The following is a 922,746-nucleotide window of genomic DNA, read 5'->3' as shown; positions in this document are numbered from 1 at the left end:
GGACTCGTTCGGTGCGGGCCGGAGAGGTCAGGTGCGCCCCCTACAGGGCCGGTGAGCGGCAGTCCAGGAACTCATTTTCCATCACTGCTTGAAATATCGATTGAAACGCGTTCTACTAGGGCGCATGGCTGGGAAGGTTTCGGTGGGCACCCGTGAGCGGTTGCTGAGCGCGGCGGAGCGGTTGCTGCTCACCGAGCGGTACGAGGACGTGTCGGTGCGGTTGGTGTGCGCGGAGGCCGGGATGAATCCGGCGGCGGTGCACTACCACTTCGGCTCGAAGGAAGCGCTGGTCGCGGCGCTGCTGGAAGATCGGCTCGGGCCGCTGTGGGCGGACCGGCTGGCGGCGGCGACCGAGGGTCCGGCCACGGTGGAGGCGGTGGTCGACGCGATCCTGGCGCCGTTCACCGAACTGGCGGCGGATCCGGCCGGGCGGCTGCACCTGCGGTTGCTGGCGCAGTTGGTGCTCGGGCGGCACCCGCTGCTGTGGCGACAGCCCTGGTTCCGGCTCGACTCCTGGACCGGACTGCTGCCGGGACTACGCGAGCCGGAGAGCAGGCGGCGCTGGTCGCTCGCCTTCGACCTGATCATCCTGCGTTTCGGCACGGAACCGGAGGGGCCGTCCGAGCGGGCGCGCGCCGCACTGCGCGACTTCGTGATCGCGGGATTGACCGCACCGGAAGGTGATTCGTGATGTCCGATATCTTCACCCCCACCCGCCTGGGCCCGATCACGTTGCGCAACAGGGTGATCAAAGCCGCGACCTTCGAAGGACGCACGCCCGGCGCGCTGGTCACCGAGGAACTGATCCGGTTCCATCGTGAGGTCGCGGCGGGCGGCGTCGGGATGACCACCGTCGCCTACTGCGCCGTCGCACCCGGCGGTCGCACCGACCGCAAACAGATCTGGATGCGCCCGGACGCGATACCCGGACTCCGCGCGCTCACCGACGCCGTGCATGCCGAGGGGGCCGCGGCGAGCGCGCAGCTCGGCCACGCGGGCCCGGTCGCCAACGCCGCCTCCAACCGCGCGCCCGCGCTCTCCCCGAGCCGGATGTTCAGTCCGCTCTCGATGCGGGCGATGCACGTGCCCACCGAAACCGAGATCGGCGAGCTGGTCCAAGCGCACGCTCGCGCGGCGCTGCTCGCCGAGGAGGCCGGATTCGACGCGGTGGAAATACATTTCGGCCACAACTACTTGGCCAGCGCGTTCCTGAGCCCGCTGCTGAACCGCCGTAAGGATCGGTACGGCGGATCACCGGAGAACCGGGCGCGATTCGCCCGTGAGATCGCCCGCGCCGTCCGCGAGGCCGTCGGCGGGCGCCTCGCCGTTCTGGCCAAACTCAATATGGAGGACGGTGTGCGCGGAGGCCTCACCGTGCCCGAATCCTTGCGCGTCGCCGCGTGGTTGGAGGCCGACGGGTCCCTCGACGCCCTCGAACTCACGGCGGGCAGTTCCCTGCTCAACCCGATGCTGCTCTTCCACGGCGACGCCCCGCGCCGCGAATTCGGGGCGGTGCTTCCGGGACCCGCGCGCTGGGGCTTCCGACTCGTGGGCCGTGGCTTCCTGCGCGAATACCCGTACCACGACGCCTATTTACTGGAGCGCGCCCGTCAGTTCCGCCGCGAACTGTCGATGCCGCTGGTCCTGCTCGGCGGCATCACCGACCTCGACACCATGGACCTCGCCCGCGCCGAGGGGTTCGAGTTCGTCGCGATGGGCCGCGCGCTGCTGCGCGAACCGGGCCTGCTGCACCGCATTCGCGCCGACGCCACCACGCGCTCGGCGTGCACGCACTGCAACCGCTGTATGCCGACCATCTACACCGGCACCCGCTGCGTGTTCCGGCTGGACCACGCCGCTCTCGCCGGATCCCAAGACTCCCAGCGTGTTTGACGCACTAGACCGAGGGATCGCGCGGCGTCATGGTGGTGAGCGGCACCGGGCCGCTCCACCCGCACGGTAGACCGCAGGTGGCGACGAGCGTGGCGGTCTGCGAGCCGTCGGTGTAGACGGTGGTGACCAGGTCGGCGCGGGCCGGATACCCGCAGGCGGCGCAGTGCCCGAAGTAGTTCAGGACTTCGCGACAGTGACAGGCGCGAACGGTGCGGGCCACGGCGGCTCACCGCCGGCGGATCCGGCTCATCGCCAGGAGTCCCAGGCCCGCGCTCACCGCGCTGGTCAGCAGCAGGACCAGCGCGCAGGTCAGCGTGGCGAGCCAGTGCGGCATCCACTGCGCGAGGGCCTCGATCCCCGAGCCCACCAGCAGATAGCCGCCGCTGAGGACCGCGAGACCGGCGAAGCCGAGCAGGAGCGCGCCCAGCACGGCCAGTTTCGCGGCGTCGACGAGGTCGGCGCGGAAGCGACGCCAGCGCCGGCGCACCGGTGCGCTCACGCGTAGCAGCGCCTCGTTCAGGTCACCGGTGCGACCGGCCGGGCCGTGTCGGTGGTGAGTTGTTCTGTCCATGGAATGGCTTGCCTTTCACAGATTTTCAGAGGGCGGTGGTCAGCCTGCGCAGGACGACCTTCGCGAACGGACGGATGAACGGCGCGGTCCAGCTCAGCGGGAGGAACGCGAACAGGGCGGGCCGGCCGCCGACGGTCCAGGACAGGTCGGTGCCGCCGTCGGATGTCGCGGTCAAGCGGAAGTCGGCCACGTAGCTCTGCACGAACAGCGGCACGGAGGTGCGGATACCGACGACGGTGAGCCTGCGATGCTCTTCCCGGCGCAGCACCTGTTCGTCGGCGGCGAAGAACACGGCGTCGAGGGTGCGGACGACACCCGGGGTGCGGTCGGCGCCGCGGTAGTGGATACCGGGGATGAACGGAATCCACGAGAACGCGCCCTCCTCCAACGCCGTCCAGATCCGCTCGGGCGGGGAATCGAGGTGGACGTCGGTCGTCATCGTGAATGTCGGGCGCAGCTCGGCCAATTCGGCGACGGTGCGGTCCGGGAAGGGCGCGATCTCGTTCCTGGCCACCCGCTGGGAAAGGCGGCGTAGCACGAGCGCGGTGACGAGCGCGACGAGCGCGGCCACGAAAGCCGCGGCGACGAGGGCGAGAATGACGAGTCTGACCATGAGTGAACGTTTCTCCATGAGTGCGGCCGATCGGTTCGGTGGTTGTCGGTGGGCGGAATCGGAGTGCCCGGCAGCGTCTTTCACGGACGCGGCAGGGCCGGTGAGCTGACTTCGTCGACGAGCCAGGCGTCGCCGACCTTGCGCAGCGACAGGCCCACCGCGAGCTGTCCCGGCCGCGGCTCGCCCGCGGTGCCGGCGCTGGTGATGGTCTGGCCGATCACGACGACCGCGCGCGCCGCGGACTCGTCGGCGGACTCGATCGCGCACTGCACCGAATCCACCGTCGACACCACCCGGCCCTGTTCCAGGACCTCGCGCAGATCCCGGCTGGTGGCGTGGAATTCGTCGTGCCACGCGCCGGTGGCGCCGGCCAGCACGGCGGCGAAATAGGTGTCCAGGTTGGCCGCGTCGTAGGAGGCCAGGGTGGGCGCGTACGCGCAGGCCGCCCGCTGGGCCGCGTCCCGGGCCTCGGACAGGGCGTCGGTCTGCGCCTTCTGCATGCCGAACCAGGCGGCGGCGCCCAGGCCAGCCAGTCCGGCGACCACACCGGCGACCGGTAGCGCGTGGGCGCGGCGGGAGGTGGACTTCTCGGGAAGATCTGATTCGCTGGTCACTCGCACTGCTTTCGTCGGGGAATTCACTTGGCGGGCAACGGCACCGACAGTTCGTCGCCGGTCACATCGGGCGGCGGCCCGGAACCGTTGTCGGGCAGCGCGGGTCGCGGCGCGTTCGCCGAACCGCGCACCTGCGCACCGGGATCGGCCAGGACGCAGTAGTTGTGCAGTCGCACCCGTCCGTCGCTGACCTGCGCCGGCGAGACCGGGATGGTCTCGTACTCACAGGTGGGACGGGGCCAGATGTCGAGCATGGTGTGAAAGGCGTTGCCGTGGGCGGGCACACCCATCACGGCCGATCCGGCGCGCATGGCCGGGAACAGCGCCCGCATGGCCGGGGTCCGCAACCGCGCCGCCCGGGTGATGGCGACGAAGTTGGTCACCAGGTTCGTGATCGGGTCGCTGGTCTCGGCCACCACCCCGCCCAGCGTGGCGAGCTGTCCCGGGCCCAGCTCGAGCAGGCGCCGCACCTCGGCGTCGGCGGCGGTGAGCTGCTCGAACAGCGCCCCGGAGCCCCGCACCAGGGTGCCGAGATCGGGCTGGGCGTGCGTGGTGGTCTCGGCGATGACGGACAGGTTCGCGATCAGCTGTTTCGTCTGCGGCAACTGCCCGCCGAGCCCGGCCATCGCCTGGCTGATCCCGCTGATCACCGTGCGCAACCGGTCGGGCCCGTCGGCGAGGGCACGATCCAGTTCGGCCACGATCACGTTGAGCCGCTCCGGATTCAGTCCCGAGATCAGCGCGCCCGTGTTGGTGAGGAACGAGTTGATCGTCACCGGCGTGGCGGTGCGATCGACACCGATCACCGACCCGTCCGCCAGGAAGGGGCCGCCGCCCGTCGCGGGCCGGAAGTCGAGGTACTGCTCCCCCGCGGCCGACAGCCGGTGCACGGAAGCCGTTCCCTCCGAGGGGATCCGGAATCGGCTGTCGATCTCGGCGGTCGCCTCGATGCCACCGGGCGTCAGTTCGACCGCGCGCACCGTGCCCACGCGCACGCCGCGCACCGTCACATCGTTGCCGGGCAACAGACCGCCCGACTCGCGCAATGCCACCCGCACCCGGTAGGTCTCGCGCAACGGGTCCACCCGGATCACGTCCACCGCGAGGTAGCCGCAGCCGAGCAGGAACATACCGATCAGCCCCAGCAGGGCGAACGCCGTCGTGTGGCGGCGCGCCCATACCGCCAGCGCCACCACCGCCGCGGCGGCGAGGTCGGCCGCGAATCCGGCCAGCGCCACGAGTTGTTCGCGCCGCTCGTTCATCGGTGCCCGCCTTGCACCCGCGCCAGCACCCGGGCCAGCACCTCGGCCAGACTGCCCGCGAACGCGCCGACATCGCCGACGTCGGGCATTTTGCCCGCCTCCGGGTCGGTGAGCGCGCTCAGGCTCAGATAGGAGATGGTCGCGCCGATCGCCAGCGTGTTGCCTTCCGTGCTCGCCAGCAGCGAGGGATAGATCGTGTGCAGGCCTTCCAGCGTCCCCGCGAGATGGTCGCCCATGCGGGTGAATCCGGTCATCAGCGCCTGCACGCTGTCGAACAGCGAGACGAACTCCGGTCCGGTGGTCGCCGTGAAATCGCCCAGGGCGTCCATGGTCACCGCCACCTTCGCCGTGAGATCGGCGATGGCGCGGTTGTTCTCGGCCAGGACGCCGATGAGGGGCGGGAAGGTCTCGGCGGCGCGTCCCAGCTCCTCCTTGCGCTGATTCAGGGTGGTGGTCAGGGCGGCGAGCCCGTCGAGCAGGCCGTCGATCTGACCGGTGCGCGCGTTGAGCGCCGACAGCGTGGCGGTGAGTTCGGTGAGCAGGTGCGCCAATTGCGGACCGCGCCCGCCCACCATCGCGTTCATCTCGCTCGTGATGCGCGCCGCCTGGTTGAGCGCACCGCCCCCGATGAGCATCGACAGCGAGGACATCAGCTCCTCGACCGACGCGCCCGCCGAGGTGTGCGCGCGGTCGATGAGATCGCCGTCGCCGAGGACTTCGGTGTCGGGACCGCGCTCCGGCAGCGTCAGGGCGATGAAGATGTCCCCGAGCGGGGTGGCCTGGCGCAGCTCCGCGCGGGTGCCCTCGGGCAGGGCGATGTCGGCACGGATCGCCAGATCGACCTCGGCGAGGAAGTTCACCGTCCGGATCTCTTCCACCACACCGACATCCGTGCCGCCGATCTTCACGCGGGCGCGCTCGGGGAGATTGAGCGCGTTGTCGAAGATGGCGCGCAGCCGATAGCTGGGCCCCTCCACGCCGGGTTTGGGCAGCGGCACCGTGTCCACGGTGACCGCGCACCCGGCGATCGACAGGGACACTCCGAGCGCCGCGAGAGCCCGTGCGGCCCGGCGCCTCATCGGAGCAGTCCCGTCAGCGCGAGGGTCAGGCCCAGGTCGGGCCCGAAATCGGTGAGCTTCCCGGTGCGGCACCCGTCGGACCGCATCTGCACCCGTTCGCAGAACAGGGCGAGAAGTTCGTTGTCCAGCAACGACTTATCGGTCAGCAGGTGCAGTCGCAGGGCGCGATTCTCGGTGCTCACCGCGTTGGCGAAGTTCTCGAAGAACAGCGGCGCCACATCGACCACTTCGGTGAGACCCCTTGCGTTGGAACGCATCTGGGCTGTGATGGTGGTCAAACGATTCAGCGCCGCCGTCAGCGGAACCCGGTTCTCGGCGACGACGGCGCTCGTATTGGTGACGAACGCGTCGATCTGGGCGAGCACCGCCCGCAGGCCCGGCGCCTGGTCGGCCATCAGGGTGATGAGCTCGGTCAGCCGCGCGCTGAATTCCCGCACGGTGGTGTCGTTCTCGGCCAGCACAGTGGTGATCTCGGTGAGTTTGGTGATGGTGTTGGAGATCTGGTCCTTGTTCGCCAGCGACACCTCGAACGCGGACGCGAGCGCGTCCAGGGTCTCCCGGATCCGGTCGCCGTTGCCGTCGAGCAGCGGATACAGCACGCGGCTCGCCATCGGGCCCTCGGTGGCACTGCCCCGCAACGCCGCGCCGAGCTCTTCGAAGTTCCGCAGGATGCGGTCCAGTTCGACCGGAGTCCTGGTGCGCGCCAACGGGATATGCGCGCCGTCGGTCAAGGTCGGCCCGTCCCCGGTGTAGCCCGGGTTGAGCTCGACGTGCCGGTTGGTGATGAGCTGGGGCGAGATCAGCGCGGCCATGGCGTCGGCGGGCACCGGCACGTCACCGTCGATTCGCATCACCACCTGGACGTAGTCGCCTTTCGGCTCGATCGCGGTCACCTCGCCGACGGGCAGGCCGAGCACGGCGACCTCGTTGCCGACGTAGAGCCCGGCCACGCTGTCGAAATCGGCGGTCACGTGGATCGACCGTCCCAGCACCGCGCCGAGGTCGCCGGGCAGGGTGGCGCAGGCTGCGGCGACCGTCGCCGCCAGGCACAGCACGACCGCGCGGATCATCGGCACCCCTCCACCACGTGCACCAGGCACAACCAGTTGTCGGGGAACAGCCACGGCATGTAGACCTCTCCGTAGGGGCCGTTGCCGACCGTATTGGTGAACTGCCGCAAGGTGACCGGCATCAGCTGGTAGAGGCGGTCCAGGTTCTCGCGGTTCTTCTCCAGCCCTTCCGACATGGTGTTCAGGCTCTGGATGAGCGGGCCGAGTTGCCCGTCGTTCTCGACACCCATGTCCCGCAACGCCTGTGACGCCGCGGCCACGTTGTCGAGCAGTTGGCGCAGCAGGTCCTGGCGCGCGCCGATGGCGTCGCCGATGGCCTGACCGCGCGTGAGCAGGAGCAACACCCCGTTCTGGTTCTCGGCCACCAGGTTCGAGACGGCGTCGATGCCGCGCAGCAGGCTGTCCACCTCGTCGCGGCGGTCGGCCACCACCTTCGCCAGCACCCCGACCGCGTCCAGCGCCTGCGCGGTGAGCCGCGGCGAATCACCCATCTGCCGGTTCACCGCCTCCAGCGATTCGCGCAGCGCGTCGGGATCGAGACGTTCGATGTGTTCGAAGGAGTCCTTGTACCGCGGATCCCGGATCACCTTCGACAGGTTGTACGGAACCCTGGTGCGTTCCAAGGGAATACGGTCCCCGGGCAGGCCGTCGCCGGTCCCCGGCTCCAGCTCGACGTGCATCATGCCGAGGATCGTGGACATCTCGATGGCGGCGCTCGCGTCGGGCCCGAGCGCCAGCCCCCGGTCGATCGACAAACCGACCACGATGCGGTCTCCTTGCAACCGTGTGGATTTCACCGTGCCGACTGCGACACCCGAGACGTCCACGCTGTTGCCCACCCGCAATCCCGCGGCCTGGGCGAACTCCGCGTACACGGTGCGCTGCCCGATGCCCGCCCTGGTGAGCAGACCGGAGCCGATCAGCAGCGCCAGCACCACCACGCCGCCGGCCATGCCGAGCCAGAACTGCCTGTCGGTGAATCGTTGTCTCATCGGCACACCTCCGAGTGCGCGTTCCCGCCGATCCGGGTGAGCACGCCGGGCGGGAACAGCACGCCCCACAGCGACACGTCCAGACCGCAGATGTAGGAGTTGATGTAGGCGCCGTTGCCGCTGATGCGCGCCAATCCCGCCAGGACGTACGGCAATTCGACAGCGGCCCGGTCCAGTCGCGCGCCGTTCGACAGCAGCAGCTCGACCCCGGTCGTGGCGTCGCGCTGGGCGCGCGCCATCCCGGGCTGGATCTGCGCGACCAGCGCCGCGAGATCGTCGGTGGACTCGGTGATCCGGTGGAAGGCATCCTTCAGGACCTCCCCCTGCTCGTAGAGGCCGGTGACCAGGGTCCGCGACTGCGTGATGAGCGTTTCGAGTTCGCCGCTGCGGTGGGCCAGTCCGGTGACGACGCCGGTGAGATTGGTGATCACCGCGCCGAGGATCTCGTCGCGCTCCCGGAAGGTGCTCGCCAGCCCGGCCGCCTGGGTGATGAGCGCGCTCAGCGAGACGTCGTCGCCCTGCAAGGCCTGGACCAGGGTCTCCGACAGCGAGTTGATCCCCTCGGGCTGGAGCACGCTGAACAGCGGCTCGAACCCGGCGAGCAGGGTCGAGACGTCGAAGGAGGATTCGGTGCGCGCCAACGGGATCGCACCGCCGGGTGCGAGCGGCTCGCCCTCGCCCTCGCCGTCGCCGGGCGCCAGCGCCACGTAGCGCTGGCCGATGAGGTTCTGGTAGCGGATCAGCGCCTTCGTCGCGGTGGTGAGCCGCTGGTCGGCGCGCACCCGCAGCACCACCCGCGCCTCGCGGTCGGCGTCGAGTCCGATCTCGTCGACCCGGCCGACCCGCACACCCGCCACCCGCACGTCGTCGCCGACGCGCAGGCCGAGCACATCACCGAACGTGGCGGTGTAGGTGTGTGTTTCGCCGGGAACCGAACGTTGAAGCGTGGACCAGATCGTGTACCCGGCGACCAGCGCGACGGCGACGAAGAGGGCCATGCTGAGCACGGCGTTGCGCATGGTCATCATCGGGCTTCCCCCGTCCGATGGGCGTCGACGGTGAGGGTTCCGTCGGCCAGGACCGGTGCGAGCAGCAACCATTGGGCCGTCGTCGGACGGCGGCCGAGCAAGGTGGTCATCGCCTCCGTGCCGCGGACCGGGCCGGTGGCGGCAGCGGGGCGGACGGGCGCGGTGAGGCCGGGGATCTCGGGCAGACCCGGTATCGGCGGGAGGCCGGGAATCGCCGGTACGTCGGGCGCACTCGGCGTCTCGGGCATCCCAGGTGCGCCTGGAATCTCCCCGGGCGCCTCGGGGGACCCTGGTGGCGCGAGGGCCCCGGGCAATCCGGGAATCGCGCCCGGCACGAGGATGGCCGGAACCCCCTGCGGCCCGGCCGCTTCCACGCGCCGGGGCAGCAACTGCGGCGGAAACTCCTGCGGTACCTCCGTCTCCGGCACGGTCGGCCCACCGCAGCGCGGCCCGCTCAGCTCGCCGTAGCGGGGGCAGTCGGCCGCGGTGTAGCGGCGGAACGGCGTGAACGTCACGTCGATCGACCAGTTCATCTGGTTGTTCGGGCCCCACGTGAACACCGTCGCGAGCCTGCCGAGCGCGTCGTCGAGATTGGCCATGGTCACCGCGAGGGCGTCCGGATCGGCGGCCAGCGCGCCGAAGGTCTCGTCCAGCCCGGTGACCAGCTCCTTGCCCGCGTCGGGATTGGCGGCGAACAGGGCGTTGACGGTGTCGACCGTGCCGCCCGCGGTCGCGAGCAGGTCGATCACCGCCGCGCGCCGTTCGGTGATCGTGCGGGCGGCGGTGACGGATTCGCCCAGCACGTCGATCAATTCGGGCGCGGACCGGTTCACCGCCGCGGCGGCCGCCCCGAGATCGCCGAGTAGATCACCGATCCCGGGCGCGGCGCGGACCTCGGTGGTCCACCGGTCCAGGCGCTCGACGGTGGAGCCGGGCACCCGCGCGGCGGGATCGAGCGCGTCCGCGAGCGTCGCGAGGACCCGGCCGAGCCGCTCGGGCTGGATGCTGTCCAGCACGGTGCGCAGCGTGGTGAGCGTCGTCTGGAGCTGGGTGGTCGCCTCGCCGGTGTCCTCGTGGACGGTCGAGCCCGCCCGCAGCCCGGCGGGGGCGGCGCCGTTGTCGACCAGCTCGATCGCGGTGACGCCGAAGATGTTGGCGGGCACCACCCGCGCCGTCACGGTGTCCGGAATCGAGGACACCACTTCGGGTTTCAGCGCGAGCAGCACCTCGAGGCGTTCCCCCTTCGCGACGATGCCCACCTCGTCCACGCGCCCGACGAGCAAGCCGCGGAATTTCACGTCCGCATGCTCGGGCAGTCCGTCCCCGGTGCCGGTGAGCACCGCGGTGACGGGGATGTCGTCGGTGAACGCGCCCGTGTAGCGCAGGCCGAGTCCGGCCACCACCGCGCTCAGCGCGGTCGCGGCGGCGACACCGAGCACCGCGAGCCGGACCGCCGACGGGCCCCGTCCGCTCGGATCGATGATCATGGTCACTCCCTATCCGGAGATCCGTATACCGGGGTCGATCCCCCAGATCGACAGCGTGAGAAGAAGATTCGCGAAGACGACGACGATGATCGCCACCTTGATGGCCCGCCCCGCCGCCACGCCGACCCCTTCGGGCCCGCCCGCGGCGACGAAGCCGTAATAGCACTGGATGAACGTGGTGAGCAGGACGAACACCACCACCTTGAGCGCCGACCAGGCGATGTCGGCGGGGTTCAGGAACTGGTGGAAGTAGTGGTCGTAGGTGCCCAGCGTGGTGCCGCCGAGGAAATACACCGCCACCTTCGTCGTCAGGTAGGCCACGGCCAGGCCGATGCTGTACAGCGGCAGGATCGCGACCAGCGCGGCCAGCATGCGGGTGGTGATCAGGTACGGCAGCGGGCGGATCGCGATCGACTCGAGCGCGTCGATCTCCTCGGAGATGCGCATCGAACCGATCTGGGCGGTGAACCGGCATCCGGCCTGCGCGGCGAACGCCAGCGTCGCGAGCAGCGGCGCGAGTTCCCTGGTGGTCGCGAAACCGGAGACCGCGCCGGTGAGCGGGCTCATGGTCAGCAGATCGAGCGCCGTGTGCGACTCCATCCCGACGGTGATGCCGCCGAACCCGCACAGGATGAGCACCACTCCGGCGGTGCCGCCACCGACGACCAGCGACCCGTTGCCCCAGGTGACATCGGTGATCAGGCGCAGCACCTCGCGGCGGTAGTGCCGCAGCACGAACGGGATCGCCGCCACGGTCTGCCAGAGCATCAGGCCCTGGTGCCCGAGTCGCACCGCGGCGCCGTACGGGACGCCGGCCACGGGGCGCAGCCACCGCAGCGGACGGGCCACGGGCGGAACGTAATTCGCCATCTCAGATCACCCGGCTCGGGAAGAAGGTGTTGTAGAGCTGGGTGAGGACGATGTTCGCCGCGAACAGCACGATCGCGGAGTTCACCACCGCCGAGTTCACCGCGTTCGCGACGCCGCCCGGCCCGCCCTGGGTGTCCAGGCCCGTATCGCAGGCGATGATCGCGGCCAGCGCACCGAAGATCATCGCCTTCACGATCGCCACCACGAGGTCGGCGGCGACCGCGAACGACGCGAAGGTACTGATATAGGAGCCAGGTGTCCCAGACTGCATGTAGACGTTGAACGCGTAGCCGGTCGCGAAGCCGACGAACACCACCATCGCGCACAACAAGGCGCTCACCAGGACCGCCGCGGCGAGGCGCGGGGCGACCAGCCTGCGGATCGGGTCGACGCCCATCACGACCATGGCGTCGATCTCCTCGCGGATGGTGCGCGACCCGAGATCCGCGCAGATCGCGGACCCGACCGCGCCCGCGATCATCAGACAGGTCACCAGCGGCGCGCCCTGGCGGATGATGCCCAGCCCGTTGACCGCGCCGATGAACGTGGTCGCGCCGACCTGGCTCACCAGCGAACCGACCTGGATGGAGACCACCACGGCGATCGGCACGGCCACCAGCAACGTCGGCGTGGCGGCCACGTTCGCCATGAAGGCGAACTGTTTAACGAACTCCCGCAAGGGAAATCGACGGCGGGCGATCGAGGTGACGACCTCCGCCGACGCCCGCCCCGTCATGATCAGCTGCCTGCCCGCGGTCCGTACCGAGCGACGGGGATGGTCGCGCCAATAGTCGCGCCCGAAGTTCAGCACGCGTTCGCGATCGGTGTAGATCGGCACAGTCACCGGACCAGTCCCCTCCGTCGGAGCACGCGGGCGCCCGCGCCGCGGCGGGACATCCCAGGAGCTACGGCTCCGTAGTACTCAATAGCTACGCGACCGTAGAAATGTGACTCAGACAATAACAAGGCAGTGGTGTGACCGCTACCCCGAATCGACGAGAACAGGTCCGATCAAGGCACGAGAAAGACGCGACCGTGCGGATCGCGAGAAAGTGACTCAGATAGTGAGTGCGTTTTACCGCCGGTGGACCCGCGCGCGGACGTGCTCGGTGAACTCGCCCGTGGTGGCGAGCCCGCCCAGATCGGCCGTCGCGATGCCCGCCGCGAACGTCGCGGCCACCGCGCGGTCGATGCGATCGGCCGCCGCCCGCAGCGCGGCGTCGTCGTCGCGAGTCGCCAACCACCGCAACAACATCGCCGCGGACAGTTGCAGCGCCACCGGGTTCGCGCGGTTGCGCCCGGCGAGGGTGGGCGCCGCGCCGTGCACGGCCTGCGCCATCGCGCGGGTGTCGGAGCAGTTCAGCGAGGCGGCGGTGCCGAGTGATCCGCTCAGTTCGCCCGCCAGGTCGGAGAGGATGTCGCCGAAGAGGTTCTCGGTCACCAGCACGTCGTAGTCGGCGGCCGCGCGCACCAGATGCGCCGCGACGGCATCGACGTGCTCGTCGTCGACGGCGACCTCGGGGTAACCGCGCGCGACCTCGTAGCAGACGTCGCGGAACAACCCCATCGTCATCGGCAACACGTTGGCTTTGTGCACGATGGTCAAGCGCTTGCGCCGCGTCGCCGCCAAACGGAGAGCGGCGTGCGCGATCCGCTCGCAGGCCTGCCGCGTGACGACGCCGACCGACATCGCCACGTCGGGCGTCGGACGGAACTCACCGGAGCCGGCGAACATATTGCGGTCGGCGTAGAAGCCTTCGCTGTTCTCGCGCACGATCACCAGGTCGATATCGGGCGACATCGCCCGCACGCCCTCGAACGCGCGGGCCGGGCGGATGTTCGCGAACAGCCCGTACCGTTTGCGAATGGCGCCGCCGGGCGCGACGCCGCCGCGGTGTTCGAGCGGGTAGGCGACGTTGTCGTGCGGGCCGAGGATCCAGGCGTCGAGGTCTTCCAGCGCGGTGAGGGTGTGCTCGGGCAGCGGGTCGCCGAACTCCTCGATGGCGCGCAAGCCCATCGGCAGCTCCACCCAGTCGATCGGCGCCGCGCCCGTCACGGCGATCGCCTCGTCCACGACCGCCCTGGTCGCGCGCACCACTTCGGGACCGATCCCGTCACCCTCGATCAGGCCCAGCCGCCTGACACCCTTCGCACCGCTCACCGCGTCATCCTCCCGCCCGTGCCTCGGCGTCACCGAACCGGCCCACCGGGGCGGGCCGGAAACGCTACCTTGTGAGCATCATGGTGCAGTCGGTCGAATTGCTGGTGGACGACGCGGCCGAGGCGGAGATCCGGCGCCAATGGGACCTGCTCGCCGAGGCGGGCGTCACCAGCCTGGCGGCGACGAAGTCCGAGACCCATCGCCCGCACATCACGGTCGCGGTGGCGAAGCAGATCTGGCCGCGCCTCGACACCGAGCTGGAGCGGATGGAGTTCCGTCCGTTCCCGGTGCGGATCGGCGGGGTGCTGGTGTTCGGGGCGCGCCACCCGATCCTGGTGCGGGCGGTGGTGCCCAGCGAACAGCTGCTGGCGGTGCACCGGCGGGTGTCCGGCATCGTCGCGCCGTGTCCGGGCGTGCCGGGGAATCTGCGGCCCGACGCGTGGACTCCGCACCTCACGCTGGCGCGGCGGGTGCCCGCGCGCCTGCTCGGCGACGCGATACACGCCGTGGCCGCGGATCGCGATTTCACCGCCACGATCGTGGGTATCCGGCGGTGGGACGGCGACCATCGGCGCGCCTGGCCGGTGGCCCGTGGAAGATAAGGGACACGCCGGGCGTTACAGCTGGCGACACACGACACGAGAGGACGTCATGGCCACCCAGACCCTGACCCAGCAGAATTTCGATGAGATCGTCACCGGAAACGACGTGGTACTCGTCGATTTCTGGGCGTCGTGGTGCGGTCCGTGCCGCAGTTTCGCGCCGACGTTCGAGGCCTCCTCGGAGAAGCATCCCGACGTGGTGCACGGCAAGGTGGACACCGAGGCCGAGCAGGGCCTCGCGGCCGCCGCGAACATCCGCTCGATCCCCACCATCATGGCGTTCCGCGAGGGCGTGCTGGTGTTCGCGCAGCCGGGCGCGCTGCCGCCCGCCGCGCTCGAGGACCTCGTCACCCAGGTGAAGGGCCTGGACATGGACGAGGTGCGCAAGCAGATCGCCGAGCAGCAGCCCGCCGCGGAGTAACGCCGCACCGTGACACGCCGCGGGCCGCGCACCCCACCGGGTGCGCGGCCCGCGGCGTGTCAGGAGCCGAGCCGGTTGATCCCGGAAAGCATTGCGCGGACGGTGGATTCGGCGCCGTCGCCGGCCAGGGCCGCGCCCCAGCCGCGCTTGCCGTTGATCTCGCACCGGACGAATGTCGCGGTGCCCTCGGCGGTGCGGCGCTGGTGGAATTGCAGTATCTCGACCGGATAGCCCTCGTCGTAGAGCGCCGAGGTGAGCGCCGCCACCGGGCTGCCCGTGGTGGCCACGGTGCGCAGGCGGTCGGCGAACTCGAGCGTCGCGATGTATTCGGCGTTGCGGGCGCCGGGGGCGAAATCGCCGAGGCGGATCGGGCCGGCGTGCCCGCAGTAGCGGTCGTAGAACTCCGCCGGGCTCAGGCCGGCGGCTTCCGCGCGCAGCCCCTTGGGCGCGGCGGCGAGGAAGGTGTGGGTGTCAAGGGTCAGGGTGGTCATGGTCAGGTCAGGTCTTCCCGAAGAGAGTGTCGGCGGAGGGGACCAGCGGCAACACAGAAAAACAGCCCGCAGCGAGGGGGCCGGTCCGAATCAGACCCCGCTACGGCGGGTTACTACGAGAAGTCGCGCCTGCGCCACCATCGCGGTGAGCGGAAGAAGCGCGGCGCGGTCGCGGTCTGCGACACGGAGCGCTGCGCTGTGGCGGTAGGCGGGATTCGGCACGCGATCGAGAATAGGCACTCCGGGGCCCGATAGCAACCTCATTTCGCGCCGCGTTCGTCTACTCGCGAGTACCATCGCCGCAGCTCGCGGCCGAAATCCGCGAACGGCGGCGTGACGGGCGCCTCTCCGGCGACCGGCGCGCCACGCACCCCTGACGAGTGCGTGGCGCGCCGGTGTCCGCGGGGCGAAATCAGGTCGCCGCGACCAGTTCGTCCCGATTCCGGCGATTCGGCGCATTGTCCGGCGTGTCCGAATCCTCCGGCGTGTCGGATTTCGGGGGACGCGGGGCCTCCGCGCCGCGATGCCAACCCCACCGGTCGTACCCCACGGTGGCCGTGACGCCGAGCGCGACGCCGATGAGCAGACCCGCGAGCGTCATGCCCAGCCCCTGCCCGAGACCCGCCGACCAGTCGGCGTCGAAGAACAGGATGGTGCGCACCGCCAGGTAGATCTGGTGCATCGGCTCGAACGCGGCCATCTTCGCGATCCACTCCGGCGTGGCCTCCAGCGGGATGGTGCCCGCCGAGGAGGGCAGGCCCAGCACGACGAACACGATCAGGTTCACCATCAAACCGGCCGTGCCGAACGCCGCGAGCACCGACAGCGCGGTGCAGCCGACCGCGAAGATCGCCAGCGTGCCGTACAGCCACAGCAGCGGGCCGTTGCCGAGCGGGATGTCCAATGCCGTTGCCACACCGACGAATACGCCCGAGAGGATCGGCGCGCCGACGGCCGCCACCGCCCACTTCACGAGCAGCGTCCGGAAACGGGACATGCCGGTGGCCGGCGGGTGCACGAACCAGGGGCCGTACTCGGTGGGCGTGAAGCCGAGGGCGGAGTCGGTGAGGGTGTGGATGAGCATCGCGCCGGTGAAGCCGGCGAGCAGCAGGATCAGCGCGTAGAAGAACGCGACGAGCCCTTCCCCGGCCGCGTCGGGCATCGGGCGGTACGGACTGGTCACGACCTCGACCGGATCGGCGAGCACAAGCCTTGCGGCGCCGGGCATGTCGGCCGCAGCCCGGTCGGGCAGCGCGGCGCGGACCTGCTCGCCCAGCGTCGCGCCGACGGTGGTGTTGACCTGGTCGAGCGCGCGGTCGGCGATGCGCTGGGTGATGCCCGTGGTGAACGGGCCCACGCGCGGATTGGTGTACAGGGTGATGATCGGGCGTTCCACGTCGCCGGGCACCACGGCCGAGGCGCCGAGGATGGACAGCCGTTTCGTGAAATCGGACGGGATGACGATCGCGCCGTAGACCTCGCCGCTGCCCAGCTGCGCGCGGGCCGGGCCGAGGCCGAGCACGCGCAGATCGACCTTGTCCGAAGGGATTCCGGCCACCAGCGCGTCGGCGACCTGCGCGCCGACATTGCGCGACGCGCCGTCGGGACCGACGTCGCCGACGTCCTGGTTGACCAGGGCGATCGGGAAGCCGTGGAGGTTCTTCTCGGTGTTGCCCGCGTAGCCGAGGTACATCGTGGCGAGCAGTCCCGCGAACACCAGCAGCACCGCGAGGGGGGCGGTGAAGATCCGACTCTTCATGCAGGCAAATGTAGGCAGTGCCTACAAAGTAGTCAATGCCAACATGTTGTTATCCTGCCTACACCATGACGATCACCCGGACCCGCTCCTACCACCACGGCGACCTGCGCGCCGAGTTGTTGTCGCGCGCCGAGGCGACGCTGCGGGAGTCGGGGGTGGACGGTCTGTCACTGCGCGGGCTGGCCCGCGACATCGGCGTCAGCCACGGCGCGCCGACCCGGCATTTCAAGGATAAGCAGGCGCTGCTGGACGCCCTCGCCGTCTCCGGATTCGAACGCCTCGGCGCGGCCATCGAGTCGATCGAGGCGGAGGATTCGATCGGTGGGCGCGTCCGCGCCATGGCGCGCGCCTACCTGCGGTTCGCCACCGAGAACGCCGCGCTACTGGCCGTCATGTTCGCCCGCAGGCACAGCCCCGCCGCCACCGAGGCCATGACGCAGGCCGTCGACCGCGCGTTCGCCGCGCCGGTCGCGCTGATCACCGAGGCGCAGGCGCGCGGCGAGGTGGTCGCGGGCGACCCGCGCCGCATCGCGCTCTCAGCGGTGGCCGCGTTGCAGGGTCTGGCGACGTTCGTCGGGTCGGGGGTGGTGACGGCCGAGACCGCCGACGAACTGCTCGACGAGACCACCCGGCACATGCTGGACGGATTACGCCCGCGGCCCTGATCTGTTCACCGGCCATCGCCCGGGCCGCGGGCACCAGCCGCACGGGAGACACCGGTGCGCACCACGGCGTAGACGCACGCCGTGACGTACGACATGCCGACCAGCCACGTCGAACCGGGCGATGGGACGGCCCCAGGGTCACCGGCCCTCGTCCAGGTGGGAGTGGTCACCCGTCTCGAGGAACCGGTGCAGCGCGTCGGCGATCGAGGTCGCCGCGGTGGCGAAAGGGGTGAGGATCACGTCGGCGCCGGCGGCGCGGAGCTGGTCGATATCGTGCCGGGTGTGCGCGGTGAGCACGACGAGGCCGTCGTACCGGTGGTGGCGAAGGTTGTGCAGCAACGTGAGGTTGATCTCCAGCGTGGGGATGGCACTGATGACCGTCCGCGCGCGGGCCAGCGGCAGGTGCTCCAGAAAGTGGATGTCGTCCGCACTGCCGAACACCGCGGTGACCCCGTCGCGCTTGACCGTGGCGATCGTCCGAGGATCGAAGTCGACCCCGAGGACGCGGTGGCCGGTCTCGGCCAGGCGAGCGGCCACATGGCTGCCGAATCGACCCAGCCCATAGAGGATCACCTCGTAGTCCCCCGCTTCGGCGGGAAGCTCCCCGGCTCGGGTCCCGGTGCGGTCGAACACGCCGAGCCAGCGGTGAATGCGCTGGTAGATCTGATGTGAGTACGTGATCAGGTAGGTGGAGCCGCCGATGGTGATCAGCCCGACGACGGTGATCAGGCTGACCGTGGCGTTGGTGATGTGCCCGAGCCCGAGCCCGAGCGCGGCCAGGATGAGGGAGAATTCGGAGATCTGGGCCACGGTGAGCCCGGCGAGGAACCCGACACGAACCGGGTAGCGCATGGCGCTCATGATCGCGATGACGATCAGCGGGTTGCCGACGAGCACGAACAGAGAGAAGACCGCGGCTTCGGTGATCTGCTGAGTGGCGTTGCTGAACTCCAGCTTGGCACCGAGATCGAGAAAGAAGAACAGCAGCAGGAAGTCGCGCAGGCTGACCAGCCGGGCGCCGAGGGCGTCGCGGTAGGCGGTCTGGGCGAGCGAAACTCCGGCGAGGAAGGCACCGACCTCGGAACTGAAGCCGAGCCATTCGCTGAGTGCGGCGATCGCGACGGCATAAGCGACCCCGAACAGGACGAGCAATTCCTGAGACCGCGCGATGTGGTGCAGCAGCCAAGGCAGGACGTAGCGCATGAGCAGGCCAGTGCCGACCAGGAGGCCGAGCCCCTTGCCCAGGGTCGCGGCGATGCTCGAAGGCAGGTTGTCGCCGGCCGGCTGCCCGAAGGCCGTGAGCGCGATCATCACCAGGACCACGACGATGTCCTGGACGATGAGAAAACCGACGGCGATTCGCCCGTGGAGCTGGTCGAGTTCACGTTTGTCGGACAGCAGTTTGACGATGATGATCGTCGACGAGAAGGTGAGGGCGACCGCCACGTAGAGCGCGGTGACGCTGTCCATGCCGAGCGCGATCGCTATGAGATAGCCGAACACGGACGTGAACACGATCTGCCCGAGACCCGTGGCCAGGGCGACGGGCCCGGTGCTGCGGATCAGGTGCATGTCCAGCCGCAGCCCGACGAGGAACAGCAGGATCGCGATGCCCAGCCGGGCCAGCAGCTCGATCGTGCTGTCGGCGTCGACCCAGCCGGTGCCGACCGGGCCGACCAGTATCCCGACGCCGATGAACGCGACGATCATGGGCTGCCGCAGCCGGACCGCCACCATCCCGGCCGCTGCGGCGATGACGAGGATGATCGCGACCAGCTGGAACGCGTGCGGCTCCACGATCAGCCCCGCCCCGCGGCCCGCACGGCGGGCAGTACGCACGAGGCCACCGGATCGGTGCCGTGCTGCGCCTCGACCGGCGCCACCCCGCACACGGCGCGGCCCGCCAGGTCGGACACATCGGTCACGGCGAGCTTTCGGCGAGGCGGTGCGGTCGCCATCACCGTCACTCTACCGGCCGGTCGCGGCCGGCATGTGCCGGGCAGCGGGCAAGTGCGGCCGCCGATCAGCGGTGGGAACGACTGGCTCGGTCGCCGGGTGGGTGTGCGCGATCCCGCCGCATCAGCGGCGCGGGGCGGTCGTGCGCGCGCCGTCCCTCATGCCAGGGTTCATCGCGACGCCCCCTGCGCGGATGCCGTCCGACGAGCGGGGGCCGGATTGTTCCCGGGCTCGACGACGAGTACGGGGACCGGAGAGTGGCGGACCACGTCAGCGGAGACGCTGCCCAGTAGCCGCGTCGACAACCCGGGCCGGCGCCGACCGACGACGAGCACATCCATGTCCTGCTCCGCCGCGAAGCGCCGCAACGCCTCACCCGCGGGACCGGCCAGCACTTCGAATCGCACGGTTTCGCCCACGCCGCCTGCCACCGCCGCCGCGGCGGCCAGGCGCCTGGCGGCGGCATCGACCGCCGACTGCGAATCGTCCGAGGTCGCGTCGTAGCCGACCACCTCGGCCAGCACCAGCACGCCGCACCGGGACCCGAACAACCGTAGCGCCGCGGCCAGCACGCGTTCCGACTCCGCCGACCCATTCAGCCCCACCAGCACCCGGGGCCCGTCCGGCGTTCGCGACCGCGCCGCCGGTCCTCCGCCGGGCCCGGAGGTGGCCAACCTGGGATGGCGCTCCACTCGTTCCAGCGCGATCGGCACGAACAGCGGCCCGAACAATACGGCGAAGGGAATCCACATCGGATCGTGCCCGCGGCGGACCATCCATAATCCGGTCACCAACCCCGTGAGAATCCAGACGGCTGCGACGCTGAGGACAAGAGAAGCGTTCATGCCCCTACGGTCCTCTCTTCGCATCAGTGTCCGATACGTGCGAAGGGCCATGGTCCAGGGGACCAATGGTCTCTACCTGACGCGAACGCGACCGCACCGGCGTCGCGCCCGCGGCGGCGAGTCGACACCACCGCCCACCGGCGGGCAGATCGGCGTCGTTCGCGGCCGACCTGAAGGACGGCCGGGCCGGGCGCGCTCTCGCTGCGCGTGGGGGCCCGCGCCGCCCCGATGCGCGCGAGTCGACCGACCCATGGCATAGTGGACAGCGAGATCGTGCTCATCACAGAGATCCGCACGGCTCACCTACAAGAAAAGAAGTAGCACACAACATGGCTCAAGGCAGTGTGAAGTGGTTCAACGGCGAAAAGGGCTTCGGCTTCATCGCCCAAGACGGAGGCGGCCCTGACGTCTTCGTGCATTACTCGGCCGTCAGCGGCTCGGGATACAAGTCTCTCGAAGAGGGCCAGCGCGTAGAGTTCGAGGTCGGCCAGGGTCAGAAAGGCCCGCAGGCCCAGGATGTCCGCGCCCTCTGACACGGCGTGACAGAGTGAACGACCCCGCACTTCGGTGCGGGGTCGTTCTCGTTTCGGTCACCGTTTCCGGTTGTGCCTGCCGGGCATGTCCCGCAACGCGGTCAGAAGTCCCCGGCGGCCGGCCCTGTCTTGTCCGTTCGATTCGGGGATGGCGCGACCGTCGAACTTGCGCTCCGAAGCGGTTTCCGGTGCGTCGTCCGAAGTGGCCGTGAGGTAGCGATCCGGCGCGGCCAATTTGTGGACGGTGCGCAGGGTGAGCAGGTATTGCCGCGCCAGCGGGCCCGTCGTGTAAGGCAGATCGAATTTCTCGCAGAGTGCCCGCACGCGCACGGCGATGGCGGGATAGCGGTTGCTCGGCAGATCGGGGAACAGGTGGTGCTCGATCTGATGGCTGAGATGCCCGCTGAGGAAACCGAGCACGCGGCCGGCGTCGAAATTGGCAGTGCCCAGCATCTGGCGCAGGAACCACTCGCCCCTGGTCTCCGCCCCGAGGACTTCCGGGGTGAATTTCTCCGCACCGTCCGGGAAGTGCCCGCAGAAGATCACCAGGTAGGCCCACACGTTGCGCAGCACGTTGGCGGACGCGTCGGCGGCCAGCGTGCGCCGCCACCGCCTGCCACTCAACAGCGGGAACACGCCGTAGTCCTTGCGGGCCTGGCGCGCCATCTTGGCGACCATCGCCCTGGTATGCGCGCGCCGTTCGGACGCCGACGTGGTCCGGTCGAGTTCGGAGTACAGGCCGTGCAGCGCGATGCCCCACTCGAAAGTCACCGCGAGCAACAGGTTTTGGAACGGTTGCAGCAGAAAACGGGGCTGCCACGGCTGATCTCGTGTCACCCGCATGACGCCGAAGCCGATGTCGTCGTCCATGCCCACGATATTGGTGAAGACGTGGTGGCGGTAGTTGTGCGAGTACCGCCATTGCGAAGACAGGCCGGCCATGTCCCATTCCCACGTGCTGGAATGGATTTCGGGATCGTTCATCCAGTCCCACTGCCCGTGGGAGACGTTGTGGCCGATCTCCATGTTCTCGATGCTCTTGGCTGTGGCCAGCGCCAGCGTACCCGCCAGCCAGCCGCGGCGCGTCCTGCTCCGCGCGATGATCAACCGCGCGCCCACGTCGAGGAAGCGCTGGAACGCGATGGTGCGACGGATGTACGAGGCGTCGGCGGCGCCGAGGCTCTCGCGGACCTCACGCTCGATCGCGTCGAGTTCCCGTCCCAGGGATTCGACGTCGGCCGCATCGAGATGGGCGTAGGTCTTGATATCGGTGATCGCCACGGGCGTGTCCTCGGATCTGTGAGTTCGGGGGGCGACAGCGCCGGGTGCGGTGGCGTCAACGGCCGCGCGGGGCGGCCCCGGTGCGTCGTCCGCCGAACGGCGGTCTGCCCGCGCGGTCGGCGCGGGCACGGCTTTCCTCGTCGGGTGCGGCGAACAATGCGCGCAACCGGGCACCGAACGAGTGGAAGATCCTGCGTACGAAGGCGATACCCATCGGATGCTCCTGTCCTGCGAGCGCGCGATCGGCGGTGAGCATCGGCCGGGGCGGCATGCGCGTCGGTCGTGGCACCTGCCACGACCGCCCTCATGTCAACAGCGTAGACGAACCACGTTGACGCCGCTACCGGCGCCGGGCGCCCCGGACCGGAATCGTGGCGTTCAGGCCGGTCAGCAGGATGTCGAGGCCGCGTTCGAGCTCCGCCGCGCCGTCGTACACGGCGAGCACGGGTGCGAGTTTGCGCACCGTCGGGAACTCCGCCAGCGGCAGCCGGTACAGGCCGAGCCGCAGCACCTCGTCGGTCTCCTCGGGCTTCTCCACGACCTCCTGCAACTCGTTGAGGATGTGTCCGTACAGGAACGCGAACAGGGTGCGGTAGACGTGCAACGCCGCCGCGTCCTCGAAGCCCGCGCGCACGAGCAGGGTGAGCACCCCCTCGAGGGGCCGGGTCACCGACGGCGGCCGCAATCCCAGCGGCGTGCCGAGCGGCCGGGTGACCAGCAGCGGCACCACGTTCGGGTGCGCGAGCGCCAGTCGCCGGAATTCCCTTGCCACGACGCGCAATTGGTGCGCCCAGTCCGGATCGTCCACGTCGACCGTCAGATCCGCCAGCACCAGTTCGGCGACGCCGTCGAGCACCGCCGCCTTGTTGGGCAGGTGCCGGTAGATCACCATCGGATCGCGGTCCACGGCCTCGGCCAGCCTGCGCATCGACAGACCGTCGACGCCGTCGCGGTCGATGAGGCGCAGCGCGGTGGCCAGCACGGCGTCGCGGGTGACCGGGCGACGGGCGGCGCGCTTGTCGCCACGGCGGGCGGACGACACGGATGTGCTCGGCGATTCGGTCTGGCCCATGGGTGCGCGCTACCTCCTGTTGTAGATCTACAACGTTGACATACGCCGCCGAGCAGTGTCTACTGGAGCCGTCGACCGCGCCGCGTGGACGCGAGCGGTCACGGGGAACGCGGACCGGGGCGAGTGGGGATACACGCCTCGTTTCCACCGCGGATCAGCGATATCACGGCCCGGCCCGCCACACTGCGCACGCCATCGCCGTGCGGGCGACTAGCGCACTGCCGAATCCCGTAGCAGCGCCGACCCGGGGACCACCTCGGGAACCATGACCCACCTCCGCGCCCCGCGCGGACACGCACCACACCGCGGAGCACCTCGAATGCCCCGCGCATCCGAACCGGCCCTGAGCGGCCACCTAGTCGGCGACACGAATCGCCATACCGAAAGGACTCACCGTGAACGAACACGACGAGACCACCTTGTTCAGCCACGTCCCCACCCCGCCCGAGCCCTACACGGCGACGGCGCGCGATCACCACCGCCCCACCTTCTTGAGCCCGCGCACGGACGAGGCGAAGCAGGGCGCGCGGTAGTCCTCCCGAGCGCCGAGCACGAGCCCCGCGCTACTCGCCCGGATGTGGGCGAACTACGACTACACCCGTCTCGACGACGAACTCACGACCTTCCTGGTGCGCGAAGCCGAATGGATCCAGCACAACCAGAACGTGGGCCGGGGCATCACCGCCGACTCCGCCTTCTTCGCGCGGTCACTGAACACGGCCTTCCTGACCCAGGCTCAGGCGCGACAGTGAACCGAAGGGCCGCGTCGAACCGCGATCCCAGGTGGCCGGAGCCGGTATGTATACAGGACAGCTGACCGCTACGGCTCGATCCAGGAAGGAACGCCCTGACCCGCCGCGATCCCCGATTTCATCCGCGCCGGATGAGGTGGGGGCCGTCCGGGGCTGGGAGGCTGCGAGGTCTACCCGTTCCTCGGTGAAAGGCTGATCATGGCGTATGCGGCGCAACCTCAGCAGCAGCCCGTGGGGCGAGGCATCGCGGCCGTCGTCTCGGTCATGGCGGCGTCGTTCCTGCTGGCGGCCGGATTGCTGTCACTGTTCCAGGGGATCTCGGCGGTCGCGGACGACCGGATCTTCACGGCGGCGCCTCGGTACCTGTACCGGTTCGACGTCACCACGTGGGGCTGGATTCATGTGGCGCTCGGCGGGCTGTTCATCCTGACGGCCGCCGGGCTGCTGGTGGGCCGGGCGTGGGCGCGGGTGATCGCGATCGTGCTCGCGGCGCTCTCGATCGTCGGGAATTTCCTGTGGCTGCCCTACTACCCGTGGTGGTCGGTCACCGTGATCGTGCTCGACGTCGTGGTGATCTGGGCGCTGTCCACCTGGCGACCGGATCAGATGTAGTCCCCCCCGGCGCGGCCCGGACTCACCCGGATCGGGTGAGCTCACCCGCCGACCCGCCGCCCCACGGTGTGCACGATCACGACCGTGGGGTCCCACGGCACCAGATCGTCGACCGCGCCTTGCAGGTCGGCGAGCGGGGGCAGCGGTTCGGGTCCGAGGATCGACACGGTGGCCGTGTCACCGGACAGCGTCACGTCGACGACCTCCGCGCCGGGCGCCTCGCGCAACCAGTCGCGGGCGGCGTCGGCGATCTGGCTCGCCCACAGCGTCGACAGCGAATTCAGCACCATCGGCACGGCGACCAGCACCAACGCCGCCGCCAGCACCGCGTACGCCCGTCCACGCCGCGCCGTGCCCGCACCCGCCTCGCCCGGATAGCCGGCGACCACCAGCACCACCGTGGTGGTGATGATCATCGCGACGGCGTTCGACGCGAACAGCACGAACGCGCCGACCGCCAGCGCGGGCGCCCCCGAGCCGAGGCACACCCCCACCACGCCCAGCGGCGGCACCAGCGAGATCGCGATCGCGACGCCGGGCAGCACATCGCCGACGTCGCGGCGGGTGGCCGCGACCGCCGCGACGAGTCCGGTGGCGATCGCCGCGGTGAGGTCCATCAGTTTCGGCGAGGTCCGGCCGAGGACCTGCGCGTTCGACAGCACGTGCACCGGATTCGGCAGGAACTGCGCCATCAGGACGCCCAACGCGACCACGAGCAGGACCCCCGCGACCACCAGCAGGATGCTCCGGCCGATCAGCGACGCGCGGCCGGTGGCGATGCCGAGCCCCACGCCCAGGATCGGCACCGAAAGCGGCGCGACGATCATCGCGCCGATCACGGTCGCCGTCGAGTCCCCGATCACCCCCGAGATCGCGATCACCGCCGACAGCACCAGCATGATCCAGAAGGCCGACCGTTTGGCCCGGGTGTCGCCTGCGGCGAGGTCGAGGCGATCGGTCAGCTCGTCCAGCGTGCGGCGCTGACCCGGCGGAATCAGATTCCGCGTCGCGCGCCATCCCTCGGTGCGGCTGCTCACGGACTTCATCGTGCCGGGACCCACCGGCCGCGAAATCACCCGTGAGAGGTGATCCCGGAGCGCGTGCCCGGTCGTAGCGTGAGCCCGGACCAGGTCCCGCGCGGTCCGGGCGCCGGCGCGCCGCACGCGGACGGAGCAGCGCAGCGTCCCGACACTCGAACAGGAGACAGCGATGACCGCGAATCTGGACTACGGCGACACCACCGATTTCGCCAACGCCACCAGAGGGTTGGTCGCGCGCTTCGACCCCCCGGCGATCACCGCCGCCGATGGGCGCGTGATCTGGGACGTGCGGGCCTACGACTTCCTCACCGGGGACTGTCCGCCCACCGCCAACCCGAGCCTGTGGCGACAGGCGCAACTGTGCAACGAGCAGGGACTGTTCGAGGTGACCGAGGGCATCTACCAGGTGCGCAACCTCGATCTGTCGAACATGACGCTGGTCGAGGGGCGCGAGGGCGTCATCGTGATCGATCCGCTCATCTCCGCCGAGACCGCCGCCGCCGCGCTGGATCTCTACCGGCGGCACCGGGGCGACCGGCCGGTCACCGGCTTGATCTACACGCACTCGCACGCCGATCACTTCGGCGGCGCGCGCGGCGTGGTCCCGGAGGGGCACGCGCCCGTGCCGATCGTGGCGCCCGCGGGCTTCCTCGAGCACGCGGCCAGCGAGAACGTGTACGCGGGCAACGCGATGACCCGCCGGGCGATCTTCATGTACGGCGCGGGACTGGCGAAGGCGCCCGACGGCCAGATCGGATGCGGCCTCGGGATGACCACCTCGACGGGCACCGTCACGCTGATCCCGCCCACCCTCGACATCACCCGCACCGGGCAGGAGGAGGAGATCGACGGCGTGCGCATCGTCTTCCAGCTCACGCCCGGCACGGAGGCCCCCGCCGAGATGAACTTCCTGTTCCCCGACCGGCGCGCGCTCTGCACGGCGGAGAACGCGACCCACAACATGCACAACGTGCTCACCCTGCGCGGCGCGCTGGTGCGCGACTCCCGGGTGTGGGCCGCCTACCTCGACGAGGCGATCGCGCTGTTCGCCGACCACGCCGACGTCGCGTTCGCCTCGCACCACTGGCCCACGTGGGGGCAGCGGGAGTGGACGCAATGGCTTGCCGGACAACGCGATATGTACGCCTACCTGCACGACCAGACCCTGCGCCTGACCAACCGCGGCCTCACCGGTCCCGAGATCGCCGAACAGCTGACCTTGCCGCCCGCGCTGGACGCACTGTGGGCCAACCGCGGCTACTACGGCTCGTTGAGTCACAACGTGAAAGCCGTCTATCAGCGGTATATGGGGTGGTTCGACGGCAACCCCGCCCACCTGTGGGAGCACCCGCCCGTCGAGACGGCGCGGCGATACGTCGCCGACTACGGCGGGATCCCGGCGGTGATCGACAAGGCCACCGAGTACGCGCGCGGCGGCGACCCACGATTCGCGGCGACCCTGCTCAATCACGCGGTGTTCGCCGAACCGGGCAACGAGGGCGCCCGCCGGGCGCTGGCCGACGTCTACGATCAGCTCGGCCACGGCGCCGAGAACGGCCCCTGGCGCAACTTCTATCTCGTCGGCGCGGCCGAATTGCGTTCCGGGCCCACGCCGGTCGATATCGACACCACCGATCCCGCCATGATGATGGCGCTGACCGTCGACATGATCATCGACTCCATGGCCGTGCGCATCGACGGGCCCCGCGCCGCCGACACCGGATTCGTCATGGACTGGCATCTCACCGACGAGAATCGCGTTGTGCGCCTGCGGCTTTCCCACGGCGCGCTCACCCACCGCACGGCGAGCCCGAACGCTCCCCTGCGTGGCGATCCTGACGTCACGCTCACGCTCACCAAAGCGAGCCTGGTCGCGGCGCTGACGGGTCAGGGGATGGACGGGATCGAGGTCGAAGGGGACGAGAAGCTGCTCAGTACCTTGCTGTCGCTGCTGGAGACGCCGGATCCGCGGTTCGATATCGTCACGCCGTGAAGGCCGATCACCGGCGAGGGGATGTTCCCGGCGCCACGGGACCTCACCCCGATGCCGACCGCGCGAGCACGAAGTCACGAAGGCGGCGGGCGAGCGCGGCGGGCTGGTCGAGCGGGATCAGCGTGTAACTGTCGTCCACCCAGGCGATTTCGGCGTTCGGCAGGGCGGCGGCGAGCGACTCCTCCTACGCGGCCCTGGCGCCCCTCGATCGGCAGGTCACCCGACTCGACCTACCCCTCACGACGACGAGTTCGTGATCTACCGCGTCGGTGGCGCGGGGTCGCCGGTCGGATGCCACCGCGCCTGGCAACCCACGGCCGGGCCGGGAGAACACGCGGTATCGCCGAGTTCGGTTGCCCGGCATACTTGTCCGAGAGGTGTCCGTTCGGGGCATGGGGAGGTCGAGCGCTGTGCGGGAGCAGGATTCGGACATCTTCGGCGATCTGATGGCGTGGGTCGAGGGTTATCTGAGCCCGGTCTACCGGCGCAAAGTCGGGGATGCCGGCGAGGCCGCCTGGTGCGCCGAGTGGTACCGGCATGCCGAGGCCGCCGTTCGGCTGGACGCGATGTGGCGCTCCTGGGAGTACTACCGCCACGATCGCACGCAGGGACTCAGCCTCTGGTTCCTGGACCACGCCGACGCGCACATGGCCGCACTGCTCGATCGGGCGGGTCCGTTCAAGCTGTGCGGCATCCGGGGCAGCCACCAGGATGCGCCGGTGCCGCCGAAACCACCCCCTCCTGATGCGGAACAGGACCACATCCACACCGGCGCAATAAGATTCGGCGTGGACTATCTGATCCCGGTGTATCGGGAACGCATCACCGATGCCGGCACCCGGTGGTGCCCCGAATGGTGGAAGCACGCCGAAGCCGTGGCGCGGCTGGAGGCGATGCGGCAATCCTGGGAGCACTTTCGCTCGACGGGTGGACCCGGCATGAGCGTCTGGCTGCTGGATCACGCGGACCCGCATATGAATACGCTGCTCGACCGATACGGTCCGTTCCGATACTGCCACCTGCACACCGGCCACCAGGACCGGCTCAGGCCCCTGCCGGTGGAGGCGCCGCCGCCGGAGATGTTCCTGGTCGCTCACGCCGAGCCCGAAACCGTCGCGGACGCATCGGAAACGAACATTCCCGTTGCCGCGGTGCCGACATCGGCCTACGACGACGTCGCCGAATTCGTCGAGAAGTATCTGAGCCAGGTGTACCGTCGACAGGTGTTCGACAGCGGCGACACCGTATGGTGCCCCCGGTGGTGGATGCACGCCGAAGCGGTGACACGCCTCGATTCCCTGCGGCGCGCCTGGGACCGCCACCGCTCGAACGAGGAGACCGGCGTGAGCACCTGGCTCCTGGATCACGTCGACCCGCACATGCGCCAACTGTTCGACCGGCGCGGCACGTTCAAGTTCTGTAGCGCACGCACCGGCCACGGCCACGCACTCAACCCGTTGCCGCTCACCCCACCGACCCCTGCGTCCTGGAATGACCCCTTCGACGGGCCCCCAAGGGATTCGAAGTCCGACAGCACCGGGCACAGCACCGCTACGCGGCCGCCGGAGCAACCGACACGCTGAACCAACCTGCCGTGAGGCGAAAGCGCCCGTTCCACCGCGTATTTCGAGCGAGCGCGGCGGCTCCGGGGACCGACCCGGAGCCGTCTCGGTCTAGTGCGCCGCGGAGTCCCAGCTGCGGCCCGTGCCCACGGACACGTCCAGGGGGACGGAGAGGGCGATGGCCGAGGACATGTTCTCGCGGGCGAGGGATTCCAGGGCCTCGCGCTCGCCGTCGGCTACTTCGAACACCAGCTCGTCGTGGATCTGGAGGAGCATGCGGGAGCGCAGGTTCGCCGCGCGGATCGCGTTGTGCACGTTGATCATCGCGACCTTGATGATGTCGGCGGCGGTGCCCTGGATGGGGGCGTTCAGGGCCATGCGCTCGGCGGCCTCGCGGCGTTGGCGGTTGCTGGAGTCCAGGTCGGGCAGGTAGCGGCGGCGGCCGAACAGGGTTTCGGTGTAGCCGACCTTGCGCGCCTGTTCGACCACCTCGTACAGGTAGTCGCGGATGCGGCCGAAGCGCGAGAAGTAGATGTCCATCTGCTCCTTGGCCTCGGTGGTGCTGATCTTGAGCTGGGCCGACAGGCCGTAGGAGCTCAGACCGTAGGCGAGGCCGTAGGACATGGCCTTGATGCGGCGGCGCAGCTCTGGGGTGACCTCGGCCAGCGGGATGTCGAACGCCTTGGAGGCGACGAAGGTGTGCAGGTCCTCGCCGGAGTTGAACGCCTCGATCAGCCCCTCGTCGCCGGACAGGTGCGCCATGATGCGCATCTCGATCTGGCTGTAGTCGGCGGTCATCAGTTCGGCGTAGCCGGCGCCGACGACGAAGGTGTCGCGGATCTCGCGACCGGTGTCGGTGCGGATCGGGATGTTCTGGAGGTTCGGCTCGGTGGAGGAGAGCCGTCCGGTGGCGGCGATGGTCTGGTTGAAGGTGGTGTGGATACGGCCGTCGTCGGCGACCGACTTGAGCAGGCCGTCCACGGTGACCTTCAGGCGGGTGGCGTCGCGGTGCGCGAGCAGATGTTCGAGGAACGGGTGCTGGGTCTTCTCGAACAGCGACTCGAGCGCGTCGGCGTCGGTGGTGTACCCGGTCTTGGTGCGCTTGGTCTTCGGCATGTCGAGCTCGTCGAACAGCACCACCTGCAACTGCTTCGGCGACCCCAGGTTGATCTGCTTGCCGATCACGCCGTAGGCGGCCTCGGCGGCCTCGCCGACCTTGTCGGCGAAACGGCGTTGCAGCGACTCGAGCTGCGGCACGTCGACGGCGATGCCCGCCTCCTCGAGCGTGGCCAGCACACCCAGCAGCGGCAGCTCCATATCGGTGAGCAGCGCGGTCGACTCGATGCGCTCCAGTTCCTCGTCCAGGGCGGCCGCCAGGTCCAGGACGGCGCGGGCGCGCAGCATCTCGCCCCTGGCCACCTCGGCGTCGACGGTCTCCTCGTCGTCCAGCAGCGACAGCTGCGGTTCGGCCTCGGTCTCCGCGCGCAGCTCGCGGTGCAGGTAGCGCAGCGAGAGATCGTCGAGGTTGAAGCTGCGCTGGCCGGGGCGCACCAGATACGCGGCCAGCGCGGTGTCGGAGGTCAGGCCCGCCAGGGTCCAGCCGCGCCCGCGCAGCGCGTGCCCGGCGGCCTTCGCCTCGTGCAGCGCCTTGGGCACGGCGGGATCGGCCAGCCACGCGCCGAGCGCCGCCTCGTCCTCGGGCGTGAGGACTGTGACGTCGATGTAGCCGCTCTCCCCGTCGGCGGCGGCGATGGCCAGCGCCTTCACGTCGCCGTGCACCGGCGTACCGGTGCCGACCACCGAGACACCGTGGCGCGCACCGGCTTTCGCGTGCTCGGCGAGCCATTCGGCGACCGCGCCCACGGCCAGCGCGCCACCGGAGATCTCGAAACCGGACTCGGCCTCGGGCTCCGGCGGGGCCAGCGTCTCGAACAGCCGGTCGCGCAGCACGCGGAATTCGAGGTCGTCGAAGAGCTGGTGGATCTTCTCCCGGTCCCACGGTCCCTGCGCCAGCTGCTCCGGCGTGTACGGCAGCGGCACGTCCTTGACCATCTCGGTGAGCTGGCGGTTGAGCACCACGCTGCTCAGGTTGGCGCGCAGCGCGTCGCCGACCTTGCCCTTCACCTGGTCGACCTTGTCCACCAGATTCGTCAGGTCCCCGTACTCACGGATCCATTTGGCGGCGGTCTTCTCGCCCACCCCCGGGATGCCGGGCAGGTTGTCGCTCGGGTCGCCGCGCAGCGCCGCGTAGTCGGGGTACTGGGCCGGGGTGAGCCCGTATTTGGTCATGACCTCCTCGGGGGTGAACCGGGTGAGGTCGGAGACGCCCTTGCGCGGGTAGAGCACGGTGACGTCGTCGGTGACCAGCTGGATGGAGTCGCGGTCGCCGGTGACGATGAGCACGCGGAAGCCCTCGGGCACGGCCTGGGTGGTGAGCGTGGCGATCACGTCGTCGGCCTCGAACCCGTCGATGGCCATGACGGGGATGCCGAGCGCGCCGAGCACGTCCTTGGTGAGCTCCACCTGGCCGCGGAACTCGTCGGGCGTCTGCGAGCGGTTCGCCTTGTACTCCGGGTAGGCCTCGGTGCGGAACGTCTTGCGCGACACGTCGAACGCGGCCGCGACGTGCGTGGGCTTCTCGTCGCGCAGCAGGTTGATGAGCATGGCGGTGAAGCCGTACACGGCGTTGGTGGTCTGGCCGGTGACGGTCTTGAAGTTCTCCGCGGGCAGCGCGAAGAACGCGCGGTAGGCGAGCGAATGCCCGTCCAGCAACAGCAGGGTCGGCCGGTCCCCCGAGCCGGAGGCGCCGGAGGCGGCGGTGGGACGCGAGGCGGTTGTGGGTGAGCTCACCCACCAGAGTGTAGGGACCGGCACCGACAAGCCGGAACGCCGCCGCCGCACCGGTGTGCCGCGCCGGTCACGCCACGTTCTGCTCGGCCGCGTACCAGGTGTTGCACTCGAAGGCGTCGCCCTTGTCCGAGCCCCACTTCCACCAGCCCCACGCGTTGTCGTCGCGCGCGCCGCGGGTGTGGCGCGCCGCCTCCTGCCAGGTCGGGCGGTCCAGGTCGCCGCGGCCGTCGTTGACGCCGAAGAACATGCCGGCGAAGCAGCCCGCCTGCAGTTCCAGCCTGCGGCCGAGCAGCGCGCCCTCGCCGCCCTCCCAGCCGAGGTCGGTGCGGTGGTCCCGGTAGGCGCGGTCGACGCCGATGAGGTTCTGGACGTGATGGGCGTACTCGTGGGCGAGCAGCGCCAGCTGCGCGCCGCGCCGCGAACCGGCGACCGTCGGACGGGACGCGTCGAGCGGGATGACGATGGTCTCGCTCACCGCGCAGTAGAAGGCCTCGGGCCGGTCCGCGCCGCACGAGGCGCGCGCCACCTCGGCGGAGTTGGGCACGTTCAGGCGCGGGGCGCGGAACGGCAGGCCCGCCCCGCGCAGCGCCGGTTCCCACGCGGCGTCCAGACAGGTGAGCGCCGCGGTGTAGAAGGCCTGCGCCGCGCCGGAGGTGTCGCGCCACGCGGGCAGCGCGCAGTCGACGCGGCCGAGCCCGGCGTGCTGGGCGAAGAGCGGATGGTCGGCCAGCGCGTACACCGGACGGGTGGGCGCGGCCCCGGTGCCGTCCGGACCGGCCAGCGGCGCGTGCGGGGCGGCCGGTGCGGCGTCGCCCACGGGCGGGGCCGAATCCGACACCACACCGGGGAAACCGGGACCCGAGGACTGCGCGGCGGCCGAGCCGAGCGACGCCGCGAGCGCGTCGGCCTCGGGCGGACCGCCGTCGCGCACCACCACACTCACGGCCACGACCAGCCCCACCACGGCGCACACCGCCCACACCAGCGCCCCGGGGCGCCCGGGTCTGCGCCATCGAATCGTCAACGGCCTGTTCATGTTCCCCCCGATGTCAGGCGTCAAACTTCATATATGGAACCGGACGAACCCCGGGCCCGCAACTCCTACGTCCGGATCAGTGCGCTGACCGGGGGCCGCGCGGCGCACGGGATCGCGCCGCCGCTGCCGGACCGCGCAACGCCGGCGGCCGTCCCACCCGGATCACCCCCGTGCGGACCGCACGCACCTCGCCCGGCCACACCCGGATCACCACCGTGCGCCGCCGACACCGTCAGAGCGCGGCGACCAGTTCCCTCAGCACCGGCAGGCTCACCGATCCCGAGCCCAGCACCGCGTCGTGGAACGCCTTGATGTCGAACGCCGCGCCCAGCCGCTCGCGCGCCGCCGCCCGCTGTGCGCGGATCTCCAGCTGGCCGACCTTGTAGCTCACCGCCTGTCCCGGCATGGCGATGTAGCGGTCGACCTCGACGGTGATCTCGCCGAGCCCGACCGGCGTGTTCGCGACCATGAAGTCGATGGCCCGCTGCCTGCTCCAGCCCATCGCGTGCAGGCCGGTGTCCACGACCAGCCGGCAGGAGCGCCACGAATCGGCGGCGAGCATGCCCATGCGCGCGAGATCGTCCTCGTACAAACCCATTTCGTCGGCCAGGCGTTCGGTGTAGAGCGCCCAGCCCTCCACGAACGCGGTGTTGGCGAAAGACTGGCGCTGGAAACGCGGCAGGTGCTCGAGTTCGGTCGCGATGGTGAGTTGCAGATGATGGCCGGGGATCGCCTCGTGATACGCCACGGCGGCGGTTTCGAAGCGGCCCCGGTCGGTGGGTTCGTGCAGATTCACGAAATAGGTTCCGGGGCGCGATCCGTCGGCGGCGGGCGGGAAGTAGTAGGCGGCGGGCGTGTCGGCGGCCAGGAAGTCGGGGACGGCGACGATCTCGCAGTCCTGCTTCGGCAACCGCCCGAACCAGTCGCCCATCTCCGCGCCCGCGGCGGCGAGGCAGCGGCGGGCGTCGGCCATGATCTCGTCACCGCTGACGTAGCGCAGGTCCGGATCCTCGCGCAGCCTGGCGAAGATCTCGGCTTGCTCGGAGGTGCCGAACACGCGCGTACCGATCGCCGCGTATTCCGCACGCAGCGAGTCGATCTCGGAGAGGCCGAGTTCGTGGATCCGCTCCGGTCCCAGGTCGGACAGGGTGGTGTGGCGGCGCAGCTGACGCTCGTAGATGTCGGTGCCGTCGTCACCGAGCCAGCACAGACCGGGACGCTCATCGGGACGCGCGGCGGGCAACAGTTCGCCGGCCAGTACGGCTCGGTAGCGAGCGAGGGCGGGCCGGATCACCTCGGCGGACACTTCGGCCAATTCGGCGCGCCACTGCGCTTCCCCGTCCCAGTTCGGCGGCCCGGCCGGCGTGACGAACGGGTCGGCGGCGGGATCGGTGGCGAGGTAACCGTCGAGCTGGTTCACCGAGCGTTCGATCGCGATCCGCGCCGGTGTGCGCCCCGCCGCGAGTCCGTCGCGGAACCGCGCGGTCGCCTGGTCGAGCATGGTGCCGAACTGCCGGTGCCGCCGCACCAGCGCGCGGGCGTGCTCGGGCTCCGGGGCGCTCATCTGGGGCGCCGCCGTGAGCAGTTCGGCGTGCACGCCCGCCATCTGGCCGGACGCGAGTTCGACCGGCCGCCACTCCAGATGCGCGACGGCCGTGGACAATTCGCCCCGCAGCAGCGCGTGCGTGGTGCGGTCCTGCGGCGTCGATCCGGATGTGTCGAGCGCGTCGACGCGCGCGAGCACGGCCCGCAGTTCGCCGAGATGAGCGCGCTCGGCGTCCACCGACAGGTCCTCGACGCGGTCGTCGAAGCGGTGGTCGCCGAGCAGCGTGGCGAGGCTCGGCGCCGCCGCCAGCGTCGCGTCCCAGTAGCGATCGGCCAGTGTCCGCAGCTCGTCGTCCATGCGGGCATCTTCCCTCGAGACGACGAGCCGCGGCACCGGCTTTTCGCTACCCCACGCCCAGGTAGGCCGACTTCACCGCGGGGTCGGTGAGCAAGTGCCTGCCCGCACCGGTCTTGGTGACCTCGCCGGTCTCCAGGATGTAGGCGCGGTCGCTGCGGGCCAGCGCCTGCTGGGCGTTCTGCTCGACCAGCAGCACCGTGGTGCCCTGCTGGTTGATCTCGCCGATGATCCGGAAGATCTGCTGGATCACCATGGGCGCCAGGCCCATCGACGGCTCGTCCAGCAGCAGCAGGCGCGGGCGCGCCATCAGGGCCCGGCCGATGGCCAGCATCTGCTGTTCACCGCCCGAGAGCGTGCCGCCGACCTGCTTGCGGCGCTCCTGGAGACGCGGGAACAGCTCGAGCACCCAGTCCAGCGTCCTCCGGTACTCGGCCTTCTGCGCGAATGTGCGCCCGTAGCACCCCATGTCGAGGTTCTCCTGCACCGTCATGCCGGGGAACACCCCGCGGCCTTCCGGCGCCTGGATCAGCCCCTCACCGACGCGTTCGTGGGCCTTCATCCTGGTGATGTCGCGGCCCTCGAACTTGATGGTGCCCTTGGTGAGCGGCAGCAGACCCGACAGCGCGCGCATGGTCGTGGTCTTGCCCGCGCCGTTGGCGCCGAGCAGGGTGACCAGCTCGCCGTCGGCCACGCGCAGCGAAACCCCGTGCAGCGCCTGGATTCTGCCGTAGTTGACGACCATGTCCTCGACTTCGAGCAGCGGGGTTCCGGTGCTCTCCGTGAGGGTGGACGGCTCCTCCGGGGTGGACGGTTCCTTCGTGACGCTGACCGCTCCCCCGGTGGGCTTCGAGGGCTGATCGCCGGAGTCCGCAGTACCGGAATCGCCGGCAGGACCCACCGATTCGCTGTCGGCCGAAGCGGATTCGCCCTCGGGCGAATCACCCTCGGCGCCAGCCGATTCACTCCCGGCACCCGCCGATTCCCCAGCCGCCGAACCGGATTCGGCCTCCTCGTCCGGCACACCCAGATACGCCGCGATGACCGACGGGTCCTCGCGGATCTCCGCGGGCAGCCCGTCGGCGATCTTGCGCCCGAACTCGAGCACCACGATCCGGTCGGTCACGCCCATGACCAGCCGCATGTCGTGCTCGATGAGCAGTACGGTGAAGCCGTCGTCGCGGATCTTGCGGATCAGGTCCATCAGCGCCGACTTCTCGGCCGGATTGAACCCGGCGGCGGGCTCGTCCAGGCAGAGCAGCTTCGGCTCGGTGGCCAGCGCGCGGGCGATCTCCAGGCGGCGCTGATCGCCGTAGGAGAGGTTGCGCGCCTTCTCCACCGCGCGCGGCGCGATCCCGACGAACTCGAGCAGCGCCATACCGCGCTCGATGGCGTCGCGCTCCTCGGCCCGGTGGCGCGGGGTGCGGAAGATCGCGCCCGGCACCGAGGTCTTGTGCCGGGCGTCGGTGCCCACCACCACGTTCTCCAGCGCCGTCATCTCCCCGAACAGCCGCACGTTCTGGAAGGTGCGGGCGATGCCGAGGCGGGTGATGACATTGCGCTTGGTCTTGCCCAGCGGCTGACCGTCGAAGATCACCGTGCCCGCCGTCGGCCGGTACACGCCGGTGATGGCGTTGAAGCAGGTGGTCTTGCCCGCGCCGTTCGGCCCGATCAGGCCCAGGATCTCCCCGCGGCGGATCTCGAAGCTCACGTTGTCGAGCGCGGTGAGGCCGCCGAACTTGACCGTGAGCCCCTCGGTGCGCAGCAGCGGCTCACCGACGGCGGTCTCGATCTCGCGGTGCGGCGCGACGACCTCGGCGACGGTCTCCTCGTCGGCCAGCGACGGCAGCACCGCGGTGACGTCGACCTCGCCCGCGCTCTCGACCTCCGGCGGCTTCTGGTAACCGGCGGCCATGTCCTCGTTGTCGAACAGCGCGTCACCCGCGCCCGGCCCCGTCATTTGCCCACTCCGATCGGCTCGACCTCGGGCTTGCGCACGGCCTGGTAGACCTGCCTGCCGTAGGTGAGCAGTTTCTGCCGCACCGGGAACAGACCCTGCGGACGCAGGATCATCATCACCATCAGTGCCACACCGAAATACAGATACTTGAGGTCGCCGAGCGACTGCGCGCCGCCCATCCGGAACAGCAGCACGCTGCCGATCAGCAAGGCGCCCGCGATACCGGTGAACACCAGCCCGGCTATCACCCCGCGTCTCGGCCACGGACTGAGTTTCTGGCCCATCCGCTGCCACACGACCATCAGGCCGATGAACACGGCCACGTCCAGGATCAACAGGATGTAGCCGGTGGTCTCGTCGTCGACCAGGCGCACCGAGGCCAACCGGTCGGGCAGATAGGCCACCAGGAACGCGCCGACGATGACGCCCAGCTTGTTGCCCTGGCCGCCGATGACGACCGCGCAGAGGAACAGCATCGAGTTGATGATGTCGAACCGCGACGGACTCACGAACTGCACCTGCCCGGCGTAGAGCGCGCCGGAGATGCCGCCGACGGCCGCGCCGATGAGGAACGCCCACAGCTTGTACTTGAAGGTCGGCACGCCCATGATCTCGGCGGCGTCCTCGTCCTCGCGGATGGCCACCCACGCGCGGCCCACCCGGCTGCGCTCGAGGTTGCCGACCACCAGCAGCACGATCACCACGAGCGCGATGCCGAACCAGTACCAGTAGGTGCCGTAGCTGGCCCGATCCAACAGGTTCGCGCTGTCGGGGTCGCCGGTGTTGCCCGCGGAGAACACGCCGTTGGGGTGTGCCTCGGACTCGCCGATGCGCGGGTAGGCGACCTCGGACAGGCCGAGGCTGCCGTTGGTGATCTCGCCCAGGTTGTCGGCCATGAGGCGCACGATCTCGCCGAAGCCGAGCGTCACGATGGCCAGGTAGTCGCCGCGCACGCGCAGCGCCGGTGACCCGAGGATGAGACCGGATATGCCGGTCACCACGATCGCGATGGGCAGGCAGGCCAGCCACGCCCAGCTCGGGTTCAGCCAGCCGCCGTCGGTCTGGTTCCACGGACTGTTCGGGCTGGTGAGCAGCGCGACCGTGTAGGCGCCGACGGCGTAGAAGCCTACGTAGCCGAGGTCGAGCAGGCCGGTCTGCCCGACCACGACGTTGAGGCCGATGGCGATGAGCGCGAACATCGCGACCTTTGCCATGACCAGGCCGAAGTTGTAGCCGGGGGTGTCCAGCAGCGGCGGCGGGAACAGCGGCAGCAGCGCGAGCGCGATGATCGCGGGCACGCCGACCGCCCACTGCGCGGGCCTGCTCAGCCCGTCCCACCAGGAACGGATGGCATCGCCGACGCCGCGCGGCGGCGGCTGCTTGGGTTCGATCGGCGCCGGGATGGCGGTGGTGGTGTCGGTCATGCTCGTGCCCTCCCGAGGCTCTCGCCGAGGATGCCCGTCGGGCGCACCATCAGCACCACCACCAGCACCACGAACGCGACCACGTCACGCCACTGGGTGCCGAAGAACATCTGCCCGTACTGCTCGACCACGCCCAGCAGCAGACCGCCGAGCAGCGCGCCGCGCAGGTTGCCGATGCCGCCGAGCACCGCGGCGCTGAACGCCTTGATGCCGAGGATGAACCCGCCGGAGTAGATGATCGCGGACGGGATCTTGATGACGTACAGCGTGGCCGCCGCGCCCGCGAGCAGACCGCCGATGAGGAACGTCAGCATGATCACCCGTTCCCGCGAGACGCCCATCAGCGTCGCGGTGTCCGGGTCTTGGGCGACCGCGCGGATACCGCGGCCGAATTTCGTTCTGTTGATGAGCATTTCGGTGGTCAGGGCGAGCACCACCGCGGCCGCGACGATGAGGATCGCGATATTGGTGATGTCGGCGCCGCCGAAGCTGAACAGCGTGGTCTGCTCCACCAGCCGCACCGGCTGCTGGGCGTTCGGGCCGCCCAGATCCGAGTTGATCTTGGGGAGCACGAACAGCACGAACTGCTGGATCACGAACGACGCGCCGATCGCCGTGATCAGGAAGGCCAGCGGTTTCGCGCCGCGTTTACGCAGCGGCCGATACGCCACCCGCTCCAAGCCGACCGCCGCGCCGCCGGAGACGAGCATGCCCACGATCATCGCCGTGCCCAGGTACACGACCGTCAGGAACACGCCCTGGTCGTACACGTCGGGTCCGGCGGCGAAGCCGAGCAGCATCAGGCCGACCAGCTGCCCGAACATGCCCAGCATGAATATTTCCGAATGGGCGAAGTTGATGAGCCGCAGCACGCCGTAGACCAAGGTGTAACCCACCGCGACCAGCGCGTAGATGGATCCATAGGTCACGCCGTCCACGGTCAGTCGCCAGAACTGGTCGACCACGCCCTGGAAGTTGAACTCGATCGAGCTGGCCAACAAGGCCGTGCTCGCCGCAGCTGTCGATGTCATTCGTCGTTCGCCCTCACACCCTGATGCCCCTGAAGACAGCGGCACGTACCGGGACGCACGTCCCGGTACGTGCCGCGAGTTCCCTTGTCCCTACTTGACTTCGTAGATCCAGATCAGCGCGTTCGACAATTCGCCATCGGCGTTCCACTGGTAGTCGCGCGCCAGACCCGCGCCCTGGTACGTGCGGACGTACTCGAGCAGATCGGGGCGGGTGACCTTACCGCCGTCGATGCCCTTGGCCAGGATCGTGGTCAGGTCATATGCCTCGACCGAGTAGACGCCGGGCGCCTGACCGATCAGGGCCTCGTACTCCTTGGTGAACTCTTCCGGGGCCGGTCCACAGGGGCAGGAGAGCGTCGCGCCCGTCGCGGAATTGCCCGCCTGTGCCACGAACTGCGGATCGTTGGTACCGTCCGCGGACACGAACGCCGCGTCCACGCCGCCCGACTTCAACTGCTGCGCCAGCGGCGCCGCCTCGGCGTAGTAGCCGGAGAAGAACACCGCGTCCGGATTCGCCGCCGCGACCTTGGTGACGGTCGCCGAGAAGTCCTTGTCACCCTTCTTGATGCTCGCCGAGCACGAGGCGTCGGCCGCCGCGCCCAGGCCCGCGGTGATCGAAGCCGCCAGGCCCACACCGTAGTCGGTGTTGTCCTGGATGACGCAGACCTTGCCGTAGCCCGCGGTGTTCACCAGGTACTTGGCCACCGAGGGGCCCTGCACCCCGTCGTGGGCCAAGCCGCGGAAGAACGACGTCCAGCCGTTCTTGGTGAGCGTCTCGTTGGTCGCCGACGACGACACCGCCACCAGGCCCGCGTCGCTGAGCAGGTTGCCGGTCGCCTTCGTCTCACCCGAGAACGCCGGGCCGACCAGGCCGATGATGGTGGGGTCGTTGATGATCTCGGGGATCACCGAGGTGGCCTTCTGCGGGTCACCCTCGGTGTCGAACTGCTTGAGGGTGATCTGACATCCCGCATTGGCCTTGTTGTGCTGGTCGAGTGCCAGCTTCACGCCGTTGACGATATTGATGCCGAGCGCCGCGTCGGGGCCGGTGAGCGCACCCGCCATCGCGATGGACGTGCCCGCCGGGCAGGTCGCCGAACCGTCACCGGCCGGGTCGGCCGCGTTCGAGGCGTCCGCCGCCGGGACTTCCTTGCCCTCGGAATCCACCTGGACCACCGGCTGGATGGACAGCCCGCCGGCGCCCGAGCCCGTGGCGTCGGAATCGCTTCCGGTCGATTTCTCGCTGCATCCCGTCAACGCCAACGCCGCAGCGGCACCGATGACCAAAACGCTCCGCGTCGAACGACTGCGCCATGTCGAACTAAGCACGTCTCACCTCTACGTCCTGTGCTCCCCCGGCAAACCCGAGGGGGCCGACCACGTCGGCCCGGTCAGAACATAGCGTCGGCACGTTAGTTCCGCATCACATTCGGATCATACGGACGGCTTCGTGTCGAATTCTTTTTGTCGATCGGGTTTCGGTCGCGTTAAATCACCACAGCCGGACACCGCCGAGGGGGCGCACCTCACTTGGGTGCGAGATTCTCCAGCACGACCTCGGCAACCGCCTTCATCGTAGTCCGGCGGTCCATCGCCGTGCGCTGAATCCACTTGAACGCCTGCGGTTCGGACAGGCCCTGCGTCTGCATCAGCACGCCCTTCGCGCGCTCCACCAGTTTGCGGGTCTCGAGCCGGTCGGCCAGATTGGCGACCTCGCTCTCCAACGCGGTGATCTCGTGGAAACGGCTGGCCGCCAACTCGATCGCGGGCACCAGATCCGACTTCGTGAACGGCTTCACCAGATACGCCATCGCACCCGCGTCGCGCGCCCGCTCCACCAGGTCGCGCTGGCTGAACGCCGTCAGGATCACCACCGGCGCAACACGTTTCGACGCGATCTCGGCCGCGGCGTCGATACCGTCGCGGCGCGGCATCTTCACGTCCATGATCACCAGGTCGGGGCGATGCTCCACCGCCAGATCCACCGCCTGCTGGCCATCGCCCGCCTCACCGACGACCTGATAGCCCTCCTCGGTCAGCATCTCCACCAGGTCCATGCGGATGAGCGCCTCGTCCTCGGCCACGACGACCCGCTTCGCCCCGGCGTCCTTCTTCGTGCCGGCGCCCCCTGCTGCTGTGCTCATAGGTAGACCCCTCTGGTTGCGATGCCTGTCCCGACACACGCGAATGGGGCTGAGACGATCTCCTTCACCGCCTCGCCCCACCCGGCACGCCGTCGAGTGATGTAGAGAGTACCGTTCACCCGACCCCGCAACGCATATACCCTGCGTAAAGACCCATACCGTGGCGCGCGCCACAACCCGTTTGGCTCCGGGGGCCCGCCACCGGCTATAGTTCTCAACCGGTGCGCCGGGTTGGCGGAACTGGCAGACGCGACGGTCTCAAAAACCGTTGTCCGAAAGGACGTGTGGGTTCGAGTCCCACACTCGGCACCAGCCTCGTAGCCGGCTCGCGCTCGCGGAGAGCGCGAGCCGTTCTCGTCTGGTCGTGTTCTCCGGGGGTGCAACCCCCGGGCCCCGCCCGGCGGGGCTTCGCCCCCGGACCCCCCTTGGTGGGTGGTTGCGTTGGCGGGTAAGTCGCGTTTCTGGACTGCACCCGAACGCCTGTTCAACACCGACAGGACTGCTCAATTGTCATCTGCGCCGTCGGGGTGTCGGCGTTGGATTCCGACCGCCATTGTGGGTCTGTCCGGTTTAGTACGTTTCTTTCGCCAGTGTTCGGATTCCGGACTTTTGGCCGGCATTCTTTCCTATCGGGTGGCAATGGCTGTCGGCTTTTGTTCATTGATCTCATGGCGGGGCCGCTCCATATGGCGCAGATTGTGCTGGGCGGAGGCCGATCGTGTCGTGTGGGCCGCGCCGAGAGTCCATTGTTCGGGTGCCCGGCGGCGGGCGGGGTGGTGGCGGTTGCCTCTGGATTGCCCTTCCGGTTTGTCAGTGGGGCTGGACGGGGTGGGTGGGGGTTTTGAACCGGGGCGGGGTGTGGGACGTGGACGGACGTAGGGTGGAAGAGAGCCCGAGTGCGGAGGTTGCGGCTATGCGGGTGAACAGGACGACCGTGGATTTGGCGGGGTATCCCGACCTCGTTGTCGTATATCTCGGCATGCGGGTGCGCAAGCCGCGGGGGATGTTGCGGCTCCTGGGGATCGGGCCGAAGCTGTACCGGTCGCACAAGGACCGGCCCGACGGGTTGCTGGCGCACGAAGACGTGGTCTGGGGACTCTTCCCACCGCACTGGGGCGCGCGCCAGTACTGGCGCGATCTGGACAGCCTGGAACGCTGGACCCGCTCCGACCCGCACCGGCAGTGGTGGACCCAATTCCTCAAGGACTCCGGCGGCACCGGGTTCTGGCACGAGGCGTACTTCGCCCGCGGCGGCATCGACGCCATGTACGACGACATGGCGCCCGCCACCGGCCTCGCCCGCTTCGCGCCCGTCGTCGCCTCGCGCGGACCGATGTTCTCCACGCGCGGGCGGGTGCACGGCGAACAGCCGAAGGCGCCGCCGGTGGTCACCGAATCCGCTTACTACCGAAGCGAATCCGACTGACTCGCTTCGATCCGAAGCCGGGCGGTGAGCGTTCCCTCGGATCACTTCGCGGCACGTCGTGGATGACGCCGCCGTCGATCGCGCCGGACCCAGGTGGTCGCCAGCGTGCTGTGGTTCACCGCCCTCGGATTCGGTGCGCGCCGCCTCGGTCCGCTGTTCACCCGGCCGCTCACATGGCGGGTGGGGCGACGCGTGCGCGGGCCCGGTTCGCGTAGCGCCGGAATCGCGCCCGAATGACGGATGCCACCTGATCGACATCCGCGGACATCCGAAGGCGTTGCCTCGCAACAGATCTCGCACGCGTAGGCAGCTGCCGCTCAGCGGCTAGTATTCCTCGCCAATGGCGCGACGGATCACCTCTTCCTCCGTGAGCGCGCTCGACGGGTGGTGACTCAGGCACATCGGGACCGCGAGCTTGCCGAAGGCGGCGCCCTCGGTCGCGCCGTAGAAGCGTCCGGCGGCGAGGCGGGAGATGTCGTCCACGGTGCCGCCCTTCGCGCGCGCCAATTCGGTGGCGGTCTGCATATGAGCCGAGGCGTTCAGTCGTCCGAAGAACTGGGTGGCGGTGTTGCCGGTCACCATGTTGTGCAACGCTTTCGGCGCCTGCGTCGCGTACACCAGGCCCAGGCCGTACTTGCGGGCCTGCGCGGCGAGTTGCAGGCTGCTCGCGCTCGACGCGGTGGTGCCGCGCGAGGGGACGAAGGTGTGCGCTTCGTCGAGCACCAGCAGACCGCCCAGCGGACGGTCGCCCGCCGGATTCCGTTTGATCCACGCGAACAGCGCCAACTGGAGCTGGTTGACGAAGGTCTGCTGCTGCGCGGAGGTGGGCAGGCCGATGCAGCTGATCACCGACACCCGGGCCCGCTTGCCCGGCGCAGGCGTGAGCAGCGCACCGGGATCGAGCCGCGTGCCCGCGCCGCCGAACACCGGGTCGTTGATCATGGCCGCGGTGAACTCGGTCGCCACCGCGGCGGCCAGTGGGCGGGCGTCGCGCAGCGTGCTCGCTTCGTCGGGCAGATCGGCCAGCAGTTCGACGAACGCGTGCAGATCACCGCCGACCTCCCGCGCGAAGAACGTGAGCGCCTGCGTGAGGACCGCCTGCCCCGTGGCGAGCTTCCTGGCCGTGAGCCCGGCGCGCGGGAGCAGACCGGCCACCGAGGCGTCGACGGCGATCCGGAATTCGTCGGGGTCGTCCAGCACGCCGGAGAAGTCGGGCAGCGGATTCAGCGAGAGCGGGCGTCCCGCCTCCCGGCGCGGGGTCCAGACGATCACCTCGGTCTCCGCGAAGTACCGCTCGGCGCGCTCCGCATCGCCGGGATTCCAGCCGAGCGGCGACGCGGGCCAGCGATCGCCGAGCCTGGCCAGATCGTTGTTGGTGTCGACGAGGATCGACGAAACACCGTGCAGCGCCGCCTCTTCCACCAACCGGCGCAACAGCACCGTCTTCCCGGAACCCGAGCCCGCGAAGACGGAGACGTGCTTGCGGAGCAGGACGAGCGGGAGGCGGAACTCGCGACCGGTGTCGCGATAGCGGCCGACGGTGATCGTCGGCTCGGGCGATTCCGCCGGAGGTGCCGGGGTGTGCGCGGATTTCGCTTCGACGGCAACGGCCGGCGCGGTGGGTGACGCCGGATGACCCCACGTCGGTGACGGCGCCGAATTGCCCGGAGCGGCAGCCGCTCCCACCGCGTTCGCCAGGGCGGTCGGCACCTGATCAGCAGCCGGACCTTCCGCGCCGGATCCCGCACTCGGCGACACCGGCCCGAACTCCCCTCCTCGATCCGGGACGGACGACCGCACCGGGGAGCCTTCCGCGACTCCCGTGGTCGGCGGCTCGACAGCGGACACCGACTCACGGACCATCGGGGGGCGTGGGTCCGAGTCCGCCGAGGAGCTCGGATCAGTGACGGCCGAGATGGCTTGGGACGACGCGGTCGCCTCGCCGTTCGGCGAAAGGCCGGTCGGTTCCGCAAGCCCCACATCGGAATTCCCCGTGGCGACGGCGTCCTCCCCAGCCTGCGGGCCGGTCGGATGCGTCGTGCGCGCAGTCGCGACACCCCCGTTCGCCCCACCCAGGATCTTGGTGAACAACTGCGTCCTGCTCGCGGGCTGCCGCGAAACGAGCCAATTGATCAGTCCCGGAGCGTGTTCGGCGAGCATCCTGCCCAGGGCGGCGAAGGTGCGGAGGTCTTCGGTCTGGACGGGGAGGGCGCGGCCGTTGGCGGACTCCAGCGCCTCCAGCATGTCCGCGGTCACGCGCCCGCGCGAGAACGGGATATTGCGCAGGATCACCAGGTGCCGCACGGACACACCGGGCTGGATGCCGGACTCCAGCGTCGCCGAGCGCAGCCGCGCCTGCACCGCGCGATGGTGTCGGTGGGCGATGGCGCGGAAGCTCCAGTGCTCCTCGGACTCCGTCGCCTCGTCCAGCGTGCACCGCAGGCGCGCGTGCAGCGACGGCTGCACGTCGGTGTCGACCGTCAGGTCCTGGCGGTTCTGTTCGTGCACGTAGGCGCGCAGACCGGCGTCGAGCAGCGCCGACATCCGCTCGTCCTCGTGCGCGGGATCGAGCGGGGCCTCGACGTCCACGGCCGCCCGCAGCGCCTCGAAGCGCGCGTCCAAGACGGCGGCGTCGGAGGGGGTGGCCGGCGGTGGGGTCGGATTGTCCTCGGCCGCTCCCGCGAAACGGGTCAGCTCGTCGACTCGTCCCCGCGCCAGGCACGCGCGAACATGGGCGTCCAGGCGTTGCAGCAGGCGACGGGGCGTGAAGGACGCGACCTCCGGATCGTCGAAGGCGACGGGCAGCACCGGCCAGGTCGGATGCGGCGGGACGAAACCGAGGGCGCCGAACAGACCGCCGAGGTGGCGCTCCACGATCGCCGAGGCCACCGCGGCGTCGGGCATCGCCGTGGCGAGTTCGAGCACGGTGAACCGGTCGGCCGCCGAGTTCACCGCCCGCGAGGTGATCAGCTCCCACGACTTCGGGATGCACGCGGCGACGACGAGGGTGCGCACGGTTTCCTCGCGCAGGTTCATCAGTCCGTCGGCCAACCGGTCGGCCAGCCCGTCGCCCACCGTGCGCGCGGACTGGGCGATGACGGTGTCGACCTGGTCGACGGCGAGCACCACCGGACCGGTGAGCGCGAACAACCGGCACAGTTCGTGAAAGATGAGCTGCGGCGGCTTGATCCGCTCGCGGAAGCCCCACTCGGCGCGGTCGGCTTCCTCGATGCCGTCGGGGAAGACGAGGAAGCTGTGCCCGATCTCGCGTTCCTCGCCCTTGGCCTGGTAGAGGATCAGCGCGCGCAACGTGTCGCGGCAGGTCTCGGCGACCTCGGCGTCGAGTTCCTCCACTTTCTCCGCGAAGGCCCGCAACCCCGCGGGGTCGATCTTGATCATCCCCCGCACGCGCAGTCCCAGTTCGCGGTCGCAGCCGGTGAGCGTGGTGAGGGTGTGGAGCATCCGCCCGAGTTGCCCGCCGTCCGCACCGAGCAGCCGGGTGACCACGCCGTGCACGGCCCCCGACCAGAACGACGCGCCATCGATCAGCTTGGGCATGAAGAACGCCCCGCCCCGATCCTGCACGTGCTGGCGCAACCAGCCGAGCATGTGCGTCTTGCCGACGCCCTTCTCCCCGCTCAGCACCAGACCGGTCGGCGTGCTGCGGGGCCGCGCCTCGGCGGCGGCGACCGCTCGGGTGAGTTCGGCGAAGGCGTGCGGATGCAGTCCGTCGACGTGATGGCTCAGCGGACTCCAGATCTCGTTCGCGCCGAGCACGCTGCTGAACTGGATGGAGGCCAGCGCGTGCCGCTGCGCCTCGTTCACCGTGGCACCTCGACGGTGAGCAGATGCCGCCGCGTGCCGCCCAGCACCACGGCCGCGTCGTGGTCGGCGTCGGTGAGGATCTTCTGGTCCGCTTCGGAACGCACGTGCACGCCCCGGCGCCGGGACAGCAGTTCGACCGCGCGGTCGAACTCGCCGCGCGACAACCCGTCGAGCCGGTCCCGCAGCACCGCCAGGCGTACCGGCGCGCCGCTGCCCTGGGTGACGGCGGCGTAGGCGGCCTCGACCTGGCCGGCCACGTCGGGCCGGAACAGTTCCGCCAGCGACTGCCCCGTGCCGTCCAGATGGCGGCTCAGCGCGGCGAGCACGACGTAGAGCGCGCCGCCCGCCGAACCGGAGCGGGCCGGGCGCTCGGCCGTCAGTTCCGCGCGACACCACACCGCGCCGCGATCGGTCAGCTCGTGCACGTAGGCGCGGCCCACCTTCACGCTGTCGACCAACCCGAGAGCGTTGAGGCGCACCCGGTCCTTCCCGTCGAGTTTCAGACCCGCCAGCGCGAGGAGTTCCGCGTTGGTGAGTTCCCTGGCCTGCGCCATCAGGACGAGCAGCACGCACCGCTCGACGGTGTTCAATCGGACCTCGGTCATGGCCGTCCCCGTTCTGTCACCCGTGTGACTCGTCGATCACTGTGAAACCGCCCGGCACGGTGACGATCCCGCGGGCGCGCCCGGCGCCGGTGACCTCGCCTTCGGCCCGGACGGCCCGTCCCGCGCTGTGCGCGTCGAGCGCCACGCGGTAGTCCTCGTCGCCGGGCAGGCGCACGCGCACCGACCGGCGGCGCGCGTGCGGTGCGCCCGCGTACCGGAGGACGCCGCGCACCGTGATCCGCCGCCGGTCGCCCTCCGCGTCGTCGGCGAGCCCGACCACGACGCCCTCCACGACACCCGGGACGGGGCGCTCGCGATCAGGAACCGGCTCCGCTCGGCGACCACGCGCGCGGACCTCCGCGCGGAGCACCTCGCCCGCGCCGCCCGGCAGCTCCACGGTGTCCGGTGGGGGCGAATCCGTTCCCACCCAGCGGAATCCGAGGCTGACCCCGTCCGGGCCCGCGAGATCGGCCAGCGCGCGGCACACGGCATCGGAGAGGTCCGCGAGGTGTGCGGCGGGATCGGCGTCCTGGCGCGCCGCCGCCGACGCGGCCGCCGAACTGTGCCGCACGCGCAGGGCGGTCCGCCTGCCCAGCGAGTCCGGCCCGGCGTGCGGCACCGCGACATCCACGCCGAACGGCCGGTCGCTCAACGACAGCCGCGCGCGGTCGAGCAGGGCGCGCGCGTCCCCCGGTCGCGCCTCGTCGGCGGCCTCGCGCGCGCAGTGCAGCAGCAGATCGCGCAGCGCGCCCACCGTGCGCGCGCCGGTGGGCAGCGGCACCGCGTCGATGTCGTCGCGCGCGCGGAACAAGAGGAGGTCGGCGGGCGGGGAACCCAGATCGCGCCACACCGCGCGCGGCGAGCGGTCCTCGGCGTCCGCGACACACCGGGCCAGGTCGCGGATCCGGCTCGGGGTGTCGGCCAGTTCGTCGGAAGCGGGTACCAGGACGTCGAATTCGCGCAGGCTCCACACCTGCGCGTCCCGCCAGCCGGCGGTGACCGTCCAGCCGTGGGCGCTCAGATACGCCGTCACCGCCCGCACGCGGGGCACCTGGGCGCCGGTCATGCCGGGACGATCGCGGAACCGGCGACCAGCGCGCGCAACCCGTCCGCCGTGAGCACGTTGCCCACCGGGATGTGCACGCGAACTCGGCCGCGCGCGTCGGTCGCGGGCAGCGGGGGCCGGTCGTGCAGCGGCAGGTAGTAGCCGATGTGCCGGAGCAGGAGTCCGGCGGTGCGCAGGTCGGCGTATTCACCGGCGCGCGGCGGCACGTGGATCACGAACAGGTAGCGCGGCACGGTCGAGCCGGTGCCCGCCAACTTGTCGAACTGGGCGCGGCCGAGCCCGTCGTAATCGAGGTGGCCGCCGCGGACCGGCAGCCGCGACACCGTCTTCACCTGGACGTCGATGCGCGGGGAGAAGCCGCTCGGGGTGCGGCCGGGGAGTTTCAGGCACAGGTCGACGCCGTCGAGGTCCACGTCGTCCTGCGACCAGATCAGCCCGGCGGCCGAGGCCAGCACGCGCACGTAGTCGGTGCCGAACTTGCCCTGGTGATTCGCCCTGTCGAGCACCGAATCCCCTTCCGCGCGAACATGATCGAGTGCCCGATACCCGGCAACCGACGACACTCTAGCCCCGGCGCACGCGCATGTCGCGGTGTTCGCGGGAATCTCGGACCCGGTGCGCGGGCTTCGTTCCGCGACATCGCGAACCGCCGACTCGGCCTGCTCGATTCGGCCGGGCGCTGTCGAATCCGCCGCCGAAAACCACGAAACGTCGCCGATCCGAACAGGAGTCGCAGCGAACACAATTCATGCCGAATGGGTATTGCGGGTTCATCACGCCCTCGGCCGCGCTCCGGAAAACCCCTGATGGTTGCCGGGTCCACCTATTCGTCCGAGGAATAACCGTGTGCACGCGCACCCCGATGATTGAAGCTCGAAGCGCACGGGTACTGTCGCCATAGGCACAGCGCTCGCACATGATATTCCTCGCGCCGCGCGATTGATTCTCCGGTGAGGTTCGTGTACAACATGCGACGCGCGGATGAATATATGTCCGCGCGGGTGTGATCCGGTCTTTTCGGACTTCTGAACGGGCAACGGCCGAATTACCGTGAACGCATGCACGTCCTGTTCGTCTGCAACGGCAACGTCTGCCGTTCGGCGATCGCCGAGCGGCTCGCCCGCGCCCTCGCCGTCGAACATCCCCTGCCGGGCCTCACCGCGGACAGCGCGGGCACCCGCGCGCTCGTCGGCTTCCCGGTGGAACCACTTGCCGCCCAGACGATCTCGGGCCTCGGCGCCGACCCGGAAGGATTCCGGGCGCGCAAACTCAAACCGGAACACATCGACCGCGCCGACCTGGTCCTGACGATGACCGAGCAGATCCGTGACCAGGCGAGCGAGATGGCGTTCGGGGCGGCCTCGCGCACGTTCACGCTCCTCGAGGCGCGCCGCATCGCCAAGGTGACCGGCGCCCGCACCGTGGCCGAACTGCATCAGGCGCGCAACGATCTGGCGTTGGTGGGGCGGGAGAACATCGCCGATCCGGTCGGCCTGTCCCCCGCGGCGTACTGCGAGGTCGGCGACCGGATCGCCGAGGCGCTGGTGCCGCTGCTGCTGGCGCTGGCCCCGCACGAGACGGGCCGCGCCGACGACGAGCGACCGGGGCTGGTGCTGCAACCCGGCGGTCGCGGACCGGCTCCGCTGTCGGCTTTCCTGGCGGCGCAGCGCGTCCGGTAACGGGGACGCGCGCCACCAACTGTGTCGCACCACCCCACCGAGGCACTACACTCCCCGACAACTCCGCCGTTGATGGTTCGACACAGGACAGGAATCAGGCATGCCGAAACGCACTATTTCGGATGTTTCGCTTCATGTTTATGTGACACCGGAAACGCTCGACCGGGTCGTCGAGTCGGTGCGCGCGGTCGTCGACGACCACCTCCAGGACCGCGACGTGTTCGCCTGGCGTTTCACGCTGCCGGTCGACGCCGACACGCCCGCCCACGCGCTGCTCGAAACCCAGTGGCGCGTGGACCATCCCGGCCTGCACCCGGGGACCCGGCGCACCTACGAGATCGCGCTCAGCCTCGTCGGCGCGCCCCGCGCCCTCACCGTGCAGGGACTTGCCGCGCTGCAACGCGAACTCGAAACGTCTTGCGGCACGGCCGATCTGGACGTGCCGCGCACGATTCGCGTGCAGCGCCGCGACAGCTTCGATTTCGACACCGAACGCGAAATCCTCTAGCGTCCGGGTGATTCGGCGCCCACCCGAATTCCGCGGTGCGCCGCGCTACTCACCGCCGCGACGGGAAGTGCCGGATCAACCCTTCCTGCACGGTGGTCGCGAGCAATTCACCCGAACGCGAATAGAACCGCCCCGTCGCCAATCCGCGCGAGCCCGCCGCCACCGGCGATTCCGTGCAATACAGCGCCCAGTCGTCGAAGCGGAACGGCCGGTGGAACCAGATGGAATGGTTCACGGTGGCCGCCACGATCCGGTCCAGGCCCCACGAGAGGCCGTGGGTGGTGATGATGGAATCGAGCACCGTGGTGTCCGACGAATAACCCAGCGTCGCCACGTGAATCAGCGGATCGTCGGGCAGGGTGCCGTCGGCCCGCATCCAGACGCGATTGTGATTGAGCTTCTCCCCCGTGCCCTTCAGAATCCACGCGGGATCGTTCGTGTACCGCATATCGATGGGGTGCGGCGCGTTGACGAACATCTCCAGCTTGTCCTCCAAGCCTTCGAAGCTCTCCTCCACGCGCGGCAGGCTCTCCGGATCGGGCACCTCCGGCTGGGCGTGGGCGTGTTCGAGCCCCTTGCCCCAGTCCTGGAACGCCGCCAGCATGACGAACAGCTCCTGGTCGTCCTGCACCGCCGTGACGGTGCGGTTGGCGAAGGCGCGGCCGTCGCGGTGCCGGTCGACCCGGTACTCGATCGGCTTCTTGGTGTCGCCGCCGCGCACGAAATGCGCGTTCACCGCGTGCACGGGCCGGTCGCCGACGGTGCGACCGGCCGCCATGATCGCCTGCGCGACCAGCTGACCGCCGAAGGTCCTGCTCCAGACCTTCTCCGGATGGTGTCCGACGAACACGTCCTCGTCCATCTGCTCGAGGTCGAGCAGACCGAGCAACACCTCCAGATCGGACCGCCGCGCCGGCTCCTCGGTGCCGACGGTGTCGCGTAGCGAAGCGCTCACTCTAATGGTCCTCCTCACCGATGCGGTGCACGTGGATCAGGTTGGTGGACCCGACAGTACCGGGCGGGGAGCCCGCGACGATGACCACCAGGTCGCCCTTGGTGTATCGCCCCATGGACAGCAGCGACTGGTCCACCTGGTGGATCATGGCGTCGGTGCTGTCCACCGTCGGCACGATGAACGTCTCGGTGCCCCAGGTCAGCGCCAGCTGGCTGCGCACCTCCGGCAGCGGCGTGAACGCCAGCAGCGGCAGCGGCGTGTGCAGGCGGGCCAGGCGGCGCACGGTGTCGCCGGACTGGGTGAACGCCACCAGGGCCTTCGCGTTGAGCCGCTCGCCGATATCGCGCGCGGCGTAGGAGATGACGCCGCGCTTGGTGCGCGGCACGTGGGTCAGCGGCGGCACCCGGGTGGAGGACTCGGCCTCGACCGCGTGCACGATCCGCGCCATGGTGCGCACCGTCTCGATCGGGTACGCGCCGACCGAGGTCTCGCCTGACAGCATCACCGCGTCGGCGCCGTCGAGCACCGCGTTGGCCACGTCGCTGGCCTCGGCGCGGGTGGGGCGCGAGTTCTCGATCATGGATTCCAGCATCTGGGTGGCCACGATGACCGGTTTGGCGTTCTCGCGCGCCATCTGGATGGCGCGCTTCTGCACCAGCGGCACCTGCTCGAGCGGCAGCTCCACGCCGAGGTCGCCGCGCGCGACCATGATGGCGTCGAAGGCCAGCACGATCGCCTCGAGGTTGTCGATGGCCTCCGGCTTCTCCAGCTTGCCGATCACCGGCACCCGGCGCCCGACGCGGTCCATCACGTCGTGCACCAGTTCCACGTCCGAGGGCGAGCGCACGAACGACAGCGCGATGAAATCGACGCCGAGCTTCAGCGCGAACTCGAGGTCCTCGATGTCCTTCTCGGAGAGCGCGGGCACCGACACGTCCATGCCGGGCAGCGAGACGCCCTTGTTGTTGGAGACCGGACCGCCCTCGGTCACCCGACAGACCACGTCGTTGCCGTCGACCGCGGTGACGCTCAGGCCGACCTTGCCGTCGTCGACGAGCAGCCGGTCGCCGGGTTTGGCGTCCTTGGCGAGTTCCTTGTAGGTGGTGGACACGCGGTCGCGCGTGCCTTCGACATCGTCGACGGTGATGCGGACTTCCTCGCCGGTCGCCCACATCGTGCGGCCCTCGGTGAACCGGCCGAGCCGGATCTTGGGGCCCTGTAGGTCGGCGAGGATGCCGACCGCTCTGCCGACGTGGTCGGAGGCCTGGCGCACCTTCTTGTAGTTCTCCGCGTGGTCGGCGTGCTCACCGTGGCTGAAGTTGAGCCGGGCCACGTCCATGCCGCTCTCGACGAGTTCGCGGATACGGTCCTCGGTGGCAGTGGCCGGGCCGAGCGTGCACACAATCTTCGTCCGTCGCATCACACGTCGAGCCTAGTCCTGTCGGAGCGCGAGAGCTCACCGCGACGGGGTGACCGTTCGGTAAACCAGTTCGCACAGGTCGGTGTCGCCGAGCGCGCACCGGTGATCAGGCCGGAACGTCGAAGGTGAGCACCACGCGCGGCGCCGAATCAGGGGCGGCCAGGGTGAGGGCGCCACCCGCCGGGATCACCGACGAACCGCCACCGCCGCCACCGGGCGGCACACCACCGTCGGCGGGATCGACGACCGGGTTGAACCGCCCACCCGCGCTGCCACCACCGCCGCCGTACCAGCCGCCGCCTCCGCCCCCGCCGCCGGCACCGTGCGCCGCGCCCTCCGGCGCGAAAAGCGAGCCTTCCCAAGGTATTACCTGCCCGGGCGCGATGACGAGGCCGCCCGCGCCGCCGCGCGTGCCCCAGCCGGGCTTGCCGCACCCGGCGGCGCAGGTATGCGTCGTCCCTTGCTCGATGATGTCTGGTGCCCCGGCCGCGCCGCCCGGCGCGATGCCCGCCGCGAACGGGTTGAGGCTGGCGAGCGGCCAGGTGTTGGGCCCCGCGCCGCCGCCGCGCGGACCGGCGCCCGGCGCGCCCGCGTCCCCGCCGGGCGACAGGATGCCCGACCAGGTCGCCGCGCCGCCGCCACCGCCACCCGCCGAGACCAGCGGCGCCACCCCGTACGCCTCGATGTCAGCGGCATTGACGGCCACCGCGACCGACGAGGCGCCGCCGCCCCGCCCGCCATGCACGAACGGGTGCTCGAAATGCGGGTGCGGGTCGTAGCGCCCGTCCACCACCTCACCGCTCCACGCGCCGCCGCCCGCCCCGCCGCCACGCATGGTGGCGTTCGCGGGCACCGGGTCGTCGCCGTTCTCGCCCACGTCCACGAACAGCGTCGCGCCGGGCGGCACCAGCACCGACCCGCTCGCCACGGCGGCGCGCCCGCCCGGGGCCACCACGTGGCAGCAGCTCTCGCCGCCGCGACCTCCGATCGCGAGGATGTGCACGTTCGTGACCGGGAACGGCAGGGTGAACAGCACACCGCCGCGCGTGTAGGCCGTGCCCGGGGTGTCGAAGACGCAGGTGACGGTGCGGCCGTCGCGCGTGCATTCGTCCGGCAGCTGCGCCGAGGCCGGCGCGGCCGCCCACACCGCCGACGCGGCGATCAGGCCTGTGACCACCGCCCCGACCCGCACGCGCGCCGTGAAACCGGACATGTCACCCATTGAACAACGCCGGAGGCCGGATTCCGGGCGGACTCGCCGGGCTCAGACGGCGACGTGCTTGGACAACTTCGTCTCCAGCCGGGTCTGCGCGAACCCCAGGATCAGGCAGATCACCCAGTAGTAGAGCGCCGCGACGCCGTAGAGCGCGAAGAAGTCGAAGGTCGGCGCCGCGGCCAGCTGCGCGGTGCGCAGCAGTTCGGTGACCAGGATGGTCGAGGCCAGCGAGGTGTCCTTGACCAGCGAGATCAGCGTGTTCGACAGCGGCGGCACCGCGATCCGCGAGGCCTGCGGCAGGATGATCAACCCCAGCGTCTGCGGGTAGGTCATACCGAGCGCCTGCGCCGCCTCCCACTGTCCCTTCGCGACGCTCAGGATCGCCGCGCGCACGACCTCGGCCGCGTACCCGCCCACGTTCAGGCTGAACGCGATCACCGCCGCAGGGAACGGATCGATGACGATGTCCATCTGCGGCAGCGCGTAGAACACGATGAACAACTGCACCAGCAGCGGCGTCCCGCGGATGATCGAGATGTAGAACCGCGCGGGCGCGGACAGCCACCACAGCGGTGACAGCCGCGCCAGCGCGAGGAACAGCGCCAGCACCAAGCCGATCGAGAAGCTGATGACGGTCAGCGGGATCGTCGTGGTGACGGTGGCCTCCAGCATCGGCCACAGATTGCGCCGGATCAGCTCCCAGGTGGCGGCGTCCACGGACGGTTACTGGCTCACGTCGGTGCCGAAGTACTTCTCCGAGATCCGCGCGAGCGTGCCGTCGGCGCGCAGCTCGGACAGCGCGCGGTCCAGTTCGGCGACCACCGGGTCGTCCTGGCGGGCGGCGAAGGCCATCTCGCTGGTCTCGCCGGTCTCGGTGGCGATCTTCACCGACGCGTCACCGGAGGTCTTCAGATACTCGCGAACCACCAGGCTGTCGTTGAGGGTGCAGTCGACGCGCCCGCTCTTGAGCAGCTGGATGGCCTGCACCCAGCCCTCGACGCCCTCCACGTTCGCGCCGGCCTCGGTGGCCGCGGCGCCCCAGTTGCTGGTGACGGTCTGCGCGCAGGTCTTGCCCGCCACGTCGGCCAGGCTCGCGACAGAGTTGTCGTCGGCGCGGGTCACGACCACGCCCTGGGACACGGTGTAGGGCGCGGAGAAGGCGTACTTGGTCTTGCGGTCGTCGGTGATGGTGACCTGGTTGGCGACCACGTCGAAGCGCTTGGACTCCAGACCCGCGAAGATCGCGTCCCACGGGGTCTGCACGAATTCCACGGTGCGGCCGAGCTTGTCGCCCACGGCGCGGGCCACTTCCACGTCGTACCCGGTCAGGGCGCCGTCGGTGCCCTGGAAGCTGAAGGGCGCGTAGGTGCCCTCGGTACCGATCTTCAGGACGGACGGGTCGTCGGAACCACCGCACGCGGTGAGGCCGGTGGCGGCGACGACGGCGAACACGGCGGCGAACAGCTTGCGACGCACGGAGATCCCTCTCTTCTGCGCGGGGCGGGACCCCCAACGCGACACACAGGACCGGGGAAACATACGCCCCTGCGGGCCGAATGGCCAGTATTCGAATCATGCGGAATGAAAACCCGGCCGGAAATGCCGCGGGCGCCGCGCTCCGGCGACGCCCGCGTCGTGCTCAGTCCCGCAGGGGACGCCCGTTGGCGTCGGGCACCTTGCCCATCAAGATCAGGATCGCGTCGATGAGCGACCAGATGCCGAAACCACCGCAGGTGATGATCTGGAGGATGCCGATCGTGGTGTAGCCCAAGTAGAAGCGGCCGATGCCGAGGGTGCCGATCAGCAGTTGCAGGATGCCCGCGATGATCTTCTGCTTGTCGGAGTAGGGCACGCCATAGTAGTCACGGCCGAACGGCGCCTCGGGGTCGGCCGGGTTGTAGCCGGGCGGACCATACGGGGGCGGATACGCGCCCTGCGGCGGCTGGCCGTAGGGGCCGGGCTGGGGGTACGGCTGCTGCTGGCCGTACTGGGCCTGCTCGTAGTGCGGTTGGCTCGTATCCTTGCCCAGATTCGGGCCCGTACCGGGCGGGCCGTACTGCGGGCCGCCGGCGCCCGGCTGGTTCTGATAGGGGTCGGTCACTCACGTCCTCCTCATCCTGCGGGCAACCAGGTGCTGGCCCCGATCGGGATCACCGCCGGACGGGCGGCGATCCCGAGTCATTCTCGCCGCGGCGAGCGTTCTTGTCGTGTCCACCGCCGAGACGTTCCGGCGGCGGGCTCCGAGTCGTTATCGCGCGCGGGCGTGGATTCGTTCACGTCCGCGCGCGATTCGGCCGGGCGGGTGGTTACTCGGCGGCCTTGGACTTCGCGGGGGTCGCCGTGCCGTTCTTCGGCTCGTCGGCCTTGGGGTCGTCGGTGGCGGCCGCCTCGGCGTCCGACTCTGAGGTCTCGGACTTCGACTCGGTGTCGGTCTCGGACTTCGACTCGGTTACGGACTTCGGCTCGACATCCGCACCCGACTCGGCGTCCGCACCCTTCTCTGCGTCGGACCCGTCGCCCTTCGCCGACCCGGAATCGCCGGTCTCGCCCGCCGATTCGTCGTCGCCGGAATCCGCTGCCGCCGAAGCCGACTCGTCCTTGTCCAGCTTCGGCTTCCCGCCACCGGACTCGTCCTTCCCCGCGCTGTCTCCCCCGGTCTCCGAATCCTTCTCGGAGACAGCGGTTTTCGTCAGCGTCGCGCCTTCCACGGCACCGGCCGCCGACGCGGCCTCCCCCACCTCGCGCAGCTTGCCGAACTGCCACGGCCACGGCCGCGTCATGGCACCCGGTTGCAACAGGGCGGCGGCCTCGCGCCCCTTGGTCGCGAACACGAAATACGCCATGGCCGCGAGGAAGACGATCGCCGAGGTGAACGAGTTGATGCGGATGCCCGCGATGGTGGTGGCCTCGTCGTCGCGCATCAGCTCCACGAAGAAACGGCCGAAGCTGTAACCGGCGACGTAGAGCGCGAACAGGCGGCCGTGGCCGATCCGCCAGCGCTTGTCGATCTGCACCAGCAACACCACGACCAGGATGTTCCACACCATCTCGTACAAGAAGGTGGGATGCACGACCTTCTCGACCACGCCGTTGGAGACGCCGCTCATAGGATCGGGATCGCCCGCCGAGTTGAAGCGCGGGTAGATCTCCAGACCCCACGGCACGGTGGTCTCGCGACCGTAGAGCTCCTGGTTGAACCAGTTGCCGAGGCGGCCGATGGCCTGCGCCAGCAGGATCGGCGGGGCGATGGCGTCGCCGAACGCGGGCAGCGGGACCTTGTAGACACGGCAGCCGATCCAGGCGCCGAGGCCGCCGAGCAGCACCGCGCCCCAGATCCCGAGGCCGCCCTGCCAGATGTAGAGCGCCTCGATGGGCTTGCCGCCCTCGCCGAAGTACTTCTGCCAGTCGGTGGCCACGTGGTAGAGCCGCCCGCCGATCAATCCGAACGGCACGGCGAACATCGCCACGTCGAGCACGGTGCCCTGCTGTCCGCCCCGCTCGCGCCAGCGCCGCTCACCCCACCATATGGCGACAATGATGCCGAGGATGATGCACAGGGCGTAGGCCCGCAACGGGATCGGCCCGAGTTGCCACACGCCCTGCGGGGGGCTGGGAATGTAGGCCAGCACATCGCTTCGTAAGGTCACGGGGCCAACCGTAGTCGAGGACGCGCCGACGGTGAGATCCGGCGGTGCCGTGCGTCCGCGGCGGGGTGCCGCGGATCGCCCGGGCTACTGCGAGACGACCGCCGCCGACCGCACGCCCTCGGCCAGTTCGGCCGTGAGCGAGCGCACCGCGTCGAGCCCCTGCGCCACCGCCGACACCAGTGCCGAACCCACGATCACGCCGTCGGCGTAGGCCGCGATCTCGGCCGCCTGCGCGCCGTCGCGGACGCCGAGACCGACGCCGATCGGGATGTCGGAGTGGGCGCGGATGCGCGCGCACAGGGCGGGCGCCGCCGAGGACACCGCGTCGCGCGCGCCGGTCACGCCCATGGTCGAGGACGCGTACACGAAACCGCGCGAGGCCTCGAGGGTCTTGACCAGGCGCTCCTCGGTGGAGGACGGCGCGACCAGGAAGATGCGGTCCAGATCGTGCGCGGCGGAGGCGACGAACCAGTCATCGGCCTCCTCCGGGATGAGATTCGGGGTGATGATGCCCGAGCCGCCCGCGGCCGCGAGATCGCGCGCGAAGCGGTCGACGCCGTACTTGAGGATCGGGTTCCAGTAGCTCATCACCACGGCCTTGCCGCCCGCCGCGGTGATGGCCTCCACGACGGCGAACACGTCGCGCACCCGCACCCCGGCGCGCAGCGCCTGTTCGGCGGCGGCCTGGATGGTGGGACCGTCCATCACCGGATCGGAGTAGGCGACGCCGACTTCCACGATGTCGCACCCGGATTCGACCAGGGCGCGGCACGCATCGATGGACCCGGCCAGGTCGGGGTAGCCCGCGGGCAGGTAGCCGATCAGCGCGGCCCGGTTCTCGGCACGCGCCGCGGCGAACGTATTGGCGAGGCGGGACTGCTGGCTCACGGCTTCACCTCGCTGGCGCTCGGTTCCGCCGTGCGCCAAGCGACGCTGTGTTGATGGTTCACTCGCTGACGCTCCTTCACGACTGCGTCTCCTGCGGTGCGTCGAACAGCCCGAACCAGCGGGCCGCGGTGTCCATGTCCTTGTCGCCGCGACCGGACAGGTTGACCAGGATGACCGCGCCCTCGCCCAGCTCCTTGCCCAGCTTCAGCGCGCCCGCCACGGCGTGCGCGGACTCGATCGCCGGGATGATGCCCTCGCTGCGGCTGAGCAGCAGCAGCGCGTCCATCGCCTCGGTGTCGGTGATCGGCAGGTATTCGGCGCGCCCGATGTCCTTGAGGTAGGCGTGCTCGGGGCCGACGCCCGGGTAGTCCAGACCGGCCGAGATGGAATGGGATTCGATGGTCTGGCCGTCCTCGTCCTGCAACAGGTACGAGTACGCGCCCTGGAACGCGCCGGGCGTGCCGCCGGTGAATGTGGCGGCGTGCCTTCCGGTTTCGACGCCGTCGCCCGCCGCCTCGTAGCCGATCAGGCGCACCCCGGGATCGTCGAGGAAGGCGTGGAAGATGCCGATGGCGTTGGAGCCGCCGCCCACGCACGCCGTGACGGCGTCGGGCAGCCTGCCCACCAGATCCTGGATCTGCTCGCGCGCCTCCAGCCCGACGATGCGCTGGAAGTCACGCACCATGAGCGGGAACGGGTGCGGGCCCGCGGCGGTGCCGAAGCAGTAGTAGGTCTCCTCGGCGTTGGTCACCCAGTCGCGCAGCGCCTCGTTGATGGCGTCCTTGAGCGTCTGCGAACCGGTGGTCACCGAGACCACCTCGGACCCCAGCAGCCGCATCCGCGCCACGTTGAGCGCCTGGCGGGCGGTGTCGACAGCGCCCATGTAGATCACGCAGTCCAGGCCGAGCAGCGCGCACGCGGTGGCCGTGGCCACGCCGTGCTGGCCGGCGCCGGTCTCGGCGATCACGCGGGTCTTGCCCATGCGCTTGGCCAGCAGCACCTGGCCCAGCACGTTATTGATCTTGTGCGAGCCGGTGTGGTTCAGGTCCTCGCGCTTGAGCACGATGCGCGCGCCGCCCGCGTGCTCGGCCAGCCGCGTGCACTCGAACACCGGCGACGGACGGCCGGTGTAGTCGCGCTGGAGGCGGTCCAGCTCGTCGAGGAAGGTGTGGTCACCCCGGCACTTCTCGTATTCGGCGGTGACCTCCTCGATCACCGCCATCAGCGCCTCGGGCACGTGCCTGCCGCCGTAGACGCCGAAGTGACCGCCCAGATCGGGTTCGTGCGCGCTCGGCTGCGCGACCCCGACGCTGGCCCTGGGCAGTGCGTCCACGCCCCTCACCGGCCCCGCCGGGCCGGCTTCGGGCAGGACGGGTGGGTGCCCGCGGTCACCAGCTCGGAGACGGCGGCGCGCGGATCACCGCTGGTCACCAGTCCCTCGCCGACGAGCACCGCGTCGGCGCCCGCGCCGGCGTAGGCCAGCAGGTCGGCGGTGCCGCGGATGCCGGACTCGGCGATCCGGATGACCTCGGTGGGCAGGCCGGGGGCGATGCGGGCGAACACGTCGCGGTCGACCTCGAGCGTCTTGAGGTTGCGGGCGTTCACGCCGATCACCGACGCGCCGGCCTCCAGCGCGCGGTCGGCCTCCTCCTCGGTGTGCACCTCCACCAGAGCGGTCATGCCGAGCGATTCGGTGCGGTCGATCAGGGAGGCGAGCACGTCCTGTTCCAGCGCGGCCACGATCAGCAGGATGACGTCGGCGCCGTGCGCGCGGGCCTCGTGGATCTGGTACGGCCCCACCACGAAGTCCTTGCGCAGGATCGGGATGTCGACGGTGGCGCGCACGGCGTCCAGATCGTCGAGCGAACCGCCGAAGCGGCGGCCCTCGGTGAGCACGCTGATGACGCGGGCGCCGCCGTCCTCGTAGGACTTGGCCAGACTCGCCGGGTCGGGGATGTCGGCCAGCGGCCCCTTGGAGGGGCTGGCCCGCTTGACCTCGGCGATGACGCCGATACCGTCCTGGAGGAGTGCGGCGCGCGCGTCCAGGGGGGCGGGCGCGGCGGCCGCGGCGGCCTTCACGGCGTGGAAATCCAGGAGGGCTTCCCGAGCGGCCACATCCGCGCGGACCCCGTCGAGAATCGAGTCGAGTACCGTCATCTGGCTCGAATCCTTTCTGGGGAGACGGACTTGCTGCCTGAGAATCCCCCCAGGCGCTGTCTCACCGATGCTGACAAAGAATAAATGGCTCTACCTCTTGCGTTCGCGCCGGGGTTGGGCTCCGCTCGCTGGGAGCGGCCGCAAACCGGCGGCAACTTGCGGGGCGGGTGGGGCGCGGTCATCTCACTGCGCACCGGCCCCCGGGGTGCCGCGCTTGCCGCCGCGGGAGGCGCCGTCGTCCTCGTCGCGGTCGTCCTCGGTGGGGTCGGCGCCCGCGTCCAGCGCGTCCCACAGCACCCGCTCGGAGAGTTGTTCGTCGGTGCCGCGGTCGGCCACCTGTTCGGTGGCGGCGGCCCGGCGCGCGACCGGATTGTCGTATTTGCCGGACAGCCCGGCGGATTCGCGCGGCATCCTGGCCAGCAGCACACCGGCCGCGAACGCGGCGAGCGCGGCGGCCATGGTCACGATCGCGGGAAACGCGGCCGTGGTGACCTCGATCACGGTGGCGCGGCCGGGCAGTTCGGCGAGCGAGGCGGCGCGCTGGTCGGTGGCGCCCGATCCGGTGAGCACCGCGAACGCGGGCACCGCCGTGACGGCCGCGACCAGCGCCACCAGCACGCCGACCACCCGGCGCGGCCAGCCCTTGGTGGCCAGCACGGCGGCGATGGCGGCGAGCAGCACCAGCGCCAACGGCGTGAGCGCGCCGAACCAGACGGCGCCCTCGAGCTCGTCGGTGCGCGGCGCGGTGAGGCCGTCCTCCGAGCGCACCGTCACCCAGGTGAGCCGCGACGCGCCCCACATGAGGGCGGCGGCCAGCGCGAGCAGCACGATCGGGCCGATCGGGCGCTGCGCGCGCGGGGCGGCCTGCGCGGGGGCGGTACCGGAGTCGGGGTCCTCGGCCATCACGCGCCGCCGTTCGCGCCGTACGCGCGCACGGTCTGCGCGGCGGCCACGGCCTTGAGGACCGCCATGGCCTTGTTCCGCGACTCGGTGTCCTCGTAGTCCGGATCGGAGTCGGCCACCACGCCCGCGCCCGCCTGGACGTAGGCGACGCCGTCCTTGAGCAGGGCGGTGCGGATGGCGATGGCGGTGTCGGCGTCGCCGGCGAAGTCCAGGTAGCCGACCACGCCGCCGTAGATGCCGCGCCGGGTGGGTTCCAGTTCCTCGATCAGCTCCATCGCCCGCACCTTCGGCGCGCCCGACAGCGTGCCCGCCGGGAAGCAGGCGCTCACCGCGTCGAGGGCGATCCTGCCGGGCGCCAGCCGCCCCGACACGGTGGACACCAGGTGCATGACATGGCTGTAGCGCTCGATGTGGCGGTACTCGGTGACGCGCACCGTGCCCGGCCGGCACACCCGGCCCAGATCGTTGCGGCCCAGGTCGACCAGCATCAGGTGCTCGGCGTTCTCCTTCTCGTCGGCCAGCAGCCCCTTCTCCAGCAGCAGGTCGTCCTCTTCGGTGGCCCCGCGCCAGCGGGTGCCCGCGATGGGGTGCGTGGTCGCCACGCCCTCCTTGACGGTCACCAGCGATTCCGGACTGGACCCGACGATGGAGAACGCGGTGCCGCCGTCGCCGTCGGGGATGTGCATCAGGTACATGTACGGGCTCGGGTTCGAGGCCCGCAGCATCCGGTACAGGTCGATCGGCTCGCCGCGGTAGTCCATCTCGAAGCGCTGCGAGAGCACCACCTGGAACGCCTCGCCCGCCTCGATCTCCTTGACCAGGCGGCGCACGCCCGCGCCGAACTCGTCGGTGGTGCGCTGACGGCGATAGACCGGCTCGGGCTGGTCGAACACCGACACCGTGGACGGGGCGGGCGCGGCCAGCGCCTCGGTCATCCGGTCCAGGCGGGCGACGGCGTCGTCGTAGGCCTCGTCGACGCGCTCGGCGGTGCCGTTCCAGTTGACGGCGTTGGCGATGAGCGTGATGGCGCCCTCGTGGTGGTCGAAGGCAGCCAGGTCGGTGGCCAGCAGCAGCACCATCTCGGGCAGGCGCAGATCGTCGGCGGCCAGTTCGGGCAGGCGCTCGATGCGGCGCACCGCGTCGTAGCCCAGGTAGCCGACCATGCCGCCGGTCAGCGGGGGCAGGCCGGGCAGGCGTTCGGTGCGCAGCAGCTCGAGCGTCGCGCGCAGCGCCGCGAGCGGGTCGCCGCCCGAGGGCGCGTCGGCGGGGATGTGGCCCAGCCACGCCGCCTCGCCGTCCACCACGGTCAGCGCGGACGGACTGCCCGCGCCGATGAACGACCAGCGCGACCAGGACCGCCCGTTCTCCGCCGACTCGAACAGGAAGGTGCCGGCTCGGTCGGCGGCCAGTTTGCGGTAGGCCGACAGCGGAGTTTCGGAGTCCGCCAGCACCTTTCGGGTCACGGGGACCACCCGGTGCTCCGCGGCCAGTTCTCGGAACTGCTCGCGGGTCGTGGTGGTGGGAGTGGACGCGCCAGGCATCTCCCCATCATTCCAAGCGCGACCGGGCCGCTTGCGGCTACCCCCACCCCGCCCCTGTGGCGGCCATCACTACACTCGCCACGTTCCATGTCGCGGTATCACTTTCGAGAGGAGACCAACAGATGTACCCCTCGCAAACGGTGGCGCACGACGGCCGTCGCGCCGCCGGTCCGGGCACCACGCTCGGTCAGCATCCGCGGGTGGGCGGGCCGGCCCCGATCGGTCCGCAGGGACTGGGCACGCACAACGCCATCGCCTCCTTCGTCACCTACGCCAAGGCGCTGGAGTCGTTGGACCGCAACCACTTCCCCGACGAGTACGCGATCAACAGCGACCGCATCCGCGAACTCGAGCCGTTCCTGCGCGCGCACGGCATCCTCGACGTCATGCAGATCAAGAACCCCGAGGTCGCCGCGCTGGTCGCGCACAGCTGAGTCTCCGGGCGTCCGTCGGGGGCGTCCGGCGCCGTCGGCGCGCGGTACCGGGTGTCACGGATGCCCGGTACTGTCCCCCTCATGCAGCAAGGTCAGCTCGCTCCCGAGTTCGAGCTCCCCGATCAGTCCGGCACCGTTCGCTCGCTCGGCGCGTTGCTCGCCGACGGCCCGCTGGTGCTCTTCTTCTACCCGGCCGCCAACACCCCGATCTGCACCGCGGAGGCGTGCCACTTCCGGGATCTGTCCGCCGAATTCGCCGCCCTCGGCGCGACCTGCGTCGGCATCAGCACCGACGCGGTGGACACCCAGGCCGGTTTCGCCGCCAAACAAGGACTGGGCTACCCGCTGCTGTCGGATCGCGACGGCGCGGTGGCCGCGCAGTTCGGCGTGAAGCGCGGATTGCTCGGCAAGCTGGCGCCGGTGAAGCGGCAGACCTTCGTCATCGATACCGACCGGACGGTCCTCTCGGTCATCAGCAGCGAACTTCGCGCGAACACCCACGCCGACGAGGCGCTCGAGGTGCTGCGCGCCCGCTGACCCACGGCGCGGGTGATCGAAACGCCGACGCGGCACCGGCATGGAACCGACCGGTCCACCTACGCTGGATTCATGACTTCGAGCGAGGTTCTTCCCGCAGATCGGAAACCCACGGCAACCGTCTGGCGCAACCGGATCATCGGTGGTCTCGCGCTGGTGGTCGTGCTGGTCATCGCCTACTTCATCCTGGCCGCGTTCATCCCGCGCTGGTGGGCGCAGCGGCTGGCGGAGATGGTGAACGGCAGCTTCTCCAAAGGCATCGGCTGGGGCCTGTTCTTCGGCGGCCTGACCACGGCGATCTCCCTGTTCCTGCTGCTGTTCGCGGTGGTGGTGTGGCGCAAGCGCGCGGGCCGCTTCTTCGCCGGCGCGGCCGTGGTGGTGGCGCTGCTGGTGGCCGTGCCGAACCTGATGACGCTCACCATCGTGCTGGGCAACAGCAACGCCGCGCACGCGGGTGAACGCATCCTCGACGTCGACGCGCCCGCCTTCCGCGGCGCCGCCCTGGTGGGCGCGCTGATCGCCGCCGCCGTCTTCCTGGTCGCGGTCTTCTTCGTGACGCGGCGCACGCTGCGCCGCCGCAAGGCCGAGAAGCAGCTGGAGGCGGGCAAGCCCGTCACCCCGCCGCCCGCCGCGACCGCCCCTGAGACACCCGCCCCGAGGGCCGACCAAATGTGAATGAACTCACGACATTCCCGATCGTCATGACGGTCGAGCGAAGTCGTGGCAAACTCGGTTGTCGCGAGTGACATTGCCATGACGACCCGCGTCACTCAGCTCGAAAGAAGGCGCATGGTGACGAAGTGGCTCGACCCCGTCGAACAGCGATCGTGGCGTTCGATCGTGGCCCTGATGACGCGATTACCGAGTGCTCTCGATACGAGGTTGCAGCGCGAGTCGGGGGTGACGCACTTCGAGTACTGGGTGCTCACGCTGCTGTCCGAGGAGCCGGGGCACCGGCTCCAGATGAGTGAGCTGGCCCACAAAGCAAATGCTTCGCTATCCCGCCTGTCGCACGTGGTGTCCAAACTGGAGCGCATGGGGTGGGCGCAGCGCAGTGCCACCGCGGGCCGCCGCGGCGTGCAGGCGACGCTGACCGACGACGGCTACCGCAAGGTGGTCGAGGCCGCGCCCGGCTACATGGACGCAGTGCGCGCCTTCGTCTTCGACGGGCTCGACACCGAGCAGAAGGAGCAGCTGGCCGACCTCGGCGAGGTCCTTGCGACGCATCTGGTCGGGGTGCTGGCCGAGGGCCCGTCCGCCGAATCGCGCGAGGACTGAGGGGCCCGGCTCAGGCGGGTTCGCCGAGCAGCAGATCCGAGTCGAAGCAGGTGTGGGTGCCGGTGTGGCAGGCCGCGCCCTCCTGGTCGACCACCAGCAGCACCGTGTCGCCGTCGCAGTCCAGCCGCACCTCGTGCACGTACTGCGTGTGGCCCGAGGTCTCCCCCTTCACCCAGTACCGGCCGCGCGAGCGCGAGTAATACGTCGCCTTGCGGGTCTCCAGCGTGCGGGCCAGGGCCTCGTCGTCCATCCACGCGACCATCAGCACGTCACCGGTGCCGCGCTCCTGCGCGACCGCGGAGAACAGGCCCGCCTCGTTGCGCTTGAGACGGGCGGCGATGCTGGGGTCGAGTGCCATACCACCGTTATAACAGGGGCGGGTGGGGCGTCACGGGTCGGCTGCCGGCGTCAGGACGTCAACGCGCCGAGCGCCTCCCAGGTGCGGCGGCGATCCTCCGGGGTGGTCAGGTCGGTCTGGGAGAGCACGACGTCGGTCGCGCCGGCGTCGAAATACTCGGCGACGCGGGCGGCGAGCACGGACTCGTCGCCGATCACGACCACAGCGAGTCCAGTCCGGCCGCCACCGCTTCCCGCCCGAACGCCACCGCCGCGTCGACCGCGTTGCCGGACGTGTCCAATGCCGCAGGCCCCCAGGCCACTCCGATACCCATGTGGGTGGGCAACCGCGCGGCGGCACAGCGGATTCCGGCCCGGCCGATTCTCGCGATTCGCTCGAGGTGAGCGGAAATCCGATCAGCTCAGCACTCGCCGCAGCTCGCCCGCGACGTCCTCCGACTCGTCCAGCGCCGCCGACAACTCCGCCCGATACGTGCTCGACGCCGCCCGGTGCCGCTCGCGCCCGGCGTCGGAGATGACCGTGTACACCCCGCGCCGGTCGTCCGGGCACAGGTCGCGGTAGGCCAGCCCGGCGTCGATCAACCGCCCGACCAGCCGCGTCACCGAGCTCTGGTTGAGCCCGAGGTGGTCGGCGAGCTCCTGCATCCGCAGTTCCCCGTCGGGCGCGTCGGCGAGGAAGCCCAGCGCGCGGAACTCGGAGAGCCCCAGCCCGTGCCCGCGCTGCACCGCCGTGCCGAGCCGCTGCTCGACCCGGGAGTGCAAGGCGGACAGTCGAGCCCACATCCGCTCGTCGCGCGCGAGATCAGTCATGAATTAGTTGTACATGCATACTTCTGCCGGAGGCAAGTCGCGGCGGCAGGGTGACCATCCCCGGCCCACCCTGCCGCCGTCTCCCGCTCGCGGACGAGCGGGCTCCCGCGGCCGGCGACCACCGCCATGGCCGCCGGCCGGGGTCGTTCAGCGGACGACGAGGTCCGCGGCGCGCATCGACTCCTTCACCTGGCCGATGGTGAGATCGCCGAAGTGGAACACGCTGGCCGCGAGCACCGCGTCGGCCCCGGCCTGCACGGCGGGCGCGAAGTGCTCCACCGCCCCCGCGCCGCCGCTGGCGATGACCGGCACCGACACGGCGGCGCGCACCGCGCGGATCATGGGCAGGTCGAAGCCCGCCTTGGTGCCGTCGGCGTCCATGGAGTTCAGCAAGATCTCGCCGACGCCCAATTCCGCACCGCGCACGGCCCATTCGACGGCGTCGATCCCCGTGCCGCGCTTGCCGCCGTGGGTGGTGACCTCCCAGCCCGAGGGGGTGTCGGGCTGCCCGTCGGGCACCGTGCGCGCGTCCACCGACAGCACGATGCACTGCGAGCCGAACCGCTCCGACATCTCCCGCAGCACCTCGGGGCGGGCGATGGCGGCGGTGTTCACCGAGACCTTGTCCGCGCCCGCGCGCAGCAGCCGGTCCACGTCGTTCACGGTGCGCACGCCGCCGCCGACGGTGAGCGGGATGAAGATCTGCTCGGCCGTGCGGGTCACCACATCGATCATGGTGCCGCGGTCGCCGGTGGAGGCGGTGACGTCGAGGAAGGTCAGCTCGTCGGCGCCCTGCGCGTCGTAGGCGGCGGCCAGTTCGACGGGATCGCCCGCGTCGCGCAGGTTCTCGAAGTTGACGCCCTTGACCACCCGGCCCGCATCCACGTCCAGGCACGGGATCACGCGTACCGCCAACGTCATTCGGCTCACCTCTCCCCGGCGGCCGACGGATCGGCGACCGTGCTGATCATGTCCAGAAGTTCTTCGTGCACCCCCGGCGCGGCCGCGAGCACCGACCCCGATTCGATCGTCCAGGGATCGCCCGCGAGGTCGGTCACCACGCCGCCCGCCGCGCGCACCAGCGCCACGCCGGCGGCGTTGTCCCACGGATGGTGGCCGAAGACGATCGTCCCGCCCAGCACGCCGGAGGCCGTGAACGCCAGGTCGATCCCCGTGGACCCGTGGATGCGCACGCGCGAGGACAACCGGCTCAGCGGGCCGAGCAGGTCGAAGCGGAAGCGGCCGGGGATGCGGCCCGCCGAATCCACGTTGAAGGTGCCGAAGCCGATCATCGCCTCGGCCAGTTTGCCCGGCCCCAGCGGCGGCAGCGGCGCGTCGTTCAGCAGCACCGGCCCGCCCCGCACGGCGGCGTAGCGGCGGCCGAGGATGGGCAGCCAGGTCAGTCCGAGCACCGGCTCGCCGTCGTGCACCAGCGCGAGCAGCATGCCCGAGAGCGGGTGCCCGGAGGAGTAGTTGAAGGTGCCGTCGATCGGATCGAGCACCCACGCCGTGCCCGAGGTCAGCTGCGGACCGCCGAATTCCTCACCGTGCACGTCGATTCCGGTGCGCAGGGTGAGCGCCTCGGAGATGGTGCGCTCCAGTTCCAGGTCCAGTTCGGTGGCGAAGTCGTTGCGGCCCTTGGTGACCGCGCTCGGCGCGCCCAGACCGTCCACGAAACGCGCACTGGCGCCGTCGAGTACGGCGCTCGCGGCGGCGAGCAGGTCGGGCAGGCGGGAGATCGGGTCGACGGCCATCGCGATCGGTCAGCGCACCGCGGCCAGCGCCTCGGGCAGCGTGAAACGGCCCGCGTAGAGCGCCTTGCCGACGATCGCGCCCTCGACGCCCTCGGGCACCAGCCCGGCGATGGCGACCAGGTCCTCGACGGTGGATACGCCGCCGGAGGCGACCACCGGGGACTCCGTGGCCGCGCACACCTCGCGCAGCAGGTCCAGGTTGGGGCCGGTCAGCGTGCCGTCCTTGGTGATGTCGGTGACGACGTAGCGGGCGCAGCCGTCGCGCTCCAGCCGTTCGAGCACCTCCCACAGGTCGCCGCCGTCGCTCACCCAGCCGCGCCCGCGCAGGCGGTACTCGCCGTCGACGATGCGCACGTCCAGGCCGACGGCGATGCGGTCGCCGTATTCGGCGATGGCGCGGGCGCACCAGCGCGGGTCCTCGATGGCGGCGGTGCCGAGGTTGACGCGCGCGCACCCGGTGGCCAGCGCGGCCTTCAGGGAGTCGTCGTCACGGATGCCGCCGGACAGTTCCACCTTGACGTCGAGCTCGCCGATCACGTCCGCGAGCAGGTCGCGATTGGAGCCGCGGCCGAACGCCGCGTCCAGATCCACCAGGTGCACCCATTCGGCCCCGGCCTCCTGCCAGGCCAGCGCCGCGTCGCGCGGCGAGCCGTAGCCGGTTTCGCTGCCCGCCTCCCCCTGCACGAGGCGCACGGCCTCTCCATTGGCGACATCGACGGCGGGCAGTAGCACGAGACTCACTCCGGGAAGCATAGTCGGCCGGTCGCCGTGTCCCGTCTCCGGCCTGCGCAAACGCCGCCGGGTTCAGCCGCGGGAGTGATCATCCAGGATGCGGGTGAGCAGCCCGATCAGCTGACGGCGCTCGGGCTCGGACAGCGCGCCGAGCAGTTCGTCCTGGGCGTTGTCGAGGCGGCGGTCGAGTTCGCCGAGGTGGCGTTCGCCCGCGCCGGTCACGGTGACGATATTGCGGCGGCGGTCGCCGGGGTCGGGGCTGCGCCGCGCGAAGCCGCGCGCCACGAGGTCGTTGACGGCGGCGACGATATCGCTGCGGTCGATGTGGGTGCGCCGGCCCAGATCGGCCTGGCTGGCCGGGCCGAACTCGCGCAGCGTGGTGAGCAGGGCGTAGTGATGCCTGCGCGATCCGGTGTCGTCGAGGGCCCGTTCGGTGAGGCGGTCGGCGATCAGCCCCACCTGGTTGACCAGGCGCGTGGGTAGCGCGCGGAGCCTGGCCGCGGCGGCGTGATGCGCGATCTCCATGAGTCCAATCTAACAACCCACTTGTTGGTTACACCAACATTCGATACTGTTGGTTTGGCCAACGTTGGCCTCTCCAACGATTTTTCCGAAAGGTCCCCGCGATGAACAAGATCCGCCGTCTGCTGCCATTGGCCGTCCTGCCGCTCACCCTGCTCGCCGCCGCCTGCACGGTCACCAGCGCGTCCCGCGCCGACACCGCGCAAGACCCCGAGATCCGGGCGCTGCTCGACCGCGCCGAGATCACGGCACTGGCCGACCGGCTCGGCATCGCCCTGGACGACGGCCGTTTCGACGACTTCCGCGCGATCTACGCCGCCGACGCCACCGCCACCACCCCCGGCGGCACGGCGCGCGGCGTGGACGCGCTGATTGCCCAGGCCGGCCGCAACCACTCCCCCGACCTGCGCATCCAGCACTTCATCAGCAATGTGCGGATCGACCTGCGCGGCGACGCCGCCACCGTCCGCGCCAACCTCGTCGTGGTCTTCGCGCCCGCGGGGCCCCTCGCCGCGCCCGGCTACACGCTCGGCTCGATCTACCACTTCGACGCCGCGCGGACGTCGGACGGGTGGCGGCTCACCTCCGTCCGCACCGAACCGCGCTGGGCCGTGGGTACCCGGCCTTGAACGGCGCTCGGCGGTCCGACGAAATCCACTCCGTCACAACGGATTCCACTCTCACGATGACCGGATCATGGACCAGAGCTCTGGTTCTGTTCGGTGATCGTCAGGCGGACCAGGACTTCCGCCAGGCGATCACCCGGCGGGCACCAACGCTCGCTCGGCCCGCGCCAGCACCAGCACCCGGTGGCACACCAGTGCCGCCACCACCGCGCACACGGCGGTGATCAGCGCCGCCACCATGCGCAGTCCGTGCCCGATCAGGAATTCGGTTGCCGCACTTTCGAGTTCGGACACCGTGTACTGGTCGCGGTCATCGAACAGAATGGACGCGCGCGGCCACTGGTAGAGAACCGAGAGCAGGAACTGCCCGGCCACCAGGGAGGCCAGCGAGGCCACCACCCAACCGCGCGCGATGCGATAGCGCACGGCGGCGGCGCACGCGATCAGCGCGCACAGCGTCATCACCGCACCCAGCGGTCGCATGATATCGCCGATGCCGATCGCGCTCATGAACTCGTCGTGCAGCACCAGCGATTCGGGGATGTCACGAAAGATATTGGGGTAGAACATGATCGTCTCGACGATGGTCGCCGAGAACACGAAACTCGCGACCACCGCGTAGCCGCCGATCACGGTGGTGGGAACAGTCATCGTTTTCATGATTCGACGTTAAAACCGCACCCGCGCCACCACATCCGGCGCGACCACCCATCCCCCGCCGACCCACCTCAGGGAACACCCTGACGCTCCGGCTCCCGGACCGGATCCGGGAGCCGAGGGGTGCGCGACTACAGCGCGTCGATCCAGTTGCGCAGCAGGTGCGCTCCCGCGTCGCCCGACTTCTCCGGGTGGAACTGGGTGGCCGAGAGCGCGCCGTTCTCGACGGCGGCCAGGAACGGCACCCCGTGTTCGGCCCAGGTGAGTTTCGGGGCGGCGAAATGGTCGGCGGCGGGCAGGTCCCAGGTCTGGGCGGCGTAGGAGTGGACGAAGTAGAAGCGGGTGCCGGCGTCCATGCCGTGGAACAGCACGCTGTCCGACGGTGCCGACACGGTGTTCCACCCCATGTGCGGCAGCACAGGCGCGGACAGGCGCTCCACGACACCCGGCCACTCCGCGCATCCCTCGGTCTCCACGCCGAACTCCACCCCGCGCTCGAACATGATCTGCATGCCCACACAGATGCCCAGCACCGGCCGCCCACCGGCGAGCCGCTGCCCGATGATGCGCTCACCGCGCACCGCCCGCAGCCCCGCCATGCACGCCGCGAACGCGCCGACGCCGGGCACCACCAGCCCGTCGGCGGCCAGCGCCACCTGCGGGTCGGCCGTCACCTCGACCTTGGCGCCCGCCCGCACCAGCGCGCGCTCGGCGGAGTGCAGATTGCCCGATCCGTAGTCCAGCAGGGCGACGGATTTCGTGGTCACAGCGTTCCCTTCGTGGACGGCACGCCGGTGACGCGCGGATCGAACTCCACGGCGGCCCGCAGCGCGCGCGCCACCGCCTTGAACTCGGCCTCGGTGATGTGGTGCTGGTCGCGGCCGTAGAGCACCCGCACGTGCAGCGCGATGCGGGCGTTGAGCGCGATCGACTCGAACACGTGCCGGTTCAGCACCGTCGAGTACGGCGCGCCCGGCTCGCCGCGCCCGCGCACCGGGCTGCCCGGAATCACCGCGTGCAGCAGGTGATCCGGTTCGCCGGTGTGCACGCAGTACGGGCGGCCCGACACGTCGACGGCGGCGTGCGCGAGGGTTTCGTCCATGGGGATGAAGGCGTCGCCGAAGCGGCGGATACCGGCCTTGTCGCCCAAGGCTTTTCCGAGCGCCTGCCCGAACACGATGGCGGTGTCCTCCACCGTGTGGTGCGCCTCGATCTCGATGTCGCCCTCGGCGCGCACGGTCAGGTCGAAGCTGGCGTGCGCGCCCAGCGCGGTGAGCATGTGGTCGTAAAACGGGACGCCGGTGGAGATCTCGGTCTTGCCGGTGCCGTCCAGGTCCAGTTCGACGACGATGCTGGATTCCTTGGTGATGCGCTCGACCCGCGCGGTCCTGCTCATGATCGCTTCCTCCACGGGTTCATCGGGGCGTGAGTTCGGTGGCGGCCAATTCCGCGCTCACGCGCAGGAATTCGTCGTTCTCGGCGGCCAGGCCGATGGTGGCGCGCAGGTGGCCGGGGATGCCGACGTCGCGGATCAGCACGCCGTGGTCCAGGTACCGCTGCCAGGCGCGCGGCGCGTCGGCGAACCGGCCGAACAGCAGGAAGTTCGCGTCGCTGGGCACCACGTCGTAGCCCAGCTCGGTGAGCGCCGCCGCGACGCGGTCGCGCTGGGCCGCCAATTCCGCGACGCTGCCGAGGGTTTCGTCGGCGTGGCGCAGCGCGGCGCGGGCGGCGGCCTGCGTGACCACCGAGAGGTGGTAGGGCAGGCGCACCAGCAGCATCGCGTCGATCACGGCGGGCGCGGCCACCAGGTATCCCAGCCGCCCGCCCGCGAACGCGAACGCCTTGCTCATGGTGCGGCTCACCACCAGCTTGGCCGGGAACCGGTCGATGAGCGCGATCGCGCTCGGCTCGGCGGAGAACTCCCCGTACGCCTCGTCCACCACCACGATGCCGGGCGCGGCCTCCAGCAGGCGGATCAGCTCCGCGTTCGGAATGCTGTGTCCCGTCGGGTTGTTCGGGCTGGTGACGAACACGACGTCGGGGCGGCGCTCGGCGAGGGCGGCCAGCGCGTGGTCGATGTCGAGCGAGAAGTCCGCGCCGCGTTTGGCTTCGATCCACTCGGTGTCGATGCCCTCGGAGATGATCGGGTGCATCGAGTAGGAGGGCACGAAACCCAGTGCGCTGCGGCCCGGTCCGCCGAAGGCCTGCAACAGCTGCTGGAGGATCTCGTTGGACCCGTTGGCCGCCCACACGTTCGCGGTGTCGACGGCGACGCCCGTCTGGCGGGTCAGGTATGCCGCCAGATCGGTACGCAGCGCGACCGCGTCGCGGTCGGGGTAGCGGTGCAGTTCGGCGGCGGCGGCGCGAATGGATTCGGCCACATCGTCCACGAGCGCCTTGCTCGGCGGGTGCGGGTTCTCGTTGGTGTTCAACTGCACGGGAACCGTCAATTGCGGTGCGCCGTAAGGTTTCTTGCCGCGCAGGTTCTCCCGCAGCGGCAGATCGTCGAGCCCGATCGCGGCGCCGGGCACGGTGAGCTGTCCGGTCACGACAGGGCCTCGAATCGCACGGTGACGGCCTGGCCGTGCGCGGGCAGATCCTCGGCCTGCGACAGCGCGACGACATGTCCGGCAACGTCTTTGAGCGCCGCCTCGGTGTATTCGACCACGTGGATGCCGCGCAGGAACGTCTGCACGCTCAGCCCGCTGGAGTGGCGCGCGCAGCCCGCGGTGGGCAGCACGTGGTTGGAGCCCGCGCAGTAGTCGCCGAGGCTGACCGGCGCGTACGGGCCCACGAAGATCGCGCCCGCGCTGCGCACCCGCGCGGCGACGGCGGCCGCATCGGCGGTCTGGATCTCGAGGTGCTCGGCGGCGTAGGCGTTCACCACGCGCAGGCCCTGATCGAGGTCGTCCACCAGGACGGTGCCCGACTGCTTGCCGGTGAGCGCCTCGCGCACCCGCTCGGCGTGCTTGACGACGGGCAGTTGCGCGGTGAGCGCGGCGTCCACCGCGTCGGCCAGTTCGGCGCTGTCGGTGACGAGCACGCTGGCGGCGAGCACGTCGTGCTCGGCCTGGCTGATCAGGTCGGCCGCGACGTGCGCCGGATCGGCGGTGGCGTCGGCCAGGATCGCGATCTCGGTGGGGCCCGCCTCGGCGTCGATGCCGACCAGGCCCCGGCACAGCCGCTTGGCGGCGGTCACGTAGATATTGCCGGGGCCGGTGATGAGGTCGACCGGCTCGAGCTGCGCGCCGTCGGTGTCGACGCCGCCGTAGGAGAGCAGCGCCACGGCCTGCGCACCACCGACCGCCCACACCTCCTCGACGCCCAGCAACCGCGCGGCAGCCAGGATGGTCGGGTGCGGCAGCCCGCCGAACTGCGCCTGCGGCGGCGAGGACACCACCAGCGAGCCGACGCCCGCGGTCTGCGCGGGCACCACGTTCATCACCACGCTCGACGGGTAGACGGCGTTGCCGCCCGGCACATACAGGCCGACCCGCTCCACCGGCGCCCACCGCTCGGTGACGGTGCCGCCGGGCACCACCTCGGTGACGGTGTCGGTGCGGCGCTGGTCGCCGTGCACCTTGCGGGCGCGCGCGATGGACTCCTCCAGCGCGGCGCGCACGGCGGGATCGAGCTCGTCCAGGGCCTTGACCAGCTCCGATTCCGGCACGCGCACGCTCGCGGGAACCACCCCGTCGAACTTCTCGCCGAATTCGAGAGCCGCCTCGACACCCCGATCGCGCACCGCCTCCACGACCGGCCGCACATGATGCAGCACCGAGTCCACGTCGACTCCCCCGCGCGGCAGCGCGGTGCGCAGCTCGGCAGCGGAAGGAGTACGACCGCGCAAATCGACGCGGGCGAGCTCGATGCGGGATGTCATGTCGGTGTCGATCCTTAATCTCCGGCTGGTCACAACAGGAAAGTTGCCGCTACCAGCCTAGTCGACGGGGTCGACCCGATTTCCGCGCGGGCGCGGGGGGTGGGGTGGGCGGTGACCGCGCCCACACTGCGGATCTACGCCGGAACCGGGCGCCTCGGTACGTCACGAGTCCCGGCGATTCGCCGGCACCAACCATCGCCGGGTGTCGGAACGCGCGCGACCATGTGATGATCGCCCGATGGCGAACTTCGCGGACCCCAAGATGCTGCTGGGATTCCTGGCGGTGGTCGCCGTCGCGCTGCTCGCGTCGGACTGGAGCGTGCAGCGGGCGATCGCGTTCGCCGTCGTGTGGGGTGTGGCGGCGATCGTGGTGCTCGTCCGGCACCGCAAAGCCGGGCGCCGCGACCTCGCCGAGCCGGCCGGAGCCGCCGAGCCGGCGGACAGCGCCGACGACACACCGGGTCGGTGAGACCGCGCCGGCAGGCGCGCCGATCACCGATGTACGGGCCGCGATAATGGTGCTCGTCCACAGGCGGAGCAGCAGGTCGCGGGCGGTCGACATCGCCGACGCGTCGCGGCGGGAGACCGGCGCGGTCGGTGGCAGGACGCCGGTATGGGCCTGCTCTTCTCTCCCGAGATGCTGATCAGCGCGTTCTTCGAAGCGGTGGGGCCATTGGTGATGGGGTGGGCTCCAGCGCTGGCGGCGGCCCTCGCCGCGATCGCGTTCGGGCCGACCGGTTGATGCGGTCAGGACAGGCGGCGGCGTAGTTCGGCGACGCCGTCACCGTCCAGGTCGGCCAAAGCGACCGTGCGCCCCACCATCGCCAGCGCGAGAGCTTCACCGGTACCACGGACCTCGGGTCCCGTGCCGCGCGCCCAGTCCACATCGGTCGCGACGAAGCGCAGGCCCTTCGTATTGCGCCACGGCGACGCGAACGGATCGGGGTGGGCGAGCACCATCGCCAGGCGTTCGGCGGGGACCGTGCGGGGGCGGTTCAGAGGACGGCGGATGTCCTGCTGGTGCACGAACGTATCGGCCAGCACCAGTTTCGGCGCGAAACGGGACAGCTTGCCGGTGCGGTGTTCGAACCGGTCCACGAGCTCGGCGGTGGACAGCGACCGCGCCTTCCCGACCAGCGTTTCGTTGACGCGGTCCACGGCGAAGCGGTGCCGGAGCACGATGCCGGCGTAATCGACGGGCGCGATGTTGTCGGACAGGAGATGCCCGACCACGTCGCGCACCCGCCACCCCGCGCACAGCGACGGCGTCTCCCAGTCCTCGTCGCTCAGATCATGGAGCAGTTCGATCAGTTCGGCGCGTTCCTGCGCCAGCATCCCCCGGACGTTCACACCCGCCACGGTAGTCGTGTCACCCGCCTCGGCCCACGGAAACGTGAAACAGGTTGCGACGCAAGCGGTGTCGTCTGGATCAAGGTGGAAAGTAACCCGCGCCGGTGATGGTGATGGCCGTGTCGTCAGGGCCGCTACCCGCACCGGCAACGACGGCGGCGACGACGGCAGCGGCGTCGGGCTGAACCGCCGTCCCAGCCGGTGGCGACGGCGGCGACGGCGGCGTCAGGGCCGGACAGAGCCGCCACCCACGCCGGTGACGACGATGGCGGTGGGCATCAGGGCCGGACAGAGCCGCCGCCCGCACCGGCAACGACCACAGCGAATGGTCAGGGCCGAGCGGGGCCGCTACCCGCGCCGGTGGCGACGATGGCGGTGGCGATCTCGGCCTGGTCCTCGGCGGTGAGCACCAAATCCCCCGCACCGACCCATTCGTCGATCTGACCGGCCGTGCGCGCGCCGACGATGGCGCCGGTGACACCCGGCCAGGCCAGCGCCCACGCCAGCGCGACCTGCGCGACGGGAACCCCGTGGCGCGCCGCGATCGGCCGCAACGCGTCCACCAGCGCCAGGTTCGCCGACAGCCCCGTAGTGAAGTCCGGGTGGCTCGCACGCCAGTCACCCGCACCAAGGCCGCGGGCGCGTTCCTCGGTGAAAGTGCCGGTGAGCAAACCGGATTGGAGCGGCGAGTAGACGATCACGCCGGTCCCGTTGCCGTGCGCCCAGGCGATCTCGGGCGCGGCGGAACGCGTGATGACCGAGAACGGCGGCTGAATCGCGTCCACGTGAGCGATCCCCTCGGCCTCTTCCAGTTGCGCCACAGCGTGATTCGACAGTCCGATGGCGCGGACCTTGCCTTCTTTCTTCAGATCCGCCATCGCCTGCCAGTATTCGGCGAGCGGAGTCGCGTCGCCGACCTCGGCCTCGGCGCCGTAGACGAACCGCGTGCCGGTATCGGGCCAGTGCACCTGGAACAGGTCGATGTGATCCACACGCAGCCTGCGCAACGAGTCCTCCAGTTCCCGGCGCACCGTATCGGGCCGGACGACCCGACGCGGCGGACCCGACCGGTCATCGCCCTCCTCCCAGATCAGCCCGGTCTTCGTGAACAGATACGGCCGCTCGTCCTCGGGAATGTCCGCGAGCGCGCGCCCCACCAGCTCCTCAGCGTGGCCGAGACCGTAAGCCGGGGCGGTATCGATCCAGTTGAGTCCCGCCGCGACCGCGTGGCGCACAGCGGCGATCGAGGCATCATCATCGGTCGCGCCCCACGAGTACTGCCACCCCGCACCCGCAAGCACCCAAGTACCGAACCCCAACGGCGTGATATCGATTCCGGTGTCACCGAATGGACGGATCGTCATCATCTCCCGCTCCAAGCCTGCGCCGAACCTGTTCCGGCCCAACCACACTCGCGCGCACTCCCGAGTCCGTACCAGCTCCCCCGCTGCCTGGGCACCGCATGACCGGAACAAGCCTGGTCATCCCGTGACCAGGCAACACCCAGCCCGGACCGGGCTACTCGGGTATGGGCGTGGAGCGACGAGCCGAGTTGGGCGAGTTCCTGCGGTCCCGGCGGGCCGGCTGCGGCCCGAGGAGGTGGGAGTTCCGGGGCACGGCACCAAGCAGGCACCGGGGTTGCAGTGGGAAGCCGACGCTGATCGCGGGTGTGTGCAGGCAATAGGCGTCAGCGGTAGGTGTGTGGTCGATGCCGCGTTGGCATCAGTGGGCGGCAGCCATTACCAGATCGCGGTATGGCAACCCGACGACCGAGCAGTCGACGATTCCGAGTTCGGTTTCGACCTCCCCGAGGCGGATGGCAGCGGCGTCGGGATCAGTGTCGGTGACCTCGGTTTCCACGAATGTTCCGGCGCGGGTTACGACATCGATGCTGACGATGGTGTCGTCGTGGTCGGGGTGCTTGTAGATGGCGCGGTTCTTCTCCACCCGAACCAGTTCCACCATGCCGATAGCCGCGAGCAGTTGGCTGGCCGCCGAGGCTTGGTCGGGACCACTGAGTAACACGTTGGTTTCGCGTTTGGCGATCACATCGGCGTCGCGGTGGGTGCTGGCGTTCGACGGTGGCTTGTAGGTGATTTCGCCGAACCCATCTCTCCGACGAATACGCAGGCACTCAACGGTTTTCATGTAGTCGACATCCGGGCGGCTGTAGTAGGTGTCCACCTCGGTGAGATGCCCGGCCTCGCGGTACCCGAGTTCGGCCAGCCGCCGGCGGAGGGGCTTTGGGTCGGGGAGTTCGCGTTTACGCTCGACCTCGATCAAGTGCATGGGTTCGATCATCCTCTCGTGTGGTGGATGGCGGTATGGATGCGGGCAAGTTTGGGTTTGGAGCAATGTTGGCGGATGGTTCCGAGTGCCCCGTGTAGAGCGTCGGAGTCGGTGACGGGGATGTTCTGGAACAACACCATCTGTTTGGCGTCGCTGAGTGGGTTGGCGAGGCTTTTTCCGAGGAACCGGTTGTAGTAGTGGCGTTCGCGGACGAAGATATCGGTGGGTTGTACCGGCATGAGGACGGACGGCGTGCCGGTGTCGGCCGAGGCGGAGTGGACGGCGAATGCTGTCAGTAGCTCGTCAGCGGTGAGGTAGGCGTAGGTTTCGCGGCCTTCACGTTCGAGCCAGCCACTCCAGATCTGGCCGCAGTCACTGTTTCCGCGTTCGACGGCTGCCAGGAACAGGTTCAGCGCGACATCGGTGATGGCGTCGAAGATGTCACCGTCGATCACGTGATGGTCGCCGTAGGTTTCGCTGACCGCCTGGATGTTGGCGCGGTCGTTGGTCGACATCCACGCGCTGTCAGTGAATCCGAAGTGCACGCGCTTGTGGCCGGTGCGGAAGTCTATCCAGTCCCCCGCGAGTTGGCCGTCGAGTATTGGTGTGAATCCCAGGATTCCCGAACGCCATACGTGGTCGCGCAGGGTGATGTAGTGGCGTTGCGCTTCACGGAACAGCCCGATCGGGGCGTGGATGACTGCGCACACGCGGGGGTCGAGTTCCGGGGCGGCGACGATGCGCGAGTTCTGGCGGACAATGACCTCGTCGTCGTGATGGTGGTAGGGGTGGGTGCCGTGGTGAAGGTAGTGCGGGAGGAAGAGGCGCAAGAACTGCAACCATGATGGGGCACTGTAGGACTGGACTGCGGGCTCGTGCAGCGACGGCGCGGCGACGGCGTACACATCGCGATAGACGAAGAACCCATAGGGTTTCAGCACACTCGGAAAGGTACGGATCATCGTGTGCAGGCCGCTGTAGGCGCCGCCGTAGGAGTAGACCTCGTGCAGCAACGCCGATGCGCTGATGACATCGACCGGTTCATCGACCAAAGTCGAGATGTCTTGCGCCCACCCATGTACCAGTGCGCACGTACCTACGGTCTTGAAACGGTCGATTGCCTCGGTGAGGGTGCGGGAAACTACACCGGGTGCCTCGATGAGGGTGAGACGAACGTCGCGGGCCTCGGACTCCAGTTGGGATGCCAGGAACGTGACGGCCGCGCCGCCACCGGGGCCGATCTCGACGACGTGCGGATCGCCGTCGGCAACTCGAGCAAGGGCACGGTGAACGAGTAGCCCCTTCTCCTGGCCGTGGTCGTTGGCGGCAACGTCGAGGTAGGTTGCCTCGGACTTCTGTTGATGAGCAAAGTAATTCGATGTATCGATCATCCATCAGGGCTCCAGATAGAGGCGTTCATTCGGGAGGCGACGAAATATGCTGCGAGACAGCGAGATCTCTACCGCGTCGACGTAGTGCCGGCGTTGGTGATCCCGCGCGAACACCAACGCCGCGGTCAGGCAGGCGGTGAAGTCGAGACGTATGCCGTGCAGGAACACCGATAGGTGCACGTCGGCTTCGTTCGGGCGCGGGGAGATACGAGTGATGTTCACGACCGGGACTCCCGTCGATCCAGGCAGGTCTGAACGGCCGCGAGTACCACCAACCCGGACGGCCGGAAAGGGCTGTGCGCGGGGGGGTGATCCACGCGTGCAGGCATAGCGTGCCGTACTGGCACGGCGAGGGGAGCGTGACAGTGCCACCCGCGCGGATGATGTGGACGCAATGCCAGAACAACACGCCCTCTTCCGCCCCGGCCTTCGCGGGCAGATCCGACCGGATCAGAAACGTCCACGTGTGGCTTCGCGGGTGGGAAACGATCGGCCCACCACCAGCCTGGCAACGATCCAGTTCGATCTTCACGCTCTGACCCAAATCCGCGGGCATCCGCACCGCCCAGATGTGCCCGGTCTGGAAACTGATACGACCGGTGTTGGGCTCGACCACGGCGGGCAAATGGCAGACGTTGCGGTAGTCCGAGCACCTGAAGGTCCACAAGCACGACCACCACACCCGGCACGGCCTGATGGCGCTGATCGAGTCGCACCGCGTGAAAGGCGTGGCCGCCTTGGGAACGATACCGATCAACTCGGTTCGGTCACCAATCACGACCAGCCCTCCTCTCGCCCATGCCGGACCGTGCTGACCAGCCACACGTCGAACTCGTCAAGATTCGAGAGTCGCGGGCTGGACGTCACCGCTTCCCAGACAGCGGTCATGGTCCTCATACCCCTGCACCTCCTGCCTTGGTGGCGGGGTGAGACCGCCACCCCGGCTGTATCCAACAACTTTGGTATGCGGGGCGGTATCGCGGCGACGCCCGGAGTGTCTTATCTCGGCCCTTCGTTGCCTGATCCGGTTTCGTCTATGGCTCACCTGTCCTACGATCGGGCGATAAGGTCACACGAAGGCGACGGGTGCAGTGTGGGTACAGGGCTCAAGGCTTTGCTTCAACAAAGACACCTTCAGACGGTGTCTGCATTCAATCGCGAGTATGATGCTGCCGCATCAAGAATTGATCCAGCGGCGATTGGTGCCGGACCGAAGAAGGCACAGTTCTACCGATGGCTTTCGGGAAATATTTCCACGCTACCTTATCCGCATCACTGCCGGGTACTTCAGGGCATATTCCCGGGATGGACTATCGAAGAACTGTTCTCCAGCTACGTCGAGGGTATGGACCTATCCGACCGAACGGATATTGCGCACGCGTACAGCATGACCCCCGGAGAGTTCTCCGATATCGAGAGAGTCTTTTCGCGACGAGTCGAGTTCTTGAAGGCGATTCCTCCGCAAAGGCTGTTCAGAGACGCCAGTACGATCGACCTTGCAGGACTTTCGTTGAATATCCTGTGCCAGCAGTGCTCGGACAGTGAGGTGCTGCGTATGATGCGGGGCGGAACCAGGATTCGCTGCCTCTTCCTGGATCCGGAAGGATCGAACATCTCCGAGCGGGAGCGCGAGGAGGGGCATACGCCGGGTGCACTGTCAAGCCTTACAAGACTGAATATCCATATGATGCAACGCGTACAATCTCACGGGACAAGCGCGATGGACGGCAAGATCGAGATCCGGGTCTACGATGCACCGGTTCGGTTCAACATTTGCATAGTCAATGCAGAAGTGTGCATTATGCAGCCGTATCTTCCGTTCTCGCGCGGACTGGAATCGCCGACTTTCATGTCCAGGAAGAAGGGTATCGACGGGACATTCAACACGTTCTCGGAAGTGTTTGAGGAAATGTGGAGGAAGGGCACGGAACTCGCAATTGAGTGCAACCAGGGAGTCACTGCTTGAAGTAGCTCGACGCGCAGTATCCGGCGGCGTGTCGATAGTTGATTCGAGAAACGTCGGGTCCGTTTCTTCCAAAGGCGATCGCGACTACGTGACGGATATCGATATAGCAGTGCAAGAGAGTGTTCGAGCGTTTCTGAGTTCGGCAGCGCCGCATATCGCATTCCTCAGCGAGGAAGACCGGGGACATGAACTCGAAGGTGAGCTCCTCTGGGCGCTGGACCCCATAGACGGGACATCTAATTTCATACACGGACTACCACTTTACGGGATATCTCTCGCACTGCTCGAAAACAATCAACCAACCATTGGCGTCATAGCAATGCCAGCTTTGCGCGTCGAATACTATGCGGCAACAGGGATGGGCGCCTACCGAAACGGCGAAAGGGTTCGAGTCGGAGACGCTTCGCATCTTTCGGAGTCGATTGTTTCCATCGGCGATTACGCCGTGGGAAAGGGCGCGGTAGAGCGAAATCGCCCACGACTGTCGCTGACGGCACTGCTCGCGGCGCGGGCAGAGCGGATCAGGATGTTCGGGTCTGCCGCGTTCGACCTGGTGTGCGTGGCCGATGGCCGTACCGATGGCTGTGTCATCCTGTCGAACAACCCGTGGGATATCGCGGCGGGCACGGTAATCGTCCGGGAGAGCGGCGGCGTCGTCTTGGACTCGGACGGCAGCACCCATGACATTGGTTCACGTCACACGATCGCCGGAAACGGGCTGACAGCAAAGGAACTCGTGGCGCTCGTGGGACTGGCTCAACGCGAATCCACCCAATAGCGGAAGAACTGACCATCTACTACGACAGAACGTGGGCCACCGGCCACCGACGGGGGTGCTGCGAGGGTCGGTGACACCGGCACCCGACCTGCGGCAGCCAACCTCCCCACCTGCCCCACCCGAGCTTCATCAACTCGTCGCCCAGGTCGCCATCGTGAGTCAGCAGCGCTCCAGCACCGTCTTCGAAGGCCAGGCGTCCCCCGGTAGTTCCCGCAATCCCGGACGATCCACGTCCGCCGCCGAAATCTCGTAGTCGCAGACGATCCGAGGCCTGCCAGCTCCCCCCTGTCTGGTCACGGGATGACCGTGTTGGTGCGGCCCCGGGCTGCCTGGTCATCCCGTGACCAGGCAATACCCGGCTGGGATGGGGATACTCGGGGTATGGGCGTGGAGCGACGGGCGGAGCTGGGCGAGTTCCTGCGGTCCCGGCGGGCGCGGCTGCGGCCCGAGGAGGTGGGATTGCCGGGGCATGGCACCAGGTGGGTGCCGGGGTTGCGGCGGGAGGAGTTGGCGCTGATCGCGGGGGTCAGCGTGGATCACTATGTGCGTCTGGAGCAGGGGCGCACGTTGCATTTTTCGGAATCGGTGCTGGACGCTGTCGCGAGCGCGTTGCGGTTGAACGAGGTGGAGCGGGCGCACCTGTATCGGCTGGCGCGGCCGTGGTCGGGTGCGGAAACGCCGGGCGCGCAACAGGTTCGGCCCGGGTTGCGCCGGTTGCTCGACGCCGCCGCCGACGTGCCCGCCTATATCGTCGGGCGCGGCACCGCGGTGCTGGCGTGGAATCGCCTGGCGGCGGCGCTGATCACCGATTTCGGGGCGCTGCCGCCCGCCGAACGCAACCTGGCCCGCTTGGTCTTCCTGGACGAGGGTATGCGCGAGCTGTACGCGGACTGGCCGGCCAAAGCCGCCGACGTGGTCGCCTACCTGCGCCTGGACGCCACGCGCAATCCCGGCGACCCGGGTATCGCCGCGCTCATCGACGATCTCGTCGCGGTGCCGGAGTTCAGCGAATTGTGGGAACGCCACGAACTCAAGGACAAGACCCACGGCCGCTACGTCTACCGGCATCCCGTGGTCGGCGACATCGACCTCGCCTTCGAAACCCTCCGGCTCCCAGACGATCCCGACCAGGCGCTGGTCATGCACACCACCGCCCCGGACTCCCCCGGCGCCACCGCCCTGCGCCTCCTGAGCACCGTCACGGGCGACACCCACGCCCACCGCTGACGAACCCGACCAGCCCTCCACCGCGGCCTTGGCCACCACCAGCGTCACGGGCCACACCTGTGCCCACCGTTGGCGAGCCCTGCGCCGAACTCCTTGGGAGAGCGGCAATTACGATATCCGTCCGGAACCGGCCAGGAGAGCGGCACTCACGATGGCCCATGCCGACTGCTTGCACGACAGGCGATTACGGGCGCGCGATCGCCGCGCACAACAACACCGGCAGTCCGGGCGTGTCCGAGAAACCGCCCGCCCCGCCCCTACCGCGGGTCGCTGTCGATCAGCAACCGCCCGCCGCCCGCGTCGATCACGCGCAGCAGCGGGTTCTTCGTGCTGCCCCCGTAGGTGAGCCCGCTGACGATCAGGTCGACGGACTTGTCGGAGTTGATCCCGTTGGGGGCGTAGATGCGGCCGAAGCTCTGGATGGTGTCCTGCGCCCAGTACTGCTCGTAGGCCTGCTTGCTGCCGAACGAGCTCTGCACCGCGGGGGTGAGCAGGTCCCAGGAGGAGCCGGGGTTGCTGTAGAAGCGCTCGATGAGCATGCCCGCCGAACCGATGTCGACCGGGCCCGCGTTGGTGGTCTGCCCGACCTGCGAGGGCTGCGCCGAGGTGGTGCCACCGGCGGACGTGCTGATCGACGGGGTGTCGGCCTGGGCCGACGGCGCCCCGGAATCGGAGTCGTTGGTGCTGGTGAGCAGCAGTGCGGTCACGGCGACGACCGCGCCGACCGCGCCGCCGATCAGCACGGCCCGCCGCTTGCCCGAGGCGCCGGACGACGCGGGCCTGGGCTGGGCGGCCGTGCGCGGGTGCGCGGCGGTGTCGGGGTGGGCGGCGCCGCGCGCGGGCGGCGGCAGCGGCCGCGAGATCCGCTCGGTGGACTGCGCGGGCGCGGCGCGGTGCAGCGCGCGGGTGGCGGCCTCCTGCGCACCCTGGCGGCGCGCGAAAGCCTCGCTGGCGGGCACGAATCCGGCGGGCACCGGCGTGGCGCCGGAGTCGGCGAACGCGGCGAGGGTGTCGCGCGCGACCCGCATCGACGGGCGGTCCTCGGGATCCGGGTTCAGCAGCGCGAGCAAGAAGTCGGTGGCGGGCCCGGCGTTGCGCGGCTCGCTGACCTGGCCGTTGGCCGCCGCGTACAGCACGGCGAGCGGGTTGGCGCTGGAACCGTAGGGCGGCTCGCCCTCCAGCGCGTGGAACAGGGTGGCGCCGAGGGAGAACACGTCGGCGGCGGGCGTCGGGTCCGCGCCCCGCGCCACCTCGGGCGCCAGGTAGGCCGCCGTGCCGCAGATGAGGCCGGTCTCGGTGAGGGTGACGTCGCCGGTCGCGCGGGAGATGCCGAAGTCGGTGATCTTGACCGTGCCGTGATCGTCGAGCAGCACGTTGCCCGGTTTCACGTCGCGGTGCACGATGCCCGCCTGGTGCGCCGCGATCAGCGCGGAGGCGACCTGCTCGCCGATCCGGGCGACCTGGGTGAGCGGCAGCGTGCCCTGCGCGGAGAGCACCGCGGCCAGGCTGCGCGACTTCAGGTACTCCATCACCAGGCACGGGTCGCCCTCGTGTTCGGTGATGTCGAACACGACGATGGCGTTGGGGTGCTGGAACCGAGCCGCGTTGCGGGCCTCGCGGATCGCGCGCTGGCGCACGATGTCGCGTTCGGACTCCGGCAGGCTGGGCTGAATGGCGATCTGCTTGATGGCCACGGACCGCCGCAGGCGCTCGTCGGTGGCACGCCAGACCACGCCTGTGCCGCCGCTACCAATCCGCTCGACCAGGCGGTAATGCTCCGCGATCAACTGACCGGTATCGATGGCGCCTACTCCGAACCTTCTCGAAATCGTGACATCCCGCATATTGACCGCGTCTACGGCCCGCGAACGAGTGTAGCGGGCGCGGACGAATCCGTATGCGCCAGCCGGGTCCATCGACAGCCCAGATCGGCCGAAAACGCTCTGTACTGCGGAGGCTCTACCGCGCGGCGCGCAACATGCGGCCCGCGGCGTCGACGGCCGGGGCCGAACTGCCCGCGTCGCTGACGAACACCGCGAAGGCCAGATCGCCGTCGATCCCGACGAACCAGCCGTGCGCGTGGGTGTCGTCGATGTACTCGGCGGTGCCGGTCTTGCCGAGCAGGCCGGGAATGTCGGCGAGCTGGGTCGCCGTCCCGCCGGTGACGGTTTCGCGCATCATCGTGCGCAGCTGCTGGTCGACCTCGGCGGGCACCGGTTCCGGCTGCCGGTCGGCTACGCCCGGTTTGCCCTGCACCAGCGTGGGCACGGGCGCCGACCCGTGCGCGATGGACGCCGCGACCAGCGCCATCCCGAACGGCGAGGCCGTCACCTGCCCTTGACCGATGCTCGACTCGACGCGCTGGGCCGGGGTGTCGGCGGCGGGCACCTTGCCGGTGACGGTGGTGAGGCCGGGCGTCACGTAGTCGATGCCCAGGCCCAGTTGCGCGGCCGCGTTCGTCAGCGCGTCGGGCGGCAGTTGCACGCCGAGCATGCCCATCGTGGTGTTGCAGGACCGCGCGAACGCGGTGTGCAGGGGCACCTGGCCCAGGTCGAAATTGTCGTCGTTGGGGATGCGGCGGCCCTCGATGTCGGCGCTGCCGGGGCAGGGCAGCACGGTGTCGGGCGTCACCCCGCCGGCTTGCAGCGCGGCCGACACGGTGACCGTCTTGAAGGTCGAACCGGGCGGGTAGAGGCCGGTGAGCGCGATCGGGCCCTGCGCGTCGGCGGCGGCGTTCTGCGCGATGGCGAGCACGTTCCCGGTGGACGGTTGCAGCGCGACGATCACGGCGGGCTGCCCGATGCCGCCCAGCGCGTCCTCGGCGGCGCGTTGCAGGCCGACGTCGAGGGTGGTGCGGATATCGGCGGTGGGTTGCGGATCGCGGCCCGCGACGCGCTCGGTGCCGCTCGGCGTCCGCGTCCGCACGCTCCAGCCCGCGGCGGCGTCGGCCTCGCTCTGCCACAGCTCCGACAGGCCCGCGAGCGTCGGACCGGCGAGCGCCTTGTCGGTGGTGAGCAGCCGCGTCTGCGGCGCGAGGGTGACGCCGGGCAGCGCGGCGAGCGCGTCGTTGATCGGGCCGATGTCGACGGCGCGCAGCGAGATGGCGGTGACCGGTTTGCCCTGCGCCGCATCGAGATCCGCTTGCAGGCTCTGGGCGGTGATGCCGGGCGCCAGCGGTTGCAGCAGCGCGGCGACGGCGGCGGTGTCCACGCCGGGCGAGAGGTTCACCAAAGTGACGATGTGCTCGGTCATCAGGTCGCCGCCCGCCGCGTCGAGCACGCGCGCCGGGGTTCCGTAGGCGGGTCCGTAGCTGAGCGGCCCCGACGCGAGGCCGGGCGCGACGGTGGCCGGATCCCAGCGGATCTTCCAGTCCCCGTCCTCGCTCGCGCTGCCGGTCGTGGAGTAGGTCCACTCGTCGCGGCCGTCCTTGCCCAGCTTCCACGTGGCGTCGAGGGTGAAGGTATCGCCGTCGGTGCCGCGCACCGTGTAGGACACTTCCCTGCCGAGTCCTTCGTAGAGCTGGTTCAGCGCGGCGGTCGCGGCTGCGGGGTCGTCGGTGAGCGCGGCGGCCGCCGCCACGTCGTCGGTGTTCAGCGCCTCCGCGAACTGCCCGGCCACCGTCTGCGGCTGATCCGGGCCCGAACTGCACGCGGCCAGCGCGAGCAACGGGGCTGCGGACAGGACCAGGAGCTTGCGGTGGGTGCGCACCCCGCCGACGGTACCGAAACGCGTGCGCCCGGCCACGGACCCGGCGCGCGGGCGCGTCAGTCCTGGAACCAGGAACCGCCGGTCAGCGCGTCGATATCGGCGGGCGCGAGATCGATGTCGAAGACCTCCGCGATCACCTTGCCGAGTTCGCCGGGCTCCAACCGCCGGCTCTCGCTCGTGCCGTCGGGGTACTCGGTGACGAGCTGGGCGCCGTCGAGCACGTGGTGGCGGTCGGGCAGGAACCGCTGCAGGAACGGGCGGGTGCGGAACGGCGAGCGCGGCGAGGTGGACACGAACAGGTTGCCCACCTCGAAGTCGATTCGGTACTGCGGATGGATCGTGAAGGTGTAGCGGTCGACCCAGCCGTCGCGGCCGAACTGGTGCAGCACCCACACGTCGGTGCCGAGTTCCCCTTCGGTGCGCTCCAGCCGGAACCGCCAGTCCCCGGCCGTGAACTCGCCGGTGCCCTCGGACAATTCGTACGGGGCGAGCGGCCCGTGGCCGAAGCCGACATCGCAGATCCACACGCGGTCGTCCTCGTCGGTGGTGACGCGCAGCATGGCGTGGGTGGCCGGACGGATGCCGCCCGCGCCCATGGTGACCCGGCCCGACAGGCCGGTGACGCCGAAGCCGAGCCGCTCCAGCGCGGCCGCGAACACGAGGACGTTCTCGTAGCAATACCCGCCGCGCCCGCCGCCGATCAGCTTGTCCTGCAAGGTCGCCAGGTCCAGCGGCACCGGCCGGCCCAGCACGGCCTCCACATTCTCGAACGGGATCGAGGTGGTGTGCGCGCGGACGAGTTCCCGCAGGGTGTCCACGGTCGCGGCCCGCTCGCCGGTGAATCCGATCCTGGTCAGATAGGCGTCCAGGTCCAGCTCCGCGCCGTTCCAGTGGTAGGCCGGGTCGGCGGGCTTGGTCATCGCACACCTCACTTCGTCGTCGGTATGTTCCGAACAACCGCGCTCGCGCCGGGAGTGTTCCGGGCCGCGCAGTGTCGGTTCGAACGCCCTGCTACGGCCGCCGGGTGGACCCGGGCAGCGCACCACGCACCGGTTTGAACACCCCGCAACGGCCACCCGATGGACCGGGCAGCACACTCAGCACCGGTTCGAGCACCCCGCAACGGCCCCCGGGTGGCTACGGGCAGCGCACTCAGTGCCGGTTCGAACGCCCGCGGCACCATGTGGACAGGTCCGGCTCGGACCGCCCACTCAGCGCCGCGTCGCCCGCCCGGCGCCCGAACTCGCCGTCGCCGGCTCAGGCCGCGCACTTCGCGCCGGCCGGGGCCGGTGGCGCGGTCACGATCCCGCGCGCGACGTCGACCACGTAGTCCGCGTCGGGCCCCTCGACGGGTTCGGCGCCGGAGAGCAATCGCTCGACCACGCACCCGCCCTCGAAGAACGCCGGGCCCACAGTAGTCGAACAACCCGCGCGGACCGTGCGCCGCGGCGAGACCGCTGGTGATCCCGCCTTGACTCCAGCCCCACAGCACGGTCCGGTCGATGCCCGGATGCTCGGACCGATACCACTCGGTGGCGGCCACCAGATCGCGCCACCCGGCCCACAGGTTCCACTCGCCGGTGCGCCACACGCTGGTCGCGGAGCGCAGGTCCATGGACAGGAACGGCGTGCCGGTGCGGCGCGACAGCGAGGTGAGGTAGCTCGCGTAATCGGCGGAAGAACCGCCGTGCCCGTGCACCGCGATCACCAGGGCGCGGGGCGGCAGATCGCCCGCCGCGCAGCGATAGGGCTCGTAGACGCGGCCGGTGGCCTCCTCACCGTCGACCTGGATCGACACCGGGCGCACGTCCACGCCGCCCCGGCAGTCCGGGGTGGCCGTGACCGGCGGGGACGCGCCCGCGGTGAGGGTCAGGAGCAGGCACAACGCGCCGAGCAGAGCGGATCCGCGCACCATGGCGGAATCATCGCACGGGGCGCGGGAGGTGGGTGGCGACAAGCATCGTCATGTCGCGGGAAGACCGCTCCGGGCGCGTGCGCCGATCGGAGAACGCGGCCCTCGGCGCTGCCTCGCCCGCCACGGGCGCGCCGATCAGGTAACCGCGCGGGCGGTGCCCGCGCTCGCGCGGCATCCCGTACGCAAAAATTGGGCAACGTCCAGATCTCATGGAAGCCTCCGCACCCGGGGGGTGCCGCAAGTTTGCCGAGCCTCGTGCGCACCATCACACCCGAAGATGTTCGGGCGCTTGATGTTTCAAACCATGATATGAATCACATTTCCGCACAACAGGTTTCGGACACGACGACGCCCGCGCCAGTGCTTGACGAATCATGCACTGGCGCGGGCGGTTCGGCACCGATGTCCGGGCACGACGATGCCGCCGGGTAATGCCGGTACCCGGCGGCATCAACTAGGGTAGAGCTTGGTGAAGCTGGTAGAGCTGGGTCGAGCTAGGGTCGAGCTACGGGATCACAGACCGCCGAGCAGGCCGCTCAGCAGGTTGCTGACCAGCGAGAGCAGGTCGGTGATAAGGCTGATTTCCTTCATCGATCTCTCCTTCAATCCAGCGTGTAAACAGAACCGGCACTGGGGTTTTCGATTTCCCGGCCCCGGTGACGTGAATACTGCCGAGCGAATATTTCGAAACGAGTCTCTCGGGGTTAAACGATCGTTACCCAGGTTACGGATACGATTCGGGCCATGCGCGCGATCGACATCACCCAGCGGCGGGCCCGGCTAGCCGTACGCCACCGGCTGGCTACCGTCCACCGCTGCGACGATGTGGCGGCCGTCGCGCGGTCGCTGGTCGTGCTGCACGCGACCGATCCGGCGACGGTGTTCCTCTCCCTCGCCGCGCGCAGCGTGACCGCGACGCCCGCCGACGTGGAACACGCCCTGTACGAGGCGCGCACACTGCTGCGCCTGCTGGCCATGCGGCGCACCATGTTCGTCGCACCGGTGGAACTCCTTCCGGCACTACAGGCTTCGTGCGCCGACGCGCTCGCCACCAAACAGCGCCGCACCTACGCGCGTTTCGTGGAACAGGCCGGGCTCGGGGGCGACGACGTGGCCGCGTGGTGGGCCGAAGTCGAGGAGGAGACCCATCGGGCGCTGCTGGCCCGCGGCGCCGCCACCGGCGCGCAGCTCGGCAAGGACGTGCCGCGATTGCGCACGCAGATCGATGCCGCACCGGGGAAGTCGTACTCCAAGCCCACGAATATCACCACATGGGTGCTGGTCACACTCGGCGCGGAAGGACGGATCGTGCGCGGCCGGACGAACGGCAGTTGGGCCAGCAGTCAATACCGCTGGGAACCGGTGGAATCCTGGTTGCCCGAAGGCATTTCGTCGATGCCCGCCGACGAGGCGCGGGCCGAGCTGGTGCGGCGATGGCTGAGCGCGTTCGGTCCCGCACCGGTGTCGGACATCAAGTGGTGGACGGGCTGGACGCTCTGCGACGTCCGCAAGGCGTTGTCCCGCTTGGACGTCACCGAGGTCGACCTCGACGGCACGGCAGGCGTCGTCCTGTCCGACGATCTGGAACCCGTTGCCGCCCCGGATGATTGGGTCGCGCTCCTGCCCGCCCTCGACGCCACCCCGATGGGCTGGCAGTCCCGCGACTGGTTCCTCGGCCCACACGCCCCCGCCCTCTTCGACCGCAACGGCAATATCGGTCCCAGCATCTGGTGCAACGGCCGCATCGTCGGCGGCTGGGCCCAGCGCAAGGACGGCGAGATCGCCCACCGCCTCCTCGACGACATCGGCGCCGACGCCCGCATTCTGCTGGAGCGCGAAATCGAGCGCACCGCAACGTGGTACGGCGACGTGCGCCACACACCCCGCTTCAGGACGCCTTTGGAACGCGAACTCACGGCGTAGTTCGGAAACCGCCGCCGCGTCGCGCTCGCGGACAGGCGATTCCTTCGTCTCACTCCGGGTGCGGCGACGTCCTGGAAGCAGACCCTCTGTACGCGAGTCGACCGCGAACGGCCGCCGGTCGAGGGCAACGGCGGCCGTTCGCGCCGATATCAAGCGGGCACAGCCTCTTTCGCACGCCGCAGCGTCACCGTCGCCGCGCGCGCGAGCAGCAGCAGGCCCGTGCAGAGCAGGCTGGTGACGGTGATCGCGGAACTCATCGCGTCGCGACCCGCGTCGGCGGCAGCGGCCGTCGCGGGGTCGGCGGCCAGACCGGGGATCGCCGCGCCCGCGCTGTCGGTGATCGCGCGGGTCATCTCGGCCGCGGCGGGGTCGCCGTCGAACCGATCGTCCAGCCCGCCGCTGAGAACGCTGAAGAACACGGTGGTGAGCAGGGCGATGCCGACGGCCGAGCCGAGTTCGCGCACCGCGCTCTGGATGCCGGAACCCTGCCCGGACCGCTCGCCCGGCACCTCCGCGAGCACCACGTTGGTGACCTGTCCGGTCGCGAAGCCGACGCCCGCACCGTAGACGAACAACCCGAGCGTCAGCACCCACCAGGCGGTGTCCGCCGACGCCGTGAGTCCCACGAGTGCCAGACCGGCCGCACAGCACGCCGGCCCCCGATGACGAGCACCAGCGGAATGTTGATCCCGAAGGCCCACCGCCAGGAGAGGTCGGCGAGCCACCCGCCGAGCAGCGGCCCGACCGCCGCCGCCGCGCCGATGGTCGAGCCCCACACCGCGAACGCGCGCCCGCGCTCTTGTCCGGAGAATCCGGCGTTCACCAGCGCGAGCGAGGTCGGCAGGACCATCGCGCCACCGATGCCCTGCAGGAAGCGGGCGCCGATGAGGAATCCGCCGCTCGGCGCGAGGGCGGCCAGCAGGCTGGTCGCGCCGAAGACCACCAGGCCGATCACGAAAAGCCTTCGCGCGCCGTATAAGTCGGCGAGTCTTCCGGTGAGCGGCAGGAGCGCGGCGAACACGATCGCGTAGGACTCCTGCACCCACTGCGCCTCGAGGGAGGTGATGCCGAGGTCGTCGATGATCGGCGCGACGATCACGTTCACGATCGTCAGGTCCACCACGATCAGCGCCACGCCCAGCGAGATCGCGATCAAGCCGAGCCAGCGCCGCGCGGCACCGGGGTCGGTTTCCGTCGTCACAGATGCCTCTTTCATCAAGCTACTTTATGATGAAGCGGTATCGGGTCCGGTATGTTGTCAATCCGGGCCGCACGGGCCCGCGAGGAGGGCAGATGTCGAAAGACCGGGCCGCGCAACGGGAACGGCTCGCCGACGCGCTGCGGGCGTACGGCGCGGGATTCGCCGAGCTCGGACGGCGGTTCGCGAGCGAACTCGGCGTGCATTCCACCGACGCGTTCGCCCTGCTCGAGATCACCTCCGCCGAGGCGATGGGCACGCCGCTGTCACCCGCGCAGCTCGGCAAACGCATCGCGCTCACCTCGGGCGCCATGAGCACCCTGCTCAACCGGCTGGAGAGCGCCGGATACATCACCAGGACGCGCGAACACACCGACCGGCGCGTGGTCACGCTGCGCAGCGACCCGAAGGTGCGCACGCTCGCCGACGAGTTCTTCCGCCCGGCCAACGCACGGCAGGACGCGGTCCTGGCCGGCTATCCGCCCGAAACCTTGGACAGCTTCGAGGAGTTGCTGCGCGCGCTCACGGCGAGCCTGGATGAGTGACGGTAGGTTGGGCCGGGTGGAAGTTCGCGGGTTCACCGAGCAGGACCGGTCCGAGTTGCTGCGAGTGGCGCCGCGGGCGGGGGAAGGGGCGCCGACGGCTTCGCTGTGGGGGCATCCGGAATCCGAACTGGCGGTGTATCTGACGCCCTATATGGATCTGGAGCCGCAGTCCCTGTTCGTCGCGGTGCGGGACGGCGCGATTGTCGGCTACCTGGCCGGATGTGTGGACAGTGCCGCGTTCCCCAGCGAGGAGGAGCGACTGACGGCGGCGATCCGCGAGTACCGACTCGTGCTGCGCCGCAAGCCGGTCGCGTTCTTCGCCCGCGCCACGCTCGACACGGTGCGCGCGAAGCGCCGGGGCGAGCCGGCCGCGGGTGATTTCACCGATCCACGGTGGCCTTCCCACCTGCACATCAACGTGGCGCCGGAAGCGCGCGGCACCGGAGCCGCCGCCGAGCTGGTGCGGCGTTTCCTCGACCACCTCCGCGAGTCGGGCTCGCCGGGCTGCCACTTACAGACCCTGGTCGAAAACCACCGGGCGGTAAAGTTTTTCGAGCGCTCGGAATTTCGGGCATACGGGCCGACCCCGCCGGTGCCCGGCTTGCGCTACCAGGGCGCGCCGGTACACCAGCAGACGATGGTCCGCGAAATCTGAACTCGCGCAATGCGTGAGTGTTCCGGTCGACGCCGGGCCGAAGCGCGGTTCCGGCGGTGCGAGAAAGACGCTGCCCGCCTCGCGCCGAGGTCGACCGACTCTGCGAAGGGCCGGCATCACCCGTGGACGACCGCCCTCGCCCGAGGAGCGCGAATCATGCTCACGTCCTTCGGAACACGGCCGCTCTCACATGTCGAGTCCGAGGTCCAGCACCCGCACCGAGTGCGTCAACGCGCCGACGGCGAGGTAGTCCACGCCGGTGCGCGCGTAGTCCGCGGCGGCGTCCAAGGTGAGACCACCGGAGGACTCCAGCTGGGTGTCGGGCGCGGTCGCGTTGCGGCGCTGCACCGCCGCCTGGGTCTGCCAGAGCGGGAAGTTGTCCAGCAGCACCAGCGCCACGTTCTCGGCGAGCACGGCGTCGAGCTGTTCGAGGCTGTCGACCTCCACCTCGCACGCGATATCGGGTGCCAGCTCCCGCACCGCGCGCAGGGCCTCGACCACCGACCCGGCCGCCACGACGTGGTTGTCCTTGATCAGCGCGGCGTCACCCAGACCCATGCGGTGGTTCACGCCGCCGCCCACCCGCACCGCGTACTTCTGCAACCCGCGCAGGCCGGGCAGCGTCTTGCGGCTGTCGCGGATGCGGCAGGAGGTCCCCTCCACCGCGTCCACCCAGGCGGCGGTGGCGGTGGCGATCCCGGACAGGTGGCAGACGATGTTCAGCATGGTGCGCTCGGCCGTCAGCAGGCCCCGCGTCGGCGCGACCACCGACAGCACGCTGTCGCCGGGCCGCACCCTGGTGCCGTCGGGCACCCGCGCGGTGACCTCGTAGGCCCCCGCGCCGATCACCTCGTCGAGCACCAGCAGGCCCACGTCCAACCCCGCGACGGTGCCCGGCTGCCGCGACACCACCGATGCCTTCACCACCGCGTCGGCGGGCACGGTCGCCACGGTGGTCACGTCCGGCCCGTACCGCAGGTCCTCGTCCAGCGCGGTGCGGATCAGCGTCAGCACCTCGTCGCGGTCCAGCGCGGCGTCCAGGCTCATCTCAACACTCCTGATCTGTTGTCCCGCAAGGAAACACGGGATCGGGTCGAAAAACGCCGGGTTCGTGACGCCTGTTCACGGCACCGCCAGTTCCAGCGCGGGCGCGTCCGGGTCCGCGGACAGGCGCGCGGCCAGCGACTCCCCTTCCGGCGCGCCGGCCAGCGGCAGGATGTCGGGGTGGCCGTCGGGGTCGAGCCGGATCGGGATGCTGTGGCGCAGCGCCTCGTCCGGCGCGGGGTGATCGGATCGCGTGTGGCAGCCACGGCTTTCGGTGCGGGCGGCGGCGGCCAGCAGCAGCACGCGCGCGGTGAGGGTGAGCGCGCCGTCCTCCACCTCCGCGATGCGCCGCGCGGACAGCTCGCCCGCGTCGCCCGGCATCGCAGCGCCACCCTCGTTTCCGGCGATCCGGCTGGACATGCCGCGCAGCACGGCCCGCTCCAGCGTCTCAGCACCCTCGCGCAATCCGTCCGCCTCCCGCACCACCGACGCGTGCGCGGTCATGACCTGCTGCACCAGTCCGCGTGCCACCCGGGGCATGGTGCGCAGCCTGGCCTCGGTGACGCCTTCGGTAGCCTCGAGCCGTTCCACGGCGGCCGCGCCGGCGCGCTCCCCCACCACCAGCCCTTCCAGCAAGCTGTTGGAGGCCAAGCGATTCGCGCCGTGCAGTCCCGTGCGCGCCACTTCGCCCGCGGCGTAGAGGCCCGGCACACCGGTGCGCCCATAAGGATCGGTGACCACGCCGCCGCACTGGTAGTGAGCGGCGGGTGCGACGGGAATGAGGTCCACCGACGGGTCGATCCCGGCCGCGTGGCACGACGCGGTGATCGTCGGAAAGCGTTGCGCGAAACCGTCGATCGCGCGGCCGTCCAGGTAGACGTGGTCGGCGCCCAGCGCCCGCATCCGCGCCGCGATGGCGCGCGACACCACATCGCGCGGCGCGAGATCACCGCGCGGGTGCACGCCTTCGGTCACCGAATTGCCCTCGGTGTCCACGAGTTTCGCGCCCTCACCCCGCACGGCCTCGCTGATGAGCGGCCGCCGCCCCGCGCCGCCCGGCGTGTAGAGCACGGTCGGATGGAACTGCACGAACTCGAGGTCGGCCACGGCCGCACCGGCCCACAGCGCCAGCGCGATGCCGTCGGCGGTCGCGCCCGAGGGGTTGGTGCTCAGCGCGTAGAGCTGCCCGAGCCCGCCGGTGGCCAGCAGCACGGCCGGGGTGTGTACGACGCCGAATCCCTTGTCGGACACGGCGATCACACCCTCGACGCCGCGCGGCCCGGTCACCACCTCGCAGGCGGCGGCGCCGAAGAGCACCGGCAGCCCGGCCGCGTTCAGCGCGCGCTGCACCTCCGCGCCGGTGGCGTCACCGCCCGCGTGGATGATGCGGCGAGTGCTGTGCCCGCCTTCCCTGGTCCGCGAGATCTGGCCGTCGCGGCCGAGATCGAAGACCGCGCCCAGGTCGGTCAGCGCCGCCACCGCGGCCTGACCGCCCGCCACCACGGACGCGACCGCCGCGGGCTCACACAGCCCGGCGCCGGCCTCCACCGTGTCCAGCACGTGCGATTCGACCGAATCCCCGTGCGGCGCGACGACCGCGATCCCGCCCTGCGCGTACTGCGTGGACGTGTCGATCGGCCCGCCCTTGCTCAGGCCGAGCACCCGCAGCCCGCGCAGCGAGGCGGTGCGTGCGGCGGTCAGGCCGGCGACACCACCGCCGATCACGACGAGATCGGCCGACGCCTCCCACTCGATACTCGGAGTCATCGCCACTCCTCCCGTCCGCCGCGCGCGAACGTCGCCCGCCGCGAGCCCGACCGTCGCGAGCCAGCCCGCTGCGAGCCCGACCGTCGCGAGCCAGCCCGCTGACCGCCGACCGAAGACCGCTCGACCGCAAGCGATTCCGTGGCACGGCCCGCGCTCATCCGCGACGCTCCGGTGCGAACCGGATGCGGTCGCGCGTCACTCACCACCGCCCGGATTGCCGATGGAGATCATCCGCTGCACCGAATTGCGGCCCAGCGCCGCGGTTTCCGGATCCACGTGCACCTCGTCGGCGCCCTCCACCAGGCAACGCAGCAGCGCGGCCGGGGTGATCATCTTCATGTAAGGGCAGGAGGCGCGGTCGTTGACGGCCTGGAAGTCGATGCCGGGCGCGGCCTTGCGCAACTGGTGCAGCATCCCGACCTCGGTGGCCACCAGCACCTGATGGGACTTGGCCGTCTTGGCCGCGTCGATCATGCCGCCGGTGGACAGGATGTGCACCCGGTCGGCCGGGAACGAGCCCTCGCCCGCCAGGTACAGCGCCGAGGTGGCGCAGCCGCACTCGGGGTGCACGAACAGCTCGGCGTCGGGGTGGGTGCGCGCCTGCTCGGTGAGCTCCTCGCCGTTGATGCCGGCGTGCACGTGGCACTCGCCCGCCCAGATATGCATGTTCTGCCGCCCGGTGACGCGCTTGACGTGCGCGCCGAGGAACTGGTCGGGCAGGAACAGCACCTCGCGCTCCGGGTCGATGGAGGCGACCACGTCGACCGCGTTGGACGAGGTGCAGCAGATGTCGGTGAGCGCCTTCACCTCGGCGGTGGTGTTCACGTACGACACCACCATCGCGCCGGGGTGCTCGGCCTTCCACTCGCGCAGTTCCGCGGCGGTGATGGAGTCGGCCAGCGAGCAGCCCGCGCGCGCGTCGGGGATGAGCACGGTCTTGTCCGGGCTGAGGATCTTGGCCGTCTCGGCCATGAAGTGCACGCCGCAGAACACGATGGTGTCCTCGGGGGCCTCGGCCGCGATGCGCGAGAGGGCCAGCGAATCGCCCACGTGGTCGGCGATGTCCTGGATCTCGGGCAGCTGGTAGTTGTGCGCCAGGATGGTCGCGTTGCGCTCCCTGGCGAGACGTTTGATCTCGTGCGCCCACTCCGGCGTCGCCTCGACACCCGTGTAGCCCGAAGGCCCGTCGATGACCTGCCCCATCAGCGGGGGCGCCAGCTTCGCACCCGTCGTCGCCATGATGGCTCCCTTCCTCGTGCGGCCGGCAACACCGCCGATTCGCACCAAACCAGGTTTTCGACTTACAATCGAAAACGTGCCCCATAGTAGCACCATCCACGAATCGCTCACCGCGGTGTTCCAGGTTCGCCGGTTCCTCGCAGGAGAAACCGCAGGTCACGGCGGTGCGACTGTCCCGCGCCCCCGTGCGGACGGCAAACGCGACGGCCGGCGGCCGGAACTGGCGGTGCTGCTGTGGCAACGCGCGCTGGACCCCCAGATCGGCACCTGGTCGCTGCCGGGCGGGCGCCTGCGCGCCGACGAGGACCTGGACACCTCGGCGCGGCGTCAGCTCGCCGAGAAGGTCGACGTGCGCGAACTGGCCCACCTCGAGCAGCTGTCGGTGTTCAGCGCGCCCGACCGGGTGCCCGACCCGCGCCGCATCGCCTCGGCCTACCTGGGCCTGGTGCCGTTGACGGCGGAGCCGGAACTACCGCCGGACACCACCTGGCATCCGGTCTCGGCACTGCCCGCCATGTCGTTCGATCACGGGACGGTCGTCGAGCACGCCCGCACCCGGCTGGCGGCGAAGCTCTCCTACACGAATATCGCGTTCGCACTCGCCCCCGAGACGTTCACCATGTCTACGTTGCGCGAAATCTATTGTGCGGCACTCGGTTACGAGGTAGATACGACGAATCTGCAACGCGTCCTCACCCGCCGCAAGGTGATCACCCCCACCGGCGACACCGCCGCGCCCGGCCGCACCGGCGGGCGCCCGGCGGCCGTCTACCGATTCACCGACTCCGGGCTGCGGGTCACCGACGAGTTCGCCGCGCTCCGCCCCAGAGTCTGAATCCCCCTGTAGCTCACTGCTTCCCGGTCAGCCGTCGTGCGACCGGTTCCGGTGCTTGACCGTGCGGCGGTACCGCCGCTTGTCCGGAATCGGTTGCGCCGCATTGGATCGCCGGATCTCGTGGCGGCGGCGCCATGCCGCGAGGTCGGGGCGCTCCACGTCTTCCGCGCGCTCACGGTCGTTCGTGTCGTGCTCTGCGCGCCCGCGCATGCCGATCACCTCCTCCCGCACTCGGCGCGACAACCGTAGCGGCTGTCCTGCCGGCGAGCCACCGAATTTCCGCCGCGCGGACCCGGACCCCGCGCGCTCGCGTAACCGAGCCGTGCCTCACTCGTCGTCGGCCGTGGGCAGGGCGGCGTTCTCCATGCCCTCGACCCGCCACACTCCAGCCCAGAACTCCGGACTGCCGGGTGTGACCAGTTCGATCAAGTGCGGGCGTCGCGCGGCCATGGCCCGCTCGATCTCGGCCGACAGTTTCTCCGACGCCGAGGCGACGGTATCGGTCTGCGACGTTTCGTCCGGCCACTCGAGGACCGCCGTCGACAGCCCGAAACCAGCGGCGATATCCGCGTAGCTCATCTTGGCGACGTTGTCCAGCGGCAGGATGTGCTTTCCGACGCCGTCGAATTCCGCCTGCTTACCCAGGCACACGCTGGCGCCGTTGTTGCACACCAGTACGACCAGCGGTGCGCCGTGCTCGCCTGCGGCGGCCAGCGCTTGAACACCGTTGGTGAAACCGTGGTCGCCCAAGGTCGCGATGACGTGGAGATCCGGGGCGCTCAGGGCGAGTCCGACCGCGGTCGGCAGGCCCCCGCCTACGAAGGCGCCGTGGCTGCCGTAGACCCGGACCGTGGTGGGCAGGTGCCGGTAATTGCGCGCCACCAGTCCGCCGAACATCAAACTGTCGTCCACGACAACCGGCCGAACGACCGCGCCCAGCCCGTTGCCGACGGCGCGCACCAGTTCCACGGCGCTCGGGGAACAACCCGGCTCGGGCGGGGCCGGTATCGGGACACGGCCACCGGCCGGCTCGGTCATCCCGGCGGGGCCGTGTTCTCCCGCACCGCCGAGGGCCGTCAGTTGATCGGTGATCCCCCGCATCGTCCGACACACATCGCCGGGCACCAGCACGTCGGCGGCGGTGAGATAGCCGTTCTTCGCGGTCGCCGCGACATTGCTCGTGAGGGCCAGCTTGCGACAGTCCGGCAGCGGACCGACCACACGGGGGTACATGTTGCGATCTTCGACGGTGATCAAGAGATCAGCCGTGCCGAGCAGGCGGCGGTGGTCCGCGTCGGTGGGATCGTACGGTCCGGCGAACGTCGGCACGACCTCCGCACGCACCTGCTGGAAAAGCATGGGGCCGCGCTGGTAGGCCGTCTGCAGGACGGGCGCGCCCAGCGCGGCGGCGAAGGCGGCCAGGTCCCGCTCGGCGGTCGGCTCTCGCAGCAGGTAGTCCTCGACGAGAATCACCGGGTTCCGCGCCCCGGCCACCAGCGCCGTCGCCTCGGCCAGGTCGGTTCGCGGGTGGGCGGAACGGTCCGGGCCCGATTCGGGCAGCAGATCGGCGGGAACGAATCGGCGCACCAGCAGATCCTGCGGAAGACCGAGGAGAACCGGACCTCGGGGCGACTCCGCGGGCGTGCCCAACGCGTCGATGACCAATTCGAGAAACGCCCGCGGGTCGAAACCGCTCACCGTCGAGCAGTCGAAGGCGGCCTTGGCGAAAGCACCCGCGGCGTCGATGAGCCCGGGCTCGGCGTGAGGCGGCAGGAACCGGGCCGACGACCGCGAGGGCATGCCGACCAGGTACAGCACCGGCACCTCACTGCGCCGAACGTCCGCTGTCGCGCCCAACGCGTTGGTCAGTCCGCGGGCGCCGTGCAGGATGGCCGCGCAGCGCGCATCGCCGGAGAAGTTTCCCCCCGCCGCCATGAACGCGGCTTCCTTGTCACCGCGGGAATTGACCAACCGCAGATCGTCGTGCTCGGCGATCGCCGCGCTCAAGGCGAGCTCCGAGGTACCCGGGTAGGCGAACACCGTCGAGTAGCCGTGCCGCGCCAAGGCGTGCGCGATCGACTCGGCCCCGGTCAGCAAGTGAGCCGCGGATTCTGATGGAGTGTCCTGCGTCGTACGAGTCATGCTGGCGTGCCCGGCCTTTCGTTGCGTCACAACGATGATGCACCACCGCACCGAGGACTGCCGGTCAACTCCGCAGGACCTCTGCGACGCGCCCGCGCAGCCGTCGCATCGAACCGATCACGAGCACCGGGTCCGGCCGAGCACGCTCAGTCCGTCTTCATCTGCGGCGGCGGCGCGGCCTCGGTCGTACGGCCCAGCACCTTCCCGACCGCCCAGAACACCAGCTCCACCGCCCAGAACAACCACAGGAACAGCGTCACCACGATCACCGGCACCGCCAGGAACACCACTGACGGCACGGCGATGAGCAAGAACAGCGCGAACTCGCGCGCGGTGGTGCCGGCAAGCCTGTTCGCGACGCGCACTCCGGCCCACATCATCCAGCGGCGCGCGAACGAGACGCCGAGTTCGCGCAGGCAGCGGCGGAACAGGCCGTCGGCGTCGACCGTGCTCACCACCTTCGACTGCAACAGGTAGTCGTGCAGGATGGCGGCGCGGGTGTAGGCGCCGATACGCGGGATCAACCACACCAGCGCCCTTGGCACCGACGCGAAGTCGGTGCGGAACCCGGCGGGCACGGTGAACTCGTCCACCGCGCCGCGATACACCAACGGCTCGGTCAGCCGCCAGAACTGCGCGTCGAGTTCCTCGACGATCGGACCGCCGCCGACGAACGCCATGGCCCTCCTCTCTCCGGAAAATCCCCTGTACGCGAGGGAGTCTATGGCCGGCGCGCGCGGTCGGGCGCCAGGCGCCGGTCGGTCGCGTACCGGAGCACGTAACCGCCGAGCGCGGCGGCTCCGCAGAGGGCGAGCACGAACACCGGCGCCGTCCCGGTGGTGAGCGCCACCTCCGCCGCGCCGACCAGCAGGGCGAGACAACCGATGGTCCCCGCCCACTGCGCGACCCGTTCGTTCCCGCGTGAACCTCGCTCGCGAACCCGCTTCCCGATAGCGGCCCGGCCGCGGCGGTGTTCATCAGCGCGGCAGGCACGCCTCGAAAAGCGAATGCGCACCCACCATTCCAGGTCGGGTGCGCCTTCGCGTCGCGTGTTCAGTGAGCGTGGTGTGACCTGGGATCGGTTCCGCCGCCGTAGGTTCCGTAGGGTATTGCGAACGGGTCGACCGGGCCCGCCGGTCCGGGCGTGTACGTCTCGACGGGACGGCTCTGCCCGAACGGCCCGCTATAGCCGGTCCCCAGGTCCTCCGTGGGACTGAGCACCGCGAGGAACAGCAGCACCAGCGAGGCCACCAGCGGTTGCGCGAGGAGTCCGAGCGCGGTGTCCAATTCGGCGGGGAGCGTGACGATCTGGCCGACCGCCGGGTTGTCGGGGCGCGGATAGCGCACCTCGGAGACCAGCTCCCCCGCCCACGCCATGCCGTACGCGCCGATCAGCGAACCCGACACCACCCCGAGCAGCAGCAGCGGCCCGCGCACCGCGCGCCACCGCCACGCCGCCACCGCGGTGAGCAGCCCGGTCACCGCACCCGCGCAGACGAACAGCGCGAGCGCATCGAACCGGTGCATGCTCTCCCCCGTGAGCGAGGAGCCGCGTTCGGGTTCCACGACGAGCAACTGCTCGGACGGCGCCAGCCACCCCCACAGCACGCCGACCAGCAGACTGGCCACCACCACGCCCGCGAGCACGAGCAGCGCCGACGACGCCTCCCGGCGCACTCCGACGGCCGCCACTAGCGGTGTTCCAGACTCTTGGAGTCGGTCACGCCGTGCCGGGAGCACTTGGCCCACCAGCCGTCGGGGCTCACCTGCACGATCATGCGGCGTCCGCACTGTTCGCAGAACCGGGGCGGCTCCAGGCCCAGCGCGGCCGCGGCGGGCATGGCGTCGTCGAGTCCCGGCACGATCCGCTTGCCGGTGAACGGGTTGTAGCGCTCGTCCATGTCCACGAGATTACTCATGGCCGCGCCGTCACAGTGTTTCGTTGAGCGCCTTGATCGGCATCTTCAGCTCGCCCAGCAGATCCAGGTCGGCCTCCGCGGGCCTGCCCAGCGTGGTGAGGTAGTTGCCGACGATGACGGCGTTGATGCCGCCCAGGATGCCCTGCTTGGCGCCCAGGTCGCCGAGGGTGATCTCGCGACCGCCCGCGAAGCGCAGCATGGTGCGCGGCAGCGCGAGGCGGAACGCCGCGACGGCCTTGAGCGCCTCGGCGGCCGGCAGCACCTCGAGATCGCCGAACGGCGTGCCGGGGCGCGGGTTGAGGAAGTTCAGCGGCACCTCGTCGGGCTCGAGCGAGGCCAGCTGCGCGGCGAATTCGGCGCGCTGCTCCAGGGTTTCGCCCATGCCGAGGATGCCGCCGCAGCACACCTCCATGCCCGCCTCGCGCACCATGCGCAGGGTGTCCCAGCGCTCCTCCCAGGTGTGGGTGGTGACCACGTTGGGGAAGTGCGACTTGGCGGTCTCGAGATTGTGGTTGTAGCGGTGCACGCCCATGGCGGCCAGCTGGTCCACCTGCTCCTGGGTGAGCATGCCCAGCGAGCAGGCCACCTGGATGTCGACCTCGTTGCGGATCGCTTCGACGCCCGCGGCGACCTGGGCCATCAGGCGCGCGTCGGGGCCGCGCACGGCGGCGACGATGCAGAACTCGGTGGCGCCGGACTTGGCGGTCTGCTTGGCGGCCTCGACCAGGCTCGGGATGTCGAGCCAGGCGGCGCGCACCGGCGACTGGAACAGGCCCGACTGCGAGCAGAAGTGGCAGTCCTCGGGGCAGCCGCCGGTCTTGAGCGAGATGATGCCCTCGACCTCGACCTCGGGGCCGCACCACTTCATGCGCACGTCGTGCGCGAGGGCGAGCAGCTCCTCGAGCCGGTCGTCGCTCAGGCGCAGCACGTCCAGGGTCTGTTCCTGGGTGAGGCCGACGCCGCGCTCGAGCACCTGCTCGCGGGCGACGGCCAAGATGTCGGTGTCGGTCCCGACGGGCTCGCCGGTCTTCACGGGTGCCTGGGTCACAGCACGAATCCCTTCGTCCGGCCGAGGTGGCCGTGCAACTTGAACGGTGTTCAGGCTAGGGTAGCGGCAACAGTGAGTCAAAACACGACGGGGAGGACCCACACCGTGCAACTGCACCGGTCGGACGTGGTCGACGGGGCCATCGCCATCCTGGACCAGTACGGTCTGGCCGATCTGACCATGCGGCGGCTGGCCGGCTCGCTGCAGGTGCAGCCGGGCGCGCTGTACTGGCATTTCCCGAACAAGCAGGCGCTGCTCGGCGCGGTGGCCGACCGCATCCTGGCGCCGATGGAGGATCCGGTCGCCGCCGAGGACTGGGCCGGGCGGATCGGCGAACTCGCGCACCGCCTGCGCGACTGCCTGCTCGCCTACCGCGACGGCGCCGAACTGGTCTCGGCCACCTACGCCTCACGCCTGACCACCAGCAAGGGGCGCGAGCGGCTGGTGGCGGCGATCCTGCGCGCCGGCATGCCCCGCGCCGAAGCCGAACTCGCCGCCTACACGCTGCTGTACTACGTGCTCGGCTACACCCTCGACGAACAGTCGCGCCTGCAGATGGATTCGGCCGGCGCCCTGCCCGATTCGGGTTCGCCGCTGGACGAGGCCCCCGACCCCACCGCGCGCTTCGACTTCGGGCTCCAGTTGTTCGCCAGCGGCGTGCGGCACCGGCTGGGCGCCGAGGTGCGCTGACCGCGAGAGCCGGGACACGCGAGAACTGTGGTCATGGCGCCGCCGCGACCGGATGGTGCGATGACACCATGACCCAACGCCGGAAGATGCTCGCCGCCGCGACCGCGCTCACCGCCGTCGCGCTGCCGCTGCTCGCGATGCCCACCGCGTCGGCGGCCCAGTCCGTGTCCGTGCTCGAGGGCCGGGGCCGGTACCTGGTCACCATCGTGAAGGACTCGCCCGCCGAACCGACCCGGCACACCATCTGGCTGAACGGGAATCAGCAGGAGGAGTGCGAATTCGGCCGCGGCGACCTGGCCGGCGCGCCGAAGTACCACCGGATCTGCCCGGCGCCCGCGGGTGAGCACCGGCTAGAGGTGCGCGAGCCCGACGGCCGCACCGTCTACGACGGCCGGATCACCGTGCCACCGGCGAATGGACTGCTCGACATCATCGACACAGTGGTCACCTGCCTCGGACTCCCGCTGCCGACCGACCCCACCTACCAGGACTCGATCTGCAAGAAGGTCGGCTGAGCGGACGGGATCGCGGCCGGTTCGGCGCGGTCCGTCCCGCGCTCAGTACCGCTGCGCGTAGTGGGTCGGCGGTTCGCCGAAGATCTTGCGGAAGTCGCGGCTGAGATGGGCCTGGTCGGCGTACCCGAGCGCGGCGGCCAGTGCGGCCCAGTCGAGGTCGGCGTCCTCGGCCAGGCGTTCGGTGATCTCGTGCAAGCGATAGCGGCGCACCACCCACTTCGGGCCGATGCCGACGTAGTCCGCGAACAGCCGCTGCACTCCGCGCACGCTCAGGCCGAAGCGGCGGGCGATCTCGTCGATTCTCGTCACGCCGGTGTCGTCGGCGATGGCGGTGACCACGCGGTAGGCCAGGTCGGCTTGTGGATCGGTGTCGGGTACTGATGTCTCCGCGCGCGTGTCGGGTCGCATCCCCTTCAGGTGTTCCAGGAGGAACCGCTCGACCGCGTCGACCTCGGGCTCCGGCAGATCGGGGCCGAACACCGTCGCGGCGTCGACCACCCGGTCGCGCAGGCCCGAGACCGGAGCGCCGAGGAACGGGCGGAACATGCCGGGGCGGAACGCGACGCCGAACACCGAGCCCGCGCCCGCCAGCTCGCGGAAGGCGTGAGAGGACGAGGGGCCGTGCAGTTCGGCGCGTCCGTCGCGGAAGGACAGGTGGACGTTCGGCAGCGGCACCACCAGCTGCCGGTAGGGGCGCTCGTACTCCCAGGTGACGGCCCAGTACCGCTCGACGTGGCGCGCCAGCGCCTCCGATGGCGCGGTGACCGTGTGGCGCTGGAATTCGCGCCACGCACCGCCGAGTTCCCGCACGTCGCGCCGCACGCGGCGAGTGTATGTCGCGTTTGTTCAAGACAGCGCCCGATCAGGGTGGTTACCTCGATGTATGTCCGAAACCGAACTCGTGGAGCGGGCCGCGGCCCCGATGTCGAAACTGATTCGATCGGTGTCGCCGCAGCAGCTCACCGCGCCGACACCGTGCGCCGAATTCGACGTGCGCGCCCTGCTCAACCACCTGCTGTTCTGGGGTCCGTCCCTGGCGGGGGCGGCCCGCAAGCAGACCGTCGCCCCACCCGCCCCGACCGAATCCGAGGTCGATCTCGTCGCGGGCGACTGGTCCGCCGCCCTCGACACCTACCTCGACGACCTCGCCGCCGCGTGGCGCGACCCGTCCGCCTGGCAGGGCACGACCCACGTGGCCGGCCCCACGGAGCTGCCCGCCCCGCTCATCGGCGGCATGGTCGTCACCGAACTGACCGTCCACAGCTGGGATCTGAGCCGCGCCCTGAACCTCACACCGATCTGGGACGACGACCTGCTCCGCTTCGCGCACGACCACCTCGAGGCCACCGCCCCGATGGGCCGCGACATGGGCGCCTTCGGCCCGGAAGTCCCCGTATCCCCCACCGCTCCCCTGCTCGACCGCCTCCTCGGCCTCAGCGGCCGCGACCCGCACTGGACGCGGCCCGACTGATCCACGGATTCCCCGCTGGACGGGGCGGCGACCACCGGTCGTCGCCCGGCCTCGGATAGCCGGGCAGACGGGCGGCCGTGAACGCGTCGTACACGACGAAATCCACCGCATCCCAGCGGCCGCTCTCCGCACTCTCGGCATCGCCGATCAGACTCGATTCGAAGGCCGCGAGCCGGCCTCTCGCGGCGAAGCTGTCCCGACACAGCGAGGGGTCGAGAAGGCGGAAACCATCGCGTCGAGCCCGACGCGCTCACGAACCCATCCGGCACCGGCGGCCGATTCACGCGGGCTTCGCCGAGCCGTCCGCCGAAACCGTCTCGGCCCGTGGGTGATCCGGGAACCAGCGATACATCGCGCCCGCGCCCGCCGCACCCGCCACCGCGAGGGCCGCGGCGGCCGCCCCGAGGACGGTGACACCGCTGATCACGCCCACCGCGATGGGGCCGGCGAACATGCCGATGTCGTGGGTGAGGCGCCAGGCCCCGAGGAATTCGGCGCGGCGGCCGGGTGGGGCGATATCGGCGCCGACGGTCATGATGACGCCGTTGCTGAGGCCGTTGGCGAAGCCGAGCAGCACCGCCACGCCCGCCAGCCCGGCGACGGAGCCGGCGAACGGCAGTGCGGCGTAACCGATCCCGAACAGGACCATGGACGGCACGCCGATCGCGCGGCGCCCGAAGCGGTCCAGCCAGATCCCGGACGGATACGACATGAGCACGTCCACCGCCCCCGCCACGCCGAACAGCAGGCTGGTGGTGGCGGCGTCGGCGCCCACGTGCACGGCCCACAGCGGCAGCAGCGACTGCCGGGACGCGCGCGCCGCCCCCATGAGCAGCGCCCCCAGTCCGAGAGTGCCCAGCAGCCTGCGGTTTTCGACCACGACCGAACGAATCGTGTGGTGGCTCGCGGTCATCGGCGCACTCTCGGGTTCGGGCATGGCCAACACCAGCAGACCACCCACGACCACGGCGGCGAAGTGCATCCACAGTCCACCGACGGGCCCGAGCCAGTGCACCACGCCCGCGCCGAGGAACGGTCCGCTGAAGAACCCGAACCGCATCCACCCCGCCAGCGCCGAGAACGCCCGCCCGCGATCGGCGCTCGGCACCACCGACACCACATACGTCTGCCGCGCCAGGCCCCACACCGCACCTGCGGCGCCGTTGATCAACAGCCCCACGGCGAACACCGCGATATTCGGCGCGAGGATGGCGATGAGCATCCCCACGGCGCACACCAGCGAGCCGAGCGCGATGGCCTTGCGCTCCCCCGTGCGCGCCACCAACCGCCCGGCGGGCAGGTCGCCGAGGATGAGGCCGAAACCCATCATCGCGACGACCACACCCGCCATACCGACCGATGCGCCGAGTTCCAGCGCCCGCAGCGGCAACATGGGAGCCGAAGCGCCGGAACCGATTCCGAACACCGCCGACGGCACGAACACCGCCAGCGCCATGGACCGCAACTTGGTGCGCGGCGGCGGTTTCCCGGGTTCCGGTGTCGCGCCGCGTAGGTCGGATTCGCCGGTGAGGCTCACCGCGCGGTCTCCGCGCGAGGGGCCCCGCCGACCGGAGCCGGTCGACCGCACACCGTCAATGACGTTCGGCCACCGTGTGATTCACTACGAGAGCCGCGGTCCTGCGAACTGATCTCGGGACAACGCCCCACCCTCATCCCGCGAGCACGGGACGGCGGGCGAACTGACTCTCCGGACGCGGCAACCCGAAGTGATCGCGAAGGGTGGTGCCGGTGTACTCGGTGCGGAACAGCCCGCGCTCGCGCAGGATCGGCACCACCGTCTCCGCGAACACCTCCAGCCCGCCCGGGTAGTAGGGCGGCATCACGTTGAAACCGTCTGCGGCGCCGTGGCGGAACCACCCCTCGATCGTATCGGCCACTTGCTCGGGCGTGCCCGCGAACACCCGATGCCCGCGCGCGCCCGCCAGCCGGTGCAGCAACCCGCGCACCGTCGGCCGCTCGCGCTCCACGATGCCCGCGACGACCTGCAACCGGCTGCGGTTGTTGTCGGTGACGTCGCCCGCGTCGGCGAACACGTCGGCGGGCACCGTCTCGTCCAGCGGCAGGTGCCGCAAGCTCTTGCCGACGATGCTCTCCAGTTGCGCCAGACCGTATTCCGGCACGGTGAGCTCGTTGAACTCCCGCTCCAGCTTCTTCGCCGCCGCCTCGGTGTCGCCGATGAACGGCGAGATGCCCGGCAGGATCTTCACATGCTCGGGGTTACGCCCGAATCCGCGCGCCTGCTCCTTGATGTCGGCGTAGAAGCGCTGCGCGTCCTCGAGCCGCTGGTGCGCGGTGAAGATCGCCTCCGCGTACCGGCCCGCGAAGGCGCGTCCCTCGTTCGACGCGCCGGCCTGCACGAGCACCGGGTGCCCCTGCGGGGTGCGCGCGGCGCTGAACGGCCCACGCACCTTGAGATATTCGCCCTCGAAGTCGATGCGGTGAATCTTGTCCGGATCGGCGTACACGCCCGCCTCGCGATCCAGCAGGATCGCGTCGTCCTCCCAGCTGTCCCACAGCGCGATCACGGCATCGACGAATTCGCGTGCCCGCGCGTACCTTTCGACGTGGTCGGGGTGGTGCTCGAGCCCGAAGTTGGCCGCCGCCACCTCCGTCGCGGTGGTGACGATGTTCCAACCGGCCCGCCCGCCGGAGATGTGATCCAGCGAGGAGAACAGCCGCGCCAGGTTGTAGGGCTCGTAGTAGGTGGTGGACGCGGTCGCGATCAGCCCGAGATGCGTGGTGGCCGAGGCGATCGCGGTGAGCAGCGTGATCGGCTCCAGTCCGGGCGCGGCGTTGTGCCGCACGTTGGTGCGCAGCGCGGGACCGTCGGCGAAGAACACCGCGTCGAGCGTGGCGGCCTCGGCGGTGCGGCCGATCTCCTGGTAGTAGGAGACGTCGTAGATGCGGTCGGGCCTGCTGTCCGGGTGCCGCCAGGCCGCCTCGTGATGGCCCGACGGGTAGATGAACGCATTCAGGCTCAGCTGACGCGGCTCGGTCATGACGCCTTCTTCTCTTCCTCGTAAGTCTCCACGCCCAGCCCCGCCAGCAGCTCTTCGCGGTAGGCGGTGAACCCCGGATCACTGTGGCGGCGTGGACGATCCAGCTCGATGCGGCGGTCCAGCGCGATGCGCCCCTCGTCGAGCACCAGCACGCGGTCGGCGAGCAGCACCGCCTCGTCCACATCGTGGGTCACCAGCAGCACGGCGGGCTTGTGCTTGGCGCACAGGTCCTGCAACAGCACGTGCATGCGGATCCTGGTCAGCGCGTCCAACGCGCCGAACGGCTCGTCGGCCAGCAGCAATTCGGGTTCGCGCACCAGCGAGCGCGCCAGCGCCACACGCTGCTGCTCACCACCGGAAAGCTCACGCGGCCAAGCTTTTTCCCGGCCCTCGAGCCCGACCTCGGCCAGCGCCGCCCGGCCGCGCTCGGCCGCGCCGGAGCCGGTGAGGCCCAGCGTCACGTTGTCGAGCACGCGCACCCAGGGCAGCAGCCGCGAATCCTGGAACACTACGGCGCGCTCCTCGGGCACGGTGAGTTCACCGGAACCCGGGACGTCGTCGTCCAATTCGGCCAGCGCGCGCAGCAGTGTGCTCTTGCCCGAGCCGCTGCGGCCCAGCAGCGCGACGAATTCGCCGCGCGCGATGTCCAGATCGATGCCGCGCAACACCACGCGGTCGCCGAACCCGCGTCTCAGCGCGCGGGTACGGACCACATTCAGTCCGCCAGTGTCTGCCGCCACGACAGCGCCTTCCTCTCCAACGCCCGCACCGCGACATCGCCGAACAGGCCGAGCAATCCGTAGATCACCAAACCGACGACGATCACGTCGATCTGGCCGTAGGTGCGCGCCTGCGTCATCAGGTACCCGATGCCGCTGGTGGCGTTCACCTGCTCCACCACCACCAGGGCCAGCCACGAAATCGTCACGGCCAGGCGCAATCCGATGAAGAACCCGGGCAGCGAACCCGGCAGCGCGATGCGCCGGATGAACTGCCACCGCGAAAGCTTCACGGTCTCGGCCAGTTCCACGTACCGGGCGTCCACGCTGCGCAGATAGGCGTGGGTGTTGATGTAGACGGGCACCAGCACACTGGTGGTGATGACGACGAGCTTCATCTCCTCGCCGATGCCGAACCACACGATGAACAGCGGGATCAGCGCCAGCGTCGGCACCGCGCGCTTGATCTGCACCGGCCCGTCCAGCAGCGCCTCGCCCCACCGGCTCAGCCCCGCCAGCAGCGCGAGCACCACACCGATGCCGACGCCCAGCACCAGGCCGATCCCGGCGCGCTGCACCGAGGTGAGCAGGTTGGACTGCAACCGGCCGTCGGCGATGAGATCGCCGGCCGTCTGCGCCACCGTCCACGGCGCGGGCAACGTCTCCGGATCCAGCGACCCGGTCGCCGAACCGAGCACCCACGCCAGGATCAGCAGCGCCGGGCCGAGCGCGAATCCGAACGGGATCGCCTTGCCCGGACCGAGCCTGCGGCGCGAAACCTTGCCCCGCGCCTGCAATTCCGCGGGGTTGCTGCTCGCCGCGCCGCCGACGCGGCGGCCGAGCACCCCGGCCTCGATGGTCGCCATCGCTATTCCTTGGGGTCGGTGGCGGCGCCGGATTCGGCGACCGCTTGCTCGATGAACGGGGCGAAGCGCAGGTCGAAACCGTCGGAAGCGCTGACCTTCCTGGGCAGTTCGCCCGCGGCGTCGATCGCGTCGATGGTGGACTGCTGCTGGGCGATCAGATCCTCGTTCAAGTTCGGAAAGGTGTAGGCGCCCAGGGACTCGATGATGCGGGTCGCGTCCTCGGGGCCGACCTTCTGGTTGTCCACGTAGTACTGCTGCGCCCACTCCTGCGGGTGGGTGTTGACCCACTGGTAGGCCCGCACATACGCGCCGACCAGCACGGCCAGCGCCGCCGACTTGGCGGGATCGTTGGTCGCCTCGCGGCGCGCGTAGAGATAGGCCAGGCCCGGGTAGATGCCCTCGGTCTCGGAATCGGGGATGAGCGAGGCGCCCGGGGTGCGCAGGAACCGGGTGACGTTCGGCTCGATCAGCGGGGCCACGTCCACCTGGGCGGTGCGGATCGCGTCGGGGAACTCGGCCAGCTGCAACCGGACCAGTTCCACGTCACCGGTTTCCAGGCCCGCCTTGTCCAGCGCCCGCAGCACCGCCGCCTGCTGGGCGGTGCCCTCGGCGTAGGCGATCTTCTTGCCCTTCAGCTCCGCCAGCGTCGTGATCGACTGTCCCGGCGCCACCGCGAGTTTCAGCGCGTTGGTGGCGGTGCGATAGGCGGCGATGATCGGCACGTCCTGGCCCGCGGCCAGCGCGTGGATCGGCGGCACATCACCGACGGGCGCCACATCCGCCGCGCCGGCGCGGAACGCCTCGAGAATCGCGGGGCCGCCGACGAAGTTGGCGAATTCCACCTCGAACGGCAGCTTGTCCAGTTCACCGGAGGCGCGCAGCGCCTGCTGCAACCGCTCGGACTGGTCGGCGATCACGAGTTTGGTGCCCGCGGGCACGGTGGAGGTGAGCGGGGCGTCGGAGGCGGCGACCGGAGCGTCGTCCTTCGCGCAGCCGGTCAGTCCGAGGGTCGCGGCCGTCGCCACGGCGAGCAGAGCGGCGGTGGTGCGGCCACGGAGGCCGGGAAGGAACGTACTCGGTCGAAACATGACGCGAATTGAAGCAGGGCCCGGGAGCCGCTGAAACCGTTAGCGTTAGCGTGATTCGAAAGACACTCACCGAGGTGACGCGGTGTAGTGGACGTCGCGGGCCCGGTCCAGATAGCGCTGCACGAACGGCAGCACCTGCGCCTCGATCACCTCGTTGTAGCCCTGCGGAGCCTGGCGCGGATTCGCGTGGCCCGTGCCGCGCGGATAGGCCACCAGCAGACTGCCGTCGGGCCCGCCGACCTGTTCGAGCAACACCCGGTGCGAGTAGTCCACGTCGACCACGCCGTCGTGCGAGCCGACCCGCGGCCGCAGGAAAACGATTGCGGGGCGCGGCTTTCCGTCGACAGGCTCGGACAGGGCGCGCAGATTGTCCACCGCGCCGCCGCCGACGATGGCCAGGAACTGCGAATGGATCAGCCCGTTGCTCGCGGCGTTGTGCGAGAGGATCTTCTCCGTCAGCACCTCGTCGAACACCTCGCCCAGCTCACCGGCCGCGATCCCGGGCACCGGACCGGTCCGGTCGATGAAACGATCACGGCGAGCGTAGGTTTCGACGGCGAAGCGCATCGTGCGGCTCTCCCGCGCGCCCGGCAGCCAGCCCATCCAGCGCAGCATGTCCTCGCCCCGGCCGCGGCTCTCCGGGCGCACCGCGTTCAGATCCATGGGCGTGCAGTCGAGCAGCACCGCCACCAGCCGCCGGTCGCTGCCGCGGTGGATGTGCTCGGCGACCTCGAGCGCGATCACCCCGCCCATGCTGTGCCCGGCCAGCACGATATTGCGCACCCCCGACATCTGGGCGGCGCGCACGATGAGGTCCGCGATCACGCGGCTGTCGATGCCTTCGTTGTCGTAGCGGATCGCCCACACCACGCCGATCCGGTTGAGCGAGGGCAGCGCGGCGGCGGTGTCGGCGGCGTTCAAGTTGCCCAGGCCCACCATGTCGACCACCGCGGTGTCCCAGCCCGAATCCTCGGCGGGCGGCGCGACGGGCAGCAGCGCCGGCTCGGTCAGCGCGAGCCGCGCCCGTTCGGGCATCACGTCGTACACCCAGTACTGGGCGGCGACCGTGAGGGCCAGGATCAGCAGCGCGGCGACCCGCGACAGCGTCAGCCGGGTGCGACGCCACCCCTCCCACCGGAACCCGAACCGGGTCTCGCGGAGCCGGGCCTTGCGCCGCTCGTCATCCCAGTCGCTGACGGTGGACGGATGCCGTTCGTCCCTCGGCGACATCTCTTCACGGTAACGACGGACGCGCACCCTCGCCACGTCGCCGACCGGCCGTCGGGGCGGCGCGGGCCGAACGGTAGAGTTTGCTGATCAATCCCCGGCGGGTGCGGGAATCCGGTGAGAATCCGGAACGGTCGCGCCACTGTGATCGCCTCGCGGCGAAAGTCAGACCTCCCCCGCCGGACTTCTCTGGAAGGGCCGCGACTTGCCTGTGGAGCACCGCCGATGATCCGCGTGCGGACCTCGATCGCCGTCCCCGTGCTCGGGACACTGCTGGTCGTGGCGATGGTGGCGGCCACCGGTTTCGGCGCGGAGACACTGCCGGTGTCGTCGGTGGTGGAGGTCCTGCGCCACCGGCTCACGGGCGTGGCGCCGGTGGATCTGAGCCTGGACACCATCGTGTGGCAGCTGCGGGTGCCCAGAACGTTGCTGGCCGCGATCGTGGGCGCCGGACTCGCGCTGGCCGGGGCCGCCATGCAGACGCTGGTGCGCAATCCGCTCGCCGATCCGTTCCTGCTCGGCGTGTCGTCCGGGGCCGGGGTCGGCGCGGCGGCCGTCATCACCTCCGGGCTGTTCGCCGGCGCGGGTGTGTGGGCGCTCACCGGCGGCGCGCTGGCGGGTGCGTCGATGGCGGCCGGGCTCGTGTTCTTCATCGCGATCGCGCAGGGCGGTCTCACGCCGCTGCGGCTGGTGCTCACCGGGACCGTGCTCGGCTCGGCGTTCGCGGCGCTGAGCAGCTACCTCGTGTTCCGCAGCGCCGATCCCGCCGCCGCGCAGTCGGTGCTGTTCTGGTTGCTCGGCAGTCTCGCCGGTGCGGACTGGGCGACCCTCGGCCTGCCGTTGACGGTGGTACTGCTGTGCGGGGCTGCGCTGGTCGCGGCGGCGGGCTGGCTGGACGCACTCACGTTGGGAGCGGACACGGCCACCTCCGTGGGCGTGCCGGTGAAACAGTTGCGGATCGCGTTGTTCGTACTGCTTGCGGTGCTGGTGGGGGTGCTGGTCGCGGTGTCGGGCGGGATCGGGTTCGTCGGCCTGGTCGTCCCGCACGCCGCCCGCCTGCTCGTCGGCCCGCGCCACCGCACGCTCCTGCCCGTCTGCGCCCTGTGCGGCGCCCTGTTCCTGGTCGTCGCCGACGTCGCCACCCGAGTCCTGGTCCCGCCCACCGAGATCCCCGTCGGCGTCCTCACCGGCCTCATCGGCGCCCCGACATTCCTGCTCCTCCTCGGCCGCCGCCGCTACCGGTTCGGTGACGCATGAGGGGCGTTCACCGAGCTCCGGGATTCGGCGTTGCACTACCCGTCGATCAGCGTGTAGCCCAGCGACCTCGGCTGAACCATGCGTGCCGGGGTGTCGGCGGCAGGCTCAGCCCACCATGGCCCGACTTCGCTCGCGGCCATCGTTCCGTTGTATGGCTCAGCGGTACTTCGGGTCTGGCTCCGATCTCCGGCAACGGCACCGGGCACAGCCCGGGTTCGCGCCGTCGGCCCGAGGGTCCTCACGCCAGCCATCAGACTCCGGGATTCGGCGAAATCGCCACCGAGGCAACGGGTCCTGAATGCCGCTCCGCCGAGCATCAGGCGGGTGCGGTAGGTCCGACCCGTGCCCGACGTACCAATCGGTCGGGCGATGGGCATACCCGCGCGGCGGCAACCGGGGCGCCATCTCGAATCCGGCACGAGATGCCGAGCGGACCACGGGCGGCCGGCGATGAGTGAGGTTCAGCGCCACGAACCGGTCGAAGTCCTGGGCGCCGGGGTAACGCGGGCGCACGGCGACACGTCCGGGTTCGGGCGGCGGGAGCAGGGTGGGGCCGCGATCGTGGCCGAGGGTTTGACGTGTGCGGTGGGGCGCCGAGAAGTGGTGCGGGGCGCGGAGTTCCAGATCGGCCCCGGAGAGGTCGTGGGGATCGTCGGGCCGAACGGCAGCGGGAAGACCACGTTGGTGCACGTCCTGGCCGGAGTGCGCAGACCGAAGGCCGGGCGTGTGACCGTGGATGGTGTTGCCGTGCACGATGTTTCGGCTCGGGCGCGGGCCAGGACCGTGGCGTTGGTGGCGCAGGGCGAGCGGCCGCCCGCCGATCTGCTCGCCGGTGAGGTGGTCGCACTCGGGCGCACACCCTACCTGCCGCCGTGGGGTGTCGGCGGGCCGCGCGAACAGCACGTCATCGACGCGGCGCTGGCGGCGGTCGACCTGGCGGGATTCGCGGGCAGGCCGGTGCACAAACTCTCCGGCGGCGAGCGTCAGCGCGTGCTGCTGGCGCGGGCGCTCATCCAGGACACGCCGGTGCTGATGCTGGACGAACCCACCAACCACCTCGACATCACGCACCGCCTGGAACTGCTGTCGCTGGCCCGCACCCTGAACCGCACCGTGGTGACGGCGCTGCACGAACTCGCGCTCGCCGACCGGTACTGCGATCGAATCCTGGTGCTGCACAACGGCTCCGCACTCCCGCTCACACCACCGGAGGTCGCGTTGCGGCCCGAGATCGTCGGCGAGGTGTTCGGAGTGCGCGCGACCCGCGTGCGCCATCCCGACACCGGCGAAGACCATCTGTTGATCACCCCACGAGAGGCGACCTCATGAAGATCCGCAATCGAGCGCTGGCCGCGACCGCGCTGGCCGTCACCCTCGCCGGGTGCGGCACCTCCCAGCCGCCCGCGGCCGGCGACCTCACCGTGCGCAACTGCGATGCGGAGGTGTCGTTCCCCGCGCCCGCGCAGCGGATGTTCGTCAACGACGGCAACCTGATCTCGATGGTGCTCGCGCTCGGGGCGCAGGACCAGGTGACGGCGGTGTCCAGCATCCAGCGCGACGCGGATACGTTGCGCAGGCACTACGGCGACGTGGTGGACGGCCTGAATTCCGTTGCGCCCGAATATCCCTCGCGGGAGACCGTGCTGGCGCAGCGCCCCGACGTGATGGTCGCGGGCTGGAGCTACGGCTACGACGAGGCCAAGAACCTCACCCCGGATTCCCTGCGCAAGGACGGCGTCGCCGCGTACGTCCTCACCGAGAGCTGCCGGTCGGGCGAGCACGCGCGCGGCATCGTGGAACCGTGGACGGCGCTGCGTACCGACCTCACCAACCTCGGCGCCATCACGGGCCGCGAGGACCGCGCGACCGAACTCACCACCGACCTCGACGCCCGCCTCGCCGCCCTCACCGCGGCCCCGCGCCCCGAACGCGCCCCGGAGGTCTTCCTGTTCGACAGCGCCAGCGACACCGTGTATTCGAGCGGTAAATTCGGTGCGCCGCAGGCGATCCTGGAGGCGGCCGGTGCGCGCAACGTGCTCGGCGACGTCGAGGACACCTGGACCCGCGTGTCCTGGGAGCGCCTGGCCGCCTCGAACCCGGACGCCATCATGTTCGTGGACTACCCGCCGCAGACCTTCGAGGAGAAGGTGAACCTGCTGCGCGCCAAGCCCGGCATCAACCAGCTCCCCGCCGTGGTCGAGGGCCGCTTCCTCAACCTGCCCTACGCGCTGTGGACCAGCGGCCCGTTGAACATCGACGCCGCCGAGCAGATCCGCAAACAGCTCGAAGCGTGGAACCTGGTGCCGCCGTCCGACATCACGCCCCGTTTCGACGACGCGCTCCGCTGAGAGTGGTCGGCGTCGAGGTCGATCAACGGCGCACCCGATAGCGCAGGTGAAGCACCCGGTTGCCCTGAATCACCACGTCGGGATCCTCCAGCAAGTGCTGCGCGTCGACCGACCCGAAGTAGCGCTTGCCGGACCCGAACACGACGGGAACGACGTCCATTCGCACTTCGTCGACCAGACCCGCGGCGAGCGCCTGGCCCCCGACGTCACCGGCCGCGACCTCAACCAGGCGCTCGCCCGCCAGTTCCTGCGCTGTGGCCACGGCCGCCTCGATGCCCTCGACGAAGTGAAACGGCGCCTCGGGGTCCCAGCCCTCGGGCGGCGGCCGATGCGTCACGACGACCACGTGGTCGATCCCGCCCGGGGGCTTCCCGTCCCAGCCGTCCGTCATGTCGAAGACGTGGCGGCCTGCGATGGTCGCTCCGATCCGGTCCCAGTACTGCCGGGTGTAGTCGTAGGACGTCTGCGAGACTTTCACCGTGCCGCTCTCGTCCAACGGCACGTCACCGCTGGCCAGCCAGTCGAACAGCGGTCCGGGCTGGTCGTTCTCGTCGGCGATGAAGCCGTCCACCGACACCGAGCTGTACATGACCACCTTGCCCACGGGGCTCTCCTCTGCTTCGGGGTGCCCTCAAATTAGCGTGTCGTGATCCGTCGCTCTTGTAAGAAATCAATCGGCGGGCAGCGGCCAGCTGTCGAGGACGTGGCCGGGGTGTTCGCGCAGGAACCGCCGCCGGACCTCGGCGTACCGGGTCGGCGTGAGACCGGTGAACGCCCGGAACTCGTGGCCGAAGTGAGCTTGGTCGAAGTAGCCCGCGCCGACGGCGATCTCGCCCCAGTCGATCGGTCCGGCGAAATCGATCGCGAGCACGGTGGTGGTGAAGCGCTGCGCGCGGGCCAGTCGCTTCGGCGTGACGCCGACGAGTTCCTTGAACCGCTGGGCCAGATGGGTGCTGCTGACTCCGGCCGCCTCGCTCAGGTCGCCGATCGCCACCGCCCCATTGGTCGCGACGATGACGTTGCTCGTGTACTGGACCAGCCCCATGCCCGGGGTCTCGCGCAGCCGCCGCATCAGCTCCTCCTCGAGCAGCGTCAGCATCGAGTGCGGTGAGTCCGTGGTGGCGAGCCGGTCTCGCAGTTCAGCGACGGCGGCCCGGCCCCACACCTGCTCGATCGTCACCGGCCGATCACGCAGTTCGGTCGCGGGCATCGCCAGGAACGGCGCCGGCCCCCACGGCTTGAAGTGCACGCCGACGGACCGAGTCCACGGCGGGTAGCCGAACTCCACCGCACGACTGGGCATGGTGACCACGCAGCCGTCGACGTACTCGGACGTCTCGCGATCGGTGCCGCCGCGGATGCGGAACGGCGCCCCGAGATTGACGATGAGCAACGCCGAAGGCGACGGCGGCAGCGTCAGCCGGTCGTACGGCGGCGCACCCTCCAGGTAGTAGAGGTCGTCGATCAGTCCGTCCAGCGGAGGTCGCGGCACTCTGGACACGTACTCCATGCTCACAGCATCGCCGATGTGCCGGCGTCGCGCGCCGGGATGGCCCAGCCGCTGCGCCTCCGGAACCGAGCCCGGCCGTTTGCCATGGTCGCCCGCTTCCACGCCGGATTGACCTGCCCGGCACGCTCTTTCCGGGGGCGACACTCATAGACCCCTCCGCGGCTCACCATGCCGCGCGTTCGGCGAGATCGGTGAGTTTCGCGAGGGAGAGGACCAGCCGAGTTCGTTGTCCTCCGGGCGAACCGAAGGCGGAACGTTGTAGTGCGTCGCGTGCAGGTCGGTGCCACCGTCGGCGGCGGCGAGAAGGTAGACGACCGTCATCTCGCCGCGGCTGGCGGGATCGTCGGTGTCGATCGCACTCCACCGCTTGCGGATTCGTCGACAGCCGACCGCAGCATGGCAAGCCCGCGCCGCCGAATACGTGTGCCGGGGAACCGCGTAGGGGAAGGGCCCGGAAATGCGGAAAGGCCCCCAACCATCAGGTTGGGGGCCTTTCACAAGATTTGTCCGGCGGTGTCCTACTCTCCCACACCCTGTCGAGTGCAGTACCATCGGCGCTGGTGGCCTTAGCTTCCGGGTTCGGAATGGGTCCGGGCGTTTCCCCACCGCTATAACCGCCGTAACACTATGAAACTATCCACACCCACCACTCGAACCCTCACGGGTCGAGAACGGGGGTTGTGTGTTGTTTCAGATACCGCACAGTGGACGCGTAACACCTTCGTCAGTAAGCCCTCGGCCTATTAGTACCAGTCACCTACACACATTACTGCGCTTCCAGTTCTGGCCTATCAACCCCATGGTCTGTAGGGGGCCTTAACCCATCGAGTGGGTGAGAAACCTCATCTTGGAACAGGCTTCCCGCTTAGATGCTTTCAGCGGTTATCCCTTCCGAACGTAGCCAACCAGCAGTGCCCTTGGCAGGACAACTGGCACACCAGAGGTTCGTCCGTCCCGGTCCTCTCGTACTAGGGACAGCCTTCCACAAGTTTCTGACGCGCGCGGCGGATAGAGACCGAACTGTCTCACGACGTTCTAAACCCAGCTCGCGTGCCGCTTTAATGGGCGAACAGCCCAACCCTTGGGACCTACTCCAGCCCCAGGATGCGACGAGCCGACATCGAGGTGCCAAACCATCCCGTCGATATGGACTCTTGGGGAAGATCAGCCTGTTATCCCCGGGGTACCTTTTATCCGTTGAGCGACACCGCTTCCACATGCCGGTGCCGGATCACTAGTCCCGACTTTCGTCCCTGCTCGACCCGTCAGTCTCACAGTCAAGCTCCCTTGTGCACTTACACTCAACACCTGATTGCCAACCAGGCTGAGGGAACCTTTGGGCGCCTCCGTTACACTTTAGGAGGCAACCGCCCCAGTTAAACTACCCACCAGGCACTGTCCCTGAACCAGATCATGGCCCGAGGTTAGAAGTCCAATACGACCAGAGTGGTATTTCAACGACGACTCCACGAACACTGGCGTGCCCGCTTCACAGTCTCCCACCTATCCTACACAAACCGTACCGAACACCAATACCAAGCTATAGTGAAGGTCCCGGGGTCTTTTCGTCCTGCCGCGCGTAACGAGCATCTTTACTCGTAATGCAATTTCGCCGAGTCTGTGGTTGAGACAGCAGAGAAGTCGTTACGCCATTCGTGCAGGTCGGAACTTACCCGACAAGGAATTTCGCTACCTTAGGATGGTTATAGTTACCACCGCCGTTTACCGGGGCTTAAATTCTCAGCTTCGCACCCCGAAGGGCGCTAACCGGTCCTCTTAACCTTCCGGCACCGGGCAGGCGTCAGTCCGTATACATCGTCTTACGACTTCGCACGGACCTGTGTTTTTAGTAAACAGTCGCTTCTCTCTGGTCTCTGCGACCACCCCCAGCTCCGAGTGCAAGACTCATCACCAGGCGTGGTCCCCCTTCTCCCGAAGTTACGGGGGCATTTTGCCGAGTTCCTTAACCACAGTTCTCTCGATCGCCTCGGTATTCTCTACCTGACCACCTGTGTCGGTTTGGGGTACGGGCCGTGTACCAACTCACTAGAGGCTTTTCTCGGCAGCATAGGATCACTGAATTCACCTCAATCGGCTACGCATCACCTCTCAGGCACATGCTGTGCGGATTTGCCTACACAACGCCCTACAGGCTTACACCCGGTAATCCACCACCGGGCCCAGCTACCTTCCTGCGTCACCCCATCGCTTGACTACTACCACAGGGGTCCCGCGCAGCCCCCGCCAGCCACCCGAAGGTGGTCTATTGGGATTTGGGCGGTTAGCACCATGGATTCACCATTGGGCGCGGATACACGGGTACGGGAATATCAACCCGTTGTCCATCGACTACGCCTGTCGGCCTCGCCTTAGGTCCCGACTCACCCTGGGCGGATTAACCTGGCCCAGGAACCCTTGGTCATTCGGCGGACGAGTTTCTCACTCGTCTTTCGCTACTCATGCCTGCATTCTCACTCGCGCAGCCTCCACAACTAGGTCACCCCGTCGCTTCCCTGGCTACACGACGCTCCCCTACCCACCCAGACCACTGCCCCAAAAAGGGGAATGTACATGTCTGAGTGCCGCGGCTTCGGCGGTGTACTTGAGCCCCGCTACATTGTCGGCGCAGGATCACTTGACCAGTGAGCTATTACGCACTCTTTCAAGGGTGGCTGCTTCTAAGCCAACCTCCTGGTTGTCTTCGCGACCCCACATCCTTTTCCACTTAGTACACGCTTAGGGGCCTTAGCCGGCGATCTGGGCTGTTTCCCTCTCGACTACGAAGCTTATCCCCCGCAGTCTCACTGCCACGCTCTCACACACCGGCATTCGGAGTTTGGCTGACTTCGGTAAGCTTGTAGGCCCCCTAGGCCATCCAGTAGCTCTACCTCCGGCGTGAAACACGTGACGCTGCACCTAAATGCATTTCGGGGAGAACCAGCTATCACGGAGTTTGATTGGCCTTTCACCCCTACCCACAGCTCATCCCCTCAGTTTTCAACCTAAGTGGGTTCGGGCCTCCACGACGTCTTACCGTCGCTTCACCCTGGCCATGGGTAGATCACTCCGCTTCGGGTCCATGACATGCGACTCAAACGCCCTATTCGGACTCGCTTTCGCTACGGCTACCCCACACGGGTTAACCTCGCCACACACCAATGACTCGCAGGCTCATTCTTCAAAAGGCACGCCATCACCCCACAAAGAGGCTCTGACGGATTGTAAGCGCACGGTTTCAGGTACTATTTCACTCCCCTCCCGGGGTACTTTTCACCTTTCCCTCACGGTACTAGTCCGCTATCGGTCACCAGGTAGTATTCAGGCTTACCGGGTGGTCCCGGCAGATTCACAGCAGATTTCACGGGCCCGCTGCTACTCGGGTATTCACCACATGAGCCGTCGAGTTTTCGCTTACCGGACTCTCACCGTCTACGGTCGGCCGTCCCAGACCACTTCAGCTAACACAACGGTTTCTCACTCATGCTCCTCACGGCAGTGAGAAGAAGATGAACCCCACAACCCCACACGCGCAACGACTGCCGTCTATCACACACGCATGGTTTAGCCTCATCCGCTTTCGCTCGCCACTACTCACGGAATCACTATTGTTTTCTCTTCCTGTGGGTACTGAGATGTTTCACTTCCCCACGTTCCCTCCACACACCCTATATATTCAGATGCGGGTGACACGACATCACTCGTGCCGGGTTTCCCCATTCGGAAATCCTCGGATCTCAGCTCGGTTGACAGCTCCCCGAGGCTTATCGCAGCCTCCTACGTCCTTCATCGGCTCCTGGTGCCAAGGCATCCACCGAACGCTCTTAAACACTTACAAACAAAGATGCTCGCGTCCACTGTGCAGTTCTCAAACAACACACAAAACCAAACCCTGACCAGCACCAGCACCCCAACCCCCGAAAGAGTCGAAGCCGGTATGAACTGAAGATTCAGCCTCGTCGTTATCTTGCCTGGAAAGAACGCCTGTTCTTTCAGGACCCAACAGTGTGTCGACTACATCCCCGAACCCACAGCACACAGGCTGCCGGCCACACCGGGGCGCATGTCAGCGTTCCACCCATGAGCAACCACCGAGAAACATTCGCTCTCGAAATGGCCTCTGCCACAACCCTCTTCGACTCTTCGAAGAGACCATGGAGAAGTGCTCCTTAGAAAGGAGGTGATCCAGCCGCACCTTCCGGTACGGCTACCTTGTTACGACTTCGTCCCAATCGCCGATCCCACCTTCGACGGCTCCCTCCCACAAGGGGTTGGGCCACCGGCTTCGGGTGTTACCGACTTTCATGACGTGACGGGCGGTGTGTACAAGGCCCGGGAACGTATTCACCGCAGCGTTGCTGATCTGCGATTACTAGCGACTCCAACTTCACGGGGTCGAGTTGCAGACCCCGATCCGAACTGAGACCGGCTTTAAGGGATTCGCTCCACCTCACGGTATCGCAGCCCTCTGTACCGGCCATTGTAGCATGTGTGAAGCCCTGGACATAAGGGGCATGATGACTTGACGTCGTCCCCACCTTCCTCCGAGTTGACCCCGGCAGTCTCCTGCGAGTCCCCAACATCACTTGCTGGCAACACAGGACAAGGGTTGCGCTCGTTGCGGGACTTAACCCAACATCTCACGACACGAGCTGACGACAGCCATGCACCACCTGTACACCGACCACAAGGGGGCCTACATCTCTGCAGGTTTCCGGTGTATGTCAAACCCAGGTAAGGTTCTTCGCGTTGCATCGAATTAATCCACATGCTCCGCCGCTTGTGCGGGCCCCCGTCAATTCCTTTGAGTTTTAGCCTTGCGGCCGTACTCCCCAGGCGGGGCGCTTAATGCGTTAGCTACGGCACGGATCCCGTGGAAGGAAACCCACACCTAGCGCCCACCGTTTACGGCGTGGACTACCAGGGTATCTAATCCTGTTCGCTACCCACGCTTTCGCTTCTCAGCGTCAGTTACTGCCCAGAGACCCGCCTTCGCCACCGGTGTTCCTCCTGATATCTGCGCATTTCACCGCTACACCAGGAATTCCAGTCTCCCCTGCAGTACTCAAGCCTGCCCGTATCGACCGCAAGCTTGGGGTTGAGCCCCAAGTTTTCACGATCGACGCGACAAGCCGCCTACAAGCTCTTTACGCCCAGTAATTCCGGACAACGCTCGCACCCTACGTATTACCGCGGCTGCTGGCACGTAGTTGGCCGGTGCTTCTTCTACAGGTACCGTCACTTGCGCTTCGTCCCTGTCGAAAGAGGTTTACAACCCGAAGGCCGTCATCCCTCACGCGGCGTCGCTGCATCAGGCTTCCGCCCATTGTGCAATATTCCCCACTGCTGCCTCCCGTAGGAGTCTGGGCCGTGTCTCAGTCCCAGTGTGGCCGGTCGCCCTCTCAGGCCGGCTACCCGTCGTCGCCTTGGTAGGCCATTACCCCACCAACAAGCTGATAGGCCGCGGGCCCATCCTGCACCGATAAATCTTTCCACCCCCGGTCATGCAACCAGAGGTCATATCCGGTATTAGACCCAGTTTCCCAGGCTTATCCCAGAGTGCAGGGCAGATCACCCACGTGTTACTCACCCGTTCGCCGCTCGTGTACCCCGAAGGGCCTTACCGCTCGACTTGCATGTGTTAAGCACGCCGCCAGCGTTCGTCCTGAGCCAGGATCAAACTCTCCGTTGAAGACTCACAACCACACCCCAAAGGGTGCAATCAGATCTAAACTAGAGTCCGAAAACCTAGCAAAACAATCGCCAGCCGGAAAATAGCTGACTTCAAATGTCCGACCCACCCCACGGGGGTGGAAGCAGGCCGGCAACCAAAAAAAATTTGGCACTGACATTCATCGACACACTATTGAGTTCTCAAAGAACACACGCACACCCATCCACACCAGAATCACCCGGCACTTCAGAGAGGCAACTTTTTCTCAGCTTAGCCCGACCAACACCCAGAACCAAATCCAGGAACCAACCGAACCAGTGTGATCGCCAGGCGCTCCTCGTCCTACCTCGTTTCCCGTCGCCCTCGCCCAGCCTTTCGGCTTAGCGTCTCGGCTCCGGGTCGGTGTCCGTGTCGCTCTGACCTGGAATAAGTTACGTAGTCGTGTGCACGATGTCAAATCCGCAGGTAGAGGCGGTGAATCGGCCCTGAACGTCTAGCGCCCCGCGAGCCAACCCGGGGTGAACCACCCGGGGGCCGCCGCCACGAACCTGTCCCGGCTCCAGGAGCCGGCGCCCGCGGGCACGACACCCACGACGTCCTCCCCCGTGACGAGGGGCAGATCGATGCGGTTGCACTCCGAGGCGAGGTCGGGCTCGGCGGGCCAGGCGCCGATCACCAGTCCCGCGCAGCGCACGCCGGCGGCGGTGAGGGCGTGGACGGTGAGCTCGGTGTGGTTGAGGGTGCCGAGCCCGGCGGCGGCCACGACCACGACGGGTGCGTCGAGTTCGCGCGCCAGATCGGGGAGGGTGAACTCCCCCAGCCGGACGAGCAGTCCCCCGGCGCCTTCCACCAGGGTGAGGTCCGCGTCCGACAGGGAGCGGACGGCGGCCGCGGTCTCCGCGAGCGTCAGCAGCGGCTGGCCGCAGCGGCGCGCGGCGGTGTCGGGGGCCAGCGGTTCGGGATAGCGGGCCAGCTCGAGCGTCTTCACCGGCCCGGCCAGACGTTCGACCTCCGCGAGATCGCCCGGTTCGCCCGGCGCGATGCCGGTCTGCGCGGGTTTGCACACCGCGACGCTCTTGCCGGCGGCGATTGCCGAGGCGGCCAGCGCGGCCGTGACGACCGTCTTGCCGACCTCGGTGGACGTTCCGGTGACGAACAGCAGGCTCATGCGGGCACCGGGTCCGCTCCGCGCGCCGCGGCCAGGACTTCGCCGAGGACGGTCGCGATGGTGTCGAGTTCGGCCGGGGTGAGGTCGGCGCGCGCGGTGAGGCGCAGCCGTGACGTGCCCTCGGGGACCGACGGCGGCCGGAAGCAACCGACCTCGAGCCCGCGCTCCCGGCAGGCTCGCGCCGCGTCGTAGGCGACCTGGGCCTCGCCGAGCACGACCGACACGACCGCCGAGTCGGGTTCCGGCACGCCCGCGATGCGGGCGATGTCGCCGGCGCGGCGCAGCACGCGACCGGCCATATCGGGGTCGCGGCGCAGCAGGCCCAGCGCGGCGCGGGCGGCGCCGACGGCCGCGGGCGCCAGGCCGGTGTCGAAGATGAACGTGCGGGCGGCGTCGATCAGGTGCGCGCGGACCCGTTCGCTCGCGAGCACCGCCCCGCCCTGCGCGGCGAAGGCCTTGGACAGGGTCGCGGTGATGATCAGGTCGGGCTCCCCCGCCAACCCCGCCTCGTGCGCGAGACCGCGCCCGCCGATGCCGCGCACACCGAGACCGTGCGCCTCGTCGACGATCAGCACGGCGCCGTTCGCCCGCGTGACGCGGTGCAGATCCGCGAGTGGCGCGAGGTCGCCGTCGGCGCTGAACACCGAGTCGGTGAGCACGAGCGCCCGCTCCTCGGTGCGCGCGGCCAGCAGGCGGTCGACCGCGGCGACGTCGCGGTGCGGGGCGATCTCGACGCGCGCCCGGGACAGGCGGCAGGCGTCCACCAGGGAGGCGTGGCTGCCCGCGTCGGAGACGATCAGCGCGCCCCGCCCCGCCAGCGCGGTGACCGCGCCGAGATTGGCGGCGTAGCCGGAGGCGAACACCAATCCGGCTTCCGCGCCGACGAATTCGGCCAGCTCGGCCTCGAGCTGTTCGTGCTCGGCGGTGGTGCCGGTGACCAACCGGGAGCCGGTGGACCCCGCGCCCCAGCGCCGGACCGACGCGACCGCCCCCTCGATCACCTCGGGGTGCCGGGTGAGGCCGAGGTAGTCGTTGGACGCCAGGTCGATGGACGCCGATCGCGCGGCGCGCGGGCGTAACTCGCGCCGTAACCCGGCGTCCACGCGCTGCGCGGCGCGTTCGTCCAACCAGCTCAACGGATCCATGCTCACAGCTGAGCAGCATACTTGAACGGTGTTCAGGGCGGTCCGGGGGCGGGGACCCACGCGTGACTCGCGGCGGTCGTACGAGTGCCCGCAGCGAAGTCTTCGGACGCACCGCCGAGCCGCCGCGAGCAGGAGTCAGCCCCGCTGCGCCGCGACCGCCGCGCGGATGCCCGCGGTGAGCGTGGCGATGTCGTCGGGGGTGCTGATGAACGGCGGCATGGTGTAGACGAGGTTCCGGAACGGGCGGAGCCAGACGCCGGCGTCGACCGCGGCGGCGGTGGCCGTGCGCATGTCGACGGGTTGGTCCAGCTCGACCACGCCGATCGCGCCGAGGACGCGGACGTCGGCGACGCCGGGAAGGTCGCGGACCGGGGCGAGACCCTGCGTGAGGTCGCGTTCGATGCGGGCGACCTCGCCGCGCCAGTCGCGGGAGAGCAGCAGCTCGATCGACGCGACCGCGAGCGCGCACGCGAGGGGATTGCCCATGAAGGTCGGGCCGTGCATGAGCCCGCCGTGGCCCGCGCTGATCGTCTCGGCGATGCGCGAGGTGCACAGTGCCGCGGCGAGGGTGAGGTAGCCGCCGGTCAGGGCCTTGCCGACGCACATCACGTCGGGGCTGACGCCCGCGTGGCCGGCGGCGAAGAGCGCGCCGGTGCGACCGAAACCGGTGGCGATCTCGTCGAAGACGAGCAGGACGTCGTTGGCGTCGCAGGCGCGGCGCAGGTCGGCGAGGTAGCGCGGGTCGTGCCAGCGCATACCGCCCGCGCCCTGGACCACGGGCTCCACGATGACGGCCGCGAGTTCGCCCGCGTGCTCGCCGATGGCGCGCGTCAGCTCGGCGGCGTAGTCGGCGGAGTAGTCGCGCGGCGGGGTGGGCACGAAGATCTGGTCGGCGAGGATGTCGGTCCACAGCGCGTGCATGCCGCCGTCGGGGTCGCAGACGCTCATCGGGGTGAAGGTGTCGCCGTGGTAGCCGCCGCGCCAGGTGAGCAGGCGGCGCTTGCCGGGGCGGCCGAGACTGCGCCAGTACTGGAGGCACATCTTCACCGCGACCTCCACCGACACCGACCCGGAATCACAGAGGAACACCTTGTCCAACCCGGCGGGCGTGTGCTCGACGAGGAGTTCGGCCAACCGGGCGGCGGGTTCGTGGGTGAGTCCGCCGAACATCACGTGACTCATGCGCCGGGACTGCTCCAGCAACGCGGCGTCGAGTACCGGGTGCCGGTAGCCGTGGATCGCGGCCCACCAGGAGCTCATACCGTCGACCAGTTCACGTCCGTCGGCGAGGGTGAGCCGCACCCCGGACGCCGACGCCACGACCAGCGGCTCGGTCGTCGCGGGGAAGCCGCCGTAGGGGTGCCAGACGTGCTTGGCATCGATGGCGGTGATCTCATCGGGGGTCAGTGGCACGGGAATCCTCGCGGTCGTCGGCCTTGAACGGTGTTCAAGTTACCACCGGACCGGGCGTTACCCGACGGGGATGCGGGGTATCGGTCACGGTCGGCGGGGAGCACGCCACCGATGCCCCCTCCCCTCGGCCACCACGCCGGCTTGCCGCGACAGTGCCGGATGGGGGGAACTCGTCGCGAGACGACCACGCGACCGACTCGCCGGCCGGCCGCGCGCTCCCGCCGAACGGCGAACGACACGCACGGCGAAGCAAGCATCGCTCCTGCGCGCCGGCGGAGCGCGAGGACCGTCAATCGCCGATCACGTCGGGCACTCGCCCCAGCGCCGCACGCAACCCCGCGACCGCGTCCACCCCGAGCGCCGCCGACAGCTTGCCGTCGAGTTCGGCCAGGCGATCGGCCGCGAAAGCCACCGCGGCACGGCCCGACTCCGTCGTCATCACGAGCCGAGCGCGCTTGTCGGACGGGTCGACCCGCCGCTCGACATACCCGCGGCGCTCCAGGTGGGTGATCAGCTCCCCCATCGCCTGCTGCGTCATCCCAGCCGCGTCGGCGAGCGCGGTGACGCGCGAGCCCTCCGGGGAGAGATGGCGGAAGACCGCGTAGTGGGCGGGCCGCAGGTCGGGGTCGAGGGCGGCGCGCAGGTCGCGGTTGAGGGCGGACTCGTAGGCGCGGGTCGCCTCGACCAGGAGTTTCAGGAGGGTGGGTTCGGCCGTTGACACAATAGGAAGGTTACCTTTATAAATTGACCATGACCAGTTCGGCGCTCACCTTCCGCAACGGCCACCGGGTCACGCTCGTCGACCAGAGCGCCGATGACCGCGGTCCGTACTTACGGTTGTCGCACGTGCTGCCCGAGCCCGGACGACAGGCCGGCCCACACTGGCACCCGGTGATCACCGAAAGCTGGACGGTTCGGCAGGGCCGGTTGCGCTTTCGGATCGAGGGCGAGGAGACCGTCGCCAACCCCGGCGACACGGTCACCGCTCCCCCGCGCGCGGTCCACGAGTTCTGGAACGAGTCCCCCGACACCGTGATGGACCACGAGATCCGGCCCCCGGCACAGCACTGGGAGATGTTCCGCCTATGGCAACGGCTAGACGTCGACGGCAGAACCACCCGTGGTCGTGTGCCGCGTAACCCTCTCGCATTGGCTCTGTTGTGGGAACTACAGGACGGCTATATCGCGGGCGTCCCGGCCGCAGTTCAACGCATAGTCTTCGGCGGACTGGCGGCAACCGCCCGGCGCGTGGGTTACGAACGACGCATCCGTTCCACTATGTGAGCCCGGCGGCCACACACCGCCCGGTACCGGGCGTCACGCTACTGTCGTGGGCATGGCCCAGCCCGACGCAGTGCCCGGTGACGTCACGCCACTCGGCGTCTGGCCGGGAACGGCCTACCCCCTGGGCGCGACCTATGACGGGGCAGGCACCAACTTCTCGGTGTTCTCCGAGGTCGCCGACGCGGTCGAGCTGTGCCTGATCGCCAAGGACGGCACCGAGACCCGCGTCCGCCTCGACGAGGTCGACGGCTACGTCTGGCACGCCTACCTCCCCACCATCGGCCCCGGCCAGCGCTACGGCTTCCGGGTGCACGGCCCGTGGGATCCGGACCAGGGCTTGCGCTGCGATCCGAGCAAGCTGCTGCTGGACCCGTACGGAAAGGCGTTCGACGGCGACTTCGACAACGACCCCTCGCTGTACACGCACGGCCTGGATTCCCTGGGCCACACCATGACCGGCGTGGTCATCAACCCCTTCTTCGACTGGGGCACCGACCGCGCGCCGAACCGCCCCTACCACGAGACGGTGCTCTACGAGGCGCACGTCAAGGGCATGACGATGACCCATCCCGACGTGCCCGAGGAACTGCGCGGCACCTACGCGGGCATCGCGCATCCGGCCGTGGTCGCGCATCTGAAGAGCTTGGGCGTCACCGCGATCGAGCTCATGCCCGTGCACCAGTTCCTGCACGACCGGGTGCTGCTGGACCAGGGACTGCGCAACTACTGGGGCTACAACAGCGTCGGCTACCTGGCCCCGCACAACGAGTACGCGGCCAGCCCGCGCGGCGGGGCCGCCGTCACCGAGTTCAAGGCGATGGTGCGGGCGCTGCACGCCGAGGGCATCGAAGTGATCCTGGACGTGGTCTACAACCACACCGCCGAGGGCAACCACCTGGGCCCGACGATCAACTTCCGCGGTATCGACAACGCCGCCTACTACCGCCTGCTCGACACCGATCCGTCGCGGTACATGGACTACACCGGCACCGGCAACAGCCTCAACGTGCGCCATCCGCACACCTTGCAGCTGATCATGGATTCGCTGCGCTACTGGATCCTCGACATGCACGTCGACGGCTTCCGCTTCGATCTGGCCGCCACGCTGGCGCGCGAATTGCACGATGTGGACCGGCTTTCCACGTTCTTCGACCTGGTGCAGCAGGACCCGGTGGTGAGCCAGGTGAAGCTCATCGCCGAGCCGTGGGACGTCGGCGAGGGCGGCTACCAGGTGGGCAACTTCCCCGGCCTGTGGACGGAGTGGAACGGCAAATACCGTGACACGGTGCGCGATTACTGGCGCGGCGAGCCGGCCACGCTGGGCGAGTTCGCCTCTCGGCTCACGGGCTCCTCGGATCTGTACGAGGCCACCGGGCGCAGGCCGAGCGCGAGCATCAACTTCATCACCGCGCACGACGGGTTCACGCTGCGGGATCTGGTGTCCTACAACGAGAAGCACAACGAGGCCAACGGCGAGGGCAACCGCGACGGCGAGAGCCACAACCGGTCCTGGAACTGCGGGGTGGAGGGACCCACCGACGATCCGGACATCCTCGCGTTGCGCGCCAAGCAGAGTCGCAACCTGCTCGCCACCCTGGTGCTGAGCCAGGGCACCCCGATGCTCGCCCACGGCGACGAGCTGGGCCGCACCCAGCACGGCAATAACAATGTGTACTGCCAGGATTCGCCGCTCTCGTGGATGGACTGGTCGCTGGCCGAGACCAACGCCGACCTGCTCGAATTCACCAGGCGCGTCATCGCGTTGCGCACCGAGCATCCGGTGTTCCGGCGGCGCCGGTTCTTCGAGGGCCGTCCGATCCGCGGCAAGGACCACACCCGCGATATCGCCTGGTTCACCCCGGCCGGCGAGGAGATGACCGCGGCGGACTGGGACAGCGGCTTCGGCAAATCGCTCACCGTCTACCTGAACGGGCGCGGCATCCCGGAACCGGGCCCGCGCGGTGAGCGCATCACCGACGACTCGTTCCTGCTGTGTTTCAACGCCCACGATCAGGATCTCGAATTCGCGCTGCCCGGTACCGATTACGGCGGTCCGTGGACGGTGGCGCTGGACTGTTCGGCGCCCGACGGCGCGGCCGAGGCCACCCATGAGGCCGGCGCCGTCCTCACCGTCCCCGCCCGCTGTCTGCTCGTCCTCCGTTGTTCCCTCTAACCGACACGCCGATGACCACACCGAGTACGCCCACCGACATCCACCGCACCGACCCGATCGGCCGCGTCGCCGCGCGCCCGACCCCGGTGCGCAGCACCTACCGGCTCCAGTTGCGCCCCGACGCGCTGACCTTCGCCGACGCCCGCGCCATCGCGGAATACCTGCAGCAGCTGGGTATCTCGCACCTGTACCTCTCGCCGATCCTCACCGCGGCGCACGGGTCGACGCACGGCTACGACGTCACCGATCCCACCACGGTCTCGGCGGCGCTCGGCGGGCCGCTCGGGCTCAAGGCGCTCTCGGACGAAGTGCGCACGCGCGGTATGGGTTTGATCGTGGACCTGGTGCCCAACCACGTCGGCGTCGCCGATCCGCGCCAGAACGCGCTGTGGTGGGATGTGCTGCGCAACGGCAAGGAATCGCCGTACGCGCGGTTCTTCGACATCGACTGGAGTCCGGGCAACGGCGCGGGCGGGCGGCTGGCGCTGCCGGTGTTGCAGAGCGAGAACGATCCGGCCGCCCTCACGGTGGACCGCACCGGCCCGGAACCGATGCTGGCCCTGCACGATCTGCGCTTTCCCATCGCGCCGGGCACCGACGGCGACAACGCGCTGCGCATCCACGACAAACAGCACTACCGGCTGGTGAGCTGGAAGGCGGGCGTGTGCACGTACCGCCGCTTCTTCGCGGTGAGCACGCTGGCCGCGCTGCGCCAGGAGGACCCCGAGGTCTTCGAGCTGACCCACCGGGAGCTGGCGGCCTGGTGCGAACACGATCTGATCGACGGCGTGCGCGTCGACCATCCGGACGGATTGTCCTATCCGGCCGCCTATCTCACGCGACTGCGCCAGCTGATCGGCCCGCACCGGCTGCTGCTGGTGGAGAAGATCCTGGCCAACCGCGAACCGCTGGACCCGACGCTGCCGGTGGACGGCACCACCGGCTACGACGCGCTGGCCGGACTGGGTGGCGTGCTCATCGACCCCGACGGCGAGCAGGCGCTGACCGAGCTCTCGCGCCGGTTCGCCGGGCACGGCAGCGACCGCGCGTGGATCGGCGAGACCGAGCACCGCATCAAACGCGCCGTCGCGGAAAGCATTCTGGCGCCGGAGATCCGGCGGCTGGTCGCGGCGATCAAACGCGACGCGGCCGCCGAGAGCTTCGACACCATGGCGCTGACCAACGCGACCATCGAGGTGCTGGCGTTCATGCCCGTCTACCGCGCCGACTACACACCGCTGGCCGGGATGGTCGGCGCGGTGATCGCCGAGGTCGAGAAGCGCAACAGCGAACTCACCGCGCCGCTGAACGTGCTGGTGGCCGCGCTGGCGGCCGACGGCGAAGCGGCGGTGCGGTTCAACCAGGTCGGGGGCGCGATCACCGCGAAAGCCGTGGAGGACACCATGTTCTACCAGGCCGCGCGACTGGTCTCGCTCCAGGAGGTGGGCGGCAACCCGGCGCGGTTCGGCCACTCGCTCAACGAGTTCCACCTCGCCAACACCGAACGCGCTCGGCGCTGGCCCGCCGCCATGACCACGCTCAGCACGCACGACACCAAACGCGGCGAGGACGTGCGCGCCCGCATCGGCGTGCTCTCCCAGGTGGCGGGCACCTGGGCGCGGTCGGTGGAGTCGTGGCTGGAGACCACCCCCGCCCCGGACGGCGCGACGGCACTGTTCTTGTTACAGAACATGTTCGGCGTCTGGCCGGCCGACGGGCGGCCCGCCTCCTCGGTGCCCGGATTGCGCGAGCGCCTGCACAAGTTCGCCGAGAAGGCGATGCGTGAGGCGGGCACCCGCACCTCCTGGGAGGAGCCCGATGCCGAATTCGAGGCGTCGGTGCACGCCTGGATGGACGCGGTGATCGACGGTCCGGTGGGCTCCGAACTCAGCGACCTCGTCCACGATCTGGCGCCGCACGCGTGGTCGGACGCGCTGGCACAGAAGCTGCTCCAGCTGTGCGGGCCGGGGATTCCGGATGTGTACCAGGGCTGCGAACTGTGGGAGGACACGCTCGTCGACCCCGACAATCGCCGTCCGGTCGATTTCTCGGCGCGTACCGGCATGCTCCAATCGCTCACCGGCACACCGGCACTCGATCCGTCGGGCGCGGCGAAGATGTGGATCGTCGCCTACGCGCTGTGGCTGCGCCGCGAACGTCCCGAGTGTTTCGTCGGCGGCGCCTACACCCCGCTGTTCGGTGTCGGCGAGCAGGCGAGCAAGCTCGTGGCCTACGCGCGCGGCAAGTTCGGGGAACCGGCGGAGGTGATCGTCGCCGCCACCCGACACAGCGTCGCGCTGTCCGAAACCGGGTGGGGCGACACGATATTGGACCTGCCGCCGGGCAACTGGACCGACCGGCTCACCGGGCACACCTTCCAGGGCCGGGTTCGGCTCGAGAAGGTGTTCACCCGGTTGCCTATCGCGCTGCTGGTGCGCTGAGCTCCGCCTCGGCGTCCGGGCGGCTGCCGTTGCGCGGCGTGACCACGACCGCCGACGGTGCGTCGGGGACGGTCTCCACGAACTCCTCGGGCGGCTCTCCGTTGCGCGCGTGCAGCCACCGCTGCAAGTTGGCAGGCCGGTAGCTCTCGTCCTCGTAGACGGTGGAGGCCAGCAGCACGCCGTGGTCGCCCGGAATCTCGAGCCTGCGACGCAGAGTCGGGTGGAACCGCAGTGGGTTCGGCCGGAACACCGCCCGCAGCAGGTTGTCGACCCAGTACAGCGGCCCGCAGGACGGGTGCTGCTTGCCGTGGTCCTCGATGCCCTGGCAGCCCACCATCACATCGTCGAGCAGCGCGCGGTCGAACACCAGGCCCTCGGCCTCCGCCTCGGCCGCCATCCAGCGCAAGCTGGCGTCGGACAGCCCGCACTCCGGGTAGCCGCCGCCCACATCGGTGTGCACGCCCCGGAACCACACCTGCTCCACGCGTTCGGCGTCGCGATGCTTGACCCGGTCGTACTTGACGCCCAGCTCGATCGGCACCTCCCACAGGCACGGGGTGAACGCGCGGCGGCGGTCGTCGATGGCCAGCGCGTGCCGCGCGCACAGCACGTGCTGGGACAGGGCCACGTTGTGGAATCGGTGCCGCCAGGACGTGATCCCGGGGACGCCGAGCGCGCCGACGGTGTCGAACACGCCGAGGAAGTCGATCCAGCGGTCGCGGTGGCTGTGCACCCGGCGGAACTCGCGCCAGTCGCGTTCGCTCGGCGGTTTGCGCACCCAGGGCAGCTTGCTCGCGCGCCGCCGGTACATCCGCAGCGCCGTCGGATAGTGGCCCTCGAGCATGGATTTGGCGCGCATGATGCCGATTTTGTCGATGAGGCCGACCAGGCTGCGCGCGGTGTAGGCGCCGCGGCTGAACCCGAAGATGAACAGTTCGTCACCGGGCTCCCAGTTCAACGCGATCTGCCAGTACGCGGCCGACAGATTCGCCCACAACCCCATCCCGAACGCGCCGCCGAAGAACCGGTCGGCCGTGAATCCCCGTGCGCCGGGGCCGGATACGTAGATCACTTGCTGACAGACCGTCTCGCCCGACCCGTCGGCGGCCGGCGCCGTCGCCGGAATCGTCCGTGCGATCTTGACGATGTTCGAGACCGTGCTGCTGTTCTCGGCCTTCCAGGTGCCGTCGCAGCACACCACCAGGCGTTTCATAGCTGAATTGTCCCCCTCCAGCCGCTCGGAATTGCGCGTATCGGACTACTCGAATCTGTCGATCACGCTTCGGAAAGCCTAGAGGTAACGGTGACTTGCGCGCGTACCTGGATACGAGAAGGCCCCGGACGAACCGGGGCTCGGGGCGGGCGGCGGACTACTCGGAGCCAGGTCGGGTCGCCGAACACGGCACCCGAATCGTCGGACTCCTCGGACTCGAAGCCCACGTAGGTGAACTGGCGCAGCGTGACGGGTCCGGCGCAGGCGAACGGCCCCGGCGCGTGGCCGGGGCCGTGTATGAGGTGGTCAGCGCGCTTTACGCAGTCCGAGCAGCTGAAGGGCGGCGAATCCGCCGACCACCGCGGCCTGCATGACGGCCCACACCGCGCCGAGCGCCTTCAGGTCGAGCACACCGGTGGCCAGGGCCACCAGGCTCACGACCGACCACGCGATATTGCCCACCACGACGGCGCGCACGCCGGTCGCGTTGATCGACGCGGGCGCACCGACCAGGCCCACACCCGCCGCGTACACCAGCAGGAAGACGCCGATGCCGACGCCGATGCGGGAGTCGAGGCCGAGCAGCGATTCGATCGGGCCGGCCAGCACCAGGTAGGCCAGGCCGTTCACGCCGGTCACGACGGCGTCGAGGCGCAGCGAGAGACGGAGCAGTTTGTCGCCGGGGGCGAGCAGGCCGGACAGGGGGTTGGTGGCGGTCGTGGTGGTCATGGTGGATCTCCTAGCGGTGGAAGGAAAAATTTCAGGCGGGGTTCGAGGGGCCTGACCCGGGGCCCTACGTGGTGACGCTGCGCTACCACCTCCGGGCCTGACCCGGTCAGGCGGTGGCGGGGACCTTGTCGAGGAAGCCGTACACGTCGGCGATGCGGCCGTCGCGCAGTACCGCGACGTCGAAGCCGACCACCAGCGCCGGGCCGTCGGCCGGGCCGAGTTCCCAGGTGAAGCGCACCTGGTCGTGGTGGCCGTCGACCGGGCCGGCCAGCCGGAACACCAGGCCGGGGAACTGGTCCTGCACGGCGGCGATACCGGCGTCGAGCGCGTCGCGCCCGGTGACCGCCATGAGCGGGTCGACGTAGCGGGGCTCGTCGGTGAAGAGGCGGTCGATCCCCGCACGGCGGGCGGTGGCGTCGGTGGTGTTCCACAGTTCGAGGTACTGCGCGACCAGGTCGTTCACGGTGACTCCTTCGTTGTCCGGTGCGCTGTGCGGCGCGATGAGAAAACCGTATGGCGGCGGTAGGGGTCGCCGAATCAGTCGCGCATAAGTACTTTTCGCGGTCGATGACCTAAGTGGTGCCGGTTTCTCAGTACCGTGAACGGATGCTCCACGGACGCGAGACCGAACAGGCCCGGATCGACGACCTGATCGCCGCCGCGCGCGAGGGACGCAGCGGCGCGCTCGTGCTGCGGGGCGAACCGGGCATCGGCAAGAGCGCGCTGCTGGATTACGCGGCGGCCCAAGGCATCCCGTCCGTGCGCGGCGCGGGCGTGGAATCCGAGGCGGAGTTGCCCTTCGCGGGCCTGCACCTGCTGGTGCGGCCGGGAATGGCGCTGGTGGAGACCTTGCCGCAGCGGCAGCGGGCGGCCCTGCTCGGCGCGTTCGGACTCGGTGACCGCGAACCCGGCGACCGGTTGCTGATCGGACTGGCGGTGCTCTCGCTGCTGGCCGAGGAGGCCGCCGACGGGCCGCTGCTCTGCCTGATCGATGACGCGCACTGGCTCGACCGCGCCTCGGCGGAGACCCTGCTGTTCGCCGCGCGCCGCCTCGACGCCGAGGGCGTGGTGATGCTGTTCGCGACCAGGGCGGGCGCAGGCGATTTCCCCGCCCCCGGGCTCGCGGAACTCACCGTGGGCCCGCTGCGCCCGGAGGCCGCGGCCGCCGTGGTCGACCGGCACGACCCCGACCTGCCGCCCGCCCTGCGCTACCGCCTGCTCGGCGAAGCCGCGGGCAATCCCCTCGCACTGCGCGAGCTGCCCGGCGTGCTGGCGGCCGAATCCGTTCGCAGCGGCCCGAATCCGCTGCCGCTGACCGAACGTCTCCAGGTCGCCTTCTACGGGCGGGCCACCCGGCTACCTCTCGCGACCCGCACCCTGCTGCTGGTCGCGGCCGCGGCCGGAACCACGGACCTGGCACCGGTGCTGGCGGCCGCCGCGACGCTCGGCGCGCAGGTGTCGGATCTGGAACCCGCCGAGACCGAGCGGCTGATCCGCACCGACGGGAGCACCGTCGAATTCCGGCATCCGCTGCTGCGGTCGGCGATCTACCGGGGTGCGCCGCTGGCCCAGCGGCTGGCGGCGCATCGCGCGCTGGCCGAGACGCTCTCCGCACCCGCCGATGCCGACCTGCGAGCCTGGCACGCGGCCTCGGCCGCCACCGGCCCGGACGAGTCGGTCGCCGCCGCCCTGGCCGACACCGCCGACCGGGCGCGCGCCCGCACTGGTTTCCACGGCGCGGTCGTGGCCTACGAACGCGCCGCGGCGCTCAGCACCGATCCCGCCGCCACCGTGGAGCGGCTGGTGCTGGCCGCCGAGACCGCGAGCGAAGCGGGACTGGTCGACCTGTCGGGCGCGCTCGCCGAACGCGCGGCCGCCCGGACCGGCGATCCGCGGCTGACCGCCCGCCTGGATCTGGTGCGCGGGCTCGCGGAATTCGGTGCGGGCAAACACCTTCCGGCCTACCGCAGATTGCTGGCCGCGGCCGACGCCGCGCACGCGATCGATCCGGCGCTGACCCTGCGGATCCTCACGCCCACCGGACACATCGCCTGGTACCTGGGCGATGCCGAGATCGAGGGCATCACCGAGCGGCTGAAGATGCTCGACCTGCCCGAGGGACACCCCATGGCGGCGGCGATCGAGTATCTGGTCGACGGTCTGCACGGTCGCTACACCGCCGACCTGCGCGACGCGGCCGAGGCGGCACGCGGCGGGGACCGGCCGCGCGATCTGGCGCAACTGTGCGGCACCGGGTTGGTCGTCGGCCAGGACGAGCAGGTCGCCGAGCTCGCCGCGGAGCTGATCGCCGAATGCCGCGAGATGGGCCGCATCGGACCGCTGCCGACCCTGTTGTTCTTTCACGCCGAGGCGCAGCTGTTCCTCGGACGCCCCGGTGAGGCGCTGGTCATCGCGACCGAAGGCCTGCGCATCGCCGAGGACAGCGGACAAGGCCAGTGGGTGAGCCAGCTGGCCTCGTGCCTCGCCTATCTCGCGGCGTTGCGCGGGGCGGAAGCGGAATGCCGCGCGCACGTGGACCGCGCGCTGGCGGAGGAGTTCGGCGGTGCGAGCGCACCCGGCGTGACCTGGACGCACGCCGCCCTCGGGATGCTCGACCTCGGGCTGGGACGGGTGGACAGCGCCCTGACCCGGTTCACGCCGCTCAGCGAGGAGCCGTGCCGCCACCACGTCATCGGACTGCACTCGCTCCCCGATCTGGTCGAGGCCGCGGTGCGGCTCGGCGACACGACGCGGGCCGAGGAGTGCACGCGGCGTCTGGAGGGGTGGGCCGAGGATTCGCGACAGGGGTGGGTCGCGGCGCTGGCCGCCCGCTGTCGCGCGTTGGTGGCTCCCGACTCGGATGCCGACGGGCACTTCCGCGCCGCGCTCGACGGCACCGGCAGGCCGTTCGAGCACGCCCGCACCCAGCTCCTCTACGGCGAGTGGCTGCGGCGGCACCGGCGCAAGACCGAGGCCCGCGCGCAGTTGCGACCGGCGCTGGAGACGTTCGAGCGACTGGACGCGAGCCCGTGGGCGGAGCGGGCGCGCGGCGAACTCGGCGCGCTCGGCGGTGCCGACGCCGCGGCCAAGCCCGCGACCGGGGTGGTCGCCGCGCTCACCCCGCAGGAGTTGCAGATCGTCCGGCTGGCGGCGCAGGGCCTGTCGAACCGGGATATCGCGGCGCAGTTGTTCCTGAGCCCGCGCACGGTGGGACATCACCTGTACAAGGCGTATCCGAAGCTGGGGGTCGTCTCGCGGGGTGAACTCGGCGCTCTGGATCTGGGCGCGGAGGATCTCGGCGCGGACTGAGAGCCGGCCGTCGAGAGAGGTGGGTAACGCGCGCTGCGGGCCGAGGTCGCTGGAGGTACGCGAGACGCGAGAAGGTCCGGGACGTGTCGCGCGCAGGCCCGCTGTTCAGCGCAGGGACGATGCGCGGACCGACCGCACGGGCGCGGCACGGCGGGCGGCGTACGCGCCCACGATCCACCGGACGGCCGCGACCGCGGCGCCGGCCAGCACGGCCACCTGGGGCGAGCCGAGGATCAGGCCGAGCAGCACACCCGTGACCAGCGCGGCGGCGAGTGCTTCGAGCTTGTACACCGGCCACGCGGTACCCGCGATATCCACGGAGGAAGGGTGAACCGTCGTCATGTCGTCAGGATATACGGAGAGAGAGTTTCGGTCTACCGAACATTCGTGTCCGGCGCGGCCGCGCGGCATGTGTCGTCCGCGACTCGGAATACCGCCCGGCGCCGCGATGTTGTCCCCCTCATGCCATTAGCCGGAGAGTACGCACCGAGCACGTCCGATTGGGCCCGCGAACAGGCCGAGACCTACGAGAACTCGGGGGGAACGAAGGGTACGACGCTGCGCGGCGCGCCCGTGGTCCTGCTCACCACCAAGGGCGCCAAGACCGGGAAGCTGCGCAAGACCCCGCTGATGCGCGTCGAGCACGACGGCGAGTACGCGGTGGTCGCCTCGCTGGGCGGCGCACCGAAACACCCCGTCTGGTACCACAACATCGTCGCCGAACCCCACGTCGAACTGCGCGACGGCGAGGTCACCCGGGACTACACCGCGCGGGAGGTGTTCGGCGAGGAGAAGAAGCTGTGGTGGAACCGCGCCGTGCAGGTGTGGCCCGACTACGACGAGTACGCGCAGAAGACCACCCGCGAGATCCCCGTGTTCGTCCTCACACCACGCTGACGGGTTGCCCACCCGCCGCGCGGCCGGCACGCGGGGGGTGGCAGCATATTTCTGGTGTCCAACCCGCTTGATGTGATCGAGAAGACGTTCCCCGCGAGTCCCGCCCTGAGCGCGGACGAGATCGACGCGGCCATCAAGCGGATCACCGACATCATCGAGCCCACCCCCTTGCAGCTGAGCCCGCGCCTGTCCGCACTGACCGGCGCGCGGGTGTACCTCAAACGCGAGGACCTCACCGCCGTGCGCTCCTACAAACTGCGCGGCGCCTACAACCTCATCGTCCAGCTCAGCCCCGAGGAGCGGGCCGCGGGCGTGGTGGCGGCCAGCGCGGGCAATCACGCGCAGGGCGTCGCGTTCGCCTGCCAGGCCATGGGCATCAAGGGCCGCATCTACGTGCCCACCACCACGCCGCGCCAGAAGCGCGACCGCATCCGCGTGCACGGCGGCGAGTTCGTGGAGCTGATCGCGGTCGGCGAGACCTACGACGCGGCCGCCGCGGCCGCCGCCGCCGATGTCGAACGCACCGGCGCCACCATGGTGCCGCCGTTCGACGACGTGCGCACCGCCGCGGGCCAGGGCACCATCGCTGTGGAGATCCTCGAGCAGCTCGGCACCGCGCCCGATCTGGTGGTGATCCCCGTCGGCGGTGGCGGCTGCCTCGCCGGCATCGGCACCTACCTGCGCGAACGGGCCCCGCAGACGGCCATCCTCGGCGCGGAGCCCGCGGGCGCGGCATCCATGACCGCCGCGCTGGTGGCGGGCGGCCCGGTGACGCTGCCCGAGATCGACCCGTTCGTGGACGGCGCCGCCGTGCGCCGCATCGGCCAGGTGCCCTACGACGCGGTGGCGAAGTTCGGCGGCCGCGTGGTGTCACACGGGTCGCTGCCGTTGCTCACCGCCACCGAATCGCGCCCGGGCGGCGGCGCGTTCCGGCTGCTGCAGGTCGACGAGGGCGCCATCTGCACCACCATGCTCGATCTCTACCAGAACGAGGGCATCATCGCCGAACCCGCGGGCGCGCTGGCCGTGGCCGCGCTCACCGAGGTCGACGTGGCGCCGGATTCGACGGTGGTGTGCCTGGTGTCGGGCGGCAATAACGACGTGTCCCGCTACGGCGAGATCATCGAGCGCTCGCTCGTGCACCGCGGCCTCAAGCACTACTTCCTGGTCGACTTCCCGCAGGAGCCGGGCGCGCTGCGCCGCTTCCTGGACGAGGTGCTCGGTCCCGACGACGACATCACCGTGTTCGAGTACGTCAAGCGCAATAACCGGGAGTTCGGCGCGGCGCTGGTCGGCATCGAACTCGGCGCGCCCGAGGGGCTGGCGCAGTTGCTGGAGCGGATGGACGCCTCGCCCATCCGCTGCGAACGGCTCGAGCCGGGCTCGCCGGCCTACCGGTACCTGACCTAGGCACATCGGTCGGCTGCTGCCTCCAGCCGCCTCAGCCCGCCGCGGGTGCTCCGTCCGGACGCGTCACGCCGCCGCGGGTACCACCCGAGCTTCGCCGTCCCGCCGCGTCAGCCGGCCGCGCGCAGACCACCCCGTCCGGACCTCCGCCGCGTCAAGCCGCCGCCGGCACCACCTCGGATGCGCCGCGGCGGCCCGCGCGCAGGCAGCGCACGATCAACGGGACCAGCCACATCGCCGCGAACTGGTCGGCGCCCAGTTGCGGCAGCGCCAGCCGGTTGTGCACGAAGCCCACCGAGAGCCGCCGCGCCGGATCGGCCCAGCCGAACGAGCCGCCGAGCCCGATGTGCCCGAGTCCGCGCCGCCCGCCCGGCGCCGGCAGCGAGTGGTAGCCCAGGTGCCACATCATCGGCGCGTAGAACAGCGCGCGGTCCAGGTGATAGGTGTGCACCCGGCCGAGCGCGCGCACGGTTCCCGGGGACAGGTATGGCCTGCCGTCGACGGCCGGACCGCCCACCACCGCGCCGTACACGCTCGCCATCGTCGACGCGCTGCACACGCCGTTGCCCGCGCCCATCTCGGTCCGCAGGATCGGCGGCTGTTCACCCTCGAGGATGCGTTCCATCCCGGGCAGGAACAGGCAGCGGGTGGCCGCGCCGAGTGCGCCGGGCAGCAGATGCGAGCGGCGCAGCACATTCGAGCCGACCGGGGTGCCGAGCGCGCCCAGCTGGTTGCCGGTGAGCGGTGCGTACACCGTCGCCGAATCCGCAGGCGGCAGACCGAGATACGGCCCGTCCAGCCCGAGCGGGTCCGAGATCTCCTCGCGGTAAAGCTGCCCCATGCTCTTGCCGGTGATCGCGCGGGCCAGTCCAGCCAGCAGCCAGCCGAAGGTCAGCGCGTGATAGGCGGGGACACCGAGCAGCCGGTCCGGCGCGGCCGTGGCCAGGCGGCTCTCCATGAGTTCGTGGTCGAGGACGTCCTCGACGCGGCGGGCGAGCGGGGCCAGCGAGGACAGGCCCGCGCTGTGCGTCATGACCTGCCGGACCGTGATCGCGCCCTTGCCGCGCGCGGCGAACAGCGGCCAGTACTCCGCGACGGGGGCGTCGTAGTCGAGCAGTCCGCGGTCGGCCAGCCGGTGGATGACGGTGGCGGTGAGGCCCTTGGTCGCGGAGAACACGATCGAGCCCGTGTCCCGCGTCCACGGCACACCGCCCGTGGCGCCGGTCCAGATGTCGACCAGCGGTTCGCCGTCCAGGTGCACGGCCAGCGCCGCACCCGCCCCTGGTCGATGGCCGAAGGCCTTGCCGAAAGCGCGGACCAGCGGACCGAATTCGACGGCCGCGCTGCCGTCGACCGAAGCCACGTTGCTCATCAACCCACGGTAGCGGCGCGACGCGCCCGCGTCGAGCATCTGTCCGGGACAGTTGACGTTCCGTTATCCGTGCAGTCCGTCGTCCAGGATCGTGAACGAGTGCGCGGGAACCGTGGTGGCGGTGGGACCTTCGGTCGCCGGTTCCCAGGACAGCAGCGAATATCCGGTCACCGGGATCCGCACCGGATCCTCCGACAGATTGCACAGCAGGTGTAACCGGCCGCGATGCACCACGATCCAGCGCTCCCGCTCGTCGTAGGCCACCCGGACGTCGGGCAGCGCGGGATCGGTCAGCTCGGGGCGGGCCCGGCGCAGCGCGAGCAGCGCCCGGTAGCAGTCCAGCAGCCGGGCCCGCGCGGGGTCGGCGAGTTCGGCCCAGTCCAGCTTCGACCGCAGGAACGTCGCCGGGTCCTGTGGATCGGGCACCTCGTCGGTGGACCAGCCGTGCTCGGCGAACTCCGCCTTGCGCCCGCTCGCGGTGGCCGCGCCGATCACCGGATCGGTGTGCGAGGTGAAGAACTGGAACGGCGTGCGCGCACCCCACTCCTCGCCCATGAACAGCATCGGCGTGAACGGCGAGCACAGTACCAGCGCCGCCTTCACGGCCAGCTGCCCGTCGGTGAGATACGCGCTGGGCCGGTCGCCGAGCGCGCGATTGCCCACCTGATCGTGGGTGCAGGTGTAGGCGAGCAGCGCCGAGCCCGGCACCACCGAACGGTCCAGCGGCGTACCGTGTCTGCGGCCGCGAAAGCTGGAATACGTTCCGGCGTGGAAGAATCCGTGCGTCAGCGTGCGAGCGAGACAGGCCAGCGAGCCGAAATCGGTGTAGTAGCCCTGCCGTTCGCCGGACACCGCGGTGTGCACGGCGTGGTGCAGGTCGTCGTTCCACTGCCCCGTGAGTCCGTAGCCGCCCGCCGCGCGCGGCGTAATGAGCCGCGGGTCGTTGAGGTCGCTCTCGGCGATCAGCGTCAGCGGCCTGCGCACGTGCGCGGCGAGACGTTCGGTCTCGGCGGACAATTCGGCGAGCAGGTGCGTGGCGGTGCGGTCGACCAAGGCGTGCACGGCGTCCAAACGCAGGGCGTCGACGTGGAATTCGCGCAACCAGCGCAGCGCGTTGTCGAGGATGTGGCGGCGCACCTGGTCCGAGCCGGGACCGTCGAGGTTCAGGCTCTGGCCCCACGTGTTGCGGCCCTCGGTCAGATACGGCCCGAAGCGCGGCAGGTAGTTGCCCGAGGGGCCGAGGTGGTTGTGCACCACATCCAGGCACACCGCCAAACCTCGTGCGTGACAAGCGTTCACGAAGCGTTGCAGACCGTCCGGGCCGCCGTAGGACTCGTGCACCGCGTACCAGAGGACGCCGTCGTACCCCCAGTTGTGGGTGCCGTCGAAGGCGTTCACCGGCATCACCTCGACCACTGTGACACCGAGGTCGACCAAGTGACCCAGACGCTCGATCGCCGCGTCGAACGTGCCCTCGGGGGTGAAGGTGCCGATGTGCAGTTCGTAGAACACCGATCCGGCCAGCGGGCGACCGGTCCAGTCCTGATCGGTCCAGCCCGCCGGATCGAGGGTGTGCACCGCCGAGCGCGCGTGCACGCCGTCGGGTTGGCGGGGTGAGCGCGGATCGGGCAGCACGGTCGGATCGTCGTCGAGGAGGAAGCCGTATCGCGCGCCGTTCCCGGCCGGGTACTCGGCCCGCCACCTCCCGTTCGTGGCTCGCGTCAGCGGGAGCACCACCCCGTCCAGATCGAGTCGGACCGTCTCGGCGTATGGCGCCCACACCTCGAAGAGAGTCACCGCGCCAGCATCGCATGCACCGGCGGATGTCTCATCCCGGCGACACCGGCGCATCCGCTGTGCCAGAGTGGAGCGGTGGGAATCTATCGGGATCAGGTCGTCCCCCGCCTCGTGAACCTCGCCTGCGGGATGAAGGCCAACGATCGGGAGCGCGCCCGCGTGTGCTCCGGGTTGCACGGGCGGGTGGTCGAGATCGGGTTCGGGTCCGGCTTCAACGTGCCGTTCTATCCCGAGGCCGTACGCTCGATCAGCGCGGTGGAGCCCGCCGACCTCGGCTGGAAACTGGCCGCCAAGCGTCTCGAGCGGGCGGAGGTGCCGATCGAGCGGGCGGGGCTGGACGGGCAGGCACTGCCGTTCGCCGACAACAGTTTCGAGACGGCGCTGTCCACCTGGACGCTGTGCACCATCCCCGACGTCGCCGCCGCCCTGAGCGAGGTGCGCCGAGTCCTCGTGCCCGGCGGCACACTGCATTTCGTGGAGCACGGCCTCGCACCCGACGCGGGGGTGCAGACGTGGCAGCACCGGCTGAATCCGATCCAGAACGCCGTGGCCGGTGGCTGCAATCTGGACCGCGATATCCGCGGCATCGTGGAGGCGGCGGGGTTCGAGATCCGCGACCTGGATGTGTACTACGCCGAGGGGCCGAGGTTCCTCGCGGCGCTCAGCCTGGGAGTCGCGGTCTCCGCGTAGCGCGTATGTGATCGCCACGCACGCGGAAGGTCCGGCTGCGCGAGCCGGACCTTCCGCGTGCGGACCGTCAGTCGATCTGGATGTGGACCGAGTACGTCGCGTTGCCGCGCGTCGGCATCACCACCAGGCTGTAGTTGTCGTCGGCGGGCAACACCACCTGTCCCCACCGCTGCTCCTCCAGCAGCAGGTAGCCGTTGCCCGTGGCGAAGTTGATCACCGCGTTGTCTTCGACCGACTCGACGCGCACCGTCACCGTCTGCCCGGCACCCGCCTCCACGAGGTACACGTCGAGGTCGCCGCGGACCACCGCACCGTCGACGGTCGCCGCGTTCGTCCCCGGCGCGAACCGGATCTGCGAGTAGCTACCCGCCCGTGCCGTCGCCGCGAACACCGCCGCGACGGTGCCGAAAACCACCAGCGCGACCAGCACGCCACGCGCAGAGCGCAAGATTCTTGCCATGACCGGATTCCCATTGTCTCCAGGGTGAAATTGGACCGGCCCAACCTCCCCCACTGCCCTTACGGTTCGCTGAAGAAGCGGTTAAGGCCGCCGGGAACCGACGGCCGCACCGTGAATCACGCACGCGCGCAGCCGAATCCGCGACCGCTCACGCCGTGAGGCAGCTCGGGCCGAGGAGGGCTTTGAGGTCGCCGAACAGGGCCGAGGACGGGGAGACGCGGAGGCTGTCGTCGAGTTTGAGCAGGGTGGTCTTCTCGCGGGCGCCGACGTGGCGCAGGTGCACGTCGGAGGTGCCGGGGTGGCGGGAGAGGACGCGCTTGAGTTCGGAGACCTTGTCGGGGGTGCACATGCGGGTGGAGATGGTGACCGACAACGGTTTCGCGACGCCGATGGACGACAGGTCGGGGACGGCGAGGTCGTTGGCGATCAGCGAGATCCGGTCGTCGCGCACCGAGACGCGCGCCTTCACCAGCACGACCGCGTCCTCCACCACGTCGGCGCCGTACACCGAGTACGCCTGCGGGAAGAACAGCACCTCGATACCACCGGTGAGGTCCTCGAGCTGCGCCGAAGCCCAGGCCAGGCCGTTCTTGTTGATGCGCCGGTTCACCGAGGCGAGGATGCCGCCCAGGGTGACCTGCTGACCGTCCTTGACATCGCCTTCGAGGATGGCGGGGATCTGGGTGTCGGCCTGGGCGGCGAGCACGTGCTCCACGCCGTTGAGCGGATGCCCGGACACGTACAGGCCCAGCATCTCGCGCTCGAGCGCCAGCTTGTGCTTGGTCTCCCACTCCTCCTCGGGGACCGCGACATTGAACACCGAGGCCACCGAATCGTCACCGTCGTCGAGCCCGCCGAACAGGTCGAACTGACCCATCGCCTCGGCCTTCTTGGTGGTCATCACCGCGTCGATGGCGTCGGAGTGGATGAGCATCAGGCCCTTGCGGGGATGGCCGAGGGAGTCGAACGCGCCCGCCTTGATGAGGGATTCGGTGACCTTCTTGGTGCAGGCCACGGCGTCGATCTTGTTCAGGTAGTCGGAGAAGTCGGTGAACTTCGACTTCTCCTTGCGCGCCTGGATGATCGAGGACACCACGTTGGCGCCGACGTTGCGCACCGCGCCGAGACCGAAACGGATGTCCTTGCCGACCGAGGCGAAGTTCTGCTCGGACTCGTTCACATCCGGCGGCAGCACCGTGATGCCCAGTTTGCGGCAGTCCGACAGGTAGACGGCGGCCTTGTCCTTGTCGTCGCCGACGGAGGTGAGCAGGCCCGCCATGTACTCGGCGGGGTAGTTCGCCTTGAGATAGGCGGTCCAGAACGACACCAGGCCGTAGCCCGCCGCGTGCGATTTGTTGAACGCGTACCCGGCGAACGGGAGGATGGTGTCCCACAGCGCCTTGATGGCCGGTTTGGAGAAGCCGTTGGCCAGCATGCCCTCTTCGAAGCCCTCGAACTCCGCGGCCAGCACTTCGGCCTTCTTCTTGCCCATGGCGCGGCGCAGGATATCGGCTCGGCCGAGGGAGTACCCGGCCACCTTCTGCGCGATCTGCATGATCTGCTCCTGGTACACGATCAACCCGTAGGTGTCGGCCAGGATCTCTTTGAGCGGCTCCTCCAGCTCGGGGTGGATCGGCTTGACCTCTTGGCGCCCGTTCTTGCGGTCGGCGTAGTCGTTGTGGGCGTTCATGCCCATCGGGCCGGGGCGGTACAGCGCGAGCACGGCGACGATGTCCTCGAAGCCGGTGGGCTGCATGCGGCGCAGCAGGTCGCGCATGGCGCTGCCGTCGAGCTGGAACACACCGAGAGTGTCACCGCGCGAGAGCAATTCGTAGGTGGGCGGATCGTCCAGCGGCAGGTTGTCCATATCGAGGTCGATGCCGCGATTGGCCTTGATGTTGTCCAGCGCGTCACCGATGACGGTGAGGTTGCGCAGGCCGAGGAAGTCCATCTTGAGCAGGCCGATGGCCTCGCACGACGGGTAGTCCCAGCCGGTGATGATCGCGCCGTCCTGGGGCCGCTTCCAGACCGGGATCGCTTCCATCAGCGGTTCGGAGGACATGATCACCGCGCAGGCGTGCACGCCCGCGTTGCGGATCAGGCCCTCGAGGCCGCGCGCGGTCTCGTAGATCTTGGCGACATCGGGGTTGTTGCCGATGAGTTCGCGGACCTCGGCGGCTTCCTTGTACCGCTCGTGCTCGGGATCCATGATCCCCGAGAGCGGGATGTCCTTGGCCATGATCGGCGGCGGCAGCGCCTTGGAGATCTGGTCGGCGATGGCGAAACCGGGCTGGCCGAACTGGACGCGCGCCGAGTCCTTGATCGCGGCCTTGGTTTTAATCGTGCCGAAGGTGATGACCTGGGCGACGCGGTCGCTGCCCCATTTGTCGGTGGCGTAGCGGACCATCTCACCGCGGCGGCGATCGTCGAAGTCGATATCGATATCGGGCATCGAGACGCGCTCGGGATTGAGGAATCGCTCGAACAGCAGACCGTGCGGGATCGGGTCGATGTTCGTGATGCCCATGGCGTAGGCCACCAGCGAACCGGCGGCCGAACCGCGGCCGGGGCCGACGCGGATGCCGACCTCGCGCGCGTGGTTGATCAGGTCGCCGACCACGAGGAAGTAGGCGGGAAAGCCCATCTCGCAGATGACGTTCAGCTCGTACTCGGCCCGGCGCACGTATTCGTCGGGCACGCCGTTCGGGAAGCGGCGGTCCAGCCCGCGCATCACTTCCTTGTGCAGCCACGAGGCCTGGGTCTCGCCCTCGGGCACCGGGAAGATCGGCATCCGGTCGTGGTGGGCCCACACGTCCTCGTAGGACTGGACGCGCTCGCCGATCCATTCGGTGTTGTCGCACGCGCCGGGGACTTCGGCGTCCCAGATCGCGCGCATCTCCTCGGCGCTCTTGAGGTAGTAGCCGGAGCCGTCGAACTTGAAGCGGGTGGGGTCGGACAGCGTCTTGCCGGTCTGCACGCACAGCAGCGCCTCGTGGTTGGCCGCGTCCGATTCGTGCACGTAGTGGCAGTCGTTGGTGGCCAGCGGCGGGATGTCGAGTGTGCGCCCGATCTCGAGCAGGCCCTCGCGGACCCGGCGCTCGATGGACAGGCCGTGGTCCATCACCTCGAGGAAGAAGTTGTCCTTGCCGAAGATCTCCTGCCACTTGGCGGCGGCCTCGAGCGCCTCGCGGTCGTGGCCGAGGCGCAGGCGGGTCTGCACCTCGCCGGAGGGGCAGCCGGTGGTGGCGATGATGCCCTCGGCGTGCTGAGCGATGATCTCGGCGTCCATGCGCGCCCACTTGCCGAGCTGGCCCTCGATGGACGCGAGGCTGGACAGCTTGAACAGGTTGCGCAGGCCGGTCGCGGTCTCGGCGACCATCGTCATGTGGGTGTAGGCGCCCGAACCCGAGACGTCGTCGCTCTTCTGGCTGGGATCGCCCCACTGGATGCGCTTGGTGTCGAAGCGGGACGCGGGCGCGATGTAGGCCTCGATGCCGATGATCGGCTTGACGCCGGCCTTGGTGGCTGAGTTGTAGAACTCGGACGCGCCGTACATGTTGCCGTGGTCGGTCATGCCGACGGCGGTCATGCCGAGACGCTTCGCCTCGGCGAAGAGCGGGGAGATCTTGGCGGCACCGTCCAGCATCGAATATTCGGTGTGGTTGTGCAGGTGAACGAACGATCCGGACGCGGCCAAGACAGTCCTTCCCTCCTGGTCTCGACGGGGGTTGGCCTAGCGATTCTAGGCACGCCCCACCGACACGTTTCGACCGCCACGCGGCGGGAAACGCACGCTGTCGCGAAGTCCCAGGAACCCTCGGCGTGTCGGTGTCGAACGTCACCGGCGCGTCGCGGAACGGCCGGTGCGGGGCGGGTGGCGCTGGTAGCGTCGGCCGGGCACGCAGACCACGAATCCGCGACGATCCGTATCGAGGTGTCGACGATGACCACCAAGATCAAGACAGGTTTCACGCTCGGGCTGCCCGCCGCACTGGCGGTCGTGGCGCTCACTGCCACCGCGGCGCCGGCCGCCGCCAACGGCGGCGAGTTCCAGACCGCCTACTCGCTCACGCAGGGCCTGTGCATCGCCCAGGTCGACGCGTCGGTCGCCGGGGACGCCTATCCGGAGGCCGCGGCGTTCACCGTGTCCACCACGATGTGGGGCGTGGGCACCTGCTCCCTGCCGGTCACGCTGAACTGGCGCAACACCGAGACCGGCGAGACCGGTTCGGTCACCCGCACCGCCAACGGCCCCGGCTACTGGATGAACGACGGGCGCGGCGCGCTCTTCAGCCCGGGCGTCGGCACGTTCACCGGCACCGTCACCATCGGGCAGGCCCACATTCCCGAACCGGGCACGCTGGAATTCACCGTCTCCGAGTACCAGGGCTGATCCGGGCTACCAGGGTGATCGCGGCGTTTCGCGCGCCCGCGATCCGCTGTTGCCCGGCCACGGCCGGATCTCACCGCCGTCACGGGCGATCGGCCCGCACCGGCGACCCGGCCTGCGCATCGCCGCCGTCATCCCCCGGCGGCCCGACGTCCTACGTCGACACCGTCCACAACGACGCGCACCGCCGCGAACAGGTCCGCTCGGCCGAGAACCGCAAGCCTCGTGCACGACCGCGCCGCCGGCACGGCTCATCGCGACGACCGGGACATAATCGGAAGATGGTCGGAGGTCGGAGGTGACCGCCACCGCCGTGGTCGTAGCCGTGCTGGCGGCGGTGGGCGGGGCGCTGCTGGTGTGGTTGGGCACCCGCCGCGTGGTGACGACCCCTGCGGAGCGGGCGGTGCACTCGGCCCTGCACACGGCGTCACTGGCGGCGGTGCCGTTGCGACGGGGGCTCACCGAGGAGTCGGCGCAAGAGGCGGCACCGCATCTGCGGGCGCTCACCGGAGCCGTGGCGCTGGGCGTCGCCGACGCCGACGCGACGTTGCTGGCCTGGGACGGACCGCACGAAGACCTCACCGAGGTGTTCGCCGACGCCGCCCGGCGCGCCATCGCCGGGGAGCGCCCGGTGCTGGTCGCCGGGCCCGCCCACGCCGAGCACGGCGCGCGCACGCTGGTCGCGCAACCGCTGCTGATCGAGAACAACGGCGTCGCGGGCGCGCTGGGCGTGGTCACCGGGGGCAAGCCCGGCCCCGGTCTGCTCGGCGCGGTCGCCGAGGTCGCCCGCTACGCCTGCGGCCAACTGGAACTCGCCGAACTCGACGCCTCGCGCGCCCGCCTGGACCGCGCCGAAGTCCGGGCGCTGCGCGCGCAGATCAGCCCGCACTTCATCTACAACGCGCTCAACACCATCGCCTCGTTCGTGCGCACCGATCCCGACCGCGCCCGCGAACTGATCCTCGAATTCGCCGACTTCACCCGCTACTCCTTCCGGGCGGCGGGCGAATTCACCGTCCTGTCGGAGGAACTGCGCAATATCGAGCGCTATCTCGCGCTGGAGCGCGCCCGCTTCGGCGACGCGTTGCAGGTGCGGTTGCGCATCGCGCCGGAGGTGCTGGGGGTGGTGCTGCCGTTCCTCGCGCTGCAACCGCTGGTGGAGAACGCGGTGCGCCACGGCATCGCGGGCCGCGCGGGCGGCGGCACCATCACCCTCGAGGCCACCGACGCGGGCACCGACTGCCTCATCGCCGTGGAGGACGACGGCTCGGGCATGGATCCGGAGCTGTTGCGCTCCGGCGCGCTGGACGCCGTCGCCACCGGCCCGGCGGGGTCCGGCGAATCCGCGCACGTCGGCCTCGCCAACGTCGACGACCGGTTGCGCGCCGCGTTCGGCGACGACTACGGCCTGGTGGTGGAGACGGCGCCCGGCGCGGGAACCAAAGTGAGCCTGCGGGTTCCGAAGTTCCGCGCCGGCGTGCGGGCCTGAGCCGCCGACTCCCGCCAGTCGGACGCGGGCCGACCCTTACCATGGACGGGTTGTGACGCAGAACACCGACAAGGGAGCGAGCGCGCTGCGCGTGCTCGCCGTGGACGACGAGAAACCCGCTCTGGACGAGCTGGTGTACCTGCTGCGCACCCAGCCCGAGGTCGGCGAGATCCACTCGGCGGGCGACGCGACCGGCGCGCTGCGGGTGCTGCGCACCCACCCCGTGGATGCCGTCTTCCTCGACATCAACATGCCCGGCCTGGACGGGATGGAGCTCGCGGGCATCCTGTCCGAATTCGCGAATCCGCCCGCCGTGGTGTTCGTGACCGCCCACGACGACCGCGCGGTCGGCGCCTTCGACCTCGGCGCGGTGGACTACCTGCTCAAACCGCTGCGCGAGGCGCGCCTGGCCGAGGCCGTGCGCCGCATCACCCAGACCCGCACCGCCCCACCGCCCGCCGCCGCGCCCCGCGCGGATCCGAACGAGGTGATCCCGGTGGAGCTCGGCGGCGTCACCACCCTCGTGCACCGCAACGCGGTGAGCTGGGTGGAGGCCGACGGCGACTACGCCCGCCTGCACACCACCGCCGGGTCGCACCTGGTGCGCATCCCGCTCTCGGCGCTCGAATCCCGGTGGCAGGACGCCGGTTTCCTGCGCGTGCACCGCTCCTACCTGGTCGCCCTGCGCCTGGTGACCGGGTTGCGCACGGTCGGCAACGGCACCGTGGTGTGCCTGCGCGCCGAGGGCGGCGCGGCCGCCGTCGAACTCCCGGTGAGCCGCCGCCAGGTTCGCGAACTCAAACAGCGCCTGGTGCACGGGCCCCGCCAGACCTGGACACACCGGTGACCGGCCCGCAGCGCCCCGCCCGCGAACGCGTGGTCCTGGCCGAACGGCGCGGCGCCCGACGGGTGCGGGCGCGGGTGGAACTGGCCGAGCAGACCGAGATCGGTGAGGCGCTGATCGGCGGGCTGATCCGGGCCCAGCTGGGTCTGGCGCTGCGGTTCGCGCTGGTGGCGGTGGTGACGTTCGGCGCGCTGCCGGTGCTGTTCGGCGTCACCGCGCTGGGAGAGGCCGTGGTGTTCGGGGTGCGGCTGCCGTGGCTGCTGCTGGGCTTCGCGGTCTATCCGGCGCTGTACTTGATGGCGCGCCTGTACGTGAAGCTGGCCGAACGCAACGAGGAGGACTTCCTCGACGTGACCGGGGACTGAACCGTGGGCGCCCCCGCTCTCACCCTGGCCGCGCTGCTGCTCGCCGCCGTCGCCACCGTGGCCATCGGCGCCTACGGGGTGCGCATGGCGCGCACCACCTCCGACTTCCTGGTCGCCTCCCGCAGCGTGGGCCCCGGCTGGAACGCGGCCGCCATCTCCGGCGAATATCTCTCGGCCGCTTCGTTTCTGGGCGTGGCCGGGCTCATCGCCAAATACGGGGCCGACGCGCTGTGGTATCCGGTGGGTTTCACGGCGGGCTATCTCGGCCTGCTGCTGTTCGTGGCCGCGCCGCTGCGGCGCTCCGGCGCGTACACGGTGCCCGACTTCGCCGAATTCCGGCTCGGCTCGGCGCGTTTGCGCAAGCTCGCCGCGGTCGTGGTGGTGCTGGTGTGCGCGGTGTACCTCATCCCCCAGTTCCAGGGCGCGGGCCTCACGCTGCGCATCCTGCTCGACGTGCCGAGCTGGGTGGGCGCGGTGGCGGTGGGCGCCATCGTCATCGCGAACGTCACCGGCGGCGGCATGCGCTCCATCACGCTGGTGCAGGCGTTCCAGTACTGGCTGAAGTTCACCGCCGTCGCACTGCCCGCGCTGGTGCTGTTCGCGCACTTCCTCGGCGAGGATCGAGAACTCGGCGCGCCCGCGCCACCCGTCGTCGCCGAGCGCACCACCGTCGACGTCACCACCGACGTGGTGGTACAGGTCGGGGCGCCGCAAACGGTGTCGATCACGGGAACCCTGGACGGGCGCGCGGTCGACGGACCGGTCACGCTCGCCCCCGGCGAGCACGTGCTGGGCGCGGACAGCGAACTCGTCCTCGACGCGGGCGCGACGGTGCCGGTGGTGGCGGGCGCGCCCGCCGACGGCGCGAGCTGGCTGACCACGGGCGGCGGTTTCGGCGGCACTCACCCCACCTACCAGGTGTATTCGCTGATGATCGCGACGTTCCTGGGCACGATGGGCCTGCCGCACGTGCTGGTGCGTTTCTACACCAACCCCGACGGGCGCGCGGCCCGCGCCACCGCACTGGCCGTGATCGGCTTGGTCGGCATGTTCTACCTGTTCCCGACGCTGCTCGGCGTGTTCGCGAGGCTCTATGTGCCGCAACTGCTCATCACCGGCACTTCCGACGCGGCCGTGCTGCTGCTGCCGGGGTCGGTGCTGAGCGGGTTGCCCGGCCAACTGCTGGCGGCGCTGGTCGCGGCGGGCGCGATCGCCGCGTTCCTGTCCACGTCGTCGGGGCTGCTGGTGAGCATCGCGGGCGTGCTCAGCACCGATGTACTGCGCGGGCGCATCCGCGATTTCCGGGTGGCCGCGCTGGTGGCCGGCGCTGTGCCGCTGGGGCTTTCGCTCACCGTCGCCTCTCTGGATCTGTCCAGGACGGTGGCGCTGGCGTTCTCGGTGGCCGCGTCCACGCTGTGCCCGCTGCTCGTGCTCGGCATCTGGTGGCGCGGGCTCACCGCGAAAGGCGCTGCGGCGGGCCTGATCACGGGCGGCTCGGCCGCGGGCGGCGCCACGGCGGTCTCGGTGGCGGGCGGTGTGCCGGAATCGGTGGCGAACGGCTGGCTTTCGGCGATCCTCGGCTATCCGGCGGCGGTGAGCGTGCCGCTGGCGTTCCTCACCATGATCGGGGTGAGCCTGGCGACCCGCGGGCCCGGACCGCGCGCGGTGCGGCGGGTGTTCGTGCGCATGCACGCCCCGGAACGGCTGGGGATGGGTTCGGACCGGGAACGCGGGCTGCGGGCGGGCTGACCGTTCGTCGCACCGTGGCGACCGTTCACCGCACGGATCGGCACCTTCACGGACGTGACCCGCGGCACAGGGTTCCAGGGGCACCGCCGCGGTCTACCTTCACCGGAGTAAGCCACGTCACACGCTAGGACGATCCGATGACCAGTATCGACCTCGACGGCACCACGTCACCGCGCCCACCGAGCGCCGCCGACTTCGCCGCCGTGCAGGCCAGCCCGCAGTTCCAAGAGCTGCGCACCCGCCTGCGCCGCTTCGTGTTCCCGATGACCGCCGTGTTCCTGATCTGGTATCTGAGCTACGTGCTGCTCGGCGCCTACGCGCACGACTTCATGTCGGCCACGGTGTTCGGCAATGTCAACGTCGGCCTGCTGCTCGGGCTGGCGCAGTTCGTCACCACCTTCGCGATCACCGGCCTGTACGTGCGCTTCGCCAATCGCGAACTCGACCCGCGCGCCGCCGCCATCCGCGAGCAGATGGAGGGCAAGGCATGAGCACCCAGTACCTGGCCGCGAGCACGGTCGGCAACCCGCTCGCCAATATCGCCATCTTCGGCCTGTTCGTCGCCGTCACGATGGTCGTGGTGATCCGCGCCAGCCGCAACAACTCCACCGCCGCCGACTACTTCACCGGCGGGCGCGGCTTCTCCGGCCCGCAGAACGGCGTCGCCATCGCGGGCGACTACCTCTCGGCCGCGAGCTTCCTCGGCATCGCAGGCGCGATCGCGGTGTACGGCTACGACGGCTTCCTCTACTCCATCGGCTTCCTGGTGGCGTGGCTGGTGGCGCTGCTGCTGGTCGCCGAAATGCTGCGCAACACCGGCAAATTCACCATGGCCGACGTGCTGAGCTTCCGCCTGAAGGAACGCCCGGTGCGCACCGCCGCCGCGCTGTCCACGCTCACCGTGTCGCTGTTCTACCTGCTGGCGCAGATGGCGGGCGCGGGCGGCCTGGTGGCGCTGCTGCTCGATATCTCCGACCGGGCCGGGCAGTCCATCGTGATCGCGGTGGTCGGCGTGCTGATGATCATCTACGTGCTGGTCGGCGGCATGAAGGGCACCACGTGGGTGCAGATAATCAAGGCGGTGCTGCTGATCAGCGGCGCCGGGCTGATGACGCTGATGGTGCTGGCCAAGTTCGGGTTCGACTTCTCCGAACTGCTCGGCTCGGCGCAGTCCATGGTGTCCGGCTCGGCCAGTGAGGCCGTCGCCGCCCGCGACGTGCTGGCGCCCGGCGCGCAGTACGGCGGCAGCGAGATGTCCAAGCTGAACTTTCTCTCCCTCGGCCTGGCGCTGGTGCTGGGCACCGCGGGCCTACCGCACGTGCTGATGCGCTTCTACACCGTGCCCACGGCCAAGGAGGCCCGGCGCTCGGTGGTGTGGGCGATCGGCCTGATCGGCGCGTTCTACCTGTTCACGCTGGTGCTGGGCTACGGCGCGGCGGCCATCGTCGGCCCCGATCGCATCCTCGCCTCGGCGGGCGGCCAGAACTCGGCGGCGCCGCTGCTGGCCTTCGAACTGGGCGGGGTGCTGCTGCTGGGCGTCATCTCGGCGGTCGCGTTCGCCACCATCCTCGCGGTGGTCGCGGGCCTCACCATCACCGCGGCGGCCTCGTTCGCCCACGACATCTACGGCAGCGTGCTCAAGCGCGGCAAGGCCGACGAGTCGGCGCAGGTGCGGGTCTCGCGCATCACGGCGGTGGTGATCGGCGTGCTGGCCATCGGCCTGGGCATCCTGGCCAACGGGCAGAACATCGCCTTCCTGGTGGCGCTGGCCTTCGCGGTCGCGGCGGCGGCGAACCTGCCGACCATCGTGTACTCGCTGTTCTGGCGGCGCTTCAACACCACCGGCGCGCTGTGGAGCATGTACGGCGGCCTGATCTCGACCATCGTGCTGATCGTGTTCTCGCCCGCCGTGTCGGGCAGCGCCACCGCGATGCTGCCGAGCGCCGACTTCGACTGGTTCCCGCTGTCGAACCCCGGCATCGTCTCCATCCCGCTGGCGTTCGCGCTCGGCGTGATCGGCACCCTGCTGGGCGGCCGCACGCCGGAGAACCCGGACAAGGCCGCCGAGATGGAGGTCCGCTCGCTCACCGGGGTGGGCGCGGAGAAGGCGGTCGTGCACTGACCGCCCGGTCCCGGCCGGGACCGCACAGACCGCCGCAACGGCGCGGCGCCGGCCGGGTCCCGGACATGTTCGGGACCCGGCCCCATCGCCGTTCTCACTGAAGTCGATAGGAGATAGAACGTGACCAGTGCGACCACCGACGATGTGCACACCCTCCCCGAGGCGTTCCCGTCGAGCCCCGAGTTCGCCGCGCAGGCCAACGCCGACGCCTCGCTCTACGCCGCGGCCGAGGCGGACCGGCTTGGCTTCTGGGCGGAGCAGGCCGGGCGCCTGCACTGGCATCGCCAGTGGGACCAGGTGCTGGACTGGAGCGACGCGCCGGTCGCGAAATGGTTCGTCGGCGGACAGCTCAACGTCGCCTACAACTGCGTGGATCGCCACGTCGCCGACGGGTACGGCGACAAACCCGCGATCCTGTTCGAAGGCGAGCCCGGCGACTCCCGCACGCTGACGTATCGCGATCTGCTGCACGAGGTTTCGCGCGCCGCGAACTACTTCACCGAACTCGGCCTGGTCGCCGGGGACCGGGTCGCGATCTACATGCCGATGATCCCCGAGGCGATCGTCGCGATGCTGGCCTGCGCGCGCCTGGGCCTCACGCACTCGGTGGTGTTCGCGGGCTTCTCCCCCGCCGCCCTGCGCCAGCGCGTGGACGACGCGGGCGCCCGGCTGATCGTCACCACCGACGGCCAGTACCGCCGCGGCGTGCCCACACCGCTCAAGACCGCCGTCGACGAGGCCCTGGGTGAGGACCTCTCGACCGTCGAGCACGTCTTGGTCGTGGCGCGCACGGGGATCGAGACGCCGATGCGTAAGGGCCGTGACCTGTGGTGGCACGAGACGGTCGCCGCCGCCTCCCCCGACCACGAAGCCCAACCCTTCGACGCCGAACACCCCCTGTTCATCCTCTACACCTCCGGCACCACCGGAAAACCCAAAGGCATCCTCCACACCAGCGGCGGCTACCTCACCCAAGCCGCCTACACCCACCACAACGTCTTCGACCACAAACCCGACACCGACATCTACTGGTGCACCGCCGACATCGGCTGGGTCACCGGCCACAGCTACATCGTCTACGGCCCCCTCGCCAACCGCGCCACCCAAATCGTCTACGAAGGCACCCCGAACACGCCGAACGAGCACCGGCACTTCGAGATCATCGAAAAGCACCGCGCCACCATCTATTACACGGCGCCCACGCTGATCCGCACGTTCATGAAGTGGGGCCCGGAAATCCCGGCGGCACACGACCTTTCGTCGCTGCGGCTATTGGGCTCGGTGGGCGAGCCGATCAACCCCGAAGCGTGGCGCTGGTACCGCCACCACCTCGGCGCGGATCGCGCGCCCGTGGTGGACACGTGGTGGCAGACCGAGACGGGCGCGATCATGATCTCCCCGCTGCCCGGCGTCACCGCCGCCAAACCCGGTGCGGCACAAGCACCCCTGCCCGGCATCGTCACCGCCGTGGTGGACGACGACGCGAATCCCTTGCGGCACGGCGAGACCGAGGCCAACGGCTACCTCGTCCTCACCGAACCCTGGCCGTCGATGCTGCGGGGCATCTGGGGCGACATGGACCGCTACCGCCAAACCTACTGGGAACGCTTCGCCGAACACGGCTGGTACTTCGCCGGCGACGGCGCCCGCCTCGACACCGACGGCGACCTCTGGGTCCTCGGCCGCGTCGACGACGTCATGAACGTCTCCGGCCACCGCCTCTCCACCGCCGAAATCGAATCCGCCCTCGTCGGCCACGCCGGCGTCGCCGAAGCCGCCGTCGTCGGCACCACCGACCCCACCACCGGCCAAGCCGTCGTCGCCTTCGTCATCCTCACCGCCGACACCCCCGACACCGGCCAACCCCTCATCGACGAGCTGAAAAACCACGTCGCCCACACCATCAGCCCCATCGCCAAACCCAAAACCATCCACATCGTCCCCGAACTCCCCAAAACCCGCTCCGGCAAAATCATGCGCCGACTCCTGCGCGACACCGCCGAAGGACGCCCCCTCGGCGACACCTCCACCCTCGTCGACCCCACAGTCTTCGAGGCGATAGCGCGCGGCTGACCCACCCCGAGGCGGTGTACTCGATCCATGAGGGGGATCGAGTACACCGCCTTCCCCTCTCCGCACCGGGCGCATTGAACCGCCGCCCGCGTCCGCTCGTAATACCCACGGAGGCGACCCCCAGCCCGGGTCGCCGGTCGTGGCCGTGCGCGGCCGGATAACGAGGAGATCCCATGAAACGTCTCGGGCCGTGGCTCACCCTGGTGGCGGTGGCCGTGCTCGGTCTCGTGCTGGTGGCGGTCAATATGTCCCAGGAACCCGAGCCGGCGACGGCGAGCACGAATTCCCCTGCCGCGCCGGCGACTTCGGCACCGCCCAGCACCTCGGCGCCGCCGGAAGCGCCCACCGCGCGCTTCCCCGACTCCGCCGACTACGTGGGGCCGGTGCCGTTGGCGTCGGGCGGCACGCTCACGCTGGCCATCACCGTGGCGGGCCCGCGGGCCATCGCCTACGCCTGCGACGGCGCCACCGTCGAGTCCTGGTTGCAGGGTGAGGCCACCGACGGCGCGCTGACCCTCACCGGCCGCAACGGCGCGACCCTCACCGGCCGGCTCGCGGAGGGAGACGTACGCGGTGAGCTGGTCGTGGACGGCAAGCGGTGGGCGTTCACCGTGGCTCCCGTCGCGCCGCCCGCCGGGCTCTACGTCTACTCCGCGAGCGGTTCGCGGCAGAGCTGGATCGTGGACGGCGCGGGCGGCGTCACCGGCGTTCGCCGCGGCCCCGACGGCGGCACGTCCCCCGCGCCCGCGCTGGCCGCCGACGGGTCGGCCGTCATCGACGGCGTCCGGGTGGCGGCCACCAGGGTGAGCGGTGGCGACGATGTCAACTGACGGTCACCCCGCTGCCGCGCGCCCGAACGCGGCGTCCACCCTGGCCGTGGTCGTACCGGTGCTGATCGGCGCGGCCGTCGCCCTGCTGCTCGGTGTGTACGCGAAAGTCCATGAGCCGCGGTTCTTCTCGGTGAACGTGGCCGGGTTCTCCAGTCCGACCGCGGTCAAGGCCTGGCTCGGCACGGTGGCGGCGGCGCTGGCGCTGGGCCAGGTGTTCTCGGCGTTCGCCCTCTACGGGCGCATCCCCGCGCTGCGCGGCGCGGCCTGGCTCGGCACCGCACATGTCTGGTCGGGCCGGCTGGCGGTGCTGGTGAGCGTGCCGGTGGCCGTGCACTGCCTGTACGCCCTGGGCTTCGGGGACTACGACACCCGCGTGCTCGCGCACTCGACACTCGGCTGCTTCTTCTATGGCGCGTTCGTCGCCAAGATGCTGCTGCTGACACGAAAAGGGCTGCCCGGCTGGGTGATTCCCGTCGCCGGCGGCCTGGTGTTCACCGGTCTGATCGGCATCTGGCTCACCTCCTCGCTCTGGTTCTTCCAGAACAACGGCCTCGTCTTCTGAATCCCCCGAACGGAGTTCGTCATGAACCCTCGCAATCCGATACTCGACCGCCGCACCGTCGTGGCGGGGGCGGGCGCGCTCGCGACCGCCGCCGCGCTGGCGGCCTGCACCACCTACGGGGAGGGCGGTTCGGCCGAACCACCCGCTCCCGCACCGGCTCCCGGCCCCGGGGGCGGGCCGCCGGTGCTCGCGAAGACCGCCGACGTGCCGGTGGGCGGCGGGGTCGTCGTGGGCGACACCGTGGTCACCCAGCCGACGGCGGGCACGTTCGTCGGTCTGGACAGCCGCTGCACGCACGCGGGCTGCCGGGTGCGGGAGGTGTCGGGCGGCACCGTCAACTGCGCGTGCCACGGCAGCGCGTTCGCCCTCGACGGGGCGGTCGTCACCGGCCCGGCGACGCAGCCGCTGGCGACGAAAGCGGTACGCGTGGAAGGTGACTCGATCGTCGCCGGGTGATCCGGGGCCGCATCAGGATTCGCCGGAGAACGCGGTCATCCTGCGGTCCATCTCTTCCGGGTCGACGTCCTCGATGTGGGTGGCCACCGTCCACCGGTGGCCCCACGGATCGAGGAAGGTGCCGCTGCGATCGCCGTAGAACTGCGTGGTGACGGGCTCGACCTCGGTCGCACCGTCGGCCAGGGCCGCGGCGAAGGCGGCGTCCGCGTCGGGCACGTACACGTTCAGCTTGACCGGCGTGCCGCCTACGGTCTTCGGGTCGAAGAACGTCGCACCCTCGTAGGGGTCGCCGAGCATGACGACCGAATTGCCGAACAGCAGTTCCGCGTGCGCGATCTTGCCGTCGGGCCCCGGCATGCGCATGCGCTCGGTGGCGCCGAACACTTTCTTGTAGAACTCGATGGCCTCGGCCGCGCCGTCGATCGCCAAGCCGGGCGACACGACCGGATAGCCTTCCGGAACCGGTGACACATCGGACATCGGAGACCTCCCATCGGTGGTGGGTCGGATACCCCGAGCCTAGGCCCGCCGCGTCCCCGGCACCGGCGGTTCGGCGCGATCAGGGGCCGAGGATGCCCTGGAGGCGCCGCACCTGCGCGTCGGTGAGATCGCTCAGCAATCCGGGGTCGACGGTCTCGGGCGCGGACACCGCGATCTGCGCCAGCGTGGGCCCCACCTGCACCACCGTCACCAGCGAAACCAGGGTCAGGCCCTCGCTGGTGGTGCGGACCTGATAGGAGGCCGACGCGTCCCCGGACTTCGGCTGGTCGAGGGCGCCCACCCGGTACTCGATGGCGATCTCGTCGGCATCGGTGCCCCGGTAGGAAGTGCACCGGCGCAGCTGCTCCTGCACAGCGGTGAACGCGGGGGCGACGCGGTCGGGGGCGAAGGTCGCGGCGTCGATGTCGATGCTGGAGAAGTCCGGGCCGCTGTAGGCGATCCCGGTCGCCGTGACGGGATCGGGCGTCTGCGCCGCGATCGAGGACATCACCCGCCCGCATTCGGCGGGTTCGGTGTCCGCGACCGTGGTCAAGGCGGCTTGCCCGGGATTCACCCGCCGGTCGTGGACGGCGGTCATACCGTCGGGGAAATCGCTGATCGAGAGCAGGTGGGAGATCAGCACGTTCTCGTCGGTGATCGGCCGCGTGTGCGCCGGCGCGGCCGCGACGACCGGCCCGAACTCCGGCAGGCCGGGCGCGGCCGCGCTCTGATCCTCGTCCGGGAAGCCGCATCCGGCCAGCAGCACCGCGCCCGCCGCCGCGAGCAGAGCCCCGCGCCTCACTCCGCCCACGACACCTGCGTGGTGATGGACTGGCGCAGCTTGCTGACGGCGCTGCGGTCGCTGTAGGACTGGTGGCCGCCGACCGTGATCGACCCGGCCACCGGCAGCGGCAGGCCCAGGTCGACGGTGATGGTGCCGGTGCCCTCCATCACGTAGTCCTCGATGTGCAGGGTGCCGGTGTCGTTGGGCAGCGTCCACACCGACGAGCGCGGCGTCTGCGTGACGTGCAGTTCGATGGTGAGGCGGTCGCCCTCGCGCCGGGTGAGCGTCGCGGTGGTGATCTGGTCGAGCATGACGCCGCCGGTCACCTGCTGGTGCACCGTCCACACCGCGCCCTCGCCGACCGGCTCCACCGGGAACATGATCGACCGGTAGACCGCCTGGTAGAACGCCTGCTCGAGGGCGGCGCGGGCGGAGTTGGAGGTGTCGGGCGAAGGCGCCAGGCGCAGCGCGGTGATCGCGCCGTCGTCGCTGAGATCGAAACCGGCGTGCGAACCGTCGGCGGCGGTGAGCGCCTTGTTCAGCAGCGGGTCGGGGGTCGTGACGGCACCCAGTACCAAGTCCACGCCCTCGGCGCTGGCCCGCGCCGTCATCGGGATGGTGAGCGCGGGCGTGGAGAAATCGCGCGCGGGCTCGTCGTTGATCCGCTGTTCGATGCGGTGTTCGGTGCGCAGCGTCACCTGCTGGGTCACGCCCGCCGTGAACGTGGGGCGCAGCACGGCCAGCGGCTCGTCGCCCGGCGTCACCAAGGTGGCGGCGGCAGCCGAGATCGGCACGGTCACTTCCTTGCCGAGGCCCAGCGGCTCGGTGCTGTCGGTCGTGGCAGGGGCCTCCGCGTCTTCCGAGCAGCCGACGCCGAAGGCCGAGAGCCCGAGTGCGAGCACCACGAGCAGCGCACCCGGGCGGACGAACCGGGGCAGGTGGGTAGAAGACAACACCGTCACGAGCAACAGAGTACGACCGCTTCCTGAGCGGAGGCTGGGACCTTCCTTACGCGCGCCGCGGGACACGCACCAGGAGGCGCGGCGCGGCGTGGCGGGCCCTCGAGAGATGATGATCGGCGTGAGTGACGACCGGCCGCCCGAGGAAACCACCCCCGCCCCCGCGCAGGCGCAGCCCCCGCTGCGGCTGCGCACCCTGCTGATCATCGCCGCGGTGGTGCTCGCCTTCGACCTGCTCACCAAGATCGCCGCGGTGGCCTGGCTCACCCCTGGCGACCCGGTGTACCTGATCGGCGACTGGGCACGGCTGAGCCTGGTGCGCAATCCGGGCGCGGCGTTCTCCATGGCCACGGGCATGACGTGGCTGCTCACGCTGATCGCGGCCGCCGTGGTGATCGGCGTGATCCGCATCGGCCGCACGCTGCGTTCGCTGTGGTGGGCGATCGGCCTCGGCCTGATCCTGGGCGGCGCGTTCGGCAACCTCATCGACCGGCTGTTCCGCGCCCCCGGCCCGTTCCAGGGTCACGTGGTGGACTTCGTCGCGATCGGCTGGTACCCGGTGTTCAACGTCGCCGACTCCGGCGTGGTGTGCGGCGCGATCCTGTTGGTCGTGCTCACGCTCTTCGGTTTCGAGCCGAACGGCACGCGCACCGGTCGCGACACCGAGCCCGAAGACCAGGTCCGTACCCAGGACCGAGGTCCCGAACCGGAGCGGGAGAACCCCGACACCGATGGCGGCGATCCCCCGCCCGGCCTGACGAAGAACTCCGACGACTCCACCGCGCGGTCGCGCACCGGGGAGGGGAACGCGGCGTGAGGGAGACCAGGACCATGCCCGTCCCCGACGGGCTCGACGGCATGCGGGTGGACGCGGGACTCTCCCGGCTGCTCGGACTCTCCCGCACTGCCGTCGCGGCGCTGACCGCCGAGGGTTCGGTGCAGTTGGACGGCGTGCCCGCGGGCAAATCGGACCGGCTCACGGCGGGCGCGTGGCTGGAGGTGGAGTTCCCGGAGCCCGAGCGGGAGCTGACCATCGAGGCCGCGCCGGTCGAGGGCATGAAGATCCTCTACGCCGACGACGACATCGTCGCCGTCGACAAGCCGGTCGGCGTCGCCGCCCACACCGGCGTGGGCTGGACCGGGCCGACCGTCGTGGGCGGGCTGGCCGCCGCCGGCTATCGCATCTCCACGTCGGGGGCGCACGAGCGGCAGGGCATCGTGCACCGGCTCGACGTCGGCACCTCGGGGGTGATGGTGGTGGCGCAGTCCGAGCACGCCTACACGGTGCTCAAGCGCGCCTTCAAGCAGCGCACCGTCGACAAGCGGTATCACGCGCTGGTGCAAGGACATCCGGACCCGAGCAGCGGCACCATCGACGCGCCGATCGGCCGCGCGCGCGGCAACGACTGGAAGTTCGCCGTCACCGCCGACGGGCGGCCCAGCATCACGCACTACGACACGGTGGAGGCGTTCCAGTCGGCGAGCCTGCTCGACATCCACCTGGAAACCGGCCGCACCCACCAGATCCGGGTGCACTTCTCCGCCATCCGCCACCCGTGCTGCGGCGACCTCACCTACGGCGCCGATCCCAAGCTGGCGCAGCGGCTGGGGCTGGAAAGGCAATGGCTGCACGCCCGTGCGCTCGGATTCCATCATCCGGCCGACGGACGGTGGCTCGAGATCACCAGCGAGTACCCCGACGATCTGAAGCACGCGCTGGACGTCCTGCGGGATGCGTGAGGACGCGTCCGGCGGTCCCGAGGCGAGCGGTGCCGGGCATGGACCGAGCAATTCGGTGCGGGCGGAGGACGTAACACCGATCGGCGACGGTGAATCCGGACCCATCGACGCGGAGTCGTGGGGTCCTTCCGCGCGCGCTCGGGTGCTGCGTGGTGCGCCGGCGGGTGTCGCGGTGGTGGCGCTGATCGGACTTCTCGTCGCGCTGGGCGTCGCGATTCCGCCGCGCGAACTCGGCGTCGGCACCGACCGCCTCGGCCCGGACCATGGCGAACGAGTCGGCGACTATCTCGACCGAGCCCGCGCCTCACTGTCCGGCGACCACACCGAAACCCGGTGGGCCCTGATCACTTTCGGCGAACCCCTCGCCTCGCACCAGATCCCCGACCACACCGCGGGTCTCCGCGTCGCCCAGGTTCTCTATCGAGTTCCGTTGCCCCGCGTGCAGACTCCGCTCGTCACCGTCGCGGTCCCCTCCACCGACGTGGCCGCGACGAACTCGTCCCGCTGGGCGGCGGGCGCCCTCCAGGCCGAACTGGATCTCGGCACAGACCCCGAATCCCGCTACACCGCAACTCTTTCGGCATCCGCAGCCCGCCTGCGCGCCGACTGCGCCTGCGTCGTCGGGGTGATCGTCCGAGGCCCCCTCCCGCCCTTGCGCACCCTGCTGGACGACCCGACCGTCCGCGCGGTCGAAGCTCTCCCCGCCGACGCCACCACCTTCGCCGTGACGCCGCTACTGCCCGACCACACGGACGTGGTCGGCCCCGGCCCCGACGACGGGCCGGTTCCGGTGCCCTGAGCGCTCGCGGGTCAGCCGAGCGCCTTGGCCTTCAGCCTGTCGAACTCATCCGCCGAGATCGTCCCCTCGTCGAGGAGCTTCTTGGCGGCGGCGATCTGCGAGGCGGGGTTGGTACCCGCCGTGGTGCGGATGTAGTCCTCCTCGGCGGCCTGGACCTGCTTCGCGGCCGCCATCGACCGCTCGGCCATGCCTTTACCGCGCGTGATCAAGTAGACCAGCGAGGTGATCAGCGGGAAGAGGAACAGGCACACGACCCAGAGCGCCTTCACCCACCCCGAGGTCTCGTGATCGCGAAAAAGGTCGCTGAGGATATAGAACAACAGTAACAAGTAGGCGACGAACGCGAACGACACCACGATCAGCCACAGCACTTCCCATACCGACATCGATCCACCTCGATCATCTCGGTTCGAAATCACCGCCCGGGCGCGGGCGACCCGCCGAACGTAACCCGGTCCGCGCCCGGCGGGAATCATCCGATTCGGGTGATTGACGCACCGGAATCGCGCTCCCCCGGGCAGGCGCCTCGGGCGGATTCCCCCGAACGGGTGACGGTGGAAAGCCCCGGCCGCCCTCGAGTAGTTCTGCGCAGCCGCCGGGCCGCCCGCTCGGCCAAGCTGGACCCATGACGAACACACCGGCCACCAAGCCTCCGATCCGCACCTGGGATGCCGTGTCCGCCATCGTGCTGTACTCCGTCGCCGCCACGCTCGGCCTGTTCGCCGCCTACATCACCGCGTTCTTCGCCATGGCCACGGATTCGTGCTTCGCCGAGAGCGGCTGCCGCGAGGACCTGGTCCTGCCCGCGATGTTCGTCTCCTGGGGCGGCATCGCCCTGGCCGTCTTCGGCATCCCGATCATGATGCTCGTCGCGGCCACCAAACGGTGGCCGCTGTGGGGTTGGGGCGTGCTGGCGATCGCCCTGGTCCTGGCCTCGTTCTTCAGCGGCCTCGCCATCGTCGAACGGGTCACCCCGGCCTAGCCGGCGTCAGGTCGTAATGGGCGGGGCGGTGGCGTCCTCCACGCCCTGTTTCGCGAGGGTTTCCAGGATCGCGGAGAGTTTCACCGTGTCGCAGTAGATCCACAGGCCGTGGACCTTTCCCCAGCGCAGCTCGATGATGTGGACACCTTCGTTGGTGTAGCGGGTGCCCTCGCGGTCGGTGAGGGAGTCGGTCCAGCGGACGGTGGCGAAGGTCTTCCACGGGCCGCCGGCGACGGCGAGGTCGGTGATGGTGAACGCCAGGTCGGGGAGGAGGGTGGCGAGGCGGTCGTACCAGCGGGTGATGTCGGCGGTGCCGCGGCGGCCACCGCCGAGCGCGTGGTCGCCGGAGAACCAGTGCTCGGCGGTGGGGGCGAACTGCGCCACGACGGCCGGATAGTTCCCCCGATTCACCTGTTCGAACGTGTCGCGCAGGCGCTGTTTCACAATGTAGTGATACATGATCCGAATTCTAGTGGGAGTGCACCTCTTCCGCGCGGCGAGCCGACGCCGGCGCGGGCACGAACAGGCGTTTGGCCAATTTCCGCATACGACGGCGGAAGCTCACGTGTTCGACCTGGATCCAGTGCCGTTCGGAGTCGTAGAAATCGATGCCGCCATTGAGTTTCGCGCCGAGCATCGGATCGGCCTTCTCGCGCCGGAACTTCGCGATGCGCTGGGGTGCGGTGCGCGACAGGTAGAGGTAGCGCGCCATGACCTGTGCCTGGTTCTCCATGATCGGCCAGGTGCCGGTGGAGGTCTGGAAGTACCCGATGACGTAGAGGTTGTCGTAGTCGGGGTGGTAGGCGTGCAGGTGCAGACGCGGGATGTTGTCGCCCCAGTTGAGGTGCTTGCGGTCGATGAACGGGAACTCCGCCTGCCGGAATCCGGTGGCATACACGATCACATCGATCCGCTCCGTGGTGCCGTCGCTGAATCGCACGGAATCACCGCACAATTCGGCGATCTCCGGCTTGACACCGATATCGCCGTGGTCGAGGTGATACAGCAGCGTCGAGTTCAACACGAAATGCTCTTCGAGCAGTTTGTGTTCCGGCTTCGGCAGCCCGTAGCGGGTCAGCGGCCCGACACTGTTGACGCGCAGCAGCGGTTTGCCGAAGAAGCGCGTGATCGGCCGCGGCATCCGGAATTTCAGCAGGAACTCGTAGAACACGTCGGTCGGGAATCCGAAGAGGTACTTGGGCCAGATATAGAGCCCGCGCCGCACGCTCAGGAAGGTCGCTTCGGCGTTCTGCCCGGATTCCACCGCGATGTCGCAGCCGGAGGTTCCGCACCCCACCACCAGAACCCGCTTGCCGCGCAACACGTCCGGATCCTTGTAGTCCGACGAATGCAGGATGAGCCCGTCGAACTGTCCGGGGTGCTCGGGGAAGCGAGGTGACCAGTTGTGCCCGTTGGCGATCACGAGCCCGGCGTAGCGCCGCACCTGCGTGCCGTCGGGCCCGTCGAGGGTGACGATCCAGTCGGGGCTGCCGTCCTCGCGGTCCACCCACGTCACGGTGGTCTCGAACTCGATGCGATCGAGCACGCCGAAATGTTCGGCGTAGGACCGCAGGTAGGCCAGCGCGTGCCGCTGCCCGAGGTAGGTCGGGTAGTCGCGCGGGATCGGGAAGTCGGAGAACTCGATGAACGGTTTCGAGGTGATGAGGTGGATGGAGCGGTAGGCCGCGCTGCTGGGACCGCGGTAGTTCCAGGTGCCGCCCACCTCGTCGGCGCGCTCGAGCACGTCGACGTCGACGCCGTATTCCAGGAGGTTCTTGGCGGCGGTGAGGCCGGCCGCGCCCGCCCCGATCACGCAGTACCGGTCGCCGCGGTCGAGCACGGCGGGTCGTTCGACGGTGGTGGTCATGTCTATGCGTCCTCGGTGAAGTAGGGGCGGCGCAGGATGATTCGAGGTTCGCCGCCGGAGGTGCGGGCGATCCAGTCGTCACCGTCGGCGAGGACGACGCCCGCCGATCCCGAGTTCGGGGCGGGCACATCGATCGACGGGACGCACAGGCGGCGCGCGCGAGCCGGAGCCTGGCGCATCCACACGCCGCGCACCAACGTCTCCAGCTGGTTGAGGGGCAGTTCGGGACGCGGCGTCGGGGTGATCGCGACCAGGTCGGCCATGCGATCGGCGGTCACGTCGGCGAACCAGCGGCCGCTGCCCGCTTCGACCGTCCAGCGCCCGAGCCGGAAGGCCTGCCCCGCCCACTGGGGCGTGCCCGCGGCTACCGATGTGTCTGGTTCAGGAACCGAAACCTGCTGTTGGGCACCGGGTTCCGCGCCGTACCACAGCGTGGCCGCCGCGACGAACACCCCGTCCGCGCGGGTGAGGGTGGTGCGCACCGCCCACCGCTTGTCCTCGGTCCACCCGCCCGTGGCGTGGGCGTGCCAGCGGACCGGGATCCGATCCAGGCGCAGTGCCGCGAGGTCCACCACCACGTCCCGCAGGGCGGTGATCGGCTTCTCCTGCCCCTCGGGCTGCACCCAATCACCCAGGGAGCGCAAGTATTCCAGCACCATGCTCACCGGCACGGCGGGCGCGCCCCCGACGCGGAAGTCCGTGCAGCACGGCACCATTCCGGGGTCGATCTCCAGGGCGGACTCGATCAGCTTGCCGCTCGCGAACTTCAGCGGCAGGCCGAGGAAGAGCACCCGGTTCACCAGTCCGTCCACGGCCGAGAGCTGCGCGCTGGGCGGATAGCCGCGCAGCAGGGTGGGCAGCAGCGCCTTGCCGAACTCACCGACGAACGTCCGCTCCCCCGACTCCCCCGCCAGGATCTCGCGGTGCCAGTGGTATAGCCCTTCTTCGACATTGATGGCCGACATATATGCCAGCGTCGCTTCGAAGTTCGTGATGATGCCCAGCCGCTCCCAGGTGGGCCAGCACATCGTGGTCACCGGAACCCGCAGGGAGCGGCCGGGTTGCGGCCCGTCGGCCGCCGCCCACAATCCGATGCGCGCGAGCGCGTCGTTGGCCGCGCCGTATTCGAGCTGGCCGACCATCCCGCCCCAGCGCCCGGCCAGCGAGCCCGCGATATTGAAGAACCGCAGCGGTTTCGTCTCGTCCAGCGCCGCGAGCAGGTTCATCAATCCGACGACCTTCACCGACACGGTGCGCCGGATGTTCTCCGTCTTCTTGGCGGGCAACCGCACGGGCGTGTCGACACCGGCGTTGTGCACCACGCCGACCAGGCGCGGTCCGGCCGAATCCAGCAGCGCGCGTACCTGTTCCGGATCGGCCACATCGCACTGCCGGTAGACGATGTCGAGCCCTTCGGCTTTCGCCGCTTCCAGTCGCTGCCAGAGCTCCCGGTCCCAGCGCGCCCTGGACAGCTTCGCCCGCACCTCGGGCAGCGTGCCGGTGCCCGCCGCGTCGATGAGCCTGCGGTCGCGATAGGCGCGAAAGTCTTCGTCGGACAGCTTGTTCAGTGCGTTCGACGGGTCGGGCGCCGCGGCGCGCCCGCTGATGACGACCGTGCAGCCGTGCGCCCGGCACAGCGCCTGCGCGAGCGCGAATCCGATACCGCGCCCGCCGCCCGACATGACGATGACGTCGCCCGCGTCGATCTCGATCCGCGGCATCGGCACATCGACGCGGTCCGCGACCAGGGTGTGGCGTTTGCCGTCGGCGTGGCCGATCTCGAAGTAGCCCCAGCGGTAGAGCTCGCGGCAGATCAGGCCGGCCGCGGCGGCGTCCAGCGGCGCGACATCCGGCCCGCCCGAGGGCAGGTCGACCACACGCACGTTCACGTTGTCGAATTCGCGCGGCAGGCTCTTCGCCAGCCCCGCCCAGAGCCCGCCCAGCGGCTGCCCGATGGTGCCGCCGCCGAAGCCGTGCCTGCCGTCCATGCGGGTGACGGCGAGGTAGAACAGGCGCTCGCCGTCGGTCTCGGCGTTCCAGTCGGGGAAGATCTCCTTGAGTACGCCCACCGTCTGGAGGAAGGCGGGCTCCCAGGCGTAGCGCCGCGAGATATCCATGGACGCTTCGAGATTCAGATCGATGATGCCGTCGAGCCGTCCGGCCGCACGCACAAACGCCGCCGCGTCGGTCTCCGCGCCGTCCGCCGGCGGGGCGAGCCGGAACACCTGCGCCCCGGCGGCGCTCAGCGCGCCCTCGACCACCTCGGCCGAGGCCGCGCTGCCGCCCAGCAGGGCGACGCGGCGGCCCGCCAGGCGCGGGCTCGGCTCGGCCGGGGTGCTCTCGATCTGGGTGGGGCGCCAGAGGAATCGGCCGGTCGGCAGCACCGAGCGATCGGCGGGATAGTCGACGGCCGGTAAGTGGGGGACGACGCGGGGCGGGGCCTGTTCGATGGTGGTCATCGCTACCTCGGGATTCTGGTGGGCCTGCGGATCAACGGGTGCGCGGGGTGAGGCGCAACCGGATGCCGTCGGCGGGGCGCAGCGACACCAGCGTCGCCAGGTCGGTGGTGGTGCCGGGCACGGTCTCGATCCGGAATCGGGACACGATCATGGCCAGCGTGAGGTGGGTTTGCAGCAGCGCCATGCTGTTGCCGATGCACTGGCGCTGGCCGCCGCCGAACGGGAAGAAGGCGAACTTGGGCCGTTTGGTCTGCTGGGCCGGGTCGAACCGGTCGGGGTCGAAGCGGGTGGGTTCGGTCCAGAAGTCCGGATGCCGGTGCGTCACGTAGGGACTCAGGAACAGGCACTCCCCCGCCGGAATGTGCCAGCCGTCCACCAGATCGTCGGCGACGGCCTCGCGCGGATACACCCAGATCGGCGGGTGCAGGCGCAGCGTCTCGTCGGTGACCATCTTGGTGTACTCGAGCTTGGCCACATCGGCGAGTTCTGGTGCGCGACCGCCGAAGACGGCGTCCACCTCCTCGAACATGCGCTCCTGCGCGTCGGGGTTGGCCGCGAGTTCATAGAGGGCCCAAGCCAATCCGGTGCCGGTGGTCTCGTGGCCCGCCATGAACACCGTCATGAGTTCGTCGCGGACGTTCTCGTCGGTGAGCGGCCGCCCGGTCTCCTCGTCCTCGGATTCCAGCAGCAGGTTCACCAGATCGGGGCGGCCGGCGTGGTCACCCTCGCGGTGCGCGGTGATGATGCGCGTCACCACGTCGTACATGGTGTCGCGCGCCGCCGCGACCCGCCGGTTGTACGGGAACGGCAGCCAGCTCGGCAGCAGTTGAACGACGGTGCCGCGGAACACCATCGCCTCGATGGCGGTCTGCATCGCGACACCCACCGGCTCCTGGTGGGGCTCCAGGTCTGTGTCGAACATGATGCGGCCCAGGGCGCCCAAAGTGATTCGCATCATGTCGGGCACCACGTCGCCGCCGCTGTCGTCGCGGCCCGGACCGTGCCCGGCCGACTCCCAGCGCTCCAGCACCTCGGCGGTGGCCGCGACCATGGTGTCGGCCATGGCGTCGATCGCGGACCGGTGGAACAGCGGGTTGACGATCCGCCTGCGGGTGCGCCATTCGGCGCCGTCGGTGGTGAGCAGCCCCAGACCCATGAAGATCTTGAACCGCTCGTAGCCGATGCCGCGAATGTAGTTGGCGTTATTGTCCTGGAGGACGTGCTTGACCGCTGTCGGGTGGTAGGCGAGGTTCGCGGTGAGCAGCCCCAGAGGCAGGCGCACCATATCGCCGTACTCGCGGCGCAGATCGTCGAACAGTCGAGGGGCGTTCTGCTGCAACGCTTTCACGTTGCCCGGGATCCGGTGGGCGCCGAGCGGGCCCGGGGGCACCTTGCCGAGGGCGGTGGGGGTGATCGTCGTCATGCCAGTTGCTTCCTGCCGTTGCGGAGGTCGTCGAGTCCGGGCGCCGGGACGCCGAGGTCGAGGTGGCCGATCAAGGCCCAGTCGAGTTCCTTGAGGGTCAGCATGATCCGGCCGTCGGGATGCACCGCCGTGAAGCGGTTGCCCGAGCCCGCGCCCTCCCCTTCGTCCGGGAGGACGGCGTAGAGCTGGACCGGTCCGGCGCGGCCCGCCAGCGCGTCGTTGGTGTGTTCGTAGAGGTCGAGCCTGCCGATCCGCAGCGGCGCGGCCACCGGGATCGTGCCGTCGGCGCCGTCGGCGAGCACGCCGGTGCGCAGCAGCCCGTCCAGCAGGACGGTCGGCACGCGGAAGCGGGAGAACACGGCATCGCCGGGCTCGAGCCGCAGCGTGTAGGCGCTGCGTTTCCCGGTGGGGTGCAGCCTGGTGTCGGCGGTGGAGACGAACGGGCCGGTGAGCGAAACCGGCGAGGCCGGATGGTGGTACGGGTCGACCGCCGGTGTCTCCTCGGCCGCGAACCAGTCCGTCCAGCGGGGCGCGGCGGGCAGCACGGTGGCCATCAGCACGTCGCTGGTGAAGTGCAGTTTGTCGCGCACCAGCACCATGCCGTTCGGGGCGATGACGTCACCGGTGACGGTGACCGCGACCCGCGCCTGCCCGAGATCGGGCCGCCACTCGGTGACTTCGGCGCGAATCCGTTTCACCAGTGGCCCACCGGTTTCCGGCACCTTCAGGAAGTGGTGGAAGGTGAGATCCTCGAGGGCGTAGACGCGCAGGCCGGGGACCAGCGCGGCGGCCGCCTCGAACGCGATCTCCGCGACGAACGCCCCCGGCAGCGTCGGGGCGCCGTTCACCCGGTGGTCGCGCAGGTATCCGTCGCGCTCCAGATCGAAGGTGCGCTCGAACACCGCCCACGGGCGGTCCTCCACCACCCCCGCGTCCACGCGCCGGTCCAGGTAGAACGGGCGCGGGCTGGCGGGCAGGAAGCCGGGCAGCAACGCGTCGACCGCGCCGTACTCCGCCGTGCCGAGATGCGCCACGTAGGGCCGGGATTCGCACGACTGCAACTGGCGCAGGAAGTGTTGCGCGCCTTCGTCGTTGGACATGTTGGAGTACTGGCCGCTCTTGTCGAAGTAGGCCTTGGTGAGCTCGTTCGCGCCGAGACCCACCTCGCCCCACAGCGTCCAGCCGACGGTGAACTCCGACCGACCGCCCACCTGGGCGCGGAACAGCGCCGCCGTGCCGAGGAAGTCGTTCGCCGAGGCGTAGTCCACCTCGCCCACCTGGCCGGTGACGCCGAGCAGCGAGCCGAAATTGCACCACAGGCGCGGCGGGTGCGCGGCGAGCGCGGTCGCGAGATGGGTGTAGCCGAGCAGTTTGATGTCGCGGATGCGGCGGAACTCGGCGAACTCCTTCGCGCCGATCGGGGCGGAGCGGTTCAGCCCTGCCGCGTTGACGAGGAGGTCGATCTTGTTCTCCGCGGCCAGGATTCGCGCCATGGTGTCGCGCACCGCCGTGGGATCGGTGATATCGCACGGCAGATACGTCACGGCCGCCGCGCCCGCCGCCTCGATGCGGCGCACGTTGGCGCGCACCGTGCGGATGTTGCCGATGCGCTGGAACTCGGCGTTGATCCGCGCCGGGGTCAGTTCGGGCGCCTTGGCCTTGCGTTCGCGCATGTATTCGCGTTTGGCGGAGGCGAATTCGGCATCGCTCATCGCCAGGTAGGCGGCGGGCGCCTCGTCGATCGCGCTGCTGCCGAGCAGGTAGAAGCGGCCGCCGTAGCTGCGGGCGGTGGCGATCATGAGTTCGGTGGTGATGCCGCGCGCGCCGCCGACCGCCACGATCACCGAGTCACGCTCCAGCACCGGGGTGTTCTCGGTTTCGTCGGCGACCACGGTGAGGCGGCTCGCCATGCGGGTGCCCGCCGCGTAGTAGGCGATCGGAAGTCCGCGCTCCAGCATGGATTCCGCCTCCGCCTCGGCGATCGCGCCTGGCAGATCGCGGTCGGTGGCCAGCGCGAAGGTGAGCCCGCGCGGGTGCTCGAGGTGGGCGACCTTCGTGAACCCCGTGAAGAGGCCGACATACGGGTGCGGGGTCGCGCCGGTCATGGCGCGGGTCAGCACGGTGATGCTGCTCGCGCCCGGCTGGGCCAGCGCCTCGGTGCGGAACTTGGCTACCAGGAACAGCAGGTCGTGCAGCACCGCGATCCCGGCCGTGCGCTGGTCGGAGACGCCGTCGGCGGCGGGCTCGGCGGGCAGGGCCGTGACGACGCGCAGGTGCCGCAGCTGCGCGCGCGGATCGTGCGTGTCCAGCAGGGACGCCACGGTTTCCGGCGTGACCTCCGAGACGTGCACGACGCCCGGCCTGGCTGTCCACGCCTGGGTCGGCAACGCGGCGACGGAGAACACCGTGACGCTGTCGGGGACGCCGGCCGCGGCGAGTTCGCCGGGGCAGTCGGTGAGGACGAGGGTCGGCGCGTCCGGCCAGAACGAGACCGGCGGGCGGACGACGACACCGGGCTCGGCGAGCAGGTGCCAGGCGTGCACGTCGACGCGGGTGGGTTCGGGGGCGGTCGCGGACGTGACAGTGCTTGCGCTGGAGGCGGACTCGCGGCTCGAACCGGGCACGGTCTCGGCATCGTGCGCGGAAACGGCCGCCGCGGCGGGAGCACCCGCGCGATGCTCCGATGTGGCCGACTCGGCCGCGGGCACCGGGGCAGCCGCCGCCGTACGCCGTGACCCGGGCTCGATCGCCTCCGATCCGGCGGCGACCGCGACGTCACCGGGCACGGCGCTGGGCTCGGTGACGACGGCCGCCGGGCCACTCACCCGGACGAACTGGTCGGAGGCCGCGACGCCGCCGCGGCACGCCACCACGGCGACGCCCGACTCCCCCACCGACGTCAGCGCGGACAGCAGCCCCACCGCGCCTTCGCCGCCGAGGAAACTCGCCGCCCGCCCCGCGGCGCGGGCGCCGCATTCAACACCGGCACCCGCTCCCCCGACGCCGGTTTCGACGTAGCCGAGCACCGGCAGGCCCGCCGCGGTCGCGGTCTGCTCGGTGGTGACGGCCAGCAGGAACGCGCCCTCGGCCAGGACCGCGTCGGCGGGCAGTTCGGCGGCCAGCAGTTCCCGCTGCTCCGGCGTGGCGTTGCCGTTGATGCCGCCGATCAGCGCGACGGTGAGCTCCCCGGCGCGCAGGTAGCGGCCCGCCACGTCGAGCGCGGTGATCGCGGAGGTGAATCCGGTGTCCACGGTCATGTTCAAACCGTTGAGGCCGAAGTAGTTCGCCACGCGCGCCGGGATGACGTTGGGCATCATGCCGGGAAACGTGTCCTCGCTGGACGGCGGAACGAGACCGGTGATGTCGGCGGCGATGTCGCCGAGCACGTCATCGAGCCAACCCGCCGCCGCGAGTTCGGGATCGGCGCGCAACGCCAGGGCGACGTCGTCGAGGTAGCAGCGGGTCGCGTAGAGCGTCGCGTTGCGCGTGCCGCCGTAATGCCCGAGCAGCACACCGGTGTCACGCGCGTTGGCCGTCCAGAAGTCGCCGAGCTGCTCCCGAATCCGCTGGGCCGAGCGCAGAATCATCAACTGACACCGGTCGATCGCCCGCATGGTGCGCGGCGGAATCTTCACCTCTTTGATGGTGGGCAGCGGGTAGGCGTCGCCGAACCCGGTGGGCGCGGCCGGATCGGCCAACCACGCGTCGATATCGGGCGCACCGGGCACGTGCGAGGACACCGCGATCACGGCGAGTCGCGTGGAAACCCCTGCGGGCTCGGTCTTTCCGTTCGCCATGACGTTGTTCCTCGGGACAGGGGTGGTCGGCGGCATGGGAAGCGCCGACGAGCCGTTCGGCATGTCAGCGTGTTCGGCGGTTCTCGGCTCGGGTGTCGCGAACTCCGCACTCGCGGAACCGGATTCACTGCCGTGGGGCGCAGCAGCTGGACCACCGACGGTCGAACCGTTCGTCGCGGGCCGTGTGGAGACGGCCGTGGAGTGGCCCGTAACCGCGTGCGCACCAGCGCTGTTCGACACGGGATGGGGCGCGGCGGCTCGAACCGCACCGGCCGGCGCGAGGTCTTCGGCGGTGGGTTCCTGGATGACCAGGTGGGCGTTCGTGCCGCCGAAGCCGAAACCGGAAATGGCGGCGATGCGGGGAGTGTCGCGCTTCGGCCAGGCGACGGTGTCGGTGGGAATGCTCAGCGAGCAGGTGTCGAGCTGAAACTCGGCGGGCGCCTCGCTGAAGCGATGCTGGCGCGGGATGGCGTCGTGCTCCAGGCCGAGTAGCACCTGGATGAGCGAGGAGGTGCCCGCCGCCCAGCCGGTGTGGCCGATGACCGATTTGTTCGAGGTCACCTGCACCGGCGGGCCGTCGAGAGTGGTGCGCAGCGTGGTGAATTCGGCGATGTCGCCCGCCTTGGTGCCCGTGGCATGGGCGACCACCCAGTCGGGGATCACGCCGTCCATGCGGGTGTCGGCCTGGGCGCGGCGAATGGCGAGTTCCTGACCCGCGGCGCTGGGCGCGTAGATCGCCTTGCCCTTGCCATCGGAGGAGCTGCCGAAGGCCTTGACGGTCGCCAGGATTCGGTCACCGTCGGCCTTGGCCCGGCTCAGCCGCTTGAGCACGACGGTGGCGGCGCCGTCGGAGAACAGCACGCCGTCGCTGGTCTTGTCCAGCGACCGGACCTCGCCGCGCGCCGACAACCCGTTCAGCTTGCCGAACAGCACCGAGCCGCGCGGGCCCACCGCGAACGCCCCACCGCAGACGGCGATGTCGTGCCGCCCCTCCAGCAGGCCCTTGATGCCGATGTCCACCGAATACAGCGAGGACGAGCACGCGGTGTCGACCATCATGAGATCGGTGTCGGCGGGCAAGATCCCGTCGATCGCGCCGTATCCCACGCGGTGCGGGAAGAACCGCTCGGCCTCCCCCACGCTGCGCGGATACCGTTCGCGCAGCACCGATTCCGCGTGTGCGAGCAGGTGTTCGGCATCGGCGACCCCGCGCTTGGTCAGCGCGGCGCGCATCCGCTGGAGCACACCCGAGACGACCGTCGCCTCCTCCAGGTACTGACTGCCGTCGGCCGTGTAACCGGCCTGGAAGCTGCACCGGTCCTCCGGACGTCGCCGCACACCGTCGAGCGCCTGCAACACCGAGTGCCGCAACCACAGCGTGGTGGACTCGAGCGCGTCCGGCGCGCGACCGGAGGCGCGCAGTTCCTCGGCCAGTTGCGGATGCGGCACGAAGTCGGTGATGAAGGCCGAGTGCCGCGAGTACGACTTGTCCTCCGCGGCCTTGTCGGGCGAGTAGAAGCTGTCGTTGTCCCACCGACCCTCCGGAACCGGCATGAAACGTTCGGCGCCCTCGACCAATTCGGCCCAGTACTCCTCCGGGGTGTTGGCCCCGGAGACCGTGAGGCCCATGCCGACGATGGCGATCACGTCGTCGTCGGGGTCGACTGTCTCCGGCACCGGTGCGGCCGTATCCGCCACCAGCGCGGCCGACTCCGGCACGCCCGCCTCCGCCACAGGTACACCACCGGAAGCCGGATCGGCTGCCGGAACCTCGCTCGTGACAGCGGAGTTCGTCCCGGAGGCCTCGACCTCGTCCGGAATCCGCTCCACGGCAACGGCATCCGCCGGTGGCGACAGCAATGCGTAGCCCGTCGACAGCCCGCCGTCGGCCAGGACGGTCTGCCCGGTGATCCAGGACGCGCGCGGGCTCACCAGGAACGCGACGACCTCCGCGAACTCCTCCGGTGTGCCGAGGCGGCGCAGCGGGGTGGCCGCGATGGTCGCCCGCTGCATGGCCTCGGCGTTCGGGAACTTGTCCGCCACCGGGCTTTTCAGCATTCCGGCGGCGGCGGTGTTCACCCGGATGCCGAGCGGCGCGTAGTCCACCGCGAGATACCGCGTCATCGCCTCCACGGCGGCCTTCGCAGGCCCGCACGCGAGGTAGTTCGCCATGACGAATTGACCGCCGCCGAGGGTCGAGACATTGACGATGGCCGCGCCCGACCTGCCCGCCATGAGTCCCGCCGCCAGGCGCGCGCAACCGAGCCCGCCCTTGAGGTTGGTGTCGAGGGCGCGGTCGATCATGGCGTCCTCGACGTCCTCACTCGCGGCGAGCCTGCCGTCGGCGGCGTTGTTCACCAGGATGTCGAGTCCGCCGAACTCCCTGGCGATCTCCTCGAACATCGCCTCCCGCTGGCGCGGCTGCGCCACCGACGCCCGGATCACGTGGGCGCGCCCACCGCGCCGCGCGATCTCGGCCGCGGTCTCGCGCGCCTCGGCGGGCGAACGGAAGTGATTGATCACCACCGTCGCCCCCTCGGCCGCGAGCCGCAGCGCGATCACGCGGCCGACGTTGCGCGCGCCCCCGGTCACGAGCGCGATCTTGCCGGTCAATTCTCCGGTCACGGCGCACCGTCCTTTCAGGCCGCGATGATCAGGTCGGCGATGCGACCCAGCGTGTTGTGGTCGCCGACCTTGAAATCCGCCGGGCGCGGCGGCAATCCGTACTGCGCGCCGACCCGCCCCAGCAGCTCGGTCTGCTTCACCGAGTCGACGCCGAGTTCGGCCTCGAGGTCGGTGTCCTCGTCGAAGACCTCGGAGGGGTACTCGAGGGCGTCGGCGTAGAAGGAGGTCAGTTCCCGCAGCAGCTGGGAACGGGAAGGAGTCGATCCCGCTGCGGCGGGGGCTGTTTCAGCGGCCGGTGCCGCCGAGACGGCACTCGCCGACCCGTCGGCCGCCGCACCCGAGACAGCGGTCGGCCGACCATTCGCATCGCCGGCCGTAACCCCACCACCGGTCACCGGGGCGACAGCCGCGAGAGCCGACACGGGGGGCGCGGGAACGATCGCCGGACTCGCGAAACTCGGCGACGCGGCCGCGCCCACCAGCGGCACGGCCCCCGCCGCGGTCGTCCCCGCCACGTCCACCAGCTCGCGCCGGATCAGGTCGATGATCCGCGCCCCGTTGGCGCGCCAGGCGCGCTGGAACGTCACCACGTCCAGGTCGGGGGCGAACACGCGGTGCAGCACATCGTCGACCTCGGCCGGTGCGAGCACGCCCGCCTCGGCCAATCCGGTGATCGCCGCCCCGATTCCCGACATCGGCGACAGCGACGGCACGGCCGTGAGGCCGGTGTCGCCGACCACGCGCCGCGCGATGGTGGTGAGCGCGTCGAGCGCACCGGATTCCACGAACACCGTGACGCCCTCGGCGTGGACGGCGCGGACGGCGTCGGCGAAGCGGACCGGTTGGACGAGGTGCCCGGCCAGCGCGGCCGTCAGATCGTCCGCGTCGGTGTAGCGGCGCGACAGGATCGGCGAGAACACCGGGAGTTCCAGCGGCTTGCCGGTGAGATGCCTTATGCGCGCGCCGAATTCGGACACGGCGTCGGCCAGCAGCGGACTGTGGAACGGATACGGCGACTTGACCGGCCGCGCGGCGAGGCCCAGCGCGGCCGCGACCGCACCTGCCTTCGCCACGGCGGCCGCGCCACCCGACACCACCGTCTGCCCGGCGTGATTCTCCACCGCGATCACGGTGTCGGCGTCGCCGACCAGATCGAGGATGCGCCGCGCGGTGGCCGCGTCGGCGCTCAGCGCCGCCATGCCGCCGTCGGGCACACCCGCCGCACGCAGCGCGGCCGTGCGATGGCAAACGATCTCGGCGCCCTCGCCCGCGGTGAACGCCCCCGCCGAGACCAGCGCGGCGATCTCTCCGAAACTGTGCCCGATCAGCACTTCGGGACGCAGGCCCTGGCCGCGCAGCGCGCCGAACGCGGCTACCGAAATTCCGTAGATCGCGAGCTGCAGCAAATCCGGGGCATCGGCGAGTAGTTCGTCGAGCGGACGCGCCTTGCCATTCGTCAGATTATCCGACACACGCTCGTTCAACATTTTTTCGGAAACCGCGTCGATTTCCTCCAGAACCGCTCTGACCTCCGGAAAGGATTCGAGCACATTGGTCAGCGCGCCCTGATAGTAGGCGCCCTGACCAGGGAAAAGGACCGCAACTTTACCAGCCGTCATCGAACGAACCCTTCGACGAGTAGTGCAGTGAGTGGCACAACGATGTGCAGCGCGAGCCAGATTGTCGCGCATCGAAATTCACCTGAATTAGAACAGACCACAACGGACCGGGGCAATGGTTCGTGACGGATCAACCCATCCGAAATTTATTATGACCCGATTTTCGGATTGATCCGGTGGCCAATTCTCCCGGACTTTAACGCTCCGTAACCGGTCCGTTACCCGGCCATGATCGGAATAAATAATAGGAATTCGACATTCCTGTGGCTACCACCACAGTACTGCCGATATCGGGATGACACCACCACCGAGTGCGACCGAGCGCACATCCCGCATCCGGCGGGCGACCGCCCGGGCAACCCGCCGAAAAACCCCGCCCTCGCTCGAGTAGTTCTGCGCAGTCGCCCTGCTTGCGCCGCCACCACACTGAACGCATGACGTATCCGCCGACCGCCCAGCGCCCCGTTCGCACCTGGGACGCGGTGCTCTCCGTGGTCCTGTACTCGGTCGCCGCCCTGCTCGGCGCCTTGGCCGCCTACATCACGGTCTTCTTCGTCATGGCGGCCGGCGCGTGCAGCACCGAATCCACCTGCGACGAGGGGCTGATCGTCATCGCGATGATCCTCTCCTGGGGCGGCACCGCACTCGCGATCCTCGGCATCCCCCTCGCCCTCCTGATCGCCGCACTGAAGCGCTGGACCATGTGGTGGTGGGGAGCGCTCGCGAACGTCCTGGTCATCGCCACATTCTTCGGCGGCGTCGCGCTGGTGTACCACGCGGCGGGGTAAGGGTGCGGCCGCGAAATCACCACGCCGACTTGCTAATTCAGCAGACCCGGTAACGCCCCGTTCAGGAAGCGCTGGCCTCGACGATTCGCACACCGAGGGCGGCGAGATCGTCACCGGTGAGCCCCGGATACCCGTGCAGCATCTCCCGCCACCGATCCGGCACGGCCGACGCACCCCAGCGCGCCCCGAGCAGCCCACCCGAGATGGCGGCGGTGGTGTCGGTATCGCCGCCCGCTCGCACGCACAGCTCCAGCGCGGCGGGCAGATGGTCCGGTCCGGAGGCGTCGGCGGTGGTGATCGCCCACCACGCGGTCTGGAAGGCGTGCACCACCCAGCCGTTGTTCGAGAAGTCCGACGGTGCACCGGTTTCGGCCTGATCCAGCAGTGCGTGCCATTCGGCCGCATGCGCCGTGGCCGCCGCGCGCACCCCATCGAAGTCGGCCGCCAGCACCGCGTGCCGGATGGCGTGACTCCAGATCCGGCACGCCTCGACGGCCTGCGGATCGCGGTGGGTCAGCCGTCCGATCTCGTCGGCCGCGCGCACGCACCCCTCGGCGTCACCGAGGTAGGCCAGCGCCACCGGCGCCGTGCGCATCAGCGAACCGTTGCCGCCGGTGCGTCCCGGCAATCCGTCCGCGCACCGGCGCATCGCGGCCGCCGACTCCGGGCGCGCACCCAGCACCCGGGCGGTCTGCACCCCGATATCCGCGGGCCCCGAGTCGTACCAGCGCACGAATCCGGCGGCGACCTCGTCCAAGTCGATACCCGGCCCCTTCTCGGCGGCCAGCGCGATCGCCAGCGCCATCGAGGTGTCGTCGGTCCACTCCCCCGGCGCGAAATTCCCCAGCCCGCCGCCGATCATGTCGATCACACGATCCGGCCCCGGGTGGGTGAACTCGTACCCGGCTCCGAGCGCATCTCCGGCCGCGGTCCCGAGCAACACGCCCGCCGCCCGATCCCGAATCCCCTCGTCGACGACCATCCCGAACCCTCCCTGTTCCGATGTGCCCCGTGTGCCCGCCCACTCTACGCGCGGCCTCCGACAACTCCGGAGCGTTCCCGATCCCATGGTCCGGCAGGCGATCCGAAGGGCCGTGGCGCACAATGCACGGATGAACCAGCGGCGGCCTGTCTTGCCTGCCGGCTTCGGCCGGCACGATCAGCCACCTCCGGTCGTATGCGTCACGGGATCCGGCATCCTTCGCCCACAACGATTCCGGGGCACGCGGTCCGGCGACGCACGAGTCCGCACTCGCTCATGACCGCCGTCGGCGAACGCTCACCGCTGCGGACGTACCTGGCGTCGCGGGCGCTGGCGCTGACCGGTGGTTCGGTCGCCGAAGCCGTGCTGCCGCTCATCGTGGTGCTCACCCTCGACGGCGGCGCCGCAGCGGTCGGCGCCGTCACCGCCGTCACGCTGGTGGTCAGTCTCACGACCCGCGTGCCGATCTCGGCGTGGGTCGACGCCCGGCCACACCAGATCCGCCTGCAAGCGTTCAGCCAGATAGCCGCGGCCGCCACGGCGGTGCTGATCCCGCTGCTGTGGTGGTGGGATCTGCTGTCCCTGCCCACGTTGCTCGCCGCCGTCGTGGTGATCGTGCTGGCCAGGACCGTGGTGTCGAGCCTGGGGCACACCACCGTCAACCAGCTCGTTCCCGCCGACGACCGCGTGCGGGCGGTGGGAGCGCTCAACAGTCTGTCCAGCGCCGCCGACATCGCCGGGCAATCCGGTGGTCCGGCCTTGCTGAAACTGCTGCCCGCCCCGGTGATCCCGTTGGTCGACACCGCCATGAATCTGGTCTCGGCCGCGCTCGTGTGGCGGTTGCGCGGGTACGAGTCTCGTGATCAGCCCGGGGACGCGGCCGAGACCGTGACGGTGCGGGTGTCCGAGGTCGCGCGGTCGGTCATGGCGCAGGGCCCGGTCCAGGTGTTGTGGCTCTCGGGCATCGTCGGCAGCCTGCTCGCGCCGGTGACGGTGGTCTTCCTGATCCGGGAACTCGACATCGATCCGGCCCTGGTCGGTGTGCTCATGGCCTGCGGCGCGCTCGGCGGTATCACCGGCGGCCTGCTCGCCCACCGCGTCCTGTCCCGTCTGGGCATGTGGCCGCTGATCGCGGTCTCCAGCGCGCTCTCCGGGGCGGCGGCCGCGCTCCTGCTCTCGGCACCGCGTCTGCCGGGCGCTGTCTATCCGCTGGTCATCGGCTTCGAATTCCTGTCCGCGTGCGCCGGAACCCTGCTCGTGGCCGCCGTCTACGGCACCCTGCAAACCCGCACCGAGCACGCGCGGATCGCGCGGGTGATGTCGGTCGCGAGCACCGGGATGGAGGGTCTGGCGTTGGTGGGCATCGGCGCCGGAGTCCTCGTCGCCGCGCGCTGGTCGGAACTCGCGACGATCACCACCGCCGCGATCGGATATCTCGCGCTCGCCCTGATCGCGGTGATCGCGGCCCTGCGCCGCCGATAGGTGTTCGCCCGGATCAGTCGGTGCGAGTGGGGGTTTCGACCGGAGCCGGCACCGCTTTCCGCCGCCGCGACCGCACCACCGCATCGGTGGTGAACACCACCAGCGCGGCCCAGATCAGCGCGAAACCGGCCCAGCGGGAGGCGGGCATCGGTTCGTGCAACACCGCCACGCCCCAGAGCATCTGGAGGGCCGGGGTGAGGTATTGCAGGATGCCCATGGTCGAGAGCGGAACCCGTTGCGCGGCAACGGCGAACAACAACAGCGGCACCAGCGTGACCGGTCCGGTGGACATGAGCAGCGCCGCGTGGTCGACGCCGGAGGTGAACTCGCTGCGCCCGGTCACCAGCAGGAACACCACGAACGCCAGCGCGAACGGCGCGGCCACCATCCCCTCGGCCGCGATGCCGCGCAACGCGTCCAGCTGGATCACCTTCTTGACCAGCCCGTACAGTGCGAACGAACAGGCCAGGCCCAGCGCGATCACCGGCGGTCGCCCGTAGTCCACCGTCAGCACACCCACGGCGACGACGCCGAGCCCCAGCGCCCCCCACTGCGCGGGCGTGAGCTTCTCCCGGAAGATCAGCACCCCGAACGCCACGGTGACCAGCGGATTCACGAAGTAACCGAGCGCGCACTCCACCACGTGCCCCGACACCACCCCGTACACGTAGATGCCCCAGTTGCACGAGATCGCCAGCGACGCCAGACCGGCCAGCCGCCACGTGCGCGCGTCGATCCCGCGCATCTCCCGCAACCGCCCGGTCACCGCCAGCACGATCAGCACCACGACCAGCGTCCACAGGATGCGCTGGGCCAGCACCTCCACCGCGCTCGCGAACGCCAGCACACCGAAGAACGCGGCGAACGACCCCCAGATCAGATACGCCCCGACACCGAACCCCACACCCGGAACCGACCCGACACGCCGCACCCCTGCCAGGCTACTGCTCGGCGATCGTTCATGGGATGAATACCCCGCCCGGTCGCGACCCCATTTCCACCGCCGGTGCGGCTCGGCGGGGACCGCGCCCGCAGCGCCCCGTTAGGCTTGCGTGCATGTCGATAACCGTGCAGGACCCGGCCGCGACCGGACTCACCGCGGCAGAGGTGGAACAGCGGCGCCGCGACGGTCTCACCAACGACGTGCCGGATCGCGCGAGCCGGTCGGTGCGCGACATCGTCCGCGCCAACGTGTTCACCAGGATCAACGCCATCCTCGGTGTGCTGTTCATCCTGATCATGGCCACCGGCTCGCCCATCGACGGCATGTTCGGCCTGCTCATCGTGGCCAACAGCGCGGTCGGCATCATCCAGGAAGTCCGCGCCAAGCGCACCCTGGACCAGCTGGCCATCGTCGGCCAGGCCCGCCCCACGGTGCGCCGCGACGGCAAGGCCGTGGAGGTCGCGCCGAAAGAGGTGGTGCTCGACGATCTGATCGAGCTCGGTCCCGGCGACCAGATCGTGGTCGACGGCGTGGTCGAGGAGTCCGCGCTGCTCGAGGTGGACGAGTCGCTGCTCACCGGCGAGGCCGACCCCATCGACAAGGCCGTCGGCGCGCCCGTCATGTCGGGCAGCTACGTGGTGTCGGGCTCGGGCAGCTACCGCGCCACGAAGGTGGGCCGCGACGCCTACGCGGCCAAGCTCGCCGACGAGGCCAGCAAGTTCACGTTGGTCAATTCCGAACTGCGCAACGGCATCAACACGATTCTGAAGGTCATCACCTACCTGCTGATCCCGGCGGGCGCGCTGATCATCTACAACCAGCTGTTCTCCAGCGGCGAGTCGTGGCGACCCGCGGTGAGCGGCATGGTGGCGGCGCTGGTGCCGATGGTGCCCGAGGGCCTGGTGCTGATGACGTCGATCGCGTTCGCGGTGGGCGTGGTGCGGCTGGGCCGCCGCCAGTGCCTGGTGCAGGAGCTGCCCGCCATCGAGGGCCTGGCCCGCGTCGACGTGGTGTGCGCCGACAAGACCGGCACGCTGACCGAGAACGGCATGCGCCTGTCGGAGGTGCGCCCGCTCGACGGCATGGACGAGGCGCAGGCGCGCCAGGTGCTGGCCGCCATGGCGGGCGACGATCCGCGCCCCAACGCGAGCGTGCAGGCGATCGAGGAGGCCTTGCCGGACACCCCCGGGTGGCGGCACACGGCGGTGGCGCCGTTCTCCTCGGCCAAGAAGTGGAGCGGCTTCTCCTACGGCGAGCACGGCGACTGGCTGCTCGGCGCGCCCGACGTGCTGCTCGACCCCGACTCCGAGGACGCCCGCACCGCGGAGGAACTCGGCTCCTCCGGGCTGCGCATCCTGTTGCTCGCGCGCAGCGACCGCCCCGTCGACGCGCCCGACGCGCCCGGTGTGGTGACGCCCGCCGCGCTCGTGGTGCTCGAGCAGAAAGTGCGTCCCGACGCCCGCGACACACTGGATTACTTCGCCAGCCAGAACGTTTCGATCAAGGTGATCTCCGGCGACAACGCCGTCTCGGTCGGCGCGGTCGCCGCCTCGCTGGACCTGCCCGGCGGCGACCATCCGGTCGACGCGCGCGAATTGCCCTCCGACCGTGAACAACTCGCCGACGAGCTGGAGCGCGAGACCACGTTCGGCCGCGTGCGCCCGGACCAGAAGCGGGCCATGGTCGGCGCGCTGCAATCGCGCGGCCACACCGTCGCCATGACGGGTGACGGCGTGAACGACGTGCTCGCCCTGAAGGACGCCGACATCGGCGTCGCCATGGGCTCGGGCAGCCCCGCGACGCGCGCGGTGGCGCAGATCGTGTTGCTGGACAACAAGTTCGCCACGCTGCCCTACGTCGTCGGCGAGGGCAGGCGGGTGATCGGCAATATCGAGCGCGTGTCGAATCTGTTCCTCACCAAGACCGTGTACTCGGTGCTGCTGGCGTTCCTGGTGGGCGTCGCGGGTGTGGGTTCGCAGATCTTCGACTACGAACCGATCGGCTATCCGTTCCTGCCGCGCCACGTCACGATCGCGGCCTGGTTCACCATCGGCATCCCGGCGTTCATCCTGTCGCTCGCGCCGAACAACGAACGCGCCCGCACCGGATTCGTGCCGCGCGTCATGCGTTTGGCGATCCCGTCGGGTGTGGTGATCGGCGTCGCCACATTCGTGGCGTACCTCATCGCCTACGAGGGACCGAACGCCACCGACACGCAGAAGGAACAGGCCGGCACCACCGCGCTCATCACGCTGATCATGATCGCGGTGTGGGTGCTCGCCATCGTGGCCCGCCCGTACGTGTGGTGGAAGGTGGTGCTGATCGCGACATCGGTGGGCGCGTATGTCTTCCTGTTCACCGTGCCGTTCACCCGCGAGTTCTTCGCGCTCGATCCCTCCAACTGGGCGCTCACCTCCGCCGCGTTCGTCTGCGGCGCGGTCGGGATCGTGCTGGTGGAGGCGGCCTGGTGGATCAGCGCGGCCCTGCACGGGGAGAAGCGCAGGCTCATTCCGGCCTCGCCGGGCGGCAGCGCCTAGGTGCTCCCGCGGCGGCGCGTCACCCGGCGCGCCGCCGCATGAGAAGCCTTGTGCGAAGCGATCATTCGCTTTAGGAGTACCTTCTCCGGATATGGAGGTACTGCTGCACCAGATCGACGCGTTCGCCGACGCACCGTTCTCGGGCAATCCGGCGGCCGTGATGCCGCTGACGTCGTGGTTGCCGGACGGGCTGCTGCAAAGTCTGGCCGAGGAGAACAACCTCGCCGAAACCGCCTTCTACACCTCGCAATTACCTCCCGAGGCGGTCGGGCCGCCCGACGACACGCCCGCGTTCCACCTGCGCTGGTTCACCCCCGCCACCGAGGTGGATCTGTGCGGCCACGCCACCCTGGCCACCGCCGCCCACATCCTCGAGGACCTGTACCCGGGCCACGACCGCGTCGCCTTCCACACCCGCAGCGGGTGGCTGATCGTGGACCGCACCGACGACGACGAGTACGTGCTCGACCTGCCCACCTCGGAATCCGTTGCGGTGGAACCCGATCCCGCGTTGGTCGCCGCGCTCGGCGTCACGCCCGTGCGCGCGTTCTCCGGGCCCGACGAAGTGATCGTCGTCGCCACCGAAGCCGAGGTCCGCTCCGCCCGGCCGCTGCTGTCGAACTTCCCACCCCTGCGCCGCGGCGCCATCCTCACCGCTCCCGGCGATGAAGCCGACTTCGTGTCCCGCTTCTTCGGCCCGGGCGTGGGCGTGCCCGAAGATCCGGTCACCGGTTCCGCGCACGCCCAGCTCACCCCCTTGTGGGCGGCGGAACTCGGCCGCACCGAACTCACCGCCCGCCAGCTCTCGCGGCGCGGCGGAAGCCTGCGCTGCGCACTCGCGGGCGACCGCGTCCTGCTCTTCGGCCGCTGCCGCCGCTACCTGGACGGGGTCGTGACCCTGCCCGACTGAGCACTCGGCTGGTTTTGGCGACCGGTACCAAGCGGTGTCAAATGTGTTCGCCCACAGCGTATTCGGCGCGCCGTGTCCTATTCGTTACCTGTCGGGGGTTCGGCGTAGGTTCTCGCCCCATGGCCAAGCCCCCGCCCAACCCCCACGACGCGTACTTCCGGCGCGTCATGTCGCGCCCCGACAACGCTGCCAGCCAGTTGCGTGCGGTACTACCCTCCGGGCTGGTCGCCCGCATCGACTGGTCGGAGTTGAAGCTGTGTTCGACCAGCCTCGTCTCAAAAGAATTGCGCTCGCGCTACACCGACTTGGTGTTCAGCACCCGGGTCGACGGACACCCCGCCTACCTGTACGTGCTGATGGAGCATCAATCCACCAGCGACCGGTTCATGCCGGTGCGCATGCTCGAATACGTCGTCGGCATCTGGAACCAGCACCGGGCCGAGACGGGCTCGGACACCCTGCCCATCGTCGTTCCCGTAGTGGTGCACAGCAACGGGGCCAGCTGGAACGCGCCGACACAGCTGAGCGAGATGTTCGACCTCGACCCCGATCTGCACGCGGAACTCGCCCCGTACATCCCCACCTTCCAGTTCCTCTTGGACGACGTCGCCGAACTGGATCTCACCGTGGTCGGCCGCCGCGGCCTCACCGCCGACGCCACGATCATGCTCGTCCTGCACAAGATCGCCAAGGGCCATCCCCACCTCGGCGAAGCTATACTCGAATGGCTCGACCAGCTGCGGTCGGTGATCGACCTGGACGCGGTTTTCACGTATATGTTGCAGGTCAGCGAAACCCCGGAGACCGATTTCGACCCCGTGATCGACCGACTCGGTCCTGAGGCCAAGGAGGCATTGATGACCACCGCAGAACAGCTCCGCGCCGAAGGTGAAGCACGCGGCGCAGCACGCGCACGTGCCGAGATGCTGATCGTGCTGCTGGCGGAGAAGTTCGGCACCCTGCCGAACAGCGCCATCGAGCGTGTACACGCCGCAGACGCCGACCGCCTGCGCACATGGACGCTGAAGATTCTGACCGCCAGCACCCTCGATGAGGCACTTGCCTGATCGAGGGTGCTCGGCGGTCGATGCGGCGAGTGACGGTCGACGTAGTCGGCTTTCGCTAAGTGTGAGACCCATGCTCGCGGAGGGATCCGTGGTGTAGCTGGATCTCGTTCCGCCACTCGAGCATCACCGGCGAGCCCGCGCAGGGCGCGAACAGCTTCGCGCCCGCGCGGGTCCCGCTCAGTACGACGTGATGATCGGCCCCGGGGTCCACGTCCCCCAGCGCTGAGTCGGATCGATCCGGACTTCGGCCGTGCCCGCCGACGGGTCGAGGGGGATGTACTGCTCCAGGGACCCCCAGTCGCGGTCCCAATCGTGGTTCAGGTAGGCGGGGAGGGTGCGGGCGGTGAAGAGCAACTGGGTCCAGCCGAGCGGGCCGCCGCCATCGTGGCCCTGCCACATGTTGGTAATGGTGGCGCCGTTGCGGTCGGGCAGGATGCGGTAGGCGGGCAGGTCGGAGATGCCGTTGCGGGTGGGCAGGTGGTTCTGGCAGGGGAAGTTCATGCCGACCGCCCAGTCCATCAGCACCGGCGTCTCGGAGCCCACCAGATCGGTGAGCGTGGTGGTCCGCGGCACGCGCGGCGGCGTGACCGCCAGCCACTGATCCCCGCCGAGGTCCAGATCCTGGGCGACCAACCGCACCACATCGGCCCGCTCGGGCAGCACGTCCAGCGGCACACGCAGATTGCGCCACATGGGCGACGGGCCGATGTCGAGCGGCACCGTGCTGCCGAGCACGTCCACCCCGCCGGCCAGGTTCACCGCACCGTACTCGAGGACCAGATCCTGGCCGGGACGCACGATCCCGTCGGCGTCCACGGACTTGATGCGCCCCGCGGCCGCGATCGCGATGATGTCGCCGCGACTGCCGTCCACGGCGGCCGGCAGCCCGTACCAGCCGGTGGTGAGCGCGGCGGGCGTCTGCGCACCGTCGCGGTAGCTGCCGAGCACGGGCGTGGTGGCGGGGTCGAGACCGAACGGCAGCGCGACGGTGCTGCCGTTGATGCCCACACCCTGGGAGGTGTCGGATTCCGAGCCCGCGTCGCGCGCCGCGTCGCGCAGGTCGTCCTTGTCGCTGGAGACGGAATTGGCACGGCCCGTGGTGGATTCGACCTCGTCGGATTCCAGCACCGGCGCGACACCGTTGGGATCGAAACCGGTCGACTCCGTTCCGGCCAGCGCGACCGCCACGTCCTGATCGAGCGGACGGAGCATGGACGCGTTCGGATCGGTCTCGACCAGCACGTCGTCGGCCAGCCCGCAACCACCCGAGAAGGCCGCCGCCACATTGGATTTCGCGAGCGAGTACGCGGGATACTGGGCCACCGCGCCCTTCACGAACGACCCCACCTCGAACAGCACCATCGCCGCCGCCACGACGGCGAGAATCGGAATGCGCGAGACGAATCCGGACACCGCGCCGGAGGTCGGGCGCCACGGGCTGATGTGGAACACGGCGGCGGCCGCGAGCGCGAGGACGGCGGCGCCGAACGCGAACGTCGACAGCCCGAACCCGGCGAACGTCGGCGGTTTGTCCCACCACGGGATGCCCCACGCCGAGACGTACCAGTAGCCGTTGGACCCGACGAACGTCATGGCCATGACGAAGAAGACGGCGGCGGCGAGCAGCGCGCGATTGCGCGCGGACCGCAGCACCCCCGGCCCGACCGCTACCGCGGCGACCGCCGCCACGCACGCCGCGAGCCCCGCGAAGACGCCGAACTGATGATTCCACTTGGTCGGCGCGAACATCAGCACCGCCATCGCGCCGAAGGTGATCCCGAGCATCCGCACCGTGGGCCCGGACGCCACACCCGGGATGCGACCGCCCTTGCGCAGCAATACCACCACGCACACCACCAGGCACAGCAGCATGAGGAACACACCGAACCGGCGGGTGAGCCAGCCGTCACCGCTGGGCTGCAACAGGAACTGGTAGCGCAGGAACTCGAGGAACCACGACTCCCCCGGTTTGATCTGCGCGTGCACGGCGAACATCTCCCGCACACCGGCCAGGGTGCGGTCGGCGAACACCACGGTGAGCACCACGAGCCCGGCCGCGCCGAGCGGCAGGAGCTGCGCCGCGTAGCCGACGGTCTTGGCCCGCGCCACGATCACCGCCGCGAGCGTGCGCGCGCCCGCGACCAGCGCCAGCGCCGCGATCAACCCCGACGGCGCGGCGGTCAGGGTGAACGCCGCGATGATGATCGCCACGGCGAAGGGCAGCAGCCGCCGGGTGGCGATCGCGCGCTCTACGGTGACCCAGGTGAAGATCACGCCCGCCGCGACGAACGGTTCCGCGCGCAGACCGTTGTTGTAGGGCAGCCAGAACGCGAGGAACACCAGCGCCGCCGTCCACTGCGCGAGCCCGCCGCGCACCGCCGCGCCCAGGCGCGGCAGCACTTCCCGGCTGATCACCCACCAAGTCAGCAGCGCGAGCACGGTGGTGGGCAGCCGCACCCACGGACTCACCGCCGACACGTGCGCCAGCCAGGCGATGACGTCGGTGTAGGGCGTGTAGAACGGACCCTCGTCGACGCTGAACCAGCGGTAGTAGTTGGACATGGTGCCCGAGCTGTGGGTGCCGCGCGCCATGCCGAGGATGTAGCCGTCGTCGGAGGTGTTGGCGCCGATGAAATGCCACACGGCCAGCGTCGCGAACACCACCCAGTCCACCGGCCCGAGCCGCCACCAGCGGGCGGGCAGGAAGCGGCGGTTCACGCGGCCGTCCACCCGGTCGAGCCGGTGCAGCGCCACCAGCGAGACCAGCGTCGCGAGCAGGCACAACGCGAGGACGACGAGCTTGAGCGGCGTCGGCGAGCTGCTGTAGCGGGAGTCGGCCTCGATGTCGACGCGCAGGCCCTCGGGCGCGCCGCCGGTCAGCTCGCTGAAGACGCCCACCACCTGTGGGCGCAGATCATCGGTGCGGGTGGCGCCCTCGTTCCCGAGGCCGCTCACCTCGACGGTGGAGCCGGTGGGCGTGAGCGCGATGGCCAGGTCACACTGCTGTCCGCGCACCGCGTCCAGCGGGGCCGACCAGAGCAGGGTGCCGCGCGAGACCACGTCGACCCGGCCGGGGCCGTCCCCCGAATCGGCGACGACCTTCACCACGAATCCGTAGCGCTCCCTATCCGGCGCCTGCCGGGGAATCGTCGAGACCGCCACCCCGCCGGTGGCGGCGAGTTCGGTGAGCGCGATGCACGGCACCTGCGCCGACAGCGACACCGGCGCGTACGCGACCAGCGGCGCCTGCACGCCCGTCACGGCGCCGTGCTGCGGCCAGCTGATCGTCGCGGCATCCACTCGCACCGGCAGGAACGGCATCGCGACCGCGCACAACGCGCCGATCAGGGCCGCGAGGAGGGCGACGGGGCGCGCCCACGCACCCGAATCGCGTTGCGCCGTCCCGGCTCCGGAATCCGCCGTGGACGGCTGCTCCGCCCGCACCATCGTCGTGTCAGCCACGACGCCCGATAGTAACGATGTCTACGGAACAGTCGAATCCGGCCGCGTACGCGGCGGCCGCCCACACGACACGCGTGTGGGCGGCCGCAGCGGTCCTCGATGCGCGTCAGGCGGCGCAGGCCACCGACTGCTGGCCCAGCGCGGTCAGCATCTGGCAGGCCCATTCCTTCTGGACCTTCCACTTGCCGTCCTCGGCGACGAACGGCACGTCGGCGATGTTCTCCTGGCCGTTCAGCACGATCTTCGCCTTCGCGTTCACGACAGAACCGTAGGCGGCCACGTCGGTGACCTCGACGGTCGCGCCGGTCTGCGCGTACGCCTGGGACAGGCGGCCCGGCAGCTCCGGATCGGCCTCGGCGCCCTGCACCATGTCGAGCTTCTCCTCGTTGGGCACGTTCGGATCCAGCGCGCGCTGCAGCTGCGCGTTCAGATCTTCGACCGTGGGCACGGGCGGCAGGTTCTCGTCCTGCGCCGCCGCGGTGGTGGTGGCTGCCGCCGCCGCACTGGTCGTCGTAGTCGCCTTGGCGGTGTCGTCCGAGTCGTCACCACCGCAGGCGGTCAAGCCGAGGGTGGCGGCGACGGCGAGGCCGGCGATCGCGATGCGTCCAGTCGTACGAAGCTTCAACTGCTCGTCCTTTGCGTTCGAGGGGGAGGGTCCGTGTGTCGGCGACGGCGCCACCGTAACCGGTGGAGCCGCACGGGGTGTCAGGCTACCGGTCACCGAAGGCTGTCGAGCGGATCAGCACGGGACAGACCTATGTCGTCGGCGCTGAACGTACGCGCCGGACCGGGCCCTGTCGAGCTCGTCTCGAACCGTACCGTCACCACGCCGTGCCCCGCACCCTGCACCCACCCGTGCCCGAACTCCGGGTGCGCGACGTCCATCCCGGGCGACCAGAACAGCGGGCGGCCTTCGGGTTCCGGCGTCTCGGTGACCGGCTCCGCGGCAGCCGCCTCCTCGGTGACCTCGCCCCGGTCCAGTTCCGGGAACAGCGATTCCTGCCGCACCGTGGACAGTCCGCCGTAGCCCACGCCCACCAAGCGGATCGGGCCCAGCTCGACGGGGTCGATGGCCGAGCGCTGCGCGGCGGCGGTGAGCGTGGCCAGGTCGGTGGTCGCGTACGGGAGCGTGAACGACCTGGTCACGATGCTCATGTCCGATTTCTTCAGCTTCAGCACCACGGTGCGCGCCGCGCGGCCGTCGCGGCCGAGCCTGGCGTGCGCGGCGGCGGCCATGGTCTCGATGGCGGGACGCAGCTGCGCCAGGGTGACGATGTCGGTCTCGTAGGTGTTCTCGGCGCTGATCTGTTTGGCCTCGGCGCGTTCGGCGACCGGGCGGTCGTCGATGCCACGCGCCAGCCGGTGCAGCGCCGTGCCGACGCTGCCGCCCAGCAGCGACGCCGCCTCCGCCTCGGGCAGCGCCGCGAACGCGCCGACCGTCTCGATACCCAGCGAACGGAGCCGTCCTTCGGCGACCGGGCCGATCCCCCACAGTTTGCGCACCGGGAGCGCGGCCAGCATGGTCTGCTGCTCGTCGGGGGAAACCACCCGGATGCCATCGGGTTTGGCCAGGCCCGACGCGATCTTGGCGAGCTGTTTGCCGGTGCCCGCGCCCACCGACGCCGAGAGCCCCGTGCGTTCGCGCACCACCGCGCGCAACTCCTCGCAGAACTCGTGGACCCGCGAGACGGTGGCGCCCGCCAGTTCGGCCGGTTCGCCGAACGCCTCGTCGAACGACAGCGTCTCCAGCACCGGGATGCGGGTGCGCAGCGCGTCGAACACCCGTCCGCTCACCACGCCGTAGACCGCGCCGCGCGGCGGCACGACCACCGCCGTCACCCCGACCAGGCGTTTGGCCTGGTGCATCGGCATGGCCGAGCGCGCGCCGTAGACGCGGGCCTCGTAGCTGGCGCCCGCCACCACGCCGCGCGCGCCGGTGCCGCCGACCAGGACCGGGCGGCCGCGCAGGGTGGGGCGGGTGAGCTGTTCGACGGAGGCGAAGAAGGCGTCCATATCGATGTGCAGGACCCAGCGCCGGGCGGACGGGTCAGCGGCCATGACCGTGCCGCGCCGGGGACCACGGGGCCGCGATGTCGGCATCGCTCGCCGAAACGCAGGCACGGGCGAACTCGCCGACGCGCCGCACGCGCGCGCCCCTCGCCCGGTCGGTCCGCATGCCGGAAATGTACGCCGCCGCCCCGACAGGTTCGACGAACGCACGCCGACCGGTGGCTGCCGGTTTGCCCGGCGAGGACCGCGCGGTCGGTACCCCGCGGTGTGTGATGATCGGACCCATGAAGATCCGTAAGGCCGTCATCCCGGCCGCCGGTATCGGCTCCAGGCTGCTCCCGCTGACCAAGGCGATCCCCAAGGAGATGCTGCCGGTCGGCGACAAGCCGGTCATCGAGCACACCGTGCGGGAGCTGGTCGCGTCCGGGATCACCGATATCACCATCGTGGTCAGCGGCGGGAAATCGCTGATCCAGGACCACTTCCGGCCCAATCCCGCGCTGGTCGCGCAGCTGCGCGCCGACGGCAAGACCGCCTACGCCGACGCCGTCGAGGAGGTCGGCGAGCTGTCGCGCCTCGGGCACATCACCTACCTGGACCAGCACGGTCCCTACGGCAACGGCACCCCGGTGCTGAACGCGGCGCGCAACGCCGGCGACGAGCCGATGCTGGTGCTGTGGCCCGACGACGTGTTCGTCGCCGAGGTGCCGCGCGCGCAGCAGTTGGTGGAGGCCTACGAGGCGACGGGCGCGCCGGTGCTCGCGCTGATGCCGATGGACCCGGCCGAATCGCAGCGCTACGGCGTGCCGGTGGTGGCCGACGACCAGGGCAACGGTCTGCTGCGCATCACCGGGTTGCGGGAGAAGCCCAAGCCCGAGGACGCGCCGTCGGACTTCGCCGCGATCGGCGGGTACGTGGTGACGCCGGGCATCATCGACGAGCTGCGCCGCCAGACCGCCGCCTGGTACGAGCACCGCTCCGGCGAGGTCTACCTCACCGACGCCATCAACGTGCACGCCGCGGACAATCCGGTGTTCGGCCAGGTCATCCGCGGTCGCTGGTACGACACGGGCAACCCGGCCGACTACCTGGTCGCCCAGTTCGCCTCGGCGCTGGCGCATCCCGAGTACGGGCCGCTGCTGCGCGATCTGGCGGCGGACCTGCACTGAGCCGGTCGGCCCGGCCCGCTCAGAACCGCCGGATCGAGTAGATCGTGAACTGCGACAGCGGCGCCAACCCGACGGGCACCCCGAGCCCGTAGGCGTTGAGGATCTGGCCGAAGCCCGCGTAGATGCCGACGTGGGAGCCGTCGGCGTTGAGCACCACGACGTCGCCGGGCGCGAGCGCGCCGAACGGGACCGGCGTGCCGACGGTGGCCTGCTGCCAGGTGGTGCGCGGCATGTCGACACCGACCTGGCGGAACGCCCACTGCACCAGGCCCGAGCAGTCCCAGCCGTGCGGGCCGGTGCCGCCCCACACGTAGGGTTTGCCGGTCTGGGTGGCGGCCAGGGCGAGGGCGGCGACGCCGCGCGGGCTGGGCAGCGGCAGCGCGGCCGAGCCGCTGGAGGAGCCGGAGCCCGACCCCGAGCCGCTGCCGGACGCACTGCCCGACGCGCTACCGGTGTCGGCCCAGGCGGGGCCGGCCAGGATGAGTGTTGCCACGGTGCTGAGCACGAAGCCGATCAGCATGCGACGCAACGGTTTTCCGGGTTTCCGGGACGAGAGTTCGGTGGGCGAGGGTTTTCCGGTCATGAACGCACCCCTGCTGTCGGTCCGGCAAACGGGCCGACCACGGCGGCCCTGCTGACACGCGGCGCCGCTGCGTCCTCGATGCGGTACCGCCGACCTCTGCGCGCCGACCGGCCGTCACGACCACCGGCGCGGCGCAGATCAGGTAGAACACGCCTCACGTTCTGTCACTATGACCCCAGAGCCACCCCTGGCACCATCAGCAACAGCCCCGATTCTGCCCCCGATCCCCAACCCCCGGTCAGGTTTCCAGCAAATTCACAGCATGTGATCTACACCACACAAGCGAGTCCAGGCGCGAGGGCGCCCCGGGGTCGCGGTGACCCCGGGGCGCACGGCCCTCCCGCTCAGGCCTTCGTCACCGTGGCGCGGACGCCGCCGACGAGTTCCGGGGCGTCCGGGGCCGCACCGAAGGTGAGGCTGGTGGCGAGGATTTCGCCGGCGATGAGGTCGCGGTGGGTCTCGGCCCAGGCCAGCCGGTCGGCGGGGACGTCGAGGACCACGGTGATGCGGTCGGAGACGTCCAGGCCGAGGGACTTGCGGGTCTCCTGGAGATCGCGGATGAGGTCGCGGGCCCAGCCCTCGGCCTCCAGCTCCTCGGTCACCGCGGAGTCCAGCACCACCAGGCCCGCGTTGCCGGGCAGGGCGGCGGTGGACTCGGGCTCGGCCGCCACCAGGCGCTGGGTGTACTCCTCGGGCAGCAGGGTGATGCCCGAGGCGCTCACCACGCCGTCGGGGCCCTCCGACCACTCACCCGCCTTGACCGCCTTGATCACCGTCTGCACGTCCTTGCCCAGGCGCGGACCGGCGGCGCGGGCGTTCACGGCCAGCTCGAACCGGCCGTGCACGTCCACGTCGGTGGTCAGGTCCACCTTCTTGACGTTGACCTCGTCGGCGATGATGTCGGCGTACGGGCGCAGCCGTTCGGCGTCGGCGGCGGCGATGGTCACCTCCGACAGCGGCAGCCGCACCCGCAGGTTCTTCGCCTTGCGCAGGCTCAGCACCGTCGAGCACACCGTGCGCGCCTCGTCCATGGCCGCGACCAGCTCGTCGTCGTGCGGGAGCTCGCCCTCCTTCGGCCAGTCCGCCAGGTGCACCGAACGCTCGCCGGTCAGCCCGCGCCAGATCACCTCGGTGATCAGCGGCAGCAGCGGCGCCGCCAGCCGCGACACCACCTCGAGCACCGTGTGCAGCGTGTCCACCGCGTCGCGGTCCTCGGACCAGAAGCGCGAACGCGACCGGCGCACATACCAATTGGTGAGCGCGTCGGCGAACGACCGCAGTTCCTCGCAGGCGCCCGCGATGTCGTAGACCTCGAGCGCCTCGGTCATCACATCGCGGGTTTGCGCCAGCTTCGCCAGGATGTAGCGGTCCAGCACATTGGTGGAGTCGGTGCGCCACTGCCCCGGCGTCGAGGCGTACAGCTGCAGGAAGCTCCACGCGTTCCACAGGGGTCGCAGCGCGTGACTCACACCTTCGCGGATGCCGCGCTCGGTGACGATGAGATTGCCGCCGCGCAGGATCGGCGAGCTCATCAGGAACCAGCGCATCGCGTCGGAGCCGTCCCGGTCGAACACCTCGTTCACGTCCGGGTAGTTGCCCTTGGACTTGCTCATCTTCAGCCCGTCGTCGCCCAGCACGATGCCGTGCGCGGCGACGGTCTTGAACGCCGGGCTGTCGAAGAGCGCGGTCGAGAGCACGTGCAGCGTGTAGAACCAGCCGCGCGTCTGCCCGTTGTACTCGACGATGAAGTCGCCGGGGAAGTGCGAGTCGAACCACTCCTTGTTCTCGAACGGGTAGTGCACCTGGGCGTAGGGCATCGACCCGGACTCGAACCAGCAGTCCAGCACCTCCGGCACCCGGCGCATGGTCGACTTCCCGGTCGGGTCGTCGGGGTTGGGCCGGGTCAGCTCATCGATCATGGGCCGGTGCAGATCCGACGGGCGCACGCCGAAGTCGCGCTCGAGTTCGTCGAGCGAACCGTAGACGTCCACGCGCGGGTGGGCCGGATCGTCGGACACCCACACCGGGATCGGGCTGCCCCAGTAGCGGTTGCGGCTGATGTTCCAGTCGCGCGCGCCCTCGAGCCACTTGCCGAACTGACCGTCGCGGATGTGCTCGGGCACCCAGGTGATCTGCTTGTTCAGCTCCACCATGCGGTCGCGGAACTTGGTGACCGCCACGAACCACGAGGGCACCGCCATGTAGATCAACGGCTGGCCGGAGCGCCAGCTGTGCGGGTAGGAGTGCTCGATCGTCTCGTGCCGCAACAGCTTTCCGGCGGCCTTGAGGTCCTTGATGATCACCGGGTTGGCGTCGAACACCATCAGGCCCTCGTACGGCGGCACCATCGAGGTGAACTTGCCGCCCGCGTCCAGCGGCTGCACGATCTCGATGCCGTTGGCCGCGGCGACGTCCATGTCCTCCTCACCGAAGGCGGGCGCCAGGTGCACGATGCCGGTGCCGGAATCGGTGGTGACGTAGTCGGCGGTGAGCACGCGGTGCGCGTTCGGGTGGCCGAGGAAGAAGTCGAACGGCGGCGCGTAGGACAGCCCGGCCAGCGCCAGCCCGTCGTACTCGGCCAGCACCTCCGGCTCCTCGCCGAACTCGCGCGCGTAGTGCGAAACCCGTTCGGCCGCCAGCACGTAGCGCTTGCCGTCGGCGCCGCGCAGGTGCACGTAGCGCACGTCGGGGTGCACCGCGACGGCCAGGTTGGAGGGCAGCGTCCACGGCGTGGTGGTCCAGATCAGCGCGTTCGCGCCGTCGAGGGCGCGCAACGGGTGGTCCTCGGGCACCGAGAGCACCATGTCGACGGTCACCGCCGGGTCCTGGCGCATCTTGTACGCGTCGTCGAGGCGGGTCTCCTGGTTCGACAGCGGGGTCTGCTCGTACCAGCTGTAGGGCAGCACCCGGAAGCCCTGGTAGATCAGCCCCTTGTCGTACAGCGACTTGAACGCCCACATCACCGACTCCATGAAGTCGAGATCGAGGGTCTTGTAGTCGTTGTCGAAGTCGACCCAGCGGGCTTGACGGGTCACGTAGTCGCGCCACTCACCGGTATAGCGAAGTACCGATGTTTTACAGGCGGCGTTGAATTCCGCCAGGCCCATGGCATCGATCTGTGATTTGTCCGTGATACCGAGTTGCTTTTCCGCCTCGATTTCCGCGGGCAGGCCGTGACAGTCCCAGCCGAATCGCCGATCGACCCGCTTGCCGAGCATGGTCTGGTACCGCGGGATCAAATCCTTGACGTACCCGGTGAGCAAATGACCGTAATGCGGCAGACCGTTGGCAAAGGGCGGACCGTCGTAGAAGACGAATTCGCCGCCGCCCGAACGGTTCTCGATGCTCGCGCGGAAGGTGTCGTCGGCCGCCCACGCCTCGAGCACGCGCTGCTCGAGCTCGGGGAACGTGCCGCCGGTGCCCGCGCCGAGGTCGACCAGCGGGTATGCGCTCTTGCTCTCGTCCGCCATCGCGGATGCGTCTCCTCGTGCCACCGCGCCGCAGGCGCGTATCGGTTCGGCACGGGGACGATGCCGGCGCTCGGTGCGCCGAAACCGCGGTACCACCCCGTTTGCCCGGCTCCCACCCGGCGGGGCGGTGGCACGGACCTCTCGTTGCGAGCTGTGACGGGCTCACCCGTTCGGTTCTACTGGGCGCCGTGGCGCGGTTCTTCCGAAAGCTCCCCGGTGATGGCCGGATCGACGCCTGTGTGTCTCGATTCTAACCGGCTCTGTCCAGCGAGAATTCCCCGCCCGCGCTCAGCGCTTGGCGTGCTTGCCCTGGGGCGGTGCGTCACCGTCGGGCCTGCGCATGGACAGCGCGCTCACCAGCAACAGCACGGCACCGATCACGCACACGACGATGCAGGCCCAGGCCCAGATCACCGATCCCGTGGTCAGGGCGGTGATGAGCAGGGCGAAACCGATCGCGGCGAGAACGAGCGTCAGGACGAGCATGGTGACCCCCTAGGCAACCTTCGGGCAATCGCTCCGCCCGAAAACACTGAGGCACCGGCGGAGTCCTCCGCCAGCAACTCCCCAGCATCCCCGGCGGTACGACTGTACCCCGGTGCCTCCGGCAGGTGGCCTGTGGGCGAGGAGTGTCGGGCCGGTGGGCTACTTGCCGCCCTTGGCGAACGACGCGGGGGCCAGGTTGTTCGCGGTGTTGGCGTCGGCGAAGGCCTCGCCACCGTCCACCGGAACGGCCGAGCCGCGGTTCTCCAGCTCCTCCAGCTGCGACTCCAGGTACGACTTCAGCCGCACGCGGTACTCCCGCTCGAAGGTCTTGAGCTGCTCGATCCGGCTCTCCAGCACGCTGCGCTGCTGGGTGATGGTGGCCATGATCTCGGTGTGCTTGCGCTCGGCGTCGGCCTGCAGGGCCTCGGCCTTCTCCTTGGCCTGGCGCAACTGGTTGTCCGAGCGGGTCTGCGCGTCGGAGAGCATCGCGTCGGACTTCTGCCGCGCGTCGGCGATCATCGCCTCGGACCGGGTCCTGGCGTCGCCGACGAGTCGCTCGGAGTTCGCTCGCGCGTTGGAGAGCAGGCTCTCCGCTTCGGTCTTGGCGTCGCTGGTGAGCCGGTCGGCCATCTCCTGCGCGAGGCTCAGCACCTTGGCAGCCTGCAAGTTCGCGTCGGCGCCGGGGGCCTCCTTGCCCGCGGGGGCGGGCGCCGCGACCGGGGCCGGCGGCGCCGCGGGCACCGGGGGTTTGATCGGCTCCGGTTGTGGGGGCGGTGCTTGCTGCACCGGCGCTTTCACCGTCGACGGGGCGGCCGACCGGTTCTTCTTCGCGTCGGCCAGCTCGGCGTCGAGCTCCGCGACCCGCTGGCGCAGATCGGCGTTCTCCTCGATCAGGCGCGAAAGCTCCTGCTCCACGAGATCCAGGAAGGCGTCGACCTCGTCCTCGTTGTAGCCGCGCTTCCCGATCGGCGGTTTGCTGAACGCGACGTTGTGCACATCGGCTGGGGTCAGCGGCATGGAAGGATCCCTTCACGCGTCTTGTGGAGATCTAGCAGATCTAGCAAGGTATCTTGGCCCATTCTGTCACACCGGAGCTACCGGTTGGCCGAGCCTGCTCACGATGGACATCAGGATGAACACGATGAAAAGCAGGACCATAATCGACAGATCCAGGCGAATTCCCCCCAGGGACACCGGCGGTATCACCCGCCTCAGCAGTTTCACCGGAGGGTCGGTGATCGTGAAGATCACCTCCAGGATGACGACGACCACCCCCGTCGGTCGCCAGTCACGGGCGAAGCTACGGACGAACTCGATGATCACCCGGCTGATCAGCAACAGCCAGAAGATGAACAGTACGAAGTACAGCACCGCGAACAAGGCCACGACTTCACTCTGCCCGAAAATCGGCGTCGCGCAAAATGACCACACCGACCCGCGCGTGACGAGATCGGCCAACCCCCCTGATCACGACCCTATTTCTGGTTGTAGAAGCCGGTTTCGGCGATCCTGCGGCGTTCCTCGGCCGATACGTCGACATCGGCCGGTGAGAGCAGGAACACTTTCGTGGCCACCTTGTCGAACGAACCACGCAGCGCGAACGCCAGGCCGGCCGCGAAGTCGACGAGACGCTTGGCGTCGGCGTTGCTGAGGTCGACCAGGTCCATGATCACCGGGTTGCCCTCACGGAAGCGCTCACCGATGATGCGGGCCTCGCTGTAGTCGCGCGGGCGCAGCGTCGTGATCTTGGACAAGGGACCTCCGTCCTCGAAGATCCCGGGCCTGCGGGCGGGCGCGGGCTCGGGGCGCACGCGCTCCTCCAGCCGCCGCTCCTCGGCGTCGGGATCGACGGCGAGCGCACCCCGGGTGGCTCCCCGCAACATCGGCGCACCGCCGCCCGCCCGGAACCGGGCCGAGGAGGGCGCGGCATCGATGCGGGTGGGGCGTCGCGGCGACTCGTAGCGGTCGTCGCCGTACGGCTCCTCGGCGTAGTCGTCGCGGCGCGACGGCGCGTAGGCGCCACCGTAGGGCGACTTGTAGGCCGGCTCGGGGTAGTCGGGCTCGTCGTCGAAACGCTCGGCGCCGTAACGATCTTCGGCGTAGCGATCGGCGCCGTAGCCGGGGCGGTCGGCGTACGCGCGCGCCCGCTGGCCACCGCGCTCACCCGCCCGGGGACCACGGTCGTCGACATAGTCGTCCTCGTAGTCCTCGAGCGGAACCATGCCGAAGTAGGCCTTGAACTTGTGCAGCGTACTCATCACCCCACCACCTCGCTGTCGCTGAACCCGGCCTTGACCACGAAGGTCGCTGCGTCTGTGACTCGCTCGCTGCGCTCGCTCATTCGGTCGACCTTCCTTCGGCCCCGGTGGCGGCCGGGTGTTGAAGTCTTGCTCAGCCCCCGTCGGTCCCAATCTTATGTGTCGAATGTGACTGATGAGGTTTCTTTGCTACGCCGAGGTTATCGGTCGAGCGCCCATCAAGCCGGTACCGACACGCACAAGCGTCGCGCCGTGTCGCACCGCGGATTCCAGATCACCCGACATTCCTGCGGAAAGTTCGGTCGCGGCGGGGTGCGAAGCCAGCAAACGCGTGTGCAAGGTCGCAAGACGCGCGAATGCGCTATCAGGGTCGTAACCCAGCGGCGGGATGGCCATCAGGCCCCCGAGGCGCAATCCTTCGGCGTCACCGACGCGTTCGGCGAGCATGTCGAGTTCGCGTTCGGCGGCGCCGCCGCGCGCGGGGTCCTCGTCCAGGCTCACCTGGATCAGCACGCGCAGCGGTTCGGCGCGCAGGCCGGCCTCCAGTGCGGCCAGCGAACCCCTGTCAAGGGCCGTTGCCAACCGTTCGCTGTCCAGCGAGTGCACGGTGTGGGCGTAGCGGGCCACCGCATTGGCCTTGTTGCGCTGCAACCGGCCGATGATGTGCCACTCGATCCCCGCCAACCCCGACAGGTCGGCGGCCTTGCCCGCCGCCTCCTGCTCGCGCGACTCACCGAACTCCCTGCGCCCCAACCGATACAGGATCTCGATGTCGGAGGCGGGGAAGAACTTCGTGACGGGCAGCAGGCGCACCGAGCCCGGTTCCCGGCCCGCGTCCGCGCGCGCGGCCTCGATGCGCGCCAGCACCCGGTCCAGGTTCTCCGACAGTTCCGCGGTCCGTTCGGTCACCGCCGCGCCCGCGCTCATGCCCGCACCTGCCCGCCACCGGTCTCCGGCACGCACCCCGACCCCATGCCCCGCGCACTCATGCCTGCACCTCGCCCGTCGACATCCAGATCACCCCGGCGATACGCCCGGTGGGCGCGCCGCGGCGGTGCGAGAAGAGTGTCTGGTCCTCGATGGTGCAGCGCGGGTCCTCGGCCACGGCCCCGACCCCGGCCTCGGTGAGCTGGCGCCGGATGCCGGCGCGCAGGTCGAGTCCCGGCGTGCCGCGCACGGTGGTGGTCGCGCTACCGGGCAGGTGCGCCTCCACGTCGGCGCGCATCTCGGCGGGCACCTCGTACTGGCGGCCCGACGCGGCGGGGCCGAGGAACGCGCCGATCCGCTCGGGCCGCGCGCCGACCGACAACATCGCCTCGAGCACGCGCGGCACGATGCCGATCCGCGCGCCGATGCGCCCGGCGTGCACGGCGGCGATCACGCCCGCCTCGTCGTCGGAGAGCAGGATCGGCACGCAGTCGGCGGTCAGCACCACCAGCGCCAGGTCGGGCACGGTGGTGACCAACGCGTCGGTGGCCGGGACCGGCTCGGCGCGCGGGCCGTCGACGATCTCGACGTTGCGGCCGTGGATCTGCTCCATCCACACCAGGCGGTCGGGCGTGAGACCGATGCCGGCGGCGAGGCGGTCGCGATTGCGGCGCACGGCCTTGGGATCGTCGCCCACGTGGTCACCGAGATTGAACGAGTCGTAGGGCGGCGCGGAGAAGCCGCCCGCGCGTGTGGTGGTGACCCGTCGGACGGTGCGTGCGGGAGCGGAAGTCATGGCTTCGAGGGTAGTGGCGCCCGCTGGTCGCGCCGCTGCGGGAAGACCACCGTGACGAACGCCCAGAACCGGAACACCATCCCCAGGGCGGTGCCGATCAGCTGCGCCGAGACGAAGTCCGCGATCTCCTGGGTGGTGCGCGACACATGCGGCAGCTCGAGGTGCAGGACGTAGCGCGACACCCACAGCGGCGCGGTGTTGACGGCGATGCCCAGGAAGCTCACCAGGAAGAAGAGGGCCGCTTCGTGGTGGGTGCGGCGGCCGCCCCTGGCACGGAACGACCACTGCTTGTTCAACAGATAGGAGAGCGTGATCGCGCACAGCACCGCGATCGCCTTCGCGGTGACGGGCCGCGCTTCGAGCACCGTGGTCTTGAGGGCCACGAAGATGACGGTGTCCACGGTGAACGCCGCCGCGCCCACGAACGCGAACCGCACCAGCTCCCGGCGCCGCGCCTCGTCACCGAAGACGGCCGTGACCCGGGCGAAGACCGGGCGCCGAGAGCTGAGCACAGGTAGAGTCTGCTCGATATCTTGTTACCTCACAACAAGATCGAGGAATATCCGGGTCCGCGACGGCGGATGAGGCAGGTGGCGGTGTGCGAGGGATTCGACGAGCCCGGCGCGGTGACGACGAAACACGTTCCGCGACAACCGGACCCGAGCCGATCGCGGTGATCGGACTCGGGTGCCGGTTCGCCGGTGCCGAATCGCCCGCCGCGCTCTGGCGGGCCCTGCTCGACGAGGTCGACACGGTATCGGACACACCACCCCCCGGCCGGTTCCCGGAGCACGCGCGCGCGGAAGGGCCGCGGTTCGCGGGCGCGTACCTGGCCGATGTGGCGGGCTTCGACGCGGAGTTCTTCGGTATCTCCCCGCGCGAGGCCGCCGAGATCGACCCGCAGCAGCGGCTGGCCTTGGAGCTGGCGTGGGAGGTGTTCGAGGACGCCGGAGTGCGTCCGGCCGCCGCGCCGCGCACCGGCGTCTACTTCGCCGCCAAGTTCAACGACTATCGCGCGCTCAAGCTGGCCAGGGGCGCGGCGAGCGTGACGCCGTTCACCAGCACCGGCGACGTGGAGGGCGTGATCGCCAACCGCGTCTCGCACGCGCTGGGCTTCGACGGGCCGAGCCTCGCGGTCAACGCCTCCTGCGCCGGGTCGCTGGTGGCCGTGCACCTCGCCTGCCAGGCGTTGCGCGCCGGCGAGTGCGAGACGGCAGTGGCGGGCGGGGTGCACTTGAACCTGCTCGCCGACACCACGGCCGGGCTGGCGGCCCTCGGCGTGCTCTCCCCCACCGGCCGCTCCCGCGCGTTCGACGCCACCGCCGACGGTTACGCCCGCGGTGAGGGCGGCGCCGCCGTGCTGCTGAAACCCTTGGCCGCCGCCCGCCGCGACGGCGACCGCGTGTACTGCGTCGTCCTGGGCAGCGCGACCAATAACAACGGCCACAACCCGACGATGCCCGCCAGCAGCGCCGACGGCCAGCGCCAACTGCTGCACCGCGCCCTGGCGCACGCCGGAATCGCCCCGGAGACGGTCGATTACGTCGAGGCCCACGGCACCGGCACGGTGGTGGGTGACCGCGCGGAGCTGACCGCGCTCGGCGAGGTGTACGGCGCGGCGCGCGCCCCGGAGCGGCCGCTGCTCGTCGGCTCGGTGAAGACGAACATCGGGCACACCGAGGCCGCCTCCGGACTCGCCGGACTGATCAAGACCGCGCTCGCCCTGCACCACCGCCGCATCCCCCGCACCCTCCACTTCTCCTCCCCCGCCCCGGATGTCGACCCGGACGCCCTCGGCCTGCGCGTGTGCGCGGAGGCGGTGGACTGGCCGGAGTCCCCCGACCGCCCGGCCCGAGCGGCGGTGAGCGCCTTCGGTTTCGGCGGGTCGAACGCGCATGTTGTGGTGGAGGCGGGGACGTTGGCGAGTGTCGAGGGCGTGGCGGGGCCGGTGGTCGGGACGACGGCGGGCGGAACAAGGTGGTGGCGCCGCGCGAAGGTGGGCGGATCAGGTTCGAATGCTGCGCTTCGCTGGGGGACAACGAGTTCGGTTGGCGGGCGGGCGACAGCGGAACTGGCCGGCGCGGGCAAGCCCGGGGCGGGCACGACAAGCGCAGCGGGCGAGCCTGGCGCGAGCGAGGCAGGTTCTCTGAGCGCCCCGGATGGTGATCGGTTGGTGGTGTTGTCGGCCCGCACCGAGGCGGCGTTGCGCGAGCACGCGGCACGGGTGCGGGACTTCCTGCGCGAGAACGCCGATGCCGGGTTGGACGACCTCGCACATACGTTGTGCCGCAAGCGAACCCACTTCGCCCGGCGTCTGGCGGTGGTGGCGGGCACGGTGGACGAGGTGGTGGAGGCACTACACCGGTATGCCGAGGGGGCCGGGGGTGAGCCCGAACCCGACCGGCGCACCGTGGATCGGCTGTTGAGGGCCGCGCTGCACCCGGGCGAGCTCGGGTGGCGCGAGCTGCTGGAAGCGGTCGGTGGGGCGTATGAGCAGGGTGGCGACCCCGATTGGGACGCGGTGAACCCCGTCGCCGGGCGAATCTCCTTGCCCACCTATCCCTTCCAGCGGAAGCCGTATTGGGTGAGCACGCCGGAGCCTGCTCCCGCAAACGCAGGTGCCGAAACGTCTTCCGGACCAACGTCGTTCGAACCGGGCGGGCGGGCCGAGCCTATAGCCGCAGCGACCCGGGATCCCCTCGCGGTCGTCACCGGCGAACAAGCCGACCCCGCAGCCACCCCGACCCCGGATCGGATCGCTGTCATCACGGGCGAACAGGCCGAACCCGTAACCACCGAGTCCCAGGACCTCCTCACCGTCGTCACCGGCGAGCTCGCGGCGGTGACCGGCCACCCGGCGACCGCGATCGCCACGGACGGCAACTTCGCCGACTTCGGGTTCACCTCGCCGCACGCCATCGAGCTGAGCAACCGCCTCGCCGCCCGCCTGCCGATCCCGGTCCCCGTCGCCCTCGTGTGGGGCCATCCCACGTGCGCCACGCTGGCCTCGGAGCTGGGCCGCCGGATGGCGCAGCCCGAGGCACCGGCCCCCGCGACGAAATCCACCGCGACTGCCGAACCCGAGGACACGGAGAACCAGGAGGCGCTGTCGGCAGCCGACCTCCTCGCGATGGCCGACCGGCTGTTGTGACACCGAACGGCCTGCACTACCGGCCACTTACTCCACAACCGCCGCCGCCCTGCGCACCGGCCGGATCCGAATCCCGGTCCCCGGACGCAGATTCACCGATGCGGCGGGGACGACCTCGTGGTCGGGATCGAGCTCGAGGCGGAACCGCTGCACCGTCATGGCGAGCATCAGGATCATCTCGGTCATGGACAGGTCCTTGCCGAGGCAGATGCGGGGGCCGCCGGAGAACGGGAAGAACGCGAATTTGTGCCGCTCGGCGACGGATTCGTCGCTGAACCGTTCGGGACGGAACTCCTCAGGATCGTCCCACAACCGCTTGTCGCGGTGGATGTAGTACATGCACAGGGTGACTCGCGCGCCCGCGGGCACGTGGTAGCCGCCGATCTCGTCGTCCTCGATCGGTGTGCGCTCCACGATCCAGGCCGGCGGGTAGAGGCGCATGGTCTCCTCGATCACCATGCGGCAGTAGCGAAGGCCGGCGAGGTCGCTGAAATCCGGTGTGCGATCGCCGAGCCGGTCGCGCACCTCGTCGGCCAGCCGTTCCTGAATATCGGGGTGGGTGGCGAGCAGGTAGCACGCCCACGACAGCGCGTTCGCCGGGGACTCGTGCCCGGCCACGAGCAGTGTCTTGATCTCGTTGAGCAGGTCCTCTTCCCGCATTCCCTGCCCGCCTTCGTCGCGGGCCCGGACCAGCGCGGTCAGCACGTCGGCGGTGTCGCCGCCACGGCGGCGTTCCTCGATGAGGCCGCGCACCACGTCGTCGAGTTCGCCGACCTTGCGGGCGACGCGCCGCGCGGCCGGGGTCGGGAAGTGCTGCGGCAGTTTCACCGGCGCGTTCACCCGCTTCATGATGAAGTCGAACGCCGCGCTCATCGCGTCGGTGACCTGCCGGGTCCCGGTGGTCAGGTCCAGACCGAACAGGACCCGACCGGTGGTGGCGAGCAGCAGTTGCACGTAGTCGTCGTAGATGTCGCGGTACTGCCCGGCCGCGCCGTCCCAGCGGTCCAGCATGGTGGCGGTGCTGTCGGTGATGTCGGCGGCGAACTGCTTGACGTGCGAGTGCGAGAACGCCGGATGGATCAATGTGCGCTGCTTGCGCCAGTATTCGAGGTTATTGGTGGTGAGCTGGCCGTCGCCGAGCAGGATGGCGAACTCGTCGTAGATGGGGCTCTTGCGGTAGTTGGTGTAGTTGTCCTGCAGGACGTACTTCGTCATCGAGGGATCGGTCACCAGGTACACCAGCATCGGCCCGGCGTCGACGCGGACCACATCCCCGTACCGGTCGATGAGGGTGCCGACGGTGCCCAGCGCGTCGCGGCTGAGCCGAGGCAGCAGACGTGCGGTTTCGACCAGACCAGGTCCCGGTGCTTTCATGACCGGTCCTTTCCTCTCAGTAGCTTCGCATGGGTGCGAAGCTGATTCAGGTATTCCTGTTTCTCCACCACCAGCGGGTACCGGTCGCCGTGGTACAGCCGGATGCCCGCGCGCAGCTCCGGTTGCGGCCGGGTGAGCGCCCCCTCGAACGCGCTCACCCGCGCCGGCTCCCGGCGGGCCACCAGGTAGTCGGCGACCAGCCGCGCCTGGGCCGCGTACACGTCCCAGTGCGAGCCGATGGGCCGAGCCATCCCCACCACGAACAGGTTCGGCGTGTTCGGCGGGAACAGGTGCAGGTACAGCCCCGGGCCCGGGGCATCGTCGGGCCAATTCAGGTGCGCGCGAGCGACGATCGGATAGTCCGGCACGAATCCCGTGGCCAGCACGACCAGATCCACCTTCTCCTCGCTGCCGTCGGTGAAGGTCACCAGATCGTCGTGGATCGACACCACACCGGGTTTCGCGACGATGTCGCCGTGGCTGTAGTGGTGGTGCAGTTGATCGCCCAGCATCGGAATCACCACGCCGCCACTGAAATCGGGCACCGGCAGCCCGTAGGTCCGCGACCGATTGCGCAGGTAGGAGAACAGCGAGAGCGACGCGCGCCTGCGCAGCGGCCGCCACATCCTCCCCTGGAGCATGGTGTCGGTCGGGCGGCCCAGCAGGTACTTCGGCATGCAGTAGAAGCCGCGGCGGCTGGAGTGCACGGTGAGCGCCGCGTTGACGGCGCAGTCGGCCAGAATGTCGGCCGCGGACTGACCGGCCCCGACCACCAGCACCCGCTTGCCCAGGACCTGTTCCGGATGCCCGTAGTCGATCGAGTGCAGCACGGGAATGGTGGCCTCGCCGGGGAATTCGACGCGTCGCGGGCTGCGGTCGTGTCCGGTGGCCAGGACCACGCCCGCGAACTCGCGAGTGGTGCCGTCGGCGAGGGTGACCACCCAGCCCGCGTCCGGGCCGTCCGGGGCCGGTTCGATACGGGCGACCGCCGTGTCGAACCGGATCCGCGAGACGAGATCGAACTCCTCGGCGTAGGCGTGCAGGTAGCGCAGCACCAGTTCGTGGCCGGGGTAGTCCGGATAGTCCTGCGGCATGGGAAATTCGGGGAACGCTTGCACACCCTTGGACGCGATGACGTGCGTATTGCGCGCGACGGGCGAATCCGCCCGCCGCGCGTCCCAGATGCCACCGAGACCCGAGGCCGCCTCGAACACTTCGACGTCCAGTCCGCGCGCCAGGAACGCCCGCGCCGCCGCCAGACCCGCCACGCCCGCGCCGATCACCGCGTACGTGGTCATGACGTGGTCACCGCCCGCGCGGGATCCGCCGGGGACGTGGCGGATTCGTCCGGCTCGGTGCCCGCCGACGCCCGCCACGCGATGGCGAAACAGCCCACGTAGACGATGGTTTGGGCGACGAGGGTGAAGTAGACGTTCTCCGCGTAGACGGCGACGATCAACCACGCCGCCACCAGCACGGCGATGCGCGCCGCGGTGGCCCGCATGAGTCCGGCGTACACCGCGAACAGCCAGATCGCGCCGACCGCGATGTACACCCAGGGCCCGAACGGCGCCCGGAAGGAGGCCAGGGTGAGCACCGCGAGCCAGATGGCGAGGTTCTCGGCCCGGAACCGGCTGCCGTCGGCACCCGCGGCCACCCGCCTGCGGACCCGTAGCGCCGTCACCGCGACCAAGGCGACCAAGGCGAGGGTGTATACGTCGGTGATCAGGCGCGCGGGCCCGGTCGGATCACCGAAATCCCAGCCCATGATCTGGATCTTGTACGGCAGGCCGAACGGCGAGTAGTTCACCAGCTGGTTCGCCCGGTCCACCAGCACCCATTCGTGGTACTCACCGCTGGCCAACTGCTGCCAGGTCCCGTTGGACAGGAACTGCTTCCACGGACCCCAGCCGAACACCGCGTAGGTCGCCACCGCGTAGATCGCGCCGAATCCGGCCGTCCACCCCAGCGGCTTCCACTTGCGTTGCGCCAGTAGGTAAACCAGCAGAATCGCCGGGGACACCTTGGCCACGATCGCGAAAGCCAGTGCGGCCCCGCCCAATGCGTGCTTGCCCTTCGCGAAGAGCACCATCGCCCCGACACCGCCCACGTACAGGATCAGCACGTGGATATTGCCCAGCTGCAAGGTGGCCAGCGTCGGCAGGCTCGCCCACACGACGGGCGTGCAGGCCGCCAGGATCGCGCCCTGCCTGCCGCCGATCCAGCGGGCGATCGCCAGCATGGCCAGCAGCACCACCGCGACATACAGTGCGTACCACAGTGATCGGAGCGCGTGGAACTCGCCGGAGAACAGCAGCAGCACGCGCGGCAGCAGCAGGAACGGCGGTGGGTACAGGTAGACGTCGCGCTCCTGGGGCAGCACGCTCGGCAGCACGTCGTCGGCCTCGGCCGAGTCGTAGCGGTGCCGGTTGTAGAGATTGTCCGGATCGTGTTCGGCGACGAGGGCGCCGCTGATGTAGCCGGACAGGTGGGTGTGCTGCAACAGGAAATCGTCGTCGGGCGAGAGCGAGCTCTGCGATTGGTGCGGGTCGATCATGAACTGCGCCAACCGCGCCAGCACGGCGACGACGGCCAGCACGGCCACGCTCCACAGCACCTTCACCACAAGGGGTTTGGTGCGCAGCACGGCGCGCCATTCGGCGGGCACCAGTGGCACGCCGACGACGAAGAGGACGGCCCCGACGGCAAGGCCGAGCACGGCGGTGGCGGCGGTCGGCAGACCGGCCACCGACAGCACGATCATCACGACGGGCGTCAGCAGCCCGACGACGAACACCGCGAACATGGCCGAGTAGTAGTCGATGTCGTGGCGGAATCTGTTCCAGGCGGTGGACAGCATGGGCACCTGCGGCTTTCGGGCTTCGAGACGAACGGGTGACGACGATCAGGCGGCCAGGCCGACCCGGTCGCCGAGCAATTCCACGACGGCGTCCGCCACCGTGGCGGGTGCGGGCGTGTCGCGGAGGGCGGCGGCGACGGCACCGGCCGCCGCCCGGTAGCCGGGGGTGTCCAGCAGGGTGCCCACCGAGTCGGCCAACCCATCGATATCCGCTTGGGCGACAGCGTCTTCGGCCGCGATCCCGGCGCCCACGCGGACGATCCCGCGGGCGTAGTCGAACTGGTCGAACATCTGGGGTAGGACGAGCTGGGGCACCCCGTACCGGCAGGCGGTGAGCCCCGTGGTGGAGCCACCGTGGTGGATCAGCAGATCGGAGCCGGGCAGGAACAGTTGCAGCGGCACCTGTTCCAGCACGCGGACATGGTCGGGTGTGGCGCCCAGCAGCGCGCGGTCCGCGGCCGACGCGGCCACCACCACGTCGATTTCGGGCACGCGGGCCAAGGCGTCGACCACTGCCCGCAGCGGACGGGATCCCGTCAGGGCGAGCACGCTGCCACCGAAGCACACCACCACCCGGGGGCGCCGGGAGTCCGGAACAGGTTGTGGCGGCAGCATTCCGGTGCCGTTGAAGGGAACGAAGCGCATCGGAGTGCCGGGCACGGCGTCGGGAGCCTGCACACCCGGCGGGCAGATGTCGAGCACCGCCACCGGTTCGGCGGCCGGTGTGCGCGCCAGCAGGTCGGTCGTGCTCTCGGTGAACGGGCCGCCGGTGGGGTCGATCCCCCACCGGTGCGACACCACCGGGACGCCGAGCTCGGCGGCCAGTACGCGTCCGAGGGTGGCGAGCGGATCGGTGACGATCACCTGCGCACCCCACTCCCGCGCGACCCGGGCGAACGGCGCGAGGAACTGCTCGGCGTGCTGATGCCACCTCCGCGCCGCCACCTCCCACAGCCCGCGACCGGTCGCGGCCTCGCGGTCGGCGAAGGCGGGCACCGGGAACATCGACGGATTCACCTGGTTGCGCAACGTATCCATCGGCACCGCGAGTTCGGGCAGGTCCGCCGCGTCGAGTCCGGCGCGCTGCGCCGTGGCGACGACCTCGGCGCGGGAGGCCACCAGGATCTCGTGCCCGGCCAGGCGCAGCGCCCAGCAGAACGGCACCATGGCCAGCAGATGCCCGGCGGAGGGCACCGGGACGATCAGGAATTTCACGGCGGCACCTCAGCTTTCGGCGTTCTTCAGCCAGGCCATGGGATTCGTGTTGCGCGGCACCCACGGGGCCGCGGATTGTTCGGCGTTGCGGCGCTTCTCGATGACCACGAGGTTGTGATAGAAGTGCAGCCCGCCGACCCATTCGTCGAAACGGCCCGGCGCGCGCCCCGCATCGGCTTCCACATCGCGGTGGTGCAGGGCGTCGACCAAGGTCTTCAGGTAGCCGATCGAGGTTGCGGGACTGTCGAGTTCGGTGCTGGAACCGCCCCAGCCCGACCAGTACGAGGTCTGGGTGTCCTCCACCACGTACAGGCCGCCGGGCCGCAGGTGCGCGAACAGCCCCTCGAACGAGGCGATCACGTCGCCGCTGAGGTGGCTGCCGTCGTCGATGATGATGTCGAACGGTCCGAGGTCCGCGCCGAGCCGCGCCAGGAACTCCGGGTCACCCTGATCGCCGCGCACGGGTTGGATGCGGGGTTCGGCGATACCGGACTTGTCGAAGTAGTCGAGTCCGACGATCAGGCCGCGCCGGAAGTACTGCTTCCACATGCGCAGCGAGGCGCCGCCGGCGTCGGGTACCTGGTAGCCGCCGATACCGAGTTCGAGCACCCGGACGCGACGGTCGCGCAGCGGGGCGAAGTGCCGGTCGTAGCGCGGGGTGTACCAGTGGCCGCCCCACTTGTCCGAGCCGTAGTGCAGCGACAGCGCGTTCAGGTCGTATCGGTGTGCGGCGCAGGCGGTCACGAGGCGATGGGCGGCCAGTTCGGCCGCGCCGCGCGCGACGCGCCATGGGTCGTCGGGCGCGAAACTCCCCGGGCCCGGTTCGTCTTTCACCGCGATGCCGCGGGTCGCGCACTCGGCGTCGGCGCCGCCGTAGACGGCGCGCACCAGCTCGACGAGATCTTGGCGCACGGACAGCCACGGGTCCTCGAGGGTGCCAGCGGTGATCGCCGGATCGTCCGCGCCGAGGGTCATCAGGTAGTCGAGTTGTTTCGCCTCGTGTTCGAGGGCGAAGGCGACCTGGACCGATTGGCTCGGCTGGTCGCCGTACCGTGCCCGCCAGGCGATTTCGCGCAGCACCGCCTCGGCGGCCACGTCGGCGCCCACTTCGCCGAGGCGCGCGGCGGTCTCGTCGTAGGTGCCGTCGGCGAGGGCGATCAGCTGCGCCGCGACGAGGTTCTCATCACTGAATTTCACGCGAATCCTTCCGTTCCACCGGTCCGTACCGGTCTCGCCCGGGCGGTCGGCGCGCCCGGGTGGTCGATCAGTTCCGCTCCTTCGGCGCGCAGCAGGGCGCGCACCATGCCCGGGAAGTCCACCGACGGCGTCCAGCCGGTGCGTTCGCGCAGGCGCCGCGCGTCGCCCACCACCGGTCCCCGGCGCCGGGTGAGCAGCGACGGCTCCTCCCGCACGTGGCGGCGCCAGTCCAGCCCCGCCGCCGCGAAGGCGTACGCGCACAGCTGAGCCACGGTGTGGTGCGTGCCGGTCGCGACCACGAATTCGTCGGGCGCGTCGAGGTCGAGGACCAGTGTCATCGCCCGCACGTAGTCGGGGGCGTATCCCCAGTCGGCGCCCGCTTCCAGGTCCCCGACCACCAGTTCGTCCGCGTCGCCGCGCTGGATCGCGGCGACCGCGCGCACCACCTTGCGCGTGACGAATTCGACAGGCCGCAGATGCGATTCGTGGTTGAACAAGATCCCGGCCGAGGCGAACAGCCCGCGCGCCCGATACGCTCGGCACGCCAGCAGCCCCGCGGCTTTGGTCACGCCGTAGATCGACTGGGGCCGCAGCGCTGCGTCCTCGTCGTAGGTGGTGATCGCCTCCGGCACGGCGGTATTCGCACCGAAGACGTGCGAGGAGCAGGCGTAGAACAGGCGTGTCTCACCGCCGCCCGCGAGGATCGCGTCGGCGAAGTGGTGCACCTGCATGGTGTTCACCAGATGCGACTCGTGGGCCAGGCGCACCGGGTCCGCCGGTGCGCCTTGCGACGAATGCTGCACGGCGGCCAGCAGATACACCCGTGACGGCCGGACTTCGGCCACCAGCGCGGCGACCTGCCCGGCCGAGGTGACGTCGATCGGCCCCCGCCGACCGATGCCCACCACGGTTTCCCCCCGCGCGGCGAGCAATTCGGTGAGCAGCGTGCCGTCCTGTCCGCCGGCGCCGGTGACGATCGCGGTCATCTACACCACATCCAGCTCCGGGAGCGGGAACACCATGCGGCCGCCGCCCGCGCGGAACTCGCGTTCCCGCTCGAGCATCATGTCCCGGAAGTGCCAGGGCAGCACGAAGAACTGGTCGGGCCGCAGCGCCCGCGCCTCCCGCTCGGGCACGATGGGGATGCCGGATCCGGGTGTGCGGGTGCCGAATTTGTCCTCGTTGACCTCCGCGATGCACGCCAAGTCGTCCGGCCCGATACCGCAATGCTGGAGCACCACATTGCCTTTGGTGGAGGCGCCGTAGCCGAGGGTGCGCAGCCCGGCCCGGCGCGACCGGTCGAAGAAGTCGCGCACCACCTCGCGGTGCTCGGCCACCCGCTTGGCGAAATCGTCGTAGGGCGCGCCGGTGTGCAGTCCGAGCGCGGCTTCCTCGCGGCGCAGGGCGGCCAACGCGGCCGCCGCCTCGGGCCCGGGTTCGCCCCGCTTGCCCAGGGTGAGCGCGAAACTGCCGCCGTTCACGCCGTTGCGCTCCACGTCGAGCACGGTGAAACCGCTGCGGGCGGCCATCCATTCGATCTGGTCGAGGGTGTAGTACTCGAGGTGTTCGTGGCAGATGGTGTCGTAGGAGGTGGTCGCCAGCATGGCGGGCAGGTAGCTCTGCTCGAGCACCCAGATCCCGTCGTCGGTGAGGGAGTCGCGCACGGCTCGCATGAACTCGAGCGGCCTCGGCACGTCGTAGAACATGGCGATCGAGGTGATCACCTTCGCCTTGCGGTCGCCGAATTCGGCTGCGGCCGAATCGGTGTCGAAGTAGCCCGGAACCAGCCGCACGTGCGGCGGATAGAACCGCCGGAACTTCTCGGCCAGCGGGTCGACACCCACCAGCGTCGCCGAGCCGGCCGGGTACTGCCGCAGCAGGGTCGCGTCGTTGCTGCCGATATCGAGGACCAGATCGTCGGGGGTGAGTTCGACGCGGTCCAGGATGCGGCGCACCCGGTGCGCGAGGTGGGCGATCATGGACCGGTTCAGTCCGGACCGGTACCCGTAGCCGGGCGCGTACATGTCGTCGAAGGGCGCGGTGTCGCGCAGCTGCACCAATCCGCAACGGTCCGTGTCGTTCTCGTCGCGACGGGCGCAGCGCACCAGTTCCAGCGGATAGCGGGGCACGGCGGTGGGCTCGTCCTTGGGGAACACCCCGGTCAGGGCCATGGCACCCAAGTCGACCACGGTGTCGAGCCGGGGGTTCGCGCACACCCGGCAGCGCTCGACGCGCTCGGCGGTACTCACGCGTGCTCCAGATCGTGGGCCACCATCAGCTCCACCAGTTCGGGGAAGCTGGTGCGGGGCCGCCAGCCGAGCTTGGCGCGCGCTTTGCTCGGATCGCCGGTGAGGTGGTCCACCTCGGCCGGCCGGAAGTAGCGCGGATCGACCTCCACCAGCACCCGCGCGGTGCGCCGGTCTATCCCCTTCTCGTCGAGACCCTCGCCCTCCCAGGCCAAGTCGATCCCGACGGCGGCGAACGCCAGCTCGCACAGCTCACGCACGCTGTGGGTGCTGCCGGTCGCGATCACATAGTCGTCGGGCTCGGGCTGTTGCAGCATCAGCCACATAGCCTCGACGTACTCCTTGGCGTATCCCCAGTCGCGGCGGGCCTCCAGGTTGCCGATGTAGAGGCGGTCCTGTTTGCCCTGGGAGATCCGCACCGCCGCGCGCGTCACTTTCCTGGTCACGAAAACCTCGCCACGGCGCGGGGATTCGTGGTTGAACAGGGTGCCGTTGACCGTGTACATGCCGTAGGCCTCGCGGTGGTTGACGGTGATCCAGTAGGCGTAGAGCTTGGCCACCGCGTAGGGCGAGCGCGGATGGAACGGCGTGTCCTCGCGCAGCGGAGCGCTGCTCAGCCCGCCGTACAGCTCCGAGGAGGACGCCTGATAGAAGCGGGTCGCGATGCCGGTCTTGCGGATCGCGTCCAGGATGCGCAGCGTACCGATCGCGTTGGTCTCGGCGGTGAACTCGGGGATCTGGAACGAGATGTGCACGTGCGACTGCGCGCCCAGGTTGTAGATCTCGCCCGGCCGCACCTCCTCGAGCACGCGGTTCAGGCTGCTGGAGTCCATCAGGTCGCCGTAGTGCAGGAACAGCCTGCGCTGGGCGTGGGAATCCGGATACAGGTGATCTATACGTTCGGTGTTGAAATTGGACGCCCGCCTTATGATGCCGTGTACTTCATAACCCTGTTGCAGCAGGAATTCGGTCAGATACGAGCCGTCCTGACCGGTTATCCCTGTGATCAAAGCCTTTCGCATGAGCCCTCCACGCAGAGAGTAACTTCCGCTCCCGAAGCGGGTCAATATCTTTCTTTCCAGCCGGGCCGCCGGTAATATCGGGGCGCATGAATGCGGCCCGTAACCGAACCCTGGTGATGATTCCCACGTACAACGAACGTCGCAATGTCGGGCCGTTGCTCGATCAGATTCTCCAGCAGGGAGACGACTTCGACATCCTGTTCATCGATGACAACTCACCCGACGGCACCGGCGAGATCCTCGATGAACTCGCAGTTCAGCACCCTAAAAGAGTGCGCGTACTGCACCGTGCGGGCCGGCAGGGCGTCGGCTCGGCACATAAATTCGGTATTCGCTGGGCGTATGCGAACGGTTATTCGGAACTCATCACCATGGATTCCGATTTCGCACATCCGCCGCTTTATATTCCGCGGCTGCGAGCAGCCGCGGAAAATTATGACGTGGTCGTGGGATCACGATATATCGAGCCGGACAGCCTCGCCGACTGGACTCCCTTCCGCAAGATTCTCACCCGAGTCGGCCATTTCCTGACGGTGACGTTGCTTCGCATGCCCTACGATGCCACCGGGGCATTCAGATTTTACCGGCTCGACCATGTTCCCGCGAGCGCTTTCACTCTGGTGCGCTCGGAGGGCTACTCGTTCTTCTTCGAAAGTCTCTACCTCCTGTCGGCGAACGGTTTCGGGGTCGGGCAGATCCCGATCCACGTGCTGAACCGGACGGCGGGCGAGTCCAAGATGCGCACCCGCGACGTCGCCACCAGCGTGCGGTTCCTGCTGGTGCTGTGCGCGGAGAAGTACCTGCGCCCGTCCCGCCATCGGATCACCGTCCTCGCGCGCCGCCGGCCCGCCACCGGGCCAGCCAATCGACGACGGCTTCGGCACGCGGCCAATCCGTTTCGGTACCGGTCGTCGGATACTGGTCGTCCACAACGTCTTTGACGAACTCCGATCCCGAGCCGGCGCGGTCGCGGACCTCGGCCAGGGTCACGTGGGTCCGCGCGCCGATCTCGCGGAGCCCGGACCCGTCCGCGTGCGCCGCGATCCAATCGGCGCACCACCGCACCGGAGCGAAGCTCTGCCGCGACCGGCCGCTGGCGTAGACCGGCAGGTCCGCCGCCATATCGGCCAGCACCCCCTTGCGGTAGTCACCGCCGTACATGGGTCCCAGCCGCACCACGAAACATCCCTCGTCCGTGCACAATCGCTCGGCCTCGGCCCGGTGGCGCCCATACACGGTGCCGGGTTGCGTGCGGGCCGACATGCTGCTGATGTGCACGAAATGCCCGGTGTGCCACTCCTTGCGCAACCGCGCGGTGAGGGTGACCGTTCGCGCGTGGTCGTCGTCCGGATGTTGTTCGGCCCAGAACCTTTTCGACGGGCACGCCGCATTGACCAGCACGTCGTACTCGCCCTCGCGGTGCCGCTCGTAATCGGCGCGCACCACGGGCACGACAAGGTAGCCGCCGTGCGCGCGGAACGCCTCGGTGAGCGCCGACCCGACGTAGCCGCGTGCGCCCACGATGGCCACCCGTGGCGGCGACATCACTTGCCTTCCAGCGTGTGTGGCAGCGGCGCCACCTGCACGATCGGCGGATCGCACTCGTCCCACGGCTTGGTGAGCATCGCGATGAAGGTGAGCGAGGTGATCGAGTACACGGTGTGCACCACCCCGATCGGCGCGCGTGTGCAGATCCCCTTGGAGAGGTGGATGAACTCCTCGGGGCAGTCGGGGTCGGTGTGGTCGTCCTTGGAGACCAGCACGCCCTCCCCCTCGACGATCAACAGGTACTCCACGAAGTGCGGGTGATAGTGCAGGCCGCGGACTTTGCCGGGATGCATGTAGATGAGGTTGAACTCGAGCAGCGGCTCCGGGGGAACCCAGGTGAATATGCCGCCACGGCCGTCGCGGACGGTGTCCAGATTGCACGAGGGCTTGAGGACTTCGACCTTCATGACTGCATCCCTTCGTCAGGCGGGTGTTCGTGCGGTGCGTAGTGCGGTGAGGGCGTCGGTGACGACGGCGGCGAGCCGCGCGCGCTGGTCGGTCAGGTAGAAGTGGCCGCCGGGCAGCAGCCGGCTGGACCGCGCGCCGGGCAGCACATCGCGCCAGGCGTCGAGTTGGGTGCGGGTGACGGTGGGGTCGTCCGTGCCGCCGAAGAGGTGAGCGGGACAGTGCGGCGGCGGTAGCGGCATGAATCGGTAGTCGTCGTAGATCTCGAAATCGGTACGCAGGGCGGGCAGGAACAGCGACATCACTTCGGGGCTGTCGCGCACCTCCGCGGGGATTCCGTCGTAATGCGCGATGGCCGAGAGGAATTCGTCGTCGGCGAGCGTGGACAAGCGGCCCGGACGCGGGAGATGTGGTGCGGCCGAACCCGACAGGAACAGGGCGTGCGGGGGCGTCCGGCGCGCGACCTCGTAGGCGGTGAGCGCGCCCAGGCTGTGCCCGAAGAACGCGCAGGGGAGGTCGAACAGGTCGCCGGTCGCGCTCAGCCCGGCGGCCACCAGATCGGCGAAGCGGCGGATCGGCGCGCCGTCGCCCGTCCTTCTGCGGGCGGGCAATTCGACGATGATCAGTTCGGCCCAGTCGGGCAGCAGATCCCGCCACGGCGCGTACGCGGCCGCTCTGCCGCCGGCGAAAGGCCAGCAGACGAGGCGGACCTCCGGAGTTCCCAGGGGTTTCCGGTGCAGGCGCAGACCGTCGCGGTTGCCCTCCTGGCCACCGGGTATCGCGCGCCCGTTCGCGGCGGGCTCGAACGCCTCGGATGTCGGGAACGACTCGACTGTCGCCGAAGATGCACAAGGTCCGCGTGTCGCTGACCGCGATGCCGGGCCGCCGGGCGCAGCGCCCGGAAGTGCGGAGCGAGCATCGAGGGAACCGGCGACGGACATGGGCTGCGGTACCACGCCCCGGTCCGCCACCGGAGAGCCAGGACCTGGTGGGAACTTCGCCGCTGCCCCCAGCTGCCAGGGCTCCCCGACAGGAGCGGCCATCCCCTGCACACCGAGTCCGCCGCCTGCCACACCACGCGGAAGTGTGCTCAGGTCAGTCACTTTCGAAATCGCTGTGACCGGAGTTCCGATCGCACCGAAGAACTTTGACAACGGGCTGGAGGGGCCGATCTCGCAGATCTCGCCACCGGTGGCGGTGAGCACGCGCATGTTGTCCGTCCAGCGGACCGGAGCGCTGATCTGGCGCACCAAGTGGTCCACCAGGGTCTCCGGGCGATGGAACTGCCCGGTGTAGTTGGAGGTGACCACGGTTGCCCGGTCCGGACGCAACCGTGGGACGCAGTCCGCCAGATGGGCGGCGAATTCCGGCTCGATGGCGCTCATGAGACGGGAGTGGAACGGCGCGCTCACCCGCAGCGGAACGAACCGCAGCGCGGGCAGCCGTTCGGCGAGCAGGCCGCGGGCGGCGGTGACGGACTCGGCGGTGCCGCTGATCACGACCTGGTCGGGTGAGTTGTCGTTGGCGATCTCGGCGCCCGCCGCAGTGACCAGCTCCGCCGCGTCCGTGGCCGCGATACCGGGGAGAATCAGCGCGGCCATCGCGCCCTCTCCCTCCGGCACGGCCCGCTGCATGAGCCTGCCCCGGGTGCGGACCAACCGAACCGCGTCCGCGAGGTCGAGCACGCCCGCCGCGACCAGCGCGGTGTACTCACCCAGGCTGTGTCCACCGAAAGCTGCTGGGCGCAGACCGGTTTCGGCGACAGCGACCCGATACGCGGCGATCTGCATGGTCAGGACGCACGGCTGGGTGTACTCGGTGCGGTGCAGGCGCGGATCCCGCTCGGCGCAGATCGCGTAGAGGTCTTCGCCCACCGCATCACTCGCCTCCGCGAACACCGCTCGCGTCGCGGGGAACTCGGCGTAGAAATCGACGCCCATGCCCGTGCGCTGCGCACCCTGCCCGGGGAACACCACCACCGTCATCGCGCCACCTCCACGGGTGCGGGCAGGTATCCGACCTCGGCGCAGTGCGCGAGGTACACGCGCACCAGATCGGCAACGGGCGGACACGTGATCCCCGCCGCCCCGAGTACGCGCCGCGTGTACGTCGAATCCGCGTAGGAACTCTCCTCGTAGTGGATGGTGCCGAACAGCTCGATGCCGTACTTGAACATCTCCAACGTCTGGCTGTCGTAGGTCTCCTCGGTCCCGCGCCTGCGGATGCGGCGCTCGGTGGCCTCGCGGTGGAACTGTTCCAGCGCAACGAGTTCCACGTCGTAGCCGGCGTCGCGCACGTACTGCACCACGTCGTAGTAGCGACGGATGTCGGGGTTGGTGAGGTGGTAGGTCTCCCGATAGGTGGGGCGCCGCAACGCGATGTGCACCATGGCGGCGGTGACGTAGTCGACCGGGGTGATGTCCCAGTGCACCGGTGTGAGCATGGTGCGCCCGGTCTCGATCATCGTCTTGAGGATGTCGTAGTAGGCGCCCTTCACGCTGACCTCGGAGAAGGGGTAGCGCCCGGTCACGCTGTCGCCCATGATGTTTCCCGGCCGCACGATGTCCCAGAGCAGTCCGCGCGCGCTCGCGGCGCGGATGAGTTTCTCCGACTCGTACTTCGTCCGCTGGTAGGGCAGGTGGTCGTAGCCCTGGCCCAGCTCCAGATCCCGTTCGGTGAACGGCGGATTGTTGAAGTTCAGCCGGTCGCCGAGGGCGCTGAAACTGGAGACGTAGACCAGGTACTTGCCCCGGCTGCCGAGCGCGAAATCGACCGCGCGCCTGGTCCCTTCGACGTTGATCGGCGCGAGGGCGTCGTAAAAGGTGACCAGCGTGGTGCGTCCGGCGGCGTGGATGGTCAGATCGGTGCTCTCGGCGAGATGCCGCCAGGTGTTCTCGTCCAGGCCGAAGCGGTCCTCGGACACATCGCCCAACACGGCGGTCACCCGCCGCGCGAAGGCCTCGTCCAGCGTGCCGCCGGGGTCGTAGGTGCTCAGGAAGTGTTTGATGCGGCCGGTGGCGGTGTCGACCGAGGTGCCGCGCACCAGGCAGGTGATCCGGACGGTGCTGGTGGCCAGCAAGTCGTGCAGCAACTTTCCGCCGAGCACGCCCGTGACGCCGGTGACGAAGACGGACTCCACCGGGACCGGGGCGTCGAGCGTGAGCGTTTCGACCGGCTCGACTGGTGCGGTGGTCTCGCTCGCTGCCGACGGCGCGGGTGCCGCCGCCGTATCGCCCACGATGATGCCCTCGTCCACCAGGTGGTCGGCGAGCGACCGGATCGTCGGATACGCGTCGGTCGCCTCCGCGGGGATCTTCACGCCGTGCGACTTCATCAGCCGGTTCACCATGCGCACGGTCGCCACGGAGTCGAATCCGAAGTCGAGGAACTCGGCGTCCACGTCGAGGTCGGTGATCTCGGATTTCGTGATGTCGGCGAAGATTTCGCGGATCTCCTCGCGCAGGCGGACGCGGAGGTCGCTGGTGTCGGGCGCCGCCGTGCCTGATCCGGGCGTGGAATGCGACTGCCTGGCAACCTCATTCGAAGACGGCGCCGGATTCACACCGTTCGCAGGCGCCGAGGCATGTCCGTTCGTGGTGCTCACCGGGACCGCTCGCGTCTCGGCGCTGGGCACCGCGCGAGAGTGAATGATGCTGGTGGACAGCGGCCTCGATGCCTCGGGTCGCGCGGGCCGGCGGTAATCCTCCGGCACGATCCAGTGCCGGGTGCGGGCGAAGGGATACGTGGGCAGACCGACAATGCGCCCGAAGGGCCGCTCGGACAACTCTTCCCAGGGCACGGTCCAGCCCGACGCCCACAGTTCGGCGACGCCCGGCAGATTGCCCGAGCGCAGCAGCGCGCGCACATGCGCACGGTCGGCCTCGGATTCGCCGGGCAGTTCGTCCACATCGCGGTGCGTGCGCGCCACGCCGCGGAACACCGCCAGACCCGCCGCGGCTTGGTCGGCGGCGGCGTCCTCGAGCAACCGGACGAGTTCGGCGGTGTCGGCCGCGACGACGGCTAGGCGATGGGTGAACGCTTCGCGCCCCACCGCGAGGGTCCACGCGACATCCGCCAGCGGGAGCGGGTGCTCCCGCAACCGGGTCGACAGACGCACGATCGCCTCGCGCAGACGGGTCGCGTCCCGCGCGGACAGCACGACGATGTGCGCGGATTCCTCGGGAACAGAGGATGATTCGCGCGGCTCGGGTGCGTCGGTCAGGACCACGTGGGCGTTCGATCCCCCCGCACCGAACGAGCTGACGGCGGTGATCCGCGGGCTCCCGTCGGCCGGGCGCAGCCACGGCGTGGGCTCGCGCACAACGCGGAACGGCGTCGACGCGAAGTCGATGGCCGGGTTCGGCGGGTCGCCGTGCAGGTTCGGCGCCATCGTGTCGGCGCGCAGTTGCAGCAGGGCCTTCACCACGCCGGCCGCGCCCGCCGCCGCTTCCAGATGTCCCACCGACGATTTCGCCGATCCGATCCCGCAGCGCGCGCCGCCGGCACCCGACAGACCGAAAGCGCGGGTGAGGGCGGCGATCTCGATCGGATCGCCCAACGCAGTGCCGGTGCCGTGCGCCTCGACGTAGCCGATGTCGCGCGGGTCGATGCCGGCCTGGTCGAGCGCGCGGCCGATCACGGTCGCCTGGGCGGCCGGATTCGGCACCGTGAACCCGTTGGTGTGGCCGCCGTGGTTGATCGCGCTGCCGCGGATCACCCCGTAGATGCGGTCGCCGTCGGCCCGCGCGTGCCGCAGCGGCTTCAGGACCAGCGTCACCACGCCCTCGCCGGGGACATACCCGTCGCCGCCGGCACCGAAGGTGCGGCACCGGCCGTCGGTGGACGCCCATCTACCGTAGCCGAGCAGCAGGTATTTGCCCGGATGGATCGACACGTTCACCCCGCCCGCCAGCGCGTAGGCCGATTCGCCGCGCCGCAGGCTCTCGCAGGCCAGGTGCAGTGCGGTCAGCGACGCCGAGCACGCGGTGTCGACCGCGAGGCTCGGCCCCGTGAATCCCAAGTGATACGAGACGCGGTTGGCCACCGCGAAATAGCCGGAGATCGGCACGCCCACGAACGCCTGGTACTCGGCGTAGCCGACCCCGGCGAACACCCCGGCGTCGGCCAGTCCGCGAGCCCGCGCGCTCGCGCGCAGCCGCTCCGGCGGGTAGCCGGCGTCTTCCAGTGCGGCCCAGGATGTTTCGAGGAACAGGCGCTGCTGGGGATCCATCTCCTCGGCGTCCCTCGGCGTGATGCCGAAGAACTTCGCGTCGAACTTGTCGACGTCGTCGAGGAATCCGCCCCACCGCGCATAAGTGGTGCCCGGCTCGTCGGGATCCTCGGACAGGAACTCCCGGTGGTCCCACCGCTCCGGCGGCACCTCCACGATGCAATCGCGCCCGGCCACCAGATTCGCCCAGAACTCCTCGATATCACCGGCCTGTGGGAACTTCCCCGCCATCCCGATCACCGCGATCGCGTCGGCGTCGGGGTGGACTCGGTCGGTGCGGGCGGGCGACACCTCCCCCATCACGTCCGTGTCCTGTGCCGAGTACACCCGCACCACGCCCGCGGAATCATTCGACCGCCCGGCGACAGTGTCGGCAGCGGCGTCCAGTTCGGCGCTGACGACCGTACCCCGTCCCGGTGTGGTCGCCGACAGGGATGCGCTCGCGATGCCCGGCGCACCGAGAGATCCGGCGTCGACCACACCTGCTCCCGGCGAGACCGCGTTCGGCACGGTTGCCGCAGCGGCTGCGCCGGTCGAGTTCCCCATCACGCCAGGCGCCTGCGAAGCACCCGCCGACGCCTCCAACTCACTGTCCGGTTGGAGCGCGACAACAGCCGCGTCCGGCGCCACACTCATCGCCCGGGTCGCGCGGACTCGGTCCGGGTATTCCTCGGCCAGGTAGCCCGCCAGATCGCGCACCGTCCGGTAGTCGAAGAACAGCGTGCTCGGCAGCGGGCCGAAATGGTCCTGCATGCGGTCGGTCATGGCGCTGATGAGCACGGAGTCGATGCCGAAGTCCGACAGCGGGATCCGGGTGCGGATCCGCGCGGGCTCCAAGCGGCAGTGCGCGGCGAGCAACGACTTCAGATAGGTCTCGGCGACCGCCCGCAGGGATTCCGCGCCGGAGGGCTGCACCTGTTCCGGGTTGGGTTGGGCATCGAGTGTCGTGGGTTCAGCGGGTGCTCCACCCGCCGCCGAGAAGTCCTGCGTCCCGAGTTCTCCAGGACTCCCGCTCGGGGATCCCGGCTCTGCGGTCGCACGGGCGGCGCGATAGCCCCGCGTCTGTCCGTGTGGTTCAGGGGCCACTACGCCTTCCGCGCGGGCATCCCGCATCCGAGTTTCGGCGAGCTGCCCATTCACCGCACTGGGGGCCGCCGGGGACTCCTGCGCGCCACGCTGTTCAGGAATGCCGGCGCGACCGGTGGGCGCTCCACCTTCGTGAGCCGCCTGTGCCGTCGGCGGTGCGACCGCGTCCGGGGCCCAGCACCGTTGCCTGTCGAATCGGTAGCCGGGCAGGTGAATTCGACGCACGCGGGGATCGGACCAGGCTGCAAGACGCACGTCCGCTCCGGTGACCCACTGGCGGGCTGCGGCTTCCGGGTCGGTGTGGAGTTCCGGGGCACCCGATTGCCGCGCCTCGTCCACCTCACCGACGAAGACTCCGGCAGGTTCGGCACCCACCGCCGCGGCGGCGAGCCGCGACAGCAGGGTGGCGCGCGAGTCGGCCACCACCGCGAGCCGGAACTCGAAGCGGGCCCGGCCCACCGCCAAGGTGTGGGCGACATCGCCCAGTCGCTCTTCGGGATTGCGGTCCAGGTGCGCGTGCAGTGCCGCCGCCGCCCGGCGCAGGCTCTCCGGGCTGCGCGCCGACAGCACCACGGTGTGCGGTCCCGGCGGGCCGGGCTCGGTGGGTGCGTCGGCGGGTGGTGCCGACACCACGAGATGGGCGTTCGTACCGCTGAATCCGAAGGAGCTGATGGCCGCGGTCCGCAGCCCCTCGGGCCAGGGCCGCAGTGCGGTGTTCACTATGAACGGCGAATTATCCAGTCCCAGAAGCGGATTCACGGTCTGTACGTGCAGTGTGGGCGGGATGAGTCCGGCGCGCAGGCCGAGCAGCACTTTGAACAGGCTCGCCATGCCCGCGGCGTGCGAGGCGTGACCGATGTTCGACTTCACCGAGCCGATCGGGATCGCGGGGCCGGTGTGCCCGGCGAACGCGGCGGTCAGCGCTTCCACCTCGATCGGGTCCCCGAGCCGGGTGCCGGTGCCGTGCGCCTCGATGTAGCCGATCGAGGAGGGATCGATGCCGTTGCGGCGGTACACCTCTCGGTGCAGCTCGGTCTGGGATCGCACGCTCGGTGCGGTGATGCCATTGGTGCGGCCGTCGTGGTTCACACCGATTCCGCGAATCACCCCGTGTATCCGGTCACCGTCGCGTCGCGCCGCCGCCAGCGATTTCAGGACCACCGCGCCGACGCCCTCGGCGATGACGAACCCGTCGGCGTCGGCGTCGAAGGTCGCGCACCTCCCCTGGCGCGACAGCATGCCCATAGAAGACGCCAGCAGGTGGTATTCCGGCGTCACGAACACCGCGACCCCGCCCGCCAGCGCGAGCTCCGATTCCCCCGACGCGATGCTGCGGCACGCCTGGTGCACGGCGACCAGGGCCGATGAGCACGCGGTGTCGAGGCCGAAACACGGCCCGGTGAGGTCGAGATGGTACGCGACGCGCGCGGGCAGGATAGCCGGGCTGTTCCCCGTGAACGCGTGGTGCGAGCCGACGCCGACCTGATCCCGCAACAGCGTCGCGTAATCCGATCCGGGCGATCCGGCGAACACGCCGCATCGCTTGCGTCGCAACGACGTCGGATCTATCGCGGCGTCCTCCAGCGCCAACCAGCTGTGCTCCAGGAACAGCCGCTGCTGCGGATCCATGTGGTCCGCTTCGGCGGGCACGATATCGAAGAAGCCGGGATCGAAACGATCGACGTCGTCCAGGAATCCGCCCCACCGGGAGTAGGTCTTGCCCGGCGCCGGCGCCCCCGGCCGATAGTGCTCGCCCAGCGACCACCGCGACCGAGGCACCTCTATCACCGAATCCACACCCGATTCGAGGTTGTGCCAGAACTCCTCGAGATCCGCGGCGCCGGGGAATCGCCCGGACATCCCGATGATCGCGATGTCGGTGCGGGAGTCGGCGACACCGTGCGCGGGCTCGGCATTCGTGTTCGCGTCCACATGCTCGCGCCGGTCGGTGGTGGTTGGAGAATCGGCCTGCGCACCTGGCCGGCCGTCGGAACCTCCAGCGGATTCCGCCGCTGATTCGAGCCCCGGCTCCCTCCCGTACGCGTGCTCACGATGGACGCTCCCCTCCACACATGCGCGCGTATCGGCTCTGCGGCCCAGAGGAGCCTCCGGACCCGTTTCGGCATCAAAGTGCCGTGCGAACACGCGCGCCGGGCCGGCGGGTAGACCGGCATCCGCGGCAACGCGCGCCACAGTGCGATCGGCCGGCGACTCGGCACTCGGTTCCGCGACACGCGAACCGTCCCGTGGCCCGGCAACAATAGTTGAACTCGAAACTGTTGGGCGTGCGCCGGATTCAATCACGGTCGCACCGAGTGGACGAGCACCGTCGGCAAACATCCGCCCGGTCAGCTCGCGGACCGAGGGATGGTCGAACACCACTGTGGGCCGAAGCGCGGAACCGTAACGGGCGTTGAGGGTTTCGATGATCTTCACGGCGAGAATGGAGTCGACGCCGTACTCGGAGAACGGGAGATCCGGTCGAATCTCGGTGACGCGCACATCCATCGCGGCGGCCACGACGGCGACGATCTCGCGTTCGAGGCTGCCGGCAACGGCACCGGGCACCGACTCTGGCTGACCGGCGAATCCGCGCCCCAGCCCCTCGCGATCGACGTCGGCCACGGTTGTCACCGCGGACGCGCTCGCGAATCCCACAACACCTCCGCTGTTTTCGCCGACGACCGTCGCCGGCGACGCCTCCCGCGCGCCCGCCGCTTCCCTTTCGGGCGCCAGGGCCGCGAAGAGACGGAAGCCGAGGTTCGGGTCGGTGGTCAGGCCCGGCCCGTAGGCGTGCGAGTCGGTGAACCCGGCCGCCGACAGGGCCGAGCGCCAACCGCTCTCGGACAGCAGCGGCGAGTCGGGCAGGCGCAGGTGCGGGTCGGTGCAGGCGTGCCAGCCGTCCAGCAGGCCGAAGGTCAGGGCCAACGCTTCCCGGTCGGCCACGGCCTCGGTGCAGGCGAGCAGCCCGCCGGGAGCAAGCAGGAAACCCGTGTGGCGCAAGGCTGTTGCGATGTCGCGGGCTGCGTGCAGGACATTCGCACACACCACCAGATCGGCGGAGCCGGCGGCGAATCCCTGTGCGGCGGGGTCACGTTCGATGTCCAGCACGTCGAACCGGATGCGGTCGTCACCGCCGAAGACGCGACGGCCGTGCGCCACCGGACCGGCCGACACATCCGTGTACCGATATTCGAACGGCGTGCCCGCCGCCGTCAACGCGTCCAGCACCGCGCGCGTGGTCCCACCTGTTCCCGCGCCGATCTCGAGCACGCGCAGCGGTGCGTCGACGCGTCGATCGAGCACCACCCGGGTCACCAGATCCGCGACGAGGTCGTTGGCGAAGTCGTAGGCGGGATTGCCTCGGTAGATCGCCGAAACGAGCTCGAACTCCCCGCCGGGGAACAACACTTCGGTGGCCGTGAGCTCCCCGCGCAGGACACGTGGATACGCGTCGAGGCAGGTGTCGAGCAGGCGGGCGTAAGGCTCCGTGGCCGGGAACCGCGCGAGCAGATCGGCCCGCATCCACTCCGTTCCGGGCGGCGGCCCGGCCACCACCAGGGTGTCACCCGCACGATCCGCGAGCCCGTGATCTACGAGCACGCGCACGCACCTGTCGAACAGGCGGGAGAACTTCCGCTCGATGGACAGCGTATCCAGCAGGCCCGGCAGTGGGTGTGCGCCCGGGCCGAGACCAATACGCGCCAGGGTGCCGAACAACCTCAGTGCCGCGTATCGGGCGAGTTCGAGTTCCCCTGCCTCGACGGCGATCTGGCGCCGAGCACGGTCCCCGAAGCGCCGGAGCAGGTCCTGTCGGTCGTCGAGCGCGGTGATCCAGTACCGCGTCTCCTCGAACGGATAGCCGGGGAGCGGACGACGACGCACGGGGCGGCCGAGTGCGGACCAGTCCACCTCCGCACCGCGCACCCACCGCCGGGCGACCTCCTCGGCCGGCGCCGTCGCCGCGTACACACCGGCGTCCGTGGACGCGGTGCCGGTCACCACGGCGTTCTCGTGCCCGGCGACGAATCCCGCCAGCTCGTCCGCGATCTCACTCGGCGTCCGCGCGACCATCGCGAGACGGACCGGCAGCGCGGGCCTGCCCTGTCGCAGCGTGCGGAGGGAATCGCCGAAGTCGGCCTGATCCAGATCTCGCAAGTACGGCACCATCCGCTCGGCGTATCGGCGCAAGCGCTCTTCACTGTGCGCGGAGAGCACGAAGATCTCCGGGGCGCTGACAGTTTCGGGTGTGCGGGAAAGACCGGCCCGGTCCGGCAGATACTCCGACAGCACGACGTGCGCGTTCGCGCCGCCCGCACCGAATGCGCTGATCCCGGCCCGGCGCGGCAGCGGTCGCCCGGTGTCCGGTGCGGTCCGGCGCGACGGCCACGGCTCGGCGCGATCGGGGAGCCGGAAGGGCAGCGCATCGGCATCGATCGACGGATTCAACTGTGCCGCATACAGTGTCGGCGCGATGCGCTCGTACTTCAACTGCATCAGGATGCGCACCAAGCCCGCGATCCCGGCAGCAGCCTCCAAGTGCCCTATGGCGGACTTGGTCGATCCCATGAGCCGGTTCGTCCCGACGCCCCGGCCGAAAACCGTGGCGAGTCCGGCGATTTCGATCGGATCGCCCAATTCGGTTCCGGTGCCGTGCGCCTCCAGATAGTCGATGTCTGCGGCCTCGAGGCCCGCTTCGCGCAGCGCCGCGCCGATGACCTCGGCCTGGGCTCCCGGGTGCGGCACGCTGTAGCCCGCGGTGCGGCCGCCGTGATTCACCGCGCTGCCGAGGATCACGGCGTGCACGGTGTCGCCGTCGGCGAGCGCGGCCGACAGCGGTTTGATCAGGACCGCGCCGACCCCTTCACCGGGGACGTACCCGTCCGCGCCCGCGCCGAACGGCCGGCACCGCCCACCGGACGACAGCATGCCCAGATCGCCCAGCAGCGCGAACTTGTCGGGGTGCAGCAGCAGGTTCACCCCGCCCACCAGTGCCGTGTCGCAGTCGCCCGCCAGGATCGCCCGCCGGGCCAGGTGCAGGGCGGTCAGCGACGCCGAGCACGCGGTGTCCACGGCCAGGCTCGGCCCGCGCAGACCGAGCGTGTAGGAGACGCGGTTGGCGATCGACGACGGAATCGACGCCACGGTCGCCGGCGCACCCGCGCGCGTCGAATCCACGCCCAGCAACCGGTAGTCGCTCCAGGTGACTCCGGCGAACACCCCGACTCGGCTGTCCCGGATGTGCGGGTGGCCTGGGTGATAGCCGGCGTGCTCCAGCGCCGCGTACGCCTCGCGCAGGAACAGTCGCTCCTGCGGGTCCAGCAGCGGCGCGTGCGCGGGTGGGATACGGAAGAACCGGGGGTCGAATCCGGCTACGTCACGCAGGAATCCACCTACGGGGCGTGGCTCGGCGGCCGGCCACGGGTGCGAAGCGGGCATCTCCCCGACCGCGTCGACACCGTCGCGCAGGTTGACCCAGAACTCCTCGGCGTTCTCGGCTCCCGGGAAGCGCCCGCTGAAACCGACGATGGCGAGGGATGTGTCGTCATCGGGAACGCCTGCTGTACCCGAATTCCCCTGTCGATCGCCGAGCGACGAAGCCCGGCCTCGCTCCCCGGAGTGCGACACGACGTAACCTCGCTGCGGCACATCGTCATCCGCATGCGGACTCGACGCGAGGTCCTGGTCACGCGGCGCGTCGTTGGCCATCTCCCCAGGGTCGGGATGGTGCACGGCGGGAAACAGCCTGTGCCGCAACGAGTCCGGATCGCCCCAAGCGAACGCGAGGTGCGGGCGGTTCGATGCGATCGCGGCGAGCAGCGCACGCACTCCCGTTTCGACAGGGAGCAACCCGATTCCGTTGGCGCGCAACGCATCGATCTGTGCGGCGGGAGGGCGCATTCCCGCGCCGTCCCACACCGGCCAGCCGAGGGACACGACCCGGCGCCCCGCTCCCGTGAACGTCTCGGCGAACGCATCCAAGAACCGGTTGGCGGCCGCGTAGTCGGCCTGACCCGGGTTTCCGAGCACGGCGGATACCGACGAAAACAACACCAGCAGCGGAGATTCCGGGATGGCTCGCGTCAGATGAACAGCACCGGAGAGCTTCGGAGCGAGGACGGCGCGGGCATCGTCCCGGTCCGTGGTCACGAGCAACCCATCGCGCAGGACACCCGCGGCGTGGAAGATCGCGTCGACACGGCCGAAGGTCGCACGGGCGATCGAGGCCACCCGTTCGGCGTCGGCCGCGACACTCACGTCGGCGCGGACATGGACGGCTTCCCCACCCGCCGCGGCGATATCGGCGAGCAGCGCAGCGGCGGGGGCGTCGAGGGGCCTGCGCGAGACCAACACCAAACCCGCGCCGTAGGTGCGGGCCAGCCGGAGTGCCAGTTCTCTTCCGATGCCACCGAATCCCCCGCTGATCACAGCCACCGCACCGGCGTCGAAGCGCGGGAGCGACTCCGCGGGCGAAATCTCTTGTGGCGAAATCTCTGTGGGTACCCGTACGTGCCGATACCCATCCGCGTACCGGATCTCGACGTCCGAGTCCGCTTCCTCGAGTTCGGTGGCGACAATAGCCGGGATCTGTGCCGGGTCGGCGCAGACGATGGACCGCAGCGTCGGGCGCGGCTGCTCCAAGCGCAGGGTGCGCGCGAGTCCCGAGAACAGCGCGTGGGACGCCCATCCGGCCGGTTCCTCCAGCGTAACGGCCAGCAGCAGACGGAAAGGTGCACCGTCGCGGGCGGCCGCGCGGACGAGATCACGCAACGGCAAGTAGACGTTCTCGATCGAATGGGCGGTGTCGAGATCGGGGCCGGTGGACGCGATCGCCCCGAGAGCGTGGGCGCCCCAGAGATAGACCGCCGCGTCGAAAGAGAGCCGGCGGACGGTGAGGTCGTCCAGGAGCGCACGCAGGTGGTCCGGTCGAGCCGGATCGATCACATAGCCGTCCGGCTCCGCGGCGTAGTCGGTTCCCGGGCGCACGCGTACGAGGTTCGCCGCAGGGTCGGGATAGGCCGCGGCGTCGGTGTCGAACACGAGCAGACGCGTGGGCTTGCGTGCCTCCGAGACCGGTTGGTCCCGCCGCCATTCGTAGGCGAAGGCGATCAACTCGTCCGCGCTGCCGTCGGGCACGCCCGAAGTCGTGTTCGAGCCGGCGGACGAGACTGGTTGCGACTCCGCATCATCCAGCGCGGGGTCGACGGTCGAGACGGCACCCGATCGGTAGCGCTCACCCACCTGCTCCGCCAGGTACCCGGCCAGCGCCTCGATGGTCTGGTACTCGAACAGCAGTGTCGGATAGAGCGGTTCCCCCGCGCGCGCCTCGAGCGCCGCCGTCAGCCGCAACAGGCGACCCGAGTCCAAGCCGAGTTCGTAGAAGCCGACATCGGTGGCGATCGTCGCCGGGTCCACCGCCAGCTCGGCCGCGAGCACGGCGAGGAGGTCCGCCGTAATCAGTGCCCGTGGATCACCACCCACCGCGGGTCCCGAGGGCGTAGCGGACGGCACTCGCGGTCGGTCGCCGAGTCCGGTCACCGCCCCGAGCCCGAGGATGCGGTGGATATCGGCGGCACCGCGCACTCGCTTCGAGGTGAGCCGGTACTCCACCACGGGCGCGCCACTGGGATCGTCCAGGCGCACATCGGCTTCCAGTAGGTCACCGCCGCCCGCCGCCGCGCGCACGGATGCCCGCACGAGGACTTCTTCGGGCGTGGACCCGTGCACGCGCACGTCACGGAAATGGATGGGAATGAAGGCGCTGTCGTCATCGATGCCGAGTCGCGCGGGATCGATGAACGGCACGATGGTGGACGCGTCGAGGAACGTCGGGTGCAGAACGAAAGCGCCGAGGTGGGCGCGCGCCTCCGGCCCGAGCCACAGCCGGGCGCGGACGTGATCGCCGTCCCGCGTGAATTCCCCTCGGGCGCGCATGAAGTCGCGATGTTCGATGCCCCGCGCACCGCTCTGGGCATACATCTGCTCCAGATCGCGGGGCTGTACCAACGCGGTGCCGTCGAAGGGAACCGGCGAAAATCCCGAATCATCCACGGACACCGTGCATTCGGCCACCAACTGCGCCGCCCCGCCGTCGGCGCCCACCGGACGCGACGTGATCCGCACGCTCCCGCTCGCCGTGTCGACGTGGAACTCCAAGCGGGCGGCGGCGCCCGGCGCCAGCCCGACCGGACGGTGGAACAGCGCCTCGGAGATCGTCACGCGCTCCGGGGAGTATCCGGCCGCCGCCGCCGCGCGCAGGATCAGGTCGAGATGAACTACGCCGGGCAGGATGCGCACACCGTGCACCCGGTGGTCGCGCACCACGGGATCGTCGGCGTACAGGGTAGTCGCGAAGCCCGGGAGGGCGAGGCCGGTCATGACAGCGACTCCAAGCGTAGGAATGACGCCGCGACGGGCGCGGCGCTCTCGAGCGGCGCGGGACGCGGCACCCGCTGAGCGACAAGCGATCCCGAGGGGGAACCTGTCGGCGGCTCGGCGGCCGGCTGCCCGGTGGCCGATTCCACCGGGCCCCGTGCCTCCACCGGAACATCCTCCGACGACAGTGGCGCCGTCACCGATTCCCCGCGCGGCCGATCCACCGGCACGCCGAGGGGCACGCGTGGGTCCGCCGAACCAAACGGTTCCACGGACCCGAACCCCGATGTGACCGGCACCGGTCCGGCGGACTCCGCGCGCGGCAGCAGGAAGCTCCGCTTGCGGAAGGCGGGCGCGGGCAGCGGATTGCGAACCGCGTGGTGAGCCGGAGCCTGCGCGACGATGAGATGCGCGTTGGTCCCGCCGAAACCGAAGGAACTGACCCCCGCCACGCGCGCACGCCCATCGGCCGGTGACCACGGGCTCAGTTCTCGAGTGACCCGCAGCGGCGACCCCGCGAAGGCGAAGCGCGGGTTCAGATTCGGGCAGTGCAGCGAGGGCGGCAGTGCCGCGTGATGCACAGCGAGCACGGTTTTCACCGCGCCCGCGATACCGGCCGCCGAAAGCAGGTGCCCGATATTGGTTTTCACACTGCCGACCGCGCACGGGGGCAGGTCGCGGCGCTCACCGAGCACCGTGGCGAGGGCTTTCAGTTCGATCGGGTCTCCGATCATGGTCCCGGTGCCGTGCGCCTCCACGTAGGACAGATCGTCCGGCGAGAGCCCCGCCGCCGCCAACGCCGCGGTGATCACGTCGATCTGGGCCCGCATGTTCGGCGTGGTGATCCCCATGGTGTGCCCGTCGTTGCCGACCGCCGACCCGCGCAGCACGGCGTAGATGCGGTCACCGTCGGCCACGGCGTCGTCGAGGCGTTTGAGCATCATCAGGGCCGCACCCTCACCCGGGACGAAACCGTCGGCGGTCTGGTCGAAGGTGGCGCACCGTCCGTGCGGGGACAGCACGCCCGCGGCCGCCAGTGTCACGTACGGCATCTCGTCCAGCAGTACTTCCACGCCGCCGGCCAGCGCCGCGTCCAGTTCCCCGGAGCGCAACGCCTGGCAGGCCAGGTGCACCGCCACCAGCGAGGACGAGCAGGCACTGTCCAGCACGACATTGGCGGCGTGCCAGTCGAAGTGGTCGGAGATGCGGGCCGCGATGAAGTTCTGCCCGATACCGACGATGGTGTGGCGGTCGGCGACGGGGATGCGGCCGAAGTAGTTGGCCGTGCGACTGCCCGCGTACACCCCGATCCGCCGCCCGGCCAGTTCGTCGCGGTGATAGCCCGCGTCGTGGGTGGCGAGTACCGCGGATTCGAGCAGCAGTCGTTGCAGCGGGTCCATCTGCCACGCGGCCTCGTCGGTGATGCCGAAGTAGCCGGGGTCGAAAAGGTCTATCCCGTCGACGAATCCGCCCCACTTGCTGTTGGTGGTGCCCGCTCCCCCGCCGTTCGGGCGATAGAACCGCGCGGGGTCCCAGCGCAGCGGATCGACCTCCCGCACCGGGAATCCGCCACCGGCGAGCATGCGCCAGAACGACTCCGGATCGTCGCCACCGGGCAATCGGCAGCCGATCCCGACCACGGCGATCGGCTCGGCGGCGCGACGACCGGCGTCGGACTCGAAGGTCCGGAATCGCTGGCGCCCGGTCACATTCGGGGTGGATGGCTCGGACGCACTTGGCGAACCGTTGCCGTGCTCCGTCGAACGCCCGCCGCGAAGTCCGTTCGAGCCTCCTTCCGCCGGAACCGAATTCGTCCCGTAGCGCGCTGGATAACGCTCGGTGAGCAGGGCGGCGAGGTCGTTCAGGCTGGGGTATTCGAGGACGAGCGCCGGGTCGAAGGGTTCGCCGAGGAGCTCTTCGATGCGGCGGACCGCGGAGGCGATGAGGACGGAATCGGCGCCGTACTCCTCGAAACGGCGGTCGCCCTCGAAGCGCTCCGGGGACAATTTCAGCTCGTCGGAGAAGACGGCTACCAGATCGGCGTACGCGCCGGATGGTGTAGCGCGCGATACCGTCGGTGCGACACGGTGTTCCGAGCGGGACACGGCGGGCTGCGCGATGCGGGCGGTCCGCGCGCGCACCGGAAGGTTCAGCGGTGCACCTGTATACGGCATCGCGACCGGAAGGGTTCCGGAGCCGAGCAGCGTGTCGAGCAGGTCGAAGCCCTCGGCCGCGGTGAGGGTCGGCAGACCCGTCGCGCGGTAGGCGGTGGTCTCGGCCGCGCCGAATCCGGTGTCGCGGAACGACGGCCAGTTCACCGAACGGAACCACGGGCGGCCCGCCAGGTGCTGTGCCTCGGCGAAGCGATCCAGCCAGGCGTTGGCCATCGCGTAGTCGGAGAGACCGACCGCCAAGCTCGGCAGGACCGCCGACACCGACGAGAAGAGCACGAAGAAGTCGGGGCGGTCGGCCGCCAGTGTCTCGGCAAGCGCCCGGGTGCCCGCCAGTTTCGGCGCGAGCACGGCGTCGATGCCCGCCGCCGTCTTGCGCACGAACGCCGGACTCTCGGTGGAGACGGCGCCCGCGCAGTGCAGCACACCGCCGAACGGTCCCAATTCGGCGCGAATACCGGCGAAGAACTCCGCCAATGCCGTCGCGTCGGTGAGCGGGCCGAAGTACGTGCGCACCGTCGCCCCGCGTTCCCGCAGCCGCAGCAGTGCGCGCACCTTCTCGGCGACCGGACCCGTCTCGGTGGAGATCCGCGCCCAGTCGGATTCCGGGGGCAGCGGGTCGCGGGCCAGGATCGCCAGCCGCCGCGCGCCTCGTTCGACAAGTTCGGCGGCGAACTCGGCGCCGAGACCTCTCGTCCCACCGGTGATCACGTACGTGCGTGCGGGATCGATGACGAAACCGGGTCGTCCAGCCGTGATTTCCGTCAGATCGGCGGCCTCGCGGACACCGTGCCGGTACCGCACCCGCACCGCGCCGTCGTCGGTCGCGTACTCGGCGCCGAGCAAGGCGCGCAACCGCTCCGGGTCGAGCGTGGCCACGGGGTCGGCGGTCAATTCGACCGTGCGGGTGCGCACGTCGCGTGACTCCTCGGCCAGACCGGCGACCAGACCTGCCAGTGGTGCGGTGGACGGGTCGCCGGCGGAGAGGTGCACGAGGACCAGAGGTGCGGTGCGTGCTTCCAGCAGGCCGCGATACAGGCCGATTCGACCGAAGTCGACGGACGGAACAGCTTGTGCGGGAACGAGATCACACAGGTCGATGACGTAGTCGGGTCCGTCGGCGGTGGCGGCGCGACCACGCTCGACGCCCGCTGCGAAGTCCGCGCGATCCACGCCGTGGGTACCCACCCGGATCATCCGCGCCGGATTCGCGGTCGCGGCCAGGGCCGTCACGATCGCGGCCGGGGTGTGCTCGTCGTAGACGATCACGGTCGCGGCCGGTAACGCGCCGGGGGTCGCGTCGGCGCGAGTCCAGTGTGGAACAAGTAGCCGGTGGGGCGCCGACTGAGCGGAAGAGGTACCGTTGTGCGCTCGCGGGACCGATTCGTTCTCCATGCCATCGGCGCGAGCGGACAACACCTCGGCCGCGGGCTCGGTGCCCACCACGTCGGGGATCCAATAGCGTTCCCGCGCGAACGGATAGGTCGGCAGCGAGATGCGCCGACGTGAACCGCTGCCGCGCACGGCTTCCCAATCGACGCGCTCGCCACGCAACCATCGCGCTACCGTCGGATCGGCGGCCGCGCGGGCGGAATCTCGTGCACCGTCGCGGTTTTCGATCCAGGCGCGCAACTCGGCGCGCAGTTCGCCCAGATCACCGGCGACGAACGCGGCCCGAGCCGTGCCCGGCGCCCGCCCGACCTGCATCGTGAAGGCGAGATCGCCCAGATCGGGTTGCCGGTCGGCGAGGAATCGCTCCAGATCCGCCACATAGGCGGCGAGACGTTCGGTGTCGCGCGCCGACACGGGCACGATCTGATCCCCGTGCCACGCCGTGCGGGGGCGGCGATCGACATACTCTTCGAGCACGACGTTGGCGTTCGCGCCGCCCGCGCCGAACGAGCTGACGGTGGCGCGGCGCGGCCCACCGGAGACCGGCCAGGCCAGTGCGCGGTCGGGGACCACGAACGGCGTGCCGCCGAAATCGATGTTCGGGTTCGGCGGCACGCTGTGCAGCGACGGCACGATGGTGTCGTGGCGCAACTGCAAGAGCACCTTGGTGAGCGCCGCGACGCCCGCCGCCGCCTCCAGGTGCCCGATGTTCGACTTCACCGATCCGAGCGGGATCGTGCTCGGCGCACCACCGAATACCTGTGCCAGACCCGCGATTTCGATGGGATCACCGAGCGCGGTGCCGGTGCCGTGCGCCTCGATGTAGGACACCGTCGCGGGATCCACGCCGCCGGCACGCAACGCGCGCCGGATCACCGCCGCCTGCACCGTGGGGTTGGGCACGGTGAAGCCGTTCACCCGGCCGCCGTGGTTGACGGCGGTGCCCTTGATCACAGCGTGGATGGTGTCGCCGGCCGCTTCGGCATCGGCCAACGGCCGCAGCACCAGTGCACCGACACCCTCGCCCGCCACATAACCGTCCCCGTCCGCGCCGAACGAGCGGCAGCGCCCGTCGGTGGAGGCGAACTGCCCCTGGCTGAGCGCGACGAACTTGTACGGGTGCAGCGACAGGTTCACCCCGCCGACGACAGCCAGCCGCGTCTCCCCGGTGCGCAGGCTCTGGCAGGCCAGATGCAGCGCGCTCAGCGACGACGAGCACGCCGTGTCGACCGCCATACTGGGCCCTTGCAGGTCGAGGGCATGCGAGACCCGATTCGGGATGCTCCAGAACGTCGAAGCGGGCAGCGTGCCCCGGCCGAGCCGGGACTCCTCCGCGCCGAACATCTGGTAGGTGCCCCACATCACGCCGACGAACACACCCGCGTCCTCCGGGCGCAGACCCACGCGAGCCAGCTCGCCGCGGTGGTAGCCCGCGTCCTCCATCGCCGCCCACGCCGTTTGCAGGAACAGGCGCTCCTGCGGGTCCATCACCTCCGCCTCGCGCGGCGAGATGGCGAAGAAGAGCGGATCGAAACAGTCGACGTCGTCGAGGAATCCACCCCACTTGGTGTAGGCGGTGTGGGGGTGGTGCCGCCCGGGGTGGAAGTACCGGCTGTGATCCCAACGCTCAGTGGGTATCTCGGTGACGCAGTCCCGCGCCTCCGCGAGCACCCGCCAGTATGCGTCCAGGTCGGGCGCGCCGGGGTACCGGCCGCTCACCCCGACGATGGCGATGTCGCCGCTGCCGACGGCGGGAGTCCACAGCGCTGCCGCCGACGCGGCCGTCGCGAAGTCCGGGGTCGCGTGCATCCCTGCGGCAGAGGGGATCTCACCGACAGGATCGCTCTGCCGGTGGAACGAGACAGAGTCCGAGCGCAGATGTGTCGCGCCGATGCTCACCGTGTCGGATTCCGCCCGGGGTGGCCTGACGCTCGCGCCGGGGGCGGGCGTGCTGTTCCGGTGCGATCCCGGAGCCGCACGGGTGCCGAGATCCGCGAGGTGGTCGGCTACCGCGCGGGGAGTCGGGTACTCGAAAGCCAGGGTGGCGGGGAGGCGGTGGCCGGTGGCGCGGGAGAGGTCGTCGCGAATCTCCATGGCGGCCACCGAATCCAGGCCGAGCTCGTGCAGCGGGCGGTCGAGGTCGGCGTCCGGGGCCAGCCCGAGGCAGCGGCGGACCAGTGCCTCCAACTCCGACCGCAGATCCGTGGACGCGCCGGCGGGATCGGAGGCCGGGAGGCGGAGTGGATCGGGTGCGTCACCCACCGGGTTGTCCACCGGTCCGAGCAGGTCCAGAAGTACCTCAGGCAGGTCCGGTGTGCGCGCGGCGGCGGGATCGATCGGGAGAACGGTGAGGGTGCCGGAAGCAGCGGAATCGAGTGCACCGCCGAGTGTTTCGAGCGCGTCACGCGCCAGCAGCAGACCGTACCCGCGCGCGGCGAGCCGGGCGACATCGGTGTCGGACAGCTGCCGCACCATACCCGTGTCCGCCCAAGGTCCCCAGGCGAGCGCGAGCGCGGGCAGCCCCGCCGCGGCCCGCGCCTCGGCGAGTGCGTCGAGGTAGGCGTTGGCGGCGCCGTACGCGGCCTGCCCTGGCAGGCCGACCACACCGGCGGCGGAAGAGAACAGGACGAAGAATCGCAGCGGCAGGTGCGCGGTGAGATCGTGTAAGTGCCGCGCGCCGTGCAGTTTCGGGGTCAGAACGGACCGCACGCGGTCGGCGTCCAAGCCGGTGAGCATGCCGTCGTCACGCACGCCTGCCAAGTGGACGACACCGTCCAAGGGGGCCAATTCGCGTGACACCCGTTCCAGCACCGCGGCGAGGGCGTCCCGATCGGCCGTGTCGGCGGACCAGACCTCGACCCGGGCGCGTTCGCGCAGGCGGTCGATGGTCGCGTTGTCGGTGTCGGACGCACCGCGGGATAGCAGGACGAGGGTGCGGGCGCCGCGGTTCACGAACCATTCGGCGAGGGTGAGGCCGATACCACCCGTGCCGCCGGTGATCAGGATCGTCCGATCGGGAGCGGGTGCGGGCGGTGCGAATCGCGCGGGTTCTATTGGGGCAAGCGCGGTTTCGGGGGCGAGCCTGGGCACGTACCGGCGTTCACCTCTGAGGGCCGTCTGTCCGAAGGGTTGGGTGCGCTCCCGCAGAGCAGACGGTGGAGCCGAATGGCCGGCCCCGATCGACGGCAGGCTCTCCAGTGGCCCGACCGACGTATGGCCACTCCCGGCAGTCGACAGGCTCGCCAGCGGCTCGAGCGACGAATGCCCGCTCTCGGCAGTAGGCAGGCCCCCCGGTGAGGCGGAAGGGGTAACGGAACCCTCGGACCAGGTCTTCGGCACACCTTCCGGTAGGTCGGACTGTACCGCCGGACCGCCGAAAGCCACCTCGTCCACGAGCCGTGACATCGGAGTGTTCGCGTCGTAGTCGATTACATGGCAACCGATTTCCGGGTGCTCCAGTTGCACCGAGCGGGCGAATCCCCACAGAGCCGCGCCGTCGGGAAGCACATTTTCGACGGGTTCGACGGGTTGCGCGTTCCGCGTCAGTACGCGCAACGCCCCGACACCCGCCCCCACCGCCGCCTGGGTGAAGTGCAGTGCGCCCACTACGGCGTCGGTGGCTTCATCCGGTCCGAACCCGGTGATGCCGGGCGCGTAGACGATTCCGCTGATCGGGGTGTGTCCGTCGCCCGCCGCGGCGAGCAGGGCCCGCACGGCCGCCGGAGAAGCAAGGTCGACTCTCAGCTCACCGTTAGGTTCGAACGACAGACCACGACCAGGTCGGGCCACGGCTACTTCCGCACCGCGAGAACGCAATTCGGAGGCGATGTCCGAGCCGAGCGGCCCGTCCGAAACCACCAGCCAGCGGCCGGATACCGGCCCGGTCGGCGCGGGATCGACGGCCCGCCAGATCATTCGATACGAGCCGCGAGCTGTGGTGCCCCGGTCCGAACGCTCTGTCGTCCGCATGACGCGGACCCCGTCTGCCGTCAACACCGGCCCACCTTCCTCGTCCAGCAGTCGCACCCGCGCGACCACCACCCGCTCCCCCTGCTCGAACACCCGCACGTGCGCGTATCGCGTGCGACGGAGGGTGGCGGCCGCGATGACGCGGTCGATCGCCACCGGAACCCACGTGTGGGCCCGGGATTCGGGCGCCATCGCGGCGTAGAGGGTGTGCAGTCCGGCGTCGAGCAGCACCGGATGCGTTGGTGTTCCGTCGAATTCGCCGCACGACAATGTGGCCAGGGCTTCGCCGTCGATGCGGCGGAGACCGATGATGCGCCGGAATGCCGGGCCGTAGTGGAGGCCCGAATCGGCCAGAGCCGCGTAGAAGTTCGACGGATCCTGGTGGTCTTCACATCGGGCCTGAAGGTCGTCGAGCGACGAACGCTCCGCCGCGGAAGTCTCGTGGGTCAGGCGAGCCCGCGCATGTACTTGGCGGCCGTCCGGGTTCTCGCTCGACACCGCCACCGCGAAACCGGCCGCCTCCGGAACGAAACGGAGGTGTATCAGGTGTCGTCCGGTCAGGGTCAGCCCGGTGACTATGACGAAATCATCGAGCGCGAGCGGGTGGTCGACAGTCAGTTCCTGTGCGGCGGTATAGATCGTCGTGACGAACCACGCGCCGGGCACGACGATATCGCCGCCGAGTCGGTGGTCGCCGAGGTATCCGGGGGCGGCCGCGTCGAGCGTGAGGGTGAATTCGATCTCCGGCCCTGAAGTAGCGGCGCGCACTGGGCGCGCCATCCCTCCCTCGAACAGACCCGACCTTGCGCCCGCCGAGGGGGCGGCGTCGATCCAATAGCGTTGCCGCTGGAACGGATAAGTCGGGGCCGGCACCGACCGGGCGTGGTGGCCCCGGAACACTCGCTCCCAGTTCAGCGCCGCCCCTGCGGTGTACAAGTGGCCGAGGGACGTGCTGATCGCCGTGGCGTCGTCGGTGCCCCGGTGCAGGGAGGGCACGAAAGTGGCGCTCTCGGGCAGGGTTCGACGGCCAAGGACCGATAGTGTCGCCGAGGGCCCGACCTCGAGGAACAACCCGATCCCGCGCTCCGACAACGCTTCCAGGCCCGGCGCGAAACGCACCGGCTGCCGGGCCTGATCAGCCCAGTAGCGCGGGGTGAACGGTCCGGTCATCAGGGTCCCGGTGACCGAGGAGACGAGGGGTAGGGCGGGTTCGGTCGCGGGTAGGTGGGCGGCGGCCGCAGCGAGATCGTCGAGGATGGGATCCATGCGGGCGGAGTGGAACGCGTGCGATACCGGCAGCGGAGCACAGCGAATTCCCTCGTGCCCCAATTCCTCTCGCAACGCGGCTAGGTCGTGGCGACCGCCCGCGACGACGATCTGCCGCGGGCTGTTGTACCCGGCGACCGACAGCGCCGGGTATCGGCCCAGGTGGGATTCGACCTGCGTGGCCGAGGCGTCGACCGCGAGCATGGCGCCGTCACCGGGCAAGCTCTGCATCAACCTGCCCCTCGTCGCGACCAATCCCAGCGCGTCGTCGGGGTCCATCGCGCCCGCCGCGCAGGCCGCCACGTACTCCCCCACGCTGTGGCCGAGCACGGCGGCGGGCGTCAGGCCCCAATCCCGCCACAGGCACCACAGCGCCCACTCGACGGCGAAGAGGGCCGGCTGGGCGAACACGGTCCGCTCCAGTCGATCCGCAGCGGGGCCGTAGAGGGCGTCGAGCAGGCCGATTCCATCTTCGATCGGGCCCAGCACGGTATCGCAGTGCTCGAGGGCTTCGCGGAACACCGGTTCGGATTCGAACAGGCCGCGAGCCATTCCGGGGTACTGCGAGCCCTGTCCGGTGAACAGCACTCCGATCGCCGGAACGGCGGCGCGGTCGACTCGACCGCGCAGGACAGTGCCGGAGGTGAGTTCGCGCGCGGCAATCTCGGCGTCCTGTGCGACGACAGCGATGCGGTGCTCGAAATGGGTGCGCGCCACGGCCGCCGTGCACGCGAGATCCTCGAACCGTGATTCGTTGCTATGCAGCGTGTTCGACCATCGGTCGGCCAGCTCGGCAAGGGCAGTCTCGGTGCGGGCGGACAGGACCAGCAACCGGGCCGCACCAGACCCGGTCGGTGTTGCGACGGCAGGTCCGGCGCCGGATGCGCGCTCGTACGACGGTTCCGGCGCGGACAGGATCACGTGGGCGTTGGTGCCGCTCATGCCGAACGAGCTCACTCCGACCGCCCGTGGTCCCGTCGTGTCCGGCCACGGGTGTGACGTGGTGGCCACGCGTAACGGCACGCTGTCCCAAGGGATGTGGGGGTTCGGCGGGTCGGCGTGCAGGGAGGGTGGGATGTGGCCGTGCTCCAGCATGAGCACCGCTTTGATCACGCCCGCCACCCCGGCGGCCGCCTCGGCGTGCCCGATGTTCGACTTCACCGAACCGATGAGCAGCGGATGGGTCCGCGCGACCCCGTAGACGTCCGCGAGCGCGCCCGCTTCGATGGGATCTCCCAGAGGCGTTCCGGTGCCGTGTGTTTCGACGTATGCGATCTGATCCGGATCCATACCCGCCCGGGACAGCGCGTCGGCGAGCACCCGGCGCTGAGCGGACCCGTTCGGGGCCGTCAGCCCGTTGGAGCGACCGTCGTGGTTCACCGCGATGCCGCGCACCACGGCCAGTACCCGGTCGCCGTTGCGGCGCGCCGACGAAAGTCGGGTCACCACGAGGACGCCGCATCCGTCGGCGCGGACGTATCCGCTGGCGGCGGCGCCGAACGCCCGGGAACGGCCGTCGGGTGACAGTGCGCCGATCCGGCAGAACCCCAGGGTGGTCTCCGGGGCCAGTTGCAGGTTGACACCACCGACCAGCGCGAGGTCGCATCGACCGGCGCGCAGGCTGTCCGACGCCGATTGGAGCGCGACAAGCGACGACGAGCACGCGGTGTCGAGCGTGAGCGCCGGACCACGCAGGCCCAGCGTGTAGGCGAGACGGCCCGCAGCCACGCTGGGCGCCGAGCCGATCACCGAATACGCCCCGACCGCTGCCGGATCGAGTGCGGCCGTGCGGGTTCCGGGGTACTCGCTGAAGCACAGCCCGACGAAGACACCGGCGTCGCTGCCGGACAGGCCACCCGGCGCGCGACCGGATCGCTCCACCGCCTCCCACGCCGTTTCCAGCAGCAGCCGCTGCTGCGGGTCCATCGCCCGCGCCTCCGCCGCGCCGATCCCGAAGAACTCGGCGTCGAATTCGTCGACACCGTCGAGGAATCCACCCCACCGCGTGTACATGGTGCCCAGCGCGGCCGGGTCGGGATCGAAGAAGCGGTCGATATCCCACCGTTCCGGTGGCACTTCCGTCACGGCGTCCCGCCCGTCGCGCAACAACTGCCAGAACTGTTCGGGGGTGCGTACGCCCCCGGGGAATCGGCAGGCCATGCCGACGATGACAATCGGGTCGTCGTCGGCCGAGTCAGCCGCACGATGCGGTGCACTACCGGCCGCGCGATTCCGCTCGCCTCGATACCGCTCACCCTCATCCGCGCTCGGCTGGTTCAGCGCGAACGACCCTGCCGCACCAGGTTCCGGCGTCTGTGGCCGCGAATCACCCCGCGGGGGCACAGGTGTCACCGAAGTGCTGACGATGCCATCCAGCGAACCAGGTTGCGGCACAGGGTGCTTCGACGATCCCGTCACGTCGCCCAGGGCGCGGCTCTTGCGTTGCAGTAGGCCGGCGATTTCGCGGACCGTCGGGTAGTCGAAGACCAGGGCGGCGGGTAGTGGGGCTCCGAGTTCGGTGGCCAGCGCGGCGCGCAGTTCCATGCCGGTGAGGGAGTCGACACCGTTGTCGTGCAGGGGCTGGTCGGGGTCCAGGGGTGCGCTGCGGTCGAGGACGCGCATGGTGACCTGTTGGACCACGGTGATCCAGTGATCTATGCCGGGTTCTCGGTGGTTGCTGCTCAGGGACCGGGGCTCCCCGGGTGACTGGTCGGCGGTGCGCGTGGCTGCGCCCCGGCCGGAGACGTCATCCACCGATCCGCCGGACGCACGCGTAGTCGACGGGTCCGCGCTGGGCGAGGGTTGTGCGGGATAGTTCGCGTACCAGCGGTCGGGGACGAAGTCGAACACTCCCGGCGCCGTCGCGGCCGTCGTCAGGAAGTGGTTCAGCGCGAGAGTGGCGTCGGGCGCGGTCAGGGGCGGTAGGCCCGCTCGGGTGAGGCGAGCGAGGAGGGCGTCCTGGCCGGCAGCCATGCCGACATCGGCGAACGGGCCCCACGCGACGCTCAGCGCGGGAAGGCCTTCCGCACGGCGTCGCCATGCCAGGGCGTCCAGGGCAGCGTTGGCGGCGGCGTAGTTCGCCTGGCCCGGGGTGCCGAGGACGCCCGCGACGGACGAGTACGTGAGGAAGAGGCGGAGGCTGTCGCCGCGCGTGAGCTCGTCGAAGTGCCTTGCGGCGGTGTACTTCGCGGCGAGCACCGCCTGGAACCGCTCCCAGGATTGTCCGGTGAGCACACCGTCGTCCAGTACGCCCGCGCAGTGCACGATGCCGTGCAGTGGCGGGAGCCCGGCGGCGGGCAGGCCGCCGAGCAAAGCGGCCACGGCGGCGCTATCACCGACGTCGGCCTGCCGCGTCACGACGCTGATTCCCTTGTCCCGCAAGGTGTTGACCAGCGATCTGCCGGTCTCGTCCGGCGCGCTCCTGGCGACGAGCAACAGGTGCCGGGCGCCCCGCTCGGCCAGCCAGCGCACGGCCGCCGCACCCAGCCCGCCGAAAGCCCCGGTGACGATGTAGGTTCCGTCATCGGTGATCGTCGGCAGGACTGCGGCTTCGGAGCGCACCACCACCCGACCGGGATGGTCGCGCTGCCACACCTTGCGCAATGCGGTAGCCGCCTCGGCCGCCGGGTGCACGGTGTGCGGCAGGGGACGCAGAACTCCTTCGTCTGCCAGCGCCGCGATCCGCGCCAGCGCGACGCCGAGACGGTCGGTTCCGATCTCGGCGAGATCGAGCCTAGGGAGCCCGGCACGGTGAGGACCTTGGTGCGGTGCATGATTCGCCGCGCCACCAGCCCGGCCGACACCGGAGTAGGTCTGGCCGTCATCAGGGCCGGAACGCATCAGCCGGCCTTCAACGGTGGCGCGTAGCTCGGCCTCCGTGCGAGGGCGCACTCGCTCGGCATCGCTGAGACCAGGCCGCATCTCCTCGACCTCGCCGACGGGCACGTTCACCCCCTCGGCGACAGGGCGCACCTGTTCGGCGTCGAACACCTCGACAAGCTGTCCTCGCGGGTTCAGCAAAGCCAGCCCGGTGTCGGCGAATTCCGGGGTCACCGCGCTCAGCACCACGTCGAAACCTGCGCCGCCGGAGCGGTCCCACATGTCCGCGACGAAATCTCGTGCACGCCAATCCGGTACGGCCCCCAGATCATGTCCGTGCTCAGCGGCCCACCGGCGCAGCGCGGGGGTCACGACCAGTTCGGCTCCCAGGTACACGGCGACCTGGACGGCGGCGATGCCGAATCCGTCGGCGGGGGCGTGCACCATGACCCGGCCGCCGCGGCGCAGGTTGCCGAGGTCGACCAGCGCGCACCATGCGGAGGCGAAAGCGATTGGCAGGGTGGCGCATTCGGTGTCCGAAAGGTGCGCGGGTGCCGGGGCCACCAGCGTGCGGGGGACGTTCACCCATCCCGCGAGGCTTCCGTCGGCCAGTGCCACCACCCGGTCGCCGATCGCGAGGCCGGTCACCTTCGCGCCGACCGCGCTGATCCGGCCCACGCATTCGCGCCCCAGCGACGCGGGGCCGCTGGTGCGCAAGCCGCGCGCCGACCACACATCCGAGGAATTCACTCCCGTAGCGGTGACCTCGATCTGGACTTCGCCCGGCTCGGGTGAGCGTCTGGGGGCGGAAACGATCCGCACGCGGTCGAGCTCTCCCGACCGATCGGCCTGAATCCGGTAGTCCGTGTCATCGGACGCGAGGCCGGGAGCCACCCGCGCGGACAACACCCGGTCATCGCGGAGTGCGAGTTCCTCGCCGGAGGACGAGAACAGCGCGGCGGCAAGCGAATCGGTCGACGGCAGCCGACCGTGCTCCAGATCGAGAAGGCGGCAGCGCAGTTCGGGGTGTTCGGTGCGCAGCACCCGGCCGATGCCCCACAGCAGTGCCTGCTCGGGGTCGGGGCGGTCGCCGGGCACCACTCGCTGCGCACCGGTCGTCACCAACCAGAGTGCTCGTGGGGCGGCGCCGGATTCGGCCAGGTGCGTGACCAGCCGCAGAACGGTGGAGACGAGCACAGGGATAGGGGTGCCGGTCCACGCGACCACTACTCCGACCGGACTCGGAGGGGAACCGGGGAGGACGCGCTCGTCACGTCCCGCGACCGCATCCGGAAGGCCGGCGAGGGGTGAGTCGGACGGCGGATCATCGGATTCGGTGGGCGTCTCGATGAGCACGGCGTCGGCGTCGCGTGCCGTGAGGTGGTCCGCGATGGCCGCGCCGAGTGTGCCCCCGCCCAGTACCCACCACCGTCCGGTCGCCTCGACGGACTGCCGCGCCTCGGCCGGCTCCCAGGCGATGTGGTGGAGGAGATCGGCAATGCGGCTGGCGGGCGAGGAGATACGCGTCGCGTCCGAGTTCGTGGCGTCGAAACGCACGAGTGGGTTCCGGCGTTCGGTGCCGGCGACGCCCTCGGGGTCAACGGCCGCCATGAGGCAGATGCCGTCCGCCCGAACCAGGACATGCCCCTCGGCGTCACTCAGCGTGAGATCACCGACGACGACGCGATCTCCCGGCTCGGTGATGCGGACCCGAAGAGTGAGCCGGTCGGTGCCGGACGCGGGCTGGGCCAGGATCTCGAGCCGGTCGATGGCCGTCGGCAGGAAGAGGTTTCGTTGCGTCCCGTCGGCGGTGAGGGCGAGGCCGTGCAGGCAGCTGTCCAGCAGGGCGGTGTCGACGGTCGTGGGCGCCCGCAGTACGGCGGTCGCCTCGTTCGGTCCCGAACGGTGGAAGCGCAAGCCGCGCCGGTGATCCGGGCCGAGCGTGAGTCCGTGCGCGGCGATTCGATCGTAGTAGGTGCTCCAGGGGTCCGCGACGGTGCCGAGGACGGTGTGCCGCCGATCGGAGCCGAGGTTGCCGGCAGCGCCCCCGGGTTCCTCCCGCAGACCTCCGACAAGGTTGGGGACCACCTCGATTGCACTGGGGCGCAGAACAGCTCGGGCCACCACTCCGCCGTCGACGTTCTCCGACCGGAACACGACCGCATAGCCGGTGTCGTCCGGCGTCAGCTCCAGCCCGACAACGGAGGCTGCGCGCACGGCCAGGGGTGTCACCAAGGTGAGCCGCTCGATGCGCCACGTGCCGGGCAAATGCGCCGCCACATCCCCGAGCCGCGCACACATCCACGCGGCGGGAACGGTGGGAATGCCGTGCAGCCTATGGTGATCGAACGATTCCGGAACGATCGGCAGTTCGTACACCTCGCCCGACGCCGCCGGCCTCCCCCGGACCTGGCGCACGTCCTCGAGGTCGAGCCAGTGCCGCTTGCGCTGGAAGGGGTAGTGCGGCAGGTCGAGCGAACCGCCGCGATAGTCGGGATACTCGCCTGCCCAGTCGATTTCGTCGCCGCCTAGGTATCGACGCGCCAGCGCGTCCTGCGCCTCCGAAGGACTCGCACCGAGCCGGAGCAGCGCGCCGGGCTCCGCGGCACCGGACCCCACCGCGCGCAGACCGGCCGTCGCCTGATCGAGATCGTCGAACAGCAGCACGACCCGTTCGGCGAAGTGCGTCCGCCCGGCGTTGGCCGCCGCACACAGTCGACGCGGATCGGTGTCGGGGTGGGCGTCGAGGAAGTCCGCGTATCTGGACGAGAGTTCCTTCAGCGCGGGCACATTCACCGCTGATACGGCTAGCAGATGAGACCCCTTGTGCAACACCGGGACAGCGGCAGTCTGCTCCCGTGCCTCGTCCGTAGTCGATGGCGCCTCTTCCAGAATGATGTGCGCGTTCGTGCCGCTGATGCCGAACGCGCTGATCCCCGCGCGCCGCACCCGCTCTCCCCGCGCCCACGCGCGACCGGTATCCGCCACCCGGACACCGAGGCGATCCCAATCGATATGCGGGTTTCCCGTCCGGAAGTGCAGCGACGCCGGAATGTATTCATGGCGCAGGGATTCGACGACCTTGACGATATTGGCGATTCCGGCCGCCGCCTGGGTGTGGCCGAGGTTGGATTTCACCGAGCCGATCCACACGGGCCGATCCGCAGGCCGGTGTTCGGCCAGTGTCGCCGCGATCGCCTCCACCTCGACCGGGTCGCCGAGCGCTGTCCCGGTGCCGTGCGCCTCCACGTAATCGACCGTGTCACCGTCGATTCCGGCGTCGTCGAGCGCCGCGCGGATGACGCGCTCCTGCGCCGGACCGTTCGGGGCGCTCAGGCCTTGGCTGCGGCCGTCGGAATTCACCGCCGTACCGCGGATCACCGCCAGCACCCGGTCACCGTCGCGGCGGGCGTCGGCGAGACGCTTCAGTATCAGCGCGCCCGCACCGTCGCTCCACACCACGCCGTCCGCGCGGGCGTCGAAACTCTTGCAGCGCCCGTCGGCGGCGAGACCCCGGGCGCGGGCGAAATAGATGTCCAGCGACGGCGTGAGAACCACGGTGGCGCCGCAGGCCACGGCGAGATCGCTCTCCCCGGCGCGCAGGCTCCGCGCCGCGAGGTGGACCGCGACCAGCGAGGACGAGCAGGCGGTGTCCACCGTCAGACTCGGCCCCTGCGCGCCGAGGAAGTACGACAGCCGCCCCGACGCCACGCTCGCCAGATTGCCGGTGCCGAACCACGCGTCCGGCGCGATGTTCGCGCGCGCCATCCGCTCCGCGTAATCCTGCGACATGAGCCCGGTGAACACACCGGTGCGACTGCCCGCCACTGCGTGCGCCGGAATTCCCGCGTGCTCCACTGCTTCCCAGGTGACCTCCAACAGCAACCGCTGCTGCGGGTCGAGCATCCTGGCCTCGCCCGCGCTGATCCCGAAGAACCCGGCGTCGAAATCCTCGACACCGTGTACGAATCCCCCCCACCGGGTGTAGGTCTTGCCGTCGGCGTCCGGGTCGGTGTCGAAGTACGCGTCCACATCCCAGCGGCTGGGCGGGACCTCCGACACCGCGTCGGTTTCGGAAATCAGCAACTGCCACAGATCATCCGGGCCGTGAATGTCGCCGGGATAGCGGCAGCCGACACCGATGATGGCGATGGGGTCGGTGACCGATGCCTCGGGCGCCTCCGCGGAGACAGCGGCGGTGACGATGCGGGGAGCGGCAACGGCACCCGCCGTAGTAGCTGTGCCGGTCGCGGCAGCGGTCATGCCGGTAGTTCCGGTGTCTGCTGTGTTGGCGACGGCGGCAACGTTCGCGGCGTCAGGCTCGGCAATGTGAGCAACTTCGGCGGCGGGGGGTGCGGTGGCAGCCGGCTGGAGTGCGGCGGCGAACGCAGCAGCGGCGGGAACGGCGACGGCAGCGGCCGCTGCGGATTCAGGGACGGCGCCATCGGCCGCGTCTACGGTGTCGGCAACAGCGGCGCCCGGGGCCGCGGCGGTGAGTGAGCTGGCAGCAAGAGCGGGCGGGTGGGGCGCGAGTTGTGCTCCCGGCTTGAATGATTCAGCGCTCCCGGCAGCCACGAGCTTGGCGAGTTCACTCGCGACGGCGGTGACCGTCGGGTGGTTGAAGAGCAACGTCGCGGGGAGGCGGACGTGCAGCTCATCGGAGAGGGTGTTGCGGAGGTCGACCGCCATCATGGAGTCCATGCCGAGGTCCCGCAGCGGGGTGCGAGGCGGGACGCCGTCGGTGCGACCCAATGCGGCGGCGGCGTGGCGCTCTACCAGGGCGGTCAAGTCGGCGTGTGCGCGTACCGGGGCGGATTCGGGGTGCGGATCAACCTGACGGGTCGTGTCCGATCCGGCGACAGGGTCCTGTGCCGGACGCAGCCTCGGCAGAGTGACCGCCCCCGTCTCCATGGCGGACTCTGCACCAGCCAACCGTCCCGACGGGTGGGTCGGCTCCGTCTCCATGGCGGACTCCGGGACGGCGCCCTGTGCCAGCGACCGGACCGCACCCGGTGCGGCCGAAGACTCCGACTCCACGGCGAACCCCACCTCGGCCCCTTGTGCCAGCGAAGGGACCGCATCGGGCATGGCCGAAGGCTCCGATGCAGCGGGCCGATCCAGCTCGCATTCGAAGCGCGACTCTGCTCGAGAAGGGCGCGAAAGTGATTCCTCAGCAGTCGATTCAGTCGCACCGATCATCGGTGACGTGCTCGAGACTTGGGGGGTGGGAGTCGGGGCGAGTAGTCCGCTCGGGTCCGGGTGGACCGAGTAAACACCGCGGGCGGTGAGTAATCGGTGGAGGATATGTCGGCCCGCGACGGGGTCGAGCAGGCCGACACCTTTGCGGTGCCAGGCCGCGACGGCGGTGGGGATCAGAGCTGCCGCCATGCCGGTGGCTGCCCAGGGTCCCCACTGGATGCTGACGGCCGGGAGTCCGTCGGCCAGGCGGAGTTCCGCCAGACCGTCGAGGTAGGCGTTGGCGGCGGCATAGTTGGCCTGACCGGCCGTGCCGATCACCGCGCTCACGGAGGAGAACAGGACGAACAGGTCCAGCGGCAATCCGGCGGTGAGTTCGTGCAGGTGCCAGGCGCCGCGGGACTTGCCCGCGAACACCGCGCGCACCCGTTCGGGGGTCTGCTGGATGAGCGGCGCGTCGTCGGTCACGCCCGCGCAGTGCAGGATCCCGCGCAGCGGGGGCAGGTCGTTGCCGAAGCGGGCGATCAACGCCGCCAGCGCGGAGCGGTCGCCGAGATCGAGCGTCACGGTGTCGATGCGGACGCCCGCGGCGCGCGCTCGCGCGATCGTCGCCGACGCGCGCTCGCCGGGAGTGTTCCGCCCGACCAACACCAACGTCCGGGCCCCGCACTCGACCAGCAGCTCCGCGACGTGCCCACCGAGCGCGCCGAATCCGCCGGTGATCAGGTAGGCCGCGTCCGGACGCACGGCGGCGTCAGGCGCGGGCGGGGAATGCTGGACGCGCACAGGGACGTAACGAACTCCGGCCCGGAGGGAAACCTCGGGTGTCTCTGCGTCCGAACGGAGTTCGTCCACCAGGTGCGCGGCACCCAGTTCGTCACCCGGCACATCGATGGTCCGGCACCGGAGTTCGGGAAGCTCGGTGCGTACGACCGCGCACAGTCCCCGCAATGCGTCTGCCGCAGGCCGGACCCGATCGCCGGGCAACACCGCGGTCGCGCCCGTCGTCACCACGAACAGCGGACCCGCGTCGACGGTGTCGGCGGCGGTGCGGACCAACGTCAATAGTTCCGACACCGCTGTGGCGGCTGTGTCGGGATCCTCCGCGTCGCCCGACAGGACGTACACGAGGGCGTGGCCGCTCAGGTTCTCGGGACCGAAGGAACTTCCCGGCGGGGTGAGTGAGGGTGCCGCGTCGCCGGATTCGTGGGCGGAACCCGGTGCGACATATCCGGCATCTGCTCCGCTCTCGGTTGCCGGAGCCGCCGAATCCGCGAAACCACCCGCCACCGCCCCGTGGACGAGAACGCGGGAGGTCGGCCGGTCAGCTCCCCGTGCGGCAATCCGCACGGCTTGACCGGCCGAACACAAGCCTGCGGCAACGGTTTCCGCGCCGGTGCCGAAGACGAGCCAAGAGCGGGTGGTCGCGGCGCCAACACCTGCCATCCGCCGCCATCGCACCGTACGGATCGGAACCGCGTTCGTGGTGCCGGTCGCTGAATCAGGCGCACTCTCATCACGCGGCAGCTCGACGGCCAGTGCAGTCCGAGCGGTTTCTGTTGCCGCGTAGGTAATTTCGTCCATCTCGGCGACGAGGTTTCCGAACCCATCGAACAAACGCACACTCACCGTCGGACCGGTCCGCGTCGCCACCGCACGAGCGATCGACCCCTCGAACGCACCGCGGAGGCGCAGCCTGCCGATGCCGATCGGAAGGTGCGCCGCGCCGCCGCGTTCATACAGCGCGAGTCCCGTCTGCACCGCCGCGTCCACCAGGCAGACCAGTGTGGCGGTCGGGTCGACTGCCAGCGCGGCCGGGCGCTCGAGCTGGGCCGTGATTCGCGCGCCGTCGCCGCGCAGCCCGGTGATCCACCGGAACGCCGACCCGAACTCGAGCCCGAATCCCGCACACCACCGGTAGAACTCGTCGGAATCGCGCACCGTCGATCCCCCGGCCCGCGTCGAATCCTCGCGATCCGCAGCATGATCCGCTCCGGATCGGACGAGCAGAGCGGTGGCGGCACCGGCGTCGAAGGCGACCTCGATGCCGTCAGCCGCTGCCGAAAGCCGCGGCGGGGTGAGCTGTTCCACGGGGAGCGCGCGCGTGACAGCGAAGTCCCTCAGCTCGTGCCCTTCGCCCACGGCCCGCAGCGCCGTCACCGCCAAGTAGGCGGCGGGGACGATCGCCCACCCCCGATATCGATGTTCCGCCAGGTAGGCCGGGGCTGCTGCGCCGCCGATCGGTACGGACGCACGGCCGACCTGGGCAGTAGCGCTGTCGACCGGAACAGGAGCACCACGGGCTGGGCCGGTGACGCTGCCGGCCGGAGCAACAGTGTCACCTACCAGGTCGAAGGCACTACCGACCGGAACATCGCCAGCCGGAGCGGCGGCGGCAACGGCCGCACATCCTACCTCCGCCGCCCGATCGGACACCACGTAACGCCGACGTTCGAACGGATACGTCGGCAGACCATGCCGCCGCCGCACCTCCCCGGGAAACACCGCACCCCAATCGATTTCACCCCCGCGCCGATAGATCTCCCCGAGGCTCGTCAGAGTCGGCGTCTCGTCGACGGCGGCGCGATGCATCGTCGCGAGCCACCGGGCCGGATCACCATCGAGAACTTGCCTGCCGAAACCGAGCAGGACGGGGTGTGGCCCCACTTCGAGGTAGAGGTCGGTATCGAAACCCTCTGCGGCTCGGAGCGAGTCGGCGAAGTGCACCGCCGAACGGGCATGGTCACGCCAATGACGCGAGTCGAGCGAATCGACCTGTACCCCCGCGATATTCGAGACAAGGGGGATCGCCGGAGTACGCGGAGAGCCGAGCACATCGGCGGCGGCACGTTCGAACTCGTCCAACACCGGATCCAGCAGCGGCGAGTGGAACGCGGTATCCCCCGGAAGCTCCACCGCGCGCACGCCTCGAGCCTCGGCCGCATCCCGCAACCTCCGCACACCGGACGCCGACCCCGAGACCACGAACTGGCCGGGTGCGTTCACCGCGGCGATCGCGACGGAATCCGCCAGCTCGGCAAGCCCTTCCGCGAAATCCTCCGGTGCCGCGAAGAGTGCCGCCATCGCCCCGCGCGGGGCACCCTGCATCAACCGTCCGCGCACGACGGCCAGCCGCACGCCTTCCTCCGGACCGAACGCACCCGCCACGGCGGCGGCGACCAACTCACCCAGGCTGTGCCCGACCACCGCCACCGGCCGCACACCCCACGACTCCCAGAGGCGTGCCGCCGCCCACTCCACCGCGAACAGGACCGGCTGCGCGTACTCCGTGCGCGCCAGCGCGACATCGTCGGCGTCGAACAGCAAGTCCCGCAACCGAAGTCCGCCCGCGAGGACACCTGCCGCACGGTCACAGCGCTCGAACTCGTCGCGGAACACCGGAAATCGCCCGAACAGCGCCCGTCCCATCCCCGCGTACTGCGATCCCTGCCCCGTGAACAGCACCGTGATGCGCGGCGCGCGTTCGTATTCCGGCACGGGCACCGCCGCGCCCAACGCATCGACGGCCTCCTCCACCGACCGCGCGACCGCGACGCGCCGCCGGGAGAAATGCTGCCGCCCCAGCGCGGCGGTGGCCGCCACCTCCGGCAACGGGAGATCCCCTGACACCAACCGCGCACTGTAGCGCTCCGCCGACGCGGCCACCGCGGATTCCGTGCGGGCCGAGAGCACAAGCAGTTCCGGCCGTTCCGGCACCGCTTCCCCGTCCGGAAGCGCGGGCGCCTCCTCCAGCACGACATGCGCGTTGGTGCCCGCGAACCCGAACGAACTCACCCCGGCCCGGCGCGGCACCGCACCCGACGGCCACGGCACATCCTCGCGTGCGATCTCGAACGCGCTGCCCGCCAACACGATCCGGGGGTTGACCGTTCCGAATCCGGGCTGCCGAGGGATCGTCCCATGCTCGAACATGAGCACCGTCTTGATCAGCCCGGCGATACCCGCGGCGGCCTCCAGGTGCCCGATCTGCGCTTTCACCGAACCGATCCGGACCACCGACTCGTCGAGGCGCGCGGGGAACACCTGCGCCAGCGCCTCGATCTCGATCGGATCACCCAAGGGTGTGCCGGTGCCGTGCGCCTCCAGGTAGTCGATCTGCTCGGCCACGCATCCGGCGTCGGCGAGGGCGGTGCGCACGAGTTCGGTTTGCGCCACCGGATTCGGCGCGGTCAGCCCGAGGGAACGGCCGTCGTGGTTCACCGCGGAACCCCGGATCACGGCCCGGATGTCGTCGCCGTCCGCGACGGCGCGCGAGAGCCGCTTCAGCACGACCACCCCGGCGCCCTCGCCGCGCACGTAGCCGTTGGCGGCGGCGTCGAACGGGCGGCAGTGCCCATCCGGGGAGAGCGCGCCCATGCGCGCGAGCGCCTCGGTGGTGAGCTCGGATTGGAGCAGGTTCACGCCACCCGCGAGCGCGACCTCGCACTCCCCCGCGCGCAGACTCGTCACCGCCTGGTGCACGGCGACCAGCGACGACGAGCACGCGGTATCGATCGCGACCGCGGGACCGCGCAGGCCGAGCAGGTACGACACCCGGCCCGCGACGATGCTCGGCATGGTTCCGGTGAGGGTGTGCGCGTCGACCGAGCGCACCCCGTCCGGGGTGATGGCGCGCTGGTACTCCTGCCAGCTGACGCCGAGGAACACCCCCGCGCGCGACTCGCCGGCACCGGGCGCCAGGGCCGCGTCTTCCATCGCCTCCCAAGCGACTTCGAGGATCAGCCGCTGCTGCGGGTCCATCGCGGCGGCCTCGCGCGGCGCGATGCCGAAGAAGTCGGCGTCCAGCACGTCGACCGGTCCGGCGAGCAGTCCGGCCCGCCGGTTCGCCCCGCGCGGCGCATCGTCGGCGACGGGCACACGGGCGGACGGCGTTTCGACGATGGCGTCGGCGCCCGCGGCCAGCAGCGCCCAGAATCGGTCCGGATCGTCGGCGCCGCCGGGGAATCGGCACCCCATGCCGATGATCGCGATCGGCTCGCGCCGGGCGGACTCCAGTTCCTCGATGCGACGCAGTGCCTTGGTCAGTACGACGCGTAGTTCATACTCCCCGTCCGACATGAAGCACCACCACACTCTCAGGCCCTGCTTTGTGATCCGCAACATACTTCGAGCCCTTGTACAGCGTCAACCGGAAGACACGTGCCCGAAGTTTGCCCGCGCAGCGAACCGGTCAACCGACCATGGCCGAGCGGAATTGCCCGCCTCTCGAAATTGATATCGAAACCTACTCTGCGCCAACGCAATACGGACATTTTGGACGCGGACGTAGGTACTGCGCAGTACTCCGGCGCGCCACCCGAGCGAGACCAACCGGCATGTGCCACAGCCGACTCCGAGCGCTACCGATCGAATAATCGTACGGTCGAACCACTTTCGAGCAATGCTATATGCACATAACTCACATACCGGACTCGGGTGCGCTCTGCATATGAGACAGCTCGGACACTCTGTGCGATATGTCCGGAATAAAGTTCCCCAGATGATCATCGGAGCGCCAAGTCTTTTCACACCGAACGCCGAATCCCACACGTCTCGCCCGGCCGGCAAGACGAGCCCGCGACCGATCCCTCCCCTGCCCGCGACGAATACGTCACCACCTGCTCCACAACCGGGACACCGCGACTCCCGAAGTCGCCCAACGCAATATCGACGCACGTCCGATCGGTCGATCAGCCACCGCCGCGATCACACCGCGAGGCACAGGTTTTCCGCACCGCTGCGGTCACGGAGTCACCAATCCGCGCCACGCCGGACTCCGCACCGAATGGCAGGGATCGGACGGAATCAGCACCCGCCCCGACAGGTGTACCAGACTGTCGATCCGCCGGGCGTCCCGCCGAATCTCCTTCGGCAGTGCGAGAACCCGCGACTCACCGCGTGATGCCCCAATGTTCATGGGCACCAGCAGCCCTAGGGATCCGCCCCTTCTCAGGCAGTCGAACACCCACCGCGGTCACCTCCACGGCACCGCGAATCCGCGCTCACGGACCGGAAATACGGACCGTCGACCACGGGCGAGACGCCGGCTCGCGGCCTCCGGACAGCGCGGCGGCGCGAAGTTTACTGAGCCCCCGGAATCGACCCGTGCCCGACATCACCGCAACCGAGGACACACCGCAGTCTCACCGCTTCGGCAAACATGAAAGTCCGGCCCGGTGCCCCCTCGCCGGAGGGGTACACGAGCCGGACCATAGAACACCTCTCCCGGAGCGCCGGGAGACAGCGCACTCAGCGCTTCATGAAGATGGGCACATCCACATCGTCATCGTCATCGCCACCGTTGTCGGGCGGCTGGATGTGGGACCGGTTGTTCTGAGCGACGGTCGGTTCGGCCATCCGCGCCCGCTCGGAATCGCGGTAGCTCGGCACCGCGCTGCGGGTGGTGCTGGTCTGCGAACTCGCACCGATATCGGCGCCGCGCGTGGACGGCGCATCGCCGGCGCGGCCGCTCTGCCCGATCTCACCCGCACGGCCCGCGCCGATCTGACCGCGCGTCGTACTGCGGTCGTACACCTGGTTTCTGGAAGGTCCGCCCCCGTCGAAGCCCGCCGCGATCACGGTGACGCGCACCTCGTCGCCGAGCGAGTCGTCGATGACGGTACCGAAGATGATGTTGGCCTCGATGTGCGCGGCCTCCTGCACCAGCGAGGCGGCCTCGTTGATCTCGAACAGACCCAGATCCGAGCCGCCCGCGATCGACAGCAGCACACCGTGCGCGCCGTCCATGGACGCCTCGAGCAGGGGCGAGTTGATCGCCGCCTCGGCCGCTTTCACCGACCGGCCCTCGCCGCGCGCCGAGCCGATGCCCATGAGCGCGCTGCCCGCGCCGGACATTACGCTCTTGACGTCGGCGAAGTCGACGTTGATCAGACCGGGGGTGGTGATCAGGTCGGTGATGCCCTGGACACCGTTGAGCAGCACCTCGTCGGCGGAGCGGAAGGCGTCCATCAGGCTCACCGCGGCGTCGCCGAGCTGGAGCAGCCGGTCGTTGGGGATGACGATGAGGGTGTCGCAGGACTCGCGCAGCAGGTTGATGCCGACCTCGGCCTGGTTGCCGCGGCGCTTGCCCTCGAACGAGAACGGCCGCGTCACCACACCGATGGTCAGCGCGCCGAGCTTGCGCGCGATGCTGGCCACGACGGGCGCGCCGCCGGTGCCGGTGCCGCCGCCCTCACCCGCGGTGACGAACACCATGTCGGCGCCCTTGAGCACCTCTTCGATCTCGTCCTTGTGATCCTCGGCGGCTTTGCGGCCGACCTCGGGATCGGCACCGGCGCCGAGACCGCGGGTGAGCTCACGGCCGACGTCGAGCTTGACGTCGGCATCGCTCATCAGCAGCGCCTGCGCGTCGGTGTTGACCGCGATGAACTCGACTCCCTTGAGTCCCTGTTCGATCATCCGGTTGACGGCATTCACGCCGCCGCCGCCGATACCGACGACCTTGATCACCGCAAGGTAGTTGTGCGGGGGCGTCATGGGCTCTCGCCTTCCTTCGATCTAAAGCCTGTCATGTGCGAATACTCGGCATGTCCGCCGCGGGCACCCTTTCGGATGCCGTGCCCGGGACCGTTTCTCTCACGATCCGCGATCCGGGCAAACCCTAAACCTCAACCATAGGGTTAGCGTAATGTCAAGTATCCGACTGGTGCGGAACGCTATTCGCAGCCGCGGCGATACGGGCGCAGGCGCGCCGAAACGAGTGACAGAATCTTGTGTGATCCCTCTCGTTCGACCCCGTGCCCACCGTAAAGCCGGTCGGTTGCCCCCCGGACCCGTTTCCGGCGGACACGACCGAATCGCCGGCCGCGGTCCCCCGAAATTTCCCCGGGCGCAATGGGTATTGATCACTTTACCGTGACCAGATTCGGACTCGAAACGTCGAACACCGTTCCCTCCCGCGTGAGCAGCGGCATCACCACGGCCGCCTTGCGTTCGGCATCGTTCGCACCACCCCACACTACCGTGCGCCCGTCTTTCAGGGTCAGCGAGATATCCGAAATCGACCGTGCGACAACCTCGCCCACCTGGATGTTCAGCGCGGGCGGCAGCGCGCTCACCACCTGCACGGCCGCGACGGTCACCGGATCGGCGCCGCCGGGATGATCGGTGATCAACTTCGGCACCCCCACCGGCGGGGGCTCGATCGCGAATTCCACGCTGTCCGAGTCGAGCAGGTGCGCGCCCTGCGGACTCTCGAAGAACAGCACCGCGATCCGCTCCTCGACGGTCACCCGGACCGTCGACGGATACACCCGTTGCACGCGCACGGAATGCACCTTCGGAATGGCCGCGATGCGCCGGGCGATCGCGTCGGTATCGATGCGCAGCATGGAACGGCCGTCGGGAATCTCGAGCCGCTCGCGCACTTGTTCCTCGGGCACCGCGGCGATCCCGGTGATCTGCACCTCGCGCACCGAGAGCACCGGGGTGAACCACGCGACGACGAGTGCGATCGTGAGCACGCACATCCCCAGCAATGCCCAGATCCGGACCCGGCGCAAACGTCCGGGCCCGTCGGGCGTGCGCCAGCGTTCGGCGTCGAACAGTTCGGCGGCCCACCGCGTCGCCCGGCTCATGTCCGCGCCTTCGCGACCGGCGGCACGGCGACCCTCACCGCCCGTACTGGGGCCGCGCCCGTAGCCCGTCGAGAATCTGGCTGCCGAGCATGGTGACATCGCCCGCGCCCATGGTGATCACCACGTCGCCGGGCAGCGCCAACCCCGCCACCTCACGGCCGACCCGCGACATATCGGGCTGGTAGTGCACCGGCACGGTGACCGACTGCGCCACCAGCGCGCCGTTCACGCCGGGCAGCGGTTTCTCCCTGGCGCCGAACACGTCGAGCACCATCACCTCGTCGGCCAAGCTCAGCGCCGCGCCGAACTCCTCGGCGAAGGTGGCGGTGCGGCTGTAGAGGTGGGGCTGGAAGACCACGATCACCCGGCCGCGTCGCGAGCGGGCGCCGTCGCGCGCCTCCTGGCGGACCAGTTCGGCCGCCGCGCCCAGGACCGCCCTGACCTCGGTGGGGTGGTGGGCGTAGTCGTCGAAGACGCGCACGCCGTGTTCGCGGCCGACGAACTGGAACCGGCGGTGCACGCCGCCGAAACCCTCCAGGCCCTGGATGATCTCGTCCACGTCGGCGCCCGCCGCCCGCGCCGCCAGCAGCGCGGCCAGCGCGTTGAGGGCCATGTGTTTGCCGGGGACCGAGAGGCGCAGGGTGCGCGGCGCGGGTTCGTCGTCGAGCTGGAACTGGGCCAGGCCGCCCACGTCGCGCGGCTCCCAGCTGTGCAGGCGCACACCGACCGGCACCGGCGCGTCGGCGAGTTCGCCGGAGCCGTAACCGAGCACGCGCACGTCCTTCTCCGCCAGGCGCGGCCCGACTCGCTCGGCCAGGGCGCGCGAACCCGGATCGTCCAGGCACACCACCAGCAGCCCGCGCTCGGCGAGCCGGTCGGCGAAATCGTCGAAGACCTGCACGTAGGCCTCGTCGGAGCCGAAGTAGTCCAGGTGATCGGACTCGATATTGGTGACGACCGCGACATCCGGGTCGTACTGGAGCAGCGACCCGTCGCTCTCGTCGGCCTCGGCCACGAAGATCTCACCGGTGCCGTGGTGGGCGTTGGTGCCCGCCTCGTTGAGCTCCCCGCCCACCGCGAACGACGGGTCGAACCCGCAGTGCTGCAACGCGACGATGAGCATCGAGGTGGTGGAGGTCTTGCCGTGGGTGCCCGAGACCAGCAGGGTGCGGTGCCCGCGCATGAGCGAGGCCAGCACGGCGGGGCGCAGCAGCACCGGGATGTCGCGCCGATTCGCCTCCATCAGTTCCGGATTCGTCTTCGGGATCGCGGCGTAGGTGGTGACGACGGCGGTCGGGCCGCCGGGCAGCAGGTCCAGGGCGCTCGCGTCGTGGCCGATGCGCACCTGCGCGCCGCGCGCCCGCAGCGCGAGCACGCCGCGGCTCTCCTTGGCGTCGGACCCGGACACCGCGCCGCCCCGCGACAGCAGGATGCGCGCGATGCCGCTCATTCCGGCGCCACCGATGCCGACCATGTGCACGCGTTCCAGCGCGGGCGGCAGGCCGGAGCGCTCCTGGTCCTCCGGCGCGCCCGCGGCGCTCGTCCGGTCAGCGGGCACGCGCCACCTCCAGCGCGATGCGCGCCACCGCGTCGGCGGCGTCGCGATGCCCGGCGCCCGCGGCGGCGCGGCCGGTCTCGGTCAGGCGTGCTTGGTCCATGAGCAGCGGTATCACCTCGTCGATCACGTACTTCGGTGTGAGTTCCGAATCGGGGACAATTCTGCCACCGCCCGCGGCCACCACGGGGCGCGCGTTGAACTCCTGCTCACCGTTGCCGTGCGGCAGCGGGACGTAGAAGGCGGGCAGCCCGACCGCCGACACCTCCGCGACGGTCATCGCGCCCGACCGGCACACCACGGCGTCGGCGGCGGCGTAGGCCAGATCCATCCGGGACAGATACGGCACCGCGACATACTTTGCGGCGCCCCCGGATTCGGTCACGTCCAGGGTGTTCTTCGGGCCGTGGGCGTGCAGGACCGAGATCCCGGCGGCGGCCAGCTGCGGCGCGGCCCCCGACACGGCCTCGTTCAGGCTGCGCGCGCCCTGTGATCCGCCGAACACCAGCAGGACCGGTCCCTCGGCGGGCAGGCCGAAGTGGGCCCGCGCCTCGGCGCGCAACGCGGCGCGGTCCAGCGAGGTGATGGCCTCGCGCACCGGGATGCCGATCACCTCGGCGCGCGGCAATCCCGAATCCGGCACGGCCGCGAGCACCCGGGCGGCGCGGCGGGCGCCCACCTTGTTCGCGATGCCCGCCTTGGCATTGGCCTCGTGCACGACCACCGGCACGGCGCGCCTGCGCCGCAGCACTCCCCCGCCCGCGGCGAGGTAGGCGGGCAGGGCGACGTAGCCGCCGAACCCGATGATCACGTCGGCGTGCACCGCGTCGATCACCGCCCGCGTGCGCGCCACCGACGCGCGCACCCGCGCGGGCAGGCGCAGCAGATCGGCGGTGGGTTTGCGCGGCAGCGGCACCGGCGGAATCAGTTCCAGCGGATAGCCGCGCTCGGGAACGAGTTTCGTCTCCAGGCCGCGCTCGGTGCCCAGCGCCGTCACCGTGACCGACGGGTCGAGGCGGCGCAGCGCGTCGGCGACGGCCAGCGCGGGTTCGATATGGCCTGCCGTGCCGCCGCCCGCGACGATCACCGACAATCCCCGCGCACCAGGTTGTTCCACCGTCACCGTCCGCTACCTCCTGCGTGCCCCATGCTCGCGCCGTGCGCTCCCGGGGCGATCCCTGGCCCCGTCACTGCGCCGTCGCTCGCGCAGTGTTGGATCAGCGGCACTCCCGGGGCCTTGCGTGGCCACACTGCGCTACCTCCTCCAGGCCCGTCGCTCGCGCAGTGTTGGATCAGCGGCACTCCCGGGGCCTTGCGTGGCCACACTGCGCTACCTCCTCCAGGCCCGTCGCTCGCGCAGTGTTGGATCAGCGGCACTCCCGGGGCCTTGCGTGGCCACACTGCGCTACCTCCTCCAGGCCCGTCGCTCGCGCCGCGGTAGCACGGTGCTTTCACCTCGATCTTCCCCGTTCTCCAGCGTGTGGCATCGGATAGGTGGGCTCCCAGGCCCGGGTGGCGCGGGCCGAACTGGTCCCGCGGCTCTCGGATGATCGCCGTCGCGGCGGTGCATCGGAGCGCCCGCGGGGCGGCAGCGCCTGGCGCGACCGCTCGGGGGGTTTGCCCTTGCTCGCGGCGCGGGCGCGCTGGGCGGCGGCCTTGGCGACCGAACGCGCCCGCGCCGCCTCGGCTTTCGCGGGCGAATACGCCTCGGGCTTGGGCAGGCGCAGCAACCGGCTGAACCGCCCGTCCTGCCCGTTCTCCAACGCCGACACCGCCTCGGGCTCGTGCCGGGCGGCGTTGGCGATGATGCCGAACATGAACAGCGTGATCGCCAGCGACGACCCGCCCGCCGACACCAGCGGCAACTGCAGACCGGTGACGGGCAGCAGCCCCACCACGTAGCCCACGTTGATCAGCGCCTGCGCGGTGATCCAGGTGGTGGCGGTGGCGGTGAGCAGCCGCAGGAACGGGTCGGCCGAGCGGGCCGCGATGCGCAACCCCGTGTAGACGAACAGCGCGAACAGGCCGAGCACGAGGGCGCAGCCGAGGAAGCCGAGTTCCTCGCCGATGATGGCGAAGATGAAGTCGTTGTGCGAGTTGGGCAGATAGCTCCACTTGGCGCGGCTCTGGCCCAGGCCGCGCCCCCAGATCCCGCCGTCGGCCAGCGAGAACATCGCCTGCCTGGCCTGATATCCGATGCCCTGCGGATCCTCGCCCGGATTGAAGAATGCGCGCATGCGGTTGGAGCGATACCCGGCCGAGAGCGCCAGCACCGCGGCGGCCACCGCGCCCGACACCACGATCGCGACGAACAAGCGCATCGGCAGCCCGCCGAACCACAGCAGCGCCGCCAGCACGATGCCCAGCGCGATGGTGGTCGACAGGTTCGGTTCCAGCACCACCAGCAGGCACACGAGCATGCCCGCGGGCACCAGCGGCACCAGGATGTCCTTGAGCGGGGCCTGCTCGGAACGGCGCGAGGCCAGCAGGTGCGCGCCCCACACCACCAGCGTCACCTTGACGATCTCCGAGGGCTGCACCGAGATGGCGCCCAGGTCGATCCAGCGCCGGGAACCCTGCACCTCGGTGCCGATGCCGGGAATCAGCACCAGCACCAGCGCCACCACCGACAGTGCGAACATCGGGAACGACCACTGCCGCAGCCTGCGCATCGGGATGCGCAGCGCGATGTAGAACAGCACCGCGCCGATCGCGGCGAACATCGCCTGCTGCACGAACAGCGAATACGCCGAGCCCCCTTCGGCATACGCCTCGACGCTCGACGCGGACAGCACCATCACCAGGCCCAGCACCGTCAGCAGGATCGCGATGGTGACGATCAGATGGAACGACGCGAGCGGACGCGCCAGCCACGCCAGGAACTTGGTCGCCGCGGGCGCCTGCGCGCCCCGCGTCCGCCGCCGCGTCGTCGTCTCGGTCATGGTTGCCGCCCGATGTCCCCGTCTTCCAGCGCGTGCACGGCGTCGGCGAAACTGCGTCCGCGGTGGGTGTAATCGGCGAACATGTCCAGCGACGCCGCGGCGGGCGCCAGCAGCACGGTGTCGCCCGAGCGGGCGAATCCGGCGGCGATGCGAACGGCCTGCGCCATGACGGCGTCGGCCTTGTCGGTTCTCGACGGGTCGTCGGCCATATCGGCATCGTCCCCCGCGTCCACCTCGACCACGGGGACCTCGGGCGCGTGTCGCGCCAACGCGGCCGCGATCACCGGCGCGTCGGCCCCGATCAGCACGGCGGCGACGAGCCGGTCGGCGACCTCCTCGATGAGGTCCTCCACGCCCGCGCCCTTGAGCTGACCACCCGCGAGCCAGATGACGTGCGGGTGCGCCAGGATCGACGACCGCGCCGCGTGCGGGTTGGTGGCCTTGGAGTCGTCGACGAACTCCACACCGGCCAGATCGCGCACGAAGGCCGCCCGATGCGGGCCCACCTTGTGCTCCTGCAGACCCTCCTTCACGAACTGGGGCGCGACGTCGATGGCCCTGGTCAACGCCGAAGCGGCCAGCGCGTCGGCGACGCCGGCCGGGCCCTGCGGGCTGATGTCGCCCACCTCGGCCAGGATCGCGGCCTTGGTGAAAGCGCGGTCGAGCAGTTTGCCGTCGACCACGCCGAGCTCACCGTCGGCGGGCACGCCGATGCGGAACCCGACCGTGCGGCGGGCCTTGGACTTACGCGCCAGCGAGGCCGCCACGGGATCGTCCAGCCCCACCACGCCGACCCGTCCGAACAGCGCGCGCGCCTTCGCGGCGGCGTAGGCGTCCAGGCCGCCGTGCCAGTCGAGGTGGTCCTCGGCGACGTTGAGCACCACGCCCGCCTCCGGTCGCACCGAAGGGGCCCAATGCAATTGGAACGACGAGAGTTCCACAGCCAGCACCTGCGGGCCGGGGCTGCGGCGCAGCGCGTCCAGGATGGGCAGGCCGATATTGCCGCACGCGACGCTGGGGATGCCCGCGGCGCGCAGGATCGAGTGCGTCATCTGGGTGGTGGTGGTCTTGCCGTTGGTGCCGGTCACCACCAGCCACTTGCGGACCGGTCCGTAGATCCTGGCCTGATCGACCCACCAGGCGAATTCGACGTCGCCCCACACGGGGATGCCCTCGGTCACCGCGGCAACCAGCACCGGTGAATCGGGACGCCAGCCGGGGCTGGTGATGACGAGCGCGAACCGGCCGAGCCCGCCGCTGGGCGAATCCGCCGCGGCCGATTCGAGTTCCACGTCGGTGGTGACCTCGAGGCCCAGTTCCGCGGCCTCGGCCAGCGCTTTGGCACCGGCGTCGGTGACCACCGGGTGCGCGCCGATATCGCGCAGCGGTTCGATGAGGGAACGCCCGGAGACGCCCCAGCCCGCGACGAGCACGTCGCGCCCGCGCAGGAATTCGAGCATGGGGCCGGGAGAGCGCAGAGCCCGTGGAGAATGTTCGACCATCGCTGGAATCACCCGACCGCGGAGAGGTATTCGCTGTAGAACACGCCGAGCCCGATCGCCGTGGCCATCGCGGCCAGCAGCCAGAACCGGATGATCACCGTCGTCTCCGCCCATTTGCTGAGCTCGAAGTGATGGTGGAACGGCGCCATCTTGAACAAACGGTTACGCGTGGTGCGGAACACCGCCACCTGCAGGATCACCGACAGCGCCTCGGCCACGAACAGCGCGCCGATCACGGCCATCAGCAGCTCGGTGCGGGTGGTGATGGAGATGCCGGCCAGCAGGCCGCCCAGGGCCAGCGAGCCGGTGTCGCCCATGAAGATCTTGGCCGGGGCCGCGTTCCACCACAGGAAGCCGATACAGGCGGCCGCGCCGGCGGCGCAGACCAGCGCCAGGTCCAGCGGGTCGCGCACGTTGTAGCAGCCGACCTCGGGCTTGGTCTCGCACGCGTGGTAGTACTGCCAGAACGTGATGATCACGTAGCCGCCCAGCGCCAGGCTCATCGAGCCGGCCGCCAGGCCGTCCAGTCCGTCGGTGAGGTTCACCGCGTTGGACCAGGCCACCACCAGGAAGCTCACCCACACCAGGAAGAAGACGCCGAACGAGATCGTGGTGATGTCGCGGACGATCGACAGGTATTCGCTGGCGGGCGTCAGGCCGGAGTCGCTGCGGAACTGCAACGCCAGCACACCGAATACCACGGCGGCGCTGAGCTGGCCGATGTACTTGCCCGCCGCGGTGAGACCGAGGTTGCGGCCCTTGCGGATCTTGATGAAGTCATCGATGAAGCCGACGCCGCCGAGCGCGGTGGCCAGGCCGAGCACCAGCAGACCCGAGGCCGACGGGCCGTCCGCGTCGTAGCCGATGCCGATCAGGTGCGAGCCGAGGTAGCCGGCCCACATGCCGATGAGGATGGCGACGCCACCCATGGTCGGGGTGCCGCGCTTGGCCTGGTGGCTGGCCGGGCCGTCGACCCGGATCTCCTGTCCGAAGCCCTGTTTGGCGAAGAACTTGATCAGCAGCGGCGTCAGCAGGATCGACACCGCCAACGCGATCGCCGCCGCGAAAAGAATTTGTCTCACAGCCGCGCCTCGCTAACGCTCGGCTCCGCCGTGCGCCAAAGCGCCGCTGTGTCCATGGTTCGCTCGCTGCGCTCCCTCACGACTGGGCCCCGCTATCGCTCGGCCCCGTCTCGCGTTCCCTCACCTGCACTGCCTCCGTGCTGCTTCCCCTGCGTCCCCGCGCGCGATCGGCGCCGGTCAAGTGGTCGGCGACGGCCCACAGGCCCACCGACTTCGATGCCTTGACCAGCACCACATCGCCCGCTTCGACCTCGTCGTCGAGCAGCGCGATGGCCGCGCCGATATCGGGCACGAGGACCGATTCCTCGCCCCATGAGCCTTCCATCACCGCTCCCTGGTGCATCGCCCGGGAGGGCCTTCCGGTGCCGACCACCACCAGGCGGTCCACATCCAGGCGCACGGCCAGCCTGCCGATGCCGTCGTGCTCGAGCACCGACTCCTCACCCAGTTCGGCCATCTCGCCGAGCACGGCCCAGCTGCGGCGCGGCGCGGCGCCCGCCTTGGCCATGGTGACCAGGGCCTTGAGCGCGGCGCGCACGGAGTCGGGGTTGGCGTTGTAGGAGTCGTTGACGACGGTGACGCCGTCGTCGGTGTCGCGCACGTCCATGCGGCGTTCCGAGGCGGCGCGCGCGCCCGCCAGCGCGGTGGCGACCGTATCCAGGTCGGCGCCGCAGGCCAGCGCGACGGCGGCGGCCGAGAGCGCGTTGCCCACCTGGTGCTCGCCGTGCACGGCGAGCGCGATCTCGACCGAGCCCGACGGGGCGTGCAGGGTGAACCGGGCGCGGGCGCCGTCGTCCAGGCGCACATCGGTGGCGCGCAGGTCGGCGTCGCCGGACCGGCCGACGGTCACCACCCGCGCGGACGTGCGGCTCGCCATCGCGGCCACCTGCCCGTCGTCGGCGTTGAGCACGGCCACACCCGTGGCGGGCAACGCCTCCACGAGTTCGCCCTTGGTCTGGGCGATGGCCTCGCGGCTGCCGAACTCGCCGAGATGCGCGGTGCCGACATTGAGCACCACGCCGATGCTGGGCGGCGCGACGCGCGCGAGCGCGGCAATATGGCCCGGTCCGCGCGCGGAGAGCTCGAGCACCAAGAAGCGGGTGTTCTCGTCGGCGCGCAGCGCGGTCCACGGGTGGCCCAGTTCGTTATTGAACGAGCCGGGCGGCGCCACCACGGGCCCCAGCGGTGCGAGCACGGCCGCCAGCAGATCCTTGGTGGAGGTCTTGCCCGACGAGCCGGTGACGCCCACGACGGTGAGACTGCCCGCCGCGGTGAGCTTTTCGACGCTGGCGCGGGCCAGTGCCGCGAGCGCGGTGAGCACCGCAGCCCCGGAGCCGTCCGAATCATGGCTCACCGCCATCGAATTCGCGGGCACCGCGCCGGGATTCGGCGTGACCACGATGGCCGGCACGCCGACCGGACGCGCGGCCAGCACCGCGACCGCACCGGCCGCCACGGCCGCGGGCGCGTAGTCGTGCCCGTCGGCCCGCCCGCCGGGCAGGGCCAGGAAGAGATCACCGGAACCGATTCGGCGCGAATCGAATTCGACCGAACCGGTCACCCGCACCTCCGGGTCGGGAACGTCGTGCAGCGTGCCGCCGACGACGTCCGCGATCTCCCGCAGTGTCATCTCGATCATGAAACCGTCAAGTCCTCCGCGTCCGACCCGTGCGGACTCCGCTCCCATCGCTGTCCCGACCGCCGCGCCAGCGCGCTCGCCAGCACCTCGCGATCGTCGAAAGGCAGCTTCACACCGTCGATCTCCTGACCGGTCTCGTGGCCCTTGCCCGCGACGAGCACCACGTCGCCGGGCCGGGCCCAGGCCACCGCCGCCTCGATGGCGGCGGCGCGGTCGCCGATCTCGCGCACCTCACCGCGTTCGCCGACGGGCACCTCGAGCGCGCCGTTGTGCAGGGCGGCGCGGATGGCGGCCGGATCCTCGGTGCGGGGGTTGTCGTCGGTGATGACGAGCAGGTCCGCGCCGCGCGCCCCCGCCGCGCCCATGAGCGCGCGCTTGCCCGCGTCGCGGTCGCCGCCCGCGCCCACCACCACGGCAAGGCGGCCGGGGGCGTCGGGGTTGTCGGCGGCCAGGTGCAGGCGCAGGGTCGCGATCACCGATTCGAGGGCGGCGGGCTTGTGCGCGTAGTCGACCACGGCCAGGAAGTCCTGCCCGGCCTCGACGCGCTGCATGCGGCCCGGCACGTCCACGGCGGCCAGCGCGGGCGCGGCCACGGCCGGATCGACCCCGGCGGCGGCGCACACTGCGACGGCGAGCAACCCGTTGGCCACGTTGTAGCGGCCCGGAAGGCGCAGGCGCACTTCGACATTCGCGCCCGGCCCGGCCGCGGTGAAGGACTGTTCGCCGCCGTGCGCGTCCACCGCGCCCGCGACGTGCCAGTCCCCCGCGCCGGTGGTGCTCACGGTGGTGGGCGCGGGCAGCGCGGCGGCCAGGCGGCGGCCCCACTCGTCGTCGACGACGATCACGGCGGTCCGCGCGGCGATCGGCGAGGTGGGTTCGAAGAGCCTGCGCTTGGCGCCGAAGTAGTCCTCGAAATCGCGGTGGAAGTCCAGGTGGTCCTGGGAGAGGTTGGTGAACGCGCCCACCGCGAAGCGCACGCCGTCGACGCGGCCCAGCGCGAGCGCGTGGCTGGACACCTCCATCACCACGGCGTCCACGCCCTGCTCCACCATCAGCGCGAACATGGCGTGCAGCTGCGGGGCCTCGGGCGTGGTGAGCGCGCTGGGCACGCGCCGCCCGCCGATCCTGGTCTCGATGGTGCCGATCAGCGCCGTGCGCAGGCCCGCGGCGGCCAGGCCTGCCTCCACCAGGTACGAGGTGGTGGTCTTGCCGGAGGTGCCGGTGATGCCGACGATGGTGAGCGTGCGCGACGGCTGGCCGTACAGCTCGGCGGACAGCTCCCCGAGCACCGCGCGCGGCTGCTCGCGCACCAGCACGGGCACGCCGAGCTCGCCCGCCAGGGCGGCGCCCTCGGCGTCGGTGAGCACGGCGACGGCGCCGCGTTCCACCGCCGTGCGGGCGAACCGCGCGCCGTGGGCGCGCGCGCCGGGCAGGGCGGCGAACAGGTCGCCGGGCAGGACGGCGTCGGAACGCTGTTCGATGCCGGTCACCGCGAGGTCGCCGGGGATCGGCGACGACGGGCGGGCGCCGGTCAGCGCCAGCACGGTGGTCAGCGGTGTCGACAGCGGGTCGACCGGCCGCAACACGGGCTGGCTGGACTGCGTGGGCACCTCGCTCCTCTCTCGTTCTCGGTTCTGTCGAGCATTGTGCGCGGGCACGATCGGTGGTGACGAGTCAGGTTACCGACGCGCGCGCACGGGCGGTCAACGTGCCTCGGTGTAACCGCCCACACCGCCCGCTCCCGGTCGCGGCGCCCGGTTGGGGGCGCGGTGGCGGCGGGCCGGGCGGCGGCGGGCGAACCGGGCGGACAGCGGGGACGACAACGGCTCACGCACCGGCCTGGAGCACGAACTTCTGCGGTTCGGTGACGGTGGGCGGGATGCGGTCGCGCTGGATGGCCCACGAGGCGATGCTGTGGAACAGCGGGGCGGCGGACTGGCCGCCGCTGCCGTCGGCGCTGCGGACCGGATTGTCGAGCATCATGCCGATCACGTAGCGCGGGTTGTCGGCGGGCACCATGCCGGAGAAGGTGATCCAGAAGCTGGAGGTGGAGTAGCACTTGCAGCGGGGATCGATCTTCTGGGCGGTGCCGGTCTTGCCCGCGACCTGGTAGCCGTCGATGGCGGCGGGCCAGCCGGTACCGTTCTGGTTGGCGTTCATCGGGTCGCGCTGGGTGACGGCCTGGAACATGGTGCGCAGGGTGCGCGCGGTCTCCTCGCTCACCACCCGCACGCCGTCGGGCTGGGTCTCCTCGGTGCGGCTGCCGTCGGGTGCGACCTTGGCGCGCACGATGCGCGGCGGGATGCGCAGCCCGTCATTGGCGATGGCCTGGTACATCGCGGTCATCTGCAGCGTGGACATCGAAAGGCCCTGTCCGATGGGCAAGTTGGCGAAGGTGCCGCCCGACCACTGGTCCAGGGCGGGCACCTGGCCCGCCGTCTCGCCGGGCAGGCCGACGCCGGTGCGCTGGCCGAGCCCGAAGCGCTGCACCATATCGGCGAAGCGCTCCTCGCCCACGCGCTGCGCCAGCATCAGGGTGCCGACATTGGACGACTTCGCGAATATTCCGGTGGTGGTGTAGGGCTCCACGCCGTGGCCCCACGCGTCGCCGACGGTGACGCCGGACATGCTGATCGAGCCGGGCACCTGGTGCACCTCGTCGGGGGTGGTGAGCCCGTATTCGATGGCCGCGGCCGCGGTGATCAGCTTGTTCACCGAACCCGGTTCGAACGGGTCGCTCACCGACGGGTTGTTCGTCTTGGCCGAACCCCAGTTCTGCGGGCCGAGTTTCGGGTTGAAGGTGCTGTCGTTGGCCATGGCCAGCACCTCACCGGTCTTGGCGTCCAGCACCACCGCCGAGGCGCCCGCGGCGCCCGACATCTCCCTGGCCTGCTGCACCTGCTGCTGCACGTAGTACTGCAGGTCGGAGTCGAGGGTGAGTTCGACGCCGTTGCCGTTGACCGCGGGCTGCTTGTCGCGCCAGCTGCCCGGGATGACCGCGCCGTCGGAGCCGCGGTCGTAGGTGTGCGAGCCGTCGGTGCCCGCGAGCACCGAGTCCAGCGAGGATTCCAGGCCGATCAGGCCGTGGCCGTCCCAGCCGGTGGCGCCGATGATATTGGCGGCCAGCGAACCGCCCGGGTATTCGCGCAGGTCCTGGCGTTCGGCGCCGACCTCGGGGAATTCCAGGGTGATCTCGGAGGCGATGCGCGGGTCCACGTTGCGCACCAGGTAGACGAACTGCTCGTCGCTGCGCAGCAAGCCCAGCAGGTCCTTCTCCGAGGGGGCCTTCGCGCCGAGCTTGTCGTGGATGGTCTTCGCGATATCGCGCAACCGCTGTTCGGGATCGGGCGCCTTCTCGTTCTTCGCGCGCTCCTCGGCCAGCATCTCCCGCACCCGCACGGGCTGGATGTGCAGCGCCTTCGCCGACACGGTGAACGCGAGCGATTTGCCGTGGCGGTCGGTGATCGGGCCGCGGGTGGCCTCGTCGGTGAGCCGAACGGTGCGCTGGCTGGCGGCCTGTGCGGACAGCCCCGGCGCGGAAATGCTCTGGATCCACAGCAATTGGAGCGCGACGACGGCCAGCGCCACCAGCATGACGAGGCGGCCGACGCCGAGGCGCAGCCGCAGCGGACGATCCGAGGGCGCGCCGGTGCGCGGTCTCGCGCCGCCGGATGGCACCGGCCCGCGCCGCTGGCGCGGCGCGGGCCTGGTGCGGGTCATCGGACGGCCCCCTCGGGGGCGGGCGGAGCCTGCTGCTCCGGCGGGGCGTCCACCGGCGGCGGCACCGCGGCCGGCCCGTCGGCGGGCGGGGCGGCCACGGGCTGCGGGGCGGGGGCCGGCTGGGGCACTTCGGCCGCGGGGGCGGGGTTCGGGTTCGCCGGGTCCGGGGCCGGTGCCGGGTTCGCCGGATCCGGCGCGGGCACCGGGCTCGCGGGATTCGGCTCCGGAACGGGACTCGCCGCGTTGGGCGCCGGTACCGGGCTCGCCGGGTTCGGCGCGGGTGCGGGATGCTCACCCTCCGGAGTGCGCACGGTGGACACGGGGATCACGCGCTCGCCCTCGGCCAGCACGTGTCCCGGCTGCGTCGCCGGGCCCGAGCGCGGCGTCTGATTGAGCGGCGGCACCGGCGCGCCCTGCGCGGGCGTTTCGTCACCGATCACCGTCACGGTGCCGTCGGGTCCGAGCACCAGGCGCGCCGGGTCCTTGGCGGGGATCATGCCGAGTTCGCGGGCGCGCGCGGCCAGTTCGGGCGCCGAGTCGGCGGCCGCGACCTCCTGCTGCAACGCGGCACGCTCGTCGGCGAGCTGCCGGTTGAGCTGCCTGGCGTCGCTGAGCTGGTAGCTGTCCTCGGCGGCGCGCGTGGTGAGCAGCAGGGTGAGCGCCAGCCCGCAGGCCAGCATGGCGATCATCGCGGCGACGAACGGGATCCGCGCCGCGGTCACCGAGGTGCGCGCGGGCAGCCGCGGCGTGTCGGCGCGCTGTTCGGCGCGGAGCTTGCGTTTGGCGTAGGCCCGTTGCGCCGCACCGGATTTCACCCGTTCGGCGGCCTGGACCCGGCGGGCGACCCGGCCCGGCGACTCGACCGTGCGCGTACGGATACTCATGGTGTCGTCGCCTCCTTCTCCTGGATCCGCTCCGCGGCCCGCATGCGCACCGGCGCGGCGCGTGGGTTCTCCTCGATCTCGGTCTCGGTGGCCTTCTCCGCGCCGCGGGTGAGCATCCGGAATTCCGGGCCCATCCCGGGCAGTTCGACCGGCAGGTCCACCGGCGTGCGCGACGCGATCCGCGGCGCGAACTCCTGTTTGACGACGCGGTCCTCCAGCGACTGGTAGGACATGACGACGATGCGGCCACCGAGGCGCAGCGCGTCCAGCGCGGCGGGCAGCGCGGCGCGCAACGAGTCGAGCTCGCCGTTCACCTCCACCCGCAGCGCCTGGAAGGTGCGCTTGGCCGGATGGCCGCCCGTGCGGCGCGCGGCCGCCGGGATCGTGGCGTACAGCAGCTCGACGAGTTCGGCGCTGGTGGTGAACGGCTTCTTGGCGCGGCGGCGCACCACCTCGGAGGCGATCTTGCCCGCGAACCGTTCCTCGCCATACGTTTTCAGCACGCGCGCGAGATCGCCGTGGCTGTAGGTGTTGAGCACGTCGGCGGCGGTCAGGCCCGCGGTGGGGTCCATCCGCATGTCCAGCGGGGCGTCCACCGAGTAGGCGAAGCCGCGCTCGGCCTCGTCCAGTTGCATGGACGACACGCCGAGATCCATCAAGATGCCGCTCACCGCGCCGGCGCGGGGCAGCCCGGCTTCCGCCAGCGCGTCGGCGATGCCGTCATATCTGGTGTGCACCAACGTGATCCGGTCGGCGAACGGCGCCAGCCGCTCCCCCGCCAGGCGCAGCGCCTCGGTGTCGCGGTCGAGGCCGACCAGCCGCAGGCCGGGGTAGGTGCGCAGGAAGTGTTCGGCGTGGCCGCCGAGCCCGAGGGTGGCGTCCACGTAGACCGCGCCGGGCTCGGTGAGGGCGGGGCCGAGGAGTTCGTCGGCGCGGCGCAAGAGAACGGGGACATGCCGGGGGCCGTGCTCCTCACGGTTCACCTCGACCTCCCGGTTCCTGCTGCGTGCTTCTCGCACCGGGGGCGCGGGGCTCACGGGCCGGAGACCGGTCGCGCTCGGATCGCGTTGCCGCACAGTGCTGATGGAAAACAGTGCTCGTGGAAAGAATGCTGCTCGGCGGGGGAATGCCCCGTGGTCTCTGACCGGACAGCGGTACCTGGCGTCGGGGAAGTACGTCAGGGTCCGCGTCCGGGCAGAGGCCACGCGGCACTCCTCCGCGCTGGCTAGAAGATCCCGCCCAGCGACTCGTCTCTCGCTTGTGCGTAATCCTCCTCGTGCTCGGCGAGGTAGGACTCCCACGCCTGCTTGTCCCATATCTCGAGGAAGTCGACCGAGCCGATCACCACGCAATCCCGGTCCAGGTTCGCGTAGCGCCGGTGGTCCGCCGACAACGTGATCCGGCCCTGGCCGTCCGGACGCTGCTCGTCCGTACCCGCCGCCAGTGCCCGGACGAACGCGCGGGCCTGCGGATTGGTCCGAGACGCGGCCGCGGCCCGCCGGGCGAGCGCGGTGAACTCCTCTTTGGGGTACACGGCGAGGCTGTGGTCCTGACTCTTCGTGACCATCAACCCTCCCGCCAGATCGTCTCGAAACTTCGCAGGCAACGTGAGTCGCCCCTTGTCGTCCAAACGGGGCGTGTACGTACCGAGAAACATCTCGATACCTCCCTGGGAGCATCCCCGCGGTTACGGGGGGCACATTCACCTCGCCTGATCGACCTCTCTCCTGTAGCGCGCTCCACATTACCCCACTTTCCCCCACTTTCAATCGAAAGTGGAGGTGATCTCGCTCCCCGCGCGAACGATTCCGCAGGTCATCACAGCTATCACCCAGGTGGGGGACTTTCGCGTGTTCCGGCGACACGCGCGTGCCTTCCGGGTGCTGTCCCGACAACCATCAGCAAACTCCGCTGGTAGGCAAGGCCCTGCGGGGGCACGGAAGGGGGTGGAACCCCCGGTGGGGAGGAGTGGAGGGACCCCGTGGGGAAGGGTGGGGAACTCCGGTGGGGAGAAGTGGCGCGAACTCCGGGCGCGGGACACGGCGGGACGAGCGCGGTCACGGCCGTGCGGGTCCAGCGCATGGCGCTCGACCGTGTCGCCAGGCCGCCGGATGCGAGCAATCTCACTCCGGCGCGAAAACCCGGTGCGCACAGGAGAAAGCGACGCCGCACCCGTTCGGTGCGGCGCCGCCTTCACATATGAACGATGTGGTGCCGGGGCGGAGCTATTCCTGCTCGAACCGTCTCCGGAACCTGTCCTCCATGCGCTCCGAGAAACCGCCGGACTTGCGCTGACGCCGAGGTCCGCTCGACCCGCCACCGCTCGGCCCGCTCGAGGGCGGCTCACCGGCGGGCGCGCCGTCGGCGTCCGCGCCGCCCTTGCCGCTGCCGATCAGCAGCAGCACACCGGCGCCGAACATGACGATGAACCCGACCAGACTGATGATCGGGAAGCCGCCGGGCTTCACCGGAGCGGCGATGCCGGCGACCAGCAGAAACAGGCCGAGGACGAACAGGGCGGCGGCCTGGAGTCTGCGTCGACTCGAGGTCGTACGGAGGCGTCCGCCGCGGACGGACGACGCGAACTTCGGATCCTCAGCATAGAGCGCGCTCTCGATCTGTTCGAGCATGCGCTGCTCGTGCTCGGAGAGTGGCACGGTACCTCCCCCGGCACTAGGACGTGGCGGTCGCCTCCGGGTAGGCGACAGATAGCCGACCTTGGCGGCTGTCTGCCACCAATGATACGAGTTCGATCAGGGCGGGACCACTGAATGTGCACACCGAGACAAACTCGCATTTCGGAAGCCGTGCGGCCGTGTCGTCCGTGACCTGTGCCACACGCCTTCGGACCCGCCGCGCGAGGTGACGGGGCCGCGCCGCGCGCTCACGCGGAGATGCCTCCGGTCCACCCGGGCGCGGGACGCAGCCGGGCGGCGGATTTCAGCAGATCCTCCACGTCGTGGAGGAATGCGCCGACCCGGGAGCAGAACTCGTCGGCCGACCGCTCGCTCACGTCGCGATCGAGCCCCGCCTCCAGCGCGGCGCGCAGTTCGGAGCGGGCGCTGAAGTAGTCGGCCCACATCACGAACTCGGGCGCGGCGCGCTGCAACAGCACCCACGCGTTGCGCGAGCGGGCTCGCGGCGCGGCGTCGGCGCCCGTGAACGCGAGCACCGCGCCCGCCCCGCGCAGCGCCGCCAGGTACGCGGTGCGGAACCGCTCGCGCGGGTCGGCCTCCATTCCGGCCTGCAGGAGCAGTCCGTCGGCCTTCTTCAGTAGTTGTCCCGCCTTGCCGGGCCGGCCCGGCGAATCGAGGTTCCCCATACGTCATCCCTCCGCACTCGCACACCCCGGCCCTTCGTGCACCGCGCGGACCGAACAGGTATTCGAACGTTTGAATTGAGCTTGAATATAGAGACGCCCACCGACAACTTTCCGCGTCCGCGCGGTCCGACGAGAGCCATGACAGCCGTCAAGCCACACCACACCCCCGCACCCGCGCCCGTCGTGGTCGACCTGTCCGTCACCGATATGCGCTACCGGCTCCACGACGCGCTGACGGTCTACGTGGCCGCGATGGAGTATCCGCGCGGCACCGAGAACCACCGCGCGCCCATGTGGACCGAGCACACCGCCCGGCCCGGCTGGCGGGCCGTGGCCGCGCTGCTCCCCGACGACCACGGCCACGCCGATCCGCGCGTCGCGCCGATCGTCGCCATCGCCTACGGCTACCACGGCGCGCCGCACCAGTGGTGGCATCAGCAGGTGCACAGCGGGATGCGGCGCTCGGGGTGGCCAGAACACTCTGCGCGGGAACTGCTTTCGGACTATTTCGAACTCACCGAGCTGCACGTGCACCCCGCCGCGCAGGGCCGCGGCATCGGCGCGACGCTGCTGCGGCGGCTGCTGGGCGACCGGCCGGAGCGGGCGGTGCTGCTGTCCACGCCCGAGGTGACGGGTGAGGAGAACCGGGCCTGGCGGCTGTACCGCCGCGAGGGGTTCGGCGACGTGATCCGCGATTTCGTGTTCGCGGGCGACAACCGGCCGTTCGCGATCCTGGGCAGGCGGCTGCCGCTGTGAGTGTGGTGGTGGTCGGCTCGGGCCACAACGCCCTGGTCGCGGCCTGTTATCTGGCCCGCGCCGGGCACCGGGTCGACGTGCTCGAACGCGACGAGGTGCTGGGCGGGGCGGTGTCGACGGTGGAGCGGTTCCCCGGGCACCTGGTGGATCGCGGGTCCTCGGCGCACATCATGATCCGCCACACCGGGATCCTCGAGGAGCTCGAGCTGGGGCGGTTCGGGCTGCGGTACATCGATTGCGACCCTTGGGGTTTCGCGCCCGCGGGGGCGGACGGGGCCGCGCCGATCGTGTTCCGGCGCGATCTCGACGCGACCTGCGACTCCATCGAAAAGGCCTGTGGCGCCGCCGATGCCGACGCGTACCGGCGCTTCGCCCGGGAGTGGGGGCCGCGCAGCGCGCGGGTGATGCGCGCGTTCGGCGGCGCACCGGGACCCGGCCACCTGCTGCGGTCCTTTTGGGGACTCGACGCGCGCGACGGGGGCAGCGCTCTGTCGCGGGAGTTCCTGCAATCCGGGGACGCGTTGCTGGACACCTGGTTTCGCGACGAGCGATTGAAGGCGGCGCTGGCCTGGTTCGGCGCGCAGTCCGGTCCGCCCATGTCGGAGCCGGGCACCGCGCCGATGGTCGGGTTCGCGGCGCTGATGCACGTGGTGCCGCCGGGCCGGGCCGTCGGCGGCAGCGGCGCGCTCACCTCCGCCCTGGTCGCGCGGTTGCGCGCGGACGGCGGCACGGTCACGGCGGGCGACGCGGTCACCGTGATCGCCCGCGCGGGCGAGGGCTGGCGGGTGCGCACCGCGTCGGGCCGGGAGGTGCGGGCGCGCACCGTGATCGCGGGCACGCACGTGCTGACCACGCTGGATCTGTTGCGGGCGGGCGGTTTCGACGCCGAGGTCGTGGCGGGGTGGCGGCGGCGGATTCGGGTCGGGCCCGGCATCGGGATGGTGGTGCGGGTCGCGACCGACGTGCTGCCCGTCTATCCCGGTGCGGCACAGGAAGATTCAGCGCGCGGTCTGCAACTGCTGGTCACCGACCGGGCGGCGCTGCGGCGCGCGCACGGGGCGGCGCTGGCCGGTGATCTGCCGCCGCGCCCGGTGGTGCTGGCGATGAGTTTCAGCGCGCTCGACCCGAGTATCGCACCGCCCGGCGAGCACCAGCTCTCGCTGTGGGCGCAGTGGCATCCGTATCGGTTGAACCGCGGCGATTGGGCCGGCCGAGGAGCGCGCGAGGCCGATCGGATCATCGCCGAAGTGGACCGGCACGCACCGGGTTTCGCGGGTTCGGTGCGGCAGCGGTACGTGCAGACGCCGGTGGATCTGGAGCGCGAGATGGGGTTGCTGGGCGGCAATGTGATGCACGTGGAGATGTCGCTGGATCAGATGATGCTGTGGCGGCCGCTGCCCGAACTGTCGGGTCAGCGGGTGCCCGGCGCGCCCGGCCTGTATCTGACCGGGGCGTCCACGCATCCGGGTGGCGGCGTGTCCGGCGCGAGTGGCCGTACGGCGGCGCGGCTGGTGCTGCGCGACGAACGGCGACGGCGGATCCCTTTGCTGGGCAGGCTATGACGAACGTCTCGCTGCGTGACCGGGTGGCGGCGGCCCGGCGCGATCTCGGCCATCCCGTGCCGGTGGTGTTCGCCGCGCTGCTGGTGCTCACCCAGATCGCCTACCCGCTCACCGAGGGCGCCGCCCGCGACCGGGTGACGGTGCAGGTGGTGCTGCTGTTCGCGGGGACCGCGCTGGCCCACGCCATCGCGACACGCGGATTCCGTTACGCGGCGGGCTTTCTCGTCATCGTGTCGGGGACGGGGCTGCTCGCCGAGCTGCTCGGCACCGCGACGGATATGCCGTTCGGCTGTTACTCCTACGCGGAGGGGCGGATCGGGCCGGAGCTCGCCGGTGTGCCGCTGGTGGTTTCGCTCGCCTGGACGGGCGGGGTGTATCCGGTGTGGGTCGTGGCGGGGCTGCTGACCCGCCGGACCGCGACTCGTGTGCCGCTGGCCGCCGTGGGCACGGTCGGCTGGGATCTGTTCCTGGACCCGCAGATGGTCGCCGACGGCCAGTGGAGCTGGTGCGACACCGATTCCGGCCTGCCCGGCCTGGCCCAGATCCCGCTGACGAACTACCTCGGCTGGCTGGTGGTCGCGCTGCTCATGGTCGCACTGCTCGCCGTCTGGGAACACGCCGCCCCCGCCCCCACCCGCCCGCGCGAGTCCAGCGCCACCGCGGTCCCCGTCCTGGTCTTCCTGTGGACCTGGCTCGGCTCCACCCTCGCCCACGCTCTCTTCCTCGACCTCCCCGCCTCCGCCGCCTACGGCTTCCTCGGCATGGGCCTGCTCGGCGTCCCCCTCCTGTCGCGAATGATCCGCCTACGGGCCGCACCGCCCGATCAGGGACAGAGTCCGGTCACACGCCCCGCCCGGTAAGGCTGAGGCGGACGTATCTCGGCGTCCGCAGCAACGCGGCCCAGAGGGGACTCGGCGTCTAAGCGAGGTACCGACTCAGGAGCGCGATCTGCACGGCACACACGGCGACGAAGACGATCCACTGCCGGACCAGAGGCCAGCGCCTCGCCAACGCCACGACCGCGAGGGTCATCCCGGCCAGGCCTGCGCCGACGCACACGACCGTCACGCCTGGTTCGCCGGACAGTGCACCGCCCAGTCCGACCACGAACGAGAACAGCATCGCCCCGAGGAAAGCTTGATTCCGCAGCAACCCCTCGGCGAGTGCACCGGCGAGCACCGCCCACCAGCCGACCCGTCCCATGTGCCCGTGCTCGGCCGCGCGCGCCGGCCCCTCCTCGACATCCCCCGTCATACCGCGAGCGTAGCCCGGCTCCGTCCGGAACGCGGTGCGGCGTGTCGGGCGACCGCGTGGCACGGGGAGGGGCGCGCCTGGCACGATGTGAGCCGTGCAACCGAGTCCCACGCCACCCGCCATTCCGGTTCCGCTGTCGACGCGCGCGCCGCGCCGGGTGCGGGTGATGGCGATGGTTCTGCTCGCGGTGCTGGTCGGGCCGGTGCTGGCGGGGTGCCTGCGGGTGCAGGTGTCGATGGGTGTGTCGTCGAACGACCGGGTGTCGGGGCGGATCGTGGCCGCCGTGGTGCCCGCCAGTGCCGAGGACAAGGGCCCGGAGCTGAAGGCGCCGGAGTCGCTGGCCGCGAAGGTGCGGGTGGAGCCCTACAACCAGGACGGGTACGTGGGCTCCAAGGTGTTCTTCGAGGACCTCTCGTTCGGCGAGGTGACGCAGCTGGGCCTGCTGTCGGAGCAGACGCAGGGCATGTTCCAGCTCCAGTTCCAGCGCACCGGCGACCTGGTGAGCATGAACGGGCGCGTCGACCTGAAGTCGGTGCCGCCGCACGGCTCGGACGTGCAGTTCACCATCGCGTTCCCGGCCCGCGTGGCCAAGACCAACGGCACCCGCGAGGGCGATTCCACCGTGTCGTGGAAACTGCCGCCCGGTGACGTGTCCACGCTGCGCGCGGAGGTGAGCTACGCCGACCCGAACACCCGCTCGTTCGCGGGCTGGGCGGGCATCGTCGGCGGCGTCACCCTCGCGGTGGCGGCGATCGTGGCCGCGATGGCGTACATGGATCGCAATCCCGCCGTGGCGCACGTGCCCGACCATCAGTTCTCCTGGCGGCGGTGGTGGCGATCGGTTCGCCAGTTCCGCTGAGCGAAACGCTGGTCAGGGCGGGCGCCGCGATCGCGTTGGGCGGTGCGGGCCTGGCCCTGGTCAACCGGCTGACGGTGCGTCGGCTGCCGCGCGGGGTGGCCGCGGTGGAACCCGTCACGGTCTGCGTGCCCGCCCGCGACGAGGTGACGCGCCTGCCCGCGCTGATCGCCGACCTGCGCGCCCAAGTGGGCGTCCCGAACTTGCGAGTGCTGATCCTCGATGACGGCTCGACCGACGGCACCGCCGACGCCGCCCGCGCGGCCATCGCCGGCGACCCGCGCTGCACGCTGATCCGCGAGGATTCCGGGCCGCCACCCGGCTGGACGGGCAAGGCCTCGGCGTGCGCCCGGCTGGCCGCGCGCACCGACGCGCCTGTGCTCGTGTTCGTCGACGCCGATGTGCGGCTGGCTCCGCAGGCGGTGGCCGCCGCCGTGGCCGAACTGCGGGCCCGCCGGGCGGCGCTGGTCTCGCCCTGGCCGCGGCAGCTCGCCGGGACCGCGCGGGAGGCGCTGGTGCAGCCGCTGCTGTGCTGGTCGTGGGCCTCGACCCTGCCGGTCGCCCTCGCCGACCGGTCGCGGCGTCCGTCGACGGTGGTGGCGTGCGGGCAGTTCCTGGTGGTGGACGGGGCGGCCTACCGCGCCGTGGGCGGGCACGAGGCGGTCGCGGACAGCCCCACCGAGGATCTGGACCTGGCGCGCGTGCTGCGCCGGGCCGGGCACCGCACTACCGTCGCGGCGGCGGGCACCCTCGCCCGCACCCGCATGTACCGGGGCGCCGAAGAATTGGAGCGCGGCTACACGCGCTGGCTCTGGTCCGCGTACGGCGGTTCACCCGTCGCGGCGGCGGCCGTGGGAACCGTTGCGGCGCTCGGTCATCTGGCGCCGCCCGTGGCGGCGGTGGCCGGGCGCGGATCGATCCGCCGGGCCGGCGCGATCGGTTATGCCGCCTCGGTCGCCGGACGGCTGCTGGCGCGCTCCCTGGAGTCCGGCGGCACCGTCACCGGCGCGGATTGCCTTGCGGCGCTGGCCCACCCGCTGTCGGTGGCCGAGTACCTGGCGCTCACCGCACGCTCCCATCGCGCGCGGAGACGGGGTGCGCTGCGCTGGAAAGGCCGCCCGCTGGTGTCCACCGCACCCGATCCCACTGCCCTACCCCGCCGCGAAATGCCCTGACCTGCCCGGTCGTTCGCTGCTGTTCGTGCGCAACGTGGGTCGCTCGATGACCTCGAAACCCATTCTCGACAAGGACGGCACCGCCTTCGGCCTGTGAAGCTGCGGACGTCCGCGCACCCGCGCCGGTTCCGGGGAACGAGACCCGGCGAGTAGGTGCTCGCGCGCCAGGTCGTCAAGCGGCCGCTCGACGAGAGCGAGGGGCGCGGCGTCTTCGCCTAGGGGGCCGGAGCCGGAGACCAGTCCGGCCAAGGCGCCCGTCGCGACGCGGTTCGGGGCGCTGGGAGAAGGCGCCGGCCTGCAGTTCGGTGCTGAGCAGCGGGGCGAGCTGGTGCGGGTCGCCGGAGGCCAGGACTCGATCGCGACGCCGGGAGAACCCCCGGCCGCACGCGCCCGGACAGCTCCGCTCCGCCGTGCCCCGCAAATTCGGGGCTTCACCGCCTCACCGGTGGCGACCTGCGCATTTCGCCGTCTAGTCCGTGCCGGAAAGGTTGCCCTGGGTTGCCCGGCGGCACGACATGGGGAAGGCTTGCCGCGGAGCGCAGTTCGTTCAGGAGTGTCATGAATCTGCTCACGATGGCGAGGATCGCGGCCGTGCCGGTCAGCCTGTGGCTGCTCATCGCCTTGATCGCCAATCCCGAGTACCGCACCCACAACATCTTCACCGTGCCCGATTTCGGGTTCTCCCTCTACCTGCTCGCGGTGGCGGCGCTGCCCACCCGCATCGCCGCGCCCGCCCTCACCGCGGGCTTCTGCTTCGGCGCGGGCGTCATCACCGTCGCCGCCATCGACCGCTTCGACCGCGGTGACACCGCCCAAGGCGCGCTGAACCTGCTGATCGTCGCGGCCTACCTGGTGGTGGCGACCTTGCTGCTGCGCAGGCAAGCGCGCACCAGCCAAGTCGAAACCGCACGAGCCGAAGCCGCACCCGCCGGGGTACCTGCCGCCTGAGCGGGCGCTCGGCTGTGCCTCGGAATCCGGGCCGATCAGCCGGTGGCTGGGGGTCGTCGTGGCCCATTCGGTCGACGCGATCCCGCCACCACGCAAGCGAACACGCACCGGCCGGCCGGGACCACGCGAGCCGAGGCATCCGCTACCTGAGCACCTGCGACCCCATCTCGGAGTCCGACCCCATCTCGGAGCCGCCGATCGTCATCCGGCAAGGCCGGGGAAGGACCGCAACCCACGGACGACGCGGCCCCGGATCGGACTTCGCCTCAGCCCCTACGGCACCGTCGTGATGCCGACGGTGGGCAGGAAGAAGCAGGAGCGCCCGCCGTTGTCGACGGTGCCGAAGACCGCGGCCAGCACCGTGCCCTGTCCGGTGTCGACCGGGACCGCGCGGATGCCGCCGACCGGCAGCGCCGCGAGGAAGAACTCGGCGATGGCGCGCTCGGCCTGCGGGCGCAGTTCGGCGGGGATCTGCGGCGGGATCATGCCGCGGAAGATCTCCGCGATCGGGCCCATGGCGGCCACGCCGCCCCGCCCGTTGCTGACGTTGAACCACGCCACCTGCATCCCGGCGGTGTTCCCGCTCTCGGGGCCCAGGCCCACCGGGATGAACGTGAACAGGGTCTGACCGGCCTTCACGGCCGTGAGATCCAGGCCGGGCACGGCGATGTTCGTCTTCGGCCACGGGCCGGGCACGGCTCCCGCCACCGCCGGGACCAGGCCCAGCGCCGAACCGTCGGCGCAGAACGCGGCCGCCGTGGGATACAGGAACGGGTCGATGCCGAGGCCGCGCAACACCTGGACGGTGCTGTCGTAGGCGGCGAACAGATCCCCGGGTGTCGCGGCCTGGTGCCTGCCGGGTGGTTCCGGGGCCGCGGCCGGTATCGCGGCGGCGGGCGCGGCCAGCGCGGCGGTCAGGGCGACCGCTCCGGTGGCGAGGGCGGCGAAACGGGGCAGGCGGTGCAACACGGCCACGGCGGACCTCCTCATCGGCGGCACGATGAGCAGACAGACTACTCCCGCAAACGCCGGACGCAGCCGTTTTCGGCGGTGGCAAATTCTCCGGCGCGTCGTGGCGCCGGGGCGAGAGAGCCGGTCGGCGTAGGGAACAGCACCGACCGGCGCGGGTAATGATCACGCCGGCGGGCCCGCGGGACCAGGGCTGGGCTCAGCCTGATTTCTACCCTTGCCGGTGAGTTGCCGCGCTTCGCATGATGTTTCGGCCAGACCCTGCTGCGCCCGGCGCACGGGGCCGGGCACACCCATCCAGAGCGACCGAGAGACCTGGCTCACCGACGTCGCAGCAACCCCCCGGTCACCGGGTGCGGGTGCTTCCGCCGGGACCGATGGAGGACTGCATGACGCGAACCGCGAACGCCCGCAGGGCCGGCCGACAGCACGGCTGCTGTCGGCGCTGACCACAGCGACCGACCGCACCAGACCCGCCCCGCGGGTGGCGACGGATCCCACCGCCGCCGTCTGAGTTCTCCGAAGGATTTCCCATGAGTGCGCCTCCCGCACCCGAAGCCCCCCTCCACGATGATCGCGCCGACCCCGCACCGCCCGCCGCCGAGCAGGCGGCCGACGGCGACGCGCCCCATACCGGCGTCGCGACCCGCGACGCCGTCACCCGCGCCGACACCGCCCCGACGGTCGCCCGCACGCGGCATCCGTGGCGGTGGGTGATCAGTGTCATAGCGCTGATCCTGCTCGCCCAGTTCCTGCACGGCCTGGTCACCAATCCCGGCTGGGACTGGCCGACGTTCGCCGCCTACTTCACCGCCGAGTCGATCTTCGCCGCGCTGCGCGTGACGCTGGAGCTCACGCTGTGGGGCACGGTGCTCGGCTTCTTCATCGGCACCCTGCTCGCGATCGCGCGGCTGTCGAACAACCCGGTGCTGAGCACCATCGCCTGGTCCTATATCTGGGCGTTCCGCTCGATCCCGCTCATCGTGCAGTTGCTGTTCTGGTTCAATATCGCCTACCTGTATCAGACGCTCTCGCTGGGCATTCCGTTCGGACCGGCGTTCCTCACCTTCGAGGTCAACGGCGTGATCAGCGGTTTCACCGCCGCCGTGATCGGTCTGGCGCTGCATCAGGCGGCGTATTCGGCCGAGATCATCCGCGCCGGGCTCATCTCGGTGGACCCGGGACAGCTGGAAGCGTCGGCGGCGCTGGGCATTCCGCGGTGGCGCCAGTTCCGCACCATCGTGCTGCCGCAGGCGATGCGCTCGATCCTGCCCAACGCCACGAACGAGGTGATCAGCCTGTTCAAGGGCACCTCGATCGTGTCGGTGATGGCGATCGCCGAGCTGTTCTACCAGGTGCAGGTGATCTACGGCCGCAACGGCCGGGTGGTGCCGCTGCTGATGGTGGCCACGTTCTGGTACATCGTGCTCACCACGATCCTCACCGTGGCGCAGTTCTACATCGAGCGCCACTACGCGAAGGGCGCGCACCGCACGCCGCCGCCCACGCCCTTGCAGAAGTTCCGGTGGCGGCTGCGTGAACTCGCCGCCGCCGCGAACGCGCCGCGGGGAGCCACCCGATGAGCGCCGCCGTGGAAGTGCGCGGCGTGCGCAAGTCGTACGGGCGCACCGAGATCCTGCACGGCATCGATCTCACCGTGCGGTCGGGCGAAGTGGTCGCGGTGATCGGCCCGTCGGGCTCGGGCAAGTCGACCCTGCTGCGGGTGCTCAACCACCTGGAACCGGTGGACGCGGGCACCGTGCACATCGACGGCGAGCTGATCGGATATCGCCTGCGCCGCAATAACACCCTGTATCCGCTGCCGGATCGCGAAGTGCGCAAACAGCGTTCGCGCATCGGGTTCGTGTTCCAGCAGTTCAATCTGTTCCCGCATCTCACCGTGCTCGACAACGTCACCATCGCCCCGCTCACCGCGCAGCGCCGTCCGCGCGCCGAAGTGGAGCGCGAGGCGCGCACCCTGCTGGACCGGGTGGGCATCGGCGAACTCGCCGGCGCGTATCCGCGCCGGTTGTCGGGCGGACAGCAGCAACGCGTCGCGATCGCACGGGCACTCGCGTTGCGGCCCGGGGTGATCCTGTTCGACGAGCCGACCTCGGCGCTGGACCCCGAACTCGTCGGCGAGGTGCTCGACGTGATCCGCGGCCTGGCCGACGACGGCACCGCCCTGGTGATCGTCACCCACGAGATCGGTTTCGCCCGCGAGATCGCCGACACCGTGGTCTTCCTCGACGGCGGCGTGATCGTCGAACAGGGCCCGCCCGCCGAGGTGCTCGGCGACCCGAAACATCCCCGCACCCGAGCCTTTCTCTCCCGCGTCCACTGAGCTCCGCTCCCCGTACGAACAGGTCATCGATGAAGTTCACCGCCCTCGCCGGAATCGTCGCCGCGACAGCGCTGCTGCTGTCGGGTTGCACGAATCCGAGCGAAGACAGCCAGGTTTCGCCCGACGGCACCGTCGCGTTCGATCTCTCCCCCGAGCAGGCCGGGCGCGTGCGCGCCGGCAAGGTCGACGAGATCGCCGCCCAAGTGCCGCAGGCGATCCGCGATCGCGGCACCCTGATCGTCACCGGCTCCGCGGGCACCGCGCCGCCGCTGCGCTTCTACGCCACCGACGACCGCACCGTGGTCGGCTCCGAGGTCGATTTCGCCTCGCTCGTCGCCGATATCCTGGGGCTGCGCCTCGAGGTGGCGGTGGCGGACTGGTCGAACAACTTCGTGCGCGTGGACTCCGGTGAGGTGGACGCGTTCGTCTCCAACGTGACCGTCACCGAGGAGCGCAAGGAGAAGTACGACTTCGCCACCTACCGCAAGGACGACGTCGCGCTGGAGGTGCCGAACCAGAGCGATCTGGACTACCAGGACCGGACCAGCCTGGCGGGCAAGCGGATCGCCGTCGGCAGCGGCACCAATCAGGAACAGCTGCTGGTCGAGTGGGACGAGCAGAACCAGGCCGAGGGACTGCCCGCCATCGACATCGCCTACTTCGAGAAGGCCTCCGATGTGTACCTGGCGCTGGCCTCGCAGCGCATCGACGGCTACATCGGGCCCAACCCGTCGGCCGTCTATCACGTGGCCACGGCCGGGCAGACCAAGATCGTGGCCACCTTCTCCGGCGCGGGCGAAGACCTCCAGGGCGAGATCGGCGTGCTCACCAAGAAGGACAACGGCCTGATCGGCCCGGTGCACAAGGCGCTTCAGCACGCCATCGACTCCGGGCTCTACCAGCAGGTCATCGACCGGTGGGGCCTGCAGACCGAGGTCGTGGACCAGACGCGGATCAATCCGCCCGGACTGCCGAAGAAGTAGCGCGATGACACGAGGTCTGGTCACCACACGGCGATCGCACTGGGTCGCCCAGGATCATCCGCTGGCCGCGCCGCTGCTGGCGGAGCTGGCCATCGAGTACAGCACCCGCTACGAGCGCTCCCCCGGCGCGATGCACGCCTCGCTGGTGGAGTACCCGGCCGAGCGGTTCGCGCCGCCGCACGGCGGGCTGCTGGTGATCACGGTCGACTCGGAACCGGTGGCGGGCGGCGCCTTCCAGCGCTACGACCACGACACCGCCGAGCTGAAGCGGATCTGGACCGCGCGCGAACACCGCAGGCGGGGCCTCGGGCGGCACGTGCTGGACGAGCTGGAAACCGAGATCGCCCGGCGCGGCTACCGCCGGATCTACCTCACCACCGGTCCGCGCCAGCCCGAAGCGGTCGGCCTGTACCTGGCCGCGGGCTACACCGCGCTCTACGACCCGGACCTGCCCGCCGAGGAGATCGGCCCGCACCCGTTCGAAAAGCCGCTGCCGACCGCGCCCGAGTCGCGCTGCCCCCGCCCGAGTCGTCCCCTGGACGGTGAACGCGCCGTCCGCGAAACCATTGGAGTTGCACAGTGATCCGACCTCGCCACCGTCTAGTCGCGCTGGCCGCGACGTTCGCCGCGGTCACCGCGGTGGCCGCCTGCGGTAGCGACTCGTCCGCGCCGGGCGGCGGTGACGCGGGCCCGCCGCAGCCGGGCGGCACCCTGCGCTACGGACTGTCGCAGGCGCCGACCTGCTCGGACCCGGCGCAGTCGGGCACCAACCAGACCCTGTACGTGACCAGGCAGATCGTGGACTCGCTCACCGATCAGGACCCCGAGACCGGCGAGATCGTACCGTGGCTGGCGCGCAGCTGGGAGGTGTCGCCGGACGCGAAGGTGTTCACCTTCCGTCTGGCCGAGGGCGTCACATTCAGCGACGGCACCCCGGTGACGGCCGACTCGGTGCGCAACACCTTCGATTCGATCATCCGGCTGGGCGGGGCCGAAGCGCCCTTGGCCACCAGCTATCTCACCAACTACGTGGGCACCACGGCGGTGGACCCGCTCACCGCGCGAGTGGAGTTCAGCGCGCCCAACGCGCAGTTCCTCCAGGCCTCGTCCACGCCGCAGCTCGGCATCCTCGCCGACGCGACCACCGCGAAGAACGCCGAAGAACGCTGCCTCGGCGACAATATCGGCAGCGGTCCGTTCACCTACGCGGGCTGGCGCCAGGAGCAGTCGGCGACGCTGGCCAAACGCGCCGGATACGACTGGGGCTCCGACGTTTTCGCCCACGACGGCGAGGCGTACCTGGACCGGATCGAATTCACCGTCGTCCCCGAATCCGGCGTGCGCACCGGCAGTCTCACCTCGGGCCAGCTCGACGCCGTCAGCGACGCGCTGCCCCAGGACCTGCCGCTGCTGGAGGCGGCCGGCGCGAGCCTGCTGACCACCGTGAACCCGGGAGTGCCGTTCGGCCTGCAACCCAACGTGACTCGCGGCCCGCTGCGCGATCCGGCGGTGCGCCAGGCGCTGCTGCCCGCGCTCAACCGCCAGGAGCTGGTGGACACGGTGCTCGGCCCGCAGTTCAACGCGGCCACCGGCCCGCTGGCCAGCACCACGCCCGGCTACTCGGACCTCTCGGCGCGTACCGGCTACGACCCTGACAAGGCGCGCACGATCCTCGACGACGCGGGCTGGGTGCCCGGCGGTGACGGCATCCGCGAAAAGGACGGCCAGCGCCTGGAATTCGGCGTGCTCTACAGCGGGGCGTTCGCGGGCAACCAGGCGATCCTCGAACTGGTGCAGCAGCAGTTGCGCCAGGTCGGCGTCGCGCTGCGGCTGGACCTGGTCGCCGGCGCCGAGGCGACGGCTCGCCAGAACGCCAAGGACTACGACACCATCTACTACAACGTCACCCGGGCCGACGGTGACATCCTGCGCACCCAGTTCAGCGTCGACGCGCGCAACCTCAATGTGCGCGAACGTATCCCGGCGCTGGACGATCTGCTGATCCAGCAGCTGGCCACCGGTGACGCCGGCGAGCGGGCCGAGCTGGTGCGCGCCGCGCAGGAACGCATCCTCGACGAGGGACTGTGGGTGCCGACCATCGAGCTCTCCCAGGCGATCGGTGTCGCGCCGAACACCAGGGACGTGACGTTCGAGGCGTCGGCCCGGTTGCAGTTCTTCGACACCTGGCTGAGCGGGCGCTGAGCCGTGGCGCGCTATCTGGCCCTGCGGGTCTTCCAAGCGATCTGGGTGCTGTGGGCGGCGTTCACGGCCTCGTTCATCGTGCTGTACCTGCTGCCCGCCGACCCGGTGTCGCTCGCCGCCGAGGGCGGCGGCGGGGCGGGCACCCCCGTGGACCAGGCGGCGATCGCCGAACTCCAGGCCCGCTACGGGCTGGACCGCCCGCTGTGGGAGCAGTACCTCACCGCGCTCGGCAACGCGGTGCGCGGCGACTTCGGGCTGTCCATCGCGACCGGGCAGCCCGTCACTGACGCCATCGGCGAGGCGTTGCCCTCGACGCTCGGACTCACGGCGCTGGCGCTGCTGTTCGCCGTCGCCGGGGGCGTCGCGCTGGCGCTCGCCGCCACCTACACCCGGGTGCCCTGGCTGAAGACCCTGCTGACCTCGTTGCCGCCCTTGGGCGTTTCGGTGCCGACCTTCTGGACCGGCCTGATCCTGTTGCAGCTGTTCTCGTTCCACTGGCAGCTGGCGCCCGCGTTCGGCGGGCAGGGGTTGCGCGGCACCGTGCTGCCCGCGGTGACGCTGGCGCTGCCGATCGGCGCGGTGATCGCGCAGGTGCTGGTGGCGGGACTGGAATCGACGTGGCGGCAACCGTTCGCGGAAGTCGCGCTGGCCAAGGGCGCGTCGCGCTGGTGGGTGCTGCGCAGGCACGTCGCGCGGCCCGCCGCGATTCCCGCGCTCACCATCGCCGGCGTGCTCACCGGCAACCTGCTGGCCGGGTCGGTGGTGGTGGAGGCGGTGTTCGCCCGCGCGGGCGTGGGCAGGCTCACCCAGACCGCCGTGCTGGCCCAGGACATTCCGGTGGTGCAGGGCATCGTGCTGCTCAGCGCGCTGATCTTCGTCACGGTGAACCTCGCGGTGGACCTGCTGTACCCGCTGCTGGACCCGCGCATCGCCGGGACCGGCGGCCGGGCGGTCACCGCGGAGGCCGAGGACCTCGCGGAGGAGGTGGTCGTCCGTGCGTGAACTACGTCCGGTGCACACGGTGATCGAGGAGGGCCCGTGGTCGAGGTAGCCGAACACACCGCGGTGGCGGTCGCGCGCACGCCGGAATCCGTTCCGCGCCTGCGGTTCCTGCGCGCGAACGCCGGTCTGATCCTGGCGGCGGCGGTGGTGCTGCTCGCCCTGGGCTGGGCGCTGGTGCCCTCGGTGTTCGCCTCCGGCGACCCGCTGACCGGCGTGCCCGCCGAGAAGTTCCAATCGCCCAGCGCCCAGCACTGGTTCGGCACCGACAATCTGGGCCGCGACCTCTACACCCGCGTGGTGCACGCGGCCGGGTTGTCGCTCACCGCGACCGTGTCGGCGGTGGCGATCGCGCTCGTCGCGGGGTCGCTGCTCGGGCTGGTGGCCGGTGCGGCGGGCGGCATCGTGGACGCGGTGACCATGCGCGTGGTGGACGTGCTGCTGTCCATCCCGGCGCTGCTGCTCTCGCTGGCGCTGGTGACCGTGCTCGGCTTCGGCACCCGCAATGTGGCGATCGCCGTGGGTGTTTCGCTCATCGCCAACTTCGCGCGGGTGATGCGCTCGGAAGTGCTGCGGGTGCGCCAGTCCGTGTTCGTGGAGGCCGCGCACGCGTCGGGGGTGCGCTGGTACACGGTGCTGTTGCGCCACGTGCTGCCGAATTCCTTCCAGCCCGTGGTGGCGCTGGCCGCCGTCGAGTTCGGCATGGCGGTGCTGGCCGTCTCGGCGCTGAGCTTCCTCGGGTACGGCGCCAAACCGCCCACCCCCGAATGGGGTTCGCTGCTGTCGGAGGGACGCAATTTCATCGCGACCGCCTGGTGGATGACCACCCTGCCCGGCCTGGTCATCGTCGCCGTCGTGCTCGCCGCCCAGTACCTCGGCCGCGCCGCCCAAAGGAGCAACCACCCGTGAGCACCACGCGATCCGAAACACGCGCCGCTGTCCGCGAATCGGCCGGCGGGGAGGAAGGTCAGCAGGCCGGCCGGGAATCCGGGCCCGTGGCGCCCGCGACATCGACGGTGGGAGAGCGGAAACCGAGCGCGGAAGCGAATGCCGATCGGTCGACCGGCGAGGTGTCCGATGACCGGTCATCCGCCGGATCGACCGAGACGCGACCGGCCTCGCGCGCGGCGGGAACGCCCGCGACCAACGGTGCGGGCCCCGCGAGCGCGACGGTGACGCGGGAGGAGGCCGCCGACGTCGACGCCCGAACTCCCGGCGAGGGCGAGACCGGCCGGAACGGCACACCGGATTCGGCACCGGAGTCCGGGCGCGGCGCGGATCGCGACGATCCCGGCGCCGACGGTGGCCGCGACGAGTTGCTGCGCGTCGAGGATCTGCGCGTCGAGTACAAGTCCGGGTCCGGCCCGGTGGTGGCGCTCGACGGCGCCACGGTGCGGGTGGCGCGCGGTGAGGTGGTGGCGCTGGTCGGTGAATCCGGTTCGGGGAAGTCGACTTTGGCGCACGCCGTGATCGGGCTGCTGGGCGGCAGCGGGCAGGTCACCGGTGGCGTGGTGACGTTCGACGGCGAACGGGTGCGGACCGAGTCGGAGAAGGCGCTGCGCAAACTGCGCGGTGCGCGCATCGGATTCGTGCCGCAGGACCCCGGCTTGTCGCTGAATCCCGTACGGCGCGTGGGCGATCAGGTGGCCGAGGCGCTGCTCGTACACCGACGCGCCGACCGGCGGGGCGCGCGGCTGAAGGCCGTCGACCTGCTCACCGAGGTCGGCCTCGACCGGCCCGAGATGCGCGCCGAGCAGTATCCGCACGAACTGTCCGGCGGCCAGCGCCAGCGGGTGCTCATCGCCATCGCGCTGGCCTGCGGCCCGGACCTGATCATTGCCGACGAGCCGACCAGCGCGCTCGACGCCACGGTGGCGCGCCGCGTGCTGGACCGGCTCGCCGAGCGCACCGCCGCGCGCGGCACCGCCGTCCTGCTCATCACCCACGACCTGGCCATGGCCGCCGAGCGCGCCGACCGGCTCGTGGTGCTCAACGGGGGCCGCGTGGTGGAATCCGGGCCCGCCGCGGACATTCTCGCCGCGCCCGAGCACCCGTACACGAAGCGGCTGCTCGCCTCCGCGCCGAGCCTGGTCCCCACCCCGTTCCGCACGCCGCGCCCCGACGCGGGCGAGCCCCTGCTGGAACTGCGCGACGTGCACAAGCGCTTCGCCGCCCGTTCCGGCGAGGACATCACCGCCGTCGACGGCGTCGGCTTCACCCTGCGGCGCGGCGAAACCCTGGCGCTGGTGGGCGAATCCGGCTCCGGCAAGTCCACCACGGCGCGGATCGCGTTGCGGCTCACCGACCCCGATCGCGGCCATGTGAGCTTCGACGGCGAGGACATCACCGCCGCCCGACGCGGCCGGCTGCGGGCGCTGCGCCGCCGATTCCAGGTGGTGTACCAGAATCCGTACTCCTCGCTGGACCCGCGCTGGCGGGTGGGCTCGATCATCGAGGAACCGTTGCGCGCCTACGGGATCGGCGACCGGGCCGAGCGCAAGGAGCGGGTGCGCGAACTGCTGAACCAGGTCGCCCTGCCCGAGTCCTACGCCGACCGCAGGCCCGCCGAACTCTCCGGCGGCCAGCGCCAGCGCATCGCCATCGCCAGGGCCCTGGCCCTGCGGCCGGACCTGCTGGTCCTCGACGAGCCGGTCTCGGCGCTGGACGCGTCGGTGCAGGCGCAGATCCTCGAACTGCTCGACGGCCTGCAAGCCGATCTGGCGCTGAGCTACCTGTTCATCTCCCACGACCTGGCCGTGGTGCGCCGCATCAGCGACCACGTGGCCGTGCTGCGGCGCGGCCGCATCGTCGAAACCGGCCGCACCGCCGAGATCTTCGAGCACCCGCGCCACGACTACACCAAGGAACTGCTGGCGGCGATCCCCGTCCCGAGAAAGGCCGCCTGATGACCCCCCACACCGAAAGGCCCGCGCTGATGCCGGATCCCGATTTCCTCCTCGCCGTGGAACCGGTGGGCACGGGCGCCCACCCAGCCTCCTGGCGGCGCGCGGACTCCCGCGCCGAAGACCTGTTCACCGCGGGCTACTGGGTGGACGTCCTGGTGGCGGCCGAACGCGCCGGCCTCGACGCGGTGTTCCTGCCCGACTCGTTCGCGCTGCAACCCGGCGGCGTGGCCACCGAGAAGGGCAGGCTCGACGCCGTCGCGCTCGCGGCCCGCGCCGCCGCCGCGACCCACCGCATCGGCCTGCTGCCGCAGGCGGCGGTCACGCACACCGAACCGTTCCACCTGTCCAAGGCCGTCGCGAGCCTGGACTTCGCGACGCTCGGCCGCGCCGGCTGGGAGGTGACGGTGTCGGAAGGGCTGGAGCAGGCGAAGGCGTTCGGGCGCAAGGGCGTCCAGTCCGACGCGGAGCTGTGGCACGAAGCGGACGAGGCGATCGAAGTGGTCGGCCGGCTGTGGGATTCGTGGGAGGACGACGCCGAGATCCGCGACGTGGCGACCGGCCGGTTCATCGACCGCGACAAGCTGCACTACATCGAGTTCGCCGGGGACAACTTCGCGGTGAAGGGCCCGTCGATCACGCCGCGCTCCCCGCAGGGGCAGCCGATCGTCGCGATCCGCGCCGACGAGGGCGCGAGCATCCCCGTCGCGGTGCGCCGCGCCGACCTGATCCGTATCGCCCCACCGGATCTCGACGCCGCCCACGCCCGCCGCACCGCGCTGCGCGGGGCGCTGCACGGCGCCGACCGAGATCCCGACGCGGTGCGGGTGCTGCTCGATCTCGACATCCACCTCGCCGAGACCGAGGATCTCGCGCACACCGAACTGGCCCAGCTCGACGCCTGGGCCCCGCACTCCGCACCGGTCCGCCTGCGCCACATCGGCACTCGCGACTCGCTGCGCGCACTGCTCGATTCCGTGCGCGCGTCCGGCGCGGCCGACGGCGTGGTCCTGCGCCCGCTGGCCGTCCCGGCCGCGCTGCGTCAGCTGGGCGAGGCACCTCTGAGCCACGCGGGCGAGACCGACCTCGCCCCCGGACCACGCACGCTGCGCGACCGTCTCGGGCTGCCACGTCCCGTGAGCCGCTACGCCACTCTCCAGGAAGGGGTTTCGTCATGAGTCCCGCGAAGCCACGCAAGACGGTGCATCTGGCCGCGCACTTCCCCGGCGTGAACAACACGACGGTGTGGGCCGATCCGCGCTCGGGCAGCCAGGTCGAGTTCGCGTCCTTCGAGCACCTGGCCCGCACCGCCGAGCGCGGGCTGTTCGACTTCTTCTTCCTCGCCGAGGGCTTGCGCCTGCGCGAGCACCGCGACCGCATCCACGACCTGGACGTCGTCGGGCGGCCCGACACCTTCACCGTGCTGAACGCGCTGGCCGGTGTCACCGAGAAGCTGGGCTTGGCGGGCACCATCAACTCCACCTACAACGAACCGTTCGAGCTGGCCAAGCAGTTCGCCACGCTGGACCACCTCTCCGGCGGGCGCGCCGCCTGGAACGTCGTCACCTCCTCCGACGCGTTCACCGGCGAGAACTTCCGGCGCGGCGGCTATCTCGACCACGCCGACCGGTACCGGCGCGCCGCCGAGGTCGTCGACGTGACGCGCGCGCTGTGGGACAGCTGGTCGGCGGATTCGCTGGTGGTGGACCGCGAGGCCGGAGTGTTCTCCCGCGAGGTCCCCGAAACCCGCCACAAGGGACAGCAATTCGATATCGCCGCCCGGTTCGTGCTCCCGGCGAGTCCGCAGGGCCACCCGGTCCTGTTGCAGGCGGGCGACTCCGACGACGGGCGCGAGTTCGGCGCCGCCACCGCCGACGCCATCTTCACCGGGCACGGCACCCTGGAGGCGGGGCAGGCGTTCTACGCCGACATCAAGGGCCGCCTCGCGAAATACGGTCGCGCGCACGAGGATCTGAAGATCCTGCCCGCCGCGACGTTCGTGCTCGGCGACACCGATGCCGAGGCGCACGAGCGCGCCCGGCACATCCGCCTCCAGCAGGTCGGGCCGCAGACCGCGATCGCGTTCCTCGAACAGGTCTGGGGCCGTGACCTTTCCGAGTACGACCCGGACGGCCCGCTGCCCGACGTGGAACCCTCCGGCGATGTGAACATCACGCGCGGACGGGTGCGCCACGCCAAGGACCCGCGCGCCGTCGCCGACGCCTGGCGGGCCAAGGCCGAGGCCGAGAACCTCAGCATCCGCGAACTGATCATCGAAGTGACGGCGCGCCAGCAGTTCATCGGCACGCCCGCCGCCGTCGCCGCGCAGATCGATGAGTACGTGCAGAACGACGCCGCCGACGGCTTCATTCTCGTGCCGCACCTCACCCCGGGCGGGCTCGACGACTTCGTCGACCGCGTCGTCCCGGAACTCCAGGAGCGTGGCAGCTTCCGCACCGAGTACACCGGCACCACCCTGCGCGACCACCTCGGCCTGCGCCATCCGCAGCACCGCACCACCGTTCACGAAGGAGCCAGAGCGTCATGACCGCCACCACCGCAACCAGTTTCGACACCGAGTGGGCCGCCTGGCGCGCCGCGCGCGAGGACCAGCTGCGCGACCCCCTCGGCTTCCTCAGCCTGACCTCGCTGCACTGGCTGACCGACCAGCCCGAGCGCCTGCCCGGCGTGCCGGGCACCTGGTGGGTGACCGATCAGAAGGTGTTCATCACCGCCCAGCCCGCCGACCGGCTGGTGTTCGAGGGCTCCGACATCGCGGGCGTGCAGATCCTGCACCCGGTCGAGGGCGCGCCGGGCCTACGGGTCCAGCAGGAGAGCCGGGTGCTGGAGGTGATCCGCCGCACCGGGCGCCACGCCGTGCGCGTGCACGACCCCGCCGCGCCCACGCTGGCCGCGTTCGGCGGCATCCCCGCCTACGCGCCCGACCAGCGCTGGGTGATCACCGGCCGCTACGAGGCGTTCGACGAGCCTCGGGATGTCGTCACCGGCGCGGTGGTGGACGGGCTGGAGCATCACCACACCGCCACGGGCACCATCGAATTCACCGTCGGCGCGGTCACCGAGCGGGTGATCGTGTTCGCGGCGGGCGAGCAGCTGCGCTTCCTGTTCACCGACGCCACCGCGGGCGTCACCACCTACCCGGGGGTGCGGGCGCTGACCGTCGGCGCGCCCGAGGCCGACGGGACCGTCGTGCTCGACTTCAACCGCGCGGTGAACCTGCCGTGCGCCTTCACCGACTTCGCGACCTGCCCGATCGCGCCCGCCGAGAACCGGCTGCGGGTGGCGATCGAAGCGGGCGAACAGGATCCGCGCCCCGGCGCCCGCACACAGGAAGGGCGGTAGTCGTGCCGATTCCGCTATCGATCCTCGATCTCGCGCCGATCAGCGCGGGGTCGACGGCTCAGCAGGCGTTGCGCAACACCATCGATCTGGCCCGGCACGCGGAAAGCTGGGGCTACCACCGGTATTGGCTGGCCGAACATCACTTCGTCAAGGTGGCCAGCTCCAGTTCCATCACGCTGATCGGGCTGGTGGCGGCCAACACCTCCCGCATCCGGGTGGGCTCGGCCGCCGTGCAGGTGGGGCATCACACGTCGGCGTCGATCGTGGAGGCGTTCGGCACCATCGACGCGCTGTATCCGGGACGGCTCGATCTGGGGATCGGGCGGTCCGGGCACCGGCGCACCCAGTTCGGTTCGGAACCGGTGCGGCCCAAGGGTTCCGAGCCTGTCGTCGCCTCGGCGACCGGGCGCACCGAGATCCGCGACGGCGTGGTGGTGCCGCCGCCGTTCGATCCCGGGCGCATCGTGGACCGCACGCGGTTCGTCGCCTCGCTGCACGCCTTGCAGCAGGAGGGCGCACTGCCGCTGGAGTTCCCCGATCAGGTGGACGAGATCCGCGAACTGCTCGCCGGGACGTATTCGACGCCCGACGGTGTTGCCCTGCAAGCGGTTCCGGGGCAGGGCGCGGACGTGGACCTGTGGGTGTTCGGCAGTTCCGCCGGGGAGAGCGCGGAAGTGGCCGGGCGACTGGGGCTTCCGTTCGCGGCGGCGTATCACACCGCGCCCGGCACGGCGCTGGACGCGCTGGACGCCTACCGCGCGGCGTTCCGTCCGTCCGAGCGGCTGGCGGAGCCGTACGTGGTGGTGTCAGCGGATGTCGTGGTGGCCGAGACGGATTCGCGGGCGGAATACCTCGCGTCGACCTACGGGCACTGGGTGTACAGCATCCGCAGCGGCGCCGGCGCGGCGGAGTTCCAGGCGCCGGATCAGGTGCAGCCCCTCACCCCCGACCAGCGCCGCCTGGTCGAGGACCGCCTCACCACCCAGTTCGTCGGCTCCCCCGCCACCGTCGCCGAACGCCTCTCGGCCCTGCGCCGCGTCACCGGAGCCGACGAACTCCTGGTCACCAGCGTGACCCACGACCACGCCGACCGCCTCGAATCCCACCGCCTGCTCGCCGAACACTGGGGCCTGCGCTCGGCCGAACGAGCCGCCTGAGGGGCCGGCGCGGACGCGAGGACTCAACTCGGTACGGCCGTCGCGTCGTGCCTCGGCAGGACCGTCACGCCGGTCCGATGCGGGTCGCCGGCGAACCGGTCCGGCTCACCCGAGGACCGACGGCGACACCGTGGTCGAGCCGGACCGGTTCCGGCTCGACCACCGCACCGATATTGATTCATCCGACGGCGCGCGTCCGGCCCGATCCAGCGCCGGACGTCGCATTGCGGAGCGGTGGGCCGGAAATCGTCCGGCACCGGAGCATTCGCCGCGCAGCCCGCGGCCGCTATTCCCCGATACCCGGCGGCACAACTGCGCGAAACATCCCACCTCGCCCGTGCATTCTCTTGTGCTCCCAGAACACGGGGTGCGGCGGCGACTCGACACGACCCGGGGCGGGTCCACCTCTTTACGGGATTCCCCGGAAACGCGAAACCGCCCCGAGACGCGGTGCGATCGGGGCGGTTTCCTCGCGATATGGCGAATTGCTATTTCGCCACGGCCTCTTTGTAGGCCTCGACGACTTCGGCGGCGATGCGGCCGCGGGTGGAGACCTCGATGCCGTTCTTGCGGGCCCAATCCCGGATGGCCTGGGTCTGTTCCCGATCCGACGCCGAACGGGACTGCGCCTTGCCGCGCGGGGCGCGACCGACCTTGCGGGCGTAGGGCGTCCACTGCTCGAACAGTCCGCGCAGTTCTCCCGCGTTGGCCGTCGACAGATCCATTTCGTAGCTCACCCCGTCGAGGGCGAACGAGACGGTTTCCTCGGCCTGGGACTTGCCGTCGAAGTCATCGACCAGTGTCACGATGACCTTGCGCGCCATAGACAGTTCCTCCGTAGGTGAGACGAATAAACAGGAAATTCGACCAGCGAGGCCCCATCGTAACCAGACGAGATCACGACCGAGCCACGGCCGCCACCGAATTGGCGCACGGGCCATTGCGCGCCGGGGGAACCGACGGGGATTTTCCGGCGGCGAGGCAGACTGGGGAGCATGGCCGACGACGACATCGTGGATATCTCCCTCAGCGCCGACGACCCGCAGTGGCTGGCCGGATTCACCAGAACGCTGGTCGAGGAGGGATTGGTCGCCTGCGGGAACATCGTGCCCGGGGTGCGCTCGATCTATCGGTGGGAGGGGCGGCTGTACGACGACGAACAGGCGGTGGTCGTGCTGCACACGCGGGCGAGCCTGGTGGCGGAGGTGATCGCGCGGGCCGACGCCGACCACCCCGACAAGACACCGCAGGTGCTGGCGGTGCCCGTGGTCGGCGCGCATCCGGGTTACCGGCAGTGGGTCCTGGACTCGACGAAGTCCCCGTGAACGCCGAACCGCCCCGATGCGGCCGGGGCGGTTCGGTGGTGGATCAGGCGCTGACCGGGGCGGCGCGCACGCCGTAGCCGAGGTTGGTGAGCACCTCGCTGGTGGCCTTCGCGAAATTCAGCGTGATGAAGTGCAGGCAGGGCGCGCCCTCCTCGATGAGCCGCTCGGCCATCTCGGTGGCGATCTCGATGCCCGCCGCGCGCACCGCGGCACGATTCTCCTCGGGACCGTCGCCCGCCGCGCGCCGCAGCCGCTCCAGCACGGCGGACGGCAGCGGACGCCCGCACAGCTCCTCCGCGCGCGCCACCGTGCGCAGCGAGGTGATCGGCATCAGCTCGGGGATGATCGGCTTGGCGCCCTCGACCGGGTCGAACGCCGCCACCCGGTCGCGCAACCGCAGGTAGTGCTCCACGTCGAAGAACATCTGCGTGATCGAATACTCCGCGCCCGCACGCAGTTTCGCGGTCAGGTAGGCGGTGTCGGTGTCCAGGTCGGGCGAGCGGTGATGGCCCTGCGGGAACGAGGCCACACCCACGTGGAAATCGCCCAGGTCCCGCACGATGCGCACCAGTTCCTCGGCGTACTCCACGCCCTGCGGATGCCGGTGCCACTCGCCGAGCGGATCGCCGGGCGGGTCACCGCGCAGCACCAGGATGTTGCGGATCCCGGAATCGGCGTACGCGCCGACCAGCGAGCGCAGCTCGGCCACGCTGTGCCCGACGGCGGTGAGGTGCGCGACCGGCAGCAGGGTGGTCTCCCGCGCCAGCTGACCCGTCACCCGCACGGTGCGGTCCTTGGTGGAGCCGCCCGCGCCGTAGGTCATCGACACGAACGCGGGATGCATGCGCTCGAACTCGCGGACGGCGCGCCACAGCCGCGCCTCCCCCGCCTCGTCGCGGGGCGGGTTGAACTCCACGGAGAACGGCACCGCCCGGCCCGCATGGACCCGCAAGCTCTGTACGACCGAAGGTGTTCCAGAGACGTTCGGTGGCGTCGGGGTCGGGCGCCCTGGGGCGGAGCGTCCCCGTACGGAATCGAAAGTCACCGATTCAGTGTAGTGGGCGGCCCGGAGGGCCCGGTCCGCTCGCCCGCCCGGATGCGGAGGTTGGCCGCCGGGCCGTTTCCGGCGGCGCGTATTCTTCGTTACGGCAGCACCATCGCCGCGACGGACCCGCGGCGCCGCCTCCGCTCGCCGCACAACACATCGCCGCGCCCGCCCGGCACGGCCCACAGACCCCCGTGACCCTGGAGGTTCCTCTGTCCGCCGGACCCGGTACCCCGACACGAACCCCGGCGTCGGCCGACGCACCGCCGTGGCCGCCGGTTCCCGGCACGCCCGGTTTCGCGACCGCCGTCGAGGGGGCGCTCACGGAGTTCTTCACCGCCGTCCGGCCCTCGGTCGCCCAGCTCGGTCCGGTGTTCGCCGAACCCGCCGACGCGCTGGAGACGTTCGTGCTGCGCGGCGGCAAGCGGACCAGGCCCGCGTTCGCGTGGACCGGCTGGCTGGGCGCGGGCGGCGACCCGGACGCCGCCGAGGCGGGCGCGGTGCTCACCGCCTGCGCGGCACTCGAACTGGTGCAGGCCTGCGCGCTGGTGCACGACGACATCATCGATTCCTCGCGCACCCGGCGCCGCTTCCCCACCGTGCACGTCGATTTCGAGGAGCGCCACCGCGCGCGCGGCTGGGCGGGCGACTCCGCCCACTTCGGCACCAGCGTCGCGATCCTGCTCGGCGATCTGGCCCTGGCCTGGGCCGACGACATGGTGCACGCCGCGGGCCTCGACCCCGCCGCACTCGGCCGCTTCGCCCCGGTGTGGGCGCTGATGCGCACCGAGGTGCTGGGCGGGCAGCTGCTCGACATCAGCGGCGAGGCGGGCGGCGACGAGTCCGTCGAGGCCGCGCTGCGCATCAACCGGTACAAGACCGCCGCCTACACCGTCGAACGCCCACTGCACCTGGGCGCCGCGCTCGCCGACGCGGACGAGGGCCTGATCGCGGCGTATCGCACCTTCGGCACCGACATCGGGATCGCCTTCCAGCTGCGTGACGATCTGCTGGGCGTGTTCGGCGATCCCGCGGTCACCGGCAAACCGTCCGGTGACGATCTGCGTGAGGGCAAGCGCACCGTGCTGGTGGCGGAGGCGCTGCGCCGGGCCGACGCGACCGATCCCGCCGCCGCGCGCCTGCTGCGCGACAGCGTCGGCACCGACCTGACCGACGAGGACGTCACGCGCCTGCGCGGCGTGCTCACCGAACTCGGCGCCGTGGGCGCGGTGGAGCGGCGCATCGCCGACCTCACCGAGCGCGCGCTCGCCGCCATGGATTCCAGCTCGGCCACCCCCGCCGCCAAGCAGCAGCTGCGCGGTATGGCTCTGGCCGCAACCAGGAGGACCGCATGAAAGCCGTTGTGGGACCAGCCGATCGCGTGATCGCCGTCGGCGCAGGACCGGCCCCGCGCAGCACATCCCGTCGACGCGGTAAATCCGCGCCGATCACCGAGCGCCGCATCATCATGGGTGCGGCGCTACCCACGCGGCGCGGGGTGCGGGTCCCCCGCTCCTGCTCCGCGCCGCGCGATCCGGAATCGCAGGACTGATCCCCGCCGGGACCGGCCGCGCGTCCACGCGCGGCCGTCCCTCTACCGACCGGCAGGTTCGCACTGAGGCCTGCGGTCTCGCCCGGCGCACGAATCGCGCGCCCTCGACCTCGGCCGGCGCTCAGGCCGGCGGGTCGACGAAGATGTCGTAGCCCAGATTCTCCGTCGGCCCGTACGCCGACAGGTCGGTGATGCCGTGGGCGGCGAGCACCTCGACATCGATGTGGCACTGACCGGTGGTGGTACCGGCTGGCCGCGACAGCAGCAGCACCGCCGCGTCGGCCACGATCTCGGGGCGGCGCGCGGTCGCGACGGCCTCGTCCCCGCCCAGCAGGTTCTGCACCGCGGCGGTCGCGATCAGCGTCTCCGGCCACAGGCAGTCCGCGGCGATGCCCTCCTCGGCGAACTCGGCCGCGACGCCCAGCGTCAGCAACGTCATGCCGTACTTGGCCAGCGTGTAGGCGGGGTGCGCGCCGAGCCACTGCGGCGAAAGGTTCAGCGGCGGGGAGAGCGAGAGCACCCGCGGATTCGGCGATTTCCGCAGGTAGGGCACGGCGGTGCGGGTCAGCAGGAAGGTGCCGCGCAGCTGGATCTGCTGCATCAGGTCGAATTTCTTCACGGCCAGCGTCTCGCTGCCGCCCAGGTCGATGGCGCTGGCGTTGTTCACCACGATGTCGATGCCGCCGAAGCGCTCGACGCCGCGCTCCACGGCGGTGCGCACGCTCTCCTCGTCGCGCACGTCGCCCACCACGGCCAGCGCCGACCCGCCCGCGGCCTCGATCTCCGCCGCAGCGGTGTGCACGGTGCCCGGCAATTTCGGGTGCGGCGCACCGGTTTTCGCGAGCAGGACCACGTTCGCGCCGTGTCGCGCGGCCGCCACCGCGATGGACAGACCGATCCCGCGACTGCCGCCCGACATGAGGATCGTGCGCCCGGCCAATTCCGAAGTGCTCACCCGACTCCGCCTTCCGTTGATTCAATCAATTATTTGTACTACTACTGTTTTGTAGAGACAACGATTTTGTCAAGTGCGCGGCGGGTTCGGCATGATGACCCGGACAACGGAGGTGACCGCTCGATGCCCGACGACCCGGTGCTCGTCCCTGGAACCACGGGCGGGCGCACCGTCTGCCTGCTGCTCAAGCTGGGACAGGTGGCGTTCCGCATCACCGAGGACCGGCTGCTCGCGCTCGGCCTGCGCATCCGCCACTACAGCGTGCTGCAGGCGCTGGCCGATCTGGGCGGCACGCCGCAGGCCGAGCTGGGCACCTACCTGCGCATCGACTCGGCCACCATGGTCGCCACCATCGACGATCTGGAGAAGCTCGGCTACGCCGCCCGCAGACGCGACCCCACCGACCGCAGGCGCTATATCGTCGAGGTGACCGAGGCGGGCACGGCGGCGCTCGGCACCATCGACGAGGCGCTGGCGAAGGCGCAGCAGGACGTGCTCGGCGAGCTGTCCGACGCCCGGACGGGCGAACTGCACGACGCGCTGCGCACGCTCAACGCGTCGACGGGGCTGGCGGCCCGGTACGACGCGGTGCGCGGCAAGCAGAGCTGATGGGAGCGCGGGCGAACCGGCCGCGCACGGCGAGGAGAGTGCGATGAAAACCGTTGCGGGACCGACGGATCGGGTGGTCGTCATCGGTGCCGGGCTGTCGGGGCTGGCCGCCGCGCTGTACCTGCGCGGCGCGGGACGCGAGGTCACCCTCGTGGAGCGCGCGGATCATCCGGGCGGCCGGGTCGGTGTGTATCGCGGGCCGGACTACGAGATCGACAACGGCGCAACGGTTCTCACACTGCCCGAACTGATCACCGACGCGCTCGCTGCCGTCGGCCGCACCCCGGAATCGCTGGCGAATCCGCTGCGGATCATCCAGCTCGCCCCCAGCTACCACGCGCGCTTCGCCGACGGCTCCGACATCCGCGTCTTCGCCGACCCCGACGCGATGGCCGAGGAGGTCACCCGCACCTGCGGTCCCGAGGAGGCGGCCCGCTACCGGCGGCTGCGGGACTGGCTTGCGCGGATCTACCGGGCCGAGTTCGGCGAGTTCATGGACACCAACTTCGACTCGCCGCTGGACATGGTGCGCCACCCCGCCAAACGCGCCGCGCTGCGGGACCTGGTGCGCCTGGGCGGATTCGGCAGGCTCGGCCCGCGCGTGGAACGGTTCCTGACCGACCGGCGGCTCTCGCGGCTGTTCACCTTCCAGGCGCTGTACGCGGGGGTCGCGCCCGCCGACGCGCTGGCCGTCTACGGGGCGATCCCGCACATGGACACCTCGCTGGGCGTGTACTTCCCCGAGGGCGGCATGCGCGCCGTCGCCGCCGCGATGGCCGAGGCGTTCACCGGCGCGGGCGGCGAACTGCTGCTGAACACCGAGGTCGTCGGCATCGAATACGAGGACCGGCGGGCCCGGCGGGTGCGCACGGCCGGTGGCGCGGCCCTCGCGTGCGACGCCGTGGTGCTCACCGCCGACCTCGGCTCGATCGAGCGCTTCGGCGGCCGGAACCGGCGCGGACTGCGGGCCGCACCCTCGGCGGTGGTGGCGCACGGCACCGTCCCCGCCGAGGTGGCCGCCGCCTGGCCCGTGCAGGCGCACCACACCATCGACTTCGGCGCGGCCTGGGCGTCCACGTTCGCCGAGATCGCCGCCCGTCCGCGTCGCGGCGGCCGGACCACGGCACACGGCAGGCTCATGAGCGACCCCTCGCTGCTGCTGACGCGGCCCGCGCTGACCGACCCCGGCCTGTTCATCGACCGCGCCGACGGCCGCCACGAACCGTTCTCGCTGCTGGCGCCGTGCCCGAATCTCGCGTCCGCGCCGCTGGATTGGGAGCCGCTGGCCCGGCCGTACCTGCGCGAACTGCTCGCGGTGCTGGAGGCGCGCGGCTACACCGGCATCGCGCGGCACTTCACCGTCGACCATCTCGACACCCCCGCCACCTGGCGCGCGCGGGGCATGATCGCGGGCACCCCGTTCTCGCTCGCCCATCTCTTCCGCCAGACCGGCCCGTTCCGCCCGCGAAATCTTCCCGGTTTCAGCGACAACGTGGTTATCGCAGGTTGCGGCACCACGCCCGGCGTCGGAGTGCCGACCGCCCTGCTGTCGGGGAAACTGGCGGCAAACCGTGTCACGGGGGTTGACAGCCGCGCTCGACGTGAACCGCCCGTACCAGCGGGCTAGTGTTCCGGAAGACCCATTAAACTGATCGCCGACCCATTCACTCGCGGTTGCGACCGCCGACCTTGCCGGGGGGACCGACACGACATGCATCCCCCCGAGACGAGCGCCGCAGTCACCCCGGCCCACAGCACCGCGCACGGTACCCGCCGCCCGGACGACCTCCGGTCCACCGGTGAGGGTCTGCTCACCCGGATGCAGCCGTACGCCGACTTCGCGCGCAGCCCCGAAGGCCACGCCGCGCTGCTCGGCTTCCTCGGCGCGCTGATGATCACCGTCGGCGGGCTCGGCGCGGGCAGCGTGCGCAAGCGCGATCCGCTGCTCGAGGCGCTGAACCTCTCCTGGCTGCGGTTCGGGCACGGCTACGCGCTGTCGACCATCGTGATCTGGATCGGCGTGCTGCTGATGATCACCGCGTGGGTCCGGCTCGGGCGCACCACGCTGGGACTCGGCAACCGGGCGGGCGCCGACGTCACGCCCAACGAACTGCGCGCGATCGTGGGCATCTGGGTCTTCCCGCTGCTGTTCGCGGTCCCGATGTTCAGCCGCGACGTGTACTCCTACCTGGCCCAAGGCGCGCTGCTGCGCGACGGCTTCGACCCCTACGTGGTGGGCCCGGTCGCCAATCCCGGTGTGCTGCTGGACAACGTGAGCCCGGTGTGGACCACCACCACCGCGCCCTACGGTCCGGCCTTCCTGCTGCTCGGCCGCGCCATCACCGAGATCACCGGCGACAACGTGGTGGCGGGCACCATCGCCATGCGCCTGGTGATGCTGCCCGGCCTGGCGCTCATGCTGTGGGCCGTGCCGTACCTGACCAAGCACCTGGGCGGCAAGCCCACCGTGGCGCTGTGGCTGGCGGTGCTGAACCCGCTGGTGCTGATCCACCTCATCGGCGGCGTGCACAACGAACTGCTGATGGTCGGCCTGATGTGCGCGGGCATCGCGCTGGTGCTGGAGCGTCACCACGTCGCGGGCATCGTGGTGGTGGCGATCGGCGTGGCCATCAAGGCGACGGCGGGGATCGCGCTGCCGTTCCTGGTGTGGATCTGGATGCTGCACGAGCGCGAACGCCGCGCCGCCCAGCGCGCGGCGGTGGACCCCGAGGCCACGGCCGAACCAGGACAGCCCGACGCCGCCAAGGCGGGGCCGGACATGCCGCACCCGGCGGCCACGTTCGCCAAGATCGCGGGCCTGGGCCTGAGCGTGTTCGCCGCGGTGTTCGTGGCGGCCTCGGCGCTGGCGGGCGTCGGCATCGGCTGGCTGACCGCGCTGTCGGGCTCCAAGAAGATCATCAACTGGCTGTCGCTGCCGACGATCATGGCGCACGCCACCACGTGGATCACCCCGCTGCGCCAGGATCCCGTCCTGGACGTGACGCGGGCGCTGTGCGCGCTGGCGCTGGTGGTGGTGCTGGTGTGGACGTGGTGGCGCTTCCGGCACAGCGAGCGCGAGGCGGTGCTCGGCATCATCATCGCGTTCGTCGCGATCATCATCCTGTCCCCCGCCGCGCTGCCCTGGTACTACTCGTGGCCGCTGGCGCTGGCCGCCGGGTTCGCGCTGTCCACGACGACGCTGATGGTGCTGGTCGGGTTGTGTACCTGGCTGATGCTGGTGTTCCAGCCCGACGGCTCGATCGGGCTGTACAACTTCTGGCACGTGGCGGCGGCGACGTTCGCCGCGGTGGTGGCGGCGCTGTCGCTGCGCAAGGTGGACCCGCTGCGGCTGCGGGCCACCCAGCCCGCCGAGGCCCCACCCTCGGCGCAACCGGCCCAGCCCGCGAGCCCGTGAGCACCGGCGCGGACCTGGCCCCGGCCTACCGCACCTGCCGCGCGATCGCCGCCGCCCACGGGCGCACCTACTTCCTGGCCACCCGCCTGCTCACCGCCGAACGCAGGCCGGCCGTGCACGCGCTGTACGCGTTCGCGCGTGTCGTGGACGACATCGTGGACGGGCCGAGCGGCGGTTCGCCGGGACTCGTCCCCGAGGTGAGCGATCCGTCGGACGACATGGGTGGCACCGACGGCCCGCCGCACGACCATCGCCCGCCGAGCGGACCCCGAACGCCGACGGCCAACGGTGCGCCCGGACGGCCGGAGCGCTCTGCCTCCGACGTAACCCGCTGGGCCGCACAACCTCCCACACCCGCCGACGAGCTCGACCACCTCGAGGTGCGCCTGCGGGCCGTGCTCGACGGCAACCCGGGCGCAGTGGACGGCCTCCCCGCCCACCGGGCCCACGTGCTGGCCGCCACCGGGGACACCATCCGGCGCTACGACATCGACCACGCCCACTTCTGGACGTTCCTGGACTCCATGCGGATGGATGTGCCGGGCACGCCGCTGTTCCGCGACCGCTACGCCGATATGGGCGAACTGCGCGAGTACATGCGCGGATCGGCAGCCGCCATCGGCCTGCAAGTCCTGCCGATCCTGGGGACCGTCACCCCGCGCGCCGAGGCCGAACCGGCCGCCGCCGCCCTGGGCGAGGCGTTCCAGCTCACCAATTTCCTGCGCGACGTCGCCGAGGATCTGGACCGGGGCCGGATCTACCTGCCCGCCGACGAACTGGCAGCCTTCGGCGTGGACGCCGACCTGCTGGCCCGCTGCCGCCGCACGGGACGGACCGACCCCCGCGTGCGGCGCGCGCTGGCCCACCTCATCGCCGTCAACCGCGACCTGTACCGCCTTGCCGACCCCGGCATCGACCTGCTGACCCCGCGCGTGCGCCCGGCCATCCGCGCCGCGAGCACGCTCTACGCGGCCATCCTGACCCGCATCGAGGAGTCCGGCTACGCCGTCTTCCAGGCGCGCGCGGTGGTCCCCCGACGGCACAGGCTCGCCGTCGCGGGCTCGCACCTCGTCACGAGCCTGATCCGCCGGGACTGACCGGCTACCCGACCAGCGGCTCCGCGACCGCCCGCATCACCAGAAAGCGATCGGCCCGCTGGCGAGCAACAGGTAGATCCACGCCATGGAGACACCCGGAGCGTGCTCAGGCCGGGATTGCGTGACTCGATCGGAATTCCAGAGGTGGGAGCCGGCAAGTATGCCCGGTTTCAGAACGGGTCCGCGGCCGCGCGGCGGACGACCTCGCGCGCCAGCGGCCCGTGCAGCGCGTCCACCGGCTTGCCCGGCAGCGAATCGTCGTCGGTGAAGATCCACTCCAGGATCTCCTCGTCGGTGTACTTCGAGTCCCGCATGACCGTGATCAGGCCGGGCAGCGGTTTGACCACCGCGCCGGTGGAGTCGAAGAAGACCTCGGGGACGCCCGCGACGCCGTCGCGGCGCACGGCGAGAAGCTGATGGTCGCGCAACATCTGGTGAACCCTGGTGACGACGATCCCGAGCCGATCGGCCACCTCGGGCAACGACAGCAGTTTCACCGACGCCGGAAGGACATCCTCGCTGCAAGGAAAGGCACTCACGCGCACAACGGTAGACCCTGCCGCGGCACGCGTCGTGTCACACCCGGCCGAGGGCGCGGTTCGCGGCACCGGCACGGCTACGATCGTGGGTGGCCGCACGGGGCGGCCGGTCGCTGTTCGCGTACGGAGCGAGGGGTGAGCACTTTGTGAAAGCCGGAGGACATCACTTGATCGGGCAGATGTTGGAGGGGCGCTACCGGATCGACGCGCCCATTGCTCGGGGCGGGATGTCGATGGTCTTCCGTGGCGTCGACATCCGCTTGGACCGCCCGGTCGCCATCAAGGTGATGGATCCCAAGTTCGCGAGCGATCCCCAGTTCCTCTCGCGCTTCGAGTTCGAGGCCCGCGCCGTCGCCAAGCTCAAGCACCAGTCCCTGGTCGCGGTGTACGACCAGGGCGTGGACGGTGACCACCCGTTCCTCATCATGGAGCTCGTCGAGGGCGGCACGCTGCGCGAACTGCTGCGCGAACGCGGCCCGATGCCGCCACACGCGGTGTACGCGGTCGCCGAACCGGTGCTCTCGGCTATCGGGGTCGCGCACGCGGCCGGGCTGGTGCACCGCGATGTGAAGCCCGAGAACGTGCTCATCTCCGACTCCGGCGAGGTGAAGATCGCCGACTTCGGCCTGGTGCGCGCGGTCGCCGCCGCCAACACCACCTCGGCCAGCGTCATCCTCGGCACCGCCGCCTACCTCTCCCCCGAGCAGGTCACCAGCGGCACCGCCGACTCGCGCAGCGACGTGTACGCCTTCGGCGTGCTGATCTTCGAATTGCTCACCGGCCGTGTGCCGTTCACCGGCGACACCTCGCTGTCGGTGGCGTACCAGCGCATCGAGAACGACGTGCCGAGCCCCGGTCAGTTCATCGCGGGCGTGCCGCCGGAGTTCGACGCGCTGGTCGCCCGCGCCACCGCGCGCGAACCCTCGCACCGGTTCGCCGACGCCGGCGAGATGGCCGCCGAACTGCGCGCCATCGCGGGCGCGCTGAATCTGCCGCCCTACCGGGTGCCCGCGCCGAAGGATTCCGCCGAGCACCTCAGCGCGGCCTTCCGCCCGGTCGCCACGCCGCAGGCCGCGCACGCGCCGCAACCGCACACCCCGCCGCCGCGCCAGCACACGAAAGTGGTCACCGCGCCGCAGCAGCGCAGCGAGTACGGGCCGGCCGACTACCACCAACCCCCACCGCCGCCGCGCGACGTGCAACCCGTCGGGTCGCACCAGCCCGCGCCGCCGTTCGGCGCCGATCGGCAGCGCTCCCGGCGCACCACCCTGATCTGGGTGGCGATCGTCGCCGTCCTCACGCTGCTCTTCGGCATCGGCGGCTGGTGGCTGGGTGTAGGGCGCTACGAATCGGTCCCCGATATCGCCGGGCTCAACACCGAACAGGCGCTGGCCAAGCTCGAGCAGGCCGGTTTCGACACCGACACCAGGCAGAAGGCCTCCGACGTGATCCCCGTCGGCAACGTGGTCGGCAGCGACCCGCCGGCCGGGTCCAAGGTCACCAAGGGCTCGACCGTCGAGGTGCTGGTGTCCAGCGGCAAGCCGCGCGTCCCCGAGCTGCGGCCCGGCGCGGACATCGACGAGGTCAACCAGCTGATCAGGGACGCGGGCCTGCAACCGGTCGACGCGGGCGAGGTGGGCAGCACCGCCGCGGAGGGCTCCTTCGCGAAGGCCGACCCGGCGCCCGGCACCGTGCTGCCCATGGGCGCGCAGGTGAAGGTCTACCGCAGCAACGGCGCCCAGCCGGTCAAGGTGCCGGATGTGCGCGGCAAGACCGTCGAGGAGGCCACCGCGATACTCACCGCCGCCGGTATCGCCGTGAGCGGCACCAGGCCCGAATTCGACCGCGCCATCCAGACCGACCAGGTGATCGGCACCGACCCGGCCGCGGGCGTCCTGGTCGACGCGGGCAACGGGGTGACGCTCATCGTGTCCAACGCCATCCGCATCCCGAACGTGATCGGCCAGGACGTCGAGGAGGCCCGCACGGCGTTGCAGGAGCTCGGCCTGCGGGTGACGGTGAACCAGATCCTCTCCAACCCCAACGGGTCCATCATCGGCCAGAGCCCCGCCGTGGGCACCCTGGTCGAGTCCGGCAGCGTGGTGACGCTGACGGCCCTGCCGTTCTGATCGAGGTCGGCCACCCGCTGACACCCCTGGTGAGTTCGGCACTGCCGCGGCGGACCGCGCGCGGAGAGCCGATCCGAGAGGCCCCCGAACGACGCGAGCGGGGCGATCTTTCGATCGCCCCGCTCGTCGCTGTTTCACGGCCCGCACGAAACCCCGTGCGGCCCAGACTGTTTCAGCGCAGCATCTCCGCGACCAGGAACGCCAGCTCCAGCGACTGCTGGGTGTTCAGGCGCGGGTCGCAGGCGGTCTCGTAGCGGTCGTTGAGGTCCAGATCGGAGATGTCCTGGGCGCCGCCGAGGCATTCGGTGACGTCCTCGCCGGTCAGCTCGATGTGCATGCCGCCGGGGTGGGTGCCCAGCCCGCGGTGCACCTCGAAGAAGCCCTGCACCTCGTCCACGATGCGGTCGAAGTGGCGGGTCTTGAACCCGGTGGACGCCTCGTGGGTGTTGCCGTGCATGGGATCGCACTGCCAGATCACCTGGTGGCCGGTGGCCTGCACCTTCTCGATGATCGGCGGCAGCACGTCGCGGACCTTGCCGTTGCCCATGCGCGACACGATCGTCAACCGGCCCGGCTCGTTGTTCGGGTCCAGCCGCTCCACGTACTCCACCGCCTGCTCGGGCGTGGTGGTGGGGCCGATCTTGAGGCCGATCGGGTTGGCCAGCAGCTCCGCGAACGCGATGTGCGCGCCGTCGAGCTGACGGGTGCGTTCCCCGATCCACAGGAAGTGCGCGGACAGGTCGTAGAGCACCGGGTCACCGGTCACCGGGTGGTCGCTCAGGCGCAGCATGGCGCGCTCGTAGTCCAGCACCAGCGCCTCGTGGCTGGCGTAGATGCGCGCGGATTGCAGGCTCGGATCGTTGACGCGACAGGCCGTCATGAACGCCAGGCCGCGGTCGATCTCCTCGGCCAGCGCCTCGTAGCGCGCGCCCGCGGGCGACTGCGCGACGAAATCGCGGTTCCAGTCGTGCACCTTGTGCAGATCGGCCATGCCCGCGCTGGTCAGGGCGCGCACCAGGTTCATGGCGGCGCTGGCGTTGGCGTAGGCGCGCACCAGGCGCGAGGGGTCGTGCACGCGCAGCGCCTCGTCGGCCACCAGCGAGTTGATCATGTCGCCGCGGTAGGACTTCAGGCCCAGCGCGTCGGTGTCGGAGGAGCGCGGTTTGGCGTACTGGCCCGCGATCCTGGCCACCTTCACCACCGGCATGCTGGCGCCGTAGGTGAGGACCACGGCCATCTGCAGCAGAGTGCGGATGTTGCCGCGGATGTGCGGTTCGGTGTTGTCGGCGAAGGTCTCCGCGCAGTCGCCGCCCTGCATGAGGAACGCCTCGCCCCTGGCCACCTCGGCGAGCTGGGTGCGCAGCTCCTCCACCTCGGCGGGCACGCAGATCGGGGGCACGCTCTCCAGCACGGTGCGCATCTTGGCCGCCTGCTCGGGATCCCACGACGGCTGCTGCAGCGCCGGGCGCGCCAGTGCGTCGTCCAGGCGGCGGCGCAGCTCCGCGGGCAGCGGCGGCAGTTCCGGCAGGCTATCGATGGGTACGTCGACGGTCCAGTTCACCTGTTCAGAATACGGACCGCGCGGTCGCGCAGATACCCCGAGGTGGGGTGTATCGCACACCCCGTGGGGGTGAGGTATCGACACCTCGGTGGGCCCTGCCCGCGGGCGGTCCCGCCGCCGCATAGGGTGGTCCGGCGGCGAGCGCCGCGGTAGCCCGAGCATCGAGGGAGAGGTTCGCTGAGGTACTTCTACGACTGCGAGTTCATCGAGGACGGGGTCGTCATCGACCTGGTCTCCATCGGCGTCGTCTGCGAGGACGGCCGCGAGTACTACGCGGTGTCCACCGAATTCGACGCCGGACGGGCCGGGCCGTGGGTGCGCAAGCACGTGCTGCCCCTGCTGCCGCCCGAGTCCTCACCGCTGTGGCGCAGCCGCGAGCAGATCCGCGACGATCTCTACAAGTTTCTGGTCCCCCGCACGTCCGTGCAGCCCGAGCTGTGGGCGTGGGTCGGCGCCTACGACCACGTGGCTCTGTGCCAGCTGTGGGGGTCGATGACCGCCTTGCCCACCGAACTGCCCCGCTACACCAACGAGCTGCGCCAGCACTGGGACGCCCACGGCCGTCCCCCGCTGCCGCCGGTGCCCCCGGACGCGCACGACGCGCTGGCCGACGCCCGCCACAACCTGGCCAAGTTCGAGGCCATCGAAGCGGCCCGCCGCCGCTGAACCGGTCCCGGAGACGGGGCAGGCCCCGAGTCGAAACCGACTCGGGGCCTGCCCTTTTCCGACCTGGCGGTCAGTGGCTGTGCTTGCCACCGCCCGCGGCCTTCTCCTGCGCCTTCGCGAGCGCGCGCAGCTGCGCGTGCTCCTGCTCGTGCTCGATCTCGAAGTTGCGCTCCGACTCCGCCGCCGGGTCGGGCCGCAGGAAGCTGCCGGTGCCCGGCTTGCCCGCCGAGCCCAGCTTGCTCATCTTCTTCGGCACCGGGGCGCCCTGGTACTCGAGCGGGATCGGGTGACCGTGGTCGTCGACCGGGCCGAGCGGCTGGTGCACCTCGATGTACTCGCCGTGCGGCAGGCGCTTGATCACACCGGTCTCGATGCCGTGCTCGAGCACGGCGCGGTCACTGCGCTGCAGGCCGAGGCAGAACCGGTAGGTGATGAAGTACGCCAGCGGCGGTCCGAGCAGCAGGCCGATGCGGCCGATCCAGGTGGTCGCGTTCAGCGAGATGTCGAACTTCAGCGCGATGATGTCGTTGATACAGGACAGCGTCAGCACCACGTAGAAGGTGATCGCCATGGCGCCGATCGCCGTGCGCACCGGCACGTCGCGCGGCCGCTGCAGCAGGTTGTGATGCACGTCGTCGCCGGTCAGGCGCTTCTCGATCCACGGGTAGGCGATCAGCAGCGTGAACACCAGACCCATGATCAGCGCCACCCAGAACACCGCGGCCACCGTGTAGCGGCCGATGTAGAGCTCCCAGGGCGGCATCAGACGGGCCATGCCGTCGGTCCACATCATGTAGAAGTCGGGCTGCGAACCCGCCGACACCTGGGACGGGTTGTACGGACCCAGGTTCCAGATCGGGTTGATCTGCAGCAGACCGCCCATCAGGCCGATGATGCCGAGGGTGAAGGCGAAGAACGCGCCCTGGTCGGCGGCGAACACCGGCACGATGCGCGCGCCCACCACGTTGTTCTCGGTGCGGCCCGGTCCGGGGAACTGGGTGTGCTTCTGGTACCAGACCAGCGCCACGTGGGCGGCGATCAGGGCCAGCATGATGCCGGGCACCAGCAGCACGTGCGCGATGTAGAGGCGCGGGATGATGATCTCGCCCGGGAAATCGCCGCCGAACATCAGCCAGTGCATCCAGGTGCCGATCACCGGGATGGAGATGGTGATGCCGGAGAACGCGGCGCGCAGGCCGGTGCCCGACAGCAGGTCGTCGGGCAGCGAGTAGCCGAAGAAGCCCTCGAACATCGCCAGGATGAGCAGCAGCGAGCCGATCACCCAGTTGCCCTCACGCGGCTTGCGGAACGCGCCGGTGAAGAAGATGCGGAACAGGTGCACGATGATCGACGCCGCGAACAGCAGCGCCGCCCAGTGGTGGACCTGGCGGACGAACAGGCCGCCGCGCACCTCGAAGGAGATGTTCAGCGCCGTCTCGTAGGCCCGCGACATGCCGACGCCGCGCAGCGGCTGGTAGGCGCCGTCGTAGGTGACGTGCGCCAGCGACGGGTCGAAGTACAGGGTGAGGTACACACCCGAGATCAGCAGGATGATGAAGCAGTAGAGCGCGATCTCACCCAGCAGGAACGACCAGTGGGTCGGGAAGACCTTGTTGATCGAGCGCTTGACGAACGCGGCCGCGCGGTAGCGCTCGTCCATCTCGTTGGCTTGGGCCGCCAGTGCGGAAGGACTCATGAGCGACGCTCCCAGAAGGCCGGACCGAGCGGCTCGATGAAGTCGCCGTTGGCGACCAGGAAGCCTTCGGTGTTGACGGTGATCGGCAGCTGCGGCAGCGCGCGAGCCGCGGGGCCGAAGATCGGCTTACCCCATTCGGTCGCCGAGAACTGCGACTGATGGCACGGGCACAGAATGCGGTTGGTCTGCTGCTCGAACAGCGAGGTCGGGCAGCCGAGGTGGGTGCAGATCTTCGAGTAGGCGAAGTAGTCGCCGAAGTTGAAGCTCTCCTGGCCCTTGCGCTTGATCGCCGTCTCCGCGTCCTCGGTGCGCAGGCGGATCAGCATCACGGAGTTGCGGATGCCGCGCAGGGACTGCAGCGTGGCGTGCGAGTCGCCGCGCCACTTCTCCTTCCAGGGGAACACAGTCTCCATCGCGCCGGCATCCAGATCCTCGGGACGCACCAGCACGATGTCCTCGGGACGGCCGGTGTCGCGCCGCAGGTAGATCGTCTCGCCCTCGTAGTCGGGGGTCCAGCCCGAGACCCACAGCTCGGACTTGTCGCCCTTGGCCCACGGGTTCTTGATCATGCCGCCCGCGAACACCAGCAGCGAGCCGATGCCCAGCACGCCGACGCCGGCGCCCGCGGTCCGCAGCATCATCTTGCGGCGGCCCAGGGTGGAGGTCTCGCCCGCGTCCGCGAGCTCGGCCGCCAGGGTGCGGCGCTCGACCTCGTCGGACGGGCCGTCGTGGCGCTGCTGGATGGAGATCTCGGCGGGGATGAACTTCTTGCGGATCAGCACCGCGGCCACACCGATGACCAGCACCGAGATACCGAAGGTCAGGCCGATCAGCGGGGTGAACAGCGAGTAGGCCGCGTGGCCTTCGTCGTCGACGCCCTTCCATTCCCACGGCCAGAACAGGTACACGCCGATCAGCGCGGCGGCCGCCAGACCGGAGATCGCGAACCAGAACGTGACCTGGCGCTCGGCGCGCTTCTCCGCCCGCGTGCCCGGCACCGGGAAGCGCTCGGCGCGGTAGACGACCTCGACGCCGTCGCGGGCGGTGCCGAGCTCGACCAGCTCGTCCCGCGTCATCGCGTCCAGTTCGTCGATGGTCGGGTCGGCGGGCTTCGGCGCCGGCCCCTTCGACAGTTCTGGCCCCTCTTCCGGGCGACTCACGTCGTCACGCTCCTGTTCACTCATGTGCGGGATCCGATCCACATCGCCGCGCCGACCGTCAGCACGATGCCGACGATCCAGACCGCCACCATCTCGGTCGCGGGGCCGAAGCCGCCGAGGCCGTAGCCACCGGGGGTGCGCTCCTCGGACGCGTTCATGACGTAGGCGACGATGTCGCGCTTCTCTTCGGGCGTCAGCTGGCGGTCGGAGAACTTGGGCATGTTCTCCGGGCCGGTCAGCATCGCGGTGTAGATCTCCTGCTCGTTGGCGGGCGCCAGCGGCGGTGCGTACTTGCCGGAGGACAGCGCGCCGCCCTTACCGGTGAAGTTGTGGCATGACGCGCAGTTCATGCGGAACAGCTCCGAACCGCGCGCGATGTCGTCACCGCGCAGCGACTCCTGGGCGATCTCGCCGTTCGCGTCCCGGACCACGGTGGGGCCACCGCCGTTGGCGTTGATGTAGGCGCCCAGCGCGTCGATCTGCTGCGCGTCGAACTTCGGCGGCTTGCGGGTGGCCTGCGCCGAGTTGGCGGCCAGCGGCATACGACCCGAGGACACCTGGAAGTAGACCGCGGCCTCACCGACGCCGACCAGGCTGGGGCCGCGGTCCTCGACGCCCTGCAGGTTGGCGCCGTGGCAGGTGATGCAGGAGGTCTCGTAGAGCTGCTTGCCCTCGCGGATCAGCGCGGACTGGTCCTGCTCGGCGATCGCCACCTGGGGCTCCGGGGTGAGAGCCGTCGCGAGGAAGCCGGCCCCGACCAGTCCCACCAGGAGCGCGAGACCGCCCGCGAGGCGCCTGCGCAGGCGGCGCTGCTTGCGGGTCTTGCTGGCCTGGCCGGTCCCGGGGCTGGCGGGCTCTGGCGCTGACGGGGGAGATGAACTCATCTGTGTCCCTTTGGAGTAGACGGAACCGACTTGTGCAAATGCTTCGGGGCGCGACCGGCTAACGGACGAAGTAGATCGTCGCGAACAACCCGATCCACACGATGTCGACGAAGTGCCAGTAGTAGGAGACGACGATCGCGGCGGTGGCCTGGGCGGGGGTGAACTTGCTGACCTTGGTGCGGATCAGCAGGAACACGAACGCGATGAGGCCGCCGATGACGTGCAGGCCGTGGAAGCCGGTGGTGATGTAGAACACCGAGCCGTACACGCTGCTGGCGATCGTGGTGCCGTGGTTGGCGAGCTGGATGTACTCGTAGCCCTGGCCGAGCACGAAGAACGTGCCCATCAGCAGGGTGACGACGTACCAGCGCCGCAGGCCGAACACGTCGCCGCGCTCGGCGGCGAACACGCCCATCTGGCAGGTGAACGACGACGCGATCAGCACCGCCGTCACCGGAATGGCCAGTGCCAGGTTCAGGTGGGTGGGCGGGGGCGGCCAGTCGCCCGGGGCCTGGGCGCGCGCGACGAAGTACATGGCGAACAAGCCGGCGAAGAACATCAGCTCGCTCGACAGCCAGATGATGGTCCCGACGCTGACCATGTTGGGCCGGTTCAGCGAGTGCACACGCTGGGTAATGGCCGATCCTGGGGTCCCTACTGCGGTCGTCACGGGGTAAGTATGACTCGTCGTAGTACGACAGGAGTACCCGGGTATGGAAGTTGACCGTCCGTGTCGGAAAACGCACGGACGGACGGGGACTGGGGAGGTGTCGGCGTGTCCGCGGCGACGCACCGGTCCCGGCCGCGACGACCTGCGCGGACGCCGCCATGATGGCAGGCGAGTATGAGGAGAACCTGAGACGAGGAGGCCGATGTGGCACCGGGATTCCTGCGGCGGCTGTTCGGGCGTGGCGGTGCGGCGACGCTCGATCCGGCCCGCGCCGACCTGGTGGTGGTGGCCCAGGGCTTCGACGACGCCGAGGCGAGTTCGGCGGCGCTGGCGCGCGCCACGGGTCTGCGGCCGGACGCCCCCGCGGTGCTGCGCCACCATCTGCGCGTCCCTCCGGACCAGGTCGCGCGGGTCTGTGAGCTCGCCGCGCAGGACGAGTACGCGCCCGCGCCGCATCCCAGCGGGCCGGGCACCGACCCGTTGGAGACGCTGATCCTGCAGCGCGTACAGGTGGTGGACGCGCTGCATCTGTCGCAGGAGCGGTCCAGGATGGCCGGGCTCGCGCAGCGCCATGACGGGTCGGCCGACGGCTGGGATGTGCTGCAACCCGGACCGGAGGGCGCGGGCGGGCGCTGACTACCACTACGCTCGGTGGAAATTCGATGGCGAACCGGCGGTTCGACGGGAGAAGTTGGGAAGATGAGCGCGCGCAGCTGGCCCCAGGTGCTGGGAACCCTTGCCGACGGTGACGATCTGGCCGCGGCGGACACCGCCTGGGCCATGGACGAGATCATGTCCGACAACGCCACCTCCGCGCAGATCGCCGCGTTCGGCGTCGCGATGAAGATCAAGGGCCCCACCCCCGAGGAGCTGGGCGGACTGGCCACCGGCATGCTCGGGCACGCCCGCCTGGTGCGCGTCGACGGCGACGCGGTCGACATCGTCGGCACCGGCGGCGACCGTTCGGGTTCGGTGAACATCTCCACCATGTCCTCGATCGTGGTGGCCGCGGCCGGTGTGCCGGTGGTCAAGCACGGCAACCGGGCCGCGTCGTCCAAGACCGGCGGGGCCGATGTGCTCGAGGCGCTGGGCATCCGGCTCAACCTCGGGCCGGAGTCGGTGGCGCGCTGCGTGCGTGAGGTGGGGATCGGATTCTGTTTCGCGCCGGTGTTCCATCCCGCGCTGCGCTTCGCGGGCGCCGCGCGCCGCGAGATCGGCATCCCGACCATCTTCAATGTGCTGGGCCCGCTGACCAATCCGGCCCAGCCCCGCGCCGGACTGGTGGGGTGCGCGTTCGCCGACCTGCTGCCGGTGATCGCCGGCGTGTTCGCCGAGCGCGGCGCGAGCGCCTTGGTGGTGCGCGGCAACGACGGACTCGACGAGATCACCACCGCCGACACCACCGACACCTGGGTGGTGTCGGGCGGACGGACCCGGCGCACCACCATCGACCCGACGAAGATCGGCATCGCGCGGGTCGATCTGGACGCGCTGCGCGGCGGCGACAACCAGGTCAACGCCGGTGTGGCGCGGGCGGTGCTGGCCGGGACACCGGGCGCGGCGCGCGACGCCGTGCTGGTGAACTCGGCCGCCGCGATCGTGGCCTACGACCTGTCGCGCGGGATCGGCGATCCCGACGCCGACCTGCACGAGGCGCTGGCCGCGGGCGTCGAGCGCGCCGCCGCCGCGATCGACAGCGGGCAGGCGGCGACGCTGCTGGATTCCTGGGCGAAGCTGTCGAACACCCTCGGCGAGGACTGAACCGGGCACCGAAACGCCCGGACAGGTCACTCCCCCAGCGAGAACGCGGCCTCCACGTCGGCGCGCGAGTACGACTTGAACGCGATGTGCGTGGTGGTGCGCAGCACGCCGGGCGTCTTGTCGATGCGCTCGGTCACCACCTCGGCGATCTGCTCGTGGTCGCGCACCCGCACGATCGCGATCAGGTCCACGTCACCGGCGCACGAGTACACCTCGGCGACCCCTTCGGTGTCGGCGACCGCCTGCGCGGTCTCGGGGATGCGCCCGTTGTCGGCCTGGATCAGCACGATCGCGTTAATCATGGGAGCCAGCCTAGTTGGGCGGGCGCGGTCCCCCTCGGACGCGCCGCGCGGTGGCGTCCGGCTGTCGGCACCGCGATGTGCCCGAGGTCTGAGCGGGTCGGCGAGCGGGGGCTGTGCGGGGTCTCGTGGGGTGCTCGTCGAGTGCCGATTGTCCAGGTCTGGCGGCCACGCGAACGAGAGCGCGGGTCAGCCGCGATGGTCGACGTAGTCGTCCTCGACCGGGCGGGTGCGGGCGGCGGACTCCGCGGCCGCGGCCCAGCCCAGCAGGCGGCCCGCCCCGAAGCGGGGCTCGCGGAAGCCCTCGCTGACGCGCACCAGGCGGGTGCCGGGGCGTTCCAGCCAGCGCGCGATCAGGCCGGTCTCCTCGGGGACGGCGCCGCGCAGGGGCGGGCCGGTGGCGTCGTCGCCATCGGGGAGCACGGTTTCGGCGGCGGCGACGATCTGGTCGACGATCGGCATGGGCGGGGCGCCGCGGCGAGCGACGCCGGCCCCGGCCAGGCGGCCGTACCGGATCACCGCGAAATCCCAGCCGCCCGCGCCGTCGGGGTGCGCGGCGATCAGTTCGGCGACCCGCGCGACGGCGGCGAGCCGCTGGGTGCGGTGCACGGCGCGGATCACCGCTGCCGCGCGATCTCGCAACCGGGCGGCGGCCTCGAAATGCTCCGCATTCGAATGGGTTTCGATGCGGTCCAGCATGGCGCGCAGCACCGCGTCGTCGGCGCCGGCGAACAGGGCGCGCACGGCGGCGGGCGCGGGCGCGTATTCCTTTGTGTCCGCCGGTGTTCCGGCGGGTGTGGCGGCCGGGCAGCCGCCGACCACCGCGGGCGGGCAGTCGTGGCGGCCCGTCCGGGGCAGTCGGGTGGTGCAGGTGCGCAGCCCGGCGTGTTCGGCGAGGGTCGCGCCCACGTCGGCCGCGTCCTGCCGGGAAGTAAAGGGGCCCAGCGCATCCCGGGTGGGGGTGCGGACCACGGCGAAGCGCGGGAACGGCTCGTCGGTGAGCGTCAGCCACCAGGCGCGCTTGGGGAACTTGGACCGCCGGTTGTAGGGCGGCGCGTGCGCGGCCAGCAGCCGCAGCTCCCGCACCCCGGCCTCGAGCCCGTGCGCGCACACCACGTGGTCTACACGTGTGGCCAGCGCCACCATCTCCTTCATCCGACCCCTGGTCTCCGAACCGGTGAAGTAGTTGCGCACACGGCGGCGCAGATCCACCGCCGTCCCTATATATAGGACTTCGTCGGACGGTCCACGGAACAGATACACGCCGGGGGCGCGCGGGAGATCAACGGCCAGTGTGCGTTTCGAGCGCTGCGTGGACGTGACATCGGGCAGGTAGTCCATCAGCTCGGTGAGGCTGTGCACCCCTTGGTTTCCCACGCGGGCGATCAGCGCGTGCAGGACGTCGACGGTGGCGCGGGCGTCATCGAGCGCGCGGTGCGTGGGCTGGACGCTCGCGCCCAGGATCCTGGCCAGCGTCGCCAGGCGCACCGAGGGCGCCTCGTCGCGGCCGAGCACGCGCCGCGCCAGCTTCACCGTGCACAGCACCGGCGCCTTCGGCCACTCCAGCGCGCAGCGCGACGCCGCCGCGCGCAGGAAGGCGGTGTCGAACCGGGCATTGTGGGCCACCAGCACCGCGCCCGCCGCGAACTCCAGGAAGCCGGGCAGCACCGCCTCGATGCGCGGCGCCTCGTAGACCATGGCGGTGGTGATGCCCGTGACGTGCACGACGGCGGGCGGGATGGACCGGCCCGGGTTCACCAGCGTCGCGAACTCCCCCAGCACCTCGCCGCCGCGCACCTTGACCGCCCCGATCTCGGTGATGGCGTCCGCCTCGGCGCTGGTGCCGGTGGTCTCCAGGTCCACGACCACGAACGTGGTGTCGTACAGCGGGGTGTCGAGTTCGTCGAAGGCCAGCTGCACGGCAGCGGCCCGGCGCGCGGCGGGGTCGGGCACGGCGTGCAGCCTAGGACCGGGGTCCGACAGATCCGCGCACGCGACGAATCGCGTGAAAAGTCCGAATTTCTCGCGCGAGGACTTCGCTCGAATACCCCCGGAATGATCTAGAACACGAAAAAGCGAGCCAGATCACATTTCCGCGCGCGATGAATGAGCGCCCGGGCGTGTCCGATACGGCGTACAGGCCGGAGGGACGGCGCGGGCACCCCACGGGGGCACACATGGGCAAGCGACCGGTTCCATAGCGCGACCTATGCTGGAACACGCGGTGTGACCTGGGGATATCTCCGGAAATCGGACCCCGCGACACGCCGACGCCCACCTGAGACACCGGGCCGCGGCGAGGCGCCCGCGGGCCGGCTACGCGCCGTCGTTATCGTTTCGTGATTGCTGTGAGATACCTCGCAGATATACCCACGGCCAATTGTTGAGCGCCCGCATTTCGGATGCCCGCGACTTTACAAACCCTCGTGACGTGTTCGTAACCTTTTCGAGACCTCACGGAGTTCGCCGCGCCAGACCGGTGCGGTGCCACGCAGTCCGCCGCGCCACCGGGTGCGGCGTCGTGGGGCAGATAGGAAGTACCCGCATCATGGCGACCAACACCGTCAAGCGACAGGCGCAGCGAGCCGTTGCCGCCGGAGCTCTCGGCGCTGCCACCATCGGCGCGTTCCTCCTCCCCGCCGCGCCCGCCTCGGCCCAGCCGGTGACCATCCCCGGCATCGGCACCTTCGAGGTGCCCGACGGCCTGCCGATCCCGGCCGAGATCCCCGGCCTGCAGCTCGGCACCCCGCCCGGCACCCCGCCGCCGTTCGTCGCGCCGCAGAAGACCCTCGGCGAGGTGGCGCTCGACGCCGCCCGCACCAAGCTCGGCGCGCCCTACGTCTACGGCGCCGCGGGCCCCAACGCCTTCGACTGCTCGGGCCTCGTGCAGTGGGCCTACCGCCAGGCCGGCATGGAGCTGCCCCGCACCAGCGGCGCGCAGCTGTCCGCCGGTAGCCCGGTCTCGCTCGACAGCCTCCAGCCCGGCGACCTGGTGTCGTTCTACGGCGGCGGCCACTCCGGCCTGTACGCGGGCGACGGCAACGTCATCCACGCCTCCACCTCCGGCACCCCGGTGATGATCGCCCCGATCTCGTCGATGCCGTTCGCGGGCGCCCGCCGTTTCTGATCCGCGGAACCGGGTCGCGCCCGTCGCGACCCGGTTCTCCGCCCGCCGGCCGTGATCGGTTCGTTCTCCACTGGACACCGACCGCGGCCGTTTCGTAACCTAAATGAGACCTACCCGGGGAGCAGAGCCGCCGAACCCGTCTCCGCGCTCCGTCTGGGCGACAGCGTCGCTTTCCACCGCACGAGTCGGCATCACGAGAGAACGGGGCAGGCAGGCTGTGACCGCTGAGCATCGAGGACTTCGCGCCAAGCGTCTGGTGGGCGCCGCGCTGACGGCCACCGCCCTGGTCACCGCGCTGTGCGCGGGCGGCCCGGCCGGCGCCGATCCGGCCTCGCTGCCCGCCACCGCGAGCGATGCCGTGCAGCGGATGATCGAGCTGTCGCGCGAGTCCGAACAGCTCAATCAGCAGGCGCTCGGCGTCCAGGAGGAACTCGACGCCAAGCTGGCCGCCCAGCGCGAGGCCGACGCGAAACTGGCCGAGGCCACCCGCCTGGCCGACGCCGCCCGCGCCGAGGTCCGCGCGTACCAGCCGGTCATCGACCGCACCGCGATCGCCACCTACACCGGCGCGCGCACCGACCGCATGTACGCGGTCCTGGTGAGCGATTCCCCGCAGCGCCTGCTCGATCAGATGTCCACGCTGGACGTCCTCACCCAGCAGACCACGGATCAACTGAGCCGGTTCAAGAAGGCCACCGACGCCGCCGAGACCGCCGAGTCCGCGGCCCGCGCCGCCGCCGACGCGGCCGGGAGCGCCGCCGCCGAGGCCGAGCGCGTGCGCGCCGATCTGGAGCGCAAGCGCAGCGATCTGGGCGGCGCCATCGCGCAGGTCGTCGAGGCGTGGGGCGCGCTGTCGGCGGGCGACAAGTCGGCGCTGGCCGGTTCCCCCTTCCCGCCCGGCTTCGACCGCGACACCCTCCTGCAGGGGCTGGTGCCCGGCAGCGGCACCAGCGCGCTCGCCGCGGGACTCACCCGCGTCGGCGACCCGTACGTGTGGGGCGCCACCGGCCCCGACCAGTTCGACTGCTCCGGCCTGGTGCAGTGGGCGTTCAAGCAGGTCGGCAAGAACGTGCCGCGCACCAGCTCCCAGCAGGCGAGCTACGGCACCCCGGTCAGCCGCGACCAGCTGCAACCCGGCGACGTCGTGTTCTTCTACCCCTCGATCTCGCATGTGGGCATCTACGCGGGCAACGGGCTGATGCTGCACGCCTCCACCTTCGGCGTGCCGGTGGCCGTCGCGCCGATGGATTCCACGCCGTTCCATTCCGCCAGGCGATACTAGGGACCCATGGACGGTTGGCGACGGGCACGAGCCTGGTGCACAGCGCGGGGACGATGCCAGTTCGTCCTCACCGCGGCGGCCGTCGTCCTCCTCACCGGTGTGTGCGGCGCCCTTGTCGCGCTGCCGTATTCGGTCACACCCGACGCTCCGGCCGCTCAGCACCTCGTGACCGACAGCGCCGGCCAACCCACCGCCGAGGACCCGCGCCTGGCGGCGGTGCGCCGCACGCTCGAACCGTTCGGCCCGATCGAGACGGTCACCGTCCCCGGCGCCGACGGCCGCGACTCGCTGGTCGCCGGGCACCCGAGCCACCGCGCCGATATGGAGGTGCTGGCCGCCGCCCTGCCCGAGGCGATCGCCTCGGTCACCGACCTGTGGGGTCCGGACTGGGCGCGCTCCGCGCTGGTGGTAGTCGCCGCCACCCCGTCGGAGTTCGCCGCCCTGGTGCGCGCGGGCGCCCAGATGCTCACCGGCGTCGCCGCCGCCTCGGTCTCCGACCCGTTCACCCCGGGCACCCAGCCCACCGGCCAGCGCGTGGTGTTCAGCCCCGACGCCGGACGCCGCCTGTCCCCCGAGGCGATGAGCACGCTGTTGCGCCACGAGCTCACCCACATCGCCGCCCGCGCCCAGACCGTCGACGGCGCACCGCAGTGGATGCTCGAAGGTTTCGCCGAGTACGCCGCGCACCGCAATGGTGAACGCGCCTTCGCCGATATCGCCCCCACCCTGGACGCCGACCTGCGCCGGGGCGCGCTGCCCGCCGATCTGCCCGCCGATCCCGAATTCGGCGGTGCGAACGCCGTGCTCGCCTACGAGCAGGCGTGGTCGGTGAGCGAGTACGTCGCGCAGCGCTACGACGAGGCGCGACTCGTCGCGCTCTACCGCCGCCTCGCCGCGGCCCCGGTCGACGTCGCGGGCGAGGACGCGATCCTGCGCGAGGTGCTGGGCACCGGCCGCGCGAGTTTCGTCGCGGGCTGGCGCGACTGGCTGCCGGCCCGCCCCCGATGACCGAGCCACCACGGCGGCGCCGCGCCCGCCGCACCAAGTAGGTTGTCCCCCATGGCCCGAACTCTGCTGGTGACCAATGATTTCCCGCCGCGGCCGGGCGGTATCCAGTCGTATCTGCAGGCGATGGCGGGCCAGCTCGCCCCCGACGATCTGGTTGTCTACGCGCCCCGCTGGCGTGGCGACTCGCACCTGAAGTACGACGCCCAGCAGAAGTTCCAGGTGGTCCGGCATCCGACCACGCTGATGCTGCCCACCCCGCTGGTGCTGCGGCGTGCCGCACGCCTGCTGCGCGACGAGAAATGCGACACCGTATGGTTCGGCGCGGCCGCGCCGCTGGCGCTGCTCTCCCCCGCGCTGCGCCGCGCCGGCGCCGAGCGCATCCTCGCCAGCACCCACGGCCACGAGGTCGGCTGGTCCATGCTGCCCGGCGCGCGCCAGACGCTGCGCGTCATCGGCGACCACACCGATGTCGTCACCTACGTCAGCAAATACACGCGCGGCCGGTTCGCCTCCGCGTTCGGCCGCGACGCCGCGCTCGAGTACCTGCCGCCCGGGGTCGACACCGAGAAGTTCCGTCCCGACCCGGCCGCCAGGGCCGAGCTGCGCGCCCGCTACGGCCTCGGCGACCGGCCCACCATCCTGTGCCTGTCGCGGCTGGTGCCGCGCAAGGGCCAGGACATGCTGATCACCGCCATGCTCGACATCCGCGAACGGGTGGACGGCGCGGTGCTGGTGATCGCGGGCGGCGGCCCGTACGAGGAGAAGCTGCGCGCCTACGCCGCCGCGCTCGGCGTCGAGAACGACGTGAAGTTCCTCGGCCGCGTCCCCTCGGCCGAACTGGCCGCCCACCACACCCTCGCCGACGTGTTCGCCATGCCGTGCCGCACGCGCGGCGGGGGCCTGGACGTCGAAGGGCTCGGCATCGTCTACCTGGAGGCGTCGGCGACCGGTGTGCCCGTGGTGGCCGGACGGTCCGGCGGCGCGCCGGAGACCGTGCTCGAGGGCCGGACGGGTCGCGTGGTGGACGGCCGCAAGGTCACCGAGATCGCCGACGCGCTGGTGGATATCCTCGCCGACCGCGACGCCGCCGCCCGCATGGGCGAGGCCGGTCGGGCGTGGGTCGAGGAGAACTGGCGGTGGGACACGCACGGCGCGCGCCTGCGTCAGCTGCTGCGCTGACCGAACCGCCCGGAACCCGCGCCACCTGCGACGTTGACCCGGCCGCCCACGATCGCACCCCCGGCGCGGACGCCCACGCCCCCGGCGACGAATCCGTCTGTGACGGTCATCTACTACGCTCAGCGGGGTGAGCAGCATTCAGGTCGCGGACCAGACGTTCGTCGCCGCCTCCGGCGCGGCGGTCGCCGAGGTGCTGGGTGGTCCGAACAAGTGGCGGCAATGGTGGCCCGATCTCACCCTCGACGTGCGGGAAGACCGCGGCGACAAGGGGATTCGCTGGTCGGTGACCGGCGCGTTGACCGGCACCATGGAGGTGTGGCTGGAGCCCTCGCTGGACGGGGTGATCATGCACTACTTCCTGCACTGCGAGCCCGAGGGCGCGCGGCGGATGTCCCCGCGCGAGCTGGCGGCCGCCAACCGCAAGCGCCGCGTCGCGGGCAAGGAGATGTCGTTCGAGATCAAGGCCCGGCTCGAGGCGGGCCGCCCCGCGGGCGTGTCGCCCACCGCCGCGGCCTGACGATCCCCGCGGCGCCCGCAGCGGCGCCGGAAAGGAACTGCTGACCACCATGGCCGACCGGACCCAGAGGTCGATCCGCATCGAGGCGCCGTCGGATCGGGTGATGGCCGTCATCGCCGACCTGGAGTCGTATCCGGAGTGGGTGGCGGCGGCGAAATCCGTCGAGGTGCTCGACAAGGGCGCCGACGGCCGCGCCCGCACCGCCCGTTTCGTGCTGGACGCGGGCGTCGTCAAGGACACCTACGTGCTGTCCTACGACTGGCGCGCCGACGACAAGGCGGTCAGCTGGCGGCTGGTGAGCGGTGAGTTGCAGAAGGCCCAGGACGGCACCTACGAACTGGCCGACGAGCCCGACGGCGCGACGCTGGTCACCTACGAGCTCACCGTGGATCTGAACATCCCGATGATCGGCATGTTCAAGCGCAAAGCGGAGAAGGTCATCACCGACACCGCGCTGAAGGAACTGAAGAAACGGGTCGAAGGCTGACCGCGCGCGCGAACGCCGAGCGCGCCCGCACCCGGCTGGAGTTGTTCGTCGGGAAGGGCGGCGTCGGCAAGACGACCCTGGCCTGCGCCACCGCGATGTCGCACGCCCGCGCGGGCCGCACCGTGCTGCTCGCCTCGCTGGACCAGGCGCATTCGCTCGGTGACGCGCTCGGCTTCCGCTTCCCGCACGATCCGGGCACGGTCACCGGCGTCGCCCGCGTGCTGCCCGGTCTCGATGTGATCGAAGTGGATTCGCTGGCGCTGCTCGAGGACCGGTTCCGCGAGGTGGTCCGCGTGCTCGGCGACGCGCGCCACGACCACGGGTTCGACCTGTCCGCCCTGGACCCGGCGGAACTGACCGGCCTGCCCGGCGTGCAGGAACTGCTCATGCTGGTGGAGATCGCGCAGTACGCCGACGAGGACGACTGGGACGTGCTGGTGATCGACTGCCCGCCCTCGGCGGACATGCTGCGCATCGTCACCGCCCCCGAAACCCTGCTGGGATATCTGGAGCGGGTCTGGCCGCCGCACGCGCGGGCGATGAGCGTGATCAGCACCGATCTGCGCCGCGCCGTGCTGGCCGCGACGGTGGACAAGATCGCGAAGGCCGTCGGCGAGGTGCGCGATCTGCTCGCCGACCACAGCCGCACCGGCGCGACGCTGGTGACGGTCGCCGAACGGGTCGCGGTGATCGAGACCGAACGCGTGCGCTCCGCGGCCGCGCTGCTCGGGTTGCGCCTGGACGCGGTGATCGTGAACAAGGTGCTGCCCGCGGTCCCCGAACCGGAAGGCCCGATCGAGTCGGTGCACCCGGCCGTGCACTGGTACGCCAACCGGCGCGCCGAACAGCTGGACGCGGTGGACCGGCTGCGGCGCTCGATGGCGCCCACGCCGGTGCTGATCGCGGGCCACACCGGTCCCGAGCCGGTCGGCATCGGCTCGCTGCAAGCGCTCTCCTACGCCGTCGACGCCACGTCGGAGGCCGCTCGAGCCCTTATGCTTGGCGACAATCCGGCCGCGGATCGGCCCGGTTCCGGCGAGCCGGTGGTTCGATGGGAATCGGGCGACGGACTGCATTCGGTGTACGCGCTGCGCATGCACCTGCCGGTCGTCGATCCGGCGACGCTGCGTTTGGGACGAGTGGAGGACGATTTGATCGTGGGAGCGGACGGCGTCCGGCGGCGGGTGCGTTTGGCGCCGGTGTTGCGGCGGTGCACGGTCGACGCCGCCGAACTCGACAGCGGCTACCTGGTGGTGCGCTTCCGTCCCGATCCCGCCGAATGGCCCGCGACCCCCGAGGGCCGCTGAGATGACGCGCGACACCCAGCCCGACTCGTTCGCCGAATTCGCCGACGAACTACGCCTGCTGGCCGAGACCGTGCTCGAACGCGTCGAACCGGTGCTGCGGCGCAGCGCCGCGCAGGGGCAGCCGGAGTGGGCCGCGTGCAGCTGGTGCCCGGTGTGCGCGGCGGCGGCGCTGGTGCGCGGCGAGCACCACGAGGTGGTCGCCGCGATCGCCGAGCACGGCACCGCGATCGTCACGGTGCTGCGCGAGGCGCTGGCCGGGGTGCCGGTCGAGCCGGTGCTGCCGACCGAATTCGATCCGGAAACAGGTGTGCCGCACCATCATCCGGAGGCGGAGTCGGATACTGGCGAGCGCACGCGGGACGCCGATGCCCACCGCGCCCCGGCCGGAGACGCCACCGGTGATCGGCACGCGCCGCGCGACAGCCGGGCAGCGGACCGTCGGCAAGATCCCGCCGGGAACGCGACGGCGCGTGACACCGACGGCGCCTCCGACCCGTCCACCCTCCAGAACAGCTCCCGTCAACGCCCGGCCGCCGCGCGCAAGCGCTCCGGCTACGTCGGCATCCCCGTGACGATCAAGGCATGACGCACCATGTGACCACCCAGCTCCCGCTGACCGTCGGAGTCGACGTCGGCGGCACCAACATTCGCGCGTCCGTGGTGAACGGGCAGGGCGAGGTGCTCGACACCGTGCAGGCCCCCACCCCGCACAGCGCCCGCGCCCTCGAGGACGCGCTGGACCGCGCCGTGCGGGAACTGTGCCGCCGGCACCCGATCGGCGCGGTCGGCCTGGCGGTGGCGGGCTTCATCAACGCCGACCGCTCCACCGTGCGCTTCGCCCCGCATCTGCCCTGGCAGAACGCGCCCGTCGCGCAGCGGCTCACCGACCGCCTCGGGCTGCCCGTCCTGCTCGAGCACGACGCCAACGCCGCCGCGTGGGCCGAGTACCGGTTCGGCGCGGCGACGGGCGGGCACAACGTGGTGCTCGTCGCCATCGGCACCGGCATCGGAGCCGCGCTGCTCATCGACGGCAAGCTGTATCGCGGCACGCACGGCGTCGCCCCCGAACTCGGCCACCTCCAGGTGGTGCCGCAGGGCCGCGCCTGCCCGTGCGGCAAACACGGCTGCTGGGAGCGCTATTGCAGCGGCACCGCGCTGGCCGACACCGCCATCGAACTGCTCGCCACCGACCCGCAGCGTTCCACCGTGCTGGCCAGAGAGGTGTTCCGCGATCCCGGTTCGCTCACCGGGCGCCGGGTGGCGGGCGCGGCGCAGGACGGCGATCCGGTGGCGACCGCCGCGATGGCCGATTTCGCGAAGTGGCTGGGGTTGGGACTGGCGTTCGTGAGCGACATCTTCGATCCGGATCTGGTGGTGATCGCGGGCGGGGTGAGCAGTTCGGCGCCGCTGTTCCTGGACGAGGCGCGCGAGGAGTACGCGCGGTCGGTCACCGGCGCCGGGCACCGCCCGCTGGCCCGCATCCGCACCACCCAGCTCGGGGAGGCGGCGGGCATGATCGGCGCCGCCGAACTGGCGCGCGCGCTGCTCGTGGAGGCGGACCGGCGGCCGCCGAAGGTCGCGCGCAGCGGTCGCTGAGGGACCCGCGCGGAGCCGCCCGGCGCCGATTGTGGTGAGATACAGCGCTGCGCTTGGATGTGATCCACGCCCGGCGGTAGAGTCGCAAACGACGCAGGTTACCCGCCCACTCATCCCGGTCCCGGGGGAAGGACGTCATGTTCTACTGGCTGCTGAAGTTCGTGCTGCTGGGACCGTTCATTCATCTCTACAACCGGCCCACCGTCGAGGGTGTCGAGAACATCCCTGCCGACGGCCCCGCCATCATGGCGGGTAACCATCTGTCCTTCGCCGACTGGTTGTTCGCGCCGCTGCTGAGCCCGCGCCGCATCAACTACCTGGCCAAGGCTGAATACTTCAACACCCCCGGGTTCAAGGGCCGCCTGCAGAAGTTCTTCTTCAGCGGCACCGGGCAGTACCCGATCGACCGCAGCGGCGCCTCGGCCGCCGAGGACGCGCTCAACGCGGCCCGCAAGCTCCTCGACGAGGGCCGCCTCGTCGGCCTCTACCCCGAGGGCACCCGCTCCCCCGACGGCCGCCTCTACAAGGGCAAGACCGGTATGGCGCGCCTGGCGCTGGAGACCGGCGTCCCCGTCATCCCGGTCGCCGTGATCGGCACCGACCAGGTCTCCCCGCCCGGACCGTTCAAGTGGCGCCGCCGCAAGGTCACCCTCAAGTTCGGTGCCCCCATCGACTTCACCCGGTACGAGGGTCTGGCGGGCAACCGCTTCGTCGAGCGCGCCGTCACCGACGAGGTGATGTACGAGCTGATGCGCCTCACCGGCCAGGAGTACGTCGACGTCTACGCCCACAGCCTCAAGGGCGTCCCCTCCGGGTCCAAGCCGGAAGGGGCCAAGGCCGAGCCCACGCCCCGCCGCATCCCCGACACCGCCGCCAGCTGAGCGCTCGCGTTCGACGGCCCCGTGACTTCCAAAAGGTCCGGGGCCGTTGTCGTTCCGGGCGTGTGACGGCGCTCGGCTCGGGTTGTCCGCCGCACGGCGGTGCCGGCGTCCTGGACCACTCGGGCGAGCGTCCCACGCGACGGCGCGGCTCAGCACTCCTCCACCAGACGCGGTCGAGCGATCGGATGCGGCCGCCCGCCGCACGAGCCCACGCGCCTGCTCCGAAGTGGTCACGACGCTCGACTCCACCACCGCATACACTGCTTACATCTGACCGATTCGACACGGCGTCGCGACGCCTCCCCGCGAGTGTTCTCGCGGTGGGAGCCGGGTGCGCCACGAGGACGAAACCCCGTGAAGATCGCTGTGCGCCTGCTCCTCTTGCCGACCATCCCCGCGCTGCTGTTCGCGCTCCCCTGGTGGATCCTGGTCCACGCGCCCACCGGCGGATCCGGTGTGCTGTTCTGGCTCGGCACCGCCGTCTGCGCACTCGGCTTCGCGCTGCTCCCGCTGCTGCTGATCGCCGGGCACGGACCCGCGCACTCGGACCCGGCGTCGATCGTGGGTGACACCCTGCTCGGCATCGTCTGGATCGCGTTCAGCTGGTCGGCGATCGGGGCGCTCCTGCACGCGGTGCTCGCCGTCGCGGGGGTAGGCGACCCGGCTCGATCGCGGATGATCGCGGCCGGCGTCGCGGCTGTCTCGCTCGTGCTCGTCGCCTGGGGAATCGCGGAGGCCCGGCGGGTGCCGAGGGTACGTGCGGTCGACGTCTCGATCCCGGGGCTCGGCGCGGCGTTCGACGGCCTGCGCCTGGTGGTCGTCACCGATACGCACTTCGCCGCGCTCGACCGGTTGCGCTGGTCGGAGCGGGTGGTCGAGGTCGTCAACGCCCAGCGCCCCGACATCGCCTGCCACGCGGGCGATCTCGCCGACGGTCCGGTGCCCAGGCGCCGTCCCCAGGTCGACCCGCTCGGCAAGGTGGAGGCGCCGCTGGGCCGCTTCTACATCACCGGCAACCACGAGTACTTCGGCGACGCCCAAGGCTGGATCGACCACATGACCGGCCTCGGCTGGCAGCCCCTCCACAACGAACACCGCACGCTCACCCGAGGCTCCGACACCTTGGTGATCGCGGGCATCGACGACCCCACCGGCGCCTCCCTGCCCGGCCACGGCCCCGACCTCCCCGCCGCCCTGGCGGGCACACCGACCGAAGCCCCCGTCGTTCTCCTGGCCCACCAACCGAAACAGATCGCCGACAGTGCCGCCGCCGGCGTCGCCCTCCAGATCTCCGGCCACACCCACGGCGGCCAGATCTGGCCGTTCCACTACCTCGTCCGCCTCGATCAACCGGTGGTCGCCGGGCTCTCCACGCACGGGCGCACCCAGCTCTACACCAGTCGCGGCACCGGATTCTGGGGTCCCCAGCTCCGCGTCTTCGCACCGAGTGAGATCACCGTGCTCACTCTGCGGTCCGCCGCCCGGCCCGTCGGGTAATCCCGCCACAACCTTTCGGATCATCCCGATTCCGCCTCGGCGGCCGCCACTCTCGTGACCCGCGGCGACGCCGATCGAGAAAAATCTCACGCCGGCGAGCGAATCCGTCTGGTTACGCTGGAGCCCACACCACGTGGGAGGCGACGATGGGAAAAGTGTTTCCGCACTTGGACGACGCGCTACGCAAGTTCATCGGTGAGCAGGCCATGTTCTTCGTCGCGACCGCGCCGCTCGAAGGCGGGCGGATCAACCTGTCTCCCAAGGGATATCGCGACACCTTCGCGGTGCTGGACGACCACACCGTCGCCTACCTCGACCTGTTCGGCAGCGGCGCGGAAACCATCGCCCACCTGCGCGAGAACGGCCGCATCACGCTGATGTTCTGCTCGTTCACCCGCAACTCCCGCATCCTGCGCCTGTTCGGCACCGGGCGCATCGTCCGCCCCGACAGCGACGAATTCCACCGCCACAAGGGGTCTTTCGGACTCGACCACCCCGGCATCCGCGCCATGATCGTGATCGAGGTCGATCGCATCGCCGACTCCTGCGGGTACTCGGTCCCCTACTACGACCTCGTCGGCGAACGCCCCGTCCTCGACGCCCACCACGCCCGCCAGCCGGACGAGAAATACGCGGGTCGCATAGTCGGCGACAACGCCCACAGCCTCGACGGGCTCCCCGCCCTCGACCCCGACCACCCGCTCCCGTCGACGGTGGTGCGGTAGGCGGTCGACCCACACGTTCGCACTCCGCGCCCGATTGTCCGAGAGCGCCGGTGATTGCGTAATACTCGATCGCTCGCCCTGCTTGATTCGATACGGATGCTTTGGCACGCGCCGTTTCTCTCACAGTGGCGTTCCGCCCGGTCGCCGCTTCCGCCAACTGCGCTGAGCCGCAACGAGATATGATCCCCGTAGCGGTGGAGTCCGCGAGTCTGTGGAGGTTGCCGTGTGGTGGGATCTGACAAGCCCGATCTTCATTCTCGGAGCGCTCGCGGTAATCACGGGAATCGTCGCGGGAGGACTCAAAGCCCTCGGCCGCGAACTGCGAATACTCGCCTCGAGCCGACGCCAGTTCATCGTGCTGCTGGCCGGAATCGCGCTGATGACCATTCCTCAAGTAGTTGCGCATTCCGGTCATATGCGAATCGTCGAGCTAGAGGTGTTCCCGGTCGAATCCGACGACTGCACCTGGATCGAATATGTGGTCAAAGTCCGCAGCGCCGGCGGGAGCGGAGTCTTCACCGGGAATGTCTCCTATCCGGACGGCCGATCCAACGAGGCGCGCGCCTTCGGCCTGAGCGGGCCCGGCGACCATACTTTCCGGAGCGTATTCTCGCCGATCCATGGAGCTCGGGACTATACATTCCAGATCGAGGAACCCAACAAGATATCCAGCACATTCTCCATCGCAATGGACTGTTAGGCAGGACGGCGACATGTGGTCTAGCGCCTCTCCCATCGATATCGTGGGGATCGCATGCATCGTGGCGGCCATCATCGGCGGCGGGGTCAGCCTGTTCGGACACGAACTCCCGGTAATCAACAACAAGTGGCGCCAGCTGGGGCTCGCGACCGTGGGCGCGCTGCTGATAGCCCCCACCATCTATGCGTATTTCTACGGCGGTTTCAAGGTTCGGAATATCGAGGTCAGCTGGGACAGGGGCCACTTGACCAGATCCTGCGACGGACACCTACGGTACACGATGGTCATAGAGACCAGCGCTGCCGGTACCTACCAGTTGCGACCGGTCGTGAACGGCATTCGCGCTGTCGAGTTGCACACGTACGAGGCCGGGTCGGCAGGTTCCCACACCTTGGCAGGACTTGTCGAGTTCGACGCCGCGCCCGGACAAAAACGTACGCATTCCATATTCGTCGAGGCATTGTCACCCAATCAGGTGGTGTCGAGCACGAAGTACATAGACACGTGGTGCTGACTCCACGTGCGGCGCCTGCGCCGTGAGACCGGTCACCGCGACAGCGGCAGCGGACACGCCTTCGACGGTTCCCCCTTGCACGAGACGCGAGTCGGCACCCGCCACACGAGGGCGGCCCGTCGCGCCGGTACTCGGACCAGACCAGCGCCGTTGATCTCTCGGCGCATCGCGGACCGCCGTTGGGGGCGAGGAGCCACCCGGTTTCACCGTGCGGACGAGCCGGCCCCGCCGCCCCGGCCGAGCATCCCGAGAGGATGTCGTCGGCGACCCTGCCGCTGGGCCCCGGCGTGACGGCACCCGGGGACTGGATCACGCGGCCGGCCCTGAATCGACCTCCGGTTCGGTCACAGACGGAAAAGGCGAGGTTTCAGTTCGTTCCGATTGGTAACTCTCCCGTCCGGAACGCGATCCGGATACCGCGGTGTCGCGCCGGGATAGCGCGGGTTCCGGCATGCCCACCCCGACACCGGGCCAGGACACAGCGTCTACCTGAAGGACCAACAGCAACCGCCGAGCAATAATCCGAAGGGGAAAGGACTCCAGCCCACCGAACCACGCCCAACGCCGAGCCAGGACACAGCCCACACCTGTAGCACTGGCACCAGATGCCGAGCGATATGCCGAGGCGTTGGCTTCTCCGAAAGGATTCTGATCCGATGGCAAGCGATGTTTCGGACAGGACCGCAGCGTCTGGCGCCGATCCCGGCGAACCCGCCCGCAAACCCCGGCTGGACTGGTTGATCTTCGGGATCACCGCGCTCGGTTCGGTCGGCTTCGTGCTGTGGGGCGTGTTCGACAAGGAGGGGCTCGCCTCGGCCGCGTCGAACGCGCAGACGTGGGTGATCACCGACACCGGCTGGCTGTTCGTGCTGCTCGCCACGGCGTTCGTGGTCTACGTGATCTGGCTGGCGGCCAGCCGGTACGGCCGCATCCCGCTCGGCGCCGACGACGAGAAGCCCGAGTTCCGCACGGTGTCGTGGATCGCGATGATGTTCAGCGCCGGCATGGGCATCGGCCTGATGTTCTGGGGTGTGGCGGAGCCGTTGTCGCACTTCGTGACTCCGCCGCCGGGGACGGCCGCGCCCGGTTCCCCCGAAGCCGCCGAGATCGCGATGGCCACCACACTGTTCCACTGGACCTTGCACCCGTGGGCCATCTACGCCGTCGCGGGCCTCGCCATCGCCTACAGCACTTTCCGCAAAGGCCGTTCGCAACTGATCTCCTCGGTGTTCCGGCCGCTGCTGGGCCGCAGGGCGAACGGGCTCGGCGGACGGGTCATCGACATGATGGCGATCTTCGCGACCCTGTTCGGGTCGGCGGCCTCACTGGGCTTGGGCGCGTTGCAGATCGGCGCGGGCATGGAGTTCAACGGCTGGATCGATGCCGTCGGCAAGGCCGGGCTGGTCGCGATCATCGCCGGACTGACAGTCGCGTTCGTGATCTCGGCGGTGTCGGGCATCGAACTCGGCATCCAGTGGCTGTCCAATATCAACATGGTGCTGGCACTGGTCATCGCGGCGTTCGTGTTCGTCGCGGGACCGACGCTGTTGATGCTCAATTTGATCCCGACCGCCCTCGGCGACTACGTCAACATGCTGCCCACGATGGCTTCGCGCACCGGCGCCGGTGATACGGCCACGCAAGATTGGCTGTCACTGTGGACGATCTTCTACTGGGCGTGGTGGATCTCCTGGACTCCGTTCGTCGGCATGTTCATCGCCCGGATCAGCCGGGGCCGCACCATCCGCCAATTCGTGACGGGCGTGCTCTTGGTGCCCACCATCGTGAGCCTGGTGTGGTTCGTGGTGTTCGGCGGAGCGGGTATCGCGGAGCAGTCCCAGCACGGCGATCTGACCGAGGCAGACGGGTCGGTGAACGAGAACTTCGCCCTGTTCCACCTGCTGGATCACTACCCGATCGCCACCGCCACGACGATCCTGGTGATGATCCTGGTCGCCATCTTCTTCGTCTCCGGCGCCGACGCCGCCGCTCTGGTGATGGGCACGCTGTCCGAGCGGGGCGGCATCGAACCGTCTCGGCTCACCGTCACGTTCTGGGGCGCGGCCACCGGCGCCGTGGCGGCGATCATGCTGGTGATCGCCGATCCGGACGATCTCGGCGGAGCGCTGCGCGGCCTGCAAGCCCTGACCACCGTCGTAGCGTTGCCCTTCCTGCTGGTCATGGCCGCGATGTGCGTGTCGCTGTACAAGGATTTGCGCGAGGACCCACTCATCCTGCGCGCCGACCGCGGCGTGGAACTGGTGGAGGTCGCGGTGGAACTCGGCACCGAGATGCACGACGGCGACTTCGCCCTCGTCACCGAGCCCGTCCAGGTCGACGAGGCGACCACACTCGTCACCGAAACGCTGAAGACGGACGGGAAGGTCGACGGTCGCACCGGCCCGGGCGAAACACGCCGCGAGGACGAACCGGAACAACCCGCCACCTGACCCGCCCGGAACCCGCTCGCAGACAGCACCTTCGGCGCCGAGATCGCTCGTGGCCACGGGAGATCGTCCTTCGCCCTGACCCGAAATCCACTCGCGGACAACGAGATACCCCCGCGTCTGCTTGCGCAGCAGGTACTGTGTCGGCGAAAAAGAAGGTTACTTCATGGTGTTCAGGAAGATGTTGGCGGCGGTCGGTGTCGGGCGCGCCGAGATCGAAGTCGAGATGTTCGCACCGCAGGTGCGGCCGGGCGACGTTCTCGAGGGCGTGATCCGGCTGACCGGCGGGCTGATCGGGCAGGACATCGATTGCGCCGGTATCGAATTCGTCGCCGGAGCCGACGTCGAGCCCGAGCAGCCGGGCCTGCTGGATCGTGCCGAGCAAGCCGAGTACGCCGCGACCTCCGGCCCGGCCGACCTGGTTCGAGAGCATCGTCGACGACGCCTCGGGCGGCGTGGCCGACGACGATGTCTGTTTCGGCAGCAACGTCGTGCACGGTCCGCTGCATCTCGACGGCGGTGACACGCAAGAGCTCCGGTTCACGGCCGGTGTGCCGTTCGAGACACCGATCACCCATCACTACGGTGGGCCGCTGCCCGCCATCGCGGTCGCGCTGCGCGCCGTGGCGGCGATTCCGTCCGCGGCCGACGCGAACGTGACCGTCCCGCTCGTCGTCGCGGCGACGCCCGCCCAGGACGCCGTTCTCGAGGCGGTCGGACGTCTCGGATTCCCGCTGCTCGGCACCAGCGTCCGCGCGGGCTCGGACCTCGGCGGTCTCACGCCGGCGATCCAGCAGATCCGATTCGGAGGTTCACCGCAGTTCCCCGGGGCGGACCTGCTGTCGCTCTCCTTGCAGCCCGGATTCGACGTCACCAACGCGTACGTCGTCATCGGCAGTGAAGGCGCGCTGACCAGCCCCCGAAGCAGACCGGGTCATTTGCGCGTCGACCACAACCGCATCCACGGTGTGGACTCGGCACGCGAGCTGCACCACCTGATCAGCGGACTGTCGCGCTGATCGGCGCGGTGCCGGGAGCGTCCGCACGCTCGCCGCGCCAGGTGCGTGGATCGTGGTCGAACCGGTCGGGTCGCTCCGTCACCTTCGCGCGGCGGGGCGGGTTGGTAGCCTTGTTCCGCACGACGCCGGTGCGCGATCGCGGGCAGGGGCGGTCGGCGTCGGCGTCCGAGTGAGGTGAGCATGGTCCGCCGCGACAACGACGGTCGAATCCTGAAGCTGCCGAGGCGTGTCGACGCGGGCGGCGATCCGCCGACGGGCGGCTTCGCCCGCACCACGCGGCTGGCCGGTCTGCCGGTGGCGTTCGCGGGCCGCCGGATGGCCGGGGCGGGCAAGCGCATGCTCGGGCGTTCGGCGGAGGAGATCGACCGGGATATCCAGGCCAGGACCGCACAACACCTGTTCGAAGTGCTGGGGGAACTCAAGGGCTGCGTCGCCAAGCTGGGCCAGTTGATGGCGCTGTACGAGCTGGCGCTGCCCGCCGATTTCGCCGCGCCGTACCGGGACGCGCTCGGCCAACTCCAGGATTCCGCCCCCGCGATGTTGCCGCCGATGGTGCACCGCGTGCTGGCTCAGCAACTCGGCCCCACGTGGCGCACCCGGTTCCTGGAATTCGAGGACCGCCCGGCCGCGGCCGCCTCGGTGGGGCAGGTGCACCGCGCGGTGTGGCACGACGGGCGGCGCGTCGCGGTGAAGATCATGTACCCGGGCGCGCGCGAGGCCGTGCTGAGCGACTTGCAGGCGTTGCGCCGGATCGCGCCGCTGTTCACCGCCCTGCTGCCGGGCGCGGATTCCCGCGCCGTGATCGAGGCCCTGTGCGCCTACATCGGCGAGGAACTGGACTACGAGCTGGAGGCCGCGCACCAGCGCGCCTTCGCCGCCGCCTACGCCGACGATCCCGATTTCGTGGTGCCCGACGTGGTCGCGCGGGTCGGCGACGTCCTGATCACCGATTGGCTGGACGGCGTCTCCCTCTCGCGGGTGCTGGGCCAGAACCAGCCGCTGGACCGCGACCGGGCGGGTCTGCTGGTGCTGCGGTTCCTGCTCTCCGGCCCGGTCCGGGCCGGACTGCTCTACGGCGACCCGCACCCCGGCAACTTCCGGATCATGCCCGACGGGCGGCTCGGCGTGGTCGATTTCGGCGCGTGCGCGCCTTTCCCGCCCGGCTACCTCGACGCGCTCACCGATATGGCGCGCGCGATCCTCTCCGAGGACCCGACCGATATCGAAGCGGCGATCCGCAGGCGCGGCTACATGGAACCCGATCGCGCCGTGGACATTCCGCGCGTGCTGCACCAGCTGGCCCCGATCCGCGACGCCATGCTCGACCCCACCTTCCGCATGACCACCACCTGGCTGCGCAAACGCGTCTCGGCGACCGTGGATCTGCGCCTGTCCAACGTCATCCGCCAGCTCACCATGCCCGCCGAGCACACCCCCATGCTGCGCACCTTCCTCGCGGGCATCAGCGTGATGTCGCAACTCCAGCCGGAACTGCCCCTGCGCGAAGAATGCAACCGCTGGTTCCCCGACGTCATCGCTGCCCTCGGACTCGACGACCTCCCTCCGGCCACCAAGCCCCTGCCCGCCTTGGCTTCGATGGAACTGCCTCTCCCCCAAGGCAATCCGCCACCGCCGCGCCGAATCTCGGCCGTGCCGAACATTTCTCACGATTCCGCCGTGCCACGGCCGGACGACGATCGCTGACGGCGAACCGCGCGAGCCGATTCCGCAGCCCTCCGCCTGGCACCGCTATGTGCCGCAGAACTCGACGGTCGTTCCGCACCGGCCGCCACCCTCACTGAAAGCGAACGGCGGTTCCCACCGCGCGCCACGAGTTCGCTCGCACCACCCGCCGACCCGGAGTTGGCCAACAGTCCAGCACACGTTCACATCGCATTGGGATTGCTGGGCCAGGGTGGCGCGCATGGTTCACAGCGGTTCTGCATTCGGTATCTCCCGGCGCACGCTGTTGCGCGGGTCCGCGGTCGGGCTGGTCGCCGGTCCGGCGCTGGTGGCGTGCGGGTCGGACGACGGGCCTGCGTTGGTGCGGGCGCGGCCCTCGCTCACCCACGGCGTGGCGGTGGGCGATCCGCGCGTCGACGGCGCGCTGATCTGGGCGCGGTCGGATCAGCCCGCGACGCTGATCGTGGAGACCTCCGCCACCGAATCCTTCACCGACGCACGGCGATTCACCGGCCCGCAACTCACCCCCGACAGCGACGGCACCGGACGGGTGCGCCTGTCCGGCCTGCCCGCGGGCCAGACCGTGCATTATCGCGTCACGCTCGAAGGCGAGGACGGCGCCACCTCCGAACCCGTCACCGGCGTGTTCCGCACCGCGCCCGACAGCCCGTCCGACATCAAGCTGCACTGGTCGGGCGACGTGGCCGGCCAGGGCTACGGCATCAACCCCGACCTCGGCGGCATGACCATCTTCTCCACCATGGCCGCCCGCGACCCGCACCTGTTCCTGCATTCCGGCGACGTCGTATACGCCGACGGCCCGCTGAAGGAATCGGTCACGCTGCCCGACGGGCGGGTGTGGCGTAACACCGTCACCGAAGCCAAGAGCGCGGTCGCGCAGACCCTCGACGAGTTCCGCGGCCAGTACGCCTACAACCTCAGCGACCAGAACTACCGCGCGTTCAACGCCTCGGTGGCGCAGCTGGTGCAGTGGGACGACCACGAGGCGGTGAACAACTGGTACGAGGGCGGCACCGTCGCCGCCGACAAGGGCTACACCGAACGCGATATGAGCACGCTCGCGGCGCGCGGCTGGCAGGCGTTCCACGAGTGGATGCCGCTGGATCCGCGCGAGGCCGTGGACGGCAGGCTGTTCCGCAAGGTCTCCTACGGCCCGCTGCTGGACGTGTTCGTGCTCGACATGCGCACCTACAAGGACGCGAACGGCGCCAACACCTCGCCCGACGGCCGCATCTTCGGCCCGCAGCAGACGCGGTGGCTCATCGACGGGCTGCGCGATTCGCGCGCCACCTGGAAGATCGTGGCGAACGACCTGCCGCTGGGCGTGATCGTGCCCGACGGCAAGACCGCGTTCGAAGGCCCCGCCAACGCCGACCCGGGTGCGCCCTCGGGCCGCGAAACCGAGATCGCGCAGGTGCTTTCGGCGATCAAGGCGAACCGGGTGACGGGCGTGGTGTGGTTGACCGCCGACGTCCATTACACCGCCGCGCACCGCTACTCCCCCGAGCGCGCCGCGTTCACCGACTTCGACGAGTTCTGGGAGTTCGTTTCCGGACCGCTCAACGCGGGCGCGTTCGGCCCCAACGACCTCGACGCGACGTTCGGCCCGGAAGCGGTGTTCGTGCACGCCCCGCCGGAGCCGAACACCTCGCCGCTGGACGCGACGTTCCAACACTTCGGCGAGGTGCTGATCGACGGGCGCTCGGCCGAACTCACCGTGAACCTGTGCGACGGGACCGGCGCGGTGTTGTTCACCCAGAAGCTGCCCGCACCGGGACGGTGACGTTGGGGCCGATGCGGACACCTCGAGAGGTCGCTCGCGGCACCGTGCAGACCGTCCGGTTCGACCCCGATCACACCGCATCGCCGCAGGTCGGAGGGGGTGGGTGACGGGAGTGAAAACGGGGACGAAGTTCGGGTGCACACCACCGCCCGGACTGTGGTTAAGTGTCGTGCCATGAGCACGCCGCAGTCTGTCTCCTCCGAAGAATATCTCCCCCGCGACACGGCGGATGTCGTTCGCACAGTGCGGGATTCACGGGGTCGCTCGGAGCGGTTGACGGTCCGCGGCGGCGAACCGCTCGAGGACGGACTCGGCCTGCCCGATCCGCGGGCGGTGGTCTCGCTGCGGCGGATGAACCAGGTGCTCGACATCAACCTGGGGCGGCGCACGGTGCGGGTGCAGGCGGGCGCGAAGCTCTCCGACATCGACCGCAGGCTCGGCGCGCACGGCCTCGGCCTGCCGGTCGTCGGCGACCACCGCGACATCACCGCGGGCGGATTCGCCTCCGTCGGCGGCGTCAGCAGCGCCTCGCACCGCTACGGACTGTTCATCGACCAGATCGTGGACCTCGAGTACGTGGACACCGACGGCCGCATCGGCACCTGCGGGCGCAACCACCACACCGAGCGCTTCCACCGGATCCTGGGCGCGGGCGGGCGCGCGGGGATCATCACCGCGCTCACCCTGGACGCGATCGATATCGACAAGGACCACACCTGGCTCACCACCGAGGCCGACCGGTTCCTCGACTTCGACTCGTTCGTCGAGCACGCGCACACCGAGATCGTGCGCCCGCGCAACGCGGCGCTACAGGTGGGCCGCTGGGTCGACACCGCACCGCTGAAGGTGGCGCGGCCGGTCGGCACCGGGCACGTGCAGCTGGGGACGGTGCGGTTCGGGCAGTGGTCGAGCCTGTATCCCACCACGCCCACCCGGTCGCTGCGCGCTCGTCGCGAGGTGGGTGCGCGCACGCGTAAGTCGTTGGGCGCCATCGCCTCCCACGCGGGTGGTCGCGCGGGCATGCCGGTGCGCAACGCCGCCGCGGGCGCGCTGATGTTCGCGCCGAAGGTGCTCACCCTGCGCGACGCGGAGTACCTGGCCGACACCGTGATCAGCTCCTCGGAGCGCGGACCCGCCTACCGCGTGGGCGTCTTCGCGCCGCTGTCCACGTACGGGTCGGTGTTCTACCGGCTGCACGACCTGTTCTCCGGGCACCGGGAACGCACCGGCTGCTTCACCGTCATCTCCGCGATGACCTACGGCGTGCGCTCGACCTACCTGCGCGCCGAAGCGGCCGCCCGCAACCTTCCGGCCGAGGACCACGGCCTCATCACCTTCACCTGCCGCCTGCGGCCGTCGGCCCTGCCCTCCGAACTCCTGCGCGACATCGTGTCGGGGATCGACGAGATCTGCGCGTCGGAACACGCCATGCGCTACGACACGGCCTGATCGGAACCGGTACCGCACCGAGATGTGGGCGCCCTTGACGCGCCCTCACTTTGCGATGCAAAGTTGAAGGCATGAACTCTGCATCGCAAAGTTATCCGGATGCCGAGCGGGCGCGGCAACTCGTCGGCGATATCGAAGACCTCACCGCCCGCGGGTGGCGGATGGCGTCGGCGGCCTGGTTTCCGCTGCTGTGCGTGGCGGTGACGATCCTGGCGTCGGTGCCCGCGGGCATCCTGCTCGAAGGGCGGGGCAGCGTGGGGCTGTACTGGCTGTTCGTCGCGCCGCTCACCGCGGTGGCGTCGGGCTGGTACTTCGCCACCGGCCGCACCCAACTGCCCGAGATGCGCGGCCTGGTGCTGGGCGTCACGGGCCTGGCGATGCTCACCGGCACCTTGCTGCTCGGCCTGTTCATCGACGGCGATTGGGGATTCGCCGCGCCGTGGTTGACGATCGGCATCGGCTTCGCCGTGTTCGGTGTGGCGATGCGCTCGGTCACCCTCGCCGTGGTGGGCGCGGTGAGTTTCGTCGCCGCGATCGTCGTGACGCTGACCGACCCGGCCGACGGCTACGTGATCCTCGCCCTGGCGGTCGGCGCGACCGCCGCCCTGGCGACCTTCGCCGAACTGCTCCACACCGATCCCGCCCGCCGATGAGCGATCCGCACCCGACCGTCGGGCTCGACGACACCGTCCACCAGCGCACCCGCCTGGGCATCCTCGCCCTGCTGCGCAGCGGCGTGTCGATGGAGTTCGGCGCCCTGCGCGACACCCTGCACCTCACCGACGGCAACCTCAACCGCCACATCAAGGTCCTCGACGAGGCCGGCCTCATCGAAGGCAGCCGAACCACCGGCCGCGGCCGCCCCCGTACCTGGTTCACCATCACCGAAGCCGGCCGCGCCGCCCTCGACACCGAACTCACCGCCCTGCGCGCCCTCATCGCCGCCGCCGAGGAGTGAAGGGGCGCGGACCGCTCACACCGGCGCACTCATCGCGCGCCGACGAGCGGGTGGTGCCGGACCGATCGCGCGCACCGACCGGCGGCAGGCCCGAACCGAGATCGCCCGCCGCTCACGCGGATCACACTCCTTGTCAGATCACCCGCGGCGAGTCCGCGGGTGGGGAATGTGAGGGCGCGACGCTGTGTGAGAGGGCGCCTATCGGTAGTCAGCGAGGCGGACCGGCGCGGACGGTGGTCGCTGTCGGCACGAGTCGGTTCGCGCGGGCAGCCCTTCGTCACCGACACCGCTTGGCGGACAGTCGGTCCCGGTCGGGCTGGTCTCGGCGACGGCCAAGGGCCGAGCCGCGGTCCGCACAGTTCGGGGTTCGCACGGACGATTCGCCCCGTCGACGCTCCACCACACGGACCACACACCTCCGATGCCGCCCACCGCACGGACGAGCCCCAGCCGCGTCGACCTCGTCTTCGGTCCGAGGTCGGCGGACCGGGCGCGCCCTCGGGACTCTCGGACGTCGACGACCCGGCCGACACAGGCGCCGACACCGAATCCGATACGACCGATTCCCCGCACGCACCGACCGCCGCGGCAACCGCGACGAGAACTACAGCAGCACGGCGACCACGCGACAGCGTCGCACCGACGAGAGAAGGTCTCACTGGCCAACTCCTTTTGGTATGCCATTTCAGCGTGCCCAGACCAACGGACACCGGCAAGTCGCAGTACCAATCGCCCGAATCGACGCCGCCTATAGGTCAGAATCCGAATAATTGGCATACCAAAAGAGGGAGTAGCCTGAACCCATGCCCGACCACACCCACCTCACCGACACCGACCACGCCCACCTCCGGCGCTGCGTCGACCTCGCGCGCGAAGCCCTCGACGCCGGCGACCAGCCGTTCGGCTCCGTCCTCGTCGACGCCGACGGCCGGGTGCTGCGGGAGGCGCGCAACCGCGACAACACCGTCGACCACACCCAGCACCCGGAATTCGAACTGGCGCGGTGGGCCGCCGCCGAACTACCCCCGCAGCGCCGCGCGACCAGTGTCGTCTACACCTCCGGCGAACACTGCCCGATGTGCAGCGCCGCCCACGCCTGGGCCGGCCTCGGCCGCATCGTCTACGTCGCGAGCTCCGCTCAGCTCACCGAGTGGCGCGCCGGCTGGGGCGCCCCGGCGAGCCCGGTCGCCGCCCTCCCCATCAACGCCATCGCGCCGCACATCCCCGTCGCGGGCCCCGACCCGACCCTCACCGACGAGATCAAAGCCCTCCACGCCCGCAGCCTCGGCCTCCCCGAGAACTGACCTACCGGCCCCTCCCCGCTCCCTGCCGGAGAACCCCCTACTCCCCCACCCCTTCCCGCCCCGCCGCCAACTCCCGACTCGTCTCCACATGCTTCGCCGCCAACCGCGCCGCCCGCTCCCCATCCCGCGCCGCGACCGCCAGGAACAACTGCTCGTGCTCCTCCGCCACCAGCAGCAGATCGTCGTGCTGCGCCAATAACCACCGCATCCGGCTGCGCAACGTCCGCTCCAGCTCACCGAGCAGTTCGTTCGCGGCCAGCTCCACCACGATCTCGTGAAAATCCGCGGCCGCCCGTCGCGCCCCCACCGCGTCACCGGCCCGCGCCGCCGCCCACTCGTCGTCCAGCCGGGCGCGCAACCGGCGCAACCCTTCCCGGCTCGCCCGCTCGGCCGCCAACCGGAACGCCATCACCTCGAACGCCGTGCGCACCTCGTACAGATCGGAGATGTCGGCGGCGGTGAACTCCCGCACCACCGCCCAGCTGCGCGGGCGCGGCGTCACCAGCCCCTCGGCCACCAGCTCCCGCAGCGCGTCGCGAATCGGCAGGCGGCTCACGCCCAGTTCGGCGGCCAGCTCGCGTTCGATCAGCTTGCTGCCGGGCCGCCGGACACCCTCGATGATCTCCCCCCGCAACCGCCGGACCACCCGCCGCGACTCGGGCTCGAACACCTCAGCGCCACTCATGGCCGACAGTCTGACACGCCCCCGCACACACGAGAACGCCCGGCCGGAAAGGGGTTCCGGCCGGGCGTTCGCGAGAATTCGGATCAGTGCTTCTCGGGACCCAGGTGGTACTCGAACACCAGGCCCGCGGCGGCGACGATCACGCACACCACGCCGACGGCGATCAGCCAGGGCTCGAAGAACGCCAGGCCCAGCGCGGTGACCGAACCGGCGGCCGCGAGGGTGATCGGCCAGGGGCTGCCCGGGGAGAAGAAGCCCAGGTCGCCCGCGCCGTCGACGATCTCGGCGTCTTCGTAGTCCTCGGGACGCAGGTCGAGGCGGCGCGCGATGAACCGGAAGTAGGTGCCGACGATCAGCGACAGACCCGCGGTGAGCACGATGGCGGTGGTGCCCGCCCACTCCACGCCGGTGCGCGACTGCGCGGTGAAGAAGGCGTAGACGACGCCGACGAGGATGAAGAACACCGTCAGCAGTTCGAAAATGCGCGCTTCGATCTTCATGTCGGATCAGTCCTCACTTGCTCTCGGGCGCGCTCTTGGCCGAGCGATCGGTGTTGAACGGCTGGGTCGAGATGGAGACCGGCGACTCGCCGATCGCCTCGAGCGCCTGGGCGTTGGTCAGACCCGAGCGTCGCGCGTCCAGATACTCGGTGAACCGCTCCGGCGACACCGCCCTGACCTCGAAGTTCATCATCGAGTGGAAGGTACCGCACATCTCGGCGCAGCGGCCGACGAAGGCGCCTTCCTTCTCGATCTTCGTGATCTGGAAGACGTTGTCGGAGTTGTTCTCCTTCGGGTTCGGCATCACGTCGCGCTTGAACAGGAACTCCGGCACCCAGAAGGAGTGGATGACGTCGGTGGCGGCGAGCTCGAACTCGATGATCTTGCCGGTCGGCAGCACCAGGACCGGAACCTCGGTGGAGGTGCCGACGGTCTCGACGGTGTTGTACTTCAGGTAGGAGAGGATGTCCTGCTCCGGCTTGCCGTGCACCGGGCCGGGGTTCGGGTGGCCTTCCGCGTCCGTGCGCTTCTGGTAGCCCTCCAGCTGCGCCTGCGCGGCCGCCTGGCGGTCGGCGTCGACGCCGTCGAACTGGTAGCCGTCCTTGAAGTCGACGGTGCGGTAGCCGAACTTCCAGTTCCACTGGAAGGCGGTGACGTCGACGACCACGTCCGGGTTGTCCACCTTCTCGTGGACGTAGTTCTGCACCACCACGGTGAAGTAGAACAGCACCGCGATGATGACGAACGGGATGGCCGTGTAGGTCAGCTCGAGCGACACGTTGTAGCCGGTCTGGCGGGGGAACTCCGGGGAGTCCTTCTTCTTGCGGTGGAACGCGATGGTCCAGAAGGTCAGGCCCCAGACCAGCACGCCCATCGCCAGCGCGGCGATGACGGACCAGGTCCACAGCTCCCGCATCCGGGTGGCCTGCGGGGTGACACCCGAGGGCCAGCCGAACCGCAGCCAAACATTGTCGATCGAGCAGCCCGAGACGAGCAGCGCGGTGATCCCCAAGGACACCGCCAGCCCGGCCCGCCGAAGGATGCGGCCCTGACCCCGTACGGGTCGTGCCCCGATCTCTTCGCTCGCCTTGTGCGCCACGCTCACGCCTTCCTGGTCGCCACACATTCCGACAGTGTGCCGCCGCGAGCCGTGATCCGCCCCGGCGACACTTTCAAGCACATGTCAGGGCGTTCCCGGCACCGCGTGCGCCACCTGAGAACGACCTGAGTACTACGCAGCGTAGACCAAACCGGCGCCCGGTTCGCCGCCGGGTCACGTTCGACACTCCGCGCGAGCCGATCCCGGCGCGAACACCGGCGCATCCGCGCTGGATACGGTGGGCCCGAGGCGGATAGACCCCCTATGCGGCATACTCGGACGCGATATTCCGGCCGCGCGGCGCGCCGCTCGCGTGCGCGTGCGCCACGCACCATCCCGCAGAACATTTCCGGACGCCGACGCGGCGTCCCGACCGGAGAGACGAGGTTGCCGACACCGTGTGCGGACTGCTCGGATTCCTGACAGCTGACGCGGCGACATCCGATGTGGTCGACCAGGTGTACGACGCGCTGCACTGCATGCGCCACCGCGGCCCGGACGAGCGCGGAACCTGGCACGACGACCACCTGGTCTTCGGCTTCAACCGCCTGTCCATCATCGATATCGAGCATTCGCACCAGCCGCTGCGCTGGGGTCCCGCCGACAACCCGCAGCGCTACGCGCTGACCTTCAACGGCGAGATCTACAACTACATCGAGCTGCGCGAGGAGCTGAGCGCCGCGCACGGCGCCGAGTTCGCCGACGGCGCGATGTTCGCCACCGAGGGCGACAGCGAGACCATCGTCGCGGCCTTCCACTACTGGGGCGCCGACGCGGTGCGCCGCCTGCGCGGCATGTTCGCCTTCGCGATCTGGGACACCGAGACCGGCGAGCTGTTCCTGGCCCGCGACCCGTTCGGCATCAAGCCGCTGTTCCTGGCCACCGGCCCCGGCGGCACGGCGTTCGCCAGCGAGAAGAAGAGCCTGCTGGACCTGCTGCCCGCGCTCGGCCTCACCGACGATCTGGACCCGCGCGCGCTCGAGCACTACACGGTGCTCCAGTACGTGCCCGAGCCCGAAACCCTGCACAAGGCGATCCGCAGGCTCGAGTCCGGCACCTACGCCGTGGTGCGTCCGGGCGCGCGGCCCGAGATCACCCGCTACTTCCGCCCTGAGTTCCCGGTGCGGGCGTTCACCCCCGGCTCCGAGGCCGCTCGCTACCGCGAGATCGCGCAGGCCCTCGAGGACTCGGTCGCCAAGCACATGCGCGCCGATGTCACCGTCGGCTCGTTCCTGTCCGGCGGGATCGACTCCACCGCCGTCGCCGCGCTGGCCATGCGCCACAACCCGAACCTGATCACGTTCACCACCGGGTTCGAGCGCGAGGGCTACTCCGAGGTGGACGTGGCCGCCGAGAGCGCCGCCGCGATCGGCGCGCGCCACGTGGTCAAGGTGGTCTCCCCCGCCGAGTTCGCCGCCGCCATCCCCGAAATCGTCTGGTACCTCGACGATCCCGTGGCCGACCCGGCGCTGGTGCCGCTGTATTTCGTGGCGAAGGAGGCACGCAAGCACGTCAAGGTGGTGCTGTCGGGCGAGGGCGCCGACGAGCTGTTCGGCGGGTACACGATCTATCGGGAGCCGCTGTCGCTCAAGCCTTTCGAGTACCTTCCCGCCGGGCTGCGCAAGCTGGCCGGGCGGCTGTCGGATCGCATCCCCGACGGCAAGCGCGGCAAGAGCCTGCTGCACCGCGGCTCGCTGACGCTCGAGGAGCGCTACTACGGCAACGCCCGCAGCTTCAACGATGCCCAGCTGCGCGCCGTGCTGCGCGAATTCCGGCCCGAATGGACCCATCAGGACGTCACCGCCCCGATCTACGCGCAGTCGCGCGGCTGGGACCCGGTGGCGCGCATGCAGCACCTCGACCTGTTCACCTGGCTGCGCGGCGACATCCTGGTCAAGGCCGACAAGATGACCATGGCCAACTCGCTCGAGCTGCGGGTGCCGTTCCTGGACGCCGAGGTGCTGCGGGTCGCCGAGCAGATCCCGTTCGAGCAGAAGATCACCAAGGACACCACCAAGTACGCGCTGCGCCAGGCGCTGGAGGGCATCGTGCCCCCGCACGTGCTGCACCGCGCCAAGCTGGGATTCCCGGTGCCCCTGCGGCATTGGCTGCGCGGCACCGAACTGTTCGACTGGGCGCAGGCGCAGATCGCCGACTCCCAGACCGATCACCTGCTCGACAAGGCCGCCATCAAGACCATGCTCGACGACCACCGCGCGGGCCGCTCCGATCACAGCCGCCGCCTGTGGACGCTGCTGGTGTTCATGGTCTGGCACGGCATCTTCGTGGAGAACCGGATCAAGCCGGAGATCCAGGAGCCGGTCTACCCGGTCAGCCTGTAGCGCCAGCGAGACGGCGAACGCCCCTTCGTGTCCGGTCACCCGCTCTGGAGAGAGTGCGGCTCGGATTCGAAGGGGCGTTCGCTCGTCTCAGGTGCTTACAGCAGCGGCTTGATATCGGCGGCCGCTTCGGCGCCGTAGGCGGCGGTGAGGCGTTCCAGGGCGTCGTCCTTGTTCAGGGTCCACTCCTGGGTGCCCATGGTCTCCAGCACCAGCACCGCCACCAGCGAACCCAGCTGGGCGGAGCGCTCCAGGCTCAGCCCCGCGGTGTGGCCGGTCAGGAAGCCCGCGCGGAACGCGTCGCCGACGCCGGTGGGCTCGACCTTGGTGCGCTCGGGCACCACGCCGACGCGCACCTCGGTGCCGTCGCGGTCCACCACCAGCACGCCGTCGGCGCCCAGGGTGGTGACGCGGATGCCGACCCGTCGCGCCACCTCGGCCTCGTCGAGCCCGGTCTTCTGCAACAGCAGCGCCCACTCGTACTTGTTGGTGAAAAGGTATGCGGCGCCGTCTATCAGGCGCACGGACTGGTCGCCGTCGAGACGGGCCAGCTGCTGGGAGGGGTCGGCCGCGAACGGGATGCCCAGTTCCCTGGCCTCCTCGGTGTGGCGCAGCATCGCCTCGGGATCGTTCGCGCCGACCAGCACCAGGTCGATCTGCTTGCGCTCGGCCAGCTCGGCCAGGGAGATGTCGCGGGCCTCGCTCATCGCGCCCGGGTAGAACGACGCGATCTGGGCCATGTCGTCATCGGTGGTGCAGACGAAGCGGGCGGTGTGGGCGCGGTCGGAGACGTGCACCACCGAGCAGTCCACGCCGTGCTGTTCCAGCCAGGCACGGTAGTCGGCGAAGTCGGCGCCCACCGCGCCGACCAGCAGGGGTGTGCGATTCAGCACGCCCATGGCGAAGGCGATGTTGCCCGCGACGCCGCCACGGCGGATCTGCAGGTCGTCGACGAGGAAGCTCAGCGAGACGTGGTCGAGCTGATCGGCCAGAAGTGCCTCGGCGAACCGACCGGGGAAGCGCATGAGGTGATCGGTCGCGATGGACGCGGACACGGCGATGGACACGAGAGCGGAGTCCTTCAACGGTAGGCGGCAGACGGAAGAGAGCGGAGATCGAAACCCCCGCTCTCACCGTAGCCGATGCACCACCGCGCCCGGGCCGGTCCGGCCGGGCGAACACGCCTCAGTTGAAGGAGTCGCCGCAGGCGCAGGAGCCGGTGGCGTTCGGGTTGTCGATGGTGAAACCCTGCTTCTCGATGGTGTCGACGAAGTCGATCGAGGCACCCTGCACGTAGGGGGCGCTCATCCGGTCCACGGCCAGCGTCACGCCGCCGAAGTCGACGGTCAGGTCGCCGTCGAGGCTGCGGTCGTCGAAGAAGAGCTGGTAGCGCAGGCCGGCGCAGCCACCCGGCTGCACGGCGATGCGCAGGGCGAGGTCGTCGCGACCTTCCTGGTCCAGCAGGGCCTTCGCCTTGGCGGCGGCGGCATCGGTCAGAGTCACACCGTGGGTGATCGTCTCGGTCATGAAGTCTCCTCGAGGACAGCGTGGTCAACCCGTGAACTGCACGGCTCGTGGGTCAACACCGTCGGGCGGGCTGCTATTCCCCATCTTGCCACTCCCCGGCCGTTCGCGGTCAGCCGACCTCACGGTTCCGTGTCGGCGGGGCGGCCGCGTTTCCGGCACGTGGCGGGATCGAATAGCCTGGTTGCTGTGAAGTTGTTCCGTCGCGGCGAGTCCAGCACCACCGACGCGATCGCCGACACCCCGGCGGACGCGGAGGGCGGCTCGACCGCTACCACCACCAAGACCACCCAGACCGCCACCCCCGGCAAGGGCAGGCCCACGCCGAAACGCCGTGACGCGGAAGGCAAGCGGCGCGGCCCGGTCGCGCCCGCCCCGCTGACGGCGAAGGAGGCGCGGGCCCGGCGCAAGGCCAACCGCGGCAACAAAGAGGAGCGCAAGGCGGCCGCCGCCGAGCGCAGGCTCGCCACCCAGGAGCGCCGCGCGCGCATGCTGGCCGGGGAGGACAAGTACCTGCTGCCGCGCGACAAGGGCCCGGTCCGGGCCTACGTGCGCGATCTGGTCGACGCCCGCCGCAACCTGGTCGGGCTGTTCATGCCGATGGCGCTGGTGCTGATCATGTCGATGTTCGCGGCGCCCGGCCTGCAATCGCTGGTGACACTGATCATGCTGGTCATGATGCTGTTCATGGCCGTCGAGGGCGTGATCCTGGGCCGCATCGTGAACAACCGGGTGCGCGAGCGCTACCCCGACACCACCGACACCGGGTTCCGCCTGGGCTGGTACGCCTTCGTGCGCGCCTCCCAGATCCGCAAGATGCGGGCGCCGAAGCCGCGCGTGAAGCCCGGCGAAGCGGTCTGAGACCTGCCCCGAACTCCCCGTCCGTGACATCGATCACGGGCGGGGAGTTCGGCGCTTTCACCGGTGGTGGGAGATGGCGTCGAGTTCGGCGCGCAGGCGCTGGGCATCGCGGTCGACAACGTCGGACGAGCCGGCGTGGCCTTCGATCCTGGCGAGCAGGACGCCGACGGTGACAAGGAAGGCGAAGATCAGGGCGAGGGTGACGATTACTCCGAACATGGCAGTAATTTTTCGCTCGTTGAATTACCGCCGAAAGTGGCAGTAGAGCCATTGTCCGTAAAGATCCGGCCAGCTACGCTGGGACGATGTTGTCCAAGGTCGCGGTGGTGCTCTACGAGCGGCTCGCCATGTTCGAATTCGGCGTCGTGTGCGAGGTGTTCGGCCTGGACCGCACCGCCGACGGGCTGCCCGGTTTCGACTTCAAGGTCTGCGGGGTCGAACCCGGAAAGCCGTTGCGCTCCACCACACCCGGCGTGTCCGTCACGCCGGACCACGCGTTGGACGAGCTCGTGCGGGCCGATCTCGTCGCGGTGCCCGCGGCCCCCGCGTTCGCCGTCTCCGAAGGGCTCGACATCCGCATCGTCGAGGCGGTGCGCGCGGCGTCCGACGCGGGGGCGATCATCCTGACCGTGTGCTCGGGCGCATTCGTCGCGGGCGCGGCCGGGCTGCTCGACGGAAGGAAGTGCACGACGCACTGGCGCTATGTCGACCGGCTCGCCGAAATGTATCCGCAGGCGACCGTGGATCCCGACGTGCTGTTCGTCGACGAAGGCAACCTCATCACCAGCGCGGGCACCGCGGCCGGGATCGACGCGTGCCTGCACCTGGTGCGCCGGGAGATCGGCAGCGCCGCCGCCAACGGCATCGCCCGCCGCATGGTGGTGCCGCCGCAGCGCGACGGCGGGCAACGTCAGTTCATCGAACGCCCGGTCGCCCAGTGCTCCTCCGACGGGCTCGCCACCACGCTCCAGTGGATGAACGAGCACCTCGACCTGCCGCACACCGTGGACGAACTGGCCGCCCGCTCGAACATGTCCACCCGCACCTTCGCCCGCCGCTTCGCCGCCGAGACCGGCACCACCCCGGTGAAATGGCTCACCAACCAGCGCGTCCTGCACGCCAAACACCTGCTGGAGGACACCGACCAGGGCCTCGAGCAGATCGCCTCCCGCGCCGGCTTCGGCTCCGGCGCCCTCCTGCGCCACCACTTCCAGCGCCTGGTCGGCATCTCCCCCACCGAATACCGCCGCCGCTTCGGTCGGGCGATGTCGGGGTCCTGAGCGTCAGGCCGCACGGCCGACTGGCTCCCGGTGAACCCGTCCCGTCAGCAGCCGGAGCCGGACATCGGCGGGTTCGATCGCGTGCGGCAGGTCGTACCGGTTGACGTGGTCGAGGGCAGTGGCGGGTGGGTCTGCCGCCGAGCCGGGCGACTATCTCGCTCCGGCGCACGGTCACAGCGCGAGCCGCCCAGGGACCGGCCCCGTGTGCATTGTTCTCTCGCCGGTCCATCCCCGGCCGAAAATCCACGTCTCCCGACCTTCGGACCCACACCATCACGCCGGACAGCCGTGGTCCGACATGCTCGCCCAGCGAGACCGGAAGGAAGGTGGCGTGCCGACCTGCACAGCCCGCCGCCGGACCGGGGCTGCGATGGCCAGGGCTGTTCAGGTCGCCGACTTGGTGGCCGTGGTGGAACCTCGATCGCCGGGCACGAGCCGCTGTTCGTGCGCGGTGATGCCGACGTCGGGCCCGCTGTTGGTACCGTCACGCGGGTGTCCGCAGATTCCTCTGGTGCGCGTCCGAGGCGGACGCTGGTGCTCGGCGGGGCGCGGTCGGGCAAGTCCGCGTATGCCGAGAGGCTGGCGGAGGAGTCGGGCGCGGTCCGCTACGTGGCGACGTCGGTGCCCGATCCCGCCGATCTCGACTTCGCCGAGCGCATCGCGCGGCATCGGGAGCGCAGGCCCGCGACGTGGTCGGTGGTCGAAAGTGCCGACGCGGCGGCCGTTCTCGCCGACGCGACGCCCGGCGCGACGCTCGTCGACGATATCGGCACTTGGCTCACGGCCCGCATCGACGCCCTCGGGGCGTGGGAAGCCCCGCGCGGCACCGTCGCGCCCGACGCCGACGCACTCGTCGCCGCCGTCGCGGCGTACGCGCACCGCCTGATCCTGGTGAGTCCGGAGGTGGGGATGGGCGTCGTCCCCGCGACGCGCTCGGGCCGGCTGTTCCGCGACGAGATCGGCATGCTCAACCAGCGTTTGGCCGCCGCGTGCGACGAGGTGGTGCTGGTGGTCGCGGGACTTCCCCTGCGCCTGAAGTGATCCGCACCCGACACGGACGGGTGGGTGCGCCCCGCCGCGGACCGGCCGGGCAAGATTGGGCGCGGTGTTGCTCGCGGCGGACCGGCCGCGCCCCGCGGAGGGCGCCGCCCCCGCCCGACCGGAGAGGCTCGACAGTGACAGACGGATTCGGACCGGTTGCCGCCCCCGACGCGCAGATCCGCGCGGCCGCCGAACAGCGGCAGGCGCAGCTGACGAAGCCCGCCGGGGCGCTGGGACGGCTGGAGGAGCTGGGCAACTGGGTCGCCGCCTGCCAGGGTGTGTGCCCGCCCGCGCAGTTCCGCCGCGCCCGGGTGGTGGTGTTCGCGGGCGATCACGGCGTGGCCGCACACGGCGTCTCGGCGTATCCGAGCGAGGTGACCGCGCAGATGGTCGCCAACTTCCTGAGCGGCGGCGCGGCGGTGAACGCCCTGGCCGCGCTGGCCGGCGCGACGGTGCGAGTGGCCGATATCGCGGTCGACGCCGACACCGATCCGTCGATCTCCGCGCACAAGGTGCGCCGTTCCAGCGGCGCCATCGACCGCGAGGACGCCCTGTCCGACGACGAGGTCGCCACCGCGCTGGCCGCCGGGCGAGCCATCGCCGACGAGGAGATCGACGGCGGCGCGGATCTGCTGATCGCGGGCGATATGGGCATCGGCAACACCACGCCGGCCACCGTCCTGATCGCCTCGCTCACCGACACCGAACCGGTGGTCGCCGTGGGGCGCGGCACCGGCATCGACGATGCGGGCTGGTGCCGCAAGGTCGCGGCCGTGCGCGACGCCATGCGCCGGGCCCGCCCGGTGCTGAAGGATCCGGTCGATCTGCTGCGCGTCGCGGGTGGCGCCGACCTGGCCGCGATGGCCGGCTTCCTCGCCCAGGCGGCGGCGCGGCGGACGCCGGTGATCCTGGACGGCCTCGTCGTCACCGCCGCCGCGCTCGTCGCGGAGGACCTGGCGGCCGGTGCGAAGGCGTGGTGGCTGGCCGGGCACCGTTCCACCGAACCGTCCCACAACCTCGCCCTGAAGCAGTTGCGCCTGGAACCGCTGGTGGACCTGGAGATGCGCCTCGGCGAAGGGTCCGGCGCCCTCACCGCCCTGCCCATCCTCCGGGCCGCCGTCGCGGCACTGGCCGAGATGGCGACCTTCGGCGAAGCGGGGGTCAGCACCAAGGACGCCGAACCGGCCGCGCCGAATTTGCGGAAATGAATTCCACGGCCGGCGCCCCGCTCGAATGCGGTTCGCGGTGAACGGGTTACGCCTCGCGTTCTCCTGGCTGACCGTCCTTCCGGTGCGCGGGCCGGACGACGTGGACCGCCCCGCCGCCGCCCGTGCCATCGCCTTCGCCCCGGTGGTCGGCCTCGTGCTCGGCGCGGCGGCCACCGGGCTGCTGTGGGTGCTGGCGGGGGCCGGGGCGAGCGCTCCCCTGGCCGGGCTGCTCACCGTGGCCGCGCTGGCGCTGATCACACGCGGCATGCACCTGGACGGCCTCTCCGACACCATGGACGGCCTCGGCAGCTACGGTCCGCCGGAACGCGCCAGGGAGATCATGAAGGGCGGTGGCGCGGGACCGTTCGGTGTCGCCGCGATCGTGATCGCCGTTGGCGTCCAAGCGTTCTCGTTCGCCGCGCTGGCCTCTGAGGGGCGCTGGTTCGCGGTCGCGCTGGCGATCACGGCGGGCCGCGTCGTGGTGGTGCCCGCCTGTCTGCGCGGCACGGCCGCGGCTCCGGGCTCCGGATTCGGAACGCTGGTGGCGGGCACCCAGTCACCCCTGACCGCATCCCTGTGGATGCTGGCCGCGCTCCTGGCGGCGATCTTCGCGGTCCCCGACCGACCGTGGCTCGGCCCGGCAACGGTTGTTCTGGCCGTCGCCCTCACGGCGATCCTGGTGCGGCATACGGTAAGCCGGTTCGGCGGCCTCTCCGGCGACGTCCTCGGCGCCACCCTCGAAATCACCGTCGCCGCAACCGCCTTCGGCTTCTCCCTGGGCGGCCACTAGTACCGGCTTCGCACAGCAGACGGTTCAGCATCGACTTCCGCCTTCCGCACACGCGCGCCCCGATGCACGCGGGTGGTCACCCCACCCAGCACCGCGGCCACGGCGCACACGGCGGCCGCCGAAATCCACACGGCCGTGTACGAACCGTCCACTTCCCGGATCAATCCGCCGGTGAGCGCCATCGCGCCCGCGCCGATCTGGTGGAACACGCTGACGAAGCCGAAGGTGAGCGCGCTGTCCTCGGCGAAGTAGTGGCGGCACAGCGCGAGCGTCGGCGGCACGGTCGCGACGTCGAGGATCCCGAACACGACGGCGAACGCGACCAGATCGGGGGCGAGCCCGCTGCCGAACAGGAACGGCAGCGCCGCGAGCGCCACACCCCGCCCGAGGAAGAACACCGCGAGCAGCACCCGCGGCTCCACCCGATCGGTCAACCACCCCGCACCGACGGTGCCGAGGATATTGGCGACACCGATGACGGCGAGCAAGCTGGATGCGGCCGTCGCCCCCATCCCGTGATCGTGCGCGGCCGGCGTGAAGTGACTCCACATCAGCCCATTGGTGGTCGCCCCGCACAGCGCGAACATCACGGCGAGAATCCAGAACCGACGGTCCCGCAGGCTTTTCCCGAACGCCCGCACCGTCCGCGCGAACGGATCGGCGTCGCACTCCACTGCCGCACACGCACCGGAGCTCCGAACCACACCTCTCGCATCCACCCCATACGGATCCACCCCGATCGAATCCGGACTGTCCCGCAAGAACATTCGCACCACGATCAACGCCACCACGGCGAGCCCACCGCACACCAGCACCGGTCCGCGCCACTCGCCGTGTGCCAGTACCAAAGACAGCAGCGGGAGCAGGGCGAACTGCCCGAAGACGCTCGCCGCCGTGAGCAATCCGGTCGCGGTGCCGATCTTGCCGCGGAACCAGCGATTCGCGACCGTCGCGCCGAAAACCATGGTGAGCGAACCGGTTCCGACGCCGACCAGCAGTCCCCACCAGAGCACGAACCAGTACACCGAGGGCATCAGCATCGCCAGCGACAGCGAACTCACGACGAGCAGACCCAGTGCGTAGGAGGTGATCCGGCGCACCCCGTAGCGATCCATCAGCGCCGCGGTGAACGGCGCGACCACCCCGTACAGCACCATGTTGACAGCCACGCCGATCCCGATTCCGGTCCGCGTCCACCCGCGCGACTCGACGAGCGGCTCGGTGATCAGCCCGGCGAGGGTGGTGAACGACCCCGCCGCGACCAGCACGAGCGCCGCGACCCCCACCATCGTCCACGCCGGATGAACGCGCCGCCCGACACCGGCCTGGGTCTTGCTCCCGGAAATACTCACGTGCCTCCCTTCGAGTGCGCGGTGCGCACCTCGCCGACATATCCGGTCTAGCATCAAAGGAGCAGAATCGTGAGTATGCACAATTTCGTCCATATGGATGAGATGGATACTTACCCGCCACGAAGGAGGTGCCCGCGATGACGGTCGAGGACGAGGGCGTGCGCGGCCCGGTACGGCGCGCGATCGCGGTGTGCCCCGTGGAAGTGAGCATCGCGGTCCTGGGCGGGGCATGGAAGATGACCGTCGTCAAACACCTCCTGGACGGACCGCTGCGCTACGGGGAGCTGCGCCGCCGCGTCGGTGACGTCACCCCGCGCGTGCTCACCCGCCAACTGCGCGAACTCGAACAGGACGGCATCGTGTCCCGCCGCACCTTCGCGCAGGTGCCACCCCGCGTGGAGTACTCGCTCACCGCCACCGGCGAGGGACTGCGCGACTTCGTCGACGGACTGAATTCCTGGGGCGCCGCCTACATCGCCGGGCTCGAGGCCGAGGGGGCACACCCACGCCACCACGACATAGTGTTGTAGATCACAAATGCCTCATTCACCGGAATTCGCCGCGCCATTTCCGCACGCCACCGCCTGCGCCGACATATCCGGCCATCGCGGATATGAGCTTCGTCTCTTCGCGGCGCCGCTAATTCTCCGGGCACGGTTCGCCCGGACGAGCACCCGGCCCCGGACCGAAATTCGCGCAGCACCGGACCGGTCCACCACCCCGCGCGCGGGCCCACCACCCCGGAAACCCCCATTGACGTCGGAAAACGACTGGCGGACAACCATATTCGCAAACATCGCCCGCCCGCCGCGGCCCGGCAGAAATACCGGAACCACCGGTATCACCAATCTCGGCCCCGCCGACTGGGCTCCCGGACACCGCTCGCTACCTGTTTGCACAGACCCCGCGGAATATTTCGCACACCGGCGCGCAAACCGTCTGGGTCGGGCTCTACTGTGTGCGTATGTCTTCCGAACGCCTCTATTTTCGTCAGCTGTTGTCCGGACGGGACTACGCGGCCGGTGATCCGATCGCGACACAGATGCGGAATTTCGCGTACCTGATCGGCGATCGGGAGACGGGCGAATGCGTCGTGGTGGACCCGGCCTACGCGGCGGGCGATCTGGCCGACCTCGCCGAGGCCGACGGCCTGCGTCTCACCGGCGTGCTCGCCACCCACCACCACCCCGACCACGTCGGCGGCTCCATGCTCGGCTTCACCCTGCGCGGCGTGCGCGAACTCCTCGAGAAGACCAGCGTCCCCGTGCACGTGAACAAGCAGGAGCTGGACTGGGTCGCCAACGTCACCGGCATCGCGCCGAGCGAGCTGACCGGTCACGAGCACGGCGACAAGATCACGGTCGGCGCGTTCGAGATCGAACTACTACACACGCCCGGCCACACGCCGGGCAGCCAGTGCTTCCTGTTCGACAACCGCCTCATCGCGGGCGACACGCTGTTCGTGGACGGCTGCGGCCGCACCGATTTCCCGGGCGGCGATTCCGACGAGATGTTCCGCAGCCTGCGGTATCTGGCGGGCCTGTCGGGCGACCCGGTGGTGTACCCGGGCCACTGGTACTCGCAGGAACCCAGCGCGGCACTCTCGCACATCCGCGACAACAACTACGTCATGCGCCCGCAGACGCTGGAGCAGTGGCAGATGCTCATGCCCGGCTAGACGAGGCGAAGGCCCGCGCGGACGCTCCGCGCGGGCCATACCCCACCGCTCACATCCCGCGCATCCACCCGTGGATATCGGCGAACGTCCCGCGCTGGATGCCGGTCAACGTGTCCCGCAGCGCCATCGTCACCTCGCCCGGCTCCCCGCCGCCGATGGTGAACTCGCCCTCGGCCGAGCGCACCCAGCCGACGGGCGTGATCACGGCGGCCGTCCCGCACGCGAAAACCTCGGTGATCTCGCCGGATTCGGCGCCCTTGCGCCATTCCTCGACCGTGATCTTGCGCTCCTCCACGGGGTAGCCCGAATCGGCGGCCAGGGTGAGCAGCGAGTCGCGGGTGATGCCGGGCAGCAGCGAGCCGGACAGCTCCGGCGTCACCAAGCGGGCCTCCGAACCGGACCCGAACACGAAGAAGAGGTTATTGGTGCCCATCTCCTCGACGTAGCGGCGGTCGCAGGCGTCCAGCCACACCACCTGGTCGCAGCCCTTCTCGGTGGCCTGCGCCTGCGCGAGCAGCGAGGCGGCGTAGTTGCCCGCCACCTTCGCCTCGCCGGTGCCGCCGGGCGCGGCCCGCACGTACTCGGTGGACAGCCACACCCGCACCGGCTTCACACCGCGCGGGAAGTACGCGCCCGCGGGCGAGCCGAGCAGCAGGTACTTGTAGGACTCGGCGGGCTTCACGCCGAGCCCGGCCTCGGTGGCGAACATGAAGGGCCGCAGGTACAGCGACTCCTCACCGCCCGCGGCGGGCACCCAGCGCTCATCGACCTCGAGCAGCTGGCGCACCGACTCGATGAACAGTTCCTCGGGCAGCTCGGCCATCGCCATGCGGGCGGCGGAGCGGCGGAAGCGGGCGGCATTGGCGTCGATCCGGAAACAGGAGACGCTGCCGTCGGCCTGGCGGTAGGCCTTCAAGCCCTCGAAGATGGCCTGGCCGTAGTGGAACACCATGGTGGCCGGGTCCATCGGCAGCGGTCCGTACGGCTCGACGCGCGCGTTGGACCAGCCCTGGCCCTCGGTGTAGTCGATCGAGACCATGTGGTCGGTGAAGTACCGGCCGAATCCGGGTGCCGCCAAGATCTCCTGTACCCGCTGCGCCGGGACGGGCGCTGGATGGGGAACATGGACGAACTGTGCGGCGGCGGTCATGCGCTAGATCCTATCGGCCCCGGCCGGTCACGCCGTGCGGGCCCGGACGAACGGCGGCTTGACGACCTCGCAGCGCAGGCGGCGCCCGCGCACGTCGACCTCCACCTCGGTCCCCGGTTCCAGATCCGCGCCGGTGTCGAGCAGCGCGAGCGCGATGCCGATCTTGAGCGTCGGGGAGAACGTGCCGGAGGTGGTCTCGCCGACCGGTTCGCCGTCGCGCAGCACGGTCTGGCCCTGCCGCAGCACGCCGCGGTCGAGGGCGCGCAGGCCGAGCAGCGCGCGGCGCGGGCCGGCCACCTTCTCCGCCGTCAGCGCCTCGCGGCCCCAGAACTCGGGCTTCTTCCAGCCGACGGCCCAGCCGGCCCGCGCCTGCACCGGCGAAATGTCCAGGGACAGTTCGTGACCGTGCAGCGGGTAACCCATCTCGGTGCGCAAGGTGTCGCGCGCGCCGAGCCCGGCCGGCTGGCCGTCGGCCGCGCGCACCTGCTCCAGCAGCGCGCGGAACAGCGGGGTGGCGTCGGCCCAGCGCGGCAGCAGTTCGTAGCCGTGTTCGCCCGTGTAGCCCGTGCGGCAGACGCGGACGGGACGGCCGTCCCACTCCGCGTCGGCGTAGGCCATGTACTCCATCTCGGTGGGCAGGCCGAGCGCCGCGAGCACCTCGGCCGAGCGCGGGCCCTGCACGGCGAACACGGCGTAGTCGCGGTGCTCGTCGGTGACCGTGATCCCGTCGGGCGCGGTCTTCGACAGTTCGGCGACGACGGCGGCGGTGTTGGCCGCGTTCGGGACGAGGAAGATCTCGTCCTCGGACACGTAGTAGGCGATCAGGTCGTCGATCACGCCGCCCTCGGGCGTACAGCACAGCGTGTACTGCGCCTTGCCGGGACGGATGCGGTTCAGGTCGTTGGTCAGCGCCGCGTTCACGAACGCCGCCGCGCCGGGACCGCGCACCGTCGCCTTGCCGAGGTGGCTCACGTCGAACAGCCCCACGGCCGTGCGCACCGCCTGGTGCTCACCGACCGTCCCCGCGTACGAGACCGGCATCTCCCATCCGCCGAACGGCGCGAAGGTCGCGCCGAGCTCGACGTGGACGTCATGGATGGGGCCCTGCAGCAGGTTCGTATCGGTCACGCTGCGAAGCTTAGCCCCGCGTCGGGCCGCACGCCGTCAGCCGCGGAACCACATCGGGATGAGCGTCGGGCCGTCCTCGGGCAGGGTGTGGGTAACGCCGGTGCGGGCGAAGCCGTTGCGCGCGTAGAGCCGCGCCGACCGTTCGGTGCTCGCCTCCAGGAACGCCGTCTCCGACGCGTCGGAGTACGCCTTCAGCCGGTCGGCCACGATGGCGCCGCCCGCGCCCTTGCCGCGATGTTCGGGCAGCGTGACGATCGCCTGCAGGTAGCGGTGCGGGAACTCGCGCGGATGGTGCTCGGCCAGCAGCGATGTGACGTAGACGAGTTTGCGCAGCGGCCCCACATCCGGTCCGGCGGCGGCCATCTCGCGCGCCTCGGCCGCCTCGGCCAGCACCCGCTCCTCGGAGGTGACGTGCTGCCACAGCGACACGGCCCAGATCCGGTCCTCCTCCCCCGCGACCCACACCTCGTCGTCGCGCAGCGCCCGCTCCACCACGCGCGGGACGTAGTCCGCGCGGTATCCCGCCGCGATAGCGGGATGGCCCGCCATCACCCACGCCGCCACCGCCTCGTCGGCGCCGGCCGTCGCGAACGCGTCGGCCACCGCGTCCAGTTCCTCGATACCCGCCTTGCGCACCGTGATCGGCATGTCTTCTCCTCCCGAAGTGAACGATGTCCTCACCGGCCAATCTATGGATCACTCAGCGACGCAGCCATCATTTCGTCACACTTGTTCGTGTGTCGAAAACATCGCCGTGCCAGCACTGCGGCGGCGCCGTCGCACAGCCCGAGCGTGGGCGCCGCCGCCGCTACTGCTCGCGCTCCTGCCAGGCCCGCGCCTATCGCGCCCGCCGCGACCACCGCGCCCCGCAACCGCGCAGGCGCCCGTCGCGCCTGACCGCCGTCGGAATCACGCGCACGGCAGTGGAACTCGCCGACCGCGACGGTCTCGACGGCCTCACCATGCGCCGCCTCGCCGGGGAGCTGGGCGTCGCGACCGCCGCCCTCTACCGGCACTTCCCCGACCGGGAGGCCCTGCTCGGGGCGATGACCGAACTCGTCATCGCCGAAGCGCCCGAACCGCGGGCCGACCCGGCCGACTGGCGCGCGGCGATCACCGCCGAGGCCGAGGCCGAATGGCAGCTCTACCTCCATCACCCCTGGCTGCTGCCGGTGCTGGCCAGGGCGCAACCGCCGCTGGGGCCCGCATTGTTCGACACGTTGGAGCGCTCGTTCGCCGCCCTCGACGGCTTGGGCCTGTCCCACGAGGAGACCCTCACCGTCTACCTGACCTGCTCCGGCCTGGTGCAGGGACTCGCGCTGCTGTGGAGTTCCGAACGCGCGGAGCGGCTTTCCGGCGCGGAGGTCTACCGCCGGACCACGACCCGCGCCGAGGTCGCCGAACTGCTCGATCCGGCACTTCGACCCGCCCTGCACAAAATCTTCACCGCCGACCCGCCCGGCCCGGAACTCGACTTCGACGCCCTGTTGCGCCGCGGGGTGGGCCTGCTGCTGGACGGCGTCGCGCTGCACCACTCGAAGCCGACCGCTTAGCCTGTGCTGATGACCGCTGTTGCAGATCGCTCACTCGGACCGGAATTGGCGCGCACCGTAACTCTCGGGCCGGACACCGACGTGCTGGTGATCGGATTGACCTCCTCCGAGAACGGTCCGTCGATTGCGCCCGACGACCTGTTCGGCGACGTGCTCACCGCCGAGGTGCGCGCGGAACTGCTCGACCAGCTGGGCGCCGTCGGCGCCAAGGGCAAGGCCGAGGAACTCACCCGGGTGCCCGCGCCCGCGCTGCTCGACGGCGTCACCAGCGTGCTCGCCGTCGGTCTCGGCGCGCCCGACAAGGTCGACGCCGAACAGATCCGCCGCAGCGCCGGCGTCGCCGCGCGCTCGCTCAGCGGCACCGAGGTCGTCGCCACCACGCTGGGCGGCCTGGATCTCGGCGCCGCCGCGGAGGGCTTCTACCTCGGCGCGTACACGTTCACCCCGTTCCGTTCCCAGAAGTCCGCGCCCAAGCCCGACGAGCAGCCCGTCACGCGGGTCGAATTCCTGGTGCCCGAACCGGATTTCGGCGAGGAGGCGCTGCAGCGCGCCCAACTCGTCGCCGAAGCCGTCGCCACCGCGCGCGATTTCGTGAACACCCCGCCCAGCCACCTGTTCCCCGCCGAGTTCGCCGCGCGCGCCCAGGTGCTCGCCGAGGGCGCGGGCCTCGAGGTCGAGGTGCTCGACGAGAAGGCGCTGGAGGCCGGCGGTTACGGCGGCGTGCTCGGCGTGGGCAAGGGCTCCTCGCGTCCGCCGCGCCTGGTGCGGATCAGCTATCCCGGCGGCGAGAAGAAGGTCGCGCTGGTCGGCAAGGGCGTCACCTTCGACACCGGCGGCATCTCCATCAAGCCCGCGCAGAACATGGAGAACATGACCTCCGACATGGCGGGCGCGGCGGCGGTCGTGGCCACCGTGCTGCTCGCCGCGCGCCTCGGCGTTTCCGTCACCGTGACGGCGACCGTCCCGATGGCGGAGAACATGCCCTCGGCCACCGCGCAGCGCCCCGGCGACGTGCTCACCCAGTACGGCGGCACCACCGTCGAGGTGATCAACACCGACGCCGAGGGCCGCCTGATCCTGGCCGACGCCATCGTGCGCGCGGGCGAGGACGCGCCCGACTACCTGATCGATGTCGCCACCCTCACCGGCGCGCAGATGGTCGCGCTCGGCACCCGGACCCCCGGCGTGCTCGGCACCGACGATTTCCGCGACCGGGTGGCCCGCATCTCCCGCGAGGTGGGCGAGAACGGCTGGGCCATGCCGTTCCCGGCCGAACTGCGCGCCGACCTCAACTCCAAGATCGCCGACCTGGCCAACGTCACGCCGCACCGCTGGGGCGGCATGCTCTCGGCCGGGCTGTTCCTCGAGGAGTTCGTGCCCGAGGGTGTGCAGTGGGCGCACCTGGACGTGGCCGGGCCCGCGTACAACACCGGCGGACCGTTCGGCTACATCGGCAAGGGCGGCACCGGTGTGCCGGTGCGCACGCTGATCGCCGTGATCGAGGACATCGCCGCGGAATGAATGATCCGGTGGCGTCGCTCCCGGCCGCGGGGCGACGCTACCGGTACTCCGCGCGCTACCGGTCCTTCGCGCGCTACCGGCCTTTCCGGCGCTACAGGTCCTTCAGCTCGTCTTCGAACGCGCGCTGGCGCTCTATACGCTTGCGCGCGTCGTAGTCGCGCATCCGTTGCGGGTAGCCGGTCTTGGCGACGTCGTACACCGGGATGCCGAGATCGCCCGCGAGCCGCCGCGCGCCGCGCTCGCCGACGATGCGGCGCGTCCATTCGCCGTCGGCCGCCACCAGCACCACGGTCACGTCGGTGATCGTGGTCTTCGGCTCTATGTAACCCTCCACGCCGATGTGGGTGCGCACCCACTCCGCGAGATACCGGGCGTCCTCGTTGCCCGAGGTGGCACGGCGTGTCGCACCGCCACCACCGCGGCCGGCGCCGCGGAAACGATCGAGCAGGCCCATCGGCGCCGACCTCCCTTTCCTCCCGGATTTCCGCTCACATCCGGTCCCTCCATGGTGCCAGCTTCCCGGTCGAACGCCGCGATGTTGCCGACAGAACACTGCCCTGTGCTACACGCCACGCGATCGAGTGCAAGGATGGACCGCGGTACAAGAACCGCACCGATCTCCGGTGCCGCGCGGAATTGTCCGGTGGCTTCCGGGTTCTCACCGCGACCAGTGGTGAGCGGCCCGCCGCGAGATCAACTGTTGTAGAACCCGTCGAGCAGTCAGAGGAGTCAACGGACATGGCCTTCTCCGTCCAGATGCCGGCTCTTGGTGAGAGCGTCACCGAGGGAACGGTGACCAGGTGGCTGAAGCAGGAAGGAGACACGGTCGAGGTCGACGAGCCGCTGCTCGAGGTCTCCACCGACAAGGTCGACACCGAGATCCCGTCCCCCGCGGCGGGCGTGCTGTCGAAGATCGTCGCCCAGGAAGACGATGTGGTCGAGATCGGCGGTGAGCTCGGCGTCATCAGCGAGGCCGGCGAAGCGCCCGCCGCCGCACCGGCTCCCGCTCCCGAAGCCGCCCCCGCCCCCGCGCAGGAAGCACCGGCCCCCGAGCCCGCCCCGGCCCCCGCCGCGCAGGCGCCCGAGCCCGAGCCCGCACCGGCCGCCGCCTCGGGTCCCGCCGAGGGCACCCCGGTGAAGATGCCCGAGCTGGGCGAGTCGGTCACCGAGGGCACCGTGACCCGGTGGCTGAAGTCGGTCGGCGACGACGTCGCGGTCGACGAGCCGCTGCTCGAGGTCTCCACCGACAAGGTCGACACCGAGATCCCCTCGCCCGTCGCCGGCACGCTGCTGGAGATCACCGCGCAGGAGGACGACGTCGTCGCGGTCGGTGGTCAGCTGGGTGTGATCGGCAGTGGCTCGCCGGCCGCCGCCGCGCCTGCTCCGGCACCCGCGCCCGCTCCGGCGCCTGCGCCCGCCCCTGCACCTGCTCCTGCTCCGGCCCCCGCGGCCGCCGCCCCTGCACCGGCGCCAGCACCTGCTCCGGCTCCTGCACCGGCACCCGCGCCTGCTCCGACACCGGCTCCCGCTCCTGCACCCGCCGCCGCGGCTCCGGCCCAGTCGTCGTCCGGCAACGGCGCGACCCCGTACGTCACCCCCTTGGTCCGCAAGCTGGCCGAGGAGAACGGCGTCGACCTGTCCACCCTCACCGGTTCCGGTGTCGGCGGACGCATCCGCAAGCAGGATGTGCTCGCCGCCGCCGAGGCCAAGAAGGCGCCCGCCCCGGCTCCGGCCCCCGCCGCCGCCCCGGCCGCGGCCGCGCCCGCCGCCAAGGCTCCGGCCGCACCGAGCCCGCGTCTGGCGCACCTGCGCGGCACCACGCAGAAGGCCAGCCGCATCCGGCAGATCACGGCCACCAAGACCCGCGAATCGCTGCAGACCACCGCGCAGCTGACCCAGGTCCACGAGGCCGACGTCACCAAGATCGCGGCGCTGCGGGCGCAGGCCAAGGCGGCCTTCTCCGAGCGCGAGGGCGTCAACCTGACGTTCCTGCCGTTCTTCGCCAAGGCGGTCGTCGAGGCGCTGGGTGTGCACCCCAATATCAACGCCTCCTACGACGAGGGCACCAAGGAGATCACCTACCACGCCTCGGTGCACCTCGGCATCGCCGTCGACACCGAGCAGGGCCTGCTCTCGCCGATCATCCACAACGCCAGCGACCTGTCGCTGGCCGGGCTGGCGCGCGCGATCGCCGATATCGCCAACCGCGCGCGCAACGGTGGCCTGAAGCCGGACGAGCTGTCGGGCGGCACCTTCACCATCACCAATATCGGCAGCCAGGGCGCGCTGTTCGACACCCCGATCCTGGTCCCGCCGCAGGCGGCCATGCTCGGCACCGGCGCGATCGTCAAGCGCCCGGTGGTGGTGACCGACGAGACCGGTGGCGAGTCCATCGGCGTGCGGTCGATGACCTACCTGCCGCTCACCTACGATCACCGCCTGATCGACGGCGCCGACGCCGGTCGCTTCCTGACCACCATCCGGCACCGGCTCGAGGAGGCGGCGTTCGAGGCCGATCTGGGCCTGTAACGACTGGGGAGGGTTCGTACCCGTATGAAGGTCGTGATCGCCGGTTCGTCCGGGCTGATCGGGACGGCGCTCGTCGCGGCCCTGCGCCGCGACGGGCACGAGGTGGCCCGTCTGGTGCGCCGTCCCGCCGCCGCCCCCGACGAGTTCGTCTGGGACCCCTCGCGCGCCGAACTCGACGCCAAGGCGTTGCGCGGCGCGGACGCGGTGGTCAACCTGTGCGGGGCCGGACTGGGCAGACGCCGCTGGAACGGCAGCTACAAACAGGAGCTGCGCGACAGCCGCATCACCCCGACCGACGTGCTCGCCGGGAAGGTGGCCGCCGCGGGCGTGCCGGTGCTGGTCAACGCCAGCGGCGTGCACTACTACGGCGGCGCCACCGGCGACCGCGTGGTGGACGAATCCTCGCCCGCCGGAACGGGTTTCCTGGCCACGCTGTGCAGGGACTGGGAAGCCGCGACCGAGCCCGCCGCCGCCGCGGGGGTGCGCACGGTGCTGTTGCGCAGCGCCGTCGTGCTCTCCCGCCACGGCGGGATGCTCGGCATGCTGCAACCGCTGTACTCGCTGGGCCTGGGCGGGCGGCTGGGCAGCGGACGCCAGTACACACCGTGGATCTCCATGGACGACGAGATCGGCGCCATCACCCGCGCCCTCACCGACGACGCGCTGAGCGGCCCCGTCAACGCGGTCGGTCCCGCGCCCGTCACCAACGCCGAATTCAACCGCGCCCTCGGGCGGGCGGTGCGGCGTCCCACGCCACTGGTGGTGCCCGCGTTCGCGCTGCGCGCGGCGATGGGTGAGTTCGCCGAGGAAGCGATCCTGCGCGGGCCGCGCGCCATCCCGACCGCGCTCGAGGAGGCGGGGTACGAGTTTCGTCATCCGACGATCGGGGCGGCGCTGGCGGCCGCGGTCGGCGCCGACGACGATCACCGCTGAGCGGTCCGTTCGACCCCGGGTGAGCAGGCTCGCATTGCGGGTGGGCGGCCCGGCGCGCCATGATCGGGCTGGAGAATTCGCCTGTCCCGTGCCCGGCACAACCCGGTGCCCCGTGCACGCAGCACCGGACCCGTGCACGCATCACCGGAACGGACCGATCGGTTCGAACCGCTCCCGGCCCACCACCCACCGACGGAGATCCTGTGACCACGCTCGAAACCCGCCCCACCGCCGTGATCCGGGACGCGCGGGAGTCCGATCTCCCCGCGATCCTCGCGATCCACAACGCGAACATCGCCACCTCCACGGCGATCTGGGACGTCGAGCAGGTCGGCCTCGAGGAGCGCGCGGCCTGGTGGCGCGACCGCACCGCCGCGGACATGCCGGTGCTGGTCGCCGCGATCGACGGCGAGGTCGCGGGCTACGCCAGCTACGGGCAGTGGCGGCCCAAGGTCGGCTACCGCCACACGGTCGAGAACTCCGTCTACATCGACGACCGCTTCCAGCGCCGCGGCCTGGCCAAGGCCCTGCTCACCGAGTTGATCGACCGCGCGCGCACCTCCGGCCGCGTCCACGCCATGGTCGCCGCCATCGAATCCGGCAACACGGCCTCCATCGCCCTGCACGAACGCTTCGGCTTCGTGATCGTCGGGCAACTCCCCGAGGTCGGCCGCAAGTTCGACCGCTGGATGGACCTCACCCTCATGCAGCTGACCCTGCCGATGGACCCCGAGGCGGTCTAGAGGGGCAGTTCGCGACACCGGCTTGCTCGTCACCCCGTGAACAACGCGGTGCTCCGAAGCGAACAGTCCGCCGCGCGAGTTGCGAATCCGCCCCGGCGTCACCAACGATCGGCTCCATGAGGTTGCGCCGCGTACTCGTCACCACCCTCGCCGCCCTGGTCGTCTCGGCCTGCTGGGCGGCCCCGGCCCCCGCCGCCCCACCGGCCGGCGACCTGTCCGCCCTCTGGACCACCCCGGCGAAACCCTCGTCGGAGTTCGATTTCCTCCTCGCCTTCAGTTTCGGCAACCGCATCCCCGAGGGTGTCGACCCACAGCGCACGGTCGGCGCACCGGGCCCGGTGAACGAAGCGCTCGCCGCCGCCGTCGTCGCCACCAGGAACGGCCGTGACATCCCCGTCTACGCGCAGACCGAGATCGCCGAAGTGCTGCGCGGCGAGTACGCCCTCCCCGACGTCGTCTCCATCGACCCCGACCGCGCCGACGACGGCACCCTCGTCTACCTGTCCACCGACGGCGTCGCAGCCCGCGCCGCCGAACTCCGTGGCGACACCGACGGGATCGCGGGTGTCATCGCCTTCCACGATCACCTGTGGCGCGCCGTCCACACCACCCGGACGCGCGGGCTCACCGCGTTCGCCCCCGAGGACGTGCCCATGCCCACCGAGTACGACCCGCTGTCCGGCCAGCCCTGGACCACCAGCCGGGAGCGCTACCTGCCCACCGACTACGCGGGCCGCATCCCGTTGCTGCCGGGCCTGCTCGGCCGCTGACGCGCACGCCCGGGCCCGGTGACGGGCACCGTCACCCGGGCGTAACGTCAAGGGCGTGAAAGACACGCGCGCCCGCCTGTCCGCCCGGTTCGACACCACCCCGGTCGAGATCGAGGACCTCGGACTGATCGACTACCACGCCGCCTGGGAGATCCAGCGTTCCATCGCCGCCGACCGCGCCGAGGGCCGCGGCGCCGACCGCCTGCTGCTGCTCGAGCACCCGTCGGTCTACACCGCGGGCCGCCGCACCGAGGCCGAGGATCTGCCGATCGACGGCAGCCCGGTGGTGCAGGTCGATCGCGGCGGCAAGATCACCTGGCACGGTCCGGGCCAGCTCGTCGGGTACCCGATCGTCCGGCTGGCCGAGCCCGTCGACGTGGTGCAGTACGTGCGCCGCCTCGAGGAGGCGCTGATCGCCGTCTGCACCGGGCTCGGCCTGGCATGCGGACGCGTCGAGGGCCGCTCCGGCGTGTGGCTGCCCGCGGCGGGCCTGTTCGCCGAGCGCAAGATCGCGGCCATCGGCGTGCGCGTGCAGCGCGGGGTCGCCCTGCACGGCATCTCGCTGAATTGCAACTCCGCCATGGACGGTTTCCAGGCCATCGTCCCCTGCGGCATCCGCGACGCGGGCGTCACCACCCTCACCCGCGAACTCGGCCGCGAGGTCACGGTCGCGGAGGTGAAGCCCCTGGTCGCCGACGCGATCATCCGCGCACTCGACGGCGACCTCCCGGTCACCGACCACACCCTCGCGCAGGCGCCCGGAGCCGCGGCGGCCTCGGGGACGTGAGCCCGGCGGACCGCACTGTGACCGCCCTCTCACCCGTGCGCCCGGCACCTCGGCACCGTCGGCCGGGCACGGCGTAAGGTCGAGACGTGACCTCAGTCGACACCCCGACATCGCACACCACGCCCGCCGCGGGATCCGCGCCGGCACAACCGGAATCCGCCGTCGCGCTGCCGGTTCCCACGGTCCCGCCGAAGTCCGGCGACCGCGCGGCGAACGGGCGCAAGCTCCTGCGCATCGAGGCGCGCAACGCGCAGACCCCGATCGAGCGCAAACCCAAGTGGATCCGCACCCGTGCCACCATGGGCCCCGAGTACACCGAGCTCAAGGGTTTGGTGAAGCGCGAGGGCCTGCACACGGTGTGCGAGGAGGCGGGCTGCCCCAACATCTTCGAGTGCTGGGAAGACCGCGAGGCCACCTTCCTCATCGGCGGCGAGCAGTGCACCCGCCGCTGCGATTTCTGCCAGATCGACACCGGCAAGCCCGCCGCCCTGGACCGCGACGAGCCCCGCCGCGTGGCCGAGAGCGTCCAGGCCATGGGCCTGCGCTACTCCACCATCACCGGCGTCGCCCGCGACGACCTGGACGACGGCGGCGCCTGGCTCTACGCCGAGACCGTGCGCGCCATCAAGCGCCTCAACCCCGGCACCGGCGTCGAGCTGCTCATCCCCGACTTCAACGCCGACCCTGATCAGCTCGCCGAGGTCTTCTCCTCGCGCCCCGAGGTGCTGGCGCACAATCTGGAGACGGTGCCGCGCATCTTCAAGCGCATCCGTCCCGCGTTCCGCTACGAGCGCTCCCTCGCCGTCCTCACCGCCGCCCGCGAAGCCGGCCTGGTCACCAAGTCCAACCTCATCCTCGGCATGGGCGAGACCCCCGAGGAAGTCACCCAGGCCATGCGCGACCTGCACGAGGCCGGCTGCGACATCCTCACCATCACCCAGTACCTGCGCCCCTCCCCCCGCCACCACCCCGTCGACCGCTGGGTGAAGCCGGAGGAGTTCGTCGCCCACTCCAAGACCGCCGAGGAGATCGGCTTCGCCGGCGTCATGGCGGGTCCCCTGGTCCGCTCCTCCTACCGCGCGGGCCGCCTCTACGCGCAGGCGATGGCCCACCACGGCCGGGAGATCGCCCCCGCCATGACCCATCTCGCCGAGGAAGGCACCGCGTCGCAGGAGGCCTCGTCGGTGCTGGCCCGCTTCGGCAGCTGACGCGGTTCATCGCTGACCCCCTCCGGGCCCGGCGCCCGGAGGGGTGTTCCCAGCGCTGGAGCGCGACCACAGGAGCGCCGTGAGGATCGTTCCGCCGGTCGCACCGGGGCCGAACGCCGGTCGCGGTCCCGCGTCAGCACCATCCTGCGGTCCGACAAGAAGCCGGGCGCGGGGACGAAACGCCCACGATCCAGCGTCTCGGCGGTGATCCGGTGGGCGCGGTTGATGGCGGGGCGCTGGGTGCACTCCAGGACGTTGGTCTTCATCCCGCTGATGACGGCCACGTCGACGCTGGCCAGCGAGTGCTTCTCCGTGCGCAATCTCCGCACGCCGGAAAGGAATTCACGCGCCTCGGCCCCCATCGCGCGGGCCGCCCGCACGGTGGAGTCGAAGCGGCGGAGGTCGGCGTACACGTCCGCGGGCTGACGGCGGCCGATGCGCGCGATCAGCTTCGAGATCCGCCGGGTCCGCTCACCTGCCGACCCGTTCCGCGACGGCGACCGTCACCCCGCGCGACCTATCGGACGCCGATCGACGCCCCGGGGCGGCAAACCACCCGCCCACTCAGGCGTCGGCGTGAATCCTCCCGATCAGATCGTTCAGCTCCGCGCGCCGATGCCGCAGATCGTCGAGTTGCCCATCCAGCGCGGACAATTCGGCCCGCAGCGTCGGTTCCATGCACGGCTCCACATCGTCGTCCCCGCCGCACACGCAGGCGAGCACGTCGTTGATCACCCGCACGGGCAGTCCGGCCGCGAGCAGCCGGCGGATCCGCGCCACGTCGCGCACCGCGGACTCCGGGTAGTCGCGGTAGCCGTTGGCGGAGCGGTCCGGGGTGATCAGCCCGCGTTCCTCGTAGTAGCGCAGCAGCCGCTGACTGGTTCCCGTCGCCGCCGCGAGCTCACCGATCCGCACAAGGTCCTCCTTCGTCCGTCCGGTCACAACCACCGAACCGCGCCCACCATTCCGCCTTGACCTTCACACCGTGTGAACGTGGACGGTGGTCCCATGCGAACCGATTACGCCTTCGACACCGACTTCCACGTCCACCGCATCGGCCTCGGCACCATGCGCATGGCCGACCGCCCCGACCAGCGCCACGGCATGACCGCCCCGATCTGGCACCCGCCCACCGACCGCGCCGACCTGATCGACTTCCTGCGCGCCGCCGCCGACGCCGGCGTGAACCACTTCGACACCGCCGACGCCTACGCCCTGGGTGCGGGCGAAGAACTCCTCGCCGAAGCCCTCGCACCGTTCCGTACCGAGGTCACCATCGCCACGAAGATCGGCAATACCCGCCCCTCCCCCGCCGAGTGGGTGCCGCTGGGCCGTCCCGAATTCCTGCGCCAGCAACTGGAATCGAGCCTGCGCCGCCTCCGCACCGACCGCCTCGACCTGCTCTACCTGCACCGCGTCGACCCCACGGTCCCCCTCGCCGATCAACTCGGCGTCCTCGAAAACGCCCGGCGCGAAGGCAAAGTCCGCGCGATCGGCATCTCCGGCGTCGACGCCGCCCAACTCGCCGAGGCCCGAAACATCGCCCCCATCACCGCCGTCCAGAACAACTACTCCCTCGGCGACCGCACCCACGACGACATCGTCGCCCTCACCCGCGCCGCGGGCATCGCCTTCGTCGCCTTCTTCCCCCTCACCCTCGGCCCCGCCGCCACCGACCCCCGCGCCACGAAAATCGCCGCCGCCCACAGCATTTCCCCCACCCGCCTCGCCCTCGCCTGGCTCCTGCACAAGGGCGACCACCTCCTCCCCATCCCCGGCACCACCAACCTCACCCACCTGAAGGACAACCTCGCCGCACTCGACGTGCACCTCTCGGAGGACGAACTCGCCACCCTCGACAGCATTTCGGGGTAGTGCGCCGTTTCGTCGTGGGTGCCGTGCGCGACGGCACGCACGACTCGTCCCACGACGGGTAGCTACCAACCATCGATCGCTCGAGCAGCTCCACCTGGGCACGCGATGGAACTCTTGGTCGGCACCTCCTCGAGCTTTTCGCCGTCCCGAAACCGGCCGGCAGAAGCCGCTGGGCGAGATGAGCACGCCAGCACAAGCCTCACTCCGCCGACCACCGACGACACACCGTCCGACCTGATTCCCTGGCGAACGTGTGCCCGACTGCTGGCGGAACCCAGCTCCACTCACCCCACCCCCGGAATCTTCCGAACCCACGTACGGTTGAAACCAGGCAGACGACCGGTGGCGCACCACCGCGCGGGTCCGAGACGAAGGAGGCGGCGTGACCGACACGAAGAAGGCGATCCTGGCCGGGGGCTGCTTCTGGGGCATGCAGGACCTGATCCGCAAACAGCCCGGCGTCCTCGCCACCCGCGTCGGCTACACGGGCGGCGTCAACGACCACCCCACCTACCGCAACCACCCCGGTCACGCGGAGGCCGTCGAGATCATCTACGACCCCGCGCAGACCGACTACCGCGCCCTGCTGGAGTTCTTCTTCCAGATCCACGATCCCACCACCAAGGACCGCCAGGGCAACGACATCGGCACCAGCTACCGCTCGGAGATCTTCTACCTCGACGACGACCAGAAGCGCGTCGCCCTCGACACCATCGCCGACGTCGACGCCTCCGGCCTCTGGCCCGGCAAGGTCGTCACCGAAGTGAGCCCGGCCCCGGAATTCTGGGAAGCCGAACCGGAGCACCAGGACTACCTCCTCCGCTACCCCGACGGCTACACCTGCCACTTCCCCCGCCCGGGCTGGAAGCTCCCCACCAGGCAGACCTCGGGGCAGTAGTCCATTCGACGGCGGGACGCGCCATCGACTCCCCGCCACGTTCGCCGATCGGCCCGCCCTCACGTCCAACCGCAGACGTAGCGGCTCGGCCGGGGTCCGTCGGGCGCCCGACGATCGCGGTCGGCGTACTGCCTCACGCCACAGCTCATCGGAGCGCCCGTTCGCGCGGTCGGCCCCCATCGTCGCCACACGCGCAGCGTCGCGGCGCCCTCCGCGGTGTACCGACGGTGCACCCATGGCAAACTACCTGCGATCTCGAATCCGAGGGAACCGACCGGACCGCCCGTGCGTCTGAAACTGATGAGAGCGGGTTCGAACGACGCGGGGCCCGGTAGCGCAAGCGAGGTGGGCACGTGGCAGAGGAACTGAAGGTCGAACCGGACCGGTTGGATACGTTCGCGACCAAACTGAAGGAGCTGGCGAGCGACCACACCCAGGCGACCCCCTACGCCCAGAAGTGGCTGAACGTGGACGATGCGGGCGGCGTGTTCCTCACCGGCGTCGCCGACACGCTGCGTGACATCCTGAGCGACCTGGAGTCCAACTTCAAGACTCTCGCGTCGGTCACCGAGAGCTCGGCCGCGGAACTCGTCAAGGCCGCACAGATGTATCGCACCACCGACGCCGCGCGGGCGGCCGCACTCGACAAGACCTACGTCGAGGAGGGCGAATGACCGTCAACCCGCCGATCTCCGCCCTGACCGAGCCCCAGCCGAGCGATCCGATCCCGGATCTGGTCGAGCTGGTCATCAACGGCAATATCGTCTCGCCCAGCTACTGGATCAACTACGTCCTGGTCAACACGATCGGCGTCGACCCGCTGAGCTACACGACCAACAAGATCGCCGGCGACTGGCAGGCCCTCCAGAAGGCAGGGACAGCGCTGGACAACATGGCCGAATACCTGCGCGACTACGCCCGCACGATCTCGACCGAGAACACCACGGTGCACAACACGTGGAAAGGCAACGCCGCCGACGCCGCCGACGACTATTTCGATGAGCTGACCAAGGCGCTGAACACCCAGGCGGGCGCTCTGCGCGATATCAGCATCACGGTCGAGGAGTATTCCCTCGCGTCCTACTACATGGCGCAATACATCTGCGGTAAGACCCAAGACATCTACGACCTCGCGATCATTCTCGCGATCAAACAGGCGGCGGCCTGGGCGATGGCGAGCACGGGTGTCGGTGCCGTCGGTTCGGTGTTCACCACCGCCTCGGCGGTCTACGAGGTCGCGCAGATCATCAAGACGTGGGGCGAAGTGCTCGGCCAGTTCACCACGTGGGTGTTCCGGGCGGAGGCGGCCATCGGCGTGATCCTCGGCGCCGTGGCGACCGTCAGTTCCACCGACATCCCCTCCCTCGGTGGGGAAACCTATGACCACCAGGGGGTTTCGTGAACGATCCCGAACCGATGCTGGACGTCGCCCGCGGTGACGCCGCCGTGTCCAGACAGGTCGGCGAGGCACTGCGGATCATCGCCCACCACTCGCGGGACGAGGACTTGAAGCGGCAGATCCGGGAGATCCTGGCGGGCAACGGAAGCGTCCGCGACCTGGCGCGCACCGACCCGTTCAACCGCATCCTCGACGGCGTCCTACCCACCGCGATGCAAGAACTCGCCGAACTGTCGGAGGACGAGCGCGAACGGCTGGCCGAAGAGGGTCGCGCCGAACTCGAGCGATACCGGGACACCACCGCACCACCGCCGGCGCCGGAGGCGGACCAGCCACCCGCCGAGCCCGCACCGCAGGATCCGGTGCTGCCCGGGACCCGCAAGCCGAATCGGGACCAGATCGTCACTCCCGACGTCCCCGACTCCGACGACGACTACTTCAGCGAGCGCCGGCAGCGTGGCTGGCTCCAGTAGGCGTGCCGCCGGCCGGCCCCGTGGCGGATCGAGGGCGGCGTTCCGGCGCAAAACCGAAGTGCGCCTGCGACTCACGCACGCCCCGGACCGCAATAACCCGCTCGACCAGCGCGGTATACCGCACTACACGCTGGTGGGATCGTTACCGCCGATCTGCCTTCCTCACGGCCGCCCCGCGATCGACCATTACGAAGCGACCATCCAATTCGAAGGCATCAGCCGGATCACGACGCAGACCCGTATCGAGGACTACCGTTCGCTCACGCCGAACGGCATGGACTACCTCAGGAAGTCGAGCGAAGCCGACTCGGTGGTGCACGCGAACTGGGCGATCTGCCGCCGGTGCAAGCTCTGGATCAAGGCTCGCGAATTCGCCTTCCTCTTCTCGGTTTTCGCCGCGATGTGTCTCGTCATCGGCCTTTTCGCCGCGGCCCAAGCGGGCTTGCGCGACATCACCGTGTTTCTGGCGTTCGTCGTCAGCTTCGGCACACCGGTGATCCTGCTGGCCATCACCGGATTGTTGACCAGCATCCGTCCGGTCGGCACCGTGACCCGCAGTCCCGACCGCAGGCATCTCGTGGTGCAGGCGCATCCCCGGTTCGCGGAAAGACTCGCTGCGGCAACAGAATCCGACGGCGATGTGCGCTGAGACGAGCCGAGGCCCGATTACCTCGGGCTCGACGGTCGGCCAGCGCAGATCTGGTCACGACTTCACGGCAACGGCCGCAGCCCGATCATCATCCTCCCCGAAACAAACGCATACCGCCCCTCCCCCAACACCACGAGCTCACCATTGTCGAGTAGCGCATGCGGCTCGTCGACAATGGCGTCGAACGGTGTGTCCCAAAGACCGTCACCGCTCGACAGGTCGATAGCCCGCAATCCATCGTAGTCGGTGAGCAGCGCGATGCCGCCCTCCCCGGAACGCACAGCGGCCGGCTGTTCGGAGTCGGTCTGCCACAGACGTTGTCCGGTGCGCAGATCCAGCCCCGACAGGACTCGGTCGAACGGCTCGAAGACGAGAGCGATATCGCCGAGCACGGCGATCGCGGCTCCGCGCGCGCCGGGATCATCCTGAGCGTGGTAGACCAGGTCCGGACTGGTCCAGAGCACCGAACCGTCGCTCCGGTCGTACGCGGTGTCCCCGATGAGCACGGGGATCGATGAGTCCGCAGGTTCGTCGCGCAGGAGGCTGTGCGGGCCGGGCATATCTGCCACGAGGGTGCGCCCGGTGCGGTCGACGACGTCGACACCTGAGATGCCGTTACCCGAGCAGTCGGAGTGCGAGATCAAGACGAGCGCGTCGAATGTCGCTGCGGAACTGGAGCATCCACTCAGTTCGAGCGTCCAGGTCTCCCGGCCGGTCTCGAGTTCGAAGCCCGCCACGTCCACACCCATAGTGAACACACCCTGCCCGTGCTCGACGTCCAGCATGTCGCTCCCGAAGGCGTTCTCCCACGCCGTGCCCATCGCGAACGACCGTGTCCAGCGCGCGTCCGGATCGGCCAACGTCCCCGAATGCACACGCACATCATCGGATTCGACGTCACCTTCCCCGACGTAGATCCGGTCGCCGACGACCTCGAGCGCGAACACCATCCAGTCCACCGGGGTGCGGGTCACCGCCCCGCTGTCGACGTCGTAGCCCACCAGCGCGGGCTCCTCTGCCAAAGCCGATGTGTAGCAGACGATGTGATCGTCCACGGCGCTCGGCGCGCAGCCACCCAAGTCAGCGGCGGGCGCCTGCCAGCGCACCGCACCCGTCTCGGCGTCGAAGCCGTACATCCTCGGTTCGCGCAGATACATCTGCCCGTCCGGCACCGCGATCACCGACACCAACGTGTCACCCGCGGCGATGAATCCCCCACCGCCGGCATCGTATTCGGTGCCGCCCGCAGGATGGCGGAACTGCGCGTCGTCCGCGCCGTAGACCTGGGCCGGGTCGACCGACCACGCGAGACCCGGTGCGGCATCGTTGGTTCCGGTGATCTTGCGCGTCGTGTCCTCCGGCTGCATCAACACCGCGGCCGCACCCGCGGTGGTGAGGGCGGCGACCACGCCCGCGATCACCAGATTCCGCACCTCGGGAGCCCACCCCATCACGACACCTCCAGACCCGGAGCGGTCGCGATCGCTTCGAGTTGTTCCATCGCCACCGGCTCCACAGGCCCTTCGGCGTCGGAGGACACCCGGATCCGCGTGCCGGACGGGTGCGTCACGGTGACCGTTCGCCTGATATTCGATGTGGCGGTTCCTGATTCGCGCACGACACTCGACCGACTCTCCTCGGTCTCGAGTACCGATCCATCGGCCGACCGCCGCACGGTCTTTCGATCTTCCGGAGACGACGACGCCGAATCCGAAGGCAGCTCCTGCCCGGTAGCGACGGTGACGGTCAACCGCGACTGCTGTCCCTCCACACCGACCCGCACCGATTGACACAGACCACCGGAGAACACAGTTGGCCGCAGATCCCCCAAGGGATGGTCGAACACCAGTCCCGACACCGGGACTCGCGCCAGCGCCTCGTTCAAGCGCCGCGCCGCAGCCTCCTCGATCTCCGGCGCGTCGTCCACAGAAAGGGAACACTTCTCGGGCGCGTCCGGTGTACCGGGCGGCACCGGCGCACTCACCCGCAACTCGGGCAACGTCGCCAACGCGACCAACTCCTCGACCGTCAACGGGACGGTACCGGTCGGCTGCTCATCCCCCGGCCTGTCGTCGGCGTTCGCACCGACCACGCTCCCATCGGGCAGGTACACGACAGCGTGGCGCGACAGCGTGCGCACCCCGTCGACCTCCGACCAGGTGTCGTGTGTATCGACCACGGTCCCGTCCGCCAACGTGCGTCGCTCATCCAGCACCCCCGCAACACACGGCGGAATCGGCTCGGCGGACTGCCGGACAGTCACCCACAGCGACCCCGCGTTCTCGCCGCGCCACACCGTGGCACGCGCATCGGTGAAATCACCGAACGAAGTCCCTTCGGGACCGGCGACAATCGGCCCGAACAACAGCGAATCCTCGAGGGGTCCGAATCCGACCACCACCCCATCGGGCAACGCCTCCCGCAGGGCGGTCGACATCGCCATGGCCTTCCGCGCCGAGAACCACGGGAACTCCGGATTGTCATAGCCGAACGCATCGACCGACATCCACCCGAACGCCTGATCGTCCCCAGGCGGATCGACGGTCTCGCACCCGGGAATCTCCGTCGGATAAACCACCGGAGGGGTGCGATACGTGTGCTCCGGCTCCGGTTGCGGCGCAATGGTGGTGGTTGTGGGCGGCGCAGTCGTCAACTCCGGCTCCGGATCGTGCAAGAACCCACCGACGATCACCCCACCCGCCACGATGGAAACGCACACCAATCCGGTGGTCCACGCATCGATCCTCTTCGACCGACCGGACCCGCCGTCACCCACCATCACGCCTCCTTCCGGCCCGACCATTAGACCAGGTGGGAGGTGAATCGAAGCTCAGGTGAGGATAGCGCCCTCAACAGTCAAGGAGGGGCCGCATCATGCGGGTCCGCGCCCCCACGTGAGCGACAGCCGCACAATGCGACGATTCGAGTCGCTCCCGAGCGACAGCCCACATACCGTGCGTCGAAGGAACCCTCCGCCGCGGGACGTCTCGCCGATGCAGACCCGTCGAGAACACGACCCCGCAAAGAAACAATTCGGTGCGAATTTCACCCTGCAACCACAGGATACCCCACAACCCACCGCGCACTCCCCTTCGAAACTATCTGCACTCCAATAATTTTCGCCCACGAATCCACCTCACGCGTCTCCGACCGGGAAGTTCCCATATCGCAATTCAGAGATCTCCAAATAGACTGCAAGACAAGCGAATACAATCAGCTCCCAGCGCACGAAACGTGCTGTACCTTCACCGCATGCCAACCGATCCCACGACCCCAGAAGGCGAGTACTTCCGCCAAGTCTTCGGCCGCCCAGAGAACGCCGCCGCCTATTTGCGCGACGCCCTCCCACCCACCCTCGCCGAACGCATCGATTGGGACTCCTTCGAACGGGTACCGCTCCCCGGCGAACCCGCCGAACAAGACATGGGAACAGCGATCGACCAACTCGGATTCCGAACGAAATTGGCAATCATGACAACAGCCCGACGCATTCGCACCGAAGGCGAAGCAATCGGCCGCGCCGAAACCCTCATCGAACTCCTCACCACCAAATTCGGCCCCCTCCCCGATCCCGCCCTCAACACGATCCACTACGCCACCCTGGACCAACTCCGCGAGTGGACCACCCGATTCCCCACCGCCACCACCCTCGACGACCTGCTCGGATAGACCGCGAAGCCGCCAACTGGTCACACCTGGCGCGCCCGATCGGATCGAGCCCCAGCCGACCGTGCTTCGCACGAATTCACCCGTCACCGAATCCGAAACGCGAGACGCCCGAGCCCCCTCGGGCGTCTCGCCCAACCTTCACCACTACCGGGCGTACATCTCCGCGAGTCCGACGAGCATCACATCCGAATCCTGATCGGCCCGTTGCCGAAGAGCGTCACTGAATCCCGCACCGCTGAAACAGGCGAGGCGGCAGTTCGAGGTGTCCACTCCGCTCCCGGCCAACAGTTCGCGCGCGCGGGCCAATCGATCCACGTGGCCGACGCCCATGGTCACACCCCACTTCGCCTCTCCGAGCATCGCCACAGCGGCGCTGCGCCCGCCGTCCCCCGGTATCTTGACCGCGACATCGACCTGAATCTGCTTTCGCGCGGCCGGATCCGGGACGATCCCGCAACCCACCTCACCGAACACAGCCTCGGCGCCGAGCAGTTCGACACCGTCACCGAGCATGAACTCCCGGCACATCGCCTCGAAGTGCGGTCCCGCGACCTGCGCGGCGAACCGTTCTTTCGACCGGGCCCACACCTGCCGAGCCTGCCCACTCTCGAGCCGCGCCCACGCGGGACGCATCACCGCCTCGTAGAAGTTGATCAACGGTTCGGTGATCCGGTAGACCGACTTCCCGGCCCGGAACACGTCCTGTTCACGCACCAGCAGATGGCAGTCCTCCAGGACCGTCAGCGGGTGCGAGATATCCACAGCCTTCCGGCCGATATAGCCGGCGATCCCGCCCCGGGTGTTGTTGCCTTGGGCGACCGCGGCCAGCACCGAGTGGTACAGCGCGGTATCGCGGATCTCGGCCTCTTCGGCCAGCAGGTAGCGTGCCTCACGAAACAGCGGACTGAGCGGGGACAACACCGTGCGCGACACCCACGAATCGAAGTCGTCCAGCGACGCGGGAACATCGTCGGCCAGGAACTGCCGCCGGTACGCGGGAGTTCCGCCCAGCACGGCGTGCAGTTGGACCGCCAACGGCGGGTCGGCCGCCACACCCCAGAACTGCGCGGCGTCGCGATACCCGAACGGACTGACCACCATCTCCAGCTGAGCCCGGCCACGCAAGGGCGCATTGCTGGCCAGCAAGCCACCCATTACGGACAGTGCGGAACCACAGAGCAACACCCGAATCCCACTCGGCTCCACCTGGTACCGGTCGATCTCCCTTTGCATCAACGAGGGGAGTTCCGGAACCGCCTTCACCAGATACGGAAATTCGTCGATCACCACCAATAGCGGCTCGTCCGCGCGATCGCGACCCAGGCCGAACAGATAGGCGATCGCGTTATCCCAGTTGTCGAACGAGATCGGCACCTCGGAGCCGGCGAACGCGGCAACCGCAGCCCCGAACTGCCGTAGCGACTCCCCTCCGGTCGCCGTCGTGGCCCCGAAGTAGAACCCACCCAACCGCTCGACCAACGCCCGTAACAGATACGTCTTCCCCATCCGCCGCCGCCCACTGACGATGCCCAACTGCGCCGTCCGGGCCGGGCGCGACGCGAACGACACCAGGCCGTCCCACTCCACCACCCGGTCGAACAGGCGATCAGGCTTGCGCATGGCCAATGCTCCAATTCCTTAGGAGTACAGTCCTAAGAAGTGTACTCCTTGCATCCGATCGGATAGGGCCCATGGCGAACGTGTCAGGTCCCAACGTGCGCACCGCGTCCCGCGAAGCGCCGCATCGCCCCCCTCCGGCGAGCTATGGTCGAGTCCGTGACGACCGGGGAGGAGTTTCCGGAGGCCGGGGGAGTCGATCAATGGGCTGCCTACCTACCGGGGCAGGAGCTGATTCCGGCCTACCTCTCATCGCGGTTCGCGGCGCAGTACCGGGCGATCGTCGACGTGATACTGGAAGCACAGGACACGAGCCTCACCGGCATGTCGCACGATGAGGTGTCGACCCAGCTGCAGGCATGGGTGCGCGCCCGCACCGGCTCCCCGGAAACCGCCGACCGGCTCGTGCACGAGGACGTGTTCGCGCTCGACGCGCGTCTGGACCGACTTGTGCGGTGGGGGGTCCTGACGCGATGGCAAGAACCGGCACGCACCGGCGAAGACTTCCTGCGCAGGCGCGACCGGTTCCAGCTGACACCCACCGCCGCACGGCCTCATCGTCCACCTCGGGCCAGCGGCCCCACCGCGTTATGGCCATGGAGGTCGACCGCACCGTTGGACCCGGTTCCGTTTCACCGGTCGAATCGCCGCCTGACGCCCTCCTACCTCGACCGCCGATTCCGAGTCCGCCGCATCATCGCTTCGCTGGCGACGACTCCAGCGAACCCCGTTCGCCCAGCTTTGTCGAATCTCTTGCCGATCCCAGCGGCTCGACTCGCGCGTCCAACGTGAAGAACAGCCCTCCGACTCGACGGCTCCCGATACGCCCCACGAAATGAGTGTGGGCATGACCGTCGGCGCGCCAGCCCGCTCGAATCAACCAGGGACCGACTACGCCAGCGCGAGCCGGTGTCTCATCGTGCTGAGCCAGAAGTCGAGTCTGTTTCGGAAGACCCGAATCCGGATGAACCCGACGACGACCCCGTACTGATCGGTCCCGACGGCACCTCGGCGCCGTCGGACCCTGGCCTGTGGATGCGGACCGTGACCGGTGCCGCGCCGGCGGGTTCGATGGTGACCACACGCGAGCCCGGCGCCGAAGTCACTGTCCCGCCGTCGATTTCGACTTCGCATCCCTCTGGGTAATGCAGGTCGGAGACGTAGATCTCGGTGGGGGCGGTGGCGGGGTGGGGAGTGTAGCGGTAGGCGAAGTCGCCGTTGGTGGAGTCGAAGATCATGCCGTCCGGGGTGCCCGCGGTCGCACGCGGGTAGGTGCGCACGAGTTCGGTGCCGATCGCGCCGGTGAAGGGGTCCGGACCACCGGCGGTCGAGGAGTAGTGCCAGTAGTGCCAGCCGATGAAGCGGGCGTCGGCGCGGGTGAGGGTGTTGTGGAGGACGGTGGGGTCGCCGTCGCCGAATTCGGTGACGAGGGTGGGGATGTCGGCGCGGTGGGTGAAGGAGTCGATATTGGACCAGGTCTTGTCTTGCTGGGGGCCGCAGAGGGCGCGCAGCGCTTCGGGGAGGCCGAGGTAGATGGCGAGTTGGCTGGGAATGCAGTAGTCGTGGGGCGCGAAGACGATGTCCGGGGAAGTGATGGGCGGGTTCTTGCCGAGATTGGTCGGCATGGTCTCGTTCCAGGTGACGTTGGGTTCCCAGAACACCGGGATCGTGGGGTTGTGGGCGCGGACCGCGTCGGTGAGTTTCTGCATCGCGCCTTGGTATTTCGCATCGAAGCGCGGGCAACCGTCGGGGAAGCAGGTGAGGAACGCCGATCCCGGCCACGGCTCGTTCATGAGTTCGATGCCGAGGACGCCGGCGCGGCCGTTCATCGTCGCGGCCAACGCGCCGAGGGCGTCTCCGAGGTGGTCGAGGACGCCATTGTCGTTGTTCCACACCTCATCCCAGCCGCGGTTCATGCTGGGCATGAGGTAGTAGAGCGGGAAGCCCGGGTTGGGTTCGGCCGCGCCGGGGCGTGAGCGCAGGGACCATTCAGGAAATCCGTTGCCGCCCCAGATCTTCGACAGGCCGTCCTGATGGTTGTCGAGCAGGGTGTAGATGCCCTCTGCGGCAAGGACATCCACCACCGACGCTATTCGGTTCAGGTAGGCGGTGTCGATGACGCCTCGCTCGGGCATCAATCCGTCGAAGCTGACGCCGAGCCGGACCGTGTTGAAACCGTGGCGGGCCAGGAGCTTCGCGTCCTCGGCGGTGAGCGTGAAGCCGTCGCCCGGCTCGACGTACGGGGCGTCCTTGTCGACGTTGTTCACGCCGTGCAGGAGCACCACTCGGTTGTGGCCGTCCACGAGGTACCTACCCTCAGCGCGGATGGGTGCTAGCGAATTCGGCTCCGCACCAACAGGTATCGCGAGAGAAGCGGCCGCCAAGGCAGCCGACGCGACTATCACGGCGGCGCGAGTCCGCCACTTCATCATCCTTACGACCATCCGCCAACCTCACTTCCCAGCCGACCCGCAGCTAAATGGTCAGCCGTCCAGTTCGCTGGAATGGTAGCGAGGCATGGTGCACCGCGGGCGGTTTCGCCTGTAGCCCACTAGAACATTGTCCCCCTGCCGCGAAACGCGCCTGAGCAGACAACTCCCGGACAACCCTAACGGCCACCTCCCCACGAAGCCTCGTTCCGTAATCAAGCACACCGAGGCCCCTTCCATCTCGACATGAAATCCCCTCCCCTACCTTGTGATTCACCGATGACGACGTGGCAGACTTTGCGGCGCTGAACAACTGAATGGAGCACAATGAAGTACATCGTCACCCTCGCTTCCGCCGCGATCGCCGCCTTCGGCTTCGCCCTCGCTACCCCGCAGGAGGCCGCCGCGGCGCCGTCGGAATGCCACGCTTCCTACACCCCGTGCCTGCCCATCGTCAGCGACGTGGACTGCGAAGGGGGCAGCGGGAACGGACCGGTCTACACCGGTCGCGTCCAGGTGATCGGACCGGATGAGTACGGTCTCGATCGCGACGGCGACGGCATCGGCTGCGAGTGAAGGAGCGGGGTGCTCGGGTTCCGGGCACCCCACCCGCATCTGGTTGTAGCGAGGGCTCGGACCCACGCGATATTCCCGGTGAACGCCCGGTTCGTGATGAAGGAGGCCGCGATGGGCGCGCGGCATGTAGTGGCTGGCACCGCCTGCCTGGCGGTCCTCTTGGGGTGCGCGCTCGATACGGAGTCGCGAGTGGAGCAGTCTCCGACCTCGCGGACGCCCGCCTCGGCTACGACAGCTCGAATGCCTGCCTCCCCCACACTCCCCGCGGTCACCGAACCGCCGTCGCTCACGACGGCTCTGCCTCCGGCCCAACCTCCGCCCGCGCCCGCCACACCTCCTCCCGCGCCCGCCGCACCAGCACCCGCACCCGCACCGAGTTGCCACCCCTCGTACATCCCCTGCCTCCCCATCGTCAGCGACGTCGACTGCGCGGGTGGCAGCGGGAACGGACCGGTCTATACCGGCCGGGTCCAGGTCATCGGGCCCGACGAATACGAACTCGACCGTGATCGCGACGGCATCGGGTGCGAGTGAACTCTCGGACATCTCCCGCCTTGAGACGGGAGTTGTTGTCGGACCGCGCCGCTACGGTGCGCACAACACTCCGACGACACTGCCCGCCACTTTCGGGCAAATACTGGAAAATGCTGGACTTTGCTGGAAGATCTGGATACGCTCGCGCCGTGACCGACACCGCCGAGCAACTGGAGGTGCGCATCGCCGAGCTGCGCACCGGGGTGCGGCGCGCGGTGGCGGCCGGGGATCGGGCGACCGCGCGGCAACTGCGCGCCGAACTGCGGCGGACCGAGGATGCGTGGGATGCGGCGGTGCTGGGGACCACCCAGGACCAGACCGCACCGGGTGCGGAGCCGGATATGGCCGCGCCGAGCACATCTCGGATCGCCGCGCCGGCGGAAGCGTCCGCGATGCCGATTCGCGAGCACGTGCACCGGGCGCTCACCTTGATCGGCGCGCCGGCTTCGCCGAAACTCGTTCTGGCCGTTCATGAGTCGTTCTTCTCGGGCGCGCTGGTGCCCGCCCGGCTGACCAGTCTGCGGCGCGACGAGGAACGGTCGTTCCGCGCGTCGCCGTTCACGCGGCCGTACTACATCTGCGCGGCGCTCACGGCCGATCACCTCGCCCCGGCCCGCGGGCTGATGGCGGTGAGCACGTGGCCGTTGGCGCAGCGGATGATCGGGCCGCTGAGCCCGCGCGTCGACCTGCTCACCGCCACCATCCGGCTCGCCGGGCACCTCGCGGACCGCCCGGACAGTGGCCCCGGGGCGCGGCGGGTGCTGTGGAAGCTCGCGGTTTCCGTTCCCGGCGTGCAGGGTTCGCCGGACACGATCGACCCCGTCGCGGTGATCGACGCCGCCGCAGGGGAACTCGCGGTGCACCGCGAGGAGGACGCGCGCCGGCGCGCCGAAGCGGCGCGGCGCGCGGATCACCAGCTCGACGACGCCGCCCGCTACTTCGGGATACGGCTCGGCGTGGCCCGTGGACGAAATGAGGTGGGATGAACACACTGTCGGCACGACTGGATGAGCTGCGCGGCGCGGCGCCGGCGTGCCGCCACAATGCCCGCACCATCGCGGCGTTGACGGCGAACCCGGGCTGCGCGCGGCGCGCGCTGCTGGACGCGGCGTCCGTCGACAAGGCCGCCATCGCCAGGGAACTCGGGTTCCCACCGCAGTTCGGCCAGTCGCAGTTCGCGATCACACGCGGCAACGCCTTCGAGGCGATGGTGAAGGACAACGGCTGCGCCGAACTGCTGGCGCTGCTGCGCGAGAAGCTGGGGCTCGCCATCCCGGAAGTCGCCTACCACGACTTGAACTCCGTCGGCGACAACGCGGGTAACGCCGTGCGCTACAAGCGCACCCGGCAGTTGCTCGCCCACGCGATCAGCTCCGGTGACGGCACCCTGTTCGACCATCCGATGCTGCGCCTCGAAATCGCCGGGGCCACCGCTTATCTGGAGCCCGATGTGGTCGCTCTGCAGATCGGCGGGCGCTTCCACGTGGTGGAGATCAAATCGTTCCCGGTGGTGGACGGGCAGGCCGATCCGGTGCAGGTGTCCGCCGCCGCACGCCAGTCGGCTGTCTACGTGATCGCGCTGCGCGAACTCATGACCGAGATCGGTGAGTCGCCGGATCTGGTGTCGCACAACGTGATTCTGGTGTGCACGAGGGACTTCACGAACCGGCCGACCGCCGAGCTGGTCGATCTGCGCAAGCAGATCGCGGTGGTGTCGCGTCAGCTGTCGCGGCTCACCTCGATCCACGAGCTGATCGAAACCCTTCCGGACGGAGCGTCTTTCGCGCCCGGCGAGCATCTCGCGAAGACCATCACCGGCATTCCCGCGCGCTACGCGCCGGAATGCATGTCGTCGTGCGAGCTGGCCTTCGCGTGCCGCGCCGCGTCACGGGAAAGCGGCACCGTGGACGCCCTCGGCCGCGGCGTGTGTGACGACCTCGGCGGGCTCGATGACATCGACACGGTGCTCGCTGTCGCCGAGGGCTCCCGCGACCTGGGACCCGAATTCGCCGACATCACCAGGATGTTGCGCGAGGCCGAACGGCTCCGCTCGGAGCTCTCCGCATGAGCGCGTTCGGCGACCGGCTCGCGTTCCGGGCGCGCATCGGGCGAGCGGGAACGGAGTGCCCGCGACGCAATGCCGGGGCAGCGCCATCCGAGGGTGCCGCATGAGCGTCCTGACCGCCCTGGCCCGCCTGCACGCCGTCCGCGACGGCCGCGCCCAGCGCATCGCCGAGGTGCGCCACGTCCACCTCTCGGACCATCCGCTCGTGCTGGTGCCCTTGAAGCTCGCCGGTGAGGCCGCCGCGCCGCTGGCCGTCATGGTGGGCACCGATCCCGCCGAGCCGACGCTGCTCACGGTCCCGCAACCACGAGACCGCGTGCTGCGTTTGCGTTTTCTCGCCGAGCTGGCCGACGTGGTCCTCCCCCACCTCGCGGCCTACGCCGAGAACACCGAGGAGTTGATCAGCAAGTCGGGCGAAACCTACGAGCGCTGCCTCGACGCGCCGCAGCTGTGGGTGCCGAACGCCGGCGGTGTGGGATTCCTGAAGTTGCTGGGGCGCTCGGTGCGCTTCCATCGCACCGAAGGGGAAAACGCTGTCCCCGAGTCGATTCCGTTGCTCGGCCGGTGGTTGACCTGGCTGTGCGACCGCGCCGAACACCCTGGTTCGAGCGCGCTACTGCCCATGACATCGGTGCTCGCGTCGCACTGGGCCACCGGCCAATCATCCCTGGAGGACGCCAATCTGGCAGCTCTGCTCGGATGGATCGCTCCCCCACCGGGAAGTACCGGCCCCGAAGCCGCCGCTCGGGCCGAGGACCCGCTGTCGGTGCCGCCAGCCGGCCCCGCCACCGATCCCGGCTTCGACAACGAGGAACTCGCTCCGCTCATCGCCGCCTACGACGAAGCGGATGACGTGACGAAGGCTGTGGCGGCGCGGCGCATCGAGCGTGCCCTGCGCGCACAGGTGGAGCCGACCTGGCAACTCCTGTGGCAAGGTCTCGCGCTGCTGCGCGAGCTCGAGCCGGGCGCCCGGGTCGCACGCCGGTGGAACGAGGATGTCGGTTCCTTCTCCTACTTCGCCCAGTCGATTCCCGAGGGCGTGCCGCAGGCGCGGCGAGATTCCGCGGTGTCGGCGGTGCGGAAACTCCTGGATCGGGAACGGGCGCTCGAAAAGTACGAAGCGGAAAGGGCTTTCGATGATCCCCGGGTGATGCTCGAACACCGTTTGGCCGGAACGGCTTTCGTCGGAACTGTCGTCGGCGTCGATCCGGAGCGGGTCGTGCGGAGCGAGAAGAACCGAGCGGTGCTGCGCCCCATTCTGCAGGTGCGGACCGGCGATCCGGTGGTTGCCGCCGAGGACGACGAATTCTGCAATGTCTCCAACCCGAGCCAGTCGGGGCGGGTTCTGACGGTCGAGGGCAGCGCACCCGACGTCGTGTCGATGGAACTGTCCGGTGGGATGGGCACGGGGAAAGTCGCGCGCGCCGGTTCGATCCCCGAGCTCGGCGACACCGTGTGCTTCGCCGGATTCAAGATCGGCGGTGGCGGGCCGCCCGCGAAACTTCCTGCCCGCGAGGAAACTCCGTGGACGCACGGCGGCCCACCACCGGAGTGGACGCCGGAATCCGAACCCCAGGAGGAACTGTGATGCGCACCGCCGACTCGGCTGTCGAAGGCATCCTCGCCGACCTCGCCGACACATCACACCGCGCCGTGGTGGTCGATTCACCACCGGGCGCGGGGAAGTCGACGCTCGTGGTGCGGGCCGCCAGGCAGCTCGCCGAATCCGGTGGGCAGCACATGATCGTGGCGCAGACCAACGAGCAGGTCGACGACCTCATCGACCGGCTCGCCACGGCCGATCCCGCCTTGCGCGTCGGAAGGCTCTCGCGCGCCGGGTATCCCACACCGGAGCGGATCGACCGCCCGAATGTGACGGTGGGACAGAAGATCGGCGACCTCGCCGAGAGCACGATCCTCATCGGCACCGCCGCCAAGTGGGCCACGATCGACGACGGGCGCTGGCCGCACGCCATCGTGGACGAGGCGTATCAGATGCGGTCGGATATGTTGCTGCGCATCGCGAATCGCTTCGACCACGGACTGTTCGTGGGTGATCCCGGTCAGCTCGATCCGTTCGCGACCGTCGAGGTGGATCGGTGGGCGGGGCTGGGTTGGGATCCGACGATGAGCGCGGTCAGCGTGATGTTGGCCAATAACGACGACATTCCCGTGCACAGTCTGCCCGTGTCCTGGCGACTCTCGGCCACGGCGGCCCCGGTGGTGTCGAAGGCGTTCTACCCCTTCAACGAGTTTCGCGCCGGGACCGGAATCCATGATCGCCGTATGGAATTCGCGGCGCGCGGGTTGCGCGGTCCGGTGGACGAGGTACTGGACGAGGCGGCCGAACACGGGTGGGGCTGGTACGAATTGCCCGCCCGCCACACGCTGCGCACCGACAGCGAGGCCGTGCGGGCGATCGCGGAGATCACCTGCCGCCTGCTCGAACGCGGCGGCACCGCGCATTCCGAGCAGGGCTCACGGCCGGTGACCGCGGAACGCGTCGCCGTCGGCACCGCCCACCGCGATCAGGCCGAGGCGGTGCGCACCGCCTTGCGCGGCACCGTCGGGGAGACGGTCACCGTCGATACCGCGAATCGCTTGCAGGGCCGCGAATACGACGTCACCGTCGTCCTGCACCCGCTCTCCGGACGCCGCGACGCCAGCGCCTTCCACCTCGAAGCCGGCCGCCTCTGCGTGCTCGCGTCCCGCCACCGCCACGCCTGCATCCTCGTCGGCCGCGCCGGCATCCCCGAACTCCTCGACGCCCACCCCTCCGCCGAACCCGTCCACCTCGGCGTGCCGGTGAAGTTCCCCGACGGATGGGAAGCCAACCAAGCCATCCTCACCCACCTCGCCAACCACCGGGTGGCGGGCTGACTGATGATCGACACAGCCACGACACGAGGACCTATGGATCTGCGAAACGCCATCTCCGAGTACGACCGCACCGATGCGGCCGCGCGCGGCAAGATCGCCGCTCAACAGCGAGAGCTCGTGCAGAATTCGTTCCTCCTCGACCAGTGGCCGACGCTGCCACTGGAGCGCTACGCGCTCGGGTTGCAGATGGACGGATCCGAGCCCGAAACATATTGCCGTCTCATGGAATTCACGACACGCGAGTTGGGCAGCATCAGGGGCGGCAGTGCGCGCAAGCACATGCTGTACCGGCACAACACCGGTGAATGGAAACTGGCACCCGCGCTGCTCGGCCTCTCGGTGGAGGAGGCTTGGGAGCGCCTCCGAGGCCAGTTCGTGGCGGCATTCGATGCTGCCGGGCGCGGGGCATTCGATGAGCTCGACGCGTTCGACGTCTTGCTGTCCGGTCCCGCGCTGGTCACGAAATCGCTGGCCACCTACTACCCCCAGCACTTTCTTCCGATCTTCTCGGCGGCGCATCTGCGGTTCTTCATCGAGCTCTTCGGCGAGGTACCCGAAAAGAACGCACCCACTTGGCGTATCAACCGGCAACTGCATGCTTTGGTCGCGCGCGACCCGGACCTCTCGACGTGGTCGCCACACGAGGTGATGGTCTTTCTCTATGACAGTTTCGATCCGCGGGAACGGCAACGCGCGATATGGAAGGTCGCGCCCGGCACGAACGCGAAGTTCTGGCCGGACTGCCTGGCGGGCGGATTCATCTGCGTCGGATGGGACGAGGTCGGAGACCTGACGCAGTACACGAGCGACGCCGAGCTGAAAGACGTTCTGGACGAGACGTATCCGGAGCGCCCCGGCGCGAACGGGGACAAAGCACGCAAGCTGATCACCTACCGTGATCTGCAACCAGGCGACCGCATAGTCGCGAATCGCGGCATGCGCGATGTGCTGGCCATCGGCACAGTCACCGACGGCTACTACTTCGATGACACACGCGACGAGTCGAAACATGTCGTCCCGGTCGAATGGGACACCAGTTTCGCGCGCGAACTGCCGAAGGCCAAGGGTGCCTGGCGATCCACATTCGCGAAGGTATCGGAGAGTCTGTTCGCCGAACTCACCGCGCGGGAAGGCGGCTCTCAGCGCGAGACCCCCGAACTACCGGAACTCATCACGCAGGTTCTCGCCGCACTCGATCGCAAGAAGCAGGTGATCCTGCACGGGCCGCCGGGTACCGGCAAGACGCGGCTCGCGCTGAATGTCGCTCTGGCCGCGCACAATCGCGCTGACGCAATCGATTCCGGCACGCGTTCGGCCGCGATCGACGAACTGCTCGACTCCGGCCGCGTTCGGCTCGTCACTTTCCACCCTTCGTACGGCTACGAGGATTTCGTCGAGGGATTCAAGCCCGATCAGGATTCGGATGCGCACGGATTGCGACTGACCTTGACCGACGGGTTGTTCCACCGAGTGTGCACCGAAGCGCAGAAGGCCGACGCGGACAGCACCTTCCTGCTCATCATCGACGAGATCAATCGCGGTGATCTGCCCAGGATTTTCGGTGAGCTGATCACGCTCCTGGAGTCCGACAAGCGCGGGACCGCGATCACCCTTCCCATCAGCCAGCGTACATTCCGTGTGCCACCCAACGTCCGGATCATCGGCACGATGAACACCGCCGATCGCAGCGTGAGCCATCTCGACGCCGCGATCCGCAGGCGATTCGCGTTCCTGCACGTCGGGCCCGACACCGAGACCGTCTCGGGGCAGGTGGGCTCGCTGGATCTGCCGACATTCCTTGCGGCGCTTAATGATCGCATCGCCCGGGTACTCGATGCCGATCACAGTATCGGCCACGCGTATCTGTTGCAGGACGACGAGCCCGTCGCCACCGAGGAGGAGCTCGCGGCGGCGTTCTATCACGACATCGTGCCGCTGCTCGAGGACCACTGCGTGGGACGGGCGGAGCTGCTGCGGCAGATTCTCGGCAGCCTCGTGGACCAGCGGACCGGCCGTCCCACACAGATTGCCGACGCCGATCTGCCCGCCGCGCTCGCCGCGGAATTCACGGCCGGAGCGCGGGATGACGACGGCTGACCACCTGCGCGTGGAGGTCGCCGAATACGAGACGGCGACACTGTCCGCCGACCAGCTGACCGACACGGACGTGCGCCGCCTGACGGTGCTACAGGGTCGGCGGCGGGCCGTACTCACCGAGACACGCAGCGGCTGGCGATTCCGGCCCGAGGCGATGGCGGGCGTGCTGCACCTGGACCGGATATCACTGGTCATTGCCCCCAAGATGGCGTTTTCGGGTACGGCACTGATGCGATGGCTGTGCTACGCCATGCACTCCCCGGTACCCCACGAAGCCACCGACCGGCGCTGGCTCGTCGACCGACACGGATTCGCCGATATCGTCGCCGTGGCATTGCTCGCCGAATGCCGGTTCTTGCTGCGCGACGGGCTGCGGCGTGATTACGTTCGCACCGATCAGGTCGGCTCGGTGCTACGCGGTCGCCTCGATGCGACAGCGCAGGTCACCCAGCGGTACGGGATGCTCGACCGGCTGCATATGCGAACGTTCGACCGGGAGGTCGACATCTGGGAGAACCGGCTGTGTGGTCACGCCCTGTACGCGGCGGGCCGGGTTGTCAGCGATCCGGCACTCTCCCGCGAAATCCGGGTCGTGGCACGGGAGTTCCCGCGCACCGGTTCAGAGCTGGACGCGTTGCGTGCGCTGGATAGGAGTCGCTATACCGGTCTGAATCTCCGTTATCGTGCCGCACACCGGTGGTCGGAGGTGTGGTTGCGCGGTGGTGGCGTCAAAGATCTGCTGATCGACACCGGACTCGTCGCCGACAGCCTCCTGCTGGATCTTCCCGCGCTGTGGGAGGCCGTGGTGGCGAGGCTGTGCGCGGAGGCGGCGCCAGAAGGAACCACTCCGGTGGCACTTCGTGGCGAGCACGGGATCGCGGTCCGTGGTGACCTGTCCGGGCGGCCGCCGTTCCGGCCCGATGTGCTCCTCCACACGAACGGCACATCGCTGCCCATCGATGCGAAATACAAGTCTTATCAGAAGGATTCGGTGTCGTCCGCCGATGTTCATCAGCTTCTCACCTACATGGCGGGCCACGCGGACACGCACGCGCCGACGGCGGCGATCGTGCACCCGTCGCCGGACCGCCACACCTACCGCGCGCTGCGGATCGGTGGAAACCGGCGCGATCTCGGGACACTGCACGTGATCGGCGTGCACGGTGGCGCCGATCCCGCCGCGGCGGCCACGTGGATACGAACGACTCTGTGGGCGCGCGGTGGCACCGGCCGCGTGATCGACGGTTCGGGCGCCGGTCTGCGGGGCTCCGGAAGCCATGACCGCTGACCGGGCGATAACGGGTGCCGAACCGGACATCGGACCAGGTCGCGGCGTCGCCCGCCTGTCCGGACGTGTATAGATGGCGGATTTATAGCTGATCGATATTTGTGGGGATTCGAGGGAACCGGATCGGGGGGCGGGGCGTCCAAGTACGCATGAAGCATTGGAGTATCAACCCGAATCGAAAACCCCGGCCAGCGGTGCAGTCCGAGAATCGGTCGCGGTGCAGGCCGGATCCGCGGTCGACGTCCCAGCCGCGCAACAGTCCTCGGCCGAAGGAGGATCTGTGAGGGGCGGGCTGATGGTGTGACCTTCCGATCGTCGGCACGGCGCGTCACGGCGTGAAGTGTTGACGGGCGGCGCGGTTCGCACCCGACCGCGCCGCCCCTGAGTTGGTCAGCACCAGTGATCCCGGATGCCGACGCCGCACGAGGACGAGCTGCCGCCGAAGATCCAGCCGGGGCAAGACCCGGCCGACCGCCATGGGTCCCGTGGGGACGAGCGGGACGCCCGCATGATTCGACCCGGCGGACGATGGGCCCGCGCAGGCGCGAATGGTCGCCCACGGGCGCCTCGATCTCCGGCGCCGCCGGTCGAGGGGAGGGCGCGTGCGATGCTCTGCCGGATCGCCCCTGTCCTGGATAGGACCGGCCGAGTATTGTCGGAACAGACCGGACCGGACCGGACGGGACCTGTTGCCGGGAGGGGTGCCGACCGGTATGTCGAGCTAGGAGCCGCCGCTATGCCCGCACCTCTGCGTGACAGCGCAGTGCCGAAGCACGAGCAACTGCGGTCCATTCTGCTGCAACGGATCACGCGGGAGTTGCAGCCGGGGGATCTGCTGACCAGTGAGCGGAATCTGATGCAGGACTACGGGGTCAGCCGGATCACGGTGCGCGAGGCCGTGGGCCAGCTGGTGAACGAGGGGCATCTGGTGCGGGTGCGCGGGAAGGGCACGTTCGTGGCGCACCGGCCGGTGCAGTCGCGGCTGCATCTGGCATCGTTCACGGTCGAGATGCGGGCGATGGGGCACGAGCCGACGACGGTGGTGCTGGTCGCGGAGGAGGACGAGGTCCCGGAGGTGACGGCGCGGGTGCTCGGCCTGGCCGAGGGCGCGAAGGCCTACCACGTGAAGCGACTCCGCCTGGCCGACGGCGTGCCCGTGAGCGTGGACGACGGCTGGTTCAACCCGGACCTGCTGCCCGGACTGCTACAGCACGACCTGAGCAAGTCGATCTACCAGATCTGCGCCGACCGCTACGGCAGGCCCATCGAACGCGCCGAGCAGACGGTGAACGCGCGCGCCGCCGACACCGGCATCGCGGCGTTGCTGGGCGCGAAAAAGGGTGCTCCCGTCCTGCATTTCGACCGTGTGTCGTTCAGCGGCGAGCGGCCGATGGAGCACACGGAGAGCTGGTACCGATCGGATCGATACCAGCTACAGATGGAGGTCGGACAGGAGAAGCTCGCGCGCGGGAACTGAGCCGCGAGTTGCGTCGGGGCGAATTGCCCTGCCGCGCAGGATTTTCGACTCACCTGGACCCCGCGTAACAGCCGAACTACCCTGTCCCCCAAGGAAACAGCTCTCCCCCGGCCTCGACCTCCGAGCCCACCACTTCGGTCGGCACAGTGTCCGGCTTCGAATCCATCACCACCACGGGGCAGATCACCGAATACCCGGTCTTCTCGATCTCGGCCGGGTCGAAACGGACCACCGGATCACCCGCCTCGATCTGCGCACCCTCGGCGGCCAGCAGCTCGAACCCCTCCCCCGCGAGCTTCACCGTGTCGATACCCAGGTGGACCAGCACACCGACGCCACCACCGAGGACGACGAAGGCATGCGGGTGGAGTTTGACGATCTTGCCCGCGATAGGTGAGACCACCTCGAGCACACCCCGGCCGCGAGCGGGATCGATGGCCACACCCGCGCCGACGAGCTGCCCGGCGAACACCGGATCCGGCACGTCGGCGAGGGCGAGAACGCGGCCGGGCAGAGGCGCGAGCACCGACACCGTCATGCCCACACCTCGCCACGAAAAGCATTAGGGCACAAGGAATTCACAGCAGATCCTCGATGTCTTCGGCGAGGGTGTCGGCCTCGGGGCCGACGACCACCTGCACCACCGTGCCCGCCTTGAGCACACCGTGCGCGCCGGCCGCCTTGAGCGCGGCCTCGTCCACCTTGTCGCCGTCGCGCACCTCGGTGCGCAGCCGGGTGATGCACGCTTCGATCTCGACGATATTGCCCGCGCCGCCGAGACCGCTGACGATCGCTTCCGCTTTGGACATGTTTCTTCTCCCTGGTCAGCCGAGGTTGCCGTGCCAAGTATGCGAGCCGGGGATGTTGCCTGGGTCATATTCCGCTGTTGACATCCGGCTGCGACCTGGTCAAACTGACAACTGGTTATGACCGGACAGTACCCGTTGGTTCGCCGGTTCACAACAGTTCACCAGGATCCGCCGGAGCACCCCTGCCGGCGCCTCCGACACGCCGAAACTCGCCGGGAACCGGCGCACGAAGAGGGTCGATATGACTGCCGTAGACACCCCGAAATCCGAATCGACAGTGTTCGCCGGGCTCCAGCGCCTGGGCCGGAGCCTGATGCTGCCGATCGCCGTCCTCCCCGCGGCGGGCATCCTGCTGCGGCTCGGTCAAGACGACCTACTCGGCCGGTTCAGCGCCATGGAGACCGCCGCGTCGGTGATCTCCGCCGCGGGCCAAGCCGTATTCACTTGGCTCCCACTGATCTTCGCGGTCGGCATCGCCATCGGCTGGGCGAAGAAGGCCGACGGGTCGACCGCGCTGGCCGCCGTCGTCGGGTACATGGTGATCGACGGCGTCTTCGACGCGATGTCGCCGGTGGTCCTGGAAGGTAAGACCAATCCGGCGGGCGAACAGGCGATGATCGACTACGGCGTGCTCGCCGGCATCGTGATGGGCCTGCTCTCGGCCATGCTGTGGCAGCGGTTCTATCGCACGAAACTGCCCGAGTACCTGGGCTTCTTCAACGGCCGCAGGCTGGTGCCGATCCTGACCGCGGTGACCGGCCTGGTCGTCGGCGTGGGCATGGCGTTCCTGTATCCGCTGTTCAATTCGGCGCTGAGCTGGGTCGGTGAGACCGTCGCGGAGAACTCCGTGGTGGGCGGCGGCGTGTACGGCGCGGCGAACCGGTTGCTGATCCCGACCGGTCTGCACCACATCCTGAACTCGACCGTGTGGTTCCTGATCGGCGACTACCAGACTGCCGACGGCGAGATCGTGCGCGGCGACCTGAACCGCTTCTTCGCGGGCGACCCCGACGCGGGCACCTTCATGACGGGCTTCTTCCCGATCATGATGTTCGCCCTGCCCGCGGCGGCGCTGGCGATCTGGCGGCACGCGCGGCCCTCGCAGAAGAAGGTCGTGGGCGGCATCATGATCTCCACGGCGCTCACCGCGTTCCTCACCGGCATCACCGAACCGCTGGAGTTCTCCTTCATGTTCGTCGCGTGGCCGCTGTTCGTGGTGCACGCGATCCTCACGGGCACCTCGCACGCGCTGGTCAACGCGCTCGGCATCCATGACGGCTTCACCTTCTCGGCCGGATTCATCGACTACGCACTGAATTTCGGCAAGGCGACCAATGCGTGGATGCTCATCCCGATCGGCCTGCTGTACGCGCTGATCTACTACGCGCTGTTCAGTTTCGTGATCAAGCGGTGGAACCTGCGCACGCCGGGCCGCGAGGAGGAGACCGACGCCGAGGAGAACGGCGCCGAAACCACCACGGTGGCAGCCGAATCCGGCGCGCAGGACGCACCCGCCACCGGCACCGAACCGGGCAAGTCCGCCGAACCGGGCGAGAAGCCCGATACCGACAAGAAAGGTCAGTGAGCATGGGTACACGCACGGTCGTCATCGGGTCCACGGTCGGGTTGCACGCCCGCCCCGCCGCGAAGTTCACCCAGGCCGCCGCGGCTGCCGCTGTCCCCGTGCGGATTTCGCTCGGGACGGGTGAGCCGGTGGACGCGAGCAGCATGCTCGCCGTGATGACGCTCGGCGCGGGACAGGGCGCGGAGGTCACCCTGCACGCCGACGGCGACGGCAGCGACGCGGTGCTCGACGCGCTCGCCGACCTGCTCGCCTCCGACCTCGACGCGGCCTGATGCCCGCCGACCAGGTCCTGCGCGGGCTCGGCGTCAGCCAGGGCGTAGTGTGCGCGCCCTGGCTGCGGTTCGGGTCCGCGGTCACCACCTCCCCCGACGACCCGGTCGGCGGCTCCGTCGCCGCGGAGAAGGAGCGGGTGCGCGCCGCGTTGGAGAGCGTGGCGACCGAACTCGACGCGCGCGCAACACGTGTCGAGGGTGTGGCCGCCGAGATCCTCGTGACCTCGGCGGCCCTGGCCCGCGATCCAGGGTTGGTCGCGGCCGCCGAACGTCACCTCGACGACGGCGTGCCCACGGCGCACGCGGTGCACCTGGCGGTCGAGGGATACAGCGAGAAGCTGGAGGCGATCGGCGGGTACATGGCCGAGCGGGCGACCGACCTCCGCGATATCGGAAACCGCGCTGTCGCAGAGCTTTTAGGCGTTCCCACGCCCGGGATTCCCGATCCGGGGTTTCCGTTCATCCTGGTCGCGCGCGATCTCGCGCCCGCCGATACCGCGATGCTCGGCGAGAGCGACGTGGTCGGCTTGCTGACCGAGGAAGGCGGGCCGACCAGCCACACGGCGATCCTCGCGAAGTCGCTGGGCCTGCCCGCCGTGGTGAACTGCCCCGGTACCGAGAAGCTGGTCGAGGGCGCGCCCCTGCTGTTGGACGGCGGCACGGGCGAGGTCGTCATCGATCCCGATCCCCGGCGACAGCGCGAAGCGGCGGAGCGGGCGGAGGCCGCTCAGGCGCGGCTGGCGGCGGCGCACGGTCCGGGGCGCACCGCCGACGGCACGCCGATTCGCTTGCTGGTCAATATCGGCACCACCGAGGACGCCGCGCGGGCGGCCGAGACCGACTCCGAGGGTGTCGGGTTGTTCCGGACCGAGTTCCTGTATCTCGGCAGGCGGACAGCGCCCTCCCTCGAGAAGCAGATCGACTCGTATACAAAGGTTTTCGAGAGCTTCGCCGGACGGCGCGTGGTGGTGCGGACGCTCGACGCCGGTTCGGACAAACCGCTGCCGTTCCTCGAGCTGCCCGCCGAGGAGAATCCGGCGCTCGGCGTGCGCGGGTTGCGCGTCGGCGCGGTGCACCCCGACACGCTCGCCACCCAGCTGACCGCACTGGCGCGGGCCGGTGCGGCGACCGGTGCGGACCTGTGGGTGATGGCGCCGATGGTCGCCACCGCCGCCGAAGCCGCCGAATTCGCGGCGCTCGCCAGAGGGCACGGCCTCACGAAGGTGGGGGCGATGATCGAAATCCCTTCGGCCGCACTGCGTGCCGCGGATCTGCTGGCGCACCTGGACTTCGTCAGCATCGGCACCAACGACCTGAGTCAATACACCTGCGCGGCGGACCGCATGGCGGGCGGGCTCGCGCCCCTGCTCGACCCGTGGCAGCCCGCGCTGCTCGATCTGATCGAGATGGTCGGCGCGGCGGGCGCGGCGGCGGGCAAGCCCGTGGGCGTGTGCGGGGAGGCGGCGGCGGATCCGGCGTTGGCTCCCGTGCTCGTCGGGTTGGGCATGACAAGCCTGTCGATGGCGCCGCCCGCGCTCGCCGGTGTGCGAGTATCGTTGGCGGGCAACGATATCGAACGGTGCCGTGATGCGGCCGCCGCGGCGGCGGCGGCGGTCGGGCCGGATGCGGCGCGAGCGGCCGTGGCCGCCGTGCTGGGTACGGCATGAGCGCAGCGGCGATCCTGCTGCGCGGCAGGATAATCGGCGCCCCAGACGGTGAGATCGCCGACGGGGTGGTCGAGATCGAGGGCGAACGGATCACTCGCGTGCGGGATGCGCGCGACTACCCCGACGCCGGACCTGTTCCCGCGCCGACTGATTCGATCATCCTCCCGGGGCTCATCGACCTGCACTGTCACGGCGGTGCCGGGGCCGGCTTCCCGAATGCCGATGCGGCGGGGGCTCGTATCGCGGCCGCGCATCATCGCGCGCACGGCAGCACCGGTCTGTTGGGGAGCCTCGTCTCCGCACCGCCGGCGGATCTGTTGCGGCAGGCGTCCGTTCTGGCTGATCTGGTGGAGGACGGGGACCTGCTCGGCGTGCACTTGGAAGGGCCGTTCCTCAACAGCGTTCGCTGTGGTGCGCAAGACCCCGCGTCGATCATCCCCGGCGATCCCCGGCTGCTGGAGCGGATCTGCGACGCCGCGCGCGACACCGTGCGGTCGATGACGCTCGCACCGGAGACGCCGCGCTTCGGCGAACTGCTCACCGTGCTGCGGGAGCGCGGCATCCTGTCCAGCCTCGGGCACACCGATGCCGACGCCGCCACCACCTCCGCGCGCATCGCGGACGCCGCGGGCGGACGGCTCACCGCGACGCACCTGTTCAACGCCATGCCGCCGCTGCACCATCGGGCGCCGGGACCGGTCGCCGCGTGCCTCGCGGCGGCGGGGCGCGGGGACATGGTGGTCGAATTGATCGCCGACGGCGTGCATCTCGCGGCCGAGACGGTGCGGATGGTGTTCGACACCGTCGGGGCGGATCAGATCGCGCTGGTCAGCGATGCGATGGCGGCGGCGGGGATCAGCGATGGGGCGTACCGGCTCGGACCGCTGGACGTGACGGTGAGCCGGGGCGTCGCGCGGCTCACGACCGGTGACGGGAGCGAAGGCGCGATCGCGGGCGGTACCGCGAGTCTGCTGGATGTGGTGCGGTACACGGTGTTCGAGGCGGGTGTGGATCTCGGCGAGGCGGTCGTGTCCGCCACACGAACGCCGGCGCGGATGCTCGGCCTCGAGGGTGAGCGCGGGGCGCTCGCGCCGGGTTGTCGCGCCGATGTGGTCGTCACCGGTGCGGACCTGCGGCCGCGGAGGGTGCTGGTGGCGGGCGCGGACGTCGCGGGGTGGGTGCGATGAGCGGGGATCACCCCGACCTTGGGGGCCTGGCCCAGCACCTCGACGCTGACACACGGCGAGCAGTGAAGTCATGCCCCCGCCCGCAGAAGTTTCCGGAAACTGAAGGAGACCAATGGAAATCGTGATCCGGGCGACCGCGCACGAGGTCGCCACCACCGTCGCCGACATCGTCGAGAACTACGTGCGAAAGGGTCCGGCGACACTCGGACTGGCGACCGGTTCGTCCCCCCTCGGCAGCTACCGGGAACTCGCGCGCCGGCACCGGGAGGACGGACTCGACTTCGCGCGCTGCCGCGCGTTCCTGCTGGACGAGTACGTGGGCCTGCCGAAATCGCACAGCCAGTCCTACTATTCGGTGATCCGCTCGGAGTTCGTCGACCACGTGAACCTCGACCCGGCGCAGGTGTTCAGCCCGGACGGGGAGGCGGCCGACATCGCCGCAGAGGGGCGCCGCTACGACGCCGCCATCGCCGAGGCGGGTGGGGTGGACGTGCAACTGCTCGGCATCGGAACCGACGGGCACATCGGATTCAACGAGCCCGGCTCCGCGCTGACCTCGCGCACCCGCGTGAAAACCCTGACCGCCCAGACGCGTCGCGATAACGCTCGCTTCTTCGACGGCCCCGACGAGGTGCCGCACCATGTCCTCACCCAGGGCCTCGGCACCATCTCCGAGGCGCGCCACCTGGTGATGATCGCCTCCGGCGCGGGAAAGGCCGACGCGATCGCCGCCGCCGCGGAGGGACCGCTCTCCGCGTTCTGCCCGGCTTCGGTGATGCAGTTGCACCGGCACGTCACGGTCGTCATCGACGAAGCCGCCGCGAGCAAACTGAAACTCGCCGACTACTACCGCTATGCGCTGGAGAACAAGCCGCCCTGGCAGATCTTTTGAGATACACGATCAACCCGAAGTGCATCGCCGCCCGTCGACGCCCAGCGCCGTGGCTCTCCTCCCCCGCGAGCACGAGTGCGTGGCTGACAGCATCGGCCGATGCTGTTCACAATGGCGGAACCGCGCCGGACTCACACCGACCTTCCACCCGTAGTTGCCGAAGGGTTGCGAACGCGGAAATCCTACCCCGAAGAACCGTCGGGATGGTTGTCGCGACCATTCACGCGGGCGTCTGCCCGGGCTGGTTCTCTTTCCCGAGGATCGCGTTGAGCACGGCGCCCACCGCCTCCGTCAACGGTTTGATGTCCAGCAGCGCCTTCCCCATGTCGGCGACGATCATCGAGACCCTGACCCCGTCGCGGGCGATGCGCATCTGCGCCGCCGCAGCGACGTGCATCGCCGCGGCGCCGAATGTGACCGCCAGTTCGATCGTGTACCCGATCAGCGCGCCCAGCAGGCTGGACAGGATGTCCTGCACCAGTTTCCGGAACGCTTTGACGACATTCGCGATGAGCTCCATCGCTTCACCCATGCTGGCCGCCGCACCGGAGGCGCCCCCGATCTGATCGACGAGATCGCCCGCGCGGTAGCGGTATGCGTCGCCCGCGTCGCCGGTCCAGGTCGAGATGTCGGCCTTCAGTCCGGTGTCCCAGTTCCGGGCCATCTCGGTCAGCTCCTCGGCGATGTTCCCCCAGGTCTCGGAGTAGGCTGCGATCATCTCGTCGTTGCCCGCGAGCGCGTCCAGCGTCTTGCGGAGGGGCTCGACATGGGTGAGCATCCATCCGGCGACCTGCCCTCCGGCGAAACCGAACGGATCGGAGAAGGCCTCCCATACGGTGGTCGCGGCCATCACGCCACCCGTGATCGCCTCGAACGTCTTACGTTGCGCAGGTTCGCGTAGGACTCCCAAGAATCACCCGCGATCGTGCCGTCGAGAAAACCCGGCACTCCGGTCTCGTCGTCCTGTGCGAGACCGATGTTCGAATGCAGGAACGCCCGCTCCTGGAAATACTCCTTGCGGTAGTCGGTGCCTTCGGCGACGAGGTCGTTGTCCTCCGGTGGCTTCTCGTCGTCGAATCCCGGGGTGTTCTCGTTGAGCCAGCTGCCGATCGGAGTACTCACGCGGCACTCCCACCCGCGTCGACGATCTCGTCGCGCAGCTCTGTCAGCGACTTGCTGAAGGCGGCGTCCTTCTCGTCGAACGTCGTCGCGACGATATTCAGCAGATCCGGCAGCCGGGCGACGTCCTCGCTCAGCTTCCGGATCGCCGTGATCGTGTTCCGGTGATTGTCGTCCATGATCAGTTGCACGATCGGTCGCGGGATCAAGCCGTACCCATCGTCGGCCGACCGCAAGTAGGTCGCCGCCTCCAAACAGCGCGACAGGCTGTCCATCAAGGTCACCAGCTTCGCCGCGTGGTTCCGGACTTCGTCCGGATCAACGGAGATGGCGTTGGGAGCCTGCACGATCACACCCCTTCTCCGCGCGAGCGGTCCCTGATCACCACCGCACGGTGTCCGACGTTCCGAGACCGACGCGATCTCATGTCTGTTCTCTCTGGGTTCGACGCACCGGGTCGCGATTCGGCTCCATCGAATCCACCTCCCCACCGATCCCCGGGATCTGCGGCGATTCGCGGGCGCCGGGCTCGGATCGGTGGGAAGCTCGAAGGAACCGCGGTGTCGAGGCGAGGAAGCGTGACCCATGGTGGACAAAACGAATGGTTCTGCCGGGGGGAACGGTGTCGTGTCGGTGGACCGGCCGGAGCGAATACGGAATGTGGTGCTGGTCGGGCACAGTGGGGCGGGGAAGACGACGCTGGTCGAGGCGATGGCCTTGACCTCGGGGGTGGTCAACAGGGCGGGGCGGGTGGAGGACGGGACCTCCCTGTCCGACTACGACGAGATCGAGCATCGGCAGCACAGATCCGTGCAGCTGTCGGTGGTGCCGCTGGGCTGGGACGGGTTGAAGATCAATCTCGTCGACACTCCGGGCTACGCGGATTTCGTCGGCGAGTTGCGCGCCGGTCTGCGCGCGGCCGACGCGGCGCTGTTCGTCATCTCCTCCGCCGAGGGCGCCGAAGGGGTGAGCGGCGCGACGCGCGCGCTGTGGGAGGAGTGCGCCGCCGTCGGCGTGCCGCGCGCGATCGTGCTGACCCACCTCGACACCGCGCGCACCGAATTCGAGGAGATGGTCGAGACCTGCGGGCTCGTGCTGGGCGGCGGCGCCGCCGACAACATCCTGCCGCTGCACCTGCCGGTCTACGGACCGCGCGCCGCCGACGGGCATCGCCCGGTGACCGGGCTGATCGAACTGTTGCCGAACTGCGTCGTCGACTACTCGTCCGGGGAGGCCGTGCGCCGCGAACCGACACCGGAGGAAGCCGAGCAGCTGACCGCCGCGCGCAACCGGCTCATCGAGGGCATCATCGCCGAGAGCGAGGACGAATCCCTCATGGACCGCTACCTCGGCGGCGAGGACATCGAACTGGAAACGCTGGTCACCGACCTGGAACGAGCGGTCGCGCGGGGCGGATTCCATCCGGTGCTGTTCGGCGCGCCCGCCCCCGAGAACGCGCGCCAAGGGCTCGGCACGCTGGAACTGCTCGACCTCATCGCGGGCGGGTTCCCCTCCCCCACCGAGCACGTGGTGACGGCCGCGCCCGCGTCCAACGGCAGCGGGCCGAGTCCGCTGCCCTGCGATCCGCGCGGGGCGCTGGCCGCGGAGGTGATCCGCACCTCGTCGGACCCGTATGTGGGACGGGTGTCGCTGGTGCGGGTGTTCTCCGGCACCCTGCACGCCGACGACACCGTGCACGTCTGCGGGCACGGCATGGCCGAGCGCGGGCATCCCGATCACGACGTGGACGAACGCGTCGGCTCCGTCACCGCGCCGTTCGGCAAACAGCAGCGCCCGCTCGGCGAGGCCATCGCCGGCGACATCGCCTACGTCACCAAGCTCGGACACGCCGAGACCGGCGACACGCTCTCGGAGACCGGCAAACCGCTGGTCATCGAACCGTGGCCGATGCCGGATCCGTTGCTGCCCATCGCGATTCGCGCGCACAGCAAGGCCGACGAGGACAAGCTCTCGCAAGGGCTCACCCGGCTTGCGGCCGAGGACCCCGCGCTGCGGGTGGAGAACAACCCGCACACCCGGCAGCTGGTGCTGTGGTGCCTGGGCGAGGCGCACCGCGACGTCGCGCTGGAACGGTTGCGCACGCGGTTCGGCGTGCAGGTCGACGTGGAGGACCACCGGGTCGCGCTGCGCGAGACCTTCGCCGGACCGGCGAAGGGGCGCGGCAGGCACGTGAAGCAGTCCGGCGGGCACGGGCAGTACGCGGTGTGCGAGATCGAGGTGGAACCGCTGCCGGGCGGGTCCGGGATCGAGTTCGTGGACAAGGTCGTGGGCGGCGCGGTGCCGCGGCAGTTCATCCCGTCGGTGGAGAAGGGCGTGCGGGCGCAGGCCGCGCGCGGGGTGGCGGCCGGGCACCCGCTGGTGGACGTGCGCGTCACGCTGTTCGACGGCAAGGCGCATTCGGTCGACTCCTCCGACGCCGCGTTCCAGACCGCGGGCGCGCTCGCGCTGCGGGAGGCGGCGAACGCGGCGGGCATCAGCCTGCTCGAGCCATACGCCGAGGTATGGGTGGTGGTGTCCGACGACTATCTCGGGCCGGTGCTCGGTGACCTGTCCAGTCGCCGGGGGCGCGTGCTCGGCACCGAACCGCACGGCACCGGGCGCACCCGCATCCGGGCGGAGGTTCCGGAGCTGGAGCTCAGCCGTTACGCGATCGACCTGCGGTCGCTCTCGCACGGGACGGGTGATTTCAGCCGGACCTACGCGCGGCACGAACCGATGCCGTCGCAGTTGGCGGCGTCGATGCGGGAGGGCGCGGCCGGCTGAGGGGGTGAGCTGCCGCTGTCGGTGAATCGGTCGACCGTCCCGTGTCCGCGGGCCCGTCCCGGCCCACTATCCTGAAACCTATGGCAGCAGGTAAGGGCGGTAAGCCGTCGAAGGAAGCGAAGGCCGCGGCGAAGGCGGCGCGCAAGCAGGCGTCGAAGGAGCGGCGTCAGCAGCTCTGGCAGGCGTTCCAGATGCAGCGCAAGGAAGACAAACTCCTGCTGCCGCTGATGATCGGCGCGCTGGTGGTCATCACCGCCGCGTCCTTCGGGATCGGCCTGCTGTTCGGCGCGCAGTGGTTCATGCTGCCGCTCGGCCTGCTGCTCGGTGTGCTCGTCGCGTTCATCATCTTCGGCCGCCGCGTGCAGAAAAACGTGTACGCCAAGGCGGAGGGCCAGGCGGGCGCGGCCGCGTGGGTGCTCGACAATCTGCGCGGCAAGTGGCGCGTCACCAACGGCGTCGCCGCCACCACCCAGCTCGACGCGGTGCATCGCGTGATCGGCCTGCCCGGCGTGATCTTCGTGGCCGAGGGGTCGCCGCAGCGCCTCAAGCCGCTCATCGCGCAGGAGAAGAAGCGCGCCGCCCGCCTCGTGGGCGACACCCCGATCTACGACATCATCATCGGCAACGAGGAGGGCCAGGTGCCGCTGCGCAACCTGGAACGCCACCTCACCAAGCTGCCCCGCAATATCGACGCCAAGCGCATGGAGAACATCGAGGGCCGCCTCGCCGCGCTCAGCTCGCGCACCGGGCCCGCGCTGCCGAAGGGGCCGATGCCCACCGGCGCGAAGATGCGCGGATTGCAGCGCACGATTCGCCGGCGCTGATCGCCGGACCCCGGCGGCCCGCTTCCTTCGGGGGAGCGGGCCGCGGTCGTTTTCGGGGCGGCGTCAGCGCGAGTGGACCAGCGCGGTCCCCGTCGCCCGGTCGTGCATACCGCGCCCGTCGGCGTCGGTGAACAGGGCGGGGATCACGAACACCAGCAGCACCTGACGGGCCAGCGCGCGCACGAAACCGACCGGGATGGGCCCTTCGATCCGGACCACCCGCAGCCGGAGGAAGTACTGGCCGGGAGTGAACCCGAACAGCGTGACGGCCGCGATACCCGTGACGAACCAGATGCCCAGCGGCAGGTTGGCGTTGATACCGCGCACGATCAGGGCCGAGATGCCGACGGCGATCATCCAGTCCACGAACATCGCCGCGATCCGGCGGCCCATGCCGGCCAGCGAACCGGGGCCCTCCTTCGGCAGCCCGAGCAGTTCGCCGGGGTAGTCGGGACGGGCCGAGTCGCCGGGGTCCGCCTCGGGGCCGGTGAGCCAGGATCCGGTGATACGCGCCATGGGTCCAGGATAGGCGTAGCGCCATCGGCCTCCGCTCCGGCCATCGGCGACGGACGCGGGCGACCCGGCGCTCGGACGCCCGCGCACCGGCCGCCCGGCAACATCACGGCGAACCGGCCGTTTCCCCGTCGTTGCTCCGGTCACACCGGGGTGCGGGCGGACTTCGTCCGGCCGGATCGGCTAGGCGGCGGCAATCGTGGCACTCTTGCCGGATACCGGGTGCTCAGCGCGTCGCGCGGGAGAGAAGTGGCAGGATTAGCATGCTGTTCGAGCCCGGGTGGGCAACCCCACCCGGTCAGCCGCACGTGTAACACTGGCGAAACACAGCCTTGATTGCTGGGAAACACCGGCTCCATAGGTTCACCCACTGACGAACCCATGCAATCGACACTGGCTGGGAACCGATCCGTAAGGAGAACAAGTGACGTTCAGCACGGCCGATGAGGTCATCCAGTACATCAAGGAGCAGGAAGTCGAGTACGTCGACATCCGGTTCAGCGATCTCCCCGGTGTACAGCAGCACTTCTCGATCCCGGCCAAGGCCTTCACGGCGGACCTCGCCGAAGAGGGTCTGGCGTTCGACGGTTCCTCGGTGCGTGGTTTCCAGTCGATCGACGAGTCGGACATGCTCCTGCTGCCCGACTACTCCACCGCGCGCCTGGACCCGTTCCGCGCGGCCAAGACGCTGAACCTGAACTTCTTCGTCCACGACCCGTTCACCCGCGAGGCGTACTCCCGCGACCCGCGCAATATCGCGCGTAAGGCCGAGGAGTACCTGCGCTCCACCGGTATCGCCGACACCGCCTACTTCGGCCCCGAGGCCGAGTTCTACATCTTCGACTCGATTCGCTACGAGTCGAACATGAACGGCGCGTTCTACGAGATCGAGTCGGTGTCGGGTTCGTGGAACACCGGTGCGGAGTTCAACCCGGACGGCACCCTGAACCGCGGCTACAAGGTCCGCAACAAGGGCGGCTACTTCCCCGTCGCGCCCTACGACCACTACGTGGACCTGCGCGACACCATCTCGACCAACCTGCAGAGCGCGGGCTTCGAGCTCGAGCGCGGGCACCACGAGGTCGGCACCGCCGGTCAGGCCGAGATCAACTACCGCTTCAACACCCTGCTGCACGCGGCCGACGATCTGCAGCTGTTCAAGTACATCGTCAAGAACACCGCGTGGGCCGAGGGCAAGACGGTCACCTTCATGCCGAAGCCGCTCTTCGGTGACAACGGCTCGGGCATGCACGTGCACCAGTCGCTGTGGAAGGACGGCAAGCCGCTGTTCCACGACGAGTCCGGCTACGGTGGCCTGTCCGATCTGGCCCGCCACTACATCGGCGGCATCCTGCACCACGCGCCGTCGCTGCTGGCGTTCACCAACCCGACCGTGAACTCCTACCACCGTCTGGTGCCGGGCTACGAGGCCCCGATCAACCTGGTGTACTCGCAGCGCAACCGCTCCGCCGCGGTCCGCATCCCGGTCACCGGCAACAACCCGAAGGCCAAGCGCATCGAGTTCCGCGCGCCGGACTCCTCGGGCAACCCGTACCTGGCCTTCGCCGCCATGCTGATGGCCGGCCTGGACGGCATCAAGAAGAAGATCGAGCCGCTGGCCCCGGTCGACAAGGACCTCTACGAGCTCCCGCCGGAGGAGGCCAAGAACATCCCCCAGGCCCCGACCAGCCTGGCGTCGGTCATCGACCGCCTCGAGGAAGACCACGAGTACCTCACCGAGGGCAACGTCTTCACCGAGGACCTGATCGAGACCTGGATCCAGCTCAAGCGCGACAACGAGATCGCCCCGGTCAACCTGCGCCCGCACCCCTACGAGTTCGAGCTCTACTTCGACGTGTAAGTCGTTGTAGGACAGTGCGATAGCGCGATCCGCGGCCCCGGACGAGGTTCTCCTCGCCGGGGCTTCGGCCTGTCCGGGATGAGTTCGCTCGATGGCGATCGCTGGGCAGCTGGCCTCGGGTAGCCAACTCCGGGGCCCTCGGAGACGTCATTGTGCTCTTTGCTGTCCGTCCACCCGGAGTCGGCGCGACAGCACCGGACGTGATCAGTCGCCGCGACACGGCCGGGCCGAACTATGGGCTGACCGAGAACAGCGGCCATACGCTTGCCCGCCTCAGCGGCGGGAAGTGGTGCCAGAGGTGCGCGCGACCCGAGCAGCCGGTCCGACAATCGAAGCGATCGGACACGAGGAAGTCCGCGCTACCGCCAGCGTTACCCCCAGTCGTCGGCGGATGCTCAACGCTTACACTGGGCGATATGAGCGACTCTGCGCACGAGGAGCTGCTGCGGCTCGCCGAGGCCGTGCCCGCGGAGCGGATTCCGGCCGCGACCGCGCTGTTGCGTCAGTTGGTCCGCCCGACCGCCCGGCGCGAGTTCAGCTGCACCGGCACGCTCAGTGCCGAGCCGGATCTGGCGGAGCGTTCCGAGGAAGTTTTGCGCGACGAGATCGGTCGGACAGGATCACCTGAGTGATCGTCGTTGACACGGGGCCACTGGTGGCTCTGATGAACAACCGTGACAATATGCACGCCGAGTGCCGGGAGCTGCTGGAGAACGCGCCCGGACCGCTACTCGTGCCCGCGCCACATGACCCCGGACGATTTGAACCGCATCTACGAGCTGGTCGGCAAGTACGCCGACCTACCCTCGGAACCGTCGACGCCTCCGTCGTAGCGGTCGCCGAACGCTTCCCGATCACTGCCGTCGCGACTCTGGATCGCAAGCACTTCTCTATTATCCGCTCGAAAGCCGGACAGCTACTACTCGTGCCGTGAGGCACCACTCCCGCCCTCGCACCGGAAAGACACGGTCTTGGTGGGTGGGCTCGGGGGTTCGGTGAGTGGGTGGGTTCGGGCGAAGGGGTGGGGGTGGGTGGCACGGGTTTCTAGCGTTGCGCGCCATGAAGATTAAGTTCATTGCCCTCATCGGCGGTGTATTGAGTTCCCTGGCACTGGTTTCCACGGCGATGGTGCCGACGGCGGCGGCGCTGCCCGACTCCGGGCCGGCGTCGGGGTCGTCGCGGCCCGCCACCGGCATCGCGCTGGAAGGCGTGGTCAATTTCCGCGATATCGGCGGACATCGAACCTACGACGGGGAGAAAGTGAAGACCGGCAAGGTGTTCCGGTCGGCTTCACTGGAGAAGCTGACCGACGCGGACCTCCAGAAGGTCGGCGGGCTGAACCTGAGCGCGGCCATCGACTTCCGCACGCCGGCCGAGGTCCAGTTCCTCGGTCCCGATCGGCTGCCCGCCGGGGTGGCCGCCGTCGCGCGGCCGATCGACGACACCGGGCTGTTCGAGCAGATGATCGCCGCGATCCAGTCCGGTGATCCGCAACGGCAGGAGGAGCTGCTCGGCGGCGGGCGCGGCGAGCAGATCATGGCCGGTGTGTACCGGAGCTTCTTCGATCCGGCCTCGCGCACCGCGTTCGGGCAGACCATCCGGGAGATCGCGCAGGCCGACCGCGCCCTGCTCTACCACTGCACGGCGGGTAAGGACCGCACCGGCTGGCTCACCTACGTGGTGCTGCGCGCCGTGGGCGTGCCCGAGCGGACGGCGCGCCAGGACTACCTGCTGTCCAACCAGCTGCGCGCCGAATCGGATGCCAAACTCCGCGAGGACGTGCGCCGCGCCGGACTGATGGAGAACCCCGATCTGCTGATCCCGCTGCAGGAGGTGCGCGACGCCTACCTCGACGCCGCGATCCGCCACATGGAGCAGACCTACGGTGACTTCGGCAAGTACCTCACCCAGGGGCTCGGACTCGACCCGGGCACCATCGTGCAGCTGCGCAAGGCCCTCGTGAGCTGAAATATCCACTCCCGCCCGGGTTCTCGCTGCTGCGGGAGCCCGGGCGCTGTGCTGTTCGAGGGTGCGGCACGCCGTAGGCCCGCCCGGCTACGACGCGCCGCCGCGACCGTGGGCGCCGGAATCGGTGCGGCCACCCGCACCGAGCGCCTTCCTCCGACAGGCCGCCATCCGGACGCCGAGGCCGAGACGATCCGCGTGCGCCGACGCGGGTGGCCGGCCGACCGCTTCGGCGGTCTCCCCGAGGCTCGCCGCCCCGGCATCGTTTGGGCGGGACGCCGCGTCGGCCCCACCCCGGTTCCGGGGTCTGGACTCACCCCCGGTTCGGGCACGATAGTCCAGTGGTGCGTATGGGTGCAGTGGTGTTGCGGGTGCTCGCCGGGGTGGCGTTGCTGGTCGGGCTGGCCGCTCCGGCGGGGGCGGAACGCCCCGATCTGCCGTTCACGTGGTGGCAGACGTTCCTGACCACCCCCGACGGCGCGCGCCTGCACGTGGACATCCTGCGCCCGCCGGGCGTGGCCGACGACGCGAAGACGCCGGTGCTGATGACCGTGAGCCCGTACCGGTCGCACCTGATGTACATCTCGCACCCGCTGATCGAAGGCGGGCCGTCCACCGAGAACCTGCCCGCCGAACAGGCGCTGCGCCGCGGCTACACCTACGTGATCGTGGATCTGCGCGGCTTCGGCGGGTCCAGCGGCTGCCCCGACTTCGGCGGCCCGGCCGAGCGCTCCGATGTGGTGACGGCGGTCGAGTGGGCGGCGTCGCAGCCCTGGTCCACCGGCCGCGTCGGTCTCACAGGCACCTCCTACGAAGCGTGGACGGGCATGCTCGGGCTGGCCGCGAAGCCGAAGGGCCTGGCCGCCGTGGCGGCGTTCGCACCGGTGGTGGACGCCTACTCCTACCTATTCATGCAGGGCGTCTCGTGGAAGTTCTCCGGAAGGCCGGTGACCGACAACGGCGTTCGCCCCGCCGATCAAGTCGGCATCGAACATCTCGCCATCGCCTCCACCCCGGCCCGGCCGGACGCCTTGCCGGAGTACCAGGCCAACGCGCTGAGCATGACGCGGGAATGCGCCGCCGACTACGTCGCGCTCACCACCGATCACAACCCCGCCAACCCCGGCTGGGTCGAGCGCAACGTCTTGGACGACCTGCGCGGCAACACGATTCCGGTGTTCATGGGTCAAGGCTTCGTCGACGTGAACACCCGGCCGAACCGGGTGTTCGAGGCCTGGCAGGCGATGGGCCCCGGCGATCATCGCGCGTGGTTCGGGCAGTGGGGGCACACCGACTGCCACGACCGGTGCGGCACACCGCATTTCGACGACACGCTGATGACATTCTTCGACAAGCACGTGGCGGGCAAGGACGTCGAGGTGCCGGGCCCGCGCGTGACCGTCGGCCAGTTCGACGGCGGCTGGCGCGGTGAACAGACCTGGCCGCCCGCCGATTCGCGGCCGCTGCCGGTCGCGCTGCGCACCGGATCGTATGTGGATCGCGGCCTCATTCCCGGGCGGGATCGCGAAATCTGGTCGGTGTCACAGCCTTTGACGAAGACCGTGCACCTGTCCGGCCTCGCTTCGGCGACGCTGGAACTGGAGGGGCCGCCTACGGCGGCGGTGACCGTCGAGCTGTACGACATCGCCCCGAACGGGCGCGCCACCATCCTCACCCGCGGCGTCGCCCCCGTGCGCTCCGAGACGACCGTGCGCCTGCTCGCGCAGGACTGGCCACTGGCCCCCGGGCACCGCCTCGGCGCCCGCATCACCGACGTGGTGGACGACGTCTGGTCGCATGCCCCCAGCAACGCGCGGGTGACGGTACGGTCGGCACGCCTGGACCTGCCGGTGCTCGCCACCCCGCGCGTCGCCGACATCCCCAACGGCACCCCGGTGATGCACGCGCGGTGGCGCAACGAGAAGGCGTTCCAGCTCGGCCCGGACATCCTCGACGACCCGGCCACGCGCGTCGACCTGCCCGAACCCCGCTGATCCCCCGCGCCGGACGCGCGGAAGGCGACCCATGCGACCCCTCCTCCGGCGCGGGTACTGGAGAATGCAGTGATGCCCACCAACAAGCCCGCCCGATGAGCAGCGACACCGCCGACCTCGGCACCGCCGTCGACGATCAGGTCGCCGAACGGCTGGCCGCCGCCCTGCGCTGCGCGACGGTGTCGACCGAGGACGACACCGCCACCGATCACACCACGTTCGACGCGCTCGCCGCGCACCTCGAGCGGTCCTACCCGCTGGTGCACGAGCATCTCGAGCTGGAGACCTTCGGGCACAGCAGGCTCTACCGCTGGGCGGGCGCGGAGGCGGGGACCGCCGCGATCCTGCTCGCCCACCAGGACGTGGTGCCGGTGGACGATCCGGCGCGCTGGACGCACCCGCCGTTCGACGGCGTGGTGGACGAGGAGTTCATCTGGGGTCGCGGCGCGATCGACGACAAGAGCCGCCTGATCGCGATTCTGGAGGCCGTCGAATCCGCGCTGGCCGCGGGTCTGCGGCCGCGCCGCACCGTGTATCTCGCGTTCGGCCACGACGAAGAGGTCTTCGGCGACGAGGGCGCGGTGCTGATGGCGAAACACCTGCGCGACGCGGGCGTGCGCGCGGACCTGCTGCTGGACGAGGGCGGGGTGATCACCGAGGGCATCGCCGACGGCGTGGATCAGCCGGTGGCGTCGATCATGGTGGGCGAGAAGGGATATGCCACGCTGCGACTCTCGGTGCGCGAGACCGGCGGGCATTCGTCCATGCCGGGCAGGCAGACGGCGGTCGGGCGGATCGCGCGCGCCGTCGCTCGTGTGCAGGACCATCCGATGCCGCTGCGGCTCACACCGGTGATCGCCGACATGCTGGCCCGGCTGCGGGCCGTGATGCCCGAACCCCGCAAACGACTGCTCGGGCTGACGGGGGTGGCCGGACCGGTCATTACCAGGATCATGGCGGCGCGGCCGCAGACCGAGGCGATGGTGCGCACCACGACCGCGCCCACGGTGATCCAGGGCGGCGTGAAGGCGAATGTGCTGCCGCAGCAGGCGGAGGCGCTGGTGAACTTCCGCATTCTGCCGGGCGATTCGGTGGCTTCGGTGATCGCGCACTGCCGCAAGGTGATTCGCGACAACGGCGTGAGCGTCGAACTCTGGGGTATGGCGTCGGAGCCGTCGCGGACCCCGGCGCCGGGCCCGTCGTTCGACACCGTCGCGCGGCTGGCCGAGGCCGTGGTGCCCGGTATCGCGGTCACCACGGGACTCGTTCCCGGCGCGACGGATTCCCGGCACTATGACGACCTCGCCGAGACCCGCTGCAACTTCGCGCCGATCGTGCTCACCCAGGACGATCTGGCCACCATTCACGGAACCGACGAACGCATCTCCCGGGTGAACTACGCTCGGCTCATCGAGTTCAACCGCAGGCTGGTCGGCGAACTCGCTCAGGTTCCCAGCCGAGAGGAGCACAGGTGACCAGTACCGAGGAAGGCCAGTTCGAGGGCAGCACGCCCCGGATCTTCTGGCGCGCTTGGCTTCCCGAGGGCGCGGCGCGCGCGGTGATCGTGCTGGTGCACGGCGTGGCCGAGCACTCGGGGCGCTACGAGCACGTCGGGAAGTTCTTCGCCGACAACGGTTTCGCGGTGTACGCGCTGGATCATCCCGGGCACGGGAAGTCCTCGGGCGACAAGGCGAACATCGGCTCGCTGGACGGTTCCGCCGACAACGTGGCCCGGTTGCTCACCATCGCCGGGCGTGAGCACCCGGGCGTGCCGCGGTTCCTGCTCGCCCATTCGATGGGCAGCCTGATCACGCTGCGGCTGGCCACGCGCGGGCCGGTCGACGTGGCGGGCATCGTGCTGTCCGCGCCCCCGCTGGACATCTCCGCGGGCAACGCCGTGCAGCGCCTGCTGGCGCCGGTGCTCACCAGGCTGACGCCGAATCTCGGTGTGCTGAAGCTGGATTCGTCGCACATCAGCCGCGATCCCGCCGTGGTGGCGGCCTACGACGCCGATCCGCTGGTGTATCGGGGGATGCTGCCCGCGCGCACCGCCACCGAGATCCTCGAGGGCACCCAGTCGGTGAAGCGGAATCTGAGCAAGCTCACCGCCCCGGTGCTGGTCCAGCACGGCACCGCCGACGCGCTGGCCGCGCCGTCCAGCACCGACCTCATCGAGCGGGGTGCGGGGTCGAAGGACCTCACCGCCCTGCGCTACGACGGGCTCTACCACGAGATCTTCAACGAGCCCGAACAGGAGAAGGTGCTGGCCGATGCGCTGGCGTGGCTGGAGTCGCACATTACCCCGCAGTAAACTTCCGCCATGGGACACACATCCACCGGACCGATCGCCTTCATCCGCGCCACCTGGCACAGTTCGATCGTCGGCAAGGCCCTGGAAGGCTTCACCGCCGAGTACACCGACCTCGGTTTCGATCCCGGCACCATCGACGTGTTCGAGGTGCCCGGCGCGTTCGAGATCCCGCTGCACGCCAAACGGCTCGCGCTCAGCGGCAAGTACTCGGCGATCGTGGCGTCGGCGCTGGTCGTGGACGGCGGCATCTACCGTCACGATTTCGTCGCCTCCGCCGTGATCGACGGCCTCATGCGCGTCCAGCTCGACACCGACGTGCCGGTGTTCTCGGTGGTGCTCACCCCGCACCACTTCCACGAGCACAGCGAACACGTCACCTACTTCACCGAGCACTTCGTGACGAAGGGCGCCGAAGCCGCCCGCGCCCTCGCCACCACCCTCAACTCCCTGCGCAGCCTCCCCGCCGCGAAGTAGAGGTCCGCACCCGGTGGTCGGACCGGATAACTGCTTCCGATAGCGCTGTGGCGCACGAGGTCCGGCCGTGTGGGCGAGCGGTGCACCCGCCCACACGGGTGTCAGTTGAAGTCGGACCAACAGGCGGATTCGCCCTCGAGCACGCCGGTGCGGAACGCTTCCAGGCGCTGGTAACCGCTCTGGACCACCTCGCCGTCGACGTCGGCGGCGGCTTTGCCGTCGGCGAGCAGGCCGGACACGGCTTCGTCGAGGTCGTTGGCGGACAGGCGGGGGTCGCTGTCCTCCTCGCTCAGCTTCGTGGTGAAGGCGCCGCTGAGGCAGGCGGTGCGCAAGCCCGCGGTCTGGGCGCCGGTGAGGTCGAGGCCGCGTTCCTGCTGAACGGCGAGCATGTAGCGGGAGACGAACACCACGAAGGCGTTGTAGTCGCCCTGGACGACGGCCGTCAGCGGTTCGTCGGTGCCGTCGAGTGGGCCGCCGCGCTCGGCCAGATCCGGGATGTCGGTGCCGATCGTGTTGGTGTCCGGGCAGTACGACACCGGTTCGGTGGTGGTGACGCCGGAGCAATCGGTGGTCACGCCCGTATAGTCGAAGGTCGGCGCCTCGCGCAGCGGGAAGTTCTTCGCCAGTGCCTGCGCCACGCTCTCCAGCGAATCGCGATCCACCGGCAGCTGCTGGTTCTCCTCGTCGTCCACCTCGAACGTCACCGGGAGGTTGCCGCGCCGCTCCTCGATCTCCTTGCGATCGATCTCCTTGCACGCGCCCGCGCCGTCGGTGTAGCCGAGCTGCACCGCCGTGACCCGCTCGAACGCGGAGCCGTGCACGTTGTCGGGATCGCTGGGGTCGGCGTCGCGTACGGCGATCGTCGCGCCGAGCACGCCGTCCAGACCGTCGGTCATGTTCAGCGTGAAGTGCGCCGAATCGCCTTCGGCGACGTGGCGCAGGAACACCCCGGCCAGGCAGTCGGCCTGCTGCTCCTTCACCAGCGCGCCGGTGAAGAACCCGGTCATCTTCGCCTTGCCCTGGATGGCGTGCCCGTACTCGTGGGCCAGCACCATCACCACGGCCATCGGCCCGAACTTCTCCTCGATCAACGGCAGCAACACACCGCGATCCCAGCCGATGCTGTGGTCCAGTCGGCAGTAGGCGGCGTTGACGAACTTGTAGGTGTCGGTCTTGCAGAAGTCGACGCCCTCATCCTCGCGCGCGTTCCACGAGATGTACTTGCTCGCCGGCTGGAACTCGCCCTCGAAGTGCTTGCCGTACTCCGCCTTCCAGAAGTCCTCGATATCGGCGATGGCGTTGAGGGCCAAGCGGTCGACCGCTCCCCCGTCACCGTTCTCGGCCTGCAACGTGGTGTCGGGCACGCCCGAGCGCGGGCCGCTCGGGCCGGTGCTGGAGGCCGCGCCCGCGACCAGCCACGGATTGTCGGGATCGAGCGCCGGGTCCGTACTCGTCCCGCCGCTCGACGCGCAGCCCGCCAGCGCGACCCCGGCGACCAGCGCGGCCACCGCCGCGAACCGCAGCCGTTTCGTCCTCATCAGGTGTTCCTCCCCGTATCGCGGGCCCGCGCCCGCCGCTGAAGCGTTCACATGGTAATCGGTGGATCCCGGCCGCGCGCATCACCTTCCGCGCGCGGGATCAGTCGTTCAGGCGCAGCGTCGCGTAGAGGGCGCGGTGATCCGAACGCGGAATGGTGACGCTGCTGACCTCGTCGGCGGTGCCGCCCGACACCAGGATGTGGTCGATGCCGAGGACCGGGCCCCAGCGTTTGTCGGTCGGATAGGTGGGCAGCAGGCCCGCGCCGGCCAGTGCCGCGGCGTCGTCGAACGGGCCGGCGATCAGATCGCGGAAGGCCGAATGATCGCGCGTGGCATTGAAATCCGCGCCGACGACGGCGGGACCGCTGTGCCCGTCGAGGATTTCGCGGATGCGCCGCATCTCGGCGCCCCACACCTCGAAGTCGACGACGGGCGGCGGCGGGTGGAAGACGAACACGGCGACCGCGCCCGCTCGCGGATGTTCCACCGTGGCGGACATGTTCGCCATCCAGAAGCCGTCGTATTTCACATTGTCGCGCAACGGGTATCGGCTGAAGATGCCGCTGCCGCCGGCGAAGGATCCCGGTTCCAGGTAGTGGTAGGGCAATTCGTCCGCGAGTTCGGCGGTCAGCCGTTCGGCGGCTTCGGGTGTGAGCTCCTGCAACGTCAGGACGTCGACGCGGCGTTCGCGCACCTCCCGCGCGACGGCGGACAGGTCGGCGGCGCCGACGAGCAGGTTCGACTGCAGCACCCGCAGTTCCGGTCCGGTCGCCGCGCGCCCGTCGGAGACGAAGAACGGCAGCTGCGTCCACAGCACGACCGCCACCGCCACACCGGCGACCGCCGCGCTGCGCCACCCCTTGGCGAGCAGGAACAGCAGCAGTCCGAACACCGCCCCGAGCATCAGGTAGGTCGCGCCCGAGGCCGCCAGCACCGGCAGCTCCCACGGCCACCGTACGAAGTACAGCACGATCCCCGCCACCCCGGCCGCGAGAGCGCACCACCCCAGCCCGAGCGCCACCCGGCTCACCCACACACGCGTCATGCGTTCGACAGTATGCGCCCGGGCTTGCCGGCCGCTTGCACGATCCCTAACGCCGGCGCGCACGAGGGCCGGGCGGGCTCCTGGGGCTGGGTGGCGGAGATCGGTGCCGGCATCCGGACCCGCACGATCACCGTCGCCGGATCCCGCCCCTCCCCTACACTGGCGCCCACACGACGAGCGAGGTGACGATGTATATCGACCAGTTCACGGCGCACGGCCCGCTCACGGAGCGCGAGATCGACGAACTGCTGGACGTCGCGGCGAAGTACACCTCGCGCATCACCGTCACCTGCGGCGACCGCAGTGTGCACGCGCCGGTGCTGCCCTGGTGCTGGGACACCTTGCCCGTGCGCGCGGGCGCGACGGTGTCGATCACGGCCGAGGGCGGACGGCGGGGTGACGAGGAGGATCGGCTGGCCCTGCGCGAATTCGTGCGCCGGTTCCAGCGGGCGGGCTGACGACCAGCCCCGGATCACGCCCCGCCGAAGACCCGCTCCACCACAGCTTTCGCGCGCCGTGTGATGCGCATGTAGTTGTCCAGGAACTCGCTGCCGTCGTCGTTGGGCCAGCCCGCCACGCGCGCGACGGCCGAGAGCAGGCGGCCGGGGCCGGGTAGCTGGTCGCTGGGTTTGCCGCGCACCAGCACCAGCGCGTTGCGGGCCTTGGTGGCGGTGAGCCACGATTCGCGCAGCAGGCTCACGTCCTCGGCGGACAGGAGTTTGGTCTGCTCGATGACGTCGAGCGATTGCAGCGTGGACGTGTTGTGCAGGGCGGAGATCTCGTGGGCGTGGCGCAACTGCATGAGCTGCACGGTCCACTCGATATCGGCCAGGCCGCCGCGCCCCAGTTTGGTGTGGGTGGCGGGGTTGGCGCCGCGCGGCAACCGCTCGGAGTCTACGCGCGCCTTGATGCGCCGGATCTCGCGCACCGCCTCGGGCGAGACGCCGCCCGCCGGATACCGCACCTTGTCGATGGCGTGCAGGAAACGCACGCCCAGCTCCTGATCGCCCGCCACCTGGTGGGCGCGCAGCAGCGCCTGCACCTCCCACGGCTGCGCCCACTGCTCGTAGTAGGCGCGATAGGAGGCCAGCGTGCGCACCAGCGCGCCGCTGCGCCCCTCGGGACGCAGGCCCGCGTCCACGTGCAGCGGCGGATCGGTGCTCGGGGCGCCCAGCAGCTTCTGCACCCGCTCGGCGACGCCGTTGGCCCACTTCACGGCCTTGGTCTCGTCCTCGCCGGGGCGCGGATCGCAGACGAACAGCACATCGGCGTCGGAGCCGTAGCCCAGTTCCATCCCGCCGAGGCGGCCCATGCCGATGACCGCGAAATCGGCGGGCGCGGGCGTGCCGGTCTCCGCCTCCGAGGCCCGGATCACGGCGGCGAGCGCGGCTTCGAGCACCGCCACCCACACCGACGACAGCGCCCGGCACACCTGCGGCACGTCCAGCATGCCCAGCAGGTCGGCCGAGGCGACCCGCGCCAGTTCGTGCCTGCGCAGCGACCGGGCCGCCGCGACCGCGCGGTGCGGGTCGTCGTAGCGGGCGGCGGCGGTGAGGATGCCGCGCGCCACGTCCTCGGGCTGCGGGCCGAGCAGCAGCGGGCCGCTCGGCCCGTCGGCGTACATGCGGATCGTGTCGGGCGCGTTGATGAGCAGGTCGGGCAGGTACTCCGAGGAGCCGAGCACGATCATCAGGCGCTGCGCGACCGCGCCTTCGTCGCGCAGTTCGCGCAGGAACCAGATCTGGTCGTCCAGCCCCTCCGACACGCGGCGGTAGGCGAGCAGGCCGGCGTCGGGATTCGGTGTGTCCCCGAGCCATTCGAGCAGCGTCGGCAACAGCAGCGCCTGGATGCGCCCCTTGCGCGAGACCCCGCCGGTGAGCGCCTTGAGGTGGCTGAGCGCGTGCTCCGGCGCGACGTAGCCCAGCGCGGCCAGCTGGCGCACGGCGGCGTCGGGGCTCAGGCGCAGCGCGTCGGAATCCATGCGCGCCACCGCCTCCAGCAGCGGGCGGTAGAACAGTTTGGCGTGCAGGCGCCGCACGCGCACCGCGTTGCGCCGGATCTCCGAGGCCAGCACGCCGACCGCGTCCTGCCTGCCGTCGGGACGCACGTGCGCGGCGCGGGCCAGCCAGCGCATGCCCTCCTCGTCGTCGAAGGCGGGCAGCGTGTGGGTGCGCTTGAGGCGCTGCAACTGCAAGCGGTGTTCGAGCAGGCGCAGGAACTCGTAGGAGGCGGTGAGATTCGCTGCGTCGTCGCGCCCGACGTAACCGCCCGCCGCCAGCGCCGTCAACGCCTCGACCGTGCCCGCGACATGCAGCGAATCGTCGACGCGACCGTGCACCAATTGCAGGAGCTGCACGGCGAATTCGACATCGCGCAGGCTGCCGTGGCCGAGTTTGAGTTCGCGTTCGCGCAGATCGGCGGGCACCAGATCCTCCACGCGGCGGCGCATGGCCTGCACGTCGGCGACGAAGTCGGGGCGCTCCGAGGCGGTCCACACCATCGGCATCACCGCGGCGCGGTACTGCTCGCCCAGCGCCAGATCGCCGGTCATCGGGCGATTCTTGAGCAGCGCCTGGAACTCCCAGGTGCGCGCCCAGCGCTTGTAGTAGGCCAGGTGCGAGTCCAGCGTGCGCACCAGCGCGCCCTGTTTGCCCTCGGGCCGCAGCGCCGCGTCGACCTCGAAGAACGCCAGGCTGCCCACGCTCATCAGCTCGGCGGCCAGGCGCGTGGCGACCGCGTCGGCGGGTTCGGCGACGAACACCACGTCCACGTCGCTGACGTAGTTCAGTTCGCGCGCACCGGATTTGCCCAGCGCGATCACCGCCAGGCGCACCGGGCACGGCCCGTCCTTGCAGACCCGCGCCACCGCCACCGCGAGCGCCGCGGTGAGCGCGGCGTCGGCCAGATCCGTGAGATGCCTGCCCACCACCTGGTACGGCAGCACCGGCTCGTTCTCGACGGTGGCGGCCAGGTCGGCGGCCGCCAGCAGCATGAGCTGATCGCGATACCGCCTGCGCAGCAAGGGAACCGCTTCGGGACCGGAGATGCCGGCCCGGAACAGCAGCGCGGCGGGCCCTCGACCGTCGGACTCCGCGGCGGGCGAGGGTTCGGGCTCCGCCTCGACGGCGGCGAGCAGATCGGCGAGCAGTTCCGCGCGGTCGGGCAGTGCGGGCCTGCGCAGCACCTGCCACGACGCGGGCTCGGCCACCAGGTGGTCGCCGAACGCGCTGGAGGAACCCACCAGCGCGAACAGCCTGCCGCGCAACGACGTATCGGTGCGCAGCGCCGAATCCACCTCGGCCCACCCGTCTTCCAGCGCCTCGCGCAGGCGCATCAGGGTGGTCAGCGCGAGATCGGCGTCGGGCGCGCGGGACAACGACCACAGCACCGGAATGCTTTCGACGTTGTCCCAGCCCAATTCGCGCAACATCGCGGCGGCCGACGGGTCGAGCAGGCCGAGCCTGCCGACACCGGGGACAGCGGAGCGCGCGGTCGGTGGGCGAACCATGGTCCTAAACTACCTCGCCACCGGCCGCGCCGGGGATCACAGCCCCAGGTACTCCTTGATCTCGTACGGAGTCACCTGGCTGCGGTAATCGGCCCATTCCCGGCGCTTGTTGCGCAGGAAGAAGTCGAACACGTGCTCGCCGAGGGTCTCGGCCACCAGCTCGGAGCGCTCCATCGCCTGCAGGGCCTCGTCCAGCGTGCCCGGCAGCTCGCGGAAGCCCATGGCGCGCCGCTCGGCCGACGTCAGCGACCACACATCGTCCTCGGCCTCCGGCGGCAGCGAGTAGCCCTTCTCGATGCCGCGCATCCCGGCGGCCAGCAGCACCGCGAAGGTGAGGTACGGGTTGCAGGCCGAATCGGGGCTGCGGATCTCGACGCGGCGCGAGGACGCCTTGTTCGGCGTGTACATCGGCACGCGGACCAGCGCCGACCGGTTCGACCGGCCCCATGACGCGGCCGTCGGCGCCTCGCCGCCGTGGATGAGGCGCTTGTAGGAGTTCACCCACTGGTTGGTGATCGCGCTGATCTCCGGGGCGTGCTCGAGGATGCCCGCGATGAACGCGCGCGCGGTGCCGGACAGGTTGTCCGGATCGTCCGGGTCGGCGAACGCGTTGTTCTCGCCCTCGAACAGGCTCATGTGGGTGTGCATGGCCGAGCCCGGGTACTGCGCGAACGGCTTGGGCATGAAGGTGGCGCGCACGCCCTCGTCGATGGCCACCTCCTTGATGAGGTAGCGGAAGGTCATCACGTTGTCGGCCATGGACAGCGCGTCGGCGTAGCGCAGGTCGATCTCCTGCTGGCCGGGCGCGCCCTCGTGGTGGCTGAACTCCACGGAGATGCCCATGGACTCGAGCGCGTCGATGGCGTGGCGGCGGAAGTTCGGCGCGGAGTCGTGCACGGCCTGGTCGAAGAAGCCGCCGTTGTCGGCGGGCTTGGGCGGCGTGCCGTCCTGCGGGCCGTTCTCCAGCAGGAAGAACTCGATCTCGGGGTGCACGTAGCAGCTGAAGCCCACGTCACCGGCTTTGTTCAGCTGGCGGCGCAGCACGTGGCGCGGGTCGGCCCACGACGGCGAGCCGTCGGGCATGGTGATGTCGCAGAACATGCGCGCGGAGTGCTGGTGCCCCTTGCTGGTGGCCCACGGCAGCACCTGGAACGTCGAAGGATCGGGCCGCGCGACCATATCGGCCTCCGACACGCGGGCGAAGCCCTCGATGGCCGATCCGTCGAAGCCGATGCCCTCCTCGAAGGCGCCCTCGAGCTCGGCGGGAGCGATGGCGACGGACTTCAGGTAGCCCAAGACATCGGTGAACCAGAGCCGCACGAAGCGGATGTCCCGCTCTTCGAGCGTCCGCAGTACGAATTCCTTCTGGCGATCCATGCCCGCGAGCGTAAGCACCTGGCGTTAAATCCGTGTTACATCGAAGCTCAGAGTTGCGTTTCGGGTGCGCGCGGGTCTATTCGGAACGAACCTCACCGCCCGCGCGGGCCGCCGGTGAGCCCGCTCAGCAGGTCAGGCCGGGCTCGGGCACGGTGAGGTGCACGAGGTAGGCGATGACGGCGGTGTCCAGGCACCGGTTGCCCGCCACCAGCGCGGCGGTGTGGCGGGTGCCCTCGAAGGTGATCAGCGCGGCGTCGAGCTGGGCGGCCAGATCGACGCCCGCCTGGTACGGGGTGGCGGGGTCGTCGGTGGTGGAGACCACGACGATCTTCGGCACGCCGTCCACGTCGATGCGGTGCGGCTCGCTGGTGTTGGGCACCGGCCAGCTCGCGCACAGCTCCAGCGGGGCCGCGCCGGTGCCGCGGCCGTCGTCCAGGAACGGTGCGGCCCTGCGGTATTCCGCGTCCTGGCGCGCGGCGACCGCGGGGTCGGTGACGCGCGGATCGTCCACGCAGCGGATGGCGTTGAAGGCGTCCTGGGTGTTGGCGTAGGTGCCGTCGGGGCGGCGGCCGTCGTACATGTCGGCCTGTTGCAGCAGGGTGTCGCCGCGCCCCGAGCGCAGTTCGGTGAGGCCGAGGGTGAGGACCGGCCAGGTGGCGTCGGTGTAGAGGGACTGGGTGACGCCGGTGATGGCGTCGTTGTAGCTGAGGCCGCGCGGGTCGTCGGTGGTGGCGGGTTTGTCCCACAGCGGGTCGACCAGGGCGCGGAACCGCTCGACCGCCCGGGCCGGGTCGGTGCCGAGGGGGCAGTCGGACTCCCGCGCGCACGCGGCGGCGTAGGCGTCGAAGGCGGTTTGGAAGCCGGCCGCCTGGCGCAGCGATTCCTGCACCGGGTCCTGGGAGGAGTCGACGGCGCCGTCGAGCACGAGCGCGCGCACGCGGTCGGGGTAGCGCTCGGCGTACAGGGAGCCGATCTTGGTGCCGTAGGAGTAGCCGAGGTAGGTCAGCTTCGGGTCGCCGAGCACGGCGCGGATGACGTCGAGGTCCTGCACCACCTCGCGGGTGCCCACGTGGGCGAGCAGATCGGGACCGGTGCGGGCCACGCAGCGGTCGGTGTATTCCCTGTTCTCCGCCTCGGCGGCCGCGATGCCCTCCGGGGTGTTGTCCAGCGGCGGTTCGGCGCGCTCGGAATCGGCCTCCTGCGGGGTGAGGCAGGTGATCGACGGGGTCGAGGCGCCCACGCCGCGCGGATCGAAGCCGACGCGGTCGAAACGCTCGGAGAGTTCGGTGCGGTTGGCCAAGCCCGCCATCGCCAGGCCGGAGACGCCGGGGCCGCCGGGATTCAGCAGCAGCGAGCCGATCTTCTGGCCCGACGCCGGGATCCGCGTGAGCGCGAGCTGCGCCAGGGGTCCGTCCGGGCGCGAATAGTCCACGGGCACGGTGATCTTCACGCATTCCGCGTTCGGCGGGAACCGGTCGTCAGGCCCCCCGAACCCCACGCAATTCCCCCACGCCGGCGCCTGCTCGTAGAACTTCTCCAATCCCGACGGCGCGGGCGGCATCGGCTCCTGCGCTCGCTCCCCCTCCGCCGCACACCCGGCCGCCACCACCGCGAGCACCGCCACCAACACCCCGCGCCGCAATCCCATACCCGAATCCTGCCAGGGCCGTGGCTCGCGTCGTGCAACCCCCGCGCGAGTTCGGGCCGAGCACCCAGACGGGACCGCCCCTCACCTCGGCAGGTTGCCGACGACGCGCCGCAGCATGGTGACGGCGCTGTCGCAGTGACGATCCGCCTCGCCCTCGGCGCCGGAGAGTCGGAGGGTGACGAGTTCGGCGGTCGTCGCGTCGACCTCGCGGAACCGATAGGCCACGGTGCAGAACGCGCCGTCCTCGCCGGCGAATCGGTAGAGGTCGAGATCGCCCGCGGTGGTGCGGGTGAAGTCCATCGGACCGGGTTCATGACCGCCACGGTCGAAGGTCAGCGTCACGTTCCGTCTGCCTGCCCACTCGCAGGTGTGCGCGTCGCCGATCACGGGGCGCTCGGGCAGCGGGCCGATTTCGGCGTCCAGCGCCTGGCGATCGAGCGCGGCGCAGGGATCGATCGTGGCGAGGCTGGATTTCGCGTCGGCGAGGGTGGGCGCCTCGGCCAAGGTGCGTGCGAGCGTCGCGGCGAGCTGATCGAGCACCGGTTCGCACGGTCGGTCGTCGACGCCGCCGATCTGTTGCAGCACCAGGCCCGCCTCGTCGTTGTCCAGCGCGGCGACGGCACGCCCGCAGGACATCGCGTGCCGGATGGTGACACCGTCCACCACCGTGTCGGCCGGTGTCATGAACTCCAGCTGATCCCCCGGGAAGAGGCCGAACGAGGTGCGCTCGTCGCCCGGAGACGTGCGCTCGAGGCCGGCGTAACAGCCCCAATCGTCGCTCGTGGACAGCTGCCACCGATCGATGGCCGCCGGGCCCGATCGCAGCGGAATCTCCTCGCCCATAGCCGATTTCAGCCAAGCGCAGGCGTCGATACGGCGCAGTTGCTCGAGCGACAGCGCCGTCACCGGCTCCGGCGGCTCCCGCAGCACCGTGACACCCACGGCCGCCACCAGCACCGCCGCCACCGCGAGCGCCAGAGCGATCCTGGTGCGCGGACCCGTGCGGCCCGCGAACCGCCGCACGGCGCCCGCCATGCCCCGGCCGCCCCGCACCGCCCGCCGGAGCGTATCGGCGGCCACCACGCGCGGGCCGCGATCCACCCGCTGGAACTCCGCGCGACAGGCGCCGATCGCCGCCGCGGCAGCACGCTCGCGCCGGTCCGTCTCCACCAGTACCGCCGCGGGCCACGGCGGCGGCGAAACCTCCGGCGCACCCAGGTATTCCAGCACCTGCGCGGCGGTCGGCCGGGTGCGCGGGTCCTTGCGCAGGCACGCGGTGACCAGCGGGCGCAGCGAGGCCGGCACGGTGCCCAGATCGGGTTCGCGCTGCGCGATGGTGAACAGCGTGTAAGGCACCGACGGCGCGCCGAAGGGACGCACCCCGGAAGCCGCGAATGCCAGCACCGCGCCGAAGGCGAACACATCCGAGGCCGGACCGATCTCGGCGCCCACCGTCTGCTCGGGCGAAAGGTAGTCGGGCGGACCGGGAATCGCTTCGGGATGTCGTGCGGCGTGGGGGAACTCGAGCACCGGCGGCAGCCCCGTTCCGGTGACACGTATGCCGTCGCGGGTGAGCGACACCGTGTCGGGTCGCAGGGAACGGTGGACCAGTCCGGCGGCGTGGATCGCGGTGAGCGCCTCGGCCAGCGCCGCCGCCAGGGTCCGCGCCGCGTCCTCCGGCAGCGGGCCGTGCGCGGCGATCTGTTCGTCCAGGGTGACCCCCGCGGCGAAAGGCACGGCCACCCACGGCGTTTCCGCGTCGGCGTCGACGTCGAACACCGGTGTCACGAACCGGTGGGTCAACCGGGTCGCCGCCACCGCGCCGTGCCGCAGGGCGAGCCGGAACTCGGGATCCTCGGCGAGAAAGGCGGGGGCGGTGTACAGCGCGAACACGCCGTCGTCCGGACCGGCGCCGAGATATGCCGGATAGACGACGGTGGGCGCCAGCGCCGCGGCGAGGTGGTAGCGGCCGAAACCGCCCGCGATGGCCAGTGGTTCGAGCATCATGTGGTGGGCAACTTCGGTAGGACGGAACTCATCACCAGCAGGGCGCGATCGCACATGCCCGCCGAGGAGAACCGCGGCTGATGATAGAAGTCGAGGTGGGCGACCTCCGCCAGGTTCTGCCTGGTGGGCCGGATCATGACGGTGACGTAGCAGCGGTACGGGAGTTCTTCGAGATAGACCGTGCGCCCGTCGATCTCGCGGGTGCTGTGCCCGGGGGCGCGGCGCCCGCTCTCCGCATCGGGCCTGACCTTCTCCACCAGCCGCAGGTCCATACCCCATTCCCGGCCCGACACGGTGCAGCTGCGCGGCGTGGCGGGCATCCGTTTGGCGGGATCACCGACGGCGGCCAGATCCGTCGCGGGGTCGAGGACCGAGCACGGGTCTATCCGCAGCACCGAGTCCGCGGGTACGTCGAGCAGCGGCGGATTCACCGCCAACCGGCCGACGACGGCGGCCAGCGCCCGCTCGGCCTGTGGGCACGCGTCCCCCTCTTTCGCGTCCGTCCGCATCCACAACGACAGCGGTATGCCGTTCTGCGCGATCACCGCCCGGTCGCACATCCGCGCGCTCTCCTGGCGCCCGAGAACCGGCATCCAGCCGATCGCGGTGCCCATCGGGTCGTAGGTGGCCAGGGTCTCCTGCGGCCCGATGCCGACCCAGAGGTCGTAGCCGATCCCGCGTCCGTCGGGGCCGGTGTAGGAGGTCCGGCAGTCCGTTCCCGATCGGACGATCTCGCCGGTGGGCTCGCCCAGCTCCCCCAGGACGTCGGGCATGAGCAGCGCGCACGAATCGAGCAGCGAGGCTTCCTCCGCAGTCAGGTCCAGTGCCGGGTCGGCCATCGGGACCGCGTGACCGTCGACCCCCGAACCCCACACCAGCCCTGCTCCGAGGGCGAGCACGGCAACCAGCGCGGCCGCGAGCACGACGCGAATCCTTGGTTCCCGCACTCGCTCTCGCCAGCCCGGCGCACTGTCGGGCGCGGCGGGCGCGCCACCACCGGTGGCCCAGCGGTTCGCCTCCTCGGCGACCTCGGCGATCCGGCGGCGCACCCGCACCGGCCACATCGGCTCGGCGTCGATTCCGCCCGCCACCTCGAGCAGTTCCTCCGGCGTCGGACGCTGCGCCGGATCCTTGGCCAGACACGCGCCGACCACGGCGCGCAACGGTGCGGGCACGGCGCTCAGGTCGGGTGCGGCGTAGAGGACGTTGTAGAGCACCTGCGGTGTCGAAACACCGTGGAACGGACTGATTCCCGAGGCCGCCATGGCGATGATCGCGCCGACCGAGAACACGTCCGCGGCGGGGGTCAGCGGGCGGCATTCGGCCTGTTCCGGCGACATGTACGCGGGCGACCCGATGACGGTGCCGGTCGCGGTGAGGCGCGCGTCGTCCGCCATCGCGCGGGCGATGCCGAAGTCGATGACGCGCGGACCCGCGTCGGTGAGCAGCACATTGCTCGGCTTGAGGTCGCGGTGCACCATGCCGGTGCGGTGGATCTCGATGAGCGCCATGGCCAGCCCGGACGTGAGCAGCTTCAATCCGCCGATGCTCAGCCTGCCGAACTGCTCGATCGCGTCCTGGAGAGACGGACCGGCGATGTATTCCGAGGCGAGCCAAGGACTCTCGGCCTCGGTGTCGAAGTCCACGACGCCCGCCGTGTAGGCGCCGGTGACCTGCTGGGAGGCAAGGACCTCGCGGCGGAACCGATCGCGGAACTCGTCGCTGCCGGTGAGGTGGGCATGGATCTGCTTGATGGCCACCAGGCGGCCCTCGGGCGCCCGGCCCAGCAGCACGCGCCCCATACCTCCCTTGCCGATCACGGCAATCGCCTGATATCGGCCGAGCCGGTCCGGTTCCCCCGGCGCCAGCGGTTTCATGGGGTGCCTCCGTCGACGTTCATCACCACTCCGACAGGACCGATCGCTGGGCCCGCGCGAGCGCGCGGGTATCGGTCTCGTCGATGCCGAATACCTGGGCCACGAATTCACCGTGCACGATCTGGCAGCCGAAACGCCGCGCCTCGATCGTCCGCACCGCCGGGCGCAACGCCCGCACACAACGCGTCCCGGGTGGGCCTGCCATCTCGGCATAATTCGCTGTCGTCATGCGCGCCCTGCCCGCTTCGGCGTAGGCCGCGGCCGACGCCGCGTCGGTGGCGCGGTACAGGAATTTGTTGTGCGAGACCGCGATCGCGCGCACGCCGTGATCGGTGTACTCCCGCAGGTTCTCGCTCGGCCGGTCGTTGAGCAGTGCCATGGCACGCGGCCCGTACACGGCGAACCGGCGGTGGTCGGGGACGTAGTCGGCGGTCTTCACCAGGTGGGTGAGCATCCCGTCGGGGTCCAGGCGCAGCGCGGGCAGATCGGTGACCGGTGTCGGGGTGAAGTCCGCCAGCTCGGCCAGGTGCGCGGCGTAGGTCCGGGCCACCACGTCGGCCAGCGCGGATTCGACCGGATCGATGACCTTCGCGTAGACCCGGATGACGTGGTTGCGCCACACCAGCCAGCTGCCGACGGTCGGGATGCCGGGCCGCCAGTGGGTCAGCGCGGCGGGGAATCCGGGGACCGCGATGCGGGCGTTCTCGGTGTTGGCGGTGAAATCCTGTTCCTCCATCGCCGTGGCGGCCCGCCGCGCGGTCTCCTCGTCGGCGAACGCGAGGATCGCGATGGACAGCCACTTGTTCGCCTGCTCGTTGTGCCGCTCGGTGTTGCCCGCGATGGCGCCGAATCCGGCGTACACGTCGAAGTCCATCAGCGCGGTGCGCTGCACGCCCGAGAGCAGGTCGGTGATCCCGGTGTGGTCGGCGATCACACCGCCACCTCTGCCCTCGGTCAGATCGGGATCGATGCCGTCGGCGAAGGGGAGGTGCTCACCGAGGCGCAACGATTCGACGAGCATGCCCCTGCCCAGGCTCGGCGCGTCGTCGAAGTCGCCGGGGACCACCTGCGACGGGTAGTCGTGCTTCGCGACCGGGCCGGTCCCGGACGAACACGCCACCGTGCCGACGGTCAGCGCGAGCAGCGCCGCGACACAGCGCAACCGGTACCGCACGATTCCCCTCCCCAGCGGCCACCGTGATGACCACTCCTCCCGTGAAAACATCGTGAAGCTACCACCGATTCTCGACACGCGACGACTCATGCCGAGGGCAAGCGGCCGACGACGGGCTTCACCACGCCGTCGGCGATCGAGCACAGGTCGTCGCGCGAGCGCGCCGGAGACTGGAGGCGCACGGTCACCGTCTCGACGAAGGTCTCCCCCACCGGGCGGAATCGGAACAGCAGTGTGCAGGTGTCCGCGCCGTCGTAGTCGTCCCGCGTCACCAGTACACCGCCACCGAGGTCCACGTACCGGGGGAGCACCGGCAGCGACGAGCTGCGGGTCAGCGCGAGCGTGACCCGCAGGCGCGACTCGCCCACCCACTCGCATTGGTGCGCCGACAGCGGCGCGCCCGGCCCCATCGCACCCAGCGCGGCCAGTTCCGCCTCGCCCACCAGCGAGCACGGATCCACCGACGCCAGCGTGGTCATCCCCGGATCAGCCGGCAGCCGGTCGAGCGCGCCCAGCAAGCGCTCGAGGGTGTACTCGGTCAGCCCGCACGCGCGGCCCGAGCCGGTCACGACCAGCCCGAGTCGCGGTGTGGCCCCGCCGTCCACCGCGACGGCGCAGTCACCCTCGCGGCGCAGCAGCGGCAGACCCGCCGTGGTCCCCCCGCTGTCGACGAACCGGTCGGTGGCCGCGCCGAGTTCGACGTTCAGCCTGCCCGCGGACGACGAGCCCTCGCAGCCCCACGCGGGGCCGGGCTGCCACACCCACGAGTCGGTGGTGGTCTCGGCGCCCACCGAGTCGGCGGGCAGCTCGGGGCCGAGCGCGTCGAGCAACCAGGCGCAGGCGTCGACGCCGCGCCAGCGTTCCACGGCGGGCAGTTGCGCCGCCGGGCCCTCCGCCGTCGCGGGCGCGTCGCCGGTGCTCCGCAGGGCGACGGCCGTCACCCCCGCGACCAGCGCCAGGACCGCGGCCGCCACCCCGATGACGAGCCCCCGGTGGCGGCGTGTAGGCGAGGGCGGCGGGCCCAGCGGCGCCGACGCTATGGCGTGCGTCGCGTCCGGATCGGCGACGAGGATCGACAGGCTACGAGTGCGCCGCTCGATCTCGGCGTGCACCGCCTCCGGCCAGGGTCGCGCCCGCGCGGGCAGCACGCCGAGGTGATCGAGGATCTGCGCGGGAGTGGGCCGATCGGCCGGGTCCTTGGCCAGGCACCCGCTCAACAGCGCGCGCAGCTCGGCGGGCGCCCGGTCGAGCTCCACTTCCCGGTGCACGATATTGAACATGGTGTAGGCCACCGAGGCCGCCGCGAACGGGCTCTCCCCGGTCGCGGCCAGGAACAGCAGCGACCCCAGCGAGAAGACGTCGCTCGCGCCGGTCATCGCTTCGCCCGTCGCCTGCTCCGGCGACATGTAGGCGGGCGAGCCGATGAGCGAACCCACCTCGGTGATCACGCCGCCCTCGGCGGACTGCGCGATACCGAAGTCGATCACCCGCGGGCCGTCGGCCGCGAGAATCACGTTGGCGGGCTTGAGATCCCGGTGTATCAGCCCGGTACCGTGGACGGAGTGCAGCGCCGAAGCCAATCCGCTGGCGAGTACGCGCAGCGCGGGCACGGGCAGCGGCCCGAGTTCTTCGACCACGCGGTCCAGCGGCATTCCGGGGATGAACACCGATGCCAGCCAGGGCGCGGGACCGGTCAGCCGATAGTCGACCAGCGCGGCGGTGAACGCGCCCGAGACCCGCATGGAGACGGTGATCTCACGTTCGAATCGGGCACGGTACTCGGCGTCCTCGACCAGGTGCGGATGGATCTGCTTGATCGCGACGAAGCGGCCGTCCGGGCCCGCACCGAGCAACACGCGCCCCATTCCGCCCGCGCCGAGCACGCCGAGCACCCGGTAGCGCCCGATCACCGTCGGATCCGTCGGTGACGGTGGCTCGATCACAGTTGCGCTCCCACTCCCCACCCGCTCGACGCGGGCACTCTGCGTGACGATCCACGCGAGCGCGCCGCGTGGATCGGGTGAAAAGTAACACCCCGCTCGGCGGCCCGCGGCCCAGGACGTACCCGCTCGTGTGAGAAATCGCACCGGCGAAGCCTCTTATTCGGCGTCGGGCCCGGTGGCAGACTAAAAGCGTCAGAAAACCCGGGGACCCGGTCAGGGCCTCGAGGCGACACAGACGAAAGGGACGACGATGTCCGTATCCGATTCGGAAACCCCTGCCTACGGTGCGGCACCTGCCGAGCGCAAGACGCGGCGCAAGACGCGGGTGACGCATCTGCAGCAGAGGAAGGCCGCCGGTGAGCGGTGGGCCATGCTCACCGCCTACGACTACTCGACCGCCAAGCTGTTCGACGAAGCGGGCATCCCGGTGCTGTTGGTCGGCGATTCCGCCGCCAACGTCGTGTACGGCTACGACACCACGGTGCCGGTCACCGTGGACGAGCTGATTCCGCTGGTGCGCGGCGTGGTGCGCGGCGCACCGCACGCGCTGGTGGTGGCCGATCTGCCGTTCGGCACCTACGAATCCTCCCCGCAGCAGGCGCTGGCCACCGCCACCCGGTTCATGAAGGAGGGCGGCGCGCACGCGGTGAAGCTGGAGGGCGGCGAGCGGGTCGCCGAGCAGATCGCGCTGATCACGGCGGCGGGCATCCCCGTCATGGCGCACATCGGCTTCACCCCGCAGAGCGTCAACACCCTGGGCGGTTTCCGGGTGCAGGGCCGCGGCGACGGCGCGGAGCAGCTGATCGCCGACGCGATCGCCGTGCAGGAGGCGGGCGCGTTCTCCGTGGTGATGGAGATGGTGCCGGCCGAACTGGCCGGGCAGGTCACCCGCAAGCTGACCATCCCGACCGTCGGCATCGGCGCCGGCGCGGAGTGCGACGCGCAGGTGCTGGTCTGGCAGGACATGGCCGGCTACACCAGCGGCAAGACCGCCAAGTTCGTCAAGCGGTTCGCCGCGGTGGGCGACACGCTGCGCGAGGCGGCCGCGACCTACGCCGACGAGGTGTCGCGCGGCGTGTTCCCCGCTCCCGAGCACACCTTCTGAGCGCGTGACGACGGCCGACCGGGTGGTGGACGCCCCCGTCACGCTGCTCGGCCGGCCGCTCGCGCCGCTGGTGGGCTGGGCCCGCGCGGAGCTCGAGGCGCAGGGCATCGAGTGCACGGGTGCGGCCGAGGAGACGCGACGGCGTCCGTGGTCACTGCTCGCGCGCATTCCGACCACGGCGGGCACGATGTGGCTGAAGGCGAACGCGCGCGCCTTCGCCCACGAGGGCCCGCTGCTGGCCGAGATCGCACGGCTGTGCCCGGACGCGGTGCCCGAACCCCTTGCGGTGCAACCGGATCGGGGCTGGCTGCTGACCCGCGATGGTGGCGCGACCGGCGGCGGTGACGCCGTGTGGTCCACCGTGGTGCGCTCCTACGCCGATCTCCAGCACACCCTGTCGGCGCACGTGGACCATCTGCGCGCCACGGGAACGCCGTATCTTCCTCCCGCACAACTGATCTCGGTGTACCGCGACTTCGAACACCGGGCGCCCGGACTCGGCGGCCGCATCGAGGACGCGGCGGGCGAGCTGGCGGCGTTCGGCAGGCTGAGCGTGGAACACAACGACCTACGTCCCGGCAACGTGTTCGCGGGCAGCACCCGGTTGTTCGACTGGGGCGACGCCGTGCTCACCCACCCGTTCCTCTCGAAGACGCTGCTGCACAGCCCTTATCGCGCGGACTACGTAGAACGCTGGCGCCGCCGCGGTGAGGTCACCGACGCCGAGATCGCGCTCGCCGAACGCCTCGCGCCCCTGGTCGCGCTGCACCCGTGGCGCACGCTCGACGTGGCGGGATCACGGCTGGACCGCTTCGTCGAGGAACTGGTCGATGAACTGCGGGTAAACTTTCGCTGAGACCCGTTCGCGGCGAAGGATGGCAGACTCGATGCCGACAGTTTCGCCCCGGCAGGGGGCGGAACCGACCCAGCCGAGACGACCAGAGGTACCGATGCCGCACACCCGTTGGACTCCACGCAGCGCCGCGCTCCCCCGCGCCGCCTTCCTCGCGGCCGTCGCGGTCACCGCGGCCGCGCTCACCGCCTGCGGGACCTCCGGCGATCCGAACCCCACCGGCAGCTCGGACACCACCACCTCGGCGCCCGCGTCCGCCACCACCCCGAGCGCGACCACCGCGAAGCCCGCCCCCGAGGTGAGCGACGCCGCCGCCACCGCATTGTGCGACGCGATCCGCCCGGAACTGTCCAACTTCCGCGTGCAGGGGCCCACGCTCGGCCGCGTCGGGCTGAACCTGATCGTGCACCCGTGGGGTCTGCAGCACGGCATCGACGTGCTCGGCAACAAGTCCGTGGTGGACACCGTGACCCTCGAGTCCTGCCCGGACGTGCACCAGCAGGCCATCGAGGCGCTCGAGACGCCCGACCTGGCCTCGATCGTGGTCGGTCTCTGATGCGCCGCCCCCTCTACTCGCCGATCGAGCCGTACGAGACCGGCCTGCTCGACGTGGGTGACGGCCAGTCCGTGCACTGGGAGGTGAGCGGCAACCCCGAGGGCAAACCGGTCGTGTTCCTGCACGGCGGGCCGGGTGGGGGCACCTCGCCGTTGCAGCGCCGGTTCTTCGACCCGAGCGCCTACCGCATCGTGCTGTTCGACCAGCGCGGCTGCGGCCGGTCCACCCCGCACATCGCCGACGGCGCGAGCCTGGAGCACAACACCACCGGGCACCTGGTGGCCGATATCGAAACGCTGCGTACGCATCTCGGCGTCGAGCGCTGGCAGGTGTTCGGCGGATCGTGGGGCTCCACGCTCGCGCTGGCGTACGCGCAGCGGTACCCGGAGCGGGTGACCGAACTGGTGCTGCGCGGGATCTTCCTGTTGCGGCGCAAGGAGATCGACTGGTACTACAACGGCGCGGCGGGCTACGTCTACCCCGACGAGTGGGAGAAGTACCTGGCGCCGATCCCGGCGGCCGAGCGCGACGGCGATCTGGTGGAGGCCTACCACCGGTTGCTGCACTCCCCCGATCCCGAGGTCGCCACCGCGGCCGCGATCGCCTGGTCGGTGTGGGAGGGGTCGACGAGTTCGCTGCTGCCGCAACCGGATCGGGTCGAGGAGACGGGCGAGCCGCGGTTCGCGCTGGCCTTCGCCCGGATCGAGAACCACTACTTCCGCAACGGCGGATTCCTGGAGGAGGGCCAGTTGCTGCGGGACGCACCTCTCATCGCGCACATTCCCACCGTCATCGTGCACGGGCGCCACGACATCGTGTGCCCGGCGGTGAACGCGTGGGATCTGCACCGGGCGCTGCCCGCCTCGACGCTGCACCTGGTCGACGACGCCGGGCACGCCGCCACCGAACCCGGCATCGTGCACCACCTGGTCGAGGCCACCGACCGCTTCGCCAAGGCGGGCTGACCCGTGGCCCCCGACGCCGGCGCCGCCCTCACCGCCGCCCTGCGTGACGACGTGGACCGCCTCTTCGCCGCCGAGCCCGAAGTGCGCAGGGACGCTTGGGATTCGGTGCACCAGATGCGCGTGGCCACCCGGCGCCTGCGCAGCGTGCTGCGCTCCTATCGGAGCCTGCTGCGCAAGGAGCCGGCGGCCACGATGGGCGCCGAACTCAAATGGCTGGCCGGCCTGCTCGGCGTGGCCCGCGACGCCGAGGTGCGCGCCGAACGCTTCGGCGATCTGCTCGCCGTGCACGGCGCCGACGCGCCCGACTCCGTGACGGCGCGACTGGTCACGGCCGAACGCGACCGCTACGCCGCCGCGCACGCCGAGATCCTCACCGCGCTGGAAGGCGAACGTTATCGCGCGCTGCGGGAGGAACTTTCGCGGTGGCGCGAGAAGCCGCCGCTGCGTTCCGCGCGGGCCGCGGTGGCCTCGTCGAAGTTCTTCGGCATCGTGCTGCGCCGCGACCGGGACCGGGTGGAGGCGCTGATCCGCAGCGAGCCGACCGTCCCCGAGGACGAGCGCATCGAGATGCTGCACGATATCCGCAAGAGCGCCAAGCGTTTACGCTATTCCTGCGAGGCCGCCGAGCCCGTCCTCGGCGACGCGGCCCGCAGCCTGGGCTCGCGCGCCAAGCGCTTGCAGACGGTGCTGGGCGACCACCGCGACGCCGTCGAGTCCGCCGAGGCGATCCTGGAGCGGGCCGCCGAAGCCGAGGCGGCGGGCGAGGACCGGGCCGTGTATCAGCGCTTGGCGGATGCCGAAAACGCCGCGGCCGACGCGACTTTGGAGAAGTACCCGGCCGCCGCGGCCGCGCTCCTGGACGCCGAGTGACGCGCGGGCGGATCCGCCGCCCGATGTGGACCGGGCTCTGTGAACGAGCGCCTGAAGTGAGCGCCCTGGCGTACCTTTCCCACCGGGACGTGCCGCGCTCGCTATGTCCCTCGTGCGGCACGTCACCGCGTCGCATGATCGACTGTCGATGAGCGGCGGGGGCACCGCAGGCTGAACACCCGCCGCGGCAACCGAACTCACTCTGCCGTGAACGACACCTTGCGGGTGACCGGGTCGGCCGTGGTGAGGCGGGCGCGGATGGTGGCGCCTTCGGGCGGAGACCCTTCGCACGGCGCGAGCACGGGCGGGTCGGCGATGAAGATCTCGGCCGGGCGGTTGCCGTTGGCCTCGCGGATCACGATCGCGTCGTATACGCCGCCGGGGCGCGCGGCCAGCAGGGTCGCCTCGGTGAGGTCGATACAGGCCCGGTCCACCTTGCCCGCGACGCCGTCGGTGCGCTTCATGGTGTCGGCGGTGGGGCTCAGGCCCTCGCGAACCCACTGCGGCACTTCGGTTCCCGCGCAGCGCGCCAGGCACACCTCGAGGGCGAAGCGATCCGCGAGGCGGCGCAGCGGCGCGGTGACGTGCGCGTAGGGCGCGCCGATCCCGCTGTGCTCGAGGGTGCCGGGCAGCTCCCCGTTCACCACGGTGTAGGTGGCGCCGCGCAGCAAACTCGTGGCTTCGGACATGAGCACCAGCGCGGCCGGGGTGTTCGGATCGAGTCCGGCCAGCATCCGCCCCACGGACTGGTCGGCGGGCCACGGCACGCCCAGCGCGGCGGCGGTGCGGCGCATGGACTCGGCCGCCGACTCGGCGGGCGGCGGCATGGTGCGCAGCAGGCCGATGCGCTGTCCGTCGTCGGGGGCGTCCAGCATGATCCGGGCCGCGCACATCCCGGTGAGCAGCGAGACCTGCTCGTTCCAGTCGTCGGCGGCGGTGCGCGGCTCCAGCACCAGCCGCCAGTGGCCGTCGGCCGCGTCGTCGCGGATCACGCTCTGCGAGGGCAGGCGCAGGCCGATCGCGCCGCGCGCGATACCCGCCTCGATCCGTCGCGTGCCGAAGTCCGGCAGCGCCGCGATCGAGGGGTGCAGGCGGCCCGCGTCGGCGTCGGCCTGCACGCCCGCGTAGTCGAGCCGGGCGCGCGAGCGCACCAGCGCGCGGGCGACGGAGTAGTGCTGGGGTTCGCCGTGCTCGTCGAGTTCGATGGTCCACAGCGCGGCGGGCCGGTCGACGTCCGGCAGCAGACTGGCCGCGCCTTCCGAGAGCACCTCGGGGTGCAGCGGCACGGTGCCGTCGGGCAGGTAGAAGGTCTGACCCCGGGTGCCCGCCTCTTTGGCGAGCGCGCCCTCGGGGTGGATCACGGCGCCGACATCGGCGATCGCGTAATGCAGGAGAAAACCGGAGTCCGTGCGCTCGATATGCAGGGCCTGGTCGAGATCCATGGCTCCGGGGGGATCGATCGTCACCAACGCGAGGTCGGTGCGATCGATCCGGTCGCCCGCGAACGCGTCACGCGCGCCGCGGGCTTCCGCGGTGGCCTCGGCGGGATACGCCGAGGCCAGACCGAATTCGGATCGGATAGCGCCGAAATCGACCGGCGCCGAGGTGATCCGCTGGTGCAGTTCCACGGACGATACGTTACTGCAAGGCCAGCATCGTGCCGTTGAGCTCGTGGAACGGTCCGAACACCGTGAAGGTGACCCGCCCGGTGGGGTAGGTCGAGGAGAGTGCCGCCGCCGCATCCAGCGCCTCACCGAACGAGGGCGCCGACGGATGCGGCAGTCCCGCGACGGTGAGACCGAAGCGGGTGTCGGCCACCCACTTGGTGTCGGCCGGACTGAGGTCGACCTGCACACCGCCGGGGAGCGGAGTCACCGCGACCGCGTTGGCCGAACCGGCGCCCAGCACGGCAAAGAGCGATGCGGCTCCGGCGACGAGCGCGCCGGCGACCAATGAACGAACTACCCGCATAGAGTTGAGACCTGCTTCCGGGATAGAGGGTGAAATCGGCCCGGGGCTCCCCGGCGCCGGACCGTGCCAACGGCGACTACTTTATGACGTCGGTCACGGTCTGGGCCAGTTCCGGACGAATCGCCCGGCCCGGCTCGCCGTGTCGCGCCCGGCTGCTAGGGTTCGGTCCCGGGGCCGCGGGCCACGCGCGTCTCGCCTGTCCCATTCCGGGCCCCGTACGTCGAGAACTGGGAGTACTGCACTGATGTCATCGATCCTCTTCGACTACCTGCTGCCGTTGCTCGGTCCCGAGCAGGCCGCGTACTGGGCGAAGGTCTTCATGATCGACCCGGCGGCCTAGCCTCGAGCGCCGCCACACACCGGTCGCCTTCCGTTCACCGCACGGGAGGCGACTTTCCACCGGGCCGGTTAGCATCCCGCTCCGTGACAAGAACTTCCGCCGCCCTCGCGGTCAGCACCACCCTGTTCGCCCTGCTCGTCGTCGGCTGCAACGGGGACGACACGGCCACCGGCGAGGCCGCGGCGACCTCCGCCCCCGCCGCCTCCTCGGTCGCCGATCAGCCCGGCGGGGTCGAGGTGCCCGACAACATCAAGGCGGGCACCTTCGTGGTGAGCTACCGCAGCGCCTTTCCGAAGCTGGCCGAAGGCCGCACCGATGCCGAGATCGCCGACATCCTCACCGGCACCTGCGCCGACATCGACGGCGGCAAGTCCGAGGACGACACCGTGAACGCGATCGTCGACCGCACGAAATCCGGCGACGTGGCCGCGTCGAAGGAAGAGGCGCTCGCCATCTTCAATATCGCGAAGTACATCTGCTGAAACGTCCGCACGTGTAAGGCCCGTCGCCGCGGCGGCGTGCTCTCCCGGCAACGCCGTTCCCCTGGTTCTGCCCGAACCCATCGGGTTCACCTGGCGCGCAACACGACTGGTCGGTTCACTTCGCATCGACACCGTGGTGACCACCCGCCTATCAAACCCCCGTCCCCGCAACGTATCCCGCGCGGCGTGTCGCGGTGTGTCCGCGAAAGTCGCTCGCACTTCACCTGTCTCGGAACGCCGGGAGCGGGTACAACTAGCGCATGAACTTCCCGGTGGATTTCGGGATCGTGCAGATCGGCCTGATCCTGCTGATCCTGGTCGGGGTCGCGCTGCTGATCTCGGCGATCGCGCGCATGCGCAAGAAGGGCGCGAAGGCCGTGCTCGGGCGCGGGGCGGGTGGGGCGGGCTTGCTGATGGTCGCGGTGGTGTTGCTGTGGGTGGCGACCCTGATGCAGACCTATCTCGGACTCACGGGGGAGATCAAGGCCGCGCACGTGGTCGTCAGCGAGGCCGAGGACGGACAACTCCAGGTCGACCTCACCCTCTACGACGACGGCGCACCCGACCGCCGCGAGACCTTCCGCGTCGAGGGTGACCTGTGGGTGCTGCAAGCCAATATCGTCGAGCTCGAGCCGTGGGTGAACGCCCTGGGCTTCCACTCCGGGTACAAGGTCAGCCGCCTCTACGGGCAGAACCTGGACGGTGCCGCGACTTCCCAGGACCACATCTTCCTCAACGGCGACGATCGTGACTTCTTCGCCGACATGCGCGACGGCAAATGGTGGACCGCACCTTTTGTTCGCTCCGCCTATGGCAACGCCGTCATCGCCACCCCGGGCGAGTACGACGTCTATATCTCGCGCGACGCCATCAAAACGCGCCCGGTCGACTGACCATAGCCGCTGCGGGCACCACTGAATCGCCCGTATGTTCGACCACCGACATCCGTCCCCGCCTCGGCACCACCCACCCGGCAGTCGCGGTACGGTTGAGCACTGGTGTTCGCCGCCCGGCGGAGGCCCCACCGTCCACAGTGTTCAGGAGTTTGTTCGCGTTGAATGTCGAACCACCGATCCAGGCCAAGCTGCTCCAGCTCGCCTCCGTCGACGCCGAGCTGACGCGGATCGCCCACCGGCGCACGGTCCTGCCCGAGCAGCAGGAGGTGGCCCGGCTCGAAGGCGAGCGCAACGAGCTCAAGGACGCCGCGGTGGCGGTGGAGATCGTGCTGGACGACCTCGACCGCGACATCCGCAAGCTGGAGGGCGAGATCGAGGCGGTCCGCAAGCGCGAGGAGCGCGACCGCGGCATGCTCACCGCGGGTTCGGTTGGCGCGAAACAGCTTTCGGAGATCCAGCACGAACTCGGCAGCCTGGAGCGGCGGCGCGGCGTGCTGGAGGACGAACTGCTCGAGGTGATGGAGCGCCGCGAGGCCTCGGCCGCCGACCACGACCACGCGGGCGCGCGCCTGAGCAAGGCCGACGACGAACTCGCCGAGGCCCAGCGCCACCGCGACGAGGCGCTGGCCGATCTGGACGTAGCGCAGGGCCGCTGCGAGGGCGACCGCGCGAACCTGGTGCCGCTGTTCCCCGAGGAACTGCTCGCGATCTACGACCGGCAGCGCGCCCAGCGCGGCGTGGGCGCGGCGCTGCTGCAAGCCCGCAAGTGCGGTGCGTGCCGGATCGAACTGGATCGCGGCGAGATCGCCCGCATCGCGAAGACCGCGCCCGACGTGGTGGTGCGCTGCCCGGAATGCGGCGCGATCCTGGTCCGCACCAAGGAATCCGGTCTGTGATCGAGGCGGTGGCGTGAGCCACGAGCAGGTCATCGTCGAAGCCGACGGCGGCTCGCGCGGCAATCCCGGCCCGGCCGGCTACGGCGCGGTGGTGTTCGACGCCGACCACGCGACGGTGCTGGCGGAGCGGCGCGAGAGCATCGGTGTCGCGACGAACAACGTCGCCGAATACCGCGGCCTGATCGCGGGTTTGGAGGCGGCGGCCGAACTGGGCGCGCGCATCGTGTCGGTGCGGATGGACTCCAAACTGGTGGTCGAGCAGATGTCGGGCCGCTGGAAGGTCAAGCACGCGGCCATGATTCCGCTCGCCGACCGGGCCCGCCGCCTGGTCACCGGCTTCGACCGCGTCACCTTCGCCTGGATCCCGCGCGCCCAGAACTCCCACGCCGACCGCCTCGCCAACGAGGCCATGGACGACGCGTCCCTGGTCGACGAGGTGCGCACGGCCCGCGACGCGGGGCACGCGCCGACCGATACGGGAACGAGCGCCGGTGTCTCTCGCGAGCCGAAAACAACGCGCTTCCACGTGGATTCGGCCGAACGCACCGCGAGCGGCGGAGAATCCGGCGAAACCATCGACTCCGATGCCGGCGAAGGCGTCGCACCGGCGCCGGGTACCTGGGACGTCTCCCGACCGCCGAACACTGAGCGTGTCACCGTCTCCTACGGTGACGATGCCGCGGCCGATCGTGACCGCACCGCCGCAGTCAACCCCACGTCCCCCGGCTGGACCGGAGCCCTCGGCCGCCCCACGCGCTTCCTCCTGCTCCGCCACGGCCAGACGGAACTCTCTGTGCAGCGCCGCTATTCGGGCCGCGGCAACCCCGCTCTCACTCCCCTCGGCCAAGACCAAGCCGACCGCGCCGCGAAAATGCTTGCGGCCAAAGGCGGTATCGCCGCCGTGATCAGCTCCCCGCTCGGCCGCGCGCGGGAGACCGCCGAAGCGGCCGCCGCCGCACTGCGCGTGCCCGTGCACACCCACGACGGACTCATCGAGACCGATTTCGGCGAATGGGAAGGGCTCACCTTCGGGGAGGCCGCCGAGCGCGACCCGGAACTACACGCCCGCTGGCTCGGTGACCCGTCGGTGCCCGCGCCGGGCGGCGAGAGCTTCGACGCGGTGCGCGAGCGCGTGGAGGCGGTGCGGCGCGATCTCACGGGCCTGTACGCGGGCAGCAATATCGTGCTGGTCAGCCACGTGACACCCATCAAGACCCTCCTGCAACTGGCGCTCGGCGTCGGGCCGTCGCTGCTGTACCGGCTGCATCTGGATCTGGCGTCGCTGTCGATCGCGGAGTTCTATCCGGACGGCGGGTCCTCGGTTCGTCTGGTCAACGACACGTCGTATCTGGACTGAACCTATGCCGGTCTCGGAAAGTGGCCGCGCAAAGCGCGGTTTGCACGGCGGATGGCCGGTCGGGAGCGTTGGGCGGCCGAGGCGTCCCCGGTGCGCACGACCCCCTGAATGAACGGGTACTGTGGCTCGGCACACAGCGCTTGCGGCCCGCCGCGCCGGACCCGATGCATCGCTTGCCCATCGGTAGCCACACGCGGGGGAAAGTAATTCACCGGCTCACGCCGCCCCCGGTATGGCAACGTGTGTTCCCCGGCCGGGATCGGTGCGTGACCGGAGTGACGGTCGGCGACCGCTGTCGGTCAACGGTTTGCGAGAAGGAGAGTAACTGCTGTGAGGTTCAGGTGGATGGCGGCCGTGGCGGCCGTCATCGCGGGTGTCGGCGTGAGCGCGGCGGGCGTCGCGCAGGCCGCCCCGGAGAAGGTGGCGCTCGGCGGCGGATCCGGTCTCGTGTTCGCGAACGACTCCGCGTGCTCGCTCACCGCGATCGGCTACGACAACGCCGATCGGCTGGTCGGGCTCACCGCGGGCCACTGCGCCCCCGAGGGCACCCTGCTCGGCGCGGAGCACGCGCTGGAGGCGGGCGCCGTCGGTATCGTCGCCTACTCCGACAACGGGGAGAACCTGGACATCGCGGTCCTCGTTTTCGATCGCGACAAGGTCGCGCCGGTGCGCACCGTCGGAGGCACCACCATCAACGGCATCGGCGCCACCCCCGGCCCCGGCACCACCGTGTGCTCCAACGGACGCACCAGCGGCGCGGGCTGCGGCGTGGTGTGGGGCAATCTGGACGAGACCATCACGCTCAACCAGGCGTGCTCGCAGCCGGGTGATTCCGGCGGCCCGGTGACGGTCGGCGACCAACTGGTCGGCATGAACCAGGGCAGGCTGACCGGGCTGGCCGGCATCCGCTTCGACGTGCCGTGCACCGGTCAGGGCAACCCGGTCCACTCGCCGGCGTACTTCGCGCCGATCGACGTGGTGCTGGCCGCCATCAACGCCGAAGGCGGCCTGGGCGCGGGATTCCGCCCCTTCTGATCCGCTCCGACACCGTTCACCGCCGCGTGCCCGCGCAGGGCCGCGGCGGTGAATTCGTCCAGGGGGTAGAACAATTCAACTCAGTCCCGCGAGCTTGTAGAGGACCAGGCTGCCCGCCACCGCCACGTTCAGGCTGTGCCCGGTGCCGACCATGGGGATCTCGACGGCGGTGTCGGTGAGTTCGAGCGCTTCCGGTGGGATGCCGTCGATTTCGTGGCCGAGCAGCATGACGGTGCGCCCGCGGGCGACGGGAAGGTCGGCGAGGCGGACGGATTCGTCGGTGAGTTCGACGCCGATGATCGCCGACCCGCTCGCGCGCTGCCGCGCCAGCCAGCGATCGGCGCGGCCGTGCACCCAGTGCACGCACTGGCGGTGGCGCAGAGTGTTGCCCTGGTTCAGCGCGTCGGGGATCCACGGATACCGCGGCACCGCCAAGCACGCACCCACGGCGTCGCACGTGCGCAGCAGCGTACCGAGATTCACGCCGTGCTTGGGCCACAGCGGTGCGGCGATGAGATGGTTCCAGCACCCGTGGGAACGCTGCCTGCGCTGCTTGCGCAGTTCCGGGCGGGTCCGCACCCGCGCGGCGGTCACGAACGAACGGGAATGCCCTTCCCTAGGGAGACAACAGCTTTCACGTCGACGATGCTTCGCGGCGCATCGGGGCCATCGACGGAGTCGAGAAACGAACTCCCTCAGGATACCCCGCGCGACCCACCGGCCGTGCGGGGCGCCCGACTCACGGACGCAGCACCGACACCAGGAATTCGGTCTGGTCGTACACCGCCTGTTCGAAGACGTCGTCGAAGTACACGTCGAAATGCCCCACCGGATACCGCTTCACGACCGCGTGCTTGGTGCGCTCGGCCGCCTTGAGCGTCGGCTTGGGCGGCGCCACCGAATCGTCGTCGGCCACGGCGTAGAACACCGGCATCTTCAGCGCTTTGGCGTAGCGGCCCGGTTTGTCGAACAGCACCGAGAACGCCGCGCGCGCGGACACTTTCGGCTCGTAGGTCTCGCTCTCCTCGGCCAGCCGTCCGTAACCCTCCGGTACGTCGGGTGCGCTCATCAGCGCCGCGGCGCGCTTGCGCCCGGCGATCCGCACCCGAACGGGCTTGCGCCGCAACGGTCCCACGAGCAGATCGGTGGCGGCGATGGTGGCCACCTTCACCACGCTGGTCGGCCCCTTCGCCCACGTCGAGGCCCAGCCGCTGGTGAACGGCACCTGCGCGACCACCGCGGCGATGTAGTCGTCCTCCGGCGCCACGGACAGCACGTGCCCGCCCCCGAAGGACGTGCCCCACAGCGCGATCCGCGTCTTGTCGAAACCGCGCAGGGTGCGGGCGTAGGCGATGGCGTTGCGCCAGTCCTCGCGCTGGCGGGCGATGTGCAGCAACTGCCGGGGGTCGCCCTGGCTGGCGCCGAAATGCCGGTAGTCGAACACCAGCACCCCCATTCCCGCCGCGGCGAACCGGCGTGCGTACCTGTCCAACCCCATTTCCCGCGTGCCCCCCAGACCGTGCCCCATGACCACCAGCGGCCGGGGCTTGGGGACGCCTGCGGGAGGGTACAGCCAGGCGGCGCACTGCTGGCCGCCGGAGGGAAAACTGACCTCGAGACGTTCCATGAGCCATTACCGTACTGGCGCGACCGGGCGCGTAGGGGACGGGGCGGTGCGCGGGGGTACGCTGGTGCGCGCGGATGAGTCGGTCGGGCGACCGCGGCGACGGGAACGGGCACGCTGTGCCGCTGCCCGGCGCCGAGGAAAGTCCGGGCTCCACAGAGCAGGGCGGTTGCTAACGGCAACCCGGGGTGACCCGCGGGACAGTGCCACAGAGAACAGACCGCCCACGGCCTTTCGGGGCCGTGCGGTGAGGGTGAAACGGTGCGGTAAGAGCGCACCAGCGCCCCGGGTGACCGGGGCGGCTAGGTAAACCCCGCCCGGAGCAAGGCCGAAGGCCGCACTCGCGAGAGTGCGGCTGCGCAGGTGTTCGAGGGCTGCTCGCCCGAGCCTGCGGGTGGGCCGCTCGAGGTACCCGGTGACGGTGTGCCCAGATGGATGGTCGCCACCCGGTGCGAACCGGGGACAGGACCCGGCTTACAGACCGGCTCATCCGCCTTCCGCTGTCGCGCTCGGCTTCCGGGCGCGACAGCGAGACGGCGATTCGGGCCCAGGTCCTCCTCGGAGGCTCGGGACAACCCACTTGGCACCGGCACGGATACCACGACGTCGACCGGGGGGACCGTTCCCCGCGGCCTCGTGGATTCGGACGATGACGAGAGCGTCCGCATACCACCGCGCTGGTAGTAGTTCCGGTTCCGCCTGGTTCAGCCCTCGGCACCCACCGTCCACGGGTCGGTTCGCAAGGTCGACACCCGGGTCTCCAGATCCGGGAGCGCCTCGCGCACAAACCCTTCCGCCTGGGCGCACCAGGGGAACTCGGTGGCCCAGTGCGCCGCGTCGACGAGGGCGGGACCGTTCTTGCGGAGGTGCTCGTCGGCCGGGTGGTGGCGCAGATCGGAGGTCACGTAGGCGTCGACGCCGCGGCGGATCACGGTGTTCAGGAACGAATCCCCCGCGCCGCCGCAGACCGCGACCCGCTGGATCACACGGTCCGGATCGCCCGCCGCGCGCACACCCCACACCGTCGGCGGGAGGGCGGCCGCGACGCGAGCGGTGAAGTCGCGCAAGGATTCCGGTTCGGGCAGGGTGCCGATGCGGCCGAGACCGAGGGCGGACGGCAGTTCGGCGCGCTCGGTGACGTGGTAGGCGGGCGATTCGTACGGGTGCGCCGCCCGCAGCGCCGCGAGCACGGCGGCGCGCCGGGAGGGCGGCGCGATCACCTCGACGCGATCCTCCTGTACCCGTTCGAGTTCCCCGATCGAGCCGATCGCCGGATCCGCTCCGGGCAGCGGCCGGAACTGGCCGATCGAATCCGCCCGCGACGCGCAGTCGCGGTAGTGCCCGGAACCGCCCGCGCCCGCCGCGAACAGCGCGTCGAGCACCGCGTCGGTGTGGGTGCGCGGCACCTGCACGACCCAGTTGTCCACGGGGCCTTCGGGTTTCGCTTCCAGCGGACCGGTGACGGTGAGTCCGAGCGCCGCGGCGAGCGCGTCGGAGACCCCGGGGTCGGCGGAGTCGGCGTTGGTGTGCGCGGTGAACAGGGCGCACCCGGAGCGGATGAGCCGGTGCAGCAGAGCGCCTTTCGGGGTGTCGGCGGCCACGGTGTCCACCCCGCGCAACAGCAGCGGATGGTGCACCACCAGCGCCTGCGCGCGCCAGTCGATCGCCTCCTCGACCACCTCGGCGGTCGCGTCCACGGCGAACAACACCCGCCGCACCTCGTCGCCCGGATCCCCGCACACCAGCCCCACCGAATCCCACGACTCCGCCAGCCGCGGCGGGTACGCCGCATCCAGTACCCCGATGAGCTCCGCCAGCGTCGCCACGCCGCACCCGCCTTCCCTCGTCACCGATCCGGCACACCACCGACCGCGCGGGGCGGACGGTCAGCCCACGATATCGGCGCGCACCGGGACGGGATCGGGGTGCTCGACGGAGACCGGCAGTAGCAACGCCATGCGCCGGCCTCGAGCACACAGAACACGGCGCCATCGGATCGTCGTGGACTCGATGATTCCGTGACCGCAACGCATCCGAGCCCGGCACAACCGGTCGACCCCGGCGGCCTCCCACACCACTAGTCCCCCGGGCGGTGCAGTTCGGCCCTAACCCGACCGCAGCACGGCCCCGAGCCCGGCACACAACCGGTCGACCGCCGCAGCGTCCCGCACCGCGACGCGGAGGTGGTCGACACTCAACCCCGGAAACGTATCGGCGCGGCGGACCGCGATCCCGTGCGCGGCCAGATGCGCGCGGACTGCGGGCCCGTCAGGGACGCGCAGCAGCAGGAACGGCCCGTGGGCGGGGGTGTGGACGTCCACGCCGAGGGCCGAAAGGCGCGCGACCATCGCCTCGCGCTCGACCGCGATCTCCTCGGCCAGGCGGTGCGACTCCGCGACCGCCGACGGTTCGGCGGTCGCGCGGAACGCCTCCAATTGGAGGGTGCCCAACGCCCAGTGGGGGCGGCCGTGGGCGAGGCGGGCGAGCAGGTCGGGGGTGCCGAGGAAGTACCCGCAGCGCAGGCCCGCGAGCGCCCACGTCTTCGTGAGACTCCGCAGCACCAGGAACCCGGGGTCCGCCGCGACGGATTCGCGTTCGCCGGGGACGGCGTCCATGAACGCCTCGTCCACCACCACGACGCGGCCGGGCCTGCGCAGCGCACGCAACGACGCCGCGGGGTGCAGTACCGAGGTCGGATTGGTGGGGTTGCCGACCACCACCAGGTCCGCGTCCTCGGGCACGGCGGCCGGGTCCAACACGTACGGCGGCTCGAGGAGCACGCGGGTGACCGGCACCCCCGCCTCCCGCAACGCCAGCTCGGGCTCGGTGAACGAGGGATGCACGACGGCGGCCAACCGGGGCGCGAGCTTCGGCAGCAGCGCGAAACCCTCCGCCGCGCCCGCCAGCAGCACCACGTCGTCCGGGTCGCGGCGATGGCGCTCGCCCACGGCCACCCGGGCGGCCAGCTCCTCGCCCGCGTCCGGGTAGCGCCCCAGGTCCGCGAGGCGGGCGGCGAGCCGCGCGCGCAACCAGTCCGGCGGCGCGCAACCCCGCACGTTGACGGCGAAATCGAGCATGCCAGGCCGCGCGTCCACGTCGCCGTGGTGGCGCAGCAGCGCGTGGTCGACTGTGTCGGAGGGCACGGCACCACACCCTACGTGGCGCGCGCGGGGGCGGACCGGCCAGAATGGCTGTCGTGGGTGAGCTGCGTGTGGTCGTCGCCGGGTCCGGGAAGCGGGAGTGCTGATGGAGCGAGCCCGTCTGTCCGTCGCGTTCATCTGCACCGGCAATATCTGCCGTTCGCCGATGGCGGAGAAGATGTTCGCGCACCACTTGGACGAGTCCGGCCTGGCCGACCTGGTCCGGGTGTCCAGCGCGGGCACGGGCTCCTGGCACGCGGGCGACGACGCCGACCCGCGCACCACCGCCACGCTGCGCCGCCACGGCTACCCGACCGGGCACGTCGCGGCCGCCATCGGCCCCGCGCACCGCGACGCCGACCTGCTGGTCGCGCTCGATCGCGGGCACGAACGCGAGCTGGCCCGCCTCGGCGTGCCGTCGGACCGCCGCCGGTTGCTGCGCAGCTTCGACCCTCGCGCCGACGGCCCCGACGTGCCGGACCCTTATTACGGGACGACCGCCGACTTCGAAGAGGTCCACGACCAGATCGCCGCCGCCATCCCCGGCCTGCTGGACTGGGTGCGCGCCGCGCTGGACCTCGACCCCCTGTCCGCCGCGGACGGGCGGCCGTGATGCGCCGCCTCACGTTCCTGCTGCGCCCGAGCTGGCTGATCCTGGCCGTGGTGGTGGCGGGGTTCGCCTATATGTGCTTCACGGTGCTCGCGCCGTGGCAGCTGGGCAAGAACACCGAGACCGAGCACCGCAACCAGCTGATCGCCGACTCGGTGCGCGCCGACCCGGTCGACGTGGTCTCGGTGCTCGACGACAGCGATCCCGAAGCGCACAACGAGTGGCGGCGGGTGAACGCGTCGGGCACGTTCGTGCCGGATTCGACGGTGCTGGTGCGGTTGCGGCATCTCAACGGCGCTCCCGGGTACGCCGTGCTCTCGGCGTTCCGGCTCGAGGACGGCCGGGAGCTGCTGGTGGATCGCGGACTCGTCGCGGGCGTGGAGGGCACCTCGAAACCGCCGCCGGTGGCCGAACCGCCGGCCGGTCCGCAGCGGATCGAAGGTCGTATCCGGGTGTCGGAAGGGGTGAGCCCGGATCGCGTGCCGCTCACCGAAGACGGCTTCCGCCAGGTGTATTCGATCGACACCGGTCAGGCCGCGCAGGTGATGGCGCTGTCGCTGACCCCGATCCCCACCGGTGAGCGCGGCGGCTACCTCCAACTGTCGGAAGGCCAGCCCGCCGCCTTCAGCCCCGTCCCGCTCCCCCAGCTCGACGCCGGACCGTACCTGTCGTATGGGTTGCAGTGGCTGGCGTTCGGCATCATGGCACCGCTCGGCCTGGGGTACTTCGTGTATGCCGAGATGCGGGAACGCCGCCGGGAGAAGGCGGGCCGCACCGAGGCGCCTGCCGCACCGAAGGCCACCGCGACCGAACCCGCCGAGCCCGCGCCGCCGACCACCGCATCCCGCCTGGCCGACCGCTACGGCCGCCGCTGAGGTCGGACACGGCTCGGTCTTCCGGGAGCTCCAGGGCGTCGACGAGCCGGCCGAGCAGGCGGTGCGCGTCGGCGTCGTGGGCGGCGATGCGGACGGCGAGTTCGCGGTGCGCGTCGCGGTCGACGTACTCCTTGTCGAGGCCGAGGCGTGCGACGGTCTCCCAGCCGATATCGGCGTAGCCGGCGCGCTGGCGCCACCGCCCCGCCCGCTACTCTCGCCGGGTGCACACGGGGATCTCGACCGCCGCCGGTCTGCTGCTCGGATTCGCGCTGGACCGGGCGTTCGGCGATCCGCGCCGATGGCATCCGGTCGCCGGTTTCGGCACGGCGGCGAGCGCGCTGGAGTCGACGACCTACGCCGACCGGCGCGCGGCGGGCGTGCTGCACGAGGTGATCGCGGTCGGCGCGGTCGCCGGGGTGGGCGCGGTGTTGCGGCGCGGCGGCGTGGTGACGACCGCGCTCGCGACCTGGACCGTGCTCGGCGGCACCAGCCTGGCCCGCGTCGGGCGCACCATGGCCGGGCACCTGGAGTCCGGCGAGGTCGAGGCGGCCCGCGCGTTGCTGCCCGCGCTGTGCGGGCGCGACCCCGCCGTCCTCGACGCCGACGGATTGGCCCGCGCCGCACTGGAATCCATCGCCGAGAACACCTCCGACGCGACCGTCGCCCCGCTGCTGTGGGGCGCGGCGGCGGGCGTGCCCGGCCTGCTCGGCTACCGCGCCGTGAACACCCTCGACGCCATGGTCGGCTACCGCAACGACCGGTACCTGCGCTTCGGCTGGGCCGCCGCCCGCACCGACGACGTCGCCAACTTGATCCCGGCCCGCGTCACCGGCGTGCTCACCGCCGTCCTCGCGCCGCTCGCCGGCGGCCGCCCCGCCGCCGCGCTGCGCGCCTGGCGCCGCGACGCCGCGCACCACCCCAGCCCCAACGCCGGCGTGGTCGAGGCCACCATGGCGGGCGCGCTCGGCATCCGCCTGGGCGGGCCCACCCGCTACCGCCACGGCACCGAACTGCGCCCCACCCTCGGCGACGGCCCCGCGCCCACGGTGCCCGACCTGCGCCGCGCGGTCCGCATGTCCGAGGCGGTCCAGGCGGCGTCGGTCGTTCTCGCCGCCGCCGTGGCGTACGCGATCCCCGTTGTCCTCCGGCGCCTCTCGCGCCGCGGGCGGGTCGGATAGGTCGGCATCGCCGTCGGCGCGTGCACGGAGACCAAGACGGCAGTGCCGCGGACCGGCCCGCCACGACGCCCGCCGGCCACCGAATGTCACACTCGCCGTCCGCGCGTCGTCTACCTCGCGTACCCAGTCGAGATCGGAAACGGTGGTCCCCATGAACTCCGAGAAAGCAGGCCCCCTCGACGCGGCCGAGTTGGCGCGCCGCTTCGAGGAGCACCGCCCCTACCTGCGCAGGCTCGCCTACAGCACGCTGGGCAGCCTGTCCGACGCCGACGACGTGGTGCAGGAGGCGTGGCTGCGGTTGCAGCGACAGCACGAAGCCGGCGCGGTCGAGGGCATCGAGAATCTGCGGGCCTGGCTGAGCACCGTCACGGGGCGGCTCGCGCTGGATCACCTCGGGTCGGCGCGGGCGCGGCGCGAGCAGTACGTCGGGGAGTGGCTGCCGGAGCCGGAGATCACCACCTCCGACGATCCCGCCGATCGCGTCACGCAGGACGAGCGCGTCACCACCGCGCTGCTGGTGGTGCTCGAATCCCTTTCCCCCGCCGAGCGCACCGCGTTCGTGCTCCAGGACGTGTTCGGCATGAGCGGTCCCGAGGTGGCGCAGGTGGTGGGCCGCACGCCGGCCGCCGTGCGCCAACTCGCCTCGCGTGCCCGCAAACGCGTGGAGGACGGCACTCCGCGCTTCCCCGCCTCACCCGCCGAACACGAGCGGGTGGTGTCGGCGTTCTCGCGGGCCTGGCGTTCGGGCGATCTGGACACCCTGCTCGGCGTGCTCGACGAGAACGTCGGCCTCACCGCCGACGGCGGTGGCAAGGTGCCCGCCGTCCGCAAGCCGGTGCACGGCGCGGAGATCGTGGCCAAGCTGCTGCTCGGCTGGTACCACGCGCCGTCGGCGCAGGGCGCGTGGAGCCGCTCGGTGCTGGTCAACGGCGAAGCCGGGTTGGTGGTGTTCGACGGCACCCACGTCGGCGTGTTCTCGTTCACCGTCGACGCGGGCCGCATCGTCGCCATCAACGTGGTGCGCAACCCGGACAAGCTGCGCGACCTGCCTACCGAGGGCGGACAGCCCTGGTTCCTCGATCAGGACGCGCCGGAGGCCTGAGCGGCCACCGGATAGCCGTGGGCGGCGGCGACCTCCCTGGACAGGAGTTCGCCGGCGTCGGCGGTGAGCCCGCGCGCCAGGTCGGGGTGGGTGACGCACGCCGCCTGCCAGCCCTGGTCGGCGATCGCGCGCACGTACGGCAGGGTGGCGTTGGTGAGCGCCACCGTCGCCGTGTGCGGGACGGCGCCCGGCATGTTCGCGACGCAGTAATACAGCGAATCCGCCACGCGGTAGGTCGGATTCGCGTGCGTCGTCGGCCGCGATCCCTCGAAGCATCCGCCCTGATCGATGGCGATGTCGACCAGCACCGAGCCCGGCCGCATCCCGGCCACCATCTCCTCGGTGACCAGTTTCGGCGCCCGCGCGCCGGGCACCAGCACCGATCCGATGACGAGATCCGCGCCGAGCACAGCCTTCTCCACCTCGGCGGCGTTGGACGACACCGTGGTGATCCGGCTGTGGAAGCGGGCGTCGAGTTCCCGCAGCCGCACCGGATTGGTGTCGAGCACCGTCACCCGCGCGCCCATGCCCGACGCCACCGACGCGGCGCTGCTGCCCACGACGCCGCCGCCGATCACCACCACCTCGGCGGGCCGCACCCCCGGCACCCCGCCGAGCAGCACGCCCGACCCGCCGAGCGGCGCCATCAGGTGGTAAGCGCCCACCTGGGGCGCGAGCTTGCCCGCGACCTCGCTCATCGGCGCGAGCAACGGCAGCGATCCGTCGGCGGCGCGCACCGTCTCGTAGGCGATGGCGGTGATTCCCGACGACAGGATGGCGTCGGTGCACTCCTTCGACGCCGCCAAGTGCAGATAGGTGAACAGCACCTGGTCGCGGCGCATCCGCGAATACTCCGGCGCGATGGGCTCTTTCACCTTCAACACCAAATCGGCCGTGCCCCACACCACGTCCGCGTCCGGGGCAAGTTCCGCCCCGGACGCGGCGTAGGCGCCGTCGCCGAAACCCGACCCGACGCCCGCCGCCGACTCGACCACCACTGCGTGGCCGTGGCGCACCAGTTCCCCGGCCCCCGCCGGGGTGAGCGCCACCCGAAACTCCTGCTCTTTGACCTCCCGTGGTACTCCGATCCTCATACCGCCATCGTCGCCCACCCACTCGCGCTTGGCCACGACGGCGCGCGGGCGCCGCACCCCGGGAGCTGCGGCACCCCGGGGCCATCGCTTCCGCGCCACTTCGACTCCGTCGCGCGGCGTACGTGAAACGGCCCCGGCCGTTCGACGCACGCGGGCCGCGCGGTGCCGGTTCGGCTCCGCCGGTTAGGTTGCCCCCATGAGGATTGAGATCAGTGGCTTCGCGCCGGAGGTCGACGAGAGCGCGTGGCTGGCGCCGAACGCCACCGTGATCGGGCGCGTGCGCCTCGCGGGCGAGGTGAGCGTGTGGTACGGCGCCGTGCTGCGCGGCGATCTGGAGCAGATCAGCGTCGGAGCGCGCACCAACATCCAGGACGGATGCGTCCTGCACGCCGACCCCGGCTTCCCCCTCACCGTCGGCAGCGGGGTGTCGGTGGGGCACAACGCGATCCTGCACGGCTGCACCGTCGGCGACGATGTGCTGGTCGGCATGGGCGCCACCGTGCTCAACGGCGCGGTGATCGGCGCGGGCAGCCTGATCGCGGCGAACGCGCTGATCCCGGAGGGCGCGCAGATCCCGCCCGGTTCCCTCGTCGCCGGCGTGCCCGGCAAGGTGCGGCGCGAACTGAGCGAGGCCGAGCGCGACGGCATCCGCCTCAACGGCGCGGTCTACCTGCACAACACGGCGAACCACCGGACCGCCAAGCAGGTGTGATACATCGCACACTGATCAAGTGTCCAACAGGAACGGCTGATAACATTTTGCCTGCATGCCCGCAGTTTCGCGGCCGCCGAAACCGGCCGCGCGACCGCGCGCATGATGCGTGACAGGCAGGAGGTATCACGGTGGCGTACGGGGAGAACAAGGGTATGCACCGGCCGAAGGGGCGGATCAGTGTGGCCGATATCGCGGCCCAACCGGGTGGAATAGAGGCGCTCCAGCGCCGCGTCCACGAATTACGTTCGCGGGGCGTCGATTTCGCCGCCAACGCGATCGAGAAGGAAATGGCGGACCTGGATCTGCCGCAGACGTAGGGAATCCACCGGCCGACGGGCGGTAGCATCACGGGTCGTCATGGCCGACACGCGAAAGGCCCGCCCGCCCGGCGTCATCGACGTCGGTTTCGCCGCGCCGCCGGGACGGCCGCGCGGCGTCGAGGTGATCACCCTGCGCGAGTTGCGCGAACGCGCGCACCCGCGGCAGCTGTCGGCACCGCAGCGCCTGAGCTTTCACCTGCTCGTCGCCGTGTCCGAGGGCGCCGTGGCGCACGTGGTCGACTTCGAGACGCACCGCCTGGTGCCGGGCACCTGGTTGTGGGTGCGTCCCGAACAGGTGCACCAGTGGGGCGACGTGTCCGCCGCCGAGGGTGTCGCGGTGCTGTTCGAACCGGAATTCCCCGACCCGGCAACGGTTTCGGCCGCCGAACTCGACGATCGGTTCGCCGCCGCCCTGTTCCGGCCCGAACCCGCCGAGCACACGCTGCTGCGCACCACGGCGCCCCTGCTCGCCTCCTCCGCCGCCGCGCCCGGTCCGCTGCCCGGCGACGCGCACGCCATGGCGTTGCGCGGCCTGCTGGCCGCGTTGCTGCTGCGCCTGCGGTTCGCCGCCCCCACACGGGCCGAGGGGGAACCGAACGACACCTTCCGCCGATTCCGCGACGCCGTCGAAGCCGGCTTCCGGCACTCCCATCGCGTGGCCGACTACGCCCACCGGCTCGGCTATTCGCCGCGCACGCTCAGTCGCGCCACCGCCGCGGCGACGGGCGTCTCGGCGAAGGAATTCATCGACCGGCGCGTGCTCCTGGAAGCCAAGCGCGTGCTCGCCCACACCGACCGCACCAGCGCCCAGGTGGCGACCGCGCTCGGATTCGACAGCCCCACCAACTTCACGAAGTTCTTCCGGCACCGGACGGGCCGCACGCCGATCGCGTTCCGCGCGTCGCTGCGCGAGCCGACGTGACGGCTGTCCGTTTTTCACCATCGGGCGACCTCGGGACACCTCGCCACCGACGCTCTCGATTCCTAATCTGAACAGGTATATCCGGTTCTTTCACGCGATCGGATCGATCCCGGGTAGCGACCTACCCGACACAGAAGAACCCTCGAGAGGAACTCGCATGACCCCCTTGGAAATCGTCGATACCGCGCTGACCGAGTTGTTCGGGGATCGCGATCCCGCGGCCGTGGACCGCTGGGTCGCCCCGGACTACCGCCAGCACAGCAGCCTGGCCGCGGACGGCCCGGATGCCTTGCGCACCCTGGTGGCGGGCCTGCCCGCGGACTTCCGCTACGAACGGGCGCGCATCCTCGCCGACGGCGACCTGGTCGCCGTGCACGGCACCTGGTACGGGTTCGGGCCGGTGCCGCTGGTCGGGTTCGACCTGTTCCGCGTCGCCGACGGCAAGCTCGCCGAGCACTGGGACGCGTTGACGCCCTTGGTGACTCCGACCGTCTCCGGCCGTTCGCAGACCGACGGCCCCACCGAGGTCACCGACCGGGCCGCGACCGAAGCCAATCGCGCGCTGGTCGCCGACTTCGCCGACAAGGTCTTCGTCGGCGCGGACTACAGCGTGCTCACCGACTACATCTCCACCGAACAGTACGACCAGCACAATCCCGAAGCGGCCGACGGGCTCGACGGTTTCGCCGCGGCGACCGCCGGGTGGGCGAGCCAGGGGAAGAACCTCGTCTACAAGCAGGTGCACCGGATCGTGGCCGACGGTGCGTTCGTCCTGGTGCAGTCCGAGGGTGAATTCGGCGTTCCCGCGGCGTATTACGACCTCTTCCGCGTCGCGGACGGCAAGATCGTCGAGCACTGGGACGTGATCGCCCCGATCCCCGGAGACCTCCCGCACGGCAATGGGATGTTCTGAGGACGTGCTGGGGCGCCGGTGAAATAATGAGCGTTCGACACCCGCACCGTCGCGGACGCCCTCCGGCGCGGGCCCCGCGCGAACGACTGGAGACCCGATGCCCACCGTCTCGTCCATGCTCCAGCGCATCCTGGACAAACCGGTCACCGACGGCGAGAAACTCCTGGAAAGCGCCCTGTCGGCCTTCCTGGACTTCGGGATCAAGCGCACCAGCATGGGCGAGATCTCGCGCCGCGCCGGCATCAGCCCGGCTACCCTCTACCGGCGCTACGAATCCAAGAACGACCTGGTGGAGGCCGTGAGCCTGCGGGAGGCGCAGCGGTTCGTCGCCGAGATCGACCTGCGGGTGCGCACCGTCGACGGGGCCGAGGACCAGCTGGTCGAGATCTTCGTCGCGTTCATCACCTCGATGGCCACCAACGCGCTGCTGAGCAGGCTGCTGCGCACCGAACCCGACCTCATCCTGCCCCGGCTCACCACCGAGGGCGGGCCCATCCTCGCCGTCGGCCGCGCCTACCTGGCCGACAAACTGCGCGAGCTGCGGCCCGGCGACACCGACTTCGACCCCGACCTGGTCGCCGAGATCATGGCGCGCTTGGCCCTGTCCCTGGCCTTGACCCCGGACGGGTTGATCCCGCTGGGCGATCCGGAGGCGGGGCGGGAGTTCGCCCGGCGGACATTGCTGCCGATGGTGGGGGTGCGCGCGGGGGTGCAGGCGTAGGAAGTTCGGCCGGCTCGGACGCGCCTCCCGCAGGCTGACGAGCTTGTGCGACCGATCGCCCGCGCCGGTTTCGCACGTGTACGCCGCGGGGTGGGATCGAGTCTGATTGCCGCCACCGTACCGGCACCGCCGGCATCTCGCGGAGCGGCAAACCCTCGAGCGGCGCGTGACTTGTCGGCCGAAAAGAACCTGGTCGCGCTGCGCCTCAGTGGACAGGCGCGGGCGGCAGTCCGAAGGCGGCCGAGACCAAGGTGTCGAGATGGGCACGCGTATCGGCGTCCGGGGTGCGGGGGCCGTCGGTGAGTTCGGCTCCGAGAGCGGCGATTTCGGCGCCGAGGGGCGTGGTGGGGTCGGGCAGCGGAAGGCGGGCGACGTACTGGGTGATCCAGCGGCGGCGGCCCGAGTAGAGGCGGTTGCCGCAGACGGTGTCGTAGAAACGCAGGCCGAGTGCGGAATTGGCGACCGCGATCAAGAGGTGGGCGAGGTGGTCGGGATCCGGTGTGGCGAGGGCGAGATCGGCGAAGGAGATCCAGTAGCAGTCGCCGTTGACCACCGCGCCCGAGCGGTCCAGCGCGAACCGTGGGCGGTCGCTGATGTCGGGGAACACGACCTTCGGCACCCGCCACAGGTTGGGGCGCTGGGGAACCCAGATCTCGAACCATTCGCGGCCGCTGCCGGTGAGGTACTCGCGTGCCGCCAAAGTGCTCTCGTTCTTGCGCAGATAGGCTGCGGCCCTCGGGAATTCGCGCAAGTCGATCGGCACCCGCCTGGCCGAGTTGGTGTCGTAGGGGTAGAGCACACGCGTGTCGGTGGCGCGCGTGATCCGCCACGGGGACAGGTCGCGATGGGTCAGCAGTGCGAGCAGCAGCTCCGGTTCCGGTCGCGGCCGCACCCGTGCCCACCCATCGGAGATGAACACGCGATCGGCGGTCGTCTTGATACCCACCCGAATTCGCCCCACCTCCCCGAAGGTTCGCCACGTCGACGCCGCCACCCGCGCCAACCACGCGTCCACACTGGGACTCGACATCCGCCACGATGAATATGCCTCGCCCCCTTGGCTGTTCACGGCATCACCGGCGCGGGCGTCCACACTCGCGATCCGCGAGATCCTGCCCGACGTGGTCGCACCGGCGCGGGCGCCCGCCGAACCGGTCGGCGGCTTCTGCCGACTCGACCGAGCGCCATGCGAGGCTTCGCGGGTGGCATCGAGCGTGTCCGCTGCGCCCGGTACGTTCGGCGAATTCGGCTCGTGTGCCAGAACTTCGGCGCGAACGCGTCCCGGCGATGGTTCGCCGTTCCCCCCGGTCCCCCGCCTCGGCGGCGTTCTCGTGTGCGCCCGTTTTGTGGCGCCCGTCGACAAGGTCCCGACTTCGATCGCGAACGTGCGCCCGTCGTGGCGGACGAGGCGGTCCTCGTCGCCGAGGAGCGCTTCGAAAAGGTCTGATCCGTCGTGCTTCTCGTCAGAGGGGGTTTCGTAGGCCGAGACGTGACGGCAGGGTCCGGCGGCCGGGGCGCGGGTGGCGATGGTGACGGCCGGTAGGACGGCGGCGGTGAAGAGTTTGGTGTCGCCCAAGTCGTAAAGCTCCACCGGCGACAACTCCGTGAGCAGGATCGAGCGGATGTTCGCTCCCGCCTTGGTGGTGAGAAACCGGTTGGCGCACAACAACCCCAGCGCGCCGCCCGGACCGAGCAGCCGGGGCGCGACCGCGACGAACGGGTGCGTGAGATCGATGCGCCCGCGCAACCCGAACCGCTTGCTCAACAGCTGAGCGGTGGCACCGCCCAGCTGCTGGGTCCGCACGTACGGCGGGTTGGTGATGATCACGTCGAACGAACCCGGCGCGAGATCGTCGGCGTCGGTGAGGAAATCCCCTGCGCGCCACTCGGCCTCGACGCCGAGCCGTTCCGCGCGCGCGGCCGCCTCGGCCAGACCGGACTCGTCCAGGTCGTAGCCGACGAGTTCGAGTCGCGCGCCCGGCCGCCGCGCCGCCACCTCCCGGTGCACGGCGAGCAGCAGCTCCCCGTCACCGCAGGCCGGGTCGAGCACCCGCAGCGTCGCGCCGCGCGCGGCGTGGGTGAGCACCCGTTGCGCGAGGAAACGCGCCAGCGCGGGCGGCGTGTAGTGCCGCCCGTGCCGTTTGCGCTCCCGCGCCGTATCGGCCCGCGCACCCATGGGAGGATTCTGCCCCGTCAGTGCACCGCGGACGGGCTGATACGCGTTTGTGGCGCGCGCGTCGCCCGCCGACCGGCGAAGCGGCGCATGAGGGGCGCGTCCACCCAGTGGTAGACCGCCGCCGCGGCCAGCGTCGAGAGCACCAGGCACAGCGCGGCGATCCCGGCCCACCCCAGCGGGCCGAATTGCCTGCCGCCCACCACCAGCCTGGTCACCAGCACCATCACCGGGAACTGCATGAGATAGAAGGCGAACGAGATATTGCCGAACCACACCATGCGCGGCGAGGAGTTGAGCCCGCGCACGCCCGCGAGGTCGCGCGCGGCCAGCGTCGCGATCACCGCCGTCATCGGAGCCAGCAACAGCGCCGACATCTTGTAGTTCACCGGCACCACCCACGTCGCGGCGTAGGCGGCGACCAGCGCCAGCATCGGCGGGGCGAGCCGGGTGTTGCGCCACCGCCCTTCCAGCACCAGCCGCGCCGCCAGCACACCGAGGAAGAATTCGGGCAACCGCGAGAGCGGGAAGATGTAGCTGAGCCAGTACGACGGCGACACCGGGATATCGGGTTGCGCGAACCACGCGGGCGAGGCGTGCAGCGTGAAGAACGGCGAGTCGTCACCCGGAACCAGCCGCGGCGCAAAGGCATTCGCGATGCCCTTGGGTCCGGGCACCCACAGGTAGTAGGCGGTGTGGAGCGCGACAATCGCGAGCAGCAGCACCCCCGTCACGAGCAGCACGCGCTCCGGCCGCACCCGGCGCACGAGCGGCAGCAGCAGCGGAAAGCTCAGGTAGAACAGGATTTCCGCGCCCAGCGACCACGCGGGCACGTTGAGCCCGCCGACCGTCGACCACTTCGGCACCCAGGTGTGCACCAGCGCCAGATTCGGCACCCACACCACCGCCCGCGACAGCGGCACGCTCGCCACCACGATGAACGCGAGCGCCGCGACGAGATGTGTCGGATAGATCTTCAGCACCCGCCGCCAGTAGAACCACCGCACCGAACCGCCCGGCCGGAACGACCAGTAGATGATGAACCCCGACAGCACGAAGAAGAACGTCACCCCGGCCGCCCCGAGCTGCATCGGCATCACCTGGTGCACCTGCCGGAACAGCTCGGACTTCTGGAACGGGTAGACCGGCAGAAACACCAAGGCGTGCAACACGAACACCGCGAACGCCGCCCACCACCGGGCACCCGTGAGCGAGGGCAGCGCGGGCCGGGTGCGGTCGATCTCCTCTTGGGCGGCCATACCCCCGGCCGAATCCGGGAGCACGCCGACCCCGGACGCACCGAGCCCGGGCGGGCCGACCCCGGGGCAGACCTCGGGCGAGCTAGCCCCGGGCGCGCCGACCTCAGCCGCCCCCACCACGGACTCGCCCGCCACGGACGTGCCAGCCACGGACGCGCCCGCTTCAGCCGCGCCGACCACGGGCGGGCATACCTTGGGCGAGCCAACCCCGGATACACCGACACGCACGTCCGGCGAGGTCGTCATCGCCCGAACCGCTCGAACAGGCCGCGGGCGATCACCGCGTCACCGTGCGCCGACGGGTGGAACGGGAGTCCGGCGAAATCCGCGCGCGGGTCGAGGATTCCGTTCAACCACGGCTGGTCCGAGCACAATCCGTGACCGGCCGTGAGCGCCCGGCTGTCGAAGAACTCGATGCCGAGCAGCGCGGCCGCCTCCCGCTGCGCGGCGTCGATGCGGTCCACGTACTCCACCACGGCGCGCCCGCGCGGCTGCACGTACCGGCCGACGCCCAGCACGTTCACGCACGCCTGGTCCTGACCGGACGGGAACAGCTCCGGATAGCCGACGAGCACGATGCGGGCATTCGGCGCGTAGTAGCGCAGGTACTCGACCGCGCCGCTCATCCGCTCGGCGAACCGCGCGCCGGACACCCCGCGATAGTCGGTGATGCGCCCCTGCTCGGCGGCCTCGGGCCCGCAGCCCTCGGCGAGGTTGAATACGCACGGCAGCAACGAGGTCCACAGCGTGGTCTGGGTGGCGCCCCACTCGTCGTTGAGGCCGAACTGCAGGGCGATGACGCGGGTTCGGGGACCGAACGCCCCGAGTTCGTCCGCGACCAGCGCCTCGTGCACCAGGGTGTAGCCGGGGCCGGTGTCCAGCGACGCACCGGAGCAGGACGCGTCGACGAAGTCGCCGGTGCCCGCCACGCCCATCAGCTGACTCAACTGCGTGGGCCAGGAGCTGGGTCCGCGCAGGCACTCCTCGTCGTCGGCGTCCCAGCGAAAACCGTTGGCGGTGAACGAATCACCGAGCACCACCAGCGCCTTGCCCGCGGCGGGCGCGGCCGTGGCTGGCGCCGGTCCGCCGACCACGAGGGTCAGCGCGAGCACCGCGGCGCCGAGGACGCGGCGGGAGAACGTTCCGAGCACGGGCACCGCCGTCAGTATCCGGCGCGGGGCTCGAAGCCCGGCGCGGTCAAGGTGGGCGCGGGCTGCTGCGGAGCCGGTTGCTGCGCGGGCGCGGGCTGCGGGGCCTGCTGCACCGGAGCCGGCGCGGGCGCGGCGGGTGCGGGTTCCGCCGCCGGAGCGGGCGCGGGTTGTTCCGGCGCGGGCGCGGGCTCTTCCGGCGACGGCGAGGCGGGCGACGGCTCCGAACTCTCGGTGGCAGCCGGGCTTTCGGCGGTGGGCGCCTCGGTGACCACCGTCGTGGTGGGCGCCTGGTCGCCCCGATCCTCGGATTCGCCCCCGCAGCCGACCGCACCGAACAGGATGACACCGCACGACATCGCGGTGACGAGGCAACGCTTCATAGCTGGTTCCGTTCTCACAATCAGGAGCACACTCGTTTCACTCCAGCCGGAGAGTACAAGTCACGCGGGCGCGAGCACGGCGGATTGACCGAAACTGCCGCCCCACCCACGGCCCCCAATTCCGGCGTCTGGTCAAGAGGCGCGGCACCGCCCCCGAATCCGGGCGATCATGGCCCAATCCCGGTCGACGGTTCCAAAAGGGGACCATCACGGGCTAGCATTCAGTCTCGAAATAGAACCGAATTGAAGGAGGCGGGTTCATGAGCCCGACCGAAGTGCGCACCGACGCGTTCGCCACCCTCGCGCAGACCCTCGACGAGCGCTGGACCTGCCGCCAGTTCCGCCCCGAACCGGTGCCGAGGCAGACCATCGAGGACCTGCTGCGCGTCGCCCAGCGCACTCCCTCGTGGTGCAACACCCAACCGTGGCAGCTCGCGGTCACCGAGGGCGCGGCCACCGAACGCTTCCGGGCGGCACTGCTCGAGCACGTCCGAACTGCCGCTCCCGCAACGGATTTCGCGTTCCCCGCCCGCTACGACGGCATCTACCGGGACCGCAGGCGCGAGTGCGGTTTCCAGCTCTACGACAGCGTCGGCGTCGTCAAAGGCGACCACGAGGGCACCACCCGCCAGGCCCTGCGCAACTTCGAACTCTTCGACGCCCCGCACGTCGCGATCGTCACCACCGAGGCCGATCTCGGCGTCTACGGCGCCGTCGACTGCGGCCTCTACATCGGCACCTTCCTACTGGCCGCCCAGACCCTCGGCCTCGGCGCGGCGCCGCAAGCCGCCCTCGCCTCCTACGCGCCCTTCCTGCGCGAGCACTTCGCCTTCCCCGACAACCGCCGCGTCGTCGCCGCCATCTCCTTCGGCTACCCCGACACCGACCACCCGGTCAACGGATTCCGCACCCGCCGCGCCGACCTGACCGAAGCCGTCACCTGGTTCGGAGAGTGAACTGGGCCGGTGCGCGAGCCGATCGACGCCGCGGTCGCCACGCACACCGGCGTTCGCCCCGAGGTGGACAGCGACGCACAGCATCGGCAACCCGGACTCTCGGCGATCGAGCCGTTGCATGGAATCGCGACCGCGCGCCGCCGACAGCCGATCGGCAAAGGCTCCACACAGCGGGAGACGGCGTGTGCCTGCCCGGACGGCGTGAATTCGGCGCGCGGAGTAGCGGCACTCGAGCGGGAGGGCGCCGGATGCTCGGGTGACTACACAGGTCGCCCAGCTCGATCGGCAATCCGGACCTGACCGGCACGCGATCCCGCGCACGCCGCGTTCGCCCACCATCTCGCACCATAGGCACTGTGCCCCAACCGATTCCACGCCCCGACCACGCAATCTCGCACCGCGTTTCACGTGCCGGACGTCAACCCACGCGACGATCCACCCCGGGCGCGCCCGCCAACCCCGGTCCCGGCTCCGGCGTGACGTCGCGCGCCGTGAGTTCGGTTCCGCATTCGTCGCACTCCAGCCGGACGTGCGCCTCACCGGTGCAGTCGCGGTGGGTGTAGCGCACGGGCGGGCCGTCGGGCGCCATGTAGGTGTCGCCCCAGTCGCGGATGGCGAGGAGGATCGGGTAGATGTCGTGGCCCTTCTGAGTGAGCCGGTACTCCTCGTGGGCGCCCACCGCCGCCTTCTGCTTCACCAGGATGCCGTGCTCGATGAGGCGGTCCAGGCGATCCTGGAGCCGACCGCGGGAGATGCCGAGCGCGCTCTGGAACGCGTTGAAGCGACGGATGCCGGAGAAGGCGTACTTGAGGATGACCAGGGTCCAGCGGTCCCCGAGGATCACCAGCGGCCGTGTGATCGAACACGGTTCCTCGGCCAGTTCCTCGTAGCGCACTCCCCGATGCTACCCAGCCGGCGGGCGCGCGCCCACGGTCTCGCCGGATCCGGGCGCCCGGTCAGCGCCGGTGGATGTAGTAGTCGAACGAGCCGTCCTCGGGATCGGCGTGCAGCGGCCACTCCTCGGTCTCCACCGCGCGCCGCCACCGCAGGGGCCGTCGCGCATCGCACTCGGCCAGCAACATCGCGTCCGTCAGTGAGACACCGCGGCCGAGCACCTGTTCCTCCACCCCGCAGAACTCGCAGCCGTGCACCTTCTTGACCTCGAACGAAGAGCCAACGCCTTCGGCGTCTTGCTTGGCATCTAGTGCCGTCGCAACAGGTGACGGCCCCTGGTCACCGACGTGCCGACAGCGTTCGTGACTCGCGGAGCCGACGCCTGCGGCGTATTGCTCGGCAGCCGGTGCCGCCGCAACAAGTGACGGCCTCTGGTCGCCGAGGTGACCAGGGTGTTCGTGATCGGCGGAAGCCAACACCGTCGATGTCCCCGGGAGGCAACTCACCGGTCTCACATCACAGCGGGATGTTCTTGTGGTGGCTCTTGCGCGCGGGTGCCGCGGCCAGGGCGGCGGCGATGGTGCTGCGGGTCTTGGCCGGGTCGATGACCTCGTCCACCACCCCGATCGCGAGGGCGCGCTCGACGCCGCCCGCGATCTTCTCGTGCTCGGCGGTGAGCCGTTCGTGCAGCGCTTCGCGCTCCTCCTCGGGGGCGGCCGCGAGGGCCTTCTTGTGGAGGATGCCGACCGCGGCCTTGGCGCCCATCACGGCGACCTCGGAACCGGGCCAGGCGTACACGGCGGTGGCGCCGAGCGCGCGGGCGTTCATCGCGATGTAGGCGCCGCCGTAGATCTTGCGGGTCACCAGCGTGACACGCGGGACGCGGGCCTCGGCGAAGGCGTGCAGCAGCTTCGCGCCGCGGCGCACCACGCCCTCCCACTCCTGGCTGACGCCGGGCAGGTAGCCGGGGACGTCGGTCACCACGATCAGCGGGATGCCGAACGCGTCGCACAGGCGCACGAAACGCGCGGCCTTCTCGGCGCTTTCGGAGTTGAGGCAACCGCCCAGGCGCAGCGGGTTGTTCGCCAGCACGCCGACGGTGCGACCGCCGAGGCGGCCCAGACCCACCACCATGCTGCGGGCGTACCCGGCCTGGAGTTCCTCGAAGGACGACTCGCCGTCCACGTTGTCGAGCAGTTCGTGCACCAGCGGCTTCACGTCGTAGGCGCGCCTCGCCGACTCGGGCAGCATGGCCTTGAGGTCGACATCGCCGTGCGCGGCGGCGGCCAGGTCGAATTCGCCCTGTTCGGCGAACATCGAGACCAGGCGGCGGGCACGGTGCAGGGCGTCGGCCTCGTCGTCGGCGACGATGTGGCACACACCGGACTTCTTGCCGTGGGTGTCGGGGCCGCCGAGGGTGGCCATGTCCACCTGCTCGCCGGTCACGCTGCGCACCACGTCGGGGCCGGTGACGAAGACGCGGCCCTCGGGGGCCATGATCACGATGTCGGTCAGCGCCGGACCGTAGGCGGCGCCACCCGCGGCGAAGCCGAGCACCACCGAAATCTGCGGGACCAGGCCGGACGCGCGGACCATGGCCTCGAAGACCAGGCCGACCGCGTGCAGGGCCTCGACGCCCTCGGCGAGCCGGGCGCCGCCCGAATGCCAGAGGCCGACGACGGGAATGCCGGAGTCGATGGCGGTGTCGATCGCGTCGACGATGTGCTTGCACCCCTCTACGCCCATCGCGCCGCCCATGACGGTCGCGTCGGAGCAGTAGGCCACGGTGCGCACACCGTCGACCTCGCCGATCGCGGCCAGCACACCGGACTTGTCGCGCGGGTGCAGCGGCAGGACGGTGCCGGGATCGAAGAAGCGCTGGAGCCGGCCGAGCGGATCGCGCGGGTCGGTGGCGGTGTCAGTCTGAAACGCGGGTGCCAGGATCGTCATCGCGTTCACTCCTCAGAAGAGATCTGCGTGCCGCTACTGCGGCTGCGTATGTCGAATCACCGGTGGGGCCGTGTATCCGGCCCCACCGGGAATCCGTTGTGCAGTCAGTCGTGCGGCTATGCGCGACCGAAGGCGAGCGCGACATTGTGCCCACCGAAACCGAAGGAGTTGTTGATCGCGTACTCGATCTCCTGGCGGCGGGCTTCGCCCTTCACCACGTCGAGGTCGATCTCCGGGTCCTGGTTGTCCAGGTTCAGCGTCGGCGGGACAATGCCGTCCCGGATGCTGAGGATCGTCAGCACCGACTCGAGGGCGCCGACGGCGCCGATCGAGTGGCCCAGTGCCGACTTGGGCGCGTAGACCGACGGGTGGTTGCCGACGGCCTTGTTGATCGCGTTCGCCTCCGCGGTATCACCGATCGGGGTGGCGGTGGCGTGCGCGTTGATGTGGGTGATGTCCTGCTTGGACAGCCCGGCGGTCTGCATCGCGCGGGTCATCGCGCGAGCGGCCCCGGTGCCCTCGGGATCCGGCGCCACCAGGTGGAAGCCGTCCGAGGTGATGCCTGCGCCGAGCAGGCGGGCGTGGATGGTGGCACCGCGCGCCTTCGCGTGCTCCTCGGTCTCGATCACCATCAGCGCACCGGCCTCACCGAAGACGAAGCCGTCACGGTCCTTGTCGAACGGACGCGAGGCGCCCTTCGGGTCGTCGTTGCGGGTGCTCATCGCGCGCATCATGGAGAACGCCGCGATCGGCACCGAATCGATGAACCCTTCGACACCACCGGTGACCATGATGTCCGCGTCGCCCATCACGATCATCCGCCACGCGTTCGCGATGGCTTCCGATCCGGACGAGCACGCCGAGACCGGAGTGACCACTCCCGCCCTGGCCTTCAGCTCGAGCCCGACACAGGCCGACGGGCCGTTCGGCATGACCATCTGAACAGCGAGCGGCGAGATCTTGCGGTAGCCGCCGTTCTTCAGCTTGTCGACCGAGTCGATCAGCGCGTCGCCGCCGCCGAGACCGGTGCCGATGGCCACGCCCAGACGGTCGTGGTCGACCTCGGGGCTGCCCGCGTTCTTCCACACCTCGCGACCGAGGACGGTCGCCAGGCGCTCGACGTAGGCCATGCGGCGGATCTCGACCCTGCTGAGCAGGGTATCGGGGTTGACCTTCAGGTGGCCGCCGATGCGGACCGGGAGGTCGTATTCCTCGACGAAGGAATCCTCGAGAACGTCGATGCCGCTCTCGCCGTTGAGGAGTCCCTTCCACGTCGCATCGACGTCGCCGGCGATCGACGTGGTCGCCGCCAGGCTCGTCACGACGACGTTGGGGAAGTTCCCGTTCAAGGTGGAAGGAGTGGTCACTGGTCGGCCCTACTCGGCGTCGAACTTGGCCTTGAGCTCCGCGGCCGCGTCAGCGTTCTCGGCCTCGAGCTTCTGGATGTAGGCGACAGCGTCGCCGACCGTCTTCAAGCTGGCCAGATCCTCGTCGGGGATCTTCACACCGTACTTGTCCTCGGTCTGCACAGCGATCTCGACCATGGACAGCGAGTCGATGTCCAGGTCATCGACGAAGGACTTCTCGATCGTCACCTCGGAGGGCTCGATACCCGTGACCTCTTCGATGATCTTGCCGAGTTCCTCGACGATTTGTTCCTGGGTCAGAGCGGCCACTTGGTGGCTCCCTTCTTGTTCCTTTTGGTAGGGCTCTTCTTGTTTTTCGGGCCGAAGCCGCCGGTAGTTACCGTCGGTTCGGTCACGACCTCGCATTTATCGCGATGCGGGGCCGCGGAGGAAAGCTAGCCGGACGCGGTGAGCTCGGCCAACGCGGGGAGGTCTTCCGGGGTCTTCAGGGCCAGCGTGGGCGTGCCCTTCAGTTCCCTCTTGGCGATACCGACCAGCGTTCCGGCCGGTGGCAGCTCCGCCACCGCCGAGACACCGGCCTGCCGGACGGTCTCCGTGCACAGATCCCACCGCACCGGCCGGGTGACCTGTGCGGCGAGCTTCTCGATCGCGTCGCGGCCCGAGGCGACCGGCTGACCGTCGAAGTTCGACAGCAGCGTGCGCACCGGATCGTTCGGCGTGATCTGGGCGATCGCCTCGGCGACCGCGTCCTGGGCCGGAGCCATGAACGCGGTGTGGAAGGCGCCCGCCACCGGCAGGGCCCGGACCCGCGCCTTCTCGGGCGGGTTCGCGGCCAGTTCGGCCAGCGCGTCCAGCTTGCCCGCGGCCACGATCTGGCCGACCGCGTTGCGGTTGGCCGGGACGAGGTCGAGTTCGGCCAGGCGCGCCAGCACGGCGGCTTCGTCGCCACCGAGCACCGCGGACATACCGGTCGGCTCGAGCGCGCACGCCTTGGCCATCTCCGCACCGCGGATGGCGGCCAGGGTGACCGCCTCGTCGGCGCTGATGACGCCGGCGACGGCGGCGGCGGCGAACTCGCCGACCGAATGTCCGGCGACGATGGTAGCGGCAGGAAGCGCGTCCTGGTCGACTTCCGCGAACGCCAGCAGCGCGGCGGCCACGACGAGCGGCTGGGTCACCGAGGTGTCGACGATCTCCTCCGCCGTCGCGGTCGTGCCGAGGCGGACGAGATCCAGACCGGACGACTTCGACCAGAGCGCGAGCCGGTCGGCGGCGCCGGGGAGGTCGAGCCAAGGCCCGAGCATGCCGGGAGTCTGAGAGCCCTGTCCAGGGGCGAACAACGCGATCACGCCTCTAAGACAACACTGTGAGCCCCGCCGCACGAGATGTCGGCGCGAATGAAGCTTCCGGACCGCTTTTGTGGGGGTCCCACAAAATCCCACGTGGGTTGTCCGGATCGACCGACTCCCCGGATGCGTTACAGCCCTTCTCCGCCGAGTGAAAGGTGAGTTGCCTCTGGGGTGGGTGTTGACGATTCGTTACGTGTTCGTGTCAAACGACCCACTGTGGCTGCGATCCGGAGTACGTAGGCGTCCCGCGGATTCATCGGATCGCGGCCCGTGATCTCGGCGATCCGTTTGAGTCGGTAGCGAACGGTATTTGGATGGACGTACAGCTGACGGGCGCACGTCTCGACCGCTCCGCCGCAATCCAGGTAGGCATCGAGGGTGTCCGCCAGCGCCGATCCCGCCGCGGCCAACGGGAGGACAAGATACTCGTTCAACGCGTCGACCGCAGCTCTATCCCCCAGCAAGGCGCGTTCGGGCAGAAGTTCGGCCGCGTGCACCGGCCGGGGCGCGCCCCGCCAGCCCACCACGGCCTCCATACCGGCCAGCGCCTCCACCGCGCTGGCGTGCGCCGCGCCCAGCGTGCGGGTGGTGGGGCCGATCACGACCGGGCCGTCGGAGAACACCTCCGCCAGCAGATCCGCCATGAACGGCGACACGTGACTCGCCTCGCCCAGGTGACCGCTCACCACCATCACCAACCGCGCGCCCTGCACCACGGCCAGCGCCGCGCGACCGTGCCGCCCGGCGATGGTGTGCACCGCGCCCACCGACGAGACGCCCTGCTCCCCCGGCGGTGTGCCGACGAGCACGGTGGCGGGCGCGGTGGCGTCCCAGTTCAAGGTGGCCGCCCGGGAGAGCATGTCCGGGCCGGTGTCGCCGCGCACCACGGCGTCCACCACCAGGGCTTCCAGGCGGGTGTCCCACGCGCCGCGGGATTCGGCGGCGCTGGCGTACACCGAGGCGGCGGCGAACCCGAGCTCACGCCCGTAGCGCAGCACCGCCTCGGTGAGCGCGACCAGCTGCCGGTCGTTGCGTGCCAGCGCGGGCAGCCACTGTTCGAAGAACTCCATGGCGACGCGCACCATGTCGACGGTCTGGCGCAGCGTCAGCCGCCGCGCCAGATCCTGCGGAATCACTTGGAAGGCGTCCAGGCTGAACCGGATATCGCTGTCGGGGTCCTGGAGCCATTCGAGGAAGTTCACCACCGCGGTCTGCACCAGCATCTGCACGCCCGCGCGCTGCGCGGCGTCCAGATCGGCGAAGAACGGCAACCGGTCCTGCATCGACCCGACCGCCTCGGTGGACAGCCGTCCCGAGAACTGCTTCACACGCTTGAGCAGCGTGTCCGGAAGCGGATCACGGGTCTGCCGATTGGGGGAGAGCGCGCCCGTCGGCAGATACACCTCGTGCTCGGAGGAGCCTTCGGAGATCCGACGCGGCCGCGGCGGTTTACGTTCCACGTTCCAATTTTCCGCTATGCGAGGTCTTCATCCGAACTCACCGCCGCTTTCGGCGCGGCGTCCACATCGGCGATGCGGTACTTCGCCGCCGCCTCGACGGCCTTGGCGGGATCGACCTTACCGGTGCGGGCCAAGCCCTCGAGCGCGGCGACCGCGATCGACTGCGCGTCCACGTTGAACACGCGCCGCGCCGCGGGCCTGGTGTCGGAGAAACCGAAGCCGTCGGCGCCGAGCGTGGTGAAGTCACCGGGCACCCACTTGCGCACCTGGTCGGGCACCGCGCGCATCCAGTCCGTCGCCGCGATGTACGGACCGTCGACCCGCGAGAGCGCCTCGGTGATATAGGGCACACCCACCTCGGTGCCGGGGGCACGCAGCGCCGCGATGTCCTTGAGCAGCGCCTCCTTGCGCAGCTCACCCCACGAGGTCACCGACCACACGTCCGCCTGCACGCCCCAGTCCTCGGCCAGCAGGCGCTGGGCCCGCAGACCGTCGGGCACCGTGACGCCCGAGACGAGGATCTGGGCGCGCACGTCGCCCTCCCCGCCGCGCTGGTACAGGTACAGGCCCTTGAGCAGGCCCTCCACATCCAGGCCCTCGGGCTCCGCCGGCTGCGGGTAGGGCTCGTTGTAGAGGGTGATGTAGTAGAAGATGTCCTCGCCGCCGAAGGTGTCGGAATCGGGACGCTCGATCCGCTCGGTGCCCGGCAGCGCCGCCGGCTGGGCCGGCGGGGTGCCGCCGCCGTACATGCGGCGCAGGCCGTCGCGCACGATGTGGGCGATCTCGAAGGAGAACGCCGGATCGTAGGTCACCACGGCCGGATTGGTGGACGCGAGCAGCAGCGAATGGCCGTCGTTGTGCTGCAGGCCCTCACCGGTCAGCGTGGTTCGCCCGGCGGTTGCTCCGAGGACGAATCCGCGCGCCAACTGGTCCGAGGCCGCCCACAGGCCGTCGCCCGTGCGCTGGAATCCGAACATCGAGTAGAAGATGTAGAGCGGGATCATCGGCTCGCCGTGGGTGGCGTAGGAGGTGCCCGCCGCGGTGAACGACGCCGTTGATCCGGCCTCGTTGATGCCCTCGTGCAGGATCTGCCCGACGGTGCTCTCTTTGTAGGCAAGCATCAACTCGGCGTCGACCGATGTGTACAACTGGCCGTTGCGGTTGTAGATCTTCAACGAAGGGAACCACGAGTCCATACCGAAGGTACGGGCCTCGTCGGGGATGATCGGCACGATCCGCTTGCCGATCTCCTTGTCGCGCAGCAGCTCCTTCATCAGGCGCACGAGCGCCATCGTGGTGGCCACGTTCTGCTTGCCCGAGCCCTTGCGCACCGAGCGGTACGCCTCGTCGCCCGGGAGTTGCAGAGGCTTTGCCGTACTGCGCCGCTCGGGCAGGAATCCGCCGAGCGCCTGGCGGCGATCCAGCATGTACCGGATCTCGCGCGCCTCCATGCCGGGGTGATAGTACGGCGGCAGGTACGGATCGCGCTCGAGTTCGGCGTCGGTGATCGGGATCCGCTGCACGTCGCGGAAGTCCTTGAGGTCCTGCAGCGTGAGCTTCTTCATCTGGTGGGTGGCGTTGCGGCCCTCGAAGTGCTTGCCGAGGGTGTAGCCCTTGATGGTCTTGGCCAGGATCACCGTCGGCTGGCCCTTGTGCGCCATCGCCGCCGCGTACGCCGCGTACACCTTGCGGTAGTCGTGGCCGCCGCGCTTGAGATTCCAGATCTCGCGATCCGACATCTGCTCGACCAGCGCCTTGGTGCGCGGATCGCGCCCGAAGAAGTGGTCGCGCACGTACGCGCCGTCGTTGGCCTTGTAGGTCTGGTAGTCGCCGTCGGGCGTAGTGTTCATCAGGTTCACCAGCGCGCCGTCGCGGTCGGCGCCCAGCAGCGCATCCCACTCGCGGCCCCAGATCACCTTGATGACGTTCCAGCCGGCGCCGCGGAAGAACGACTCCAACTCCTGGATGATCTTGCCGTTGCCGCGCACCGGCCCGTCGAGGCGTTGCAGGTTGCAGTTCACCACGAAGGTCAGGTTGTCCAGCCCCTCCATGGCGGCCACGTGCGCGAGGCCGCGCGACTCCGGCTCGTCCATCTCGCCGTCGCCCAGGAACGCCCAGACGTGCTGGTCGGAGGTGTCCTTGATGCCGCGGTCGTGCAGGTAGTGGTTGAACCTGGCCTGGTAAATGGCGTTCATCGGGCCCAGGCCCATGGACACCGTGGGGAACTCCCAGAAGTTGTTCAGCAGGCGCGGGTGCGGGTAGGAGGGCAGCCCGTGGCCGAGGCCGCCGTGGCTGTACTCCTGGCGGAACCCGTCGAGCTGGTCGGTGGACAGCCGCCCTTCCAAGAACGCGCGGGCGTAGATGCCGGGCGACGCGTGGCCCTGGATGAAGATCTGGTCGCCACCGCCCGAGTGGTTCTTGCCGCGGAAGAAGTGGTTGAAGCCCACCTCGTACAGCGCGGCCGAGGACGCGTAGGTGGAGATGTGGCCGCCCACGCCGATCCCGGGCCGCTGCGCGCGGTGCACCATGATCGCGGCGTTCCAGCGGATCCAGGCGCGGTAGCGCCGCTCCACTTCCTCGTCACCCGGGAACCACGGCTCGTTCTCGGTGGGAATCGTGTTGACATAGTCCGTGGAGGTCAGCGCCGGAATCGCGACGCGCCGCTCACCCGCGCGCTCGAGCAGGCGCAGCATCAGGTAGCGCGCCCGGCCCGGGCCCTCGCGGTCGAGCATCTCGTCGAACGATTCGAGCCACTCGCTGGTCTCCTCCGGATCGATGTCCGGCAAATACGACGCCACCCCTTCGCGGATCACCCGCACGCGCTCGCCCGACGGCGGGTTCGACCCGTTCGGCGCGGCGGTGGGGGCGGCATCGGTCCCGGCGGGTTTCGCCGGAACGGAAGAGTCGATCAGGTCGGTCAAAACTGCTCCTCGTACAGGGGGTGGACAAGCTGATGGCGTCGGTATCCCCGAACGGTCGCGCTGGTGGGCGGACCGCCCGTTACGAATGGTGTGGCGCACCCTCCATCCTTGCCGAGGATGCGTCCCAGGTCATCATGTCAGCCGGAAATCCAGTACCGTTTGCAGAAAACGGGTTACTCCCCAGTTGCCCCGGTGCGCATCGCGAACCGGGCGCGTCGAGCTGCCCGATCGCCTGTGCCGAAGGTCGCCGAATGGACAACGTGAGAGCGGGGAGGACGATGAAAGTGCTGAACCCACGCGGGTTCGGACTGGTGTGCGCGACTGTCGCGGTCGTCGCCGGTCTCACCCTCGCCGGGTGCGCGGACCGGGTGGAGGGCGTCGCGGGCCCGAACGAGTCCGAGCTCGCCGCCTACAAGACCGAGGCGGCGGCCTCCTCGGCGGCGGCCACGTCCTCGCGGCGTGCCGCGGCGCAGGCCCAGGCCATCGCCACCAACTGCTCGCAGTTCCCCGTCACCACCGGCGTCGGCGTGACCAGCTACAACGCGTTCGTCGAGGCGCACGACTCGAACGCGCCCGACTACGCCGCCAAACGCGACGCGGCCGCGCAGACGCTGGAGGAGGCCGCCTCGAAGGTCGAGACGGGCGTGAACACGGCCGAGGGCGCGCTGCCGGAGGATCTGGCCGCGAAGTTCACCGAGTACGTGGCCGCGGCCAGGCAGCTGGCCGCCGAGACCCGCGGCATGTCGTACACGGCGCCCGTCGACGCGCTCAACAGCGCGAGCAGACGGGTGAACGACGCGCGCAACGCGGTCCGCGACGCGTGCCCGCCGAGCTGACCCCGGACGCCCGATCGCGCGACATTCGGTGGGCTTTTCGCCCGATCGGCTTGCGCTCGAGGCGATAACCATGTTCGCTTGCAACTACCTGTAGTCGGGATTGAGGAGGACACCACCGTGGTCGCCGCGGCGGACGCGCAGAATTTCGCTCAGAAGCTTGGCATTACTCACGGGATGGTGGTCCAGGAGCTGGGCTGGGACGAGGACACCGACGACGATCTCCGTGCCGACGTGGAGGACACCAGCGGCGGTGAGATGGTCGACGAGGATTCCGACGAGGTCGTCGACGCGGTGCTGCTGTGGTGGCGCGACGGCGACGGCGACCTGGCCGATGAGCTGATGGAGGTCATCAGCCCGCTCGCCGACGACGGGTTCATCTGGGTGCTCACGCCCAAGACCGGTCATCCGGGGCACGTGGATCCCAGCGAGATCGCCGAGGCGGCGCCCACCGCGGGACTCACCCAGACCTCCGCGATCAGTCTCGGCGCGTGGATCGGCAGCAGGCTGGTGCAGCCGAAGGCTCCCTCGAAGCAGCGCTGACCCTTTCGCTAAGGTTTCGCCGGGCGGTGTTACCCGCCGCCCGGCGGAGAACCGACCGATGGAGGATTCACGTATGCCGCTCGAGGTGGGTGCTCTCGCACCGGATTTCACGCTGAAGGATCAGAACAACCAGGAAGTCACGCTGTCGGACTACCGGGGCGCGAAGAACGTGCTGATCGTGTTCTATCCGCTGGCGTTCACCGGCATCTGTCAGGGCGAGCTCTGTCGCGTCCGTGACGAACTGCCCAAGTTCCAGAACGACGACGCCGAGATCCTGGCCATCTCGGTCGGCCCGCCGCCCACCCACAAGATCTGGGCCGCCGAACAGGGCTACACGTTTCCCTTGCTCTCGGATTTCTGGCCGCACGGCGCGGTGGCCCAGGCCTACGGCGTATTCAACGAGAAGTCGGGCTACCCGAATCGCGGCACCTTCGTGGTGGACCGCGAGGGATACATCCGCTTCGCCGAGATGAACGGTCCCGGTGAGCCGCGGGATCAGTCGGCGTGGGAAAAGGCGCTCGCCGCCTTGGATTCCTGACCCGATTCCCGCTCCCGCGAACCTCGGCGGACGCCGTCGGGAATGCTGCTGCGAGCGATTTCCGACCACTGAATGGCGTGGTGACGCGTAACACAGCGATTTCGTACGCGATGTGATCCGCACAACACCTATTCAGGAGGTTCGGACATGCTCTCTGCGAAGCGACTCGCCGCCGGCGCCGCCGTTGCCACCGCGACCGCGGGCCTCGTCCTCGCCAGTGGTGGCGTGGCCCAGGCCGATGTTCCGGTGTGGCAGGCCAACTGTCACGTCTACAACATCTTCAACACCGGCGGGATGGCCCACTGCGAGTTGCCCGCCTGGCACCAGGTGAAACTCACCTGCGTCGCCTGGCCGGTGCCCTTCACCTACTGGAAGTACGGCCCCATCCACCACGGGCAGAACCAATCCTGGGCCAGCTGCGATTCCCTGGGCGCCCTGGTGCGCGTGGAGGTCATCCAGGCATAGGGTCGCGGCTCACCGGCCCGACCGGCGGCTGCTCTTCTCGGACTGCGACGGAAGATCGCGGCCGGCGGTCACTCCGGCTCATCGGTGATACGAGCAAATCGAAACCACCGCTCCTGCCCCGGGTGAATCCGCTCCTGCCCCCGGGTGAATCGGCGGATGCGGGGTTGTCATGGGAGTGGCGACCTCCGCCACACCGCGTTGCCCTGGCGGTGTGCGGCGGTTGTCGGCCAGTTCAACTCACCTATCTAGACAGGTAGCCGTCACGGCACATGCGATGGATAGGTGGACCGAAATGTGGCCGAATAAAACTCTGGTAGGCGCCGGTATGGCTGCCCTCCTGATCGCCGGATCGAGCGCCTGCGGGAACTCCGAACCCGCCGATTCCGGCACCGTCCGTTTCGCGGTGACCGACCTCCAAGGGCTCGAGGAACTCCAGCGCGAATTCGGCGCCTTCACCGAGGTGCTGGCCCGGGAGACCGGGCTCGATATCGAACTGTTCGCGGTCACCAATCGCACGGCCGCGGCGGCCGCGCTGCAATCGGACCGCGTGGACGTCGTGTTCACCGGGCCCGCCGAGTACGTCGTGATCCACGAGCGCACCGAGGCTCAGCCGATCGTCGCGATCGAACGAGACGGCTACCGATCGTGCGTCTACACGACCGGGAGCAGCGGGGTCGCCTCGCTCACCGATCTGCGCGGGCAGCGCATCGCGATGAGCGATATCGGTTCCACCAGCGGACATCTGGGCCCGTCGCAGATGCTCGTCGACGCGGGGCTACAGCCACGCACCGACGTCGAGGTGCTGACCGTCGGCGACGCGGTGCACGCGGCACTCGAACGCGGCGACGTGGCGGCGGTCGGCGTCGGCTGTCACGACTACGAGGAGTATGTGGCCGAAGACGAGCGCGCGGCTTTCCCGGTGCTCGCGGAGGGTCCCATCCTGCCGCCCGACCTGCTGATGGCCCGTGACGGGCTCGATCCCGAGGTCAGCGACAAGATCCGCCGGGCGTTCCTGGACGACTACGACGTCCTGCTGGCCGCGATCCTGGAGGGCAAGGACAACGCCAAGTTCGCCGGCTCCACGGTCGTCGAAGTCACCGACGCCGATTACGACACGGTGCGCGCGATGTATCGCGCCATCGGTGTCGAGGATTTCACCGAGTTCGTCGGGAACTGACCGATGACCCGAGCGCCCGCTACGGCGATATCGCCCACCGGGGCCGCCACCGCACCCGCGATCGAGCTGCGCGACGTGATCGTTCGCTTCCCCGGCGGCCGCACGGCCGTCGACGGCGTCGGGCTGCGCGTCCGGCGCGGTGAGATCGTCGCGCTCGTCGGCACGAACGGTGCGGGAAAGTCGACGCTGCTGCGGTGTGTGATCGGGCTCCAGCGGCCCAGTGCCGGAGCGGTCGTGGTCGGCGGTACCGATCTCGCGTCCGCGTCCAGGGGCGAACTGCGCGAGGTGCGGCGACGTACCGGATTCGTCTTCCAGCGTTCGCACCTGATCGGGCGGATGGGAGTGTTCGACACGGTGCTGCAGGGGGCGGCCGGCCGACACGGCCTGCGGTGCCTGCTCACCCCGATCAGCCCCGCATCGGTCCGCGCCGAGGCGATGGAGTGTCTGGATCGCGTGGGATTGGCCGACCGGGCCGGGATGCGGCTGGCCGCGCTCAGCGGCGGCCAGCAGCAGCGCGTGGCGATCGCGCGGATGCTGATGCAGCGACCGTCTCTGATCCTGGCGGACGAGCCGATCGCCAGCCTCGATCCGGCCGCTGCCGAGCGGGTGCTGGCGCTGTTGCGCGACTGCGCCGCCGACTCCGGCGCCACCGTCGTGCTCGCCCTCCACCAGAGCGCGCTGGCCCTCGAGTACTGCGACCGCGTCGTCGGTCTCGGGTCGGGCCGGATCGTGCTCGACCGCCCGGCCGCCGACTGCGACGAGACGACCTTCGACGCCGTGTACGGCGGTGCCGTCTCGTGACACCCACGACCACACCGCCCGCACGGCTGCGCAGGCCGAGTACACCCACCATCCTGCTGCTCGTGGTGGTACTCGGCCTGCTGGGACACGGCTGGACCCAAGGCGTCGCGATCCATCCGGAGGCACTGTCCACCGGAGTGTTCCGGCTCGGCGAGTTCCTCTCCGATGCCGTACCACCGGATTTCGGTCGTGCGGGCCCGATCCTGGGCGCCCTGCTGGTGACGGTGCAGATGGCCCTGCTCGGCACCCTCACGGGTGTGCTGCTGAGTCTGCCGCTCGCGGTGTGCGCCGCGGCCAACACCACACCGGCGAGCGTCCTCTACGTCGCCGCCCGCGCGGTCATCACGGTCTGCCGCACCATTCCCGATCTGGTGTGGGGCCTGATTTTCGTGATCGCTGTCGGGCTCGGCCCCGAAGCGGGCGTGCTGGCGATCGCGGTGGATGTCATGGGCTTCTGCGGCCGGTTCTTCGCCGAGAGTATCGAGGAGGTCGGCGTGGGCACGATCGAAAGCATGCGGGCCGTCGGCGGATCGGGGCCGGCTGTGCTGCTCGGTGCGGTCTTTCCCACCTGTCTGCCCTCGTTCGTCACCACCGCGATGTTCGCACTGGAATCCTCGGCACGCTCGTCGGTGGTGCTCGGCTTGGTCGGGGCGGGCGGTATCGGCATCGAGCTGTCGGTGTCGATGACCCTGCTGCGCTACGACGAAGCGCTCGCCATCATCCTGGCCATCTTCGTCGTCGTACTCGGCATCGAACGGGTCTCGGTGGCCATCCGCCGCCGGATCCTGCGAGGTGACCGTGGCTGAATCGACAGCGGTGAACCGCTACGCCGCGGTCCCTCTCTACCGTCAGATCGGCGAAGAACTCGAACGGCGGCTCGAGCACGAGTTCGCCCCGGGTGACCGGCTGCCGAGCGAAGCCGAGCTCGCCGCGGAGTACGGCGTCAACCGCCTGACGGTGCGCCGGGCGCTGACCGGTCTGCAACAGCGCGGTCGCATCGAAACACGAATGGGCACGGGCTCGTTCGTCGCACCACCCATCGTGCGGTACGACGTGTCGACTGGCCGGGAGGCCAGCTTCACGCTGGCCATGGGCGAATCCGGCCATGACGTGGTGGCTCGCCCGCTGTCGGTGGAAGACGTCGACGACGCGGTGCTCGGCCGCGCGCGCCGGTTTCGCGGCCTGCGGATCGTCGACGGCGTGCCCTGGTCGCTGACCGTCACCGTCCTCGCCGCCGGGCTGGCGGCGGGATGGGACGGCAAGCGGTCGCTGCACCAGATGCTGCGCGAGACCCACGCCGTGCGTATCGTCCGCGCCCACCGCACGTTCGCCGCGGATGTCGCCGACCGCGACGACGCGGCGCTGCTTCGGATCCCCGTCGGGTCGCCACTGCTGTGCGTCGACGGGCTCAATGTCGATCAAGGAGGAAATCCAGTGGCGCTCGTCCAGCACCGATTCCGCGGGGATCGGATCCAGTTCACGGTGGACCTGCGGTGAGCACCTATCACGGGGTCACCATCGTCACGGGACACGGCGCGTCCGTGATCACCGCCGCGGCGGTGGTCATCGATGATGAGCTCGGCGTGGTCACCGAACTCGCCGAGGGTGCGCCGGGCGACTACTTCTTGGTGCCGGCCGGGGTGGACCTGCATCTGGACAATCTCGTCGAACGCAGGCGACCACGCGCGACGGTCACCCTCGACCACGACACCGTCCTTTCCGCGCTCGACGCCGAATGCGCCGCGGCGGGCATGGGCGTGGTGTGCATCGCGGCGCGCTGCGAGGACTCGCCGCGCAAGGGCATCGCCATCGAGGACGCCGGGCGTTTGGCCGAGTCGCTCGAACGACTCGGGCCGGATCTGGCGTGTGACTGGCGTATCCACGCCAGGGTGGAGCTCACCGACGACCGCGCGGTCGGCGCCCTGGAGTCCCTGTTCGATGTATCGAGCCGGATCGCTGTGGTCTCGATGATCGAAACCACCCTGCGCCGCAGCCGATTCGCGACGCTCGACGAGCTACGCGACTTCTATTCCGCGGATTGGGGTGTCAGTCCCGCGGAGGTCGAAGAGGTCTTCCGGGTGAGCCCCGCTCGCGAGCGCGCCGTCGGTCACCGCCGCGAGCAGGTGTCGGCGCTGGCGCGCGAGCACGGTGTCGTGCTGGCGACGCATGACGATCGCAGTCCCGAACACATCGAGGAAGGGCGGGCGGCCGGCGCCACCATCGCGGAATTCCCCCTCACCATGGACGCCGCCCGCCGGGCCGGTGAGCTGGGGATGACCGTCGTGCTCGGCGCACCGAACGCGGTGCGCGGCCGCTCGACCTCGTCGGCGAATCTGCTGGTGGCCGACGCGGTGCGCGCCGGGGTGTGCGATGTGCTGTGCTCGGACTATCTGCCTTCGGCGCTGCACACCGCCACCCAGGTGCTGGCGGCCGGTGACGGCGACCTGGCGCGCGCGGTGCGCATGGTGTCGGCCCGGCCCGCCGAGGTGCTCGGCATCGCGCATCCGGGCATCGCCGTCGGGCGGCCCTTGACCGCGACTCTGTATCGGCGCCACGGCACGGCGCTCGTCGGCGTCGGTTTGTGGCGAGATGGTCGCCGGGTCTTCGCGAGGCCGGGCGCCCAGGCTCGGCTCGCGTCACGCGCCGTAGGGGCTTGAACGACGATCGGGCCCGGCGGCAGCTCGGTGCGAGCGGCCGCCGGGCCCGATCAGACCGGGAGCCGAACCCGTTCAGCGCGGCCCGGTTCCGCCGTCCGCGCGGATTCGCGCGTACGCGGCGAGCACGTCGGCGAGCGGCAGCGCTGGGGCCGTGGGGTCCTTGGCCGCGTCGTCCCATCGGCGCAACAGCGCGGCGGTGCCTGCGTCGGGATGCGCGGCGAACTCGGCCACCTCGCGGTCGTCCATCGGGCCGCCCTGCGCACGCAGCGAGGCGATCGAGGCCGGGCTCAGCGTCGACGCGTAGCCCGGATCCGTGGCCACCAGATAGCGCTTGGCCGGAACATGCTGGCCGACAAGCCATCCGGCGCGGGCACCGATGTGGCGTTCGACGAACCGGGCTCCTGACACCTCATGAGGCAAGCCGGGGAACTCGGCCCGGACCGATGCCGCGCGGCCGATGTCGTGCAACGCGGCGGCGAGGACCACTTCGTCGGTCGCCCCGGAACGCGCGGCGTGCCATGCGGTCTGCAGGGCGTGGGTGCGCTGGTCGACGGCTTCGCCGCCGTAGGGCAGCCCCGCGAGTCCATCGATCAGCGCCGCCAGCTCCGCGCCGGTGAGCGCGGGCGTGGTGGCCGCGATCTCGGCGCACAACTGGTCGGCCAATCGCTCGGACGCGGCCACCACGCCCGACCAGCGACGGGTCAGATCCGGGTCGAAGTCGATCGGCCTACCGAACGCGTCCCGGACCGCGCCCCCCGCGGCGGGCACGAGCACCAGCGCGGCGACCAGGTCCATCAGCCGGTGTGTGTCCGAGCCGGTGTCGGCGAACGCGTCGACGGAGCCCTCGGCCACCAGCGCCGCTTCCAAGCAGCTGGTCGACAGGATGCGCACCCGCTCGGCCCGGCGCGTCACCCGCCACCAGGCGTCGGCGTTGCGTGCGTGCGGACGCAAGAGGCTCACGGCGGCGCCGTCGAGCTCGCGCCGTCCGGTCGTTCGATAGGGCGCCGGGCGCCCGGCCACGGCGTGCCAGCAGCGTCCGGTATCCAACCAGCACGTCAGTGCTTCGACCGCGATTCCGTCGTGCACGATCGCGGCGGAGAACGCCGACAGTGGCACGCCGGCGGCGGCATTGGCGGTGCCGTCCACCGGGTCGACCACCAGGGTGCGCGCCGACCCCAGGTCGACCGCGCCGATCTCCTCACTCAGCAGATTCACCCCGTTGGCGTTCGCGACGTCCACGATCCGGCCGTCCACGAGCACATCCAGCCGCATGGTCGGAGTGCCGTCGGCGCCCATCTCCACCTTCTCGGCGAGCTCGGCTCGGGTGAATCGCGCACGCGCGTCCCGGAATCCGGCGGCCGCCGCCCGTGCGGCCGCCGCGAGCACGGAGTCCGTCTCCGCCGGCAGCTCGGGTTCGGGCACCGGCCATCGGATCACCTCACTGCCGGTCATCGCCGTTCCCCTGCCTCGACGCCGAGCACGGCCCGCACCGCGGGCCAGCTCGGGCCCGCGTCCACGAGCACCAGATCGGGCCGCGCCCCCTCGGTCAGCGACCCGCGATCGGTCAGGCCCGCCACCGCGGCCGGGCCCGCGGTGACCAAGCCGATGGCGTCGGGCAGCGTCGTCAATCCCTCGCGCGCCAGCAGGAGGGCCGACGTGAGCAGGCCCGAGGGCAGGTAATCCGAGGCCAGCGCGGTGACCAGGCCACGTCCGGCCAGCTCGCGGGCGGACGCGTTGCCGTTGTGGGAGGCGCCGCGCAACACGTTGGGCGCGCCCATGACGACCGGCAATCCCAGCTCCCGCGCCGCCGTCGCGGCCGCGACGGTGGTCGGGAACTCGGCGACCGATCCGCCACGCCGGTGCAGGTCCGCGATCTCCTGCGCGTCGGCGGGATCGTGCCCGAGCAACCGGACACGACCGGAGACGGCCTGGGCGCCGAGCCAGCCCAGCGCCCGGTCCCGGTCCGCGAGCCTGCCGTCGCGCTCGGCGATCAGCCGATCGACGGCGTCTCGCGCCTGGTCCTCGGTGAGGCCTTGGGTTCCGGAGATGTAGCGCTCGAAGTAGCCGCGGTCGGCGTACTGGCCCTGTCCCGGCGTGTGGTCCTCATGGGACACGAGCTGGCGTTCCGATCCCGGGAGTGCGTCGAGCCGCGCGCGCAGCGCCGCCAGTCCGCGCGGGCACCGCACATCCAGCCGGTACAGGATGCGATGGTCCACCGAACCGCCCGAGTACTCGTCAACGGCCGCGCACAGCTGCAGGGCGGCGTCCACCGAACGCCGCAGGCCCGCGCTGCCACGCTCCTCGAATCCGGCGCCGTGAAACACCGTGGTGATCCCCGCGGCGCGCAACTTGCCCTCGAACGACCGCAGTGCGAACTCCATCGGCAGTTCGGCCCCGGGCCGCGGCGCGCGCTCCCGCTCGAGGCCGTCGCTGTGGACGTCGATCAGTCCGGGCACACACAACAGTCCGGCGCCGTCCAGATCGGCACGAACTCCGGCGCGATGTGTCTGGACCGCGGCGATACGACCGTCGCGCACCACGATCAACGCGTCATCGAGGACACGGTCCGGCAGCACCGCGCGCACATGGCCGAGGGTATAGCTGGCCGGCGCGGCCGCCGGAGTCCAACCGCGGTGGCGCGTCGGGGCGGTCATGCGAACACCCCCGCCAGCACGTCGCCGGGCGCACCGGATCGGGTGATCCGGCCGCCGTCCAGTACCAGGACCCGCGTGGCGAGCCGCCGCATCGCGTCGAGATCGTGGAACACCGCGAGCACCGCGACACCCGCGCCGGACAGCGATTCGATCAGGTCGAGCGCCGCGGCGCGGTTGGCCGGGTCCAGCGCGGACACCGGCTCGTCGAGCAACAGCAGCCGCGGTGGTGCGACGGTGCCCGCCGCGAGGTTGACGCGCTGGCGCTCGCCGCCCGACAGTACGCGGCAGTCGACGTCCCACAGCGCCTCGTCCAGGTTGAGCCGTCGCAACGCGTCGACGGCCGCCGCCTGCGCGGCGTCGGGTGCCAGGCCCCGCCTGCGCGCCGCCGCGGCGACGACGCGCAACGGCCCGGTCCGCGGCGGTGCGGCGAGAAACTGCGCCACGTAACCGAACTCGCGGCCGCGCAACCGGGCCATGGCGCGATCGTCGAGATCGGTCAGCTCGACCGCTCCCGCCGCGGTCGTCAACGTGACCGACCCCGTGTCGGGGAGGTACGTGCGGTGGACACAGCGCAGCAGCGACGACTTGCCCGCGCCGCTGGGACCGGCCAGCGCCACGTGCTCACCGGCGTCGATGTCGAGATCGACGCCGGACAGCGACGTCACGGTGCGCCCGTCGATGGTGTGCAGGGTGAAGGTTTTGTGCAGATTCCGGACGCTGAGCACAGGCACGGCGTCACCTCCTGGCCGCAGCGACCAACCGCTGCGTGTAGTGATGGTGGGGATCGTTGACGAGTTGATCGGTGAGCCCGGTCTCGACCACCCGGCCCAGTTGCATGACGACACAGCGATCGGTGAGTGCCTCGATGACCGCGAAATCGTGGCTGACCACCACCGCCGCGACGTCGCGCTCCGCGAGGAGTTCCCGCAGCAGGTCGAGCACACCGGCCGCGACCGACGCGTCGAGTCCGGTGGTCGGTTCGTCGAGCAGCAGCACCGGCGGTTCGGTGGCGAGAGCTTTGGCGATCTGCACCCGCTGGCGCATGCCGCCGGAGAAGGTGCCGACCGGATCGTCCATCCGGCGCAGCGGAACTTCGACGCGGTCGAGCAGTTCGGCGGCCCGCTGCCGGATCGCGTGGTAGCCGCGCCAGCCCGCGGCGGTCAGGCGCTCTGCGATATTGCCGCCCGCGCTGATCCGCAGGTCCAGTCCGGCGGCCGGGTCTTGATGCACCACGGCCATCTGGTCCACGCGCAGCGCCCGCCGCCCACTCATCGACAAGGTCGACAGATCCGTTCGCCCGTCGTCCACCGCCCGCAGATAGACCTCACCGGCGGTCGCGGCCTGATCGCCGATCACGCAGCTGAGTACAGTCGATTTCCCCGATCCGGACTCGCCGATGACGCCGAGAGCTTCACCGGGCGCGACGTCGAACGACACGTCCCAGGCGGCGACGATGGCGCCGGTGCCCGGACTGATCGAGGTGCCGTAGCCGGGTCCGGTGCCCGCTACGGCGTCGGCGCCACCTAGGCCGTGCACCTTGCCCAGCGACCGCACGCGCAGGGCCCACTCGGTCCCCGGCGTGGCGCGCCGGCGCGCGGGAGCCGCGGACGCGCGCGTCTCGGGGACTGCCAGTCGCCGCTGAGGGTCGGGCAGCATCGACAGCGGCGCGCGACGACGGTGGGCCTCGACGTCGGCGTCCCCGTCGCGCACACGGCTGCACCACTCGATATCGCTGCACGCGTACCCACCGTCGGGGCCCGCCTCGACCAGGAACGCGTCGTCGCGGCCGCAGCGCCCGCACACCGCGCCCGGCGCGTGTTCGACCTCGAAAGGTACGTCGTCGAAACTGAGCGGCCGCACATCGGTGTACGCGGGCACGGCGTAGATCTTCTTCTCCCGGCCCGCGCCGAACAACGTCAGGTGCCGCGCCTGATGCAGCCTGGGCACATCCCAGCGCGGGATGGGCGTGGTGGCCATGACGTACCGGCCGCCGACCAGCACGGGATATCCGGTGGACTGCGTGATGAGCCCGTTGCGGACCAGATCCTCGTACAAGCTCACCCAGATCATCGCGTAGTCCCCTTCGGCGTGCATCCGCCCGCACTCCGAGACCGACTTCTGCACTCCTCGCAACGGTTCGGGAACAGGAACCTGCAGGACGAGCAGGTGCTCGGGGCCCAAGTCCTCCTCGGGCACCCGATGCCGCGACTGGATGACGGTCGCCTCCCTGGTGTCGGCGGTCGAGGCGCATCCGGTGCTGCTCGCGATCAAACGGCGCAGATTCGTGGCGTTCACGCCGGCGTCGTCGCCCTGATCGATGACTTTCACGGTGTCATCAGCGCCGATCACCCCCAGCGTGACCTGCAGACCTCCCGAACCCCAGCCGCGCGCCACCGGCATCTCCCGGGAACCGAACGGCACCTGAAACCCGGGTACGCACACCGCGGTCAGCACCGCGCGACGAATCTCCCGTTTGGCGCCCTCGTCGAGCAGTCCGGGGACCGCCGCCGCGGCGTCGAGGGTTTCCATGATGTCGAGGACAGTCATCGGCAGGTCCTTCCCCACGATTCGGCACGGCGCCGATCGGCGTCCGCGTCGGCGCGCATCGCCTGCTTGCGTTCGACCATCGATCGGAAGGTCACGTAGTGCGGCAGCTTGAGGTGCTCCAGAAAGCCCGCGGAGTCCAGCCCATCGGTGGTCATCAGGAGCAGTTGTTCCAATGGGCCGGTGCGTCCGAAGCGCCGATTGGCGATGTCGAGATTCGCCATCGCGATCGCCTTGCGCTCGTTGTGGCCCAGGCACAATCCGTATCCGACGTCGAAGCGAGCGCGATCCTCCTCCGCGCCGTCCAGATCCTCGATCGCCTCGGCCTCGGTGGCGCGGAACCTGCCGATGGTCACGGGATTGCCGGTGTGCGGATGGCGCACCCGCAGCGGCAGCCAGCCGTGCCTGACCTCTCCCAGCGTCACCTCGTGGATGTCTCCGTCGGGGCCGAGGATCGACCGATACCACAGCCCCACCAGGCCGCCGGTCTCGGCGCGGGCCATGGCCGAAAGCACCGCGGAGCGCGGCGCGGGCGGACGAGCGGGGGTGCGAGCGATGTCGTGGGGCTCGGGATCGCCGTTCTCCCCCCGGTGTTCCACCACCAGGTCCATCTTGCGGAGCTGGTCCAGGAACCGCCGGGGCTGTCGTACGCCGGGCGTCGCGGCTCTGGGCGCGGCGCCCGGCGCCCGCTGGGCGACGGACTCGCGAGCCTCGCCGGTGTCGAGCATGCGTGCGGTGTAATCCGTTGTCCGGCCGAGCAACTGCGGCCCGTCGGGTTCCCGGAACGCGGGCACGATACGGCGCAGCACCGTCATCTCGTCCGGATCGATCGGCTCGCTCGTCGCCAGCCGCGGCAGCCGCGACCGGTGCGCGCGCACCAGATGGGTGGCTTCCATCGTGTCGCCTTCGGCCTGGCGGAACGCCGCACCCGCGGTCGCCTCGTGGTAGAGGCCGGCCTCCCCCATCACACGATCGACACCGAGCCGGAAGGTCGCGGCGACCGTACCGGCCGGCATCTCCCTGGCGGCAACCTCGCGCTTGTCCTCGACCAGCCGCTCGGCGGCCAGAATCGCGGCGAGCCCGCCGCGTGCGCCCGAGTATCCCATCAATCCTCCTGTGCTCGCGCGGGAAATCCGCGTCCATCCACGGCGGCGTCGGCATGCGGACCGGGCGCCGACAGCACCGTCGTCCGTGGCAACCCGGCCATCCGGCCGTCGGCGGTGACCAGCAGCAAGTCCACGCCCGCCGGGAAACCCGCGACAGCCTCGGCACGCGCGGCGAGGAAGTCCCCTGGCAATCCGAGCGGCGCGAGCTCTGCCACGCCGTCGATCCCGGGCCCGCTCAGCCGCAGCGGCACCCCGCCGTCCAACGCGGCGACGGGCACAGCGGCCAGCGCGCCTCGCTCGGGCGCCGCCGCCGACCCGCGCGACAGCGTCGTCAGTTCCGCCCCCGACAACGGACGCAACGCACCGACGAGGCGCGCCGTCCCGAGCGCGGCTTCGGGCGCCCCCGTGGTGACCCGGAGTGCGTCGGTCCACGCCGCCGCATCCGCACCGAGAATGTGTATCCCGGTGCCGTGGTCGGCGAGCGCGCTCACGGCGAGCAGCGGCGCGGGGAGCGCGGCCTCGGGCAGCTCGACGACCGTTCCCGGCCGGGCCAGCGCGTCGAGCACGGTACGAAAGACCGTGTGGGCCGTGTCGGGGCTCAGGGCCGCCGCGGCGATCCGCGTGGCGGTCGTCATGTCAGCTCCTCGAATTCCACGACGGTGGGGGCGAGTTCGGCCCACTCCCGCTCCTCGGCGCGCAGGCGCCGCTCCCGCACGCGATCGCAGAGCTCATCCACGGCGGCCGCCTGCGCGCGGCCGGCGAGCGCCTCGGCGTCCAGCACGGCGGCGGCCAGCACCGCGGCGCGCTCGTCACCCAGTCGCATCGCCCACCCCCGGTGCCCGTCCAGTTCCACCTCGGCCCGGCAGGCCAGGATGTCCCCGAGCAGAAACCGGTCGGCCGCGACCGGATCGGCGACCTGCGCGGCCACCGACCCCACCTCGGGCGGGGAGAGCACCTGGAACGGCGCGCCGTCGGCCAGGCACGCGTCGGCGAGGGCGATCAGCGCCTCGGCGTCGGCTTCGGCCAGGAGCTCGGCGCGCTCCTCACGGCTGAGCATGGTCTTGCCACCTTCCTCTCGTCGGGCACCCGCAGTCGGATGCCCGGTTGTCCATCTCGACCACGACACGCACCGCGTCGAGGCGAGTCCACGTGCGGCTGAACATGATCGGCGGGCCCGCTTCCCCATCGCAGCTCAGGCTCTCGACCCGCCAGGCGGGCTGGCAGCTCTCCATGCGCAACCCCGTGACGACGTCGGCGGGTGGCAGATCCACACCCACCCGGCACCAGGCGCGTGTCGGTGCGACCATGCCCATCTGACGCAGCACCGCGTCCAGCGAATCCACCACGTGCAGTGCGGTTTCCAGCTCCGGCACCGAGGCGACGGGGACCCATTCGGTGACCCAGGACGCCAGCAGGTCATCGATGTAGAACTCCCGGGTTATCCGGTGCATCGGAGCGCCGCGGCGCAGGCCCGACTGGGCGGCCACGTCCGGAGGCAGCGGCGTCCGGTCGATCGCTTTGACCATCGCGCGGGGCCGCGCGCCCGCCGCCGACACCGTGGCGTGCCAGGACGGGGGTCTGCTGCCGGAGATGACGTAGTCGATACGCCGGTTGACGAAGGTGCCGGCACCTTGGATGCGGCGCACCACCAGCCTGCGCTCGAGTTCCTGCAATGCCGATCGCGACGCGGCCCGGCCGACACCGAACCGCGCGGCGATCTCGTTCTCGCTCGGCACCCGGCTCCCGGGGGCCATCGATTCCAGTTCCCGCGCGAGTTCTTCGGCGATCGCGAGATACCTGCTCGATGTCATGCCGACAGACTGCGCCGCGCGCTTGTCCGGACAACCGCGCTCATCGGAACGGCGCCGACGCGGGAGGTGAACAACTGAGCAAGTTGTTTCCCGGTCGGCACCGTGCCGAGTGCGGCCTTCGGCCGATCGCGGGCCCGGACGGGTCCGCGTCGCTACCGCACCACCCGCCGCAACCACAACGCGAGCAGCTCCACCGCCATCACGGTGGCGAACACCATCAGCATCACCGTGGTGACCACGCCGAACTCGAGCACACGGGTCGCGTTGAGCAGATGGAAGCCGATGCCACCCGCACCGACAATGCCCAGCAGGGTCGCCGATCTGATGTTCACGTCGAGCTGGTAGAGCAGGTTGCCGACGAAGGCGGGCGCCGCCTGCGGCAGTGTCGCCCCGAAATACACCTGCCAGGGACCGGCTCCGGTCGCACGGACCGCGTGCTCGATGTCGGGATCGACCTCCTCGAGCGAGTCGGCGGTGAGTTTGCCGAGCAACCCGATCGTGCCGATGGCCAACGCGAGCGCGCCCGCCACCGGTCCCAGGCCGGTGATCACGACGAACACGATGGCCAGTACCAGTTCCGGCAGCCCGCGCACGCCGACGATGATATTGCGGAACAGTTGCGCGATCGCCGGTGTCGGGGCGACATTGCGGGCCGCCAGCGACCCGATGACGAAGGCCAGCACCGCACCGATCAGCGTCGCCGCCAGCGCGATCTTGATGGTGATCAGCAAGTCCGCGAGCAGCGCGTCGAAGATCCCGCCCGTCTCCGGCGGCCAGAACAGGCCGACGGTCTGCCCCAGATCGCCGAGCGAACCGAAGAACTGTCCCGGTGACAGGTCCGCTCCCCAGATCGCGGCGAGCACGACGAACGCCGTGACACCCGCGTACACGGTCCGGCGAATCCGCCGCGCCGTCCACGGCGGGGTGACCTGGCCCGGTCGCGGCGCGGCACCGCCGGCCGTGCCCTCGGCGGACAGCACGGCCCGCCTGATCACGCCGCTGAGCACCTCCACCAGGACGCACACCAGCAACACGACCAGCGCCAGCGCCATGCCACGCTGGTAGTCCAGGCGGCGGAACGCCGTCGCCATGGCCAGTCCGATGCCGTCGACACCGACGAACCCCAGCAGCACCGAGATTCGCAGGTTGATGTCGAATCGGTGCAGACCTGTCGCCACGAAGGCGGGGATCACCTGCGGCAGCACCCCGGAGACCAGTTCCTGCCACCGGCTCGCGCCCGTGGCGCGCACCGCCGAGCGCGGACCCTCGTCGATCTGCTCGATCGCATCGGCGTAGAGCTTGCCGACCATGCCCACCGAATGGATGCCCATGGCCAGCACACCGGCCAGCGCGCCGAAACCGAACACCCGGAAGAAGATGATCGCCAGCACGACATCGGGGACGGCCCTGGCGGCGACGATCAGCGCCCGGGCCCCGAATCGAGAGGACCGCGACAGGCTCGTGTTTCCGGCGGCCAGCACCGCGACCGGAATGCTCAACAGTACCGACAGCAGCGTGGCGCACAGCACGATCGCCAGCGTCTGCCCGGTCAGGGTCGCCAGTTCACCGAGGCCGGGGAAGTCCAGCGGAAGCATCCGGCTGCTGAAATCGACGGCGTTGTGCACGCTGTCGACGAAGGTGGACGGCTCGATGCCGAGATCGGCCACCGACCAGATCCCCGCTCCCAGCACGCCGAGCGCGACCATCAGCGCGACCGTCGACCCGGGACCAGGTCGCTTCAGCGTCGCCGCGGACGGGGTCCGCGACGACGACTCCACGCGCATGGTCATCCTGTCTTGGCCAGCACCGGCCCGGGCACCGCGACCTTGGCGTACACCGCCATTGCCGCGTCCCTGCTGAGGCCACCGGTCGGCGTATCCAGCACCACTCGGCCCGACCGCAGTCCGATCACCCGGTCGCCCCAGGTGAGCGCGAGCTCGACCTGGTGCAGGCTGCACAGCACCGTCAGGTTGTCCTCGGCGCTGATGCGGGCGATCAGGCGCATCACCTGATCGGCCGACTCGGGGTCCAAGGAGGCGACCGGTTCGTCGGCGAGCAGGATCTCCGGCTGCTGCATCAGCGCCCGCGCCACCGCGCCGCGTTGCTGCTGTCCGCCCGAGAGCGTGTCGGCCCGCTGGAACGCCTGGTCGGCGAGGCCGACCCGGTCGAGATTCTCGAGTGCTCGCAGCCGCACCGACCTCGGGTAGGTGATCAGGCCGAAGCGCGGTCCGCGCAAGGACGCCAGCGCGCCCGTGCACACGTTCTCCAACAGGGTCAGGCTTGCGACCAGGTGGAACTGCTGGAATACGAAACCCACTCGCGTGCGCAGCGCGCGCAGTTCACGCCCGCGTGCCGTGCCGACATCGACACCCAAGGTGGTGACCGTACCCTCGCTCGGCGCGACCAGACCGTCGACGTGACGCAGCAGCGTCGACTTGCCTGATCCGGACAGCCCGAGCAGAACGACTACTTCGCCGGCGCGCACAGTGCACGACACCCGGTCCAGCGCCGGGGCCTGCTGCCCGAATCGCTTGGTCACACCGTCGAATTCGACGACGACGCCCGGTTCGACAGCCATGGCTACTCGCACTTCTCGTCTTTGGTGGTCTCGCACACCTTGCGGACACCGTCATAGAGGGCGTCGTCGACCGGCGTGTAACCCCAGCCGTTCTCCTCACCGATGTCGCACGGGTCGGTGCAGAAGCCGTTGGCCATCAAGTAGTCGACGTTGCCCTTCTCGTGAACCGCCTTGGTGATGGTCTCGAGCAGATCGGCATCGAGCTGGGAACTGATCGCCAACGGAGAGCCGGGGATCACCTCCGACTTCCACACGACCTTCACATCGCCCTCCGCGAGCTGACCCTTCTCGATCAGCACGCTGTCCACCATCGTGTCGTAGGCGAAGCCGACCTCGCACTGCCCGCTCATCACGGCGAGCACGGACGCGTCGTGCCCGCCCGCCATCACCGGATTCACATCATTCTTCGGGTCGATGCCCTCCGCGAGCAGACCCGCGGAGGGGTACAGATAGCCCGAGGTGGAAGCCGGATCGACAAAACACACGCTCTTACCGCGGAAGTCGGCCAGCGAGTTCACCGGCGAGTCCGACTTGGTGATCGCGTAGGACTGGTACCCGGGCTTGCCGCCCGGCTCGTCCACGAACGCGCCGATCGGCGTGGTTTCGACGCCGGAGTTCTTCGCGAGCACGTAGGAGAACGGTCCGTACTGCGCGAAATGGATCTTGCCCGCCCGCTGGCCTTCGATGACCGCCGCGTAGTCGGTGGCGTTCTGGAAGATGATCTCGCGTCCGGTCTCTTGCTCCAGCATCGCGATGATGGGGGCGTACCCCTGCTCCAAGCTCGTCGACTCCTCGGACGGAACCGCGGCGAAGACCAGTGGCTGTGCCTGATCGGACTCGTCGCCCGATCCGCACGCGGAGACGACTAGTGCGGCGACGGCCGCTACGGTGACGACGCCGAAACGCCTGGCTGAGATTCGAGACATGCCTCTGGTCCACTTCCTCCGCCGTTCGGCGGACTTCTCGGTGACCAGGTCAGGCTGCGGTCATTGTCTGCCGTACAGGCATCCACCGGATGAAGTCCCCGATAACGCGCGCGGTCGGATTACAGCGACTGACCGGGGAACCGGGCGTCCGGTATGTCCGCGTTCGCGGCCAGCCCGTCCGCCGCGGTGCCCCTCCGGCTGTTCCCGGCGCGCCGGGACGGCCCTGACCTGGCGGTTTGAGGACGATTGCCTGGTCACGGTACATTCATGGCCGATTGTCGTCGGCCCACCGGCGGCCCGGACGTATAGCTCAGCGGTAGAGCACTGGTTTTACACACCAGCGGGTCCGAGGCCGACCTTCGAACGCAATTCGCCGGGAAGGCCCTGGTCAGAGGATATTTCTGCTGGGGGAATGCGCCGCGCGCCTCGGTCCATGCGCGTCCGGTGTGCCAAGAGTGTGCCACACCGGATTCGCCGACGGGTGAGCAACCGCGGTGATGCCCTCGGTCGGCCCGCTCGAAGGATGCGCCGAGGTCATCCAAACTCCGGTTGCCGAACATTTGCTCGGTCGCGTCGCGCGCGGCTCGGCTACTCGGCCTGGGCCGCAGAGGCGAGGCATGAGGTCAGCGTGACGGATCGGCTGGTGTATCGAACCGCGGTGCGCGCCCGGGGTAGTTCGGGGCATGCCGGCTGGCGAGCCGCACACCCCTCCGGGCCAATTCGTCGTGGTCTCGGGCATCTAGACCAGCCGCGCGGCACCGGCGGCGTCGCCTCGATCGGCCGCATCGACCAGCCGCCCCCGCGTGATCGAGATGAGAATTTGGTCGCAGACCGGAGCACGCACTCGCCTGGCGTCGCTCGATTCGCCTTTCCGCGCCGAGTTCGTTGTCGTGCGAGCGGGGAACTCGTAGGTTGAAGCGGCCGACACGCCTCGCTTTAGGACTTCCGATGTCCCTGGCTGGCCGTGCGCGCCACACGGGAGCGGCATCGTGAACCACGCGAATAGCTGGGCTGCATCGGAATGGTCCCGGTCAGCGGCCTCCCGTTACCGAACTCGTCGGCGAGCTGCCATTCATCTGTTGAGACGAACGCGTGACCCAGTTATTGCTCCGTCGAGCGGGCGGAGCCGTACTGCGAATGAGGTGAATCGAGCACGCACAATCCTCACAGATCGAGCCACAGCCCATGTCGGCGCCTACCCAGCCAACCAGACCAACGACGCGTCATTCTGCGGCAAGGTGCCCGCGCCGATCCCTGTCAGCGGGCCGGTACCCAGCATCAAGTGTTCGAGCGCCTGTCAAATGCAACGCACTCCTCGAGGCACCTGTCACAATCGCGACGATCGAATTGTGTCGGCGGTCCACGCTCACTGCCGATGGTTCGATCACCGCGGGCGCCTGAACTGCTGACACGTCGTTCACTGTCGTCATGACGATCGCCCACGATTGTTGGGGGCCATCGCGGGGCCGGGTTCGGTCGGCGTCGTTGACGGCTTGGTCCGTGCTTTCAGCTCTCTGTCGACGCGTGCCAGAAGCTGTCTCATGGCTTTCAGCGGCGTCTCCAGCAACTCGACCACCGCGTCATCGTCTGGCTCCAGTTCCCGAATAGTCCGAACTGCCGCTGCTTGTGTCTCGAGAAGATGGAAGATCTCCCCGGCTGCCGTCGCTCGCTGCTCTTCGATCTGGCGCTCTAATCGGGCTATCGCGGCATCACGGCGATGCTCGATCGCGCTGATGGCGTCCCCAGCGGCGAAGTACTTCTTTGCTTCGACTGTGATGGACTTCTCACGGTCGCGTGACCGTCTGATCCGGGAACGCGACACTTCGCGCAGTCGGTTGGCTCTGTCGATGGCTTCGTGGCTAGCTTCGCCGCGTCGATCATGGCGGGGCTTGGACATGTCTCAACCTGATCCGCAGCGCTGACCCCTCGTCCTTCTCCGTATCCTACGGCCGAACGTGGGCGCCCCGCACTGCGCCGCAGATGTGGGACGTCGCACTCGGTGCCCGCCGACAGCCCATCGAGCACGACGAAAGCTGCCGTTATCAGCAACGCCACCGCACTCGCCCGCACGAATGCGGTGCCGAGCGTTCCCAGACCCCGATCACCGATCCTCTGCCCGGAAATACCCAGGAGCCGACAATGTGGACCAACAGCACAGTTCAGTTCGCGCGCCTCATCGCCGAACTCGACGCAGCCGGTGCATTCACCCCGAGTGTCATGGAATCGCTGACCGCCTCCATGAACCTCAAGCTCAAGGATGTGATCGAGCTGAAATCACGGGCTAACCAGTTGTGGGACGAGACGCTGTCGCACTCCAACCCGGCCGCCTGGATCGAAGAAATGGTGGGCTCCGGAGCACTGGAATCGGTTCCGCCGTGGCAACTGATCACGAAGTCACAAGCTGAGGCCTGGGCAGGCAAACCGCTGACGGCCGAGCAGATGGACCGGTTGGACGCCGCGATTCCGCACTCAGGTATTCCGGACGCGATCAGCGCGATCGTGCACAGCTTCAACGCCACTGAGTGAACCAGCCAGCCACATGCCCGTCCGGGAGAACAGCCAGAGTCCAAGCCCTGCTCTGCCCGGTGTCCACAACGCCAGTTGACCAGCGCGGCCAAATCATGCCTGCCGGGAACTGGACCGCGTTCCTGCCCTGGACGATGGACGCTCTACACCCGTATCCGTTCGTACGGATAGGAATACGATCAGCCTCGCTTACGTCTACCGTGCCCGTACGCCGGTTGATCTGGCACCTCGTGAGCTACCCGGCTCCGGCGATGCGCGGCAGTTGGGCGCCTTGTGAGGGTGCATGACCCTGTACGCGGCGCGGGTCCGGGCGCGGCGAAGTCTTTGCTCAGGCCGAAGTGCATGATCACCCGCACGGACAAGAACCCACGCCGATCACGTCGTCGCGATAGCCGCGATCGTTCTAGTCTGCCGGTTGATGGCGGTCGTCTAAACATGGAGGTGGTCACGTGACTGATTCGTCGTTCATGATCTCCGGGCTCACTCCTATGACTGTGCGCGTGCTGGACGAGCATCGGTGCGCGCTTCCCTGCCTCGTCGACCTCGGCGAGGAGACGGCCACGTTCGCCGGGTCGCCCGACAGCGTGGCCGAAGCGCTGAGGCAGCTACGCGAGCGAGTTCGGGAAGTCGAGCGGCAGCAGGGTCGCAGCGTCAGCTATCACCGGTTCCGGCAACTGATCCTCAAGGTCGAGTCGCTGGGCGATCCGCTTCAGCCGGCCCCGCCACCTAGGCCCCTATACAAGGTGCCCGAGTGGTTGGTGCCCGGCGCTGTTGTCGAGGTCCAGTACGTGGATGAGCGAGGCCATCTGGCGAAGCTGGAGCGCACCACTGTCGTGGTGATCGGGCGTCGGAACATCCGGCTGGCGACTGACGGCCGACGCGTTCGGTTCACGCGCAGGATGTATCGAGCGGACGAGGATTGCTTCGTCGACGGCCGTCATTCGACGGCCAGAATCTTGCGGGCCGCTGCCGCGTCGAGCGATGCGAATCCGCTGCCCGAGTTCGTCGGCGAGCCAGATGGGCGAGGTCCCTCGCTAGACGCCGAGCTGGGCGACATCGAGACGCGAGTCCTGCTCGACGACCTGCCTGACGATCTCCGGGCGTCCTTCGCGCGGCTGATGGAGCAGCGCATCGCGGCGAAAGCGGAATGGGTCCACCTGGGCAGCGGCTCGCTCTCGGTCTTGACGATCCGTCGGTTCCGGGCATCGGTCATTTTTCGGCGCAGAGGTGATGCGGAGATTCCCGCCGGGTGGACGTGGCAGGTCGAACGCGATGGCGCAATTGTCGATCTCGGACACGGCGTATCGACTGAAGACGTGGCGCGTCGTAGGGCCGAAGAATCGATGCTCGACCAGCTGATGTAGGTACCTGATACACCGCGCGGCCCACGGAGAAGCCTCCACGCGCCGGCAGGCGCCAGTGCCGCCGCCCGTGAGCGTTCCTTCACCGCAGGACAGGGAATTGGCTATGGCCTTGTCCGCGTACACCTTTGGCCCCTCGGCCTTTCTGGTCAAGTCCGACCACTCCGCCGACACCGACACCGGCCCCGACCACCCCGGCACCCCCGCGTCCTGCGTCGGCGTGCACACCGGCCTATCCGCCTGGCACGACCTCGCGGGCACCGACGGCCGCCACAACCACGCCCGAAACTCCGCAGGAGCGCCCAATGACCACTGACATCAACGCTCTGACCAGCACCGACGCCACGTCCCCCGCCGCGCGGGAGATGGTCGCGGTGCGCGACCTGCGGCCCGGCGACCAGATCCGTCACGCCGCCGGACTCGCCGGCCAGGTCACCATCGCCCGCATCACCCCCGAACTGAACGCAGACCTCACCCCGTGGTGGGCCGTGCGCACCACGGGCGGGCGAGTCCTGCCCGTCGACTCCCTCGACACCCTCATTCCGCGCACCCAGCGCCACGACCGAACCACCACGGCCGAACAGCAGGAGGACACCGGGCCGTTCGTGCCCCCGCCGCGGATGCGCGGCCTGCTCGATCTCGCCGACCAGCACCGCCGCAACTACCGGCTCGACCATTTCCCCGGCGAAGGCTACAGCGAGCCACACATCACCCTGCACATCTACTGGCGGCCCGACGGCGCCTATGAGCCCACCATCATCACCACCACCTGGCACCCCCACCCATCCGGGGTCCACCGCATGCGCCACGCCCAGATCCGCGGCCACCTCTGCCACCACCAGCCCATCAGCTACCGGCGCGCCACCGACCACATCACCGGCCGCACCTGCCTACTTCAGGACCGCCCATGAACACCCGCACCGGAACCGACCCGAATATCGACCGCCTCGCCCAGCACGCCCTCGCGCTCGGGCTCGACTCGATCGACCTCGACGAAACCGTCTACGAGACCGTGCACACCCACGCCGCGGAGGTCGTCAACAACACCAGCGCCGCGGACTTCTGGGACATCTACGACCGAACCCACGACGCCGCAGCCCAGCACGCCGCCGACACGAACAACAACGGTCTGACCGCGCAACTACGACTGCTCACCGAACACCTCGGTGCCGACGCGGTCACCGGCATCCTCACCGAACTTGCCCACCCGAACGCCGAGCCCGAAAGCCCACAGACCACACCAGCAAGCCCCGTCCCCCCAGCACAAGGGAGCCGAACCCGATGAACAGGCTCAGCGCCGAATTCACCATGGAATGTGCATTCCGAACCAGGCACGACCGGAGGATGGACACCGCCGTAGCCTATGACCAGCCGCCCGGCATCGACCCCGCTTCCCCGGTTTCAGTAGGAGAAGTCCATGCCGATGCACACAGCGACCTGGGAAATCAACCCTATCCTGGCAATCGACGTGCTCACCTCCATGTCCGTGATCTCGCTCGTGCTGACCCACTCACTGCGGCGTGGCAGCACCCTCCTCGCATTGAACTTCGGCTCCGCACAACAATTTCCAAACCGTCTGTCGGTTCGCCCTCTTGCTCCGGGTCCGGCGGTCCACCGAACTCGCCCCGCGCCCGCTGTGGTCACCTGTCCAACCCGACTCGGCGGGCGGGGTTCTGATGTCCGTTCCGATATCTCGACCACGGAGGCACAATCTCATGTTCAGCAACCCCGAAGGGACACAGCACCGTCGTCTGCATGTCAGTCAGGCAGGCGAGTTCATCGCGGCAGTCCCGGGCTACGTAGGATTCGTGCCCGAGCGGTCCCTGGTGATCGCGATCTACGACAGACCACGCGCCGGGCGAGCGAGCGCATCGATCGAGGTGGTCGTGCAGTTCGATCTCGACCTCGGCCGCCCGAGCGTGCCCGCGCAGCTCGCGGCGGCCATCACGCGATTGTGCCCGGCCGATGGGACCGACGTGGATGCCCTTCTCGTCGACGACCGCCTCGATGAATCGCATTACCGTGGCGAGCCGGGCGGCGGTACCGATGCGTGGTGTGCGTTCATCGACGCGGTGATGGACGCGCCGCGCCGCGCCGCGCGGGGGTGCGGCTGGCCAACGCGTGGGCGGTGCGGGCGATCGCGGCCGGTGAGCGCTGGTGGAGTTTGGTCGACGGCAGCCACGGCGAGCTGCCCGATCCGGGCGCCTCGATCGTGGCGGCCACCCGCGTGGCCAACGGCGGAACGATCCACCGCACCCGCGACGAACTGGCTGCGATCTTTGCCCGAGACGCGGACTCAGCGGCCCAGGTCGCCGCCGTCCTGCCGGATGAGGTGTCCGCGGACCAAGATTGGCGGGCAGCCGCACTCGAACGCGGAGATCTCGATACCTACCACCGTGATGCGCTCCAACGCGTGCTGCGTGTGATCACGACTCTCGACGCCAATACGCGACCCGCCGCGCGGGACATAGCCGCTGTCGCCGCCGTGCTGCGGGACCGACGCGTCCGCGACATGATGTTCGCGTTCGCTGTTACCGATCATGCCGGCCCCGCACAACATTTGTGGAGTGCGATGACGCGGGCGTTGTCCGGTAGCGACCGCGCCGAAACGGCAGCGCTTTTCGCCTACAACGCATACCTGCAAGGTGGGGGGCCGCTGGCGGGCATGGCCGTGGACGCCGCGCTCGACAGTGACGACCAGCACGCGATCGCGGACCTGCTCCACCGCGCGTTCAGCCACGGAATCCGCCCCGCCCTGTTGCGGCGGCTGGCCGACAACGCGATCAACATGGCCGCCCACCTGGATGTCGACCTGGGACCGATCCGGGCGTGACCCCGGCCTCGGGCAGACCACGACCAGCACTCTCGAACGAGACCAGCCATGCCCGGCCGAGCACGCTGCGATGACCGGAAACCTCAACGCCCCAACCGAACTCAGGTGCACGCACGTTTACGATTGAGTCACCATTCCCGAGTGCCTGAGACACAGCACCGAACCGTGCGCTGCCTCCCTTGCTCACCGTCCTCGACCAGCCGGTATCCGGCCTGCTCGGTCCGCTCGCCATACCCTCGCCGACTGGGGAGATGACGAAATCCGTATGTGCGCAACTCATTCAGAAGCACCCAGGCGCGTTTCGACCCCTTGTTCGCCAACCAGTCCGCCCAATTTCGCGGCACTACAGTCACGTCCGGGCCGAGCAAGTCGTCCAGAGCGTCCTCGTCACCTGCGTCGACCGCACTCAGCGATCCCATCGGAACTTGCCATCGGCCACCCGCGCCGCCCGCGAACTGCTCGATCTGCCCACCGACCGCGGCCGCGACACGCAGCAGCCCCATCTTGACGGCGAGCCGACACACCGTGGCCCAGGTCGGCTCTTGCCCGGAGTTCCGCGAAACACCGCACGAACTCGGCGGCCACTGCGGCAGATGTCGCCAACCCGGCGGAGCCTATCCAGCGGCCCTCTCTGTCGGCCGGCTCGTTCGGCCTGCTGCCCTCGACGCTGCGGGCGGCTTGCACGTCGCCACGACGCCCGCGCTCAACCGCATGCGCGGGCGCAGACCCGAAACGCACCCGTCGCTGACCCCCGTACCCAGGTGATCCCACCAGTCTCCGAGCCCCGACTACCCGAGGAAACTCCCATGCCCGAGTACACGTTCGACGTCTACGCCGTCGTGACCCTCATCATCAATGCGCCGAGTGAGGCCGCTGCTCGAAAGATGCTCGAGAACGACCATTTCGGCCAGGAGCTGCAACCGTGCGGCGGGGATGTTCAACTGACCAGCGGCTCCGCGTTGCCACTGTCGACCCACCTGTCATCGCTGTCCTACCGCAAGGTGTGGACCGTCCCGAACGTCCTCGATGACAACGGCAGCATCACCGAGGGAAGCGTCCGCCCCAGCGACGGCCCTGTCGCCGAGTTGGAGAACAGGCGCCAGCTGTACTACTGCGCTACCGAGGACTGCCTCAACCTCCTCGATGACGCCGAGGGCTGGGAGGGATACTGCGGCAGCTGCGCCGACGCCCGATCCGCCGACGAGACCGCGTCGATCCGAGAGCACCGCCCGCGCCCCGACCGACCCCGGCCAACCGTGCTCCTGTTCGTTGTCACCGACAGCGTGGACCGATGACCGTCGACAAGCCGACCCAGGCGCCGCCGGGGACCGGCAGCCGCGAGTGCCCGTGGCGTTGCGGCCAAACCGCTGAGGGGCATCGCCACTACGCCGTACTCTGCCGCGACCTCGACGGCCGACTCCTGGGGCGGTTGACCCCCGACGGCTCGGCCACCACTCGCAATGTTCATGCCGCAATACTGTCCAAGGACACGGCAACCCGGATCGCCCGGAACATCACCGCCATGGGCGCATTCACAGCTCGAGCGATCCCATTCTGACGCGAGTTGCCAGCGGAAATGCCCGCACGCGCCCGCGTGGGTTCGTCGTCGCCGCGGTCCACCCCGTACGCCCGCGACAACCGCGCTCGTATCTGCCGCCTGCCGGGCCCCGCACGTTGTCTGCGACGTCCTCCACACCCGTCACCAGCATGAGCACGCCATGACCGATATGCCTTCTCCGGCAACCGAAACGGTCACGATCGAGACCACCACATACACCGTCGACATGCTCACCTTCGTCGCCACCCTCACCGGGCCTCGTGGCGCCACCTTCACCGCTGTGCGGCATGCCGCGCCGTTCTCTGCATACACCGCATCTTCGACCCTGGGGGCCGAAGTACTTGCCCGACAACACTTTCGCGGACTTCAGCTGACCGGAAGCCCGCGAGACACCCCAGCACGAACCGACGCCGTCGAACGGACGGGTTCCTCGCCGTTCGATGCGAACGGCGCCTACCCACCGGCGAGTCACGCACCACATGCACGAATGCGCGGCTCTGCGGTCCGCAGCTCCTTTCCCGCCAGACCGAAAGGCGATCGTCAATGGCCGTAAGAACTTCTGTCACCGTCACCGAATTCGCGCGGAATATTCTCGCCCAGTCACGAATCGCGGGAAACAATCTGATTATTCCGACTCGGCTGAGCGAGTCCGAGTACAAGAAGATCAACAGGATCATCGAAACCATGGGCGGCAAGTGGAGCCGCCGGGAACAGGCTCACGTATTCGCCGATGACCCGACCGAGGTTATCGCCGCAGCGGTCGCGACGGGAAGAACCCCGAACACCGTCAAGAAGGTACTGGAAGCGAACTTCGCCACACCCGATCAGCTGGCCATGCGAATCGTCGCGGGCGAGCACTCCGAAATCGCCGCGCTCGAGCCCGGCGAGCTAGTTCTCGAGCCCTCCGCGGGAGACGGCGCGCTCGTTCGGGCGATCCTGCACACCAATCCTACCGTGCGTGTCACCGCGGTCGAGCCCGAACCTGAGCGTGCCGCCACCCTCGGACACGATCCGCGCGTGACCGTCGAAGCGACCACCTTCGAACGTTTCGCCGCTACAGCGATTCAACAGTTTTCGTGCGTGGTGATGAATCCACCGTTCGCGCTGCCCAGGCGTCCGACGGTCTGGATGGACCACCTCTATGCAGCATGGAACCTGCTGGTGGACGGAGGCCAACTCCTGGCCGTAGTTCCCTCGGGTGTCACATACCGGGCAGACCGCGACTTTCGGAACGTTCGCGAGTTCATCGCCTCTTACGGCGGATACGAGGAACTCCCGTCCGATGCCTTCTCCGCCTCCGGCACGAAGATCCGCACCGTACTCGTACACCTTCGCCGCCCCGCCGATCTCCAGCGAACATGATTCGCTGACCACGCACTCGCCCATCACGCCGAATCTGAACGGGGTGTCGGGCCCTCTTGCGGCCGAGGGCGAACCGCTGCGTCTCGGTCGATGCACACTCTCGCGTACCCGCATCGACACCACCGGATGGGACGTGACCGAATGACCGCCTACGGTCACGCGCTCGGCAACCCTCGACGAAGGACTTCCCAATGACCACCGGAAGATTCCGCGACGTAACGCTGGACCGATATATCGACGGAATTCCATGCCACAAGATCGTAGCCCTCCGGGAGTACACGAACACATGGGGCACTCGGCTGTGGGAGGGGCTGACCGCGTGCGGAACATTCAAAAAGGGAGCGGGTTCGTGCCGACGCGACGGCGCCTCTAGTTATGTCCGCGCGGCCAGTTGGTGCCGGGAGTGCACCGCGGCGAACGGTGCACGGGTGTGGCATCGATGACTACGGCGACGCCCTCGATGCCATGCCGCTTACCGGGTCTGCGGACTCGAACCGACCAAAGCGCGTTCCCTGCGCTGGCCGTCACAGCTATCAACATGAGAACCGGGACAAGCCTTTCCGCTCGATGCAACCTCACCATTCCCGCTGTCGGTCACCGACCATCACGCCGTGTGACTTGCTCGTGTCACACCGGTCCGCAGCCCACCGCACCGGTTCGGCTGCATGAGCGAAAGGAGTGCCTGCATGTCCACAGATCAGGACGGATTATTCTGTCTACCTTCACTTTTCAATGAAGGCCCGACACCGGTTTGCTGGTCCTATGGCATGGGTGTGGAGAGTACGGCCGGCTTGCTGAGAATGATCGGGGAACCGGGTTTCAGGCCACCGGAGCTCGTCGATGATTTGTCGAACCTTGTGGTGATGATCGCGCAAACCGGCGACGAGTGGTCGAGTACGTGTGACTTGGTTGTCGCGCATGTTCTGCCGATCCTGCGGGATCACGGTATTCGGCTGGTAGAGGTCGCGAGAGCTGGGCCCAGCGCCGCCGATGGGATTGTCGTCCTCCAAGACACGCGCTTTCCGACGCGCTTGCATCCGGATGCCGCCGAGGGCGGCTATTTCGCGCTCAGCGAGGAGCACCGCCGCAATGGTGTGCTTCCCACACTGATAGGTCGATCGTGCTCGGCCAAGGCGAAGGGTGTCCCACTTGATGTTTGGCGCCGGGACGGTCTCGGATTCCGTCCGTATCTTCATGCGATCGGCTACAGTGCCGACGAGGAACGTCGCCTTCGCCGCGATGCCGTAATCACCTGGAACGGGCTGCGCCACCCGATCTACCCCATCCATGCCGCGGGCTGGTCTCGCGAACGATGCCAAGGCTATCTGTTCGGGCGATTCGGTGTCTGGTGGCCGAAGTCCTGCTGCCGGCAATGTCTTCTCTCCGCTTTGTTGCAGTGTCTCGATAGGACCTCCAGCGGACTCGATCGGGTGACATCCGTGTTGCACTCCGGCTTGTCTCGATTGTATGTACAACCTCGTGCATTTGATCTTCTTCTCCTCGGCCGGGTGGGAGTCGTGGGACGTGGCGTGTCGGCCGGTCATCCCGGACGGCATGCCGGTGTTGGTCGACGACGATCTGGTGTTCGAGGACGCGACCGGCCCGCGGCCGGCGGCGGTGGTGAACCGGTGGTTGCGACAGTTGCCGTCCAGCGGGTGCCGGGCGCCGGCGTCGAGGGAGTCGTACGCGCGAGTGCTGCGGCCGTGGCTGGAGTTCCTCACCGAACGCGGCGTGCGAATGTTCGACGAGCGGCGTCGGCTCAAAGAGGCGCTGAGCGCGTACGCGGTGCATCGAGCGTGCGGACCGCTGGAGGCGCGGTTCGAGGCGTCGACGTGGGATCGGCACGTCAGTGTGCTGGCGGTGTTCTACCGGTGGGCGGTGGCCGAGGACCATGCCGACGTTGAGCCGTTCACCTATGCGCAGGCCCGGACGATCTACGGTGATCAGGTTCGGCAGTTGCGGGTCAACCTGGCGATGCGGCGCCGGGCGAAGCCGCACGTGACGATCAAGTACCTGGAGCCGGACTTTGCCGACCTGTTCGTCAACGGGTTGGCCGGGTTGGCGCCGGACGGTACGGAGGACACCGGCTACCGCGGTCGGGAGTTGGCCCGCAACGCCGCGATGGGCGAGCTGGCGTTGGCGACGGGGTTGCGCCGCCAGGAGTTCACCTACCTGCTGGTGCCGGAGATTCCCGCCGTGCCGCCGCGGCCCACCACGCTGCCGATCCCATTCCCGGTGCCGGCCGGGGTGACCAAGGGCAGCAAGTACCGCACCACCTGGATCTCCTACGAGGCACTGGCCGGGGTGCATCGCTACATGGAGCTGGCGCGTCCGCTGGCGGTGGACGGCTCGGCCTGGCAGCCGCCGGCCAGGTCAGGTGGGCCGCTGGTGGTGACCGAGGTCGACCCGGTCGGCGGCCGGGTGAACGGCCGGCGGGTGCGGTGGGCGGCGCTGCGCCCGGCGGAGCGGCTGCGTCTGGTCGGCCCGGACGGGGGTTCGATGCTGGTGGCGGTGCGCTCGGACGGCGGGCCGTTCACCGCGTGGGCCACGGTGTTCGACCGCGCCTCGGCGCGGGTCCGTGCCCGGTTCGAGCCGCGGTTCCCGCGGGTGCATCCGCACCGGCTGCGGCACACGTTCGCGATCCGCACGTTGGAGCGGCTGGTCAGCGGCTACTACGCCAAGGTCGCCCAGCTCGCCCAGGACACCGACGCGGATGCGGCGCTGGTGCTGTATCTGTCCACGACCGACCCGCTGGACGTGCTGCGGGACCTGCTCGGTCACTCCAGCGTGCTGACCACCGAGACCTACATCCGGCGGCTGGACATGACCCGGATCTATCGCGACGCCTACGACCGCGCGGGCCGTGACCACGGCCCGGCGGAACCGGACGCGGCGGAGCAGGAGGCAGACGACGAGTTCGCCGACGACCCCGATGACCTCGGTGACCTCGCTGGTCTGGACGAGGGGATGGCGGTCTGATGCCCGCGACGTTGATCGAGCAACCGCTGGGCATCGAGTTCGTGTCCACTGCCCGCCGCACCCGCGCGACCGTCCACATCGGCCCGACCTGCAATCCGGAGTTGGCCCGGGAGTTGGTGATCGGCCTGATCGGCCTGGTCCATCCGCACGGGCTGATCGACGAGATCAAGACGTTCCCGCAGTACGTGACCGCGATCCGCCGGTTCACCGCGGAGCTGGCCGAACGGGGTCATGTTGGTGGGGCGGGCAGGTTGTCGCGGGCGCGGTTGGCCGAGTATTGGATGGGTGCCGGTTATGCGCGGGAGTACAAGACCCGCCGCCTGCTGGCAGCGCTGGACACTGAACTTGGTGTGCTGGCCCCGGATGTGCGGGAGTTGGTGGCCGGCCGGCACTTCAACCCGCTGCGCCGCCGGGACAAGCGCCCGTTGCAGCCCTACACCGAGACCGAATGGCGGCGGCTGCACGACGCGTGCCGGGCCATCATCAAGGGTTCGTTTGCCGAGCACCGGGCGGCGCTGGCCGCGGCCGGACGGGGCCGCGATCCCCGCGCGCATGGCTGGTCGTTGGACAACCTGTGCTGGCTGCTGGTGCAGGACGGCCCGGTCACCTGGACCGACTTCCGCGCCGAGCACGGCAGGTCGGCGGCGCAGGCGTGTACGACCTGGCTGCCGGCGGCGCGGACCGCGCTGTTCGTCGACACCAACCCCACGCTGGCCTACCTGCTGCTGCTCGGCTGCGTGGTCGGGATCGTGCCGGACGGCCTGGACGCGCTGGGGATCGAGGACCTGGACTGGGCCGGGGATGCCACCGTGCTGCTGGACTACCTGAAGGGCCGCGCCGGCAGCGAGAGCGTCACGCTCACCCGCCGGGCGGTGCGGCTGCTGGAGCAGTGGCTGACCCACTCCGCGCTGACCCGCGCCCGCGCCCCGGAACCGGAGCGGAACCGGTTGTGGACCCGCTACGTGCCCGGCCGCTACGGCCAGGTGATCACCGAGCCGGTCAACACCATGCAGGTGCTCGAATGGGCCCAGCGTGACCACCCCGCCCTGGCCGAGGCGGGGATCGCGCTGGTCGGCGACGACGGCGCCCCTTTGCGGATCGACCGCCGCCGCATCCGCACCACGTTCCTGTCGCTGCGGGACCGCACGTCGTGGTTCGGCAGCACCCGCGCCACCGTCGACCCGAACCACACCCCGGCCGTGGAGGGCGACCACTACCTGACCGCCAGTACGCCCGCCCAGCGGGATGCGATCGAGACGATCATCGAGAACAGTCAAGCGGATCTGCTGCGCAAGGCCCACCCGCCGGTCGTGCTCACCACCGAGGCCACCGCCGAACTCGTGCACCGGTTCCCGGAGGCGGTGTCCCGGTTCGGGGCCGATGACGCCACGCTGGCCGAGTTGGTCACCACCAGCGGTCGGGACGTGTTCGTCGCGGCGTGCGCCGATCAGCTGTCCGGGCTGCACGGGCCGAAGGGCAAGCCGTGCCCGGCGCGGCCGTGGGTGTGCCTGCTGTGTCCGCTGGCCCTGTTCACCCCGCGGCACGCGGTGAACCTGCTGCGCCTGCAGGCGTTCTTCGCCCGCCAATGGCAGCACCTGCCCGCAGCCCAGTTCATGACGCTGTTCGGCCCCTACGCGCAACGCATCGACGACATCCTCGCCGCCTTCCGCGCTCGCGACCCGGCCCTGCTGGCCCGCGCCGCCGCCGACGTCGGCGGTACCGACAACGAACTGCCCCTGCTCCCGGAGGAACGCACCACCCCATGACCACCAACACCACCGCCCCCGCCCCGGCCGCCCCGGACGTGATCGCCGCGGGGTCGCCGTTCGCCGGCCTGGACCTCTGCCAGGTGATCGGGCTGCGGGTGCCGCCCGGCAGCCGGGGCCCGGTGTTCGACCAGGACGTGTGGGACTTCAACCCGGTCACCAACCTGGCCGCCTACCTTCCCGAGTGCCACAAGCGGTGGAACCTGGCCGCGATCCGCAACCCGCGCTGGCGGGTGGTGGCCAAGGAGTACCTGGTCGCGCTCACGGTGCCCACGCATCCGGCGGTGCGGGAACTGCCCGGCGCGTTCCGGGTACCGCGCACCGTGAACGGCTGCACCAACAAGCAGTACGAGCTGATCCGCTGGTTCAACTGGCTCACCGACCAGGGCGTGCGGACGCTCGCCGAGGTGGATGATCACGTGTGCGAGTCCTACCTGGCCTACCGCCGCAGCGGCGGCGACCCGGACGGCGCGCTGGTGGTGCGGCGCAGCGCGGTCAACCTGGCCGCCCAGGTGATCACCGGCCTGGCCCAGTACCGGGACCTGTTCAGTACTGACCGCTACCGGCCAGGGTTCCGGCCGTTCGGCGGCCGGGCCGCGGTCGCTGTGGCCGGGCTGACAACACCCGCGGAGAACAGCACACCTCCGGTGCCCGGCGAGCTCCTCCAGCCGATGCTGGCCGCCGCGCTCTACCTGGTGGACATCATCGGCCCGCACGTGGCCACACTGACCGGCCACATCCAGGCCGAACGCGCCCGCATCGGCCGGCTGCCCGAGCCGCGCAACCCCGGCCTGGACCGGCTGCTGGCCGCGATCGAGGCGCGGGTCGCGCAGGGACGCCCGTTCACCCGGATGCCCGCGCGGGTCGCGCAGATCGTCAAGTACACCGACGCCGCGGACCCGTTGTGGGAGATCTCGCTGCGTGACGTCGCCGTCGACGCCGGGATCGGCCACTTCCGCACCGACTGGCTCCCGGCCCTGCGGCCGGCCCTGGAACGTGCCGTGGCCGCCGTCGGGGTGGAAGAACCCTACGCCCGCAACGCCGCCCTGGTGGCCCGCGCCGACAACACCGGTGAGATCCCGTGGACGCTGCCGCTGTCCGAACGGCACGCCCGCAGCCTGGTCGACGTGGTGCGCACCGCGTGCCTGCTGGTGATTGCCGCGGCCACTGGCATGCGCGCTAGCGAACTGTTCGAGCTCGTCGTCGGGTGCCGGTTGCCGGTCGAGGAGAAGGCGCCCGGTCTGGTCCGCTACCGGCTGGCCGGCAAGGTCCTCAAGCACCGCGGCCACGGCGGCGAACCCGACCAGTGGGTGGTCATCGGCGAGGTCCACCGCGCCGTCGCCCTCGCCGAACAGCTGCTCGACCCGGACACCGAGCCGGGCACGCCGCTGTTCGGCCGCACCGCGTTCAAGAGCACCTACGGCACCTTCCGCAAGTGGGTCAACGGCCCGGCCGGGCACCGGCTCGGCCTCGCCCCGATCCCCGAGGGCAAGGTGGAGCTGCGGATGCTGCGCCGCACCCTCGCGATCGAGCTGGCCTACCGGCCCGGCGGGCTGCTCGCGGCAAAGGTCGCGCTCAAACACATCAGCGTCGTGACCACCGAGGGCTACGCCGGGCGGCCCGGCGGCGCCCAGGCCAAGTTCCTCGCCGAGGTCGGCCAGGAGGAACAGCGGCGCAACCTCGACCTCCTGGTCGACGAGATCGCCAACTATCAGCAGGGCATCCGCCCGGCCGGACCGCACGCCGGCGAGCTGATCGCGTTCTTCGACACCATCGACGGCCAGCTCACCGACGCCCACCGCGCCGCCCCGAAGATCATCCTCAACGACCAGGAACTGCGGACCATGCTGACCAAACGCGCCCAGACCCTGCACCTCGGGGTGGCCAACTATTGCTGGTTCACCGACCCCGGCAAGGCCCTGTGCCTGCGGCTGGCCGGCACCCCCACCGCGGACCGGCCGCTGGTCGGGATGTGCGACTCGGCCCGCTGCCCGCAGGCCACCCACCACCCCTGCCACCGGCCCGTCTGGGAACACGCCGTGCAGACCACCACTGTGTTCCTCGGCACCCTCGGCCGCACCCAGACCACCGAGCGCACCCGCCTGCAGGCGCAACTCGACCGCGCCCGGCGCGTCCTGGCCGGCATCGACGCCGCCGGCACCCCGACCGGCACAACCACCGACACCGACACCACTCCGACGGGCACCGGCACCGAGGAGCACTAGAAGTGGCACGGCTCACCGAGCAGACCCGCGCGCAGAAGGAGGCAGCGATCCGCGCGGCGATGGACCGGCTGCTGCGCGGACAGTTCCCGCCCGGCGGCAAGTGCGACGTCACGACCCTCGCGGCCACCGGCGGTGTCACCCGCGCCGCGCTCTACACCACCTACCTGCACCTGAAGGAAGAATTCGAACGGCGCCGTGACCAACTGCGCGAGACCGGCGTCATCGTCGATCCGCGCGACGCCCAGATCGACCGCCTCACCGACCAGGTCAGCGCGCTGCGGCAACGCGTCCGCGACCGGGACGCAGAGGTCGCTTCGCTGCGAGGATTCCGTGTCGAAGCCCTGTCACGGCTGGCCGCGCAGCATGAGGAGATTCTGCGCCTTCGCGCGGCGGTGGCCGCCGCACACCACGTGCACGCTCTGCCGCTGCCCGGCAACCGGAACCCACACGGCTGGCCCCGAGGCCGCAACGGCAACGGTAGCGACTGACAACCCGGACAACGGTGCCCTGCACGAGGAAATCGTCTCTGGATGCCATGGTGTCGGCGGGGACCGCGATCAGGTGCACCTCGTACGCAACGCGTGCCAGTGCTACCTGCACGCGGTGGAAGCCGACATGCGGCTGCTCGCGACGGATCGGAGGCCGCCCACCAGCTGCATCGTCGCCGCACTCATCCGCGGTCTGCTCGACGACGGCCACGTGATTGTCGTGAACGCCCGGATCTTCATGCTGGAGGACGAACGTGTCGCCGCGCCCGCCCAGATTACGCAGTGGCGCAGCCGGGCTGGATCACGGGCAGCGAGCGTAGGCGGCGAGGGCCCGGCGGTGCGCGGTGGTCAGCGTGTCGAGCTGGTCGGCGGTGAGCGCCGCCCACGACGTGCTCCGCCGCATCCTGCGTCCCGACGACCTCGTGCTGATCAAAGCGTCCCGGGCCGCCCGCCTCGAACACCTCGTCGCCGCGCTCAGCCACCGCTGACCACCCCGAACTCGCCGCCCGGCCGCGCGAGCTGGGCCGCTCGGCGACGCCGTGCAGCGACACCATCCCAGCCCTTCCGGGAGGAGGAACCACGGCCATCACGACCCCGCACCCACGCCGCTCGACGTCACGACGACGCCGACAGCCGAAGCCGTGCGTCCCGCGCACCGAGCCCCGGCACCGCGATCAGGAGTTGGTCCGGCACACCCACCGGCACCACCCGCGAACTCCGGCGGCACCAGTCGGACAACACTCCTCGTCGTGGGGTTTGCGCAGGTCCTCACCCCTATCACGATCATCCAGCCGTGGTCAGCCCATCACCACCGGCCCCGACCAGCACATCCAGTCAATGTTGACAAGCGAACTCGATGTCGTCATTCTGGTGGCGCGGAGGGGAGTACCCACCTCGTCCAGGATCGTCAGTACGGCAGCCCTCCGTGGCTGCCCGGTCCGGCACCACCACGCACGGATCCTGAATGGATCGTGCTCGGGGTGGTCGGGGAGACCTCCGGATCAATGTGACGTGACCGGAGGTGTGTGAGAGTGATTGTTCCGTTGTGGGCGTGGGCCGCGGTACTCGGTGTGATCCTGGTGATGCTCGCGATCGACCTGTTCGCCCACCGCCGCGCACACGTCGTCGGGGTCCGCGAGGCCGCCATCTGGTCGGCGGTGTGGGTCGCGCTCGGCCTCGGATTCGGCGCGATCGTGTGGTGGACGTGGGGAGCCGAGTTCGCCGGCCAGTACTTCGCCGGCTACGTCATCGAGAAGTCGCTCGCCGTGGACAACGTGTTCGTCTTCGCCATCATCTTCGGCTACTTCGCTGTGCCGCGGGAGTACCAGCACCGGGTGCTGTTCTACGGCGTGCTCGGCGCGCTGGTGTTCCGCGCGGCGTTCATCGCCGCCGGATCGGTGCTGATCGCGTCCTTCGCGTGGATCCTGTACGTGTTCGGCGCGTTCCTGGTGGCCACCGGCATCAAGATGGCCGTGCACCGCAACGAGACCATCGACCCCGACCGCAGCGTCGTGCTGCGCCTGTTCCGCAAGCTCATCCCCACCACGGATCAGTATCACGGGCAGAAGTTCCTGGTGCGCCAGGCCGGGCGGTGGGTCGCCACCCCGCTATTGGCGGTGCTCGTTTTGGTCGAGGTTACCGACATCGTGTTCGCCGTCGATTCCATCCCGGCGATCTTCGCCGTCACCCAGGAGCCGTTCCTGGTGTTCACCTCCAACGCGTTCGCCATCCTCGGTCTGCGCGCGATGTACTTCCTGCTCGCCGACCTGATGCACCGCTTCATCTACCTCAAACTCGGCTTGGCCCTCGTGCTGGTGTGGGTCGGCGTCAAGATGCTGCTGCTCGACCTCTACAAGATCCCCACCGGCCTCTCCCTCGCCGTGGTCGCCGTCCTGCTCACCGTCGCGGTCACCGCCAGCTGGCTGCGCACCCGCACCAACCCCGCCACCGCGACAACTGCCGACTCGCCGGCCGGTGTCGCATCCGACGCACCCACGACCGACACGACCACGACCGACACGGCCACGACCGAGCCGACACAGCCACCGGCCTCGGCCACCAGCCCGTCGACACGCGAATAACACCGCGCGTCGACCGCCCGGTGCCGCCCACCGCCCCTACCCCCCGGCGGTGGGCGGTACCACCCCCACCGTCCAACCCGCATGCCCACCCTGAAAGAAACCGCTCGTGGAGACGTAGGTCAAAGGCGGCGTCCCAAAGCTGGTTCGGGCGGGCCGCCCAGACAGGCCGGTCAACCAGATCGACATGCGGCGATCCGAGCTCGATGCCAACGACCAGCCGCGCCCGGCACTGCGCAGCACTCCCATCCAGCCCGTCACGCGGTAGATCCGGTCGACGGTGCACCGTCCGATGTCATTCCCAGACCGCGCAAGTGCATCCACATCTTGCCCGCCCGAAGCGGCGGATGAACGAATACCGTTGCCACTCCGCCTCGATCAGCGCAACGCTCCCGGCGTCACGCGCGGACCGCGTCGACGGTGGCCTGGCAGGGCCTCGCAATTGGTGAATGGGCGATGGCTCATCCGATCCACCACATCCGCGTAACCGGTGCTGGCTCGCTGTAGCGCCGAATGTTGGCAAGCCCGCCAGACCGCACTTCGCTGGAACCGTCGAGCGGGTGAAATAGCTGTGCTGCTGGCCCATCGCCACCGTAACGCGACACCCGCAGCCACTATGATCTACAACACGCAACGGTGTCAGGAAACGAGACACGTGACTGTCCAAACAGGCTTCAGCGCCTTCCGGCGTTACCCAGCCTGAACCAGGACACGAACCCATCGAGACACGGCAAGTGCGGCGAGAATTTGTCCCTATGTGAGCGCGCTTGGATGGTCCGAACAGCTCGACCGATATCGGACCACCCCCGCGGAGAGCTATCGGCATCTGGTCGACGAATTCGTGGCGATGGCACTCAACCCGCGCTCGGCGCTGTTCGGGCCGGGTAAGTCACTGGCCGATCGTCTCGCCGCCGGCCATGCCGAGACGGTGCTCGCCATGGCCGCCGACGAACTCGCGACCTGCCGGTGGGCGTTATACCGAGTCCGCCGGTGCTATACCGCGCCAGCGACAGCGTGGCGGTCGCTGGATGTGATCGCCCGGGGCATGTCCCGCGACCGCGCCCACGATCTCCTCGCCGCTCTCGGGCAACGCCTCGACCTCACGCCGGAGGTCGATCGTGACCACCGCCGTCTGTGGCTGGCCGCCCCAACACTCGATGTTCCTCGCGTGGAAGAGCTGTTCACGATCGCTCCTGAAGGCGCAGCGACCAAACAGCGCAAGGGATTCCACGCGCAGTGGCAGCTCCATGCCACGCCCGAGCTGCTAGACCTCGGCGACACAGCTGTCAGTGCAGCCACTGATCTCCTTCGCTGAACCACGGCGCGAACTCGCTCAACACCCAGCGGCATACTTCACCGAACCCAGTGTCGCCAGCTACCACCTCACTCGGCCGGTACCCGCCCGCTGGCCATCGCTCTCGACGCAGCGGTCGGGTTGGACGCTGCCGCGACGCGGTGCGCTCGACCGCAAACGTGGGTACTGCCCAACACTCACCCGTCGCCCCGCACCCATACCCAGGTGATTCCCCCAGCTACCCGGCGGCTGGCTGGTCGCTGCCCCCGGCTGCCCGAGGAGACTTCTATGTTCGAGTACACGTTCGACGTCTACGCCGTCGTGACCCTCGTCGTCACTGCGCCGAGCGAGGCCGCGGTCCGAAAGATGCTCGCCGGCGACGACTTCGGTCAGGAGCTGCAACCACGCGCTGGCACCGTCCCACTGACCAGCGGTGGCGCGTTGCCGCATTCGACCCTGCTGTCATCCCTTGTCCTTCCGCAAGGTCTGGGCTGTGCCGCACGTGCTCGATGAGAACGGCCGCATCGCCCGCGGCAGCGTACAGCCCGGCGACGGTCCTGTTGCCGAGTTGGAGAGTCTATGCAAGCAGGAGTACTGCGCTGCGGGGGTCGCCTCAACCTGCTCGATGACGGCAAGGGCCGGGACCGCTACTGCGGCAGCTGCGCCGACACCCGATCCGCCGACGAGCACTCACGATAGCCGAGTGCGATTCGGGAAGTCCGCGGCACGGCTGGCCCCGGCGCCCCTTGTCTGCGATGTACCCCGATACCCGCCACCAGGAGGCCCGCACGATGGCTCAGAGGCGTCCTTCCGCAACCGAAACGGTCACGATCGGAACCACCATCTACACCGTGGCCATGCGCACCTTCGTCGCGACTCTCACCGGGCCGCGTGGTGCCACCTACACCGCTGTCGAGAACATCCGCTCCGGGACGTGGTCGGTCATCACCGGATCTGGACGACCCCTGACCGTCGGCGGGCGCGTCCTACGAATGCGCCGCCACGGCAACCAGTTCGAAGTGTTGGGTGCCGCCGGACCCCGCAGCCGGTAGCCCGACCTCTGCACCGCGTTCACCCTCCAGCGCCGACAGAGCCGCATCTGTCGACCTGAACCCCCTGGCGAACGCTTCCAATTTTCGGCTCTGCGAACGGCCCCAAAGCACCGCCGCACGAATCCATCTGCACCAGCCGAAACCTCGCTCGCGACACAGGCCCTCGCCCGTCCAGCGGTCCGGCGTCGTGCCCGGTTCCGCCGTACGCGCAACGTTGCGGCGCCGAAAGGGACAGCCACCGGTGACATCTCCCCGTGACCCGGCACGAGCGCCGTGAGGCTCGTCTGTTCGCGTGAACCAACCGGCGCAGCGTCTCCACGAGCAAGGCAAGCACTCTGCCATCGCTGGGTGCGTCCCATAGGGCCGCCCGCGGACGAGTGGGCCGTCCGACCGCGCCTCCTGGGGTGCCGTTACGCGCTGCCTCGGCTGCCCTGCCGGTCGATCTCGCGGTGGTCGCTGCGCGCCCGCGCCCCGCCTACTTCGTTCGAAAGGTTCGATTCACCATGCCCGAGTACCGAGTTGTCTGGGAGATCGATCAGGACGCTCTCAATCCTGTCGTAGCGGCGGTCAAGGCGCTGGCCGATCAACGGCGTACCGGCTCGCGGGCCGTCGTTTTCGATGTGACAGACCCGGTGGCTGGTATCACGTATCGCGTCGATCTCGACCATCTCGGCCACATGGAGTCCTGGGCGGTGCCGACGGCACCGCGACCTCTCCGAACGTCGAGGATTATCCAATGGCTATGGGGCAGGATGCGTCTCCTCGACCATCGGTCGGCGCCATTGTCTTATCGCGACTGTATCGACGCGATCACCACTCAGATGATGGCCGAGATCCGCCGGGATATCCGCGACGGGGTAGTTCCGCCGACGGTGCGTACTTTCCGCGAGCTGCACAGCTATGTCGATGCGAACATGTACGCCGACGACCTGGTGACCGCGTTGTCGGAAGCCTGTGTATGGGATGTTTTCATCAATGACGCGACCGACCCGGTCGACATCTGGTTGCGCGCCGGCCGGCCTGAGGGCATCGCGACCCAGCACACTGCCTCGTCCTGGCACGAGTCCACGCCCATCCACGCCGGCGAACGCGATGACACGGTCCCGCCCGCTGTTCAGCGGTGGCGTGCTGAACGTTCCAGGGCCTTCGCGTCCCGGCCTACCGTTTACGACACCACCCACGACCTGTGAACGTCACGGGGGACCGGATGGCGGCGGTTGTCTCGGTGCCGAATCCCTCACGCAGCCAGCACATCTCGTCGCAAACGGCGAAGTGCTGGACCGGACCGGCAGTCAGGTTTCGAGCACGCGAGTTCCGTCGGCTCTGCCGCCTTCCTGAGTCCCCGAGTCGCCCGTTCGAAACACCACCGAGGAGGTCTCTGCGATGCCAATTCCCTATCATGAGCAGGCGAGCGACGGCAGCCGGTATCGCCTCCTGTGGTTCACTGACGAGGACGCGGAAAGTCCGCGTGAATGGTGTTGCGATGCAATGCTTCTCGTCTACAATGCCGGTGGCGGCCGTCCTCAGCTGGACGAGGTCGGCTCGGACACAAGTCCCGAGGCGGTCGCCCTCACCCATTTCGTGGGGCTGTACGGGCATTCCGATGAGGACCGTGTGGTCAGAGCGTATGCCTTGTGGCGAGCAATCACCGGTGTGACGGTCCAATTGGTGACCGGCACCCTGCACAGTGGCCGGGACGAGTTGACCTGTTTCGCGCTGGCCCAGGACGCGCACTCCGCGCGCGAGGAAGCTCGCCTGTATGGGCAATGGTGCGCGGGTGAGGTGTCCCGCTACGAGCTGCGGGCCCCCGATGGCACTCTGATTGCCGAGTGCGGAGACTCGTACGACCAGTCCAACGCCGAATCAGAATGGAACGCCGAGCTCGCCGATTTCCACACCGAGCGGCTGAGACAGGCACGTTCCGTCGGTGCCGGTGTGATCGGCGTGATCTGACCCGCCACGTACCCGCCCGGGTGTGCCACTGGGCGCGAGCGCCTCGATCCCGCCGCCCATCGACCTGCGCCTTCGTCGCGAGTTCGCGCCGATGGCATTCCGAACGCCGTTTCCGACGCTCGCCATCTCCTGAAACGCCTGCCCTAACGAGTTCCTCTGCGCTGCAACGCAGGAGCGTCGTCCTGAGTCGTCATCAGCCGCATCCGGCCCTTCTGGGCCGCCTGACCATCTACGGAGTGATCATGCCCGAAACCAAAGTCATCCGCGGCCAGCGGTATGAGGTGTTGTCCCGCACCCCCGCCGGGGAATGCGGGCCGAAGTACTTCGGCCGTTACGTCTTCATTGTGCGGCGGACCAGCGACGGCACGCTGTGGCGCGCGTATGGCAAGCAGTTGGCGCACAACTCGACACTCACGCCCGAGTCATGACCGATCCCAGCGCCGCGCTCGTGCGGTTTCGCCGACTGGTCACCGAACTGGACAACCTCGCCGACGAGCACCACGCGAATCCGGCCAACGACTCCGACTCCGCGGCAACCGCCGACTACATCGACAACCGCCTTCAACTCCTCGAGTCGGCCGTCGAGGCAGCGACCGATCTGGATGCCGCGGCCTCACGCGGCCGGCTTCCCACACCGTGGACCCGGCACTTGCCCGCGGATCGCACGCGTCCTCGACGCTGAACCGCCGACGCGGCCCACCACCTGTCAGGAGTGTCATGCTCAGCGATCCGTGTCTGTTGACCGTCGCGCTCACCCATGCCGAGCGCGGGTGGCGTGTCCTGCCGCTCAAAGCGCGCGCGAAGACCCCGGCCATCACCCGATGGCCGGACCAGGCGACCACCGACCTCGAAACGATCCGCCGCTGGTGGCGCCATACTCCGGACCGCAACGTCGGAATCGCCTGCGGCCCGAGCGATCTGGTGGTCATCGATCTCGACTCACCCCGCCACGCCGACACCGGAGACCGTCACGACGGGCGGGAGGTCCTGATCAACCTCGCGGCGCAGGCCGGTGAGCCTCTGCCGGTGCCCACCTATACCGTCGCCACCCCGTCACGCGGATGGCACCTGTACTATCACGCGCCCGCCGACACCCCGCTGCCGAATTCGTCCGGGCGGTTGGGCCCCAGCATCGATACCCGCGCCCGCGGCGGGTACGTTGTCGCGGCGGGGTCGGTCCTGCCCGCCGGGGTGTACCGGCTCACCGACCCCCGCGACCCGATCCCGCTGCCCGACTGGCTCACCACGCGCCTGGCACCGGCACCTTCGCCGTCGGCCCCCTCCGCAGCCCGGGAAATGTCCACCGCGGTTGGCTGGCCGGTCGGTCGTGCTCACCCGACGATTCGCGATCCCGCCGCCTACGTCGCGGCCGCCCTGCGCAACCAGGCCGCGCGGGTGCGCTCCGCACAGCCTGGTAACCGCCACCACGCCCTGCTCCTGGCCGCCAACAGCCTCGGCGGACTCGTCGCCACGGGGCTACTCGACGCGCACACCGCGCGGGTGACCCTGCTCGACGCCGCCTCCGTCCACGTCGGGATCCAAGCATTCTCCGCGCATGAGGCCGAGCGCACGATCGACGATGGCATCGCCTACGCCACCCGAACCGCCGCCTGAACCCTGCCCAGGGCACCCGCACGCGACCGCGCCTCCCGATCCGGTTCCCGCAGAAAGGAATTCGCCATGCTCACTGTGCCCGACCTGATCGAGTGGCTGACCACTCTCGCACCGACCTCGCTCGTCGCGATCGATGACGGTGGAATGGTACTCGAGGAGATCTCTCCCGGCGGTCACGCCACGGGCGCTTACCTCGAGGTCGGCGGGTTCGTTCCCGACCCCGCCGAGGCGCCCGTCGGCGGGCTCACCGCATCCGGTCACGCGGCCCATCCCGGACTTCCGGTCATCAGCGTCTCGGACCTGCTGGGCATGCTCGGTGGCACGCTCACCCACATCGAGCTGGCCGACGTCCGTGTTCTTATCCCGCGCTCCAGTATCAGCGACTCGCTCGGCGACGTCCTCGACGCCGCGATCGGCGAACGCCGCCATCAGCTGACCGCCCTGCTCTGCGAACCCGCCGACCCCAGCCGGTTCGCCGGGTGCCTGGGCACCGGGACTCTCGCACGCGTACCCGCCGAGCACCTCGATGCCGTGTTCGCCGAGTTCGAGATCGCAACCGGGTTGCCGCTGATTCGTGTCAGCGGCAACGACGGTGTGGCGCGTGTGTGCGTCGAGCTGCCGACAGGCCGGCTGCTCGACCTCGGCGAGGACCTGCTTGCCTGGCTGCAAGGCGACGAACCCGCGCTTCCACCGATCAACGCGTGGATCGGTGAGGCCGCCCTGGACCTCGACCCCGACGAACTGATCCCCGTCGGCGCCCGCGACTACGTACTCGCCACCACCAGCGAACCGGTGGCATGACCAGGTCCAGTCTCAACGCCGGTCCAGCAGCGACTGCGTTCACCCACCCTTCTCGCCGAACCGTCGCGCTCGTCTCGTAGGTGATCGGGGACGGGCCTGTCTCGGCGAACAACGCCGGGCGCCGGGTCCACAGGTTGCGCCCTCGCTCGTCGCCCGCCGCGAACTCTCCATCCACGAACCGACAGGAGGTGTGCGTGAAAACCACAATCCGCAGCCCCGACAACCTCACCGACATCCTCGACCCGCACCTGGGCACCATCTTGTCGGCCGTGACCGACACCCTCGACCAAGCGCAGCTCGCCGAGGAGGAGATCGCCGCCGCGCAGTCCCGGCTCCGTGGCCCTCGTCACCGCCAGACCCGCAGCACCGTGTGGCACGCTTTCTCCCTGCTCACACCCACTCATCCCCGCATGACCCACTCGATGGTCTACCGCGCGCACTGCCGTGAGCTGCTCGATCGCGTCGTATCCGGAACCCCCACCCAACCGGGCACAGCCGCCGAAATCCTCATGGCTCTCAGCGAAGCCAACAGCATCGCTCCGCTCACAACACCCGCGTTCGGACTGTGGCTACGAATGTGGCGAACCGCTGGACTGCCGCCCGTCGAGTCCGCAGGCGACTCCGAAGTCCACTACCAGGCCATCGCCGCCGACCGAATCGACGAACTCGAACGCCAGTCGCGATCGAAACTTGCTGTCCCCACACGAGTTCTGGGCGAGATCGACTGCCATGGATACCACCACGGGGAACCGGTCGACTGCCTGTACAACCGCCGACGATCGCGCGCAGCTCAGGGGCATCGCGCCGCTTAGGCCCCAATCGAGGGGCAGCGGCTCATCGACCGCGTGCCCTACCGCCCCGGGGGCCGCACGTCGCCAAGCCACCGACGGTGACAACGGTTGGGGGCACTTATCGCGGCGACTCCGCCCCGTCGACCAGCGACCGATTGTCGACCCGAATCCGTTGCACCGCACTATTTCAGGAGGTTGATCATGTCGTGGATATACGAGGCGTTCATACGCGACAACACCTCGTCCGAATCCGGCGCACGACGCGAACTGTGCTGGGTGGGGTTCGGCAGGGACGTACTCCGGTCCGCAGTGCAAGGACGCGTTCCGGCTGGCCGACGCCACGCCGCACGCCATCGTCACACGAACCTCCCGCGGCACAGGGCCACAGCGATCGCGTTGCTCCGACGCGGAATTCGAGCGCGACGTCGGCGGCTGGCTGAGCGAACAGTGCGGCGAGGGGCGGGGGCCGGTCGTCCACACCGCCACAAGCCGAGAACTCCTCTGCGCCCGCTACATCGCACCACTCCAACAGCCGCAGCGCGCACAACTCGGCACCAGCAGCCAATACCGTCCCCCGATCGACGACGCCCCCTGCCGGCCGCCACATGACGAACCTGACCCCGATCGTCCACGACAACTTCGGATTCCCGGTGGGGATGTCGCGGGTGCGGCGAATCGAACAGTCGGCCAGCGCCTACTGCGACGCGTCGGTGTACGCGCTGCTGGCCTGGTGCTACACCCTCGGCCCGTCGCCCCTGCGCGAAGACCTCATCACGGGGCTGTCCGTACGGCTCATGTTGTCCGCTGCCCGCACCAATCCCGCCGACCCCACCGCCGTGCGATGGATCGACATGGACTGGGACGCCGACGGCCTCGCTCCCACCCGGCTACGCGACGCGACGGGCGCAGAGATCGACCACGAGCTGGTCGATCGTCACGTCCTGCTGACCTGGGTGTCCAACCTGCGCGACCCTCTTCTCGTCGTAACCGACGCGAACCCGAACGGGCCGATCACGCTGGACACCCACCAGTTCGGTGCCTCGTGGGGACACTATTGGGCCGCCCACGGAGACATCGACGCTCCGCTCAACACAGAAAGCCTCTACTGGCTCGCCTGGGCCGTCATGCGCTCGATCTTCCTGGGACCGGGACCCGCATCTCCCACCAACGCACAGTGGGCCGATGCGACAGAGCTCGTCGGCGACCGCCAACAGCTGCCATCGGACGCCAGCAGACTCGTCCTTCGGCAGACCGCTCAGCGGCACATCATCGCCCATATCGGCGCACAACCGTCCGAGGTCGACACCGCGCTCGGCACATCGCGTGCCGAGACCGACTCAGGAGAGGAACCCGTGGACGAACATCCGATGCAGACGACCGCCACGAACGCCCCCGACCGGGCGCAGGTCGCGCTGATCGCATGGTCTGGAACGTATGGCCTCGACCTGACCGCAGCCCAACTCGCGAACGGTGAGTACGACCACTCCGAAGTGCTGGGCGACTTCCTAGCCGACATCCTCCATCTTTTCGCTCGCCACGACGTCGACACCGACGAAGTGCTGCACAGGGCATGGCTCCACTACAGCGAAGAAGCACCCGACGTGACCGGTGATGCGTTCATCATCGACAGCGCCGGCAGCCCCAGCGGACTCCCAACCTGTGATCGCCGACCCGCCGACCGCATGCGAGACGAGGTGCCGTGAAAATGACGAACTCGTTGACCCCGGGGCAGTTGCTGACCGAGATCGACAGGGCGATTCAGACTCTCAAGATCCGCATGCGCCCCGACTCGCCGTGGAGGCTGGCAGAGCTCGTGCGCCAACTCGCTTCGCCTTCGCGGACGTCGGCCTCGACTGTGCCGCCGTCCAACGACGCCCCTCGCCACCCGACCGCCGTTCTGGGCGAGGGGGATCCGCCAGCTGATGCGGCCACGCAGATCACCAAGCTCTTAACGATTGCGCAGCGGTATCTCCAGCGTCTCGCAAGTGCCCGCGGAGCAGGCATCCCTGCCGGTGGCAGCCTGATCCAGCTCGCGGGCGAGGCCAACAGCGGGCAGCCGTTTACGTTGTCGGGTACTCGCCTTCCGTATGAAACGTCGCAGGTAGTTGTGGGAGTCCGGCACCCTAATGGCGGCGTCAGCGAAGTCGCGATCACGCTAACCCCGAATGAGCTGAACGTCACCGTGAATGCCTCGCAGTCGAACTCGGTGGCCATCGACGCCGACGGTGAGGAACCGGCTGCCATTGTGCTCGAGGCCCACCGGTGAGCCGCGCAGCCGAGCGTTACCGGGCATCCGCCCGGACGGATCGGTCTCATTCGGGATCCTCGGCTCCGATCAGCAGCCACCGGCCGTGGCCGTCCGTGACGCGGCAGCGGGCTGCGGGGTCGATCCAAATCAGCGCACCGTGACGTTAAGGCCGATGTCCCCGGTTGTTCCCGGACCCGTGATCGCCGACCAGCGCACTGCGTGCGAGACCAGGCGCTGTGAAGCGGCCATCCTTCGACACCCGATGCGTCGCATCCCGGTATCAGGCCCCCACCGAACGCATCGTCGAGGTTCGCCACCCCAACGGCGGCGGCCTCATCAGCATCCGTGCGCTGGACAACGGAGCGGCAGTCATCGACCTCTACCAACTCGACCCGACCGTCGTGGCGAACGTAGCGCCGCCACGCAATTCCTGAACCAGCAAACACGCGAACTCCAACAACCGGAGCACGATCCGCGCCGCAGTATCCGCCGCGCCGACCGAACGCGAAAGAGAACGGAAATACCAACTGTGCCACACGTATTCATCCAAGAGGGCGGAGCAAGCAACGAGTTCTACGTCGTGGTGTGGGACACCGAGGATCAGGCCCACGCGTCTCGCATCCGCTGCGGGCGCGATGGCGGCTACCGCACCACACCGATCGTCGAATTCCCGGAAGTGCCCGACAACACTTGGGACGCGATCGAAGATCTCCTACGTGGGCTCGACGATCTCGAACCCCTGGACGGCCCGGAAGGCCAGGACCCTATCAACCCCGGGGGCGACAACGACGACAACAACCACACGACCGACGCTCCCGACGCCGCGGATACCCGCATTACCGAAGCCTAGTTCCGATCCGAGGTACCTCAGCAGATCGGCGACATCGAGATCGTCGAGATCAGCCGATTCAATCCTGGCGGCACCGCCCGGGAACGTCTACGCCCACGCCGCCGCATTCGCCGGACGCCAGCAGCCTACTGCACGCGCGTCCTGATCTGCCGCGACGATAACCAGCACGTCATCGTCGAGCACGGCCACTACGACTTCTCCTGCCACGCCGCCGATGAGATCGAGTCCCGAATGCGAGAACTGCACTGACGCAGTTCAACTCATCCGATCGCCCGATCATCAACGAGACAGCAGGCGGTCTACCCCCGCAGGTCCGTGGGCTGCCTACACCCTCATCGGCGAGAACGGGGAAGTGCTGTTCCTTGCCGACGGGAACGGGTGGCGTTCCCGGGCCGTCGACCGCGGCAAGCTCGTCATCTGTCCGTATGTGGACACGCCGCTCGAGGAGTACGTGTGACAGGAGGCCACCGTTGTCCGGATCTCCATGCACCGGCCTATCCAGGAGATCGCTCGCTGCATCCGCCGGCGCGCCCTCGAGCCTGCTCGCCTCATGGCGGCGAAAGCCACCGAGAATCGCGCCGCGCTGGCAGCGCAGCGGGAGGAAGCGCAGGCCCAGATGCGCACGATCTCGGCGCTGATCGGCGGGCGTTTCATCAACTCGTTCCACGGCGCCTACGAAGTGCACGCCGGAGCCATCCGGGCGCGGATCGCCCCTCCGGCACTTCGACGCGAGGGCACACCACAGATGGGTGCGATCACGTTCCAGATCGTCGTATCTCCCGGGCGCGGAGCCGGGTTCGCCGCCGCCGTGCGCGAACTGATCCGCCAACAGGCCGGCGATACCGCCGACGCCCAGCCCGAGCACAGCCCCAGTGGCTGCTAACCCAGTGACCGGAACCGAAACCGAGGTGGCACCGTAGCCGAAAAGGTGCTCCGGCGTGCTCGACTACCCGCTGGACGGATCGAGCCCGGTCGGGATGGTTCTCGCGCGGCTCACCGCGCCGAACTGCGCGGTCACGGGCTGGGATCGCGTTGGGGTAGCACTTTGCCCCGATCATCCGGTCCATTCACATCAGCACCCAGATGCATTGCGCGCCCACGCGAAAGCGTCAACCCCCCCAATTTGTCGGTGGTCCGCTGGCTGCGCTCATCGCGCCTGATTCCCAGTCCGAGGTGTCCTTATGCCGATTACGCCCGTCCTGCCCGTCACATCCGACGCAAACGACCTCGAGGTGGTGCAGGATGCCCTCAGCGGCGTCCTGGATTATCTCTGAGACATCGAGGCGCAGGACTTTGACGAGCAGCCCGATGAGGGCCAGCGAGGCCATGTCATGGGCTCGCTGCGTATCTTCGCCCGCTGGCTCGACGCACGTCCCGCTGCGTCGGGACCCTTCCCGACTCCAGCATCCGGAACCTGCTCCGGCATCGCCGCGATGATCCGGCCGCGATCGAGCAGGTCCTCAGCGCATTGAGTAAGTGCTCGCCGCTACGGTTGGTCTGTCTGTGGGACTACTACGACACCGAGTCCGGGTTCCACCGCGATCCGGCGCTGTATGTCCAAGGTCTGCGCCAGCGATACACTCCCAGCCAACGGCTATTGGCCTGGCTGGGTGTGACCGACACGGCGCGACGGCCTCGCCACCCAGGCCGACCGGCCTCGTGGCTCGGCGACATCGACTCCGATGTCACTCAGTTCACGATGGCCCGCGACTACTTCAATCCCGCCGCCAGCCACCGCTACACCCGGCCTTCGTCACCGGATGCCGATGTGGCCCAGCCCGCCCGCGAGAATCCTCCCGGGCCGACACTCGCGCGTTCGCCGGATTGATCGTGGTCACGCTCGTGCTGTTGATCCACGGACACGCACCGGGAGCCGACCATCTCCTCCTGCGTTGAGCCGACGATGAGTCCGGCGTGGGCCTGCGCCCGCTCGAACTGGGCACCGCCGCTGCAGCCAAGGCGACCTACCCGCCCCGAAACACGCTGTGATCCCGTATCGGTCAGCATCGATATCGACGTGTCGCAGGTCCATCTGCTCGTCCCGCGGACGCCGATGCCGTGGCAGCATTCCGCGTGGACTTCGACAACCGAGCCAGTTCAGCGCGACAGGTGGTGCGCGCCGATTCGACACCACCGCAGGACGGCCAGTACGTCCACCTCTGATACAGGCGGAGACGGCATAGCGTTGCGGGCACGCGTGACTGCGGCCGGTGAATGAGATTCGTTGGTAATCAGCCGTGTTAGTCGTGAGGTCCGTTCAAGCTGGCGTGAATTTCACCTTTACCAGAACCGGTGTGAAGCTGTCGATCACGAAGATCTTCGCACCGAGCTTGCCATACCAGTTGAACTGCCGCATTGACTCCGGGTCGTAGGGCGTCACTGTTGCGTGTCCGCTACGCCAGCGCCACCAGATGCGCAGCCGCACTTGGGGGTTCGCCAGCAGGTTCTTTACCCAGTCGGCGCTTGTTCCGTGCACCGAGATGAAGGTCATCTCGTCCGGGCCGCTCATCGGCCCGAGTGCCAGCGGTACCTGCCGCGGGAGGCCCGATCGTCGCCCTGTTGTTTCAAGCACCACCCACACGGGATTGAACCGTGCCAGCGCCGATACTTGCCGCTTGGTCGCGTGCCAAAAAACCAGTACCCCAGGCGGTCTCGTCCCCATACCGCCTAACGGTACCGCCAATGTCGTGCTCGCGCGCGACGAAGAACCGAAGGAGCCATCGCTCATGCACGCACACTCCTCCACCGACCCGCCCGCCACCGCCACCCGGGCCCGGGTCGAGCAAGCACGCGCCCGCGCCGAAGGCTTCGTCTGGGGGGGCATTGCACATCCAGCACAGCCGCACCCCCGAGGCGAGGACCGCGACCGCGTTCGCCGCCGCATACGCAGACCTCGTCACCGAATCCCTCACCGACGACACCGTTGTCCCCGGTTTGGCGCAGGCGTGGGTCGCGTGGCGAACATGCGGTAATCTCACCGCGGACCTGCGCCCCGCCCCGTCCCCGGACCAGCGGGTGCCCGACACCGCCCAATGGGACGCGGCGCTGGGGCACCGCACGGCGTGGTGGTTGTGCGCCGAGGCACTCGGGTATGTGCGCGGCTGGTGCGACGCCGCCGGGGTCGGGTCCGGTGACGCCGTCGATTTCGCCCACGCCTTCGCCGTACTCGTCGCCGCGGGTGGATCGCGCCCCAGTATCGACGACGCTTGGACCAATTGGCGCTCAGGCCGACCCCTCACCGCCTTCGGCGGATAACTGGCCGCGCTGTCGCGCGCCATCGTCGTGGTCGAAGCGGACCCGTGCTGCAGCTACGGGGCGGTCAGGTGGGCGCATCGGCTTGGACGCAGTGCCTATGCCGTGCCCGGTCCGATCGCCTCCCGACCTCACGCACCGTGAACGAACGGTCGGGTTGGCCGGGCTGCGCTGGGACTTGCACGAGGAGGAAAAACGATCGTCTTCACCCACTACCAGGAATCGACCGGCCAAGCCCGCCTCGTCGGCGCGTTTTTCACCCCGACGGGTCTGGCGGAGTGCATGTCGCTGGATGTCGTCGGCAATCGGGATGATCGACCTGTGCGCGGGGATCGGCGCGCTGGCCTTCGCCTGCCGCAACCCCCACCAACAGCGCCGCGGTCTGCCCGCACGCGAAATCGTGTGCGTGGAAGCCGATCCGGAGCTGGTCGCGGTCGGGATGAAGCTGGTTCCCGAAGCGACCTGGGTCTGCGCCGACCTGTTCGAGGTCGGACGGCAGCAGTGGCGGCTGTTCGACACCGCGATCGCCAACCCGCCCTTCGGCAACCATCCCCGCAGCGGCAACGGCCCCGGCTACCGCGCGGCCGCCGGTTCGAATACCACGTCATCGCCCTCGCCTCCCACCTCGCCCGCCACGGTGTCGTTCTCGTTCCGCAGACCTCAGCGCCGTTCACCTACAGCGGATGCGAGTCGATGCGCGAGGGGCGGGGTGACGCGGAATACCAGCGGTTCTCCTCCGACACCGGCATCGCCCTCGAGCCCGGGTGCAGTGTCGACACCGCCTACTTCGACTCGTGCTGGCATCAGCGCCCGGTTCAGACCGAGATCGTCACCACCGACTTCGCCGACACCGCCCTCCCCCGCCACCGCCGCCGCGACCGCACACGCGCCGGTGGTGCGCTGGCGACGCCGTGGGATCGGCCCGCACGCGCCAGCTGACCGCACCACCCTCGTCGCCTCCGATCGGATAGGAGTCTGGATTCGTCATGCCCACACCAGGTTTCAGCCTCAGCACCGCCACCAACACCGCCGACTACGGCGCCTCCTACACCCTGTTCGGCACCGACGAAGCGCCCCTGACCGGGACGGTGTTCACCGACATGGGCGAACACGTCGCTCTGGTCGATGGTGTCCCTGAACGACGGTCGATGGTGATCGTGCGGTTCCTGGGGCTGCGCGCGCACGGCGAGCCCCTGGGCAATCCGCGGGTGCTGGCTCGGTTCGTCCCGGGCGATCCGGGGCGCGGGGCCGCGGCGGCGGTGTGCCTGGGCGAGCCCGGACGTCTGCACCTGGACCTCGGCCACCCGCTCCACAGCGTCGACCCGGATCTGCGGGAGCTGGTGTCCGACACCGTCATCGAGATCACCGCCGAATTCCTGACCGACGAGCGCGCCGCCCGGCACCGCCATTTCTGCGCCGACGCGCGCCGCCAAGCCATCGCCACCGAGCTGGGCACCCTCGATGTGCTCCAACAGTGCGGCTATCGGCGTATGGCCGCCGCCCGCGCCGACGCCGACGCCGCCTGGGCGCTGGTACAGGCCCTGCGTCAACAGCACTGACCATCCCGTCCCGCGCCGCTCATCACGGGCCACACGGGGAGTTTCCATCTTCCGCGGCACCGACCGGAGCCTCGCTTCGACGGTACCGGCCGCCCTGCACACGGTGCTGGCCTACGCGCGGATCGGCGAGGACGGCGGCGACGACGAGTGCGACCCGGACGCGCGTGCCCGCCGCAATCTGCACCGCATCCGGCATGTGTCGAGGGCTCGACACACCCGCAGGGGGCACCGCGACCGGGGTAACCGCGCACGCGCGGCGCTTTCGCCCAGCGTGGCGATTCCCAGTCTGCCCGTGCTGTCCGCGATCTTCGGCTCCTGCGCCGCCTTCCCGCACGCGACATCCCCTGCACTCGGTGGGTGTCGCGTCGAATTCACCTGTCCACGAGAGGAAAAGACATGTCGATCGCTTCGTGTGTGCGTCACGCCGAGTTGGGCGACCTCGTAGGTCTGCTCAACGCCCAGCAGGCCGCCAAGCTCGACGTCCTTGCCCCCGCTGCGGCGCTGCGCGCCAGCGACGGGCTGTTGCAACTGTCGGGTGTCGAACCGGTCCTGGATGAGCGTGGTATCACCTCAGTCGATGGCTTGTACCGGCCGACCGGGGCGGCGGATACGCATCTGGGGTCGAAGCTGAAGATCCCCGCCGGATACCTGCGCTCTCTGCGCGAGACCGACCGCACCGACCTCTACGATGCCAACGTCAACGGCATGCTTCACGGTCCCAACGACCCCCGCCTGCCCGGCGGCCCCGACCAACGTTCGTTCCTGCTCCGGCTGTTCACCTCCCCGACGCCGGGAGAGCCGGGGGTGTTGCGGGCAGTGCTGTCGGACCGGTACGGGATCATCGACAACCTCGACGTGCTCACCGCCGTCCTAGACGGCATCCGCCTTGCCGACGCCGACGTGACAGTGCGTTCGTGTGACCTGTCGGAGTCCTCGATGCACTGCAAGGTGGTCTCCCCGAAGATCCGCGCACTCGCCCCCAAGTTGTTGGCCGACTATCGGACCCCGTTCGCCAACCCCGAGTTGGCCGAACGCCGCCGGGTCGCCGGGCAGATCGAGACCGGACGACGACTGGCCGCGCGTGAAGCACGCGGCTACCGGCCCGGCGCCGAACCGGTGGTGTTCGCCGGGCTGCGGTTCTCCAATTCCGAGATCGGCCACCACGCCGTCACCCTGAAACCGGAACTGGTCATCCAGATCTGCAGCAACGGCTTGACGTTGCCGTTGTTCGCCTACACCAAACGCCACGTCGGAGACCGCCTAGAGCTCGGCGGCACCCGCTCCTGGTCCCAAGACACCCAACGCAAACGCCTCCAGGTCATCACCGCCGAGACCCGCGACAAAATCAGCGAGTGGATGTCGCCGGAGTTCTTGACCGCGCGCGTCGCCGAACTCGAGCGCCACGCCGGGACCCCGGTGACCCAGCCCGACCGCACCCTCGAGGTCGTGTCCAAGAAGCTCGGGTTCACCGAGGACGAACGCGGCGGGATCCTGTCCCACTTCATCGCTGGTGGGCAGCTCACCGCCGCCGGGATCGCCAACGCGGTCACCAGCTACTCCCAGACCATCGGTGATCCCGACCGCGCCGACGACCTCGACGACCTCGCCCTCACCGCGATGACCCTCGTCTGACCCACCGCCTGGGTCGGCATCGCACTCGACATCCCCTGTCCTGTCCCTCTTTTCGAAGGAGTTGCGCCCGTGACCGAGACCACCACTCTGACCCGCGATGAGTTCGACACCGCCGAACACTTCGGTGCGGCCGGCGCGGCCACCGCCCTGGAGCCCGACACCATCGCCCGCTGGCGTGAACAGTTCCCGGACTGGAAGGCCAAGCACTGGCACTACACCGATCCCGCCGACCCACACGGCGCCCAGCACCTGCGCCCGGTCAACGTCGTCCCCCGACCCAAGAAGTAAGCCGTCCCCGTGACGAGCAAGAAACGAGTACTGCGGCTGCCCGCAGGCTTCGCCGCCGTCGACAAATCCTCGGCCTCGACGCCGAAGGCTGTGTCGTCATCGGGCTCGACGCCGAGCATGCGACGGTGCTGACCCTGTGCTGTCACGCCAGCGGGAAGGGCAGCGCGGATTCGATCTCCGGGGTCGTGTGCCGGGCGTGCTACCGCGACGTGCACCACAAGCACGGCGGCAGCACTGCCGAGATCGCCGTCGCCCGCGCCGACCTCGACATCGTCATCGACCCTCCGGATCCCACCGAGCCCGCGGGCGGCTAGCCCACAGCTTCCGCCCCCTCCATCGCAATGTCCCGTCCCCGAGGCAGGGACCAGTCAGTCCAAAGCTGGCCGGTCCCTGCCTCTTTCACGATAGGAGCCAGCCTCGATGCCCACCGACACCGACACGCCCACCACCGGCACCGATCCCGATATCGGCGACACGGTCGACACCGCCGACCTCACACCCGAGTCCACCACCACCGACTCCGCACTCGATCCCGGCATCGACGAGCCGAGCACGGGTATCACCGACGCCGCCGACGCCGCCGACGGCACCAACGGTGCCTCTTCCGACCGCCTGTGGACCGGTCCGACCGTGCATCCGGCCCTGCTCGAGATCGACGAGAACGTACGCAAGAGCTTCCACCTGGAGGACCATCCCGAGGTCACCGACTCCATCCGTGAGCACGGAGTGCTGGATCCGATCCTGGTGATCCGGATGCCCGACAAGCGTCTGGTCGTGCGTGACGGGCAGGTTCGCACTCTGACCGCGCTGGCCTTCGAGCTGCCCGAGGTCCCGGTCTACATCCGCGATTTCGACCCGAACGTGGACGTGAACGAGGCCGAGATCGAGCGGATCTTCGAGCAGATCACCCTCAACGACCGCCGCATCCCGCTCACCAATGGCGACCGCGCCGCCGGGATCACCCAGGCCCTGGACCTCGGCGCCTCGGTCACCCGCGTGGCCAAAGCGTTGCAGACCAAGCGCGAGCAGGTAAAGCTCGTCGGCAAAGTCGGCGCGTCCCCGACCGCGCGCAGGCTGATCGACGACAACGACCAGTACGACCTCATGCACGCCGCGATCATCGCCGAATACGACAACGTCGGCGACCACGACGCTGTCCGCCGCCTCCTCAACGCACGCTCGGACTGGTTCGACTACGAAGCCAACCGCATCGCCGCCGACCGCGCCGAACAGCGCGCCTACCTCGCCCACGCTCTTCCATACGCCCAGGCTGGGCTCGGGATTCTCACCGACTACCCCGACCTCGACGACCTCCACCGCGGTGAGTTGTTGCGCGCGACCGACATCGTCGACGCCGCGGGAGGCCCGATCGACTTCGCGACCATCGCCGCGAACCCCGGGCCGTGGCTGGTCTGGCTCGACCTCGACCAAGACCCGGTATGGGTCGAGATCGACAGCGGCCACATCATCGATCCCGACACAGTGGACTGGGACACCCGCGACCAGCCCGATGCCGAACCCGCCGACGGGCTGCGCCACGCCCGCGAGGTCGAACAGCGCGACCAGATCGTGCCCGAGTACTTCCTGCCGCGCGAGCACCTCGACACCCTCGGGCTGCGCGAACGCCCCGAACCCGAGACCGACGACACCGATACCGGTATCGGTGATGTCGCGGACGCCGGTGAAGACCCCGACCCCGGCCAGCCTGGCAGTCGTTTCGGGCAGGTGGACCCCGAGCAGGCCGCCGCCGAGCGGCGCGCGGCCGCCGAAGCCGCCGCGCAGGCCGCAGCTCAGGCGGCCGAGATCGATCGGGCCGCGCGGCGCCGCGTACGCGAACTCAACAAGCTCGGCCTGGCCGCCAAGGCGACCCGTATCGAGTTCGTCACACAGCTGCTGGCCCGCAAGACCCCACCCATCCCAGCCGCGCTGTTCCTGACCCGGTCGCTGCTGGCCGATCCAAGCCTGATCGGGGAGTACAACGCCTACTCCACCGCACTGAAGTTGCTGGGCATCGAGGGCTATCGGTCGCGGCTGGACATGCTCGCCACCCTCGACACCACCAAACCCGCTCGTGCCCAGGTCATCGCGCTGGCGTTGGTACTCGGGGGCTACGAGCATCGCGCCGACAAGGACCTGTGGCGTTACGCCGAGTCCGCGGTCCGCCGCTACCTGACCTTCCTGCGCGAACTCGGCTACACCCTCGTCCCCGTCGAACTCGCCGCCCTCGGCGAGATCAAGGCCGCCGACATCGACATCGACAACCCCACCGCCGCCGACGACAAACCCGCCGCCGGTGACACCAATGTCGACACCCACGACCAGGACCTGCCCGAAGCGGCCTGACCGCCCGCACCTCCGATCCCCGGTACGCCCGAAAGTTCCCCGGGCGCACCGGGAATCGTCGCGGCGACCGACGCATTCCCATTCCGAGGAGTCGATAGTGCGTCCTTGCGACGAACCCGCCATCCATACCGTGGCCCGCACCAACACCGGCCACCCCGCCCGCAGCCTGTGCCTGGTCGACGCTCAGCCCGCCGATATCATCGTCACAGTCGAGGCCGACGGCGGGTTCCGTGCCACCGTGCGCGCTTTCGACCACATGGGCCTGACCTGGAATCTGCTGCTGCGTGCCGACCACCTCGACTACCAGCGCCTGCCCGCCGATCCCGGCAGTCCCGCCACCCGCGATGCCGACCTACGCGCTGGTACGCGTCGAGCACGACGCCGACTCAGTCGGGTGTTCGCCGCACGGCTTGGACTACCGGCTGATGCCCGCCGAGGTCGACACCACCAGTTTCCGGTGGATCACGACCACACCCCCGACACCGGACGTCGATGGACTCCGACCCCGTGATCGACTCCGCGGTCGCGCTACTCAGGTGGATCGAAAAGTGCTTGCCCGCGTGCGATCCCGAGCGTTTCCACCCATGGCGCACCGACCCCGAGGTGCCGGGCGCGCTGACCGCCGACATCCACCTCACCGTGCGCAGCGCCGGGCGCCCCGACCGTCACCTGGACCTGCGGTTGTGCGCCCACCCGATCACCGACCCCTGACCTGGGAGAGCTTCCGATGACCGACACACCGCGCGTGCCCATCCCCGCGGCCCTGCACGACGCCCCCGTCTCGGCGGGCATGGTCGTGCCCCACATCACCCTCGCCCACACCGACCGCACCCGCGCCGTCTTCGGCCGGCTCGACGCCCAGCGGCTCGCCCACACGTGGGCGCGGTCGCTGTGCCAGGTCTGCGGCAAGCCGCTGACCGACCTGGTCGTGCTCTACATCCGCCCCGCCGACTACCTGCGCGGCCTCGCACCCGAACCCGGCGTCCACCCCTGGTGCGCCGCGTACTCGAACCGCGCCTGCCCGATGCTGGCCGGACGCATGGAGCACTACCTCCGCGTCCGCCGCGACCATCCCGGCCGCTGCGAGGACCCCGCCTGCCCCTGCGCGCAGTGGGCCTCGACCGAACCTGATCCCCGCGAAGCCGTCCGCGACGGCGCGCCCGCCGACCCGTGGTACGCGGTATGGATCGGCCTCGACGACTACACCGTCATCCACGACCCCGGCGACGACACCACACCACCGGTCACGGGAATCCCCTTGCAGTACAGGATGTTCCGCACCCTGCGCCGGATATCGCAGGGCGGGCCCGACTTCACCGGCCCCGACCCGCTCGCACTGCTCGACGCCCTCACCACCGCCCACCGAACCCTGCGGACGCTCACCGACACCGACTGACCTGGGTGCTCGCCCACCGCTACCCGCCCCGCCGAGGAGGACTCGCCAAGCGCACCCCCCGATCCACGCCGGGACACCGGTGAGTTCCTTGCCGCCCTGCCCACGCTGTGCGGCACGTCCCCCGCCGACAGCATCCAACCGCTCGCGCTCACCACCCCACCCGACACGCCCGCCCCGCAGGTGCGGGCAGTCCACCACCTCGGCTCCGCGGCGATCGCCGACACCAGCACCGGCGAGGTCACCGCCCACCAACTGCTCTACCGCGTGGCGACTGCACCAACGGAAGCCGGTACCGGATGCGGATCGAACTGGCCCACCGCCACGAGACCGAGGGCAGCGACTACTACCGCGGCCTGGACCCGCACCTGCTCACCAAACTCACCCCCGCCACCCGCAGCCGCGCACGCACCTGGCGCCGCTCGGTCCAGCAGTCCGCCGCACCACCGGACACAAGCAGCTAGGAGCACTGATGACCACCGTGTCCCTGTGGTTCCCCCGCGCTGACGTGCTCGGCCTCGCCGAGCACGCCATGGCCGCGACCGAACACTCCCTGCCGCCCTACGACAACTCCGGCGGGCCCTCGCTGATCTGGGTCAAGGACAGCGGCATCTACCTGCTCAGCAATGGCCTGCCCCTCCAGGCCCCCACCGATACCGATCCCCCCGACAACAAGATGCACGTCGTCTACGCCCACGGCCACGGCCACGGCACCCACTGGGATTACGGGCCGCCATTCGCCGACGACTTCGTCGAATACCTGCCACTGACCGAGTCGTCGTCCCAGGCCGGATCCGCACTGATCGACATGCTGCGCGACCCCGCCCACCCCGCCTGGTTCGTTATCACCGTCCACGCGGACACATTCACCGTCGACCTGACCGACGGTGCCCCTTCTCGAGAGTGAGAGCCCGGCACGCCGGTAGACGATACGAGCGGTACACCACCTCATTCGCCGTAGCACCACGATCACTTGAAGTTCGGAGGGCCCGCATGCTCGATACGACCTCGCATCCGTCGACCACCAACCACGAATCCCTCTCGCCCGCACCCGACCATGCCGACCTCGGCTCCCCGGGCGGGTACTGCGACTCCAGTTCTGTGACGGCGAAGACGACATCACCGCGCACCCGATCGCCGAGGCGCTCCGCTGCCAACTGACTCCCCGCGGAAGAAATCACCGCGCAACCGGTGACCGCGTCCGCTCCTTGCGTCCGCTCGGGCCCGTGGCTCATTTCCTCCGAAAGGTGACTGGTTGTGCAGCGAATCGTTCAAATGTCGGGTGGCATAGGCTCATTCACGACCGCCATCAGGGTCATCGAGCGGTTCGGACCCGCTGAGGTGACGCTCTTGTTCGCCGATACGCTGGCCGAGGACCCGGACCTGTACCGGTTCCTGTCCGACGCGGTCGACTACCTCAGCGTTCCATTCGTTCGCGTGTGCGACGGCCGAACCCCCTGGAAAGTGTTCGCCGACACTCGATACCTCGGCAACTCCAGGATCGCGCCGTGCTCACGCCATCTCAAACAGGTACCGTGCCGACGCTGGCTCACCGCCAACACCGACCCCGCCGACACCGTCCTCTACGTCGGCCTCGACTCCACGGAATCCCGTCGCGAACCCGGTGTAGTCCGCGGCTGGGCGCCATGGCACGTAGAGTTCCCAATGCTCGAAGCGCCCTTCCTGACCAAAGATCAGATGCTCGAGGACTGCCGAGCACGAGGACTCATACCACCGCGGCTCTACGACCTGGGCTACAGCCACAACAACTGCGGCGGCGTCTGCGTGCGCGCCGGTCAACGACAATGGCGGCACACGCTACGGCTCTTCCCGGATCGCTTCGCCGATGCCGAACGGCACGAAGCAGCCCTGCGGCGTGTCCTCGGTGACCGCACGATCCTCACCGAACAGCGCCACGGTGTGAAATACTCTCTACCACTCAGCGAACTACGCCGCCGAGCCCTCTCGCGCACCAGCCGCCGCAGCCGCCCACTGCCAGCCTCGCCCGGCGCTCGATGAAACGAGGTGGTGGATGTCGGATTTCGATTCCCGCTGGCTTGTCCATAGCCGGTCATTGATCGGCTGGGTACCGGACGAGACATCGCCTGGGAGAATCGATGTATGACCGATTCGTTGGACTGCGGAGATATGCCTGAATTACCTGAGCAGATCACGCTCGCGTCGTTGTTCGCTGGCGCCATCAGCCCGGAAAACAGGCTCACCGACGATGAACGCGACACATCCTTCCGTCGCGACCACACCCCGGCCGAACCTATCCACTTCGGCGAATAGTCCCGTCTCGGGCCGTATGCCGTATGGTCGGCTTGTTGAGGTCGTAGTCGCCGCCGTTCCGTGTTCACCTGATCGGCTACGAGATCGGGCACGACTCGCGGCGTCGCTGGAACAGTTGGTAGCCGGCGCTTCGACCGTCATCTGCTGACGCGAATGGCCTCAAGGATGTTCCGTCATTCTGCCCGTATCTGCTGGCGAGGTTACCGAAAGGTGATTCATGGCTTCATATTCGCACTCTTCGGTGGTCGAGGAATTCCGTGGGTCGTATTTCTTCCTGTCCAATTTCAGCAGGCATCCTGTGCGCTGGGAGGGCCGGCGGTTTCCTACTGCCGAGCATGCGTTCGCAGCTGCCAAGACCACCGATCCCGGTTGGGTCGAGCGCATCCAGGCTGCCCCTGATCCGCGGTCCGCCAAGGCATTGGGCCGTGAGTGTCCGTTGCGGCCCGGCTGGGACGGCGATCGCAGGCGTGTGATGGCCGAGATCGTCGCATCGAAGTTCAATCACGACGGCGCGTTGATCGAACAGTTGCTCGGTACCGGAACACGGTTGCTGATCGAGGGCAACAGTTGGGGGGATCACTTCTGGGGGCGCAGTGTCCAGCGCGGAGCGCGCGTCCCGGTTGGTGCCAACCACCTCGGACGCATCCTCATGCAGGTACGGCGCGGCCTGTCCGGCCGCCCGGATTCCGCCTGGACGCGGGTAGCGCTCACCGGGCATCGCGAACACCTCATCGAGCCGCAGGATCGTGCATGGGTCCGCGGCGAACTGCGCCGGCTCGCGGTCAAGCTCCGCGACCAGCACCACACCGAGGTCGCCGCGTCCGGGTTGGCTACCGGCAGCGACCAGTGGTGGGCCGCGGCTGCCATCGACGCCGGGCTCGACGTGTGGGGTTACCAGCCCTTCCCCGGCCAGGCCGCCAACTGGAGTCCCGATCAGCAGGTCGACCACACCAACATAGTTGCGGCAGCCGCACGACTGGTCCTGGTCAGCGAGCGGTACGACACCTGCGCCTTTCAGCTGCGCAACCAGCTCCTGCTCGGTGACGCCGACGCGATCATCGCTGTCCACGACCGTCGAATCACGCAGGGAGGCACCGTCTCTGCCCTGCGCTCCTACGCGCAGGGCATGCCGGTCATCACCGTCGACCCTGCCACGCGCACGACCACCCTCCGCACGGTTTACCGCACCACCGATTCCGCCGTGCCGCCAACCCTTTGATTCTCTGCGCACCGCCCGTATCGGGGCGTGAGTCCCCAATCCACGACATCGAGGAGGTCGCCTGTGCGCGCACCGATCCCACCACGCCCGGACCCTGCCGCCGGTCGGCACGTGACGCGCGGATGGTGGAAGATTTCCCGGCCCTGCTACGACAAGTGGTGGCGGTGTCCCGGCTGGAACGGCGGCGGCCCGCATTTCGCTCGCCGCGTTCTGTGCACTGAGAAGGGGACCGGGTTCATCACCTTCGGGATGGACAAGGCCACGTACCACGCGCTGCCTGTGGGCACTCGCTATCCGCCTCTGTTCGCGCTCGGACGCTGTGATGGATGCGATGTCATCGTCCTCCCGCGTTGGGTCCGGCGGTTGTCGGTGCCGCAGTGGTGGAACCAGCTGCGCTCCTGGTGGCAGTACCGAGGCGAACCCAGGGTGTGGGTGGAAATCTATCGGCGGCGTATTCGCCGCTGTCTCAGCCATTTCCGGCCCACAGGCAGCGATCGGGATTGACGGGTGGACAGACCGGCAGGGTCGCGCTGGCGGCGGTCGCATTGGGGCTGCACCAGTGAACGCGGCGGAGGACGCCATCGCTCTCGAAGACCGCTGGTCCTGACCGACCAAGCCCGCGCGGTCACCGCGCTCCTGGGTCGCGGCCGCAGCCGATTCCCACCACCTCCCGCGCCGTGCGTCCCCTGCGCCGTGCGTCGCTCGTCCTGCGTCGCATCCGACCCGTAGCGAAGGAGCACCTGTTGATTTCTCGAACCCCCATGACCCCGCTCGGGTGGGCGGTGCTGGCGCGGGCCGGGCACATCAACCGCAGCGCAACGCATCGGTTGATCGATCGCTACGGTCTGCCAGCGGCCGCGGCCCGGCTGGCGCGCGGTCACGACGGATTCCCGGCCGGCCTTGCCGAGTGCGCCCGGTGCGATCTCGACCGCGCCGCCGCGGCGGGTGCGGTCCTGCTGACCCCCGCCGACTCGCGCTGGCCTCGCGCGCGGATGAACCGGCTCCGCGCGCACCGGCCGCTGGCGTTGTGGGTGTCCGGGCCTCTCGGGGCGTTGTCGCGGCCGAGCCGAGTGGCACTCCTCGGTGAAACCCCCGTGGCTGAACTCGCTGGCGAATTCGTCACGCGCGGTGTCGATGTGGCCCTCAGCGGCGACGCGGCCAGCGTGCCGAGCACGCCGGAGGCCGTCGGTGCCGGTGTTCTCGCTGTGTGTGGAGGTGGCCTGACGGCGGCCGATACAGGTTCACGGTCGGTCGAGGTGTATGCGAGTCGCCGCGCGGTGCTGGTCAGTGAAGCGCCGCCGGGCACGCTGGCGGATTCTGCGTCGCAACTCAGCGGGCATCGACTGCTCCTCGCGCTGTCCGACGCGGTCGTGATCAGCTCCGCGGGCCGGGGCATCGTCGCGAATGTCCGGGACTGGGCGGCGTTCCTGAACCAGCCGGTCCTGACCATGCCCTCGGCCACCGTGGCGGGCGCCGCTCCGGTCGGTCCCGGTCTGGTGGAACGCGCGATCACCGCGGCGACCCAGCACCTGGCGTCCGCGTCCTGACCCAGCCCGAAATCCCGGCCCGCGACGGACCCGCCGTACCGCGACCCGCTCGCCGACGCGGCCATCCTCGTCCGTGCCCCAGCCCACGTGCACCCAGTCAACGGCCGTGTTGCCCGCGGCGCCGCCTCATCGACCTCCAGGACTTCGTGATGAACCGATCTGATACACGACCACACCGACGCAGAACCATCGATGTGACAGGCCAACCGGATTCGGTCGAGAGCCCGTACTCGGTGGTGCAGTGGCACTGGCAGACCTACACCCTCCAGCGTCAGCCCTACACCGTCGTCGCGCTCGCGTCCGGTGTCCGCGCGGAACCCTCGGCGCGGATCATCGCCCGCGCCGCGGTCGACGTAGTGGTCGACGTCGGCGGGGCCGTGGATTTCCTGCGGTCACCGGATCGCCTCGTCGAGATCGCTCGCGTCGTGGTCGGAATGTTCGGCGCGTACGCCAGCGACAGCACCCCTTTCTGGGACTTCATCATCCAGCGTGACCCGACCCGCGCACCCGACATCGAGCTGCTGGTCGTCACCGCCACCATCGACGGCACCGTCTGTCTCGCGTGGGCCGGTCGCTGGCGCGCGGTCGTGCTCACCCGCTCCGACCATGTGCACGAGCTCGATCTCACCGCGCGCCCACCCCACGCGTACGCTGCGACACTGTCGCAGGTGGAGGATGCCGACAGCGGTCTGATCCACCGTGATCCCGCCCGCGAGGGCGACCAGCCTGCGCTGCTGGCGGTACTCAACGCCGTGGCCGCCGAGGTCCTGCCGACCGCCGCGATCGGATACGCCCTGCGTTGGGCACCCGACACCGACACCGCCGCCGCCTGGCTTCGACGGTGGGCGCGCCGACTCACCCCCACCACGAGCCCGCCCGCGACGCACGCAATCGACGCCATGGCCGTCGTTCTGAGCTTTCCGTGATCGGCGACCACCGCGCACCGGCCGCCGCGCGCGATACGCCCGCACGCCAGGTCAGTTTGTTGCCGCGTTCGGCGCGCTGATCGTCGAGCCGGGCCATGACGGCCCGGCTGTACCGCTCGCGCGTTCCGTCGCGCGCCGTTCGTGTCATCCGACGTTCGTATTCCCATTCCGTATTCGAAGGAGAGCCTTGTGGCTGGAGATACCACCCTCACTGTGATCGGAAACTTGACCGCCGATCCTGATCTGCGAGTGACCCCGGGAGGCGTCGCGGTAGCGAGCTTCACCGTCGCCTCGACCCCGCGGTTTTTCGATCGAATGTCTGGCGAGTGGAAGGACGGCGAGGTCTTGTTCCTGCGCTGCAACATCTGGCGCGAGGCCGCGGACAATGCCGTGGCCAGCCTGGTGCGGGGTTCGCGGGTGATCGTACAGGGGCGGCTCAAGCAGCGCTCCTTCGACACCCGCGAGGGCGAGAAGCGCACGGTGGTCGAGCTCGAGGTCGACGAGATCGGTCCCTCGCTGCGATTCGCCACCGCGAAAGTGTCCAAGACCAGCAGCGGTTCCTCGACCCGCGTGAGTCCCGCAGCGGACCTCGTCGGCGCCCGCGCCGGTGGCGGGGACGATCCGTGGGCCTCATCGGCATTCGGGGCCGGGGTGTCCGGAGACGGGCTCGATCAGCCCCCGTTCTGATCGTCGAGCCCGGGTTCGGGTGGTGGTGGGGCTGTCCGTCTGGTCGAGCGCCCCGCCTTCCTGAAGGGCTACCAGGTCGGCGCTCGCCGCGGCTGCGGGCCCGCGCCGGTCGGCAACCAATTCCGCGGGCGCGACGTTCGCTGCACCGCCGCCCGTGCGGTGCTCTGCGCACGGAATTGGTTCCCGCCCCCCTGGCGCGTTCCCTTCGCCGCGTCGCTCACCGGCCTGGTCCACGCCCTCCAGGCGGGTCGCTCGACCAGCCGCCCATCCCTCGTGCTGATGCTGCGCGTGGCTGGGTCACCGAAACCTCCGACGAGAGGACATTCCCATGTCTGAGCTCGCTACCGCCTTCACCACGGTGTCGGATCTGCTCGACGCCGGACGTCACGACGAAGCCCGGCGCGTGTTCGCCGACGCTGTCGCCGAGCACGCCACCGAAGCCGATCTCACCCGCTGGGGCCAGCTGCTGAAGGTGTTCACCTCGATGCCGTACCCGGTTGCCAGGGCCTACCTGCGTGGGGTGTGGCGCAGCGCCGACCCGGAGGTGCGGGCCTGGCTCGACCGCAACGTCTCCCGGACCGATCCGTGCCTGCACCGGCCCGCGGAGCCCGACACGTGGCGGCCCTGGCTGTACACCGTGCCGCTGGTCGCGGCCAGCTACCCCGTCCGGCGCATGATCGCCACCGACGACACCCCCCGCACGTACGGGGTCACGCCCTCGATCCCGACCGAGATCGCGGCACGGCGCGCCCGCCGCAAGCCAGAGCACATCGACGCGATCCGGTCCAAGCGCCGCCCCGTCCGCGAGCCCTACGTCGTGCGCGACTACATCTGGAATCAGTTCCTCGTCGACGCCGCGCCCGCGTTCGAAGCGAGCCCGTGGGATCGCGTCTACGTCGAGCAGGTCGCCGACCAGATCCGGCTCGAGCGTGACCGCCGTGGCCAGCGCACCCGCGAGGACTTCGACGCCGTCGCCGTGGCCAACCGGCGCACCGGTCTGCGGGTCCGCACCGACGACCGACCCCAGATCCTCTACGGCGGCAACGACATCGACTACGACACCTTCGCCATCAGTACCTCCCCGGTGTGGGTGTGCGTGTACTGCTTCGCCGAGCGCGCGTGTGCCGACCATTTCCAGACCGGGCCCGACGGCGCCCGGCTCAGCGACGACGGGCTGTGCGCGCAATGCCGTGACACCGACCGACCGGGGATCGCGCCGCTGGCGCCCGGATTCACCCTGGCCGATGAGGTCGGTGCGTACTGCCGGTTCCTCGCCCAGCACTACCCCGCCGCGGCGCGCGGGGTGCTCAACTCGCTACGCCTGCGCAGCAGCAGCCTGCGCGTGCGGGGGCTGCTCACCGCGTTCCTTGACCAGTTCGACGAATCCTCGACCGAGATCGCACAGGTGATCCCGCTTCAACCGGTGGCCCTGCGGAACGGGCGCTGCTTGGCCTGCCACATGCCCGACGAGATCATCGATGAGGACGATCTGTGCGACGAATGCCGCACCAAGTACGCGGCTGCGGTCCCGGCCTGACTCGGACCGGTCCCACAGTTCTCCGGTCCGCCGCGGTGTCATCGCCCCGCGGCGGACCGGATCGCCACCGGCGCACGCCCGATCCACCCCTGCGACAGTCCGCCACCGACACGTGCTGCACGCTGCGTGTCTGCCCCCGGCTGCGCCGCCATCCGATCCTCCGCGGCCGAGCACTTCTCGAAGCCGTGTTCGCCGCGTGCAATCTCGAGCACACCGGCCGCAGCGACGACGTACTCGGCCTGGACGTCAGCCGCCTCACCCGCTCACTGTCGGTCGGAGATGTCGCCGCCATCGACGACCGCTACTACGCCTGTAGTCCATGGGACTGGTACCGCATCGACACCCCCTGACCACCGGGCCTGCACCCCGTCCACGCGCCGTCCCGGGGTGCGCGGCACCAGGCCTCGCCCTTGAGCATCCGCTCACTCGAGTCCACCGCAAGCAAGGAGCGGTCCAATGGGATAGGACGGCGTCCGTATCGATCCACGCGCCGCATTGCCGCAGATCGCCTTGACCGAGTTCAGCCACGTCGTCGGCGGCCGGATCGTCGCCTACAACCACTCCAGGACGGCAACCAACGATCGCGTCATCTACGCCGCGGTCGCCGACCCCGACCGCCACACCGTCGACGCCTTCGTCATGCTCTACTACCGCGACCGTGACCACGAGGGCGCGGCCATCATGGTGTACAAGCCACTGCACGAGAACGCAGGCCCCTGCGCCACCCACGGTGTCTCGGCCCGTGTCCTGGACGCACTGACACCGACCACCAATCCCGACGCCCGTCGATGGCGCGCCGACGCCATCGCCGACCGGAAATGGGTCGCCGAATTCCATCGCGCACACCGCGAGGATGCCGCCGACCTCGCCGGTGCGGTGGTCGAGTTCGCCGAGCCCGTCGCCTATCCAGGGACCGGACTTGTCGACTGTGCTCGTCTCGTCTCCCCACCCGCGTCCTGCCGATCACCTTCCGCGACGCCGCTGGCAACCCCTGCGTCGTCGAGCATCCCACCGTGAGCGCACCCAAGAAACTGGTACCTCCACCGCTACGTCGTCCTCGGCTAAGGTCGTTGACGGAACGGCAGACTTCGCTTCGGCACCTCGCACCGACCGACCCGCATTCCCGTGCTCGGCTGAACTAGTTCGCCCGAGCGCCGACTGGCCGCACTCCTGCCGCCGTCTGCCGCGACCCTCCGTTCACCCGGCTCGAACGCGCTGCGCGGTGTCATCGCGCCGCGTCGCCGCGGACCGACCCGCCACCAGCGGCCAGCGCGCCTTCGCGCTGCCCCCGGTCCACCTCCATCCCCCGAGCGCACCCTCTCGCCGCCTACTCATCACCCTCATCCGATCACCCCGCGCCTCCGTTCCCACCCACCGTCCCGATCCAACCCCTCACCCCGACCTCCTCACCCCTCCGCCACCTCTACTTTTCTCCACATACCTCTTGCATCCAGGGTAACAATCCGATAACGGCCTGGTGATTTTACTTTTTTGGTGTTTTCAGCGTCATTCCGAGTCCTTTCTTTTTTCTAGTTTCGGGGGTGAATAGGGGGGTGACTGCGACGATTCACAAGATCGTGGCGGGGACTGGTTATCTGTATTACCTGCGGAGGGTCGCTGCCCACGATGATCCCGGCCGGGGGCGTTCTGCGTTGGCGGACTACTACTCGGCGCGGGGGGAGTCGCCGGGACGCTGGCTCGGGTCGGGATTGGCCGCGCTGGGGATCGCGGTGGGCGAGGAGGTCACCGAGGCCCAGATGCGGAATTTGCTCGGAATCGGTGTGCATCCCAACGCCGAACGGGTGGAAGAGGATCACTTCGACGCGCAGATCGGCGCGGGCGCGAAGCCGAAGGACGCGCGCCGGGACGCGCAACGCGCCGCCGAGTTGGGGAGTCGTTTCCGGGTCTATCCCGACGTCACCGACTACCGGAAACGCTGCGGGCAGGCGTTCGCCGCGCACAATATCGCGCACGGCGCGGCCGCCGACACCGACATTTCCGACGATACTGCGGCGCGTATTCGGACCGAAGTCGCACAACAAATGTTCACCGAACAGTATCGGCGTGGCCCGTTGGATGAGCGGGAATTGTCGGCGTGGGTGGCGTACGCGGTGCGGCCCACCGCGGTCGCGGTGGCCGGATTCGACGTCTGTTTCTCGCCGACGAAATCCTTTTCGGTGCTGTGGGCGGTCGCCCCGAAAGCGGTCGCCGACAAACTCGAGCTCGCCCACCGGCGCGCGGTGGGCGACGCGCTCGAGTGGCTCGAGACCCGCGGAATCTATACGCGCCTGGGTCGCAACGGTGTCCGCCAGGTCGACGTCGAGGGTGTCGTGGCAATGGCGTTCGAGCATCGCGCGAGTCGCGCGGGGGACCCCGACCTGCACACTCACGTGCCGATAGCCAACCGTGTCCGGGTGCGGGACGGTCCCTCGGCGGGGGCATGGCGCACTCTCGACGGGGCAGCTCTCTACCAGGTCGTGGTCGCGGTCAGCGAGATCTACAACACCCGCCTCGAGCACCACAGCGAAGACTTAGTCGGTGTCGAATTCGCCGATCGGCCCGGCACCGATCCACCGATACGCGACATCGTCGGGGTTGCGCCGGCACTGATGCGGCGCTGGTCGAGCCGTGACGCCGCGATCACCGCGCACCTCGACGCGGCCGCCGCTGCGTTTCAGCAGGCCATGGGGCGTGAACCGACCGCGGGCGAGGTCTACGAGCTGACCCAGCGCGCGATCCTGGCGACCCGGCCGGCCAAGCCCCCGCAACGCACCCGCGCCGAGGAACGCCAGCGGTGGCGCGCCGAGGCGATCGAGGAACTGGGCAGCCGAGCGGCGGTGGCCGGCATGGTCGCCGAGATGCTCGACCCGGTCCGCCCGGCCCGGCCGGCGCCCAGCGCGAACTGGATCGCCGCCACCGCCGCCCGGGTGGTGGCCGCGGTGTCGGCCAAACGAGCGATCTGGCGGCCCCACCACATCACCGCCGAAACCCAACGCCAGCTACGCGGCGCGATCGCCCCCCGCGACTGGCCCCGGCTCTCGCGCGCGGTCGAGGACGCCGCACTGCGCGCCGACGATGTGATCGCACTCGGTGATCCGGACGCGGCAGTCGAGCCCGGGCTGCGGGCCACGCCGGCCATGTTCCGCCGCCGCGACCACACGCTTCTGCACACTCGCGCCGGCACCCAGATCTACACCAGCACAACAGTGCTCGGCATCGAAGCTCGCCTGGTGGCGTTGGCGACGCGGCGCGGCGGGCGCACCTTGGCCCCCGGCACCGTCGCCGCGGCGATCGACCGCTACACCCGCGCACACCCGGACCGGCCGCTGCTGGCCGGGCAGATCGCGCTCATCGAAGCGTTCGCGACCTCCGAGCTGCGGATCCGCACCGCCGACGCACCCGCCGGATCGGGCAAAACCACAGCGATGCGGGTGCTCACCGACGCCTGGCACGACAGCGGCGGCAGCGTGCTCGGGCTCGCGCCCACCGCGACCGCCGCCGCGATCCTGGGCGAGTCGATCGGTGCGCGCGCCGAAACCGTTGATCGGCTGCTGCACGTCCTGAGCCAGCACGTAGCACGGCCGGACAACCCCGCACAGTTCACCGAACACCCGCCGCCGCTACCGGATTGGGTCCACCGCATCGGCACCGGCACGCTCGTGATCGTCGACGAGCACGTCCTGCTGCCCGACCGCAAACGTCTGCGTCTGCTGCAGTTCCTGGATCGCGTCGGCGCGACCGTGCGCTGTGTCGGGGACACCGCGCAGCTACCCGCCATCGACGCCGGCGGCGCCTACGCCGACATGGCCGCCGCCTCACCGGAGCCGCCGCTGACCCTCACCCACGTCGTCCGTTTCGCCGACCCTCGCGAAGCCACGGCCAGTCTGAGCATCCGCGCCGGTGATCCCCTCGCGCTGGGCTGGTATCTCGACGAGCAGCGTGTGCACGGCGGGCACCGCGGCTCGAGCCTCGATGACGCCTACACCGCCTGGCGCGCCGACATCGACGCCGGGCGCGACGCGGTCATGCTCGCGGCCACCCACCGCGACGTCACCGAGCTGAACCGGCGCGCCCGCGACGACCGGCGCGCCCGCGACGGCACCGAACCCGGACCCGAATGCGTACTCGCCGACGAACTGCGCGCCTCGATCGGGGACGTGATCAGGACCCGCGAGAACGCCCCCCGGCTGCGGTTCGGGCTCGACGACTGGGTCCGCAACGGCTACCTGTGGACCGTCAACGCCGTCGGTGAGGACGGCAGTATCACCGCCACGCACCGCCGCGACGGCCGCGACACCGGCCATCAGGTCGTGCTTCCCGCCGACTATGTCGCCGCGCATGTGCACCTCGGCTACGCGACCACCATCGACTCCGCCCAGGGCATCACCACCGACACCGCGCACGTCGCCCTCACCGGAGCCGAGTCCCGCCAGCAGCTCTACGTCGCGCTGACCCGGGGCCGCTACGCCAACCACCTCTACCTCGCCACCGCGCTCGCTGGCGCTGAAGGCGACGAATACGGTCTCGGCGCGGCGTGGCCGCGCACCGCCGTGGAGGTGCTGACCGGCATCCTCGACCGCGATCGGCACGCGAAATCAGCCCACACCACCCTGCGTGAGGCACTCGAACCACGCGCCCGACTCGGCCACGCACTCGACATCTACCTCGACACCGTCGCCATCTATGCGGAGAACACCGTCCCCGCCCAGACGCTGGCCGCGATCGACTCCGCCGCCGAAGCCGTGCGCGCCGGTCTGTCCCGCGCGCCCGCCTGGCCGGTCCTGCGCGCGCACCTGGCGCTGCTCTCACTCACCGGAACCGACCCCGTCATCGCCCTGCACGAGGCCGCCGCCGAGCGCGAACTCGACACCGCCGATGACCCCGCCGCGGTGCTGGACTGGCGTCTGGACCACTCCGGCGAGCACTCCGGAACGCTCGGACCGCTGCCCTTCGCGCGCGTCTGGCCCCACGGAATCGACCTCACCACCAGCCCCGACCTCGCCCACATCGCCGCCCGCAGCGCCGTCGTCACCGCACTCGCCGACGAGATCACCGCCACCGCACACACCTGGACGGGCACGACCGCACCCGCCTGGGCGCGCCCGTTCCTCGACACCGACCGCGCCCTGCTCGCCGACCTCGCCGTGTGGCGGGCCGCGCTGCATGTGCCCGACACCGACCTCACTCCCACCGGACCGCGCCGCTACCCGGTCCGTGAACGCCGCCACCAATCCCATCTCGATACCCGCGTGCACGCCGCGATCGGCGACCCGAACCGGCCCGCCCACCGCTGGCAGCCCTGCGCCGACACCATCGACACCCGTCTCACCGACGATCCATCCTGGCCGGTGATCGCCGACCGCATCGACACCGCGGCCCGCTCCGGCCTGCCGATCACGACCATGCTCACCACCGCCGCGGGCACCCGGCCGCTGCCCGACGAACTACCCGCCGCCGCGCTGTGGGCGCGGCTGGACCTCGAACCCGCCGGACTCGACGCCGCCAGCGGCCCGCTACGCCCCGCCTGGACCACCCAACTCGCCACCATCCTCGGCGCCGACACCGCCGCCCACGTCCTCGCCGACACCGCCTGGCCTCGCCTGGTCGCCGCCGTCGACACCGGAATCCGGCACGGCTGGACACCCACCGACCTACTCACCACCGCCCACGAACTCATCCTCACCGCCACCACCGACGACACCCCGCCCCTGCGACCCCACCAACTCGCCACCGCCCTCACCTGGCGCATCGACGCCCTGCTCCACGCCGACACCACACCCGAGGAAACCCCCATGCCCGAACCCGAACCCACCCCCGAACCCGGCCCGACACGCAGCCCGCACGAACACACCCTCGCCGAGATCGCCGCCCTGCTCCACGCCGGACACCTACGACAAGCCCGCACCCACTTCACCGCCGCCACCGCCCGCCTCAGCGACGAGCAACGCGACATCCTGCACCGCATCACCGAAACGCTCTACCGCTACCCCTACACGACCGCCGTCGCGCGCCTCCGCCACGCCGCCGCCCATCTCCACCCCGACCACGCCGACCTCATCACCGCCTGCATCCCCGACACCGACCCCCACACCTACCAGCCCCCACCCGCACAACCCGCGCAACCCGTCCAACCCCACACCCGCCGCACCGCCCCCGACCGCCGCCGCGCACCACGCGACCCCGCCCACACCCGCGCCGAGCAAGACACCCAGCAATACTTCGATCGCCGCGCCGACATCGACGACCGGCCCGGCCACTATCCGATACCCGACACCTGGCACGAGGAGCGCTACTACCGCGCACCCCAACGCACAACCGGCGTCATACAAAGTGACCAGCAGCGCTACCCGGACACCGACGCCGGCCCCGACACCGACCGCACCGCCACCGCCCCCGCACGCCACCTGCCGTGCGTGGACTGCGGCCTCGACCGCCCCCGCATCGACTCCCACCCCCAGCCGCCTCGGCGCAGCGACGACGGACTGTGCGGCGAGTGCCGCGACCTCGACCGGCCCGCCATCCCCGACCACGACCCGAAACACCACATCGCCGCCCGCTGCACCCACCTAGCCTCCCTGCACCCACCCGAACAACTCATCGGCCTACTGCACCGCGACTGGCGTATCGCCGCCCCCGACCAGCGCGCCGCGATCACCACCTGGATCGACACCCACCCCCGATATCACCCGCTGCGCCGGCTCACCGACCACGAACTCCACCAGCGCATCACCGAACTCGAACAACACCTCGCCCTCGCCGGCACCGACGACTACCTGTACTCACCCGCCAACCCACCCACACCCACCACCGACGACGACCGCGCCCGCCAAGCAATCCGCGCCGCCCGCACCGCCGAACACCGACGCGACCTCGCCGAGCAACGCGTCCTCGACGCCGCCGCCGAAATCGCCCACCACCAACGCGCCCTCGACACCACCCTCGAACACCCCCGCACGCACGGGAACCCGAACCAAGACCCATTCCCCGATCGCCACCGCACCGACCGCGAACTCCTGCAACGCGCCCTCGACGACGCCACACGACGCCACCAGCAACGCCTCCAGACCCGCACCGCGGCCCGCCGCCACGCCCACCGCACCCACCAGCAAGCCACCCTGCTCGCCGGCGCACCCGACACCTGGGACGACACCCTCACCCGCACCACACCCACCGCTCGCCCCACCCACACCGACGACAACCTCGACGACATCCGCGACCGACTCGACACCCTCCACCGCGAACGCCGCCGCCGCGACAACCCCACCAGCCCGAACCCCCAGAGCGAGGACCCCGCGCAACTTCAAGCATCGCCCGAGTACCCCGACCCCGAACCGAATACGACCGCACCGCACAACGACCACGGCCTGGCCCCCGAACCCTGACATCCGCACCAGCGAACCGCGCAGAACGGATCGAGCGCGGTTCGCTCCACGACCGGGCCGCTGCGTCAGCGCGCTCCGGACCTTACGGCTCAGTGATGATCGGGATCCACCGGCCAGGAATCAGCAGGCGTGGGCGAGGTTGGCCGAGGAGCAGATCCGCACACAGCTGCATCAACTCGAGCACGGGGAAGGACGAGTTCGACCCCAAGATGTTGCGTGCCAAACGCCCTGCCTACCAGCCAGGCTGGACCATTACCGGCGACAGCTGAGCCCGCCGCGGCATCGACAGCCACGCGGCAGGCCGCCGACTATCGCGCGATCCCGCGATCGGGTCCTCGACCGCGGGTGAGACGGGCGCGCAGCGGCTGCGAGGTCAGGTAGTTCGTCGTCGAACGGGGCGCGGTCACCGCGGCTTCGGGAGGGTGGGCAAACCCGGCCCTCACCGCTTCCATCTGCGCGACCCGGTCGGCGGCTTTCGCCCGGCGGGTGGCCTTGTGCAACGCGATCCACGCGCGTTCACGCACCTCGAGCATCGCCTCGAAGTAGCGGTCGCTCCACTCACCGCTCTCCAACTCGCGGTCGAGCCGGGTGAGGTGCTTGTTGAGCTGATCGGCCCGCCACGTCGACGGCGTCGGCACCCGGCGTAGCTCCTCGATCACCTCAAGGTACTGATTCTCCAATGTGGTGTCGTCCATGGCGTTCTCCCCGCAGCAGCCGATGTTGCGATCAGATTAGGCAACCCGTCGCCGCCGCGCGGACACGATGCGGCGACGGGCCGTCACCGGGTCAGGACCCGAGGTCCTCGTTCAGGACGAAGGTGCGCTTCTTCGGTGGCTCCATGAACGAATCAGCCAGGTCGGCGTACTTCTTCTTGAACGCGGCATTGTCGTAGGTCGTCTTCTGGAACGGCTCCCACAGCTCCGGGTGTTCGGCTTGGGCGCGGGCGGCGTTGAACCAGCGCACCGAGTCGGCCTTGTCGAAGGTCGCGATCCCGGCGATTCCACGGTTCTTGCCGATCGCGAGCATGATCGCCCGGCGCAACGGTTCGGCTTCGGCGTTGAGCCGGCGCAGGTCGGCTTCGATCGCGACCAGGCGGCGATGCGCGGCCACGACGTCTTCGGACGCCTCGATCACGGTGTCGTCGTTATCGACGGTTTCCAGCTCGGCCAGCTCGGCTTGCTGGGCCAGCTCGGCCGGCAAGACCTCGTCGAGGTAGCGGCGCAGCTCGTCCATTCCGGCGCGGACCTCGTCCTCGGTCAGCCGGTAGACCTCCTTGCGGTGCTGGCGCAGCCGCGCGACCCACAGGCGTTTGAGGAACCGTTCGCCCTCGAGCGGGTGGTCTGTCTCGACGTAGTCGAACAGCTCGAGCTTGCCCGAGGATCCGGTGCGCAGCGAGCTCTGCCGCTGCGACAGAGTCGTCGCCTTGCCGATCTTGAACAGCGAGCCGGTGTCGTACTGCGAAACATAGGTGTAGCCCATCAACGTCCCCTGCCACGTGAAATGTGCTCTCGCCCAACCGAGAACACGACCAGATCCACATGGTCGCACCAGCCACCGACAACTTTCGCCGGAACCAGATCGCCGGGTTGGGTTGCCGCAGTGGCTATTCCGGTTGCTTGCCGATCACCTGTGCCAACAGGGTGCGGGCGCGGACCTCGGCGTCGGCGCGGTCACCGGCGCCCTGTTCGTCTCCGTGGCCACCACGATCTCGCCAGATCTGCTCGGCGAGGAATCGGGCGTACTGTTCGGCTTCGACCTCGAGCAGCTCACGGGTGTGCTGGGCGCGCGCGGCCGCCGCCTCGACCGGGTGCTCGCGCTCCCATTCGGCGACCGCGCGGCACTGCTCGCTCAGCAGCCGCGAGCGGCACGCTCTCGCGATCCACCCGGACAGGTCACCGTCGGCCGCGGCCTCGACTTGCGCCATCAGGACATCATCGAGACATATCAACGTGGTCGCCATCGGCCAACGATAGGCCGCCACCGTGAACGAGTCGGGTCGATCGGGGCCCCGAATCCGCAGGGCTGGGCGAAGATTGGCCGATGGGCTCACCCCAGCGATTCACACTCACCGACCAGGGCCTTCTTCCCACCGGAACCGATGTCGCGGCCGTGCTCGCCGAGGGCGACGAACGGGCACTTCACGCGGTATGGAACACCTACCACCATCGACGCACTGCGCGCGATGTCCTCGACGCCATCGATGAGGGCGATTTCTCCAGCGGGTGCACCTTTCCCGACGATGCCCACGCCGCCGACGCGGCCCTGCGCGAACATCCGGTCGTCACCCCGGCTCAGGCGTTGGAGGCCAATAGGCGCCTGGTCGCCGCGCTCACCGGCAACCGGTGGCAGGTGATCAGCGACGCCCGCGCGGGCGGGGACAGCTGGTCGGCGATCGGATCGGCCCTGGACCTGCCCAACACCGACGAGCAGCAATGGTTCACCCGCAAGACCCGCGAACACGCCGAACACAGCCACAACCGGCGCGAGGTCGACCGCGCCGAGATCGCCGTGCACTTCAGCGATGACCGTCGGGACCGCTAGGTTCGGGCGCGGCCGCCCCGGAGGTGGGGCGCCGCCGTGCCGGTCGCGCGGTCAGGCCGAGCGCGGCGGTGATCGGCATCCCGGTCATCCCCGGCCCCGCCGCGCGGCGCAGGTGGCCGGGCAGCTGAATCAGCAGACCGTGCAGCAGCGCCCCGGCCTGGGCCCTACGCAACAAGGTGATGGTGTGGTAGGTGTAAACGCTGACCCGTCATGGCCTACCAGGTTGGCTTGCCATCGTGAAGGTATGCGACGTGGTTGGTTTCGCGTGCGTGGAGTGCTGCTGTGACGCGTGAGTACACGTAGGGTCGCAGGCGCTGTTCAGCGTGTTCGGTGGTGACGAATTCGAATGCGTCGAGTTCGTCGTCGTTGAGGTGTAGTTGCTGGATTTGTTCGATGGAGGGTTGGCCGATGTCGAAAACAAACATCAGTGAGTCGTCCCAGACGTTGTGTGGCGAGACCCAGTCGATGCAGAGCAAGGACAGGTGGGTGTCCAGGTGGAGTCCGAGTTCTTCGCGCAGTTCGCGGCGTAGGGCGTGGTCGGGGGGTTCGTTGGCTTCTGCCATGCCGCCGGGTAGGTCCCAGTCTGCGTCAGCCCCCAGGCGATTTGCTGCCGACTGGGGTGCTCGTCGGATGTCCCCCTGTTCTCAGGCGGGGGGACATCTTCAATTTCGGAGTGATTCCGAATCTCCTTGCACTGCGTGCGATCTGCCGCGCTCATGGATTTGAGCGAAGCGCGAAATTGGCTTCCGGCTGGACTGGGGCGGTGCAGGCGGGCTTCTGCCGAGCGGAACGGACGAATTCATGCCGGACTCTCCCTCGCTAGTTCTATAGGTTCCCATGTATCTAAATGATCCACCTGCGGCAATCGGTCGGCTATCGCACACAACTAGTGGCCATGGACGAGCCGCTGATACGTCCCGGGGGAAGGGATGTATCAGCGGCTCGATGTGGCGTAGGCCTGGCGCGGTGCGCCATCTACGCGTCGGGCCGATAGGGGGAATCGGCCCTCGGCACCCACATTACGCTTCGATCAGCAAATGTGAAGCATTCTCATCTGGAAATTCTTGTCACAACGACACGGCGGGTATCAGTGCGGGATCGCGTCGATCAGTCGACGAGCACCCTGGCGCAGCAGATTCGAGCCGATGAAGAATCCCAACGCATCGGGGTCTTCGGCGACCCCCCAATCCTGAGCATCGAGCCACTGAGAGCCGTCAGCGGAGAACACGGTCCCGCGCAATTGGATCCGTCCGCCTGGCGCATCGGTGGCCAATCCCGCGATCGGGGAATTGCAGTGTCCTTGCAGGGCGTGGAGCATCGCCCGCTCGGCGGCAGCGTGACGGCGGGTGCGGCCGTCGTCGAGCTGGGCGGCCAGCGTCAGCAGCTCGGCGTCATCGGCGCGGCACTGCAACGCGATGATGCCCGCTCCGATGGGCGGGCACATCTCCTCCACGGTGAGGGTTTCGGTGATGCGGTGCTGCTGACCGACGCGGTGAAGACCCGATACCGCGGCGATGAGAGCGTCGAAGTGCCCTTCGTCGAGGCGAGCCAGCCGCGAATTGACGTTGCCGCGCAACGGCTGGATATCCAGGTGTGGATGCCGCAGCTGCAATTGCGCCCTTCGACGGACCGAACTGGTGCCGACGACAGCACCGGCTGGCAGGTCGGCCAGCGCCAACCCGGATCGACTGATCACCGCGTCGTGGACGTCCTCACGGGGCAGGTACGCGGCGAAGGCCAGTCCCTGCGGAATGGGGATGTCGCCTGGGATGTCCTTGAGGCAGTGCACCGCCAGGTCGGCGTCACCGCTGAGCAGCGCGGCGTCGATCTCCTTCACGAACGCGCCCTTTCCCCCCAGGGCGGCGAGGTCGCCCATCCACCGGTCACCGGCAGTGGTGAGCTTGACGAGTTCGGTGTCGGCGCCGAGCGCGGCCAGGCCGGCGGCGACTTGCTCGGCCTGGTGTACCGCCATCGGGCTCGACCGGGTGGATATCCGAATGGTGCGTGACCGCGACATGGCGGGCACTCTACTCGGCCCGCTTCGTGCCGACGATCAGACCGCTGTCCCAGTCCAAGACCGAGAGCAGAAGCGTTGTCTCATCGCCGATTTCGCGCATCAGCTGGTCGACGCGCGCCTGATGATCGGCTGGCCAGGTGTGCTGGGGCAGCAGGTCGTCGACGACCCAGATACCGCCCGGCGTGAGCCGAGACAGCAGCTGATCCCGGTCGTGGAACTTCCCCGGTCGGCAGTCGACGAACGCGAGGTCGAACATGCCGTGGTCGCTGGCAAGGAACTCACTGGCGTCGCCGATATGTGTGGTGACTCGGTGGTCGCTGCCCACCACGTCGCGGGCGATCTCAGCGACCGGCGGGTCGGCGTCGACGGTGACCAGCCGGGCGGTGGAGTCCATGCCGTCTAGCAGCCAGGCCGCGCCGACTCCCACCCCGGTGCCGAGCTCGAGGATGCGGCCGCCGGGCTTCGTCGCGGCGAGCGTGCGCAGCAGCGCGCCGGTTCGGTCCGTACACGACATCTGGAATCCCGCGGACAGTGCGCGTCGCTGGGCGTGGATGACCAGCGGCGGCACGGTGATCGGTGGTGCGGTGAGAGTGGGCATCACTTCTCCTCGGTGAGCAGGCGGGCGGCGCGGGTCGCGTCGTAGGTCATGATCAGGTCGGCGCCTGCTCGCTTGAGCGAGCGCAGGTATTCGAGCAGGACCGCATCCGAGGCGGTCGCGAACATCTGGGACTCCCCCAGTGGTGAGAACGCGGTCAGCGGAACGTGGGTGCTCGCTCGCAGTTTGGTCAGCACGTCGATCGAGGTCATGGCAGGCTGGACCAGTGCGGAGTCCGCGCCCTCTCTGATCCAGCGCTCGGCCTGCAATAGCGCGAGTCCGGCGCGGTCGGGATCGATCTGGAAACCTCGTCGGTTGCCGCGGCCGGGTTCGGTGTTCATCGCGGATTTGTAGGCGGTGAACAGGGCGCTGTCGAAGATGACGCTGGGGGTGATCGCGACGTCGCCGAATCCTCGCTCGTCGAGGACGCGTCGGATCTCCATCACCGAGCCGTCGAGTACCGCTGCCGGGCCGATGATGTCCGCGCCGGCCTGGGCATGCAGCGTGGCCATCGACGACATCAGGGTGTAGGTCGCGGCCAGATCGGTCCGGCCATGGTCGTCGAGCACGACGCATTCGCCGGTGTCGGTCCACGCGCAGCCACATACCTCGGTGGAGATCACCATTCCCGGAACCGCCGCACGAACGGTCTGGATCGACTGGACCATCAGGTTGTCCGGGGCGATGGCGGCGGTGCCCGCAGGGGTCTTGTTCTCGACGAAGGCGAACAGCTTGATCGCATGAACGCCCAACGCCCACAGTTCGTCGGCGAAGGCGGGTAGACCACTCAGCCGTACCGCCGTCGGGATGTGACGATAGGTCTCGGGGCTTCGGTGGTCCGGCTGCACCAGCACCGGAGCGATCAGGTCTGCGGGCGTGAGCAGTTCACGGTGCAGCAGCGCCCTGACTCGGCCGCGGGCACGAGTAGGGGTGACGCCAGTTACCTCGCGGCGGGCACGGACGGGAATCGTAGTGGTCATCGGCGGTGTCTCCTTGTCGGATGATGGTCGAAACGTGTTCGGCATGAGTGGATTCAGGACTCAGTAGCTGCGAGTCGGCAGTGGCGGCGATTGCGGTGTGCCGTGCTAGTAGGTCCCGGTCGGCGTCGAGGATCTGAGGATGGCGCTGCGGCAACGCGGGGCCTTTGCCAGCGAGCAGTTGAACAAGCGTTGATCGGCTGGGCCGACAGAAGCAGGACGTCGGGGGCATTCACTGCAGGCTCCCCCGCGGGCGGTCGATCGGTTCCTCGTCACCGAAGCGGTTGAACAGCAGCTCGTGGAGGGCGTTTGTCGGCGTCATTCGGCCTGCGCGGATTTGTGCCCGCAGCGCGGCGCGTTTGCAGGCACAGTCCTCGGCAGAGCACGACTTGTGCTTCTGGGTGAGTTCGTGGGCGCGATCGGCGGACAACGGCCGCGCGGGTGCGCGGTGTGCGAGATCCGCGTGTATATCCGATACCGAGATTCCGTGCGCGTCTCGCGACCACCACATGTTCATCGCGACGAGGACGGCGATCCCGACTGTCAGGACGGCCCCGACGACGAGTGCGGTCATTGCTGTCTCGCCGGCGCGACGCAATCCAGAATTGCTTGGGCAACTACCGCTCCGGACGGCAGTGGCGCGGTCGGCGGTTCGACCCAGTACCGCAGGTTCTCGTGCCACTCGGTGGGCGCAGGCAGCGCGATCTGTGTTCCGGAGCGGGCCAGTGCTACCTGGTGCCGGAAAAGCCGGGCGCAGGTGACTTGGTCGTTGGGTGCGTTGCCGGTCACCAGTAGCGTCCAGCGCTTGGAGCGGGGGTGCGAGATCACCGGGCCGAGGTCGATCTGCCTGGCACGCAAGTGATTACGGACTTTGGTCGCCAGTTCGGCGGGCATGGTCAGCCCCGCCAGGCGGCTGTTGGCGACGACGATGAGCCGCCCTAGGTCCACCTGGACACGCGCGTCGATCCCGTGCGCGCGGTAGAACTCGCAGTGCGTGTGCAGGGCCGACGGCCCTGCTGCCGACGAGGGGTGCTGTGCTTCCGCAGCTACAGACGTCATGGCTGCCCCCCTCAACTGCCCAGAGCGACAGGCGAACCAGCGGTGCGCGACCAGCCACTGGCCACGGCCAGTGCCCGACCCAACAACCACGACCGGGACACCGATACCGGATATGGCTCCGGCTCGGCGGCGGTCCGGATCGGAATCCGTGACATCTCGGCGACGTCGCACAACTCCAGCATTCGAGCCGTCTCATTGAGTGTGAGGCCGATGGGCCGCACCATCGCTTCGAGTTCACGCCACCGTGGGTCGGCTGGGGGGAGCGGCAGAACCTCGCTGATCGTGTCGGCCAGGACGATCAGTGCCAGCGCCTGATCGGCGGTGAAGGTTCGGCCCCGCATCGGCGGACAGATCCACCGCCCCGCCCCGACCGCCACCGCGCACACCGCCGACCTGTCGGTGCGAATCCCCTTGCAGTCCATCTCGACGGTCATCTCGGCCCGTCCCTCCGCGATGTGGCTTGGTGAGGCGCGCGTCCGGCGCCACTATTGGACTATGCCACTTTAGAGGCCAGTGGCATAGGCCACTTGGTCGATGACCGAAAAATTTTCGGAGAGCGAGATCAGAGGGTGATCGGATATTCCTGACGGAACGTCCACGTCGACGGAGGGTAGACAGCCTCGTCGACTTGCAGCGGAGTCTCACCGGGACCGTAGGCGACCAGCCAGTAGACCAGCACAGCCGATCCGTGGTCGAGCCGGAGATAGTCCGCCTCGGCCTCCGTCGCGACGCGGGCGCTGACCTGATCGCGAGCGAATGACGCACGCAGTCCCAGCGTTTCAGCCAGATACCGCAGTGTCCCTCCCCGAATGCGCTCCGGGGTCAGCAAGGCCGGGGCAGTCTCCGCGAGCTCGGCCGGGAACCAGCTGGTAGAGAACTCGATCGGACGGTCGTTGGTGATGAGTCGGCACCGCCGAATGACCTGGGAGTCCGGGTCGATTCCGAGCGAGCGCGCGACATCGGCTGGCGCGTCGACGATTCCGACACTCGGAAAGCTGACGCTCTCCGCGTCGCTGTACATCGTGCCCAACGCGGCCGCACGCTCATACCGCTCGCGAGCACGTGGCGCCGCCGCGACGTCACGCACGATCGTGCCCGACCCCACGCGTGACTCGACCAGGCCCTGCGAACGAAGGACCGCCACCGCACTGGATGCGGTCGGCCGTGAGACGCCCCAGCGTTTGGCCAGTTCCCGTTCCGAGGGCAGCTTGTCGCCGGGCCGCAGGTCGCCGCGAACGATCTCGTCACGCAGCGCGCTGGCGATTTGCTTGTACGGCGCTGCGACCTGCTCGATGTTCGGCACAGCAACTTCCTCTCGTGGGCGACCTAGTACCCTAGGCCACTAGCCACATTAGCCACTTTTTCGCTCGACGACAGTAGGCAGACTCATGAGGAATGCAGTGGCCTTCGCCGCAGGTGGTGGCGGGGATGCCATCTCCGCCGCCGTGCTCGGACATGCGCTCGCCGATCAGATTGCAGTCTCGGCCATCATGAGCTGGTCGTGGGACCGGCTGCTCATGGACCCCTTGCCCGGTCCACGCAGTGCAGCCGACTTCGACGGTCTGATCGACCATGGATCCGGCCTTTACGAGGTCGGACCGAATGCCAGCCTGAACACCGGGGGGCTGTCGACACTCCCCCGCCTCGCCAACCATACGAACGTGCCGATGCTGTTGGCTGATCCGGAACACGGCGCCGTGGGACTGAGCCGTCAACTGAGGCGGGCGGCGAAGGTTTTCAACGCAGACCTGCTACTGGTGGTCGATGTCGGAGGCGACATCCTGGCAGCCGGACACGAACCCGGCCTGCGCAGCCCACTCGCCGACTCGCTCGCCCTGGCCGCGGCCGTCGGGACCGGATTGCCGACGGACGTTCTTGTCACGGGACTGGGCCTCGACGGCGAGCTCGCCCTCGACGAACTCGAGCATCGGCTTGCTCGACTTGAGGCCGCTCGGCTGATCGATCTGCAGCCGCAGGACGCCGCCGAGCTGGACGGCGTGTGGCAATGGCACCCATCTGAGGCGAATGCACTGCTTGCCGTCGCCGCGGCAGGCTGGCGTGGACGCGTCGAGTCTCAACGCGACACCACGATCGTCGTTGACGGCCGCTGCACCACGGTCTTCCGCGTCGAGGCGGGCCGACTCGCCAACGACTCGATCGCTGCCGACCTGGCCTCAGTCGGCACCCTCGACCACGCCGAACAGCTAGTCCGTGCCCGACGGGGCATCAGCGACATCGACATCGAGCGAAAACGGCTCGTCGTGCGGCGCCAGCCACGCACTTCGGGCCTTGACGCGCTCGACTTCCTCGACCGATACGTTCAGGATGCCGCGAATCGCGGGACCGACGCCCTGACCATCCGGCGTGTTCTCGAACTCACTGACGCGACAAGCCCCACTGCTGCCACGACCATCCGCGAACACCTTCGCCGGCGCCGACCGGAAAACTTCCTGCCACCCCTATATCTCACCTCGCCCTGCCCAGGGCCGGCGACTGTCGAAGGCCAGTAACGCACTGGCCTGGGGTCACTTCGGGGACGGAGGCCCATTCGGTCCAGCTCGGCGCCATCCGAAGGAGTCCGTCGGTGACCACCGTCCGTGTCGAGATCACCGGCGGCCTGGCGGTCGTCGAACCGGCTGCGGCACTGTCGTTTCCGCTGCGGTGGCTAGCGCCAGACGCTACGACGCAGGCCGCTCACCTGGGAATATGCGCGGGTCACCGTCGCCAACGGGGTGTCGCATGCCGTATCGTTCGAACGTATGTGCGATGCGATCGGCGGCGGATGAGTGCCCCGGCGCGCCGGTCCGGTGCGCTGGATCCGGCGCTGGCGGGTCGGTCGCGCGACGAGCAGCTGGCGGAGCTGCGGGGCCGCATCGCTCGGGTCGACGGCCGGATCGGCGCGGGCGCGCGGGCCCGGGTACGCGCGGCCGACGTGCTCGAGGTGCCCGGCGCCCTCGGCGACGTGCTGCCCGACGGCGGGCTCGCGCGCGGAACGACAGTGCGGTGCGGGCGGGGCAGCGTGCTGACCGGCCTGCTCGCCGCGGTCACCGGCGGCGGCCGCTCGGCCGCGGTCGTCGGTGGTACCTCCCTGGGCCTGCTGGCAGCCCACGAGATGGGCGCGCAGCTCGATCGACTGGCCCTTGTTGACCCGACGCGCGGCGACCCGGGTGAGGTGGCGTCCGTGCTGCTGGACGGCCTGGACCTCGTTGTGCTCGACGTCGACGACATCGTGGTGCCGCCCTCACGCTGGAAAGTCATCACCGCGCGGGCCCGCGCGAGCGGGTCGGTGCTGATCGTGTCCGGACGGCACGTACGCACACCGGGCACGAACCTGGATCTGTCGGCGCATCCGATCGGCTACACCGGCCTGGGGCGGGGCCACGGCCGCGTCCGCGCGGTGCACCTGGAGGTGACCGTCACCGACCGCGCCGGACAACCGCGTCGTTCCCATCTGACGCTCGCCGCGGCCGGTGACGGTAGCGTCCGGTGGGAGCCTTACGCGGCACCCGCCCAGGCCGTGCATCCGCGATTTTCGCGTACCGGGTGAGCTGGCGAGGACTCGAGAGCGATCGATCCGCCGCTCCACGAGGTCGCTCATACTTTCCCCTGAGGCGTCGGTGCAGTCTTGGGCTGCGATCAGAGGGTTCGCCTTGGAGACAGTGTCTGCATGGCGATGCGGCCAGGCTTGGCCCATCCGCGTGCCAGTCATACTGTCCCGATGATCTTTTTCGCCTGTGCCGCGTGCGAGCAACCGCTCACCGGTGACCTCCGAGAGTCGCAGATGTTCCCGGCCAGGCACGGCCGGCGCGCGACAGCCTAAGGCGTGGGGCGGCGGCCGCGGCGGGGCGAGGCCGCGGCCCGGCGGGGTCGCAGCGCGTAGGCCGGGACGAGTTGATCGGCCAGGACCAGCGGATCGCGGCGGCCGTCGGCGTAGGCGATCGAGTAGGTGACGCGACCCATCCACCAGCCGTCGACGCTGGGCACCCAGTGGCTCAGCCACCCCGGGCGCTCGCCGCGCATGTCCAACCCGGCCCCGTTGACATGGCAAGGTGCGCCCGGATCCCGGATCAGCACCGCGTCCAGCCGTACCCATACCGGCCTTGGAGCCTGCACCACGGTGCGAGCGAAATGCCCTGTGGCGTCCGGATACAGCAGTTCCGGCTCGGTGCCCTCGGTCCTGGGCGCACTGGGATCGACCCGCGGGGTCGGCACGTCGGCGGACGGCGACATTTCGGCGCCATCGGGTGTCGACGTTGGTCCGCCCATCGGATCGCCACCCTCCGATCTCGAACGCATGTTCGATAGAATACCGTACGGTTCGCTCGTCGCGCCGAGTCCTTCGCAGCGTTTGCCGTACGTATGCTCGGATGATGGTTCGTGTACCTGCGCCGATGCTGGCATCGCCGGGAACTCTGCCTTCTGCATCTCCTATCTGGGCATTCGAGATGAAATGGGACGGGCAGCGGGCGATTGCGCGTTGCGACGAGACCGGTTGCCGGTTGTGGAGCCGGAATCTACGTGAGGCCACCGGCTCCTACCCCGATCTAGCTGCGGCTCTGGCTGAGACCACGGCGGACCTCGGTGACGGGCTGTTGCTCGACGGCGAGATCGTCGCCCCCGATCCCGATACCGGGGCGCCCTCGTTCGCACGTCTGCAGCGCCGCATGCACACGCGCCCCACACGGGCGCTGCTCGACGAGATCCGCGTCGAGTTCGTCGTTTTCGACCTTCTCGCTGTGGACGGGGTCTCCACGATGGATCAGCCCTACCTGGCGCGCCGGGCGCTCCTCGACCGGCTCGCCGTCGAGCGCGGCCGGGTCCGGGTGCCGCCGTTCTGGACCGATTTCGATCCTTCCCATCTGCTGGACGCCGCCGAGCAGGCCGGTCTCGAAGGGGTCGTCGCCAAGCGCACCGATTCGGTATACCGGCCGGGTACGCGCACCCGGGCATGGATCAAGTCGCCGATTCGTCGTAGCGCGGAGGGGATCGTTGCCGCCTGGATCGAGGGCACTGGCGCGCACTCCGGCACCGTCGGATCGCTGGTGCTCGCCGCATACGATGTTGGTAGTGAGGGATATCAGAACGTGCGGAATGGGCTGGTGTTCATCCGGTTTGGCCGCTTGCCCGGAACTTTGGCCGGGCGGTGAGGGGAGGGCATCGATTTGAATCAGGACTGAGAGCAGGTCGGTGAAGCCCCGGTCATCGGTGAGTTGTGTGTTGCGGACGCGGAAGACGCCAATGGGTTCGAAGCGCCCGGGTCGCCGGTCGGTGTGATGCTGGGGGATTCGCCGTTGTGGGTGCCGTAGCACGTCGTGTGGGTGGTGGTGACCCGGTTGTCGTCGTCGGCGGACTGCCAGTAGATGTCGCCACTCAGGTCGAGGAACGCGGTACGAAGGCTGTTGTAGAGCTGTTGTGCACCCGCCACTTCGGGCTCTTACAGGCGATCGAATCGGATGCTCACGGAGGTGCGGGTCAGTCGCTGGGCCAGTTGCGCAGTGCCTGGTCGGCGACGATGTTCAGGTCGGCGCGCGTGGCGCCGCTGGCAGCCTGCACCGAGATACCTTGCGCGATCGCGGTGAGGTAGCGCGCCAGCGCATCGGGGTCGGCATCGGGGCGAAGGTCGCCGTCGTCGCGGGCGCGTGCCAATCGTGCGCGCAGTGCGGCGATTCCGGTGTTGCGTCGGTCGGTGAGCTCATCGCGCACCGATTCGTCGGCCGGGCCGCATGCCAGCGCGGATTGCACGAGCAGGCATCCGTGCGGGGAATCGGGTTCGGTGTATTTCTCGGCAGCGCCGTACAACAGGGCTTCGGCGACGCCGCGGGCGGTGGGCGCGTCGAGCGCGCGGGCGGTGAAGGCGCCCGGTCCTGTGAGGTAGCGGTCGACCGCGCGTCGGAACAGGTCTTCCTTGTTGCCGAACGCGGCGTACAGGCTGCGTCGGTTGATGTTCATCGCTTCGGTCAGCTCGGCTAGTGAGGTTCCTTCGTAGCCGTGGCGCCAGAATAGGCGCATCGCGACTTCGAGTGCGTCGTCGACGCCGAACGAGCGTGGTCTGCCGGGTGCCACATCGCCCTCCCCACATGGTTTTGGAATATCTCCGGCCGAGCGTTGGTTGTCCCGTCCACAACCAATAGTAACCGATCGGTTCGTATTTATGGGCCGGTGAAGGAGCGGATAGTGGGCGTGCAGATGGCTTTCCCGTTGGTGGGTAGGACGGCGCTGGTGACGGGCGGATCGCGTGGTATCGGCGCGGCGATCGTGGACCGGTTGGCCCGGGATGGGGCAAAAGTGGCGTTCACCTATTCCGCGTCCAAAGACGATGCGGCCGCGTTGGCCGAGCGGATTGTGGCTCGCGGTGGCTCGGCGCTGGCGATCCGCGCAGACAGCGGCGACGCCGTAGCTGTGCAGGAGGCGGTGGCGGCCACCGTCGCCGAGTGGGGTGGACTCGACATCCTGGTGAACAACGCCGGCGTTGCCCATGTGGCGCCGCTCGAGGAGTTCCCGCTCGAGGAGTTCGACCGGATGTTGGCGGTGAATGTTCGGGGCGTGTTCACCGCGATCAAAGCCGCAGCGCCACATCTGGGGTCGGGTGGTCGGATCATCACGATCGGCAGCATCAACGCCGACCGCGTACCGGTGCCCGGGATCGGGGTGTACTCGTTGACCAAGGCCGCCGTCGCGGGCCTCACACGGGGATTGGCGCGCGAGCTCGGGCCGCGCGGGATCACCGTGAACACGGTCCAGCCGGGCCCGACCGCCACCGACATGAACCCGGCGACAGGCGATTTCGCCGACGCGATGAAGTCGATGATGGCTCTCGGGCACTACGCCCAGCCCGCCGACATCGCCAGTGCGGTCGCCTACCTCGCGCGGCCGGAGGCACGGTTCGTCACCGGCATCAGCTGGGATGTCGATGGCGGATTCGCCGTCTGAGATGGCGCGCAACCACGGTCTCGGGTGCCGCGAAGGAGGCGCCCGAAACCGTGGCTGCTGTCAGGGTGTTTCAGCGAGATGCGGCCTGTTCGATGACGGAGACGACCGCGTCGGGACGTGACACCAGCGAGGCGTGGGAGGCGGGAACCTCACTCACGTGCGCGCCGATGCGCTGGGCCATGTGCCGCTGTGAGGCAGGCGGGATGACACGGTCGTGGCCGGACACCAGATACCAGCTCGGCACCGTCGACCAGGATGTCGGTCCGGACGGTTCCAGGTTCGCCGACAACGCGAGCGAGCGTTGGTGGGCGTTCATCGTGGCCGCGGTCGCGGCATCGACATCCTGGGCGAAGACCTCGTGGAAGGAACCGGGGTCGACGTAGCCGTCGAGGTTCTTGCCGGCGATCCCATCTGGGTCGTCGACCGGCGCGACCATCAGCACCGGCGGAAGCAGGCGGCTGCCGGGGAACCGGATCGGATCCAGTGCCAGCTGGGCCGGTTCGCCCTGGGCCGGGGCGAACGCCGCGACGTAGACCAGCGCGGTCACGTCGGGGTCGGCGACGTTGGTGATGACGGCACCGCCGTAGGAGTGGCCGACGAGCACGATCGGACCGTCGATCGTTGCCAGGGTCTGCTCGATCGCGGCGGCGTCGTTGCCGGGTCCGCGCAGCGGATTGTCGGGCACCACGACCCGGTGGCCGTCGGCGCGCAATGCGGCGGCGACGCGGTCCCAGCTGGTGGTGTCGGCGAATGCGCCGTGCACCAGCACGATCGTGGGGTCGGGTTCGGCGGCCGCGGTGGTGGCCGGAGCCAGGACCGCAGCCGCGGTCAGGACGATCGCGACGGCGCCCGCCCGAGGTATATGAGTCTTCCTCATCAGGATTCTCCTGTGGTTGTTCGAGCGGGGCGGTCAGGCGAGGAAGGCCAGCAGAGGCTTGTTGACTTCCTCGGCGTGGGTCCACAGCAACCCGTGTGGGGCGCCGTCGATTTCGACGTACTCGGCGGTGGGCAGGGCGGCGTGGAAGGCTCGTCCGGTCGCGTCGATCGGCAAGATGTTGTCGGCGGTGCCGTGGATGATGAGTGTGGGGACATCGATGTTGGGGATGTCGTGGCGGAAGTTGGTCGGCCAGGTCAGTGGCGCGGCTGCCGAGGCGTAGGCGCCGGAGCGGGCGGCGGTGTTCCAGGAGTTGCGTACCGCTTCCTCGGAGATACGGGTTCCGAGGTTGGTGTCGAGGTTGTAGAAGGTGGCGAAGAACTCGGTGAAGTAGGCGTAGCGGTCGCGCTTGACCTTCTCGGAGATCTCGGCGAAGAACTCATACGGCGCCACGCCGGTGGGGTTGTCTTCGCTGGCGATCAGCCAGGGTTCCAGAGAGGCGATGAACGCGACCTTGCGCAGGCGCCCGCTGCCGTAGCGGCTGATGTAGCGGGCGATCTCGCCGGTGCCCCATCGAGAACCCGACCAGGCTCACATTCTCGAGGTGGAGGGTGTCGATGATCGTGGCGAGGTCATCGGCGAAAACGTCGTAGTCGTAGCCGGTGGTGGGCTGGCTGGACTCTCCGAACCCGCGGCGGTCGTAGGTGATGACCCGGTGACCTGCTTCGAGCAGGGCGGTCTGCTGCTTTTCCCACGAGCGGCCGTCGAGGGGGAAGCCGTGGATGAGCACGACCGGGTCGCCGTCGCCGTGGTCTTCGTAGTAGAGGTCGATGTTGGTGGTGTTCTCGGTGCCGACCGTGATGAATGACATGCGGAGTCCTCGTGAAAGGAGTGTGGGTTCAGTCGATTTCGATGAAGTTGCGCGACGGCAGCGGCCCGCCGGGGAATTCGTGCAGCGCGCCACCGGTGGTCAGCGCGCCCAGGTCGACCCCCACGAACCCGATCAAGTCGATCAGTGCGAGGACCTTCTTCTTTGCGTCGTCGTGATCGCCGGAGACGAACAGCACCCGGCGGCCGCCGTCCAGTGGCGGCCCGGCCGCATACGTTGGTGGGGCGAGGTGGTTGAACGCTTTGACCAGCTGCGCACCGGGCGCGAGGTCGGCGACGACTTCGCTCGAGGTGCGCCCGCCGAGGTCGGCTTTGACGAATCGAGGTGCCTCGATCGGGTTGGTGCAGTCGACGAGCGTGCGTCCCGACCAATCCGGCACCGCACCGAGTGCGGCGGGGACCCGGCTCCACGGGACCGCGCAGAACACGACGTCTTGTTCGGCGGCCTGCTCCGGCGTGCCGGCGCGCATCCCGTAGCCGAGCCCGGACAGGCTGTCGGGACCGCGACTGTTGCTGATGACGATGTCGCAGACACCGGTCGCGGCGAAGACTTGGGCGACCGAGTGCCCGATAGCGCCGGCGCCGATGAATCCCAGTGCCGCCTTCACCGGGGACCGAATCCCTTGGCGTCGAGCCACTTCAACGCCAGGTCAGCAACATCGGTCCACCCGGAGTCGATGGTCAGCGAATGGCCACGGCCGTCGAACTGGTAGAACTCGGTGTCGGCACCGGAGTGCTCATACAGCTTGAACGTCGCCCGCGTGGACACGTCGGGCACGGTGTGGTCGGCGGTGCCGGACACGATCAGCAGCGGACCGCGCTCAGCGTTGTCGGTGTCGACCTTGGCTGGCGAATGCGGGGCGAAGTTGGCGAAACCTGCCTCGAACAGGGGCTTGCCCGGTGAAGGGATGCTCCATCGTTCCCACAACGCGTCGGATTCCTCCGGTGTGAGCGCGTTGCCGAAGCCGTAGCGGAACTGTTTCGCGGTAAGGGCCTTGGCCTTGTTCTTGTTCGCGGGGTTGCCCAGGACCGGAAACGCCGACTTCAGCTGAGCGAACGGCAGTGGTTTGACACCCTTGATCGGCGCGGGGTCGATTGCGATCGCACCGGCGATGCAATCACGGCCGAGAAGTTTCTCGGCCAGCAAGCCTCCGAAGGAATGCCCGATGACCACCGGCGGGCTGTCGTAGCCGCGCAGCAGTTCGGTGAAGTGCTCGGTCAGCTCGTCGATCCCGAAGCCGGCCTGGGCCTCGGGGTTGGCGCGGGTGGCTTCGATGGTGTCGGCTTCTCCGGGCCAGGCTGGTGCGCTGGCTCGGTAGCCGCGGTCGGCGAAGTAGGAGATCCACGGATCCCAAGCGAGCTTGGATATCCACAGACCATGCAGGAAGACGATGTCGGTCATGATTCCTCGAATCAGCGCAGGCGAAAGGCGACGAGGGCAACGGTAGAGCCGCACAAAGGCCAGAACTTGACCGAGAGCGAACCCGCCGCAACAAACTTGACCGAGAGCGCACGGGCTGGTTCCGCGACCACTGCGTGCGTGGTGGAGCGGGCATACAGTCGAGATGTCTCCGCAGGCGGAAGGAACTTGTCATGGACATCGCCGATCCGTTCGGCACCGAGCTGGTCGACTGCCTGCTGCGCCTGACCACCGACGCACCCCGAACCACCCAACCCCGCTACGACAAGTTCGACGACTTGTTCATGGCCGTGGACTCCTTAGGGGTGCCGTTCGAGGTCGACCGAACCTGGCGACACATCGCCGAGGATACGAAGGAGTCATTGATCTTCGGGTTTCTCGACCTCGGTCAGCAGCGGATCATGCAGAACGGGCGCGAGGTGTTTCTCACCGCCGGCGACTTCGCGTTGCTGGACACCACTCGGCCCTACAGCATCGAAACACCCATGCACTTCGCGACCCGCACCTTTCAGATCCCGAAACAGGCACTGGGCTTGGACGGGGTAGATATTTCGCATCTGACCGGCACCGCGATGCGGCAAAGTCACGCGTTGAGTGCGTTCCTGATCCCGTACCTGAACCGTCTCGCCGATGACACCCAGCCGCTGCATCACAAGACCCGCCTCAAGCTCGCCCACAACGTCACCGACATCCTCGCGACTCTCATCGGGGAAACCCTCCATGAAATGCCGCTCGAGGACGCAGCCCGGCGCACTTTGGTGTTACGGGTCAAGACCTTCATCAACGCCCACCTCGACGACGCGACCCTGTCACCGGTGACGATCGCCGCCGCACATCGGATCTCGGTGCGCTACCTGCACAAGATCTTCGCCGCAGAAGACACCACCGTCTCACGCTGGATCCTGCATGCCCGCCTCGAACGGTGCCGCGCGGTGCTCGCCGCCCACGACCGGCGCGAGGTCACCATCACCGACCTGTGCTACACGTGGGGCTTCGCCAGTCCCGCCCACTTCAGCCGCGCATTCCACAATGCGTACGGCATGCCACCGCGGGAGTGGCAACAACTGGCCCGAGCACGAAGGCGGCGATGAACACCGGAGCGAACCCCCACGGACTGGCGCTCGAACCCGAGGCGCAGGCATTCACCGAGGCCAGCGAGGTGATCCCATACCTCTACACGGTGCCACCCGAGGCCAAACGCAAAATGCTCGACGAACTCCAGGCCCGTCCTACCCCACGCCCGGACGCCGACGACCAGTGGTACCTCGTCGACGACCGTCCCGACGCGCATCCGGCCGTGCCGGTACGGATCGTGCGGCCCCGCAACATCACCGGGACACTGCCGGTCCTGCTGTTCATCCATGGCGCGGGCTGGGTCATGGGCAACGCCGCCACCCATGACCGCCTCGTGCGCGAACTCGCCCACGGCGCCCGCGTCGCTGTCGCCTTCCCCGAATACACCCTCTCCCCGGAAGCCCGATACCCCACAGCCCTGGAACAGTGCTGGACGGTGGCAACCTGGCTGACAAAGGAGGGCCCCGGCCTCGACCTCGACCCGACCCGGATGGGTGTGGCCGGTGATCAGATGGGCGGCACGATCGCAGCCGCGCTCACCCTGCTCGCCAGCCGCCGCGGCGGCGTGGAATTCCTGCACCAAACGTTGCTGTACCCGGCGACCGCCGCCGGGTTCGACACCGAGAGCTACCAGGTCTTCGCTACCGGCTACGCTCTGCGAGCCGAGGGCTACCGCGACTTCTGGAATCAGTACTGCCCGGACGAGGCCGCGCGCCTGGAACCCACCGCGGCGCCACTGCAGGCCGGCCTGGATGAACTCGCCGCTCTCCCGCCAGCACTGGTGATCACCGCCGAAGCCGACTGCCTGCGCGACGAAGGCGAGGCCTACGCCAGCGCACTGCGCCGGGCTGGCGTACCAGCATTGGCGACCCGCTACTCCGGTGTCACGAACGCCTTCATGATGCTCGACGTCATGCGTGGCACGCTCGCTGCGGACGCGGCCATCACGCAGGCAGCACACGCTATCGGTGCGAACCTTCACTCGTGAACGGCGTCGTTGTCGGATGATTCGTGGTGCGTTGAGCCAGGGCAGCCGCGTACGAACGCCGTTGACCGACTTCTGCTATCCAGCCCTGGGCGGTTACGACATCGAGGCCCAGGAGTGCAGATAGCACTGCGGCAGGCAAGTGACTCGCGAGGTCCATCAGCGCCGTATTTCGGGCGGTTTGGGCGGAGATTCCCAGGCGTTTGAGGCGGCCGTTCAGGTGGTGGCTGCTCATTGGTGTGCCCGCGCGCAGACCGGGGAACAACCAGTCGTGATCAGTGACGCGGGCCAGTGCGGCCCTGCCGCGGTAGCGGTTGACGACCAGGTCCAAGGCCAATTCGTCCAGTGGTGGTGGCAGCTCGATCGGTTCGCTACCCAGAGCCAGGCATACGTGGCGGCCATCGATGCGCTGGCTGATGGCATCGGTGCGCAGCCTGACCACGCGCCCGGCGGGCTGGGCGAACAGCAGCAAGAGGAGTCCGGCGAATCGGTCGCATCGATCGATGGTGGTGTCGTGCAGCAACGATCGCACCAGATGCCACCGGTGATCGTCGGAGATTCCGCTCGGGGGCTGGGGTCGCGGATGGGCCGCTACGACAAGACCGCGGCGGCAGTGGTGTCGTTCGGTCGCCCAGGACACGAAGTCGCGGGCGAGGTTGGCCGACCGATCGCGTGCTTGCCATTCGTCGATGTCGTGCTGGGTGAGGTCTTCGAGTCGACCACCGAGTTGGTGAGCGACTTCGAGCAGCCCTATTGCGCGGTTGAGCTTGCTGCGTGCGTAGACCGCTTGCGCCTGCGTCAGTGGACGAGTGCCCGATTGTGCGCGGAGTCTGCGCAGCAGGCGCCAGTTGGTGTAGCTCCGTAGGAGGCGTTGCTCGTCGGAGTCAGCGATCGTGGCGAGGGTTTCATCGAGCTTCTCGGTGAGGGCACACAGGATTTCGTCGCGCGGTTCGAGCAAGCCTGCGCACACCAGCGCATCACGCAGTGGCCGTAACGCTCGCTGAGCGCGGAACTCGTCGAGGAGTTCGTGGGTTATCGGGCGGCCGTCTTCGCGTAGCTGTTTGAGGAGCTGGTAGCCGCCCCGATACTCCAGATAGTTCAGAGTGCTGTCGGCATCGGACCGGACCAGCGCGGTGAACACCGGTTCGAGCCGATCGATGATTCCGCTGTCGTCGCCGAGCAAAGTGTGTAAGTGCGCGATACAGACGCAGCGTTGACAGTTGCCGAAGCGGTACAGACGCTCCACGTGGCCACATCCCTGGCAAGCTTTGAACGATTCGGGATGTTTGCGGTAGCAGACCGCGCAGCGTGGGCCATCGGACAGCGTTACGCACACGCGCAGCATTCGGTGACAACCGCTGACGGGACCCCGGTAGTCGGTCCACCGCGTGTGAGAGCCGGTTATCGGTGGATGCAGGTTGTGACGGGACCCCGGTAGTCGGTCCACCGCGTGTGAGAGCCGGTTATCGGTGGATGCAGGTTGCAGCGTATCCGGCTGGGGTGTTGTAGCCCAGGGCGTGAGGTTCCCCCGCTTTCTCGGAGGGCTCTGACTAGGCCCGGTCGTGGAGTCCGGGCGGCGGTGCCGGACGGGCTTCGAGACCTGGCCTGTGGTCCGATAGGGGCCGGAAGGAGTCATTCGTGGCAGCACCGAAGAAGTACCCCGATGAGTTGAAGGCGCGGGCGGTTCGCCTGTATCGGGAGTCGGACCCGAAGCCGACGATCCGCAAGCTCGCCGAGCAACTCGGGGTGCATCACGAGGCGTTGCGGAACTGGATCCGCCAAGCCGAGGCCGACGCCGGCGAACGTGAGGATCGGCCGACGACCGACATGCTCGCCGAGAACCGCGCGTTGAAGAAACGGGTCGCCGAGTTGGAGCGGGTCAACGAGATATTGCGTTCTGCGAGTGCGTATTTCGCCTCGGAGCTCGGCCCGACCCGGCGGTGATCATGCGGTTCATCGAACAGAACAGCCAACACCCGGTCGAGCTCCTACTACGGGTCCTGGGCATCGCGTCCTCGACCTACTACGAGTGGCGCAAACGCGCCGCGCAGCCCTCGGATCGCCATGTCGAGGACGAGAAGCTGCTGGCCGAGATCGTCGACATTCACACCAGCTCCGGCGGCACGTACGGATCACCGAGAGTGCATGCGATGTTGCGGCGCAGAGGAATTCGCGTCGGCCGCAAACGGGTGGAACGGCTGATGCGGGCCTCGCGGTTGCAGGGCGCGTTCTTGCGCAAGAAATGGCGACTCAGCTCGACCCGGCAGGATCCGCGAGCCAGACCTGCGCCGGATCTGGTCGAACGCGACTTCACCGCCGACGCACCGAACCGGTTGTGGGTCGCCGATGCCACCCGCATCCCGTGCGGTCAGGGCGCGTTCTGGCTGGCGGCGGTGCGGGACGCGTTCTCCAACCGGATCGTCGGATGGAAAACCTCCGATCGCTGCGATACCGAGCTGGTGCTCGGTGCGATGGAATACGCGGTCTGGAGCCGGGAGATCCGCGACGGACAGCTGATACATCACAGCGACCGCGGCTCGACCTACACAGCCATCCGATTCGCAAACAGGCTGGCGGACAACGGGATAGCGCAGTCGATGGGGTCGGTCGGTGACAGCTATGACAACGCGTTGATGGAGAACTTCTTCTCCACTCTCAAGACCGAGCTGGTCTATCGGCGGAGCTGGCGTACCCGAGATGAGGCCGAGAACGCCTTGTTTGCCTACATCGACGGCTGGTACAACTCCCAGCGCATCCAGAAGAGGCTCGGCTGGCGATCACCGGATGAGTTCGAAGCCGGTTACGATTCACAGGTTCCAGCCGGAACCAGATAATCCGCTCTCCGGATTAGCGGGGGAACCTCAAGTCCACCAATCCAGCTGCTGCTGGTAGACCTGCGGTGGTGTCAACTGCTGTTGCCAGCGGGTGTAGTCGCCGGGGCTCGGCGGGGGTGGCCCGATCTCGTCGGGGGCGCGGTAGGCCTGGGCCAGCTCACGCAGCAGCGCGCGCCACGAGCGGGTGTCGCACACCAGCTCGTCGGCGACCAGGACCAGCAACAGGACCGGGCCGGCGCCGACCAGTGTCCACTGAGCCAGCGGCGCACCGCCGGTGTGGTCGAAGCGCGAACCCGCGAGCGCGTCGAGCGCGCGGCGGCGGGCGTCACCGGGCCCGGTCACCGGGGTCGGGTCGACATCGAGCACGGGCCGGGGGTGGATCAGTTGCTGCTAGCCCGCCGGGGTGTGCCGGATTCCGGTGCGCAGCGCGGGATGTCGCTGCCCGATGAGCGCCAACGCGGTCAGCAGCCGGGCGGGGTCGGCGCCGGTGAGCACCACCGCGTGGGCGTGGCGGCGGTGCGTCGCCGGGCCGGTGCGCGCCGCCAGTTCCAGGCGGGCTCGCTGCTGGAACGACACCGGATGTGCCCCCGGTGCGCGGGTAGCGGGGTCGGCGCTGACCGTCGGGACCGGCTGGGCAGCCAAGACGGCCGCCGCATCCCCGATCCGGGGATGGGTCACCAGCAGATCCGGCGGTGCCCCGTACGCGCGCAGGACCGCGAGCACCGCGGCCGAATCGGTGCCGGTCCCACCGAGGCGCACGAAATCGGTCCCGCCACCGATCCCCGAGGCCGCGACACCCACCACCTCGGCCACCGCACGACACAACGCCGGCACCACCATCCCGGCCCGCGCTTCGCGCGCGCGGGCATGCCGGGTGAGGGTGCGCACGCTCGACCGCGCACTGGATCCCCGAAGACCTTGCCCGCGTGCGCCTTCCGACGACCCGATCGTGGCGCTGCCGGCTGTCGCCGGGTCGGTGGTGGTGCGTCCTGTCGTGCGGCCTCGGGCCATAGGTGAAGTGGGTGTCGTGTCCTGCATTCGCTCAGCCCTCCTTGAGGTAGTTCTCTTTGAAGATGTCCGCACCGGGCAGGGGCTTGACAGCGAAGGCGGCGACCAGGGTGGGCAGGTGTTCGGCGAGCACTTCGCGGTGGGCGTGGCGCTGGTCCTGGAAAGCGTCGAGCTCGGCGAGGGTCAGGTCCCTGTTGCGCTGGTACCACGTGCCGTGCTTGTCGATCGCGGCGCAGGTGTGTTCGCCGAGCAGCGCGGTGAGCAGTTCGCGCCCGCGGGGATCGAGGGTCAGGCTGCGATCGGCGGCCAGGCAGGCGGCCGCGATCCGTGTCGCCGCCGCCTCGGAGCGTGCGATGGCGGCGCCGTCGAATCCCTTGACATCGAGCCGTTTCCAGTCCGACTGGGCGATCGCGTCGCTCACGCCGCGTTCCCGGACTGCCAGCGCGACGCTGCCCGGCCAGGCTCCCGCGGTTCCGGGCAGCCACACCTGTGCTGTGTCGTGGCGCCCCGCCGCGAACTGGAGCAGATCGTTGGCGCCTTCGGCGGTCCGGATGGCGCGCGCGGCGCCGACCCAGTCCGGGATCCGTGAGACTCGTCATCAGGATGTCAGTAGCAATTCGTCATGGCAATGTCAGTGATTCCGGGTTTCTTACCTGCGGGTACGTGGTCGAATGCTGGGCAGTGTTCTGACGGTGGTGCCTGACCGGGTTGTGGTGCGGGCCAAGGTTTCCGGAGGGCCGTTCAGGTGGTCGACGCGGCGGGTCGTGCTCTGCGGCGGGCAGCGGTGGATCGGTTGGCGGTGCTGGATCAGTATGGGGATCTGACCAGCGAGCATGTGCGGTTGACGGCGCAGACGCTGGGTGTGGCGGAGCGGACGGTGTGGCGGTGGGTGGCCGCGCGCCGGGCGGCGACGCCGATGGTGCACGAGCGGGAGCGTTTCCGGCTCGATCAGCAGTTGCGGATCCGGTTGGCGTATTGGCGCGGTAACGCCTCGGCGCTGCATCGGGAGCTGAGGGAGCAGGAGCGTAACGGTGGCCCGCCGGCCCCGAGTTTGTCGACGTTGCATCGCGCGATCCGCCTGGATGTGTCCCCTGGTGATCGGGCGGGGTTGCGGGCCGGGGAGCGGGAGCGTCGGCGCTTCGATGTGTTCTTGAAGCGGCCGTCGACCTACCGCAATGCCGAGTGGGAGGCCGATCATGTCGAGGCCGCAGTGGAGGTCGATGTGGGTGATCGTCTGGTCAAGCCGTGGGTGACGTGGTTCGTGGACCGGCAGCATTGCGTGATCATGGGGGCGGCGGTGACGCCGAGGTATCCGAATCGGGAGGCGATTCTGGCGGCGTTGCGGGCTTCGATTCTGCGCACGCCGCCGTACGGCCCGGCGGGTGGGTTGCCGACGCTGGTCCGTATCGACCAGGGCAAGGATTTTCTGTCAGGCACCGTGCAGGAGGCGTTGGGTGCGTTCGCGGTGCGGGTGGTGGATCTGCCGGGCTACACCCCGCATTTGAAGGGGGCGGTGGAGACGATCAACGGCGCGGTCGAGGACATGCTGGTGTCGGGAATGCCCCGCTATACCCATGCTCAGACCGGTATCAGCGGCGCGGTGATCGATCCCGACGCCCCTGCGTTGCCGTTCGAGGTGTTCGTCGCCGACCTGCTGGGGTGGATCGATGAGTGGAACACCAGCACCGATCATGACGTCGACCGTTTGGACGGGTTGTCGCCGCTTCAGTCGTGGCTGGCGGATCCGACTCCGCTGCACGAGGTGGAGCCGCAGATGCTGTGGATGTTCACTCTCGCCGACGACCGCGCCCACCGCAAGATCACCACGAAGGGCATAGCCCGTGGCCGTGGCCGCCACTATGTGGCCGAGTGGATGGTGGGCATGGTCGGCACCACGGTGCGGGTGCGGTACATGCCCAATCACGACCAGGAGATCGAGGTGTTCGACGCCAAATCCGGTGTGCATCTGGGGACGGCCGTGCTGTCGGATCAGGCGTCGCCGGAGATGATCGGTCGGGTGCGCCGGGCCCGTGACCGCAAGGCGCGGCGTTTGCGGTCGGATCTGGCGGCGGCGGAGAAGGCGCGGCGTGCCCGCTATGCGGCGGTGACCTCTCCGGAGCCGGCCACACGGTTGGAGGCGATGACGGTCGCCGAGGCCGAACACGAGATCGGTGAGTATTTCGAGGCCGAGTTGGCGCAGATGTCGCGGCCGTTTCTGGTGCCGTTGTCGGCGCCGCCGCCGGATTGGGTGTCCCCGGTCGATCTGGACGCACCCGATGCGACGCGGAAGACGTCGAAGCCATGACGCCGGAATGGGTTCCGGATCCGGTGGACGCGCGGGCCGATCACTATCTGGGGTTGGTGGGGGCGCGGGTGGTCGCGACGGATGCGTTGATGATGGTGCACGACAATCTCGCCGATGTGATGGCGGCGAAGGCGATGATGTGCGTGCACGGTGACGCCGGTCTGGGCAAGACGCTGTCGGTGAACACGTCGCTGCGCCGGCTGGCGCCGGGGTTGGTGTGCCGGGTGCAGTTCCGGGCGCGCCCGACTCCGCGCGATATCCGGTACACGCTGTTCGAGGCGCTGGGGGTCGGCGGGACACCGCCGAAGAAGCCGATCGAGTTCGATTCGGTGCTCAAAGATGTTCTGGCCGAACGGTTCCGGATTCTGGTCTGTGATGAGGCGCAGTGGCTTTCGCGGGAGTGTTTCGAGTATTGGCGGCATCTGTGGGATGACCGGCGCACCGATATCGCGATCGTGTTCGTCGGCGGCGGGGACTGCTATGAGGTGCTGCGCCGCGAACCGATGCTGAGTTCGAGAGTGTATGTGTGGCAGGAGTTCCGGCGCATGCCCGTCGAGCAGGTCTTGCGGGTCATTCCCGCCTACCATCCGATCTGGGAGCACGCGGATCCGGAGGTGATCGCGTTCGCCGATTCCCATGCCGGACACGGCAATTTCCGGTCCTGGGCCAAGATCACCGCGCACGCGGCGGCCACTCTGTCCAAGACCGGCCGCGAGGTGGTCGACCGTGACGTGCTCGGGTACGTGTTCTCCAAGATCAGCGGACGGTCGCGGTGACCGGCCCCGGCGAGTGGGGCGATGACGGCCTCGCCGAGGGCGTGGACCGGCCGGTGCCGCCGGTGACGCTGTTGTTCGACGCCGCCGACGATGCGGCGGTGACGCGGGCGTTGCTCGATGCCGGTGACCCGGCGACGGGTGCGATCACCGTCCATCCGACCCCGGGTGCTGCGGGCAGTGACGGGGTGGCGCACGCGGTGCTGGTGGCGTTGGGATGTTCGCCGCGGCGGTTGTCCGAGCAGCGGGTGTCCGGTGCCGAAACAGCCTGGCAGGCGGCGACGGCGTGGGTGGTGGCGCTCGAGATCGAGCAGGTGATCGTGCTGCGCGCGCATCGGCTGGCCGCCTCAGCGATCGAACGGCTGCTGGTTTTGCGCCGCTACACCGGGGTGCGGCTGGTGTTGGTCTGCCACGGTTGTGCTCCCACCGTGGTGGGCGAGATCCTGCCGCCGCAGGTGGCACATCGGGTCATCACCGACGTCGGCGATGCGCTGAGCGGTGTGGCGGTGCGCGCGGAGAGCGCGCCGATCGCGTTCGAGGCGGTGTTGCCGCCGGTGCCCGATGCGGATGTGACGTCGTTTCGCGCCGACTGCTTCCGGAGTCTGTCGGCGGCCGATTTTGCGCGCGTGGATGCGGTCTACCGGCGTGGGATGGCCGCGGCGTGCCGGTGGATGGCGACGGTGCCGATCGGCGAGACGCCGACCGGGTTGGAGTTGCCGCAGCATCTGCGGTCGCTGTTCCCGGTCGGGCTGAGCCCGAGGGAGATGGCCGACGGTGCGGCGCTGCTGGCCAGCCGCTACACCCCGCACGAGCTGCGGACTCTGGCGGCCGGGCTGCTGTGCGTGGCCGCGCCGCGCGTGGACGTGCGGCTTCCCGCGCGGTTCGGCGACCACGCTGTGGTGCAGCGGTTTCTGGCGGAGTTGGTGATCGAGAGCCCCAGCCGTCGGCACACGCTCACCCTGGTGCGCGGCGCGCAGGCCGGATGCCTGTTGCACGGGCTGCTGCTCGAGACCCCGCCGTCGTTGTTCATCGGCACCGGCCCGGGGTTGAGCACCGTCGCGGTCACCGGGGAGGTGGTGGCGGCGATCCTCGCCGGGACGGCCAGCCCGGTCCATGCCGCGGCCGTGGCGACCGCCTTGTTCACCGCGTTCCCCTCCCCGACGCTGAACGTGATCCCGATCAGCGCCTTGTCCGCCGATGCGGCGGTGCTCACCGTGCCCGCCGGCGGTTCCCGGCCGCCCTCGCGGGACCGGCTGCCGCGCCGGACCTGCGTCGTGGCGGTGCCCGCGCCGGCGCGGCCGCTGTTGCACGCGGCCCGGGTGTTCGCCCGGCTGCGCGGCACGCCCACCGATCGGGCGTTGCTCGGCGGTGGCGTCGGGTTGTTGTCGCGGCATCTGCACCCGGTCGCCGAGGCCTGCGGCATCTCGCTGCCGGTGACCTCGTCCGCCGATTCGTCCTGGCACACCCAGGTGGTGGCGTGGTGGGTCGGGGCCAACCTGCACCACCGCGGCGACTGGACCGTCCGCGACCCCACCCAGGGGTCGCGATGAACAATCCTGGTCGCGAACCCACGCGAACCCCGGACCGGCGCGGGATTCCGGTGGAGCCGGCCCGCCTGAATTTCGACGCGATCCGCGCCCAGGCCGCACGGCTGGGTTTGTCGGAGGACGCGCTACGCGGCGCCAGCGGCGTCTGGCTGCGGGGACTGGAAAGCGACCGCGACCAGCGCACGGTGACATTGACCGTGCTGGCGCGGCTCTCGCGGGTGCTCGATCTGAGCCTGGACGAACTGGTCGACCTCGACTCGCGCGGACCCGAACCGCCAGCACCGGCCACCGCGAGCGGGGCCCAGGATGCGCACGTGGTGCTGGCTCTGCTCGCGTTGCAGGGCGGGGTGCGGATCGCCGACGTGCTCGACCGGCTGGGCTGGGATCTGCCTCGCCTGGACTCCGCGCTGGCGGTGATCGCCGATCAGCTGTCCCCGACCGCGTTACGGGTGGCGGTGACCGACGACCGGCTCACCCTGCTGATCCGCACCGAAGCGCTGCCCGAGGACGTGCGCCGCCCATTCGACGAGCTGCGCGCCGCCCACCGCCCGCTGAGCGCGCACGCGGCGGTGATGCTGCTGCGGCTGGTGTATGAGAAGGTCCTGGCCGGGTTTCCCGAGGGCGACCTGCATGCCGTGCTCACCGGCAACCAGGCCTCCCATGGCGAGGCCATCGATCTGATCGCGCGCCGCGTCGCGCTCGCCCTCACCCCGCTCGATCAGCTCGGCTCGATCACCCTCACCGCGCACCCGGACGCGCTGTTCGCCCTCGGCCTCGCCGACGAACCCGCCGCCGACGAGCGCCGTCCATAGGCACTCGGTGGGACTGGTCGGCCCTACCTCTGCCGGGGCGAATCCTGGTGTAGCACGGGCGAAATCGAGGCCACCCCGGGTGGTTCGAGGCGATCTCAGTCGATGAGGTTCTTGGCTCGCAGCGCGGCGACCAGTGGTGGATAGGTCGCGCTCTGGAGATGTTCGCGGTCGGTGGTGGACCGTAGGCACTGTTCGGCGTGGCGTGTGAAGTCGTCGATGATTGCCGGTGTCTTGTGCGCGTGTTCGGGCCTGCGGGCACGGGAGAGCACTGGCGCGCAGTCGAAGTCCCGGACGAGGTCGTAGTGCACCAGCGCACCGTCTTTGCCGATGGTGACGGCGGTGTGGTCGAAGGTGGCCAGCCCGTCGGGGAGCGTGATCATCAGGCCGCGGGTGATCGTGGTGGGCGCGTCGGGCCGGTTGGCCTGGTACACGGTGGGATCGGCCAGGCGACCCAGCGCGGGTATCCACAGCACCATGTGACCGGTCCAGCACCCGTTGGCAGCCCAATCCGGTTCGGGCCGACCGAGATTCGCCCGAACCCCGTTGGGCCAGGTGACGCTGCCGTGGACGGCGAGAGGTTCGGCGTCGATGCCGAACTCGCGCAGCGCGGGGATGAGGCAACTGACCGCCGCCAGGCAGGTTCCGGCCCATTCGCCGGCCGTGTAGGCCTGCCATGCGCGGCCGTGCCGTTCGATCACCGTAGCTTCCGGCGGCGGGTCGAAACTGAAGTTGGTGCGGCGCAGTCCCACTGCCGAAGGTGTCACCGGCGCACCGGGTATCGGTGCCTGCACCGAGTCTCCGGACCGCGCACGGCGGCCTGCGGCGGAGTTCTTCTTCTTCCGCTTCTTGCTGATGGGCGACACAGCGGCCCCTCTTTCGTCGTCGAGAACATGCCCGGACGCGCCCTGGACCGGCGCACCGGCCACCCCAGCATGCCCGGCCCCACCGACATCGATGGACGGAGATCTCTTGTTCCGAGCCCCGTCCGAGGGTCCTGTCGCTGCGCGACCGAAGACTCAGAACCCATTGCGGCACTGTGTAATACAGCCGTCCGGCAGGCTGTTCAGTCGCTGGGCGGATGACTGTAGAAGTCTGCTGCCTCGTTGACGATCTGCCGGATTCTGGTCTCGGACAGCCCTTCCGAGACCGCGAGCTGCCACGGCGTCCGGTAGTGCGATTGCCGCCAGATCCGTTCGTTACGGCCGCGGTGCCGCGACAGCCCCCAGGGGCTCGGTGGTGGGCACCATGCTCGGATGACCTCATCCGGCGCCCACACGTGCTCGTCGGTGCCCTCGATCCGAATCCAGTGCATGTCAGCCCCGTCCCGATAGCGGCGACCCATCACGCGGACGAACACGAGATCGATCATCGTCTTCCGCCGTCGTGAACAACGGTAGCGATCGACGCGACGCTGTCGGTGTGGGTTGGGATGATCGGGGCGAGGCCGCGGTCCCGTACCCCTTCGGGGCAGCGGTCGAGGGCGGCCCCGGTCAGTGGTTCCGGGGCCGTCCGTTCAGCCGGTGGGCATGTACGGCGGTTCGCGCGGGTGGGTGTGTTTCATAGGCGATCGCCTGTGAAACGCGCTCCGGTCCGGCCTCGGTCCAGGGCTTTCACTGTTTCATAGGGTGTTTCATGCGGCTGGACGTGTGAAACGGACTAATGAAACAATTCCGGGGTGAGCGATGGCGACTTCCTCCTCGTGGAGGCCCACGACTGCCCGATGTCGAGCTGCGCCGCCCCTGCTGGATCACCGTGCCGGACCGGCAAGGGCAAGGTCGCCGTCCAGTACCACACCGCCCGGTTCCGTCTGGTGCCCTCGCTCGCCAAAGCGCTCACCGTCGCGACTCCGGCGCTGCGCAAGCCCGCAGCGGTGTGGATCGAACTGCCGCGCCCGGCTGCGGCCGGAGCGGAGCAGACCGGGCATGTGTGGATCGGTTACGCCCGCGCGTCTACTGTCCGTCAGTCTCTCGATACCCAGCTCGACTCCCTGCGGGCGGCCGGTGTGGGCCGGGTGTTCGCGGAGAAGGCCTCCACCCGTGCGGTCACTCGCCCGGAACTGGACCGCGCCGTTGCGCTGGCCCGGGGGCTGCGCGCCTCCGGTGTCGCGGTCACCCTGGTCGTGCACGAGCACAAGCGCCTGGGCCGGGTATCGAGCTCGCGGCGCTGGCCGAGCAGCTCAAGGCCGCCGGTATCGGCCTGGAATTCCTCACCGGCGAGTGCAGGGCTCCCACGACCCGTCCGGGGTGGTTCACCGTGCTGGCCGCGCTGTCGGGCATGGAACGCGAATACATTCGCGACCGCACTCTCGAGGGCCACGAGTCCGCCCGCGCCCGCGGCAAAGCCATCGGCGGCGCCGCCGTCGCCGACGAGGCCATGGTGTCCATGGCGCTGCACCTGCGCCAGCAGGATCACAGCGTTCGTGACATCGCCGCCCGCCTGGTCATCACCACCGGCAAGAAGAAGGGGCAGCACCCGTCCCCGGCCACCGTCTGGCGGCTGCTGCGCGACCACGACCAGGCAGCCCCGTACGACGGCGCGGGCCGGGCCGGCACCGACACGGTGGTCGTGCCCGGTGTGCGTACCCCGCTGCCGGTCGATCAGCGCGACCCGGTGCCCGATCTGGCGCGCTACGACCAGCTGCTCACCCGTACCCCGTCCGCAGCACCGGCCGAGCCCGAACACGCTAGCGCACAACCCGATCCACCTGCCGCACCAGTCGGGCGTCCCCGCCGCGGCGAGCCGGAATCGACGCGCGCGTGGGCGGCGCGGGTGGAGCGCTGGCAGACCGCACCCGGCCCGGTCGATGAGCTGGTCGTTCTCACCCGCGATCCCGACAGCGGTGATTGGCGGGTCGCCGACCACGACGGCACCGCGCTGGGCACCCTGTCGCGGGAGGTCCGCCTCGGCGGTGGCCGGGGCCGATGGATAGCACACGAACGCCACGGCACCCGCCTCACCGGCCGCGGCCCGTGGAAGACCCGCCAGGACGCGCTGGTCGGTCTGCTCGGCTACTACATCGACCGGCGGCCGACCGCAAGATAGGACACCTCGCGGCGGCGGACACGCGAACCGCGCCTACGGACAGCATGTCTGCGCAGGTGGGAGGCTGTTGGCTATGACCGTTGTCGAGGTGACGACTTTCGAATGCCTGGTCGATATCGAGCGGCCGCGCCGGGCCGGAACCTGGTGGCGCGAGACGTACACCGGGAGCAGCGAGGAGATCGCGGCGGCGCTCGAGGGGCTGGCCACACGGATGCTCGCCGACCCGAGGGTTCAGGCCGCTGATCCTGACGACATGTGCCGATTCGAGGGCGAGTCCTATTTCCCCGACGGCCACCCACTGCATTTCTTCGGTGGCGTGCAGCTGGTGCGGCGGCTGCCGTGGGATTTGAAGGCCCACGCGGCCGCGATCCGACAGACCGCCGTCACCGGCCCCGACCCGGCGGGCTGGACCCGGCACCGGCCGTGCCAGCACCCGACGACGAACTCCGCCGGCTCGCCGGGGACCGGTTGCGCGCGTTGCTGCCCGCTCTCGAGCAGGTCCAGGACTCGCTGTCGGTGCCGGGCCAAAGCGAGGACCAGATCCGTGAGCACGGGTACGCGAGCATCGCCGCGGCCGCCGACTACATCCGCGACCAGATCGAACCCGCAGCGGCCGGTAGCCGGTCGGTCCAGGCACATGGGGGGTTGAACGGAAACTGGCGCTGTGGTGCTTCATGACGTTGGTGTCGCGAACCGGTGACCACTGGTTGCCACTTCTGTCGGATCGGCGTCCGCAGCGATGGCCAGTGAGGTCCACGCGGCCGGATCCGGTTCGCGCGGGTTGGCAACAAGCGTGTCACCTACGTCATGGGTGCTGGCGTACCAGCCGAATCCATCGACCCAGGCGAATCACCGAATCGGCGTTTCGACATCACGCATGTCGAAGACCAGGGAATGTTCCTTGGGCGCGGTGTCGCAGTACGCGAAACCTTGTGCGGGAATCGGTGGGGGCCGGGGTCTGGGTGGTGCAGGGCAGCCACACGCGCGGCAGTACCGACGCGACGTCGGCGAAGGCGCGGATGTCGTCCTCGAAACCACATAATTGGGGGCAGCTCGGAGACCACGACGATCGCGGCGTTCGCGCGTGCCACCCACACCAGAACTCGCTGCACCAGCGCGGGTTCGTCCGGGGCCAGCAGCAGCAGGTCGCCCGCAACCGGTGTCGGCGACGCGGGGCGCGGGTTGGCTCGGGCAGGTGTGGCTCACGGTGGCTGTCCGGCATGGTCTTCGTCCTACCCGTTGCTGTTCGCTTCAGCGGAGGTGGTTGGTCGTCCGGCCGGCTCGGGAAGCGAGCCGGCCGGACGCGGCATGCGCCGGTGTGGTGGTCGGAGAGCTCGTCCCGCGCGCGTGGGGCCGGACGGGTGGCGGGTGGGTCAGGTGAAGTAGTCGGGTCGGCTGACGTAGGTGTCGGTGACGAACATGACTCCGGAGGTGTTTTCGAGCAGGGGCCGGAGGCCGGCGATGAGGGCGTCGGCGCGATGATCGGGGATGACGGTGATGAGCAGTGCGAGGGTGTCTTGTTCGTTGAACAGCAGTCCTCCTTGGTGGTAGCCGTTGTGGCCCAGGCCGGAGACGCCGGAGATGGTGGTGTATCCGGTGGCGCCGGAGTGCTCGATGAGGCGGCGAACGTCGGGGGCGTCGGTTCCCGAGACGATGACTTCGATTCTGGTCATCTTCGTGAGGTCGGCGCGGGTCATCGTTGTGCTCCGTTCGTGGGGTACGGGCTCCATCCGCTGCGGGTGCGGTGGTGCCAGGGCGAGGACCGGTCGGTGCGGGCGAGGAGGGTGATCCAGTGGTTGTCGACGAGATCGCGCACCTTGGGGTTGCGAGCCACGATGGTGTCGATGCGTTCGCGTGGCGCGTAGGCGAGGACGAGCAGCCGCATCGGTTCGTGCACGAGGCGGTTCCCGACTGCCACCGATTGCCAGGGCAGGCCGGTTCGCAGGTCGCCGGCTGGGCCGGTGAGAACGCCGATTCCGCCGACGACGTTGTGGGTTGTTTTGGTGCCTGCGCCGAAGGTGTCGGGGGCGACGGTGGAGAAATAGTATTGGCAGTTGATCCATTGCGCGACGATGACCGGTGCGGTGAGGATCGTTTCCAGCGCGGTCGCGGTCGGGTCGTCGTCGGGGTTGTAGGAGTGCAGGAAGCAGCGGCGGCGTAGGTCGATGCCCGCCGTCACGGCGCGTGGTCCGATGATGAACGCGGCGTTGCCGGCCAGGCCCCATTCGGGGTACACCTGCGCCCAGTCCGCGCTACGGGTTCGGGCGTGGCGGGCCGCCGCGTGCGGGCTCGGTCGGTCTGGTGCGCCGGGCAGCAGGGAGGTTCGTTCGGCGGCGAGGCGGCGTCCGGCTTCGGCCAGGTCGGTGGTGAGCCGATCGAGATCGTTGCGGTGGGTATCGGGCACCCGGTGGCGATCGAGGATGGTGACGTGGTCGCTGGTGGTGTCGTGTTCGGCGGCGACGAACCAGGTGTCGTCGGGTATGTCGATGCCGCGGCTGAGGAGCTTGCCGCGGACCTCGGTGTCGTTGAGGATGTCCACGGCGGCGCGAGCGTTCGGTCCGCCGGGGTTGCCACCGCAGGCGCCGCAGGCCAACGCCGAGTGGAAGGGGTTGTTCTCGGTATTGGCGCCGTGTCCGCAGAACACCACCAGCCGAGCGAAACCCGTGGTGAGTCCCATGACGGTGAGGGCGGTTTCGGCGATCTGCACACGCTGGTCGAGACCGAGCCCGCCGGCGGTGTCGATCACGGTGCGGGCGGGGGGCGCGATCCGTGCCCGGGTGCGGGTGCGCCAGCGCCGGTAGCGGCGGGGGGCGATGGTTTTCGCGGCGGCCACGGGTCCGCTCGCCCAGCCGAGGATCTCGGCGAGGGCGAACGGTGCCGCCAGGTCGGCTTTGGCGGTGTGGACCGCGTCGGTGGTGGCGGCGAGGGTGTGCAGTCCGGCGATGTGGCGCTGCGATTCGGTCAGCGCTGTCGGATCGGGTTGTTCATACAGGTCGATGTGGGGTGTCACCAGAGCCGGCGCCGCGATCGCGGGGACGCCGTTGGCGAGGGCGTGGATACGGCTGGCCACCGCGAAGAACCCCGCGAATCCGAATGTGTCGTAGTTGCCCAGCGCCTCGAGATGCCGGCGCAGTCCTTCGGAGCGGGGATCGATGCACAGCACCAATTGCGCGTCGGCGCGGGTGAGGTTCGGGGCGGGGACCGGTTGGTCCAGTTCCTCGAGCAGACCGCGGCGATAGTGCGTCTCATAGGCGTCCAGCCACACCAGCGGCCGCGAATCGACGGGCAGACGGTCGAGAATCCGGACGATCGACGCCTCGGCGTCGGGATCGAGACCGGTCGTGCCCAATGCCTGTGCCGCGCGATGGGCACGGTCGGTGGCCGTGCCCGAGGGGCGATCGGGAACGGGGGGAGCCGTCCTCGTGGGTAGTTCGGTGGTGTCGAGCAGGTGCGCCTCGTAACTGACCCGGACGGCGAGATAGTCGACCAGGTCGATGGTGGAGCCGGGTGTGTTGCTGTGCCACAGGATGTGGCTGGCCCAGCCCGGCAGCCGCGTCAGGTGGGCGCGCAGGTAGGCGATGCGTTCACCACCGTGTCCGACACCGAGTCGTGCCAGTGCCTTCGAGAGGGCATCGGCGGGGTCGGAGGGCAGGTCGCGCAGCGCGCGGCGAGCGGCTGCGGGGAGCCGGGGATCGCGGGGCGCCAGATCGGCCCAGGCCGGGTAGAAGCCCCGGGCTCGGCCGGGCAGTGTCCAGCTGGCCTGACCGGGATCCAGATACGCCGAGCACCATTTGACGGTTTGAGCGTCGATCGCTGCCGCGGTGCGCGCGCACCGGCGTTCACTCAGCGTGAGCAGCCGGCGGGCGGGGGCTGGCGGGATCGATCCGTGAACAAGGTCGGCCAACAGGATCTCAACGGCGGTGTGGACGCGCCCGTCGACCTCGACCGGCGCCGCGGCGACGGCGTCGGGGAATCGGCGCTCGAGGGCCTCACTCAGATCGGCCTTGGTGATTCGGCCGGTGGCGTGAGCGGCGCGGAACTCGGTCTCGCCGAGGGTGCCGCAGGCACCGTAGAGGTCACCGGCGATGGTGAGGGCGTCGTCGAAGGGGCGATGTTCCAGCCCGCCGAGCGGGTTGACCGCGATGAAACTGCTCAACGGCCACACCGGGGTGAGGACGCGGGCGGCCACACTGATCTCGGCCCGCAGCTGTGCGCGCTCGACCGCTCGTTGATCGACGGGGACTGTATCGACGGTGACTGTCATGATTCTCCTACCACAGCGGGAACGAACGATCTAGCGGGCACGGCGCGGCGCGAGCCACCGGTGAACGCGGTCCTGCGAGCGCGCGGACCGAGATCGCCGAGACTCAGACACGCCACATACAGGGTCTTGTGCAGCGAGGCCAGCGCGGGGACGGTGGTGACCCGCACGAGGGTGAGCGCCGCGACCACCGCGAAGACCGGGATCAGCGTCCACGCGCTCATCACCGCCGGACCCGCGGCCCGCAGCGCGGGTTCGGTGAAGGCGCTGAAGACCGACAGCGCGCCGAGGTAGGCGACCATCACCACGACGAGCACCGCGATGAACACACAGGCGGGACCGGGCCTGCTCACGCGCCGGGACCAGCCCCACACCAGGTGTGTGCCCGTCACCCACGCGAACGCCAGCAGCAACACCGTCCCGGAATGGGCGAGCCCGAACACCGATCCCCACAGCCACACCGCACCGGCGAGCGCCCCCGCGGGCACCACGAGCGCGAGCGTTCCGAACGCGCGCCGCGCGCCCGCACTGCCCAGCGGTCGCGGTGGCGCGGTGCGTTCTGCGAGATGGTCGCCGACCGCGGACCCGGACCCCAGGAAGAGCGCGGCCTTGTACATGCCGTGTGCGATCAGGTGGAACAGCGCGGCGGAGTAGGCGCCGAGAGCACATGTCATCACCATGAATCCCATCTGGCCGACGGTGGAGTAGGCCAGTGCGGACTTCACGTCGGGCCGGGTCAGCATGAGCGCGGTGCCGTAGACGGCGGTGAGCGCGCCGGCGAGGAAGGCCAGGCCCATCGCCGTGGCGTAGGAGTCGATCATCGGGTGCAACCGCAGCATCAGCACTCCGCCCCCGTTGACGATGCCGGCGTGCAGCAGAGCCGACAGCGGTGTCGGCGCGGCGACGGTGGCCGGAAGCCACCCCGCCATCGGGATCAGCGCGGAGCGGGCCACCGCCGCGACCACGAGCGCTCCCGCGATGAGCGGCCCCGCCGCCGACGTCGTCGCCGGCAACTCGAGAGCGCGCAGGTCCACGTTCCCCCACTGCACGGTGGCCACGATCACCGCCGTCCACAGCGCGATATCGCCGACGAGCACCATGCGCGCGGTCCGCGCGACCGCCACTGGTACCCACGCATCAGCGCGGTACACCCGCAACAGCCACCACAACCCGAGGCCGATCACCGACCAGGCCACGGCCAGCCCGATCAGAGTGGCGGCGGTGACCATCGCCGCGGTCGCCGTGGTGAGCAGCCCGGTCAGCGCGAGGAAGCGGTCCGCCCGGGCGTCTCCGCGCAGATACCGCCTGGCGAAACCCTGCACCACGGCACTGACACCCAGCACCAGCAGCAGCAACAGCACCGACACCCGATCAGCGTAGAACCCGACCACCACCGGCCCATCCGGGCCGATGGTCACGACCGCGTCGACCGGGCCGCGCACCGCCACCGCCCACGCGACCACCACAGCCGACACCGCAGCGAACGCCGTCACCGCGACACCGCAGCGACCGGTACGCCATCGCCCGAGCAACAACAGGCCGGTCAGCGCCGGCAACAGCACCGATACCAGCAGCAGCACACTCACTGGCCTCTCCCTCCCAGCGGACGAGCCGCTGATCACTCACCACCGCGATCACCTGTTCCCGGTGACCACCCGAACACGGCCCCCGGTGGCCACCCCGATTGCCGCGAGCAACCTCCGGGAACTCGTCGCACGCCGTCGATCACGACATAACGCGATTCAAGATACACGAAATTCAAAACGCGTATTCAAAGGTGGTAAATCACTGTCGTATGTTGTAGCGTGCGATGCGTGACGGACTGGACGTTTCTCACCAACCACGCGCGGGTGCTGCTGTGCATCGCCCGTGACGATCAGATGCAGCTGCCGCAGATCGCCGACGAGGTCGGCATCACCGAGCGGGCGACCCGGCGCATAATCACCGAACTCGAACGCGCGGGGTACCTCGAGCGCAGCCGCGACGGTCTGACCGATCGCTATCGCCTCAACGGCAAGCTGCCGCTGCGACCCCGGACGGACCGGGACGTCGCCGTGGGCGAGGTCCTCGACCTGCTCGAACACCCCGCCCGAGACGGGGCATCCGTGGCCTCGGTCGCCCGATTGGAACCGCGGCTGGTCGGCACGACCTCGGCGTGGATGGTGCTGCTGGTGCGCAGCGTCGACGATGTGGACGCGGCCGTGTCCGCGGTGAACGACTACCTGAACCATCTGCGCGAGGGGCTCTCGCCGGCGAGTCGGCACGACAGCACGCTGCTGGGGATCTGGGTTCGCGGCGACCTCGAGGAGGGCTTGCCCGAATGGCTGCACTACGAGTCGGCCACCCCTGCCGCAGCCCAGGGAAAGACATCCCGGCCGACCATGGTCGAGGCCATGGTCGGGGTCCGCAGGTCGGTGTCGCTGTCGGGACTGTGGACGTTGTGCTGGATCGACGGCCCCCTGCTGCGGGCGACCGACACCACCGACCAAGCCCGTCGGCATGTCCTCGACGCGTTCGTCGCGGCCACCTCCGAGCCTGGAGGGGCGCGCTCGGGTGACATCTTCTACGCCAGCTTCGCCGCGAGCCGCCCCTCGGCATTCATGGCCGCCGATGTTGCCGATCTGCGCGCCCGTCATCCGCGGCTGGTAGCCGAGCGGTGGTTCGTCGTCGACGACGACCAGGGCATCCAGGGGCTGATCACCTACTCCGAGATCGACCGATGACGCACCCGGCCCGATCGACGGAATTCACCGACCCTGAGACGATCTCCTACACGCCTGCGCCCGTAGCGGCGACCCAGACTCGGAGCGTCGGCCACGCCGCGGAGATTCTGCGCCGAGGCGGTTTGGTCGCCTTCCCGACCGAGACCGTGTACGGGCTCGGTGCCGACGCCGAGAACGCCGAGGCGGTCCGCCAGGTCTTCGAGGTCAAGCAGCGGCCCGTGACGCACCCACTGATCGTGCATCTCGCCGATCCTGGCCAGCTCGGCGACTGGGTCACCGAGATACCGGGTCCCGCCCGGGTGCTCGCCGAGTGCTTCTGGCCGGGCCCGCTCACCCTGGTCCTGCCGCGCAGTCCCCGCATTCCGCCCGTTGTCACCGGCGGATGCGACACCGTCGCGGTGCGGGTCCCGCACCACCCCGTCGCACGGCAGCTGCTCACCGCATTCGGCGGGGCGATCGCGGCGCCCTCGGCCAACCGCTTCGGCGCCGTCAGCTGCACCAGCGCCGACCACGTCGCCGACGAACTCGGCCCCGCCGTGGACCTCATCCTCGACGGCCGCCCCTGCCCGGTCGGGATCGAATCTACGATCATCGACGTCACCGGCGACGAGCCGATCCTGCTCCGCCCGGGCGCGGTCGGGGTCGACGATCTCGCCCGGGCGCTGGGCCGACCGATCCACACGGCCACATCCTCGCCCGGGCGCCGGGCGCCCGGGCAGCATCCTTCTCATTACTCCCCCCGCGCACGCGTGATCCTGGTCGAGGAGAGCGAGGTCGTCGACGAGGCCCGTCGGCAGCAGTCACACGGCCGGCGCATCGGAGTCCTGCGACCCCCCGCGACTACGGCATCGACCATCACCGGCAACGCGCTGGTAATCGAGGTGCCGACCGCCCTCGGCGACTACGCTCGGGATCTGTATCGGCTCCTGCGCGAATTCGATCGCCACGACTGCGAGGTCGTCATCGCCTCACTCCCCACCCGCGCGGGTGTCGGCCTGGCCATCGCGGACCGCCTCACCCGCGCCTCCGCCCCTCGCCCCGCAGGAACCGCGTCGACCAGCATATGCGCCGAGAAGGAGAAGAACCGTGTCAGCGACGCGAACCGTTCACAACCAACTACATGCGCAACTCAATTCACGTAAGACAAAATGGCAAACAGGGATCGTAGATTGTAGGGTGATCACGGTGGCGGACTGGACGTTTCTCACCAACCATGCGCACGTGCTGCTGTGCATCGCGCAAGACCCCGGGATGCGGCTACGCGATGTCGCCGACGCGGTCGGCATCACCGAACGCGCGGCCCAGCGGATCGTGGCCGAACTGGAACAGGCGGGCTACCTCGAACGCGTCCGCGACGGGCGCCGCAACCGCTACCACTTGAACCAGGAATTGCCGCTGAGGCACCCGCTCGAACGTGACCATGCAGTCGGGGAAATCCTCAGCGTCCTGACCTCCGAGCCGAAGACCGCCCCCGGTCGTAGCGCATGAGCGCACCCCACCCCTACCGCGACCGCGAGGTCGCCCTGGCTACCAAACACGGCAAGGAGCAGGCGCTGGCCCCCGCCCTGGCCGAACGCCCCGGCCTGATGGTCCAGGTCGCCACCGAGGTCGACACCGACCAACTGGGCACTTTCACCGGCGAGATCGAACGCCCGGCTCCACCGCGCGAGACCGCGCTGCGGAAAGCCCGCCTCGCGATGCAGGCACTGGGGTTGCCGCGTGGCCTGGCCTCCGAAGGCGCCTTCGGCCCCCACCCTGGTATCGGGTTCATCCCGGCCGGCCTGGAGATCCTCGCCTTCGTCGACGACGACCTCGGCCTCGAACTCACCGTGCACCACCTGGACTGCGACACCAACTTCGACCACACCGTCGTCGACCACCTCGACGAACAAGCCTCACACTTCCTGCGCACCGCTCAGTTCGGCAGCCACGGGATGATCGTGCGGCCAAACATCACCCCCCCGGCCGACGCCCCGCTCTACAAAGGCCTCCGCACCAACACTGAACTCGCCGACGCTATCGCACACTGCGCGACGGCGTCATCGGACGGGCGCGCCCGCATCGAAACCGACATGCGCGCCCACCTCAACCCCACCCGCATGCTCAGCATCTCCAGACTGGCCACCGAACTGTCCGAACGCCTCGACCGGCTCTGCGCGAGTTGCGACGCCCCCGGGTTCGGCCGCGTCGCCACCGAACCCGGACTCCCCTGCAAGTTCTGCTTCACCGCCACCACGCAACCGGCCGCCGACATCCACGGATGCGCGCGCTGCGAACACCACACCAGAATCGAGCGTCACGAACTCGCAGACCCAGCCTGCTGCCCCGCTTGCAACCCGTAACTCACATCGAGCCCTTCACTCACCGCCCAGAGGCGAAGTGCAACTCACCTATCGTTGATATGAACCGAGGAATCAGACTATGGATGTCCCCACCTGGCTGTGGGCGGTGTTCGGCGCGATCTTGACCGCCAGCCTCGTCGTCGATCTCGTGCTGCATCGCGGCCCGCACGTGATCGGCTTCAGGGAAGCGCTCCGATGGAGTGTGTTCTGGGTCGGCCTGTCGCTGGTCTTCGCGGTGCTCGTCGCGGTCGCGGTCAGCCCGACCGCCTCGGTGGAGTTCACCACCGCCTGGCTGCTCGAGAAGAGCCTATCTGTCGATAATCTCTTCGTCTTCGCGCTGATCTTCGGGTACTTCAACGTGCCCCGCGAATATCAGCACCGGGTGCTGTTCCTCGGCGTGCTGGGCGCGCTGGTCTTCCGCGCGATATTCCTGCTCCTCGGCATCGCCGTGGTGCAGCGGTTCACCGTAGTCCTGTTCGCCTTCGCCGCGATCCTGCTCTACAGCGCCTACAAACTCCTCAAAGACGACGAGGAGACCTACGATCCCGGCAAGAGCACCGCGGTACGGTTGGTACGCAAGTTCATCCCGGTCCAGGAGGAGTACTCCGGCACGCGCTTCTTCGTCCGATCGGCCGGCAAATGGGTGGCCACACCCTTGCTGATCGTCGTCGCCGCCATCGAGGCGGCCGATATCGTCTTCGCCGTCGACAGCGTGCCCGCGGTGCTGGCGGTGAGCAGCGAACCACTGATCGTCTACTCCAGCGTCGCTTTCGCCATTCTCGGATTGCGCGCCCTGTACTTCCTGCTGTCCGGGATGCTCGAGCGCTTCCACTACCTGTCGACCGGTCTGGCGATCATTCTCGCGTTCATCGGCGTGAAGCTCATGCTCCAGGCGTCCCACAAGACGATCAGTACGGCGGTGCCGGAGATCCCATCGCTGGTCAGCCTGGGAGTCATCGTGGTCGTGCTGACGGTTTCGGTGGTGCTGAGCATACGTCGGCCGCTGCCGGAGCAACCCGTACAGCGGGACTCCCTGGGTACCACCGATAAGCCGGACTGATCGAAGGCGGTGACGACGCCGGGAGCGGAGGCGTTGACGCGGGATCGGCTGCGCCACGTCGATCAGCACTACATCCGTTCCGACACCATGGCTGCGGCGAACACGGTTCTGGTCAACGCTCAAGCGGGCGTGGCGTTGGCGCAGCTGTGGGGCGGCGGCCTGGTCGCCAGCGTGGACGGGATGCGGTTCGTCGTCCCGGTCCGCACGATCCACGCCCGCGCGAACCGGAAGTATTTCGGGCCGAAGAAGGGCGCGACCTGGCCGGTAAACGACCAGGCCGCGGGGCTGAACGGGATGGTGGTGTCGGGTACTCCGCGTGATTCGCTCAACGCCCTCGATGTGGTGCTGTGCGGGAAGCACGGGCCCGAGGACATCATCACCGATTCCGGATCGTATTCCGACATCGTCTTCGGACTCCTTCATCTGTTGGACTACAAGTACCGGCCACAGTTGAAGAACCTGCCCGATCAGCGCTGTGGCGCATCGACCCGGCCGCCGACTACGGGCCCCTCGACAAGGCAGCGCGCGGCCGGATCGACCTGGACAAGATCGGTGAACATTGGGAGGACATGTGCCGGGTCGCGGTGTCGATGCACCGCGGTGAGGTGTCCGGGCACGAGACCACACGCATGATCTCCCGCGACGGCAACCGCACCAGCCTGGGGTTGGCGATCGCGCACTACGGGCGCATCTTCAAGACACATCTTGCGCCTGGCCGACGACGAACCCTACCGGCGGAGGCCAAGGCGCAGGCGAACCTCCAGGAGGGCCGTCACGACCTGGGCCGCACCATCTTCCACGGGAAGAAGGGCGAGATCACCCGCACCTACCTCGACGGCATGGAGGACCAGCTCTCCGCGCTGGGGCTGATCCTGAACTGTGTCGTGGAATTCGGTGTATCTGGACCGGGCGCTCGCCGAGTTGCGCGCCCAGGACTATCCGGTGCGCGACGCCGACACCGCCCGGCTCTCGGCGTTCGTCCGCAAACATCTTCGACTGGAGGGCCACTACAGTTTTCACCTGCCCGACCTCGGCGGCAGCCACCGCCCGCTGCGCGATCCCGACGCACCCGACGACGACAGCTGAGTAACCACACCGCCTGCCGGCGCGCGAATACGTTCTCGCGTCGCATGGACCGGCCGAGCCCGGCGTTGCGGGCTGATGGTGGTGTGGCGGGTCAGGGTTCGGTGAGGCCGGCTCGGCAGCACCGGGGAATCGCTGACATGCCGTGACGAGATCTACTGACATGAGTGACGAATCCACAGCTCGCTCAACTGACAGACCAGTGCCGAGTCTCAATCCGGTTGGCCCGCATGTGTCCCTGCGCACCGGCCAGGGTTTGGCACCGGTCCAGTACCTGCCATGCCAGATTCGAGGCCAGCGGCTTGGTGAGCATCGCCAGCCGCGCACGCGCGGCTGGGGCCAGCCCCTGGGCGCGCGCGGTACGCAGCCGACGGGCCATCGAGGTCGCGGCGTAGACGGCGGCGATATCGGTGACGAGTGTGTCGATCACGTGACCGCGCTCGATCAGCGCCGGACCGTTCGGGTCGGGACGACGCTGGAGCGCGTAGTTCACCACCCCGGCCAGCGCGGCGCGTGTCATCGCCAGCGCAGCGGTGGACAGGTCACTTCGGCCGGCGGTGAAATCGCCCGCGCCGACGCGGAACATCTCGGGTTTGCTGCCCCGCATCCGGATCACGCCATCGGCGATCTGGCAATGGCGTCCGCCGAGCAACGCATCCTCGGGAACGAATACGTCGTCGAAGGTCACACGCGCGTGCGGCATCGGCGTGTCGGTCTGCGACAACTCCGTCACGCGGACCCCCTCGGCCAGGCCCGCCGCCGAGCGCAGGTCGAGCAGGAAAAGGTGCACTCCGTAGTCGGCGCGTCCATCCACCAGGCGCGCGGACACGGTCGCGACCACCGGGGTGTCGCGATCGGCGACGTTGGGCATGTTCTTTGCCGCCGCACCGCCAGTGACGGGGTCGATGTCGGGTGTCCGCAGCACAAATCCACCCCGCCCCCGGTCGCGGATCGCCAACGTCCGCACATCGGTGCGGTTGGTACCGCCGAGTTCGGTGTGGACCCGAACACCCAGCGCGGCACCGGCGTTGAGGGCTGCCAGCAGCCGCTGCTGATAGGGCGAACCGTTGCCGAGCCGTACGATCGCGCCCACGGTGAGATCGACTGTGCCGGTGAACGCCAGCATCGCCGGGACCGCGGCGACCGCCGCAGCGTCGATCGCCGCGCCCGCGAGTTCGGGGTCGGCGAACACTTCTTGCGGGGTGCGCCCGAGCGCGCCGAACAACGCCCGCAACTGCCGTGCGCCGGCGTGGGCGCGTTCATGGAAGGTTCCCGACCCGACCGGCAGATCGTCGACCGCCGCCGCGGCCGTCGCCGCCGCGGCGTGCAACTGGGCGTGCTCGCCGACTATCACCGGGCGCAGTGCTGCCACGATGTCGGGGTCGGCGGCCGCGTCCAGTCGCGGCATCCCGAGCAGGGGTGTCGTATTCATGTCACATCACCTAGCTGGTCGTTCGGTGGGCGAACCGGGTTCGCCGGGACGGGAATGGATCGGGCAGGATTGCGTGTCGGTCATCGATGACGGACCGGAGGGAACGTGACCGGCAGCCTCTGCAGCGCGCGGTGGAAGGGGCCCAGGCGCCATTGCAGCGCGGCAGGGTCGGGGATCGTGATCTCCGGTAGCTTGTCGAGGAGGTAGTCGATGGCGTCGGTGGCCACCATCACGGCGATCTTCTGGGCGGTGTCGGGGCAGCGGTGGATGCCGGTGCCGAATCCGAGTCCCCAGTCCCCGGTGACCCAGGTGCCGGTGCTCAGCGCCGGGTCGGTGCTGCATGCGGCCATGCTGACCACCAACGGCTCGTGGGTCGGCACCTCGTAACCGGCGATCCACTTCGGCGCGACCGGATAGGTGATGCAGAAATTCGCCAGCGGCGGGTCGGTGCTCAGAGTGTGCCGGACGGCATCACGAGTGGTCAGCGCGAATCCTGCTGCGCCGGAACGGCTGTCGTGGGTGAGCATCATCGCCAGCGTGTTCGTGATCAGATTCGTCAGGGGCTCGATTCCGGCGGCGTAGCAGGTGACGAGTGCGTTGATCAGTTCGATGTCGTCGAGCCGCGTGTCGTGCTCGACCAATCGGGTGGCGATGTCGTCGGCCGGACGTGCCTGTTTGAGCCGCACCACTCCGATCAGCGCGTCGTCGAGCATCTGATTCACCGCCGCGGTGTCGGTGGATTCGAACATCAGAGCACTCGCCCGCGCTACCTGATGGCCGGTTTCGGCCGGGCACCCGAGCAGGGTGTTGAGTACCGCGAACGTCAGTGGCAGCGCGTAGTCGGTCAGGACGTCGGCGGTGCCGGTGGACGCGACGGCGTCGATCAGCGGGTCGGCCAGGCGCTCGACCATCCGCGAGATGGTGTTGATATCCACGCCGTCCAGAGCGTCGTTGGTCGCCCTGCGGTAGCGCTGGCGGGTCGCGCCGACCGAGCGCAGTGCGTTCGGTCGCCATTCCATCATCGGCAGTAGCGGGCAGCCCGGCGGGACGTGCCGCTGCCACAACCGGGGATCGGCCGGGAACTGGACTTCGTCGTTGAGAATCTCGCGGGCACGGTACAGATCGAGCACGAGCGTGGCCTGTACCTCCGGCGCCAGCCACACCGGCGCCAGCGCGCCCCATCGCCGGCGCATCGCCCGGTAGACCGCGTGCGGGTCGGCGGCGAACTCCTCGGTGTAGAGCGGGACTCGGCCCTCGACCTCACCCACCAGTGACATTCCAGGCCTGGCAGGAGACGAGGTGGACGAGGCGGCGGGACTGTTCAACGGGTTCACAGCAGGTGTCCTTAGGTTTGTGGTGGTGTCGTGGTCACACCGGAGTGACGGGCGGGAACGTCACCGGCAGCGCGACCAGTTCTCGATCGAATCCTTTTCCACGCCAAAGCAATTCGCTCGTTTCGGTGGCCAGCTCGACATCGTGGATGGTGTCGAGGATCTGCTCGAGCGCCGTCTCGGCGATGATCCTGGCCAGTGAGGACGCCGGGCATCCACGACTGCCCAACCCCCACGCGAGGTGCCACCTGCCGCCGATGGAGCGCGGGAGATGTTCGCCGTGAGCGCTGGATCCGGTCACCGCGGGATCGGTGTCGGCGGCCTGGATGCTGACCACCACCGGGATCCCGCGCCCGACCGCCTCACCCTCGAAAAGCTGGTGCTGGGCCGTCCACCGGGTGACCGCGGCCACCGGCGGATCGGTGGCCAGGACTTCTTCCAGTGCCGACGCCACGGTCACCGATCCACCGATCACGTCGATGTCGTCGGCGTCCTCGCCGGTGTCGGCGATCAGCCGAAGCAGCCCAGAGGCGATGACCTTCCAGGTCGGCACCGTTCCCATCAGGTGCATGCGGGCCACGATGGCGGCCACGTCCACATCGCTCAACGCCGCCTGGGTATCGGCGAGCAGTGCCGAGATCACATCGCGGGCCGGGTGCGTGCGCCGGGCCGCGACCACCGCGCCGATCGCCGCGAGCGCCCGCTCGATCCCGGCGCTCGCCGCCGCGAGGTCGGTGGCGGCACGGACCTCAGCGGCCGCGGCGGCCACGTCGCGGCCGACCTCGGGTGTGAATCCCAGCACGCCGTCCATGACATGGGTGACCAGCGGGATCGCGTACTGCCCCAGCAGATCCGCGTGGCCGTCGGCACAGACTCGGCCGATCAGCGCGCGTGCCGCGCGTGCGGTCTCAGCGCGTACCGCATGCTCGTCCACACCGGCGATGGCCACCCGATAGCCGTGCCGGTGCGCCACCGCGGACTCACCGCGCGCCGCGCTGGGCGCGAACGCCGTGGCGGGCAGCATCGGGCACCGTCCGCCGGGCGCGACCATCTGCTCCCACACACCGCTATCGGCCGTGAAAAGGTTCCCGGGGTCGTTCAGCACGGTCACGGCGAGGTCGTAGCCCAGTATCAGCAACCCCGACCCCGACCCCGTCTCGTCGAACTCGAGTGGCGCGACCGCGCCGTAGCCGGCCCGCACCGTCGACAGCACCGCCACCGGATCGCGCGCCGCTCCGAAGGCATCCGCGCTCACCACGGGCCATACCTCCCCTCGACCCGGCCGTCGTGACCCGTGTCGGGGCTGATCGCCGCGCCCGTGCCCGGATCCTGGCGTGCCCAGTGAGTGGCCGGCTCGCTACCGCTGCGCAGATGGCTGGCCTCAGGCATGGTCGGTGATCGCGACACCCTCACCCTCCCGTTCGCGGTGGGTCACCAGGGTGCGTGCGACCGCACACATCGCCGACAACTCACTGTCTTGGCTTGGTGCGCAATGGTTTTGGCGCAGCGGCTGGAGGCCGGTGGTGTCGAGGTGCAGGTCGTCGAACAGCTCGCGCAGCTGGGCGGGCGGCCGCGGAGTGTAGGCGGGTGCGGTGGTGCAGGAGTAGTGGTCCCACATCGTCGCCGCGTCCGGGTCGTCGTCGGTGCCGTCCCACCACACGAGGTAGCTGTCGGCCGCGAGGCCGCCCATCAGCCTCGCCACCGCGTCCCTGGCCTGCGACCAGGGACTAACCTGCCCGAGCACCCCGCCGGCCACGACCGCGACCGGCGCCCCGAGGTCGACGACTCTGCCGGCCGCGGTCAGGATCCGGTCGGTGTCACGCAGATCGGCGTCGAGGACCTCGACGCACGCGCCCGCGCGCACCGGCCGCAGCAGCGCACGCGCGTGGACGAGCACCACCGGATCGACATCGACGTAGACCACCCGCGCGGTCGGGATGATCGCCTGGGCGACCTCGTGAGTGTTGCGGGCGGCGGGCAGCCCCACGCCCACCTCGACGAACTGGTCCACCCCGGCCGCGGCCAGCCGGGCAACAGCGTCGAGCTGGAACGCCCGCCCCGCCGCGCACAGCGCCCCGATCGCGGGGTATATCTGCGCACACGCCAGCGCGGTCGAGCGGTCCGCCGTGACCCAGTCCTTGCCGCCCAGCCAGAAATTCCAGACACCCCGAGCATCCGCCACCGGAACGCAATCACACTGTCTTACAGACTGTTTCGTCACGGCTTGCGCCTTTCGAAGCTCGCGCATTCGGGGGCGGGGGCGGGGGTGAGCGCGGTGGCCAGCGTGCCGAGCAATGCGCCGACCTCGACCCTCGCCAGCCGTGCCGACCGTCCACCCGGATCGCTCACCAGCCGCCCCGCCTCGTCCACGCGCACCGCGATCCGGCTGTGCGTGGTTCCCAGCCCGATCGCTGCGGCCAGCGCAGCGGGCGTGGCCAGCCGCAGCGGCGCGTCCGGGCCTTCGAGTTCACGCCATCGCCGCACGTGCCCGCGCAGTTCCGGCGTTCCGGGCAGCTCGGACTCCGACAAGCGGTGGCCGACCACGCTCGTATCGGTCAGGCAGATCTCCTCCGGCAGCGTCGACGGGTCGACCACCGTCACGTCCCGCACCCGGCGCAGCACCGAGCGGGCGGCACCGGGATCCACGCCGAGATACGGATCGGCCCTGTCCCGCTCACACACCAGGGTCAGCGCGCACCGACTGGCCAAACCCAAACCCGCGCTGGCCGATTCGTCCGCGTCCAGGACGCGCGCGAGGTTCGTCAGCGGTCCAGCGCACACCCAGTGCACACGACGGCCGTAGTCGGGCAGGATCTGCGCGAACTTGCGCCAGGCGGTGGTGCTGACCGGCAGCTCGGTCTCCTGCCCGTGCCCGACGCCGGTCGGGATCCACCGCGACGGCGTGCCTTTCGGCGCGGGGGCGCCCGCCACCAGCACCACGCCGATCCGGCCGACATCGCGGATGATGTGACACGCGGTCTGTGCCCGCGTCCGATACGGCCGCTCCTGGCCCGTGATCACCAGCGCGGCGCCGTCGAATTGGCGCGCGGCCCACCACAGCGTCAGCCACTGATCCGGATCACCACCCAGCCCCGCCAGATCCAACACGATCAACTCCGGTCTCCCGAACCCCCACCGTGAACGTGGCTGGTACGCCAGACGGCGATCCGGCGCGGGCCAGCACACCGGGCTCGCCGCGCCACCGCGAACCCCACCCTCGGCGGGGCCTCGTCCCCTCCGGAATCGAGGCCCCGCCACACTCGTGCCCCCGACCATGCCGGGGATCACGAGTCGTCCCGGCGGGCGCCGGTCAGCGCGTGCACCACCAGCGCATCCAGATCCAGCAGGCCCGACCAGGAGTAGCCCTCGCAGGCCCGCACCGCCACGGCCAGCGCCTCGGTCAGGATCCCGCGCACCGTGTCACCACCGGGCAGCGGATTGAACCGGTAGGAGTGGATCGTCTCGCAAGCCTTGGTGAGGGGAACCCCGCCGAGGTCGACCATGCGGGGCGCCCGCGCGAACTGGCGGTCCTCCCAGCGGCCGCGCAGCCGCCGCAGCAGCGTGTGCTGGTTGGGGCGCATCTCCAAGAGCGGATCCACGCGCGATGGCAGATCGTGCGCGGCGAAAAGCTCGGTGCGGGCCCACAGCGGCCCCAGGGTGACCTCCACCGCGTCGAATACCCCGCCCAGATCACCACTCTCGCCGCATACCGCGATCATGGCGCCGGTCTCGATCCGACGCCCCGGGCTCAGCACCACCGGCGTCGTCGGGGCGGGCACACTCACCACCCCGACACCGAGCAGATCATGGCCATGCCACACCGGATGCACCACAGTCACCAACCGGGTCGCACGGCTCAACGCCGACCACCGGACGACCTCGATACTGCGTGGAAGCTGTTGAATCACTGGAACTCCAAACGGTCAACGTTTCAGGAATGGAATCAAGGCAGAGCGGGGATCACGTTCGCCACGGGCATCGATGACCGCGGGCGGCTGATCACGAGCCGTCGACGCCTCGGACATCGAGCACCGAGGCGACGATCGCGTCCAGATCCAGCCACGGGCTCCACCGGAAGACGTCGGGAACGGCCAGCAGCGCGATCGCCAGGGCGCCGGTGAGCGCCGTGCGCGCCACGTCCCCAGAGTTCTCGTCAGGGCCGATCCATCGCGTGTGCAGGCCGGCCTGTCCGCACACCCCGGCCAGCGACACACCCGTCACCGGGGCCTGCGCGCGGTCGTGCGCGGTATCGACCATTTTCGGTTGCAGCATCGACGGGCGGTTCACCCACCGATCACGCACCATGCGAAGCATGTCGTCGTGCCCGGGATCCGACCGCAGCAGCATCGCCTGATCCAGCACCGGAAGCAGACGGTGGCCGGCCACGATTCGGGTGCGCGGCCACAGTCGGCTCACCGCGGCGTCGGCCCGCGCGAGCATCTCGTCGTATCCCCGATCATCCAGCGCGACATCGCAGCCGAACCGAATCCGCACCCCCGCCACGTCGATGGGGGCGGGCGGGATCGCGACACCGACCACCGCGACCGCCTTCTGCTGAACCGTATGCAGGACGGTCACCAGGTCCGAGGTCGCCGTGCCGGTCGGCACCGGGGCAGGTACATCGACACGCACCACGGCCTACTCGCCCGGCGCCGGCGCTGACGACATCGCGACCGGCGACCAGCTGGTCAGGCGCTGAGACAGCCAGGCCACGAAGTCCGGATAGGTCGCGCCGGTGCTGACGAGGACGGACCGGCCTTCGGAATGATCGTCGGATTCCGTCGCGATCGGCCCGCCCGAAACCTGGTCACCGGACGCCGAATTATTCTGAATCACAAGCGAACTCCTGTGGAAGGGATGGGATGGGCGAGCGCGCAGGCCGGGCTCGATTCATGCGCTGGTTTCGGCCGCTACGCGTGCTCGCTGTGGTGGGCTGCCATACCCGCCCACCACGTGCGCGGGACATCTCGGCGGTCGCAGCCGACCGGAGACGATCGCGTCGAGAAGCCGGTCGTAGCGGACCGCCTGCTCGAGCAGCACCGACGCGCGCGGATTGCCGATCCGCAACCGATCCCCCGGCGCCACGGCGCGGGTGTAGTCGCGCACATGGCGCAGAACCTCGGTGCCGAGGCCCACGTGATGGCGGGCCGCGTGAGGTGTATCCACGGCCAGCGCGCGAATCATGCCCGCGACATACCGATCGAACCGCTCGACCAAGGTGGTGAGGTCGCGTTCGGTGTCAGCGAACACCGCATCCGCCGCCTCCGCCACACCCGGCCACCCGCGCTCGATGCCATCCACCGCCAGCATCTCCCGATAGCAAACGTCGCGCATCTGCGCGAGCACCCCGACCGGCTCCGAGTAGGCGACATCCGACTCCGACAGCTCGCCGTCGAAAACCGACCAGATCGTGCGCGCAGTAGGCATCGACGCCACCCAACCGCGCGCCGCCCGCGGGTGGTCCACGGCGGTCACCGTCGCCCTCCACCCCGTGGCGCGACACTGCGCCCGGACCGCTGGTAGTCCGGCCACCACACATACCGACAAATCGCGTACCCGATAGCCGCGAAGATCAGCAGCGCGACGACGATCAGGGCCGCAACCATCCAAGAACCTCCCGTAGTTGCAGAACACCGGCCCCGCGACGCCGCTTCGCCGATCTACCGTTGTGCCGCAACGGATTCCGTCCGACGCGACCACGAATTCCAGCGCGTGCCGTATATGCCCGCGCGGGGTCTTTCCTTGCTTTCGAGCCTGGTGGGAGATCGGCGTGGCGGGAACTGCCACAAGACTGCCCCGTGCCTCGCTCAGCCCTGCCTTTTGACGCGCACCGCCGGTGAGGGCGGTGTGGGGGCCTGTCACACTGGCCGTATGGATCTGAATGGCTCGCCGGTCACTGCTGCCGATCTCGCCCCACTGGGCTTGGTCGGGTTCGGGCACTTCACCTCTATGCGTGTCGAGACGGGGCCCGCGGTGCGTGGCCTCACTCTGCACCTGGACCGCGTGATCCAGGACTGTCGCACTGTCTTTCACACCGAGCTGGATCCGGACCGCGTCCGCGAACTGTTGCGGCGCGCGCTGACCGAGGTCGAGCTCCCGGTCATCGCGCGAGTGACCGTGTTCGATCCAGCCATCGAACTCGGAAAGACCGGCAGCCCAGCGGATCCGCAAGTACTCATCACGACCAGGCCCGCCACCAACGTCGCGCCGGGGCCGCTGCGCCTGCAGTCGGCGGTCTACGCCCGCGACGTGCCCAACGTGAAACACCTCGGCCTGTTCGGCGCGATGCACCATCGCGCTCAAGCACAACGGGCCGGGTTCGATGACGTGGTGTTCACCACTCCGGACGGCACGGTAAGCGAAATCGCCACCAGCAACATCGCTTTCATCACACCGGAGGGCACGCTCGTCTGGCCGCACGCTGATGTCCTCGCCGGCACCACGATGAGGCTCATCCACCAAGTTCTGGATGAGCCGGTCACCACCGAGCGGGTCACCCTGTCCCAGCTCGGAGTGTTCGCCGGTGCGATCGCGACCAACGCCGCCGTCGGTGTCCGCCCGGTCGCCTCCATCGACGACATCGAGTGGAAGTCCGACCATCCCCTGATCGCTGCCGTGCGTGGCGAGTACGAAGCGATACCGGCACAGCGGATCTGATACCGGAGAGGTCCCCGGAGTCGCTACGCTGAGACCCCTCCAGAGGGGAAAGGGGTCAGTCGGGCGATGATCAGCCTTGTTAGGTCGTGGACGGGATTCGAGGCCCGTGCGCTGCGAGAGGCGCGGCGAATGTCGATCAGAGATTTCGCCGCGCATCTCGGCGTTCACGAAAGGCTGATCTCCAAATGGGAGGCAGGCGGCGCCGCCATCGAACCCAGACAACCCAACCAGGCCGCGTTGGACACGTCGCTGTCCAACCTGAATAACGGCGAACTCGCGCGATTCCTCGACGCAGTGCCCAACGATCGGATACGCACCACGACCGAATCCGGGTCGGATTCGGTCAACATCGCTTTGCCGCAGTACATTCGCCACCCCATCGACGGGAAACTCGTCGTCTGGATCCCCGCAGGCGTATTCCTCGCCGGAGTCCAGAACGAGCCCGAGTACCTTCCCGGATTCCACTGCGACGTCTACCCGACCACCAACGGTGACTACAGCCGTTTTGTCGCCGCGACCGGCCACACGCCACCCCAACACTGGAACGGTGATCGACCACCGAAAGAACTCACGAACCATCCAGTGGTCTGGGTCAGCCACGACGACGCCACAGCGTACGCAGAATGGGCACACAAGACGCTGCCCACCAGCCTCCAATGGGAGAAAGCAGCCCGCGGCAGCACCGGAGCGCGGTGGCCGTGGGGCGACGCCAGCACGCCCGCCAAGGCCAACACCCGAGGCGTCGGCCCCGGCACGACCACCCCGGTCGACCGCTACGCGTCCGGATACTCCCCCTACGGAGTCGCCGACTGCTGCGGCAACGTCTGGGAATGGCAGGCCAGCCCCAGCCCCGTCGGACCCGGACGATACGAACTCAAAGGCTCCGCATTCACCAGCCCGTTCGACCGCACCCCACCGGCAGCCTTCAACGACGCCGACCACGCCATGCGCGACGACGACACCGGATTCCGCTGCGTCACAACGACACTGACCGACCCGGTCGACACCCCAGCGGCCGCGTACCGGCCCCCGCGGTCGAGTTGATGTTCGCTGCCGCATGCTCGTTACAGGTCCGTGGCTGGAGAGGACAGCACCGCTGCGACAACACGGGTCACAGAGGGGCGGAGGTTGTTGCCCGGAAGCTCAATCCACACCCGTAGCGGATCGGCCTCACCTCCGACATGCGGTGTGGGCAAGGCGATCTCGGCTCCGAGCGCTGCGACAGTCACGTTCAGGCCGAACAGCGTCGAGAACTGCCTGTCGAGATCGGCGTAGTCGTCTCTGTCCACCAGGAACGTCCAGCGGCTGGATCGAGGATGGAGGATGATGGGCCCCCGGCCCGGCTCCGTCCGGCGCAATCGGGCGCGCACCTTCATACCCAGCGCCGCGGGCATGGTCACGGCACCGATGGCACCCACAGCCACTGAAATACAGCCTGCCGTGGGGTGAATCACCGCCGGCAGACCGCAGACATCGCGATAGTACCGGCATCGGTCTACAGGGGTGTCAGAAGCTGATTTCAGCACCGCGTCCTCCAACTGCAAGGCAGCTGGGCTGGCACCCGTCCGAACCGGCAACCATGCCCAATCTGCCGCGGTTATCGTCGGCGTCGCGGCCGTCCCTCTCATCACTGATCGGGCGGACGCATCCCCGTGGAGTGGATGAAGCCGCCCCTGCCGCGACGCTGCACCTCACCGTAGGTATCAGCCGGCCACCAAACTGATAAAAAAGTATCAATCCGGCCAGGTACGCTGAGGTAATGAGCCAAAGCGCCCCCCAACTTGCCGAGGGGATCGGCGACCGAGTCCGTATCTACCGCGAAGCTGCCGGACTCACGCAGGTCAGCCTGGCCGAATCGATCGGACGGTCATCCCCCTGGCTGTCCCAAATCGAACGTGGTGTCTCCGGGATCGACCGCTTGACCGACATTGTGGCCATCGCCCAGGCCTGCCGGTGTCGTGTCACCGATATATTGGGGGGCCCACTCGACGCGCTCACACCGGCCCCGACGCCGCGCGGCGAACAAGTCGCCGCTGTTCGGCGCGCGATAATGCGCACTGCGCTGCCGATCGGCAGCGCCACGCGCACACCCCTGGTTTCTCTGCCAGCCGTCGCCGACCGTGTCGCTCAGGCGTGGCAGACCTGGCATTCCTCGCCGACAGCTCACCATGCCGTCGGCCGCGTACTGCCCGATCTCATTGCCGACGCCCACGCGGCCTACCTGGCCGCCGACGACCGGCGTGCAGCGGCCCGTCCGCTGGCGGGCACCTGGCATATCGCCCGGAACTGGCTGCACCACCTGCCGGAAGCCGAACTCGCCTGGGTCGCCGCCGAGCGCTCGGTAGCCGCAGCACAAGAAGCCGACGACCCTCGCCTCCTCGCTCTGGGCGCGTGGGCAATGTCTGCCTCGTATCGCCGCGCGGGACAGCAGGAAGAGGCGACGCGCGTGTGCCTGACCGCCGCTGACGAAGTTCAGCGACAGCTGGCCACCACCCCCTCCGACGACCTGCTCGCCGCCTACGGAATTCTGAATCTCGCCGCTGCCATCAGCGCAGCGCAAAGCGACGAGTCCGGAAAAGCGTGGGCGTTGCATCGTGCCGCGGAGGAAGCCGCGCGCGCGGTGAGCGGAGGCTACGATCCGTGGACGATGTTCGGCGCCGGCAACGTTGACATCCACGGCCTCGCGCTCGCCGCCGAACTCGGCGACCACGACGCCGTCGTCGACCGGATCAGCCGCCTCGACATCGACCGCGTGCCCTCCGTCGAACGCCGCTCCCGCCCACTGATCGACGCCGCCCGCGGCTACGTCCGCCGCAAGGAAGACCTGGCTGCCGTTCTCGCACTCCTCGACGCTGAGAAGATCTCCGCAGACGAAGTCCACGACTCCGGCCTCGTCCGCGAACTGGTCCGCGAGCTACTCGTCCGCGACCACGCCCGAGCGCGCCCGCACGTTCGCGCGCTGGCCCGCCGCTGCCACCTCCTCATCGACTGACCACGCACCCCTGGTGGAATCGAACACATGACGACCTGGAGCGCCTACCGCGCCGCAGACGTACTCGACACTGTCGCAACCGAACTCGCCCGCAAGGGACCACACGACCGGCTACTGCGCCGCGCCGCCGCCGGCCTCGTGACCATCGTCACCGAACTCTTGAACGAGCGCGCCGCAGGTGTGTACGGTCGCCGCGTCGCCCTCCTGGTCGGCACCGGGAACAACGGCGCGGACGCCACGCTCGCAGGTGCCCGATTGCGCCGTCGCGGAGTGCGTGTCGACGCGATCCTCGTCGCCGACAACGCCTATCAACCAGGCGTGGACGAACTCCGCGCGGCAGGCGGCCGCATCATCCCCGTTCACGACACGAAGACAGCCGATATCGCGCTCGCCCGCGCCGACCTCGTCATCGACGGGATCATCGGCGAATCCGGCGCCGGAGCCCTACGTGGACGCGCCGCCGAACTCGCCACCGCCATCCCCGACACCGCCACCGTCGTCGCGGTCGACCTGCCCTCCGGCATCACCCCGGACACCGGCGAGATCACCGGCCCCCACATCAACGCAGATGTCACCGTGACGTTCTCGGCTGCGAAGCCGTGCGTCCTGCTGCCGCCCGGCGCCCACGCAGCCGGAACACTCCGTATGGTCGACGTCGGCCTTCCACCCATCCCAGCCACCCCGCTCGCCCGTCGGCTCGGCGACGCCCAGATCGCCGCCCGCTGGCCCGTCCCCGCCCGAGTCGCGCACAAATACACGCGAGGCGTCCTCGGCATAGTCGCCGGAAGCGACGCCTACCCTGGAGCGGCAGTCCTCGCGGTACTCGGTGCCGTTCGCACGGGCGCGGCAGGAATAGCACGTTTCGTCGGCCCCGCCGGAGTGACCGCGCAAGTGCTCGGAGCAGTTCCCGAGGCGGTCCCCGGGGTCGGGCAGGTGCAGGCGTGGCTGCTCGGTTCCGGCGTCCAAGACGACGCCGATCAGGACGCGGCGATCGACAGGGCGCTGTCATCCGGGCTGCCCACCGTCGTCGACGCGGGCGCCCTCGAAGCTCTGGTACGCCGCCGCGCCGCCGGTGACCGACCGGCCTCCGCCGACCGAGTGCTGCTGACACCACACGCGGGAGAGCTGGCACGCATCATGAGCTGGCTCGGCCGGAACGTACCCCGCGCCGAAATCGAGGCGCGGCCATGGCATTACGGACACGAAGCCGCCCGTGAACTCGACGCGACAATCCTGGTCAAAGGCCCCACCACACTCATCATCCGCCCCGATGGTTACACCGCCAGCCAATCCGAAGCACCGCCCTGGCTCGCCACCGCCGGAGCCGGTGACGTGCTCGCCGGGATCGCGGGCGCGCTCATGGCCGCCGGAATCGATGCGTTCGACGCCGGTGAGATGGCCGCGTTCCTCCACGGCCGCGCCGCCACGCGCGCCCACCATTTAACCGGCGGCCCGATCACCGCGACCATGGTCGCCCAGGAAACACCCGCCACGGTCGGAACGGTTCTGACGGCGCACCCAGCCCGCCTTCTTCCCTAGATCCACCGCAACACAATTGGAGTCCGGTCGCACGATCATCGAGGGCCGCAGCGTGGCCTCCACCGCCGTTTACCAATCGCTGAGGTGTGTGTGTAACCGAGATGGTCGCGCGGATCGTTTGTGGCGGGATGAATCCCGCAGTGGATCTTGTCGCCAGCTGGGTGCGCCCGACATACGTGGGAGTGTGGTTACTCGCAGAGATTAGGGCTTAGAAGTGTAGTTGGGTGCATCCGTGGTGATGGCGACGTCGTGGGGGTGGCTTTCGCGCATTCCGGCCGCCGTGATCCGCATGAGTTGGGCTTGCTGCAGTTCGGGAATCGTGACGGTGCCGGCGAAGCCCATTCCGATCCGTTACCTCGCACACAGGTCGTCGACATCTTGCAGGGTCGCGCCCGGTGCGCAGGTGATGGGGTCGGAGACCATCCCCGACTCGGAGCGTTTCACGATCTCGACCTGTCCGGCTTGTTCTGCGACGGGCAGGTTGCGGTGCAGCACGCCGAGGCCTCCGTTGCGGGCCATCGCGATCGCCATACGTGCTTCGGTGACGGTGTCCATCGCGGCGGACACGATCGGGACGCTCAACGTGACGTTGCGGGAGACCCGAGTTGTGGTGTTCACGCCGCTGGGGATCACATCAGAGGCTGCGGGAACCAGCAGCACGTCGTCGAACGTCAGACCGGTCGGCAGGTCGGCAACCTCAACGCGGGAATTCATAGGGGTGGCCAGCTCCTCAGCAGGGGAATCGAGCGGAACGGTGGTCGGAGTGTAGCTGTGCCGACCACCATGTCGGTCTCGTCGGTGTGGCGCCACACCAGCAGTAACGCACTGGTCAATGACTGTTTCTCGGTGACGGCGTTGGCGCTGGATATGTTGCGCGGAACTCCTGAAAACGTCAGTCGTGACGCATCACCACTGACATTTCGAGGCTGATGGTGCGTCCCGGCGCGCGGACGCAGCGCCGACGCACCGGGCGGTACGCGGCTACTCCCTGGTCGGTCTCGCTCGCTGCCACCAGTCGATGGGCTCGCCGGATTCGTCGAGGTGGTCGATGAGGTGCGCGGTGGTCTCCACGTGCGCGCCGGATTGGTCGCAGAACACCCAGAGCTTCTGGGCGGCGCGGTGGTATCGGTGGATCACGGCGTCGACCTCGAACGCGTCGAGCTCCCCGGCCCGGAATCGGCGAACCGCCTGCTCGACGTGGGCGATCAGCTCACCCAGTTGCGCCTCGTGATAGGCGGTGACCCGGTCACGCGCGGCCCGCCGTTGCGCGTTCGATGCCACCTGGTCACGGTACCGGCGAGGGTCTGAGCATCGAACGCGCGGCGCGGCCTTGTTCGCCGCGATTCGCGATGTGGCCGAGTTCTCGGCTCGCCGCTAATCGGATTGGGTGATGAATCGGGCGATCGTTTCCAGGCCGGGGTGGTAGCCGTCGGTGGTGTCGACCCGCAGTTCCGGTACCTCCATGCTCACCGGCACGAACGTGGGGGCCGTGTCATCGTCGGCGGTGATGGTGGCCAGGGTGCCCGGCGTCGTTGTGTGCGCGGCGGTGCGGGTTGGTCTCAGCACGGTGCCCGATCCGCTCGCGCAGCAACTTTTGCCGTGCGGTGCAATGGATGATGCGGATCTGGGCGATAGCCGCGAGCGGCATCAAATTCGGTCGCCAGAGCCGATCTTGAAACGCCGCTTCGGCGATGACGGTGACTCCGGCGCGGGCGAGCACGGTCAAGACCTCGAAGAAGGCGTGCAGCGCGGGGATATTGAGATCGTCGTACCCGGTCTCGGCGGGTGCGTCGGTGGCCATGACCATGCCCTGTTTGATCTCGTCGCGAACGATGGCGAGCACGCCGATGTCGGCGGCCAGCGCGTGGGCCAACGTGGACTTGCCGGACCCCGGAGGGCCACTGACGACGGCGAGGACGGGCAACCCCGGGGAATTGCGTTCGATGGTGGCCATGCCGCATTCTGGCACGTCAGACCCCCTCGTCGGTCCCGATGTCCGCTGTGGGCGAGGTGGTGGGTTCGGTGAAGTGGTGGTGCCGGTCGGCCCCGGTGCCGCAAGATCTCGCAGGGGTTGGCGCAGTCATCGAGCGACCGCGGCCGTGGGTCGGTTCGTTACCGGTCCGGTGTCAGGCCGAAGAAGCGACGAGCTGATCGTCGTGACGGTTCGCGCCTTACTGCCACGGGTCGATGGTGGGTACTCCGCCGGCCTCGAACGGCGAGCGGTCGCGGGTGGCGACGGTGTAGCCCGTGGCGGCCGCCGTGGCAGCGATCATGCCGTCGGCTGTGGCGATGGCCAGCCCGGCGGCGCGTGCGGCCGACATCAGGCGGGCGTATTCCGCGGTGGCTTCGAGGTCGTAGGCCAGGATGCGCCCGGCGAACGCGGGCACGGTGTGGTTCTCCAGCCAATCGGTGAACTCGTCGCGGCGCCGGCCGGTGGGCATGGCGGCGATGCCGTATCGGAGTTCGCCGACGGTGACGGCCGACAGGTACAGGGTCTCGATGGCTTGGGCGTCCAACCATGCTGTGACCCGCTCGTGCGGGGCTTTGGTGGTGGGCTCGCTGATGACGTTGGTGTCCAGGATGATCACTGGCCGAACGCCATCGGCTCGGTCGGTGTCTTGTCGCGGCCGAAGTAGGTTTCGCGTTCGTCCTCGGTGAGCCGGTTCTCTTCGCTGATGACGCCGGCGAGGAGCGTGCCGAGCTTGATCCGCTCGGGCGGTTGTACCGCCTCGGTGAGGATCGCGCGCATTTCGGCCTCGATGCTTCGGCCGTGCGCGGCCGCGCGTTGGTGAATCGCGCGGTGTACTTCGTCGCTCAGTTTCCGGATCGTCACGTTCTTCATATGCCATCACATCCCTCATCGAAGCCATCAATGATGGCATCTCATTATATCTGATGTCACCGGTGGTCGACCGGTGGAGTTGAGGGCCAGACTTGCCGCTGTTGCTCAGGTGTTTCTGCCGGGTTCGCACCGGCCTTATCGGTAGGTTGCCCTGCATGAATCCCGCCGCAGCGCTCGACGCCGAGGCCCAGCACACGATCGCATGGGTGGCTTCCCACACCGACCAGCTCAGGCAGCTCCCGAGCCTGCCCGTGCCGATCCGATTCGCCTATGCGATGAACGCCTTCACCGCGATCGGCGTGGCAGCTGGCCTGCTGTACCGAACAACCGATGACGAGACCGAAGAGCGCCAGCACTGGCACATCGTCGAAATCGGCGACGACGCACCCGATCACCTCGCCAACGGCGCAGGAGCGCCGGTCGTTCGCCGCTACTGCTACGCCGAGGATCAGCCGCTGCCGCCAGGGCTGATCACCCCCGACGCCCTCACCGAAGCGGCGCGAACCCAGCTTCGACGAGCGGCACGAGACACCGCGTCCGCGCTGAAAGATCTGCTGCACGCCATCTCATCCGATGCTTCCGTGCCGCCCGACCTTCGCCTGATCGCCACGGATACATTCCACGCCGCGAATCTGGTCTCGGCCATGTACGACGACGATCCCCGCAAGGCGCGGCTCATCTGTGAAACTTTGCCCGCAGCGCAGGAGGCGAGGCACGACGAACTCGAACAGCAATTCCACGCGCTCACCTTCGGTGGCGTCTACGAACCAACCGAGGATCGAATCATGGCGCTGGCCAAGGAATCCGGCTCCCAGCCCTGATGGGTCCGAGGCTGTATCGGTGCGCGGGCCGCGAGCAATCACGTGATTGATGTTCGCCGCCGCCGGGGCGTGGGCTGCCTTCGGCGACGGCGATTGATCCGCCGATCGGGTGGGTTCGGTCAGAGGGCCTGCGCGACTTCCTCGGCGATGGCTCGTGCGGCTTCGGCGGGATCCGGAGCGGCGGTGATCGCTCGACCGAGAACGAGAATGCTTGCGCCACTGCGAATGGCGGCGTCGGGGGTCGCCACTCGCTGCTGGTCGTGCACTGCGCCGCCGGCCGGACGGATGCCGGGGACCACGGTCAGGATGTCGGGTGCTGCGGCGCGGATGACGGGCAGGTCGCTGGCCGCGCAGACGACGCCGCCGCAATCGGCAGCGACGGCCGCAGCCACGCGTTCGTTGAGAAGTTCCGGCGATGCGTCCGGTGCGCTGGTCAGCACGGTGACTGCGAGCACGGTCGGGGCTGCGAATCCGGCGCCGCTCGCGCCTTCGCTGAGTCCCTTCACCGCGGCTTCGAGCATGGCCGTTCCGCCGCCTGCGTGGACGGTCAGGTATTGGACGCCGAGGGCTCCGAGGACGGTGCTGGCTCCGTAGACGGTGTTGGGGATGTCGTGCAGCTTGACGTCGAGGAAGACGTCCATGCCGAGATCCTGGATCGCGCGCACGGCGTCGCGTCCGGCCGCGCTGAACAGTTGAAGGCCGACTTTGGCGATGCCGATGTCGGGCTGCACAGCCTTGGCGATCGACACCGCAGTGTCCAGATCGCTGGTATCGAGCGCGATAGCCAGCCGGCTTCGGACGGTCGTGGTGGTGGGCATCGGGGCTCCTTCTATTCGTTGTCGAGGGGTGCTTCGTAGGTGTCGAAGGTGATGGCGCCACCGTGTGCGGGACGGACATTAATGACGGCTTCGAGGGGTTCGTCTGTGGCGCCGTAGGTTCCGTGGATGTGCTCGATGACGATGCTGTTCGCGCCGATTCCGAACAGTTGCTGTTCGGAGGGGTTGGCGTGCCGGGCACGGATCTCGTTGGCGGTTCGGGTCACGGTGTGTCCGGCGTCTTCGATGAGCGCGACGACCTGGATACGGTCGGCGGTCTCGAGGTCGGGGGCGGCGTGGACGACCTGTTCGGGGAAGAACATCATCGTGTCCTCGGTCGCGACGTCGTCGATGAAGGTGCGGCTGCGGCGGCGGAAGACGCGCGCCCCTTCTTTGACACCGAGCAGGTGAGCGATCGGCAGCGGAGCGCTCACCCATTCACGGCTGACGGTGTCCTTGCGGACGTTGCCGCTGACGTCGCCGGCGAAGACCAGCCCTCGGGCGGCGCGGGCGCGGGCGTAGCGGCCGTTCATCGGCCATCGGGTGCCGCGCAGTTCGGGTGGGGTGGGTACCGCCCGCATTCCGGGCCGGGCGATGACGAGTCCTTCGGCGACCAGTTGTTGGACAGCCCGCCCAGCGGTCTTCATGTTGACGTCGAAGCGTTCGGCGAGATCACCGTTGCCGGGAAATGGCTCGGCGTCGTAGTCCCCGGCGAGCACTTCGGCCCGCAAGGTGGCTGCGATCGAGAGGTATTCGGGCTGTTTGGGCATAGCACAGACGCTACCGGAGTGTTAGCGGACATCCGCACTCCCCCCGCCACCTGGTACCTATCCACCAGGTGGACAACCCCCAGGCGGATAGGTACCGTGTGAGAACCAGTTAGCCCGTGCACCGCCTACAAGCGGGGGCCACCCCAGGGCGGCCGCTGGGTGGGAGGAGAGCCATGCGCACACCGCCGATCACGCAGGAACGCCGCTGCCACTTGCCCGCCCGAAACCGCCTGCTGATCGCGCTGTGTCGCGGCCTCGACGACTCGGACCCGATCTGCTCGTGGGCGCGCGAGCTGGTGCGGTTGCACGGAACGCGCACCGAATCGCCAGATCTGGCAGCCGAATGCGACTGCCGTCGAAGCGAATTCATCACCCGGATCAACGAACTGATCACCGCTGTCGAACCGCTGCTGGCGATCACCTATCCGCCGACGATCGGCGTGCTGATCGATCGGATGGCCGCGGCCGCCGAACAGGCGATGCGTCAGCTGGTGGCGTCCGGAGCGCGCTCGGAGCGGATGCATCAGGCGTGGACTCAGCTCGCCGAGCTCGAACTCGAGTACAGCGACCTGGTCTCGGACCTGTTCTACGTCGACAAACCCATGCCAGCCAAACCCGTCCACTGACACCGGCCACAAGAGGTAGGTACACATGCTCAAGACCAGGGCCGACGCCGATCGACTCGCCACCCGGTGGGGCATCGACGCTGACGACATCATGTTGATCGCGCTCAATGCGTGCGGTCTGGACGCCGATATCGGGGTGTCGCGGTTGCGGTTTCGGCTGCGGCTGAACGCCCGTCCGGATGATCAGCTGTACATGATCTTGTCGCTGGGCCGACGCAGGTCACCGTTCAAGCTGGTCGATACCAAGGTCTTGCTGGGTGGTGAGCAGGTCGCGGTCATCGACGTCGCCGAGGCTGACGACGCGGTGCTCGGGTATTGGCGCAACGAGGGCCGGGTCCTGACGTTGAACTCCAACGCGCGTAGCGCATGCACCGGCTGCGTGTTCTGCCCGAACACCCTCGAAGAAGCCAACGACCCCCGCCTGGCGCTGGACGATCTCAACGCCTACTTCTCCACTCTGTGCGACGACCACACCGGCACAGGGCTGTCGAGTGTGGAGAAGGTGACCGTGTGCACCGGGTGCTTCCGGTTCGAACAGCTCGCGCTGACCCATCTGCGGCAGGTCCGCGAAGCGATGACCACGCACCAGTGCGGCGGGGAGATCCACTTCCTGTCCAGCGTGCCGAGCGCACCCGCCAGTGGCTAGCCCAGGATGGCTGCCTGGCCATCCTGGGTAGCAGCACACCCTGGAGCGGGACCGAGCCGTGGCAAGCCGTCGCCGTCGACGTCGTGGCGCGATTGTCCGGCGAACCCGGACGCCCGGCGAGTGCGGCACCTGTTATAGCAGCGAGCAACACACCAGCGCGGCGTACTCACGAAGACGTGCTGCGCGAAGCGGGGTTCGTCGACGTCGCCGAGTACCAGTTCCCCACACCGCACACCTGGACGGTCGATGAGTTTCTCGGGTTCTTGTGGTCGACCTCCTACACTGCCCGGATTCGCCAGGATCCTGCTCTCGCAGAAGGATTCGAGACCGACCTTCGAGCACAGTTGCTCGCCTGCGAGCCATCCGGGCAGCTGCGGGAGTCGATCGCGCACTACTACATCCTCGGCCGTAACCCAGACCCGGCGCGCTCGTTCTCGTGAGCCGCCCGCACGAAGGCGATCATGCCGGTTCACATGGCCGGCCAACCCGCCGACATCGACGCCATCAACGCCCTCGCCGCCAAGCACGGTCTGCGGGTGATCGAGGACGCCGCCCACGCGTTCGGCGCCGAGTCCGGCGGCAAGATGATCGGCCAAACCGGCGACATGGCCGCGTTCAGCTTCTACCCGACCAAGAATATGACCACCATCGAAGGCGGATTGCTGGTCACTGACGACGACGATCTTGCCGAACGGGCGCGGGTGCTGTCGTTGCACGGCATCAGCCGCGACGCCTGGAACCGGTACGCGCCCAACGGGTCACCGCACTGGGAACTGCTCGAGCCCGGGTTCAAATACAACATCCCCGACGTCTCGGCCGCGGTCGGGCTGCACCAACTCCCACGTCTGGAAGGGTTCATCGCCACCCGCGCCCGCTACGCCGACCTCTACGACCAGCTGCTCGCCGGCGTACCCGGGATCCGGCGCCCGACGCGACTGCCTGGTGTCCGCCACACCCATCACCTGTATGTGATCCAGCTCGACCTCGACGTGCTCACCGTCGACCGTGATCAGTTCATCGAGGCCCTGCGCGCGGAAGGAATCGGTGTCGGTGTGCACTTCATTTCCCTGCACCTTCAGCCGTACCATCAGCGGGTTCGCGGCATCGACCCCGGCGCAGTTCCCAGTTGCGCGGGATGTCTCGGCCCGGATCATCTCGCTGCCGCTGTACCCGAAGATGACCGTCACCGATGTCGGTGACGTCGCCGCCGCGGTGACCAAGCTCGCCACGGCCTACCACCGCTAGCGAAAGGGCGCATCCCGTGAAAAGTGAAGGCACCCAGATCATCCTGCTCAACGATCGCCGCGAAGTCCTCATGTACCTACGCGACGACAAAACCGAGATCGCCTATCCGAACCAGTGGTCTTTGCTGGGCGGGATGATCGAGGCGGGCGAAACACCGTTGGAAACGATCGTGCGCGAGATCGATGAAGAGATCGGTGTCGTGCTCGATCCCAGCGAAGTCGATCACGTCTGTACTCGTGACCTGCATTTCGGGGTCGAGCACACCTTCCACGCCCGCGTGAGTTTCGAAATCGAGGACGTCGTCCTCACCGAAGGCCAAGGGCTGCGTTGGTTCACCGAGCAGGACGCTGCGGCGACCGACCTCGCCTACGAAGACAACGCCATGCTCGCCGACTTCTTTGCGGGCTTGCCAGAGACGACCACTGCGACCCAGTAGCGCCACCGGCTGACGACCGTGGGCCCGGACCGATCAATGCCGTCGTCGCGCGGCGGGATCGGTCCGGGCCTGCCACCGGATCAACACCTCCGCCGGTGGCGGCCGTGCTCGAAGGCGCTGCGCGCGAACAACTTCAGGGTGTCGGTGTCGCGTGCCACACTGGCACAGAGATCGTGAGCGAGACCGGCCACATCAACGACGGCCGGCCAAAGGCGGGGAGGTCGCTGTGCTGTTGTTGGTCAACCAGGACACGGAGTTGTCGACCGCGGAGCAGCGGTTCGCCGAATGGGTCGGGTGGAGCCCGGCTCAGCCCGGGGTGGCGTTGCTCAACGTCGATGTTCCCCATCGTGGTCGCAGTCGCCAGCTCGACGCGCTGATCTGGACCAAGCAGCGCTGTATCGCGGTTGAGATCAAGGGATTCCGCAGTCAACAGCACGGCACGCTCGTCGTGCCGCCGAACGGGCCCTGGTTGATGGAGGACGGGCAGATCGCCGACATCTACGGCAACACCTACAACCACAACCCCATCAGCCAAGTCCGCACGAACACCTTGGCGATGAAGAACTGGGCCAGCCAGGTGACCCACCGGGGATGTTTCGTCTACGGCCTGGTCGTGGTGATGTTGCTTCCTGGGCAGCATGTTCCGTCCCTGGACGTCCACGCTCACCCGGAGAAGACCGACATCGTGGTCGAAGACTTCGACGTGTTCCGCTACTACCTCCACCGGCTGGAAAACCAGAAAGTGCAGTGGAGTGCCGACCAGGTGCACGCGATGCTGACCCGCCTGGGCGTCGCGCACCTCTACGGCGGCCGCCGCGACGTTATCGCCACAGCGCTCGGCGAGTCGACCCGCACCCAACTCACCGGCGATTCCTATCCGTTCTAGCCGCTACGCCACTGAATCGGCCACTTCTGGAACAGATCCTCGATCGGCTCCGAGTTGCCGAGGGCGCGTTCGTATTCCACGAAGCACTGCGCGAGCGCGCTACGTAATGCCCGGATCACCGCAGCGTCTCGCTCCTGCTCCTCGCCGTAATGGCGGCCATGCGAGAACTCCTTGGCCACGTCGACTCCGCTCGGTGGTGTGGCAACCGGGATGGCCAGTGGGTCCGGGCTGATCAGGTCGGGTGGGCCACCCGGGGCCAGGAACCGGCCATGGATGAGGACGTAGAACAGTTCGCCGCGCTCGGTGAACAACACATCCGAACCATGTGACCGGCCGCCGTACGGCGGCACGATCCAGCAGCGCTGTTCGTCGATCACGACGTAGCGCTTCCCGTCGACGTCGGTGACACCGGAGCTCGTACGTTCGAACAGCTTCTTGGGCCGCGCCAGCTGCAACCTCAACCCCTCGGGCAGAGCACGGAACTGCTCGGAGGCCTCGGCCAGGACATGAGTGACCTGTTCAGCGAGTGCATCCTTGGAGCGCTGGTCGGATTGCGCAATGTCGATGCGCCACTCGGCATCTCGGCGCGCCGAGGCGAGCGCATCGTCAAAATTACTCATCGCCGCAGCCTATCCCGACCCACTGACATCCATCCCCTGAGCAGGGACAATACCGCTGAACGGGACTGTTCCTCCACAGGCCCCTGTCCGCGGGCGTTTCAGTTCAGTTCAGCTGACCCAGCCAACACGATCGCGATCCCGCGCCAGATCCGGGAGGTCGAACAGCAGGTCCACTCCCAGCGGCTGCACCAGCTCGGCATCCTGCGCAAAGTCGGTCTCGCCGAGGCGCTGGCCGGAGCGCTCGACACCGAAGTCGCCCGCGCCCTGCACGATCCGCTCATCGCCAGCCAGACGGTGGCACGATCACTTCGCCACACTGGCTGCGGACCGTATTCGCCGCGCCGCGAACACGATGCCCGTCAGCGCGTGGCGGTCCCCGCGCATCGGTCTCACCAGGTGTTGCCGGGGTCATCCGATGACCGCGTTCATGTTGGTGCCCGCGCTGGTCGCGATGACGCCGCCGATCATGGCCCCGGCGACCATCTTCGGCGATTCCAGGCCGGCGGTGCCTCCGGGGACGGATTGCCGATCTGGGCCACCAGGTCGACGGCGAAGTGGGTGATGGTGTCGGGGGTCATGGTTTCCTTCCCGATCGGGCGCGGCGGGCTTGGCGGGGTCCGACGCTGCGGTGGCGGGCGTGGGTCGGTGTCCGGTTTCCGGGGGTGAGCGCGACGGCGACCGCGGCCAGCAGCGCGACGACGATGACGGCCGTGACCAGCCATGACGTTGCCGACATCACGGGTACTCCTCGAGGTAGTTGGCCGAGAACAGCGGCGCGCGAGGGATGGCGGGTACCGCGAACGCGGTGGTGAGCAGGCGCGCGTGCGCGGCGAGGCGGGTGCGGTGGGCGCGGCGTTGGGTCCGGAACGCGCTCAGGTCTTCCTGTGAGAGGTGACCGTGCTCGTGATGCCACTGCCCGTGGTCGAGGATGGCGGTGAGGGTGACCTCACCGAGCACGTCTTCCAGGAGCTGGCGCGCGGTGGGGTCGGTGGTGTCGGCGAGATCGAGCGCCACCGCCTGCGCGGCCAGCCGGATCGCGGTGGCTTGGGCGGCCATCTCGGCCGCCGCCTCCGGGCCGGCGGCGTCGAGCCGGTCGAGGTCGCCCGCGGTTCGGTCGGCGGCGATTCCGTCTTCGCGGGCGATGAGAATGTCGGCACCCGGCCACGACAACTCGGCTCCGGGCAGCCGTGCGTGACGCAGGTCGGCGCGCGAGCCCGCCACGACGCGCAGGACGCGGTTGGCGCCTTCGGCGGTACGGATGGACCCGACACCGCCGAGCAGGTCGGCGATCCGGTTGGCGCGCAGGTGGGCGTGGGCGCCGGTGTCGTCGTGGACGGTCATGATCGCCGACAGCGCGATGTCCGACAATAACGGCTTGGCCAGCATCACCAACAGTGCGAAATCGGTTGTGCTGGTGGATGATTCACTCATCGTCGCCGCGCGCAGAGTGCGCAGGCGGCGACCGAGCGCGGTCGCGGCGTATACCGGGCCCAGCTGGGTGGCGAGGTCCTCGTCGATCGAGTCGCGGTCGATGAGCCGTACGCCGCCGACCTCGCGCTGGTGGGCGTAGGACACCAGCGCGGCGAGTGCGCCGCGCGCGGCGGCGATCGAGGCGTTACCCAGGTCCAGGCGGCCGTCGGTGAAATCACCGGCGCCGACAGCGAAGTGGGCGGAGTGGCCCTCGGGCAGGACCAGCGTGCCGTCGACGACCCGGGCGCCGGGCACGAGCAGCCCGTCGAACGGGACGAACGCGCCACAGCGCCCACTCATCGCAGCACCTCCCCACGCGCGAATTCTGTTGCGGTGTCAGGGATCTTGTGTGCACCGAGCGGAAGGCACCCCGACATCCAGGTATGGAACGCGATCAGATCGATCCGGGTCGACACCTCGACCGACGCGCCGCGAGGCACCCGATACATGCGCGCGTCCGCCGCGACACGGATCGTCTCCGCCGCGGACTCCACGACGCCAGGCACACCCAGCGCCCACGCCAGTACGAGGGGATCGGCCATCCAGCTGCCCGGCCGCCACGACGAATCACCCACCGTGCTCGACGGCCGACGCGCGAACCACCCCTCGGCGTTCGCCGCGACCACGGCCGTCTCCGTGGGCGCGTCCGGGCCGGTGAGCCATCCCACCAGCGGCGAGTCCAGTGTCAACCGCAGCCGCGAATCGTTGGTGTGGGTCGACAGCAGCAGCTTCGGCGCCGGCACCATCCGCAGGACCAGGCCCGCCGCCGCGGGGTCCAGCCTGAGATTGTGGGAGGCGCGCGACATGTCCCGATACGCGTCAAGCCATCCACCCATCTGAAACAGGGAGCTCGCCTCGGCGAGATCGGGCCTGGCCACCAGCACGCGCGCCACGTCGGTCAACGGCGCCATCCCCACAACGATCGGTGACTGCTCGCACAAGTCGACCAAAGCATCCACCACCGCCGATTCGACAGCGCCAGAAGAGATGTCGGGGACCAGATAGTCAGGCAGAACGAACCGCTGCGGCGATCCCGGCAACTCCGAGCCCGCCACTACCCGGGCGTCCTCACGCCCTAATCCGTCGAGGAAGGCGCGCAGCACACGGGCACGGCGCCCGCCCGGATCATCAGCCGACACCACCACCAGCCGATCGCGGCCCACCACACGCGCCGCGATCCAGATCGCGATCACGTCATCGAGGTCATACAGCGCGTCGGTCACAATGACCACGACGGCGGTCGACCGGAATGCCCATGGATTCACCACGCTGCTCCTGCATCTCGCACTGGATGTTCGGAACCCGCCGCGGCTGGTTCCGGGAATGGGTTCCTAGTGAAAATCGTGGCCTGTCAGCAGCATCGGGAGGAACGGCACACTGTGGGTGTAGCGTGGGCGTACCGTAGGCATTTCCCAGTTCAGGAGCGGGAATTAGGGGCCGCATGATACGAGGGCAGGCGTGGACCGGCTTCGAAGCTGCCGTGTTGCAGGAGGCGATGAGGCAACCGGTTCGGCAGTTCGCCACGATGCTTGGCGTCGAGACCACCACGATCAGCAATTGGAGGTCGGGACTGAGCGCGGTCAAACTCCGCGCGCACACCCAATCACTCCTCGACACCGCCTACGCCCAACGAGCCACGCCGGAAGACCGGGAACGTTTCGAACAGCTTGTGGCCGAAGGCGAAGCCGCCTGGCGTGCGCGCCACGCGAAAGGCATGCAGCGCAACAACTCCGGCGCAAGCGTTGAGAACGCGCCGAGCGTTGACCCGGACACGGTGCCTGCTGCGACGCTACCCAAGCCAGCAGCGGCCAGCAGCAACGCCCCACTGGCACAGGTCGACGACTTCGCGGCCTTGGTACCTGACGTCGAAGCCGCGTTCTGGGCCGCAGGAAACGGTCCCGACTCGGGGCCATTGCGCTCGATTTCTACGCTCGTAGCCGCAACCCGGGCGGTCACGCAACTCAACATGGCCGGCGAGTACACCACCCTCGCGCTGCTTGTCGGGCCGTTGATCACCGACCTCTACCGGCACGCCCGTGAAGGCGCGGCCGAAGATCAGCGTGTCGCCTGGGACTTGTTGACTCAGGTCGCGTTCGACGCCTCGGTGGTGATGCGTGCCAGCGGACACATCTCGGTCGCCTGGACCGCCGCGCGAGCCGCCGAAGAGGCTGCACGCACCATCAACAGCGGACCGGGAGCCGCTGCTGCGGCCTTCGTCAGCAGCCAGGTCCAACTTGCGCGACCGGCCTCGGCGAAGGCCGCGCTGCATCACGTCGAACACACGGCCGCTGTCCTGAGTGCGCGAACACGCACGGCCAACGAGGTGCAAACGGTAGGGATGCTGCACCTGCAGGCGGCGCTGGCGACCGCCGCCACCGGCGGCGACCCTCGTGACCACTTGGAACACGCCGCCGAGTACGCGGCACGCCTCGACCGCCCTATCACCGCCGACAGCTCAACCATCGTCGCCAACCCCACGTTCGGCTCATCGAACGTTGCCCTGTGGAAGATGTCCATCGCTATGGAAGCCCAGGAACCAGACGTCGTGCTCGACCTGGCCAAGAAACTCCATCCGCAAACCCTGCCGACCCCGGGCAGAACTGCCCAGTACTGGGTCGAAATCGGACGCGCAGCGGCCTCACTCCGGGCTGATGAAGCCGCCCTCGAAGCCTTCTTGCGCGCGGAAAGCACTGCGCCGGAACACTTCCGGAACACCGATGCCGTGCATGATGCCCTTGCCCAGTTGATGCGGGAAGCCAAGCGTGGCCTCACCGCGGGCAAACTGGGCGAACTCGCCCACCGTGTAGGCGTAGTGGTGGCGTAGCCCACGACGGAGCCCGACGTAACTGCCATGATGGCCTCATGACAGAGCGCACTAGGGTGCTGTATGCCATCGTGACCGGCGCGTCACCCGCCGACACGGTCCGCGAACTGGTCAAACTCGCCCAATCCGACGGCTGGGACGTGTGCGTCGTCGCCTCACCGAACGGCGCCCGATTCCTCGACATCGAACAACTGGAAGCGCAGACGACTCACCCAGTGCGCTGGGAGTTCAAACAGCCAGGAACCGAGGACCTCCTGCCTCCGGCCGACGCAATCATCGCAGCGCCACTGACCACGAACTCGATGGCGAAATGGGCAGCCGGTATCGGTGACACCTTGCCGCTCGCGCTGTTGATCGAAGCCGTCGGTGGCGGACTGCCCGTCGTCGCGATCCCCCACGCCAAACAGGAACAGATGAACTTCCCGGCCGTGCGTGAGGCGCGGGTCCGGCTGGCAGAGTGGGGCGTGCGGTTCGTACGCATCACCGACGACGGCGACACCGGACCACTCCCCTGGACGCAAGCACTGAATGTGCTGCGTGAATCGTTAGCCGCTAACCTCCATCGGAACTAGTTGTCGCCTGCCAGGGTGCCTGGCAGCAGCCGACATGAAGGTGCGCGCCTGAAGCCGGGCATGAGCTGCTCGACTGCGGGCGTTCCACGAACAGATCACGGTTTGCGAGTCGACGCGGTCGAAGGCGGCTTCGCTGTAGGACTGGCCTGGCGCTGGGGGTGTACGACGCGAAGCCGCGTCCGGGCAGGTCGTGTCGTTGACAGGTCGGTCAGTCGGAGTCGTTCGGTGACTGTGTCGCTGCTTGCTGCGGTCAGCATGGCCCAGACCATGCCTGTGGGGTCGTGATGGTCGGTGAGGCCGCGGGCGGTGGTCGCGATCACCAGGCCGGGGTCGCCGTGGCCGAGGGCGCGATGTAGGGCGGTGCGTAGCCTCCGCAACACGATCCTCGAACACGTGGGCGCTCACAACCGGATATCTCCTCTCGCTTGTCTCGCGGCCGATGCTTGGCTGGACCGGTTCCAGTCCATGATCCAATCCGCAAGCTCATCGTGCGGAACCCGGCACACCTCGCCGGACCGATCACGGACTCGATATTCAGCCGACTTGGTTTCTTCGGGTCCGATCAGAACTGACAAGGGGATGTTTAGATCTGCGAAGTCACGAAGGTGGCGGCGAAGTGGCAGGGTCAACTCGCAGTCCCACACCGCGATCCCGCGTCCGCGCAGGTTCGCGACGAGATGATGAGCGTGTTCTGTGGACAGGTGGTCAGGGAAGGACAGGATCGCGAGATCCGCGGCTCTGACCGGTTCGGCCGATGAGTCCGTCAGATCGGTGATGCGCTCGAGTCCGGTGACGGCCGCGTATGCCGACGTAGGGAAGCCGAGGAACTTCGAGGCGAAGCTGCTGTAGTTTCCGCCGTCGCCCAGCACGACGCCGTTGTGGCGCACGACGAATGCGAGTCCGTCGTGAAACTCGCTGGCGTGTAGTTCGTTGAGGTCCGTGTCGGCGCGAATCCGTTGGCGACGTAGCTGTTCGACGAGTTGTCGCGCGCAATCGATGCCGGAACGAATCGGCTCGGGAACCGTGGTCGTGTCGTCGTGCGGACGGCGTTGCGCCAGGAGATCGGCGACAGCCACAGCGGCGGGGGGAGCGTTGTCGGCGACGAGCATCGCTTGCCGTTCGTCGACGGGCACGCGTCGCAGTCTGTCCACGTAGTCGCCGACCTGTTCGGGGCGCACGAACATTCGCACCAGATCGAACCAGATCGCGGGGTTACTGATGGTGAAGTCTGCTGCGAGACTCGATGGCAGGAACGCGGTGACGGTGCTTATGAGTCGGCGCAGTGCGGATATCTGGTTGGCCTGTTCGATGGTGGGTCGGGTGAGTTCCATCAGACCCAGGTGATGGAAGTATCGGCGAGGTTTGCGTTCGTATCGGAAGACCGGACACCGGTAGCTGAGTCGCTGTTCGGGCAGGCGATGAGTGCCTGCGAATCTCAATAGTGCTGGCAGGCTGTCGGATACGAGGGCCAGTTCGCGTCCTCTGCGGTCGGGAAATCGGTAAATGCGGTCACCGGAGGCATAGTGCCCGGTGGTGAAGGTGTCGGCGAATCCGACCGGAGGAACCTCCACGGCCCGGAACCCGGCGAGAGCGCATTTCTCGAACCAGCGATGTTCCACTCGACGCAGCGCGGCCGTTCGCGTGGAATCGGCGTCGCTGAAGCCGCGAGGGAGATCCGTGTGGCGGGAGGTCACGGTCATCGTCCTGGCTCTCTAATCGGTTCCAGGACAATGTATCTGAGAACGAATGTCGAGATACAGGAGGAAAGTCGATGGGTACGCGGATTGTTGTCGTGTTCGGCGGTGACACGCCAGAACACGAGGTGAGTCTGTCCAGCGCGCGAGCCGTGCTGGACAACGCCGGTGCGATCGGATGGGATGTCCTGCCCGCCGGAGTGACGAAGTCGGGGCGATGGCTGGTAGGTGATGGTGCGCTGGAACGATTATGGCGCCAATCGGATCCGGATCGACTCACCAGAGGGGCGACTCCGCACGATGACATGCCAGGCGGCGGGGGCGATGCGGAGGAGTTCGACGGCCCACCGGACGCAGCCGTCTTCGATGGCTTTCAGCTCGGATTCCCGGTGTCTCACGGGCGGTGGGGTGAGGATGGAACTCTGCAGGGGCTGCTCACCGCCTATGGGCTGACGCTGGTGGGCTGCGGTGCCGCTTCGTCAGCGGTGTGTTTCGACAAGTCACTTGCGAAGGATGTGCTGTCAGCGGCGGGCCTGCCGACAGCGAAAGGCGTATCCGTCCAGCGGAGTCGATACATGCGCTCTCCGCATTCGGCGATCAAGCACCTTCGTGACGTGGTCGGAGCACCCCCGTGGTTCGTCAAGCCGGTCCGTGGCGGGTCCAGCCTGGGTATTGGTCGAGTGGACTCTGAGGGCGACTTGGCGACAGCGTTGAGGGAAGCGTTTCGTTGGGATTCGGCCGCGCTGGTCGAAGAGGCGATTCCTCATCGGGAATTGGTGGTGGGTGTTGTCGGCGATGCTGGCGGGTCGTCGCTGGTGGTGTCCCCGGCCGGGGAGTGCGTGCCGGTGGGTGATCTGTATACGTACGAGGAGAAGGTGCGCTTGGGCAACCCGCTGTTCGCGTGCCCGGCGCCGATCGATCAGGTCACGGCTGCCGGTGCCCGTGAGTTGGCAGTCGGCGCGTTCACGGCGCTGGGGTGTTCGGTGTTCGCTCGGGTTGATCTGTTCCTCGATGAGCGAACCGGCTCCCTGCTGGTGAACGAGGTGAATACCATCCCGGGGCTGACCGAGGTGAGCGTATTTCCCAAGGTCATGGGTGCCGCGGGATGGGATTACCCGAAGTTGCTGACTGAGCTCGCTCGGCTGGCGGCCGACAAGTAGGTCAGCGTCGAGGTACCGCTACGGGCGTTGCCACGTCGCCGGGTCGGCTGTGACCTGCTCGCCGGTCGCGAGGTCCTTGACTTCATGACGGCCGTCGTCGGTGAACGGCGGCAACCACACGAACGGGATCGCTTTGCGGGAGGCGTAGCGAAGCTGTTTGGCGAGCTTGTCCGCTTGGTGGTACACCTCGGTGTTGTAGCCACGCTGCCGCAGCTGTGCCGCGGTAGCCAGGGCGTCGGCGCGGCGTTCGTCGGAAGGAACGACGACCAGCACGTCGGTCGGGCACTTGCGGGAGGTGTCGAGCATGCCTTCGCTCACCAGCTTGGAGAAGATCCGTGTCAACCCGATAGACATCCCGATCCCGGGGAGAGACCGGTTGACGAAGGATCCGACCAGGTTCTCGTACCGGCCGCCCGAGCAGATGCTGGGATAGGTGGGCCACCCGTCGAACCTTCCCTCGTACACGGTGCCGGTGTAGTAGTCGAGCCCGCGGGCGATGGACAGGTCCGCGACGACGAGGCCTTCAGGTAGGTCAGACAGCGAGTCCAGGACGAATGCCAATTCGTCGAGGCCTTCGACCAGAAGCTCCGACTGCACGCCGAGGGACTTGACCGCGTCGATGATCGAAGCATCGTTGCCGTGGATCGCGGCGAGGTCGAGTACCGCCCCGGCCCGGCGGTCATCCAGACCGATCTTGCCGGTCAGGATCTGGCGAACTCCGTCGGGGCCGACCTTGTCCATCTTGTCGGCTGCTTGGATGACAGCGACCGGGTCGGCGATGTCGAGGCCCTGGTAGAAGCCCTGCAGGATCTTGCGGTTGTTGGTGTAGAGGGTCCACTTCGGCAGGTTCAGCGCCGTCATCGTCTCGATGATGATGCGCGGCAGCTCGGCATCGAAGTGCAGCGGCACCCGGTCGACACCGATGACGTCGATATCGCACTGGGTGAACTCGCGGAAGCGGCCCTCTTGCGGGCGCTCACCCCGCCAGGCGCGCTGGATTTGGTACCGCTTGAACGGGAATACCAGGTCGTTGAGGTTAGCGGCGACGTAGCGGGCGAACGGGACTGTGAGGTCGAAGTGCAGGCCCAGGCGCGCGTCGCTGGAATCGTCGGGATCGGCCTGCAGTCGACGCAGGGTGTAGACCTCCTGGGAGGTCTCGCCCTTGGCTTGCAGGGTCTCCAACGCCTCGACGGATGGGGTCTCCACGGAGGCGAACCCGTAGCGTTCGAACGTGGCCCTGATGGTGTCGAGCCAATGCAGTTCGACCATCCGGACCTCGGGCAACCACTCGGGGAAGCCACTGATCGATCCTGGTTTGACGACCTGCGGACGGCTCACGATATTCCTTCGGCATCGAGGTGGGTCGCGACGCCCGGTTTTGCCGCCGAGCGCCGCGTTGACAAGGAGAATGTTACGGGGCTCCTGTAAAGCGATCTCGGTGGGCGAACACGTCACGCGCTTGTGCGAGGACTGTCGAGTACCAATCGGGCCGATCGGCGATCTCTGTGTGATGGCCGACCGCACGGTTCAGGAACAACGTCTCGAGGGTGTCGACGGGTATCTGCTTGTCGTCGTCGGCTGTCAGCCACACGAACAGGCATTCGCGCCACAGCTCCCAGTTCATCCCGAGTTCCGCCTCGCCGAGGGCGTGTTCGACCAGCTGGTCGCGCAGCGGGGCTGGGAAGCAGTCCAGCTGCGCATTTCGGACGTCCTCGCGCAGCTGGTGGGCGGTCGTGCGGGCAAGCCGCTTGATGTCGGGGTCGCGGGCCGGGACGATGAAGGTGGAGTCGATCGGAGTTTCCGCAGGGCTGGGTGTCCATCGGTCAAGGACCACCTCGCGTGCGATGCGGCGGATGTGGTGACGGACCGACGTGCTGGTCTCGGCGAACTTGCCGCCCATGCGGAACTCGCCGGCGGGGCGCAGCCCGAAGCTTCGGAGAGGGTTGCGGCGGCGCACCTCCAGCCGGGCGGCGGTCCAGTTGTTGGCCACCGCTGTCGAGGCGACGAGCACATGGAATCCGAAGCGAAGGTCGTCGGCTGTCCAGTCGGCTTCGAGTACAGCCCGCACTGCGGATGCGGAAAGTGCGAGGTCGCCACACAGCGGCTCACGAAGGTCGACTCCGGAGGCACCGGCCAAGAGCGGGTAGGTCAGCTGGTAGGTGAGGTCGCCACCGTTCCACGTCGGCGGGCGAAGAGGGTAGACGAAGTCCCGGCCGGTGTGCACGCCACCGATCAAGGCATGGACCCACGTGTAGTCGACTGCTGCCAGGTCGGTGTCGACGATCAGCGTCGCGTCCACGCCCTCGCTGTGAGCGGCCTCGAGGATGGCTTTCCCGTTGGCCCCTTGTCCGGACCAGTACCCTGTCTTGATCACTTTCTTGGGGTAGTGGGTGGGTGTCGAGAGGAAGGCGCCGGTGGTGCCGTCGACCGATGAACTGTCGGCGTTGAGGTGCGTCGCTTCCACCGGGAACGGCAAGGTCCGAAGCGCGGCATCGATATCGCTGACGACCTTGCCGATGGTGTCGGCGCCGTTGAAGCTGGGCAGTCCGATGAGAACCCGCAATGTCATTGAGATTCCTCGGTCTGGGATGACGGGATCGACCGGTCGTGCGAGGTATCGAGCCAAATCACCTCGGGCGAATTTGCCAGTTCCCCACCGGTGCGGATGCACAGGCCGTCGAAGTGGGTCAATGATCCATCGGTGATCGCACAGTGCAGGATGAACGGCAATGCGGCCGAGTCGATGGCGTGGAAGTCCGTGGCGTCGACCAGAGTGAGGTACACGATGTCGAAGGTCGACAAGTGCTCTTCGAGATGTGTGCGGACACCGGCCAAGATTGTCCCGGCATCGGTCGTGCCGGCCAGGATTGCGCGGCGGCCTGCTTCGAGCGCGTGGAACACCGAGCCCACTTCGTTCAGGCGTTCCGGTGGCAGAAACCGCAGTCTCGACGAAATCGGGATTCCCGTTCGGCGGTCCCGCACGCATGGAACGTGGCGAATGTCGCAATCGATCAGCAGATCTGTCACGGCTCGCTCGACGAGGAGGGACTGCTCGATGTCTTTCATCCCGAAATAGCTGGCGGTGGGTCGGCACAGGCTGATCCATCGGATCGCGCCGGTTACCTGTCCTCTGGACGCGTAGTCGAATATCGAACTGTTCAGCCGATGTGCCCGCTCACCCTGGTCGATGAATGTCGAGTACCCGGGGGGATACATCTCCGCGTCGTCGGAAGCGATGACCAACGTTGCGCCGCACCGCTGCGCGAGGTCGATATCGACGTCGAGGTCGTACTGGTAGACGCAGCCCTCGAAGAGCTGGATCTTGTTGGGGTAGATGGTCACGATGGTCTGATCGTTCTCCGCCGCCGATCTCTTGATGAGTTCGCCGTGGGCCGCGTGGAGCGCGCCGAGGGTGTGTATCGATCCCACGGTCGCGCCCGAGCGCCAGAGCTTGCGAAGGATCGGCCGCGCTTCGGAGACGGACCGGACCACCCGTACATCAGTCATGGGAACTCCTCATCGAGACGGCGGGGGTCGCGTCGATCACGTGGCCACGCCATTGTCCGGCGAGGTCGATCGCATCAGCCGCGTGGCGTGCGAACCCCGCACGATGTCGTATTCGGATGGCTGTTGGGGCATCGGGCGGAACCCGGGTCGCGGCTGGCGCACGCAAAAGCTCCGTAGCGACAGCGTGAACATTGAAGGCTGTTAGTAGTAGTTCGGCGTCGGGTGCGCCTTCGGCGAGATCGACTCTGGGGAGCAGGGCGCTGTCGTAGCGAGCGAGTTCGTGGCACGCGGCACGTACTGTCTCGTCCTGGACCATCGAGGACACGAACTCCGCCAGGAGTTGACCTGCGAGGGTTCGATCGGTGACCAGCGCGCGCCGGACCGAACTGCGGACACGCCGATGGAAGTAGCACTCGGCATCGACGTATGAGAATGCGTCGGCCAACTGCCGAGACAACTCGTCGGTTCGACCGGTGAGGAAGGCATGAAACGCTTCGAGCGCTTTGGTTGGCGGCAGACCGGCCCACACTGCGAGTCCACGCATGGTTGTTCGGGCGTAGCCGGTGCCGGTGAGGATCTCGTCGGCCACGAGCAACTTCAAGCCTGCTCGATTGTCCTCGCGCGGCAGCGTGCTGTGTTCGAGCACTCCCTCGTAGTCGGCTGTCGGGTCCGGCCGTAGTGTGACCAGACCGAACAGGTCGCGGTCGGCGTCGTAGGTCGTGTTCGGCAGCACCCATAACGGGTGCACAAGCAGTTTCGGGAACTGCAGGTACAGCTGATCATAGGCGGCTCGGAAATCGTCGAGGGTCTCTCCGGGGAGTCCGAAGATGAGCTCCGCCCCGACATCCCCGCCCGACTCAACGATGTCACGCGCCAACTGGAACATCTCCGGTCTGCCGCGTTCGTCGCGTCCCGCCAGGGTGAGGGCCTGTTGGCTGAGTGTCTGCAGGGCGAGGTAGACGTTGGTGTGCACACCACCGCAGTGCAGGACGTCGACGATCTCGCCGACTCGGCTCGCGTGGTTCTTGGCCCAGTTGACGTGCAACGTGTGCGGAGCGCCGAATCGCTTGTACATCTCGACCACCATTTCGGCGATCTGGACGTCGTGCGGGAGTATTCCGAAGTTCGCGTCGCACAGGAAGATCGCTGGCGCTCCCGCTTCGGCGATTGTCGTCAGCTCCGCGCGCAGCCTGCCCAACTCGGCGATGCACAGTTTCTGGCCCACGGCGGCGCCCCAGAAGCAGAACGCGCAGTGGTAGGGACAGCCCCGGTTGGTTTCCCACAGCACGACATCGGCGTTGGCCAGTTCGGGTGACGGTCGCAGATACGGTGAGGGGATCTCGTCGAACGATCTGGCCCGTGGCCGAGCCGCGCTGGTCACAAGTCCACCGTCGTCGCGATAGGTGATCCCGGCGATGTCGGCGAGCTGCGGTTGCGTGTCGAGTAGCCAGTGGACCAGGTCCACGATCGTCTTCTCGCCTTCGCCGTTGACAACGATGTCGACCTCAGGGACCTGTGACAGCCAGCGCGCGCCTTGATCGGTCACGTGGTTGCCGCCGAGCACGATGGTCGTGTGTGGCAGGAGTTGCCGGAGGGTGGGAATCAGCTGCCGGTAGGTCGTGATGTTCCACCCTTGGCAGGAGAACCCGACGAGGTCGGGGGCTGTGTCTGCGATCTGCTCGGCCATCGCGACCAGGCTCGTCCCCGATAGGTAGGAGCAGATCGTGGTTCTCACGCGGTCGGCGATTTCGGGGTCCGATTCGATGGCCGCCCGCAGATACATCGCCCCGAGTGGGGTATACCGGACCGAACTCTCACCTGAGAGGTCAACCAGACTGACCTTGATCGAGCCTCGGTCGCGATCGGTTGCGATCATGTCGACTTCCGGTTGTCGCTGGCGATCAGGCCGTCGAAGTCGGTGATGAACTTGGCGATTCGGAGACTCTCGGGGTCAACCGAGGCGTCTAGGGCAGCCGAAAGGCCGATACAGCGATCGGCGAACATCAAGCCGAGCGTGCCGGTGACCCGTGCGCTCGTGAAGTCGGTTTTTACGGCACTGGCCCGGAACATGCTCAGCCCGCTCAAGTCGGCGTCGCTGAAAATCGACTGGTTGACCCTGGCGTAGGTGGCGGTGACATGTCGCAGACTCGCACTGGTGAAATCGGCGGCGAGGTACGCCTGTGTCAGGTTTGCCCCGTCCAGGTTGGCATGTGCCATGCACGCTGAGGAGGGCGGGTCGCCGATGAACGAAGCGCGGTACAGGTACGTGCGCTGCAGATCGGCTGCGGTGAAATCGCAGTTGCGAAACGTCGAGTATCGACCGGCGAACCCACTGAGATCGGCACGGGCGAAACTGCATTCGCTCGCTGTCATGCTCTCGCCGGTCGCCTCCGCGAAGTCGGCGTCGCACACGCTGACGTGCTGCCATGACGAATCGGCCAGCGCAGCGCCGACGAAGACCGCCCCGTCCATGCCGACGCGTGACCACCGTCCTCCGGACAGATCGGCACCGCGGAAACTGGCCTCGGCGAGGTGGCTGTCGAGAACGTCGATGCCTGTGGCGTTGAGCGAATCGGCGGTGATCCCCCTGCCTCGGACTGCTGACAGCCGTAGGCTCGGCAGGTGCGCGCCGGAAAGCCTGAGCCCATCCGCGGTGCTGGGACGCTGGATCACCAGCCCTTGTCCTCGTGCTCGAGCCAGGGTTAGCCCACGCACTCCGCTGCGTGTGATGGTGCAATCCCCCACCACGGCCGAGGTCAGGTCCGCGTCGTCCATCCGGCACTCGTTGAAGACCGCGCCACGTAGGTCGGAGCTTCTGGCCTGCGCGGAAGCGAGGTTGCATTGATAGAAGGTCACGCCAGCCAGTTCGGAATGATCCAGCCGTGCTTGGGACATATTGCAGCCGTGGAACAGTGCACCGGTCGCATCGATCAGCCCGCTCAAATCCGCCCGGACGAACACACTCGCCTGCGCGGCGACTGCATGGACGTAGGCTCCACGAAGGACCGCGTCGGTGAAGTTGGTTCTCTCCAGCCCGGCGCATACCAACGAGGCACCTGTCAGATCAGCGGCCGACAGATCGGTGCCGTACAACGCCGTGCGATTCAACGTCGCCTGCCGAAGGTCGAACCCCGAGAGGTCCAGACCGCTCAAATCCACTGCGGTCAAGTCCAGCCCGCGCCCCGACTCCGCTAAGCATGCTTCTGTCAGCTCGCTGACGACTTTCCGCGCGGCGACTGGGTCGTCCGAGCGCGCCGCGGCGATCACCCGCATTACGCGATCATTGTTCCACGGCGCCTGAGCTTTTGCTGGTGGAGCGTCGCCCACCGACTCGCGCGAACCTTGTACAGCAGTCCCCTGCAACTTGCACCCCTATGCATCCAATGACCTAGCGAGTGTGCCGAATCAAATGGCCCCTACAGCAATACCTTTCACGGCTTGCTTCACGGGACATCCTACGCGCGAGCGGCATCGACCGCCGAGGTTCTCAAAGTTGCGCAACAGGCCCGGATCCGTTGTGGATCTGCCGAAATGGGGAGCTGAGTCGACTCCCTGAGCTCAGAGGGCCGGTATCATCGGACCCGCGTGCGTGGCGCGCGGGACGGAGTGGTGCTGTGGTGCACATTGTTGTGATCGGGGCTGGCGGCGTGGGCGGCTACTTCGCTGCGTTGCTGTCAGAGCACGGACACGAGGTCACTGTGGTTGCCCGTGGCGAAACTCTCGAAGCGATCGGCAGATCGGGCATTCGAATCGAAGAGGCCGGCCATGCCCGAGTCGTCAGACCGGCTCGGGTGGTCAACTCCCACGACGAGACGCCGACCGCAGATATCGTGCTGGTGTGTGTCAAGTCGTGGCAAGTGACCGCAGCTGCGAAGGCGATCCGCCCGGTGGTATCAGCGCACACCATGGTCATACCGGTACAGAACGGTGTTGACGCAGCAGCTCGCCTGACTCACGTACTCGGCGCCGACCGTGTCGTCGCAGGAGTGTGCACTGTGTTCGCCCGGCGCACGACGCCCACCACGATCGAACGCTTGGGAGATCCGCCATCACTGCGTATCGGCAGCTTGCCTGGCGCCGCGTCGCAGATGAGCCGACTCGAAACCACCGCGTCAATGCTGGCGGACGCGGGCATCGCGTCCACAGTCTCCGTCGACATCTGGCGGGACTTGTGGCGCAAGCTGATCTTCATCTCTTCCTTCGGCGGAGTGTGCGCACTGGCCAACGCCACTGCCGGTGTCATCCGTGATCAGCCCCGAACGCGCGCACTGTTCCACGCGGCGGTGCATGAGGCAGCCGCTGTTGCCCGCGCGGCCTCGACGAAAATCACCCCCGCCGACGTCGATGACGCGGTGTCACGGCTCGACTACTCCGATCCGCGTTCCACCGCGTCCATGATGCGAGATCTCGCCGCAGGCAAACCATCGGAGTTGTACGAGCAGACCGGCGCGATCGTCCACTACGGAGAATGGCTCAACGTTCCCACACCGACCCATTCCGTAGTCTACGGCGCGCTGTTACCCCGCGAACTGCGAGCACGCGGCGATCAGCATGAGCCAGACTGAACACCACCCTCCTCGCGAAGGTAACAACCTCAGGCTGGCAGCGTTCTGATCCGGTCAACCTCTCCTGGCACATCAGCCGTGCCTCGACGTACTGGCACGCGAACACCGGCACGGCGGGCTCGTCCGCGCCGATGATCACGTCGAGGAACCCGGCCACGTCCCACGGCTCAACGCCCTGGTCGACTTCGGTGATAGCCGGGGCGGGGGTGTCGCGCGTGGGGTCATCGGGAGATGCCCTCCTTCTCAGGATCTCGGATGTGCGGCTGAGTGTTCGTGGTGGCGACGACGCGCACGCCGCTACGCCCGACCGCCGCTGGTAGGCCAGGGTGGTGGGTGTCGTCGGGGACGAGGACGACCCAGATCTCGGGTTGGCGGTCCACCCGCCGCGCGAGCCGCGGCCTGCGTCTGCGACAGCAGATCGCAGGGCTCGGAGCGGTCGAGGTAGAGCCCGCCCCAACCGGTAGCCGAGCACCTCAGCCCGGTGGCGCATCGCCACACCGAGGCCCTTGACAGCTGTGGGGTCGAGGGCGGGGAGGCGGATGTAGCCCACCGCGACCGGTTCGAGCAGGATCGCAGGAGTCGCTGGCTTGCGTTGTGGGAGTGTGATTCTCATGGCCGATCGTGATCCTGTGAACGGTGAGCGTTAGGCGCTGGCGAGCAGTGTTGGCGTGGTGGGCAGTCGGTAGGTTCGCCGGTCCAGGCCGGTGACGAGATCGTTGTAGGCGTCGACCAGGACGGCCAGCTGGTGCCAGGCGCCGTGGACGCGGGTGTCGTCGGCGGGGTAGGTCATGAGCAGCCGCCACGCGCGGACTTGGGTCGCGGCGATCCGGTCCACCAGTACACCCACCGTCTCCGGATACACCCGTGCGGCCCGGTGCGGGCTGGGGAGTCGAGGCTGCAGCCACCTGTCGATCGCCTGAATGACACGGGCTCTGCGGGAACGGGTTTCGTGTTCTGCCGGGTGGTCGAGCAGACGGGTGTGCAGGATGCCGAGTTCATGCGCCCACCCGGCGATGGGGTGCGGGCCGATGTGCTGGCCTCGGATCGCGGCGAGCAGGCCATCCTGGCCCGGCCACGCCAGATCTTCCCCGCGGCCGGGCGAGGACCATGCGGTCACGGCAGCCTCACCTCCCTATTCGGAATGAGTGGGAGTGCTTGGTAAGAAGCAGATTTCGCCGCGTTCAGGATCTGGTCGCTGGGCGGCAATACCATTACACCCGAACCCGTGCCGGTGTTCGTGTTGGGGGCGCGGCGTGGTGCGGTGATCCAGTACCAGCCGGTGTGGGACGAGGTGGGCAGCGGCACCCGGCTGTCCGGAGCCAGCGTGATGACACCGCGCTCGGCCAGGGACCGCGCGGTGAGTTCCCCGATCACCACGCGGCTGGGCCGGACCAGAAACCGCCACTGCCGACGCCGGGGATGCCCGAGTACTGCTGCGGTGGGCAGGTGTCGGGAGACCAGCCGCCCGACTGGTTCGGGCATCTCCACCACACCGAGACGGTCGCTGGTCAGCACCGACAGGTTCACGTCGTTCTGGTCCACCGGAAGCCCGAGTCGCTCACGGTAGACGTAGGCGACCTCGTGCGGGGTGACACAAGAACCGATGAATCCGCTCATCTCGGGCACGGCGTCCCCCTCCGGCTCGCCAACGCCATCCGCACCGATTCGAGCACCACCATCCCCGAGGGCCGGAAAGTGCTGCATGGTGCGGTGATCCACGCCCGCACCTGTGCGCCCCTGTCGGTGGGTGAGGGCAGCACGATCTCGTGACCGCGTCGCAGCACCTGCACGCCGAACCGCCGCAGCTGGGCGATATCCGGTACTTCCCGCAGCGGGATATCCGAGCGGACCAGCATCGTCCACGTGTGGCTGCGTGGGTGGGAGATGATCGGTCCGCCATCGCGCTGGCGGCGCTCCAGATCCAATTTCACCGCGTGCCCGACATCGGCGGGCATCGAGATCACCCACACCAAGTTCGTCGTGAAGCTGATCCGCCCGGTCCCATCCCGAACCGCAGCAGGCAGACCGCAGACGGTGCGGTAGTAGCGGCACCGCGAGACCGGGGTGTCGCTGGTGCCGGTCATGACGGCCACCCAGTTCCGGTGGAGCAATCCATGGACGCCTCCCTGCCAGGCTCGTCGGGTCAACGAGCACCCGGTACCGTGGACGCTCGTGCCCGCCCACCTCCACTCCCGGCGGGCGAGCACGCCGTGCAAGGGGTCACGGCGGATTTCCCCGGTACCGGGTGCCGGGTTTCAGCCTGCCCCGCAGGAGGTTTGGTCCGGAACCGCGTTATGGCGGCGTATCGTGGGCGTATTGTGGGCATTTGCCCAGTTCAAACGCATGCGCAGAGGTGGGGATCATGGTCAGAGGGCGGGAATGGACCGGATTCGAAGCAGCAGCCCTGCAAGAGGCGATGCGCTGTTCGGTCCGGGATTTCGCGGCGATGCTGGGCATCGAGACGACCACCGTGACCAACTGGCGGACTGGTCTGGGCAGTGTTAGACCGCGTACCAAAGCTCAAGGCATTCTCGACACCACGTATCAGCAGCGCACCACGCCCGAAGATCGGGAGCGGTTCGCCCAGATCGTGGCCGAGGGTGAAGCAGCATGGCGCCGACGGCGTTCATCCGCATCACGGCAGCGCGACTTACCCGAGCCGGTCGCGGCCATCGTGGCAGCAGACCACGACGTTTTCGAGGGGCCGTCCGAGGTGGTCGAGCGGATGCGTCTCCTTCAAACCCGGGAAGTCGATGACGCGGTGCTCGATGTCATCGATCTGGCGCTTGCCGATCTCCTTGACCGCTACGAGCTGGAGGGGCCCGTCCGCCTCGCGGGTGAAGTGCGCGCGTTGCGCCGGGAAGTCGATGCGCTACTCGACCTGTGCCGTCAGCCGCGACAATCGCAACGGCTGTTCCGGCTGGCGGGACAACTCGCCGGCGTGCTCGGCTACATGGCGGTCAACCGCGGTCGCTTCCACCACGCGAACATCTACAGTCGCGAGGCGTTGAGCGTCGCCGAGTTCATCCAGGACACCGACCTGCAAGCCTGGGCCAAGGGGACACAGAGCTTTTGCGCCTACTACAAGGGCGACTACCCCGGGGCCGTTGCGCTGGCCGAAGAGGGCATCCGACTCGCGGCTGGTGGTCCACAAGCGATTCGGCTCTACACCAACGGACTTGCCAGAGCACTGGGCCGGTTCGGCGACAGGACCGGCGTCGAGCGCGCGATCGACGCGGCGATGTCGGTCGCCTCGACAGTCGACACGCCGTCTGGCTTGAGCCCGGCACTGTCGTTCGCGGCGTACAGCGAGGCTCGATGGAAAGCCAACGCGGCCACCGCGTATCTCACCGTGGGTGAATACGATAAGTCCCTCGCGTACGGCCGACAGGTCGAAGACCTTGTCAATTCATCGGATTCGGCATGGAGCCGTTCGTTGGTGCGATTGGATATGGCCACCGCGTTGGTGCACCAGCCACACCCGGACATCGAGTACGCCATGGATCTCGGTATCGAAGCACTCGACGCCTCACGCCACCGTCCGATTCGCTCGGTCTGGCAACGATCCCACGACCTCGCGAACGCGGTCGCGACCGTCGATACACGCAAAGTCGATGACTACATCGGCGAGCTACGCGAATGGACGGCCAGCGCCAAACCGATCGCCGCTCCCGAAAACCCTACGTCCCCAGCGCAATAGCGGCGCACTCCTCCCAACGATACTGATGGTCGGTCCTCCACAGGCGAACAAGCTTCACCCGATCGACCGACACCGAAACCGGCCCGATGTCGCGCAGTGCCGCGACCATCTCGATCACCGGAGCCGCCGGACGCCGCTGATTGTTGTACGCGATGCCCAAATGCGGGCGAAACCGCGACGTCGGCTTCGGCGCAGGCGTGGGGCGAACGCTGATCACGCTCATCCGCAGCCGCTCATGGAGATCCACCAGCCGCTCCCACGGCGTCACCGACAGGCGAATTGCGCTGCGCGAGCCCGCCAACGGCCCCACCTCCACCGAGAACGACGCCAGGCCGGCCAGCCGCTGTTCGGCGGCCGCGACGAACTGCGGTAGTTCCGGGTCTGTGATGTCGTCGGCCGCGCCCACCTTCACGAGCGTCACGTGCAAACCATCGGGTGGAATCAGATCCAGATCCGTCGTATCGAGGCGATCCTGACACCGCGCGGCCAGCGCGACAAGTTCCTCTTCGGCGAAAGTCAGATACCAGTAGTACGCCGCGTATCCCGGCACCCACGCCTTGAGACTCCAATGATCCTCGAGCTGCACCAGCTCCTTGTACGCGCGCCAATCGTTCACGCGAATCGCCTCGGCATCGGCGAGCGAGTCGGGTACGCCCGGGGGAAACGAAACGCCACCGGCCACCTCGCCGTCCATCCCAGCATCACCGTGCAGCGAGCGGTCAGCAGTGTTGAAGCGACGATTCACAACGCTGAGTCTAAGGGATGTCCCGTAAGTCTGACTCGGTGACAGTGCCGGTCCACTGGCCAGGAATCAGCAGGCGTGGGCAAGGTTGGCCAGCCTCGCCACCCCGGACATCGCGACACTCACCCCATCACCGCGCAACCGGCAGTCGCGCAATATCTTCCAGGTCTTCATCCGGGCGAAGGCATGCTCGACACGGGCGCGGACCTTGCGGTGGGACTTGTTGTGTGCCTGTTTCCATTCCGGCAGCTCGACACCAGGCGAGCGGCGGTGCGGGATGATCAAGCCGGTGCCCTGGTAGCCGCCATCAGCGATCACCACCGCGTTGCGGCAAGCCTCGGCCGCACCGGACTCGGTCCAGGCCCGGCAGTCGTTGCGGTTGCCCGGCAACGGCCGCCCGAGCGCGACGACGAGCTCGGTGTCGGCATCGATCACGACCTGATGATTGGTCGAGTACCGGTAGTTCTTACTCTGGGCGGCGACCTTGTGATCACGGGTCGGGACCAGGGTCCCGTCCACGATCAACACCGCACCACGGCCGAACCGGGCCCGGGGCCGTAGCGCCAACGCCGGCCCCAGGTCATCGATCACCCGGGCCGCGGCCGATTTCGAGACCCCGAACACCGCCGCGAGCTGACGCATCGTGAGGTTGGTCCGCCAGTAGGAGGCCACCAGCAACACCCGGTCTTCGAAACACAACCCCCAAGGCCGGCCCCGCAACGGCCGATCAGCGCCCTCGCGCCGCAACTGGGTGATCAGGCGAGCGAACGTGCGTGGTCGCAGCCCGGAGAACAACTCCACCATCACCGGGTCAGACGCCGAGTTCACCACCCGCGACACGATACCCGTTGCCGCTCAACGGCTTACGGGACATCCCTTAGGTGTGCCCGCGCGGCGGAAGGCCGCCTCATCGCATGCCCACATCCTGTCGAGCGCACACCAGCCAACGGCGGCCCCCCACCGCCGTCGAGCGCGGCGAAGATCAGTCGTCTCGCCAATGTGGGACCTGGTCACGAACCCGGCATCGCACGGCAGCCTGGCTGCCGCGCGCCGATCCGGATCGGTCGCCGGGGCGTGGTTCGTCTTGGAGTTGCAGCGGTCAGAATGGTTGCGCCGCATCGTGATCGCCGGGGTTCTGACGTACTTGCGGGTAGTGGGGAGCCGGGCGAACGATGCTCGCGGTAGAAGGGTTGATGGACTCGATGATCTCGAGCAGCCGTTGCTGGGCGGTGTCGAGTTCATCGAGTTCGGCGGCGACGCGGTCTGCCGCGCGGCGGGTTGCTCGTTGCGCTGTCCGGGTGATCATTTCACCGAGTTGGTTTCGGCTGAGTCGTTCGGTGCCGGGGCCGAGAGTGACGTCGAGGAGAGCTCCGCTGGCATTCACGCGCACGCGGACAAGCCGGTCGGTCGTTTCGGCTTCTGCTTCGACGGCCTGGATGCGAACCTTCGCCTGCTCCATCAGCTGGCGTTGCCGTGCGAGCAACTCGGTGAGCGCGGCGTCGGTGGCGTCGGTCATTCTGGGAGCTTCTTCAGGGCTCGGATCGCGGCCTTGCGGACGTCACTGCTGGTGTTCGTGACGAACGGCTCGATGAGGTGGCGAACGCCCTCTGCTTTCATCGTGCCCAGAGCGTTGAGCGCGGCGACGACAGCGCGGCCGTCGAGTTCACGGATCGCGCGTTCGCGGGCTTGGGCGGTCTTTACTTTCCCGAGGTACTCGATCAGGGGATAGCGGCCCGTTGCGTCGGAGGGAAGTTCATCGAGGACCGCAGCTATCTGTGGGAAGTGAGCTGGCGTGGCGATGCGTGCCAGGCCCTGGCACGCCCAGTCGCGTTGGGGCCGTGGCAACGGCGGTTGTCGTCGAAGCTGAGCGATGAGCAGGCTTATGACCTGGTCGCTGCCTCTGGCGGCGGGATCGATGAGGTTACGGATGAGCCCGGACCGGATGGTCGACCGGTGCTCGGTTTCCGATCCCGGAATCTTGGTTTCGAGGTTCGCCAGCCATTCCACGAAGATCGGAATACCTGCGGGGATCGTGCGCGGGCCGTTGGCGAGATCGTCCAGGGTGTAGCAGGGCACCCCGGCCGCGGCGAGTTCTTCCATGAGCCGCCGGTCGAACCCGTCACGTCCGTGAACGTAGCGGGCGGGCAGATCGTTCATCCACTCCGTACCGCCGTTCTCGCTTCCCGGGGGCATGCCGATGTAGCTAACGGTCATCGTGGTCATTTCTTATCGTTGTTGTCATCGAGTTCTTTCCGAATGAGCTGGATCTGTCCGCTGTCGATCAGCGCCTGGATCTCCGGGCTGTTGATCTTGGTTCGGTGGTCGACGACCAAGGTCATCGTGTAACCGTTCTCCTGCGCCCACTGAGCTTCAGTGAGGATCTGCTTCTTGTCAGGGCTAATCTCGTTGGTGTTCTTGACCTCAACCACCTGCTTGTTGACATCATCGACCCGGTCGGGGACCACCTCGGTGGTCTTGATACTGCCGTCAGGTTGGGTGACATCGACGTAGACGGTGCGCTTACGGCCCGCCGGGTTGATCCCGGATCGTCGTTCCCCTTCAACACCGGCAGCCTTGTTCTCGGTTTCGTTGCGGAACTTGACTTCCTCGGTGTTGCGCGGTGTGCGGTCGAGAATGGAGGACAGCACTTTTGTTCCCTCATTGACCATGCTGTAGATGACCGGTCCCCGATGACGGGACCACCCGGTCGTTGAGTCCGGGTTGTATTCGATCCAGTTTCAGTTGATGTTGCAGGCCACGGGGTGGTGGGTGTGGCTGCAGCGGGCAGCGTACTCGGCCGGGGTGAGGTAGCCCAGGGCCGAGTGCCGATGCCGATGGTTGTGCTCGGCCTTGAAGTCGCCGATCACGACACGGGCTTCGAGCACACTCGTCCAGTGGTTGCGGTTGAGGCACTCGGCCCGCAACCGACGGTTGAACGACTCGATGAACCCGTTGTTCCACGGTGTTCCCGGCGGGATGTAGACGATCCCGACACGGTCAGCGCAAAACTGTTGCAACGCATGGGAAATCATTTCCGGACCGTTGTCCATCCGCAGCACCTTCGGCGGGCCACCGCGGGTGGCGAACACCCTCTCGAGTTCGGCGACGAGCTTTTCGGCGGTGATCGACCGCTCGACCAGGTGCAGCAGCGATTCGCGGGTGTGCTCGTCGATCATCGACGCGATCTTCACCGCCCGCCCGTCGACGGTGGAGTCGAACTGGCAATCCAACGCCCACACCACCTTCGGTGCGTCGGCCTCGATCGGCGGCACCGACGAAATCTCGGCCCGCTTGCGGGGATGGTGCTCGCGCACCTGCAGGCCCTCGTCCCGCCACAGCCGGTGCACCTTCTTCAGATTCACCGAGTTGCCCTCGTCGAACCGCAGCGCCGCCCAGGCGCGCCGGAACCCGTGCCCTTGATGTGTGGTGGCGTAGGAACGCAGCCAGGCCCGCAGACCGGCATCCGGATCGGCCGGTGTCTGTGCGATCGGCAGCCGCCGATACGTAGAACGAGACAGCCCGACAACCCTGCACGCGAACCGCTCCGACATGCCCTTCACCACTCGGAGCATGTCAACGGCGCGACGCTTGGTAGCCGGGCCTAAAATTTTCCCTTCGCGATCTCCCGCAGTGCGTCCTTCTCCAGCTCGGCATCGGCCAGCAACCGCTTCAACCGGGCGTTTTGCTCCCGCAGCTCCTTGAGTTCTTTGGCCGCGTCGGTGTCCACGCCCCCGTACTGGCGGCGCCAGTTGTACATCGTCGCCGCCGACACCCCCAGCTCGGCCGCGACTTCCTCCCCGGTCTTGCCCGCCGCGATCAGCTCATCGGCACGGCGCAGCTTCCGCACGATCTCCTCCGCGGAATGCCGCTTGCGTCCTGCCATGTCACTCAGTGTCCCTTCCAGCCCTCACCAGGGCCAACAGGACTCTAATACCGGGCGGTCTCATTCATTGGGGACGGGCCATAGATGCCGGAGTTGGAACTGACTGCGTCAGCGACCTTGGTTTCGATGTTGCCCAGGCGCGCGTCGATGGCGGCGGCGTAGGCGCGCTTGTTCATCTCGATGGCGCGGTCGATGTTGCGCCGAAGGCGCGAGCCGCCGGGCAGGATGTAGGTGGGGACCTTGTCGGCCTCGTAGGAGGCTACGATCGCGGCTAGGAGCTTCAGCGACGTACGGCAATCGTCCTTGGCCGAATCAGCGGTCTGCGCGACATCCCGGCAGGCATACGACAGATACGTCGCCGCATCCGCGGTGGCCGCAATGGCAGTGCAGACGTTCACGACATCCTCGACATATGCTTCGAGCACAACATCCTCGGCTTGCGCAGCCGCAGGGAACGCGCCATTTACCTCGTTGTAGAGGGTGGTGGCCAGCTCGGACTTCTTCGTGCCATAGGCGGCGAGTTGTTCACCGACCTTGCCGATGCGCGTTTCGTCGCAGTCGGCCCATACCTTGGCTACGAAATCCTCGACCAGCGACCAGAACGTCGGATTGTCCTCGTTTCCGCCGACCGACAGTTGCTTGATCGGGGGGCTTGTCACCAACGTCGAGCCCTCGGGCGGTTTCGGCGGCGCGGTCTTCGGGCCTTCGTGCGAGTTGCTCTCACTCACGTCCAGGTTGTTGCCAGCCAGGTGGATCAGAAAGCCGAGCTCTCGGGCGGCGATCGCCCCGAGTCCGCCGGCCTCGAACGCATCGGACAGGCTTTGGTCGAAACTCATCGCCCACTGCGGACCGCCATACGGATACAGCCCCGCCGACCGTGAGATATCGAGGCCCTTGTCCAAGTCCAGAAGATCGGTCTCCAGGGTCAGACTCGCCTCAATGAGCTTGCGCGCTACCAGATAGTAGTCATCCGAATCCACCGTGGTCATCGCGGTCCCCCTCGCTACCGGCCTGTCATGGAGCGGTTTGCTTCCTCGGCCTTGATGTAGTTCTCCAGCGCGGTACTCACCCGATCGCGCAGCGCCCGCAACTGCTCGATCAGCGGACCGGTTCCGGACTGCCAGGCTTGGTGCGCGGTGTCGAACGATGTTGCCGCCGCACCAGAGAACCCCAACAGGAGCGCCTCCGCGGTTCTCTTCACCGCATCGCGCTCACCGCTGATTGCGTCGATCTGTTTGTCCAGCACATCGATGAACCGCTGCATCGCCGCTAGATCATAGCTGCGCGCGGTCATGGCAGGTCGAGGCTCGATGTGGTCGAGGTGACGGTATCCGCGTTCTGATCATCCTGCTCGGTCAACGTGTTCGCTGTGGTTGTCAGGCTGGTCGCGAACTCGCTGATTTTGTCGATATGCTGGCCGAGTCTCGGCCGCAACTCCTCCCACACGGCTGAGGCCTGGTCAGCTGCCGGGCCTGACCACAGTTGCGCGAGGCTTTCGTGTTCGGCGCGTATCGCTGACAACGCCTCGTGCAACCGGAAATGATGCCCACGCAGATCCGTGGCCGCCTGCCGCAATGCCGCAGGGTCGGCTTGTAGACTGCCCTCGGCCATCGGCTACCCCCTGTCTCCGCACTGAACGGTAGCCACTGTATATCGCGACCGGCAAGGTGGGGACTCGCATGGACTGGCGGAGCACAGCCTCTCAACAAGCGCAACACGACCTTGACACACTCTTGCGCGACGCTGTCAACGCCGCCGCCCGAACTTTTGAATCCGCCGATACTTTCGATCCGTTCATGCTGGTCATCGACCTCAACGGCAACACCACGATCCGCAGTCTTCCACCCGGTGGGCCTGCCCGAACCGAGCAACAGTTCCTCACCGACGTCCAGCTCCCAGCCGACCGCCAGCAACTGCGTGCTCGCGCCGCCGTCTTCGATGTCACCGCTACAGCGCCCATTACCGGCGACGCGATCAAGGCGATCCTGGAACACCGCGACGGCGTCGTAATCGACGTCCTCGTGCCCTACACTCTCACCCCCGAACGACTCGACATCCGCCTCAACGCCGCCAACGCTGCGGTTGGAACGCCCCGACTCTGGGCTTGACCCAAACCCCAGGCTCCTTGCCAGCGCACCTCAGACCGCCAGCTGCACTCCGTCGAGAATCGCGGTCACATCAGCGCGGATCGCGTCGGTCGCCGCAGCGTTCACCCGCCCGGTAACCATCACCGGATACACCGCCTCGCCAACCTCTATCGCAACACCCAGGTGGTCGTCACGCACCCCGGCGGGAGAGGTCGACGCCGAAGCTGCACGAATCCCACTGTGCCCACACACATTGACCCGCTCATAGCCATCCTGCTCCCACCCGTTATCCGCGCGCGCCAGCAGCTCCAGCCGCGCCCACGCGCCCTCCACGCTTCGCTCTGCCGCCAGTAGCGTGACCGCCACCGTCCCATGCGGATTACCGAACCGCCCTGCCACGACGTCGCTGCGGGACACTGTCAATCCCGAACCGGCGCCACTGGCCGTAGTCGCCTCCTCCCACCCCTCTAACCGAGGAACGAACAACGTGAACGGACGCTCAGACGTCGGCCCCAGCGAGAACGTAGACCCGGAGGCTGCGGCTGCCGCGCAGGAGTAGACCTGAGCCACTGTGGAGCCAGGCGCGCTCGTCGTCGCCGTGCCCGTATCCGATGTTGTCTCCGCCGAACACCCCGCCATCGTGACGGCGCACAACCCAACGACCACCAGCCGCCGAATCCCCAACATGACTCCTTCCGCGCGCCAGCCTGTCAGACGATCACCCTACCGAGCCTCAACCACGTTTCCACTCCGCGCCAATGCCTACCTGCACTGTTTCGCGCCGTGGGCGCAGCGTCGCCCACAGCGCTCCGCAGCCCACATACGGCTCGGTGCTCCCACGCGCCGGGCTCGGGCCGCTGCTGCCGGTGCGGCAGGACCAGGCGGTGCTGGAGTGGCCGCAGGCCGGGGCGGCGAGCGTCGAGGCGCCGCTGGTGTCGTATGTGCCGCTGCGGCTGGCGGGCGGGCCGCGCCCCTACAACTGCGACAACGACGGCGTCACATCCTGCACGCCGCCGCCCAGAATCCGAGTGTCGACTCCGTCCGTGTCCTCCTCCGCGCAGGCAGTGGCTGCGATCCGTGGGCGGGCCGACAAGCACGGCGTCACCGTCGAGGTCGACGCGCGCGGCGACATCACCGACCTGCGGATCTCGCCGGCGGCGATGCCGACCTCGAACACCCAACTCAGCACGGCGATCACCGACACCTACCGGGACGCACGCAGCGAGGCAACGGCGAAGGTGAACCGCGCCCTCCGATCCGCTGACCCGCGCCTGCGCGGCCACTGAGCAACTGAAAACCGCGCGCTCGCAATCGAACACAGCGTCGCCGCGCCCGATGACCGAGGGCGAGCGCCGCTATACCGCACTCCGGCCATCCACCACCACGCGGTCGCGGCCCAGCGGACCGATACCGGTTCCTCCATGCCCAGTACGCTGCTCAGGTGATCAGCGTACGGCCACCGTCGATCTCGATCAGGCATCGGCTAGAACTGGCGCGGCAGGAGTTCGGTGATGCCGTGCTTCATGGCATCTCAGGTGCCGAGCCGACGTCCTCGGTCTGTGCGTCGTCGATTGTGCGGAGTCTGCGTGACTGGTACAGGTACGCGCCGATGAGGCGGATGAACTCGTCGGCGCGATCGTTTTCGCCGGTGAGTGCGCCGGTGAGTTTGCCGAAGGCTCCTTCGTTCAGTACCGCTGCGTCGGTGAGTGTATCTCGCAGATCGGGGGATGCCAGGAACTGGTCGATAGCGTTGTGGTCGATCTGGTCGGCGATGCGGCGGTCTTCCTCGGCCAGGCCGGCGGCGGCGATGACGAACCCCTTGATCTGCGGGTCGGCGAACTCGGCACCGAACAAGGCGTTGATCCGGGCGACCACCTCCGAGAGCAGCTCCTGCTGAGGGTCTTGCCGGGAAACGCCGGAGCCGACCCCGGTGATGCCGCGCAGGCCAGGTGTGTCCTGGTCACCGGACAGCGAGATGTTGGCCTTCCCCTGGTCGATCTGGCGAACCCGTCGCAGCTCCAGCCCGGATACGTCGACGTCGCCTCCTGCCTCCTCCGAGGGCAGCAGACGTGTCAGCTGACGCAGGAACTCCGCGAGCTTCTCCAAATCGCTGGTGCCGTAGTCGACGACCTGGGACATGAAGTCATACAGGCGCACGTAGGAGCCGCAGTCCTTCCGGAAGGTCCGTAGCTCGTCGAGCGCTTGGCTGTCCTGCTGCGACTTCGCATCCGTCCACCGGTTTACGAACTCATCACGCGCCGGAGTGACCGCGGCAGCGAGAGCGGAATGGGACTGGGTCGGCGCCCACCACGCCTGCGCGTAGCGCTCCACGTCCGCAGGGGTGTAGATCCTTGCCTGGGCGAGCTTGGTCGCGACCCGGTGCACGAGGTTCGGGTCTGTCGCCGTCTCGACGTGCGCCTCGAGGTAGTAGGTCAGGAACGCCTGGCGGACGTCTTCGGGGTCGTTGACGAAATCCAGTACGAACGTGCGGTCCTTCACCTCACCCGAACGTGCTCGGTAGGTGCGGTTGAGCCGGGACAGCGTTTGCACCGCGTGCACGTCGGGCAGCCGCTTGTCCACATACATCGCGCACAGCAGCGGCTGATCGAAGCCGGTCTGGAACTTGTCGGCGACCAGCATGAGCCGGTACTCCGGCCGACGGAACTCCCTGGCCAGATCCGAGCCTAGGCCCGGGTTCATCGAGGCCTCCGTCACGTCGGTGAGCCCGTACTCGTCGTCGCTGATCTTGTCGCTGAACGCCACAATGGACTGGTACCCGTACCCCTTCTGGGCAAGGTACTTGTCCGTCTCGATCTTGTAGCGAACGGCAGCCTGCCGCGAGTCGGTCACGACCATGGCCTTCGCGTGCCCGTCGAGCAGGTGGGCGACGTTGGCGCGGAAGTGCTCGACGATGATCTCGACCTTCTGGCCCACATTCGTCGGGTGCAGGTTCGCGAACCGCATGATCTTGCGCGAGGCGACCTTCGGATCGACGAGACGATCCCCATCATCATCGACTCCTCCACCTGCGGTGATGCCGGTGGCGACGCCGCTCTCGCCGCGCTGCTCGATCTCGAAGGCGGTCTTGTAGGTCTGGTAGCCGCGCAGCACATCGAGGATGAAGCCCTCCTCGATCGCCTGCCGCATCGGGTACACATCGAACGAGACCGGCTTCCCCTCCTCGGTCTCTCGCCCGAAGAGCATCTTCGTCTTGGCCTTGGGCGTCGCCGTGAACGCCAACAAGGACACATTCTTAGCGCCGGCGCGCGCCGCAGTCTCGGCAGCGATCTGCCGTTCACGAGCGGCGTCGGCCTCTACGACCTGGTTGACGATGTCCTGACTGTCGACTTGATCCTCATCGGTGACCTGCCCGCCGCCCTCGGTGAGGACTTTCTTCAGATCCGCGGCCGTCTTGCCCGACTGGGACGTGTGCGCCTCGTCGATGATCACCGCGAAGTTCCGGTCACCCAGCGTCGTGTCCAGCAGACCCTTGACATAGGGGAACGTCTGGATCGTGACGACCACGATCAGAGCCGACCCGGTCAGCGCGTCCAGCAGCGCCCGGGACTTCGAGCCACCGGATCGGCGCACGGCCGCGGAGTCGATGACCGCGACAGTGCCGACCGTGTCATCGACCTGCTCGACCGCCTGCTGCAACTGTGCGTCGAGGACACGGCGATCGGACACGATCAGAACCTTGTCGAACACCTTCTCATTCGCCTGATCATGAAGCCGAGCGAGACGATGCGCCGTCCAGGCGATCGTGTTCGTCTTGCCCGACCCTGCCGAATGCTCGATCAAGTACCGGCGGCCTGGCCCCTCCTCGATGATCGAGCCGACGAGTTTCGTTACCGCGCGCCACTGGTGGTAGCGCGGGAACATCAGCGCCGTCGACCGCTTGATCTTCCCAGTGGCGGGGTCTTCGTCGGCCTCGGTCTTGAGGAACATCTGCGACCCGAGGATGGCCAGCCAGTTATCGCGCTGCAGGACCTGCTCCCACAGGTACGATGTCGCCGAGCCGTCGGGGTTCGGGGGGTTCCCTGCCGCGCCGGTGTCCTCGTGGCCGCGGTTGAATGGGAGGAAGTAGGTCTTCTCGCTGGCCAGTTTGGTGGTCATGTGGACCTGGTCGTCGTCGACGGCGAAGTGGACCAGGGCGCGGGTGCCGAACCCGAGTAGCGGCTGCCCTGCCGGGTTCCGGTCGTTGCGGTACTGGCTGATCGCGGTGTGCCACTTCTGTTTGAAGAACGACTTCAGCTCACAGGTGGCCACCGGCAGGCCATTGACGAAGAACACCAAGTCGATCGACCGTGTGTCCCCACGCTTCGGGGAGAAGTGCACCTGGCGGACCACCCGCAGCCGCACTTTCCGGTACTGCTCGGTGACCTCCCGGTTCATCGTCGTGGCCGGCTTGAACTGGCACATCCGCAGATGCGCGGTCGCCCCCCTGGTGTGGGAGAACTTCCGGCGCAGCAAGTTCAGCGTGCCCCCACCCGAGCCCATCGGCGTGTCCAAACGAGACACGAGAGAGGCCAACAACGCCTCGCGATCCCCGGCCTCAGCAGCGGTGCCGACGCGGACAACCTTGGCGTACTCCTCCGGCTGCGTCTCCGACAGCCACCAGTGGACGTCCTCAGGCCAGATCGCCCGCTGAACGTCATAGCCATCGTCGCTGTCGCTGTACTCCCAACCGTGCGCGGCAAGGTGCTCGGCAATCTCGGTCTCGAACACCTTCTCCCGGGTCCCATCCGGTGCTGCCATCGTCATCAGCTCGCCTTCCTTGCCGCACATACGTCGATCTGCCCTGTCACCGCCGCCGTGATCAGCGCCGAGCGACGCTCCGTGGCCAGGGCGATGTGCTCCTCTGCCTTGGCGATTAGCGCGTCGATACGAGCCGTCTGTGCTTTGACACACTCGACGATGGCTCGCTGTTTATCGATGCCTGGCACCCAGAGAGGAATGTCGAGCACGTCACGCTGTGCCAACTTCTGCATTGAAGGGCTTGTGCCCTTAGCACGGGACGTCAGTTCGGCACGCGCTCGGCGTGTCAGGAGGGCGTAGACCGCAAATTCGGGATCGAGAGTCGCCGCAGTTGTGAGACCGTAGTTCAAGTCACTCAGCATCAAGCGGGGAAATTCGTCGAGTACCACAGCAGCGCTTCCGACAAGGTCGCGAGTGTTGCTACGTGACATGACGATCTCACCTCGCTTGACCACGAGCTCTGGTCGTGCCTCAACATCAGGAGGCAGCTTCTTGTTCTCCTCCGGGCGGAAGACGCCAGCGGTTGAACAACCAACTTTGAGGATGCCCCACTCCCGGACCCCATCAGCAGGGAACGGCTCGGCGTTCGGGCTCCATCCCTGCCGAATGTTGGTGACATGCCGCCGAAAGCTTGAGTTCGGTTCCCCTTCCTCGACGCCCGACGTGATCTCTGCGACGCGCCGCTCACGCAACAGATCAATGAACTCCTTCTGCTTCGAGACGAGCGCGTCAATCTGGGCCGTCTCGTGGTCCAGGTAGTCGGCGATGACACGCTGCTCGTTACGAGGGGGCACGGATACAAGCAACGGCGCGATCTGTCCGACGCCGATGCCGGGCTGGGCTGCGCTCGAAGAGTACTGGCCGAGGTTCATGGCCTTCAGAAGGGCGGCCAACCAGCGTTCGTCGACGTCTGGCGCTGGCGTTGCGACAATCGCGTGCTCGCTCGCCCAAAACTCACCGGAGACCAGATGCACGTTCCCACACAGCGCACCCTGCCGACCGATCAGCACATGAGTGCCCACATGTGTCCGCCTCGACGTAAAACCCCTGAGACCGTTTGCGCCGTAGACGGGATAGTTACCCGACTGCTCAATCAGGTCGACGGTGATCGTGTCCCCGGCTCGCATCGACCGAACCAGGTGCTTCACTCGACTCCTGCTCCAGTGCCTAGGTACACTCAGTCCCCTCATCCAATCAGCCTCGGCTTGCTTACAGCCGTCTTCTGAACCGCCTGGCGCAGTCACGCTTCGACCTCGCGCAGCAGTTCCATGATTTCGCCGACGACGCGCTCGAGATCCCTGTCGATCTCCGCGAGCGGTCGGGGCGGTTTGTAGGTGTAGAAGTGGCGGGTGAACGGGATTTCGTAGCCGGTCTTGGTCTTGTCCCAGTCGATCCACGCGTTGTCGACGTGGGGCTTCACCTCGGCATCGAAGTAATCCTGGACGGTCTCGTCGCGAGCCTCGTGAGTCTTGGGGCGCCCGCCCCACCCGAACGGGACGTTTTCGGTATCGCGCAGTGCGGGGTCGGGTTCCGGCTCACCCTTGAGCGCGCCTGACGTGTGTAGGCAGATGTCGGCGGTTTCGTCGTGGATTCCGATGGTCTGCCACAGTGTCTTGCGCTGCGCGGTGGTCAGTTTTACGCCGTGATCGCCGAGGTGTTTTCCGAGTTCGCGGTTGAACTTTTCGCGGTTGAGGTACGGCTGGTCGCCGAACGACTCCAATGCCTTTGTCAGGCCGGCGATCTGGCCGAGCTTCTTGTGCTCTGTGACCGCTTCGATGGTCTCTGATGTGCACTCGAAGCGGAGCTGAAGCGGGCGTTCGACTGTGATGGTCCAGTACGCGAAGTCCCGGTTGCCGAGAACCTTGCACGGGACCGCGACTTCGTCCTCGTCGCTCTGTGTCTCAGTGAAGGCGCGCACGATCGCCTTTCGGTCCTTGTCTGCGACCTCGACGCGCTTGGAGCCGATCGACTTGCGTAGCTTCGACCCCAGTCCGGTCGCGTCGATCAGTTGGACGCGGCCTTTGCGGTCGGCCGGTTTGGCGTTGGACAAGATCCACAGGTAGGTGGCGATGCCGGTGTTGTAGAACATGTCGTTGGGCAGCGCGACGATGGCCTCGATCAGGTCGTTTTCCAGCAGGTGGCCGCGGATGTCGGAGGGGCCGGAGCCGGCTCCGCCGGTGAAGAGGGGGGAGCCGTTGAGGACGATGCCGGCCTTGCCGCCCCGGCCGCTCTCATCGACGTCGCGCATCTTCGACGCCACATGCAGCAGGAACAGCATTGCCGCGTCGCCGACAGCCGGCAGGCCTGGCGCGAAGCGTCCCTGACCGCCGCGGGCGTGTTCGTTCTTCACGTCGGACTCGACGGCTTTCCAATCCGTGCCGAACGGCGGGTTGGACAGCACGTAGTCGAAGCGACGATCCGGGAAGCGGTCGACGACGAGGGTGTCTCCTTGGCGGACGTTCGACGCGTCCTGCCCGGTGATGAGGAGGTCCGCCTTGCAGATGGCGTACGTGCGCGGGTTGATCTCTTGGCCGAACAGGGCGGTGGAGGCATCGGGGTTGAGTCCGCGCAGGTGCTCGTCGGCGATGGTGAGCATGCCGCCTGTGCCAACGGTGGGGTCGTAGATCGACCGTACGGTGCCTCGACCGCGCAGGGCTTCGGTGTCTTCCGCGTAGAGCAGGTCGACGAGGAGCCGGACGACGTCGCGTGGTGTGTAGAACTGGCCGGCGCCGTCGTTGGCGGACTCCGCGAACCGGTAGATTAGGTTCTCGAACAGGTCACCCATATCGGCGTTGGACACCGCGTCCGGCGAGAGGTCGAGTTTCTCGAAGTGGCGGGTGACCTGGGCGAGTCGCTCGCGTGTGTCGAGCGTGCGGATCACGTTCTCGAAGTCGAAGGACTTGAACACGTCGAGGTTCGCGGAGAACCCGCCGATGTAGTCGATGAGGTTCGCGGCCAGGTTGTTCGGGTCCTGCAGTGCCTTCTGCAGCGTGAAGTCGCTTGTCGTCCAGAACGACAACCCTGCGCTGTCCGCAGTGCGGGTCTTGCGCTTCAGGTGCGTGCGCCGCTGCTGCTCACCCGGGTACTGCGCCACGATCTCGGCCATGACGTCGCGGTGCGGGGCCATCACGCACTCGAGTCGGCGGAGCACCGTGAAGGGGAGGATGACCGAGCCGTACTCGGCCTCGGCGTAGGGGCCCCGCAGAGTGTCGGCGACGCTCCATACGAAGCTGGACAGGACTGACACGACGAATAGTTCTCCTGGTCTGGGAAGAGGCTGAGAGACTCGGCACATCCTATCGGCGGACCCTGACATGTCGGGGAGAACGACCTGCCCGACCTCGATCTTTCCGTGGCTGACGCGGTGGACTGATCCGGTTCGGATAGGTGTTTCCGGGGCCGCGAACGGGCGTGCTGGCCTGGATTGTTCAGGGGGTTGGCTGCCGGGTTCCACGGCCGGAAGGAGCTGTCCTTTCAGTTTCGGGAGGAGGGTTTCTGCTGGTCGGTCGGGTTTCAGACGCGCGAGTGCGGTGAGCATCAGGCTGGCTGGGAATCCGGCGGCGACGCAACCAGTCCTTTTCAGATCCACGACATCAGGGCGTGTAGACCATCGGTTAGATCTGAGTTCACGAGTTCGTCTCGTTCGGCGGCGGTGAGCCAGCGTGCGGTGGATCCGGTGGTCTCGCGTTGAATCCACAAGACGTCATCGACGGCTTCGGCAACGGCGCGGAGGTGGCTGACGACCATGACGTGGCGGTCGCTTCCGGCCTGGGTCCGAAGGACGTCCAGGGCTGTGTCGAGGACAGTCGTGTCGAGGGTGGCGAAGCCTTCGTCGAGGAACAGTGATCCGAGGCGGGGGCCGCTGCGCGAGTGGAGTTCGGCGAGGGACAGGGCCAATGCGAGAGACGCGAGGAACTTTTCGCCGCCGGAGAGTCGGTTCGCGCTGTGCACGACACCGCTGCTGCGGCTGACGATGTCGAAATTCTCGGCGAAGCCGAAATCGTCGCCGGTCAGCTCGGCAAGCAGATCGCTGGCGATACTCAGCAGTGCACGGGTGTTGTGGGCGATGAAATGGCTGAGAAATTTGGCGTCGACGAGGTGGACTCGCAGTACCTCGACCGCGTCACGACGGGCTTTTGCGGCGGCGATGGCGAATTCGAGGTCGGCGGCGGGTCGCACTTGGGCCTGGGCGGCCGCCTCCGCGATGCGCAGTTCCTCGGCTTGTCGGCTTGCGGTCGTTTTGGCTTCGACCAGCGGATGCAAGGCGTTGGGAGCGGACAGATCAGCTGACGGGTCGAACCCATCGATATCGCCGAGCGTGTCGGCGATCTGACGCATCTTCGCGGTGGCGGCCTCGGCGGCGTGCTGGTGCTTGTTGCTGATTTCGGCCAGCTCGCGGTTCACGGTGTCGGTGAGTTGCGCCAACGCGGCAGCGAATGCCCGGACACCGGTGATGTCCGGTTTCACCGGTCGGTCCGGAACCCGATGGTCGAGGTGGTGCTCGGTGAGCGTGGAGGTGACGGTGTCTTCCCACAGGCGCAACCCCCGGTACAGGTCGGCCAATGGATTGTCGATCTGTGCGCGGATTGCCTGATCAATGGTCCTTTGCTCGACCAGGATTCCGTTGATCTCCCGCTGGACGTCGTCCCGTCGCTCGACGAGCTGCTGCACCTGCGACATCTTGTCCGCGATCACCGCCGCCGCTGCGGTCGTCTGCTCGGGGCCGATATCGCTGATCTCGATGGGGAGCAGGGCACGGATGCGGCCTGGCAGCGCGTCGATGTCTGCTGCGGTGCGTTGGAGAGCCGCCGTGAGTCGCTTCGAATCTGCGGCAGCGGCGCGCACCGCCTCCTCGTGCCGGTCCCTGCGATTGCTCAACGCCGCGCGCTCGGCGTCGAGAATCGCGGTGTGGCTGTCAGCGCGGCGACGCAGCGCGCGGGCGTGCTCGTCGGCAGCTCGTTCGCAATGGGCGACGCCGGTGGCGATGTCGCCAGTCAGCTGATCGAGATCGATGTCGGTTCCCGGCTGGGACAACGCGGTTGTCGCGGACAGCAGGGTTGCCGCGGCGGTGACCGCATCGAAAGTCTCTGCGGCGGTGGCCAATTCAACCATCAGCCGGCTGGCACTGTCGGTGGCGTCGACAACATCGGTCCGTGCCGTCTCGAGGTTCTGTCGCAGCTGGTTCGCCTGTTCCCGGGTGAGGTCTACCTTGGCCTGCGCCCGGGCGCGTTCGTCGGTGAGGCGATTGTGGTCGCGCTGAGCCTCACGGTGCGCGGCCTTCGCCTGGCGCAGGTCGGTTGCGGTGGCTGCGGCGTGCGGGGTGAAGGACTCCGCGAGCTGGCGATGGCACACCGGGCAGTCGTCGCCGGGGCGTAGATCGCTGGCGATCGCGGCGGATTGATTGCGCTGCGTCACCGCGGCGACCGCGGCCTCGGCTGCCCGTAGGGCTGTCCCCGCGGCGGACTCCGCGGCTGTCAACTCGGCAGCGATCCGCTGCGACTCCGCCAGCTGGTCGAGCGCATCGTGGTGCGCGCGGGAGGTGTCGGCGGCGTGCAGCGCGGCAGCGATTGCGCCGGAGATTCCGGCCCGGAGGGTCTCCGCACGGTCGTGGACCGATGCGGCTACACGTTCGGCAGCGTCGGCGGCTGCGGTGAGCGGTGCGGCCTGCTCCACACGATCGGCCAGTTCTTGTTCCGCGGTGGCGATCCGGTCGCTCTCCACGGTGAGCTGAGCCGCACGTGTGCCGGCTGCAGCGCGGGCGTCGCGATGCTCCGTCACGCGCGCAGCCAGACCGTCGATAGTGACCGCGGCCTTGCCGAGCGCGGCCAGTCCCTCACCAGCCTTCTCACAGGCGGCGATCCGGCTCACCAGATCGGACTCCTGGGTCTTCGCTTCGACCGAGCGAGCGCTGAGCCCCGCAGCCTCGGTGGCGAGCTGATCCGCGAGTGGTTGCAGGTCGTCGAGAGCTGCCATGGGGTTGACCGCAGCGTGGTCGCGGAGGCGCCGCACGGCGTCTGAGGCGCGGCCTTCGGCCAGCTGCGACATCGAGGCATGTTCGCGTAGATCCGAGATCGAATCGAGGGCGGTGGCCAGATGCGCGGCTCGCGACTCGGACTCTGCTGCTCGGATGCCCGCATCACGCGCGGCCTGCGCCGGATCCTCCGGCATCGCCTTGCGCTTGAAGCAGGCTTGCCCGATCAGGCCGTCGAGTCGTTCCTTCTGCTTCTCGGCGAGTCGACGTGCCTCGGTCAACGAATCCGCGCCGAACAGTTCCCGGAGGCGAGCGGTGCGCTCCTTGGTGGGAGCGGTCAGGAGTTGATCGAATCGGCCCTGCGGCAGCAGTCCGACGCGCAGAAAGGTCTCATAGCCCATCCCCAGGATGGATTCGATCCGAGCGTCGACCGCTTTGGCGCGGTCGACCTCCTCACCGGTGTCGAGATTGATGAGGTGATGGCGCCCGGCATTGGGGTTGCTGGCGTGCATCGCGCGCCTCACCCGCCAGCGCTGCCCGTCGTGCCGGAAGGTGAACTCCACACTCATGGCGTCACAGTCGTCCGCGATGAGCTGGCCGGAACTGCGGGCGTCCCACGTGGTTCCGCGGAACAAAGCGTAGGTGATGGCTTCCAACAGGCTGCTCTTGCCGCCGCCGGTGTTACCCAGCATCGCGGTCAGGCCTTTGCCGGTGAAGTCGACGGTGACCACCGTGGAGTAGCTGCGGAACCCGCTGACCGTCAGAGTCAGTGGCTGCATCACCGCACCGCCGATCCGTCGGTGGCGAATCCGGGCAGCAGTCCGGCCCGGTCCACGTCGTCGAGGCCGTGCCCGTCGATGGCGGCGGTGAGCAGTTTCTCTTCACAACACGGTGCGGGATCTATGGGATCGGGTTCGCTCTGCAAGTGGGCCAGAGCGGCCATGACGTGGTCGAGGCGTCGGCCGGTCACCTCGCGGTCGATCAGATAGTCGTGCAACAGGCTTTCGGCGCTGGGCACTTCAGCGGTCGCGGCGGAACGGTCGAGGATCGGGCTGGCTGTTCCCGCACGACGCTCTTGGATGTCGATGATCGTGGCGTGCGGCAGCATCGCTGCGAGGGTTTCCGACAGCCCGAGGGTGGGGCTGTCGGTATCGACGATCGCTTTGACCCAGGCGTCTCCGACACGCCTTGCGCGCTGGGCGATCTCGTCCAACGTGCCGGTCAGCTTCACCAGCCGACGGCCGGAACTCAGCGGGACCAGTTCGATCCGAGGGTCCTTGCCGGGATCGATCTCGACCAGCACGACGCTCTTGGTGTCCTTGGTCTCGCCGAAGTCCAGCTGCAGCGGGCTGCCGGCGTAGTGGGCAGGGAATCCGACGCTGTCGATGCGTTGCGGCTTGTGAATATGCCCCAGCGCACCGTAGTCGACCAGCGGCAGCCCCGCCGCTGGCACCGCGTAGTCCGACCTCAGCGAGATCGGGCGCTCGGAGTGTGAAGGGGTCGCACCTTCCACGAACAGGTGCGCGGCGTAGACCAGAATGTCGCGAGGCCCCCGTCCGGCGCCGAGCCGCCGGTAGACCTCGCCCTGCACATGCCGCATCTGCTGGGCGAATGATGTCGTGGCAGTGCCGGGATCGGCGAGGTCGTAGGTGAACCGATTGGGGTGCAGGTACGCCAGCGCGCCTATGCGGATGGTGTGTTCGCCATCGGCGGCGGGATACTCGGCGACCACGGGACCGCCGGAGCCGGTGTCGGTCACGAACCTCACCCGATGGTCGGGGGTATGCCCAGCCGCATCGAGTACGTACTGCAGGAAGGTGAGGACCGGGCGGGTGTCGTGGTTGCCGGCCACGACCACGGTCGGTGCGATCCGCCCGAGTCGCCGCAGCGTCTCCGACGCCAGACGCAGATCGTCGAGGCTCGGGCGGGACCCGTCGAACAGATCTCCGCTGTGCACAATGAGGTCGGGTGCGAAATTCTCTGCGATCGAGACGATTTCGGCCAGAACGGCCGCGAACTCGTCGTCGCGTCGGCGGCGTCCGATGTGGCGGCCCAGATGCCAGTCGGAAGTATGGAAGATGCGTCCGGTCACGAGAGATTCTCCGAGAAGGGGTGGACGGCTCACTATGCGCCGTCGCGGATCGAATGGGAGGCCGAGCGACACCGACCATACCGCATTCCCGGGAGAAAATCTGGAACATTCTGGAACTCTGGTATCGTCCTCGGTATGAGCGAGCCGCTGGACGTGCTGGAGAAGAACATCGCCGAGCTACGTCGGGCGATCCGGGACGCTTCCTCAGCCGGCGATGCCGAACGCGCCGCCGAGTTGCGTGCCCAGCTGCGCCGCGCGGAACGGGCCTGGGACAGCCTCGTCGAAGTAGCGGACTCCGCCCCCGGACTCGTTGCGGCAGAACCTGCGCCAACGGCGGCGGCGTCGCAGGCGACCATGCTGCCCGCGCGCGAGCACGCGCACCGGGCGTTGATGCTGTTGCAGGCACCGGCGGCGCCGAAGCTGATCGTCAGCGTGCACGAGGCGTTCTTTCCCGGCGAGCTGTCGGCATCGAAACTGTCGAGCCTGCGGCGCGACGAGGAACGGTCCTACCGCGCCGCGCCCGGCGCCCGTCCGTACTATCTGTGCCCGGCGCTGACCCACGATCTACTCGGACCTGCCCGCGCGCTTGTCACGATCAGCACCTGGTCGCTGGAACAGCGGATCATCGGCCCGCTGTCGCCGCGAGTCGGCTTCCTCGGCAGCGCGATCAACATCGCCGAGGCGGTTCGACAGGCTCGCACCACCGACACAGGCCCGACCCCGGCCGCGCAACGCCTGCTGTGGCGCTTCGCGGCAAATATTCCCGACGCGACGGACCCGGCCTCCGGCGGCGCCGCAGCCGATCCACGACGCGTCATCGATGCCGCCGCCGCGGAACTGGCCATCCACGCCCCGGCCGATCACGCCACTCGCGTGAGCTCCGCGCGGCGCGCCCGCAAACAGCTCAGCGATGGCCAACAGCTGTTCGGAGCCCAGCTACAGCAGCTCAACCAGGCGCGGTCGAGCAGCTGACGCCGCGCACGCCCACCCCCTCTACCCACCTACCCACCTCGAGGAAACCGAATCCTGTGAAGGTAGCCCCCGACAAGAGGCTCGACGTGCTGCGCGGATCCGCGGCCCGCCTGCCCTACAACGCTCGATCCCTCGCGGCACTCGAGAACAATCCGCGCTGCGCGCTGCGCGCGGTCCTGGACGCGTCGGGCTCGGACAAGAGCGCGATCGCCGCCCACGCCGGATACCCGACCACCTACGGGCAGTCCGTCTTCGCCATCACCCGCGGCAACTCGTTCGAGGCGATGGTCAAGGCGAACGGTGGCGCCGAATTGCTCCGCATTCTGCGCGAGACGCTGGAACTCGACCCGACAGAGGTCGGGCACGCCGACCTCAACGAGGTCGCCGGCGACGCCACGCCCTCTGTCCGCCACGCCAAGACCTGCCAGCAGCTCGTCGGGGTGGCACGCGGTGAGATCGAGGGCACCCTGTTCGACCACCCGATGTTGCGGTTGGTCGTGGGAGGGTACCCGGTCTTCCTCGAACCGGACCTCGTCGCCTTCCGGGTCCGCGGCAAGTTCTACATCGTGGAGATCAAGAGTTTCCCGATCATCGACGGGCAGGCGAACCCGGCGCTGCTGCGCTCGGCGACGACTCAGGCCGCCGCGTACATCATCGCGCTGCGCGCGATGTTCGCCGAGCACGGGATCGAACCGGACGCGGTGGCGGACACGGTCGTGCTGGTGGCGCCGAAGAACTTCAGCAACCGCGCCGTCGGCGCGACGGTCGACGCGTGCAAACAGGTCCGCAACCTCGCTCGCCAGCTGAGGCGGATTGAGAAGATCGTCGACCTGGTCGACCAGCTCCCGGAAGGCTTGACCTTCGACCTGGGAGTCGGCAGTGACGGTGAGCCGCGACGCCCGGTCGACAAGCTTGTGGAGGCATTGGAGGCAGTCCCGGCGAACTACCGCCCGGAATGCTTAAGCCATTGCGAGATGGCGCGCTTCTGCCGTTCCCGAGCCCGCGAGAGCGCGTCCCTGGATGTCCTGGGCTCGGCTGTGCGTGAACAGTTCGGCGGGATCGATACCGCCACAATGGCATTGGGTCTGGCACGTGGTGAACTGATCCCGGCCCCCGACCAGGTCGAGATCGCCGCTGCGTTGCGGCATGCGGCCCGGCTGCGCGGCGAAGTGACCGCCGCCGACGCCGGAGGTGCGTGATGAGCCGTGTGTCCGCGCTCGCCCGCCTGGAAGCGATGGACAGCATGCGAGCAGTGGCGATCACCAAGTTCCAGCATCGGCGGCTGTCCCCTCGCCCACTGGTGGTGGTGCCGCTGACCATGGCGGGTGAGGCAGGAGCGCCACTGGCCGCGATCGTGGGCGACGCCAAACACGCGCCGACGCTGCTCGTGGTCGGACAACCCCGTGACCGGGTCCAGCGTTTCGTCTTCGCCGCAGACCTGGGCCGAAAAATCATGGGCCACATCAACTTCTGTCGCATCGACCGCCACGACAGCCGCACCCGCAGCGGTGAGACGCGGACGTTCTACACCGACGCCCCGCAGATCCTGGTTCCGAACCGCGGTGGCATCAAGTTCTTGGCCGACCTGGGCCGCGCCTGCAGGTTCCGCGACACCACCGGCGACTACCCGGTTCCCGACGGTGTCCCTGAGCTGGGCCGATGGTTGACCTTCCTGGCCGATTCGGCCGAACAAGCCGGCACCTCGATGCTGATGTCGGTCACCGACCTGCTCACCGAACACTGGGCGACCGGGCAGAGCAGCTTCGAGGACCAGAACCTGGCCGCGCTGATGGCCTGGATAGCGCCACCACCGGGGACGAGCGTCGAACAAGCATTGCTCGACGCGGAGAACCCGACGGTATGCCCGCCCGCCGGGCCGGCGACTGATCCGTACTTCGACAACACGCACCTCGCGCCCGCGATCAAGGACCTCGACACCGCACGCGCCGCCGGTGACACTGTGGCGCTGGCAGCCGCGCAGACAGAGCTGCGGGAACTGATCAACGAACAGATCAAACCGACATGGCGGATGATGTGGGAGGCAATTGCGCTGCTGAGAGGCCTGCCCGAAGCGCCCCGCGCCTCAAAACGATTCGCCGGTGACTGTGCTCGATTCACCAGCTTCTCCGATGCCCAGGACTCCGGCACCGCATTGCCCCAACCGACCCGCGACGGCGCTGTCGCTGCGGCCCGGCGGCTGGCTCGGCTCGAGCGCGCGCTGGCGGACTACCAGACCGATGCCGCCCTGGACGATCCGTTCGTGCTCGCGGACCTCCGCAGCATCGGCGAAGCGTTCGCCGGAGAAGTGATCGATACCGAACCCGACCGTGTCGTACGCAGCGACAAGGGCCGGCGAGTCCTGAGGCCGCTGGTCACCATCCGTACCTTGGATCCGACGCGGCTCGCCGACGGCACCGAGCTCATCAGCCCCCACATGCCCGCCGGGCACAAAGCCACGATCGTGTCCACCGAACTCGACAGCTCCGCCAGCGTGGTCACTATCGAGGTCATCGCCGGCATGGGCACCGCGAAAACACCGAAACCAGAGGCTATTCCCGAACTCGGGCGGTCCGTCGCCTACCTGCCCAACCCAGGCTGGCGACCCGACCCGGTGTTCCCGGACTGGGCAGACCTCCCCTGGACCCACACCAACGCCGACCTCTCGGACTCCGACGGCGTAGTTCCCGACGACGCCACCGCGGAGGAGTGGGGCGATGATGACTGACTACACGAACGCGGCAGCCGCCGCCGAGCACGCCACCACATCGATCCTGGCCGACCTGGCCGGCGACCACCGAGCCATCGTCGTGGACTCCCCGCCCGGCGCCGGAAAGAGCACCCTGGTGGTCCGCGCCGCCGGACACCTCCTCGACCACGACGAACGCCCGATCGTGGTGGCACAGACCAACAATCAGGTTGACGACATGATCCTGCGCCTGGCCGACCAACACCCGAACCTGACGATCGGCCGACTGTCCGGCAGCACCTACACCCCGCCGCGTGCTGTGGGTGTGGCGTCGACAGTGGGGAAGACTTTGGCCGACCTGTCCGGCTGCAAAATCGTTGTCGGCACAGCCGCCAAATGGGCGACCGTGCGCGACGGCCGGTTCCGGTGGGCGATTCTCGACGAGTCCTACCAGATGCGTTCGGACACCCTGTTGCAGATCGTGGAACGCTTCGATCGCGGACTGTTCGTCGGCGACCCCGGACAATTGGACCCGTTCACCATGGTCGGCACCGAACGCTGGATCGGCCTCCCGCACGACCCCACCGTGAACGGGGTGACGGTCATGCTCGACCACAACCCGACTACGCCGGTCCATACGTTGCCGGTGTCCTGGCGACTGCCCGCCACCGCCGCCCCGACTATCGCCGATGCGTTCTACCCGTTCACACCCTTCACAGCCGGCACCGGGCCCGATACCCGATCCATGCACTTCCGCACCAGAGCACTCGGCAACACCGAACTGGACGAAACCCTCGCCACCGCCTTCGCCACCGGGTGGGCCCTCCACGAACTCCCACGTCGCCACGTCCCCCGCACCGACGGCGAAACCATCCAGGCCGCAGCGAATCTCGCCGCCCGCGTCCTCGACCGCGGCGCGGTCGCCACCTGCGAACACCACCCAGACGGCCGCGAACTGTCCGCTACCGACATCGCCATCGGCGTCGCCCACCGAGACCAAGCAGACCTCGTCCGCCTCGCCCTGAATCGCACCGGCAACCCGCACGCAGCCGAGGTCGCGGTCAACACGGCGAACAGGTTGCAGGGCCGCGAATTCGAACTGACGATCGTGGTCCACCCCCTATCCGGACGCCGCGACGCAACCGCATTCCACCTCGAAGCCGGACGGTTGTGCGTGCTCACCTCCCGGCATCGGCAGGCGTGCATCGTTGTCGCGCGGGAAGGGATTCTGAACCTGCTCGACAGTCATCCCTCCGCCGAGCCCGTGCATCTGGGCGTGCCCGCGAAGTTTCCCGACGGCTGGGAAGCGAATCAAGTGATCATGGCCAAATTGGCTGGACATCGAGTCCCGGCATGAACTCCATCCGCACGGGAATACAGGCGATGGGCACGGCAGTGGCAGGCAGCGGGCCAGCGCACGCGTATCCTGCCTGATGAACAAACCCACTACACCCCGCACAGGAACGATCGAGCAGGCCGACCTCACCGTGACGGCGGAACCTGTTGACCCACTTCGATGCGAGTCTGCCCTCGAGAGCAGATTCGACCACCATCTTGGTCAGCTGCGCCAGCAGCCCGCCTTCGCCGCTGAGCTGCAGCCCGCTAGCGCGGGCCTGCTCCACCAGCTTGCCCACCAGCTCGGCGTCCACCGCCGAGGTCTTCGCATCCTTACCCCTGGCCACCGCAGCAGTATCGACCACTTCGGCTGCCGCCACATCAGATGTCACAGTGCTACTCCCTGGTTTCGGAGTTACACCGCTGTCTTTACAGTCCCGGTCAGGGCTGCGGTGTCCTCCTGTTCGTCGGTGGGCTCGGCGTGGTTGCGGGAGCGGGCGAGGACGTCGAGGCCGAGGTAGCGGCGGCCTTCGCTCCATTCGTACCTACCTTCTATTGCGGGTAGCTCGGGCCAGTCGTAGGGTCTTGGCGCCCAGGATGTCGGGTATATGGGCGGCCTCGACCTTGTACTCAGTCGTGAACGACCAACGTTTCCCAGACATGAGGACATCCTTCCAGCAGGATCGCTGATCCTGCCAAGTCGGTGTCCACTACCCCGGGGTGAACCTCAGTGTGCGTTTCGAGGCGTTCGCTGCGGCTTGCGAGCTGGCCTATCTGGCGGGATTCAAAGCCCATGACGCGGGCCAGGACGGCATCGCGCAACGCTACTACCTCGCCGCGCTCCGACTCGCCGAGCACGCCAACGATCCAGTGCAGCAGGCGTGGGTGTTGCGGGCGTTGGCGCTACAGGGCGTCGATATCCGGCAACGCCGCTTCAGTATCGACCTCGCCGAAGAAGCAGCCCGGCGCGCGCACGGCCGACTCGGTGGCGACGCGGCCGCGTTGTTCACGGTCGGGTTGGCGCGCTGCCACGCCGAATCCGGCAATCACGCCCAAGCCCGCGACGTACTCCGCCGCGCCGATCCAGTGATTTCCGCCGATCTCACCGAGCCCGCACCTCGCGCGATCGCGATGTGGTGCCCGAACAAGGCCACCGTCGTCGACCAGGCCGCGAAAGCCTTCACCGCGCTCGGTGAACACCGACAAGCCCAACAGCTGTTCACTCTGGGCGCATCGATCTGGAACCCCGGCACCCACGCCCGGGTCCACGCGCTCACTTGCGCTGACGCCGGGCTCGCGCAGTGGAAGAGCGGCGATGATGGTGGCGCGGTCGCGCTGTGGGCCTCGGTTGTCCCGGTATTGCAACGGGTGCGCTCGGCCCGTACGGCGAAAGCCCTCGACAAGATCGCCCGCCACGCACCCGAACTCGTCACCACCGTCGTTTGATACACGCGGCACCCTCCGGTGGTCCTGTCGCGGTCTGGGCATCTCGCGCGGGGCGAACGAGCGCCCACCAACGAGTCGCGCATCGGAAAGCATTGCGCGCGAACACCTTCACATTGTCAGTGCCGCGTGTCACACTGGCTTGCCGATAGTGGCAGACAGACACCGGGCGAGGACAAAACCCGGGCAAGGGTAGGGGGTCGCTGTGCTGTTGTTGGTCAACCAGAACACCGAGCTATCCACCGCAGAGCAGCGGTTCGCCGACTGGATTCACTGGAGCCCCGCCCAGCCCGGCGTGGTGCTGCTCAACGTCGACGTCCCTCATCGTGGTCGCAGCCGCCAGCTCGACGCGCTGATCTGGACGCGGCAACGCTGCATCGCGGTCGAGATCAAAGGCTTCCGCAGCCAACAACACGGAACGCTGGTCGTGCCACCGAACGGGCCCTGGCTGATGGACGACGGCCGCACCGCCGACATCTACGGCAATACCTACGACCACAACCCGATCAACCAGGTCCGAACCAACACCCTGGCGATGAAGAACTGGGCCAGCCGGGTGACCAACCGACGATGCTTCATCTGGGGGCTGGTCGTGGTCATGTTGCAACCCGGCCAACAGGTGCCGTCCCTGGACGTTCACGCCCACCCGGAGAAGACCGACATCATCGTCGAGGACTTCGACGTGTTCCGCTACTACTTGCACCGACTCGAAAGTCACAAGGTGCAGTGGAGCGCCGAGCAGGTCAACACGATGCTGACCCAACTGGGTGTCGCGCACCTCTACGGTGGCCGCCGCGACCTCATCGCCACCGCGCTGGCCGAACCCGCCAGCAACACCAACCTCGCGGGCGCGCCCTAGCCGGGCCAGCGGCCGCGCTCGTCGCCGTTGGAAGAGGTGCAGCGCAGGGTCCGGGAGGTGATCCGAACTGTGCGAGGTCCGGAGGCTGTGACATGGGCCCCAACCCGGCCGCATGCCAGCCTGCACTACTGCAACCTCCCCACCGGCCAGTACGAAAGTTCCGATCGCTGGAACCGGTTGCTGCGCAAGGCCGCAGACTCGCTGCTCGCGCCGCTGGAGGTCACACAAGTAGTGCTGGTGGACGTCAGGCCCGACAATGTGACCAAGGATCTGACCTGGACCGCGGTCTCCGATCCCATCCCGTTGGCAGGGTAAGCAATTCGCGGGCCAGCCGCCCGAATCGGCCGTATCGAGGTTTCCGCACCCTATTCCACCTGCACTGATCGTTGTGGTGAATCCAGACCGATTCCGAACAGCCGTACGAACTCGGTGACCGTGGTTTCGGGATCGACCGCGTGGATGGTCCCCATCCCCATCTGTCGTGCCGGTTCCAGATAGTGCGCGACGTCGTCGACGAAGACGCACTCGCGGGGAGCCACACCAAGGCGGTCGGCAGTCAGCTGAAGATGGCTGGCTCGGGCTTTCGGAGTCCGACCTCGTGGGACAGCACAACCACATCGAAACGAGCCGGGAGGTCGTAGGGCCGGTACGGGTCATACAATCCGGCACCCGAGGAATTCGATAGGACCGCGACACGAATTCCGTTGCGCCGCAACTGCCCGATCGCGTCGGCCACCACATGCTCAAGGTCCAGGTCGGCGAGGATTCGTTCGAGCAGACGATCAGGATCGACCCCCAGCAGCGGCGCGAGGTGGCCAACGACCTGTTGCTGGGTCATCGCACCGCACTCGAGGTCGGTCAGCAGGCCCTTTGCTCCGCCGTCGAGGGAGAACACACGCTCGAGCGCATCGGGAGCCAATCCTTCCCGGATACAGAAGCCGCGCAACGCCCCATGGAACGAGGTCGACACGACGCCGCCGAAATCGGCTGTCAGAGCACGATATTGAGCCGAGGTTGTCATCCCGCCATCGTTACTGCCGCTTTGGCGGCTAGCGTGTCGTTCCACAGGTCCAGGGCCTCTCGTGCTTTGGTGTGGCGGACCGAGCGGGCGATGTCCACGGCCCGGTCCAGGGTTCCGGTGTGCCCGGTGACGGAGACCAGGGCCAGCGCGGCGCGGGTATCGGCACACGCGGCGTCGATGCGGTGCGCGTCGCGGTGGGCTTCGGCGCGGTCGATCAGGGCTGTGGCGCGGTGGCGGTGCAGGCTCGGATCCAGTTGCGCCAGAGCGGCATCCAGGAAATTGATTGCCTTGTTGAATTCGCCCATACGCCGGTAGTTGCTGCCCTCGTAGGCGATGAGTTTGGCGGTGTCGAACGCACCGATGCCGGAATAGCGGGTGGCCTCGACCGGTCCGGCGTCGAGGGCGATGCGCGCGTCGTCGAGCAGGGACAGGCTGGCCTTGGGATCGCCGAGGTCGGCGTGTCGTTCGGAGGCGACTGCGGCCACCCATCCCTGCGTGGTCGATGAGGCTCCTTGTGCGGCAATGGTTCTGGCGGCCTCGGCGTAGTCCAGTCCGAGCGCCAGGTCGCCCTCGGTGTTGTAGGCGGCCTGGAAGGCGTGACACGCCATCACGACCGCCTGGAGTTCGGTGCTGCCGCTCTCCCGCGCGGAATGTTGCGCGAGATGAAGGTAGGGGGCGCAGTTTCGCCAGTCGCCGAGGTCGAGACCGAGGATGATGCCGGCCAAGGCTGCCATTTCCCCGGCCGTGGTGAGCAGATGGGTGCGGGCGGGTTCGGGCTGATCGCCCGGGCGCAGGGCCAGCGCCAGTCGCATGTGGCTGTGCGCGGAGCCGAGCAGCTGGGCGGCGGGCGCCATCCGGTACGCGGCGCGATAAGTGCCGGCGGTGGACCGCAGCCCCTCGGCCAGCCAGGGCGGGACCTGCCCGGTGGACGACAGCCAGCCCGAGGTCAGCGCGGCCGGGACTATGCCGATCCCCATACCCAGCAGGAACCCTCGACGCCCCAGCGCCACCAGGTCGACCTCCTCCACTGCGACACCGTCGATGCCGGGGTCCAGAGTAATGGTTGGATCATCCTCGGCCAGGGCGTCCCGGAATCGGCGGCGCTCGTCGTCGGTGAGACCAGCCAGGGCCTGGTCCATCTTCTTCGCGTAGCGGCCCGACAACACGAAGCCCTCGCCGAGGCGTTCGTATTTGCTGATCGTGAACGGTGACATCTCGACCCGCTCGGCGAACTCGGTTTGCGTCAGGCGCAGCGCGGCATCTCGCAGCGCGAATACGTGCCTGCCGGTCCATCCGTTCGGGTGATCGTGCGACATCCCCTGCCCTCGCTTGCCGTGCAAGAAGGATACGACCAACGTGCAAGTCGTGTGCCTTCATTTACGCAGGTCACCGAGCGATTCTCGAATCAGCACCTGACGACGCCACTCCGGGGCCGAGGGACAAGGCGATCGGACCGGACATAAGCGCCGCAACCGCGGGGACGTGTCGCCCTTCGCTGACTCGCAGCCCCTGTGGCGGCGTCAGGTGCTCGGCGAGCGATCGAACCAAGGGAGCGACGTTATGGCGATCTCGGTGACCACAGGAAAATATGACTGCATCGTCGCAGGTGGCGGTGTGGCCGGGCTGATGACAGCGGCCCGGTTGAGCGAGCACGGAATGTCGGTGGCGTTGGTGGACGCCGCGCTGCTCGGGTCCGGATCGACGACCCGCAATCACGGCATGCTGCACAGCGGGGCACTGTATGCCCGGTGGCACCCGGAGGTGGTGGGGGCCTGCGGTCAAGCACAGACCGCCTACCGCTCGTCATTCCCCACGCTCCTGGCCGACACCGAAACCTGCTGGTACATCGGGACACCCGAGACGATGTACGCCTACGACACCCTGTGGCGGCACTACGACATACCCCACCGCGAAGTGGATGTGCGCGAGATCAACACGGTACTCGCCACGCCCGATTCGCGGTCGGTGGCGGCCATCGCGGTGCAGGAGCTGCTGATCGATACCCATGGGTTGATCAGCGAATTGGCTGCCCGCTGTGTGGCCGGCGGCGTCGAGATCCTGGTCGGCACGACGGTGCTGCGCGTGGTCACTCACGATGGCGTGGTCCGTGGTGTCGAGACCGCCGCGGGCGTCATCGACGCAGCGAATGTGGTGGTGTGCACCGGGATCGGCACGCACGAGATTCTGGAGCGTTCGGGGTCGGTCGTCGCCCGCGAGCTGAGTTCGCGGCTGGAGATGATGATGGCGTTTCCGGGGGAATTGCCGTGCGCGATTATCGGGTTGGAGTTCGGGTGGCCCGCCCTTGCCCCGTCGGCGGCCGGGGGTGCGGTACTGGCGTCGAGATACGGTGCGCCGCAACGCTTCGTGCGCGGCCCGGCGCGCTGGCCCGTGCCCGCCCGCGACACAGCGGAGCTGGTCGGTGAACTCGACACCTGGTTGCGGCCTGGTCTGATCGACACCGCTGCCGGGGTGGGGTGGGTGTGCAGCAAGACCGAGCACCTGCGCGGCAGCAGCGACCAATGGGGCACCGAACCGGACTTCACGCTCATCGACCACCACGACCGCGACGGCATTCGCGGGTGGTGGACGGTATTGCCCGGCAAGATGACCCTGGCCTTGCATGCCTCCCGCGCGACCGCCGCGGCAGTCACCGGTACCGGACCGCGCCTTGCGCTACGGCCTTCCCACAGCGCAGCGCCCGATGAGGTCGCCGATCTGGTCGACGTCTCACCGTGGACCGCGCACACCGAAGCGAGCACACGGTGATCGGCCCGTTCACCGCCGCCCTGCCGGACGAGGAAATCCGCACCGTTTCCGCCGCGATCGAGCAGATCCTGGCCTCGGGGCAATTCGTGCTCGGCCCGCACACCGAGGCCCTGGAAGCTGCGGTCGCAGCGATGGCCGGGACCAAGTACGCGATCGCGGTCAACTCTGGAGCGACGGCCCTGGAGATCATCTACCGGGCCTTGGATCTGCGGGGACGCACGGTGCTGGTGCCGACCAACACCAACTACGCTACTGCTGCCTCCGCGCTCGCGGCCGGAGCGCGGGTCGAACTGTACGACGCGGGCCTGTACCCGGGGCTGGCTGATCTCGAGCATCGGCTCACCCCCGACGTCGGTGCGGTCGTGGTCGTGCACATCGGCGGGTACCTCAGTCCGGACCTGCCCGCGATCATGGCGTGGTGCCAGCGGACGGGGGTGCCGTTGATCGAGGACGCCGCCCACGCGCACGGCTCCACCCTCGCCGACCGCCCGGCCGGAGGACTCGGGCAGGCGGGCGCATTCTCGTTCTTCGCCACCAAGGTCGTCACGACCGGTGAAGGCGGGGTGATCACCACCGACGACCCGGATCTGGACGCGATGGCGCGCCTGTACCGTAACCAGGGCAAAGACCGTCACGGCCGTCACATCGTCGCTGGCGGCAGCTGGCGGATGACCGAACTCGGCGCCGCGCTAGGGACCACCCAACTCGCTCACCTCGATCGCGACCTGCTCCGGCGGCGCGCGGTCATCGACCGCTACAGCGACACCTTGTCCGGCCCAGCGCTCACATTTCCGGCCCTGCACGGGCAGCTCAGCGGCCACAAGGCCATCGCGATCCTCAACCCCGGCATCGACCGGAAACAGTTGCGGAACAGAGTGTTCGCGGCCGGGGTCGAGCTGGCTCGCGGCGTCTACGAGCAGCCGCTGCACACTCAGCCTGTGTTCTCTGGGCTGAATGTGGGTGACCGGTTCCCGGTCGCCGACGAATTCGCCGCCCGCCATCTGTGCCTGCCGCTGTGGCGTGCCATGACCGACGAGGTCGTCGAACGGGTCATCGACACCATCAACACCTGCCTCGAGAGGTGAACTGCGTTGCCCAACATCATCATTCCCGGCGCTGCCGGATTCATCGGCGTCAACCTGCTGCGCCGCATCCACACCGACCCGGCCTTCTCCGGCTACACACAGCTGATATTGGTCGATCCGATGCTGTACGGAGTACAGAAGATCGCACCCGAGATCCTGGCCGATCCTCGGGTGCGGTTCGAGCACGCGTCGATCTACACCCCGGGCCTGATAGCGCGCCTGGCCGGACCGGGCGATGTGGTGATCCACCTCGCCGCCGAGGTGAACACCACCGACCACCCGCAAACCGGGGTCGCCGACGACCCGATCGGATATCTGCGTGCCCTCGTCGACGCCCGGATCGGCCGGTTGCTGTTCTTGTCGAGCGCGGATGTGTACGGCATCAACGACTCTGGGGACCTCATCGAGACCGCGCCGGTCCGCCCGACCACCGTGTACGCCGCGGCGAAGGCGTCGTTCGAGGCGTACTTGTGCGCGTTCCACGCCAGCGATGCGCTGCCCGCGGTCGTGTTCCGGCCGGTCACGATCTACGGCCCGAACCAGCATCCCGGCTGGCTGGTGCCGGTCGCGATCACCCGCGCCCTGGCCGGGCAGCGCATCATCGTCTACGGCGACGGCAGCGCACGCCGCGACTGGATCCACGTCGAGGACGTGTGCGACCTGCTCGCCGCCGCGGCTCTTACCGACCGCGACGCCGTCCACGGCGAGGTGTTCAACATCGGCACCGGCACCGAGGAGACCGTCGAATCCCTGGTCCGTCACATCATCGACACCATCGCCCACCCCGGCACCGGCATCGACTTCGCCCCGGCCCGCCGCGGTGATCCGCCGCGCCAGATCACCACTGCGGCCAAGGCCCGCGACGCCTTCGAGTGGGCCCCGAGGATCGGATTGCGCGACGGCCTGGACCGCACCATCACCGCTTACCGCCAATCCGCCATCACCAGCCAGGAGTGACATCCGATGTACGTGCTCGGGATTCATGGAACATTCGGTCGCGCCGACCACGACGCCGCCGCGGTGCTGCTGCACGATGGCCGTATCGTCGCCGCGGCCGAGGAAGAACGGTTCGTGCGCTACAAGCACGCCGTGGGCCTCATGCCCGATCACGCGATCCGGTACGTGCTCAACGCCGCCGGAATCGGCATGCGGGAGGTGGATGTGATCGCGTTCCCGCGCGCCACCTGGCTCGACTTCGCCCCCCGATTCGAGGCGTACTTGTGGTACCAGTTCGGGCACGCACCCGAGGTCGAGTACGTCGATCACCACCTCGCCCACGCGGCCTCGGCGTACCTGATCTCCGGGTTCGACACCTCGCTGGTGGTGACCGCCGATCAAGCAGGTGACGGCATCTGCGCGGCCGTATTCCGTGCCGCCGCAGGCAAACTCACCCCGATCGAAACGGTTCCGTTCCCCGACTCCATCGGCCTGTACGCCGCCGCGATGACCCAATACCTCGGCTATCGCAGCAGCCACGACGAATACAAGGTCATGGGCCTGGCCGCCCACGGCACGCCCTACCCCCGCCAACCGCTGATGGCTGTGGATGCCGGGCTCCCGCACCTGAACACAACCCTGCTGCACCGCGAGGTCTTCCACCGCCATCCGCTGTTCCACACCGACCAGCTGCCCATGATCGCCGCCGACGCCCTGCCCGGCTTCCCGGCCCGGCGCGTGCCCGGTGACCGGCTGACCGTCGAGCACGCCAATGTGGCCGCTACCGCCCAGGCCGTCATCGAGACCGCCGTGCACGCTTTGGTCCAGCGCCACCGACAACCCGATGACACGCACCTGTGCGTGGCCGGAGGTGTCATGGAGAACTCCGTCGCCGTCGGCAAACTCCTGAGCCACGCCGGGTTCGCCGATATCTACGCCGCACCCGCGTGCGGCGACGCCGGCACCGCTCTCGGCGCGGCTCTGGTCATCGCCGCCGCCCACGGCCACCGCCCCGACCGGCTCGAGAACACCCAGCTCGGACCGGCCTTCACCGAGCCGGACATCGCCGCTGTCCTACGGGACTGCGCGATCGGCTCCACCGTCACCCAGGATCCCGCCGACAGTGCCGCCGAACTCCTCGCACAGGGCGCGATCGTGGCCTGGTTCCAGGGACGCATGGAGTACGGGCCGCGCGCCCTGGGTGCACGCTCGCTGTTGGCCGACCCGTCCACCGCGGCGATGCGGGAAAGGGTCAACCGCATCAAGCGGCGCGAAGAGTTCCGCCCCTTCGGGCCCTCAGTGATGGCCGAACATGTCCAGGACTTGTTCGGCCGCAGCGATATTCGCGCACCATTCATGTCCTTCACCCTGCCCACCGCTGATCCCGGCCCGATCGTGGCGGCCACGCACGTCGACGGCAGCAGCCGCCCGCAGACTGTGCCGCCTGGCTCAGAGATGTACCGGCGGCTGATCGAACGGTTCCATGCACGCACCGGGATTCCCGCGGTGCTGAACACCAGCCTGAACTCCGGATGGGAACCGATCATCGCCGACCCGGCTCAGGCACTGGCGTTCTTCTTCTCCTGCCCGGCCGATGCCATGGTGATCGGATCGCACATCGTCACCAAACCCGACAGCTGGCGGTGAATGCCCATGTCCGAGCCGCTGGGGCTACTGGCCGAACAGATCGCCACCCACACGCGCTACTCCGAGCATCACTTCGATCTCGGCACCGATGTCCGCACAGCCTTGGCGCTCACAGGCAACGAACGAATCGTCGATATCGGGTGCGGTACAGGACATTTCCTGAGCACCCTCCGCGACGGCGGACATCGCGGCGCCCTCGCCGGAACCGATATCCGCCCCGCCGCCGTCGCTGCGCTCACCCTGCTCGATACCGTGCAGGCCGTCCACGCCGACGCGGTGTGTCTGCCGTTTCCCGATGCCGATTTCGATCGTGCGACCGCCATGCACCTGCTGTACTACCTGGCCGATCCGGCCGCCGGGCTGGCGGAAATGCATCGGGTGACCCGCGCCGGTGGCCAGGTCGCGGTCACCCTCAACCATACCGCCACCGCGCCCCGGCTCCGCGCCCTCGTCGCCGAACACGCCGGGCTGTACGGGTTCCTGGCGCGCCCGGCGACTCAGATCTGGGCTACCGCCCCGAATACAGCTCAACCATTGGATGTCGATGCCGCCGCCGCGTTGATGCGCATCGAGTTCGGGCACGTCACCGTATGGAGGCGGGACAACGCCCTGGTCTTTCCCACTCCCGAGAACATGCTGCCCTACGCGGACGTGCTCGCCCGGTTCGCGTGCGGCGTCCCCGAGGACTCACCGCACCGGCCGCAGATCGCGCACGGCGTCGCCATCGAGGTACGGGACTGGTTCGCCCGCCACGGCGGACCATGGCGTGACCCGAAGGGTTACACCGTGTTGACCGCCGACAGCTAACGTGTCGTGGCGCCCTGGCTCCAGTCGAAGCCCAGCTCGCCCTTGTCCGCGATGATCTGCTCCCACCATGAGCGGTGCTCGGCATACCAGGCGACGGTCTCGGCGATGCCGGTCGCGAAGTCGCGGGTCGGCGCCCAGCCCAGCTGGGACTCGATCTTGTCCGGGTTGATCAGATAGCGGCGATCGTGGTTCGGCCGATCCGGGATGTGCTCGATCCATTCGTCCGGATTCAGCCCGAGCGCGGTGACCACCCTGGCGGCGATGTCGATATTGGTGACCTCCCAGCGGGCGGACACATCGAAGATCGGCAGCAGCCCGGGGTCGGTCGCCGCCGCGGCCGGGATCGGGTCGAGTTCGGCGTGCAGCACCCGGTGCACCGCGGCACAGTGATCGGCCACATGCAGCCAATCCCGGCTCTGCAACCCGTCCCCGTAGACCGGTACCTTCTTGCCTCGCAGCACGTTCGTCACCGCGAGGGGGATCAGCTTCTCCGGCAGCTGGAACGGGCCATAGTTGTTGGCGCAGTGCGTCATCCGGATATTCAGCTCCGGGTAGGTCTGCATGTAGGCGCGCACCATCTGATCACCGGCCGCCTTCGCCGCCGAGTACGGTGTTTTCGCGTTCAACGCGGACCGCTCGGTGAACCACTTGTCTCCCTCGGCCAGCTCCCCGTACACCTCGATCGTGGAAACGTGCACATGCGAGCGGACCGGCACCAGACGGCTGCACTCGGCCATCACCTGCGCGCCCAGGGCGTTGCTGCGCATGAACGATGACGGCCCCAGAATCGCGCGGTCATTGTGGCTTTCGGCGGCGAAGTTCACCACGAAGTCCGGCCGGTGCCGACGATAGAGGGCTTCCATCACCTCGAGGTCGGCGATATCGGCCTTCTCGAACACGATGCGATCGATCACCGGGGCGAGGTTCGCCAGGTTGCCGGCGAAGCCGATGTAGTCCACCGCCACCACCTGAGCGTCCGGCTCCCACTCCAGCAGGTGATGTACATAGTTCGCGCCGATGAAACCCGCGGCGCCGGTCACGAGGTAGACGGACATGGCTGCCCAGCCTAGCCCAGACCCACCGAAGGTGAGAGTGCGCAGGTGCGCACTCTCTAGCTGAACCTGCTGCTCTGGGGAGCGCCTGCGTATGTGTCGACTCGTGAGGTGAATGGAGCGCTACGTAGCTGAGCCCTGTTCAGTGTTGCGGCGATGGATTTGGGCGAGCAGGCCGTTTCGCGACGTCTGCCGCGTAGGCGTTCCAGTCACCGCCGCTGGCGCGTTGCCACTGGACGGCGACCGAGATGTGGATTCCGAGCATCCGCGCCAGCACCGCGGCGGGTAGCTCGCCCGCGAGGGCGAACAGTGCGATGTTGCGGTGCTGGCGCGGTTGGACGCCGATGGCGCGCAGTTCGAGGGCCAGACCGCAGGCGCTGATCGGCTTACCAGGTTCCGTCCGGGAAACAGCCACGTCCCGGGGTGTGCAGCAGGGTGTTGCCGCGTCTGGTGTCGATCAGCTCGACCATCAGCGCGTCCAGAGGCGGGGGCAGCGTGATCGGCACCGTGCCGAGTCGAAGCGTCACCCGGTCGTTGCGGTGGTCGACGTGATCGACGGTCAGCCTGGTGATGGTGCTCGGGTGCTGGGCGCAAAGCACCAGCAGTAGCCCGGCCACCCGCTGGCCGAGGGTCAGTCCGTCGTCGTGCATCAGCCGCCGCGCGGTCTGCCAGCGCGCTTGTTCGTCGCGCGGCCCGGCCGGGCCGACCCATCGCCGGGCTGGGGCCTCCAGCCCCGAGGCGTGCTTGTTCTTCACCGCCCACCGGACGAAGGCCGCCGAATCCTCGGGATAGGTCGCAACATTCGCCAGAAAGTCGTCCCATTCGGCCTGGGCGCAGCCGGCGAGGGTCTTGCCCCGCTCGCCGAGAAAGTCCAGTAGCTGGACCGCCCCGGTCACACGGGTGCGCACGTGCCATTCCTGCAGCACGGTGGCCGGTCGATCCTTCACACGAGCGCGGAGCCGACGCAGGTGATGCCACACCGCGTAACCGTGCAGAATTCGTCGCTCGTCGAGGTTGTCTCGCTGCGCGAGAGCCGTGTCAACCCACCGTTCGAGTCTGCTCAGCGTCTCGTCGCGATCGGGTAGCACGCCGCTGCTGACCAGGACCGCACGCAGGTAGTCGAGTGCCTTGCCACCGCCGAGCTCGTCGAGGAGTTCGTGCGTGAGGGGATGTTGCGCGGAGCCGATCGCGGTGAGCAGTCGCCGGACTTCCGGTTTCGCCAGCCAGCCCCGCGCATGGTCAGGTCGGTCGACGGCAACCAAAGCGTCCCGCAACGGCACGAAGGTGCCGGGCAGTCCGGTGGGGGTCGATCCGAGCAGTGTGCACAACTTCCGATCGACCGCGCATCGTTGGCACAGCCGTCTGCCGAACTGCCAGGTGGTCCGACAACCCGGACAACGGCCCCAGAACTCGGGGTCCGGGTTGACGCACCGCGCGCACAGCGGCGCGGCCGTCGTGCCACCGCGCAGCGGAGCGATCAGGCCGCACGAGCTGCACCGGCAGTACGACCCTTGGCAGCGCTCACACCACGGCCGTCCGGTCGCTCGGGACATCTCGCACCGGCGGACCGCTCCGCAGATGCTGCATTCCTGGTCGGCGCGGGGTACGCAGGTGCCGCACAGTGGGCCTTCGCCGGTGCGGACGTTCACTATTCGCCACCGCCCGCACCGAATGCACTTGTCGCGGCTGACAGGATCGGCGTAGCGGCAGCGGTTGCACACCAGCACACCGGCGTCGTTGCGATAGTTCAGCTTGCCCGGATCCCCGCACTGCCCGCATTCGGCGATCCTGGACTTGTTCATGCACAGGCCACAGACCCGCAGTCCGTCCACGGTCTGATCGAGCGCGCGGACGAGTCCGCAGTGCGGGCAACCGGGCCGCACGACCGTCGTCGCCCCCGCGGCGACGAGGGCGTCGATGAACCTGAGCACCGTGGGAACGGGTGCCCCGCGCCTCGGCCGGTCAGCAGGTCGGGGCGGTCGAGTACCGCCCAGGCCATCCTTTGCCGGACACCAGCGACAGCCGAACAGCTCTCCAGCGCCGACCGGACGATCTGAGCGTTCAACTCGGGATGACGTGCCAGGACGAGAGCGATCACCTCGGCGCTCGGATCGGGGATAGTTCCTCGGCACGGCCTGCACACCGGATCCCCCTGGCGGTCCCGTCCACCGAACCTGCGCGTATGTCCGCAGACGGCGCACGCACCGATCGGGCGCGAACACGGAGCACAGGCCCACAGCCCACCGCGCCGACTGGTGAGGGTCACGATCTCGCGGTCGCAATCACAGCAGCGCGGCCATGCGAGCTGCTCGGCGCCCGCCTTCTTCAAAGCGGCCAGCACATGCCCGACCTTCAAATGCGAAGGGCCGCGCCCTGTTGACGCGACTGCATGACCAGCCCAATGGCATCTGTGACGAGCCACTCGCACATCGCAGCATCCACCCCTGCACCGATAGAAATCGCCGACCGCCGCCACTACACGAAGTCAGCGAGTACGGCGTCCACAAAATGCTCATAGTGGCGGATCGCGAAGTCTGAGAACCGCCTGGTCACAACCTCTGGAGTCACCAAGGCCCCACCAACTGGGTACATTGTGCGACCAGGTCCTGAACCCACCACCGAACTGCTGGGCATGTCCTTGTGGACCATGCGGTTCCGGGCAGCTTTCAGCTCTGCATAGTCGCCGTCGGCTGATACGGCCTGCACCCAAGATTCGAGGTTCGAGCGCAACACGCGGCCATCATCGGACTTGTCGATCAGCTGCTCCAATCTCCTCAGATCGAACTCGTTGCCCTGGGGAGCTCCTATACAGAACCGGTAGGCGGCGGCAGCGCAAACGTCCACGCTGCTCACGGCCGAGGCCGCAGCAAAGCTGATGGGTGCCAGGGACAGTGTGTCGAACTGCTGGTTTGCCACCCGTGCCTGCATCTCGGTGTGGCCGTCGGGCTCGGCGCCCCAGTTCGCCAGACCGACAGCGACCAGAGCGAACCCAACATGGTGCGCTCCCGCAGCAACCAGCGCAAACGCCGACTGGGCTTGCGAGTTGCTCTGCAGCGGTGCATGGTTCGACACCGAATTGGACAGCGCGAGATACCTGGTGTTGATCGTCATAGCTACCTACCTCGAACGATAGATGCAAAGGTTGTGCCAAGGAATCGCAATGTACAGCTCGGCCACACACGTGAGGTTCCCCCGCTAATCAGGAGAGCGGATTATCTGGTTCCAGCGGGAACCTGATGATGGTAGCTGGCTTCGTATTCGTCGGGTGATCGCCAGTCCAGCTTCTTCTGGATCCGTTGGGTGTTGTACCAGCCGTCGATGTAGGCGAACAAGGCGTTCTCGGCGTCTTCCCTTGTCCGCCAACTGTTTCGATATACCAACTCGGTCTTCAGGGTGGAGAAGAAATTCTCCATGAGCGCGTTGTCGTAGCTGCCACCGACCGACCCCATCGACTGCGCTATCCCGTTGTCGGCCAACCGGTTAGCGAAGCGGATCGCCGTGTAGGTCGACCCGCGGCCGGAATGATGAACCAGCTGCCCGTCACGAACATCGCGGGTCCAGACCGCGTACTCGAGAGCACCGAGGACCAGCTCGGTGTCACATCGGTCCGAGCACTTCCAGCCCACGATCCGATTCGAGAACGCGTCCCGGACCGCGGCCAGCCAGAACACGCCCTCGCCGCAGACGATGCGGGTGGCATCGGCAACCCACAACCGGTCCGGCTCGCCAGCCGTGAAGTCGCGGTTGACCAGGTCCGGGGCCGGGGTGGCACGCCGATCCTGCCGGGTCGAACCCACCCGCCACTTCTTACGCAGGAACGCGCCCTGCAAACCCGCATCCCGCATCAACCGCTCGACGCGTTTGCGGCCGACCGAGAAACCACGCCGGGCCAGCATCGCGTGAACCCGCGGCGACCCGTAAGTCCCGCCGGAGCTGGTATGGATATCGACGATCTCGGCCAGCAGCTCTTGGTCGGCCAAACGTCGCTGAGACGGCGTCTGCGCCTGCCGCAACCAGCCGTAATAGGTCGAGGACGCGATTCCCAGAACCCGTAATACGAGCTCGACCGGGTGCTGCGGGTGTTCGCTGACGAACGCCACGATCACCGCCGGGTCTGGCCGAGCTCCGAGGCGAAATACGCACTCGCATCACGTAATACGGCGTTGACTCGCTCCAGCTCCGCGACCCGCTTCTTCAGGGCCCGGTTCTCGGCCAGCATGTCGGTCGTCGGCTTGTCGTCTCGCTCGCCGGCATCGGCCTCGGCTTGGCGGATCCACAGCCGCAATGCTTCGTGATGCACCCCGAGCTGGGCGGCCAGCTTCCGGATCGTCGGCTTCGGATCGGACTCCCGATACAGCCGCACTGCCCGCGCCTTCAACTCGTCGGGGTACTTCTTCGGTGCTGCCACGAATGACTCCTTCCGGTCCTATCGGACCACAGTCAGAGCCCTCCGAGAAAGCGGGGGAACCTCACACGGGACGGCCCGCAGTAGTGCCTACAGCGGTTCACCCGCTCGGGGCAACCACCCGGTCAGTGACCGGCCATGCACAACCCAGCTTCCGCGGACTGCGACCCGACCGCTCGCCCACCGATATCGCGATGCCGACTCGGTAACCGCACGCGCGCCACGCGCCGGGAACGATCGTCACCATCACCATCCGCCCCGGCATGTGGCGGATCAATGGTTGGGCTAGACGGCGTGATTCGGGGCCGTGATCGTTGTGGCGGTTGCCGTGACGCGGCGGGCTGCGGCGGGGTCAGTGGAGTTCGTAGCCGCAGACTTTCCACTGGCCGTCGTTGCGTTCGAGGGAGAAAAGGCCGTACATGCCGGGGAGTCCGGGGTGGTAGACGACGGTTTCGGTCTTCTCATGGATCACGAACGCGAAGATCTCGACGGCGTCTCCGGCGGGGTTGTAGGTCAGGGTGGGTTTGTCGGTGATCCAGCTGATGCCGAATTCGTCGAGGGCTTGTTGGGCGTCGGCGCGGATCTGGTCGTCGCTGCGGTTGAGGGTGTCCTCGGCGAGGGCGCCGCAGGTGAGCTGCCGGATGGCGGTGGGGTCGGCTCGGTTGTAGGCATCGAGCAGTGCGTAGACCGCGCGGACCGGGTCGAGGTCGGGATTGGCGGGTTCGCTTCGTGTGGCGTTGGCGGTGAGCACACCGAGGGTCGCACCGAGGACAGCGATTCCGGCGGCGAGGGCCGCGACAAGGACTGTCCGGCGGTGGCGTGTGGATGCCGATGGTGGTGTCGGGGTGGTCGGGTCGGTCATCGTGGCCTCACCACACCTTCCAGCCGGACGGGGTGTTACGCAGGGTCCATCGGGTGGCGCTGGGCCCTTGCTTTTCGGAGTCGGTTTCGGCGACGACTTCGGCGCGCAAGCCGGGTGCCTGCCAGTGGGCGGAGGTGATGGCGGTGATCTCCAGCGCGCCGCCGTGGCTAGCGTTGAAGCTGAAGGTGTAGTCGATGTTCTCGGGGGTGGTGTTCTGCCAGCGTGCGTGGTCGGGCCCGCCGGGTGCGGTCAAGTCGAGGATCCGGTTGATGTCGCGGTCGGCTTGGGCGGCGAGATAGTCGCCGATCACCGTCCGGAATTGTTCGCGGGTATCAGCGTCGACGTCGGTGAGGGCGCTCACCGCGGCGCGCGCTGTCGGAGAGCTGGTCGTCGTGGGTGAGGGTTCGAATGGCGAATCCGCCGGCGAACGAGATCACCGCGGTCACGGCGAGCGCTCCGAGAGCGAGGGGCCGGTTCATGTGCTGTACCTGTCGTTGTAGAAGGTCCAGGATTCGAGTTCAGCCGAGAGATAGGTGTAGAAGTCGTCGTGGACGGTGAGTTCGGAGCCGACCTGAACGACGCGACCGTTCGCGCCGGAGTCCTCGGGGGGCACCAGCAGCAACGACAGCGTGAGCCGGTAGCGGCCGCTGGCGAGCAGCATCCGCTCCAGCGGCGGCATCCCCAGCGGGTCGGCCACGAATTCCGTGTAGGGCGCTCCCCAGTCCACGAGATCACGGCAATCCTCGCGCCAGGCGTCGCTCCCGAGTTCGTCGAGGCTGTAGAGGGTCGATTCATCGGCGTTGAAATGCGGCCATCCATCAACATGGCCGAGGAACTCGCGGTAGACCGGGTCGAAAGCGAAACCCAACCGATGCTCGGCAGCGGTGATGGCATGTTCGGTGGCGCCCGGACGAGGTTGCCCATCGATGGGCGCCGATCTGTCCGCCCGGTCGATCTCGCGGCTGATCGAGGCGATCAGCGTCTCCCAGTCTCGCACGACGTGGCTCCTCGCGTTGTCGGTCAGATTGCCGGCGGGTAGTCCAGCACACATTGCCCATCGGCCAAGCGCTGCCCCGGCTCGAACGCGCTCGCACGATATCCGACCGGGTAGGCGTTGTTCTGCCCGGCGATCGAGCTGTTGAGATGGCGGGTCATCGGCACGAAGCCGTTCGGCGACTGCGCCAGCGAACCCCAAGTCTTGTCCGGAGCGTGCCCGACCACCAATCCTTCGTACCGCTCCGGATGAGCCGCGCGCTCGGCGTCTGCGGCGCGCCGGGCGTCAGCGTTCAGCCCGGGGTTGCCGGGGACCTTCTCCAGGTAACCTACGACGGCTCCACTCGGGTCAGCTCCGCGGCCCCAGATCGCGGCCAGGTTGGCTTTGCTGATGTAGTCGTTGTACTGGCGGCGTTCCTCGTCGGAAGCGAAGCCGTCGCTGGCCGGGCACACCGCGACCGGTCCTTGGCAGCGGCTGGATTTCTCGGCCGTGGTGCAGGTGGTCTTGTCGCGGGATCGGTTGTTGTGGCAGGCGGATTCGGCGTGCCAGTTCGCGCGTCCGACGGCGTCGGCCACCGACATGCCCAGGGTGTTGCCGGACTGTCCCGCTTCCCACGCCTTGACCGCGGCGGCTTTCACCGCGTCGGTGTAGAAGCTGTTCGGGATGCCGGAATCCTTTTCGCTGCACGGGATGTCTGTTCACTGGACTGCTGCGCCGTTCGAATCCGCCCGGCACCAGGCGAATTCGCGTCCTGGCGTCGGCTGATCGGCACGTACACTCAACCCATGACCTTGCGGGACCAAACGATCGCCGAGTTGTGGCTCGACTATCTGCGCAGTTCGGTGGCGGTGAGTGTCCACGCCGACCACGATCTCGGCGATGTCGACGACATGATCGCAGTCAGGAAGCAGCGGCGGCACGAGTTTGGTCGCGTAGACCAGCATCTCGGTGCCCGCGTCGACATGCTGCGGGGCCACACTGGACGGGATCGCACGCCACGGCACGAACACCGGCACGCTCGATACAGTGGTTGGGGAAGTCATCCTGTCTCCAAATGGGTCGCTGCTGTTGGGCTTTCGGGTTTCAGGTTCGGGCGTGGCGGTGTCGATGCCGATCCTGCTGCCCGCGCCGCCGGGCACGGCGCGTTCTGCTGTGCTGGTCCTTGTCCTTGTCAGGGTCGTGGCCCATCACGCGGAAGGCCACTGCCAGAAGGGTCAGGGTCACCGCCGCCGCGGCCAGAATGTCGAGCAGTGTCATCGGCCTCGTTCCGGTCGGGGGTATAGCACGGTGTCGTTGATGTAGCCGGTGATCCGGGTCTGGTGCCGGGCCCGCCGCGGGCCCAGATGGATGCGCTGGCCGGCGGCGCCGATATCGATGGCATCCAGTGCGCCGTGTCGGCTGCTGAGCATGACCAGACCGGTGCTGCCCTCAGCGCAGCAGCGCCCGTTCGGCGCGGCGATCGTGATCCTGATCGTGTCGTCGATGCCGGTCCCCAACGGGCACCACTGCCCGGCCGGCGCGCGCGACATCGTGTGGGCGCAGCAGATTCCGGTGACGGGGGTGGCCAGCACGGTGGTGATCGCGCGGGCGCCGTACCGTCGCCACCGAGCGAGGTGGGCCACCGGGGTCGGCGCGCCGAACAGCAACAGCGTCCGCATCGCGCTCGAACGCGGCTCGCTGACACTGGGGTCGCGGCCGAACCACGACTGTCCGGAGGTGGCGGTGATGATCGTGATCTGTTGGGCGGCAGCCCATTCCAGTGCTTGGGCGCCGTGTAAGTCGGGTGGCGGCAGGTACAGGGCGGCGCCGCTGGTCAAAGCCATCCAGGTGGTGTACAGGGCCAGGTCGGACTCCACAGGGCCCACATGGGCGACACGGTCCCCGGCGGTGGCCCCCGTCGTGGCGCGCATCCAGGTAGCGGCGTGGGCCAGGGTGCGGGCCGCGCCGATCAGGTAGCCGGTGTCGAGGCTGCGGTGGTGCAGGTACGCGGCGGTGAGCGGATTGGGCTCGCCCGCGGCGAGCAGGACCCGGTGCGCCCACCCGGCCGCGTCCCACGAGCGTCCCGGGTACGGGTGATCCCCGGCCAAGCGCGTGACCGGGACGGCCGCCTCCGGCGCGTCCGGGCCGGGAGTGAGGAGACGGGCCGGGGTCGTGCGGGCCAGCACGGCGCCACGGTGGTCGGGCGGCAGGTCGGCGTCGACGGTCACCAGGACCGCGGTCAACGCCCACACCGCCACCCAGGCCGCGACCCGCGACGCCGACGATGAGGGGGCGAAGACCGCGACCCGGTCACCGGGGCCGATCCCGCGTTCGGTCAGCTCGATCACGATCTCAGCGGCCGCGACCGCCAGATCCTCCCACGTCCAGGCCCGGCCCTCGCCGTCGACAACAGCGATCGCCTCGGGGGCGGCGACCGCGGACGCCGCGACCGCCGCCGCGACCGACAACTGCGGTACCGGACGCGGCGGCGAGATCGGGGGGCTGGAGGTGGTGATCATCGGGTGCGGGCTCCAGTGGTGAGGGCACGCAGGTCGGTGGTGATGGCGTGGAGGATTCGCTGGGTGGCGCGGCGTTGGATGCGGTCGGTGCGGTAGCGCGCACGCAGGGTCAGCACGCCGTGCTGGTGTTGCGCGGCGATGTCGAGGGTGCGGTGCTGGCGGGTGGGTGGCAGGCGCAGCGGGACGGGTGGTTCGGTCCCGATGACCGGTAGCGTGCCGCGCGGTTGGCCCGCGTAGGACACCGCGACGGCGTCGAGGTCACAGTCGAGTTCGGTGCTGAGGTCCTCGATCGGGACCGCGCCGCGATGCCAGCCCTGTGCCCACCAGTCGCGCACGGTCTCGGCGAGCGCGTGCCGATCGCGGGCTCCGGTGAGGTGGAGGCGGTGCGGGCGGGTGGCGGCGATCATGCCGACGGTGGCGGCGAGGCTGTCGGTGCGCGAGGCCAGCTCGGTCGCGACCACCACATCCCCGGCACCCGCCCAGGCCCCCACATGGACGGCGGTCAGGGTGATCAGGGTGCGCAGCAGGCTGGCGTGCCCGCCGCCCAACCCGTGGGTGACCGTCGCCGACAGCGGCACACTCACGCGCAGCCCGGCCGAAGGGCCGGTGCTCGCGCTCCCGGCGGGGGCGAGCAGTCCGGGCTCGTAACCGCCGAGCCGGGTGGTCCACCAGCCCAGCTGTTGCTGGTAGACCTGCGGTGGTGTCAACTGCCGTTGCCAGCGGGTGTAGTCGCCGGGGCTCGGCGGGGGTGGCCCGATCTCGTCGGGGGCGCGGTAGGCCAGGGCCAGCTCACGCAGCAGCGCGCGCCACGAGCGGGTGTCGCACACCAGCTCGTCGGCGACCAAGACCAGCAAAAGGATCGGGCCGGTGCCGGCCAGTGTCCACCGAGCCAGCGGCGCGCCGCCGGTGTGGTCGAAGCGGGAACCCGCGAGCGCGTCGAGCGCGCGGCGGCGGGCGTCACCGGGGCCGGTCACCGGGGTCGGGTCGACATCGAGCACGGGCCTTGGGTGGATCAGTTGCTGCCAGCCAACCGGGGTGTGCCGGATTCCGGTGCGCAGCGCGGGATGTCGCTGCCCGATGAGCGCCAACGCGGTCAGCAGCCGGGCGGGGTCGGCGCCGGTGAGCACCACCGCGTGGGCGTGGCGGCGGTGCGTCGCCGGGCCGGTGCGCGCGGCCAGTTCCAGGCGGGCTCGCTGCTGGAACGACACCGGATGTGCCCCCGGTGCGCGGGTAGCGGGGTCGGCGCTGACCGTCGGGACCGGGTGGGCAGCCAAGATGGCCGCCGCATCCCCGATCCGGGGATGGGTCACCAGTAGATCCGGCGGTGCCCCGTACGCGCGCAGGACCGCGAGCACCGCGGCCGAATCGGTGCCGGTCCCACCGAGGCGCACGAAATCGGTCCCGCCACCGATCCCCGAGGCCGCGACACCCACCACCTCGGCCACCGCACGACACAACGCCGGCACCACCATCCCGGCCCGCGCTTCGCGCGCGCGGGCATGCCGGGTGAGGGTGCGCACGCTCGACCGCGCACTGGATCCCCGAAGACCTTGCCCGCGTGCGCCTTCCGACGACCCGATCGTGGCGCTGCCGGCTGTCGCCGGGTCGGTGGTGGTGCGTCCTGTCGTGCGGCCTCGGGCCATAGGTGAAGTGGGTGTCGTGTCCTGCATTCGCTCAGCCCTCCTTGAGGTAGTTCTCTTTGAAGATGTCCGCACCGGGCAGGGGCTTGACAGCGAAGGCGGCGACCAGGGTGGGCAGGTGTTCGGCGAGCACTTCGCGGTGGGCGTGGCGCTGGTCCTGGAAAGCGTCGAGCTCGGCGAGGGTCAGGTCCCTGTTGCGCTGGTACCACGTGCCGTGCTTGTCGATCGCGGCGCAGGTGTGTTCGCCGAGCAGCGCGGTGAGCAGTTCGCGCCCGCGGGGATCGAGGGTCAGGCTGCGATCGGCGGCCAGGCAGGCGGCCGCGATCCGTGTCGCCGCCGCCTCGGAGCGTGCGATGGCGGCGCCGTCGAATCCCTTGACATCGAGCCGTTTCCAGTCCGACTGGGCGATCGCGTCGCTCACGCCGCGTTCCCGGACTGCCAGCGCGACGCTGCCCGGCCAGGCTCCCGCGGTTCCGGGCAGCCACACCTGTGCTGTGTCGTGGCGCCCCGCCGCGAACTGGAGCAGATCGTTGGCGCCTTCGGCGGTCCGGATGGCGCGCGCGGCGCCGACCCAGTCCGGGATGCGGTTGGCCCGCATGTGTCCCTGCGCACCGGCCAGGGTTTGGCACCGGTCCAGTACCTGCCATGCCAGATTCGAGGCCAGCGGCTTGGTGAGCATCGCCAGGCGCGCGTGGGCGTGCGGGGCCAGTCCCTGGGCGCGCACGGTCCGCAGCCGACGGGCCATCGAGGTCGCGGCGTAGACGGCGGCGATATCGGTGACGAGTGTGTCGATCACGTGACCGCGCTCGATCAGCGCCGGACCGTTGGGGTCGGGACGACGCTGGAGCGCGTAGTTCACCACCCCGGCCAGCGCGGCGCGTGTCATCGCCAGCGCAGCGGTGGACAGGTCACTTCGGCCGGCGGTGAAATCGCCCGCGCCGACGCGGAACATCTCGGGTTTGCTGCCCCGCATCCGGATCACGCCATCGGCGATCTGGCAATGGGTTCCGCCGAGCAACGCATCCTCGGGAACGAATACGTCGTCGAAGGTCACACGCGCGTGCGGCATCGGCGTGTCGGTCTGCGACAACTCCGTCACGCGGACCCCCTCGGCCAGGCCCGCCGCCGAGCGCAGGTCGAGCAGGAAAAGGTGCACTCCGTAGTCGGCGCGTCCGTCCACCAGGCGCGCGGACACGGTCGCGACCACCGGGGTGTCGCGATCGGCGACGTTGGGCATGTTCTTTGCCGCCGCACCGCCAGTGACGGGGTCGATGTCGGGTGTCCGCAGCAGAAATCCACCCCGCGCCCGGTCGCGGATCGCCAACGTCCGCACGTCGGCGCCGTTGGTACCGCCGAGTTCGGTGTGGACCCGAACACCCAGCGCGGCACCGGCATTGAGGGCTGCCAGCAGCCGCTGCTGATAGGGCGAACCGTTGCCGAGCCGCACTGTCGGGCCCACGGTGAGATCGACTGTGCCGGTGAACGCCAGCATCGCCGGGACCGCGGCGACCGCCGCAGCGTCGATCGCCGCGCCCGCGAGTTCGGGGTCGGCGAACACTTCTTGCGGGGTGCGCCCGAGCGCGCCGAACAACGCCCGCAACTGCCGTGCGCCGGCGTGGGCGCGTTCATGGAAGGTTCCCGACCCGACCGGCAGATCGTCGACCGCCGCCGCGGCCGTCGCCGCCGCGGCGTGCAACTGGGCGTGCTCGCCGACTATCACCGGGCGCAGTGCTGCCACGATGTCGGGGTCGGCGGCCGCGTCCAGTCGCGGCATCCCGAGCAGGGGTGTCGTATTCATGTCACATCACCTAGCTGGTCGTTCGTGGGCGAACCGGGTTCACCGGGACGCGCCGGGAAGGGAATGGATCGGGCAGGATTGCGTGTCGGTCATCGATGACGGACCGGAGGGAACGTGACCGGCAGCCTCTGCAGCGCGCGGTGGAAGGGGCCCAGGCGCCATTGCAGCGCGGCAGGGTCGGGGATCGTGATCTCGGGCAGTTTGTCGAGGAGGTAGTCGATGGCGTCGGTGGCCACCATCACGGCGATCTTCTGGGCGGTGTCGGGGCAGCGGTGGATGCCGGTGCCGAATCCGAGTCCCCAGTCCCCGGTGACCCAGGTGCCGGTGCTCAGCGCCGGGTCGGTGCTGCATGCGGCCATGCTGACCACCAACGGCTCGTGGGCCGGCACCTCGCAACCGGCGATCCACTTCGGCGCGACCGGATAGGTGATGCAGAAATTCGCCAGCGGCGGGTCGGTGCTCAGAGTGTGCCGGACGGCATCACGAGTGGTCAGCGCGAATCCTGCTGCGCCGGAACGGCTGTCGTGGGTGAGCATCATCGCCAGCGTGTTCGTGATCAGATTCGTCAGGGGCTCGATTCCGGCGGCGTAGCAGGTGACGAGCGCGTTGATCAGTTCGATGTCGTCGAGGCGCGTGTCGTGCTCGACCAATCGGGTGGCGATGTCGTCGGCCGGACGTGCCTGTTTGAGCCGCACCACTCCGATCAGCGCGTCGTCGAGCATCTGGTTCACCGCCGCGGTGTCGGTGGATTCGAACATCAGAGCACTCGCCCGTGCTACCTGACGACCGGTTTCGGCGGGGCAACCGAGCAGGGTGTTGAGAACCGCGAACGTCAGCGGCAGTGCGTAGTCGGTCAGGACGTCGGCGGTGCCGGTGGCCGCGACGGCGTCGATCAGCGGGTCGGCCAGGCGCTCGACCATTCGCGAGATGGTGTTGATATCCACGCCGTCCAGAGCGTCGTTGGTCGCCCTGCGGTAGCGCTGGCGGGTCGCGCCGACCGAACGCAACGCGTTCGGTCGCCATTCCATCATCGGCAGCAGCGGGCAGCCCGGCGGGACGTGACGCTGCCACAACCGGGGATCGGCCGGGAACTGGACTTCGTCGTTGAGAATCTCGCGGGCACGGTACAGATCGAGCACGAGCGTGGCCTGCACCTCCGGCGCCAGCCACACCGGCGCCAGCGCGCCCCATCGCCGCCGCATCGCCCGGTAGGCCGCATGCGGGTCGGCGGCGAATTCCTCAGTGTAGAGCGGGATTCGGCCCTCGACCTCACCGACCAGTGAAATTCCGGCGGTGGGTGTGGCAGGACTGTTCAACGCGTTCACAGCGGACTCCTTGGTGTCGTGGTCACAGGAGTGACGGGCGGGAACGTCACCGGCAGGGCGACCAGGTTGCGGTCGAATCCTCTTCCACGCCAGAGCAATTCGATTGGTTCGACGGCCAGCTCGACATCGTGGACGGTGTCGAGGATCTGTTCGAGCGCGGTTTCGGCGATGATCCTGGCCAGTGAGGCTGCCGGGCATCCACGCGGGCCCAGCCCCCACGCCAGATGCCATCGGTTGCCGATGGATCGCGGGTGGTGCTCGGCATGAGCGCTCGAGCCGGTCACCGCCGGATCGGTGTCGGCGGCCTGGATGCTGACCACCACCGGGATCCCGCGCCCGACCGCCTCACCCTCGAACAGTTGTGGCTGTGCGGTCCACCGGGTGACCGCCGCCACCGGCGGGTCGGTGATCAGGACTTCTTCCAGAGCCGAAGCGATGGTCACCGATCCGCCGACCACGTCGATGTCGTCGGTGTCCTCGCCGGTGCGGGTGATCAGCCGCCGCAGCCCCGAGGCGATGAACTGCCAGGTCGGCACCATCCCCATCAGGTGCATACGGGCCACGATGGCGGCCACGTCGAGATCTGTGAACGATACGTCGGTGGCGGCGAGCAATGCGGAGATCACATCGCGGGCCGGGTGTGCGCGCCGGGCCGCGACGACCGCGCCGATCACCGCGAGCGCGCGGCTGATCCCGGCGCCCGCCGCCGCGAGGTCGGCGGCGGCACGGACCTCGGCCACCGCGTCCGCGACCTCGCGGCCGACCTCGGGCGTGAATCCCAGCACGCCGTCCATGACGTGAGTGACGAGCGGGATCGCGTACTGGCCCAGCAGATCCGCGTGGCCGTCGGCACAGAACCGGCCAATCAGCTCGCGTGCCACGCGTGCGGTCTCGGCGCGCACCGCATGCTCGTCCACACCCGCGATGGCCACCCGATAGCCGCGCCGATGCGCCACTACGGACTCACCGCGCGCCGCGCTGGGCGCGAACGCGGTCGCGGGCAGCATCGGGCACCGCCCGCCGGTTGTGACCGCCTGCTCCCACACACCGCTATCGGCCGTGAACAGACTTCCAGCATCGTTCAGCACGGCCACAGCGAGGTCGTAGCCGAGTATCAGCAACCCCGACCCCGTCTCATCGAGTTCGAGAGGCGCGACCGCTCCGTAGCCGGCCCGCACCGTCGACAGCACCGCCACCGGATCACGCGTCCGCTCGAACGCGTCCGTCCTCACCACGGGCTGAACCTCCGCTCGCCCCGGCCGTCGCGACCCACGCCGGGGGTCATGGCGACACCAACCCGGGCAATCCGCGACGCTTGCGCATCGGGTCCGGTGCGCCGGTCGGGTCCGGGGCGGTGAGCGCGGTGGCGATGCGTGCGCGCAGCTGTGTCGCGTCTACATCGGCGACGATCGCGCGGTCGAATCTCTGGGAGCCACCGATCCGCGCGCGGTCGGCCCGCCCAACCGGCGGCGGAGCCAGTTCCACGCCTTCGCCCAGCGCGGTGGTCACGCCCACGAGGGTGGCCAGCGCTACGCCGCCGTCCGCGCTGTGGAGGGCCCACTGCCGCAGGTGGCCATGGAACCGTGCCATGCCGGGTTGCTGGGAGATACCGAGCGTGTCCCACAGCTGTCCTGCGGGATTCTCCTCCTCCGGCGGCCAGATCCGCAGGTCCGGCCTGGCCAGCAGCTCCGAGGGCACCACCGTCACCGACTTCACCGCCGCCAGCACAGCCTCGGCGGCCGGGTCGGCATCGGTGTAGCGGTCGACCAGGACCAGGTCGATGCGGCGCATCAGTCCCCACCGGAACCTGGTGTCCACCGCGTGCAGCCGCGTGAGGTTCGTCAATGGTCCCGCACAGACCCACCGGATCGGGCGCGACATCCGAAGCAGTCCGGAAGGGGGGTAGCCGGGCAGGATCCGCACCAGCGTCGAGCCCAGTTCATGGGAGGGAACCAATGTTTCGGGCGGGACCAGCCCGTGCGCGCGCCACGGCGCCCCCGGATCACCGCCCCATGGGCCCGCGACCACAACCACGCCTTCGCGGCCGGTGTCGGCCAGGATCACCCGCGCCAGCTGCGCGCGCTCCCCGCGGTGCAGCGCGTGGCCCCGTTCGTGGCTCGTCACGACCATGGCCAATCCATCGACTTGGCGCGCGACCAGCCACAGCGCCAGCCAGGCACCGGGATCGCTACCCAGCCCACCCAGATCCAGCACCAGCGGATCGTGGTGGCGGACCCTCGCGGGCCACCGCCGGTCCGGCGGCGCATCCGCTCGCCACAGACTCATCGAAAACTCCCCTCTGCCAATGCTTTTCCGACGCCCGCCACGCAGGTGTCGAACTCCTCCGCACACACCCGCGGCCACTCACGCGCCAGCGCGCCATCACAAGAGTGATGGGCGCCCTCAACGAGGGCCTCAGCCATCTGCACAGCCAGACCGCCCAGCCGGGACCCGGACGAACACGGCTGGGTCATCGACTCGATCACCCGCGCCCAGGACAACCCCACGCCCATTTCCGCGGCCGCGCCGCCGAGTCCCGGCGCAGCCGGCGAGTCCGGCGCCGCGCGATCGCGTTGCCCGCCACCGTCTCGCCGCGACGTCCGGGCGGGGGCGGCCATCGCGCGGGTCACCATGCTCGCCCGCCATGGATTCGGCCCAGCCCGCCCTGGGCAGGCAACGCACCGCGGTCGCCGGTGAACCGTGTCCGCGTGGGACGCCACCGGTCGATCGGCACCACCCCCGGTGTCACCAATTCCGTTCCCGAGAACAGTGATTCGAGACCAGCTGGGGAGGTGAGGCGGTAGGGGGTGGCACCGGTTTCGGGGTACAGGTCCCACCATCGGGTGTGGGCCTCACAGGTGGTGACCCCGTCCCAGATCGCCAGATAACTACCGTCGGGCACGGCGGCGCGCAGCGCCTGCACCGCGTAGCGGGCCTCATCCCACGAGACATAGCCCAGCACCCCCATCAGCAGGATCGCGACCGGTTCCCCGGGCTCCAGCGTGGCGTACGCGGCAGCGAGCAGCCCGGCTGAATCGCGCAGGTCGGCGTCGACCACACCGACCACCCCCTCCGGGGTGGTCGAGGTGAGCAGAGCACGAGCGTGAGTGAGCACCAACGGGTCACTGTCGACATACACCACCCGCGCCGAGGGCTCGATCCCTTGCGCGACCTCGTGAGTGTTCGACATCCCGGGCAGCCCGGGACCGATATCGAGGATCTGGCGAATTCCGCACTCGCGCACCACGAACCGGACAACCCGAAGCAAGACCTCGCGGGAGTGCCGCGCCACGTCGATGATGCCGGGGTAGATCTCGATCCCCGCATCGCCCGCGATCCGGTCGATCTCGTAGTAGTCCTTGCCGCCCAGCCAGTAGTTCCACACCCGCGCCGAGTGCGGAATGTCGTCCCGAATCAACGGGCCAGCCGCAGCGGCGGCGGAGGGGGTGGTGGTCACGGCGTCCTCCGTGCCGGGTCAGCCAGCGCCGCGGTCACGATCGCATCCAGATCCAGGCCGGGCCGCGACCACCGATACCCGGCCCCGACCAGAGCGGTGGCGGCCAGCAACGCCACCGCGACCGCACCAGTCAGCGCGGCCCGCTCCAACCCCTCCGGCCCGGGATCAAGACCGATCACCATGCTCTGCAAGTCGGCCCGCCCACACGAGACCGCCAACGGACTCGCCGCTGTGCGCGGCCTGCCGCCAAGATCCCAGGCCGTGTCGATCAACCGCGGCCGCTCCGCGAGCGCGCGATCCACCCACCATCCCCGCAGCTCGGTCAACACGTCCTCGCCGACGTTCGACCTCAGCATGAACATCCGGTCCAAGGCCGGGAGCAGGTCGTGGCCCGCGACGATCATCGAACGCCGCCACTGCCCACCCACTGCCGCGCCCGTGATCTCCACCGCAGCATCGAGATCGGTGTCCCGGTCACAGACCACGATGTCGTAACCGACCGGCACCGGCTGCCCCGCAACAAGTTCCACCGGGTCCTCCGGGACCGGTAGCCAGCACACCGCCACAGCGGCCAGACCGCACAGGTCGAACACGGGGTGCAGCGCAGTCACCGCAGCCGTGCCGGTGACGAGGGCGGGCACAATCGCACGCACAACAACGACCTCCTCAAAGGAACTGGGATTCAGTGGTCGACACCCGCAGCGTCCAGACCGAACGGACGCCGCGCGCTCCCGCGACAGACCGAAGGGCGAGACTCCAGCAGCCCGCGATGGTGGCTCTTCGCCCGCCCACCCGTCGGCCAGCCGTCGCGCTTGCGCGACGCAATGCTCACTCACCGCGGGACCCGCGTTCGCGTCGGTTCTGTTGCGGTGTCGATCGGGTGCGCGCCGAGCGGCAGGCACTCCGACATCCAGGCATGGAACGCGGCCGTGTCGATCCGGGTCGAGACCTCTACCGACGCGCCGCGCAGCACCCGATACATGCGCGCGTCCGCCGCGACACGGATCGTCTCCGCAGCAGACTCGACCACGCCCGGCACACCCAGCGCCCACGCCAATGCCAGCGGGTCGGCCATCCAGCTGCCCGGCCGCCACGACCGATCACCCACCGTGCTCGACGGCCGACGCGCGAACCACCCCTCGGCGTTCGCCGCGATCACGGCCGTCTCCGCGGGCGCGTCCGGGCCGGTGAGCCATCCCATCAGCGGCGAGTCCGGCGTGAGCCGCAGCCGAGCGTCATTGGTGTGGGTCGACAGCAGCAGCTTCGGCGCCGGAACCATCCGCAGGACCAGCCCCGCGGCCGCGGGGTCCAGCCTGAGATTGTGGGAGGCGCGCGACATGTCCCGATACGCGTCGAGCCATCCACCCATCTGAAACAGGGTGATCGCCTCGGCGAGATCGGGCCTGGCCACCAGCACGCGCGCCAGGTCGGTCAACGGCGCCATCCCCACGACGATCGGCTCGGACTGCTCGCACAAGTCGACCAAAGCCTCCACCACCCCCGATTCGACAGCGCCAGAAGAGATGTCGGGGACCAGATCGTCAGGCAGCACGAACCGCTGCGGCGAACCCGGCAACTCCGAGCCCCCCACGACCCGGGCGTCCCCACGCCCCAATCCGTCGAGGAAGGCGCGCAGCACACGGGCACGGCGCCCGCCTGGATCGTCAGCCGACACGACCACCAGCCGACCGTGGCCCACCACACGCGCCGCGATCCAGATCGCGATCACATCATCGAGGTCGTACAGCGCGTCGGTCACAATGACCACGACGGCGTTCGACCGGAATAGCCATGGATTCACCACGCAGCCGCATTTCCACTTCGCGCCGGTAGCCCGGAACCAGCCACGGCTGGTGGTCGCCGAGCGTCATCAGCCACCGGCTGGGCCTGGGCATCGTTGTGAGCGGTGCCGACCCGGTGATCGGGATGCGCGCTCGGCACGGTTCGTGCCTTTCGCGCCGGCAGTCGGATACGGCCCAGTACTGCCTCGGTGAGAAGCCGCTCGTACTGGCGCGCCTGCATGAGCAACTCGCCAGCGTGCCGGTGGCCGGGGTCCAGGTGTTCGCCGAGCCTGACCGAGCGCGCGTACAAGCCGATATGGCGTGCCAAGACCTGCCCGATGCTGTCTCGCTGGGGCGACCCGCGTCGAGAGTCCACGCCCAAGTCCCGCACCATCCCGGCCACGAAATCGTCGATCTCGCCCACCAACACGCTGATCTCACACTCGGCACCGGTACCCGCCGCGATCTCTGCCCCGCCAGGACCAGCCGACCCGCTCTCGAACGAACTCGTCATTCCGACCTGGAGGTGGCATGCCAGACGCAGCTGCGTCAGCAACCTCACTGGTGCGGGAAACGCGTACTCCTCGGGCCGGAAAACCTCGGAGTCCAGAGCCCGCCACATCACGCGCGCACCGGGCATCGTCGCGATCCACCGCTCGTCGAGCGTATTTTCCGTGGTGATCATCGGCCCGACTTCTCAACTCGGTCGTTGCTTGACGCGTGTGGCACCACGCTGCGCCCGGAACGCTGGTAGTCCGGCAACCACACGTGTCGACAAATCACGTACCCGATAGCCGCGAACGTCGGCAACACGACGATGATCAGAGTCGGAACCATTCAAGACCTTCCATTCCCGCTAGACACCGCTTCGCCGCACCCCTGTTGTGCCGCGACCGATTTCCGTGGATGCGGCGTAGAGTTTCAGCGCGCGCCGACTATGCCCAAGTCTGCGGAGTCGCCAACTCGCACCATCGGCGATCCCGAGCTCTCAGTAGCACCAGACAGTTCCGTTCCGAAGTTCAAAACCGCTGCACCCCTCTGCATCTCGACGACAAGATTGGGCGGCCCCATGCGGTTGCGCCCATGCATCAGCCTGTCGGAACCGGGTGGCTCATTACAAGCCCGGAAAGGGTCCATTGGGGGTCCATTTGTGGTCCACTACCTCAATGCGGATCCGCAATCCTGAAACGCTTGTAACCGTAGCCAGGATGCCAGGGGATGGACGGTACGAGAACACCACGTCGTTCTGCGCGATATCCCGCGACTTGGTCGATCTATCTCGATCGAACCCATTAGGACTGAGCCCGGCTGCTCAAGCCCTATTAACACACGGTTCGACGCACATTCGTAGTCCCGTTGCGCGGCGCCGACTTGACGGCGCGGTCGGATGACTTTGTACCCGATGACCGTTCGCGTGAAGTGTGTGTAAGACCTGTCTCGTACTCGGCTCGGTGACCGTGCAGATATGGTGTCTCAGGATCGAGTTGGTCGATGATGCGTTCCCACACCAGGCGGCAGATACAGGCAATTACCGGCCTGGGCCAGGAGTTCCGAATTGGCGCAGACACATTTACCGAAGTCGCCGATTTCTGCAACCGTGCAGGATCGTGTCGATCAACACGATCGACGTGCATCGAGAGAGACTTGCGCGACCAATACTGCTAACTGTCGGCAGTGTGGGAAGTATCGGCTGGATCATTTGCTGGATGCCTTGATGCGAAGTCGTTCGTGGGTACATGGCACCCTGTCGGCATCAGTTCTGCTGCGCGCAGCAGGCACAGTGCTGACCGGGCGTCGCTGATCTCGCCGGTCCGGGCCATGTTCAGTGCTGTCTCGATCGGCACCTGATGGCGCGTGATGAGTTCGGTGCGTCCTAGGAATTGTGGCCGGTCGATGACTGTGTCGTGGGCAAGATAGAAGTCGCAGCGCGAGTCGGCGATCGGCACGCTGTCCTGGAAGAAGCCGAGGTGTTCGAACGAGGCCGCTGTCGCGCCAGCCTCCTGGAGGAGTTCCTGGGCTGCGAGTTCGGCAAGTGGACCGGTGTGGTCGTGCCGCGACCCGGCGGGAAGTTCCCACATCCATTGTTGCAATGACTGCCGGTATTGCTGAAGCAGCACGATATTGCCATCGTGGGTGAGCGGGATGACGTAGACCGCGCCGACGTTCTCGATGATGGTGTGGGTGTGCTCGGCTCCGTCGCGTCCGAGGATGCGATCGCGACGGATCCGACCGAGTTTGTAGGTGAAGGGGTATTCGCGGGAGATCAGCGGCCAACCGGAGGAGTCCATGTGAGTTCCGCTCACGCTCTGGGCGATTCGAGACGCCCTGGCTAATTCAGGTGAGGTCGGCGGCGATGTCACTGCGTGTTATTCGTCCCCGTAATTCGATGTGGTCGAGGGCTTGGTATGCCTTTTGGCGTGCCTGGCTCGGGTCGGCAGCGCGGGCGAGAACGCTGAGCAGTCGACCGCCCGCCGCGATGAGTGCGCCGTCCTGCCTGTGCGCTGTGCCTGCGTGTAGGACGTCGACGCCGTCGATGGCGGCTGCGGCATCCAAGCCGGTGATGGTGTCACCGGTGACCGGGTTGCCGGGGTAGCCGTCGGATGCGACGACGACGTTGACGACTGTGTCGGGGCTCCAGATCAGGTTGGTGTCGGTTTTGAGTGTGCCGGTCGCGCACGCCATCAACAGCCCGGCGAGGGGGGTCTCGAGACGTTCGAGTACGACCTGGGTTTCGGGGTCACCGAATCGGGCGTTGTATTCGATGACCTTGACTCCACTGTTGGTGAGTATCAGGCCCGGGAACAGCACGCCCGCGAATGGTGTGCCGCGGCGTGCCAGTTCTGCCAGTAGCGGTTCTACGACCGCCTCGGCAAGATGGTCCTCGACTTCGGCGGGTAGCCAGGAGACCGGTGAGTAGGCGCCCATGCCGCCGGTGTTGGGGCCGGCATCGCTGTCGCCGAGGCGTTTGTAGTCCCGGGCGAGCGCGAGCAGCACACTGCGGGTGCCGTCGCAGAGCGAGAACGCTGAAAACTCGGGCCCGGACAGGAATTCCTCGACCAGAACCTTTTCGCAGCCGGCGGCGTGGGCCAGAGCAGCATCGAGGTCGTCGGTGACCAGCACGCCTTTGCCTGCGGCCAAGCCGTCGTCCTTGACCACGTAGGGCGCGCCGAAATCAGTGAGTGCGGCCCGGACTTCGTCGCTATTCGTGCAGGTGCGCGATTTCGCGGTCGGGATTCCGGCTGCGGCCATGACGTCCTTGGCGAAGGCTTTGGAGCCCTCGATCTGCGCGGCGGCTTGGGTGGGGCCGAAGCAGGCGATTCCGGTTGCGCGCACCGCGTCGGCGACTCCGGCGATCAAGGGCGCTTCGGGCCCGACGACGACGAGGTCCACGCCGAGTTCGGCGGCCAGCGCTGCGACCGAAGGCCCGTCGCAGGCGTCGACTGGATGGCACGTCGCTTGTGCGGCGATGCCGGGGTTGCCCGGCGCGGCGTGCAGCTGGGTGACTTCGGGGTCGCGGGCGAGCGCTTTGACGATGGCGTGCTCGCGGCCGCCGGGTCCGATGACGAGGATCCTCACTGGTGTTCTCATCCCTTGCTGGTAGAGGCGAGCGCCCGGGTTCGGGGCCCGCGCTGGCGAAGCACCGCGCCTAGAGTAGCGAGGCCTGATGCGAGTTCCGCGTCCGTGATCACCAGCGGGGGCGTGAACCGCAAAACCCGTTGCGCGACGACGGATAGCAGCAGACCGTGTTCTCGCAGCTGTGTGAGGACCGCGTCCGCATCGACGGTGTCGTCGAGTTCGAGGCCGCGTAGCAGGCCGACACCGCGTGTGGCGACCGCAGGGACGTTGGGGTCGGCCACGAGCGCGTCGAGTCCGGCCGCGAGGATCGCGCCCATGCGCTGCACGTGCTCGGGAATGTTCTCGGCGTCCAGGGTTTGCAGAACGGCCGCAGCCGCCGCCGCGGTCACAGGATTGCCGCCGAAGGTGCTGGCGTGGCTGCCGACCGGCCACGCGGAGGCGAGGTTTTCGCGGGCCAGGACCGCACCGATCGGCAAACCGGCGGCGAGGCCTTTGGCCAGCGAGCAGGCATCGGGGATCACCCGGCTCGAAAGCAGCGGCCCGGTTCGGCAGACACCGGTCTGGACTTCGTCGAACAGCAGCAGCGCGCCGTGCCGGTCGCAGAGCTCCCGCAGGCCTCGCAGGTAGGCATGGTCGGCCACCAGGACGCCGGCTTCGGCTTGGACGGTTTCCACGATCATCGCCGCGGTGTGGGGCCCGATCACGGATGCGGCGGCGTTGATGCTGTTGAACGGGATATGAGTGACGTCGGGCAGGTGCGGGCCGGTGCCGGTCTTGTGGCGGGCGGCGCCGGTGACCGACAGCGCGCCGTAGGTTCGCCCGTGAAAGCCGGTGGTGGTGGAGATGATGTGGGTGCGGGGCTGGCCGCGTTCGTGGTGGTACCGGCGCGCCAGTTTCAGCATGGCTTCGTTCGCTTCGGAACCGCTCGTGCAGAAGAAGGCGCGGTCGAATGGCGTTCGCGCGCAGAGCTGTTCGGCGAGCAGGATGGCTTGGCGATTGTGAACAAGGTTGGAGCTGTGCAGGATTCGTGTGGCCTGGCTGGCGATCGCCGCGGTGACGGCGGGATGGCTGTAGCCCAGGCACGAGACTGCGTTGCCTGCAGTGAAGTCCAGGTAGCGTGTGCCCTCGACAGTGACGAGGTAGCAGCCGTGGCCCTTGTCGACAACCAGAGGTGCTTGCGAGTAGTTGGCGAACATCGATTCGCCCGCGACCGCAATCAGTCCGGCGCTGTCGGAGGGATCCAGCCGGCGCGAGTGTCCTCGCACGGGTTTGCCGGTGGTCGTTGCTGCGATGTTGTTGCCGGTCATGAACTCTCCGGTGCGAGCGAGGCGAGGCGGTGGGCGATCGTCGCGGCGATGAGGCGGTTGGCGCGGTCGCTGGGATGCGGGCCGAGCCTTCCTCGGGTGTAGAGGCCCGCGCGGTCGGGTTCGGCGCGAAACACCGCGGTGAGGTCGACAACCGGCAGCCAGGCTTCGATCTCAGCGTAGAAGCGCTCGTGCGCCGCCTGGGTATCGGTCAGGTCGCCGGGTTGGGGGATGAGCACCAGCAGCGGCTGTTTGCCCGCGCTCGTGCAGGTGGTGACGAAGCGGATGATCAATGCTTCCAACAGCGCTGTCGACGCCGCTTCGCTGTACAGGCGTGCGGCCAAGGCGTGATTCTCGCGCACGATGACCTCGAACGCGCGTGAGAACCCGGCCTCGGGTTGCCCGCGCAGCCGTCCGACCGTGAGGTGGAACAAGATCGGGAGGTGTCGGCGAGCGCGGCCTGCCAGGCGCAGGCTGTAGGGAAACCCGAGCAGATCGCGGCGGAATTTGCGGTGGTAGAAACCGTCGATCGCGCGGACATGGGCAAGATGACGATGATAGTCGAGGAAGTCTCTACTTTCTCGGATTACGCTGGGGTGCAGGATAAGTCGGCCGTCTTTGTGCTCGAACCGGGGCTTGAAAGCCAGGGTGTTGCCGTACTCGAAGTAGTGCTTCCACGCCGACTGGATCCGAGCGATGGTTTCGGGCACCACCCCTATCATGACCACGTGGGCGTCGAGAGTGGGCAGTTCCCGTTCGAAGCGCAGCAGCGCTTGGTCCAGGCCGTAGTTGCCGACGCCGTAGTTGGCGACGTTGGTTCCGGTGAGTTCGGACAGGTGATACGGCCAGGTCTGGTCGTCGTCGACGAGTCGGCAGAACGTGAAGCTGTCGCCGAAGCACGCGATGGGCGCCGAGTAGCTGCGCGGGTGCGCAGGATTGGTGCGCCGGCCGCGTTCATCGACGCTGTAGCTACTCAGTCCGTGCTCGGTGCGCTCGGTCCCGCCTTCGCCGGGGACACGGCACCAGCCGAGCTCAGGGTCAAAGGAGCGGTGGACTCGCACGGCATCTGAGCGCAGGACGGGGCTGGCGTCGGCCCGCGTGATCAACCAGGGGAACGACCGCCGATGCCAATGAGTCAGCGCCGCAGCGGTCAACTCGATCGCGGCCAGCGCCGCGGCAACGGCGCGAAGTTTCTGTTTCATCCTCGCTCCACCGGGTGCTTTTCGCGGTTTGCCAGGTATGCCAGGATCTCGTCCACGAGCTGCACCGGCGTGCCGTTGTCGCCGGAGGAGTCCAGCGTCAAGTCTGGTGCGGGTGGGCGCGGGAACTCGATATCGACGCCGACCACGTCGGTGAGGTTCCCGGCGGCAGCCGCCGCATAGAGGCCCTTGGTGTCCCTCGCCCGCAGGACCGACATCGGGACGTCGAGGAACACCTCGACATAGTCGGTAAAGGTGACACGGTTCCATGCCTGCCAGGATGGGAAGATCGACAGCACGGCAGCGACGACATCGAGACCCTGGGCGTCCAGCAGGGCGCACAGGTGTGAGAGGCGGTGGGCGTTGAGTTTCCGGCCGGAGACGTCGTGGCCGGGAGTATCACCCCAGACTTCGCGTAGCAGGTCCCCGTCGAGGTAGACCAGCCCGGGCCGGGTCGTGCGCAGTCGCTGCGCGAGAATTGTGCCCACGGTGGTTTTACCCGCACCCGACATCCCGATCAGCCAGATGATCATCGCCCAGGATCCTTTCCGGCGGTGCACATCGCGCTTCGGTAGAGGTCCAAGTCGGTGGGGTGGTCAATCTCCCCCCACGGCCCGGTGCATGCCACGGCGGTGACCTGCTCGCCGTCGGCGATCAGCGCCGCCAGCAGCGAAGTCGTGTCGAGCCGATCACGCACTTCGGGATCTAGACCGCTCAGGTGTCGGCAGACACGTTCCCACACTGCGGGGGTGAAGCGCAGCAATCCCATAAACTGACCCGCGACGTCAGCGAGATTGTTTGCGCGAGAACCGATCTCGGAGACGTTACCGCTCTCGCTGAGCCGGAAGGTTTCGGCGTCGTCGAGCGGATCGTCGAATCGGCGCGACCACAGCGCCAGCCAGTGTGGATCGTAGGCGATGGCTAGCTGACCGGGCGCCTCGATCAGTTCGCGCACCGTCTCGGCGGGATAGAAGATGTCACCGTATGCGACCAGACATGTTGCGGCACAGAGCCATTCGTGCGCAGCGGTCAGCGAGACGACCATGTTGGTCTGCGACCATCGCGGGGCATGAAAGGTGCGGTCGCCGTAGCCGGTGAGCAGGTCGGCACGGTAACCGCTCACGATGGCGATCCGGTGCGCGCCACCGGTCCTCAGCGAGTGGTCGTGGCGGTCGAGCAGGCTCATCCCGTCCAGGTCGAGCAATACCTTGGGTCGGTCCTTGGTGTGGCGGCCCATGCGGGAGCCGCGCCCGGCGGCCAGGATCAGCGCACGCATGCCATACCCAGCAGGTGTTCGCGCACTATCGCCACGTCCGCGGGGTCGGCGACCTCGCGGCGTTCGGGGTGCCACATGATGCCGGCTATCAGTGCCGAGGTTGCGGTGATGGCTTCGATTCCGCCGTCGGCGGCACGCGCGGTCACCCGGAAGAGCGTGGGCAGGTCGATCGGGTCGATTGTCCAGTGGTGGTAGCTGTTGACTCGGCGGATTGTGCCGTCGATTTCGATGTCGTGGTCGACGGCGGCGTGCCCGTCGGTGCGCACCAGCTTGGCTCCGTAGTGGGTGGCGAGTTTCTGCATCCCGCGGCACACACCCAGTAGTGGCCGATGGCGCGTTCGCGCCCACCTGATCAGCCGCTCTTCGGTGCTGTCGCGTTCGGGGGCGTTTCCTCCGTAGATGGCGAGATCTACTCCGCCGGTGAGGAGAACGCCGTGGGCGATGGTGGCCGCGATCAGTGCTTGGGCGGTTGCTGGGTCGTTGGGCACTGGGATCGGCAGGAGGCCGCAGGTGGTGAGAAATCGGATCCAGCGCTGGTCGAGGCTGTCGCGTCGTTCCCCGGTGGCAGGGTTCACGGTGACGTTCTGGGAGACGAGGATCGGTGTGTAGTCGGTCATGCGAGGATATCGATTCTGTGGTTGGTGGCGTCGATGCAGACAATCCGCGCGCCGCGGAGCGCTTGATAGGTCGTTTCACCGACGCCGAGGACTGCGGGCACCCGCGTTTGGTGGGCGCGGATAGCCATGTGAGAATTGACGCCGCCGTAGGCCGTGATCAGTCCGGCGATGGGATGGGAATAGATCCAGTCGTAGCCGGGATCGCCGCTGGGCAAGAGCAGGATCTTGCCCTTCAGTGAATCCTCGCCGCCATCACTAGACTCGACGACGACAACCGGCGCGATCACCGTCCGGTGGCCGATGAACGAGGCCACGCTCGGGGGTTGATGGAAGGCGAACACCTGCTCGGGCTCGACCAGCAGGGGCGGCAACACGATTCGCTGGGTCAGCGCGTGTGCTTCACGAGCGCGGGCGACCTCCTCACGCAGCCGGGCCGGGGTCACGGCGGTGCTCTGGTAGAGGTCGTCGAGGATGCCAATGTCGAGGTAGGAGCAATCCTCCACGCTCAGGCCGCGTTCGGCGCCCGCCTGAGCCAGGGCTGCCAGCGCGTCCGACAACTGGCGGGTAAACGCGAATTTGGCCTGCTCACGACCGATGATCCCCGCCGCGATGAATGTCAGCACCTCTTGGCCGCTGTATCCGAAACCGGCCGCGGACGCCGCATCGTCGAGCGCGCGCACCTGTGCCGGGGAGAGTTCGATTGGCTCGGGCCGCGAGTACTGCTGCCGTACAGGGGGTTCGGTGAAGTATAGCTCCGGCGCCTGGTCGTATCGCTGTGAGCAAATGTCGTAGGTGCCCGGGCGCAGGTGCCCATACCGTGCCAGGAACTCGTGCCATTCCACTTCGGTGCGTTCGCGCATCATCGTGTTGGTCACCGTGTCGAGGCCAGCGAGGAAGGCCTCGACTTCGGCGCCGGTCAAGATCCCGGCGCGCTCGATTGAGCGCAGCAGCTCGACCGCGACGAAACCCAGACGCGCGTGTCCGGCGAAGGCCGGGGTGCCGTAGCGCGCGCAGTCTCGAAGCAGCCACCGCGCGCGGGTCACCGGATCGAGGTCAACCTGGTTGATCCGGTCCCGCCGAACGTCCAGGGTGCGCAGCCATGCGAGTTCGTCGCGACGCGCGCGGTGGGCCGGGGCAAGCATACGATTGGTGAGCCGCCGCAGACTGGATCCCAGCGTCGCGTGCTCCTTCTTGCTCAGCGCGTCACCGAGCCGCGCTCGGGATTGGTCGCCGGTGTCCAGAGTGGCGCACGAGAGGGCGATGTCGAATTCGACGCGATCGTGCAGGGTCGGGTCGGCGACCAGTCGGTCCAGCTGCACAGTGACGATTCGCGCGGCCAGGTCCTGGGGTAGGTCGGCGGGCAGCAGCGAGTTGAAACTGGCGCGCACATCGATGTAGGGCAGGCCGTGGAAGTCGTGCATCAACGGGCAGCCCTGAACGTCGCGGTAGCCCCACCGTGCTCGCGAGGCCGCCCACACCGAATCGGTGATCAGCCGCCGATACAGGCTCAGTGCCAGTTGGCGGGGCCGGATCCCGATGATCTCGGCCGGGTTCCAGTCCGGCATGACCCCGAGCACGATTCGATCGCCCAGCAGGACAGGGTGAACGGTCCCGGCGCGCAGTCTGGCCGCGACAGCCTCCAGCGCGTCGTGGTGGGCCGCAACACCGGCGGGGTCGGCCGGCGGTGCGGACAGTCGACGAACCTGCAGCAGGTAGAGGGTGTCGGTGGCGTCGAAGGCGAACTCGATATCGAGCGGCCGAAACCCGGTAACGAGTTCCAGTTCCGCGGCCAGTTTCCGCAGCCGGTCCAGGCGCGGGTCACCACTGGGAACCGTGGACTCGTTCCAGGCATAGAAGGTGTGCAAGTCGGTGGCGGCGGTCCCAGCGGTAACCGCCGCGGTGTCGCGGCCGAGGTGATAGTTCGCCACGAAGTAAGGGGCGCCGGTCGCAGGGTCGCCGGTGAAAGCGACACCGCTGCACACGACGCCGTCCAACATCGGCTGGATCAGGATTTGATCGTAGGGATCCACAACCCTAGCCCCACGATCGCCGTAGGAGCCCACCACCTCATCGACCGCGGCCGCGATCGGCTCGCGCCCAACCACCGCTGGCACCGAGGTGTAGCGTCCGGCCTGCGCACAAGTGGGGGTGTCCTCATCGAGCGCACTGCTACGCACGATCACCGGCCCGGACGCCCACGTATGGCCCTGGAGTTCGTCGAGCACAGCGGCTCGCTCGCGCTGCCACCGCACGACTGTGAACATCATCAGGGGTAGCACAGTCGCGGCGTCGGCGATCAGCGGCGCGAGCGCCTGCAATGTCTCGGCTTTCGTCCCGAGCACGGCCTCGGCTTCGGCGACCGCGGGCCTCATCGCCGGTTCCCGTCATCACGCGAACCGAGAAACACCACCGCGTTGCAGAACTGTTCGGGCCAGCGTCGCATCAGCTGTGTGTCGATCCATCGGCCGAGCGCGTTGAGTCGGTAGCCGCCCGCACGCCTGTCCTGCTCGCGGGCGGCAGCATCCTGCCGCGAGCGCAGCATCGGCAGCCGGTACAGGTTGGACATATTGCGGGCGTACTCCACCTGCTCGGTGAGCAGACCGTGGCTAGCCAGCAGCGAGATGAAGGCATCCGGGTCGATGAGCCACTTGTGAAACTGCTCGGGCCCGGCTGACTGCCGTTGTCGCCAGCGCCAGTAGCGCTCGTTGAGCCGCATTTCCACGTTGTCCGGGCGCATCGAGATGCAGAAGCGCCCGCCAGCGCGCAATACTCGCGCTGATTCGGCCACTGCAGCGTCGAGGTCGTGCTCTAAGTTGTGGAAGAGCCCGAAGGCCATCAGCACGTCGAACTCGCCGTCGGTCAGATCGAGATTCGTGGCGTCACCGACGCGCACGTCCACGTTGGGATCGGCAGCCTTAATGGCACGCACCGCGACGGCGCTGCGTTCGATCCCGGTGATCTCGCGTCCGCGACCATGGTAGTGACGGACCACCCTGCCCTGCCCGCAGCCGAGTTCGAGCGTCCGCCCTCCAGTGTCACTCATCACCATTTCCGCGAAGCGGATCGGGTAGATCGCCCGATCGCTGAATTCCGCGCCGTCGGCTCCGGACTGTGCCCATCGGCGATCCCAGTACTCGGCGTTGGATCCGCTGCGCCGCATCGCTTTCCGCACGAAGACTCCCCTTCTCTTGTGTTGGTCGAGATCAGGCCCGGCCAGTGACGTCCGGGCTCCGCGCATCCAGCCATGCCCGGGCAAGTAGCCGCCCACGACCGGGTTCGGGGTGATCATGGAATTCGGTGCGATTGTGGGCGACGAGCGCGTTGTTGAAGAAGATCGCCTCCCCTGCGGACATCGCCACACTGAGCACGTTGGCGCCGTCCTCGAGAGCGTTGTCGAGAGCGTCGAAAGCGGCAGCGTGCCGGTCTGGAACGGTTAGTCCGGCTTGGGCGTAGCCGGTTTCGATCCAGTGCCGCATGTAGCGCAGCGTCGGGCCAGGCGCGAAGCGGTCCCAGGTGAAGATCGGGTAGGCGTTCTCGGCGGCGGTCACCGACCGGCCGTCGGGGGTCACCGGATTACGGGGATGATCGGCGAACAACGACGGCAAATGCTGCGGGCTGGTCTCAGCGATCTGCTGGTAGGCCTGGCAGGCGCTGCTGAGCAGGCTTTCGCCTCCGCTCATCGCGGGGCGCAGACACATCAGTCCGAAGACGTTGGGGAACAGGGCTTGTGACGTGCTGTCGGTGTGAAACGGTGCGCGGACGCGAGTCGCCGAGACCGACACGTCGGTGGTCCGGAAGTCGAGACCGCGGTCCGCAACGTCGTGCAAGCGACCGTAGGAGGTGTACAGCTGCCCCAGGTGCAGGCACACCAGCACGTACAGCAGCCGCAACTGAGGTTCACTGAAACCGCCGGCGGCCAGCCCGACCAGATGCGCGAACCCGAATCGGCCGAAGAGCTGGCTACGCAACCGTTCAGTGAGCGCGGCAAGGTGGGGCAGGTCGACGTCGCTGCGGTCGATGGTGTCGATCAGCGTCGCGGGATCGTCGAGGCCGGCAAGGTACTCGGTGAATTCGGCCAGCGTCGCCTCGTCCGCCGCCACCCGCCAGCAGTCGGTGGCCAGCGCGTCGCGCCGAGTCCAGGCCAGTTCGGCGATGCGGTCCGGGTCAGCTTCAAATCGTGCGGAATCGGTACTCACAACACACTCCTGTCATGGGGTTGTCGTAGGTGGTTGAAACGATCGGCAGGTCACGGCATCCGGGCGCGGTCGTGTTGGCGGGAGGTGTTTGTCCTCGGGCGACGGGGCTGGCCGTCGATGACTTCGGAGACGAGATCAGTCCATTCGTCGGCGAGCGCCCCGGCGTTATGCCACGCCGCGTGCAGGGCTTCCCGTGGGCCGGATTCGCCCCAGAGCAATGCGACGGCATCGAGGTGCGCGCATGCCATTCGGTCCACCGCGTCTCCCAGAGAGTCTTCGCAGTTCGCCGCAAAGGGGGCATTGGCCTGTACCCATTGGTCGATGAACTCGATCAACCACGTTCGCAGATGGCGGAACTCCGGAGTAAGGGGACAGCCGCGATGTGCTTTGTGCAGCTCGACCAGCCCGCGCGCACACCGGGTGACCGGATGAGCCTGGACGTCCTCACCCAGGTGGCCACAAAGCGCCGCGAACAGTTCATGTTGATCGGGCAGCACCACCGGCCACCTGGCCGTCGACGCAAATCGGCGAGCACCGGGCTCGGGCAGCCAGTCGAGAGCCGCCGCCACGTCTGCGGGAAACCAACCAGCGCGGGTGAAACTGAGGCATCCAGCCAGCTGGGGATACTCCGGACAATGGGCGCGGGTCGGAACTCCTCCGACAATAGCGTGAGGCGGAGCTTCGTCTCCGCTGTAGCGGCGCGCGGCCGTCGCGGACTGCGGCGGAACGGTTCTCGGTCCCACGATTACCTCCCCGGATGCATATCGTCAGCACTCATTGACCGTTGCCGCCGTCGCCCCGGTGATGGATGATCTCCGCTAGGCAGGACGGCTCGTCGAGCGACGAGTGCTGTTGTCACTCTGACGCAATCCCGGGGTCCATTGGTGGTCCGTTTCGGCCCGTTTGCGGTCCATGCGGTCGCCGACTCTTACGCTTCGCGTTGGAATGCCTCTACTGTTGACAGAACCGGGAGGTCGGGTATGGAGAAGAAGCCGCGGACACGATTGGAGCAACTCGCTGCCGAGCAGCGTTTGTCGGTTCCAGCCTTCCTGCAGCGGTTCGCGGTCCAAGCCGAACAGCTGGGCCAAAGAGTCACGGTCTCACGTAGCCAAGCCAAGCGGTGGCTCAGCGGAGAGTCCGGGTCTCCCCGCGGGCATGCCCAGCAAGTCCTCGAGAACTGGTTCAAAGAACCCATTGACCAACTGCTGGGCCCGCCTCTGTCCCACATTCATCGACCGATCACCGAAAGGGAGCTTGCTGTGAATGCCGGACGCGAGTCGGTGGCTCACGCAATCGCTGCGGCCGCAGCGCTGGATCCGTCGGCCCTCGAACATCTGCATACTGCTGCGGAGTACGCAGCCAGCGCCTACTACGTGAGCCCTCCCCTGGAGATTCTCGGCGATCTGGTTGCGTTGCGCGACACCGTGTACAACCAACTCGAACGCACCCAGAAGCCGCTCCAGAAGGCTCACCTGTATCTGATTGCCGGCCAGGTGTGCGGTCTGCTGTCCTCGGCAAGCTGGGATCTCGGTCTGGACCGCGCCTCCAGTGAGCAGGCCCGCGCCGCACACACCTACGGCAGCATCATCGACCACCTGTCATTGCAGGCATGGGCGCGAGCACTTCAAGTCACCACAATGTTCTGGTCAGGCCACCCGCGCCAGGCTGCGAGACTCGCCGCGCAAGCCCTCGAATTCTCGCCGCCCGGCACCGCGAAAGCCCGCCTGCACAGCGTGCACGCCAGAGCATTGGCGATGATCGGCGCGCGAGAGGAAGTACGCATCGAACTCGAATCAGCCAATACTGAACTCGACCGCGCCGGTGGCGACGACTTTCTCGACGCAACCGGAGGTGAACTGGCCTTCGACCGCGCGCGGCGCGGACTCTGTGCCGGGGCCGCGTACGTCGCGCTTCACGATGGGACGCAGGCAGAACGCGAAGCCACCACCGCGATCGAGTTGTTCGCGACCATACCCGAAGATCGCCGGTGGGCTGCTGGAGCGATCGGCGCGCAAGTCGATCTCGCCGCTGCGCGGACCCTGCGGCACGATCTGGCTGGGGCACAGGAAGCGTTGCGGCCGGTATTCGGGCTCGATTCCGATCGCCGCACCGAGGCGATCGCCCAACGGCTGCTGGGGCTGGGGCGGACACTCGGCACGACTCGCTACGTGGGAGCCGTCGAAGCTCGCGATCTCGGCGAGGCGATCGAGAACTTCACCGGCACCAGCCTGTCGAAGATCTCGGCATCGCGCGCTCTCAACATCTGAACAGGCCCAGGCCCCTATGCTCCGCAATGATCGAATTCGACCGCATCCCACAGACCCAGAAGCGCCCGCTCACGCGCCGGGCTGATCCCGAGTTCGGCGGCACGCTCGTGCTCGATCGAAGCGCCGCCACTCTGTAGCCACGTCCAGGTGTCGGCCACGGTGTCACGAAGTCGCCGGGTGACCAGCCCGGCGGACCTGGCTCGAGAAGCATCGACGGCCCACGCCCCGGCGTAGGTGCGCCACAGCGGCAGTTCGGTCCATTGCCGCACACCTTGCTCGGCCAGCCAGACCTCGTCGGTGACCCACTCCAGATCTGCTCCGCCACCGGTGATTTCGTGGCACGACTCCAGAAGATCCGCCATCGTCTCCGTCCCCGGTGCGGCCGCGTTGAACGTGCCGGTCAGCCCGGGAGTCAGCGCGAAGTCAGCGACATCGCGGACATCGATGGGCTGGATCCGGCGGTCCGGCCGCCCCGGTGCCAGCACGCGGCCACCGCGCTCCATGCGCCGCAGCCACCATTCGAGCCGACCGACGTACTCTCGTGGGCCCAGGATCACCCCCGGTCGCAGGATGGCGACTCGGTCAGGTCCGAACACCTCGCCGACCGCGTTCTCACAGCCAGCTTTGCCGAACCCATACTTCGTCGGACTCGGATCGGCGTCGTAACCGAAACTATCGTCGGCATCAGCCGGACAGTCGAGCAGAGGTGAGTCCTCGGTGAGTGGCGCGACGGGCCAGTCCCGATACGCCGACACCGAGGAGATGAGCAGGTAGCGGTCGGCCACCGGTTCCAACGCCCGCGCCAGATTCAGCGTCTGATTCGGCACGAAGGCACCGGTATCGGCGACCAAGTCCCACGGGCCCGCCGCCGCCAGCCTCGCGACATCTCCAGCCACGGTGCGGTCACCCTTGATCAGATGGACGCCGGTGATGTCGGAGCCGGTGCGGCCCCGACGAAACGTCGAGACTTCGGCGCCGCTCGCGATCGCGTGTTCGGCGATCGTCGCCCCGAGGAACCAGCTTCCGCCAAGAATGAGTACTCGCACTCGTTCTTGATACCACTGATCAGCGAACGAGTGAACGGGCTGTGAGTCGGGCCAGCAACGCACTGAGCAGCGCGGCGCGTTCTGGCATCGCCGTAACGAGGACGTACTCATCACGGGCGTGCGGATGCCCCCCGACCGCGCCGAGTCCGTCCAGAGTGGGAATCCCCCACGCGGCGGTCAGATTGGCGTCCGAGCCACCTGCGGAACGAACCGCTGCCAACTCCGAGAGCCCGAGGTCGGCGGCCGCCGCCGCAGCCTCGACATAGAGCATGCGTGCCGATGATTCCTCGAACGGAGGACGTTCGACGCCACCAGCCACCGTCACCGACGCCTCGGGGTGTTGCGCGGTGAGCTCGTGCATCGCGGTGTCGACGCGTTCGAGTTCGGCCATCGTCCACCCGCGCGCGTCGACGTGCAGCCGTGCGAATTCGGGCACTGAGTTCGATGTCGTTCCAGCGGACGCCAAGGTCGGCACCACCGAAGTCTCGAGATCGGCGTCTCCGAACCCGGCGATTCGCAGTATCTGGTGGGCCAGCTCGACGCTCGCGTTGACACCACGATGCGGCTCGAGCCCGGCGTGCGCGGCCCGCCCCCGCAATTCGACGTCGTAATTCGCGATCCCCTTCCGGCCGATCTTGACCGCACCACCGTCCGCTGAGGGCTCACACACCACAACCGCGCCTGCGCGGCGTGCCAGCTCCTCGATCAGTGGCCGTGAGGTACCTGAACCCACTTCCTCGTCGCTGGTCAGCAGCACGCTGACCTGCCCGGGATCTGCGAGCAGTTCGATCGCGGTCAGCGCTTGCACGATTCCGGCCTTCATATCGAAAGCTCCTGGACCGCTGCCTATCCCAGTAACTTCGTCGATCTCGAACGGCCAATCAGTGATCGTCCCGGCGGGCCATACGGTGTCGAAGTGCCCGAGAACGAGCACCCGAGGGTCGGGGGCCCGCGCCACTAGGTGAACGTTGTCGCCGGTGCGCGAAATCGTCACCGAACGGCGTAGCGCCGAAGCCAGCCAGGGCTCCAGCAGCACAGCGCACTCGACCAAGTGGGCCGCCGAGTTGGACGGCGACTCGCAATGGACTAGCTGGCGCAGCCGCTCGGTCATTACAGGTCCGGCCCGTTCGGCTGCTGTCAAGATGTCCGACGTCATGCACACGATCATGCCCTCCGCAGCAAGACGCCGGGCAATCAGCCGATCTGGCGTAGATGCTGGAGAACCGCCCCGGCCAAAGCTAGTTCGATCAGACGCTCAACATGGCGCGCAACAGCACGCGGCCCGCGCACGATTGCGGCGCCGACGTTGCCGGCACGCGACGTCCGCAGAGCGGGCATCTCGCGTCCGCGGTGTCGACTGACGAGCCGCCGCGCAGTAGCGCAGCACACGCACCATCCGGTCACCAGCTGCCATCACCTGCACATGCCATCACATTCAAATCCACCCTGGCTACCGGACGTCGAGTCGTGCCACCCGGCCGTCGCACTCATCGATCCGACCGTGTCGTCGGTGGCAATCCGGCCCTGCAGTGCTTCGCCGAGGCCATCCGGCAAGTGATGTCGTAGTCTGCCGTCACGCGCAAAGATGCATACTGTTCGCCCGCTTTCGGGAGTTTAGAGTCAGACGGTACCGAACTGCTCCCGGTCGAACTCTTTCCGACGCACGCCGTCAAGGAATGCGGAGACTTCCTTTTCGTCGAATCGCAGCCGCACCCCAGGTTCGGGCTGGTGATTGTCGCTCGCGGCGGTGAATTCAACGAGACCATCGGGTTGCTCGTGCACCCGCAGGGCGTGCCGTGCGCTGCGTAGCGAGATGCCCTTGCGCAGCGCTGTCTGCACTTCGTCGAATTCGGCGTCGGTGAATACCAGGATCTGGTCTGCTGGGAGGGGGTGGGCGATGTCGATGGTGGGTGTCAGTTTGTCGTCCCAGAGGATGGTCCAGCCGGCTTTGCGGCCGACGCGCACGCAGTTTTGCTGTGCGCTGCTCAGGGTCGCCTTCCGGCATTCGTGCGGGTAGAACGTCGGCAGCGACATGTGTGAATCCTTTCTACCTGTGGTGTCGCCTCGTCGCGACACCACCTAACCCCGAACACTGTTCAGGTCTTTCGCCCGACGGCGGCGAAGTTGCATTTTCGCGCCGGGTCGCCCGGGTCGACCGGGTGGGTTGGTTGCCAGTCAGTAGCGTAGGTGACGCCCGGTTCGACCACGTCGAGCCCCTCGAAGAAGGTGACGAACGTAGCGCGATCTCGTAACGTGACAGGGTCCGCGGAATCCCGAACGACCCCCGCTGCGGCGGCGACCTGTGCCTGCGTAGCGGTGTCGGCGTCTTCCATGGAGACGTGGGTCGCGGCGAAGTAGGATCCGGAGGCGAGTCGATCACGCACCTGTGCGATCAGGTCTTTGGGCCGGTCGTCGTCGGCGATGAACGGCAGCACGGAGACAATGAGCAGCCCGACCGGTTCGGTGAAATCGATGAGTCGTGCTGTTTCGGGGTGATGGAGGATTGTCTGCGGATCGCGCAGGTCGGCTTCGATGATCGTGGTCCGGTCGAGACCGTTCTCTTCACGCAACAGGGCGTGCGAGCGGGTGACGGCGTCGAGGTCCTTGTCGACGTATACCACCCGCGCGTCGGGCGCCGTCTGGCGGGCGACTTGGTGGGTGTTGCCCGCGGTGGGCAGTCCCGAACCGATGTCGAGGAACTGCCGGACACCGTGTGCGGCCATGTAGCTCACGGCGCGGGCGAGGAATTCCCGATTGTGCACTGCCCACTGGTGCAGGATCGGCAGCTCGGCGCGGACTCGGTCGAGCATCACTCGATCGATGGTGTAGAACGTTTCGCCGGTGAGGTAGCCGTGGTAGAGCCGCGCCGATGTGGGTGTCGTCGGGTCGTGCTCGCGGGCGTGGAAGTCGTTGGGCATGCTTGGTTCCCCCTCCTCGGGTGGATCGTCACGATCGTTGACGTTCGATCGTGCGCGCGATATGGCTGATGAAACTCATTGAGTCGCGTTCGCTGAGGGCTGCCGCGCTGAGTCGTTCGAAGACTGCTTCGCGTGCCTGGACGGGGTGCTTGTCCAGGACGTACCGGACCTCGCCGAGGCTCTCGACGAACGCGAGTTCCAGATCGCCCGCCTGGCCCGGCGAGGGCACGCGGATGAGCGTGAACCGGTCTTCCATGCCGCCGCCAGCCACCCGAGTGGAGAATGGCAGAACCTGAATGGTGATATTGCGGATCTCCGTCCCCAGCCATTGCAGGTGGCGGAGTTGGTCGAGCATCACGTCTCCGAGTGGGTCCCCGTACTCGCGGCGCAGGGCAGATTCGGACAGAATCGCGTGGTAACGCGGCGCATCCGGCTTGACCAGGTTTCGTTGCCGCTCGAGACGCGCCTGTACCCAGTCCTCGACCGTCATGGTCGGGTCGTCGCTCACGACATGCTCGTGGAGCGCCCGCACGTACTGTTCGCTCTGCAGCAGGCCGGGCACGATCTCGGATTCGGTGACCCGAAACCGATTGGCCACCTCCTCCAGGTCGATGAGCAAACGGAGGTCCTCGCGGTAGACACGCCGATGCCCGCTCGTCCAGTACCCGCGAGGCTGCTTGGACTCGCGGCACAGCTGCAACAGCTGGTCGATGTAGCCGGCGTCGGTGACGCCCAACGCCTCGGCGAGCATCTTCAGGTCACCGACCGGGATCGTCGTCAGGCCGGATAGGACGTTGTTTAGCTTCGACTGCGCGTAGCCGATCAGCCGAGCCGCTTCGGCCTGCCGCACACCCGACGTCCGCAGCATGTACGCGATCTCGCGTCCCAGCAGCAGGCGCCGAGCAGTTCGTGTCAAGGCCATGCCCCCACCCTACCTCGTTGAGTCGAATCTCAGATTTCGATTCCCAAAAGTCGATTATCGACTTATGGTTATCGAGTCTCTTGTTATCAGCCTAGCTGGACTCATCCCACCGCCAGGGGGCACCATGTGGCTTGGATACCTACGCACCGACCGACTGCCGGACAGAGCGCACACGGCGACCGTGCGTGACGCCCTGCGCGAGCTGGCCGCTCACCACCATCTGGGTGCGGGTGACGTCTACATCGAGGTCGACGGCCCTGACCCGCAGGCGGCAGTGGTCACCGAACTGTGGGCCGTGCACCGCGCTCTGCTCCTCGAGGACGGCGCCCACCTGCTCGTCCCGTCCCGAGCGCACCTCGCAAACCTCGGCCAGCCGGGCGACGGCGTGGTCCGCCTCATTCGCCACAACCCCCGCACGCAGATCTACTACGTCAGCCCGAGCCACGGCGGCGACGGGCTGCACACGGACCGTACTAGCCTGTCTGCGACCGGCGATGATCATGTCCTGTCCGAATCTGTAGTTCAAGCAGGGCTGACGTGCCTGCCTCAACTCGATGTCGCCGAAGCACTGCTTCGGCGTGGATGGACCGCCGCCGTGCAGCCGGTCGACGCCACCTGCGTCGCACTCCTCGCCGACGCGCGCCAGCGCACCGACCTGTCCGCTGTGATCAGGCTCCTGCACGATCACGACGGCCGCCTTGTCCTCGAACTCGACGAACCCCACCATCAGCGAACCGAACTCACCCCGGACTTGACCACCCGCGCGACGACGCGGGTTTCGAGGTCTGGCCGCACCATCACCCGCTGCATACTGCCCGGCCGATATCCGGAACCACTTGCGAGCGAAATGATCCCGGCTACCACGGGGAGTGCGACGCTATGAGCGCAACGCGGGACCGCTGCCCAGCCGATCAACAGCAAATTCCGGTCTCCGGGCCCGCCGCGCTGCCGAGTCCGGAATATCTGATGGCCGCCTTCCGCGGTCAACTCGACGACCAGTCGCCGATGGCGCGGTGGGCTCGCGATCTTGCCGACCTGTGGGCCCAACTCGTTGCCGCAACCCGCGCCCGCCACGACATTGGTGACCTCGAGTCCGTCCTCTGCGAGATTGCCCAGGTGGTTCGCGAGATCAACTCCTGGAGTGTCTTCTGGTTACCGCGACCGTACGGTGCACGCCGCCACACACGCACCTTCGGAGACGAGGTCAGCCATCTCGCTGGCTCATTCGCGGTGGCATTCACCGAACTCATGCGGCCGGCCCCCGACCACGCCCAGTTGCGCGAGGCGTGGTTCCACCTCGCCGAAGCCCGTGACGGCTACTCCGACCTGCTCGCCGCGATCCACGAGCGTCAGGTGCAACTGCCGGTGGTGTCGCTACCGCTGACCATCTTCGCCGCACCCTCGGCGTAGCCGCTCGCCGCACCGCGTCGACCCCGCCGAGCGCATCGACGCCGACATGCCCGAGACATCGGCGCCCACCACACCCGGAGCGGCGAACGCATCCCGCTACATCTGCTGAACGAACGTCCGCACGCCACATCGCAACCCTGCCAAGGAGTCTCATGTCCCACCTCCCACCAGCCCGACGTCGTGCCGTCACCGCACTGCTCGTGATCGAGGTCGTCCTCGTCGCCGTCAATGCCTACCTCGAGCTGAGAAACCTTCGAGCCCAATGGGGCGCACGCCGAGACGGCCAGTTCCCTCGCAGCTGAGACATTGCGGGCCCCGGTTCCCCTAACCGGATCCGGAATTCTGCGCAATACCCAGCACAACGACACACGTCCCCAGTCGCCGAGGAGTGGATTCAATGCTGAACCACGAAACCCAGCCGGGCTACCTGCACCCCGGAACACTGCAACACGTCCGACGCAACCTTTACGACTGTGCGAACGATCCCGGTGAACTCGAATCCGCGGAAGTCGACAAGGCCGCATCTCTGCATCGCCACTGCTCCACCGGATGCCGAGTTCGCCAGCGATTGGCAGCGACCCACACCACAGGGCACGCACAGCGCGCAACATAGTCAAGGGCACCGGTACGAAATACCGTCATGACGGTGGCGGGCTGGCCGCATGCCCGCAGTAGGGTCTCCCACTCGAAGGGGTCAACGCGAAGGGGCTTCCACACGTTGGCCGTAACTTGCAGTCTCCGTGGCTTGCCTCTGCGCGGGTGATCAGGTCGAATTTCGCGGTGGGCGGATGCGCCAAGTAGTCGCCCCACCGGCAACCGCTCGGGCGCCCGCAGAGTTCGACCCGTTGTTGCACCAACGGCACAACAGCCCCTCGGACCGCGCCGGTGAAGCGATCGTCGTCGATCGCAATTCCCGGCGCGTACCCGCATGCGTGACAATCGGAACAGAATTCGCCTGCAAGCAGCGCACGCATCCGGGCGGGCCCATTTTCGAATCATGGCAGGCGGGCTACCATTTGACCGACTCGTGCAGCGTGCAGCGTTTGCAGTCCTTCCTCGTGAGTGAACGTTCGTCGCCGACCCGTCGCCGAAACGCCCGCTACGATCGTAGGTGAGGAATTCTGACGGTGACGATCGACAAGGGGGAACCAATCTCGTGAAACCTGGTGCGTCGCCGGTTCGCCGCAAGCGCCTTGCCCGTTGGTCTTTGCCTATCCGGGTTCGGGACCTGTTTCTGGAGAGCTACGACGAGTCGTTGCTCAATGTGGCTGTCGCCGCGACACGCGAGGACCCCGATGGAGCCGAACTTCCTGTCGCATCCTTGTGGCGGAGTGTTGCTCGGAATCCGCGGTGGAAGCGATGGCGTGTGACTCCACAAAACGCCGAGCAGCGGTTGCGGGATTTCCGCGCCGGGCTCCGATACGGTCCCCACGGCGATCGATTCCACTCGCGGCGCACGAGGCGACTGCTCCGCAGCGCGTTGCGAGAGCTGTCGCCGAATGATCCGGCCCACGGCGAGCTCGCGGCCTCCATGGTCGCACTTGCCCCGCCCCCGGACTGGGACGACTCGGTCACGTCGTAGGCGCAGGCGTGCGGTCAGCCCGTGGTCGGGATCGGTCGCAGGTGCCTCCACGGTGTGCGCAAGGCGTGGGCGAACGCGCGTCGGCTGCTGGGCCACGGGTTGGTGAGACGGCCGCTGCTGTGTGTGAACCAGCTGGGTGTGGCGGTCCACACGGTCGTGCTCAGTGCGTGGTCGAGGCGACGCTGGTAGTCCTCGGCGACCTCGACGTCGACCTCGATGGCTTGTGCTCCGATTTCGCGTCGCCACCGCAGTGCTTGGATGATGTAGTCGATCTGGTGTTCTTTCATGGCCGGATTGCTGTGCGCGGGGCTGAACGTGTTGGGGCCCGCGAGCAGAAACAGGTTGGGGTATCCCTCGATGAGCGTGCCCAGGAACGCAGTTGGCCCGCTCCGCCATTGGTGCGCGAGTACGCGGCCGTCTCGGCCACGTACCGTGATCGGCGCCAGAAAATCTGTCGCGTGAAATCCTGTGGCGTAGATGATGACCTCGGCGCGGCGGTGGCGGTCGGTGGTGGCGACGCCGGTGGGTGTGATCGCGGTGATGGGTTCGGTGACCAGTTCGACATTTTCCCGGTTGAGGGTCGGGTAGTACCGGCTGTCGAGGATGATGCGCTTGCCGCCGATCGGGTAATCGGGCGTCAGCTGCTGGCGCAGTCGCGGGTCTGTGATGGTTCGACGCAGATATCGGCGCGCCATGCGCTCGGCGGGTACCGCCGACCAGCCACGGCGCATGATCGGTGCCAGCACCACGTCTGCGGCGAGGTCGAGCGCACAGCGGTAGAGTGCGTGCGCCCCAGGGATTCTCAGCGCAGCCTGCGACATCGGGCCGAAATCGTCGCCCGGTTTGGGCATAACCCAATGCGGATTGCGCTGATACAGTCGCACGCGTTCGGCCCGTTCGGCGACGTGCGGAAGGATCTGCGCTGCACTGGATCCGGTGCCGATGACGGTCACGTCCCGGTCGGTGAGATCGACACGGTGGTCCCATCGTGCTGTGTGGAACGCTGGCCCGGCGAAGGACTCACGTCCGGGAATGTCGGGTAGCTTCGGCCGGTGCAGCTGTCCGACCGCGAACACCACGATATCCGTGCTGATCGCTTCCCCGCTGGCGGTGGTCAGGTCCCAGTACCCGGGTTCGTGGTAGGTCGCGGCGCTGATCGCGGTGTTCAGCCGCAGGACCGGAGCGAGCGAGTTCGCTTCTGCCACTCCTCGCAGGTAGTCCAGGGTGGCGGCCTGGCCGGGGTAACGCACGGTGGCGTCGCGATAGGGCGAGTGCGAATAGGAGTACAGGTGCGCCGGGACATCGCAGGAACATCCGGGATAGGTGTTGTCCCGCCATACGCCGCCGATGTCTGACCCGGCGTCGACCAGTAGAAAGTTGTCGTCGACGACTTCGGAGGCCCGCAACGCCGCTGCCATGCCGATCCCGCCGAAACCCGCGCCGACGACCACGAGCTGGTAGCGATGGGATCGCCGCGGTCGGCCGGTCGCGGTCGATGACAGCCGCCCGGTCATAGTGAATACCCACTGTCGAGATCGCTGAATATGACCTGACCTGACCATTCGACGCCGGTGTCGGTGCCTCTCGCGTCGGTCCCGGCGTACGGCACGTAATCTGCACGAGGCGGTTCACCGGCAGCGGTATTCATCGACGCGGAGTGCTCGGCGGTCTGCGTTGTCGCCGACTTCCATGCGTCTCGGTAGTCCGTCGTGGAAATCTGCGCCAACCGTTCCGCGATGCGCTCGACGATGTCGTGCGGAGATCGTTTCATTGGAATGAGTTCGAGGAAATAGTCGGCAGGCAGCCCTGCCTTGTTGAGGCCGAAATGTTGACGGCCCACGCGGCCGATGTCCCGCGCAGCGAGTCTTGTCCACAGATCGTGGATCTCAGCAGCGGATTTCTTGACGGCGCGGGCGAACCCGACAGTAACCCAGCGGTCTGCGCTGTGGCCCCAAATCCCCGACATGACCGCTTGTTCGTCAGGGGCATCCGAATGCAGCAGTGCGGTGATGACGACGGCGCGGGCGTGCATCACCGTCACAGCGCGCTCCATGCTTGCCGCCGCCGCAAGATCTTCGGGGGGATGCAGGACCCGGTGAGCGGCCTCGGTTACCATGTATCGACGCAGATCGCGGATATCGCCGAGCAACGCATCCAGCTACCTTTGCCGGTTGTTGGGACCGCTGGCGGTCGGCAACGATTTCGGGTCCCAGCGGCCGCCCTGCTCGCCGAGCAGGCGAGCGTGAGCTATCCAATTCTGCGGGACCCCGCCCGACAAGGCGGCCATTTCCATGCCGCCCACCAGCGACCCCGCACTGGCTTCCGCATGGATTGCCGCAAGAATTTTCATGTGCAGTCGATTCATGGAAATTTCCTTTTGCCGATCTTCCGCGCACGCGGCGACCTGTCGTGGGGCCGACGCTGTGCGGGGCCTATTTTCGTTCGAGGTCCCCGAAATCCAGCCACCCAGCGGGGCGGGGCGGCGGTGTAGGTCGAACTTTCCTGTCCCCGCCCGTCCTGTGACGTGCGCGGTGGTCGAAGACCGGTTTGTGTGGGCGTGTGGTGTGGTCTGCTGATTGCGGGACGTCACGGTTCTGCTCCGGGTACCGGTGGTTGTGCTGTATCCATCCCGTGGTCATCCATCCCGGGGTCCGGAGTTGGGTCGTGGGTGGTGTCCCATGCGTGGCTGAGTTCGGGGGGCAGCGCCGCCTCGATCGCGGCACCGACGCCGGGCTGGGTCACGCTGTCGTGTAAGTCGGCGGCGAGTTCGCGTGCGGTGGCGAACAATTCGTTCACGGGCGCGGTGTGGCCGTCCGGTTCGGTCAATGTCGGGGCTCCGCGCCGACGGCGGAGTCCGATCACCGAGCTGCGTAGGGTGTCGGCAATTCTCGGAGTGGTGTATTCGCGCCATGCCGCCACGACCTCGCCTATGGGTTCGCCGATATGGTTCTCGATCGCCGCTGCCAGCATCCCGGCGTCGGGCTTCCACACCGGGACGTCTCGGGTCGGGGGTTTCGACAGCGTTGCCGCGGTGACCTGAGCGCGTACGTAGGCGGCGACGGCGTTTCGGCGTAGTTGCCGCGCCGCGACGGAATCGGGGTCGCCGGCGATGTCGTCGATGCCCAGGTGCCGTTCGCGGACCACCGCCAGGGCGACCATCTCGATCACTGCTGCCCGGTCGGCCCGCACGCGCGGCCACGAGCCGCGCTGCGGCACCCACAGCGGCGTCGGGAACGTCTGCGTCGGCGACCATGGGCGACCCTCGCGGCCGGCGGCGCGAGCGCGAGCCACCCACGCCCGAGGGGCGCCCCGATCGACGGCATCGCGCTCGACATCGCGGCGGGCGAGGTCGATCCGGTCCGCCTGCCGCTCCGCCGTGGGATCACCGTGTCCCGGCACGGCCCGGGCGCTGCGCAGCCGACCGGCCTCGGCGGCCAATTCCTGGATCCTCCGCAGATCCAGCACCTGACCTGATGCCAGGTGCGCGGCCTTCACCCACGGCGGCTGCGGTGCGCCCTTCATCGCCATGAGCGCCCCCGCTCGGTGTCGGGGTGGCGTCGTGTACGCGCGGCGCGCCGATCACGCCGGCCGGCCGAGTCCCGCGCCGGCCTCGCACCGGCGGTTCGGCGCTCGATGATGTCCGGATTCATGCGATCGCCTGGCGCTAGAGGCCCATGTCGAAGCCCGCATCCGGCCAGATGGCATCGGTCGGGTCGAAGGTCAGATCCGGGATGACAGCCCCTCGGGCCAGGCCTTTGAGATCCAGTGTCGCGACCGCCCTGCCCACCAGATGGTGCAGTTCTTCCACGCTGGGGACCAAGACGTCGGTAGGCAGATCTTCCGCCCTCACACCCGCGCCGGCGCGCACTGCGGCCTCGTCGGCGTCGTCGGCGTCGTCGAGCCACGACAGCGTGCGCCATCGTTCACGCAACCGGGTGCGGCTGAAGTTGAACACCGCTGATCTCACCGCGAGTTCCCAGCCGTCCTCGGTGGCAGGAATGAGTCCTGCGAGGTCGGCAGCACCGAGTTGCCCCGAATAGGCGAGCGCGACAATGGTTTCGCGCAGCGTTGTCACGTTCTCGCGGAGTTGGTGGCGCACGTCGGCGGGCAGCCCTGGGGCGAACCATGAATGATCGGCCTGTGCGGCGGTCGACATCTCGACAATGCTCCACATGCGTTCTGCGATGCCGTCGACGGCGCGGCGAGCCACCGGATGCTGCGGAGAATCGCCGGGCGGCAGCCAATCCGCGTTCGTGGCGCCATGGGAGGCTTCCCGATCGATCGTGCGAATCAGTTCGACCGGGATTCCCTGTCCTTCGGCGCGGACGTAGAGAGCCAGCCGTGCCGCGCCGCGTTCATGCAGTTCGTCTCGCCAGGCGTGCAGTGCACCGCGATCCCCGCCGGGCCGAGCCCGAGGGAACCCCTCCTCGAGCAGGTAGTAGAACAGGATCGCCTCGCCGAACGCTCGGCGGGCCAGGCGCGCTTGCCAGTCGCGCAACTCAGCCATCAGCACGACCCCCTTCGTTCGGGGCTGTGGCGTAATGGGTTGTGGTAGTTCACTTTTTAGGTCCTGTCGCTGGTGTCATCGGAGACCCGGAGCGTGGGGGTTCCAGCGGTAGCCGTCGGTGGTGTGGTGGGTGATGTGACCGAATTGGGCGTCGGCGAAATGCACGGCGAATCCGAGGGTTCCGGGCGCGGCGAGGTCGTCGATGAGCCGGGCCGCGGTTCTGCGCGAGGCGATCGGGTCGTCGTCGGGGGCGGCGGTCAGGTCGGGGTGGGTCACCTGTAGCGGCGTGGTGAGGGCGTCACCGATCGCGGCCAGCCGCTGCCCTCGGGAGGTGACCAGATAGCCGGTGTGGCCGAGGCTGTGTCCGGGCAGGGCGATCGCTCGCACGCCGGGAAAGATCTCCTCTCCGGCGGTGATGGTCGTGACCTGCCTACTGAATCGATCCAGGAAGACTTGCGCGGTGCCGTCAGCGATCGCGAGATCTGTTCTGGCCCACTCGGTTTCCCCGACTACGACGCGGCTGTGGGCGAAGGGCCCGGGTTCCGGGGTCAGGCACAGCCAGCCGATGTGGTCGAGGTGCAGGTGGGTCACCGCGATCAGCTCGATGTCTGCGGGGTTCTTCCCGGCTGCGGCGAGGCTGTCGAGCAGTCCGCCGCCGTGTAGGGTGCCGACGTCGGTGGGGACGCTGAGTGGCCCGAAGCCGGTGTCGATCAGCATGGCCCGGTCACCGTGTTCAATCAGCAGGGCGCCGAGGCTGGCGGTGAGCCAGCCGTCGGGGTCGATGAGGTGGGCGTGGTCGATCCACAGGTCCTCACTCGCGCCGGGCAGCCACATGCCGGGGTTGAGGAGCCCGACTCCGTCGGGCAGGTAGGTCACGCGCAGATCGCCGATGAAGATCGAGCGCTGAGCGCCCGGTCGGGTGAATTGGGTTGTCGCTGAATGGGATAGCTGAGCCATGAGTGGTTCCTCCGTGATTGTGCGGGTTAGAGGGTTTTCGTGTGGGTTGGGATGGCGAGCGCGCTGTGGGTTCCGGTTCCACGCGGTCGTCGTCTGGGGCGATTTCGGCCCGGGAGGGGCGTGGGGCGCGGCGCGTCGGCTGGTCACGGCCGTTCCGCGGCGTCGAGCCCGGGTGGCGCCGTCCCGAGTCCGGTGTCGGGCACCACCCAGTACGGGTTGTCGTGATCCGGTTCGGTGTCGGCGTCTGCGCGGGTGACGGTGTGGGGTGCGGTGCCGGTGAGGTTGGCTGCGGCGATCGCTGTCCCCGCATCGGCGGCAGAGGCTGGGCCCGTGACGGATTCGATATCGGCCGCTCGGGCCAGTGCCGTGCGGATATCTCGGGTGAGGTCTGCGTTGCTGGTGCGGACCGTGGTGGCGTCGAGGGGGTGCACTCCCGCGCTGGCGGCGGCGTGGACCCGTCGCCGGTACATGCCGGTGTCGCGTCGCGCGGCGGTGATCCACGCGGTGCGCGCGGTGTCGTCGTCCAGATCGCGCACCATGGCCGCGCCCCGGCCGATCCACTCCCGCGGGCCGCGGGTCCAGACCTGGCGCATCTCGTCGCGATCCAGCCGCAGCAGTCGCGTGATCACCAACGCGTAGGATCTGATGTCGGTCATCGCGTGGTCGAATTGCCGTGCCAACCGGGGATCTTCACGGGCGCCGAGGACACCGTGGCGAGCGTTGAGCGCGGTCATCTCCCGTAGCACGCTCACGTCCGCGCTCACGGCGGTGAGCAGTGAGTCCCGGTACACGCGCCCCACCGGCACCGCCCGATACTGCATCCATCGCCCGCCGCGCTCGGCGTAGGACTGCATCGCGGCGATCCACTCCGGTGCCACGCCCCCAGCGCGCGCGAGCTCCAGGAGGTGGTTGTGTGCGCTGATCGCGGCTTCCAGGGCCGCATACTCCGTGTGATTCATCGGCGCGGAGCCCGATTCAGCCGCGACGAGGATTCCGTGCAGCCGGTGGTGGGCGGCGCGGAGTCGGTTGAGCACTCTGCGCTGCATCGCGGTCGGCGTCACAACCTCGACCTGATGGGTCATCACGACCACCCCGCCCGGATGGTGGCCTTCAGTGTGGTTCTGGCGACTCGACCAACGGGGTCCCGGCGTGCGTTGCGCTCACGGGTTGTCTCGTGGCGGGGCGGGGCGGAGGTCATGATGGCCCGCCGATCGGATCGGGATCGGGCCCCGGCGTGGCGTGCTCGACGCCGGTCGCGGGCTCGGCCGCGTCGTCGGCGAACCGATCCCATTCTTGGGTGCCGGTCAGCCCGGCGTCGCGTAGGGCTGTGCTCGCAGTGCCCGGGAAGGGGTTTCGCCAGCGGTGGATGATCGCGGACCGGTCGAGGCGGGTGCGGGTGCCGCGCACCAGATCGGTTGGCCGGGTGGTCACCGGCACGTCGGTGGCGGGAGGCACGCCCGCGCTCGCCGCCGCGGCGGTTCGCCGGCGCAACCCGCTGGTGTCGGTGTCGGCGGCGTCATACCATCGTGCGCGCACGACAGCGGGATCCAAGCCCGAGACCCGGGCTGCGGCGTCGGTCTCCCATGCGCCGGGGTCGCTGGTCCAGATCTCGCGTGTTTCCTCCGGTTCCAGGCCCAGGAGTTTGGTGACGATCAGCGCGTCGGCGCGTCTGTCCCGCATGACCGTGTGCAGGCGGCGTGCCGCCTGACGGTTCTCGGCGAGGCCCGCTGGCCCGTACCGCGCGTCCAGCCCGGTGATCGTGCGCAACGTCGCGACGTCGTGGGTCACGCGGGCGACCAGGTCCGCGCGATCGACGTGTCCGGTCGGTAGTTCGGACAACTCGCGTACGGGCGCGCCCGGGTTCATCACTTGCTGGGTCGCGGCGATCCATTCCGGCGGGATCCCGCCCGCCAGAGCGAGCTGGATCAGCGCGTGCTGCCGGTCGATCTCGGTTTCCAGTCTGGACAGCGTGCGTCGATCGATGTCGCGGGCGCTGGCCAATGCGTGGTGCAGTCGCTGCTGTTCGGTGTTCAGTCGCCGGATCACGCTGCGCTGCACGATGTTCAGATGGTCCGGTGACACCGGGTGCGAGACCATCACCGCCACCGCCTCGATACGCGTACCGCCGCGGTATCCGCGTTGTCGGGGCCTTCGACCTGTGCGGGCCGGCCGGGGTTTGGGGTGCTCGATGGGTTCGGTGTCGTGGTGGCAGGGTGCCCGGGAGTCCCGGGCACGGGGGCTGCTGTGCTCACGAATGACCTCCGTCGTGTTGGGTTCGGTCCGAGTCGATGGGCTCGGCGGGAGGTCCCTGGTGCCTTGTCGGGGCGAGCATCGCGGTCCTTACCCGTGACCGATGCCGGTGCCCGCCTGTCGGGGTTCGAGCGGAGCTAGGTTCAGCTTTGTGTGTCGGTCATTGGTTCACTCCCTCGTTCGGTGCCGTGGCCGCAAGATCTTGGGGCGCCCGGTCCGTCACAGCCAGTACCCGTCATCGGGTTGGACGAATTCCGTTGTTCCAGTGTCATTTTCGAGATTTTCGACGGTGATCGGGGCGTGGGGTGTGGAGGCGTGGCTGAACGTCGCCTGCGGGGAAGGGTCGTTGCCAGGTAGTTCCCGAGCCGCGCCGCCGAGGTCGGCCGCGTCGATCGCCGTGCCGGCTCCTGCTTCTGCGGTGTCCAGTTCGGTGGTGATCAGGGCGACCAAATCGCGGGGTCTCGCCGGTGGCGTGAACGCTCTGGTCCTGGTGAGCCGGATTCCGGTTTCCTCCGCGGCGATCGCCTCCCAGCCGTGGTCCCAGCCGTACGGGGATCGTGCCGCGGACCGCCATTCCGCGCTGATCCGGGCGGGATCGAGACGGGCGCTGTCGGCGGTGGCCGTGCGGACCCAGGCGCCCGTATCGCCCCACAGCGTCTTCGGCTCAGCTCCGCTGACACCGGCCAGCCGTGCGACCGCGACGCTGCGGCGCCACATCGCCGCCATGACGAACTCGACCGATTCGGCGGTGGTGGGGTCCTCGGCGTGCAGGCCCAGACGGTGGGCGGCCGCGTCCACTCCGGTGTACCAGCGCAGCTTGCTCCAGTCATCGCGTAGCCCGGCCAGCACGGTGGCGCGATCGGCGCGCACCGCGGGTTTGGGTAGTGCGACGCCGGGGTGCCAGATCAGTCCTGCGCGTGCGCTGTCGGCCACCTCCCGTACCCAGGCTTCGGGCACACCGGCCGCGCTGGCGAGCCGCTCGAGCGCCTCGAGGGTCGAGACGAGGGTGTCGATGTCCTCCGTTGTCTCCACGGACCGGTCTCGGCCACCGCGCCAGCCCGATCGCGAGGCCGGCTCGGCGAGTTCACGCGCCAGGCTGTGCCACTCGCCCAGGGTGCGCAGCACTTTCGTTTGCAGCGGGGTCGGCTTGGCCATCACGCCGCCTCCCTCGCTGAGGCAGTCCCCCGCAGCGCCCGGGGGACGCGGTTTACCGATGCGGTCACCGCGAGCAGCGGGATCGACTGTCGACGCGGCTGGTCGCCCCTGCGTATCGTGTCGGCCTCGAGTTGTTTCGGTCCTGTGACGGCCGGTGGCATGTGCGGCACGGTGTGGTGGCTGTCGCGGGCGCCGGGTGCGGCGCGGTCGGGGCGCAGTCGTGGTGGACTGCCGGTCACGACAGCTCCGGATCGTTGGATCGAGCGGTATCGAGATCGGTTTCGGGCCACGGATTGCATTGGTCACCTCCGGGGTCGGTCGTGGTCGGATCTGGAGAATCTTCCTGTCCTTCGCGGTGGGTGGGGTCGTGCGCGGTGACGTCGGTCACGACCGCCTCGGGCACCGCTCGGATCGGCCAGGGCGAGAGCGGGGCTGGCGATCCGGCAGGGTTGTCGCGGCCGAGTTCGGTTCGCGCGGCGGCGATCAGTGCCCCGGGTTCGGCGTGCACCGGCACGACCGCCCGCCCGTCCTGCACTCGGATTCCCGCCCTGGTCAGTGCGCGGTATTGCGTGTCGTGATCGGGGTCGATGCTGCGCGCCGCATGGATTCGGCGTCTGGTGAGAGCACCACGATCGAGCACCCGGACGGAGTCGGTGGTGCGGGCGATCCAGTCGGATTCGCCTGTGCCCCAGAGCCGCTGCGCTTCACCAGGTGTCAGCGCGAGCAGGTCGCTCAGCGCCAGGGCACGGTTCATCCCCACCTCGATACCGGCGCTCAGGACCGCGTCCAGTCTCGCGTCCGAGGGCGGCGCCAGGGTCGGGACCACGGCTTCCAGTCTCATCAGTTCGCGCAGCCGGTCGATGTCGCCGTGCAGGGCATCCAGCAGCACCTCCCGATCGACCGGAGCCGCATGCAGGTGGGGCCGCAGCCCGGCAGGCCATCGTCGTCCCAACTCGCCGAGACGCAATGCCCAGGAACGCCACTCTCCGGGAACCCCGCCTCGAGCAGCGAGGGTGCGTCGGTTTCGCTCATCTCGAGTCCTCTGTGTCTGTGTGGAAGGTGCGGAAATCGGGGCGGAAATCGGGGCCGAAGCCGAGGTCTTCGACCGGGGTCGGGGTGCCGGGGAGGTGGAACCAGTCGGTGGGTGGCGGCTGGAACGGCAGTCCCGGCACGGGGACGTGCATGTCGGGTGTACAGCGGTGCAGGGGCCCGGCGGCGGCATCGAGGATCACCCGCATCTCGGGGTCGATGTGACGCAGGATGTAGGTCGACATCGAGGACTTGTCCTCGGCGATGCGAGCCGCTTCGAACCCGCGGTGCAGTGCCGCGAAACGGATGGCCACGCCCCGGTGTTCCCACCAGCGACGGCACCAGGTGTAATTCCCCTCGCGGGAGCTGCCGGTCAGGCGCACCGCGGTGATGGGCAGCAACCACCGCTCGGTGAACTCGGTGAAGTCGGTGAACCGCGGCGGCGGTGGCGTCTTCTGCTCGCTCGCCCCGTCCTCGCCGGTCGCTGGAGGTGGCGGTGGTGGTGGCGGTGTGACCGCGGTGCCGAAGAAGTTGTAGGGCACCGGTTCGAACGCCAGCGAGGCCAGTGGCTGATGCCGGGCCCGCGTGCAGCGATGCAACGGCCCGTTCGCGGCATCGAGAATCACCCGGAAATGCGGATCGACGTGCCCCACCAGGTAGGCGTTCATCGCCGATCCGACCTTGGAGCGGCGTGTCGCCTCGAACCCGCGGTGCAGGTGGGCGATTCGCACCGCCACCGGGCGGTGCGCCCACCATTGCGTGCACCAGGTGTAGGTCTGCTCGCGGTGCGATTCGGCCAGGCGAACCCCGATCATCGGCAGCAGCCATTCCTGCGCGAACTGCACAAAATCCCGGAACCGCGGCGCGGTCGGAGAGGGCGTAGCGCTCACCATGCCCAGACCTCTCTGCCGTCGCCGTCGCCGCCGTTGTCGGTGGGCTTGGTCAGCGTCACCGTCGCCGCGGTGCCGCCGGATCCGCCGAAGCGGGCCAGCGATGCCGCGATGGCCTCGGCGTGCGGGCTCTCGGTCCACCATCGTTTGCGCACCAGCAGCGGCTTGTGACCCGGAAGACGAATCAGCGCACGGTCTTTCGGCAGGGCGGCCAGGTCGGACACGGTCAGGATCGGCTCCGCGCGCCAGGTGAGGGTCTTCTGCGTGCCACCGGGTCCGCGGCTGCGGGACCGGTCTGCCACGTCGTGATCGCCGACGAACCGCGACCACTGCTCCAGGTAGTCGAGCACGGCGATACCGCCGCCGTAAATCTCCACCGACTGGGCGCGCATGGTCCTCAATCCGTTGACGCCCCACAGGTCTTCGCCCTGCTCGAGGACCTGAAGGATCGTGATGATCGCGATCCCGCAACCACCCGCATACGTGTAGTAGGAAGGCAATTCGCCGATCTGCGCGCAATTGGCCGCTTCGTCGAGCACCGCCGTGAGCGGAATCCGCAGCCGCCCATCAGGGCGGGCCCGCGCGATCTCCAGCGCGGCCTCGAGGATCTGCCCCACGAGCGCCGCGGTCAGCGGTGTCGCGCTGTCGGCGCCCTTCATCGACAACGCGTAGAGCGTGTCACCGCGAGACTGCACGAAATCGGCCGGTGTGAACTCCGGGAGATCGTGCACGATCTCGTCGTCGAACTCGTTGTCGACCACGATTCCCGCGCGACCGGTGCCGAGGTTCTCGGCTTCGTGGGCCCGCAGCAGCCGCCGCCGCGGCGGGGTGACCAATCTGGCGTACCCGGAGTCGGTGAGCGCGTTCAGGAACCGGCGTGCCATGTCGTACAAGCCATCGCGCTGACGCGCGTACAGCGCTTGCGATTCCAGGATCCGCTCGCCGGCACGGTCGTGCCCGGCATGACGCAGAATCAGCGCTGGTGTCTGATCCTGGTCTCGCCCAAGCCATTCCGCGACATGCAGCAGATCTCCCCGCCCCACCGCGGCCGCCAACATATATAATGCCAACAGTTCCTGCGCGCCTCCGTCGAAATAGGAGTCCACTCGGGCGTTCGCGGCCTCTGCGGCGCTCCCTGTGGAGGCGGAGACGAAGAACGAGGCGAGTTTGCGTGCGGAGGGCAAATCTTTGACCTGACCGAGAAGATTCACCCAGAACGTCACTTGCGGTGTGCCCGTGACACCTTGCAGATCGCACAGCCACACCCGGCCGCGGCGCTCCCGCTCGCCGAGGGTGTGGCGGTAGAGGTCCGGTTTGTTGCTGGTGGCCAAGCACGCACCCCACGCCTCCAGCGTGAACGGCACCGCCCACGCCATGGTTTTCCCGGTTCGGGTGCCCGCGCAGATCGTGGCGCCCAATTCCGCGGGCAGGTACAGCCCCACTCCGCCGGAGACGGTTTCCCCCAGGTAAGGTCCCGGATTCGCGCGCACGTCGGGGGGCGCGGCAGCCAGGAGCCGTTCGGCGGCGGCCAGGTTGTCGGCCTCGCGGGCGAGGCTGATCGTGGCCGGGCGCGCCATCGTGCGTGCGGCAGCGTCGATTTCGCTGCGACGGCCTGCCGAGAGCCACCAGCGTCGCCCGGCTCCGAGTGCGCCGATGCTCATCACCAGCGCGAGAACGCTGGATTGCCACGGCCATGCCCGCTCTCCGGCGGCGACCTCGACCAGTCCGGTGAGGGGGCTCGCCACGGTGGGCCGTCCGGCCAGCCAGCCGCCGAGAATCAGCGCCACCCAGCCCACGGCCAGTACGATCACCAGTGCGCCGGTCAGCAGCAGCACCGTTGTCTCTTCGGTGTGTCCGCCGCGGTCGCGGCGGCGGGTTTCGCGTCCGAACATCGCTGTCATCCAGTTCTTGTGTCGAAAGGCAGTGAGGACAGGTGGTTACAGCTCGGCCCCGAAGCCGGACCCGGGAATCTCGACCTCGGGGGGCTCGGGGTCGACAGCGGTGTCGAGCGTGGATGTGCTCGCCGGCAGGGCGGCCTCGATCGCGGCGGCCGTCGACGGCGGGGGTGGTGGTGGATCCGTGCGCGCCGCGACCGTGCTCGCCCCGGGGTGTGGTGGCGAGGCGGTAGGGGTGAGTTGCTCGGACAGCGCCGACCACGGCACCTCTGCCAGCCCGGCGCGGCGCGCCAGATCCACCTCAGCTGGCGTGGCCCCGGCTGCGTAAGCGTGGTGAGCTGCCGCACGCAGGTCGGTGTTCAGCAGCTCGAGCGTCTCGACGTGCGCGCGGACCGTGGCGGGCTCCACACCCAGCTGATCGGGACGGCGCGGGTCGGGGACGAGTTGCCGGGACTGTCGTGTGTGCGCGGCAGCCAGGTCGCGCAGTTCCCGCAAGGCCGACAGCCGCCTGGCCTGCGGTGCGCTGGCGAGTTCGGCCTGGACCGGCGCACTGCGCTCGGGGTCGGCCATCGCCCCAGGCTCGGACGCAGCCGCCGGGTGTTCGGTGGTGAGGATGTCGTCGATCCGGTCCACGATCTGGTCGATGCGACCCGGCGGCGCTAGGGCGGCGGGGTCGGGCCCGAACAGCCGGTCCAGCACAGAGCCGCGAACGTCCGGACCGCTGTCGGCTTCGGTCGCGACGGTCGGTGGCGGGCGCCAGCGGGCTGCGTCCAAGCTGGCGTCGTCGGTGGGTGTGGGCCGCAGTCCGGTCAGTTCGCCGGTGACGTGGAGGCTGTGCCGGATCGATTCGGCGGCGTCAGGGTCGCCGTTGAGCGCGTCGAGGACCGTCTCCGCCAGATGCGCGTGTCCACGCCACAGGTTGAGCGCGGCGATCAGTTCGCGCCACTGCGGGTTTCGGTCGTAGGTGTCCGCCAGTTGCCGCGCTTGGGCGGCGAATGTGTCGGCGTGTTGCGGGCTTTCGGCGTACCGGGCCAGTTCGTGCAGGGAGAGGTACTGCCGCAATGCCGCGGTGACCTCGTCGCGTGAGGCTGCTCGCATCGTTGTGGACGCCGATGGTGTGCTCACGGGATAGACCTCCGTCGTTTCTAACGAAGTCCGGCCCGCGTGGATGCGGGGCGGATGGAGGTCCCTGATGCCGGAACGGTGGTCGGCCCGGCCCCTTACCCGAAGCCGATGACGAGGACGATCACCGCGATACGTACAGTTGAACGTGGGGAATCTGTTGCGCCACTGGCCTTCCTGCGCACGATGACGTGCGGGTGTGGCCGAGGGTTCGTGTCAGGGGCTCATCCCGTGCTCCTGACGTGATGGGGGCTCGACTCCTGGTGGTGGCGTGGGTTCTTCGCCCACAGTGGCCAGTGCGGTATCGGGGCTCAGCGCGGCCGCGATCGCGGTCCCGGCATCCGTGCCGGGCGAGTCGGGGTCGGCGGTCTGTCCGGTGGCGGCGGCGACGAATTCGTTTTGGAAGGTCATCCGCGCGGCCCGCATCCACTCCGCCAGACTCGGCGGCGCCGCATCGGTGGTGCGCGCGGCACCATCGCCGGGGTCGATGTAGGGCGGCACGGATTGCTCCCCGGTGGGCATCGTGAAACTGACATACGCACTGGCCAGGCCGGTTTCGGTCGCGTTCAGCGCCCAGATGGCGTGCTGGCGGCGCACGCCTTCGGCCATGTCACCCCATAGCCGGCGTCCCTCGTCACCGGTGATCTGTACCGCGTCCGCGTGGGCGCACACCCGCTGATGTCGCAGCTGTAGCCGATCGATAAACGTTTGAGTCTTCTCGGGCCCGATGTTCAGTAGCCAGCGTCCGGTCGCCTGCCGGTCCTCGATGGCGGCCGCGATCGCGGTCATCCGGTCGAGGTGGTACAGCTCGACCTGCAGCAGGTCCGCGATCAGTTGCTCACCCTCGGTGGCGCGTATCAGCCGGTCGGGCACCAGCACCGGGGCAGGCAGTGGCGATCCTGCCAGCAACACCGTCCGGACGATGTCGCGGACCCACGCCGGGTCGACTCCGCCTTCGATGGCCAGTTGCTCGGCCAGCTCGCGCTGGGTTTGGATCGCGTCGAGCGCGGCCGCGGCCACCTCCTCCGCAGGGACATCGTCGCTTGCTTCCGCGGCGTATTTGGCTGCGCCACGCACTCTTTCCTTCCGCTCCAACTGCGCCCAGTGCTCCACCGTTCGCATCAGCTGGGCCTGCCAGCCGACGATCGTAGGTGGGCGCTCGCCTCCTTCTCGGCCGTTCACGGTTCGGAACTCCACCGCCCCGGCGTCGGCCGCTCGAACTCCGCGGTGTCCCTCCCGGGCCCCGAGGCGTGGTGGTCCGGAGTGCTCGCGTCGAGGTCGGCCGCCGGCACCGGGCCACTCGCCGTCGTGAGGGGGGAGGTCAGAGCTTCGGTGTGACCGGGCACGCCACGCGCGCGCCGCCACGCGTCGGACGCTTGCTCGATCATCGCCAACACCGCTTCGGATTCGCGGGACGGGCCGGTCAGCTCGTCCGGGGGCGCGGCGAGGCCGAGAAGTTCCGGATGGCTGTAGGTGGTCCATGCCGCCTGGCGCTCGGCGCGACCCGACATCGACAGCACCTCCACCGTCGCGGCCCAGCCGGTGCCGTCACGACTCCACAGCGAATCTCGTTCGGCCCCAGTCAATCCCCACTCATCCATCGTTCGGTACACCGACATCCATATCCGCCGCGCATTGGTGACCAGCGCTTCGCCGATGCGGGAGCCACGCGCGGGGAAGGGGTCGACGCGATGCTCGGCGGCCAGGGCGGCCATCTGGGTCATGACCCAGATATCCCGGGCGATCTCGTCGACCACCGCGGCGCGTCGCAGCGAGTCCGGCGCTCGCGGTGCCTCCCACACGCGTCGCTTGAGACCGTCGTCTTCGGCTCGGTTCAGGTCGGTGGCAGGGATGCCCACCGCGCATCCGTGGCGCCGGAGGCGTTCCAGCGTCAGCGTCGCCACGTTGAGCTCGGCCATCCAGTCACCGAACGCGCCGCGGGTGGCGTCCTCGCGGGTCGGCTCCGGATACCGGTCGACCAGCACGATGCCGACATGGCGTGCGGTGTCGTAGTAGGTGCGCAGCAACCGCACCTTCCAACCCGGCCACTCTGTATGACCCGCGTTCATCGCCGCCGCTGTGACGGTCGGTTCCGAGTGATTCATGTTGCTGTGCATACGATTTCGCCTCTCGGGTTCACAGTTCGGGCCCCCCGTGCGGTGTGTCGGGGCCAGGTGTTGTCACGGTCGGGTCGATGTCGGGGCCGGTGAGCCACTCTCGCCACTGTCGATCGGGTCCGGGCGCCGCGAACGCCTGCAGCGCCAGATCGGTCCGCCACGGATCCCCACTCGGATGCTGGCTCGCGGCGAGCAGGGCGGACTCCGCGTCGGCGAGCAGCAGCCGCGGCGCGTCGGCCCAGCTCCCGGCGCGTCCCGCTTGTTCGGCGCGTAGACCGAACAGCGCCAACGCCCGGTCGGCCGCCTGTTCCACCGAGGCGCGGGCGGCGCTGGTGTATTCGATCCCCAGATCCAGCTCCGACCGCCCGGTCCGCAGGGCTTCGACGTGGCGGGCCCAGCGGGCGGCACTTCCGTCCCACAGCTGGGTGTGCTCGATCTCGGTCAGCTCCGCGACCGCGCCGATGCCCTCGGCCAGGCGCCACCGAGCCTGCATGTTGCGCCACATTCGCTCCTCCGCGCCCATCAGCCATTCGTCCGCTCTGGTCAGATCGGGTTCGGCGGCGTGACGCCCGTCCACCATCAGGGTCAGCAGCGCCGCGCGCTGCATCCCGTAGACCTGTATGGCGATCGCCTCACGCTGTTGTTCGGCCAGCGGGGCGAGTCTGGACGGATTCATGGCGCGGGCGAGTCGACCGTCTTCCCAGGCGATTCCGGCATGCCCGAGATCGCGCGCCAGGTCGATCAGCGGCAGGGGCACACCGGCGACGTAGGCGTGTTCTTCCAGCTCGCGCCGCTCCGCTCGCAGGTCGGCGAGCCCGGCATGCCAGCGCACCAGCGCGATGTCGGCGTCGGTGTGCGCGGTCAGCGGCACCTCACCCGGTCCTCGGTCGGCCCGCCGTCGGAATTCGGCGGCACGAGTCTGGATCTGTTCCAGCAGCCGCGCCTGCCAGCGCGTGAGCCGTCCAGCGTCCTCACGCGGGGTCATAACCGACCACCTCCATCGATACCTCCGGCGGCGCGATGACCTCCGGTGGCCCGTTCTCGGCCGCCGGGATATCGGCGAACCCGGTGCGGGTGGCCAGCACGGCTTGGCCGACCGAAAGGGCGGTGTCGGGATGCTCTGCCGTGCTGAGGGTTTCGAGCTGGGTGCGAGTGGCGGCGATGATCTGATCCGGGGTCCGGCGCATCACGCGGGTGAGGTCGGAGTGGGTGACGCCGCTCTCGCTCATGACCTGCAGGACCAGGGCGTCGTACTGGTGGTCGCCCTTGGCCACGGGAAGGTACCGGGCACCGAGTTGACTGCCCCGCAGTTCGGCCAGTTCGTTGGTGCGCATGCTGATGTGCCGGTCCGAGCCAGACCAGATCTGCGTGATCTCCTTGTCGGTCAGGCGCAGGCAGTGTCCGGCCGCACCCAGTACCTGCCATCGGACACTCAAGCCGGTGGCCATGTTGCCGCGCAAAGCCGCGCCGTCCGCGCCGGTCATCAGTCCGGTCGACTCGACCACGGCGTGCAGCACCACCAGGTCGTGCAGGGTGCCCAGCCGGGCGCCGAATCGGCGCAGGTGTGCGTCGCGGTCGGCGTAGTCGTCGCTGTGGTAAACGGGATGGTCTCCCCAATCGCGGCCCCGTTCGCCCGCCAAGCGTTCGAAATGCACCGCCGCCGCCGGCACGCCCGCGATCAGCGCGGTATCCGAGAGACGATCGATCACGTAACCGAGGCGTACGTCGGCGCGCGCGTCCATCGCTCCCTCCGCGCGCATCTGCGCCGCCGCGTGGGCAGCGTGATGGATGGCATGCAATAGCTGTTTTTGCAGCGCGGAAGGGTAGTAGACCACGGCTGCTCACCTCCACCTCATGGTTCGAGCTCTGGTCCGATGGGAATGTCGTGCACGGCAAGGGGTTCCACGTCGATCACCAGCCCGGCCGGCTCCGATACCGCCTCGGTCGGCTCGGGCTCCGGGGTAGTGAGCGCGGTCAGTCCGGCGTCGACGATCGATCCCGCAGCTCCCGCGCCCGGCCCGATGTCGGGCTCGTGGTGCGCGGCGGACGTGGCCGTCTCCGCCTGAGTGGCCTGACCGATGAACGACGCCCAGTGGCTCAGATGGCGCAGGACGGTCAGGGCTTCGGCCAGGCCCCCGACGAACTCGCCCACCGCGGCACCCCGCGTCGCCGCGGCTGCCGACCGTGGGTTGGTCTGGGCGAATCCGGTGTCGCGGTAGGATTTTCCGGTGTCCTCGGCGAACCGGGCGCGGAACGCTTCGGCGTCGCGCGTCTGTTCCTCGGACAGGTCCGCACTCGCGTCGGCCGCGGCGAACGCCGCCGCGGACCGCTGCGCCGCGGCCGCTCCGGCCGCCGGATCCTCGCCCGCCTTCGCGCTGAAACCCGCCGCCCGTCTCATCGCCGCTAGACGCAGTTCCTTGATCTCACGCTCGAGTTCGAACAGCTCCCTGTCCTGGCGGAACCGCTGGCGATCGCGCTTCAGGCGCTGCCGATGGCTGGCGCTGTCGCGGCGATCCTTGCTGCGGGATTCGGAGTCTTGGCGCGCGCCCCGGTGTTTGATCTCGGCTTGCCGCAGCGACTCGGTGTCCGCTTGTGCTTCGGTGCGGGTACGAATCTCGACCCCGCGCAACTGGTTCAGATACCGCTCCTCGTCACGCTTCTGCTGTGCGTGGCGGACCCGCTGGAGGTGCTCGAGCTGTGACCGCAGGTCCTTGGCTTCGGCGATCGCCGTCGCTTGGTCGTGTGCGGCGCGGGATCGGCCGTCGGCGCCGTACGATCGCAGTGCCCCCGCGACCATCTGGGCGCTGTGCAGGGCCTGCGTGAAGCTCTGCCCGGCAGCCCGTCCGCTTTCGGCTACGGGGTCGTCGCTGGTCATGACATCACCTGTGGCCTGGACAGCGGGAACGTGGCGAGCAGTGCGTTCTGCCCTGAACACGCCTCCATGGAGGCACGATTTCCGATGAATGTAGCTGCGCAGCAATGAGTTTCGACGTCATGGAGTCCCATGTCGTCGGTGGCCGCCTGCACGCAGGCCGGTGTGACCGCCACGGACGCCACTGCGCGGGCGGTCCGCCGCGGTGTGCCTCGTGCACCCGGGGCGGGGGTCTGTTCGGTGGCGGGTGTGTTCATGTCGATCGTCCGGACCGGTCGACGTGCAGGGTGGTCAGGTCGTAGTGGCGCCAGGGCACGGGGGTGGGGTCCAGGCACGCTGCGGCGGCAGGGCTGCCGTGGGCGTTGGTGTCCAGGTCGAGGACCAGGACCTCGCGCGTCGCGGCGTAGCGCAGGCGGGCGGGCTGGATGCCGCGGCGGCGGGACAGGATCAGTCGCAAGCGCAGCGCACGCAATCCGGCAGCGGCGCGGGCGCGTCCAGCTATCCGGATCGCGTGGTGGGCGACCAGTTCCGACTGCGCGTCGGCCAATGCGGTCGCCATCGCATCCTCGCTGCCGTCGCCTTCGCCACCGACGTCGTGCTCGTCGGGGTCGTGCTCGTCGAGGTCCTCGCCGCGCAGGTGGCGAGGAAGGTGTCCCCGCGAGATCACGGTGCCGTCTTCGGCACACACCGCGAAACGCCCGAATTGCGCTGCGGCCCAGAGAGTAAGGGCCGGTGCGTGGCGTGCTCGGCGGACGAGTCGGTCGTAGGTACGGCCTCGCACCAGCTCCGCTTGCCGGATCGCTTCGTAATCGATGCCGTGCTCGACGAGTAACGCGGTGAGGAAACGCTCGTAGCGGGCGGGGTCCTCATCGAGTGCGTAGCCGCGGGCGATCTCATCGATGCGCGCTGTGCTCGCGTGCTGTTGGAGTTCGCCGGCGTAGTACTGGGCTACCCGCCCCGGCGAGAGCCGGTAGCGCAGCCGCCTCGCCGCGGCGTCTTCGCCGGTGTGGGAGCGGGTCGCAAGCCGATCGTTGCCGGTCACAGCGAGGGCTCCTCGGTAGCGTGCGGAGAGGCCGGTGGCGGCGGGCTGCCGCCGATGGTCTCCGCGGGTCCGGGCTCAGTGGTGGTGGCAGGGTGCGGGGCAGCCCACCCGGCGAACACCTCGGACAGGGCCGTCTCACGGAGCTCGGCGAGACGCCCGCGGGCGGCCGCCAGCAGATCAGCGGTCGCCTGGAAATGCACACCGCGATCGGCCGGAGTATCGAGCAGCGTCGAGGCCACATGCGTGCCGTGCCGTTCGATCCGGGGGTGGCAATGCTCCTCGGCCCAGATCTCGTCGAGCCTGCCCGGGCACTCCCACAGTGTCTGCGACAGCGCGCGCAAGATCTTGTCGCGATCAGTGGTGAGCGTGCTGACCAGCGCTCTGGCCTGATCGGTGCTCGGCTCGGCGAGATCGGTCGTCACGGCGATCAGCGAGCGGACCGCGGCAAGGTTGCGCTCATGTTGGATCACCGACGGGTGCATCCGCGACATGTGCCACGGTCGACCGGCAGGCGGCTGCCAGCGAAGGAACTCGGTCTCGATGACGGCGCCGACAAGGATCATCTGCCGATATCGCACGAATTCGACTGCGGCACACCATCTCAGACCGGCTCGCACCGCGGCGTCGAGATCGCGTGCCTCACCCACACGCTCCCAATCCATGAACAGCATCCCCAGTACCCGGACCTGATCGATCTGGCGGTCCGGCACCCCCGCCGCGCGGGCATCTTGCTCGACTTCCAGACGCATGCGCGTGCGGTCTTCGTCGCCGTAAGCTTCACTCCAGACCGGGTGACGGGCCGAAACAGCCGCGATGGCCAGCAACTCTTGACGGTGACTGTTCATGGTGGTCATCAAGTCCTCCTCACAGGCGCGGTGCGGTCGTCGACCACTGGCGGGCTGGGTCTGCACACGCGGCACCGGCAATTTCGGGCCGCGCGGTGGTGCGCCCGCGGCGGCGCAGGTCCCAGCCCTCCCACGGCGCCCGTGGTGTCACAGTGACGATTCGGCCGGAGGTCAGGGCGTGCAACAAGTGCGCGGGTGGCGGCTTCTCGGGAGGTGGGATACATCGGTCTGCTCCTTTGCCGGGTGTGGTCAGCTGGTGACGAAGTGCGCCAGCCGCCAGCCGTTCCCGGTGTCGCGCATGACGGCGGAGACCGTCATGCGCCGGTAGGGGGTTCTGGTGTTGTCGAGGTGGTGCACGGTCTGGGTGACGGTCGCGGCGACCAGGCATTCACCGTCGACGGCCGTCGTGGTGACGGTGGGTTCGGTGACGGCGGCGCGGATCACGTCGCGGGACTCGCGCCAGGCCTGCCAGTCCGGTAGCGGCCGCACTCCCGAGGTGGCGCCGGGCGAGGAATCGGCGGTGGCCGCGAGTTCGCCGGTCAGCCACGGCCGGGCCCGCACCAGACCCGCGCCGGGGCTCTCGTCGACGACCGGCTGCCAGGAGAACATCGCGGTGAGCGCGTGCACCGCGGCGGTGTGCGCGTCGGCGCCCTCGGGCATGGGGCCCTCGATCCCGTGCTCGGCATCTCCGGGCCCATGCTGTTCGCCGCCGGGAGTGTCGCGGCTGACCGACACCACCACGGTGACGGCCACCGCCACGGCGGACAGCACGCTGAGGACGAGAAGCCAGGTTCTGCGCGTCACGGTCATCTCTCTTTCTCAGCTCAGGGTGGTGGAGTATTCGCGGGCCGTCGCGAGGATGATGTCCGCGTAGGGCCGGGTCTGGACGATGTAGTCGTGGCCGTCGACCGGAAATCCCCTGTTGCGCAGGACTGCTCCAGGGCCGGCGTTGTAGGCGGCCAAGTACAGCTCCTCGCGGCCGTTGGTTTCGATGACTTTGCCGTCGGCGATCCAGCCGTCGATCGTCGCGGCGATCTCGCACATGTAGCGGCCCTGGGCCATGATCGCGTCGGCCGGGTCGAACGGGCTGATTCGGTCGTTTTTGTCCTCGTCGGTCAGCCCGTACGCGGGCCAGACCTCCGGCATGAACTGCGAAATACCTTGTGCGCCAGATGAACTAATCGCGTTCGGGTCGAATCCCGATTCCTGCTTGCCCTGGGCGGCCAGCAGGGACGGGCTGATCTGCGGGCACAGGGTCCCGGCGCGCCGGTACATCTGCTCGTACTGCGGCGGCACCCGACCCGGCGCCAGGTCGTCCTCGCCGCCGCCGGGCCCGCACTCCGAACCCGACCCCGGGCCGACGCCGGGGCTGGGGGCGGCGGGGCCGGGACCGATCGGGGTAGAGCCGTCGGGCAGGCCGCCGCCGCTGACCGAGACGTGGATGTGGTCGTAGTGGTTGGCGGTCGGGCTGCCGCGGTCCTCCATCATCGACGGTGACCCGGTGCCCGGGATGTACTGCTGACGCCAGATCAGGTATTCGATGTGCAGCTCGGCGGCGTGGGCCAGCAGAAATTGGGTGATCCGGTCACCGAGGGCTTTGCCGGTGCCGCTGCTGTATCCGGGGATCATGACGTCGACTGCGCGGCCGGCCGAGTGCTCGCCGTAGGCATCGGGTGGACGCCACCCTCCGATCGTGGTCACCTCCGGGAACCGGGCCGCGACCAGGCGGGCCACGCGCACGGCGTCGATCTGGAGTTTGTCCTCGCTGCCCACGCTGGCAGGCAGCGGCGGAAGCTCTGCCACCCCGGCGGCCGCCCGCGAGTCAAGCCCAGGAGGAGCTGGGCCAGGAGCCGACGGTTCGGGTGTGGCGGGTCCGGCGCTACCCGGTTCGAGCGCGCCCGCCAGCCAGGGCATCGGGTCGATCGCGCGACCGCCACCGAGCCGGGTGCCCTCCCGGATCTCCAGGTGCAGGTGCGCCCCTTCCGGGCCCGGAGGTGACACTTCGCCGGCGTAGCCGACTTTCGCGATCAGCTGCCCGGCCCGGACGCTGGCGCCCACCACAACGGCGGGGTCGATGTCGTCGGCGAACATATGCCCGTACACCGAGGAATAGCTGGACCCGTTCATGTTGTGGTCGAGGACGATCCACGTGCCGAATCCGCTGGCCGGGCCGACGGCGGCGACCACGCCGTCGGCGACGGCGTAGATCGGCTGGCCCGCTTCGGCACCGAAGTCGGTGCCGTAGTGGAATGTGCCCCACCGGGGCCCGTATCCGGAGGTCAGGGTGTAGGTGCCCTGCGCCATCGGCATCGATTTCGAGCCCGCGGGCAACGCCATTCCCGCGCCGGGGCCCGATGGCACCGGCCCGCATCCGGGCGTGTCGATCACGACCAGCAGGAGCAGCAGCGGCACCACCGCGACGACGACCGAAATCAGGGCCGCCCCAATACTTTTCATCGGTGCCTCCGATCCCGCACCATGCCCGCCTCGAATCCCGGTCGGCCCACCGTCAACGACTCCCTGGTCGGTCTGCGAGCTCCCGGGGTGTGCGTGTACGCCGACGTCCAGCCGACGTCGCGCTGGTGTCCCACCACCCGGGACTCGCCGCCGTCCGATCCAGCAGCGTTGACACCACAGCAGCGGGCCTGCGATCCGGTCGCTGAAAGGGCTGAGCAGCAGACGAATTCACACATGTGCTCGAGCCGCACCTCGTGCGCGGTGTGTTTTCGCGACGGTGAACCTGTCATCGTCCGTAACCTTGCTCGGGAGGCTGCTGAGCCGAATCCAGCGCGTTCGCGGGATCGGTTTCCCACCTCGGTGTCTCGCTTTCCGAATTCGGAACCGCCGCAATTTCGTCAGCCGGGGCCGATTGGTGCGAAATGTGTGATGGCTGTTCGCCGTCGGCCGCCGACGTCTCCAAGGCCGCGCCCAGAAACAGGTAGAGGAACGGTGACTTCTGCTGCGCCCCGGGCGCCTCGTGCTGTGCTACGAGATCCCGATGCAAAGTGTCCGGGATGATCGCGAACGGGCGGACCGCTTCGATCACTTCATCGGCAGTGCCGATCTCGTCGGGCCGGGTGCCGATAGACAGCTGAATGGTGCCGCCATCACCGGATTCGTCGACACCGTCCAGAACTTGAGCGAAGTACGTGCCCAAACCACGATCCCATCCGATGACGATCTCGCGGTCGGATACGCTCGGATCCAACGGATCCAGTACGATTCGATTGCTCACCATTCGACTGGCCTCCTGCCTCCGGCCACACTTTCGTTAGTCACCATTGGCGGGCCCTCATCTCGTGGTCGAAGTCGAAACGGCGGTTGGTGTTGTGGACCGCCGTGGCGCGTTCGGTGGGCGTGAAGTGCAGCCGGAACGGGGTTCCCGCGCTGTCGGTGGAGGATTCGCCGGTCAGGAGCAGGAAGCAGCCCATTCCTGGTGGTGTGTCCTCGCCGTGGCTCGGGCTGTCGAGGTGGTCGGTGTCGCTGGCTGGCAGTGGTGCCGCCCAGGAGGTGACGAGTAGTTTCGCGGTTTCGGTGATCCCGATCGAGCCGCGGATGCGGTCGATCTCGTCGGGCCCGACCGCGCCGATGATCTTCGCGCGCGCCCGGTCGAACAAACCGATGCCTTTGGCCTGTGCCGTTGCGCTGTTGAACGCGGCCAGATCTCGTAGGGTGTGGCTGCACATGACGAGCCAGGTGGCGAACTCGCGGTGCAGCCGGGTGAGCGCGTCGACGCGGTCGACCATGTAGTCCCCACCCGCGGACAGCACTCGCCAGATCTCGTCCATCACGACTCCGAACAGTCGGGGTGGTTGTAGTCCGGCGTCGGCGAGGGCGTGCGCGGCGCCGATGGCGCCGAAACCGGCTGACCAGCACACCATCAGGACCGCCGCGAGCAGTTTGGCGTCGCCTTCGGGTACTCCAGAGACATCGATGCACACCGCGGGGCGTGAGAGGTCCAGCGGCACGGTGGTGGGTCCGTCGAACACCTCACCGAATGGGCCCTCGGTCAGGGCGCGCAGTGATCGCCGTAGCGGTTTGGTGCTCGCGCGGTAGGCCTGCGCGGTGTCTTCTTCTGCGTAGGCGATGAGGCGGTCACTGCCAGTGGCGATCACCTCGAGCAGGTCCGACAGGTGTGGGGGTCGCTCGTGGGTGAACCCGCCGGCGTCGGGGTCGTAGAGCACGCGCACGGCCGCGGCCAGTAACACCTCCTCGAAGTCGGCGACACGCTCGCCGCGCACCAGTTCGATCAGCCCGGCCACGATGGTGACCTGGGCGGCGTGCACGCGGGCGGCGACCTCGCGGCGCTGGGCCGGGTCGGGCAGTTGCGCGACCGCCAAGCCGTAGGCACCGACGTCGAGCGGGTTGATGACCGATTGTCCGTATCCGACCGGGATGACCTGGCCGCCCAATTGCTCTACGAGGTCGCGATAGTCCGGTTTGGTGTCGCCCACCACCAGGACCGTGTCACCGGCGGCGACTCGACCGGTGATGATGCGGCGGATCAGCGAGGACTTGCCGAAACCGTTGAGCGCCAACACGAAAAGGCTCGGCGCGGTGATCAGTTTGCGCAGGAAGGCCGTCATGGGGTCGAAATGGACCGCCGCCCCGGTGATGAGGTGCTCACCGATGGGGGTGCCGAGCATCGGTGCGGCCGCACCGACGGCGAACGGCCACAGCCCGGCGACTTGAGTGGTGGTGGCCCGCCATTCCGGGGTCGCCGCGACTACCCGGGCGCGACCCCCGCCCCGGCCGCGGTAGCCGCGGTCGGACAGGCGGACCGCGCCCGCGTCGGAGTTCGGCAACGCCGGCTGCTCGTCGTTGCGCCCTCCACGACCGGCGTTGACACGTCGGTGGTCGTCGCTGGAGAGGATCCGCCGTGCCCACCATCCGCGCAGACCGCCCTCGCCCGCACGCTTCTCGGTGTCCGCGCGCGCTTGCTCGGTCAGTACCCGCACCCCACCCACCACGGTGGTGCGCGCGGGGCGCGTTCGTCGAGGTCTCGGTGTGGGGCTCATATCCCGATCCGCCTCCGCCTCGGTGTGGACGCGTGCTCTGGCAGCACGATCCCCACGCCGAGCGACGCCGCGAAACTCGCGGCCTGAGCCGCGTAGCAGCGCCGCACTCCCAGCCGACTTGCCGCGCTCATCCCCGCCACCGTCGCTTCGATGCCGGGAAGATCGGCGTCGAGCCGGTCGGTGACGGTGATCAGCGCACCGAACCGGGTCAGGCCCGCGCCGCGCGCTTGTTCCTCACGCGAAGCCGCGGTGTTGGTGACCCGGATCCGCGCCGAGGCGCTGGCGATGCCGCGCTCGGTCTGCTCAGCAGCGACCGCATCGCGGAAATCGTTGTCCACCAGCGTGGTTGCCTCGGCCGCTGAGTGAAGCCGGTACACGATCGCGACGCGTTTTCGGGCGACATCCAGGCGCGGCCGGATCAGTTCTTCGAGTACGCGTTCGTTCACCGCGCCGCGGGGTGCCTCGTCCATCTCCCAGGTGATCGAGCAGCCGCCGTCGTGGCGGTAGTGGTCCCACAGGTCGTCGTGGGCGATCGGGCCCACGCTGTCCCAGCCCTGGGTCTCGGTGATCGACTCTGCGGCTGTCTCCACATCGCGTTGGGAGGCCAGGTCGTAGCGGGACCGGACCAGGGCCATCACCTCCCACGCTCGCATCGGCCGCGCGGGCAACCCCGCTCGCGCGAGCTGGGTGACCACCGTTTGCAGGCGGCGCCCGATCTCGCGCGCCTGCTCGGCCTCGTCGCGGCGGATCCGCCCGCGCCCCATCGGGCGGTAGGTGATCGCGATCCGTGCCTCGACCCGCACCCCCGGCCCGCCGGTGTCGGTCACCGCTTCGGCCATCACGTGGCGGGCATAGTCCGGGGCGTCGTCGCGGACCAGCGCCGCCACCTCTCGCTGTGGCCGCAGCCGGGTCTCCACCACGCTCTCCAGCACCGAGGTGATCGCGACCACGTCGCCGCTGCGGCTCTGCGCGGCGAGCATCTGCCCGTATTCCTCCACCCAGGCGTCGATCGTCGACTGGTCCACCAGCTCTTGTCCGCGGGGCATCACGCGCAGCACGACCGCGTAGTGGTCGGTGCGGCGGATGTGCAGCATCGCGAACTGCCGTCCACCGGGCGTCTCGTACTCGCACAGGCGTGAATCCGCCAGCAGTCCAGGTAGTTTCGCTCGCCCGGGCAACCGCGAGAACCGTCCCGCGCGATACAGCGTCTCCCCGGTCGCCGCGGCCAGGACGTACTGCCCGTACAGCAGCGCCAGTTCCCACCCCGTGCGGCCCCGGTAGGTGACCGCCATCGGCGTGAACACCAGTGCCGCGGTCACGATCGCGGTGCCGAGTACGGGCATCGGCGGCGAGGCCATGAACAGGACCATGATCGCGATGATCAGACCGAGCCCGAACATGGACACACCCCACGTGAGTCCGAAAAACCCTGCGCTGCGCGGCTTTTCCCATCTGCCGTACATGCGGATCGTCATCGCCGGACCTCCAGGGGCCCGGGCCGCTGCTGGTCGGCGGCCGAGTCGGGCGGGCGGGCCGGCGATCCTGACCCCGCCACCGAGCCCGCACCTTTGGCCAGCTGCGCGCCCACCAGCGCCGCGGCGCCGGCCTTCGTAGCCGCACCACCACCGGGAGGAACGCTCGGGGCCTGCGGCCCGCCGCCCCCGCCGCCACGTCCACCCCCACCGCCGCCGCTTGCGTTGCCTCCGCCGGGTGGTAGTGCGCGGCGCCCGCCGCCGTTGCCGCCCGGCGGCAGTGCCGGCGGCGGGGGTCCACCACCACCAGGCCCGCCGCCTCCGCCGCCGGGCGCGGATTGCCCGAGGCGGCGGCCTTCGCGGCGGGCTCCCGCCGCCGCCATGGCCACACCCGCCAGGCCGCCGGCCACCGTCGCGGCCGCGCCTCCGCCGCCACCCAGGCTGGCCGTGTCGGGGGCGACGAGCCTGATCAGCGCGGGCAGCACCAGCGCCGACATCGCCAGCAAGATCAGCCCGAGCACAGCGGTCTGCTCGCCCTGCGGATCGCCGACCGCGGTGAACGCGATCGAGTACACCAGCGCGCCGACGGGTTTCCACAGCACGAACGCCAGCGCCCAGCCCAGCAACCGCTTGTAGGATTTCGATCCTGGCCCGGTGCCCGACGCGGCGGCCGCGATCGGCAGGACCGCGACCACGACGATCAGCAGCGCCTGGCGCGCCACCAACATCACCAGCTGCACGAGCATGCTGAGCGCGGACGCCAGAAACAAGATGAACAGCATTCCGGGGCTGGTCCCCAACGATCCAGCCACATAGGACCGGTACAAGTTCGAGCCGAAGCTTTCCAGATCTCCGTCGATACTTTCGCGTATGACCCAGTCCGCGAACGCGTCTCCAGCGCGGGTGCCCGCGGTGATGACGCTGGCCAAAGCCATCGAGGCCAGCACCGCCCGGCCCAGCATCAGCACCGTTTCCTGCGCCTCCCCCGCCATCCCGCCGCGCTGGGCCAGCGTCAGGCGCACCGCGGCGAACAACAGTCCCGCGATGAGCATCAGCACCTGGATCTCGGTGGTGTAGGCGCGGATCTGATCGAGGACCGGCGCCCACCCGCCGCTGGCGTCGGCGGTCAAGTGTGGTGAGGGCAGCCGCGTCCACCAGGTCAGGGTCAGGCCCAGCAGCGCACCGAATGCTTCACCGATCCATTCGGCCAGGTCGTCGAGCGCGGAGTTCGCCACCGCGCTCGCCGCGGCGCCCGCGGCGTCGTCGACCGCACAGACCGCACCGGCCATCCCGGGGATATCGCAGAAGGGAGGGACGATCTGGTCACGGACAGTGGGGGCGGTCATCGCGGCCCGCCTTTCCACGCGCCGAAGTCCTCGATGGACATCACGTGTCGCGGTGGTGCCCAGAACTGTTCGACGACGCCGGGGATACGCACACGCCAATCCCCGTCCACCCAGACCATGGCCAGGCTCGACACGCTGTATCCACCGGCGCCGTCGCGAGTCGCGGTCTCCACGACCGCCAGCTCGCCGTCGTACCCGCCCATCAGTCGAACGCCGTCGGGCACGACGACGTAGCGGGCGGCATCGACGGTGCGGGCGCGCGCCAGCCGGTAGCGGTCCAGCAGCACCTCCACCATGTCGGGCTCGCCGTAGAAGCGTTGCCGGACAACGCTTTCCCACTCGCCGTCCGGAGCGGCGAGAGCACGGGCGGTGGCATCGAGCCCGGCCAGCGCAGCGCCTTGCGGGGTGCGCGCGAATCCCGTCGCGACCCCGCCGCTGATCCGGGTGGGTCCGTCGGAGGCCGACACCGGCAACGCCGCGCCGTCCCAGCCGCGTTGCCATTGCAGACCGGTCGGCGCGGCGCGCAGGTAGGCGGGATCGGCCGGATCCACTCGACCGGCAGCGTCCTGGGCCAGCGCGACACCGGAATCTGCACCGGTGTCCTCGAGACGGACCCCGTAGCGGTCGACCGCCGGTGGTCTGCTCGCCGTCGACGAGAACGGCGCGACCCGCGAAGTCACCGATGGGGTACTCGACGACGATGCCGACGGTGCCGGGGTGCTGGATGGTTCGCCCGGTGAGCGAACGACGATCACGAACACGGTGACGACGACGGCGACGATGAACGCGAACAACACTGCCGCCAGCTGATATTCGCGGATCGGTCGCCGCCTGCTGCGGGAGCGCTGGTCTAGGGCCACGGCAGCACCACCATGTCCGGCGGTGCGGCCGCGGCCGTGGTCACCGTGTGGTAGCCGGGGATCTCGGGCAGCAGCAGACGCCATCCATCGGCCCGCCACACGACCTGAGCGCGGTGCACGGTGACCGACTCGTCCGGGTGGCGGCTGTAGATGTCGACCTCGGCCACGTCGAGGGTGTAGCGGGCGATGCGGTATCCGAGGATCCTGGGTGCGCCGGTGGCGGGTTCGGTGATGGACACTTGTGCGCGCAGCACCGCCCAGCTGTCTCGCCCCGGCCCCTCCGCGAGCATCTGCTGCCCCACCGTCGCCCAGTCCCGGTCGTCGGCGACGGCGATCCGGACGTTGGCGTGGATGGCAGCCACGGCCGCGCCTGCGGGATTGCGGTCGAACTCGCTGGCCACCGCGCCTTCCACTCGGTGCGGTCCCTGATCGGTGATCGGCAGCTCCACGCCCTGGTACGGCCGCCAGTGCACGCCGCTGGGGGGGCGGTCGGTCGCCCAGGTGGTGCTCGACGGTCCGGCGGTGCTCGGCTCGGGGTCGCTGGCACATCCCAGCAGCGCTGCCGCGGCGATCGGTCCGGTGAACGCCAGAACCGCGATCCTGCTCGCGCGTGGGATGCGTTGTGCTCGTGAGAGTTTCATGCAGATCGTCTCCGGTTTCGGTGTCCTAGGTCGCCAGGATCGCCACAGCGATGCCGCTGGCCGATCCGGCCAGTACCGCGGCGCTCAACGCGCCCACGAGCCCTTCGATGGCCTCGTCCCGGTACATCCGGGCCACCAGCTGTCCCCCGACCCACATCACGCGCCCGATGCACAGCAGCCACACCAGCCACAGCAGGATGCCCAGCAGTTCGATCAGCGGCGCCCGCACGTCCTCGGGTAGGCGGGTCATGGCCGGTCTCCGCGCCGGTCGGTGAGGTAGGCGACCTCGAGAGCGGTCAGGACGGTATGCATCACGCGGTCGGGGTGGCTGCCTTCGACCGCGTGCCCGCCGCCGGGGATGTCGATGTGGTCGGCCCACAGAGCCTCGGCGAATCGCGCGCCGTATCCGCCGTCGACGAGGCTGTCGCACACCACCCAGGTCGGGATCTCGCGCAGCTCGCCGAGGTCGGTGGCCGACGGCGGATCCTGGGGGGCCCCGGCCGGTGGAGCTGTCGCCGCGGGGTTCAGCAGCACGAGTCCCGCGACGGCGGCGGGGTTTTCGCGGCACCGCGCCGCCGCCCACCGCTGTGCCAGGGTGCACCGGGTACCGGTGGCCACGCACACGATCGCTCCTGTCGCGTAGGTGGCGGCGGTGTCGAGGTCGGTGGGGCTCGACGCGGTGGGCAGCGCGTGTTCTCTGGCGCGGTTACAGCCGGTGCCGGGGTCGTGGCGGTGGACGGTGATCTGGGCGATGCCGCCGCCGAGACGGCTGTGCAGTCGGCTGGTTACCGGGCGCCAGGATCGCCAGTCGCCACGTTCGAGGTAGATCACAGTCGCGGGCGCGTGCGCGGCTCCCCACCGATGCACGCAGACGACCTCACCCGACGCCGAGAGCGGACCGGCGCCTGAGGCGCCAGCGCAGGGGGCTGCGGGTGTGATCGCTTGCGGTACGGTCGATTCCGCCAGCGAGGGGTCGGCGTTGCGTTCAGGGCGTGGGGTGGTGGTCATGAGGTCGCCACCACTTCGCCCATGATGCGCGCCGCCATCGTCGCGGCGACCCCGCCGATAATGGCGGCCCCCACAATTTTCGGGCTTTCCAGGGCGCCGCCGTGGAATTTCTCCCATCCGAACCGGCCGCCGCCGTAGATGATGGCCGCGATGCCGGCCAGGTTGACCAGGAACCGGAGCCAGTTCACGACCAGGATCAGCTTGTCCGATCCCGGCGGGGATACCGGGACGATCTGGCCGGGGTCGATGTCGTCCGGTGCTTGGGCGAGCAGGGTCAGCGTCTCGCTCGCCGCACTGGCCACCATGGTTGTCACTGTCATGACGGACTCTCCGAAATATGCTGTTGTGCAGAGGATTTGCGTGAGTGGGCCAGCCGGTCGACGATGTCGGCGCCGGCGCGTCCGACATCGGCGGGGACCGCGGCGCGCAGACTCGCCCGCCGGCGTGGGGGTGGGGGGTCGCCGGGGCGGAATTGGGCCAGTTCGTGTGGTTCCAGGGCGAGGTGGTCGTGCCAGCCGATGTCGTAGACGCACTCGGCCAGCTCGGTCACCGTGGCGCGGTATCGGCGGACCGGCGCGGGCACCCGGCCGGGGCGCAGTGGCATCAGGACCAGGCCGATGACCACGACACCGTCGGGGGCCAGTCCCGCGTGCCACTCCCGCAGCCGGTCGGCCGCGGCGATCATTCCGGCCATGCACACCCGGGCCACGATGATCACCCGCTGGGTGGTGCGCGCGGAGCCGGGCCAGCTCAGACCGGCGTCGGCGGCCGGTGCCCACCAGCGCGCCAGGGTGGTGGCGCCGGCGCCGCCGTGCGCGCCCATCACCGCCCACAGCGGCGGGTAGGCCCCGGTGGTCGGCAGTGGTTCCTCTCGTACCGGGGCCCGGCGCGTCGGCGGTGGCGGTTCGATGTCGAGGTCGGTATGCGGGATCGGTCTGCGGTGTGTGCTCACCAGATGCAGCGCGGCACTCATGTCTGGCTCACCGCCCCTGGATATTGGTGATCAGGGTCCGCCGCGCCGCGTCGTCGGCGCGGCCGTTGACCAGTTGCAGGTAGTCGGCTCGCCGCCCATCGGGACGCAGTTCGACGAGGTGGACTTCGGCGGCGGTCGAGGTGATCGGTGTGATCCCGACGCAGTGCTCGGTTCCGGTGGGCACCGCGGTGATCGCCGCGGCCAGCGCGGCCGGGTCCAGTCCGGCCTCGGGCGCGACGACCGCCAGCGCCGCCGCCGTGTCGCGGCGCGCGTAGTAGGCGTATTGGAACGCCGCGATTGCGGCGGTCAGATCGGTTCCGTCGCTGTCGCTGTCGGTGACGGTCGCGTCCTCGACCCCGAGGCAGGCCGCCGGTTCGGCTACCACAGGGGCGCTGGTGGACGGTGCTGTCGGGTCAGCAGTCTCCACGGCCGGTCCGGTGGAGACCTCAGGGCCGGATGCGGTCGCGCTCAGGGCCGCGACGGTCGCCGCGGCCACCACCAGGACCGCGCACACCGTGCCCGCGACGGCGGCCACCCGGCGCCCGGGTCGCGGTTGTGACGATGTGGCCGCGGCTCGCGCAGGCAGGGTGGGGGTGGTCGAGCGGGCGGTGGTGACCCACTGCCAGGCCTCGTCGTCCGAGCCGCGATCGCCGGGCGCGGTCGTCGGCGGAGCCGGATGTTCGGTTCCGGCGAGCCATTGCCAGCCCTGCTCGTCGTCGCTCATGTGCTGTCACCTCCTTCGTGTGTGGTCAGATGGGTTGGGGCCCTTCGGGTGACGCGTCAGGGACGAGGTCAGCCAGCACAGCAAGGGGTAAGGGTGTGCCGACAGATGGCGCGCGCCACCCGAAGGGGTCACGGTCCGGCGGTGCCGGAGGGGACGGTTGTCCCCGCCGGTGGCACGCCGGATGGTTTCGGTGCGCTCGTAGGCGCGGTCGTCCCCGGGTCGGGACGAGCGGGTGTCGTTGTGCGCTCGCTCGGCTCGGTGGGCGCGGCGCCCGGTGTGGAGACCGAGGGTCGGGTCGTGGCCGAGGGCGGGGTGGTGGGTTTTGGCGTCGCGGTGGTGGGGGTGCTGGCGGCGAGGTCGTCGGTGGCGGCGCGCAGCCAGCGGGTCACCGTGGCCAGGGTGGAGTCCCCGGCGGGGCTGGCCGGGGTGCGGCGGTAGGCGCCGGTGCGGCCTGTCGTGTCGCTGTAGCGGGCGGTCCCGGCGAGTTGGTAGAGCTCGTCTGGATCGGTGACGGTGCTGGTGATCGCGGTGAACGCCTGGTTGATCCAGCGCGAGGCGGTCTGTGGTGGCACTAGTTCGGCGACGGCGCCGGCCAGTTTCATCCCCAGCGCGGCGAGGGCCGCCCAGGGGCTGGTCATGCCGACGGTGGCCAGTTCGGCGACGGTGGCCGGGGTGAACACCTTGCGTGCCACCGCGATCACCGCGTGGATGCCGATGCCGCCGAGTTTGAGCAGCGCCGCGATCGCGTCGTGCCCGTCCGGGGCGGGGGCATCCGGCGCGGAGGCCTCCACCAGCCGCTGCCCGAGGCTGGCTTGGGGGCGGTAGGACAGGGTGTCCAGGGTGGTGCCGTGCAGGTCCTCGTTGATCACCGTGGTCGCGGTACGAAATACGGTCCTGGTCAGCGCTTGTGCGATGGTGCCGATGGCGGCGATCGGATCGCCCAGACTCGAGCGTGCCGCTAGGTTGGCGACGGTGGCGGCCAGTGGGGAGTCCGCGGGGGTGTCGCACGTCGCGTCCCCCGCCGCGCACCAGTCGGCGACTCGGCCGGTCAACGCGCCGTACTCGGTGGGGGCCGCCGGCTCGGAGTGCGCGGTGATCCCCCCTCCGGCCGGGGCGGATGCCAGGACCTCGATGGCGCCGACATGGGCACCGTCGGTGCCCGGCACCGCGTCGGGCGTGCGTGCGCCCGGCCGTCCGGGGAGCACCGGGGTGCCCGGCGCACGGTTCGGGTTGGCCAGCAACGCGATCGCGGCGATCCGGTCGGCGGGGATGCGGGAGTTTCCCGCGCCGATGTCGCGGGCCCACCACTGCACCGGGACGGCGCCGTGGGCGTATCCCACCGCGGCCAGCCGGGTGTCGGGGCAGCGCTGCAGGATCCCAATCGCCGTCTGCTCCAGCCGCTCCCGCGCGGCTGCGGTGGCCTGGGCATAGGGTGCCCGCGTGCCGTCCTCGTCGTAGCCGTAGGGCAGGTAGGTCCGCGCCACCCGCTCACCGCCGGCGGCGAGAGGACCGAGAACCACCCCGAGGACGCCGGTGTCCACCCCGACCGCGGCCTCACGCGAGGATTCGTCGGTGCCCTGCACCCCGATCACGGACAGGACCGGGCACGTAGCGCCCAGCGGCGCCACAACGCCCGGCGCCGCGCTCGCGTTGGCGGCCGCCCCCACCAGCGTCGCCGCGGCCAGGATCGCCGCCACCGCACGCAGCAAGAGAGTGGCGACTCTCGCTGGATGAATCATTGTGTCGTGCATCGCTTTTCGTGTCTTTCGCGTCGTGCGGGGCGGTTCAGGTGCTCGTGGGTGCCTGATGCAGGAATCGATCCAGGTGGGCCAGCGCCTCGGCGCGGCCGAGGACGGCGGCGCGGCCGTGGCCGCTCGGGTACTCCCGCCATATCGGCTCGACACCGCGCATCCGGTAGGCGCGCACCAGGCCGCGGGCTTGATCGGCCGGCACCACCTGGTCGTCGACGCCGTGGTAGAGATGCACCGGCACGCGCGGGAGTTCCTCGCGCGCCATCCGTTCGGAGGCCAGCACGAATCCCCACATCTGGTCGGTCCACGGGTCGCCGCTGATGCACCAATACGACAGCGGCGCAGCGAATTTCGCGCGGATCTCCTCGACGCTCAGGACAGCGGCGTCCTCGAAGGCGCTGTAGCCGGGCGCCGAGAGCACATGGCGCAGCGGGATGTGGCTGTAGGCGCGCGACAGGCCGATCATGGCCGCGACCGCCAGTCCCGACCACGGGCCCTGGGAGTGCGAGCGGGCCAGTGCGGCCAGATCGGCCACCACCGCGCCCGCGGCGATCCCGCGCAGGTCGATCTCAGGGGCGTAGCGCGGCTGGTGTTCGGCCACCGCCACCGCGGTGCGGCCACCGTCGGCGTAACCCCAGGCAAGCGCGGGCAGCGCCGGCCAGGCGACGTCGGGGAGGCGTTCCAGCGTTCGCACCGCGTCCAGCGCGGCGCGTGCGCCGGACAGGCGCGCCGGGAACCGGGCGGGCCCGAGCCCGCGTAACCCCATGCCGTGCCCGTCGGGCACGACCACGACCCAGCCGCGTACCAGTGCCGCGCCGATCTCCTCCGTGCTGGCCGAGGTGCCCGCCGCCAGCCGCTGCGACGGCGCATTGCCGGCGCCGCCCAGGCCGTGGAACGGTGGGAGGTATACCAGTGCGGCGGAGGGGGATTCGGTGTGCTCGGGGGCGATCACGATGGCCGACGCCGCGATCGGTGCGTTGAACGCGCTGCGGGAGGCGTAGACGATCTGCCAGGCCTGCCCGGCCGCGCCGTCGAGCTGCGGGACCCCGACCCGTCGCCGGCGCAGGACACTGCCCGGCGGTGTGACCGTGTCCACGATCAGTCCCTGGTAGAACAGGTCGACGCTCATCGCCCGGCTCCCGACGCGTCGGTAGCCAGCGCGATCAGCCACGCGATACCCGAGTCCAGTTGCCCGTGCGCGGCGTAGTTGTTGTGCCTGGCGACGGTGTCGAGGTAGCGGGCCCAGACCAGCGGGTTGACCAGGTCGGCGTTGTCCGCGGCGAACACCGACCACGCGGCGGCGAGCTGGCCGACGAGCTTGCCCAGTTCGAGGGGATTCGCCGCGATCGTCGCGGTGATGTGGCCCCATCGTGCCGCCGCCACACCGGGGTCGGTCGCCGTCGTGCGTGGGTCGGCGGACTCGATGAGTCGCTGCGCCAGTGTCGCCGTCGGCGCGTAGTCCACGACGGCGGGACCGACGTGGAAGTCGTTGGCCACGATCGTGTTCCACGCCCTGCCGAACGCGCCGGACAGCCCGGCGTTGATCGAGGTGAGCGCGGCCACGGGGTTGGTCAGGTCGGCTTGGGCGCCGATGATCGCGCCGAATCGCAGCAGTGCGGCACGCTCCGGCGCCGAGCAGGCCAGGTCGCCGTCGGTGCAGATATCGGCGACTCGACCGGTCAGCGCGCCGTAGTCGGCCACCCCGGCGATCCCGCCACCCGCGGCCGCGGGGTTGGCGATCCGCACTCCGGCCACGGCCGCGCCGCTGGTCCCCGGCGCCGGGTCGGGCGTGAGCTGGCCGGGGCGCCCGGCAAGCACCGAAGCCCCCGGCGCTCGATCGGGGTTCGAGTACAGCGCGATACCGGCGATCTTGTCGGCCGAAACCGGTCCCGCACCGGCGCCGACATCGCGTGCGAATCCCGAAACCGCCTGCGCGCCTTGGGAATGTCCGGCGGCAGCGATCATCGTCGACGGGCATGTGGCGGATATCTCGACCACCGCGGCGTCGAGTTTGCGGCGGGCGTCGGTGACCGTGACGACGTAGGGGTCGGCTGCGCCACCCGGGACGATCCCGCCGAAGCCCGCACCGTAGGCGATGTAGCTGCGCTGCATCAGATGGGGCACTGCGGTGACCGCCGGGCCGATCAGCGCGCCCATCACTCCGATGTCGGCGAGCGGGTCGGCGTTCGGCGAGCTCTGGCCGGTGCCCTGCACGCCCAGCACATACAGTGCCGGGCAGCCCGGTCCGATCGGCACCGACGACGCCGACGGCGCGCCGATGCCGGCGCTGGCGGCCGCGCTGAGGCAGGCCGTGGCGGTGACCGCGGCGATGTGCACGCCACGGCCGGCACGGGTGGTCGCCATCATTGGCCCACCCCCACACCGGCGCCGAACCCGGCGCCGACCGTGCCACCGGCGACCGCCCCGACCGCCGCGGCCGGTACGCCCGCGACTGCGGCTCCCGCGGCGGCTCCGGCCGCGGCTCCGAGCGCCGTTCCGGCGATCCCGCTGGTCACCGTGCCGATCACCGGGACCGGCACCACGGTGCCCAGTGCGGCTCCGGCGATTCCGCCGATCGTGCCGCCGATCAGTCCGCCGACGACCGCGCCCGCCGCGGCGGCCGGTGCGCCCAGCACCGTCGCCCCGGCCGCGCCACCGATACCCGCTCCGGCCAGCGTCGCGCCCGACACCCGATCCGAGCGCCCCGCCGGGATCCCGACCGAGTCCAGCGCTGTGGCGACCTGCGCCTCCAGCCCGGCTGCCGTGTCGTTGATCAGGTCCCGGCACTGCGGCGGCAACCACGGCGGAGTATCGGCCTCCCACTGCCCGATCCGGATCTTCTCCGGTGGCGCTTCGATCGGCGCGACCGGTTCGACCGGCTCCGGAAGGTGCAGTTCCTCGATCCGGATCGGCGGTGCCGGCACATCCGTCGGCGGCGCCGGCCGCGACGGTGCCGCGTTGCGCACTTCCGGGGGCTGACTGTAGTACACCGGCGGATCCGGCTGCGGCGCAGCAGGTTCCGGCTCGGGAGCGGGCGCAGGAGGGGGCGGAGGCGCTGCCGTGCCGGGTTGCGGCGGGGCAGTCACGCCGGGCTGCTCGGCGATCGCGCCCGCGGGGGCCGCGGCGTGCGCCGCCCCGGCGGACAGGATCACCACCACCGGCACCGCACCGGCGAGCAACACTCGGCAACCACGGCGCACACCCGCACCCACACGATTCCGGCCGCGGTCCGCACAACCGGCCTGAAAAGGCGAGTTCCCGGCAATGCCGTCACCAGACAATTTGTTTTTCCGCATGCCAAATAGACCCTTCAACGAAGGTTGGGGAATAACACAGGGAATAGATCGATAAAATCGACGGACACCCCCCGCCCGCACGGCCTCCTAGCCGCATAACCGCAGCTAGGAGGCCACTCCTAGGCGGCTTTCGCCGTCAGATGAACGGCAGCACGAGCGACAGCACCTGCGCTGCCAGATGCACGCCGTTGTTCAGGACCGTCAACACTCCGTTGACTGCCCCAAGAATCACGAACGGGTCCATTGGAATCCTTTCGGGTTTGTTTGTCGGACGAACACCATCAAAAACCCGTTCAGCCATCTCCGCCACCCCGTGAAGGGGTGAAGATTCCTCGGTAACAATATCTCGGTACGCAAACAGTTCATTCATCTGCGTATTTGGTGTTTCCAGCACCAGTCCGTGATCTTTCCGAACCCGATGTCGCGCACCGGCGTTCGCGATGTCAGCAGACAGCCAGCATCCACGCCGCTTCGACGATAAGGCCCCGATCGGCGGGAGATCAATTGTGCAACTGGACGTTTCACAGTTGCCGCGCGCTACCCCTTCTGGTAGGAAATAAACCAAGGTCTCGGGGGGTAACCATCTAGCGTAACGCGATCATCTGCCGTGCCGGAAGACCCAGAAAGGGGGGACCATGCCCACCGGGCGAGCCCGTCGACTCTCTGCCCACGCCACGGCACCACCCACGCTCGGTGCCACGCTCAAGCAGATCCGCGAACACCGCAGCTGGTCGCGCTACACCGCCTCGCGAGAGACGCACGTCAGCGACAACTACATCAAGGACATCGAAGCCGGCCGGAGCAAGCCCAGCACCGAAATCTTGGACCAGCTCGTCGCGGGCTACCGCCTCGATCCGATGCAGGCGCGTCACCTCTACAACCTGCGCCACACACCCGAGGACCTCGCACCACCGGACCAGCTGCGCGAACGGATCTCCTCCTCCGAAGCGCTGCGCACCGGCTTGGTCGATCTGGACCACCGCGGCATCCTCGCCGCCTATGTGGACCCGACCTGGACAATCCTGTGGTCGAACAGCAGATTTCAGCAAGCCGTCCCGGGACTGGCCGCCGACATGTCGGTGCCGGTCTGGGTGTTCTCGCACGACGGTCTTCTCGCACTTCACGACTGGGACGCCGAAGCCAAGATCGCGGTCGCGTCGCTGCGCGCAGTGGCCGGTCGGTATCGCGACTCCGTCCAGGTGCGCACCAGCTTGGCCTCGCTGGCCCGCAACCCCGAATTCCGCGAGCGATGGGCCTCCACCATCGACGTCATGTTCATCCGGCCTTCCGACGTCCCGCTCCACCTGCGCAACCCCGACCGCACCACCACCTCCTACACCTTGCGCATCTCGCCCACCGACTCGACCGGCCACATCTCCCTGCTCCACGCCGTCGAGTCCGTCACCACCAGCCCAGCCCTCTGACACGCAGGCAACAGTGGGTGACGTTGAGCAGGCCGACCAACCAGCCGTCGGAAGGTCCGCACCCCACGCCGACTGAACTCCGACGCGCAGTACCGGGTCGACGTGCTGGCCGCCGACCATCGTCATGCGCAGTGCGCTGGCGGGCCCCGGTCCGCTGTACCGCACCCGCGCGAGATCCACTGCGGCACACAGCGACTCGATCGCCCAGCACGCAGCGGCGACCACGCCCACCTCAGACCCCTGCACTCGTTTCGCGACCCTGCCGATCATCCGACCCATCGCGAGACAGTCCTTGCCCAACCCAGGACGCCTCGACAGGCCCCGGCCATGTGTTTCATCATTGACAACCGAGTGCGTTCATCCCTGCCGCGTCTCCGTCAGATCCCGAGGACACACGATGCTCACAGATCTGCACTGCCCGCACTGCCGCACCACCCACGCCCTGCAAGCGGTCCCCGCGCTCCACGCCACAGGGACCAGCACCGCGGTCACCACCGGTGACTACCACGGCGTCGGATTCACCCCCTACGGAGTAGTTCCGGTCGTGGCCACCGCGACCCGAACGAGCACGCACTCGACCGCCCTGGCCAGCGCGCTCAATCCCGGACCCGGAACTCGGCCCATCGAAGGTCTCCTCGTGTGGGGCACCCTGGCCCTCCTTCTACCCCTGATCATGATGCTGCCGGTGTCCGCGATGTTCAGCGAGGTCCCCGAACTGGTGGACTTGGGGCAAGCGATGGTCGTCGGGATTCCGGCACTCATCGCGTCCTCCGTGCCGACGATCGCCTGCTACTGGGTAGCCCTCGCTCGCGCCCGGCAGAACCAGCGAATCCGCCGCGGCCGCCCCCTCGCCCACGCCGTCTGGGCGGCAGGACTCTACTGCCACCGATGCGGCTGCTGCTTCTGGCCCGAACCGACAGCCCCCGGAGTACCCGTACGCGAACCCCTCACTCCCGCGGCATTCACCCACCATGTCTGGCGCGCGGGCCGCTACCTGCCGCACTGACGGCTACCACGTTGCGCCTCATCACCTGACAGTCTCCCTCCGCAGATCGGTTACGGCCCCGTGCCGCCCGTTGCGGACTTCGTCTACAGCAACGTCCAGCTACCGTTCCGTTGCCACAATCACAGCATGCTCAGTCGATAAGGGTTGGCTGCCCCGCGCGGTCGCTCGAGTTCGACTGAGGGTGGCGGTCGGAGCCCTTTTACGGTTTGATTGAGGCGAGGGATCGAGGTCAGATGCACAGCCGATGGAGAAGTATCCATGGCTACCGCGCAGACCTCCATGACCGAGGAGCGATCCGAGCCGTCCGGCTCACGCCAACTATCCGGCCCGCACGCTCGTAGCGGCAACACCCAATCAAGCGCGCTCGGCGGCAATAGGTCGATCCAGGACCCCGCAGAACATGATTGCCGTACGGACGGCCCTGCATCGCCGGTCCGCGCCAGTGGCCGACGGTTGCCCCCCGAATGGCGACATCTGCCCCGCCTCCGCCGCCGGCCATCGAAGCCGCGTCTCCCGCGCCGCAAATCACGCATGCGCGTGCACCGGACAGTCAGGCTGCGCCGACATGCCTGACCAGGATATCGCGGCAATTCTCAGTCGACTTCACTCGGAAGCGACCGTATCCGTAAGCGAGTTCGCTCAGCTCGTAGGAGTCGGCCGATCCACCGCCTATGCCGCGATAGCAGCGGGATCAATACCCGCAGTACGAGTCGGTCGGCGAGTTCGAGTTCCGTCCGCATGGGTTCTGCGCCAGCTGAACGGTTGATACATCCCCGCCAGATTACCCCTGCCACCGCGAACCGGTCCCGTTGGCGGTGTATACGCATGAATGGACAGTGTCAACGGCGCATAACTGGCGCAATTGCCGCGCTCCAGCACATCTGCGGGCGGACGCACTTTGTCAACAAGATTTCACCGACAAATCTCTGAAACCGTTCCGCTGGCACCCCGAAACTATCGGCCAGCCAACGATTCCCCGACCGAAGGGACCAGTTATGCCTACGGCGAAGTCTTCCCAGGCCGACCATGACCCCGAATCGAACAGTGAGACAAGCCCGATCAAGCAGCGCGTCGCTAAGAACGGCCAGGTAACCTACACATTCCAGATCGACGTCGGCAAAAGTCCGGACGGTCGGCGCGACCGCCCGCGATTCACCTACCCGACCAAAAAGAAGGCCATCAAGGAATACCGGAGAATCAAGACCGAAGTCGACGCCGGGATATTTGTGAAACTCACCGACCTCACCGTCAACGAGGCGATCGACAAATGGGTCCGAGGCCGCAGACGCGTTCGGCGTGTGACGCTCGAAGGTTACGAGTACGACCTCAAGCCGGTACGCCGCAGGCTGGGCGGCAAGAAACTGCGAGACCTCGCCAAGGATGATGTCGATGAATTGGTCGAGTGGATGCTCAGCGAAGGGCGAGTCGGGCCACGGCACTATCAGCCGGACTCGCTTTGTTCACGGATCGCCGCGCATCTCGCCAAGCATCCCGCCGGACTTCCGGCCAGCGCGATCAAATCGGAATTTCCGGACACTGACATATATACCGCCTTGTCAGCACTCTACAAAGCGGGTCGTGTTCGGCGTCCTCGGCGCGGTTTCTACATTGCCGCCGATCCGGCAACCATTTCCGGACCTCCCGGGGGCGTGAAGCCGATCACGGTGCGAACGATGCTGTCGACATTCGGCGGGGTAGTGCAGTCATTTGTCGACCAGGGCGCCCTTCCTCGGAACGTTGTAAAACTTGTCGAGCGCCCGTTGGACGAAATCGATGACGATGACGACGATGTCGAGTCAAAATCGTGGTCCCTGGAGGAAGTCACCCGGTTCCGCGAGTTCATTCGCGGGGAACGCCTGTACGCCTGCTGGCTCCTGTCCTGCTACGGTGCCCGCCGCAGCGAAGTGCTGGGGCTGCGCTGGAGTCGCATCGACGACACCAGGATTCGAATCCGACGCGGACGTGTGAAACTCCGCAAGGGCACCGACGAAGGGCTGCCGAAATCGAAACGCAGTCGCCGGGATCTGCCACCGCCAGCGGACCTCCTGGCAGCGTTGAAATCGCTGAAGATCGTTCAAAAGGCGGAGTGCCTAGCCCGCGGCGAATCCTGGTCCGACGATCGGCTCGTCGCAGTACATCCAGACGGTACCCCCATCACCCCGGAGTGGTACAGCGACGAGTTCCATCGAATCCGGGAACGCGCGAAACTCAGGCGAATTCTGCTCAAGGGACTTCGCAACACCAGCGTCAGCCTGATGCTCACCTCGGACATCCCCGCGCACATCGTCGCAGCGTGGCACGGGCACCACCCTGCCGTCACGGTCGGCATCTACTCCGAGGTCGTCGCCGAGGATCTGCAGCAGGCAGGCGGGAGCCTCTTCCCGCACATCGACGGCATCTGAGCGGCAGAACACCCCGGACGCGCGGGTTCGCGCGGACGGGAACTGACGAGATATGGTTGCCAAAAGATAGCCAATGGTCTTGCAGCGGCCAGTACGCGCGTATCGGGTGGTGGGCAAAAACTGGCCCTGAGCAGATGGTTCGCGGAATCCCAGTGTGCCAATAGTGTGCCAAGACGCGCCCGCACAGGCTGGACAGGCCGACACAAGCTGGACGTTCGCGAATGTCGGCTTCCGGGCTCCGCGCGCGGCACCGAGGCGGCAATCGTGGCCTCGACCTGGCGGTTTGATGCCGATTGCCTGCTCACGGTAGATTCATCACCGATCCCCGTCAGTCGCCGCTGGCGGCCCGGACGTATAGCTCAGCGGTAGAGCACTGGTTTTACACACCAGCGGTCGGGGGTTCGATCCCCTCTGCGTCCACTTCAAAAGTGCCTGGTCAGAGGCTATTTCTCATCACTTGGCGAAGTGTCCGCCTGCGGTCGGGAACCGCGAACTTGCCAAGAACTTGCCAACGGGCGATCGAGCTAGGTTCCCGTCGCCTCGGCGGGACCGCCGAACAGGGCCACGCCCATCGACTCCAACGCTTCGTCGTAGACGTGCCCGTAAACCCGCAGCAGCACCGCCGGATCATGGCCGAGCCACTTCGCCGCCGCCGACACAGACGCCCCGGAGTCCAACAGGATGGTCGCGGCGGTGTGCCGGGCGTCGTGCAGCCGGATCACCGGCAACCCGGCCGCCTTGGCCTGGCGTTGGAACTCGTCGCTGAACCACTCGGGCCGGATCGGTTCGCCGTCCTCATGAACGGCGACGAGACGATCGTCGTCCCACGCGGTGCCGAGTGCGAGCGCTTCGGCCCGCTGCGTGACCTTGAGCGACTTCAAGGCGGTGGCGACGTCCGGCGGCAGTGGCAGGCTGCGCCGCGACCTCCGCGATTTCGGATCGCCCTCGACGGTCGTCTTGCCGACCGCGACGCGGCCCCGGCGAATGTGCAGGGTGGTCCCCTCGATCCGCGACCAGCGCAACCCCATGATCTCGCTGCGGCGCAGCCCGCACAGCGACAGCAGGAACAGCGCGTACAGGCGGTGCCCTCGTACATGCTCACGGAATACCGCCGCCTGCTCGCGCGTCCACACCTGCATTTCTGCGTCCTCGACGTCGGGCCGCTTCACCAGCCGGGCGACGTTGCGCGTGACCAGGCCCTGTTCCATCGCGTCGTCCAGCGCGGCCGAGAGCTGGATCAGCATCGTGGTGACGGTGCGGGCGGACACGCCTTGCGCTGCGCGCGGCGCGGCGGTGTCGGCGGGCAGGGCGTACAGGCCGCGCTCAGGGCGGACGATCTGCCCCGCCTCCCGTAACCGGTCCAGGTACTTGCCTGCTTTGCTCCCGAACTTCTCGACCACCTGCGCGTAACGCACGCCTTCCGGATGCTCGGCGACGAACGCCAGCACGACGGCGCGCATGTCGCTGGTCGGTGCCTGACCGCCGCGCCCTTCCGTCAGCCGCCACGTCACCACGCCGTCGATGTGTTCCTTGGTGAGCTGCTGAAGCGGCAACGGTCCGAGTCGGTCCACCACCGGTTTGAGCGCGGCTCGATACCCCTCCAAGGTGTCGCTCCGGATGTCACGCCGCCCGTCCAGCCAGCCGGTTACGAACTCGGCCACGGTGACCCGCGAGCGGGCGGTGTACGTCCCGGCCCGGACCTCGGCACAGATCCGGCGGTATTCGGTCTGCGCTTCCTTCTTGGTGCGGCACGTGAACATCTGGCGGTCACGCTTGCCGTCCGGCCGCACGCCGACATCGACCTGAAACGAGTAGGACACCTTGCCGTTCTTGGCGACGTGTCGGTTGATCGGTTCGGCGCGTCTGGTGCGCTTCGCCTTGTCTTCTTCCATCTCCGAATCTTTCTGTCTCTCAATGGATTTGATGGATGCTGGCGGGGTGACGGGCGGCGCTCGGGCGGTGGGTCGGCGGGTCATTTGGCCAACTCGCGTTCGACGTCGGTCAGCGTGAGCCCGTACCCCGACCGTCCCGCCGACGCTCGCACCGCGCCGGTGAACGCGTCGCTGAGGCGGTAGGTGCCGAACCCGAGGGCTCGTGGGTCACGGGCGCGGCATCGCTCGAGGCGCAGCCCTTGGCGCGTGGCGGCGCGGCGGAGGCGGTTCTCGCGGACTTTCTCGGCTTGATCCATGCCTAGAACACTACCCACGGTGATGCTGGAATGCATTCCTATAACGATGCTGCAATTGAATTGCGTTGCAGCACAGTGCAACGCATGGAATCCGCGTCACGCTCATGTCAGCGGAATTACACCGGTGGTACTATCGGAAACAAGTCCTCCATCTGGGGGCGGGCGCAGCGATCGAACGCAGCGCAACGGGAACCGAACCCCTTCACCCCATCCGCGTGAAGGAGAGAACTGTGACCACCCCGCGAGAGCTGTTGACCGTTGCCGAAGTTGCCGAGCGCTACGGCGTGAGCACCCGGACCGTGCGCAACTGGGTCGATTCCGGGCACGTGCCCGCCTACCGCATCGGGCCGCGCTTGATCAAGCTCGACGCCGTCGAGGTAGACGCCGCCCTGCTGGTCCGCGCGACGGGGGGCAGCAAGTGAGCCGCCCCGACGCCGCCGAAGTAATGCACCGGGTCGCGACCGAGCCGACCCTTTCCGTGGAGGACGCCGCCGCAGCGTTCGGCATCGGTCGTAGCACCGCCTACGCCGCCGTGGCCGCAGGTGAGATCCCGTCGATTCGTATCGGTCGCCGGGTGCGTGTGCCCTCCAACTGGGTGCGCGAACAGCTACAGGTCGGCGCTTCCTGAATTCTGCTGTCCCACAACGACTTTGAAAGGGGCAGCAGTGCCCGAAACAGAGAACACCCCCGGCCGCCAGCAACCGGCCGAGGGTGTCGAAACGCCCGACGAGAGCAACCCCCACGGTACCCCCGCCGAGTATGTCGCCGGGGAGCACCTGGCGGAGCTGCTGCGTCGACCCGCCACGATGGATCTGCGCGACGCGCTCGGTGACGCGGTCGGCATCGCGGTCGCCCGATGGCACCGGGGATTCGGCGCTCATGACTACTCAGCGGAATCGCTCGAGGAACTGCGCGCGGCGCCCGTCGAGATGGTGGCCGAGTTGCTGGCCGAGCGCGGTGTTACGCCGCCGACTCGTGCCGATGTCGCGCGCTGGTCGGAGGAGACCCGGCAGCAGGACCCGCACGAGGTCGTGGCCGAGTTCGCGGCTGTGCGGGATGCTGCGCGGCATGCTGCCGAGGCGGAGGCTCAGTTGTTCCGTGCGGCACCGACCCAAGGGACTGTGCGCAAAGCGCTGGCCGCGAACGCCGACGTGTTCGACTCGTCCCCGATCCTGCGTCACATCGAGGAATTCGCCCGAGCGCGGGGAGCCGGGGCCTGGGCAACGCTCGGAAACGTACTGGTCCGTGCAGTGTTGGCAACGCCGTATCCGGTCACGTTGCCTCCGATCATCGGGGGGCCGGTGTCGTTGAACGTCCTGCTCGCGATCGCGGGCGTATCCGGGGCGGGCAAAGACATCGCTCACGCGGTCGCCGACGCTGCGGTGGTGTTTCGTCGGTGTGGCGAACCTCTGCGGTGGCCGCCGACACCAATCGGAACCGGCGAGGGCATCGGCCGCACGTTCGCGATCGCGAAGAAGAGTCCGGTTACCGGACACGCCCAAACCGTATTCCATTCTCGTGCAGCACTTTTCACCGTTCGTGACATCGCCGCATTCGATGCCGTCAGCGACAGGCGAGGTCAGACACTGATGCCCGAGTTGTTGAAGGCCGCGCACGGTCAGGAATTGGGACACGCGAACGCGACCATCGAGAACCGAGTCATCCTCCCGCCGCACAGCTACAGGCTCGGGCTCGTGGCAGGGGTCCAACCCGGAAACGGGTCGTCGCTGTTGAGCGAGAAGGCGGTTCGGGACGGGCTCACACAGCGCGTGCTGTGGCTGCCGGTCCGGGACGGTCGACGGCGTAACGCTGCGGCCGAGCCTGCGCCGTTGGTGGTGGACATGGCCGATTTCGGCGTGACGATCGACCCGATGGTGGACGACGAACCCCCGCTCGTGTATCTCGACGTCGCCGAACCGATCCGGGCCGAAATCCTCGCGGTGAACGCCAGCAAGGATCTCGACCCGTTCGGCGGCGTGGACGACCCGTTGGCGGGTCACCGGTTACTTGCGTGGCTGAAGATCGCCGCCGCATTGGCCTTGCTGCACGGCGAGACGAAGGTCGACGCCGAGAACTGGCAGCGAGCGGGTGCTGTGCTGTCGGTGTCCGAGTCCACTGCCGCCGACGTCTCGTCACTGTCGGCCGATGCCGTTGCCCGTGACGCCGCCGAACGGGGTCGCGTGGACGGGGTCCGCCTCGCCGCGGCCGACGAGGCGCGCGCCGTCGCGGGCGTCGAGCAGGTCGCCGACCGGATCGAGCAGTTCCTCGCCCAGCGAGGGGACTGGATCGCGCAGGGAGCGATCAGCCGCTGCGTCACCTCATCGAAGCGGGGGTTGGTCGACGCCGCCCTAGCATTCCTCGCCCAGCGCGGGCGCATCGAGACCCGGACCACCGAATATCAAGCGGGACGGTCAACGGTGCAGCATCGAGCGAAGGCCGGGCGATGAAAGCCGAATCCCCCGCCGCTATCTGCGGTAGTGGCCGCCAACCCCGCCAATCCCGCGACCTGTTTTCGCAGGTCAGGGCCGGTGTGGCGGGGTTGGCGGCTGTGACGGGGTGTGTCGATCCCACTCCCTCGCCTGTTTATTACGTGAATGAATTGAGTAATAACAAACATCTATATAAAGGGGCGAGGGATAAGGGAAGGGACACCCTCGCCAACCCCGCCAACCCCGCCACACCGGCTCTGACCAGGGGGTTTGGGTTGTCACACCCGCCACGGCCGCCAACCCCGAGAGGGCAGCAGGCGAGGCAACCCCGACCCCCGACATCCCACCGAAAGGACCCCCAACCCATGACCGTCAAGCGATTCAAGATCACCGGCGACACCGACGCCGAACGGCTAGCGGCGGTCCTCAGCCGACGCCGAGCCGGGGCGGCGGTTCCGTCGAGATGAGGCCAACCATGACCCCCTACGACTTCTGCAGCGACGACGCCCCTGCCGAAATCCTTGCCGAGATCCGCACGGCGATCTTGCGCGAGCTTGCCGACGACGAGGTCCACGAGTGGCGAGACGTCCGGCGGCGCTTGCCCGTCCGCGACCGCTGGGCGCAAGGTCAAGCGCTGGTCACGCTCGCCGCATCAGGCGCGGTCGGCGTCACCGTCTTCGCCGGGGCGACGTTCGTGTCCTTGCCGCTTCGCGCCGTCGAACCGGCTGCGTGACCGTCCGCACAACCACAGTCCGACAGAGAGGACCCCGCCATGGCACACGGAAACGCGATCCCGTCCCCCGAGGAACGCCGCCGGGCGCAACAGGCGCTCGAGCGGCGAATCGAAGGTCGACCCTGGCGAGAGATCGCCGACGAGCTGAATTACGGCGACGAGTCCGGACCGCGTCACGCGGTGTCGCGCTTGCTCGCCCGAACGGACGCCGTACTTGCCGCCGAGCTTCGCGAACTCGAAGGCGAACGGCTCGACGCTCTGCTCGCGGCGTACTGGGCTCCGGCGGTGCGGGGTGATGTCCGGTCGGCCGAAGTGGTGCTGAAGGTGCTTGCCCAGCGCGTGAAGTTGTTCGGTCTGGCGGTGCCCGAACGGGTCGTCCTCGGTGCCGAACCCGAGCCCGAGGATTACGCCGAAGTCGTCGCCGGGCTGCTCGAACGATTGATCCGGCCGCGTGACCGGGCCGCGCTCGAGTCCGGCGACTGAGAACCGTTGCAGCGGAAGGGGTTCGCAGCACCTCCCTTCCGCTGCACCCCGCCGTCGTAGGTTCAAACCATGAACACCGCCTACGCGCCGAGCGACCCTCGCAGCCGCTCGCCCGAGTCCTGGCGAGGCAGATTGGCGGCGCTCGCCAGCCGGGGCGAGGTCGCCGGTCCTCGCGTCGATGAGTGCCGAAATGCGCTGTCCTGGTGGACAGCTCACGAAACCTTCGGCGACCTGGTCGACCGGGGGCAACTGTCGATGGACGATGCGGAAACGCTGCTGGAATTGCTGGCCACCCGGACGGGGGCGACCCGATGAGGACCCGTCGCCGCCCCGCCGCATCGCCCGCCCCGACCCCGCCCGCGTTCGATCAGGCCGAGGCCCGGCGGCGTCGGCGCGTGTACCTGGCGGTGACGCTGCCCGGCGAGTTCGACCTCAAGGCGGAGGTGGCCGACATCCTCGAACCGCTCGCCGAGCGGGTCGCCGTCGACCGGATGCCCGGCCGGTATCGCGACGCCGTCGGCGCGCTGAGCGACGCCGTGCACGTCGCGGTCGTCGGCGCGCTGATGTTGGTCGCCGACCGCGACGACCGCGCCCGCGTGCAGCACCTCGAGGTCGGCGCGCGAGAACGCGCGCTGCGGCTGCTGCGCGAGGCGCGGACCCTCCCCGCGCGGCCCACGTTCGACGCTGACGCGCTGGAATCCGGGCGGTGGGCACAAACCCTGGTCGACTTCGCCGCGTCCGTCAGCGAGCCGCTGAGCCGTCTGTTGTCGGACGCGTGGCCGCCGGGTGCGGTCGCGCTTCGCGGGCAGCGCTCGGTCAGCGAACGCCTTGTGGACCTGCTGCGCGGGGTCGACCGGGCGGCGGCCGATCTCGAGCGCCGACTCGATCGAGCACCCAAGATCGTTTCCGTGCGTCCGGTCGACGCCGCCGACCGTGCTCGCGCCGAGCTGCGCGCACTCGGCATCACCCCGCCGGGGTGATCACCCATGGCGACCGCGTGCATCCTGTGCGGCTGGGAGACGAGCAACCCGGCGGCCGAACACCCGTGGCGGTGCTCGACCTGCGTCGACCTCACCCCCGCGCAGGTGCGCACGCGCAAGCGCCGCTTGAAGCGTCGCCGGGCGAAGGAACGTGAACGAAAAGCCCTTGCCGACAAGGGATTTAGACCAACTGACGGGTTGCAGGAACGGGCGCGGGGCGGTGGCTTGGCTTCGGGCCGCACCTCCCCGCCTCCGGCCGCACGCGAGAGGAACTGACCTGTGGCGAAGCTGAAGGGTGTCGAGTTGACGACCGCTGAGCGTGACCGGCTGCGGGTGTGCTTTCACGAGGCCGGTCACGCGGTCGCGGCGGTGCTTGTCGGCGGCCGGATCATGCGTGCCGAGGTACTCGACCGCCCGCGCGACGGAGTGCGCGGATCGACGTCGTTCGTGGGCGTGGACGCTCGCGGTGACCTGGCGATGTTGTCCTGGTCCGGACCGTTCGCCGAAGCCCGTTGGAGGTTCGGACCCCATCCGCGACTCGAGCAGGTCCGCAGCGTCCTGCGCGGCTCGTGCGACGCCGACGATCTCGCGACCGAGGTCGACCTCGCGACATCGGCGACGCCGCGCGACATCGAACCGCAGCTCGAGCGGTGCTGGCCGATCGTGCGCAGTCTGGCGGGAAGCCTGTACAAAGACGGCCACGTCGGCCACCGCGCCGTCTGCGAACGGCTCGGGCTGCCGTTGTGGGGGCCTCAGCAACGGGCCTTGGTCGCGAGCATCCGGGCGGGGCTGTGGACACCGCCGAAGCCGCGCGGTTCGAATTGGTGGGACTAGCGGAAAATGGCCGTGAACCCGTCGGTCGTCGGCGACCGTGAATCGCCAGGTCAGCGGACTGGAGAATGCCTCGCCGGTGTGGCGTCCAAGCCGTGAACTCGTGACTCGCCGACCTCGCCGGGTGGACAACCGTGGGGAAGAATGGCCGTCTCAATTCCAAGGTTTCGAGACAGGCGAAATCAGGTGGCCCGAATGGTCCATAGTCCCTGTTCGTGGTGTCTCAAAAGTTGTCGCGTATCATAAGTGCGTCGCATCGACTTTTGAGAAGGGCTCGCCATGACCGACACCACCACCGTCACGGGCCAGATGCTCGGCTACGCCCGAGTTTCCACCGGACACCAGTCCCTCGACCAGCAGACCGACGCCCTCACCGCCGCAGGCGTCGACGCTGCCCGCGTCTACTCGGACACGCTGACCGGCACGTCCACACGCGAACAGCGGGAAGGGTTGTCGGCGCTGCTCGACTACGCCCGGCCCGGTGACGTCATCGTCGTCGTCGGTATCGACCGGCTCGGCCGCAACGCCGCCGAGGTGATGGCGACCGTCCGCGACCTCGGACAGCGGGGGATCGTCCTGCGGTCCCTGCGCGAAGGGATCGACACCAGCACCGCCACGGGACGAATGATCGCGGGCGTGCTGGCCTCCCTCGCCGAACTCGAGCTGGAACTACAGCGCGAACGGCGCGAGGCTGCGAAGTCGGCGCGCAAGGCGCGCGGCATGTCGACCGGTCGCCCGCGCGCGCTGACCGGAGATCAGATCGCCCTTGCCGAACGGATGCGCACCAGCGGCGAACCCGTGCCGGTGATCGCGGCGACCCTGGGCGTCAGCCGGGCGACGCTGTATCGCGTCCTCGCTCAATCGTCGTAGTCGCTCGGCCACGCGAGCATGGCGACGATCACCGCCAGCGGAATGCCGACGACGGTCGCCCACAGCAGCGCGGTCACCGGGCACCGCCGACCTGAGCCCTGGACGGTCGCGTGAACCCCGACCCATACCCCGCGTAGGGCACGCGTTCGCCGGGTGCGAGGAGATCCGCGACGCCGCGCACCGCGTAGGTGAAACCCTTGACGTGCTCGACATTTGGCACGACGACGGCGTGTGCGCCGAACCGGTGAACCGACTCGATCAGCCGGAACACCCACCCGGGCTCAGTGCGCCGGAACGTCATCGTGTCGACCACCTCGAGCCCGTGCCCGCCCGCAACGCGTCGGATCGTTCGCCGCGCTTCCTCCAGATCGTCGGCCAAGTCCAAGCACACCACGCCGAGCGCGTCGGTCGTCGCCATCCCCATGCCTTCCTGCCGTTGGGTTTCCCCCGCCGCCGAGGACTCACGAAGTTCGACCCGGCGGCGGGGTTGGGGGAAGCGTGGCAGCGGAAACGGCGCGCTTTGTCCCGCAGTGGGACAATGCCTTTTGGTAGGGCATTCACCGCCAGCAACGGGAGGCGCGCGTGAGCGACGACCAACACGACGATCGGTTCATCGGACAGCGAGTCCGCGCGATCCGCGCGCGGCGGGGCATCTCGCAACAGGTGCTCGCCGACCGGGCGGGGTTGAGCCGTGGCGCGATCGCCAAGTACGAGGCGGGCGAACGGCCGATCGACTCGCGCCGGACGCTGCTCGCGCTCGCGCAAGCGCTGGGCGTCACGCTCGGCGACCTGACCGGGCACGAGCATGACAAGCTCGACCCGGCCACCGCCGGTTTCCACGCGGCGGTGCCCGGTCTGGAAACGGTGCTGTGGTCGCGGGGCAACGTCACCGACACCGCCGCGCCGCGCACCCTGGACGAACTCGCCGCGCTCGCCCGCACCGCGACGAAGCTGCGCCACGATTGCGACTACGCCGCGCTCGGGCCGATGCTCGGGCCGATGCTGACCGACTCCTACCGGCACGTCCGCGACACCGAGAGCGAGCAGGCGTGGGACGTGCTGGGCACCGTCGCCTACGGCGTCGCCTCCGCCCTGCGAGCGCGGGGGTATCACGCGCTGGCGTGGACTGCCGCCCAGGAAGCCGAGCGCGCCGCCGCGCACGCGGGCGGGGCCGCGCAGACCGCAGCCGCCGCGTTCATCCGAGGTCAGATCCTCTTGTCGCGACCGGGTGCGCTGCCCGCCGCACTCGAAACCACCGTGGGCACGGCCGAGAAGATCGCCGCCGACGTGCGCACCGTGGGCGACGTCGAAACGCTGGGCATGCTGCACCTACAGGGCAGCATCGTCGCGGCCACGATGGGCAGCGACCCCGAACCCCACCTTGCCGAGGCGGCCGAGCAGGCGGGCAGGCTGGCCGAGGCGACGCCGAGCACGTCCACCGCCCGCAACGAGTCCTTCGGTCCGGCGAACGTGGCGCTGTGGCGGATGTCGGCGGCGATGGAACGCCGCGAACCTGGCGAAGTCCTCGCGATCGCGCCGACGCTCACGCCGAGCGAACTGCCGAACGAGGGACGCAAGGCGCAGTACTTCGTGGAGATCGGCCGGGCGCACGCGATGCAGCGCGACTACCGCGATGCGCTCTACGCGCTGCTGCGGGCCGAGCACACCGCACCGCAGCACGTCCGCACCATGGCCCCGGTTCGCGAAGTCGTGGGCTTCATGCTGCGCACCGCCCGGCGCGACCTGACGACCGGCGACCTCGGCCGCCTCGCCCAACGCGTCGGCGTCGTCGCCTGAGCGCCGGACACGCGAACACCCCGCCTCATCGGCTGAGAGGCGGGGTGTTCGTTCGGGAGCCTTCCGGTGCACTGGGGCGGTGCCAGCGTGCCACACCGCCCGGTCCCTCCCAGGTCAGGCGGTGTTTCCATCTTGCCTAGAACTTGCCAAGACAGGCACGAACGGGCTGGACGGAGCGATACACGCTGGACGTGAAATAGCCTCTGACCTGGACTCGATGGACGGGGCAATATCCGCTGGACGGTTCGGCGCGCTTTTACACACCAGCGGTCGGGGGTTCGATCCCCTCTGCGTCCACTCATGAAATGCCAGGTAGAAGCAATCGGCTCGGTGAGTCGGAGCACAGAACTACGACACCGCGTGGTCGCGCAGAACTCTCCGCACCTGTTCAACCGTCGCCGGCCAAGGGCAGGTTTCCAACGGCGTATCCCGCCCGCCGACGATCAGCGGGCGACCCTGGTGGTATTCGACGGCGAAGCGGTCGTCCCCCAGGGCGGTGCGGACGGTGGTGGTAATGCGCTCGACGTCGGTGCGTTCGCCGCCGGGGAGGGGGGCGGCGGCGGAGCAGCGGGCTCCTTCGGCGGCGCCGAGGAGGCGAGCGGCGGTGGTGTAGTGGCCGGCGAGGGTTTGGGCGCCGGCCAGGCCTTCGAGGGCGAGGGCGACCGCCCGGATGTCGCCGGTCTCCATCGCGGCTTCCAGTCCGGCGGAGTGGAGTTCGTGCGCGGCGGCGGCGTCGCCGCGCAGGTCGGCGATGAAGCCCAGTTCGGCCAGGACGAGCGCGAGCCCGTTGTGCGCGCCGATATCGCGCAGCCAGTGCACCCAGCGGGTGAGGTGGGCTTGGGCGTCGTCGAGTTTGCCCTGCCTGCGCGCGCTCAGGGCCAGTCCGATCTCGGCGAATCCCTCACCGAGCCAGTTGGCGTGGCTGGCGGCCAGCCGCATCGAGCGGTTGTGCAACTCGTCGGCCACGTCGAATTCGCCTTGGAGCAACGCGATTCGCCCCAGCAGGGCGAGTTTGTGCGGTATCTCGGTCCACAGGCCGAGGTCTTCCACGATGCGCAGCCCTTCCCGGTGCAGGGTCCGCGCTTCGGTGTAGCGGCCTTCGATCTCGGCGAGCACGCCCAGCGCCTCGATGGCCTTGAGCCTGCCCCAGCGGTCGCCGATCTCGGCGAACATGGCCGCGCTCTCCTGGGCGCAGCGGCGCACCACGGCGAGTTCGCTGCGCCCGGTGCGCTGCGCGGCGCGGGTGCTGAGGCAGACCGCGATCCCCCACCGGTTCTCCAACGCCCGGAACGTCGCCAGGGCGTGTCCGACGCTCTCCTCGCTCTCCTCCAGCGCGCCGGTGTACCACTGCGCGTAGCCGAGCAACCATTCGCCGCGCGCGTATTCGAACAGTTCGGCGGAGGTCTCGTCGCCGGACAGTTCCACGGGCGGGAACCGGCGCGGATCGCCGTCGCCGATGAGCAGTTCGATCCCGGCCCGCCACAGCGCGGTGGTGGTGCGTTCGACCGGCCGCAGCTCCTCCCCCAGCTCGGCCAGGGCGGAGAGGTAGCGCAGCATCTCGGTCAACCGGCACCGCAGGAAGCCGTACCACAGGCTGGCGCTGACCAGCCGCATCGCCAGCCGGGCGTCCCGGCGGGCCAGCGCGAAATCGGACGCCTTGCGCAGGTTGGGCCCGTCGACGTCGAGTCGTTCGAGCTGGCGCAGCTGATCGGGTCCCAGCAGGGCAGGGCCCATCACCTCACCGAGGGCCGCGTAGTAGCGGGCGTGCCGGGCGCGCCATTCGGCGAGTTCGCCCATCGCCTCCAGCCGTTCCACGCAATAGGCGGAGATCGATTCGAGCAGCCGGTAGCGCGGCCCGTCGCGGCCCTCGTGCATGACGACCAGCGACTGATCCACCAGCCGGGCCAGCGCGGTCAGCACCTCGCAGGAGTCCCCGGCGTCGCCGAACAGCGCACCCACCGCGGCCAGCGAGCAGTCCTCGGCGTGAATCGCTATCCAGCACAACATGTCCCGCTCGGGTTCGGACAGCAGTTCCCAGCTCCAGTCGATGGCCGCGCGCAGCGAGCGGTGCCGGTCCGGCGCGTCGCGAAAGCCGCCGGAGAGCACCTGGAATCGCCGGTCGAGCTGCGCCAGCAGTTCCCGCACCCCGAAGACCCGCACCTTCGTCGCGGCGAGTTCCAGCGCCAGCGGCAGTCCGTCGAGTTTGCGGCAGACCGCGGTGATGTCGCGGCAGTTGGCGTCGTCGAACCGCAGGCCGGGCACGCGCGCGGCGAACAGCTGCGCCGCGCTGGACTCGACCAGCCGTTCGACACTGGCGGTCTCGGCGTCGGGCAGCGCCAGCGGCGCCACCGGGACGATCGTCTCGCCGCGCACGGCCAGCGGCGCGCGACTCGTCGCCAGGATGCGGCATTCGGTGCGTTCGGCGAGCACGGCCTCGACCAGCCGGGCGGCCGCCTCCACGACGTGTTCGCAGTTGTCCAGCACCAGCAGCGCCCGCCGCCCGCGCAGGAAGGCCACGATCCGGTCGATCGCGCCCACCCGCCCCGGCGGCTGGGAGCGCGCGCGGTATCCGGGCGGCGGCGCGTTGACGTCCACGCCCAGCACGCCCAGGATCGTGTCGGCGAGCGCGTCGGGACCGGGCGCGCGGTCCAGTCCGTCGAACTCGATGAACCACACGCCGTCGGCGAAACTGTCGACGAGTCCGCCCGCGATCGCCAGTGCCACCCGGGTCTTGCCGACACCGCCGGAGCCGATCAGCGTGACGAGCCGGTCGGACAGGACTTGCGCGGTGACCTCCTCGACCATCGCGTCGCGCCCGATCAGCGGATTCGGCGGTTCGGGCAGATTGTGCCCGGCCGAGAGCACCTCGCCCTCCGGCACTTCGGGCAGCAGGGCCGGGTCCTGGTCGAGGATGGCGCGGTGCAGGTCCACGATCTCGCGGCTGGGGTCAGCGCCCCTGGTCTCGGCCAGCAGCGCGCGCAGTTCGGCGAAGCTGTCCAGCGCGTCGGCGGCGCGACCGGCCCGGTAGAGCGCGCGCATCTGGATGGACCGCAGGTTCTCCCGGAGCGGATGCTCGCGCACCAGTTCGTTGATCTCGGCTACGAGCGAGCGGTGTTCGCCCAGTTCGAGCCGCAGTTCGGCCAGTTCGCTGCGCGCGGCGATCCTGGCCTCCTCCAACGTGTTCGCCGCTTCCCGGGAGAACGCGAGGTCGAGGAAGTCGGCGAAGGCGGGTCCACGCCACATCGCGAGGGCGTCGCGCAGCATGTTCACCCGCAATCTCGGATCGCTCGCGCGCTGGGCCCGTTCCACGAAGGCGAGGAACCGCACGGAATCCAAGCAGTACGGCTCGGCGCGGAAGAGGTAGCCGGTCGGCGTGGTGACGATGCAGTCCCGGCCGCCCGGCTCGGCGTCCTCGAGCGCGCGGCGGAGCTGGGACACCTTGGTGTGCAGGGAAGCGACCGGATTGGCGGGCGGGACGGCCGGCCACATGTCATCGATCAACCGGTCGACCGACAGCGGTTCCCCCGCGTTGGCCACCAGATCGGCGAGCAACGCGCGCACACGTGACTCCGGTATCGAGACGGCCACTCCAAGATCCGTAGCGACCTCGAGCGAGCCAAGGATCCCAAATCGCACGCGGCAAGGGTACCCAGGCAACACTGCGGAAAGTTGACCGAAAGTTCAACGGTTGGTTCGGAAGTGCGCCGTAAGCAGACCGGAAGCGCGATCCGACACAATTGATCCGAGTGATCTTCTCCGGCCTCGGCGGAAGCGATCCGTGCTGGTAGCGGCGAGTGCCGGGTCACCACGCGGCACCACGCCGCCCTGCCCGCAACGTCGCCGGCGCATCGTGAACGCAACGGCAGATCGAGACTTGCTGCCCTAGGGGGTACTCGTGCAGTTCAGCCTTCTCGGACCACTCGAAGTCCAGCACCAGGGGGTCGCGCTCCGCCTCGGGGGTGTGCGGCAGCGGACCACCCTCGCCTACCTCTTGCTCCATCCGAACACCGTTGTCCCGGCCAGCAGGCTCATGGACGCGCTGTGGCCCAACGAGTCGATGCCCACGTCGGCGCGCAAGATCCTGCACAACGCGGTGTGGGGCCTGCGCAACCTGCTGCCCGACGACAGCGCGACGCCGTTCGCCCTGACCAGTCGCCCGCCCGGCTACATCTTCGAGGTCGACACCGATCTCATCGACCTGCACCGCTTCTACCGGCTCGCCGCCCGCGGCCGCGCCGACGCCGCGGCGGGCGATCTGGACTCGGCCGCGGCGCGCCTGTGCGACGCGCTGTCGCTGTGGCGCGGGTCGGCGGTGTCCGACCTCACCGAGCACGGTGTCGACTGGCCGGAGCTGACCGCGGCCGAGGACGCGCGGATGTCGGTGGCGGAGGACTACTTCGACATCGAATTGGAGCGCGGCCATCACGTCGAGGTGATCGATCCGCTCAGCAAACTGGCCGAATCGGGGTTGCTGCGGGAGCGATCGTGCGGGCAGTTGATGCTCGCGCTCTACCGGAGCAGGCGGCCCTCCGACGCGCTCGGCGTCTATACCGACTGGCGCAATTCGCTCATCGAGAACTTCGGTCTCGAACCCGGGCCGGAACTCCAGCGGTTGCAGCAGTCGATCCTGCGCCAGAGCCCCTCGCTGCTGCCCAGCGCGGCCGTGGCGACCGACGAGGCGATTCTCGAGACGCCCGCCCCGGTGACGCCGATCAACGGCGGGCCGACCGACCGGGTGACCGTGCTGTTCCTCCAGGTCACCCAGCCCGCGCCCGCGCAGGGCGACCAGCCGGTGCTCGGCGACCGCTTCCACCCGACGATCTGCGGCACCATCTCCGCGCTCGGCGGCGTCGTGGTGGGCGCGATCGGCTCGACCACGATGACGGTGTTCCCGCGCGCCTGCGCGCCCCAGGACGTGGTGGCCGCCGCGCTGCACTTCCGCGGGTGGATCGCCGCCGCCGGGATGGGCAGCGAGGCGGTGACGCCGCGGTTCCGCGCGGCGGTGGTGACCGGTGCGGCGGCCCGGCGCATCCCGCGCACCTACGCGGAGCTGCGGCGCACCGCCGGGTACGGCGACCTGTTCGACGACTGTGAGCGCCTGCTGCTCGACGCGCCGGTCGACGCGGTGGCCGTCGGCGAGTGCGCGCGGCGCGAGACCGAACATCTGATCCGGTACGTACCGCACCCGTCCGGGCAGTGGCACGCCGCGGCCGTGCACACCGCGCCCGGCGCCGCGAGCGAACCGGAGGGCGACCCGGATCCGGATGTCCGCACGCTGCTGGGCCTGCGCGACCGGGTGCGCGAGCGACAGGTGTCGCACCTGGTGGCGGTGGTCGCGCCCGCCTCGGTGAACGCGCGCCGCGCCACGCGCGGGTTCCGGCACGCGATCCGCGCGCGGCGCGACAGCGAGCCGGTGCTCAGCGCCCGGTTCGGCGGTCCCGATCCGCTGGGCGTGCACCGCACGATGCTGGCGGGCCTGTGCGATCTCCGGGCCGGGGACGCGCCCGCCGACATCCGGGCCAAGCTCGCCGAGGTCGCGGGCCATCCGTTGCGCTCGCCGAGCACGGTGCACCAGATCGCCGAGGCGCTGTATCCGCTGGCGCGCTCGCTGCCGCTCGACCCGTTCCAGACGCGCGCCGCGCTCGCCGCGTGGCTCGAATTGCTCTGTGCCGAGGCCGGATTGCACCCGACCACCCTGGTGTTCGACGACGCGCACCTGGCCGATGAGACCAGCCTGGTGTTCCTGGAGACGCTGCTCGACAGCGCCGAGCACGCGCCGCTGCTGGTGGTCCTGTCCGGTGAGACCGCGCTGGTGCGTAGCGGTTTCGTGCGCATCGCGGGGACCAGGGAGTCCACGCTGCTCACCGCCGACAGCCGGTCGCCCCGGCGCTCGGCGAGCAGGCGGCTGCCCGAGAACCACCTCACGGCCGGCGCGGACCGATCCGCGACGGCCAGCGCCGCCAGCTGAACGGGCGGCGTCACCTTCATGGGAAAGGAATTCGACCCGATGATCGAACCACTGACGATCCGGCCGGAGGACGCGCGCTACCGCGGGCTGATCTCCGGTTCCAATACGCGGTGGGTGGGTTCGCCGGACTACGTGCGCGTGGTGTGGTCCACCGAGCAGGTCGTGGACGCGTTGCAGCACGCCGTCGACGAGGGCCTGCGCGTGGTGGTCCGCAGCGGCGGGCACTGCGACGAGGATTTCACGGCGAACGCCGAGGTCCGCGCGGTGATCGACGTCTCGGGCCTGGACGCGGTCTACTTCGACGCCGAGCGCGGTGCGTTCGCCGTCGAGTCCGGGGCGACGCTGGGCCGGATCTACTCGACGCTCTACAAGGGGTGGGGCGTGACCCTGCCGGGCGGCACCTGCCCCACGGTGGGCGCGGGCGGCCACGTCGCGGGCGGCGGATACGGCGCGCTGTCGCGGTCGCACGGGCTGATCGTGGACCACTTGTACGCCGTGGAGGTGGTGGTGGCCGACGCGGCGGGCAAGGTCTCGGCCGTGGTCGCGACCCGCGAGGCCGATGATCCGCACCGCGACCTGTGGTGGGCGCACACCGGCGCGGGCGGCGGCAACTTCGGCATCGTCACCAAGTACTGGTTCCGCTCACCGGACACGACCGGTCCCGACCCGTCGCGGCTGTTGCCCGCGCCGCCGAAAGAGCTTCTCGTGTCGGATATCTCGTGGGAGTGGGACTCCCTCGACGAGGCCGGCTTCGCCCGGTTGGTGGCCAACTTCGGCGCCTGGCACGAGCGGCATGCCGCGCCGGATTCGGCGCACCTGAGCCTGTACAGCCAGCTCAAGATCCAGCACCGGGTGGCCGGGTCGTTCCGGATGAGCACCCAGATCGACGCCGACGAACCGGATGCCGAGCGGACCCTCGACGCGTTCCTGGCCGAGGTCGCCGAAGGCACCGGCGCGCGCTACAGCGTGAACGATCGCAGCCGGGTGCCGTGGTTCTACGCGGCACGGGAGTGGTTCGGGTTCGTGGAAGCCGCGATCGCGCGCTGGAAGGTGAAGTCTGCCTACATGCGCCGGGCGCTGCCCGCCGCGCAGGTGGAGGGGTTGTACCGGCAGCTGACCCGAGAGGACTACGCGAATCCGTTCGCGATGGTCGCACTCGTGAGCTACGGCGGGCGGATCAACGCGGTGGCCTCCGACGCGACCGCTGCCGCGCAACGGGATTCGATCCTGAAGCTGATGTACGTGACGTTGTGGACCGATCCGGCCGAGGACGACGCGCACGACCGCTGGGTGCGCGAGTGCTACGCCGACGTGTACGCGGCGACCGGTGGGGTCCCCGTCCCCGGCACGGACACCGACGGCTGCTTCGTGAACTACGCGGACGCCGATGTGGCCGATCCGGCGTACAACACGTCGGACACGCCTTGGCACCGGCTCTATTTCAAGGACAACTACCCGGCCTTGCAGGCCGTGAAGGCGAAATGGGATCCGCGCGACGTGTTCTCGCACCGGTTGGCGATTCGGCCGGCGTAGCCGGTGGTTCCGGTGGTCACCGAGGTGGCCGCCGGAACCTCGAGGCCCGCACCACCCGGAGGTGGTGCGGGCCTTCGCCTGTGGTGGGCGCTAGAGCGCTGCGGCCGGCGCCGGGAAGTGACCGGACTCGATGAAGAACCGCACGTAGGTGGCGAACAGTTCCGGGGTGATGGGCGGGCACTCGATGCCGCTGCCCTCGATCGCCGCCAGGGTGTCGGACACGTCGATGGCCGGGTAGAACGCGCCGGTGTCGGCGATCATCGCTTGGAACGCGTCGAGCAGCGGGACGAGCGCGTTGTCGCCCGACGCGCCGATCGCCTCGGCCCACTCCGCGTGCTCGCGGTCGGCGATGGAGTAGCCCAGGGCGCGCAACCGGTCGACGAGTTCCGGCAGCGCGACCCGGGATGGGTTGTGCAGGTGGAACGTCCGGCCCGCGGCCTCCGGGCGGCCCGCCATCTCCACGATGGCGGCACTGACGAAGTCCACGGGGGCCAGGTGGAAGAACCCACCGGGCACCGCGGGCGCGGCCTGCGCCTGGACGATGCCCTTCAGCGTGAGCCACACGAAATCCCTTGTCTGGCAGGCGCCGTGGCGCTGGTCGCCGGAGATCACGTCCACCCGGTACACCGAGACCGGCAGGCCGCGATCGCGCGCCGCCTCGATGCGTTGTTCGGCCACCCATTTGGTGCGCAGATAGCCGCTGGGCAGCGCTTCGGCGGGTCCCGTCGGATCGTCCACCGCCAGCGCCCTGCCGTCCTCGGGCGCGCCGGCGAACACACCGACCGTCGAGACGTAGTGCACCGGTACGGTCCGGTGCCGAGCGGCCAAGCGCAGAATCTCTTCGGTACCGGCGACATTGGCGTCGCGCAGGCTTTCGTAGGGGCGCAGCCAGTGCACGGTGGCGCCCGCGTGGTAGACCACGTCGATCCGCCGCGCCAGTTCATCGAACTCGGTGTCGGACAGTCCGATTCGAGGTGCCGCCAGGTCGCCCGCCACGACGCGCACCCGGTCGCGGTCCACCTCGTCGGTCACCCGGTAGAAGTCCAGGTTCGCCAGCAGCCGCCGGGTCGCGTCGGCCTCGTCGGCGCCGCGCACCAGGCAGTGCACGGTGGCCGAGGTGGTCCGGATCAGATCGCGTAGCAGGAACGCGCCCAGGAATCCGGACGCCCCGGTGAGCAGGATGTGCTCGGGACCGGCGGCGACCTGGACGACGGTGTCGGCGGGCCGGATGTCGTCGGCCAGCAGCACTTCGGCGCGGTAGTCCACCGTGGTGGCGGCGCCCGAGCGGCCGTCGCGCCACTGGTCCAGCACGTGCGCCGCCAGCGCTTGCGGGGTCGGGTGGTCGAAGGCGACCGACGCGGACAGCCGCACGGCGAGCGCGCGCTGCAATCGGTTGCGGAACTCCACCGTGGCGAGGGAGTCGAAGCCGGATTCGCTGAACGGGCGCGCCGGGTCGAGCGCGTCGTCGCCGCGATGGCCCAGCACCGAAGCCGCCTCGCGCAGAACAGTTTCCAATACGAGGGCGTGCTGTTCGTCGGGGGTGCGGTCCGCGAGGAGATCGGCGAGCGCGGCAGGCGCCGCCGCGTTGCCCGCGCTCGCCCGCTGGGTCGGTAGCAGGCCGGACAGCAGTGTCGTCGGCCGCGCGCGGATGGCCGATACGTCCAGCGGCGTCGCGACCACGGCGGCCTCGCCGCCCGCGGCGAGCGCGTCGAACAGCGCGAGGCCGTCGTCCGCGGCGAGCGGCGGGAAGCCGCCGCGCGCGATCCGCTCCTTGTCCGCCGCGTCCAGGTGCCCGCTGATACCGCCCTCCTGTTCCCACAGACCCCAGGCGATCGAGGTCGCGGGCAGTCCGAGGCCCGCGCGATGGCCGGCGAGGGCGTCGAGGAACGCGTTGGCGGCGGCGTAGTTGCCCTGGCCCGGGCCGCCGATGGTGGCGGCGACGGAGGAGAACAGCACGAACGAGGTGAGGTCGCGGTCGCGGGTGAGGTCGTGCAGCAGCCAGGCCGCGTCGGCCTTGGGTCGCAGCACGGCCGCGAGCCGGTCCGGATCCAGGTCGGCGATCAGACCGTCGTCGGTCACGCCCGCGGTATGCACGATGCCGGTGATCGGATGCGCGGCAAGGACTTCCGCGAGCGAGTCCCGGTCGGCCACATCGGCGGCCGCGATATCGACCCGCGCGCCAGTCGCCGAGAGTTCGGCACGCAGCGCCGCCGCGCCCGGACTGTCCGTTCCCCGCCTGCTGACCAGCACGAGCCGCCGCACGCCGCGCTCGCCGACCAGGTGCCGGGCCAGCGCCGCGCCGAGCGATCCGGTGCCGCCGGTGATCAGCACGCACTCCTCGGGTCCCGCGTCCCTGGGCGTGGGCAGCGCGGCACGGGTCAGGCGCGGCACGAAGACGCGGCCCGCGCGCACCACGACCTGCGGCTCGCCCGCGCCCACCACCGCCGACAGCGCCTCCAGCGAGGCGGGCTCGTCGTCGAGGTCGGCGAGCACGATCCGATCCGGCCGTTCCGACTGGGCCGAACGGACCAGGCCCCACACCGCACCCGCCGCCACGTTCGCGGCATCGGGTCCGGCGGCGCGGCGGGTGAGCACGACAAGTGGTGCGGCGGTGCGCTCTTCGACCGCGCCCCACTGCTGGAGCAGGAGCAGCGCGCGGGTGGTGAGGTCGCGGGCGTCCGCCGCCGGGTCCGCGCGTTCGGCGTCGAGCGGGGCGAGGATCGCGTCGACGGGCTTGTCGGCGGTCGCGGCCTCGGCGAGGTCGGTGAACAGCGTCGGCTCGCCGATCTCGGGGACGGCGCCGGCGCCGCGCAGTACGCCCCAGCGAACGGGGCGGTCGGCGATCACGGCGGGCACCCAGTCGACCCGGAACACCATGTCCGCCAGGGACGGTCGGGGTGCGTTGATGGCGACCGGTGCGCCGAAGGTTACGCCGCCGATCGTGGCGACGGGCGCGCCCGCGCGATCGGCCAGGAACAAGGTTGTCCTGCCGTCGTCGTCGCGCTCGACCAGCACTCGCAGCGCCGCCGCACCGGTCGAAAGCAGTCGTACTTCACGGAATTCGGTCGGGGTGCCCTCCCCCGCCGCCGCGAGCGCCACGTCGAGCAGCGCGGGATGCAGCCGGTACGCCGGGGAATCAGCCGAAATATCTTCGGGCAGTTCTACTTCGGCGAACTGTCCGCCCGGCGGCGGCCACTGCGTGAGGTCGAACCCCGGTTCGCCGATGCGCAGGCGCACGGAGCCGCGCGCGTGCAGCGTCCACGGACCCGCCGATCCGCCGGGCCGGGAGTGGATCGACACCTCGCGCTCCCCCGTCTCCGACGCCGCGCCCACGCGCGCCTGGATGTGCAAGTCGGCGCGGGCGGGCAGGGTGAGCGGGGCGAGGACGGTCAGCACGGAGAGCTCGGTGCACCCGAGTTCGTCACCGGCCCGGATGGCCAGTTCCACCAGCACACCGGGCGCGACGGCTGTTCCGGTGACGAGCCCGCGATGCCGCCTGGTCAGCCGTCCGGTGACAACCACCCCCGCGCCGTCGGCCAGATCGACCGCGACGTCGAGGACGGGGTGCCCCACCGAGGGGCCGAGCCCGCTCACTGTGGTGACGCTGTCGCCCGCCCAGTGCCTGGATCGCTGGAACGCGTAGGTGGGCAGAGTGATTCGCCTCGCGCCGGTGCCCTCGAAGACCTTGTCCCAGGCCACGGGGATGCCGTGGTTGTGCATGGCGGCCACGCTGGACACCACAGTGGCCGCGTCGCCCGCGGTGCGGCGCAGCACCGGGATGGAGACGTGCGCGCGATCCTGCAACGTGTCGTCGGTGAGCGCGCTGAGGATGGCGTCGGGGCCGATCTCGACGAACTTGGTGACGCCCGCGTCGGCGAGGGCGCGCACGCCGTCGGCGAAGCGCACCGTGTCGCGGATGTGGCGCACCCAGTAGCCGGGGTCGGCGTGGGCGTCGGGTGCCGCGACCGCGCCGGTCACGTTGGACACGAGGGGGATTCGCGCGCGCTTCAGGTCTATGCGGCCGGCGACGGAGCGGAAGTTGTCGAGGATGGGGTCCATGTGGTGGGAGTGGAACGCGTGGCTCACGGCGAGGCGCCGGGTGCGCAGTCCGCGCGCGTTCAAGACGCCGGCCAGCGTGTCGAGTTCCTCGATGCCGCCCGACAGCACGATCGCGCCGGGCGCGTTGACGGCGGCCACGTTCACGCCGTCGGGCAGGTCGGCGCGCACCTCCTCCTCGTCCGCGCGCACGGCGAGCATGCCGCCGCGCGGCAGCGTGCTCATCAGGCGGGCCCGCGCCGCCACCAGCGCCGCCGCGTCGGGGAGCGTCAGCACGCCCGCCACCTGCGCGGCGACGATCTCGCCGACCGAGTGGCCCGCCACGAAATCGGGTCGCACGCCCCATGATTCGAGCAGACGGGCCAGCGCGATCTCGACGGCGAACAGAGCGGGCTGGGTGATCGCGGTGTCGTCGAGGCGGTCGCCCGATTCGATGGTGTCGCGCAGCGGCCGGTCCAGCAGCGGCGCCAAGTGTTCGTGCGCTTCGTCGAAGGCTGCGGCGTAGACCGGGAAGCGCCGGTACAGCTCGATCCCCATGCCCGCACGCTGGGCGCCCTGGCCGGTGAACAGGAACGCCGTCTTGCCCGCAGTGGTCGTGACCGGTTCGCTCTCCGCCAGCGCGGCGAGGAGTTCGGCGTGATCGGTGCCGACCACGGCCACGCGGTGGTCCAGCGCGGCGCGGGTGGTCGCCAGGGAGTAAGCGATGTCGAGGGGGCGCAGATCGGGTGCGGAGGCGGCGAATTCGCGCAGCCGCTCCGCTTGGGCGCGGGCCGCGTCGCGGGTCTTGCCCGACACCAGCCACGGCACCGCGGGCAGCGTCACCGTCACCGGATCCGGTGGCGCCGGCGCGGGTTCGGGCGCCTGTTCGAGGATGACGTGGGCGTTGGTGCCGCTCACACCGAACGATGACACCGCCGCCCTACGCGGCTCACCCGTCCGTGGCCATTCCCTTGCCTCGGTGAGCAATTCGATCGACCCGGACGACCAGTCGATGTGCGGGTTCGGGGCTTCCGCGTGCAAGGTCTTGGGCAGCACGCCGCGCCGGAGGGCTTCGATCATCTTGATCACGCCGCCGATGCCGGCCGCCGCGACCGAGTGGCCGATATTGGATTTCAGGGACCCCAGGTACAGCGGCCGGCCTTCGGGACGCTCCCGCCCATACGTCGCCTGCAACGCCCCCACCTCGATCGGATCACCCAACCGCGTCCCCGTCCCATGACCCTCCACCACATCAACACCACCACCCGACAACCGCGCATCCACCAACGCAGCCCGAACAACACCCTCCTGCGCCCGACCCGACGGCGCCGTCAAACCATTCGACGCACCATCCTGATTCACCGCAGAACCCCGCAACACCCCCAACACCTCACGACCCGCAGCCACCGCATCCGACAACCGCTCCAACACCACCAAACCCACACCCTCCGACCACCCCGTACCACCCGCACCCGCACCGTAAGAACGGCACCGACCATCGGGGGAAAGTCCGCGCTGGCGCGAGAACTCGATGTATCCGCCCGGGTGCCCGTACACCGTGACACCGCCCGCCACGGCGCGATCACATTCGCCGCGCCGCAGCGACTGCGCGGCCAGGTGCAGCGCGACCAGCGACGACGAACACGCCGTATCCACCGTGATCGCCGGGCCTTCCAACCCGAAGGTGTAGGCGAGGCGGCCCGAGACCACGCTCGAGAGTTTGCCGGTCATCGAATAGCCCTCGAGTTCCGGTGGCGCGGCGAGGTCGAGGTAGGTCTGTTCGCCCGCCCCGACGAAGACGCCGGTCCGACTGCCGCGCAACGCCGCCGGATCGAGTCCCGCGGCCTCGAACAACTCCCACGCCGTCTCCAGCAGCACCCGCTGCTGGGGGTCCATGCCCAGCGCTTCGCGCGGCGAGATGCCGAAGAGCGCTGCGTCGAAATCGGTGGCGTGGTCGATGAATCCGCCGTGCCGGGTGGTCGAGGTGCCGACGTGCTCGGGGTCGGGATCGTAGAGTGCGTCCACGTCCCAGCCGCGATCGGCGGGCCACTCCGAGATCGCGTCGACACCGTTCTCGACCAGATCCCACAGCGCGGCAGCGGAATTCACGCCGCCGGGGTAACGGCAGGCCGTCGCCACCACCGCGATCGACTCGGGCGCATCGGATTCCAGTTCGGCGATGCGCTGGCGCGCCTTGCTCAACTCGGCGGTGGTCCAGCGCAGGTAGTCGACGAGCTTCTTGTCTTCGGACATTGCGGGTGTCCCCTTCTTCTGCTCAGGCGTGGTCGTCGCCGACGCGGCCGAGTTCGTCGTCGATGAAACTCAGCAGTTCCGCGGTCGAGGCCGATCGCAGACTCGATTCGGCGGACTCGGGCGGCGCCGCCCGACCGTCCGACCAGCGCGACAGCAGGCCGCGCAGCCGGTCGGCGATCCGGTCGCGGTCCGGGCCGTCCACCGTGCCCGCGAGTTGCTCGAGCCGGTCCAGTTCGGCCCACAGGGTCTCGGACGGGGCGGGCGGGCGCAGCGCGTCGAGCACGAACTCGGCGAGCGCGTTCAGCGTCGGCCGGTCGAACACGACGGTGGCGGGCAGGGTGGCGCCCGTCGCCGCCGCCAGACGGTCGCGCAGTTGCACGGCGGTCATGGAGTCGAAGCCGAGGTCCTGGAACTGGCGTTCGGCGTCGATGCCCGCCGGATCGGCGATGCCGAGGACGGCCGCGACCTGGGTGCGGGCCAGGTCGACGACCTCCGCGTGGCGGCGGTCGGGGTCGAGTTCGGCCAGGCGACCGGCGAATTCGGCCGCGGCGTCGGCCGCCACGGCGGTCGGGCGGTGCACCACCACGGGGCGCGTGTCGGACGAGGTGTCACCGGTCTCGTCCAAGGGCACCGCGTGGAACTCGACCGCATTCGCGGTGAGTACCGGGTTGCCCGCGGGGTCCGTCAGCCGCACGGCTACCGCGTCGCCGTCGAGGGGACGCACACCGGCCTGGATGCTGTCGGCTCCGGTGGCGTGCAGCCGGACTCCGCGCCACACCGTCGGTGCGACCACGGTGTGACCGTCGAGCCTGCCGGGCAACGCGGCGTCGAGCAGTAGCGGATGCAGTACGAAACCGGTTGGCTCCGAATCTGTTTCCGGTGCCAGGCGGTGAGTGACCGTCGAGACGGTGGCGAAGTCCGCAGCGCTCGGCGTGTTGCCGCCGCTGGCGAGTGCGCCGGTCGCCGCTGTCGCCCAGTCCGCGCCGTTGAGCCGGGCGCGCACTTCCACCTTGCGCAGCCCCGCGTCGTCGGCGGGGTGCGCGACGATCTGCATTTCGAGGTGGCGTGTATCCGGAATCAGCAGGGGGCGGGCCAATTCCAAGTGGTCGACGGTGTCGGCGCCGACCTCGTCACCGGCTCGCAGCACCGCTTCGACCAGCACCGCCGCCGGTACCAAGGTGCCGCCTTCGACGGTGTGCGCGGCGAGCCAGGGCTGGGCGGCGGGGTCGAGGGTGCCGCTGAGCAGGCTGGTGTCGGGCAGGTGCAGCACGCCGGTGAGCACCGGATGCGCGACCGGATCGAACCCGCCGCCGGTGACGGCCGCGGCCGTAGGCTGGAGCCAATACCGTTGCCGCTGGAAGGCATACGTCGGCAGTTTCACCTTCTTCGCGCCGGTCCCGGCGTAGAAGGCCGCCCAGTCGATGTCGGCGCCGAGGCAGTGCAGCCGCGCGAGACCGTCGATCAGGTGCTCGGCTTGTCCCGCTACGGCGTCGTCGGTGTCCCGGTTCCGCCGCTGCAACGCGACGGCCGGGGTGTCGGTCAGGGTGGCCAGCAGCGGGGTGAGGACCGCGTCGGGGCCGACTTCGGCGATCGCCGCGAGCCCGAATCCGGTGAGAGTGCTCGCGGCGTCGGCGAATCGGACGGCCTTGCGGATCTGGCGTACCCAGTATCCGGCGTCGACAGCTTCGAGGGATTCGCCGGTCAGGGTCGACACCCATGGCAGCGAGGGCGGTGCGTAAGTCACGGATTCGGCGGCAGCGCGGAACTCCTCGAGCATGGGCTCCATCAGGACGGAATGGAATGCGTGCGAGACCGTCAATCGCTTGTGCCGCACATCCAGTCGTGCCACGAGCTGATCGACGGCGTCGGCCGGACCCGAGATCACCACGGACTCCGGCCCGTTCACCGCCGCTATCGAGACCCCGGCGGCCGCTGGGGCGGAACCGTTGCCGTTCGGGTGGCCGTCGGCGGCGAGTTCGGTGAGGAGTTGTTCGACCCGCTCTTCGGACGCGGTGACGGCCACCATGGCCCCGCCTTCGGGGAGCGCCTGCATGAGTTTGCCTCGCGCCACAACGAGTTTCGCCGCGTCGGCGACCGACAGCACCCCCGCCACCACCGCCGCCGCGAACTCACCGACCGAGTGCCCGGCGACCACGCGGGGCCGGACGCCCCACGACTCGAGCAGGCGCCACTGCGCCACCTCGATCGCGAAGAGAGCGGGCTGGGCCAGACCGGTCCCGTCCAGTCCTTCGCCCGAGGCGATCGCCTCGCGCAGCGAACCGCCGAGCAGCGGGTCGATCACCGAGGCGACCTCGTCGAGTGCTTCGGCGAAGACCGGGAAGCGTTCGGCCAGACCGAGTCCCATGCCGATACGCTGGGCGCCCTGCCCGGTGAACACCAGGCCCAGACCGCCCGAACGGGCCGCGACGGGACCGAAGGCCACTTCGTTGGTAGCTGATTCGGCGGAGCCGTCGTGCGTCGGATCAGTTTGTCCGCCGATGGTTTCGGGCCAGAGCACCGCGCGCTGTTCGAAGGCGGTGCGGGTGGTCGCCAAGGAGTAGGCGATATCGAGCGGGCGGAGTTCCGGGGAGCCAGCGATGTGGTCCCGCAGTTTCTCGATCTGTCCCGCAACGGCTTCCGTGGTCTTTCCGGAGACGAGCCAGGGGACGACGGGGAGATGGACTGTGGGTTCGGGTTCCGGTTCGGGCTCGATCACCGGGGCTTGTTCGAGGATGACGTGGGCGTTGGTGCCGCCGAATCCGAAGGACGACACCGCCGCCCGGCGGGGTTCCCCTGTTTCCGGCCACTCCCGCGCCTCCGACAGCAATTCGATAGTCCCCGACGACCAATCCACCTCCGTCGAAGGCTCCTCCGCATAAAGCGACTTCGGCAGCACTCCCCGCCGCATCGCCTCCAACATCTTGATCACACCACCCACACCCGCAGCAGCCTGCGCATGACCGATATTCGACTTCAACGAACCCAAATACAACGGCCGACCCTCCGGACGCTCCCGCCCATACGTCGCCTGCAACGCCCCCACCTCGATCGGATCACCCAACCGCGTCCCCGTCCCATGACCCTCCACCACATCAACACCACCACCCGACAACCGCGCATCCACCAACGCAGCCCGCACAACACCCTCCTGCGCCCGACCCGACGGCGCCGTCAAACCATTCGACGCACCATCCTGATTCACCGCAGAACCCCGCAACACCCCCAACACCTCACGACCCCCAGCCACCGCATCCGACAACCGCTCCAACACCACCAAACCCACACCCTCCGACCACCCCGTACCACCCGCACCCGCACCGTAAGAACGGCACCGACCATCCACAGACAACCCACCCAACCGCGAAAACTCCACAAACGCCTGCGGCGTCGACATCACCGTCACACCACCCGCCAACGCCACATCACACTCACCCCGACGCAACGACTGCGCCGCCAAATGCAACGCCACCAACGACGACGAACACGCCGTATCCACCGCAATCGCCGGACCCTCCAACCCCAACACATACGCCAACCGCCCCACCGCAATACTCCCCGCACTCCCCGCAAACAAATACCCCTCCAAATCCCCACCCACACCAGCACGCGAACCATAATCCGAATACATCACCCCCGCAAAAACACCCGCCCGCGACCCACGCAACACCCCCGGCACCACACCCGCCGACTCCAACGCCTCCCACCCCACCTCCAACAACAACCGCTGCTGCGGATCCACCGCCAACGCCTCCCGCGGCGACAAACCAAAAAACCCCGCATCAAACAAATCCGCCCCATACAAAAACCCACCCTCCCGCACATACGACATCCCCACACCCCCACCAAACAACCCACCCAAATCCCACCCACGATTCACCGGAAAACCACCCACCACATCCAAACCACCCTCAACCACACCCCACAAACCACCACCATCAACCACCCCACCCGGAAAACGACAACCCACACCCACCACCGCAACAGGCTCGTCCGGTTCGGACGCCACCCTCGTGATGGCGACCGCCGGCGCGCGCTTCTCGGCGCCGGCCAGATCGTCGGAGAGCCGCGCGGCCAGCGCGGCCGGCGTCGGGTGATCGAAGACCAGCGTGGCGGGCAACCGCACCCCGGTGGCTTCACCGAGTTTGTTACGGAGTTCGACCGCGGTGAGCGAGTCGAATCCCATTTCCTGGAACTGTCTTTCGGCGTCGACCGCACCGGAATCGCTGTGCCCCAGCACCGTCGCGGCGGTGCCGCGCACGAGATCGAGCAGCGCGGCCGCGCGCTCGGTGGCGGAGAGGCGCGCCAGCCGCGCCGCGAGTCCGCTCTCGGTGCGCCGCCTGGTACGCGCCGGTGCGAACCGGCGCAGCACCGCGGGCACTCGGGCGTCCGGGCTGCGCAGCGCGTCGGTGTCGAGTCCGGTCGCGGCCAGCACCGCGTGGTCGAGGCCGATCGCGTCGTCCAGGGCGCGCAGGCCCGCCTCGGTGGAGAGCGGGCGCACGCCGATGCGGCGGATGCGGTCGCGGTCCACGGCACTCATCTCGTCGGTGAGGCCGGTGCTCTCCTCCCACAGTCCCCACGCGATCGACAGCGCGTGCAGCCCTGCGGACCGGCGATGCTCGGCCAACGCGTCCAGGAAGGTGTTGGCGGCGGCGTAGTTGGCCTGCCCGGCCGTGCCGACCAGACCGGCCAGCGACGAGAACAGCACGAACGCACCGAGATCCAGCGCGCGGGTGGCCTCGTGCAACGCCCATGCCGCGTCCACCTTCGGTCGCAGCACAGTGTGCAGCTGCTCGGTGGTCAGCGAGGCGAGGACGCCGTCGGCGAGCACACCGGCGGTGTGCACGACGGCGGACACCGGATGCTCGGCCAAGACGGCGGTGAGCGCGTCCCGGTCGGTCACATCGCAGGCGACCAGCGCGACCTCGGCACCGAGTTCGCTCAGCGCGTCTCGCAATTCGACGGCGCCGGGCGCGTCGGCGCCGCGCCTGCTCAGCAGCACCAGCTGTCGCGCTCCGTGCGCGGTGACGAGGTGCTTGGCGGTGGCCGCGCCGAGCGTGCCGGTGCCGCCGGTGATCAGCACGGCGCCGGTGGTCCATGGATTGCGCTGGGCAGCAGCGGTTTTCCGGACGCGCGCCAGGCGCGGCACGTGCAGTGCGCCGCCGCGGATCGCGAGCTGCGGTTCGCCGGTGGCCAGTGCGGCATCGAGGCTGTCCCAGGATCGGAGGTCGCCGTCGACATCGATCAGGGTGAACCGGTCGGGCTGTTCGGTGAGCGCCGAACGGATCAGGCCCCAGACGCCGGCGTGGGCCAGGTTGTCCGCGCCGGGGCCCGCCGCTGATTCGGTGGCGACCACGAGTCGCGTGTCCCGGAAACGCTCGTCGGTGAGGACGGTCCGCGCGGCGTTCAGCGCGTCCTCGATCACCGCGTGCGCGGCGTCGGGTGTCGGCTCGTCGGAGCGGGAGGCGCGGGGTGTGAAGAGGATGACGGGATGGGTGCCGGTCACGGCCCCCAGATCGGCGTACCGCGTCGGCACGCCGGGCACGTCGTCACCGATGGCCGCCCAGGTACTGCGATCGGAGGGCACGGCCGGGGAACGGATTTCGTCCCACTGCGGCACGAACAGCGTGTCGTCGGCGGTGGCCGCCGCAGCCTGCGGGCGCAGCGCCAGGGAAGTCACGGTGACTACGGGTGTGCCGAGTTCATCGGTGAGCGCCATCCGGACGGCGTCGGCGCCGGCCGGGGCGAGGTGCGCGCGCAGGGCGGTAGCCGCCGCGCGCGGAACGGTCACGCCCGACCACGAGAACGGCAGCAGCGCGGGACGATCGGGGTCGGCGATGCCGGGGACGAGCGGATGCGAGGCCGCGTCGAGCAACGCCGGGTGCAGCGTGAATCCCGATGCGCCGGAAGAGGTCTCCGAATCATCCTCGGGCAGCGTGAGTTCGGCGTAGTAGTCGTCTCCGCGCCGCCAGAGTGCGCGCAGACCGCGGAACAGCGGGCCGTACCCGTAGCCGTGGTCGGCCGCGTTGTCGTAGGCGTCGTCCAAGGCGATCTCGGTGGCGCCCGCTGGCGGCCACTGCTCGAGCGCATCCGCCTCGGCGGCGTCGTCGCCGGGAGCGAGCGATCCGGTGGCGTGCGTGCGCCAGTCGCGCTCGCCGTCGGGCCGGGACTGGATGTCGAGCCGTCGCACGCCCTCGTCATCGGCCGCGCCCACATTCACGCGGACGGTGACCGGCCGATCGGTGAGTTCCAGCGCGCCCGCGATGGTGAATTCCTCGACCCGGTACAGTTCGGGCTCCACGGCGCCCGCCGCGCGGAAGGCGAGTTCCAGCAGCAGCGTTCCCGGCACGATGGTGGATGCACCGATCGTGTGCTGGGTGAGCCAGGGCTGCGTGGCGGGGTCGAGGGTGCCGGTGAGGACCGTGGTGTCGGCGTCGGACACGTGGAGCGCACCGGTGAGGACCGGATGATCGATCGGGTCCAGACCGCCGCCGGTGGTGGTCCGGGTGCTCGGGTGGAGCCAATACCGTTGCCGCTGGAAGGCGTACGTCGGCAGTTTCACCTTCTTCGCGCCGGTCCCGGCGTAGAAGGCCGCCCAGTCGATGTCGGCGCCGAGGCAGTGCAGCCGCGCGAGACCGTCGATCAGGCTCTCGGATTGGCCGGTGACGGAGTCGCCACTGTTCTCGGCGTCGACGTTCCGGTTGCGCGCCTGCAAGGCGACGGCGGGGGTCTGCGTGAGACCGTCGAGCAGCGGGGTGAGGATCGCATCGGGGCCGACTTCGGCGATCGCCGCCAAGCCCAGCTCATCGAGAGTACTTGCGGCGTCGGCGAATCGGACGGCCTGGCGGATCTGGCGCACCCAGTATCCGGCGTCGACGGTGTCGATCTGGGCACCGGTGAGGGTAGACACCCATGGCAGGGAGGGCCGTGCGTAGGTCACGGATTCGGCGACCGCCCGGAACTCCTCGAGCATGGGCTCCATCAGCGCCGAATGGAACGCGTGGCTGACGGTGAGCCGCTTGTGCCGCACGTCCAGCGCCGCGACAACCCGGTCGACGGCGTCGGCCGGACCCGAGATCACCACGGACTCCGGCCCGTTCACCGCCGCTATCGAGACCCCACCGACTGTCGCCGGGGCGGAGTCGTTTCCGTTCGAGAGAACACCGGCCGCGGGACCGGCGAGGTGATCGGCCGCGGGACCGGCTGACTGATCGGCCGCGCGTTCGGCGGCGAGTTCGGTGAGGAGTTGTTCGACCCGCTCTTCGGACGCGGTGACGGCCACCATGGCCCCGCCTTCGGGGAGCGCCTGCATGAGTTTGCCTCGCGCCACAACGAGTTTCGCCGCGTCGGCGACCGACAGCACCCCCGCCACCACCGCCGCCGCGAACTCACCGACCGAGTGCCCGGCGACCACGCGGGGCCGGACGCCCCACGACTCGAGCAGGCGCCACTGCGCCACCTCGATCGCGAAGAGAGCGGGCTGGGCCAGACCGGTCCCGTCCAGTCCTTCGCCCGAGGCGATCGCCTCGCGCAGCGAACCGCCGAGCAGCGGGTCGATCACCGAGGCGACCTCGTCGAGTGCTTCGGCGAAGACCGGGAAGCGTTCGGCCAGACCGAGTCCCATGCCGATACGCTGGGCGCCCTGCCCGGTGAACACCAGGCCGAGGCCTTCACCGCCCGCCGTCACGGGACCGAAGTCGGCGTCGGAAGTGGCCGTGCCGGGCCAGGTCAGGGCACGGTGTTCGAACACCGTGCGGGTGGTCACCAGGGAGTAGGCGATATCCAGCGGGCGGGCCGGCGAGTGCGCGGCGAATTCCCGCAGTTTGGCCAGTTGCGCTTCGGCCGCTTCGGCGGTCTTCCCGGAGACGAGCCAGGGGACGACCGGAAGCACCACCGTCGGCTCCGACTCGGGTTCACGCTCGACTTCAGGGGCCTGCTCCAGAATCACATGAGCATTCGTTCCGCCGAATCCGAAGGACGACACCGCCGCCCGGCGGGGTTCCCCTGTTTCCGGCCACTCCCGCGCCTCCGACAGCAATTCGATAGTCCCCGACGACCAATCCACCTCCGTCGAAGGCTCCTCCGCATAAAGCGACTTCGGCAGCACTCCCCGCCGCATCGCCTCCAACATCTTGATCACACCACCCACACCCGCAGCAGCCTGCGCATGACCGATATTCGACTTCAACGAACCCAAATACAACGGCCGGCCTTCGGGACGCTCCCGCCCATACGTCGCCTGCAACGCCCCCACCTCGATCGGATCACCCAACCGCGTCCCCGTCCCATGACCCTCCACCACATCAACACCACCACCCGACAACCGCGCATCCACCAACGCAGCCCGCACAACACCCTCCTGCGCCCGACCCGACGGCGCCGTCAAACCATTCGACGCACCATCCTGATTCACCGCAGAACCCCGCAACACCCCCAACACCTCACGACCCCCAGCCACCGCATCCGACAACCGCTCCAACACCACCAAACCCACACCCTCCGACCACCCCGTACCACCCGCACCCGCACCGTAAGAACGGCACCGACCATCCACAGACAACCCACCCAACCGCGAAAACTCCACAAACGCCTGCGGCGTCGACATCACCGTCACACCACCCGCCAACGCCACATCACACTCACCCCGACGCAACGACTGCGCCGCCAAATGCAACGCCACCAACGACGACGAACACGCCGTATCCACCGCAATCGCCGGACCCTCCAACCCCAACACATACGCCAACCGCCCCACCGCAATACTCCCCGCACTCCCCGCAAACAAATACCCCTCCAAATCCCCACCCACACCAGCACGCGAACCATAATCCGAATACATCACCCCCGCAAAAACACCCGCCCGCGACCCACGCAACACCCCCGGCACCACACCCGCCGACTCCAACGCCTCCCACCCCACCTCCAACAACAACCGCTGCTGCGGATCCACCGCCAACGCCTCCCGCGGCGACAAACCAAAAAACCCCGCATCAAACAAATCCGCCCCATACAAAAACCCACCCTCCCGCACATACGACATCCCCACACCCCCACCAAACAACCCACCCAAATCCCACCCACGATTCACCGGAAAACCACCCACCACATCCAAACCACCCTCAACCACACCCCACAAACCACCACCATCAACCACCCCACCCGGAAAACGACAACCCACACCCACCACCGCAACAGGCTCCCGCATCGATTCCTCCACCTCGGCCAATTGCTTACGGGCCTGGTGGGTTTCGGCGATCGCCCGCTTGAGGTATTCGCGCAGCTTGTCCTGATCGGCCATGGGTCCATCACCTTTCACAAAACACGGGTCGAAATGAAAGAACGGGTATCAGCGGCGAATTCAGTCGAATTCGTCGACGAGCGCGTAGAGCTCCTCGTCGGAGGCCGCGTCGAGCTGGCTCTCGAAATCGGCGTCGGCGGTGACGAGCCCGAGCAGCTCGCGCAGCCTGGCCGCGATCGCCGTGCTGTCGTCGGCGGAGTCCTCGAGCGCCGCGGTGATCGCCGGGCGCAACCCGTCGATGAGCGACAGCACCGACGTCTCCCGCGGGCGTGCCTCGAATCCGAGTTGCTCGAGCAGGTGTTCGGCGAGCGCGACCGGGCTGGAGTGGTCGAAGATCACCGTGGCGGGCAGCGTCAGCCCGAGCGCGCCGGCCAGCACATTGCGCAGTTCGACCGCCATGAGCGAATCGAATCCGAGCTCCTGGAACTGCCGGTCCCCGGTGACGGCGCCGGGGTCGGCGTGTCCCAGTACCGCGGCGGCCCTGGCGCGCACGAAGTCGATGAGCGCCGCGATCCGGCCGTCGTGGTCCAGGTTCGCGAGGCGGTCCCGCAGGTCCGGTTCGCCGGTCGCGGCGACGGCGCGGCGCACCCTGGTGCGGACCAGTTCGCGCAGTGGTGCGGGCAGCGCCGCCGTGTCGCCGCTCAGGGCGTCGCGGTCGAGGCGGGTCACCGCGAGCACCGGTTCCCCGGTCGCGACCGCCGCGTCGAACAGGTCGAGCGCGCCGGCCGGGTCCAGCGGCTGGAGTCCGGAGCGCGCCAGCCTGCGCAGGTCCACGTCGTCGAGGTGGCCGCTCAATTCGCTGGTCCCCGACCACAGGCCCCACGCCAGCGAGACGGCGGGCAGTCCGCGCTCGTGCCGGTGCTCGGCGAGCGCGTCGAGGTAGGTGTTGGCGGCGGCGTAGTTGGCCTGCCCGGCGGTGCCGAGAAGTCCGGCGACCGAGGAGTACAGCACGAACGCCGCGGGCTCGTGGGCGAGGGTGACCTCGTGCAGGTTCCACGCCGCGTCGACCTTCGGCCGCAGCACGCGGTCGAGCTGATCGTGGGTGAGCGCGGTGACCACACCGTCGTCGGTGACACCCGCGGTGTGAATCACGGCGCCGATCCGGCGGTCACCGATGGCGGCCACCAGTTCGTCGCGGTCGGCGACATCGGCGGCCGCGAGAGCGACCGTCGCGCCCAGCGCGGTCAGCTCGGCGGCGAGGTCGGCCGCGCCCGGTGCGTCGGGTCCGCGCCTGCTCAGCAGCAGCAGATCGGTCGCGCCGTGCCGGACCACCAGGTGACGGGCGATGAGCGCGCCCAGCGCGCCGGTGCCGCCGGTGATCAGCAACGTGCCGGCGGACCAGTCCGGTGACTGTCCGCCGGTGGTCCGGACCCGTTCCCAGCGCGGCGCGAACAGCGCGCCGTCCCGGACGATCACGTGCGGTTCCCCGGATCGCGCGGCCCGGTCGATCAGCTCGTGCGCGGCGGCGGTGCCGTCGGTCTCCACCACGGTGATCCGTCCCGGATTCTCCGCCGCCGCCGACCGGACCAGGCCGCGCACACCGGACTGGGCCAGGTCGCCGGAAGCGATGACGAGGGCGAGCCGGTCGTCGCCGGGCTCGGACAGCCAGTCCCGGGCCGTGTCCAGCGTCGCGTGCAGCACCTCGGTCGGCGCGCCGGTCGTCGCGTCGACCAGCCGCACGCCCACGGCGTCCTCGCCCGCGGGGATCGCACGCAGGCGCGGCACGAACAATCCGTCCACGCCGGTGGTGGCCGCGATCGCCGAACGCGGGCGCAGCACAAGGGATTCGACGGTCGCGACGGGCCTGCCCGACGGGTCGTCGGCGTGCAGGGACACCCGCATCGACTCGGCGCTCGACTCCAGCACACCGAGGCGCACACGCAGGGCGGCCGCACCGGTCGCGACCACTCGCACGCCGCTCCACACGAACGGCAGCCAGGCGGGCGAGTCGTCGGTGACGACGCCCGGCAGCAGCGCGTGCAGCGCCGCGTCCAGCAGCGCCGGGTGCAGATCGACGGTGTCGCCGTGGCGTTCCTCGGGCAGTTCGACCTCGACCAGCAGTTCGCCGTCGGCGGCGCGGACGCGGCGCAACCCTCGGAAGGCGGGCCCGTAGTGGTAGCCGCGCTCCTCGAGCCGGTCGTAGACCCCGGTCAGGTCGACCTCGCTGTGCTCGGCACCCGAGGCGGGAGCGTCGACCGGTTCGCCCTGCGCGACGGCCACGAATCCGGTTGCGTGCGTATCCCATTCACCGTCGGCGGTGCGGGAGTGGATCTCGGCCTGCCTGCGGCCGTGCTCATCGGGGGCGCCGATGCCGACCTGGACGGTCACCCCGCCCGGCGGCAGCGTCAGCGGCGCGCCGATGGTGAGTTCGGCCAGTTCGTCGCAGCCGGCGTGGCCCGCCGCGTGCAGCACCATCTCGACCAGCGCGGTGCCCGCGACCACGGTCGCGCCGTCCACGCCGTGATCGGCCAGCCACGGGTGCGTCCCCGCGCCCAGGCGCACGGTGAAGCGGAACTCGTCGCGATTGGCGATCGGCACAACCGCGCCCAGCAGCGCGTGGTCGGCGCTCCCCAGTCCGAAACTCGCGATATCGGCCGTGCGTCCGACCGGTTCCAACCAGTAGCGCGTGCCACGGAAGGGATAGGTGGGCAACGCGATTCGGCGACCGCCCGGGATCAGCGCCGCCCAGTCCACCCCGTGACCGCGCGCAGCAGCGGCGGTCACAGCCGAGATCAGGGTCTGCTGTTCGGGTCGTCCGTCGCGCAGCACCGGCAGCGCCACACCGCCGGCCTCGGCGAGCGTCTGCTGCACGAGCGCCGACAGCACACCGTCCGGGCCGATCTCGACGAAATCGGTGACGCCCGCCCGCTCCAGCGCTTGCACGCCGTCGAGGAACCGGACGGGCAGCCGGATGTGGCGCACCCAGTAGCCGGGATCGGTCAGCGCGGCCGGGTCGGCGATGTCGCCGGTCACGTTCGACACCACCGGCAAGCGCGGAGTCCGGAAGTCCAGATCCGCGATGGCGGCGTGGAATTCGTCCAGCACGCCGTCCATGTGCGGGGAGTGGAAGGCGTGACTGACCGGGAGGCGCTTGACCTTGCGCCCGCGCTCGCGCCACAGCGCCGCCACCTGTTCGGCGGGTCCGGCGTCGCCCGAGATCACCATGGACTGCGGGCCGTTCACGCCGGCGATCACCACGGCCTCCCCGTAGGGCGCCAGGGTTCCGGCCACTTCGGCCTCGGTGGCCTGCACGGCGATCATCGCCCCGCGCGACCGGGCGGCCTGCATCAGGCGCCCGCGCGCCGCGACCAGGACGGCGGCGTCACGCAGGTCGAGCACCCCGGCCACGTGCGCGGCGGTAACCTCGCCGATCGAGTGGCCGGTGACGTAATCCGGTCGCAGGCCGTAGCTTTCGACCGTGCGGTACAAGGCGGTCTCCACCGCGAAGAGCGCCGCCTGGGTGTAGTGCGTCTGGTCGAGCAGCGCGGAGTCCGCGGAGTCGACGGGCGCGAACAGCACGTCCTTCAAGGGCCGCAAGAACTGCGGGTCCAGTTCGGCGCACACCGCGTCGAACGCGTCGGCGTAGACCCGCGAGGACTCGTAGAGTTCGCGGCCCATGCCGAGGCGCTGGCTGCCCTGCCCTGTGAACAGGAAGGCGAGCTTGCCGCGCCGCCCCCGTCCGGTGCGGACCACCGTCGAATTCGGTGCGCCCGTGGCGATATCGGCGAGCGCGGCGCGCGCCGCGGCACGGTCGCCGACGAACGCGGCGCGCACGTCGTGGCGGGCCCGCCCGGTGGCGAGGGTGTGGGCGATGTCGACGGTGGACTGGTCCGCTCCGGCGCCGTCCAGGTGGTCGCGCAGCCGTTCGGCGACCGCGCGCAGGCCGTCGTCGTCCTTGGCGGACAGGATCCACGGCACCGGCACATCCGGTCGGGCGGTGACGGCGGGTTCGGGCGCTTGTTCGAGGATGACATGGGCGTTGGTGCCGCTTACACCGAACGACGACACGCCCGCCCGGCGGGGTTCCCCCGTTTCCGGCCACTCCCGCGCCTCCGACAGCAATTCGATAGTCCCCGACGACCAATCCACCTCCGTCGAAGGCTCCTCCGCATAAAGCGACTTCGGCAGCACTCCCCGCCGCATCGCCTCCAACATCTTGATCACACCACCCACACCCGCAGCAGCCTGCGCATGACCAATATTCGACTTCAACGAACCCAAATACAACGGCCGGCCTTCGGGACGCTCCCGCCCATACGTCGCCTGCAACGCCCCCACCTCAATCGGATCACCCAACCGCGTCCCCGTCCCATGACCCTCCACCACATCAACACCACCACCCGACAACCGCGCATCCACCAACGCAGCCCGCACAACACCCTCCTGCGCCCGACCCGACGGCGCCGTCAAACCATTCGACGCACCATCCTGATTCACCGCAGAACCCCGCAACACCCCCAACACCTCACGACCCCCAGCCACCGCATCCGACAACCGCTCCAACACCACCAAACCCACACCCTCCGACCACCCCGTACCACCCGCACCCGCACCGTAAGAACGGCACCGACCATCGGCGGAAAGCCCACGCTGGCGCGAGAACTCGATGAAAGTGTTCGGCGTGGACATCACGGTGACGCCACCGGCGAGCGCGAGATCGCACTCGCCGCTGCGCAGCGACTGCGCGGCCAGGTGCAGCGCGACCAGCGACGACGAGCACGCGGTATCCACCGTGATCGCGGGACCTTCGAAGCCGAAGGTGTAGGACAGGCGGCCCGATACGACGCTGGACAGGTTGCCCGCCAGCAGCAGTCCCTCGAACTCGCCCGCGGCGCCCTGCACGCGGACGGCGTAGTCGTCGTACATCGCGCCGGTGAACACGCCGGTGCGGCTGCCGCGCAACGTGGCCGGATCGATGGCGGCGTTTTCCATTGCCTCCCAAGAGGTTTCGAGCAGTAGGCGCTGCTGCGGGTCGATCGCGGTGGCCTCGCGCGGCGAGATACCGAAGAAGGCCGCGTCGAATACGTCCGCCTCGTGCAGGAAGCCGCCCTGCTTGGTGATCGAGGTGCCCCCGCGCTCGCCGGTCGGATCGAACAGGTCGTCCACGTTCCAGCCCCGGTTGACCGGGAACTCGCTGATGGCGTCCACGCCCTCGCTCACCAGCCGCCACAGATCGGCGGGCGTGCGCACCCCGCCGGGGTAGCGGCAGGCCATGCCCACGATGACGATCGGGTCGTCGTCGGTGCGCGCGGTGGCCGTGAAAGCCACTGCGGTGGTGGTCTTCTCGGGCTTCAGGAGTTCGCCGAGGTGGGCCGCGAAGGCGGCGGGTGACGGATGGTCGAAGACCACGGTCGCCGACAGCGCGATGCCGGTGTCGGCGCTGACCTTGTTGCGCAGCTCCAACCCGGCCAGCGAGTCGAAGCCGAGTTCGCGGAAGGCGGTGTCCACGTCGATGCCGGCCGCCGAGGTGTGGCCGAGCACCGTGGCGCTCGCCGCGGTGACGTAGTCGAGGATCGCGGCGGCACGCTCGTCCTCGGGCAGCGCCTCGATCGCGGCGGCCCATCCGCCCCCGCGGGCGGCGGTCGTGCGACGGGTGGGCGGGTGCAGGATCGCGGGACCGTTCGCCGCGGCGGCGGCCGTGTCGATACGTGCCGCCACCACAACGGGATCCGGGTGCGCGAGAGCCGCGTCGAACAGCGCGAGCCCCTGGTCGGCGGTCAGCGGCGGAGTGCCGACGCGCTTCCAGCGCTCGACGTCGGTGTCCGAGAGACCGGTGCCCATGCCCGCTTCCCACAGACCCCAGGCCAGTGACAGCGCGGGCAGGCCGAGCGAGGCCCGGTACGCGGCGAGGCCGTCGAGATAGGTGTTGGCGGCCGCGTAGCTTCCCTGGCCGGCCGTGCCCACGTGGCCCGACAGCGAGGAGAACAGCAGGAACGCATCGAGATCCAGCTCCGCGGTGGCCTCGTGCAGGTACCAGGCGGCGTCCACCTTCGGGCGCAACACGGTGGCGATCCGCTCGTCGGTGAGCGCGTCGAGGGTGGCGTCGGCCAGCGTGCCCGCGGCGTGCACCACCGCGCGCAGCGGGCGGTCGTCCGGGATCGCGCCCAGCACGTCGGCCACACCGGCGGCGTCCGCGACATCGGCGGCGATGACGCGCGCGGTGGCGCCCGCGTCGCTGAGTTCGCCGAGCAGCCGGTCCACACCGGGCGCGGCCGGGCCGCGACGGCTGACCAGCACCAGGTGCCGCACACCGTGCGCAGTCACCAGGTGCTTGGCGATCAGCGCGCCGAGTCCACCGGTGCCGCCGGTGACGAGCACCGTGCCATCGGTGCGGATCGGGCGGGGTGCGGGGGCGGCGGTGCGCTTGATCACCTTGGGCGCGAACAGTTTTCCGTCGCGCACGGCCAGCTGGCTCTCGCCGCTGCCCACGGCGCGGCGCGGCCAGGCGCCGATCTCCTCACCTTCGGGCAGGTCGAGCAGCAGGAACCGGCCGGGGTGCTCGGTGGCGGCGACCCGGCCGAGGCCCCAGACCGCCGCGCCCGCGAGATCGGTGACCCGCTCGTCCGGGGTGACGGCGACCGCGCCGCGGGTGATCAGCACCAGCGGTGGCGCGCCGTCGGCGATGCGCTCCCGAATCGTCTGTGCGGCAAGTGAAACCGCCGCGTACACCGCTTCCGGTGCACGGCCCGCGGGCACCTCCAGCGCCACGGCGTCGGCCTCGCCCGCATGCGCCGCCTCCGGTCCACGACCGGCGGGCACCTCCACCGCGACGGCGTCGGCCTGGTCCGCACCGGGCAGCGGCGACCACGTCACGCCGTACAGCGGTGGGCGCGTGGCCGATCCGGCGACGGCGGTGGGGCGCAGATCGAGCGAGTCGACGGTGACGACCGGCGTACCGTCCGCACCCGAGACCGCGATGGTGACCGACCGGTCCCCCGTGCTCGTCAGTCGCGCCCGCAGCGCACCTCGGCCTGGATTCGCGACGCGCACACCCGTGAACGCGTAGGGCAGCAACAACTCTCCGGGTTCCGACGACGCCGCCAGTTCCAGCACCAGCGGATGCAGCACGGCGTCGAACAGCGCCGGATGCACGGCGTACCGGTCCGCACCGGTCACCTCGCCGATCTCGGCGAACAACTCGCCTTCGCGCCGCCAGAGCCGGGTGACCAGGCGGAACGCCGGACCGTACGCGTAGCCGATCTCGGCCAGCCGCTCGTAGAGGTCGCCGACCGGCACCTCCTCGGCGTCGGCGGGCGGCCACGCACCCACGGGTGCGGCGGCGGGAGCCTCGGCGTCGAGGAAGCCCGACGCGTGCCGGGTCCATGCGCCGCCATCATCGGCGGGCCGGGCGTGGATCGCGAGCGCGCGCCGTCCGGTGTCGTCGGCGGCGGCAGCGACGACCTGGAGGTCGACGGGTCCGTCGAGCGGCAGCGCCGCCTCCACCACCAGCTCCGACACCTGTCCCGCGCCGACCTCGCCCGCCGCCGCGAGCGCGAGATCCACGAACGCCGTGGCGGGCAGCAGGGCGGTGTCGGCGATGACGTGATCGCGCAGCCATCCGTGGTCGGCGCCGGTGACGCGCCCGCCGAACAGCACCTCGTCGCGGTCGGCGGGATCGAGGCGGGCGGTGAGGAGCGGATGCCCGGTGTCGGACCGGTCCGTACCGGTGGGCAGCCAGTACCTCGTGTGCTGGAAGGCGTAGGTGGGCAATTCCACAGGCGCGGAATCGGTTTCGTACAGCGCGGTCGGTTCGGCGGGTGCGCCGTACACGTGCGCGGTGTGGACGCCCACGCGGAACGTCTCGTCCTCCGGCCTGCCGTCGCGCTGCAACGCCACCGCCACCGACCCACTCTCGGCGAAGGAAGCGCGGGCGAGACCGGTGAGGACCGCGTCCGGCCCGATCTCCACGAAGACCCGCGCGCCGTCGCGCTCGAGCCGCCGGACCGCGTCGTGGAACCGCACGGTGCCGCGCAGCTGGCGCACCCAGTAGTCCGGGGAGCTCGAGTCGGCCTCGCCCGGCGCGTAGGTGGACACCACGGGAATCGCCGGCGCGGTGAATCGCACCGAGGCGGCCACCTGCCGGAACTCGTCGAGCACGCCGTCCATGTGGGCGGAATGGAACGCATGGCTCACCCGGAGTTCGCGCGTGCGGCGTCCGGCATCGCGCCACCGGTCGGCCACCGCGCGCACGGCCTCGGCGTCGCCGGAGAGCACGACCGCGTCGGGGCCGTTTACCGCCGCGAGATCCACACCGGCACCGAGGGATTCGGCGATCTCCTCGGCGGTCGCGGCGATCGCGACCATGGTGCCGCCCGCCCGCGCGGCCTGCATGAGCCTGCCGCGCGCGGCCACCAGCCGCGCCGCGTCGGCCAGGCCGATGCCGCCCGCGACGTGCAGCGCGGCGAGTTCCCCGATCGAGTGCCCCGCGACGAGGTCCGGGACGAGTCCGGCGTGCGCGCACAGCGCCGCGAGCGCGACCTCGACCGCGAACAGCGCGGGCTGGGTGTACTCGGTGCGGTCCAGCAGATCGGCGTCGTCGCCGAAGACCACCTCGCGCAGCCCGCGCTCCAGCCACGGGTCGAACGCGGTGCACACGTCGTCGAACGCGGCGGCGAAAACCTCGGAGCGCGTGTGGAGTTCGCGGCCCATGCCGAGCCGCTGGGCACCCTGTCCGGTGAACAGGAACGCCGTGCGCCCGGTCTTCGCGGCGCGGCCGGTCACCAGACCGGGCGCGTCGGCATCGTCGCGCAGCGCGCGCAGACCGGCCAGCAGCTCGTCGGCGGTGCGCCCGAAGACCGCGGCTCGCTCGTCCAGCAGGGCGCGCGAGGTCACCAGCGAGCGCGCGACCGCGCCGACCGGCAGTTCCGGTCGCGCGGAGACGAAGTCGGCCAGCCTGTCCGCCTGGGCCCGCAGCGCCGCGCGATCGCGGGCGGACAGGAACCAGGCCACCGTCTCGTCCGCGTGGTCGGCCGCGACGGGTGCGCTCGGATCGCCCTCCTCGAGCACCAGGTGGGCGTTGGTGCCGCTGATGCCGAACGACGAGATGCCGGCGCGACGCGGTCGCTCACCGCGTGGCCAATCTCGCTGTTCCACAAGCAGTTCCACGGCGCCCGCGCTCCAGTCCACGTGTGGAGTGGGCGCGTCGACGTGCAGCGTCTTGGGCAGGGTCGCGTGTCGCAGCGCTTGCACCATCTTGATCACACCGCCGACGCCGGCGGCCGCCTGGGCGTGCCCGATATTGGATTTGAGCGAACCGAGATACAGCGGACGGTCCTCGGCGTGCCGCGCGCCGTAGGTGGCGAGGATCGCGTCGGCCTCGATGGGATCGCCGAGCGCGGTGCCGGTGCCGTGGGCTTCCACGGCGTCCACCGCGTCGGCGGTCAGGCCCGCGTCGGCCAGCGCGCTCGCGATCACCCGCCGCTGCGCGGGCCCGTTCGGCGCGGTGAGCCCGTTGGACGCGCCGTCCTGGTTGATCGCGGTGCCACGGATCACCCCCAGCACCCGGCGCCCGTGCCGCCGCGCCTCCGAAAGCCGCTCCAGCACCAGCACACCCGCGCCCTCGGCCCACGCCGTGCCGTCGGCCGCCGCCGCGAACGGCTTGCACCGGCCGTCGGGCGCCAGGCCGCGCTGACGCGAGAACTCCACGAACATCCCGGGATTCGCCATCACCGCGACACCGCCCGCGAGCGCGAGCGTCGCCTCGCCGGAACGCAGCGAGCGCACCGCGAGATGGATCGCGACCAGCGACGACGAGCACGCGGTGTCCACCGTCAGCGCGGGCCCGAGCAGCCCGAGCTGGTAGGCGACGCGGCCCGACATCACGCTCGGCGCGGTGCCGGTGAGCACGTAGCCGTCGGTGCCCGCCGCGGGCGTGTGCATCCGGGGACCGTAGTCGGAGGTGGTGGCGCCGACGAAGACCCCGGCGCGGGTGCCGGACAGTGACTGCGGGTTGATGCCCGCGTGTTCCACCGCCTCCCAGGATGTTTCGAGCAGCAGCCGCTGCTGGGGGTCCATGCCGAGCGCTTCGCGCGGGGAGATGCCGAACAGTCCGGCGTCGAAATCGCCCGCGCCGTCGAGGAATCCGCCGCGCCGGACATAGCTGCGGCCCGCCCGCTCCGGTGAGGCGTCGAACAGCGCGTCGTCCCAGCCGCGATCGGCGGGAAACTCCGAGGTGGCGTCGACGCCGTCGAGCACCACGCGCCACAGCTCGTCCGGGCCGGTCACACCGCCGGGGAAGCGGCAGGCCATGCCGACGATGGCGATCGGGTCGTCGGTGGTGGCGACCGCCGACACGGCGTCGAGATCGATTGCCGCGCCGGAGAGTTCGGCGCGCAGGAACTCGATCAGCGCCGCGGGCGTCGGGTAGTCGAACAGCAGGCCGCCGGGCAGCGATCGGTCGAGCGCGCGCGCCAGCGACGTGCGCAGCTCGACACCGAGCAGCGAATCGAAGCCGAGATCGCGGAAGCGGGCGCGCTCGTCCAAGCGCTCGGTGGGGTCGAGTCCGAGCACGGCGCGCACGTGGGTGAGGACCAGGTGATCGAGGTCTGCGGGGAGGTTACGTTGGGAGGAGCCGTTCTCCGCAACGGCCGACTGTCCCCCGGCGCCGGGTACCGCCTGGTGCGCGGCCGTTTGCCCATCGGAGCGGTTCTCCGTCCCGTGGGAGCTGCGCTCCGTCGCGTCAGCAACGGACGCTCCGCTCCAATCAGCGGACGCACCCGGCAGCGGGTACCGCCTGCGCTGGAACGGGTACGTCGGCAGATCCACCACGCGCGCACCGCTTTCGGCGAACAGCGCCGCCCAATCCACTCCTGCCCCGCGCACGTGCAGGCGGGCGGCCGCCGCCACGGCGGTCTCCGGTTCGGACCGGTCCGGCCGCAGAACGGGCACGGCGGCAATGCGCTCGGGATGCTCGGCCGCGTCCGCGATCATCGCCGAGCAGACGCCGTCGGGCCCGGCCTCCAGCACGGTGGCCACACCGGCTCGCTCCAGCGCGCGGACCGCGTCGAGGAAACGGACGGGTTTGCGAACGTGCTCGACCCAGTAGTCGGCGGACGCCCAGTCGGTCGCGTCGCCACCGGTCACCGACGACACGCCCCGCAGCCGGGGTTGCTCGAAGCGCAAAGTGCCGACCACATCGGCGAATTCGCTGAGCATCGGCTCCATGAGAGGCGAGTGGAACGCGTGCGAGACGCGCAGGCGCTTCACCTTGCGCCCGCGCCCCGCGAACTGCTCGGCGACGGCCAGCGCGTCCGCCTCGGCGCCAGCGACAACCACGGCTCGCGGCCCGTTGATCGCCGCGATCCCGAGTTCGGGCCGCCCGGCCAAGAGCGGGGCGACCTCCTCGGCGCTCGCCTCCAGCGCGATCATCGCGCCACCCGCGGGCAGCGCCTGCATGAGCCTGCCGCGCGCCGCGACCAGCCGCGCCGCGTCGGCGAGCGAGAGCACACCGGCCGCGTGCGCGGCGGCGATCTCGCCGATGGAGTGCCCGGCCACGAAATCCGGTGCCACACCCCAGGATTCCGCCAGCCGGAACAGCGCCACCTCGAGCGCGAACAGCGCGGGCTGGGCGTGACCGGTCTCGTCCAGCCGCGCGCCGGACGCGATGAGCTCGCGCAGGGGGCGCTCGAGTTCGCCGTCCAGATGGGCCGCCACCTCATCGAAAGCCGCGGCGAAGGCCGGGTATTCGGCGTACAGCCCCAGCCCCATGCCGGTCCGCTGGCCACCCTGGCCCGCGAACACCACGGCCAGGGCGCCGGGCTCCACCCGTCCGGAAACCAGTGCGGGCGAGGGCAGCCCGGCGGCGACCGCCGCCAGCCCGCCGAGCAACGCCCGCTCGTCCGCGCCCCACACCACGGCGCGGTGCTCGAAACTCGCCCTGGTGCGCACCAGCGACCACCCGACGTCCACCGCGTCGCGACCGGTCAGGTCCAGCCGGCCCGCCGCGGCGGCCAAGGCCTCGGGTGTCTTGGCCGACAGCACCAGCGGCACCACCGCGGGGCAACGGCCCGGCGCGGCCGGTTCGGGGTCGGGACCGGCCCCGACCACCACGTGGCAGTTGGTGCCACCCATGCCGAACGAACTCACGCCCGCCAACAGCGCCGCATCGGGAGCGGGCCACGGCGTGAGTTCGGTCTGCACCGCGAGCGAGAGCTCGTCGAACGCTATGGCCGGGTTGGGCTCGGAGTACCCGAGGCTGGGCGGCAACTGCCGATGCTTCAGTGCCAGCAGCACTTTCAACAGTCCGGTGAGCCCGGCCGCGCCCTCCAGGTGGCCGACGTTGGTCTTGGCCGACCCGATCCGCAGCGGCGCCGCACGACCCGCACCCAGCACCGCGCCAAGGGCGGCCGCCTCGATCGGATCGCCCACGGGCGTGCCGGTGCCGTGCGCCTCCACGTACTGCACCTGCGCGGGCGAGACACCGGTCCGCCGGTACGCCTCGCGCAGCACCTGCTCCTGGCCCTGCTGCCCGGGGACGGTCAGCCCGTCGGTCGCGCCGTCGTTGTTCACCGCGCTGCCCAGAATGACGCCGTGCACCCGGCGACCGGCCGCGAGCGCCTCGGCCAGCGGTTCGAGCACCAGCACCACCGCGCCCTCGCCGCGCACGAAACCGTCGGCGCTCGCGTCGAAGGCCGCCGAGGTGCCCGTGGGCGACAGACCGCCGAACCGTTCGGTGGCCACCGCGCCGGATTCGGCCAGGTTGAGGTTGACCCCGGCGACCAGCGCCGTCGACGCCTCGCCCGAGCGCAGGCTCTGGCAGGCCAGGTGCACCGCGACCAGCGACGACGACTGCGCCGAATCGACGGTCAGGCTGGGCCCGCGCACGCCGAGGAAATAGGAGAGCCGGTTCGCGATGACGCCTCGGCTGGCGCCGGTGAGCGTGTGGTGGGTGATCGACGCGTCCTCGGCGGTCGCCAGCAGCGCCGCGTAGTCGTCGCGGTGCGCCCCGACGAAGACGGCCGCGTCGGTGCCGCGCAACCGGTCCGGGACCGTGCCCGCGTCCTCGAGCGCTTCCCAGGCCAGTTCCAGGACGAGCCGCTGCCGGGGGTCCATCGCCGCGGCCTCGCGCGCCGAGATGCCGAAGAATTGCGCGTCGAACCCCGTCACGTCGGCGAGGAACGCGCCGCGGCGGATGCCGGTCGCGGTGGGAGTGCGGAATTCCGTGCGTCCGGCGGGCCACGCCGATATCGCATCGTTTCCGGACCGAAGTAATTCCCAGAATGCTGCCGGATCGGCGGCGCCGGGCAACCGGCACGAGAATCCCGTGATGGCGATTTCGGCGGCGCCAGCGGCGTGTGTCGAAGTCAAAGCGATTCTCCCCTTAGTCCCACCGGAAAACAGTCGATCACCATGGACGTAACGACAACGTAGCAATGCGCGGGGCACGGCTCGGTAATCCGCGAGTAATCGCGCCCTCACGAACACGAAACAGGGCGGCCGGTACGGGCCGCCCTATTCGTTTCGATCACTGTGCGACAAATGGTTTCCGGAAAAACAATGACCGGATAATGAAAGATGACGCGCCGGTCGTCAACGCACGTCGGCGACGGATTCCGCGCCGGTCAGCCGGGCCCGCAGCGCGCCCGCCACCGCGTCGGCGTGCTGGTTGAGGAAGAAGTGCCCGCCGGCGAACTCGCGCAGCGTGAACGCGCCCTCGGTGTGCGCGCCCCACTCGGCCACCTCCTCGACGGTGGCCTTCGGGTCGGCGTCCCCGGTGAATGCCGTGATACCGCAACGCAATACGGGCCCGCCCGCCCGCCGGTAGCGCTCGATGGCCCGGTAGTCCCCACGGATGACCGGCAGCACCATAGCCGCGATCTCGGGGTCGTCCAGCGCGGCCGTGTCGGTGCCGCCCAGCCGCCGCACGTCGGCCAAAAGCTCTCGGTCGCTTGCCAAGTGAGTGCGCTCGTCCCGGAACGTGCCCGGCCCCCGCCTGCCGGACACGAAAAGCTCGGTCAGCGTCACACCGGTCTGCTGCAATCGGACCGCCACCTCGAACGCGACAGCCGCCCCCATGCTGTGCCCGAAGAACGACACCGGCCGGTCGATCCAGGGCAGCACGGCCTCGGTGACGCGGTCGGCGAGGTCGCCGATGTCCTCGATGATCGGTTCCGCGCGACGCTCCTGCCTGCCCGGATACTGCACGGCGACCGCGTCGATCTCGGGCGCGAGCGCCTTGGTCAGCCGGAAGAAGTAGCTCGCCGAGCCGCCGGCGTACGGAAAGCACACCAGCCGGTGCGCGGCGTCGGGCGCGGGACCGAATTGCCGGACCCAGCGGCCCGCCCCCGCGCGAGTGTCGGTGTCCACCATGGGAATCCCTCAGTTCGTCGGAGCCCCGCCCGATCCGCGGCAGGGTGGCCGGCGCGGGCGGCCCGGCCGGACCGCCCGCGCCGAAGGTGCTACGCGTCGCCGCCGGGCAGCAGCCCGACCTGCTGCGACATATCGAAGAAGTCGAAGCTGATCCGCCACCAGGAGATGAGCCCGCCGCGGAACTCGTAGGTGTCGGTGCCCTCCAGCGTCCACTGCTTGCCGGTGCCGTCGACGCGCGGGGCCGGGTTCTCCGGCGGCCAGCGGTCGATGTAGCCGGTGAACGTCGCGGTGCCGCGCCACGGCACCACGATGCGGTTGCCGTCCAGCGCGATCAGCGGCGCCGTGGTGGCCTCGAAACGCATATCCGGGAACGCCGTGTAGGTGATCTCGGAGAACAGGCGGAAATCGTCGTGCCCGCGCGAATTGCGCCCCATCATCGACGGATCTTCCACCACGATGTCGTCGGTGACCAGCGTCAGCAGCGTATCGGTGTCGTGGGTGTTCAACGCGGTGAACCAGCGCTCGAAGATATCGCTGATCTGTTCCGCGCTCGGCAGCGAACCGCCCAGCGCGGCGCGCGCCTTCGTATATCGGTCGTCGAAATATTCGATTTTCTCCAGGCCAGCCATCGGAGAAATCCTTCCGGTAGAAATCAGTCGTTCGTTCAGTCGGCCGGACGGACGGCCAGGGTGTGGGTGAAGTGATTGCCCGGGTCCCAGTCGGCCTTGACCTGCCGCAGCCGCGGGTACGCGGACCCGAAGAGCAGTTCCTCCCAGGAGTGGCCGGAATCGTTGAGTTCCGGGTCGGCCAGATCGGTATCGGTGTAGTTGAGGACCGCGCCGCCGTTCGGGCCACCCGCCGCGGGCACGCCGCCGGTCGCGGCGTAGACGTCGCGGTACCAGCCGCGGATCCACGCCAGGTTCGCCGCGTCCTCCGCCTCGGTCGCCCACATCACCAGGAACAGCAGCTTGATGATCGAATCGCGCTGCGGCGCCGCGGTTTCCGCGGGATCGACGGCGTTGACCCGGCCGCCGTAGCCGCCGAGCTCGACCAGCGTGGCTGGCTCGCGGAAGTCCGGGTCGGTGAGCCGACGGTAGAACGCGCTCGCCTGGTCGGCGGGCAGTTCGGTCCGCAGGTAGGCCGACTTCGCCTTGAACCGGCCCTTGCCCTCCCAGCCGTCACCGCCCAGGTTCGCCCAGGCGGTGACGTGGCTGATCCACGACACCCGCTCGCGCACGTCCACCCGGTACTCGGCCACGCCCTCGGCGACGGCGGCCAGGAACTCGTCCAGGATCCGCTCGGCATCCGGTGTGGCGGCGTCGATCTGGGTGGAGAGCAGGAACTCCCCGGCCGAGATGTGGCGCGGCTTGAGCGCGCTGAACAGGTTGACGGCCGGCGAATCCGGCGCCGAGTTGCGCGCGTGCCAGCCGGTGAAGTTCGTCAGCAGCCTGGTGAACTTCGCCTCGTCCAGATCGGCCCAGCGAAACACCACTTCGGAGACGAGCATTTCCTCCGGCGCGGCGGGCAGCGCGTCGGCGGGCGCGTCGCCCTCGGCGTCCGGCGCGCGGAACCAGAACTTGGTGACGACCCCGAAAGTCCCGCCGCCACCGCCGGTGTGCGCCCACCACAGATCCCGGTTCGGATCGTCGGCGGCCCGGCTCGCCACCACGGCCCGAGCGCGCCCGCCCGCGTCGACCACGACCACCTCGACCGCTTCCAGATAGTCGACCAGGTGGCCGAACTGGCGCGTGAACGCGCCGTAGCCCGCGTTGGTGACCTGGCCGCCGAGCGCGACCGGCGGGCCGACGCCCGCCGGCACCGTCACGCGCCACTGCTCGTGCAGCGCCTTGTACAGGTCGACGGTGGTAATGCCCGGTCCGACCGCGAAGGCGGAACGCTTCGCGTCGTACTCCACCGACGTCAATTGCGAGGTGCTGATCACGACGCGGTTCTGCGGCGCCGCGATCAGACCCTCATACCCCGCGCCGCTGCTGTGGACGGCGAAGCGGGCGCCGCTGTCCACGACGTGCTGCACCGCGGCGACGGTCTCCTCCACCGAGCGCGGCAGCAGCACGTAATCCGGTGTGCCCGACCATCGTCCGTTGAAGCTCGCCGTCAAGGTGGCGTACCTCGGGTCGTCCGGTGTCACTCGCTCGACTTCGGAGGTCACGGTCATTCCTCAATCTCCTCACTGGGTTGGCGCTGAATTCCGGTGCGGCACGGGCTCAGGCGATGGCCGCCAGCCGTGCCCCGCCCGCGTCCCTGATCTCGCGGCACACGTCGCGCAGTGCCGCCGCCAGGCGCTCGATATCGGCGGTCTCGATGTAGACCGAGGGCTCGAAGCGCAGCGTGTACACCGCGCTCGAGGTCGGGAAGGTGCGAATGCTGTGCTCGCGCAACAGGAATCCGGAGACGTAGTAGCCGAAGAAGCCCGAGGCGTCCACCTCACGCAACGCCGCCGAGTCCGACTCCGCCTGGTTCACGAACTCCAGGCCCGCCATCAGGCCGCGGCCGCGCACGTCGGCGACCACGTCGGGGAACTCCTCGCGCACCGAGCGCAGCGCCGCCAGCAGTTCCGCGCCGCGCCGTTCGGCCGCCCGGTAGAGCGCGCCGTCGTCGGCCTCCAGGATGTCGAGCACCCGGCGCGCGATCAGCGTGGAGAAGCTGTCCTTGGCGAAGGTCGAGCTGTGCATCAGCTCGAAATCGCTGAGGTAGCGTGACTCCCGCACCAGCAGCACGGCGGCCTTGGCCACCCCGCCGCCCAGGCTCTTGGCGATCGCGTAGTAGTCGCCGCGCAGGCCGAGGTGACCGCTGGCCAGGAACGCGCCGGTGCGCCCCATGCCGGTCTGGATCTCGTCGATGATCACCGGGATGCCGAGTTCGGCAGCGACCCGCTGGACGTCGGCGACGAAGTCTGCGGGCATCTCGTGGATGCCGCCCTCGCCGAGGATCGGCTCCAGCACCACGGCGGCGAACACGGGGAACGGCCGCTCCACGACGCGCACGGAACCGCCTTCGACTACAAGGCTTTTCGCAACCCGGCTCTCCGCCCGCACCACCGCGTCGAGCGCGCCCGGCTCGTCCACGGGCACGAACCGCGCCTGCGCGGCCAGCGCCGAGAACACCGCCCGGTAGTTCGGGTTGTAGGTGAGCTGGACGCTGCCCGCGAGCTTGCCGTGGAACGCGCCGACCGGCGACAGGAACAGCGGCGTGGCGGCGAACAGCGCCTCGTTGTGCGCGGTCACCTCCGCCACCAGCGCGTCGATCTCCGCGGCAGGCACCGAGGCCTCGCGGGCCGCCTCGATATCGGCCTCGATCTGCGCCCGCAGTCCGGCGGCCCGCACGAATCGCTCGAACTCGGCGTGCTTGAGCCCGGCCTCGATCGCTTCCGCGCCGCTGTTGGCGAAGATCGCGAAGTAGCCTTCGTCCGAATCCAGTTCGCGACGCACGATGCGATTGAGCTGGTTGGCCACGTCGTTGGCGTACGGGTGGCGGGAGAACTGCGCGTGGATGGGCGTCTGCGCGGCCAGCAGTTCCCTGGCGTACTCGATGATTTCGGGGTTGCTGTGCCCGAGCAGCGTGGAGCCGTAGCCGCCCACGAAATCGAGCACCGCGATCTCTTCGTCGCCGCGGCGGTAGTAGAGCGTATCGCCTTCGCCCCGGGTGTATTCCACGTCGAGGCCCGCCGTCGCCAGCACCCCGCGCAGGTACGGCTCGGCGAACTCCCGTTCGGTCGCTACGGCGGTCATCGGTTCTCCAGCTGTTCGGTGCGGGCCAGCCGCACGATTTCGGCCGCGACCGTCTCCGGGTCCTGCTGCGGCTGCCAGTGCGAGGTCTGCTCCAGCGTCACCAGCCGGTACGGACCGGTCACGTGCTCGCTCGTCTTCTCGACCGCCAGCTTGCTGACGGCGGTGTCGGTGACGCTCCACACGAAGGTGGTCGGGACCGGTACGGGGCCGAACTCGAAGGGTTCGCCGAGCAGGTTGTTGGCGCGGTACCAGTTCAGCGCCGCGTCCAGCACGCCGGGCTCGCGGTGCTTGGTGACGTAGCGCTCCACTTGTTCCGGGGTGAGCACGCCCTCGCCCGCCTGCGCGAACCACCCGTAGAGCTGGGCGGCGTCGTCGGCGAGGAACTGCTCGGCCGCGCCGTCGGACATCAGGAACTCCACGTACTGGGAGCTGTGCTGCTGTTCGGCGTCCACCCGGTAGGCGTACTGGTAGGCGTCCAGATGCGGGATGGCCAGGGCGACAAGGCTGTTCACCCGGTCGGCGTGCCGCGCGCCCAGGTACCAGGCCACCGCCGCTCCCCAGTCGTGGCCCACCACGTGCGCCGACTCGACACCGAGCGCGTCCAGCACGGCCAGCGCGTCGGCCGCCAGCAAGGGCAGCGCGTACTCGCTCACCGTGGTGGGCCGGGCGTCGTCGGAGTACCCGCGCTGGTCGGGCGCGATGGTGCGCAGCCCGGCGCGGTGCAGGATCGGCGCCACCTCGGTCCACGACGCCCGGCTGTGCGGGAAGCCGTGCAGCAGCAGCACCGCGGGACCGTCGGCGGGGCCCTCGACGTCGACGTCGAACGTCCACTGCCCGAACGGGATTCGCTCGACGCTCATGCCGGCACCTCGCCCAGGATCTTGGCCTCGAGCTGCGGCTCGTGCAGCACGCTCGGGTGGTCGGCCAGGCCGATCACGCGCTGGTAGGCACGCGACACATCGCCGTCGCGGCTGGCCGCGTCCTGGACCTGCGCGATGAACGCGTGCGCCTCCAGGATCTCCGGGGTGCGCTCGCCCTGGACCTCGGGGTAGCTGAGGTCGGCGCCGATCGCCATCTGCCAGCAACCGTCGATCGCGTCGGCGGCCAGGTCGGCGAAGTAGGCCAGCGGATCGATCTCCTCGTCGCGGTTGACGTGCTCGCGCAGCACCGTCGAGCCCATCGCGGCCACCGTCATGCCCTGGGCGTAGCTGGGATTGAAGCTGGCGACCGCGTCGCCGATCACCAGGAAGCCCGCCGGGAAGTCGGTCATGCGCTGGTAGTGCCTGCGCAGGTTGGTCGGGAACTTGTAGGCCACCGGGTCGTTGATCGGCTCGGCGTGCTGCAAGGTCTCGTAGATGTCCGGCGCGGCAAGGGTTTTGATGAACGCCAGGTAGCCCTCGGGATCGGTCGGCGGGTGATCGCCGAGGATGCCGTAGGCCGTGACGATGCTGCGCCCGCCGTCGATCTTCTGGCAGATGCAGCCGCGCGGCACGCCCGCCGAGGCCACCGTGTTGATCGAGATGTCGCCGCCGAACGCCTCGTCGGGGATCGTGTAATACCGGGTGGCGTAACCCATCCCGATCTTGTGCTTCTCCTCCTCGACCCGCTCGTAGCCGAGGTCCTCGAGCCACACCGCCGCGCGCGAACCGCGCCCGGAGGCGTCGACGACGAGGTCGGCGGGCAGCAGGGTCTCGTGCGACGCCTCGGGGAACACCCACACGCCCGCGATCCGCTTACCGTCGTCGACCACTTCCAGCCTGCTGATATCGGTCTGCTCGAGCAGGTCGACGTTGGGCAGCGCCAGCACCCGGTCGCGGATATGGGATTCGAAGAACGGGCGGCTGGCGGTGAGGCAGACCAGCCCGGAATCGACCTGCACCAAGCGCTTTCCGTTGATGATCCAGCGCACGTCGGCGGAGGCGTCGCCGATCGCCGCGCCGTCGGCCACCATCTGATCGGTGACACCGGGGAAGTGTTCTTCGGCGATCTGCTGGCCGCGCGAGAGCAGCCCGTGCAGATGGTGGCCCTGCGGCAGACCGCGCCGCAACAGATTCGGGCCGGTCAGGTGGTCTCGGTCCACGAGGGTTACCCGCTCGTACCGGTCGGCGAGCACGCGGGTCGCGAACAACCCGGCGAGCCCACCTCCCAGCACGACAGCGCGGCTCCGCACACGGCTGGTCATGGCCTGTCTCCCTTGCTCGTACAGCTCTTGCCGAGGGGCGGCCGGTGCTCCCGGCCAGCCCACGGGGCGACCGTATCCACGGGCCTGTAATCGACCGCTCATCGTCCGGAAACTGCCCGCTGTTCGCGCTGGTAGAAGCGATATTTCCGCGCGGAAGGGCCGGTTTTCGCGGCCGTGCGCGGACCGCTCAGGACACCCGGCGCACGTCCAGGACTGCCTTGCCTTTGATCCGGCGGTTCAGCAGGTGGTCGGCGGCCTCGCGGTAGTCCACCCAGTCCCCGCGCCAGCCGATCGGAAGGCTAAGCGCGCCGCGCTCGGCGAAGTCCACCAGCGTGGCCAACTCCTGCCCCAGCGGCGCGTGCAAGTTGAACGCCTCGATGCGGCCCCGGTCGACCTGGATGCGCGCCTCCTCGAAGTCGATGGTGGTCGGCTCGCGTGACGCCTTGCCCACGGCCACCACGGTGCCGCCCGCCTCGAGTCGCAGGTAGGCGTCGGCCAGCTGCCGGCCGCCGACGTTGTCCACGACGCCGAAGACGCGCTCGCGCAACGCTTCCGGACCCACGATCACTTCGGACGCGCCCAGTTCGGCCAGGCCCTCGCCGCGCTCCGGGCTGCCGACCGACGCGATCACCCGCGCGCCCGCCAGATGCGCCAGCTGCACCGCGAACCGGCCGACGCCGCCGGACGCGCCGGTGATCAGCACCCGGCGCCCGACGATAGGGCCGAGCGCGCGCAACGCCTGCAACGCGCTCACCCCGGCCACCGGCAGCGCGGCCGTGGCTCCCAGGTCGAGTCCGTCGGGCACCACGGCCAGGTTGGCGGTGTCGACCGCGCGCAGCTCCGCCCAGGCGCCGGTCCACCCGAAGGTGACCACGCGCGTCCCGGCGGGCGGACCGGACCCGTCCACCGCGGCCCGCGCCACCACACCCGCGGCGTCCCACCCCGGGATCAGGCCCGCGGGCGCCTCGGGCGAGCGGAACGCGACCTCCCCGAAGTTGAAGGAGAACGAAACCACTTCCACCAGAGCCTGATCCGGCCGCGGGGCCGGCGGCTCGGCGCTGCCCAGGCGCAGCATGTGCGGACTCACCTTGTCGTGCACGAGTGCCTTCAACGCCCGCGCTCCTTTCGGTACGGCCGGCTACGCGCCGGCGCTCGAGCCGCGCGAGCACGTCCGGCCCACGCGGTACGGACATGACGAGACCACCCCGCGCGCACCGGCCTACCGGTGCCGCGCGCGGGGTGATCGTCGCGGGAATCAGGCCGAGGCGACCTTGTCCAGGGTCGGGTAATCGGTGTACCCGGTGTGGTCGCCGCCGTAGAAGGTGGCCTGGTCGGGGGTGTTGTACGGCCCGCCCGCCTTGATCCTGGCGTCCAGATCGGGGTTGGCCAGCCACAGCGCACCCAGCGTGACGGCGTCGGCGACACCGGACTCGAGCGCCTCGGTGGCGGCCTCGACGGTGGCCGGGAAGGCCTCCGGGGTGGGGTGCGGGTTGAGGATGAAGGTGCCGGGCCACGCGGCGCGCAGGGTCTTGGTCAGCTCGCGGCTGCCGCCCTCGATGATGTGCACGTAGGCCAGGTTCAACTCGGCCAGCTTGCTCAGCAGCTCGGTGTAGAGCGGCGCCGGGTCGGCCTCGACGATGTTGTTGAACGGGTTGGCCGGCGAGAGGCGGATGCCGGTGCGGTCGGCGCCGATGGCGTTGATCACCGCGGACGCGACCTCGAGGACCACGCGGATCTTGTTCTCGACCGAACCGCCGTACTCGTCGGTGCGCAGGTTGGTGTTGTCGGCCAGGAACTGGTGCAGCAGGTAGCCGTTGGCACCGTGCAGCTCGACACCGTCGAAGCCGGCGTCGATGGCGTTGCGCGCGGCCGAGACGAAATCGGCGACGGTGGTCTTGATGTCCTCGACGGTCAGCTCCCGCGGGGTGGGGTGATCGATCATGCCGTCGGGGGTGAACAGCTGCTCACCGCTGGCCACGGCCGAGGGCGCGACCGGCAGGGCGCCGTCCGGGTACAGGGCCGGGTGGCCGATGCGGCCGGTGTGGGTCAGCTGGGCGAAGATGCGCCCGCCCGCGTTGTGCACCGCGTCGGTGACCGCGCGCCACGCCTCGACCTGCTCGGCCGCGTGCAGGCCGGGGGTGAGGAAGTAACCCTGCCCGATGACGCTGGGCTGGTTGCTTTCGCTGATGATCAGGCCCGCACTGGCCCGCTGTGCGTAGTACTCCGCGGTGAGCTCGGTGACACGTCCGTCGAGGGTGGCCCGGTTACGGGTCATCGGCGCCATGAACAGGCGGCTCGGGAGCTCCAACTTGCCGATCGTGATCGGCTCGAACAGGGTGCTCACCTTGACTCCTTCTGCTTGGGTCGCGCGCGGCAGCCCCGGCGCGAATACTTTATCGAATCAAGCGCTATCGTGGCACAGGTGCTTGATCGGATCAAGCATTCCACTCAACGTTGGCATAGAATTCGCGTTATGGCAGTTCCGGCAGGCCCCGTACGCGCGTCCACCGACCTCGAGCGCGTGATGTTCGACTTCGTGGACGCCTACAACCACGCCTTCGAGGCGGCGGCGCGCGAGCACTCGATGAGCATGGCGCACGCCTGCGTCCTCGGCCGGGTCGGCACCCGCCGCGGCATGGGCGAACTGGCCGAGGAACTCGGCTGCGACGCCTCCAACATCACCCAGATCGTCACCCGGCTGGAGGGGCGGTCCCTGGTGCGGCGCGAGCCGAACCCCGAGGACCGCCGCTTCCGCCAGATCGTGCGCACCCCGGCGGGCGACGTCGTCAACGACGCCTTCGAGGAGTCCTTCGACTTCCCCCGCCGCGCGGTCGACGGCCTCACCGACGAGGAACAGCAGCAGCTCGCCGCCCTGCTCCACAAGGCCCTGGCCGCGCAGAGGCCCACGGCCTGAACAACACTCGGCACGCGCGGCCGATGGCTCGAATCGCCCGGTCGCCGGCCGAGAGTCCGGGCCGACTTGCCTGCTCAACAGCATCGATACGTATCTGCCCGGCGAAGGGAAAATCATCGCCCGCCGCACCGTTTGACTTCCGGAACAGCGGGAACCTCGATTCCGCACATTGTTACTCGGTATGTGGGAATTGCCATGATCATCATTCTCGGAGTCCTCGTCGCGGTGCTGGCGGTCGCCGCCGGTGTGGCCGGAGTCGCCGCCAACACCGGCGATGCCAACCGCCTCGGCAGCGAGTTCTCGGTATTCGACTACCAGTTCGGCGGCACCACCGGTGAGCTGTTCCTCCTCGGCATCGTCGTCGGCCTGGTCGGCGGTGTGGGCGTGAGCCTCACGCTCAGCGGCGTCTTCAGGTCCACCCGCAAGAACATGGCGGTCCGGCGCGAATTGCGGGAATCGCGGCGGGTGGCCGCCGCGGCGCGCGCCGATCACACCGGTGATCGGAAATCGACGGCGCGCACGCCACAGTGGCGGGTTCCGCAATTCCTGCGCAAATCCGGCTCCCCCACTCGCGGCGCCACCACCAAATAATTCGAACTGAAATACTCGATCGGAAAGCTCGTCATGATCGTTCTCGGACTCGTTCTGCTCATCGTCGGATATCTGCTCGGATTCGGGCTGCTGATCACCGCCGGCGTCATCCTGCTCCTCATCGGCGCGGTGCTGTATATCGCCGGTTCGGTGGGCCGCCCGGTGCGCGGCCGCCGCCACTATTTCTGAGTTCCTCCCCGACAGCGGCCGTGCCAGAATCACCGCATGTCACGACCAGTCCCGACCGATCCCCTCGCGGGCCGCGTGCCCCTCGTCAACGCGCCGATGGGCGGTGCGGCGGGCGGTGCGCTCGCGGGCGCGGTTTCCGCGGCGGGCGGACTGGGGATGATCGGCATGGGCAGTTCCGGCACGCGCGCGGCACTGAGTCGGGAATTGGACCGCGTGCCCGAGGGGGTGCGCGTCGGAATCGGGGTGGTGGACTGGGTGGTTCGCCGCGAGCCCGCCCTGCTGGACCTCGCCCTCGAATCAGGCCCGCTGCTGCTGTCCGTCAGCTTCGGGACGGAACTGGACTGGATCGCCCGCGCCCACGCGGCCGGCATCCCCACCGCCGTCCAGGTCGCCGACACCGCGGAGGCCGAGGCCGCCCACCGCGCGGGCGCCGACCTCCTGGTGGCCCGTGGGCAAGAAGGCGGCGGGCACGGCCGCCCACTCCACAACCGCGACACCCTCCTCGCGAACGTGCTGCGCGTCACCGACCGCCCCGTACTCGCCGCCGGGGCGATCGCCACCGCCACCGACGTATCGCATGTCCTGTCCCTCGGCGCGGCGGGCGTATGGGTCGGCACCGCCTTCACCGCCTGCCGCGAAGCGCTCACCACACCCGGCGAGCGCGCGGCCCTCCTCGCCGCCGACGGCGAAAACACCCTCCTCACTTCGATTTTCGACCAGGCCGCCGGCTACCCCTGGCCCCCGGACCTCCCCGAACGCGTCCTCGCCAACGACTTCACCCGCCGCTGGAGCACCGGCCTCACCGACCTCCCCACCGCCACCGCCGAACTCCACCGAGCCCTCACGGCCGACGACCCCCGCAACCGCCCCGTCAACGCCGGCCTCGGCGTGGGCAACCTGACCGAGGAAACCTCGGCCGCCGAGGTGGTGCGCAGGCTCGCGCCTCGCTGAAACCCGTTGCCCGGCAACCTGAAACGTGATGGGCACCGCGATTACCGGACATGGTGCCTCGACGACAGCTTCACCGCTTCCACGGTCAGACTTGGTCCGGGGTCGCCTCCACGCGATCGAAGTGGAACGGCAGTGACTCCCGCCCCGGCCGATGGTCGTCGCGCGTTCGAAGCGGAATCCGTGCCGGTCGGGATCGATGGCCGCGATCCAGGTGGCGTCGAACTCGCACATCTGCGGTGTCGACTCGGCGACGCCGTCGGCCCGCAGGACGTCGTGGTAGAAGCAGTGCCGGACGTTCACGTGGTAGCGGCGGTCGTCGTCGGCCGCGTGCTCGAAGACGAAACCGCTTCCGAAGGCGAAGGTTTCGCGGGACCGGCTGAGCTCGACCATGGCGGCGAACGGGTCCTCGACGGCGTCGAGCATCGCCCGCGTACCCGCACATAACGTGTCGGCGAGGGGTTCGACGAACGCCTTCCGCACGGCGACGCGCGCGGCGGTGCTCCCGAGCGCGGGCCGGAGGAACCGGTAGGCGAACACGAGCGCGAGCGTCGTGCGCAGATTGTGGCGGGCGGGTTCGTCGACGACGCGATGTTCCTGTCGCACCGCCAATTCATCCAGGCGAGCGCGCATTTCGGGCACCGGGTCGCCGAGCCCGTGCGCACGCACGGTCCGGGCGACGCTGTCGAAGACCCCGTCGATGAGCAGGCGGGTGTCGCGCTCCGGATCGGGAACGTAGGCACCGGAATCGAGAGGGAACGGGTCGGTGTTCACCGTGCCGTCCTTTCGAGACGAGTCCGGTCTCGAAACACGGCCACCCGCGGGTCACGCAGCCGGCCGTGCTCGCTGCCGAACGAGCACGCCGACGCACTCCACCGACCAACCTGGCGTCAACGATATGTTGTCGATATTACGAGGTCAGGATGCCATGGGCGCGCCGCCCTGTCCACTCCCTCAGTCACGAGAAGGCAATTCGCACCCGTCGGGTCCGCAGGTCTCGTCGCTCGCGCCGATGGGCTGGAGGGTGGGTTGGTGGGTGGACCAGGCTTGGGTGAGGGCCTGGGTGAAGACGGCAGGAGGTTGGGCGCCGGAAACCGCGTATTTGCCGTCCAAGACGAAGAAGGGGACGCCGGTGATGCCGAGGCGGCTCGCCTCGGTCTCGTCGGCGCGGACGGCGTCGGCGTAGGCGGTGGGATCGGCGAGGACCGCGCGGACGGCGGCGGCGTCGAAACCCGCGTCGGCGGCGATCTCGACCAGGCGTTCGGCGCTGCCGAAGGCGGGGCGCGCGTCGGCGAAGTTGGCGCGGTAGAGGGCGTCGAGGAGGTCGGCCTGCCTGCCCTGCTCGTGGGCGAAGTGCAACAGCCGGTGCATGTCGAACGAGTTGCCGAAGTCGCGGCCCTCGGTCAGGTAGGTCAGGCCCAGCTCACCGGCCTGCGCGCCGATACCGCGCTCGTTGGCGGCGGCCTGCGCCTCGCTGATGCCGTACTTGCTCGCGATCTTCGCCACCACCGGCCCGGTCTCCTCGGGCCCCAGCGTGGGATCCAACTCGAACGAGCGATGCACCACCTCGACCTGCTCGCGCTGCGCGAACTCCCCCAGCGCGCGTTCGAACCGCGCCTTCCCCAGGTAGCAGAACGGGCAGTTGATGTCGGTCCAGATGTCTACGCGCACGTTTCTGGCAACACCCGCCGCCACCGGCCTGTTCCCCGGAGGGGTGTGTTTCACCAGACGTCGTCCGTGTCGTAGTGCAACCGGCGCGGCCCCGGCCCTTCCACCGAGAGCCGGTCCCCGGGGTTGAGGACCCGGCAGGTGTTCAGCGACAGGCAGCCGCAGCCGAGGCAGCCGGTGAGCTCCTCTTCGAGCCGTTCGATCTCCCGCCGCCTGGCCTCGAGCCGGCGATGCCAGCGCGCGGAGATGCGCCGCCAGTCGCGTTTGCCCGGCATCCGGTCCTGCGGGAGGTCGGCGAACATCTCCGCGACTTCGGCGAGCGGAATGCCGAAACGCCGCGCCGCCAAGATGATCCCGAGCCTGCGCAGCACGTAGCGCGCGTAGCGGCGCTGGTTGCCCGACGTGCGCACCGACGAGATGAGCCCTTGCTCTTCGTAATAGCGCACGGCGCTGGTGGCGATCCCCGCGCGCTGGGCCACCTCCCCCACGGTCAGCAAGTCCTTCGGCGTGTAATTCACCGCACTCCTCGGCATCCGGTGTGTTGACTTCAAGTCAACCTTAACTTTTAGTTTGGCGTGCGTGGAACTCTCCCCTGTGAAACAAGACCTGGCGCCCAGCGGCTCGTGGCGCACGCTCTTCGGCAGGCCTCACCTGCCCGTCGTCGTGGTACTGGCCGGCGGCGTCGGCCTGTACGCGATGAACCTGTACTTCACCGCGGCGTTGATGCCGTCGGTGGTGCACGACCTGGGGGGCGCGCGGTATTTCGCGTGGGCCTCGACCGGGTACCTCATCACGGCGGTGATCGCGACGGTGCTGGTCGGCCGCTTCCTGCGCGCACGCGGCCCGGCCCGCTCCTACCTGATCGCGTACACGGTGTTCGCGCTCGGCACGGCGCTGGGCGCGGTGAGCCCGACGATGGAACTGTTCGTCGCGGGCCGGGCCGTACAAGGGTTCGGCGCGGGACTGCTCACCGGACTCGGCTACGCGGTGATCCGGTCCGTGCTGCCCGCCGGACTCTGGACTCGCGCAACAGGTCTGGTGTCGGCGATGTTCGGCGTCGGCGCGCTCGTCGGCCCGGCGGCGGGCGGCGCGTTCGCCGAACTCGACGCGTGGCGGCTCGCGTTCGCGATGCTGGTCGCGCTCGCACTCGCACTCGTCGTCCTGACCGTCCGCGCGCTGCCGGGCGCCGCGCCCGCCCGATCCGGCCCCGGCGCGGCCGTGCCCGTCCTCCCCATCCTCGCCCTCGCGCTCACGGCCGCGGTGATGAGCATCGGATCGACCGCCACCGGCGCGCTCGTGCCGGTGTGCATCGGATTGGGCATCGCCCTGCTCGCCACCTTCCTCGTGCTCGACGCGCGCACCCCGAACGGCGTGCTGCCCCGCTCGACCTACGCGCGCGGCAACCCCCTGAAGTGGGTCTATCTGACGGTCGCCGCCCTGTGCGCGGGCGTGATGACCGAGAACTTCATCCCCCTGTTCGGCCAGGAACTCGCGGGCCTCACACCGCTGCTCGCCGGTTTCCTCGGCGCCGCGCTGTCCTTCGGATGGGTTGTCGCGCAACTGTTCAGCGTGAACGCCTCGCCCACCACCGCGCCCGGTCTGGTCCGGCTCGCGCCGTGGTTGCTCGCCGGTGGTCTGGGCGGATACGGGCTGCTCCAGTTCACCGGGGCGGGCGCCGGTGTGGTGATCGCGTGGACGGTACTGCTGTTCATCGCCGGCGCCGGTATCGGCTTGGCCTTCCCGCACCTGTCGGTCGCCGCGATGAGCAGCAGCGCCGACAAGGGCGAGGGCGCCAAGGCGGCCGCGGCCGTCAGCACGACCCAACTGATCGCCTACACCCTCACCTCCGCCATAGCGGGCAACCTCCTCGCCCTCGGCGGGGAGGATATGGCCGCGTCGGCCCGCTGGCTCGTCCTGGGAATCGCGGCACTCGTATTCCTCGGTACCGCAACCGCTTTCGCGGCGACCCGGAGAACCACCTGACGACGCGGGCCGGCTTCGTCCACCGGCGGAAACCGAACCGCGTCGTCACCGGCGAGCAGGTGGAGCGACGGCCCAGCGGACGTGCACGGCCGGAAAGCCTTGCCACACCGGCGCCGCCCTGCCCGCAGCCGACTACCGCCATCCGGAACCCTTTGCGGGACAACAGGTTATCGGTGCGGGCAACGACCGTGTGGATCGCAGGCGAACCGACCGAACACGCCGGGGTGACACCGGTGAGCCTTCCGGGACGATCGGCGTCACCCCGAACGTCGCGATACGCCTCCGGAAACGGTTGATCCCCTCACCCCACGTCGCGGCGCAGCCAGGTGACTTCCGCCCCCACTCCCCCGTCACCCGACCGGTACACCTCGAGGTCGTCGTCCCACGGCGTGCCGAGCGCGCGATCGATCTCGGCGGCCAGGTCGTAGGCCGAGTACTTCCCGAGTTCGCGCGCGGCTTGCAGCATGGTGCGCAACCGCATCTCGCCCAGCGTCACATCGCCGTTGGCGCCGGTGGATCCGTGGAACAGGCCGAGGCCGGGCACGAAACTGTAGCGCTCGCCGTCGACGCCGTCGCTCGGATCCTCGGTCACCTCGAACCGCAGGACCGGCCAGGAGCGCAGCGATTGGGCGATGCGGGAGGCCGTGCCGACCGGTCCGATCCAGTCGCTGGTGGCGCGCAGATGACCGTCGGCGGGCTGGGCGGTCCAGCGGAGTTTGGCGGGGGAACCGAGGGCGGAGGTGAGCGCCCACTCGACATGCGGGCACAGCGCGGCCGGCGACGAGTGGATCCACACCACACCCGCCGTCGAGTCCGCGAACTGACTCGATGCGCGCACCACTGACACCTCCAGCTCCGACGAGGGACGTCTTCCCCAACGGCCCGTCTCGGCTGGCGTTGCCCGAGTTTACTGGAGTGTCCGGAGTTACGTCTGTTACTTCGCGAGCGTGTTGCCCGCGAGTCGCGCCTCGGCGACGACGGCGTCGCTCAGGACCGGCCACACCTCCCGCGCCCAGTCCCCGAAATTCTCGTCCGCCAAAGCCACACACGCCACCGATATTCCGGGATCGACCCACAGGAATGTGCCCGACTGACCGAAGTGGCCGTAGGTGCGCGGCGAGTTCGCACCACCCGTCCAATGCGGCGATTTCCCGTCGCGGATCTCGAATCCGAGCCCCCAGTCGTTGGGCCGCTGCGACCCGTACCCCGGCAACACCCCGTTCAAACCGGGGAACTGCACGCTGACGGCCTCGGCGTGCGCCTGTGCGGAAATCAGCGTGGGTTCCAGCAATTCGGCCGCGAACCGCAGCAGATCGGCCACGGTGGACCGGCAGGCGTGCCCCGCCGACCCGGTCAGCACCGAGGCTTTCATGCCGAGCGGCTCGAATACCGCGCCCCGCAGATAATCGTCGAACGCGATCCCCGTCTCCTCGGCGAGAAAGTCGGCGAGCACCTCGAATCCGACGCTGGAATAGATGCGCCGGGTGCCCGGCTCGGCCATCACATCGGTGGTGGCGAAGGCCAGTCCCGAGGTGTGCGCGAGCAGATGCCGGACGGTAGCTCCGGGCGGGCCCGCGGGCTGATCGAGTTCGAGCGCGCCCTCTTCCACCGCGACCAGCACGGCATAGGCCACCAGCGGTTTGGTGACCGAGGCGAGCGGGAAGACGCGTTCGGCGTCGCCCTGCGCGACGGCGCCGGCGCGGGTCACCACCCCCGCCGCCGCGTGCCGAACCGGCCAGTCCTGGATCTGCTCGAGTGAACGCACACCGCGAGCGTACGGAATGCCCGGCGTACGGGCGGCATCTCGCACCGGTACCGCCGGTACCATGGTCGGATCATGAGCACCCTACCCGCGATCCACGGCGAGGCGGCCCCCGGTTTCGGCCCGGTCGCCGACGCGTTCCGCCGGAATTTCTCCCACCACGGCGAGATCGGCGCCGCCGTCGCCGTCTACGCGGGCGACGACCTGGTCGTCGACCTGTGGGCGGGCCACCGTGACCGCCACCGCACGCTGCCGTGGGAGCGCGACACCATCGTCCCGGTGTTTTCCTCCACCAAGGGCATGGCGGCGTTCGTCGTCGCGAGCATGGTGTCGCGAGGCGTGCTGGACTACGAGAAGCCGGTGGCCGACTACTGGCCGGAGTTCGCCGCGCACGGCAAGGGCACGGTCACCGTCCGTCAGCTCATCGACCATCAGGCCGGGTTGTCCGGGCTCGACCGGATCGTGACGCTGCGCGAACTCGCCGATCTGGACGGGCTGGCGAAGATCCTCGCCGAGCAGAAACCGGCGTGGCGGCCCGGCACGCGCCACGGCTATCACGCGCTGACGCTCGGTCTCTACCAGGGCGAGCTGGTGCGCCGCGTCGATCCGCGCGGGCGCACCCTCGGGCGGGTCTTCGCCGAGGACATCGCGGGCCCGCTCGGCCTGGATTTCTTCATCGGGTTCCCGGAGTCGGAGCCGATCGAACGCGTCGCGACGCTCTCGGCGACGCGCGGCCTGGACATCCTGCGCTTCGAGCGCGACCTTCCGCTGCGCATCGGCACCGAGATCTACCTGCAACGCGGGCATTCCCATGCGGCGCTGACCAATCCGCGCTGCGGAGCGCCCGTGCGGGCCGCCCGGCGCGAGTTCCTGGGCCTCGAGCTGCCCGCGCACGGCGGCGTGGGCAACGCGCGCTCGCTGGCCAAGGTCTACGGCGCGGCGGCCGGGCGGACCAGCGCGCTACCGCTGGCCGACGACGTGCTCGAGCTGCTGGCCGCCGCCGACACCGCCGACGACGTGCCCGCCGACGATCTGGTGCTGCACACCAAGAGCCGCTACCACCTCGGGTTCCGCAAGTCGCGCGGCTCGTTCCGCTTCGGCGCCGACAAGCGCGCCTACGGCACCACCGGGCTGGGCGGTTCGTTCGGATTCGCCGATCCCGCCACCGGACTCGGCTTCGGCTACACGATGAACCGCCTCGGCATGGCCGTGCTCGACGACGTGCGCAGCCGCAACCTGCGCGAAGCGCTCCTGCGCTGCACCCGCTGAGCACTCATGACGAAAGCTCGGCCCGGCGAACCGGTTCGGCGCCACCCGCCCACGCGGGTGGCGCTGCGGCTCGCCGGGTGAACCGTTACCAGTCGGCCTCGGTGTAGCGGATGATGCCGCGAATGTTCTTGCCGTCCAGCATGTCCTGGTAGCCCTGGTTGATCTCCTCGAGCGAGTAGCTGCGGGTGACCATGTCGTCCAGGTTCAGCTGGCCGCTCTTGTACAGGGCGAGCAGGCGCGGGGCGTCCTGGCGGGCGTTGCCGCCGCCGAAGATGCAGCCCTTCACCGTCTTCTGGAGCATGGACAGCAGGAAGCTGTTCATCTTCACCTCGCCGGCGTCCATGCGGCCCATGGAGGTGACCACGAGGGTGCCCGCCTTGGCGGTGAGGATCAGGCCCTCCTCGATGTAGTCGCCGTGCATCTCGCCCATGGTGAGGATGACCTTCTCGGCCATGCGGCCCTCGGTCGCGTCCATCAGCGGCATGATGGCCTCGGCCATGCTGGCGTAAGTGTGTGTCGCGCCGAACTTCTGGGCCTGCTCGCGCTTCCACGGGTTCGGGTCGATCGCGACGACCTTCGACGCGCCGGAGAGCACGGCGCCTTGCAGCGCGCTCATGCCGACACCGCCGATGCCCGCGATCACCACGGTCTCGCCGGGCATCACGTTGGCGACGTGGGTGGAGGAGCCGAAGCCGGTGGGCACGCCGCAGCCGACGAGGCAGGCCACCTCGAACGGGACGGTCGGGTCGATCTTGACCACCGACGTGTGGTGCACCGTCATGTACGGCGCGAACGTGCCGAGCAGGCACATGGGGATGACGTTCTGCCCGCGCGCCTGGATGCGGTAGGTGCCGTCGCTGATCGCCTGCCCCAGCAGCAGCCCCGCGCCCAGATCGCACAGGGCCATATGGCCCGAGACGCACGCCGGACAGCGCCCGCAGGCGGGGATGAACGAGAGGATGACGTGATCGCCGACCTGGAGGTCGGCGGGCACGTTGGGGCCGAGCTTGGTGATGACGCCCGCGCCCTCGTGACCGCCCATCACCGGGAAGCCCGGCATCGGTGTCGCGCCGGTGACGATGTGGTGGTCCGAATGGCACATCCCGGCGGTCTCCATCCGGATCTGCACTTCGCCCGCGACCGGATCACCGACTTCGATCTCTTCCACCGACCACGGCTCGTCAATCCCCCACAGGATCGCGCCCTTCGTCTTCATTGCTGCCGACCTCTCGCATGCACGTGCTTCTCTGTGACTGCACCCACACTACGAGAAAAATGGAACGCGTTCTAGTGGTGTCGCGGAAATTGATCTACAAGGCCGATATCGGCACCCGAACGCGTTCTAGATTCTGCCTCGCGCGGGCCCTCGGTCACCCGGGACCCTACGCGGCACCCGCCCCGCGCCGAGGCCTTTTCGACCCCGACGGCGGCAATGGTCAGCCCCGGACGTCGTGCACGTGGTGGACGAGGTCGTGCGCGAAGTACTTCGCCAGCGACTCGACGGTGAACAGCGAGCCATTGCTGCGCCGGGCGCGCAGGCCCCGATCCGCCGGCGGCACGGCGGCGAAGGCGCGGGCGGCGGCATCGGCCGCCACGGACAGATCGGCGGCGACCATGGCCGGGTCCTGTGCGCCGTAGCGGTCGGCCACGGCGGTGGCGTCCTGATCCCAGTTCGAGAACTCGGGCAGGCCGTCGGGCGTCTCCCCCGCCGCGCGCCCGCGCGGGTCGAACGCGGGCACGCCGGGGTCGATCGCCTCGGCGCCCGTCACCACGGCGGCGCGGTAGACGAAGATCCGGCACACGTCGCGCACGTGGGCCCCGTATTCGAGCGCCGACCAGGTCGACGCGTCGGGCCGCACCGCCGCACCGGGCCGTTCCAGCGCCGCGCCCAGCCGGCGCGCGCTCGCCCGCGCCAGCTCGGGCACCTCGTCGTAGGCGGTGGCGGTGGCGTCGAAACCGCAGTCGGGGCAGACGCGTTCGAGCACCCAGGTCCAGTCCTTGACATCGGGAACGATCGACATGGCACCGACCCTAGACTGGCTCGATATCAATCTCCATCAATATCCAGCCAGTCCCCGTCGAGATCGCGACGCTCACTCCAGCAGCCGGTCGGCCTTCTCGAACAGCTCCAGGGTGACCGCGTGCAGGAAGTCGCCGACCTGCTTGGGCGCCTTGTTGGCGAACGCGCGCGCGTAGGTGCCCTCCAGCACGATGCCGAGCTTGAAGCAGGCCAGCACCGTGTACCAGGTGACCGCGCTCAGGTCGCGATCGGAGAAGCGCGCGTAGTGCGCGATCATCTCCTCCGGCGTCGGCAGCCCGCCCGCGGCGCCGAGTTTGCCGACCAGCGCGGAGGCGGTCGAGCCGGGGTCGGGCCGGGTGGCGATCTGCCAGCCCAGGTCCAGCAGCGGGTCACCGATCGTGGACATCTCCCAGTCCACCATCGCCGCGACCTCGGGGCCGTCGTAGTCGAACATCATGTTGGCCAGGTGGCAGTCGCCGTGCAGGATGCCGGGCGTCCAGTCGGCGGGGCGGTGGCGCTCGAGCCAGTCGCCCACCCGGTCCAGCGCGGGGATGGCCGGGCCCGGGTAACCCTCGTTGGCCGAATACGATTCGAGCTCGCCCAGCCAGCGCGGGACCTGTCGTTCCAGGAAACCGTCCGGCTTGCCGTAGTCGGCCAGGCCGAGGGCCTGATAGTCCAGCGACCCCAGCCGCGCGATGGCCTCCACGGCGGACAGGCCCATCTGCCTGCGCACCTCCGGATCACCGGCGTGCAGGGCGGGCAGTTCGTTCTGCGGGTTGAACCCGGTGATCGGCTCCATGAGATAGAAGACCGCGCCGATGAGGGTCTCGTCGGTACACGCGGCGATCACGCGCGGGGACCGCACCTCGGTGGCGTCGAGCGCGCCGAGCAGGCGCGCCTCGCGGCGGATCACCTCGTTGCTCTTGGCGCGCAGGTGCTTCGGGCCGCGGCGCAGCACATAGTCGCGGCCGCCGCGGGTGAACCGCAGCATGATGTTCTGGGTGCCGCCGCCGAGCGAGGTCACCCCTTCGAAGTCACCGCCGGGCAAGCCCTGCTCGTCCATCCACTTCCCGACGATCGCGAAGTCGACGACCTCGCGATCCACTGCGACCGGCTGCGCTACAGACATGCCCACATTGTGCACCACCGGTCCACAACAACTGAAGGCACCTGCCAACAGTTCTGCGCGCGCGGCCGGGCGTAGGGTTCGGTACACCATGCGCACGCTGTTGATCGACAACTACGACTCGTTCACCTACAACCTGTATCAGCTGATCAGCGAGGTGAACGGCGTCGAGCCGACGGTCGTGCGCAACGACGAGGCGCGCACGGTGGCGGCGCTGGGGTTGTCGCGGTTCGACAACGTGGTGATCTCCCCCGGCCCCGGCCGCCCCGACGTGGCGCGCGACGTGGGCGTCTCCGCCGCCGTGATCGCCGAGACCGACCTGCCGCTGCTCGGCGTCTGCCTGGGACACCAGGGGATCGTCGTCGCGGCGGGCGGCGTCGTGGGTCCCGCGCCCGCCGCCCGCCACGGCTATCTGGACCGCATCGAGCACGACAACCGCGACGTGTTCGCGGGGCTGCCCGCCGGATTCGTCGCCGTGCGGTACCACTCGCTGAGCGCCCGGCGGCCGTTGCCAAACGACCTGGAGATCACCGCCGCGGCGGCCGACGGCGTGGTGATGGGCGTACGGCACCGCACTCGCCCGCAGTGGGGCGTGCAGTTCCACCCGGAGTCCATCGCCAGCGAGTTCGGCGCGGCGCTGCTGCGGAACTTCGCGGGACTGACTGCCGCGCATCATGAGTCGCGCGGGGGCGGGCCTGTGGGGACGGGCGCGTTGTCGGCCGTGCACCGGCCTCGTCGGTCGGGAGAGACGCGGGTGCCAGGCTTTTCGTCGACCACACCTCCTGCCGCGCAACAGTTTCCGACGGCGACAGCTTCCGGTGCGGCGGACCGGTCCATCTCGCCCACCGCGGTGCGTGAGCGACCGGAACAACCGGAACAAGCTGAGCTCGCGGAGTCAGCGGATGTCGCACCCGACCTCCGCGTACCGGCGACAGGTTCCGCTGAAACGGCCGGCGATGCGGGTCATCCCACCGCGGCCGACCCGCGCGAGGCGAGCCGCGCCGGATCAGCGCGCACGGCGGGCTCGACACCGGTACCCGCCTCGGCGGCCGCCGTCACTCCCGGACCGGGACCCCGAGGCAGGATTCCCGCTCCGGCGATCACCTCCACGTCGCTGGACTCGGGGCCGGGTTCGGTCAGCACGGGATTGCCGATCGAGGACGAAAACCGTTACCCCCCTGTCGATTCCACGCGACGGATGCGGCTGCTGCACTCCGTGATCGACCGAGCCATCGACACCGAGGCGGCGTTCGTCCGGCTCTACGGCGCGTCGCCCACCGCGTTCTGGCTGGACAGCGAGCACGTGGAGCCGGGGCTGGACCGGTTCTCGTTCCTGGGTGACGCGAGCGGACCACTGGCCGAGGTGGTGCGGTATCGCGTCGGCGACGGCGCGGTGATCGTCGAGACAGCCGAGGGCGGGCGGCGCACCGTCACGGGCGACGTGCTCGACTACCTGGCCGCACAGCTGCGGGCCCGCGAGGTCGAGATCCCCGAACTGCCTTTCGATTTCGCGTGCGGCTACGTCGGGTATCTCGGCTACGAGGTGAAGGCCGACTGCGGCGCAAACGCCGCGCACCGCGCCGAAACACCCGACGCGCAGTGGATCTTCGCCGACCGCCTGGTCGTGGTCGACCACGTGGCCGGGCACACCCATCTGCTCGCCCTCACCGACCCCGCGCCGGAAAGCGCTCTGGCCGCGGCGGATTGGCTGCGCGATACCCGCGAGGTGCTGGGCACGCTGCCGACGTGGTCGAATCCGCCCGAGCTCGAGGTCGATTCGGATACCGCGGCAGTCGAAGCGCTGCTCACCCGCGGCCGCGAACGCTATCTCGCCGATATCGCGATCTGCCTGGACCGGCTGCGCGCGGGCGAGTCCTACGAGATCTGCCTGACCGACGGCCTCACCGTCGCCGCCGATATCGGCGGCCTCGACTTCTACCGGGTGCTGCGCCGCTGCAACCCCGCCCCGTACGCGGCGTACCTTCGTTTCGACGACCTCGAGGTGGCCTGCTCCTCCCCCGAGCGCTTCCTCAAGATCGACCGCGCCCGCACGGTGGAGACCAAGCCCATCAAGGGCACCGCGCCGCGCGGCGCCACCCCCGCCGAGGACGAGCGCCTGCGCCGCGGCCTCGCCGAGGACCCCAAGACCCGCGCCGAGAACCTGATGATCGTGGACCTGCTGCGCAACGACCTGGGCCGGGTCTGCCAGATCGGCAGCGTGCACGTGCCCAACCTGATGGCCACCGAGACGTATACGACGCTGCACCAACTGGTTTCGACCGTGCGCGGCACCCTGCGCCCCGGCACGGACGTCATCGATTGCCTGCGCGCCTGCTTCCCCGGCGGGTCCATGACGGGCGCCCCCAAGCTGCGCACGATGGAGATCATCGACGAGCTCGAGACCGAGGCGCGCGGCGTCTACTCGGGCACCATCGGCTTCCTCGGGCTGGGCGGCACCGCCGATCTGAACATCGTCATCCGCACCGCCGTCCGCCACGCCGGGCGGTGGCGTATCGGCGCGGGCGGCGCGATCGTGCTGGACTCCGATCCGGAGGCCGAGTTCCGGGAGATGCTGCTGAAAGCGGCCGCCACCTATCGCGCGCTGGGACGCTGAACCGTCAGCGGCGCTTCTTGCGGCGCGGCTCTTCGGGCGGTTCCGGCTCGACCTTGGTGCTGATCCCCGTGACGCGCCCCAGCAGCGAGATCCCCGGCAACCTCGACAGCGCGCCGAGCACGTCCTCGCCGAGCGAGATCATCGCCTCCAGGCGCGGCAGCAGGCGGTCGTAGGCGGCGAACGCCGGATCGGCCAGGGCCAGGGTGCGGTCGAGGCGGTCGATGGTGGAGTTGAGCCGGTCGATCGCGACGGAGAGGTTCTCCACCAGGTCGGGCAGCTGAGCGGCGAGCTGGGCCGAGGCCGGTGGCAGCCGGACGGCGGCGTCGAAGGCGTAGCCCGCGGTCTGCTGGGCGGAGTCCAGCGCCTGACCCGCCGCCGACTGGGCGGCCTCGACCGCGGCCTGCGCGGCGGCGAGGATGTCGGCGGGGCCGGGCACGCGCGCGCCCGGCTGCTTCGGGGGCCGCCCCTCGCCGGGGTCCCGAGGGGTGCTCATGACCGGACCCGACCGGCGCGCGCCTGCGGGATCAGGATTCGCTCACCGCGTGCGCTCGTGCCCCGCGCCCTGCGTTCGTTCATGGCTCTACTGTGCCCCACCCGAGCCCGTCCGGGCGGTAAATCACCGACCGCCCGGTCTGTGTCGCGGGCCTCCGACGTCGGCGAATACGGCGTGTCGGACCGGCGTGGCAGGATTCCAGCACGATGGAACTCAGCAGAGGCGCACACGCACCGGTACCGACATCTCTTCTCGCCGTGATGGTTTCATGGCGCTCGGAGCAGGTCGTCGACGCGCATGCGCTGCTGCTCGCCGACGGCGGCGCCGTCCGCACCGACCGCGACTTCGTGTTCTACAACGCGCCCCGCCACGTCTCGCAGGCCGTCACGCTGGACCAGGAGCCCGCGCCCGGCACCGCGCGGCTGAGCGTGTCGCTGCCGCGCACCGAGGCCGACGTGGCGCGCGTGGTGATCGGCGGTTCGCTCGAACACGGCACCTTCGCCGACGTCGCGGGACTGGCCGTCACCGTGCTGGCGGCCGACGGCCCGGTAGTGCGCTTCGAGATGGACACGCCCGACCCCGTGTCGGCCATGATGTTCGGCGAGTTCTACCGCCGCGACGGGCGCTGGCGGTTCCGCGCCATCGGACAGGGGTGGGACAGCGGGCTGGCCGGGTTGGTGACCGAGTTCGGCGTCACCGTCCAGCGGGAACCGGCCCGCACACGCCATTCCACCAACCCGTTCAGCCCCTATCGGACCGGCCGCGGACAGATCGTGCGCGCCTCGGCTTCGTCCGGTTCGGCTGCGGGAGGGTCCGTTTCGAGCGTGCCCGCGTGCGAGACGTCGGAGCGCACCGGCGCTACCCCCGCGGGCTCGGTCGCGCGACGGCCATCGGTTCGGCCTGGAACCGCCGAGACGGGAAGCGGCGCAGCCGCATCCCCGGCAACGACGGAACACCCGGGCTCGACGGCGTATCCGTTGCGCGACACGACGGAGGCGAGTGAGCTCCCCGGGAACCCACCGCGCACCGCATCGAACGACTCGCGCGACCGCCCCCATCCCGTCGACCTCGCACGGCATTTCACCGAACCGCCGCACACCCCACCGCCCGCGCCGCCGAATCCCGAACGCGCCGACTGGTATCCCGATCCCGACGACCCGCAGCGTCTGCGGTGGTGGGACGGCACGGAGTGGACCTCCGCGACCCACCCGCTGCGCCGCCCCGATCCCCGCGCCTGCGAGCGCTGCGGAAACCCGCGGCGGCGCAAGCTGTTCGGCGGGCTCGCGCCGTGCCAGACCTGCGAGGTGGAGATCGGCGAGTTCCTCACCCACTGGCACGCGCGGGCGTGGCGGGTACTGATCACCTCCGGGCCGCAGGGCGCGGAGTGGGACGCGCTGTGGGCGTCGCTGCGCTATCAGCGGGTGGACGAGAGCATCGGCCACACCTCGCTGCGCGAGGTCGGGATGGGCTACGTGGAGCGGCTGGTCACCTTCGCGCTCGCCGACGGCGCGGTAGCCCAGGACGAGTACGACGCGTTCGAGAACGCCGTCGCCGAACTCGCGCTTTCCGGTCCGCTCATCGACGATCTGCGCGTCCACATGACGCGCGGGCGCACCCTGAGCCGCCTGCGCGAGGGCGACCTGCCCGTGGTCCGCACGCCCGGCCTGCACCTGGACCCCGAGGAGCGCGTGCACCTCGACCTGCCCGCCACCCACGTCCGCCACCTGGCGAAGGGGCCACGCCACACCGAGGGCCGACTCATCGCCAGCAACAAGAAGATTCGTTTCGTCGGCGCCGGTGCGGGTGTGGAAATGCCGTGGTCCCGGGTGGTTTCGGTGCACACCGACGGGCACGAGATCGAGATCGCCGCCACCTCCGCTCGCGGCAGCGCCACCTTCGCCGTCGCGGACGCGGAATACGTCGCGGCCGCCCTCGAAGGCGCCCTGCGCGTCGCCAAACGCCTCGTCCTCACCCCCGGCCAGCTCGACACGCGCAGCATCCCGCAGGAGGTGAAAGCCGAAGTGTGGCAACGCGACGGCGGACGCTGCGTGGAATGCGGCAGCGGCCACTACCTCGAGTTCGACCACATCATCCCGCTCAGCCGCGGCGGCGCCACCAGCGCGGGCAACCTCCAAATCCTCTGCCGCGCCTGCAATCGCTCGAAGGGGGCACGGATCTAGCGGCCCGCCTCCCCCGCGAAGAACACACCCCGCCCGAGCACTTCGACCGTGACCTCGTCCCCAGGACGCACCACCAGTGGCGCGGGCACCCGCGCCAGCAGGTCCGCCCCCGACGACGTCCGCAGCGACACCACCGCGTCGTGACCGTGGAAGCGCACCGTCCGCACCACCGCCACGGGATGCCCGTTCACGGCCGGAACGAGGCGAAGTTGCTCGGGGCGCAACAGGATCGCGCCCGCACCCCGCGCGGGCGCGGCCAATCCCACTCGGCCCAGCGCACTCTCGGCGTCCGCGCCCGCCGCCGTGGCGGGCAGCAGCACGGCGTCGCCGAGGAATCGGGCGAGCGCGATATCGACGGGCTTGCCGTAGATCTCCTCGGGCGGGCCGGCCTGCGCGACCCGCCCGTCGCGCAGGACCGCGACCTGGCCCGCCATGGACAGCGCCTCGTCCTGGTCGTGGGTGACCAGCACGGCCGTCGCGCCGAAGCCGGTGAGAATGTCAAGCACCTGGGTACGGACCTGGTCACGCAGACCGGCATCCAGAGCGGAGAACGGTTCGTCCAGCAGGACGGCGGCCGGGCGCGGGGCGAGCGCCCTGGCCAGCGCGACCCGCTGTTGCTGGCCGCCGGAGAGTTCGTGCGGACGCCGCGCGCCGTGCCCGGCCAGACCCACCAGCTCCAGCAATTCCCCCACCCGCTCGCGCCGCACCTTGCGCGCCCGGCCGCTCCACCCCGGCAGCCCGTAGCCGATATTGCCGGCGACCGACAGGTGCGGAAAGAGCGCCGCTTCCTGCGGCACGATGGTGACGCGCCTGCGCTCGGGCGGCAGCGACGACGACGCGCTCGCCACCACCCGCCCGCCGACCTGGATCTCCCCCGCCGCGGGCCGCAGGAACCCGGCGATCGCCCGCAGCAGCGTGGTCTTGCCGCACCCCGACGGTCCCAGCACCGCCGTGAGTTCGCCGGCGGGCACGTGCAGGTCGACGCCCCGCAGCACCTCGGTGCCCCGGTATCCGGCCACCAACCCGGCGATCTCGAGCTCACTCATGCCCGCACCTCACGGCACGCCAACCGGCACCGGCATTGTGGGCCGGCGGCCGCGCCGATCTCGCCTGCGGGTCGAGCTCGCCGCCGCACATCCGCGTGTCACTCGAGCGAACTGGCACACCCCTGCGCGATCCTCGGCCGCTCACTGCTGGTACCCACCCGATTCCGAGCGGTGTCGAACGGTCCGTCCTTCCCGTGCGCTCAGCCGACACCCTGTCCCAGGCGCGCGGACCAGAATCGCCGAAAACCATATGGGCACAACGAACTTTGTCGGTTTCCTCGCAGGACGACCACTCCTCGCCCACCCGAGCCGGCACGCACCTCCTCCTCATCGCCCACGCACCGTCCCTTCGGCGACCCGCTGCAACACGATCGTCGGCAGCACCGCCACCACGACCAGCGCCACCGCGTACCAAGCCGCTTGGGTGTATTCGAGAACTTCGGCGTGCTTCCACAATTCGAGGGCGAGAGTGTTCCCGCCGGGCGGTTGCAGGATGAGCGTCGCGGGGAGTTCCTTGGCGCAGCTGACGAAGACGAGCGCGGTGCCCGCGAGGATCCCCGGCGCGGACAGCGGCACCGTCACCCGCGCGAGCGCCCCCACCCCGGACGTGCCGAGCGATCGCGACACCTGCTCGAACCGGGGCGAGGCCGCCGCCACCGACGCGCGCACGGCGCCGATCGCGATCGGCAGGAACAGCACCACGTAGGCCAGCACCACCATCTGCCCGCGCCCGTACCAGGCGGGCGCGGCGTTGATCCCGAAGTACACCAGCGCCAACCCCACCGAGATCGCGGGCAGCGCGTACCCGGCGTAGGCGGCCAGTTCGATTCCGCGCGCCACCGTGCCGCCCGACCGCGCCGCCATGATCCCCACCGGCAGCGCCAGCAGCAACGCGATCACCGCGCCGGACACCGAGAACGACAGCGTATTGCCCAGCGCGGCAAGCAATTCCGGAACATCCAATCGCCCGGTGGTGCGTCCGGCCAACCACGGCAGCAACCCGCCCAGTGGGAACACCACCGAAACCACCACCAGCACAACGCATCCCGCCAACGCCATCGGCTTCCACGCCCCCAGCCGCACCACGGCGGGTGGACGCGGACCCGCCGACCCCACGCTCACCTTTCCCCGCGCCACCGACTCCACCACCGCGAACATCAGCGCGAGCCCGACCAGCACCAGACTGATCACCCCAGCGGCCGTCCGGTCGAAGCTCGCGTTATAGGCGTACTGGATTCCCTTGGTGAAGGTTTCGTAGCGCATCATCGCCACGGCACCGTAGTCGTGCAGCACGTAGAGCGCTCCAAGCAGCGCTCCCGCCAGCAGTGGCAACCGGATCTGCGGCAACGTCGCGGTCAGGAACGCCCGCACCGGTCCCGCCCCCAACGACCGCGCCACCTCCTCCGGCGCGGCGTCGGTCCCCCGCAACGCCGCGTACACCGGCAGCAGCACCAGCGGCGTGTTGCTGCACGTCAACACCAGCCAGGCACCGCGGAACCCGGCCGACTCCGGAAAGTGCGCCACCCACGAGAACGCCGCCACGTACGACGGGATCGCCAACGGCATCACCACCAGCGGCAACAGGATTCGCTTCCCCGGCAGATCGGTCCGCGCCAGCAGGAACGCCGCGCCGGTCCCCAGCACCACCGACGCCACCGTCACCGCCGCCAGCAATGTCAGCGTATTGACCGCCAACTCCGCCGTGCGCGCCGAGAAGGCGTACCGCCACACCGGTTCCCACCCGCGGTCGGTAGCGCGCAACACCGTGTACACCAGCGGCAGCAGCGCGACCACCACCGCGGGCAGCGCGGCGAGCGGAACACCCGCGCGCCGCACCGTGTCTCGCAGCGCGGCGGGCCCGGCGGTCATTTCAGCAGACCGGTGTCTTTCAGCAGCTGCTCGGTGGCCGCCACCGATTCCAGCTGGTTGAGGTCGATGACCGGCGGGCTCAGCTCCTCCAGCGTGGGCAGCGCGTGCCTGGAGGTCACGCCCGCGACCACCGGGTACTCCCCGGTCTCGTCGGCGAAATACTGCTGGGAGTCGGCCGCCAGCAGGAACCCGATCAGGTTCGCCGCGGCCTCCTTGTTGTCCGAGCAGGTGAGGATGCCCGCGGCGGCGATATTCACCAGCGCGCCCGGTTCGTCGCCGCCCCGGAAGTAGTGGATCCGCGCGTTCACGGAGTCGGCGCCCTCCGCATTCGTCTTCATGAACCAGTAGTAGTGGTTGATCAGGCCGAACTTCACCTGCCCCTGGTCGACACCGGTCAGGACCGCGTTATTGCCGTCGAACTCCACCGGCTCGGTGGCGCGGAACTTCTCCAGCCACTCGCGTGCGCCGTCCTCGCCGCGCAGCACCCGCAGCGCCGTGACGAAGCTCTTCCACGAGGCGTTGGTGGGCGCGTAACCGATGGCGCCGCGCCATTTCTCGTCCACCAGCTCGTCGATGCCGGCGGGCAGTTCGGCTTCGGACACCTGGCGCGGATCGTAGGCGAGCACCCGCGACCGCAGCGTGACCGCCGCCCAGCGGTGGCCCGGATCGACGTACTGCTCGGGGACCTGGCTCACCACGTCGTCGGGCAGTTCGGCGAGGTAGCCCTGCGCGGCGAGCGCGCCGAGCTCACCGGCGTCCTGGCCGAACCACACGTCGGCCGGACTGCGCGGGCCTTCCTCGAGGATCTTCACCGGCTTCTGGTCGTAGAGCGCCTCGACCCGCACGCCCGGCCCGAGCACGCTCTCGTCCATTTGATCGATCAAGGGTTTGACGAGCTTCTCGGTGCGGCCGGAATAGAGGGTGAGGACGTTCGGGTCGCCGGTCGGGGCGCATTGCGCGGCGAGGTCGGTGGCGGTCGCGGTGCTGTCGTCGTCGCCGGTACAGGCGGTGAGGGCGAGTGCGGCGGCGGCGCCCAGAGCCGCCAGCCGCAGAGAAGTGCTGTTCACGAGAGTGTCCTTCGTGGCGCGGCTCGGGGCGAGGCCGTGCTCGATCCCGCCCGGCCGGGAAGCGCCAGGCGGCTCGGACAATGCCCGCTCCACAGCGTGGAGGAAGTTGAGCCTGGCCTATCTTAGCCGACCCTGAGAAAAGTCTGAGAGGGAATGGTGCCCGAAGTTTGCCGGACAGTCATCGATTCGCCAGGCCGGTGGTCCGCGCCAGGTCGGCGAGCATCGCGTCGAACACCACGTCCGGATTCGACAGCGGCACCGGGAAATTGCCGAACACCTCGAGCGTCACGTGCCCGTAGAGCCGGACCCAGATCTGCATCATCAGATACGTCACGCCCAGGTCCAGCTTCTCCGCCGGGAACTTCTGCCCCGACTCCGACAGCGAGGCCAGCAGTTCGGTCTGGAAGCGCGTCAGGTCCTCGCGCAGATCGGCCGGGATCACGTCGGCGGGCGGGGTGACGATGTCGTAGGTGGCCAGCAGCCGGCCGGCCGCCGCGAGGAAGATCCGGCCGAACGGCTCGTCGAAGCGGCGCGTCATCGGGGCCGCGCCGGTGCCGGGCGAGGCGAACACCAGCGTGAACTCGGTGGTGTGCGCCAGCGCCCAGCGTCGGAAACCCTTGCAGATGGCGAAGAACTGCACCATGCCGTCGTCGGGCAGTTCCTCCATCTCGGCGGCCAGCCGCTCGGCGAGGTCGGCGCAGCAGTCCAGGCGCACCGCTTCCAGCAGATCGTCGCGCGAGTTGTAGTGCCGGTACAGCGCGGGCGCGGTGATGCCGAGGTCGCGGGCGATGGCCCGCAGCGTCACCGCCTCGTGTCCGCGTTCGGCGAGCAGGCGCCGCGCCACCCGGCGGATGTCGGCGTCGCTGACCACCGGCGCGCGCCCGCGCGGCCTCGGCTCGCTGCGCTCACTCATGCACCGATTCAAGCGTATTCGACGTCCCAGCGCTTGATCCCGTTCAACCAGCCCGAGCGCAGCCGCACCGGCTCCGCGAGCTGCCGCAGGTTCGGCATCACGTCGGCGATGGCGTTGAACATCAGGTCGATCTCGAGCCGCGCCAGGTTCGCGCCCACGCAGTAGTGGGTGCCGGTGCCGCCGAACCCCACGTGCGGATTCGGGTTGCGCAGCACATCGAAGGTGAACGGGTCCTCGAACGCGTCGGCGTCGAAATTGGCCGAGCTGTAGAACAATCCGACGCGCTGGCCGGCCTTGATCAGCTGCCCGCCCAGTTCGGTGTCGCAGGTCGCGGTGCGCTGGAACGCCGTCACCGGGGTCGCCCACCGCACGATCTCGTCGGGCGCGGTGCGCGGACGCTGTTCCTTGTAGAGCTCCCACTGGTCGGGATTGTCGACGAACGCCTTCATGCCGTGGGTGATCGAGTTGCGGGTGGTCTCGTTGCCCGCCACCGCCAGCAGGATGACAAAGAACGCGAACTCATCCGACCCGAGGTGCTCGCCGTCCACGTCGGCGTTGACCAGCTGGGTGACGATATCGCCCGCCGGGCAGCCGCGGCGCTGCTCGGCCATGTTCCACGCGTACCCCATCACCTCGGCGGTGGCCACGTGGTGGTTGCCCTCGAACTCGGGGTCGTCGTAGGAGATCATCTGGTTGGTCCAGTCGAACAGCTTCCTGCGGTCCTCCTGCGGGACGCCGAGCAGTTCGGCGATGGCCTGCAGCGGCAGCTCGCAGGCGACCTGTTCCACGAAGTCGCCGCGCCCCGATCTCTTCGCCTCGTGCACGATCCGCTCGGCGCGCTCGGTGAGCGCGGCGCGCAGACTCTCCACCGCACGCGGCGTGAAGCCCTTGGACACGATGCGGCGGGTCTTGGTGTGCTGCGGCGGGTCCTGATTGAGCATCAGCATGTCGCCGAGCATGTCGATCTGCTCGCGGGTGGTCTCCTCGTTGAACCGGATGATCGCGGTGTTCTCGTGCGAGGAGAACACCGTGGGATTCTTCGAGATCTCTTTGATGTCAGCGAGTTTCGACACCACCCAGTAGCCGCCGTCGTCGAAGCCGCTGGCGCGGCCGGACTGCGCGCACCACCACACGGGCGCCGTGCGGCGCAGCTCGGCGAACTCCTCGATGGGCAGCCGGGTGGCGAGCACGTCGGGGTCGGTGAAGTCGAATCCCTCGGGAATCGCGGGCATGGTCGCGGTCACGGATCTCTCCCTACCGGTCTGGGCTGCAGACCTCACAACGCTGTGCGGAACACTTCCTGACCCGATACAACCACGGATCGACGTTTCATGAACGCCGTTTACTAAAACCCGTTAAGAAATTACCCGCGCGCCGCCCGGCCGGTGCGCCACCGCACGTACCGGCCGAACAGTTCGGGCACCGGCCCGCTGTTCGGGACCGGCCGCACCCGGGTGTTCTGGAACGCCGCGACCTGCCAGTTCGCACCGGTCCGGACCAGTACCCAGGTGTTGCGGGACTGTCGCGAGGCGGGCACGTCCCGCTGCCAGGCGAACACCACCGAGCCGAGGGCGTGCAGCACCGCCACGTCGTCGGCGAGGAATCGCACCGACTCGATCTCGACCACCATCCGGGTGCCGTGCAGCACCGTGGCGAACAGGTCGGCGTGCAGCGCGCGATTCGCCTCGCGGCCACGCAGCAGAGTGCCGTCGAACGCGACGTAATCACTGTCCTCGGTGAACTCCGCGGCGTAGGCCGCGGCGTCGTGCGCGTCCCACGCCCGCGCCGCGCGCGCCACCGTCTCGCGGATCAGCGCTTCGTCCTTCGCGCGCTCGGTCATGTCCGCTCCTCTCGTCTCGCGATACCTCGATGGTCGCGCGCGACGACGGCGGACGAATCAGGGAATCACCCTGAGGAATCACCGATTTCGGGCTCGGGGTGGCCTCACATCCCGACGACGGCGTTCATGATGGTGCCGGCACTCGTGGCGACGACACCGCCGATCATGGCCCCCGCCACCATCTTCGGGGAATTCATGCCGCTGCCGCTCCACTTCTCCCACGCGAAACGCCCACCCGCGTAGATGATGCTGATGATGCCCGACAGCAGCGCGAACCACGTCGCGTACCGCACGAACTGTTCGATCTTGTCCGACAGCGGCGGCGCTTCGGGGGTCGGATTACCGACCTGGGCCACCGTGGAGATCGCATCACCGACCGACAGCAGAATGAGGCTCATTGTGGTTCCTCGCCGACTCCCCGACCGGCACGACACCGGTACTCACGCACCACCCATGATCCCGGTGCGCGGCGTCCTCCGCAAGCGCCGCCCGCCCGACACCGGCGGGAGGTGACCACGCGTGAGCGCCGGACCGGATATCATTCGTGCAGCGATTCCCCTTGTCCCGAACCCGGAATGAGCAGCACAACGATGATTCTGGCCGTCGCATTCGACACCCTGGCGCAGATCGGCAATCCGACGCCCGAGGCTCCGCCGGTGTCCGACCGTATCCTGCAGCTCGTCCGCTACCTGACCTGGTTCGTTCTGCTGTCGGGTGTGTGCGGAATCATCTACGCGGGCGGCCGGTTCGCGTGGGAGAAGTGGACCGGCGGCGGCCTCGAGTCGCCGAAGATGGTGGCGGGCGCCATGATCGGCGGTGTGGTCGCCACCAGCGCGGGCACCATCATGAACGCCGTCATCGGCTGACGCCGGTCACCCCCGCGGCGGCGGCCGCGCGCAGCCACTGCGGGAACTCGCCGAGCAGGCGGGTGTAGAGCTGCGCGTCGTCGACCACATCGATGTCGTCGAGGGCGAAGAATCCGGCGTTATCCACCACGCGGCCGTCCAGGTCATCGAGCTCGCGCAGCAGACCGTAGTTGGCCGCGCCGAGTCCGACGAACTGCCAGAACGCCGGCAGTCGTGACGCGTCGCGCAGCAGCGCCGAGATCTCGCGGCGCTGCGCGAAGCCGCCGTCGGTGAAGAACAGCACCAGCGTGGGCGCGCCACCCGGGCGCAGCGACTCCAGCAGCGTGCGGATGATCGGCAGTTCGTCGTTGCGCCCGCCCAGCGGCGCGTAGTCGATGCCGCCGTGAACCCCGTTGAGGTGCAGGTAGGTTCGCGCCCACTGCTCGGCGCCCGCGACATCGATATCCGGCAGCTTGGCGAAACGGCGCGCGTACAGGTACGCCTCCAGCGTGCCGTCGTCGTCCAACTGCGTGGCCACCGGCACCATCCGCTCCACCACCCGGTGCACGACGCCCTTGCGGTACTGCTTGGCCATGCTGCCGGTCTTGTCGATCACCAGCACCACCCGCGCCCGCACACCCAGCGCGTCGCCGTCGATGAGGACCTTGGCGACCTCGCGCTTGCGCAGGTCGAGGACGGCGCGTTTCTCGAAGGAGAGTTCGGTTTCGCCGGGGACGGTGCGGACTTCTGGGAGGGGGCGGGAGGGGCCGGTGGAGGTGGTCGGCCCGACTTGTGCTGCGGGCGTTGCGGAGTCGGCGTGCCCAGCGGGCCATGCCTGAGAGGAAGGCGAGGCGGGTGAGGCGGTATCCGCCGACCGCACTTGCGGTTCCGCTGCGGACTCGTCGTCCACCACCACACCGTGATCGGTCACCAGCGCGGCGAACCCGCCCGCGTATCCCTGACCGACCGCCCGCACCTTCCACTGCGTGCCGCGTCGATACACCTCGAGCGCGATCACCACGGATTCGCTGTCCAGACCGCCGATCACGTACTCGTACAGCGGGTTTCCCGTCGCTTCGGCGAGCGTGACCACCGGCGCGCCGTACCGGCCGAAGGTGTCGCCGTCACCGTCGAGGGTCAGCACCGCGCGCACCTGTGCGATGTCGGCGGGTAGCTGCCCGAACGAGATCGCAATGGCCGCAGGCGTTCCCGGCCGCAGCTCGACGCCCGGCGCTTCGGGTTGGTTGTAGAAGACGAAGTCCGCGTCCGAGCGCACCTTGCCGGATTCGGTCACCAGCAGAGCCGAGACGTCCACCTCGGTGTCGGCCCGCACCGAGACCACGACGCCGTCGGCCGCGATCGGCCCGTTCTGCCCTTTGACCAGGGCGACCACCACGTGCACCTCCCACCGTCCGCGTGTGCGGGCCCAGCGTACGTCAGCGTCCCTGAAGCACACGAGGGCTCGAGTTCGGCCGCAGCCGCTGTTCAGACCCCGTCGAATCGCGAACTCACGCCGACGGGGTTCGCGCGTCGCCGCCGAGCCGGCCCCCGCTCGCTCAGCCCGCCTCGTCCAGGGACGTCCGGTAGGCGGTCTGGATCTGCTCACGCAGGTGCTTGTCGGTGAAGCGGATGGCCGGGCCGACGAACGCCTGGATGATCTTGTCGAGCGCGCGGCCCGCCAGACCGCCGGGCACCTTGTAGTCGGCCACCACGCGGATGCGGGTCGAGGTGGCGTCGATCGGCGCGAAACTCCACCGCATGGTGGCCTCGATGCCCTTGGTCGCGTAGAGGGTGATCAGCCTGTCGGCGACCCACTCGGTCACTTCGGCGTGCATGTTGAGGGTGGTCGGGCCCAGGTTGAGGGCGGTATCGAACTTCGCGCCCAGACCCCTGGTCTGCGTGCCGAGGGGCGTGAAGCGTTTGACGCCGAACATCCACTTCGGCACGTTCTGATAGTCGGCCACGTACTCGAAGGCGAAATCCACCGGCGCGTCACCGATGGCACTGTGTTCCACGTGCCCCATTCCGCTCCCCTTCCACTCCACCCGCGAACAGGATCGTTCGCGAAATACGAGCGTAAGCGGTGCGGGCGGTGTATCGGAACAGGCTCGGCGCACGCGTCTCCCGCCGAGTTCCCGGCGTTTGCCGACGTTTTGCCGGAAACCACTGGGCAGGTGCGGCTTTCGTCTCAGCGGGTGCTCTCGACCGGACTCGAGGCGATCTCCCCGGCCAGCGGCGCGACCGCACCGATGATCTGCGCGACCAGCTCCGGCGGCACCCCGGCGTCGGCCAGCGCACCGGATAGGTGCCCGGCCACGAGCTCGAAATGGTGCATGGTGATGCCACGGCCCTGGTGCACGCTCTTCATCGACGCGCCGTGGTAGGGCTCGGGCCCGCCGAGCACCGCTGCGAAGAACTCCACCTGTTTGCCTTTGAGCCGCGCCATAGTGGTCCCCGAGAAGAACGGCGACAGCTCGCCGTCGGCGAGAACCCGCACGTAGAAGTCCTCGACGACCGCCTCGAGCGCCTCGTACCCGCCGATCCGCTCGAAAATCGGGGGCGGCTCCTCGACCGCCGCGCCGCCCTTGGACATGGACTTGAACCACGATGAAATACCCATATCCAAGAACAACACCGGTCGGTTTCCACCCCTTTAGACCCGCGTCACAAGCCATTTTCGGCCAGTGGCGCGGGGATTACCCGCGGTTACCCGCACCTCACCGGTGGTTGTGGGTGCCGGTGAGATGTCTCGGCTCCCGCACCATCCGGCAGGCGTCCAGACCGCTGAGGCGCCCCGGCTTCAGCACCACTCGGCAGGCGAGCAGAGGGTGAGGCGCCTCTGCTCCCACATCACCCGGCAACCGGCGAGACCCGCCTACCGCACCCACCCGCGTCCGGGCGGTTCGATCCGGCGCTGCCGGTCGACGGGCTCGCCCGGGTGCAGGGAGTTCTGGAGCGTCCGCAGCGCGTCCTCGTCGAGGTCGTGCTCGATGACAGCGGCCGCCCAGTCCCAGCCGGGCGTCGACCAGACGTAGTGCACCGGCCCCCAACTGGGCGTCCACGCCTCGGGCCCGCGCGGGCGGCGGGACAGCATCGTGTGCCGGTTGTAGGCGTCGAACCCGCCGGGTTCACGGAAGTGCACGGTTTCGGGTGTGAAGTCGACCCGGACTCGGGTGTCGAGCGACGAGGCGCCGACCAGCTCCGCGAACCTCGCGATCTGCGCGGCGTGCTCCGCCTCCCGCCGGTCGCGCTGTTCCCGTTCGTACTCCTCCATCGTGAGAACCGGCCCCGCCCAGGTGAATACCGCGTCGTCGATCTCCTCGCCGATGACCGGGTCCTCGAATTGCGCACCGACACCGGCCTGTTCGGCGCGGTATCCCAGCATCTGACCGGATTCGATGTCCACCCAGATGCGCAACGGCATCGGCTTGTGCGGCGGTGGCGCGAGTTCCACTGTCCAGCAACGGCGTCCGGCGAAATCGACCTCCTCGACGGGGCCCGCCGGCTGGGTGAAATCGTCACCCGCCCACTCACTAGCGGGGCGCCGCTCCAAGAGAAACTGATGCTCGCCGAAGTACCGGACCCGGTCGATCGGTCCGGTGCGCGGCCGCTCGGCGTGCCCGGAGAAGTCCCACCCTCGCGCTCCGTCGGTGATGAAGACGGGCCTGCCTTGCCCGTCCTCCACCCGCAGCTTCTTCCCGGCCCGCCACACCCGGCACCCGTCCCCCACCGCGACCACCACCGGCAACTTCCCCGCCGACGCGAAGAACGCGACCCCCGCCGTCTCTTCCTTCGGCGCCACTTCCCGGATCGCCGCCCTGATGGGCAGGTCAGGGCCGGTCGTGAGCGCGGTGAGGACCTCGATCCATGCGGTCATGGGTGCGAGCCTAGGCGCCGCGGGAGCCCCCTCGGCCATTCCCCGCCGAACTCGTCTCCGCTCGAAATTCGATTGGCGTCCCTCCTCGAGTGCCGCAAGATCCAGTGGGTGACCACAGTGCGGATGCGACGCTACGCCGGCCCCGGCGACCTCAGAGCCATGCAGACCCTCGCGCAACGTGTGTGGTCCCCCTCCAGCCTCTGGCATATCGGCGACCTGGCGTGGCAGCGCAGTCATCCCGCCGGCCACGAACCCAACTGGCTGACAGCGTTGCGGGAAGCCGGCGGCGAGGTACTCGCCTGGGGCTGGGCCGAACCGCCCGGTGAGCTGTTCCTCCAGGTCGACCCGTCCCATCCGGACCTGACCACCGCCGTGCTCGACTGGTTCACCGACGTCGCCACGACATCACGGACGACGGTCACGGTCCTGGATTCCGAGTACCACCTGACCACCGCGCTCGAATGCTACGGCTATGTCCGACAAGACATTTCGCACCGCTTCTCCTATATGACCCGCCCGCTCGACGTCCTCCCCGAACCGGAGCTGCCATCGGGTTTCCGTGCCCGCCCGGTCCGGGGCGAGGTGGACCTGCCGTCCCGCGTCGCCGTCCACCGAGCGGCCTGGGCGCCCTCCCTCCTCACCGAGGACAGGTACCGCAACGTCATGTCCACCTGGCCGTACCGCCCCGATCTCGACTGGGTCATCGAAGCTCCCGACGGCACGTTCGCCGCCAACTGCCTCCTCTGGTTCGACGACCGCAACGCGGTGGGCGAGCTCGAACCGGTCGGGACCGCCCCCGACTTCCGCCGCCGGGGGCTGGCCCGTGCCGTCTGCCTGGCCGCCCTCCACCGCCTCCGCGACCTCGGCGCGCAGAGTGCCATCGTCTACCCGGTCGCCGACCGCCCCGGCCCGGTCGCCCTCTACGGGGACCTGGGCTTCCGGCCGTACGCGCGCACGGTCACGTTCGCGAAGAACAGTTGAACGGCGCGGGTCGCCCACCGGGCGTCCCGTATCCCGGCGCCACGTCTCCCGCCTGCGCGAAGGTCACCACCATAGCCGGTAGGGTGCACCGCGGCCGGGTGCGAAGCGTGAGGAGTACATATGGACTGGGAGCAGTGGCAGCTGAGCTGGGATCGTCAGCAGGAGTTCTACCTGCCGGATCGCGAGGACCGCTTCCGGATCATGCTCGATCTGGTCGAGGCGGCCGTGGGGCCGGCACCCCGCGTGCTCGACCTGGCGTGCGGGACGGCGACCATCAGCAGGCGCCTGTTCGCCCGCTTCCCGGACGCGACTTCGGTGGCCGTCGACATGGACCCGACATTGCTGGCGATCGCGCGCGGCTCCTTCGCCGGCGACGACCGGATCACCTTCGTCACCGCCGACCTCGCGCAACCCGATTGGATGGACGACCTACCCCCCGAGCCATTCGACGCCGTCCTCACCGCCACCGCCCTCCACTGGATGCAACCCGACCCCCTGACGCGCCTCTACACCGACCTCGCCAAACTCGTCCGCCCCGGCGGAATCTTCCTCAACGCCGACCACACGCCCGACCCCGAAACCCCACTCCTCAACACCCTCCACGAATCACTGCAGAGCGCGCACGCCGACCGAGCCCGCGCGCAGGGCGCCGTCGACTGGGACGAATGGTGGTCCCTCGTCGCCGCCGAACCCGGCCTCGCCGACGAATACGCCCGCAGCCGAACAATTTTCGCCAACCACACCAAGGGCGTCACCCACCCACCCTCCTGGCACACCACCCATCTCACCGACGCCGGCTTCCTCGAAACCGCCATCGCCTGGAAGTCCGTCACCGACGCCATCGTCGTCGCTATCAGGTGAGTGCAGGAGACCCGGACTCCGTATTCCTGATTCCCGCCCGGCCCCGCGCTACCGGTAGTGTCCCGCCTGTACAGCGAAGGGGAGTTGTCATGAGCTATCCGTATGGGCCGCAACGTGGACCGATGCCGGGCGCGTATCAAGCGCCGTACCCGGCGAATCCGGGACCCTATCCGAACGCTGGCGGCTACCCACCCGGATACGGTTACGGTGCGCCGGGATTCGGCCAACCCAGTGGCGGCACCGCCCTCGCCGCGGGCTTCCTGGGCGTCGTGGTCGGGTTGCTGTGCGGCTTCTCGGCGACCATGGCACTCAACGCCGCCAACGAGATCGAGAAGCTGTCCAATCGCTTGGGCCAGGGCAGCGCCCAGGAGCACATCACCGGCCTCCAGACCATCGGCGGCATCAACATCGTCGTCGGCCTCCTGTGGTTCCTCGGCGCCCTGTTGCTGATCGGCCGCAAGCGCGCCGGTCGCGTCATTCTCATCCTGCTGTCCTGCGTCGGGGGCGTCCTCAATCTGGTCTCCGCCGTCATCAGCCTGGGTTCCGAAGCCCCCGCAGCCGGAGTCGGCAGCATCATCGGACTCATCCTTGCCCTCCTGATCCTCATCCTCGCCGCCTCCGGCTCCACCGGCCGCTGGCTCGCCGCCGCACCCCGCCGCCATTACGGACCCCCGTACGGCCAACCCACCCCACCCCCGTACGGCCAACCCACCCCACCCCCGTACGGCCAACCCACCCCACCCCCGTACGGGCAACCTGCCCAACCCGCGCCCGGCTACGGTCAACAACCCCCACCGCGCTACTGAGTCCCCGCACACGGGTGATCCGCTGCTACTCGTCCACCGAGAAACGACGGCATGTCTGCCGCGCACTCCCGGCGACAGCAACAGAGCTGGTCCCGGCTGCTCGCGACCGATCGGGTCGAAAGCTCTTGGCCCAAGAGATGTTCCGACTCCTGAAGTCGGCGCACCTGGGATCAACGCGGTCTCTCCGGTCTCCCATCGGAACGCCGCACGCAGAGCTGGCGGGCCACCGACGGTAGCGGCAACGTGCACGCGCGGGTGGGGTTCAAGGTTCGCCGACCGAGCGATTCCTAGCCGGCACGCCGCCGGGGCGAACACCGAGCGCCATCGCTGATCGTCGTTCGACAGGCGTGTGCCCTTCCGCGAACTCGGGCGACCGCCTTGTGGTGCCACAGATGACGACCGCTGGTCGGCGGGCTCAGCTGGCGCGTGCGGCACGAGCGCGCTGTAGAAGCTCTTCGGTCACGTCCATGAGCCGCTGCGCGTTCGCGGGATCGAAGGCGGGGTTGGTGAGGGGTACGGGGTTTCCCCGGTCGACGGCGGTGAGGGGTGCGGCGGGCGGGTGGTCGAGGAAATCATGGATCGGGGCGATGGCGGAATCGATGGTCCGAGCGGCGATTCGGGCGGCCGCGCGGATCAGTCCGCGCATGGGCGCGGAGAGGGGTGTGAGGTCGCCGCTCTTGGTGAAGCCGGGGTGGTAGAGGACGTACTTGATCACCTCGTCGGGGCGGGCGGCGAAACCGGCTCCGAGCAGGTCGTTGGCCCGCCCGGCCTGGAGTTGGGCGGCGAGCGTGCTGTATCGCCGAGCCAGTGACAGGTCGTCCCAGTGGACGCGTCCCCGAGCGGTGCCGGTGCCCGCGACGTTGACGATGACCGGAGAAGCGCTGCGCCGCAAGGACTCCGACAACCCCTGGCCGAGCAGATACCGGCTGAGGTAGTACAGGGCGAAGGTCCGTTCCAGACCGTCGACGGTGACGATTCGGCGGGGCGCCTGCCGATTGGCGAACAGGGCGAGGGCGTCTATGACGTTGTGGCGGCGCGTGATCCGCTCGACCGCGGATTCGGTCGCGGCGATATCGGACAGATCGACGCCGAGAAACTCCACGCGCCCGGGAGCATTCAGCCGCTCGGCGTCGGCGAGCAGGCGCTGCCCTTTGTCCTCGCTGCTACCGAGCGCGACGACCGTGTCGCCCCGCGCCGCCCGCGCGAGCGAAAGCGCGCGCCCCATTCCATCGGTGCCGCCGCTGACCACGACGACGCGACGATTACTCTCTGGCACGTTCCTGCTCCTCCGATGGATACGATCGGTACGACGACGATCATCGGCAACCGACCGGCCGAGCGTAAGGAGGCAGTTTCATGTCCGATACGCACACGGATGTGCCTTCCCTGGTCAGCGCGCCGCTCCCCAGCCCGGTGCCCGCCGGTGAATACGGGCAATGCCCCGTGACCGACATGCTGCGACACGTCGGCGACAAATGGCCGATGCTGGTGATCACCCTGCTCGCCCGCCGCCCGCACCGCTTCAACGAACTGCACCGTGAGATCGAGGGCATCAGCCAGCGGATGCTCACCCGGACCCTGCGCGGTTTGGAAACCGACGGGCTGGTCGACCGCGAGGTCTTCCCCACCGTCCCGCCGAGCGTTCAGTACAGCCTCACCCCACTCGGGCTCTCCCTGCTGAAACCGCTGTCCGCCCTGGCGGATTGGGCCGTTGAGCACGCCGAGGAGATCACGGCGGCGCGACGGGCAGCGTCGGGAGATGACCAGCCCGCGATCCAGAACCCATTGACGCAGTAGACGATTCGGCGCTAGTCGCGCCCCGGGCGCATGCGGAACTCCACGATCGCCTCGGCGTTGGTACTCACCCACTCCAGCAGCCCGCGCAGCTGAGCGGCCGCTTCCGCGCCCCTCGGGGTCAGCGAGTACGAAACGCTCGGGGGCATGGTCGGCTGCACGGTGCGTTCGACGAGGCCGTATTCGGTGAAAGTGCGCAGATTCTGGGACAGCATCTTCTCGCTGATCCCCCCGATCCGGTCGCGCAGGACGTGGAAGCGCAGGGGGCCGTCGTACAGGGCCGCCAGGATCAGCACGCCCCAGCGGCTGGTGAGCTTGTCGAGGACGGTGCGCGCGGGGCAATCGCTGTCGAATACGTCACTGCCGCCGGCGGGCGTACCCTTCGCCGCCCGGAAACCTACCGCCATCTCCAGAGCTTACCTCGAGGTATGCCCTTTCCAAGGGTAAGTTCCCTGCTTAGGGTCTGGACTATGGCTCGAACGAACAGAATTCTCGTGATCGGCGCTACCGGACATGTGGGCGGCCAGGTCGCCGCCCAACTCATCGGCTCGGGTGCCGCGGTGCGCGCGCACTGATCCGTGATCCTGCGGCGGCCTCGCTACCGTCGAGCGTCGAGATCGCGCCCGGCGATCTGACCGAACCCGGCACCCTTGCCTCGGCGCTGGCCGGTGTGGACACGGTGTACCTGACGTGGCCGATGCTCTCGGCGGCGGTGGCGGATGCGGCGGTCGAGGTGATCGCCGCGCACGCGCGCCGGATCGTGCTGTTGTCCTCGGCCGCGGTCGACGAGCAGGACAACCCGATCGGCGCGGCGCACGCGATCATCGAGCGGCCGATCCTCGCGTCCGGACTGGAATGGACCTTCCTGCGGCCGCACGGATTCGCCACCCTCACCCTCGAATGGGCGCCGCAGATCCGGGCCGGCGATGTGGTGCGCGGGGCCTACGGCGCGGCGACGATGACGCTCCTGCACGAGGCCGATATCGCGGCGGTCGCGGTGCGCGCGCTGACCGGCGACGGCCACGCCGGGGCCCGCTACGAACTGACCGGCCCGACGCCGTTGAGCAGGGTCGAGCCCGTGGCCACCATCGGGGCGGCGCTGGGCCGCGAACTCACCTGGCAGGAGATCCCGCGCGAGCGGGCGAAGGCGGAAATACGCTGGATCGCACCGGAATACGCCGACGCCATCCTCGCAGGCCTGGCCGGACTGGCCGACTCGCCCGGACGACCGACCTCGACCGTGGAAGACCTCACCGGCACACCCGGCCGCACCTACGCGCAATGGGTGCGGGACCACCTCGCGGATTTCACCTGAGCGACCCGCACACTCACCGCACGGCGACCGGTCCAGCGCAGACCGCGTCCGCTCGGTCGAAAACCCACCGCCGCAGGACATCCGGCGGGAGGACGCAGTCGAACCGCCCTCCGGCGACAATCCATTGCCGTAGGAGCGCTGTTCTGGATCGAAACCTCTCGACGGTTTCACAAAAACGCAGGTGAGAGGGGGTTTGTGGGGCGGGCGGGGCTCGAACCCGCGACCAATGGATTATGAGTCCACGGCTCTAACCGACTGAGCTACCGCCCCGAATGCGCTGGTTTCCGCGACGAGGGGGATGGTACCTGGCGGGAGTGGGGGATCTCCAATCCGGTTGCGGTGGGGGCGTAGGGTGGGGGAAACGGAAACTTACCGGAGGGTCAGATATGGCCAGTCTGTTCGCGAATGTGCTGCGAGTGCACCAATGGGTCTACGAGAAGAGCGACGGGTGGGTGGGGCATCGCCTGCTGTTCGGGAACCCCACGCTGCTGCTGCGCACGGTGGGGCGCAAGACGGGGCAGCCGCGCACGTCCGCGCTGACCTACGCGCGGGACGGGGGTAGTTACCTGGTGACGGCGTCCAACGGCGGGTCGCCGCGGCCACCCGGCTGGTTGGCGAATGTGAAGGCGCAGCCGGATTGTGAGATCCAGATCGGGCGCAACACGATGAAAGCCGTTGCGCACGCGACCTATCCGGACGATCCCGAGTACCAGCGGCGCTGGGAGCTCGTCGACAAGGTGAATCAGGGTCGCTACAGCGAATATCAGAAGAAGACCACGCGGCCGATCGCCGTGGTGGTGTTGACCCCCGCGAGGTAGGTCAGTCCGCGTCCACCCACTCGCGATCGTCGGCGACCTCCTCGCCGCGAGTGCGGCGCACGTCGGAAGCCGGTGGGCGACCGGCGAATTGGACAACTGCTACAACAAGAATGAGGACGGTGGCGACGGCACCGACGACGATGAGTGTCTGCACGCAGGCACCCTAGCGCCGTCGGCTGCCGATCGCAGGCATTGCCGGACAAGTCACAACTCGAGCACCGTCCGGCCCACCGACTTCCTGAATTCGATTGCGGCGTGGGCACGGTCGGCTTCGGCCAGGGGGAAGGTCTGACCTATCACCACTTCGATTTCACCGGTCGCGACGGCCTCTTGCGCACGCCGCGCCAGAGCGTTCCAGTCCGCGACGGCGCCCGAGATTCCGAACAAGTCCACCACTTCCACCCCGCGCTCCGTCAGCGCCTCGGTATCCAGCTCGGCGAAATCCCCGGCGGCCGAGCCGTATCCGAGGAACCGGCCGCCGTCGGCCAGCGTCGTGGCCGCAGCCCCACCGAGTTCGCCGCCCGCACCGTCCAGCACCACGTGCACGGCGCCACCGGACGCCGCGCGCACGGCGTCGGTCCACCCGTCCTCGGAGTAGTCGACCACGGCGTCCGCGCCGAGCCGCGCGGCCAGCGCGAGCTTTTCCGCCCCGCGCGCCACCGCGACGACGCGAACGCCTGCCGCGCGGGCGAATTGGATGAGCAAGGTGCCGAGCCCACCACCGGCCGCGGTAGTCAGCACCCACTCCCCCGGCTCGGGCGCGGCGCGCTCGAACACGGCCAGCGCGGTCCTGCCGTCGTGGACCAGCGCGACGGCCTGGCTCACCGAAAGCTCTTGCGACACTTCCACGAGCGTGTCGGCCTTGGCCAGGGCGAGTTCGGCGTAGCCGCCGATGGGCAGCCCACCGCCGATCCCGCTCGCCGCCGTTCGCGAACTCACCCGCTTGCCGATCCACACCGGATCCACGCCGGGGCCGACCTGGATCACCGTGCCCGCGATCGCGCCGCCCGGTACATAAGGCAGTTCGAGCGGGAAGAAGTCCAGGCCCCATCCCGAACGCAGCCGGGTATCGAGGTACATCACGTCGGCGGCGGCGACCCGCACCAGCACCTCACCCGCGCCGGCCACCGGCTCGGGCACCTCCCGCACCGACAGCACTTCCGGACCGCCGAACTCCTCCACTACCACCGCACGCATCCTCGACCTCCCGATCTCGTCTCACATCGACGAAGACCAGCATTCAACCTCGAGGTAGGTTCAGGTCAAGCTCCGCTCACGATCCGCCGCCGCAACCCCCGCCACCGCCGCCACAGCTGCTGCTCCCGCCGCCACAGCTGCTGCTCCCGCCGCCACAGCTGCTGCTCCCTCCACCGGAATCGGACCCGGAGTCCGACCCGCCGAATCCGCCGAAATCCGACCCGCTGTGGCCATCGTGGCGCTGGTGATGATCGTGGTCCACGCCCGCCCCGCCGGCCGTCCACGGCGACCCGCCCGTCCCGCCGAACCCCTGGTTTCCCGAGTTCACCGCGTTGATCACGACCACCACGATCGCGATGATCACCCCCACCACGACGAGCACGCCGACACCCACCACCACCAGGACCATGAAAGCCATACGGGAATCGTAGGGCCGCGCGGTCGTACAGTGGATTGTGTCCGTTTTTCGATTCGGTAACCGGTTGCGCCGCCAGGTCGACCTGCGCGACGTCGATCAGGCCGTCGCCGCCCTGGAACTGCCCGAGGCGGTGTTCAAGACCTGCCCGTGGCAGCCGCGCGAGCTGATCGCCACCGGGCTGCGGCAGTGGCTGCGCTGCTGCGGCGCGGCGATGCGCGACGGACAGGTGATCGGGATGCCCTCGCACGCGGTGGACGAGGCCTGGCACGGCCTCATCCTGTGCACCGAGCGGTACGCGGCGTTCTGCACCGCCGCCTACGGCCGGTTCCTGCACCACTACCCCGAGGGCTCCGCGCCGAAGAACGCCGCCGCGCACGGTTCGATGACCGAGCAACTCGGCCGCACGGTGGTGGCGTGGTCGATGGTCGCGAAACCCGGTGAGCGGTGCGTACTCTGGGACCTGGATCGTCAGGTCGGCGTCGCGCACCCGTGGGGCATCGACACCCGGCGCGTTGCGGCCATCGAGGCCGAATTGCACCGGGCGCCGGAGAATTCGAGCTAGGTCAACTTCACGCGGGCGGCGAAGAACCGCACGACCGCCGGCGCGAACCGGTTGAACTGGTACTGCAACCGCGCTTCCGGCGTCACCGGCACGATGCTGCGGTCCTCGCGCACGGCGCGCACGATCTGGTCGGCCACCTTGTCGGGCGTGTAGCGGCGCATCCGGTACAGGTTGTCGTATTTGGCCTGCTTGGCCTTCTCGTCCTCGGCGCTCAGACCCGAGAATGTCGTGGTGGCAACGATATTGGTGTGGACGATGCCGGGGCAGATGGTGTGCACCGAGATGCCGCGCCCGGCCAGTTCCGCGCGCAGGCAGTCGGAGAACATGAACACCGCCGACTTGCTGGTCGAGTAGGCGCTGAAGCCCTGCTGCGGCGAGAACGCCGCCATGCTGGACAGATTCACGATGTGCCCGCCGAGCCCGCGCTCGGCCATCGCGGCGCCGAAGGCGCGGCACCCGTTCACCACACCGCCCAGGTTGATGCGCAGCACGCGGTCGAACTCCGCCGACGGCGTGTCGAAGAAGCCGCCCGCCTGGCCGATCCCCGCGTTATTGATCAGGATGTCGGGCACGCCGTGCGCGGCGATCACCTCGGCGGCGTGCGCGGTGACCTCGGCCTCGTCACCCACGTCCAGCCGATACGCGTGCGCCACACCGTGTTCGGCGGCGACCAGTTCGGCGGTCTCCTTGGCGGCGTCCAGATTGATGTCGGAGAGCACGATCTCGGCGCCGAGCCGCGCGAAGGCGAGCGCGGTCTCGCGGCCGATGCCGCTGCCGCCGCCCGTGATGACGACCAGCTGGTCGTCGAAAGGCCTACGGGTGCGGTCGGTTTCGGCGCGACGCAGCCCGCGCGGGGCCGGCGCGCCGTCCAGCGTGTCGATCAGTTCGGCGGTGGCGGTGGCCAGCAGCTCCGGATGCGAGAACGGCATCCAGTGCCCGGCGGGCACGTCGCGACGCCACAGCCGCGACACCCAGCGGCGCTCGTCGTCGTAGCCGGCGGGACGCACGGCCACGTCGCGGCCCGCGACGATCAGCTGCACCGGCACGTCGGTGCTGCGTTCGCGCGGCGCGAGCAGGCGCGGCACGATATTGGCCCGGTAGATCAGCAGGCCGTCCACGATGTCCTGCCGGAACGTCGCGCCGAGCTTGACGTTGGCCGGCGGGGTGTCGTTCATCAGCGACACCGCGCGCTGCCAGCGCTCCTCGGTGCCGAACGCGCCGAATGCCGCGCGCGGCAGGCCGGGCGTCATGAAGAAGAACGTGTAGGCCGAGGAGAGCAGCTGGCTCACCGGCTGCCACACGTTGCGCGGGGTGGGCCGCGCCAGGCGGGCCCGCACCCACTTGGCGAGGTGGTCGAGGTTCGGCCCGCTCACCGAGGTGAACGAGGCGACGCGCTCGGCCGCCCCCGGCTCGCACACGGCCTCCCACACCTGCACCGAACCCCAGTCGTGGGCCAGCACGTGCACGGGACGATCCGGGCTCACCGCGTCGGCGACGGCGAAGAAGTCGGCGGCCAGTTCCTCGAGGCGGAAGTCGGCGGTGCGGCGGGTACGGGTGGAGGCGCCGTGGCCGCGGGTGTCGTAGGTGACCACGTGGAAGCGGTCCGCCAGCAGCGGCACGACCCGATCCCACAGGTGGTGGGTGTCGGGCCAGCCGTGCACGAGCAGCACGGTGGGCGCGGCCGGATCTCCGTATTCGTAGACGGCCAGCTCGAATTCACCGCTGCGCACGATCCGCTCGGTCACGGCCGAGTCCATATCCGTCGTCATCGACATCTCCAGGTGGGAAGAGTTTGGCTTACAGGTCCAGGACGAGACGCCCACCGTCGCAACGCGATACGCAGGCCAGCATCTCCCCCGCGGCGTGCTGGTCCTCGGTGAGGACGGACTCGCGATGCTCGGGCGTGCCGGACAGCACGCGCACCTTGCAGGTGCGGCAGAAGCCCTGGCGGCACGAATACGGTTGATCCGGGCGGTATTTCAGGATGGTGGCCAGCGCCGACTCGTCGGCGGGCACCTCGATCACCTGTCCGGTGGAGGCGAATTCGATCTCGAACGGTTTGCCGTCCACCACGGGCGGCGGCGAGAACCGTTCGGAATGCAGTTCCACCCCGCGCAGGTGCCGCACCGCCGCGGCGACGGTGTCGGTCATCGGCACCGGGCCGCAGCAGTAGACGGCGGTGCCGGTGGTGACGCCGGGCAGCAGCGCGGCCGCGTCGGGCAGGCCGTGCTCGTCGTCGGTGCGCACGGTGACGCGGTCGCCGAAGGATTCGACCTCGTCCAGGAACGGGATGGTGTCGCGGCTGCGGCCGACGTACACCATCGACCAGTCCAGTCCGAGGCGCACGGCCAGGCGTGCCATCGGCAGGATAGGCGTGATCCCGATGCCGCCCGCCACGAAATGCAGGTGCACCGAGGGTGATCCGTACCCCGGCACCGCGAACGGAAAGGCGTTGCGCGGACCGCGCACCACCAGGCGCGAACCGACCGGCAACTCGTCGTGAACCTCCACCGAACCGCCGCCGCCCTCCGGGATGCGCCGCACGGCAACCCGGTAGGCGCGGATGTCGGCCGGGTCGCCGCACAGCGAATACTGCCGCAACCGTCCCGACGGCAACTCCAGATCCAGGTGCGCGCCCGGCCGCCACGGTGGGAGCTCCCGTCCGTCGGGCGCCTCGAGGCGCAGGCTCACCACGTCCTGGTCGTGCGCCTCGACGCGCCGTTCGGTCACCACCAGCGCGATGCGACGGTCGTCGACCCTGGTGGTCAGGTCCCGGCGGTTGACCAGGGTGGCCCAGCGCAGGCGCGCGGTGGCGACCGCGTCGAGCACCTTCGTGGTGCGGTCCGATTCGCGTTTGCCGAACAGGTCGGCGGGCACGCGCTCCGGAATGACGCGTGGGCTCACGAGGCGACCGCGCGCGCCGCCGGGGAGGCGGCCAGGTAGGCCACCGCCTGCGCCGTGGAGCCGACCGACTCGGGGGTGTAGCGCGGGTTGAACGTCGACACCGCGCTCCACAGCAGCGAGGGCACGCCGGGCAGCGCACCGCGCCACATGGAGCCCAGTACGCGCTTGAGCAGGCGGGGGTAGCCCAGATCGGGCAGGCTCGGGTCCTGGTGGACCATGTACTTGGTGCCGCGGAAGACCAGCGCCAGGAAGATCGGGAACACGATCGTCATCAGCGCCGACCGCCGCACGAAGCCCGCGCCGAAGTAGACGGCGACATCGTGCGCGACGTGGCGGTGCTCGACCTCCTCGGCGCCGTGCCAGCGGAACAGATCGGCCACGCGCGGGTCGGCGCCGAACTTCTCCAGGTCGGCGTTGAGTACCCAGTCGCCCAGGAACGCGAAGAAGTGCTCCAGGCACGCGATGAACGCGAGCCGTTCCACCATCACCTGCCGCTGCGCGCGGCCTTCGACGCTCTTGGGTCCCAGGGTCTTCCGGAACAGGTATTCGGCCTGGCGCACGTACGGCATGGGGTCGATGCCGTTGGCCGCGAGCACCTCGTGCAGCACCTTGTCGTGCGTCTCGGCGTGCATGGACTCCTGGCCGATGAAGCCGAGCATGGCTTCGCGCAGCTTCTCGTCCTTCACGTACGGCAGCGCCTCGGCGTAGGCCGCGCAGAACATGCGCTCACCCTCGGGGAGCAGCAGATTGAGCGAGTTGATCAGGTGCGAGGCGATCGGCTCGTCGGCCATCCAGTGCAGCGGCGTATCAGCCCAGTCGAACTGCACGTTGCGCGCGTGGAGGGCGACCTCCCCCGGATCGACGTCCGGCCGCGGGTCCGCCTTGCGAAGTATCTTCATCGGTACTCCCTGGTCATCGTGCGTACGCACCGCGCGGAGAGTCAGCTTCCTGCACGGCTGTAGCAATCATCTTACACATAGCTGCGACTTCCAGTAACACACAGAACCACGACGGTCATGTCTGAAACTTGTTACAGCCACATCCCGAGCCGCATCCCCGAGGTGAAAATCCACCCTCTTCCTGACCATAGACCGCGTCACTGTGACGAATCTCCCGGAATACACCGCTTCAAAACTAGAACACGTTCTAGTAGTCTTTCGCTATGGAACGACTGACCGGATTGGACGCGAGCTTCCTCTACCTGGAGACCGGGACGCAGCACCTGCACGTGTGCGCGCTGCTCGTCCTGGACCCCGCCGCGGAGGGCGCGCCGTACTCCTTCGACACCTTCAAAGCCGAACTCGGCCGTCGCCTGCCCCTCGTGCCCCAGATGCGCAGGCGCGTGCGCGAGGTGCCGCTCAACCTGGACCATCCGGTCTGGGTGGCGGACCCCGATTTCGATCTCGACCACCACATCCGCCTCGTGCGGGCCCCGAGCCCGTGCGGGCACGAGGAGTTGGCGCGACTGGTCGGCGAGATCGCGAGCACGCCGATGGACCGGAACCGACCGCTGTGGCAGATGTTCGTGGTGGAGGGCCTCGACGACGGCAAGGTCGCGGTGATCTGCAAGTACCACCACGCCGCGGTGGACGGCATCACCGGAACGAACATGATGATGCACCTGTGCGATATCGAGCCGGGCGCGGCACGGGTGGACACGGTCGACAGTGCGCCGGCCGACCCCGCGCCCGCCACGTGGAAGTTGCTGGCGGAGGCCGCGATTCGCTTTCCGGGTCGTGCGGGCGTGCTCGGCATGGTGCCGAAGACCGTCGGCATGCTGGCCGGTTTCGCGCAGCGGCGGCGAAACAACCAGGCGGGCATGGCGATTCCGCTCACCGCGCCGCGCACCCCGTTCAACAGGGCGATCGGCGCGCGGCGCGCGGTGGCGTTCACCGCGACCGATCTCGACGCCATCAAGGAGATCAAGACCGCGTTCGGCGTGAAGGTCAACGACGTGGTGCTCACCGTCGTGGGCGGTGTGCTGCGAACCTACCTGGACAAACACGGTGAGCTGCCGGACAAGTCGCTCATCGCGTCGGTGCCGGTCTCGGTACACGGATCCACCCGCCACACCGAGGGCATCAACAAGGTCTCCTCGCTGTTCTCCGAACTCGGCACCGATATCGACGATCCGGTCGCGCGGCTGCGCGCTGTCGCCGCGGCCAACCGCGACGCCAAGGACGAGCACGATCTGATCGGCGCCGACTTCCTGCAGGACTGGTCGAAGTACGCGCCGCCCAACGTGTTCCGGCTCGCCTCGCGCGCCTACTCCGCGCTGAAGCTGGCCGAGCACCACCCGGTGGTGCACAACCTCGTGGTGTCGAACGTGCCGGGACCGCCGGTGCCGCTGTACTTCCTGGGCGTCAAGGTGGACGCGATGTATCCGTTCGGCCCGGTCTTCCACGGGGCGGGCCTCACCGTCACCGTGCTGTCCAATAACGGCGATCTGGATTTCGGGTTCATCGCGTGCGCCGACCTGATGCCCGACGTCGACGTCCTGGCCGACGCGGTGCCGCAGGTCATCGACGAATTGCTCACCGCGGCACGCGCATCGGACTGACCACGGCCACCCTGTTCGCCAGAGCCGCCGAACAGGGAGACCTCTCTCAGATCCGCTCCGCGACCGACTCGCACGCATCCAGCAGCGCGGGCACGAAACGTTCGGCCCCGAAGACGCAGCCCGCGTGCCCCACGGCGGCCAGATGGATGGTCGCGCCGGGAATCATGGTCGCCATCTCCAGCTGCCGGTAGACCGGAATCGCGTGGTCACGCGTGGTGATCACCACCGAGGTGGGGGTTTTCAGCGTGGGCAGCCACGGTGAGGCGTCGAACCGGCCGAGTTCCGCGACGACCTGCGCCACCGCCCACCCGCTGGTGCTGCGGAACTCCTTCATCGCCCAGCGCTCGAAACCCTCGGTGTCCCAGATATTCTCAGGAACGTCGGGCAGCCGTTCACCGAACCTGGCGACGCGGCGCAGCGAGTACGGGCCGAGCGCACCCGCCATCGCGCCGAACGCCCGATGAAAGGCCTTCTCGCGCAACTTCTCCCGGAACCGATAGGGCGTCGCGCACAGCACGATGCCCGCGACGCGATCCGGATGGTGGTGCGCCGCCGACAGCGCGACCATGCCGCCGAGCGAATAGCCGGCGCAGATCGGGCGCTCCAGCTCGAGCGCGTCGGCGATCGCGATCACGTCATCGGTGCAGTCGGCGACCGTGAACGGGCGCGTGCGGATGCCGCGGCCGTGCCACCGCTGGTCGAACAGGACGACGCGGTAGCGCTCGGCCAGCGACGCGAGCGCCGGGAACCAGGTGAGGGTCGCGGTGCTGGCGGTGCCGTGCAGGAGGATCAGCGTCGGCGCGCCCGGCGGACCGGGGATGTCGGTGACGTAGGTGCTGCCCCGGCCGGGCAGGTCGACGAGGGCGCCGTCGGGGACGCGCGGAGAGTCGGGCACGCCCGCCCGCCGGATCGCCCGCCGTACGCGGGTGTCGGCGTCCCGGTCCGGACTCACCATGCTGGTCCTCCTCGCGATCCCGGTCGAAAAATAGAACCTGTTTCACTAGATGATGCCACACGGCGCCGGACGACTATCACCACGAGGGACCGGTAAATGGGACTGGTCGAGCCGCACTCGGCCACTCTTTCTGTAACGTGTTCCGCGTCGGCGACGAACGGAGGCAGCGATGGCGCGACTGACCGGCAAGGTGGCCCTGATCAGCGGCGGGGCGCGGGGTATGGGCGCCGCCCACGCCCGGCGGTTCGTGGCCGAGGGCGCGCGGGTGGTGCTCGGCGACGTGCTGGACGACGACGGCAAGGCGCTGGCCGCCGAGTTGGGCGAGTCCGCCCACTACGAGCACCTGGACGTGCGCGAACCGGAGCAGTGGCGCGCGGCGGTGGCCGCCGCGACCGAGCGGTTCGGCGGACTGCACGTGCTGGTGAACAACGCGGGCATCGTCAACGGGAACCTGCTGGTGGATTTCGCGCTCGAGGAATGGCAGCGGATCATCGACATCAATCTGACCGGGACGTTCCTCGGCATGCAGGCGGCGACGCCCGCGCTGATCGCCGCGGGCGGCGGATCGGTCGTCAACATCTCCTCGGTGGAGGGGATGCGCGGCAGCCCCGGCCTGCACGGGTACACCGCCACCAAGTTCGCCGTGCGCGGACTCACCAAATCCACCGCGCTGGAACTGGCCCCGCACAATATCCGCGTCAACTCGGTGCACCCCGGCCTGATCAGCACGCCGATGACCGAGGGCATCCCCGCCGACTTCCTCCAGATCCCGCTCGGCCGCGCCGCGCAGCCCGACGAGGTGTCGAATCTGGTGGCGCACCTCGCCTCCGACGAATCCTCCTACTGCACCGGCGCCGAATTCGTCATCGACGGCGGCCTAACCGCCGGCGTCCCTCACAAGTCCTTCTAGCGGGTCAGGTCACCTTTTCGGTGCGGGCGAGGGTGGCGGCGAATTCCTCGAGGAGCGGGGCGGTGCCGGCGTGGGAGAAGCGGAAGACCGGGTGCCACGGGGCCACCTGGCCCGCGACGACGGCGGGGAGGCGTTGCCAAACGGGTTTGGCGGCAAGGGCTTCCGGCGGTAGGGCCGAGCCGCGGCTGTCGAGGATGACGAGGTCGGCCGGGTAGCGGTCGGCGTACTCCCAGCTCAGGTTCTCGAAGAAGCCGCCCGCCTCGGTGCGCTCGGGGACCACCACGTCGACGCCGAGTTCGCGCAGGTAGGACAGGTCGGCGGAGACCTCGGGGTTGGAGACGTAGAAGGCGTCGGCCGCCGCCGAACAGGCCAGCACCCGCAGACCGGGGCGCGCGGCCACGGCGTCGCGCACCGCCTGCGAGGCGGCGGCGAAACGCTGCTGCGCATCGCGGAGCCGTACGGCCTCCGGGTCGGCGCCGAGCGCGAGGGCGAGATCGATGTAGCGGCCGATCGGGACGGGCAGCGGCTTGTTCGCCACACCGATGGCGATGGCGGGCGCGAGTTCGAGGATCTTGTCGCGGTTGTCGTCGGGGATGTACCAGAGGTTGTCGTCCATGTAGGTGTCGGTAATCAAAAGGTCGGGCTCGAGCTCGGCGTATCGCTCGAGGTCGAACTGGCCCCACTGGTCACCGAGAACCGTCACCGTGTCGAGGTCCAGGTCGCCGAGCAAGGCGGTGTCGCCGCCGCTCGTGTCACCGAACACGCCGGCGATCCGGTCGGCCAGCCCGTGATCCACCAGCACCGCGGCGGCCCCGCTGAACGCGACGATGCGCGACGGCGTGCCCGCGGCCTCGGCGGTGACGCCGCGATCGTCGACGAACGACCAATCCTTCTCTCCCCCACCGTCGTCCGCGCCGCCGCACGCGGCGAGCCCGACGGCCAGACCCGCCACACCTGCCACCGAGAACAGGCCCCTGCGACTGAGCACCACCACACCACTCCCTCCTCCGGCGAACACTTAGTTAAGCCTCACCTTAGACGAGGGCGGGAGCATCACCTCACGACAGCACGAGCCCGATCGCCAACGTCACCATCACGACGGCGATCACCGAATCGAGCACCCGCCACGCGACCGGCCGGGTGAACAGCGGACCGAGACGGCGGGCACCGAATCCGAGGGCGGTGAACCACAGCGCACTGGCGACCATCGCGCCCGCGCCGAGGAACCACCGGTCGGCGGCCGCGTATCCGTTCGCGAAGGAACCGAGCAACACGACGGTGTCGAGGTAGACGTGCGGGTTGAGCCAGGTGAGGGCCAAGCAGGTCGCCACCGTCGCGCCCAAAGCGACCGAGGCGCCCGCCGAATCGACCACCAGCGCCGACGAGGTCAGCGCGCGCCGCGCCGCGAGCACCGCGTACCCGAGCAGGAACGCGGCTCCGGCGTAGCGCAGCACCGTGATCAGCGCGGGCGCGGCTTGCACCAGCGCGCCGAATCCGCCGATCCCGGCGGCGATCAGCAGGACATCCGACACCACGCACACCGCGACCACGGCGGCCACGTGCTGCCCGCGCACACCCTGGCGCAGCACGAAGGCGTTCTGCGCGCCGATCGCCACGATCAGCGACAGTCCGAAACCCAAACCCGAGATCGCGGCGAACGCCGCGGAGGAAACCGTCACGCCCTCGACGCTAGGGCCGTTCGATCGAACCAGACAAGCTGAAGATTCTGAAGCATCATTACAATTTCTTGATATGGATCTCCAGCTGGACCAGCTCAGGGCCCTCAACGCGGCGGTCACCGAGGGCACCCTGGACGCGGCGGCGCGACGCCTGCACGTGACGCCCTCGGCGGTGAGCCAGCGCATCAAGGCGCTCGAGGACGCGGCGGGCCGCGTGTTGCTGCTGCGCACGAAACCGGTGCGCCCCACCGAATCCGGGCTCGCCGTGCTCCGCTTGGCGCGACAGGTCGAGCTGCTCGCGGGCGACACGGCGCGCGAACTCGGCGACGCGCACGCCCCGGCGCACGGCCCGATCCGCATCCCGATCGCCGTCAACGCCGACTCGCTGGAAACGTGGGTGCTGCCCGCGCTCCGCGACGCTCCCGCGGGCGTGTGTTTCGAGATCCACCGCGAGGACGAGGAGCACACCACGCGCCTGCTGCGCGACGGCACGGTGATGGCGGCCATCACGTCGACGGCGAAACCCGTGCAGGGGTGCAAGGTGAACAGGCTGGGTGCGATGCGCTACCGGCCAATGGCCGAACCGGGCTTCGCGCGGAAGTGGTTCGGCGAGGGGCCGACTTCACGCGCGTATGGGGCGGCTCCGGTGGTGATCTTCGACCGGAAGGACGAGCTTCAGGACCGCCATATGCGTCGGCGCACCCGTCAGCCGATCGACCCGCCACGCCATTACGTGCCGTCCTCGACCGCGTATGGCACGGCCGTGCGGCTCGGGCTCGGATGGGGGATGCTGCCGGACCTACAGACGACGGACGATACGCCCGAGACGCTGGTGCCCATCGACGGTGATTCCCACATCGATGTGCCGCTCTACTGGCAGCAATGGAAGCTGGACTCCCCCGCGTTGAGCGGAGTCGCCGCGGCGATCGCCGCGGCCGCCGCGCGAAGCCTGCGCTGACGGCCGCCGCGTGCCCGTCAGCCGAAGTGGCAGACGTAGTGGACGGTGTCGAGCACCTCGATCTGGAACGAGCTGTCCCCCGGCACCGAGAACGACTCGCCGCCACGGTAGGTGACGGCCTCCGTCTCGCCGGCCAGCGTCACCTTGCACTCACCCTGGACCAGTTCCATGATCTCGGGCGCGCCGGTGGTGAACGTCAGCACGGACGGCAGGATCACGCCCACCGACTTGGCCGTCCCGTCGGCCAGCGTGATGTTGTGGCTCACGCACTTGCCGTCGAAGTACACATTCGCCGTCTTCGCGACACTGACATTCTCGAACTGCGCCATGATCTCTTTCCCGTGGTCGATGAGGGCACGCCAGCCTACTTCAGCAGGTCGGCATGGTTGCGCGACCACTCCCACACCGGCGCCAGCGCCGCGCACAGCGCGGTGCCCGCCGCGGTCAGTGTGTAGGACTTGTCGGCGCGTTTGACGAGCAGTCCGGCGTTCTGGAGGTCCTGCAATCGCACCGACAGCACGCTCGACGAGCACTGCCCCATCCGCCGCCGCAGTTCGAGGAAGCCCAGCGTGCCGGGCTCGAGTTCCCACAGGATGCGCAGCACCCATCGCTGGCCGAGCAACTCGGTGACCGCGAGCACGGGCTCGTCGGCGGCGTCGGCCCGGCCGCGCGACGGTTTGGCGCCCCTTGCGCTTCTCATTTCGAACCACCATAGTGATTCTGAATCAGAAGCACAGCGGCGGGCTCCGTGCCGCGAGCGAGAGGAGAACCGTGGGCACCCAGGACCAGACCCGGCGCGTCGCGCTGGTCACCGGCGCGTCACGAGGCATCGGGGCCGACACCGCGCGGGTGCTCGGCGCGCGGGGCGATCACGTGATCGTGAACTACCGCGAGAAGCGCAAGCGCGCGGAGACGATCGCCAGGGAGATCCGCGCCCACGGCGGCAGCGCGTCGGTGGCGGGGGCCGATGTGTGCGACGAAGCCCAGGTGCGCGCGTTGGTCGCCGAGGTCGGCGCGGAGTTCGGGCGGCTGGATGTGCTGGTGCTCAACGCATCCGGCGGTTTGGAGCGCGGCGCGGCGCCCGACTACGCGATGCGCGTGAACCGGGACGCGCAGGTCGGCCTGGTGCGCGCCGTGCTGCCGCTCCTGCCGCGCGGTGGGCGGATCGTGTTCGTCACGAGCCACCAGGCGCATTTCCACGGGCGCGAACCCGTGCCCGAGGACTACCTGCCGATCGCCGCCAGCAAGCGAGCCGGCGAGGACGCACTGCGTGCGATGATCCCCGAATTCACCGCTCACGGAATCACTTTCACGGTCGTATCCGGCGACATGATCGACGGCACCATCATCGTCCGCCTGCTGGAACGCCGTAACCCGGACGCCGTGACGGACCGGCGCGACCACGGCCCGCTGCCCACCGTGCTGGAGTTCGCCACCGCCGTCGCCGACGCGACCTCCGCCGAAACCGAACCCGGGCACACGGTGTACGTCGGCGGACAGGACTACCTGACCTCGAGTTCGCGAGCGTAGGCCCGTGCCCGGCGACGAGCGAGTAACCGCGGCATACGCGCGCAATGCCGAGTTCTGGATGGACGTCGTTCGCGGCGGTCTGGATCGGTTCCAGACCGAACTGACCGATCCCGCGCTGCTCGAGACGATCGGGGCGTGCGACGGACTGCGCGTGCTGGACGCCGGATGCGGGGAAGGTTATCTCACCAGGGCATTGGTCCGCCGGGGCGCGGAGTTCGTGCACGGCGTCGACACGTGCGCCGAATTCGCGGCGGCGGCGCGGAGCCACCCCGAGGCGCACCCGCAGACCAGTGTGTTCCATCTCGCCGATGTGGCCGACCTGCCGGTGGCCGACCGGTCGGTGGACCTGGTGGTGGCGAACCGCCTGCCCCACGGGATCATCGAGCCGGGCAAGCGATTCCGGGAGTTCGCGCGGGTACTGCGCCCATCGGGACGGTTGATCGTGCTCAGCATGCACCCGTGCTTCTACGTCGCGCGCGCCGACCGGAACCGGCCCGAGGCACGGGGTTTCGATCTCGACGCGTACTTCGGCACGCGCACGGTCGAGCAGCGTTCCAAGTCGCCGGGAAGACCTCGCCCGCAGCGTCGGTGCAGACGTTCTTCAGCCTGGAGGACCACGTGCGGATGCTCACCGACGCCGGGTTCGCCGTCACCGGTCTGCGCGAGCCACGGCCGACCGCCGAACAACGCCGCGATCCGTGGTGGCGGGAGAACTTCCCGCGGCCGCTGTTCCTGCTCCTGGACTGCGTGCGCTTCCGGTAGCCGGGTACTCCCGATCGGGCTATGCTCATCCCGCACAGGGAAGTGCCTGGTGGCCAGCAACTTTCGCGCGAATCCGGGTCGGGGACGGCTGGGGCCGGGCCCCTCCGACGATCGATGCAGCGGGAAGGTTGGGGTTCTGTGCGGGTGCAGGGGGCTGGAGAAGTGCGGGGTGGAGCGACCGCCCGGCGCATCCCCTTTCCGTTCCTGATCGGCGGCGCGCTGGTGACCGTCGCGGCGGTCCTCACGGCCGTGTTCAGCGTTCCCGCCGCGGCGCGCACCGCCGTGGCCGTGGTCCTCGGGGCCGCCGCCGTGGCGCTGTGGGTCGCCACCGCGACCGCCGTGCACTACCGGGCCGCCGCGCTCGCGGCACGCCGGGCGGGGCGGGAGGCGACGGCCGCCGCGTCCGATCGCGTGGCCGCCGTAGGTGATGCGGCGTGGGCGGCCGAATCCCGGGCCGCCGCCGCGATCGCCGAAGCGCGCGCCGCCGCCGACACCGCGCGGGCCGAAGGCGAGGCCAAGGTCGCCGAGGCGCAGACCGCCACGCGGGCGAGCGAGAGCCGCAGGAAGGCCGAGCGCGCCGCGTTCGCGAACATCGCGGGCCGCACCCAGGCCATGACCACCAGCATGCTCGCCGAACTGCGCGAGATGGAGGAGCGCCACTCCGACACCGAGGTGCTGGCCGACCTGCTCCGCCTCGACCACCGCGCCACCCAGGTCGGCCGCCTCGCCGACAGCATCGCCGTGCTCTCGGGCGCGCGGTCCGGACGCCGCTGGGCCAAACCCATTCCCCTGGAACGGATCCTGCGCGGGGCGATGGGCCGGGTCGCCGACTACACGCGCATCCGGCTGCGCGCGGGCGTCGAGATCGCGGTCATCGGCCCCGCCGCCGAGGGCGTGATGCACCTGCTCGCCGAGTTGATGGACAACGCGTGCCGGTTCTCCCCGCCCACCACCGAGGTGCACGTGTACGCCTCCGATATCCCGGCGGGCGTGCTGGTGACCATCGAGGACAGCGGACTGGTGATGAGCGACGCCGCGCTGCGCTACGCCACCCGCATGGTCGGCGAACCCGACTCCGGCGCGGGCCCGCCCGACCTCTCGTCGGTGCGCGGGACGAAACTCGGGCTGGCCGTGGTGGGACACCTGGCCGCGAAACACAAACTGCGCGTGTCGTTCCGGCCGTCGGCGCTGGGCGGCACGGCCGCCGTGGTGGTCATCCCGAGGGAGATCACCACGCGCACTCCGGTCACGCGGCCCACTCCCCCGGCACCGGACAGCGCTCCGGTCGCGGCGGTGCCCGACAGCGTTCCGATCGCTTCGGTGCCCGAGGCGTCCGCCGAGCGGTCGCTGCCGAAGCGTCGCCGGGGCAGCGCCTTCGCCGCCGCCCACCCGGGCGGTTTCGCGGAACCGGTCCGCACCAACTCGCCCGAGCCGGTGCGGTCCAGCGCGCCCACCGAGGCGCCGGCGAGCTCCGACACCGACCGACCGGCAAATGCTCTCGCGAAACCGGTCCGCACGAACTCGTCCGAACCCGTGCGAGCCAGCGGGCCCACGGACGCACCGGCGATCCCCGACACCAACCGAACAGCAAGCGGCGCAACAGCACCCGCCCGCCCCGAACCCGGTTCGCTCGGCGCGTTCCAGCGGGCCGTGAACGCCCGCAGTACCTCGAATCCCCCAGCCGTGGAGACTGATTGATGACTTCGACCGATCCGGCCCGGTTGAGCTGGCTGCTGCTCGGACTCCTGGAACGCACCGCGGGCGCGCGGCACGCGGTGCTGGTCGCCGCCGACGGCCTGCCCGTCTGTCACGCCTCCCACCCCCGGCTCACCGACGCCGAACGCCTCGGCGTCGACGCAGTCGACCGGCTCGCCGCCGTCGCCGCCGGATTCCAGGGGCTGGCGATCGCGGTGTCCGCCGAACACGGTGACGGCCGCGCGGGCGTGCGCCGTTCGATGACCGAATACGGCGGCGGCATCCTGTTTCTCATCGAGGCCGGCGCGGGCGCGCACCTGGCCGTGCTCGCCGAGGAGGACGCCGACGCCGGGGTGGTCGGCTTCCACCTGGCCGAACTCGTCGACCAGCTCGCCGACCACCTGACCGCCGCGCCGCGCTCGCCCGGAGTGGGTGTGCCATGAGCAGGCCGGGGCGTGACGACGAGCCCGACCGGCTCTACACGCTGACCGGGGGCCGCAGCAGGCCGGGCACGGATGTGTTCGATCTCGTCACGCTCGTCGTCACGCAGTCCGCCCCGGTGCCCGGGATGTCGTCGGAGGACACCGCGATCCTGCGGATGTGCGCGACACCCACCTCGGTGGCCGAGATCGCCGCGGCGCTACGCCTGCCCGTCCACATCGTCGTCATCCTGCTCTCGGACCTGCTCGACGCGCGCAAGATCATCGCCCGGCACCCCCGCGTACACGGAACCGTGACGGACAAGGCCCTGCTGGAGAAGGTGCTCGGTGGACTCCGCACGCTCTGAGATCGCCCCCGCCCCACTCGCCGCCACCGCGAGCAATGGGCTGAAGATCGTGGTGGTCGGCGGTTTCGGCGTCGGGAAGACCACCCTGGTGGGCGCGGTCAGCGAGATCCGCCCGCTCGACACCGAGGCCACGCTCACCGAGGCCGGCCTCGGCGTGGACGACCTCGGCGGCGTCCCCGGAAAGCGCACCACCACGGTGGCTTTCGACTTCGGGCGCATCACCATCGACGCCGAGCACGTCCTCTACCTGTTCGGCGCGCCGGGGCAGCCGCGGTTCTTCTTCCCGTGGGACCAGCTGTTCCGCGGCGCGCTCGGCGCGATCGTCCTCGTGGACCCCGGCCGGATCACCGACTGCTTCTACGCGGTGGACCGTCTCGAACATTTCGGCACGCCGTTCGTGGTGGCCCGCAACGCCTTTCCCGGTGGTGATCATCCGCTCGATGCCGTCCGCGAAGCGCTGGACCTGCCCGCGCACGTTCCGCTGGTGGACTGCGACGCGCGCGACCGCGCCTCGGTCAAGCGGGTCCTGATCACCCTCGTCGAGCACCTGTCCGCGCGCGAGCCCGCCTTCACCGCACCGGAGACCGCATGACCACGCCCCACGCCGCGACCGGCTGCCCGGTGCACCGCGGCGACCCGATTCCCTTGAGCGGCCCTCGCTTTCACAACTACGACCCGCGCCAGCTCTATCGCGAACTGCGCCGCGACCACGGCGCCGTGGTGCCGGTGGAACTGCCCGGCGGCGTCCCGGCCTGGCTCGTGATCGGTTACCAGGAACTGCATTACGTGACCAGCGACGCGGAACTGTTCACTCGCGACCGCACGCTGTGGAACCAGCTCGGCACGGTCCCCGAGGACTGGCCGCTGTGGCCGATGGTGGGGCGGCCCATGCCGTCGATCTATTTCACGGCGGGCGCGGAGCACCGCAGGCACGCCGGGCTGGTCGACGCGGCGCTGGAGGCGGAGGACCCGTATGTCCTCGGGGAGCGGTGCGAACAGATCGCCGATGAGCTGATCGACGGGTTCTGCGGGCGCGGGGAGGCCGATATCGTCACCGCGTTCGCCGAACCGCTGCCGGTGCTGGCGCTGGCCTCGGTCCTCGGCTTCCCCGACGAGGACGGGCCCGCGCTGGCGCACACCATGAAGGCCCTCGCCGACGGCGGCGCCGAGGCCCAGGCCGCCTACGCGAGCTACTACGGACACATGAGCAAGCTGCTGGGGGCGAAGAAGTCCGCGCCCGGCGACGATCTGGTGTCGCGGCTGCTCGCCCACCCGGAGCCGTTCACCGACGAGGAGTACGTGCTCGATCTGATGGCGATCTGCGCCGCCGGGCACCTGCCGACCGCCGACTGGATCGGCAACACGGTGCGGCTGATGCTCACCGACGACCGCTTCGCCGCCTCGCTCGGCGGCGCGCGCCACAGCATCGGCCAGGCCATGACCGAGGTGCTGTGGGAGGACACGCCCACCCAGATCCTGGCGGGCCGCTGGGTCGCCCACGACACCGAACTCGGCGGCAGGCACCTGCGCGCGGGCGATATGCTGCTGCTCGGCCTGGCCGGCGCGAACGCCGACCCGCACATCCGGCACGAGACCGCGGGCCCCGCGCACAGCGGCAACAGCGCCCACTTCTCCTACAGCTACGGCGAATACCGCTGCCCGTTCGCCGCGCAGCAGCTGTCGGAGGTGATCGCGGGCACCGGCATCCAAGTGCTGCTGGACCGGCTGCCCGATCTGGACCTGGCGGTGCCCGCCGACCGGCTGATCCGCAGGCCCTCGGCGTTCCTGCGCGGAATGACTTCTCTCCCCGTCCGATTCACCCCAGCCCGCGCCGTCGGAGGCAGATCATGACCCGAGAACTCACCACCATCGACCCCCTCGTCATCGACCCGATGATGGCCGATCTGGCCGGCGAGACCGACTTCCTGCGCGCCAACGGCCCGCTCACCCGCATCGACCTGCTCGGCGTGCCGGCGTGGAGCGTCACCGATCACGCGGTGGCGCGACGGCTGCTGGTGGACGCCCGGCTGGTCAAGGACATCGGCGCGTGGTCGCTGTGGACGTCGGGGGTGGTGACCCGGCAGTGGCCGTTGATCGGGATGATCGACGCCGGACGGTCGATGTTCACCGTAGACGGCGTGGAGCATCGGCGGTTGCGCGCCAAGACCAATCAGGCCTTGAACCCGCGCCGGCTCGACGCCATCCGGCCGGGCGTCGAACGCTTCACCGAGGAACTACTCGACGATCTCGAGGAGGCGGGCCGCGACGGCGCGCCCGTCGACCTGAAATCGGTCTTCGCGTACCCGCTGCCGATGCGCGTGGTGAGCGAGCTGATGGGCGTGGATCGCGCCGACCACCCGATGCTGCTGGACCGGTACAAGGCGTTCTTCTCGGTGCTGACCCCGCAGGACGAGCGGCTGAAGGTGATCGACGATCTCGACGCCTACTACACGGCGCTGGTGCGGGCGAAGACCGCGCACCGCACCGACGACCTCACCTCCGATTTCATCTTCGCGACCGACGGTGGCGAGCCGCTGACCGAGGAGGAGGCGGTCGGCAATCTGAAAGCCCTGGTGGCGGCCGGGCACGAGACGACGGTGAGCCTCATCCTCAACACCGTGCGCGCGCTGCTGGCCCACCCCGAGCAGTTGGCGCTCATCCGCGCCGGCGAGTACGAGTGGAAGGACGCCGTCGAGGAGACGCTGCGCTGGAATGGCCCGGTCACCCATCTGCTGATGCGCTTCGCCACCGAAGACATCACCTTGGGCGACAGCGTGATTCGCCAGGGCGACGGCGTGGTGATGTCCTACCGCGCGATCGGCCGCGACGCCACCGTGCACGGCGAGGACGCCGACGCCTTCGACATCACCCGGGCCACCGCCAACCGCCACCTCACCTTCGGCTACGGCCCGCACATCTGCCCCGGCGCCGCGCTCTCGCGCCTCGAAGCCGCCATCGCCCTGCCCGCGCTCTTCACCCGCTTCCCCGCCCTGCGCCTGGCGGTCCCGGACGCGGAGCTCCAGAACCTGCCGGTGCTCACCCAGAACGACCTGGCCGTCTTCCCGGTGTACCTGACCTGACCGGAAAGCTCTCGGGCGACGGCTCCCACCCGCACCGAGGTTGTCGACGGGGGTTCACACGGCATTCGCCGCAAGGCCGCCGAAACCGGGTAGTTAGCGGCGCACCATGGGAGGGAGGTGAGGAGGCCGCGATGGAGCTGCGGATCGGGACATTCAACGTCGAGAACCTCTTCGACCGGCCCCGGGCGATGGGCCGCGAACCGAACCCCGAGGTGCTGGCGGCACACGCGCGGTTCGGGGCCGCGATCGCGGAGGTCGAGTACGCCGAGCGGGTGCGGCGCGAGATCCTGGAATGCCTGGAGATCCTCGGACTGCTGCGCTCGGACAGCGCGGCGTACGCGCGATTGCGGCAGGTGCGCGGGCGGTTGATCCGGCGACCGCGCACTGGTGACCCGGAGATCGTGGCGCGAGGCCGGTCGGACTGGGTCGGGTGGGCCGAGCTGACCGACGAGCGCGTCGACGAACTCGCCATCACCCACCTGGGCCAGGTGATCCGCGAGGTGGGCGCGCACATCCTGGCGCTGGTGGAGGCCGAGAACCGCATCGTGGCCAAACAATTCACCGACGCGGAGCTGTGCGATGTGGAGGGCGAGCCGCTGTATCCGCACGTCATGGTGATCGACGGCAACGACGAGCGCGGCATCGATGTGGGCGTGATCAGTCGCGGCGGCTGGCCGGTGCGCTCCATCCGCTCGCACGTGGACGATCTCGGCCCCGACGGGCGGCGGATCTTCTCCCGCGACTGCCCGGTGTTCACCTACGACTTCCCGGCCGGGACGGCGCTCGAAGGGCAGCGGTTGCACGTGCTCGCCAACCATTTCAAATCGAAAGGCTATGGCCGCCAAGCCGACAACGACCGCACGCGCACCCGTCAAGCCACTCGCGTCGCCGAGATCTACCGCGAATTGCGCGATGCCGGAGAGGATTTCGTGGTCGTCGCGGGCGATCTGAACGACACGCCGCAACGTCCGCCGCTGGCGCCGCTGCTCACCGGCACCGATCTGCGCGAGATCGCCACGCTCGACGGCTTCGACGACGGCGGCCGCCCCGGCACCTACGGCAACGGCACCAAGAGCCAGAAGATCGACTATCTGCTGCTCTCACCGGCGCTCGCCGAACGCACCACGGGCGGCGCGATCTTCCGCGAGGGCGTGTGGGGCGGGCGCAACGGGACGCTCTTCCCGCACTTTCCCACCATGACCGCGCCGGAGCACGCGGCCAGCGACCACGCCGCGCTCTACGCCGATATCGACGTGGGCTGATTCCAGTCGAGCAGCCGGTGGCCGGTGTGGCGGGCGACCCAGTCGGCGACTACGGACAGGTCACGCGGGATGAGACCGAGGTTCGGCCGCGGAGTGAACGCGGTGGTGAGGCCCCGCGTTCTGGTGCGCGCCCAGCGCCGCGCGAACACGCCGACCAGGATGCTGTCGTCGGTCCACAGGACCGGAACGTCTTCGCCCACCGTCGCTTTCGCGCATTCGATCTTCCACTGCACCGACAGGTCACCGACCGCCGGATCCAGCGTCGCCGCGACGGCGGGCGGCAGACATGACTCGTCGATCCAGGGCAGTTCCGGCAGGCCCGGGATGATCTCGGGCAGCATCCGCGTGTGCTCGCGCCACGTGGTCAGCCAGCGCACGTCCACGCCCGCGTCGACGGCCCGCGCGATCACCGACACCACGGTGGGCGACCACAGCAGCGGATACACCACCGGCTTGCCGGAACGCTTGGTCTCGCTGGGCATCTCGACCCGCGCGCTGCGCCACTCGCGGTAGCCGACCGTCTTCGGCGGGCGCCTGCTCAGCGCGTTCACCACACCGTCGAAGTCCAACAGCCACACCGGATTCCGCATGAAGACCACCTCTCGCGCGCGACCATCCGGGTCGGCGGCGGCACTGCCGGGCACGACCCCGCGGCGCCCAACCCCGGCGGCCGCGCGGCCGGGCCGAACCCGTGTCGCCGTCGACACGCTCCGAACGCGGCGCCGCCAGATCGGGGAGAACACCCACCGACAAGTGTGCCATCTCCCCGAACGGCCGACAGGATTCCGAAAGCGTTGGTTCATCCCAGGTTTCCCGTCGGAGGTTTTCGCGCCGAGGGTCCCCCGAACCGAACGAAACGGCCGATTCAGCGAACAGGACAGTCAGCCCTTGACGAGCACCGGCTCGGCGTCCTCGGCGACTTCGTCCGGAGCGGGCGCGCGGTTCGGCAGGAAGACGGCCAGCACGATCACGGCCAGCGCCAGCGCCGCCGAGACCAGGAAGGCCAGCCGCGCGCCGTCCAGGCCCGCCTCGAGCGGGTCGGTACCGCCGTCGATCAACGCGGTGCTGCGCGCCGACATCACGGTGACCACGAGCGCGGTGCCGAACGCCGCGGCGACCTGCTGCAGGGTGCCCAGGATGGAGCTGCCGTGCGAGTACAGATGCTGCGGGAGCGCGCCGAGGCCCAGGGTGAACACGGGCGTGAAGATCGCGGCCAGCGACATCATCAGCACGATGTGCAGCACCAGCAACTGCCAGTACGGCATCGTCAGCGAGATCTGGGTGAAGCCGGCCATCGACACCGCGATGCCGACGGCGCCGGGGATCACCAGCGGGCGCCCGCCGAACCGGTCGAACAGCCGTCCGATGGTGGGGCCGAGCAGACCCATGGCCAGGCCGCCCGGCATGACGAGCAGGCCGGTTTCCAGCGGGCTGAGATCACGCATGTTCTGCAGATACAGCGGCAGCAGCATCATCGAGCCGAGCATCGCCATGAACGCCATCGCCATCAGCGCCAGCGCCTTGGTGTAGGTGCCCGAGCGCAGCGTGCGCAGGTCCAGCAGCGGCGTGCCGGTGCGCTGCAGGCTCAACTGGCGGACCACGAAGGCGGCGATGAGCGCCGCGCCGGCGGCCACGATCAGCACGGGCTCGGCGGAGAGGCCGCCCTCGAAGCGGCTCAGGCCGAACACCAGACCGCCGAAGCCGAGTGCGGCCAGGACCACGCTGAGCATGTCGATCGCGCCGGCTTCCGGTTCTCCGACGTTCTCCAGGTGCCGCAGCCCCGACCAGGTGCTCGCACCCGCGATGGGCAGCACCAGCACGAAAAGCCATCGCCACGAACCGGCTTGGAGCACGGCGCCGGAGATCACGGGGCCCATGGCGGGCGCGACCGAGATCGCCAGCGTGACGTTGCCCATCACGCGGCCGCGGTCGTGCTCGGGCACCACCGTCATGAGCGTGGTCATCAGCAGCGGCATCATCACCGCCGTGCCGACGGCCTGGACGATCCGGCCCGCGAGCAGCACCTCGAAGGTCGGTGCCACGGCCGACAGCGCCGTGCCCGCGAGGAACACACCCATCGCCACGGTGTAGGCGCTGCGCGTGGTCACGCGTTGCAGGAACCAGCCGGTGGTCGGGATGACCGCCGCCATGGTGAGCATGAACGCGGTCGACACCCACTGCGCCGCCACCTCGGTGACGTCCAGATCGTGCATGAGCCGCGGGATCGCGTTGATCATGATGGTCTCGTTCAGGATCACCACGAACGTGGCGAGCACGAGCACCCGGACGACGGTCGGCGTCCGGCCCGCCGATGCGGGGGCGAGGGATTCGGCGGGCATCGATTTACCTTCCGGAGCATGAACAATGACGACACCCGCCGCGAGCACAACCGTCGCGTCTCGGGTCACGGATGTTGAGACGGGGCTGCTTGCTCGAACTCATCGGGCGTCGGCAAGTATTCCGCCGGGCACCGACAGGAAGCACCTGATTTTCCGGCGCCAACGGACTTACTTCCGGATGGAAACCACCGGTCGGGGCGATATTCGGCAGGCGGCGCCCCTCCACAGTGATGATGGTCACTGTCCGGTCGCGACGGGCGCCGCCGACCGAGGTGGTGTGGCCGATGGAGAAGCACCGGGCTCGGCGCATCTCGAACTCGTCTTCGGCGTTACCCGTCTGCACCCCGAAGGTGCATGGTCGGGCGATGCTGTCCGAGTGGTCCAAGCAGCAGCTGGGTGGGAGGCTGTCCCGCGAGACCGACGGTAAAGGTTCGCGCCGCCACCATCGGCGCGTTCATCGAGTTCTCGGGTCTGTATCCCTGGGCATGGACTGCCGCGATGATGGACAAGTGGAGCGCGCATTCGGTCGGCGAACGGTCTGGCGAAGTCGGCGATCCGGCAGGAGCAGGGTGCGGTCCGGGCTTTCTGCGCCACTGGGCTCGGGCCGAGCCCAGTGGCGCAGCTTGGCGATCACGTCGACGTGACCACCCCGTACCGTATGTGCAGCGCCGTCGGGGTGTTGATCACCTCCAGCGGCTCCAACGGGAGCTGCGCCGCCGGGACGCCGTCGAACAGTCTTGTGCCGGCGCCGAGCAGCACGGGAACCACGTGCAAGGAGACCTCGTCGACCAGGCCGGCAGCCAGGAACTGCTGGATCAGGTGGGCCCCGCCCATCACACAGACGGTGCGATCACCCGCCGTGTCCCGGGCCTGATCGAGCGCGGCGTTGATGCCACCGCTGACGAACCGGTAGACACCGTTCTCTGGCGAGTCGGCCGGCGCCGCATGGGTCACCACGAAGGTGGGGCGCCGCGCCGGACCGCTCGGGCCGTCGGCACCCCACCAGCGGACCGAGTCGTCGTAGGTCCGCCGGCCTGCGATCACCGCACCCAGTCCCTCCACCATCCTGCCCAGCAGGGCCTGACCGTCCTCACTGCCCATCCAGTTGTGCAGCTGGTCCCCGCCTTGTCCCATCGGCGCGTCGGCCGTACGGCCGGGCCCTGCGATGTAGCCGTCCAGCGAGACGCTGATGTCGAACGCAACCTTGCCCATGATGATCTCCTCGTCGATGCCGCCCGGGTCGTTCCCGGTCGGTTCATGAGGTACAACGACATCCCGATCGCGAACTCATCGGTCCGGATATTCGTACAAGGTGCCGAGCCGGCAGTCTGCGTCATCCGATCACAGCTCGATGGGCAGTCCGAGCCAGTCGAAGACAGGGCGTTCGAACGTGGTGATCTCCGCGATCAGGCCACCCTGGAACCGCAAGACGTCGAGCTTGAAGGCTCGGTAGGAGTTGTCGCCGGTGGCCCGCCGATAGCAGGCGGCGGCCGGCATCCGATTGACGACGGTCGGCCGTACTTTCCAATCGCCCAGGCCTTCCGGGCCGAAGGCCAGCTCGTGCAAGGGCGCCAGGGAGTCCCACCCGATGAAGCAGACCGGCTGCGGGGGCATGGTGATGCGGATGTCGTCGCGGACCAGAGCCGCCATGGCGGTCGGCTGGGGATTCTCGTGCAGGTCCACGTACCGCCGTAGCAGCTCGTTCTCCTCCGCGCTGAGCTCGGTGCGCCTGCCGTCGGAGTCGGTCGACCGGCGGCTCTGCATGGTACGGCGAGCCCGTTGCAAGGCACTGTTGACCGCGGGGACCGAGGTGTCCAGGGCCTGCGCCGTCTCGGCCGCGGACCAGCCGATCACCTCGCGCAGCACCAGGGCCGCCCGCTGCTGCGCCGGCAGCAGTTGCAGGGCGGCGATGAACGCCAGCTCGATCGTTTCCCGGGCCACCACGATCTCCTCCGGCTGCCGCTCCGAAGGCGACACCTGGTCCAGCAGGTGGTCCGGATAGGGCTGCAGCCACGGCACCTCGGCGAACGACTCCATCGCCGAGACACGCCGGCGCCGGCGCAGCACATCGAGGCATGCGTTGGTGGCGATCCGATACAGCCAGGCCCGGGCGTTGTCGCCGCGATTGAAGGTGTCCCGCTTCGACCAGGCCCGCAGGAACGTCTCCTGGATCAGGTCCTCGGCCTCGTCGAACGAGCCGAGCATCCGATAGCAGTGCACGTGCAGTTCCCGCCGGTGCCTCTCGACGATCGTCTCGAAGCCTGCCTCATTGTCCCACCCGTCGCCCATCCGAGGATTCTGCATCAGTCGGGATCGGGAGTAGCAATGGCCCCGCCATGCGGTGATGATCAACGGTTCCGGGTGGATCGGCACGATCACGCTGATTCGATGAACTGGTCGACGATCTCGGCCAGACGCAGTAGCGGGTCTTGCTGGACGAAGTGGCTGGCATCGGGGATGGTGGCATGCGGATGTCCCGCCCCGCCGGGGATGCGCGATCCGGCTGATCATGGAGAACAAACCCGTGGACGCGTGCTTCGCCGGCGACAGCGACGAGGCGAAGGCGCGTTACCAACAGACCGCGACTGTTGCCGCGACGATGAGCAGGGCGGTGGTGTGCGGGACGGCTTGGGTGACGTTGCCGATTCGCTTGCCCAATTCGTCGTTGGGCGGTGTGCGCGAAGCGCTGGACCTGCCCGACGACTTCGTCCCCTACTCCTTCCGGAAACCCTACTCCTTCCGGAAACTCATCGCGCTGCTGCTCGACGACGCCAATCGTCGGCCCGCGTCACCGCCGACGTCTTGCAGCACGCCGATCCCGCGATGACCCAACGCAAATACATGCGGCGCGGAAAAGCCCATCACGAGGCGGCCGAGGTGATCCACCGCGCCGTGCGCAAGCGCCGCGACGACCAGCCCGACTGAGCCGTCGTGCCCCCGGCACCGGACCGCCCGACCGCCAGTCCGGAATTCGGCGGTGCGAGGCACCACCCAGCCGTCCGCGCGGGCGGTGACCCGCCGAGACCACGGTCCCCACGCGATACGACCGACCACGACGCGATGCGACTTAACGACGACTTTTCTACATTTTTGCGCCCGATCGGGACCAGCGAACTCTGACCCGCCTCGCGTTCCCGCAGGTCAGAGGGCTATGATGCTCCCCCATCTGGACTCGAACCAGAAACCTGCCGATTAACAGTCGGCTGCTCTGCCAATTGAGCTATAGGGGACTATCCTGGTGGCTTCGCCCTTGCCGGGCTGACCGAGGAGAAACTCTAGCCTATCGGTGGTCGGGTTCCCAAATCGTGCCTCTAGCTGGGGGGATGTGGGGGCGACGTTGGGCGATCCGGATCGACAGGGGGACCCCGTGTCGGGCAGGATGGTACCCGCGCACTGGCGATTGGGAGGAGCTCGAGGAATGCTGCGGTTGATCATCGGCGTCGCGGCCGGTTACGTGCTCGGCAGTAAGGCCGGGCGGGCTCGCTACGAACAGATCTCGTCGGCGACGCGCGCGGTCACCACGAGCCCGGTGACCCGCAAGCTGGTGCAGGTCGGCCGCCAGAAGCTGTCCGACAAACTCAGCACCCGCCCCCAGCTCGAGCCGATGGAGCCCATCGACGAGCGCACCACCGTGATGGTCCCCCACGACCAACTCCGCCGCTGAGGGCGCGCTCCGCCTGGGTATCGAGACTGACGGCAACAGCCCGCGCCTCGGCATGCGGTACCCAGGCTCGCGCCGCGTCCCCTGAACCCCGAACCGCCGGCAGACCACGCGACACGACTGGCGGCCCGGCTGGAACCTCATCGCTACCCGCGCGTCTCGGCCGCGCCTCGTTGAAGTGGCCCGGACGAGCAGCGGACTGGTGATCGGCAGGTTTGTGGTTCGGGTCCGGATTCGGGCACCAGAAGCTCCATGCCGATCGAGTGCCTCCGCCCCGGATGCCGTCGGCTGTGGAGCTCCTCCGAACACCCCACCCCCCGAGGCGTTCGGCAATCAGGTGTTCGGGATCGAGGGGTTCTTCTCGAGCGATCCAGAGGCCGCGAAACCCCATCTGGAACGGTTCTTCGCCGACGTGGTCCCGGTGGTCCGCGCCGAAGCGCGGACCGCCGCGCTCACACCGTGGTGAAGTCGTCGTAGTTGCCCATGGCCTGGGTCAGCAGGCTCTTGCGGTACTGCTCGAGCGCGACCAGGTCGCCGAACAGCGCCATGTAGGCGTCGGACTGCTCGGTCGAGGAGAGGCGCTGGAGTTTGGATTTGAGTTCGGCGACCTGGCGGCCCACCCACGCCTCCTGCGCGCGGGCGAGCACGCCGGTGACGAAGCGGGGGATGCCGTCGGCGGACTTCACGGGCAGCGGTTCGCCGGCCAGTTCGGAGACCATCGCGCGCAGGGTGAGGTCGTCGGAGGCGTCGGCGACGGCGTTGACCCACTCTGCCCCGCCGAGCCCACTGGACGTGCCGCCCGCCTCGGCGATCATCGTGCGCACCGCGACATAGGCGGGGTGGGTGAAGGCGTCCACCTCGAGCGAGTCGAACACGGTGCCCGCGATCGCGGGGTATTGCAGTGCGGCGCACAGGGCTTGGCGCTGCGGCAGCAGCACGGGGTCCTTCGGGTTGGGCCGTGTGGCGGGCGGGGCGGGCGGCTGCCCGGCGCGCGCCTTGGCTTCCGCGCGCGCGACGCCCGCGGGGGAACCCTCGCGGCGGTGCTTGCGCGCCTCCTCGTCCACCCGGCGGTGCACCTGGCCGACGTCGAGCCAACCGGTGCGGTCGGCCAGCTGCGTGGCATAACGCTTACGGACGCCGTGATCCTTGATCTGGGCGACGATCGGCACCGCCCAGCGCAGCACCTCCACCTGCATGGCGGGGCTGAGGTCACCGTTGGCGTCCTCGCGCTTCTCGATCTCCATACGCAGGAAGAACTCGAACAGCGGCTCACGCCGGGCGACCAGGTCGCGCAGTGCGGCGTCACCTTGGCGCTGGCGCAGTTCGCACGGATCCTGGCCGTCGGGAGTGACGACGACGAAGGTCTGACCGGAGATCTTCTGGTCCTCCACAAAGGCTTTCAGCGCCGCCGCCTGGCCCGCCGCGTCGCCGTCGAAGGTGTAGATGATCTCGCCGCGCCAGAAGTTGTCGTCCATCAGCAGGCGGCGCAGGATCGCCATGTGCTCGTCGCCGAATGCCGTACCGCACGCGGCGACAGCGGTTTTCACGCCCGCCAGGTGCATGGCCATGACGTCGGTGTAGCCCTCGACGACCACGGCCTGGTGGCTCTTGGCGATCTCGCGTTTGGCGTGGTCGAGGCCGAACAGCACCTGAGACTTCTTGTACAGCATGGTTTCCGGCGTGTTGATGTACTTGCCGGGCATGGTGTCGTCGTCGAACAGTTTGCGCGCGCCGAAGCCGATGACCTCGCCGCCGAGATTGCGGATCGGCCACAGCAGCCTGCGGTGGAAGCGGTCGATGGGCCCGCGCCTGCCCTGGCGCGACAGACCGGCCGCCTCGAGTTCCTTGAACTCGAATCCCTTGCGCAGCAGGTGTTTGGTGAGGGTGTCCCAGCCGTCGGGGGCGTAGCCGCAGCCGAACTGACGAGCGGCCTCGCCGTCGAAGTTGCGCTCGGTGAGGTACTTGCGGGCGGCCTCGGCCTCGGGTTCGCGCAACTGCGCCATGTAGAACTCGTGGGCGGCCGCGTTGGCGGCGACGAGGCGGGCGCGGGTGCCGCGATCGCGCTGCACCGAGGTGCCGCCGCCCTCGTAGTTGATCTGGTAGCCGATGCGGTCGGCCATCTGCTCGACGGCCTCCACGAAACCGATGTGCTCGATCTTCTGGAGGAACTTGTAGACGTCGCCGCCCTCACCGCAGCCGAAGCAGTGGAACAGGCCGTGGTTGGGCCGCACGTGGAACGACGGCGACTTCTCGTCGTGGAACGGGCACAGGCCCTTCATGGAATCCGCGCCCGCCCGCTTCAGGGCGACGTACTCCCCCACCACATCCTCGATCCGGACTCGGTCGCGTATCGCCGCGATATCGCGATCTGGGAGTCGTCCGGCCACGGGTCGAGTCTAGCGCCGTCACCGCCGGTCCGGTCCGCCGGGCGAACGGGTCACACCCCGTACGACGCCGCGAACCGCTCCAGCCTGCTCTCCGTGTACGACGCGATCTGGTCCACCACCACGCGCACGCGGGCGGCGTCGGTGTCGGCGGCCTTCCACCACGGCAGCAACTGCGGATCGAGATGCTGGGGAGCCGCGGCGAGCAGGCGGTCGGCGACGGCGTGGATGAGGTCGCGCTGGGCGGCCTGGCGGCGCAGGTGCTCGGTGTCCGACATCACGTAGCGCAGGGCCACCGTCTTGAGAATCGCGACCTCGGCGGCCACCACGGGCGGGATCTCCAGATCGGCGGCGTACCGAGAGAGGGGTTCGGGTCCGGCGACGGCGCGGGTGGCGATGATGGCGGCGGTGGCGAACCGGCCGACCAGCTCGCTGGTGAGCCGCTTCAGCGCGACGAACCCGGCGAGCGTGTGATCGAACTCGAACACGGCCGCCACCACGGGCAGCTCCGACAGCCGCTGCGCCGCCGCGGCCAGCTCGTCGGTGCTGAGCCCGCTGTGCTGGGCGTGACCCATGCGGGCCAGTTCGGACTGTTCGCCCGGGTCGGCGAGGGCGCGCAGGTCGATGCGGCCGGCGATGATGCCGTCCTCGACGTCGTGCACGGAGTAGGCGACGTCGTCGGACCAGTCCATGATCTGGCATTCCAGGCTGCGCCTGCCGACGGGCGCGCCCTCGCGGATCCAGGCGAGCCGGTCGGTGTCGACGTCGTAGGCGCCGAACTTCGAGCCGGAACCGCTTCGGCCCCACGGGTATTTGAGCGCGGCGTCGAGGGCGGCGCGGGTCAGGTTGAGCCCGGCGCTCACGCCATCAGGTCCGAACACCTTCGGTTCCAGCCGGGTGACGATGCGCAGGTTCTGCGCGTTGCCCTCGAAACCGCCGAAGGCGTCGGCGAACTGATCGAGCGCGCGCTCCCCGTTGTGGCCGTAAGGCGGGTGCCCGATGTCGTGGGCGAGACCGGCGAGGTCGACCAGGTCGGGATCGCAGCGCAAACCGTCGGCGATGCTGCGCCCGATCTGGGCCACCTCCAGCGAATGGGTGAGCCGGGTGCGCGGGGTGTCACCATCGCGCGGGCCCATGACCTGCGTCTTGTCCGCGAGCCTGCGCAGCGCGGCCGAATGCAGGACGCGGGCGCGGTCGCGCGCGAACTCGGTGCGGTGCCCGGTGTCGAATTCGGCGCGCGGCGGGCCGAGTCCGGCGGTCTTGGCGCCCTCGGTGACCATCCGCTCGCGATCGTGGGCGGTGTAGGTGTGGCTCATCGGGCTCACTGGCCCGCAGTGTAGGGGAAGTCGGCGGAGAAGTGCGTGAGCTGATACCAGACCAGGGCCAGGGTTTCCCTGGCGATGCCGTGTGCCTGCGATTCGCGGGTGTAGACGGCGGGGCCGGTGCGGGTGGGCGCGGTCCACGCGCGCAGGCCTGCGTCGCGGGCCATGGTGCGGGTGCGTAGCGAATGCCACGGGTCACTCACCAGAACCGCCGAGGACATATCGCGCGCTTTCATGGCGGTGGCGACCGCTTCGATGCTGCGCAGCGTGTCGGAGCCGGTCTCGACGGCGAGGATGGCGTCGGCCGGGACGCCGCGCCCCTCCAGGTAGTTCTTGCCGGACGCGGCCTCGGTATAGAGGTCGCCCTCCTGTTTGCCGCCGACGGTGATGATGCGCGGCGCGACGCCGGCTTCGAACAACTGATACGCCTGATCGAGCCGCGCCTCGAACACCGAGGACGGCGTGCCCGAGTACTGGGCCGCGCCGAGCACCACGATGGCGTCGGCCGGGGTGTAGTCGTTGATGCGCGCCACCTGCCACACGCGAACAGCGGTGCCGCCGACCAACACCATGGCCATCAGCACCGCGGCCGCGACGATGCGGCGGATCCAGCGCGCCAAGCCGGGGCCGGCCCCGCGCGCGAGACCGGATTCGTGCGCCGGAGCCGAGCGCTGAGGAGCCGAGATCACTCACCAAGTCTGCCAGGTCGCCGGGCCGGGCGGCGGAAGGCGCCGACCTGGTCACTTACGTTGAGGTTCGTACTGGACTTCATTGTGGGTACTTGCCGGGTCGCCCGCACCGCGCCGACGATGGATTCCGGCGCGCCACACCGAACTGATCTCGTATCACCGAGGAGTGGATTCAACATGGCGGATTATCCGCAATCGGCAATTCCGTCTGTCCGGGTCACGGTGCTCGGGCTCGGGGCGATGGGCCGGGCACTCGCCGACGCGCTCCTGCGCGGCGGGCACCCGACGACGGTGTGGAATCGCAGCGCGGGGCGTGACGCGGAACTCGTCGCGGCGGGGGCGATCGGCGCGCGGACCGTCTCCGAAGCGGTCGCGGACGCCGATCTGGTGATCGCCTGCCTGCTCGACCACGCGTCGGTACACGAAGTGCTCGACTCGGTGGCGGCGTCGTTGGCCGGGCGGGTGCTGGTGAACCTCACCAGCACCGAGCCCGCGGGTGCGCGGGAACTCGCCGACTGGGCGACCGGGCACGGCATCGCCTACCTCGACGGCGGAATCATGGCTGTCCCCAGCATGATCGGGCAGCCCGGCTCCACCGTGCTCTACAGCGGCTCACGCCAGGTGTTCGACGCCTACCGCCCGGTGTTCGAATTGCTGGGCACGGCAGAGTATTTCGGCACCGACGCGGGCAGCGCGTCGCTGGTCGACTTCGCGCTGCTGGCCGGGATGTACACGATGTTCAGCGGCTTCTACCACGGCGCGGCGATGGTGCGGACGATCGGCATGACGGCCGAGGAGTTCGGACACCGTGCGGCCGCGTGGATCTCGGCCATGACGGCGAGCCTGCCCGAGGCGGGCGCCCAGATCGACAGCGGCGATTACACGACCGTCGTCCAGCCGCTGGACTTCACCAAGGCGGCGCTGGACGCCATCGTTTCCGCGAGCCGCGATGCGGGGGTCGATCTCGACATCATCGGGGCGGTGCGCGATCTGGTGGATCGCCAGGTCGCCGCGGGGCACGGGAAGCTCAGCTCGGAGTTGATGTTCGAGAGCTTGCACCCGCCCGCTGTGGCGGTGCGGGGGGAGTAGACCACTCCCCCCGAGTACCGCCCTCGCCACGCGCACAAAGTAGGCGGCACTTCGGCCGCGTGAACGGCCCGCGCGCCTTACGACTCACCACCCCCGTTCGCGCCACTCCTCCAGATGCGGCCGCTCGACCCCGAGCGTCGTGTCGTCACCGTGCCCCGGATACACCACCGTGTCGTCCGGATAGGCGAAGAGTTTCGTGGTGACGTCCGCGAGCAGGGTGGTGAAATCCTCTGGGTTGTGGGTCTTTCCGACCCCGCCGGGGAACAAGGAGTCGCCGGTGAACAGGTGGGTGCGGCCCGGCTCTTCGGGGAGGGCGAGGGCGATCGAGCCGGGGGTGTGGCCGCGCAGGTGGTGGATGGTGAGGGGGAGGTCGCCGATCTCGAGGACGTCGCCGTCCTCGAGGTAGCGGTCGGGGGTCACCGGGAGCGGGTCGGCGTCGAGGCGGTGGGCGGCGGTGGGGACGCCGAGGGTCTTGGCGACCTCCTCGAGCGCCCACCAGTGGTCGGGGTGCTGGTGGGTGGTGACGATCAGCTTGATCTTGCCCGGCGCCTCCTGGGCGACGAGTTCGAGAATGCGCTCGGGCTCGTTGGCGGCGTCGATGAGCAGCGCGGCGCCGGTCGCGGCACACTGCACGAGGTAGACGTTATTGTCCATGGCGCCGACGGCCATCTTGAGGACGCGCGCGCCCTCGAGATCGCGCTGCTGGGGATTCGATCCGGGGGACACGTGGCCCGTGTAGGGGCGATCGATCGTGATCACGCCTCGATGCTATCCACTCCCCCGACACCCGCCGGGGATACATTCGTGTGATGCTGTCGCAGCCGAGCCGTCTCGCCACCCGGTCCGCCCGGACGGTCGCCCTCCTCTTCCTGCTGATCACCACCGCGCTGGCCGGTGCGCCCGCCGTCGCGGAACCGCCCGCCCGCCTGGACACCTACGTCGTGGACCGGGCCGGCGCGCTCGGCGGCGACCAGGCCCGCGTCGGCGACGCGGTGAACCGGCTCTACGACGACCGGCAGATCCGGCTGTGGATCACCTACGTGCGCGATTTCGACGGGCTCACCCCGCAGTCGTGGGCCGGACGCACCGCCACCGCCTCCGGTTTCGGCGACCGCGACGTGCTGCTGGCCGTCGCCACAGGTGACCGCGAGTACTGGTTCGACGGCGAACTCCCCAGCGGGGTCAGCGAGAGTGAACTCGACCGCATCCTCACCCGCGACGTGGAACCCGCGCTGCGCGACGGCCGGTGGGCCGACGCCGGCGTGGCGACCGCCGACGGTCTCAACGACGCGGCGGGCGCGGGCGGGGTGAGCGTGCGGGGGCTGTTCATCGCCGCGCTGGTGATCGCGCTCGCGGTCGCGGCGCTGGTGTTCTACTCGCGCAAGCGCCGCCGCGACCGGAACAAGAAGGACCTGGCCGCGGCCCGGCAGGTCGATCCCACCGACAGCGCCGCCGTCGCCGCCCTCCCCCTCGAGGCCCTGCACACCCGCTCCACGGAGATGCTGGTGGAGATCGACGACGCGCTGCGCACCAGCGCCGAGGAGCTGGAGCTGGCCGTCGGCGAGTTCGGCGCCACCGCGACCACCCCGTTCACCACCGCCCTGGAGAACGCGAAAGCCGCAGCGGCGCGGGCGTTCACGATCCGCCAGCAACTCGACGACGACATCCCCGAAACCCCCGACGAGCAGCGCAGGCTGCTGGTCGAGCTGATCGGCGCCGTGGGCCGCGCCGACCGCGAACTCGACGCGCGGGTCGCCGAATTCGACGCCATGCGCGATCTGCTCATCAACGCGCCGAGCCGCCTGGACGCGCTCACCCGGGACCTGGTGGAACTCACCGGTCGCGCGCCCACCGCCGAGGCCGAGCTGACGAAACTCACCGCGGCGTATCCGGCCAGCGTGCTCGCCCCGATCAGCGATAACGTGCGGATGGCGCGCGAACGCATCACGTTCGCCGAACAGAACGTCGACGCGGGCAGGCAGGCGATGGCGCAGCCGGTGGGCGCGCAGGGCGGCGCGGTGGCCGCGATCCGGGCCGCCGAAAGCGCGGTGGGTCAGGCGCGCACGCTGCTGGACGCGGTCGACAACGCCGCCGCCAACATTCAGCAGGCGCGCGACGGCATCCCGGCCGCGCTCACCGAACTCGAAGGCGATATCGCCGCGGCCGCCGAGCTGACGCAGTTCGGCGGACCGGAACTGGAACGGGCCACCGCCGCCGCGCGGCAGGCGCTCGACCGCGCGCGCACGAGCGCCGACAGCGACCCCCTGGGCGCCTTCCACGCCGCCGTCGCCGCCGACGCCGATCTCGACCGCGCGATCGCCGCCGCCACCGACCGGAAGCTGGCGGCCGAGGACCTGCGGCGCAGGCTGGACCGGGCGCTCACCGACGCGCGCGCCCGCATCGGCGCGGCGAGCGATTTCATCACCACGCGGCGCGGCGGCGTCGACGTGAACGCCCGCACCCGGCTCTCGGAGGCGCAGCGCAACCTGGACGAGGCGCAGCGGCTCGACGCCACCGACCCGGCGCGGGCGCTGCCGCACGCGCAGGCCGCCGCCGACCTGGGCGGACGGGCGTTGCAGGAGGCGCATGCCAGCGTGCGGGCGTGGGAGTCGAACCAGACGTTCTCGTCGAGTGGCGCGCAGACCACCGGCGCGGTGCTCGGTGGCATCCTGGTGGAAGGACTGCTGCGGGGTGCGGCGTCGGGGTCGCGGCGCTCCGGCGGCGGGTACCGGCCCCGATCGTTCGGCGGGTCCGGCGGCTCGCGCCGGGTGGGGCGCGGCGGACGGTTCTGAGCGCCGGGCTTGACCCTGACACCGTGTCAGCCGATACACCGGGAGGCGTCATGTTCAGTATCGGAGATTTCGCCAGACACGGACGGGTGTCGGTGCGCATGTTGCGCCACTACGACGCCATCGAGCTGCTGCGGCCGGACGCGGTGGACCCCGCCACCGGCTACCGGTTCTACGAGGCGGGCCAGCTGGCCCGGCTCAACCGGATCGTCGCGCTCAAGGAGCTGGGCTTCACCCTGGAACAGGTGCGCCAGATCCTGAACGACGAGGTGAGCGGCGCGGAGCTGCGCGGCATGCTCATGCTGCGCCACGCCGAGCTCGAGCGGCGGATCGAGGGCGACCGCGCCCGGCTGCGCCAGGTGGAGACCAGGCTCCGGATCATCGAGAAGGAGGGCACCATGCCCGCGAACGATGTGGTCATCAAGTCCATCCCCGCCGTGCGGGTCGCCGAGACGACCGGCGTGGCCGACAGTTTCGAGCCGCAGTCGATCGGACCCGTGGTCGGGCCGCTCTTCGACAAGCTCTGCGCGCTGTTGCAGGCGAGCGGCATCCAGCCCGTCGGCCCCGCCATCGCCTACTACGACGAGCGCCAGGACGGGACCGTGCTGGTGCACGCGGCCCTGCCGGTGAACGCCGAATCCGCTGCGGCGGAAGGGTTCTCGATCGTCGATCTGCCCGCCGTCGAGCGCGCCGCCACCGTGGTGCACCGCGGCAGCATGGACGACGTCCTCGAACCCTGGCAGGCGCTGGGCCGCTGGGTCGACGCCAACGGGTACCGCACCCACGGGCAGTCCCGCGAGGTGACGCTGGAATGGAGCGAGGACCCGAGCGGGTGGGTCACCGAACTCCAGGAACCCATCACGACTCGGTGAGAGGGCTGGTCGGTCCCGGTGGTTCGTCACCGCCGGGATCGAACGATCCAGCTACACCTGAACTTTCACCGAGTGCAGCCCAGACGGACCCGACGGGAACGACGGGCGGTGCGCGCTTTCCTGAACGCGCCCCGAATTGCTGACGCAACGGGCCGACACCGTGTGGGTCCCCGAGGGAAGTTCGACCGTGGTGCGCCAGCGGCGCCAGGCGGCGGGGGCGAGTTCGGTGCCGAGGTCGGTGGGTTGCCAGTCGCCGTCGTCGACGCGGATCTCCACGCGCGCGACGCCGTGCGGGGGCGCCCAGGCGACGCCGGCGACGGTGAGGGTGCCCGCGACGGTGCGGCCGGGAGCGGTGACGTCGATGCGGGCGTGCGGTTCCACCCGCAGCAGGTCCTGGGTCCAACCGCGTTTCACCCAGTAGTCGAGGTGGGAGTCGTCGGTGAGCTCCAGCTCGGTCAGCCATTTCGCGCCGGTGTACTGGCCGTAGAGGCCGGGCACGAACACGCGCGCGGGGAAGCCGTGCTCGGGCGGCAGCGGTTGCCCGTTCATCCCGATGACGAGGTAACCGGGCAGCTCTCCGCTGCGCAGCGGCTCGACCGGCAGCGAGATGGTGTAGCCGTCGGCGGCGCGGGTCACGAGCTTGGTGGCGCCCGGCTCGGGGATCGCGTGCTTCAGCAGGTCGGCGAGCGGCACCCCGAACCAGCGGGCGTTGCCGACGCGCCCCTGCCCGCCGTGATTGTGCACGCACACCATGACGGCGTCGAATTCGACCGCGTCGGCGGCGAGTTCGTCCAGCGAGAGCCGCAGCGGATGCGCCACCTGACCGGTGACGGCCAGCCGCCAGCGCCGCGGGTCGATGCGCGGTGGGCGCGGGCTCACGTCGGCGACGTAGAAGCGGCCAGCGGTGGTGACGAGCGGGGAGAGTCCGGGCTCGTCGAGCCCGTCCTCGGGCACGAGACCGAGCCCGCCCATCGGGCCCACGCTACGGATCTCGTTGTGCCACTTGCGATCATGATCGCGCTGCACGATCTGCGCCGCGGCCAGCAGACCGGCGCCCGCGGCCGCCGTCGCGGCGGTGAACAGTCGCCCTCGCGGCCGCCCGCGCAATCCGGCGGCCAGCGTCGCGGCCGCCACACCGGCACCCGCCACGGCCGACGCCGACCGGCTGGGCTGCCGCAGCGACACCGCCGCGCCCAGCGCACCGACCGCCCCGGCCACCAGGTCGCGCGCGCGATCCGGCAACGCCGCCGCGGCGACGGCGGTGGCCAGCGCGCCCGCGCCGACGCCGAGCTGGATCGCGAGCTTGTCGTGCCGCCCGGCGAGCGTCACGGCGGCCTCGACGACGGGGATCGGCGCGGTGTCGGTGAGCGCGCGGCCGAAACTGTCGATCAGCGACCCGCCCCGGCTCGCCGCCACCACCTCCCCCACGCCGAGCGCGGCCAACCCGACCGCCGCCGCGCGCAGTCCACCGCCGGTTTCCCGTGTCGCCTCAGGCACCGCTCGATCACCCTCCACTCGTCCGTCCCGTCCCCCGCATTGTCCACGAAGTCGGGCCATCATCGAACCCCTGGGTTTTACGCGGGCGGCGGCGCGCTCACACGTCGACGGAAAAGGCTGTCAGGGCGCTCAATTCGCGTTCCACCGCTGCCGGGAGGTGTGCGCCGCCGCCGAGGACGCCGATCGTCAGGCGGGAGGCGAAGCTGTAGACGAGGAAGGTGACGGCCGCGGACGGGCCGGTCGAGGGGCGGGGGTGGGCGGAGAGGTAGACGATTTCGTAGTCGGTGATGGCGAGGCCGGGTAGGGTGCGCAGCAGGGGGACGCGGCCGGTGTTGGTGACGGCGACGTGGCCCGGCATGGCGCGGGTGGCGGCGGGGCCGTAGTAGTCGGGGAAATGCAGGACCGATTGCGCGACAATGCCTTCGGCCAGATCGTGATGCAGTCGGGCCGTGACGCGCACGCCCAGGTCCACCGGGTCGGTGGTGGGGTCGATCTCGGCGGTGAACGCGGTCAGCCCGGCCATATTGGTGCCGTCGGCGGCCGCGACCGGCGGCTGCAACCTGGCGCGCATGTCGACCGGGTACACGCAGCTCAGCACCACGGATTCGCCCGCGCCGTAACCGATTTCGGCCGCGTAGGCGCGCATCAGCGCGGCGGTGACGAGACCGTTCACGCCGCCGCCCTCGCGCGCGCGTTCGGTGAGGCGCGCCGTGTGCTCGGCGTCCAGCACGATCCGCGCCGGACGGTAGAGCGCAGGGGGCGCGGGCACCGCCGGGTCCGGCAGGAACGGGCACGCCACCCGGTCGACCGACGCCTCTTCCAGCCCGGACACTCCGGCCCGGGTGACGCCGTACTGCCCGGCATACCATTCCAGTGGCCACGGAAAGCCTTGTGGCACAACCTCGGTCGCGATGCCGCAGACGAGATCGGAGTACCGTTCCCACAGCCGCCTCAGCAGCGCCACGCAGTGCCCGGCGTCGGCGATGGCATGGTGCGCGTACAACGTCACCCGCGCCAGCTCGCCGTCGGTCACCACGTCCAGGTAAGCGAGCTGCACGGTGGGGTCGATCCGCCCGGCCGGCAGCCGGGGTTCGGCGACGGCTCCCGCACGGACCCAGGCCTCGACGCCGGGTCCGGCTGGCCGCAGCAGCACGCCGGCCCCGGCCGCGTTCTCCCCGATCCGGCAGGCCAGGATCGGATGGGCGCGGCGGAGGTCGGCGAAAGCTGTTCGCAGCGCGGCGATATCGAGCACGCCCGCCACCGCGACCGAGCGACCGGTGAAGGTCGCGTGCCGCACGAATCGCTGTTCGGACGGCGCCAGCTCGCGCAGCTCGTCCCCGGTTTTGCACCACACACCGCACAGCGTGAGGCACGGCGGCTTCGCGCGCAAACCGGCCGGTACGCCACACTGTCGGGCATGAGTCTCGCCGCACATCTCGAGGACATCGGAGGCCCGCTGGTGGCCGAACAGCTCACCCATCCGACGGTCGCCGGCATCGCCTCGGGCGAGCTGCCGGAGCCGGTGTTCCGGTCCTGGCTCGAACAGGACTACCTCTTCTTGCTCGACTACGTGCGGGTGTTCAGCAGGCTCGCCTGGCAGGCGCCCGCCGCCCATCTCGGCGATCTGGTCGACCTCGCGCACGCCACCTTCCACGACGAGCTCGCGCTGCACCGCTCGCTCGCCGCGGAGTTCGGCGCCGACCTCGACGGCGCGACCAAGGGCGCGCCCTGCGCGGCCTACACCGCGTTCCTGCTGGAGTCGGCGGCCGACTACGCCGAGGGGCTGGCCGCGCTCTACCCGTGCATGTGGGGCTACTCGACGCTCGGCGCCCGGCTCGCCGAGAACCCGCCCGCCGACCCGCGCTACCGCCGCTGGGTCGACACCTACGCCGACCCCGGTTTCGCCGCCCTCACCCGCCGCTGCGCCCAGATGCTGGACGAGTCGGGCGCCGACCCCGCCCGCGCCGAACACCTCTTCCGCGAAGGCATGCGCCACGAACTCGCCTTCTGGGACGTGCCCGCACCTTGAGCCCGGTCGGCCCTCGCCTACCTACTGGAACATTGCCCGTCCACGCACGACATCGCCGCACCACGTCGGTGAAGCGCTGCACCAGAACCGCTATGGCAACGGCGAACAGCGTTGCCCCCGAACCGGTCCCGGACGCACGACGACCCGCGACCGGGAGGCCGCGGGTCGTCGGAACCGGGATTTACACGCCGATGAGGTGCTGGGCCAGGTAGCCCTCGACCTTGTCCAGCGCGATGCGCTCCTGCGCCATGGAGTCGCGCTCGCGGACGGTGACCGCCTGGTCCTCGAGGGTGTCGAAGTCGACCGTGATGCAGAACGGGGTGCCGATCTCGTCCTGGCGGCGGTAGCGGCGGCCGATGGCGCCCGCGTCGTCGAACTCGACGTTCCAGTGCTTGCGCAGCTGGGCGGCGAGGTCCTTGGCCTTCGGGGTGAGGTCGGCGTTGCGCGAGAGCGGCAGCACGGCGGCCTTCACCGGCGAGAGCCTGCGGTCCAGGCGCAGGCTCACGCGCTCCTCCATCACGCCCTTGGCGTTGGGCGCCTGGTCGACGGTGTAGGCGTCGACCAGGAAGGCCATCAGCGAGCGGGTGAGACCGGCCGCGGGCTCGATGACGTAGGGCAGGTAGCGCTCGCCCGCGTTCTGATCGAAGTAGCTCAGGTCGACGCCGGAGTGCTCCGAATGCGTGCGCAGGTCGTAGTCGGTGCGGTTGGCGACGCCCTCCAGCTCACCCCACTCGCTGCCCTGGAAGCGGAAACGGTACTCGATGTCGACGGTGCGGGTCGAGTAATGCGACAGCTTCTCCTTCGGGTGCTCGTAGAGGCGCAGGTTCTCCGGATCGATGCCGAGGTCGGTGTACCAGGCCAGGCGGGTGTCGATCCAGTACTGGTGCCACTGCTCGTCCTCGCCCGGCTTGACGAAGAACTCCATCTCCATCTGCTCGAACTCGCGGGTGCGGAAGATGAAGTTGCCCGGCGTGATCTCGTTGCGGAAGCTCTTGCCGATCTGGGCGATGCCGAACGGCGGCTTCTTACGCGCGGTGGTCTCGACGTTCTTGTAGTTGACGAAGATGCCCTGCGCGGTCTCGGGCCGCAGGTAGTGCAGGCCCTCCTCGTCGTCCACCGGGCCCAGGAAGGTCTTGAGCAGGCCGGAGAAGTTGCGCGGCTCGGTCCACTGGCCCGGATCGCCGGTCTCTGGGTCGCGGATGTCGGCCAGGCCGTTGGCCGGCGGGTGGCCGTGCTTCTCCTCGTACGCCTCGAGCAGGTGGTCGGCGCGGTAGCGCTTGTGCGTGATGAGCGATTCGACCAGCGGATCGGTGAAGGTGGCGACGTGACCCGAGGCCTCCCACACCTGGCGCGGCAGGATGACCGAGGAGTCCAGGCCCACGACGTCCTCGCGGCTGGTGACCATCGCGCGCCACCACTGGCGCTTGATGTTCTCCTTCAGCTCGACGCCGAGCGGACCGTAGTCCCACGCCGACTTGGTGCCTCCGTAGATCTCACCGCACGGGTACACCAGACCCCGGCGCTTGGCGAGGTTGGCAACGGTGTCCACCTTCGACTTGGGTGCCACGCGAGAATTCTCCATCCACTGCGAGTACGGATTGCCGCGGTCCGGACCGGACCGCTGGCTACAGACTATCGACCCAGACCAAACGACTTTCCACCGCACAGGGCGCGGCGCGTTCCGCGGCGACGTGGCACGCTGGTCGGACGGGCACCGCGAGCCTGTTTGACATGCGCACGCATGCATATCAAAATGGAATCGCTTTCCAATAAGGAGTTGGTTCCGATGACCGCCGACACGGCCGCCGCGCATTCGCACACCCCCTATCGTTCGCCGGGGCCCGCGCCGGTCCCCTCGCGGACCGTGCTGGAGGACGCGGGTGAGCTCCTGCGCGCCCTGGCCGCCCCGGTGCGCATCGCCATCGTGCTGCAACTGCGCGAGTCGCCGCGCTGCGTGCACGAGCTGGTGGACGCGCTCGGCGTCACCCAGCCGCTGGTCAGCCAGCATCTGCGCATCCTGAAGGCCGCCGGCGTGGTGCACGGCGAGCGGTCCGGGCGCGAGGTGCTCTACGAACTCGTCGACGACCACCTGGCGCACATCGTCGTCGACGCCGTCGCGCACGCCGAGGAAGGGTGAACAGGGTGCAGGACAAGACCATGGAGCGGCAGAAGTCGGTGGGGGTCCGCAGCACCCGCCAGCGCAGCGCCATCTCCGCGCTGCTCGGCGATATCGACGAGTTCCGCTCGGCCCAGGAGCTGCACGACGAACTGCGCCGCCGCGGCGAGGGCATCGGCCTGACCACCGTCTACCGCACCCTCCAGTCGCTGGCCGACGCCGGCATGGTCGACGTGCTGCGCACCGACTCGGGCGAATCCGTCTACCGCCAGTGCTCCACCGGCCATCACCACCACCTCGTCTGCCGCCACTGCGGGTGCACGGTGGAGGTGGAAGGCCCCACCGTGGAGGCGTGGGCGTCGGCGATCGCCGCCGAACACGGGTTCATCGAGGTGAGTCACACGGTGGAGGTGTTCGGCACCTGCAAGGCCTGCGCCAAGCACCGCGAAACGTCCTGAACGGGGAGCGCTTCCGCGCAACGATCGACGATCGCCCGAACACCGCGGCATCCGCGTCCGGAGTTGGCCGGAGCAGTCCATGCCGTCGGCCGATCGTGATGCCCTTCACGAGGTCGCCGCGCCGGGTGTGCTCGTCCGCCGCACCGTCCCGTCGAACGGAATGCGCAGCGAGCGCGCGTGTTCCAGCACCAACTCCGTCAGCGTCGGATCGGTGGCCGGGAGCCGGCCCGTCTTCCCGACCACGGTCAGCGCCCCTGTCACGCGATGGTCGTCGTCGTGCACAGCGACCGCGAGAGCGCTACGGCCCACGCGTGATTCGTCCACTTCGAGCGCGATACCCGTGTCGCGCACCCCATCCAGTTCCGCGCGCAACACCTCCGCGTCCGTAATGGTGCGGGGCGTCAGCCTGCGCAGCGGCGGCCGCGCGATCCCCCGGTGGGCCAGCAGGATCTTGCCGATCGCCGACGCGTGCGGATGGTCGCACATGGTGGCGGCGCCGGGGAGATCGTGGTCGGGATCGCGGTCGATGAAGCGGACGCGATCGCCGGTGAAGGCGGCCAGGAACACCCCGTAACGCACCGCGCCGCGCAGGCTTTCGAGGACGGCGGCATTGCGGTCGGGCAGGTGCTGGGGCCGGGCGAGCTGCTGGATGCGGATGCCGAGGGCGAAGCCGGAGAGGTCGGCGATGCGCACCAGATAGCCGTCGGCGACGAGGATGTTGAGCAGTTTGTAGGTGGTGGCGCGGGGAATGCCGGTGTGGGCGGCGATCTGGGCCGCCGTCGCGCCGGGACCGATCTCGGCGACGGCCTCGAGCAGTTGCAGTCCCCTTGTCATCGCGCGGGGCTCGTGCCCGCTGGGTTCCCGGCCGCGCATCATGGTACCGGCGGACACTTCCGGTCGGCGACGAGCACCAGCGCACCGGACGGATCCTGTCCGTAGCTGGCCGCGCCGGGGAGCACGTCGGCGGAATCGGCCCGGTCGAACGCGCCGATGGTGAGCAGGCTGCGGGGCGCGAAGCGGCGCAACCACATCCACCACAGCACCGCCCCGAGCACCAGGACCACCAGCACGCACACCGAAAACCCTTGGCGCCCGGTGTCCCTCAGCACCAGCCCGCCCAGCGCCGCCGAACTCGTCACGACCGCGGCCACACACACCACGCGCACGCCGGCCGTGATCTCACCGATGCGCGTGAGGAACAACAGCGCCGCCGCGCCGACCACCAGGTAGGCCGTCACGACGCCGATCCGCGCCGCCGGTTGCAGATGCGGCAGCAGCACCGCGCGCCCACCGCCGATCATCACCATCGCGACCGTCGCGACGATCCCGACCGTCAGCAGCAGCCCCGCCACCGGCGTGCGGAAACTCCGGTGCACGAAGGCGAGTCCGCGCGGCAGCACCCCGTCGAGCCCCATGGTGAACAGCACCCGCGAGGCCGCGTTCGACGACGCCATCGCCGAGGCCACCCACGAGAACGCCAGCGCCGTGTGCAGCAGGATCACCGTCGCGTCGCCGAATCCGGCGCTGGCCCCGTGCAGATACGCTTCGACCACCGAGTTCGCCCGCCCGGTGAACGCGGCCCATCCGGCGACCAGGAACAGCGCACCGCACACCACCGGCGTCCACACCACCGCGCGCGTCACCGTCACGTAGGGCCGCTTCGCCTCCGACCCGAGGAACGTCGCGCTCTCGAACCCGACCAGCGCGAACACCGCCGTCAACCAGAACGGCAGCGACGTCGGACCGGTGCCCGCCGCGACCGTGAGGGGTTCGGCCGCGCCGCCCGCGAACACCATCAGCCCGACGATGAACGCGAGCGAGCACACCTCGATGCCGAGGATCACCATCGCCGCGAGCTTCACCCCGCGCACCAGCGCCGTCAGCACGGCGGCGGCGATCACCAGGCAGGCCACGAATCTCGTTGCGGTGCCGCCCGATCCGAGACCGAGTTGCGCCAGCGCGGTCACCGCGGCGGTACTGCCGTGGTAGAGCGTCATCGACGCGCTCGCCAGGTACTTCACCAGGATCGCCGCTCCCGTGAGCAGCGCACCGCGTCCGCCGAGACCCTGGTAGGCGAAGCTGTAGAGCCCGCCGGGCGAGATCATCCGCCGCGTGAACTGCGCGATGCACGCCGCCGCCAGGACGGTGCCGACGAGCACCACCACCAGCGTCGACAATCCGCTCGGCCACGCCCCGTGCGCGAGCAGCATCGTCGGCACCACGACCATCGACGCGGCGGGCGCGGTGGTGGCCACCGACTGCGCGAACACCTCGTAACCCGACAGTTGCCTGCGCCCCAGCACCCGCATCGGGGAGTCGTCTCCTCCGGTGTGCTGCGCGGGTTCGAACGATCGGACGATCGCCGTGGTCAGGGCGGACATGGCCGATCAACCTAGCGGCGCGCTGTTTCGCGGCCGTTGCCGGACAGTTACCCCCGATCGATGCCCGACCGAGAAACCCGGTGCGCCCGTTCTCATTCGCGAGTGTGGTGACCGTATCCGCGCGGTAAGTGTTCCGACATCGGCCGCGGGCAGTGTGGCCTCCCGTGACGACCTCGCGATGTGCGCGGTGGATGTGGGAGGCGATGTGGAAGTAACACGGAGATCGCTCATCAGGGGCCTCGGCATGGCCGGCGGCGCCGGGCTCGCCTACGGGGCGATGTCGACGATGGGCTTGGCGCCGGCACTGGCGGATCCGGCGGCGGTGCGGTTCCGCTCGCCCAGTTCCGGTGATCTCATCGGTGACGCGGCGGGCGATCGATCCATCCTGATTCTCGGCGGCGGTCCCGCCGGGCTGTGCGCGGCCTACGAGCTGGGCAAGGCCGGCTACCGGGTGACCCTCCTGGAGGCGCGGCAGCGTCCGGGCGGCCGGGTGTGGTCGGTGCGCAACGGCACCACGGAGACCGACCTCAACGGGGAGACGCAGTCGTGCACGTTCTCCGAGGGGCACTATTTCAACCTCGGCGCGACGCGGATCCCGCAGACGCACATCACCATGGACTACTGCCGCGAACTCGGTGTGGAACTCCAGGCGTTCGGCAACCAGAACGCGACGACGCTGGTCAACTACACCGGCGACCAGCCGCTGGCGAACACCTCGATCACCTACCGCGCGGCGAAGGCCGACACCTACGGCTACCTCTCCGAACTGCTCAAGAAGGCCGCCGACCGCGGCGCGCTCGACGATGTGCTGAGCCGCGAGGACAAGGACGCGCTCGCGGAATTCCTCACCGACTTCGGCGACTTGTCCAGCGACGGACGGTATCTGGGGTCGACGCGGCGCGGCTATCACTCCGAACCCGGTGCGGGACTGGACTTCGGCGGCGGCACCACGGCGCCGTACCGGATGAGCGATGTGATCCGCGGCGGCATCGGCCGCAACTTCACCTTCGAATTCGGTTACGACCAGGCGATGCTCATGTTCACCCCGGTCGGCGGCATGGACCGCATCTACTACGCGTTCGAGAACGCCATCGGCGCGGGCCGCATCCGCTACGGCTCGGAGGTGCGGTCCCTGCGCAACACCCCCGAGGGCGTGGCGGTCGAATACGTCCAGGACGGCGTGCGCAAGCAGGAGACGGCGGACTATTGCATCTGCACGATTCCGCCGAACCTGATCGGCCGCCTGGCCAATAACCTGCCGGGCGAGGTGCTGACGGCGCTGCGCGCGGCCCGGCCGACCTCCTCGGGCAAGCTCGGCATCGAGTACTCGCGCCGGTGGTGGGAGGAGGACGACCGCATCTACGGCGGCGCGTCGAACACCAACCGCGATATCTCCCAGATCATGTTCCCCTACGACCATTTCGGCTCCGATCGCGGTGTGGTGGTCGGGTACTACAGCACCGGCGCGCGGCAGCGGGCGTTCGAATCGCTCACGCACCGGCAGCGATTGGAGAAGGCGCTGAAGGAAGGCGCGGAGATCCACGGTCCGAAGTATCGCGAGAACGTCTCGTCCTCGTTCTCGGGGAGCTGGGCGCGCACGAAATACTCGGAGTCGGCGTGGGTTTCGTGGGCCGGAGCCTCCGGGCACGGTGGCGAGGCGACCCCCGAGTACACAAAGCTGCTCGACCCCGTGGGGCGCATCTACTTCGCCGGCGACCACCTGTCCAACGCGATCGCCTGGCAGCACGGCGCTTTCACCTCGGCGCGCAAGGTCGTCACCCAGATCCACGAACGGGTCGCGCAGGCCGCCTGATCATCCGCAACGAAAGAGGAATGAACCCATGAAGATCGGACGTCGCCCGCTGGGCCTGGTCCTCGCGTCGGCCTCGGTGGTGCTGCTGGCCGCGTGCTCCTCCTCGGACGCCGAACCAGCACCGGCCGCGTTCACCGCGCGGCCGGTGCTGGCGGCCGACGCGGAGAACCCCATGATCGCCGAAGGCGTGACCATCGCGAAGGACGCGTACTTCTACAAGTCCTCGGGGCTGGGCCCGGAGGCGCTGAACGACGCCGCGCCCGAAGGTTCCCCCGAATCATTCATCGACACAGACGCTTTCGCCGACGGCGCGCTCACCGGCGGTGTGACCATCACCGAGGCGCAGGGACTCAACGCGCTGGCCCGCATCAAGGCCAACCTGGAACAGCAGGGCCTGTCCCTCGCCGATGTCGTGTCGATGCGCGTGTTCCTGGACAACGCGCCGGGCACCGACCGCGCGGACTACGCGGGCTGGAACCGCGCCTACCGCCAGTACTTCGCCAACACGAACCTGAAAACCGGTGATACCGAACTGGTTCCGCTCGGCACCGGCGCGCCCGCCGCGCCGCTGGAGCGCAACCCGGCGCGGCCCAGCCGCTTCGCGCTCGAGGTCGCGAGCCTGCCGGTGCCGGGCTGGCTGGTCGAGATCGAGGTCGACGCCGTGTATCCGGCGGACAAGGAACCGGAGTGATATGGGCGCCCTGAGTCCCACCCACTGGCTCATCGTCGCCGGGGCGCTGGTGCTGCTGTTCGGCGCCAACCGGCTCCCCCAGCTGGCGCGCGGTCTCGGCCAATCGCTGCGCATCCTCCGCAGCGAGGTGCGGGAAAACGACACCGAGGTGGGGGGTGAGATCGCTTCCCGGCGTTAATGCGCGGCCCTGCCGCACCTATCCACTGGGGAACGAATCCCGGCTGGGGTTCCGGAATCCTTGGAGGAAGCGTGCAGACACGAGCGCGCGGCATGGGCAGGACCGCACGAATCACCGGGGTGGCGCTGATCGGCGCGGCGCTGTTGGTCACCACGGCCTGCCTCGGCGACGAGACGAGCGGGACGGCGACCCCGGCGGACGGCGGAACGACCACGACGACGGCACCGGCGCAGCCACCGGCCGGTGCGCCCGCCGCCGGGCGGGCGGTGGTCCGCGAGATCGACAAGACGGGCTGGTACGACGGTTTCGAGATCACCGTGGACACCGCGACGGTGGTGCCCGACGAGTACGGCGGCGCCGACGTGCTCCTCGGGCTCACCTTCACCAACACCACGCTCGACGACAAGATGCCAGGCATCCGCGCCTACCTCCAGGTCGGCGACGAGATCGACGGCGGCGCGGGCTTCGACCACCCCACCGTGCCCGCGGGCGGCTCGGCGGACGGCAAGATCACCACGTCCGTGGCGGTGCTGCGCGACGCCGACCGCCTGCTCGACTCGATGACCGTGGTGTACGGCGAGTCGAGCGGCAACCAGACGAAGATCCCGCTGCGCGACGGCGACGACGTCGAGTCCGTCGAGCCGCGCACGCTGGACGTGACGGGCGAACTGGTGCAGGACCACACCACCGTGCTCGTCACCGGCGCCACGCTCGCGCCCAGCTACGGCGAGAACGAGCGCGGCAAAATGGATCTCGGCCTGCGGATCACCCTGATCGGTGACGCCGGGGTGCCCGCGGGCGGCGCCAACATCTACTACCAGTACTTCACGCTCACCACGCCGGACGGGCAGACGCTGGCGGCCGATTTCCGCGGGCCGATCAACGAACTACTCGCCGCCAATCAGACGATCGATAATCCGAGGAACTCGGTGGTGTTCGTCGTGCCCGAACCCGCCACGGGCGACTATGTGCTCACCTACGACGCGCTCGCCGACGAGGATGGTTCCGGCGCACCGACTTTCGAGTTCACCATCGACTGAGGGATGACACGCGGCGGGCCCGACATCCTTGGGAGGGATGTCGGGCCCGCCGTGTGAGTGGCGCCCACGGTGTGAGCAGAGCCACCGTGTGCGTAGAGCCGATCGCGTGAGCGGAGCCGACCGTGGGCGTGGAGTTCGCCGCGTGCGTAGCTCGCCGCCGGCCGATCAGCACTCAGCTCGCGGGCACCGGCTCCGTAGGCGTGGCCGCGTCGGTACCACGACTACGCAGCGCGCCCACACCGAGCAGCACCACCGCGGCGCCCGCCCAGACCAGCAGTACCACAAGGGGTTTCGCCGCACCCGCACCGTCGAAGAAGGCGACCGAGCGGAGCAGTGAGGCGCCCGCGCCGGGCGGGAGCAACTGCCCGAGCGCACCCCACGGCTGCGGCAGGAGTTCGGGTGCCGAGGTGGCACCGGAGAACGGGTTGCCGACGAACAGCAGCGTCAGCGCGGCGAGGCCGATCCCCGGGTTGCCGATCACCGCAGCCAGACCCGTGACGGTGCCCGCCACCGCGAACGACGCCAGCCCGGCGACCGACGCCACCGCGAGATAGCCGCCCGGAATCACCGACAACCAGCCCTGCATCACCACCGTGCTCAGCAACCCGCCTGCCACGCCGAATGTCACCAAACCGGCAGCGCGACCACCGATTCCGGGCACCGCGAGGGTCAGCAGCACACCCGCCGCCAGGCCCGACATGACCAGCGGCAGCACGAGCGCGCCGAACGCCGCGCCGCGCGGATCGTCCGGGTCGGCGGGCACCACGTCCTCGACCGGTGCGGCGGGCGCTCCCGACAGCTGTTGCGCCATCGCGGTCAACTGCTGGGCGACCGCCGGACTCGCCGCCGAGGCGATCAGCACCCGGGGCGCTCCCCCGCCGGTGACGATCGCGCCGTAGACCTCGCGGTCGGTGATCGCGGCGCGGGCGGCCGCCTCGTCGGACACGGTGGTGATCTCGAACCCGTCCGGCTGGGACTGGGCTAGCCGGTCGGCGACCATCGCCGCCTGCGGGCCGGCCACCGCGACGGGGAGGTCGCGCGGGGCCATATTGGCCGCGGGCCAGGCGAACGCGATCAGCATCAGCGCCTGGAGCAGGGCCGCGCCGAGGCCGACGGCGAGCCCTCGTTGCACGGTGTTCATGACATCTCCCGAAATCGAATGTTCGTTCTTTTTAGGTGGATCCACGGTCGCACCGGCGCCGGATGTTTGTCAAGAACGAGCATTCGTTTTATTTTGGGTTCCATGCCCCGAGTCAGCGAGGAACACCTGGAGCGCCGCCGTCAGCAGATCCTGGACGCGGCGCTGCGCTGCTTTCGCCGCAAGGGGTTCCACGAGACGTCCATGCAGGACGTGTTCGCCGAGTCGGGGTTGTCCGCGGGCGCGGTGTACCGCTACTTCAAGAGCAAGGACGAGCTGATCGGCGCATTGGCGATCAGCGCCGTCGGGGAATTGCGCGGCGTGATGGCCGAGGCCGTCCACGCCGATACCCTGCTGACGCCGGGCGAACTGGTGCAGCGCGTGGCCACCGAGGTGGTGGCCCGCTCGGGACCGGACGGCTTGGTGCCGCTCATCCCCCAGGCGTGGGCGCTGGCGGTGGTGAAACCCGACGCGGCCGAGTACGTGCGGGTCGCGGTGCACGGCCTGCGCGGCCTGTGGCACGAGTACGTCGTCCGGATGCGCGACGAAGGGTGGCTGGCGCCCGACACCGACACCGACGCTGTCGCCAAGGTCATCATCGGCGTCATGGCGGGTTTCATCCTCCAGCACCTGCTGGTCGGCGACGTCGACCCGCAGTCCTTCGCCCGCGGCGCCGACCAGCTGATCCCGGTGCGCCGCTCCCCCGCGCCGAACGACTGAAGCCGGCTCCCCGGCCGAGGGTGGTCCCCACCGCCTGCGACAACGTCCGGCCTCGACCACCCACGAGACCGCCACGTCAGGGCGCGGGACCCGACGCCGTCACCGCATCGGCACGCCCACATCCCGCCCACCTTCCGGCGTGAGCCGCCTGCCCACCTTCGCCAGCGTGGGCGCGGGCACGAAACCGCCCGCGAACAGCGCCTCGCCCTGCCGGAACCACGGCGATCGGTCCAGCAGCGCGGCGGGCGCGTAGCCGAAGTAGGTGCCCAGTTCCGCCAGGTCCTGCGGGGAGGTCATCTTCATCAGGGCCAGGTTGTCGCACTGGGAGAGGATGCCGGGGTGCACCTTCGAGGGCCGCTGCGTGGACAGCAGCAGCCACAGCCCGAACTTGCGGCCCTCCGCCGCGATCTGCACCAGGCGTTCGCGCACCGCCACCGCGATCGGCGAATCCAGGTGCGGCGACGCCAGATTGTGCGCCTCGTCGATGACCAGCAACACCGGGCGGCGCTCCTCCCGCTTCGCCCACAGATCGTCGAGCAGGGCCAGCGCGACCACCAATTGCTGTTCGGGAGTGGCGAATCCGCCGAGATCGAGGACCGTGGCGTCGGGCCGCTCGCCGACGATCCTGGTGGCGTCGGTGTACTCCCGCGCCCACACCTCCCAGTCCAGGATGCCCAGATTCTCGATCCGCAGGGCGAGCCTGCGCCAGGACGGCTCCCCCGATTCGTGCAGGCGCGGCAGCACCTGATCCAGTTCGCCGGCCGAGAGCATGTCGCCCAGGTGCAACAGGACGTTGAACTCCTCGCGGTCGGCGACCGGGTCCAGCCGCAGCACCGCCGCCTTCGCGGGCAGCGGCAGATCGGTGAACCGCGCGCGCAGCGGCAGTTCCGTCGCGTGCGGGCGCAGCACCCGCACGTCGCGGGCGGCCAGCGCGGTCGCGGTGGGGCCGGCGGCGTCGGGATTCAGCTCGCCGAGGCGCACGAAATCGGAGTTCGGATCGAAGATCACCACCGGCAGCGCGGTGTGCGCGATGACCTGTTCGAGCACGACGCCCAGCGCGTAGGTCTTGCCGGAGCCGCTCTGCCCGCACCAGAAGGTGTGCCGGTTGAAGCGGGTGGGCAGCATCCGCGCCGGGCCGCCCGGCGCGGACAGGTTCACCCCGACCTCGAGCCGGGCGCCCGTGGTCTCGTGCAGGTCGCTGATCGTGGCTTCGTCGGCGGGTTCGAGCAGGCCCACCTCGAAGGCGTGACTCGCCTTCGTGTCGATGCCCGACCCGGTCAGCTCGCCGATCAACCGGCCGCGCAGCCGGATCGGCGCGGTGTCGGTGCGCTCCTCGACGAGGGCGAGCTGGCGCCTGCCGTCGGCGGCCACCACGGCCAGCGAACCGGCGGCGAGCGGTGATCCCGCCGCGTCGGTCACGGTGAACGAACGGCCGTCGGCGGAGCGGACGACCGGGGACGCGGACGGTGCGGCTGCCATTCACCGATGGTGCCACCGGTGCGCGGTCCGCCGTGCGAGGTCGGCGAGAACGCGCTGATTCACGGGCAGCAACTGTTCGGCGACCCGTACGCACCCGGCCGGCGCGGATCAGGCGGCGGTCTCGTTCCCGCCCGGCCGCACCCGCCCGGTCCCCCGCGCAGCTCGGATCAGCCAGCGGCCTCGCTCGCGCCGCGCAGGCCGCTTCCCCCGCCCGTGCGTATCAGGGCAGCAGACCCTCGCGCGCCCGCGAGGCGCCGGAGAGGACGAGCAGCAGCATGGTGGACAGCGCCTGATCGTCCAGGCCGGCGGCCGGGAAGGTGTAGCGGTGGATTACGTCGGCGAGCTTGCCGCGCGTGATCACGGTGAGCGAGCCGAACTGGAGATTGCTGTTGCGCTCGGCGACGCGCTTGTGCAGCTGCGGTTTGAGCGGGCGGTCCCAGGCCAGCACGCAGGTCACCGACAGCACGTCGAGGCCGGGCGCCAGGGTGACCGCGCGCAGCGAGCACAGCAGGCCCTCGTAGGAGAAGCCGATCGAGCCGTCGTCGTCGACGCGCACGTCCACGTCGTAGAGCGACAGGCACGCGCCGGCGCGGGCCTGTAGTTCGATCTCCGGTGACACCGTCGCGTCCATCTCCGCCTCGCCGTTCACTTGGTGCCGCCGAAGCGGCGATCACGACGAGCGTACTCGAGGCAGGCTTCCCACAGGTTACGCCGGTCGAAATCGGGGAAAAGTGTTGCCTGGTAAACGAATTCGGCGTAGGCCGACTGCCAGAGCAGGAAGTTGGAGCTGCGGAACTCCCCGGAGGGGCGCAGGAACAGATCCACGTCGGGCATGTCCGGCTCGTCCAGATAGCGCGCGACGGTGGCCTCGTCCACCTTCTCCGGATCGATCTCACCCGCCGCCACCCGGCGCGCGATTTCCCGTGCGGCGTCGGCGATCTCGGCGCGACCGCCGTAGTTCACGCACATGGTCAGCGTAAGCACGCTGTTGTCCTTCGTGAGCTCCTCGGCGACCTCGAGCTCGCGAATCACGCTGCGCCACAGGCGCGGCCGCCGCCCGGCCCAGCGCACCCGCACGCCCATCTCGTGCATCTCGTCGCGACGGCGGCGGATCACGTCGCGGTTGAAGCCCATGAGGAAGCGCACCTCGTCGGGGCTGCGCCGCCAGTTCTCGGTGGAGAAGGCGTAGGCCGAGAGCCACTGCACGCCGATCTCGATACAGCCCTCGACGGTGTCCATGAGCACCGCCTCGCCGCGTTCGTGCCCCGCCGTGCGCGGCAGCCCGCGCTCCTGGGCCCAGCGCCCGTTGCCGTCCATCACCAGCGCGACGTGCCGGGGCACCAGCTCCGGCGGCAGCTCCGGCGGGCGCGCCCCCGACGGGTGCGGTGACGGCGGCCGGACGGTGCGTCCCGCGTTCGGCGCGGGCGCGGGGGCGGAGTCTCGACGGAGGATCACGGGCTCCATCCTGCCTGATCGCGCACGAGGCCCGGGACGACCTCCGCCGATTGCCGCCTCAGCCCACGCGCCCCGCGGCCGAGGGCGTGCGCTCGATCAGCGGCAACGTGCGCAACTGGCGTTCCAGATGCCATTGCAGATGGGCGGCCACCAGGCCGCTGGCCTGCCTGCGCGCCGAATCGGGGACGCCCACGATGTACTCCCACTCCCCCTTCAGCAGGGCGACGAGCAGGTCGAGCACCCCGGGTCCGGGAGTGGCCGCGCCGGGCGGACGGCAGTGCACGCACACCGCCCCGCCCGCCGCGACGTGGAAGGCCCGGTGTGGACCGGGGGTGGCGCACTTGGCGCATTCGTCCAGCGCGGGCGCCCAACCCGCGAATCCCATGGCGCGCAACAGGTACGCGTCGAGGATCAGTTCGTGCGGACGCTGTTTGGCGGCGAGGGCGCGCAGGGCGCTCGCGGTGAGCGCGTGCAGTTTCGGGGCGGGGGCGCGCTCCTCGCCCGCCAGGCGCTCGGCGGTCTCGAGGATCGCGCAGCCGGTGGTGTAGCGGCCGTAGTCGTCGATGATGTCGGCGGCGAACGCCTCGACGGTGTGTACCTGGGTGACCACGTCCAGCGTCCGGCCCGGATGCAGTTGCACGTCGATGTAGGAGAACGGTTCCAGCCGTGCGCCGAAGCGGGATTTGGTGCGCCGCACCCCCTTGGCCACCGCGCGGACCAGGCCGTGCTGACGCGTCAGCAGCGTGACGATGCGGTCCGCCTCGCCCAGCTTGTGCTGGCGCACCACGACCGCCTCATCCCGATACAAACGCACGCTCCCATCCTCGCACGCGCCGGTGACAGCGCGAGCCAGGCACGGCGGTCAGGTGCGCAGCAACCCGGCCGTGAGCAGCAGCAGCGACTGCTGCGCCCGCGCGCGGGCGGCCTCCTTGTCCTCGGCGTGCGCGACGATCAGCCCCGCCTCGGTGACCGCGCTCAGCAACAGTCGCGCCACCATGTCGACCGGGGCGTCCACGATCGCGCCCGCCGCGCGGGCCTGTTCGAGTCCGGCGACGATCAGTCCGAGCCCGTGCCTGGCCTCGAACGCGCGCCACTGTTCCCAGCCGAGCACGGCGGGCGCATCGTAGAGGGCGATGCGGATCATCTCCGGGCGCTCACAGATCTCCAGGAAGACGCCGAGCCCGACGGCCATGGCGGCGACCACGTCGTCGGACCCGGCGGCGGCGATCGCGCGCCCGATCTCCTCGGTGTTCTCCACTTCCAATTGCTCCAATACGGCCAGGAAGAGACCGCGCTTGTCGCCGTAGTGGTGGTGCAGCGCGCCGCGCGTGACGCCGGCCTCGGCCACCAACTGCTCGGCGGAGGTGGCCGCGAAGCCGCGCTCGGCGAACAGGTGACGGCCCGCCCGCTCAAGCGCGGCCCTCGTGGCCCGCGATCGATCCTCCTGGCTACGGCGTGGCATGCAGCCGAGTGAACTCCAGAATGCGGTGGGTAAGCAACTCGGGACGGTCCTCCGGCACCAGGGTGTAGGAATCGTCGATCCAGGTGAGCGTGGCGCCGGGCAGTTCGCGCGCCAGCCGCTCGGCGTCGGAGGCGGGGAAGAGCTTGTCCTCGCGCGCCCAGGCGAGCAGCACCGGCACGCGGACCGAGCCGAAACGCGACGCGGCGTCGAGGGTGTAGCGGCGGTGCATCGTTTTCAGGAAGCGCCGCAGATCTTTTCGGATCGCGCCCGAGCGGCGGCTCGGCAGCAGGTAGGAGTCGGCGATCTCGGCGGGCATGGGGCGCTTGGTCACCCAGCCGAAGGCGATCGGCAACCGGTGCAGGGCACGCACGCGCAGCAGTTCGGTCACCGGGCGCATGCTGCCCGGAAGGCGGGCCAGCAGCGGTAGCGTGCCGAAGACGCGCGGCGGGAAGTTCTCGTAACTGTCGACCGAGGCGAGCACCACCCGGCCGATGCGCTCGGGACGCCGGGTCAGCAACACCTGGGTGATCGCTCCGCCGGTGTCGTTGGCGACCACGGTGACGTCGGTCAGGTCGAGGCGGTCGAGGAAGTCGGCGATGAGATCGGCGACGCCGGTGGGCGTGAGGTCGGCGCCGGGGACCGGGATCGAATGCGCGCCGAGCGGCCAGTCCGCCGCCAGGCAGCGGTGCCCCGCCGCCGCGACGGCCGGTACCACCGCGCGCCACAGATCGGCGTTGACGAGCAGTCCGTGAACGAAGACGACGGGCGAACCCGAGCCGATGTCGTGATAGCGGATGCGGCCGGCGGGCAGGTCGATCTCGTGGGCGGGGCCGAGGGCCTGACTGGTTCCCATGATTCCTCCAATGGTTCATCGGGACCGGTCCACTTTTACATACATGCCGTATGTATGTCTATACCGCGCCAGTGATGCGCTTTCGCCCGCCCCCGCGATAACCGATATGGACGATCGACCAATTGAGCGCTACGGTGCAGGTGAACCAGGAGAGGGAGATCACATGACGGCGTCGGACCGCGCGACCCCCGCCACCGTCGCGCCGGAGCACCGCGGACTCGGCGAGCTGGCGGACGCGCTCGCGACGGGCGCCGTCACGTCGGTCGACGCCGTGACGGCCGCGCTGGACCGGATCGACGCGAGTCAGCCCACGCTCAACGCGTTCCGCCTGGTCCGCCGCGAGCGGGCGCTCGCCGAAGCCGCCGAGGCCGACCGCAGACTCGCGGCGGGCGAGCGACTGCCGCTGCTCGGCGTGCCGATCGCGGTGAAGGACGACACCGACATCGCCGGGGAGCCCACGGCGTTCGGCTGCGGGGGCGACTTCCCGCCGAAAACCGAAGACGCCGAACCGGTCCGGCGCTTGCGCGCGGCCGGCGCGGTGATCGTCGGCAAGACCAACACCTGCGAGTACGGGCAGCTGCCGTTCACCAGCGGCGCGGCCTTCGGCCACACCCGCAACCCGTGGCACCGCGAGCACACGCCCGGCGGCTCCTCGGGCGGTTCCTCGGCGGCGGTGGCGGCCGGACTGGTCCCCGCCGCCCTGGGTTCCGACGGCGCGGGCTCGGTGCGCATCCCGGCCGCGTGGACCAACCTGGTCGGCATCAAACCGCAGCGCGGGCGCATCTCCACCTGGCCGGAAGCCGAAGCGTTCCACGGGCTCACGGTGAACGGCCCGCTGGCGCGCACCGTCGCCGACGCCGCGCTGCTGCTCGATGCGGCGGCAGGCCCGCACGCGGGCGACCGCCACACGCCCGCGCCGATCCGCGCGAGCGAGGCGGTCGGGCATGATCCCGGACGCTTGAACATCGCCCTGTCGCTGCGCATTCCATTCACCGCGACGAAGACCGCGCTGGATCCGGAGGTGGCGGCGGGCGTGCGCCGGATCGCGGCGACGCTGCGCAGGCTCGGCCATTCGGTCACGGTCGCCGACCTGCACTACGGACTGCTGATCGGCGCGACATTCCTGCCGCGCTCGATGGCGGGCATCCGGTCCGTGCACGACAGCATGCCCGGCTCCCGGGTGGATCCGCGCACCCTCGCCAACGTGCGTCTCGGGCGCGTGCTCGGCGGGCCCGCGCTGTTCGCGGCGCGCCGGGCGGAAGCGTTGCTGCACAAGCGGATCGGCGGCTTCTTCGCCGACTACGACGTGGTGCTCGCGCCCACCACGGCCACTCCCCCGCCCCGCGCCGAGGAGATCGACGGCATCGGCGTCACCGACACCAACAACCTCATCACCGCCGCCTGCCCGTACACCTGGCCGTGGAACGTGCTCGGCTGGCCCAGCGTGAACGTACCGGCCGGTTTCACCGACGCGGGCCTGCCGATCGGCGCCCAGCTGATGGGCCCCGCCGACGCCGACGCGCAGCTCATCTCGGTGGCGGCACAGCTGGAATCCGAATTGCATTGGGAGCGTGCGCGGCCCGAACCCTGGTGGTGAGCCGGCTCATTCCGTGGCCGAAATCCATTCCTCCAGTGTGCTGCTCGTGCCCGCCGGGCACCCGTCGCCGTCGGCGGGCCGCGGTGACATCACCAGGCACTGCTGCGGCCCCGGCTGTCCGACGCCCTGCGTGATCAGGATCGCCAGCGACGACCCGTCGGCCACCCGGCTGGACGAGAAGCCGAGCGTGCCGCCGACGCCCTCGTAGTCGTCCTCGCGCAACTGCATCGCGACGGCGGTGCGGTTCGGCGAATCGCCGCCGATGCGCACCGCGCGCAGGAACAGGCCCACCACGTCGTAGGCCAGACCGGTGCGGTCGCCCGGCCAGGACGGCTGATAGTCCGCCATGTCCGGGTACTCCCGCAGGTCCGCGATGAGCGCGGCCAGCCCCGCGCACAGCTGCTGGTAGTCGAACGCCACCGGCTCGTCGCCGAGTGTGCCGTTGCCGCGCACGCATTCCGCGCCGCCCAGCATCACCGGGGCGGCCTTGGCCACGTAGCGCACCGGCAGCGTGGACGGCAGCGCGGCCATCGCCTTCTGATCGGTGATCAGGCGGGTCACGGTGTCGTTGCCCAGGATGGCGGGCGATTCGCCGGTGAGGCAGCCGCGCGTCACCGACCGCGCGAACGTCGCGAAATCGTCGTTGCGGCCCGCGAAGAACAGCAGCGTGCCGCGATCGAAATCGGCCGTCTCGCACGGCGCCGGAAAGCGGTTCAGCTCTTGCTGTTCGGTCCAGGTGAGCGTCTCGTACCCGATGTCGCGAGCGTGTAGTTCCTCGCGCAGATCATCGACCAGCGTGTTGACGTAGATGTCGTCGGGCGCTTCCGGCTGATAGATGGCGACCTGCGTGTAGCGCGGTTGGCCGGCGCGCGGCGCACCCTCCGGATAGCGCGCTCCCCGAACGTAATCCGCGATCAACCGGGCCTGCGTCCGATTGCTCGGCGCGGCTTGGAAGTACAGCGGCGAGGACCGCTCCAGCCCGTCGGCCGAGAGCGTGGTCGCCACCACCGGCACACCCAGCTCACCCAATCTGCCGATGGCGCGCCGGGTTTCGGCGTTGCTGCGGTCCATGCCGATCACGCCGAGGATGGTGGGATCGTCGCGCAGCAGTCCCTGCAACTGCCGGTCCACCACGAAGGTCGCGTGCCGCATGTCAGAGCCGCCGTTGGCGATCACGATCCGCAGCAGCGGTTCGGACTCGTCGGAGGCGGCCAGCGCGCGCCGCTGCTGCACCGCGATCCCGGCCAGCTCCTCCACCTGCGCGTGCGGATACCGCGTGTTGGTGTCGACGTAGCTCAGGCCCGAGAAGAACACCAGCGTGATCAGGGGCCTGCGCGGATTGTCGCGCCGCGCGTCGGCGGCGGCGACGTTGAGCCGGAACACTTCCCGCTGCACCGCCGACAGCGAGGGGTCGTCGGTGAAGATGTGGTCGGCGTTGTCGCTGTAACCGACGCATTCGCCGTCGCGCTCCTGCACCACGATCCCCGACGTCCACGGCCAGTTCGAACAGGGCGCGCCGCGCAGCGGCGGGATGTACACCAGCGCCAGCGCCGCCGCCAGCAGCACCGGGATCAGCACGCACAGCGCCACGAACGAGCGGCGCGCGGCGAGCGGCGGCGCGGGCGGCACCGCGAGATGCGCGTACTCCGGATCGCGGACCTCCCGGTCCGGCGGGTCGGGCAACTCCGCGCGCAGCGGCAGGAACCAGGCGTCCGAGAGCCGGTTCGTGCGCATGTTCTCGATATTGCGCAGCCACCGCTGCACGGGATCGGGCTGGCGCTCGGAATACGGCCGGTCGACCAGGCTTTCGAGCGTGTCGAGGGAGTGCAGGTCCCCCACCCGCGACAGATCGCGCACCGGGGGACGCGCCGGTTCCCGTTCCAGACAGGCGATCACTACCAGCGGATCGTCGTGGCCGGTCTCGTTGCGGATGTCGTTGATCCGGCGCAGCAACCGCATCCCGTCGCCCGCTTCCTCCACCACGCCGAGCAGCGCCACGGGGTAGGCGGTGCGCCGCCAGCCCGAGGGCCGCCACAGCCGTTTGCGGTAGGCGTCGCGCAGATCCTCCAAGAAGGCGTGCACGAGCAGCTTGGCGACCTGGTCCTCGTTCTCGTCGCTGCGCCGGGTGGCGGTGAGCCTGGTCGCGAAACCCAGGAAGCTGTCGGACAATTCGGGCGCCATGTAGCGCTGGTGCATGAACCAGTGCGTCACCTTGGACATGCCCGGGATACGACCGCTGATCCACAGCCACAACCGCAGCACCGGCCACAGCGCCAGCACACCGAACACCAGCCGCGAGATCGCGTCGCCGCTCACCCCCTCGGCGGTGTCGGATCGGTCGGTGAACGAGCCGCTGCGCAGCAGGCGCGGCAATCGGGACCGCAGTTCGACCGCGGCCTCGGTCTCGTCGTTCGTAACCCGTTGGCGCGTCAGCCAATCCGCCGTGCGGTAGCGCGGGAACTTGATCGGCCCCATATTCGTGTCGTCGGTGGAGAAGCCCTCCACCAGTCGCTGCACGATCGGCAGGCAGTGGCCGCGCAGTTCCTCACCGGCGGCGTTCGGATCGGGTGCGAGCGCGTCGGGCGGCAGGTCGGGGGCGTTCAGATCCACCCGGGCGCGCGGTGTGGCCCGCCGCCCGCCGGATTCGCCGAGCCAGCGGTACAGCTCCACCAGCAGGCCGTTGTGCGCGCCGGGACCGGTCAGCTCGACGATCGGGCGCGGGACCGGCCGCCTGCGGCGCAACATCGTGCGCAGCACACGGGGTTTGGCATCGGGCACGCCGAGCGCGCGCAGCAGCTCGAGGAGCTTGCCGACGTCGTTCGTGGTTTCGGACACTGACGGCCTCCCCCGTGCGATCCGTGGCTGTTGCGGGGACTGTACCCGGCCCATCCACCCGGGACACCTTGTTCACCAAGTTGTTTCGCAACCGGTGAACGGCATCAGAAGCCGAGTTTGCCCAGCTGTTTGGGATCGCGCTGCCAGTCCTTGGCCACCTTCACGTGCAGGTGGAGATAGATCCGCACGCCGAGGATGTGCTCGATCTGCTTGCGCGCGTTGGTGCCGACCTCCTTGAGGCGCGCACCGCCCTTGCCGATGACGATCGCCTTCTGACTCGGCCGCTCCACGTACAGCAACGCGTGCACGTCGAGCATGTCCGGGTTCTCCTCGCGCTCGAGCACCTCCTCGATGACCACGGCCAGCGAATGCGGCAGCTCGTCACGCACACCCTCCAGCGCGGCCTCGCGGATGAGCTCGGCCATGAGAGTTTCCTCCGGCTCGTCGGTCAGCTCACCGTCGGGGTAGAAGGCGGGGCCCGCCGGCATCTTCGAGGCGATCACGTCGACGAGGACCTCGACCTGTTCGCCCTTCACCGCCGACACCGGCACCACGTCGGTCTCGGGCCCGAGCAGCTCCGACACCGCCAGCAACTGCGCGGCGACCTGGTCGCGGCTCACCTTGTCGATCTTGGTGACCACGCCGAGCAGGGTGGTCTTGGGCGCCATCTGCTTGACCTGGGAGACGATCCAGCGGTCGCCGGGGCCGATCTTCTCGTCGGCGGGAATGCACAGCGCGATCACGTCCACCTCGGAGTAGGTGTCGCGCACGAGATCGTTGAGCCGCTGGCCGAGCAGGGTGCGCGGGCGGTGCAGGCCCGGGGTGTCCACCAGGATCAGCTGGGCGTGGTCGCGGTGCACGATGCCGCGGATGGTGTGGCGCGTGGTCTGCGGCCGCGAGGACGTGATCGCGATCTTGGCGCCCACCAGCGCGTTGGTCAGCGTCGACTTGCCGGTGTTGGGCCTGCCGACGAAACAGACGAATCCGGAACGGAATTCGGTGCCCGGCGCGTCAGCCACCCTGCACCTCGACGGCCGCGTCGTCGACGATGTCGAACACGGACTCGCCCGCCCGGTCGGTGAACACGATCCGCGCCGAGGGCGACACCTCGCGCACCGCGGCCACACCGGCATCGGAGAACCGGCCGGCCACCACGACCGCCGCCTCGAACCCCTCCGCGCCGCTGGACAGTGCGGCGGCCACGGCGGCCTGCAACGCGGTCAGGCGCAGCGCCTGCAACTCGACCTCCCCCGCCGCGTAGGTGCGCCCGTCGGTGTCGCGCACCGCCGCGCCGCCCGCGCCACCGGTGCGGCCCATCGCGCCCCGCGCCAGGGTGAGCAGCTTGGTGTCCTCGGCATCCAGTTCAGTCATCGGTGTCTCCGTCCTCGTTCCCATTGCGTGTGCGCTTGCCGCCGACCGATTCTCCGTCGCCCGGCGCCGCCGCGTCCGCTTTCGCGGATTTCTCGGACTTGTCCGGCGCCTTGCGCACCAGCACCGTGTTGACCCGCATCCGGCCGCGCTGATCGGGGCCGCCCTCGCCGCGCAGCACCAGCCCGTGCGCGACCACTTTCGACCCGGGCAGCGGCACCCGGCCCAGCCCGTGCGCGAGCAAGCCGCCCACGGTGTCGACGTCTTCGTCCTCGATGTCCAGGCCGTACAGTTCGCCGAGATCCTCCACCGACAGCCGCGCCGACACCCGGAACCGGCCGTCGCCGAGATCCTCCACCGGCGGGGTCTCGTCGGTGTCGTATTCGTCGGCGATCTCACCGACGATCTCCTCGAGCACGTCCTCGATGGTGACCAGGCCCGCGATGCCGCCGTACTCGTCCACCAGCAGCGCCATGTGGTTGCGCCGGCGCTGCATCTCGTCCAGCAGATCGTCCAGCGGCTTGGAGTCGGGCATGAACACCGCCGGGCGCATCACCTGGCGCACCAGCACCTTGCGGCTGCGATCCGCGTACGACACAAGGTCTTTCAGGTACACCACGCCGAGGATGTCGTCGACTTTCTCCCCGACCACCGGGATGCGGGAGTGGCCGCTGCGCACCGCGAGCGAGAGCGCCTGGGCGGCGGTCTTGTCGGCCTCGATCCACACCATCTCGGTGCGCGGCACCATGACCGCGCGCGCCGGGGTGTCGCCGAGTTCGAAGACCGACTGGATCATGCGGCGTTCGTCGTCGGCCACCACGCCGCGCTCGCCGGCCATCTCGACCACCTCGCGCAACTCGATCTCCGAGGCGAACGGACCGTTGCGGAAGCCCTTACCGGGGGTGATCGCGTTGCCGATGAGGATCAGCAGGCGGCTGACCGGGCCCAGCAGCGCGCCGATGAACTGCAACGGCAGGGCCGAGGCCAGCGCCAGCGAGTAGGCGTGCTGGCGGCCCAGGGTGCGGGGTCCGACACCGATCACGACGTAGTCGACCAGCACCATGATCGCCGCCGTGGCGACCAGCGCCCAATTGTCGTCCCAGACCGCCATCAGCGCCGCCGCGAGCAGCACCGTCGCGCCGATCTCGCACAGCACGCGCAACAGCACCATCAGGTTCACGTAGCGGGCGCGGTCGGCCACGATCCGGCTCAACCGGGCCGCGCCGGGCCGTTCGGCGCGCGCCATATCGGCGACCCGCGCCGGGGACACGGTGTTGAGCGCGGCGTCGACGCCCGCGAACAGGCCACCCGCCGGGACCAGCAACACCGCCAGCAGGATGAGGGTCGCCGGACTCACGCGGGGCCCAGCGCGTCACCGGGGCCGGTGAAGCCCGCCTTGCCGAGCAGGCGCGCGTCGCGTGCGGCCAGTTCGGCCCGCCGCCGCGCCTCGCGCAGGCTCTCGTACCACTCCTCCAGCAACCGCGCCTGCAGCGCGAACATTTCCTTCTCCTCCTCCGGCTCGGCGTGGTCGTAGCCGAGCAGGTGCAGTACGCCGTGCACGGTGAGCAGGGCCAGTTCGTGTTCCAGGGAGTGGCCCGCCTTGCGCGCCTGCGCGCCCGCGAACTCCGGGCACAGCACGATGTCGCCGAGCATCGAGGGGCCGGGCTCCGGGCTGTCCGGGCGCCCGCCGGGCTCGAGTTCGTCCATCGGGAACGACATCACGTCGGTCGGGCCGGGCAGATCCATCCACCGCATGTGCAGATCGGCCATGGTGTCGAGATCCACCAGCACCATCGACAGCTCGGCGGCGGGGTGCACGTCCATCCGGGCGATCACGAACCGCGCGACACTGACCAGATCCTCCTCGGGTACGTCGATGCCCGACTCATTGGCGATCTCGATGCTCACCTGATCAGGGTATTCGGTGCCCCCCATCACGTCCCGACCGGCTCGCGGTCACGAGTCACCCTCGATGTTCCGTGCACGGCCGACACGGTTGGTGAGCCGGGGCGCCTCCGGAAACGGCCAGCGCGAGTGCGCACCGACCGGCGCGCCGGGAACGTCGCTCCATCCGACCGGGAATCACCCGCGATTCGACTCCGGTCAGGACGGTCGCCCGGCACACGGGATCATCCGCGGCGGGGTGCCGCCGCGCGCACAAGTCGACCCGCTACATGGCCGAATGCCGCGCGCACCGCGTCCGCGCTACACCCCGCGACCTGAGTCAGGCCCAGCCACTCTCAGCGGCGGGCCGAGCGCCCAGCGGCGCGGCGCTGGGCACGGTTGCCCGGCATGTGCGGACCGACCGGACGGGTGTCGGCCTCGAAGCGGTCGTAGGCGTCGACGATGTCGGAGACCAGGCGGTGCCGGACCACATCGCTGCTGGTGAGCTCGGCGAAGTGGATGTCCTCGATATCGGTGAGGATCTCCGTGGCCGCCCGCAGACCCGACCGCGCCCCGCTGGGCAGATCGACCTGCGTGACGTCACCGGTCACCACGATCTTCGACCCGAACCCGAGCCGCGTCAGGAACATCTTCATCTGCTCGGCCGTGGTGTTCTGCGCCTCGTCCAAGATGATGAAGGAGTCGTTGAGCGTGTTGTGCGTCAGCAGGAAGTCCTCGGTGACGTACAGCGAGTCGGCGGCCGCGACCCGGATGCACACGGCTTCCTCGGTACCGGCCGATTCGATGCGGTCGATGAACCGCATCGGGCGGCCACCACCGTGCTCGGCGTACTTCGCGGCTTTGCGCTCCAGCCGGAACGGCTCGATACCCTCGGGCAGCCGGATGTCGAGAATGTGTGCGTCCGAACGATGTTCGACCGCCCGGCCCTTCGCCAGGCCGGGTGAGCGGCCTTCGGCAAGGCGGGTGCGGCTGTGGGCGATACCACCGAGCGACTGCACCAGGAAGATCACGTTGTCGCGCAGTTCCTCCGAAACCGTCGTGAACTGGATCCCGCAGGCGCGCCCGTGCTGCGTGACCGGCCCACCGTCGGCGTCGAGCAGACCTTGCAAGACACCCAGCCGGACCTCGTGATCGTTGTACAGGTACTCACGCGGCACGAACTTGGTCGCCGAGCGGGCGCCTGCCAGACCCAACTGCCGCGCTATCGCGGTCACCGGGTTGGCGGTCGTGAACACGTCACTGGGGGCGGTCACTCGATTCAGGACGTCATCCACGCCCGACTCGTGCCGAACCACGATCCCGGGAATCGACCGCTCGAGCACCCGCGCGAGCTCGGGATCGTTCGTCGCGAAGGTGGGCGTCGTCGAGCCGGTGAGGCACCCGTCGCCGAGCAACAGGCCGAGCGCGTACGGGTCCATCGGCACCGCGACCGACGGGAACCGAACAGGCGAACTGAGCAGTGGCAATTCGTACCGGTGGTAGTGCGCCGCGCGCAGAGTGCCGATCATTTCCTTGGTCTGGAGCACCCGTGGGGGCTTCCCGCGGCGGCGATCGTCGCGCGTGTAGACCGACCAGAGGTGGTCGCCGGATGCCAAGGTCGATGCGCCGTCCTGCGTGTGGACGCGGTAGATCTCCTTGAACCCCTGCGGATAGACGCCGAGCACCTCGGTAGCGCTACCGTCGGACCCGATGACGAAGTCACCGACCTCGATCTCACCGATCGGCCGGAAACCGGCCGGCGTCAGCACCTTGGTGTGCAGCGGCTGCGCGCGGCCCCGCATGTACGCCAGGGGCGCTACCTCGATGACGCCGGCGGCCATGAGTTTGGGGATGGCCTCGGGGTCCATCATGTCGTGCAGGGCGTCGTAGAGCGGGCGCAGGTAGGGGTCGATCTTCTCGTTCAGCGTGCCGGGGAGGAACCCGAGGCGTTCGCCGGCCTCGACCGCCGGGCGGGTGAGGATGATGCGGTTGACCTGCTTGGACTGCAGCGCCTGCACGGCCTTCGCCATGCCCAGGTACGTCTTGCCGGTGCCCGCGGGGCCGATGCCGAACACGATGGTGTTGGCGTCGATGGCGTCGACGTAGCGCTTCTGGTTCAGGGTCTTGGGCCGGATGGTCTTGCCGCGCCGGGACAGGATGTCCAGGCTCAGCACCTCGGCCGGGGACTCGCTCGACCCCTCGGTCAGCATCGACACCGTGTGCCGCACCGCCTCGGGGCTGACCACCCGGTTGCGGCCGGTCAGGGCGATGAGCTGCTCGATCACCCGCTCGGCCAGCGCCACGTCGGCCGCCTTGCCGGTGAGGGTGACGGAGTTGCCGCGCACGTGGATGTCCGCGTCGAGGAGGCCCTCGAGCTCACGCAGGTTCTCGTCGGCCGAACCGAGGAAGGGGAACACGGATTCCGGAGCGAGTTCGATGCTGGAGCGTACGGTGCGTGCCGCGGGCACCGAACCGTTGTCGCGGGCGGCGGTACCCGCCACGGGGTTGGTCGGGTCTCCGATCTCGCCTTGTGTTCGCAAAAGTTGTGCAGCCTGCTTCCGGTCTCGACAGCCAAAAGGAATGACCAAAGTCTAACCCGCACCACCGACACCGGACAGTGAATAACCGGCCACCGATCGGTCGCCGTCGGGCCTCGTCGGCGCGCATCGGGCACACTGTGACCCGTGAGTGAGCCGGAACCGACCTCGAACGACGACGGCGCCGCCCTGAGTACCGGGGTGGCCCTCGGTCTCTGCTTCGGACTCGCCTTCGGGCAGCTGATCCTCGACGACCTCGCGCTCGGCCTGTCCCTCGGCCTGGTCTTCGGCGTCGCCTACGGCGTGCTCGCCGGGCGTAAGAATCGCTGACGCGGCCGCTACCAGCGCGCGGTCAACGCCCCTAGCGCGCCGAGCGCCACCGCCGCCGCGGTCGACGTACGCAACACGGTCGGACCGAGCAGCACGGCGCTGGCACCGGCGTCCGCGAGCGCGGCGAGTTCGTCGTCGGCCAATCCGCCTTCGGGACCGACGATCAGCACCACCTCGGGTGCCTCGCGCAGCGGCAGTTCCGTGAAACGTCCTGCGCCGGACTCGTGTAGCGCCGCGACCACCGCGCCCCGCGCCACCTCGTCGCGCACCAGATCGAGCAGATCGCGCGTGCGGTGCAGGTCGGTGACCTCGGGGATGTAGGCCCGACGGGACTGCCGCGCGGCCGAGCGCGCCGCCGACCGCCATTTCTCGACGCCCTTGGCCGCCTTGGCTTCCCAGTTCGCGACGCAGCGCGCGGCCTGCCACGGGACGATCCGGTCGGCGCCCGCCTCGGTCATGAGTTCCACGGCCAGCTCCGAGCGCTCCGATTTGGGCAGCGCCTGCACCACCGTGACGCGCGGCGGAACCGGTTGCGCCACAACCTTTTCCAGCACCGTCAACTCGAGCCGATCGCGTTGGGCGGCAACGACTTCCGAGGCGGCGAGCACACCGCGCCCGTCGGACAGCGTGATCGGCTCGCCCACCCGGATGCGCCGCACGGTGGCGGCGTGGCGGCCCTCGGGGCCGTCGAGCACCGCGCGGCCGCCCGGCTCGGGAATGTCGTCGAGGTAGAAGACCGTGGCGGCCAACGGATCAGCGCCCGCTGAACGAGGCGCGCAGCCGGGCGAACAGTCCGCTGTTGTGCTCGGACTGCGCCGACATCACCTCGGCGCGGTCGCGGTCGCGCATGCCTTTGTACTTGCGCAGCAGATCGGTCTGCTTACCGTCCAGCTTGGTGGGGATGACGATGTCGAGGTGCGCCAGCAGATCACCGCGCGCGCCCGAGCGCAGCCGCGGCATGCCGTGCCCGCGCAGCACCGAGACCTCGCCCGGCTGGGTGCCCGCGGGGATGGACAGCTCGACGGGGCCGTCGAGGATGGTGTCGATGACGACGGTGGTGCCCAGCGCGGCGTCCACCATCGGCACCCGCACCGTGCAGTGCAGGTCGTCGCCGTCGCGGACGAACACGTCGTGCGGCTGCTCCACGATCTCGACGTACAGGTCACCGGCGTGACCGCCGCCGGGCCCGACCTCACCCTGCGCGGCGAGCCGCACGCGCATCCCGTTGGCCACACCGGCCGGGATCGGCGCGGCGATCTCGCGGCGGGCGCGCACCCGTCCGTCGCCGCCGCACTTGTGGCAGGGGTCGGGGATGGTCTCGCCCGCGCCGCGGCAGGTGGGGCAGGGCCGCGAGGTGAGCACCTGGCCGAGGAAGGACCGCTGCACCGACTGGACCTCGCCCGCGCCCCCGCAGGTTTCGCAGCGCACCGGCTTGGAGTTGCCGTTGGTGCCCGCGCCGTGACAGGAATCGCACAGGATGGCGGTGTCGACGGTCAGGTGCTTGGTGACGCCGACCGCGCACTCGGCCAGGCTCAGGCGGGTGCGCAGCAGCGAGTCCGCACCCGGCTGCACGCGCCCGCGCGGTTTGCGCTGGCCGCCGCCCGCGCCGCTCATCCCGCCGAAGAACGCCTCGAACACGTCGCCGAGACCGCCGAAGCCCGCGCCGGAGAACCCCGCGCCGCCCCCGCCGGATTCCAGCGGATCGCCGCCCATGTCCACGATGCGGCGCTTCTCCGGATCCGAGAGCACCTCGTAGGCCGCTGACACTTCCTTGAACTTGGCCTGCGCGGCCTCGTCGGGGTTGACGTCGGGGTGGAGTTCGCGCGCGAGCTTGCGGTAGGCGCGCTTGATCTCCTGGTCCGTCGCGTTCTTCGCGACGCCGAGCAGTCCGTAGTAGTCCCGTGCCACTTGAGTTCTCTAGTCCTTGGTCGCTGTCCACCCGCCGGCCGGGTGGCCGGGGAGGTCGCTCGTCGTCATGGTTCCCACCGGTGCCGGCCACAACATTAGCCGGACACACTCAACTTTAACCGGCGGGAGGTTCGAGGGTAGCAGCGGCGACCTCGCGGCCCGCTCAGCGCTCGGCGAGCACCTCGCCGATGTAGCGCGCCACGGCGGCCACCGACGCGATCGTCCCCGGGTAGTCCATGCGGGTCGGGCCGAGCACGCCCATCCCGCCGAGGACCGCCCCCTCGGTGCCGTACCCCGTGGACACCACCGAGGTGCCGCGCATCTGCTCGACCTGGGTCTCCTCGCCGATCCGGACGGTGACGGTGCCCGGCTGCTGCGCGGCGGCGATCAGCTTCAGCACGATCACCTGCTCCTCGAGCGCCTCGAGCACCTGGCGCAGCGAACCGGGCAGGCCGAAATCGCCCGCGTTGCGGGTGAGATTCGCGGTGCCGCCCAGCACCAGCCGCTCCTCGGGATGCTCGACCAGGGTCTCCACCAGCACCGTCGACACCCGGATCAGCACATCGCGCAGCCGCTGCGGTGCGGTCTCGGGCAGGGCGGCGACCGCGGCGGAGGCGGTGGCCAGGCGCTTGCCGTCCATCGCGCCGCCGAGCATGGCGCGCAGCGCCGCCAGATCCTCGTCGTCGATGACCGCGCCGAGTTCCACCAGGCGCTGGTCGACGCGGCCGGTGTCGGTGATCACCACCAGCAGCAGGCGGGCCGGGTTCAGCGCGACGACCTCGATGTGACGCACCGTCGACGCCGACACCGTGGGGTACTGCACCACCGCGACCTGCCGGGTGAGCTGGGCCAGCAACCGCACGCCGCGGCGCAGCACGTCGTCGAGGTCGACGCCGGATTCGAGGAAGTCCATGATCGCGCGGCGCTCGGCGGGCGAGAGGGGCTTGACCTCGGAGATGCGGTCGACGAACTGCCGGTACCCCTTGTCGGTGGGGATGCGCCCGGAGCTGGTGTGCGGCTGGGTGATGTAGCCCTCGGCCTCGAGCACGGCCATGTCGTTGCGGACCGTGGCGCTGGACACACCCAGGTTGTGCCGCTCCACCAGGGTCTTCGAGCCGATCGGCTCCTTGGTCGATACGTAGTCCGCCACAATCGCGCGCAGGACCTCGAAGCGCCGATCCTCGGTGCTCGACATCGGCCCAACCTCCTCGCTGCCTCCCTGCGCCGCGGGCTCGCCGGCGCAGCCCGGGCGTGCGTCACCACCGTTCCCGGTGGACTGAGTATCCAGTTTAATTGTCTCTCCGCCAATCGACCGTGCGCGACCGTCCGTGTCCGCGCCGATCGATCCCACTGCGCCGCAGGCGATTGCGCCGTGACGCACGTCACTGTCACACCTCGCGATGCCGCGTCGTCCCTTCAGCGAAGTCCCGAGCGGAAGAGGAGAACGACATGCGGGTAGCGGTGATCGGCGCGAGCGGACGGATCGGACGCGAAGTGGGCGCCGTCCTGAAGGACAAGGGCCACGAGGTCGTGGAGATCACGCGGGCCGGTGGCGTGGACGTCTACACCGGCGAGGGGCTCGCGGCCGCGCTGACCGGGGTGGATGTGGTGGTGGACGCGGCGAACACACCGGTGGTCGACACGGCGGCGGTGACGGATTTCTTCGCGACCGTCGCCCGCACCGTGCAGCGGACCGCGTCGGCGGCGGGCGTGCGGCGGATCGCGGTGGTGTCGATCATCGGCATCGACGTGTTCAGCGAGGGGCACTACGCGGGCAAGCTGGCCCACGAACGCGCCTACGCCGAAGGGCCGGTGCCGGTGCGCGTCCTGCGGGCGGCCCAGTTCCACGAGTTCACCGAGATGATGCTCGGCTGGACCACCGACGGTGACACCGCGTTCGTGCCGGAGTTCCGCGCCCAGCTGGTCGCGGCCCGCACGGCCGCCGAGCACTTGGCCGAGCTGGCCGTGGCCGACGACGCGCCCGACCGGGTCGACCTCGCGGGACCGCACGCAGTGAATCTCGCCGAAGCGGCGGCGAAGGTGGCGGCCAGGCGCGGGCACCCGGCCCGGGTGGAGCAGGTGTTCAACGCCGACGATCCGAACCAGCGGCCGCAGGCCGAGGGCGCGCTGCTCCCCGGTCCGGACGCGATCCTGGACGGGCCCACGCTGGACGAGTGGTTGGACGAGCACTACCCGGTGCGGTGAGCGCGGGCCGGGTCAGCGCGGCGGGATGACGATCTGCCTGCCGGCCAGGGCGTCGAGCCCCAGCATCGCGAGCAGGGATTCGCAGTCCGCGGCATTCTGCGAGTGGCCGGCCACCGTGCGGGCCGCCATCGCGTTGACCCGCTCGACCTCCGCCTTCTCGGCCGCTTTCGCCTCGGCGAATTCATTCTGATCATGGACGAGCCGGACGCGCCGTGCGGTTGACATAAGTCTCCTCGTGGTTGAAAGGGAGCCTACGCCAGAGGGGTGAGTCAGGTCACGCCGCCCCGCCGAGGGTGAGCGAAGTGGCCGGTCGGAGGTGGTTTCGGAGGGCGCTGGCGAACGAGCTGTCGCCGGATTACGTGTCCGGGACGCTGCCGAGGACAAGGGGTGTCCTGTGTCGAAGGTTCACGCGCCGGTCTCGGAGCGTCGGGTGACGTGGTCAGGAGTGGTCGCGCCGAGTCGGTCGCGGTTCCGGGGATCCCAGTCGGGACCGCGGTCAGAGCAGCAGGTCGCGGACGATGCCGTCGGCCAGGAGGCGGCCGCGGTCGGTGAGGATCAGGTGGGTGGGGGTGCGGGTGGCGAGGCCGTCGGCGACGGCGCGGTCGACGGCCGGACTCGCCGAGGGGTCGAGGTCGGCCAGCGGCAGCCCGGAGCGCAGGCGCAACGTCAGCATGACGCGCTCGGTGTACTGCTCCTCGGGCGTCAGGGTCTCCCAGCCCGCGGCGGGCAGTCCGCCGCGGGCGACGCGCTCGGCGTAGCGGGCAGGGTGCTTGACGTTCCACCACCGCACGCCGCCCACGTGGCTGTGCGCGCCGGGGCCCGCGCCGAGCCAGTCACCACCGTCCCAGTAGCCCAGATTGTGCCGGCAGCGCGCGGAATCATTTGCGGCCCAATTGGATACCTCGTACCAACGGAGCCCGGCCGCGCCCAATCGCGCGTCGATGCGTTCGTAGCGGGCGGCGAGCACGTCCTCGTCGGGGGCGGGCAGTTCGCCGCGGCGCACCTTGCGGGCCAGGGCGGTGCCGTCCTCCACGATCAGCGAATAGGCCGACACATGGTCCACGCCTGCGGCCAGCACCGCGTCGAGGCTGGCGTCCAGATCGGCGTCCGTCTCGCCGGGGGTGCCGTAGATGAGGTCGAGGTTCACGTGGTCGAACCCGGCGGCGCGCGCCTCCCGCGCGGCCGCGACCGCGCGGCCCGGCGTGTGCGTGCGATCCAGGATCGCGAGCACGTGCCGGGCGGCGGACTGCATGCCCAGCGAGACCCGCGTGTAGCCGGCGTCGCGGATGCGCGCGAAGAATTCGGGCGAGGTGGATTCGGGGTTGGACTCGGTCGTCACCTCGGCGTCGGGTGCCAGCGGGAACTCGGCGCGCACCGCGTCGAGCACGGCGGCCAGTCCGTCGCCGCCGAGCAGCGAGGGCGTGCCCCCGCCCACGAACACCGTCGCCACCTCGGGCTGCGCGCCCGGCAGCCGCCCGAACTCCGCCGCCGCGACGCCGAGTTCGCCCCGCAACGCCGCCAACCACGACTCGGGCGAGGCCGAGGTGCCCAGCTCACCCGCTGTGTACGTGTTGAAATCGCAATAGCCGCAACGGGTCGCGCAGAACGGCACGTGCACGTACACACCGAACGCCCCACCCCCGAAGCCCCGGAGCACGGGTCCTTGGTCGACGGCAGGCGCGGAGCTACTCACCGAACCATTGTGCCGCCCGCCCGACCTCCGCTCCCACCGGGACCCGCCCGCGCCTACACCACTACCGGCGTGTTCTGGCCGACGGTGAGCAGCCACCGCCCGTCCTCGCGGGTCATCACGTACAGTGGCGTCCCCTCGCCGTCCACCGCGCCGTCGAGGGTGATGTATCGCTGCCGCACCTTCACCGCCGCCACATCCGGGCGGATGAACTGGACATGTTCGACCTCGTAGGTCGCGTGCCCGTGCGTGTTGGCCCCCGGCAGCACCTCCTCGGTGAACTCCCGGATCGCCGCCCGCCCGTACAACCGCTTCCCGTGCCCGGTGGTCCACAGCGCGTCCTCGTGGAACAGCGCCAGGAAGTCGTCCACCGACTCCGCCCGCTGGGCCCGATCGACGGCCGCGACCACGGCGTGAACGGCGGCGATATCAACTTCGGTACCGGTCTCAGTGCTCATGACGACAACCCTCCGACCTGAACAACACTCGAGGTCAAGCGAAGTGACCCATCCCGCTCCCTCCGGCGTGCGACGCCGACTGGATGGTCACCGGCAACGTGCGAAGTCCGCGGAGCACCGGACTGGCGATGCGGCCGGGCGCACCGGCAGGCCGCACCCCCGGCATCCGCCGGAACAGAGCTTCCAGCGCGGCGCGACTCTCCAGCCGGGCGAGGGCACTGCCGAGGCAGAAGTGGATGCCGGTGCCGAAGCCGAGGTGATCGGAGCGCTCCCGGTCGATCCGGAACACGTCGGGGTCGTCGTGATGGGCGGGGTCCCGGTTGGCCGACCCGATCAGCGGCAGCACACGCGCACCGGCGGGAATGGTCACCGCGCCGAAGGTGACGTCGGTGGTCGTGACGCGCAACAGTCCTTGGCCGGGGCTGTCGAACCGCAGCGTCTCCTCGACGACGGCCCCCGCGAGCTCCGGTTCGTCCCGCAGGCGGTGCCATAAGTCCGGGTGGTCGAACAGTGCGAGAACGGCGTTGGCGATCAGGTTGGTCGTGGTCTCGTTGCCCGCGACCAGCAACAGGACGCAGAAGCTGACCAGTTCGGCGACGGTGAGCGCGTTCTCCTTCTCGCCGGTCACCAGCAGGCTGACCAGGTCGTCGCCCGGCGCTCGGCGGCGCCGCCGGACGATCCTGGCGAAGTACCAGGAGATCGCCAGCGCGCTCGACACCAACCGGACCGGGCTTGCGCCGGTCAGCAAACCGTCGACCAGGTTGTCCGACCATCGTTTGAAGTCGGCGTGACGCTCGGCGGGAATGCCCATCATCTCGGCGATCACGACGGTCGGCAGCGGCGACGCGAGATCGCCGACGAGGTCCACCGGCGCACCTTCCCCGCGGGCGGCCAGTTCGTCGACGATCCGGTCCGCGATCTCGCGGATGCGCGGTTCCCACGCGGCGATCACGCGGGGCGTGAAGGCCCTGCTGACCTTGCGCCGCAGCATCGTGTGCTCGGGTGGGTCGCTGGTGAGCAGGACACGCGGCACCGGTCCGTGCGCCAGGAGCGCGGCGAGCAGGCGGGGCACCCGGATGGACGGGTTGAACGGATTCGCGGTGAGTCCGGAGTTCATGACGTCGGAGCTGAAGCGGTGCGCGTCGCGCACCGCGATCGCGACGTCGTCGTGACGACTCAGGATCCACAGATCGGCGGCCGGCGAGTAATGGACAGGTGCCTGTTCTCGCAGCCGCGCGTAGTGCGGATAGGGATCGGCGATGATCGCCGGGTCGTCGAGGTCGAACAAGCCGGTCATGGCCTGGCTCCTATCGCGTCGAGCAGGGTGTCCACCCACTGGCGGATGAATCGTTCCTCGTCCATGCCGAACGGCGGGTTGTCGTAGACGTGGCACAGGACCCAGTAGTTCTCGAGCGCGCCGAGCCAGATGCTGGTGATCGCTTCGAAATCGCGGTCGGCGATGTCCCCGCCACTCGCCTTGGCCGCGAGCCACTCGGCCAGGAACCGGTAGGAGCCGTCGAAGAGGCGGTCGCGCGCCTGCGCCATCACCGTAGGGAACTGGTCGAATTCGCGCACCATGACCCGGATCAGGTTGCGCCAGTTGTCCATCAGGAGCAGCGAGCCCCGCGCGACGAGCGTGAGTTCGGCCTCGATATTGCCCAGCGGCAGCATCGGCGCGAGAGCGAACCCGGCCTCGGCGACCTGGGCCGCCCGGTCGATCGCGGCGGCCATGACCGCTTCCTTCGACGCGAAGTGGGTGTAGAGGGCACCCGAGTGCGGCGACAGACCCGCGGCCTTCTCGATCGCGGCGACCGACGTTCCGGCATAGCCCTGATCAGCGAAAAGACGCAGCGCCTCACCGATGATGCGGTCCTTCGTACCGTCGGCCACGGATTTTCCAATCAATCGCTTGGATAAGACAAGCATCCGCTTGTGACCATCGACTCGTCAATGGCCGAAGGTCCTTTACAGCCGAGTCGGGTGCCCGGCGGATCGTTACGCACCCCACACCGGACAGTTCGGGCGAATCACCGGTCGCGACCGTAGGGAGGTCTATGACGCCGGTCACAAATGGGCCCCGTGGTCCAGGGAATTTCCCGGGTTTTCGCGGGGAATACCGGCATCCCGGTCGGAGCGACCTCGCTGACGTGGCAGAATGGCTCGCATGCGCGCATTCGGAGTACGACTGGTGGCACGTCGCCACGTCGATTACAAGCGCGTCTGCAGCGACTGTTGTCGGCCCGGGTTCTCCCGGTAGCCCAGCGGCGCCTCCGTCCGGATCCTCCGGCGACTCCCCCATCGGTCCGCTGATACCGCGGGCGTGAGATCAGCCCCTCGCGCCTTCAGCACGGATGTTCCACCCACCCCGCAGGAGCGACCCCATGACGTCGAGCACCGACGCCGGTCACACCGATCAGCCCGCACCCGCCGCCCGTCCGGCGCGCTCGGCCACCGAACGCCCGCAGCGCGCGGACGCCGAGCGTCCCGAACGCCCGGCCGCGGAACGCCGCGCCCGTGCCGACCGCCCGGAGCGACCCCGCCGGGAGGTCCCGGCCGGCACCCGCGCCCGCACCGGCGCCCCGGTCCGCCGCAAGTCCGAGGGCCAGTGGGCGCTCGGCTACCGCGAGCCGCTGAACCCGAACGAGCAGAGCAAGAAGGACGACAACCCGCTCAACGTCCGCGCGCGCATCGAGAACATCTACGCGCCCGGCGGTTTCGCCAGCATCGACAAGGCCGACTTGCGCGGCCGTTTCCGCTGGTGGGGCCTCTACACCCAGCGTGAGCAGGGCTACGACGGCAGCTACACCGGCGACGAGAACATCGACCTGCTCGAGGCCGAGTACTTCATGATGCGGGTGCGCTGCGACGCCGGCGCGCTCAGCGTCCGCCAGCTGCGCACCCTGGGCCAGATCTCCACCGAGTTCGCCCGCGACACCGCCGACCTGTCCGACCGCGAGAACGTCCAGTACCACTGGATCCGCATCGAGGACGTGCCGGAGATCTGGCGACGCCTCGAGGACGTCGGCCTGCAGACCACCGAGGCCTGCGGCGACTGCCCGCGCGTGGTGCTCGGTTCGCCGCTGGCGGGCGAGTCGCTCGACGAGGTCCTCGACCCCACCCCCGCCATCGAGGAGATCGTGCGCCGCTACATCGGCGACAAGCGGTACTCGAATCTGCCGCGCAAGTTCAAGTCCGCGATCTCGGGCCTGCAGGACGTGGTGCACGAGATCAACGACATCGCGTTCGTCGGCGTGGTGCACCCCGAGCACGGTCCCGGCCTGGACCTGTGGGTCGGCGGCGGCCTGTCCACCAACCCGATGCTGGCCCAGCGCGTGGGCGCGTGGGTGCCGCTGGACGAGGTGCCCGACGTGTGGGAGGCCGTGGTGGCCCTCTACCGCGACTACGGCTACCGCCGCCTGCGCACCAAGGCGCGCCTGAAGTTCCTGGTCAAGGACTGGGGCATCGAGAAGTTCCGCCAGGTGCTCGAGGACGAGTACCTGAAGCGCAAGCTGATCGACGGTCCCGCGCCGGAGCAGCCCGCCAAGCCGATCGACCACGTGGGCGTGCAGAAACTGCGCAACGGGCTCAACGCCGTGGGCTTCTCCCCCATCGCCGGCCGCGTGTCGGGCACCATCCTGCAGAAGGTGGCCGACGCGGTGGAGCGCGTGGGGTCCGATCGCATCCGGTTCACGCCGTACCAGAAGTTGATCGTCCTGGACGTCGCCGACGACAAGGTCGAGGAGCTCATCACCGAGCTGGCACCGCTGGGCCTGCAGGCACGTCCGTCCATCTGGCGGCGAAACCTGTTGGCGTGCAGCGGTATCGAGTTCTGCAAGCTCTCCTTCGTGGAGACCCGCAAGCGGTCACAGGTGCTCGCGCCCGAACTGGAGCAGCGCCTGGCCGACCTCAACGCCGACCTCGACGTGCCGATCACCGTGAACATCAACGGCTGCCCGAACTCGTGCGGGCGCTCCCAGATCGCCGACATCGGCTTCAAGGGACAGTTGGTGGACGACGGCGACGGGAATCAGGTGGAAGGCTTCCAGGTTCACCTGGGTGGCAGTCTCGGCCTCGACAGCGGCTTCGGCCGCAAACTGCGCCAGCACAAGGTGACCAGCGCGGAACTCGGTGACTACATCGAGCGCGTGGTGCGCAACTTCGTCAAGAACCGCGACGCGGACGAGCGTTTCGCGCAGTGGGCGGTGCGTGCCGACGAGGCCGATCTGCGATGAGCGTCGTGACTCGCGTAACGGGAGAGCAATGGTGACAACGAAACTCGCGGAGAAGCTGTCCGAGGACGAGCTGCGGTCCCTCGCCGAACAGGGCGCCGCCGACCTCGGCCCCGACGCCTCGGCGATCGATCTGCTGCGCTGGACCGACGAGACCTTCGGCACCGGGTACATCGTCGCCTCGAACATGCAGGACGGCGTGCTGGTGCACCTGGCCGCGCAAGTGCGTTCGGGCGTGGACGTGCTGTTCCTCGACACCGGGTACCACTTCGCCGAGACCATCGGCACCCGCGACGCCGTGGAGGCGGTCTACGGCGTGAACGTGGTGAACGTGCGGCCCGACCACACCGTCGCCGAGCAGGACGACCTGCTCGGCAAGGATCTGTTCGCCCGCGACGCGAACGAGTGCTGCCGCCTGCGAAAAGTGGTGCCGCTGAAGCGATCCCTGGCGCCCTACAACGCCTGGGCCACCGGCATCCGCCGGGTGGAGGCGCCGACACGGGCGAACGCGCCGCTGGTCTCCTACGACGAAGCCTTCGGCCTGGTGAAGATCAACCCGATCGCGCCGTGGTCCGACGACGAGATGCAGGCCTACATCGAACAGCACGGCATCCTCGTCAATCCCCTGGTGGAAGAGGGATATCCGTCCATCGGCTGCGCTCCGTGCACGCGGAAGCCGGAGCCGGGTGCCGATCCGCGCAGCGGCCGCTGGGCCGGCCTCGCCAAGACCGAATGCGGGTTGCACAAGGCATGAGCGAGGCGCACACCGTGCCCGCGGCACGAGGAGACAGCATGACCGAGTCAGGGCCCGCAGGCAGCTCGCGTAACCACGTGGGGCCGCTCGGGCATGCGAAAGAGGGAACAGCATGACGAACACCGTGAAGACCGAACGTTCGCTCGGGATCAGCGAATTCGACACGCTGGCCGCGCTCGAATCCGAGTCCATCCACGTATTCCGTGAGGTGGCGGGCGAATTCGAGCGGCCGGTGATCCTGTTCTCCGGTGGCAAAGACTCCACGGTGCTGCTGCACCTGGCGCTCAAGGCTTTCTGGCCCGCGCCGCTGCCCTTCGCGCTGCTGCACGTGGACACCGGGCACAACCTGCCCGAGGTGCTGGAGTTCCGCGATCACGTGGTCGAGAAGTACGGTCTGCGCCTGCACGTCGCGAAGGTGGAGGACTACCTCGCCGACGGCCGGCTCACCGAGCGCCCCGACGGCATCCGCAACCCGTTGCAGACGGTGCCGCTGCTGGACGCCATCACCGAGCACCGCTTCGACGCGGTGTTCGGCGGCGGCCGCCGCGACGAGGAGCGTTCGCGCGCCAAGGAGCGGATCTTCTCGCTGCGCAACGCCTTCGGCCAGTGGGACCCCAAGCGCCAGCGCCCCGAGCTGTGGAACCTCTACAACGGACGGCACGCGCCGG

The 922,746-nt window shown here is 69.5% G+C and carries 826 protein-coding genes, 5 tRNA genes, 3 rRNA genes, 1 other RNA gene, 9 pseudogenes and 2 riboswitches (1 of these 846 running past the window's edge); of the genes and pseudogenes, 371 read left to right on the top strand and 473 right to left on the bottom strand.

Features of this window, described 5'->3' with window-relative positions; translation table 11 throughout:
* Positions 1-124 precede the first annotated feature (124 nt).
* Positions 125-691 carry a TetR/AcrR family transcriptional regulator gene (locus OHB21_RS25045; protein ID WP_067507036.1) on the top strand — a complete coding sequence of 189 codons (567 nt, stop codon included), beginning with the start codon at positions 125-127 and terminating at the stop codon, positions 689-691.
* Entirely contained in the window at positions 691-1,893 is a 1,203-nt protein-coding gene (locus OHB21_RS25040) for an NADH:flavin oxidoreductase (RefSeq protein ID WP_067507039.1), read from the top strand. Before OHB21_RS25045 ends, OHB21_RS25040 begins: the two co-directional genes overlap by 1 nt.
* A gap of 4 nt (positions 1,894-1,897) precedes the next feature.
* Here OHB21_RS25040 and OHB21_RS25035 read toward each other — a convergent pair whose 3' ends face one another.
* The 13 genes from OHB21_RS25035 to OHB21_RS24975 all read right to left on the bottom strand — a co-directional run bounded on the left by OHB21_RS25035 (position 1,898) and on the right by OHB21_RS24975 (position 13,640).
* The gene (locus OHB21_RS25035) at positions 1,898-2,113 is read right to left on the bottom strand and encodes a hypothetical protein (RefSeq protein WP_067507042.1); all 216 of its coding nucleotides are present in this window, start codon (positions 2,111-2,113) and stop codon (positions 1,898-1,900) included.
* A gap of 6 nt (positions 2,114-2,119) precedes the next feature.
* On the bottom strand, positions 2,120-2,464 hold the full coding sequence (locus OHB21_RS25030; RefSeq protein WP_084537468.1) for a phage holin family protein: 345 nt from the start codon (positions 2,462-2,464) through the stop codon (positions 2,120-2,122).
* A gap of 25 nt (positions 2,465-2,489) precedes the next feature.
* Positions 2,490-3,077, bottom strand: coding sequence for an SRPBCC family protein (locus OHB21_RS25025; RefSeq protein ID WP_195125844.1), 588 nt, complete (start codon positions 3,075-3,077; stop codon positions 2,490-2,492).
* An 80-nt stretch (positions 3,078-3,157) separates the two neighbouring features.
* Positions 3,158-3,691 carry a hypothetical protein gene (locus OHB21_RS25020; protein ID WP_195125843.1) on the bottom strand — a complete coding sequence of 178 codons (534 nt, stop codon included), beginning with the start codon at positions 3,689-3,691 and terminating at the stop codon, positions 3,158-3,160.
* A 23-nt stretch (positions 3,692-3,714) separates the two neighbouring features.
* Entirely contained in the window at positions 3,715-4,821 is a 1,107-nt protein-coding gene (locus OHB21_RS25015; RefSeq protein WP_228791485.1) for an MCE family protein, read from the bottom strand.
* A gap of 128 nt (positions 4,822-4,949) precedes the next feature.
* Positions 4,950-5,993 carry an MCE family protein gene (locus OHB21_RS25010; protein ID WP_324192137.1) on the bottom strand — a complete coding sequence of 348 codons (1,044 nt, stop codon included), beginning with the start codon at positions 5,991-5,993 and terminating at the stop codon, positions 4,950-4,952.
* A gap of 35 nt (positions 5,994-6,028) precedes the next feature.
* Positions 6,029-7,102 (bottom strand): MCE family protein, encoded by a 1,074-nt coding sequence (locus OHB21_RS25005; protein ID WP_195125840.1) that lies wholly within the window; start codon positions 7,100-7,102, stop codon positions 6,029-6,031.
* Positions 7,099-8,094 carry an MCE family protein gene (locus OHB21_RS25000; protein WP_195125839.1) on the bottom strand — a complete coding sequence of 332 codons (996 nt, stop codon included), beginning with the start codon at positions 8,092-8,094 and terminating at the stop codon, positions 7,099-7,101. Before OHB21_RS25000 ends, OHB21_RS25005 begins: the two co-directional genes overlap by 4 nt.
* Positions 8,091-9,119 (bottom strand): MlaD family protein, encoded by a 1,029-nt coding sequence (locus tag OHB21_RS24995; RefSeq protein ID WP_195125897.1) that lies wholly within the window; start codon positions 9,117-9,119, stop codon positions 8,091-8,093. Before OHB21_RS24995 ends, OHB21_RS25000 begins: the two co-directional genes overlap by 4 nt.
* Positions 9,119-10,609, bottom strand: a complete 1,491-nt coding sequence (locus tag OHB21_RS24990) for an MlaD family protein (protein ID WP_195125838.1) — start codon at positions 10,607-10,609, stop codon at positions 9,119-9,121. The genes OHB21_RS24995 and OHB21_RS24990 overlap by 1 nt, the downstream gene beginning before the upstream one ends.
* A gap of 9 nt (positions 10,610-10,618) precedes the next feature.
* A complete protein-coding gene (locus OHB21_RS24985; RefSeq protein ID WP_067507064.1) occupies positions 10,619-11,479 on the bottom strand; it encodes an MlaE family ABC transporter permease in 861 nt (286 codons plus the stop codon).
* Position 11,480: 1 nt separating this feature from the next.
* Positions 11,481-12,323 carry an MlaE family ABC transporter permease gene (locus OHB21_RS24980; protein WP_195125837.1) on the bottom strand — a complete coding sequence of 281 codons (843 nt, stop codon included), beginning with the start codon at positions 12,321-12,323 and terminating at the stop codon, positions 11,481-11,483.
* A gap of 231 nt (positions 12,324-12,554) precedes the next feature.
* Positions 12,555-13,640, bottom strand: coding sequence for an isocitrate/isopropylmalate dehydrogenase family protein (locus OHB21_RS24975; RefSeq protein ID WP_067507071.1), 1,086 nt, complete (start codon positions 13,638-13,640; stop codon positions 12,555-12,557).
* 80 nt (positions 13,641-13,720) lie between these two features.
* Between OHB21_RS24975 and OHB21_RS24970 the strand changes: the two genes are divergently transcribed.
* Positions 13,721-14,242 carry a 2'-5' RNA ligase family protein gene (locus OHB21_RS24970; protein ID WP_067507193.1) on the top strand — a complete coding sequence of 174 codons (522 nt, stop codon included), beginning with the start codon at positions 13,721-13,723 and terminating at the stop codon, positions 14,240-14,242.
* A 49-nt stretch (positions 14,243-14,291) separates the two neighbouring features.
* Entirely contained in the window at positions 14,292-14,663 is a 372-nt protein-coding gene (gene trxA / locus OHB21_RS24965; protein WP_067507075.1) for a thioredoxin, read from the top strand.
* Between the two features lie 59 nt (positions 14,664-14,722).
* On the opposite strand, the gene OHB21_RS24960 is transcribed toward trxA, so the two are convergent.
* Both OHB21_RS24960 and OHB21_RS24955 read right to left on the bottom strand, forming a co-directional pair.
* Complete coding sequence (locus tag OHB21_RS24960; protein ID WP_067507077.1) at positions 14,723-15,154, bottom strand: 2-isopropylmalate synthase; 432 nt, start codon at positions 15,152-15,154, stop codon at positions 14,723-14,725.
* A gap of 412 nt (positions 15,155-15,566) precedes the next feature.
* On the bottom strand, positions 15,567-16,913 hold the full coding sequence (locus OHB21_RS24955; protein WP_195125836.1) for a YhgE/Pip domain-containing protein: 1,347 nt from the start codon (positions 16,911-16,913) through the stop codon (positions 15,567-15,569).
* Positions 16,914-16,978: 65 nt separating this feature from the next.
* On the opposite strand from OHB21_RS24955, the gene OHB21_RS24950 reads away from it, so the two are divergent.
* A complete protein-coding gene (locus OHB21_RS24950; RefSeq protein ID WP_067507083.1) occupies positions 16,979-17,578 on the top strand; it encodes a TetR/AcrR family transcriptional regulator in 600 nt (199 codons plus the stop codon).
* Between the two features lie 138 nt (positions 17,579-17,716).
* Here OHB21_RS24950 and OHB21_RS24945 read toward each other — a convergent pair whose 3' ends face one another.
* From OHB21_RS24945 to OHB21_RS24935, 3 genes are all read right to left on the bottom strand, one after another.
* A complete protein-coding gene (locus OHB21_RS24945; protein WP_324192136.1) occupies positions 17,717-19,417 on the bottom strand; it encodes a cation:proton antiporter in 1,701 nt (566 codons plus the stop codon).
* Complete coding sequence (locus tag OHB21_RS24940; RefSeq protein ID WP_157115814.1) at positions 19,378-19,536, bottom strand: hypothetical protein; 159 nt, start codon at positions 19,534-19,536, stop codon at positions 19,378-19,380. Before OHB21_RS24940 ends, OHB21_RS24945 begins: the two co-directional genes overlap by 40 nt.
* Positions 19,537-19,704: 168 nt before the next feature.
* Positions 19,705-20,379 (bottom strand): universal stress protein, encoded by a 675-nt coding sequence (locus tag OHB21_RS24935; RefSeq protein WP_067507086.1) that lies wholly within the window; start codon positions 20,377-20,379, stop codon positions 19,705-19,707.
* Positions 20,380-20,708: 329 nt separating this feature from the next.
* Here OHB21_RS24935 and OHB21_RS24930 point away from each other — a divergent pair, with 329 nt between their 5' ends.
* Positions 20,709-20,912, top strand: coding sequence for a cold-shock protein (locus OHB21_RS24930; protein WP_084537471.1), 204 nt, complete (start codon positions 20,709-20,711; stop codon positions 20,910-20,912).
* 57 nt (positions 20,913-20,969) lie between these two features.
* On the opposite strand, the gene OHB21_RS24925 is transcribed toward OHB21_RS24930, so the two are convergent.
* The 3 genes from OHB21_RS24925 to OHB21_RS24915 form a co-directional block, all read right to left on the bottom strand.
* Positions 20,970-22,193, bottom strand: coding sequence for a fatty acid desaturase family protein (locus OHB21_RS24925; RefSeq protein WP_067507093.1), 1,224 nt, complete (start codon positions 22,191-22,193; stop codon positions 20,970-20,972).
* A 55-nt stretch (positions 22,194-22,248) separates the two neighbouring features.
* A complete protein-coding gene (locus OHB21_RS24920; protein WP_157115815.1) occupies positions 22,249-22,407 on the bottom strand; it encodes a hypothetical protein in 159 nt (52 codons plus the stop codon).
* Between the two features lie 126 nt (positions 22,408-22,533).
* Positions 22,534-23,265, bottom strand: a complete 732-nt coding sequence (locus OHB21_RS24915) for a TetR/AcrR family transcriptional regulator (protein WP_067507100.1) — start codon at positions 23,263-23,265, stop codon at positions 22,534-22,536.
* A gap of 395 nt (positions 23,266-23,660) precedes the next feature.
* Here OHB21_RS24915 and OHB21_RS24910 point away from each other — a divergent pair, with 395 nt between their 5' ends.
* The 3 genes from OHB21_RS24910 (at position 23,661) to OHB21_RS24900 (ending at position 24,629) form a co-directional block, all read left to right on the top strand.
* On the top strand, positions 23,661-23,798 hold the full coding sequence (locus OHB21_RS24910; protein ID WP_157115816.1) for a hypothetical protein: 138 nt from the start codon (positions 23,661-23,663) through the stop codon (positions 23,796-23,798).
* Positions 23,799-23,840: 42 nt separating this feature from the next.
* The gene (locus OHB21_RS24905) at positions 23,841-24,017 is read left to right on the top strand and encodes a hypothetical protein (protein WP_195125835.1); all 177 of its coding nucleotides are present in this window, start codon (positions 23,841-23,843) and stop codon (positions 24,015-24,017) included.
* 198 nt (positions 24,018-24,215) lie between these two features.
* Positions 24,216-24,629 (top strand): DUF7144 family membrane protein, encoded by a 414-nt coding sequence (locus tag OHB21_RS24900; protein WP_067507103.1) that lies wholly within the window; start codon positions 24,216-24,218, stop codon positions 24,627-24,629.
* Between the two features lie 41 nt (positions 24,630-24,670).
* Here the strand turns inward: OHB21_RS24900 and OHB21_RS24895 are convergent, their stop codons facing one another.
* A complete protein-coding gene (locus tag OHB21_RS24895; protein WP_232331697.1) occupies positions 24,671-25,666 on the bottom strand; it encodes a DUF389 domain-containing protein in 996 nt (331 codons plus the stop codon).
* Between the two features lie 172 nt (positions 25,667-25,838).
* Between OHB21_RS24895 and OHB21_RS24890 the strand changes: the two genes are divergently transcribed.
* Together OHB21_RS24890 and OHB21_RS24885 are read left to right on the top strand one after the other, a co-directional pair.
* Complete coding sequence (locus OHB21_RS24890) at positions 25,839-27,662, top strand: alkyl/aryl-sulfatase (RefSeq protein ID WP_067507202.1); 1,824 nt, start codon at positions 25,839-25,841, stop codon at positions 27,660-27,662.
* A 392-nt stretch (positions 27,663-28,054) separates the two neighbouring features.
* Positions 28,055-29,245, top strand: a complete 1,191-nt coding sequence (locus OHB21_RS24885; RefSeq protein ID WP_228791442.1) for a DUF4913 domain-containing protein — start codon at positions 28,055-28,057, stop codon at positions 29,243-29,245.
* Positions 29,246-29,335: 90 nt separating this feature from the next.
* Here the strand turns inward: OHB21_RS24885 and polA are convergent, their stop codons facing one another.
* From polA to OHB21_RS24840, 9 genes and pseudogenes are all read right to left on the bottom strand, one after another.
* Entirely contained in the window at positions 29,336-32,074 is a 2,739-nt protein-coding gene (gene polA, locus OHB21_RS24880) for a DNA polymerase I (protein ID WP_195125834.1), read from the bottom strand.
* Positions 32,075-32,141: 67 nt separating this feature from the next.
* Complete coding sequence (locus tag OHB21_RS24875) at positions 32,142-33,098, bottom strand: neutral zinc metallopeptidase (protein ID WP_147265854.1); 957 nt, start codon at positions 33,096-33,098, stop codon at positions 32,142-32,144.
* A 244-nt stretch (positions 33,099-33,342) separates the two neighbouring features.
* Positions 33,343-35,013: a DUF885 domain-containing protein gene (locus tag OHB21_RS24870; protein WP_067507120.1), complete on the bottom strand. Its 1,671-nt coding sequence runs from the start codon at positions 35,011-35,013 to the stop codon at positions 33,343-33,345.
* 46 nt (positions 35,014-35,059) lie between these two features.
* Positions 35,060-35,755 (bottom strand): ABC transporter ATP-binding protein, encoded by a 696-nt coding sequence (locus tag OHB21_RS37765; protein ID WP_228791473.1) that lies wholly within the window; start codon positions 35,753-35,755, stop codon positions 35,060-35,062.
* 264 nt (positions 35,756-36,019) lie between these two features.
* Positions 36,020-36,970 (bottom strand): annotated as a pseudogene (locus OHB21_RS37760) (ABC transporter ATP-binding protein); the annotation flags it as partial.
* Positions 36,967-38,394 carry a branched-chain amino acid ABC transporter permease gene (locus tag OHB21_RS24855; RefSeq protein WP_067507122.1) on the bottom strand — a complete coding sequence of 476 codons (1,428 nt, stop codon included), beginning with the start codon at positions 38,392-38,394 and terminating at the stop codon, positions 36,967-36,969. The gene OHB21_RS24855 and the pseudogene OHB21_RS37760, both read right to left, overlap by 4 nt.
* Positions 38,391-39,425: a branched-chain amino acid ABC transporter permease gene (locus OHB21_RS24850; protein ID WP_067507125.1), complete on the bottom strand. Its 1,035-nt coding sequence runs from the start codon at positions 39,423-39,425 to the stop codon at positions 38,391-38,393. Before OHB21_RS24850 ends, OHB21_RS24855 begins: the two co-directional genes overlap by 4 nt.
* A 90-nt stretch (positions 39,426-39,515) precedes the next feature.
* A complete protein-coding gene (locus OHB21_RS24845; RefSeq protein WP_067507127.1) occupies positions 39,516-40,712 on the bottom strand; it encodes a branched-chain amino acid ABC transporter substrate-binding protein in 1,197 nt (398 codons plus the stop codon).
* Between the two features lie 239 nt (positions 40,713-40,951).
* Positions 40,952-41,569, bottom strand: coding sequence for an ANTAR domain-containing response regulator (locus OHB21_RS24840; protein WP_067507129.1), 618 nt, complete (start codon positions 41,567-41,569; stop codon positions 40,952-40,954).
* A gap of 225 nt (positions 41,570-41,794) precedes the next feature.
* On the opposite strand from OHB21_RS24840, the gene OHB21_RS24835 reads away from it, so the two are divergent.
* Together OHB21_RS24835 and OHB21_RS24830 are read left to right on the top strand one after the other, a co-directional pair.
* Positions 41,795-41,881, top strand: a tRNA-Leu gene (locus tag OHB21_RS24835).
* A 601-nt stretch (positions 41,882-42,482) separates the two neighbouring features.
* Positions 42,483-42,995: a monooxygenase family protein gene (locus OHB21_RS24830; RefSeq protein ID WP_067507131.1), complete on the top strand. Its 513-nt coding sequence runs from the start codon at positions 42,483-42,485 to the stop codon at positions 42,993-42,995.
* 324 nt (positions 42,996-43,319) lie between these two features.
* Here the strand turns inward: OHB21_RS24830 and OHB21_RS24825 are convergent, their stop codons facing one another.
* From OHB21_RS24825 to OHB21_RS24810, 4 genes are read right to left on the bottom strand one after another with little or no spacing between them, the layout of a single operon-like run.
* Positions 43,320-46,820: a helicase HerA domain-containing protein gene (locus OHB21_RS24825; RefSeq protein WP_324192132.1), complete on the bottom strand. Its 3,501-nt coding sequence runs from the start codon at positions 46,818-46,820 to the stop codon at positions 43,320-43,322.
* On the bottom strand, positions 46,817-47,425 hold the full coding sequence (locus OHB21_RS24820) for a hypothetical protein (RefSeq protein WP_067507135.1): 609 nt from the start codon (positions 47,423-47,425) through the stop codon (positions 46,817-46,819). The genes OHB21_RS24825 and OHB21_RS24820 overlap by 4 nt, the downstream gene beginning before the upstream one ends.
* 16 nt (positions 47,426-47,441) lie before the next feature.
* Positions 47,442-48,491, bottom strand: coding sequence for a hypothetical protein (locus OHB21_RS24815; RefSeq protein ID WP_195125832.1), 1,050 nt, complete (start codon positions 48,489-48,491; stop codon positions 47,442-47,444).
* Entirely contained in the window at positions 48,488-48,997 is a 510-nt protein-coding gene (locus OHB21_RS24810; RefSeq protein WP_067507149.1) for a DUF4365 domain-containing protein, read from the bottom strand. Before OHB21_RS24810 ends, OHB21_RS24815 begins: the two co-directional genes overlap by 4 nt.
* Positions 48,998-49,549: 552 nt before the next feature.
* Here OHB21_RS24810 and OHB21_RS24805 point away from each other — a divergent pair.
* Positions 49,550-50,170, top strand: a complete 621-nt coding sequence (locus OHB21_RS24805; protein ID WP_067507152.1) for an arsenate reductase/protein-tyrosine-phosphatase family protein — start codon at positions 49,550-49,552, stop codon at positions 50,168-50,170.
* A gap of 142 nt (positions 50,171-50,312) precedes the next feature.
* Positions 50,313-50,678 (top strand): hypothetical protein, encoded by a 366-nt coding sequence (locus OHB21_RS24800; RefSeq protein ID WP_232331699.1) that lies wholly within the window; start codon positions 50,313-50,315, stop codon positions 50,676-50,678.
* A gap of 49 nt (positions 50,679-50,727) precedes the next feature.
* Here OHB21_RS24800 and OHB21_RS24795 read toward each other — a convergent pair whose 3' ends face one another.
* The 12 genes and pseudogenes from OHB21_RS24795 to OHB21_RS24740 all read right to left on the bottom strand — a co-directional run bounded on the left by OHB21_RS24795 (position 50,728) and on the right by OHB21_RS24740 (position 63,405).
* A complete protein-coding gene (locus OHB21_RS24795; RefSeq protein ID WP_113975205.1) occupies positions 50,728-51,540 on the bottom strand; it encodes an acyl-CoA thioesterase in 813 nt (270 codons plus the stop codon).
* Positions 51,541-51,634: 94 nt separating this feature from the next.
* The gene (gene pyk, locus OHB21_RS24790) at positions 51,635-53,056 is read right to left on the bottom strand and encodes a pyruvate kinase (RefSeq protein WP_195125831.1); all 1,422 of its coding nucleotides are present in this window, start codon (positions 53,054-53,056) and stop codon (positions 51,635-51,637) included.
* A gap of 103 nt (positions 53,057-53,159) precedes the next feature.
* Positions 53,160-54,266: a hypothetical protein gene (locus OHB21_RS24785; protein WP_113975204.1), complete on the bottom strand. Its 1,107-nt coding sequence runs from the start codon at positions 54,264-54,266 to the stop codon at positions 53,160-53,162.
* 51 nt (positions 54,267-54,317) lie between these two features.
* Positions 54,318-54,986 carry an amino acid ABC transporter permease gene (locus tag OHB21_RS24780; RefSeq protein WP_113975189.1) on the bottom strand — a complete coding sequence of 223 codons (669 nt, stop codon included), beginning with the start codon at positions 54,984-54,986 and terminating at the stop codon, positions 54,318-54,320.
* Positions 54,987-54,992: 6 nt separating this feature from the next.
* Positions 54,993-55,745, bottom strand: coding sequence for an amino acid ABC transporter substrate-binding protein (locus OHB21_RS24775; RefSeq protein WP_067514151.1), 753 nt, complete (start codon positions 55,743-55,745; stop codon positions 54,993-54,995).
* Positions 55,746-55,908: 163 nt separating this feature from the next.
* Complete coding sequence (locus tag OHB21_RS24770; RefSeq protein ID WP_067514152.1) at positions 55,909-56,370, bottom strand: TM2 domain-containing protein; 462 nt, start codon at positions 56,368-56,370, stop codon at positions 55,909-55,911.
* Positions 56,371-56,773: 403 nt separating this feature from the next.
* Positions 56,774-57,916 (bottom strand): annotated as a pseudogene (gene lgt, locus OHB21_RS24765) (prolipoprotein diacylglyceryl transferase); the annotation flags it as partial.
* Between the two features lie 84 nt (positions 57,917-58,000).
* Positions 58,001-58,804, bottom strand: coding sequence for a tryptophan synthase subunit alpha (gene trpA, locus OHB21_RS24760; protein ID WP_067514153.1), 804 nt, complete (start codon positions 58,802-58,804; stop codon positions 58,001-58,003).
* A 76-nt stretch (positions 58,805-58,880) separates the two neighbouring features.
* The gene (trpB, locus tag OHB21_RS24755) at positions 58,881-60,137 is read right to left on the bottom strand and encodes a tryptophan synthase subunit beta (RefSeq protein WP_407675014.1); all 1,257 of its coding nucleotides are present in this window, start codon (positions 60,135-60,137) and stop codon (positions 58,881-58,883) included.
* 5 nt (positions 60,138-60,142) lie between these two features.
* Complete coding sequence (gene trpC, locus OHB21_RS24750; RefSeq protein ID WP_067514155.1) at positions 60,143-60,961, bottom strand: indole-3-glycerol phosphate synthase TrpC; 819 nt, start codon at positions 60,959-60,961, stop codon at positions 60,143-60,145.
* A gap of 183 nt (positions 60,962-61,144) precedes the next feature.
* Positions 61,145-61,864 (bottom strand): TIGR02234 family membrane protein, encoded by a 720-nt coding sequence (locus tag OHB21_RS24745; protein WP_084538198.1) that lies wholly within the window; start codon positions 61,862-61,864, stop codon positions 61,145-61,147.
* Positions 61,864-63,405 carry an anthranilate synthase component I gene (locus tag OHB21_RS24740; RefSeq protein WP_195125829.1) on the bottom strand — a complete coding sequence of 514 codons (1,542 nt, stop codon included), beginning with the start codon at positions 63,403-63,405 and terminating at the stop codon, positions 61,864-61,866. The genes OHB21_RS24745 and OHB21_RS24740 overlap by 1 nt, the downstream gene beginning before the upstream one ends.
* A 122-nt stretch (positions 63,406-63,527) precedes the next feature.
* Between OHB21_RS24740 and OHB21_RS24735 the strand changes: the two genes are divergently transcribed.
* The 4 genes from OHB21_RS24735 to OHB21_RS24720 all read left to right on the top strand — a co-directional run bounded on the left by OHB21_RS24735 (position 63,528) and on the right by OHB21_RS24720 (position 65,654).
* Positions 63,528-63,839 carry a hypothetical protein gene (locus tag OHB21_RS24735; RefSeq protein ID WP_067514158.1) on the top strand — a complete coding sequence of 104 codons (312 nt, stop codon included), beginning with the start codon at positions 63,528-63,530 and terminating at the stop codon, positions 63,837-63,839.
* 81 nt (positions 63,840-63,920) lie between these two features.
* The gene (locus tag OHB21_RS24730; protein WP_067514159.1) at positions 63,921-64,376 is read left to right on the top strand and encodes a peroxiredoxin; all 456 of its coding nucleotides are present in this window, start codon (positions 63,921-63,923) and stop codon (positions 64,374-64,376) included.
* Positions 64,377-64,448: 72 nt separating this feature from the next.
* The gene (locus OHB21_RS24725; protein ID WP_067514181.1) at positions 64,449-65,051 is read left to right on the top strand and encodes a permease; all 603 of its coding nucleotides are present in this window, start codon (positions 64,449-64,451) and stop codon (positions 65,049-65,051) included.
* 114 nt (positions 65,052-65,165) lie between these two features.
* Positions 65,166-65,654, top strand: coding sequence for a MarR family winged helix-turn-helix transcriptional regulator (locus OHB21_RS24720; protein ID WP_084538199.1), 489 nt, complete (start codon positions 65,166-65,168; stop codon positions 65,652-65,654).
* A gap of 10 nt (positions 65,655-65,664) precedes the next feature.
* On the opposite strand, the gene hisI is transcribed toward OHB21_RS24720, so the two are convergent.
* From hisI to OHB21_RS24685, 7 genes are all read right to left on the bottom strand, one after another.
* On the bottom strand, positions 65,665-66,012 hold the full coding sequence (gene hisI / locus OHB21_RS24715) for a phosphoribosyl-AMP cyclohydrolase (protein ID WP_067514161.1): 348 nt from the start codon (positions 66,010-66,012) through the stop codon (positions 65,665-65,667).
* 50 nt (positions 66,013-66,062) lie between these two features.
* Positions 66,063-66,209 (bottom strand): hypothetical protein, encoded by a 147-nt coding sequence (locus OHB21_RS24710; protein ID WP_195125828.1) that lies wholly within the window; start codon positions 66,207-66,209, stop codon positions 66,063-66,065.
* Positions 66,210-66,407: 198 nt separating this feature from the next.
* Positions 66,408-66,821, bottom strand: coding sequence for a MarR family winged helix-turn-helix transcriptional regulator (locus OHB21_RS24705; protein WP_067514162.1), 414 nt, complete (start codon positions 66,819-66,821; stop codon positions 66,408-66,410).
* Between the two features lie 147 nt (positions 66,822-66,968).
* On the bottom strand, positions 66,969-67,742 hold the full coding sequence (gene hisF, locus OHB21_RS24700; protein WP_195125827.1) for an imidazole glycerol phosphate synthase subunit HisF: 774 nt from the start codon (positions 67,740-67,742) through the stop codon (positions 66,969-66,971).
* Positions 67,743-67,747: 5 nt separating this feature from the next.
* Positions 67,748-68,575, bottom strand: a complete 828-nt coding sequence (locus OHB21_RS24695) for an inositol monophosphatase family protein (RefSeq protein ID WP_067514164.1) — start codon at positions 68,573-68,575, stop codon at positions 67,748-67,750.
* Between the two features lie 9 nt (positions 68,576-68,584).
* A complete protein-coding gene (gene priA, locus OHB21_RS24690; RefSeq protein ID WP_067514165.1) occupies positions 68,585-69,316 on the bottom strand; it encodes a bifunctional 1-(5-phosphoribosyl)-5-((5-phosphoribosylamino)methylideneamino)imidazole-4-carboxamide isomerase/phosphoribosylanthranilate isomerase PriA in 732 nt (243 codons plus the stop codon).
* A 63-nt stretch (positions 69,317-69,379) separates the two neighbouring features.
* Positions 69,380-69,832 (bottom strand): MarR family winged helix-turn-helix transcriptional regulator, encoded by a 453-nt coding sequence (locus tag OHB21_RS24685; RefSeq protein WP_067514166.1) that lies wholly within the window; start codon positions 69,830-69,832, stop codon positions 69,380-69,382.
* A 101-nt stretch (positions 69,833-69,933) separates the two neighbouring features.
* Between OHB21_RS24685 and OHB21_RS24680 the strand changes: the two genes are divergently transcribed.
* On the top strand, positions 69,934-70,458 hold the full coding sequence (locus OHB21_RS24680) for a nuclear transport factor 2 family protein (RefSeq protein ID WP_195125826.1): 525 nt from the start codon (positions 69,934-69,936) through the stop codon (positions 70,456-70,458).
* A gap of 129 nt (positions 70,459-70,587) precedes the next feature.
* Here the strand turns inward: OHB21_RS24680 and OHB21_RS24675 are convergent, their stop codons facing one another.
* From OHB21_RS24675 to hisD, 5 genes are all read right to left on the bottom strand, one after another.
* Positions 70,588-71,106, bottom strand: coding sequence for a hypothetical protein (locus OHB21_RS24675; protein ID WP_228791436.1), 519 nt, complete (start codon positions 71,104-71,106; stop codon positions 70,588-70,590).
* Positions 71,107-71,243: 137 nt separating this feature from the next.
* Positions 71,244-71,879, bottom strand: a complete 636-nt coding sequence (hisH, locus tag OHB21_RS24670) for an imidazole glycerol phosphate synthase subunit HisH (protein ID WP_067514168.1) — start codon at positions 71,877-71,879, stop codon at positions 71,244-71,246.
* On the bottom strand, positions 71,876-72,511 hold the full coding sequence (gene hisB / locus OHB21_RS24665) for an imidazoleglycerol-phosphate dehydratase HisB (protein ID WP_113975203.1): 636 nt from the start codon (positions 72,509-72,511) through the stop codon (positions 71,876-71,878). Before hisB ends, hisH begins: the two co-directional genes overlap by 4 nt.
* A 16-nt stretch (positions 72,512-72,527) precedes the next feature.
* The gene (locus tag OHB21_RS24660) at positions 72,528-73,661 is read right to left on the bottom strand and encodes a histidinol-phosphate transaminase (RefSeq protein WP_067514169.1); all 1,134 of its coding nucleotides are present in this window, start codon (positions 73,659-73,661) and stop codon (positions 72,528-72,530) included.
* Entirely contained in the window at positions 73,658-74,995 is a 1,338-nt protein-coding gene (gene hisD, locus OHB21_RS24655; RefSeq protein WP_067514170.1) for a histidinol dehydrogenase, read from the bottom strand. Before hisD ends, OHB21_RS24660 begins: the two co-directional genes overlap by 4 nt.
* A gap of 238 nt (positions 74,996-75,233) precedes the next feature.
* Here hisD and OHB21_RS24650 point away from each other — a divergent pair, with 238 nt between their 5' ends.
* Both OHB21_RS24650 and OHB21_RS24645 read left to right on the top strand, forming a co-directional pair.
* Entirely contained in the window at positions 75,234-75,464 is a 231-nt protein-coding gene (locus OHB21_RS24650) for a hypothetical protein (RefSeq protein WP_067514171.1), read from the top strand.
* A gap of 144 nt (positions 75,465-75,608) precedes the next feature.
* The gene (locus OHB21_RS24645; RefSeq protein ID WP_267465207.1) at positions 75,609-75,737 is read left to right on the top strand and encodes a hypothetical protein; all 129 of its coding nucleotides are present in this window, start codon (positions 75,609-75,611) and stop codon (positions 75,735-75,737) included.
* 5 nt (positions 75,738-75,742) lie between these two features.
* Here OHB21_RS24645 and OHB21_RS24640 read toward each other — a convergent pair whose 3' ends face one another.
* The 6 genes from OHB21_RS24640 to OHB21_RS24615 form a co-directional block, all read right to left on the bottom strand.
* A complete protein-coding gene (locus OHB21_RS24640; RefSeq protein WP_438944321.1) occupies positions 75,743-76,354 on the bottom strand; it encodes a maleylpyruvate isomerase family mycothiol-dependent enzyme in 612 nt (203 codons plus the stop codon).
* A 320-nt stretch (positions 76,355-76,674) separates the two neighbouring features.
* A complete protein-coding gene (locus OHB21_RS24635; protein WP_195125824.1) occupies positions 76,675-77,712 on the bottom strand; it encodes an aldo/keto reductase in 1,038 nt (345 codons plus the stop codon).
* Positions 77,713-78,067: 355 nt separating this feature from the next.
* Positions 78,068-78,634, bottom strand: coding sequence for a class IV adenylate cyclase (gene cyaB, locus OHB21_RS24630; RefSeq protein WP_195125823.1), 567 nt, complete (start codon positions 78,632-78,634; stop codon positions 78,068-78,070).
* Between the two features lie 8 nt (positions 78,635-78,642).
* Positions 78,643-80,025, bottom strand: coding sequence for a hypothetical protein (locus OHB21_RS24625; RefSeq protein ID WP_067514175.1), 1,383 nt, complete (start codon positions 80,023-80,025; stop codon positions 78,643-78,645).
* Positions 80,026-80,028: 3 nt separating this feature from the next.
* Positions 80,029-80,247 (bottom strand): hypothetical protein, encoded by a 219-nt coding sequence (locus OHB21_RS24620; RefSeq protein WP_067514176.1) that lies wholly within the window; start codon positions 80,245-80,247, stop codon positions 80,029-80,031.
* A gap of 552 nt (positions 80,248-80,799) precedes the next feature.
* Positions 80,800-80,922, bottom strand: coding sequence for a hypothetical protein (locus OHB21_RS24615; protein ID WP_267465206.1), 123 nt, complete (start codon positions 80,920-80,922; stop codon positions 80,800-80,802).
* 244 nt (positions 80,923-81,166) lie between these two features.
* Here OHB21_RS24615 and OHB21_RS24610 point away from each other — a divergent pair, with 244 nt between their 5' ends.
* Together OHB21_RS24610 and OHB21_RS24605 are read left to right on the top strand one after the other, a co-directional pair.
* Positions 81,167-81,991 (top strand): DUF5919 domain-containing protein, encoded by an 825-nt coding sequence (locus OHB21_RS24610; protein ID WP_324192131.1) that lies wholly within the window; start codon positions 81,167-81,169, stop codon positions 81,989-81,991.
* The gene (locus tag OHB21_RS24605; RefSeq protein ID WP_228791432.1) at positions 81,927-82,769 is read left to right on the top strand and encodes an inositol monophosphatase family protein; all 843 of its coding nucleotides are present in this window, start codon (positions 81,927-81,929) and stop codon (positions 82,767-82,769) included. Before OHB21_RS24610 ends, OHB21_RS24605 begins: the two co-directional genes overlap by 65 nt.
* A 159-nt stretch (positions 82,770-82,928) precedes the next feature.
* Here OHB21_RS24605 and OHB21_RS24600 read toward each other — a convergent pair whose 3' ends face one another.
* Entirely contained in the window at positions 82,929-83,066 is a 138-nt protein-coding gene (locus OHB21_RS24600) for a hypothetical protein (RefSeq protein WP_328436133.1), read from the bottom strand.
* An 84-nt stretch (positions 83,067-83,150) separates the two neighbouring features.
* On the opposite strand from OHB21_RS24600, the gene OHB21_RS24595 reads away from it, so the two are divergent.
* Positions 83,151-83,996: a helix-turn-helix transcriptional regulator gene (locus tag OHB21_RS24595; protein WP_195125822.1), complete on the top strand. Its 846-nt coding sequence runs from the start codon at positions 83,151-83,153 to the stop codon at positions 83,994-83,996.
* 257 nt (positions 83,997-84,253) lie between these two features.
* On the opposite strand, the gene OHB21_RS24590 is transcribed toward OHB21_RS24595, so the two are convergent.
* The 4 genes from OHB21_RS24590 to OHB21_RS24575 form a co-directional block, all read right to left on the bottom strand.
* Complete coding sequence (locus tag OHB21_RS24590; protein WP_324192130.1) at positions 84,254-85,783, bottom strand: serine/threonine-protein kinase; 1,530 nt, start codon at positions 85,781-85,783, stop codon at positions 84,254-84,256.
* A gap of 172 nt (positions 85,784-85,955) precedes the next feature.
* Complete coding sequence (locus OHB21_RS24585; RefSeq protein ID WP_067513994.1) at positions 85,956-87,704, bottom strand: penicillin-binding transpeptidase domain-containing protein; 1,749 nt, start codon at positions 87,702-87,704, stop codon at positions 85,956-85,958.
* A 56-nt stretch (positions 87,705-87,760) separates the two neighbouring features.
* Positions 87,761-88,624 carry an arylamine N-acetyltransferase family protein gene (locus OHB21_RS24580; RefSeq protein WP_067513993.1) on the bottom strand — a complete coding sequence of 288 codons (864 nt, stop codon included), beginning with the start codon at positions 88,622-88,624 and terminating at the stop codon, positions 87,761-87,763.
* A 337-nt stretch (positions 88,625-88,961) separates the two neighbouring features.
* Entirely contained in the window at positions 88,962-89,087 is a 126-nt protein-coding gene (locus OHB21_RS24575; protein ID WP_267465205.1) for a hypothetical protein, read from the bottom strand.
* Positions 89,088-90,363: 1,276 nt separating this feature from the next.
* On the opposite strand from OHB21_RS24575, the gene OHB21_RS24570 reads away from it, so the two are divergent.
* Positions 90,364-91,542: a winged helix DNA-binding domain-containing protein gene (locus OHB21_RS24570; RefSeq protein ID WP_195126795.1), complete on the top strand. Its 1,179-nt coding sequence runs from the start codon at positions 90,364-90,366 to the stop codon at positions 91,540-91,542.
* A gap of 149 nt (positions 91,543-91,691) precedes the next feature.
* Here the strand turns inward: OHB21_RS24570 and OHB21_RS24565 are convergent, their stop codons facing one another.
* Entirely contained in the window at positions 91,692-92,132 is a 441-nt protein-coding gene (locus OHB21_RS24565) for an MFS transporter (protein ID WP_328436131.1), read from the bottom strand.
* Complete coding sequence (locus tag OHB21_RS24560) at positions 92,126-92,758, bottom strand: MFS transporter (RefSeq protein WP_228801709.1); 633 nt, start codon at positions 92,756-92,758, stop codon at positions 92,126-92,128. Before OHB21_RS24560 ends, OHB21_RS24565 begins: the two co-directional genes overlap by 7 nt.
* 77 nt (positions 92,759-92,835) lie before the next feature.
* Between OHB21_RS24560 and OHB21_RS24555 the strand changes: the two genes are divergently transcribed.
* Both OHB21_RS24555 and OHB21_RS24550 read left to right on the top strand, forming a co-directional pair.
* A complete protein-coding gene (locus OHB21_RS24555; RefSeq protein WP_067513988.1) occupies positions 92,836-93,285 on the top strand; it encodes a MarR family winged helix-turn-helix transcriptional regulator in 450 nt (149 codons plus the stop codon).
* 16 nt (positions 93,286-93,301) lie between these two features.
* The gene (locus OHB21_RS24550) at positions 93,302-93,940 is read left to right on the top strand and encodes a GNAT family N-acetyltransferase (RefSeq protein ID WP_084538174.1); all 639 of its coding nucleotides are present in this window, start codon (positions 93,302-93,304) and stop codon (positions 93,938-93,940) included.
* A gap of 186 nt (positions 93,941-94,126) precedes the next feature.
* Here OHB21_RS24550 and nadC read toward each other — a convergent pair whose 3' ends face one another.
* The 3 genes from nadC to nadA all read right to left on the bottom strand — a co-directional run bounded on the left by nadC (position 94,127) and on the right by nadA (position 97,990).
* Positions 94,127-94,987 carry a carboxylating nicotinate-nucleotide diphosphorylase gene (gene nadC, locus OHB21_RS24545; RefSeq protein WP_067513986.1) on the bottom strand — a complete coding sequence of 287 codons (861 nt, stop codon included), beginning with the start codon at positions 94,985-94,987 and terminating at the stop codon, positions 94,127-94,129.
* Between the two features lie 75 nt (positions 94,988-95,062).
* A complete protein-coding gene (locus OHB21_RS24540; protein WP_067513985.1) occupies positions 95,063-96,751 on the bottom strand; it encodes an L-aspartate oxidase in 1,689 nt (562 codons plus the stop codon).
* 195 nt (positions 96,752-96,946) lie between these two features.
* Positions 96,947-97,990, bottom strand: a complete 1,044-nt coding sequence (gene nadA / locus OHB21_RS24535) for a quinolinate synthase NadA (RefSeq protein ID WP_067513984.1) — start codon at positions 97,988-97,990, stop codon at positions 96,947-96,949.
* A gap of 76 nt (positions 97,991-98,066) precedes the next feature.
* Here nadA and OHB21_RS24530 point away from each other — a divergent pair, with 76 nt between their 5' ends.
* Complete coding sequence (locus OHB21_RS24530; protein WP_067513983.1) at positions 98,067-98,825, top strand: NUDIX hydrolase; 759 nt, start codon at positions 98,067-98,069, stop codon at positions 98,823-98,825.
* A gap of 27 nt (positions 98,826-98,852) precedes the next feature.
* Here OHB21_RS24530 and OHB21_RS24525 read toward each other — a convergent pair whose 3' ends face one another.
* The 6 genes from OHB21_RS24525 to bioB form a co-directional block, all read right to left on the bottom strand.
* Positions 98,853-99,035 carry a hypothetical protein gene (locus tag OHB21_RS24525; RefSeq protein ID WP_195126797.1) on the bottom strand — a complete coding sequence of 61 codons (183 nt, stop codon included), beginning with the start codon at positions 99,033-99,035 and terminating at the stop codon, positions 98,853-98,855.
* A 117-nt stretch (positions 99,036-99,152) separates the two neighbouring features.
* Positions 99,153-100,922: a thiamine pyrophosphate-binding protein gene (locus OHB21_RS24520; RefSeq protein ID WP_067513982.1), complete on the bottom strand. Its 1,770-nt coding sequence runs from the start codon at positions 100,920-100,922 to the stop codon at positions 99,153-99,155.
* 191 nt (positions 100,923-101,113) lie between these two features.
* Positions 101,114-101,647 carry a DUF1353 domain-containing protein gene (locus OHB21_RS24515; RefSeq protein ID WP_067513981.1) on the bottom strand — a complete coding sequence of 178 codons (534 nt, stop codon included), beginning with the start codon at positions 101,645-101,647 and terminating at the stop codon, positions 101,114-101,116.
* A 373-nt stretch (positions 101,648-102,020) separates the two neighbouring features.
* On the bottom strand, positions 102,021-102,659 hold the full coding sequence (locus OHB21_RS24510; RefSeq protein ID WP_067513980.1) for a DUF2567 domain-containing protein: 639 nt from the start codon (positions 102,657-102,659) through the stop codon (positions 102,021-102,023).
* Positions 102,659-102,886, bottom strand: coding sequence for a biotin synthase auxiliary protein BsaP (gene bsaP, locus OHB21_RS24505; RefSeq protein WP_067513979.1), 228 nt, complete (start codon positions 102,884-102,886; stop codon positions 102,659-102,661). The genes OHB21_RS24510 and bsaP overlap by 1 nt, the downstream gene beginning before the upstream one ends.
* Before the next feature lie 10 nt (positions 102,887-102,896).
* Positions 102,897-103,934, bottom strand: a complete 1,038-nt coding sequence (gene bioB / locus OHB21_RS24500) for a biotin synthase BioB (protein ID WP_067513978.1) — start codon at positions 103,932-103,934, stop codon at positions 102,897-102,899.
* 105 nt (positions 103,935-104,039) lie between these two features.
* Here bioB and OHB21_RS24495 point away from each other — a divergent pair, with 105 nt between their 5' ends.
* Both OHB21_RS24495 and OHB21_RS24490 read left to right on the top strand, forming a co-directional pair.
* Complete coding sequence (locus OHB21_RS24495; protein WP_067513977.1) at positions 104,040-104,624, top strand: TetR/AcrR family transcriptional regulator C-terminal domain-containing protein; 585 nt, start codon at positions 104,040-104,042, stop codon at positions 104,622-104,624.
* 68 nt (positions 104,625-104,692) lie between these two features.
* The gene (locus OHB21_RS24490; protein ID WP_195126794.1) at positions 104,693-105,139 is read left to right on the top strand and encodes a hypothetical protein; all 447 of its coding nucleotides are present in this window, start codon (positions 104,693-104,695) and stop codon (positions 105,137-105,139) included.
* A 42-nt stretch (positions 105,140-105,181) separates the two neighbouring features.
* On the opposite strand, the gene OHB21_RS24485 is transcribed toward OHB21_RS24490, so the two are convergent.
* Complete coding sequence (locus tag OHB21_RS24485) at positions 105,182-105,961, bottom strand: AraC family transcriptional regulator (RefSeq protein ID WP_195126793.1); 780 nt, start codon at positions 105,959-105,961, stop codon at positions 105,182-105,184.
* A 61-nt stretch (positions 105,962-106,022) separates the two neighbouring features.
* On the opposite strand from OHB21_RS24485, the gene OHB21_RS24480 reads away from it, so the two are divergent.
* Positions 106,023-106,610: a TIGR03086 family metal-binding protein gene (locus tag OHB21_RS24480; RefSeq protein WP_084538171.1), complete on the top strand. Its 588-nt coding sequence runs from the start codon at positions 106,023-106,025 to the stop codon at positions 106,608-106,610.
* Between the two features lie 280 nt (positions 106,611-106,890).
* Here OHB21_RS24480 and OHB21_RS24475 read toward each other — a convergent pair whose 3' ends face one another.
* The 6 genes from OHB21_RS24475 to OHB21_RS24450 all read right to left on the bottom strand — a co-directional run bounded on the left by OHB21_RS24475 (position 106,891) and on the right by OHB21_RS24450 (position 113,533).
* On the bottom strand, positions 106,891-108,147 hold the full coding sequence (locus tag OHB21_RS24475) for an MFS transporter (protein WP_232331916.1): 1,257 nt from the start codon (positions 108,145-108,147) through the stop codon (positions 106,891-106,893).
* 133 nt (positions 108,148-108,280) lie between these two features.
* Positions 108,281-109,630: an LLM class flavin-dependent oxidoreductase gene (locus OHB21_RS24470; RefSeq protein WP_195126792.1), complete on the bottom strand. Its 1,350-nt coding sequence runs from the start codon at positions 109,628-109,630 to the stop codon at positions 108,281-108,283.
* The gene (locus OHB21_RS24465; RefSeq protein WP_195126791.1) at positions 109,627-110,370 is read right to left on the bottom strand and encodes an ABC transporter ATP-binding protein; all 744 of its coding nucleotides are present in this window, start codon (positions 110,368-110,370) and stop codon (positions 109,627-109,629) included. Before OHB21_RS24465 ends, OHB21_RS24470 begins: the two co-directional genes overlap by 4 nt.
* A complete protein-coding gene (locus OHB21_RS24460) occupies positions 110,346-111,215 on the bottom strand; it encodes an ABC transporter permease (protein WP_195126790.1) in 870 nt (289 codons plus the stop codon). The genes OHB21_RS24465 and OHB21_RS24460 overlap by 25 nt, the downstream gene beginning before the upstream one ends.
* Positions 111,216-111,217: 2 nt before the next feature.
* Positions 111,218-112,303, bottom strand: a complete 1,086-nt coding sequence (locus OHB21_RS24455; protein WP_195126789.1) for an ABC transporter substrate-binding protein — start codon at positions 112,301-112,303, stop codon at positions 111,218-111,220.
* Positions 112,304-112,369: 66 nt separating this feature from the next.
* Positions 112,370-113,533: an alpha/beta fold hydrolase gene (locus tag OHB21_RS24450; RefSeq protein ID WP_067513972.1), complete on the bottom strand. Its 1,164-nt coding sequence runs from the start codon at positions 113,531-113,533 to the stop codon at positions 112,370-112,372.
* A gap of 94 nt (positions 113,534-113,627) precedes the next feature.
* Positions 113,628-113,713, top strand: a riboswitch (adenosylcobalamin (AdoCbl) riboswitch).
* 42 nt (positions 113,714-113,755) lie between these two features.
* On the opposite strand from OHB21_RS24450, the gene OHB21_RS24445 reads away from it, so the two are divergent.
* The 3 genes from OHB21_RS24445 (at position 113,756) to OHB21_RS24435 (ending at position 117,135) form a co-directional block, all read left to right on the top strand.
* A complete protein-coding gene (locus OHB21_RS24445) occupies positions 113,756-114,787 on the top strand; it encodes a FecCD family ABC transporter permease (RefSeq protein WP_195126788.1) in 1,032 nt (343 codons plus the stop codon).
* A gap of 450 nt (positions 114,788-115,237) precedes the next feature.
* Positions 115,238-116,116 carry an ABC transporter ATP-binding protein gene (locus tag OHB21_RS24440; RefSeq protein WP_195126787.1) on the top strand — a complete coding sequence of 293 codons (879 nt, stop codon included), beginning with the start codon at positions 115,238-115,240 and terminating at the stop codon, positions 116,114-116,116.
* Positions 116,113-117,135, top strand: a complete 1,023-nt coding sequence (locus OHB21_RS24435) for an ABC transporter substrate-binding protein (protein WP_195126786.1) — start codon at positions 116,113-116,115, stop codon at positions 117,133-117,135. Before OHB21_RS24440 ends, OHB21_RS24435 begins: the two co-directional genes overlap by 4 nt.
* 22 nt (positions 117,136-117,157) lie before the next feature.
* Here OHB21_RS24435 and OHB21_RS24430 read toward each other — a convergent pair whose 3' ends face one another.
* From OHB21_RS24430 to OHB21_RS24390, 9 genes are all read right to left on the bottom strand, one after another.
* Positions 117,158-117,739: a dihydrofolate reductase family protein gene (locus OHB21_RS24430; RefSeq protein WP_067513969.1), complete on the bottom strand. Its 582-nt coding sequence runs from the start codon at positions 117,737-117,739 to the stop codon at positions 117,158-117,160.
* A 66-nt stretch (positions 117,740-117,805) separates the two neighbouring features.
* On the bottom strand, positions 117,806-118,636 hold the full coding sequence (locus OHB21_RS24425) for a helix-turn-helix domain-containing protein (RefSeq protein ID WP_324192128.1): 831 nt from the start codon (positions 118,634-118,636) through the stop codon (positions 117,806-117,808).
* A gap of 514 nt (positions 118,637-119,150) precedes the next feature.
* Positions 119,151-119,267, bottom strand: a 5S ribosomal RNA gene (rrf, locus tag OHB21_RS24420).
* A 101-nt stretch (positions 119,268-119,368) separates the two neighbouring features.
* Positions 119,369-122,480, bottom strand: a 23S ribosomal RNA gene (locus OHB21_RS24415).
* Positions 122,481-122,815: 335 nt separating this feature from the next.
* A 16S ribosomal RNA gene (locus OHB21_RS24410) occupies positions 122,816-124,334 on the bottom strand.
* The 16S, 23S and 5S rRNA genes sit together here, the layout of an rRNA operon.
* Positions 124,335-124,809: 475 nt before the next feature.
* Positions 124,810-125,484 carry a dethiobiotin synthase gene (gene bioD, locus OHB21_RS24405; RefSeq protein WP_195126364.1) on the bottom strand — a complete coding sequence of 225 codons (675 nt, stop codon included), beginning with the start codon at positions 125,482-125,484 and terminating at the stop codon, positions 124,810-124,812.
* Positions 125,481-126,629, bottom strand: coding sequence for an 8-amino-7-oxononanoate synthase (locus tag OHB21_RS24400; protein ID WP_195126365.1), 1,149 nt, complete (start codon positions 126,627-126,629; stop codon positions 125,481-125,483). The genes bioD and OHB21_RS24400 overlap by 4 nt, the downstream gene beginning before the upstream one ends.
* A gap of 135 nt (positions 126,630-126,764) precedes the next feature.
* Positions 126,765-128,042: an adenosylmethionine--8-amino-7-oxononanoate transaminase gene (locus tag OHB21_RS24395; protein WP_067514079.1), complete on the bottom strand. Its 1,278-nt coding sequence runs from the start codon at positions 128,040-128,042 to the stop codon at positions 126,765-126,767.
* Positions 128,043-128,331: 289 nt separating this feature from the next.
* Complete coding sequence (locus tag OHB21_RS24390; RefSeq protein WP_067514078.1) at positions 128,332-128,763, bottom strand: MarR family winged helix-turn-helix transcriptional regulator; 432 nt, start codon at positions 128,761-128,763, stop codon at positions 128,332-128,334.
* Positions 128,764-128,792: 29 nt separating this feature from the next.
* On the opposite strand from OHB21_RS24390, the gene OHB21_RS24385 reads away from it, so the two are divergent.
* From OHB21_RS24385 to treY, 3 genes are read left to right on the top strand one after another with little or no spacing between them, the layout of a single operon-like run.
* The gene (locus OHB21_RS24385) at positions 128,793-129,326 is read left to right on the top strand and encodes a cupin domain-containing protein (RefSeq protein ID WP_067514086.1); all 534 of its coding nucleotides are present in this window, start codon (positions 128,793-128,795) and stop codon (positions 129,324-129,326) included.
* A 52-nt stretch (positions 129,327-129,378) separates the two neighbouring features.
* Positions 129,379-131,499 carry a glycogen debranching protein GlgX gene (gene glgX / locus OHB21_RS24380; protein WP_067514077.1) on the top strand — a complete coding sequence of 707 codons (2,121 nt, stop codon included), beginning with the start codon at positions 129,379-129,381 and terminating at the stop codon, positions 131,497-131,499.
* Between the two features lie 11 nt (positions 131,500-131,510).
* Positions 131,511-133,940, top strand: coding sequence for a malto-oligosyltrehalose synthase (treY, locus tag OHB21_RS24375; RefSeq protein WP_084538186.1), 2,430 nt, complete (start codon positions 131,511-131,513; stop codon positions 133,938-133,940).
* Here treY and OHB21_RS24370 read toward each other — a convergent pair.
* From OHB21_RS24370 to OHB21_RS24360, 3 genes are all read right to left on the bottom strand, one after another.
* Entirely contained in the window at positions 133,918-135,153 is a 1,236-nt protein-coding gene (locus OHB21_RS24370; protein WP_195126363.1) for a DUF2235 domain-containing protein, read from the bottom strand. The genes treY and OHB21_RS24370 overlap by 23 nt on opposite strands.
* Before the next feature lie 306 nt (positions 135,154-135,459).
* On the bottom strand, positions 135,460-135,882 hold the full coding sequence (locus OHB21_RS24365) for a hypothetical protein (RefSeq protein ID WP_067514075.1): 423 nt from the start codon (positions 135,880-135,882) through the stop codon (positions 135,460-135,462).
* 106 nt (positions 135,883-135,988) lie between these two features.
* A complete protein-coding gene (locus tag OHB21_RS24360) occupies positions 135,989-136,345 on the bottom strand; it encodes a nuclear transport factor 2 family protein (protein ID WP_067514074.1) in 357 nt (118 codons plus the stop codon).
* A 143-nt stretch (positions 136,346-136,488) separates the two neighbouring features.
* Here OHB21_RS24360 and OHB21_RS24355 point away from each other — a divergent pair, with 143 nt between their 5' ends.
* Positions 136,489-139,191: an ATP-binding protein gene (locus OHB21_RS24355; RefSeq protein WP_067514073.1), complete on the top strand. Its 2,703-nt coding sequence runs from the start codon at positions 136,489-136,491 to the stop codon at positions 139,189-139,191.
* A gap of 105 nt (positions 139,192-139,296) precedes the next feature.
* On the opposite strand, the gene OHB21_RS24350 is transcribed toward OHB21_RS24355, so the two are convergent.
* Positions 139,297-139,533 (bottom strand): hypothetical protein, encoded by a 237-nt coding sequence (locus OHB21_RS24350; RefSeq protein WP_067514072.1) that lies wholly within the window; start codon positions 139,531-139,533, stop codon positions 139,297-139,299.
* Positions 139,534-139,653: 120 nt separating this feature from the next.
* Between OHB21_RS24350 and OHB21_RS24345 the strand changes: the two genes are divergently transcribed.
* Positions 139,654-140,088 (top strand): nitroreductase family deazaflavin-dependent oxidoreductase, encoded by a 435-nt coding sequence (locus OHB21_RS24345; protein WP_067514071.1) that lies wholly within the window; start codon positions 139,654-139,656, stop codon positions 140,086-140,088.
* A 54-nt stretch (positions 140,089-140,142) separates the two neighbouring features.
* A complete protein-coding gene (ilvA, locus tag OHB21_RS24340; RefSeq protein ID WP_067514070.1) occupies positions 140,143-141,498 on the top strand; it encodes a threonine ammonia-lyase IlvA in 1,356 nt (451 codons plus the stop codon).
* Positions 141,499-141,649: 151 nt separating this feature from the next.
* On the opposite strand, the gene OHB21_RS24335 is transcribed toward ilvA, so the two are convergent.
* Together OHB21_RS24335 and treZ are read right to left on the bottom strand one after the other, a co-directional pair.
* Positions 141,650-142,867, bottom strand: coding sequence for a serine hydrolase domain-containing protein (locus OHB21_RS24335; protein WP_084538187.1), 1,218 nt, complete (start codon positions 142,865-142,867; stop codon positions 141,650-141,652).
* Between the two features lie 63 nt (positions 142,868-142,930).
* A complete protein-coding gene (gene treZ, locus OHB21_RS24330) occupies positions 142,931-144,664 on the bottom strand; it encodes a malto-oligosyltrehalose trehalohydrolase (RefSeq protein ID WP_067514068.1) in 1,734 nt (577 codons plus the stop codon).
* A gap of 75 nt (positions 144,665-144,739) precedes the next feature.
* On the opposite strand from treZ, the gene OHB21_RS24325 reads away from it, so the two are divergent.
* Positions 144,740-145,354 carry a class I SAM-dependent methyltransferase gene (locus OHB21_RS24325; protein WP_195126362.1) on the top strand — a complete coding sequence of 205 codons (615 nt, stop codon included), beginning with the start codon at positions 144,740-144,742 and terminating at the stop codon, positions 145,352-145,354.
* Positions 145,355-145,421: 67 nt separating this feature from the next.
* On the opposite strand, the gene OHB21_RS24320 is transcribed toward OHB21_RS24325, so the two are convergent.
* Positions 145,422-145,814 carry a hypothetical protein gene (locus OHB21_RS24320; protein ID WP_147266027.1) on the bottom strand — a complete coding sequence of 131 codons (393 nt, stop codon included), beginning with the start codon at positions 145,812-145,814 and terminating at the stop codon, positions 145,422-145,424.
* 148 nt (positions 145,815-145,962) lie between these two features.
* Positions 145,963-149,511: a DNA polymerase III subunit alpha gene (dnaE, locus tag OHB21_RS24315; RefSeq protein WP_084538184.1), complete on the bottom strand. Its 3,549-nt coding sequence runs from the start codon at positions 149,509-149,511 to the stop codon at positions 145,963-145,965.
* Positions 149,512-149,757: 246 nt separating this feature from the next.
* Here dnaE and OHB21_RS24310 point away from each other — a divergent pair, with 246 nt between their 5' ends.
* From OHB21_RS24310 to OHB21_RS24260, 11 genes are all read left to right on the top strand, one after another.
* Entirely contained in the window at positions 149,758-150,207 is a 450-nt protein-coding gene (locus tag OHB21_RS24310; protein ID WP_067514083.1) for a hypothetical protein, read from the top strand.
* Positions 150,208-150,502: 295 nt separating this feature from the next.
* A complete protein-coding gene (locus OHB21_RS24305; RefSeq protein ID WP_067514065.1) occupies positions 150,503-151,693 on the top strand; it encodes a sensor histidine kinase in 1,191 nt (396 codons plus the stop codon).
* Positions 151,694-151,745: 52 nt separating this feature from the next.
* Positions 151,746-152,540, top strand: coding sequence for a LytR/AlgR family response regulator transcription factor (locus tag OHB21_RS24300; protein WP_067514064.1), 795 nt, complete (start codon positions 151,746-151,748; stop codon positions 152,538-152,540).
* A complete protein-coding gene (locus tag OHB21_RS24295) occupies positions 152,537-152,902 on the top strand; it encodes a hypothetical protein (protein ID WP_232331920.1) in 366 nt (121 codons plus the stop codon). Before OHB21_RS24300 ends, OHB21_RS24295 begins: the two co-directional genes overlap by 4 nt.
* A gap of 3 nt (positions 152,903-152,905) precedes the next feature.
* Positions 152,906-154,651, top strand: a complete 1,746-nt coding sequence (locus tag OHB21_RS24290; RefSeq protein WP_195126361.1) for a sodium/solute symporter — start codon at positions 152,906-152,908, stop codon at positions 154,649-154,651.
* Between the two features lie 137 nt (positions 154,652-154,788).
* The gene (locus OHB21_RS24285; RefSeq protein ID WP_067514062.1) at positions 154,789-155,142 is read left to right on the top strand and encodes a DUF485 domain-containing protein; all 354 of its coding nucleotides are present in this window, start codon (positions 154,789-154,791) and stop codon (positions 155,140-155,142) included.
* Positions 155,139-156,773 (top strand): solute symporter family protein, encoded by a 1,635-nt coding sequence (locus tag OHB21_RS24280; RefSeq protein WP_067514061.1) that lies wholly within the window; start codon positions 155,139-155,141, stop codon positions 156,771-156,773. Before OHB21_RS24285 ends, OHB21_RS24280 begins: the two co-directional genes overlap by 4 nt.
* Positions 156,774-156,893: 120 nt before the next feature.
* On the top strand, positions 156,894-158,846 hold the full coding sequence (acs, locus tag OHB21_RS24275) for an acetate--CoA ligase (RefSeq protein ID WP_328436107.1): 1,953 nt from the start codon (positions 156,894-156,896) through the stop codon (positions 158,844-158,846).
* Between the two features lie 173 nt (positions 158,847-159,019).
* Positions 159,020-159,676: a hypothetical protein gene (locus OHB21_RS24270; RefSeq protein WP_067510768.1), complete on the top strand. Its 657-nt coding sequence runs from the start codon at positions 159,020-159,022 to the stop codon at positions 159,674-159,676.
* Positions 159,666-160,238: a DUF6529 family protein gene (locus OHB21_RS24265; RefSeq protein ID WP_067510820.1), complete on the top strand. Its 573-nt coding sequence runs from the start codon at positions 159,666-159,668 to the stop codon at positions 160,236-160,238. Before OHB21_RS24270 ends, OHB21_RS24265 begins: the two co-directional genes overlap by 11 nt.
* Before the next feature lie 21 nt (positions 160,239-160,259).
* A complete protein-coding gene (locus OHB21_RS24260) occupies positions 160,260-160,694 on the top strand; it encodes a QcrA and Rieske domain-containing protein (RefSeq protein WP_084537815.1) in 435 nt (144 codons plus the stop codon).
* Between the two features lie 12 nt (positions 160,695-160,706).
* Here OHB21_RS24260 and OHB21_RS24255 read toward each other — a convergent pair whose 3' ends face one another.
* The 3 genes from OHB21_RS24255 to OHB21_RS24245 form a co-directional block, all read right to left on the bottom strand.
* Positions 160,707-161,174, bottom strand: coding sequence for a VOC family protein (locus tag OHB21_RS24255; RefSeq protein ID WP_067510769.1), 468 nt, complete (start codon positions 161,172-161,174; stop codon positions 160,707-160,709).
* Positions 161,175-161,253: 79 nt separating this feature from the next.
* On the bottom strand, positions 161,254-161,976 hold the full coding sequence (locus OHB21_RS24250) for a hypothetical protein (RefSeq protein WP_324192102.1): 723 nt from the start codon (positions 161,974-161,976) through the stop codon (positions 161,254-161,256).
* The gene (locus tag OHB21_RS24245; protein WP_113975178.1) at positions 161,973-162,914 is read right to left on the bottom strand and encodes a hypothetical protein; all 942 of its coding nucleotides are present in this window, start codon (positions 162,912-162,914) and stop codon (positions 161,973-161,975) included. Before OHB21_RS24245 ends, OHB21_RS24250 begins: the two co-directional genes overlap by 4 nt.
* 112 nt (positions 162,915-163,026) lie before the next feature.
* Here OHB21_RS24245 and lspA point away from each other — a divergent pair, with 112 nt between their 5' ends.
* Genes lspA through OHB21_RS24230 form a run of 3 tightly spaced genes read left to right on the top strand, consistent with a single transcriptional unit; the run spans position 163,027 to position 165,456 of the window.
* A complete protein-coding gene (lspA, locus tag OHB21_RS24240; RefSeq protein WP_067510771.1) occupies positions 163,027-163,734 on the top strand; it encodes a signal peptidase II in 708 nt (235 codons plus the stop codon).
* A complete protein-coding gene (locus OHB21_RS24235; RefSeq protein ID WP_067510772.1) occupies positions 163,731-164,657 on the top strand; it encodes an RluA family pseudouridine synthase in 927 nt (308 codons plus the stop codon). The genes lspA and OHB21_RS24235 overlap by 4 nt, the downstream gene beginning before the upstream one ends.
* Positions 164,650-165,456, top strand: coding sequence for a hypothetical protein (locus OHB21_RS24230; RefSeq protein ID WP_324192105.1), 807 nt, complete (start codon positions 164,650-164,652; stop codon positions 165,454-165,456). The genes OHB21_RS24235 and OHB21_RS24230 overlap by 8 nt, the downstream gene beginning before the upstream one ends.
* Positions 165,457-165,467: 11 nt before the next feature.
* Here OHB21_RS24230 and OHB21_RS24225 read toward each other — a convergent pair whose 3' ends face one another.
* Complete coding sequence (locus tag OHB21_RS24225) at positions 165,468-165,842, bottom strand: SHOCT domain-containing protein (RefSeq protein WP_067510773.1); 375 nt, start codon at positions 165,840-165,842, stop codon at positions 165,468-165,470.
* Between the two features lie 239 nt (positions 165,843-166,081).
* On the opposite strand from OHB21_RS24225, the gene OHB21_RS24220 reads away from it, so the two are divergent.
* A complete protein-coding gene (locus OHB21_RS24220; RefSeq protein ID WP_195126248.1) occupies positions 166,082-166,438 on the top strand; it encodes a hypothetical protein in 357 nt (118 codons plus the stop codon).
* A 6-nt stretch (positions 166,439-166,444) separates the two neighbouring features.
* On the opposite strand, the gene OHB21_RS24215 is transcribed toward OHB21_RS24220, so the two are convergent.
* The 6 genes from OHB21_RS24215 to OHB21_RS24190 are packed head-to-tail and all read right to left on the bottom strand — an operon-like array spanning position 166,445 to position 180,228.
* Entirely contained in the window at positions 166,445-166,897 is a 453-nt protein-coding gene (locus tag OHB21_RS24215) for a nuclear transport factor 2 family protein (RefSeq protein WP_067510775.1), read from the bottom strand.
* A gap of 10 nt (positions 166,898-166,907) precedes the next feature.
* On the bottom strand, positions 166,908-168,305 hold the full coding sequence (locus OHB21_RS24210) for a flavin-containing monooxygenase (RefSeq protein ID WP_067510776.1): 1,398 nt from the start codon (positions 168,303-168,305) through the stop codon (positions 166,908-166,910).
* A gap of 2 nt (positions 168,306-168,307) precedes the next feature.
* On the bottom strand, positions 168,308-170,764 hold the full coding sequence (locus tag OHB21_RS24205) for an SDR family NAD(P)-dependent oxidoreductase (protein WP_067510777.1): 2,457 nt from the start codon (positions 170,762-170,764) through the stop codon (positions 168,308-168,310).
* Between the two features lie 31 nt (positions 170,765-170,795).
* Positions 170,796-172,187, bottom strand: a complete 1,392-nt coding sequence (locus tag OHB21_RS24200) for a cytochrome P450 (protein WP_067510778.1) — start codon at positions 172,185-172,187, stop codon at positions 170,796-170,798.
* On the bottom strand, positions 172,184-178,609 hold the full coding sequence (locus OHB21_RS24195; protein ID WP_195126249.1) for an SDR family oxidoreductase: 6,426 nt from the start codon (positions 178,607-178,609) through the stop codon (positions 172,184-172,186). The genes OHB21_RS24200 and OHB21_RS24195 overlap by 4 nt, the downstream gene beginning before the upstream one ends.
* 14 nt (positions 178,610-178,623) lie before the next feature.
* Complete coding sequence (locus OHB21_RS24190; protein WP_067510780.1) at positions 178,624-180,228, bottom strand: acyltransferase domain-containing protein; 1,605 nt, start codon at positions 180,226-180,228, stop codon at positions 178,624-178,626.
* A gap of 434 nt (positions 180,229-180,662) precedes the next feature.
* On the opposite strand from OHB21_RS24190, the gene OHB21_RS24185 reads away from it, so the two are divergent.
* Entirely contained in the window at positions 180,663-181,016 is a 354-nt protein-coding gene (locus tag OHB21_RS24185; RefSeq protein ID WP_067510781.1) for a hypothetical protein, read from the top strand.
* A gap of 61 nt (positions 181,017-181,077) precedes the next feature.
* On the opposite strand, the gene OHB21_RS24180 is transcribed toward OHB21_RS24185, so the two are convergent.
* Entirely contained in the window at positions 181,078-181,998 is a 921-nt protein-coding gene (locus OHB21_RS24180) for an ADP-ribosylglycohydrolase family protein (RefSeq protein WP_067510782.1), read from the bottom strand.
* A 276-nt stretch (positions 181,999-182,274) separates the two neighbouring features.
* Here OHB21_RS24180 and OHB21_RS24175 point away from each other — a divergent pair, with 276 nt between their 5' ends.
* A complete protein-coding gene (locus OHB21_RS24175; protein WP_195126250.1) occupies positions 182,275-183,480 on the top strand; it encodes an MFS transporter in 1,206 nt (401 codons plus the stop codon).
* 13 nt (positions 183,481-183,493) lie between these two features.
* Here OHB21_RS24175 and rarD read toward each other — a convergent pair whose 3' ends face one another.
* Positions 183,494-184,411, bottom strand: a complete 918-nt coding sequence (gene rarD / locus OHB21_RS24170; protein ID WP_067510784.1) for an EamA family transporter RarD — start codon at positions 184,409-184,411, stop codon at positions 183,494-183,496.
* A 125-nt stretch (positions 184,412-184,536) separates the two neighbouring features.
* Here rarD and OHB21_RS24165 point away from each other — a divergent pair, with 125 nt between their 5' ends.
* The 3 genes from OHB21_RS24165 to OHB21_RS24155 all read left to right on the top strand — a co-directional run bounded on the left by OHB21_RS24165 (position 184,537) and on the right by OHB21_RS24155 (position 188,937).
* Positions 184,537-186,960 (top strand): cation-translocating P-type ATPase, encoded by a 2,424-nt coding sequence (locus OHB21_RS24165; RefSeq protein WP_067510785.1) that lies wholly within the window; start codon positions 184,537-184,539, stop codon positions 186,958-186,960.
* Between the two features lie 91 nt (positions 186,961-187,051).
* Positions 187,052-187,870 carry a PhzF family phenazine biosynthesis protein gene (locus OHB21_RS24160; RefSeq protein ID WP_067510786.1) on the top strand — a complete coding sequence of 273 codons (819 nt, stop codon included), beginning with the start codon at positions 187,052-187,054 and terminating at the stop codon, positions 187,868-187,870.
* Between the two features lie 119 nt (positions 187,871-187,989).
* Complete coding sequence (locus tag OHB21_RS24155) at positions 187,990-188,937, top strand: Rpn family recombination-promoting nuclease/putative transposase (protein WP_195142211.1); 948 nt, start codon at positions 187,990-187,992, stop codon at positions 188,935-188,937.
* Positions 188,938-189,114: 177 nt separating this feature from the next.
* On the opposite strand, the gene OHB21_RS24150 is transcribed toward OHB21_RS24155, so the two are convergent.
* The 3 genes from OHB21_RS24150 to OHB21_RS24140 all read right to left on the bottom strand — a co-directional run bounded on the left by OHB21_RS24150 (position 189,115) and on the right by OHB21_RS24140 (position 194,457).
* Positions 189,115-192,384, bottom strand: coding sequence for an arabinosyltransferase domain-containing protein (locus OHB21_RS24150; protein WP_195126264.1), 3,270 nt, complete (start codon positions 192,382-192,384; stop codon positions 189,115-189,117).
* Between the two features lie 121 nt (positions 192,385-192,505).
* Complete coding sequence (locus tag OHB21_RS24145; protein ID WP_067510790.1) at positions 192,506-193,024, bottom strand: hypothetical protein; 519 nt, start codon at positions 193,022-193,024, stop codon at positions 192,506-192,508.
* A gap of 92 nt (positions 193,025-193,116) precedes the next feature.
* Positions 193,117-194,457, bottom strand: coding sequence for a DNA polymerase IV (locus OHB21_RS24140; RefSeq protein WP_067510791.1), 1,341 nt, complete (start codon positions 194,455-194,457; stop codon positions 193,117-193,119).
* Between the two features lie 236 nt (positions 194,458-194,693).
* Here OHB21_RS24140 and OHB21_RS24135 point away from each other — a divergent pair, with 236 nt between their 5' ends.
* Positions 194,694-195,578: a UTP--glucose-1-phosphate uridylyltransferase gene (locus tag OHB21_RS24135; RefSeq protein ID WP_195126252.1), complete on the top strand. Its 885-nt coding sequence runs from the start codon at positions 194,694-194,696 to the stop codon at positions 195,576-195,578.
* A 19-nt stretch (positions 195,579-195,597) separates the two neighbouring features.
* On the opposite strand, the gene OHB21_RS24130 is transcribed toward OHB21_RS24135, so the two are convergent.
* From OHB21_RS24130 to OHB21_RS24090, 9 genes are all read right to left on the bottom strand, one after another.
* A complete protein-coding gene (locus OHB21_RS24130) occupies positions 195,598-196,161 on the bottom strand; it encodes an NlpC/P60 family protein (protein WP_407675009.1) in 564 nt (187 codons plus the stop codon).
* Positions 196,162-196,505: 344 nt separating this feature from the next.
* Positions 196,506-199,631 (bottom strand): isoleucine--tRNA ligase, encoded by a 3,126-nt coding sequence (gene ileS / locus OHB21_RS24125; RefSeq protein WP_067510792.1) that lies wholly within the window; start codon positions 199,629-199,631, stop codon positions 196,506-196,508.
* A 288-nt stretch (positions 199,632-199,919) separates the two neighbouring features.
* Positions 199,920-200,117: a hypothetical protein gene (locus OHB21_RS24120; protein ID WP_067510793.1), complete on the bottom strand. Its 198-nt coding sequence runs from the start codon at positions 200,115-200,117 to the stop codon at positions 199,920-199,922.
* A gap of 159 nt (positions 200,118-200,276) precedes the next feature.
* Positions 200,277-201,134 carry a DivIVA-like cell division protein Wag31 gene (gene wag31, locus OHB21_RS24115; protein WP_067510794.1) on the bottom strand — a complete coding sequence of 286 codons (858 nt, stop codon included), beginning with the start codon at positions 201,132-201,134 and terminating at the stop codon, positions 200,277-200,279.
* A gap of 66 nt (positions 201,135-201,200) precedes the next feature.
* Entirely contained in the window at positions 201,201-201,503 is a 303-nt protein-coding gene (locus tag OHB21_RS24110; protein WP_067510795.1) for a YggT family protein, read from the bottom strand.
* 89 nt (positions 201,504-201,592) lie between these two features.
* Positions 201,593-202,375 (bottom strand): cell division protein SepF, encoded by a 783-nt coding sequence (locus OHB21_RS24105; RefSeq protein WP_067510796.1) that lies wholly within the window; start codon positions 202,373-202,375, stop codon positions 201,593-201,595.
* Between the two features lie 189 nt (positions 202,376-202,564).
* A complete protein-coding gene (locus tag OHB21_RS24100) occupies positions 202,565-203,302 on the bottom strand; it encodes a YggS family pyridoxal phosphate-dependent enzyme (RefSeq protein ID WP_195126253.1) in 738 nt (245 codons plus the stop codon).
* A 58-nt stretch (positions 203,303-203,360) separates the two neighbouring features.
* Positions 203,361-204,098: a peptidoglycan editing factor PgeF gene (gene pgeF, locus OHB21_RS24095; RefSeq protein ID WP_067510798.1), complete on the bottom strand. Its 738-nt coding sequence runs from the start codon at positions 204,096-204,098 to the stop codon at positions 203,361-203,363.
* Complete coding sequence (locus tag OHB21_RS24090) at positions 204,095-204,610, bottom strand: GtrA family protein (RefSeq protein ID WP_067510799.1); 516 nt, start codon at positions 204,608-204,610, stop codon at positions 204,095-204,097. The genes pgeF and OHB21_RS24090 overlap by 4 nt, the downstream gene beginning before the upstream one ends.
* Before the next feature lie 161 nt (positions 204,611-204,771).
* Between OHB21_RS24090 and OHB21_RS24085 the strand changes: the two genes are divergently transcribed.
* Entirely contained in the window at positions 204,772-207,249 is a 2,478-nt protein-coding gene (locus OHB21_RS24085; protein ID WP_195126254.1) for a beta-ketoacyl synthase N-terminal-like domain-containing protein, read from the top strand.
* Between the two features lie 27 nt (positions 207,250-207,276).
* Here the strand turns inward: OHB21_RS24085 and OHB21_RS24080 are convergent, their stop codons facing one another.
* From OHB21_RS24080 to gmd, 8 genes are read right to left on the bottom strand one after another with little or no spacing between them, the layout of a single operon-like run.
* Positions 207,277-208,623, bottom strand: coding sequence for a cytochrome P450 (locus OHB21_RS24080; RefSeq protein WP_195126255.1), 1,347 nt, complete (start codon positions 208,621-208,623; stop codon positions 207,277-207,279).
* Entirely contained in the window at positions 208,620-209,921 is a 1,302-nt protein-coding gene (locus tag OHB21_RS24075; RefSeq protein WP_195126256.1) for a flavin-containing monooxygenase, read from the bottom strand. Before OHB21_RS24075 ends, OHB21_RS24080 begins: the two co-directional genes overlap by 4 nt.
* Positions 209,918-211,483 carry a glycosyltransferase family 87 protein gene (locus OHB21_RS24070; RefSeq protein WP_067510803.1) on the bottom strand — a complete coding sequence of 522 codons (1,566 nt, stop codon included), beginning with the start codon at positions 211,481-211,483 and terminating at the stop codon, positions 209,918-209,920. The genes OHB21_RS24075 and OHB21_RS24070 overlap by 4 nt, the downstream gene beginning before the upstream one ends.
* 45 nt (positions 211,484-211,528) lie before the next feature.
* On the bottom strand, positions 211,529-212,698 hold the full coding sequence (locus OHB21_RS24065) for a glycosyltransferase (RefSeq protein ID WP_195126257.1): 1,170 nt from the start codon (positions 212,696-212,698) through the stop codon (positions 211,529-211,531).
* Between the two features lie 9 nt (positions 212,699-212,707).
* Positions 212,708-213,895, bottom strand: coding sequence for a class I SAM-dependent methyltransferase (locus OHB21_RS24060; RefSeq protein WP_195126258.1), 1,188 nt, complete (start codon positions 213,893-213,895; stop codon positions 212,708-212,710).
* Positions 213,892-214,881: a GDP-mannose 4,6-dehydratase gene (locus OHB21_RS24055; protein WP_067510806.1), complete on the bottom strand. Its 990-nt coding sequence runs from the start codon at positions 214,879-214,881 to the stop codon at positions 213,892-213,894. Before OHB21_RS24055 ends, OHB21_RS24060 begins: the two co-directional genes overlap by 4 nt.
* A complete protein-coding gene (locus OHB21_RS24050; protein ID WP_067510807.1) occupies positions 214,882-216,144 on the bottom strand; it encodes a class I SAM-dependent methyltransferase in 1,263 nt (420 codons plus the stop codon). It abuts the gene before it with no gap.
* Complete coding sequence (gmd, locus tag OHB21_RS24045) at positions 216,141-217,163, bottom strand: GDP-mannose 4,6-dehydratase (RefSeq protein ID WP_067510808.1); 1,023 nt, start codon at positions 217,161-217,163, stop codon at positions 216,141-216,143. Before gmd ends, OHB21_RS24050 begins: the two co-directional genes overlap by 4 nt.
* A gap of 86 nt (positions 217,164-217,249) precedes the next feature.
* On the opposite strand from gmd, the gene OHB21_RS24040 reads away from it, so the two are divergent.
* The gene (locus OHB21_RS24040; protein WP_084537821.1) at positions 217,250-218,104 is read left to right on the top strand and encodes a glycosyltransferase; all 855 of its coding nucleotides are present in this window, start codon (positions 217,250-217,252) and stop codon (positions 218,102-218,104) included.
* On the opposite strand, the gene OHB21_RS24035 is transcribed toward OHB21_RS24040, so the two are convergent.
* From OHB21_RS24035 to OHB21_RS23940, 20 genes are all read right to left on the bottom strand, one after another.
* Entirely contained in the window at positions 217,986-218,708 is a 723-nt protein-coding gene (locus OHB21_RS24035) for an NAD-dependent epimerase/dehydratase family protein (protein ID WP_198161770.1), read from the bottom strand. The two genes, OHB21_RS24040 and OHB21_RS24035, sit on opposite strands and share 119 nt — an antisense overlap.
* A complete protein-coding gene (locus tag OHB21_RS24030; RefSeq protein WP_067510809.1) occupies positions 218,708-219,118 on the bottom strand; it encodes a cupin domain-containing protein in 411 nt (136 codons plus the stop codon). Before OHB21_RS24030 ends, OHB21_RS24035 begins: the two co-directional genes overlap by 1 nt.
* A gap of 15 nt (positions 219,119-219,133) precedes the next feature.
* Positions 219,134-221,101: an acyltransferase domain-containing protein gene (locus OHB21_RS24025; protein ID WP_195126259.1), complete on the bottom strand. Its 1,968-nt coding sequence runs from the start codon at positions 221,099-221,101 to the stop codon at positions 219,134-219,136.
* Positions 221,098-233,811, bottom strand: coding sequence for an SDR family NAD(P)-dependent oxidoreductase (locus tag OHB21_RS24020; protein ID WP_195126260.1), 12,714 nt, complete (start codon positions 233,809-233,811; stop codon positions 221,098-221,100). Before OHB21_RS24020 ends, OHB21_RS24025 begins: the two co-directional genes overlap by 4 nt.
* A complete protein-coding gene (locus tag OHB21_RS24015; protein ID WP_195126532.1) occupies positions 233,808-256,700 on the bottom strand; it encodes a type I polyketide synthase in 22,893 nt (7,630 codons plus the stop codon). The genes OHB21_RS24020 and OHB21_RS24015 overlap by 4 nt, the downstream gene beginning before the upstream one ends.
* Positions 256,701-257,870: 1,170 nt before the next feature.
* Positions 257,871-259,118 (bottom strand): cell division protein FtsZ, encoded by a 1,248-nt coding sequence (gene ftsZ, locus OHB21_RS24010; RefSeq protein WP_067510813.1) that lies wholly within the window; start codon positions 259,116-259,118, stop codon positions 257,871-257,873.
* A gap of 368 nt (positions 259,119-259,486) precedes the next feature.
* Entirely contained in the window at positions 259,487-260,218 is a 732-nt protein-coding gene (locus tag OHB21_RS24005; RefSeq protein ID WP_084537822.1) for a cell division protein FtsQ/DivIB, read from the bottom strand.
* A 34-nt stretch (positions 260,219-260,252) separates the two neighbouring features.
* Positions 260,253-261,692 carry a UDP-N-acetylmuramate--L-alanine ligase gene (murC, locus tag OHB21_RS24000; RefSeq protein WP_228791762.1) on the bottom strand — a complete coding sequence of 480 codons (1,440 nt, stop codon included), beginning with the start codon at positions 261,690-261,692 and terminating at the stop codon, positions 260,253-260,255.
* 73 nt (positions 261,693-261,765) lie between these two features.
* A complete protein-coding gene (gene murG, locus OHB21_RS23995; RefSeq protein WP_195126263.1) occupies positions 261,766-262,896 on the bottom strand; it encodes an undecaprenyldiphospho-muramoylpentapeptide beta-N-acetylglucosaminyltransferase in 1,131 nt (376 codons plus the stop codon).
* Positions 262,897-263,224: 328 nt separating this feature from the next.
* The gene (gene ftsW / locus OHB21_RS23990; protein ID WP_067510815.1) at positions 263,225-264,715 is read right to left on the bottom strand and encodes a putative lipid II flippase FtsW; all 1,491 of its coding nucleotides are present in this window, start codon (positions 264,713-264,715) and stop codon (positions 263,225-263,227) included.
* Positions 264,712-266,175 (bottom strand): UDP-N-acetylmuramoyl-L-alanine--D-glutamate ligase, encoded by a 1,464-nt coding sequence (gene murD / locus OHB21_RS23985; protein ID WP_067510816.1) that lies wholly within the window; start codon positions 266,173-266,175, stop codon positions 264,712-264,714. Before murD ends, ftsW begins: the two co-directional genes overlap by 4 nt.
* A 50-nt stretch (positions 266,176-266,225) precedes the next feature.
* On the bottom strand, positions 266,226-267,299 hold the full coding sequence (mraY, locus tag OHB21_RS23980) for a phospho-N-acetylmuramoyl-pentapeptide-transferase (protein WP_067510817.1): 1,074 nt from the start codon (positions 267,297-267,299) through the stop codon (positions 266,226-266,228).
* 76 nt (positions 267,300-267,375) lie between these two features.
* A complete protein-coding gene (locus OHB21_RS23975) occupies positions 267,376-268,938 on the bottom strand; it encodes a UDP-N-acetylmuramoyl-tripeptide--D-alanyl-D-alanine ligase (RefSeq protein ID WP_067510818.1) in 1,563 nt (520 codons plus the stop codon).
* A complete protein-coding gene (locus OHB21_RS23970) occupies positions 268,935-270,548 on the bottom strand; it encodes a UDP-N-acetylmuramoyl-L-alanyl-D-glutamate--2,6-diaminopimelate ligase (RefSeq protein ID WP_113975163.1) in 1,614 nt (537 codons plus the stop codon). Before OHB21_RS23970 ends, OHB21_RS23975 begins: the two co-directional genes overlap by 4 nt.
* Before the next feature lie 217 nt (positions 270,549-270,765).
* Positions 270,766-272,658: a peptidoglycan D,D-transpeptidase FtsI family protein gene (locus OHB21_RS23965; RefSeq protein ID WP_113975164.1), complete on the bottom strand. Its 1,893-nt coding sequence runs from the start codon at positions 272,656-272,658 to the stop codon at positions 270,766-270,768.
* Entirely contained in the window at positions 272,655-273,542 is an 888-nt protein-coding gene (locus OHB21_RS23960; protein WP_195126533.1) for a hypothetical protein, read from the bottom strand. Before OHB21_RS23960 ends, OHB21_RS23965 begins: the two co-directional genes overlap by 4 nt.
* Entirely contained in the window at positions 273,539-274,525 is a 987-nt protein-coding gene (rsmH, locus tag OHB21_RS23955) for a 16S rRNA (cytosine(1402)-N(4))-methyltransferase RsmH (RefSeq protein WP_067511072.1), read from the bottom strand. The genes OHB21_RS23960 and rsmH overlap by 4 nt, the downstream gene beginning before the upstream one ends.
* 242 nt (positions 274,526-274,767) lie before the next feature.
* Positions 274,768-275,199, bottom strand: coding sequence for a division/cell wall cluster transcriptional repressor MraZ (mraZ, locus tag OHB21_RS23950; RefSeq protein WP_067511073.1), 432 nt, complete (start codon positions 275,197-275,199; stop codon positions 274,768-274,770).
* 568 nt (positions 275,200-275,767) lie between these two features.
* On the bottom strand, positions 275,768-276,199 hold the full coding sequence (locus tag OHB21_RS23945; RefSeq protein WP_067511074.1) for a DUF3040 domain-containing protein: 432 nt from the start codon (positions 276,197-276,199) through the stop codon (positions 275,768-275,770).
* Positions 276,200-276,426: 227 nt separating this feature from the next.
* Positions 276,427-276,864, bottom strand: a complete 438-nt coding sequence (locus tag OHB21_RS23940) for an SAV_6107 family HEPN domain-containing protein (RefSeq protein ID WP_067511075.1) — start codon at positions 276,862-276,864, stop codon at positions 276,427-276,429.
* A 138-nt stretch (positions 276,865-277,002) separates the two neighbouring features.
* On the opposite strand from OHB21_RS23940, the gene OHB21_RS23935 reads away from it, so the two are divergent.
* Genes OHB21_RS23935 through OHB21_RS23925 form a run of 3 tightly spaced genes read left to right on the top strand, consistent with a single transcriptional unit; the run spans position 277,003 to position 280,042 of the window.
* Entirely contained in the window at positions 277,003-277,620 is a 618-nt protein-coding gene (locus OHB21_RS23935; protein WP_067511076.1) for a GNAT family N-acetyltransferase, read from the top strand.
* Complete coding sequence (locus OHB21_RS23930; RefSeq protein WP_195126006.1) at positions 277,617-279,182, top strand: phytoene desaturase family protein; 1,566 nt, start codon at positions 277,617-277,619, stop codon at positions 279,180-279,182. Before OHB21_RS23935 ends, OHB21_RS23930 begins: the two co-directional genes overlap by 4 nt.
* Positions 279,179-280,042, top strand: a complete 864-nt coding sequence (locus OHB21_RS23925; protein ID WP_195126007.1) for a carotenoid biosynthesis protein — start codon at positions 279,179-279,181, stop codon at positions 280,040-280,042. Before OHB21_RS23930 ends, OHB21_RS23925 begins: the two co-directional genes overlap by 4 nt.
* A gap of 58 nt (positions 280,043-280,100) precedes the next feature.
* On the opposite strand, the gene OHB21_RS23920 is transcribed toward OHB21_RS23925, so the two are convergent.
* Positions 280,101-280,436 carry a hypothetical protein gene (locus OHB21_RS23920; protein ID WP_067511078.1) on the bottom strand — a complete coding sequence of 112 codons (336 nt, stop codon included), beginning with the start codon at positions 280,434-280,436 and terminating at the stop codon, positions 280,101-280,103.
* Positions 280,437-280,602: 166 nt separating this feature from the next.
* Between OHB21_RS23920 and OHB21_RS23915 the strand changes: the two genes are divergently transcribed.
* From OHB21_RS23915 to OHB21_RS23900, 3 genes are all read left to right on the top strand, one after another.
* Positions 280,603-281,295, top strand: coding sequence for an LppM family (lipo)protein (locus tag OHB21_RS23915; protein WP_084537881.1), 693 nt, complete (start codon positions 280,603-280,605; stop codon positions 281,293-281,295).
* Positions 281,265-282,467, top strand: coding sequence for a glycosyltransferase (locus OHB21_RS23910; RefSeq protein WP_232331808.1), 1,203 nt, complete (start codon positions 281,265-281,267; stop codon positions 282,465-282,467). The genes OHB21_RS23915 and OHB21_RS23910 overlap by 31 nt, the downstream gene beginning before the upstream one ends.
* A 558-nt stretch (positions 282,468-283,025) precedes the next feature.
* Positions 283,026-283,415, top strand: coding sequence for a hypothetical protein (locus OHB21_RS23900; RefSeq protein ID WP_195126008.1), 390 nt, complete (start codon positions 283,026-283,028; stop codon positions 283,413-283,415).
* A gap of 273 nt (positions 283,416-283,688) precedes the next feature.
* Here OHB21_RS23900 and OHB21_RS23895 read toward each other — a convergent pair whose 3' ends face one another.
* Positions 283,689-284,390: a hypothetical protein gene (locus tag OHB21_RS23895; RefSeq protein ID WP_324192112.1), complete on the bottom strand. Its 702-nt coding sequence runs from the start codon at positions 284,388-284,390 to the stop codon at positions 283,689-283,691.
* A 284-nt stretch (positions 284,391-284,674) separates the two neighbouring features.
* Positions 284,675-284,768, top strand: a riboswitch (SAM riboswitch).
* Positions 284,769-284,917: 149 nt separating this feature from the next.
* Between OHB21_RS23895 and OHB21_RS23890 the strand changes: the two genes are divergently transcribed.
* The 12 genes from OHB21_RS23890 to OHB21_RS23835 all read left to right on the top strand — a co-directional run bounded on the left by OHB21_RS23890 (position 284,918) and on the right by OHB21_RS23835 (position 298,335).
* Positions 284,918-285,967, top strand: coding sequence for an amino acid ABC transporter permease (locus OHB21_RS23890; protein WP_084537867.1), 1,050 nt, complete (start codon positions 284,918-284,920; stop codon positions 285,965-285,967).
* Complete coding sequence (locus tag OHB21_RS23885) at positions 285,964-286,728, top strand: amino acid ABC transporter ATP-binding protein (protein WP_195126010.1); 765 nt, start codon at positions 285,964-285,966, stop codon at positions 286,726-286,728. The genes OHB21_RS23890 and OHB21_RS23885 overlap by 4 nt, the downstream gene beginning before the upstream one ends.
* Before the next feature lie 29 nt (positions 286,729-286,757).
* The gene (locus tag OHB21_RS23880) at positions 286,758-287,711 is read left to right on the top strand and encodes an ABC transporter substrate-binding protein (protein ID WP_067511083.1); all 954 of its coding nucleotides are present in this window, start codon (positions 286,758-286,760) and stop codon (positions 287,709-287,711) included.
* Positions 287,712-287,715: 4 nt separating this feature from the next.
* Positions 287,716-288,294, top strand: coding sequence for a GNAT family N-acetyltransferase (locus tag OHB21_RS23875; protein ID WP_084537868.1), 579 nt, complete (start codon positions 287,716-287,718; stop codon positions 288,292-288,294).
* On the top strand, positions 288,291-289,913 hold the full coding sequence (locus OHB21_RS23870; RefSeq protein ID WP_195126011.1) for an ABC transporter substrate-binding protein: 1,623 nt from the start codon (positions 288,291-288,293) through the stop codon (positions 289,911-289,913). The genes OHB21_RS23875 and OHB21_RS23870 overlap by 4 nt, the downstream gene beginning before the upstream one ends.
* A gap of 3 nt (positions 289,914-289,916) precedes the next feature.
* Positions 289,917-290,915: an ABC transporter permease gene (locus tag OHB21_RS23865; protein ID WP_067511085.1), complete on the top strand. Its 999-nt coding sequence runs from the start codon at positions 289,917-289,919 to the stop codon at positions 290,913-290,915.
* 108 nt (positions 290,916-291,023) lie between these two features.
* The gene (locus OHB21_RS23860) at positions 291,024-291,821 is read left to right on the top strand and encodes an ABC transporter permease (protein ID WP_084537882.1); all 798 of its coding nucleotides are present in this window, start codon (positions 291,024-291,026) and stop codon (positions 291,819-291,821) included.
* A 407-nt stretch (positions 291,822-292,228) separates the two neighbouring features.
* Complete coding sequence (locus OHB21_RS23855) at positions 292,229-293,818, top strand: dipeptide ABC transporter ATP-binding protein (protein WP_195126068.1); 1,590 nt, start codon at positions 292,229-292,231, stop codon at positions 293,816-293,818.
* 29 nt (positions 293,819-293,847) lie between these two features.
* Positions 293,848-294,993 (top strand): LLM class flavin-dependent oxidoreductase, encoded by a 1,146-nt coding sequence (locus OHB21_RS23850; RefSeq protein WP_067511087.1) that lies wholly within the window; start codon positions 293,848-293,850, stop codon positions 294,991-294,993.
* On the top strand, positions 294,990-296,363 hold the full coding sequence (locus OHB21_RS23845; protein WP_195126012.1) for an NtaA/DmoA family FMN-dependent monooxygenase: 1,374 nt from the start codon (positions 294,990-294,992) through the stop codon (positions 296,361-296,363). Before OHB21_RS23850 ends, OHB21_RS23845 begins: the two co-directional genes overlap by 4 nt.
* Positions 296,360-297,178 carry a DUF1684 domain-containing protein gene (locus tag OHB21_RS23840; RefSeq protein WP_195126013.1) on the top strand — a complete coding sequence of 273 codons (819 nt, stop codon included), beginning with the start codon at positions 296,360-296,362 and terminating at the stop codon, positions 297,176-297,178. The genes OHB21_RS23845 and OHB21_RS23840 overlap by 4 nt, the downstream gene beginning before the upstream one ends.
* Positions 297,179-297,180: 2 nt before the next feature.
* Positions 297,181-298,335, top strand: coding sequence for an LLM class flavin-dependent oxidoreductase (locus OHB21_RS23835; protein WP_067511090.1), 1,155 nt, complete (start codon positions 297,181-297,183; stop codon positions 298,333-298,335).
* A gap of 488 nt (positions 298,336-298,823) precedes the next feature.
* Here OHB21_RS23835 and OHB21_RS23830 read toward each other — a convergent pair whose 3' ends face one another.
* The gene (locus tag OHB21_RS23830; protein WP_067511091.1) at positions 298,824-299,159 is read right to left on the bottom strand and encodes a histone-like nucleoid-structuring protein Lsr2; all 336 of its coding nucleotides are present in this window, start codon (positions 299,157-299,159) and stop codon (positions 298,824-298,826) included.
* Between the two features lie 171 nt (positions 299,160-299,330).
* Between OHB21_RS23830 and cutA the strand changes: the two genes are divergently transcribed.
* Entirely contained in the window at positions 299,331-299,660 is a 330-nt protein-coding gene (gene cutA, locus OHB21_RS23825; protein ID WP_195126014.1) for a divalent-cation tolerance protein CutA, read from the top strand.
* Between the two features lie 43 nt (positions 299,661-299,703).
* Here the strand turns inward: cutA and OHB21_RS23820 are convergent, their stop codons facing one another.
* Complete coding sequence (locus OHB21_RS23820) at positions 299,704-300,705, bottom strand: methylenetetrahydrofolate reductase (protein WP_084537869.1); 1,002 nt, start codon at positions 300,703-300,705, stop codon at positions 299,704-299,706.
* Positions 300,706-300,905: 200 nt separating this feature from the next.
* Here OHB21_RS23820 and OHB21_RS23815 point away from each other — a divergent pair, with 200 nt between their 5' ends.
* Entirely contained in the window at positions 300,906-302,060 is a 1,155-nt protein-coding gene (locus OHB21_RS23815) for a polyprenyl synthetase family protein (protein WP_067511140.1), read from the top strand.
* Entirely contained in the window at positions 302,057-302,257 is a 201-nt protein-coding gene (locus tag OHB21_RS23810; RefSeq protein ID WP_147265847.1) for a hypothetical protein, read from the top strand. Before OHB21_RS23815 ends, OHB21_RS23810 begins: the two co-directional genes overlap by 4 nt.
* Positions 302,258-302,378: 121 nt before the next feature.
* Here the strand turns inward: OHB21_RS23810 and OHB21_RS23805 are convergent, their stop codons facing one another.
* Complete coding sequence (locus tag OHB21_RS23805) at positions 302,379-303,212, bottom strand: SDR family oxidoreductase (RefSeq protein WP_067511094.1); 834 nt, start codon at positions 303,210-303,212, stop codon at positions 302,379-302,381.
* Between the two features lie 123 nt (positions 303,213-303,335).
* On the opposite strand from OHB21_RS23805, the gene OHB21_RS23800 reads away from it, so the two are divergent.
* The 4 genes from OHB21_RS23800 (at position 303,336) to OHB21_RS23785 (ending at position 308,333) form a co-directional block, all read left to right on the top strand.
* Positions 303,336-303,821, top strand: coding sequence for a MarR family winged helix-turn-helix transcriptional regulator (locus OHB21_RS23800; protein ID WP_067511095.1), 486 nt, complete (start codon positions 303,336-303,338; stop codon positions 303,819-303,821).
* 43 nt (positions 303,822-303,864) lie between these two features.
* Positions 303,865-305,448 (top strand): phytoene desaturase family protein, encoded by a 1,584-nt coding sequence (crtI, locus tag OHB21_RS23795; protein WP_195126015.1) that lies wholly within the window; start codon positions 303,865-303,867, stop codon positions 305,446-305,448.
* A 192-nt stretch (positions 305,449-305,640) separates the two neighbouring features.
* Entirely contained in the window at positions 305,641-307,236 is a 1,596-nt protein-coding gene (locus OHB21_RS23790; RefSeq protein ID WP_228791606.1) for an alpha-(1->6)-mannopyranosyltransferase A, read from the top strand.
* On the top strand, positions 307,233-308,333 hold the full coding sequence (locus tag OHB21_RS23785) for a phytoene/squalene synthase family protein (RefSeq protein WP_195126016.1): 1,101 nt from the start codon (positions 307,233-307,235) through the stop codon (positions 308,331-308,333). Before OHB21_RS23790 ends, OHB21_RS23785 begins: the two co-directional genes overlap by 4 nt.
* Before the next feature lie 170 nt (positions 308,334-308,503).
* Here OHB21_RS23785 and OHB21_RS23780 read toward each other — a convergent pair whose 3' ends face one another.
* Positions 308,504-308,872 (bottom strand): Rv2175c family DNA-binding protein, encoded by a 369-nt coding sequence (locus OHB21_RS23780; RefSeq protein WP_067511141.1) that lies wholly within the window; start codon positions 308,870-308,872, stop codon positions 308,504-308,506.
* Positions 308,873-309,039: 167 nt separating this feature from the next.
* On the opposite strand from OHB21_RS23780, the gene pknB reads away from it, so the two are divergent.
* A complete protein-coding gene (gene pknB, locus OHB21_RS23775; protein WP_198161790.1) occupies positions 309,040-311,001 on the top strand; it encodes a Stk1 family PASTA domain-containing Ser/Thr kinase in 1,962 nt (653 codons plus the stop codon).
* Between the two features lie 172 nt (positions 311,002-311,173).
* Here pknB and OHB21_RS23770 read toward each other — a convergent pair whose 3' ends face one another.
* A complete protein-coding gene (locus OHB21_RS23770; protein WP_067511099.1) occupies positions 311,174-312,562 on the bottom strand; it encodes a class II 3-deoxy-7-phosphoheptulonate synthase in 1,389 nt (462 codons plus the stop codon).
* Between the two features lie 177 nt (positions 312,563-312,739).
* Here OHB21_RS23770 and OHB21_RS23765 point away from each other — a divergent pair, with 177 nt between their 5' ends.
* Positions 312,740-313,228: a polyadenylate-specific 3'-exoribonuclease AS gene (locus OHB21_RS23765; protein WP_195126069.1), complete on the top strand. Its 489-nt coding sequence runs from the start codon at positions 312,740-312,742 to the stop codon at positions 313,226-313,228.
* Positions 313,229-313,298: 70 nt separating this feature from the next.
* Here OHB21_RS23765 and qcrB read toward each other — a convergent pair whose 3' ends face one another.
* From qcrB to ctaE, 4 genes are read right to left on the bottom strand one after another with little or no spacing between them, the layout of a single operon-like run.
* Positions 313,299-314,924 (bottom strand): cytochrome bc1 complex cytochrome b subunit, encoded by a 1,626-nt coding sequence (gene qcrB, locus OHB21_RS23760; RefSeq protein WP_067511101.1) that lies wholly within the window; start codon positions 314,922-314,924, stop codon positions 313,299-313,301.
* Positions 314,921-316,057, bottom strand: coding sequence for a cytochrome bc1 complex Rieske iron-sulfur subunit (gene qcrA, locus OHB21_RS23755; protein ID WP_438944316.1), 1,137 nt, complete (start codon positions 316,055-316,057; stop codon positions 314,921-314,923). Before qcrA ends, qcrB begins: the two co-directional genes overlap by 4 nt.
* A gap of 47 nt (positions 316,058-316,104) precedes the next feature.
* The gene (gene qcrC / locus OHB21_RS23750) at positions 316,105-316,968 is read right to left on the bottom strand and encodes a cytochrome bc1 complex diheme cytochrome c subunit (protein WP_084537871.1); all 864 of its coding nucleotides are present in this window, start codon (positions 316,966-316,968) and stop codon (positions 316,105-316,107) included.
* A gap of 58 nt (positions 316,969-317,026) precedes the next feature.
* The gene (ctaE, locus tag OHB21_RS23745) at positions 317,027-317,638 is read right to left on the bottom strand and encodes an aa3-type cytochrome oxidase subunit III (RefSeq protein WP_067511103.1); all 612 of its coding nucleotides are present in this window, start codon (positions 317,636-317,638) and stop codon (positions 317,027-317,029) included.
* Between the two features lie 204 nt (positions 317,639-317,842).
* On the opposite strand from ctaE, the gene OHB21_RS23740 reads away from it, so the two are divergent.
* Positions 317,843-318,274, top strand: coding sequence for a ribonuclease E inhibitor RraB (locus OHB21_RS23740; protein ID WP_067511104.1), 432 nt, complete (start codon positions 317,843-317,845; stop codon positions 318,272-318,274).
* Between the two features lie 63 nt (positions 318,275-318,337).
* A complete protein-coding gene (trpD, locus tag OHB21_RS23735; RefSeq protein ID WP_195126017.1) occupies positions 318,338-319,399 on the top strand; it encodes an anthranilate phosphoribosyltransferase in 1,062 nt (353 codons plus the stop codon).
* A 26-nt stretch (positions 319,400-319,425) separates the two neighbouring features.
* On the opposite strand, the gene OHB21_RS23730 is transcribed toward trpD, so the two are convergent.
* The gene (locus tag OHB21_RS23730; RefSeq protein ID WP_067511106.1) at positions 319,426-319,701 is read right to left on the bottom strand and encodes an Lrp/AsnC family transcriptional regulator; all 276 of its coding nucleotides are present in this window, start codon (positions 319,699-319,701) and stop codon (positions 319,426-319,428) included.
* Between the two features lie 186 nt (positions 319,702-319,887).
* Positions 319,888-321,651: a DEDD exonuclease domain-containing protein gene (locus OHB21_RS23725; RefSeq protein ID WP_195126018.1), complete on the bottom strand. Its 1,764-nt coding sequence runs from the start codon at positions 321,649-321,651 to the stop codon at positions 319,888-319,890.
* Positions 321,652-322,246: 595 nt separating this feature from the next.
* On the opposite strand from OHB21_RS23725, the gene OHB21_RS23720 reads away from it, so the two are divergent.
* From OHB21_RS23720 to OHB21_RS23705, 4 genes are all read left to right on the top strand, one after another.
* Entirely contained in the window at positions 322,247-322,825 is a 579-nt protein-coding gene (locus tag OHB21_RS23720; protein ID WP_067511107.1) for a C40 family peptidase, read from the top strand.
* 217 nt (positions 322,826-323,042) lie between these two features.
* Positions 323,043-324,107, top strand: coding sequence for an NlpC/P60 family protein (locus OHB21_RS23715; RefSeq protein WP_324192114.1), 1,065 nt, complete (start codon positions 323,043-323,045; stop codon positions 324,105-324,107).
* A gap of 6 nt (positions 324,108-324,113) precedes the next feature.
* The gene (locus tag OHB21_RS23710; RefSeq protein ID WP_195126020.1) at positions 324,114-325,115 is read left to right on the top strand and encodes a hypothetical protein; all 1,002 of its coding nucleotides are present in this window, start codon (positions 324,114-324,116) and stop codon (positions 325,113-325,115) included.
* A 51-nt stretch (positions 325,116-325,166) separates the two neighbouring features.
* Positions 325,167-326,294 carry a glycosyltransferase family 4 protein gene (locus tag OHB21_RS23705; protein WP_067511110.1) on the top strand — a complete coding sequence of 376 codons (1,128 nt, stop codon included), beginning with the start codon at positions 325,167-325,169 and terminating at the stop codon, positions 326,292-326,294.
* Here OHB21_RS23705 and OHB21_RS23700 read toward each other — a convergent pair.
* Positions 326,279-326,404: a hypothetical protein gene (locus tag OHB21_RS23700; RefSeq protein ID WP_267470199.1), complete on the bottom strand. Its 126-nt coding sequence runs from the start codon at positions 326,402-326,404 to the stop codon at positions 326,279-326,281. The two genes, OHB21_RS23705 and OHB21_RS23700, sit on opposite strands and share 16 nt — an antisense overlap.
* Before the next feature lie 17 nt (positions 326,405-326,421).
* Here OHB21_RS23700 and OHB21_RS23695 point away from each other — a divergent pair, with 17 nt between their 5' ends.
* The 19 genes from OHB21_RS23695 to OHB21_RS23605 all read left to right on the top strand — a co-directional run bounded on the left by OHB21_RS23695 (position 326,422) and on the right by OHB21_RS23605 (position 345,182).
* Complete coding sequence (locus tag OHB21_RS23695) at positions 326,422-326,811, top strand: polyketide cyclase / dehydrase and lipid transport (protein ID WP_067511111.1); 390 nt, start codon at positions 326,422-326,424, stop codon at positions 326,809-326,811.
* Positions 326,812-326,860: 49 nt separating this feature from the next.
* The gene (locus tag OHB21_RS23690; protein ID WP_067511112.1) at positions 326,861-327,298 is read left to right on the top strand and encodes an SRPBCC family protein; all 438 of its coding nucleotides are present in this window, start codon (positions 326,861-326,863) and stop codon (positions 327,296-327,298) included.
* Between the two features lie 41 nt (positions 327,299-327,339).
* The gene (locus OHB21_RS23685) at positions 327,340-328,605 is read left to right on the top strand and encodes an ArsA family ATPase (protein ID WP_084537873.1); all 1,266 of its coding nucleotides are present in this window, start codon (positions 327,340-327,342) and stop codon (positions 328,603-328,605) included.
* A 1-nt stretch (position 328,606) separates the two neighbouring features.
* On the top strand, positions 328,607-329,191 hold the full coding sequence (locus OHB21_RS23680; RefSeq protein ID WP_228791590.1) for a hypothetical protein: 585 nt from the start codon (positions 328,607-328,609) through the stop codon (positions 329,189-329,191).
* A complete protein-coding gene (locus tag OHB21_RS23675; protein WP_067511113.1) occupies positions 329,188-330,201 on the top strand; it encodes an ROK family glucokinase in 1,014 nt (337 codons plus the stop codon). Before OHB21_RS23680 ends, OHB21_RS23675 begins: the two co-directional genes overlap by 4 nt.
* 137 nt (positions 330,202-330,338) lie before the next feature.
* Positions 330,339-331,082 (top strand): lysophospholipid acyltransferase family protein, encoded by a 744-nt coding sequence (locus OHB21_RS23670; RefSeq protein ID WP_067511114.1) that lies wholly within the window; start codon positions 330,339-330,341, stop codon positions 331,080-331,082.
* A 354-nt stretch (positions 331,083-331,436) separates the two neighbouring features.
* Positions 331,437-332,579 carry a metallophosphoesterase gene (locus OHB21_RS23665; RefSeq protein WP_113975168.1) on the top strand — a complete coding sequence of 381 codons (1,143 nt, stop codon included), beginning with the start codon at positions 331,437-331,439 and terminating at the stop codon, positions 332,577-332,579.
* 146 nt (positions 332,580-332,725) lie between these two features.
* Positions 332,726-333,304 (top strand): pyridoxamine 5'-phosphate oxidase family protein, encoded by a 579-nt coding sequence (locus tag OHB21_RS23660; RefSeq protein WP_067511115.1) that lies wholly within the window; start codon positions 332,726-332,728, stop codon positions 333,302-333,304.
* A 211-nt stretch (positions 333,305-333,515) separates the two neighbouring features.
* Positions 333,516-334,004, top strand: coding sequence for a hypothetical protein (locus OHB21_RS23655; RefSeq protein WP_195126021.1), 489 nt, complete (start codon positions 333,516-333,518; stop codon positions 334,002-334,004).
* 43 nt (positions 334,005-334,047) lie between these two features.
* The gene (locus tag OHB21_RS23650; protein WP_195142213.1) at positions 334,048-334,518 is read left to right on the top strand and encodes a hypothetical protein; all 471 of its coding nucleotides are present in this window, start codon (positions 334,048-334,050) and stop codon (positions 334,516-334,518) included.
* Between the two features lie 656 nt (positions 334,519-335,174).
* Positions 335,175-336,968: a BCCT family transporter gene (locus OHB21_RS23645; protein ID WP_328436062.1), complete on the top strand. Its 1,794-nt coding sequence runs from the start codon at positions 335,175-335,177 to the stop codon at positions 336,966-336,968.
* A gap of 163 nt (positions 336,969-337,131) precedes the next feature.
* Positions 337,132-337,488, top strand: coding sequence for a sporulation protein (locus OHB21_RS23640; protein WP_084537875.1), 357 nt, complete (start codon positions 337,132-337,134; stop codon positions 337,486-337,488).
* The gene (locus OHB21_RS23635; protein WP_195126023.1) at positions 337,421-337,984 is read left to right on the top strand and encodes a sporulation protein; all 564 of its coding nucleotides are present in this window, start codon (positions 337,421-337,423) and stop codon (positions 337,982-337,984) included. Before OHB21_RS23640 ends, OHB21_RS23635 begins: the two co-directional genes overlap by 68 nt.
* 180 nt (positions 337,985-338,164) lie before the next feature.
* Positions 338,165-339,688, top strand: coding sequence for an ABC1 kinase family protein (locus OHB21_RS23630; RefSeq protein ID WP_195126024.1), 1,524 nt, complete (start codon positions 338,165-338,167; stop codon positions 339,686-339,688).
* Positions 339,689-339,908: 220 nt separating this feature from the next.
* Entirely contained in the window at positions 339,909-341,471 is a 1,563-nt protein-coding gene (locus tag OHB21_RS23625) for an alkaline phosphatase D family protein (protein ID WP_067511118.1), read from the top strand.
* A gap of 174 nt (positions 341,472-341,645) precedes the next feature.
* Entirely contained in the window at positions 341,646-342,920 is a 1,275-nt protein-coding gene (locus OHB21_RS23620; RefSeq protein ID WP_067511119.1) for an FAD-binding oxidoreductase, read from the top strand.
* Positions 342,921-342,991: 71 nt separating this feature from the next.
* On the top strand, positions 342,992-343,573 hold the full coding sequence (locus OHB21_RS23615; protein ID WP_147265848.1) for a hypothetical protein: 582 nt from the start codon (positions 342,992-342,994) through the stop codon (positions 343,571-343,573).
* The gene (locus OHB21_RS23610; protein WP_067511121.1) at positions 343,570-343,878 is read left to right on the top strand and encodes a transcriptional regulator; all 309 of its coding nucleotides are present in this window, start codon (positions 343,570-343,572) and stop codon (positions 343,876-343,878) included. Before OHB21_RS23615 ends, OHB21_RS23610 begins: the two co-directional genes overlap by 4 nt.
* An 803-nt stretch (positions 343,879-344,681) precedes the next feature.
* The gene (locus tag OHB21_RS23605; protein ID WP_067511122.1) at positions 344,682-345,182 is read left to right on the top strand and encodes a nucleoside deaminase; all 501 of its coding nucleotides are present in this window, start codon (positions 344,682-344,684) and stop codon (positions 345,180-345,182) included.
* A gap of 37 nt (positions 345,183-345,219) precedes the next feature.
* Here OHB21_RS23605 and OHB21_RS23600 read toward each other — a convergent pair whose 3' ends face one another.
* The 3 genes from OHB21_RS23600 to ctaC form a co-directional block, all read right to left on the bottom strand.
* Complete coding sequence (locus tag OHB21_RS23600) at positions 345,220-345,867, bottom strand: GntR family transcriptional regulator (protein WP_067511123.1); 648 nt, start codon at positions 345,865-345,867, stop codon at positions 345,220-345,222.
* Between the two features lie 83 nt (positions 345,868-345,950).
* Positions 345,951-346,367 carry a cytochrome c oxidase subunit 4 gene (locus tag OHB21_RS23595; RefSeq protein ID WP_067511124.1) on the bottom strand — a complete coding sequence of 139 codons (417 nt, stop codon included), beginning with the start codon at positions 346,365-346,367 and terminating at the stop codon, positions 345,951-345,953.
* 13 nt (positions 346,368-346,380) lie between these two features.
* Positions 346,381-347,493, bottom strand: coding sequence for an aa3-type cytochrome oxidase subunit II (ctaC, locus tag OHB21_RS23590; RefSeq protein ID WP_084537877.1), 1,113 nt, complete (start codon positions 347,491-347,493; stop codon positions 346,381-346,383).
* Between the two features lie 371 nt (positions 347,494-347,864).
* Here ctaC and asnB point away from each other — a divergent pair, with 371 nt between their 5' ends.
* Complete coding sequence (gene asnB, locus OHB21_RS23585; protein ID WP_067511125.1) at positions 347,865-349,808, top strand: asparagine synthase (glutamine-hydrolyzing); 1,944 nt, start codon at positions 347,865-347,867, stop codon at positions 349,806-349,808.
* 95 nt (positions 349,809-349,903) lie between these two features.
* Here the strand turns inward: asnB and OHB21_RS23580 are convergent, their stop codons facing one another.
* Entirely contained in the window at positions 349,904-350,872 is a 969-nt protein-coding gene (locus tag OHB21_RS23580) for a carbohydrate kinase family protein (RefSeq protein ID WP_067511147.1), read from the bottom strand.
* A 118-nt stretch (positions 350,873-350,990) separates the two neighbouring features.
* Positions 350,991-351,332, bottom strand: coding sequence for a HesB/IscA family protein (locus OHB21_RS23575; RefSeq protein WP_067511126.1), 342 nt, complete (start codon positions 351,330-351,332; stop codon positions 350,991-350,993).
* A 186-nt stretch (positions 351,333-351,518) separates the two neighbouring features.
* Here OHB21_RS23575 and OHB21_RS23570 point away from each other — a divergent pair, with 186 nt between their 5' ends.
* Positions 351,519-352,190, top strand: a complete 672-nt coding sequence (locus OHB21_RS23570) for a DUF3043 domain-containing protein (protein WP_067511127.1) — start codon at positions 351,519-351,521, stop codon at positions 352,188-352,190.
* A gap of 57 nt (positions 352,191-352,247) precedes the next feature.
* On the opposite strand, the gene OHB21_RS23565 is transcribed toward OHB21_RS23570, so the two are convergent.
* The gene (locus OHB21_RS23565; RefSeq protein WP_195126025.1) at positions 352,248-352,409 is read right to left on the bottom strand and encodes a hypothetical protein; all 162 of its coding nucleotides are present in this window, start codon (positions 352,407-352,409) and stop codon (positions 352,248-352,250) included.
* A gap of 86 nt (positions 352,410-352,495) precedes the next feature.
* Between OHB21_RS23565 and OHB21_RS23560 the strand changes: the two genes are divergently transcribed.
* From OHB21_RS23560 to OHB21_RS23545, 4 genes are all read left to right on the top strand, one after another.
* Complete coding sequence (locus OHB21_RS23560; protein WP_067511128.1) at positions 352,496-353,470, top strand: helix-turn-helix domain-containing protein; 975 nt, start codon at positions 352,496-352,498, stop codon at positions 353,468-353,470.
* Positions 353,471-353,962: 492 nt separating this feature from the next.
* Entirely contained in the window at positions 353,963-354,511 is a 549-nt protein-coding gene (gene cobU / locus OHB21_RS23555; protein WP_324192116.1) for a bifunctional adenosylcobinamide kinase/adenosylcobinamide-phosphate guanylyltransferase, read from the top strand.
* A 134-nt stretch (positions 354,512-354,645) separates the two neighbouring features.
* Positions 354,646-355,719, top strand: a complete 1,074-nt coding sequence (gene cobT / locus OHB21_RS23550) for a nicotinate-nucleotide--dimethylbenzimidazole phosphoribosyltransferase (RefSeq protein ID WP_067511129.1) — start codon at positions 354,646-354,648, stop codon at positions 355,717-355,719.
* A 37-nt stretch (positions 355,720-355,756) separates the two neighbouring features.
* Entirely contained in the window at positions 355,757-356,509 is a 753-nt protein-coding gene (locus OHB21_RS23545) for an adenosylcobinamide-GDP ribazoletransferase (RefSeq protein WP_195126026.1), read from the top strand.
* Here the strand turns inward: OHB21_RS23545 and OHB21_RS23540 are convergent.
* The gene (locus OHB21_RS23540) at positions 356,506-357,861 is read right to left on the bottom strand and encodes an MFS transporter (RefSeq protein ID WP_232331813.1); all 1,356 of its coding nucleotides are present in this window, start codon (positions 357,859-357,861) and stop codon (positions 356,506-356,508) included. The two genes, OHB21_RS23545 and OHB21_RS23540, sit on opposite strands and share 4 nt — an antisense overlap.
* A gap of 137 nt (positions 357,862-357,998) precedes the next feature.
* On the opposite strand from OHB21_RS23540, the gene OHB21_RS23535 reads away from it, so the two are divergent.
* Both OHB21_RS23535 and OHB21_RS23530 read left to right on the top strand, forming a co-directional pair.
* Positions 357,999-358,391 (top strand): winged helix-turn-helix transcriptional regulator, encoded by a 393-nt coding sequence (locus OHB21_RS23535; protein WP_067511131.1) that lies wholly within the window; start codon positions 357,999-358,001, stop codon positions 358,389-358,391.
* A gap of 434 nt (positions 358,392-358,825) precedes the next feature.
* Positions 358,826-359,539 (top strand): MBL fold metallo-hydrolase, encoded by a 714-nt coding sequence (locus tag OHB21_RS23530; protein WP_067511132.1) that lies wholly within the window; start codon positions 358,826-358,828, stop codon positions 359,537-359,539.
* A gap of 49 nt (positions 359,540-359,588) precedes the next feature.
* On the opposite strand, the gene OHB21_RS23525 is transcribed toward OHB21_RS23530, so the two are convergent.
* Genes OHB21_RS23525 through OHB21_RS23515 form a run of 3 tightly spaced genes read right to left on the bottom strand, consistent with a single transcriptional unit; the run spans position 359,589 to position 362,465 of the window.
* Complete coding sequence (locus OHB21_RS23525; protein ID WP_067511133.1) at positions 359,589-360,689, bottom strand: branched-chain amino acid aminotransferase; 1,101 nt, start codon at positions 360,687-360,689, stop codon at positions 359,589-359,591.
* Between the two features lie 27 nt (positions 360,690-360,716).
* A complete protein-coding gene (gene gcvT / locus OHB21_RS23520; RefSeq protein ID WP_067511134.1) occupies positions 360,717-361,817 on the bottom strand; it encodes a glycine cleavage system aminomethyltransferase GcvT in 1,101 nt (366 codons plus the stop codon).
* A 36-nt stretch (positions 361,818-361,853) separates the two neighbouring features.
* A complete protein-coding gene (locus OHB21_RS23515; protein WP_195126027.1) occupies positions 361,854-362,465 on the bottom strand; it encodes a GNAT family N-acetyltransferase in 612 nt (203 codons plus the stop codon).
* An 89-nt stretch (positions 362,466-362,554) separates the two neighbouring features.
* On the opposite strand from OHB21_RS23515, the gene OHB21_RS23510 reads away from it, so the two are divergent.
* Positions 362,555-363,370: a TetR/AcrR family transcriptional regulator gene (locus OHB21_RS23510; protein ID WP_324192117.1), complete on the top strand. Its 816-nt coding sequence runs from the start codon at positions 362,555-362,557 to the stop codon at positions 363,368-363,370.
* A gap of 9 nt (positions 363,371-363,379) precedes the next feature.
* Positions 363,380-364,891 (top strand): leucyl aminopeptidase, encoded by a 1,512-nt coding sequence (locus OHB21_RS23505; RefSeq protein WP_067511150.1) that lies wholly within the window; start codon positions 363,380-363,382, stop codon positions 364,889-364,891.
* A 91-nt stretch (positions 364,892-364,982) separates the two neighbouring features.
* Here OHB21_RS23505 and OHB21_RS23500 read toward each other — a convergent pair whose 3' ends face one another.
* Positions 364,983-365,345, bottom strand: a complete 363-nt coding sequence (locus OHB21_RS23500) for an oxidoreductase (RefSeq protein ID WP_067511137.1) — start codon at positions 365,343-365,345, stop codon at positions 364,983-364,985.
* Positions 365,346-365,629: 284 nt separating this feature from the next.
* On the opposite strand from OHB21_RS23500, the gene sucB reads away from it, so the two are divergent.
* The 7 genes from sucB (at position 365,630) to OHB21_RS23465 (ending at position 372,287) form a co-directional block, all read left to right on the top strand.
* Positions 365,630-367,420: a 2-oxoglutarate dehydrogenase, E2 component, dihydrolipoamide succinyltransferase gene (gene sucB / locus OHB21_RS23495; RefSeq protein ID WP_113975169.1), complete on the top strand. Its 1,791-nt coding sequence runs from the start codon at positions 365,630-365,632 to the stop codon at positions 367,418-367,420.
* A gap of 24 nt (positions 367,421-367,444) precedes the next feature.
* Positions 367,445-368,353: a TIGR01777 family oxidoreductase gene (locus OHB21_RS23490; RefSeq protein ID WP_067511300.1), complete on the top strand. Its 909-nt coding sequence runs from the start codon at positions 367,445-367,447 to the stop codon at positions 368,351-368,353.
* Between the two features lie 203 nt (positions 368,354-368,556).
* Positions 368,557-369,096, top strand: coding sequence for a GNAT family N-acetyltransferase (locus OHB21_RS23485; RefSeq protein WP_324192119.1), 540 nt, complete (start codon positions 368,557-368,559; stop codon positions 369,094-369,096).
* Positions 369,097-369,212: 116 nt separating this feature from the next.
* Positions 369,213-369,866 carry a hypothetical protein gene (locus OHB21_RS23480; protein ID WP_195126030.1) on the top strand — a complete coding sequence of 218 codons (654 nt, stop codon included), beginning with the start codon at positions 369,213-369,215 and terminating at the stop codon, positions 369,864-369,866.
* 55 nt (positions 369,867-369,921) lie between these two features.
* Positions 369,922-370,653 (top strand): lipoyl(octanoyl) transferase LipB, encoded by a 732-nt coding sequence (gene lipB, locus OHB21_RS23475; RefSeq protein ID WP_067511302.1) that lies wholly within the window; start codon positions 369,922-369,924, stop codon positions 370,651-370,653.
* 167 nt (positions 370,654-370,820) lie between these two features.
* A complete protein-coding gene (gene lipA / locus OHB21_RS23470; RefSeq protein WP_067511361.1) occupies positions 370,821-371,861 on the top strand; it encodes a lipoyl synthase in 1,041 nt (346 codons plus the stop codon).
* A 204-nt stretch (positions 371,862-372,065) separates the two neighbouring features.
* A complete protein-coding gene (locus OHB21_RS23465; RefSeq protein ID WP_067511303.1) occupies positions 372,066-372,287 on the top strand; it encodes a hypothetical protein in 222 nt (73 codons plus the stop codon).
* A 138-nt stretch (positions 372,288-372,425) separates the two neighbouring features.
* Here OHB21_RS23465 and OHB21_RS23460 read toward each other — a convergent pair whose 3' ends face one another.
* Positions 372,426-372,776: a MerR family transcriptional regulator gene (locus OHB21_RS23460; RefSeq protein WP_067511304.1), complete on the bottom strand. Its 351-nt coding sequence runs from the start codon at positions 372,774-372,776 to the stop codon at positions 372,426-372,428.
* A gap of 93 nt (positions 372,777-372,869) precedes the next feature.
* Between OHB21_RS23460 and OHB21_RS23455 the strand changes: the two genes are divergently transcribed.
* The 6 genes from OHB21_RS23455 to OHB21_RS23430 all read left to right on the top strand — a co-directional run bounded on the left by OHB21_RS23455 (position 372,870) and on the right by OHB21_RS23430 (position 377,155).
* Entirely contained in the window at positions 372,870-373,736 is an 867-nt protein-coding gene (locus OHB21_RS23455; RefSeq protein ID WP_195126032.1) for an aldo/keto reductase, read from the top strand.
* A gap of 382 nt (positions 373,737-374,118) precedes the next feature.
* Positions 374,119-374,634, top strand: coding sequence for a peptide-methionine (S)-S-oxide reductase MsrA (gene msrA, locus OHB21_RS23450; protein ID WP_067511305.1), 516 nt, complete (start codon positions 374,119-374,121; stop codon positions 374,632-374,634).
* 353 nt (positions 374,635-374,987) lie between these two features.
* Positions 374,988-375,308 (top strand): type VII secretion target, encoded by a 321-nt coding sequence (locus tag OHB21_RS23445; RefSeq protein WP_067511306.1) that lies wholly within the window; start codon positions 374,988-374,990, stop codon positions 375,306-375,308.
* Positions 375,305-376,036, top strand: a complete 732-nt coding sequence (locus OHB21_RS23440) for a WXG100 family type VII secretion target (RefSeq protein WP_195126033.1) — start codon at positions 375,305-375,307, stop codon at positions 376,034-376,036. Before OHB21_RS23445 ends, OHB21_RS23440 begins: the two co-directional genes overlap by 4 nt.
* Positions 376,033-376,506, top strand: a complete 474-nt coding sequence (locus OHB21_RS23435; protein ID WP_067511308.1) for a hypothetical protein — start codon at positions 376,033-376,035, stop codon at positions 376,504-376,506. Before OHB21_RS23440 ends, OHB21_RS23435 begins: the two co-directional genes overlap by 4 nt.
* Before the next feature lie 58 nt (positions 376,507-376,564).
* Positions 376,565-377,155 carry a hypothetical protein gene (locus OHB21_RS23430; RefSeq protein WP_195126034.1) on the top strand — a complete coding sequence of 197 codons (591 nt, stop codon included), beginning with the start codon at positions 376,565-376,567 and terminating at the stop codon, positions 377,153-377,155.
* A gap of 62 nt (positions 377,156-377,217) precedes the next feature.
* On the opposite strand, the gene OHB21_RS23425 is transcribed toward OHB21_RS23430, so the two are convergent.
* Both OHB21_RS23425 and OHB21_RS23420 read right to left on the bottom strand, forming a co-directional pair.
* Positions 377,218-378,606: an outer membrane protein assembly factor BamB family protein gene (locus OHB21_RS23425; RefSeq protein ID WP_067511363.1), complete on the bottom strand. Its 1,389-nt coding sequence runs from the start codon at positions 378,604-378,606 to the stop codon at positions 377,218-377,220.
* On the bottom strand, positions 378,606-379,661 hold the full coding sequence (locus tag OHB21_RS23420; RefSeq protein WP_228791592.1) for a hypothetical protein: 1,056 nt from the start codon (positions 379,659-379,661) through the stop codon (positions 378,606-378,608). Before OHB21_RS23420 ends, OHB21_RS23425 begins: the two co-directional genes overlap by 1 nt.
* Positions 379,662-380,407: 746 nt before the next feature.
* Between OHB21_RS23420 and OHB21_RS23415 the strand changes: the two genes are divergently transcribed.
* Positions 380,408-380,824: a hypothetical protein gene (locus OHB21_RS23415; protein WP_195126035.1), complete on the top strand. Its 417-nt coding sequence runs from the start codon at positions 380,408-380,410 to the stop codon at positions 380,822-380,824.
* 144 nt (positions 380,825-380,968) lie between these two features.
* Here OHB21_RS23415 and OHB21_RS23410 read toward each other — a convergent pair whose 3' ends face one another.
* Positions 380,969-382,444: an AAA family ATPase gene (locus OHB21_RS23410; RefSeq protein ID WP_195126036.1), complete on the bottom strand. Its 1,476-nt coding sequence runs from the start codon at positions 382,442-382,444 to the stop codon at positions 380,969-380,971.
* Between the two features lie 156 nt (positions 382,445-382,600).
* On the opposite strand from OHB21_RS23410, the gene OHB21_RS23405 reads away from it, so the two are divergent.
* Positions 382,601-383,233 (top strand): DUF2397 family protein, encoded by a 633-nt coding sequence (locus OHB21_RS23405; RefSeq protein ID WP_324192120.1) that lies wholly within the window; start codon positions 382,601-382,603, stop codon positions 383,231-383,233.
* Between the two features lie 122 nt (positions 383,234-383,355).
* Here the strand turns inward: OHB21_RS23405 and OHB21_RS23400 are convergent, their stop codons facing one another.
* Entirely contained in the window at positions 383,356-384,870 is a 1,515-nt protein-coding gene (locus OHB21_RS23400) for an endoglycoceramidase I (protein WP_067511367.1), read from the bottom strand.
* A 327-nt stretch (positions 384,871-385,197) separates the two neighbouring features.
* Here OHB21_RS23400 and OHB21_RS23395 point away from each other — a divergent pair, with 327 nt between their 5' ends.
* From OHB21_RS23395 to OHB21_RS23360, 8 genes are all read left to right on the top strand, one after another.
* Positions 385,198-385,446 carry an excalibur calcium-binding domain-containing protein gene (locus tag OHB21_RS23395; RefSeq protein WP_067511311.1) on the top strand — a complete coding sequence of 83 codons (249 nt, stop codon included), beginning with the start codon at positions 385,198-385,200 and terminating at the stop codon, positions 385,444-385,446.
* A gap of 683 nt (positions 385,447-386,129) precedes the next feature.
* The gene (locus tag OHB21_RS23390) at positions 386,130-386,966 is read left to right on the top strand and encodes a hypothetical protein (protein ID WP_067511312.1); all 837 of its coding nucleotides are present in this window, start codon (positions 386,130-386,132) and stop codon (positions 386,964-386,966) included.
* Entirely contained in the window at positions 386,963-388,048 is a 1,086-nt protein-coding gene (locus OHB21_RS23385; protein WP_195126038.1) for a hypothetical protein, read from the top strand. Before OHB21_RS23390 ends, OHB21_RS23385 begins: the two co-directional genes overlap by 4 nt.
* Before the next feature lie 100 nt (positions 388,049-388,148).
* Positions 388,149-389,633 carry a hypothetical protein gene (locus tag OHB21_RS23380; RefSeq protein ID WP_195126039.1) on the top strand — a complete coding sequence of 495 codons (1,485 nt, stop codon included), beginning with the start codon at positions 388,149-388,151 and terminating at the stop codon, positions 389,631-389,633.
* A complete protein-coding gene (locus tag OHB21_RS23375) occupies positions 389,633-390,925 on the top strand; it encodes an AAA domain-containing protein (protein ID WP_195126040.1) in 1,293 nt (430 codons plus the stop codon). Before OHB21_RS23380 ends, OHB21_RS23375 begins: the two co-directional genes overlap by 1 nt.
* Positions 390,926-390,958: 33 nt before the next feature.
* The gene (locus OHB21_RS23370; protein ID WP_228815425.1) at positions 390,959-393,022 is read left to right on the top strand and encodes an McrB family protein; all 2,064 of its coding nucleotides are present in this window, start codon (positions 390,959-390,961) and stop codon (positions 393,020-393,022) included.
* Complete coding sequence (locus OHB21_RS23365; protein ID WP_195126042.1) at positions 393,009-394,310, top strand: McrC family protein; 1,302 nt, start codon at positions 393,009-393,011, stop codon at positions 394,308-394,310. Before OHB21_RS23370 ends, OHB21_RS23365 begins: the two co-directional genes overlap by 14 nt.
* A gap of 736 nt (positions 394,311-395,046) precedes the next feature.
* Entirely contained in the window at positions 395,047-395,787 is a 741-nt protein-coding gene (locus OHB21_RS23360) for a GntR family transcriptional regulator (protein WP_067511316.1), read from the top strand.
* Positions 395,788-395,863: 76 nt separating this feature from the next.
* On the opposite strand, the gene OHB21_RS23355 is transcribed toward OHB21_RS23360, so the two are convergent.
* Both OHB21_RS23355 and OHB21_RS23350 read right to left on the bottom strand, forming a co-directional pair.
* Positions 395,864-396,325 (bottom strand): PTS sugar transporter subunit IIA, encoded by a 462-nt coding sequence (locus OHB21_RS23355; protein ID WP_195126043.1) that lies wholly within the window; start codon positions 396,323-396,325, stop codon positions 395,864-395,866.
* A gap of 40 nt (positions 396,326-396,365) precedes the next feature.
* On the bottom strand, positions 396,366-396,596 hold the full coding sequence (locus tag OHB21_RS23350; protein ID WP_067511318.1) for a glucose PTS transporter subunit EIIB: 231 nt from the start codon (positions 396,594-396,596) through the stop codon (positions 396,366-396,368).
* Positions 396,597-396,837: 241 nt separating this feature from the next.
* Here OHB21_RS23350 and OHB21_RS23345 point away from each other — a divergent pair, with 241 nt between their 5' ends.
* The 5 genes from OHB21_RS23345 to nagB all read left to right on the top strand — a co-directional run bounded on the left by OHB21_RS23345 (position 396,838) and on the right by nagB (position 402,199).
* Positions 396,838-398,181, top strand: coding sequence for a PTS transporter subunit EIIC (locus tag OHB21_RS23345; protein ID WP_084537914.1), 1,344 nt, complete (start codon positions 396,838-396,840; stop codon positions 398,179-398,181).
* Between the two features lie 2 nt (positions 398,182-398,183).
* Positions 398,184-398,453, top strand: coding sequence for an HPr family phosphocarrier protein (locus OHB21_RS23340; RefSeq protein ID WP_067511319.1), 270 nt, complete (start codon positions 398,184-398,186; stop codon positions 398,451-398,453).
* On the top strand, positions 398,453-400,120 hold the full coding sequence (ptsP, locus tag OHB21_RS23335) for a phosphoenolpyruvate--protein phosphotransferase (RefSeq protein ID WP_195126044.1): 1,668 nt from the start codon (positions 398,453-398,455) through the stop codon (positions 400,118-400,120). The genes OHB21_RS23340 and ptsP overlap by 1 nt, the downstream gene beginning before the upstream one ends.
* Positions 400,117-401,307 carry an N-acetylglucosamine-6-phosphate deacetylase gene (locus tag OHB21_RS23330; protein ID WP_228791594.1) on the top strand — a complete coding sequence of 397 codons (1,191 nt, stop codon included), beginning with the start codon at positions 400,117-400,119 and terminating at the stop codon, positions 401,305-401,307. Before ptsP ends, OHB21_RS23330 begins: the two co-directional genes overlap by 4 nt.
* 112 nt (positions 401,308-401,419) lie before the next feature.
* The gene (gene nagB / locus OHB21_RS23325; RefSeq protein ID WP_195126045.1) at positions 401,420-402,199 is read left to right on the top strand and encodes a glucosamine-6-phosphate deaminase; all 780 of its coding nucleotides are present in this window, start codon (positions 401,420-401,422) and stop codon (positions 402,197-402,199) included.
* Between the two features lie 220 nt (positions 402,200-402,419).
* Here nagB and OHB21_RS23320 read toward each other — a convergent pair whose 3' ends face one another.
* The 3 genes from OHB21_RS23320 to OHB21_RS23310 are packed head-to-tail and all read right to left on the bottom strand — an operon-like array spanning position 402,420 to position 403,671.
* The gene (locus tag OHB21_RS23320; protein ID WP_195126046.1) at positions 402,420-403,049 is read right to left on the bottom strand and encodes a WXG100 family type VII secretion target; all 630 of its coding nucleotides are present in this window, start codon (positions 403,047-403,049) and stop codon (positions 402,420-402,422) included.
* Positions 403,049-403,321: a hypothetical protein gene (locus OHB21_RS23315; protein WP_195126047.1), complete on the bottom strand. Its 273-nt coding sequence runs from the start codon at positions 403,319-403,321 to the stop codon at positions 403,049-403,051. The genes OHB21_RS23320 and OHB21_RS23315 overlap by 1 nt, the downstream gene beginning before the upstream one ends.
* Positions 403,318-403,671 carry a hypothetical protein gene (locus OHB21_RS23310; protein ID WP_067511324.1) on the bottom strand — a complete coding sequence of 118 codons (354 nt, stop codon included), beginning with the start codon at positions 403,669-403,671 and terminating at the stop codon, positions 403,318-403,320. Before OHB21_RS23310 ends, OHB21_RS23315 begins: the two co-directional genes overlap by 4 nt.
* A 232-nt stretch (positions 403,672-403,903) precedes the next feature.
* Here OHB21_RS23310 and OHB21_RS23305 point away from each other — a divergent pair, with 232 nt between their 5' ends.
* On the top strand, positions 403,904-406,102 hold the full coding sequence (locus OHB21_RS23305) for an elongation factor G-like protein EF-G2 (protein WP_067511325.1): 2,199 nt from the start codon (positions 403,904-403,906) through the stop codon (positions 406,100-406,102).
* 80 nt (positions 406,103-406,182) lie between these two features.
* Complete coding sequence (locus OHB21_RS23300) at positions 406,183-406,926, top strand: DUF4191 domain-containing protein (protein ID WP_067511326.1); 744 nt, start codon at positions 406,183-406,185, stop codon at positions 406,924-406,926.
* 63 nt (positions 406,927-406,989) lie between these two features.
* Here OHB21_RS23300 and OHB21_RS23295 read toward each other — a convergent pair whose 3' ends face one another.
* Positions 406,990-407,442, bottom strand: coding sequence for an RDD family protein (locus OHB21_RS23295; RefSeq protein WP_067511327.1), 453 nt, complete (start codon positions 407,440-407,442; stop codon positions 406,990-406,992).
* 421 nt (positions 407,443-407,863) lie between these two features.
* Here OHB21_RS23295 and glnA point away from each other — a divergent pair, with 421 nt between their 5' ends.
* The 8 genes from glnA (at position 407,864) to OHB21_RS23255 (ending at position 416,044) form a co-directional block, all read left to right on the top strand.
* Positions 407,864-409,300, top strand: coding sequence for a type I glutamate--ammonia ligase (glnA, locus tag OHB21_RS23290; RefSeq protein WP_067511328.1), 1,437 nt, complete (start codon positions 407,864-407,866; stop codon positions 409,298-409,300).
* A gap of 416 nt (positions 409,301-409,716) precedes the next feature.
* On the top strand, positions 409,717-409,932 hold the full coding sequence (locus OHB21_RS23285; RefSeq protein WP_067511329.1) for a hypothetical protein: 216 nt from the start codon (positions 409,717-409,719) through the stop codon (positions 409,930-409,932).
* Positions 409,929-410,234: a PIN domain-containing protein gene (locus OHB21_RS23280; protein WP_195126048.1), complete on the top strand. Its 306-nt coding sequence runs from the start codon at positions 409,929-409,931 to the stop codon at positions 410,232-410,234. The genes OHB21_RS23285 and OHB21_RS23280 overlap by 4 nt, the downstream gene beginning before the upstream one ends.
* Positions 410,235-410,359: 125 nt before the next feature.
* Entirely contained in the window at positions 410,360-411,268 is a 909-nt protein-coding gene (locus tag OHB21_RS23275) for a tyrosine-protein phosphatase (protein WP_067511330.1), read from the top strand.
* 347 nt (positions 411,269-411,615) lie between these two features.
* The gene (locus OHB21_RS23270) at positions 411,616-413,259 is read left to right on the top strand and encodes a CocE/NonD family hydrolase (protein WP_067511331.1); all 1,644 of its coding nucleotides are present in this window, start codon (positions 411,616-411,618) and stop codon (positions 413,257-413,259) included.
* Positions 413,260-413,354: 95 nt separating this feature from the next.
* Positions 413,355-414,734, top strand: coding sequence for a M20 family peptidase (locus OHB21_RS23265; RefSeq protein WP_067511332.1), 1,380 nt, complete (start codon positions 413,355-413,357; stop codon positions 414,732-414,734).
* Positions 414,731-415,570, top strand: a complete 840-nt coding sequence (locus tag OHB21_RS23260; protein ID WP_067511333.1) for an alpha/beta hydrolase — start codon at positions 414,731-414,733, stop codon at positions 415,568-415,570. Before OHB21_RS23265 ends, OHB21_RS23260 begins: the two co-directional genes overlap by 4 nt.
* 9 nt (positions 415,571-415,579) lie before the next feature.
* Complete coding sequence (locus OHB21_RS23255; protein WP_067511334.1) at positions 415,580-416,044, top strand: 6,7-dimethyl-8-ribityllumazine synthase; 465 nt, start codon at positions 415,580-415,582, stop codon at positions 416,042-416,044.
* Positions 416,045-416,145: 101 nt separating this feature from the next.
* On the opposite strand, the gene OHB21_RS23250 is transcribed toward OHB21_RS23255, so the two are convergent.
* Both OHB21_RS23250 and OHB21_RS23245 read right to left on the bottom strand, forming a co-directional pair.
* A complete protein-coding gene (locus tag OHB21_RS23250) occupies positions 416,146-417,582 on the bottom strand; it encodes a neutral zinc metallopeptidase (protein WP_195126049.1) in 1,437 nt (478 codons plus the stop codon).
* A gap of 100 nt (positions 417,583-417,682) precedes the next feature.
* Positions 417,683-418,627 (bottom strand): endonuclease/exonuclease/phosphatase family protein, encoded by a 945-nt coding sequence (locus OHB21_RS23245; protein ID WP_067511335.1) that lies wholly within the window; start codon positions 418,625-418,627, stop codon positions 417,683-417,685.
* A gap of 182 nt (positions 418,628-418,809) precedes the next feature.
* Between OHB21_RS23245 and OHB21_RS23240 the strand changes: the two genes are divergently transcribed.
* Positions 418,810-419,085, top strand: coding sequence for an HPr family phosphocarrier protein (locus OHB21_RS23240; RefSeq protein ID WP_147265850.1), 276 nt, complete (start codon positions 418,810-418,812; stop codon positions 419,083-419,085).
* 14 nt (positions 419,086-419,099) lie between these two features.
* Here the strand turns inward: OHB21_RS23240 and OHB21_RS23235 are convergent, their stop codons facing one another.
* From OHB21_RS23235 to OHB21_RS23205, 7 genes are all read right to left on the bottom strand, one after another.
* Positions 419,100-422,135, bottom strand: coding sequence for a bifunctional [glutamine synthetase] adenylyltransferase/[glutamine synthetase]-adenylyl-L-tyrosine phosphorylase (locus tag OHB21_RS23235; RefSeq protein WP_067511337.1), 3,036 nt, complete (start codon positions 422,133-422,135; stop codon positions 419,100-419,102).
* Between the two features lie 36 nt (positions 422,136-422,171).
* Positions 422,172-423,512, bottom strand: a complete 1,341-nt coding sequence (locus tag OHB21_RS23230) for a glutamine synthetase family protein (RefSeq protein ID WP_067511370.1) — start codon at positions 423,510-423,512, stop codon at positions 422,172-422,174.
* A gap of 124 nt (positions 423,513-423,636) precedes the next feature.
* On the bottom strand, positions 423,637-425,160 hold the full coding sequence (locus OHB21_RS23225; protein WP_067511338.1) for an alpha/beta hydrolase: 1,524 nt from the start codon (positions 425,158-425,160) through the stop codon (positions 423,637-423,639).
* A gap of 81 nt (positions 425,161-425,241) precedes the next feature.
* The gene (locus OHB21_RS23220; RefSeq protein WP_113975171.1) at positions 425,242-427,167 is read right to left on the bottom strand and encodes a serine/threonine-protein kinase; all 1,926 of its coding nucleotides are present in this window, start codon (positions 427,165-427,167) and stop codon (positions 425,242-425,244) included.
* Positions 427,164-429,044: a serine/threonine-protein kinase gene (locus OHB21_RS23215; RefSeq protein WP_067511340.1), complete on the bottom strand. Its 1,881-nt coding sequence runs from the start codon at positions 429,042-429,044 to the stop codon at positions 427,164-427,166. Before OHB21_RS23215 ends, OHB21_RS23220 begins: the two co-directional genes overlap by 4 nt.
* A 22-nt stretch (positions 429,045-429,066) precedes the next feature.
* A complete protein-coding gene (locus OHB21_RS23210; protein WP_067511341.1) occupies positions 429,067-430,218 on the bottom strand; it encodes a DUF7373 family lipoprotein in 1,152 nt (383 codons plus the stop codon).
* Between the two features lie 86 nt (positions 430,219-430,304).
* Positions 430,305-432,161, bottom strand: a complete 1,857-nt coding sequence (locus OHB21_RS23205; protein WP_147265851.1) for a serine/threonine-protein kinase — start codon at positions 432,159-432,161, stop codon at positions 430,305-430,307.
* A 250-nt stretch (positions 432,162-432,411) separates the two neighbouring features.
* On the opposite strand from OHB21_RS23205, the gene panB reads away from it, so the two are divergent.
* From panB to OHB21_RS23180, 5 genes are all read left to right on the top strand, one after another.
* Positions 432,412-433,266 carry a 3-methyl-2-oxobutanoate hydroxymethyltransferase gene (panB, locus tag OHB21_RS23200; RefSeq protein WP_067511343.1) on the top strand — a complete coding sequence of 285 codons (855 nt, stop codon included), beginning with the start codon at positions 432,412-432,414 and terminating at the stop codon, positions 433,264-433,266.
* Positions 433,267-433,270: 4 nt separating this feature from the next.
* A complete protein-coding gene (locus OHB21_RS23195; RefSeq protein WP_067511344.1) occupies positions 433,271-434,122 on the top strand; it encodes a hypothetical protein in 852 nt (283 codons plus the stop codon).
* 94 nt (positions 434,123-434,216) lie between these two features.
* The gene (locus tag OHB21_RS23190) at positions 434,217-434,675 is read left to right on the top strand and encodes a hypothetical protein (protein WP_067511345.1); all 459 of its coding nucleotides are present in this window, start codon (positions 434,217-434,219) and stop codon (positions 434,673-434,675) included.
* Positions 434,675-435,640, top strand: coding sequence for a prolyl aminopeptidase (gene pip, locus OHB21_RS23185; protein ID WP_067511346.1), 966 nt, complete (start codon positions 434,675-434,677; stop codon positions 435,638-435,640). Before OHB21_RS23190 ends, pip begins: the two co-directional genes overlap by 1 nt.
* Before the next feature lie 3 nt (positions 435,641-435,643).
* Positions 435,644-436,510, top strand: coding sequence for a CHAD domain-containing protein (locus OHB21_RS23180; RefSeq protein WP_067511347.1), 867 nt, complete (start codon positions 435,644-435,646; stop codon positions 436,508-436,510).
* A 197-nt stretch (positions 436,511-436,707) separates the two neighbouring features.
* Here OHB21_RS23180 and OHB21_RS23175 read toward each other — a convergent pair whose 3' ends face one another.
* Complete coding sequence (locus OHB21_RS23175) at positions 436,708-438,138, bottom strand: RNB domain-containing ribonuclease (RefSeq protein ID WP_067511348.1); 1,431 nt, start codon at positions 438,136-438,138, stop codon at positions 436,708-436,710.
* A gap of 10 nt (positions 438,139-438,148) precedes the next feature.
* The gene (locus tag OHB21_RS23170) at positions 438,149-438,481 is read right to left on the bottom strand and encodes a hypothetical protein (RefSeq protein ID WP_067511349.1); all 333 of its coding nucleotides are present in this window, start codon (positions 438,479-438,481) and stop codon (positions 438,149-438,151) included.
* Positions 438,482-438,904: 423 nt separating this feature from the next.
* Here OHB21_RS23170 and OHB21_RS23165 point away from each other — a divergent pair, with 423 nt between their 5' ends.
* The 5 genes from OHB21_RS23165 to OHB21_RS23145 all read left to right on the top strand — a co-directional run bounded on the left by OHB21_RS23165 (position 438,905) and on the right by OHB21_RS23145 (position 443,487).
* The gene (locus OHB21_RS23165) at positions 438,905-439,303 is read left to right on the top strand and encodes a hypothetical protein (RefSeq protein WP_195126050.1); all 399 of its coding nucleotides are present in this window, start codon (positions 438,905-438,907) and stop codon (positions 439,301-439,303) included.
* A 260-nt stretch (positions 439,304-439,563) separates the two neighbouring features.
* Positions 439,564-440,196, top strand: a complete 633-nt coding sequence (locus OHB21_RS23160) for a hypothetical protein (RefSeq protein WP_067511351.1) — start codon at positions 439,564-439,566, stop codon at positions 440,194-440,196.
* Between the two features lie 161 nt (positions 440,197-440,357).
* Positions 440,358-441,095: a zinc ribbon domain-containing protein gene (locus tag OHB21_RS23155; protein WP_067511371.1), complete on the top strand. Its 738-nt coding sequence runs from the start codon at positions 440,358-440,360 to the stop codon at positions 441,093-441,095.
* 13 nt (positions 441,096-441,108) lie between these two features.
* Entirely contained in the window at positions 441,109-442,452 is a 1,344-nt protein-coding gene (locus OHB21_RS23150; RefSeq protein WP_195126051.1) for a bifunctional RNase H/acid phosphatase, read from the top strand.
* A 345-nt stretch (positions 442,453-442,797) separates the two neighbouring features.
* A complete protein-coding gene (locus OHB21_RS23145; RefSeq protein WP_067511372.1) occupies positions 442,798-443,487 on the top strand; it encodes a chymotrypsin family serine protease in 690 nt (229 codons plus the stop codon).
* A gap of 75 nt (positions 443,488-443,562) precedes the next feature.
* On the opposite strand, the gene OHB21_RS23140 is transcribed toward OHB21_RS23145, so the two are convergent.
* Entirely contained in the window at positions 443,563-444,081 is a 519-nt protein-coding gene (locus tag OHB21_RS23140) for a TrmH family RNA methyltransferase (RefSeq protein ID WP_067511353.1), read from the bottom strand.
* 145 nt (positions 444,082-444,226) lie between these two features.
* A complete protein-coding gene (locus OHB21_RS23135) occupies positions 444,227-445,114 on the bottom strand; it encodes an alpha/beta hydrolase (protein ID WP_067511354.1) in 888 nt (295 codons plus the stop codon).
* A gap of 75 nt (positions 445,115-445,189) precedes the next feature.
* On the opposite strand from OHB21_RS23135, the gene rnpB reads away from it, so the two are divergent.
* Positions 445,190-445,604, top strand: an RNA gene (gene rnpB, locus OHB21_RS23130) — RNase P RNA component class A.
* A gap of 211 nt (positions 445,605-445,815) precedes the next feature.
* Here the strand turns inward: rnpB and OHB21_RS23125 are convergent.
* Both OHB21_RS23125 and cobC read right to left on the bottom strand, forming a co-directional pair.
* Positions 445,816-446,937 (bottom strand): Nif3-like dinuclear metal center hexameric protein, encoded by a 1,122-nt coding sequence (locus OHB21_RS23125; RefSeq protein ID WP_195126052.1) that lies wholly within the window; start codon positions 446,935-446,937, stop codon positions 445,816-445,818.
* A gap of 279 nt (positions 446,938-447,216) precedes the next feature.
* Entirely contained in the window at positions 447,217-448,254 is a 1,038-nt protein-coding gene (gene cobC, locus OHB21_RS23120; protein ID WP_067511356.1) for an Rv2231c family pyridoxal phosphate-dependent protein CobC, read from the bottom strand.
* A 103-nt stretch (positions 448,255-448,357) separates the two neighbouring features.
* On the opposite strand from cobC, the gene OHB21_RS23115 reads away from it, so the two are divergent.
* The 4 genes from OHB21_RS23115 (at position 448,358) to sigJ (ending at position 452,016) form a co-directional block, all read left to right on the top strand.
* Entirely contained in the window at positions 448,358-448,864 is a 507-nt protein-coding gene (locus OHB21_RS23115; RefSeq protein WP_067511373.1) for a low molecular weight protein-tyrosine-phosphatase, read from the top strand.
* Positions 448,864-449,736 carry an SURF1 family cytochrome oxidase biogenesis protein gene (locus OHB21_RS23110; protein WP_067511357.1) on the top strand — a complete coding sequence of 291 codons (873 nt, stop codon included), beginning with the start codon at positions 448,864-448,866 and terminating at the stop codon, positions 449,734-449,736. The genes OHB21_RS23115 and OHB21_RS23110 overlap by 1 nt, the downstream gene beginning before the upstream one ends.
* A 221-nt stretch (positions 449,737-449,957) precedes the next feature.
* Positions 449,958-450,914 (top strand): cobalamin biosynthesis protein, encoded by a 957-nt coding sequence (locus tag OHB21_RS23105; protein ID WP_195126053.1) that lies wholly within the window; start codon positions 449,958-449,960, stop codon positions 450,912-450,914.
* Positions 450,915-451,065: 151 nt separating this feature from the next.
* Positions 451,066-452,016, top strand: a complete 951-nt coding sequence (sigJ, locus tag OHB21_RS23100; RefSeq protein WP_067514659.1) for an RNA polymerase sigma factor SigJ — start codon at positions 451,066-451,068, stop codon at positions 452,014-452,016.
* Here the strand turns inward: sigJ and ald are convergent.
* On the bottom strand, positions 451,995-453,110 hold the full coding sequence (gene ald / locus OHB21_RS23095) for an alanine dehydrogenase (protein ID WP_195126054.1): 1,116 nt from the start codon (positions 453,108-453,110) through the stop codon (positions 451,995-451,997). The genes sigJ and ald overlap by 22 nt on opposite strands.
* Before the next feature lie 196 nt (positions 453,111-453,306).
* Here ald and OHB21_RS23090 point away from each other — a divergent pair, with 196 nt between their 5' ends.
* The 5 genes from OHB21_RS23090 to OHB21_RS23070 all read left to right on the top strand — a co-directional run bounded on the left by OHB21_RS23090 (position 453,307) and on the right by OHB21_RS23070 (position 456,701).
* Positions 453,307-453,822, top strand: a complete 516-nt coding sequence (locus OHB21_RS23090; protein WP_067514657.1) for a gamma carbonic anhydrase family protein — start codon at positions 453,307-453,309, stop codon at positions 453,820-453,822.
* Between the two features lie 131 nt (positions 453,823-453,953).
* On the top strand, positions 453,954-454,142 hold the full coding sequence (locus OHB21_RS23085; protein ID WP_067514655.1) for a hypothetical protein: 189 nt from the start codon (positions 453,954-453,956) through the stop codon (positions 454,140-454,142).
* A gap of 40 nt (positions 454,143-454,182) precedes the next feature.
* Positions 454,183-455,067, top strand: a complete 885-nt coding sequence (locus OHB21_RS23080; protein ID WP_195126055.1) for a helix-turn-helix transcriptional regulator — start codon at positions 454,183-454,185, stop codon at positions 455,065-455,067.
* A gap of 157 nt (positions 455,068-455,224) precedes the next feature.
* Complete coding sequence (locus OHB21_RS23075; RefSeq protein ID WP_067514651.1) at positions 455,225-455,980, top strand: nuclear transport factor 2 family protein; 756 nt, start codon at positions 455,225-455,227, stop codon at positions 455,978-455,980.
* A 97-nt stretch (positions 455,981-456,077) separates the two neighbouring features.
* Complete coding sequence (locus OHB21_RS23070; RefSeq protein ID WP_195126056.1) at positions 456,078-456,701, top strand: TetR/AcrR family transcriptional regulator; 624 nt, start codon at positions 456,078-456,080, stop codon at positions 456,699-456,701.
* Between the two features lie 205 nt (positions 456,702-456,906).
* Here OHB21_RS23070 and OHB21_RS23065 read toward each other — a convergent pair whose 3' ends face one another.
* The 4 genes from OHB21_RS23065 to OHB21_RS23050 all read right to left on the bottom strand — a co-directional run bounded on the left by OHB21_RS23065 (position 456,907) and on the right by OHB21_RS23050 (position 461,664).
* The gene (locus tag OHB21_RS23065; protein ID WP_228791595.1) at positions 456,907-458,877 is read right to left on the bottom strand and encodes an Eco57I restriction-modification methylase domain-containing protein; all 1,971 of its coding nucleotides are present in this window, start codon (positions 458,875-458,877) and stop codon (positions 456,907-456,909) included.
* 17 nt (positions 458,878-458,894) lie between these two features.
* Positions 458,895-460,283 carry an acyltransferase family protein gene (locus OHB21_RS23060; protein WP_232331951.1) on the bottom strand — a complete coding sequence of 463 codons (1,389 nt, stop codon included), beginning with the start codon at positions 460,281-460,283 and terminating at the stop codon, positions 458,895-458,897.
* A 92-nt stretch (positions 460,284-460,375) separates the two neighbouring features.
* Positions 460,376-461,290: an SGNH/GDSL hydrolase family protein gene (locus OHB21_RS23055; protein WP_067514647.1), complete on the bottom strand. Its 915-nt coding sequence runs from the start codon at positions 461,288-461,290 to the stop codon at positions 460,376-460,378.
* Between the two features lie 5 nt (positions 461,291-461,295).
* Positions 461,296-461,664: a hypothetical protein gene (locus OHB21_RS23050; protein WP_170160771.1), complete on the bottom strand. Its 369-nt coding sequence runs from the start codon at positions 461,662-461,664 to the stop codon at positions 461,296-461,298.
* A gap of 260 nt (positions 461,665-461,924) precedes the next feature.
* Here OHB21_RS23050 and OHB21_RS23045 point away from each other — a divergent pair, with 260 nt between their 5' ends.
* Positions 461,925-462,620, top strand: a complete 696-nt coding sequence (locus OHB21_RS23045; RefSeq protein WP_067513963.1) for a nitroreductase — start codon at positions 461,925-461,927, stop codon at positions 462,618-462,620.
* A gap of 418 nt (positions 462,621-463,038) precedes the next feature.
* On the opposite strand, the gene OHB21_RS23040 is transcribed toward OHB21_RS23045, so the two are convergent.
* From OHB21_RS23040 to aceE, 8 genes are all read right to left on the bottom strand, one after another.
* Complete coding sequence (locus OHB21_RS23040; protein WP_067513962.1) at positions 463,039-463,515, bottom strand: winged helix-turn-helix transcriptional regulator; 477 nt, start codon at positions 463,513-463,515, stop codon at positions 463,039-463,041.
* A gap of 61 nt (positions 463,516-463,576) precedes the next feature.
* Complete coding sequence (locus tag OHB21_RS23035; RefSeq protein WP_147265852.1) at positions 463,577-463,993, bottom strand: hypothetical protein; 417 nt, start codon at positions 463,991-463,993, stop codon at positions 463,577-463,579.
* A 37-nt stretch (positions 463,994-464,030) separates the two neighbouring features.
* Complete coding sequence (locus OHB21_RS23030; protein ID WP_067513968.1) at positions 464,031-465,464, bottom strand: acyl-CoA carboxylase subunit beta; 1,434 nt, start codon at positions 465,462-465,464, stop codon at positions 464,031-464,033.
* Positions 465,465-465,580: 116 nt separating this feature from the next.
* Positions 465,581-466,831, bottom strand: coding sequence for a KasA/KasB family beta-ketoacyl-ACP synthase (locus tag OHB21_RS23025; protein WP_067513961.1), 1,251 nt, complete (start codon positions 466,829-466,831; stop codon positions 465,581-465,583).
* 9 nt (positions 466,832-466,840) lie between these two features.
* A complete protein-coding gene (gene acpM / locus OHB21_RS23020) occupies positions 466,841-467,140 on the bottom strand; it encodes a meromycolate extension acyl carrier protein AcpM (RefSeq protein WP_014982996.1) in 300 nt (99 codons plus the stop codon).
* Between the two features lie 125 nt (positions 467,141-467,265).
* Positions 467,266-468,180: an ACP S-malonyltransferase gene (locus tag OHB21_RS23015; protein WP_067513960.1), complete on the bottom strand. Its 915-nt coding sequence runs from the start codon at positions 468,178-468,180 to the stop codon at positions 467,266-467,268.
* A gap of 128 nt (positions 468,181-468,308) precedes the next feature.
* Positions 468,309-469,610 carry a PucR family transcriptional regulator gene (locus OHB21_RS23010; RefSeq protein WP_407675257.1) on the bottom strand — a complete coding sequence of 434 codons (1,302 nt, stop codon included), beginning with the start codon at positions 469,608-469,610 and terminating at the stop codon, positions 468,309-468,311.
* A gap of 44 nt (positions 469,611-469,654) precedes the next feature.
* On the bottom strand, positions 469,655-472,561 hold the full coding sequence (gene aceE / locus OHB21_RS23005; protein WP_067513958.1) for a pyruvate dehydrogenase (acetyl-transferring), homodimeric type: 2,907 nt from the start codon (positions 472,559-472,561) through the stop codon (positions 469,655-469,657).
* A gap of 278 nt (positions 472,562-472,839) precedes the next feature.
* Between aceE and OHB21_RS23000 the strand changes: the two genes are divergently transcribed.
* The 9 genes from OHB21_RS23000 to OHB21_RS22960 all read left to right on the top strand — a co-directional run bounded on the left by OHB21_RS23000 (position 472,840) and on the right by OHB21_RS22960 (position 479,575).
* Positions 472,840-473,397, top strand: a complete 558-nt coding sequence (locus OHB21_RS23000; protein ID WP_195126057.1) for a hypothetical protein — start codon at positions 472,840-472,842, stop codon at positions 473,395-473,397.
* A gap of 117 nt (positions 473,398-473,514) precedes the next feature.
* A complete protein-coding gene (locus OHB21_RS22995; RefSeq protein ID WP_067513956.1) occupies positions 473,515-473,937 on the top strand; it encodes a DUF3052 domain-containing protein in 423 nt (140 codons plus the stop codon).
* 73 nt (positions 473,938-474,010) lie between these two features.
* Entirely contained in the window at positions 474,011-474,475 is a 465-nt protein-coding gene (locus OHB21_RS22990) for a peroxiredoxin (protein ID WP_195126058.1), read from the top strand.
* A gap of 147 nt (positions 474,476-474,622) precedes the next feature.
* The gene (locus OHB21_RS22985; RefSeq protein ID WP_067513954.1) at positions 474,623-474,940 is read left to right on the top strand and encodes a hypothetical protein; all 318 of its coding nucleotides are present in this window, start codon (positions 474,623-474,625) and stop codon (positions 474,938-474,940) included.
* Positions 474,941-475,214: 274 nt separating this feature from the next.
* On the top strand, positions 475,215-476,117 hold the full coding sequence (locus OHB21_RS22980; protein WP_228801617.1) for a phosphate/phosphite/phosphonate ABC transporter substrate-binding protein: 903 nt from the start codon (positions 475,215-475,217) through the stop codon (positions 476,115-476,117).
* Between the two features lie 3 nt (positions 476,118-476,120).
* Positions 476,121-476,918: a phosphonate ABC transporter ATP-binding protein gene (locus tag OHB21_RS22975; protein WP_195126059.1), complete on the top strand. Its 798-nt coding sequence runs from the start codon at positions 476,121-476,123 to the stop codon at positions 476,916-476,918.
* Positions 476,915-477,724 carry a phosphonate ABC transporter, permease protein PhnE gene (gene phnE / locus OHB21_RS22970; protein WP_067513952.1) on the top strand — a complete coding sequence of 270 codons (810 nt, stop codon included), beginning with the start codon at positions 476,915-476,917 and terminating at the stop codon, positions 477,722-477,724. The genes OHB21_RS22975 and phnE (OHB21_RS22970) overlap by 4 nt, the downstream gene beginning before the upstream one ends.
* Entirely contained in the window at positions 477,717-478,415 is a 699-nt protein-coding gene (locus OHB21_RS22965; protein WP_195126060.1) for a GntR family transcriptional regulator, read from the top strand. Before phnE (OHB21_RS22970) ends, OHB21_RS22965 begins: the two co-directional genes overlap by 8 nt.
* On the top strand, positions 478,412-479,575 hold the full coding sequence (locus tag OHB21_RS22960) for an alpha-D-ribose 1-methylphosphonate 5-triphosphate diphosphatase (RefSeq protein WP_195126061.1): 1,164 nt from the start codon (positions 478,412-478,414) through the stop codon (positions 479,573-479,575). The genes OHB21_RS22965 and OHB21_RS22960 overlap by 4 nt, the downstream gene beginning before the upstream one ends.
* Before the next feature lie 72 nt (positions 479,576-479,647).
* On the opposite strand, the gene OHB21_RS22955 is transcribed toward OHB21_RS22960, so the two are convergent.
* The 11 genes from OHB21_RS22955 to OHB21_RS22905 form a co-directional block, all read right to left on the bottom strand.
* Positions 479,648-481,027, bottom strand: a complete 1,380-nt coding sequence (locus tag OHB21_RS22955; protein ID WP_113975176.1) for an inositol monophosphatase family protein — start codon at positions 481,025-481,027, stop codon at positions 479,648-479,650.
* Entirely contained in the window at positions 481,024-482,229 is a 1,206-nt protein-coding gene (locus OHB21_RS22950; protein WP_067513950.1) for an alpha-D-ribose 1-methylphosphonate 5-triphosphate diphosphatase, read from the bottom strand. Before OHB21_RS22950 ends, OHB21_RS22955 begins: the two co-directional genes overlap by 4 nt.
* Entirely contained in the window at positions 482,226-482,960 is a 735-nt protein-coding gene (locus tag OHB21_RS22945) for an ATP-binding cassette domain-containing protein (RefSeq protein ID WP_067513949.1), read from the bottom strand. Before OHB21_RS22945 ends, OHB21_RS22950 begins: the two co-directional genes overlap by 4 nt.
* 4 nt (positions 482,961-482,964) lie before the next feature.
* On the bottom strand, positions 482,965-484,776 hold the full coding sequence (locus tag OHB21_RS22940; protein ID WP_067513965.1) for an alpha-D-ribose 1-methylphosphonate 5-phosphate C-P-lyase PhnJ: 1,812 nt from the start codon (positions 484,774-484,776) through the stop codon (positions 482,965-482,967).
* Positions 484,773-485,879: a carbon-phosphorus lyase complex subunit PhnI gene (locus OHB21_RS22935; protein WP_067513948.1), complete on the bottom strand. Its 1,107-nt coding sequence runs from the start codon at positions 485,877-485,879 to the stop codon at positions 484,773-484,775. Before OHB21_RS22935 ends, OHB21_RS22940 begins: the two co-directional genes overlap by 4 nt.
* Positions 485,879-486,514 (bottom strand): phosphonate C-P lyase system protein PhnH, encoded by a 636-nt coding sequence (gene phnH / locus OHB21_RS22930; RefSeq protein ID WP_195126062.1) that lies wholly within the window; start codon positions 486,512-486,514, stop codon positions 485,879-485,881. The genes OHB21_RS22935 and phnH overlap by 1 nt, the downstream gene beginning before the upstream one ends.
* Positions 486,511-486,936, bottom strand: a complete 426-nt coding sequence (locus OHB21_RS22925; RefSeq protein WP_067513946.1) for a phosphonate C-P lyase system protein PhnG — start codon at positions 486,934-486,936, stop codon at positions 486,511-486,513. The genes phnH and OHB21_RS22925 overlap by 4 nt, the downstream gene beginning before the upstream one ends.
* A complete protein-coding gene (locus OHB21_RS22920) occupies positions 486,923-487,690 on the bottom strand; it encodes a GntR family transcriptional regulator (RefSeq protein WP_067513945.1) in 768 nt (255 codons plus the stop codon). Before OHB21_RS22920 ends, OHB21_RS22925 begins: the two co-directional genes overlap by 14 nt.
* 152 nt (positions 487,691-487,842) lie before the next feature.
* Positions 487,843-489,474 (bottom strand): phosphonate ABC transporter, permease protein PhnE, encoded by a 1,632-nt coding sequence (phnE, locus tag OHB21_RS22915; protein ID WP_195126063.1) that lies wholly within the window; start codon positions 489,472-489,474, stop codon positions 487,843-487,845.
* Positions 489,475-489,476: 2 nt separating this feature from the next.
* Positions 489,477-490,268: a phosphonate ABC transporter ATP-binding protein gene (phnC, locus tag OHB21_RS22910; RefSeq protein WP_067513944.1), complete on the bottom strand. Its 792-nt coding sequence runs from the start codon at positions 490,266-490,268 to the stop codon at positions 489,477-489,479.
* Between the two features lie 2 nt (positions 490,269-490,270).
* Positions 490,271-491,194: a phosphate/phosphite/phosphonate ABC transporter substrate-binding protein gene (locus OHB21_RS22905; protein WP_067513943.1), complete on the bottom strand. Its 924-nt coding sequence runs from the start codon at positions 491,192-491,194 to the stop codon at positions 490,271-490,273.
* Positions 491,195-491,494: 300 nt separating this feature from the next.
* On the opposite strand from OHB21_RS22905, the gene OHB21_RS22900 reads away from it, so the two are divergent.
* A tRNA-Val gene (locus OHB21_RS22900) sits at positions 491,495-491,585 on the top strand.
* 1,035 nt (positions 491,586-492,620) lie between these two features.
* Here the strand turns inward: OHB21_RS22900 and OHB21_RS22895 are convergent.
* Positions 492,621-493,091: a hypothetical protein gene (locus OHB21_RS22895; protein WP_147265853.1), complete on the bottom strand. Its 471-nt coding sequence runs from the start codon at positions 493,089-493,091 to the stop codon at positions 492,621-492,623.
* Positions 493,092-493,333: 242 nt separating this feature from the next.
* Between OHB21_RS22895 and OHB21_RS22890 the strand changes: the two genes are divergently transcribed.
* The 10 genes and pseudogenes from OHB21_RS22890 (at position 493,334) to OHB21_RS22845 (ending at position 500,834) form a co-directional block, all read left to right on the top strand.
* On the top strand, positions 493,334-493,720 hold the full coding sequence (locus tag OHB21_RS22890; RefSeq protein WP_067513942.1) for a hypothetical protein: 387 nt from the start codon (positions 493,334-493,336) through the stop codon (positions 493,718-493,720).
* 449 nt (positions 493,721-494,169) lie between these two features.
* Positions 494,170-495,084, top strand: coding sequence for a hypothetical protein (locus tag OHB21_RS22885; protein ID WP_195126760.1), 915 nt, complete (start codon positions 494,170-494,172; stop codon positions 495,082-495,084).
* A gap of 103 nt (positions 495,085-495,187) precedes the next feature.
* Positions 495,188-495,397 (top strand): hypothetical protein, encoded by a 210-nt coding sequence (locus OHB21_RS22880; RefSeq protein ID WP_195126761.1) that lies wholly within the window; start codon positions 495,188-495,190, stop codon positions 495,395-495,397.
* Positions 495,387-495,992 carry a hypothetical protein gene (locus OHB21_RS22875; protein WP_195126762.1) on the top strand — a complete coding sequence of 202 codons (606 nt, stop codon included), beginning with the start codon at positions 495,387-495,389 and terminating at the stop codon, positions 495,990-495,992. Before OHB21_RS22880 ends, OHB21_RS22875 begins: the two co-directional genes overlap by 11 nt.
* Positions 495,989-496,366, top strand: coding sequence for a hypothetical protein (locus OHB21_RS22870; protein ID WP_195126763.1), 378 nt, complete (start codon positions 495,989-495,991; stop codon positions 496,364-496,366). The genes OHB21_RS22875 and OHB21_RS22870 overlap by 4 nt, the downstream gene beginning before the upstream one ends.
* Before the next feature lie 391 nt (positions 496,367-496,757).
* Positions 496,758-497,914, top strand: a pseudogene (locus OHB21_RS22865) (DUF4192 domain-containing protein).
* 806 nt (positions 497,915-498,720) lie between these two features.
* Entirely contained in the window at positions 498,721-499,209 is a 489-nt protein-coding gene (locus tag OHB21_RS22860) for a hypothetical protein (protein ID WP_195126765.1), read from the top strand.
* The gene (locus tag OHB21_RS22855; protein WP_195126766.1) at positions 499,206-499,472 is read left to right on the top strand and encodes a hypothetical protein; all 267 of its coding nucleotides are present in this window, start codon (positions 499,206-499,208) and stop codon (positions 499,470-499,472) included. The genes OHB21_RS22860 and OHB21_RS22855 overlap by 4 nt, the downstream gene beginning before the upstream one ends.
* A 160-nt stretch (positions 499,473-499,632) precedes the next feature.
* Entirely contained in the window at positions 499,633-500,025 is a 393-nt protein-coding gene (locus OHB21_RS22850; RefSeq protein ID WP_195142216.1) for a hypothetical protein, read from the top strand.
* Positions 500,016-500,834 (top strand): class I SAM-dependent methyltransferase, encoded by an 819-nt coding sequence (locus tag OHB21_RS22845; RefSeq protein ID WP_195126767.1) that lies wholly within the window; start codon positions 500,016-500,018, stop codon positions 500,832-500,834. The genes OHB21_RS22850 and OHB21_RS22845 overlap by 10 nt, the downstream gene beginning before the upstream one ends.
* Before the next feature lie 722 nt (positions 500,835-501,556).
* Here the strand turns inward: OHB21_RS22845 and OHB21_RS22840 are convergent.
* Complete coding sequence (locus tag OHB21_RS22840; RefSeq protein WP_328435971.1) at positions 501,557-502,105, bottom strand: hypothetical protein; 549 nt, start codon at positions 502,103-502,105, stop codon at positions 501,557-501,559.
* A 196-nt stretch (positions 502,106-502,301) separates the two neighbouring features.
* On the opposite strand from OHB21_RS22840, the gene OHB21_RS22835 reads away from it, so the two are divergent.
* The 20 genes from OHB21_RS22835 (at position 502,302) to OHB21_RS22740 (ending at position 520,973) form a co-directional block, all read left to right on the top strand.
* Complete coding sequence (locus OHB21_RS22835; protein ID WP_228801701.1) at positions 502,302-503,813, top strand: tyrosine-type recombinase/integrase; 1,512 nt, start codon at positions 502,302-502,304, stop codon at positions 503,811-503,813.
* On the top strand, positions 503,813-505,579 hold the full coding sequence (locus OHB21_RS22830; RefSeq protein WP_195126769.1) for a hypothetical protein: 1,767 nt from the start codon (positions 503,813-503,815) through the stop codon (positions 505,577-505,579). Before OHB21_RS22835 ends, OHB21_RS22830 begins: the two co-directional genes overlap by 1 nt.
* Positions 505,576-507,804, top strand: a complete 2,229-nt coding sequence (locus OHB21_RS22825) for a site-specific integrase (protein WP_104897513.1) — start codon at positions 505,576-505,578, stop codon at positions 507,802-507,804. Before OHB21_RS22830 ends, OHB21_RS22825 begins: the two co-directional genes overlap by 4 nt.
* Before the next feature lie 2 nt (positions 507,805-507,806).
* Positions 507,807-508,292: a hypothetical protein gene (locus tag OHB21_RS22820; protein WP_195126770.1), complete on the top strand. Its 486-nt coding sequence runs from the start codon at positions 507,807-507,809 to the stop codon at positions 508,290-508,292.
* Positions 508,293-508,645: 353 nt separating this feature from the next.
* Positions 508,646-508,780: a hypothetical protein gene (locus OHB21_RS22815; RefSeq protein ID WP_267465411.1), complete on the top strand. Its 135-nt coding sequence runs from the start codon at positions 508,646-508,648 to the stop codon at positions 508,778-508,780.
* A 543-nt stretch (positions 508,781-509,323) separates the two neighbouring features.
* The gene (locus OHB21_RS22810) at positions 509,324-510,373 is read left to right on the top strand and encodes a TerC family protein (RefSeq protein WP_104897514.1); all 1,050 of its coding nucleotides are present in this window, start codon (positions 509,324-509,326) and stop codon (positions 510,371-510,373) included.
* Positions 510,374-511,217: 844 nt separating this feature from the next.
* A complete protein-coding gene (locus tag OHB21_RS22805) occupies positions 511,218-511,685 on the top strand; it encodes a hypothetical protein (RefSeq protein ID WP_195142698.1) in 468 nt (155 codons plus the stop codon).
* A gap of 267 nt (positions 511,686-511,952) precedes the next feature.
* Complete coding sequence (locus tag OHB21_RS22800; RefSeq protein WP_195126772.1) at positions 511,953-512,177, top strand: hypothetical protein; 225 nt, start codon at positions 511,953-511,955, stop codon at positions 512,175-512,177.
* A 278-nt stretch (positions 512,178-512,455) separates the two neighbouring features.
* The gene (locus OHB21_RS22795; RefSeq protein ID WP_195142699.1) at positions 512,456-512,716 is read left to right on the top strand and encodes a hypothetical protein; all 261 of its coding nucleotides are present in this window, start codon (positions 512,456-512,458) and stop codon (positions 512,714-512,716) included.
* A gap of 503 nt (positions 512,717-513,219) precedes the next feature.
* Positions 513,220-513,906 (top strand): hypothetical protein, encoded by a 687-nt coding sequence (locus OHB21_RS22790; RefSeq protein ID WP_195126773.1) that lies wholly within the window; start codon positions 513,220-513,222, stop codon positions 513,904-513,906.
* Positions 513,907-514,099: 193 nt separating this feature from the next.
* Positions 514,100-514,669 (top strand): hypothetical protein, encoded by a 570-nt coding sequence (locus OHB21_RS22785; protein ID WP_195126774.1) that lies wholly within the window; start codon positions 514,100-514,102, stop codon positions 514,667-514,669.
* A gap of 242 nt (positions 514,670-514,911) precedes the next feature.
* Positions 514,912-515,097: a hypothetical protein gene (locus tag OHB21_RS22780; RefSeq protein WP_067514221.1), complete on the top strand. Its 186-nt coding sequence runs from the start codon at positions 514,912-514,914 to the stop codon at positions 515,095-515,097.
* A complete protein-coding gene (locus tag OHB21_RS22775; RefSeq protein WP_067514220.1) occupies positions 515,094-515,351 on the top strand; it encodes a hypothetical protein in 258 nt (85 codons plus the stop codon). The genes OHB21_RS22780 and OHB21_RS22775 overlap by 4 nt, the downstream gene beginning before the upstream one ends.
* 35 nt (positions 515,352-515,386) lie before the next feature.
* Entirely contained in the window at positions 515,387-516,283 is an 897-nt protein-coding gene (locus OHB21_RS22770; RefSeq protein ID WP_067514219.1) for a bifunctional DNA primase/polymerase, read from the top strand.
* Positions 516,284-516,349: 66 nt separating this feature from the next.
* Positions 516,350-517,084: a hypothetical protein gene (locus OHB21_RS22765; protein WP_195126775.1), complete on the top strand. Its 735-nt coding sequence runs from the start codon at positions 516,350-516,352 to the stop codon at positions 517,082-517,084.
* 194 nt (positions 517,085-517,278) lie between these two features.
* Positions 517,279-517,896, top strand: a complete 618-nt coding sequence (locus OHB21_RS22760) for a hypothetical protein (protein WP_195126776.1) — start codon at positions 517,279-517,281, stop codon at positions 517,894-517,896.
* A 689-nt stretch (positions 517,897-518,585) separates the two neighbouring features.
* On the top strand, positions 518,586-519,578 hold the full coding sequence (locus OHB21_RS22755) for a hypothetical protein (protein ID WP_195142704.1): 993 nt from the start codon (positions 518,586-518,588) through the stop codon (positions 519,576-519,578).
* A 2-nt stretch (positions 519,579-519,580) separates the two neighbouring features.
* Positions 519,581-520,141, top strand: coding sequence for a hypothetical protein (locus OHB21_RS22750; protein WP_195142705.1), 561 nt, complete (start codon positions 519,581-519,583; stop codon positions 520,139-520,141).
* A gap of 218 nt (positions 520,142-520,359) precedes the next feature.
* Positions 520,360-520,557, top strand: coding sequence for a hypothetical protein (locus OHB21_RS22745; protein ID WP_195126779.1), 198 nt, complete (start codon positions 520,360-520,362; stop codon positions 520,555-520,557).
* A 146-nt stretch (positions 520,558-520,703) separates the two neighbouring features.
* A complete protein-coding gene (locus OHB21_RS22740; protein ID WP_195126780.1) occupies positions 520,704-520,973 on the top strand; it encodes a hypothetical protein in 270 nt (89 codons plus the stop codon).
* Between the two features lie 87 nt (positions 520,974-521,060).
* On the opposite strand, the gene OHB21_RS22735 is transcribed toward OHB21_RS22740, so the two are convergent.
* On the bottom strand, positions 521,061-521,219 hold the full coding sequence (locus tag OHB21_RS22735; protein WP_195126781.1) for a hypothetical protein: 159 nt from the start codon (positions 521,217-521,219) through the stop codon (positions 521,061-521,063).
* A 304-nt stretch (positions 521,220-521,523) separates the two neighbouring features.
* On the opposite strand from OHB21_RS22735, the gene OHB21_RS22730 reads away from it, so the two are divergent.
* Positions 521,524-521,856: a hypothetical protein gene (locus OHB21_RS22730; protein WP_195126782.1), complete on the top strand. Its 333-nt coding sequence runs from the start codon at positions 521,524-521,526 to the stop codon at positions 521,854-521,856.
* A gap of 1,374 nt (positions 521,857-523,230) precedes the next feature.
* Here the strand turns inward: OHB21_RS22730 and OHB21_RS22725 are convergent.
* Complete coding sequence (locus OHB21_RS22725; RefSeq protein ID WP_195126803.1) at positions 523,231-523,701, bottom strand: nitroreductase family deazaflavin-dependent oxidoreductase; 471 nt, start codon at positions 523,699-523,701, stop codon at positions 523,231-523,233.
* Positions 523,702-523,796: 95 nt separating this feature from the next.
* On the opposite strand from OHB21_RS22725, the gene OHB21_RS22720 reads away from it, so the two are divergent.
* The 22 genes from OHB21_RS22720 to mobF all read left to right on the top strand — a co-directional run bounded on the left by OHB21_RS22720 (position 523,797) and on the right by mobF (position 547,030).
* Positions 523,797-524,228 (top strand): hypothetical protein, encoded by a 432-nt coding sequence (locus OHB21_RS22720; RefSeq protein WP_195126804.1) that lies wholly within the window; start codon positions 523,797-523,799, stop codon positions 524,226-524,228.
* Positions 524,229-524,918: 690 nt separating this feature from the next.
* Positions 524,919-525,164: a hypothetical protein gene (locus OHB21_RS22715; protein WP_195126805.1), complete on the top strand. Its 246-nt coding sequence runs from the start codon at positions 524,919-524,921 to the stop codon at positions 525,162-525,164.
* Positions 525,165-525,211: 47 nt separating this feature from the next.
* Positions 525,212-525,784, top strand: a complete 573-nt coding sequence (locus OHB21_RS22710; RefSeq protein WP_195126806.1) for a hypothetical protein — start codon at positions 525,212-525,214, stop codon at positions 525,782-525,784.
* 396 nt (positions 525,785-526,180) lie between these two features.
* Positions 526,181-527,416: a hypothetical protein gene (locus OHB21_RS22705; RefSeq protein ID WP_195126807.1), complete on the top strand. Its 1,236-nt coding sequence runs from the start codon at positions 526,181-526,183 to the stop codon at positions 527,414-527,416.
* 69 nt (positions 527,417-527,485) lie between these two features.
* Positions 527,486-527,704, top strand: coding sequence for a hypothetical protein (locus OHB21_RS22700; RefSeq protein WP_067514206.1), 219 nt, complete (start codon positions 527,486-527,488; stop codon positions 527,702-527,704).
* Between the two features lie 125 nt (positions 527,705-527,829).
* Entirely contained in the window at positions 527,830-528,018 is a 189-nt protein-coding gene (locus OHB21_RS22695) for a hypothetical protein (protein WP_195126808.1), read from the top strand.
* Between the two features lie 106 nt (positions 528,019-528,124).
* Complete coding sequence (locus OHB21_RS22690; protein WP_195126809.1) at positions 528,125-530,047, top strand: ParB/RepB/Spo0J family partition protein; 1,923 nt, start codon at positions 528,125-528,127, stop codon at positions 530,045-530,047.
* 97 nt (positions 530,048-530,144) lie between these two features.
* Entirely contained in the window at positions 530,145-530,558 is a 414-nt protein-coding gene (locus OHB21_RS22685) for a hypothetical protein (RefSeq protein WP_195126810.1), read from the top strand.
* Entirely contained in the window at positions 530,540-530,758 is a 219-nt protein-coding gene (locus OHB21_RS22680; protein ID WP_067514202.1) for a hypothetical protein, read from the top strand. The genes OHB21_RS22685 and OHB21_RS22680 overlap by 19 nt, the downstream gene beginning before the upstream one ends.
* A gap of 16 nt (positions 530,759-530,774) precedes the next feature.
* On the top strand, positions 530,775-531,443 hold the full coding sequence (locus tag OHB21_RS22675) for a cell envelope biogenesis protein OmpA (protein ID WP_195126811.1): 669 nt from the start codon (positions 530,775-530,777) through the stop codon (positions 531,441-531,443).
* Between the two features lie 296 nt (positions 531,444-531,739).
* Positions 531,740-531,904 carry a hypothetical protein gene (locus OHB21_RS22670; protein WP_157115899.1) on the top strand — a complete coding sequence of 55 codons (165 nt, stop codon included), beginning with the start codon at positions 531,740-531,742 and terminating at the stop codon, positions 531,902-531,904.
* Between the two features lie 8 nt (positions 531,905-531,912).
* Positions 531,913-532,347, top strand: coding sequence for a hypothetical protein (locus OHB21_RS22665; RefSeq protein WP_195126812.1), 435 nt, complete (start codon positions 531,913-531,915; stop codon positions 532,345-532,347).
* 443 nt (positions 532,348-532,790) lie between these two features.
* A complete protein-coding gene (locus OHB21_RS22660) occupies positions 532,791-533,459 on the top strand; it encodes a hypothetical protein (RefSeq protein ID WP_328435953.1) in 669 nt (222 codons plus the stop codon).
* 102 nt (positions 533,460-533,561) lie between these two features.
* Positions 533,562-533,732 carry a hypothetical protein gene (locus OHB21_RS22655; protein WP_157115936.1) on the top strand — a complete coding sequence of 57 codons (171 nt, stop codon included), beginning with the start codon at positions 533,562-533,564 and terminating at the stop codon, positions 533,730-533,732.
* A 241-nt stretch (positions 533,733-533,973) separates the two neighbouring features.
* A complete protein-coding gene (locus OHB21_RS22650; RefSeq protein ID WP_328435951.1) occupies positions 533,974-534,951 on the top strand; it encodes an NADAR domain-containing protein in 978 nt (325 codons plus the stop codon).
* A 743-nt stretch (positions 534,952-535,694) separates the two neighbouring features.
* Positions 535,695-536,498 carry an LOG family protein gene (locus OHB21_RS22645; protein WP_147265955.1) on the top strand — a complete coding sequence of 268 codons (804 nt, stop codon included), beginning with the start codon at positions 535,695-535,697 and terminating at the stop codon, positions 536,496-536,498.
* Between the two features lie 194 nt (positions 536,499-536,692).
* Positions 536,693-537,424 carry a hypothetical protein gene (locus OHB21_RS22640; protein ID WP_067509371.1) on the top strand — a complete coding sequence of 244 codons (732 nt, stop codon included), beginning with the start codon at positions 536,693-536,695 and terminating at the stop codon, positions 537,422-537,424.
* Positions 537,425-537,613: 189 nt separating this feature from the next.
* On the top strand, positions 537,614-538,111 hold the full coding sequence (locus tag OHB21_RS22635) for a single-stranded DNA-binding protein (RefSeq protein ID WP_067509370.1): 498 nt from the start codon (positions 537,614-537,616) through the stop codon (positions 538,109-538,111).
* Positions 538,112-538,439: 328 nt separating this feature from the next.
* A complete protein-coding gene (locus OHB21_RS22630; RefSeq protein WP_067509366.1) occupies positions 538,440-539,648 on the top strand; it encodes a hypothetical protein in 1,209 nt (402 codons plus the stop codon).
* A 35-nt stretch (positions 539,649-539,683) separates the two neighbouring features.
* Positions 539,684-539,998, top strand: coding sequence for a hypothetical protein (locus OHB21_RS22625; protein ID WP_147265956.1), 315 nt, complete (start codon positions 539,684-539,686; stop codon positions 539,996-539,998).
* A 160-nt stretch (positions 539,999-540,158) separates the two neighbouring features.
* Positions 540,159-540,665 carry a hypothetical protein gene (locus tag OHB21_RS22620; RefSeq protein WP_147265957.1) on the top strand — a complete coding sequence of 169 codons (507 nt, stop codon included), beginning with the start codon at positions 540,159-540,161 and terminating at the stop codon, positions 540,663-540,665.
* 536 nt (positions 540,666-541,201) lie between these two features.
* Positions 541,202-547,030 (top strand): MobF family relaxase, encoded by a 5,829-nt coding sequence (gene mobF / locus OHB21_RS22615; protein ID WP_157115837.1) that lies wholly within the window; start codon positions 541,202-541,204, stop codon positions 547,028-547,030.
* Positions 547,031-547,338: 308 nt separating this feature from the next.
* On the opposite strand, the gene OHB21_RS22610 is transcribed toward mobF, so the two are convergent.
* The 3 genes from OHB21_RS22610 to OHB21_RS22600 form a co-directional block, all read right to left on the bottom strand.
* On the bottom strand, positions 547,339-547,725 hold the full coding sequence (locus tag OHB21_RS22610; RefSeq protein ID WP_067509362.1) for a hypothetical protein: 387 nt from the start codon (positions 547,723-547,725) through the stop codon (positions 547,339-547,341).
* Positions 547,726-547,816: 91 nt separating this feature from the next.
* Complete coding sequence (locus tag OHB21_RS22605) at positions 547,817-548,509, bottom strand: GIY-YIG nuclease family protein (protein ID WP_113975328.1); 693 nt, start codon at positions 548,507-548,509, stop codon at positions 547,817-547,819.
* Between the two features lie 124 nt (positions 548,510-548,633).
* Positions 548,634-548,990: a hypothetical protein gene (locus tag OHB21_RS22600; protein ID WP_147265958.1), complete on the bottom strand. Its 357-nt coding sequence runs from the start codon at positions 548,988-548,990 to the stop codon at positions 548,634-548,636.
* 80 nt (positions 548,991-549,070) lie between these two features.
* Between OHB21_RS22600 and OHB21_RS22595 the strand changes: the two genes are divergently transcribed.
* Positions 549,071-549,571: a hypothetical protein gene (locus OHB21_RS22595; protein WP_067509354.1), complete on the top strand. Its 501-nt coding sequence runs from the start codon at positions 549,071-549,073 to the stop codon at positions 549,569-549,571.
* Here the strand turns inward: OHB21_RS22595 and OHB21_RS22590 are convergent.
* From OHB21_RS22590 to OHB21_RS22550, 9 genes are all read right to left on the bottom strand, one after another.
* Complete coding sequence (locus OHB21_RS22590) at positions 549,546-549,743, bottom strand: hypothetical protein (RefSeq protein ID WP_147265959.1); 198 nt, start codon at positions 549,741-549,743, stop codon at positions 549,546-549,548. The two genes, OHB21_RS22595 and OHB21_RS22590, sit on opposite strands and share 26 nt — an antisense overlap.
* 43 nt (positions 549,744-549,786) lie before the next feature.
* The gene (locus tag OHB21_RS22585) at positions 549,787-550,170 is read right to left on the bottom strand and encodes an NUDIX domain-containing protein (protein ID WP_267470211.1); all 384 of its coding nucleotides are present in this window, start codon (positions 550,168-550,170) and stop codon (positions 549,787-549,789) included.
* Between the two features lie 488 nt (positions 550,171-550,658).
* Positions 550,659-551,588 (bottom strand): hydroxymethylbilane synthase, encoded by a 930-nt coding sequence (hemC, locus tag OHB21_RS22580; RefSeq protein WP_067509396.1) that lies wholly within the window; start codon positions 551,586-551,588, stop codon positions 550,659-550,661.
* A 10-nt stretch (positions 551,589-551,598) separates the two neighbouring features.
* Positions 551,599-552,186: an O-methyltransferase gene (locus OHB21_RS22575; RefSeq protein WP_067509349.1), complete on the bottom strand. Its 588-nt coding sequence runs from the start codon at positions 552,184-552,186 to the stop codon at positions 551,599-551,601.
* Entirely contained in the window at positions 552,186-553,163 is a 978-nt protein-coding gene (locus OHB21_RS22570; RefSeq protein ID WP_170160808.1) for a hypothetical protein, read from the bottom strand. The genes OHB21_RS22575 and OHB21_RS22570 overlap by 1 nt, the downstream gene beginning before the upstream one ends.
* 229 nt (positions 553,164-553,392) lie before the next feature.
* The gene (locus OHB21_RS22565) at positions 553,393-553,734 is read right to left on the bottom strand and encodes a hypothetical protein (RefSeq protein WP_067509345.1); all 342 of its coding nucleotides are present in this window, start codon (positions 553,732-553,734) and stop codon (positions 553,393-553,395) included.
* On the bottom strand, positions 553,731-554,219 hold the full coding sequence (locus tag OHB21_RS22560; protein WP_147265960.1) for a DNA-directed RNA polymerase subunit beta: 489 nt from the start codon (positions 554,217-554,219) through the stop codon (positions 553,731-553,733). Before OHB21_RS22560 ends, OHB21_RS22565 begins: the two co-directional genes overlap by 4 nt.
* A gap of 11 nt (positions 554,220-554,230) precedes the next feature.
* The gene (locus tag OHB21_RS22555; protein ID WP_328435937.1) at positions 554,231-554,596 is read right to left on the bottom strand and encodes a hypothetical protein; all 366 of its coding nucleotides are present in this window, start codon (positions 554,594-554,596) and stop codon (positions 554,231-554,233) included.
* Positions 554,597-554,781: 185 nt separating this feature from the next.
* A complete protein-coding gene (locus OHB21_RS22550; protein WP_067509342.1) occupies positions 554,782-555,522 on the bottom strand; it encodes a GntR family transcriptional regulator in 741 nt (246 codons plus the stop codon).
* A gap of 97 nt (positions 555,523-555,619) precedes the next feature.
* Here OHB21_RS22550 and OHB21_RS22545 point away from each other — a divergent pair, with 97 nt between their 5' ends.
* Entirely contained in the window at positions 555,620-556,729 is a 1,110-nt protein-coding gene (locus OHB21_RS22545; RefSeq protein WP_067509341.1) for a DUF1152 domain-containing protein, read from the top strand.
* A gap of 272 nt (positions 556,730-557,001) precedes the next feature.
* On the top strand, positions 557,002-557,766 hold the full coding sequence (locus tag OHB21_RS22540; RefSeq protein WP_113975330.1) for a hypothetical protein: 765 nt from the start codon (positions 557,002-557,004) through the stop codon (positions 557,764-557,766).
* A gap of 269 nt (positions 557,767-558,035) precedes the next feature.
* Here OHB21_RS22540 and OHB21_RS22535 read toward each other — a convergent pair whose 3' ends face one another.
* Positions 558,036-558,515, bottom strand: a complete 480-nt coding sequence (locus OHB21_RS22535) for a hypothetical protein (protein WP_228801752.1) — start codon at positions 558,513-558,515, stop codon at positions 558,036-558,038.
* Between the two features lie 71 nt (positions 558,516-558,586).
* Between OHB21_RS22535 and OHB21_RS22530 the strand changes: the two genes are divergently transcribed.
* The gene (locus OHB21_RS22530; protein ID WP_084537647.1) at positions 558,587-559,366 is read left to right on the top strand and encodes an ATP-dependent DNA ligase; all 780 of its coding nucleotides are present in this window, start codon (positions 558,587-558,589) and stop codon (positions 559,364-559,366) included.
* 325 nt (positions 559,367-559,691) lie between these two features.
* Here OHB21_RS22530 and OHB21_RS22525 read toward each other — a convergent pair whose 3' ends face one another.
* Entirely contained in the window at positions 559,692-560,282 is a 591-nt protein-coding gene (locus tag OHB21_RS22525; RefSeq protein ID WP_067509333.1) for a TetR/AcrR family transcriptional regulator, read from the bottom strand.
* A gap of 123 nt (positions 560,283-560,405) precedes the next feature.
* Between OHB21_RS22525 and OHB21_RS22520 the strand changes: the two genes are divergently transcribed.
* Complete coding sequence (locus OHB21_RS22520; protein ID WP_067509392.1) at positions 560,406-561,149, top strand: 3-oxoacyl-ACP reductase family protein; 744 nt, start codon at positions 560,406-560,408, stop codon at positions 561,147-561,149.
* Between the two features lie 70 nt (positions 561,150-561,219).
* Here OHB21_RS22520 and OHB21_RS22515 read toward each other — a convergent pair whose 3' ends face one another.
* The 4 genes and pseudogenes from OHB21_RS22515 to OHB21_RS22500 form a co-directional block, all read right to left on the bottom strand.
* The gene (locus tag OHB21_RS22515; protein WP_067509331.1) at positions 561,220-562,026 is read right to left on the bottom strand and encodes an alpha/beta fold hydrolase; all 807 of its coding nucleotides are present in this window, start codon (positions 562,024-562,026) and stop codon (positions 561,220-561,222) included.
* A gap of 33 nt (positions 562,027-562,059) precedes the next feature.
* Positions 562,060-562,894, bottom strand: a pseudogene (locus OHB21_RS22510) (alpha/beta fold hydrolase).
* Between the two features lie 28 nt (positions 562,895-562,922).
* A complete protein-coding gene (locus OHB21_RS22505) occupies positions 562,923-563,519 on the bottom strand; it encodes an NADPH-dependent F420 reductase (protein ID WP_067509329.1) in 597 nt (198 codons plus the stop codon).
* On the bottom strand, positions 563,516-564,313 hold the full coding sequence (locus OHB21_RS22500; protein ID WP_195126855.1) for an alpha/beta hydrolase: 798 nt from the start codon (positions 564,311-564,313) through the stop codon (positions 563,516-563,518). Before OHB21_RS22500 ends, OHB21_RS22505 begins: the two co-directional genes overlap by 4 nt.
* A 191-nt stretch (positions 564,314-564,504) precedes the next feature.
* On the opposite strand from OHB21_RS22500, the gene OHB21_RS22495 reads away from it, so the two are divergent.
* On the top strand, positions 564,505-565,422 hold the full coding sequence (locus OHB21_RS22495) for a helix-turn-helix domain-containing protein (protein WP_067509325.1): 918 nt from the start codon (positions 564,505-564,507) through the stop codon (positions 565,420-565,422).
* Positions 565,419-566,393 carry an alpha/beta hydrolase gene (locus OHB21_RS22490; RefSeq protein ID WP_067509323.1) on the top strand — a complete coding sequence of 325 codons (975 nt, stop codon included), beginning with the start codon at positions 565,419-565,421 and terminating at the stop codon, positions 566,391-566,393. Before OHB21_RS22495 ends, OHB21_RS22490 begins: the two co-directional genes overlap by 4 nt.
* Here OHB21_RS22490 and OHB21_RS22485 read toward each other — a convergent pair.
* Positions 566,368-567,636, bottom strand: coding sequence for a hypothetical protein (locus OHB21_RS22485; protein ID WP_067509321.1), 1,269 nt, complete (start codon positions 567,634-567,636; stop codon positions 566,368-566,370). The two genes, OHB21_RS22490 and OHB21_RS22485, sit on opposite strands and share 26 nt — an antisense overlap.
* A 392-nt stretch (positions 567,637-568,028) precedes the next feature.
* Between OHB21_RS22485 and OHB21_RS22480 the strand changes: the two genes are divergently transcribed.
* Together OHB21_RS22480 and OHB21_RS22475 are read left to right on the top strand one after the other, a co-directional pair.
* On the top strand, positions 568,029-568,334 hold the full coding sequence (locus tag OHB21_RS22480; protein ID WP_039818378.1) for a transposase: 306 nt from the start codon (positions 568,029-568,031) through the stop codon (positions 568,332-568,334).
* Positions 568,280-569,224 (top strand): IS3 family transposase, encoded by a 945-nt coding sequence (locus tag OHB21_RS22475; RefSeq protein WP_113975332.1) that lies wholly within the window; start codon positions 568,280-568,282, stop codon positions 569,222-569,224. The genes OHB21_RS22480 and OHB21_RS22475 overlap by 55 nt, the downstream gene beginning before the upstream one ends.
* Positions 569,225-569,251: 27 nt before the next feature.
* Here OHB21_RS22475 and OHB21_RS22470 read toward each other — a convergent pair whose 3' ends face one another.
* The 3 genes from OHB21_RS22470 to OHB21_RS22460 form a co-directional block, all read right to left on the bottom strand.
* The gene (locus OHB21_RS22470) at positions 569,252-569,590 is read right to left on the bottom strand and encodes a hypothetical protein (RefSeq protein ID WP_328435928.1); all 339 of its coding nucleotides are present in this window, start codon (positions 569,588-569,590) and stop codon (positions 569,252-569,254) included.
* Between the two features lie 24 nt (positions 569,591-569,614).
* The gene (locus OHB21_RS22465) at positions 569,615-570,112 is read right to left on the bottom strand and encodes a hypothetical protein (protein ID WP_067509317.1); all 498 of its coding nucleotides are present in this window, start codon (positions 570,110-570,112) and stop codon (positions 569,615-569,617) included.
* A 154-nt stretch (positions 570,113-570,266) separates the two neighbouring features.
* Positions 570,267-570,719, bottom strand: a complete 453-nt coding sequence (locus OHB21_RS22460; RefSeq protein WP_067509315.1) for a hypothetical protein — start codon at positions 570,717-570,719, stop codon at positions 570,267-570,269.
* A 297-nt stretch (positions 570,720-571,016) separates the two neighbouring features.
* On the opposite strand from OHB21_RS22460, the gene OHB21_RS22455 reads away from it, so the two are divergent.
* The 4 genes from OHB21_RS22455 to OHB21_RS22440 are packed head-to-tail and all read left to right on the top strand — an operon-like array spanning position 571,017 to position 575,669.
* Complete coding sequence (locus OHB21_RS22455; protein WP_407675005.1) at positions 571,017-572,537, top strand: Mu transposase C-terminal domain-containing protein; 1,521 nt, start codon at positions 571,017-571,019, stop codon at positions 572,535-572,537.
* A complete protein-coding gene (locus OHB21_RS22450) occupies positions 572,534-573,313 on the top strand; it encodes an AAA family ATPase (protein WP_007626260.1) in 780 nt (259 codons plus the stop codon). The genes OHB21_RS22455 and OHB21_RS22450 overlap by 4 nt, the downstream gene beginning before the upstream one ends.
* Complete coding sequence (locus OHB21_RS22445; RefSeq protein ID WP_113975333.1) at positions 573,310-574,860, top strand: hypothetical protein; 1,551 nt, start codon at positions 573,310-573,312, stop codon at positions 574,858-574,860. The genes OHB21_RS22450 and OHB21_RS22445 overlap by 4 nt, the downstream gene beginning before the upstream one ends.
* Complete coding sequence (locus tag OHB21_RS22440) at positions 574,857-575,669, top strand: hypothetical protein (protein WP_067509311.1); 813 nt, start codon at positions 574,857-574,859, stop codon at positions 575,667-575,669. Before OHB21_RS22445 ends, OHB21_RS22440 begins: the two co-directional genes overlap by 4 nt.
* Before the next feature lie 95 nt (positions 575,670-575,764).
* On the opposite strand, the gene OHB21_RS22435 is transcribed toward OHB21_RS22440, so the two are convergent.
* Together OHB21_RS22435 and OHB21_RS22430 are read right to left on the bottom strand one after the other, a co-directional pair.
* The gene (locus OHB21_RS22435) at positions 575,765-576,433 is read right to left on the bottom strand and encodes a hypothetical protein (protein WP_147265962.1); all 669 of its coding nucleotides are present in this window, start codon (positions 576,431-576,433) and stop codon (positions 575,765-575,767) included.
* 299 nt (positions 576,434-576,732) lie between these two features.
* Positions 576,733-577,038: a hypothetical protein gene (locus tag OHB21_RS22430; protein ID WP_007633986.1), complete on the bottom strand. Its 306-nt coding sequence runs from the start codon at positions 577,036-577,038 to the stop codon at positions 576,733-576,735.
* Positions 577,039-577,344: 306 nt separating this feature from the next.
* Here OHB21_RS22430 and OHB21_RS37605 point away from each other — a divergent pair.
* The 3 genes and pseudogenes from OHB21_RS37605 to OHB21_RS22420 form a co-directional block, all read left to right on the top strand.
* Positions 577,345-577,803 (top strand): annotated as a pseudogene (locus OHB21_RS37605) (zinc finger domain-containing protein); the annotation flags it as partial.
* 14 nt (positions 577,804-577,817) lie between these two features.
* Positions 577,818-578,711: a recombinase family protein gene (locus tag OHB21_RS37600; protein WP_369689996.1), complete on the top strand. Its 894-nt coding sequence runs from the start codon at positions 577,818-577,820 to the stop codon at positions 578,709-578,711.
* A 423-nt stretch (positions 578,712-579,134) separates the two neighbouring features.
* The gene (locus OHB21_RS22420) at positions 579,135-579,389 is read left to right on the top strand and encodes a hypothetical protein (protein ID WP_007633984.1); all 255 of its coding nucleotides are present in this window, start codon (positions 579,135-579,137) and stop codon (positions 579,387-579,389) included.
* A 695-nt stretch (positions 579,390-580,084) separates the two neighbouring features.
* Here OHB21_RS22420 and OHB21_RS22415 read toward each other — a convergent pair.
* From OHB21_RS22415 to OHB21_RS22405, 3 genes are read right to left on the bottom strand one after another with little or no spacing between them, the layout of a single operon-like run.
* A complete protein-coding gene (locus tag OHB21_RS22415) occupies positions 580,085-580,408 on the bottom strand; it encodes a P-II family nitrogen regulator (RefSeq protein WP_007633983.1) in 324 nt (107 codons plus the stop codon).
* Positions 580,405-582,975 carry a DUF2309 domain-containing protein gene (locus tag OHB21_RS22410; RefSeq protein WP_195126820.1) on the bottom strand — a complete coding sequence of 857 codons (2,571 nt, stop codon included), beginning with the start codon at positions 582,973-582,975 and terminating at the stop codon, positions 580,405-580,407. The genes OHB21_RS22415 and OHB21_RS22410 overlap by 4 nt, the downstream gene beginning before the upstream one ends.
* Positions 582,972-584,558: a proton-conducting transporter transmembrane domain-containing protein gene (locus OHB21_RS22405; RefSeq protein WP_007633981.1), complete on the bottom strand. Its 1,587-nt coding sequence runs from the start codon at positions 584,556-584,558 to the stop codon at positions 582,972-582,974. The genes OHB21_RS22410 and OHB21_RS22405 overlap by 4 nt, the downstream gene beginning before the upstream one ends.
* 228 nt (positions 584,559-584,786) lie before the next feature.
* Here OHB21_RS22405 and OHB21_RS22400 point away from each other — a divergent pair, with 228 nt between their 5' ends.
* The 6 genes and pseudogenes from OHB21_RS22400 (at position 584,787) to OHB21_RS37595 (ending at position 590,183) form a co-directional block, all read left to right on the top strand.
* The gene (locus OHB21_RS22400; RefSeq protein ID WP_007633974.1) at positions 584,787-585,695 is read left to right on the top strand and encodes a helix-turn-helix transcriptional regulator; all 909 of its coding nucleotides are present in this window, start codon (positions 584,787-584,789) and stop codon (positions 585,693-585,695) included.
* Positions 585,692-586,837 (top strand): L-threonylcarbamoyladenylate synthase, encoded by a 1,146-nt coding sequence (locus tag OHB21_RS22395; protein ID WP_081470614.1) that lies wholly within the window; start codon positions 585,692-585,694, stop codon positions 586,835-586,837. The genes OHB21_RS22400 and OHB21_RS22395 overlap by 4 nt, the downstream gene beginning before the upstream one ends.
* A 34-nt stretch (positions 586,838-586,871) precedes the next feature.
* Positions 586,872-587,183 (top strand): helix-turn-helix transcriptional regulator, encoded by a 312-nt coding sequence (locus OHB21_RS22390; protein WP_007633972.1) that lies wholly within the window; start codon positions 586,872-586,874, stop codon positions 587,181-587,183.
* On the top strand, positions 587,180-588,037 hold the full coding sequence (locus OHB21_RS22385) for a DUF6671 family protein (protein WP_007633971.1): 858 nt from the start codon (positions 587,180-587,182) through the stop codon (positions 588,035-588,037). The genes OHB21_RS22390 and OHB21_RS22385 overlap by 4 nt, the downstream gene beginning before the upstream one ends.
* 79 nt (positions 588,038-588,116) lie before the next feature.
* Positions 588,117-589,097: a TerC family protein gene (locus OHB21_RS22380; RefSeq protein WP_195126821.1), complete on the top strand. Its 981-nt coding sequence runs from the start codon at positions 588,117-588,119 to the stop codon at positions 589,095-589,097.
* 9 nt (positions 589,098-589,106) lie between these two features.
* Positions 589,107-590,183, top strand: a pseudogene (locus OHB21_RS37595) (Tn3 family transposase).
* A 184-nt stretch (positions 590,184-590,367) separates the two neighbouring features.
* Here OHB21_RS37595 and OHB21_RS22365 read toward each other — a convergent pair.
* The 9 genes from OHB21_RS22365 to OHB21_RS22325 all read right to left on the bottom strand — a co-directional run bounded on the left by OHB21_RS22365 (position 590,368) and on the right by OHB21_RS22325 (position 598,370).
* Entirely contained in the window at positions 590,368-591,612 is a 1,245-nt protein-coding gene (locus OHB21_RS22365; protein ID WP_067509306.1) for an acyl-CoA dehydrogenase family protein, read from the bottom strand.
* A gap of 80 nt (positions 591,613-591,692) precedes the next feature.
* Complete coding sequence (locus OHB21_RS22360; protein ID WP_407675003.1) at positions 591,693-592,889, bottom strand: cytochrome P450 family protein; 1,197 nt, start codon at positions 592,887-592,889, stop codon at positions 591,693-591,695.
* A gap of 91 nt (positions 592,890-592,980) precedes the next feature.
* Positions 592,981-594,201, bottom strand: coding sequence for a cytochrome P450 family protein (locus OHB21_RS22355; RefSeq protein WP_067509302.1), 1,221 nt, complete (start codon positions 594,199-594,201; stop codon positions 592,981-592,983).
* Between the two features lie 123 nt (positions 594,202-594,324).
* On the bottom strand, positions 594,325-595,125 hold the full coding sequence (locus OHB21_RS22350; protein ID WP_067509300.1) for an SAM-dependent methyltransferase: 801 nt from the start codon (positions 595,123-595,125) through the stop codon (positions 594,325-594,327).
* A 35-nt stretch (positions 595,126-595,160) separates the two neighbouring features.
* On the bottom strand, positions 595,161-596,051 hold the full coding sequence (locus OHB21_RS22345; protein ID WP_170160810.1) for a hypothetical protein: 891 nt from the start codon (positions 596,049-596,051) through the stop codon (positions 595,161-595,163).
* Positions 596,052-596,227: 176 nt separating this feature from the next.
* Positions 596,228-596,803: a hypothetical protein gene (locus tag OHB21_RS22340; protein ID WP_067509296.1), complete on the bottom strand. Its 576-nt coding sequence runs from the start codon at positions 596,801-596,803 to the stop codon at positions 596,228-596,230.
* Positions 596,804-596,942: 139 nt separating this feature from the next.
* Entirely contained in the window at positions 596,943-597,575 is a 633-nt protein-coding gene (locus tag OHB21_RS22335; RefSeq protein WP_147265965.1) for a hypothetical protein, read from the bottom strand.
* Positions 597,576-597,581: 6 nt separating this feature from the next.
* A complete protein-coding gene (locus OHB21_RS22330; RefSeq protein ID WP_067509292.1) occupies positions 597,582-597,779 on the bottom strand; it encodes a hypothetical protein in 198 nt (65 codons plus the stop codon).
* Between the two features lie 54 nt (positions 597,780-597,833).
* Positions 597,834-598,370 carry a hypothetical protein gene (locus OHB21_RS22325; RefSeq protein WP_147265966.1) on the bottom strand — a complete coding sequence of 179 codons (537 nt, stop codon included), beginning with the start codon at positions 598,368-598,370 and terminating at the stop codon, positions 597,834-597,836.
* 294 nt (positions 598,371-598,664) lie between these two features.
* Here OHB21_RS22325 and OHB21_RS22320 point away from each other — a divergent pair, with 294 nt between their 5' ends.
* Both OHB21_RS22320 and OHB21_RS22315 read left to right on the top strand, forming a co-directional pair.
* Positions 598,665-599,600 (top strand): aminotransferase class IV family protein, encoded by a 936-nt coding sequence (locus tag OHB21_RS22320; RefSeq protein ID WP_328435912.1) that lies wholly within the window; start codon positions 598,665-598,667, stop codon positions 599,598-599,600.
* A gap of 66 nt (positions 599,601-599,666) precedes the next feature.
* Positions 599,667-600,644 carry an SUMF1/EgtB/PvdO family nonheme iron enzyme gene (locus OHB21_RS22315; RefSeq protein ID WP_113975336.1) on the top strand — a complete coding sequence of 326 codons (978 nt, stop codon included), beginning with the start codon at positions 599,667-599,669 and terminating at the stop codon, positions 600,642-600,644.
* A 20-nt stretch (positions 600,645-600,664) separates the two neighbouring features.
* On the opposite strand, the gene OHB21_RS22310 is transcribed toward OHB21_RS22315, so the two are convergent.
* Entirely contained in the window at positions 600,665-601,144 is a 480-nt protein-coding gene (locus OHB21_RS22310) for a DNA-directed RNA polymerase subunit beta (RefSeq protein WP_228815761.1), read from the bottom strand.
* Between the two features lie 215 nt (positions 601,145-601,359).
* On the opposite strand from OHB21_RS22310, the gene OHB21_RS22305 reads away from it, so the two are divergent.
* Positions 601,360-602,592 (top strand): helix-turn-helix domain-containing protein, encoded by a 1,233-nt coding sequence (locus OHB21_RS22305; RefSeq protein WP_084537641.1) that lies wholly within the window; start codon positions 601,360-601,362, stop codon positions 602,590-602,592.
* Positions 602,593-602,619: 27 nt separating this feature from the next.
* Positions 602,620-604,131 carry a bifunctional ADP-dependent NAD(P)H-hydrate dehydratase/NAD(P)H-hydrate epimerase gene (locus OHB21_RS22300; protein ID WP_067509281.1) on the top strand — a complete coding sequence of 504 codons (1,512 nt, stop codon included), beginning with the start codon at positions 602,620-602,622 and terminating at the stop codon, positions 604,129-604,131.
* A 354-nt stretch (positions 604,132-604,485) separates the two neighbouring features.
* Here the strand turns inward: OHB21_RS22300 and OHB21_RS22295 are convergent.
* A pseudogene (locus tag OHB21_RS22295) lies at positions 604,486-604,845 on the bottom strand (IMP dehydrogenase); the annotation flags it as partial.
* Between the two features lie 57 nt (positions 604,846-604,902).
* Between OHB21_RS22295 and OHB21_RS22290 the strand changes: the two are divergent.
* Positions 604,903-605,061 (top strand): hypothetical protein, encoded by a 159-nt coding sequence (locus tag OHB21_RS22290; protein WP_157115836.1) that lies wholly within the window; start codon positions 604,903-604,905, stop codon positions 605,059-605,061.
* Between the two features lie 51 nt (positions 605,062-605,112).
* Here OHB21_RS22290 and OHB21_RS22285 read toward each other — a convergent pair whose 3' ends face one another.
* The 4 genes from OHB21_RS22285 to OHB21_RS22270 form a co-directional block, all read right to left on the bottom strand.
* On the bottom strand, positions 605,113-605,412 hold the full coding sequence (locus OHB21_RS22285) for a hypothetical protein (RefSeq protein ID WP_195142687.1): 300 nt from the start codon (positions 605,410-605,412) through the stop codon (positions 605,113-605,115).
* 211 nt (positions 605,413-605,623) lie between these two features.
* A complete protein-coding gene (locus OHB21_RS22280) occupies positions 605,624-606,004 on the bottom strand; it encodes an AAA family ATPase (RefSeq protein ID WP_328435906.1) in 381 nt (126 codons plus the stop codon).
* A 298-nt stretch (positions 606,005-606,302) separates the two neighbouring features.
* Positions 606,303-606,719, bottom strand: coding sequence for a PIN domain-containing protein (locus OHB21_RS22275; protein WP_067509274.1), 417 nt, complete (start codon positions 606,717-606,719; stop codon positions 606,303-606,305).
* A complete protein-coding gene (locus OHB21_RS22270) occupies positions 606,716-606,973 on the bottom strand; it encodes a FitA-like ribbon-helix-helix domain-containing protein (RefSeq protein WP_067509272.1) in 258 nt (85 codons plus the stop codon). Before OHB21_RS22270 ends, OHB21_RS22275 begins: the two co-directional genes overlap by 4 nt.
* 92 nt (positions 606,974-607,065) lie before the next feature.
* On the opposite strand from OHB21_RS22270, the gene OHB21_RS22265 reads away from it, so the two are divergent.
* Positions 607,066-607,794, top strand: coding sequence for a hypothetical protein (locus tag OHB21_RS22265; protein WP_195142686.1), 729 nt, complete (start codon positions 607,066-607,068; stop codon positions 607,792-607,794).
* 119 nt (positions 607,795-607,913) lie between these two features.
* Here the strand turns inward: OHB21_RS22265 and pyrF are convergent, their stop codons facing one another.
* Complete coding sequence (gene pyrF / locus OHB21_RS22260; protein WP_067509268.1) at positions 607,914-608,612, bottom strand: orotidine-5'-phosphate decarboxylase; 699 nt, start codon at positions 608,610-608,612, stop codon at positions 607,914-607,916.
* An 11-nt stretch (positions 608,613-608,623) separates the two neighbouring features.
* Positions 608,624-609,379, bottom strand: coding sequence for a GntR family transcriptional regulator (locus OHB21_RS22255; protein WP_067509266.1), 756 nt, complete (start codon positions 609,377-609,379; stop codon positions 608,624-608,626).
* Positions 609,380-609,552: 173 nt separating this feature from the next.
* On the opposite strand from OHB21_RS22255, the gene OHB21_RS22250 reads away from it, so the two are divergent.
* The 7 genes and pseudogenes from OHB21_RS22250 (at position 609,553) to OHB21_RS22220 (ending at position 613,218) form a co-directional block, all read left to right on the top strand.
* Positions 609,553-610,005, top strand: a complete 453-nt coding sequence (locus tag OHB21_RS22250) for a hypothetical protein (protein WP_067509263.1) — start codon at positions 609,553-609,555, stop codon at positions 610,003-610,005.
* Between the two features lie 25 nt (positions 610,006-610,030).
* Complete coding sequence (locus tag OHB21_RS22245; protein ID WP_198161739.1) at positions 610,031-610,651, top strand: hypothetical protein; 621 nt, start codon at positions 610,031-610,033, stop codon at positions 610,649-610,651.
* A 176-nt stretch (positions 610,652-610,827) separates the two neighbouring features.
* Positions 610,828-611,091, top strand: coding sequence for a hypothetical protein (locus tag OHB21_RS22240; RefSeq protein ID WP_067509261.1), 264 nt, complete (start codon positions 610,828-610,830; stop codon positions 611,089-611,091).
* Positions 611,092-611,106: 15 nt separating this feature from the next.
* Positions 611,107-611,850, top strand: a pseudogene (locus tag OHB21_RS22235) (DegT/DnrJ/EryC1/StrS family aminotransferase); the annotation flags it as partial.
* Positions 611,810-611,896 carry a hypothetical protein gene (locus tag OHB21_RS37590; protein WP_369689995.1) on the top strand — a complete coding sequence of 29 codons (87 nt, stop codon included), beginning with the start codon at positions 611,810-611,812 and terminating at the stop codon, positions 611,894-611,896. The pseudogene OHB21_RS22235 and the gene OHB21_RS37590, both read left to right, overlap by 41 nt.
* 16 nt (positions 611,897-611,912) lie before the next feature.
* On the top strand, positions 611,913-612,332 hold the full coding sequence (locus OHB21_RS22225; protein WP_067509257.1) for an NUDIX hydrolase: 420 nt from the start codon (positions 611,913-611,915) through the stop codon (positions 612,330-612,332).
* A gap of 226 nt (positions 612,333-612,558) precedes the next feature.
* On the top strand, positions 612,559-613,218 hold the full coding sequence (locus OHB21_RS22220) for a nuclease-related domain-containing protein (RefSeq protein WP_067509255.1): 660 nt from the start codon (positions 612,559-612,561) through the stop codon (positions 613,216-613,218).
* On the opposite strand, the gene OHB21_RS22215 is transcribed toward OHB21_RS22220, so the two are convergent.
* From OHB21_RS22215 to OHB21_RS22195, 5 genes are all read right to left on the bottom strand, one after another.
* The gene (locus tag OHB21_RS22215; RefSeq protein ID WP_067509253.1) at positions 613,215-613,838 is read right to left on the bottom strand and encodes a hypothetical protein; all 624 of its coding nucleotides are present in this window, start codon (positions 613,836-613,838) and stop codon (positions 613,215-613,217) included. The two genes, OHB21_RS22220 and OHB21_RS22215, sit on opposite strands and share 4 nt — an antisense overlap.
* A gap of 108 nt (positions 613,839-613,946) precedes the next feature.
* Positions 613,947-614,108 carry a hypothetical protein gene (locus OHB21_RS22210; protein WP_157115835.1) on the bottom strand — a complete coding sequence of 54 codons (162 nt, stop codon included), beginning with the start codon at positions 614,106-614,108 and terminating at the stop codon, positions 613,947-613,949.
* Between the two features lie 304 nt (positions 614,109-614,412).
* Positions 614,413-614,574, bottom strand: a complete 162-nt coding sequence (locus tag OHB21_RS22205) for a hypothetical protein (RefSeq protein WP_195142672.1) — start codon at positions 614,572-614,574, stop codon at positions 614,413-614,415.
* Positions 614,574-615,608: an acyl-CoA dehydrogenase family protein gene (locus OHB21_RS22200; RefSeq protein ID WP_067509247.1), complete on the bottom strand. Its 1,035-nt coding sequence runs from the start codon at positions 615,606-615,608 to the stop codon at positions 614,574-614,576. Before OHB21_RS22200 ends, OHB21_RS22205 begins: the two co-directional genes overlap by 1 nt.
* Positions 615,605-616,573 (bottom strand): nucleoside hydrolase, encoded by a 969-nt coding sequence (locus tag OHB21_RS22195; RefSeq protein WP_328435892.1) that lies wholly within the window; start codon positions 616,571-616,573, stop codon positions 615,605-615,607. The genes OHB21_RS22200 and OHB21_RS22195 overlap by 4 nt, the downstream gene beginning before the upstream one ends.
* Before the next feature lie 176 nt (positions 616,574-616,749).
* Here OHB21_RS22195 and OHB21_RS22190 point away from each other — a divergent pair, with 176 nt between their 5' ends.
* Together OHB21_RS22190 and OHB21_RS22185 are read left to right on the top strand one after the other, a co-directional pair.
* Positions 616,750-618,132: a hypothetical protein gene (locus OHB21_RS22190; protein WP_328435890.1), complete on the top strand. Its 1,383-nt coding sequence runs from the start codon at positions 616,750-616,752 to the stop codon at positions 618,130-618,132.
* A gap of 56 nt (positions 618,133-618,188) precedes the next feature.
* Positions 618,189-618,704, top strand: coding sequence for a flavoprotein (locus OHB21_RS22185; protein ID WP_328435888.1), 516 nt, complete (start codon positions 618,189-618,191; stop codon positions 618,702-618,704).
* A gap of 401 nt (positions 618,705-619,105) precedes the next feature.
* Here the strand turns inward: OHB21_RS22185 and OHB21_RS22180 are convergent, their stop codons facing one another.
* Positions 619,106-620,404, bottom strand: a complete 1,299-nt coding sequence (locus tag OHB21_RS22180) for an ATP phosphoribosyltransferase regulatory subunit (RefSeq protein ID WP_328435887.1) — start codon at positions 620,402-620,404, stop codon at positions 619,106-619,108.
* 71 nt (positions 620,405-620,475) lie between these two features.
* On the opposite strand from OHB21_RS22180, the gene OHB21_RS22175 reads away from it, so the two are divergent.
* The gene (locus OHB21_RS22175) at positions 620,476-621,558 is read left to right on the top strand and encodes a D-alanine--D-alanine ligase (protein WP_328435885.1); all 1,083 of its coding nucleotides are present in this window, start codon (positions 620,476-620,478) and stop codon (positions 621,556-621,558) included.
* Positions 621,559-621,576: 18 nt separating this feature from the next.
* Here the strand turns inward: OHB21_RS22175 and hisS are convergent, their stop codons facing one another.
* Genes hisS through OHB21_RS22150 form a run of 5 tightly spaced genes read right to left on the bottom strand, consistent with a single transcriptional unit; the run spans position 621,577 to position 628,392 of the window.
* Entirely contained in the window at positions 621,577-623,082 is a 1,506-nt protein-coding gene (gene hisS / locus OHB21_RS22170) for a histidine--tRNA ligase (RefSeq protein WP_328435884.1), read from the bottom strand.
* Positions 622,970-624,127 (bottom strand): hypothetical protein, encoded by a 1,158-nt coding sequence (locus tag OHB21_RS22165; RefSeq protein ID WP_328435883.1) that lies wholly within the window; start codon positions 624,125-624,127, stop codon positions 622,970-622,972. The genes hisS and OHB21_RS22165 overlap by 113 nt, the downstream gene beginning before the upstream one ends.
* The gene (locus OHB21_RS22160; RefSeq protein ID WP_328435881.1) at positions 624,124-625,050 is read right to left on the bottom strand and encodes a pantoate--beta-alanine ligase; all 927 of its coding nucleotides are present in this window, start codon (positions 625,048-625,050) and stop codon (positions 624,124-624,126) included. The genes OHB21_RS22165 and OHB21_RS22160 overlap by 4 nt, the downstream gene beginning before the upstream one ends.
* Before the next feature lie 7 nt (positions 625,051-625,057).
* Positions 625,058-626,941, bottom strand: coding sequence for a B12-binding domain-containing radical SAM protein (locus OHB21_RS22155; protein ID WP_084537631.1), 1,884 nt, complete (start codon positions 626,939-626,941; stop codon positions 625,058-625,060).
* Positions 626,938-628,392, bottom strand: a complete 1,455-nt coding sequence (locus OHB21_RS22150; protein ID WP_328435880.1) for a pentapeptide repeat-containing protein — start codon at positions 628,390-628,392, stop codon at positions 626,938-626,940. The genes OHB21_RS22155 and OHB21_RS22150 overlap by 4 nt, the downstream gene beginning before the upstream one ends.
* 287 nt (positions 628,393-628,679) lie before the next feature.
* On the opposite strand from OHB21_RS22150, the gene OHB21_RS22145 reads away from it, so the two are divergent.
* On the top strand, positions 628,680-629,630 hold the full coding sequence (locus OHB21_RS22145) for a 2-dehydropantoate 2-reductase (protein ID WP_328435878.1): 951 nt from the start codon (positions 628,680-628,682) through the stop codon (positions 629,628-629,630).
* A gap of 643 nt (positions 629,631-630,273) precedes the next feature.
* Here the strand turns inward: OHB21_RS22145 and OHB21_RS22140 are convergent.
* From OHB21_RS22140 to OHB21_RS22130, 3 genes are read right to left on the bottom strand one after another with little or no spacing between them, the layout of a single operon-like run.
* Positions 630,274-630,747, bottom strand: a complete 474-nt coding sequence (locus tag OHB21_RS22140) for a DUF4254 domain-containing protein (protein ID WP_328435876.1) — start codon at positions 630,745-630,747, stop codon at positions 630,274-630,276.
* Positions 630,744-631,256 (bottom strand): hypothetical protein, encoded by a 513-nt coding sequence (locus OHB21_RS22135; RefSeq protein ID WP_328435874.1) that lies wholly within the window; start codon positions 631,254-631,256, stop codon positions 630,744-630,746. The genes OHB21_RS22140 and OHB21_RS22135 overlap by 4 nt, the downstream gene beginning before the upstream one ends.
* A complete protein-coding gene (locus OHB21_RS22130) occupies positions 631,244-631,714 on the bottom strand; it encodes a DNA-directed RNA polymerase subunit beta (protein WP_328435872.1) in 471 nt (156 codons plus the stop codon). The genes OHB21_RS22135 and OHB21_RS22130 overlap by 13 nt, the downstream gene beginning before the upstream one ends.
* Positions 631,715-631,992: 278 nt before the next feature.
* Here OHB21_RS22130 and OHB21_RS22125 point away from each other — a divergent pair, with 278 nt between their 5' ends.
* Positions 631,993-633,330: a hypothetical protein gene (locus OHB21_RS22125; protein WP_328435870.1), complete on the top strand. Its 1,338-nt coding sequence runs from the start codon at positions 631,993-631,995 to the stop codon at positions 633,328-633,330.
* Here OHB21_RS22125 and OHB21_RS22120 read toward each other — a convergent pair.
* From OHB21_RS22120 to OHB21_RS22080, 9 genes are all read right to left on the bottom strand, one after another.
* Complete coding sequence (locus OHB21_RS22120; RefSeq protein WP_328435868.1) at positions 633,311-634,075, bottom strand: 2'-5' RNA ligase family protein; 765 nt, start codon at positions 634,073-634,075, stop codon at positions 633,311-633,313. The two genes, OHB21_RS22125 and OHB21_RS22120, sit on opposite strands and share 20 nt — an antisense overlap.
* A gap of 66 nt (positions 634,076-634,141) precedes the next feature.
* A complete protein-coding gene (locus tag OHB21_RS22115) occupies positions 634,142-634,876 on the bottom strand; it encodes a transposase (RefSeq protein WP_328439888.1) in 735 nt (244 codons plus the stop codon).
* Positions 634,877-635,171: 295 nt separating this feature from the next.
* Entirely contained in the window at positions 635,172-635,588 is a 417-nt protein-coding gene (locus OHB21_RS22110) for a YbaB/EbfC family nucleoid-associated protein (RefSeq protein ID WP_067509214.1), read from the bottom strand.
* Complete coding sequence (locus OHB21_RS22105) at positions 635,585-636,295, bottom strand: HEAT repeat domain-containing protein (RefSeq protein ID WP_232331747.1); 711 nt, start codon at positions 636,293-636,295, stop codon at positions 635,585-635,587. Before OHB21_RS22105 ends, OHB21_RS22110 begins: the two co-directional genes overlap by 4 nt.
* Positions 636,292-636,720 (bottom strand): putative toxin, encoded by a 429-nt coding sequence (locus tag OHB21_RS22100; RefSeq protein WP_067509212.1) that lies wholly within the window; start codon positions 636,718-636,720, stop codon positions 636,292-636,294. Before OHB21_RS22100 ends, OHB21_RS22105 begins: the two co-directional genes overlap by 4 nt.
* Before the next feature lie 90 nt (positions 636,721-636,810).
* Positions 636,811-637,955, bottom strand: a protein-coding gene (locus tag OHB21_RS22095; protein WP_113975338.1) for an IS3 family transposase whose coding sequence is annotated in 2 segments (ribosomal slippage) — positions 636,811-637,688 and positions 637,688-637,955 — 1,146 coding nt in all. Because the reading frame shifts where the segments join, the coding sequence is not laid out codon by codon here.
* Positions 637,956-637,999: 44 nt separating this feature from the next.
* Positions 638,000-638,944, bottom strand: coding sequence for a hypothetical protein (locus OHB21_RS22090; RefSeq protein WP_328435861.1), 945 nt, complete (start codon positions 638,942-638,944; stop codon positions 638,000-638,002).
* Positions 638,945-638,958: 14 nt separating this feature from the next.
* Positions 638,959-639,249, bottom strand: coding sequence for a WXG100 family type VII secretion target (locus tag OHB21_RS22085; RefSeq protein WP_328435859.1), 291 nt, complete (start codon positions 639,247-639,249; stop codon positions 638,959-638,961).
* Entirely contained in the window at positions 639,246-639,566 is a 321-nt protein-coding gene (locus OHB21_RS22080; RefSeq protein ID WP_328435857.1) for a WXG100 family type VII secretion target, read from the bottom strand. Before OHB21_RS22080 ends, OHB21_RS22085 begins: the two co-directional genes overlap by 4 nt.
* Before the next feature lie 68 nt (positions 639,567-639,634).
* Here OHB21_RS22080 and OHB21_RS22075 point away from each other — a divergent pair, with 68 nt between their 5' ends.
* Positions 639,635-640,063, top strand: a complete 429-nt coding sequence (locus OHB21_RS22075; protein ID WP_067509201.1) for a hypothetical protein — start codon at positions 639,635-639,637, stop codon at positions 640,061-640,063.
* Between the two features lie 30 nt (positions 640,064-640,093).
* Here the strand turns inward: OHB21_RS22075 and OHB21_RS22070 are convergent, their stop codons facing one another.
* Positions 640,094-640,459, bottom strand: a complete 366-nt coding sequence (locus tag OHB21_RS22070) for a hypothetical protein (protein ID WP_328435854.1) — start codon at positions 640,457-640,459, stop codon at positions 640,094-640,096.
* 413 nt (positions 640,460-640,872) lie between these two features.
* Here OHB21_RS22070 and OHB21_RS22065 point away from each other — a divergent pair, with 413 nt between their 5' ends.
* Complete coding sequence (locus OHB21_RS22065; protein ID WP_328435852.1) at positions 640,873-641,328, top strand: YbaB/EbfC family nucleoid-associated protein; 456 nt, start codon at positions 640,873-640,875, stop codon at positions 641,326-641,328.
* Between the two features lie 235 nt (positions 641,329-641,563).
* Here OHB21_RS22065 and OHB21_RS22060 read toward each other — a convergent pair whose 3' ends face one another.
* The 5 genes from OHB21_RS22060 to OHB21_RS22040 form a co-directional block, all read right to left on the bottom strand.
* Positions 641,564-644,830: a type I restriction endonuclease subunit R gene (locus OHB21_RS22060; RefSeq protein WP_328435851.1), complete on the bottom strand. Its 3,267-nt coding sequence runs from the start codon at positions 644,828-644,830 to the stop codon at positions 641,564-641,566.
* Entirely contained in the window at positions 644,806-645,990 is a 1,185-nt protein-coding gene (locus tag OHB21_RS22055) for a restriction endonuclease subunit S (RefSeq protein WP_328435850.1), read from the bottom strand. Before OHB21_RS22055 ends, OHB21_RS22060 begins: the two co-directional genes overlap by 25 nt.
* A 50-nt stretch (positions 645,991-646,040) precedes the next feature.
* A complete protein-coding gene (locus OHB21_RS22050; protein ID WP_328435849.1) occupies positions 646,041-648,047 on the bottom strand; it encodes a type I restriction-modification system subunit M in 2,007 nt (668 codons plus the stop codon).
* Positions 648,048-648,379: 332 nt separating this feature from the next.
* Positions 648,380-651,550, bottom strand: coding sequence for an SMC family ATPase (locus tag OHB21_RS22045; protein ID WP_328435847.1), 3,171 nt, complete (start codon positions 651,548-651,550; stop codon positions 648,380-648,382).
* A complete protein-coding gene (locus OHB21_RS22040; RefSeq protein ID WP_328435846.1) occupies positions 651,550-652,863 on the bottom strand; it encodes a metallophosphoesterase family protein in 1,314 nt (437 codons plus the stop codon). Before OHB21_RS22040 ends, OHB21_RS22045 begins: the two co-directional genes overlap by 1 nt.
* Between OHB21_RS22040 and OHB21_RS22035 the strand changes: the two genes are divergently transcribed.
* Genes OHB21_RS22035 through OHB21_RS22020 form a run of 4 tightly spaced genes read left to right on the top strand, consistent with a single transcriptional unit; the run spans position 652,843 to position 657,878 of the window.
* Complete coding sequence (locus OHB21_RS22035; RefSeq protein WP_324192330.1) at positions 652,843-653,835, top strand: hypothetical protein; 993 nt, start codon at positions 652,843-652,845, stop codon at positions 653,833-653,835. The genes OHB21_RS22040 and OHB21_RS22035 overlap by 21 nt on opposite strands.
* Before the next feature lie 56 nt (positions 653,836-653,891).
* Positions 653,892-655,034 (top strand): hypothetical protein, encoded by a 1,143-nt coding sequence (locus tag OHB21_RS22030; protein ID WP_195142851.1) that lies wholly within the window; start codon positions 653,892-653,894, stop codon positions 655,032-655,034.
* Complete coding sequence (locus OHB21_RS22025) at positions 655,034-656,560, top strand: hypothetical protein (protein WP_067509180.1); 1,527 nt, start codon at positions 655,034-655,036, stop codon at positions 656,558-656,560. The genes OHB21_RS22030 and OHB21_RS22025 overlap by 1 nt, the downstream gene beginning before the upstream one ends.
* Positions 656,550-657,878 (top strand): AAA domain-containing protein, encoded by a 1,329-nt coding sequence (locus OHB21_RS22020; protein ID WP_328435841.1) that lies wholly within the window; start codon positions 656,550-656,552, stop codon positions 657,876-657,878. The genes OHB21_RS22025 and OHB21_RS22020 overlap by 11 nt, the downstream gene beginning before the upstream one ends.
* Here OHB21_RS22020 and OHB21_RS22015 read toward each other — a convergent pair.
* Entirely contained in the window at positions 657,841-658,248 is a 408-nt protein-coding gene (locus tag OHB21_RS22015; RefSeq protein ID WP_328435840.1) for a hypothetical protein, read from the bottom strand. The genes OHB21_RS22020 and OHB21_RS22015 overlap by 38 nt on opposite strands.
* A 328-nt stretch (positions 658,249-658,576) precedes the next feature.
* Between OHB21_RS22015 and OHB21_RS22010 the strand changes: the two genes are divergently transcribed.
* From OHB21_RS22010 to OHB21_RS22000, 3 genes are all read left to right on the top strand, one after another.
* Positions 658,577-659,302 carry a hypothetical protein gene (locus OHB21_RS22010; RefSeq protein WP_328435838.1) on the top strand — a complete coding sequence of 242 codons (726 nt, stop codon included), beginning with the start codon at positions 658,577-658,579 and terminating at the stop codon, positions 659,300-659,302.
* 202 nt (positions 659,303-659,504) lie between these two features.
* A complete protein-coding gene (locus OHB21_RS22005) occupies positions 659,505-660,158 on the top strand; it encodes a nuclease-related domain-containing protein (protein ID WP_328435836.1) in 654 nt (217 codons plus the stop codon).
* A gap of 87 nt (positions 660,159-660,245) precedes the next feature.
* A complete protein-coding gene (locus tag OHB21_RS22000; protein WP_328435834.1) occupies positions 660,246-660,473 on the top strand; it encodes a hypothetical protein in 228 nt (75 codons plus the stop codon).
* A 50-nt stretch (positions 660,474-660,523) separates the two neighbouring features.
* Here OHB21_RS22000 and OHB21_RS37585 read toward each other — a convergent pair whose 3' ends face one another.
* The 3 genes from OHB21_RS37585 to OHB21_RS21990 are packed head-to-tail and all read right to left on the bottom strand — an operon-like array spanning position 660,524 to position 662,495.
* Positions 660,524-660,697 carry a hypothetical protein gene (locus OHB21_RS37585; RefSeq protein WP_407675002.1) on the bottom strand — a complete coding sequence of 58 codons (174 nt, stop codon included), beginning with the start codon at positions 660,695-660,697 and terminating at the stop codon, positions 660,524-660,526.
* A 17-nt stretch (positions 660,698-660,714) separates the two neighbouring features.
* Positions 660,715-661,179, bottom strand: coding sequence for an HAD family hydrolase (locus tag OHB21_RS21995; RefSeq protein ID WP_328435832.1), 465 nt, complete (start codon positions 661,177-661,179; stop codon positions 660,715-660,717).
* Positions 661,176-662,495, bottom strand: coding sequence for a helix-turn-helix transcriptional regulator (locus OHB21_RS21990; protein WP_328435830.1), 1,320 nt, complete (start codon positions 662,493-662,495; stop codon positions 661,176-661,178). Before OHB21_RS21990 ends, OHB21_RS21995 begins: the two co-directional genes overlap by 4 nt.
* A 256-nt stretch (positions 662,496-662,751) precedes the next feature.
* On the opposite strand from OHB21_RS21990, the gene OHB21_RS21985 reads away from it, so the two are divergent.
* The 5 genes from OHB21_RS21985 to OHB21_RS21965 are packed head-to-tail and all read left to right on the top strand — an operon-like array spanning position 662,752 to position 668,420.
* Complete coding sequence (locus OHB21_RS21985; protein ID WP_328435828.1) at positions 662,752-663,945, top strand: NAD(P)/FAD-dependent oxidoreductase; 1,194 nt, start codon at positions 662,752-662,754, stop codon at positions 663,943-663,945.
* Positions 663,942-665,030, top strand: a complete 1,089-nt coding sequence (locus OHB21_RS21980) for a DegT/DnrJ/EryC1/StrS family aminotransferase (RefSeq protein ID WP_328435826.1) — start codon at positions 663,942-663,944, stop codon at positions 665,028-665,030. The genes OHB21_RS21985 and OHB21_RS21980 overlap by 4 nt, the downstream gene beginning before the upstream one ends.
* A gap of 6 nt (positions 665,031-665,036) precedes the next feature.
* Positions 665,037-665,987: an NAD-dependent epimerase/dehydratase family protein gene (locus OHB21_RS21975; protein ID WP_328435825.1), complete on the top strand. Its 951-nt coding sequence runs from the start codon at positions 665,037-665,039 to the stop codon at positions 665,985-665,987.
* A 6-nt stretch (positions 665,988-665,993) separates the two neighbouring features.
* On the top strand, positions 665,994-667,613 hold the full coding sequence (locus OHB21_RS21970; protein WP_328435823.1) for a carbamoyltransferase family protein: 1,620 nt from the start codon (positions 665,994-665,996) through the stop codon (positions 667,611-667,613).
* Between the two features lie 6 nt (positions 667,614-667,619).
* Positions 667,620-668,420 carry a class I SAM-dependent methyltransferase gene (locus tag OHB21_RS21965; RefSeq protein ID WP_328435822.1) on the top strand — a complete coding sequence of 267 codons (801 nt, stop codon included), beginning with the start codon at positions 667,620-667,622 and terminating at the stop codon, positions 668,418-668,420.
* On the opposite strand, the gene OHB21_RS21960 is transcribed toward OHB21_RS21965, so the two are convergent.
* From OHB21_RS21960 to OHB21_RS21800, 33 genes are all read right to left on the bottom strand, one after another.
* Positions 668,417-669,475: a dTDP-glucose 4,6-dehydratase gene (locus OHB21_RS21960; protein WP_328435820.1), complete on the bottom strand. Its 1,059-nt coding sequence runs from the start codon at positions 669,473-669,475 to the stop codon at positions 668,417-668,419. The genes OHB21_RS21965 and OHB21_RS21960 overlap by 4 nt on opposite strands.
* A gap of 139 nt (positions 669,476-669,614) precedes the next feature.
* Positions 669,615-669,887, bottom strand: a complete 273-nt coding sequence (locus tag OHB21_RS21955; RefSeq protein WP_328435819.1) for a hypothetical protein — start codon at positions 669,885-669,887, stop codon at positions 669,615-669,617.
* On the bottom strand, positions 669,859-671,403 hold the full coding sequence (locus tag OHB21_RS21950; protein WP_328435817.1) for a hypothetical protein: 1,545 nt from the start codon (positions 671,401-671,403) through the stop codon (positions 669,859-669,861). Before OHB21_RS21950 ends, OHB21_RS21955 begins: the two co-directional genes overlap by 29 nt.
* 544 nt (positions 671,404-671,947) lie before the next feature.
* The gene (locus tag OHB21_RS21945) at positions 671,948-672,583 is read right to left on the bottom strand and encodes a hypothetical protein (protein WP_328435815.1); all 636 of its coding nucleotides are present in this window, start codon (positions 672,581-672,583) and stop codon (positions 671,948-671,950) included.
* 101 nt (positions 672,584-672,684) lie between these two features.
* Positions 672,685-673,572: an IS3 family transposase gene (locus OHB21_RS21940; protein WP_328435813.1), complete on the bottom strand. Its 888-nt coding sequence runs from the start codon at positions 673,570-673,572 to the stop codon at positions 672,685-672,687.
* 2 nt (positions 673,573-673,574) lie between these two features.
* Positions 673,575-673,880 carry a transposase gene (locus tag OHB21_RS21935; RefSeq protein ID WP_040723173.1) on the bottom strand — a complete coding sequence of 102 codons (306 nt, stop codon included), beginning with the start codon at positions 673,878-673,880 and terminating at the stop codon, positions 673,575-673,577.
* A 349-nt stretch (positions 673,881-674,229) separates the two neighbouring features.
* Positions 674,230-674,739 carry an Rv0361 family membrane protein gene (locus OHB21_RS21930; RefSeq protein WP_328435811.1) on the bottom strand — a complete coding sequence of 170 codons (510 nt, stop codon included), beginning with the start codon at positions 674,737-674,739 and terminating at the stop codon, positions 674,230-674,232.
* A 7-nt stretch (positions 674,740-674,746) separates the two neighbouring features.
* Positions 674,747-675,100 (bottom strand): hypothetical protein, encoded by a 354-nt coding sequence (locus OHB21_RS21925; protein ID WP_328435809.1) that lies wholly within the window; start codon positions 675,098-675,100, stop codon positions 674,747-674,749.
* A 114-nt stretch (positions 675,101-675,214) separates the two neighbouring features.
* Positions 675,215-675,736, bottom strand: a complete 522-nt coding sequence (locus OHB21_RS21920) for an SMI1/KNR4 family protein (RefSeq protein ID WP_328435808.1) — start codon at positions 675,734-675,736, stop codon at positions 675,215-675,217.
* A 23-nt stretch (positions 675,737-675,759) separates the two neighbouring features.
* Positions 675,760-676,371, bottom strand: coding sequence for a hypothetical protein (locus OHB21_RS21915; RefSeq protein ID WP_328435806.1), 612 nt, complete (start codon positions 676,369-676,371; stop codon positions 675,760-675,762).
* Positions 676,372-676,431: 60 nt separating this feature from the next.
* Positions 676,432-676,749 (bottom strand): hypothetical protein, encoded by a 318-nt coding sequence (locus OHB21_RS21910; protein WP_328435805.1) that lies wholly within the window; start codon positions 676,747-676,749, stop codon positions 676,432-676,434.
* A 67-nt stretch (positions 676,750-676,816) separates the two neighbouring features.
* Positions 676,817-676,990 (bottom strand): hypothetical protein, encoded by a 174-nt coding sequence (locus tag OHB21_RS21905; protein ID WP_328435803.1) that lies wholly within the window; start codon positions 676,988-676,990, stop codon positions 676,817-676,819.
* Positions 676,987-678,231: an AMP-binding protein gene (locus tag OHB21_RS21900; RefSeq protein ID WP_328435802.1), complete on the bottom strand. Its 1,245-nt coding sequence runs from the start codon at positions 678,229-678,231 to the stop codon at positions 676,987-676,989. Before OHB21_RS21900 ends, OHB21_RS21905 begins: the two co-directional genes overlap by 4 nt.
* Positions 678,228-679,751, bottom strand: a complete 1,524-nt coding sequence (locus tag OHB21_RS21895) for a condensation domain-containing protein (RefSeq protein WP_328435801.1) — start codon at positions 679,749-679,751, stop codon at positions 678,228-678,230. The genes OHB21_RS21900 and OHB21_RS21895 overlap by 4 nt, the downstream gene beginning before the upstream one ends.
* 154 nt (positions 679,752-679,905) lie before the next feature.
* Positions 679,906-681,669, bottom strand: coding sequence for an acyl-CoA dehydrogenase family protein (locus OHB21_RS21890; protein WP_328435799.1), 1,764 nt, complete (start codon positions 681,667-681,669; stop codon positions 679,906-679,908).
* Positions 681,670-681,758: 89 nt separating this feature from the next.
* On the bottom strand, positions 681,759-682,994 hold the full coding sequence (locus OHB21_RS21885; protein WP_328435797.1) for a cytochrome P450 family protein: 1,236 nt from the start codon (positions 682,992-682,994) through the stop codon (positions 681,759-681,761).
* Entirely contained in the window at positions 682,991-684,229 is a 1,239-nt protein-coding gene (locus OHB21_RS21880) for a cytochrome P450 family protein (protein WP_328435795.1), read from the bottom strand. The genes OHB21_RS21885 and OHB21_RS21880 overlap by 4 nt, the downstream gene beginning before the upstream one ends.
* A 46-nt stretch (positions 684,230-684,275) precedes the next feature.
* On the bottom strand, positions 684,276-685,280 hold the full coding sequence (locus OHB21_RS21875; RefSeq protein WP_195126824.1) for a hypothetical protein: 1,005 nt from the start codon (positions 685,278-685,280) through the stop codon (positions 684,276-684,278).
* 340 nt (positions 685,281-685,620) lie between these two features.
* On the bottom strand, positions 685,621-686,451 hold the full coding sequence (locus OHB21_RS21870) for an SAM-dependent methyltransferase (protein WP_328435793.1): 831 nt from the start codon (positions 686,449-686,451) through the stop codon (positions 685,621-685,623).
* Entirely contained in the window at positions 686,448-687,104 is a 657-nt protein-coding gene (locus OHB21_RS21865) for a hypothetical protein (RefSeq protein WP_195126852.1), read from the bottom strand. The genes OHB21_RS21870 and OHB21_RS21865 overlap by 4 nt, the downstream gene beginning before the upstream one ends.
* 179 nt (positions 687,105-687,283) lie before the next feature.
* Positions 687,284-688,219 carry a nucleoside hydrolase gene (locus OHB21_RS21860; RefSeq protein WP_328435790.1) on the bottom strand — a complete coding sequence of 312 codons (936 nt, stop codon included), beginning with the start codon at positions 688,217-688,219 and terminating at the stop codon, positions 687,284-687,286.
* Between the two features lie 29 nt (positions 688,220-688,248).
* The gene (locus tag OHB21_RS21855; protein WP_195126850.1) at positions 688,249-688,917 is read right to left on the bottom strand and encodes a hypothetical protein; all 669 of its coding nucleotides are present in this window, start codon (positions 688,915-688,917) and stop codon (positions 688,249-688,251) included.
* 976 nt (positions 688,918-689,893) lie between these two features.
* Entirely contained in the window at positions 689,894-690,520 is a 627-nt protein-coding gene (locus OHB21_RS21850) for an NUDIX hydrolase (RefSeq protein WP_195126849.1), read from the bottom strand.
* Between the two features lie 46 nt (positions 690,521-690,566).
* Complete coding sequence (purD, locus tag OHB21_RS21845; protein WP_328435787.1) at positions 690,567-691,808, bottom strand: phosphoribosylamine--glycine ligase; 1,242 nt, start codon at positions 691,806-691,808, stop codon at positions 690,567-690,569.
* An 8-nt stretch (positions 691,809-691,816) separates the two neighbouring features.
* Positions 691,817-693,115 (bottom strand): aspartate aminotransferase family protein, encoded by a 1,299-nt coding sequence (locus OHB21_RS21840; RefSeq protein WP_195126847.1) that lies wholly within the window; start codon positions 693,113-693,115, stop codon positions 691,817-691,819.
* A complete protein-coding gene (locus tag OHB21_RS21835; RefSeq protein ID WP_195126846.1) occupies positions 693,112-694,314 on the bottom strand; it encodes an SGNH/GDSL hydrolase family protein in 1,203 nt (400 codons plus the stop codon). The genes OHB21_RS21840 and OHB21_RS21835 overlap by 4 nt, the downstream gene beginning before the upstream one ends.
* Positions 694,311-694,844 carry an adenylyl-sulfate kinase gene (locus OHB21_RS21830; protein WP_195126845.1) on the bottom strand — a complete coding sequence of 178 codons (534 nt, stop codon included), beginning with the start codon at positions 694,842-694,844 and terminating at the stop codon, positions 694,311-694,313. Before OHB21_RS21830 ends, OHB21_RS21835 begins: the two co-directional genes overlap by 4 nt.
* Complete coding sequence (locus tag OHB21_RS21825) at positions 694,841-695,587, bottom strand: phosphocholine cytidylyltransferase family protein (protein ID WP_195126844.1); 747 nt, start codon at positions 695,585-695,587, stop codon at positions 694,841-694,843. Before OHB21_RS21825 ends, OHB21_RS21830 begins: the two co-directional genes overlap by 4 nt.
* The gene (locus OHB21_RS21820; protein ID WP_195126843.1) at positions 695,575-696,204 is read right to left on the bottom strand and encodes a gamma-glutamyl-gamma-aminobutyrate hydrolase family protein; all 630 of its coding nucleotides are present in this window, start codon (positions 696,202-696,204) and stop codon (positions 695,575-695,577) included. The genes OHB21_RS21825 and OHB21_RS21820 overlap by 13 nt, the downstream gene beginning before the upstream one ends.
* Positions 696,201-698,576 (bottom strand): PEP/pyruvate-binding domain-containing protein, encoded by a 2,376-nt coding sequence (locus OHB21_RS21815; RefSeq protein WP_195126842.1) that lies wholly within the window; start codon positions 698,574-698,576, stop codon positions 696,201-696,203. Before OHB21_RS21815 ends, OHB21_RS21820 begins: the two co-directional genes overlap by 4 nt.
* Positions 698,573-699,376, bottom strand: coding sequence for a class I SAM-dependent methyltransferase (locus OHB21_RS21810; RefSeq protein ID WP_195126841.1), 804 nt, complete (start codon positions 699,374-699,376; stop codon positions 698,573-698,575). The genes OHB21_RS21815 and OHB21_RS21810 overlap by 4 nt, the downstream gene beginning before the upstream one ends.
* 31 nt (positions 699,377-699,407) lie before the next feature.
* Complete coding sequence (locus OHB21_RS21805) at positions 699,408-700,304, bottom strand: TauD/TfdA family dioxygenase (protein WP_328435786.1); 897 nt, start codon at positions 700,302-700,304, stop codon at positions 699,408-699,410.
* Positions 700,305-700,450: 146 nt separating this feature from the next.
* Entirely contained in the window at positions 700,451-700,900 is a 450-nt protein-coding gene (locus OHB21_RS21800) for a hypothetical protein (RefSeq protein ID WP_195126839.1), read from the bottom strand.
* Between the two features lie 480 nt (positions 700,901-701,380).
* Here OHB21_RS21800 and OHB21_RS21795 point away from each other — a divergent pair, with 480 nt between their 5' ends.
* Positions 701,381-702,667, top strand: a complete 1,287-nt coding sequence (locus tag OHB21_RS21795) for a hypothetical protein (protein WP_328435784.1) — start codon at positions 701,381-701,383, stop codon at positions 702,665-702,667.
* Positions 702,668-702,681: 14 nt separating this feature from the next.
* On the opposite strand, the gene OHB21_RS21790 is transcribed toward OHB21_RS21795, so the two are convergent.
* The 5 genes from OHB21_RS21790 to OHB21_RS21770 all read right to left on the bottom strand — a co-directional run bounded on the left by OHB21_RS21790 (position 702,682) and on the right by OHB21_RS21770 (position 707,553).
* A complete protein-coding gene (locus OHB21_RS21790) occupies positions 702,682-703,713 on the bottom strand; it encodes a Rossmann-fold NAD(P)-binding domain-containing protein (RefSeq protein WP_195126730.1) in 1,032 nt (343 codons plus the stop codon).
* Between the two features lie 19 nt (positions 703,714-703,732).
* Positions 703,733-704,824, bottom strand: coding sequence for a M20/M25/M40 family metallo-hydrolase (locus tag OHB21_RS21785; RefSeq protein ID WP_195126729.1), 1,092 nt, complete (start codon positions 704,822-704,824; stop codon positions 703,733-703,735).
* A 509-nt stretch (positions 704,825-705,333) separates the two neighbouring features.
* Positions 705,334-705,747: a hypothetical protein gene (locus tag OHB21_RS21780; RefSeq protein WP_195126725.1), complete on the bottom strand. Its 414-nt coding sequence runs from the start codon at positions 705,745-705,747 to the stop codon at positions 705,334-705,336.
* 62 nt (positions 705,748-705,809) lie between these two features.
* Positions 705,810-706,631: an SAM-dependent methyltransferase gene (locus OHB21_RS21775; protein ID WP_195126724.1), complete on the bottom strand. Its 822-nt coding sequence runs from the start codon at positions 706,629-706,631 to the stop codon at positions 705,810-705,812.
* A gap of 28 nt (positions 706,632-706,659) precedes the next feature.
* Positions 706,660-707,553, bottom strand: a complete 894-nt coding sequence (locus OHB21_RS21770; RefSeq protein WP_195126723.1) for a helix-turn-helix domain-containing protein — start codon at positions 707,551-707,553, stop codon at positions 706,660-706,662.
* Between the two features lie 64 nt (positions 707,554-707,617).
* Here OHB21_RS21770 and OHB21_RS21765 point away from each other — a divergent pair, with 64 nt between their 5' ends.
* Both OHB21_RS21765 and OHB21_RS21760 read left to right on the top strand, forming a co-directional pair.
* The gene (locus OHB21_RS21765) at positions 707,618-708,436 is read left to right on the top strand and encodes a hypothetical protein (RefSeq protein ID WP_328435782.1); all 819 of its coding nucleotides are present in this window, start codon (positions 707,618-707,620) and stop codon (positions 708,434-708,436) included.
* Positions 708,437-708,519: 83 nt separating this feature from the next.
* Positions 708,520-708,963: a hypothetical protein gene (locus OHB21_RS21760; protein ID WP_328435781.1), complete on the top strand. Its 444-nt coding sequence runs from the start codon at positions 708,520-708,522 to the stop codon at positions 708,961-708,963.
* 1,596 nt (positions 708,964-710,559) lie between these two features.
* Here the strand turns inward: OHB21_RS21760 and OHB21_RS21755 are convergent.
* From OHB21_RS21755 to OHB21_RS21570, 38 genes are all read right to left on the bottom strand, one after another.
* Positions 710,560-712,059, bottom strand: coding sequence for a flavin-containing monooxygenase (locus OHB21_RS21755; RefSeq protein ID WP_195126720.1), 1,500 nt, complete (start codon positions 712,057-712,059; stop codon positions 710,560-710,562).
* A complete protein-coding gene (locus OHB21_RS21750) occupies positions 712,056-712,694 on the bottom strand; it encodes a hypothetical protein (protein WP_195126719.1) in 639 nt (212 codons plus the stop codon). Before OHB21_RS21750 ends, OHB21_RS21755 begins: the two co-directional genes overlap by 4 nt.
* A 9-nt stretch (positions 712,695-712,703) precedes the next feature.
* Complete coding sequence (locus tag OHB21_RS21745; RefSeq protein ID WP_195126718.1) at positions 712,704-712,910, bottom strand: hypothetical protein; 207 nt, start codon at positions 712,908-712,910, stop codon at positions 712,704-712,706.
* Between the two features lie 221 nt (positions 712,911-713,131).
* Positions 713,132-714,073: a hypothetical protein gene (locus tag OHB21_RS21740; protein WP_195126717.1), complete on the bottom strand. Its 942-nt coding sequence runs from the start codon at positions 714,071-714,073 to the stop codon at positions 713,132-713,134.
* A gap of 136 nt (positions 714,074-714,209) precedes the next feature.
* On the bottom strand, positions 714,210-715,052 hold the full coding sequence (locus OHB21_RS21735) for a hypothetical protein (protein WP_195126716.1): 843 nt from the start codon (positions 715,050-715,052) through the stop codon (positions 714,210-714,212).
* Positions 715,053-715,127: 75 nt separating this feature from the next.
* Complete coding sequence (locus OHB21_RS21730) at positions 715,128-716,009, bottom strand: MBL fold metallo-hydrolase (RefSeq protein ID WP_195126715.1); 882 nt, start codon at positions 716,007-716,009, stop codon at positions 715,128-715,130.
* Between the two features lie 143 nt (positions 716,010-716,152).
* Complete coding sequence (locus OHB21_RS21725; RefSeq protein ID WP_195126714.1) at positions 716,153-717,091, bottom strand: hypothetical protein; 939 nt, start codon at positions 717,089-717,091, stop codon at positions 716,153-716,155.
* Between the two features lie 112 nt (positions 717,092-717,203).
* Positions 717,204-718,109 (bottom strand): hypothetical protein, encoded by a 906-nt coding sequence (locus OHB21_RS21720; protein WP_195126713.1) that lies wholly within the window; start codon positions 718,107-718,109, stop codon positions 717,204-717,206.
* A 369-nt stretch (positions 718,110-718,478) separates the two neighbouring features.
* The gene (locus OHB21_RS21715; RefSeq protein ID WP_195126712.1) at positions 718,479-719,414 is read right to left on the bottom strand and encodes a hypothetical protein; all 936 of its coding nucleotides are present in this window, start codon (positions 719,412-719,414) and stop codon (positions 718,479-718,481) included.
* 235 nt (positions 719,415-719,649) lie between these two features.
* On the bottom strand, positions 719,650-720,303 hold the full coding sequence (locus tag OHB21_RS21710) for a hypothetical protein (RefSeq protein WP_328435776.1): 654 nt from the start codon (positions 720,301-720,303) through the stop codon (positions 719,650-719,652).
* Between the two features lie 139 nt (positions 720,304-720,442).
* A complete protein-coding gene (locus OHB21_RS21705; RefSeq protein ID WP_067509121.1) occupies positions 720,443-721,288 on the bottom strand; it encodes a DUF4913 domain-containing protein in 846 nt (281 codons plus the stop codon).
* Between the two features lie 41 nt (positions 721,289-721,329).
* Complete coding sequence (locus OHB21_RS21700) at positions 721,330-723,234, bottom strand: type IV secretory system conjugative DNA transfer family protein (protein WP_084537604.1); 1,905 nt, start codon at positions 723,232-723,234, stop codon at positions 721,330-721,332.
* Between the two features lie 36 nt (positions 723,235-723,270).
* Entirely contained in the window at positions 723,271-724,353 is a 1,083-nt protein-coding gene (locus OHB21_RS21695; protein WP_195126709.1) for a hypothetical protein, read from the bottom strand.
* 213 nt (positions 724,354-724,566) lie between these two features.
* The gene (locus OHB21_RS21690) at positions 724,567-725,532 is read right to left on the bottom strand and encodes a hypothetical protein (RefSeq protein WP_195126708.1); all 966 of its coding nucleotides are present in this window, start codon (positions 725,530-725,532) and stop codon (positions 724,567-724,569) included.
* The gene (locus tag OHB21_RS21685; protein ID WP_195126707.1) at positions 725,529-726,455 is read right to left on the bottom strand and encodes a hypothetical protein; all 927 of its coding nucleotides are present in this window, start codon (positions 726,453-726,455) and stop codon (positions 725,529-725,531) included. Before OHB21_RS21685 ends, OHB21_RS21690 begins: the two co-directional genes overlap by 4 nt.
* A gap of 31 nt (positions 726,456-726,486) precedes the next feature.
* The gene (locus OHB21_RS21680; RefSeq protein ID WP_067509110.1) at positions 726,487-727,452 is read right to left on the bottom strand and encodes a hypothetical protein; all 966 of its coding nucleotides are present in this window, start codon (positions 727,450-727,452) and stop codon (positions 726,487-726,489) included.
* A complete protein-coding gene (locus OHB21_RS21675) occupies positions 727,439-728,302 on the bottom strand; it encodes a hypothetical protein (protein WP_067509108.1) in 864 nt (287 codons plus the stop codon). The genes OHB21_RS21680 and OHB21_RS21675 overlap by 14 nt, the downstream gene beginning before the upstream one ends.
* A gap of 17 nt (positions 728,303-728,319) precedes the next feature.
* Complete coding sequence (locus tag OHB21_RS21670; RefSeq protein WP_195126706.1) at positions 728,320-729,447, bottom strand: hypothetical protein; 1,128 nt, start codon at positions 729,445-729,447, stop codon at positions 728,320-728,322.
* A 145-nt stretch (positions 729,448-729,592) separates the two neighbouring features.
* Complete coding sequence (locus OHB21_RS21665) at positions 729,593-730,381, bottom strand: hypothetical protein (RefSeq protein ID WP_067509104.1); 789 nt, start codon at positions 730,379-730,381, stop codon at positions 729,593-729,595.
* Positions 730,378-731,235, bottom strand: a complete 858-nt coding sequence (locus OHB21_RS21660) for a hypothetical protein (protein ID WP_195126705.1) — start codon at positions 731,233-731,235, stop codon at positions 730,378-730,380. The genes OHB21_RS21665 and OHB21_RS21660 overlap by 4 nt, the downstream gene beginning before the upstream one ends.
* Positions 731,236-731,475: 240 nt before the next feature.
* On the bottom strand, positions 731,476-732,030 hold the full coding sequence (locus OHB21_RS21655) for a nuclear transport factor 2 family protein (protein ID WP_195126704.1): 555 nt from the start codon (positions 732,028-732,030) through the stop codon (positions 731,476-731,478).
* Positions 732,031-732,045: 15 nt separating this feature from the next.
* A complete protein-coding gene (locus tag OHB21_RS21650) occupies positions 732,046-733,683 on the bottom strand; it encodes a M23 family metallopeptidase (RefSeq protein ID WP_195126703.1) in 1,638 nt (545 codons plus the stop codon).
* Positions 733,684-733,969: 286 nt separating this feature from the next.
* Complete coding sequence (locus tag OHB21_RS21645) at positions 733,970-734,464, bottom strand: hypothetical protein (RefSeq protein WP_195126702.1); 495 nt, start codon at positions 734,462-734,464, stop codon at positions 733,970-733,972.
* A gap of 37 nt (positions 734,465-734,501) precedes the next feature.
* Entirely contained in the window at positions 734,502-736,184 is a 1,683-nt protein-coding gene (locus tag OHB21_RS21640; protein WP_328435767.1) for a hypothetical protein, read from the bottom strand.
* A 56-nt stretch (positions 736,185-736,240) separates the two neighbouring features.
* The gene (locus OHB21_RS21635; RefSeq protein ID WP_328435765.1) at positions 736,241-737,719 is read right to left on the bottom strand and encodes an SCO6880 family protein; all 1,479 of its coding nucleotides are present in this window, start codon (positions 737,717-737,719) and stop codon (positions 736,241-736,243) included.
* Positions 737,716-739,062, bottom strand: coding sequence for a hypothetical protein (locus OHB21_RS21630; RefSeq protein ID WP_147265980.1), 1,347 nt, complete (start codon positions 739,060-739,062; stop codon positions 737,716-737,718). The genes OHB21_RS21635 and OHB21_RS21630 overlap by 4 nt, the downstream gene beginning before the upstream one ends.
* The gene (locus OHB21_RS21625; RefSeq protein ID WP_147265981.1) at positions 739,059-739,922 is read right to left on the bottom strand and encodes a hypothetical protein; all 864 of its coding nucleotides are present in this window, start codon (positions 739,920-739,922) and stop codon (positions 739,059-739,061) included. The genes OHB21_RS21630 and OHB21_RS21625 overlap by 4 nt, the downstream gene beginning before the upstream one ends.
* The gene (locus OHB21_RS21620; protein ID WP_084538257.1) at positions 739,913-740,563 is read right to left on the bottom strand and encodes a hypothetical protein; all 651 of its coding nucleotides are present in this window, start codon (positions 740,561-740,563) and stop codon (positions 739,913-739,915) included. The genes OHB21_RS21625 and OHB21_RS21620 overlap by 10 nt, the downstream gene beginning before the upstream one ends.
* A 25-nt stretch (positions 740,564-740,588) precedes the next feature.
* Positions 740,589-740,813: a hypothetical protein gene (locus OHB21_RS21615; RefSeq protein ID WP_067514736.1), complete on the bottom strand. Its 225-nt coding sequence runs from the start codon at positions 740,811-740,813 to the stop codon at positions 740,589-740,591.
* The gene (locus OHB21_RS21610; protein WP_328435762.1) at positions 740,810-741,571 is read right to left on the bottom strand and encodes an alpha/beta fold hydrolase; all 762 of its coding nucleotides are present in this window, start codon (positions 741,569-741,571) and stop codon (positions 740,810-740,812) included. The genes OHB21_RS21615 and OHB21_RS21610 overlap by 4 nt, the downstream gene beginning before the upstream one ends.
* Complete coding sequence (locus tag OHB21_RS21605) at positions 741,568-741,891, bottom strand: hypothetical protein (RefSeq protein WP_328435760.1); 324 nt, start codon at positions 741,889-741,891, stop codon at positions 741,568-741,570. Before OHB21_RS21605 ends, OHB21_RS21610 begins: the two co-directional genes overlap by 4 nt.
* Entirely contained in the window at positions 741,888-742,544 is a 657-nt protein-coding gene (locus OHB21_RS21600; RefSeq protein ID WP_195126700.1) for a hypothetical protein, read from the bottom strand. Before OHB21_RS21600 ends, OHB21_RS21605 begins: the two co-directional genes overlap by 4 nt.
* Positions 742,545-742,551: 7 nt before the next feature.
* Complete coding sequence (locus OHB21_RS21595; protein ID WP_195126699.1) at positions 742,552-743,268, bottom strand: hypothetical protein; 717 nt, start codon at positions 743,266-743,268, stop codon at positions 742,552-742,554.
* Positions 743,269-743,396: 128 nt separating this feature from the next.
* Positions 743,397-744,977 carry a cutinase family protein gene (locus tag OHB21_RS21590; protein ID WP_195126698.1) on the bottom strand — a complete coding sequence of 527 codons (1,581 nt, stop codon included), beginning with the start codon at positions 744,975-744,977 and terminating at the stop codon, positions 743,397-743,399.
* 76 nt (positions 744,978-745,053) lie between these two features.
* On the bottom strand, positions 745,054-746,148 hold the full coding sequence (locus tag OHB21_RS21585) for a lipase family protein (RefSeq protein ID WP_067514725.1): 1,095 nt from the start codon (positions 746,146-746,148) through the stop codon (positions 745,054-745,056).
* Positions 746,145-747,386, bottom strand: a complete 1,242-nt coding sequence (locus tag OHB21_RS21580; RefSeq protein WP_228801682.1) for a cutinase family protein — start codon at positions 747,384-747,386, stop codon at positions 746,145-746,147. Before OHB21_RS21580 ends, OHB21_RS21585 begins: the two co-directional genes overlap by 4 nt.
* Positions 747,383-748,201, bottom strand: coding sequence for a hypothetical protein (locus tag OHB21_RS21575; RefSeq protein WP_195126697.1), 819 nt, complete (start codon positions 748,199-748,201; stop codon positions 747,383-747,385). The genes OHB21_RS21580 and OHB21_RS21575 overlap by 4 nt, the downstream gene beginning before the upstream one ends.
* Before the next feature lie 250 nt (positions 748,202-748,451).
* The gene (locus tag OHB21_RS21570) at positions 748,452-748,709 is read right to left on the bottom strand and encodes a hypothetical protein (protein ID WP_195126696.1); all 258 of its coding nucleotides are present in this window, start codon (positions 748,707-748,709) and stop codon (positions 748,452-748,454) included.
* A gap of 241 nt (positions 748,710-748,950) precedes the next feature.
* On the opposite strand from OHB21_RS21570, the gene OHB21_RS21565 reads away from it, so the two are divergent.
* The 5 genes from OHB21_RS21565 to OHB21_RS21550 all read left to right on the top strand — a co-directional run bounded on the left by OHB21_RS21565 (position 748,951) and on the right by OHB21_RS21550 (position 753,567).
* A complete protein-coding gene (locus tag OHB21_RS21565) occupies positions 748,951-749,739 on the top strand; it encodes a helix-turn-helix domain-containing protein (RefSeq protein WP_195126695.1) in 789 nt (262 codons plus the stop codon).
* Positions 749,740-750,136: 397 nt separating this feature from the next.
* Positions 750,137-750,745, top strand: coding sequence for a hypothetical protein (locus OHB21_RS21560; protein WP_195126694.1), 609 nt, complete (start codon positions 750,137-750,139; stop codon positions 750,743-750,745).
* A gap of 400 nt (positions 750,746-751,145) precedes the next feature.
* Positions 751,146-751,511: an excisionase family DNA-binding protein gene (locus OHB21_RS37580; protein WP_084538203.1), complete on the top strand. Its 366-nt coding sequence runs from the start codon at positions 751,146-751,148 to the stop codon at positions 751,509-751,511.
* A gap of 229 nt (positions 751,512-751,740) precedes the next feature.
* Positions 751,741-753,147 (top strand): site-specific integrase, encoded by a 1,407-nt coding sequence (locus tag OHB21_RS21555; RefSeq protein ID WP_195126693.1) that lies wholly within the window; start codon positions 751,741-751,743, stop codon positions 753,145-753,147.
* 348 nt (positions 753,148-753,495) lie between these two features.
* Positions 753,496-753,567, top strand: a tRNA-Val gene (locus OHB21_RS21550).
* Positions 753,568-753,671: 104 nt separating this feature from the next.
* On the opposite strand, the gene OHB21_RS21545 is transcribed toward OHB21_RS21550, so the two are convergent.
* Together OHB21_RS21545 and OHB21_RS21540 are read right to left on the bottom strand one after the other, a co-directional pair.
* Entirely contained in the window at positions 753,672-755,039 is a 1,368-nt protein-coding gene (locus OHB21_RS21545) for a site-specific integrase (protein WP_328435750.1), read from the bottom strand.
* 80 nt (positions 755,040-755,119) lie between these two features.
* Complete coding sequence (locus tag OHB21_RS21540) at positions 755,120-755,335, bottom strand: hypothetical protein (RefSeq protein WP_328435748.1); 216 nt, start codon at positions 755,333-755,335, stop codon at positions 755,120-755,122.
* Positions 755,336-755,565: 230 nt separating this feature from the next.
* Here OHB21_RS21540 and OHB21_RS21535 point away from each other — a divergent pair, with 230 nt between their 5' ends.
* The 9 genes from OHB21_RS21535 (at position 755,566) to OHB21_RS21495 (ending at position 761,661) form a co-directional block, all read left to right on the top strand.
* Positions 755,566-755,757 (top strand): helix-turn-helix domain-containing protein, encoded by a 192-nt coding sequence (locus tag OHB21_RS21535; RefSeq protein WP_328435746.1) that lies wholly within the window; start codon positions 755,566-755,568, stop codon positions 755,755-755,757.
* Positions 755,754-755,963, top strand: a complete 210-nt coding sequence (locus OHB21_RS21530) for a helix-turn-helix domain-containing protein (protein ID WP_328435745.1) — start codon at positions 755,754-755,756, stop codon at positions 755,961-755,963. The genes OHB21_RS21535 and OHB21_RS21530 overlap by 4 nt, the downstream gene beginning before the upstream one ends.
* A gap of 37 nt (positions 755,964-756,000) precedes the next feature.
* Positions 756,001-757,782, top strand: a complete 1,782-nt coding sequence (locus OHB21_RS21525; RefSeq protein WP_328435744.1) for a hypothetical protein — start codon at positions 756,001-756,003, stop codon at positions 757,780-757,782.
* 457 nt (positions 757,783-758,239) lie between these two features.
* On the top strand, positions 758,240-758,497 hold the full coding sequence (locus OHB21_RS21520; protein WP_328435743.1) for a hypothetical protein: 258 nt from the start codon (positions 758,240-758,242) through the stop codon (positions 758,495-758,497).
* 39 nt (positions 758,498-758,536) lie between these two features.
* Entirely contained in the window at positions 758,537-758,980 is a 444-nt protein-coding gene (locus OHB21_RS21515) for a hypothetical protein (protein WP_328435741.1), read from the top strand.
* A 69-nt stretch (positions 758,981-759,049) separates the two neighbouring features.
* A complete protein-coding gene (locus OHB21_RS21510) occupies positions 759,050-759,295 on the top strand; it encodes a hypothetical protein (RefSeq protein ID WP_328435740.1) in 246 nt (81 codons plus the stop codon).
* On the top strand, positions 759,292-759,960 hold the full coding sequence (locus OHB21_RS21505) for a hypothetical protein (RefSeq protein ID WP_328435739.1): 669 nt from the start codon (positions 759,292-759,294) through the stop codon (positions 759,958-759,960). Before OHB21_RS21510 ends, OHB21_RS21505 begins: the two co-directional genes overlap by 4 nt.
* A 279-nt stretch (positions 759,961-760,239) precedes the next feature.
* A complete protein-coding gene (locus tag OHB21_RS21500) occupies positions 760,240-760,794 on the top strand; it encodes a hypothetical protein (RefSeq protein ID WP_328435737.1) in 555 nt (184 codons plus the stop codon).
* Between the two features lie 276 nt (positions 760,795-761,070).
* Positions 761,071-761,661 (top strand): recombinase family protein, encoded by a 591-nt coding sequence (locus OHB21_RS21495; protein WP_328435736.1) that lies wholly within the window; start codon positions 761,071-761,073, stop codon positions 761,659-761,661.
* 73 nt (positions 761,662-761,734) lie between these two features.
* Here the strand turns inward: OHB21_RS21495 and OHB21_RS21490 are convergent, their stop codons facing one another.
* Complete coding sequence (locus OHB21_RS21490) at positions 761,735-762,079, bottom strand: hypothetical protein (RefSeq protein WP_328435735.1); 345 nt, start codon at positions 762,077-762,079, stop codon at positions 761,735-761,737.
* 164 nt (positions 762,080-762,243) lie between these two features.
* On the opposite strand from OHB21_RS21490, the gene OHB21_RS21485 reads away from it, so the two are divergent.
* Positions 762,244-763,458, top strand: coding sequence for a helix-turn-helix domain-containing protein (locus OHB21_RS21485; RefSeq protein ID WP_328435734.1), 1,215 nt, complete (start codon positions 762,244-762,246; stop codon positions 763,456-763,458).
* Between the two features lie 348 nt (positions 763,459-763,806).
* Here the strand turns inward: OHB21_RS21485 and OHB21_RS21480 are convergent, their stop codons facing one another.
* Positions 763,807-767,046, bottom strand: a complete 3,240-nt coding sequence (locus OHB21_RS21480; protein WP_198161920.1) for a BTAD domain-containing putative transcriptional regulator — start codon at positions 767,044-767,046, stop codon at positions 763,807-763,809.
* A 307-nt stretch (positions 767,047-767,353) separates the two neighbouring features.
* Between OHB21_RS21480 and OHB21_RS21475 the strand changes: the two genes are divergently transcribed.
* Positions 767,354-769,426, top strand: coding sequence for a BTAD domain-containing putative transcriptional regulator (locus OHB21_RS21475; RefSeq protein WP_067514188.1), 2,073 nt, complete (start codon positions 767,354-767,356; stop codon positions 769,424-769,426).
* Positions 769,427-769,465: 39 nt separating this feature from the next.
* Positions 769,466-770,959 (top strand): FAD-binding oxidoreductase, encoded by a 1,494-nt coding sequence (locus OHB21_RS21470; RefSeq protein WP_228791598.1) that lies wholly within the window; start codon positions 769,466-769,468, stop codon positions 770,957-770,959.
* 90 nt (positions 770,960-771,049) lie between these two features.
* Here OHB21_RS21470 and OHB21_RS21465 read toward each other — a convergent pair whose 3' ends face one another.
* The 11 genes from OHB21_RS21465 to OHB21_RS21415 all read right to left on the bottom strand — a co-directional run bounded on the left by OHB21_RS21465 (position 771,050) and on the right by OHB21_RS21415 (position 809,124).
* Entirely contained in the window at positions 771,050-777,247 is a 6,198-nt protein-coding gene (locus tag OHB21_RS21465; protein WP_195126065.1) for a type I polyketide synthase, read from the bottom strand.
* 22 nt (positions 777,248-777,269) lie between these two features.
* Complete coding sequence (locus OHB21_RS21460) at positions 777,270-786,542, bottom strand: type I polyketide synthase (RefSeq protein ID WP_407674998.1); 9,273 nt, start codon at positions 786,540-786,542, stop codon at positions 777,270-777,272.
* Positions 786,543-786,602: 60 nt separating this feature from the next.
* The gene (locus tag OHB21_RS21455; protein WP_228791306.1) at positions 786,603-799,847 is read right to left on the bottom strand and encodes a type I polyketide synthase; all 13,245 of its coding nucleotides are present in this window, start codon (positions 799,845-799,847) and stop codon (positions 786,603-786,605) included.
* A gap of 222 nt (positions 799,848-800,069) precedes the next feature.
* Positions 800,070-800,849 carry a thioesterase II family protein gene (locus OHB21_RS21450; RefSeq protein WP_067513816.1) on the bottom strand — a complete coding sequence of 260 codons (780 nt, stop codon included), beginning with the start codon at positions 800,847-800,849 and terminating at the stop codon, positions 800,070-800,072.
* A gap of 89 nt (positions 800,850-800,938) precedes the next feature.
* The gene (locus OHB21_RS21445; protein WP_067513815.1) at positions 800,939-801,478 is read right to left on the bottom strand and encodes an ester cyclase; all 540 of its coding nucleotides are present in this window, start codon (positions 801,476-801,478) and stop codon (positions 800,939-800,941) included.
* 35 nt (positions 801,479-801,513) lie between these two features.
* Entirely contained in the window at positions 801,514-803,025 is a 1,512-nt protein-coding gene (locus OHB21_RS21440; protein WP_067513814.1) for an FAD-dependent oxidoreductase, read from the bottom strand.
* 49 nt (positions 803,026-803,074) lie between these two features.
* Positions 803,075-804,598, bottom strand: coding sequence for an aspartate aminotransferase family protein (locus OHB21_RS21435; protein WP_067513813.1), 1,524 nt, complete (start codon positions 804,596-804,598; stop codon positions 803,075-803,077).
* Positions 804,595-805,458: an alpha/beta fold hydrolase gene (locus OHB21_RS21430; protein ID WP_067513812.1), complete on the bottom strand. Its 864-nt coding sequence runs from the start codon at positions 805,456-805,458 to the stop codon at positions 804,595-804,597. The genes OHB21_RS21435 and OHB21_RS21430 overlap by 4 nt, the downstream gene beginning before the upstream one ends.
* Positions 805,455-806,780 carry an FAD-dependent oxidoreductase gene (locus tag OHB21_RS21425; protein WP_067513811.1) on the bottom strand — a complete coding sequence of 442 codons (1,326 nt, stop codon included), beginning with the start codon at positions 806,778-806,780 and terminating at the stop codon, positions 805,455-805,457. Before OHB21_RS21425 ends, OHB21_RS21430 begins: the two co-directional genes overlap by 4 nt.
* A 187-nt stretch (positions 806,781-806,967) precedes the next feature.
* Positions 806,968-807,891: a zinc-binding dehydrogenase gene (locus tag OHB21_RS21420; protein ID WP_067513810.1), complete on the bottom strand. Its 924-nt coding sequence runs from the start codon at positions 807,889-807,891 to the stop codon at positions 806,968-806,970.
* Positions 807,892-808,035: 144 nt separating this feature from the next.
* On the bottom strand, positions 808,036-809,124 hold the full coding sequence (locus OHB21_RS21415; RefSeq protein WP_067513809.1) for an alkene reductase: 1,089 nt from the start codon (positions 809,122-809,124) through the stop codon (positions 808,036-808,038).
* A gap of 129 nt (positions 809,125-809,253) precedes the next feature.
* On the opposite strand from OHB21_RS21415, the gene OHB21_RS21410 reads away from it, so the two are divergent.
* From OHB21_RS21410 to OHB21_RS21395, 4 genes are all read left to right on the top strand, one after another.
* On the top strand, positions 809,254-809,694 hold the full coding sequence (locus OHB21_RS21410) for a MarR family winged helix-turn-helix transcriptional regulator (protein ID WP_067513808.1): 441 nt from the start codon (positions 809,254-809,256) through the stop codon (positions 809,692-809,694).
* Between the two features lie 195 nt (positions 809,695-809,889).
* On the top strand, positions 809,890-810,285 hold the full coding sequence (locus OHB21_RS21405; protein WP_067513807.1) for a hypothetical protein: 396 nt from the start codon (positions 809,890-809,892) through the stop codon (positions 810,283-810,285).
* A 33-nt stretch (positions 810,286-810,318) separates the two neighbouring features.
* A complete protein-coding gene (locus tag OHB21_RS21400) occupies positions 810,319-810,474 on the top strand; it encodes a DUF6131 family protein (RefSeq protein WP_170160782.1) in 156 nt (51 codons plus the stop codon).
* A 36-nt stretch (positions 810,475-810,510) separates the two neighbouring features.
* Positions 810,511-811,425, top strand: coding sequence for an NAD(P)H-dependent flavin oxidoreductase (locus OHB21_RS21395; RefSeq protein WP_067513806.1), 915 nt, complete (start codon positions 810,511-810,513; stop codon positions 811,423-811,425).
* Between the two features lie 186 nt (positions 811,426-811,611).
* On the opposite strand, the pseudogene OHB21_RS37575 reads toward OHB21_RS21395, so the two are convergent.
* The 3 genes and pseudogenes from OHB21_RS37575 to soxR form a co-directional block, all read right to left on the bottom strand.
* Positions 811,612-812,055 (bottom strand): annotated as a pseudogene (locus OHB21_RS37575) (L-2-amino-thiazoline-4-carboxylic acid hydrolase); the annotation flags it as partial.
* 321 nt (positions 812,056-812,376) lie between these two features.
* A complete protein-coding gene (locus OHB21_RS21385) occupies positions 812,377-813,093 on the bottom strand; it encodes a DsbA family oxidoreductase (protein WP_195125725.1) in 717 nt (238 codons plus the stop codon).
* Between the two features lie 50 nt (positions 813,094-813,143).
* Positions 813,144-813,608 (bottom strand): redox-sensitive transcriptional activator SoxR, encoded by a 465-nt coding sequence (gene soxR / locus OHB21_RS21380; RefSeq protein ID WP_324192255.1) that lies wholly within the window; start codon positions 813,606-813,608, stop codon positions 813,144-813,146.
* A 61-nt stretch (positions 813,609-813,669) separates the two neighbouring features.
* Here soxR and OHB21_RS21375 point away from each other — a divergent pair, with 61 nt between their 5' ends.
* Entirely contained in the window at positions 813,670-815,073 is a 1,404-nt protein-coding gene (locus OHB21_RS21375; RefSeq protein ID WP_324192256.1) for an MFS transporter, read from the top strand.
* 301 nt (positions 815,074-815,374) lie between these two features.
* On the opposite strand, the gene OHB21_RS21370 is transcribed toward OHB21_RS21375, so the two are convergent.
* Positions 815,375-815,911 carry a DUF3145 domain-containing protein gene (locus tag OHB21_RS21370; protein WP_067513817.1) on the bottom strand — a complete coding sequence of 179 codons (537 nt, stop codon included), beginning with the start codon at positions 815,909-815,911 and terminating at the stop codon, positions 815,375-815,377.
* A gap of 96 nt (positions 815,912-816,007) precedes the next feature.
* A complete protein-coding gene (locus tag OHB21_RS21365; RefSeq protein ID WP_195125727.1) occupies positions 816,008-816,838 on the bottom strand; it encodes a serine hydrolase domain-containing protein in 831 nt (276 codons plus the stop codon).
* Between the two features lie 72 nt (positions 816,839-816,910).
* On the opposite strand from OHB21_RS21365, the gene OHB21_RS21360 reads away from it, so the two are divergent.
* Complete coding sequence (locus tag OHB21_RS21360) at positions 816,911-818,104, top strand: serine hydrolase domain-containing protein (RefSeq protein ID WP_067513802.1); 1,194 nt, start codon at positions 816,911-816,913, stop codon at positions 818,102-818,104.
* Between the two features lie 85 nt (positions 818,105-818,189).
* On the opposite strand, the gene OHB21_RS21355 is transcribed toward OHB21_RS21360, so the two are convergent.
* From OHB21_RS21355 to OHB21_RS21345, 3 genes are all read right to left on the bottom strand, one after another.
* Entirely contained in the window at positions 818,190-819,320 is a 1,131-nt protein-coding gene (locus OHB21_RS21355; protein WP_067513801.1) for an NDMA-dependent alcohol dehydrogenase, read from the bottom strand.
* A gap of 220 nt (positions 819,321-819,540) precedes the next feature.
* On the bottom strand, positions 819,541-820,125 hold the full coding sequence (locus OHB21_RS21350; RefSeq protein ID WP_113975228.1) for a DinB family protein: 585 nt from the start codon (positions 820,123-820,125) through the stop codon (positions 819,541-819,543).
* A gap of 72 nt (positions 820,126-820,197) precedes the next feature.
* Positions 820,198-821,253, bottom strand: coding sequence for a phosphotransferase family protein (locus OHB21_RS21345; protein WP_067513791.1), 1,056 nt, complete (start codon positions 821,251-821,253; stop codon positions 820,198-820,200).
* Positions 821,254-821,341: 88 nt separating this feature from the next.
* Here OHB21_RS21345 and pabB point away from each other — a divergent pair, with 88 nt between their 5' ends.
* A complete protein-coding gene (gene pabB, locus OHB21_RS21340; protein ID WP_195125728.1) occupies positions 821,342-823,864 on the top strand; it encodes an aminodeoxychorismate synthase component I in 2,523 nt (840 codons plus the stop codon).
* 4 nt (positions 823,865-823,868) lie between these two features.
* Here pabB and OHB21_RS21335 read toward each other — a convergent pair whose 3' ends face one another.
* Positions 823,869-824,357, bottom strand: a complete 489-nt coding sequence (locus OHB21_RS21335; protein WP_067513789.1) for a hypothetical protein — start codon at positions 824,355-824,357, stop codon at positions 823,869-823,871.
* A 206-nt stretch (positions 824,358-824,563) separates the two neighbouring features.
* Here OHB21_RS21335 and OHB21_RS21330 point away from each other — a divergent pair, with 206 nt between their 5' ends.
* Positions 824,564-826,537 carry a TerD family protein gene (locus OHB21_RS21330; RefSeq protein WP_067513788.1) on the top strand — a complete coding sequence of 658 codons (1,974 nt, stop codon included), beginning with the start codon at positions 824,564-824,566 and terminating at the stop codon, positions 826,535-826,537.
* Here OHB21_RS21330 and OHB21_RS21325 read toward each other — a convergent pair.
* The 7 genes from OHB21_RS21325 to OHB21_RS21295 all read right to left on the bottom strand — a co-directional run bounded on the left by OHB21_RS21325 (position 826,534) and on the right by OHB21_RS21295 (position 833,670).
* Positions 826,534-827,583: an ABC transporter ATP-binding protein gene (locus OHB21_RS21325; RefSeq protein WP_195125729.1), complete on the bottom strand. Its 1,050-nt coding sequence runs from the start codon at positions 827,581-827,583 to the stop codon at positions 826,534-826,536. The two genes, OHB21_RS21330 and OHB21_RS21325, sit on opposite strands and share 4 nt — an antisense overlap.
* A 327-nt stretch (positions 827,584-827,910) precedes the next feature.
* Entirely contained in the window at positions 827,911-829,452 is a 1,542-nt protein-coding gene (locus tag OHB21_RS21320) for an ABC transporter permease (RefSeq protein WP_195125730.1), read from the bottom strand.
* Complete coding sequence (locus OHB21_RS21315; RefSeq protein ID WP_195125731.1) at positions 829,449-830,519, bottom strand: extracellular solute-binding protein; 1,071 nt, start codon at positions 830,517-830,519, stop codon at positions 829,449-829,451. The genes OHB21_RS21320 and OHB21_RS21315 overlap by 4 nt, the downstream gene beginning before the upstream one ends.
* Before the next feature lie 178 nt (positions 830,520-830,697).
* Positions 830,698-831,432: a TetR/AcrR family transcriptional regulator gene (locus OHB21_RS21310; protein WP_195125732.1), complete on the bottom strand. Its 735-nt coding sequence runs from the start codon at positions 831,430-831,432 to the stop codon at positions 830,698-830,700.
* An 8-nt stretch (positions 831,433-831,440) separates the two neighbouring features.
* Positions 831,441-832,664, bottom strand: a complete 1,224-nt coding sequence (locus tag OHB21_RS21305) for a cytochrome P450 (RefSeq protein WP_067513799.1) — start codon at positions 832,662-832,664, stop codon at positions 831,441-831,443.
* 131 nt (positions 832,665-832,795) lie between these two features.
* Positions 832,796-833,272 (bottom strand): SgcJ/EcaC family oxidoreductase, encoded by a 477-nt coding sequence (locus OHB21_RS21300; RefSeq protein ID WP_195125733.1) that lies wholly within the window; start codon positions 833,270-833,272, stop codon positions 832,796-832,798.
* Positions 833,273-833,376: 104 nt separating this feature from the next.
* Positions 833,377-833,670: a hypothetical protein gene (locus tag OHB21_RS21295; protein ID WP_067513783.1), complete on the bottom strand. Its 294-nt coding sequence runs from the start codon at positions 833,668-833,670 to the stop codon at positions 833,377-833,379.
* A 192-nt stretch (positions 833,671-833,862) separates the two neighbouring features.
* Between OHB21_RS21295 and OHB21_RS21290 the strand changes: the two genes are divergently transcribed.
* Positions 833,863-834,138, top strand: coding sequence for a hypothetical protein (locus OHB21_RS21290; protein WP_067513782.1), 276 nt, complete (start codon positions 833,863-833,865; stop codon positions 834,136-834,138).
* Here OHB21_RS21290 and OHB21_RS21285 read toward each other — a convergent pair.
* From OHB21_RS21285 to OHB21_RS21270, 4 genes are all read right to left on the bottom strand, one after another.
* Positions 834,128-835,513, bottom strand: coding sequence for a vWA domain-containing protein (locus OHB21_RS21285; RefSeq protein WP_067513798.1), 1,386 nt, complete (start codon positions 835,511-835,513; stop codon positions 834,128-834,130). The two genes, OHB21_RS21290 and OHB21_RS21285, sit on opposite strands and share 11 nt — an antisense overlap.
* Before the next feature lie 160 nt (positions 835,514-835,673).
* The gene (locus tag OHB21_RS21280; RefSeq protein WP_067513781.1) at positions 835,674-836,141 is read right to left on the bottom strand and encodes an SRPBCC family protein; all 468 of its coding nucleotides are present in this window, start codon (positions 836,139-836,141) and stop codon (positions 835,674-835,676) included.
* 164 nt (positions 836,142-836,305) lie between these two features.
* Positions 836,306-836,710: a group I truncated hemoglobin gene (locus OHB21_RS21275; RefSeq protein ID WP_067513797.1), complete on the bottom strand. Its 405-nt coding sequence runs from the start codon at positions 836,708-836,710 to the stop codon at positions 836,306-836,308.
* 282 nt (positions 836,711-836,992) lie between these two features.
* Entirely contained in the window at positions 836,993-837,994 is a 1,002-nt protein-coding gene (locus OHB21_RS21270) for a hypothetical protein (RefSeq protein ID WP_067513780.1), read from the bottom strand.
* Positions 837,995-838,102: 108 nt separating this feature from the next.
* Here OHB21_RS21270 and OHB21_RS21265 point away from each other — a divergent pair, with 108 nt between their 5' ends.
* The 3 genes from OHB21_RS21265 (at position 838,103) to OHB21_RS21255 (ending at position 840,642) form a co-directional block, all read left to right on the top strand.
* Positions 838,103-838,975: a GNAT family N-acetyltransferase gene (locus OHB21_RS21265; RefSeq protein ID WP_195125734.1), complete on the top strand. Its 873-nt coding sequence runs from the start codon at positions 838,103-838,105 to the stop codon at positions 838,973-838,975.
* Between the two features lie 120 nt (positions 838,976-839,095).
* A complete protein-coding gene (locus OHB21_RS21260) occupies positions 839,096-839,836 on the top strand; it encodes a class I SAM-dependent methyltransferase (RefSeq protein ID WP_067513779.1) in 741 nt (246 codons plus the stop codon).
* Positions 839,837-839,925: 89 nt separating this feature from the next.
* Entirely contained in the window at positions 839,926-840,642 is a 717-nt protein-coding gene (locus OHB21_RS21255; RefSeq protein ID WP_195125735.1) for a hypothetical protein, read from the top strand.
* Positions 840,643-841,057: 415 nt separating this feature from the next.
* Here OHB21_RS21255 and OHB21_RS21250 read toward each other — a convergent pair whose 3' ends face one another.
* Positions 841,058-841,918, bottom strand: coding sequence for an SDR family NAD(P)-dependent oxidoreductase (locus OHB21_RS21250; protein WP_067513777.1), 861 nt, complete (start codon positions 841,916-841,918; stop codon positions 841,058-841,060).
* 80 nt (positions 841,919-841,998) lie between these two features.
* Here OHB21_RS21250 and OHB21_RS21245 point away from each other — a divergent pair, with 80 nt between their 5' ends.
* Positions 841,999-842,439 carry a winged helix-turn-helix transcriptional regulator gene (locus OHB21_RS21245; protein WP_195125736.1) on the top strand — a complete coding sequence of 147 codons (441 nt, stop codon included), beginning with the start codon at positions 841,999-842,001 and terminating at the stop codon, positions 842,437-842,439.
* 11 nt (positions 842,440-842,450) lie between these two features.
* On the opposite strand, the gene OHB21_RS21240 is transcribed toward OHB21_RS21245, so the two are convergent.
* Complete coding sequence (locus tag OHB21_RS21240) at positions 842,451-842,843, bottom strand: winged helix-turn-helix transcriptional regulator (protein WP_195125737.1); 393 nt, start codon at positions 842,841-842,843, stop codon at positions 842,451-842,453.
* Between the two features lie 164 nt (positions 842,844-843,007).
* Here OHB21_RS21240 and OHB21_RS21235 point away from each other — a divergent pair, with 164 nt between their 5' ends.
* Positions 843,008-843,751: an SDR family oxidoreductase gene (locus OHB21_RS21235; protein WP_228791350.1), complete on the top strand. Its 744-nt coding sequence runs from the start codon at positions 843,008-843,010 to the stop codon at positions 843,749-843,751.
* 196 nt (positions 843,752-843,947) lie between these two features.
* Here OHB21_RS21235 and OHB21_RS21230 read toward each other — a convergent pair.
* Positions 843,948-844,021: transfer RNA gene (locus OHB21_RS21230), tRNA-Ile, on the bottom strand.
* A 116-nt stretch (positions 844,022-844,137) separates the two neighbouring features.
* On the opposite strand from OHB21_RS21230, the gene OHB21_RS21225 reads away from it, so the two are divergent.
* Positions 844,138-844,569: a nitroreductase family deazaflavin-dependent oxidoreductase gene (locus OHB21_RS21225; protein ID WP_067513774.1), complete on the top strand. Its 432-nt coding sequence runs from the start codon at positions 844,138-844,140 to the stop codon at positions 844,567-844,569.
* A 1-nt stretch (position 844,570) separates the two neighbouring features.
* Here the strand turns inward: OHB21_RS21225 and OHB21_RS21220 are convergent, their stop codons facing one another.
* From OHB21_RS21220 to OHB21_RS21210, 3 genes are all read right to left on the bottom strand, one after another.
* Positions 844,571-844,723, bottom strand: a complete 153-nt coding sequence (locus tag OHB21_RS21220) for a hypothetical protein (protein WP_157115882.1) — start codon at positions 844,721-844,723, stop codon at positions 844,571-844,573.
* A gap of 50 nt (positions 844,724-844,773) precedes the next feature.
* Entirely contained in the window at positions 844,774-845,766 is a 993-nt protein-coding gene (locus tag OHB21_RS21215) for a zinc-binding dehydrogenase (protein WP_195125738.1), read from the bottom strand.
* 76 nt (positions 845,767-845,842) lie between these two features.
* Positions 845,843-846,184 carry a hypothetical protein gene (locus OHB21_RS21210; RefSeq protein WP_195125739.1) on the bottom strand — a complete coding sequence of 114 codons (342 nt, stop codon included), beginning with the start codon at positions 846,182-846,184 and terminating at the stop codon, positions 845,843-845,845.
* A 37-nt stretch (positions 846,185-846,221) separates the two neighbouring features.
* Here OHB21_RS21210 and OHB21_RS21205 point away from each other — a divergent pair, with 37 nt between their 5' ends.
* Entirely contained in the window at positions 846,222-846,746 is a 525-nt protein-coding gene (locus OHB21_RS21205; RefSeq protein ID WP_067513772.1) for a glycine-rich domain-containing protein, read from the top strand.
* Here OHB21_RS21205 and OHB21_RS21200 read toward each other — a convergent pair.
* The 3 genes from OHB21_RS21200 to OHB21_RS21190 are packed head-to-tail and all read right to left on the bottom strand — an operon-like array spanning position 846,743 to position 850,549.
* Positions 846,743-848,521 (bottom strand): SDR family oxidoreductase, encoded by a 1,779-nt coding sequence (locus OHB21_RS21200; RefSeq protein ID WP_195125740.1) that lies wholly within the window; start codon positions 848,519-848,521, stop codon positions 846,743-846,745. The two genes, OHB21_RS21205 and OHB21_RS21200, sit on opposite strands and share 4 nt — an antisense overlap.
* A 22-nt stretch (positions 848,522-848,543) precedes the next feature.
* A complete protein-coding gene (locus tag OHB21_RS21195; protein WP_195125741.1) occupies positions 848,544-849,650 on the bottom strand; it encodes a PDR/VanB family oxidoreductase in 1,107 nt (368 codons plus the stop codon).
* Positions 849,647-850,549 carry a metal-dependent hydrolase gene (locus tag OHB21_RS21190; RefSeq protein ID WP_195125742.1) on the bottom strand — a complete coding sequence of 301 codons (903 nt, stop codon included), beginning with the start codon at positions 850,547-850,549 and terminating at the stop codon, positions 849,647-849,649. The genes OHB21_RS21195 and OHB21_RS21190 overlap by 4 nt, the downstream gene beginning before the upstream one ends.
* A 263-nt stretch (positions 850,550-850,812) precedes the next feature.
* Here OHB21_RS21190 and OHB21_RS21185 point away from each other — a divergent pair, with 263 nt between their 5' ends.
* Complete coding sequence (locus OHB21_RS21185) at positions 850,813-852,210, top strand: WS/DGAT/MGAT family O-acyltransferase (RefSeq protein WP_067513768.1); 1,398 nt, start codon at positions 850,813-850,815, stop codon at positions 852,208-852,210.
* A 46-nt stretch (positions 852,211-852,256) separates the two neighbouring features.
* On the opposite strand, the gene OHB21_RS21180 is transcribed toward OHB21_RS21185, so the two are convergent.
* Positions 852,257-853,165: an alpha/beta fold hydrolase gene (locus OHB21_RS21180; RefSeq protein WP_195125743.1), complete on the bottom strand. Its 909-nt coding sequence runs from the start codon at positions 853,163-853,165 to the stop codon at positions 852,257-852,259.
* Between the two features lie 169 nt (positions 853,166-853,334).
* On the opposite strand from OHB21_RS21180, the gene OHB21_RS21175 reads away from it, so the two are divergent.
* Positions 853,335-854,075 carry a glucose 1-dehydrogenase gene (locus tag OHB21_RS21175; RefSeq protein ID WP_067513766.1) on the top strand — a complete coding sequence of 247 codons (741 nt, stop codon included), beginning with the start codon at positions 853,335-853,337 and terminating at the stop codon, positions 854,073-854,075.
* A gap of 4 nt (positions 854,076-854,079) precedes the next feature.
* Here OHB21_RS21175 and OHB21_RS21170 read toward each other — a convergent pair whose 3' ends face one another.
* Both OHB21_RS21170 and OHB21_RS21165 read right to left on the bottom strand, forming a co-directional pair.
* On the bottom strand, positions 854,080-855,069 hold the full coding sequence (locus OHB21_RS21170; protein WP_067513765.1) for an ABC transporter substrate-binding protein: 990 nt from the start codon (positions 855,067-855,069) through the stop codon (positions 854,080-854,082).
* Positions 855,070-855,133: 64 nt separating this feature from the next.
* Entirely contained in the window at positions 855,134-855,754 is a 621-nt protein-coding gene (locus OHB21_RS21165) for a LysE/ArgO family amino acid transporter (RefSeq protein WP_232331902.1), read from the bottom strand.
* Between the two features lie 73 nt (positions 855,755-855,827).
* Between OHB21_RS21165 and OHB21_RS21160 the strand changes: the two genes are divergently transcribed.
* On the top strand, positions 855,828-856,712 hold the full coding sequence (locus tag OHB21_RS21160) for a LysR family transcriptional regulator ArgP (protein WP_195125745.1): 885 nt from the start codon (positions 855,828-855,830) through the stop codon (positions 856,710-856,712).
* 17 nt (positions 856,713-856,729) lie between these two features.
* Here the strand turns inward: OHB21_RS21160 and ppnP are convergent, their stop codons facing one another.
* Positions 856,730-857,041 (bottom strand): pyrimidine/purine nucleoside phosphorylase, encoded by a 312-nt coding sequence (ppnP, locus tag OHB21_RS21155; RefSeq protein ID WP_067513763.1) that lies wholly within the window; start codon positions 857,039-857,041, stop codon positions 856,730-856,732.
* A 35-nt stretch (positions 857,042-857,076) separates the two neighbouring features.
* Positions 857,077-857,412 (bottom strand): winged helix-turn-helix transcriptional regulator, encoded by a 336-nt coding sequence (locus OHB21_RS21150; RefSeq protein WP_195125746.1) that lies wholly within the window; start codon positions 857,410-857,412, stop codon positions 857,077-857,079.
* A 71-nt stretch (positions 857,413-857,483) separates the two neighbouring features.
* Between OHB21_RS21150 and OHB21_RS21145 the strand changes: the two genes are divergently transcribed.
* The 9 genes from OHB21_RS21145 (at position 857,484) to OHB21_RS21105 (ending at position 865,828) form a co-directional block, all read left to right on the top strand.
* Positions 857,484-858,242: an SDR family oxidoreductase gene (locus tag OHB21_RS21145; protein ID WP_195125747.1), complete on the top strand. Its 759-nt coding sequence runs from the start codon at positions 857,484-857,486 to the stop codon at positions 858,240-858,242.
* Positions 858,243-858,246: 4 nt separating this feature from the next.
* A complete protein-coding gene (locus OHB21_RS21140; protein WP_195125748.1) occupies positions 858,247-859,212 on the top strand; it encodes a class I SAM-dependent methyltransferase in 966 nt (321 codons plus the stop codon).
* Complete coding sequence (locus OHB21_RS21135) at positions 859,143-860,702, top strand: ATP-binding protein (RefSeq protein ID WP_233444455.1); 1,560 nt, start codon at positions 859,143-859,145, stop codon at positions 860,700-860,702. The genes OHB21_RS21140 and OHB21_RS21135 overlap by 70 nt, the downstream gene beginning before the upstream one ends.
* Entirely contained in the window at positions 860,702-861,142 is a 441-nt protein-coding gene (locus OHB21_RS21130) for a roadblock/LC7 domain-containing protein (RefSeq protein ID WP_067514357.1), read from the top strand. The genes OHB21_RS21135 and OHB21_RS21130 overlap by 1 nt, the downstream gene beginning before the upstream one ends.
* A complete protein-coding gene (locus tag OHB21_RS21125; protein WP_067514355.1) occupies positions 861,139-861,486 on the top strand; it encodes a DUF742 domain-containing protein in 348 nt (115 codons plus the stop codon). Before OHB21_RS21130 ends, OHB21_RS21125 begins: the two co-directional genes overlap by 4 nt.
* On the top strand, positions 861,467-862,078 hold the full coding sequence (locus OHB21_RS21120; protein ID WP_195125749.1) for a GTP-binding protein: 612 nt from the start codon (positions 861,467-861,469) through the stop codon (positions 862,076-862,078). Before OHB21_RS21125 ends, OHB21_RS21120 begins: the two co-directional genes overlap by 20 nt.
* A complete protein-coding gene (locus OHB21_RS21115; RefSeq protein WP_195125750.1) occupies positions 862,075-863,337 on the top strand; it encodes a cytochrome P450 in 1,263 nt (420 codons plus the stop codon). Before OHB21_RS21120 ends, OHB21_RS21115 begins: the two co-directional genes overlap by 4 nt.
* The gene (locus OHB21_RS21110) at positions 863,334-864,566 is read left to right on the top strand and encodes a cytochrome P450 family protein (protein WP_067514349.1); all 1,233 of its coding nucleotides are present in this window, start codon (positions 863,334-863,336) and stop codon (positions 864,564-864,566) included. The genes OHB21_RS21115 and OHB21_RS21110 overlap by 4 nt, the downstream gene beginning before the upstream one ends.
* A gap of 131 nt (positions 864,567-864,697) precedes the next feature.
* The gene (locus tag OHB21_RS21105; protein WP_198161932.1) at positions 864,698-865,828 is read left to right on the top strand and encodes an endonuclease/exonuclease/phosphatase family protein; all 1,131 of its coding nucleotides are present in this window, start codon (positions 864,698-864,700) and stop codon (positions 865,826-865,828) included.
* Here OHB21_RS21105 and OHB21_RS21100 read toward each other — a convergent pair.
* The 4 genes from OHB21_RS21100 to OHB21_RS21085 form a co-directional block, all read right to left on the bottom strand.
* Entirely contained in the window at positions 865,804-866,418 is a 615-nt protein-coding gene (locus OHB21_RS21100) for a hypothetical protein (RefSeq protein ID WP_147265869.1), read from the bottom strand. The genes OHB21_RS21105 and OHB21_RS21100 overlap by 25 nt on opposite strands.
* A 291-nt stretch (positions 866,419-866,709) precedes the next feature.
* Positions 866,710-868,167 carry an MDR family MFS transporter gene (locus OHB21_RS21095; RefSeq protein ID WP_195125751.1) on the bottom strand — a complete coding sequence of 486 codons (1,458 nt, stop codon included), beginning with the start codon at positions 868,165-868,167 and terminating at the stop codon, positions 866,710-866,712.
* A gap of 630 nt (positions 868,168-868,797) precedes the next feature.
* The gene (locus tag OHB21_RS21090; RefSeq protein ID WP_195125752.1) at positions 868,798-869,379 is read right to left on the bottom strand and encodes a dihydrofolate reductase family protein; all 582 of its coding nucleotides are present in this window, start codon (positions 869,377-869,379) and stop codon (positions 868,798-868,800) included.
* Positions 869,380-869,508: 129 nt separating this feature from the next.
* The gene (locus tag OHB21_RS21085) at positions 869,509-870,456 is read right to left on the bottom strand and encodes an RNA polymerase subunit sigma-70 (protein ID WP_067514345.1); all 948 of its coding nucleotides are present in this window, start codon (positions 870,454-870,456) and stop codon (positions 869,509-869,511) included.
* Between the two features lie 220 nt (positions 870,457-870,676).
* On the opposite strand from OHB21_RS21085, the gene OHB21_RS21080 reads away from it, so the two are divergent.
* The gene (locus OHB21_RS21080) at positions 870,677-870,994 is read left to right on the top strand and encodes a hypothetical protein (protein WP_067514341.1); all 318 of its coding nucleotides are present in this window, start codon (positions 870,677-870,679) and stop codon (positions 870,992-870,994) included.
* A 330-nt stretch (positions 870,995-871,324) separates the two neighbouring features.
* Here the strand turns inward: OHB21_RS21080 and OHB21_RS21075 are convergent.
* Positions 871,325-871,397: transfer RNA gene (locus tag OHB21_RS21075), tRNA-Asn, on the bottom strand.
* 188 nt (positions 871,398-871,585) lie between these two features.
* On the opposite strand from OHB21_RS21075, the gene OHB21_RS21070 reads away from it, so the two are divergent.
* Positions 871,586-871,831: a hypothetical protein gene (locus OHB21_RS21070; RefSeq protein ID WP_067514339.1), complete on the top strand. Its 246-nt coding sequence runs from the start codon at positions 871,586-871,588 to the stop codon at positions 871,829-871,831.
* A 449-nt stretch (positions 871,832-872,280) separates the two neighbouring features.
* Here OHB21_RS21070 and dnaG read toward each other — a convergent pair whose 3' ends face one another.
* From dnaG to OHB21_RS21055, 3 genes are read right to left on the bottom strand one after another with little or no spacing between them, the layout of a single operon-like run.
* A complete protein-coding gene (gene dnaG, locus OHB21_RS21065) occupies positions 872,281-874,215 on the bottom strand; it encodes a DNA primase (RefSeq protein ID WP_195125753.1) in 1,935 nt (644 codons plus the stop codon).
* 50 nt (positions 874,216-874,265) lie between these two features.
* Positions 874,266-875,528, bottom strand: a complete 1,263-nt coding sequence (locus OHB21_RS21060; protein WP_067514336.1) for a deoxyguanosinetriphosphate triphosphohydrolase — start codon at positions 875,526-875,528, stop codon at positions 874,266-874,268.
* 5 nt (positions 875,529-875,533) lie between these two features.
* Positions 875,534-876,223 (bottom strand): YdcF family protein, encoded by a 690-nt coding sequence (locus OHB21_RS21055; protein WP_067514334.1) that lies wholly within the window; start codon positions 876,221-876,223, stop codon positions 875,534-875,536.
* 177 nt (positions 876,224-876,400) lie between these two features.
* Between OHB21_RS21055 and OHB21_RS21050 the strand changes: the two genes are divergently transcribed.
* A complete protein-coding gene (locus OHB21_RS21050; RefSeq protein ID WP_195125754.1) occupies positions 876,401-877,312 on the top strand; it encodes an NAD(P)-dependent oxidoreductase in 912 nt (303 codons plus the stop codon).
* A gap of 84 nt (positions 877,313-877,396) precedes the next feature.
* On the opposite strand, the gene OHB21_RS21045 is transcribed toward OHB21_RS21050, so the two are convergent.
* Complete coding sequence (locus OHB21_RS21045) at positions 877,397-878,071, bottom strand: MBL fold metallo-hydrolase (protein ID WP_067514331.1); 675 nt, start codon at positions 878,069-878,071, stop codon at positions 877,397-877,399.
* A 50-nt stretch (positions 878,072-878,121) separates the two neighbouring features.
* On the opposite strand from OHB21_RS21045, the gene OHB21_RS21040 reads away from it, so the two are divergent.
* Positions 878,122-880,104: a TPM domain-containing protein gene (locus OHB21_RS21040; protein WP_328435674.1), complete on the top strand. Its 1,983-nt coding sequence runs from the start codon at positions 878,122-878,124 to the stop codon at positions 880,102-880,104.
* A gap of 50 nt (positions 880,105-880,154) precedes the next feature.
* Positions 880,155-880,973 (top strand): MerR family transcriptional regulator, encoded by an 819-nt coding sequence (locus tag OHB21_RS21035; RefSeq protein WP_067514868.1) that lies wholly within the window; start codon positions 880,155-880,157, stop codon positions 880,971-880,973.
* 51 nt (positions 880,974-881,024) lie between these two features.
* Here the strand turns inward: OHB21_RS21035 and OHB21_RS21030 are convergent, their stop codons facing one another.
* Entirely contained in the window at positions 881,025-882,470 is a 1,446-nt protein-coding gene (locus OHB21_RS21030) for a molybdopterin-dependent oxidoreductase (protein WP_113975234.1), read from the bottom strand.
* A 97-nt stretch (positions 882,471-882,567) separates the two neighbouring features.
* On the bottom strand, positions 882,568-883,824 hold the full coding sequence (locus OHB21_RS21025) for a phthiocerol/phthiodiolone dimycocerosyl transferase family protein (RefSeq protein WP_324192044.1): 1,257 nt from the start codon (positions 883,822-883,824) through the stop codon (positions 882,568-882,570).
* Between the two features lie 63 nt (positions 883,825-883,887).
* Here OHB21_RS21025 and OHB21_RS21020 point away from each other — a divergent pair, with 63 nt between their 5' ends.
* Positions 883,888-884,499, top strand: a complete 612-nt coding sequence (locus tag OHB21_RS21020; protein WP_067511928.1) for a TenA family protein — start codon at positions 883,888-883,890, stop codon at positions 884,497-884,499.
* A 181-nt stretch (positions 884,500-884,680) separates the two neighbouring features.
* Here the strand turns inward: OHB21_RS21020 and OHB21_RS21015 are convergent, their stop codons facing one another.
* Complete coding sequence (locus OHB21_RS21015) at positions 884,681-886,081, bottom strand: glycine--tRNA ligase (protein WP_195125756.1); 1,401 nt, start codon at positions 886,079-886,081, stop codon at positions 884,681-884,683.
* A 204-nt stretch (positions 886,082-886,285) separates the two neighbouring features.
* On the opposite strand from OHB21_RS21015, the gene OHB21_RS21010 reads away from it, so the two are divergent.
* Together OHB21_RS21010 and OHB21_RS21005 are read left to right on the top strand one after the other, a co-directional pair.
* The gene (locus tag OHB21_RS21010; protein ID WP_067512021.1) at positions 886,286-886,636 is read left to right on the top strand and encodes an ArsR/SmtB family transcription factor; all 351 of its coding nucleotides are present in this window, start codon (positions 886,286-886,288) and stop codon (positions 886,634-886,636) included.
* A gap of 20 nt (positions 886,637-886,656) precedes the next feature.
* Positions 886,657-887,073, top strand: coding sequence for a Fur family transcriptional regulator (locus tag OHB21_RS21005; protein ID WP_067512024.1), 417 nt, complete (start codon positions 886,657-886,659; stop codon positions 887,071-887,073).
* 105 nt (positions 887,074-887,178) lie between these two features.
* On the opposite strand, the gene OHB21_RS21000 is transcribed toward OHB21_RS21005, so the two are convergent.
* Both OHB21_RS21000 and OHB21_RS20995 read right to left on the bottom strand, forming a co-directional pair.
* The gene (locus tag OHB21_RS21000) at positions 887,179-887,907 is read right to left on the bottom strand and encodes an IclR family transcriptional regulator (RefSeq protein ID WP_113975248.1); all 729 of its coding nucleotides are present in this window, start codon (positions 887,905-887,907) and stop codon (positions 887,179-887,181) included.
* 38 nt (positions 887,908-887,945) lie between these two features.
* A complete protein-coding gene (locus OHB21_RS20995; RefSeq protein ID WP_195125757.1) occupies positions 887,946-889,454 on the bottom strand; it encodes an APC family permease in 1,509 nt (502 codons plus the stop codon).
* Between the two features lie 244 nt (positions 889,455-889,698).
* Between OHB21_RS20995 and OHB21_RS20990 the strand changes: the two genes are divergently transcribed.
* The 4 genes from OHB21_RS20990 (at position 889,699) to OHB21_RS20975 (ending at position 893,176) form a co-directional block, all read left to right on the top strand.
* On the top strand, positions 889,699-891,267 hold the full coding sequence (locus OHB21_RS20990; protein WP_228791315.1) for a flavin monoamine oxidase family protein: 1,569 nt from the start codon (positions 889,699-889,701) through the stop codon (positions 891,265-891,267).
* Between the two features lie 28 nt (positions 891,268-891,295).
* Positions 891,296-891,958 (top strand): Rid family hydrolase, encoded by a 663-nt coding sequence (locus OHB21_RS20985; RefSeq protein WP_067511933.1) that lies wholly within the window; start codon positions 891,296-891,298, stop codon positions 891,956-891,958.
* 1 nt (position 891,959) lies between these two features.
* Complete coding sequence (locus tag OHB21_RS20980) at positions 891,960-892,136, top strand: Sec-independent protein translocase subunit TatA (protein ID WP_067511935.1); 177 nt, start codon at positions 891,960-891,962, stop codon at positions 892,134-892,136.
* 71 nt (positions 892,137-892,207) lie between these two features.
* On the top strand, positions 892,208-893,176 hold the full coding sequence (locus OHB21_RS20975) for a hypothetical protein (RefSeq protein ID WP_195125758.1): 969 nt from the start codon (positions 892,208-892,210) through the stop codon (positions 893,174-893,176).
* A gap of 172 nt (positions 893,177-893,348) precedes the next feature.
* On the opposite strand, the gene OHB21_RS20970 is transcribed toward OHB21_RS20975, so the two are convergent.
* Positions 893,349-894,317 (bottom strand): hypothetical protein, encoded by a 969-nt coding sequence (locus tag OHB21_RS20970; RefSeq protein WP_195125759.1) that lies wholly within the window; start codon positions 894,315-894,317, stop codon positions 893,349-893,351.
* Positions 894,318-894,419: 102 nt separating this feature from the next.
* Here OHB21_RS20970 and OHB21_RS20965 point away from each other — a divergent pair, with 102 nt between their 5' ends.
* Positions 894,420-895,034: a TetR/AcrR family transcriptional regulator gene (locus OHB21_RS20965; protein ID WP_067511941.1), complete on the top strand. Its 615-nt coding sequence runs from the start codon at positions 894,420-894,422 to the stop codon at positions 895,032-895,034.
* 99 nt (positions 895,035-895,133) lie between these two features.
* On the opposite strand, the gene OHB21_RS20960 is transcribed toward OHB21_RS20965, so the two are convergent.
* From OHB21_RS20960 to OHB21_RS20935, 6 genes are all read right to left on the bottom strand, one after another.
* A complete protein-coding gene (locus OHB21_RS20960) occupies positions 895,134-896,513 on the bottom strand; it encodes an ATP-binding protein (RefSeq protein ID WP_084537976.1) in 1,380 nt (459 codons plus the stop codon).
* Between the two features lie 220 nt (positions 896,514-896,733).
* Complete coding sequence (locus tag OHB21_RS20955) at positions 896,734-897,144, bottom strand: YbjN domain-containing protein (RefSeq protein ID WP_067512030.1); 411 nt, start codon at positions 897,142-897,144, stop codon at positions 896,734-896,736.
* 14 nt (positions 897,145-897,158) lie between these two features.
* Positions 897,159-897,977 carry an isoprenyl transferase gene (locus OHB21_RS20950; RefSeq protein ID WP_067511943.1) on the bottom strand — a complete coding sequence of 273 codons (819 nt, stop codon included), beginning with the start codon at positions 897,975-897,977 and terminating at the stop codon, positions 897,159-897,161.
* Between the two features lie 49 nt (positions 897,978-898,026).
* Positions 898,027-898,782, bottom strand: coding sequence for a DNA repair protein RecO (gene recO, locus OHB21_RS20945; RefSeq protein ID WP_067511945.1), 756 nt, complete (start codon positions 898,780-898,782; stop codon positions 898,027-898,029).
* 48 nt (positions 898,783-898,830) lie between these two features.
* Entirely contained in the window at positions 898,831-899,430 is a 600-nt protein-coding gene (locus OHB21_RS20940) for a TetR/AcrR family transcriptional regulator (protein WP_067511947.1), read from the bottom strand.
* The gene (locus OHB21_RS20935) at positions 899,417-900,283 is read right to left on the bottom strand and encodes an alpha/beta fold hydrolase (protein ID WP_067511949.1); all 867 of its coding nucleotides are present in this window, start codon (positions 900,281-900,283) and stop codon (positions 899,417-899,419) included. Before OHB21_RS20935 ends, OHB21_RS20940 begins: the two co-directional genes overlap by 14 nt.
* Before the next feature lie 163 nt (positions 900,284-900,446).
* Between OHB21_RS20935 and OHB21_RS20930 the strand changes: the two genes are divergently transcribed.
* On the top strand, positions 900,447-901,880 hold the full coding sequence (locus OHB21_RS20930) for an amidase (RefSeq protein ID WP_067511951.1): 1,434 nt from the start codon (positions 900,447-900,449) through the stop codon (positions 901,878-901,880).
* A 6-nt stretch (positions 901,881-901,886) separates the two neighbouring features.
* Here OHB21_RS20930 and OHB21_RS20925 read toward each other — a convergent pair whose 3' ends face one another.
* The 6 genes from OHB21_RS20925 to OHB21_RS20900 form a co-directional block, all read right to left on the bottom strand.
* The gene (locus OHB21_RS20925) at positions 901,887-904,715 is read right to left on the bottom strand and encodes an ABC transporter substrate-binding protein (RefSeq protein ID WP_195125762.1); all 2,829 of its coding nucleotides are present in this window, start codon (positions 904,713-904,715) and stop codon (positions 901,887-901,889) included.
* Positions 904,716-904,819: 104 nt separating this feature from the next.
* A complete protein-coding gene (era, locus tag OHB21_RS20920; RefSeq protein WP_195125763.1) occupies positions 904,820-905,734 on the bottom strand; it encodes a GTPase Era in 915 nt (304 codons plus the stop codon).
* Entirely contained in the window at positions 905,727-906,086 is a 360-nt protein-coding gene (locus tag OHB21_RS20915) for a cytidine deaminase (protein ID WP_067511957.1), read from the bottom strand. The genes era and OHB21_RS20915 overlap by 8 nt, the downstream gene beginning before the upstream one ends.
* The gene (locus tag OHB21_RS20910; RefSeq protein ID WP_195125764.1) at positions 906,079-907,440 is read right to left on the bottom strand and encodes a hemolysin family protein; all 1,362 of its coding nucleotides are present in this window, start codon (positions 907,438-907,440) and stop codon (positions 906,079-906,081) included. Before OHB21_RS20910 ends, OHB21_RS20915 begins: the two co-directional genes overlap by 8 nt.
* Positions 907,437-907,991, bottom strand: a complete 555-nt coding sequence (gene ybeY / locus OHB21_RS20905; protein ID WP_067512032.1) for an rRNA maturation RNase YbeY — start codon at positions 907,989-907,991, stop codon at positions 907,437-907,439. Before ybeY ends, OHB21_RS20910 begins: the two co-directional genes overlap by 4 nt.
* 332 nt (positions 907,992-908,323) lie before the next feature.
* Positions 908,324-910,468 (bottom strand): PhoH family protein, encoded by a 2,145-nt coding sequence (locus tag OHB21_RS20900; RefSeq protein WP_324192043.1) that lies wholly within the window; start codon positions 910,466-910,468, stop codon positions 908,324-908,326.
* Between the two features lie 183 nt (positions 910,469-910,651).
* Between OHB21_RS20900 and OHB21_RS20895 the strand changes: the two genes are divergently transcribed.
* Complete coding sequence (locus tag OHB21_RS20895; RefSeq protein ID WP_067511960.1) at positions 910,652-910,834, top strand: hypothetical protein; 183 nt, start codon at positions 910,652-910,654, stop codon at positions 910,832-910,834.
* Positions 910,835-910,842: 8 nt separating this feature from the next.
* On the opposite strand, the gene OHB21_RS20890 is transcribed toward OHB21_RS20895, so the two are convergent.
* The 3 genes from OHB21_RS20890 to hrcA all read right to left on the bottom strand — a co-directional run bounded on the left by OHB21_RS20890 (position 910,843) and on the right by hrcA (position 913,937).
* Positions 910,843-911,583 carry a 16S rRNA (uracil(1498)-N(3))-methyltransferase gene (locus OHB21_RS20890; RefSeq protein WP_195125766.1) on the bottom strand — a complete coding sequence of 247 codons (741 nt, stop codon included), beginning with the start codon at positions 911,581-911,583 and terminating at the stop codon, positions 910,843-910,845.
* Positions 911,584-911,587: 4 nt separating this feature from the next.
* Positions 911,588-912,742, bottom strand: a complete 1,155-nt coding sequence (gene dnaJ / locus OHB21_RS20885) for a molecular chaperone DnaJ (protein WP_067511964.1) — start codon at positions 912,740-912,742, stop codon at positions 911,588-911,590.
* A 163-nt stretch (positions 912,743-912,905) separates the two neighbouring features.
* Positions 912,906-913,937 (bottom strand): heat-inducible transcriptional repressor HrcA, encoded by a 1,032-nt coding sequence (gene hrcA / locus OHB21_RS20880; RefSeq protein WP_067511966.1) that lies wholly within the window; start codon positions 913,935-913,937, stop codon positions 912,906-912,908.
* 254 nt (positions 913,938-914,191) lie between these two features.
* Here hrcA and OHB21_RS20875 point away from each other — a divergent pair, with 254 nt between their 5' ends.
* The gene (locus OHB21_RS20875) at positions 914,192-914,947 is read left to right on the top strand and encodes an SDR family oxidoreductase (RefSeq protein ID WP_067511968.1); all 756 of its coding nucleotides are present in this window, start codon (positions 914,192-914,194) and stop codon (positions 914,945-914,947) included.
* A gap of 12 nt (positions 914,948-914,959) precedes the next feature.
* Here OHB21_RS20875 and OHB21_RS20870 read toward each other — a convergent pair whose 3' ends face one another.
* From OHB21_RS20870 to OHB21_RS20850, 5 genes are all read right to left on the bottom strand, one after another.
* Positions 914,960-915,172 (bottom strand): hypothetical protein, encoded by a 213-nt coding sequence (locus OHB21_RS20870; protein WP_067511971.1) that lies wholly within the window; start codon positions 915,170-915,172, stop codon positions 914,960-914,962.
* Positions 915,173-915,443: 271 nt separating this feature from the next.
* Positions 915,444-916,640, bottom strand: a complete 1,197-nt coding sequence (gene hemW / locus OHB21_RS20865) for a radical SAM family heme chaperone HemW (RefSeq protein WP_407674994.1) — start codon at positions 916,638-916,640, stop codon at positions 915,444-915,446.
* A 53-nt stretch (positions 916,641-916,693) separates the two neighbouring features.
* Complete coding sequence (locus OHB21_RS20860; RefSeq protein ID WP_195125767.1) at positions 916,694-917,095, bottom strand: SgcJ/EcaC family oxidoreductase; 402 nt, start codon at positions 917,093-917,095, stop codon at positions 916,694-916,696.
* A gap of 34 nt (positions 917,096-917,129) precedes the next feature.
* Positions 917,130-918,392, bottom strand: coding sequence for a cytochrome P450 (locus OHB21_RS20855; RefSeq protein WP_195125768.1), 1,263 nt, complete (start codon positions 918,390-918,392; stop codon positions 917,130-917,132).
* A complete protein-coding gene (locus OHB21_RS20850) occupies positions 918,389-918,985 on the bottom strand; it encodes a TetR/AcrR family transcriptional regulator (RefSeq protein WP_328435652.1) in 597 nt (198 codons plus the stop codon). The genes OHB21_RS20855 and OHB21_RS20850 overlap by 4 nt, the downstream gene beginning before the upstream one ends.
* A gap of 491 nt (positions 918,986-919,476) precedes the next feature.
* On the opposite strand from OHB21_RS20850, the gene OHB21_RS20845 reads away from it, so the two are divergent.
* From OHB21_RS20845 to cysD, 3 genes are all read left to right on the top strand, one after another.
* The gene (locus OHB21_RS20845; protein ID WP_195125770.1) at positions 919,477-921,327 is read left to right on the top strand and encodes a nitrite/sulfite reductase; all 1,851 of its coding nucleotides are present in this window, start codon (positions 919,477-919,479) and stop codon (positions 921,325-921,327) included.
* Between the two features lie 28 nt (positions 921,328-921,355).
* On the top strand, positions 921,356-922,078 hold the full coding sequence (locus OHB21_RS20840) for a phosphoadenylyl-sulfate reductase (RefSeq protein ID WP_067511979.1): 723 nt from the start codon (positions 921,356-921,358) through the stop codon (positions 922,076-922,078).
* Positions 922,079-922,190: 112 nt separating this feature from the next.
* Positions 922,191-922,746 carry the 5' portion of a sulfate adenylyltransferase subunit CysD gene (gene cysD / locus OHB21_RS20835; protein WP_067511981.1) on the top strand. 377 nt of this gene lie beyond the right edge of the window, so the window shows 556 of its 933 coding nt (coding positions 1-556); the start codon lies at positions 922,191-922,193; its stop codon lies beyond the right edge, outside the window.

The sequence above is a fragment of the Nocardia puris genome, assembly GCF_036051655.1.
GTDB classification, from domain to species: Bacteria; Actinomycetota; Actinomycetes; order Mycobacteriales; family Mycobacteriaceae; genus Nocardia; species Nocardia puris.
The sequence above is the reverse complement of the archived record's forward strand: the minus strand, read 5'-3'. Positions and strand labels throughout refer to the sequence as shown.

Excerpts from the sequence above, each read along its gene's own strand:
- OHB21_RS22770 (WP_067514219.1), top strand. The coding sequence starts at position 515,387 with ATGCTCAGCGATCCGTGTCTGTTGACCGTCGCGCTCACCCATGCCGAG.
- OHB21_RS21010 (WP_067512021.1), top strand. The coding sequence starts at position 886,286 with ATGACCGCCGACACGGCCGCCGCGCATTCGCACACCCCCTATCGTTCG.
- OHB21_RS22500 (WP_195126855.1), bottom strand. The coding sequence starts at position 564,313 with ATGACCGACATCGTCTTCCTGCATGGTCTGTGGATATCCAAGCTCGCT.
- OHB21_RS23250 (WP_195126049.1), bottom strand. The coding sequence starts at position 417,582 with ATGAGGACGAAACGGCTGCGGTTCGCGGCGGTGGCCGCGCTGGTCGCC.
- OHB21_RS21095 (WP_195125751.1), bottom strand. The coding sequence starts at position 868,167 with ATGCCCGCCGAATCCCTCGCCCCCGCATCGGCGGGCCGGACGCCGACC.
- OHB21_RS23605 (WP_067511122.1), top strand. The coding sequence starts at position 344,682 with ATGCCCGACCACACCCACCTCACCGACACCGACCACGCCCACCTCCGG.
- OHB21_RS22750 (WP_195142705.1), top strand. The coding sequence starts at position 519,581 with ATGACGAACTCGTTGACCCCGGGGCAGTTGCTGACCGAGATCGACAGG.
- OHB21_RS21260 (WP_067513779.1), top strand. The coding sequence starts at position 839,096 with ATGGACTGGGAGCAGTGGCAGCTGAGCTGGGATCGTCAGCAGGAGTTC.
- OHB21_RS23225 (WP_067511338.1), bottom strand. The coding sequence starts at position 425,160 with ATGGGATTGCGGCGCGGGGTGTTGGTGGCGGTGCTCGCGGTGGTGGCG.
- OHB21_RS25000 (WP_195125839.1), bottom strand. The coding sequence starts at position 8,094 with ATGAGACAACGATTCACCGACAGGCAGTTCTGGCTCGGCATGGCCGGC.
- OHB21_RS22410 (WP_195126820.1), bottom strand. The coding sequence starts at position 582,975 with ATGACAGTCACCGTCGATACAGTCCCCGTCGATCAACGAGCGGTCGAG.
- OHB21_RS22990 (WP_195126058.1), top strand. The coding sequence starts at position 474,011 with ATGCCGCTCGAGGTGGGTGCTCTCGCACCGGATTTCACGCTGAAGGAT.
- OHB21_RS24955 (WP_195125836.1), bottom strand. The coding sequence starts at position 16,913 with ATGAAGAGTCGGATCTTCACCGCCCCCCTCGCGGTGCTGCTGGTGTTC.
- OHB21_RS24030 (WP_067510809.1), bottom strand. The coding sequence starts at position 219,118 with ATGAAGGTCGAAGTCCTCAAGCCCTCGTGCAATCTGGACACCGTCCGC.
- OHB21_RS21715 (WP_195126712.1), bottom strand. The coding sequence starts at position 719,414 with ATGGCCAAGCCGACCCCGCTGCAAACGAAAGTGCTGCGCACCCTGGGC.
- OHB21_RS20970 (WP_195125759.1), bottom strand. The coding sequence starts at position 894,317 with ATGAACACCGTGCAACGAGGGCTCGCCGTCGGCCTCGGCGCGGCCCTG.
- hemC (WP_067509396.1), bottom strand. The coding sequence starts at position 551,588 with ATGTCGCGGTCACGCACCATTCGGATATCCACCCGGTCGAGCCCGATG.
- OHB21_RS24435 (WP_195126786.1), top strand. The coding sequence starts at position 116,113 with ATGAAGATCCGCAATCGAGCGCTGGCCGCGACCGCGCTGGCCGTCACC.
- OHB21_RS21425 (WP_067513811.1), bottom strand. The coding sequence starts at position 806,780 with ATGACCAGCCGTGTGCGGAGCCGCGCTGTCGTGCTGGGAGGTGGGCTC.
- hisI (WP_067514161.1), bottom strand. The coding sequence starts at position 66,012 with ATGGCACTCGACCCCAGCATCGCCGCCCGTCTCAAGCGCAACGAGGCG.
- OHB21_RS23925 (WP_195126007.1), top strand. The coding sequence starts at position 279,179 with ATGACGAACGTCTCGCTGCGTGACCGGGTGGCGGCGGCCCGGCGCGAT.
- OHB21_RS21050 (WP_195125754.1), top strand. The coding sequence starts at position 876,401 with ATGGCGGATTATCCGCAATCGGCAATTCCGTCTGTCCGGGTCACGGTG.
- OHB21_RS23600 (WP_067511123.1), bottom strand. The coding sequence starts at position 345,867 with ATGAGTGGCGCTGAGGTGTTCGAGCCCGAGTCGCGGCGGGTGGTCCGG.
- OHB21_RS24455 (WP_195126789.1), bottom strand. The coding sequence starts at position 112,303 with ATGTTTCGACCGAGTACGTTCCTTCCCGGCCTCCGTGGCCGCACCACC.
- ald (WP_195126054.1), bottom strand. The coding sequence starts at position 453,110 with ATGAGGATCGGAGTACCACGGGAGGTCAAAGAGCAGGAGTTTCGGGTG.
- OHB21_RS22305 (WP_084537641.1), top strand. The coding sequence starts at position 601,360 with ATGAGCCAAAGCGCCCCCCAACTTGCCGAGGGGATCGGCGACCGAGTC.
- OHB21_RS22085 (WP_328435859.1), bottom strand. The coding sequence starts at position 639,249 with ATGACCGCGCGCAGCTATGATCTAGCGGCGATGCAGCGGTTCATCGAT.
- OHB21_RS23680 (WP_228791590.1), top strand. The coding sequence starts at position 328,607 with ATGACGCGCGACACCCAGCCCGACTCGTTCGCCGAATTCGCCGACGAA.
- OHB21_RS24885 (WP_228791442.1), top strand. The coding sequence starts at position 28,055 with ATGGGGAGGTCGAGCGCTGTGCGGGAGCAGGATTCGGACATCTTCGGC.
- OHB21_RS22575 (WP_067509349.1), bottom strand. The coding sequence starts at position 552,186 with ATGCCCACTCTCACCGCACCACCGATCACCGTGCCGCCGCTGGTCATC.
- OHB21_RS24850 (WP_067507125.1), bottom strand. The coding sequence starts at position 39,425 with ATGACATCGACAGCTGCGGCGAGCACGGCCTTGTTGGCCAGCTCGATC.
- murD (WP_067510816.1), bottom strand. The coding sequence starts at position 266,175 with ATGCTCGAATTCCTGCGCGGGCGCGACGTGCTCGTCGCGGGCTGGGGC.
- OHB21_RS23135 (WP_067511354.1), bottom strand. The coding sequence starts at position 445,114 with ATGGAACGTCTCGAGGTCAGTTTTCCCTCCGGCGGCCAGCAGTGCGCC.
- OHB21_RS24480 (WP_084538171.1), top strand. The coding sequence starts at position 106,023 with ATGTCCGAAACCGAACTCGTGGAGCGGGCCGCGGCCCCGATGTCGAAA.
- OHB21_RS23960 (WP_195126533.1), bottom strand. The coding sequence starts at position 273,542 with ATGAGTATCCGTACGCGCACGGTCGAGTCGCCGGGCCGGGTCGCCCGC.
- OHB21_RS23535 (WP_067511131.1), top strand. The coding sequence starts at position 357,999 with ATGACGGTCGAGGACGAGGGCGTGCGCGGCCCGGTACGGCGCGCGATC.
- OHB21_RS22830 (WP_195126769.1), top strand. The coding sequence starts at position 503,813 with ATGCCCGCGACGTTGATCGAGCAACCGCTGGGCATCGAGTTCGTGTCC.
- OHB21_RS25030 (WP_084537468.1), bottom strand. The coding sequence starts at position 2,464 with ATGGACAGAACAACTCACCACCGACACGGCCCGGCCGGTCGCACCGGT.
- OHB21_RS23720 (WP_067511107.1), top strand. The coding sequence starts at position 322,247 with ATGGCGACCAACACCGTCAAGCGACAGGCGCAGCGAGCCGTTGCCGCC.
- OHB21_RS21540 (WP_328435748.1), bottom strand. The coding sequence starts at position 755,335 with ATGGATCAAGCCGAGAAAGTCCGCGAGAACCGCCTCCGCCGCGCCGCC.
- OHB21_RS21130 (WP_067514357.1), top strand. The coding sequence starts at position 860,702 with ATGACTTCGACCGATCCGGCCCGGTTGAGCTGGCTGCTGCTCGGACTC.
- OHB21_RS25015 (WP_228791485.1), bottom strand. The coding sequence starts at position 4,821 with ATGTTCCTGCTCGGCTGCGGCTACCTCGCGGTGGACGTGATCCGGGTG.
- panB (WP_067511343.1), top strand. The coding sequence starts at position 432,412 with ATGTCCGTATCCGATTCGGAAACCCCTGCCTACGGTGCGGCACCTGCC.
- OHB21_RS24260 (WP_084537815.1), top strand. The coding sequence starts at position 160,260 with ATGAACCCTCGCAATCCGATACTCGACCGCCGCACCGTCGTGGCGGGG.
- OHB21_RS21005 (WP_067512024.1), top strand. The coding sequence starts at position 886,657 with ATGGAGCGGCAGAAGTCGGTGGGGGTCCGCAGCACCCGCCAGCGCAGC.
- OHB21_RS23515 (WP_195126027.1), bottom strand. The coding sequence starts at position 362,465 with ATGCCGATCACGGTGCGCAAGGCGGGTATCGAGGAACTGGACGCGGTG.
- OHB21_RS21185 (WP_067513768.1), top strand. The coding sequence starts at position 850,813 with ATGGAACGACTGACCGGATTGGACGCGAGCTTCCTCTACCTGGAGACC.
- OHB21_RS22880 (WP_195126761.1), top strand. The coding sequence starts at position 495,188 with ATGGCCTTGTCCGCGTACACCTTTGGCCCCTCGGCCTTTCTGGTCAAG.
- OHB21_RS25045 (WP_067507036.1), top strand. The coding sequence starts at position 125 with ATGGCTGGGAAGGTTTCGGTGGGCACCCGTGAGCGGTTGCTGAGCGCG.
- OHB21_RS24580 (WP_067513993.1), bottom strand. The coding sequence starts at position 88,624 with ATGACCAAGCCCGCCGACCCGGCCTACCACTGGAACGGCGCGGAGCTG.
- OHB21_RS22870 (WP_195126763.1), top strand. The coding sequence starts at position 495,989 with ATGAACACCCGCACCGGAACCGACCCGAATATCGACCGCCTCGCCCAG.
- OHB21_RS24985 (WP_067507064.1), bottom strand. The coding sequence starts at position 11,479 with ATGGCGAATTACGTTCCGCCCGTGGCCCGTCCGCTGCGGTGGCTGCGC.
- OHB21_RS22395 (WP_081470614.1), top strand. The coding sequence starts at position 585,692 with ATGACGCACCCGGCCCGATCGACGGAATTCACCGACCCTGAGACGATC.
- OHB21_RS22110 (WP_067509214.1), bottom strand. The coding sequence starts at position 635,588 with ATGACCGACGCCACCGACGCCGCGCTCACCGAGTTGCTCGCACGGCAA.
- OHB21_RS21355 (WP_067513801.1), bottom strand. The coding sequence starts at position 819,320 with ATGAAGACGAAGGGCGCGATCCTGTGGGGGATTGACGAGCCGTGGTCG.
- OHB21_RS21060 (WP_067514336.1), bottom strand. The coding sequence starts at position 875,528 with ATGAGCCACACCTACACCGCCCACGATCGCGAGCGGATGGTCACCGAG.
- OHB21_RS22775 (WP_067514220.1), top strand. The coding sequence starts at position 515,094 with ATGACCGATCCCAGCGCCGCGCTCGTGCGGTTTCGCCGACTGGTCACC.
- OHB21_RS22705 (WP_195126807.1), top strand. The coding sequence starts at position 526,181 with ATGTCGATCGCTTCGTGTGTGCGTCACGCCGAGTTGGGCGACCTCGTA.
- OHB21_RS21245 (WP_195125736.1), top strand. The coding sequence starts at position 841,999 with ATGTCCGATACGCACACGGATGTGCCTTCCCTGGTCAGCGCGCCGCTC.
- OHB21_RS21585 (WP_067514725.1), bottom strand. The coding sequence starts at position 746,148 with ATGAGCGTCGACCTGTTCTACCAGGGACTGATCGTGGACACGGTCACA.
- OHB21_RS24270 (WP_067510768.1), top strand. The coding sequence starts at position 159,020 with ATGAAACGTCTCGGGCCGTGGCTCACCCTGGTGGCGGTGGCCGTGCTC.
- OHB21_RS23565 (WP_195126025.1), bottom strand. The coding sequence starts at position 352,409 with ATGTTCGGAGTAATCGTCACCCTCGCCCTGATCTTCGCCTTCCTTGTC.
- OHB21_RS24070 (WP_067510803.1), bottom strand. The coding sequence starts at position 211,483 with ATGCTGTCCACCGCCTGGAACAGATTCCGCCACGACATCGACTACTAC.
- OHB21_RS21175 (WP_067513766.1), top strand. The coding sequence starts at position 853,335 with ATGGCGCGACTGACCGGCAAGGTGGCCCTGATCAGCGGCGGGGCGCGG.
- OHB21_RS23885 (WP_195126010.1), top strand. The coding sequence starts at position 285,964 with ATGAGCGCCGCCGTGGAAGTGCGCGGCGTGCGCAAGTCGTACGGGCGC.
- OHB21_RS23800 (WP_067511095.1), top strand. The coding sequence starts at position 303,336 with ATGCCCGACGACCCGGTGCTCGTCCCTGGAACCACGGGCGGGCGCACC.
- OHB21_RS24570 (WP_195126795.1), top strand. The coding sequence starts at position 90,364 with ATGCGCGCGATCGACATCACCCAGCGGCGGGCCCGGCTAGCCGTACGC.
- OHB21_RS21190 (WP_195125742.1), bottom strand. The coding sequence starts at position 850,549 with ATGAAGATACTTCGCAAGGCGGACCCGCGGCCGGACGTCGATCCGGGG.
- OHB21_RS21555 (WP_195126693.1), top strand. The coding sequence starts at position 751,741 with ATGCCTACGGCGAAGTCTTCCCAGGCCGACCATGACCCCGAATCGAAC.
- OHB21_RS23340 (WP_067511319.1), top strand. The coding sequence starts at position 398,184 with ATGGGTACACGCACGGTCGTCATCGGGTCCACGGTCGGGTTGCACGCC.
- OHB21_RS23710 (WP_195126020.1), top strand. The coding sequence starts at position 324,114 with ATGGACGGTTGGCGACGGGCACGAGCCTGGTGCACAGCGCGGGGACGA.
- OHB21_RS23415 (WP_195126035.1), top strand. The coding sequence starts at position 380,408 with ATGCCAACCGATCCCACGACCCCAGAAGGCGAGTACTTCCGCCAAGTC.
- OHB21_RS22920 (WP_067513945.1), bottom strand. The coding sequence starts at position 487,690 with ATGACATCGAGCAGGTATCTCGCGATCGCCGAAGAACTCGCGCGGGAA.
- OHB21_RS22165 (WP_328435883.1), bottom strand. The coding sequence starts at position 624,127 with ATGACATTGCGGGTTCTCATCGGACTGCCCAGCTTCAACGGCGCCGAC.
- hrcA (WP_067511966.1), bottom strand. The coding sequence starts at position 913,937 with ATGTCGAGCACCGAGGATCGGCGCTTCGAGGTCCTGCGCGCGATTGTG.
- gmd (WP_067510808.1), bottom strand. The coding sequence starts at position 217,163 with ATGCGAAAGGCTTTGATCACAGGGATAACCGGTCAGGACGGCTCGTAT.
- OHB21_RS24675 (WP_228791436.1), bottom strand. The coding sequence starts at position 71,106 with ATGACTGTTCCCACCACCGTGATCGGCGGCTACGCGGTGGTCGCGAGT.
- OHB21_RS21490 (WP_328435735.1), bottom strand. The coding sequence starts at position 762,079 with ATGGCGACGACCGACGCGCTCGGCGTGGTGTGCTTGGACTTGGCCGAC.
- OHB21_RS20980 (WP_067511935.1), top strand. The coding sequence starts at position 891,960 with ATGGGCGCCCTGAGTCCCACCCACTGGCTCATCGTCGCCGGGGCGCTG.
- OHB21_RS24180 (WP_067510782.1), bottom strand. The coding sequence starts at position 181,998 with ATGGTCGTCGACGAGGGGATTCGGGATCGGGCGGCGGGCGTGTTGCTC.
- OHB21_RS24740 (WP_195125829.1), bottom strand. The coding sequence starts at position 63,405 with ATGCCTGGCGCGTCCACTCCCACCACCACGACCCGCGAGCAGTTCCGA.
- OHB21_RS24015 (WP_195126532.1), bottom strand. The coding sequence starts at position 256,700 with ATGTCGGACGGGGAGTATGAACTACGCGTCGTACTGACCAAGGCACTG.
- OHB21_RS22875 (WP_195126762.1), top strand. The coding sequence starts at position 495,387 with ATGACCACTGACATCAACGCTCTGACCAGCACCGACGCCACGTCCCCC.
- OHB21_RS21820 (WP_195126843.1), bottom strand. The coding sequence starts at position 696,204 with ATGACCGACTACACACCGATCCTCGTCTCCCAGAACGTCACCGTGAAC.
- OHB21_RS23115 (WP_067511373.1), top strand. The coding sequence starts at position 448,358 with ATGGAGCGAGCCCGTCTGTCCGTCGCGTTCATCTGCACCGGCAATATC.
- OHB21_RS24650 (WP_067514171.1), top strand. The coding sequence starts at position 75,234 with ATGGCGAACTTCGCGGACCCCAAGATGCTGCTGGGATTCCTGGCGGTG.
- OHB21_RS23670 (WP_067511114.1), top strand. The coding sequence starts at position 330,339 with ATGTTCTACTGGCTGCTGAAGTTCGTGCTGCTGGGACCGTTCATTCAT.
- OHB21_RS23330 (WP_228791594.1), top strand. The coding sequence starts at position 400,117 with ATGAGCGCAGCGGCGATCCTGCTGCGCGGCAGGATAATCGGCGCCCCA.
- OHB21_RS21275 (WP_067513797.1), bottom strand. The coding sequence starts at position 836,710 with ATGTCCAAGGGCGGCGCGGCGGTCGAGGAGCCGCCCCCGATTTTCGAG.
- treY (WP_084538186.1), top strand. The coding sequence starts at position 131,511 with ATGACCACACCGAGTACGCCCACCGACATCCACCGCACCGACCCGATC.
- OHB21_RS24680 (WP_195125826.1), top strand. The coding sequence starts at position 69,934 with ATGAACAAGATCCGCCGTCTGCTGCCATTGGCCGTCCTGCCGCTCACC.
- OHB21_RS24280 (WP_067514061.1), top strand. The coding sequence starts at position 155,139 with ATGAGCACCCAGTACCTGGCCGCGAGCACGGTCGGCAACCCGCTCGCC.
- crtI (WP_195126015.1), top strand. The coding sequence starts at position 303,865 with ATGAAAACCGTTGCGGGACCGACGGATCGGGTGGTCGTCATCGGTGCC.
- OHB21_RS21605 (WP_328435760.1), bottom strand. The coding sequence starts at position 741,891 with ATGACAGTGACAACCATGGTGGCCAGTGCGGCGAGCGAGACGCTGACC.
- OHB21_RS24820 (WP_067507135.1), bottom strand. The coding sequence starts at position 47,425 with ATGACCGAGGTCCGATTGAACACCGTCGAGCGGTGCGTGCTGCTCGTC.
- OHB21_RS23675 (WP_067511113.1), top strand. The coding sequence starts at position 329,188 with ATGACGCACCATGTGACCACCCAGCTCCCGCTGACCGTCGGAGTCGAC.
- OHB21_RS22045 (WP_328435847.1), bottom strand. The coding sequence starts at position 651,550 with ATGCAGCCACTGACTCTGACGGTCAGCGGGTTCCGCAGCTACTCCACG.
- OHB21_RS22250 (WP_067509263.1), top strand. The coding sequence starts at position 609,553 with ATGCGCACACCGCCGATCACGCAGGAACGCCGCTGCCACTTGCCCGCC.
- OHB21_RS22795 (WP_195142699.1), top strand. The coding sequence starts at position 512,456 with ATGGCTCAGAGGCGTCCTTCCGCAACCGAAACGGTCACGATCGGAACC.
- OHB21_RS24080 (WP_195126255.1), bottom strand. The coding sequence starts at position 208,623 with ATGAAAGCACCGGGACCTGGTCTGGTCGAAACCGCACGTCTGCTGCCT.
- nadA (WP_067513984.1), bottom strand. The coding sequence starts at position 97,990 with ATGGCGACGACGGGTGCGAAGCTGGCGCCCCCGCTGATGGGGCAGGTC.
- OHB21_RS23875 (WP_084537868.1), top strand. The coding sequence starts at position 287,716 with ATGACACGAGGTCTGGTCACCACACGGCGATCGCACTGGGTCGCCCAG.
- OHB21_RS24215 (WP_067510775.1), bottom strand. The coding sequence starts at position 166,897 with ATGTATCACTACATTGTGAAACAGCGCCTGCGCGACACGTTCGAACAG.
- OHB21_RS22595 (WP_067509354.1), top strand. The coding sequence starts at position 549,071 with ATGGGCTCACCCCAGCGATTCACACTCACCGACCAGGGCCTTCTTCCC.
- OHB21_RS21765 (WP_328435782.1), top strand. The coding sequence starts at position 707,618 with ATGGTTATCGAGTCTCTTGTTATCAGCCTAGCTGGACTCATCCCACCG.
- OHB21_RS21320 (WP_195125730.1), bottom strand. The coding sequence starts at position 829,452 with ATGACCGCCGGGCCCGCCGCGCTGCGAGACACGGTGCGGCGCGCGGGT.
- OHB21_RS24365 (WP_067514075.1), bottom strand. The coding sequence starts at position 135,882 with ATGACCACCACGACCGCCACCAACCCCCTGTCCGGCCTGCTCGCCCCC.
- OHB21_RS20860 (WP_195125767.1), bottom strand. The coding sequence starts at position 917,095 with ATGAGCACTGAGACCGGTACCGAAGTTGATATCGCCGCCGTTCACGCC.
- OHB21_RS22730 (WP_195126782.1), top strand. The coding sequence starts at position 521,524 with ATGGCGGCGAAAGCCACCGAGAATCGCGCCGCGCTGGCAGCGCAGCGG.
- OHB21_RS20965 (WP_067511941.1), top strand. The coding sequence starts at position 894,420 with ATGCCCCGAGTCAGCGAGGAACACCTGGAGCGCCGCCGTCAGCAGATC.
- OHB21_RS22450 (WP_007626260.1), top strand. The coding sequence starts at position 572,534 with ATGACGCCGGAATGGGTTCCGGATCCGGTGGACGCGCGGGCCGATCAC.
- OHB21_RS22060 (WP_328435851.1), bottom strand. The coding sequence starts at position 644,830 with ATGTGCGGCAAGGAAGGCGAGCTGATGACGATGGCAGCACCGGATGGG.
- OHB21_RS24915 (WP_067507100.1), bottom strand. The coding sequence starts at position 23,265 with ATGGGCCAGACCGAATCGCCGAGCACATCCGTGTCGTCCGCCCGCCGT.
- OHB21_RS22980 (WP_228801617.1), top strand. The coding sequence starts at position 475,215 with ATGGATAGGTGGACCGAAATGTGGCCGAATAAAACTCTGGTAGGCGCC.
- OHB21_RS23400 (WP_067511367.1), bottom strand. The coding sequence starts at position 384,870 with ATGAAGTGGCGGACTCGCGCCGCCGTGATAGTCGCGTCGGCTGCCTTG.
- OHB21_RS24355 (WP_067514073.1), top strand. The coding sequence starts at position 136,489 with ATGCTCCACGGACGCGAGACCGAACAGGCCCGGATCGACGACCTGATC.
- OHB21_RS21330 (WP_067513788.1), top strand. The coding sequence starts at position 824,564 with ATGGAACTCAGCAGAGGCGCACACGCACCGGTACCGACATCTCTTCTC.
- OHB21_RS23965 (WP_113975164.1), bottom strand. The coding sequence starts at position 272,658 with ATGACCCGCACCAGGCCCGCGCCGCGCCAGCGGCGCGGGCCGGTGCCA.
- OHB21_RS21775 (WP_195126724.1), bottom strand. The coding sequence starts at position 706,631 with ATGCCCAACGACTTCCACGCCCGCGAGCACGACCCGACGACACCCACA.
- OHB21_RS21580 (WP_228801682.1), bottom strand. The coding sequence starts at position 747,386 with ATGATGGCGACCACCCGTGCCGGCCGTGGCGTGCACATCGCCGCGGTC.
- OHB21_RS21290 (WP_067513782.1), top strand. The coding sequence starts at position 833,863 with ATGATTCTGGCCGTCGCATTCGACACCCTGGCGCAGATCGGCAATCCG.
- OHB21_RS21100 (WP_147265869.1), bottom strand. The coding sequence starts at position 866,418 with ATGCGGAATCCGGTGTGGCTGTTGGACTTCGACGGTGTGGTGAACGCG.
- OHB21_RS24870 (WP_067507120.1), bottom strand. The coding sequence starts at position 35,013 with ATGGACGACGAGCTGCGGACACTGGCCGATCGCTACTGGGACGCGACG.
- OHB21_RS24120 (WP_067510793.1), bottom strand. The coding sequence starts at position 200,117 with ATGCTCGTCCTGACGCTCGTTCTCGCCGCGATCGGTTTCGCCCTGCTC.
- ppnP (WP_067513763.1), bottom strand. The coding sequence starts at position 857,041 with ATGGCGCAGTTCGAGAATGTCAGTGTCGCGAAGACGGCGAATGTGTAC.
- OHB21_RS20875 (WP_067511968.1), top strand. The coding sequence starts at position 914,192 with ATGCGGGTAGCGGTGATCGGCGCGAGCGGACGGATCGGACGCGAAGTG.
- OHB21_RS21905 (WP_328435803.1), bottom strand. The coding sequence starts at position 676,990 with ATGACACTGCTCGACATTCTGGCCGCGGCGGCGGTGACCCTGACCCTT.
- OHB21_RS22020 (WP_328435841.1), top strand. The coding sequence starts at position 656,550 with ATGATGACTGACTACACGAACGCGGCAGCCGCCGCCGAGCACGCCACC.
- OHB21_RS23730 (WP_067511106.1), bottom strand. The coding sequence starts at position 319,701 with ATGATTAACGCGATCGTGCTGATCCAGGCCGACAACGGGCGCATCCCC.
- OHB21_RS24310 (WP_067514083.1), top strand. The coding sequence starts at position 149,758 with ATGACCACCAAGATCAAGACAGGTTTCACGCTCGGGCTGCCCGCCGCA.
- nadC (WP_067513986.1), bottom strand. The coding sequence starts at position 94,987 with ATGAGCCTGGACGCCGCGCTGGACCGCGACGAGGTGCTGACGCTGATC.
- OHB21_RS24525 (WP_195126797.1), bottom strand. The coding sequence starts at position 99,035 with ATGCGCGGGCGCGCAGAGCACGACACGAACGACCGTGAGCGCGCGGAA.
- OHB21_RS22035 (WP_324192330.1), top strand. The coding sequence starts at position 652,843 with ATGGAAGATGCGTCCGGTCACGAGAGATTCTCCGAGAAGGGGTGGACG.
- OHB21_RS22270 (WP_067509272.1), bottom strand. The coding sequence starts at position 606,973 with ATGAAGAACGTGACGATCCGGAAACTGAGCGACGAAGTACACCGCGCG.
- OHB21_RS24995 (WP_195125897.1), bottom strand. The coding sequence starts at position 9,119 with ATGACCATGCGCAACGCCGTGCTCAGCATGGCCCTCTTCGTCGCCGTC.
- OHB21_RS22215 (WP_067509253.1), bottom strand. The coding sequence starts at position 613,838 with ATGAGTAATTTTGACGATGCGCTCGCCTCGGCGCGCCGAGATGCCGAG.
- ctaC (WP_084537877.1), bottom strand. The coding sequence starts at position 347,493 with ATGTGTGGCGACCAGGAAGGCGTGAGCGTGGCGCACAAGGCGAGCGAA.
- OHB21_RS23380 (WP_195126039.1), top strand. The coding sequence starts at position 388,149 with ATGAGCGTCCTGACCGCCCTGGCCCGCCTGCACGCCGTCCGCGACGGC.
- OHB21_RS22610 (WP_067509362.1), bottom strand. The coding sequence starts at position 547,725 with ATGGACGACACCACATTGGAGAATCAGTACCTTGAGGTGATCGAGGAG.
- OHB21_RS21840 (WP_195126847.1), bottom strand. The coding sequence starts at position 693,115 with ATGACCGGCAACAACATCGCAGCAACGACCACCGGCAAACCCGTGCGA.
- OHB21_RS21560 (WP_195126694.1), top strand. The coding sequence starts at position 750,137 with ATGCTCACAGATCTGCACTGCCCGCACTGCCGCACCACCCACGCCCTG.
- phnH (WP_195126062.1), bottom strand. The coding sequence starts at position 486,514 with ATGACGACCGCCACGCGGATCGCCGCGGCGGCCCTGAGCCCCGACACG.
- OHB21_RS22690 (WP_195126809.1), top strand. The coding sequence starts at position 528,125 with ATGCCCACCGACACCGACACGCCCACCACCGGCACCGATCCCGATATC.
- OHB21_RS23490 (WP_067511300.1), top strand. The coding sequence starts at position 367,445 with ATGAAGGTCGTGATCGCCGGTTCGTCCGGGCTGATCGGGACGGCGCTC.
- OHB21_RS24055 (WP_067510806.1), bottom strand. The coding sequence starts at position 214,881 with ATGACCGCGATCGTCACCGGCGCCGGCGGACAGGACGGCACGCTGCTC.
- OHB21_RS23235 (WP_067511337.1), bottom strand. The coding sequence starts at position 422,135 with ATGGTTCGCCCACCGACCGCGCGCTCCGCTGTCCCCGGTGTCGGCAGG.
- OHB21_RS24555 (WP_067513988.1), top strand. The coding sequence starts at position 92,836 with ATGTCGAAAGACCGGGCCGCGCAACGGGAACGGCTCGCCGACGCGCTG.
- OHB21_RS21015 (WP_195125756.1), bottom strand. The coding sequence starts at position 886,081 with ATGGAGAATTCTCGCGTGGCACCCAAGTCGAAGGTGGACACCGTTGCC.
- OHB21_RS21780 (WP_195126725.1), bottom strand. The coding sequence starts at position 705,747 with ATGTCGCTGCCGACGTTCTACCCGCACGAATGCCGGAAGGCGACCCTG.
- OHB21_RS21225 (WP_067513774.1), top strand. The coding sequence starts at position 844,138 with ATGGCCAGTCTGTTCGCGAATGTGCTGCGAGTGCACCAATGGGTCTAC.
- OHB21_RS22805 (WP_195142698.1), top strand. The coding sequence starts at position 511,218 with ATGGCACTCAACCCGCGCTCGGCGCTGTTCGGGCCGGGTAAGTCACTG.
- OHB21_RS22075 (WP_067509201.1), top strand. The coding sequence starts at position 639,635 with ATGGACTGGCGGAGCACAGCCTCTCAACAAGCGCAACACGACCTTGAC.
- OHB21_RS23880 (WP_067511083.1), top strand. The coding sequence starts at position 286,758 with ATGAAGTTCACCGCCCTCGCCGGAATCGTCGCCGCGACAGCGCTGCTG.
- qcrB (WP_067511101.1), bottom strand. The coding sequence starts at position 314,924 with ATGAGTCCTTCCGCACTGGCGGCCCAAGCCAACGAGATGGACGAGCGC.
- OHB21_RS25005 (WP_195125840.1), bottom strand. The coding sequence starts at position 7,102 with ATGATCCGCGCGGTCGTGCTGTGCCTGGCGGCGACGGTCGCCGCAGCC.
- OHB21_RS24185 (WP_067510781.1), top strand. The coding sequence starts at position 180,663 with ATGACGTATCCGCCGACCGCCCAGCGCCCCGTTCGCACCTGGGACGCG.
- OHB21_RS22025 (WP_067509180.1), top strand. The coding sequence starts at position 655,034 with ATGAGCCGTGTGTCCGCGCTCGCCCGCCTGGAAGCGATGGACAGCATG.
- OHB21_RS22800 (WP_195126772.1), top strand. The coding sequence starts at position 511,953 with ATGTTCGAGTACACGTTCGACGTCTACGCCGTCGTGACCCTCGTCGTC.
- OHB21_RS23690 (WP_067511112.1), top strand. The coding sequence starts at position 326,861 with ATGGCCGACCGGACCCAGAGGTCGATCCGCATCGAGGCGCCGTCGGAT.
- OHB21_RS23500 (WP_067511137.1), bottom strand. The coding sequence starts at position 365,345 with ATGGGCCTGCTCGATCGTTTCCGCGGCGCCGGCCGCGGTGGTGGCGGT.
- OHB21_RS24320 (WP_147266027.1), bottom strand. The coding sequence starts at position 145,814 with ATGGCAAGAATCTTGCGCTCTGCGCGTGGCGTGCTGGTCGCGCTGGTG.
- OHB21_RS23630 (WP_195126024.1), top strand. The coding sequence starts at position 338,165 with ATGGTCCGCCGCGACAACGACGGTCGAATCCTGAAGCTGCCGAGGCGT.
- OHB21_RS23355 (WP_195126043.1), bottom strand. The coding sequence starts at position 396,325 with ATGACGGTGTCGGTGCTCGCGCCTCTGCCCGGCCGCGTTCTCGCCCTC.
- OHB21_RS24265 (WP_067510820.1), top strand. The coding sequence starts at position 159,666 with ATGTCAACTGACGGTCACCCCGCTGCCGCGCGCCCGAACGCGGCGTCC.
- OHB21_RS23065 (WP_228791595.1), bottom strand. The coding sequence starts at position 458,877 with ATGGGTGCGCGGGCCGATACGGCGCGGGAGCGCAAACGGCACGGGCGG.
- OHB21_RS21105 (WP_198161932.1), top strand. The coding sequence starts at position 864,698 with ATGGAGCTGCGGATCGGGACATTCAACGTCGAGAACCTCTTCGACCGG.
- trxA (WP_067507075.1), top strand. The coding sequence starts at position 14,292 with ATGGCCACCCAGACCCTGACCCAGCAGAATTTCGATGAGATCGTCACC.
- OHB21_RS23305 (WP_067511325.1), top strand. The coding sequence starts at position 403,904 with ATGGTGGACAAAACGAATGGTTCTGCCGGGGGGAACGGTGTCGTGTCG.
- OHB21_RS20955 (WP_067512030.1), bottom strand. The coding sequence starts at position 897,144 with ATGGACGCGACGGTGTCACCGGAGATCGAACTACAGGCCCGCGCCGGC.
- OHB21_RS21180 (WP_195125743.1), bottom strand. The coding sequence starts at position 853,165 with ATGGTGAGTCCGGACCGGGACGCCGACACCCGCGTACGGCGGGCGATC.
- OHB21_RS22570 (WP_170160808.1), bottom strand. The coding sequence starts at position 553,163 with ATGACCACTACGATTCCCGTCCGTGCCCGCCGCGAGGTAACTGGCGTC.
- OHB21_RS22855 (WP_195126766.1), top strand. The coding sequence starts at position 499,206 with ATGACCGTCGACAAGCCGACCCAGGCGCCGCCGGGGACCGGCAGCCGC.
- OHB21_RS22490 (WP_067509323.1), top strand. The coding sequence starts at position 565,419 with ATGAACACCGGAGCGAACCCCCACGGACTGGCGCTCGAACCCGAGGCG.
- OHB21_RS22155 (WP_084537631.1), bottom strand. The coding sequence starts at position 626,941 with ATGATCGCAACCGATCGCGACCGAGGCTCGATCAAGGTCAGTCTGGTT.
- OHB21_RS24400 (WP_195126365.1), bottom strand. The coding sequence starts at position 126,629 with ATGGATCCGTTGAGCTGGTTGGACGAACGCGCCGCGCAGCGCGTGGAC.
- OHB21_RS21595 (WP_195126699.1), bottom strand. The coding sequence starts at position 743,268 with ATGAGCGACGACGAGCAGGGCTGGCAATGGCTCGCCGGAACCGAACAT.
- pip (WP_067511346.1), top strand. The coding sequence starts at position 434,675 with ATGCGCCGCCCCCTCTACTCGCCGATCGAGCCGTACGAGACCGGCCTG.
- OHB21_RS24960 (WP_067507077.1), bottom strand. The coding sequence starts at position 15,154 with ATGACCACCCTGACCCTTGACACCCACACCTTCCTCGCCGCCGCGCCC.
- OHB21_RS24970 (WP_067507193.1), top strand. The coding sequence starts at position 13,721 with ATGGTGCAGTCGGTCGAATTGCTGGTGGACGACGCGGCCGAGGCGGAG.
- OHB21_RS24130 (WP_407675009.1), bottom strand. The coding sequence starts at position 196,161 with ATGACCGGAAAACCCTCGCCCACCGAACTCTCGTCCCGGAAACCCGGA.
- OHB21_RS23255 (WP_067511334.1), top strand. The coding sequence starts at position 415,580 with ATGGGACACACATCCACCGGACCGATCGCCTTCATCCGCGCCACCTGG.
- hisD (WP_067514170.1), bottom strand. The coding sequence starts at position 74,995 with ATGACATCCCGCATCGAGCTCGCCCGCGTCGATTTGCGCGGTCGTACT.
- OHB21_RS20845 (WP_195125770.1), top strand. The coding sequence starts at position 919,477 with ATGACGTCGAGCACCGACGCCGGTCACACCGATCAGCCCGCACCCGCC.
- OHB21_RS23360 (WP_067511316.1), top strand. The coding sequence starts at position 395,047 with ATGCCCGCACCTCTGCGTGACAGCGCAGTGCCGAAGCACGAGCAACTG.
- OHB21_RS21000 (WP_113975248.1), bottom strand. The coding sequence starts at position 887,907 with ATGACAAGGGGACTGCAACTGCTCGAGGCCGTCGCCGAGATCGGTCCC.
- OHB21_RS23285 (WP_067511329.1), top strand. The coding sequence starts at position 409,717 with ATGAGCGACTCTGCGCACGAGGAGCTGCTGCGGCTCGCCGAGGCCGTG.
- OHB21_RS23345 (WP_084537914.1), top strand. The coding sequence starts at position 396,838 with ATGACTGCCGTAGACACCCCGAAATCCGAATCGACAGTGTTCGCCGGG.
- OHB21_RS24150 (WP_195126264.1), bottom strand. The coding sequence starts at position 192,384 with ATGGTGCGGGCGGAGCAGCCGTCCACGGCGGATTCCGGAGCCGGGACG.
- OHB21_RS24225 (WP_067510773.1), bottom strand. The coding sequence starts at position 165,842 with ATGTCGGTATGGGAAGTGCTGTGGCTGATCGTGGTGTCGTTCGCGTTC.
- OHB21_RS37580 (WP_084538203.1), top strand. The coding sequence starts at position 751,146 with ATGATTGCCGTACGGACGGCCCTGCATCGCCGGTCCGCGCCAGTGGCC.
- OHB21_RS20960 (WP_084537976.1), bottom strand. The coding sequence starts at position 896,513 with ATGGCAGCCGCACCGTCCGCGTCCCCGGTCGTCCGCTCCGCCGACGGC.
- OHB21_RS22515 (WP_067509331.1), bottom strand. The coding sequence starts at position 562,026 with ATGAGGAAGACTCATATACCTCGGGCGGGCGCCGTCGCGATCGTCCTG.
- OHB21_RS22360 (WP_407675003.1), bottom strand. The coding sequence starts at position 592,889 with ATGTCACTGGTGGGTGAGGTCGAGGGCCGAGTCCCGCTCTACACCGAG.
- OHB21_RS23840 (WP_195126013.1), top strand. The coding sequence starts at position 296,360 with ATGACCGCCACCACCGCAACCAGTTTCGACACCGAGTGGGCCGCCTGG.
- OHB21_RS21990 (WP_328435830.1), bottom strand. The coding sequence starts at position 662,495 with ATGTCGCACGATCACCCGAACGGATGGACCGGCAGGCACGTATTCGCG.
- OHB21_RS22825 (WP_104897513.1), top strand. The coding sequence starts at position 505,576 with ATGACCACCAACACCACCGCCCCCGCCCCGGCCGCCCCGGACGTGATC.
- OHB21_RS22300 (WP_067509281.1), top strand. The coding sequence starts at position 602,620 with ATGACGACCTGGAGCGCCTACCGCGCCGCAGACGTACTCGACACTGTC.
- phnC (WP_067513944.1), bottom strand. The coding sequence starts at position 490,268 with ATGGCTGTCGAACCGGGCGTCGTCGTCGAATTCGACGGTGTGACCAAG.
- OHB21_RS23385 (WP_195126038.1), top strand. The coding sequence starts at position 386,963 with ATGAACACACTGTCGGCACGACTGGATGAGCTGCGCGGCGCGGCGCCG.
- phnE (WP_195126063.1), bottom strand. The coding sequence starts at position 489,474 with ATGCGCGTGGAGTCGTCGTCGCGGACCCCGTCCGCGGCGACGCTGAAG.
- OHB21_RS25025 (WP_195125844.1), bottom strand. The coding sequence starts at position 3,077 with ATGGTCAGACTCGTCATTCTCGCCCTCGTCGCCGCGGCTTTCGTGGCC.
- OHB21_RS21890 (WP_328435799.1), bottom strand. The coding sequence starts at position 681,669 with ATGAATACGACACCCCTGCTCGGGATGCCGCGACTGGACGCGGCCGCC.
- OHB21_RS22715 (WP_195126805.1), top strand. The coding sequence starts at position 524,919 with ATGCGCGAGGGGCGGGGTGACGCGGAATACCAGCGGTTCTCCTCCGAC.
- OHB21_RS21395 (WP_067513806.1), top strand. The coding sequence starts at position 810,511 with ATGTCACGACCAGTCCCGACCGATCCCCTCGCGGGCCGCGTGCCCCTC.
- OHB21_RS22780 (WP_067514221.1), top strand. The coding sequence starts at position 514,912 with ATGCCCGAAACCAAAGTCATCCGCGGCCAGCGGTATGAGGTGTTGTCC.
- OHB21_RS22190 (WP_328435890.1), top strand. The coding sequence starts at position 616,750 with ATGATACGAGGGCAGGCGTGGACCGGCTTCGAAGCTGCCGTGTTGCAG.
- glgX (WP_067514077.1), top strand. The coding sequence starts at position 129,379 with ATGGCCCAGCCCGACGCAGTGCCCGGTGACGTCACGCCACTCGGCGTC.
- OHB21_RS22130 (WP_328435872.1), bottom strand. The coding sequence starts at position 631,714 with ATGACCGGCACCAGCGACACCCCGGTCTCGCGGTGCCGCTACTACCGC.
- OHB21_RS21520 (WP_328435743.1), top strand. The coding sequence starts at position 758,240 with ATGACCCCCTACGACTTCTGCAGCGACGACGCCCCTGCCGAAATCCTT.
- OHB21_RS24100 (WP_195126253.1), bottom strand. The coding sequence starts at position 203,302 with ATGAGCGCGGGCGCGGCGGTGACCGAACGGACCGCGGAACTGTCGGAG.
- OHB21_RS22245 (WP_198161739.1), top strand. The coding sequence starts at position 610,031 with ATGCTCAAGACCAGGGCCGACGCCGATCGACTCGCCACCCGGTGGGGC.
- OHB21_RS21160 (WP_195125745.1), top strand. The coding sequence starts at position 855,828 with ATGGATCTCCAGCTGGACCAGCTCAGGGCCCTCAACGCGGCGGTCACC.
- OHB21_RS23215 (WP_067511340.1), bottom strand. The coding sequence starts at position 429,044 with ATGAAACCGCTGGCGCCGGGGGAACCGGACCGGCTCGGCCGATATCAG.
- OHB21_RS21630 (WP_147265980.1), bottom strand. The coding sequence starts at position 739,062 with ATGACCGCCCCCACTGTCCGTGACCAGATCGTCCCTCCCTTCTGCGAT.
- OHB21_RS24705 (WP_067514162.1), bottom strand. The coding sequence starts at position 66,821 with ATGACTGATCTCGCGCGCGACGAGCGGATGTGGGCTCGACTGTCCGCC.
- OHB21_RS22935 (WP_067513948.1), bottom strand. The coding sequence starts at position 485,879 with ATGGGATACTCGGGCGCACGCGGCGGGCTCGCCGCGATTCTGGCCGCC.
- OHB21_RS21460 (WP_407674998.1), bottom strand. The coding sequence starts at position 786,542 with ATGGCCGATCAGGACAAGCTGCGCGAATACCTCAAGCGGGCGATCGCC.
- OHB21_RS21470 (WP_228791598.1), top strand. The coding sequence starts at position 769,466 with ATGATCGAACCACTGACGATCCGGCCGGAGGACGCGCGCTACCGCGGG.
- OHB21_RS22670 (WP_157115899.1), top strand. The coding sequence starts at position 531,740 with ATGCGGATCGAACTGGCCCACCGCCACGAGACCGAGGGCAGCGACTAC.
- OHB21_RS21080 (WP_067514341.1), top strand. The coding sequence starts at position 870,677 with ATGGAGAACAAACCCGTGGACGCGTGCTTCGCCGGCGACAGCGACGAG.
- OHB21_RS24345 (WP_067514071.1), top strand. The coding sequence starts at position 139,654 with ATGCCATTAGCCGGAGAGTACGCACCGAGCACGTCCGATTGGGCCCGC.
- murC (WP_228791762.1), bottom strand. The coding sequence starts at position 261,692 with ATGGTCGGCATCGGTGGCGCCGGAATGAGCGGCATCGCGCGCATCCTG.
- OHB21_RS24440 (WP_195126787.1), top strand. The coding sequence starts at position 115,238 with ATGAGTGAGGTTCAGCGCCACGAACCGGTCGAAGTCCTGGGCGCCGGG.
- OHB21_RS21970 (WP_328435823.1), top strand. The coding sequence starts at position 665,994 with ATGTACGTGCTCGGGATTCATGGAACATTCGGTCGCGCCGACCACGAC.
- OHB21_RS22535 (WP_228801752.1), bottom strand. The coding sequence starts at position 558,515 with ATGCGTTCGAGATCGGAGGGTGGCGATCCGATGGGCGGACCAACGTCG.
- OHB21_RS23145 (WP_067511372.1), top strand. The coding sequence starts at position 442,798 with ATGGCGGCCGTGGCGGCCGTCATCGCGGGTGTCGGCGTGAGCGCGGCG.
- OHB21_RS21620 (WP_084538257.1), bottom strand. The coding sequence starts at position 740,563 with ATGAAACTCTCACGAGCACAACGCATCCCACGCGCGAGCAGGATCGCG.
- OHB21_RS22105 (WP_232331747.1), bottom strand. The coding sequence starts at position 636,295 with ATGACCACGATGACCGTTAGCTACATCGGCATGCCCCCGGGAAGCGAG.
- OHB21_RS22325 (WP_147265966.1), bottom strand. The coding sequence starts at position 598,370 with ATGCCTACTGCGCGCACGATCTGGTCGGTTTTCGACGGCGAGCTGTCG.
- OHB21_RS23935 (WP_067511076.1), top strand. The coding sequence starts at position 277,003 with ATGACAGCCGTCAAGCCACACCACACCCCCGCACCCGCGCCCGTCGTG.
- OHB21_RS23170 (WP_067511349.1), bottom strand. The coding sequence starts at position 438,481 with ATGCGGGTAGTTCGTTCATTGGTCGCCGGCGCGCTCGTCGCCGGAGCC.
- OHB21_RS24920 (WP_157115815.1), bottom strand. The coding sequence starts at position 22,407 with ATGGGTATCGCCTTCGTACGCAGGATCTTCCACTCGTTCGGTGCCCGG.
- OHB21_RS24175 (WP_195126250.1), top strand. The coding sequence starts at position 182,275 with ATGACCGCCGTCGGCGAACGCTCACCGCTGCGGACGTACCTGGCGTCG.
- OHB21_RS22530 (WP_084537647.1), top strand. The coding sequence starts at position 558,587 with ATGATGGTTCGTGTACCTGCGCCGATGCTGGCATCGCCGGGAACTCTG.
- nagB (WP_195126045.1), top strand. The coding sequence starts at position 401,420 with ATGGAAATCGTGATCCGGGCGACCGCGCACGAGGTCGCCACCACCGTC.
- OHB21_RS21815 (WP_195126842.1), bottom strand. The coding sequence starts at position 698,576 with ATGAGGCCCGCGGTCGCCGAAGCCGAGGCCGTGCTCGGGACGAAAGCC.
- hisF (WP_195125827.1), bottom strand. The coding sequence starts at position 67,742 with ATGACGTTGGCGGTACGCGTGATCCCGTGCCTGGACGTGGATGCGGGC.
- OHB21_RS24230 (WP_324192105.1), top strand. The coding sequence starts at position 164,650 with ATGCGTGAGGACGCGTCCGGCGGTCCCGAGGCGAGCGGTGCCGGGCAT.
- ileS (WP_067510792.1), bottom strand. The coding sequence starts at position 199,631 with ATGGCGGACGAGAGCAAGAGCGCATACCCGCTGGTCGACCTCGGCGCG.
- OHB21_RS23940 (WP_067511075.1), bottom strand. The coding sequence starts at position 276,864 with ATGGGGAACCTCGATTCGCCGGGCCGGCCCGGCAAGGCGGGACAACTA.
- OHB21_RS21400 (WP_170160782.1), top strand. The coding sequence starts at position 810,319 with ATGATCGTTCTCGGACTCGTTCTGCTCATCGTCGGATATCTGCTCGGA.
- OHB21_RS24625 (WP_067514175.1), bottom strand. The coding sequence starts at position 80,025 with ATGATCGATACATCGAATTACTTTGCTCATCAACAGAAGTCCGAGGCA.
- OHB21_RS21360 (WP_067513802.1), top strand. The coding sequence starts at position 816,911 with ATGAGCACCCTACCCGCGATCCACGGCGAGGCGGCCCCCGGTTTCGGC.
- OHB21_RS22175 (WP_328435885.1), top strand. The coding sequence starts at position 620,476 with ATGGGTACGCGGATTGTTGTCGTGTTCGGCGGTGACACGCCAGAACAC.
- OHB21_RS21040 (WP_328435674.1), top strand. The coding sequence starts at position 878,122 with ATGCTGTCGCAGCCGAGCCGTCTCGCCACCCGGTCCGCCCGGACGGTC.
- OHB21_RS22320 (WP_328435912.1), top strand. The coding sequence starts at position 598,665 with ATGCCCGCGCGGGGTCTTTCCTTGCTTTCGAGCCTGGTGGGAGATCGG.
- OHB21_RS23700 (WP_267470199.1), bottom strand. The coding sequence starts at position 326,404 with ATGACCGTCACAGACGGATTCGTCGCCGGGGGCGTGGGCGTCCGCGCC.
- OHB21_RS22315 (WP_113975336.1), top strand. The coding sequence starts at position 599,667 with ATGATCAGCCTTGTTAGGTCGTGGACGGGATTCGAGGCCCGTGCGCTG.
- OHB21_RS24470 (WP_195126792.1), bottom strand. The coding sequence starts at position 109,630 with ATGACCGAGCCGCGTCAGCTGAGCCTGAATGCGTTCATCTACCCGTCG.
- OHB21_RS24615 (WP_267465206.1), bottom strand. The coding sequence starts at position 80,922 with ATGAGGACCATGACCGCTGTCTGGGAAGCGGTGACGTCCAGCCCGCGA.
- sigJ (WP_067514659.1), top strand. The coding sequence starts at position 451,066 with ATGAACTCCGAGAAAGCAGGCCCCCTCGACGCGGCCGAGTTGGCGCGC.
- OHB21_RS21405 (WP_067513807.1), top strand. The coding sequence starts at position 809,890 with ATGATCATCATTCTCGGAGTCCTCGTCGCGGTGCTGGCGGTCGCCGCC.
- OHB21_RS21680 (WP_067509110.1), bottom strand. The coding sequence starts at position 727,452 with ATGACCCCGCGTGAGGACGCTGGACGGCTCACGCGCTGGCAGGCGCGG.
- OHB21_RS20995 (WP_195125757.1), bottom strand. The coding sequence starts at position 889,454 with ATGTCCGCCCTGACCACGGCGATCGTCCGATCGTTCGAACCCGCGCAG.
- OHB21_RS24950 (WP_067507083.1), top strand. The coding sequence starts at position 16,979 with ATGACGATCACCCGGACCCGCTCCTACCACCACGGCGACCTGCGCGCC.
- OHB21_RS21295 (WP_067513783.1), bottom strand. The coding sequence starts at position 833,670 with ATGAGCCTCATTCTGCTGTCGGTCGGTGATGCGATCTCCACGGTGGCC.
- OHB21_RS24990 (WP_195125838.1), bottom strand. The coding sequence starts at position 10,609 with ATGATCATCGATCCGAGCGGACGGGGCCCGTCGGCGGTCCGGCTCGCG.
- OHB21_RS23050 (WP_170160771.1), bottom strand. The coding sequence starts at position 461,664 with ATGAAGCGTTGCCTCGTCACCGCGATGTCGTGCGGTGTCATCCTGTTC.
- OHB21_RS21600 (WP_195126700.1), bottom strand. The coding sequence starts at position 742,544 with ATGAGTGCCGCGCTGCATCTGGTGAGCACACACCGCAGACCGATCCCG.
- OHB21_RS22710 (WP_195126806.1), top strand. The coding sequence starts at position 525,212 with ATGCCCACACCAGGTTTCAGCCTCAGCACCGCCACCAACACCGCCGAC.
- OHB21_RS20985 (WP_067511933.1), top strand. The coding sequence starts at position 891,296 with ATGAAGATCGGACGTCGCCCGCTGGGCCTGGTCCTCGCGTCGGCCTCG.
- OHB21_RS21645 (WP_195126702.1), bottom strand. The coding sequence starts at position 734,464 with ATGGTGAGCAATCGAATCGTACTGGATCCGTTGGATCCGAGCGTATCC.
- OHB21_RS22600 (WP_147265958.1), bottom strand. The coding sequence starts at position 548,990 with ATGGCGACCACGTTGATATGTCTCGATGATGTCCTGATGGCGCAAGTC.
- OHB21_RS23370 (WP_228815425.1), top strand. The coding sequence starts at position 390,959 with ATGGATCTGCGAAACGCCATCTCCGAGTACGACCGCACCGATGCGGCC.
- OHB21_RS21020 (WP_067511928.1), top strand. The coding sequence starts at position 883,888 with ATGAGTCTCGCCGCACATCTCGAGGACATCGGAGGCCCGCTGGTGGCC.
- OHB21_RS21210 (WP_195125739.1), bottom strand. The coding sequence starts at position 846,184 with ATGGCTTTCATGGTCCTGGTGGTGGTGGGTGTCGGCGTGCTCGTCGTG.
- OHB21_RS23420 (WP_228791592.1), bottom strand. The coding sequence starts at position 379,661 with ATGTCGGTCGATGCGTTCGGCTATGACAATCCGGAGTTCCCGTGGTTC.
- OHB21_RS23640 (WP_084537875.1), top strand. The coding sequence starts at position 337,132 with ATGGTGTTCAGGAAGATGTTGGCGGCGGTCGGTGTCGGGCGCGCCGAG.
- ptsP (WP_195126044.1), top strand. The coding sequence starts at position 398,453 with ATGCCCGCCGACCAGGTCCTGCGCGGGCTCGGCGTCAGCCAGGGCGTA.
- OHB21_RS23300 (WP_067511326.1), top strand. The coding sequence starts at position 406,183 with ATGGCAGCAGGTAAGGGCGGTAAGCCGTCGAAGGAAGCGAAGGCCGCG.
- OHB21_RS24335 (WP_084538187.1), bottom strand. The coding sequence starts at position 142,867 with ATGAGCAACGTGGCTTCGGTCGACGGCAGCGCGGCCGTCGAATTCGGT.
- OHB21_RS21685 (WP_195126707.1), bottom strand. The coding sequence starts at position 726,455 with ATGAATCACTCGGAACCGACCGTCACAGCGGCGGCGATGAACGCGGGT.
- bioD (WP_195126364.1), bottom strand. The coding sequence starts at position 125,484 with ATGAGCCTGCTGTTCGTCACCGGAACGTCCACCGAGGTCGGCAAGACG.
- OHB21_RS23890 (WP_084537867.1), top strand. The coding sequence starts at position 284,918 with ATGAGTGCGCCTCCCGCACCCGAAGCCCCCCTCCACGATGATCGCGCC.
- OHB21_RS22180 (WP_328435887.1), bottom strand. The coding sequence starts at position 620,404 with ATGACCGTGACCTCCCGCCACACGGATCTCCCTCGCGGCTTCAGCGAC.
- OHB21_RS21310 (WP_195125732.1), bottom strand. The coding sequence starts at position 831,432 with ATGAGTGAGCGCAGCGAGCCGAGGCCGCGCGGGCGCGCGCCGGTGGTC.
- OHB21_RS24560 (WP_228801709.1), bottom strand. The coding sequence starts at position 92,758 with ATGAAAGAGGCATCTGTGACGACGGAAACCGACCCCGGTGCCGCGCGG.
- OHB21_RS24830 (WP_067507131.1), top strand. The coding sequence starts at position 42,483 with ATGCGGGTGAACAGGACGACCGTGGATTTGGCGGGGTATCCCGACCTC.
- OHB21_RS21825 (WP_195126844.1), bottom strand. The coding sequence starts at position 695,587 with ATGCGTGCGCTGATCCTGGCCGCCGGGCGCGGCTCCCGCATGGGCCGC.
- OHB21_RS23595 (WP_067511124.1), bottom strand. The coding sequence starts at position 346,367 with ATGAAGATCGAAGCGCGCATTTTCGAACTGCTGACGGTGTTCTTCATC.
- OHB21_RS21445 (WP_067513815.1), bottom strand. The coding sequence starts at position 801,478 with ATGGCTGGCCTGGAGAAAATCGAATATTTCGACGACCGATATACGAAG.
- OHB21_RS24695 (WP_067514164.1), bottom strand. The coding sequence starts at position 68,575 with ATGGCCGTCGACCCGATCTCCCGCCTGCCCGACCTGCTCGCCGCCGCG.
- OHB21_RS22790 (WP_195126773.1), top strand. The coding sequence starts at position 513,220 with ATGCCCGAGTACCGAGTTGTCTGGGAGATCGATCAGGACGCTCTCAAT.
- OHB21_RS22080 (WP_328435857.1), bottom strand. The coding sequence starts at position 639,566 with ATGGCCGAGGGCAGTCTACAAGCCGACCCTGCGGCATTGCGGCAGGCG.
- OHB21_RS22675 (WP_195126811.1), top strand. The coding sequence starts at position 530,775 with ATGACCGACACACCGCGCGTGCCCATCCCCGCGGCCCTGCACGACGCC.
- OHB21_RS21280 (WP_067513781.1), bottom strand. The coding sequence starts at position 836,141 with ATGGGGCACGTGGAACACAGTGCCATCGGTGACGCGCCGGTGGATTTC.
- OHB21_RS22680 (WP_067514202.1), top strand. The coding sequence starts at position 530,540 with ATGGACTCCGACCCCGTGATCGACTCCGCGGTCGCGCTACTCAGGTGG.
- OHB21_RS24720 (WP_084538199.1), top strand. The coding sequence starts at position 65,166 with ATGGTGACGAAGTGGCTCGACCCCGTCGAACAGCGATCGTGGCGTTCG.
- ftsZ (WP_067510813.1), bottom strand. The coding sequence starts at position 259,118 with ATGACGCCCCCGCACAACTACCTTGCGGTGATCAAGGTCGTCGGTATC.
- OHB21_RS21830 (WP_195126845.1), bottom strand. The coding sequence starts at position 694,844 with ATGATCATCTGGCTGATCGGGATGTCGGGTGCGGGTAAAACCACCGTG.
- OHB21_RS21240 (WP_195125737.1), bottom strand. The coding sequence starts at position 842,843 with ATGGCGGTAGGTTTCCGGGCGGCGAAGGGTACGCCCGCCGGCGGCAGT.
- OHB21_RS24155 (WP_195142211.1), top strand. The coding sequence starts at position 187,990 with ATGGCCAAGCCCCCGCCCAACCCCCACGACGCGTACTTCCGGCGCGTC.
- OHB21_RS23620 (WP_067511119.1), top strand. The coding sequence starts at position 341,646 with ATGAGCACGCCGCAGTCTGTCTCCTCCGAAGAATATCTCCCCCGCGAC.
- OHB21_RS24190 (WP_067510780.1), bottom strand. The coding sequence starts at position 180,228 with ATGACGGCTGGTAAAGTTGCGGTCCTTTTCCCTGGTCAGGGCGCCTAC.
- OHB21_RS21545 (WP_328435750.1), bottom strand. The coding sequence starts at position 755,039 with ATGGAAGAAGACAAGGCGAAGCGCACCAGACGCGCCGAACCGATCAAC.
- OHB21_RS23845 (WP_195126012.1), top strand. The coding sequence starts at position 294,990 with ATGAGTCCCGCGAAGCCACGCAAGACGGTGCATCTGGCCGCGCACTTC.
- OHB21_RS20915 (WP_067511957.1), bottom strand. The coding sequence starts at position 906,086 with ATGACTGAACTGGATGCCGAGGACACCAAGCTGCTCACCCTGGCGCGG.
- OHB21_RS22890 (WP_067513942.1), top strand. The coding sequence starts at position 493,334 with ATGTGGACCAACAGCACAGTTCAGTTCGCGCGCCTCATCGCCGAACTC.
- OHB21_RS22895 (WP_147265853.1), bottom strand. The coding sequence starts at position 493,091 with ATGTCCAAGCCCCGCCATGATCGACGCGGCGAAGCTAGCCACGAAGCC.
- OHB21_RS22365 (WP_067509306.1), bottom strand. The coding sequence starts at position 591,612 with ATGAATACGACACCCCTGCTCGGGATGCCGCGACTGGACGCGGCCGCC.
- OHB21_RS21515 (WP_328435741.1), top strand. The coding sequence starts at position 758,537 with ATGGCACACGGAAACGCGATCCCGTCCCCCGAGGAACGCCGCCGGGCG.
- OHB21_RS23645 (WP_328436062.1), top strand. The coding sequence starts at position 335,175 with ATGGCAAGCGATGTTTCGGACAGGACCGCAGCGTCTGGCGCCGATCCC.
- OHB21_RS21345 (WP_067513791.1), bottom strand. The coding sequence starts at position 821,253 with ATGTCTGTAGCGCAGCCGGTCGCAGTGGATCGCGAGGTCGTCGACTTC.
- OHB21_RS24815 (WP_195125832.1), bottom strand. The coding sequence starts at position 48,491 with ATGACCGGCGCCCAGGTGCCCCGCGTGCGGGCGGTGACGGCGTATCTG.
- wag31 (WP_067510794.1), bottom strand. The coding sequence starts at position 201,134 with ATGCCGCTGACCCCAGCCGATGTGCACAACGTCGCGTTCAGCAAACCG.
- OHB21_RS23830 (WP_067511091.1), bottom strand. The coding sequence starts at position 299,159 with ATGGCGCGCAAGGTCATCGTGACACTGGTCGATGACTTCGACGGCAAG.
- OHB21_RS24795 (WP_113975205.1), bottom strand. The coding sequence starts at position 51,540 with ATGGACGAGGACGTGTTCGTCGGACACCATCCGGAGAAGGTCTGGAGC.
- OHB21_RS24515 (WP_067513981.1), bottom strand. The coding sequence starts at position 101,647 with ATGGCGTTCGTCGGCGGCGGTCCGATCGTCGAGGAACTCGACGCGCAG.
- pyrF (WP_067509268.1), bottom strand. The coding sequence starts at position 608,612 with ATGCCCACCACCACGACCGTCCGAAGCCGGCTGGCTATCGCGCTCGAT.
- OHB21_RS22925 (WP_067513946.1), bottom strand. The coding sequence starts at position 486,936 with ATGCTCAGCCGTGAGGAGCGCGCCGAGCTCCTGGCCGAAGCCGACGCC.
- OHB21_RS21255 (WP_195125735.1), top strand. The coding sequence starts at position 839,926 with ATGAGCTATCCGTATGGGCCGCAACGTGGACCGATGCCGGGCGCGTAT.
- OHB21_RS21495 (WP_328435736.1), top strand. The coding sequence starts at position 761,071 with ATGACCGACACCACCACCGTCACGGGCCAGATGCTCGGCTACGCCCGA.
- OHB21_RS24635 (WP_195125824.1), bottom strand. The coding sequence starts at position 77,712 with ATGATGACGATCCGTCCATTCGGTGACACCGGAATCGATATCACGCCG.
- OHB21_RS24450 (WP_067513972.1), bottom strand. The coding sequence starts at position 113,533 with ATGTCGCCGAGGGACGAACGGCATCCGTCCACCGTCAGCGACTGGGAT.
- OHB21_RS23320 (WP_195126046.1), bottom strand. The coding sequence starts at position 403,049 with ATGGCCGCGACCACCGTATGGGAGGCCTTCTCCGATCCGTTCGGTTTC.
- OHB21_RS21730 (WP_195126715.1), bottom strand. The coding sequence starts at position 716,009 with ATGGCTCAGCTATCCCATTCAGCGACAACCCAATTCACCCGACCGGGC.
- trpD (WP_195126017.1), top strand. The coding sequence starts at position 318,338 with ATGAGCGCGCGCAGCTGGCCCCAGGTGCTGGGAACCCTTGCCGACGGT.
- OHB21_RS22850 (WP_195142216.1), top strand. The coding sequence starts at position 499,633 with ATGACCGATATGCCTTCTCCGGCAACCGAAACGGTCACGATCGAGACC.
- pgeF (WP_067510798.1), bottom strand. The coding sequence starts at position 204,098 with ATGACTTCCGCTCCCGCACGCACCGTCCGACGGGTCACCACCACACGC.
- OHB21_RS21325 (WP_195125729.1), bottom strand. The coding sequence starts at position 827,583 with ATGAGTGAGCTCGAGATCGCCGGGTTGGTGGCCGGATACCGGGGCACC.
- OHB21_RS23410 (WP_195126036.1), bottom strand. The coding sequence starts at position 382,444 with ATGCGCAAGCCTGATCGCCTGTTCGACCGGGTGGTGGAGTGGGACGGC.
- OHB21_RS20855 (WP_195125768.1), bottom strand. The coding sequence starts at position 918,392 with ATGACCGGCTTGTTCGACCTCGACGACCCGGCGATCATCGCCGATCCC.
- OHB21_RS24645 (WP_267465207.1), top strand. The coding sequence starts at position 75,609 with ATGGGCCTGCTCTTCTCTCCCGAGATGCTGATCAGCGCGTTCTTCGAA.
- OHB21_RS23915 (WP_084537881.1), top strand. The coding sequence starts at position 280,603 with ATGGCGATGGTTCTGCTCGCGGTGCTGGTCGGGCCGGTGCTGGCGGGG.
- OHB21_RS21745 (WP_195126718.1), bottom strand. The coding sequence starts at position 712,910 with ATGAATCGACTGCACATGAAAATTCTTGCGGCAATCCATGCGGAAGCC.
- OHB21_RS24005 (WP_084537822.1), bottom strand. The coding sequence starts at position 260,218 with ATGAGCCGGGCGACGCGGTGGGCCGCCGAACTGTTCGACGCCGAACGC.
- OHB21_RS21785 (WP_195126729.1), bottom strand. The coding sequence starts at position 704,824 with ATGACCGAGCGGCTGCGCCAGCTAGTCCATTGCGAGTCGCCGTCCAAC.
- OHB21_RS23790 (WP_228791606.1), top strand. The coding sequence starts at position 305,641 with ATGCAGCCGTACGCCGACTTCGCGCGCAGCCCCGAAGGCCACGCCGCG.
- OHB21_RS21435 (WP_067513813.1), bottom strand. The coding sequence starts at position 804,598 with ATGACCGCCGTAGCGACCGAACGGGAGTTCGCCGAGCCGTACCTGCGC.
- OHB21_RS21995 (WP_328435832.1), bottom strand. The coding sequence starts at position 661,179 with ATGACAACCTCGGCTCAATATCGTGCTCTGACAGCCGATTTCGGCGGC.
- OHB21_RS21615 (WP_067514736.1), bottom strand. The coding sequence starts at position 740,813 with ATGACCCGCCTACCCGAGGACGTGCGGGCGCCGCTGATCGAACTGCTG.
- OHB21_RS23350 (WP_067511318.1), bottom strand. The coding sequence starts at position 396,596 with ATGTCCAAAGCGGAAGCGATCGTCAGCGGTCTCGGCGGCGCGGGCAAT.
- OHB21_RS22955 (WP_113975176.1), bottom strand. The coding sequence starts at position 481,027 with ATGACCGGCAGTGAGGTGATCCGATGGCCGGTGCCCGAACCCGAGCTG.
- OHB21_RS21035 (WP_067514868.1), top strand. The coding sequence starts at position 880,155 with ATGTTCAGTATCGGAGATTTCGCCAGACACGGACGGGTGTCGGTGCGC.
- OHB21_RS20930 (WP_067511951.1), top strand. The coding sequence starts at position 900,447 with ATGACGGCGTCGGACCGCGCGACCCCCGCCACCGTCGCGCCGGAGCAC.
- sucB (WP_113975169.1), top strand. The coding sequence starts at position 365,630 with ATGGCCTTCTCCGTCCAGATGCCGGCTCTTGGTGAGAGCGTCACCGAG.
- OHB21_RS22725 (WP_195126803.1), bottom strand. The coding sequence starts at position 523,701 with ATGAGCGATGGCTCCTTCGGTTCTTCGTCGCGCGCGAGCACGACATTG.
- OHB21_RS22495 (WP_067509325.1), top strand. The coding sequence starts at position 564,505 with ATGGACATCGCCGATCCGTTCGGCACCGAGCTGGTCGACTGCCTGCTG.
- OHB21_RS22115 (WP_328439888.1), bottom strand. The coding sequence starts at position 634,876 with ATGGTGGAGTTGTTCTCCGGGCTGCGACCACGCACGTTCGCTCGCCTG.
- OHB21_RS24035 (WP_198161770.1), bottom strand. The coding sequence starts at position 218,708 with ATGTCGCCGCCACGGGTGGCCATCGTGGGCGCACGCGGCTACGTCGGG.
- OHB21_RS21835 (WP_195126846.1), bottom strand. The coding sequence starts at position 694,314 with ATGAAACAGAAACTTCGCGCCGTTGCCGCGGCGCTGGCCGCGATCGAG.
- OHB21_RS24460 (WP_195126790.1), bottom strand. The coding sequence starts at position 111,215 with ATGGCGACCATCGAGGCCGGGGTGCTCGGCCGCCGCGTCGGCGGCGCG.
- OHB21_RS21700 (WP_084537604.1), bottom strand. The coding sequence starts at position 723,234 with ATGACAGCGATGTTCGGACGCGAAACCCGCCGCCGCGACCGCGGCGGA.
- OHB21_RS24285 (WP_067514062.1), top strand. The coding sequence starts at position 154,789 with ATGACCAGTATCGACCTCGACGGCACCACGTCACCGCGCCCACCGAGC.
- OHB21_RS23160 (WP_067511351.1), top strand. The coding sequence starts at position 439,564 with ATGAACTTCCCGGTGGATTTCGGGATCGTGCAGATCGGCCTGATCCTG.
- OHB21_RS20870 (WP_067511971.1), bottom strand. The coding sequence starts at position 915,172 with ATGTCAACCGCACGGCGCGTCCGGCTCGTCCATGATCAGAATGAATTC.
- OHB21_RS22630 (WP_067509366.1), top strand. The coding sequence starts at position 538,440 with ATGTCTGAGCTCGCTACCGCCTTCACCACGGTGTCGGATCTGCTCGAC.
- OHB21_RS23265 (WP_067511332.1), top strand. The coding sequence starts at position 413,355 with ATGAGCAGCGACACCGCCGACCTCGGCACCGCCGTCGACGATCAGGTC.
- OHB21_RS24160 (WP_067510786.1), top strand. The coding sequence starts at position 187,052 with ATGGAGGTACTGCTGCACCAGATCGACGCGTTCGCCGACGCACCGTTC.
- OHB21_RS21740 (WP_195126717.1), bottom strand. The coding sequence starts at position 714,073 with ATGGCGATGAAGGGCGCACCGCAGCCGCCGTGGGTGAAGGCCGCGCAC.
- OHB21_RS23480 (WP_195126030.1), top strand. The coding sequence starts at position 369,213 with ATGAGGTTGCGCCGCGTACTCGTCACCACCCTCGCCGCCCTGGTCGTC.
- OHB21_RS24385 (WP_067514086.1), top strand. The coding sequence starts at position 128,793 with ATGACCAGTTCGGCGCTCACCTTCCGCAACGGCCACCGGGTCACGCTC.
- OHB21_RS22415 (WP_007633983.1), bottom strand. The coding sequence starts at position 580,408 with ATGACCCGCGCCGACCTCACGAAGATGACCAGAATCGAAGTCATCGTC.
- OHB21_RS23090 (WP_067514657.1), top strand. The coding sequence starts at position 453,307 with ATGAGGATTGAGATCAGTGGCTTCGCGCCGGAGGTCGACGAGAGCGCG.
- OHB21_RS21410 (WP_067513808.1), top strand. The coding sequence starts at position 809,254 with ATGGCAGTTCCGGCAGGCCCCGTACGCGCGTCCACCGACCTCGAGCGC.
- OHB21_RS24490 (WP_195126794.1), top strand. The coding sequence starts at position 104,693 with ATGACCCAACGCCGGAAGATGCTCGCCGCCGCGACCGCGCTCACCGCC.
- OHB21_RS21760 (WP_328435781.1), top strand. The coding sequence starts at position 708,520 with ATGGCCGCCTTCCGCGGTCAACTCGACGACCAGTCGCCGATGGCGCGG.
- OHB21_RS21125 (WP_067514355.1), top strand. The coding sequence starts at position 861,139 with ATGAGCAGGCCGGGGCGTGACGACGAGCCCGACCGGCTCTACACGCTG.
- OHB21_RS22380 (WP_195126821.1), top strand. The coding sequence starts at position 588,117 with ATGGATGTCCCCACCTGGCTGTGGGCGGTGTTCGGCGCGATCTTGACC.
- OHB21_RS22520 (WP_067509392.1), top strand. The coding sequence starts at position 560,406 with ATGGCTTTCCCGTTGGTGGGTAGGACGGCGCTGGTGACGGGCGGATCG.
- OHB21_RS22785 (WP_195126774.1), top strand. The coding sequence starts at position 514,100 with ATGCCAATTCCCTATCATGAGCAGGCGAGCGACGGCAGCCGGTATCGC.
- OHB21_RS21650 (WP_195126703.1), bottom strand. The coding sequence starts at position 733,683 with ATGAAAAGTATTGGGGCGGCCCTGATTTCGGTCGTCGTCGCGGTGGTG.
- OHB21_RS23975 (WP_067510818.1), bottom strand. The coding sequence starts at position 268,938 with ATGATCGAGATGACACTGCGGGAGATCGCGGACGTCGTCGGCGGCACG.
- OHB21_RS24040 (WP_084537821.1), top strand. The coding sequence starts at position 217,250 with ATGAATGCGGCCCGTAACCGAACCCTGGTGATGATTCCCACGTACAAC.
- OHB21_RS21465 (WP_195126065.1), bottom strand. The coding sequence starts at position 777,247 with ATGTCCGAAGACAAGAAGCTCGTCGACTACCTGCGCTGGACCACCGCC.
- OHB21_RS21070 (WP_067514339.1), top strand. The coding sequence starts at position 871,586 with ATGCTGCGGTTGATCATCGGCGTCGCGGCCGGTTACGTGCTCGGCAGT.
- OHB21_RS22975 (WP_195126059.1), top strand. The coding sequence starts at position 476,121 with ATGACCCGAGCGCCCGCTACGGCGATATCGCCCACCGGGGCCGCCACC.
- OHB21_RS23705 (WP_067511110.1), top strand. The coding sequence starts at position 325,167 with ATGGCCCGAACTCTGCTGGTGACCAATGATTTCCCGCCGCGGCCGGGC.
- OHB21_RS22905 (WP_067513943.1), bottom strand. The coding sequence starts at position 491,194 with ATGTCTCGAATCTCAGCCAGGCGTTTCGGCGTCGTCACCGTAGCGGCC.
- OHB21_RS20935 (WP_067511949.1), bottom strand. The coding sequence starts at position 900,283 with ATGGGAACCAGTCAGGCCCTCGGCCCCGCCCACGAGATCGACCTGCCC.
- OHB21_RS21510 (WP_328435740.1), top strand. The coding sequence starts at position 759,050 with ATGAACACCGCCTACGCGCCGAGCGACCCTCGCAGCCGCTCGCCCGAG.
- OHB21_RS24105 (WP_067510796.1), bottom strand. The coding sequence starts at position 202,375 with ATGAGTACGCTGCACAAGTTCAAGGCCTACTTCGGCATGGTTCCGCTC.
- OHB21_RS22985 (WP_067513954.1), top strand. The coding sequence starts at position 474,623 with ATGCTCTCTGCGAAGCGACTCGCCGCCGGCGCCGCCGTTGCCACCGCG.
- OHB21_RS24205 (WP_067510777.1), bottom strand. The coding sequence starts at position 170,764 with ATGACCACCATCGAACAGGCCCCGCCCCGCGTCGTCCCCCACTTACCG.
- qcrC (WP_084537871.1), bottom strand. The coding sequence starts at position 316,968 with ATGAGTTCATCTCCCCCGTCAGCGCCAGAGCCCGCCAGCCCCGGGACC.
- OHB21_RS23365 (WP_195126042.1), top strand. The coding sequence starts at position 393,009 with ATGACGACGGCTGACCACCTGCGCGTGGAGGTCGCCGAATACGAGACG.
- OHB21_RS24020 (WP_195126260.1), bottom strand. The coding sequence starts at position 233,811 with ATGACCGGCCTCGCCCTCCCGGGCTTCGCGACTACCCTGTACGCCGAC.
- OHB21_RS24255 (WP_067510769.1), bottom strand. The coding sequence starts at position 161,174 with ATGTCCGATGTGTCACCGGTTCCGGAAGGCTATCCGGTCGTGTCGCCC.
- OHB21_RS24350 (WP_067514072.1), bottom strand. The coding sequence starts at position 139,533 with ATGACGACGGTTCACCCTTCCTCCGTGGATATCGCGGGTACCGCGTGG.
- OHB21_RS24595 (WP_195125822.1), top strand. The coding sequence starts at position 83,151 with ATGGGCGTGGAGCGACGGGCGGAGCTGGGCGAGTTCCTGCGGTCCCGG.
- OHB21_RS21300 (WP_195125733.1), bottom strand. The coding sequence starts at position 833,272 with ATGACCGAGCGCGCGAAGGACGAAGCGCTGATCCGCGAGACGGTGGCG.
- OHB21_RS22205 (WP_195142672.1), bottom strand. The coding sequence starts at position 614,574 with ATGTCGGCAACGTCATGGCTGGTCACGGCCGTCATCGTCGTCGCGCTG.
- OHB21_RS23075 (WP_067514651.1), top strand. The coding sequence starts at position 455,225 with ATGACCCCCTTGGAAATCGTCGATACCGCGCTGACCGAGTTGTTCGGG.
- OHB21_RS22940 (WP_067513965.1), bottom strand. The coding sequence starts at position 484,776 with ATGACTGTCCTCGACATCATGGAAACCCTCGACGCCGCGGCGGCGGTC.
- OHB21_RS22200 (WP_067509247.1), bottom strand. The coding sequence starts at position 615,608 with ATGAGTGGGCGCTGTGGCGCGTTCGTCCCGTTCGACGGGCTGCTCGTG.
- OHB21_RS21610 (WP_328435762.1), bottom strand. The coding sequence starts at position 741,571 with ATGACCACCACCCCACGCCCTGAACGCAACGCCGACCCCTCGCTGGCG.
- OHB21_RS22950 (WP_067513950.1), bottom strand. The coding sequence starts at position 482,229 with ATGACCGCCCCGACGCGCCACCGCGGTTGGACTCCGGCGGCCGCGCCG.
- OHB21_RS22605 (WP_113975328.1), bottom strand. The coding sequence starts at position 548,509 with ATGGGCTACACCTATGTTTCGCAGTACGACACCGGCTCGCTGTTCAAG.
- OHB21_RS21850 (WP_195126849.1), bottom strand. The coding sequence starts at position 690,520 with ATGGACTCCTCCGGTTGGCCGCTGATCTCCCGCGAATACCCCTTCACC.
- OHB21_RS22845 (WP_195126767.1), top strand. The coding sequence starts at position 500,016 with ATGGCCGTAAGAACTTCTGTCACCGTCACCGAATTCGCGCGGAATATT.
- OHB21_RS23900 (WP_195126008.1), top strand. The coding sequence starts at position 283,026 with ATGAATCTGCTCACGATGGCGAGGATCGCGGCCGTGCCGGTCAGCCTG.
- OHB21_RS23425 (WP_067511363.1), bottom strand. The coding sequence starts at position 378,606 with ATGGGGTGGGCTCCCGAGGTGCGGAATCTGGTGATCGCGGGCGTGGTC.
- OHB21_RS23505 (WP_067511150.1), top strand. The coding sequence starts at position 363,380 with ATGACCGCTGTTGCAGATCGCTCACTCGGACCGGAATTGGCGCGCACC.
- OHB21_RS24940 (WP_157115814.1), bottom strand. The coding sequence starts at position 19,536 with ATGGCGACCGCACCGCCTCGCCGAAAGCTCGCCGTGACCGATGTGTCC.
- ftsW (WP_067510815.1), bottom strand. The coding sequence starts at position 264,715 with ATGACCGAGACGACGACGCGGCGGCGGACGCGGGGCGCGCAGGCGCCC.
- OHB21_RS23080 (WP_195126055.1), top strand. The coding sequence starts at position 454,183 with ATGGCCGACACGCGAAAGGCCCGCCCGCCCGGCGTCATCGACGTCGGT.
- bsaP (WP_067513979.1), bottom strand. The coding sequence starts at position 102,886 with ATGAGTAATCTCGTGGACATGGACGAGCGCTACAACCCGTTCACCGGC.
- OHB21_RS23575 (WP_067511126.1), bottom strand. The coding sequence starts at position 351,332 with ATGACCGAGACGATCACCCACGGTGTGACTCTGACCGATGCCGCCGCC.
- OHB21_RS24540 (WP_067513985.1), bottom strand. The coding sequence starts at position 96,751 with ATGACTCCGAGTATCGAGTGGGAGGCGTCGGCCGATCTCGTCGTGATC.
- OHB21_RS21150 (WP_195125746.1), bottom strand. The coding sequence starts at position 857,412 with ATGAGAAGCGCAAGGGGCGCCAAACCGTCGCGCGGCCGGGCCGACGCC.
- OHB21_RS24075 (WP_195126256.1), bottom strand. The coding sequence starts at position 209,921 with ATGACCACGTACGCGGTGATCGGCGCGGGCGTGGCGGGTCTGGCGGCG.
- cyaB (WP_195125823.1), bottom strand. The coding sequence starts at position 78,634 with ATGCACTTGATCGAGGTCGAGCGTAAACGCGAACTCCCCGACCCAAAG.
- OHB21_RS24370 (WP_195126363.1), bottom strand. The coding sequence starts at position 135,153 with ATGAAACGCCTGGTGGTGTGCTGCGACGGCACCTGGAAGGCCGAGAAC.
- OHB21_RS20990 (WP_228791315.1), top strand. The coding sequence starts at position 889,699 with ATGGCCGGCGGCGCCGGGCTCGCCTACGGGGCGATGTCGACGATGGGC.
- OHB21_RS21450 (WP_067513816.1), bottom strand. The coding sequence starts at position 800,849 with ATGGTGGACACCGACACTCGCGCGGGGGCGGGCCGCTGGGTCCGGCAA.
- OHB21_RS22835 (WP_228801701.1), top strand. The coding sequence starts at position 502,302 with ATGTACAACCTCGTGCATTTGATCTTCTTCTCCTCGGCCGGGTGGGAG.
- OHB21_RS24730 (WP_067514159.1), top strand. The coding sequence starts at position 63,921 with ATGCAGCAAGGTCAGCTCGCTCCCGAGTTCGAGCTCCCCGATCAGTCC.
- OHB21_RS22540 (WP_113975330.1), top strand. The coding sequence starts at position 557,002 with ATGAGTGCCCCGGCGCGCCGGTCCGGTGCGCTGGATCCGGCGCTGGCG.
- OHB21_RS22655 (WP_157115936.1), top strand. The coding sequence starts at position 533,562 with ATGACCGATTCGTTGGACTGCGGAGATATGCCTGAATTACCTGAGCAG.
- OHB21_RS37765 (WP_228791473.1), bottom strand. The coding sequence starts at position 35,755 with ATGGTCGTCAACTACGGCAGAATCCAGGCGCTGCACGGGGTTTCGCTG.
- OHB21_RS21110 (WP_067514349.1), top strand. The coding sequence starts at position 863,334 with ATGACCCGAGAACTCACCACCATCGACCCCCTCGTCATCGACCCGATG.
- OHB21_RS23000 (WP_195126057.1), top strand. The coding sequence starts at position 472,840 with ATGAAAGTGCTGAACCCACGCGGGTTCGGACTGGTGTGCGCGACTGTC.
- OHB21_RS24855 (WP_067507122.1), bottom strand. The coding sequence starts at position 38,394 with ATGACCGACACCACCACCGCCATCCCGGCGCCGATCGAACCCAAGCAG.
- OHB21_RS23610 (WP_067511121.1), top strand. The coding sequence starts at position 343,570 with ATGAGCGATCCGCACCCGACCGTCGGGCTCGACGACACCGTCCACCAG.
- cutA (WP_195126014.1), top strand. The coding sequence starts at position 299,331 with ATGGCCGACGACGACATCGTGGATATCTCCCTCAGCGCCGACGACCCG.
- OHB21_RS21565 (WP_195126695.1), top strand. The coding sequence starts at position 748,951 with ATGCCCACCGGGCGAGCCCGTCGACTCTCTGCCCACGCCACGGCACCA.
- OHB21_RS22255 (WP_067509266.1), bottom strand. The coding sequence starts at position 609,379 with ATGCCCAAACAGCCCGAATACCTCTCGATCGCAGCCACCTTGCGGGCC.
- OHB21_RS24210 (WP_067510776.1), bottom strand. The coding sequence starts at position 168,305 with ATGACCACCACCGTCGAACGACCCGCCGTGCTCGACCGCGGCGACCGG.
- OHB21_RS24840 (WP_067507129.1), bottom strand. The coding sequence starts at position 41,569 with ATGAGCACAGCAGCAGGGGGCGCCGGCACGAAGAAGGACGCCGGGGCG.
- OHB21_RS23395 (WP_067511311.1), top strand. The coding sequence starts at position 385,198 with ATGAAGTACATCGTCACCCTCGCTTCCGCCGCGATCGCCGCCTTCGGC.
- OHB21_RS21305 (WP_067513799.1), bottom strand. The coding sequence starts at position 832,664 with ATGCCCGCGATTCCCGAGGGATTCGACTTCACCGACCCCGACGTGCTC.
- OHB21_RS21900 (WP_328435802.1), bottom strand. The coding sequence starts at position 678,231 with ATGATCACCACCTCCAGCCCCCCGATCTCGCCGCCGCGTCCGGTACCG.
- OHB21_RS23295 (WP_067511327.1), bottom strand. The coding sequence starts at position 407,442 with ATGGCGCGTATCACCGGATCCTGGCTCACCGGCCCCGAGGCGGACCCC.
- OHB21_RS20950 (WP_067511943.1), bottom strand. The coding sequence starts at position 897,977 with ATGGAGCCCGTGATCCTCCGTCGAGACTCCGCCCCCGCGCCCGCGCCG.
- OHB21_RS23375 (WP_195126040.1), top strand. The coding sequence starts at position 389,633 with ATGCGCACCGCCGACTCGGCTGTCGAAGGCATCCTCGCCGACCTCGCC.
- OHB21_RS24935 (WP_067507086.1), bottom strand. The coding sequence starts at position 20,379 with ATGAACGCTTCTCTTGTCCTCAGCGTCGCAGCCGTCTGGATTCTCACG.
- OHB21_RS22055 (WP_328435850.1), bottom strand. The coding sequence starts at position 645,990 with ATGAGGGGACTGAGTGTACCTAGGCACTGGAGCAGGAGTCGAGTGAAG.
- OHB21_RS24200 (WP_067510778.1), bottom strand. The coding sequence starts at position 172,187 with ATGACGACGATCACCCCCACCGCCCTCGGCAAGGTGCCCCCGGGCCCG.
- OHB21_RS21855 (WP_195126850.1), bottom strand. The coding sequence starts at position 688,917 with ATGATCACCACGGAAAATACGCTCGACGAGCGGTGGATCGCGACGATG.
- OHB21_RS22665 (WP_195126812.1), top strand. The coding sequence starts at position 531,913 with ATGACCACCGTGTCCCTGTGGTTCCCCCGCGCTGACGTGCTCGGCCTC.
- OHB21_RS23070 (WP_195126056.1), top strand. The coding sequence starts at position 456,078 with ATGCCCACCGTCTCGTCCATGCTCCAGCGCATCCTGGACAAACCGGTC.
- OHB21_RS22430 (WP_007633986.1), bottom strand. The coding sequence starts at position 577,038 with ATGATCGATCTCGTGTTCGTCCGCGTGATGGGTCGCCGCTATCGGGAC.
- OHB21_RS21090 (WP_195125752.1), bottom strand. The coding sequence starts at position 869,379 with ATGGGCAAGGTTGCGTTCGACATCAGCGTCTCGCTGGACGGCTACATC.
- OHB21_RS24745 (WP_084538198.1), bottom strand. The coding sequence starts at position 61,864 with ATGGCCGAGGACCCCGACTCCGGTACCGCCCCCGCGCAGGCCGCCCCG.
- OHB21_RS21270 (WP_067513780.1), bottom strand. The coding sequence starts at position 837,994 with ATGACCGCATGGATCGAGGTCCTCACCGCGCTCACGACCGGCCCTGAC.
- OHB21_RS20940 (WP_067511947.1), bottom strand. The coding sequence starts at position 899,430 with ATGCCACGCCGTAGCCAGGAGGATCGATCGCGGGCCACGAGGGCCGCG.
- OHB21_RS25040 (WP_067507039.1), top strand. The coding sequence starts at position 691 with ATGTCCGATATCTTCACCCCCACCCGCCTGGGCCCGATCACGTTGCGC.
- OHB21_RS24900 (WP_067507103.1), top strand. The coding sequence starts at position 24,216 with ATGGCGTATGCGGCGCAACCTCAGCAGCAGCCCGTGGGGCGAGGCATC.
- OHB21_RS21115 (WP_195125750.1), top strand. The coding sequence starts at position 862,075 with ATGACCACGCCCCACGCCGCGACCGGCTGCCCGGTGCACCGCGGCGAC.
- OHB21_RS22440 (WP_067509311.1), top strand. The coding sequence starts at position 574,857 with ATGAACAATCCTGGTCGCGAACCCACGCGAACCCCGGACCGGCGCGGG.
- OHB21_RS21430 (WP_067513812.1), bottom strand. The coding sequence starts at position 805,458 with ATGAGCGTCGAGCGAATCCCGTTCGGGCAGTGGACGTTCGACGTCGAC.
- OHB21_RS21505 (WP_328435739.1), top strand. The coding sequence starts at position 759,292 with ATGAGGACCCGTCGCCGCCCCGCCGCATCGCCCGCCCCGACCCCGCCC.
- OHB21_RS21440 (WP_067513814.1), bottom strand. The coding sequence starts at position 803,025 with ATGACCGTGACCTCCGAAGTCGAGCGAGTGACACCGGACGACCCGAGG.
- OHB21_RS23455 (WP_195126032.1), top strand. The coding sequence starts at position 372,870 with ATGCGAACCGATTACGCCTTCGACACCGACTTCCACGTCCACCGCATC.
- OHB21_RS22565 (WP_067509345.1), bottom strand. The coding sequence starts at position 553,734 with ATGACCGCACTCGTCGTCGGGGCCGTCCTGACAGTCGGGATCGCCGTC.
- OHB21_RS23615 (WP_147265848.1), top strand. The coding sequence starts at position 342,992 with ATGAACTCTGCATCGCAAAGTTATCCGGATGCCGAGCGGGCGCGGCAA.
- OHB21_RS23625 (WP_067511118.1), top strand. The coding sequence starts at position 339,909 with ATGGTTCACAGCGGTTCTGCATTCGGTATCTCCCGGCGCACGCTGTTG.
- OHB21_RS24445 (WP_195126788.1), top strand. The coding sequence starts at position 113,756 with ATGATCCGCGTGCGGACCTCGATCGCCGTCCCCGTGCTCGGGACACTG.
- OHB21_RS24165 (WP_067510785.1), top strand. The coding sequence starts at position 184,537 with ATGTCGATAACCGTGCAGGACCCGGCCGCGACCGGACTCACCGCGGCA.
- OHB21_RS23525 (WP_067511133.1), bottom strand. The coding sequence starts at position 360,689 with ATGACCGCCGCCGCACAGTTCGTCCATGTTCCCCATCCAGCGCCCGTC.
- OHB21_RS22860 (WP_195126765.1), top strand. The coding sequence starts at position 498,721 with ATGCCCGAGTACACGTTCGACGTCTACGCCGTCGTGACCCTCATCATC.
- OHB21_RS23920 (WP_067511078.1), bottom strand. The coding sequence starts at position 280,436 with ATGACGGGGGATGTCGAGGAGGGGCCGGCGCGCGCGGCCGAGCACGGG.
- OHB21_RS21085 (WP_067514345.1), bottom strand. The coding sequence starts at position 870,456 with ATGGGCGACGGGTGGGACAATGAGGCAGGCTTCGAGACGATCGTCGAG.
- OHB21_RS24930 (WP_084537471.1), top strand. The coding sequence starts at position 20,709 with ATGGCTCAAGGCAGTGTGAAGTGGTTCAACGGCGAAAAGGGCTTCGGC.
- OHB21_RS23220 (WP_113975171.1), bottom strand. The coding sequence starts at position 427,167 with ATGATGCTCGAACCACTGGCCATCGCGGGCGGTTTCGGCCGCTACCAC.
- OHB21_RS23440 (WP_195126033.1), top strand. The coding sequence starts at position 375,305 with ATGACCGTCAACCCGCCGATCTCCGCCCTGACCGAGCCCCAGCCGAGC.
- lspA (WP_067510771.1), top strand. The coding sequence starts at position 163,027 with ATGATGATCGGCGTGAGTGACGACCGGCCGCCCGAGGAAACCACCCCC.
- OHB21_RS23275 (WP_067511330.1), top strand. The coding sequence starts at position 410,360 with ATGAAGATTAAGTTCATTGCCCTCATCGGCGGTGTATTGAGTTCCCTG.
- OHB21_RS23230 (WP_067511370.1), bottom strand. The coding sequence starts at position 423,512 with ATGGATCGCCAGAAGGAATTCGTACTGCGGACGCTCGAAGAGCGGGAC.
- OHB21_RS24725 (WP_067514181.1), top strand. The coding sequence starts at position 64,449 with ATGACTTCGAGCGAGGTTCTTCCCGCAGATCGGAAACCCACGGCAACC.
- OHB21_RS21635 (WP_328435765.1), bottom strand. The coding sequence starts at position 737,719 with ATGACGATCCGCATGTACGGCAGATGGGAAAAGCCGCGCAGCGCAGGG.
- OHB21_RS24025 (WP_195126259.1), bottom strand. The coding sequence starts at position 221,101 with ATGACGGTGGTGGTGTTCCCCGGGCAGGGTGCGCAGCGCACGGGCATG.
- OHB21_RS21660 (WP_195126705.1), bottom strand. The coding sequence starts at position 731,235 with ATGACCACCATGAACAGTCACCGTCAAGAGTTGCTGGCCATCGCGGCT.
- OHB21_RS20840 (WP_067511979.1), top strand. The coding sequence starts at position 921,356 with ATGGTGACAACGAAACTCGCGGAGAAGCTGTCCGAGGACGAGCTGCGG.
- OHB21_RS24685 (WP_067514166.1), bottom strand. The coding sequence starts at position 69,832 with ATGGAGATCGCGCATCACGCCGCCGCGGCCAGGCTCCGCGCGCTACCC.
- mraZ (WP_067511073.1), bottom strand. The coding sequence starts at position 275,199 with ATGTTTCTCGGTACGTACACGCCCCGTTTGGACGACAAGGGGCGACTC.
- OHB21_RS23190 (WP_067511345.1), top strand. The coding sequence starts at position 434,217 with ATGCCGCACACCCGTTGGACTCCACGCAGCGCCGCGCTCCCCCGCGCC.
- OHB21_RS23660 (WP_067511115.1), top strand. The coding sequence starts at position 332,726 with ATGGGAAAAGTGTTTCCGCACTTGGACGACGCGCTACGCAAGTTCATC.
- OHB21_RS23810 (WP_147265847.1), top strand. The coding sequence starts at position 302,057 with ATGAAAGCCGTTGTGGGACCAGCCGATCGCGTGATCGCCGTCGGCGCA.
- OHB21_RS21945 (WP_328435815.1), bottom strand. The coding sequence starts at position 672,583 with ATGACGATCAACACCAGGTATCTCGCGCTGTCCAATTCGGTGTCGAAC.
- OHB21_RS21200 (WP_195125740.1), bottom strand. The coding sequence starts at position 848,521 with ATGTCGATGACGACGGATATGGACTCGGCCGTGACCGAGCGGATCGTG.
- OHB21_RS23245 (WP_067511335.1), bottom strand. The coding sequence starts at position 418,627 with ATGACGCGTGTGTGGGTGAGCCGGGTGGCGCTCGGGCTGGGGTGGTGC.
- OHB21_RS24135 (WP_195126252.1), top strand. The coding sequence starts at position 194,694 with ATGAAGATCCGTAAGGCCGTCATCCCGGCCGCCGGTATCGGCTCCAGG.
- OHB21_RS21875 (WP_195126824.1), bottom strand. The coding sequence starts at position 685,280 with ATGAGTCTGTGGCGAGCGGATGCGCCGCCGGACCGGCGGTGGCCCGCG.
- OHB21_RS22090 (WP_328435861.1), bottom strand. The coding sequence starts at position 638,944 with ATGACCACGGTGGATTCGGATGACTACTATCTGGTAGCGCGCAAGCTC.
- OHB21_RS23850 (WP_067511087.1), top strand. The coding sequence starts at position 293,848 with ATGCCGGATCCCGATTTCCTCCTCGCCGTGGAACCGGTGGGCACGGGC.
- OHB21_RS23560 (WP_067511128.1), top strand. The coding sequence starts at position 352,496 with ATGTTGTCCAAGGTCGCGGTGGTGCTCTACGAGCGGCTCGCCATGTTC.
- OHB21_RS23110 (WP_067511357.1), top strand. The coding sequence starts at position 448,864 with ATGCGCCGCCTCACGTTCCTGCTGCGCCCGAGCTGGCTGATCCTGGCC.
- OHB21_RS22385 (WP_007633971.1), top strand. The coding sequence starts at position 587,180 with ATGAGCGCACCCCACCCCTACCGCGACCGCGAGGTCGCCCTGGCTACC.
- OHB21_RS24220 (WP_195126248.1), top strand. The coding sequence starts at position 166,082 with ATGACGAACACACCGGCCACCAAGCCTCCGATCCGCACCTGGGATGCC.
- pabB (WP_195125728.1), top strand. The coding sequence starts at position 821,342 with ATGCGCACGCTGTTGATCGACAACTACGACTCGTTCACCTACAACCTG.
- OHB21_RS24140 (WP_067510791.1), bottom strand. The coding sequence starts at position 194,457 with ATGGCCGCTGACCCGTCCGCCCGGCGCTGGGTCCTGCACATCGATATG.
- OHB21_RS21965 (WP_328435822.1), top strand. The coding sequence starts at position 667,620 with ATGTCCGAGCCGCTGGGGCTACTGGCCGAACAGATCGCCACCCACACG.
- OHB21_RS21725 (WP_195126714.1), bottom strand. The coding sequence starts at position 717,091 with ATGACCCATCAGGTCGAGGTTGTGACGCCGACCGCGATGCAGCGCAGA.
- OHB21_RS24805 (WP_067507152.1), top strand. The coding sequence starts at position 49,550 with ATGCACGTCCTGTTCGTCTGCAACGGCAACGTCTGCCGTTCGGCGATC.
- OHB21_RS21735 (WP_195126716.1), bottom strand. The coding sequence starts at position 715,052 with ATGGCTGAGTTGCGCGACTGGCAAGCGCGCCTGGCCCGCCGAGCGTTC.
- OHB21_RS21770 (WP_195126723.1), bottom strand. The coding sequence starts at position 707,553 with ATGGCCTTGACACGAACTGCTCGGCGCCTGCTGCTGGGACGCGAGATC.
- OHB21_RS21960 (WP_328435820.1), bottom strand. The coding sequence starts at position 669,475 with ATGTCCGTCTACCTCGTGACCGGCGCCGCGGGTTTCATCGGCGCGAAC.
- OHB21_RS23030 (WP_067513968.1), bottom strand. The coding sequence starts at position 465,464 with ATGACGATCCTGGCACCCGCGTTTCAGACTGACACCGCCACCGACCCG.
- OHB21_RS24890 (WP_067507202.1), top strand. The coding sequence starts at position 25,839 with ATGACCGCGAATCTGGACTACGGCGACACCACCGATTTCGCCAACGCC.
- OHB21_RS21215 (WP_195125738.1), bottom strand. The coding sequence starts at position 845,766 with ATGCGTGCGGTGGTAGTGGAGGAGTTCGGCGGTCCGGAAGTGCTGTCG.
- OHB21_RS24785 (WP_113975204.1), bottom strand. The coding sequence starts at position 54,266 with ATGTCCGGTTTCACGGCGCGCGTGCGGGTCGGGGCGGTGGTCACAGGC.
- OHB21_RS22560 (WP_147265960.1), bottom strand. The coding sequence starts at position 554,219 with ATGACGTCTGTAGCTGCGGAAGCACAGCACCCCTCGTCGGCAGCAGGG.
- OHB21_RS22125 (WP_328435870.1), top strand. The coding sequence starts at position 631,993 with ATGGTCAGAGGGCGGGAATGGACCGGATTCGAAGCAGCAGCCCTGCAA.
- OHB21_RS23530 (WP_067511132.1), top strand. The coding sequence starts at position 358,826 with ATGTCTTCCGAACGCCTCTATTTTCGTCAGCTGTTGTCCGGACGGGAC.
- OHB21_RS21795 (WP_328435784.1), top strand. The coding sequence starts at position 701,381 with ATGGAGAAGAAGCCGCGGACACGATTGGAGCAACTCGCTGCCGAGCAG.
- OHB21_RS21335 (WP_067513789.1), bottom strand. The coding sequence starts at position 824,357 with ATGAGCACCCCTCGGGACCCCGGCGAGGGGCGGCCCCCGAAGCAGCCG.
- OHB21_RS23270 (WP_067511331.1), top strand. The coding sequence starts at position 411,616 with ATGGGTGCAGTGGTGTTGCGGGTGCTCGCCGGGGTGGCGTTGCTGGTC.
- OHB21_RS21930 (WP_328435811.1), bottom strand. The coding sequence starts at position 674,739 with ATGACCGACCCGACCACCCCGACACCACCATCGGCATCCACACGCCAC.
- OHB21_RS23045 (WP_067513963.1), top strand. The coding sequence starts at position 461,925 with ATGAGCCCGACCGAAGTGCGCACCGACGCGTTCGCCACCCTCGCGCAG.
- OHB21_RS24905 (WP_195125835.1), top strand. The coding sequence starts at position 23,841 with ATGTGGGCGAACTACGACTACACCCGTCTCGACGACGAACTCACGACC.
- OHB21_RS24735 (WP_067514158.1), top strand. The coding sequence starts at position 63,528 with ATGTACCCCTCGCAAACGGTGGCGCACGACGGCCGTCGCGCCGCCGGT.
- OHB21_RS21755 (WP_195126720.1), bottom strand. The coding sequence starts at position 712,059 with ATGACCGGGCGGCTGTCATCGACCGCGACCGGCCGACCGCGGCGATCC.
- trpC (WP_067514155.1), bottom strand. The coding sequence starts at position 60,961 with ATGACGGTACTCGACTCGATTCTCGACGGGGTCCGCGCGGATGTGGCC.
- OHB21_RS22765 (WP_195126775.1), top strand. The coding sequence starts at position 516,350 with ATGCTCACTGTGCCCGACCTGATCGAGTGGCTGACCACTCTCGCACCG.
- OHB21_RS21350 (WP_113975228.1), bottom strand. The coding sequence starts at position 820,125 with ATGTCGATCGTTCCCGATGTCAAGGACTGGACCTGGGTGCTCGAACGC.